The organism is Steroidobacter flavus, assembly GCF_042651805.1.
Taxonomy (GTDB): domain Bacteria; phylum Pseudomonadota; class Gammaproteobacteria; order Steroidobacterales; family Steroidobacteraceae; genus Steroidobacter; species Steroidobacter flavus.
In genome coordinates, this window is sequence record NZ_JBHSDU010000003.1 from 2666820 (window position 1) to 3525458 (window position 858639).

Genomic DNA, 858639 nt, shown 5'->3' on the forward strand with positions numbered 1-858639 from the left:
CGATCGCGCCGGAGAGTGCCAGGGTCGTTGCGATACCGAGCAGCTTGGATCCTTGCTTCACGCGCATTGAGTTCACCCCTCTTGCCTATGACTGCCCTGTCCCCGCCTTGCGGGCGGGGACGGAATATTCTCCAGGCAGTCTGCGTCCGTGCCCGCGCGGGTGTCTATCCGCGCGCGGCCCAAATGTCACGAATGAATGTTAAGAATCTTTGCACTTCTGTAACGGCGAGTTTCCATGCCGTCAGGCGGAATTACTCCCGAGGCGCGGCGAGCGATTCGCGTTTGATGACCGAGCCGCGGAGGATGACGCGGTCGATGCTGGTCCAGGCGCGCATCGTTTCCAGCGGGTTCGCGGTCAGTAGCAACAGGTTCGCCACCTTGCCCGCTTCGACCGTGCCGTACTCTTTGTCGAGGCCGAACTGCCTGGCGTTGTTGATCGTGCCGGCACGGAAGATCGCAGGTAACGGAACGCCGGACTGCGCCATCATGCGCATCTCGCGATAGGTGTCGTAACCGGGCTGTGCGCCGAAGGTCGGTGCGGAGGGCGTGTCGCTCCCGAGCAGCAGCGGGTGGCCGAGATCGTTGAGATATTTGGTGGCGCGCATGCCATACGAGCTGATGACCATGTACGTGTGCATGGCCTTCATGTCCGGCACACCGCCCATGAATTTGCGCGTTTCTTCCTTGAACCATTGGCCCGCTGGCGTCGCATACCAAGCGAGCAACGCGGGCGGCACCACCTTCGCGTACGCCGGATCTTTCAACGTGTCCTCGCGAAACAAATCCGCCAGCCCGGCGATGACTCGTAGCGTCGGTTGATAACCGATCTTCTTCGCATGAACATCGCGCAGATGCGCGGCGATGGCGGGCGGCAAGCCTTGATCGGTGGAGTATTCATTCCAGTTCCACAAGCCGTGTGCGATCACGTCGACCTGCGCCTCGACGGCGATACGCTGCATATCGATGGCATTGGCATGCGCGATCAGTAACAAGCCGCGCTTGCGGGTTTCGGCGCGCACCCGCTGCAATGTTTCTTTGCTCATGATCGGCCAGAAGCTGGCGGGGCCGAAGCCGTCCTCGATGAAGATCTTGATACAACGGACGCCGCTGCTTGCGAGCTTGCCGATGATGGCTTCGGGCGTGTGCTGAGCCGCGTCCGCGCCGGCCGGCAGCGGATGTTTCTCGGCGTTGGCGGGCTCGTAGATATAGTCGGGAAAGGCGTTATATCGAACGGCTGGGTCTGGAATGAACGCTGAAGGGTAGCCATCGAGCGAGATCGCCGCTCCACAACGATACAAATCGGGATGCTGAGGCTGCGCCTCGAACGCGGCGACGGCATCGGGCGAGCCGAGCAGATTCAGCACCTGCGTGACGCCGTAATAGAGATAGCTGCGCGGCTGCTGGCGCGTGTAGGCGTCGCGTAGTGGCGCCATCGCCGGATCTGACTCCGCGCCGAAGGGAAAGCCAGGCACCTCGCCGACGTGGACATGCGAGTCCATCAGGCCGGGCGTGAGAAACTTGCCCTTCCCGTCGATCCGAGTGGCGCCCGAGGCAGCGCTGACCGGCTTCGAGCTGACGGAGACGATCCGTCCATCGCGGATCAGGACGTTCTGCTTGGGTTGAGGCGCGGCGAACTGGGGCGAAACGACCGTGACCTGCTCGATCAGCAGGTCGGCGGCCTGCGCCGGGACCACGATCGCGGCCAGAATCCCGAATGCCAGACGGGTCATCACGCCGGCCTTTTGACTTCCTTTCACGATGACTGACTCCTGAGCGACAGGCCGGGCACGCGGAATGCGCTGAACCGGCGGAGAACGAGACGCCTGGCGGACCGCCCGGTCGCCCGATTCTGCGCGATCGAGCTCCCAAAGGCAGCGGCCGGGGCCGGTTTACGCGTTCGGCGAGACCCTTTAGGGGGGATTTTGCGGCTTGTTTACGGCGGCAATTGCTGACATTTTGTCTGAGTATTAGAATGAGCTTCCCAAGTCGCCGGCCAGGGTTTTCGTGACACAAGAACAGGTAGTTTCGTCGGGCCGCCACGCTGCGGCAGGCAAGGTCCCAAGCGCGTCCGGTCACGCCCGGCGCAGGGGTGTCGGTTTGGCAGGTCGATGGCTGATGGGAGTGCTCGTGGTCAATAGTCTGGGTGCGTCGGTGGCTGGGGCGGTGGAAGCCCGCCGCGGTGAGTTCGGAACGCTGGCCGATGGCCGCAAAGTCGAATCGGTCGAGCTGGCCAATGCCAAAGGCATGTCGGTGCGCATCCTCGCGCTCGGCGGGGTCATTCAACAGCTGCAGGTGCCGGACCGCCACGGCAAATCGGCCGACGTGGTGCTCGGCTATGCCACTGCTCAACAGTATGTGGATCAGCCGCAGTACTTCGGCGCGACGGTCGGCCGTTATGCCAACCGCATCGCCGCCGGCAAGTTCTCGCTGGACGGCAAGCAGTATCAGCTCGAGATCAACGACGGCCCCAATCACCTGCACGGTGGCAAGCGCGGGTTCGACAAAGTGATCTGGAAGATCGAATCTGTCAGCGCTGGCTCGCCCGCCCGCGCGGTGCTCACTTATACGAGTGCCGATGGCGAAGGCGGTTACCCCGGCAAGATGCAGGTGACCGCGACCTACACGCTCAACGACAAGAACGAGCTGGGCATCGAGTACCGCGCGACGACGGACAAACCGACCATCGTCAACATCACCAATCACAGCTACTTCAATCTGGCGGGCGAAGCGACGCCGACCGATGTCTTCGGTCATCGCCTGACTTTGTTCGCGAGCAAGTACACGCCTGTGAACGACACGTTGATTCCCACGGGTGAGCGTCGCGCTGTCGCCGGCACGGTGTTCGACTTCACCAAACCTCACACCATTGGCGAGCGCATTCGTGACGGTCGTGACGAGCAGCTGCGCATCGGTCGTGGCTACGATCACAACTACATCGTCGATGGTGAAGCGGGGCAGCTGCGACCGGCGGCGCGCGTCGAAGAGCCGCAATCGGGTCGCGTGCTGGAATTGCTCGCGAGCGCGCCGGGCGTGCAGTTCTATTCGGGAAATTTCCTGGACGCCACCAGCACCGGCAAGAGCAAGCGCGTGTACCGGCAGGGCGACGGCTTCTGTCTGGAGCCGCAAGTGTTTCCAGACTCGCCGAACCGCAGCGACTTTCCCAACGCGCGCCTGAACCCCGGTCAGACGTACGTGAACACCCTGGTGCTGCGTTTCTCCGCCGCTCCCTAAGCTTTCGAACCAGACGCTTCAACAATGAGCTCATCCAATTCCAACCCGTCCGCCTCGCGTTGTCTGCGCTCGCGCGCCTGGTTCGACGATCCCGCCAACGCGGACATGACCGCGCTGTACCTGGAACGGTACATGAACTTCGGTCTGTCCCTGGCGGAACTGCAATCGGGCAAGCCCATCATCGGCATCGCGCAGACCGGCAGCGATCTGTCGCCGTGTAATCGTCATCACATCGTGCTGGCGGAGCGTGTGCGCGAAGGCATTCGCGAAGCGGGCGGCATCGTGCTGGAATTTCCGGTGCACCCGATTCAGGAAACCGGCAAGCGCCCGACCGCGGGCCTGGATCGCAACCTTGCGTATCTCGGCTTGGTGGAAGTGTTGTTCGGCTATCCGCTCGACGGTGTCGTGCTCACGATTGGCTGTGACAAAACGACGCCTGCCTGTTTGATGGCGGCGGCCACGGTGAACATGCCGGCGATTGCGCTGTCGGTCGGGCCGATGCTCAACGGTTGGTACAAAGGCGTGCGCACGGGATCGGGCACCATCGTGTGGCGCGCTCGTGAATTGCTCGCGGCCGGCGAGATCGACTATCAGGGCTTCATCAAACTCGTGGCCTCGTCGGCGCCGTCGACCGGGTACTGCAACACCATGGGCACGGCGACGACGATGAACAGCCTCACCGAAGCGCTCGGCATGTCGCTGCCCGGCTCAGCTGCGATTCCCGCGCCGCTGCGTGATCGGCAGGAGTGCGCGTATCTCACGGGCAAACAGATCGTCGAAATGGTGTGGGCGGACCGCAAGCCGTCGGACATCCTCACTCGCGACGCCTTCATCAATGCGATCCGCGTGAACTCCGCGATCGGCGGCTCGACCAACGCGCCGATTCATTTGAATGCGCTGGCGCGACACATCGGCGTCGAGCTGACCATCGACGATTGGCAGAAGTACGGCCTGGATATTCCTTTGCTCGTGAACCTGCAGCCGGCGGGTGAATATCTCGGCGAGGATTACTATCGCGCGGGTGGTGTGCCTGCTGTTGTGGCGGAGTTGATGCGTCAGGGCTTGATCAATGAGAAGGCGCTGACGGTGAACGGCAGCTCGCTCGGCGACAACTGCCGTGATGCCACCATCGTCGATACGAAAGTCATCAAGCCGTTTGCGGAACCGATGAAGACGCGCGCCGGCTTCACGGTGCTGCGTGGAAATCTGTTCGACTCGGCGATCATGAAGACCAGCGTGATCTCGGACGAGTTCCGTGCGCGCTATCTGTCGAATCCGAAAGACCCGGAAGCGTTTGAAGGCCGCGCGATTGTGTTCGATGGTCCGGAGGACTATCACGCCCGCATCGACGACCCGTCGCTGGGCATCGACGAAAACACGATGATGTTCATGCGCGGCGCGGGCCCGATCGGTTATCCGGGCGCGGCGGAAGTGGTGAACATGCGTCCGCCGGTGAACTTGATCAAAGCGGGCATTCACAATCTGCCGTGTATCGGTGACGGCCGGCAGTCAGGCACGTCGGGCTCGCCGTCGATCTTGAATGCTTCGCCGGAAGCGGCGGTGGGCGGCGGTCTCGCGCTGTTGAGGTCGGGCGATCGCGTGCGCATCGACCTGCGCAAAGGCGAAGCGAACATCTTGATCAGCGACGAAGAGTTGAACCAGCGCCGTCAGGCATTGAAGGACGCGGGCGGCTACCCGATTCCCGCGAGCCAGACGCCTTGGCAGGAAATGCAGCGCGCGGATATCGGCCAGGCCGAGACGGGCGCGGTGCTCGAGTCGGCGGTGAAGTATCAGCGCCTCGCCCAGACGAAGGGCGTGCCGAGACACAACCACTAATTTCAGTTCGTACATGCTCCCGCGCGAGGTACCCTTGCGCGGGAGTTTTTCATTTCTGAGGGAAAGAACATGGCTGAAGCATGGCGAGTCATCGCTCGCGAGGAGCGGGATGAACTGGGCGAGGGGCCGCTGTGGTCGGCCAAGCACAACGCCATCTTCTGGGTCGATATCCTTTCGCACTTCCTCTATCGCTACTCACTCGCCGACGGTGCTGTGAAGCGCTGGACTTTGCCAGAGCGGATTGGGTGGGCGGTGGAGCGTCGGGAGCGAGCGGGGTTCATTGCCGGACTGCAGAGTGGGTTCTACGAGCTGGATCTCGAGCCGTTCGCCCTTCGTCAGATCGTCGATCCGGAGCCTCAGTATCCGGGGAATCGATTGAACGATGCGAAGGTGGATCGGCACGGTCGCATCTGGGCGGGGACGATGGATGCGGCCATCGTCGAGGCGACGGGGTCGTTGTATTGCTTGTCCCCGGATATGAGCGTTCGTCGTGTGGACGAGGGCTATAAAGTGACTAACGGCCCTACGTTTAGCTCGAATCAGGAGTTCATGTATCACACGGATTCGGGGCGGGGCACGGTGTATCGATTCGATCTGTCGCCGGAAGGGGAGCTCAGCAATAAGCAGGTGTGGCTGAAGTTCAGTGCCGATATGGGATCGCCGGATGGGATGACGGTGGATGCCGAAGGTTTCGTATGGATCGCCCACTGGGGCGGCTCGCGGATCAGCCGCTGGTCGCCGGATGCGAAGCTCGATCGGGAGATCCGATTGCCCGCGCCGCAGATTACTAGCATCACGTTTGCGGGGCCGGCGCTGGACCGGATGTTTGTTACGTCTGCGGCTAAGGGATTGGACCGGAGCAAAGAGACGTTTGCTGGATGTTTGTTTGAGATCGATACCGGCGGTGTTCGTGGGTTGCCGCCCGGTCTGTTTGCTGGTTGAGTTTGGTTCGGAGGCGTTCACGCGCGAATGCGCAGTTGACGCGGAGGCGGTGCCGGGGAGGAGATTCCCCACCCCGGCGCTGCGAACCACTGAGCCTCTGGCTCTTACTCGACCGCGACCACCACCACCGACTTCGGCGGCAGCTCAACGCGCAGCTCATTCCCCTTCTTCGACGCCTTGAATGGAGCAGGCTTCACCGACTCAGGCTTATCGAACGTATTCCGCGCATCAAGCGCGTTGGCGGTCAAAATGCGACCGCTCGCCGACTTGAAATTCACACCACTGATCTTCGTCGACACAGAAGCGCTCTTATTCGGGTCGACGTTCGTAAAGGCAATCTGCAACTTACCAGCAGCGTCACGCGCAGCGGACACAGACACCTGCGGCAGCGACCACTCACCGCGTGAATACGTTGGCGACTGAACTTCCGCAGGCAGGGAAGTAGCACCCTGGAACGGGATATACATCTCGAACACGTGATACGTCGGCGTAAGTGTCATCTTCTCCTTATCGGTGAGGATCATCGCCTGCAACACATTCACCATCTGCGCAATATTCGCCATCTTCACCCGATCCGCGTGGCGATGAAAAATATCTAGCGTCAGCGACGCGACCAGCGCATCACGCAAAGTGTTCTGCTGATACAGGAACCCCGGGTTGCGGCCCGCCTCCGGGTCGTACCAAGTGCCCCACTCGTCGACGTACAGACCGACCTTCTTGTCCGGATCGTACTTATCCATGATGGAAGAGTGCTTCGACACCAGCTCCTCCATGCGGACCGCATGGTTCAACGTTGAAGCCCACGCATCTTCAGTGAACCCAATCGAAGGACCCTTGTTCTCCCAACGTCCAGGGAAGGTGTAGTAGTGCAGCGAGTAAGCGTCCATATGCTTCGACGCCTGCGACAACATCACTTCCGTCCAGTGATAGTCATCGACATTCGCACCGCTCGCGATCTTCAACGGACGATTGTCACGGGGTGCCTTCACGAACGTCGCGAACTGCTTGTAGAGATCCGCGAAATATTCCGGCCGCATATTGCCGCCGCAACCCCACGTCTCATTACCCACACCGAAATACGGCAACCGCCACGGCTTCTCGCGACCATTCTTACGACGCATTTCAGCGAGCGTCGATTTCGTATCGGAGGTGATGTACTCAACCCACTCCGCCATTTCCTGCGGGCTGCCCGAGCCGACGTTGCCGGACACATACGCATCGGCACCGATCAACTCAGCGAAGTCCAGAAACTCATGCGTGCCGAACGAGTTCGGCTCTTCCACCGCGCCCCAATGCGTATTCACTTTCACCGGTCGCTTGTCGCGGGGGCCGATGCCTTCGCGCCAGTGATATTCGTCAGCGAAGCAGCCGCCGGGCCAACGCACCACCGGCACTTTCAACTTCTTCAGCGCCGCGACCACATCGTTGCGATAGCCGCGCGTATTCGGAATGGACGAGTCTTCACCCACCCAGATGCCTTCGTAAATGCCATGGCCCAGATGTTCCGCGAACTGGCCATACAGATTGCGATCGATCTTGGCGCCCGGCTTATCGGCCTGAATGGTCACCGAGACGGCAGCTGATTCAGCGGCGCCGGCGGAAAAAGGAACGAAACTGAGCGTCGCCAGACCGAGCGCGGCGGTCAGGCGGAGGGCCCCCTGAAGAATCGGCATCTTGTTGTCCTCTATTCGATGAAGGGATCGACGACGGAGCGCCGGCCGCACATGAATGCATCGGCGACCAGGCGGAAGGCGGCGAGATCGACGTCCAGTCGACGCTCGCGAACCAGCGGGGCGAAACGCGCGTATAGATTCGCGTATTCGCGATCCGGCGCAGACACCGTTTGTTTGCCGTCGACGTGCATGACCGAGCCGCCTTTGGAAAGCAGCAAGCGACCGTCGTCGGTCTCGATGTCGATGTCCCAGCTCTGCGGGCCGGTCTGGCGGAAGTCGAATTCCGCTCGCACCGGCAAGCCGCCCGGACCTTGCAAGGTCAGCTCGGCGGCGATGGGCGTTTCACAATTCGAGGGGAAGTGCAGCTCGGCGTCCTTCAACACCAACGGCTGCGGCAGGATGCGAGTGATGATGGACAGCGCGTTGATGCCAGGATCGAACACGCCGAGGCCGCCGGCCTTCCAGATCCACGCCTGGCCCGGGTGCCACACGCGCACATCTTCCTTCCAAGTCACCTGCACGCTGCGAATCGTTCGACCGGCAAGCCACTCGCGCGCCGGCTCGACGGCCGCAGCTTCACGCGAATGCCAGGTAGCAAACAAAGCGAGCTGCCGTTGTTGGGCCATGTCCACGAGCCCCGCGACTTCGTTCAACGTCGCGCCCGGCGGCTTCTCGAGCATCACATGTTTGTTCTGTTCGAGCGCATAGCGCGCGATCTCATAACGAACCTGCGGCGTACAACACAACGACACCGCTTCGATCTCCGGATGCTCGCGCAACAGGGTCTCGATGTTCGGATAGCTCGGCGTGCCATCGAGCTTGTTGTGCGGACTCGCGACGGCGACCAGGTGATAGTTCGGATTGGCCGCCAGCGAAGGCAGATGTTGATCGCGCGCGATCTTGCCCAGGCCGATGATGGCGAGTTGGATCGGGCTCATGAGTTACAACGCCTTCACAGCCACGGCAGGCGATTCGAAACGTTTCAGCGGATTGCGCAGCGGCACACGGAACGGCGGCGCTTCGATCTCGAACACATCGCCTTCTTTCGTTTGAATGCCTTCGGAGAACGACAGCGTGGCTGTGCCGAAGAAATGCACGTGCACGTCGCCGGGCCGACGGAACAAACCATATTTGAAATGATGATGTTCGAGGTTCGCGATGGTGTGCGACATGTTGGCTTCGCCGGTGAGGAACGGCTTTTCCCACAGTGTCTTGCCATCGCGGAGCACGCGGCTCATGCCGCGCACGTCGGCCGGCAACTCGCCGACCAGCAGCTCCGCGCCCAATGCGGCATGACGCAGTTTGGAATGCGCCAGCCACAAATAATTGCCACGCTCGGTGATGTGATCCGAGAACTCGTTGGCCAGACAGAAACCGATGCGACGCGGATTGCCCGCGGCGTCGATGAGATAGATGCCCGCGATCTCCGGCTCTTCGCTGCCGTCGAGCGCGAAGTCAGGCGAGGGCAGGGCCTCGCCTGGGGCGACCACGCAAGAGCCGTCGCCCTTGTAGAACCATTCGGGCTGCACGCCGACCTGGCCGGCGGCGGGCTTGCCGCCTTCCAGGCCCATGTTGAACATGCGCATCGAGTCGGTGAGCGTGCCGCCGGCCGCGGCCTTGTGCATCTTGTCGCGACCTTCGGCCGAGCCGAGATGCGTGAGGCCGGTGCCGGTGAGATACAGGTGCGCAACGTCCGGATGATCGATCGGAGCGAGCAGACGATTCCACGTCTGCAGCTCCTCCAGATCGAGCCGTTCGTCGGAGAGCCGCGCGGCCACGCATTTTTCCAGCGAGGTGCCGCCGTTCAGCGCGGTTTGCGCCAGCTGATAAGTGCTGACGCAATCTTTCACTTTACGAGCGACGCCGTTGTCGTCGATGGCGGCCACGAGGCGCTGCCCGTCAGCAGCGCGCACCTGTATCAAACGCAAACTCATTTACTAGCTCCGGCCTGATAAACGCCGTCGAGACGATGCGGCGTGGAAGATTGAGCGCCGCGCTTCAGGACCGAAGGCAACAACGCATCGGGGAGATCCTGGTAACACACCGGGCGCAGGAAACGTTCGATGGCGAGCGTGCCCACCGACGTCGTGCGGCCATCGGAGGTCGACGGATACGGACCGCCGTGAACCATGGCGTGCGACACCTCGACACCGGTCGGCCAGCCGTTCGCGAGAATGCGGCCCACCTTGCGTTCCAACGTCGGAATGACGGCGAGCGCCAGCGCGTAGTCTTCTTCAGTGACGTGCAACGTGGCAGTGAGCTGACCTTCCAGCTTTTCCAACGCGTCGACCAGTTCGGCTTCGTTCGCGCAGCGGACGATGACCGACGACGCGCCGAACACTTCCTCGGCGATCTGGTGAGTCAGCGCACTGGCGTTAACGGAGAACAGAGCACCACGGCCGCAGTTCGCGCCGGCGGTATCCGCGCCACGAGCAATCGTCTTCACACCCTTCTGATTGGCGAGACGATCGACGCCTTTCTGGAACGCGTCGTAAATGCCGGCGGTCAGCATGACCTGAGGTGCCGCACCACCGAGTGCAGCGGCTGCGGAGGCGATGAATGTATCGACGTGCGGGCCTTCGAGCGCGAACACCAGGCCGGGATTCGTGCAGAACTGACCCGAGCCGAGCGTGAGCGACGCGACGAACTCTTTGCCGAGCGCTTCGGCGCGAGCGGCGAGCGCACCGGGCAACAACAGCACCGGATTCACACTGCTCATTTCAGCGTAGACAGGAATCGGCTCGGGGCGAGCCGCGGCGATCTTCATCAACGCCACGCCACCACCGCGCGAACCCGTGAAGCCAACGGCTTTGATGCGCGGATCCGCGACGAGCGCCGCGCCCAATTCGCGCTTATCGCCATTCAACAGCGAGAACACACCCGGATGCAGGCCGCACTGAGCGACGGCTTCGCTGATCGCCTGCGCCACCAACTCGCTCGTGCCCGGATGGGCCGAGTGACCTTTGACGATGACCGGACAGCCGGCCGCGAGTGCGGAGGCGGTGTCGCCACCGGCAACCGAGAACGCGAGCGGAAAGTTGCTGGCGCCGAACACAACGACCGGGCCGAGCGGCACTTTGCGCTGACGCAGATCCGCGCGCGGCAACGGCTTGCGATCAGGCATCGCAGGATCGATGCGCACGCCCTGCCAACCCCCTTTGCGCAACTCATCCGCGAACAAACGCAGCTGACCCACAGTTCGGCCGCGCTCACCCGTCAGTCGCGCGAGCGGCAGACCGGACTCGGCATTGGCGCGCTCGAGCAGCTCATCGCCCAACGCCAGGATGCGTTCGCCGATGGTCTCCAGAAATTTCGCGCGCGTTTCATTGTCGAGCGCGCGGTATTGATCGAAAGCTTCGCTGGCCAGTTGGCAGGCGCGCTCCACCTCGGCACTGCCGGCCGAGCTGAAGGGCGGGTCGATCAACGAGGCGGTGGTGGGGTTCGCTGCGCGAAAGGTTTGCGAGGTCGCGACACGTTCGCGACCGATGAAGAGCTGACCGGTCAGGGGCATGGGAGATTCTCCGCCTAAACTTATCCGTCGATTTACTCAGACATTATCCCAGTTGCGCCCTGGCCGGCAATCGGCAGGGCGCACCGGGGGTGAGGTAGCGTTAACAACGCCTGCGGCATTAAGACATCCGAGGGTGACATCAACAAGACCGCGCAACGAAAGGTGGGGGGCGCGGAAGCAAAATCCATCGCCCGGGCAGCTATTTAGGCTGCCCGGGGAAGAGCACGGCGGGGGTTAGCCTCGGGCCGAAGTCGCGGCTTTGGCCGCAGGCTTGGGTTTGCGCGAGTTGGCCGTATCGAGCTGCGCGAGCTCGACGAGGTTCAACATCGCGGCATGCGCGGCTTTCGGGTCGGAGGCTTTGACGGCCTCGTACACCTTTTGGTGATCCGGGATCGGGTCGCGGCGCAGAGGGTTGTGCCGCTGCTTGAAGATGGTGGTCCACGACACCGCGGCACCCACGCCGCTGGTCAGCGACACGATGAAGGCATTGCCGCTCGCGCGGAGCATGGCCGAGTGAAATTCCTGGTCGGCAAGACGGCCGGCTTCGCTGGCCAGCGTGTGCGTGGCCATGCCTTCGAGCGCCTTCTCCATCGCTTCGAGCTCTTCATCGCTCCGGCGCAGGGCGGCCAGCGCGGCGGCTTCGGGCTCGACGATCTTGCGCAGCTCGAACAGGTTGGCGAGCAGGGTGTCGTCCGGCTCGAACTCGAAAATCCAGGACAGCACATCCGGATCGAGCATGTGCCAGCGGGCCTGCGGACTGACGCGCGTGCCCACCTTGGGGCGCGACTCCACCAGGCCTTTCGCGGCCAGAATCCGGACCGCCTCTCGATAGGCGGTGCGAGAGACCTGCAGCCGATCGCTCGCGTCGATCTCGCCATTGAGGATGTCGCCGGGCTTGTAGCGCCCTGACACGATCAGCACCCCCAGGTCACGCGCGATGGTTCCATGCAGCCGCAGCGACTTGCGTCGCGCTCGGGCATTGGCTCGCGCCGCCGCGGATTTTTTGCTCGACATCGATGATTTCCCTCGAGACGCCGGCCGGGCTGGGCCCTGCGCTCGCGTCATACGCCGGTAGTTTACGCACGCTGCACGCGGATTTCGCAGGGTCTGCACTGAAATGGAGTGATGCCCGCGTCGATTGCGTCTGGCGCGGGCGGCTCGGCAAAATGGCCGGGACAATTTGCCTGACAAATCGAAAGCCGTTACCATGAAATTGTCTGAGTATATGGCTCGGGCAATCGTGATTTATCGGGGGGATTCATGCACAGCTGCGACGGCGGGTCGAGGCTCACGTGCGGAACGTGAGTATTCACAGGCGCGATCTGCTCCGCGCTTCGCTGTTCATGGGGTTGTCGGCCGGCCTTGGGGCCCGTGCCGACGATCAGAGCCCGACCTCGCTCAACGATCGACTCGCTGGCGACCTCAGTCCTGTTCACGATCCCTGCATCATCAAGCAAGGCGACACCTATCACGTCTTCAGCACCGGGCAGGCCCAGGATGCCACCGGGCTGCTGCCGTGGCGCACGTCCAAGGATCTGGTGAACTGGACGCTCAACGGTCGCGTGTTCGACGAGATTCCAAAGTGGGCGCAGCAGGCGGTGCCCGGTACTCGCGGCACGTGGGCGCCCGATATCTCGTACTTCAACGGGCTGTATCACCTCTATTACTCGTGCTCGACCTTCGGCTCGAATCATTCCGCGATCGGGCTCGTGACCAACAAGACGCTGGATCGCACGTCGAAGGACTTCAAGTGGGAGGATCGCGGCCTGGTCGTGAAGTCCTCGCGCGGCGATGACTTCAATGCCATCGACTCGAATCATCTGATTGATCGCGACGGCAAGCACTGGTTGTGTCTCGGCAGTTTCTGGAGCGGCATCAAGTTATTTCCGCTCGATCCGAAGACCGGCAAGCCGTTTCCCAACGATCAGCGCAAATATTCCCTCGCGCGGCGGCCTGCGCCCGAGGATGCGCCGGGCGCAATTGAAGCGCCGTTCATGATCGAGCGGAACGGTTACTACTATTTGTTCTCGTCGTTCGATTACTGCTGTCGAGGGGCGGCCAGTTCTTATTACATCGTCGTCGGTCGTTCGCGCGATGTGACGGGCCCGTATGTTGGACGGGATGGTAAGTCACAAATGGATGGGTACGGGACCGTCGTGCTTCAAGGCAATCGTCGCTTTCGCGGTCCCGGGCATCAGGCGGTCTTGCGCGATGGCGACCGCGATTATCTCGTTTATCACGCCTACGACGCCGAACACGATGGTCGTCCGACGCTGCGGATTTCTACGATCGAGTGGACCGCCGACGGTTGGCCTTCGGTGCGTTCCTGACCCGTCATTAGTCATTATTTATTAGTCACTTCTCATGCCTGGCATCGAGCTCAAAAACGTCACCAAGACCTTCGGGGCCGCGACGGTCATCGACAACGTGTCGCTGAGCATCCGGCCGCATGAATTCATGGTGTTTCTGGGTCCGTCGGGCTGCGGCAAATCGACGCTGTTACGCATGATCGCCGGCCTGGAGTCCGTCGATGCCGGCGAGATCTGGATCGGCGACCGTCGTGTCGATCAGCTCGCGCCGGGCGAGCGGCGGGTTGCGATGGTGTTTCAGCACTACGCGCTTTATCCGCACATGACGGTGCGCGAGAACATGTCGTTCGGGCTGCGCAACGTGAAGCTGCCTGAGGCTGAGATCGACAAGCGCGTCGATGCGGCCGCGAAGATGTTGGAGATCACGCATCTGTTGGAACGGAAGCCGGGGCAGATTTCCGGCGGTCAGCGACAGCGGGTTGCGATCGGTCGCGCGATTGTTAAAGAGCCGCATCTGTTTTTGTTCGATGAGCCGCTGTCGAATCTGGATGCCGCCCTCCGCGTGCGTACACGGCTGGAGATTGCACAGCTTCATCAGCGTGTCGATGCGGCAATGATTTTCGTCACGCACGATCAGGTCGAGGCGATGACGCTCGCCCATCGCATCGTCGTGATGAACAACCGCAAGATCGAGCAGATCGGCACGCCGATGGAAATCTACTCGCGACCCGCGACCACGTTCGTTGCGAGCTTCGTCGGCACGCCGGCGATGAATTTCTCGCCGGTCGAGTTGAGTGAGGGGCCGAATGGGTTTGTGTCGGCGCGGTTGCCGGATGGTGCGATTGTGGCCACGCGTATCGATAAGGCGTCGTTGCCGATGTCCCAGTCATTCAAGCTGGGCATTCGGGCCGAGTCGCTGGACATCTGCCCGGTCGGGCAGGGCGAGACGGTCGGCGTCGCTCAGTTCGTTGAGCGCTTGGGCGATCGCACACTTATTTATGTGCGGCTTGCCGATGGCACGACCGTTGTGGCCGAAGATGCAGGCAACAGTCGCGTGGCGCTCAACGACAATGTCGGCGTGAAATTCGACGGCGCCGGCGCGCACCTGTTCGACGATCAGGACCGGGGCCATCACGCCGTGCTGGACGGGAGCTCGACGTGAGCACCGCCGATCAGCCGAGCAATGTCGGCCGGGCGAGGGGACATCACGCGCTGCTCGATCTGAACTTGAGCACCGCGAATCAACCAATCGACCTTGTTAGTGACCGAGATCATCGCGCCGCGCCGGAAAGTGGGCTCGACGTGAGCGCCATCAGTCAGCCGAGCGATCTCCGGGCGCGCGGTCATCACGCAGCGCTGGAAAGTGGGCTCGACGTGAGCGCCATCAGTCAGCCAAGCAATGTCCGGGCGCGCGGCCGCCGCGCAGCCCTGCGCGGGAGTTCAATGTGAGCGCTGCTGCTGGTCAGTTGAGCGAATTGAGTAAGGCGCGCGTTCAACCCGCGAGGGCGGGGGCGCAGCAGAGTCGTTGGAGTCATCTGCTGTACGTGGCGCCATTCCTGTTCTTGTATGTGACTTTGCTAGTGTATCCGCTGTTCGCCGGTTTCTGGCTGAGCTTGCACAAGGCGGATTTCTTCGGTGGCAGTCGCTTCGTCGGCTTCGAGAACTTTGTCCGTCTATCCAACGACAAGGTCTTCATCGGCGCCGTTGGTAACACCTTCTATTTCATTCTGCTGACCGTGCCCGCGCTCGCGATCATCGGCCTCGGTCTCGCCTTGGCCTTGAATCGCACGACGCGGACTGCAGCCTTCCTGCGCGGCGTGTTCTTTTCGTCGTCGGTGTTGTCGGTGACGATTGTGACGTTGCTGTGGAAAGTGGTCTTCGCACCCGACGGCGGCTTCCTGGCGAATCTATTGAAAGCGTTCGGTAAGGCCCCAGTCGCCTTCCTCAGCGATGCCAATCTTGCACTCCCGGCCATCGCGATCACCACAATCTGGTGGTGTATCGGCCTCCCGATGATGCTGTTCCTGGCGGCGCTCCAACAGGTGCCGCGTGAGTTGTATGAAGCGGCGGCGCTCGACAACGCCGGCAGATGGAAAACCCTGTGGAACGTGACGCTGCCGTCAATAAGGCGCACGTTCGCGCTCGTGATCATCATTGAGGTAGTCCTGCAGTTTCAGCTGTTCGGTCAGGCGTATCTGATGACGCAGGGCGGACCGAATAACGCATCTCGGCCGCTGGTCCTCTTCATCTTCGAAGTGGGCTTCACCCGCTGGGACGTGGGCTACGCGGTGGCCGCCGGCCAGATTCTGTTCGGTCTCATTGCGATCGCCGCGATGGCGCAGTACTTCGTCGCGCGTCGCAAGGAGGCGTTCTGATGACGACGCAGCTGTCATCGGGCGCCGTCGGTCGCGGCTTGGGCGATCGAGTGATCCTCGCGGCGACCATCGCGCTCGCCATCGTGATGGTCCTGCCCATGCTATGGGCGGTCGGCTTGTCACTAAAAACCAATGCCGAGTTACTGGTCGATACCAACTCAGTGCTGAAAGCGCCGTGGACCTTCCGAAATTACTACGACATCCTGATCGGCTCGGGCGTGTTCCGCTGGCTGCTCAATAGCATCATCGTGTCAGTGGGCATGAGCTTGGGGGTGCTCGCGCTGTCGTCACTGGCCGGCTACGGCTTCGCGCGTCTCGAATTCCCAGGGCGCAATGTGATTTTCGTGCTGGTGCTGTTCGGGCTGGCGATTCCCGAGCAGGCGGTGATCCTGGTACGGCATCAGCTGTTCAGCGATCTCAGTCTGCACAACACGTACGCGGGCCTGATGCTGCCAGGCATGTCGGCGCCGTTCGGCGTGTTCCTGATGACTCAGTATTTCAAGGCGATTCCCACCGAAGTCGACGAGGCGGCGATGCTCGACAACGCATCTCGCTTCAAGATTTTCTGGCGCGTGTTGTTGCCCATGACGCTGCCGGCGCAAGCGACGCTCGGCATCTTCACGTTCCTGCACGCGTGGAATGACTACTGGTGGCCGCTGGTGTCGGGCACCAACGAGCAGATGTACACGCTGACCGTGGGCATCGCGTCGACGCAGATGAACTTCGCCGAGTCGGCGGGCCTCGGTTACCTGATGGCGCAGGCGGTCTTCGCCGGTCTGCCCATCCTCATCGTTTATATGTTCTTCCAGAAGTACATCGTGCGCGCAGTGTCCGGAGCGGCGGCATGAGGCGCGTGCTGGCGACAGTGCTGAGCTGCGTCGTGCTTGCGAGTTGCGGCGTGCGTCAGGCACCAAACGAAATCGTCGTTCAACGATTCTTCGGCACGTGCAAGGCCGAATACGGCAATCGCACCGACGTGGAAAACGCGGAAGGCGAGTGCGGGATCATGACGACGCTGATCAACAAGTTCAGCGCCGAGAATCCCGATGTGAAAGTTCGTGTGAGCCCGGTGGCCTGGCCTGGATACAACCAGCTGGCCGCGCAGCTGGCGTCGGGCGATCCGCCGGATCTGGTCACGATGCATCTGTCGGCGATTTCCGATTATCAATCCAGAAAGTTGCTCGAGCCGCTGGGCGAGGATCTGCGCGCGGTCGGTGTGGATCCGAACGGATTCACGGCGGCGAGTCTCGCCAGTGTCAGCAAGCAGGGTGAGATCTACGGCTTGCCCATCGATAACTGGGCGCCGCTCTGGCACATCAACATGAATTACTTCCGACAGGCCGGCCTCGTGAAGGACGGCAAGCCGATCCTGCCGCGCAGTCCCGAAGAGTTGTTGGCCCAAGCCCGGCAATTCAAACAAGCCACCGGCAAACCCTATTTCGTGCAGGCGCTTTCGAACGAGCGCGCCGCTTACACGCGCAACCTCTATACGCTGTTGATGCAACAGAGCGTCAGTTTCTTCGCTGAACCACAGAAGGTGAAGCTGCAGTCGCCGGAAGCAAAACAAGTCGTCGAGATGTTCCGGCAGATCTACGTGGAAGACCTCACCACGAAGAACCAGGACTACGCGGCCGCCACCAACGGGTTCATAAATGGTGCCGGCGGCGTGTATCTCGTGGGCACGTGGATGATCGGCGACTTCGATGCGGAGTCACGCAAGACCGATCGGCCGTTATCCAATGGCTATGCGGTCATGCCGTGGCCGCAGCTCTATGCGCGTGATGCGACCTTCATCGACGGTCACGCCTGGGTGATGCCGGCGAGAGACCGCACGCCTCAACAGCGTGACGCAGTCTTCCGCTTGCTGAAGTTTCTCGCAGATCACGACTTTGAGTGGTCGCGCACCGGCCATCTCCCAGCCTACAAAGCAGTCATCGAGAGCGAGCGTTTCAACGCGCTGCCTCATCGTAGCGAGATCGCGAAGATCTCCACGACGGGCATGCCGCTGCCATCGGCCGTGCAACGACAGTTCCCCGTGCAAGACATCATCGGCGAGGAAATGGCTGCGGCCATTACCGGCCATAAAACCGTCGACGCCGCGCTGGCGGATGCCGAGCATCGCGTCAACGACCTGCTTTTTCATCTTCTCTAGCTCACTGGATCATCGTCATGCTCACTTCACGCATTGTCGTCGACCGCGACTTCGTCATCTCCGAACTGGATCGCCGCGTGTTCGGCACCTTCGTCGAGCACATGGGCCGCTGTGTGTACGGCGGCATTTACGAGCCCGGCCACCCGACCGCGGACAAAGACGGCTTTCGTCAGGACGTGCTGGAACTGACGCGCGAGCTCGGTCCCACGATCGTTCGCTATCCCGGCGGCAATTTTTTGTCGGGCTACAACTGGGAAGACGGCGTCGGTCCGAAGGACCAGCGTCCGACGCGCCTCGATCTCGCCTGGGGCTCGACTGAGACCAATGAGTTCGGCACGAACGAGTTCATCACCTGGTGTCGCACGGCCAATGTCGAGCCGATGTTTGCCGTGAACCTCGGCACGCGCGGTCCGGATGAGGCGCGTCACCTGCTCGAGTACTGCAATCACCCCGGCGGCACACATTATTCGGATCTGCGTCGCGAACACGGTTACGAGAAGCCTCACGGCATCAAGTTCTGGTGTCTGGGCAATGAAATGGATGGTCCGTGGCAGATCTGTCAAAAGACGGCGCAGGAATACGGCCGCGTCGCGAAGGAGACCGCGAAGGTGATGCGATGGGTCGACGGCGATCTGCAGCTTGCTGCGTGCGGGTCGTCACAGCGTGCGATGCCGACTTACGCGTCGTGGGAATACGAGGTGCTCGATCACTGCTTCAACGACGTGGATTTCATCTCGCTGCACGCGTACTTCCGCAACGACAGCAACGATATCAAGGACTTCTTCACTGTCATCGAAGACCTCGACTCCTTCATCAAGGAAGTCGCCGCGATCGCCGACGCGGTGGCTGCGAAGCGTCGCTCGCCGAAGCGCATCATGCTGTCGCTGGACGAGTGGAATGTTTGGTACAAGGCCCACTCGCCGTCCGACCTGCGCAAGCCCGGCTGGCCGAAGGCGCCGCCGCTGATCGAAGAGATCTACAACTTCGAAGATGCGCTCGTCGTCGGCGGTGCGTTGATCACCATGATCAACAACGCGGATCGCGTCAAAGCGGCGTGCATCGCGCAGCTCGTCAATGTCATCGGCCCGATCATGACCGAGACCGGCGGCGCGGCGTGGCGCCAGACGATTTTCCATCCGTTCGCGCAGGCGTCACGTCACGCGCGTGGGCAGGTGTTGCGTGCGAAGGTGCAGTCGGAAACGTTCTCGACCAAGACGCATCCGAATGCGTCGCTGCTGCTGTCGAGTGTGATTCACGACGAAGCGACGGGCACGGTGACAATCCTCGCGCTGAATCGGAGTGCGACGGAGGAGATGCAGTTGGACGTGGAGCTGCGCGGCTTGGGCGACGGTCGCAAGGTGTCGATTGCCAGCGAGCTGCATCACAGCGACATCAAGGCCGTCAACAGCAAGTCGGCGCCCAACGCGGTCGCGCCGAAAGAGCGCACCGATGTTTCCATCAACAAGGGCGTGGTCAGCGCGAAGTTGAAGCCGCTGTCCTGGAACGTCATCGTGACGACGCCAGCGTAAGGAGTCCTTGTTTCGTCGAAAGCTTGATCGGTCGAGAGCGGCCAAGGCCGCTTCGATAGGGAGCGCTCATGCAGATGCTGCGATTCATATTGTTGGGATCTCTAGCGATGGCCAGCCTGGCGGTCGAAGCCGCAACGCCAACGGTCAAGACCTTCGGTCTGGGCGACGTCGAGTTGCTCGACAGTCCGTTCAAGCAAGCGATGGAACGCAATGCCGAGTATCTGCTCAGTCTCGATGCGGATCGCCTGCTGCATAACACGCGCAAGTACGCTGGCCTCAAACCGAAAGGCGAGTTGTATGGCGGCTGGGAGTCGCAAGGCATTGCCGGCCACACGCTCGGGCACTATCTGACGGCACTGTCACAGCAGTACGCGTCGACGCACGACCCGCGCTTCAAGAAGCGTCTCGACTACATCATCGGCGAGATGGCCGAAGCGCAGCGTGCTTATGGCGATGGCTATATCGGCGCGCTCCCCGAGCTGGAGCTGAAGACCATGCGTGGCTTCAAGCAGGGGAACGTGGAGGTCAAGGACGCGTTCACGTTCAAAGATGGCGCGTGGGTGCCCTGGTACACGCAGCACAAGGTGCTCGCCGGTTTGAGAGATGCGTGGACGCTCGGCGAAAGTGCGCAAGCGAAAGACGTGACCTTGAAGCTGGCGAACTGGGTGGACGACATCACGGCCGGCCTCACACCGGAGCAGCAGCAAACGATGTTGCAAGTCGAGCACGGCGGCATGCGCGAAGTGCTGTTCGATATTTATGGATTGACCAAAGACGAGCGCTACTTGAAGACGGCGCAGCGTTTCGAGCACCGGGCCATTCTCGATCCATTGCTGGCGGGCAGAGATGAGCTGCCGGGCAAGCACGCGAACACGCAGATCCCGAAAGTCATCGGGGCCGCGCGCGGTTATGAAGTGGCGAATCAGTCGGAGGGTCGACCGATCGCCGAGAACTTCTGGAAGACCGTCGTCCACAACCATTCGTGGGCGATTGGTGGCAACAGCGACGGCGAGTTCTTCTTCTCGCCGAACTCAGCGTCCGAGCATCTGAGCGCGGCGACTGCGGAGACCTGCAACACCTACAACATGCTTCGACTCACGGAGCGGTTGTTCGGCTGGCAGCCGCAGGTCGAGTACGCCGACTTCGAGGAACGCGCGCTGTACAACCACATCCTTGCTTCACAAGAGCCGAAGCAGGGCATGTTCACGTATTTCATGTCGCTCAAGCCGGGGCACTTCAAGACCTACAGCACGCCGCACGATTCGTTCTGGTGCTGCGTTGGCAGCGGCATGGAGAATCACAGCAAGTACGGCGCGGCGATTTATTTCCACGCGGCCGACGCGCTGTATGTGAACTTGTTTATTCCGTCGGTGCTGCATTGGAAGGAGCGCGGGCTGGAGTTGCAGCAGACGACGCTGTATCCGAACGACAACCGCACGTCGCTGACGGTGAAGCAGGCGCCGACCGCGCCGCTGTCGTTGCGAGTTCGCGTGCCGGCCTGGGCCTCCGGCAACGCCACGCTGACCTTGAATGGCAAGGCGGTGGCGGTCGAGGCGAAGCCGGGCTCGTACGCGACCGTGCAGAGGGAATGGAAGAAGGGCGATGTGATCGAGGTGGCCATTCCGACCTCGGTCCGCACCGAGCCGCTGCATGGGTCGAACGATCGGTTTGCGTTCGTGTACGGACCGGTCGTGCTGGCGGGCGATCTCGGTCCCGCACCGGCCGGACCGACGGTGCCGTACGCGAAGGAACAGCAGGCGAATCTCAAAGCTGAATCGATCGAGGTGCCGGCGCTGGCTGGGAATCCACAGCAGCTGGCGGCGAGTCTGCGTCGCGTGGCCGGCGACACGCTCGCATTCAAGCTAACGACCAGTCAGCCACGGAAGGAAGTGACGCTCCGGCCGTTCCACGAGATCGACTACGACCGTTACACCGTGTATTGGAAGACCACGCCGGCCAAGCAGGCGACCGCCGGCGAGTAACAGCTAGAGACAACGGAACAAGGCGGCCGGGGCCCATATCGATTTTGGCCCGTGGTTGCGGTATTACTTACCGCGCCATGTGGCTGATCCGCACCAAGCTCGAACCGCCCGCGCCAACGGATCGGCTCATTCCCAGGCATCGCCTGCGCAAGCGGCTGCCTGCGGTGCTCAAGTCGCGTCTGACATTGGTCCATGCGCCGGCGGGCTTCGGGAAGACCAGTCTGCTCGCCGAGTGGGCGCGCTGTCTGCGCAATCAAAACGTCCGCGTCGCCTGGCTGTCCGTCGACGAGGACGATGCTGAACCACTGCAATTTCTCGCCTATCTCACGGCCGCGCTTGAGGCGAGCGGCATCGAGGTCGGCCATCTCGGTCCTGCGGCGGCGCGCGGGTTCCCGGAAGTTCCAGTCACGTCAATCGTCGCCGCTTTGACGGGAGCGATCGAGCGCTCGACCGCCCGGACGGTCGTGATCATCGACGACTATCATCGTCTCGCGGCCCATCGCTCGCGGGTGGACCTGGTCGGCGTGGCGTTGGCGAAGCTCATCGACACCCTCGCGACCCGAATCAGCTTTGTGGTCGCTGGTCGCTTGCGACCGGCACTGCCGAACGCGGCAGCCCGAAGCGCCGAGGGTCGGTTGGAAATCAGCGCTGACGAGTTGCGCTTCACCGACGAGGAGACACGTCGGTTGCTCAATCCCGGCGTCGCCACGTTGAGCGACGAAGAGTTGAATCGTCTTGCAGTCGGCGCGGACGGCTGGGCAATCGCCGTGGCCACGGTGCGTCAATGGCTGGGCGCCGGCTGGGATACTGAACGAGTGCTGGCCGCGCTGGCCAATCCGGGCGCCGATCTGCGCGGCTATCTCACTGAACAGATTCTCCGCAGCCTGGAGCCGAAGCAGCGCGAGTTCCTGCGACGAACCTGTGTCGTCGATCGTTTCTCCCGCGATCTGGCGGCAGCGCTATGCCCTGACGAAAACGTCGATGCCGTCATCGCGGCGCTGGAGCGCAAGGATCTTTTGGTAAGCCATTGGGACGGTGGCGAACGCTGGCTTCGTTATCACCGGTTGCTGAGCGACACGGCACTCGCAGAGCTGCGTAGCGACGCCGCGGGGGATGAAATATCGCTGCATCGTGCCGCCGCCGAGTGGTTCTTCGACGCAGGCCTGCATGCCGAAGCGGTTCGTCATGCCATCGCGACCGGCGATGAAGCATTGCTCGCCGGCTTGTTCGAGCGCGCGGGCGGCTGGTGGCTCGTGGTGACAGGTAACATCGGTCTGGCGCGCAACGCGCTCACTCGAATCCCGGTCAGCGTACTGAGAAAGTTTCCTCGTTCGCACCTTGCCTCGATTTTGATGCTGGGCAAGCAAGGGAAAGTCACCGAGGCGCGCAAGGAGATGTCACGGCTCGACTTGCATGCGTCGCTCGACCCGTTGATGGAATACGACGCCGCAATCATCGAAGCCTGCGTCGCTCGTTACGAAGATGCGCCGGTGTCGCTCAGCGAATGCGCCGCATTGTCGGAACGGGTTGCACTGTTGCCGCAGGATCAGCACGTACTGCACGCGACGTACGGCAATATTCTTTGCGCCATGTATTTCGAGGCGGGCGATCTGTCCGCCGCGCTCGCGGTGGGGGACGATGCCGTTCGTCACTATCGCAGTCAAAGCTCGATCTTCGGCGAGGTGTTTGTTTACGTTCACCAGAGCTGTGCGCTCTTGGAAGGCGGGCGCCTGCGCGATGCCGAGTCCCTGCTCCGACAGGCCTGGCACCTGGCGCGCGATACCACGGGCCCGAATACGGAAACCGAAGCTGTCGCGGCTTGCATGCTGGCCGTGGCGTTGTATGAGAAGGGCGATGTGGAAGAGTCCGAAGCATTGCTGTCACCCGCGTTGGCCGCGATGGAGCAGGGCGAGAGCTGGTACGAGTTGCTATCTCGAAGCTATGACGTGGCTGCGGCCATGGCGCGCAGACGTGCTGGTCTCGACGCGGCGCTCGCTCTTGTACGGAGGGTGCGGGCAACCGCGGCAACGCGAGACATCGGGCGACTGGAAGAATTCGCGGACATGCTGGAGTTGCGCGAGCGGACGATTGGCGGCGAGATCGATACTCCCATCGTCACACAGTTGGAAGCAGCGACGCGCGCTCGGTTGGCCGTCGGTCAGTCGCCACGGGTTCGATTCCGTCGGCAACTCGCTCTGGCGCAGATCGAGATGCAGCGAGGGCAGGCACGGGCGGCATTGGCTACGCTCGCTCCCTTGATCGATGCGACTCGTTCCTCGGGTCATTGGCGCGTTCATACCGAAGCATTGACCGTGCGGGCGCTGGCTCTGCACACACTCGGCGAGCATTGGAACGCGCGACGGGATTTCGATGCCGCCATCAGCCTCGCGATGTTCGAAGGCCAGCGCCAGTTGTTTCGCGATCTGGGGCCGGCACTCTTGCCGCTGGCAAAAGCGCAGACAATTTCCGATGCCGAGGCGCGCTTGCCTCGCGTGCGGGATGTGTTCATCGGTTCTATCGTGGCTGATTGGCAGCAGCGGGCGGCCGACGCAGAGGCCGAGGGGTTGAGCGAGCGCGAGCAGGCGGTGTTGCGTTTGCTGGCGCAAGGACTGACCAACAAGGCCATCGCCCGGGCACTGCAGGTGTCGGATAACACCGTGAAATTCCATTTGAAGAACATCTTCGCCAAGCTCGGTGTCACGTCGCGCGCCGAAGCGGTGCGCGCACTGCATTCATAGCGACCCTACCCGCCGTCACGACACGCACCTACCCGACACTGCCATTGTCATCGCGCGGTCCGGATCTCTTAATGACCGGGCATGAAAACACCTCTTTTACGCATCGGCATCGATGTCGGCGGCACCAATACGGACGCGGTTGTCATGCTGGGCCGCGAAGTTCGGGCCGCATTCAAATCGCCAACGACAGCCGATGTAGGCACGGGCATTCGAACCGCGCTTACCGAGGTGCTACGTCAGGCCGAAGCCAAAGGCGCTCACATCGGCGCGGTGATGATCGGTACGACCCACTTCACCAATGCTTTCGTGCAGGCCCGGTCGCTGGCGAAGGTGGGCGTGATCCGGCTGGCCGCGCCCGCGACCACGAGTCTGCCTCCGTTCGCCGATTGGCCTGATCGATTGACCGAAGTTGTCGCCGGCCCTGCGTACGTCGTGCGTGGCGGTTACAACTACGACGGCAGCGAAATCGCCGTCCCCCAGCGCGACGAAATCCTGGCTGCGGCCAAGGCGATTCGCGATGCCGGGGTGCGAGCCGTCGCAATCTCCTCAGTGTTCGCTCCTGTGAATGAAATGCAGGAGGTATTCGCAAAGAACATCGTGCTGGAAGTCATTCCTGACGCTGCGATCACGCTGTCGCACGAGCTGGGGCGCATCGGTCTGATCGAGCGCGAGAACGCGGCCATCATGAACGCGTCGCTCTCGGCGATGGCGGGCGACGTGGTGCGCTCGTTCGGCGAAGCGCTCGCTGCGCTGGACATTCATTGTCCCCTCTACGTGAGTCAGAACGACGGCACACTGATGCCGCCGCAAGTGGCTGCGTCGTATCCCGTGCTGACATTTGCATCGGGTCCCACCAACAGTATTCGGGGCGGCGGATTTCTCTCTGGGTTGAGCGATTGCATCGTCGTCGATATCGGCGGCACGACGACCGACGTTGGCGTGCTTGCCGGTGGGTTGCCGCGTGAGAGCTCGATTGCTGTGGATGTCGGCGGCGTGCGCACCAATTTTCGCATGCCCGATGTGCTCTCGATCGGTCTCGGCGGCGGCAGTCGCGTACGGCACGCAGACACCTCGGTCACGGTCGGGCCGGATTCAGTCGGCTTCAAGCTGCGCAGTGAAGGTCTGGTCTTCGGCGGCTCCACACTCACCGCGACAGATATCGCGGTGGCCGGTGGCATCGCGACGGTGGGCAATCCGGCCGCCGTCAAACATCTCGACCGCGAGCAAGTGGCAGGAGCGCTACGCAAGATCGGCGTCATGATCGAAGACGCCATCGATCGCATGAAAACCTCCTCGACCGCTGTGCCGGTCGTGCTCGTCGGGGGCGGCAGCATTCTCGCGCCGACGACGTTGCGAGGCGCGGCGCAAGTCATCATTCCGAACCAAGCCGGCGTCGCTAACGCCATCGGCGCAGCCATCGCGCAGGTGAGCGGCGAGGTCGATCAAGTTTATTCCTATGAGCAGCTGGGTCGCGAAGTCGCGCTGGAACGCGCCCGCACCGACGCCACTAACAAAGCTGTCGCGGCCGGCGCGGATAGCGCAACCGTGCAGATCGCCGACGTCGAGGAGTTGCCATTGCAGTACTTGCCGGGAGGCGCGGTGCGCGTTCGGGTCAAAGCCATCGGCGAGCTCGCCGGTCTGGGAGTTTGAGCATGCGCATCGGGTTATCTGATACACACGATTTCGCTCGCGGCGCGGCCTTCCTCGGCACTGGCGGCGGTGGCGATCCGTACATCGGTCGCTTGCTGCTCGAGCAGGCGCTGAAGAAATCTCCGCCGACGCCCGTGCTGAAGGTCGATGAACTGGACGACGACGCGCTCGTGGTGCCGATCGCCGGCATGGGCGCGCCGACCGTCATCGTCGAAAAGATTCTCGGCTTCTCCGAAGGCGAGCGTGTGCTGCGTGCGTTGGAGAAGCGGCTCGGTCGCAAGGCAACCGCGATCATGAGCGCGGAAATCGGTGGCTTGAATGCGCTCTATCCGGTCGCGATGGCGGCGCATCTCGGCCTGCCGGTGGTCGATGCCGACGGCATGGGGCGCGCGTTCCCCGAATTGCAGATGGTGAGTTTCAACATCTTCGGTCAGCGCAGCGCGCCGTTGGCGATGACGGATGAGAACGGCGACGTAGTGCTGATCGAGTCCGATGACAATCTGCGCGTGGAGCGACTGGCGCGGCCCATCGTCGTGCCCATGGGCGGGCTGTGCATGATGGCGCTGTATCCGATGAGCGGACGCGCCGTCAAAGAATGCGCCATTCGCGATACGTTGAGTCTGGCGTTGGGCATCGGTCGCGCAATCGGTCAGGCGCGGAAGGAACAGCGCGAGCCGTTCGAGAGCCTGTTCGCGCATCTGCGGACGACCGAGTACTACCGTCACTGTCGCTTGTTGTTCGACGGCAAGATCGTCGATCTGAAGCGCGAGACCTTGCGAGGCTGGGCGATCGGCCACGCCATCATCGAGGACTTCAGCGGCCAGCGTCGTCTCGAAGTGACCTTTCGCAACGAATTCCTGCGTGCCCGCGCCGACGGACGAACCGTCGCAATCGTGCCGGATCTGATTTCGATTCTGGATCGGGAGACGGCCGAGCCCATCACCACCGAGAACCTGAAATACGGTCAACGTGTGAAGGTGGTTGGAGCGAGCGTGCCGCCCATCATGCGCAGCGAGCGAGCGCTGCAAGTCTGGGGGCCGCGCGCGTTTGGATTCGATGAGCCGTTCGTGCCCATCGAAGCGGCGCTGTGAACAGTCACGAATAACAAACTCGGGGAGCCATCATGAAACAGCAACAGTCCCTCGCGGCTCTGGCCGCTTTATTACTCGGTCAGTCGTCGCTGGTCGCGGCACAGAGCACGAACGACGATGTGATGCTGGAGGAAGTGACGGTGACGGCGCAGCGTCGCGCTGAACGTTTGCAGGACGTGCCAGTCGCCGTCACGGCATTCACTGCCGCGGAAATCGAAGCTCGCGGCGTCGGCAGCACGCGAGACATCTTACCGATGACGCCGAATGTCACGTACGACGAGTCATTCACCGTCGGCAACAGCTTCGTCTCGGTGCGTGGCGTGGCGCAGATCAACAATGCCGACTCGCCGGTGGCCATCGTCGTCGACGGCGTGCCGCAGAACAGTCAAAAGCAATTGCGCATGGAGTTGTTCGATGTCGAGCGCATCGAAGTGCTCAAAGGTCCGCAAGGTGCGCTGTATGGGCGCAACGCCATCGGCGGCGCCATCAATATCGTGACTCGCGAGCCGACCAATGATTTCGACGGCTGGGCGCAACTCGGCGCGGGCTCCGGCAATCTGCGCAGCGCGAGCGGCGCGGTGTCGGGTCCCATCGTCGAAGACAAGCTGCTGTTCCGTCTGTCCGGCGCATACAAGGACAGCGATGGCACGATCGAGAACGTGTTTCTGCACGAGAAGGTGGACTTCTACGAGTCGAAAGATGTCCGCGCTCGCTTCATGATTCTCGCGACGGATGCGTTGACCATCGATGTGCGCGGCTCGTACTCCGACATCGACGGTGGTGCCGTGATGGATGCGTCCATGGATCCGACGCTGACCGGCAACGCGAATCGGGAAGTCCTGCCCCGCTCCAACATCCTGGGCAACAGCGCCCGCGAGATCGGCGATGCAACCGTGAAGATCGATTGGCGCACCGATGTCGGCACGCTCACCGCGATCACCGGCTATACCGATCTGACCGAGAGTTACTATGGCGACCTCGATTTTTGCAATCCCGTCGATTGCCCCAACGGCATCTTCGGCCTCGGCCCGCAGGCGGATCAGCGGCAGCTGCTGGATGTGACTTTGCTGAGCCAGGAAGTGCGTCTGGCGTCGCCCGACAATCAGCGACTGCGCTGGATCGTCGGCGGGTTCTATCTCTCGACTCAGCGCGATCTGGACACGATCGCTCACTTGCTCATTCCGAACACCCCCGGCATCCCGTTGATCTCCAACGCCGAGGAGAATGACAACGACGCCTACTCGGCCTTCGCGCAGGTCGATTACGACATTACGGATCGCACAACGTTGGGCGTCTCATTGCGCTACGACCGGGACCGGCGCGAGCAGACCAATGCAGGCGATCCGACCCGGCCGACGCGGAGCAAATCGTTCAGCGACGTGCAGCCCCGCGTCGTGATCGACCACAAGCTCACCAAGGATCAACTGGTCTACGCGACCTATGGCACCGGGTTCCGCTCGGGTGGCTTCAACGGCGTTGGCGGCCGGCCGTTCGCTGCGGAGACGCTGCAGAACTACGAAGTGGGTTACAAGTCGACGTGGTGGGATTCCCGCCTGCGCCTGAATGCCTCGGTGTTCCGATCGCGCAGCGAGGACTACCAATTCTTCTATCTCGACTTCAATCAAGGCGGCGCGCAGGTCATCGACAATCTGGACAAGGTCGAATTCACCGGTGCCGAGCTGGAGTGGCAGGTGCAGGCGACCCGTTACTGGACGCTGCTCGGTGCGGTCGGCTTGCTCGATTCGGACATCGAGGCGATCGATCCCAGCCTCACGGTGCCGGCGGAACGTGGCAATCGCACGCCGAAGACGCAGAAGTCGACGTTCTCATTCGGCAGCCAGCTGGAGATCCCGCTCGGCTCGCTGACGGGCACGATCCGCGTCGATTATGGGCGCTGGGGCAAGAAGTATTGGCACCCGGACAACGTCGATGTGCGCGATCCGGTGAACATGCTCGATCTGCGGGTGTCCATCGGTAACGATCGCTGGACCGCGACCGCCTGGGGCCGCAACGTGCTCGACGAGTTCTACTGGCAGGACTTCAACTCGCTGGAATTCGGCGCGCCCGGCGTCGACCTGGGCTCGCCGTCCTCGCCCGACACCTACGGCATCGATTTGAAATACAACTTCTAGTTGTTGCTTTCGTTGACCTCATCTACCGTCGTCTGGCCGGTCCAGCGACGGTAGAGATGGGCCCAGGCCATGCCGATGGCCATGATCAGCGCCAGCACTACCAGCCCGACCCAGATCAGGGCATTGGTGTTCTCCAGGCTGACCCAGCCCCACGAGGCGACCATCCAGATCAGTGCGGCGCACAGCGCCAGCGCCAGCACCATCCCGAGAAAGCCGATGGATCGTAGGGTGGCGCCCAGAAACACGATCCAGCCGATCAACAGCAGGATGCCCAGCACCGCCTCGACCGGGGTCACGCTCGGAAACCCGTCAGCCACCATGTGGACATACGAATAGCCACTGGGGTTGAAGGTCAGCAGCACGAGTATCAGCGACAGCGCCACCCGCACCAGAAACCCGCTGAAGCTCAGATCGTTCACGTTGTCGTCCCCTCGTCGCGAAGGCTCGCAGTATCGGCGAGGCGGGCTGCCGTGTGAAGCAGTGCAGAAATCCCTCGGCCGGTCCCCTCGCGCCTGTCCACGGCGTGTCACACACGGCCGCGCCCACGCCCACCGCTCCGTGAGTAATCCTGCGCCGTAGCGAAAAGATCGATTTGCGCATTTCCTAACTTTTGACGAAACAACGGCACTTCAGGCGGTGGCAATCTGCGAAACAGCGATTGAAGCGGACTGTATGGAAACACGCGACGAATTTCCTTTGCAAAAATCACGAAGCGGATATCGCTGTTTCTCACGAAACAATGTTTCTCATTTTCATCCCAAAAAAGGATTTGTATTTTCATGGAAACAACAATGGAAGCACGGGATAGTGATCAAGCACGAAAGCCGCGCATACTTCAGATCCCTCGGTTCGCAGATTGCAATGACGCGAAAAGCGAGGGGCATGACCCAGGCCGAACTGGCACGCGCCATCGGGGTGTCGCAACAGGCCGTGTTCGCCTACGAGCTGGGCGAGCGTCGCGTGTCGGTGCTCATCCTCGCCAAGATCGCGAAGGTGTTTACGGTGCCGGTGGAAGAAATGATCGGCCTGTCCAAGCCCTCGCGCATTCCGAAGGGGCGCCTGTCGCCGCGGGCGATGCGTCATGCGGAGCGGCTGCAAGGGCTCACCAAGACCCAGCAACGCTTCGTCATCCGTATCATCGACGTGCTCGAGTCCAGCAACTCGCGTTAGCGGCCGCCTGCGGCGGGGTGGCCGCATGACGCGCACCGGCAAGATACGACGCGTCGATGCGAGCGTCATCGCGTCTCTGGTGATTACGGTGGACGGCTGCAAGGCGATCAAGGACGCCGACCTCGCGACTCTGTTCGGGCTTGGCCTGGCGGCCTTCTACAAGCGCATCGGCCGCAAGTTATGGATGCTGAGGCCGGGCTGGTATTTCAAGCTTGCCAAGCGCTACGCCCGCGGCCGACTCGATACTCAGCCGTCGCTGGCCTTCACACAAAACGGCGTCCTGCTGATCGCCAGCATTCTGGGCGATGAAGATTCGTTGGAAATCGGCATGGACATCGTCCAGGCATTGCGCCACCGTCGCCGCGACTCGGCCCACAAGAAGCGTCCCGTCCGCCGCAAGAACAGTGCCGAGAAATCGCAGCGTTATTACGAAGCGATGGCTCGCATGCTGCAAGGTCGGTTACACGACATGTTGAAAAAGATGCGGCACTGACGCTCCGGGCTGGTGCGTTGGTGCGTGTCCGTTTGACAGTTGCGAGATCTTTTCAGGGATCGCCCTCGTCGCAGGCACATTGTGACAATTTTGGGAAGGTGACAGTTCTGTGATATCGCCCGTTGCGCGGCTCGCTCTGTTCATTCTGTGAAGCAACTCTCGGGGTGGAATGTGCGCGCATGCCTACAGTGTGCGGCAGTTCGCAACCCCAGGAGCTAACAATGAGCAATCCGTACGATACAGCTGGCGAGCGGATGTCCATCCTGCCGCCGACGTTGCGTTTCAAGGGCGAGCTCTCGGCCGACGAGGACTTGCTGATTCAAGGTCAGATCGAAGGCACCATCAAACATACTCAACGCGTCACCGTGGGCAAGGAAGGCAAGGTCAAAGCCAGCATCAGCGCCCAGGTGATCAAAGTCGAAGGCACGGTCGAGGGCGACCTGCATGCCGAGCGTTCGGTGTATGTGGAAGAAACCGGCAACCTGCGCGGCAATATTCACGCGCCGTCGGTGTGCCTGGTGGAAGGCTCGAAGTTCAACGGTGCCGTCGACATGGATGTGAAAAAGTCCGCGCAAGTGCGAGGTAAGACGGGGACGTAATCCTGACCACGGAGTCGTTTCAGGATCGTTCCTCTCGTCGAGAAAACTTTTTGGAGGCCTCGTATGCGCAGTTTCGGATTCGATCAGCGGCAGGACGGTGGTGGTGACACTGTGCGTGTGCCGTCGTTGTCGTCGATGCCTGTGTCGCAAACCTCACCTTCTCCTTCGCCCGCCGCCGAATCGCCGTCCAAGGCCGGCGCACCGGAGCGCAAGATCGCCGTGCTCGGCCCGACCTTGCGATTCAAGGGTGAGTTGAGTGCGGAAGAAGATTTCATTCTGCAGGGTCGGATCGAAGGCTCGATCAATCACACTCAGAGTGTCACGATCGGCACCGACGGTGCCGTGGTAGGAAACATTCACGCTCGCGTTGTTGTGATTGACGGCAGCGTCGAAGGCGACCTGCATGGTGTCGAGTCGGTCGTGGTTCATGAGACCGGCCGGGTCACAGGAAACATCTTCGCTCCCCGCGTCGGGTTGGTGGACGGCGCGGTGTTCAACGGCCGCATCGATATGAGCGGCACAGCCGCCAGCCAGTCGTCGCCTTCTGCCAAGAAGCGCGTGGAAAGCCCGACGATCTCTCCGGGTCAGCCGCTGTCGGCGGAGGAGACGGAGAAGGTTCTCGGTAGCAAATAACGGATCGGCCCGTTCTAAGAAGAGGCCTCGGCGGTTCGGTGCCTCCGAGGCTGGGTGACTAACGTCGCCTGATGCGCTTGAATCCCAGTGCGAATCCAAGAAAGACCAGTGCCAGCGCTCCCAGAAACAGGGGCGATGAACCCGAAGAGATAGGGTTCGTCGCGACAATAGGCGTATCTCATCTTGTCATATCCCCAGCAACGATCGGGATAGCGCAATACGGCTTGCATCGAGCTCTCCTCTCAGCGCAGCTGACAATGCTTGTCGCTGATGCGGATACAAGCAACTGCCGCTGCTGAGTAGAACGTCATGCGTCTGCGCCTGGAACCACGGCTCTGCCACCTGTTTTACATAGGAGAGCATTTCTTCAGCGCATTTGCCCATCGATGCTTCGTCGTTGCAGTACTCGATGCTCATGCGATAGTGCGCATCGTCATCGCTGCTGATTCCGCTGAGAATCGGGTGGGGCTGCGCCTCATTGAGGACTCGCAGGCAGGCGTGAACTCGAAAGCAGGGGCCGAATGAGAACTTGTGCACGTGGAGGAACTGGATGACGTGACCCTTTTCTCGTGCAAAGAACGTCGACTTCCGAGAGAAGCCAAGTGCTTTCAGTTGCTTCGTAGCCCTGCGCAATACCTTGCCTGCATTTGAACGCTCAATTGCCTTTTGCTCGCGATGACGGGCGAGCTCCTGTCTGGTTTTGTCGTCTATCGTGGGCACGATCAAACCCAGTAACAGCTATGGGGTTGTGCGCGCGAATTCATGGTGTTCTTGTCGGGCAACTCTCGCCGTCCAGTAGCATCGTCTTGAGAGCTCGCACCACTTCCGGTCGATTGCGGTCGGATTTCAGGTAGCCTGGAATTCGCTCGTACCACTGCTGCATCTCCCAGTGATAGGCCGATCCGATATCCGCCCGAGTGCTTGGATGTAATCGTTGCTCGAAGTAGCGCAGGCATTCTCGAGCCTGGTCGAGAGACATGAACTCGAAAGTAAAGCCAGCCACTTCCGCGAAGTACACCCAGTGCGTGCGCAGTGACTCGTGAGGATCTGCTGCGTAGTCGAGGTGTTTGGAGGAATCCATTCTGTCTTCATGCCGGCTCGGATCGAACCGCTCTTTCCAAATGTTCACCTGGATATCCCTGGCGACTAAGGCTTCTGCGACCCGCCCGAAGCGCCTTGCTGGGCCTCGTTCGCAACTTTCGTGAGCGCGCCCTTCATTCCGTCGACGACGAAAGCGATCAACAGATCCTTGGATCGTCCCTGCATGCTCTGGCCGACTTCGGGCTGCTTGTTGATGAACTTGGCAAAGTGCTGGGAAGTTTGTCTTTCGCTCGCGATGGATTGCATTTCGGCGGGTTCGAAGAATTCGGCGTACGACAGCGCGAGGTTGTCGTTCCATTGTTTCTGGTATTTCGGTTGGACCCGACCCAACTCTTCTTTCACTAATGCTTCTGCTTTCGCTTCGCCCAGTTGCCGGACGATGATTGCATAGGTCGTCATCCGTTTGGCGGCTTGCAGCCCGAGGGAGCCCAGGTTGGTGCCCAGTCCCAGGGTCGTGACCATGGATTGAGCCGCGTCCTGAGTCTCGTCGGCGAAACTAATGGAAGCAGAAAACAATAAGAACAGCGCCAGCCCGACGATCCTGCCAATTCTCATGAATGCCCCGCTTGTGACAACAGTCGCTAGTCTGTTGTCACATCGTGACAGATTGGCGACGCGGCGTCGCTAGCCGCGCAGGTGCTCGATGTCATAGGTCTGGCCGATGTGAACTTGGGAAGAGTCACCATTGTTCATCGGCTCGCGGATAGCGAGCCTCATGCTCACTTACTGCAGCGACGAGAGCCGCGATACCCGGCCCCACCGACGGATGCATCTCGACCCAGACCGGATCCAGATACTCAGCGACGGATCTTCCGTCGAGGAGTTCCAAGACCGATGCCGTCTGCGCCGCTTGAAGTAGCGTGCGAGCGCGATCCATGACCTTGCGAGCGACAGCCGCGTCGAGTTCCGCGGCAACTTCGCATTCCTTCTGTACGACGAGGATGAGCTTCCCAACGGCGATCCCGACAGGACTTCGTTTCCTAGGCATTCTGATTCTTATCCGCGCAGGTGCTTGCCCAATTCCTTGGGGCTTACCAAACCATTCAGAAACTCAAATGTCCCCTGATCAAGAATCTCACGCGCAGCGTTGTAAGCGCCACTCATCGCCGCCCGATGTAATGAAGTCGCCAGGCTGATCCGACGAACGCCGGCCTCTTGCAACTCCGGCACGCTGAACGACCGACCGGGAATGCCAACCATGAAGTTCACCGGTTTGGACAACGAAGAGCACACCGCGCGCACGGCCTTCAAATCGGGCAAGCCGGGAGCAAACAACACATCCGCGCCCGCCTTCTCGAACGCCTGCAGTCGTTTGATCGTGTCGTCGAGATCCGGATGGCCGTGCAGAAAGTTTTCGCAACGGGCGGTCAGGATGAACGGTGAGCCCAGCGACCGGGCGGCCTCCACGGCGGCAGTAACTCGCTCCACCGCGGCCTCGAAGTCATAAATCGGCTTCGACGCATCGCCGGTGTGATCCTCGATGGAGCCGCCGGCGAGGCCGGTCTGCGCAGCGAGGCGGATTGTTTCTGCGACGTAGCCAGGCGCATGGCCGAAACCGTTTTCCAGGTCCGCCGAGACCGGCACAGTCACCGCATCGACCAGCGAGCGCGCATGAGACAGTGCCTCGTCGCGGGTGATTTTGCCGTCTTGTCGGCCCAGCGTATTGGCGCAGGCGGCGCTCGACGTCGCGATCGCTGGGAAACCCAGGCCAGCGAGCAGCATTGCGGAACCGGCGTCCCACGCGTTGGCGATAACAAACGCGCGAGGTTGTTCGTGTAAAGCCCGGAACGCGGCGGCTTTGTCTTTCTGAGTGGCGGTCATGACATCTCCAGAGGTTCAGTGCTGGAGCCCACCGTACGCCGAAAACGCGACAGCCGCTGTCAAGAACTTAAGCAGTTCTAGGTCGCGGAGGCGCGCGGCGGGGCGACGGAAGAAGATCGCAAGCGGCGATACAAAGCGCGCACGCGCATGTACAGATCGGGATGCCGAGTCAGCCAGTGACGCACGCGGGGCATGATACGCAGGTGATATCGCAACCGTCCGCTCCGCGGCACCCGTTCAGCGAGGCCTTCCTCGATGGTGTAGATGCAAGGGTTGCAGGTTCCGCAGGGCTGACCCCGCCGGGGGCGATGGCAGAACCAGGTGAGTTTCATCAGCTCGTCGAAGCCGGCGGCGCGAGCTTCGGTCTGCATTTGCCGCTTGGTCATGTCGAACAGCGGCAAGCGGAACGTTTTGAACAGCTCGTAACGGCAATCGCCGGCGAAACGGGCATCGAGTCGATAGCGGTCCGAGTCGATCAGGTCGGCGAGCAGCTCGCGGGCTTTGTCGTCGCGATGAATGGACAGCTCCATGCCGTCGATGCCGTGCTGGCGGCAGTAGCGCGCCAGCCATTCGTACTGACCGCCGATGAAGCCGATGGCGAGGCAGCGCTCGTAGTAACGCTGGGTTTCGGTGTCGGCGTCGATATCGGTGAGCTGGCACTCGATGGTGTCGGCCAATCTGACAGCCGCGTCGGGCCAGCGTTTCAGCAACGCCTGACGAATCAAGCGCATCGCTTCGCGCTCGGCGGGCACGGCGGGCCGGAAGTGCAGGCTGTCGAGGATGTAGTAGGGCTGCACCTCGCGCTGCTCACGGAGCAGCAGTGAGAGCAGCCTGAAGGTTGAATCCCAACCTCCTGTCCACAAAAGCGGCGTTGCCATGCGTGTACCCGTGGAAGGCATCGTTGCCGGTCGAAAAGTCTAAAGGCGGGGGACCTGCTTCAGACTCAGGGAATGACGAACCGGGCCGGTGCATCGTTCCCTCGCGATATAAAAAACCGCTGTCGACGACGCACGACAGTTTGCATCGGCGCACGCAGCGGCCGCAGCATCCGTTACACTTCGCCTCGGCAAAGTCCCCCTGGCCCGTGCGAACCCCAGCGATGAATAAACCCCTCGAAGCTGTGCTAGAACCAGCCGTTGAAATCCGTTTTGGCCAGGTGGGTCTGGCACAGGTGCGCATTCGCACCACCGACGCCGGCGTCATCCTCGATGAGTTGACCGGTCGCGTCGCCTCGGCCCCGCAGTTTTTCGAGCGGACCGCGGTGTGCCTGGACCTGAGCGCGCTGGACAAAGAGCCGACGACGAGCGAGATGCGCGGTGTGTTCGACGCCGTGCGTCGCGCCGGCATGCTCACGGTCGGATTGGCTCATGGCACGGCGGCGGTCGACGCGTTGGCTCGTTCGCTCGATGTTCCAGTGCTCACACAATTTCGCGTTCAGGGCAAAGCCGCGCCGGTGCAGCCGCCTGTAAAGGAAGTGCCTAAGGCCGCGCCGCCCGTCGAAGCACCGGTATTGCATCCGCCGTCATTGATGCAGCATCAGCCGGTCCGCTCCGGGCAACGCGTGTATGCGCGGAATTCGGATCTGGTGGTCACCGCAACGGTGGGCGCTGGCGCCGAAGTGATCGCCGACGGTTGCGTACATATCTATGGAACGTTGCGCGGTCGCGCCGTGGCGGGAGCCCGGGGCGAAGTCACCGCGCGCGTGTTCTGCCAGGAATTTCATGCCGAGCTGATTTCGATCGCCGGCGTGTTTCGGGTGTTCGAGACCTTGCCGCCCGAGCTGGTCGGCAAGCCCGTGCAAGCCTGGCTGGATGGCGACGATCTGCGCTTCGCCCGGATCGGTGGCTGAAGTGCAGGCCCGCCCAGTCCTTCTTCTCGAATTCCAGTATCTCCAACTTCCTCACTCAATCAAGGGGAGAGTCCCACTTTGACTGAAATCATCGTTGTAACTTCCGGCAAGGGGGGCGTCGGCAAGACGACCACGTCAGCCAGCGTCGCTTGCGGCCTGGCTCGCCGAGGTAAGCGCGTCGCCGTCATCGATTTCGATATCGGCCTGCGCAACCTCGACCTCATCATGGGATGCGAGCGCCGTGTCGTTTACGACTTCGTCAACGTCATCCAGGGCGATTGCACGCTCAAGCAGGCGTTGATCAAGGACAAGCGCATCGAGACCCTGTTCGTACTGGCCGCCTCGCAGACGCGCGACAAAGATGCGCTGTCGATGGAAGGCGTGCGCAAGGTGTTCGACGAGCTGATCGCAGACGGTTTCGAATACATCATTTGCGATTCGCCCGCCGGTATCGAGAAGGGCGCGCACCTGGCCATGTACTACGCCGACCGCGCCATCGTGGTCGTGAATCCGGAAGTTTCCTCGGTGCGCGACTCCGACCGCATCCTCGGCCTGCTCTCCAGCAAGACGCAGCGCGCCGAGAAAGGCGAGGAGAAAGTGAAGGAACATCTGCTGCTCACCCGCTACAGCCCGCGTCGTGTCGCCACCGGCGAGATGATGAGCGTCGGCGACGTGAAGGAGATCCTGGGCCTGGACGTGATCGGCGTGATTCCCGAGTCGCCGGACGTGCTGTCGGCCTCGAATTCCGGCACCCCGGTGATCCTCAACGAGCAAAGCGACGTGTCCAAGGCGTATGAAGACGCCGTCGGTCGCCTGCTCGGTGAAACCCGGCAGTTGCGGTTCCTCGAAGAACCCAAGAAGGGCTTCCTGGCCCGCATGTTCGGAGGTTGAGAATGGGATTGCTCGCATTCTTCCGCCGCTCCCAGCCGACCGCGAATGTGGCGAAAGAGCGGCTGCGTATCATCGTTGCCCAGGAACGTTCCGCCCGAGGCGGTCCGGACTACTTGCCGACCTTGCGGCGTGAGCTGCTCGAAGTCATCCGCAAGTACATCAATGTGGATCCGGACGCCGTGCAGATGAACCTTGAGAAAGAGGACGGCCACGAGGTGCTGGAGTTCACCGTGGCGCTGCCGGAGAAGAGCAAAGCTTAGCAGCGGTAACTACAGCGAACACCGGGTACATGGACGTGCCCCGCCGCCACAGGCGGCGAGCGAGCAGCAAAAAGTCACGCCTTTTTGCTGGCTCGCACGAGGGTTGTGGCAGGATGCCCGATCCCGAGTAATAACATGTGTTCAGCTGGTGCGGTGCCGCTGTTCTTCTTGATACAGCGCCAGCTCTTCATTCATGGCACGCGCCACGGCAGGCCGCCTCAACAGTCGCTGGAAGTAGCCGTTGACCGCCGGCCACTGTTTCAAATCCACGCCACTGGCGCCGCTCCAGTTCAAGATGGTCGTGAGATACGCATCGACAATGGAAAACTTGTCGAGCGCGAACTCGTGGGTGGCAAAGTGATCCTCGAGCAGCGCGAAGCGCGACGGGATCTTCGCGCGTGAGTATTCCTTCACTGCGTCGGGCGCTTTGCGATCCAGCAGCTGCGTGTAGATGGCCTTGTGCAATTCGCTGGTGATGAATCCCAACCATTGCAGCATGCGGGCGCGTTGTAATCCCGATGTGGGCGCAAGTTGCGCCTCGGGGAAGCGGTCCGCGACGAACTGCAGGATCGCGGTGTTTTCGGTGAGCACGGCCTGTTCATCGATGGCCAGTGCGGGGACCTGCAGGAGGCGATTGATCTCGGCGAAGTCCTGGCCACTCGCGAGCACGCGCTTGGTCTTCAGATCCACTTGAGTGAACTTGGCCGGCGCCCCCGCTTCATAGAGCGCGATGCGGGTGGCGAGCGAGCAGGCGAGGGGCGAGAAATACAGGTTCATGGACGAGCTCCGGGTCCGATGGGTTTTTGTACCGAGCGATATATAATTCGCCGGACGGCCGGTGGCGGTCAAGTATTTTTATGCGACATGGTACATAAAAAAGCACCCAAGGCTCGCGGGCGGCCCCGGGCCTATGACCCGGCCACTGCGCTCACCGGAGCGAGGGACGCGTTCTGGCGTCAGGGTTATTCAGGTACATCGCTCGATGTATTGAGCGATGCCACCGATATGAACCGGCCCAGCATGTACGCCGCGTTCGGCGACAAGCGCTCGCTATATATGCAGACGTTGGACCGCTATATCGCCGCGGCCGACGCTTCCATCGCGCGGACCATGAGTGGCGAATACTCGTTGGAAGAGGCGCTGCATCGCTTTTATGAGAACGCGATTTCGAGCTATCTGGAACAGGGCGAGCCGCCGCGCGGCTGCTATTTGATTTCCACCGCCACTACCGAGGCGGCTCAAGATCCCGACGTTGGGAAGAAGATGTTGAACGGGCTGCGGGGCTTCGAGCGCGCGATCGAGTCGCGGCTGAGTTATGCAAAGACGGCCGGTGAGCTCGATGCCTCAGCCGATCCCGCCGCGCTCGCGTTAATCGCCTCGTCCGTTCTGCACTCCATCGCCATTCGGGCCCGCACCGGCGAGTCCCGAGCGGCGCTGAAAGCCATCGCCGACACGGCAATCAAGTTGATCCTCGGTAACTTTCGCCGCTGAAAGGGCTGGTATACACTGCTGCCCCATATGACCGCCCACCGAATCATCGGGATTCAAATTCGCCGCCCGGCATCCGCGGATGCCGGGGTGTCGATGCGAATTGCGAATCCAGGTGAATTCAGAGGCGATCAATCATGCAAGTCAGCAATGCCGCAGCCCTGCGGCTCAAAGCGGTAGTCGAAGCGGATCCGGGCGCACTGGTCCGCGTTCTGCAATTCTTCCAGGCGCGTAACCTGATCCCGCGCACAGTCGCCAGCGAACGGCTCGGCGACGAATACCTCCAGATCCAGATCGAGCTCGATCCCACCGAGCTGGCCGACGACGGCTTTCGTATCGTCGTCTCCAAGATCAACGAGTTGCCGGTCGTGCTCGCCGCGGTTGCCTGCGACTAGGATCGGACCGTCTTTCCGGCCCTGTGTCGGAATCCGTCATACTGCTGCGTCCTTGATACACAGAGGAGCAACACATGCTGTATGCGGTCATTTGCTACAACTCCGAATCGGTCGTCGGCGCGTGGTCTAAGGAAAAAGACGACGCGGTGATGGCACATCATCAAGGCGTGCTGGCCAAGTTCGCCGCCAAGGGCAAGCTCGGTCCGGTCGCGCGTCTCATGCCGACCACCACTGCGACGACGGTGCGTACCGGTCGCGAGATGATGGTGCTCGATGGACCGTTCGCGGAGACCAAAGAGCAAATGCTCGGGTTCTACCTGTTCGACTGCGACACCCTCGATGAAGTCATCGCCGCCGCGCGCGAGCTGGTGCACGAGCCGGGCTGCATGGAAATTCGTCCGGTGCAGTTCTTCGAGCCCGGTGTGCTGAAGACTGCCGCCGCGAAGTGAGCGACGCGTGAGCGACTTGAGCTGGATCGACGCGGCGATTACGGGAGCGCGGCCCCAAGCGGTCGCGGCGCTGCTGCGCTACTTCCGTAATCTCGAGACCGCTGAAGAGGCGTTTCAGGAGGCGTGCCTGCGCGCCTTGCAGAAGTGGCCGGTCAACGGCCCGCCTCGCGATCCGGCGGCCTGGCTGATTCTGGTCGGGCGCAACTTTGCGCTCGATGAGGCACGTAAGCGCAGCAAGCAGCAGACGTTGCCCGATGAGGAAGTGCTTTCCGACACAGACGACGCCGAGACTGCCATGGCCGACCGACTCGACAGCGAGGATTACCGCGACGACGTGCTTCGCCTGTTGTTCGTGTGCTGCCACCCGGACTTGCCGGCGACTCAGCAGATCGCGCTGGCCTTGCGCATTGTTTCGGGGTTGTCGGTGCAGGAAATTGCTCGTGCGTTTCTCGTCGGTGAAGCGGCGATGGAACAACGGATTACTCGGGCGAAGCGTCGCATCTCACAAGCGGATGTGCCGTTCGAGACGCCGGGTGCGGTGGAACGGGCCGAGCGGTTGTCTACTGTTGCCGCGATGATTTACTTGCTGTTCAACGAAGGCTATTCGGCCAGTGGCGGCGAGCTGCACATTCGCGAGCCGCTTTGCGAGGAGGCGATCCGGTTGTCTCGGTTGCTGCTGCGGTTGTTTCGTGGCAATCCGGAGATCCTGGGCTTGAATGCGCTGCTGTTGCTACAGCACGCGCGTGCGCCGGCACGGCTCGATGCGGAACAGAATATTGTGTTGATGGACGATCAGGATCGTCGCTTGTGGCGGCGTGAGTTGATCGCCGAAGCCTTCGCGCTGCTCGATAAAGCGGTTCGGTTGCAACAGCCCGGGCCGTATCAGATTCAGGCGGCCATCGCGGCGGTTCATGCACGGGCGCCGAGCGCGGAAGATACCAACTGGAATGAGATCGATCGGTTGTATGCGCTGCTGGAAACGATTCAACCGTCGCCGGTTGTGACGTTGAATCGCGCGGTTGCTGTGATGAAGTGTGAAGGGCCGGAGGCGGCGTTGGCGATGATCGAGCCGCTGGAGTCGGCGTTATCGAGTTACTTTCATTTCCACGGGCTGCGAGGCGGGTTGTTGATGCAACTCAACCGGAACGATGAAGCGCGCGTGGCGTTCGATAAGGCGATCTCGTTGGCGAATACGGCCGCTGAAGCGGCACACATCCGCACGCACCTGGACAAGCTGGCTGCGGAAGGGAAGAAGCGGCAGACGCACTAGCCAGCAACCTCTAAAAAATAATATCTCTGCGCCTGGCTCGGAACAGGAGGAGGCGAGACGATATCGCTGCGCCTGGTTCGGAATAGGAGGGGCGAGGCGATACCGCTGCGCCTGGCTCGGAACAGGAGGGGGCGAGACGATATCGCTGCGCCTGGTTCGGAATAGGAAGGGGGGCGAGGCGATACCGCTGCGCCTGGCTCGGAATAGGAAGGTGGCGAGACGATGTCGCTGCGCCTGGTTCGGAATAGGAAGGTGACGGGGCGATAGCGCTGCGCCTGGCTCGGAATAGGAAGGCGGCGAGACGATATCGCTGCGCCTGGCTTGGAACAGGAGGGTGGCGAGACGGTATCGCTGCGTTTGGCTCGGAACGGGCGGAGGTTTGGAAGTATCGTTCGTTCGGAGAGGGCGGCTATTTCGGGGCCCGGGCGACCTTTGGGTCGACATACGCGATCTGTTGGCCGCGCAGCTCGTAGGCTTGTTCATTGACATCGCCGCCGAATAGATCGACGGGCTCGATCTTCAGCCGCTCGCGCAGATGTTCCATGACCTGCTCGTGCGGCTCAACCTCGCCGGTTGCCAGAATGTGCGCGACCGACTCGCCTCGCTTCACTAACTCTCGGGCGACCAGGATCGTGCGATGGCAGTCGAGCGGATCTTTCTCCGCGCACATGATGGCGACCGTATGTGTCTCCGCCGCCGCCAATAACCGATCGATGCCCTGTCGGAAAAGAGCCGTCGCCGCGAGTTTTCGATAACTCACTCGCCCATCGTCATAACATGACGGGTCTTTGCTCCGGGCGCCCAGCTCCTCCCCGAGAAAGAGATAGGAGATCCCCAAGCCGGCGAGCGCGGTGGTCAGCGCATCCCGCCGGAACTGGGGATTGAAGCGGCTGTAAGGAGTCGATCGCACGTCGGCGAGCAAATTCACGCCCTGGCCTTGCAGCAGCTTCAGGAAGTGCCCGATCGGATGGTTGGAATGGCCGACGGTATAGATCATGAGCCAAAAATATAACGACGACGCTGTCGGAATCGCGGCCAGCCGTTCGTCCTGGGAGCATCAACCCACGGCGGCGGAGGCATGCGATGAAGAATAACCCAATCGTATCCCGGGAAGAGTGGCTGGAATCCCGTAAGCGGCTCCTGAAAAAAGAAAAGGAGCTCACCCGCCTGCGCGACGAGCTGAGCGCCGAGCGCCGCAAGCTGCCCTGGGTTCGTATCGAGAAGCCGTATGTGTTCGAAGGCCCGCAGGGCCGCCGGACGCTGGCCGATTTATTCGACGGCAGCAGTCAGCTGATGATGTACCACTTCATGTTCAGCCCGTCGTGGCCGCAGGGCTGCCCAAGCTGCTCGTTCCTCTCCGATCATATCGACGGCGCGCTCGTTCATTTGAAACAACGCGACGTGAAAGTGATGGCCGTGTCGCGCGCACCGTACTCGCTGATCGCGCCGTTCAAGCGTCGCATGGGCTGGCAGTTCGATTGGGTGTCGTCGTACGGCACTGAATTCAACTACGACTTCCAGGCCTCGCAGACGCCGCAGGACATTTCCAACAACACGGCCTATTACAACTACGATCTGCTCGAGTATCCGGCCGAGGAAACGCACGGCATCAGTGTCTTCTACAAAGACACCGCCGGCGACGTCTTTCATACGTATTCCAGCTACGCCCGAGGCGTTGAGATGCTGGCCAATACGTACAACTTCCTGGACATCGCTCCCAAGGGGCGCGACGAGGCCAGGTTCGAGTTCCCGATGGCCTGGGTCCGGCATCACGACCGCTATGAAGGCGATGCCGTCGAATTGCCCGACGAGGAGACCGCCTGATGTGCCCAGCATGTTTTGCAGCGGCGGCGTGGATCGCCGCGGGCGCCGGCTCGGCCGGCGGGGTGACTGCATTCGTGGTGACTCGCATTCGCTCGCGCAAGGGCGCGAAGGCGGAGCAGCCGCGGCCATCGACACCAGAGAAGAAAGCGGACTAGGTTTCCACCAGCTCGACATGATCCGGCGAAGAAGCGGCGAGCTCGGCCCAGTCGAGCTCCAGTTCCAGGGCGTGAAAGACATCGTCGTCAATCGCGCCCGAGTGTCTTAACTCAGCCAGCTTGGCGCGCTTCGCCGCGATGTTCTGACGGCGCAGAGCATCGTACTCACTCACATCGCGCGGATGAGCGCCCGCCTCGGTGATTTTCTTTTCCTCTTCGTAGGTCTCGCGCAACCGCGAAGCTGCCGTATCGTTGCGATCTGCCATGCTGGCCACCGCGGCATCGATCAATTGCACGCGAGCCGCCAAGAGTTCTTTTGCGAAGGAACGGTCAGGCGGAAATGACAACAGACGAATCAGCGGCCGCAGGGTCAGCCCTTGTACCACCAGCGTGCCGAGCACGACGGCGAAGGCGCTCAGCACGATCAAGTCGCGCTCCGGAAACGTGCCTGGCAGCGACAGCGCCGTCGCCAAGGTCACGAGTCCGCGCATGCCGCACCATGAGACGAGAACCGCGTGAGCGTTGCTGTACGCTCCCTTCTTACCCTGCTGCGATTTCACGAATGCGCTGGTCCGCATATACAGCAGTACCCACGCAAACCTCACAGCCACAACGACTGCGAACACGATGGCCGCGAAACCGCAGGCGTCGGAGAGCTCGGCCGGATTCAAGCGGCTGATGATCTCGCTGGCTTGCAGGCCCATCAGCAGAAACGCCAGCACATTCAACAGAAACACGATGGCTTCCCAGACGGCGTAGGTGCTCACCCGGTCGCGGGGCGGCGTGCGCGCTGGCAGGACATGAGCGATCGTCATTCCAAACGCAACCACGCATAGAATCGCCGACAGATGTAAATGCTCGGCGAGAATCCATGCGCCGAACGTGGCGACGAAACTGAGCAAGGTTGCGCTCACCGTTCCATACATCCAGCGCATCAGCCAGGCGAGCGTCGCGCCGATCGCGATGCCGAGCAGAATGCCTCCCGGCACCGCGAACGCCAGCTCGGGCAGTACATGAATGGGCGGCTTGTCCGACGTCGCAACGGTGACGGCGGCGGCGAAGATCAACAGGGCGACGCCGTCATTCAGCAGACTTTCTCCTTTCAACACGCTGACCATGCGACGGGGAATCTCGGCCCGCGCGAGCATGGCGGCAGCTGCGGCGGCATCCGGCGGAGCAACGATGGCACCCAGTGCGATGGCTGCGGCAAGAGGCAATCCTTGAACGGCCACAGCAGTCCAGGCAACGGCGACAGTCGTCAGAATCACTGCAATTCCGGCCAGCGCAACCAGCGGCCGCCAGTGACGCCGCAGCTCTCGCGGTGGCAAATCGAACGCTGAATCGAGCAACGCCGGCGCAATGAACAGCGCCAGCGCCAGCTCCGGCTGGATGACGATGTGCGGAGCCCCGGGCAGCAGTGCGATGACGACGCCGGCCACCGCCAGCATGGTGGGATAGGGCACGGCGAAGCGTCGCGTCACCTGCAACAGCAGGATGGCGACGAATAGAAGAATGAGCAAAGTCTCAAAAAACGCCATGACGGTGCAGGGCTCCGGTTAGCAGGCGGTTACATTCCAAAGTGCAGGCCATCTTGACTCTAATTTTATGAACGCCGCTAGAGGTGTCGGTACAGTGGCGGCCTGCATTCCAACAACAGGGGTGGCTGAATGCCTAACTCATTGCGGGTCGTGAAGGTTCTGGTGGCGCTTGCGGTTGCCGGCTCGCTGGCGGCGTGCGGCAAGACCGAGCCGCCGGCCGCCGCGCCTGCGCCCAGCGCCAGCCCGGTCAAGCTGACCGCCGGCATTCAGGACATCATGAAGGACATGATCGATCCGTCCGCGGATTTCCTGTGGGAATCGGTCAGCAGCACCGAAACCGCCCAAGGGGTCGAAGAGAAACAGCCGCGCACCGACGAAGAGTGGGCCGAAGTTCGCAAGCACGCCCTCATTCTTGCCGAGTCCGCCAATCTGCTGCTGCTCGATGGCCGGCACGTCGCGCGTGAAGGCAAGCAACTCGAGGATCACGGCACGCCGGGCAATCTCACGGCGGCGGAGTCGGAGCAGGCCATCGCGGCCGATCGCGCGACTTTCGTGGGCTTCGGTCAGGCGCTGCACGATGTCGGTGTCGCGTTCCTCAAGGCCGCTGAAGAGCGCAATCCGCAGGGAATCATGGATGCCGGCGAAACCATGGATCAGGTGTGCGAAGGTTGTCACCTGAAGTTCTGGTATCCCGGTCAGGTCATTCCGCCGCTGCCGGATCAGGCTCCCGAAGAGAAGTAACGGCGGGCGCCGAGCGTTTCATTCCCATCAGCAACAACACTGCCGCGCTGGCGAGCATGCTTGCGTTCACGCCGATGGGAATCGGTGTAAGCGCGGCCGCGCCGAACTTCACGAAGTAACCTACGATCAGCGCGGCGATCGTAACGGCGCCCGCGATCTGCAGACGGCGTTTCGCCAATGTTTCATCGTTCCAGCGATGCGCGACGGCGCATGAGATCGCGACGACGATCCAGAACACCGGCGTGCCGGGAATGCCGAGCAACACCAGCGCGATCGCCGACAATGCCAGCGCCGGCACCGTGCCCCACACGAATCCCGCCCAGACCGTGTTCAAGAAATCCTGTCGTTTGCGTTTGGCCAGCCACACATTGAAGCCGGTCACCGACACGATCGACATGGCGAGGCCGAGAATGAAATAGAGCACTTTGACGCCGAAACCGCCGAAGTGTCCGAAGTGCAGGCGATAGGTCGAGTAAACGATCTGCCGGCCGGGCGGGCCGTCCGAGTAACCGACCTTGTCGATGAAGTTGCCGGCCGTGTCGAAGCGATACTGCTCCACGTAGATCAATCGATCCGGCAACTGCGTGCCCACCAGCAGGAACTGTCCGGGCTTGCCCGCTTCTTCGATGGTGACATACAGCGGCGTCGTGCCCGGCGCCATCGCTTTCGTCTTGGCGATCGCCTTGCTGAGCGCGATCGGCGTGAGTTTCTGTTCCAGCTTCGGCTCGTCGCCAAACACCTGCCCGAGCAGCTTGGTGGTGTCGCCATCGGTGTAGATGCCGGCGAACACCAGCGCGATCACCTGGGCGAAGCCGAAGTACGCGCCGGTGATTGCGATCATCAATTGGAACGGCGAGCTCCACACGCTCAGCCGATTGTGAATGTCGGCCTGTTCCAGATGTTTCGAGCCGCCGAGACGTAACACGAACGCATCTTTGAAAATGCGCGGATGGGCGATCAGCCCCGACACGATCAGCCCGCACAAAATGGCGCCGAGCGCGCACACGATGTACATGCCGAAGCTTTCCGGCAAATGCAGATAGAGATGCAGATTGATCAGCAGGTGGGTCCATTCGTGATTCACCCGCTCGCCGCGAGAGCCGTCGGGATTGATGAACCAGCCTTCCTTCTCGCTCGAGATACTGGCACGCGGCGATTCGGGCGAAGGCAGATTGACGAACATGTGCTCGGTGACTTCGACGCCGCTGGCCACGAGCTCGTGATACGCACGTTCCAGCGTGGCCGGGTCGTAGTTCTGCAGTTCATGGATCTGCGGTTGTTCCCAGCGCTCCAGCTCCGGATAGAACACTGCCAGCGTGCCCGACAGGCACACCAGATACATCAGCGCGCCGACCATCAGGCCGAGCCACGAATGACTCGACAGCGATCGTTTGACGAGGCTCGCGGAAGGGATGAGGTTCATGTCAGAGCCCCGCGGTGACGACGCCGATCAGGCCCAGCGCGACAATGGTGATGACGGGTCGTATGAGCTTGCTATCGGCAAGTGCCCAGTACGCCGCGCAGCCCCATAAGAACGGCATGAGCAGAATGGCGAACGCGATGTGACTCAAGTAACTGAACGGCAGCGCCCGCGCCAGGGCGACGCTGAAGAAGGTCGCAGCGGCTGCGCTGAGGGGTACCGCGATTACAAACAACAGCAGATGACGTGGCAACGAGCGTGTGCCGCCGGCTTCGACGGGCTCGGCTTTTTCAGTGACTTTGCGTTTGCGGACTTTGGCCTGGCGCAGTTCCAGATTGGCGGCGACCAGCAGCCATGCGACCAGGGCGGGCGCGGTGAAAATCAAGGTGGTACCGAATTCCGCACCGCTGGCGCGGATCGCGAAATAGCCGGAGCCGATCAGCAACAGCCAGCCCAGCAAGGTCGGCCGAAGGTGCGCCGGCAGCCGATCTTTCCACGAGCTGTACAAGCAGCCCACGCCCGCGATTCCGAGCGCGAAGGCCGCGATGGTGCTGATCATCGCCGGGGCCTGGTGTCTGGAAAGACCCAAGCCTAACGCGGGTCATTTTTATCGACAATGGGCCGCACCGCGGCCTACCCGATGCTGGCGAGCGCCTACCCGAACCGCCCGATCCAGGTTTCGAAGTCGTGAAGCAGGGTTGTCAGCAGCTTGATCGTGTCTTCGCTGGTGAGCTTGCCGGTGCTGTCGAACAGCTTCGAGGCTTCGGACAGATACACCTCGGGCGAGGGCATCACCGGTACGCCGATGACAGACAGCAAGAGGCGCAGCTGCTGATGCGAAGCCATCGCGCCGAGCCTCCCCGGGCTCAGCGAGATCACGGCGGCGGGTTTGCCCTTCCATACCCCTTGCTTCGGTGGCCGCGTGCCCACGTCGACACAATTTTTCACGGCGGCCGGCAGGCCGCGATTGTATTCGGGCGTGATGAACAGAATCGCATCGCTGTTCTTCACTTGATTCCGGAACGAGGTCCACGCCGGCGGCGGCGTGTCTGTTTCCAAATCCTGGTTGTAGAGCGGCAGCTCGCCGATACCGATTTCAGCGAGCTTGAACGACGACGGCGCAAGATCCGGCAGCGCGCGTGACAACATTCGGGTGTACGCGCCGTTGCGAAGGCTGCCGACGATATAACCGATGTTTGTCATGGCGGGCTCCCGTGCGAAGGTTGAGTCTGTTGCGGCACGCGTCGCAGAAGGGTCATGTCATAACCCATCGCGCGCACTCGCTCCGACAGTGCGTCGTATTCAGCTGGTGAAACGCGCGGCGTGCGCGACATGATCCAAACATAGTCCCGCTGCTCGCGGGCGATGATGGTTTGCTGATACTGCGGATCGAGGTAGGCGATGACGTAGTCGGCCTGCAGCGGCCACATGAACTGCATGCCCCACTCGGCATTGTTACGAGTATTGCGGACGAAGCCCTTGGGCTGATAAGTCTTGAGCGGCCCGTCCGGCGCGTCTTGATTGAACGTGAATGTCGTGACGATTGAGCCGTCGGGTCGCAGCCGATACGACTCGACGGCGTTGTATGCGCCCTTCTCCAGGAAGGTCGGGATGTGCGCGATGACATACCAATCGCCCATGTAGCGCGGCAGATCCACGCTCGCGACCGGCCGCAGCGGCGGCTTCGGCGGGGCGGTCTGGCAGCCCGCCAATGACAGCAGGCTGCCGAGCAGCAACAGGTAGACAATTCTTTTCATGATCCGCCCATCTTATTATCGAATCGCGCTCAGTCGCTATTCGTTCCACTTCAGGGAGAGGCTTCATGCGTGCAGTGTCGGTTGCGCTGGGGACATTGATGGCGGCTAACGCGATGTCGGCTGAGATCGGTATCGAATCGTTCGGCTGGCTCGCCGGCTGCTGGCAGCCGGACAAGGGCGATGCTGGATCCATCGAGCATTGGCTGCCGCCAGCCGGTGGCACCATGCTCGGTGTCAGTCGCACGGTGAAGAACGGCAAGACGGTGGAATTCGAGTTCATGCAACTGCGGACCAACGCCGAAGGCAAGCTGGTGTTCATCGCGCTGCCGTCGGGGCAGCAGGAAACGACGTTTGTCTCTTCATCTGTCAGGCATGACTCAGTGACGTTCGAAAACCCCGAGCACGACTTTCCGCAGAAAGTGATTTATCGACTGCAGTCGGAGGGAAGGCTCGTCGCGCGTATCGAAGGCACGCGCGACGGCAAGGTGCGAGGCGTGGACTTCCCCATGAAGCGCGTCTCATGCGACGCGCTCGCCGGGGCTACTGCTTCACCGGCTTCAACAGCAGATCGTGGTAGTCGAAACTGAAATCCGCCAGCGGTGAAATCGCCCGCAGACGAGCGAAATCGACGCTGCCATCCGCTTTCAGCGTGAATGTGATGTAAGCGTCTTCCATGCGGCGATCGGTGAAGCGCGTGCGGAAGGTGTCGAAGCGCACGTGCTCGAGCGGGCCGTTCATGCCGGGCGAGCTTTTGAAGTCGATGTTCAGCGTGCCGCCGTTGTTGGCGATGACGACGTCGCCGTACCAGGCGTCGCGATAGGTCGCGGCGTACGCTTGCGGTTCCAATGACGGGCCTTTCGCGTTCTGCTGCTTCTTGGACGCTTCAGCGGTGTCGAGCACGCGGATCGCGTCGGCGATCTTGGCGTCGTACGCCCTGGTGAACGCACTCACCCAATCGGTGCGGGCGAAGCCGAGGTAGTGATCCAGCAAGTAATAGGAGATCGCTTCGCGCGCCTCAGTGTCTTCCGAGTTGATCATCACCATGAAACCGACGTTTTTCTCGGGGATCAGGAACGTCACCGAGGCGGCGCCCTCCAGGAAGCCCTGGTGCGTGACGATGCGATGACCGCGATAGTCCTTCACGTTCCAGCCCAGTGCATAGGTTTGGAACGTCGGATCGATCGCGGCGATAGCCGGGTGCTCGGGGCTGATCGGCACCAGCACGTGCGGCTTCCACATCTCGTTCGCTTGAGCTGCGCTGAACAGGCGCGAGCTGCCGAGCACGCCGCGATCCAGCTGCAATTGCATCCAGCGCACCATGTCGTGCGGGCTGGCGTTGATGCCGCCGGCGGGCGCGGAATTGTCCCAGCCCGACGCGATCGACAGCGGTTCGACGTCGCCACCGACATTACGCGCGCGTCCGTTGAGGCGGGCATGCGGCCAGCTGCGGTTGTCCGATTTGACCCGGCCCGCCGAAGGCACGGACTCGTTCATGCCGAGCGGCGTGAAGATACGTTTGACGATGAAATCTTCCCAACTCTCACCACTCACAGCTGCGATAACTTCGCCGGCGACGACATAGAGGATGTTGTCGTAGGCGTAACCGCTGCGGAAGCTGGTCGCAGGCGCGATGTAGCGCAGGCGATGCACGAGGTCGTCACGCGAGACGGTGGTCTGCGGCCAGAACAACAGGTCGCCGGCGCCGAGCCCGAGTCCGCTGCGATGGACGAGCAAATCGCGGATGGTCATCTCGTGCGAGGCAAAGGCGTCATACATGCGGAAGCCGGGGAGTCGGTCGGCGACTTTGTCGTCCCAGCTCAACTTGCCTTCGTCGACCAGGATCGCCAACGCGGCGGCGGTGAAGGCCTTGGTGTTGGAAGCGATCGAGAACAATGTGTGCTCGTTCATCGGCGCGCTATCGCCGAGCTTGCGCACGCCGTAGCCCTTGGTGAGCGGTGCGCGGCCCGGTTCAACGACGGCGAGCAGTGCGCCAGGCACGTCGAACTTTTGCATGGACTTTTTCACCAGGGCATCGAGGTCCGAAGGCGGAGCCGCGAAGCCGAGGTGGCTGAAACCGAGCAGGGCTGTGCAAAGAAGAGCGGAGACCGAGCGTTTGATGTTGGAGTTCATGCGCCTGTCCGAGGGGGAACGGCGCATTGTAATCAGATCCCGTCGGCGGCTTCATCGCCTTCGGGTTGATGACTACCATCAACGGGCCATCATTTCATTCGCCAAGGCAGGTTGGCCAGCCAGCCACGCTCGGCGTGCGCGGCGACTTTCTGGATGGTCGAAGCGGAGCCGTTCTTGGGCAGAATCAGTCGTTGATCCTTGCGTAGCGTGCGGGGCACGCCCGACGTGCTCGTCCCGCGCCCTCGCGGCGAGATTTCGACGACGCCTTCGGCAACCGTGACGACGATGGATTGTTCCGTGTTACTGACGCTGAACTCGGTCCCCGTGCCTTCGATGCGTGCCAGATCGGTAGTAACAATGAAACGCCTGCGCCGATCGTTGGCGCCGCGAAACACCGCTTTACCGTGCGCAACCTCGACTTCGATTTCGGTCGGCGGCGACGTTGCGGGCTCGCGCGGCTCGACCTGCAATTGCAACAGGGTGGTCGCGGCAAAGACGTCAGAAAGCGCCACGAAGGCGCCGCCCATCGCGAGTACAGCCACAGCCGCCGTGATCCAGATGGCACGACGGGGAAAAAGGCGAAGCGCGGCGTCGCGTAGCAGGCACGCGAGTCTGCGGCCACTGTCGATCCACCCATCGTTCTGCTCGCGCAGGAGGTGTCGCTCGTGGAGTGTGCCCCACAGACTCTCGATCCTGGCAAACGCGCGTCGGTTCTCCGGGATCTGGATCCAGGCTTCCCAGCGCTCGTGAAGCCGGGTTGTGAACTCGGCATATTGCAGCCGGATGCGCCACGCCGCGGCTTGCCTGAGGCGCCGCTCTGACAGAGTCGTGCTGGGGTCGGCGGAGCTCATTTCTCATCTCGCTTGTGAATGAGTGACTTGGCCAGCTGGGCAATCCGTCGCAACCCCTCTTTGTTGAGCGTGCGAAAGCTGAGCTTGGTTGCGCGTGCCACGGCCCATTTGTCCGCCCCCTGGATCAGCAACTCGATGGCGCGTCGCCACTGCGCCGGCATGTCCTCGATGGCTTCGGCCAAGGCCTTGATCTGGGCATCGTGGTATTCCGATTCCGCGGAGGGCGGCTGATCGTTGAGCTGTGCGGTGTCGCGCAGGAGCGTCTCGTTCTCGAGACGACACTTGTGTTTGCGATACTCATCGATGGAACGATTTCTCACCGCCGCGACGATGTACCGGTCCCAGTCCTCGACACCGGCGGGATGCTCGACGTTCAGCATCTGCGACATCACGTCATGGACGATTTCCTCGGCGACCTCCAGCGGATGCCGGTACGATCGGGCCAGGAGGATCAGATCCGGCAAGAGTCGCTGGTAGACCGCGACGATGTGGCGAGCATGCTCGCTAGTCGCCGGCCGTCTTTTGTTGTTGTTCATGTGTACTAGACGACCCAGCCGGCAGCGACAGGGAAGGTTTTTTAGGGGGTCACTGCACCGGTTGACATCGGACAGTGGTTGGCTGGGCCGCGCGAAGCGCGGTCGAATTCGTTAGGATGACGGTATGTGTGGTCGCTATGTCTCTCCCGAAGAAGCCGCAATCGAGCGCTCGATTGCCATCCAGCGTCACAGCTGGTCGGCGCGCTTCCGTTCGCAGGGATTGTTCGGGATGCGTTACAACGTTTCTCCGACCGATCCCGTCCCGGTCGTGCGCGTGGTGCGCGAGCTGGACGGGCAGCGCGAAGGTGCGCATCTGCGTTGGGGATTGATTCCGCATTGGGCCCGCGGCAAAGCCATGGGCAACACCATCAACGCGCGCATCGAGACGCTGCGGACCAATTCTTCTTTTCGGGACGCGTGGCAGCGGGGTCAGCGATGTTTGGTGGCGCTGTCCGGCTTTTATGAATGGCAGGCACAACCGCCGGACTGGCAGGTCGCCGTGCCTTATTACATTACTGTCGTCGATCAGGATCCGTTCTTTCTTGCCGGCCTCTGGGATCGCTCAGTGACCGCGGCGGGCGAAACGATCGAGTCCTGCACCGTCATCACCATGCCGGCGAATGAGCTGATGGCGGACATTCACAACTCCAAGAAGAACGCCGGCAAGCGCGTGCTGCTGGCGCCGGAAGATCGCCGCATGCCCGTCATCCTCGCCAGGGAAGATCACGAGACCTGGCTCACCGGCACGCCGGAGGAAGCGTTCAAGGTGCTCAAACAGTTTCCTTCCGGAGAGATGTTCGCTTATCCGGTCAGCAATCGCGTCAACAGCAACCGGAACGACGGCCCGGATCTGATCGCCCCGCGCGGGGAAGAGGGCGGGCAGTCGGATCTTTTCAGCTAGCCGCTGGTTGCGGTGGTTGCCGCTCCGGCACGTTCTGTGTGCTGTGAGCAGCACTGAACCATCGGCCTGGGCGGGCGAACAGTGGCGCCATCTGCGCCCCGATCTGTTGCGATTTCTGGCGCGCCGCCTTGGCAGCCTGGCGCAGGCGGAGGACTTGCTCCAGGATCTGTGGCTGAAACTGGCGAGTTACCGGCCGGGAGACAAGCCTCGCGACGCCCGCGCGTTTCTGTTTCATGCAGCCGCCAATCTCGCGCTCAACCATCGTGTGCAAGATCGACGTCGCGCCGAGTTGCGGGCTCAGAGCGTCGATATTCTCTGGGCGGCCACAGAAGAGGCGACGCCGGAGCGCAATGTGCTCGCCGCCGAGTCGCTCGATCGGGTGGCCCGCGCCATGGACAACCTTCCCGAACGTACGCGTCAGATATTGATCTGGCATCGCTTCGAAGGTCTTCAGCAGACGGAGATCGCACAGCGCATGGGCATTTCGGTGACGGCTGTAGAGAAGCACGTGCGTAATGCGATTGCGCATCTCGCTGATGTGCTCGAGGCTGAGCAGCCATGAGCGCGGACCTGGAGAATGCCTCGCAAGCGGCGGCGCACTGGGTCGCTCGACTATCCTCGGGGACCGCGTCGGAACAGGACCGCCAGGAATTCCAGAGCTGGCTGAAAGCCGATATCTCACATCGACGCGCGTTCGAACGCGCCCGGCTTCTGTTCACTGAGATGGATCGATTGCCGGTGCCGTCCGTCCAACCGAAGTCGCGCCGTCCAATGTTTCGTGCGGTGGGTGCCATGGCGCTGGCCGCCGGCGTGGCGGCGTTCGCCGTGCTTGGTTTCAATTCGCAGCCGACCGACTATCGAAGCGGTGTGGGTGAGGTCGAGCGACTGGTGTTGAGCGACGGCACGCAGGTGTGGCTCGACTCCGATAGCGCATTGGATGCGCATTACGATGACGCGCGCCGTGAGTTGGCGTTGCAACGAGGCCGGGCCTACTTCGATGTCGCCGCCGACGCGCGACCCTTCAGCATTCAGTCGGCGGGTGCGACGATCGTCGATATCGGCACCGCCTTTACTGTGGATCGCACCGACGAGCCACTACGTGTCGCGGTCGAGAGCGGAGAAGTGGAAGTTCGACTCGGCGGTCTGACGACTCAACTGCTCGCGGGCGAGAGCGGCACCTTCTTTCATGGCAACTCGTCGAGCATGGGCAGCCGCGCCGAGGACAGCGACTTCGATTGGCGCGAGGGTCGGCTGACGCTGAGCCAGACACCGCTGCGACAGGCGTTGGAACAGGTCGGTCGCTATCGTCGCGGTTACATCCTGTGGCTCGCTGACGATGGCGCCGACGCTACCGTCAGCGGTGTCTTGCGTTTGGAGACGTTGGACGAAGGCATCGATTCGTTGCTCGCCGGTCGCGGTCTGCGATTGCTCCGGCTGCCCGGCCTGGCGGTTGTCATCAAAGATTCTTCCGGCGCCGGTTAGGGCGGACGCGTTTCGCCGGTCTTTCCCGCGACGATCCGGCACAGGGCCGGGTCCAAGGGGAAAGCGATGCTCGACGGCGGATTGGGTTCCAGCGCTCTGTTGCGCGCAACGATTGTCGCGATACTGGCGAGTGGCAGTGTCGTCGCGACTTCAACCTCGCTCGCGCAAACCCAGGCACAACAAGAAACCAAGGTACGTTTCGAGATTCCCGCCGGCCCGCTCGCGGCCGCCTTGCAGCTCTATGCGGAAAGCGCGGCCGTGCAGCTCGTTTATGACAGCGAGCTGGTCGCCGGTCTCACCACCGCCGGCTTCACTGAAACATTGACGCCACGCGAAGGGCTGCTGAGATTGCTCGAAGGCTCCAAGCTGGTCGCAAAGTACAGCGGCCGGACGATTACGCTGGCTCGTGAGAAAGACGCCGATAGCCGACGCGTGCTTGGGCCGGTGCGCGTTGAGGGCGCAACGGCGGAAGACATTCGTCCCGTGCGCGGCGAAGGTATCTCGACGCTCATCGGCGAGCGCGGCGGTCAGGATAAAGAAACGCGCGGCCTGCGCCCGGTGATCGTTACAGTCGGCGCGGGTGTGCCGACACCGATCGACGATGTGCCGCGCTCGGTGAGTGTGATCACGCAAGAGCAGATGGATCTGCAGAACATCGACGATATCGGCGAAGCGTTGCGACGGACACCGGGGATTACGTTGGTCGAGACGCCGGCCACCACCACGGCGAACTCCGCCTTTGAGGTCTATTCTCGCGGACAGCGGGTGGAGCTCTATCAAGTGGACGGCGGTGCGCCGAGATCGATGTACTCCGCGAACAGCACTGTGCCGGAGGAGTTGATCGGTGCCACCGGCAGTCTCGATCTTACTGCTTACGATCGAATCGAAGTCGTGCACGGTCCGGCGGGCGCTCAGGTCGGCAGTGGTGGGACGGCGGGCGGCTCCGCCGGCGGCGTGCTCAATCTGGTTCGCAAGCGGCCGCTCGCACATGCCTTCGATTCTGTGACTCTGTCGCTGGGTTCGTTCGATCAGCGCAAGGTGACCTACGACGTCTCTCGTCCCGATCTTTTCGGGACGCCGATTGCCACTCGAACCGCCGTTTCATGGTCTGACACCCAATTCTCTTACAACGGGGTGCGCAGCGAAGGGCGATCCTTCTACACCATCCTGGACGTGCCGATGTCGGAGCAGTCACGCATCGAGTTTTCCTTGAAGCACGATCGCAACCATCAGGATGGCAGCTATCAAGGCGTGAGTCGTTATCTCGACGGTCCGTTGTATCCCTGGGGCAGCGATTACAACCCCGTGGCGGACTGGGCGTACAGCGACAGCAAGAGCACCGAGCTGGGTAGCCGGCTCTCCGTCGACCTGCCGCGGAACTGGTCCTTTCAAGTGCAGGGTAGTTATGTATCGTCCGATTCGGAGGTGCTCAGTTACATCATTTCACCGAGCTTCCTGAGTACTACCGACGTTCCGCCCGCGGGTGCTTTCTCGGCGGTTTCGGTCGCACAAACGGGCGCCATGTCTCGAAGCTTTCTGGTCGACGCCAAGCTGGCAGGCACCGTCGAATTCTTCGGCTTGCGGCACGCGCTGTCGTTCAGCGGCGATTACAGCCAGCGCGCCACGTTCAGTAATCCCATACGAACGCTGATGGGTCGATATGCAACCACTCCCTCGGACCTGTTCACTGCTCCCGACACTCGTCCCTATGCGCCACCGCTCACCGACAACTATCCCTCGGGCCAGGGCAGCATGAGACGGGGCGTGGGGCTGATGATGAGCGATATGATTTCCTGGCGCGATCTGATCGAGCTGACCGCCACGATGCGCCGCTCGTTTTATAGCGCCACCTCGAGCACAGTCATCCGCAGCCAGACACCTTTTTTTCAGAATTCCAACTCGATTTCGAACACAGAGTCCTCGCCCTCCTGGGCGCCGTCCTACTGGCTCACCGTCAAGCCGTTCAAGCCGTTGTCGGTCGGCATGAGTTATTCGGAGGGCACTCGCGATCAGTCGTCGTTTTTCTCAGTCGCCGGCAGTTCGCTGCAGCCGGCGGTTTATGAAAATCTGGAAACGGTGATCAGTTACGCAACGCCGGATTGGCGGGCGCAGGTGTCGTATTACCAATTGGACCTGACCAACTCGGCGCAGGTGTTCTCTCCGCCGGTCTATAGATGTTTGCCCACCGGCACGAGTCAGTGCTACGAGGAAGGCGGAGCTTCCCAGCGCAGTCGTGGCGTCGATGTGCAACTGACCGGACGTATCTTCTCCGGCGTGGATATCACTGCCAGCTATAACCGCAATGAGAACGAAACGGTGGCGACGCAGAAGCGCCTGCAAACACAAACGCCGGATAGCATGGCAAAGCTGTTTGCAACCTGGCGGCCGGCGCACTGGCCGCGGTTCCAAATGTATGGGGGCGCAACGTATCGCGATTCGGTGTACTACAGCGGTGTGCGCAAGTTCTATGAAGCTGCGCCGCCGTACCGATTGCTGTCCACCGTACCGTACGACTTTACCTCCGGCTCCTATGTCAGCATCGACGTTGGCGCCAGCTATCGCCTCAACGATGCGCTGGAATTGTCGTTGTTCGTAGAGAACGTCACCGATGAGGTGTACCTGTCGACGGTCAGCATCGACAACAGCTTTTACGGCAAGCCACGCTCGTTCACGCTGGAAGTGAAGGCCAACAATCTGGCGTCCCGTTGGTGGCCCTCGTCGCCGCCCGAAGATACGACGTATCTAGGTAACGGTTGGTACAGCACGCTGGAATTCGGCATGACGAATCCAAGCGATATCCGTGCCCGATCGTCGGGGCCCGCGAGCACCGGCGAGCGAACGGAATGGCGGTGGGGCCTGGAAGGCGAGCACGCAATGTTTGGTCGTTTGGGACGCAACCTGGACATGCATTGGCAGGCCGAAGTCGAAGCGGGCTCGCGCTCGTTGAATTTCACTTCGATCGGTGAGCCGTCCGGCGCACTGGGACTTTGCGCTCCGGGTACGCGCAACGCGCCTTATCCCGCGTGCGACGACCCGGGCGGCACGCTGTCGATAGCATCCATTCTCGCCAATGCAATTTATCGATTCGGCGATAGCGACTGGCGCGTGCGGCCCTATGTCGGCGTCGGTCTGGGCGGAGCCCGAGTAGCGGCGGGCATTGCCGGCCGTGCGCGCGAAGATTCCAGTACTGTCGCATCGTTGGTCGACAAGCTGGGCGGTGTCGATGAGGATTATGTGTTTGCTGGCCAGTTGCTGGCCGGCGTCTCCGCCAGCTTCACACCCCGATTCTCGGCCGATCTAACCTATCGGCATTTCGAGACCGGCAAGGCCGAGTGGGTGATCATTGGCGGTGCCAGCGCGCAGTACAGCGGCACGCCCCAGATCTCCACGCTCGGCTCCTTCAGTGGCCGCGTCGAAACGGGCGCGCTCACGCTCGGACTGCGCTATGCCTTCGCTAACTGAGGGTCGGTCGGAATGTTCCGTGGAGTTGTGTTCTCAAACCAATTCCACTCGGAGATTCCTGCCTAGTACATGCGCAGCTCGCACCAGCGTTTGCAGCTCGATCGCCTCGACATTCGGATCCAGGAGCCGATTCAGCTGACTGCGGCTCGTGCTCATCCGGCGGGCCATTTCCGACTTCGAAATGTGGCTGGCTTTCATTGCCTCGGCCAATTGCCAGGCGATGACTCTCTTGATTGCCGCCGCATGCACTTCCTCCTGCATGCCTTCCTGCTTCAAGAAGTCATCGAAAGGCTGGCCGACGCGGGCCCTTTTTTTGGCTTTGGCTTTCATTCCTCAATTTCTCTCAATCGTTTACGAGCCAGCGCCAGATCGATAGGTGGAGTCTTCTGCGTCTTCTTCACGAAACCGTGTAGCAGCACCATGCGATCGCCTTCAATAGAAAACAGCACGCGAGCAATCCGATTGCCGGTAATCGAGCTGCGCACTTCCCATAACTGCTGCCCCAGCGGGCGGCAGACTGGCATGCCGACGGGCCAGCCGAATTCCACCGTCGCAATGTCCTCGCCGATAATCCGACGATCGGCTTTGTCGAGAGACAGCAGCCATTCGCGCACCGGAGCATTGTTCGACCGGCTCTCGTAGAAAGCCGCATAGATCCGCTTCATCCCGGCCATGGGAAATTTCTTCTTGGCTAATGTACTTTATATGGTACATGGGTGCAAGCTGCTGGCTATGGTTGATATCTCGTAGGGGGCGGGCGGAAAGGCGTGGCGTTCACGATACACGCGGAGGCGGGCATACTCACACAGCCATGCCCGACTCTCGTTCGCAATCCGCCGCTCCCGCCAGGCAAATCCTGCGTGGCTTGTTCGAGTTGCGGCCGGCGCCGGCGGGGCGAGTATGGTTTTCGTTGCGGGCGGCGGTGTGCATGGGCGCGCCGATTCTCACCGGGTGGCTGGCGGGAGATACATCGGCCGGGTTGATGGCTTCCATCGGTGGGTTCACCGCGTTGTATGGCAGCGGTCGCCCGTATCTCAGTCGGTCGTTGCAGCTTGCGTTGATTGCGCTGGCGTTTGCTTTCAGCGTCGGCATTGGGATCTGGGTGGCGCCGATCGGATGGGCGGTGGTGATCGCCGTCGCGGCCATCGCGATGATCGCCACCTGGCTCAGCAACGCGCTGCAGATCGGTCCACCCGGTGCATATATGTTCACGCTCGCGTGCGCAGCGGGCACAGCGATGCCGGCGGCTCACATCGGGCCGATCGGTGCAGCGGCGTTGGTGCTCAGCGGTGGCGCGTTCGCGTGGGCGGTTCACATGGCCGGCGCGTTGATTTCTTTTCGTGGGCCGGAGCGGAGCGCGGTGACGTCCGCCGGCAGAGCGGTGATTGGATATATCAAATCGATCGGCACCCCTGAGGAAGGGGCAGCCCGTTACCGGGCGGCGTTCGCTCTGCATCGGGCCTGGACGACGTTGGTGAATCATCAACCATCGCAAGTTCCCTCTGACGGTGCCATCGCGCGACTCCGTGCGCTCAATCGAGAATTTCATCTGCGCTTTGCCGAAGCGATGGGGAACGCGAGCCGTCATCAATCGCCACCCGCGCAGTTGATTGAAGATCTGCGCAAGTTCATCGGGCAGGTGCGCGATCCGCAGAGCCTTCCTTCGCTCAGCGGCAATGCAATTCCGCTCGGTCATCCCAGTGCCGGCGCGGCGATCCTCGAAGCGTTGCTGCCAGGGTCGAACTCGATGCGCGTCATCGTGCGCGTCGGCGTTGCCGCCGTGCTCGTGGGCGCGCTCGCGGCGATATTTCATTTCGAGCGTGCGTACTGGGCCGTCGCGGCGACCGTGCTGATGTTGCATCAAGGCTTCGACTGGCTGCGCATGGTCCAGCGAAGTATCGAGCGGCTGCTGGGCACCTGGATAGGATTGCTGCTCGCCGGCGCCATCCTCGTTGTTCATCCGCAGGGGCTGTGGCTGGTGGCGACCATCATGGCACTGCAGTTCACCATCGAGATGCTCGTGATGCGCAACTACGCGCTCGCGGTCGTGTTCATCACGGGTTCGGCACTGACCATCGCCGGCGGCGGCCATCCGGTCGATAGCCCGGCGAGTTATTTGTGGGCGCGCGGCATCGATACATTGATGGGCTGCGCGGTCGCAATCATCGTGTTCCGACTCATACCGCCGCGGCCCACGACGCGCCATATTCCGGAACAACTGGCTCGCGTCCTGCGAGCCGTCGCGGACACCACCAGTCATCTCGCTCATGGCGAAGTCACTGTGCCTGAGGCCAGAAGGTCCCGTCGCGAACTGCAGCTCGCGAGCTTCGCACTCACTCATGCATATGAAGACAGCCTGGCCGCCTCACGCGCGCAACGATTCGCCGCCGAAGAATGGTGGCCAGCCATCGCCGCGGTTGAGCGCCTTGCTTATCGCACGCTCTCGACCTGCTGGGCGTTGGAACAACTTGGTGGCGCCGCGGCTCGAGAGTCTGCCACCGCGATGTTTGTTAACGATGGCGCCGCACGTGTGCGTAATGCAATCGATGGCTTCGTCGCGGCGATCTTGAACAGCGGCGCGCTACCGGAGCTGCCGGCACTTCCGCACGTGCTGGAGACGGAGTTGGTGGATCTGCGGGAATGTTTGTCTCGGAGTTGTGTTGATAGGGAGCGCGGTCCGTTGTGACCGCGCTCCGTCCTTTACGTTTGATCCATCAGCTGACGGGCTCGAACGTCGAATAGATGATTTCGCTGTCCTTGCCCTCGCTGCCTGTATCACCTACAGGGCCGAGATCGCCGGGGGAATTTCCGGCGCCAGTTCGTCCGCCGCCGCCGCAAGAGTTTCCGCCGCCCATGCCGCCGGGCAGACCGGCGTCACCTCGCTCACCGCCGTTGCCTCCCTTGCCGGGTGCGCCTCCCGTGACGACGAGGTGCAGTTGGCCGGTGCTCACGAAGGACTTCATGCTTTCTCGTGCGACGATTGGAGCTGCGTCTCCGGCCGTGCCGCCCGTTCCGCCTTTGCCGCCGTTCCCACCTTGACCTGCCTGCCCGCCGTCTCCCGGGCCCGCTCTGGTATCCAGGCCGAAGGCGCCGCCACACGACCGTTTTGCGCCGTGGCCGCCGTGCCCACCGGTGCCGCCTTTACCTCCTTGCTGACCTTGACCGCCGGTTTGGCCCGCCGACACCACGGTTAGAGAACCGGCGCCGCTCAGATGCGCGACATCGAGTGCGATCTTTTGAGCGGGCAGCCCCGCTTGTCCGATCTCACCAGGTTTTCCTTCGAGACCTTTTTTGCCCGGACATCCACTCCGTGCGCAGTTGACGTTCTCACCCGGGTCCCCGGGATCTCCAGTCGGTGCGACGCCTGTGCGTGGCTCCGCAGGAGACGCGGGGTCGAACGCCTGGATGGTTGCAGCACCATCCACCCGCACATTCTGCGCACTCACGAGCAAACTCCGTCCGCGCAAAGTGAACGTCTCGGGCTCGATGACCAGCGTGTCGCCCGCAGCTGCCTGCACGATCACGACCGGCAGTTGCTGCGATTTCGCGAACTGCTCGCGAAACGATACGTCGGCGGCTTGCGAAGGCAGGCACGAGGCCAATGCCGTCGATCCAATTGCGACTCTCAAAGCGAACAGCAGATGGGTGTTCATTGGACTAACCTCAGCGTGACGACCAGGGATTTGATACGGGGTGGCGTTTTCCAGGTGACATCGTCCGGACTCCCGGAGACTTGCACGGCAACGAAATATGGAGTTCGCGCGGGCGGGGCCGCCTGATAGCGCGAGAGCTCCTGAAAGGTCAGCGGAACGATATTGCGATTGGTGGCTTGCGCCGCATTCGCAGTGCTGATCCGCTTGATCGCGCGGTTATCCGCGCCCGGCAGCCGCATGTCCGCGAATCGACAACTGCCGGCTTGCCAAACTTCGCCAGCGAGTTGATACGACACATCGAAGTTCACCAGCTTGCCTGCGAGCGCTTGCTCGTTCTCGAACTTGAGCTCCGACAGCTCAATGCTGATCAATCGTTCGGGGCCATCGACGGGCGGCGGCGGAAGATTCAATGGAATCAACAGCGGCGTGCCTACGCGTGGGGCATTCGCAGCGACGTTGCGCATTTGCGCCTGGATCTGCAGATTGAGTGCAGCGATGAACGCCCGCGATGTTTGTGACGGCGACGTATCCGAGAACTGGAACGCCTGCACATACGGCGTGACCGGTCCGGCTCGCTCCGAGGCGTACTGGTCCAAGGCCGAGCGGGCCGCTGCAAGAATCGCGTTCAGCGTCACCGAATGTTTGACGGTCTCGTCCTTGATGAACTGTTCCGTGCGGGCACGCGCCAGCTCGGATTTGGGCTCCGTATCGAGCAGTAAGCTGCTGAGCGCCTCTTCGGGAAACTGAAACACATCCGGCGGAATCTGCAGCTGCTTGTCGGTCTCGAAATACACGCTCTTTCTGAGCAGCATCGCATCCCGATACAGCGTCTCGAGCGCCGAGCGCCAGAGTGAAATGGCACTGAGGCGCCACCGCACCAGATCGGCGTCATTGACCGGGTTCGCCGCCAGAATCGTTTCTTGCGCCGAGCGTGCCGCCGTGGCGCGAGCAGCGCTCGAGGCGATCGTCTGCTCGAGGCCCTTCACCTCGGCGACCAGCCTGGCCTGAATGTTTCGACGCTCGCCCAGCGCGCTCAGCAGCGATTGCAGTGCCTCATCTTCGGCCTGCAACTGATTGAGCGAGACTTCGGTCGGCCTCGGCAGGGCTTCGAGCTGGTCATACATCGCCTTGACCGTCTTGGCGAAGTCGCCGGCGGATTTCGCGGCCGCCTTGGCGGCGTCGGCCTTGCTCATGACTTTGCCGCCGTCCACGGTCGGTGGCTTGCCGTTCCACACCGATTGAACGTTGCTGACGTCCTTGCGATGAGCTTCCCACGCCGCCTGTGCTTGTTTGGTGGCGGCATAGAAGTCCGCGGCGCGAGTGCCGATCTGCGCCAATGTTTGAATCGTGCCGCCGCCTCCTTCGCCGAGGTTGTGTCGATACACAGCTTCGCCAGTCGCGGCGACACCGGCAGCAATGAATGGACCGGCGGCAGGAATCAATGCCGCTCCGACCGACACCACTTGAGTCACGCTTTTGATGTCGGCGAGGTCGTCCTGCTTTTCTTTCATCTCCTGGAGCTTTCTCACCAGGTCTTGCTGACGCTCCTGCATCAGTCGATTCAGCTCGACGGCCTGAGCTTCGTTCGCGGCCAACTCGGTAAAGGCTTCGGACAGGCGACTGCGGGCGACCTCGGCAGCGTCGGCCGCGGCTTGCATCTCTTCGCGGACGCCCGCCAGTTGTTTGTCGTTGACCTTCGCCGTGTCGAAGGAGCCGAGAATCAGGCTCTGCAAGGCTGGCAAGCGGGCGTAGGTTTCGTTCACCCGATCGCTCAGTCGATTGATGGCACTGACCAGATCCTGCCGGGGGATGAAGCCGGGGCCGGCACCGAACGCGTTCACGTTCAGTTGCATCAGCAGGTCGGTCGCGCTCAGCGAGGTCATGGCGGCCGTGTCGCCGATCTGCTCGATGAACGGCGTGTAACGAACCATCAGCTTGGTCAGGGTGTCGCGGTTACCTGGCGAGAACGGATCGCGCATGTAGAAGCGGCTGACTTTGTTTGCAAAGTACAGCGGCCAGCCTGCCTGGCCGGCGAGGTCTGCTTTGGCTTGCTCAGCCGCATCGTCCGAGAATTGCGCGTCGAAGGACGTCGGTAGTACCGGCGTCGACTCGCCGAAGTTTGCGAGCGAGCGTTGCCACAATCGTCGCGTGGCGGCGCTGCCTTGCAGGCTGTCCGAGCCGTCGATGAGTTCTCGGGCCCGGACGCGAAGGACGCGAGGACGAGCACCGTCGCTGGTCAGTAGCTGCAACGGACGCGGCAATGTTCCTTTTAGCAGCACGCGATCGGCGCGAATGTCGACGCCGTCGCCGCCCGACCTGGGCTCACCCACGAATGCGATGCTGCCCTGGTCTTCAATCGTGAGCTCGTGCGCAAGGATCGTCAGATGGGCGGTTGTAAAGGTCAGCGGACCGCTCAAGTGAACTTCCCGCGCATCGATCACCAGCTCGGCCACATTGGTGAGCGGCTTGTCGAGATCGCGCAGCAGCGACTGCACGGTGTCTTGCGAGAGGACGATGACGTCTCCGACCAGCCGCACCTTTTCTCCCGCGTCGGTGCTGGTGCGAAGAAGCGTGAAGGCCGGATCGTTTTGCCACGAGGCAAAGATCGGGGCCGGCGGTTCGAACGGCTCGCATTGATTGAGCGGGACGTTCGGAGCGGAAGAAGCTTGCGCCTGCGACTGCAGTAGAATCGCTGCGATCGATGTGGCTAGCGTCGAGGACCAGGAGCGTGCTGACATGGGAATGTTCCTTCTTTGTGTCCTACTGTTGAGCGGGGCGATGGGAGCGCGATGTCCCATCGCCCACCGCGACTACTTGCCGCCGACGTCGTGATTCACCTGGTAAGTGATCTCGACGTGGATTTCGCCCGTGAGCGGATTTCTGCCGCCGCCCACGGTGATGAAGCGGCCCTTGCCAATCGGCAGACGAAGTCCGTGTGCCAGCCAGCTGTATGTCTCACGTTCCTCCAGCGCGACTTCCTGAGCCAGGAGCTCGCCGTCGATCGCGAGATCGGTGCTGTACTGATCGGCGAACGCGCTGGGTGCGGCCAGACCCATGACGGCAATCGCTACGAGACCTTGGGTACTCATCGTCGGACTCCTCTGGGGGTGATCGTCGGGGACTATTCAGCCCGAGCGACGCTGTGCCGGCACTCGGCGAAAGCGCGCAGCGAATGGACCTAGGCGGTCTTCGGGCGGAAGTGCGTACACACTAGGGCGTATGGCACGTGCAGAGGCCGACGCCGATGATTGGCGCTGCGATCAGCGGCCACATGCGTGGAGAACACTGTGACGGCAGAAGAGAAACAGGCCACGGACGTTGCCATGGCCGGCGTCACCATGACCGAGCGGGCGGTCCAGGCGGCGCAAATCCGGATGGTTGCGGAGGGATCTCCCAAAAACCTCGGATCGGGAATTGCCGCGGCTCTCATTGTGGCGCTGGCGGTCACGCTGCAGGCCGACGCGGCGCGTGACCTGTGGGAGGCGTGGATTTGGTTCTCCTTGCTGACGATCGGTTTGGTGCGCGGGATCGTCATGTCGCGCGCCATACGCAGCGATGCGAGTCCCGAAGAGTTACTGGTGTTCGGCCCACGCATTGTTCGCAATGGGGTCTATTGCGGAATTGTCTGGGGCTCGTCGTCCTGGCTGTTGCTGCCGGCCACGCCGACCGAGATGGAAGGGTTTGTCATCACCGCCATGGCGATGGTGCTGATGGGCGGCGCGGGCGCTCAGGCCGCCTATCGAACCTTGGTGGTCACCTTCTCGTTCGCCTTATCGCTCAGCTTCGTCAGCGGCCTGCTGCGATTCGGCGACGATATTCATACGCTGCTGGCGCTTGGCTTCGTGTTGTTTGCATTCGTCGCCATCATGTTCGCCGGCAATCAGGAAGGCGCGTTGCGAAAGCAGGTCGTCTTCGGCATGGATCGTGAGCAGCTGCGCGAACAGGCCGAGCTGGAGCGAGCGCGAGCCGATGCCGCCTCACGCGCCAAGACGGCGTTTCTTGCTGCCACGAGTCACGACTTACGCCAGCCGATGCATGCCCTGGTGCAATATTTCGAGCACTTGAAAAAGATCAATCGCGATCCGCGTCTGGACGAAACCCTGCTGCGAATCGATCGCTCCATCGACGCCATGCAGGATCTGCTGGATTCGATTCTGGATCTGTCCAAGATCATGAGCGGCGGTATCCAGCCGGCAACCCGGGAGTTTCGGGTGGGCGCGGTGCTGGAAGGTATCGACGCCCAGTTGCGTCCGCTCGCGGCGGCCAAAGGAATTCAGTTCGATGTGAGAGAGTGTGCCGAGGTGGTCTGCACCGACGATGTGCTGTTGGAGCGCATCCTGCGTAATCTGACTTTGAATGCGATCCGATATACCTCGCGAGGACAAGTCTTCGTGCGCTGTCGTCGGCGAGGGCAGGAGCTCGAGCTGCAGGTTTGGGATACGGGCATCGGTATTGCGAAGGAAGAGCTGAGCCGCATCTACGATCCGTTCTATCAAGTCGCCAACGATGCGCGCGACCGACGCAAGGGATTGGGCCTGGGGCTGGCGATCGTGCGACAGCTGTGCGACTTGTTACATCACGACATCCGCGTCAGATCGGTCGTGGGCAAAGGAACGGTGTTCGTGGTGCGCGTGCCGCTCTCGAATTCCAGCGTGGATGAGCTGCCTCCGGAGCCGGTACCGATCGAGGCGCAGAACTACGTCAGGGCCGCGTTCGTGCTGCTGATCGACGATGACAAGTTGAGTCGGGATGCGACCGAACAAACCTTGAAAAGTTTCGGCTGCCGGGTCGTCAGCGCCAAATCCGGCGTGGATGCGGTCGCGCAACTGCAAGGTCAGGAATTCGCGCCGCACATCCTGGTCGCGGACTATCGCATGGAGGGCGAAACTGGATTGGATGCCATCAGGATGGTCACGCAGAATCTTCGCGAGGCGTTCGGCGAAGATTTCTCGATCCCTGCCATCGTCGTCTCCGGCGACACCTCACCCGCCGAACTGATCAAGGTGACCGAATCGGGCTACCCGATGCTTCACAAACCGGTGGCGGTCGCCACTTTGTGGGGGGCGTTGAATAAAGAGCTGGAGCGCAAGATCGCCGTTGAATCGGCAACCCTGTGAGCGCGCTCAATCGAACTTCAGGCCGCGGCGGGCGATCTCGGCCATCACGCCCGCTTTTGCACTCGCGGTCACGCCGAGTTTCCACGCGATGTTGCCCACATGCGTGCGCACCGTTTTGTCCGACACAGATTGCTTGTGCCGCTTCTGCAGCTCCGATGCGATGCCCTTGTAAGTGCGGCCTTGTATCAGCAGCGCGGCGACTTCCTTTTCGCGCGGCGTCAGATTCAGAGTCTCCTTGGGAGGAGCGGGATCTTTCCCGCCAATCTTCAGAAATTCTTCGGGGATGTAGATGCCGCCTTCGATCGTGATCGTCAGCGCGGACTCGAACACCTTGGCCTTGGTTCCCTTGATGATGAAACCGGTGCCGTGATTGGCCAGGACGTCGTTCAACAGTTGCAGGTTATTGTCGGCGGCGCCTGAGAGCACGACCGTCCGCGGCTCCATGTCACGAGCCTCGCACCAACCGCGAAACTGCACCAGCGTGTCGATGCCCTGGGTGTGATGCAAGTTCAGATCGAGAAACACCAGATCGACCGCCGGTGCCTGCTCCAGCATATGAAACGCATCCTGCAGCGTTTCCGCTTCTCGTACCGTGGCGCCGGGGCTGAGGGTTTCCAACGTCCGCACTACGCCGCTGCGGGCGAGAAAATCATCGTCGATGATGAGGAAGTGCATGCTGAGATCCCTTCATTATCGTTGTACGAGAATGGTGGGCCCGGCAGGATTCGAACCTGCAACCAAGGGATTCACTTGCCCCGATGTTTCCAAAGGGAGTGGACTATCTCTTCACCCGCGCCTGCAGCGAGCGCATCGCTGCGGGGCGGTGGGGTGCGGGACGCTCCAGCCTGTTATCAAGGGCACTCGGCAGTCGCGCCGGGACCGAAGTCCCGGGGAGTGAAAGCCGCCCTCAGGTAGTCTCTGCACCTTCCGGCGGTGTACCGCCGGCTTGGCTCAGGGTTGCCACGCCGCACCGCGAGGGTGGGGCGGAAGGGTTCCCTGAATTCATCCCGTCCACTTCGTGGCTTCCGCTCACGAAGGCACCTTTTATCGATGAGTCCCCTGCACTAACCGTTGTGCTACAGGCCCACATGTCTCGAGCGCGCGATTCTAGCAGCCGGGCGCGAGGCCGCACAGATATCCACAGAAGCGGTGGATAAGTTCTTAATAACCCAGGCTTGACTTCGCGTATCTGCGGCGGAAGATGGCTCGAGCGTTGGATTGGTCGTTCGTTGATCAAGAAGGCGGAGCTCACTTGCGAACACCTCATCGAGTGTCGGGCCGTGCGCTCGCGCTATTGGGATTAGTGCTGCTGGCGCTTTGCCAAGTCGGTGCCGGCTCCGAGCCCGAACCTACCAAGCTCAAGCGCAAGCTCGACGTCTGGTACGTCGCCACGCCGCATGAAGTGGTCGACCGGATGCTCTATGAGGCCAAGATCCGTCCGACCGACGTGGTTTACGACCTTGGTTGCGGCGACGGGCGCATGGTCATCGCGGCCGCCAAACAATTCGGCACGCGCGGCGTCGGGGTCGATCTGGATCCGGCCCGGATCAGGGAAGCACGCGCCAATGCCAAAGCGCAGGGGGTCGACAAGCTGGTCACATTTCACGTCGGCGACATGTTCGAGACCGATCTGCGCGAAGCCAATGTCGTGCTGTTGTATCTGTTACCCGAGCTCAATCGCCGGCTCAAGCCCAAACTGTTCGCCGAGCTGCCGCCGGGCGCCCGCGTGGTTTCGCACGATTTCGACATGGGCAAGGATTGGGTGCCGGAGCGCTCCATCAATCTGGGTTCCGACGGGATATATATGTGGGTGATGCCGCCGCTGGCTGAACGGCCGGTGGCGAAACAGTAGTCATCACTGAAGTGATTGAAAATGAACAATGTCCTCATGCGCGGTCCGGAACCGAGGACTACGATGAGGCATTCAAAGAGGTAATGTTCATCGGAACACGGCATGCGCCTCGACCTACCCAGCTCCGGATCGCAACAGGCTCGCGAGGCGTTCGTATTTTCTGACAACGATGAGCCGATATCTCACGACGGGCCGCCGTTGCGAGTGTTATTGCTCACCTCGGGCCTCGGGTTGGGGCATGTGCGTGCGGCCCAGGCGGTCGCGGCGGCATTGCAGGATCAGGCCGAAGTCGCGACCGTGGATTTCTGGTCGTTGATGAACGCCGGCGCGGCCCGCGCCATTCATGCGACCTATCTCGATCTGGTTCAAAACCATTCCGATTTATATGAACGGTTGTATCACCTGGAAGCCGGGACCTGGCGCCAGGTGCTGGAGAGCCGTTCCGGACCGCCGCGCGCAGTGCTCGAAGTGCTCGAGCTGATCGCGTCGGTTGCGTCCAAGGAAGGGCAAAGCATCCCGCGCGGCGGCCGTTACGCTTCCGACAAACTGCTGTATTCCTTGCTATGCGCGTCGATGCCCTATGACGGTGACAGTCTGGCGGGCAATGGCGTGCGCGCTCGACTGGCCTTGTGGAAATTCACGTACTTGCGGCTGATCCGGCGGCTCGATCCGGCGATCCGCAAGTTCGCGCCCGACGTGATCATCAGCACCCAAATGATTCCCGCGGCCATGACGTCGTATTTGAAGCAACGCGGCAAGGTGCAGGCGTCGATGGTCGGAGTACTGACGGATTTTGGCATCCACGATTTCTGGAAGCAGCGAGGCGTCGATCGTTACTGTGTCGCGCATGCCTCCATCCTGGAAGGGGATGGTTCGTCGACGTCGACGCGCGCGGCGGTCACGGGTGTGCCGTTAATGCCGGATTTTGCGTTTCCGTTGTCACAAGTCGAGGCGCGTCGTGCGTTGGGTCTGCCCGAAGAGGCGCAGGTCGTGCTGGTGCTCGGGGGCGGCTTGGGCTTGAGCGTGGATGCGGCGGCGCTGTCGCTGTTGCAGCGTCCGGCGTCGACGCATGTCGTCGTCATGCCCGGCACAAACAATAAAGCGCGTGCGTCGCTGGATCGACTCGCGGCTCAACATTCGCAGCGATTGAAAGTGTGCGAGTGGACCGATCGCATGGACATTTATCTGCGCGCGGCCGATGTGGTCGTCGGCAAGCCCGGGGGCATCACAGTTGCCGAGTCCCTAGCGTGCGGGCGGCCGTTGCTGGCGACGCGTTCGCTCGGCGGACAGGAAGGGTTCAACGTCGATTTTCTTACGCGTCACGAGGTCGGCGGCCTGGTCGCGGATGGGGAGTTGCTCGATCGGGTCGATGCGTTGCTTCGAGACCGGGACGCATTGCAGAGTATGCAGCGTCGCGCCTGGCTGCTCGGTCAGCGCGATGGCGCAGCGAGAGTGGCGCAACTGGCGCTCGATCTGGCGTCCGTCAACCGGGCCGTTGCTCAACAAACAAGATGAAACTGCTGCATCGATTCGCACAGAGCGCGCTCGGCGTGGTCGACGCGTGGTACTACCGGCGCTACAAGTTGAAAACGTTGGGACCGGTGCTATTCATCGGCCGGGCCCAGTATCGTGGGCCGGATCTGAAGTTCGAGGACGGCACGCTCCTGCGTGACAACGACGTCATCGGTCGCTTGCACTTCAACAACGCGAGCATCGCGGCGCTCGGCGAGGGGTCGATGCATCGGGTCGGATTTCGCTTCGCTAAGCTGATGCGCGAGTCGTTGCGTAAGCTCGCGGACGCCGCGCATAACGATCCCGCCTTCGCCGATGTGCGAGTGTTTCAGGGAACAACGTGGATTCCCGCGCACGGCGAGGTCGTCGGCTTCGTCAGCACGCCGATGCCCAAGACGTGGCGAACGAAATTGCTGTCGGCGCACTTCAAGATGCTGATGTGGGTGTTCGCACCCGCCGCACGCATTCGCGATCGCGAGCAGGCCGAGCCGCGCCTATACTGGCTCACTCGTGAGGCGCTGTCGCGCAATCTGGGTAAGTTGAAGGTCGGCTAGTGGATCGTATCTATCTCACATTCGACGATGGGCCGGACCCCGAGTGGACGCCGCGGGTGCTCGATGCGCTCGATCAGGCCGGGGTGAAGGCAACGTTCTTCGCCATCGGGCAACAGGCGCAGCGCACGCCCGATCTCATGCGACGCATTCACGCGAGCGGCCACGCCGTCGGTAATCACACGTTCAGTCATCGCCATCCCTGGTTCATGTCGTCGCGAACGGCGCGAGCGCAGGTGCGCGATGGCGCGAAGGCGATCAGCGATGTGGTCGGTGAGGCGCCTCAGTTCTATCGCCCACCCCATGGGCGCGAACGTGCTTGTATGAGCGATGAGGCACATCGCTGTGGCGAGCAGGTCGTTCTATGGAATGTCAGTGCCATCGATTGGGGGCCGCTGGGAGTGGCCGATGCCATCGAGAAGCGACTCGACACGGTGAAGAGCGGCGACATCGTGCTGATGCACGACGGTCAGAACAAGCACAACCGGCCCGATCAGCTGTTACAAATTCTGCCGCTGTTCCTGGGCAAGCTGGCCGATCGCGGTCTGCGCGCGTCGTTGTTGCCGTCGTAGCGGTCGGCTCAGGCACTCGTTGCCGTTCTCCTTGGAGCGTCGACGCCTCGTCAGCCATCCAGCTCCGGATACTGGCGGAACAAGTCGTCGTCGTTGAATGACAGGCGTCGGCCTGATTCGGCGTAACGCTTGATACGCGGACGCTCGAAGACGGCGTCGTGCAGCTTCAACAATCGCGGATGTTTGCGGAGTGCTTTCGTCGACGCTTTCGGGAACGCGTAACGAATGCCTGCGACCACTTGCGCGAGTGACAGGTCCACGTAGGTGATGCGAGCGCCGACCAGCCAGGGGCCGGGGGTTCGATTGCGCGTCAGCACTTTCTCGAAATAGTTGAAGAACTTCGGGATGCGATGCTCGCGGAAGTCTTCGGCGCGACGTTTTGCAGCTGCCTTTTGCTCTTTGTAGTAGAGGCCCGCCGCGATCGGGTGATGCGTGTCGTGCGCTTCAACGACGAGATCCGCGACGGTCAGCTGCAATTGATGCACCCAAAGTTTGCCTGCCTCATCGCGGGGTGCGAGCTTTAGAGGGCCGCCGAGATAGAGCAGGATGTTCGAAGTTTGACCGATGAGTTGCTTGCCCACTTTGAGAAAGGGCGGCGCGAATGGCGGATGCGGGACGCGTGGGCCTTCGAGAAATTTATTCATGGCGGGCACGCCGCCGCCGCGGTTCTCGGGCTTCAATGCGATGTCGATGTACTTCGCGCCTCCTTCTTCCAGCGCCAGTCGGACGAACTCGCCGCGGCCCTGGATGCCTGGCCAGTAATAAAGCTCGTACATGGGGACTCCTCGGTGGGACTCATTTCTTTGAAGGCTTCGCGGATCGATATCGTTCCCACGGCGGTGTCTCGCCGAGCTGCTGACTCAAAAAGTCTACGAACGCCCGCACGCGCGGTAGCACCATACGACGTTGGGTCATGACGGCATAGATGCCGCTTTCCGGCAGCTCATATTCGGACAGCACCACTTTGAGCCGGCCGGCGCGCAGGTCTTCGCAGACATGCCATGTCGAATGGAGCGCAATGCCCAGGCCGCCGATCGCGGCGTCGCGAATGACTTCGCCCAGGTTGCTTCGGACCCGGCCCTGCAAGCGCACGTCGACGGCTTTGCCGTCCGGGCCGCGGAGCTGCCAGATGTTGGGTGAGTTTGGGTTCGAGGTCATGAGCAAACATTCGTGCTTGGCCAGGTCCTCGGGTTTCTTCGGTGTGCCGTGACGGCGCAAGTAGTCGGGCGCCGCGCAAAGGACGCGTCGATTCACAGCCAGCTTCGTTGCGATGAGCTCTGAGCTTTTCAGTGCGCCGATGCGGATGGCAAGGTCGAGTCCTTCGCTGACCAGGTCGCGCATTTGATCGGATAGATCGATATCCAGGCGGAGCCGAGGATGACGCGCCATGAATTGAGGTAGCAGGGGAGCGATGTACTGGCGGCCGAACGACGCGGGAATCGTGACTCGTAATGTGCCCGCGACGCTTTTCGCGTTACTGCGAAGGCTGCTCGTGAGCACGTCCAGTTCTTCAACCAGGTGGCGACCTTGATAGGCCAGGGCGACGCCTTCCGGTGTGGGCTGCAGTTGTCGCGTGGTTCGATGGAGCAGCCGCACGCCCAGACCCCGCTCGAGTCGCTTGAGCCGCTGACTCGCCACGGCGACGGAGACATCGAGGCTCCGAGCGGCGGCGCTGATGGAGCCGAGGTCGAGGACGCGCAGGAACAGGTTCAGATCGCCAAGGTGGTCCATGATTTTCAACGAAACGTAGAAAGTGCTGGTCGATGCGCGTGGTTTTAACACATCGGCCCGATGCCTAACCTGAGCTCCACGGTCCGCGTCTGCGGTGCTTCGCACCGCGACGCCGGTTTTGAATCAGGTTTGTCTGGGAGAACGGGTATGGAATATCGCTATTTGGGTTCGTCAGGCTTCAAGGTCTCCGCGCTCGGCTTCGGCGCAGGTACGTTCGGTGGCAAAGGGCCGCTGTTCAGCGCATGGGGCAACACCGACGTCGATGAGGCGCGACGACTGATCGATGTGAGCCTCGATGCCGGGCTCAACTTCTTCGACACCGCCGACGTCTATTCCGACGGTGCGTCCGAATCCATCCTCGGTGCCGCCATCAAAGGTCGTCGAGATCGCGTGGTGATCTCCACTAAGCTGACCCTGCGCGCCGGTGAAGATCCGAATGCGGTCGGCGCCTCGAAGTATCACCTGATCCGCGCGACCGATCGTGCGCTTCAACGTTTGGGTACCGACTACATCGACCTGTTACAACTGCATCACTTCGACGCGATGACGCCGGTCGAGTCCGTGATGTCGACGCTCGACGACCTGGTGCGAGCTGGCAAGGTTCGCTACATCGGCGCATCGAATTTCTCGGGCTGGCAGCTGATGAAGTCACAGGCCGCCGCGGATCGCTACGGTTACTCGCGCTTCGTCGCGAACCAGGCGTACTACTCGCTGCTGGGTCGAGACTATGAGTGGGAACTGATGCCGCTGGGGCTCGATCAAGGAGTCGGCGCAGTAGTGTGGAGTCCGCTGGGTTGGGGCCGATTGACCGGTCGGATTCGTCGCGGTCAGCCGTTGCCGAAGTCGAGTCGGTTGCATGAAACCGCCAGCATCGGCCCGCCGGTCGATGACGAGCGGCTGTATCGCATCGTGGATGTGCTCGATGAGGTTGCTGCCGAAACTGGCAAATCCATCCCGCAGATCGCACTGAACTGGTTGTTACAACGGCCGACCGTGGCCACGGTCCTGATGGGTGCACGGGACGAAAAGCAGCTGCGGGAGAATCTGGGCGCCATCGGTTGGCAGCTGTCGAAAGAACGAATGGCGCGGCTGGATGCGGTCAGCGCGGTGACGCCGCCGTATCCCTACTACCCTTATTGGAACGGTCAGTTTTCTGAACGCACCGCCCCGCCAGTGCCCATAAGTTAAATCACACAGCAGCAATAGGGCGAGACCCGCTTTAGAGCGGCGACAAAGCGAGACTTGCTGCTCAATCCAATCGAGTTCCTACAGACCGGGGCGAGAGCCGGTGGCACATTGCCGGCTCTTATCTTACGTAGTGATACTGGATGGAGCTTCCCCCAAGCCGAACCGATGGGATCGACTCTGGCGAAGGAACATCGCGTCCAGTCTCCGACCCGCGTCTCGGACGATGGCGGCCGGGCATGGCCTTGCGCGTGGCCATCGGTTTCGCGGCGGTCGCTCTGACCGTCATCGTCGCCAACCTTTCCACTCAGCAGAGCGCCCGCGAAGCGCGGGAAAAGGTGCGGGAGCTGCTGGTTCAGCACGAGCCCTTGGTGCGCGCCACCGAGTCGCTGGCCGCCGCCGTCTCCATGTATGAGCGCGCGGTGATCGATCAAAGCGAGACCAGCACGATCGCCCAACAACCAGTCAAAGCCGCCGCCCAGCGCATGACCGAGGCTGCCACCGACTATCAAGAAGCCGCCGGCCGTTTCGCCGAACTCGACAGTCCCGCTCCCGCGTTCACCGCGGAGCTCAATAACTTTCTCAAGTCGGGCGACGATCTCCTTCGTAGCAGTGTGACGCGTCGGTCGCGCATGCGTGACTACTGGGCCCGCTTCGATACTTTGGAAACGAGCCTCAACGCGCCGCAGGCAAATGCGGTGCGCTTCGCCGGCGCGGTGTTCGCGAGCGAAAAGTTGATGGATCTGTCGCGCACGCTGTCGGGCGTTCGTGAGCAAGTCAGTGCCGCCGCGAGTCTGTCATCGCCGCGCTCAGTGCAGTTCATCATTGCCAGCGAGAATGCGTTCCGCTCGCGACTTCAGCAGCACTCGGCCGAGCTGGCGAAGCTGCACGGTCAGCCGTGGCTCGATCAAGTGAAGGCCAATTTCAATAGCGTGGTCGCCGGTCGGCGCGCCGCCTTCGAAAGTATCGAGACCTTCAACGAGCGGTCGGTGATGTTTCGCGATCACGCCGCCGAGATCTCCGGCATGGTCGTGAACAAGCTGGTCGAGCCGGCGCGTCGGGCGCTGGCGGATGCGGATCGACTGGCGGTGCACGCGTCGAATCGCGCCGATCGTCAGCTCGGTTGGGCCAGTGCCGTTACCATGCTGTTGTTGATCGGGATTGCCATTGCCACCGTGACTGGCGTGACCGCGCCCGTGCGTCGCTTGACGGAAGCGACGCGGCGCTTGGCTGGAGGTGCAGTCAGAACTCGCGTGGTCCGTGGTGGCGTGCGTGAGCTCGATACGCTGGCCGAGGCGTTCAACCAAATGGCCGAGCAGCTTCAGCAGGCGCAGAACGCCGTTCGTGTCCATCAGCTGGAACTGGAAGCGCGCGTCGATGAGCGCACGCGCGAGCTGAATCATCTCGCGCATCACGATCCGCTGACCGATCTGCCGAATCGTCGCCATCTGCTGGCGCATCTCGATGAAGCGCTCGACCGAGCGCGTCTGCGTAACGGCCGCCTCGCGCTGCTGTTCATCGATCTGGATAACTTCAAGACCATCAACGACAGCATGGGTCACGCGTTCGGCGACCGCGTGTTGCAGGCGGTGAGCGAGCGGCTGCGCATGAACAGTCTGTTCTCGCGCTCGTTCAGCGCCCGCCTGGGTGGCGACGAATTCACGGTTGTTTGCGAAGAAGTAAGTCAGCTAGGGGATGTCGAGAGGCTGAGTCGCTCGGTGCTGGAGGAATTCCAGCGAAGTCTGAGCGTCCATGGCCGCGAGCTAAGGATCAGCGTCAGCGTCGGCGCGTGTGTCTTTCCGGATCACGCGTCCGACTCTCATGCTTTGTTACGAGCGGCCGATTCGGCGTTGTTCCGCGCCAAGGAGTCGGGCCGCAATTGCTGGAGCCTGTACGCGCCGCAGCTGCTCGAGGCGGCGGCGTCGCGCTTCAAGGTCGAGCAGTCGTTGCGACGGGCGGTGGAGCAGGGCGAGTTCGAGCTGCTCTATCAGCCTGAAGTGTGTTTCGAAACGTTGGAGACGCACACCGTCGAAGCGCTGCTTCGCTGGCGCCAGCCGGATGGCAATGTGGTGTCGCCGGCGGATTTCTTTGCGGTCGCCGAGCAAACCGGCTTGATTGCCGATATCAGCGACTGGGCGCTGCGTACCGCGATCCAGACGGCGGCGGTCTGGCACACCGGCCCGTGGCCGAAGGCGCGTGTCGCGGTGAATATTTCCTCGCAGCAGTTGATGAGTGCGAGTTTCGTCACTCGTCTGCAAGCGCTGCTCAAACAGTATCAATTGCCGGCGCAGTGCCTGGAAATCGAGCTGACCGAAAACGTGTTACAGACCGGCGCGAACACCATCGCGACGCTGAAGCGATTGCGTGAGCTGGGTATCAGCATCGCGTTGGATGATTTCGGCACCGGTTACTCCTCGCTCACCTCGCTGGAGCGTCTGCCGCTGACTCGCGTGAAGATCGATCGCAGCCTGGTCACGACCATCGATACGGGCGGTCGCTCGCCGGCCATCGTGCGTTCCATCATCGGTCTGTGTCACAGCCTCGGGTTGCAGGTGACGGCCGAAGGTGTCGAGCGGCCGGCGCAGCTCGGCGTTCTGCTGAACGATCGCGGCGTACAGATCCAGGGCTATCTGGTGTCTCGGCCCATCAACGCGGCGACCGTGCCTGTATTCATCGATCAGGCCCGCTCGCATCTGGAACAATTGATGATCGGCGCGCCCACGCCGGTTCAGGAAAACGAAAACACCACGCGGCTACGTACTTTGCGTGCGTCTTCCTCGCGAGGCGCACGTTCGGGCAGGCCCCCCGCCGACGAGAAGTGAGGAACCGGCGCCTGCGGCGCGGAGTTTCTTCGACGTCGTCTTCCAATAAGCCGTCCCCGGCGCAGGGGCTGATTTCAGGTGCCGCAGAATCCTCTACCCGCACGCTTGAACGGACCGTGGGTCACTTTGCTCACGCTGGTGCTGGTGGTTGGCATTCTCTACACGGGCAAACAAGTGTTATTGCCGATGGCCCTGGGGGTGGTGCTGGCCTTCGTGCTCACGCCGCTGGTGCGCCAGTTCGATCGCATGCATCTGCCGCGAATTGCCGGCGTGACGCTCACCATGGTGCTGGCCTTGAGCGCGGTGAGCGGCATGGGCTATGTGGTGTACGACCAGTTCGCGCAGTTGTCCGGCGAGATCAGTCAGTACACCTCGTCCATGCGTCGCAAAGTGGGTGAGTTGCGGCTGGGGAACGATGCGGCCATCCGACAGTTCACGCGCACGCTGGATCGAGTGACCGACCAGCTGTACGACGATCCCGATCAGCGCAAGGCGCAGCCGGTGCGCGTCGTCCCGCCGAAGCCGTCGCCGACCCAACGATTACGCGAGTCGTTCGGCGCGGCGTTCGAAACAATTGCCAGTGCGTTCATCGTGGTCGTGCTGGTGGCATTTCTTCTGGGGCAGCGCGAGGATCTGCGCGATCGTTTCATACGATTGATTGGCGCCGGCAATGTCACGATGACGACGCGGCTCATGAACGAGGCGGCGTATCGAGTCAGTCAGTTCCTGGTGTGGCAGACACTGATCAATCTCACGTTCGGCGTGCTGGTGGGATTGGGGCTGTACTGGATCGGGGTGCCGTATGCGGCCTTGTGGGGTGGCATCACGGCGCTGCTGCGCTTCGTGCCTTACGTCGGCACGGCGTTGTCGGCATTGATGCCCGCGCTGCTGGCGTTCGCGACGTTTCCTGGCTGGGCCGAGACCGTGCAGACCCTGGCGTTATTTCTCGGGTTGGATCTGATCACCGCGTATTTCGTCGAGCCGGTGGTGTTCGGTTATCGAACCGGCGTGTCGTCGTTCGCATTGTTGATCTCGGCGTTGTTCTGGATTTGGGTGTGGGGGCCGGCGGGGCTGCTGCTCGCGACGCCGCTCACTGTCTGTATCGCCGTGCTGGGCCGTCATGTGCGCTCGTTGCGTTTCCTCGCAGTCATTTTCGCGGACGAGCCGGCGTTGCAGCCGCATGTTCGTTTCTATCAGCGGTTGCTGGCACGCGATGAGGATGAGGCCGGCGTGCTGGTGAGTCGCAAGCTCCAGGAGGCCGGGCCGATCGGTGTGATCGATCAGGTGCTCCTGCCCACGGTCACGCTGGTATTGAGTCATCGCGAGCAGACCGAAATCAGCGAGGACGATGCCGAGTTCGTGCTGGACGTGGTCGCCGAGACGTTGCAGCAGCTGCCGAGCACGGCGCAGACGATGGCACCGCGGGCGACGATCGTCGGCTTGACGGTGCGGGCTCCGGCGGACGACCTGGTGCTCGCGATGTTACGTACGGCGTATGGGCGTGAGCGCATCACGCTGCCGTCGCCAGAGCTCACCGCTGAAGAAGCATTGCGGGCGGCCATTCGTCAGGCGCCTGCGATGATTTGTATCGCCGCCGCCGCCTCGACTCGCGGATCTGAGCTGCGCAACTATTGTCGTCGCATTCGGAGCGAGCTACCCGACACTCGAATCGTCGTGGTGCGTCCGCAGCTGGAGGAAGACGAGGCGCCGCGCTCCATCGATCGCTTCCGTGAGGCGGGTGCGGATAGTCTGGTGTTGAACGCGACCGAAGCGGTTGTCGCGATCGATCGGCTGTTGCCCGCACCCACTGAAGTCACTGGCAAGTCGCGCCAGTTGTCGGCGCACGCCTAGTCGATCAGGTTCCTTCTTCGGCCAGGCCGAGCATCGCCGAATCGCTCAACGGAGCAATGCGCGCCAGCCAGCCATCGACCTTTTGCGGCTCGCCGGTCTTGAGCCACGAGAACACCACGTTGTGCCAGAGGATGCGCTGCACGTAGTTGCGGGTTTCGTTGTAGGGAATGTTTTCGACCCAGACATCGGGGTCGAGCGATTCCGAAGGCATCCAGCGCGCGGCGGCGTTGGGGCCGGCGTTGTAGCCCGCCAGGGCCACGATGGTTTGACCGCCAAACTTATCTACCAATCCCCGCAGATTGGCCGCGCCCAGGGGCACGTTGATCACGGGATTGAACAGGTCGTCAGCGGATGGGCGCGGCTTTTTCCATTTGCTGGCGGTACGACGAGCGGTCTCCGGCAACATCTGTAGCAGGCCACGCGCACCGGCCGACGATTGCGCGTCCCGGCGATACAAACTTTCCTGGCGCATCACGCTGTAGATGAGCTGCGGCGAGAGTCCCGTCAGTTTCGCAGCGGACAATACTTCCGCATCGTAAGGCTGGGGATACAGCAGCTCGTAATCGTTGAACACTTTCTGCTGACTCGCCGTCGCGATGGCCTGGTCGTAGTAGCCCCAGCGCGCGGCGAGATGAATGGCCTGCGTGCGCGCCGAGTCCATCAATTGATCGAAGCCGAACGCCCATTCGGCATTCGCTTGATTGCGCATGTCGCTCATCAACAGTTCACGAGCACGCACCATCGGCGGCAGTTGTTCCATGCGATGGACCTGCGCCTGATCCAGCACCAGCTTTTCAGGATGGGGCGCCACGGGCCGATCCAGCCGGGCGCCGGCCATGATGGAGTAGAAGTTGTCGTCGATCAGCACGGACTCATACAGCTCACGCGCGAGTTTCGGATCGCCCGTCTTCTCGGTGGCACGCGCTGCCCAGTAACGCCAGCGTGCCAACGCGCGCTGTTGATCGGGCATGGCTGCGATGATGTTGCTGACGAGTTTCCAATCGCCCGCCCACAAAGCGGCGCGGGCGTGCCACTCGCGCGCCACGTCGTCGAAATCTTTCAGCTGCACCTGCTTGAAGTAATCGAGGGCTTCGGTGCGACGGCTCCAGGACAATCCGAGCGCCAGTGCCAGCGCGTAGGGGCTCGCCGTCTCGGCGGTGAGCTTGCGAGCGCGAACAAAATTTTCGTAGCGGCGGATGGCACCGTCGCTGTCGGCGCGAACCAGCCGCGACCAGCCGGCGAGCTGCGCTTTCGGCTCGACTTCCAAGGCGGGCGACGCGATCAACGCATCGATCTGCTTTTGTGGATTTTCCAGCAGCGCGGCCCATCGCAGCAGCGGCGCGGCCCGGTCGGGCGGCAGGCTGGTGGCGATTTGCTTGGCGAAGCTCGGATTGTTGATTTCCAGCGCGCGGCGCACGCGTTGCTCGATCAGCTCAGGGGTCAGCGCGTTTTGAGCGCGCATCCAGGTGAACGCTTGCTCGCAGTCCGGCAGGCTGGCGGGCGTGAGCCACTGGCGCGCGATGTCGAGCGACAGATCCTGCGTTTGTCCCAGCGCGATGCGTGCAGTGAAGCTCTGACAGCGCAGCGAGTCGCTGGCCGATTCATCCTTGTAGTGCTTCAGGAACGGCTGCCACTGCTGACGGCTCGCGAGACTCGCCAACCAGGCGCCGCGCACATCGCGCCCGACCGGCTCGCGTTCATAGTAGGAAATGAATGTTTCGGCACTTTGATCGACCGGGCCGAGCTCGTTGGTTGCCACCGACAGCGCTCGTTTGATCCGCGCGGCCTGCAAGTACGGATACAAGGGGTAGCTGCGCAGCGCCTCGCTGTCTTTTTTCTCGTCGGTGGGTTGAGCAAGCGCCTCGGCGTACGCCTCTTTGAAAACGTCCCGTGTGTGCTTGAACGGGTCTTTGGCGGCGAGCGCCATGCCGCCAGTCAGCGACAGCGCGGTCAACGCGAGCAACGATTTCATCAGCCGGAATCGAGTCATGGTCGTCAGATTAATGGCAAATGCCGCGCCTGGCCATTGCGGCCGCTGGCGCGGTTAAGCGACTGAGCACAGCGCATCAGAGGAACCCTACGGCCGGCCGCCACGTTCCGGCCCAATGGATCTGTTCGTTGAATTGGGGGGTCACCACACGACGCTGCCGCCGTGGGAGACCACGCTGCGCGTGCTGGCCGCGGTGGTGGTCGGCATCCTGATCGGGCTGGACCGCGAGCTGCGCCAGAAGCCAGCCGGTCTGCGCACGCATATTTTGATATCGCTGGCGGCCGCTTTGTTCACTGTGATCGCCTTCGAGATTCATGTTCAGTTCGCCGGCCACGACGGCACCAAGACCGCCGATCCGGTTCGTATCATTGACGCGGTGACCGCCGGCGTCGCATTTCTGGCCGCGGGCGCGATCATCCAGAGTCGCGGCAGCGTGCATGGCCTGACGACTGGCGCCAGCATGTGGCTGGCCGGTGCGCTCGGGCTGGCGTGCGGGGCCGGTTACTACTTCATCGCGTTCCTCGGTACCGTGCTTGCAACGACCGTGCTGGTGGTCGTGACGAAGCTGGAAAAGCGGATGAACACCAAGCCGGACAAGCCGGATCCGAACGGCTCTAGTTGAGAGGGGTGCGCTGGTGTAACGTGCGCGCCCGTGAATGCCGCTGTTACTGCCGAGCCGCTGCGATACATCGCCTGGTATGAATCGCCGGTCGGGCCGCTGATTGCTCGTGCAACCGATAGCGCGCTGTGCGGCCTGTCGTTCTGCGACGCCGATCGGCTGGAAGAACGGCTCCAGGAATTGCGGGCACAGCACGCACCGACTTTGCGAGGTGGCGACAGTGCGCTGCTGAGCGATCTAAGAGTGCAGCTCGCGGAATATTTCGCGGGTCAGCGCCGGGAGTTCAAGTTGCCGCTGAGTGCTGCTGGCACCCCGTTTCAGGAGCGGGTGTGGGCGGCCCTTTGCGAAATTCCCCACGGCGAGACCTGGTCCTACTTGCAGCTCGCCGTGCACATCGGCGACGCGCTGGCGACGCGGGCGGTCGGCTATGCGAATGGCGCGAATCCCATCGCCATCGTCATTCCCTGCCACCGGGTCATCAACGCCGATGGCGGCGACGGGGGCTACGGCGGCGGCCTGTGGCGCAAACGAATTCTGCTGGACCTGGAGCGGGGCCAGGGCTCTTTAGCTCTATGACAGGCTTGTGAGCCCCCGGTTCAGCCGCCATATAGCCGGTCAGGATGAATATTTGGTAACACGTCGCGTCGGAACTCGCACAGGGACGATGCGACTAATAAGTAAGCCGATGCGGACGAGGTAGTAAATCATGTCCTTCAAGCGCAATTTTTCACGGGTGGCCGCGGCCTTCGCGCTGACGGCGGCCTTATTTGCCGCCGGCTGTGCCACCACCAGCGGCCCCAAGACCCGGATCGACTACGACCGGTCGGCGGACTTTTCCGTGTATCGGACCTACGGCTTCCCGAAGGAAACCGGCACCGATCGCGGCGGTTATTCGACGCTGGTTACCAGCTACCTGAAGAGCGCCATGTCTTCGCAGATGGAAGCTCGCGGCTACAAATACAGCGAGGACCATCCGGATCTGCTCGTGAACTTCTATATGAACACCCGCGAGCGCACCGAGATCCGCCCGGATGCCCGCGCGTCGGTGGGCTATGGCTATTACGGCTATCGCTACGGCTTGTACAACGCCTGGCCGATGTATGACGAAGACCGCACGGTCACATACAAGGTCGGCACATTGAACCTCGACATCGTCGATGCCGAGAAGAAGCAGCTGGTGTGGGAAGGGGTGGCCGAGGGCCGGGTCAGCGAGGACGAGCTGCAGAATCCCAAGGTCGCCATCAATGGCGTCGTGACCGAGCTGATGCGTCAATATCCCGGTCGGCCGAACATGTAACTAGCGAATCGGCATCCCGCTCAGCATCGAGTCCATTTGCTCGGCGCTCAGCTCGATCTCGATTTCGATGGTGTCGTCGTCGAGCGCCGGATCCGGCAGCGGGTCGGCCGGCGACAGCACCGCGCCGTCATTGTTGGCGGCCGGCAGCGGCTTGAGCAGGGGATCGAACTCGCAAATATCGTCGACTTCGATTTCGGTGGGGGCGAGCGGGGTGACGGAGGAGGGATCGGTCAACTCCTGGGCCGTGAGATCGATGGAGATCTCGGCGATCGGATTCATAAACTCACGCCCTCATTCGACTTCGACCCTTGAATGCTGCCAGAGCTGCGTGGCCCGAGCCTGCAACGCAGTTCACACACGCGAGTCGCGAGAGTTATGAAATCCGGCGACTTACCGTAATCCCTGATTATGACCCTGGGGTGTGACCGTTCTGGAACCCTGACGCGGCGTCGTTCATTGGGCCGCGATGACAACGATTCCCATGCCGGACCCGCACGCGATCGCTGTCATGGTGCTGACCCTGGTCGCGCTCTATCTGTTCTCGCGCGACTCCCTGCCCATCGAGACTTCCAGCCTGCTGGTGGTGGCGGCGCTCGCCATCGGCTTCAGTCTGTTTCCGTACCGGGTGCCGGACGGCGGTGAGCTGGATCCGATCCGGTTCTTCGCCGGGTTCGGCAACGAGGCGTTGATTGCGATTTGCGCACTGGTGATGGCGAGTCAGGGACTGGTCGCCACTGGAGCACTAGCACCGATCGGGCGCGTCGTGCATCGGGTGTGGCAGATCAGTCCGCTGCTGGCCATGGGCGTCGTGATCATCGTGACGGCGTTCATCAGCGCATTCATGAACAACACGCCGCAAGTCGTGTTGATGATCCCGATCCTCACGGCGGTGGCCATGCGCTCGAGCATGTCGCCGTCGAAGTTGCTCATGCCCATGACGTTCGCGTCGCAGATCGGCGGGATGGGCACGCCGATCGGCACGTCGCTCAACCTCCTGGTGATCGGCAGCGCGGCGAGTCTCGGTATCGAGCGCTTCCATATGTTCGACTTCATCGCGCCAGCGTCGCTGGCGGCGATTCCGGGACTGCTGTTCTTGTGGCTGGTCGCGCCGAGACTGCTGCCCGATAAGCAGCCGTCGTTCGTGAACACCTCGCCGCGCATTTTCGACGCGCAGCTGCATATCACAGAGACCAGCCCTGTCGCGGGCAAGACGTTGGCGGACGCGAAGAAGCTCACGCAGGGCGAGATGTCTGTCGTATCGGTGAGGCGGTCGGCGGATATGGTGATTACACCGTTGCCCGATGTGATCTTGCGACCCGGCGATCAGCTGTCCGTGCGGGATACGTCGGAACAGTTGATGGAATATTCGCGCGTTCTTGGCGCCGCGCTGTTTTCTGGCGACGTGCGCGTCGACGCGGAGCATCCGCTCACAGCGCCGGATCAGCAGACGGCTGAATTGGTACTCACACCTGCATCGCCGTTGCGAGATCGCACGCTGGCCCAGGCCAACTTCGATTGGCACTACCAACTGATCCCCCTCGCGGTTCACCGGCCCGGCGAAGAAGAAGCACTGAGTCCGACGACCCCCTTGCGAGACGTGCGCCTGGGCGTCGGCGATGTGCTGTTGGTGCAGGGGCCGGCGGAGCAGATCGAGGCGCTCAAACAACGGAGCGAAATGCTGGTGCTCGATGCGACCAGCAACGTCCCGCTGACCGCGAAGGCGCCGCTGGCGTTGGGCATCATGGCCGGCATCGTCGTGATCGCGTCGTTGCGAATCGCACCGGTCGCCATCGCTGCGATCTGCGGCGTGTTGGTGATGGTCACGACCGGATGTTTGAAGTGGCGTCACGCGACGCGAGCGCTGGACTCGTCGATGATCCTGCTGACCGTGGCGAGTCTGGCGTTGAGCCTCGCCCTTGTGACAACAGGCGGCGCTGCCTTCATCGCGCAAGTCGGCGCGCTTCTAGCGAAGTCGTTGCCACCCGTGGCTGTGCTGAGCGCGACGATGCTGTTCATGGCGATCATGAGCAGTGTGATATCCAACAGCGCCGCGGCGGTGATCGGCACACCGATTGCGATTGAGCTGGCGCGTCAGTTGGGCCTCGCCCCCGAGCCCTTCGTGCTGGCCGTGATGTTCGGTGTGAACATGGGCTTCGCGACGCCGATGGCCGATAACTGCAACCTGCTGGTCTATAGCGCAGGTGGCTATTCGTTCGGGGATTTCCTGCGTGTCGGCTTGCCGCTGACGCTGATCATGTGGCTGGCACTGACGTGGGTGCTGCCGCATTTTTACCCGTTGGGGTGATTCCCCGCACATCTGCAGGATCAGGCAAGAACCTGCCAGCTTCGCCTAACTCTGCGCTAAGTCTCCCGAGGCAAGATAGCTCCCATGCGCCTCATTGGTTGGGTGTTGTTATTGGGAGTTGTCGCTATGAGCGCGGCCTACGGCAATCGACCGGCTTATTCCTCCAGTCAGTTTCGTGACGGTCAATTTCACAATGTCACGAAGCCCAAGCAGCCGGGTGGCTGGCAGATCGTGAAGTTGTGGTGGCAGTTCATGTTCAAGGACGCCAGCAAGACGGTGCCGCCCGAGGCGCTGCCCGTGACGCCGCTGACACGGGAGCAGCTGGATCAGGCGCCGGATGGCTCGATCTATCGGCTCGGGCATTCGACCGTGCTGATGAAGTTGAACGGCAAATTCTGGATGACCGATCCGGTGTTTTCCGAGCGCGCTTCGCCGGTGCAGTGGGCCGGGCCGAAACGTTTCCTGCCGACGCCGATCTCGCTGGAAGAGTTGCCGCCGTTGGCGGCGGTGATTCTGTCGCACGATCATTTCGATCATCTCGATCGCGACACCGTGCTCAAGCTCCAGGCCAAGACGAGTAAGTTTCTTACGCCGCTGGGCGTGGGCGATGAGCTGATTGAGTGGGGCATTCCCGCTGAGAAGACGCATCAGCTGGATTGGTGGCAGACCATCGAGGTGGATGGGATTCAGTTCACTGCGACGCCGGCTCAGCATTTCTCGGGCCGCAGCTTGTTTGCCAAGAACCCGACGCTGTGGGCGTCGTGGTCGATCTACACTGGCACGCATCGCATTTTCTTCAGCGGCGACACCGGCTATTTCGACGGCTTCGCCGAAATCGGCCGGCGGCATGGGCCATTCGATCTCACATTGCTGGAAGCGGGCGCGTACGACAAGCAATGGCAAGGGGTGCACATGCTTCCCGAGCAGGTCATGCAGGCGCATAAGGATTTGCGTGGCGACTGGTTGCTGCCGATTCACAACGCTACGTTCGACCTGGCCTTCCACGCGTGGGATGAGCCAATGGAAAAGATGTTGGCGCTGTCGGCACAGCACGGCGTTCGTCTCACCATGCCGCGTATCGGTGAGCCGGTCCGGTTGGATCGATATCAGGCCGCGCAACCCTGGTGGCGTTTCAAACATCAGCCTCGATCCAGCAATGTGCCGGCAACAGCGACTTCATAACCAACCTCAGCCAGCGGGCCTTCGGCCCGCGGCCGCGACTGCAGCTTCCTAGGCCGAGTCCCGGCGGAGTGTGGAGGCGACGGGCGCGGCACCCCAAAAGCGGCGGGCGCCGTCAGGGTTTGCGGCTACACTGCGCGCCTTCCGGGCTGTCGGGGTCGGCATGGGCGCGGCGAAGGATTCTCTCTCGATTGGCGAAGCGCGACGGGCGGCCATAGCGGCTCAACAATTCCTGAGCGGTGGCAGCGCGCCACGCAGTGGTAAAGCGTTCGCGGAGATCGTACGACGCCTGGGCGTCGTGCAGATCGATTCGGTCAACGTCCTGGTCCGTTCGCACTACCTTCCCGTTTTCTCCCGTCGCGGCTCATACAAAAGCGCGCTGCTCGAGCGCGCGGCTTACGACGATCGTTTGTTGTTCGAGTACTGGGGCCACGAAGCCTCGCTGCTCCCCGTCGAATCCTATCCATTGTTCCGCTGGCGCATGGACGACGCCCGCAAAGGCGTCGGCACGTGGGGTCGGCTCAAACGCTATGCGACCAGTCACCAAAATCTGGTGAAAGCCGCCATCGATGAAATCCGCGAGCGCGGTCCGCTGGGCGCGAGTGAATTAACGGGCGCCGGCAAATCCAAAGGCAGCTGGTGGGGCTGGAGCGAGGGCAAGGAAATCCTCGAATGGTTGTTCTGGATCGGGGACGTGACCACCGCGCGTCGGCGCAATTTCGAGCGCATCTACGACCTGCCTGAACGCGTGTTGCCCGAGTCGGTGAGAAATGCGCCCGTGCCTTCGCGAGAGCACGCACAGCGCGAGCTGACGATGATCGGCGCCCGAGCCATGGGAGTGGCGACAGCGCGCGATCTGCGCGATTACTTTCGGCTTCCGGCGAAGGAAGCGGCGGCGCGGCTCGGTGAGCTAGTGGAAGAGGGCAAGCTCATGCCGGTCAGTGTGGAAGGCTGGAAACAGCAGGGCTATCTGCATCACGAAGCCAAGATCCCACGCGCGAGCAAAGTCGCAGATGTCGCGGCGTTGCTATCGCCGTTCGATTCGTTGATCTGGGAGCGTCAGCGCACCGAGCGCTTGTTCGACTTTCATTTCCGCCTGGAGATTTACACGCCGAGTCACAAGCGGTTGCACGGCTATTACGTGCTGCCGCTATTACTGGGCGATCGCATCGTCGGACGCGTCGATTTGAAATCGGAACGGCAGGGTGGGGTGCTGCAAGTGAAGGGCGGCAGCGTCGAGCCGGGAATCAAACCAGGGAACGTCATTGAGCCGCTGGCGAAACAATTGAGCGAACTGGCTGCGTGGCTGGGTCTGGAGAATTACACCGTTACGAGTCGAAAGGGTGAGCTCATGCGCGAGTTGAAAAGGCTGAAGCCGCGCTGAACAAAGGTGAATGTGACCTCAGCCTGCGCCGCGAACCGACCAGCCGAACACGCACATCACGATAAACATGGTTATATAAAACAGCACGCTCATTGCCGCAGTCTCCAACATGTCTCGTCTGTCAAAAAACGCGAGGACGAGGAGGTCGGTTCCCGTTGTAGAAAGTGCTTATTGTGGGTTCGGCTCCAAAAAACAAAGCCCCCGTGAGGGGGCTTTGTCAGCTCACTTAAGAAAGCTGAACTTTAGTGCTAGTCATCCATCAGGAAGCTGCGCAGCTGCTCGCTGCGGCTCGGATGACGCAGCTTACGCAGCGCCTTCGCTTCGATCTGACGAATGCGCTCGCGCGTCACGTCGAACTGCTTGCCCACTTCTTCCAGCGTGTGGTCGGTATTCATGTCGATACCGAAGCGCATGCGCAGAACCTTCGCTTCGCGAGGAGTGAGGCCAGCCAGCACGGAGTGCGTAGTTTCGCGCAGGCTTTCCATCGTCGCGGAGTCGATCGGCGAGTCCACCGAAGTGTCCTCGATGAAATCGCCAAGGTGCGAATCCTCGTCGTCACCGATCGGCGTTTCCATGGAGATCGGCTCTTTGGCGATCTTGAGCACGCGGCGGACTTTGTCCTCCGGCATTTCCATGCGCACCGCCAGCTCTTCCGGCGTCGGCTCGCGACCCATCTCCTGCAGCATCTGCCGCGAGATGCGGTTCAGCTTGTTGATGGTCTCGATCATGTGCACCGGGATACGGATGGTGCGCGCCTGGTCGGCGATCGAACGGGTGATCGCCTGGCGAATCCACCACGTCGCATAGGTCGAGAACTTGTAGCCGCGGCGGTATTCGAACTTGTCGACCGCCTTCATCAGGCCGATGTTGCCTTCCTGAATCAGGTCGAGGAACTGCAGGCCACGATTCGTGTACTTCTTCGCGATCGAGATCACCAGACGGAGGTTGGCTTCCACCATCTCCTTCTTGGCGCGGCGGGCCTTGGCTTCGCCCACGGCCACTTCGCGGTTGATCTCTTTGACTTCCGCGATCGTCAGGTGCACGCGCTCCTCGAGCGACATCAGCTTCTTCTGCTGCTTCTCGATCTCTTCACGCAGGCGCGCGAGCGCGGCCGAGTGCTTGCGCTTGGCGCGGATATGCTTGTCGAGCCACTTGGTGTTGGTCTCGTTCTTCGGGAAGGTCGAGATGAAGTCCTTGCGCGGCATGCCGGCATCGCGCACGCACAGGATCATGATCTGCTTCTCGAGGTTGCGGATCTCGGCGACGTTGTCGCGTAGCTGCACGATCAGCGCGTCGAACATCTTCGGCGACAGCTTGAGCTCCATGAACTCGCTGGCGACTTTCTTGCGCAGCTTGACCGACTTCGGGTCCTTGCCGGTCTTGTCCTCGGCCATGGCCTTGAGCACCTGCTGGTGGCCCTTGGCGATGGACACGAAGCGGCGCGCCGCCTCTTCCGGATCCGGACCGGTCTCGAGCGTCTCTTCGTCCTCGCTGCTGCCTTCGCCTTCCTCGTCCTCGTTCTCGTCTTCCTGAGGCGCGGCGGCGGCGGCCAGCTTCGGATTGACCGGCGCGGCGATTTCGTCCGGCGCGTTCGGGTCGATGAAGCCGGTGATGATGTCGACCAGGCGGCCCTGGCCGGCCTTCACCTGCTCATACTGGTTGAGCATGAAGTTGTAGGTGAGGGGATAGCTGGACAGCGCGCCCCGCACCGTGTCCAGGCCTTCCTCGATGCGCTTGGCGATACGGATTTCGCCTTCGCGGGTCAGCAGCTCCACCGTGCCCATCTCGCGCATGTACATGCGGACCGGGTCGGTCGTGCGGCCGAATTCGGCGTCGACCGTGGCCAGGGCGGCCGCGGCTTCCTCGGCGGCTTCCTCGTCGGCGACCACCGGCTCGGCCAACAACAGGGCTTCGGATTCCGGTGCCTTTTCGTACACCGTAATGCCCATGTCGTTAATCATGTTGACGATATCTTCGATCTGCTCCGGATCGACGATTTCGCTGGGCAGATGGTCGTTGACCTCGACGTACGTCAGGTAGCCCTGCTCCTTGCCACGGGCAATCAGCAGCTTCAATTGCGATTGACGCTCATCGGCGATCTGCGCCGGTTCCTTTTTTGCTGCCAAGGTTTTGCTCAAGTCGTGGCCCTCACGTGCTGTCGGGGGTGGGCGGGCTTAAAAAGACCGCGCAGTGTACTTTGATCGTTTTCCGGGCGCTAGGTTCGCGTTCACGCACCAGTATCGACCGGAGGTTTCCGGGCCAGCAGCCCCTGTAACTCGGCCTTTTCCGCATCCGTCAGGCCCGCCTTCTTTAACAAAAAGTCGGTTCGGAGCCGGGCCGCCTCATCGCCAAGCTGCTGGACCGCACCGGCCAGTTCTTTGGCGGCGCCGGCGGCATCGACCAGGCACTCCTGAGCGGCCAATGTCGCCAGGTGCCCAACATCGGGGCGGTCCCGCCAGCGTTCAAGCAGCGCACCAGTGTTAGCGCATGGCCGGCGGCCTAGTTCCTCGATCAAATCGATTAACAAGGCAATTCCCGGCCTTTCGAGGGTGCTCAGGGCCGGGTTCAGAACCACCTTGTCGGCAATTTGCGGATAGTGCACCAACAAAGAAATGGCCTGCCGGATCAGAGTGCGCCGGCCCGCCTGAACCTGCGGCCTCGCAGTGGTACGGACCGGCTCCACGGCCGGAGGTTTCGTTTCCGCGCCCTCACCTAACATAGACGACAAACGGCCGCTTTTCAGGCCGACGGTTTTGGCTACTTCGTCGGCCAGCAATTCACGGAAAATTCCGGCGGGGATGCGCTCAAGCAATGGCCGTGCCAGCGCCCCCAGCTGGGCCCGCCCGTCGATGCTGCGGACATCGACCTGCGCGCTCAGGTGATTGATGAAATATTCAGACAACGGCATCGCCTGTTTGATTCGCGCTTCGAACGCCTCGCGACCTTCCTCGCCGACCAGGGTGTCCGGGTCGTGGCCGTCGGGTAGAAACAAAAACCGGATCTGACGGCCCTCGCGCACCTGGCTCAGCGAGTTCTCCAGCGCTTTCCACGCGGCCGCCCGGCCGGCGCGGTCGCCGTCGAAACAGAACGTCACTTCGTTACAGATGCGGAACACGCGTGCCAGATGCTCCGGTGTGGTGGCCGTTCCCAACGTGGCCACGGTATAAGTGATGCCGGCCTGATGGAGACGAACCACATCCATATAACCTTCAACGATCAACAGCCGGGTCAGGGTCCGGCTCGCCTGTCGGGCTTCATATAAGCCATAAAGCTCCCGGCCTTTGTGAAACAGTTCCGTTTCCGGCGAGTTCATATACTTGGGCTCGCCTTTATCGAGCACGCGCCCGCCGAAACCGATAGTGCGCCCGCGCGCATCGCGGATCGGGAACATCACCCGGTCCCGAAACCGGTCGTAATGACCTGAACGGTTGTCCCGCTCGATGATCAATCCTGTCTGCAGCAGCCGCGACCGCTCAGCGTCGCTGCCGCCCAATAGCTTGAGTACCGAATCCCAGGCATCCGGGGCGTATCCCAAGCCAAAAGTCGCCGCGGTTTCTCCGGTGAGGCCGCGCGCCTTGAAATAGTCCTTACCACGGGCCGTGTTCATCAGCTCGCTGCGGTAAAAGGCCGCTGCCTTTTCCAGTGTCGCGAACAATGCATCCGACGGCGGCGGCCGCTGGCCTGGCGTTTGCTCACGCGGCACCTCGACACCGATCCGGTCCGCCAGCTCCTCGATCGCATCGATGAAGCCGAGGTTGTCGTGCTTCATCAGGAAGCCGAGTGCGTTGCCGTGCTCGCCGCACCCGAAGCAGTGATAGAAGTTCTTATCCGGGACCACCGTGAACGACGGGGTCTTCTCTCCGTGGAAGGGGCAACAGCCCTTGTACTCCTTGCCGTGCTTTTTCAACGGCACGCGACTGCCGATCAGCTCGACCAGGTCGACCCGAGAGATCAAATCCTCGATGAAATGTTTGGGGATGAGGCCGGACACGAATACAAGAGTATGCGCGGCAACGAGGCCGGCATAGGGCCCGACTGGGTTCAGCCGCCGAGCTTGGCCTTCAGCTTGGCACTGGCGCTGGCCATATCGGTGTGGCCCTGTGCCTTCTGCTTGAGCAACGCCATGGCCTTGCCCATCTCCTTGATGGAGGTGGCGCCGGATTCGGCAATGGCTTGCGCGATCAGGGCGTCGACTTCGCCGTCGCTGAGTTGCTGCGGCATATAGGTCTGCAGCAGGTCGATTTCCTTCTGTTCCTTGGCGACCAGGTCTTCGCGACCGCCGCTCTGGAACTGCGCGATGGATTCCTTGCGCATCTTGATCATCTTCTCGACCACGGCCAGCACCTGGGTGTCGTCGAGCTGAACGCGCTCGTCGACTTCGCGCTGCTTGATGGCGGAGGTGATCATCCGGATGGTACCGAGGCGCTCGCTGTCCTTGGCCTTCATCGCCGTCTTCATGTCTTCGGTGATGCGGTCTTTGAGTGAGGACATGGCGGCTTTAAGGAAACTCGGCGGGGAGGGAATCGACGGGGACGGGGCTTGGAGCCCCGTCCCGAAAACAGGTCTATCAGTAAGCGCGGGCGCGAGCCGGACCGCGGCTGCTGCCGTCGCGGGTGACGCGCTTCATGTGGCGCTTCACGGCGGCGGCTTTCTTGCGTTTACGTTCCTGAGTGGGCTTCTCGTAGAATTCCCGGCGGCGCAGCTCCGTCAGGACCCCGGCCTTTTCGCAGGCGCGCTTGAAGCGCCGCAAGGCGGCATCGAAGTACTCGTTTTCTCGGACGCGAACGCTCGGCATTACTAACCTCGGAATGTTGACACACGGCCCGCTTCGGTCGATTCGAGCCGACGACGAGCGCCGAAGACTGGCGTCGGGGTCGAGGACGAAACGAGACGGGGACGATTGAGAGCGCGGCAGTCTAATAGCGCCCGCGAGGAAAAGCAAAATTCGCGGGATCCCACCCGCCAAGAGCACGATCGGAGCCCGTTTTTGGCGATGCTCTAATGGTCGAAAGCGGCCGAGGCCCTTTCGACGCGCCGGAAAAAGGCGCGACTTTTTCCGGCTCTTCGGGGTTAAGCTTCGCGCCCCCAAAATTGGGTTTTGGGCCCTTTCCTACGCATTCCAGTGAAAGTTCTCGGTATCGAAACCTCCTGTGACGAGACCGCCGCCGCCATCTACGACGGCGAGCGCGGGCTCTTGTCCCACGCCTTGTACAGCCAGGTACAGCTGCACGCCGTTTACGGCGGCGTCGTGCCGGAGCTGGCCTCTCGCGACCATGTGAAGAAGCTGCTGCCGCTGGTTCAGCAGGCGCTGGCCGACGCGAAAATCGAAGCGGATCAGCTGGATGGCGTCGCCTACACCGCCGGGCCTGGCCTGGTGGGAGCGTTACTGGTCGGCGCCTCGGTGGCCCGCAGTCTGGCGTTTGCCTGGGGCAAACCGGCAGTCGGAGTCCATCATTTAGAAGGGCATTTGCTGGCACCCATGCTGGAGGCCACCGCGCCCGAGTTTCCGTTCCTGGCGCTATTGGTGTCCGGCGGTCATACCCTGCTGGCCGAAGTGCGCGGGTTGGGGGAGTACCAGATCATCGGCTCGTCCCTGGACGATGCCGCCGGCGAGGCCTTCGATAAGACGGCCAAGATGCTCGGCCTCCCGTATCCCGGTGGCCCGGCGCTGGCCAAGCTGGCGGATACGGGTAAGCCGGGCAGCTTCGATTTCCCGAGACCCATGCTTGACCGGCCGGGCCTGGATTTCAGCTTCAGCGGTTTGAAGACCGCCGTGGTGGTCGCGATTCGCGGGCGGCAGCTCGATGAACAGATGCGCGCCGACGTTGCTTATGAGTTTCAACAAGCCGTGGTCGAGACGCTGGTCGCGAAATGCGCGCGGGCGGCGAAACAGACCGGGTTGAAGACGTTGGTTGTGGCGGGCGGCGTGGGCGCGAATCGCCGCTTGCGAGCCGAGCTGCAGGCGTTGGGTGAGAAGCGCGGGTTGCGAGTGTTATATCCGCGACCGGAGTTTTGCACCGACAATGCGGCGATGATCGCGTACGCTGGTTATCGCCGCCTCGCGGCGGGCGAGCACGACGATTTGAAGATTCGCGCCACCGCCCGCTGGCCGCTCTACGCGCTGCGCATGCCCGCGGCGCTCTGACCCACTCATCAGTTATTTCCAGTTCACTTCATGGACAAAATTTTCCTCTCCCAGCTCAGCGTCGAATGCATCGTCGGCATTTGGGATTGGGAACGGCGGGTCAAACAGACCGTCATCATCGACGTCGAGCTGGCCGCGGACATCCGCAAAGCCGCCGCGACGGATCACATCGACGACACGATCGATTACAAGCGCGTCGCCAAGCGATTGCTGTCGTTTGTGGGCGAGTCGCAATTTCAGTTGGTGGAGACGCTGACCGAGGCGATTGCGAAGGTGATCGTGACGGAGTTCGGCGTGTCGTGGGTGAAGGTGCGGCTGAATAAGCGCGGCGCGATTCGAGGCGCCAGAGACGTCGGTATTGAGATTGAACGGCGTGCTGAGGATTACGTGGGCGTGGCGGTGACGCAGCAGACTCAGCCATGACGCATAACGCAGCCACTTATTTTACAAAGCAGTCCCTCTCGCCGGTCCGGAAAAGAGCGGTGGCTTGCTTGGACGGGCGGCGGGTATGACGGCGGTTTATGTGGCGGCGGGGAGCAACGTCGAGCCGGAGCATTATTTGTCGGTGGCGTTGCGTGCGTTGGCCGCGGCGTACGGACCGCTGACTCTGTCGCCGGCTTATAAAAACAAGGCGGTCGGTTTCGAAGGCGCCGACTTCATCAATCTGGTGGTCGGCTTCAACACCGAAGATCCGGTGGCCGACGTTCGGGCGCAGCTGCAAACAATCGAAGCCGCCTGTGACCGCCCGCCCGGGGCGCCGAAGTGGGCGCCGCGGACCATGGATCTCGACATTCTGATATTCGGCGACCTGGTCAGTCACGAGCCCGGACTGATCATCCCTCGGCCCGATCTATTGAAACGACCGTACATGCTCAAGCCAATGGCCGACATCGCGCCCGATGTGCTCCATCCGACGCTGGGCAAAACGATGCGTGAGTTATGGGAGAGCTTTCCGGGTCGCGGCGACCATGAGATGGTCGAAGTGCTGCTCGGGGGCGAGCCTACCAGCCCACGCTCCGGCCCCCGTCGATCGCCAGAATCTGGCCGGTGACGAACGGCGCGTCCTTCGCGAAGAACAGCGCCGTGCGCACGATGTCCGGGGGCGAGCCGCTGCGCTTGAGCAACGTCTTATCGATGATTTCCTGCTTCACCGTTTCATCGATCCCGCCTTCCGGCCACAAGATCGGCCCGGGCGCGATGCCGTTCACCCGCACCTTCGGCCCGAGCTCGCGCGCCAGCGACCGCGTAAGCATTACCAGCCCGGCCTTGGCGGTGGAATAAACCGGATGCTGGGGCAGCGGGCGCTGAGCGTGAATGTCGATCATGTTGATGATCAGACCCTGCGTTTGCTTGAGCGCGGGCGCGGCGGCCTGCGACAGGAACAGCGGCGCACGCAGGTTGGTGCCCATCAGGTCGTCCCACTGCCTGGCCGTGACAGCCCCGAGCGGAGTGGGATAAAACGACGAGGCGTTGTTGATCAGCACGTCGAGCCGGCCGAACGCGCGCGTGGTTCGCTCCACCAGCGACGGCAGCGCCTCGAGATCGAGCAGATCGGCGGCGGCGCAGATGGCCGAGCCGTCGCGACGGGCGTTCAGCTCATCACGCAACTGTTCCGCTTCACCGGCCGAACGGTGAAAATGAATGCAGACGTTGGCGCCCTCGGCGTGAAAGCCGCGGGCCAGTGCCGCACCGATGCGGCGGGCCGCGCCGGTGATCAGCACCGAACGCTGGGCGAGTGCGTTGGAAGTGTCCATGCAGGTATGGTGAACGGATGAAGCGTTACGTGTCGAGCGGCCGCCCGGGTACAGGGAGGTACCCCGCCGCTGCAAGCGGCGGCGACAGGCAAAAGTCGCGCCTTTTGCCGACTCGCACGAGGGTCGTGGCACGATGCCCGATCCCTCGATTTATATGAGCGTGCCTTTGTCGCTCCCGGCTTTAACCCCGGAGGAATCGGCGCACAGCGAGCAGCTGGTCCAGCGCATTCGCGAGGCGATCGATGCCGCCGGCGGCTGGATCAGCTTTGAGCGCTTCATGGAAATGGCGCTCTACGAGCCGGGCTTCGGCTACTACAGCGCGGGCTCGACCAAGCTGGGCAGCGAAGGCGACTTCGTCACCGCGCCGGAAATTTCACCGCTGTTCAGTCGCTGCCTCGCCAATCAGTGCGTCCAGGTGCTGGAGACGGTCACGGGCGGTCACATTCTCGAGCTGGGCGCCGGCTCCGGCGTGATGGCCGCCGACGTGCTGACCGAGCTCGACCGACAACAGAAAACGCCGGATCGATATCTCATTCTCGAAGTCAGCGCCGACCTGCGCGAACGGCAGCGCGCGTTGTTACAGCGTCGGCTGCCGCACTTGATGGATCGCATCGAATGGCTGGACCGCCTGCCGGAAGACCTTCGCGGCGTGCTGCTCGCGAATGAAGTGCTCGACGCGCTGCCCATCCAGCGCTTTTGCATTCGTGGCCTGCAGGTGAATCAACTGGGCGTGACCTGGCAGCTCGGCCAGCTCGACTGGTCCGAAGTCCACGCCGACGCGACGCTCGAAGCGAGAGTGCGCGAGATCGAATTCAACTTGGGCGAGCCGTTCGCTGATGGCTACACGTCGGAACTCAACCTTCGATTGCAACCCTGGATCGCCGGCATCGCGGCGTCGATGAAGGAAGGCGCGGCCTTCTTCATCGACTATGGATTGCCGCGCAAACAGTTCTACGCCGCAAGTCGCAGCGCCGGCACGATGCTTTGTCACTTTCGGCATCGCTTCCATGACGACCCGCTCATCAATGTCGGCGTCCAGGATATCGGCGCGTGGGTAGATTTCACTGCGGTCGCTGAAGCCGCTGTCGCCGCTGGCATGAGCGTCGCGGGTTACACGACTCAAGCGCACTTTCTGATCGGCAACGGCATCGAGCAGTTCCTCGCGCCGAAGGACGATGACGAGCTGGCGTCGCGATTGCAGATGGCGCGGCAGGCGATGTTGTTGACGCTGCCTGGTGAAATGGGCGAGCGCTTCAAAGTCATCGGCCTCACAAAGGGCATGGACCTGCCGTTGCGCGGCTTCAGTGTGCGGGATCTGGCGGCGTCTCTTTAGTTTCGCCGCCCGCGTGCTGTCGCTTCAGCTCTTTCAGCGCGTGCACGCGCTTGTCGTGCAGGCGCTTCGCGATTTCGAAGCCTTGCAGCCCTTCGCGTTCTTCCGCACTCAGCGTGGTGCTGGCGGCCACTTCGCGTGCGCGCCGTAGATATTCCGGCTGCGGATAATCGCGCTCCTCGAGTCCCTTGCGACCGCGCGCATCCGCCTCGCAGGCGAGCAGAAATTGTTCGAAGCGCGCCGGCCGTCGGAAGGCGTCGAGACTTTCCAGCAGTTCGAGCACGGTGTTCGGGCGCAGCTCCGCGACCTTATGCATGTGCAAGTGATATCGAGACACCAGCACACCCAGCTCGCGATAAGCGTTGGGAATGCGCAGCCGATCGCACATCTCCTCGACGATGCCGACGCCTCTTTCCTCGTGCGCAATGTGTCGCGGCAACTCGTGGGTCGGCGTCGTCGCTTTGCCGAGATCGTGAGTGAGCGCGGCGAATCGAACCACCGGGTCTTCCGTCAGCCTGGCGGCCTGATCGAGCACCATCATGGTGTGCACGCCGGTATCGATCTCTGGATGCCATTGCTCCGGCTGCGGAATGCCGAACAGCGCATGGATCTCGGGGAAGATCACTGGCAAGGCATTGCCCTCGCGCAGCACTTCGAAGAACTGCCGGGGCGCGGGCATTTCGAGTGCGCGCTGCGTCTCCTGCCAGACACGCTCCGACACGAGCGCGCCGAGCTCGCCGCGTGCGGCGATTTCTCTCAGCAGCTCCATCGTTTCGGGCGCGACTCGAAAGCCCAGCGGCGCGAAGCGGGCGGCGAAGCGCGCGAGGCGCAGCACTCGCACCGGGTCTTCGACGAATGCGGGAGACACATGCCGCAGCCATCGTTCTTGCAGATCGCGTTGACCGTGGAAGGGATCGACCAGCTGGCCGGTCGCCTCATCCCGCGCGATGGCGTTGATGGTCAGGTCACGGCGCTCGAGATCCTGCTCCAGCGTCACGTCGGGCGAGAACATGGTGTCGAAGCCGCGATAGCCTGGCCCCGTTTTGCGCTCGGTGCGCGCCAGCGCGTACTCCTCGCTGGTCTGCGGATGCAGGAACACCGGGAAGTCCTTTCCCACGGGCTTGAAGCCCCGATCCAGCAATTCTTCGGGGCGTGCGCCTACCACGACCCAGTCGCGCTCACGCACGGCCAGGCCGAGCAGCTCATCGCGGACCGCGCCACCGACCAGATAAATCTTCATACTGTCCATCACACTTCAATGCCGGCATTTTGTCTCACTTGACCCGGTGGGACAAAATAGTCTCACCGTGAGCCGATTCCCGTAACGAGCGATGCCCCGAACGGACGACACCGCGAGCTTCATTTGCCGCCTCTGCCGGATGTTCATCCTGCTGGCAGCGTCGTTGTCGACCGGCGGTTGCTACCTGATTCAGGCGGCCAGCGGGCAGCTGGAGCTCACCTCCAAGCGCCAGCCCATCGCCAAACTGCTGACCGATGAGCGCACGCCGGAGAAGCTGCGTGGGCGGCTCGAATATGTGTCCGCGGCGAGGACGTTCGCGTCTCAGGAACTCGGGCTGCCGGACAACGACAGCTATCGCAGCTACGCCGATGTGGGGCGACCGTACGTCGTGTGGAATGTGTTCGCCACCGACGAGTTCTCGGTGCGGCCGAAGCGCTGGTGTTTTCCGATTGCCGGTTGCGTCGTGTATCGCGGCTACTTCAAAGAGGACAATGCGCAGAGCTATGCCCGTGGCTTGCGATTGCGTGGTAGTGATACAGCGGTGGGCGGCGTCGCGGCGTATTCGACGCTCGGTCACTTCAAAGATCCCGTGCTCAACACCATGCTCGGCTGGAGCGACGTGCAGCTGGCGTCGACGTTGTTTCATGAGCTGGCGCATCAGGTCGTCTATGTGCCGGGCGATTCGGAGTTCAACGAAGCGTTCGCGACGGTGGTCGAGGAAGCGGGCTTGCAGCGCTGGCTCGCATCGCTTGGTCGGCTGAAGGATCTCGATGCATGGAATGAACAGCGCGAGCGAAACGCACAGTTCGTGGCGCTCTTGTTACAAACCCGTGAGCGCCTCGATGCACTGTATCGATCGGATTTGCCGGACGATCAGAAGCGCGATCGCAAACAATATGAGTTTGGCGTGCTGAAGCTGGAGTACTCGCAGCTCAAGACCGAGCAGTGGAAAGGTTACCGTGGCTACGATGCATGGTTCAGTCGCACGCTGAACAACGCTCATCTGGTGTCCGCCGCGACGTACTACGGCTGCGTGCCTGGGCTGCGTCGGCTGCTGCAGTCGGTCGATGGCAATCTGCCGCTGTTCTATGACAAGACTCGCGAGCTGGCGAAAGAAACAAGAGAGGCGCGGGCCGCCGCTGTGTGCGCGGACGAGACGCCGCCGGTGACGGCAACGAACTCTACCAACTGATCGCGACGACACGGCGTCGTTTGCTCGCGACGCTCATTTCTTCCACGCACTCGTCGGCGAAATTCCGAGCCGACGCATGTGAAATATACATCGTATTGCTCTCGATCAAACTCGCGTATCGTCCGCCGCTGAGCACGAGGGGAATCCTGCATGCGGCTGTGGGCGAGGACGAGCGTCGCCATCATTTGCGCCGGTTATCTGATCGTCGCAGGCGCGCAAGAAACTATTTCAAACGCCGGACCGTCACCGTATCCGCAGGCCGCGAAGGACTGGCCCGGGGAAGGGGTGATCCGCGTCTTCGGCTGGATGAAACAGAATCGCGAGAGCTTCTGGAAACAACGCGAGCGTAAGCAAGGCGCGTGGGTGCTGGCGGGCGACTCATTGCTTGGGAATTGGAAGACATCGGAGCGCGATCTGGCGCCGACGCCGACTGCGAATCGCGCCATCGGCGGCGATGTGAGTCGCGGGTTGTTGTTCCGCTTTCAGGAAGATGTGCTTGATCTGCATCCGACCGGCATCGTGGTGCTGATCGGCGGCAACGATCTGAGCGCCTTGCAGAAGACCGATGAGACCGCGCGCAACATCGATCGCATGCTCCAGGCGATTCGAGCGCAGGCTGCCGACCTGCCCGTGATTCTGTGCACCTTGCCACCCCGGGACAGCGAGAAGGCGCCCATCAAGCCGGTGGAGCTCACGAAACTCAACGCGAGCATCCGGGAATTGGCTCAGAAGTACGGCAACGTCGAGTTGCTCGATTTGTATCCGCTGTTCGCGACTGTCGACGGGCAGCCGAAGTTGCAGTTACTCGCCGCGGATCGTTTGCATATCGGTGCGGCGGGGTACGAAGTGCTGGGCCGGGCGCTCAAGGCGAAGATTGAATCGATGAAGGTGGCGGCCAATGGATAGCGCTTCCGTCGCTCAACCGGAATCCCTCGCGACACCTGTTATCTCAATCGATGCGGTCAAGGCGCGGGACTCGCGTGGGACCAGCACGTCGGCGACCGCATTCCTGGATACGCTGCGGTTCACGGCGGCCAACCTCGTGTTGTTGTCGCATATCATGGTCGTTTATTTCGGGAACAAGATGACCTACAAGGGCCGGGGCGTGGCGGTCATCATCCTGTTCGTGCTGTCGGGATTTCTGATCACGCGCTCGCTGTTGTATCGGGCGAAGAAGCCTGGCGAGCACATGCCCGCGTTTCTCGCGGATCGGGTCGCCAGGATCATGACGCCGCTCGTGCCGGTGGTGCTGGTGATCGCCGTGCTCAATGCCACGGTGATTCATACGCGCTGGAGCCTGGAGGGGTTGAGCACGGGGTTTGTCGCCCTGGTCGGTAATTTGTTTCTTTTGTTCGACTACCCGTTGTTCCAGTTGCTGGAGCTCGCACATGTCGATGTCTGGTGGCGCATCCGCCCGTACAACACCGCCGAGCCTTTCTGGACGGTCGCGATCGAGTTCTGGATCTATATCGCCGCCAGCCTGCTGTTCTTCTGTGCGATCCGGCGTGAGCGGATTCGATTTGGCTGGGTGCTGTTGCTGGCCGCGATCAGCATTCCGGTCGTTATCTGGAATGCCGCGGACGGTGCCGGTAAATCGTTGTCCCTCGTCTGGCTGGTCGGCGGTATGGCTGGGTTTCTGGTTGTTTACATGGGGGTCGATGGGCCGGCCGCGCGTTCGAAACTACTCGCGGCGTTGATCGTCGCCTGTGGCGCCGCTGCGCTGGGCGCACGCATCGTGAAGCACGGGTTCGATCCTTACGATCTGCAGACGGCGTTTCTGATGACCGTGATCTTTTTCGGCATCTTTCTTCGTCTCAACCAAGCGGCGACCGCGTGGAAGATTCCCGCGGCCTTGGCCAGGTTTGGTGCTTCTTACAGCTACAGCTTGTACCTGGTGCACAACACTGTGATGGTCATCGTGTTCGAGCACACTCACGGCTGGCCCAAGGCCGCGGCCATCGCACTCGGCGTGATCCTGGCGCACCTTGCGGCGCTGCTCGTGTATCACTCGTTCGAAAAACATCACCGCGCCGTCGGGACGTACCTCCGGCCGATCTTTGCTCGCGCATTGTTGAGTTCGAATGGGCCGGTGGCGGAGCCGCAGGCAGCTTTCGGCTCATCGCAGCCGCAACGCATTGCTGATAACCGATACTGACGAGAGGCTCATGGCTAATGCCGCGAGCATGGGGTTCATCAGCCAGCCGGTGAACGGATAGAGCAGGCCGGCCGCGATGGGAATGCCCAGCGCGTTGTAGCCGAACGCGAACAACAAGTTCTGCCGGATGTTTCTGACCGTCGCGCGGCTCAAATGTCTTGCGCGGACGATGCCGGTGAGATCGCCTTTCACCAGGGTGACTTGAGCGCTTTCCATCGCGATGTCGGTGCCGGTGCCCATGGCGATGCCGACATCGGCTTGGGCGAGCGCGGGCGCGTCGTTGATGCCGTCGCCGGCCATGGCCACGCGGCGGCCTTGTGATTGCAGCTTGGCGATGACGTTGGCTTTGTCCTTGGGCTGAACTTCCGCGATGACTTCGTCGATGGCCAGATGTTTGGCGACCGCGCGAGCGGTGGCTTCGTTGTCGCCTGTGAGCATCACGAGTCGAAGGCCGTCTTGCTTCAGGGTCTGCAGCGCGCTCGGCGTTGTTTCTTTGACGGTGTCGCCGACAGCAATCGCACCCGCGAGTTGGCCGTCGACGCTGAGAAACACGACTGTGCGTCCTTCACTCCGCAATCCGGCGATTTGATCGGCGAGCGCGTCTGTTGAGGCGCCCACGCTGGCCATGAGCGCTTTGTTTCCTAACGCCAGCGCGTGACCGTCGGCATTGCCGCGCACGCCTTGGCCGGTGACCGATTGAAATCCCGTGACGTTGGGCAGTTGGATGCCGCGTTGTTCGGCGCCCGTGACAATGGCGCGGGCCAGCGGATGTTCGCTCGAGCGATCGAGGCCGGCGGCCCAGGCAAGCACCTGCGATTCAGAATGGCCGTTCAACGCAATGACTCGATCGAGCGTCGGGCGGCCGACGGTGATCGTGCCGGTCTTATCTAACACGAGCGTGTCGATGTTCCGCAGGTTCTCGATCGCTTGAGCGTCTCGGAACAATACTCCTTGCTGCGCGCCGCGACCGCTCGCGACCATGATGGAGATGGGCGTCGCGAGTCCGAGCGCACACGGACACGCGATAATCAGCACGGCGACGGCGTTCACGAGCGCGTAGGCGAGCTTCGGCTCGGGGCCGACGAACCACCACAGGACGAACGTCACAATCGCGATGATGATCACTGCCGGCACGAACCACGCGGCGACTTGATCTGCCAGTCGTTGCAACGGAGCGCGCGAGCGCTGGGCTTGCGCGACCATCGTCACGATTTGAGAGAGCAGGCTTTCGGCGCCGACGCGCTCTGCTTGTACGATCAAGCTGCCCGTTTGGTTGATCGTTGCGCCGGTGACGGCATCGCCGGCGGCCTTGTCGACGGGCATCGGCTCGCCCGTCAGCATCGACTCGTCGACACTGGAGTGGCCGTCGATGACGCGACCATCGACGGGGATCTTTTCGCCAGGGCGAACCCGGAGCTTGTCGCCGGCGTGGACGTGACCGAGTGGCACGTCGCTCTCTGTGCCGTCCGCTTCGATCCGACGCGCGGTCTTGGGTGCGAGGCCAAGGAGTTGTCTTATCGCCGCGCTCGTCCGTCCCCGTGCGCGGAGTTCGAGCCATTCGCCGAGGAGTACGAGCGTTACTATCGAGCTTGCGACCTCGTAGTACACGCCGACCATGCCATGTCCGTCACGGAGCTCGGCAGGGAAGATGTCGGGAAGGAAGGTGGCGATCAGGCTGTAGCCGAACGCGATACAAACGCCGAGCCCGATCAGCGTGTACATATTTGGCGCACGGTTCACGATGCCCATCCAACCACGCTTGTAATAGTCCGCCGCGGCCCAGAGCACGACCGGTACGCTGAGGAGCATTTCAAGCGTGCGCAGGATTCGAGCCGTCGAATGCGAGAGGGCAAGATCGAGCATGTGAGGCGCCATCGCGAGGATGACGACTGGCACGGTCAGCGCGAGCGAGATCCAGAACTTCCGCCGCACGGCGCGCAGCTCGCTGTCATCGACGTGCTCACTCGGCAGCTCAGGCTCGAGCGCCATGCCGCACTTGGGACAATTGCCCGGACCAACTTGCCGAATCTCCGGATGCATCGGACAGGTGTAGATCGTGCCCTCCGGCATCGGCGCGCCGCTGGCCGCTTGCTCGTGATGATGACCGTGCCCCGCGCCAACTCGGTCAGCGCCACGCGCATGGGCTGCGTGATGTCCACGCTTGTCGTGCGAGCAGCACGCAGCCGCCGGCACCTCATGCGCATGTGGCTCATGATGAGAGCCGGAGGTCGCAGGCTCTGCAGGGGTTGCCGACGAGCAGCAAGCCTTGGTCGCAGGCGCAGGTGCCAGCTCCGGCGAACAGCAAGCGTTGGACTCAGGTACAGCCGCCGGCGCGGTCGAACAGCACGAAGCGGCACCAGTTTGGGCCGTCCCATGGTGCTTAGTGCTCACAGGCGACGATACGTGTTTGCTGGCGGTCGAGCAGCAGGACTTCTCGTTCCGACCGTTGTTGTTGCTGTCTGGATGCTGATGCTTCGACATGAATTCACTCCGCCGGCGGCAGGCCGGCGAGATCCGCGAGGATGGGACATTCCGGCCGCGAGTCGCCGTGACAATGCTCGGCCAACTCCGCCAGCGCCGCGCGCATGGATTGCAGCTCGGCGATCTTCTCATCGAGGTCCGCGACATGTTTGATCGCGAGCCGCTTCACTTGTTCGCTCGCGCGACGCTGATTGCGCCACAGGCCGAGCAGCGTTCCGATCTCCTCAATGGAGAAGCCGAGGCTCCGCGCGCGACGGATGAAACGTAATGTATGAATGTCCGCGGCCGAGTAGACGCGATAGTCGCCCGCCGTGCGCGCGGCCTTGGGAATCAGCTCCAACGCCTCATAATGCCGGATCATCTTCGGCGTGATTCCCGACAGCTCGGCGGCTTTGCCGATGCTGTAGTAACCCTGGTCTTTGGCTTCAGAAAACTCCGCTCGCGCTTTGACGGCAGGCATGACGGCACTCACTTGTGACATGCCTGCATGATGAACCTTGCCATGGTGGCAAGGTCAAGCGCTCGCTAGAAAACCCGACGCTCGCGGTGTTGTCGTAACAGGCCGCGGCCCACGGGCGTGCCGAATATCTACGACAACCTGGTCGTTTCGATTTCGGAGAGTTCCGGCCCCTCTGCAGATCGAGAGGGGCCGCTTCGAACGTTTATTGAATCGTAAAGACCAGCGTCGAATTGCCGCGACGAATGGTCAGCGCGAACGCCGTCGCGCCATTCACTGCCTGACGCAACTGTTCAACCGAGCTGATGCGCACGCGACCGATCGCGAGGATCACGTCGTTCGCACGCAGGCCGGCCAGCTGCGCCGGGCTGCCTTCGATGACGTTCTCCACCAACACGCCAGCGTTGTTTGCAGCGTTGGTGAGTGCGGCGCCTTCCAGCGCAGGGTGAATCTGCGCGGCGCCTTCGGCATCGGCGCCATCGCGCTCGCCAATCACAGCGCTCACACGACGCGGCTTGCCTTCGCGAATCAAACCAAGCTCGACCTTCTCGCCGATGCGCAGCAGGCCGATGGTGTTTCGCAGTTCGCCCGCGTTGGCGACGTTGCGACCGTTGATGGAGGTGATCACGTCGCCGGCCTTGATGCCCGCCTTGTCGGCCGGCGAGCCTTCGATGACCTGCGACACCAGCGCGCCACGCGCATTGTCGAGGCCGAGGTTTTCAGCGATGCCAGGCGTGAAGTTGTTGGAGAGCTGCACGCCGAGCATGCCGCGCTTCACTTCGCCGTACTGGACCAGCTGTGCCATCACGGCCTTCACCATGTTGGAGGGAATGGCAAAGCCGATGCCGATGTTGCCGCCGCTGCCCGAGAAGATGGCGGTGTTGACGCCGACCAGCTGACCTTTCAGGTCCACCAGCGCACCGCCGGAATTGCCGGGATTGATGGGCGCGTCGGTCTGGATGAAATCCTGATACGACTCCGGATTGTTATCGGAGCGACCGAGCGCGCTGATGATGCCGGAGGTGACGGTGTGACTGAGCGCGAACGGATTGCCGATGGCGAGCACGAAATCGCCCACTTCGGCTTTGGAAGAGTCGGCGAGCGGCATCTCGGTCAGATTCTTGGTCGGGACCTTCAACACCGCGACATCGGACGCCTTGTCGCGACCGACGATCTCGGCCTTGACCTGGCGGTCATCGAGCAACGTCACGGTGATCTCGTCGGCGTTCTCGATCACATGCGCGTTGGTGATGATGTAGCCGTTCTTGGCATCGACGATGACGCCCGAGCCGGCGCTCTGGAATTGTCGCTCGCGCGGCCCCACATCTGGAGCATCGAAGAAGCGGCGGAAGAACGGATCTTCCAGCAAGGGATTGCGCGGCCGCTGTTCCTTGACCGTGCCGCGAGTGGCGATATTCACCACCGCCGGCGAAGCCTTTTTGACGATGGGCGCCAGCGACGGCAGCGGCGTATCCCCGACCTTTTCCGGCAGTTGCGCGGCGGAGCCCACGTTGTAGAGCAGAGCCGTCGCGGCCAACAGCGCGTAAACCTGTCTCATGAAGCAATCCTAGTTTGGAGCATGAAGGCGGCTCAGCCGCCGTTTGCGAAGACAATGGTGATGGTTATGGGTGTCTGCAGCGGATTCTATGAGCAATCCGGGTGCTTTGGCATTTCGGCCCCGAGCGCGCCCTGGATGAACGCCCGGCACGCATGAAGCGTTGCAGCAGCATTGGCCTGTGTATAGGCCTGTGCGCAGTCCGGTGAGCATGATGTGGATAACTTGTGTGCTTACCGTTGATCGCAGGTGGACACAAGATGTTGTGGTTTGCAGCGTTTGCGGAGATACTGGCGTTCTCTTTTCGGCAGCGCCGAAATCCTCCCGCAAAACCTCGCAAGCCCTTGAACTATACGGGCTTTCCGAGCCTATTTTTCGTAGGAGGGTTTCTTGACGGCTTCATGACATGGGTCTAGGCTCGTGCCCCTGACACAATATGTAGTGTCTCGCTGCGGAAAGAAAAACACGACCGGCGGGATAACTGCGCAGGTCAGATATGGACCGCTGGTTCGGGCTTGAAGGGGCCTGGGCTGGAGGGAGTTATGGGACGTCAGTTGGGGACGATTGGCTCCCGCTCGCAATCCGGAGTTCTTTGCCGGCATGAAGACCGCAATCAAACTTGAGCCCATGGATGTCAACAGCATTCCGTTCCAGGAAGCCTCGCTGGATATCTGGGACAAAAAGTATCGACTCTCCGCGAAAGACGGCTCGCCCGTCGATCGCTCCATGGACGACACGTATAAACGGGTCGCCCGCGCGCTCGCCGACGTCGAAAAGGACGCCGTGCGTGACGAATGGTACGAAAAATTCCTTTGGTGCCTGCGCAAGGGCGCGATCCCGGCCGGCCGTGTGACCTCGAACGCCGGCGCGCTGGAGCACAAGCCCGCCACTTCCACGATCAACTGCACCGTGTCCGGCACCATTCTGGACTCGATGGATGACATTCTCGCGAAGGTCCACGAAGCGGGCCTGACGCTGAAGGCCGGCTGCGGCATCGGTTACGAATTCTCGACCATGCGCCCGAAGGGGGCGTATGTCTCTGGCGCCGGCGCATACACGTCGGGCCCGCTCTCGTTCATGGATATCTACGACAAGATGTGCTTCACCGTTTCGTCGGCCGGCGGCCGTCGCGGCGCGCAGATGGGCACATTCGATATCGGTCATCCGGACGCGATGGATTTCATCCGCGCCAAGCGCGAAGCCGGTCGTCTGCGTCAGTTCAACCTGTCGCTGCTGATCACCGACGATTTCGTCGAAGCGGTGAAGAAGGATCAGGACTGGCAGCTGGCCTTCCCGGTCAGCCAGCGCGAGCTGGAAGGCAACGAGAACCTGCAGGACGCCACCAAGTACCTGTGGCGCGAGTGGCCGACCAAGGAAGGCTATGTCGTGAACGACACCGGCCTGGTCTGCTGCAAGATCTATAAGACGCTGCCGGCCAAGCGCATGTGGGACGTGATCATGTCGTCCACCTATGACTTCGCCGAGCCGGGTTTCGTGCTCATCGACAAAGTCAACGAAATGAACAACAACTGGTGGTGCGAAAACATTCGCGCCACCAATCCTTGCGGCGAGCAGCCGCTCCCGCCGTATGGCTCGTGCCTGCTCGGCTCGATCAATCTGACGCGCTTCGTGCTCGATCCGTTCACTGAAGATGCGCGCTTCGATTGGGAAGAGTTCCGCAAGGCCGTGAAGGTGTTCACGCGCATGCTGGACAACGTGGTCGAGATCAACGGCCTGCCGCTCGGTCAGCAGCGCGACGAGATCATGCGCAAGCGTCGCCATGGCATGGGCTTCCTGGGCCTGGGCTCGGCGATCACCATGCAATGCATGAAGTACGGCTCGAAGAAGTCGGTCGCTTTCACGCAGAACGTGTCGCGCGAAATGGCGCTCGCGGGCTGGGAAGCGGGCCTCGAGCTCGCGCGTGAGAAGGGCCCGGCCCCGATCATGGTCGAAGAGTTCGAAGTGACGCCGGAAATGCTCCGCAAGCGTCCCGAGATGGTGAAGGACGGCTGGCGCGTCGGCCAGAAGGTTCATGGCCGCACCTTGCATGCCAAGTACAGCCGTTACATGCAGCGCGTTGCCGAAGCTGCGCCGGAGCTGGTCGATGAGCTGGCCGAAGTCGGTGCGCGCTTCACGCATCACAGCTCGATCGCGCCGACCGGCACGATCTCGCTGTCGCTGGCGAACAATGCGTCCAACGGCATCGAGCCGTCGTTCGCGCATCACTACTTCCGCAACGTGATCCGCGAAGGCAAGAAGAGCAAGGAGAAGATCGACGTGTTCTCCTTCGAGTTGCTGGCATATCGCGAGCTGATCAATCCGCGCGCGATGCCGAACTCGACCAACGCGGCCGAGAAGCTGCCCGACTACTTCACGACGGCGGACAACATCACGCCGAAGGAACATGTCGACATCCAGGCGGCCTCGCAGCTGTGGATCGACTCCTCGATCTCCAAGACGGCGAACGTGCCGACGGATTATCCGTACGAGGATTTCAAGAATATTTATCTGTATGCCTATGAGCAGGGCCTGAAGGGCTGCACCACGTTCCGGTTCAACCCGGAAGCGTTCCAGGGCGTGCTGGTCAAGGAAGAGGACCTGAAGAACACGACTTACGTGTTCACGCTGGAAGACGGCACCGAAGTGAAGGTGCGTGGCGATGAAGAGATCGAGTACGACGGCGAGAAGCACACCGCCGCCAATCTCTTCGACGCGCTCAAAGAAGGCTACTACGGGAAGTTCTAACCATGAGCTCCAAGATCGACAAGAAAATCATCAAGTATCGGGTCGAAAAGCCCGAGGACCGGGCTGCGGCCGAGAAAGCCGCCGCCGAAGCCGCGCAGGCCAAGGAGCGCAAGGAAGAATCGAACGTCGTCTGGATGCACGAGAAGGTCGAGCGTCCCGACGTATTGATCGGCTCGACCTACAAGATCAAGACGCCGGTGTCGGATCACGCCATGTACGTGACCATCAACGACATCATCCTGAACGAAGGCACCCGCCACGAGCAGCGCCGGCCGTTCGAGATTTTCATCAACTCCAAGAACCTGGATCATTTCCAGTGGATCGTGGCGTTGACCCGAATTCTCTCGGCCGTGTTCCGCAAGGGCGGCGACGTGACCTTCCTGGTCGACGAAATGAAAGCCGTGTTCGACCCGCGCGGCGGCTATTGGCAGACCGGCGGCAAGTTCATGCCGTCCATCATCGCCGAGCTGGGCTACGTGGTCGAAAAGCATTTGCAGACCATCGGCCTGCTGAAGAAGCCGGAGATGGAAGAGGAGCGCAGAAAGCTCATCGAGGAAAAGAAGGCTGAATACGAAGCGCGCAACAAGCAGCAGGACGCCTTCGCGAAGAGCCACTTCCCCGAAGGTGCGCAGCTGTGCGCCAAGTGCAGCACCACCGCCGTGGTGCTGATGGACGGCTGCATGACCTGTCTGAATTGCGGCGACTCGAAGTGCGGATGAGCACTGTCGCTTGATACCGATCGATTGACGGCCTTGGGGACTACCCGCGCCGACCACCTGCGCCCCGCCTCGTGCGGGGCGTTTTCTTCTTGCGCGGACCTCGCGTACCGTCACACGCATGCCGCTAAAACTTCTGACCCTGAATATCGAGCACGATCGTCATCTCGATCGGGTGGCGCAGACGATTGCCACGCATCTGCCCGACATCGTCTGTTTGCAGGAAGTGTTCGAGAAAGACTGTGCGACACTCGCGGCAGTGGGCGATTACCAGGTGAAGTACGCCATCAGCACGCTAATGCCGGAGAAAAGCGGCGGCGGTAGCAGCCCGCGCAGTTGGGGCATGGCCGTGCTGACACGAGTGCCGGTTCACGCTCAAACCGTTGCCTACTACGCCGATGACCCGCGCATCCGAATTTTCGGCCAACCGAACGATCCGCGGCGGCTAGTCATCATGACGGAGCTTCAGCACGAAGGACGGAGCTACAAGATCGGCACCACGCATTTCACCTGGTCGATGGACGGCGCGACCACCGATGAGCAGCGCGAAGATTTCGCTCGACTCAAGCAAGTGCTGCTGCCTTACCCCGACTATGTACTGTGCGGCGACTTCAACGCGCCCCGCGGCAGAGAAATGTTCGCCCTGTTCACCGACGAACTCGGCCTCATCGATCACTTACCCGCCGATGTCACCACCACGATCGATGCGCAATTCCACTATGCCGGCGCGCTCGAGTTCGCGGTCGATACGATCTTCGCGACGCCGGAGTATCGGGTGACGGACGTACAGGTGTTGGAGGGGATTAGCGATCACAAGGGAATATTGGCGACAGTCGAGCGGCGCGTTAAACGCTAGTCGCGTCGTTGGTGGGAGCATCCCATTGGATGTCATAGCGCGCTGAACGCCCTGCACCGACGAGCGCCAATATTTGTTTCTGGACCAGGTCGGCAAGGTCGCGTTGCGCGGTGGCCGGACTTGTTTTCGCGATGCTGACGTACTTGCCGTTGGTCATGCCGCCTTCGAACCCGCCGCGGCCTTTGTCGAGCAATAGATTGACGACTTTGCGCTGTCGATCGTTCATGGGCTGAGCGCCGTGCGCCACCCAGAACCTCGCTTTATCCAGCACTTTGCCGATGGCGGTTTCACTGGCTTTGGCGGCAGCTTCGACCTGGCGAAAGAAGAAGGTCAGCCAGTCGGTGGCGTCGAGATCGCCTCGCGATGCGCGCTCGAGTGCGGCGTAGTATTCCTGACGCTCGCTATAGAGTTGCGCGGAGAGGCTGTACAACCGAACCGGTCGTTTCTCATCCTGCGCGAGTGCTTTGTCCAACAACGCACGTCCGACACGGCCATTACCATCTTCGTACGGATGCAGGACTTCGAACCAAAGATGCGCAAGTCCCGCGCGCACGAGTCCGTCGAGCTCGAATGATTTTCCGTTGAACCAATCGAGGAATGTTTGCACCTGAGCTTCGAGTCCGTCACGCGGTGGCGCTTCGTAGTGCAAACGTTCGCGCTGATGGGGGCTGGAGACGATGCGCATCGGCGCGTCACCACGCAGTTGCCCGACGCGAATCTGATAGAGACCAGAGCGTCCAGTCGGAAAGAGCGCCGATTGCCATGCGTTTAGTTGATCGAGCGCGAGAGGCTTCTCGTAGTTCCGAGTCGCGTCTTGCAATACATCGATCAAACCTTCGACGGCGCGTGGTGTCGGCCCGGCTTTGTTACTTTCGAGCGGGATGCCGAGGCGACGCGCAATCGAGCTGCGCAGCGCCTCGACGTTGAGTTGCTCGCCTTCGATGGCGCTCGTATTGAAGCCCTCCAGCACCAGGAGTTCGGCCTGCGCTCGGGTATCGAGTGAGGACGTAAGAAGTTGAGCGCGGCCGACCGCTTCGCCCTGGGCTTTGCGAGCGGAAGCAAGGGCGGCGGCCAGCGTCGCGGCGTCAAAGCGCCATGCGGGCCAATCCGCCTGCTGCCAGACCCATTTGAGCCGATTTGCCACGCTTTTCACCTCATGGGATGAGGTGATTATGGCTCAGAAAGGCTAATCACCTCAAGTTTTGAGGTGATTGGGTGGCATAATCGCCTCATCTGGTACCCCGGCGAGGTAGGTGAAGCATGGAATTCGAGACGGCGGCCCTGGCCGCAAACCTGCGAACGCTCGTCCTGATCCTCGACCTCGCGGGCACCTTCGTCTTCGCTCTGGCCGGTGCAACCGCGGCTGCACGCCGCCAGCTCGATATTTTCGGAGTGCTCGTGCTGGCGTTTGCGGCGGCATGTGCGGGCGGCATCGTGCGGGATGTTTTGATTGGGGCGACACCGCCGGCGGCGATTACGGATTGGCGGTTTCTGGCGGCGTCGGTGTTGGCGGGGGGGATTGCGTTCAAGTGGCATGCGGCCATTGAGCGCATGGCGAATCCGGTTCGAATGTTCGACGCCGCGGGGCTGGCGTTGTTTGCAGTTGCGGGCACGCAGAAGGCGCTGGCGTATGAGCTCAATCCGGTGATGGCGGCGCTGCTCGGGATGTTGACTGGCATCGGCGGGGGTGTCGTTCGCGACGTGTTGCTGGCGCAGATTCCGTTGGTGTTGCGGGCTGAGCTGTATGCGGTGGCGGCGCTCGCCGGAGCGGCGGTCGTCGTGTTGGGCGATCAGTTTGGCGCGCCGCCGGTGCCTTCGGCTCTGTGCGGGGCGGCGCTATGTTTTGTTTTGCGTGTGCTCGCGATCAAGTGGGGCTGGCAGTTGCCGAAGGCGCTTCAGCAGCCAGCGGGCATGGGCGAAAAGTCTACGAACGATCGCAAAGACAGCCGGCTGTAGCGATTGTCGTCACGGGGAATGAGCTAGTATTCAGCGGCATTTTCTTCGCCCAGGATCCGGCATGTCCGCATTCGACCTGTTCAAGCGAGTCTCCAAGGCACCGACCAATCCGCACGTCAGTCCCGCCCGCCGGACGTTCGACATCGCCGATCTATATCGCGGCCCGGTGGTTATCGCCGACGACAAAGCCGAGAGTCAGGATCTGGCGCTGGATGAGAAGCTGCGCCAGGCCTACTTCTGGATCGTCAACACGGCCATCATCAGCCCGCACTACGATATCGAGTACAACGAAGAGCCGCCGCAGGAATTCAGCATCGGCGATCACAAGAGCCGGCTGACCTTGCCGACCGGGCAAAGTTATTCGAGCTTCGTGCTGTTGCCGCTGCTCACATTCGCCCTGCGTCGCAAGTGTCTGCTGATCGGCGGACCGGGGCGCGGTAAGACCGCCAGCGCGATTCTGATGGGCGTGCTGGGCGGCTACTCGTTGAAAGACGTGCGGCGCTCGATGCTTCACGGCCATCCGCAGATGACGACGGCGGATCTGCTCGGCAATCCGCTGCCGGCGGATCTCATCAACGCGCAGAAGGTGGAAGACATCCGCATCGCCTGGCGCAAGTGGCTGTCGATGCGCGTGAAGATCGTCGATGAATACAACCGCATCCCGACGCGCACTCAAAGCGCGCTGCTCACAGTGATGGGCGACAACTACGCCGAGTTGCTGGATCAAATTCACGAGTGCCCCGATTCAGCATGGTTCCTGACCGCCAACGACGAGCAGGGCGGCGGCACGTATCAAGTCATCGAAGCGTTGCGCGATCGTATCGATGTGATCGTGCAGGCGCTGTCGTTCAACCCACGTTTCCTGAATCAGCTGCTGACACGCATCGAGGAAGGCATCCGTCCGGAAGAAGCGATGCCCAAAGAAATCGTGTTCACGGAAACGCAGATCGATCGTATGGGCGCGCAGATTCGCGCGATTCAATTGAGCCCGGAAGTCCGCCGGCGCATCGAGTTCTTCTCCAGTCAGTTCGAGTTCTGCGATGTCGCCGCAGAGCAGTTCGAATACAAAACCAAGGACACGGCGCGCCTGGCCGGTGTCGAATGGCACACGTTGACTGCGCAGGAAACCGGCAAGGATCGGCTGAAAGATCTCGGCGCGCAGTCGAAGAACGGCATCTCGGTCCGCATGCTGATGACCCTGCTTCTATACGCCAAAGCGATGGCGTTCTTCCGAGGCAATCCCGCGGTGGAGCTGAGCGATGTTCGCCAGATCCTGCCGTTCGTCTTCCACGACAAGCTGATTCCGGACATCGACGCGCCGTTCTTCGAAAGCGCCGGCAACGCGATGTTCCGCAGCGATCGGGTCGGCTGGTTGCGCCGGCTGTTCGATCTGTCCTGCGCCGAATACGAGCGACTCAATCTCGATAAGGACGATGCGGTACTGGCCCTCACGACGCAGTTCGACCACGGCCTCGATGGCCTGAGCGAGAGCGACACGCGACAACAGCTGTTCCGCATCGAGCGCACCGTCAATGAGCTGATCAAGGGGCAGAAGCTGTACGGTCACTTATATGACGACCTGCTCAAGCTGAAGTATCTGCACCAGCGCTACACCAACTATCTGCGCTGGCTGCGCGCGGGTTGATGATGATCAGCGCCCCTCTCGCCGAGGCGTTACAAGCGCGACGTGCCGATTTCAACGCGCGCTTCAGGCTCGCCGCGCAACGCTATCCGCAGCTCGATGGTCAGGAGTTATTGCGATTCATCGCTGAAGCGGTGGATCCGCTCGCGCAGGCGGTTCACGCAAAGCATCCCGACGCCGTCGCTGATGTCGTCAGCGTTGCGTACGACTGCTCGCTGCAATTGACCGGGCAGCGACTGTCGCTCGATGCGGGGCGCTACGGCGCGATTCCCGAAACCTGGCGCGAGGTGCTGCCGGCCGCGGCCGATGCGATCGCCGCACAACCGGCGCGTGTGATTCCGTCATTGACGAATGCGGCTCATCAACTCGCAAGCACCGAGTCCGCCGATGTAACTCGATGGATACGCGCGTTGAAAGATGTCGCATCTCAATGCGCCACGCCGGACGAACTGTTGATGGCGGGGCAAGTGATCGCCTGGCAGTGTGGCCTGGCGCACTACCGCGAGGGCGTGTTGAGTGCGCTTCGGTCGTTGCCTTCAAAGCTCGCGTGCACAGTGCTGGGCATCGAGCCGAAACGATACGAAGCAACGCTACAGCGCTTACAGGAAGACCGCTGGTTCGATCCCGCACATCCGAACGCGGAGTCGCTGCGCATCGTACGCAGTGCCGGTGCGTTCCGTGGTTTCGGTGGCCCATTCCTGCAACCGCCGCTGCTCAAGAGCACGGACAACGGTTGGCTCGTGCAGAGTGCCGACGACTATTGGTTCCTGGTCGCGGACGCATTCGGCGCGACACTTCATCGCAGTACTGCCGAAGAGTGGAGTGCGCAGTCAGCCAGGAAAGAAGAGCACGTCGGCACGCGAGTCGTTTACAACGGCAAGGCGCTGGATATGCCGGGTGCCGGGCCCATCACGAGCAGCGGCTCGAGCACCGGCGCGATTGCCTGCACGTTCGCTCACTCGCATCAGATCGTACTGGTCGCGCTGAAGTAAGTATGGTGGTCAACGACGACCCACTTTCACGATCGCGCGAGCGCTGGACGGCAGCCTGGCCGAAGGCGCTCGCCGCGTGGAGCCGGCACGTCGTACTGCATGCGCCATCGTTATGTGCCGATGATCGTGAAGCCGAGAAGGAAGGATTGACCGACAGCTTCGCGATGATTCGTCTGGCGGATCAGTCGATCATCATCAATCTCGCGGATGTCGAACGGCGCGGGCTCGGCGATTACGCCGAAGAAATCCTGGCGCACGAGATAGGTCATCACGTCCTGGCGCCGGCAAATCTCACGGATCACGCCCGTTCGCTCGCGCGCATCCGACGAGCGCTGCCGACGCTGGAAGCGCACGCGCCGATGATCGCCAACCTGTTCACCGATCTATTGATCAACGACCGCCTGCAACGTAGCGCCGAGCTGCGGCTCGCCGAAGTGTTCAAGAGATTGACTCGCGAAAAGCAAGAAGCGAGCGGGCTCTTGTGGCGAATCTATCTGCGGACCTACGAGTTGCTGTGGTCGCTGGAGCGCGGCTCGCTGGCCGAGGGCAAGTTGAGTGCGGAAGCGGAAGGCGATGCCTGGCTGGCGATGCGCATCGTTCGTCACTATTCGCGCAACTGGATCGAGGGCGCGGCGAAGTTTGCGATGTTGATGCTGCCGTATCTCGCCAAGGACGCGCTCGATGCGAGTGCCGCCAAAGCCTGGCACGACACACGCGCCGCCGGTGCTGGAGGCGAGCCGTCGGGGCTCGCAGAAGCGGACGAGAACGACGGCAAGCCGATGGTGCATCCGTCGCGCGATCCGGAAATCACCGGACATGAAATATCGGATTCGCAGACCGAATCGAAGAAGTCGCTGGAAGAGGCGACTCCAAGCAGGCCGGGCGGACAAACTCGTCAGCCGTTCGAATACGGTGAGATCCTGCGCGCCGCCGGCGTAACGTTGAGCGATCACGACATCGCCGTCATGTACTACCGCGAGAAGGCCGCGCCTCATTTGATTCGTTTCCCGGCGCGTCGCAAGCCGGCGAGTCTCGACCCCTTGCCGGAAGGCATCGAGCCGTGGCAGATGGGCGAGTCGTTCGACAGCATCGATTGGCTGCAAACCATCATGCAGAGCCCGCGGATCATTCCCGGCATGACGACCGTGCAGCGAGTGTGGGGATTGTCGCCAGGCGCCGAGCCGGCCAGCGTGCCGCTGAACCTGGACGTGTTCATCGACAGCTCGGGCAGCATGCCCAATCCGCAGCAGTTTCTTTCTTTTCCAACCCTGGCGGGCGCGATCCTGTGTTTGTCCGCGCTGCGGGCCGGGGCGAGTGTCAAAGTCACGGTGTGGAGCGGCAAGAATCAGGTGACATCGACGCCGGGTTTCGTTCGCGATACTCAGGAAGTCATGCGTGCTCTGATCAGTTATTACGGTGGCGGGACGCAGTTCCCATTGCATGAGCTGCGTGAGACGTATCTTGAAACGAAGCGCCCGCTCAACCCCACGCACTTGCTGTTCATCTCGGACGACGGCATCACGACCATCTTCGATAAAGATGAGCGCGGGCACGACGGCTGGGATCTGTTTCGCGCAGCCCTGGCCAAGGCCGCGGGCGGATCGACGTTTGTGCTGGCGCTGGGCAAGCAGTGGGAGACCGCGCAGTACGGCTTCCCGCATCGTGAGCTGTTGATCCGCGCTCGTGACGAGCTCGGCATTCGGATCTCTCGTATCGAGGATTGGGAACAGCTGGTGGCGTTCGCGCGAGATTTCGCGAGGACCGTCTATCAGCCCACCGATTCGCCCGCGAGAGCGCCGGCATGATCGTCATCTGGCGCGTCACGACTCATTGCAATCTCGGCTGCACGTACTGCGCCTACGATCGCAATCTGCCGTTCGAGCGCACCGACGTCGACGCGGGCGCCGTAATTCGAGTGGCGCGCTTGTTCTCGGAGTACCAGTCGCAGACCGGCGATGCCGTGATGATCAGCTGGCTGGGCGGAGAACCGCTGCTTTGGAAGCCGCTCGCGTCGGTGTCGAAAGTTCTCGCGAACGAGCTCGGCTTGCAGCTCAGTGCGACGACCAACGGCACCGCGCTGAAGTCAGCGGCGCTGCGCTCGATGATTGCAGATCATTTCGCCGAACTGACCGTCAGTGTCGACGGGCCGCCAGCCTTTCATGATCGCATCCGGACCTGGCAAGGCGGATTCGAGCAACTGCGAGCCGCGGTTACGCAGTTGAGGGCGGATACACAGCACCGCGAACGAAGGCTCCGATTGCGAGTGAACACAGTGCTGATGGCACAGAACATTCATCTGTTCCGGGAACTGTGTGAGCAGCTGATCGCGTGGGGCATCGACGAGGTCACGTTCAACCAGCTCGGCGGCAACGATCGCCCCGAGTTTCATCGCGAGCATCGTCTGCGGCCCGCGGATGTCGATGCGCTGGCGGACATGCTGCCCCGATTGCGCGACCGCCTTTGGGCGCACGGCATTCGGCTCAGCGGTGGCTCGCAGTATTTGCATCGCTTCCGGGCGAGCGCGTCGGGTGAACGGTTGCGTATCGATAACTGCAATCCCGGGAGGAAGTTTTTATTCATCGACGAGCGCGGCCGGATCGCACCGTGCAGCTTCACGCTCGCGGACTACGACGTGCATGTCGACGAATTGCGCTCGGTCGATGATTTGTTGGCGTTGCACAGTCGCTATGAGCAGCGCCGGTCGCATTGGTGCGATGATTGTCCCAGCACCCAGGTGTTCGAGAAGTTCGTGGCGTAACCATGCAAAAAGAAGGCCCCCCGCTTCAGCAGCTCCTGCATCGGATCACGGCGACCCCGCCGGATTTCATGGCCGAGCCGCGCATTGGAAACAAAGGCGAAGTGCACACGGTCGCCGTCGTGCGGGACCTGCTCGCGTCCAAGGGGCATGCGGTCGATATCGCCAGCTTGAGCGCGCTGGCGGGCCGCGACGTCAAAGCGGACCGCAATCGGCTGTCGATCACGTTGCTAATCACCTGGCTGCTGGCCGATCCGGCGCTGACGATTGAGCGTGAGCGCCTTGCGGACATACTGACATTATTGAAGGACGATGCCACGCGCCTCGCCGGATATACGAACGCGCGTCAGTTGTTCGAAGATCTCGAGCGTCGTGAAGAGCTGGCGCGACTCACCTTATCCAAGCTCGGGCTGCGACCAGCCGGCGAAACGGTCGCGCAGGCTCAAGATCGATTCACGAGCATCAGTTCGCTGGAGCGAGCGCGACTGCTGGCGGCGTCACAAGAAGCGGAGGCGCGGGCGCGTGCCATTCGCGAGCAGCTGGCGAAGAAGGCGGCCGAAGAGTCCGCAAATAAGTGGACGCGCGAGTGAGCGACGAGGAGAGTCGCCATCCGAATATCTCGGAGCACGGTCAGCGCATGCTGGCGCAGCTTCGAGAGCATCCGAGCGCGCCGATCTATCGCAATCAAAGCGGTCATCGTTTGCTTCCCGACGAGGTCGAGCGGGCGCGACAGCTGGAAGAGGAGGCGGTCCGGGCCAGCATCGATTGGCAGCCCAATGTGCCCCCGAGCTGGGTGAAGCCATTCGTCGAGCAATGTCTCGCCACGTCGCCGTTCTATCGCCGCTATGGCGCCATGCCTCGCAGCTTCACCGAGCTGCCAACGATGACGCGTGAAGACCTGGCGCGCGACATGCCATACCTCGTGCCGGATGATGTCGATATCGAGCGGCTCATCAACTTTCGAACTAGCGGCACCAGCGGGCATCCGCTGCTCATGGCATCGCATCCGCTGGTGGCGGCTCAATACCTCGGTTATCACAAGCGAGCGTTGCGCCGTTTCGGCGTGACGCTCAAACACGGACGCGGACAGGTCGGCGTCATCCTGCTCGGGCTGCAGTCCATCTGCTTCACATATGTATCCATTACGCCGACCATGGATGACTCGGGTCTGGCGAAGATCAATCTGCATCCGAACGATTGGCGCTCGCTCGACGACCGGGCGAAGTATCTGGAAGCGATGAGCCCGGAAGTGCTCGCGGGCGATCCCATTTCGTTCGCCGCGCTGCTCGACATCGATCCGAAGCTGCGTCCGGCGGCATTGTTGTGCACGTCGATGACGCTCATGCCGGGGCTTCACGACCGACTGAAGGAACGCTTCGGCTGCCCTGTGCTCGATATCTACTCCATGAACGAAGCGGGGCCGATTGCGGTTCTCGATACAGCGGCGGGCGGCCATGTGCTGCTTCAACAGCGCATGTATGTGGAAGTGCTTGATGATGCCGATCAGCCCGTCGCCCCAGGTCAGCGCGGCGAAGTAACGCTGACGGGTGGTTTCAACTTCTGTCTGCCGCTGCTGCGCTATCGCACGGGAGACCACGCATCGCTCGAGCGTCGCGGGGACGATCTGGTGCTGATCGGGCTCGAAGGCCGCCCGCCCGTGAAATATCGGCGTCACGATGGCCGGTGGCTCAACAACATCGAGATCACGCATGCATTGCGTCCGATGCCCATCGTGCAGTTCAGCGTGCATCAGGATGAGTCGGCGCATATCCGCGTCGATTACGTCGCGTCGTCGGTCGCGCCGGGCGATGTGGAGCGGGCGCTACGAGCGCTGTTTGGTGAGGAAACTTCGTTGCAAGTCAGTCAGGTCGACGGTTTCGATCGCAAGATCATTCAATACACCTCCGCGTTGCCGGGAGCGCAGGCGTGAATTGGGAGGTTGCCGCCAATCTGTCGTATCTGGTTTCCATACTGCTCGCGACACGCAACAGCTGGCACACGTGGTGGACCGGCATCGTCGGCTGCCTGCTGTTCGGCTGGTTGTTCCTGCAGGCGAAGCTATACGCGGATCTGACTTTGCAGGGGTTCTTCATCGTGACCAGCATCTACGGCTGGTGGCATTGGCAGCGAGGTCGCGAGGGTGCGCCGGCGCCGATTGAGCGAAGTTCCCTGGGCGAGATTGTGATGTGGGCTGCGGCGGCACTCGCTGGGGCAATTGGCTACGGAGCACTGCTGCTGAAGTTCACGGATGCGTACGCGCCCTTCGTCGATTCACTCGTGTTGACGTTCAGCATCCTGGCGCAGTTTCTGTTGATGCGACGGCGCGTCGAAACGTGGTGGTGCTGGCTGATCGTGAACACTGTCGCCGTGCCACTCTATTTGAGTCGCGATCTGCAGCTGACCGCCGCGTTCTACGCCGCGTATTGGATCAATGCATGCGTAGCGATGCGGCATTGGTATGCATTGTTGAACCGGGAGCGGAGCCTGCAGGAGCCGCAGGTTTCCGGTGCGCAGTGAGCGTTCGGTTTGAATGTGGCCTGGTGGTGGGGAAGTTCGCGCCGCTCCACCGAGGGCATCAGTATGTGATCGACACGGCACTGAGTCAGTGCCGTCATGTGATTCTGCTCTCGTACTCGAATCCAGAATTGCCCGGCTGCGAGCCGGAGCGGCGTGAAGGCTGGCTGGCGAAGCTCTATCCGCAAACCACACGGCTGGTGGTGACGAACGAGCGGCTGGCGCAATGGTTTGACGACGAGCAGCGGAAGATTCCGCCGAACAGCGCCGCCGACGATGTGCATCGTGCGTTCACCGCTGAGTTGGTCGAGCGCGTCGTAGGGCGGCAGGTCGACGCCGTGTTCACGAGTGAAAGCTACGGCGACGGCTTCGCTGCCTACCTGGATCGATACTTTCGTGGCGTCAATTCATCGGCGAGGCCCGTTCAGCACGTGCTCGTGGATGCGGCCCGGCGCGCAGTGCCGACGTCCGGCACGAACATTCGCGCTGACGTCCATGCACAGCGTGAGTGGCTACACCCATCTGTGTACGGCTCGTTTGTCGGGCGAGTCGTGTGCCTCGGCGGCGAGTCGAGCGGCAAGAGCACACTGACGGAAGCGCTGGCTCGCGCGTTCGGCACATCGCATGCGGCGGAGTTCGGCAGGGAATTGTGGGTCGAGCGCGGCGGCACCCTGGAATTCGACGACCTGCTGCTCATCGGTCGAACTCAAGTCGAGCGTGAGGAACGCCTGGCCGAACGATCGAATCGCTACTTGTTCTGCGACACGTCGCCCCTGACGACGCTGTTCTATTGTCTCGATCAGTTCGGGAAGGCCGCGCCAGAGCTGGAACGCCTGGCCAATCGCAACTACGAACTAACCGTTCTCTGCGCGCCGGATTTCGATTTCGTCCAGGACGGCACGCGGCGCGAGCCTGAGTTCCGTCTGAAGCAACACGAGTGGTACCTGCACGAGCTACAACGGCGAGGTGTGCCGTACATCGAAGTACGCGGCAGTGTCGAAGCAAGGATCGAACAAGTAGCGACGGCACTGCGCCGTCACAAATAACTCACTCGATCTTGCGCTTGACCAGCTCTTCACCGGAGGCCTGCAGCTTGGCCGCGGTCCGGCTCTTGTGCTTCAGAGCCAGGAAAACGAATAACGCATCGATCAACGCCAGCTGCGTGACGCGCGAGGCCAGCGGCGCCTGGAAATATTTGATCTCGCTCGGCGTCGCGTACAAACAATAATCGCTGTGGGTGGTGATCGGCGACTTCATGGCATTGGTCAGGCCGATGGTGGTCGCGCCCTTGGCCTTGGCGACCTCCAGGCATTCCACGGTTTCGCGAGTCGTTCCCGACAACGAAATGCCAATCGCCACGTCGCCCTTCTCGAGTTGAGTGGCGGCGATCAGCTGAATATGCGAGTCGAAGTGCGCCGAGGCCTGCAGGCCGAGCAGCAGGAATTTGCAGTACGCCGTATGCGCGACGGGGTAGGACAGGCCGATGGAGAACAGCTCCACGCGACGGCTCTTGTCGATGGCCTGCGCGATCTTTTCGAACTGCGCCGGTGGATTGATCTGCAGTGTCTCGGTCAGGCTTTGCGCGTGAACCCCGAACACTTTCTCCAGCAGCGAGCCGCTTTCCTGGGTCTGCCCGGCGGGTAAGCCCGACTGCGCCAGATCCCGGGCCAGCGCGATTTTGAACTCCGCGAAACCGGTGAGACCGACGCGACGACAGAACGCCACGATGGCGCCGACACTGGCGCCACAGTCGTCTTTCAACTGCGCGATCGACGACGTAATGACCCGTTCCGGGTCGGCGAGCACACAGTCCGCGATCAACCGGTCTGTCGGATTGAGGGACGCGTGGATCCCTTTGATATAGGTCAGCAACGGCCGCCGGTTGTCCCCCAGCGTGTCGGTCGATGCCTTTATTGATGAGTTCTTGCGTCGCACACGCACATTCTATGAGCAGCCTTGACAGCGCACCAGCGGCCGCGTAGTTTTGAACCAAGTTCATTAACACTACAACATTTGTGAACATAGTTCAGTCGTAGTTCAGGGCTGTTTCTTAGGGGTTTCCGGGGTCTTTTCCGAATCGCAGGTTTATTTCATGTCGCTCGAATCGATCAATCGCCTGATGCAACACGCCCGCCACCACGACTACGCTCTGGGGTATTTCGAAAGCTGGAGCCTCGAGTCGGTCCAGGGCGTCATCGATGCGGCCGAGGCCACCCGCTCGCCCATCATTATTGGTTTCAACGGCGAGTGGCTGGCCGAGCGCCAGAACGCCTCGGCCCAGGAACTGCGCCTGTATGCCGCCCTGGGCAAGGCGGCGGCCGAGCAGGCCGACGTGCCGGTGGGCTTCATCTTCAATGAATGCCCGAACGACGCCTGGGTCGAACAGGCCATCGGCGCCGGCTTCAATCTGGTCATGCCCGCCGATCCGCATGCGCCTCTGGAGGATTACACCCGTCGGGTGAAGCGGCTCACCGCTCTGGCCCATAGCCGCCAGGTCGCGGTGGAGGCCGATTTTGAAGGCGACGATCTGGATACCGAAGCCTATGCCGACGGCGCCGCGAAGTTCGTGGCGGAGACCGGCGTCGATCTGCTGGCCGTCAGCGTGGGCAACGAAGAAATCAAATTGCAGGGTCGGGCGCCGCTCGATCTGAGCCGTCTGGAAGCGCTGGGTCGCCGTCTGGATGTGCCGCTGGTGTTACACGGCGGCACCGGCATCGAGGACGACTCGATCAAGGCCGCGATCCATCTGGGTGTCAGGAAGATCAACTATGGCACCTATATGAAGCAGAAGTATCTTCGGGTGATCCGCCAGGCGCTGGCCACCGCCGAGCCGAATCCGCATGCACTGCTCGGCGACGGCAGCGACACCGATCTGATGGTCGTCGGCCGTCATGTCGTGAAAGAGGCGGTGCTGGAACGAATCGAGCTTCTCGGGTGCTGCGGCAAGGCGTGATTTATGCCTGACGTGGGCTGTGCAGGACTCCTGGTCGAAGACACCTTCTGCGGTCCGTTGGCGGCGCTGCCGCCCGCAGGGTCGTTGGTGGCACTCGACGACATGCCGGTGCGTGCCGGCGGTTGTGCCGCCAATGTGGCCATCGACCTTGCCAAACAGGGCATCGCCGTCGATCTGGCGGGCTGTGTCGGGCGCGACGGCTCCGCCGATGCGCTGTTGAAAACATTCGCGAAGCATGACGTCGGCACGTCGCGAGTCTTGCGGGTTGAACAGCATCCCACCAGTCGCACCATTATTTTATTGATCGCCGGCCAAGACCGACGCTATCTGCATGTGATGGGCGCCAACAGAGCGTTCACCATCGATCAGATCTCTCATCAATGGTTGTCGTCGCTGAAGGTGTTCTATCTCGGCGGCTTGTTTGCTCTGCCCGGCATCGAGTTTTCGAAGCTCGCGGCGCTCTTGGCGTTCTGTCGGGAAGCCAACGTCAAGACCGTCGTCGATGTCGTGGTGCCGGAGGGACAGGGCGGGGTGACTGCGCTGAAGTCCTTGTTGCCCCTCATCGATGTCTTCCTGCCGAACGACGACGAGGCCCGCGCCTTCACCGGGCTCTCCGATCCGTTCGATCAAGTGCGCGCTCTCACCGATGCCGGTGCCAACACCGTGATTGTTACTCGGGGCGGACTCGGTTCCGTCGCCGCGCGAGACGGAAAGATGTGGACCTGCGGTGCTTACAGCATGAACGTGGTCGATCCCTCCGGCTCCGGCGATGCATTCACCTCGGGCGTCATTCGCAGCCTGATGCAAGGCTGGGATTTGCCACAAACCCTGCGCTACGCCAGCGCCGTCGGCGCATCGGCCACCCGGGCTGCGGGCACGACCGATTCCGTCTTCTCCGCCGCTGAAGCCGAAGCTTTTGCGATCGAGCATCCGCTGACTGTCACCGAGGTTCGTTGAGTATGGACGTGAATATGAAGATGCCGGATCTCGCCACCAATGAAGGCGTGGAGCTCGGCATCACCCGTTGGCTCGCCAATGTGGGCGACCCCGTGAAGCGCGGTCAGGCGCTGCTCGAGATCGAGACCGACAAAGCGGTCCAGGAAGTGGAGTGCATCGCCAACGGCACTCTCGCCACCATTCATGTGCAGTCCGGGCAGAAGGTTCCCGTCGGCACCATCATCGCGACGATCAAGGTGAGCTGATGTCAGGCTACGACCGCAAGTTCCTGCTGGAGCTGTATGAACGGATGCTGTTGATCCGTGAGTTCGAGGATACGGTCAAGTTTCTGTTCCTCGAAGGCACCATGCCCGGAACCATTCATCAATGTCAGGGGCAAGAGGCGACGGCCGTCGGCGTGTGCGCGGCGCTCGGCGCCGATGACTGGATTACTTCGACGTTTCGAGGCCACGGTCATGCGCTGGCGAAGGGATTGTCGGCGCAAGAGATGATGGATGAGCTGTTCGGCGCCGAGACCGGTTGTTGCAAGGGCCGTGGCGGCTCGATGCACATGGGCAATATGAGCAAGGGGATGGTCCCGGGAATCGCCATCGTTGCAGGTGGTATTCCACTGGCGGCCGGCATGGCGCTGTCATTCAAGATGGAAAACAAGCCGCACGTAGTGGCGTCCTTCTTCGGTGACGGCGCCATTGCCGAGGGGGCGTTCCATGAAGGCGTCAACATGGCGGCCATCTGGAATCTGCCGCTCATCCTGGTGTGCGAGAACAATCTTTACGGCGCGTCGACTCACGTCGATCTGGTGATGAAGAACTCGCGCATCTCGGATCGGGCGAAGTCCTATGGATTCCGCGGTGAAACGGTGGACGGCAACGATGTGCTGGCGGTGTATGAAGCCGCGCAGAGGGCGGCCGCCGAGTGTCGCGCTGGCAAAGGGCCGGTGTTGCTCGAGCTGCTGACCTATCGTCGCACCGGGCATTCGCGTCGCGACCCGTGTCATTACCAACCAAAGGATGAGCGCGAGGCGTGGGCTCAGCGCGATCCCATCGAGCGCTTCCGCGCGAGTGCTCAGATCACGGCGGAAGAGCATGAGCTCATCAACACGCGCATCCAGAAAATGCTCGCCGAATGCGTGGAGCGCGCCAAGGTCGCGCCTCAACCGAGCGTGAGCGATTTGCACGAATACGTTTTTGCCGAGGCGCCGCCGCGTTCCCCTGCTCTCACTGTACAGAACCCCGTCGTGAGCGCAGCTGGAGCAACGCGGCGTCTCGGCATCGCCGAAGCCTTGCGCGATGGAATCGCCGAAGAAATGGAAGCCGATCCGCGCGTGTTCTGCATCGGTGAAGATATTGGGGTGCCGGGAGGATGGGGCGGCGCGTTCACGGTGACGCTGGGCCTGGAGAAGAAATATCCCCAGCGGATGATCAATACACCGATCGCAGAACTCGGCTTCTTCGGCCTGGCCACCGGCGCGGCGATGATGGGCATGATTCCCATCGCCGACGTGCAGTACGGCGACTTCCTGTTCCTGGCCAGCGATCAAATCATCAATAACGCGGCCAAGCTTCGTTACATGTCGGGCGGGACGATCAGTGTGCCGCTGGTGATGCGTGCGCCGGTCGGCGCAACCGGTCGCGGCTCGCAGCATGCTCAAAACATGGAACGTTACTTCACCGGCGTTCCCGGCTTGAAGGTGGTCGCACCCTCGAATGCGTACGACGCCAAAGGGTTGCTGAAGGCCGCGCTCCGCGACGGCAATCCGGTGCTGATGTTCGAGCACAAATTGTTATATGGCTCGAAGGGCGCGCGTGCCGAAGGTGGCGCCGTCGACGCCTCGAGCGATGTGCCGGCGGAAGATTACATCGTGCCGCTCGGCAAGGCTGCGGTTCGACGCGAAGGCAAGAACGTCACCGTGCTGGCCTGGCTCTTGATGGTCCACTACGCGATGCAGACGGCCGACGAGTTCGATGCGGAAGTCATCGACGTGCGCAGTCTGTCGCCCATCGATTGGGACACGATTGGCGCGTCAGTGCGCAAGACCGGTCGTGCCGTGATCGTGGAAGAAGGTCCGATCACTGGCGGTGTCGGCGCCGAAATCGCGGCCGGCATTGCCGAGCGCTGGCCGTCGGTGCGCGTGACTCGCGTGGCCTCGCCGGATGTTCCCGTTCCCTTCACGCCCGTGCTCGAGAACGCGTATCGACCCGATGCGAATCGGATCTCCGCGGGCGTGCGCCAGATTTTGGAGGAGAGCCATGGCTGATACAGACGGTCTGAAAGAAGCGAAGAATTTTCACGAAGACGTGCCCATGCGCACGCCGGGGTTCTTTCTGCGCGGCGCGGGCTCGCTCGATTGGGGCATGAAGAATCGCCTGGCGCGCATCTTCAATCCCGAGACGGCGCGCACGGTGATGCTCGCCATCGATCATGGTTACTTTCAGGGGCCGACGACTGGCCTGGAGCGCGTCGATCTGAATATCGTCCCGCTCATGCCCATGGCCGATGCGTTGATGCTCACGCGCGGCATTTTGCGATCCACGGTGCCGCCGGCGATCAACAAGCCCATCGTCATGCGTTGTAGCGGCGGTCCCAGCATTCTCAAGGAACTGTCGAACGAGGAACTGGCGGTCGATATTGAAGACGCCATTCGGATGAATGTTTCTGCGCTGACCACGCAAGTGTTCATCGGCGGTCAGTTCGAGACCCATTCGGTGCACAACATGACGCGGCTGGTCGACATGGGCCTGCGCTATAGCATTCCCACGATGGCGGTCACGGCAGTGGGCAAGGAACTGACGCGCGATGCTCAGTACCTGCGCCTGGCCTGTCGCATTTGCGCCGAGCTCGGCGCGCAGATCGTCAAGACCTACTACTGCGCCGAAGGCTTCGAAACAGTCACGGCGTCGTGCCCGGTGCCCATCGTCATGGCCGGCGGCAAGAAGTTGCCGGAGTTCGATGCGTTGACGATGGCGTACAACGCGATTCAGCGCGGCGCGGCCGGTGTCGACATGGGTCGAAACATTTTCCAGAGCGATGCGCCGCGCGCCATGATGCAGGCGATTCACAAAGTCGTGCACAACGGTCTCAAGCCCAAGGAAGCGCATGAGCTGTTCCTGACCTTGAGAAGCGACGAATCGAAGGGACGTTGAGATGGCGCGATCACCCCTCGTTGATCGATTGCGCGCCTCCGCGCCTCAGATCAGCGTTGGGGTGCTCACCGCCGACTGGCTGACGCTGGGCTCGCAGCTGCAGATTCTGGAAGAGGCCGGCGTCGATCTGCTGCATTTCGATGTGATGGACGGTGTGTTCTGCCCCATGCTGACCATGGGTGCGCCCGTCGTCGCCGGACTCAAGACGCGCCTGCTCAAAGACGTGCATCTGATGATCGAGGACCCGCTCAGCAAGCTGGACTCGTTCGTCGCCGCCGGGGCGGACATCGTCACCGTGCACGCCGAGTCCACTCGTCACATTCATCGCGTGCTTCAGGCGCTGGGCAAGATGACCAACGCGAACGATCCGAATCGCGGCATCGTGCGTGGCATCGCTTTGAATCCCGGCACGCCGCTCGAAGTGCTCGAGCCGCTGGCCGGCGAGTTCGAAATGGTGCTGGTGCTGGCGGTGAACCCGGGCTGGGGCGGGCAGAAGTTCATCGCATCGACCTGCGACCGGGTCAAACGGCTGCGTGAAAGTCTGGGCGATACGGCATTGATTTGTGTGGACGGCGGCGTGACCCGCGACAACATCGGGAACATTGCCCGACTGGGGGCCGACATCATCGTCACCGGGAGCGCGGTCTTCGATGGTAAAGCGCCACTGGAGAATGCCAAGTACATGATGGGCGCGTTGCGATGAAGAGTCTGTGGAACGATCAGGATGCGGTCCGCTTTCAAGGATTGCTGGGGCAGCGCGTTTATACCTCGCGTCTGCTCGGTCGCGATCCGTCGCTGGTCCTCCATGGCGGCGGCAACACCTCGGTCAAGCTGGTCGAGCCGAACGTCTTTGGCGAGTCGGAGGACGTCCTGTACGTCAAGGGGCGCGGCGCCGATCTCGCGACCATCGATGCGGCGGGATTTTCGCCCTGTCGCTTGCGACGATTGTTACGGCTGGTGAGCCTTGGCGAGCTCTCCGACGAGCACATGGAGAGCGAGCTGAAGCTGTCGCTGACGCGTGCCTCCGCGCCGGCGCCCTCCGTCGAAACGCTGTTGCATGCACTGCTGCCTCAGAAGTTCGTCGATCACACGCATGCCGACGCGCTCATCGCTGTCATGAACTCGCGCAATGGCTTCGAGCGATTGCAAGAGATCTATGGCGCGCAGATCGTGGTCATTCCGTATGCGATGCCGGGTTTCAAGCTGGTGCGTCTGTGCCGCGAGATTCTTTCCAAAGAAGCGACGCGCGACACCATCGGCGTCGTACTCATGCATCACGGGCTGTTTACCTTCGGCGAAACCGCGAAAGTTTCTTATGAGCGCATGATCGATCTGGTGTCCCAGGCGGAGCGTTATCTCGAGACGCAGGGTGCCGGTCGGGTCGAATGGCTCCCTCAAGCGCCGAAGCCTGTGTCGCGAGTGGAGATTGCGTCGCTGCGTCGGGAAGTCAGTCGTGCGGCTGGTGCGCCCATGGTGATGACCGTGCGCACCGACTCGCAGGCCATGGGATTCTCTCAGCGTGCCGACGTTGCTGAGTTGTCGCAACGAGGTGGCGTCACGCCCGATCATGTGATCCGCACGAAGCGTGTGCCGATGGTCGGTCGCGATGTTGCGGCCTACGCGGCCGCGTATCAAGATTATGTGCGTGCTCATGTGGCGGGGCGCGCGTTGGCGGTGGTCGATCCGGCGCCGCGTGTAATTCTCGATCCCGATCTCGGCATGGCGGTGCTGGGGCGGAGCGCCGAGGATGCCAACATCGCCGAAGATATCTATCGGCACACCATCGACATCGTCATGAGCGCCGAAAAGCTGGGCGGCTGGAAGGCGTTGCCGGCGCGGGATTTCTTCGATGTCGAGTTCTGGGATCTGGAGCGCACCAAGCTCGCCAAGCCCAATCCCGAGGCAACGTTTCTGGGCGAAGTCGCCCTGGTGACCGGCGCGGCGTCGGGCATCGGCAAGGCTTGTGTCGATTCTTTGCTGGCGCGGGGCGCCGCCGTCATCGCGCTGGATGTTTCTCCCGCCGTCAAACAGCTCTACGACCGCAAGAGTTTCCTGGGCATCGAATGCGATCTCACCAATGAAGAGCAGATCGGTGCCGCGCTCGATCAAGCGGTGCGCTTGTTCGGCTCGGTCGACATGCTGGTGCTGAACGCCGGCATCTTCCCGAAGAGCTCTCCGATCGCCGCGATGGCTACGGATGTCTGGCGACGGACCATGAGTATTAATCTGGATGCGAATCTGGTCCTGATGCGGGAGTGTCATCCTCTGCTCAAGCTCGCGCCGCGAGGCGGTCGCGTGGTGATCATTGGATCCAAGAACGTCGCGGCCCCGGGGCCTGGCGCCGCCGCTTACTCGGCGTCGAAGTCAGCCATGCAGCAGCTGGCGCGGGTCGCGGCTTTGGAGTGGGGCAGTGACGGTATCCGAGTGAACTGTGTTCATCCGAATGCTGTTTTCGATACGGCGATCTGGACGCCGGAGGTGCTCGCGGCCCGCGCTGCGTCCTATAAGTTGAGCGTTCAGGAATATAAAACAAACAATGTCCTCAAGGTCGAGGTGACGAGTAAGGATGTGGCGGAGCTCGCTGCGGAACTGTGCGGCCCCAGGTTCTCTCGAACCACGGGCGCGCAGATTCCGGTGGACGGCGGTAACGAGCGCGTCATCTGAAGTCGAAACGTCGGCCGGTGCGGCCGAGGGGGAACGATGAAACGATCCGAAATCAACGCGCTCATCGAGAGCGCGATCGCGCTATTGCACGAGCACCAGATCCGCTTGCCCCCGTTCGCTTATTGGAGTCCGGAGGACTGGGCGGCCAAGGGCGCTGAGTGCGACGAGATCCGCCAGTGCAAGCTCGGCTGGGATATCACCGATTTCGGCTCAGGCGACTTCGATAAGGTCGGCCTGGTGGTCTTCACGGTGCGCAATGGCCATCACAAACAAGTGCCTTATAACAAGAAGCCGTACGCCGAGAAGTTGCTGGTGATTCGCGAGAATCAGCACACGCCGATGCATCATCACATCCTCAAGTCCGAGGACATCATCTGTAAGTCCGGTGGCAATCTGCTGATCCGTCTGTTCAATCGCGGCCCGGATGGCACGCTCGCGGACTCCGACGTTGAGGTGTCGCTGGACGGCGTGCGGTATCGGGTCAAGGCCGGCCATACGTTCCGGTTGAAGCCGGGCGACTCCATCACTTTGACGCCGTACCTCTATCACGAGTTCTGGGCCGAGGAAGGCACCGGCACGTCCATCGTCGGCGAAGTGTCGTCGGTCAACGATGACGAGATGGACAACTCGTTCTACGCCAAGGTCGGACGCTTTCCGAGCATCGAAGAAGACGTGCCGGTGACGCACAAGCTGTGTACTGAGTACTAGCGTTCGAGGTCCGTATGACCTTCGAATCCACCGTCAAGATTCAGGGGCAGAACTCTTTCCTGCTGGGAACGCGGGATGTCGAGCTGGCGTTGACGCGGACCGGCGGCATGCTGGGGCCGGTAGTTTTCTTTCCAAGGGAAGATGAGCCCATCCGGCCGTACGCCGTGGCGCCCTGGGCGGAAGAAACATTGCCCGCCGATGTTCCTCCCATGCTCCGGGCACTGCGCGGCGATTGGTTCTGTTCGGCCTTTGGCGAGAATGGCGAGCCGTATCGCGGTCAGCGTCTGCCGCCGCATGGTGAGACGGCGAATCGCGAATGGCGCGAGATCGGGAACGGCGAGACGAGCGAAGGTTGCTGGGTGAGGCTGGGAGTCGACCTGCCGCTGCAAGGGGGTATGTGTTATGCGACCACCGCGCTGCTCGCCAATCAATCTGTCATTTATCAGCGTCATGACCTTACCGGGCTGACCGGGCCGATCAATCCCGGACATCACGCGACATTGGCGTTTCCCGTTACCAAGGGCACCGCGCGGCTTTCGTTCAGTTCATTGGTTCACGCGCGAACGTACGTCGAGCCAACGGCTCGGCCGGAGGATCGCGGCTACTCGTGGCTGACGACGGACCAGGAGATCACCGATCTGCACGCGGCGCCGTGCATCGATGGATCGAGTACCGATCTGTGCCGATATCCTGCGCGACGCGGTTTCGAAGATCTCGCAATTCTATGTGCCGATCCGGCGCAGGAGTTCGCCTGGTCGGCCGTGACATTTCCTGAGCAGCGCTATGTCTGGTTCGCGCTGCGCGATCCGAAGCAGCTGGCCTCGACGTTGCTGTGGTTCTCCAACGGCGGGCGACACTTCCCGCCTTGGAACGGCCGACACGTCAACGTCATGGGCATCGAAGACATCACGGCGTACTTTCATGCCGGTCTCGCGGCTTCGGCGCGAGAGAATCCTTTGAGCGCGCGAGGCATACCGACGTGCCTGCGGCCGGACGCACAGGGCCGACTGTCGATCTTCTATCTCCAGGGCGTCGTGCGCATACCGTCGGATTTCGATTGTGTCGCCGACATCGAAGGTCACTGGAGAGATAACAGCATCGTGTTGCGCGCGGAATCGGGAGCGGCGGTGGCGGTTCAATGCCATCTCGACTTTTTGCGCACGGGAACGTTACCGGGGCTGGAAATACAATGACAAACACGCTCAACGGCACTTTGATCCGGACCGTCTTCGTGGCGGCCCTAGGCGGCTCACTGCTCGGTTTCGATACGGCCGTCATCGCCGGATCGACGCACGGATTGACGCAGATGTTCAATCTGTCACCGAGCGAGCTGGGCTTCACTGTGTCCGCGGCCCTTTGGGGCACGGTGCTCGGCGCCATGGCGGCGGGCTCGATGGGGCGAGTACTCGGCGGTCGCACGAGTCTGTTGATTCTCGCGTCGTGTTATCTCATCTCCGCACTGGGCTGCGCTTTCTCATCGTCCTGGACGTGGCTGTTGATCTTCCGCTTCGTCGGCGGCCTCGGCATGGGAGGATCGTCCGTGATCGCGCCGGTGTACATTGCTGAGATCGCTCCCGCCGCGTGGCGAGGCCGATTGGTCGGCGCGTTCCAGATCAACATCATCGGCGGCATTCTGCTGGCGTATCTGTCCAACTACGTGATCGGATTGTTTGCGCTGGGCGAGCTGGTCGAGTGGCGCTGGCAGCTGGGAATCGCGGCTGCGCCCGCGGCGTTGTTTCTATTGATGCTGGTCGGCATTCCGCAGAGCCCGCGCTGGCTGGTCGCGCAAGGTCGCCTGGAGGAGGCCGAGCACGTGCTTCGCAAGCTGGGGTCGGAGAAGCCGCTCGGCGAGTTGGCCAGCATCCGTGCCTCGCTGGAAGCCGACGCGGGGCCGAGCTCCGACCGTTTGTTTCAATGGCGTTATCGTCGCCCCATCCTGCTGGCGCTGGTGCTGGCCATGTTCAATCAGCTGATCGGCATCAACGCCGTGCTCTATTACTTGAACGACATCTTCGCGATGGCGGGTTTCGATCGGACCTCGCAGAACGCACAGGCCGTCGCGGTCGGCGCGACGATGCTGATCTCCACGCTGATCGCGCTCAGCCTCATCGATAAATTCGGCCGGCGTACGCTGTTATTGGTGGGCTCTGTCGGACTGGCCATCTGCCTGGCTGCGATCGCGACCATCTTCCACATCCAGCAGTATCAGAGCACGTTGCTGATGTTCCTGGTCGGCTACGTCGCGTTCTTCTCTTTCTCGCAAGGCGCGGTGATCTGGGTGTACTTGAGCGAGATATTTCCCGATCGGGTGCGCGCTCAGGGGCAGAGTCTCGGCAGCTCGACGCACTGGGTGATGAATGCGATCGTGTCCGCGGCTTTCCCGGTGATCGCGACTCAGTCGCAGTCGGGGCCGTTCTTCATGTTCCTGGTCATGGTGATCCTGCAGTTCCTGGTGGTACTGATGTTCTTTCCCGAGACCAGCGGCGTCAGGCTCGAAGATATTCAGCGGCGCTTGGGCACGACCGACGGTCCGGAGAATCCCGTCGCTGTGGCTCGAGAGGCGCAGTAGCACGATCGGCGCTAGTTGCCCGCGAATCCTTTCGCTTCCCGGATCACTCGATTCGGCGAGACGACAGACCAGGCTGCAATCGGACAGCCGCCGTCATGCAGGCGCTGTGCGGTCCACCAATTGCACATGCGCGGAAAGAAGAAACGTCGCTTCGCGTGGTAGAACTTGTTTGGCTCGGGCACGCCCCGCAGCGGTACGCCAAACGACTTCGGTGCGACGTCTTTGAACTCGGCTTCAATCGACGCAGCGAGTTTCCGCAGTCCCTGTTCCGAAAGGCGCACTTCGATGACTTCATCGGCGCGTAGCGCATCGGGTGTCGGATGATCGAAGCCGATGACGTGTAGAGCGCTGGCCGTCGAGAAGAAGGCCGCGCGAAGGGCCAGCCACCACGTTTCTTCCTCGGCTTGATAGAAACGAGCATCGCCCCAGCCGAACTCGAGATAGCGTGAGTCGGGAAAGTCGGCGAGCACGGGCCAGTCGCGATCCGGCCAATCGGCGATGGCAATCGCGACACCTGTGTGCCAGGCGCGCTTGACGACGTACACCGAGCGCAAGGACCCGGGCGACACCTCAGGCTCGTAACAGGCGTCACTTGAGGCACAGCCGGCGAACAGGCTCGCGACCAGCACGGTGGCAAGTAACGACATCAGTGGTCGAAAGCCGAGGGTCATGTGGGCCGACGCTACATTAAATGTGACTGAAGCGGCAATCCGCTCCCGACGTGGGCTGATAAGCTGCGCTGTCCTGCACGGCGACGCTTTTCTCCGTGCCCACTCGTTCCTGGCAGCAAGATGCTTCCTGACACCGAATCTCCATTGGCCGACGCCGCTTCTCAGCCTGATACCGAATCTGCGTCGGCCGAAGCCGCTTCTCAGCCCGATGCCGAATCTGCATTGGCCGACGCCGCCCTCGCTCCTCGGTCGGTAGCAACGACGCGGCCGTCGAAACTCCGCGCGTCGTTACAGTTGCTTACACTTCGATCGGTCGACGGCGCAGCGCTCACCGGTAGCGCTGCTTCGATCGCTGTCCCGACGCTGCTCGCGCTGGCATTGTGGACCGGCTTCGGCTGGTTCAATGCTCTGCCGGATGCGCAGTTCTTTCCCTACGCCTTGCCCTACGTTACGTGGTACGTGCTTGCGGCGTTGCTGTGTGCGTTGGCGTTGAAGCTCGTTTCCCGTCCTGTGATTTCCTTCGCGCAAGCGTGCTCGTTGGTGGCGTTGCTCACGCCCGTGCTGGTGATCGCGCAGTTCGTGATCGAACGCTTCGTGCCCGCGCGCTGGACCGATTCAGCGATGGCAGTCGTCGCGCTGTACGCGGCCATCTGCTGTCTCAGAGCATTGCACGCGATCACCGGGAGCAGGCAGCTCATCGGGACAGCAGCGGGAATTGCTGTGGCCGTGCTCGCTGTATGGTTGGGCAATGTTCTGTATGTGGTCCCGACGCTGTGGAGCTCGGGCGACGACGTCGAAGAGGAAACCGTCGCTAGCGATTGGAACGCCGACGAGCCCATTCTCTTCGAGCAAGCGGCACGCATCGACGAATCGGTGGCTCAGTTGGTGCGGCCGCCTGGTGAGGCACCCGTCGGGTTCTTCGTCGGCTTCGCGGGATTCGGCGATCAGAAGGTCTTCGCCGAGGAAATCAAATTCGCCGCCGATCGTTTCGCGCAGCGTTATCACACCGGCCAGCGCACGCTGCTGCTCATCAACGACCGCCGCTCGTTGGAAGAGCAGCCGCTCGCGAGCGCCACTGCATTGAGCTACGCGCTAAAGGGTGTGGCGTCGAAGATGGAAGTCGACCGCGACATTCTGTTCCTCGCGCTGTCTTCGCATGGCTCAGATGAGCCGCTGCTGTCGGTGACCAACGGCTCGCTGCCGATGCGACAGCTCTCCGGTGAACTGCTGGCCGAAGCGTTACGAGACTCTGGCATCAAATGGAAAGTGATCGTGATCTCGGCGTGTCACGCCGGAGCATTCATCGAGCCGCTGAAGGATGAGCATACGATCCTGCTCACTGCCGCGGCGGGTGACAGGTCGTCGTTTGGCTGTGCGGACGATCGCGATCTCACCTATTTCGGCGAGGCGTTCTATCGGGATGCCTTGCCGGGCGCGACTTCGTTGCGCGACGCCTTCGACAAGGCGAAGTCACTCATCGCGGAACGAGAGAAAGAAGAGGGCGTCGAGGCGTCCTTGCCTCAAGCGTATTTCGGCGAGCAGATGGTCGAACAGCTCGCCGTGATGTCCAAAGAAAGCGGCTGATCAGGGCAAAACGATCGGCAGCGCACGTCCGTCGAATTCACCTGCAGGGACGTCGAGACCGATGATCTTCGCCAGCGTCGGCGCGAGATCCACTGTTTCGACGGCGACCGGCTGTTCGAAGCCAGTGACACCTTTCCACCAGAACACGATCGGCACGCGACGATCGTAGCCCCACGCCGAGCCGTGCGAGGCGGTGTAGTCGCTGTCCACGTTCTTGGGAGCTGGGTACAGCGAGATGTAAGGCTTGAGCAGCACGATCAGATCGCCCGAGCGCTGCGGATTGAAGCTGGCCTTGGCACGCTGGAGCAGGGTCCATTCGTCGACCGGCCCCGAGGGCTGCTCGGCTTCGATGAGCTCCTGCTTGGTGAACACCGCCGCGATCTGCGGATGATTGCGATAGTACAGATAGGTGGCGCGCAAGACGCCTTCGCGACGGTCAGCCGGGATCGCGGCATTCAAATAAACATCGTTCCCGAACTCTTTGGTACCGAGCACGATGGGTTTCGGCAAGCCGGTCAATTCCTTTTCGAGCGCGGCGTTGACGTTGACGGGCAGCAGGCTCGATTCGATGCGCGCCGCGTCGGTGACGCCACGCTGTTTGTTTCTTTCGGTGGTATCGATGCCGCCATGGTCGGCGGTCATCGCCACCACGTAGGGGATGCCGGTCTTATCAAGGCCAGCCAGCAGCCGACCGATGGATTGATCCAGCGCGAGTTGCTGAGTGCACATCTCGGCGCCTTCGGTGCCGTAGTAGTGGCCCGCGTAATCGGTGCCGGAAAAGCTCACTGCCAGCAGATCGGTGGAGTTCTTGCCGAGATTGAAACTCTTTACTGCGGCGAGCGCGGCGTCGACGGTGAACGAATCCATCGCCGGCGTCGCGCGCCAACGTTTAGAGTTGGCGGGAAGGTTTTGCAGGGTGCCGATGGAAATATCGTCGGTCACTTTGACCGAGCGCGATCGGGAGGCGCAGGCCGCGGGCAGCTTGGTCACGGTGGGCTGGCCGTAAGACTTGCGCACGTCCGTATTGATCTTATCGGCGATCTCTTTGGGAATGGTCGACTCCTTGCCGGCGTAGGTCGTGAAGCCCGCTTGAGTCCACCACAAGGTGAGATTGGCATTGTGACCGCCGAGCATCACCGCCGAGCGATCCTTGCCGGAGATCGAGACGACCTGCGTCGCCGGATCGCGCGCTTTCATACGATCGCCCAGGGTCGGCACCAGCAACGAGTCGGGAGAAATGACTTTCTCATCCGCGGAGCTGCCGACCGGGCCCGGCTTCTCCACGCAGTAGAGCGAGAATGTTTCCTTGCCTTTTTCCGTGCGCGGCAGCGACGGGTCCTGCCAGTCGTTCGCGATGATGCCGGTTCGTCCCGGGCGCGCACCGGTCAGGATGGTGGAGTGACCGGGGCAGGTTTCCGTCGACGCGTGGCTCTGATGACCGCGCGGGAATACCACGCCGCCGGCCAGGCGCTTCAAGCCGCCTTGATACAGGGGACGGTATTCGGTGAACACGTCCGAGGAGAACTGGTCGACTGCGATGGTCACGACCAGCTTGGGGTGTGGCGCCTCGGCGGCATGCAGCGGTCCTGCTGCGAGCGAGCCGACGAACAGGCAGGCGGACAGGCAACGCGCGATTGCCGAGCGGGAGGTTGAATTCATGGATGGGTGAGCTTCGCTGAGGTCCTTGAGAGCCACGACCGGACTCCAATGACCGGTCATCCCATCCATTTTACGGACCTCGGCGGGTCACGTCAGGTTAAGCCTCCGACATGAACGCGCGAGCCGCTTTGTGTCACTTATATGACAGGCGGCGGGTCAATGATTGTGCCGGGGCGTCTTCTTCGCGACCTGCCGATATTTCAGCGCCATCTCCATCACGCCGCCCTGGTCGAGCTGACTGACGGTGGAGCGATACAGCTCCTGCCACGGCGTCGCGCTTTCGGGCACGGCCGGAATGCCGTCCTTCTTGCGGCGTTCGATCTCCTCGTCGGCGACCAGCATGTCACAACGAGCCTGGTTTAGATCGATGCGGATGGTGTCACCGGTTCGCAACCACGCGAGCCCACCGCCTGCGGCGCTCTCGGGAGACGCGTTCAGGATCGAGGGACTGTCGGAGGTGCCGGACTGACGGCCATCGCCGATGGTCGGCAAGCTGGTGATGCCACGTTTCAGCAAAGCATCCGGCGGTTGCATGTTCACGACTTCAGCGGAGCCAGGCCAGCCGAGCGGACCGGCGCCACGAATCACCAATACGCAGCGCTCATCGATGTTCAGTGCCGGGTCGTTGATGCGCGCTCGATAGTCATCGGAGCCATCGAACACAATGGCGCGGCCTTCGAACACGTTGTCGTGTCCAGCTTCGCCCAGATAGCGACGGCGGAAATCGTCGGTGATCACGCTCGCCTTCAGAATCGCGAAGTCGAACAGGTTGCCGCTCAACACGACGAAGCCCGCGCGCTCGCGCAGCGGCTTGTCGTAGGTCGTGATCATTTCGCGGTCCTTGCTCGCGCGACCTTTGACGTTCTCTCTCAGCGTGCGCCCGGTAACAGTCATCGTGTCCGCATGCAGCTTGCCCGCTTCGACCAACTCATGCAGAACCGCAGGCACGCCACCGGCGCGGTGAAAACGTTCGCCCAAATATTTACCGGCGGGCTGCATGTTGAGCAGCAACGGAATGTCATGTCCGTACTTGGTCCAGTCCTGAGCGTGCAGCTCGAGGCCGGCGTGACGAGCCATCGCAGTCAGATGCGGTTGCGCGTTGGTCGAGCCGCCGAGCGCCGCGATCGCGGTGATGGCATTGAGGAACGATTCACGCGTCAGAATCTTGGACGGACGCAAATCTTCGATCGCCATTTCGACAGCGCGACGGCCGGTCTCATACGCCATCTGCCCGCGCTCGCGATACGGCGCGGGAATGGCGGAGCAGCCCGGCAACGAAAGGCCGAGCGTTTCGGCAACGGCGTTCATCGTCGAAGCGGTGCCCATGCTGTTGCAGTGGCCGGGCGAGGGCGCCGAGGCGGCCGCCGCGTCGAGAAACTCCTGTTCGGTGATCTGACCTGCGGCCAGCCGACGACGGCTCTTCCAGATCACCGTGCCCGAGCCGACCAGCTCATCTTCGAACCAGCCATCGAGCATCGGGCCGCCGGAGAGCACGATGGCCGGAATATCGACGGTCGATGCAGCCATCGCCGCGGCGGGCGTCGTCTTGTCACAGCCGGTCGTGAGCACGACCGCGTCGATCGGATAGCCATGCAGGATTTCAACGAGCCCGAGATACGCCAGATTGCGATCGAGCGCCGCGGTCGGGCGACGGCAATTCTCGAAGATCGGATGCGTCGGGAATTCCATGGGAATGCCGCCGGCATCGCGAATGCCTTCTTTCACGCGGGTTGCCAAGTCGACGTGAATACGATTGCAGGGCGTGAGATCGCTGCCGCTTTGAGCGATGCCGATGATGGGCTTGCCGCTCATCAGCTCCTTCGGCGTCAGCCCGTAGTTCATGAAGCGCTCCAGATAGAGCGCCATCATGTCGATGTGATCGCGGGCGTCGAACCAATCCTGCGAACGGAAGCGGCGCTTAGCCGTCATAGCGAACCTCATTCGGAGCCACGCCGGCAGTGCCGACGCGTGTCGCGAACAGGCCTCCAGCGAGCGGTTGCGCGGCGATCTGTTCTTTCGACAGGCCTTTCCACGCGGTGGTGATGTACAGAGTGCGCAGGTCGTCGCCGCCGAAAGCGACCTTCGTGCAGTTGGCGACCGGCATCTCGATGGTTTGCAGCAGCTCGCCTTGCGGTGAGAAACGCTGCACGCCCCAGCCCCCGAACAGACCGATCCACACGCAACCTTCGGCGTCGATGGCCGGGCCGTCGGGATACGCGCCGGCCTTGTCGATGCGGACGAACACGCGACGATTGCTGAGCTCGCCGTTGTTCAGATCGAAGGCGTAGATGATTCGTTCCAAGGTATCGACGTGATACAGCGTGCGACCGTCGGGGCTCACCGTCGGACCGTTCGTGATCACGTAGTTCTCGTCGCAGCGGCGCAGCCCGCGATTGTCGAAGCGATACAACGAGCCGGTGGGTTGTGACTCATCGTTGTCCATGCTGCCGAACCACAAGCGGCCGGCGGCGTCGACATAGCCGTCGTTGAGTCGATTGCGCGGCTTGTCGGAATCCACGCGCGTGATCAACGTGAACTTGCCGTCACTAGGGTCAAAGGAATACAGACCGCTCTTCATGCCAGCGACGAAGCGGCCGCCCGGGGCTTTGACAACGAAGCCCACTTCCTCCGGCGCCTGCCACGAAGTGAGCGCGCGACGCCGGGTGTCGAAGCAATGGATCTGGCGCCCTTTGATATCGACGAACCAGACGGCCTGGTCCGTCGCGGACCATAAAGGTCCCTCACCCAACTGGGCGCCCACGGCGCAGACGCACTCGACCTTGCTCATGCTCAGTCCGTGATGTGAGAAACCTGCTTATTAACGCCAGCCGGCGTCGACGAAATACTCATGGCCCGTGCACATGCGGGCGTCGTCCGAGGACAGGAACACAACCATGTTGGCGACATCGTGCGGCTCGACTCGAGCCTTGATGCACTGTTGGCCGAGCATGCGCTGCTCTTCGTCCGGCGTGTGCCACAACTTCATCTGGCGCGGCGTGCGGACGCCGCCCGGTACTACGCAATTCACGCGGATACCAAAAGATCCCAGGTCGCGAGCCAGCGCGCGGGTCAGGCCTTCGATGCCGGCTTTCGCGGTCTGATAAATCGACAGATCCGGAAGGGCCAGGTGCCAGGACACTGAGCCGAGGTTGACGATGGCGCCGCCGCCGGCGGCTTTCATGTCCTCGACGACGGCCTGCGCGCAGAACAGGTGGTGACGCAGGTTCACAGCGATGCGGTCGTCCCAATACTTCTCGGTGATTTCCTGCAGCGTGTGACGGTCGTCGTTGGCCGCGTTGTTCACCAGGATGTCGATGCCACCGTCCAGGTCGGCACGAATGCGAGGAAACAATTCCTTGATCGTGTCGATGTCTTTGAGGTCGCAGCGATAGTAGCGGGGCGGCGTGGCGCTGGACGCCAGCTGCCGCTCGAGCTGTTTGGAATCGTCGTCGGCGATGTCGAGGAACGCCACGCGGGCGCCCTGGCGGGCGAACGCTTCGACGATGGCCGCGCCGATGCCGGAGCCGCCGCCGGTGATGACGACACGTTTGTTACGAAGCGACGGATAGACGGTGTGAGACATAAATGAGCTGAGCCTGAGCTTAAGTGGAGCGCTGGGCCAACAAGCCCCGGCTGGCAAGATTGCGCATCAGATGACCGATGCCCTGGGACCACGGCGGCGCCTGGTCCGAGGTCGTGAGCTTGTTCTCGAGGGTGCCCAGATGCGGCGAGGACACGCGCACGAGATCGCCGACTTTGTGCGTGAAGCCGCGGCCGGCCACATCGCGATCGTCGGTGGGAGCAAACATGGTGCCGAGGAACAGCGCGAAGCCGTCCGGATACTGATGCTGGCTGAGCGTCTGCTCGACCAGATCCAGCGGATCGCGGCTGATCAGCGACATGGAGCTGCGGCCTTCGAGCTTGTAGCCTTCCGGGCCTTCGACAGTCAGCGAGACCACCGTCTTGCGGACGTCATCGATCCCGAACGTCGCGTCGAACATGCGAATGAAAGGACCGATGGCGCACGACGCGTTGTTGTCTTTCGCCTTGCCGAGCAGCAGCGCGCTACGGCCTTCGATATCGCGCAAATTCACGTCGTTGCCGAGGGATGCGCCCAACGTGCGGCCTTTCGCATCACACGCGAGCACGATCTCCGGCTCGGGATTGTTCCACTGCGATTCCTTGCGCACGCCGATCCAGTCACCCCAGCCCACGGACGAGAGCACCGGCGACTTTGTGAACACTTCGGCATCGGGGCCGATAGCGACTTCGAGATATTGCGACCACAGGCCGTCGGCGATCAGCGCTTCTTTCAAGCGGACCGCGGTCTCGGAGCCGGGTTTGACCGAGCGAATATCGGCGCCGACACGCTCACCCAGCGCATCGCGAATGGACTGAGCTTTAGCGTAGTCGCCGCGAGCGCGTTCTTCGATCACTCGCTCCACCGCAGAAACGGCGAACGTCACGCCGCACGCTTTCACACATTGCAGGTCGACGGGAGCGAGCAGACGCGTTGATGAAGACGCGCCGCCGTTGAACGCGGCTGACAGCGGGAGCTGATCGAGCGGACCGAGCTCGTCACCCGCCGGAATCGTATCGTTCCAACTGTTGAGCAGGTCCGACACGGTCGGCGCGACCCGCGACACGTCACGCACGCGACCGCGAGTCACGACGACCGGAGTCGGGCCGGCAGCCGTGGCGATACGGCCAACCAAGGTGGCCTCACGCCAGTCCGCCGGAAGATGGGCAAGTAATCTCATAGATAAATCGATCAGAGCGCGTTGGCAGGGCTGGCCTTGGAGGAAGCTTCGGTGCGGGCGTGGCCTTCGGGCTTTTCGATCCACAGATGCTGAATCGCTTCCAGGCTGTGACCCTTAGTCTCGGGCACGAAGCGCCACACGAACAGCGCGGCGAGGATGCTCATCACGCCGTAGATCCAGTAGGAGAAGCCGTGGTTGAACATCGCGTTCAATGCCGAGTTGCCGTCCAGCACCTTGAACGACCAGGAAACAAACAGATTCGCGATCCACTGCATGGCCACCGCGATCGCCATCGCCTTGCCCTTGATCGGGTTCGGGAAGATTTCCGCGAGCAGCACCCACACCACCGGGCCCCACGACAGCGCGAAGCCGGCGATATAGGCGACCACGGCGACCAGCGCGGCGGTGCCGACGTTGTGACTGTTGAACAGGAATCCGAGCGACAGCATCGAGATCGCCATCACCACACCGCCCAGGATCAGCAGCGGCTTGCGGCCCCAACGGTCCACGGTGACCAGCGCGACCAGCGTGAACACGATGTTCGCAACGCCGACGATGATGGTCTGGAGCAGCGCGCTGTCGGTCGACGCACCCATGTTCTGGAACATCAGCGGCGCGTAGTAGAGCACCGCGTTGATGCCGATGAACTGCTGGAACACCGACAGCATGATGCCGACGAACACCACCAGCGCACCGAAAGCAAACAACTTGCCGGTGCGCTCATGCAACGACTCGTCGATTTCCTTCAACACGACGCGCGCATCGGCTTCGTTGGTCAGGCGCGCCAGAACATTCCGTGCCTCGTCCATGCGACCCTTCATCACCAGCCAGCGCGGCGTTTCCGGGACCAGCATCAACAGACCGAAGAACAAAGCCGCCGGCAGCGCGGCCGACAGCAGCATGTAACGCCAGCCGGTCGAGAGCACCCACTGATCGTCACCTCGCGAGGCGATGAACCAATTCACGAAGTACACCAGCGTCATGCCGACGACGATGGCGACCTGCTGATAAGTGACCAGCTGACCGCGCTGCTTGGGCGGAGCGATCTCGGCGATATAGAGCGGGGAGAGCATCGAGGCCACGCCGATGCCGACGCCGCCGAGGATGCGATACAGGATGAAGGCGGTCAGCGCGTCCGGTCCTTTGCCGCCGATCCACAGAAAGCCGAACTCCGGGAACGCCGAACCGGCCGAGGACAGCATGAACAGAATTGCCGACACCAGCAGACCGCCCCGTCGGCCGATCTTTTGTGACATCGGGCCGGCCAGCGCCGCGCCGATCACGCAGCCGAGCAACGCGCAGGAAATGGCCCAGCCGGACAGGCTGGCCGCGCTGGTTTCCGACAGGCCTCGCGGGTCGATGAAGTTATGGTCGATGGCGCCGACGGCACCGGAAATGACAGCCGTGTCGTAGCCGAACAGCAGTCCGCCGAGTGCGGCAACGAACGCAAGTCCACGCACCAGCGTGGGATTCAGCTCGGCCTGGGCAATCCCCTGTGACATAAATTGCGCCCCCTGAGATGACGCTATGAGTGGCTTGGCGGTGCTGAGGCTCTCAATGGCCTCATGCTGATGGACGAGCGTAGTGATAGCGCTATCAAAATTCAAGCGCGAACTAGCCCTACCCCGGCCTGGGAGTAGCGAAGGGAAGTGCGCTCCAGAGCGCGGAATCAGCCCGGAGCGGGGGCGGCGACCGAGTCTCGCTTGACCAGGACGTGAGCCACGACGTGATCGACCACGACACGGGCTTCACCGTCTTTACGGCGGCGAATGCTCCGTAACAACAGGTCGATGGAAGAGGCCGCCATGGCGGCAATGGGCTGGCGAATGGTGGTCAGCTCGGGCCAGACGGTGGTGGCGGTCGGCGTATCGTCGAAACCGACCACGGATATGTCGCGCGGTACATCCATTCCCCGGCGGTGAGCGACCGACACGGCGGCTGCCGCCATATCGTCGTTGCTAGCAAAAATGGCTGTTGGCGGTTTCTTGCGCGCGAGCAACTTCTCGGCCGCTTCCAGGCCGGAGCGATAGGTGAAGAAGCCTTGCTGAACGAGGGTGGGATCGACCGGAATGCCGGCCGCGGCCATGGCCGACTGGAAGCCTTCGTAGCGCAGGGCGCTGGCCGTCTGATTGGGGTGACCCTTGATGAAGGCGATGCGCGAATGGCCGAACGAAATCAAATGCTCGGTCATTTCTTGCGCCGCGCGAAAGTCATCGATGCGCACGCCGGAAATGTCGGGCTGGAAGCGCCCGGACGCGATCGCTACCACCGGAATTCCGGCGGCCACCAGTTCGGAACAAACCGCTTTCGATTCACACAGCGGCGGCGGAAGAATCACGCCCGCCACGCTCTGCGCGATCTTGCGAGCGGCGGCCCGCTCGGTCGCGCGCGTCATGTGATCCCAAGTATCGAGCACCAGTTGCGTCGCCGCCTTGCTGGCGCCGTCGAGCGCGCCGACCAGCAGCTCGCTCAAGTAAGCGGAGCTCGGGTTTGTATAGATCAGCGCGATGCGTGTTCCGGACGCGGCGGCCAGAGAGCGGGCAGCCGCATTCGGTGTGTAGTTGAGCTCACGCACGGTGCGCATCACGAGCTCGCGCGTCGCTGCCCGCACATTGGCGTTGCCGTTGACCACACGGGACACGGTCATCGGCGATACGCCGGCGCGCTGGGCCACCTCGTGGATGGTGACAGCGGCGCCCTTACGGCGGGTCGAGGTGGCCGAGTTCCTGGCTTTGCGAGGTGCGTTTTGCATGAAGGTCGTAGCGGCGGGCCGGCAGGCCCAAGGAAATTCAGCACATTATTGCCTTGGACCGCCAAGGGTGGAAGCGCGTCGAGTACCCATGGTACCGTTACCAAAAGTCCGGTTAGCCGATGGTAGGGGGAACTGATGGCCCGATCGCTGGGTGGCGGGTGCGCGCCTTTGTTTCGATCGACTTTGTCTCTTTTGGCGCTGTGCGCGGCGCTTTTCATGCAGTCCGCGGCGGCCGAAGACGGTTATGAGCTTTGGCTGCGTTATCACCCATTGCCTGCCGAACAGCGCGCTCTTTATGCACCGGCCACGTCCCAGCTGGTGATGCCGACCCCGTCGCCGACCCTGGTGGCGGCCAAAGACGAATTGTTGCGTGGGTTGAATGGCTTGCTGTCGCAACGACCGGCTTCCGTGGAGCGCGTGTCGGCGTCTGGTTTGATCGTAGGCACGCCGCAATCCAACCCGCAGATTGCCAGGCTCGATGTGGGCTTGAAGGGGCTGGCGGCGCAGGGCTATGTGATTCGTCATCGACGGGTCGATGACCAAACCGTCGTCGTGATTGCCGCCAACGACGACGTGGGGGTGCTGTACGGCGTGTTTCATTTCCTGCGTCTGTTACAGACTCAGCAGCCCTTGGGGAATCTCAACGTCACCGAGTCCTCGCGCATTCAGCTGCGCATGCTGAATCATTGGGACAATCTGGATCGCACCGTCGAGCGCGGCTATTCGGGCTTTTCGCTCTGGGACTGGCACAAGCTGCCTGACTATCTCGACCCGCGTTACACCGATTACGCGCGGGCCAACGCGTCGATCGGTATCAACGCGACGGTGCTCACCAACGTCAACGCCAACGCGACCAGTCTGACGGCGCCGTACCTGGAGAAGGCCGCGGCGCTGGCGAAGGTGTTCCGCCCGTACGGCATCCGAGTGTTTCTAACGGCGCGCTTCAGTGCGCCCGTTGAAATTGGTGGCTTGAAGACCGCCGATCCCGCGGATCCGGGCGTGCAGCAGTGGTGGAAAGACAAGGCTGCGGAAGTCTACAAATACATTCCTGACTTCGGCGGCTTCCTGGTCAAAGCAAACTCGGAAGGTCAGCCGGGCCCGCAGGACTACGGCCGCACCCACGCCGACGGCGCGAACATGCTGGCCGACGCGGTGAAGCCCTTCGGCGGCATCGTGATCTGGCGCGCGTTTGTTTATTCGCACGAGCAGCCGGACGATCGCGCCAAGCAAGCTTACGACGAGTTCGTGCCGCTCGACGGCAAGTTCCGCGACAACGTGCTGGTGCAAGTGAAGAACGGCGCCATCGACTTCCAGCCGCGCGAGCCGTTCCATCCGCTGTTCGGCGCCATGCCGAAGACGCCCTTGGCCATGGAGTTCCAGATCACCAAGGAATATCTGGGGTTCGCCACCCATCTGGTCTATCTCGGAGCGTTCTACGAAGAAGTCCTGCGCTCGGATACTTATCGGCCGCGTCAAGGCTCGACGGTGGCGAAGGTCCTCGACGGCTCCGTCAACAATTACGCGCACACCGCCATCGCCGGCGTGGCCAATATTGGTACCGATCGCAACTGGAGCGGCGCGCAGTTCGAGCAGGCGAATTGGTATGCGTTCGGTCGACTCGCGTGGAACCCGATGCTGTCGTCGAAGGACATCGCTGAAGAGTGGGTGCGGATGACGTTCTCGAACGACCCGCAGTTCGTGAAGCCGGTGGTCGCGATGATGATGAAGTCGCACGAGGCGGTCGTCGACTACATGACGCCGCTCGGTTTGCATCATGTGATGGGACGCGGTCATCACTACGGGCCGGGCCCTTGGGTTGAAGGCGGGCCGCGCGCCGATTGGACGTCTGTTTACTACCATCGCGCCGACGCGCAGGGCATCGGCTTCAATCGCACGAAGACGGGCAGCAACGCCGTCGCTCAATACGCGCCGCCAGTCGCTGCGCAGTTTGGCGATTTGAAGCGCGTGCCCGAGCAGTTTCTGCTCTGGTTCCATCACGTGCCTTGGGATTATCGAACCCAGTCGGGTCGGATTCTTTGGGATGAGCTGGTGTATCGATACACGCGGGGCGTCGATACGGTGCGCGAGATGGAAGGAACGTGGCAGGGACTGGCGCCGTTCGTCGATGCCGAGCGGTACCAGCAGGTCGCCGCGTTCCTGAAGATTCAAGAGAACGAAGCGAAGTGGTGGCGCGATGCCAGTATCGCTTACTTCCAGACCTTCTCGAAGCGGCCGCTACCTGCCGGCTTCGCGCCGCCCGAGCACTCGCTCGATTACTACAAGTCGCTCGAATTTCCGTACGCGCCTGGACATCACTGATCATGAGGGCTCGCTCTATGTCGAAGTGGCTCCCGGGCGCGATGCTGTCGCTGGTGGCGGCATCGAGCGCGAACGCGGCACTGCTGCACGACTTGTTTCAGGATCACGTGGTCCTGCAACGAGAGCAGGCCATCAATGTTTGGGGTCGTGCCGCGCCGGGTGAGTCGCTGACGGTGACGCTGGCGAACTCGAGCTCGCAGACCAAAGCCGATTCGACGGGGCTCTGGCGCTCGAGTCTGCCAAGCATGAGTGCGGGCGGGCCCTATCAGCTGTCTGTTAGCGCGGCGTCGGGTGAAAAGCAGGTCGTCGACGATGTGATGATCGGCGACGTGTGGTTGTGCTCTGGCCAATCCAACATGGTCCTGCAAGTTCATCGCGCGCTCGACTCCCGTTCCGAGATCGCGAACTCGACCAACGATTCCATTCGCATGCTCACCGTGCCGCTGGCGAACAATCCGGTTCCTCAGTACGGGTTCGCCAGTCCGGTGCAATGGTTGAAGGCGTCGTCAACGACCGTGCCGGAGTTCTCGGCCGTTTGTTTGTACTTCGCTCGCGAGCTGCAGAAGAAAGACAAAGTTCCGATGGGCTTGATCGCCGCGGCTTGGGGCGGATCGAAGATCCAGTCGTGGATGACGGCGTCCGCGCTTCGGTCCATGGGCGGTTACGACCGCGCGCTGGACGCGCTGGCGCAGTCGAGCACAGATCCGATAGCCGCGGCTTCGCAATGGGCAAGCATTTGGGAAGGTTGGTACCGCGAGCGCACGAAGGATCAGCCTTGGAGCGCGAAGCCCAGCGGGGAGTGGAAGCCCGCGCCAGTAGAGCGCGGCTACTGGGAAGACTGGGGCGTGCCCGAGTTGGCCAAGTACGATGGCATGCTGTGGTATCGGACGAATGTGACTTTGACGAAGTCACAAGCCGCGCAGAAGGCGACGCTCGCATTGGGGCGGGTCGATGAGTCCGATCAAGTGTGGATCAACGGCCGACTGGTCGGCGCCGCGGGTCCTGGCGGTGAGAAGTCGTATCCATTGCCTCCGAATGTGCTGCGCGCTGGCGAGAACTCAGTCGTCGTCAGCATCCTCGATACTTACGCGAACGGCGGGCTGCCGGGCCCGATGGAAAGTCGTGCGATTCGATTCGCTGACGGCTCGAATGTCGTGCTCAATAAGGAATGGCGTTACCGATTACCGCCTGCCAATGCCGCGTTTCCGTTGCGTGCACCTTGGGAGGCGACTGCCGGATTGGGCGTGATCCACAACGGCATGATCGCGCCGCTGTCGAATCTCAGTCTGCGCGGCATCGCCTGGTATCAGGGCGAGTCCAACACCGATGAAGGCGATCGGTATCAAGCGCTGCTGACGCGCTTCTTCGCCGATTGGCGCACTCAGTTCGGCGCGAATGTGCCGTTCTTCGTGGTGCAACTGGCGGGCTACGGGCCTGCCTCGTCGCAACCCAACGAGAGCGGCTGGGCGGCGCTTCGAGAAGGACAGCGCCTCGCTGTGAAGGAAGATCAGAACGCGGGGCTCGCCATCGCCGTCGATTTGGGCGAGCGCACTGACGTTCATCCGGCGAACAAACAAGAGGTGGCCCGCCGTCTCGCTCGCGCGGCTCGGCATGTGCTGTACAAAGACACGGCTCCGCCGTCCGGCCCGGTGCCAGTGAGTGCGAGCCGCGATGGCGACGCCGTCGCCGTCGAATTCACAGATATCACCGGCAAGCTCGTGGCCTACAGCGCCGTGCGGCCGATCGGTTTCGAAACATGCGGCGCGGCGCCGGGCACTTGTGAGTACGCCGAAGCGACGCTGCAAGGACAGCGCGTGCTGCTGAAGAGCGCCAACGCGACTTCTGCCACGCGTGTCCGTTACTGCTGGGCCGATAGCCCGGTTTGCACGCTATACGACGAAGCTCCGCTGCCGGCGGGGCCGTTCCAGATTGAGGTGAAGTGATGAGTGAGTTGCCGACCGTCGCCGGCTCGAGTCGGGATCGCGAGATCGTCGAAGCGAAAGTGATCGTGACCTGTCCGGGTCGTAACTTCGTCACGTTGAAGATCGTGACGCGCTCGGGCATCACCGGCCTGGGCGACGCCACTCTCAACGGTCGCGAGCTGGCGGTGGCCGCGTATCTGCAAGAGCACATTGTTCCTAACTTGATCGGCAAGGACGCCGGCCGTATCGAAGACACCTGGCAGTTCTTCTATCGCGGCGCCTATTGGCGTCGCGGCCCCGTGACGATGACGGCGATCGCTGCTGTCGACGTGGCGCTATGGGACATTGTTGCGAAGCTTGCAGGCTTGCCGCTCTACCAAATGCTCGGCGGTCGTTCGCGCGAAGGTGCGCTGGTTTACGCGCATGCCAACGGTCGTGACATCGCCGAGACCAGCGACGAAGTCCGTCGATATATCGAGATGGGCTTCCGCGCCGTCCGCGCTCAATGTGCCGTGCCGGGCTTGGCGAAGACGTACGGAATCGCGAGCGGCGGCAAGGCCTACGAGCCCGCCGAGACGCAGCTCCCTCTGGAAACGTTGTGGTCGACGCCAAAGTATCTGGAGATCGTGCCGAAGCTGTTCGAACAGTTGCGTGTCGATCATGGCAACGATGTCGAGCTGTTGCACGATGGCCATCACCGGATGACGCCGATCGAAGCGGCGCGTCTGGCGCGTAGTCTCGAGCCGTATCGCTTGTTCTGGCTGGAGGACGCGACGCCCGCGGAGAATCAGAAGGCGTTCGAAGTCATTCGCCAACACTCCGTCACGCCGCTGGCGGTCGGCGAGGTATTCAACTCGATTTGGGATTGCAAACACCTGATCGAGAACCAGCTCATCGATTACATCCGCACGACCATCGTGCACGCCGGTGGCATCACGCATGTCCGTCGGCTGGCGGACTTCGCATCGCTCTATCAAGTGCGCACCGGTTTTCATGGCGCGACCGATCTCTCGCCGGTCTGCATGGGCGCGGCGCTGCATTTCGATACCTGGGTGCCGAACTTCGGCATTCAGGAGTGGATGCATCATGCCAAGGAAACGGACGAAGTGTTTCCTCACGATTATCAGTTCCGTGACGGTCGCCTGCATTGTGGTGAGTCGCCGGGCCACGGCGTCAGCATCGACGAGAAGCTCGCGGCTAAATATCCCTATTCGCCCAAACAACTACCTATCGCTCGTCTGGAAGACGGCTCCATGTGGGATTGGTAACTATGCGCTACACCAAGTCAGGGTCGACGAAACTCGCTATCGCCGTTGCGGCGGCGTGGCTCTCGCTGCCGGCGTTCGCGGAACAGCCCATATACAAGGACCTGAACAAATCGTTCGAGGACCGCGCGGCCGACCTGGTCTCGCGCATGACCTTGGAAGAGAAGGTCGCGCAGCTGGGCAACAATGCTCCGGCCATTCCACGACTCGATGTGCCCGAGTACGAATGGTGGAACGAAGCGTTGCACGGTGTCGCTCGGGCCGGTGCGGCGACGGTGTTTCCGCAGGCCATTGGGCTTGCTGCCACCTTCGACGACAAGATGATGTTTGAGATCGCGACCGCCATCAGCGATGAAGCGCGAGCCAAACATCATGAGTTCGAACGTCGCGGCTTGCGCAAGCGCTATCAAGGCCTGACGTTCTGGTCGCCGAACATCAATATCTTTCGCGATCCTCGCTGGGGGCGCGGCCAGGAAACTTACGGCGAAGATCCCTGGCTCACCTCGCGCATGGGTGTCGCGTTCGTCAAGGGCTTGCAGGGCGACGATCCAAAGTACCGCAAGGTTGACGCCACCGCCAAGCACTTCGCCGTTCACAGCGGCCCCGAAGCGGATCGTCACCACTTCGATGTTCATCCGAGCGAGCGCGATCTGTATGAAACCTATCTGCCGGCATTCCAGGCGCTGGTACAGGAAGGCAATGTCGCATCGGTAATGGGCGCGTACAACCGCGTCTATGGCGAGTCGGCGTCCGCCAGTCCGCGACTGTTACAGCAGATCCTTCGCAAAGACTGGGGCTTCGATGGTTACGTCGTGTCGGACTGCGACTCCATCGAGGACATTTTCAAACATCACAAGATCGTTGGCACGGCGCCCGAAGCCGCGGCGCTCGGCGTGCGTTACGGCTGCGATCTGGATTGCGGCAAGACTTACGACGCGCTCGTCCCGGCCGTGAAGCAAAAGCTGGTGAGCGAAGCGGAGATCGACGCGGCGGTGCGCCGACTCATGCTCACGCGCTTCCAGCTCGGCATGTTCGATCCGCCGGAACGCGTTCGCTGGGCGCAGATTCCGTACTCGGTCAATCAATCGCCGGAGCACGATGAGTTGGCTCGACGCGCGGCGCAGTCGTCCATCGTGATGCTGAAGAACGAGGGCATGTTGCCGCTCTCGCGCGATATCAAGACGCTCGCAGTGATCGGCCCGACCGCGGATGAAGTCATGTCACTGCTCGGCAATTACTACGGCACCCCCGCGGCACCGGTAACGATCCTGCAGGGCATTCGCGATGCGGTGGGCAAGCAGACCAAGGTGGTCTACTCGCGGGGCGTGGATCTGGTCGAAGGTCGCGAAGAGCCGCGTGCGGTGCCGCTGATCGAATCGAACTTCCTGCGTCCCGACGCGAACTCGAAAGAGCAGGGGCTCAAGGGCGAGTACTTCCGTGGCCGCGACTTTGCCGGCGCGCCGGTGATGACTCGCATCGACTCGCGAATCGCATTCCGTTGGGATCGAGGTGCGCCGACAGACGATCTGGCCGCGCGAGGTGAGTTGTCGAACGCGCAGGCGTTGGCCGGCGATGACTTCAGCGTTCGCTGGACCGGTCAGTTGTTGCCACCGACATCGGGCAAGTATGAGCTGGTCGTGGGCGCGAATGACGGCGTGCGTTTGTATATCGACGATCGCCTGGTCGTCGACGGCTGGGATCTCAATGAGCGGGTGAAGAGTCACAGCGCCAGTGTGGATCTCGAAGCGGGCCGGGCCTATCGAATCAAGCTCGAGTACTTCGAAGACATTCGTGACGCCGAAGTGCGCTTGAGCTGGCAGCGCCCCGGCGCGAAGGCGCCCTTCGAGGAAGCGATGGAGGCTGCTCGCGGCGCCGACGCGGTAGTGTTCGTCGGCGGTCTCACCGGCGACGTCGAAGGCGAAGAAATGAAGGTGAGCTATCCGGGCTTCGCGGGCGGCGATCGCACCGATCTGCGCTTGCCTGGAAGCCAGCGCAAGTTGCTCGAGGCGCTGCAGGCCACCGGCAAACCTGTTGCGCTGGTGCTCACGGGTGGCTCAGCACTCGCCGTCGATTGGGCTCAGCAGCGGCTGCCTGCGATCTTGATGGCGTGGTATCCCGGTCAGCGCGGCGGTAACGCGGTGGCGGATGTGTTGTTTGGGAATGTGAATCCGTCGGGTCGTCTGCCGGTCACGTTCTACAAAGAGAATGAGAAGCTGCCGGCGTTCGATGATTACGCCATGCAAGGCCGAACGTATCGATACTTCACGGGGCAGCCGTTGTATCCGTTCGGGCACGGGCTCTCGTATACGCGCTTCGAATATTCGAACCTGAAGTTGGATCGCGCCAATGTCGCGCCGGATGGAACGATCCAGGCGTCGCTCACGGTGAAGAATGTGGGCCAGCGGGCGGGTGAGGAAGTCGTTCAGCTGTACGTCGCGCCGAAGGATTCCAAGCAGCAGTGGGCCAACAAGGATCTGCGCGGCGTGAAGCGAGTGGCGCTGAAGCCGGGCGAGGTGGGCAACGTCAGCTTCACGCTCAAGGCTGCTAACGATCTGCGTCACTATGACGTGAACGCAGATCGCTACGCGGTTGAAGCCGGCAAGTACGAAGTGCAGGTCGGCGCGTCGAGCGCGGACATTCGCGCTCGACAGACGTTTGAAGTGGCTACAGCCGCGCCGGTTCGAGCCTCGGCGCCAACAGCTGAATAATTCCCAGCGCTAACAAATAGGCAGTGGCAGCCATCAGGAACACCGGCAGAAGGTTTGCTGGTGCTGGTGGCAGCGTCGGTGCTCTCTAGGACCATCGTCGAGTCAGTCGCCGATGGTCAAGGTCGCGGACTTGAGATCGACCGAATTGGGACCGGTCATGATGGTGAATTCGCCGGGCTCGATCATGTACTTCATCTCCTGGTTCCAGTAGGCAAAAGCCTCCTTGGCCAAAGTAAATTCCACGGTGGTCGACGCGCCCGGTTGCAGTGAGACGCGACGGAATGCCTTGAGCTCTTTCACCGGGCGCGTGATGTTGCTGGCGACGTCGCGCACGTACAGCTGCACGACTTCGTCGCCCGCTCGCGAGCCGGTATTACGCACGTCAACCGACACTTTCACGTTGCCATTGGCATTGATACGAGCGCTCGACAGCTGCGGTGCGCCGAGCTCGAACTTCGTATAGGACAAGCCGAAGCCGAACGGAAACAACGGTTCCTTCGACTCGAAGTGATAGCCGCGATGTGCGCTCGGCTTCTGATTGTAGAAGTAGGGCAGCTGGCCGACATCGCGAGCCACGGTGACGGGCAGTTTGCCGCCCGGGTTCGTGTCGCCGAACAATATGTCGGCGAGCGCAGTGCCGCCTTCCTGGCCGGCATACCAGGCTTCGATCACGCCGTTCGCTTTCGCCACGACTTCCGGAATCGATAGCGGCTGGCCGTTGATCAGCACGACGACGACGGGCTTGCCGAGAGCAAACATCGCTTCCGCCAACTCGTTCTGCTCGCCGGTGAGGCCGAGGGTGAGACTGTCGCCGAGATGATTCTTCGCCCACGCCTCGCGATGCAAAGCGCTGCTGCCGCCAATCGCGAGCACGATGGCATCGGCGCCTTGCGCGACTTTCACGGCTTCTTTAATCCGCTCGAGATTGTCTTCGCGCTTGGTGCGGACGACCTCATCCGTGTACCAATCGCCGGATTCGGTGAGGCGAACGCCCTCGGCCGACACGACGTTCACACGCTGTCCGAGCTTGGCTTTGATGCCGTCGAGCAAGGTGACGACGTGCTTGGGAACGTTCGAATAGCCGCCCAGCTCGACGCGAGCCGCGTTGGGACCGATGACAGCCAGTGTTTTCAACCCATCCGCACGCAGCGGCAGCACGCCATCGTTCTTCAACAGAACGGTGGTCTTGCGAGCGGCTTCGAGCGCCAGCGCGCGGGCTTCGGCGTTGCCGGTAATCTTCTCGGCGTACTTGGCGTCCGCATACGGCTGCTCGAACAAGCCGGCGAGGAACTTCAGACGCAGCATGTCGGCGACGGCTCTATCGATATCCGCTTGCTGGATGCGGCCTTCAGCCAGCGCTTTCGGCAGCAGCGCGTAGCTCTCGCCGTTCGGCAGGTCGGAGGACACGCCGGTTTTCAACGCACGCACGGCGGCGTCGACCGGATCGGTCGTGATGTGATGGACATCGATGAGCTCTTTGATCGCGAAGTAGTCGCTGACGATTGCGCCTTTGAAGCCCATCTCCCCGCACAGGATGTCTTGTAGCAGCCAGCGATTGGCATGCGATGGCACGCCGTCGATTTCATTGTAGGAAGGCATCACGGCCTGAGCGTTGGCAGCGACCGCGGCTCGGAACGGCGGGAAAAACACTTCGCGCAGGATGCGCTCAGAAATATTTGCTGGGCCCACATTGGTGCCGCTTTCCGGCTGGCCGTGACCCGTCATGTGCTTGAGGGTGGCGAACACTCGATCTTTGGCGAGCGGCAGCGTGGTGCCCTGGAAGCCATGCACGGCCGCCACGCCCATCGTGCTCACGAGATAAGGATCTTCGCCGTAGGTTTCTTCGAAGCGTCCCCAACGCGGGTCGCGTGCAACGTCGACGACTGGCGCGAGCACCAATTGCGAGCCGCGGGCGCGAATCTCACGACCGACGACAGTGAAGACGCGCTCGAGCAGCGCGGGGTCCCAACTGCTGGCCAGCGCGATGGCTTGTGGAAAGGAAGTTCCGCCGAGCGCCTGAAAGCCATGCAGGCCTTCTTCATGAAACAAAACCGGAATGCCCAGCCGCGTGTTGCGAGCCGCATGGCGCTGGATGGCATTGATCAGCTCGACGGTTTCGCGTTCGTTACGAAACGGGGTCTTGAGCGGACTGCCGACACCCTGGCGATCGCTGGGGCGGGTGAAATGGCCGATGCCCGCGGGATACAGCCGCCGGGCGGCCTCTGGACTGAAGTTTCCCTTGGCGTCGAGCAGTTCATTCTTGCTGGCCCAGACCGCGGTGATCTGCGCGATCTTTTCTTCCAGCGTCATGCGCGAGAGCAGGTCCTGCACGCGCTGTTCGACCGGAGCGGCGGGGTCTTTATATGTCTGCGCCGACGCGCTGGATGCAAACAACACCGCCGCGATAACGACGCTCAACTTCGCGCCCAGGCGAAATGCACTCACCATGGATCCCCCGTGGGTTGGCGGACGGGCTCGAAACGGCGCGCCCTTAGTTCTAGATTGATAACGTTATCATTAACCCACGCTCCGGGCCGGGTCAACCGCTGTTGCGAATTCTTCCCACCGGGCGCCGCCGCCGCCGTGTGGCGCGCTGACATCATTCTCGGTCGCCGGGATTTTTAGACGATTTTTATCGATGGCGCCGGCGCGACAGCGGGCCTGGATGCCGGCCTGGCGGGATTGTGAATTCGGTCCCATCGACGGCGGTTGCATTTGTCGAATTGTGAGCGCTATCATCAAATCGCCACTGCCGACTGAGTGGATGGCCAAGATAAAGATCGATTGTTGGGGGAGAGAGAACGATGCTTACGCCTCGGCTCTTTGTTTGTCATAGCCGCCCAGGCCGCGGATTCCCTCCCTTTTTGCCGATGTCAACGCGATTCATAACGTTCGTGACCGGGAGGGATTGTGAGTATTCGCAAACTGGACGCGGGGCTCGCCCGCAGTAGAGCCCTGAGCATTTGCATCGCTGCCGTACTGAGCCAGGCGCAGCTTGCGCAAGCTCAGGAGACGGCTGCGAACAACGACAACGCGCTCGAAGAGGTGGTGGTCACCGGCTATCGTCAGAGCCTGGAGAATTCCACCAGCGCCAAGCGCGATGCGGTCGGGTTCCTCGACGCTATTTTTGCCGAGGATATCGGCAAGTTTCCGGATACAAACATTGCCGAGTCGTTCAATCGCATTCCCGGCATCACCATCAGCCGTGAGACCTCGGGCGAAGGCCTGAACATCGCGATCCGCGGTCTCGGCACGAACTTCACGAAGGTATTGCTCAATGGCGCGCCGGTCGCGGTAGCTTCCACCGGTCGTACCGATGCGCAGAGCACGAATCGCGAAGTCGATCTGGATTTGTTTCCAACCGAATTGTTTTCACAGCTGACCGTGAGCAAGACACCGACCGCCGCGATGCTCGAAGGCGGCGCCGCCGGTACCGTGAACATGCGCAGTGCGCGTCCTTTCGATAAAGAGGGCGGGCACATCGCTTATTCGCTCCAGGGCGTCGATAACAGCAATGCGGATTCGATGGGCAGCCGCGGCTCGGTCGTCGCGAGCAATACCTGGGGGAGCTTTGGCGTGCTGGTCGGCGTGGCCGGCGTTCACAACAAGGTGAAAACCACGGGCTTCGAAACGATCGGCTGGACCAACCCCAATCTCACGGCCAGTCAGTGCAGCGGCACGTGTAACACCACGGGCGGCGGTAATTTCACGATTCCGGGCACCGTGCCCAGCAATGCCGGCAACGGGCTCACACCGAACGCGACCATCGATCAAGCATTCCTGCTCGCCAACAACCCGGGCCTCACGATTCAACAAATCGATAACGCCATCATTCCCCGGCTGGGCCGTCCGGCGGTCATCGAAGGCGACCGCGATCGTTACAACGCCATCGCCAGTTTCGAATTCCGCCCCACCGACGACTTTCATGCCTACGTCGACACGATGTACGGCAAGAAAGAAAACGATCTGGAGCGTATCGACATGAACCTGGTCGGTCGCAACGGCGCGATGATTCCGCTGAACATGCAAGTGGATCGCTCCGACTGCTCGCAAGGTTGCGTCGTGACCAGCGCCACCTTCGCGAACGCGCAGGCCTTCCTCGAGTACCGCCCGTTCATCGAAGACACGGAGTTCTACGGTGCCAATCCGGGCTTCGAATGGCAGCTCACCGACAAGCTGAGCTTGAACTGGCAGGCCGACTACACGCACAGCGAATTCCACCGCGAGTCGCCGACGTTCCTGGTCAGCACGCCGGCGAACTCCGGCATGACGGTGAACTACACCAACAATGGCGGCATTCCAAACATCGCCAGCACTCTCGATCTGAACAATCCCGCCAACTTCGGCTGGACCGGCGGTCGCGTGAACATGCAGGACGAGGAGCGCGAGACCGAAACGAAAGGCACGCGCGCCAGCCTGACGTGGGGCGACAGCAAGCTCAGTGTCAGCGTCGGCGGCGCCTATGACGACGTCGAACGTCGGATTCGCGCCTTCGATAACAGTCAGGCCTGGCAGAACGCGGCCTGCGGTAACAATCCGAATGTTTTCTTGCAGGCACCGAATACTCAGCCTGCTTGCCAGGGATTGAACGCACCGGGCGCGGCGCCGGCGGGCTATCCGACGTATCCAGGCTTGGGCACCGGTGCGTCCGTGGGCTTCCCCGCGCTGGTTTATCAAGGCTCGTTGATTCCGCAGGCGTCGCTTGCGAACTATCTGCGTCCGGGCCCGGGTTTCATCACGGCCAATTGGGATGCGTTCGCGCGCGATTCGCAGTACGCGGCGTTCCACAACGCTTCGCCGGAGGCGGGCTCGTCCAACACCGGTGCCAACGGCGGTTTGATTCGCGAACAGAGCACGGGCTTCTTCACCGAGCTCAACGGCGATCTCGACATCGGCGAGCAGCGCCTGCGTTACAACGTGGGTGTGCGCTATGTCACGACCGATCAGACGGTCGGCGGCCGCGTCTCCATCAGCGATCCTCGCAACTCGCTCGTGGGTGGCGCTTTGACGGCGGACGGCTCGCGCTATCCGAACGTCGTGAACTTCGTCGAGACCGAGCGCAGCTACGAGAACTGGTTGCCGGCCGGCAATCTCGCACTCAACGTCACTGACAATCTCGTTGTGCGTCTCGCGGGATCGCGGTCGATGACTCGCGCGAATCCCAACGACATGTTGCCCGGCCTGGGCTTCAGCACGCCGTCGGCCGATGTGGGCACCGTGGGCAATCCGGATCTGAAGCCGTTCCTCTCGGACAACATCGATGTCGGCGTGGAGTTCTACACCGGCCGCGAAGGTTACGTCAGCGCCACGGCTTTCCGAAAAGGCATCGATGGCTTCACCGTGCTCGGCTCGCGCACCGTGCCGTTCACCGATCTCGCGTTCTACGGCGTGACGTTCGACAGCCTCACCCGCGATCAGCAAAACGCGATCAACGCGCGCGGCGGTCCGAACGCGGCCACGGTCGTGCTGAATCAGCAGGTGAACGCGGACGGCCGTCTCACGGTGAAGGGCCTGGAGCTGAACTGGGTGCAGCCGCTCGACTTCCTGCTGGCGGATCTGGGTCTGGAAGGTCTCGGCTTCACGGCGAACTACACCAGCGTCGATCAGAAGGCCGGAGGGCAGGTGCCGGCGGTGGCGGTCGGTGTCGCTCCGGAAACATACAACGCAACCCTCTACTACGAGAATCACGGCGTCAGCGCACGCGTGTCGGGGACGTATCAGAAGGGCTCGCAGGCGTCGGGCTTGAATCAGAACGGCATCGCTGCTGCCGCGCTGTTCAACGACGACTACAAGCAGTTCGATTTCTCGTCGAGCTTCGACTTCGCAACGATGTTCGGCTGGTCCGACGCCATTCCGCAGCTCACCGTGGATGTGATCAATCTGACGGACGAGGAACAGCGCCAGTACTTCCAGTTCGAGAACGCGACCTTCACTCAATATGAGCCCGGCCGCACCGTGATCGTGGGCTTGCGCGGCAAGTTCTGATGGCAGTCCAGAACTGACACCGGTCGAGAGACGTCGACGGGGGCGCTGTCGTTTACCCCCGGTGGTGACCCCGTCGACGACTTTGACGGCAGGAGAACGCAACGCTCCTGCCGTTTTTTTATTCCCGCAACGCGACCAAGAGAAAACCAGCCAGCGAAACGAGTCGAATGGACACGAGGATGTGTCCACGGCCGTCGTGACAGGGAGTCCGATCGGTCGTTTCAAATCAGGGAATGGCTTAGGGCCGCACCTGTCGCAATTTGCGAACTGCACCGCTGTGCAAGCGCCAAGGTTTTACATAGTCTTGCCCGCCTAGCTTCCCCGTTTGCCCGTTGGATTCATGAAGACGACCTCGTATCGCCTCACCCTGCTGTTGTTGCTCACATCGTTGGCCATGGCGCTGGCCATGCCGGTCCGCGCAGACTCGAGCACCAGCAAGCACTTTGTGCGACCGGCCGAGCTGGAGCCGGATATCGCGTTCTGGCGCAAGATCTACACCGAGGTCACGACCGAAGGCGGGCTGCTGCACGATCCTGAGGATCTGAGCGTCGTCTACGAAAAGCTGCAGTTCCCTTCGGACATCGCGCCCAAGACTCGCACCAAGCGCATCGAGGACGCGAAGAAAAAGTACGCGCACATCCTGGACCGTCTCGCGAGCGGTGCAGACGATCTGAGCGAGGAGGAGCTGCGCGTTCAGGCGCTGTGGCCGAAGAACACGCGTCGCTCGCGGTTCGAGCAGGCGTCCGAAGAAGTGCGTTTCCAGCTGGGTCAGGCCGATCGCTTCCGCGAAGGTCTGGTGCGCTCGGGTGCGTGGCGCGAGCACATCGCCGATACGTTCGGAAAGATGGGCCTGCCGCGCGAGCTGGCTTCGTTGCCGCACGTCGAGTCGTCGTTCAACACGTACGCCTATTCCAAGGTGGGCGCCGCCGGCATGTGGCAGTTCATGCGTAGCACCGGTCGTCGCTTCCTGCGCATCGACGCCGTGGTCGACGAACGCCTCGATCCTTATCGCTCGACCGAAGCGGCCGCGCGCTTTCTTGAACAGAACTACATCGTGCTCGGCAGCTGGCCGCTGGCGCTGACCGCTTACAACCACGGTCCTGGCGGCATGAAGCGCGCCCAGGAGCAGCTGGGCACCAGCGACATCGCCACCATCGTGCGCAAGTACGAAAGCCGCTCGTTCGGCTTTGCTTCGCGCAACTTCTATCTCGCGTTCCTGGCCGCGCTGGAAATCGATCAGAACCCGGAGAAGTTCTTCCCCGGCATCCGTCGTAACGCTGCGGATAGCAGCCTGGTGCTGAAGCTGCCGCAACCGATTCCGGCCAGCCGCATCGCGACCGCCCTCGACGTGGATCGGGAAGATCTGCGCCGTCTGAACCCGGCGCTGCTGAACACGGTCTGGAAGGGCGCACGCAATGTGCCGAAGGGTTATGAGTTCCGCGTGCCGTCGCATATCGATCTGACGAGTGTGATGGCCAAGTTGAACGCGGGCGGCGGCGCGGAGACGGTCGAAGTGGCGGTTGCCGAATCTCAGCATCGCGTCGAGAGCGGCGAGACGCTGTCGGTCATCGCGGGTCGCTACGGCGTGAGTCAGCAGGCGCTGGCCGAGCTGAACGATCTGAATCGTCCGTATCGCTTGCGCGTCGGTCAGGTGTTGGAGCTGCCGTCGAAGGGCACTCGTCCGGCGGCGACCGTTGCGGCCGCTCCGAAGGAACCGCCGCCGCCGGCTGCTCCGGTCGCGAAGCCGACGCCGCCAACTGGTGTGGTTGGCAAAGAGAGTTATGTGGTCCGTCGTGGCGACACGATCGGCAAGATCGCGAAGAAGCACGGTCTGTCCGAAGACCAGCTGATGGAGCTGAACAACATCCGCAATCGCCAGTTCATCTATGAAGGCCAGGTGCTGGCGTTGGTCGCCTCGGCGCGTGCCAAGCCGCCGGTGGAAGCTGAAGTGCCGGTCGAGACCATCGCTGCCGTCAGCGAGCCGCCGGCCGAAGCGGAATCGGTCGAGCCGGCGTCGGAGCGTGAAGCCGAAGAAATCGGCCCGGCGCTGGTGCCTGGTACGCAGGCCGCCTCATCGGCGGATCCGGCCGATTACACCGTCAAGGACAACGCCGTGATCGTGCAGGCCGCTGAAACGATCGGTCACTACGCTGAATGGCTCGATGTGCGTGCCAGTCAGCTGCGCCAGCTGAACCGCATGTCCATCGCCACCCCGGTGGTCATCGGCCGCAAAGTGAAGCTGAACTTCTCCAAGGTCACGCCCGATCAGTTCGAGGCGCGTCGCACCGAATATCACCGTGCCCTGCAGGAAGCGTTCTTTACGCAGTTCCGTATCCAGGGCACCAGCGAGCACGTGATCAAGCGCGGCGAGTCTGTGTGGGTGCTGGCTCAGCAGCGCTACAACATTCCCATCTGGCTGCTGCGCCAGTACAACCCGGATCTGGACCTCGGCTCGTTGCAGCCCGGGGCACGTTTGGTGATTCCGTTGGTCGAAGCCACGGGTGTGTCGGAGCCATCGGCTTGAAGTCAGTCAGACTCAGTTTGCTTGCGATGACCGCGGTCCTGGCCGGCGGCTGCATGAGCGTGCAGCTGTACGACGGGCCGAAGCGCGACAAAGACGAAGTCGCCCGCATCACGGGCGATCCGGTCGTCACCGCCGGCTCGCCAGTCACCGTGATCCTGCGCCAGGTCGACGGTCACGATATCGGCGTCACCCAGACTTCGGTGGAGGTCCTGGAAGGCAAGCACAGCCTGCTGGTCGACTGCCGGATCGCCGAGACCAAGGGCGGCTCGCGCCATGCTCTGGACGTGGAAGTGTTTGGCGGCCGGAAATACCGGCTGCGGGCCGAAACCGGCCCGGCGCTGCGGGAATGCACCGGAGTGACCCTCGAATCGGTCGACTAGCACCGAACCGGCGGCATCGGTGACCCACTTCACGGTTTTTCCCACCCGTGTCGCCAAGATTCACATGGACGATGCCCTACAGACTCAATGGTACGGCCTGTGAGCCGACATAAGACAAAGCCACGCTATAATCCCTCAGCGTTGACCATCGCCACCCTTATGCCGCGAAACATTGCTGCCCTAGTCACCGCTTCGTTGGTTCTTCTTTCCGCCGCCCCGCTGCGGGCGGAAACGCCATTGCAGTCCTCCGCGCTGGTGTCCTCCAGCGTCGAAGCGGCGTTGCCCCTGGCGGACAAGATCATCGTCCGGAAAGCCGAGCGTAAGCTGTTCCTGATGAGCAACGGCGCCGCGCTCCGGACCTTCAAGATTGCGCTCGGGCTGCGGCCGGAAGGTCACAAGCAGTTCGAGGGCGACTTCCGCACGCCCGAGGGCACCTATCGCCTGACGCGCCGGAACCCGAACAGCGAATATTTCCTGTCCATCCAGGTCGACTATCCGAACGAGCAGGACATGAAGCGCGCCCGCGCCCAGGGCCTGCGCCCGGGCGGCTCGATCATGATCCACGGTCAGCCCAACACTCCGAAGAAGTCGCGCGACTACTACGCAAATGTCGACTGGACCGAGGGCTGCATCGCCGTGTCGAATTCGGACATGGTGGAAATCTGGTTGATGACGCCGCCCGACACGCCTATAGAGATCCTGCCGTGAAAGAGAGTTCAAGATGAAGGCGCAGTCCAACGATGGACGCGCCTCGGCCTCGGTAACCCAGGCTGAACCCGAAGGAGTGGTCGACGCCAGAGTCTCGCCGCTAGGCAGCCTGGAAAATCTATCGCAGCGTGAAGTCCAGCAGCTGCTCAGCTCGAAACAGAGCGGCGTCTACGAGCTGTTCCGCCGCTGCGCGCTGGCGGTGCTCAGTTCGGGCCTGGAGTCCGACGACGTCCGCGCCATCTTCGATCGCTACAAGGACTTCGAGATCAAGCTCGGCCGTCAGGCCTGGGGCATCAAGCTCGAAGTGAAGAACGCGCCGGCGAGCGCCTTCGTCGACGGCTCGATGATCCGCGGCATCAAGGAACATCTGTTCTCGGTCCTGCGCGACATCGTCTATATCCACGACGCCATTCTCGGCAGCGATCGCTTCGATCTGAACGATCCGGTCAGCATCACCAACGCCGTCTATCACATCCTGCGCAACGCGCGGATTCTGGACTACAAGGGCCGGCCCGATCTGGTCGTGTGCTGGGGCGGCCATTCGATCGGCACGGCCGAGTACGACTACACCAAGCGGGTCGGCTACGAGCTCGGTCTGCGGGCGCTGAGCGTGTGCACGGGCTGCGGTCCGGGTGCGATGAAGGGCCCGATGAAGGGCGCGACCATCGGTCACTCCAAGCAGCGTATTCGCGAGGGTCGTTATATCGGCATGACCGAGCCGGGCATCATCGCCGCCGAGCCGCCGAATCCGATCGTCAATCAGCTGGTCATCATGCCGGACATCGAGAAGCGTCTCGAAGCGTTCGTTCGCTGCGCGCACGCCATCATCGTGTTCCCGGGCGGCGCCGGCACCGCCGAGGAAATTCTGTATCTGCTCGGCATCCTGCTCGATCCGGCCAATGCTGATCAGCCGTTGCCGGTGGTCTTCACCGGTCCGCCGTCGGCCGCCGAGTACTTCGGCCAGATCGATCATTTCATCGGCGCGACGTTGGGCGAAGCTGCGCGCAGCCGCTACAAGATCATCATCGGCGATCCGCCGCAGGCGGCGCGCGAGGTGTACAAGGGCATCGAATCGGTGCGTGAATATCGGCGCACCAAGAGCGACGCGTACAACTACAACTGGTTGCTGAAGATCCCCGAGGACTTCCAGCGGCCCTTCGAGCCCACGCACGAAGCGATGGCGCGTCTCGAGCTGCGTCGGGATCTGCCGGCGCATTTGATGGCTGCCAACTTGCGTCGCGCGTTCTCCGGCATCGTCGCGGGCAACGTGAAGGAGAATGGCATTCACGCCATCGAAGAGCACGGGCCGTTCGAACTGCACGGCGACAAGGAAGTGATGACGCTGCTCGACGATCTGCTGTCGGCCTTCGTGCGGCAGAAACGCATGAAGATCGCGGGCGAGTACAAGCCCTGTTATCGGCTGGTCGCATGAGCAAGGTTGCACTGACTTACCGTTTCACCTTACCCGATTCCCAGGAGCGAGTTTTCGAGCTGGAGATGGATCGCGACACGGCGGAGCTGTCTCCGCCGGATGTGCCGCAACCGCCGGCATGGACCGCGCTCGCTTTCAATCAATGCACGGGCTGTCCGTTCAATGCCGCCGACACGCCGCATTGTCCTGCGGCCTTGCAGCTCTCGGGCGTGATCGACGGCTTCACCGACATCGTTTCCTACGACAAGGTGAAGGTTTCCGTGGAGAGTGAAGAGCGCCAGGTCGTTGCGACCTTGGCTGCACAGCAAGCGCTCGCTTCGCTGATGGGCTTGATCATGGCGTCGAGCGGTTGTCCGCGCACCGCGGTGTTTCGCCCCATGGCGCGTTTTCATCTGCCGTTCTCGAGCGAATCGGAAACGGCGTATCGAGTTGCGTCGATGTATCTGCTCGCTCAGCACTACGCTGCGCGCGAAGGCGGTTCGGCGGATCTCGCGCTCAACGATCTCGAGCGCGTGTATCGCGGCGTGCACTCGGTGAATCGAGGCATGGCGACGCGTCTGCGCGCGGCGAGTCGGCAAGATGCGATCGTGAATGCAGTCGTGCTGCTCGATGTGTTCAGCAGTCTGGTGCCCGCTGCGATCCACGACATTCTTGACGAGATCAAACCGGCGTTCGCTGCGTTGCTCGCAGCGAAGTGAAACGTTTGTTATCTGCGCTGAGTGTCGGAACTTTTTCCACTCGCGAACATGAACGTGCGCGTTCATGTGTGTGCGTTGCGCGCGACTCCTCGCAACTACTCCAATAATCAATAACGGCCGGTTAAATACAGCGCGAAAAAGCCTCGCTTTGTGACGTGACACGACTGTCAGTAGCGCTTCCCTTGCGATGGCTGTCGCACTCTGGAGACGTCGCTCGAACGCTGTGATGTAGTTCCTCTTGTGTGTGGTGTGTGCTCCGTAACGTCGCTCGCAACAGGAGATCACATATGACCACGACTGAACCGAAACTCGATGAGATGACCGCTACGGGCCGGCACCGCGCCTGGGTGGGTGAGAGCGCGGGTGCGATCGTTCGCGCTTCCAACACGCCGCGTGAGCCGCAGCGAGCCAACTGGCTCGATCGTGCGCAGCCGGCGGCGAGCAACTCGCGTCACGCCGCCATCACGCGCTCGTTGCACACCTGGTCCAACTACAAGAGCTGGACCGACAAGGTGAAGAGCAATTGGGACAAGGATACGAAGAGCGGCAAATAAAGCTGTTCTTCAACGAGACCTGCTTCAGCGGAAGACGCGGCGAAGCAGTGAAGGGAGTAGCGATTCGGAGCGCTCGATCTTGTCCGACTTGCTGCCGACGCGAGGCGCCAGGGCGCTGGCCGGACTGGCAATCGCGTTCACGACCGCGGCGGGGCTCAACTGAGGTTGAGGCGTCGACGGAGATACAGGAAGAGCAGGCTTCGGCCGCACCGGTGCCGGAGCGGCAGCAAGGGCTCGAGCGAGCGTAGGTGTCGCGGCCGTTACCTGCGGCGTCTGAGCAAGCGACGGTTTGGAGGCCGCCACGGGCGGCATGATCGATTCGAGCGAAGTGGTGGCTGTCATCGGTGACGAGGTGAGTGCCGAAGTAATCGCCGGCGTGCCCGGCTCGATATGCAACGGCTTGCGTTGCGCGAGCCAGCCGACCAGCGGCAACCATTGCTCCAGATCCTCGCGCACCGAATTCGGTTTCATCTCGAACACGCCGAGACCGATCTCCGCCGAGCGAATGTAAGCCTGCGAGTCTCGCAACGTCGCGATGACTGGAATCTGCAGGTTCTCCAGAAACTTCATCAACGACTTGTAGATCAGCGTCTGCTTCTTCACGCGATTGGCGATCACGGCGATGCGCTGCTCGTCGCGACGGAGCTTGGCAATCAGCAGCAGATTGGATATGCATTTAGCCGCGGCGTGAATGTCGATGTCCGAAGGAAGGACCGGGACCAGCACGGCGGTGGCGTTACGAGTGATGTCGGGCAATTTCTGCGGCTCGACCGCTGCCGGTGTATCCACCACGAGGCGCTGTGTATCCAGAGGCAGACGAGTGGCGAAGCTGCGGGTCAATCCGGTATTACGTTCGTAAGCGGCGATGCCGTGGATCAGCGCTTGCTCCTGGGTGCGCTTGCTGAGCCAGTGCGTGCTGGAGCCTTGGGCGTCCATGTCCATGAGCGTCGGGCGCAGCTTCTCGACCGCGAAATAGCTGGCCAGATTGGTCGCTATCGTGGTCTTGCCGGACCCGCCCTTGGGATTTAGAACGACGATCTTTTGCATGCTCGCCGACGCCGCGGTTTTTACCTTAACAATCGACTGTCAAATTGAGTCAGCTTCTGTCGTGAATCAGCCTACGCAGCGTTTCGCAACGCCGCAAGCTCAGAGTTGTGACGATCATCACCGGCCGTGTGTGCCCGTGCTGTGAGTCGGCTCACACCGACCCCAATTGGCCGCCGTTAGAGTCGTCACCGATCAACTTTGAGGACCCCTATGGAATTCCTGCTGCTGTGGTGGGACAACCTTGACGATTCCCTGGGTGCCGCCCGGCACCTGGCGCCGAAGATTCTCGGTTTCCTGCTGGCCTTCGCTTTGTTCGCGCTCACTGGATTCGCGCTGCTGCTGGCCCCTCAGGTCACCCTGGCCGCGATCGGGCTGATGCTGTCCGCCTCGCTCTATGATTATTGGCGCCGCCGTCGCGCGGCCCTGGCCGAACCCCGCTAAACCGCTCTTCAGCATCTCCCCGAAAAATATATCGGGGAGAATGCTCGGACCTCCGCCTTGAACTCGCGGCGTGGGGTCCCCATAAGCCCACGCGTCCATCTATCATGGCCGGCCTCCCGGACCGGCCTATCACCGCATCAGGTTTTGCTGGCCGATGCGCGACGCGAACTTATGGAGAGCACTACATGAACGACACGGGCACGCACGAGACGCAGACGCAGACGTTGGGTTTTCAAGCGGAGGTCAAGCAGCTGCTGAAGCTGATGATCCATTCGCTGTACAGTCACAAGGAAATCTTTCTTCGCGAGCTGATCTCCAACGCTTCCGACGCGCTCGACAAGCTGCGCTTCGAAGCACTCGCGAAGCCCGAGCTGCTGGCCGGCGGTAGCGACCTGGCGATCACCATCGACGCCGACAACAAGGCGCACACCGTCACCATCGTCGACAACGGCATCGGCATGAGCCGTCAGGAAGCCATCGAGCACCTGGGCACCATCGCCAAGTCCGGCACCTCCGATTTCCTCGCCCAGCTCAGCGGCGATCAGAAGAAAGACGCGCAGCTGATCGGTCAGTTCGGCGTCGGTTTCTATTCATCGTTCATCGTCGCCGAGAAAGTGGAAGTGTTCTCACGCCGTGCCGGTCTCGAAGCGGGCGCGGGCGTGCACTGGACGTCGGCCGCCGATGGCGAGTTCACCGTATCGGATGTCGAGCTGCCCGAGCGCGGCACTCGCATCGTGTTGCATCTGAAGGAAGGCGATCACGAGTTCGCCGACCAATATCGAATTCGTTCCCTGGTGCGGAAGTATTCCGACCACATCGCGTTCCCCGTGCGCATGCCGAAGCCCGCGCCTTACAAAGCAGAAGACGAGGAGAAGAAAGACGATTCCGTCGTCGCCGAGGTCAAGCCGGAAGACGCGAAGCCCGAGTTCGAAACAGTCAACGCGGCGCAAGCGCTCTGGGCCCGTCCACGCACTGAGCTGAAGGATGAGGAATACAAAGAGTTCTATCGTCACGTCACGCACGACTTCACCGATCCACTGGCGTGGTCGCACGGCAAGGTCGAAGGCAAGAAGGAATACACCAGCCTGCTGTATATCCCGTCGCGTGCGCCGTATGACCTGTGGCATCGCGAAGGCGCTCGCGGTTTGAAGTTGTACGTGCGTCGCGTATTCATCATGGATGACGCCGAGCAGTTCCTGCCGCTGTATCTGCGCTTCGTCAAAGGCGTGGTCGATTCGGCCGATCTGCCGCTCAATATTTCGCGCGAGATGCTTCAGCAGGATCCCGCGATCGAGACTATGAAGACCGGTCTCGCGCGCCGCGTGCTCGACATGCTGGCGAAGATGGCGAAGGACGAGCCGGAGAAGTACGCGACGTTCTGGAAAGAATTCGGCACCGTGATGAAGGAAGGTCCGGCCGAGGATCACACCAATCGCGAGCGCATCGCCAAGCTGCTGCGCTTCTCGAGCACGCTGGCGGACAAGCCCGAAGCGGACGTGTCGCTCGAGGAATACGTCGGCCGCATGAAGGAAGGTCAGAAAGAGATCTACTACGTCATCGCCGACAGCTTTGGCGCCGCGAAGTCGAGCCCGCATCTGGAAGTGCTGCGGAAGAAGGGCATCGAAGTCTTGCTGTTGTCGGATCGCGTCGACGAATGGCTGGTCGATCACCTGCGTGAGTTCGACGGCAAGCAGCTGAAGAACGTGGCGCGCGGCGAGCTGGATTTCGCGGCCATTCAATCCGAAGACGAAAAGAAGGCGCAGGAGGAGCTGTCGAAGGGGCACACCGAGCTGGTCGAGCGCATGAAGAAGGCGCTCACCGATCAGGTCAGCGAAGTGCGCGTCACTGCGCGCTTGTCCGATTCGCCGGCGTGCCTGGTGCTCGGTCAGTACGATATGGGCGCGCAGATGCGTCGGATCATGGAAGCCGCCGGGCAGAAGGCACCGGCCAGCAAGCCCACGCTGGAAGTGAACCCGAATCATCCGTTGCTCCAGCGGATCGAGAAGACGAGCGAGGATGCGGAGTTCAACGACTTGTCGATGTTGTTGTTCGAGCAGGCGACCCTGGCTGACGGCGGTCAGTTGCCCGAGCCCGCAGCGTTCGTGCAGCGGTTGAACCGCTTGCTGATGAAGACGGCTTGATTCGCTCCCGAGTATGATTGGGCGCATGAAAACTATGCGCTCAACATCCTTGGTTCTGGTGTGCGTCGCCGCGGCTCTGCTCGCGGCGGCGTGTAGCAACGATGTTCCCAGCACGGCCCGCCGCCCGGTGGATGCACCGGCGGCGGACGCGCCGCCGATCACCGAGCTGCAGAAGATCGATATCGTCAAAGGATCGGGCGAGGGAATTTCAGCCGGACAGCAAGCGGTCGTGCATTACACCGGCTGGCTGTACAACCCGAACGCGGCGGATCACAAGGGCAAGCAGTTCGACAGCTCGCGCCGGAGTGGCCGGCCGTTTCGTTTCGTCATCGGCGCGGGCAGCGTGATCAAAGGCTGGGACGAGGGTGTGCAGGGCATGCAGCCCGGCGGTCAGCGTCAGCTGGTGATTCCGGCGGAGCTCGGCTACGGAGCAACGGGCGCGGGCAACGGTGAGATTCCGCCTAACGCGACCTTGTTGTTCGATATCGAATTGCTGGCGATCGAATAGCCGTTACTTGTCCAACGGCTTGGGCTTGTTGAACTTGGGATTGTTCGAGTAAGTGCCGGTCAAGGTCGCCTGCGCGAGGATGTGCGGGCGAATTGCCTGCAATACCTGGGGACCGGTGAAATCGCCGTCCACCGGGGCTTTCGCGCAATCGAGCGCATACACCGTGAAGTTGTAGTGATGCACGATGTCGTCGTTCCACGGCGGGCACGGGCCGTCGTAACCTTTGTACGTGCCTTTCATGTCGGCGTCGCCGGCAAACCAGCCGGTGTAATCGTTCACGCCCTGGCGTGAGCCGGTCGGGCCGCCGAGCTCTTTCTTGCCGCCGGCGACGATGCCCTTGGAGCATTCACTGGCTTTGATTTCCGTAGTCTGCGACGGGATATCGACCATCACCCAGTGATAGAAATCGGTGCGTGGCAGGCTGGCCGGCACGCTGCGGCCTTCCTTGTTCACGTCGTCGGGCTTCGTCGGGACGTCCGGATCGACGCAGATCAGCGCGAAACTGCGCGTCTGCGCGGGCGCATCGCTCCACTGCAACTGCGGGTTGTGGTTATCCGTGAGGCGGATGTGCAGCACAGGGTCCGGCGCGCCGAACGCGAACTTCTCCGGGATGGGCTGATCGTGCTGGAAGCTGGAGGACGTGAGCTTCATGACAGTCTCGCAAGGTCGGGATCTAAAGAAATCGAAGGACGGCGGTCGATGTTCCCTCAGCCGGTGCGAAATCTTCGCCCGCTGCAGCTTCGGCGCCGTTCACCCGGCCATGAATGGTACCCTGGAACCATGACTGCAACCGCTCCGTCCGCTTCGCAAACGCTGACCATTCCCGGCCCCGCCGGCACGCTGGAAGCATTGCTCGATATTCCCGCCGAGATGTCCGCACCTGAATCGGTCGCGGTGATCTGTCATCCGCATCCGCAGTACGGCGGCACTATGACCAACAAGGTGGTGTACTCGATTGCCAGAGCGTTCAACGAAGCGGGCGCGCCGTCGGTGAGATTCAACTATCGCGGCGTCGGTGCCAGCACGGGTGGCTACGATGAAGGCAATGGCGAGACTGACGATGCGCTCGCCGTGCTGGATTGGGCCGCGCAACGCTGGCCGGGCGCGCGTTTGATGCTCGGTGGATTTTCCTTCGGTGGCGCCGTCGCGATTCGTGCCGCCGCGGCTCGCGACGTGGCGAGATTGGTGACGGTCGCGCCGGCCATTCGTCGAGTGCCTGTCGACGAGCGCTCGTTACCGCAATGTCCCTGGCTGATCGTGCAAGGCGACCGCGATGAACTGGTGGACCCGAATGACATCCAACAGTGGGTGCAGTCCCTGCCGGAGTCGCCGCGCCTGGCGATGTTGAGCGGCGTGGAACACTTCTTCCACGGCCGCTTGAACGAGTTGCGCCAGGTCACGGTGCAATGGTTGATCGAACTTGCGCATCTGGGCCGCTGAGCCCGAGCGCACGCTTCACGGAGTACGCATGTTACTGGGGCAATTGAAAAAGATTTTTGGCGAAGATCCCGTGCCGCGCGGCGTGCTGGAAGATCGCGAGCCGTTCGAGCTGGCGACGGCGGCGTTGTTGCTGGAGCTGGCGCGAGCTGATTTTTCCGAGTCCGATGCCGAGGTGCAGGCGATCCGTCATCTGTTGCAGAAACGGTTCGAGCTGACCGACGAGGCGCTCAACGTGCTGATGATCAATGCCGCCAAGCGCGCCGACAAGGCGGTCTCGCTGCATGAATTCACGCATCGGCTGAACCGGGAACTACCCGAATCGGAGAAGCTGCAGATCGTCGAGATGCTCTGGCGCGTCAGTCATGCGGACGGCCGGATCGATAAGCACGAGGAGCAGCTGGTCCAGCGAATCGCGGGGTTACTGCATATTTCCGATCGCGACCGGGTGCGCTTGAAGCTGAAAGTGGTCGTGGAGAGCGATCGGTGAGGGACTAGCGGTGGGACGGCGCCGGACGGATCCGGCGCCGCAAAGAGCTCGTGAGAGCGGTGAACTTAGTTCACCATCTCCTTCAGGCTCTTCAGCGCAGCGATGCGCACCTTCTTGCTGGCGGGCTTCGCCTTGAAGGTCATCTTTTCGCCCGTGAACGGGTTGATGCCTTCGCGAGCCTTGGTGGCAGGCTTCTTCACAACCTTCATCTTCAGCAGGCCCGGCAGGGTGAACAGTCCCGAACCCTTCAGGCTCTTCTTCACTACGCCGCTCAACGACTCAAACACATCGGACACTTGCTTCTTGGCAAGACCGGTGTCTTTGGAAATCTGCGCAAGGATCTCCGACTTGGTCGGCGCAGCATTCTTTTTTGCCATTTGTAGTCTCCTGGTAAGTGACAAATCGCGCCGTCTTGAAATGGATCGGTCGCGGGCAATCGCAAGACGCGCGGAAAATAGCACAAGATTTGCCGGGAAATAAGCGGCGAACCCGTTTTTCTGCCTATTTTTTCAGGCTCGCGCGCACTCCCTCACAGCCGCGAGCCGTTCGTTGAGGCCAAAGTCGTCGGGCGAATGCGACTAAAGGGCGATGACACCGTTAGTTGGAGACGAATTCGCGCTTCAACTTCACGTTGAAGGGCGCCGCTTCACCCTGCGGCGTGACGTTGATGTCGAACACCAGGATTTCCGTGCCCGCGATCGTGACCTCGCCGATCGAGTAGATCGCTTCGCCTTCGGAAACACGGCGCATCTCGATATCCTTCAACTGACCGTTCAAGTTGTAGGCGTCGACCGCCACCGTGGCTTCTACCGGCTTGCGCGGCGCATGCTCGGCTTCCTTGCGCAACACCGTCACGTTGAGCATGACTCGATTCGCGCTGCGCTGGATGCCGTAGGCGCGAGCGATCTCGGGTGTCAGCTCGTCGGTGCGAAGCGCGTTGAAGTGCACCTCGTAATTTCCGAAGTCCTTGAAGGTTTCGTCCAGGGCTTGCGCCGGCATGGCGCGTTGCTCGGGCTGCTCCGTGCAACCGACCAACAGCGTGGCCGCGAGCAGCGCGAGTAGCGGGCCCATCGGCGAAGTTCTGGTCTTGCGAACGCTGGTGTGCCTGCTGGTGTTATTGAGCACCGTTGTTCTCCAAAAGGCGATGGAGAACTGTTTATAGCACCGTTCGTCGCGTCAGGTGATCGCGATGTGTATCGCCTGCAGGATGATGATCGCGAACAGCGCCGACAGGTCGATACCGGCGAGCGGCGGGATGATCCGGCGCAACGGACGCAACAGCGGCTCGCACAGAGTGTCGAGCAACGATGCCGCCGGGCTGTACGTGCCCGGCGCGATCCAGCTCAGGATCGCGTACAGGATCAGGGCGAAGATGTAGAACCGCAGGACGGTCGTGACCAGCATCAGGAACACGACCTGGATGAACTGCGCCGGCGTGAAGATGCCCGGGTAACCGCCGAGTAACCACATCATGGCGACCGCCGCGGCCTGCACGATGATCAACGCGACGATGGAGGCGGTGTCGACTTTGCCGATCGGCGGCAGCACTTTCCGGAGCGGCAGCACCAGCGGATTGGTCATGCGGATCACGGCCTGCGACAGCTGATTGCGCGAGTCGGCGCGAGACAGCGGCAGCAGGACGCGCAATAAGAAGACCATGACCAACAGCACCTGAAGCAAGGTGCCGACGATGAATCTGATTGCTTCCATGAGAAGTTATGCGCTACCCAGTTCTTTCGCCAGTTGCGCCGAGCGTTGCGCGGCGGCGGTGACGGCTTGCGAAAAGATAGCACGGACGTTGTTGGCTTCCAGGTGCTTGAGTGCCGCTTCGGTGGTGCCGCCCTTCGAAGTGACCTGCTGGCGCAGAGTTGCGGGTGAGTCGCTTGACTCGCGCGCCATGAATCCGGAACCGTACGCCGTCTCGACCGCCAGCTTGCGCGCCACCTCCGCCGACAGGCCGAGCGACTGGCCGGCCGCTTCCAGCATCTCGATCAGCAGAAAGAAATATGCGGGGCCGCTGCCGGAAATCGCGGTCACCGTATCCATGTCGGTTTCACGTTCGACCCACAGCGTCGCGCCGACCGCGCCGAGGATCTGCTCGGCGAGCGCGCGATGTTCTTGCGACACTTGCTCATTCGCATAGAGCGCGGTGACGCCGCAACCTTGCAGCGCTGGGCGGTTCGGCATGCAGCGGATGACCGGCACGCCGCCGGCCCAACGCTGAATGTCGGCGGCGAGAATGCCGGCGGCCACTGAGATCAACAGCGGACGGGTGCGTTGAATCTGCTCCTGCAACGAGCTGACCACATTACGCAATTCCTGGGGCTTGACGGCGAGCAGAACCACGCCCGCGTCGCGCACGGCGTCGGCATTGCTGCCGGCAATCTGTACGTTGTATTGAGCTTGCAGCGATTGCAGCGTCGGCGCGTACGGATCGGCGACCACGAGCTGCGACGGCTCGGTGCCCTTGGCAATCAGGCCGCCGATCAAGCTGCGCCCCATGTTGCCGCCACCGATGAATGCGATGCGTTGTTTCATATTGATCCAGACTCTCTAAATCACTGCTTCTGGCGCTTGCCAAATATAGCGGTGCCAATTCTGACCCAAGTTGCGCCGGCCGCGACGGCCGCTTCGAGATCGTCAGACATGCCCATCGACAAAGTATCGACGGCGAGACCGGCGTCCAGCAGCTGACGCTGACAAGCGACGAGTTGCTCGAACAGCGCACGCTGCTCCTCGAAAGTATCGCGCGGTGGCGGAATGCACATCAGGCCCCGCAGCTTAAGCTTCGGCAGCGTTGCCACTCTTTGCGCCAGAGGCAGCACGCCCTCCGGCGGCACGCCGCCTTTACCAGGCTCCGGCACCAGGCTGACCTGCACACATATATTGAGAGGCGGCGCGTAGTGGGGCCGCTGCTCGTTCAGGCGAAGGGCGATGCGCTCCCGGTCCAGCGTATGGACCCAGTCGAACTGCTCCGCCACCGGGCGCGTCTTGTTGCCCTGGAGCTGGCCGGTGAAGTGCCACGTGAGCTTCAGATCCTGCAATTCCTGCAGCTTGGGCCCGGCTTCCTGCAGGTAATTCTCACCGAAATCACGCTGGCCCAAGGCCGCCAGGGCCCGGATGGCGCTGGCCGGGTGGCCCTTACTGATTGCGACCAATCCCACGGAATCGCACAGTCTGCCCCACTGCGACGCAACGGTAGCGATGCGTTGGCGGGTTTCCGTCCAGTTATTCGCCAGGTTTGGAGATGCGCTGTCTGTCACTGTGTCAGCCGAAATCTGCGGACCGGTTAACATATTGAGCCCGATACCGCTCCGTTATACTGCCGCACGCTCATCTTTTGCGTCCGCGCCACCCTGACCCGTCCCCGGCAGGGCCGGCGGATTGAAAGGAAGATTCATGCCTGTCGATATCGCGCAGCTGTTGGCTTTCGCCGTCAAGAACAACGCCTCGGATCTGCATCTGTCGGCCGGTGTGCCGCCCATGATCCGTGTCGACGGCGACATGAAGCGCGTCAACATGCCGGCGCTCACTCATAAGGAAGTACACAGCATGGTGTACGACATTATGAATGACAAGCAGCGCAAGGCTTATGAAGAGTTCTACGAGACGGACTTTTCCTTCGAGATTCCCAAGCTGGCGCGCTTCCGCGTTAACGCGTTCAACCAGAGCCGTGGCGCGGCCGCAGTGTTCCGGACCATTCCTTCGCTGATCATGTCGCTCGACGACTTGAATGCGCCGAAGATCTTTAAGGATCTGGCCATGCAGCCGCGCGGCCTGGTGCTGGTGACTGGCCCGACCGGCTCGGGCAAGTCGACGACGCTGGCGGCGATGGTCAACTATGTGAACGACAACAAGCCGGATCACATCATCACCATCGAAGATCCGATCGAGTTCGTGCACGAGAGCAAACGCTCGCTGGTCAACCAGCGCGAAGTGCATCGTGACACGCTCGGCTTCTCCGAAGCGCTGCGTTCGGCGTTGCGCGAAGATCCCGACGTGGTGCTGGTCGGCGAAATGCGCGACCTGGAAACGATTCGTCTGGCGCTGACCGCCGCGGAAACCGGTCACTTGGTCTTCGGTACCTTGCACACCAGCTCGGCAGCCAAGACCATCGACCGCATCGTCGACGTGTTCCCCTCGGCTGAAAAAGAAATGGTGCGAACCATGTTGTCCGAGTCGCTGCGCGCGGCGATTTCGCAGAGCTTGCTCAAGCGCATCGGCGGCGGCCGCGTGGCCGCGCACGAGATCATGATCGGCACGCCCGCGATTCGTAACCTGATCCGCGAAGGCAAGATCGCGCAGATGTATTCGGCGATCCAGACCGGTCAGAAGGACGGCATGCAGACGCTCGACCAATGTCTGACCGAGCTCTTGCAGAAGGGCGTCGTGACGAAGGAAGAGGCACGGTTCCGTGCCCAGAATAAGGATGCGTTCTGATTATGGCGAGAGATCGGACATCCTGTCACGACTCTCGCGGCGACAGAGCAAAAAGTGTGGTTTTTGCTCGTCGCCCGCCGCACGCGGCGGGGTACATCCATGTACCCGGTGGAAAGGTATTTAGGTAGGTTGCGAAATGGAACGCGAACAAGCTATCAAGCTGATGCAGGACCTGCTCAAGCGCGTCGTCGACCGCAAAGGCTCGGACTTGTTCATCACCGCCGGTTTTCCGCCCGCGATCAAAGTCGACGGCGAGATTCGCCCGCAGTCCGAGCGCGTGCTGACGCCGGAGCAGGCCGCCGTGCTGGTTCGTTCCATCATGAACGACAAGCAGACCCGCGACTTCGACTCGTCCAAGGAATGTAACTTCGCGATCGCGCCGGCCGGCATCGGCCGCTTCCGTGTCAGCGCGTTCGTGCAGCAGGGTCAGATCGGCTGCGTGGTGCGAACCATCAACGCCAAGATCCCCACGCTGGAAGAAATGCAGCTGCCGCCCATCCTGCGCGACGTCGTGATGAGCAAGCGCGGGCTTTGCATTCTGGTCGGCGGCACCGGCTCGGGTAAGTCGACGTCGCTGGCGGCGATGCTGAATTACCGTAACGAAAAAACCCGCGGTCACATCATCACCATCGAAGACCCGGTGGAGTACGTGCACAACCACAAGGGGTGCGTGATTACTCACCGCGAAGTCGGCGTCGACTGCGAAAGCTGGCATGTCGCGCTCAAGAACACGCTGCGTCAGGCACCGGACGTGATTCTGATCGGCGAAATCCGGGACCGCGAGACCATGGAATACGGCATTCAGTTCGCGGAAACGGGCCACCTGGTGCTCGCGACGCTGCACGCCAACAGCGCCAACCAGGCGCTGGACCGCATCATCAACTTCTTCCCGGAAGAACGCCGGGAACAATTGCTGATGGACCTGTCGTTGAATATTCGCGCGCTGATTTCTCAGCGCCTGATTCCGCGCGAGTCCGGCACGGGCCGGATCGCCGCGATGGAAATCATGCTGAACTCGCCGCTGATCGCAGACCTGATCTTCAAGGGCGAAGTGGCCCAGATCAAGGAAGTGATGGGCAAGTCGAACCGGGTCGGCATGAAAACCTTCGACCAGTCGCTGTTCGACCTGTACGAAAGCGGCATGATCTCCTACGAGGACGCGTTGCGTAACGCGGACTCGAAGAACGAAGTGCGTCTGCGCATCAAGCTCGAGAGCAAGCGCGAGATGAAGATTTCCGATGAGGCGAGCGACAGCTTGCGGATCATGGAAGAAGAGACTGAAGGCGTTATTGGTAGATAACCATGGCTGCTGACGGCGAAACGATCAATAGCGAAGCGGGTAGCGTCGAGAACACCGGCGAGGAACGCGCTGTCGTTCTCAACACCAAGCCGCTGTTCAAGCTGATGGTGGACAAGCGCGCCTCCGACTTGTTCTTCACCTCTTACGCGCCTATCAAGATCAAGATCGAAGGCCAGATCTTTCCGGTCAACAAGCAGATGTTGACGCCGGAAGTGGTGCGTCAGGCCGCGTACGGCTTGATGACCCAGGAACAGATCGACGCGTTCAACGACGAGCTGGAAATCGACTTCGCGATTTCCGAGCCCGGCCTCGGCCGCTTCCGCGTCAACGTATTCCATCAGCGCGGCAATCCCGCGATGGTGCTTCGTTACATCACCGCCGACATGCCGCGTCTCGACGATCTCGGCCTGCCGGAGATTCTCAAAGACCTGATGATGATGAAGCGCGGCCTGCTGCTCATGGTCGGCGCGACCGGCTCGGGCAAGTCGACCACGCTGGCGTCGATGATCAATTACCGCAACGAGAATTCGTCGGATCACATCATCACCATCGAAGATCCGATCGAGTTCCTGCACTCGAACAAGAAGTCCATCATCAATCAGCGCGAAGTCGGCCTGGATACCAAGTCGTATGCACGCGCGCTTCGCAGCGCCATGCGCGCCGCGCCGGACGTGCTGCTGATTGGTGAGATTCGAGATCGCGAGACGATGGAGTCGGCGATCATGTTAGCGGGCACCGGTCACCTGGTGCTGGCGACTCTGCACGCGAACAACGCGGCCGAAACGCTTGACCGAATCATCAACATGTTCCCGCTGGATCAGCACACGCAGATCTTCCTGGATATTTCTCAGTACCTGCGCGCGATCATCGCTCAGCGTCTAGTCCCGGGTAAGAACAAGCGGCGTGTCGCGGCGGTGGAGTTGCTGATCAACACGCCTCACGTGCAGGAGCTGATCAAGAAGGGCGACGTGCTTGGCGCGAAGGAAGCTTTGCGCACCAGCTCGGAGAAGGGCATGCAGCACTTCGACACGGCGCTGTACGAGCTGTACAAGGCGGGGCGCATTACGATGGAAGATGCACTGACCTACGCGGACTCGCGCACCAACCTCGAAGCGAAGATCAACTTCGGCTAAGAGTCAGAGTAAGAGGGGCGGGCTCTGTGGCTCGCGCGCCGCCGAGGTGGGATACCTCCTCCCGGCACCGCGCACACGCCGTCGCTACGCTTCGCTCCCGCTATCGCGGGCGCCGTTGCGGCACATCCTTGTGGCTGCTATCGGACCACCGTCCCTGGGTGGATCCAATTGCCGGGAGCAGGTATCCCACCTCGACGTCACGCCGACACGTTGGCGATACATCCAGCGGAGTTGCCTCGGCGGCCCGCCGAAGCGATCGTGATACGGCTGAGTTCTACATCGGTAGCGCGCCGACACGTTCGTGGCACAGCCGAGTTCTACATCGGCGGCATACGAAACGCTCGTGCGGTCTCTAGAGGACGCTGACCGCTACGGCTAACCGGTGTCCCATCTCTCCCGCCTCCCCGCAAAACCCTTCTTCTCCGGCGACTGTAACACTCGTCTGCGCTCGCAGCGCCGGCTCGATTCCCTGCAACCATTGCTCGGCTAACTCCAGCACCGTCCCGTCATAACACCCAGGTAAGCCAATCTCACTCGCGAGCCGGCTCGCAATTCCAAACTCTTCGAGCGACGGCACAGCCGCGATCACGCCGGGCAGCATGCCGGGCACGAGAATAGTCGACGGCCGTGGCTTGAAAGAAAACGAATCAGCGCTACCGATCAGCACGAGCAGCGGCGAGCGCTCGTCCGAGCGATGCAGCTCGTGGGCGGTCCGAATGACCGCCGCCTGTGTCGAGTCTGTGCCGATCAAAAGTCGCACGACTCACCTGCAGGAAATATCTGATCAAAGCTGTTCTTCAGGGGCATCGACTTCGATCAGCTGCATTCGGCCGCGGTCAGGGTAGTCGATGAACCGCAGCGTCCGCTCACTGGAAATGCCGGCGCGCCTGCACGTTGCGGGCGATGGTGGCGAGCACGGCCATGCGGACGGCGACGCCGTTGGTGACCTGGCGCTGGATGACTGACTGCGGGCCGTCGGCCACGTCGCTGGCGATCTCGACGTCGCGATTCATCGGGCCCGGGTGCATGACGATGGCGTCTTTGTTTGCTTTCGTCAGGCGCTCGGCGGTGATGCCGAACGTGCGGTGATAAGTCGCCTCGTCGGGGATCGACGCGCCGCTCATGCGCTCGCGCTGGATGCGCAGAGTCATGACCACGTCGACGCCGCTGATCGCCTTGTCGATATTGGTAAAGCGCTCGGCGCCTTTGAACTCATCCTGACCCGGCAGCAAATCTTCCGGCGCGGCGATGCGCAGCTCTTTGACGCCGAGCGTCGTGAACGCATGCCAGGCGGAGCGGGCGACGCGCGAATGACTGATGTCGCCGGCGATCAAAATCTTGAGCTTGCTGAAATCGCCCTTCGCCTGCCGCACCGTCAAAGCATCCAGCAACCCCTGCGTCGGATGAGACAAATGCGCTTCGCCGGCGTTCAAGATACAAACATGCGGCGCGACGTACTTGGCGACGTACGCCGGCAATCCCGGCTCGGCGTCGCGCATCACGAGGATGTCTGCCTGCATCGCCTGCAGTGTGTAGATCGTGTCGAGCACCGTCTCGCCTTTGACGCGAGAGGAGGACTGCATGTCCAGATTGACCACGTCCGCGCCGAGGCGCTGTGCGGCCAATTCGAAGGACACGCGGGTGCGTGTACTCGGTTCGAAGAACAAGTTGGCGACGGTATGTCCGGCCAATGTCTGGTCGCGCGCGGCCAGCTCGCCGGGCGTTCGTGCGTAGAACTGGGCCAAGTCGAGCAGGGCGACGATCTCGTCGCGGCTCATGCCGTCCAGGGTGATCAGATGTCGCAGCCGCCCTTCGGCGTCGCGCTGCAGTTTGGCGCTGTTGTCGGTACTCATAGTCGGGGCGGGATTGTAGCCGCGCCGACCCGTTAGAGCACGTTCTCGGCCGCGCCGGGATTCTCCAGCCACTGCTCCAGCAAAATGCGGGCAGCGATCATGTCCACGTCCGCATGCGTGTTACGACGTTTCTTCATGCCCGAAGCGCGGGCGTCGCGCAGTTGGGCTTCGGCTTCGCGCGAGCTCAGGCGCTCATCGACCAAGGCCACGGGCTTGTGGTAACGAGACTTCAATTCGGCGGCGAAGGAGCGGCTCACGTCGGTGAGCACTGTCGGTGTGCCGTCCATGTTCCAAGGCAATCCGACCACGAATTGCGATGGCTGATATTCCTGCACGAGTTTGGCGATGGCCGCCCAGGGCACGTCGGCGCCGCGCTCGAGAGTGGTGAGCGCGCGAGCGGTGCGAGTCAGCGTGTCGCCGCTGGCGACGCCGATGCGTCTGGTACCGTAATCGAAGGCGAGAATGACCTGCGGACTCAGGCGTGACCCACCTGATCGCTGATGGTGGCAAGGTCCACGCCGAGCAGGCGGCCGGCGGCGCGCCAGCGTTGCTCGTAGGGCGTGTCGAACAGAATGCGCTCATCGGCCGGCGCGGTCAGCCAGGCGTTTTGGGCCAGCTCGGTTTCCAGCTGGCCGGCGCTCCAGCCGGCATAGCCCAATGCGACCAGCGCGGTATTCGGGCCGCTGCCGCGAGCCATGGCATTCAGAATGTCGGGTGAAGTCGTCACCTGCAGCCGGGGCGACACCTGGCGGGTGTGTTCCCAATGACCGCCGACCTGGTGCACGACGAAGCCGCGGTCGGTCTGCACCGGGCCGCCTTGCAAGACTTGCTGGTGACCGAACACCCCGGGCGCCGTCGGCATTTTCAGCTGCTCGAACACATCCAGCAGCCGCATCTGTAACGGGCGGTTGATGATGATCCCGAGCGCGCCGTCGGCGTTATGTTCCCAGATGAACGTGACCGTCTGGGCAAAATTGCTGTCGGTCATCGCCGGCATGGCGATGAGGAACTGGTTGGTGAGGAAGTCGCCTTCGGACATGAGGCCAAGTATCCGGCCCCGCCCGCCCTGGCTCAAGCACGGAAGCTCAATTTTTGGCGGCGCCAAGGAATTGCCACTCATAGGCAAACCGCAATTCCTGGTACTGCTTACGCAGCTCGCTCGGGAACGGGTCGAACGGCGAGGCCAGGCGCAGGATGGACAGCGCCGCCTGGTCGATTTCCTTGTTACCGCTGGAGCGGCGGATCAGCGCGTCGCCCAGGGTGCCGTCGGCCTTCAGAGAAACTTCCAGCACCGGGTTGCCGGTCTGAGCGTTGCGGGCGTACTGAGGAAAGTTGAGCGTGCCGAGCCGCTCGACTTTGGAGCGCCAGGCATTCAGGTAGGGCGCCAGCTTGGACTCGCGCGTGTTCGGCACGATCTCGGTGGCGCCATCCAGGCGCTTGCCGCGTAGGACCAGTGACGTGTCGGTCGCGCTGGTCGCGATAGGGCGCGGAGCGGTGGGCGACAGCGCGAGCGGCGTCTCTGCTTGCTGAGAAGGATTGTTGTCGCCGCTGCGGTATTCGACTTCGCTGCGATTACTCTTGCTGCTGATGATCTCGGTCGACTTCTGGCCGGAGACCGCTTCCTTGTAGCGATCGCTATTGCCGTCCGGCACGCCGTCCAGATCGGCCATGACCGGTGACGACGTGGGATTCGCCGGCCGCACGCGCTCGTCGGTGGTGCCGCTGCCTTGCTGGTTGCGTTGAGCCAGATATTGAGCGTCTGGATTATCGGCGGCCTTGGTGTCGTTACTGGTGAGCAACAGGACTTCCAGGGTCGGAGTAGGGCTGTTGTCACTTCGAGGCACGGCGAAAGTGATGCCCAGAATCACGATGCCGTGAAACAGCGCGGCCAGAAACAAAGTGGTGGTCAGCCGGTCGTTGACGGGCGCCTGTCCCTCCCGCAATTCGCTGGAGAGGGCTTCCTCATCTGGCTGAGCCGAAACGTTCATTGCAGTCGTTTCTCTATCGCATCCATGAGCAGACCGGCGATCTGGGTGCCGAACTGCTTGTCCAGTTCACGGACGCCGGTGGGGCTCGTCACGTTGATCTCCGTGACGAAGCCGCCGATGACGTCCAGTCCAACAAAGAGCATCCCGCGACGCCGCAGCTCGGGCCCGATCTGACCCACCAGCCAGCGGTCGCGATCGTTCAGCTCGCGGCCCACGCCCTTGGCACCGGCGGCGAGATTGCCACGATTGTCCGTGGCCGACGGAATGCGCGCCAGTGCATAGGGCGCGGGCTCGCCGTCGATGACCAGGATACGCGAGTCGCCGCTCTCGACGATCTCCGGCAGATATTTCTGCACGATGGCGTAGCGCGTGCCGTACTCGGTCATGGTCTCGAAAATCACATTGGCATTCTTGTCGTGCTGCTCGAGCACGAAGATGGAGCGTCCGCCCATGCCGTACAACGGTTTGCAGACGATGCGCCCGTGCTCCTTCAGGAACGCGTGCATGTCGGCCATGTCGCGGGTGATGAGCGTCGGCGCGCAGCACTGCGGGAACCAGGCGGTGTAGACCTTCTCGTTCATGTCGCGCAGGCCCTGCGGCCGGTTCACCACCAGCACGCCGGCTTCCTCGGCACGTTCGAGGATGTACGTCGTGTAGATGTACTCCATGTCGAACGGCGGGTCCTTACGCATCAGGATGACATCGAATTCGGACAAACCCCGCACCTGGGATTCGCCCAGCTGATACCAGTCCTCGAGATCGTTCTTCACCTTGAGCGGCGCCAGCCGCGCCAACGGCACGCCGTCGCGCAGCCACAGGTCGCGCTGCTCGGCGTACCACAGCTCCCAGCCGCGCTGCTGAGCCGCCAGCAACATGGCCAGCGTCGTGTCCTTGGCCGGTTTGATCTCAGAGATGGGATCCATGACCACGACGACGCGGACAGGTTGCGACACAGTGCTTGGGCGGGGGGTGGACATGGGCATTTCACCTGGGAAGTCGAGCGTACGCATCACACGGAATTCGCGGCGCGAGCGCTGTGTGACGGGCTTCATAGTATAGGAAGGCGGGCGATGGCGGCCCTATAACCAATATGTTAAAAGTTCCGGCGGTTGTGCCCCCCGGCGGGAAATGATCAGTTGAGGGCTTGAGGAAACAGCGCGATGGAGAACTTAGCAGCGAGCCAGTCAGCCCGGTTGTCGGGCCTCAAGGTGCTGGTCATCGACGACAGCAAGACCATTCGTCGCACGGCCGAGACGCTGCTGTCGAAGGAAGGTTGCGAGGTGTTCACGGCGGTCGACGGGTTCGATGCGCTGTCGAAGATCGCCGACCATCAGCCCGACATCGTGTTCGTGGACATCATGATGCCGCGGCTGGACGGCTATCAGACCTGCTCGCTGATCAAGCACAACAAGGTGTTCCGCTCCATTCCGGTGATCATGTTGTCGAGCAAGGACGGCCTGTTCGATCGCGCCCGCGGCCGCATCGTCGGCTCCGAGCACTATCTGACCAAGCCATTCACCAAGGATGAGTTGTTGAACGCGATCGAAACCCATGTTGGCGCGGTTGCCCGGTAACCGGCCAGGGAACAGGTAATGCGCACAGCATTGGCAACTCGAACGGAGCAAGGTACGGCGGAGCAAGGTATGGCACTGATCCTCATCGTCGACGATTCGCCGACGGAAGTGCATGTGATGCAGAAGGCCCTGGAGCGCCACGGCTATCAGACGGCATCGGCCGGCGATGGCGCCGAGGCGATCCGCAAGGCCAAGGAAATGAAGCCCGACCTGATTTTCATGGACGTGGTGATGCCGGGCGTGAACGGCTTCCAGGCGACGCGCAAGCTGGCCTCCGATCCGGACACCAAGGCCATTCCGGTGATCATGGTGACTTCCAAAGATCAGGAGACCGACCGCATCTGGGGCATGCGCCAGGGCGCCAAGGACTACCTGGTGAAACCCGTCTCCATGGAAAAGCTGATCGAGAAAGCGCAGGCCGCGTTGACCCAGGCCGGCTGACAGGGATTGCCCAAAGGAAATGAGCGCCACCGCCTCACTCAAGTCGCTGCGAGACAAGCCGTTCGATCTCCTCAGGGAGCTCGAGCGACTGGCGCGCGTCGCGCTGACCGGGCAGGGCCGTGACGCGGCCGCCGAGCGCGAATGGGTCGGTGTGGCCTTCCGCCTGAGCTCGGAAAGTTTTCTGGCCGCGCGTGAAGAAACACGCGAGGTGTTGAGTTATCCGTCCGTTGTGACGCGCGTGCCAGGCGCGAAACCCTGGATTCGCGGCATCGCAAATGTGCGAGGTCAGTTGTTGCCGGTGGTGGATCTGCGCGCTTATCTAGGTGGCGGCATGACCAGCACCAATCGCAGCACCCGCGTGCTGGTGGCGAATCATCGCGAAGTGCCGGCCGGTCTACTGGTGGACGAAGTGCTCGGCTTCCGCCGCTTCGCGGACGGCGAGTTCTCGGCGACGCCGCCGGCGACCATCGCTCGTTGCGAACGTTATCTCGCCGGCGCGTTCCGGCGCGGCACGGAGAGCTGGCCGGTGTTCAGTCTGCGCTCGCTGCTGGAGAGCGCCGAGTTTTTGCAAGCAGCGGCCTCTTAGCCGCGGTCGATCGATTCAGTTTGGCCAAACAGATAGACGAGACGTTGGAAGACGGTCGTGCAAAACAACTACAGCATCAGCACACGGCATGAGCCTGCGCCTGTGAGAGCGGGTTGGCACGGCATTTCGTCTTGTGACGAAACGGTCGCCACGGATGGGCAGGGTCATGGCTGAGAAAAAGATGATAGGCGTGCGCTTCCTGCCGGCCCTCATGGTGGTCGCGCTGGCGTGCGTAGTCGCGGCACTGGGCTTGTTAGCGTTCGCAGGTCGGGACACGGGCGGTGACGAGCAGAGCGTCCGCGAGATGAACGAGCTGCTGGCGCTGTCCCAGAAGTTGCCGCTGCAAGCGAACGCCGCACTGAGCGGTACCCAGGGTGCTTTCAATGCGCTGTCCGAATCCCGCACCCGTTACTCGACGCTGGCCGCTGCGCTCGGTCCCGACGTGCAGGGCTTCGCCGGCAGCACCGAGTTGTTGAAACAAAGCCAGGCGATTCTGAACGCTCAGGAAGCCATCGAAGGCGTGCAGAAGTCCGCCATCGAAGTGCGTGCGCTGGTGCCGCAGTTGTTACAGAGCCTCGGCAACGTCGCGAGCGCGCTCGGCTCGCCCGGTATCGAAGGCATGACCCGTCATCTGGAGCGGTTCGAGCTCACCGGCCTGCGCTTGCAGCAGGACATGGAAGCGCTCGCCGGCGGCGTGGGCGATGCGACCGTGATTGCGCGTCGTCTCGCGGACGGCAACGACTATATGGGTCAGGTTGTCGGCGGCCTCGGCGGTGAAGACGCCGGCCTCGGTCTGCCGAAGGTCACCGGGCCGGAAGCGGAAGGCCGCTTCAAGAGCACCAGCTCTTTGTATGCTCAGCTGAGCGAGAAGGTGCGCACGGCGATTTCTTCCGCCGATCGCGTCAAGGCCGCTCGTGAAGCCGCGGCCGCGCTCGCCGCCAGCGGCGACAAGATTTACACCGCCTTCGCGACTCGTGTCGGCGTGCCTGGCGGTGCTGCCGCCGGCGTCGTCAACAGCAAAGCCCTGCCGATCGGTTTGCTGACGCTCGGCTTGATCTCGCTGGGCATTCTCACAGCGCTGTATTCGATGGGTGGCAACATCCGCAAACAGCTGGAAGTGCAGGCGAGCAAGAACGAGCGCAACCAGGAAGCGATTCTGCGACTGCTCGACGAACTGTCGAGCCTGGCCGACGGCGATCTCACCGTGCAGGCCACCGTTACCGAAGACATCACCGGCGCGATCGCGGACTCCATCAACTACGCCATCGAAGCGCTGCGCGAGCTGGTCGCCACGATCAACGAGTCGGCGGTGTCGCTCGACTCCGCGGCTAAACAAACACAGGGCTCGGTCAGTCAGCTGGCGAAAGCGTCGGTCGCGCAGTCCAAACAAGTCGCGCTGGCGTCGGAGTCGGTGGCCGCGATGGCCTCGTCGACCGAAGAAGTGTCCGGCAACGCCGAACGCTCCGCCGACGTGGCGCGTCACTCGGTGGACGTGGCCCACAAGGGTGGCGATGCCGTGCGTCGTACCATCGACGGCATGAACACGATCCGCGAGACCATTCAGGAAACATCGAAGCGCATCAAGCGCCTCGGCGAGAGCTCGCAAGAGATCGGCAACATCGTCGAACTGATCAACGACATCGCCGAGCAGACCAACATTCTGGCCTTGAACGCCTCCATTCAGGCGTCGATGGCCGGTGAAGCGGGCCGCGGTTTCGCAGTCGTCGCCGACGAAGTGCAGCGTCTGGCCGAGCGCGCCGCCAACGCGACCAAACAAATCGAAGTACTGGTGCGCACGATTCAGGCCGACACCAACGAAGCAGTGGTGTCGATGGAACGCAGTACCACGGACGTGGTGGGCGGAGCGCTGCTGGCCGAGAACGCCGGCGCGGCGCTGGAAGAGATCGAGCAGGTGTCGAATCAGATCGCCAGCCTGGTGCAAAACATTTCCGCCAGCGCCCGCCAGCAGTCCTCGGCGGCGCAGAACATCGCACGCAACATGGGCGTGCTCAGAGAGATCAGCTCGCAGACAGCGGAAAATTCCGCCGCTACGTCCAGCTCGGTCGGCAAGCTTGCCGAGCTGTCCTCGCAGCTGCGTAAGTCTGTCGCGGGCTTCCGTCTGCCGGACGCTGTGTCCGGTGGCTCTGCCTTGTTGACTGATCCGGCCCGCAAAGCGCCGCCAGTGGCGCCGCCGCCGTCGCTCACCGCGACCGGCAGCGGCACTGCTGCGAACCGCACCAACGCGCCGAAGAAAGTCAGCGGCCTCAACGCTTAAGAAATACGCGAGACCATGGCTGAGGTTTCATCGCAGACTCTGCACATCGTTGCGCGCGAGCTCGCCAGCGAACTGAACGAAGCACGGGCTTCGTTGGAAGCGTTCGGCGAGCAGCAAGACAATCTCGCGCTGCTGCGTAAGTGCAACGAACACCTGCACGCGGTGCACGGCGCGCTGCGCGTCGCCGAAGTGTATGGCGCGGCGCTGCTGGCCGAAGAAATGGGCCAGGTCGCGAACTATCTGATCGCGAACTTCAACGAGAAGCGTCATCTCGCCGAAGGCCTCGACGCTCTGATGCGCGCGATGGTCCAGCTGCCGACGTATCTCGAGCGCGTGATGAGCGGCGGGCGCGATATGGCGCTCGTGCTGCTGCCTCTGTTGAACGACCTGCGCGCGGTGCGTGGTCATGCGCTGTTGTCCGAAGGCACGCTGCTGCTGCTGAATCTCAGCTCGGATCAGCAGGCGAACCCCGTCGCGAATTCTGGCGAAGCCGCGATGACCGTCGCGCAGTGGGCGCGCAAGCTGCGCACTCGTTTCCAGCTGGGCTTGCTCGGCTGGATCAAGGGCGAGCGCCTCGATCAGAACCTGGAAATCCTGTCGCGCACGGCCGAGAAACTCGAACACGTCGCGACCACGCAGGCGGTGTTCCAGCTGTGGTGGGTCGTCGGCGCTGTGCTCGAAGCATTGCGCGAGGGCGGTCTCGAAGGCAGCGCCTCGATCAAACGTTTGCTCGGTCAGGCCGACCGCGAGATGAAACGTTTGTATGAGTCGGGTGAAGCGCGTTACTCCGATTCTCCGCCGCTCGAGCTGCTGAACAACGTTCTCTATTACGTCGCTCGTGCGCGCACCAATGGCCCGCGCGTCGCGGCCGTTCGCGCTTCGTTCCGTCTGTCCGAGCTGCTGCCGGTCGACGATGGCGTCGAGCAGGCGCGCGAAAGCCTGTCCGCACCGTCGGTCAAGCTGATGAAGACCGTGGCGGCCGCGATCAAGGAAGATTTGAGTCGCGTCAAAGACGCGCTCGATATTTTCGTTCGCCAGGGCGGCACGCAGGTCGATGAGCTGGCGCCGCAGCTGGAATTGTTGAAGAAGATCGCCGATACGCTCGGCGTGCTCGGCCTCGGCGAGCTGCGCGACAAAGTGCAGTCCGAGACCACCGATCTGCAAGCCATTGTCGCTAACAAGTCCAAGGCCAGCGAAGGCACGTTGCTGCGCATGGCGGCGACGCTCATCAAGGTCGAAGACAGCCTCGATGAGCAGCTGGTCGGCATGATCGTTCCGACGGCGGCGGAGTCCGGCAGCGCGCCGGCGAAACCGGCCGGCCCGGATGAAATCGAGTTCCGTCTCGTCACCGAGGCGGTGCTGCGCGAATGTATCGTCAACATGGCGCGCATCAAGGAAGCGATCGCGCACTCGTTGGACAAGCCTCGCGAAGGCGCGGCCGTCGATCAGATTCCTCAGCTCATGCGCGGCATCACTGCCGGCCTGCTGATGCTGGGCAAGACGCGCGTCGTCGAAATCATGGAAGGCATCGACAAGGCGCTGCAGAACTTCGTTCGCAGCGATGGCCTGACGTTGCCGCAAGAGGCGGTCGATCGTCTCGCCGACGCCATCGTCGCCGTCGAGTACTACATGGAAACCATCCAGGCCGGCCGCGCCGATCCCTGGTACATGCTGGACAACGCCGAGACCTGCCTGCGTTATCTCGCTGAAACGCCGCCGGTGCCACGGGTCGAAGCGTTCGGCGGCACGACTGCCGATCACGCCCGCACCGTTGTTATCGAGCCGCACGCGCCGACGGTTGCGCTCGGCACCGAGCACGAGCCGACCGCTGTGCTCGACCCCGTCACGCAGGAAGTGCGTCGTCCCACGAAGCCAGTCGCCGCTCCGCCGCCGCCTCCGGCGCCGATGCCGCCCGCGCTCACCAAGCCGGTCGATCGAGAAGTCGATCCGGAATTCGTCGAGCTGTTCATCGAAGAAGCGAAGGACGAGATCGCCAAGCTCAATCAGTTCTTCCCGCTGTGGGACTCCAACCCGCAGGATCAGGAAGCGCTGGTCAACGTGCGCCGTTCCTTCCATACATTGAAGGGCAGCGGTCGCATGGTGGGCGCGCAGCTCATCGGCGACTTCGCGTGGTCGGTCGAGAACATGTTGAATCGGGTGATCAACAAAACGTTGGATCGCACGCCCGACATGATGAGCGTGATGCGCTCGGCCGTGGCCGCCGTTCCCGAGCTGGTCGAACAGCTCGAGACCGGACGCGCGCCGCAAGCCGATATCGCGAAGATCATCAACACCGCGAACACGCTCGCCGGCGTGCGCCCGGCCTCCGCGACGCAGACACTTGCTGCCGCACCGGCTGCGCCCGCTGCGCCGGCTCGTCGTCCGGAACCGCCGGTGCTCACGATGGCCGCCATGGAGGCACCGACGCTGTCGCCTCTGCCGGAAAAAAAAACAGCCCCAGCCCCGGAGGTAATAACCCCCGCGGCGGCATCGGCAGAATCCCCAATGGACCCGGGGCTCCACGAGATCTACGCCAAAGAAACCGCGGGGCACCTCGGGACGATTCATAAGTTCATCGCGGCCTGCCGGCTCGCGACGCCGCCTTATGTCGTCACTGAGGATCTGCATCGCTCGTGTCACACGCTGAGCGGCACGGCGAAAACCGCCGGCGCGCGTCAGGGCATCAAGATCGCGGAGCCGCTGAATCGATATATTCGCAAGCTCTACGACAATTCCATCGGCATGTCCGATGCGGGGCTCGCCTCATTGTCGGATGCGGTGACCGCGATTCAGCAGGTCGTAGAGAACATCAACGAGAACACCGGCTTCTTCCTCGACCACGATTTGATCGTGCGTCGCTTGCACGATCTAGAGTCTGCCCTTGACTCGGAAATCTCTCGTATCGCCGAGCTCGGCGCATCCACCGCGGCTAACGCTACGAATAGCGAAGCGACGGGCGAGCATCTGATTACGTCGACCGCGGCGACCAGCATCAACAAGCAGATCACGGTTCCCGCGCCGCTCGCGCCTGTCGATATCGATCAGATGTCGCTTACGGCGGTGAATGCGATGCTGCCTCCCATCGAGCCGGAAACCTTCGAGCTCAGCCCCGTCGAGCCGAGCGTGCTCGAGTCGGGTACGCTGGATGCGACCACGCTGATCGGCGAAGACATCAATTTCAACGCGCCGGAAGTTTCCATCGAAGAAATCAATCTGGCCGCGCCCGAAGTCATCGTCGAGGAAATCACCCTCGATGCCGTTGATCTTACGGGCGAAGAGATCGCACTCGATGCGCCGAACGCCGGCGCTACCGAAGCGACCGGCGAAGAGATCGTGCTCGGCTCGATCGAAGTTACGCCGGAAGAAATCACGTTGGGCGAGTCGGCCGGTGAAGTGGTCGAGCTCGAGTCGGGCTTCAACGGCCTCGACACGCTGCAGTGGTCCTACGAGAACTTCCCGAAGGACAGCGCCAGCGCCGCGGCCAACAACGATGTTTCCAGTGGCGAGGTGCAGGTCGAAGAAGTCGAGCTGACTTCGGATGGCGATCTGACGCTGGAAGCTGCCGCGCTCGAGGCGCTGACGAAGGAAGAGCCGGGCATCATCGTCGATGAGGCTCAGCTCCTTCTCGATGAGAGCAATCGCGCGCTGCTGCAGATGGATGAGCCGCTGCCTGAAGAGGCCACCGATCTCATCGTCGAAACCGCGCCGTGGGCGGCCGAGTTCGAGCCGCCCGTATTGCCGCCTGAGTCGGCGGTGACGCGTGATGATGCTGAGACGATTCGCAGCCCGCTGCTGAGACCGGCCGCGGATGAAACATTGAAGAGCCCGGCCCTGTCGCCCGCCGAGCTATCGCCGCTTGCTGACCTGCCGGCTTCGCCGGCGGTCACCGCGGCGATGTCTGCTGACGCTGCCGCGCCCTCCATTTATGAGCTGCCCGTCACTGACGCTGCCGCGCCGCCGATTTCTGAGCCGCCCGTTGCTGCTCATTCGCAACCTGATTCCGAAGCAGCGTCGGCCGCTCATTCGCAACCTGATTTCGAAGCAGCGTCGGCTGCCGCTAATTCACAACCTGAGTTCGAACTAGCGTCGGCCGCTCATTCGCAACCTGATTCCGAAGCAGCGTCGGCCGCTCATATCCCAACTATCTCTGAAGTGGCGCCGGCTGCGAAGCAGCCAGGCGCGCAGTCCGAGCCGCTGCCCCCGATGGAGGCTCCATCGATTGCATCGACTTCCGAGCCGGCGCCGTTCGCCGCTCAATCTCAACCTAGTTCTGAAGTAGCGCCGGCTGCGCAGCAGCCAGGCGCGTCCGCGGCGGTAGTCGAAGAGGACGAGGGCGACTACGACGACAGCGATTTCGATCCCGACGTCGCGGCGATCTTCACTGAAGAAGCCACCGAACTGCTCGAAACCGCCGATCAATCTCTCTCTTCCTGGGTGAGAGACCGCGCCAACAGCGCGCTGGTGTTCGAGCTGAAGCGTGTCGTGCACACGCTGAAGGGCGGTGCTCGCATGGCCGGCATTCGGGCCATGGGCGATCTCAGCCACGAATTGGAAACATTGATGGGTCTGGTCGAAACCGGCCAGGTTCCCGCCGAACAGAAAGTGTTCGACGCCTTGCAGGCCAGCCTCGACGAACTGCATCGCATGCGCGATGTCGTCGCCGGCGGCGACCGTTGCAAGCCGGCCCGCGAACTGATGAGGCGCATTCGCGCGCTGTGTAATGGCGAAGCGGAAGAAGCACCTGCCGTTCAAGCGGCCGCGCCTAGCGCCGCCGCGTCGGCACAATCGCCAGCTGTCCCGGCGCCGATGTCGCCCGCTGCGATGGTTGCGGCGGCAGTTTCGCCGGCCGCGCCGATCGCGCCGGAAGTCGTGCCGCCAGCTGCACTGACACCCGCACCGCTGTTCGACGCGCCGGCCGAAGAAGTCGTCGAGATCGAGAACTACTCGCCCGACGATAAAGATGTCGGTTCGCAAACCGACATCGTGCCGACGCTCACCGACATCGAAGCGCTGGTCGAAGAAGAAGCCGCGGCGGAAAGAGTGCTCGCGGCAGACGCACGATCCGAAGGCGGCTGGAGTGAAGAAACATCGGCTCCGAGCACGGGCGCAGTGGCGCCCGAACTCTCCGAAGTCGAAGTGGAATTCGGTGCCGACGAACTGGGCGCCGTCGCCCGTCAATCGGTCCATGTCGAAGAAACTCCGGACGCCGCCATCCAGGCGGAACACGCCGCCACCGGCGTGCACGCAGCTCACGACGTTTCAGCGGTCGCTCCCGAGCTGCCGCCCAACGACGAGCAGCAGGAAGAAGTCGCCGAACAAGCCGCGCCCGCTCTGCCAGGCCGCGAAAAACAGACCACGCAAGAGCCGCGCGAGTTCGCCCGCGTCGACGCCGACCTGCTCGACAACCTGCTCAACAACGCCGGCGAAGTCAGCATCTTCCGCTCGCGTATGGAACAGCAGGTCAGCTCCATCGAGTTCAATCTCGCCGAGCTGGGCCGCACGGTCACGCGCTTGAAAGATCAGCTGCGCAAGATCGAGCTGGAAACCGAATCGCAGATCCTGCACCGCCATCACGAGCAGTACCCGGATCGCGCCGACTTCGATCCGCTGGAAATGGATCGCTACTCGAGCCTTCAACAGCTGACCCGCGCGTTCGCCGAATCGGTCAGCGACGTGAGCTCCATCGAAGGCCTGTTGGAAAATCTCACGCGCGAAGCGCAGAACCTGTTGTTGCAACAGTCCCGCGTCGTGACCGAAATGCAGAACGGCCTGATGCGCACGCGCATGGTGCCGTTCCAGCGCCACGTGCAACGTCTCAGCCGTCTGGTCCGCCAGGTGGCGAACGACACGAAGAAGAGCGTCGAGCTGGTGGTCGCCGGCGCGAACGGCGAGCTCGATCGTCAGGTGCTGGAGCGCATGCTGCCGCCGTTCGAGCACATGCTGCGTAACTCCGTCGTGCACGGTATCGAGACGCCGGAAGAACGCGTCGCTCGCGGCAAGCCGGCGCAGGGCACGATCAAAGTCGGCCTGCACCGAGAAGGCTCGGAAATGGTCATCGTGCTCGAAGACGATGGTCGCGGCATCGATGTGAATGCAGTGCGCGAGCGCGCCAAGCAGAAGGGCTTGTTACAGGCGGGCCGCGTGCTGACCGACGAAGAAGCCATGCAGCTCATTCTCGAGCCCGGCTTCAGCACGGCCAATACCATCACTCAACATGCGGGCCGCGGCGTCGGCATGGACGTGGTAGTCAACGAGATCAAGAAGCTCGGCGGCGCATTGTTTACCGCGTCGGAGCTGGGCAAGGGCGTGAAGTTCACGATTCGCCTGCCGTTCACGCTGGCCATCACGCAAGCGTTGATCGTGCGCACCGGCGATGAACTGTACGCGCTGCCGCTGCCGTCCGTCGAAGGCGTTGCGCGCATTCCGAAGTCGGAAGTTCAGAAACATCTGGCCGAGGAAGTGCCGACGTTCACCTACGGCGGACAGGTCTATCGGTTGCAACATCTCGGCGCGTTTGTCGGCGGCGGTCCGTCGGCGTTGCCCGAGCTCGATGTCTCCGTGCCGCTGATTCTGATTCGCGCCGGCGAACATTCGACCGCGATCGTTACGGACGAGCTGGTCGGCAGCCGCGAGATGGTCGTGAAGTCGGTGGGCCCGCAGATCGCGACGATTCGAGGTATTGCCGGTGCCACGATTCTCGGCGACGGTCGCATCGTCATCATCTTGGACATGGGTACGCTGGTGCGCTCCGATTGGCGCGGCGGCCGGCAGCCGTTGGAACAGCAAGGTCCGAAGCAAGATACGCGCACGTTCGCGCTGGTCGTCGACGACTCGATCACCGTGCGTCGCGTGACGCAGCGTCTGCTCGAGCGCAATGGCATGCGCGTGATGACGGCGAAGGACGGCGTCGATGCGCTGTCGATCCTGCAGGAACACATCCCGGATGTGATTCTGCTCGACATCGAAATGCCGCGCATGGACGGTTACGAGCTGGCGACTCAAGTGCGCGCCGATGCACGTCTGACCGATATTCCCATCGTGATGATCACATCGCGTGTCGGCGAGAAACATCGCGCCCGCGCCATCGAGATCGGCGTGAACGATTACCTCGGCAAGCCGTATCAGGAGAATCAGTTGCTCGACGCCATCGAGCCGCTGGTGCAGGCCCGTAGAAGGAAAGTGTCGTGAGCACTACTGACATACCCTCGCACGAGCTGTACAGCCTGCTGATCCCGCTCGCTCAGGAACGTTTGATCGTGCCGCGCGCGTGCGTGGCCGAAGTCGTGACCTGGCAGACGCCGGAGAAAATGGAAGGCGTGCCGCCGTGGTATCTGGGCACGATTTCCTGGAGCGGCCGGCCGGTGCCGGTCATCTCTTTCGAAGCGGCCTGCGGCCAGCCAGTGCCGACGCCGGGCACGCGCACGCGTATCGTGATTTTCGTTGCTCTAAGCAGCCAGGTTACTGGGGGCTACTTCGGTGTCATCACACAGGGCTTTCCGCAGCTCGTGCGTGTGAACAATGACGTCGTGAAGTCAGACCCGAGCCGGACGTTCCCGGAGCGCGGCCCTATCCTGTGCCAGGTGCGCATGCTCAACGAGTCGCCGCTGATCCCGGACTTCGAGCATCTGGAACAGATGATCAGCGAAGAGAGCCGGGCAGCTTAGTTTCTATTGAAGGTCGCCCCAAAGGCCTTGCAGAACAGACAAAGCAACCACCGCCGCTGTCTCGGTTCGGAGCACGCGCGGTCCCAGACGCACCGGCATGAAGCCAGCTTTCTGTGCGGCGATCAGCTCATCGTCGTCCAATCCGCCCTCCGGGCCGATCAACAATTCTGCCTTGCTCGGCATGCTGGACAAGCCAACGAGCGAGGCCGGTGCGGACGGGCTCAGCACCAGTCGCAGACCGTCCTTCTTGACGTTGGCGAAGTACTCACGAAGGGTCATCGGTGCAGAAACGGCAGGAATCTTCGCGCGCCCGCATTGTTCGCAGGCGCCGATGACGATGCCCTTCCAATGATCACGTTTCTTGGCCGCCTGCTTCTCATCGAGGCGCACGACGCTGCGAGCTGTCAGCACGGGGGAGATCGCCGCCACGCCCAGTTCGGTGGCCTTTTGCAGCGTCCAGTCCATGCGCTCGCTGCGCGAGACGCCCTGGACCAGGGTGATTTTCAGTGGCGATTCGGCCGTGCCGGGCGTGGGATCGCTGAGACTGACCGTGACTTTGTCGCCAGCGACTTTGGTGATTTCGGCGCGGAATTCCTGGCCGCTGCCATCGAATACACTCAACGGTGCACCCTCGCGCATGCGCAGAACGCGTGCGACGTGGTAAGCGCCGGCGGCAGGCAGGTCGATCTCGGTGCGACCGGCCAGCGGGCCGTCGCAGAAAATTCGATTCATTCTCATGCTCGCCTCATTGCGAGTAGGGTGATCTCGGAACCCATTCCAGGATCAAGCAAACATTGTGCCGTAGCCCCGTGACGGAGCAGCCCATGCACTCCACATCGTCGCCGGAACCTCTGTCCCAGTATCTGCTCGCAGTGGCTGCGGGCATCGATACGCAGAGCGGCTGGCTGCGCGCCGCTCGACACGTGCCCTCGCCGAACTTCGATCCGCGACCGGGCGGCATCTTGCCAGAACTCATCGTGGTCCACGGCATCAGCTTGCCGCCCGATGAGTTCGGCGGCCCGTGGATCGACCGGCTCTTCACCAATACGCTGCCGCCGGGCGAGCATCCGTACTTCGAGAAGATCAAGGATCTGAAGGTGTCGTCGCACTTGCTGATCCGTCGCGATGGCGAGCCGGTGCAGTACGTGCCTTTTCAGGAGCGCGCCTGGCATGCCGGTGCGTCGAGCTATCAAGGCCGCGAGCGTTGCAATGATTTTTCCGTCGGCATCGAGTTGGAAGGCGCCGATGAGACGCCGTACGAGCCGGCGCAGTATCGTGTGTTAAGCGCGATCATCCTCGCCTTGTGCGAGGCTTACCCGTCGCTGTCGCTGACGCGGATCGCCGGCCACAGCGACATCGCGCCCGGCCGCAAGACCGATCCGGGTCCGGCGTTCGACTGGCAGCGGCTGTACGCGCTGATCCGCGCGACCGCCTGATTTCGGCGACAGATTTCGCTCCCGATCCCGGCCTCGTGTAGCATCGCCGCCCGGCCGGTAGGCGTTTGAGGACTCTTATTCGATGAACCGCTCCGCCGCGGTGTTGCTGACGCTGGTGGCCTTCGCGGCGCTGCTATTGGCAGTGGCGGCCTGGGCCGGCAAGCGTACGCATAACGCCGCCGACTTCGCGCTCGCGAATCGTCGACTCGGTGTCTGGCTGACGGCGCTCAGCTGCACGGCGAACACCGTCAACGGCTGGCTGCTCATGACTCTGGCCGGCGCCGCTTTCGCGTGGGGCTTGTCGGCCGTCTGGATCTGCGGCGCATTCATCGCCGGCTCCGCGCTCAATCTGTTCTTCATCGCTCCTCGCCTGCGCGCCATCTCGGTGGGGCAGGGCACGGCCACTTTGTTTCAAGTGTTGAGCGCCGACGCGGGCGATCGTTTGCAGCCGCTCGTGTCGCGCTCGGCGTTGCTCATCTTCGTGTTGTGCGTGCTGCTCCAGACCAGCGCGATGCTGCGTTTCGCCGGCGGGCTGCTGGTCGATGAGTTTGGCTTCAATTTGATCAGCATCGCGCTGACCTCGATGTTTCTAATCACCGTCGGCGCGTTTGCGGGCGGACTGCGTGCGGCAGCGGTGGGCGATGCTGTGCAAGTGATTGCGGTAGGATTGTTTGCTGGCTTGTTGCTGCTGGGCTCGAGCTTCGCGATCGAAGGATGGGATCAATTCAAAATTGCTTTCACCTCGCTCGGGCCGCTCGCGACCGATGGGTTCGGCGGTCGCAAGGGCGTGGTCGCGCTGTCATTCGCCGCGGGTGTGTTCGGTATCGGCCTGGGCGTGATGGGGCAGCCGCAGCTCGCGACTCGATTCATGGCGGCTCGTGATGAGAAAACATTGTTTCAGGCCAGCTGGCTGGCGCTCGCGCTGATCACGCTGCTCGTCGGCGTGGTGTTGTGTTGTGGCTGGGCCGCGAGTGTGCTGTATGCCGGACTCAATCGGCCCGAGCTGGCGATGTTCACCATCGCGGACCGGCTGTTGCCGCCGCTGCTGGCGGCATTCATAGCGGCGTCGTTGATCGCGGCGATCTTTGCGAATGTCGGCAGTCAGTTGCTGGCGCTGGCGACCACCTTGGGCATCGATTCTCGTCGCGTGAATGCGCCGCTCTCGATTGGCTGGAGTCGGGCCGCGATGGTGCTGTCGGCGGTGCTGATCGTGCTGGCGACCTTGTGGGCGCCGTCGACCGTGTTCGAGCACGCGATGTTTGGTTATTCCGCCATCGGTGCGTCCTTCGGTCCGCTGTTGCTGGTCCGCGTTTGTGGCAAACGAGTGCGTCCTGGCGCGATGCTCGCGGCGATCTGGTCCGGATTCATTCTGTCGCTGTTGTTTCATTTGTTGCCGGATGCGCCGGGCGATTTCCTGGAACGGGTCATGCCGTTCGTCGCGTCTCTGGGCATCGCCCTGACTGGTGGCGAGCGCCGTCGCAACCCGGACCGCGCCGATCGCTCTCAAGAAACCGTGCACGATCGCGTGCCGATCTGAGGTCAGGCGTGGCTTCGCGAAACAAACCCAAGGCTCGAAAGAAGAAGACGGCGGCGAAGCGAGGCGCGGTCGTTGCGCCGGCGAGCGACGCGGCTCGGATCATCGCCGCGATCAAACGGATTCCGCGGGGCAAGGTTTGCACCTATGGCGGTGTGGCCGACGTGGCTGGCCTGCCGAGGCGCGCGAGGTTGGTGGGCACGGTGTTGCGTCAGACACCGGCGTCCCGAGGCGTGCCCTGGTTCCGGGTCATCAACGCCAGCGGCCGTATCTCATTCCCAGCCGGCAGCGATGGCTACGCCCGCCAGCGTAAGCATCTGGAAAACGAGGGCATCGATTTCGTCGGCGGCCGGGTGAATCTGGACGTTTACGGCTGGCCGCCCCGCGACAAGATGCTGGACGAGCTGCTTTGGGGCCCCGGCTAAAAAAAGTTATCCCGCCTTAACCCGATCCGACCCGACCCACCGTTCCTACTCTCCGTGACGCATGCCGCGTCGGAGTGGGGAGCGAAGTCATGAATCGGGTCGTCAGTCGGGGATCCTTGTTGATTGCTGCTGCCGTTCTAGCCGCCTGCGCCGCCAAGCGCGAAGAAAAAGACGTTCTCGCGGAGCACGTGGGCGCCACGCCGCCACCGCCCATTGAGACCCGACTGATAGAAGAGACGGCGTCCGCGCCTGCCCAGCCCACCGTGGTCTACGCTGAGCCGCAAATAGCATCGGCACCGGTGATGGCGGATGCCGCCGTGATCGGCCAGGTCAGCCGAGCGAAAGCGGAAATGAAGATGGCGTCGAGCAACTACGCTCCGATGCCGCCGCCGGCGATGTTAGCTACGCCGTCGCCGAATCCCGCCGACACCGAGCGCTATGAACATCAAAAAGATAACGGCGTGCACCTCGCCGTGGAGCAGCCGGTTTCGACGTTCTCCATCGATGTCGACACCGGCGCCTATGCGAACGTGCGTCGTTTCCTGAACGAAGGTCGCTTGCCGCCGCAAGATGCGGTCCGTGTCGAGGAGCTGATCAACTATTTCGACTACGAGTACGCGACTCCGAACAGTCGCGACACGCCGTTCCGCGTGTCCACCGAACTGGCCGCTGCGCCGTGGAACTCACAAGCGCTGTTGATGCGCATCGGCATCAAAGGTTTCGAGATCGAGGCGAAGGAACGTCCCGCCGCCAACCTGGTGTTTCTGATCGACGTGTCGGGCTCGATGGATTCGCCCGATAAGTTGCCGCTGCTCAAGAATGCGTTCCGCATGCTCACTGATCAGCTGACAGGGCGCGATCGGGTGTCGATGGTTGTGTACGCCGGCAACTCGGGCGTCGTGCTCGAGCCCACGCCGGGCAATGCGAAGAACCAAATTCAAGAAGCGCTCGCTCGGCTGTCCGCCGGCGGCTCGACCAACGGTGCTTCCGGCATCCAGCTCGCCTACAAGCTGGCGCACGACACGTTGGTGAAAGGTGGCATCAATCGCGTCGTGCTCGCGACCGACGGCGATTTCAACGTCGGCACCGTGGACTTCGAATCGTTGGTGGACATCGTCGAGCGCGAGCGCGCCACAGGTGTCGAGCTGACGACGCTGGGCTTCGGCACGGGAAATTACAACGAGCAGCTGATGGAGCGGCTTGCCGATGCGGGCAACGGCAATTATGCCTACATCGATACGTTGTCCGAAGCGCGCAAGGTTCTCGTCTCGCAGCTGAGCTCGACGTTGTACACCATCGCCAAGGACGTGAAGATCCAGGTCGAGTTCAATCCGACCGAAGTGCTCGAGTATCGTCTCATCGGTTACGAGAACCGCATGCTGGCGCGCGAGGACTTCAACAACGACAAGGTCGATGCGGGCGAGATCGGCGCCGGTCATCGTGTCACCGCGTTGTATGAAGTGGTCCCGGTGGGTGCGAAGGGGCGTGTCGACTCGCTACGGTACGGTGTAAAGAACGATCTGGCGACGGTCAAAGGCGAGCTCGCGAATGTCCGGTTGCGTTACAAGAAGCCCGGTTCCGATAGCAGTCAGCTGCTGGAGTATCCGATCCGGCGGGATGCCGTCACCGAGAAGCTGTCCACCGACTTTCGCTTTGCGGCCAGCGTCGCGGCGTTCGGTCAGCTGCTGCGGGGTGGAAAATACATGGGTGACTTCAACTATGCCGATGTCACGAAACTCGCCAGCGGTTCCATGGGCGAGGATCGCGACGGGTATCGCAAGGAGTTCGTGTCGCTGGTGGCGCTGGCCAAGAGCCTGACGCCGGCCACCGATGTCAGTAAGGTCAGCCAGATTTCAGAATGAGATATTGCTGATATTCTTAGCTGCATGGATCTTCCTTCCATTCCTGGCCCGCAGCCGATGTCGGCTGCGGCGGGCGAAGTCACCGGTGCGGTCGGCGCGACGGTGTCGACTATCGGGTCGGCACCGGACGACGCCACGCTCATGCTTCGTTATCGCAAGGGCGATGTGCGTGCGTTCGAGCTGCTTTACGAGCGCCACAAGGGCGCGCTGTATCGCTACCTGCAGCGGCTGTGTCGGAGCCCGGAGGTGGCGAACGATTTGTTTCAGGAGGTGTGGAGCAAGGTGATCGCCAGTCGCGAGCGCTACGAAGCGCGGGCCAAGTTCACGACGTTCCTGTTTCATATCGCGCACAACTGCGCGATCGACTACTTCCGGCGCGCCGGACGCCCGCAGGAAAAAGGTGCACAGGACGTCGATGCAATGGCGGACGAGCTGTCCGGGCCGAGTCATGAAAGTCCCGATGCCGCGCTCGCCGAGGCTCAGCTGCGCGCGGATTTCAAGCGCGCCCTGGATGAATTGCCGGCAGAACAGCGCGATGTATTTCTTCTGTACGAAGAGACCGGGCTTGGGCTGGAGGATATTGGACGCATTACCGGGGTGGCCATGGAAACGGCCAAGAGCCGCCTGCGTTATGCGTTAACCAAGCTGCGCGGGGCGCTGCGCCAGCATCAATCTCCGACTCTGCAGTCGAGCGTGTCATGACTGAACCCACCGACAAGCCGTTGCTGGACGACCAGCAGCTGGATGAATACCTGAAGGGGGATTCCAGCGTGTCACGTCAATATCGTCAGCTGCCCCGCGCGGACGTACCGCCGTCGCTCGATCGTCTCGTGCTTCGTCAGGCGGAAGATGCGGTCAAACGTCCGTCGCCGCCGGCGTGGATGCGTTGGGCGAAGCCGCTGGCGGTTGCGGCGTCTGCGGTGCTCGTTGTTTCTATCGTGGTCGAGACCGGTCTGAAAGATGAAACGATGGTGACATCGCAAGCGCCGATTGAGACAAGGATGATTGAGGAGTCCGCCGGCTCACCACCTCCGCCGCCGAAGTTGGAGACCCCTCCACCGGTTGTCTACGTCGATCCGGTCCAGTCGTCCGCGCCGGTGCTGGCAGATGCGGCGCCCATCATGCCGGAGCCCGCCGCTGCGGCTCCCGCTCCGGCCCCTGAGATGGAAGGGCGCATCGTTGCAAGGGAACCCGCGGACGCTTCGATCGATGCGCAGCTCGCCAAGTCCGAGCAAGATGACAAAGCCGCGTTTGCAGCTGACGAGTCGCGAAAGAAATCGGCGCGAGAAGAAGCGCCGCGAGCGCTAGAGCAGGTCACCGCTCAACGCAGTGCCCAACCAACGGCCGTGCTGAGCTATTCACGCCCGATCAGTTCCAACGCCGTCGACAACATGGCGACGATCAAGAAGACGTATACGGACCCGGAAGCGTGGCTGAAAGACATTCGTCAGCTGCGGAAAGATAACAAACAAGAAGAAGCCGATCGGGAATGGCGTCGGTTCCGGGAGGTATTTCCGGATTATGAGGTGGCGGAGACGGATGCTGCGCGGGAGGGGAAGAAGTAGGCGCGTGGCTATCTCACCGCCCCCGCAATCCTTGGCAAATAAATCTGCAACGTCGTCCCCCGCCCGACCTCACTATCGATCTTCACTCTCCCACCCGCCCGCGCGACGATCTGATCGACGATCACCAATCCAAGCCCAGTGCCCCGATCGCCCTTCGTAGTAAAGAAAGGTTTGAACGCATTGAGCCGAGTCATCTCATCCATCCCCGCGCCGCTGTCGCGGACGTAGATGGCGACATACGTCGCACGCTCGTCATCTTCGTCGCCGACGATGGCGTCTTCGTAGTCGATGTCGAGATCGCCGCCGGAGGGCATGGCGTCGCGGGCGTTCAGTACGAGGTTGAGCATCATGCGCTCGAACTGCGACGCGTCCATGAAGACGCGGCTCACCGGGCCGGAGCTGCGAACGCGAAGGCGGATGCCGGCGCCGAGCAGCACACGAAACATGTGAGAGCACTTTGACAACGCCGCGCCGACGTCGAGGACGCGAGGGGAGACCGGGTCGTCCTTGCCGAAGCTCATGATTTCCTGCGTGAGCGTCTGCCCACGTTGAAGCGCGTCGATGACGCGTTGGGCGTAGTGATCGGCTTGAGGGGCGAGATTGGGAACGCGACGGATCAGCTCAGTGAAGCCCAGCGCGATACTCACAATTCCTCGGAAGTCGTGAGCGACGCCCGCCGCCATGCGGCCGAGGGCTTCCATTCGGTGCAGTTCCATTAAGTGGCGTTGATAGCTTTCCAGCGCCGTCTCAGCATGACGATGCTCATATTCGCCATAAACACGCGCGATCGTGTCAGCAACCGTAGCAGCGAAATCGCTCTCGGCTTCAGTCCAGGTGCGCGGCGCGCCGATGTGTTCGTGACAAACGACACCGGCGACTTTGCCGCTGACGTAAACGGGGGCATCCAATAGCGACGTGATACCAAGAGGCTCGAGATAGGACGGTCCCAACTCGCCTGTCGTGGTCGCGTCCAACGCAGTATCGGCGGCGATGGTGCGTTGCTGCTGCAGCGCCTGGAAATAACTGGGAAAGTCCTGCGCCCGCAGGACCGCGCCTTGAAACACTTGCTGGCTGGAAAATTGCAATAGATATCGGCAGCGCAGGGCACGATCTTCGTCGACCAGAATCCACACGCCGACGCGCTCGACATTCAAGGTGCGAGCGGCGATCTCCGCCAGTTGTAACCACAAGTCGCGCAGTTGCGACTCGGGGCTGGCGTGCAGCCGTGCCAGCTGCATGCGCGCCGCTTCGAACGAAGCCGGGCTTCCGCTGCCTTCTCCCTGCTGAGTTTCTGCGCTCATGCCGCCTCTGAGGTGCGAGGTCGAGCCGACTCTACCCTTGACCGGCGCGACATCCAATACGTTCAGCGGGTCATACGGTAGAATCCCCATCGGTACCGCAGGCCCGGAATGGAGCAATGGAAAAGACGATCGAAAAGTTGTTGTTTGCCAGCCGCTGGATTCTGGCGCCGGTCTATCTGGGCATGTCGCTGGCGCTGGTCGCGCTGGGCATCAAGTTCTTCCAGGAGCTGTACCACCTGGTGACCGGCGTGGCATTCATGGCCGAGGCGGACATGGTGTTGATGCTGCTTGCCCTGGTCGACATGGTGCTGGTCGGCAGCCTGATCGTCATGGTGATGTTCTCGGGCTACGAGAACTTCGTGTCGGCGCTGGATGTGGACGAAGGCACCGAAAAGTTGAGCTGGCTGGGCAAGCTCGACGCCAATTCGCTCAAGCTGAAAGTGGCGTCGTCCATCGTCGCGATCTCATCGATTCATCTGTTGCGCGCTTTCATGGAAACGCCGGCGCTGGCCCAGAAAGGCAACACGCTGCTGTGGTACGTGATCATCCATCTCACGTTCGTGGTGTCGGCAGTGATGATGGGGGTGCTTGATCGCATTACTGCCAAGTCACACGGCAAGCACGATCACCAGGGCGAGGCATAGACCTCGCCCGATCGGCCCCGCCTCAGACGGCCGTGTGCTGTTCCGGTTCCTGCCCGTCCGGATAGAACTCCATCGACGCCGAGTTCAGGCAATAGCGCTGATGGGTCGGCGGCGGGCCGTCGGGGAACACGTGCCCGAGGTGGCCGTCGCAGCGGCGGCAGCGGATCTCGGTGCGGATCATGCCGTGGCTGATATCGCGCAGCTCGGTGATGTGCTCGGGATCGAACGGCTGATAGAAGCTCGGCCAGCCGGTGCCGGACTCGAATTTGGCATTGGCCTGGAACAACGGCAGCCCGCACAGCCGGCAGGCATACAGCCCCGACTGCTTGTTGTTCAGCAAAGTCCCGCAAAACGGCCGTTCGGTGCCGTGATCCAGCAGGATGTGGCGCTCTTCCGGGCTCAGCGAGGCCGCCAGCCGTTCACGCTCGGCGTTGCCTAGCGGGCGCAGGTCGTAGCCGCTGGCGGAAGTAGTGGCCTGTTCATTGGGCTTTGGCATGGGAGCGTCCTTCAGGTGGGCGGTCTCGCAGAATTGGCGGCGGTCGCCGCCAAGTCAAGGTGGGAACGCAGCGGTCGGGACGAGGGTTTTATGCCGACCGCATCCTTTATCATTGCGCCCATGAGTACCGATCCATTCACCGTCGGCATCGCCTCGGTGCCGATTCCGAACAGCTATTGGGTCCGCCCAGGGCAGCTGCTCGCCGGTGAGTATCCGGGGTCGATGACACGCGCCGAAGCGACCGAGCGTGTACAGAAGCTATTGCACGCGGGCGTCAACAGCTTCGTCGATCTGACCGAGGAGGGCGAAATGCCGCCCTACGATCCGTTACTGGCCGAGCTCAGCGAGAAGCAGATTCGCCACCGGCGGTTGCCGGTGCTGGACCACGGCTTGCCGGAGTCGTTCGCGCACATGGTGCGCATCCTGGATTTCATCGATGGCGAGCTGGCCGCCGGTCGTTGTGTGTATGTCCATTGCCGGGCCGGCATCGGGCGCACCGGCACGACCATCGGGTGTCATCTGGTTCGTAGCGGTCTCGGCAGCGAAGAGGCACTCGATCGGCTGCAGGACTTGTGGCAACAGAGCGGCCGGTCGCGCCGCTGGCCCACCATTCCCGAGACCGACGAGCAGGTCGAGTTCGTCCGGCAATGGCGCGAGCCGGCGACGCCGGGCACTGACGTCGATGTGTTGGCGCGTTACGAAGCCAGCATCGTCGGCCTGGCCATTGGCGACGCGTTGGGCAGCATGGTCGCCAACAGTAATTTCGACGCCGCGACCCTCGCGGCTGGCGGCGGCCTGCGCGATACCGGCGCGCTGGTAACCGGCGCGAGCACGGCCATGACGCGAGCGCTGGCCGAGAGTCTGTTGGCGAAGGGCGGCAGCGATACCGACGATCAGATGCAACGCTATCTGGCCTGGAGCCAAAGCGTCGGCAATATCGGCGTGCCGCCGGACGTGCGGCGGGCGCTGGCCGGTTGGCAATGGTCGAGAAAGAAGCTCGCCGGCTCGCACGATCCCGCCAATCTGGATCCACATTCACTGCCACGCACGCTGGCGGTTGCGATGTTTCTTCGCAGCGATGCACAGGCGGCGATCGACACCGCCGTTGAAGCGTCGCGCACCACGCAGCAGTCGCCGGTCGTGCTGGACCTGTGCCGGGTCTGGGCGGCGCTGTTCGTCGACGCGTTTGCGGGTGTCGATAAACAAACATTGCTGAGCTTCGCTGGCCCGGCCATGCAACTGGTTCGTCAGCGGCAGCTCAAGGCGCCGGTCAAGCAGCTGATCGAGGGGCGGGGCTCGAAGCCTTGCGCCGATGCGAGCGACGCGTTGGCGGTGACGTGCGTCGCGCTGGATGCATTCGGGGCGGCGAAGACATTGCACGATGCTTTGATTCGAGTGCTCACATCGTCGCGAGCGGCACCGGCGGCGGCCGCGCTCTGTGGTGCTCTGGTGGGCGCCTATCATGGCAGCAACGCCATCCCTCCCGAACTGCAGCGGCAACTGCCCGAAGAAGCCGGGTTGCGTTCGGTCGCGCGTCACTTGATGCATTGAGCGATGGCGACTCGGAAGAAGCGTCCTCAAGCTCGACGTCGCGTTCGTTCTCGCGAGCCCGCCTGGACGCGGCTGTCCGACGAGGAGTTGTTACAGAAACGTTTCTGTGACCTGCGGCTGACGCTGCGGCATACGGTCATCGATAGTCACATCCGCCGGATCCGTCGCGATCTGCGCCGCCGCGGCATCCTGTTCGCGCCGCATGTGTGGCTGTCCGAAGAATGGTTCTCTCCCGACGGCGTGCCCGGCATCGCCATTGCGTTTTATATGGCGCACCCGCGGCTGATGCGTCTGGAACGCAAGATGATGGACGAGGTGGAGGGCGGCAATGCCAACTGGCTGACCCGCATCATGCGTCACGAGTTCGCGCATGCGCTCGACAACGCTTACCGCATTCGCCGCCGCAAGGAATGGCGCGAGGCTTTCGGCGACCCGGATCGGCGCTATCCAAACGTGTATCGGCCGCGGCCGGCGAGTCGTGACTTCGTCTTACATCTGGGCCACTGGTACGCGCAGAGCCATCCAACGGAAGACTGGGCCGAGACGTTCGCGGTGTGGATGCAGCCCAAGGCGCGCTGGCGCCGCGACTATCAGGGCTGGCCCGCGCTCGAGAAGCTCGAGTATGTGGATCGGCTGATGGGCGAGCTGTCCGGGACGTTGCCGCACGTGATGAATCGCTCGCTGATCGAGCCGATCAGCAAGAACGAAACCACGCTGGCCGAGCACTATCGCCTGAAGCGGGCCCGTTATGAGTTCGACACGCCCGATGCTTATGACTTGCGATTGAAGCGGGTCTTCGGCAAACATCACAAGGGGCGGCGGCGCGTGCGTGCAAGTACGTTCGTGCGGCAGAGCCGGCCGGAATTGGAACGTTGGTTGATGCGACGCTCGCGGTTGTACCCATATCTCGTGCATCATGTGCTCAGGACGGTGATTGCACGCTGCCGTGAGCTGGATCTGGTGGTGGATACTTCCAAACACGAGGCCAAGCGCGCGTTGCTGGGCGTACTGGAGCGAATCTTGATCGACATCCTGCGGCGCGACCGCGAACGCTACACACTATGAAGCCACGTCGCGTCCTGGTGCTGATGCATGAGAGTCTGGTGCCGCCGGCCAGCCTCAAGGGTCTCAGTGACAAGGAAATCGACGAATTCAGGACCGAATACGATGTGAAAGCGGCGCTGGAGAAGGCCGGTCACGAGGTGAAGGCGCTCGGCCTGGGCGATAACCTCTCCGAGCTGCGCTCCATCATCACCGACTGGAAGCCCGATGTGGCGTTCAACCTGCTCGAGGAATTCCAGGGCATCGTCACTTACGATCAGTACGTGGTCGCGTTCCTGGAGCTGATGAAGCTGCCGTACACCGGGTGCAACCCGCGCGGCATGATGATCTCGCGCGACAAGGCGCTCTCCAAACAGATTCTTTCCTATCACCGCATCCCGACGCCGGGCTTCGCGGTCATTCGCAAGGGCCAGCGCTATCGGCTGCCGCGCAAACTCAAGTTTCCCTTGTTCGTGAAGTCGGTGACCGAGGATGCGTCGCTGGGCATCTCACAAGCGTCGGTGGTCCCGGACGCCGACAAGTTGAAGGAACGCATCGAGTTCATCCACGAACAGACCAACTCGGACGCGCTGATCGAGGAATATATCGAAGGCCGCGAGCTGTACGTCGGCGTGCTGGGCAACGACCGGTTGCGCACCTTGCCGGTATGGGAGATGGACTTCGGCACCCTGCCGGATGTGATGGCCGGCATCGCGACCCGCAAGGTGAAATGGGATCGCCGTTACCAGAAGAAACACGGCATCCGCACTGGGGTCGCGCAGAACCTGCCCGAAGGGTGCGGGGCTTATCTGGACAAGTTATCCAAACGTATCTTCCGCTCGCTGTATCTGAGCGGCTATGCGCGCATGGATTTCCGGATGCGGCCGGACGGCAGCGTGTTCGTGTTGGAAGCCAACTGCAATCCGAACATCAGCCGCGAGGAGGACTTCGCCGAGTCCGCGCTGGCCGCGGGGCTCGACTACCCCGCGTTGCTGGAACAAATCATCCGCGTCGGCAACAACTATCAAGCGGCCTGGCGCGCCGACGAAGAATAGATCACTCGGCGCTCTTGCCAGTCCATTGATTCAGCCACTGCTCCACTTCGTGGTGCCAGCGGATGCTGTTGTTCGGCTTGAGCACCCAATGGTTCTCGTCCGGGAACATCAACAGGCGGCTGGGAATGCCCTTGCGTTGTAGCGCTGTGAATGCCGAGAGCCCCTGCGCATACGGGATTCGATAATCGCGCGTGCCGTGGATGATGAGCATCGGCTTGTTCCACTTCGCGACATGATTCACCGGGTTGAACTTCTCGACGTTCTCCGGCACTTCCCAAGCGATGCCGCCTTGCTCCCATTCCGTGAACCACAGTTCTTCGGTGGAGTAGGCCATGCCGCGCGCGTCGAACACGCCGTCGTGATTGACCAGGCACTTGAACGGCTCGGCCCAGTTGCCGGCGATCCAGTTGATCATATAACCGCCGTACGAGGCGCCGAGCGCGCACATGCGCGAGCTGTCCAGCCAGTCATACTTGCCGAGCGCGGCTTCGAGACCCTTCTGTAAATCCTCGAGCGGCTTGCCGCCCCAGTCCTGGCTGATCGAATCGGTGAACGCCTGGCCGTAACCGGTCGAGCCGTGGAAATCGATGAACACCGACGCGTAGCCCGCGCCCGCATAGGTCTGCGGATTCCAGCGATAGCTCCAGGAGTTGCCGAACGAGCCCTGCGGGCCGCCGTGGATGATGAAGGCCACCGGATATTTCGTGCCGGGCTTGTAGTTCGCAGGCTTCATCACATGCCCGTACACCGTCGCGCCCTCGGCGCCGATGAAGGTGAACTGCTCGGGCTCGCCGAATTTGATGTCGGCCAGCGCGGCTTCGTTCATGCGAGGCAGGGCGCGCAGGTCGCCGCCCTTGATGGTCAGCGATTGCAGCTCCGCCGGCGATTTCAGCGACGAGGTCGCGAGCACGATTTCTTTCTCGCCGACGCTGAAGCTTTCGATGCGTCCCGGACCGGTCAGCATGGTGGGCTTGCCGGTCTTCACATCGACCGACCACAACGGATGCTGGCCGAAATGATCGGTGGTCGCATACAAGGTCTTGCCGTCGTTGGCGAACGCCATGGCGTCGACGGAACGATCCCAGTCTTTGGTGAGCGCGCGGCGCTGACCGCTCTTCAGATCCAGCAGCACGATGTGGAAACGATCGGCTTCGAAGCCGGCTCGTTCCATCGCGCGCCAGGCGAGCTGGGTGCCGTCACGGGAGTAGATCGGCTGCGTGTCCCAGGCCGGATTGTCTTCAGTCAGGTTGCGCAGGCCGCTGCCATCGGCGCCGACTTCATACAAATCGAAGTTGGTCGACCACGGCTCGGACTTGCCCTTGAGGCGGGCCGAGAACACCAGCTTGGAGCCATCGGGCGAGAACGTATATTCGGTGGCGTCGCCGAACGGCTTCGACGGCACGTCGGCGTCGAGTGCCTTGCTCACGGACACGGGCTCGGTGGCAACGCCATTGCTCAGCTTCATTACGAACAACTGTGAGATGCGGCCGTCGGCCCAGGTGTCCCAATGGCGCACGAACAGGCGGTCATAGACCTCGCCGCTGTCTTTCGCGTCTTTGGTTTGCTTGAGCCGATCGACGGTGCAAGGCAGGTCGCTGCAATCGGCAAAGACTTCCAGCGTCACGGCGATGCGGCCGGCATTGCTGGCCAGGCGGAACGAGCCTACGTCGAGCGGCAGGGCGGTTACTTGAATCGCTTCGCCGCCGTTCGCCGGCAGACGCCACACCTGGCTGGAGCCGCTGCGCGAGGATAGGAAATAAATCTCGCGACCGTCGGCGGACCATTCTGCCGAGCTGTCGCTGTCAGGATGGGTGGTCAGGCGGCGGGGCTGTGCGCCTTTGGTTGATAAATCGAGCGACCAAAGATCGGTGCGGCCGCGGTTCGCCGGCAGATCGGTCTCGCGCACCGTGTAGACCACGGTACGGCCATCGGGTGACAGCGCCGGGTCGGACACGCGTTGCATGCGGACCAGATCGTCGACGGTAAAGGGATGGGGAGCGGCATGCGCGCCGAGCGGCATCAGCAAACAAGCGGACAACACACCGGCGGCAGGGGCCAACGACTGACGCATTCAAGGACTCCAGCACGGAGAAAGGGCGGGAGTATAGAAGAGGGAGCTTATTTCTTCTCGTGGATGACGGCGAAGGCGCTGGTATAGCTGTGCAGGAAGGTGGAGTTCTGAATGGGCCCGAACTCACCGTCGCAGAAGAAGCCGCCGATGGGCAGGTCGGCGACCAGGCGGCGGAACGCATTGCTGTCGTGGTCGGCCTGACCGTACAAGCCGATCCCTCGGCCGTGGCAGGAGAACAGCAGCGCTCCGGAATCCGGCGCGACCAGGTGCGAGGCCCGGTAAGCGGTCAGCGTGCGCTCGAGGTCGATGGCCGATGTGGCGGCATCGCGCAGATGAAACTGGATCACGCTGTTCGACGGCACATTGGCGCTGACCCACAGCGCGCCACTTTGCGGATCCATGCCGAGGATGCCGCGAATCAGAAAATCGCCCGCACTGAACTCACTGGCGTCGGTTCGCATCGCCATGCCGAGATGCAGCGATTGACTGAACAACTCACGATCCGGCGCGGGCAGGCGCTCGAACAGCGCGGACAGCACATCCCGAGGCGAGCGGCCGTCGAGCTCGCGGATCAGATTCTCGTGCGCCGACGTGACGAACATGGGATCGCCGATCGGCCGGCAGCCTTGCGCGACCACCATGTCGATATCGATGTTGCCGGTGAGCGCGAGCGTGATACAGCCCGAGTGGTAAACCTGGTTGCCCAGATACAACGCGCTGCCGCCCACTTGCCGTGCGCCGCTCGCCAGGCCGCCGATCTTCGGCGCGAGCGGATAAATCCGGTCCAGGCCCCGGATGAAGGTCTCGGCCTCGAAACTGAAGGGATCGGCCAGCATCAGGAACGAAGGCTGCTGGCTGGCGGTGATGCGGAGTGCGTCTTCCCACGCGCGTGCTTCGGCGTAAACCGGCGGCACCTGGGCCGCATCGAGATGCGTCCCTTTCAGCCGCACGCCGGGCAACACCGCGCCGGTCAAGGAAAAAGCGGGACGATCCTCGATCTCGCGACCGCCGCCGATCACGCCGCCGCCACAACAGCCGAAGATGAAGACGTTTTCGAACTCGCGCTGGAGCAGGGCGGGCACGGCGTCGAAGTGCGCCGAGTGCTCCGAGCTCACGAACACGATCGCCAGATCCGGCTCCTGTCGGCCCAGCCCCAGGAACACGGTCTCAGCGGCATGCTCCACTGCGGCCCGCAAGGAATTATCGGTGTCGACGGCGGATGCCCAGCGCATAGCTGTCCTGCTTGAATGCGAGTCGAGCGCTCGATTCTAGGCATTCTTTCGTTAAATGCCATTCTGCAATCGCCGCTGCGATATCGGGCTCGACGATGAGCGATATTTACCGACTCGGTTAAGTACCGAAGTGCGTGTTCACTTCCACCTGAGCCTCGGCAATCCACTCCTGCATGTGTGGGTCCTGGACCAGTTGCTGCTGATAGGCCTGGGCGATCGGGCTGGAGAACGTCGCGCCGTAGTGGCGGAAGCGCAGGGCCACCGGCGCGTACATCGCATCGGCAATCGAGTATTCGCCGAACAGCCATGGGCCACGTTGCGCGAATTGCGAACGACAGTCGTGCCACAGCTCCTGGACGCGAACCACATCCGCTACGCCTTGCGCAGGCAGCGGCACGGTAGCGGTGCCGACGGCCTTCATCGACCAGTTGGTGCGCAAGGCCGCGAAGCCTGAATGCATCTCGGCGCTCACTGCGCGTGCCAGCGCCCGTGTGGCGGCGTCTGCGGGCCAGGCGCGACCCTGCACCTTCTCGTTGAGGTATTCGGCGATGGCCAGCGAGTCCCAAATCTTCAGCTCGCCGTCAATCAGCAGGGGCACCCGCCGGGTCGGCGAATACTTCACGATGTCGCGGTGGAATTCGGGCGTGTCGAGCGGCAGCTTCACTTCCTCGAAGGCTAGGTCGAAATGCTTCAGCACCAGCCAGGGACGTAGCGACCAGGACGACAGATTCTTGTTGCCGATGACTAGGGTAAGCATGGGAAGGGAATAATGACTAATGAGCGATGACTGGTCAGAATGCGGCAGCCACCGTATCCCGTCCACCGAGATTTAGTAAACCGTCGTTGACCATGTCTGAACATCACCTTGCCACACTCGCGGTCCGCGCGGGCCAGACTCGGACGCATGAAGGCGAGCATTCCGAGCCCATCTTCACTACCTCGAGCTATGTGTTCGCCAGCGCCGCCGATGCGGCCGCGCGGTTCGATGAGAGCGTGAAGGGCAATATTTATTCCCGCTTCACCAATCCCACCGTGCGTTGCTTCGAAGAGCGGCTCGCGGCCATGGAAGGCGCGGCCTCCTGTGTCGCGACCGGCTCGGGCATGGCGGCGATTCTCGCCACTTGCATGACGCTGATGAAAGCGGGCGATCACATCGTTTGTTCCGATAGCGTGTTCGGCTCGACCATCGCGCTGATCAATCGTTATCTGGTGAAGTTCGGCGTCGAAGTGACGTACGTGCGCCCGGACGACAACGATGCGTGGCGCCGTGCGATCAAGAGCAACACCAAACTGTTCTTCGTCGAGACGCCGTCGAATCCGCTCTCGGTGATCGCCGACATTCGCGGCATTGCCGACATCGCGCACGAGCGCGGCGTGCTGTTCGTGGTCGACAATTGTTTCTGCACGCCGGCACTGCAGAAGCCGTTCGAGCTGGGCGCGGACCTGGTGATTCATTCGGCCACCAAATATCTGGACGGGCAGGGGCGTTGCGTGGGCGGCGCGGTGCTCGGCAGCGAGCAGCTGGTCGGCAAGGATATTTTCGGTTTCCTGCGCACCACCGGCCCGAGCATGAGCCCGTTCAATGCCTGGGTGTTCCTGAAAGGGTTGGAAACATTGGAGCTGCGCATGCGTGCGCACTCGGCCGCGGCGTTGCAACTGGCGCGCTGGCTGGAAGGGCAGCCGGGCGTGAGCAAGGTTTACTACTCGGGGTTGGAGTCGCATCCGCAACACGCGCTTGCGAAGCGTCAACAGAGCGGCTTCGGCGGCATCATTGCATTCGATGTCGAGCACGGCCGCAAAGGCGCCTGGGCCTTTGTCGATGCGACGCAATTGCTGTCTATCACCGCGAATCTCGGCGACGCCAAGAGCACGATCACTCACCCGTCGACGACGACGCATTCGCGCATCAGTCCCGCTGAGCGGGAGCGCGCCGGTATCGGCGAAGGGTTGTTGCGCATTTCGGTGGGCCTGGAAGATGTGCGCGATATCCAAACCGATCTGGAGCGGGGCCTCGCCGCAGTCCGCGCGGTGGCGGCGTGATGGCGGGCGACCTGTCCGCCGTTCGCGGTATTTGCTTCGACCTCGATAACACGTTCTGGGACGTGATGCCGGTGATCGAGCGCGCCGAACAGGCCATGTACGACTTCCTGGCGCTCAAGTACCCGCGGGTGACCGCGGCCATGACGGTCGAGATGTTGCGCAAAGCCCGCCAGGAAACGGCGCAGGCCTACCCCCAAATGGCGCATGACTTCACTTTTTTGCGCCGGCAGACCCTGGCCGATCATGCCCGGGAGTTCGGCTATGCCGAGGCCATGGCGGACGAGGCATTCGAGGCTTTCGCCCAGGCGCGCAACGAAGTGGTGCTCTACGACGATGTGCGCCCGGGGCTGGATTGGCTCAAGCCGCATTTCCGATTGTTCACTGCCAGTAACGGCAATGCCGATCTAAAACGCATCGGTCTGGCGCATTATTTCGAGCGTTGCCTGGCCGCCCGGGAGGTCGGGGCGTTGAAGCCCGATCCGTTGTTGTTCCACAAGGTAATCGAAGGAACGGGTCTGACACCCCAACAGGTTGTGTATGTGGGCGACGATCCGGCCCTCGACGTGGTCGGGGCACGGGCCGCCGGTATGCACCCGGTCTGGATCAACCGCGGCGAGTTCCTATGGCCGGCCGAATTCGGGGCGCCGGTGCATACAGTGCGAACCTTGCATGAGCTCGGCACCCTGTTGGGACTGCGGCCCTGAGCCAGTTTGCGCAGGACGGTCCATCTGGGTGCGCTGCGCACCCGATACATTCGCCGTTGTATCCCTATTTTCAAGGACCTGCGGGCCTTGTCGACGATTGCCTTGACTCTTTGATTGGCGTACATTCCGCGCCGTTCGTTGTGCCTTTGCCCGCTTTTTTCTCTGGCTTGGCCAGCCGGGTCATTGACGACCCCTTTTTCGGCCAACTTCTGAAAAATCCGACGAGACCGCGAACGTAGGCCTGGGACCTAAACCGCATGAACTTGAGTCAGGAACGACTGGGGAGTGCAGGGGCGGAGCCCGTATGTAACCAGGCCTCGCAGTGATGATATTTCCCAGCAGGGGGATCGCGCTCGAGGCTTTTTCAGAGAGACTGTATCGCTATGACAAAGATCTATGTGGGTAACCTGCCGTTCTCGGCAAACGAGGACCAGGTTCGCCAGTTGTTTGAAGCTCACGGCACCGTCGAGTCCGTCGCCCTGATCAACGACCGTGAAACCGGTCGTCCTCGCGGCTTCGGCTTCGTGGAAATGCCGCGTGCCGACGCACAGCGCGCCATCCAGTCCTTGAATGGCAAGGACATGGGCGGTCGTCCCCTGCGCGTCAATGAAGCGCAGGAGCGTCAGGGCGGTGGTGGCGGCGGCGGCGGCGGCCGTGGTCCCCGTGGCCCGGGCGGCGGCGGCGGCGGTGGCGGCCGCTGGTAATAAGCGGGCACCACAACGAAGCTAGCTTCGCTTGTATGAGAGGCCCCGGGGTAGCAATACCCCGGGGTTTTTCTTTTTGGGCCGCTCTTTTGTGAGCGGCGTCACAAAACCGGTGCGAGCCAATTCACATAACCGGCCGCATCAGGCGCCGCCGCATGACGCGCGGTTACAACCCGGTAAACCATTCGTATTGTTGCAGTTGTGTTACGGATGTATGACGTCCGGCCCTGCACGCACAGGTCTTACCGGAGAACGTAGTGAAGCATCCCTTTTTCGCGGCAGCCGCTGCCGCCGCCCTGAGTGTGGGCTCCGCGGCCCACGCCGCATCGAACGACGAAATCGCGCAGATCCGCTCGCAGTTACAAAGTCTCATGCAGCGAGTCGACAAGCTCGAGGCCGAGAACGATTCGCTCAAAGCCGAGAACGATCAGCTCAAGGCGCAGACCGAACAGGTCAGCAAACAAATCGCCGCCAGCAATCATCAGAGCGCGGACAAGCTGACGCCGCCCGCGGTGAAGGCCGCCGATTGGCCGAACCGCGTCGTGGTCAAAGGCGATGTTCGCTATCGTCACCAGATCACCGACGATGACAGCGCCAGCGCCAAGCGCGATGAAGATCTGCTGCGCGCACGGCTCGGTGTGGAAGCGAAAGTTAACGACAACATCGTTGCTGCGATCGGCGTCGCCACGTCGTCCGCGCCCGGCAATCCGCGTGGCGCGAATGTGCAGCTCGACGGTGAGTTCTCGCGCAAGTCGTTATATCTCGATCTCGCCTATTTCGATTGGACGTTCGCCGACAACGCGCATTTCATCGCCGGCAAGATGAAGATGCCGTTCGCGCGTCCGGGCCAGAGCTTGTTCTGGGACAACGACATCAATCCCGAAGGCATCGCGCTGACCTATAGCACCGGCTCACTGTTCGGCTCGGCGTGGAGTTACTGGATCGAAGAGAACGTGCCGGCCACCGCCACGGTGACGACCACTACCGACACCAAGATGTATGGCCTGCAGCTGGGCAATCGTTTCGATCTCGGCGGCAACAGTCTGGTGGTCATGGCCTCGTACTACGATGTCGCCGCAGCCAAAGGTCGTCGCCCGTTCTACAACGGTTCCTCGAACGGCAACTCGCTCACTGCGCCGACCGAAGGTCTCGCTTATGACTTCCAGGTCGTGAGTCTCGGCGCGGAATACAACACCAAGGTCGGCGAGCTGCCGTTGCAGGTGTGGGCCGACGTCGCTCGCAACCTCGATGCCGTCTATGACACCGCGTACACGATGGGGACGATGGTCGGCAAAGCGTCGAGTCCGGGCACGTGGGAAACCGGCCTCGCTTATCAGCTGATCGAGAAGGACGCGTTGTTCGCACAACATATCGATTCCGATTTCGGCGGCGGCCTGTCGGATGCCGATGGCTGGGTGTTGCGCACGGGCTATGCGCCGGCCAGGAACTGGGTGTTGAACGCGACCTATTTCAAGAACGTCAACAACAAGGATGTCGGCACCGAGTACGATTTCGATCGCTTCATGTTCGATTTCAATACCCGATTCTGAGCACTGGCCGCCGGCGATTAGCAAACATCGCCGGCGAGTGCTAAGGGAACTTTCTCACAAAACGCGCCAGATGCATCCAAAGTCTTATTGCGAACTCGCTGCCGGGAACCGTATCTAAGAGTCATGGATTAAATTCCTGACGGCGGTAGCCGATATCCTGGTAAGCGGTCATGCACGAGGTGCCTGGCGATGAGTGAAGATGGCCTAGGAACGGTAGTGGCGGTTCCCAATCTGCGCGAGTTCTTTCACGACTCGGTGCAGAAGGCGCTGCGTAACCAGCGTGTGGACGTGGACGATCACACCGAACACTACGTGGTGAACGTCCTGACCATGTTCGCGCGCTCCGAAGAGCTGTACGAGCGGACTTCCGAAGGCGTGCGGCTCAAGCCGCTCGCGCATATGCTGGCGGATGCATCCGCTGCGCAATCCACCCAGCAGCGTGACGAAGCGCTGCGTCGCTTGGGCGATGTTTCTTTGTTCATCGCCGGTTTCTTCGCGCAAAGCTTCGCGCGCAAACTCATCGACATCGATTATCACATCGCCATGGGCGGCCGCGCGTACGGCACGCTCGCCGATAACATGCGTTACTCGATTCGCGGCCAGGCGTTCGCGGCAGTGTTCCTGGAGCTGGCGAAAAAGTTTCAGAGTCTGGTGGATGTGCTCAACGATGTGGCCGAGATGGCCTATCAGCACACCGACAAGGACATCCTGCGTCTGTACGAGATCTGGCTGAAGACCGGCAGCCCGCGCGCGTTCGCGATCCTGCAACGGCTGGGCGTGGCGCCAGTGAATGCCGGGAGAAAGGAGCACTGACATGCTGCTGCGTCAAATGCAGTCGCTTCTGACCCGACTGTACGACGCACCCGTCGAGCACGACGCCGAAGATTTTCTGATCAGCGATCCGCAACGCCTGCGCGAGGTCGTCGGCGAGCAGCGCGAACCGATCAGCGACGAGCAGGTGTTCGTGGTGCAGGAAGACGGGGGCGTGCGCATCGGCCTGTTCATCGACGAGCGCGTGCTCGAGCGTCTGCAACGTCACGATCCGCTGGACGCGCTCGATGAAGGCAACCTGCACGACTTCTGCACGGCGCTCGAAGGCGTCAGTCATTTCCATTACTTGATCTGGAGCCTGGCCCGGGGCCGGCCGGTATCGCTATTGGAGCTGGAGTTGCAGGCCGAGGTGGACAAGTACGCCACGGCGCTGGCGTTGATCACGCAGCAACGCGCGGGTGCGTTCCCCGGCGCGCTCCATGCGCGGATGTTCAGTGGAGTGAGTTTTCTGCCGCAGCTGGATGAGATCAGCCGGCGTCGCTACGAAGAAGCGAATCGCCACGCGGCCCGGTACTGCCGGTCATTGGATCAGCGCTATCTGCATCCGCGGCGCTCGCAGCCGGAGAAGTGGCTCGCTGAGCTGCGCCGCTTCTTCCGCTGCGGACATCAGGAGAAGATTCGTCAGCTGGCGGTGTGAGCCGCCGTCAGTCGCCGCGCTTCTCGCCGACCTTCTTCTTCATCTCGATCCACTTCGACAGCTCGCGCAGGTCGCGCTTGGGCGCGGTCGGCTTGCGCTTCAGCAGGCCGCTCTCGTACGGGTTGTAGCCCATGCGCGTGCCCTTGGCGTTGTTCTGGATCGGCGTATTGGCCGGCAGCTCGTCTTCCACGAACGACAGGCCGGGATGATCGAGCGCTTTACGGCGCGCACGCTCGCCTTGCTCGCCATCTTCGCTGAAGCGATCGTCGTTCCAGGCATAAACGGCGTTACCGCGCTCGTCGAAGGCAATGCGCCCCGGCTGCTTCGCAGGCTCGACCACTCTCGGCCGCAGACGGAGACCCAGTTTTTTCAAATCGTCATTCAACTCCGCTACTCCATATCGACCTTTGCCGCGCCCCCTTAATCCCTTTAGAGCGTGCTGCTATTGAATTGCTTCGTCGCAGTGCACGCAAGTTGCAAAAGTGTGATGCGGATGCCGAATGCGAAGTGCCCGCTGTCATGCATCCCGACAGTGGGGAGAATGCGCAAAAAATACCGACAGGGACTGGCTGAGTTAGCGAGCCGCGCCTTGCACATAAGGGGCGGCTCGAAGCAACGCGGCCAGGGTCTTGCCGTCGCGGAGCTCGCCCGACTGCGCCATGCGCATGGCTTCGTCGAAGGGCACCCAGTGCGCTTCCAGAACTTCGGCGGCCTCGAGCTGCCTGGGCGTCTCGGTCAGCCCGGTGGCGAGAAACAGGTGCACCACCTCGGTAAAGATGCCGGGCGAGGACAGGCAGTCGCCGAGGCTGCGCCACTCGCTCGCACGACGGCCCGCTTCCTCTTCCAGCTCACGCTGCGCGGTTTGCAGCGGCGGTTCCTTGTTGTCGAGCTTGCCGGCCGGCAGCTCCCAGATCCAACCCTTGGCCGCATGTCGATACTGGTGGACCAGGCAGATCCGATTCGCGTCGTCGAGCGCGAGGATGGCGGCGCCGCCCGGGTGATGAACCATCTCCAGCGTGGCGACATGATCGTTCGGCAGCCGCACTTCCTCGACATTCACCTGGATGACGCGCCCGGTGAACACCGGGGTGACTTTCTCAATGCTCATTGGTGGGATCAGCCTTGGGGATCGGATTCGTCGGCGGGCGCGGCTTCGTCGTCCTCGGCCGCGTCTTCAGCCGACTGCTTGGACATCTTCGACGGCGTGGTGGCTGTGCCGATGCGATAGGCGGCAAAGCCCGGCAGCACGACTTGATTCAACGCCATGCCGAGCACGCGACCGCTGGTGGGGGCGTAGATGCGATGTTGTTGATTCGAGATCGGGTCGGTGACCACGCCGAGCAGCTCGCCTTCGCTGACCCGCTCGCCGAGCGCCACGTCGGAGAACAGGATGCCGCCGTGATCCACGCGCACCCATTTGGATGCGTAGTACACCGGCTCCGGGTCGCCCCAGTAACGCCGTTGCTTGGTCATCCCGAGCGAGTAGAGCAATGTTTCCACCGCCTTCGCGCCATGCTCGACTTGTTCGGACTGCACGCGCATGGGTTCGCCCATTTCGAACGTTACCGAAGGAATTCCTGCCTCGGTTGCGGCTCGTCGCAACGATCCTCTTTCGCCAACGCTGTGCAGGACGACCGTTGCGCCGAACGCCTTGGTCATGCGCGACACCTGTGGCAATCGCAGATCGGCGCGGACCTGCGGCAGATTGGTGCGATTCAACGAGCCGGTGTGTAGATCGATCAACGCCGAGCAATTCTTCACCACCTCGGTGAAGAACGAGTGCGCCATGCGCGTGGCGGCGCTGCCTTTGGGATTGCCTGGGAAGTAACGATTCAGATCGCGGCGGTCGGGCAAATAGCGAGCGCCGCGATAAAAGCCCTGGATGTTGACGATGGGCACGCCGATGACGGCGCCGTTCAGTTCTTCGACGTCGATATCGTCGAGCACGCGGCGTGCGACTTCGATGCCGTTCAACTCATCGCCATGCACGGCTGCGGTCAGGCACAGCACCGGGCCCGGGCCTTTGCCGTTGAGCACGAATACCGGCACCGGCGACACGAAACCTTCCATCGCCTGGCCGCTGGTCCAGGTGAGTTTCTTGCGCGTGCCGGGAGGGACTTCGCTGCCGAGCAAGCGCAGACGACCTTTGGGCTTCAGCGTTTCGGAGCCTTCCATGGTTGCGGGCGGCGGCGTGGGCTCGGCGGCATGAACCGCGGCGCAGGCCAAACAACCGAGCAGCAGAGCGGCGGCCAAGCGTTTCATGACGCCTTCTTCACAAACTTCAGCGTGAACCGGTCGCTCTCGCCGATTTGTTTGTAACGCTCGGCGTCGCCGTCGGCGAAGCCGGGCGGCAAGGTCCATACGCCCCTTTCGTAGTTCTTGGTGTCCTTGGGATTGGCGTTGATCTCCGAGCGGCCGACCAGCTGGAACCCGGCGGCTTCGATCATGCGGATCGCGTAATCCTCGTTCACATAGCCCGAGGCCGCCTTCGGATCCTGGGGCACCTTCGGATCGCCTCGATGCGCGACGACGCCGAGCACGCCGCCCGGCTTGAGCGCGGCATGCATGGCGGCGAGCGCGTCGCGTTCCCAGCCAAACATCATCCAGTTGTGCAGATTGCGGAAGGTCAGCACCAGGTCGGCCGAGCCGGCGGGCGCGATCTCGCTTTTCGCCGGCGGCGCGGCCAGCGTGGTCGTAATCACCTTGCCGTACAGGTCGGGCCGCAGCTGGAGCATTTCTCGATAGCTATCGACCGTGTTCTTGGCGTACTCGCCGGAGGCGGGATCGAGCAGGGCGGAATACAGCTGCCCGTGGTCCTTCAGCAACGGCGCCAGGATTTCGGTGTACCAGCCGGCGCCGGGCCACACTTCGACGACCGTCATGTCCTGGCGGATGCCGAAGAATTCCAATGTCTGCTTGGGGTGGCGATAAATGTCCCGGGCGCGATGCTCGGGCGTGCGGTGCTCGCCTCGCAGGATGGCGTCGAGCGCGGCGCTGGTGGCCGGATCGGTGGCAGGCGTCGTCGCGCACGCAGTCAGCAATATCGCGCTCAGCAGGAGCCAGCTGAACGACCGGGCGACGCAGGGCAATCTCATTCCTTATCCTCGCGACCTGACAAGCCGCGAAGATACCAAAACCAACCCAAGCCACGCCCTGCGGAGCGTGGCCTGGGTGGACGGAACCGGCTCAGTAACGGCAGCCTGGTTGCAGCAGGCTGTCGTTAGCTGCTTACCAGCGACCGTTCTGCCGCGGCGGACGGGCTTCGCGCTCGCGGGCTTCGTTCACACGCAGCGGGCGGCCACCCATGTCGAAGCCATTCATGTGTTGAATGGCAGTCTGGGCGTCGCCGGAAGGCATTTCCACGAAGCCGAAGCCGCGCGGTCGCCCTGTTTCCCGATCGTTTATCAGTTTGACCGATTGCACCGTGCCGTGTTTTTCGAACAGGGTGCGAACATCCGTTTCAGTGGCGCTGAACGGCAGATTGCCAACGTAGATCGTCGTCATCGAAGGTCACTCTTTGAGGCCAGACAAAAGTTGCAGCCAAACGATCGCCTCCGCAAAGCTCATGGGCTTCCGGATGAAAGTACGATCGCCGTGTCTTGGTCGCTGACAATCAACCATGGGAATGGCGTGGCGGGGAGACGAGCTATGCAGCGCGTATGTCCGAAGGTCGCTCTTGTAGGTTGAAATGCGTATTCAGCTGACCGCGGCCGATACTACGTCAGCCTTTTGGCGACTGCAATGATCCTACTTGACAAGCTTTTTTTGGATTTTTTTGCAGCTGCGAATAGATGAGCGATCGAGTGGGCCGGTGTATCCCGGCCCATATAACTTAAGTCAGATCGGCGGCTGCAGGCCTTGAGAGATCAATCGCCTTCCAGATACGTGTAGCCGTTCAGCTCCCACTCGTAGAAACGGCGCAACGCCTGGCTTTCGGCCAGGGTCATGCGGCCTTCGCGCACGGCGCGCTCGCAGTCCCGGGCGAATTGAGGAAACAACCGCTGCGCGTCGTATTGCATGTAACTGAGCACTTCGCCGGCGGTGTCGCCCTTGACGATCTCCTCGATCCACCAGCCGCCCTCGTCGTGTAGACGGATGTGCACGACGTGCGTGTCGCCGAACAGATTATGCAAATCGCCCAGCGTTTCCTGGTACGCGCCGACCAGGAACGCGGCCATGTAGTACTCCTCGTTGGGCCTGAGCTCGTGCAGCTCCAGGGTGCGCTTCACTTCGCGCTGGCTGACGAAGCGGTCGATCTTGCCGTCCGAGTCGCAGGTGATATCGGCCAGCACGCCGTTGCGCGTCGGTTTTTCATCGAGCCGGTGAATGGGCATGATGGGAAACAGCTGGTCGATGGCCCAGCTGTCCGGCAAGGATTGGAATACGGAAAAATTACAGAAGTAGGTATCGGAAAGAATCAGCTCCAGGCCTTCCAGCTCCTCGGGCACGCGCTCCAGCTTCCGGCAGTAATCACGGAGCTTGTTACAGGTCGCCCAATACAAACGTTCCGTCAGGCCGCGGAACTCCAGGCTCAGCAGGCCGAGATTGAACATCTGCAGCGCCTGTTCGCGCGCCTGCAGAGCGTCGTGATAGCACTCCACCAGGCGCCGTTCCGAAATCGTGCGATACGCTTCGAACAGATCGAGCACGGGTTGCGGCAGGTCGTCTCGATCGCCGCTGTACTCGTCTTCGATCCGGTCCGAGATGCGGAATTTATCGAGGCGTGACGCGCCGAGCGCGTTGAATACCAGCACGCTGTGATGCGCGGCCGTGGCACGGCCCGATTCGCTGACGATGACGGGATGGTCGATGCCGCGCGCGTTACAGACGCTGCCGATGCGATACACCACGTCGCTGGCGTATTCGTTCATCGTGTAGTTCATCGACGATTCGAAGTTAGTGCCGCTGCCGTCATAGTCGACGCCGAGACCGCCGCCCACGTCGATATATTTCAGTCCCGCGCCCATCAGCTTGAGCTCGGCGTACACGTGCGCCAGCTCGTTGATCGCGTCCTTGACCTTGCGAATGTCCTGCAACTGGCTGCCCGGATGACAGTGCACCAGCTCCAGGCAGTCGAGCATGTCGTTGGCTTTCAGCACCTTCACCAGCTCGAGGATTTCGGTGACGAACAGGCCGAACTTGGATTTCTCACCGGCCGAATCGCGCCAGCGTCCGGCGCCTTCGCTTGCCAGCTTCACGCGCACGCCGATGCGCGGGCGCACTTGATACTTCTCGGCGTGCTTCAGCACCAGCTGCAGCTCCTCGAAGTTCTCGATCACCGGAATGATGGTGCGGCCGAGCTTGGTGGCGAGGATCACCGCCTCGATGTAGCTGTCGTCCTTGAAGCCGTTACAGACGATCATGCGCTCGGGCGCATCTTCGGTCAGCGCCATCACCGCCAGCAGCTCGGGCTTCGAGCCGGCTTCCAGACCGAAGCCGAATTCCTTGCCGTAGCGATACACCTCTTCGACCACCAGCCGCTGCTGATTCACCTTGATCGGGAACACGGCGGTGTAGCGATTCTTGTAGTCGTTCTCGGCAATGGCCTGCGCGAAGGCCTTCTGCAGGCGGCTGAGCCGATGGCGCAGGATGTCGGAGAAACGCACCACCACTGGCGCGGTCAGATCGCGCTGACGCAGCCCTTCGACCACTTCATACAAATCGATCTCGCGATCCGGCGAGCCGTCCGGCCTCACCACGACATGACCGGCGGCGTTGATGCTGAAGTAATGCTTGCCCCAGGCGGGGACCTGATACAGGTCGAGCGAATCCTCGGTGTCCCAGGATCCGTTGGTGACGCCTAACGGCAGAGGTTTCTTTGCGGTGGAGTCCAAGTGCGCTGGCCTCGAGAAAAAATGTGGCCCGTGTAAGAAAGGCGCGAACGATACTGCAAAGAGATTGCGAAATTAAGCTCGCGAGTTAATCCGTAGTTGCAACGCCCCGCTGCGGATTTCTGATCCATTCGCTCCATGAACCCGCGTACAAGCGCGCACCGGGTTTGCCCGCGACTTCCATCGCCAGCAGCAGATGACACGCAGTCACGCCGGAGCCGCACATTACGATGGTGCGATCGTCGGCGACGCCGGCTTGCGACTGCTCATAGCGACGTCGTAATTCTTCCGGCGCGCCGAAGCGGCCATCGCTGGAGAGATTGGTCGAGAACGGATGGTTGCGAGCGCCTGGCACGTGACCGGCGACTTTGTCGAGCGGCTCGACCTTGCCCAGGAAGCGCTCCGGCGCACGCGCATCGAGCAATCTCCAGTCAGGTTGTTGCACGCGCGCCTGGACTTCATCGGCATCGAGCCACAAATCGCGATCGGGCCGCGCCTGGAAGTGTGTCGGCGATCGTGCAGGAATTTCAGTGGCGGTCGGCAGACTCGCCGCCGTCCACGCTTTGAAACCGCCATCCAGCACGGCCACCGCGCGATGACCGACCCAGCGCAGCAGCCACCACAAGCGCGACGCATACATGCCGTTGTCGGCGTCATACGCGATCACTTGTGTGTCGGCGCCGACACCCCAGCGGCTCAATGTCTGCGCGAAACGTTCAGGATCGGGCAGCGGATGCCGCCCGGTCGTCGGCGTGATCGGGCTCGACAGGTCGCGATCCAGATGCGCGTAAATCGCGCCTGGAATGTGGCCCGCGCCGTACGCCGCCTCGCCCGCCGCCGGCTGCGTCAGGTCGAAGCGACAGTCGACGATCAACCAACGTGCATCGGTCAGGTGTTGCGCCAGAGTTCCGACGCTGACGAGTGTGGTGTGCATGTCGCCAGTGTACTAGCCAGCGAGGCCGGCTTCGTTACAATCCGCCCCTTACCTACTGGGGACGACTTCATGGCACTTGAACTGTGGTGGGGTAGCGGCAGCCCTTATTCCTGGCGTGCGCTGCTCGCGCTCGAGCACAAGCGTCTGCCGTACGTGTCGCATCTGGTGCAGTTCTCCAAGCAGGAGCACCGCTCGCCGCAGATGTTGCAAATGAACCCGCGCGGCCGCGTGCCGGTCCTCAAAGACGGCGATTACGTCGTGTTCGAGTCGCTCGCCATCCTGCGCTACCTGGACCGCAAATATCCCGAGACGCCGCTTTTCGGCCACACCGCCGAGGAAGAAGGCACGATCACGCGAGTGATCTGCGAGTACCAGTCGTACGCCGAGGACCATCTTGCCAAGCTCATCTACGCGATCCTGTTTCAGGGCGTCGAGGGCCACATGGACGAAATCGAGCGGGCGCTGAACTTCGTGCTCGCCGAGGCGCGCACCATCGAGCATCGGCTGACGACGTCCTCGTGGCTGGTCGGCGAGGCGTTTTCGGCCGCCGATATCGTCATTTTTCCCGGCATCCAGCAGTTGATGCGCGTGCTGGAGCGGCGCGAGGCGGAAGATCTGCGCGCTCGCCTGCTGCCGATCGAGACCACGTTTCCGGCCATCGCCGCCTGGATCAAGCGCGTCGAAGCGCTGCCGGGTTACGAAAAAACCTATCCGCCGCACTGGAAGGAAAAAGAGTGAGCAGTGCCCGCAGCGCGCATTGACGCTGCGGGCGCGCTCCAAAAAATTTCCGGCGGGCTCTTGAAAGTGCCTCGATACGGGGCATTTATCGCCGTCGATTTTCATTACGGTCGACGCGCCGGCAAAAGTCAGTAAACTTCGCGCCGTCGCCCAGCGAGCTATTTCGCAATCGAGGTTCGACGTTCCAAACTTTTTGGGTTGTTCGTGTCGTGAGTGAGTGTGCTATGTCCCAATATCCCGTGCATTTCAAGTTCCCCGGCCGTCTCGTGATGGTTGGTTTCGGCAGCATCGGACAGGGAGTCTTGCCACTCATCTTGCGTCACACCGCGCTCCCCGCGGAGCGCATCACGATCGTGACAGCGGAAGATCTCGGCCAGCAGGAAGCCGCCGACTACGGCGTGAAGTTCATCATCAACCCGCTCACGCAGGAGAACTATCGCCAGGTGCTCGAGCCGCTGCTCGGCAAGGGCGATTTCCTGCTGAACCTGTCGGTCGATGTTTCCAGCATCGCGCTGGTCAAGCTGGCGCACGAAAAGGGCGCGCTATATCTGGACACGTGCATCGAGCCGTGGCCGGGCGGCTACACCGATCCGAATGTGCCGCCGTCGCAGCGGACCAACTACGCGCTGCGCGAGCAGATGCTGGCGGTGCGCGATGCGCAGAAGGGCGGGCCGACCGCTGTGATCACTCACGGTGCAAACCCGGGCCTCGTGTCGCATTTCGTGAAGCAGGCACTGCTGAACATCGCGAAGGACACTTCGGTCGACGCAGGCAATCCTCAGTCGCGCGAAGAGTGGGCGGCGCTCGCGGCCAAGCTCGCGGTGAAGGTCATTCACATTGCCGAGCGCGACACGCAGGTCGCCAACACGCCGAAGAAGGTCAACGAGTTCGTGAACACCTGGTCGGTGGACGGCTTCGTCAGCGAAGGCTGCCAGCCGGCGGAACTGGGCTGGGGCACGCACGAGAAGGAACTGCCGCCGCAGGGCCGTCGTCACGAATTCGGCAGCAAGGCTGCGATCTATCTGATGCAGCCGGGCGCGGGCACGCGCGTACGCACGTGGACGCCGAAGGCCGGTCACTTTCATGGCTTCCTGATCACGCACGGCGAGTCGATCTCGCTTGCTGACTATCTGACGCATCGTGAAGGTGACAAGGTCGTCTACCGTCCGACCGCGCACTACGCCTATCACCCTTGCGACGACGCAGTGATGTCGGTGCACGAGTTCGCCGGCCGCAACTGGCGGTTGCAGGATCACAAGCGCATTCTCAACAAGGAAATTCTGTCCGGCGGCATCGACGAGCTCGGCGTGCTGCTGGCAGGTCACAAGAAGAACGCGTACTGGTACGGCTCGCAGCTGTCGATCGACGAGGCGCGCAAGCTTTGTCCGCACAACACGGCGACCAGCTTGCAGGTCTGCGTCGCGGTGCTGTCGGGCATGATCTGGGCGATGGAAAATCCGAATCGCGGCGTGGTCGAGCCGGATGAAATGGATTTCCGCCGCAACCTCGAGATCTGCATGCCGTACCTCGGCCCGGTCACCGGTGCGTACAGCGACTGGACGCCGCTGTTCGATCGCAACCGGCTGTTCGAGGAGAGCCTCGACAAGTCCGATCCGTGGCAGTTCAAGAACGTGCTGGTGTAACAGGGCACGCCGGGATGGCTCGCGACGTTTGAGCGGGCCATCCCCCTACCAAATTTTATTTCTTGTTCCGGCCGTGGCGAGATGCGAGATTGGGTCGCATCGGGACCCGCCACCGCTTCGCGAACCAGAGCGCATGAGTTCCTTTGACAGTTTCTTTCGCGCGCATGGCCGCGATCTGACGGCGTATTTGCGCAGGAGAACCGCAACGGAAGCGGATGCGCAGGAAATCCTGCAAGAGAGCTACGCCCGCATCCTGGGCTACGGCTACGGCGATTCGCGGCCGCCCGAAGTCTGGAAATCGTTGCTCTACCGGATCGCGACCAACCTGGCCATCAGCCAGCAGCGCATGAACCGCGCGCGGAATGTCAGCGGTCAATGTCCCCTGGATGAAATCGAGCTGCCTTCGGACACGCCGTCCCAGGAGCGCCAGCTCGCGGCCGAGCAGGAGCTCGCGTTGATCCGTGCGGCCATCGAAGGCCTGTCGCCCAAGTGTCGCAAGGTGTTTTTACTGAGCCGGGTTCATCAGCGGACCTATCCAGAGATCGCCCAGCTGTGCGGCATCTCGGTGAAGATGGTGGAAAAGTACATGTCGCAGGCACTGGCCAGCATGCGAGGCGCGATAGGGAGCCGGCCATGAGGAGCGTCTTAACCAGCATGGATCGCGATGTCATCGCTAAAAACGAGGCCGAAGCCTGGTTCGTGCGCCTCATGTCGCCCGAATGTTCGGCGGCCGAGCGCCGGTCGTTCGAGCAGTGGCGCGCCAGCTCTTCAGTCAACGAAGAGGCGTACGTCGCAATCGAAAAGCTGTGGCAACGCCTCGATGGCATGGAAGAGGACGAAGTTATCGGCCGCCACGCCGCTGCGGCGTTGAAGCCCGAGCCCGCTCCACGCCGCTGGCCGTTGGCGTTGGCCGCGAGTGTCATCGCCGCCCTCGTGGGCGTCGGCGTCGTCGATCAAGTCAGGACGAGTGCGACGGTCGAGCACTATCAGGCTCAGGATCAGTCGCGAAAAGTCACATTGTCCGATGGCAGCGAAGTTACTCTGGATCTCGCTACGGAGATCGACGTGCGCCTGAGTCGCAGCGAAAGAAACATCAAGCTGGTGGCGGGGCGCGCTTTGTTCGATGTGGCACACGATGCCAGTCGGCCGTTCCGCGTGGATACCGGCCATGGGAAAGTCACCGCGCTCGGCACTCAATTTCAAGTCGACGTGGATAGCGATCAAGTGATCGTCACGTTGCTCGAAGGCTCAGTGTCGGTATCGCCGCCCGAAGCGCATCGGCAAGAGCCGACGCTGCGGCTCGCGCCCGGTCAGCAGGCGCGCTATTCGAATGCGAATTCTCGATGGGCACAGCACGACGTCGACGCGGCGGCTGTCGTCAGCTGGTCGTCTGGCTTTCATGTATTCAGCGCGACACCGCTCGGCGAAGCGGTGCGCGAGATCAATCGTTACTCGGCCACGAAACTGCGACTCGCCGACCCGTCGCTGGAATCGCTGGTCATCAGCGGCAACTTCAAAACCGGCGATGCGGAGACCATCAGCAGTGCCTGGCCCATCGTGTTGCCGGTGACATTGCAAAAGGTGGGCGCGGAAATAGTAATCGCGCCGCGGTAGGGGAGCGCACGGCTCGCGCGTTTCAGCTGTTGACACTCGTGCTGGCACACGAGTCAACAACAGCAACTATGGGGAAACGTAGCGATGACGTGGACTTTACAACGCTCCACGGCAATGACCCGTATTCGACGGGTCTGCCTGAGCTCTTTGATTGCTTTGACCCTGGCCGGCACCGCTCTGGCGCAGAATGCCGAGGCCTCGCGCGACTATGACATTGCCGCTGGCACGTTGACGCAAGCGATCAACGGCATCAGTCAGCAGAGCGGGGTGCAGATCGTTTATGACATCAAGCTGCTGAACGACAAGAAGGCGCGCACGCTCAAAGGTCGGCTGTCGCTGAAACAAGCGCTCGAGCAGACGCTCGCCGGCAGCGGGCTCACGTATGAGTTCGCCAATCCCAGCACGGTGGTGATTCGCAAGGCGGTCGTGGTCACGCCGACGAGCTCCGGCGGCGCGAGCAAAGGCTCGGTCGAGGTGGAGGATTCAATAGAAACATTGGACATCCTGACCGTCACCGGCACGCGCATTCGCGGTGCCACCACGCCCTCGCCGAAGCTCGTCATCAGCGACGTTCAAATCAAGCAGGAAGGTTTCGCCGATCTGGGCGAGGTGATTCGTAGCATTCCGCAGAATTTTTCCGGCGGCCAGAATCCTGGCGTCGCGGCCGGCTCCAGTGCGGGCGGCATCGCGAATCAAAACATGACCGGCGGCTCGGCGCTCAATCTGCGCGGCCTCGGGCCCGATGCGACGCTGACGCTGCTCAACGGCCGTCGCATGAGTTACGAGGCGTTCGTGCAAGCCGTCGATATCGGCGCCATTCCAGTCGACGCCGTTCAACAGATCGAAATCATTCCCGATGGCGCCTCGGCGATCTACGGTTCCGACGCGGTGGCCGGCGTGGCGAACGTGATCATGAAACGGGACTTCGACGGCGTGTCGGTCGGCGCTCGCTACGGGGCCGCTACCGAGGGCGGCCTGGATACAAGCGAATACACGCTCACCGCCGGTACACGCTGGTCGAGCGGCGGTGTGATTGCCACTTACAAGGATGCTTCCGTCGATCCCATCTACGCGACCGATCGCGACTACACGCAGAAGCAGGAAGATCCGCAGACGCTGTACAACGGCAACGATCTGCGCGGCGGGATGTTCAGCGTACACCAGTCGCTCGGCGACTCGGTCGAGTTACAGCTGGACGTCTTGCGTAACGAGCGGGGACAGAACGGCTACATCGGCTATCCGGCGCTTTACTACCGGAGCAAGGCCCAGACGGACGTCACCGTGGTGTCGCCCAGTATCAAAGTGAAGCTGCCGGCGGACTGGACGATGCAGGCCGGCTATTCGTACGCCGACAACAAGAGCGAGTATTGGTCGTACACCACCACCCGGGCGACCGGCGGGACGACCCTCGACGCGATGGGTTGTTATTGCAACGAAAGCAGGTCGTACGATGTCGGCGTGGAAGGGCCGCTGTTCGATTTGCCGGCCGGCGAAGTGCGCCTGGCGGTCGGTGCCGGCTCGCGTAGCGATGACTTTCTCACCCATGCCTATATTTCGGGCACGAAATACGGTGGCAACGAAAGCAGCAAGTTCGCGTACGCGGAGTTCAGCGCGCCGCTGGTCGGTCCCGATGCCGGGCTGACTGCGATTCGTCGCATCGAGCTGAACGCGGCGGTCCGGGGTGAGGACTACGACAGTTTCGGCAAGGTCACGACGCCGAAGTTCGGCTTCATCTACGAGATCACGGGCGACATCGGCGTGAAGGCTTCCTGGGGCAAGTCGTTCAAGGCGCCCACGCTGTTGCAGCGGTATCAGAATCGCATTTCCTATCTCTGGACCACGCAACAGATGGGCGGCACGGGTTATCCGCCGGGCTCGACTGTGTTGATGTCCTATGGCGGCAACGAGCACCTCGGTCCGGAGCGCGCCGAGAGCTGGACCGCTTCGCTGGATTTTCATCCGCAGGCGATTCCTGAGCTGAACATCGATCTGAGTTACTTCGAGATCGATTACACGGACCGCGTCGTGCAGCCGCTGTCGCCGACGTCGCAGACGCTCAGCAATCCGAACTTCGCGAATTTCGTCTACTACGCGCCCACGCCGGAACAGCAGGCGCAACTGCTCGCCGAATACAGCTCTCGCTTCTACAACTACGCCGAGGCGCCTTACGATCCGGCCAATGTCGTTGCGATCGCCAGAGACGAGTACATCAACGCCGCCCGTCAGCGCGTCAATGGCGTGGACTTGTCCGGCTCCTATCGGTTGGATCTGGGGTCCGGCCAGTTGGCGTTTCGCGGCGGCGTGAGCTGGCTGGACAGCACACAGCAGAACAACGGTCTGCAGAATCCTTTCAATCTGTCGGGCCAGATCTTCAACCCGGCGAAATGGCAGGGACGCGTCGGTACCGTGTGGCTCGCGGGTGGGCTCAGTGTAGGCACCTTCGTGAACTACACGAGCAGCGTGACCAATACGTTCGCGACACCGCACAAGGCCACCGCGTCGTTCACGACGGTCGACATGACGGCGCGTTACGAGATGCTCGAGCGCGAGGACTTCCTGTCCGGCGTCACGGTGGCGCTGACGGTCGAGAATCTGTTCAACCGGGAGCCGCCGCTGTACACGCCGCCGTTTGCGGCCTACGTGCCGTTCGACTCCACCAACTATTCCGCCATCGGCCGGTTCGTCGCCGTTTCGCTGACGAAGCATTGGTAAGCGGCACGCCGCTCACTTCACACGGAGTTACAACATGAGTCTCGTGAAACGCGCGTGGCAATGCCGCGCACGCGCCTGGGTTGCTGCGTCCTTGTTGTTTGTATCGGTGGCTTCGGCCACCGATACGGGTTCGCGCGGCGCGACAGTTCAGGACGCGATCAATATGGTCCGCATTCAATATGCGGTTACGCCAGACGACAAGGTCGCCGCGATCTCCGATGATGGAACGCAGGCCGCGTTCGTGACTTGGCGCGGCGATCTGGCGCGTAACACCAACGTGTACGAGCTGCGCACGGTCGATCTGCGGCCGCCGCTGAAACAACAGAGCTCGCGCGTGGTGCTGACTCGTTTGTTTCCAGGCGATCAGCTCGATCAAGTGGCTTCGCCGATTCAGCAGTTGCGCTATCTGAAGGGCAACAAGGTGCTGACGTATCTTGGACGGGATGCGGCGGGAGTGGCGCAGGCCTATCGGCTCGACCTCGCCACTGGCGAAGAAACGCAGCTCACGAAGCATCCGACGGCAGTGCGAACGTTCACCGTCGATGCCGACGGCAAGCTGCTGGGCTTCTCTGCAATAGCATCGGCTGACGACGGGACGGCCAAGCGGCTCGAGGAAGACGGTGTGTTCCTCTGGGAACCCGGTGTGTTTTCGTTCGGGCAGACGTTTTTCTCGGCGTCGCCGGCGCTGATCCGGCTCAAGCAGGTGGATGCCGTGCGCCAGTTTTTCCTGACTGCGAACGGGCGCGATCAACTGATCTTCGACTCGCGACAGAGCCGGCCCAAAGCGCCGTTGGATATGAAAGATCCGAAGGTGGCGAGGGCGCCCAGTCAGTCGCTGGCGGAAGATGCAGTCCTCGGTCATTTCAGTGTGATGCCCGCCGCGCCGAACGGTCGGCAAATGCTGCTGTATCCGTATCTGGTCGCTGAGCAGCCGCTCCACCCGGAGCGATATGCGTACTACATGTCTTCGCACATGAATGAGTTCGGGCGTCGCATCGCTGCCCGTGTCGGTGTCATCGACGTGGCGACTGGAAAGATCGAGCCGCTGCTCGATGCGCCGAGTCCGCAATTCGAGCGTTATGAAAGCGGTCCGCCGTTGTGGTCGCCCGATGGCAAGTCCGTCGTGGTCTATACCTTGTTCCCCGACCGTCCCGCCGATGCGCCGGCGTGGGTCGAAGTCGATCTCGCCACTCGTCGCATCGTTCCTCTCGGTCTCGCGAAAGATGCGCGGCCGGTGAGCTGGGCTGCTGACGGGCGCACCTTGGTCCTGAGTATCAATGGGGACAGCTTCAGTCAGATCCGACGCACTGGCGACGGCAAATGGAGCCGGCCGACGCAGCCCGGGCGCGCGAATGGTTTCAATGCTGACTGGTCCGTCGCTGCCAACGGCAAAGTGGTGCTCGGTGTGAGCGATGCCTTGCGCACGCCGCCGGATCTCACTGCTTACGATCCAGCCACCAAGCGCAGCATCCGACTGACGGACCTCAACCCTCAGCTCGCCGAGATCCGTTTCGGCGAAACCACCGCGTATCACTGGCGGAGCAAGCCGACCGATCCGGCCGACGGATTTCTGGTGAAGCCCATCGATTACCAGCCCGGCAAGCGGTATCCGCTGGTCGTCCTGCTCGATGACAACACGTTGCGCTTCGGCAATGCGCCGTTTCTATTCGACGGTGTCTGGCAGCTGAGCAGCCACGCGACGCAAATGCTGGCCGCGCAAGGTTTCATGGTGCTGTACAAGCGCGAGGCGTCGATGCGTGACGTGATTGAGACTCCCGCTGAAGCCGAGCGCGTTCGCGAAGACATGGAGCGGGTCGTCGCTCAGCTGGATCGCGAGGGGTTGATCGATCCAGCGCGTGTCGGTGTGTCCGGTTGGAGCCGCGCCGGTTACTACACCAGCTATCTGGTGATTCATTCGTCCATCAAGTTCGCCGCAGCGATCAATACCGACGGCGGCGCGTCCGAGTACACCAATGGCATGCGAGCGTTCACCGACAAGGAACTGTCGCAGATTCGTACGCCGGTGATGTTTCAGTCGCATGGCCTGTGGAGCTTGGTCTATCACGGCGCCATGGCCGATCGCATGAATCAGCTGGACCGGCCCGCCGAGATTCTTTATTTCGAAACGGCGTCGCATACGACCACGCGTCCTCAGCATCGCTTGCGCTCGCTCGGCAGCAGCATCGACTGGTGGCGGTTCTGGCTCAAGGGCGAAGAAGACCCGGATCCCGCCAAGGCCGCGCAGTACTCGCACTGGCGTGAGTTGCGAGCGGTGCAGGAACGTCAACTCGAACGGAGTTCATCGCGATGAGCCGCTTGAAACATTCTGGGATTGCCGGCGCCGCGCTCGCGGTCGCCTTGTCATGGTCCGATGCGGGCGCTTCTGCGCCGGCGTTCAAGGTGAGCCCGGCCGATGCGTTTCCCATCGATCTGGCGTTCTCGAGGCGCGAGTTTCTGTACAACCAGAATCTGGTCGCGTCGCCCACGGGCAATCAGGTGGCCTATGTGGTGATCACGCCGCCGCCGACTCAGCCGCAGTCCGATCGGTTCTTGCCCAACGGCACGCCGACCACTGCGATTGGCGCGAGCATCCATGTCGTTGCGACGGATGTGTCGAAGCCGTCGCAGGCACCGGGCATCTGCAGCGGCAAAGGCAATCAGTGGGCGCCGTCGTGGTCCGCCGATGGCAAGCAACTGGCGTTCTACTCGAACGCCGACGGCCTGGTGCACGTGTGGACGTATGAGCTCGCCACGCAGCGCTGTCGTCGTGTGTCCAATGCAGTGATTCGCGGCACCGTGTTCTCCGGTTCGGAGCCGAGGTGGTCGCCGGACGGAGCGACGTTGTATGTGCCGCTCGATCCGAATCCGCCGCAGTTGTCGTCAAACACAGCGAGCGCTGTTCCCGTCGCTGAAAAGCGCGGACCGATGGTGCTGTTCGGGGGCAACGAAGGCGGCGCTTCGGTGTCCGCGCGCGATGGCCAGTCGGGCTCCAGCGACGATTGGATGATGAAACAGTACAACGCGGCGCTTGCCGCGATCTCGGTGGACAGCGGGGCAGTGCGCACGCTGGTGCCAGCCGACCACGCGACGCGTCCGCACCGCCTGGAGCTGTCGCCTTCCGGGAAATGGGTGAGTTACAACTCGGTGATCTATCTACCGCAGAACATTTCCACCGAGAGCGTGATGGATCTGCTGGCGTTGCCAGCGCGCGGCGGAGAGCCCAAGCCCCTGGTCAAGGCGATGCGCAGTTCCGAGCACACCGTGAACTACACGCGCCTCGACTATCGCTGGCATCCGGAGCAGGATCGTTTGTTCTATCTCAAGGACGGCGGTGTCTGGTCGATCGACTTCGACGACAACGGTCCGGGCGAGCCGCGTCGTCTGGCACCTGAATTGGCAGAGCTGGCGCCGGCCGTGCTTTATTTCACGTCGGATGCGAAGTCATTGATCGTGGGGCTGGAGCCGCAAGGCACGGGGCGCGATCGTATGCCGCAGCGATTGGCCATCGTGCCGCTCGATGGCGGGCCGGTGGTGCAACGGAAGTTGCCTGACCTGAAGGACTGGCAGTTCCTCGATCTGATTCGCGCCGATGAGGATTCGGTGTGGCAACCGGATGCGCGTTCCATCGTGGCGGTGATGCGTGACCGGCGCACCGGCGAGGTGGCGATGGTGCGAGTCGATGTGACTTCCGGCGAGACGACGGTGCTGGCCAAAGGCATGTATCGCACGCCGTTCTTTGCAGCGACTGGCGGACAGCGCCAGCTGGTTGGCATCTACGAAGACATCGCCACGCCGCCCGACTTGTATCGATTCACGACCAAGGCAACGCGCGCTCAACAGTTGTCGATCATCGAGCCGAAGCTCGAAGGTCGGCGCTATGGCACGGCGGAAGTCATCGAGACACGCACGCCTCAGCACGATGGCTCGCTGGCTAGTGTGAGAACCACGATCCTGTTGCCGCCGGGCGCGAAGCGCGGCGATCGTCTGCCCGCCATCGTGATGATTTACTCCGGCTCAGATCTATCAACGCGAGCGAGTGTCTTCGGCGGCGGTATGGGCAACACGGTGCCGAGTCAGGTGTTCACGAGTCGCGGCTACGCGGTGGTCATGGCGAACATCGTGCTCGCGCCCGAAGGCATCGGCAGCTATCCCGCGAATCAGATGACCGACGAAGTGCTGGCGCAAGCGTATGCGGCGGCCGATGCCGGCTACATCGATATCAATCGTCTCGCTGTGAGCGGTCAATCGTATGGCGGCTACAGCACCGGCTCGATCGTCAGTCACACCAACTTGTTTCGTGCCGCGATTCCGGTGAATGGTTGTTTCGATCTCGCGGCGTTTTACGGCGGCATGCAGGACGGCGGTAACAGTCACTGGGTGCGTTGGGCTGAGAAAGGGCAGGGCCGGATGGGCGATAGTCCGTGGGCGAATCCCGCGCGCTTCATCGACAACTCGCCGTATTACCGGATCGATCGGATTCATACGCCGCTGCTGATCGTCGCCGGTGAAGCCGACGAGACGGTGGCGTACCAGGAGTCGAAGAAATTTTTCGTTGGCTTGCGGCGCATGGATCGGCCGGTGCAGCTGGTCGTGTATCCCGGCGAGGGGCATGTCATCGCGACGTGGACGAAAACGAATGCGGTGGATGTCAGTCAGCGCATGCTGGAGTTTCTCGACAAGCATCTGCGTTGAGGACTGCGTCACAACCCAGGCCATTCAGGCGCAGCTTTCGGGTGGTCCGTCGCTAGACTTATGGCAACGGACCACTTCGTAGGGAAAGTCAGCGCCGATGGCATTTCGCGTCAGCTTCGATCTCGGCGATGCCGATCTGCAGCACCTCGCGGAAGTCGCGCAGGTTCGGCAGACGGCAGCGCGTGCGCAACCCACTGAGCGCATCGTTGCTTCGGCACGCGAGGTTTATTTGAAAGGCTCGCAGGCGCATCTCGCCGACTTCGTGAAGGAGCGTTACTCGCGCCTGGGCACGATGCTGGAAATGGTGGACGACGCCGAATGGCGACTTAGCGCCGAAGACTCACAACGGTTGGTGAATGCGCTGGCGTGTTTCACCGAGCCGGCGTCGGGTGCGTCCTCGGCGCTGCTCGATCAGGCCATCATGATCGAGCTGGTCAGTCGTGACCTGCATCACGATCTCGAGGCCTATCGCGATTTCTGTAAATTCCGCACGGCGCAGATCGCCAAGCGTCATACGCCGCCCGGCGCGGATCGCGAACAATGGTTGAGTCAGCGGCGGGAGTCGCTGCAAAAACGAATGCATACACGTCGTAAGCGCGACCTGGATGCGGCCGCGGGACCGGTGCGGCGCCTCTTTTCCCTATTCGGGCTTTAGCCCGTCATCATCGGCGTAACGGGCGTTTAATCATCCGCCTGATAGCGCCTCATAGCGCACGGCGGTTATTACATAAGCCTTCAGTCCGCCTGGAACTTCCACGCGGACTTCGTCATCCAAGCCTTTGCGCAACAGGGCGCGGCCCAGCGGCGAATCCATGCTGATGTAGCCTTTGGCAGCATCGAACTCGTCCGGGCCCACGATGCGGTATTCGCTCTCGACGCCGTTGTCGTCTTCGAGCGTCACCCAGGCGCCAAAGAATACTTTGGATGAATCCGAAGGGGGCTGGCTCACGATCACCATGCCATCGAGTCGTTGCCGCAGAAAACGTACACGGCGATCGATCTCGCGCAGCTGTCGTTTGCCATAGATGTATTCGGCATTTTCAGAGCGATCGCCCTGCGCGGCGGCCTCTTGAACCGCCTGCGTGACTTGCGGGCGCAGGACGCGCCACAGATGGTCCAATTCGTCCTTGAGTCGTTGTGCACCGACAGGAGTAATGAACTTTGAACCCTTGGGTTGAGGCGGTCTGTATCGAGACATGTGAGCTGGTTTGCCAAGCTTTCGTAAGGCCGTCGCTGATAACGTCAAACGCGGGAAATTCTGTGGAATCCTTCACGGTAGCGGCACCGGCCGCTCTCTACTCTGTCATCCCATGAGCATCAAGTACTACACACACTTTCTACTGCAGGAACGGGCTCCCAAGGGCATGAGCGAGTTCCGTGGCGTCGTTGAAGTGAACCGCACCTTGCTGCGTGGCGACCTCAAGGAAGCCGCCACGGTGCTGGCCAAGAACTTCGAATGCGACACCAAGGATATCAAGGTTCTGCAATGGTCCCGACTGCATTGATGGTGTAGCGCTGTCTCCTCGAATCCCCTAGCGGGCTTTACTTCCCTTCAGAAAGTCCGCTTCTCTGCCCCGAGCCACAAGCTCGGGGTTTTTTTTGCCCCTCAAGAATGTAAGAGGCTCAGTGACTCGCGCCGCCGGGAGGGGGATGTGTTCTCCCGGCACCGGTCACGCCCGCAGCGCGTTGCGCCGCTAGGCGCACGTCCCTGATGAGCCTGTCGGAAAACACGTCCCTGTATTTCCAACTGCCGGGAGAACACATCCCCCTCCCGGCGCCGCCGAGGCGTCGGTTCGCGTTGCTGCCGACGAGGAGAGGAGGGAATGCGCGCGGCAGCGATCAACGCTCGGGTTCCCTTTCCTTGCCGTGCTGAACCTCTGCTTCGATAGCAAGGTATGCTTGCATGCATGCCGATCTATTCCGAGAACAGCTATCGCTCGCGTGACGGGCTCAAGCTCTACTACCGCGACTATCCGGGCGACATGAAGAAAGTGCCGGTGGTTTGCCTGCACGGCCTGACGCGCAATTGTCGCGATTTCGAAGCGCTGGCATTGAAGATCATGCCGGGCCGGCGAGTCATCACGCCGGACTTTCGCGGGAGAGGTCAGTCGCAGTACGACTCGATGTGGATGAACTATCACCCGATGACATACGTCGACGACATGTGGCTCTTGCTGCACGAACTCGGCATCGATCATGTCATCGCAATCGGCACATCGCTGGGCGGTCTGGTCGCGATGTTGATGGGCGCGGTGAGGGCGCAAACGTTCGCGGGCATCGTGCTCAACGACATCGGCCCGGAAGTCGATCCCACCGGCGCGGCGCGGATCCGAAGTTACGCGGGCCGCTTCCCGCCGCCACGTAGCTGGGAGGACGCCATCGACCAGATGAAATCCGTCTTCGGCGTCGCGCTGCCCGATTTCACCGAGCAGCAGTGGAGCGACTTCGTGCGTCTCTCCTACAGTGAAGACAACACTGGCTCGCCCCGGCTCGAAGCCGATCCGCGCATCGGTGACGCGGTACGCGCGATTCAACCGCCGCCGGGTGCGTCACAAGGAATGTGGCTGGCGTTTAATGCCCTGCGTGAAACGCCGACGCTGGCGATCAGAGGCGCGCTTTCGGATCTCTTATCCGTGGATGTATTCGACCGTATGCAGCGTGAGCATCCGAGCTTGCAACGCGTGACGGTGAAGAACAGAGGCCACGTGCCGCAGCTCGACGAACCGGATGTTCGCACGGCGCTCGATCAGTTCCTGGCGGAGTTGCCATGAGTTTCAAAGATCATTTCTCCGGTCACGCCAGTGCCTACGCGAAATATCGCCCCGACTATCCCCCCGAACTGTTCGAGTATCTCGCCTCGTTGACGCCCCACAGAGATGTCGCGCTCGACTGCGCCACGGGCAGCGGACAGGCAGCGGTGGGGCTGGCGGAGCACTTCGATCTGGTGGTCGCGAACGATGGCAGCGTGTCTCAATTGCAGAACGCCGAGCGACATCCGCACGTTGCATACATTGGCAATCTCGCCGAGCAGCCGGCGCTGCGCGATGGCACCGTCGATCTGGTGGTCGCCGCGCAAGCCGCGCATTGGTTCGATCACGATCGCTTCTATCCCGAAGTGAAGCGCGTACTGAAGCCGGGCGGGGCGCTGGCGTTGTGGACCTATGGTCTCGCTGACGTTGAGCCGCAGGTCGATGCAATCGTCCGGCACTTCTATAAAGACGTGGTCGGCAGCTACTGGCCGCCCGAGCGGCGCTGGGTCGAGACCGCGTATCGCGATCTGCCGTTTCCGTTTCAGGAGCTCGGCGCGCCGCAATTTCAGCTGCAGTTGCAATGGGACCTGGACAGCTTGATCGGCTATCTCAACACCTGGTCCGCCGTGCAACGCTACAAGCGCACGACCGGCCAGGATCCCTTGCCCGCTCTGCGGGCCGAGATGGCGCCGGTGTGGGGCTCACCCCTGCAGACCAGAACGGTGACGTGGCCGTTGCATTTGAAGATCGGGCGCGCCTGAACGTCGCCTTGGCCGGACCGCTCCATCGCATTGGAGCATCCATCGCATCGCCGCTCTGTTCAATCGCCGCTCCGAAGGTCGGCCGGGCCGCTATGATCGCGGCATGAACGCCAAACCTTTGCTTGCTGCGTTGAGTTGCGCCGTCGTTCTTGCCGCCTGTTCGAGCCCGCCGACCAGCGCGCCAACGTCCGCGCCGCCGACGTCGACCCTGCGTTCCGGCGTCTACAGCTCGAATCTGGATAAAGCCGTCCGGCCCCAGGACGACTTCTATCGTTTCGTGAACGGCGTGTGGCTCACCAACACCACCATTCCGGCCGATCGTTCCAACTACGGCACGTTCTCGCTGCTCGAAGACGGTGCCGAGCAGGATCTCAAAGTCATTCTCGAAGAAGCCGCGGCGGCCAACGCGCCGGTCGGCTCGGACGCGCAGAAGGTCGGCGACTTGTATGCAAGCTATCTCGATGAGGCCACTATCGAAGCGCGCGGTCTGACGCCGCTCGCGGCCGAACTGAAGCGCATCGACGAGGTGAAGACCAAGCAGGATGTCGCACGTTACATCGGCTACGGCCAGCGCATCTCGGTCCGGCATCCGTTCGTTTATTACGTTTCCGTCGACCGAAAGAACTCCAGCCAGTACACCGGCGTCATCGCGCAGAGCGGGCTGGGCATGCCGGATCGCGACTATTACCTGTCCGGCGATGAGCGCTTGAAAGGCATCCGCGAGAAGTATCAGGTCTATGTGAAGGATCTGCTCGCCGCGGCGGGTACGCCGAAGGCCGAGAGTGTCGCGGGCAAGATCGTCGACATAGAGACGCAGCTGGCGAAGTCACATTGGACGCGCGTGCAAAATCGCGATGCGCAGAAAACATACAACCGTTACGAAGTCGCGACGCTGCCCAAGCTCATGCCGGGCTTCGATTGGAATGCTTTCTTCGCCGGCGCACAGATTCCGATGGACAAGACGCCGGCGCTGGTCGTGGTGCAGCCGAGCTTTTTCGAAGCGCTCGGCAAGGTGATCGCGACCACCCCGGTGGCCGACTGGCGCGGCTACTTCCGCTACAAGCTGCTCAGCACTTACGCGCCCGATCTGCCGAACAAGTTCGTGCAGCTGCACTTCGACTTCACTCAGCGCACGGTGTCGGGCATCGAAGAAGTGAAACCGCGGTGGAAGCGGGCGGTCGATACCGTCGACGGCTCACTTGGCGATCTGGTCGGCAAGATGTATGTGGAACGTCACTTCAGCCCGGATGCGAAGCGTCGCATGGACGAGCTGGTCTCGAACCTGCTGACGGCCTATCGCCAAGGCATCGATTCACTGGAATGGATGACGCCAGCCACCAAACAAAAAGCGCACGCGAAGCTGGAGAAGCTGACCACCAAGATCGGCTATCCGTCGATGTGGCGCGACTGGTCCGACCTGGAGATTCGTCGCGACGATCTGGTCGGCAACGACCTGCGCGCGTCCGGCGTCGTGTTCGATCGTAATCTGAGCAAGCTGGGCGGACCGATCGATCGCACCGAATGGCTCATGACCCCGCAGACCGTCAACGCTTACTACAACCCGCCGACCAACGAAATCGTGTTCCCGGCGGCCATCCTGCAGCCGCCGTTCTTCAACGTCGCCGCCGAAGACGCCATCAACTACGGCGCGATCGGCGCGGTCATCGGTCACGAGATCAGTCATGGCTTCGACGATCAAGGCCGACGCTATGACGGCACAGGCAACCTGAACGACTGGTGGGCGCCGGAGGACAACGCTGAATTCACGCGTCGCGCCAAACAACTCGGCGCGCAATACAGCGCGCTGAGCCCGTTGCCCGGCCTGTTCGTGAATGGCGATCTGACCATGGGAGAGAACATCGCCGATGTCGCGGGGCTCGCCATGGCGTATCGCGCATGGCAACTGTCCTTGCATGGCAAGCCCGCGCCGGTCATCGACGGCTATACCGGCGAGCAGCGCTTCTTCATTGGCTGGGCCCAGGGCTGGGCGCGCAAATATCGCGATGACGAGTTGCGGCGCCGGTTGCTGACCGACCCGCACAGCCCCAGCGAGTACCGCACCAACAATGTGGTGTCGAACGTGCCGGAGTTCTACGCGGCCTTCGGCGTCAAGCCGGGCGACAAGATGTACAAGGCGCCCGCCGACCGGGTACGGATTTGGTGAAGTCGCCGGTGACTTTGCCGCATTCGCCGGTACCCGCTTGAAAGTTGGGGCGGATTTCCCCAATTTAACCTTCGCTGTCGGCGGAACTCTCACCGAGGTCGGGCGGTTTCGCTGACGGGTCTCAACGACGACTACTATGAAGGGCTCCGTCATGCATGTTCTGCGCATAGGTTTGCTGATGCTGCTCGGCGCGCTGTTGACCGGGTGCGGTTACAACCGGTTGCAAACGCAGGACGAGCAGGTGACCGCGGCTTGGTCGGAAGTGCTGAACCAATATCAGCGCCGCGCCGATCTGGTGCCGAACCTGGTTAATACCGTGAAGGGCGCCGTTCAGTCCGAGAAAGACATTCTCGACAGCGTGGTGGAAGCGCGTGCCCGCGCCACTTCGATTCAGGCCACCCCGGAGCTCATCAACAATCCCCAGGCGTTCCAGCAGTGGCAGGCCGCGCAGGGCGAGTTGAGTCAGGCGTTGTCGCGACTCATGGTGGTCGTGGAGCGCTATCCGGAGCTGAAGTCCATCTCCGGCTTCGACGATCTGCGTGCGCAGCTGGAGGGCACCGAGAATCGGATTGCCGTCGCGCGCAAGCGATACATCGACGCGGTGCAAACTTATAACGTCACCGTGCGCTCGTTCCCGACCAATCTGACGGCGAAGGTGTTCGGGCACGATGTGAAACAGAACTTCTCGGTGGAGAACGAGCGCGAGATCGCCCGTCCGCCGGCGGTGGATTTCGGTCGCACCGAGTCCGGGCCGCAGCAGCAACAGACTCAACCGCCGCAGGTTGAGAAACCCGGCTGAAGCCAACACCGAGCCCAGCGCGAACCTCCTTAGATGACCGCCTTCGCCATTTCCCGCGGACGCCTGCCGGCGCCGCGGGCTGCTCGTGCCTCGTTACTGACGCCCTTGCCGGCGCCACGGGCTGACCTCTCTTTGTCGACGCTGCTGCCGGCACTTCGAGTAGCGCTTTCTTGGTTGCTGTCGTTGGCGTTGCTACTGCTGGCAGTGACTGCCTTTGCGCAGACGCCGGTGCCGGCGCCGCCGACCGACGCACCGGTGCTGGATCTCACCGGCACCTTGCGGCCCGAAGAAACGGCGGCGTTGAAAAGCCGGCTGCTCGAATTCGAGAAGCAGAAGGGCAGCCAGATCGCCGTGCTGATCGTGCCGACCACGCAGCCCGAGTCGATCGAGCAATATTCCATTCGCGTCGCCGATCAATGGAAGGTGGGACGCGCCGCGCCGGATGACGGCGTGATTCTGTTGGTCGCGAAGAACGATCGCGCGGTGCGTATCGAAGTAGGCACCGGTCTCGAAGGCGCACTGCCCGACGTCATCGCCAGTCGCATCATCTCTCAGGTCATCGTGCCGCACTTCCGCGAAGGCGATTTCTCCGGCGGTATCAATGCGGCGGTGACTCGAATCATCGCAGTGATCGAAGGCGAGCCGCTGCCCGAGCCCGAGCGGCGCTCATCACAGCCCCAAGGATTGGGTGGCATTGGCAACGCGCTGCCGATCCTGCTGATGTTTGTTTTCATCGGCAGCGGAATATTGAGAGGCATGCTCGGCCGCGTCGGCGGCGCTGGCGCAACGGCGGGCATCGCCGGTCTGTTGATGTGGTTCCTGACCAGCATCATGGCGCTGTCCATCGGCGCGGCCGTGCTCGCGTTTCTGTTCGCGTTATTCAGCGGCGGTGGTTTCGGTGGCGGCGGCGGGCGCGGCTGGAGCAATCATCGTCGCGGCGGTGGCGGCTGGGGCGGAGGCTTCGGCGGCGGAGGTGGATTCGGTGGTGGCGGCGGCGGTTGGAGCGGCGGCGGTGGCGGCTTCAGTGGCGGCGGCGCTTCGGGTCGGTGGTAATCAAATATGAATTTCACCCGACTCAACCGACACATCCTGATGCCTCATCGCAGTCTGCGTCGCGCCTTCGACGAGGCCGCGCTGAACGACATCGAGAAGGCAATTACCGACACCGAGAAGACCCATGGCGGCGAGATTCGTATCGCGCTCGAAGCGAGCCTCGAGCCGTCCGAGTTGTTCAGCGATCTGGCGCCTCGTCAGCGCGCCCTGCAGGTGTTTTCCCAATTGGGCGTATGGGACACCGAACTAAACAACGGCGTGCTGATCTACGTGCTGTGGGCGGATCGCGACGTCGAGATCGTCGCCGATCGTGGCTTCAATGGACGGGTTAGCGCCCAGGAATGGGCTGAGGTGTGTCAGCGCATGGAGCAGCTGTTCAGCCAGGGCTCGGCCGCTGCCGCCGTGATCGCCGGCATTCAGGCCACGGGCGCGCTGATTTCGCGACATTTCCCGGGTGGGGATCGCAACGAATTGCCGGATCGGCCGGTGCTGTTATGAGCGTCGGCCCGGTGACGCCGAACAGGAACGGAAATGGAAAAACCGGGCTCAATAAGGTAATAAGTACGCCTATGAATGCGTCGTTCCGTCCCGTACTAGGCCGTCTGGTCTTGCTGGCCGCGGCCCTAGTAGCCGCCGGTTGCCAAGTCACCAGACCGGTCGAACCGCCTCCGCCGCCGCCCGCGCCACCGCCGATCGAGGCGCCTGTGGCCACGCATACGTTCCGCTTCGATCCGAAGCATGACGAAGTGGTGGGCGAGCTCCAGATTACTCACGTGCAGGGCGAGGACACGCTCTCCGACATCGCACGGCGCTTCAACGTCGGCTATGAGGAAATTCTGCGCGCCAACCCTGGCGTCGATCCGTGGCTGCCGGGCGTCGGTCGCGAGATCGTCGTGCCGACTCAGTTCATCCTGCCGGATGCGCCCCGCGAAGGCCTGGTGGTAAATCTTGCACAGCTGCGCGTCTATTACTTTCCGAAGCCCGCCAAGCTGAAGAAGGGCGAAGTCGATGACGGCATGCGCACGGTCATCACGCATCCGATCGGCATCGGCAAGATCGGCTGGCAGACGCCGGAAGGCAGCACCAAGGTCACCAGCAAGCAGAAGAATCCCACCTGGACGCCGCCAGCCTCAGTTCGCAAGGAACACAAGGAGAACGGCGATCCGCTGCCGGCTCGTGTGCCGCCGGGCCCGGACAATCCGCTGGGCGCGTACAAGATGACGCTCGGCTGGCCGAGCTATCTGGTGCACGGTACGAACAAGCCCTACGGCGTCGGCATGCGCTCGAGCCATGGCTGTATCCGTTTCTATCCCGAAGACATCTCCGCGCTGTACGACCAGATTCCGGTCGGCACCAAGGTGACGGTCGTGAACCAGCCGTTCGTGTTCGGCTGGCAGAAGGATGCGATGTATGTGCAGGTGTTCCCGGTGCTCGAGGACGATCTGCGCGAGCATCCGAAGAGCGCCCAGGAGTTACTCACCGCCGGCATCAACGATAAGTTGTCGCAGAAGTTGCAAGAGCATGCGGCCGCCGTCGACGCCGAGCTGTTGAATCAAATCATCGCTCAGCCGCGTGGCATCGCCATGCCGATCTCGCGTAGGAATGTGACGGTCGAGACCTACCTCGCCGCCGCCCGTCATGTGGAGAACCGCGTGCCCGAGGGCGCGACCTGGAACTACACCGAAGAAAATCTGTTTCTCGCCGAAGAATTCGAAGCGGTGCGCAACGGCCAGCCGTTGCCCAAGAAGACGCCGCCGAAAGTCAAAAAGACTGCCGCGAAGCCTGCTGGCGCCGCCAGCGGCTCCTAACTCCCAGCTTTCCCTGCGACCGGGCGCCCGCTTGAAGCGGCGGGCGTCCGGCCGCATATCGTGCGCAGGTTAGCTGCGTTCGAATGCTCCCGCGTGTCCCCAGCAATCGCTCCACCGACCTAGAGTCAACTTTATGAAACGCATATTGCTGTTCGTCGCCACCAACGTGGCCATCCTGCTGGTTCTCAGCGTCACCCTGCGCCTGCTCGGCGTGGATCGGATTCTCAACGAGCAAGGCACGGGCCTGGATTTCAACAATCTGCTGATCTTCTCCGCGATCGTGGGCTTCAGCGGCTCGCTGATCTCGCTGGCCATCTCCAAGTTCGTCGCCAAGCAGAGCATGGGCGTGCGTGTGATCGAGCAGCCGAGCAATGCCACCGAAGCCTGGCTGGTCGAGACCGTGCGCAAGCAGGCCGAAGCCGCCGGCATCGGCATGCCTGAAGTCGGCATCTTCGATGCGCCCGATATGAATGCATTCGCCACCGGCGCGAATCGTAACAATGCGCTCGTCGCGGTCAGCAGCGGGCTGCTGCGTGGCATGTCACAACGCGAAGCCGAAGCGGTGCTGGCGCACGAAGTGAGTCACGTCGCGAACGGCGACATGGTGACGCTGACATTGATCCAGGGTGTGGTGAACACGTTCGTCGTGTTCCTGTCCCGCGTGATCGGTTACACGGTCGACAAAGTCGTGTTCAAGACCGAGCGCGGTCATGGGCCGGCCTTCATGATCACCACCATCATCGCGCAGCTGGTGCTGGGCATTCTGGCCAGCATGATCGTCATGTGGTTCTCGCGTCGTCGCGAGTTCCGCGCCGACGCGGGCGGCGCCAACCTGGCCGGTCGCGAGAACATGATCGGCGCGTTGGAACGCCTGCGTCATGGTCATTCCACGCCGCTGCCGGATTCGATGCAGGCCATGGGTATCAGCACGGAGAAGAAGCCCGGAGCGATGGCGCGCCTGTTCATGACTCACCCGCCGTTGGAAGAGCGCATCGCTGCGCTTCGACAGGCGGCATAACAGAAGCCATCCGTTTCTCTACGACGGCGGCCGGGTTTCAGGACCTGGTCGCCGTTTTTCTTTATCTGCCTGGTACTTTTCATCGAAACGTCATGTAAACGCCATACGCTCCGCGCCATCGTTTAGCAACGAGTGCCGGCATGCGCATCTTGATGATTTCGGATGTTTATTTTCCGCGCATCAATGGCGTTTCCACTTCGATCCAGACCTTCCGGCGTGGCCTGCATGCCGCCGGGCACGAGACGGTGCTGATCGCGCCGGAGTATCCCGTCGAATATTCGGACGCCGGCCAGGAGCCCATCATCCGGGTGCCGTCGCGTTATCTGCCGCGAGACCCCGAAGATCGTATTCTGAGACAGGACGCGCTCCGCAAGCTGAGGCCGGAGCTGAAGCGCCGCAGCTTCGATCTGGTGCACATCCAGACGCCGTTCATCGCTCACTACTATGGGGTCAGCGTCGCCAGGGAGCTGGGCATACCGGTGATCGAGACCTATCACACGTACTTCGAAGAGTACTTGCATCACTACGTGCCGCTGATTCCCCGGTCGGTGATGCGCTTCGTCGCGCGTCGTTTCACCGTGTCTCAATGCGCCGCGCTCGATGCGCTCGTCGTGCCGTCGCAGGCCATGCAGAAGGCATTGGAAGATTACGGCGTGCGTTGTCCGATGCACATCATTCCAACCGGCATGGAGATGGAGCGTTTCGCGAGCGGCGACGGTCGTCGGTTTCGCGAGCGTCTGGGCATTCCCGCGGATCGGCCGACGCTGGTGCACGTCGGGCGCATCGCTCACGAAAAGAACATCGACTTCCTGTTGCGAATGTTTGCTCGTGTCGTGAAGAGCAAGCCGGAGGCCATGCTGGTCGTGGCCGGCGAAGGGCCCGCGCTCGAGCACTGCAAGTCGTACGTCGAGTCGTTGAAGTTGTCGGCCAACGTTCGCTTCGTCGGTTATCTGTCGCGCGATCGCGAGCTGCCTGATTGCTACAACGCCGGCGACTTGTTCGTCTTCTCCTCGAAGACAGAGACGCAAGGCCTGGTGCTGCTCGAGGCGATGGCCTGCGGTACGCCCGTTGTTTCCACCGCGTACATGGGCACGGCCGACATCGTGAAGCCCGAGCGCGGCGCTCGCGTTGCACCGGACAACGAAGATGGCTTTGCGAATCTGGTCGTCGAATTGCTCAACGACCCGGCCCGCCGTCGTGCCATGACGGAGCAGGCCCGGGAGTATGCCGCCACCTGGTCCGCCACGGCCATGGCCGGTCGCATGGCGGATCTATACAAGTCGATGATGTCGACGGGCGGCGAGCGGTTGGCCACGGCGGGTACCGCCCGATATTAAATCGGCGCCATATTCTTCCGACCTCGCGCCGTGCGGAACCATTGCGGCTCCGGTCCGTATAAGCTCTACGGACACGAATACCGCCTGGGGTGACGTCATGCGTTGGCAAGGTCGGCAAGGCAGCTCGAATGTTGAGGATCGGCGTGGTGTCCGCTTCGGGCGCGCCGGCGGCATTGGTATCGGCACCATCGTGCTGGCGCTGATCGCCATCTACTTCGGTCAGGACCCGTCGGTGGTCCTGCAAGGGGTGCAACCTTCGGCGCCCACGTCCGAAGAGGGGCCGTATCAGGAAACGCCCGAGGAAGGTCAGCTGCGCGAATTCGTCAGCGTGGTGCTGGCGGACACCGAAGAAACATGGGGCGACATCTTCAAGCAGATGGGGCGCACCTATGAACAGCCGAAGCTGGTGTTGTTCTCCGGCGCGGTTCAGTCCGCTTGCGGGTTTGCCGAGGCGGCGGTCGGGCCGTTCTATTGCCCCGGCGATCACAAGGTCTATATCGATCTGTCGTTCTATCAGGAACTGCAGACTCGCTTCGGTGCGCCGGGCGATTTCGCGCAGGCCTATGTGGTGGCGCATGAGATCGGCCATCACGTGCAAACGTTGTTGGGCATCTCCGAACAGAACATGGCGGCGCGCCAACGAGCCAGCGAAGCCGAAGCGAATGCCTTGTCGGTGCGGCAGGAGCTGCAGGCCGATTGTTTCGCCGGCATCTGGGCTCACAACGCCGATCGCTCCCGTCAGCTGCTCGAGCAAGGCGATATCGAGGAAGGTTTGAATGCCGCGGCCGCCATCGGCGATGACCGGTTGCAGAAACAGGCTCGCGGCTATGTGGCGCCCGAGTCGTTCACTCATGGCAGCTCGGAACAGCGAGTGCGATGGTTCAAACGCGGTCTGGAGACCGGTCAGCTGCAGGCTTGTGATACTTTCGGCACGAAACAGTTGTAAACAGTTGTAGCGCCTGTCAATAGCTATGATAACTTACGCTCCGCACACACCTGGGGAGGTTCGGTGCGGGAGCAGCTCGCTGGTATCCAGTTCGCGGCAACGTCGAGTGCGGAGCAACCCATTGCACGCGCCAGCGCGCAACTGACCGCGTTTGTCGGACGCACCCTTCGCGGCCCGCTGCATCAACCCATCGTCGTCCGCAGCTTCGCGGACTTTCAGCAGCACTTCGGCGGCTTGTGGCAGCCGAGCCCCCTTTCTTACGCGGTCGAGCATTTCTTCGAGCAGGGCGGTCGCCAGGCGGTGATCGTTCGGGTCGCGAATGCGGCCGCGCCGGTGACTTTGTCTTTGAAGTGCGGTCGCGAGACGTTGCGCCTGGAAGCGCGAGCCCCCGGCACTCGTGAGTTTCTGCGAGCTTCGGTCGACTACGACCATGTCGAGAGCGGCGACGAGCAAAGTTTCAATCTGGTCATTCAACGGGTGCGCTCGCCGGGCTCCGAACGGGTCGAGGAACAGGAAACGTTCCGCGCCCTGTCGGTTGATCCGCAGTCGCCCCGGTTCATTACTTCGGTGCTACTGGAGTCGGACCTGATGCGGGTGCGCGGCAATGTGCCCATGGCACGGCCGGATCGCACGCTCATGCCGGGCACCAATTTGCCGGTGGGCTATGTGAGCTCCAACCCCGACGGCGACGATGGCAAGCCCATCACCGACTATGACATCATCGGTTCGGCGGCCCGAGGCACGGGCTTGTTTGCTTTGGAAAGCGTCGACGATCTGGCGTTCGTCTATATCCCGCCGCTCGCGCGGGTCATCGATGTCGGCGTGAGTGCGTTGCTGGTGGCGACCCGGTTTTGCCGGGACAAGCGGGCGATGCTCATCGTCGATCCGCCGTCGTCCTGGGAAAGCGCTCCCGAAGCGATTCGCTCGCTCAAGGCGCTCGACTTCCGTAGCGATAACGCGCTGCTGTTCTTTCCTCGGATCTCAGCGATGGATCGGCTGCGGGGGCGGGTCGAGGTCTTTGGGAATGGCGGGGCGGTGGCCGGGTTGTTGTCCCGCTCGGGTGAGGCGGTCGCGGCGGCAGTGACTGAGCGCGAGCCGGAGCCGATGCTTCGCTCCAGCGCCAAGCTTGCTAAAGAAATAAACAGCTCTGACCGCTGGTTGCTCGCGGCGATGGGCGTCAATGTATTGCAGTCGGTGCGCAATCCCGATCGCGAATGGCCCGCGCTGCGGACGTTGGCGTGCGGCGCGAGTGCGTCTTCGGATTGGTCTTATCTGGCGCAGCGGCGCTTTTCTTTATTCGTTATCAACGCTATCGAGCGCGGTACTCGCTGGTGTGCGGGATCGCCGAACGCGGCGAGCACCTGGATGCGCGTGTCGCGACAGATCTCGAATTTCCTGAGCGAGCTGCGGAGTGCGGGGGCGTTTGCTTCGGTGCCGGCGGATCAGGCGTTCCTGGTCATTTGTGATGAGCGCATCAATGACGAAGCGGATGGCATCAACATCCTCGTGCAGTTCGCGGCGACCCATGCCGGCGCTTATCACAGCTTCATGCTGACCCATCGGCCCGGCGGCGCCACGGTGCGGCCGGTGATGGTGAACCGCTTCGAGGCGACGCTCGTGGTATCGCGCGAGCTGGAGCAGGAGATCACCCTGCGGCTCACGCCCAAGGACGATCTGATCAGCGTGCTGGCTTTGAATTGACCGGCGTCGTTTTCTTCCACAGCACTTCCTGTCCGTTCTCGTGCCGTGCCAGCACTCTGGCGACGACGAACAGCAGATCGGACAGACGATTCAAATAACGCGTCACTTCCGGCGCGATGTCTTCCTGCTTCGATGCGGCCCATGAGCAGCGCTCCGCCCTTCGCGTAATCGCGCGTGCCAGGTGACATGCCGACGCGGCCGGCCCACCTCCGGGCAGAATGAATTCCTTCAACGGCGGCAACGGCTCGTTGAACTTATCCAACGTGTCCTCCAGTGCATCGATATGCGCCGCCGTGATCACCCGATACCCCGGCACCGCCAGCTCGCCACCCAGATCGAACAACTCATGCTGAATCTGCGTCAGCGCAGTTGCTACATCCGCCGGCAGATTAGGTACAGCCAGAATCATCCCGATCGCACTGTTCGCCTCATCCACCGTCCCATACGCCTCAATCCGCGCATGCGTCTTCTCAACCCGCGACCCATCGCCCAATCCGGTCGTGCCGTCGTCGCCGGTGCGTGTATAGATTTTCGAGAGGCGGTGGCCCATGTCAGTGCTCGTCAGTGGAAATCGAAAGGCTAACCTTGCCCGGATCGGAGGGGATTGTCGAATCGGCACGCGGGCATGGCGAAGAATTTCCTTTAATCGGTAAATTTCACTGATGGGTTGGTTAGTTTATTGTAAGAAAAATCAATGACTTATTGATTTATAGAAGAGCGGCATTCTTTATTCTTGAATTGAGAATATTGACTCGTATGGCCGGCCTGCTAGGGTCCCCGGGCGGAGGCGGCTTTCTCAATTCAAGAATCAAGAATATGGCGCGACGGAGCACTCAACAGCTGGTATTAAAACCGCAGGATCTGTACGTCCTGCTGGCCTTGCTTACCAGCGACGAAGATCGTCCAACCTATGCGCGACTTGCTGCTCGCACCGGATTGGCGGTATCGGCAGTGCACGCTTCTTTGAAGCGGGCCGTCGCTGCCGGACTGGCAGTCATTCGTGATGGGCGGCCATCCGTGCTCAGGCCGCAGCTCAAAGAATTTGTTCTCGGAGGCGCCAGATATGCATTCCCAGCAGTGCTCGGTCGGATGGGACGCGGTGTTCCTACTGCATATGCCGCTGAGCCATTGAAGAGTGTGATCGCGGCGTCCAATGACCCGATCCCCGTTTGGGCTCATAGCAGTGGCAAGGCACGTGGTGTGAGTTTGGCTCCCCTGTATCCCACCATTCCCGAAGCGGCTCCGAGAGACGCGGATCTCTACGCCGTCCTTGCCCTATTCGATGCATATCGTTCCGGTCAGGCGCGCGAGCGCGCGGCCGCGCAGAAGCTGCTGGAGAAATATTTCAGTGGCGCTGCGTGACCCGAATGTCGCGAAGCTGCAATTGGTCGCCCGTGCGCTGGGCCCGTTGCGCGAGCAAGTCGTGTTCGTGGGCGGATGCGCTGTCGGTCTGCTGATAACAGATGAGGCTGCGGCACCAGTGCGGGCCACGCTGGATGTGGATCTCGTGGTCTCGGTGTCGGCGCTATCTGCATATCACGGCCTTGAAAAAGACCTCTCCACGCTCGGATTCAAACGAGACATGAGTGCCGACGCGCCCATTTGTCGCTGGCGCTATCGAGGATTGGAGGTCGATGTGATGCCCACGGATCCTGGCATTCTCGGTTTCTCAAATCGGTGGTATCCGCTCGCGGTGAGCAGTGCGCAACCGTTCAAGCTGCCGGACGGCGATGACATTAGATTGATTGCCGCACCGGTCTTCGTCGCGACCAAATTTGAGGCGCATGCGGACCGCGGCTCTGGCGATCTGCTCGCGAGCCACGATCTGGAAGACATCGTCAATGTCATTGATGGCAGGCCGGGGTTGCTGAATGAAATCGCGACGAGTCCACGCGAGTTGCGTGAGTATCTCGCGCAACGCTGTAGAGCTTTGCTAGCGACGCCGCTGTTCGCCGAGTATCTGCCGGGCTTGATTGCGCCTGGAGAAGATCAAGCCGATCGTGCGCAAGGGGTTCACGAGCGAATTCAAGCGATCGCCAGTTAGATCGCGAGCCTCGCGAATTGCGCGAGCTTTTCAATATCCAACGATTGTTCGAGCTGGCGAGCGACGGAGTCGATGGCTTGCTCGACCCGGTGGGCGTAGTCCTCGTTGTTGGATTGGGCGCCGAGGCGGGTGAGGAAGGCGGAGCGGAAGGTGGGGGAGTGGAACAGGCCGTGGATGTGGCAGCCGAGGATGCGGGCGTCGGGGGAGGAGGCGCCGTCGGTGGTGCCGTTGTCGAAGCGGATGAAGGGGCTCGACGTGGCAGCGGGGCCGGTGGAGAGGCCGAGGTGCATTTCGTAGCCGCTGATTGCTGAGCCGGTGATTAGGTCTGTGCCGGTGATGGCGCGGAGTTGTTTGTCGCCGGTCATGGTCGTGGTGATGTCGAGCAGGCCGAGGCCACGGGTGGAATCGAGATGGCCTTCGATCCGTTGAGGATCGAGCACGACGTTACCGAGCATTTGATAGCCGGCGCAGATACCGAGCACGCGTCCGCCACGGCGAACATGAGCGAGCAAGTCGATGTCCCAGCCTTGGGAGCGGAAGAATTCGAGATCGGCGATGGTCGCCTTGCTGCCGGGAAGAATGATCAGGGTCGCGTCGAGCGGCAACGGTTGACCCGGCGGAATAAACATCAGCTCGACCTGCGGCTCCGCGCGTAGCGGATCGAAGTCGTCGAAGTTCGCGATATGAGGCAGGCGGGGGATGACGATACGAATGCGGCCTCGGTCGGCGGCACCCAAAGGCGCAACGCCCGACTGATCGAGCTGCATGGCATCTTCCGCCGGCAGTGCGCCGGCATGATGCAACCACGGCACGACACCGAGTCGCTGCCATCCCGTGCGACCTTCGATTGTCCTCAGCCCGTCATCGAACAAACTCGCATCGCCTCGAAATTTGTTGATGATGAATCCGCGAATGCGAGCCCGATCCGCCTCGTCGAGCACCGCATGTGCGCCGACCAGCGAAGCAATCACATGACCGCGGTCGATATCGCCGACCAATACGACAGGGACATCGGCCGCGTGGGCAAAGCCCATGTTCGCGATGTCGTGCGTTCGGAGGTTTGTTTCGGCTGGACTGCCGGCGCCTTCGACGATGACCAATTCAGATTCTTGCTGTAACCGGCGGAAACTCTCCACCGCGATCTGTAACAGCTCCCGCTTGTCACGCCCATGCGCGCTGGCCTGCATGACACCCTGGCGGCGACCGCGAACGATCAGCTGCGAGCCGATATCACTTTGCGGTTTCAGCAGCACAGGATTCATATCGACCGTCGACGGCGTTCGGCAAGCGAGGGCCTGCAGCGCCGTCGACCGCCCGATCTCGCCACCGTCCGGCGTGACGGCCGCATTGTTGGACATGTTTTGCGGCTTGAACGGCCGCACGGTCAGGCCGCGATTTGCGAACAGACGGCACAGCCCGGCGACCAGCAAGGACTTGCCGACATCCGAGCCGCAGCCTTGAATCATGATCGCGGGCATCAGCCGTTCGCCTCTGTCGCGAATCGCAGCCATCAAGCAGCCCCCGTCGCGAATCCCACGATCATCGCGGCGAGCCACAGCAGGCCGCACGCGATCACATAGATGCGCAAGCCACGCTTGAGATCATCGACTGTCGGCGAGGAGCCCGCGCCGAAGATCGGCCGTTCATGCATGACGCCGTCGTAAGCGGTCGGTCCGCCGAGGCGAATGCGTAGCGCGCCTGCCATCGCAGCCTCGGGCCAGCCCGCATTGGGCGACGCATGTTTCGGCGCATCTCGCCACATAACTAACAATCCACCGCCGCCAGCAATGGCGAGCAGGGCGCCCGCGAGCCGGGCGGGAATGAGATTCACGAGATCGTCGGCACGCGCCGCGGCCCAGCCGAACATTCGCCAACGCGGCTCGCGATGGCCGATCAAGCTGTCGGCGGTATTCAACGCCTTGTAAGCAAACAAACCGGGCAAGCCCCCGACGAACAACCAGAACGCCGGCGCAACGATGCCATCGTTAAAACTCTCCGCGAGACTCTCCAGCGCCGCGCTGGCCACATCGGATTCGTTCAGCGACGCCGTATCGCGCCCCACGATCTGCGCGACCTCACGGCGTGCCGCAGCCAAATTACCGTCGACCAGCGGTCGAAGCACAGCGCGAACGTGAGTGTACAAACTGTGCTGGGCCAAGCCGGTGCTGGCCACCAGGACCACCAACGCACCACCGAAAGAAACGTTGCCGGCCAACGCTTGAACAAGATAGCCAACGCCAGCTGCGCCGCCTGTCACGATCACGACAGTGACGATGCCCAGTAGCCGACGCGTCAGATCACCATACTCAGGCCGGTTCAACCGACGCTCCAGCGCGGCGAGCGCGACACCGATCCAAACGACGGGATGTCGGATCGCGCGATAGATGGCATGCGGGTAGCCGACGCAGGCTTCGACGATGAGCGCGGCGACCAGCAGCCAGGGATCGAACATGGCGCTAACCTCGGGCCGCGCGCCCGTGAACGGCGATGGTCGGCGGTGTGCCGTTTGCGCCATCGAGCCATTGCGCGTCGATCTTATAAACATCGCGCAGGATCTGCGGTGCCAGTGCGTCGCGGGGCGCGCCGTCAGCAACGATACGACCGCCGTCGATGATGATGACGCGATCGGCGATTCTCGCAGCGAGCGTGAGATCGTGAATGGTCAGCACCACGCCGCCGCCCTGATCGGCCGCCGCGCGCAACAACTCGGCGGCTTCGAACTGATGGGACGGATCGAGTCCGGTGAACGGCTCGTCCGCCAGAATCCAATCCGACTCGCCAGCCAGCACCCGAGCCAACAGCACGCGTGCCCGCTCGCCACCCGAAAGCGTGGTGACCGTGCGATCCGCCCACTGTGTGACTTCTGTTTTGGCCATGGCGCGTGTAACAGCCGCGCGATCTTCTTCATCGCTGGAGAGACCATGAAACGGAATGCGACCGAGCCCGACCAACGTTTGCACGTCGACCGCCCAAGCGATTTCGGGGGTCTGGGGCAGAAAGGCGATGCGACGCGCACGTTGCATGGCTGCCAACGAATGAAGCGATGTTCCATCCAGCTCGACCGCGCCGCGCTCCGGCTGAAGCAGGCCGACGATGCACGACAACAGCGTGGACTTGCCGGCCCCGTTCGGGCCGAGCACCGCGGTAATGGCGCCCGACTGCAATTGCAGATCGATGGCGTCCAACACGACGCGGCTGCCCCGTCGAAACTGTAATCCGCTGATCTTCAGAGTGCTAGGGCGCGTCATGTGAGTTTGCGTCGCATGGAGTGCAGCAGCACGAAGAAGAAGGGCGCGCCGATCAGTGACATCACTACACCGAGTTGGAGCTCAGACCCGCCGGGAAGCAGCCGCACGGCGATATCTCCCGCGAGCACCAAGGCCGCGCCAGCGATGGCGCTGGGCACCAACAATGCCCCCGGGCGCGAACCCACCAGCGGACGCATCAGATGCGGCACGATCAGTCCGACGAAGCCGATCATGCCAGTTACCGCTGTGCTGCTGCCAACGATCAGTCCGATGCCGAACGCGAGCTGCCACTGCGCACGATTCAAATCGATACCGAGCGAGCGTGCGCCCGTCTCTCCGAGCGTCAACGCATCCAACGGGCGACGACAAGCAAGCACGGCGAGGCTGCCAATCACGATCAATGGCGCGGCGATGGTCAGCTCATCGAAACTTCGATCGGTGAGGCCCCCCAGCATCCAGCGCACGATCTCGCCCGCAGCCCACGGACTGGGCGAAAGTGACAACGCCAGCGAAATGCCAGCGATCGCGAGCGCGCTGATAATGATGCCGGACAGAACCAGCGTCAGTACGCTCGCCGCCATCCCGGACAAAACAAACAACGCAGTCATGCCGATCACGCCGCCGAGCACGCCGCAGATCGGCAGCACCCACGGATGCAGGCCCGCGATGTTAAAGAAGATGCTGAGTACCGCGCCGAGCGCCGCCATCGCCGAGACGCCCAAGGTGCCAGGCTCGGCGAGTGCGTTTCGCAAATAGCCTTGCATGGCCGCGCCCGCCAGACCGAGCGATGCACCGACCAGCACGCCAAGAATCGCGCGAGGCAGTCGGAGCTCGAGCAGAATTGCGCGACTCACGGCGTCCTGCGCTTTCCACATCTCCCAAGTCAGAGTGACGCGGCCGACGGCAATCGACAGGAACCAGAGCACGACGACAAGCCCCAACAGCGCGGGCATCGCCCACCGACGAGAAATCACAATGCGGTCCTCTTGCCGTGGGCCGCCCAGGCTTGATCGCGTGCATGCACCAGCGTGGCAGCCGCTTCAACCATCGCGGGACCGGCGCAATACAACAGGCGTGCTGGAAACACGGACTGTGTCATCTGAGAGCCTAAAGCTCGCAGCGCGCGATGATGGACGATCTTCTCCGCTTGTAGCGGCGCGCCGGGAGAAGTCTCGCCGATCAGCAAGACATCCGGCGGCGACGACACCAAGACTTCCAGCGGCAACGGACGATACTTGGTGACGCCATAGCGAGCGGCAATGTTTCGTAGCCCGGTCAGTTCCATCAGCTCACCGACCGCGGTATCCGAGCCCGCCGACAAACCGCCCGGCTGATAAATCGCCGCAGTGAGCGGTTCCTCGTTCGGGGGCAGGCGAGCTGCATCCAGTGCGGCTTGAATTCGCGCGACCATGACTTCGCCTTGGGGCTCCGCGTCGAGCAGCTTGGCGACCTCTCTTATTTGCGCCAGGCTTTCTTCGATACTTTGCGGGACGTCAAACAACTCGAATCGAATGCCGACGCGCTTCAGCGCATTCCGAGTCGCGGGGGCCGAGTGACGGCTCGTGAGTACCAGATCAGGTCGAAGCGCGACGACTTCCTCGGCCGTCTCATAAGTAATGGGCAGATGGCCGGCCACATTCGCGATCGTCGAACGCTGCGGGTCGCGTGCGTAATGGCTGAGTGCCGCGATCCGATCGTGCGACACGAGCTCGATGAGCATACTGTCGACACACATGTTCAGCGAGACGATGCGCATCGGACGATGCGCCGGCTCTTCAGCCTGCGCAGTGGGCGCGAGGCAGAGCGCGGCTAGCAGCGGTGCGAGCCAGGGTTTCAAAATTCCACTCCGCGCTGGGGCTTGAAGCCGGCGTCGTAGGGATGTTTGATCAGCGTCATCTCGGTGACCAGATCCGCGATCTCGGTCAGCTGCGGCCGGGCATCGCGGCCCGTGATGCAGATGTGTTTGTCGCGCGGCCGGTTCTTCAGGAACGTGACCACTTCGTCGATGCTGACGTAGTCGTTGCGGATGGCGATGTTCAGCTCATCGAGCAGCACGAAATCGTAGTCGGGATCGACGATCAGCTCGCAGCTGCGCCGCCAGGCCTGCTGGGCGGCGGCGATGTCGCGTTGCCGGTCCTGCACGTCCCAGGTGAAGCCTTCGCCCATCACGTCGAAGGTCACCAGGTCGGGAAAGCGACGGAAGAAATGTTTCTCGCCGGTCTGCCATTTGCCTTTGATGAACTGCACGATGCCGACGCGCATGTCCCAGCCGAGCGCGCGGGCCACCATGCCGAAAGCGCTGGAGGATTTGCCCTTGCCGGGACCGGTGAGCACCATCAGCAGGCCGCCGCGCTCTTTTTTGGTCGCGCGCTCGGCGCGGCGCTCGGCCTGGCGCAGCTTCATCTCTTCGGCATGCAGGCGATCTTTGTCGGCTTCCGAAAGTCCGTCGGTCGTGCTCATGGTTGCATCTTCAGCGCGTTGGCCACGCGCCGCCAGTCATTTGAAGCGAGCGGCAGACCGAAACGCAACAGAGTGCTGTTGTACTCGAACGGCCGGGCGAGAATGCCTTGTGAGGCGAGTTGGGTGAATCGGGCGCGGGCATTCGGAGCACGGGCCAGTCGATAAAGCGAGGTGCCGCCGACGATGGTCATGCCGCCGGCGATGAGTAACCGGTCGAGTCGCTGCGCGGCGCGATGCAGGCGAAGGCGCGTTCTCGAGGCCCACGCTTCGTCCGCATAAGCCGCGAGGCCGGCGCGCAGAGCGTCCGCAGATACCGGCCAGTCGCCCAGCAAATAACGCAGCCGAGTCGCGATGGCGGTCGAAGCGATGACGAATCCGAGTCGGACCCCCGCCAGTCCATAAAACTTTCCAAACGAGCGCAACACGATCATGCGCGGCGCACACTCAGTGCCGGCCAGCCCGGCGACGCTCAGCTGAGGCTCGAGGTCGGCGAACGCTTCGTCGACGATCAGGACGCCGCCATTCGCCTGCAAGGAACCGTGCAGCGATAACAGTTGCTCGCGGCTCAGCACGCGCCCGTCCGGATTGTTGGGACTGACGACAGTCATCGCGGTGTTCGCGGCAGCTCGCGTCGCCAACTCGGCGTCGGCGACGATAGTTGTATCGAGCCCGGCGCGAGTCCATGCATCGGCATGCGAACCGTACGTCGGCCCGGCGATCACAGCGGACGCCGTCTTCAAAAAATACGGCAGCAGTCTCAGCACGTTCTCAGTTCCACCGGTCGCGATCACTCGCGCCGGATCGTCGACGCCGAACGCCGCCGCGGCGACAGCTTCGAGCTTTGCCAGGTCGGTGGGCTCAGGCAGTCGATTGCGCTCGCGAGCCGAGGCTCGCGGCGCTGGGTAGGACGAAGGATTGATGCCCGTGGACAGATCGATCCACGGCTGCGTCACATCCGGAAACAGCGAGCGCGCGACACAGAGCCGGCCGCCATGATGAGCGAAGCGACCGGCAGCGATGTCAGCCCCACTCTTCATTAGAAGCTCTGTCGCAGGCCGGCGTAGAAGGTGCGGCCGAGCGTGCCGTAATTCTTCACCGTCGTGTAGTCCTCGTCGAACGCATTCTCGATTCGACCGAACACTTCCAGCGAATCGCTGACCGCATACGACGCGCGCAGGTCGAACAGCGTGTAGCTCTCGAGCACCTCGAGGTTGTTGATCTTGTCGAAGCTGCGGCCGGCGTGCTGAACGGCGACCGTGGTGGTCAGGCCGACCGGCCATTCGTAGCTCAGCTGCGCATTGGCGGTTTCTTTTGGCCGACGCGGCAACTCATGGCCGTAGTTCGCTGTGCCGCGCGCTGCGTTCTCTGCTTCCATGTTCGTGTAGTTCACGGTGAGCGACAGTTGTTCCGTCAGATGTGCGGCTGCCGCCAGCTCGACGCCTTTGGCGTTGGTCTTCTGGAAATTGTCGTAGTAGCCAAACCGCCCCTGGCAGTTCGGCGAGGTGTCGCCGGTGCTGCAGGTGACGAAGTCGATCATGTTGGTGGTGTCGCGATCGAAATAAGTCGCGGACACGACCAGCTTCTTGGCGAAGAAATGTTGCTCGACGCCGGCATCCCAGCCCTCAGCCTCTTCGGCTTCGAGATTCAGATTGCCGTACTGGCTGTACAGCTGATACAGCGTCGGCGCTTTGAAGCCTTCGCCGTAGCTGGTGCGCAGGATGGTGGTTGATGTCACAGACCACGCGGCGGAGGCGCGCGTCGTCGTGTGACTGCCGAACGTGTCGTGATCGTCATAGCGAACGCCGGCGCTCAACGACAACGCGTCGATCGGCGTCACGTTGACCTGCGCGTAGATGCTGTCGATCTGCACCTCGCCGGTCAGCGGGACGGGATTTGGTTCGAACGTCGACGGCGATACGGTGCTCAGCTCGGAGCGCTCCGACTCCAGGCCGACGATGGTGTTCACGCGGTCCGTGATCCGCAGCGTGCCTTGATATTCCCAACGCTCGTTGCGACCTTCGGCGTCGAACGTGGTCGGCACCGTCGACGAGGGGTCGGTATCTTTGCGATCCGTGTTCGTGTACGCAAAGCCGATACGATTTTCGAGACGACCGTCGAACAAGCCGAAGTTCACGCCGGCGTAGGTTGTCAGTTCTTCGGTGACGCCGTAGTCCGGGGTATCACGCAGCGGGAAGCCGTCGTATTCCGAACGGCCGTCGCTCCAGGTCGAGCGGATTTCAGCGGAGACGTTATCGGTGATATGCAGAATGCCGCGCGCGTTGAAGCCGACGTTGCGATAGCTGTCGGCCTCGAGACCGCCCAGATCGCGCGAGTACGAAGAGATACCGTCGCTGGTCAAGTAATTGCCGCTAACGCGCCAGGCGAAGCGGTCGCCGCCGGCCTGCACGTGACCGCGAACGAGTGCGGTGTCATGAGTGCCGCCCTCGGCGGAATAAGAGGCAGACAGCGGGCCTTCGGGCATCGGCGTCACGATGTTTACTACGCCGCCGATAGCCTGGCTGCCCCACAACGTGGACTGCGGACCGCGCAACACTTCGATCTGCGCGAAGTCAGTGGTGATCAGATCCGCGAAGTTGAATCCGCCGCTGGCCGAAGACGGGTCGTTGAGTTTGACGCCGTCGATCATCACGATCGTTTGCTGGCTCTCGGCGCCGCGAATACTCAGCGTCGTCGTGCCGCCCAGGCCGCCGTTGCGAGCGACTGTCACGCCCGGCGTCGCCGCGAGCAGATCGGAGACCGCAGTCTTCTGGCTGCGACGCTGCTCCTTCGCGGTGATCACAGTGACGGAATCGCCGACGCGCGACGTTTCCTGCGAGATGCGGTTGGCAGTGACGATCACATCCTCGACGCCATCGCCCGTGTCGGCGGCCAGCGCGGACAACGCTGGATGCAACAACAACGCTACGGATGCGGTGAGAAGACGGGATGAAGCCCGGAAAGACGGGCGGCAGACGGATTTGGTGTGCACAGAAGGCTCCGCGGAGAGTTACAAACCGCACGGGCTGCAACTTCAAAACGCGTCGCGACCCATGCACCGGTCGCCTCTACAGGGAAAACTCCCGTTCTCTTGGCACACCCCGGCCAATCGATGGACGACGGCGGCAAGCAGGTCTCCTGGCTGATGGCTGAAGTCCTCGCGTCACCTTCCCGGCGTACCCAATTCCTTGGGCTACACCAGTGGTCTTTGACGCGCGGCGAACCACTTACAGTTGCGGGGGCAGCCCGGGCTTCACACCCGAGTTCCCTTTGAATCCCCTTGAGGGGGAACTTGTCGCGCGGCGCGAGGATGAAGTTTGAGCGGGCCTTCGTCAAGTGTCGGACGAATTCTTGCGCCGGGCGCGCAGCTGGTAGTCCAGCGACCAGGCGCCCGGGCCGTACACCGTCAGCACCAGCAACATATAACCCCACAGATAATGCTGGCCGATGGCGGCCGCGAAGCCTTCCTGGAACAGTACGTGCGCATAGGAAATCACCGCCAGAACGTTGACGGCCTGCAGGCCGAGCGCGCTGATCCGGCCAAATAGACCGAGTATGAGTAGCATTGGAAACACCAGCTCGCCGGCGGTCCCGGCGATGGCGGCGAGGTGCGGGGTCAGCACGGGCACGCGATATTCGTACTCGAACAACGCAACCGTCTGGTCCCAGTCCGACAGCTTCAGATAGCCGCTCTTGAGGAACGCCCAGCTCACATAAACCCGCGAGGCGAGCGCGAACGGCGCTTGCAGATGGTCGAGCAGGCGGGCCATCGGGCTCTTCGGGTCCATCAAGGCGTCGCTCAACATATCGGACTCCCGCTTTTTGCTTGTTGGCTAGAGGACCGGTCTGAGCCATCGCTTATTACTCCGTTTGCGTGTAATGCGATGGCGCCGGGCCCGGTCTAGTGGGCAAGATGCTGTTCGCGGCATCGATGACGATCCGTTTCAACCGCTCGAAAAATCAGATTCAGGAGAGAAGCATGAGCACACAGAAAGCCACTTGCGCCGCCATGGCCGCCGCCGCTGCACTGCTGTTTACCACTGTCGCCACCACGGCGAACGCGGCGGATGAAGCCAAGGTGAAATGCGAAGGTGTCAATTCGTGCAAGGGAACGTCCGCCTGCAGCACCGCCACCAACGCCTGCCAGGGCCAGAACAAGTGCAAGGGCCAGGGCTACTTGCTACTGAGCAAGGGCGATTGCGATGCCGCCAAGGCCAAGATGAAGAAGTAATTGCGATGATCGGCGGCCCTGCGCTGGCCGGTGTTTCGCGATTCTTTCTCACAGCGGCGCATACATGCGCCGCTGTGCATTTGGGGCTCAGTATTCCAGCGCGCTCAGCAGCGTCTTCGCCACTGCATCCACCGGCACATTCTGACCCAGCACGACGATCACGCCGCGCGGTGCCGGAATGATCTCACCCTGAAAACCTTTCTCGTCGATATGTTCGCGCCCCTGGGTTGGCGCGTCCGTGACGACCAACGCCGTCACCGGGCCTTGCTCGGTTTGCACGACCAGATGCGGAACTCGCTGACCCCGGAAGGGACAGCTCTGCGCGTATGACACTCGTGCCGCACCGGGTTTCAATCGCAACCTCGAAGCGGCGAGCACTTTTTCCAGCTCCTGCGCATCGACTGTTTCCGACGTGCGCACGAGCGAGAACTGCTCATGTTTGACGTGAGCGATAGCTTCCGCCGCGAAACTTTCTCGCGGTGTCAGTAACCACAACGACATCGCACCGACGAGCACAGCAACGAGCACGCTCGCAGCCATGCGCCACACGCGGGACGGTTGAGTGGCGCGCTTTTCAGCCGGCGCGTCGACGGCCAACGCTCGATAGATCAAGCGATCCATCGCCTGCAATTCCTGCCGATAGCGGGCGCAGTCCGGGCAGCTTTCGATGTGCTTCAGGACTTCGGGGTTCGTCGAATTGGGTTCGGCACCGACGATCGTGCGCAGTTCTTCGCAGTTCATGACCGCGAGCCCTCCGCACCCAGCAGTTGCTGACGCAAGACCTGTCGGGCACGAAACAGACGCGTCAACACGGCCGCGACGCTGATTTCCAGGTGCTGGGCGATTTCTTCGGTGGAATAGCCCAGCAACACCTGGAGCACCAGCGGCTCACGGTGAATCACATCCAGTTTCAGAATCGCGCGTCGCATCTCCTCGACTTCATGCTGATCGTTGACCGCCAGCGATTCGGGCTCGGCTTCGTTGGCGACATCGAGATCCACCATCGGCAGCTTCTTGCGCTCGAACACTCTTGCCAGCTCCCGTCGCGCAATGGTGAGCAGCCACGGTCGTGCGGCTTTCTCGTCCCCGAGCGAATCGAGAGAGCGCCACGCGCGCAACAGCGTCTCCTGCACCACGTCCTCCGCCAAAGCCCGGTCTCGGCAAAGCCAGTACACGAACCGAAACACGTCGGCCCGGAACGGCATGCACAGCGCCTCGAAGCGCCCGCGTTCACGAGCACTATTAGCGTTCATTGGGAGTAGACCGGGGCAGGCGCGGGTTTATTGCAGGGCGGTTTCAAGGCCGCTCGAAGCGTGCGTGTTCGCCCCACTTCAGGGTCCAGGACCAGCGGTCCTCGACCGGCAGCCCGAGAATCAAACATCGCAATACGCGCAATGAGCCGCCGTGCGCGACGATGGCGCAGCGGGAGGCGGTCGGCGACAGCGCCGTGCGATACCAGCTCGCGACTCGGGTCCATAGGGCTTGTTCTGTTTCTCCGCCGGGCGGCGCCAGGTTCCAGGTGTCCGCCGCCCATGGGTCGCTATGTTCTCGCGGAATCCGGGCCCACGGCAATTGCTCCCAATGGCCGAAGTGCAGTTCCTGCAACTCAGGCGCGAGCGTCACGTCGCAAGCGTCTCTTTGTGCTAACACCTTCGCCAGCCGTGAGCAGCGCTGTGCCGGGCTCGAATAAATCCGCTCGAACCTGGGCAAGGGCGCCAAAGCGGCTTGAATGTCTTGCTCCGCAGTTTCCGCGAGCGGCACATCGGTCTGGCCGTAACACACGCCGGAGGCCACCGCCGGCGCGGTGTGACGAATCAGGTAGAGTTCCACGACGCGAGCACGGCCAGATGAAACGCGATCTCGGTGAGCTGTTGCGTGGCTCCCAGCGTGTCGCCGGTGAAGCCGCCCAGCCGTTGCATGAACCAGCGCGTCAGCAAGTACAAAACGATCAGCGAGCAAACCACGCCAGCGAGCGCGTGCAGGCCGCACCAATACATCGGTGCAACGCCGATGACGATTGCAAACAAAAGCTCGCCAGGCCTCATGGGCTGTGCGACGACTTTCGCGCGTGACTGATCCGGATTGCCGACGTAATTACTGGCAAACAGCAGCGTCACAGCACATGCGCGAGAGAAAGCGTGGCCGGCGATCAATACGCCAATCGCAATCGTCACGGGCATCGCGCTCAATGCGGCGATCTTGATGAGTAACGTCAGCACCAGCGCCGCCGTGCCGAACGTTCCCAGCCGCGAGTCCTTCATGATTTCGAGTGCGCGCTCGCGGGTCGCGCCACCGCCCAAACCGTCGAACGTATCGGCCAGACCGTCCTCATGGAACGCGCCTGTGATGAACACGGTAAAGGCCGTGCTGAGAATGACCGGCAACGGCCCGGGCAGAACCAGGCTGGTCAGCCACAGCACGAGCGCGCCGATCGCTCCAATCAAAATGCCGACGGCGGGGAAGTAACGTGCCGTCCCGCTCAAGTGCTCGGCAGAGTGGCCGACCCACGCTGGCATGGGCACGCGCGTGAAGTACTGAACCGCCATGAGCAGCAGTCGCAGCTCAGCGATCAGCCCAGAAGGACGAGCGGTTTGAGCGTCGCTGCTCATGTCGCCTTGTCGTCCACTCCGGCGGATTCGAAGCTGGCCATTTCCGTCATCAAGCGCGCGGCGGCGTCGATGATGGGCCATGCCATCGCGGCGCCCGTGCCTTCACCGAGCCGCATGCCCAGATCGAGCAGCGGTTTCACATCGAGGTGGGCCAGCAATTTGCGATGCGCATGTTCCGCCGAGCAATGGCTGAAGATGCAGCGAGAGCGAACGCGAGGATCGATTTCGATAGCGAGCAGCGCCGCGACGGTGACAGCGAAGCCGTCGATCACGGCAATACATTTCGCATCGGCAGTGGCGAGCAAGGCGCCAGTGATCATCGCAAGTTCGAATCCACCGTATTCCGCGATTGTTTCAACGGGTGTGAGGTTTTCCGGTCGACGCGCCGACGCAGCGGCCAATCGTTCGCGCTTGCGAGCCAGTCCGACATCGTCGAGGCCCGTGCCACGACCGACACAATCTTCCAACGACCAGCCCGTCCGCCGATGCAACAGCATCGATGCGCTGGCCGTGTTGCCGATGCCCATCTCACCAAACAGCAGTGCGTTCGAGCCTTCGCTCAATGCGGCTTGGGCCAGCGCGCGGCCGGTGTCGAGTGCCTGCGTACACTGAGCTTGCGTCATCGCGGGCTCGACGCGATAGTTACGAGTGCTCCGGGCCACCGCGCGGGCGACGAGCCCAGCGTGTTCGCCAATGTCGCTGGCCACACCCGCATCGACGACGCGCAACGCGATGTCGTGCCGACGTGCCAACACATTGATAGCCGCGCCCCCTTGGAGATAGTTCAGCAGCATCTGCGCGGTGACCGCCTGTGGGTAAGCGCTGACGCCGTCGGTGGCGATGCCGTGGTCGCCGGCGAATACAAACATTTGCGGCGCGCGGAACACCGGGGTTTCAGTGTCGAGCGCCAGGCCGATGCGCACCGCCAGCGTTTCCAGCGCGCCGAGCGAGCCCTGGGGCTTGGTGCGCGTATCGAGTCGGCGTTGCAAGGTGGCGTTGGTTATCATGACTGCATCTGAACGGTGAGTGCGGGCTATGGTCGAGCATGACAAATCGGGTGAGCGGGCTTCGGTCGGGCGACGCCTGATCATCGGCGGGGCGCGTTCGGGGAAGACCGCTCATGCCATCGCGCTGGCGAAATCGCTGTCGGCGGCGCGCGGCGTGAATGTCACCTATGTTGCCACGGCGCAGGCGCTCGATCAGGAGATGCAGCATCGCATCTCGTTACATCGGGCGGAGCGGCCGGCAACGTGGCGCACCTTAGAAGCACCGACCGGTCTTGCGCAAGCGTTACCCGGGGAGGAGTCATCGAACATCGTGGTCATCGACTGCATGACCTTGTGGCTGTCGAACGCGTTGCTTCAGGATTTTCGCGAAGATGCGCCGACCGCGCCGTTGCCGACCTGGGAAGCCGAGCGCGATAAATTCCTGCAATGGCTGTCATTAGCGCGCGTTGAGGTGTTGTTGATCTCCAATGAGGTCGGCATGGGCATCGTGCCGCTGGCGCCGGTCGCGCGGCGTTTTCAGGACGAACAGGGGCGATTGAACCAGATGCTGGCGGCCGCCTGCGATCAAGTGACATTGGTGGTTGCCGGAATTGCCGTGCCCATCAAGAGCTTCCGTGCCGGTTGATTGACGACTCGAGGGTTTTCGCGCAAGGTGTCGCGCGAACGACATGTCATGGGAACCGGGTGCAACACCCGGGCTGCCCCCGCAACTGTAAGCGGTGCCGCCATCGAAGCTCCCGAATGTGAGGAGCAACCACTGGGCTGAAGGCCTGGGAAGGTGATGCGCAGGCTGTAAGCCGCAAGCCAGGAGACCAGCTTGTCGCGGTCGTCTTTCGTGCAGCCGGGGTGTGCTGAGCGAGCGGGAATTCCTGCAGCGGCGACAGGTTCACGGAGCGGTGCCTGAAGGCCATCGCACCGTGTGGTGCGTCAGCTTCTGTGGGTCCCGCCGTGCGATCGCAGTCTCATTCTCTCGTCCGTTGGTTTAGCGGACTGTGTTGCCTGATCCTTGCCTGTTTCGCCGCCGAGCTGCCCGCGGCGACCTTGGTTGCTGTCGTTTCCGAGCGCAACTCGGGCGACCTCGCGCAGGCCGCGCGCGATTTCAACCAGCGCCTGCCCAATCATCGACTGATCTTCCGCACGACGGCGCAGGTCGACGCGCTCAGCGATGCTCAGTTGCAAGAGCTGATCGGCGAGGCCGACACGTTGTTGCTCGCGACGGTGTTCAAAGAAACCGCTCAGCGCATTCAAGCACAGCTCGCAACCACGCGCGCGAAGGAGATCATCGCGGTGGCCGGCGATCCCGGGCTCGGACGGCAAAGTCGCTGGCGTGCCAAACGTTTGTTTGTCGATGAAGATCCGCGCTACGCGGAGCTCTCGTCGTTGACGGCTGAGAAAGATGCCGGTGCGGAAGCTGTCGCTGCTGCTGTTCAGCGCCATCCGCAACTCGCGCCTTGGATTCAAGCTCGTGCGTACTGGCAGAACCGCGGCGAGTCCAACTTGATCTCACTGCTGGCGCTGATGCTGTCCGAGCAAGACAAGGCGGCTGCGGCGGCGGTCAAGCCGGTCGAAGACGCATTGCCCATGCGCTTTCACTATCGCGGCGAATGGTCGACGGCTGAAACATTGCGCATTGTTGGCGACAAACGCGTGGTGGCCGTGCTCGAGGATCAACACGCCGATGTGACGTTGAGCGAAGCGATCTGCCGTTCGTTGAATGCGCGAGCGTTGGATTGTCTCACTGTGCTTGCCGGTTGGGGCCGGCCGAGCAGCGATGCGCTCGGAGTGATTGGCAACAAGGTTGGCGCTCGCTTGGGTGCGGTCGTGTCCGTGCAGGATTTCATCATCGGCGGCAGCAGCGATCGAGCAGAGGCGACGCGTCGGCTCGAGCAGCTCGATGTGCCCGTGCTCAAGGCGCTTCGACTGCACGATGTGACAGCGGAAGGCTGGCGCATGTCCGAGCAAGGGCTGGCTTGGGACAGTGTTTACTACCGCGTGGCCATGCCCGAGCTGCAGGGAATCAGTCAGCCGATCGTCGTTGCTGCCGCAGCCGCCGCTCAGTTGGATTCGCTTACAGGCATCGCGGTGACGCGAACCGCGGCCATTCCGTCACAAGTGGAACAGATGACGGCGCGAATCGAACGCTGGACTCGTTTGCAACAGACCAAGAACGCAGACAAGCGCGTCGCCATCGTTTACTACAACCATCCGCCGGGCCGTCACAATATCGGTGCCGACAATCTCGACGTCCCCGCCTCATTGCTGGAAATCCTGCGAGCGCTGAAGCGTGAAGGCTATGACACCGGGCCGTTGCCCGCATCGTCGGCGGAATTGCTCGAGAAGCTGCAGCAGGATGGCGTGAATCTTCCCGAGCAAGGCGATGTGCTGCGCTCGATGGCGACGCGCGTCACCAACGTCAGCGCGGAACAGTACGGCAAATGGTTTGCAACGATGCCTCAACCGTTGCAGAAGGAAATGACCGGCGGTCCGCTGGCGTTTCTGCAGGCGAATGTTCAGGCGGCACAGGCGGCTCGATTGCCTCAGCATGCGCGCGGTCAGATCACTCGAACGCTGCATGAGATCGAACATTTGCTCGAAGGCGCTCAGCATCCGGCACGCGATCGCGCACTCGATCTGGTCAAGCAGCTGCAGGCTGCGTATGAAACTCAGCTCACCAAAGGCGGCAACGAAGCGACCGTCGACAAACTGACTCGCGCGATTGCAGCGACGGGCGTCGAAGGCTTGCGCGGCTGGGGAGAGATCCCCGGCAACGTGATGGTGAACAAAGGCAAGCTGGTGCTGCCGGGCCTGCGCTTCGGCAAGATCTTCGTGGGTCCGCAGCCGCCGCGCGGATGGGAGCTGAACGAAGAGCTGCTTCACGCCAACACCAGCATTCCGCCCACACATCAGTATCTGGCGTTCTATTTCTGGTTGCGTCACGAGTTCAACGCCGATGCCATCGTGCATCTGGGGCGTCATTCGACGTATGAGTTTCTGCCGCGCAAAGGCGTCGGTCAGGATGAGCTCGATTATCCGGCACTGATTGCCGGCGATATTCCGGGCATCTATCCCTACATCGTCGACGGCGTCGGCGAAGGGTTGCAGGCCAAGCGGCGCGGTCTCGCGGTGATGGTCGATCATTTGATTCCGCCGCTGACCGCGACGCCGCTCTACGACGATCTGTTGCGCCTCCGGCAGCTCGTGGAAAGTTACGAATCGTCGAACAACCCGGCGTTGCGCAAGCAGGCAGCGTCGTCGATGCGAGCCCTCATCGATGAGTTGCACCTCAAGGACGCGCTGACCGCGAGTATGGATGCCGAGCTGAAAGTGCGCGGCATTTCGTTTGAGCAGGCTGACGATGAATTGCTCGTGCACGAGATCGGTCACTATCTCACCCACCTGCAGGAAGACTTCATGCCGCTGGGCCTGCACGTGTTCGGCAAGCCGTGGCAGAAGGAGGCGCTGGATACGATGCTGGTGTCCATGAAAGCAAAGCCAGGCGATAAGACGCTGCGTCAGAACCTGCAAAGCTCGCCGGACAATGAAATGCGGGCGCTGTTGCATGGCCTGGCCGGTCGATTCATTCCCGCCGGGCCGGGCAACGATCCGATTCGTAATGCCGAGGCGCTGCCGACGGGACGCAACTTCCATGGGCTCGACAACAGTTTGATTCCGTCGCGGCTCGGTTACTCGTTGGGCGCAAAGCTCGCGAGCGAGGCGCGGGCCAAAGTCAAAGAGGACGGCAAGGAAGCGGTGATTCTGTGGGCGTCGGATTCGGTGCGGGACGAAGGCGCGATGGTGGGCTTCGGCTTGTCGCTGCTCGGGGTCGCGCCTCAATGGAACAGTCGCGGCATCGTGGCCGGTCTCGAGCGTCAACCCTTGAACGACGTAGGTCAGCGTGCCGACACGGTGTTCGTCACATCGGGGCTGTTCCGCGATTTGTTCGGTCAGCAGATCGTGTGGCTGGATAAAGCGGTGTTGCTGGCGCTGGACGGCAGCCGTCGCACCATCGAACGCAGCCGTCCCGATCTTGCTTCGGCACTGCGTGTCGCGCTGGAACCGTTGGGTCCGATGGCGAGCCCGGGCGATGAGCCGCTGGCGCGAAACCACGTGGCGCGCCATTGGGTGAATGAAACATCGGCGCTGATCAAACAAGGCCTGGGTCATGCGGAGGCCGGCAAGCAAGCGAGCTTGCGTGTGTTCGGCACTTCGCCCGGCGATTACAGCGCCGGCATCAATCGGGCCGTGGAGCGCTCCGGCAGCTGGAACGATCGCAAAGAGCTCGCGAAGATTTACATCGATCGCATCGGTCACGCGTATTCCGCCGATGGCACGAGCCAAGCGCAGCAGGAGCTGTTGAAGAGCAACTTGCGCGAGGTGCGCAACACTTATCTGGGGCGCTCTAGCAATCTCTACGGCCTGATGGATAACAACGACGCGTTCGACTATCTCGGCGGCCTGAGTCTCGCGGTGGAAACATTGAGCGGTCGCGTGCCGGCCAGTCACGTCGCCGATCATTCCAATCCTTCGCAGCCGACCATGCAGCCGCTGCCGACAGCGTTGCTGACGGAGTTGCGGGGTCGTTATCTGAATCCCGCGTGGATCAAACCGTTGATGCAGCATGGCTACGCGGGCGCGCGAACCATGGGCAGCGAGTTCATGGAATATTTGTGGGGCTGGCAAGTCACGAATCCGGACGTGATCAAGAGCTGGGCTTGGGACGAGGTCAAACAGGTGTACGTGGACGATTCCCATCACCTGGGGCTGGATAAGTTCCTCGAGCAAGGCTCCAACGTGCACGTGAAGACCAACATGATGGCCATCCTGCTGGTCGCGGCCGAGAAACAATTCTGGCAAACCGACGAAGCCACGTTGCAGCAGCTGAGTCAGAAGTGGGTCGATCTGTTGCTCGAGCATGGTCTGCCGGGCAGCGGTCACACGCAGCCCGATCATCCCGTGTTCCAGTACGTGCAGCCTTATCTGCGCGCCGATCAGATCGAGCCGCTGAAACAATTGCTCGAGCGTGCGCGTGTGGATGCGAAAGCTGCTTCGTCGCCGACGACGATGAAGGAGTTGCAAGCGGCTAAGGAAGGCCAGACTAAACAGCAGGCAGCTGACGCTCAGGGTGCGGGCGGTCGCTCGCCGTGGGCCTTGGCGATCATCGTGCTCGGCATCGCTGTATTGCTGTCCGCCGGATATCTCCGTGGACGTTACGTTGCTCCGAAGGAACATTCCGCATGAACTCTTTCATCGTGCAATGGACCCACTCGCTGGTGCCGTTGCTGCTGACCCCCGTGGTCGTCGGATTGTTTGTTTGTGTCGCGCTCGCGTGCGTCGACATCGGTGTGCTGTTCGGCGAGCGTGGATTCTTGCGTCGACGTGAGCGGCCGACCGATGTCAGCGCGGTCGAGCGTCGGGCACATCGACGCATCGAGCGGGCGGACATTCTCACTCGCACCTCGCCCATGCTTGGCTTGATGGCCACACTGATCTCGCTCGGCCCCGGTCTGACCGCACTTAGCAATGGCAATCTGAACCTGCTGGCCGAGGCGATGCTGACGGCTTTCGACGCCACAGTGCTCGGCCTGGCGGCCGGCGTCGTCGGTTTCATCATCGGCCGGCTGCGCCGTCGGTGGTACGACGAGGCGCTGCTCCGATGGGAGCAGCAGTCGTGAGGCGGCGCTGGAATAGCGCGCGATTTGAAGAAACCCCAGAGGATCCGCAGGCGTCGCTGGTCAATCTGGTCGACATCATGCTGGTGTTCATTTGCGGGTTGATCGTGGCGCTGGTGTCGGCTCAACCGGTGTTCAACACCACCTCCAGCAGTGCCGAAGGGGGCAAGCAAGTCGTTGAGCCGGGACGCGAACTTGCCGAGCTGCCGGAAGGATTGAAGGGCCAGGCGGCCGGCGCCGGCATGGAGCCGGTGGGGCAGGTCTATCGCGATCCCAAGACCGGCAAACTCATCCTGGTGGGCCAGTAAGCGGCGGTTACTTGCCAAGCTCCGGTCCGCGCTGCATTCTCGGCAAAAACACCGAATGCGTGTTTGGGGATTCCGGAGACGGCGATGTTGAGCGAAGGGCTGGTCGATTTGCAGCGGGCCATCGATGTCGAGGGGCTGTGGCAGAGCAGCCTGCGACTGGTGCAATCGACGCTGCATCATCATTCGTGCAGCCTCATGCTCGGCATCAACGACTATGAGCCGGTGGCCGCGCGCCATCATGTCGAGCAGCCCCGTCGACCCGACTACATGCCCGCCACGAGCCTGGCGGTGTCGCGTCCGTATCTCGCGTCTCATCCTCGAGTGCAGCTCTATACCTTCTCGCAAATCGCGTTGGAGGATCCGCAAGCTCACGAGCGTCGTCTGGCTCAGGAGGCCGGTCTCGATGAGTGGCGCGAATTCGTGCATCTCGCGTTCTGGCACGAGGGCCTGCCGCAAGCCGTCTTCAGTGTCCGGCGGAGTGCACGGCAAGCTCACTTCTCAGCCGATGAGATCGGCTTCTTCGAACAAATTTATCCAGCGATCGATGCCGGCCTGCATCGGTTGCGCGCGTTGGAGCAGGAGCGCTTCAAATCGTTTGCTTTCGAGCAGGCGTTGAGCCGTTCCTCTTCGCCGGTGATTCTCACCGATGCGCGCGGCAATGTTTTGTTTGGTACGCCGGACGGCCGTCGGCTGTCCGAGCGCTGGGCGCGGTCGCATGGCGCACCGTTGGATGCGAGCGACTTGTCTGCCGATTTGTCACGAGCGATCAAGGCGCGTCGTAACGTCGGGTCGAACGAGCTGGCCCAGACGTTGCGCCATCCAGTCGATGTCGACTTGTCCGTTACCATCGACTCGAGTTGGTTCGGGGCGGGCCTGCGCATCGAGCCGTGCTATCTCCTGCAGTTCACTGCTGCCGACGAGCGGCCCCGGTCGCAAGAGCGTGCGAGCGAAATTCTGAACCGGCTTTCGCCGAGCGAGCGCAAGGTCGCGCTGCTGGTCGCCGAAGGTTTGCGTAACGAGCAGATCGCGCAACGTCTGTCGCGTTCGCGGCGGACGGTGGAATCTCAGCTCAATGCCATCTTCGGCAAGCTCGGCCTGGTCTGCCGCGCGCAGCTGGTAAAAGCGCTGTCCTGAGCGCCCGGCGGCGCCCGCCGCTTTGGGTGTTTTCTTTGATGCCCGCCCTGACAGGGCCGGACCAGAATCGGCCCTTCCGCGCCGATAAAGGTCTACAAAACATCATGATGTGGCGTTTCCAGCGGCGATGGCTCGTCGCTTTCGTCCTGGTCTTCGTTGGGGCCGCCGCGCAGGCCTTCGATGCCGGCCAGATCTACGATTATCTGAAGCGCGTGCAAGCCGACAGCGGCTCGCCCGGTGTTTCCGCTGCCGTCGCCGTCAATGGCGAGATCGTGTTCTCGGGCGGTGTCGGCGTTTCCGATCTGCAAAGTGGCCTGATTCAGAACGGCCGCAGCGTTCATAACATCGGCTCCATCTCCAAGACCCAGGCCGTGGTCGCCATCATGCAGTTGGTGGAGCAGGGCAAGCTCGATCTCGATGCTCCGGTGCAAACCTGGGCGCCGTGGTTTCCGAAGAAACAAAAGCCCATCACGCTGCGCATGGTGCTGACTCATACGTCCGGCATCCGTCACTACAAGGAAGGCGAGTTCGGGCCTGCCGACGTGATGGCGTTCCGGCAGTACGACAACATCGAGGAGTCGACGCGTTTCTGGCGCGACGATCCGCTGGTGTTCGAGCCGGGCAAGTATTGGATGTATTCGTCGTTCGCGACCAACTTGCTGCACGCGGTGATCGAGAAAGCGAGCGGCGAGGGTTTCGAAGAGTACCTGCGCAAGCACGTGTGGCAGATCGCTGGCATGCTCGATACTCAATTCGACGTGCCGGCGCGCATCGTCCCTCGTCGCGGCAAGGGCTATGTTCGTAACAAGCAGAGCGGTGCATGGGAAAACGCACCCGACGAGAACGTCAGCTACAAGTACGCCGGCGGCGGCGTGATTTCGACGGACGAGGACCTGCTGCGCTTCGCGATCGCACTCAATGCAGGCAAGCTGCTGAACGCGAAGTCGATGGCCGAGATGTATCGGCTGCAGCTGGATCCGAATATTCCATACACGCCGGAAGCGGCGAAGCGCTTCAAGCCGGGCAAAGAGCCGCGCTCCATGGGACAAACCCAGGCGCTGATCTGGCGCATGGAGAAGGACCCGGCGGGTCGCATCTATGCGGCACATTCGGGCAGCGTGAAAGGCACCGGCTCGATGCTGTCGAACTTCAAGGATCAAGGGGTCGTCGTCGCTCTGCATATCAACGGCGAGGGCGGCAGCAAGGTCGCTGCCCCGGCCGAGCAATTGGCGCAATTGTTTCTTCCCGCCGCGCAGACCTCGCAGGCGAACCGATTCGATGTGCTGATTCAAGGCGGCACCGTCGTCGACGGCACGGGCAATCAGCGTTTCAAGGCCGACGTCGGCATCAGCGGCGACACCATCGTCGCTGTCGGCAATCTGGCGGGCGCGGCTGCCGCTCGTACCATCAATGCCGCCGGCAAGATCGTGACCCCGGGCTTCATCGACCTGCACGCGCATACGGCCGACGAATATGCCGATGTCGGTTTGCTCTCAAAAGATGTGCGGCGTCGAGCTGCGCAGAATTACGTCGCTCAAGGTGTAACGACGACGCTGTCCAATCCCGATGGCTATCAGGCGCGTACCGCCGACCGCAAAATCATGCCGCTGGCCGAGCAGCGACAGGCACTCACCAACGCTGGCATCGGCATCAATGTCGCGCTGACCAATGGTCACAACGCTTTGCGCGAACAGGTCATGACCGGTGACATGAAACGTCCGGCGAACGTGCAGGAAATCCGGCAGATGCAGGAGATTCTGCGTCGGGGCATGGCGGAGGAAGGTTCGTTTGGTCTATCGCTCGGTGTTGAGTATTTCAGCGCTCGTTACTCGGATTTGAACGAAGAGGTGGAGCTCGCGCGGGTCGCCGCCGAATACAACGGTATCTTCATTCCTCATTTGCGCAGCCAGGGCATTTCGCCGATGTGGTATCGCCCAAGCGCCGATGGCAACTCGCCGCCGACGCTCGATGATTCCATCAATGAGACTTTGGCCGTCGCAGAACAAACCGGCGTGACGGCTGTGTTCACCCATATGAAGGCATGGGGACCGGGCTATCGCGGTCAGGCGCAGAAGATCGTCGATCGTTTGCAAGCGGCGCGAGACCGCGGACTGAAGGTGTACATGGACGTTTATCCTTACGACAGCAGCGGCTCGGACGGTCAGTTCGTCGCGCTGCCGAGTTGGGCGATTACGAACGGTCAGCGACCGAAAGAAGACGACAAGACCTTCGATTACACCGCGGCCCTCAACGCTGTGCTGAAACGGGCGGATGCCAAACGGCGCGACGATCTGGCCCGCGACGTCAAACATCAGCTCGCGCTCAAGGGCGGGCCGGAGAATGTGCGCATTCTCGACTATCCCAATGCGAAGTACGTGGGCAAGAGCTACGCGGAGCTGATGAAGATGCGTCGGCTCGATGAAGTCGCGTTGGCCGTCGCCCTGCAGAAGGAAGGCAATCCGAATTGGCCGGGCGGTGCGCGCATGCGGTCGTTCAGCATGGCCGAGGAGGACATTGCCGCGTTCTACAAGCCGGCTTGGGCTGCGACGTCGACCGACGGTTGGATCGTGTTGCCGGAAGAAGCGGTCGGCGACAAGAAATATGTGGACACCAACCGTCGCTGTTTCGGCAGTTACCCGCGCCGCCTGGCTTATTACTCGCAACAACTCGGCGTCGATTCGCTCGAGCATGCCGTGCGTTCCGCTAGCGGGTTGCCGGCGGAAATTCTTCGTTTGCAGGATCGCGGTCGTATCGCTGCCGGCATGAAGGCGGACGTGGTCGTGCTCGATCTGGCGACCTTGAAGGACAACACGACCTTCCTGGAGCCCAGCGAATACCCCAGCGGCGTCGAGCAGGTGCTGGTGAACGGTCGCGCGGCCGTCGAGGATGGCAAGCGCACTCTGGCCCTGTCGGGCCGCGTGCTTTCGGCCTCGCCCCGAGCCGACAAGACCTGATTAGGCGCTGACGGCTCGCGATCAGTACAATGGCTGGCCACCGCCCAGCCATTGTCCTATCGCCATGAACTCGCCGTTCCTAGACACCGCTCTCGAGGCCGCCCGCGCTGCGGCCGATGTCATCCGCCGTTACTACCAGAACAATCTGAAGGTCACCATCAAGGCGGACAAGACGCCGGTGACGGATGCGGACGTGGAGACTGAGAAAGTCATCCGCAACATCATCAGCTCACGCTTTCCCGCACATGGCTTCTACGGCGAGGAAACGGGTCAGAGCGCGATGGATGCGGAGTATCTGTGGCTGGTCGATCCCATCGACGGCACCAAGGCATTCGTGCGCGAGTATCCGATGTTCTCCACGCAGATCGCGCTCATGCATCGCGGTCAGCTCATTGTCGGCGTGTCGTCGGCGCCGGTGTATGGCGAGCTGGCGTGGGCGGAGATCGGCAAGGGTGCGTGGCTGAATGACAAACCGATCAAAGTCAGCGAGATCGATACTGTTGAGGGCGGGGCGATCTCGGCGGGCAATTTGAAAACATTGGCGAGCGGGCCGCGCTGGGATCGTTTCGGCAAGCTGGTGGCGCGTGCTCATCGCATTCGCGGCTACGGCGACTTTTTGCACTATCACTTGCTGGCGGCAGGCAAGATCGATGCTGTCATCGAGTCGGATGTGAACATTCTGGACGTCGCGGCGTGCTCGGTGATCGTTGAGGCCGCGGGCGGCAAGTTCACCGATCTGGAGGGCAAGGCGTTGACGTTGGAGACGACGTCGGTGCTCGCGGCCAACAGCAAGTTACATTCGACTGTGCTGAACGCGCTGCGCTGATTTAAGGCTTTTTCCAGCGGATTTCCGCGGCGGTCAGCGGCCCGACGACGACCTGGTCCAGCGATTCGGGTATCTCCGATTTGGTGCTGGTCAGTGGGATGCGACCGCCCATCAGCTCGGCGTGCGTTTGCGGCAGCAGAGGTTGCTTGGTGGGCTCCGCGTAGCCAATGGGATTCAGCGGCTGGCTGTTACGCGGATCGTATTTATCGCTCGCGCCCAATGTGTGTAACAACTCGTGCGCGGTGATCACGTCGTTCGAGCCGATCATCGATTGATCCGCAAACACGTTCACTACGCCATACAACCCCTTCTGCATGCCCACTGAGTGGGCTAGCGTCGGCGTGAGCGCCGGGTCGTGATAGACGACGAATAGTTTGATGTCGGGCGCGACGCCCAGGCCGTCCGGCGTTCGCCACGCCCAATAGCGCATGCGCAGGCTCCACCAGATGATGCCGAATACGTTTGCGTTACGGTCGAGCGCGGGCGGTATATCGCGCAGCTGCGGCGCGGATTTGAACTGAATCGGATGTTCCAGGGGCAGACCTCGGAAACTCGCTTCTCGTTCGAAGAAGGCTTCGAGGGGTTGGAAGCGGTCGTGTTGCAGCTTGCTTATGAACTGCGCGGTGACGGGGCTGCCATCGCCGTCGATCGGATAGATGGTCACCCGCAGCGGGGTGTTCCAGTCCGTCGAGTACACCCGATCGAAATACTGGTTCAGCGCGATCGCCAGCAGGATCAGCAACAGGATCAGAATGCGGATATTGCGCCACATGCGCCGACCTTACCCGCTCCGGGCCAGCGGGCCCCAGGCGCGACGTCTCAGTTCGCCGATTCCACCCGCAATTCGGCGAGCTCGCCGTCTTCGACGCTGTAATAAACAGTCATGGGCTGGCAGCAAACGGAGCAATCCTCGATGTACTCCTGCGATTCGACCGACAGGTCCAGGAATAGCGAGATAGGTTCGCCGCAATGGGGGCAGGTGGTTTCAGCAGTGGTCTCGAGCATGCAGGGTTCTCTGGCGGTCGCGCCGAGCCCCTTCGACTATAGCGTGAACGCGCTCTTGATCCAGTCGACTTTGGCTCTGGGCGCGCCCATGGTGATGGCGACCACATCGAAACGCGCCGGGTAGCGCCGGAGTTCGGCGCGCTTCATCAACAAGTGCTCGGCGGCGAGCACCAGCTTACGTTGCTTCTGCCAGTCTATCGAGGCGGCGGCGCCGCCGTAGTCTGTGCTTGATCGACAGCGGACTTCGATGAGCACCAATGTTTCCCGTTCCATCATCACCAGGTCGAGTTCGCCCATCTTGCAGCGATAGTTGCGGATGAGAGGTTTGAGGCCTTGTGCGAGGAGGTGTGCCAGCGCCAACTCTTCGCCGAGCACGCCCAGCGCTTTGCGTTCGCTATCGTCCATTGCTCACTCCGCCGCATTGAAAATATTGGCACTAGCGTGCCGGTACGGAGTGGTGCGGAGAGCGGTGTTTCTCGGGCAAAGCCGCAGCTAAGTGCGTTGCCGTGCGCGGGTAATTTGGTGTAGCGGAACCTGGCGGCGGGGCGATGAGTTGGCTCGGCTGTGGCAAGCAAGTCTCGAGTCAAGACGGCACGAAGGTTGTTTATCGGCGCTGCCGGGTGGTCGATTCCGTCGAGGTATGGATCGGAGCTGCCAGGCGAAGGATCGCATCTGGAGCGCTATGCGCGACGGTTGCAGGCCGTCGAGATCAACAGCTCATTCTATCGTCATCACCGCGCGCAGACGTACGCGCGTTGGGCGGCTAGCGTTCCGAAGGATTTCCGATTTGCAGTGAAGGCGCCACAGGTGTTTACGCACGAGGGTGAGCTGCGTGCACACTCTTCTGTGCTCGGTCAATTTGCGGAGGAGATCGCTGGGCTGGGTAAGAAGCTCGGCGTCGTTCTCGTGCAGTTGCCGCCGAAACTAGAGTTCGATGCGGCGGCGACACGACGTTTCTTTCGGGCCGTGAGAAAGCGCATCGATGTGCAGTTCGTCTGCGAACCGCGCCATGCAACCTGGGGTTCTGAAAAAGCCGACCGATTGCTTGCGGAACTTTCCGTCACGCGAGTGGCGGCAGATCCGCCGCTGTGGCCGGGCGCCAACGAGCCGGGTGGGGATCGGCGGGTTGCGTATTTCCGTTGGCACGGCCAGCCACAGAAGTACTTTTCAGATTACGGGGCCGAGTGCCTCGCCCTGCTCGAGAAACAAATAACAGCGGCTGCGGCCACGCAAGCGTGGGCGATGTTTGATAACACCGCGCACGGGCATGCGCTGCGAAACGCGTTGTCCCTCACGGACGCACTCGGACCTGCGCGATCGAAGACTGGCGGACAATAATATTGTTGGCCGAGTTACCGCACCGCCGCCGTTGCAGCGGTGCCGAGGGGGAGGGCGCGGCCGCCGGAGACTTGGGCCCAGTCGAGTTCGCGTTTGACGTGGCCTTTTTCGTCGATGGACAGCAGACCGGTCATGCCTGGAATCGCGTGCGCGGCGCCGAATTGGCCGGCTTTGAGAAGGGGCACGATGCGGCAGGCGTCGAAACCGAAGGCGTACAAGCGGCCGCGGCCGCGGGCGCGGACGGGCCAGTGACGGGTGAGGGCGCTGCGTAGTTGAGTGGAGGCGGCGTCGGGGGAAATGACCCAGGGCATATCCGGAAAGATCACGCCTTCGAGATCATTGTTCGCTTGAGTGTCGGGCTCGAAAATATCCGACGTCGCGTAGATAGGCAGATCTTCGGCGAGATGAAACTTCAGCCCCGGACGCAGCGACCGCCCCTGCACCGGCTGCGCACCAACAAAGACAAACTGCGCATCGCCGCGCCGACGCGGCTCGAATTCCATCCGCGTGCCGAGCGTAGCAAACAACGCATTCGCACGAGCGCGGCTCTCGTTGATCAACAATAGCTCAGTGATGGGCTGCGAGTAATCGCGCGCCGACGGGTCATAAAACTTCATGCCCGCAATCTCACCGCCCAACGTCTTCAGCTCCGTGTCGAACGCACGATACACGCGCTGACCCCATTCGTTGTTCGGCAACAGCACCAACCCACGCATGCGCCCATCAGCAGTCACGCGCTGAGCCACCTGGCGTGCCTCTTCTTCCGGGTCGAGCGAGTACTGAAACAACAGCGGCGGCGATGAAACATTGTCCGCAGTCTGATTCAAAGCAAGGGTGAGCACGGACACTTCGCCCGAGCTGGCAATCGCCGTGACTTCATCTTTCGTCAGCGGCCCAACGATGAATTGCGCGCCGTCGGCAACGGCTTTGCGATAGGCAGTGGTCGCGCCCATCTCGGCCGAGTCATAAACATTCAACATGGGTCGACGGCCCGCATCCTGCTGAAGCAACGCCGCGAGGAAACCATCGCGAACTGCCATGCCCGCGGCCTGCTGACGGCCGGACAGCGGCAGAATCAACGCAATCTGGGTCGGATAAGACAGGCCGACACCCAGCTGAGGCAGCACATCTTCAGTGATCAACGAATTCGCTGGATGATTCGGATACCGACTGCGCCACTGGGCGATGTCTTCATTCGCCGAGAACGGATTGCGCGCCGTCACCAGCGCTGCGCGGCCCAGATCGAGCCAGCCAGCGAGTGTCTGATTCGCGTTGGCCGGTGGCGTGAAATCAGCATTGCCTGCCGCGCTCTTCTGCAGGCCCTGCCAGATCATTCGCTGATTCGCGCGAATATCATCCTTGCTCGTCAGCGTCCGCTCGCGTTCCAACGCGGCACTGACAGCGGGGACCGGGCGATTCAAAGCAAACAACGAGCGAGCGCGCAGCTCCAGCACATCCGACGACAGCTCGCTGGGAATCGGCTGAGGAATGCGATCCAGCTCGGCGAGCGCCTTGTCACCGCGACCGCCCCGCAGCGCCAGCTCAGCGGTGACGAGCGAACGCAAGCCAAAATCAGCGCGAGGCAGCGACGGGCTGACTTGATTCAACAGGGTCGTGGCTTGAGCAGTGTCATCGGCACGAACGGATTCGCGAGCGGCGCGCAGCAGGAAGCGATCGCGCAGGTCGCCGGGCGACTGCGCAGCCAACGCTTCGTACGCACGAGCCGCGCCTTTGTAGTCGCCCTTGCGGGACAGAGCTTCGGCCTGATCGACTTGCCGGTCGGCGGAGGCGCTCGGGGTTTCCGGGGCGACGGGTTGGACTTCGCATGCGCTGAGCCCAATCGCCAGTATGATGGAGGCGATCCAGGTCATCGCGAATCGAGCCGTCTTTGTGCCATTCATTTCCACTGCAACCTCTCGGCGTGAGCCGCGGACGGCATTATAGAAGTTATGGATACCCAATCGTGAAACCCTCGCGCAGCAGCTTGATTCAGTTGGTCTTGCGACCAGTGGCATCGTCCAGTTTGGGGTAGTCGAAATGTCCGGCTCTGGATTTGTCGCCTCAGGATTTAGCACCGAGATCGCGGCGGGGACGCTATACGTCGTGGCCACGCCGATAGGCAATCTCGGCGACCTCAGCGCACGGGCGCGTGAGGTGTTGTCGGGCGTTCAGCTGATCGCAGCTGAGGATACGCGGCACACCCGACAATTGTTGCAAGCGTTCGGGATCGATACTGCGCTTACTTCGTTGCACGAACACAACGAGATGCAGAAGAGCGAGACGCTCATCACACGATTGCTCGCGGGCGAATCGATTGCGCTGGTCTCCGATGCGGGCACGCCATTGATCAGCGATCCAGGCTTCGATCTGGTCGCGACCGCGCGAGCCCGCGGTGTTTCGATTGTCGTAGTACCCGGGCCGTGCGCGGCCATCGCGGCGTTGTCGATTGCCGGCTTGCCCACCGATCGGTTCGCATTCGAGGGCTTTTTGCCCGCGAAAAATGCGGCTCGCGTGTCGCGACTTCGCGCGCTGGCGAGCGAAGCTCGTACGATGATCTTCTACGAAGCGCCGCATCGTTTGCTCGAAGTTTTGCGTGACATGGCGGCGGAGTTGGGCGGTGAGCGTTCAGCATCGGTGAGTCGTGAGCTCACCAAACGTTTCGAGACGACATACACCGGAACGCTGGCGCAATTGAGCGAAATCGCCGAGAAAAACGCCGATATGTCACGCGGCGAAATCGTGATCGTCGTCAGCGGCAATCCCGCTGAGACGAGCACGGCGCAGAGTCTGAACGCGGATCAGCTGCTGCGCGCGTTGTTGGATGAGCTGTCGCCATCGCAGGCCGCGAAAGTGGCTGCAAAACTCAGCGGCGAGAAGCGCGGCGACCTGTACGCCAGAGCCATGCAGTTAAGCGGCGGCAAGCGGGACGAATAAGACTGGTATCATGCGCGCTGGAGTCGGCCAGACAACCGCTGCTCGCAAGGGTGGAGGAAAGTCCGGGCTCCCAGGGCAAGGCGCCAGGTAACGCCTGGGGGACGTGAGTCCACGGAAAGTGCAACAGAAAGCAAACCGCCTAAGCGTGGCTTCGGCCACGACGGTAAGGGTGAAAGGGTGCGGTAAGAGCGCACCGCGCCGGTGGTAACACTCGGTGGCACGGTAAACCCCGCCCGGAGCAAGACCAAATAGGGGAGCGCGCTGTCCAGTCCTCGGATTGGGTGGCATGTGTGGCCCACACAGACTCCCGGGTAGGTCGCTGGAGGTACGCGGTGACGCGTATCGCAGATGAATGGTTGTCCACGACAGAACCCGGCTTATCGGCCGACTCCAATTTCTCACCCGGTTCCTTCCGCCCGGCTTCCGCCGGGGCGGAAGGAACAGTTAATTTTTAGTAAACGCTGTTCAGGTTGTAGCGGCCATCAAGAGCCGATTTACGCATAACTGTCGATAAATTCCTGACGAAAATTCCGGCCACGATTAGCCCGATTTCGGCCCCGTTCCGGCCGCCATTCCGCCCTCGATTGCGCATTTCCGCGCGTTAAGGTTTTCCCTGTACTGGTTGGAATCACAGGTGCGGGCAAACCCTGGTATTCGTGCATTGCCACGCAAAGAACGCCTTGTAACTCACTGATTTCTGTCGGACCAGTTTTGTCCAGTTTCGGGGTGGGTCCCAGCTTAGCGTTCTAAGTGCCTGTCGCTAAACAGGAAATGCCCCAAATTTTTTTGACCCGAGACATCACGGTACCTATAGTGCAAATCGGTGGGAAAAAGTGGGAACGCGTGGGTTAGTGGGGCATGTTCAGGGGCGCAAACAAGGTCACTCTCGATAGCAAGGGCAGGCTCGCCATGCCTACGCGCTATCGCGAGCGCATCGTGGAGCGCTCCAACGGGCGGCTGATCGCGACGGTGGATCGCGCCGACCGGTGTTTGCTCATTTATCCGCTGCCGGAGTGGGAAGAGATCGAGCTGAAGTTGCGCCGTCTGCCGACCTTGAATCCGGTCGCCCGCAGGCTGCAGCGCTTGATGATCGGTCACGCCACGGATCTGGAGCTGGACTCCAGCGGCCGCATCCTGATTCCACCGAGCTTGCGCGAGTACGCGACGTTGTCGCGGACCGCGATGCTGATCGGTCAGGGCAATCGGTTCGAGTTGTGGGACGAGGCGTTGTGGAACGACAGCCGCGAGCAGTGGCTGAAGGTCGACGAAACCGCCGAGGAGCTGCCGCCCGAGCTCGAATCGTTGTCGTTGTAAGGGCCCCGGTCATGTTGTCCCACACACCGGTGCTTCTGCAGGAAGTGCTGGTCGCGCTCGATATTCGCGAGGGCGGCCGCTATCTCGACGCAACGTTCGGCCGCGGCGGCCACAGTGCCGCGATTCTGGAGCGAGTCGGGCCGCAGGGAGCGGTGATCGCATTCGATCGGGACCCGGCGGCGATCGCGGCTGGGCGCGAGCGCTTCGCCAACGATGGGCGGATGACTTTGGTGAACAGTGCGTTTTCGCGGTTGGGCTCGGTAGTGACGCAGATGGGGCTGGCAGGCGCCATCGACGGCGTGCTGCTCGATCTCGGCGTGTCGTCGCCGCAGCTGGACGACGCCGCGCGAGGTTTCAGCTTCACGCAGGACGGGCCGCTCGACATGCGCATGGATGTTTCATCCGGCATGAACGCGGCGGAGTTTCTCGCGAAGGCGCCGGAGCACGAGCTCGTTCGGGTCATTCGCGATTTTGGTGAGGAAAAATTCGCGAAGCGTATTGCGCACGCCATTGTGAATGCGCGTCGCGAGGCGCCGATCGTTAGCACGTTGCAACTCGCGCAAATCGTTTCGCAGGCGAATCCCAAGTGGGAGCCGGGCAAACACCCGGCCACGCGTACGTTTCAGGCCATTCGTATTCAAGTGAATCAGGAGTTCGAGGAAATCCGGGCCGCATTGGCCGGCAGCCTCATTGCATTGGCGCCGCGCGGGCGGCTGTGCGCCATCAGTTTTCATTCGCTCGAAGACAACATCGTCAAACGTTTCATGCAGGAACAGTCGCAGGAAGATCCCGTGTACGCCGGCTTGCCCGACGTGCCTGCGCACGCCCGCCCGAAACTGCGCCGAATCGGCAAGCCGATTCATCCGAGCGAAGCCGAAATCGCTGCGAACCCTCGTGCACGCAGTTCAGTGATGCGAGTCGCTGAAAGGGTGGCGGCATGAGCAATCGTATCGGCATGGCTGTGTTGTGGGCGGCGCTGCTCGGTGCCGCCATCGCCGTCGTGTGGAGCAAGCACGAGGCGCGCAGTTTGTTCATCGAGCTGCAGCGCCTGAATGCGGAGCGCGATCGGCTCGATATCGAGTGGGGCCAGCTGAAGCTGGAACAGAGCGCCTTTGCGATGCACGGGCGGGTCGAGCAGACCGCGCGCGTCAATTTGCAGATGGTCGTGCCGCGGCCTGACGAAGTCCGGATTGTGAAGCCATGATCCGTCGCGACGAAGGCAAGCACTTCTCACCCGAGCAATACCGCGGACGATTGCGATTCGTCCTTGGCACGCTCGTGCTCATTGCCACCGGGCTGGTTGCGCGTGCCGTAGATCTTCAGGTCCTCGACGAAGGATTCCTGGAAGGTCAGGGCGACGCGCGTTACACCCGCATCGCGAAGCTCACGGCGAATCGCGGTGGCATCTATGACCGCAACGGCGAACCGTTGGCCGCCAGCACACCGGTCGACACTGTGTGGGCGTGCCCGCCGGAAGTCATGAAGGCGGCCGATCAGATTCCGCGTCTGGCCGAAGCGCTGAATCGCGACAAGCGCTGGGTGACGCAGCTCATCACCAGCAACCTGGATCGCGAGTTCGTTTATCTGGTGCGTCACATGCGCCCGAGCGACGCTGCGCAGGTCAAGGAATTGAAGATTCCCGGCGTGTACTTGCAGCGTGAGTACCAGCGTTTCTATCCGGCCGGCGAAGTCACGGGCCATCTGCTCGGCTTCACCAAGAAGTATGACGACATCGGTCAGGAAGGACTGGAGCTGGCGTACGACCGCTGGCTCGGCGCCGAAGCGGGCGCGAAACGCGTCATTCAGGATCGGCTCGGCCGCACGGTCGAAGACGTCGAGAGCATCCGCGCGCCGCATCCGGGTGGCGATCTGATCACCAGCATCGATCTGCGCATCCAGTACCTGGCCTATCGCGAACTGAAGGCAGCGGTTCAGGAACACGGTGCCAAGGCCGGCACGGTGATCGTGCTCGACATCGAAACCGGCGAAGTGCTGGCCATGGTCAATCAGCCGGCTTACAACCCGAACGATCGCGATCAAGTCGCGGCGTCGCGTTATCGCAATCGAGCCGCCACCGACATCTTCGAGCCTGGCTCGAGCATCAAGCCGTTCATCGCCGCCGCCGGTGTCGCGTCCGGGCGCTATCACGCCAACACCGTCATCGATACCTCACCGGGCTTCGTGCAGGTGGGCATCAAGAGAATTCCGGACAAGCACAACCTCGGCCCGGTCACGCTGACCACGGTGCTGGCTAAGTCGAGCAACGTCGGCATGACCAAGATGGCCATGAATCTGTCGCCCAAGTCCATGTACGACATGCTGAACGCGTTCGGCTTCGGCCAGGTGACGGGCAGCGGTTTCCCGGGCGAATCGGCCGGCTTGCTCAATGAATACTCGCACTGGCGCAAGATCGGTCAGGCGACCATCTCTTATGGATATGGGTTGTCGGTGACGCCGCTGCAGCTGGTGCGTGCGTACGCGACGCTCGGCGCTTATGGCGTGAAGCGGCCGGTGACTTTGCGCAAAGTCGAAGAGCCGGTGCCGGGCGAGCAGGTCGTCGATCCGCGTGTCGCCAAAGAATTGCTCGAAATGATGGAGAGCGTCGTTTCCGCCGAAGGTAGCGGTAATCGTGCGGCGCTGGTCGGTTATCGCGTGGCCGGCAAGACCGGAACGGCGTGGACCGCGGACGGCGGTGCCTATTCGCAAGATCGTTACAAAGCTTCGTTCGGTGGCGTCGTGCCGGCCAGTCATCCGCGGCTGGCCGCGCTGGTCGTGATCGACGAGCCGAGCGGCAAGAAATTTTACGGCGGCGACGTGGCCGCTCCCGTGTTCGCCAATGTGATGGCGGGCGCGTTGCGCTTGATGGGTGTACCGCCCGACGGTCTCGATCGTCTGCCTGCCACGACGCTGGTCCAGGCCAATCCATGAGGAATGCCGCTGCAAAGATCACCATGAAAGCCCGTGTTGACAACGTCCGAACCAAAAATCTGCGAGAGCTGCTCGCGGACAGCGGCGTGTCGTCCGTCGATTTCGTGCCGCCCGATCTGGAGATCACGGATCTCACACTCGACAGTCGTGCAGTGACGCCGGGCGCCGCGTTCATCGCGCTTCCGGGCACGCGAACTCATGGCATCGGCTTCGCGGCTCAAGCGGTGAGCGCGGGTGCTGCCGCCATTCTTTGGGAGCCGGTGGACGGAGTGATCCCGCCGCGATTGCCCGAGGATGTGCCGCTGATCGGCATTCCCCGACTCACGGCCTGGCTGGGCGCCATCGCGGACTGGTTCTTTGAAGCGCCGTCGGCGAGCGTGCGTGTCATCGGTGTCACCGGCACCAATGGAAAAACCACTACGGCGCATGTCATCGCCGCCGCCTTGCAACAGTTGAATGTGACTTCCGGCTACGCCGGCACGCTGGGTTATGGCCGGGTCGGCGCCTTGCAGTCGGGGTCGCTGACGACGCCGGACTGCATCAGCGTCCATCGGCAGATCGCTGAACTCCGCGACGAGGGTGTGCGTTGCCTCGGCATGGAAGTTTCGTCGCATGCGCTCGATCAGCATCGCGTCAACGGCGTGCGGTTCGACACTGCGGTCTTCACAAACCTCACCCGCGATCATCTCGATTATCACGGCACGCTCGAAGCGTACGGCGAAGCCAAGGCGCATCTGTTCCGTTGGCCGAGCCTGCGATATTCCATCGTGAACGTGGACGATCCGTTCGGCCGCGAGATCGCGAGCCGGGTCGCGCACACCTGTCTGGTCGTGCTCAGCCGTGCGGGCGACATTCAGCTCGATCCGCGCTGGCACAGCGAGAAGGGCGAAGTGAAGCGGTTGTTTGCTCGCCGCGTGACCGCCGCGCCGAATGGCCTGGATATCGAATTCGATGGCAGCTGGGGCACGGCGACTTTGCGTTCGCGGTTCGTCGGCGACTTCAATGTCGAGAACCTGCTGGCGGTGCTGGCGACCTTGTTGACTAGCGGCACATCGATGCAAGACGCCATCGGTGCGCTCGAGAAGTGCGGTCCGCCGCCGGGTCGTATGGAAACGATCACAGCGCCGAATCGTCCGCTCGCCATCGTCGATTATGCGCACACGCCGGACGCATTGGAAAAAGCATTGCTGGCCGTGCGCAAGCATCGCACTGGCAAATTGGTTTGTGTGTTCGGTTGCGGCGGTGACCGCGACGCGGGCAAGCGTCCGTTGATGGGCGCCATCGCCGAGCGTCTCGCCGATCGAATCATCATCACCGACGACAATCCGCGCACCGAGAACGGTGACGCGATCGTCGCCGACATCTTTAAAGGTCTAGCTCGTCCCGAAGCCGCGATCGTCGAGCGCGATCGTGCCGCTGCGATCAATCGCGCGATTGCCGAAAGTGCCGCGACCGATGTGGTGCTGATCGCTGGCAAAGGGCACGAGGACTATCAAATCGTGGGCGCCGAACGTCGTTCGTTCAGCGATCGCGAGCAAGCGCTGAAGGCGCTTGGGAGGCAGTCATGATTGCCTGGAAACCGAGTGAGATCGCCCGCTACTCGCAAGGTCGAGTGGTCGGCGCGGATCGAGCGTTCACCAGCGTCTCCACCGACACGCGAACGATCAAACCGGGCGCGCTGTTCGTCGCGCTGACCGGCCCCTCGTTCGACGGCCACGATTTCGTCGCGACCGCGGCTCAGAACGGCGCGGCTGCCGCGCTGGTCTCGAAGGAGCTGCCGGTCGATGTGCCGCAGATCATCGTCGCCGATCCGCTGGCGGCGTTGTCCGCGTTCGCGCGCGAGTGGCGCCGTCAGTTTCCTATTCCTGTGGTCGGCGTGACCGGCAGCAATGGCAAGACGACGACCAAGGAGTTGATCGGCTCGATTCTGTCGCAGCTCGGTCCGACGCTCGTGACCCGGGGCAACTTGAACAATCACATCGGTGTGCCGCTGACGCTGCTCGAGCTGACCAAGGAACATAAGTACGCGGTCATCGAGATGGGCGCGAATCACATCGGTGAAATTGCCCACCTCGCGTCGCTGGCTGAGCCGACCGTCGGCATCGTCACGAATGCGGGTGCCGCGCATTTGGAAGGCTTCGGCAGCTTGCAAGGCGTCGCGGACGGCAAGGGCGAGATGTTCCAGGCGCTGCCGTTCGAAGGCGTCGCTGTCATCAACGCCGACGACAAGTATGCAAGTCAGTGGCGCGACATGCGCGCCGCCGATCGCATGCTGACGTTCGGTTTCGAGCAGCCGGCCGACTTCATGGCCCACAAGGTTCGCGAGATCAACGCGCCGTCCGGCTTCCGCATCGACTTCGATCTGGTGACGCCGGATGGAACGCTCGCGGCAACCGTGCCGCTCGCTGGTCTTCACAACCTGCGCAATGCGTTGGGCGCGGCAGCGGCTGCTTGCGCGGCCGGCACGCCGATCGAGCAGATCGTCAAAGGTCTCGCGGCGATGAAGACGGTGGCCGGCCGACTCGAGCTGAAGCCCGCCATCAACGGCGCGTTCATCGTCGACGACTCCTACAACGCCAACCCGAGCTCGCTCAAAGCGGGACTGGACGCGATGAAGGGCAGCTTCGCCGGCTCGCGCTGGCTGGTGCTGGGAGAAATGAAAGAACTGGGCGATGCGAGCAACGAGCTGCATGCCGAAGTCGGTCGCTATGCGCGGCAGGCGGGTATCGAGCGCTTGCTTGCCATCGGTGAAGGCTCGCGCTTCTCGGTGGAGGCGTTCGGTCGCGGCGGCCAATGGTTCGCCGATATCGATGCGTTGATTCGCGACGCCAAGTCGTCGCTTACCCCGGGCGTCGCGGTACTTATTAAAGGCTCGCGTGCGAATCGGTTGGAGCGTGTGTCGGCGGCCTTGTCCGCGACGCCGCCTGGCAACACCGACGGTCATCATTAAGAGAACAACTACTTAAATGCTGCTGTACTTCACCAAACAGCTCGCACTCCTGGAAGGCGCATTCCGCGTGTTCCAGTACCTGACGCTGCGCGCGATTCTCGCGGCGCTCACGGCGCTGTTGATCTCTTTCTTCATCGGCCCGTGGATGATCACCAAGCTGCAGCTGAACCAGATCGGTCAGCGCGTGCGCGACGACGGCCCGAAGACGCATTTGCCGAAGGCGGGCACGCCGACCATGGGTGGCTTGCTGATCCTGGTCGCGATGACGTTCAGCACGTTGCTGTGGGCGGACCTCAGCAATCGTTTCGTGTGGGTCACGCTGCTGGTGACGCTGGCGTTCGGCCTGATCGGGTTCTGGGACGACTATCTGAAGCTCGTGGTCGGCAACACCAAGGGGCTGATCGCGAGATATAAATATTTCTGGCAGTCGGTGGCGGGCCTGGGGTGCGCTGTCGCCTTGTATATGACCGCGAAGACGCCGGCCGAAACGGCGCTGTACGTGCCGCTGTTCAAGCAAGTGATGATTCCGCTCGGCATCTGGTACATCGCGCTCGCCTATTTCGTCGTGGTCGGCACCAGCAACGCGGTGAACCTCACCGACGGTCTGGACGGTCTGGCCATCATGCCGGCGGTTCTGGTGGGTGGGGCCTTGGGGGTGTTCGCCTATGCGACAGGAAACTCTGTGTTCTCGGGTTATCTCGGCATTCCTTTCATCGAGGGCACCGGTGAAATACTGGTGTTCTGCGCGACGCTGGTCGGCGCGGGTCTCGGCTTTCTCTGGTTCAACACCTATCCCGCGCAAGTGTTCATGGGCGACATTGGTGCCCTCGCGCTCGGTGCGGCACTAGGCATCGTCGCCGTCATCGTGCGTCAGGAGATCGTCCTGTTCGTCATGGGCGGCGTGTTCGTGATGGAGACCGTGTCGGTGATGTTGCAGGTGGCGTCGTTCAAGCTCACCGGCAAGCGCATCTTCCGCATGGCGCCCATCCATCATCATTTCGAATTGAAAGGTTGGGCCGAGCCCAAAGTCATCGTGCGCTTCTGGATCATCAGCGTGATCCTGGTGCTGATCGGGCTGGCGACGTTGAAGGTGCGCTAAGGCCATGATGCAACAGCTGCGCGGACGCTCGATCGTCGTCGGCCTGGGCCGGACGGGGATGTCGTGCGCGCGTTATTTGCAATCTCGCGGGCTCAGCTTCGCTGTGACCGACAGCCGGCCCGCGCCGCCGGAAGCTGCGGCGCTCGAGAAGCTCGCGCCGCAAGCTGAAGTGCGCTTCGGCGGTTTCGATGAAGCGTTGCTGGACGGCGCGTCGCAGATCGTGGCGTCGCCGGGCGTGTCGCTGAAAGAGCCGTTCTTGATGAGTGCCGCCGTGCGTGGCATTCCGATCATCGGCGACATCGAGTTGTTCGTGCGCGAGGCCAAGGCGCCGATCGCGGCGATCACCGGGACGAATGGTAAGAGCACGGTCACGACACTCGTTGGCCTCATGGCGAACGCAGCGGGTCGGCGGGCTATTGCTGGAGGCAATCTTGGGCGGCCGGCGCTCGATTTGCTTGATGATCCCGTGCCCGAGTTGTACGTCCTCGAGCTGTCGAGCTTTCAACTGGACACGACGTTGTCGCTTCGGGCCGCGGCGGCCGCTGTATTAAACGTGACGCCGGATCACATGGATCGTTACGCGACTCTCGAAGAGTACGCCGCTGCCAAGGAGCGCATCTTCCAGCGCTGTGAAGCCGCCATCGTGAACATGGACGATGTCGCGGTTCGCACCATGCATTACCAGTCGTCGCGCGTGCTCGGCTTCAGTCTGCATGCCGATCCGGCGGCCGACTACTACGTCCAGCATCAAGGCGATGACGTGATCTTGATGCATGGTCGCGAGCGAATGGTCGCAATGTCTGAGCTGAAGATCCGTGGTCTGCATAACGCGGCGAATGCCCTGGCGTCGCTCGCGATGTGTGATGCGCTCAATCTGTCGCGCGCTGCTTGCCTGCAGGCGCTGCGTGATTTCCCTGGACTGCCGCATCGTTCGCAGTGGGTCGCCGACGTGAAAGGCGTGCGCTTCGTCGAGGATTCGAAGGGCACGAATGTCGGCGCGACACTCGCGGCTGTCGCCGGTATGTCGGGCTCGCTGGTGTTGATCGCCGGCGGTCAGGGCAAAGGTCAGGACTTCGCACCGCTCGCGCAAGCGTTCCGGGGCAAGGTGCGGCACGTCGTGCTGCTCGGTCAGGATGCGAAATTGCTCGATGCCGCCCTCAAGGGCGTCGCGACGACTGAGTTCGCGAAAGATATGAATGAGGCCGTGCAGCTCGCTGCTAACGCGGCGCGTCCGGGCGAGACGGTGTTGCTCTCGCCGGCGTGCGCGAGCCTCGATATGTTCCGGGATTACGGACACCGGGGCGATGTGTTCGCCGCCGCTGTGAAGGGGTTGCCGGCATGAGCGCCGCAAGTCTCACCTTCGCGCGATCCAACGGCCGGCCACGTCGGTTCGCGTTCGATTATGTATTGCTGCTCGCGGTCAGCGGCATCCTGCTGCTCGGGCTGGTGATGATGACGTCCGCGTCCATCAGCATCGCCGACAAGCAACAGCAGGATCCGCTGTTCTTCCTGGTGCGTCAGATGTATGGCGTGGGCTTCGGTGTGCTGGGCGCCATGATCATGATGAGCATTCCCACCGCGGTTTGGGAAAAGATGGCCATGCCGCTGCTGCTGGTCGCGTTCATTTTCCTGGTGCTGGTGTTGATCCCCGGCATCGGTCACGAAGTGAACGGCAGCCGTCGCTGGTTGCGCGCGGGCATCATGAACTTCCAGGCGTCGGAGCTGACGCGCGTGCTGCTACTTATATATCTGTGCAGCTACGTGGTCCGGAAGCAGGGCGAGTTGAAGGAAGAATTGAAAGGCTTCCTCAAACCGCTGGGCGTGCTGATGGGCGCCGCCGCTCTGCTGCTCATGGAGCCTGACTTCGGCGCGGCGACGGTGCTGGTGGCCACGGGCCTCGGCGTGTTGTTCCTCGCTGGCGTGAAGCTGCGTCATTTCTTTGCGCTGGTCGCGATCGCGGCGGCGGGCATGGCGGTGATCGCTGTGACGTCGGCGTATCGATTGAAACGCCTGACCGCGTTCATGGATCCGTGGGCCGATCCGTTCAACTCCGGCTTCCAGCTGACACAGTCGCTGATCGCTATCGGTCGCGGCGAGCTGTTCGGGGTCGGGCTCGGCTCCAGCGTGCAGAAACTTTTCTATTTGCCCGAAGCGCACACCGACTTCGTGTTCGCCGTGCTCGCCGAGGAGCTGGGCCTGGTGGGCGTCATCGTCACATTGGGGCTGTTCATTCTGCTCGTGTGGCGCAGCTTTTATATCTCGCGCCTCGCGTCCGAGGCCGGCCTCGCGTTCCAGGCGTACTGCGCGGCGGCGTTCGGCATCTGGCTGGCGTTTCAGACTTTCATCAACGTCGGCGTGAACATGGGCATCCTGCCGACCAAGGGTCTGACCTTGCCGCTCATGTCTTATGGCGGCTCGAGCATCATGGTCACGCTCGGCTGGTTGGGTTTCATCATGCGCATTCATCACGAGGCCCAGACGTCGGGTCGTCTCGCGGTGTCGCGTCCTGCTCGCCGCGAGCGAGCGGAGAGTGACGAATGAAGCGCACGGTGCTGATCATGGCCGGCGGAACGGGCGGACACGTGTTTCCGGCGCTCGCGGCTGCTCGCGTGTTGCGCGAACGAGGTTTCGAACCCGTGTGGCTCGGTACCCGCAAAGGCTTGGAAGCGAAGCTGGTGCCGCCGGCGCAGATCGAGATCGAGTGGATCTCGATGAGCGGCTTGCGTGGCAAAGGTGCGGCGACGTTGTTACTTGCGCCGTTCAAAGTCGTGCAGTCGATCTGGCAGAGCCTGCAAGTCATCCGCAAGCGCAACCCGGTTGTGGTGCTCGGCTGCGGTGGCTTCGTCGCAGGTCCCGGTGGCGTGGCCGCGTGGCTCACGCGTCGACCGCTTGTCATTCACGAACAGAATGCCGTCGCGGGCATGACCAATCGGATGCTGGCGAAGCTGGCGCGTCGGGTGCTCGAAGCTTTTCCAAAGAGTTTCCCGTCGGGAACGCAGGCCGAGCAGGTGGGCAATCCAGTGCGACGTGAGATCGCCGCCATCGCCCCGCCAGAGCAGCGCTTTGCCGGTCGCGAAGGCCCGATCCGATTGCTCATCATCGGCGGCAGCCAGGGCGCGATGAAACTCAACGCGACGGTGCCGGCGGCGCTCGCGACTATCGACGCGGCTTCGCGTCCTGTTGTCATTCATCAGGCCGGCGAGCGTCATCTGCCGGTCGTGCGCGAAACGTATGAGAAGCACGGCGTGCAGGCCGACGTTCGCGCGTTCATTACTGATATGGCGGAAGCTTATAGCTGGGCCGACGTGGTCGTGTGCCGTTCCGGCGCGATGACCGTGTCGGAGCTCGCGGCCGCCGGTTTGCCGGCGATCTTCGTGCCGTTCGCCGCGGCTGTCGACGATCATCAAACGCTCAATGCCAAGTTTCTGGTCGATGCTCAGGCGGGCATCTCGATCGCCGAGCGCGATCTCACGCCGGAACGACTTGCGCAGGAGCTGAACCAATTGCTGAGCGGTGGACGTGAGCAACTCAAAGCGATGGCCGTGCGGGCCCGCTCGGTTGCGATCACGGATGCCGACGTGCGTCTCGCGGACGCATGCGTGGCCGCCGCGGGAGGTGTCGCATGAAAGATCGCATGCGTCGCATTCATAACATTCATTTCGTAGGTATCGGCGGCAGCGGCATGGGCGGCATCGCCGAAGTGCTGTTGAATCTGGGCTATCACGTTCAAGGCAGCGACCTGAAGCCGAACGGGGTCACGCAGCGGCTGGCGAAGCTGGGTGCGCAGATCAAGATCGGTCACGCGGCGGAGAACGTCGGCAAGGCGGACGTGCTGGTCGTTTCGACGGCGGTGCAGTCGGATAACCCCGAAGTCGTCGAAGCGAAGTCGCGACGTCTGCCCATCGTGCAGCGTGCGGTGATGCTGGGCGAGCTGATGCGCTTCCGCTATTCCGTCGCGGTCGCCGGCACGCATGGCAAGACCACGACGACCAGCATGGTCGCGTCGATTCTCGCCGAAGGCGGGCTCGATCCAACGTTCGTCATCGGCGGTCGCTTGAAGAGCGCCGACAGCAACGCTCGTCTGGGCGCCGGCAAGTATCTGGTCGCCGAAGCGGACGAGAGCGACGCGTCGTTCATGCATCTGCAGCCGATGATCGCGATTGTCACCAACGTGGACAACGATCACCTCGGCACGCACGACGGCGACTTCGAGCGTTTGAAGCAGAGCTTCATCGACTTCCTGCACAACCTGCCCTTCTACGGCCTGGCCGTCGTGTGCGCGGACGATCCGATCGCGAAGAGCCTGTTGCCGCGAATCAACCGCCCGTTCGTGACTTACGGTATCGATAGTCCCGAGGCTGACCTGCGCGCGGTCAACATCCGGCGCGAAGGCGTGCAGACCAGCTTCGAAGTGCACCGGGCCGGCGTTCAACCCCTGCGCGTGAAGTTGAATCTGCCCGGCACGCACAATGTTCTGAATTCGCTGGCGGCGATTGCGGTCGCGAAGGAACTGGAAGTCAGCGACACGGCTATTCAACGCGCACTGAGCTCGTTCCACGGCGTCGATCGTCGCCTGCAACAGTACGGCGATGTGCAGACGTCGGCGGGCAAGGTCACGATCATCGACGACTACGGTCATCACCCGACCGAGCTTGCGGCCACGCTCGAAGCGGTCCGTCAGGGCTGGCCGAACCGTCGCGTCCTGCTGGCGTTCCAGCCGCATCGTTACACCCGTACGCGCGATCTGCTCGACGACTTCGCTCGTGTGCTCGCCGCCAATGCCGACGCGCTGATCGTTACTGAAGTTTATGCGGCCGGCGAAGCGCCGATTGCGGGCGCCGACGGCAAAGCAATTTGTCGCGCGGTTCGTTCGCATGGCCGCGTCGAGCCGGTGTACGTCGAGAAGATCGATGAGTTGCCGCGTGCGCTGATTCAGATCGCTCGCGACGGCGATGTGATCGTGACCATGGGTGCCGGCAGCATCGGCAGCCTGGCGCCGGAATTGCCGGCGGCATTGACCACGTTGTCGGCCGAGCGGAGGCAACCGTGAACGCGTTGTCGCTGCCGCCCGATTTCGAAGCGCGAGTGAAGCGCGACGAGCTGATGTCGAAGCACACGTCATGGCACGTGGGCGGGCCGGCGGATTTGTTCTTTTCGCCGCTCGATGTGACTGACGTGTCCGGCTTCCTGCAAGGGTTGCAGCCTGGCACGCCGGTAATGTGGATCGGTTTGGGCAGCAACTTGTTGGTTCGCGACGGCGGCATTCGCGGCGCGGTGATCGAGACGCACGGCATCTTCGATGAACTGGAGCGTCGTAACGACAACGAGGTCTGGTGTGGCAGCGGCGTGGCGTGCGCGAAGCTCGCCAAGCAATGCATCAAGTGGGGCTTGGGCCCGGCGGAATTCTTCGCAGGCATTCCCGGCACGCTCGGCGGCGCGTTGGCGATGAACGCGGGCGCGTTCGGCGGTGAGACGTGGAGACATGTTGTCTCCGTCGCGACCATCGATCGCCACGGGGTGCGTCATGAGCGCCCGGCGTCGGACTACAGCGTCGGCTATCGCCACGTCGCAGGTCCGAAGGACGAATGGTTTCTCGGCGCGCTGTTGCGTTTCGAGCTGCGTCCCGGCGTGAGCAACGACGACATTCGTCAGCTGCTCGCGAAGCGTAAGGCGACGCAGCCGATTCAAGAGTGGTCGTGCGGCTCGGTGTTCACGAATCCGCCGGGCAATCACGCCGCGCGCTTGATCGAAGGCTGTGGGCTGAAAGGGTTTCGCATCGGCGGCGCGCGAGTGTCGGAGATGCACGCGAACTTCATCGTCAACGACGGCACGGCGACGGCGGACGATATCGAGAAGTTGATTCGTCACGTGCAACAGACGGTGGAACAAAAGCAGGGTGTGCGACTCAACACTGAGGTGCGCATCGTGGGCGAGGTGGTTCATGGCTGAAGCAAACAAGATCGGGCCGAAGCGCGTCAGCAACCCGAAAGATTTCGGTCGCGTCGCCGTGCTGATGGGCGGCACGTCGAGCGAGCGTGAAGTGTCGCTGGACAGCGGCAGCAATTGTCTGGATGCGCTGAAGCGTCAGGGCGTCGACGCCTACCAAGTCGATGGCATCGCGGCGCTCGTCGATGAGCTGGTGAACAAGCGTTGCCAGCGCGTCTTCAACATCCTGCACGGTCATGCCGGCGGCGGCGAAGACGGCATTCTGCAAGGGTTGCTGGACGCGTTCGGCATTCCATACACCGGTTCCGACGTGCTGGGCTCGGCGCTGTCGATGGACAAGATTCGCACCAAACAAGTGTGGCTGTCGCTCGGTTTGCCGACGCCGCGATATGCGCGTCTCGCTCGTAACAGTGACGTGGCGAAGGCTGCACGCGATCTCGGCTTGCCGGTCATCGTGAAGCCCGCGTGCGAAGGCTCGAGCGTCGGCGTGACTCGCGTGTTCAAAGAACAGGATTTGAAGCAGGCGGTGGATCTCGCTGCTCGCTACCAAGGCGAGATGCTGATGGAACAGCTGATCGTCGGCGATGAGCTGACGGTTTCCATCCTGGGCGACGTCGCGATGCCGAGTATCCGCATCGTGCCGGCGGGCGAGTACTACGACTATCACGCGAAGTACAAAGCCGAAGACACGCAATACATCTGCCCGGGCTTGCAAGGCGCAGCTGAAGAAGAAATTCGTGCGCTCGCGCTCGAGGCATTCCGCACCGCTGGCTGTTTCGGCTGGGGGCGTGTCGATGTGATGCGCGACCGCGCCAGCGGCAAGTTTTATTTGCTGGAAGTGAACACCGCGCCCGGCATGACCAGCCATTCGCTGGTGCCGAAGTCGGCCAAGGCCTTCGGTATCGAGTTCGATGAGCTGGTGTGGCGCGTGTTGGAAACCAGTCTGCCGCGCGATGGCCAAGGAGCAACTCGCTCGTGATGGGCTCACGCAAGCGCAATCGTCGCAAGGGCGCCGGAGAGCAGTTCGATCTGCTCGCCCGGCTCAAGCCCATGGTCGCTTCGTTTGCAGAAGGCGGCTTGCGTCCTGTGCTCGGCGTGTCCGGGTTGATTCTGGGAATTGCGGTGATGGCCTGGGGCCTGGCGGTCTCGTTCGATCGACCGATTGGCAAGGTGGAAGTGGGCGGGCAATTTCAGCGCGTCACGCCGATGCAGGTCGAAGAAGTCGTCGCGCGGTTTCGGGGCTCGGGATTTCTTTCGGTCGATCTGGATGCGCTGCGCACACAGTTGGAGACCGTTCCCTGGGTGGATCGCGCCCGGGTCGAGCGTAAGTGGCCGAACGGTGTGCGCGTGTTCATCACCGAGCATGTCGCGGCGGCACGCTGGGGCGAGTCGGGGTTGATGAATACGCGAGGCGAATTGTTTCTAAAGGATGCGCGACACATTCCGCAGGAGCTGCCGCAGCTGGTGGGCCCGGTGGGCACGGAAGGTCAGGTCGCGAAGCTTTATCTGGAATCGTATCCGCGCCTGTTGGGTGTGGGTATGCGCTTGAGCAAGGTCGAGCTGGACGCGCGCGGCGCGTGGCAGTTGACGCTCGGCAATGGCGTGATCGTCCGTCTGGGTCGCCAGGACGTGCCGGCTCGCATGGAAAGATTCATCGCTGTGGCGAGCCCCGTGGTGGCGGCTCGGGCAGCGGAAGTTAGTTATGTAGATCTGCGTTATAGCAACGGCTTTTCTGTCGGCTGGATCGCTCCAGCCCGAGTCGCGCGCGGCGCCGAGGATGCTCGTCCTGATGGCTAGGAAGAATGACCGAAATCTGATCGTTGGCCTCGACATCGGCACCTCCAAGGTGGTCGCCATCGTCGGCGAGGTCAATCATGAAGGTCGCATCGAAGTGGTGGGCTTGGGCTCGCATCCTTCGCGCGGACTGAAACGTGGCGTCGTCGTGAACATCGAATCGACGGTGCAGTCCATTCAGCGCGCGGTGGAAGAAGCCGAGCTGATGGCCGGCTGCGAGATTCATTCGGTGTACGCCGGCATCGCCGGCAGTCATGTGCGCAGCCTGAACTCGCACGGCATCGTCGCGATTCGAAACAAAGAAGTGACCTCGGAAGACGTGGACCGCGTGATCGACGCGGCCCGCGCCGTGGCGATCCCGGCCGATCAGAAGATCCTGCACATCCTGCCGCAGGAGTTTTTGATCGACAGCCAGGAAGGCATCCGCGAGCCGATCGGCATGTCGGGCGTGCGACTGGAAGCGAAAGTTCACATCGTCACCGGTGCGGACAGCGCAGCTCAGAACATCGTGAAGTGCGTGCAGCGTTGCGGCTTGCAGGTCGAGGACGTGGTGCTCGAGCAGCTGGCGTCGAGCTACTCGGTGCTGGCTGACGATGAGAAGGAGCTGGGCGTGTGCCTGGTGGACATCGGCGGCGGCACGACCGATCTCGCGGTGTTCTCGGGTGGCGCGATTCGTCACACCGCCGTGATTCCGATCGCGGGCGATCAAGTGACCAACGACATCGCGGTGAGTCTGCGCACGCCGACGCATCACGCCGAAGAGATCAAGATGAAGTTCGCCTGCGCGTTGTCGCAGCTCGCGAACTCGGACGAGACCATCGAAGTGCCGAGTGTGGGCGATCGTCCGCCGCGCCGGCTTGCGAGGCAGACGCTCGCCGAAGTGGTCGAGCCCCGTTACGAGGAATTGTTTGCTCTGGTGCGCGAAGAGCTGCGCCGTTCCGGCTTCGAGGAAGTGATCGCCGCGGGCGTCGTGCTCACCGGCGGCAGCGCGAAGATGGAAGGCGCGGTCGAGCTCGCCGAAGAAGTGTTTCACATGCCGGTGCGCCTCGGCGTGCCCCAGCACATCACCGGACTGGTGGATGTGGTGAGCAATCCGATTCATTCGACCGGCGTCGGCCTGTTGCTTTACGGCCGGGAGAATTATCTGCGCGGGCGTCGCGAGCTGCCGCTGGGCGGCAACGTGCGCGGCACGCTCGATCGCATGAAAGCATGGTTTCAAGGAAATTTTTGATGACCTTAGATGGATGCCATGGAAAAGGCCAGAACAAGGGGATGAGTGGGGAAGGTGGAGCGTGCGGCGGGCCTCTGAACCGGCCGTACGTTGAGTTGCAATTTGCTTTGTCTCGCTGACATTGAGGGGACTAACGATGTTTGTACTTGCTGATACAGAAAACCAAGGCGCAGTCATTAAAGTGATTGGCGTCGGCGGCGGCGGCGGAAACGCGGTCGCTCACATGATCCAGGCCGGTATCGAAGGCGTGGATTTCATTTGCATCAACACCGACGCGCAGGCGTTGAAACATTCCAAGGTGAAAGTCGGTCTGCAGATCGGCTGCAATATCACCAAGGGCCTCGGTGCGGGCGCCGATCCGGAAGTGGGCCGTCAGGCCGCGATGGAAGATCGCGATCGCATCATCGAAATGATCGAAGGTTCGGACATGCTGTTCATCACCGCCGGCATGGGCGGTGGCACCGGCACGGGCGCGGCTCCGGTCGTGGCGCAGGTCGCGAAGGAACTGGGCATCCTGACGGTTGCCGTCGTGACCCGTCCGTTCGAGATGGAAGGTCGCAAGCGTCACGGCTCTGCTGAGCGCGGCATCGCCGAGCTGAGCAAGCATGTCGACTCGCTCATCACCATCCCGAACCAGAAGCTGCTGACCGTGCTGGGTGGCGATGTGACGCTGCTCGACGCGTTCAAATCGGCCAACCAGGTGCTGCAAGGCGCGGTGCAGGGCATCGCCGAGCTGATCACCCGTCCCGGCATGATCAACGTCGACTTCGCCGACGTGCGTACCGTGATGGCTGAAACCGGCATGGCGATGATGGGCACCGGCATCGCTCGCGGCGAGCACCGCGCGCGTGAAGCTGCTGAAGCCGCTGTTTCCAGCCCGCTGCTGGAAGATGTGAATCTGCAGGGCGCGCATGGCCTGCTGATCAATGTCACGGCCGGTATGGACTTGCGCACCAGCGAGTTCAGCATCGTCGGCGACACGGTCAAACAGTACGCTTCCGAGGACGCCAACGTGGTCGTGGGCTGCGTGATCGATCCGGAAATGAGCGAGCAGATTCGCGTGACCGTCGTGGCCACGGGCATCGGTCGTCCGGGTGCGCAAATGCAGGCCCCGCAGCAGGATACGCGTCGCATGACTGCCATCCCTGGCGGCCGTCGCGGCAGCGTGCCCACGCTCGACGATCTGCACGTGCCGACCTACATCCGCAACCAGCGCGATCCGCACGCGGGCCAGGCTCGCCGCGCGGTGGGCGACGGGCTGACGGCTGAAGACACGTCGATGCTGGATATTCCGGCGTTTTTGCGCCGTCAGGCCGATTGAGGAGTAACGGACTGGTGAACCGCGACTGCCGGTGGGCAGCGGGTCCGGGCGGCGATCTCTATGGGCTACATAGGGAACATGCATGGTGCCCCTGGAACTTCGCTATACGCTAGCAAGTCGATTCATCAGGAACGCGGTGAGTGCCTTTTCAATGTAAGCAAAAGTAACGGCAAGTCAGAGGCTTGCCGTTCACTTGCCGGCAATGTTAGGGTCTGCGCCGCTTGGAACCCCTCATGCTGCGACAACGAACCTTAAAGAACACCATCCGCGCGACCGGCGTAGGCCTTCACTCCGGGAAAAAAGTGCTGATGGTGCTGCGTCCGGCGCCGGTCGACACCGGCGTTGTGTTCCGTCGCACCGACCTCAACGAGCCGGTGGACGTGCGCGCGTACGCCGAAAACGTCGGCGATACCATGCTGGGCACGTCCCTGTTCAACGGCGATGTCCGGGTCAACACGGTCGAGCATCTGTTGTCGGCATTTGCCGGTCTGGGCCTCGATAACGCCTATGTGGACCTGTCGGCCGAAGAGGTCCCGATCATGGACGGCAGTGCCGGCCCGTTCGTGTTCTTATTACAGTCGGCCGGCATCGAAGAGCAGGCCGCGCCGAAACGTTTCGTCCGCGTGCTCGCGCCGCTGGAAGTGCGCGACGGCGACAAGTGGGCCCGCTTCGAGCCGTACAACGGCTTCAAGGTCAACATGGAGATCGAGTTCAATCACCCGGTCTTCAAAAAGCGCTCGCAGACCGCGTCGATGGACTTTTCCACGACGTCCTATCTGAAAGAAATCAGCCGCGCGCGGACCTTCGGCTTCATGCGCGACCTGGAATATATGCGCTCGAAGAACCTGGCGCTCGGCGGCACCCTGGACAACGCCATCGTGCTGGACGAATACCGCGTGTTGAACGAAGACGGCCTGCGCTACGAGGACGAGTTCGTCAAACATAAAATCCTGGACGCGATCGGCGATCTGTACCTGCTCGGCAAGAGCCTGATCGGCGAATTCAGCGGCCACAAATCCGGCCACGCGCTCAACAATCAGCTGGTCCGCAAGCTGATCAACACGCCGAACGCGTGGGAACCTGTGACCTTCGACAATCCCAAAGACTCGCCCATCTCGTACGTACCCGCTGCCGCGATGGTCAGCGCGTAAATCTGCCGTTTTCTTAGTGCCCCCGGCTGCGCCGAAAACTCGGCGGCTTGCGAAGGCTGTTTAGTAACAGCGGCATCCGTTGCGCTGATCGGGCGTTTTAGGCCTGCGATAACCCTTGCGGACGCCTTCCAACTCGTACTTTTAGTTTTGTGACCTTGTTCTCACCGGAACCATTTAACAGTTCCAGTAATTGCGCCTGCGCATAACGAATCTGCGGGCACCAGGCGGCCGAGTCCGCCAGCACGACCAACGTGTCGTCCTGGCAACTCGCTGACACGACATGATCTTTTTCTGGTCCCGCGAGCGCAGAACGGATCCTCTCCGTGAGTTCGGCATGCGCCGCGACGCGTTGCTCGAGTTGCGCGAATAACGGGCCAATCGTCCCGCTCAGCGGTTTGAAACGATCAGTCATACGCTGAAAGCACCAATCTGGGCGCTGGACGCTTGATCTTTTGACGCTACGTTATGCATATTCCAGCCACTGTTAAGGGCAAACCCGTCGAAAGGCGGGGACGCAAAGCCACCGGTCTACGGCAGCAGGCACGCATGAAGCGGGTCGCGCCACGATAGCGGGGTTGCCAGGATGTACAACTCGAACATATCGGTTCTACGTCCACCGCAGTTCTGCTCGAGCCTATCGGCTCTATCGTCGCGAACCTTGTCGCTGGAAGCGCGCTGGTTCAAGGCGGGTGTGAACGTATTGTCGTGCCGCCAGTGGAAGCTGGGCGTTTAGGGCGCGAAAGAGAGAAGGTAGTGATCAAATGAACGTCATCGTGTTCTCCAAGCGCTTCGGCAAGGCTCGGCAGTTCGAGCTTGGCCGCCCCTTGGCGATGACGGTGACGATTGCGTCCGTGGCGATAGTGCTCGCCGGCGTGCTGTTCGCGGGCATCCAGCTCGGTCGCAGCGGCCTGGTGCTCGACCCGGCCGCGCAGGTCACGGAGTGGGGCGCGAAACTCGAGCAACAACGCCTCGAAGTCGCCAATGCCCGGCGCGATCTGCAGGAACGGCTCGATGCGCTGACCAGCCGGGTCGGCCAGATGAATGCGCATGTGATCCGCCTCGATGCCCTGGGCCGCCGGCTCACCGAGATGGCCAATCTCGATAAGGGCGAGTTCAATTTCGATAGCGAGCCCGCCGTCGGCGGTCCCGAAGGGCTGCTGGAAGGCGCCACCGTCGCCGCGCCCGAGCTGACCGTGATGCTCGACGACCTGACCAATCAGATCCGCGACCGCGAGCGCCAGCTGAGCGTGCTGGAAAGCATGATCTCCACGCGCAATGTGAGCCGCCAGGTCGTGCCGGACGGCCGGCCGGTGCTGCAGGGCTGGATTTCTTCGCATTTCGGCTATCGCGCCGACCCGTTCACCGGCCGCAATGCCTACCACCAGGGCGTCGACTTCGCGGGCCCGGCCGGATCGCAGGTCCTGGCGGTCGCCTCGGGCGTGGTCACTTATTCCAAGGATCGCTTCGGCTACGGCCGCACGGTCGAGATCAATCACGGCAACGGCTACGTGACCCGCTACGGCCACAATTCCAAGGCGCTGGTCCAGGTCGGCGACACCGTCCAGAAAGGCCAGCCCATCGCGCTGATCGGCTCGACCGGCCGCTCCACCGGCCCGCACCTGCATTTCGAAGTGCTCAAGCAGGGCCGTGCCGTGGATCCGATGACATTCGTGCGTCGGTAAAAAGCACCTGTTCAGCTTGTTTTCGCTTTAGCCGCCCCCAGCCAAGCGGCGGCCCGGGCCAGCCTTGCATTGGGCTTGCGAGACCGTAATTAGAGTCGCCGGGCGCGCGTGTACAATAACGGGCTTTTCCCAACAGGCTTTGCGGGCCCCATAAGCCCCATCCCCGGAGTTTCAGCGTGGCGAATTGGCTGACCCAGCTGTTCGGCAGTCGCAATCAGCGGCTTTTGAGCGGTTATTCCAAGATCGTCGACAAGACCAATGCCCTGGAGGCTTCCTTCAAGGCGCTGTCCGACGAGCAGTTGCAGGCCAAGACGGCGGAATTCCGCCAGTTGCTGGCCCAGGGCAAGACTCTGGATGACATTGCGCCCCAGGCCTTCGCGGCCACCCGCGAGGCGGCGCGCCGGGTGCTCGGCATGCGGCACTTCGACGTGCAGCTGATCGGCGGCACGGTCCTGCACCAGGGCAAGATCGCCGAAATGCGCACCGGCGAAGGTAAGACGCTGATGGCCACCCTGGGCGCCTATCTGAATGCGCTGCCCGCCAAGGGCGTGCACGTGGTGACGGTCAACGAATACCTGGCCTCGCGCGACGCGGACTGGATGGGCCGGGTCTATCGGTTCCTCGGCCTGACGGTCGGCGTGATCAAGAGCGGCCAGAGCTCGGACGAGAAGCGCGCCGCTTACGCCTGCGACATCACCTACGGCACCAACAACGAATTCGGCTTCGACTACCTGCGCGACAACCTCGCGTTTCGTCTCGAGGACCGCGTGCAGCGGGGTCTCGCGTACGCCATCGTCGACGAAGTCGACTCCATCCTGATCGACGAAGCCCGCACGCCGCTGATCATTTCCGGTCCCGCCGAAGAGAGCACCGAGCTCTATCTGCGCATCAACGAGCTGGCGCCGAAGCTCAAGCGTCAGGAAAGCGAAGAAGGCGAGGGCGACTACTGGGCGGACGAAAAGTCGCGCCAGGTCCATCTTTCCGATATCGGTCACGAACACGCCGAGCAACTGATCGCCGAAGCCGGCTTGTTACAGCCGGGCGAGAGTCTGTACGACGCGGCCAACATCCGCATCATGCATCACTTGAACGCGGCCCTCCGCGCGCACTCGCTGTATCACAAAGATGTCGAATACATCGTGCGCAACGGCGAAGTGGTCATCGTCGATGAGTTCACCGGCCGCACCATGCCGGGCCGTCGCTGGTCGGACGGCCTGCACCAGGCCATCGAAGCGAAGGAGCGCGTGCGGGTTCGCGAAGAGAACCAGACGGTCGCGTCCATCACTTTCCAGAACTACTTCCGCATGTATTCCAAGCTGGCCGGCATGACCGGTACGGCCGATACCGAAGCGTTCGAGTTCCAGTCCATCTACGGCCTGGAAGTGGTCGTCATTCCGACCAACAAGCCGATGATCCGCAAGGACCATCCCGACTTCGTGTATCTCACGCAGAAGGACAAGTTCGAAGCCATCATCGAAGACATCCGCGACTGCGTGTCGCGCGGCCAGCCGGCGCTGGTCGGCACCACGTCCATCGAAACGTCCGAGCTGCTGTCGAAGCTGCTGGAAAAAGAAAACATTCCGCACCAGGTGCTGAACGCCAAACAGCACGAGCGCGAAGCCATGATCGTCGCGCAGGCCGGCCGTCCCGGCGCCGTGACCATCGCCACCAACATGGCCGGCCGCGGTACCGACATCGTGCTCGGCGGCAATCTGGAAGTTGAATTGCAGGGCATGGGCGAAGTCGACGACGCGACCAAGGCCCGCGTGCGCGAGGAGTGGAAGCAGCGTCACGAGGCGGTGCTGGCCGCCGGCGGCTTGCACATCGTCGGCACCGAACGTCACGAGTCCCGCCGTATCGACAATCAGCTGCGCGGCCGTTCCGGCCGTCAAGGCGACGCGGGCTCGAGCCGGTTCTATCTGTCTCTCGAAGACAACTTGATGCGCATCTTCGGCGATCCCGAGCGCGTCAAGCGCTGGCTGCAGACCGCCGGCATGAAGGAAGGCGAAGTGATCGAGAGCCGCATGCTCTCGAAACAAATCGAGCGCGCTCAGCGCAAGGTCGAGGCCCATAACTTCGACGCTCGTAAGAACCTGCTCGAGTACGATGACGTCGCCAACGATCAGCGTAAGGTCATCTACGCCCAGCGCACCGATCTCATGGCCGCCGAGGAAGTGGGCGACGCCATCGCCGGCATCCGCCACGAAACGGTCAATGCGTTGATCGATCGTTTCGTCTCGCCGGGCAGCCTGGAAGAGCAGTGGGACGTCGATGGCTTGAAACAGGCCGTCGAGAAGGATTTCGCGGTCAGCATCGATCCCAAGGCCTGGCTGGAAGAAGACAAGAACCTGGTCGAGGAGGGCCTGCGCAAGCGCGTCCACGAAGTCATCGACCAGGCGTACGAGGCCAAGGTGGAGCTGTACGGCGCGCCCGTCGTCCGTCACATCGAAAAGGCCATCATGCTGCAGCAGTTGGACTCGCACTGGCGCGAGCACCTGGCCGCCATGGACTATCTCCGCCAGGGCATTCACCTGCGCAGCTACGCGCAGAAGAATCCCAAGCAGGAATACAAGCGCGAAGCTTTCGAGCTGTTCACTGCCATGCTCGATCGCATCAAGCACGACACCGTCTCGATGCTCTCCCGCATGCAGTTGCGCACGCAGGCCGACGTCGAGCGCGAAGAGCGTGAAGAGCAGGAGCGTCAGGCTCGTCTCGCTCGCGCCATGCAGTTCCAGCACGCCGCTCCCGAGCAGCTCACTGCGCCGACGGCCCCGGCCGAAGAGCCGCAGCCGATGGCGGCGGATGGCGAGCCCGTCGCGCAGTTCGTTCGCGAGACCAAGAAGGTCGGCCGCAACGAGCTGTGTCCGTGCGGCTCCGGGAAGAAGTTCAAACATTGCCATGGAGCGCTGGCGGGCCAGGGCTAACTCCCTCGCCAAGCGCCGTTCGAGCGAAACGCGCCCGGTCGAAAGGCCTGGCGCGTTTTTATTTGCGCGCAAAAAGATATGATCGGGGCCGTCGACCCTGGGGAGGGAGTTCTCGATGATGGGGAAACGATCGTGTCGAAGAAGAGCGGGGTCTCGGTCTCGATGAATATCTCCGGGCTGATTGTTCTTTGCCTCGCGGTCTCGGGCGTCGCCGCCGCGTACGAGCCCGATGTGACCCAGCAACGCGACGAGACCGTCGCCGGCTCCTCCGATCGCCTGATCCCGGACGGCGCCGGCAGCGTCGACCGGCGTTGCATGCGTTGCCTCGCGGAGTTCGGTCGCTATCCCGCTGCTGAGCCGGCCTATGAGTGGCAGCTCCAGCTTGAGAATGGCAAGTATGTGCTGAGCAGCTGGCGGCTGGTGAACCCGAAATCCGCCGTGGACTTTCAACAGGTCGAGCTGCAGCGGCTCGAGGTTGGGAAACAGTTCGCCGAAGTCGTTTACGACATCTGGGCGAACAACATCCTCGAAGCCAGATTCACCCGTCACGCACCCGTCGATGGCACGACCTACCGATTCCGCACGTTCCTTCGCGGTGTGGGTTCGCCGAGCGCCCGGACCTCTTCGCCGAGCAAGGACCTTCCGCCCAAATGGTTGGTCGACAGCGGCGACGAAATCCTCGCGCTCGCCCGTGGCAAGGGGGCCAAAGAGGCTACGGTTCTGACGAAGCTGCAGGCCGTCAGGAAACGTTTGAATGAATACTATCGGCCGGTGCGCGTGAAAGAGCCTCAGTAGTCGTTGCGCGGAGAGAGTTGCGCGGGAACGCGCACGCTTTCTCCGCGGCAGCGACCGTTGGCCCCCGGGAAAGTCGCCCGCTTTAAGCCTCACCGATTTGAAAGTGCCGGGGTTACACTCCGAACATCTGGAGCGGACCCTGGTGAGTTATGGCAAGGGCTATTTCGGAGATTGAGCGGGAAATCCGGAGCCTGGATCGCCCCGCGCAGGAGCGGCTATTGCGTGCGTTGTTAGAAGAGCTCGACGGTCCGGCGGATATGGACGCCGATCGCGCTTGGCTGGAGGAGATTCAACGACGCAGCGCTGAGTTCGATGCCGGACTGGTGAAAGCGATTCCCGCCGAGGAAGTTTTTGAGCGTGCTCGTGCGCGCCTCAAAAAATGAAAGTCGAGTTCTTTCCAGACGCCGCCGACGAACTGATGGATGCTGCGGCGATCTACGAGAGTGATGTTCGCGGGCTCGGCCACGAGTTCATGTTGGAGGCCGAGCGCGTCATCGGCGTGCTCACCGAATTACCTGACCTCGGCGAAATGCTCGACGAAATCCATCGCCGCGCATCCCGCTGCGCCGCTTTCCATACGCACTGATATTCCGGCAGGAGGCAGACGTCATTCGAATAGTCGCGGTCGCCCATCGTCGAAGCCGCCCACGATACTGGGCGCCTCGCGTTCACGATCGCGCAGGCCCTTAGATCGAGGCGGGCGACGTTTCCGCGGAAACGTCTCACCGGCACGTGGAAGATGTAGTTAAAGAACAAGCGGAGGGAGACGTGACGCCACATCAGATATTGATCGTTGGGATTCGGTTGCTGGTCATCTTCTGGTTGCTGAGCGTTCTTGGGCAGGCAGGAGCCATTCTGACGACGGTTGAGAATATGGGTGTCACCTCGACGCCATTCGTGATCTCCGTGGGACTTCAGTTCGTCGCCATCGTGGTGTTGTGGCTGTTTCCTGCGACGCTGGCCACGAAGTTGCTTCGGTCGGGCAATGTCCCAGTCCAGGCGAGCACGGTCGCGTTCGATGAATGGCGCGATCTGGTCTTTGTCGGTGTCGGTATCTTTGTTCTGGCTCGTGCGCTTCCCAATGTTATCTACTGGGCGATCCTGGCGGCTGCGCCCGCAAACGCCCTTCCTGATTTCACGTTCGAGCAGAAGGCAAACGCGTTTTCGACGGTGGTGGAATTGGCCATCGGACTGACGTTGACGCTCGGCGCCACCGGTCTCTCGTCGCTCATCCAAAAAGGCCGGCGCGCCGGGTTGTCCGCGCAGCAGCGAGCCGGCGATTAGCCCTTCGCCTTGTCCTCCGCCAACGCGTCGGCGTGACGATGCATCAGTTTCCACTCGCCGTTCTCACGACGGAATATTTCAGTGACTCGAAGTGTCATGGGCACCGGGTCGGACTTGCCTTCGAGGCGAACGGTCGCGTGCTGTAGGCCGGTCCAGTAGCCGAGATCGCCGTCCCTGCCGCTGTGAAAGACTTGCAGCTCGGTCGTCCCGCCGCGTTGAAACTGCCGCGCGGCCTTCTCGTTGCCGGCGAGCACCTGGGAAGAGCCGTGCTCGATATGGCCGCTGGGACCGAAGAAGGTGGCGGGATCGGTGGTTGCGGAAATCTGGCGTAGCGGCCCGGGGTCGCCATTCACGAAGGCGGTGGCGACGCGAGGACGTTGTTGCTCCAGGAACTCTTCGAACGATAGATCGGCCATGGCTTTCCCCTAGAAGCGCTGAAAGGTCAGTAAGCCCTGCCTTGCACATCGGGTTCCATCGGCAGATGCCGCATGCAAACCCTCAGGCCTCTGGATTGCCGGCAGGCGGGACCTCATCATAGCGGGCGATGCCAACTGACAAAGAAAATCCAGAGACCATCATTGGCCTGTATCAACGCCACGCCGACGCGTGGGATCGCGACCGTCGCGCGGAGTTGATCACCGAGCGAGCGTGGATGGATCGTTTCACCGCGCTACTACAACCCGGCGCCTCAATACTCGACATCGGCTGCGGCTCCGGACAACCCATCGCGAAATATCTAATCGAGCGTGGCTACAAAGTAACAGGCGTCGACTCATCGCCACCGCTCATCGAAAAATGTCGAGCGCGTTTTCCGAACAACGAATGGATCGTCGCCGACATGCGCGCCTTGTCACTGAACAAAACGTTTGACGCACTCATCGCCTGGGACAGCTTCTTCCACCTGTCTCACGACGCGCAGCGAGCAATGTTTCCAATCTTCAAACAACACGCGAACGACGGCGCGCCACTGCTCTTCACAACAGGCCCGGAGCATCGCGTGGCGATGGGCGAATTTCACGGCGAGCCCCTGTATCACGCGAGCCTATCAATCCAAGAATACCGAGAGCTGCTGAGCTCACAAGGCTTCAGTGTCATAGCGAACACAATCGAAGACCCGGAATGCGGCGGCCACACGGTGTGGCTCGCGCAGTGCCTATCGGTGGGATAGCAAATACACATTGGACCCTGATGGGTTGGATCTCTAGCGTTGCACCCGCCTCGCCGCGGGTGGATTCAATGCCTAAGAGACTTCCTTCGCTTATGGCCGCCTGTGTGGTGGCGGGGGAGGGACAAGGCCTCCTGCCCGCTGTTCGTTGGTGGAGTGAGTAACATGTACGACGCCCGGATCGAGCAGGCAATAGTCATCGACGCGCCCGCTTCAGTGGTTTGGGAGAATTTGACGCGTATCGAGCTGATGAAGGAGTGGATGGGCGATCCGGAGATGGCACTCGAGATCGAAACCGACTGGACGGTGGGCCATCAGATTGTCATCAGCGGGTTTCATCATGTGCGGTTCAAGAACCGCGGGCGGGTCGTGGCATTCGAGCCGATGCAGCGTCTCGCTTATACGCACCTGAGCTCGCTTTCACGGCTTCCGGAGGTGCCCGGGAGTTATACGATGTTGGAATTCACGTTGGCAGCCGTGAACAGGGCGACGGCGCTCCAGTTCCAGGCGAGCGGGTTTCCCACAGAGTCGATCTTCAAGCACCTGCAATTTTATTGGGGCGGAACGCTGCCCGTCTTGAAACGCACCATTGAGCAGCGTGTATCCTCGGTATAGGCGGCTGAATCCCACAGTGATAGTTTTGCCGCCATCGATTCCTCCGCAGAGCTCGACACAATCATGATTCACGTCGTCGCCGGTGCCTTGTTCGACGAACAAGGTCGCGTTCTCATTGCGCAGCGGCCGCCCGGCAAGCACATGGCGGGCGGTTGGGAATTCCCCGGCGGGAAGCTCGAGCCCGACGAGCAGGCGCTCGCGGGGCTGAAGCGGGAGCTGCGGGAAGAGCTGGGGATTGAAGTGCTCGATGCGATGCCGCTAATCGCGTATGAGCATGGTTATACGGATCGCCGGGTGCTGCTCGATCTGTGGCTGGTGTCGCTGTACACCGGCGAGGCGCGCTCGGTGGAGGGCCAGCCGCTGCAGTGGGTGAGCCTCGACGAGCTCGAAACGGTCGGCTTGCTGGAAGCCGACCGTCCGATGATTCCGGCGCTGCGAGAAGCGCGCCCCTGAGTTACAACTTCTCGAACCGCACGGCGTCGGCAATCGTAAAGCCGGCGTCGGTGCACAGCAGCTGCACATAGTTGCTCGTGCCCGCCGCGAGCGCATACGTGCCGATCTCGACCCAGGTGCCGCCACTCGACTGCTGATTCACCGTCTTGCTCGTGTCCGTGCCGCCGTTGTACTGAACATGAATCGGCGCGGCATCGGGACGATTGGAGCTGGCGCCCCATCGCATATAGATCTTGTAGTTGCCCGCGACCGGAATGTTCGGCGTCCAGCGCGCGTACTTGGTGCTGGCATCGGCAGCCGTCGTGCCGTCAGAAAGATAGTGACGGCCCCAATAGCCCGATGCGGAAGACGCGGTGTTCCAACCTGTGCCGGCAAGAGTGAAGCCGGTGTCGGTGTTGTCGATGACGATGTCGTTGGTCAGCACCTCGATGCGATCGATGGCCGGCGTGGCCGACATCGACGTCGTGAACAGCCGAACATTGTTGTCGCCGCTGTTCAACGTCAAATTCACCGTCTGCCAGCTGAACGTATCGGCGCCGCCAGTCGATGCGAACGACACCGACGTGGCCGTGCCACCATTCACGCTCAGGCTCAACGACTGGTTGCTGGTCGCGGCGTAATGGATCTTCAGTTGATACGTGCCCGGCCCGACGACCCGAATCTTCTGAAAAGTAAGGTCGCTGCTCGGTGCGATGCCCGACACCTTGCCTTGCCACGAGCCATTGGTGCTCGACGCCCGCGCCGCGCTGCCGGTGAGCGTATTGGCCCAGGACTCGGCCTCGTAGCTGTTCGGCCAGGCCTCGGCGACGTAGAACGCCTTCATCGCGCCACCGACATTGGCTTGCCAGGCGCGCATGTCATTGCGGAGTTGCGTGGTGGTGCGAGTGCCGTCGCGCAAGCTGGCGATGAAGCCGTCGAACTGATCGAACGCCCAGTCCTCGATGGCGAACGTATATTTCTGCACGCCGCCTTCGCCGTAGTAACCATCGCGGCCGGCGAGGGCGACCGTGTCGATGGAATGATCGATATTCCGACCATCGCTGTAATCGACGGCGTCATCGTTCGTGTAGGAATAGACGAGGTGGCGCTTGGCGTTGATCGCGTCGTGCAGATCGGCATAAGCCGCCGGCACCTCGGCCGCGTACGGAAACAGCGGCACGAACAAGCCCACGGTCGGTTCACCCAGCGACACCCAGCTGGCCGCGAGCTTGCCATCGTACGGATCGCTGCCTTTCGCACCGATGGTGACCGCGCCGAACGTCGACGCGAAACGATTCAAGTGATAGCCGGTGGGTTTATCGCCTGCCGCATACGGCAGCTCGCCGATGTTCTTCGACAACGTCTCGATCGTGTTCACCGTGCCGAGCGCGCCCGAGCCGACGTTCTTGTGAATGAAGAAGCGATAGTCCTTCAGCGGCGAGTCGTCCATGCGAATGCCGGCGCGATTGTGGCGCATGACGGCGCTGGTCGAGTCCTCCCAGTCGTGCACGCCGTCGGGCGTCGAGCCGGAGTTCTGCACGCTGTCTTCGCCGGTGACCGGGTCGGTCACCACTGCCGTGATTTGCTCGTCGATGAAATACGGAAAGCCGTTGGCCTTGGTCCAGTCCACCTTGGCGAAGTTGTTGCGCCAGTCGAAGCCGTTGTAAGCGCCGTTCGCAGGATTGCTGGCGTCTTTGTCGTCATTGTGCGCGGCTGAGTAATTGCCGCTGCCATCGGGCGCGTAGGTCGTGGTGATGTTGTCGCGAGTGAAGCTGTCGCCGTCGATTTCGAATACGGCGGCGTTGCCGTAACGATCGGTGACAGAAATCATCGTCGACGTAGTGCGCGCGGTGCTGCCGAAGAACCCGCCGCCATTGTTGGTATCGCGCAGGAGCTGTTCGACTTCATCGACATGTTCGCAGCGGGACAGCACGATGTGATTCAAATAGCCGCCGGACATGCCGTACACCAGATCCTGCGAGACGCTGTAGCCATGAGTGCTGGCGAAGTCCGAGGTGAGGGTGTGGCCGGCGACCTGCATGAGCGCCAGGCCGCGATCGTTCACGCCAGACCACGGCACTTGCTGTTGTGACACCGTGTCGATGCCGGACTCGCCTTCGGCGGTGTAGCCCACATAGTTGAAGCGCGACGTGTAGGTGTCGCCGCTGCCGAACGAGGAGTTGTCGGCGGTGTAGTAATAAGCAAACACTTTCCAACCGTCCGGCGTGCTCCAGTGATCGCGGTTTTTCCACATCACGGGGCGGCCATCGACAGTGCTGGTGCCGGTGGCGACGGCCATCGAGGAGGATTGAGCAGGAGCGGCGGCATACAGCGCGAGCGCGATGCCGAGCGTCAGAGAATGTAAACGGGAATGGAACGGGCGAGGCTCGAGCGAGTACGAATCCATGGCACAGGGTCCTTTCGTAACGACGAACGGGAGCGTTCGCCACTACGACGTTCGAAAGGCTCGAACGTGCCACCCGCGCTGAGGCGCGGATCGCTTAGCCGGCGTCGATGGTGATGGCGTCGTCGGTGCGAATGACGCGGACGGGTAGGATATCTGGCAGGCGATCCACAAACTGATCGATCTGTTCGACGCGCAAGCCGGCGGTGACTCGCAACTTGCCGGCCTCCGCGGAGCTCAACGTGACATTGGGCCGATAGCGCGACAGATCCGCAACGACGTCCGCGAGTGTCGCGCCGTCATAAACCAAACGACCTTCGCGCCACGCGGCCACTTCGCTGCCGTCCACCTGAGTCACTGCGGTCATCGCGCCATCCGGCATCACGTCGATGCGTTGCCCGCGCGTGAGGGCAGAGGATCGATTGTTGACCGCGACGACGCCTTCATCGACGGCCACGCGAACGTGGCTGTTTCCGACGCGCACATCAAAACGTGTGCCGACGACTCGAACAGCGGTGCCCGGCGCGGCAACGAAGAACGGTCGAGCCGCATTCTTGGCGACATCGAAATACGCTTCGCCGCGTTCGAGCTCCACTCGACGCTCGCTGTCAGTGAAGCTCACGATGACGCGCGAGCGTGCGCCCAGCGTGACGGTGCTGCCATCCGAAAGTTGGATCGCACGCACTTCGCCCAGTTGGGTTTGATATTCCTGGGTTTGCACGACCGCGACGGTCGTGACGGGCTGTTGGATCGGCTGCGGTTGCGTGAGGAACAAGGCGAGCGCGAGACCGGCAACCGTCGCGGCCGCGGCCAGCGGCAGCAGTCGACGCGTTGCTTTCACCGCTGTGCGCCGAGCGGGGCGCGGCGGCACGGGCTCCAATTCCTTGAGCTGATTCAGCGTCGAGATATCCCGCCACAGCAGATGCAAGCCATCGTAAGCCCGCTGATGCCGCGGATCGGCGCGCAGCCAGGCGGCGAAACGAGCACGATCGGCTTCGCTGGCGTCGCCCGAGTGCATCAGTGCCAGCCATTCGCGGCACTCGCCCTTGATTCTTTTGACGTCGCCGCTCATTCGTAGGCTTCCAATGCCGCTTCGATGGTTTCCAGCGCCCGCACGATCTGGCGGCGCACGTCGGATTTCGACGAGCCGATGCGCTCGGCGATCTCGCTGTAGGAAAGATCGTGCAGGCGGTTGAGCAGCAGCGCCTGTCGTTGCCGCTTCGGCAGATTCTCAATCGCCTTCGACAGGGCTGCCGCGCGTTCCTGCGCCAGCGCGATGCGCTCCGGCGAGAACTCGTCGACGGTGTGGGCGCCTTCATCCTGCGAGACGCTGAGCGAATGTCGATTCGCGTGCTTGAGATGACGCGTGATGTCCAGTGCGATGTTGCGCGCGGTGGTATACAAGAACGCGCGCGGGTTCTCGACCGCTTGTTCATCGTCGATGGACAGATAGCGCGCGAACGCTGATTGAGCAACGTCTTGCGGATCGGGCGGGCCGGCGCCGAACGTGGCGCGGATGTGACGGCACAAATCGTTCCAATAGCGCTCGTACAGCTGCTTCAGCCGTGCGCTTTCATTGGGATCGTCGATGCTGTCGAGGGAAACGCCGGCCACTGCTGGTCCTAACCGAGTGCGATGACGCTTGCGCGCGAAAGTACGTGGGCCGCCTGTGCCGGTCAAGAGAGGGTTGGCACGATTGGCGGACTCAAACGTCTCATGCTTGGTTACAACAAAAGACGGGGAGTCGGCGCGCTTTACACAAGCGGTCTAAGTGCACCGCGCGCCATGCATTCATGATCCGACGCAGTATTCGTTCCTTCCTGCCAAAGCTCACATCGACCGTCGCGGTGGCCGCGTTGATTCTTGGCGCCGCCAATGGCGTTGCCGCCGAAGCCGCGCGCAATTTCGATATTCGCACGCCAGAGTTGTCGCGCGCCTTGCTGGCATTCTCTCAACAATCCGATTTGGTGGTCGTGGCCGCGGCGGATCTGGTCGCCAATCTTCCGGCGCCGACGGTGACGGGACGAATGACGCCGGAAGAGGCGATCGAACGTTTGTTGCGCGGCTCGGGTCTGCAATATGTTCAGGACAAGGATGGAACCATACGCATAACCCGCGCCGAGGTCGCGGCGGCGGGGGAGTCCGCAAGCCGAAGTGAGATGCAGAGCGCGGCGGTGGAAGAGATCGTCGTCACCGGTTCTCACATTCAGGGTCCGGTGGCTGCGGGAATTCTGCCTGTCACGATACGTTCCAGCGAAGATATTGCTGCTGTCGGCGTGCTCACTGCCGATCAGTTGATCGCTTCGATGCCGCAAGCCGGCGGCCAGAATTTCAACAACGAGCAACAAGGGCCGAATCAGGCGCGCGGGGATGTCTCTTCAGCAAATCTCCGAGGCTTGGGATCGGGCAATACACTCGTGCTCCTGAACGGTCGGCGCATGGTGATGCACCCGACGACGCAGCAGGAAGATGGTGTGCCGGTGCAGATCGTCAACGTCAACACGATTGCGCCGTCCGCTGTGTCGCGATTGGAGTTGTTGCGCGATGGCGCTGCGGCCATCTATGGCGCGGATGCCACAGCCGGCGTGCTCAACTATGTGCTCGATGACGACTACGAAGGACTGCAGGTCGGTGCGCGCTATGGATTTTCCGAAGGCACGGACTTCGATGAGTCGTCCTTCGATGTGAAGTCCGGCTTCTCGTTCAACGAGGGACGCAGTCACGTCACCTTGTTCGGCTCGTATATGCACCGCGCGCAGATGATGGCGAGTGAGCGCGATTATGCCGGGACCAACAATCGCAGCGGCTTCGTCTCGTCGCAGTACGCGTCGAGCTTCAACGATGCTTCGACGATCGCGCCCTGGTTGCGCGGCCGCGTTGCGACGCCCGTCACGGGGTTCGGCGCTTCGTTCACCCAATTTCATATTCAACCGTGCGGCTTGAGCGGATCGGATGCAGCTGTGCCGGGAACGCCGGACGCATGTATCGACGGCGGCTCGTCGACGTTGGATGCGTCGTTGCGCACGGACGAAGGCTCGATGTCGACCATGACGCCGGAGTCGAATCGTTTCAACATCATGAGCACACTGAAGCACGAGTTCGACTCGGGCCTCGAAGCGTTCGGCGAGTTGATGTACTACGGCGCGGATTCGACGGCGGTGCGCGGCGGTTCCACCGATCTCACTTCGGCGCCGCTGACTGTAGCGGCGAACAATCCATACAACCCGTTCGGTTCCGGTCCCGGCCGTCTGGCGGGCTACACGGGCCCGGCGCAGGTGGTGCAGATCGCGGGCATCCGCGTGTTCGATGCGGGCAATCGACGCATCGAAGTCGAGTCGAACGCGTGGCGCGTGCTCAGCGGATTGCGCGGTGACATCGGCCGATGGAATTGGGAAACGGCCGCGTTGTATTCGCGAGCGAACACCGAAGACGTCGAGTACAACCGTGTCAGCAACACGGCGCTGCAAGCGGCGTTGAACAGTTCGGATCCCGCGACCGCATACAACCCCTTCAATGGTGGCGATCCTGCGAATCCCGCGGTTGGCGATTCGACGTGGAATCCCTCCAGCGTGACCGATCCGTTGCGCATCAACGTGACGCGCGATAGCACGGCGACGCTGACCTTGGCTGATGCGAAGATCTCCAGTCCTGAGGCCTTCACCCTTCTCGGCCGCGATATCGGATTGGCCGCCGGCCTCGAGTGGCGTCGCGAGACCTACGACGACGACCGCGATCCGCGCATCGATGGCACGATCAACTTCGTGTCGACCAGCGGCCTGGTTACTAGCGACGTGATGGGCACGAGCCCGACGCCGGATACGGAAGGTTCGCGCAATGTCACCTCCGCGTACGTCGAGTGGCAGGTGCCGCTGGTGCTGCCTGAGCAGGAAATCCCGCTGATGCAGGCGCTCAACACCCAGATCGCCGCGCGTTACGAGCGCTTCTCGGATATCGAGGACGATGTGTTGAAGCCCAAGGTGGCGATTGCCTGGGAAGTGACGGATTGGCTGCAGCTGCGGGCCGGTTATGCGGAAGGCTTCCGTGCGCCGAATCTGGAGCAGATCAATGCGACTGAGATTCGCCGTGTCGAAGAGAATCTCACCGATCTGTATCTGTGCGCGCTGAATCAAGGTGCCACGTCGATTGCGGCTGTGAACCAGAGCGCGTGCGGTGCCTTTCGCTACAACGTCGAAGATATTCGTCGCGGCGGCGACAAGCTGAAGCCCGAGGACAGCGAGACCGTCAGCTACGGCTTTGCGTTGGAACCGATCGATCGACTCACCTTGACCGTCGACTTCTGGCGCATCGAGCAGACGGGGCTCGTCGGTGTGTTCTCGGCCATCGATCATTTGAATCTGGATGCCGTGCGCCGCCTCGAGCAGGGCAGCAGCGATCCGGCGCTGGAGCGCAATGCCCAAGGTCAGCCGGTGCGGATCTTCAACGAGTTCTTGAATCTGAACTCGCGGGTGGTGCGTGGTATCGACGTGAGCGTGAGCTACGACTTCGACACGCCGATTGGCGATTTCCACACCCTTCTCGACTGGTCGCGACTGACGGACTTCGATGTGTCGCCGTCCACGGAAAGCTCCGAGTTGCTGGCTGCCGGTTTGCCGGCGACGGCGGGCGGCTCGTTGCTGGAGCGTGATGACAATCCGCGCAATCGTGCGTCGGCGACCTTGAGTTGGAAGCGTGGCGATGTGGGGGCGACGTTGTTCGCTCGCTATGTCGGCGAGGTCAAGGACTCGACGGCGCTGGATTATCCGGTCGACGATTGGTTGATCTTCAACGTTTCCGGCAGCTACACGATGCGCTCGGGCTGGCTGGACGCGACGACGGTGCGGCTCGGTGTCAACAACGTGCTGAACGAAGATCCGCCGCTCGCCGACGAGCCGTTTGGATACTACGCGACCTTGCACGATAACCGCGGTCGCTACTGGTACCTGCAGTTCACCAAGTCGTTCGAATGAGCCTGGGCGAGATGAAGCTGTTGCGCGGCGCGTGGCTGGCGTGCGGGCTGTTGTGCGCGGTTGAGGCGATTGCGTCTTCGGCGAATGTTTGCTCGACGCCGGTTCGCGAGGGCGAGGCGGCCCAGCGGGCTGTCGATGGATCTTCGTACAACATTCGTTACGACAGCATCGATCATCCTGTCATCGGTCGCGAAGGCATGGTGGTCACGCAGAACGACCTGGCATCGGCCATCGGTGCTCAGGTACTGCGCGATGGCGGCAACGCCGTCGACAGCGCCGTTGCCGTCGGCTTCGCGCTGGCGGTGACGTTGCCGAGGGCCGGCAATCTCGGTGGCAGCGGGTTCATGCTCCTGCACCTCGCGGCAGAGAAACGCACGATTGCGTTGGAGTACTACTCGCAGGCGCCGGCGAGTCTTCGTGTCGAGCAATTGCGTAAGCCGGACGGCACGGTGGACGAAGAGAAGCGTTACAGCCGCCTCGGTGCCGGCATTCCGGGCACGGTCGCCGGGATGTGGTACGTCCATCAGAAGTATGGAACGTTGCCGTGGAAGCGCGTGATGCAGCCGGCGATCGAGTTGGCGGCGAAAGGCATCGTCGTCAGCGAAGACTTCGCCTATGCGCTCGATGTTCGGCGTGATCGCCTGAGTCGCGACCCTGCGGCCGCGAAGGCTTTGTACAAGGCGAATGGCGAGTCGTATCTCGCCGGCGAACGCTTCGTGCAGAAGGATCTGGCGTGGTCGCTACGCGAGATCTCGAAGGGCGGTGCCGATGCGTTCTATCGCGGCAGCGTGGCCCGCAAGATCGTCGCGGATATGCAGGCGAACGGTGGTGCGATCACGATGGACGATCTCGCGCGCTATGAGCTTCGCGAGCAGGAGCCGATCTGGAGCGACTATCGTGGCCATCGAATGGCACTGATGCCACCGCCGGCTTCCGGCGTGCTGCTCGCGGAGTTGCTCAACATCGTCGAAAACTTTCCGATGAAGGAGCTGGGCTCGAACAGTGTGGCGAGCATTCACGTGATCGCCGAGGCGTCGAAGCGCGTGTTTGCGGATCGCGGTGTGTATTTCGGCGGTTACCCGGACTATCAGGTGCCGGTTTCCGGACTGATCAGCAAGACCTATGCGAAGTCATTGGCGCAGACCATCGACCTTACGAAGGCGAGTGACGTGGCGACGCTGAAGGCCGGCGATCCGATGAAGTCCGAGAGCCGGGATACGACGCACTACTCGATCATGGACAGCGCAGGCAATGCGGTCAGCAACACATACACGCTGGGATCGTCGTTCGGCGCGCATGTCATGGTCGCGGGCACGGGCATTCTGCTCAACGATCACATCTATAACTTCGCCCTCCACGGCGGGCCAGTGATTCCACACAGCCTGGACACGAGCGCTGCCAATGCACTGGCGCCCGGCAAGCGCTCAACTTCCGCGATTACGCCCGTGATCGTGTTCCAAGGCGACCGGCCGTACCTGGTGAGTGGATCGCCGGACGGGGCGCGGATCATTCCCGCGATGGCGCAGTTGATCGTCAACGTAGTCGACCACGGTTTGAACGTTGCCGAAGCGACCGGCCGGCCGCGCGTGTTTCAGAACATGACGTCAGGTGAGCTGGAGCTCGAGCCCGGTCATCCAGTGGATGTCGTGCGGCTGCTGCAGGAACGCGGCCACAAAGTGAAGTCCGTGGGCAACATGGGCAGCACACAGTCCGTCATGTGCACGAACGGCCGCTTCTTTGGCGGCGCCGATACTCGGCGTCCGGATGCCGCGGCGATTGGGGTCAACTAGGAGTAGATATCTTTCTTGCCGATCTCGAGCACGGCCATTCGCTTGTGCAGGTATGGCCGACCGATGCCGAGCTCCACCGCCGCCTGACTCACGTTCCCTTTGTGCTTGCGAAGCACGCCGATGATGTACGCGCGCTCGGTTCTATCGCGAAACTCGCGTAGCGCCGAGCCGCTGTTCGTGGCGGTAACCTCAGTTGCCAGCAGCTCTTCCGGCAGGTTGACCACGGTGACACGCTCACCGCTCATGATGAGCATGCGTTCCAGAACGTTCTGGAGCTCACGGACATTGCCCGGCCACGGATAACGTTTGAGCTCCCACAGCACGTCCTCGTCGATCTCTTTTTCTTTGAGGTTGTTCTTCTCGCACAGGCGTTGCGCGATGAAGCGCACGAGCAACGGTATGTCTTCGACTCGTTCCCGCAAGCTCGGCACGCGTAGCGGGACCACGTTCAGCCGGTAGTAAAGATCTTCACGGAAGGCGCCGAGGGCGACGGCTTTCTTCAGATCCTTGTGAGTTCCCGATAACACGCGCACGTCGACTTTGATACTGCGCTCGGCGCCCACTTTCTGGATCTCGCCGCTCTGGAGCACGCGCAGGATCTTGGCTTGCGCGGGCAGAGCCAGGTCTGCGATCTCGTCGAGGAAGATGGTGCCGCTGTGGGCGACTTCGAACAACCCGCGCCTGGTGCCGGACGCGCCGGTGAAAGCGCCGCGCTCATGTCCGAACAGCTCGCTTTCGATCAGGCTTTCTGGAATCGCGGAACAATTGACCTTCACGAACGGTGCCGCGCATCGCGCACTGTGAGTGTGAATGGAGTTTGCGACGAGCTCCTTGCCTGTGCCGCTTTCGCCCGTGATCAACACGTTGGCGCTCGTCTCCGCGACGCGCAGTGCATCGGTCACGAGCTTGCGGATGGCGGGCGAGTCGCCGACGATCTGCGGCGCCGGGCTGCGTGCCTCGACAGCTCGCAGGCGTCTCTGCAAGGCGGTGTATTCCAGGCATCGACGGACGCTGACTGCCAGCTTCTCCGCGGTAAAGGGCTTTTCCAGAAAATCGAAACCGCCGAGTTTCACGGCCTGTGCCGCTTCGGTGAGCGTGGCGTTACCGGAGATGAAAATCACCGGTGTGTGGATGCCATCGGTCTGCACCTTCTTGTAGAACGTGAGCCCGTCGATGTCGCCGAGCCGGATGTCGATCAGCATCAGATCGACGATGCGCTCCTGCAGGATGCGCATGGCAGCGGCGGCATCGTGCGCCGCCAGCACTTCATAGCCCTCCGGTTCCAGCGCGATCTCGATCGAGCGCCGGATGTTTTTCTCGTCATCGAGCACGAGTACGGTGGGCTTGTTGGAGGGCGCAACGGTCATGTGACATTCGGTAGCAAGATGACGAAGCAGGGACGGCCCGTGGAGTCGCGATAAGAAACATCGCCGCCGTGCTCGATGACGATCTTTTTGACGATCGCCAGGCCCAATCCCATATTGTTGTTGCCGGTCTTGCTCGACACATAAGGGTCGAAAATGCGCGGCGCAAGGTCCTCGGGCACCGCAACGCCGTCGTTCGCAACACAGATCTGGATTTGTTTCGCGTCCGAGGTCAGGGCGATATCGAAGCGGACTCGTCGACCTGGATTCGCTTCGATGCCATTGCGGACGATATTCGACAGCACCTGACGCAGGAGAGTGACATCCACCCGCGCCCGCGCATTCCTCGCATCCGAGTGGAAGCTGATTTCCGCGCCTTCCGTGGTTGCGGTCATTGCTTCGATGTGAGCTGCAAGAACGTCGGTGACGTTTCGTTCCACGGCTTCGACTCGCGGCAGCCTGGCGAATTCTCCAAAGCGATTCACCGTATTCTTCAGATGGTCCAGCTCCTCGCGAATCATCTTCTGAGTCTGATCGAGCTGTTCCCTGAACTCAGGGGCTCCTTTCTGCAGATAGGAGCGCGATAACGAGCTCACCAGCACTTCGATCGGCGTGAGTGGATTCTTGATTTCATGTGCCAGCATGCGCGCCAGCTCCTGCCACGACGACATTTCCTGCAGATAGCGAACCTTTTCGCGCTGGCCGATCAGCTCTTCGTAGGTGAGCCGGTAGCGCCGGGCGATGCGGCTGCTCAACAAGCTCGCTGCCACCACCGCGAGCAGAATGGCAGCGATGAATCCCGCGCCGAAGTAGATCTTGATCGAGTCTTCGATGCTGCGTCGGATCAGCCGAGGGTTGTCGTAAACGTGCCTGAGGCTCTGCAGCTCCTCGAACTGGGCGCGATAGGTGTCACGATTGTCCGCGTCCAGCTTGCCGAGCGCACGCAGGTTCTCGGATGCTTGGTCCAGAACCTGCACCACCTGCGGATTGAACCCGAGGTTCAGGCTCGTGCGCAGGCTGCGATCGAGCAGATAAGACGCGGCGATGAGCGGCGCCGAGCTCATGATCAGAATCGTCAGGAACAACGGCACGCGGACGTCAGTGGCTTTCATCGGCAAGCTCCTCGAGCCGGAACGGCCGTGAGACCGAGGTCTCGCGCCAGACCGCGGCCACCTCGGCGCCTTTCGAGTACTGCTCGAAGATCTTGTTGAAGATCGCCACGGCCAGATCGCCGTTGCGGCCACCCGCGTCGCCCGGCCCCACATTGTTTTGCGCCACCCATTTTCGGATCATTTCCATACGCTCGCGATCGACAGGGTTCAACAGGATGTCCGCCGTGAGGGTCAGTGCGTGCCCACGCCCGAGTCCATTGCTTGCAAACAGTCGCGGCAGCGGCAATCGTCGCAGAAACGTCTGCATCTGTTCCATGTTCGGGACAATTCGGGCTTCCGTTTGCACGCCATCGAGCGTCACCGTGGTATTGAAGTGCTCGTCCCACAGATCGTAGCGGACGGCGATTTCCACCGCTCGCGTGCTCACGATCTCAGTGCCGCGGGCCAGCGTCACGCGGATCAGGATGCGGTTCGTGAGACCGCTCGTCAGATCCTTGCGAAGCGTGTCCGGGTAAGCGGGTGCTTCGATGGTCAGACCGAGCTGCCCATTCTGAACGGCGGGTGTCAGCTCCGCCGCGCACGCGTTCGCTGCGTATAGGAAGGCCGCGATAATCGCGAGATAGCGCGCGATCATCGGTTCACATCCCGGCTGCCGAGAACATACAGGTCGATCAAGCCGAACGATGCTGTCTCGACCCGAATACCCAGCTTGAGACCGAATTCCTGGATCGGCCGGCCGCCGGAGTCGAATCCCGCGCCGTTGTAACCTGTTTCGACGTACCAGCGGCCCCGCTTGATGTTGTCGCTCGGGGCGAGCGGGCGCGCATAGGAGGCTGCCAGGAACTGGCTTTCGCTGAAGGTCTCGCGATATTCGGGGCTCGGATCGCCGGCCAGCTTGAACGAGGCGAAGCCATCGCCGACGGCCCAGGTCTTGCGGAACTGCAGATGAAACTCGTCGTTGCGTTCGGCGGCGTCCAGGCCCCAGCCGCCGCCGATGTGAAAGCTCGAGCCGCGCGTCGGGAAGTAGAGATCGTCCTCCGAGTTCCAGCCATACAACACGTCGACCACGTGCTTGTTGCGCTCCTCGTGGAACTCGAACGTGCCGTCGTTCTGCCAGCTGCCGCTCTGGATATCGGCGCGGGGACGATAGCCGTACCCGACGATGAGATATGAGAAGTCCCACAGGCGGCGGCCCAGCGTCACGCCGAAGCGCAGCACGTTGGCCTCGCCGTAATTGCCATAGCGGGTGCCGACGTTCGAGTCGACATAGAGCACGCCGGCGGTGGCGAAGTAACGCTTCGAGCCGAACAAATGCGGATCGGCGTAGCGCAACGATGCGGAGTACAGCTTCTCGGACGGGCCGTTGAGCGGCGAGACCGAGATCATCGACAGGTCCGCGAGCTTACCGGCGCCGAACAGATTCTGGTGCGACAGCCGGCCGGAGGCGACGGATCGGAACGCGCCGAGCCGATGCGAGGCGCCGAGCAGCCATTCGCTGACGATCGGGTCGGCTTCCGTGACTTCGACGACGACGATGGCTTTGCCGCGTTCCGAGCCTTTCTCGAGATAGATGCTGACGGATTGAAATGTCCGCAGCGTCGACAACCTCAGTTGCGCGTTCCGCAGCTCGACTTCATCGAGCGGATCGCCGCGCCCTAGATACACGTGGCCTAGGATGAATTCGCAGGACGTGGCTGCATTTCCCCGGCAGCGTAGATCCTCGACGACGAGGTCGTCCGCCGCTCTGGCAAGCGACGTGAGCAGTGCGAACAGCACGATAGCTGCGAGCGCTTTGATTGCAGGCCTGTTCAAGTGAAGCTCCCTGTCACCACGTCCGTGTCGTTAGAATTTGTAAGTGACGCCCGCCGAGACGATCTGGAAGTCGCCTGCGCTTACGTCCACGGCTTCGTATTCTGCCCGCAATCGAAGGCCGCCCCATACGGCCAGCTCCACGCCAGCACCGTAGGCGAAGTCTTCGTCGCTGTCGCGCTCGCGTTCGCTCAGATTCCCCAGACGCGATGTGGTCTCGGAGTCGTAGAACGCGTAGCCGAGCTTGCCGAACAGAGCGAACGTCTCGCCGAGCGGCAGGCGGAGCACCGCATTCGCGATGACGCCGCTGCTGTCGTTCTCGAGTGCGATGGGGCCGATCGTGTCGTCCTGGGTTCCGGCGTCGACATATGCGACCTCGATGCCGAAGTATCGGTTGAATGTGTAGCCGCCGCCAACCTTGAATGCCGTATCGCTTCCCTTGAATTCGCCAGACTCGTTCGTTGCTTCGCCAACGCTCGCGGCGACGTAAAAGCCCGGCTGCTCCTCCGCGTGCGTTCCAAACGAGAGACCGATGCCCGCGATCGATAAAACCGACAGGACGACAACTTTGCGCATGTATGACTCCTTCAGATGCGTGAATCGCATCCGAATAGAGCAAGCGCCGTACCAGCTCGAACGGCGCGCGGCCTATGCGCAACTCCTTGAATTAACGAAGGTGCAAAACGAGGGGGTGTCCGCGATCGTGGACAGGTGTTGTCTTGATCAGCTCTCCGGCGCGTTCAATTCCCGCTCGAAGAACCGCAACACCATTTCATAATAATGCCGTCCCTGCTGCGGCATCCGGACCAACCCATGTTTGCCGCCCGGATAAGTCATCACGTCGAACGGCTTGTTCAACGACTGCAATGTTTGCATCAGGCGCGTGCTGTGTGTGAACAGCACGTTGTCGTCTGCCATACCATGCACGAGCAGCAGCGAGCCATGGAGTGAGTCGGCATAAGGAAGGACGGCGCTTGCCCGATAACCTTCGGCATTGTTCTGCGGAGTACCGAGATATCGTTCGGTGTAGTGAGTGTCGTAGAGCGACCAGTCCGTCACAGGCGCCCCCGCGACGCCGGCGCGGAACGCCTTGGTCGTCGTCAGGGCCATGAGTGACATGTAGCCGCCGTAGCTCCAGCCCATGATGCCGATGCGATCGCCCGCGACGAACGGTAACGACTTCAAATATTCCACGCCACGCAACTGATCTTCGATTTCTGCTTTGCCAGTGCGCCCGGCGATGGCGGTCTCAAAGGCGTTTCCGCGGAAACCGGAGCCGCGATTGTCGAGGGTCAGCACGACGAAGCCGTTCTGTGCGAGCACCTGACGGAACAAGCCCTGCGTTGCTCGCGCGCCGCCCATCCAATCTTTGCGCACATATTGGAAGTGCGGGCCGCCGTACACGTCGATGACGGCCGGGTAGCGCTTGCCGGCGACCAGCTTCGCTGGCTTCATCAGCCGATAGTAGAGCTGCTGCCCATCGCTCGCGGGCACCGAGCCGTACTCTTCGGTGACCTGATTGGAAACATACGGGTGGTAGGGATGGGTCGCGTCGAGCGGGTTGCGCAGCAGCCAATGCTGGAGCGAGCCGTCGAGTTTGCGCAGGCTGGCGGCGGGCGGTTGATCCGGTGATGAGTGCACGTCGAGATAACCGCGACCGCCCGGCAGCAACTTCACATCGTGCCAGCCAGCCTTGCGAGACACACGCGTGACTTTGCCAGAACCCTCTAGCGGCACCGAATACAAATGACGCTCGAGCGGCGAATCCTTGGAGCCCAGGAAATAAACGCGGCCAGCGGCTTCATCGATGCCCACCAGGCCGTTCTCGGAGCCGTCGCCGACCACCATCCAATCGCCGCTGGTCAGCGGATGTAGCAGCTTGCCGTCCAGGTCGTACAGATACAAATGTTTGTAACCAGTGCGACGCGAGCTCCAGATGAACTGCGGCTTGGACTGCAGGAACTTGAAGTCGTCGTTCAGCTCGATCCAATGCGGGCTGGTCTCGGTCAACAGCACGCGAGACGCGCCGCTCGCGACATCGATCTTCAGCAGCTCGAGTTTCTTCTGATCGCGCGGCTGGCGCTGGACGGCGAGCGACTTCGAATCCGGGAACCATTTGACGCGGGCGAGATAGCCATCGCCCAGGCCGAGCTCGAGATCGCCGATTTTCGACGTCGCGAGATCGACGACCTTCAGCTCGACTTTAGTGTTCGCGGTGCCGGCGGCGGGATAGCGCTGACGAAACATTCGCGCGCCATCGGCATTGATTTCGAAACGTTCGACTTCCTGCACCGGCGAATCGTCGATGCGCGTGAACGCGATGTGCGAATCGTCGGGCGACCACCAGTAGCCGGTGCTGCGGCCCATCTCTTCCTGCGCCACGAATTCGGCCACGCCGTTTTGGACGAGGCCGGCGCCGTCGGTGGTGAGGGCGCGTTCCTGGCGAGAGCGCAAATCGATCACAAACAGATTCTGGTCGCGAATGAAGCTGACGTAGCGACCGCCGGGCGAGAGCTTCGCGTCGGTTTCATACGAAGCGCTGTGGGTCAGGCGCGTGACCGGTTCGGCTTTGGCGTCCAGATCGTACAGATACAAATCGCCGCCCAACGGAATCAGCAGGCGCTTGCCGTCGCTGGAGAATTCATATTCGACGATACCGCGCAGCGAGGCGGTGCGCTGGCGCTCGCGCCGGGCTTCCTCTTCGGCCGAGAGCTTTTCGTCATCGCCGACCAGCTTGCGCGAATCGACCAGCACGCGGGCCGTGCCGCTGCGGGTGTCGAAGGCCCACAGATCCAGCTGATCCTTGTTGTCGGCCTTGCCTTGCAGATAGGTCACATAGCGACCGTCGGGCGAGAATTTAGGCTCGCGCAGGCGCGGTCCCGAAAGATCGGGATCCGCGAAAATGCGGGCGACGGTCAGGGGTTCGGCAAAGCTGGCTTCGGTGGACAAGGTGAGGCCCGTCAGGCAGGTCGCAAGGATCGCGAGTTTGGTCGTTGTATACCGCATCTGAGAGTTGCGCCGGGTAGGGAATGACGACGTTACACTAAGCGCTGGCTTCAAGGCAGGAGCCAACCCCCGTCATCCTAAGTGATCGAGCGAGAGAGTCATGCAAAGGAAGATCCAGCTGTTGTGGCCCGTATTGCTGTTGCTCAGTTCGTGCGGCACCGAGCCGGCGAAGCAGGCGTCTGGCGGGGCTCCGTCCATGACTGCCAGCACTACGGCCCCCGACGCCTCGATGAAGCCAGCCGCATTCAAGTATCCCGAGACCCGCCGCGTCGATCATGTCGATACCTACCACGGCACGAGCATCGCCGATCCGTATCGCTGGCTGGAGGACGCCGACAGCGCCGACACCAGAAACTGGATTCAGGCGCAGAACGCGCTGGCCCAGCCCTATCTCGAGTCCATCCCGGCGCGTGAGCGCATCAAGCAGCGCATGACGCAGCTGTGGAACTACGAGCGTTACGACATCCCGGTGAAGCGCGGCAATCGTTACTTTTATCTGCGCAACGACGGTCTGCAGAATCAGAGCGTGTTGTATATGACCGAGCGCTTGAATGCCGAGCCTCGCGTGCTGCTCGATCCCAATCAGCTGAGCAAGGACGCGACGGTTGCGCTCAGCGAGTTCGTGCCGAGCCCGGATGGTCGCCTCGTTGCATACAGCCTGTCCGATGGCGGCACCGACTGGCGGACCTGGCACTTCCGCGATGTCGCGACCGGCAAGGATCTGCCCGATGTCCTGCGCTTCATCAAGTTCGTGCCGATCGCGTGGACCGGGGATTCCAAGGCGGTCTATTACGCGCGCTTCCCGCTGACCGCGGACGGCAAGGGCGACGATACCAAACAACGCGAGGTCTACTGGCACAAGCTCGGCGCCGACGTGGCGCGCGACCAGCTGATCTTCAAAGTCACCGATCATCCCACCCGCAATCCGTACGTGCAGATCTCGGACGGCGGCAAATATGCGATTTTCTGGCTGTACGACGGCTCGCAGTCGACCGGCATCTACTATCGCAAGATCGCGCGCGATGGCACGCCGTCGGGCGAGACGGTGCGTTTGATCGACAGCTTCGATGCGAACTATCAATTCATCGCCGAGATCGACGATGTTTTCTACATCCGCAGCAACAAGGACGCACCGAACGCGCAAGTGGTGGCGATGCCGATCGGGACGGCGAAGAAAGATTCGCGCGTCGTCGTGCCTGAGTCGAAGTTCTCCGCGGATGAGGTGTCCATCGTCGGTCGCCGCGTCATCGTGCAGTACCTGCAGGATGCGCACTCGCTGGCGCGCGTGTTCGATCTCGACGGCAAGGTTCAGTACGACGTGAAACTGCCGGGCCTCGGCACGGCGCTCGGCTTCGACGGCGGCGTGCAGGACACCGAGACGTTCTTCGGCTACTCGGATTTCCTGACACCGATGACCATCTCCCGGCTGGATCTCACATCGGGCGCGACCGAAATTTTCCGCGCGCCGAAGCTCGCCGCGGACGCCAGCCAGTTCGTGGTCAAGCAGGTGTTCTACAAGAGCAAGGATGGCACCCAGGTGCCGATGTTCATCGCTCACAAGAAAGGGCTGGCGCTGAACGGTCAGAACTTCGTGCAGCTCTACGGCTATGGCGGTTTCAACATCGCGCAGCAGCCCTCGTTCAGCGTGCCGGTGCTGGTGTGGCTGGAGATGGGCGGCGTCTATGCGGTCGCCAATCTGCGAGGCGGCTCCGAATACGGCGAGGCCTGGCACGAAGCGGGCACCAAGCTGCACAAGCAGAATGTGTTCGACGACTTCATCGCCGCTGCTCAGTATCTGGTCGACGAGAAGTACACAGCGCCCGCGAAGATCGCGATTCGCGGTCGGAGCAATGGCGGCTTGCTGGTCGGTGCAGTGCTGACACAACGTCCTGATTTATTCGGCGCGGCGCTGCCGGCGGTCGGCGTGCTCGACATGCTTCGTTATCAGACGCCCAGCTCGAATGCGCGTCAGTGGTCCAGCGATTACGGGCTCAGCGAGAACGAAGCGGAGTTTCGTGCTCAATTGGCGTACTCGCCGCTGCATAACGTCCACAAGGTCTGTTATCCGCCGACGCTCGTGACCACCGCGGATCGCGACGACCGCGTCGTGCCCTGGCACAGTTACAAGTTCGCAGCGACGCTCCAGGCGGCGCAGACCTGCCCGAATCCGGTGATGCTGAGGGTGGAGACGCGCGCCGGCCATGGCGCCGGTAAACCGGTCTGGATGCAGATCGAGGACTACGCCGACCAGTGGGCATTCCTGGTCAAGTCGCTGCATATGGAGCCGGAGGGCCTGCTGTCGCAGGCGAATGCGGGCTAGTCGTCGTCCCGGTCCCGCTCGCGCTTCGGGCCATCCTCGGTTTCGACAACTTCACCGGGGATGGCGTGTTTTTCCGCGGCCCAGGCGCCCAGGTCGATGAGCTTGCAGCGCTCGCTGCAGAACGGGCGCCAGCGGGAGGCTTCCGTCCATTCCACCGGACGGTCGCAGGTCGGGCAACGAACCACGGTCATGACAGACTCAAGTACAGACGCTGAGCTGGAACTGCACATCCTCAGTGGTCTGAACTGGCCGAGAATTCACATCGTTCCACGACAGGAAGCGGATGCTGCAGCGGTGGTGGCTGCCGCTGATCTCCGGAAACAGCTGGGTATTCGCGGGCAGGGTCAGGCGCAGCAGCTGACAGGGATTTTCGCGATCGAACGCGATCTGGAAGGTGCCGCCGGTCGCGATCTCGTTGCGGGGCCGGGCGGCCTCGCGGGTCAGCCATAACAGCTCGGTGACGGCGTCGCACAGCGGCCGGATGGTGGCCATCCAGTCGCCAAACTGCTTGGAGCGCACCGCGAACGGCTGGTCCAGCCAGTGGCGGTAATCGGGCAGATCGAACTCGCAGGTGCCGCCGGGGATGGTGCTGCGATGCTTGATCGAGTTCAGGAATTCCGAATCGCGCAGCCGCTGCATGAACAGCGCGCCCACCGAATTGAGCTCGGTGCGCAGCCGGGTCAGATTGTTCAGCACCGCTTTGAGACGCGAGTTATCCACTCCGGCGCGGCTGGCGTAGTCGTGCATCACCGCCATCTGCCGCTCGAGATCCTTGAGCACTTCGCTGCGGATATCGCCGCGCGCGGTAATTGCCAGGATTTCCAGCAGCGCGCTCATGGCGGCGCGGGTCGACCACTGATCCTCGCGCTCTTCGTGGAACAGGGCTTGCTGATAAAGAAAGTCCAGTCGCAGAAAAGTACGCATCCGCTCATTGAGCGGTTGCTCATAGACGGGGCCGGGCGGGGCGGCGCGTGGGCTATCGGACGAGGTCATCCTGTGGATTGTGAAGCACTGGCCGGCAGTTGAAAAACCCTTTTTGCTTCGAACAGCTCCCGCGCGTTCAGGCTGCCGCCGGTCTCGCATTAAATCGTCGTCACCCGGCGACGGGGAACACACGTCGTTGTTGGAAGCATTTACGTATTCTGCTTCCATATTGCGCCCGCTATTTTCCGGCGCTGACTCGGCCCGGGACGGGCGCTTTGTGTTCACGGAGTTTTATTGATGCGACGATTGTTGTTCGCGGCCACGGTATTGGCCGCCGCGGTGCCGGCTCATGCGCAGTGGACCGGTAAGGGAGAGGCGGGAATGGTGTTCGCCAGCGGTAACACCGACACCGAGACCGCCAACGCCAAGCTGAATCTTAAATACGAGACGGAGCACTGGAAGAACATCCTTGGCGGCGCGGTGCTGTATGCGTCCGACGAGGATGGCAAGACCGCGAACCGCTGGGAAACCTTCGGCGAGCTGGGCTGGAAATTCACCGAGCGTAATTTCCTGTTCGGCGCCGGGCGCTACGAAGAGGACGAGTTCAGCGGCTTCGAGTACCAGGCCACCCTGTCGGGCGGCGTGGGCCGCCGCTTCCTCGACAACCCGACCACGACCATGGTCGCCACCGTCGGTGCCGGTTATAAATTCCTCGAAACGCGCGACTCCTTCGACCCGGACACCGGTGTGTTGATCGAAGAGGGCGATAGCAGCAGCGAAGTGGTGTTTCGAGGGACGCTCGACTTCGAGCACAAATTCACCGCCACGACGTCGCTGATCGACAAGTTCATCACGGAATCGGGCGCGGACAACACGTTCGTGCAGAACGACATTTCACTGCAGGTGAAGATGACGGACGTGCTGGCGCTGGCGGTCGGTTACGGGGTTCGCCACAACACGAACCCGCCGGCGGAGTTCAAGAAGACGGATACGCTCACGACGATTAATCTCGTTTACGAGATCAGGTGAGACGCGGGGCGGCCCTCATTGCGAGGACCGCCCGTTCAAACTACTTGGCGGCGGCCTGGTCCACCAGCTCGCGCGTGATGCGGAGCATGTCCGGGTAGTCTTTGCCCATCGCGCGATACTTGCCGGCGACCGTCAAGGTGGGGATGCCGTTGACTTTGTAGTCGCGTGACAGCTGTTCGGCGCGCATGGCTTTCTGGGTGACTTCCGCCGAGTTGAACTGGTTGCGGAATTTGTTTGGATCGACGCCGTTCTGGGCGGCCCAGGCGGCCAGGGCATCGACGTCGTACAGCGGCTGGTTCTTGGCGTGGATCGCGTCGAACAGCTGCGCATCCAGCCGCTCCAGGTCGCCGGTGGCTTCGAGCGTGTAATACGCGCGGACCAGCTGGCCCCACTCACGCCGGCCGAGAGAGACCGGCACTTTGACCAGCACCGCATTGGCCGGCAGCTGCGTCTTCTTCCATTCCGCCAGCAGCGGGCTCATGTGATAGCAGTGCGGGCAACCGTACGAGAAGAACTCGATCACCTCGACCTTGCCGGTCGTGGTCTGCGCCTGCGGCGGAGTGATCAGGCTGTAGTCGGTGCCCTGCGTCGGCGCGGCGTGCGCCGACGTGAGGGACAACGGACCCGCGACAGACAGGAACAGCGCGAACAGAAGCCGAGCTGCGGTCACGATGATTCTCTCCGATGTTTACAGCGGGAATCGATTACTGAGCAGGCTGAGCGGCCGGCGGCTCGATGCCGAGCAGCTCCACGTCGAAGATCAGCGTCGCGCCGGGGCCGATGGTCGGCGGGGCGCCGCGATCGCCGTAAGCGATGGCAGCCGGGCAAACGAGCTTGCTCTTGCCGCCCACCTTCATCTGCTGCACGCCTTCAGTCCAGCACGGGATCACGCCGTTCAGCGGGAACGTCGCCGGCTCGCCACGCTGCACCGAGCTGTCGAACACCGTGCCGTTCGGCAGAGTGCCGTGATAGTGCACCTTGACCGTGTCGGTGGCTTTCGGAGACGGGCCGGCGCCCTCTTTGACGGTGGTGATGATCAGACCGGACTCGAGACGCTTCGCACCCGGCTCGGCGGCGGCCTTGTCGAGCGCCTGCTTGGCGACAGCGGCAACGCGCTGAGTCTGCAGCTCACGCAGACGCGGGATGTATTGCTGAACTTCGACCTGCGACGGCTTGCCCAGCGCGCCATCGGTGAAGCCTTGTTTGACCTTTTCCAGCTCCGCCGGTGTGAAGTTGAACGAAGCGATGTTCTGGGAAACGGCGACGCCGAGCGCATAGAAAGCCTTGTCGTCTTCGCTGCCGCTCACGGGCGCGGATGAGCTCGCCGCCGGGGTTGCCGCAGCATGGGTCGCAGGCTCCTTGGTGAAGAACTTGACCGCTCCCACGAACAGCAAGAATCCGACTAACGCTATGACAAACGCGCGCATTGGAGTCCTTATCCGGCAGAAAAAAGGGCGGCCAGCATACAGCATTGGCCGCCCTTTTCATGTGCTTGCCGACGTCTGATGACGGCGACTGGAGACCCTGGCTTAGTGGGCGGCGCCCTCGGTCCCGCCGGTCAGGCCCCGGGCTTCCAGCAGCGGTCCGATCTCCGGGGCCGTGCCGTAGAAATCCCGGAAGATGGTCAGAGCATCCGCACTAAAGCCCTTGGATAACACCTTCGAGCGCAGCAGATCGCCGTTCTCCCGCTTCAGGCCGCCGTGGGTCTTGAACCAATGCTCGGTGTCCCGCGCCAGCACCTCGCTCCAGATGTAGGCGTAGTAGCCGGCCGAATAGCCGATCGGGCTGGAGAAGATGTGAAGGAAATAAGTCGACCGATAGCGCGGCGGCACCGGCGGGAAGTCCACATGCGCCGACTTCAACGCGTTGGCCTCGAAAGCGGCAATATCGGCCGCCGCTGGCGTTTTGCCCGGCGCCAGCTGGTGATAGTGCTGATCGAGGATGGAGGCGGCCAGGTACTCCGTGGTCGCGTAGCCCTGATTGAACTTCTGCGCGGCCAGCACCTTGTCCATCAGCTCCTTCGGCATGGGCGCGCCGGTCTGATGATGCTTCGCATAGTTCGCCAGCACGCGCGGCTCGGTGGCCCACATTTCGTTGTACTGGGACGGATACTCGACGAAGTCGCGCGGCACGTTGGTGCCGGAGAACTGCGGGTACTGCACGCTCGAGAACAAGCCGTGAATCGCATGGCCGAACTCGTGGAACGCCGTGTTCACTTCATCCCAGGTCAGTAGCGTCGGCTGTCCGGCCGGCGGCTTGGGAATGTTCAGGGTGTTGGTGACGACCGGCTTGTTGCCGAACAGTCGGGATTGCTCGACGAAGCTGTTCATCCACGCGCCGCCGCGCTTGTTGCTGCGAGCATAAGGGTCGAACAGGAATACGCCGAGTGCCGAGCCGTCGCGGTCGGTGACTTCGAACACGCGCACATCTTCCTGGTAGACCGGCAGATCCTTGCGCTCCTTGAACTTCAAGCCATACAGCTCCTGCGCGGCGAACAGCACGCCGTCGACGAGCACGCGATTCAGCTCGAAGTACGGCCGCACCTGCGCTTCGTCATAGGCGTATTTCTTCGCACGCACCTGCTCGGCGTAGAAATCCCAATCCCAGGCCTGTAGCTGGAAGCTCGGCGTGCCGTTGGCTTTGGCCTGGGCATCGATGAGCTGCTGCATGTCGGCCGCTTCGCGCCGGGCATTGGCCACGGCGGCGGGCGCCAGCTGGTTCAGCATGCTGTTCACGGCTTCGGCGGTCAGCGCTGTTTCATCTTCCAGCACATACGCTGCGTGATTTGGATAGCCCAGCAGCTTGGCGCGATCGGCGCGCAGCTTGACGATCTCGGCGATCAGCTTGGTCGTGTCGAATTCACCGCTCCAGCCGCGATTGATCGACGCCTTGTACAAGCGTTCGCGCACCGCGCGGTTCTTCAGTTCGGAGAGCGGCGGCTGCCCGGTCGTGTTCAGCAGCGTCAGCACGTACTTGCCTTCTTTGCCGCGCGTTTTGGCCGCTTCGGCGGCGGTCGCGATCTGCGCGTCGCTCAAGCCGTCGAGCTCGGCTTTGGTGTCGACCACGATGGCGGCGGCGTTGTCGCCCTTGAGCACGAGCTGCCGAAATTCCGTGGTCCTGGACGAAATCTGTTCATTGAGTGTGCGCAGCTCTTTCTTCTGCGCCTCCGACAGATTCGCGCCGGCGCGCACGAAGTTGGTGTGATAGCGCTCCAGCAAGCGCAGCGATTCCGGATCGAGCTTGAGCGACTGGCGCTGGTCATAGAGCTTTTTCACGCGCGCGAACAGGGCGGCGTCCAGATAAATCCCGTCCGAGTGCGCGGACAGCTTCGGCGCCATTTCGGTCTGCGCCTTTTCGATGTCCGGGTTGGTGTTGGAGGAGCTGAGCGCGAAGAAGATCGTCGTCGCGCGGTTCAGCAACTGGCCGGAACGCTCCAATGCGACGATCGTGTTTTCGAACGTCGGCGCGGCCTTGTTATTGACGATGTCCGCGACTTCCTGGCGCTGTTCGGCCATGCCCGCTTCCATTGCCGGCACGTAATGCTCGTTCTTGATCTTGTCGAGCGGCGGCCACTTGAACGGCAGCGTGCTCTCGCGAGCGAAGGGATTGTCGGGCGACAGGGCAGGGGCGGCGATCGCGTTCATGGTCATCGTTCCGAGCGCCGCGGTTAACAACGCGGCGATGAGCTTGTTGGAGGCTGGCATATCGAGCTTCGGTGTCCGGCGAGACAGCCAGGGTTACAAATGCGCGCCCATTCATCAAGCAGCATGCGATGAGCAGGCGTCATGAACGAGCCGGAAGCTCACGGCCCGCACATGCACCCAATGTATACAAGCAAATTTCGCTATTTCAACTGGGGCCCGGCGCTGCACGCCACTTCGGCGGGGTCTTGCCGAGCTCGACGTGGTGGCGGCGTCGCGCCAGCTCACGCGAGGCGAGGTCGTCGCGGAGCATTTCCTCGATGAGCTCGGTCACACCCGGGCCGTGCGTCGACTTCGTGACGAAGTCGGCTTCCTGCTGCACCGACGGCAATGCATTCGCTACGGCCACGGCGCATTCGCAGATACCGAGAAAGGCGTGATCGTTTTCCGCATCGCCGACGCCGACCGCGTTCTGCTCGGACAGGTGCAGCTCTTTCAATGCGGCTTGCAGGCCCGTCGCTTTGTTCACGCCAGAGGGGAGGATCATCACGGCGCCTTTGTTGAATATCACCTGCAGCTCGAGCCCGAGATCGCGGATGACTTCGAGTGCGATCTTTTCGTAAGGCTCACGCGTCGCGACGATGGTCTTGCCCACGCTGAGCGGCGTGACGTTGCGCCTCTCCAGCGCCGCCACGAATTGCGGCAGCGGCGGCTCACACAGAGGTTTCTGCGCTTTCGTCGCCGGGTTGTAGAGCAGGGCGCCGTTCTCGGCGACGACCAGGTCAAACAAATCCAGGCGAGGGAAAACCGAGATGAGCTCGTTGAGCTCACGGCCGGTGACCATGATGAGCTTGCGACCGGATTCGCGAAGACGCGCGAGTGCATCGATGGTGGGGTCGTCGACCACGCCGTGGTGGGCGATCGTGCCGTCGTAGTCGGTGCACAGCACTTGGTATCGCATGTCACTTTCTCGCCGTGGGAAAACGCTACGGCGGAACGCAACGAGGGAATTCGCAGTTCCGGCCGGCGAACCGACGGTGCCAGGTCGCACGCGATGCGTGTAGAGCAATTTACCGCAGGGCTCTACACGCAGCCGCTGCGGAGAGGAGATGCCTGGCTCGCGCACGGGCGAATCGAAACGGGCGGCCGACTTCAGCTCGGGTCGAATCGCAAGGCGATTTCAGCTTGAGCCGCGGCGAATCGCAGAGGGGACGTTTGGCTTTGGGCCGGCGCGAATCGCAGAGGGGACGTTTGGCTTTGGGTCGGCGCGAATCGCAGAGGGGCGTTTGGCTTTGGGCTGGGGCGAATCGCAGAGCCGCCGAAGGCGGCTCGCGATCGCCAGGGAAGAGAAATACTGAGCGGCGGCGTTATTTGCTGAGGTACGCCTTCGACTGCTGCGCAACCACGTCGACCAGGTTACCCATCGCGACGTGTGCATCGATCAGATGCAGGCCCCAATCTTTCATGACCTGACCGTTGGCGACGACGTCGCCCGGGATCTCATCCGTGCGCGGGTCCGACGGATTCGCATTCGTCGTGATCGCTAGATACGAACCTGCATCGTTGCTCACGCACTCGCCCGTCAACAATCCGGGCAAACTCACAAACGGCGTCTCGATCTTCGCGCCCGTTGCCCACGGCTTGGGCTGAGCTGACTCTGTGCTCACGCCATTGAACCCGCTGGACAGATACGCATGCATCTCCGCCTTGCCGCCCTTCAACGCCGCCGGATTCACGCACGCGGCCGTCATGCCTTCCGTCGGCACGCGGCCGAAGCGTGAGTTCGCGGGCGGCGGTACGTCACTGCGGAAAGTCACATACGAAATCACACAGCCCAGCTGCGACGAGGATCGGCACAGCGGCACGTTCTGGAACGATCCGCCCACATCCTTACCTTTCGGCACAGCGACGTTGGTCCCCAGCAGCAACGCGGAAATAATCTTCGATTGAATGGGCTTGCCATCGATCTCGCTCTTGATCAGCTGAGTCAGCACGGCCGAGCCCTGCGAGTGCCCGATGAGCACGACGCCGCGACCTTTGTTGTCATTCTGGAGATAGTAATTCCAGGCCGCGAGCACATCCTCGTAGCCAAGCTTACGATCAGCGGGAAAACCACCGCCGCCAGCCATCGCGGCGCGCAGCGCTTTCAATGTGACTTGTCGATAGAGCGGCGCATACAACTTGCACTGAGAAGCAAAGCGAGCGAACTGTGCCCGCACGACGTTGGTCTCTTCCGGCCCTGCATTCATATCGCTGTTGGGCGTCGGATCGTTCGACACCGTCGGATACACGTAGAAACAATCGATGGGCGCGTTGGCGTTGGCCTTGAACGGCTCCTTGGTGAGCTTGCCGTCCGCTGCGATGACGGTCGTCGTCAAATCCACGGCGCAGGCATCTTGACGTCCCGGCCGACACAACCAGGTTTCAGGCTTGCTGTAATCGTTCGCGGCCGCCGGCGCTGCGCTCAGCAGCAATCCGCAGGCTGCGATTGAGATTCGAATGATGGTCGACATGAGGATCCCCCGTTGCAGACTCAGCGTGTTCTTGCCCTGGGACGAAACGCCAGCAGCACGTTGCCCGGCGGCTGACGGAAGCCGCCGTAGCCGGACGCCACGAACAACATGCCGCTGCCGGCGAACACCGAATGTGAGTCGATGCCGCCGCCTTGTCCTTTGACGCCGCTGAGCGTCGTGAAATCGCGCAGCGTGTCGTATCGCCAGACGATATCGCCGGTGGCAGCGTCGAAAATATAGATGCGTCCGTCGAGCGCGCCCGCGACCACGGATTTGTCGATCACCAGCGGCGCGGCGGACAAGCCATATTTCTCGCCGCACAGATTGAAGCGCGCTTCGCGACCGTTGCTGCAATCGGCAGTCACCGGCTTGCGCCACAGGACTTTGCCGGTGTCGATGTCGATGGCGTTCATGCCGGGCTCGGGCACGTAGTCCTTGAACTCGGGGAAGTGCGGATCGTTGATGGGCGCGAACACGCGATATTCGCTGTCGATGGCAATGCCCCAGTGGACGCCGCCGAGCGCGCTGCCGTCGCCAAAGGTTTGCCGCCACAGGAGCTTGCCATTTTGCTCGGGGTCGAGGGCCCAAACATCGCCGGACTTCTGACCGGCGAGCACAACGTCGCTGCCGTCACGTTTCTTCGTGAGGATGGCGCCGGCGCCGAAGTCATAGTCCTTCAGCACGCTGTCGGCGGGGCTCGGGCAATTCGGGCCGGACGTTGCAGGATCGGCGCGGCACGCGAGATTCCAAACATCGTTGGCGAGCGCTTGGAACGTCCATTTGATATTGCCGGTGGCTAGATCGATCGCGAGCACTGCGTCGCTTGTAGATGTGGCTGGCAGCGAAGTGTTCTGGCCGGTGGTGGCGTAGATCAAGCCGCGTTTGATATCGATTGAAGGTGTCGACCAGATCGGTGCGCCCGACGGGCCGCGTAGTTTCACGCCGATGGCGCTGGTTTTTCCGGTGTACTGCGCGTTCTCCATCGTGTGCGCGATCCATAGCTGTTTGCCAGTCGCGGCCTCGAGTGCGACGACCGCGCCGTGACCGACACAACATTCGAACTTTGGATTCGCGCCGCTACCCACGCCCGACGACGAGACGGGCACGATGATGCGATCTTTATAAAGCACGGGCGCGCCGGTGATGTTGCCGGTCGCATCGTGGCGTCCACTGGCTTTCCAGAGGCGTGCGCCGGTCTGCGCGTCGACCGCATGCACTTGAGCTTGCTGATCGGCGAGTATCAGCGCTTTGCGCGAGCCGATGTCGCCGAACGATACGGAGCTGCGCACGGGCACGCCGACGTCATAAACCCACTTCGCGCAGCCCTTGTCGATATCCAGCGCGAGCAGCTTGCCGCTCTGAGCCGGCGCATAAAACATCGTCGAACCGATGATGACGGGCGACGAGCGCAGCGAGGTGGTCTTCGGGAAGCCCATGGCCCACGCCAGTTCCAACTCCGGCAATTGTTTGCTGCTGAGTCCCGCTTGCTTCGCGCTCAGGCGACGGCTGTTGTTGTGATCGACGCCGAACATCGTGAGCGCGGGTGTCGCCTTCAAGTCCACGGCGCGCCGGTCGGCGCTGCACATCATGGCCGCGGTCCAGTTGCTGTCTTCTTCCGGAGTCGCGAGATATTCGATGAGCTGCGGCATCTTCTCCGCAGGCACCAGCGAGCCTTGCTGTTGCATCACGCCTGTCGTAAGTGCGAGGCGCAGCGACTGCGCGCTCATCAATTGCAACGCTGACAATGCGGGCGCACGCGTGCCTGGAATGTTATGGCAGGCCGCGCAATACGTTTCATAGACCTGACGGCCGGGAAGATTCGCGCGAGGATCCGGTGCAGGGCCTTCGGCCGCCGCCGCGACGTTGTTGACGATAAGACCGAAAACGAATGCGCTGGCAACGCGCGCAAAGGCATTGCGACCCGGTGAATGCTCGCTCATGAACCACGCTGGCATATGAATCCCCCGCAGCTTGTTTACCGGATTCGATGGGGGTGCCGTAAAAAGAAAAGTCAAAGCCCGGGTCCCGCGATTGTCTCGCTGCGTTTCATCCATACACTGCTTGGGCGCTGCATGAGCCGTGCGTGGGGGAAGCTATGAAATATCGTGTTCTGTTGGGCAGTATTCTGTCGGTGGTTTGTGTCGTCAGCGCGTCTGCCGCAGGGTGGAAAGTGCCGCGCACGGCGGATGGCAAGCCGGATCTGCAAGGCAATTGGAACAATGCCACGCTCACGCAATTGGAGCGTGCGCAGGAGCACGGCGATCGCAAGGTGCTGACCGCCGAGGAGGCGCAGAAGATCGAAGGCGCCGCCGCTCATCACGTTGAGGAAAACGCCAAGCCCACCGATCCGAAGCTGGGCATTCAGGATTTGCCCAAGGATTGCGGTTACGGCTTCACCGGCACGAATTGCGGTTACAACAATTTCTGGGTCGATCGCGGCACGCAAGTGATCCGCATCAACGGCGAGCCGCGCAGCTCCATCATCACGGAGCCCGCGAACGGGCGCATTCCCGGGATGACGCCGGCCGCGGGTAAAGAAGCAGCGGCGCGAATGGCCGCTTTCCGTAAAGGCGCGGGCCCCGTCGATGGTCCCGAGCTTCGCTCGCTTGGTGAGCGTTGTCTCACGTCCTTCGGCTCGAGCGCGGGTCCGCCGATGCTGCCGCTGATGTACAACAACACGTATTCGATCGTGCAGACGCCGGACACGGTGATGATTCTGGTCGAGATGATTCACGACGCGCGCGTGATTCGCATCGGCGGCAAGCATGTGCCGGAGAACGTGAAGAAATGGTACGGCGATTCCATCGGCCGCTGGGAAGGCGACACGCTGGTGGTCGAGACGACCAACTTCCATCCCATGCAAACCTTCCGTGGCCTCGGCCCGAATCGCAAGGTCACCGAGCGCTTCACCCGCGTGTCGGCGGATCAGATCCTGTATCAATTCAAGGTGGAAGATCCGGCGCTCACCCAGCCGTTCGCCGGCGAGCTGCCGATGAATGCGACCCCGGACCTCATGTACGAGTACGCCTGCCATGAGGGCAACTATGCGCTGCCCGGTATCCTGGCCGGCGCGCGTGAAGAGGAAAAGCAGGCGGCGGTGGGTAAGTCGGTCAAGCAGAACGAGGCGGACAACGACAAGGGCGAGTAAAACTTGTCAAAGGCTGACGTCAGGCGAACGTAAACGTCGGCCGTTGGCAAGACTGGTCAGTTCCTCGGGTCGCGGTCATCATTAGGGCGGAGTCTGCGTGGCAGGCTCCGCCCTATTTCGTCTGGAGACCGCTCATGAATCGTCGTCAGGCTTTGCTCGGGCTCGTTGCCTTGCCCGCGGTGGCTCAAATTGCTACGGCAGCGGCGACTCCCACCGTGATCGTGAACAAAACGCCGACCTGCGGCTGCTGCGGCGTCTGGGTCAAGCATCTGCAGGCGGCGGGCTTCGCCGTGCAAGTGCACGACCTCGAGAATCTGTCGCCCATCAAGGAGCGCCTTGGCGTGCCGTTCGGCATGGGCTCCTGTCACACCGCCGAAGTCGGCGGTTATTTCATCGAAGGCCATGTGCCGGCGGAAGACGTGAAGCGCCTGCTCAGCGAGAAGCCGGCGGCCAAGGGTCTGACCGTGCCGGGCATGCCGGCCGGATCGCCGGGCATGGAAGTGCCGGGCGGCCGCGTCGATCGTTACGACGTGCTGCTGGTGGACAAAGAAGGCAAGACCAGCGTGTTCGCAACTCACGGCGATAAGAAATAACAATGAAATTCTATTCGTGGAACGTGAACGGCATCCGGGCCGTGGTGAAGAAGGGAACGTTTCAGGCGTTCGTCAAAGAGCACAAGCCCGACGTGCTGTGCCTGCAGGAAACCAAGGCCGAGCAGGGCCAGGCTGAGATCGATCTGGCCGGCTATCACGAATATTGGAATTCGGCGGTCAAGAAGGGCTATTCGGGCACGGCGATCTTTTCCAAGCGCGAGCCGCTGAATGTGATCAACGGCTTCCCCAAAGAGTTCGCCAAGAAGTTCTCGTTCGCCGATGAGTTGCAGCGGGACAGCGCCGAGGAAGGCCGCGTCATCACCGCCGAGTTCGACAAGTTCTTCGTCGTCACGGTGTACACGCCGAACGCCAAGGACGATTTGAGCCGTCTGCCGCTGCGGCACAAACATTGGGATCCGGCGTTCCTCGCGTATTGCAAACAATTGGAAAAGAAGAAACCGGTGCTGTTCAGCGGCGATTTGAACGTCGCGCACACTGAGCTGGATCTCGCGAACCCCAAGCCGAACCGCGGCAAGAAAGGGTTCACCGAGGAAGAGCGCGAGGGCTTTCAGAATTTCCTCGATGCCGGCTTCATCGATACCTTCCGCATGTTCACGGAAGGCAATGGCCACTATTCGTGGTGGAGCAATTTCTCGAATGCCCGCTCACGCAATGTGGGATGGAGAATCGACTACTGGCTGGTGTCGGAGAAGCTTCGCAAACAAGTGAAGAAAGCGGAGATTCACGCCGACGTGATGGGCAGCGATCATTGTCCGGTGAGTGTCACGGTCAACATTGACTAGACAAAAAGCGGCCGCGATTCAGCGGCCGTTCAGACATTCCCTGTCGGTCGATCGCGACGGGCGCGCACGTCTGTTTCACTGCCTTACAGTTTCTTACAAGCGTCGCTTGCAGAATCTCCGCTGACTTTTTCGCAGCGGAGAGATGCCAGCCATGAAGCGCGCACCGACCCATCATCATCCATTGGATGATCACGACCGCGGCCTCCAGCACGACCTGGAGCAGCTTGCGGCTTTGAAACAAAGACGGCGCGTGCTCGGCATGATGTTGTCTGGCAGTGCGCTGTTGATGGCGGGCTGTGGTGGCGACGATAGCTCCGGCAGCACGACGACTGCGTCGAGCACCAGCGATAGTTCGTCCGGCAGCTCGAGCGGCAGCACCTCGACCGGCACCGGTTCCACGACCAGCGGTACCTGCACGGCTGCCGCGGAAGAAACAGAAGGCCCTTATCCTTCTGACGGATCGAACACGGTGAGCGGCCAGGTCTCAAACGTGTTGAGCGAGAGCGGCGTCGTTCGCGGCGATATTCGTAACAGCTTCGGCGGCTCGAGCGGCGTGGCCGCGGGTGTGCCGCTGACCTTGACGCTGACACTGCTCAATTCAAACAACTTGTGCCAGGCGTTGTCGGGCTACGCGATCTATCTCTGGCATTGCACGCGCGATGGTAACTACTCGCTGTATTCGAGCAGCGTGCGCGATGAGAACTACCTGCGCGGCGTGCAGGTTGCGGATGCGAACGGGCAAGTGACGTTCACGACGATCTTCCCGGGCTGTTACTCGGGGCGCTATCCGCATATCCATTTCGAGATTTATTCCAGCCTGTCCATGGCTACGCTGTACACGAACAAGATTCTGACGTCGCAGCTGGCGCTGCCGCGGGATATTTGTAGCACCGTGTACAACGGCGCGACGGGCTACAGCGCCAGTGTGACCAATCTATCGCGGGTGACGATTGCCAGCGACGGTATTTTCGGTGACAACTCAGCGGCGCAGATGGCGGCGATGACGCCGACGCTGTCGGGCAGCGTGGCGGACGGTTACACCGGTACCCTGACGATCGGTGTGCCGGCCTGAAAGGATCAGAGGGCCCGGAGCCGGCCGATGTTTGCGTGGGAGCGTGATCGAGGGCGAACCACTGCTGTTGCGGAGTAGGACTCCAAGGCAGCGGGCATGGATGCGGAAGCTGCCGGCCCTGCAAGGCCGGCAGCTTCGTTTTTGCGGAGATTATTTCTCGACGAAGGCGCGTTCGATGACGTAGTCGCCCGGTGCGCCGATGTGCTTGGAGATCTCGAAGCCGCGCGCGTCGAGGATGGCGGACAGGTCCTTCAGCATGGACGGGCTGCCGCAGATCATCGCGCGATCGTGCTCGGGGTTCAGCGGCGGCAGGCCGATCTGCTCGAACAGCTTGCCGCTCTCGATCAGGTCGGTCAGGCGGCCGCGATTGCGATACGGCTCGCGCGTCACGGTCGGGTAATAGATCAGCTGTTTGCTGACCATCTCGCCGATGTGCTCGTCACGTGGCAGCACGTGCGTCAGGTATTCCTCATACGCCAGCTCGCTGGTGGCGCGCACGCTGTGCAGGAGCACGACCTTCTCGAACTTCTCATACATCGCCGGATCTTTGACCAGGCTCATGAACGGCGCGAGGCCGGTGCCCGAGCTCAGCAGATACACATGCTTGCCCGGCTTCAGATCGTCGATCAGCAGCGAGCCGGTGGGCTTGCGGCTGACCAGCACTTCATGACCCGGCAGCAGGTGCTGCAGGCGGGAGGTGAGCGCGCCGTTCTGCACTTTGATGCTGAAGAACTCGAGGTGCTCTTCGTGGTTGGCGCTGGCGATGCTGTAGGCGCGGGTCAACGGACGGCCGTCGACGTGCAGGCCCATCATGACGAACTGACCGTTCTCGAAGCGCAGGCCCGGATCGCGAGTCGTAGTGAAGCTGAACAACGTGTCGTTCCAGTGACGGACCTTCAGAACGCGCTCAGTGTTGAAAGCAGACATTTCACTCCTCAATGCATCATCGCGCTGACCAGAAAGTGACCCACCAGGGCGCAGACCGGCAGTCCGAGCCCTAGCCCGGCTGCTAGCCGAGGTCGATAAGTCAGCAGTAAAACGAAGCTCACGGCGCTCGCAGTGAGCATGCCGAACCATTCCACCGTGCCGATCGGCCAACCCGCGTGCGCGGCGGCCATGAACAACGACACGATCAATGCTATCCAGCCAGCGGCGCGCAGGAGGTGCCTTTGTAAGGGCGTCGGCTCCCGCTGCAAGACCTCGCGGGCATGGCGGCTCATGGCGAAGCATAGCGCCGCCCACCCCGAGTACGTCAGCGCGAATGGGAATAAGGACATTACGCCCGCTCCGCTTCTGCCGGGAGATTCAGGGGTTCCGCAGCCTTACGTTTCGAGGGTTTACGGGAAGTCGGGGTACGCGAGGCGTACCAGGCCGTCAATCCCAACAGGGCGGCAATCCCCAGCATTGTCAAATCGAAACCCGCGTAAACCCAGTTGCCCTGGGCCAGGGTGATGCCCAGGTGGGTCTGGGTCGTCACGGCGTTGAGCACCGGCAGGGCGGCGAACAGGGCTGCGCCCACCACGAACTGGGCGGTCCAGGCGGCCCGGGCGGGGCGGATCATGGGAAGCGCGAAGCTCAGCAGCCAGGCGGCGAAGAAGGTGCGCACTTCCCAGTCCGGGCGGCCTGCCAGTTCCACGGGCAGGAGCCGGTTGGCGTAGAAGAACGCTGCGATTGCGATCGGCAGGCCGGTAATGACGCCGATATTCAGCACTTCGACGAGCCGGTGGCCGAACGGGGTGTAGCCCAGCTTGGCCCGCTCCGGCGCCCGCTTCACCGACCACAGCACCAGGCCGCTCGCGACCATCAGAATTCCGCCGAGGCCGGACAATGCAAACAACCAGCGCAGGGCGGTCGAAGAGAAGGTCGCCATGTGCAGGCCGAACATCACAGCGCGCGTCTGAGACGCGGGCGCGGGTTCGCCCGCGACCGACAGCAGCTCGCCCGTCGTGCCGGAGAAGACGGCCGACTGATTGTTCGTGGACAGCCGGTGCTCGTTGTCGCGACGGATCGCGATCCGCGAGTTCGCATCGGAGGGATTGTCGATCGTGATGAAGCCCACGTTTGCACCGTTCCAATGATGGCGCGCTGCCACGATGAGCGGCTTGATATCGGTCAAATGGCCCGGCTGATTGGCGGGTTTGATCTCCGCGGGAATTCCCAGCGCTTCAGCGAAAAAAGCTTCACGATCTTTGCCGTAGTTCGCCTGCACGCCCCACGGCATGTACAGGAACATCAGCGTCACCAGGCCCGTGTACGTGATCATCACGTGATAGGGCAAGGCGAGCACGCCGACCGCGTTGTGCGCGTCGAGCCAGGAGCGCTGGCCCTTCTTCGGCCGGAACGTGAAGAAGTCCTTGAAGATCTTTTTGTGAGTAATCACGCCGCTGATGATGGCGACGAACATGAACATGGCGCAGAAGCCGACCACCCAGCGGCCCCAGATGGGCTTCATGCTCAGCTCGAAATGAAAGCGATAGAAGAAGTCGCCGCCGCGGGTCTCGCGCGCCGTCACTTCTTCGCCCGTGGCGGGATTCAGCAGCACGCTCTTGAATCCTTTCCGCCCCTCGCCGCCGTTCGGATCCCGGTACGTCACCCGAAGGATTGGCTCACGCGCTTCCGGCATTGAAATGAACCAACGCGGCGAGTTCGGTGCGCGCTCCCGAAGCGTCGCAATCGCCTTCGACGCCGCGTCCGCATCGGCCTTCACATCGCGCAGCTCCGGCCGCATCCATTGTGAGATCTCGGGCCGGAAGTAACTCAGCGTGCCGGTCACGAACACCGCGAACAGAATCCAGCCGACCACCAGTCCGGACCAGGTGTGCAGCCACGCCATCGATTGCCGGAAGCCTTCTTTCATGACGCCGCCATCATTCCGTGTAACCAAACGAGCGCGCCGAGCACGATCATGGGCGCGATGATCCCGATCCAGGCGCGCGTCGCGGAGCGGGTGGCGAACACCCAGATCACGACGCAGGTGTAGATCAGGAAGGAGAGCAGCGTCGCCGTCATCGACGCTTCAGCTCGGGAGAGCGGCAGGAAGATCGCCAGCGCGGTGATCGCGAGCGCCGTCAACGCGTAGCCGCCGACGATGGCGGCCAGCGCGCGGGACGCGACGGCGAAGCGATATGAAGCGGTCAGCGATGCCATCTCGACTCCGTGATCGCACGAGGGCGAAGAAATGAGGGATGGCTGGCAGGCCGGGGCCGACGTGTCCTTACAGGCTCCGAAGCGGGCTGGTCCCGGATGGATTCAATGCGGCGGCAATGATAGTCATTCTTATTTGGAAAGCCAATGCGCGACGGCGGGTGCAATTGGCGAATCGGTCCGATTCATTGGCATTCAGGACGAATAGGCACCGGTGCGAGGCAAAGCCTCCAGGGCCGCCAGGCACTCGGCACCGATGCGACGGAAGTCGTCGCTAATCCGTGTGTCAGCCACGATCGTGCGCCAGTACTGTTCCGCCAGGCGTCGTGCCCGGCCATAGCACGCCATGGTGTCCGCTGTCGGGGTTGCCGGGACGAACGTGCGGGTGATGATTTGATTGTGCTTGGGGGCGAATAACATCGGCAGCATGTCGTAGGCGGGTGCCAGGGTGAATGTGCCGTCGTAGCATGGGTTATTGATGAATAGATTCAGGCCTCCGGCCGAGGCTGGGCTTTCAGGGAGGCGTCGCGCGTGAGGATGGTGACGCGTTGGCCGTCCTGGAGGCGTTCGACGCCGCGGATCACGACGACGTCGCCGGGGTTGACCGGTCCGTCGATGGTGACGAGGTCGCCGTCGGTGGTGAGGGAGGTGATGGCGACGCGTTCGGCGGTGTTGTCCCGGCGGATGCGCATCAGGTAGTTGCCAGTCTGGCGGACGGCGATGGCGTCGCGGGGGACGACGAGGGCGTCGGTGGCGGCGCGTTCGGGGAGGCCGACTTCGAGGGCGGAGCCGACGTTGAAGGCGCTGTCCGCCAAAAGCATGCGCAATTCGAACTGGCGGGAGCGTTCCTCGCCGACGGGCACGACCGTCCGCACCGTCGCGGGGATTTGCTTGTTCGCGACTTTGATGGGCAACTCCATGCTCGGCTTCACGCTACTCAGCAGTGCAAGCGGCGCTTGAACGCGAGCTTCGACGTGAATCGTATCGACGAGGCGCGCGATCGACGCGCCGGTCGCGACATACTCGCCGCGCTGGGCGAGGCGTTCAGTGACAACGCCGGAGAACGGCGCCCGCACTTCAGTCTGTTCCAAATCATGCTGGGCGGAACGGTGGCGAACCTCCGCCTGCTGTAACTGAGCCGTGAACATCTGAAACTGCGACCGCACCTCGTCGATTTGCGTTTGTGAGATGGAGTTGTTGGCGAGCTTCTCGATCCGTTGCAGTTGCCGCTCGGACATCGCGCGCTGCGCATCGATGCGCGTCATCTCGGCCTTCGCATCTTCGACTCGCAAACGAACGGCTTCATCTTCCAGCTTGGCGACGCGCTCGCCGGCGCGAATCCGTGTGCCCACTTCAGCGACATATTCCAGTCGACCTGCGGCGCTGGTCGCGAGCCGGGCATCGTTGCGACTGACGACACTGCCTGGAACCCAGCGTCGCGGGGCCACTCGCGTCACTGACGCTTGGGCGACTTCGACCATCACCACCGGCAGATCGGGCTTGGCCTGCTGAGCGCTCGCACTCGCGGCGAGCAGCAGGAGTAACAATCCATTCGTGGCTCGCATCATCGCGCGGTCTCCGTTAACAAATCGGCGTCGTGCGTCGCCGGGGCAGGCGAGCGACGCTCATAGACAAGTCGCATCAAGCTCGGCAGCAGCACGATCGAGAACACCATGCTCACGATCACGCCCGCGACATTCACGGCCGCGAGGCCGCGATAGATGGTGCTCGCTGGCCCGGGATTCACAACCATGGGCAGCGCGCCGAGCGCGCCGGTCAGCGTGCTCGCGACCATCGCGCGCAGTCGCTGATTCAACGACATCCGCAACGCATCTTCGAGACTGTGGCCGTGATTCATCGCCTCGCGGGTCAGATCGACCAGCAGGATGGCGTGATTGACGATGATGCCGATCATCATGATGAAGCCGATCATCGTGAGCAGGTCCAGCGGCTGGAACGTCACCACGTCCAGCAACCGAATGCCAAGCACGCCGCCGGCGAGAGCGAGCGGCACCGTAAGCACGACCACCAGCGCGTCGCGCAGCGAATGAAACATCGCCGCCATCAGCATGAACAACACCAGCAACGCGAGCACGAAGTTGCCGCTCATGGTGCCGATGATGTTGTCGAGCCGGTCGGCGCTGCCCGCGAGGCGGATGTTTGCATCCGCCGGCAGGTCGGCACGCAGCCGAGGTACGATGTCGCTATTGATCTTCGCGAGCATGTCTTCCAACGACAGCGTAGGCGGCGGATCGATGGTGAGCGTCACCGTGCGATGGTGATCGACGCGCCGGATCTGCTCAGAGACCAACGTCGTCTCCAATGTCACGAGCTCGCCGAGTGGCACCACCTCACCAGACGGCGTAATCAACGGCGCCTGCGCAATGTCCTCGGGTGTCTCGCCGAGATTGGTTCGCAGGATCACCGGCAACCGCGCTTGGCCATCGAAATATTCCCCAAGCCACGCGCCGTCCCCGAGCGAGCGCACGACGGTGCCGAGCGCGGCGCGGTCCCAACCGACTTCAGCGATGCGTCGATCGTTCGGCTCGGCCCTCAACTCCAGCACTTGCACGTCCGTATTCGGGAACGACTGAACGTTTGCGCCAGGGAACGTTTGTTCCAGCAGTCGCCGACCCGCCGCGGCGGTCGCGTTCAGCGCAGCGGTGTCGGTCGTTTGCAGATGAATGGCGACAGAGCGGGCCGAACCGCCGATGCCGCCGAACAGCTCTCCTTCATTGACGAACACTCGCGTATCGGGAATGCCGACGACAATCTCGTCGCGCACGATGCGTTCCAGTTCGCCAATGCGTTCATCGTCGACCACGCGTGCGCCCAGCGTGCCGCCGCCCGGCCACAGCAGCACATAGTAGTTCTTGAGCTGCGGCTCTTTCTCACCTGTCATGTACGGCTGCATGCGTTCTTGCAGCTTGGTGACGATCTCGCGATCCACCGTCGTCGGGCTCATGCCGGGCGGAAAGCTGAAGAACGCATCGATGGCGGCGCGCTTCACCGGCGGCAGATAGTCGAGCTTCGGCAGAAACACCCACGACAGTACCAAGGGAGCAACCAGCAGCACGAGCACCCACATCACTTGCTGGCGCCGAGTGCGCGTCCACTCAATCACTTTATCGGTCAGTCCCGGCCAGCCTTCGCCGTAACCGGATTTATGTATCGGGCCGCCGAGCCATCGTCCGCTCGCCGCCGGCACCACGGTAATCGCGACCAGAATGGAAAACGCGACGGCGATGGAGATCGTCAGCGCCAGGTCCGCGAAGATCTGACCTTCCACATCCTTTAGAAACAAAACCGGCAGAAACACCGCAATCGTCGTGGTCGTCGACGCGAACAGGGCCGGCACGACCTGGCGCGTGCCGTCATGCGCCGCTTGCTCGATGGGCATGCCTGTTTCTCGTAGTCGAATGATGTTGCCGGAGACGACGATGGCGCCTTCCACCACCATGCCGACGGCAAACGCCAATCCCGCGAGCGAGATCACATTGATACTGCGACCGGCAAGATGCAGCGCGCAGAACGTCGCGAGCAAACAAATAGGAATCGTCGTCGCGATGATCACGGTCGCGCGGACATTCCGCATGAACCACCACACGCACACCAGCGCCAGCAACGCGCCGACAACCAGATTCTCGATCAGTAAATTGACGGCGCGCGTGATGAATAACGACGCGTCAAACGATTGCTCGATCCCAAGGCCGCGCTCGCGCAGCGGGCCTTCACGCAATTCGGCGACGACCTTCTTCACTTCGTCCAACGTGCCGAGCACATTCGCGCCCGGCGCCCGCAGGATCTGCAGATCGATGGCCGGATTGCCGTTCTGATGCGAGTAGGTGAGCTTGTCGGGCGGGCGAGTCTCGACGACGGCGACATCGGACAGCCGCACCGGTTGACCGTCGCGCCAAGCAAGCACGAGCTGACCCAATTGATCGACGTCGTACCGGCCGGCGTAACGCAGGGCGTATTGCCGCCGGCCGACGTCGAGCTGCCCTGCAGAAACATTGTTGGCGCTCGCGGCCAGTCTCGCGATCTCGGGAATGCCAACGCCGAGCGCGGCGGCTCGAGCCAGATCGACGGTGATGCGAATGTCGTTCGGCGAGCCGCCGTTCACCAGCACGCCGCCGACGCCAGGCACCGACTCGATCCGCGGCCTCACGACGTCCTCGATGAAGCGACGGTACTTGTCGACCGGACCTTCCGTTCCCGGCAGCAGCTGCACGAAAAAGAACGTGAGGTTTTGATTCGCGTCGCCGCCGAGACCGCCCAACTGCACGACGGGACGGTCGGCGTCGCGCGGCAAAGGCGGCAAGCGACTCATGCGACCGATCACGTCGACCAGCGCCGCCTTCATGTCGGTGCCGATGGCGAACGTGAGCACGATATCGGTGCCGCCGCTGTTGGCGTTGCCGGTAATTTCCTCCACGCCCGACAGGCCCTGGAGCACGCGCTCCTGCGGCTCGAGCAGCTCGGCTTCGGTTTCCTCGGGCGAGGCGCCGCGCCAGGCGGTCGTGATGGCGATGGTCGGCCGCTCGATATCGGGAAACAGCTGCAGCGGCAGCTCGCGCAGGCTGAGCGAGCCGAACAGGGCGACGAGCAGCACCGTCACTCCGACGGCAATGGGGTTGCGGATGGCAGCGGCAACGACGCGCATCGCACGACTTCCTTCAGGTATAGCCAGGTGCGGATTGGACCGCAGCTCGGTACGCCGGTTTGGGCCATTGCGACCAGTCGAATTCAAATCACGACGGACCGAACGTTGTGGTGCGGGGCGGCGGCGGACGGTTTAAGCTCTCGGGCGTTTTTTGCGACTCAGAACACCCACCCTTGAGCGACTCGAGCGACTTACAAATCACGTCCGCCGAAAGGCGCCTGACGCTGGCGGCGCTGGCGGTCGTAGTACTGCTCAGTGCCCTCGATCAGACCATCGTCGCCACGGCCATGCCTCGTATCATCGAGCAGCTGCAGGGCCTGTCGATGTATGCCTGGGTTACGACGGCGTACATGCTCACTTCCACGGTGTCGGTGCCGCTTTATGGCAAGTTGAGCGATCAGTACGGCCGCAAGCCCATCCTGATTATCGGCGTCGTCACGTTCCTGGTCGGCTCGGCGCTGTGCGGACTGAGCGGCGAGTTCGGCCGCATGCCGGTGTTGGGCGAAGGCATGATGCAGCTCGTGGTGTTCCGCGCTTTGCAGGGGCTGGGCGCCGGTGCATTGATGACGGTGTCGATGGCGGTCATGGCGGACATGTATCCACCGCGTGAGCGCGGCAAGCTGTTCGGCGTATTCGGCTCGATGTTTGGTCTGGCCACGGTCATCGGGCCGTTCATCGGCGGCTTCTTCACCGATCACGGCACGGTGTCGTTGGGCGGCTATGAGATCGCGGGCTGGCGCTGGGTGTTCTATGTGAACCTGCCGCTCGGCGCGCTGGCCTTGTTCATGATCATTTATCGAATGCCTCCGTTGCGGAAGGGTGGTGGCGGCAACATCGACTATCTCGGCGCGATGTTGATCGTAATCACCGCGGCGACCTTGCTACTGGCACTGACCTTGGGTGGCACGCACTACGCCTGGGATTCGCCTCACATCCTCGGCCTGTTTGCCGTGTCAGTCGTGGCGCTGGCGATTTTCATTTGGGTCGAGCAGCACGCTCGCGAGCCCATCCTGCCGCTGCATCTGTTCAGCATCCCCACCTTCCGGCTTGCGACGATGGGCTCGTTCGTCATGAGCATGGCGTTCCTCGGCGTCGTCATGTTCATGCCGTTGTATATGCAGGTTGTGCAGGGCGTTTCAGCGGTGCAAAGCGGTGTGGCGTTGCTGCCGTTGATGCTCACGCTGATTGTCAGCAGCATCGGCTCGGGTCGCATCGTCGCGCGCACCGGCAAGTACAAAGGCTTGATGATTTCTGGCGGTGTGCTGCTCGCGGCGGGCGTCTGGTCTTTGACGGGCCTCACGGCCGATACGACGCAAGCCGATTTGACCTGGCGACTCGCGCTGACCGGCCTCGGGCTCGGGCCAGCGCAGACGTTGTTCAATCTCGTGATTCAGAACGCCGCACCCGCCAATAACATCGGCGTGGCGACCAGCATGAGTCAGTTCAGCCGAGGCATCGGGTCGACGGTTGGTGTGGCGATCTTTGGCACGCTCCTGACGCATGCACTGACCGCCGAGTTGCCCAAGAACGTTCCTCAGTTGCCCGGCGGCGGCAACTTCTCGCAGGTGGATCTCGCGCACGCGCAGAGTCAGGCGATGAACGTCGACAACATTCGCGCGCGGGTGCAGACGGCGCTCGATGAGCGATATCAGGTGATCGAGCGCGCCTTCAACGAAGATCAGCGCGCGGTCGAAGATGTGCTCGCGGATTCGCGACTGCCAGAAACGCTCAAGGCGCCGCTGCGTGACGGCGGTCTGCGCGCGAAGACGCATGATGAACTGGTGAAGCGCACCGATGACTTGGTCTCTGAACTGAAGTCGGGCACCAAAGGCCGCGATGAGTTGCTGGACGATCCGGATCTGTCGCCGGCCATGAAACAACAGCTGGCCAATATTCCGTCGCGTGCTTGGAACGAGCCCGCAGTGATCGCGGGTGTGGCCGCGCTGTTTCGCGACAGCATGCTCGCCACCGAGAACGCCATCGTTGCGAAGCGCGCTCAGCAGGCGCTGCAGATGGTGAAAGCCGGCATCGCGATGTATTCGAACAAGCTGGTCGCGGACATTCAGCGCGGTGTGAAAGTGGCGTTCGCGGCGTCGATCTCTCAGATGCTGGAACGAGCATTGTGGATCGTCGGTCTAGCGCTGCTCGTGGTGCTGTTCATTCCCGAGCTGCCATTGCGTGCCAAACCGCATTCGGACACGGCCGCCCCCAGTGAGTAACGCGACCACCACCGCGCCGGCGCATCGATCTTTCGCGGCCCTGCGCCACGCGAGCTATCGCGGCTTCTTCTTCAGTTTCGCCGGCGCGATGATGGCCGACAGCATCGAGCACGTCATCAGCTACTGGATGATGTTCCAGAAGTTCCAGTCGAACGCGCTGGGGGCGTTCGCTGTGGTGTCGCACTGGCTGCCGTTCCTGCTGTTGTCGTTGCCGGTGGGCGCGCTCGCCGATCATTTCGATCCGCGTCGGCTGATCCAGATCGGCATGGTGATGTTCATGGGCGTGTCGCTCGCTTGGGGCGCGCTGTTCGTCACGGACACGCTCGAGGTCTGGCATGCGATGGCATTGCTGACGTTGCATGGCATTGCCGGCGTGTTGTGGACGCCCGGCGCGCAGGTGCTGCTTCATCACGTCGTGCCCAAGGAAGACCTGCAAAGCGCAGTGCGTTTGAATGCAACGTCGCGGCAGCTCGGAATGCTGGGCGGTCCGGCGATCGGTGGCGCGTTGTTGATGCTGCTCGGTCCTTCGCACGGCATTCTGCTGAATGCGCTGTTCTACGTGCCGACGATCATCTGGCTGTGGAAGGCGCCGTATTCGCGAGCCGAGGCCGGGCAGGGGCCGCCGCGCCGCGCGTTGCTCTCGCTGAGCGATGTGACATCGACGCTTCGACGTATTCGTTCAATTCCGACGCTGTTCGCAATGATCCTGCTGGCAGGTGGCGCATCGTTCTTCATCGGTAATGCTTACCTGCCGCAGATGCCTGACTTCGCGCGCTCGCTGGGTCACGCCAATGCGGATCTTTCCTACAGCGTGCTGTTGGGCGCTGATGCGGTTGGCGCGCTGACGGCGGGCTTCATATTAGAGAGTCGCGGCTGGCTGCTGCCGAATCCGCGCACGGCGATGATCCTGGCGATGCTGTGGTGTGTCGCGCTGGCCGGCTTCGCAATGTCGTCGATTTATTCGCTCGCGGTGCTGTTGCTGTTCATCGCCGGCTTCATGGACCTGTCGTTCAACTCCATGGCGCAGACGCTCGTGCAGTTGAACGCGCCGGCCGATATTCGCGGTCGCGTGCTGGGTGTGTTCTCGATGATGGCGTTGGGGCTGCGAACGTTCAGTGGCGTGACGGTCGGGTTGATGGGCGCGGCCATCGGTATCCATACCTCGCTTACCCTTAGCGCGCTGGCGCTGATCGCACTCAGCGCGCTGTTGCTGGTGCGCACCTCCAGGTCATAGCTGGAGCTGCGCACGCGGCCCGGCTCATTTCTTCTTCGAGCTCTTTTTCTTCCGGCTGCTCTTTTTCTTCGGCACCTTCGCGCCAGAGCGCCGTGCCTCGGACAAGCCGATCGCAATCGCTTGCTTGCGGCTCTTCACCTTCTTACCGGAACGACCGCTGCGCAAGGTGCCGGCCTTGCGTTCGCGCATGACCTTTTCGACCTTCTTCGAGGCTTTCTTACTGTATTTACGCTTCGTCGCCATAACGACTCCTCGGTGTCGGGATAAGTTAGTCCCGACCCACCAACGCCTTGCGACAGCGGGCTGTTCCGAAAGGTCAGCGATAGATCAGGAAATCCTTGCGCTCCTCGGCCCACGATTTTTCATCGGGCTGAGCGATCGCATCCAGATCCGCCGGCGTTGACTGCGCATCGTCGACCCATTCGCGCAGCTGCGGGCCGCCGTTGATGATGTCGATGGCGAGGCGGTCTTTCTCATATTCATAGTGAAAGTCGCGCCACAACGGATAGTCGGGATGCAGGCGACGAATGGCTTTGAATGCCAATGTTTGCAGCCGCCATGGCAGAAATGCCTGGTGGTCGTAGCTCGGATCTTCGACGTGAATTTGCAAACCTGAACAAAGTTTCCCGACATGCTTATGAAATGTCGGCTCAAAGTAACAGGGGCGCAGCCGGCAACCCTTCAGCCACTGCGGTGCCAGCGAGCGCATTTCGCTCAACACTTTGTTGGCATCAATGTCAGGCGCGCCGAACAATTCGAGCGGCCGCGTCGTGCCGCGTCCTTCGGACAGCGTCGTTCCTTCCAGCATCACGGTGCCAGCGTACGCGCGTGCCATCCAAAGATTCGGCGCGTTGGGGCTGGGATTCACCCAGGTTCGTTCGCCGAGCGGCCAGCCGTAACCTGGCGCGGCTTCGGGCTGCCAGCCTTGCATCTCTATCACACGATAATCGACGTTGAGCTTGAGCGTGCGCACGAACCAGTGCGCGAGCTCGCCGAGCGTGAGGCCGTGCCGCATCGGCAGCGGGCCCGCACCGACGAAACTTTCCCAGCCGGCGCGCAGACGCAATCCTTCGATCGGTCGGCCCGCCGGATTCGCGCGATCGAGCACCCATACCGATTTGCCATGCTTCGCCGCTGCTTCGAGCACGTAGCGCAGCGTCGTGATGAACGTGTAGATGCGACAACCGAGGTCCTGCAGATCGACCAGCAGCACATCGAAGGGCTGCATCATCTCGTCGGTGGGTCGACGCACTTCGCCATACAGGCTGAACACTGGAATGCCGTGGGCGGGATCGTTGAAGGTCGGCGACTCGACCATGTTGTCCTGCTTGTCGCCGCGCAGGCCGTGTTGAGGGCCGAAGGCAGCGGTGAGCTTCACTCCCGCAGCGGCGAGCGCATCCAGGGAATGAGTCAGATCCGGGGTGACGGAGGCGGGATGCGCAAGCAGCGCGACGCGCTTGCCCTGTAACTCACGACGCAGCGACGGCTCTTCGAGCAGCCGATCGATACCGAACTTCATGCTTCAATCTCCGGCCAGCCGCAGGGCAAAGCCATCGCGATGGTGAAAGTCGGGCTTGCCCGGCGGATGCGCGAGCGCCCAATAACAAATACGGCCCTGTTCATTCTTCATGACCGCCGACACGGCCAGCCGCAGCTCGCGACCTTTGATCTCGTTAGCGGTCAGCCCGGGAATGGCGCCGAGATGAATGTCCACATCGGCTTCGAGATAGTCGGTGTGACGTCGGACGATCACGCGTGGCGCGGGCATCGGGTCGATCGAAGTCACGCCCTGCCGATAATTCTCGAATCGATACACCGCCCACTGGCTCGAGGGCGAGAAGTTGAATTCGAAGTAGCTGTCGCTGTCGGTGAAGCCGATGAAGGCCTCGAGGCAGGTGTGTTGCCACAGCAGGTCCTGGAACTTGCTGGCCGCCTGCGCGGGCAGCTGCAAGCGGTCGATGTCGCCACGAATCCGGTAGTCCAGCACCAGCAGGTCGGTCGTGAGTGAATCGACTTCGACCGTGATGCCGGTGACGATGTCGTCGGGCGTCGAGGGGTGGCACAGCAGGGCAGTCGGATTCATGCACCTATTCTATGCCAGTCGTCCGCCTCGCGGGCGTCAGTGCCAGTTCGAGATTGCCGCAATGTCGTCGCGGGCGCCCCACCCGGGGCGGCGAGCCCACCGGCTTGATTTCAGGGGTTGGAGCGAAGTCGCTTGTGAGAGGTGCGAGCTTCCGGGCATCCTGCGCGCCATGCAGTCACAAGAGCAGCCGGCCATGGCCGCAGCTGTCGAGGACAAGGCGCGCGTAGGCTGGGGATTCATCACGCTCCACGCGTTGGCCTACACAGGCACGTGGCTGGCGTTGCTGACGCCGGTGCTCGTGACTATTGCTCTGAAGGTGCGACATCTCGCGCCGGAAACCGCCGCGTCGAGTCTGTCGCTGGTGCTGGGCCTCGGTGCGTTCTTCGCGCTGGTCGGCAATCCACTGTTCGGTCGACTGAGCGATCGGACCACGTCGCGCTTTGGCATGCGTCGACCTTGGTTGATCGGTGGCGTGATTTGCGGCGCGTTCGCGCTGTTGTTGATCGCAACGGCGAACAGCATCGCGATGGTGCTGATCGGTTGGTGTCTGGCACAGCTCGCCTTCAATGCGGTGCTGGCAGCCATCATCGCGGTCTTGCCCGATCAGGTTCCAATCGAGCAGCGCGGCACTGTGGCCGGCGTAATGGGGGTTTGTTTGCCGCTGGGGCAGGTGAGCGGCACATATCTGGTGCAGTCGGTGGCCACTTCGACGTTACACACATTCATGGTGCCGGCGTCGATCTGCGTCGTGCTGGTGCTGGTGTTTGCGATGACGTTGCGCGATCGGCATCTAGCCCCGGGCGAAGTGGAGTCGCTGGGCTGGCGCGACGTGATCGCGATCTATTGGGTGAATCCCCGCCACTATCCGGACTTCGGCTGGACCTGGCTGAGCCGCTTGTTCTTCGTGCTGGGCAGCGCGTTTCTGAACACGTATCAACCGTTCTATCTGATCGACAAGCTCGGCCATACGGAAGGGCAGCTGCCCACGCTCATCTTTCAAGGCATCCTGGCGCAGACCGTCGCGATCGTGGCGGTGAGCATGCTCGGCGGACGATTGTCGGATGCGATCGGTCGACGCAAGGTTTTCGTGGCGCTCGGCGGCGCGGTGTATGCGATCGGCTTGTGGGTGATCGCGGTCGCGCCGGACTATCCGACCTTTCTGCTCGGCATGACCATCACTGGCATCGGTCACGGAATTTATTTCGCGGTCGATCTGGCATTGGTCACGGATGTGTTGCCGAATCGATGGCGCGATGCTGCCAAGGATCTCGGAATCTTCAACGTCGCAAATGCTTTGCCTCAAGCTATCGCCCCCGCCGTCGCGCCGGTGATCCTCGCGCTCACCGGTGGCAATTACACCTGGCTGTTCGCGGTCGCCGGCGCGATCACGTTGCTGGCGTCGGTCACCATCCTGCCCGTCAAGACCGTTCGCTGACTCACGCGGTTCCGGTATCCGGTTCCGACACTCGTTCTCGTTCCAAGCGGGTGCCGGGGGCGGGTGGATTCGATGGGACAAGCCGCGGTAGCGGATCAGCTGCAAGCCTGCTGGCAGGAGCTCGCGGTCTATTTGCGGCGGCGGGTGGGCGATCCGGCGTTGGCGGCGGATCTGGCGCAAGAGGCGTTCCTGCGGCTGGCCGCGTTGCCGGAGAACGCGATCATTGCGAATCCGCGAGGCTATCTCTTCACAGTGGCGCAGCGGCTGGTGGCCGATCATTGGCGTAGCAGCGCCACGCGTTACGAGAGGACCGCCAACGAGGAAACATTGCATAGTGCCGTCGACCCGACGCCACGGCCGGATGAAACGCTGATCCAACGCGAGGCGGTGAGCATCCTGAGCGCCACCATCGAAGCCTTGCCGCCGCGGACGCGCGAAGTCTTTCGTCTCCACAAGTTCGAGAATTTGAGCTACATCGAAATCGGCCAGCGTCTGGGCATCGCCAGAAACACCGTCATGGTGCATATCACGCTGGCGCTCGGCCGTTGCCGGGATGCGCTCTGCGATTATCGCAGCGGCGCGACTAATGCTTCCCGCGGTCCCGTCCGTCTTTAGACATGGACCGGTTTCCCCCAGCTCCGACCATGGCTCCTCGCGACGCGGCGGTTGCTTGGTTCACCAAGCTGCGCGATCCGAAGCTGAGCGAGTCTGAGCGGGCCGAGTTCTCACGCTGGCACGACGCCAGTCCGGAGCATGCCGCGGCATACGAGGAAGTCGCAGCGGTCTGGAGTCAATTGGATGCCGTCCCCGCGCCTGCACCGTTGCGACAGCCGAACTCCTGGCTGAGATATGCCAGCATCGCGGCAACGCTGGCGATAGTGACGATCACGGCGCTGTCAGCGCCGCCGGGCGGCTTTCGAACGCTGCTTGCCGATGAGCGCACCGGAGCAGGCGAGAGCCGTGCGCTACATTTGCCGGACGGTAGCGAAGCGTGGCTGGATGCGAGCAGCGCGCTTTCTTTCGATGTCACCGCCGAAGAGCGTCGAGTGACGCTCATCGCAGGCCGGGCTTTCTTCAATGTACGTCATGAAGAAGCGCGTCCCTTCGTCGTCACCGTAGGATCCGCACAAGTGCGTGACATCGGCACTGCGTTTGAAATCGTGAAGCACGATTCGGGTGCGAACGTCTACGTGACCGAGGGCGTCGTCGAAGTTTCACTGGATGGCGGTGGCGCGGCAACGCTCAACGCCGGCCAAGGTGTGCGCATCGGTGACACAATTGGAAACATTCAAAGCGTGGTCGCCGCGGATGTCGCGGCATGGCGTACGCAACGTATCGTCTTCGTCGATGTGCCGCTCAGCCTCGTTGTCGAGGATGTCGAGCGCCATGGCGGCGGCCATATATTCATCATGGATGATGCGCTCGCCGACCGTCGCATCACCGGCTCGTTCGATACACGTGCACCGGTGGAGGCGCTGGGGTCCATTGTGAAGCTTTCGAAAGCACGGGCGTGGCGCGCCGGGCCGATCACAGTGCTGTTGTCCGAAAACTTTCTCGACCCGACCTAATTCATCTCACCCTCCGACCCGTCTTGTCTTCCCGAACGCGCGCTGACGCGCAATGATGGGAACGACAATGACGACTCGGATAAGAGTGATGAACTGGCAGTTGCTCGGCGCGATCGCGCTGTCGCTCTCCAGCCTATGCGTCGCGCACGCGCAGTCCTCGCCGGCGAGCGGCGCGACAGTCGCGGATGCCAAGCTGCACGCGTTCGATATTCCGACGCTGCCGCTCGCGCAAGCGGCCATTCGCTTCTCCGAGCAGGCTGGCGTACAGCTGCTCTTCGATGCGGATCTTGCTAAAGGCGTCTCGGCCAGTGAAGTCAAAGGCCGCTTGACTGTGCAAGACGCGCTGTTGCGTTTGCTGGGTCGCACGGGGTTGAGATGGCGTTATCTCAATTCAACCACGATCACGATCGAGCCCGCGCCAAGCGATGCGCGCGTCATCGGCCCGGTGCGCGTTGAAGGCGTGACGAATGCAACCAATGGCATCAACGGTAGTACCGACGTCACTGCGACCGAGGGCACGAAGAGTTACACCAGCGGCGCGCTCAGTATCGCGAGCAAAACGCCCCAGTCCATCAAGGACACGCCGCAGTCGGTGAGCGTCATCACCCAGCAGCGACTGCAGGACCAGAATCTGACTGACCTGAATACCGTGCTGGATCAATCCACCGGCATCACCCTGATAAAAAGTGACAGCCTGTCCAACGATTTCTATTCGCGGGGCTTTCAGGTCACGAAAATCCAGATCGACGGCGGCGCGCCGCTCAGCACCGAATACGGTTACGTGCCGCTGCTCGACATGGCCATGTACGACCACGCGGAGATCTTGCGTGGCGCTGACGGAATGTTCAACGGCTACGGCGATCCGGGTGGCGTGGTCAATCTCACGCGCAAACGCCCCTTGGATCGCGATCAGGTCACGCTCGATATGCATGTTGGCAGCTGGAACGACTATCGCGTCGTCGTCGATGCCACCGCGCCGCTTGGATTCGAGGGCCGGCTGAGAGGTCGCGCGGTGATCAGCTACGAAGACAAGGATTATTTCTACGACGTCGCCAGTGACAATCACACGTTGGCGTACGGCATCGTCGAAGCCGATGTCACGCCGACGACCCAAGTGAGCGCGGGCTTCAGCTTCACCCGCCAGGACGCGGTGCCGTTCGTCTATGGGTTGATGCGCTATTCAGATGGCCGCGATCTGCATTTGCCGCGCAGTACCGCGCTCACACCCGAGTGGAGCTATTGGAACTTCGAAACCAAGCAGATCTTCGCGCAGGTCGAGCAGAGCCTCGGCGAGCGCTGGACGATGAAGTTGAATGTCACGCGCCAGGACCAGGAGAGCCACCAGAAGTACTCGTATGTGTACGGACCGGTCGACCCGGTGAGCTTGCAAGGACCCTATGTGTTCGACGCGATCAGCGATTTTTCCAACGTGCAGAGCCTGGCGGATGTCACCGTCTCGGGTGAGTTCGAGCTGTTCGGGCACACTCAGTCGCTGGTGTTCGGCGCCAACTATCAGCAGGTGGACGGTGGCGATTATAAATTTCACAACTCCACCTATCCGGGCGAGACGGTGAATGTGTTCGAGTACGACCCGTCGGGCTATCCCATGCCGGGCGATCCGGGCGTGCAGTACGGCTATCCTGACGATGGTCAGGAGCAATCCGGCGCCTATTTGAATGCGCGCCTGACTTTCTGGCAGCCGCTGCACGTGTTGCTGGGGATGCGTTACAGCCGTTACGAGTACGGCCAGGTCATGGAGAGCTTTTATAACGGCAGCGTCTCCCGTCAGCGCGAGACACACAGCAGAAGCGATTTCACCTGGCCGCCGACGTACTCGATGGTCTATGACCTCGGCGAGAACCTGTCCGCATACGGCAGCTACACGGATATCTATTCCCCGCAATCGCGCTTTCGGGATCGGAACGATCAGCCCATCGAGCCAATCACGGGTGCGAACCTCGAGCTTGGCTTGAAGTACCAGTCGCCGGATCGACGTCTCAACGCCGCACTGGCTTACTATCGCATCGAGCAGAAAAATTTCGCCGAGCGGGATCCGAGCGTGCCGCCCAGCAGCGATCCTGACAGCCGCATCGTCTGCTGCTACCTCAACACCAGCGATCGTGTGAACTTCAGTCAGGGCGTGGATCTGGAACTGACAGGCGAGTTGCTGCCGGGGCTGCAGACTTCGTTCGCCTACACCTTCAATCAGAATGAGATCCGCGGCCTCGATGCCTATGCCGACCAGGGCAAGCCTCTGGTCAGCCGTTCGCCCGAGCACCTGTTGAAGCTGTGGGCCAGCTATCGTTTCCAGCAAGGTGCGCCCTGGCTACGCGCCCTGACGCTCAGTGGCGGCGTCAATGCACAGACCAGCAACTACAACAGCGGCAGTGTTTGTATTGCCTACATCTACGACACCGATCCGCTCGGCCGTCCACGATCGACCTGCACGAGGTACGCCGACTACGAGTTCACCATCGGCGCCTATGCCATCCTGAGCGGCCACCTCGCTTATGAGATCAATCCGCGCTGGCGAGCGGGATTGAATATCGAAAACCTGCTGGATCGGCGCTATTACCAGACCGTTGGTCGCAGCGACTACGGTAACTGGTACGGCGAGCCTCGCAGTTTCACACTGTCGTTACGCGGCCAGTTCTGATTCCGATCGCGCCGGCGCGTTCCATTGCGGGGCGCGCCGCCATCTATGCTGTATAGTTCGCCGCCCGCCGCCACGCGCGAGCAGGTGAACCTCCATGCCGACCGTTTCCGACTCTTCTCATTTTCAGCGCGCCCCCGGCACGCCACGGTTGCCCGCCACGCCGCTCAGATTCATCGGCTACTTCGTCCGGCAGTATCGATGGTGGTACCTGGCGATGCTGGTGCTGGTGACGGCCGATGCCACCTGCGGCATCCTGATTCCCTACGGCATCTCGAAAATCATCAAGACGGTCACCGATGCGGCGGCCCAGCCCGCGCTCGCAGTGAAGGATCACCTGCACGGGGCCTTGCTGTTGTTCGTAGCGCTGGCCGTCGGCGAAGTGATCTTCAGCCGTCTGTCCGGCGCCATTCAGATCCGACTCGGGCCCAGGCAGCGGCAGAACGTCACGCGCGCTCTGTATCACTACCTCCAATATCACTCGCATCGATACATCACGAATGACTTCGCCGGCGCGCTGGCGCACCGGATCAGCGAAACTTCGCTGGGCGTTTCGCAAACGCTGTGGTCCATCCTGACCGAGTTCTGGCCTGCGACCGTCGTGCTCGGCGTGTCCGTTTCGCTGCTGCTGGGCGCTCACGTGAAGCTTGGTGTTTTCGTGCTGGCGTGGGCCATGCTGTTCGTGGCGTTGTCCTTCTGGCTGGCGCGCCGTTGCCGCCCGTACGCGCTCAAGGCTTCGGCCGCGCGCAGCGAGACGACCGGAAAAATCGTCGATTCGGTAACGAATCTCACCAGTGCGCGTCTGTTCGCCCGGCTCGGTTTCGAGCGCGGCTACCTCAACAATTTCCTGGCCAAGGAACTGAGCGTCATCGATCGCTCGAATGGCTATGCCGAGCGGATCCGATGGTTTCAGTTCACCGCCGCGGCGTTGCTCAAGGTGGGCACGTTGTACTACGCGCTGGAGCTCTGGCAGCAAGGTGCGATTTCTCTTGCGGACTTCGTGATGGCGGTCAGTCTGGCGCTGCTGGTCATCACCGAAGTCCGGAACCTCGCGCGCCGGTTCCTCGAGTTCTTCGAGTACGTGGGCAATGTTTCGAACGGCGTGCATACCATCGTTCGACCGCACGAGCTGACTGACGCGCCGGATGCGACAGAAGCCCGGATCGCACGCGGCGTCATCGAGTTCCGTGACGTTTCGTTCGGTCACTCTCCCGATCAACCGCTGTTCAGACATCTCAACGTCGTCATCCCGGCCGGTCAACGCGTCGGGCTGGTCGGGTTGTCCGGCTCGGGTAAATCGACGTTTGTCAGCCTGATTCTGCGGATGTACGACCCGCAAGGCGGCCAGATCTGCGTGGACGGTGTCGATATCCGCGCGATGACCCAGGACGCGCTACATGCGCAGTTGAGCCTGATTCCGCAGGACCCCAGCCTGTTCCATCGCACCTTGATGGAAAACATCCGCTACGGCCGGATCGAGGCCACCGATGAGGAAGTCGTCGAAGCCGCTCGCCGCGCTCACGCGCATGAGTTCATCGCGCAGATGAAGGAGGGCTATCACTCGATGGTGGGCGAGCGCGGCGTCAAGCTTTCGGGCGGCCAGCGTCAGCGCATCGCCATCGCTCGCGTGATTCTGAAGAACGCGCCCGTGCTGATTCTGGATGAGGCCACGTCCAGCCTGGACTCCATCACTGAAAAGGCCATCCAGGAGACGCTCGACGACGCGATGATCGGCAAGACGGTCATCGTGGTGGCGCATCGACTCTCAACCATCGCGCACCTGGATCGCATTCTGGTGTTCGAGCACGGGCGCATCGTGGAAGACGGCAGCCACGCCGAACTGATCCGCAAGGGCGGCGCCTATCACGCCTTGTGGAGCCGGCAGACCGGCGGATTCATCGTGGACGAAGGCGAGGGCGCGGCCGAACAGCCGCTCATGACAGACGATCTGGCGCCCGACCCGGCGGTGCCTATCGGTGAGTCGGCGAACAGATAAGAGTTGCGGTGTCGGTCCGCGCCATACGTTCTTTGCGGATGCGTGGCGCGAAAGAAACTGCCGACCTCGGCGGTGCGGATCTGCTGGTCTCGTTTCGGGAGAACGAGCCCAGACTGGTGCGCTTTATCGCGTCCCGCGTGGGCTGCCGTGCCGTCGCGCAGGATCTGGCGCAGGAAGTGTTTCTTCGCGCGGGCACAGCCGGATGGCGCAGCGTTCTCGATCCTCGGGCGTTCCTGTTCAGGATTGCTCTCAATCTGATTTCCAATCATAAGACTCAGACCCGCCGGCGCGCGGAGCTGGACGCCGAAGCGAAGGAGCTGCTGTGCGCGGGCATCGACGAGCTGACGCCCGAACGAAGAGTCATCGCTTCGGAAGAGATGGCCCGCGTGGCGGAGGTGCTTCAGGACTTGCCCGAGCGAACGCGGAACATCGTCCACTGGTGCCGCTTCGATGGACTGACCAAAAGCGAGATCGCATCCCGGCTCGGCATTACGTATCAAGCGGTGGACGGTCATCTGCAGCGAGCCCTCCATCGGCTGCTGCAGGCGGACCAGGCGGCCGGTTCACGGGACCCGAATAAAATCTGATGCGGGCACGTTGTGTTTGGGGGTTGTCAGTTGTCTCTTGAGCATGGTCCCGCGGCAATCCACTGAACTCGACAGCCCCGCTCGTCAGGCGGCGGTCGAGTGGGTCTCCCGGCTTGCGTTGGGCGAAGTCACGGCGAAGGAGCTTGCGAGCCTGAAGGCCTGGCTCGCGGCGGATCCGTGCCATCAAGCCGAGTTCGATATCGCGCGACAGAAATGGGCGGATCTCAAGTCGCTTCGCCCGGAGAAGGCCGCAGCGAGCAGGCCTCGGTGGGGCGCTTGGGCAGCGGCGGCCTGCGTGGTCGCATTTTCTATTCTGCAGATATTCCGCACGCACGATGTTTCCTCGTCCGTCGGCGAGATTCGCGAGACCACGCTTGCGGACGGCAGCAGGCTGTGGCTCGACACGGACTCCGCAGTCGATTTCGATCAAACCGCCACTGCGCGTTCGTTGCACGTCGTCCGGGGCCGAATTCACATTGCGGTCGCCAACGATCAGCAACGGCCACTGACCGTCGAGGCTGCAGGCTACGTCGTTCGAGATATTGGCACTTCGTTCAGCGTGGATCTCGCCGGGGACGGGCTGCGCGTCGCGGTTGTCGATGGGGCGGTGGAGGTGTCCCGTGACGGAGTAACCACCTTGCTTACGGCCATGCAGGCTGCATCGTTCACGGAACACCGTGTGCTGGCGTCCGCGCCTTTAGACATCGTTTCAGAGAAAGCATGGCGCGAAGGTCGTATTCTCTTTGCAGACACCTCGCTCGACACCGTACTTGCGGAGATCGATCGCTATCGCAAAGGCACCGTGTGGCTCTCTGACGCAGCCATGGGCAAGAAAGTGTTGAGCGGAAGTATCCCGACGGACGATCTCGAAAGCGGCCTCGATGCGCTGGCGGAGACTGCTGGCCTGCGTCTGGTGCGGCTGCCGTACCTGCTGGTCGTCCTGCCGGCCGAATAGAAAATCCACTCGCCCGGGATTGTAAATCCCCGGACTGACCTGTCTCTGATGGAGAGAGACGGATTACAACCGGGAGTTGCCATGAGCAGATGGGGTACAAGTCTGTCCAGACTTGTTGTGATGACAGCCGTTGCGTCGTGCGTCGGTGTGCTGCCGCGAGCGGGCCTGGCTCAGGAGCAGAGCAGCCAGTCGCAAACATTCCACTTTGAAATCAATCCCGGCGCGATGAGCACGGTGCTCACCGCGTTCTCCGAAGTCACGGGCGTGCAACTCGTCTACACGAGCTCGCTCGTCAAAGAACTGAAATCCTCGGGACTCTCGGGGAAATACTCCGCACAGGACGCATTGGCCACGCTGCTGGCCGGCTCGGGAATCACCGCTCGTTTTACCGGAGCGAAGACCGTGGCGCTGGTTCGTCAGGCGTCGAGCGATACGCGTGTGTTGGGGCCAGTGAGAGTGGAAGGCGCGGAGGCAACGCGCGTGAGCGGCATCAATGGTTCGCGCGATGTGACAGCCACGGAGGACACCGGCAGCTTCACTACCGGCGCAATGACGATCGGATCGAAAGCGCCGCGCTCGATGAAAGATACAGCGCAGTCGGTGAGCGTGATCACGAGCGAGCAGCTCGATCAGCAAAACGTTAGCGACTTCAATCAGGCGCTCAAGCTGGCGCCGGGCGTGTCCTTCGCGCAAGGCGATACCAATCTCGAAACGAGCTTCTACTCGCGCGGTTTCGAGATCACCTCCATTCAGATCGACGGCGGTGCCCCGGTCAACACCAGCTTCGTGAACTTCTTTCCTCAGATCGATCTTTCGCAATACGACCATGTGGAGCTGCTGCGCGGCGCGGCGGGTCTGTTCAATGGCTATGGCGACCCGTCCGGCACCGTCAACCTCGTGCGCAAGAAGCCGCTCGATCATGAGCAGGTGATGTTGGATACAGAATGGGGCAGCTGGAACCACTATCGCAGCGTGCTGGACGCCTCGGCGCCGCTGGCCTTCGACGGAAAACTCGGCGGGCGCGTGGTCGTCACCTGGCAGTCCAACGAATATTTCTACGACATCGCCGAGGACCAGAAAACCCTGCTCTATGGAATTCTCAGTTATGACCTTACGCCCAGCACGCTGCTCACCGCCGGCGTGAGTGATACGACTCAGGACGGCGTGCCTTGGTATAGCGGCCTGCCGCGCTATCAGACGGGAGAAGATTTGAAACTGCCGCGTGCAACGGCACTCATCGCTCCTTGGAGTCGCTGGGACGTCGACACCACTGAAATCTTCGGCTCGATAGAGCAGCGGATGGGCGAGAACTGGACTGCGAAGCTCAATCTCACTCACCTCCAGCAAGACACCACGCGGAAGGTGGGCTTCAGTTCCGGCACGGTAAATCCGGTCGACCATCGTGGGCCGACGCTGGTTGGACAGTACAAGGACTTCGCCAGCGACCAGCTTTCCGCCGAGGCGACGCTGTCGGGCACCTTCACTCTATTCGGCCAGCGCCAGGAACTGACTCTGGGTGTCAACCGAAGCAACCAGGACGGCTCGGGTTACATCGAATATCTGCCTCTTATCTCGAGCTCGGCGGCGGCACCTTATCAACCTTATCCGGGCGGGCCGCGCTATTGCTCGGGCAGCGATTGCCCGCCCGGCTCGATTGGCGTGGACGCGCCACCCATTGACGTATTCGATTTCAATCCCTATGACCCCATCTACTCCCAACCGGCCGATCCCCTGCCGATATCGCGAGATCTGGAGCGCGGGCAGGTGCAGACCCTGGCCTACCTCAATGTGCGGCTGACGGCCTTCGATCGGCTGCATCTCGAGACGGGTCTGCGCTGGAGTCGCTTCGAGTACAAATATGCTATCGAGCGGCTCTGCACCAGCATTCCCGAGAACGGCACTCCTGCGCCCGACAACTGCGTGGGCCGCCAGATCGGCGATTCCTATGCCCCTTTGAGTAACGTCTATAGCGGCGAGGCGTTTTCCTGGCCGCCTTCCGTCGCGCTCTCCTATGACGTGAGCAACGATCTCATCTCCTATCTCGGCTACACGGATATCTATGTGGATCAGTCGCATGCTCTCGACGGCGATCTGGAGCCGATCGGCCCCATCACCGGCGAGAACATCGAACTCGGACTGAAGTGGTCGCCGCGCGAAGGGCGGGTCAACGCCAGCGTTGCCGTCTACCGCATCAAGAAGCGCGGATTTGCCAGCAGCGAGCCGGGCGTGGATCGCAAGAAGCGGAATCCGGACGGGTCCATCTATCGGGACGAAACAGGCGCCCAATACATCGTCACCAACAACGGGACCGAGCTGCGCTACGGCCAGGTCGATTCTTCGCGCTTCTGCTGTTACATCCAGGGGAACGATCGGATCCACGTCAGCAAAGGGTTGGACGCCGAGCTGACGGGCGAGGTGCTGCCCGGCTGGCAGGTCGCCGCCAGCTATACCTTCAGCCAGAACAAATATGAAGGCAAAGGTTACGAGTCCAATCGAGGTCAGCCCTTCACCACGATTCAACCGGAACGTCTGTACAAACTGTGGACGACCTATGACTTCCGCGCCTCGGGCGCGACCGGCTGGCTCGCTAACTTCACCGCATCGGTCGGATTCCAGGGCCAATCGAAGGGTTACAGGTCGGGAACGGCGTGCCCCCCAGGTCAGGTGGGTGACCCCGACGAGACCGGCGAGGCGCCTTGCCTGGTGCGGCTCGTCCCCTACGAATTCACGGTGGAGCCCTACACGGTCTTCTCCGGTCGGCTCAACTATCGCTTCAACACTCAGTGGTCCGCTGCGCTCAATGTCGAGAACTTGTTCGACAAGACCTACTACCAGTCCGTCGGTCAGATCTATTACGGCAACTGGTACGGCCCGCCGCGCAGCTTCACGCTGAGTCTCCGTGGCGCCTTCTGATTGAGTGAGACAATGTATGAACGAGATACCGTTTTCAGAAAGTAAGAACGCCAACGATGATCGCTTCCTCGCGCAATGCGCACGAGCAGGCCATGCGCCCGAAATTGTCTATCTCGCCTTGCAAAAAGCGACGGCGCAGGCGGCCCTGACTCCCGAAGAGGAAGCGCTGATCGTCGACTACGCGGATGCGATTCATAGCCTGCCAGGCGCTGAGCGGGCGATCGTGGAGGCAGGTGTCATCGATCTCTCCGGTCATGAGGACAAAATGGCCTATTGCACGGAGTTGATCCGCTCCGTGCGTCGCAAGCAGGCGCTACGCCGCGTCGAGTTGCTGACAGACGAGGAGAAGATTGCAGATCGAGTCGTATTCGATTGGATCCAGGTTGCAGCCCATTCTCAGCAGTCGCGGCTGGTGGGCGAAACGTTGGCGGTGAAGGCAATGCCTTCGGTTCTGGCACTGTCGGAGTCGACGTTTGACGAGGCGTTTGGCGACTATGTCGCGCCAATGATCGTGTACTTCCATGGCAGCGATTTCTTCGGCGAACCCAAGGCGAGTGGGCGCGTCGAGCGACTGGCCCGGGAAGTCGGCGAATTCGCCCGGGTAGCGCGAGTCAACCTGATGCTGAACCCATCACTGGCGGATCGCTTTCGGGTCAGGGCTGAAACGCTGATGATATTCAGCGCGTCCAGCGGTCGCCTCGAAGAGATCATGGAGAGCGGCGAGCCCTATTTGGCCATTGCCGCCAGGGTGGAGCCCTACGTCAGTCACTGGCGGCGCATGATGACGGATCCGCAAAGGCGCGCCCGCATTGAACTCGTCAGGCAGCACGCGGGAGCGGCAAAGGACGCGGCTCGCCTTCGAGCGTGAAATGCTGGAATTCCAGCGCGTCACATCGCAATCGCACGCCGGACACGCTTGGTCTGGGGATGCTCCGGACCGAGCTGTGATTCGAGCGTGGCGAGCGATTGCTCGATCAGATCTTTGCCTTCGGGCTTGCCCGCGGCGACTTGAGCTTCGCCCAAGCGGGCGCGGGCTTCGGCGAGTTCCCAGCTCTGATCCCACATCACTTGTTCGCGTAGCTTCACTGCTTCTTCGAGCACGGGAGCGGCTTCAGCGGCGTGGCCGTTTTGTATCAGCAGTTCGCCTTGCGCGACTAGCGCCTGACCTAACGCAAGCTGAGCGGCGGGGCCGCCGGAGCGGAGTTTGATGATGACGTCGGCGAGTTCGTCGGAGGCTGTGGCGAACGGCTGTTGTTTGGTAGCGAGGCGGGCCTTGGTGAGCCGTGCGCGCTGTGTGAAGAGGTGATTATCACCAAATTGCTTGCGCGCTAACGCCAGCGCCTCGTCTGCAATTTGCGTCGCGTCTTTGGGATGACCGGCCGCCGCGTGAGCTTCGGCAAGAAATGTTCGGTTCTGCACATGGAGCGCACTGCCGGTCGCAGTGAACTTCTCGGCCATGCGTGCCGCTTCTTCCAAAATGGGAATGGCCTGATCGGGTCGACCGAGCGCCGTTTGCAATGAGCCGTACTGTCCCATCGACGCCGCGACGGCCGCTGAATCGCCCGATAGCGCACGCTGGCCTTCGAACGCGTGTTTCAATTCGCGCTCAGCATCGGCGACACGGCCGACGCGATAAGACAGCGTGCCGACATTCGCGCGCATGACGAGTGCAGGAACGTCTTCGCCAGTGCCGAGCGCATCATGAATGGCCAGGGCCTTTCGATAGGCGGCAGTCGCTTCCTGCAGGCGATTGGCGTTCATGAGCGCGATGCCGAGCGAGTTATAGAGAATCGCCGTCTCGCTGTGATTCTCACCAGACAGCGCGATGCGCTCGGTAATCGCCTGCTCATTCGTCGCGATGGAGCCCACTAAGTCGCCTTGAGCGCGGAGTACGCGGGCTTTGACGGTGAGCCATTCCAGATGCTGTTCGGCGTAACGCTTGAGATCGGTCGTCCAGAATTGCTCGGCTGACACAAGCAATTCATCTGCGCGTTTCAAGTTGCCGCGAGCCAGTTCGGCATGCGCGAGTTTTTGCTGAACGAGTGCGACGGTTTCCGGGTTCGCTTCCGGGCCAGCTTGTTTCAAGTAGCCTTCGAGTAGCGGCACCTGGCCGGCGACATCTTCGAGCGCCCCATACAAATCGGCGAGCGTTTCGACCACTTTGCCGGCGAGATAAGGATCGTCGCGATACTCCTGAAGCACGCGCTCGGCGCTGCGGTCGAGCATGGTTTTCGCGGTGGTGGTGCCGGAGCCGTCGGCGGTCACTGAGTTGCGAAACATGCGGGTCAGATACATTCGCACCGCTTCTTCGCGAGCCGCCGCTCTGCGAGCGATGTCGCGTTCGACAGCGGTCCGCGCCGCTTGTTCGCGAGCTTCCCGAGCTTGCCACAGGGCGACGCTGGCGCCGGCCAGAATGGCGATGAGAACGGCGGCGGCCGCGGCGGTGCCGGCGCGATTGCGGCTGACGAATTTGCTGAAGCGATACCACGCACTGTCGGGCCGCGCCTGGATGGGCCGGCCGTGCAAATGGTGATCGATATCCAGAGCGAACGCATCGGCGCTCGCATAACGCTGCGTCGGATCTTTCTTGAGCGCCCGATTCAGAATGGCGTCGATGTCGCCGCGCAGGCGACGACCGCGCTGATGATCCTGAGCGGTCGCGCTCGCGAGCGAGGCGTCGATTTCGGTGATGGCGCGTTCGAGCTGCTGGCCGTTGCCCGTGTGCTTGGGGGAGTAGGGCAGCGCGCCGGTCAGCAATTGATAGCTCACGACGCCTAGCGAATAAACGTCGGTCGCCGTGCTGATCGGCTCACCTTTGATCTGCTCGGGCGCTGCGTATTCGGGCGTGAAGGCGCGTACGGCGAATTGGGTTTGCTCGCCGGGTTGGTTTTCCAAAAGCTTCGCGACACCGAAATCCAGCAAGCGTGCCGAACCATCGGCGGTCACGAGAATATTGCTGGGCTTGAGGTCGCGATGAACGATCAGCCGTGCATGCGCATGAGCCACTGCGCGTGCCACTTGCAGAATCAGCTGCAGGATCTGCTCGACCGAAGGCGAGTGCTCGGCGCAGTAGCGGTCGATGGTCACGCCTTCCGCATATTCCATCGCCATGAACGGCCGGCCGAGATCGTCGACGCCGGCGTCGTAGAGCCGCGCGATGTTGGGATGTTCGAGCGTCGCGAGAATGTCCCGCTCGCGCGCCATGCGTTCGGCGAGCCCGCCGATCCAGGTCACGTGCGGCAGCTTGAGTGCGACGTTTCGTTTGAAGGTGCCGTCGTCGCGCTCGGCGAGCCACACGCTGCCCATGCCGCCGCGGCCCAGTTCGCGCACCAGGCGATAGGGGCCGATGTGATTTCCTGGGGAAGGCGAGCTGAGCGGAGAAGTATTGATGCCGGTCAGGCTGGTGAACTGCGGCATGTCGCGCAGGAATGCATCGCTGTCGCGGGTCGCGTGCTTGGCAAGTAGCTCGCGAAGCGCGGGCTTGAGTTTTTCGTAATCCCCGGCAAGGGCGTCGAGCCAGGAGTCACGTTCGCCGGGCGGCAGGTCGAGCGCGGTATCGAGCAGCTCGAACATCTGTTTCCAGTCTTCGGGCCCGATTCGTTGCATGGAGCTACTGTGCCAGAGTCGTTGCCAGGAACAAGCGCGCCTTCTCCCAATCGCGGGCCACCGAGCGCACGCTGCGATCGAGGGCGTCGGCGACTTCTTCTTCGGTCATGCCGGCGAAATAGCGCATCTCCACGACCTTCACCAGTCGCGGATCGATCTTCGCCAGTTCCTGGAGCGCTTCGTGAATCTGCAAAACCTCTCGCTCGCGCGGGTCCGCAATGTGAGCGGCGGCCACGTCGATGTCGACATGGATCGCATCGCCGCCCCGGCGGTCAGCCGAACGACGACGCACGAAGTCCACAACGATGGACCGCATGACCTGTGCGGCATAACCCATGAAATGGCCGCGATCGTTTGCTTCGATGGCGCCGGCTTTGAACAGGCGCAGATAGGATTCGTGGACCAGCGCTGTCGTGTCGAGCAGGGTGAACTGACCGCTGCGACGCAGTCTGGCGTGGGCCAGTTGGCGAAGGTCGTTGTAGAGCAGATCGAACAGCTGCTCGACGGCGCCGGCATCGCCGCGTCGGGAGGCGTCGAGCAAGAGAGTGACTTGCGACATGAAGCTCAATCATCCGCTGATAGGTCGAATCTAGCACAGGGCGCTGTCGTCGCCTGTGACCTCGGCGGTTCGCCGGAGGCCCTCAATCGCCGTACGGCTCGGAACGGACTAAATCGGTCCGAGTTGGTTCGAGCCGTGCGGCTCGGAACGGATTAAATCGGTCCGAGTTGGTTCGAGTCGTACGGCTCGGAACTGATTAACTCGGTCCGAGTTGGTTCGAGCCGTGCGGCTCGGAACGGATCAAATCGGTCCGAATTGGTTCGAGCCGTACGGCGATTGAGGGCCTCTCACTCCGGGGCGTTCAGCTCTTCGCGGCCGCTTCGGCCTTGGCTTCGAGATTGGACCAGCGCTCAAACTTTTCTGTCATTTCGCGTTCGAGATCTTCCGCGAGCTTGCGGTCGGCCTTGAGCTGGTCGGGTCCTTGCTTGTGATAATCCGCCGAGCTCATGCGCGCGGTCAGCTCTTGTTGGCGCTGTTCGAGCGCCTCAATTTCAGCAGGCAATTGCGCGAGCTCTCGTGTTTCTTTATAGCTGAGCTTTACGGGTGCCGCCGCGCGGGCCGACGGTTTGTTCTCTTGTTTGGACTTGGACGAAGGCGCAGGCGACAGCGGTGCGGGGCGCTGAGCGAGCCAGTCGCTGTAGCCGCCGACATATTCCTGCCATCGACCGTTGCCTTGCGCGACCAGCGTCTGAGTAACGACGTTGTCGAGGAACGTTCGGTCGTGGCTCACCAGCAAGAGCGTGCCGGGATAGGTCTGCAATGTATCTTCCAGCAACTCCAGCGAATCGATGTCGAGGTCGTTGGTGGGCTCGTCCATCACCAGCACGTTCGCGGGCCGCGCGAACAGGCGCGCCAGTAACAATCGATTGCGCTCGCCGCCGGACAGCGCTTTCACCGGCGAATTGGCTCGCTGCGAGGAGAACAGAAAGTCACCGAGATAAGTCATCACATGCTTGCGCTCGGTGCCGATCTCAACCCAGTCCGAACCCGGGCTGATGGTCTCGACCACGGATTTCTCCGGATCGAGCTGTTCGCGCAACTGATCGAAGTACGCAACGGCAATGTTGGTGCCGAGGCGCACGTTGCCGGCATCAGGCTCGAGCCGGCCGAGAATGAGCTTGATGAGCGTCGACTTGCCCGCGCCGTTCGGGCCGATCAGGCCGAGGCGGTCGCCGCGCATGATACGCATCGAAAGATCGCGAACGATCGGTCGATCGCCAAAGGACTTTTCGACATCGGTCAACTCAGCGACCAGCTTGCCGGAGCGCTCGCCCGAATCGAGCGTGAGTTTCACACTGCCCATTTGCTCGCGTCGCGCGGCTCGCTGTTCACGCAAAGATTCGAGTCGGCGCACGCGGCCTTCGTTACGAGTGCGGCGAGCTTCGACGCCTTTGCGAATCCAGACTTCTTCCTGCGCCCAGAACTTGTCGAACTTGCGGTTCATCACTTCTTCGGCGGCGAGTTGCTCGCCCTTGCGCGTCTCGTAAGCCGCGAAGTTGCCGGGATAGGAGCGGAGCAGGCCGCGGTCGAGCTCGATGATGCGCGTGACGACGCGATCCAGGAACGAGCGGTCGTGAGTGACGACGATGGACGCCGGTCCTTTGATCAGCAGTTCTTCCAGCGCGGTGATGCCGTCGATGTCCAGATGGTTGGTGGGCTCGTCGAGCAACAGCAGGTCGGGTTCCAACGCCAGCGCCAACGCCAGCGCGGCGCGTTTGCGCTCGCCGCCCGAGGTGGTTTCGGGGGCGCGCTCGGCCGCGACGTTGAGGCGCTGTAAGAATTCACTGAGGCGCGCTTCGAGGCGCCAGCGTTCGCGCTCGTCGTGAATGTCTTCGAGCTTGCCGCGCAGGACCAGGCTGTCACGCACGGTTTCTGCCGGCGGCAACAAGGGCTCCTGTTCGACCAGCACGACTTTCAGCCCGTCCAGGCGCGACACTTCGCCGTCATCCAAAGGCGCAAGGCCCGTGATGACTTTCAGTAGCGAGGATTTGCCGGTGCCGTTCCGGCCGATCAGCCCGACGCGCTCGCGCTCGTCGATGGCGAAATTGGCCTTATCCAGCAGGGGATGCAGGCCATAGGCGAGTTCGGCGTTGCGAAGCGTGAGCAGGGGCATCGGCGTCAAGGCTTGGGCGTCGGGGCCCGAATGATACCGGCGAAGGCAATTGCGGGGCTGGAAATCGTCGCCGCGGCCCTACAATAGGGGCATGCGTATCGCCAAACCGATGTTGTTGATCACGACCCCGATCGGCCTGGCCATCGGGCTGTACGAGGGCTGGCGGCTGGCCGGCGGGTTGGTGTTCATCATGGCCGCGCTGATGCTGGTCATTGCGGCGGCTTTCGGCTCTGTGGTTTACACCATTCGCAAAGAGCGGGCCGAGGAAGAGCGCAAGAAGGCGGAGGCGGGTCAGTCGCCCGCGCCGCCAGGGTCAGGCACCTGATCTTTCACTTCACGCGCCGTTCGATCACCAGGCTCTGGATGGCACGGCCGAAATAACCCCGCTCGTCGCCCAGTTTCGCGAACGCGAGACCGGCGCCGTGATCGCCCAGCCAGGTTTGCGCGTCCAGCAAAATCCATTCGCCCACCGGCATGCGCGCCAGGCTGATGGTCAGATCGGCATTGATGAAGGTCCACTCGTTGAAATCGAGCACCGACGAGACGCCGTTACAAAAGTCGCCGGTCATGGCGGCGCGCATCAGCGGAGTGATGGGCTCGCCTTCGACGATCTGTCGATGCGCTCGAAACCAGAGTGCGCCAGGGCCGCGCTCGCCGAATGAGCCACGCACCGAGCGCAGCGTCACCCCCGAAGCGAATTGTTCATAAGACGAGAAACGGATTTTCGATTCGCGGCCTTGCTCGGGCCCCGGCAAGGTCACTTGCTCGTCGATGACATCGTCGGGCAACTCCATTTCCGCCTGCCGAATCTTCAGCACCGTGGCGCGCACGCAAGCCACGCCCTCATGCGACAAAGTCACATTGCAGACCTGGATCTTGCGGCCTTCGCGCTGCACGTCGATTTTGATTTCCAGCGGCGCAACCGGAATGGGTCGTAACAAATCGAACGTCATGCGCGCGACGTGCATCGGCTCACGCATCGGCATGCGCTCGACGGCCCAGGCAATCAGCGAAGCGGGCGCGCCGCCGTGCTGCATGCTGGGATCCCACGGGCCCGCGGAGCAGGCTTGGGCGTGGGCGATTGAACCTTCGACTCGGTAGACGTAACTCATAACGGCATCTGTCGGAGCGCGGCGGCGGTGACCGCGTCGGCGGGGAAAAAGGATTCCAGCGCCAATTCTGACAGAGTTACATCGATGGGAGTGCCAAAGACGGTGGTGGTGCTGATGAAGCTCAGCACGCCCATGGGCGTGGCCAGTCGCATCGGCACGACGAAGGCGTTGGTGATCTCGTTGCGATCACGGTGGTTGGGATGTGCCGGCGCCGGATAGTCGGACAATTCTTCCAGCAAGGAGGTCAACACGGGATCGGCGGACACTTCGATTTGCCGGCGCAGGCGCGCGAAAATATGCGCTCGCCATTGCCCGAGGTTCACGATCCGAGATGCGAGTCCGTCAGGGTGGAGGCTGGCTCGTAGCACATTCATCGGCGCCGCCAGCAACTCCGGTTTGATGTCTGTCAGCATCGGTGCGACAGCGCGATTGGCCGCGAGCAAGGTCCAATGCCGGTCGACTGCGATGGCCGGATAGGGCTCGTGACCTTTGAGCACCAGTTCCATCGCATCCCGCGCGGCCTGCAGTGACGGGTCATCCAGCTTGCGCTCGGTGAACATGGGCGCGAACCCCGCTGCGATAAGTAAGCTATTGCGTTCACGCAGCGGCACTTCGAGTAGCTCAGAGAGCTTCAACAGCATCTCGCGGCTCGGGCGCGAGCGGCCGGTCTCCAGAAAGCTCAGATGTTTGGAAGAGATCTCGGCTTCCACGGCGAAATCGAGCTGGCTCAGGCGGCGTCGCTGGCGCCATTCGCGCAGCAGGTCGCCGACGGGTCGGAGGGCGGTTGCATTCATGGGATGGACGATAGCGCAGCCCTCGGGGGCGGCTCCATTACCTGCCGGGTAATCGACCGGGCGCGGCCGGCAGGCGATGCTGAGCTCCGTCACAACCAAGGAGCTTCGAGATGAGCCTGATCCAAACATCCACTTTTCTGCGTCGGGTGCTGGTGCTGGACGCGGTCAGCTGCGCCGGCCTGGGAGTGTTATTGGTTACATTCGGTAACGGTTTGTCCGGCGTGCTCAGCTTGCCCGTCGGGTTGTTGCAGCAGGCCAGCGCGGTGCTACTGCCCTTTGCATTGTTGCTGGCATTTCTGAGCACGCGGGCCCGGTTGCCGCGAGCGGCGGTGTGGGCGGTGATCGTGGCTAATGCCATCTGGGCAATCGACAGCATCGTGTTGCTGTTCACCGACTGGGTGCAGCCGAATTTGCTCGGGACCCTGTTCGTGGCCGGTCAAGCGGCGTTCGTCGCCGTGGTCGTGGAGCTGGAATATATCGGCCTGCGTAAATCGGCCGCGGCCGCACCCCTGCCTGCTTGAACCCACGCTGAATCGGCTGCGCTGAACGAAAGATGCATCTAAGCGGCCCGTGGCTGCGATATGCTTCAAAGGTCGCATTACGGGCACGCTTTCGCATGAAACAACAACGAGTTTTCGCTGCCGTCATTGCGGCGGTCGCGCTCACGTCGGCCGCCTCGATTCCGACCGCGCAAGCCGCGCAGCCCGGCTTTTATATCGGCGGTTTCTATGGCCAGAGTGACAAGGACAGCGACATCCAGGATTACCGCGCATACGCCGCCACTCGGATCTACCCCAGCCCGGTGGTCCAGCTCACCGTGGAATCGCTGACGGACTCGCTGGACACCAAAGATTCCGCATTCGGCTTCTTCGCCGGCTATCGCTTCAACACGCACTTCGCCGTCGAGGGCGGTTACATGGACCTGGGCAGCGTGTCGTATCGGGGCAAGCCCCGCGGCAATATCACCGGCGTCCCCACCGAGGCTACGGTCAATTTCGACAGCTCGACCGCGGGTCTCACTGTGTCGGCGCTGGGCATCTGGCCGCTGAGCTATCGCTGGGAAGTGTATGGGCGCGCCGGCGCGCTGTTCTCCAGCAACGATTTCAGCATCTATTACAACGACGTCGAGCAGGATCCCCGGACCGACCAGTTTTCCGATAACGACGTCGACTTCTACGCCGGCATCGGCACCAGCTTCAACTTCCTCGAGATCTACGATGTGCGCCTGGAGTACCAGCACATCCTCGATGCGGGCGACAAGAATACGGACGAAGCCGACGCCAATGTGATCTCGATCGGCATCACCGTGGTGTTCTGACGATCTCGACGGGTCGGTGCACGCCGACCTCCGCGCACAGCTGTTCCGGATGACGGAGTCGCCAGATCGCCAGGTCCGCTCGCGCTCCTACTTCGAGCGTGCCTCGATTGTTTGCCAGGCCCAAGGCCTTGGCAGCGTTGATGGTCACGCCACGCAGCGTCTCCGCCGCGGTCAAACGAAATATCACACAGGCCATGTTCATCGCCGTCAGCAGCGATGCTATCGGCGACGTGCCGGGATTGCAGTCGGTCGACACCGCCATGGGAATATTCAACTCGCGCAGCCGTTCGATGGGCGGCAGCTTCGTCTCGCGTAAATAATAAAACGCGCCGGGCAACAGACCCGCGACGACACCGCGCTCGGTCATGCGTTGCAAGGACTGCTCGCTCGTATGTTCCAGATGATCGGCGGAGAGGGCGCCCGCGTCGGCGGCCAGCTCGCCACCATTCCCGTCGCTCAATTGGTCCGCATGCAAGCGCGCCGGCAACCCGAGCTCGCGTGCACGAGCGAAGATGCGACGCGTCTGTTCTTGGGTGAACGCGATGCGCTCGCAGAAAACATCGACGGCGTCGGCGAGCTTCGTGGTGGCGACGGCCGGTAACATCTCGTCGCAGACATGGCGCACGTAATCTTCCTGACGACCCGCGAACTCGGGCGGCAAGGCATGCGCGCCGAGAAAGGTTTTGACCACAGTGAGGCCCGTGATCTCACCGATGCGTTGCGCGACCCGAAGCATCTTCAGCTCGTTGTCCAGGTCCAGGCCGTAGCCGGATTTGATCTCGAGCGTCGTGACGCCTTCGGCCGCGAGCGCCAGGGCGCGAGGCAACGATTGATCGAGCAACTGATCTTCGCTGGCAGCGCGGGTCGCTTTCATCGTCGCGACGATGCCGCCGCCGGCGCGGGAAATTTCCTCATACGTGGCGCCACGCAAGCGGGCGGCGAACTCGTTGCTACGGTCGCCGGCGTAGACCAGATGGGTGTGGCACTCGACCAGTCCGGGCGTGATCCATAATCCTTCGGCCAGGGTCACGGTGGCGGCGGACCATTGCAGCGTGTCGAGTTGCTGACGGGTGCCGATCCAGGCGATGCGGCCGTCCTTGATGGCGAGCGCGGCGTCGCGCACTTCGCCCAGCTCGTTCGGGCCGTGTCGGTCATTGTATGCAGGGAGGCCGGGCATCGTGGTCAGGTTCGCACCCAGCCACACCCTGTCCCATGCCGATGCACTCGCGGTCGAAGCTTTCATCGCCTCCGAAGTCTTATACTCATCGCATGTCCATGCAATCCCGCTATCGCTTCCCCTGTGCGTGGCTGCCCGAGGGTTGGCGTCGCAATGTGGTGATCTCAGTCGATCCCGATGGAGATATCGTCGACGTCGCCACGGACGACACCGTCACGGCCGCCAGAATGATTAACGGCGCGGCCATCGCCGGCATGCCCAATATCCATAGCCACGCGTTTCAGCGCGCGATGGCCGGTCTGGTCGAGCAGCGCGGCGGCAAGGACGACAGCTTCTGGACCTGGCGCGAGACCATGTACGACGTGGCCAGTCGTATTTCGCCGGAATGCCTCAACGGCGTGGCGGCGCAGTTGTATGCAGACATGGTCAAGGCCGGCTACACCTCGGTGTGCGAGTTTCACTACTTGCACAGTCATGGCGAGGCCTCGAGCCGCTCGCACGAGGAACGGCTGGCCATGAGTCAGGCGCTGATGGATGCGGCCACGACGGCCGGCATCGGTCTCACACTGCTGCCGACGCTGTATCAAACGTCCGACTTTGGCGGCGCGCCGCCGACCGAGCGGCAGCGACAGTTTTCCATGGAGACGCGCGAGTACCTGGATCTGCTCGACGCGCTCCGGCAATCCTCGCAGCGCTCGCCGCAACTCGAAGTGGGCACGGCGTTGCACAGTCTGCGGGCCGTGCCGTCCGAGTCGCTGCGAATGGTGCTCGATTCGCAACGGGACGGGCAGGTGATTCATATCCATATCGCCGAGCAGGAGCGTGAAGTGCAGGCGTGCCTGGAGCGCACCGGCAAGCGGCCCATCGAATGGCTGCTCGAGAATGCGCCGGTCGATCGCCGTTGGTGCCTGATTCATGCGACGCATGCTACAGCTGAAGAGCTGCAAGGCGTCGCGACAGCGGGCGCGGTGATCGGGTTGTGTCCCACCACCGAAGCGAATCTCGGTGACGGCATTTTTCCGATGGAAACATTGCTCGCCGCCGGTGGCGCGTTTGCCATCGGCTCGGACAGCCACATTTCGTTGTCGCCCATCGAAGAGTTGCGCTGGCTCGAATATCAGGCGCGACTGGCTCGTCGCCAGCGCGGCGTGCTAACGGATGGCACTCTGTCCGGTGGCGCGTTGTTGTGGCAGAAGGCGTGCACGGCCGGTGCGCGCGTCTCGGGTCGGCCGATCGGTGAACTCGCGGCCGGTAAGCGAGCGGACGTTGTCGTGCTGGACATCAACTCGCCGTTGTTCGCGGCACGCAGCGACAGCTCCATCATCGATACGTTTGTTTTCTCCGGCACCAGCGAGTCGGTACGGGATGTGATGGTGGGCGGTCGCTGGCTGGTCCAGGATCGCCGCCATTTCGCCGAGACGGCGGTGTCCGCCGGCTACAAGCGCGCCCTGCAAAAGATGTTCAAGAAGGATCGGGTCTGAGTATGAATGTTTATGACTTTCACCAGGGCACGCTGCCGCTGCTGATCAGCATTCCGCATGCGGGCACCTACGTGCCGGAAGCGATCGCGCAGCGGTTCACGCTGGCCGGCAGTCATCTGGCCGATACCGACTGGCACGTCCACCATCTCTATGACTTCGCGCGTGGCCTGGGCGCGTCGATCTTGAAGGCGAACTACTCGCGCTATGTTGTGGATTTGAACCGGTCGCCGGATTCTTCGTCGCTGTACGTCGGCAATCCGACGTCGCCGGTCTGTCCGCCGATGACTTTCAACGACGAGCCGATCTACGCGCCGGGTCGCGAAGTCACCGCCACCGAAATCGCTGCAAGGGTTGAGCAATACTGGCAGCCGTATCACCAGCGCCTCGTCGAGGAGTTGAAGGCGATCCGTCAGCGCCACGGCTACGCGTTGCTTTGGGACGCGCATTCGATTGCGAGCGAAGTGCCGTCGTTGTTCATCGGCGAGTTGCCGGAGTTCAACTTCGGTACACGTGACGATGCGAGCTGTCCGCGCGCCGTCGCCGATCAATTGCTCGACCTCGTGACGTCCGACGGCAAGTTCGGCGCCGTGCTGAACGGTCGCTTCAAGGGCGGCTATATCACAATGAAGTACGGTCAGCCGCAGGAAGGCGTATATGCCGTGCAGCTGGAACTGTCCCGGCGCGTGTACATGGATGAGGCGGCGGGCACCGGTTGGAATCCAGAGCGGGCGCAGTCGGCGCAGGCGCTGATTTCTCAGTTGCTCACACGCTTTCTGAAAGCGCGCAGCTAACAGGCGTTCGATTCAAGAGCGATGGCCGCGGCCTGCACAGCCCCGATGACTTCGGCGGGCAGGAAGGGCTTGCCGATGAAGCCCAGTGGCCGCAGATCGGCGACCTTCCTGCGCACCTCATCGTCGATGTTCGCGCTGATAAACAAACATCGGATGCCTTGCGCCTCATACAGCTGACGCGCGACGTCGATGCCGCTCGTGCCGTGCGCCAGCCGAAGATCCATGATGGCAATGTTGGGTCGATGGCGCGCAGCCGCGGCCAGCGCACCGGGTCCATCGTGCGCGACCGCGCTGACTCGGTGCCCCGCCTCCACCACCAGATCCTCCAGGTGGATGGCGATCAGCACTTGATCTTCGACGATTAGGACTTCGAGTCCCATGTCGTCGCGGGCTGCAGCGGGAACGTGATGTGAGCGGCGTAGCCATCCGCATGCTCGACTCTCAGCTGGCCGTTCAACTGCCGCACCAGCATGCTGATGAGGCGTGTTCCCAATCCGCCGGACGGCTTCGCGGCGCCGGCCGGGTCGCTGGCACTCAAGCCCGGACCGTTGTCGGCAATGGTCAGTCGCGCCTGGCCGGGCTCGACCCGACGCAGGCTGACTTTGATGATGGCCGGCCGCTCGTCCGGTCGACCGTGTTTCAAGGCATTCATCACCAGCTCGTTGACGATCAGCGCCAGCGAGACGCCGTTCTCGGTCGGCAGTCGTATCGGCTCGATGTCGGTGCGCAGATCGGTATGTCGTTCCTCGCCGATGCCGGCGCGGGCCAGCTCGGCGCACAAACCGGTGAGATAAGTTTGCATGTCGATGCTGAGCGGATCTGAGTCCTGATACAGACGCTCGTGGATCGAAGCGATGGCAGTGACGCGCGCGATGGCCTTGGCGAACAGTTCCTTCGCGCCAGCCTCGCGGAATTCGCCGCCTTGCAGGCTAAGCATGCTGAGCACCAGCTGCAGACTGTTCTTCACGCGATGATTCACTTCACGCAGCAGCAGCTCACGTTCCGCCAGCGAGCGGCGCAACTCGGCTTCGACTCGATGCAAGCGCAACAGCGCACGCGCGACCGCTTCCAGCTCTTCGGGCTCCATCGGCTCGACCAGGAAACTGTCCGCGCCGGCGGAGAGCGAATTGACGCGATCGAGCACGGCGATATTGGTGGCCGAGACCTGCAGCACCATGATGCCGGCGGTCTCCGGATCGGTCTTCAGCTGTTTGCACACGTCGATGCCGCTCATATCGGGCAAGTTCACATCCAGCACGACAAGCTGCGGCGAGGCGCTGCGCGCCAGACGCAAAGCTTCCTTGCCCGTGCCGGCTTCGAGCACCTGAAAACCGGCGCGATTCAGAATACGCGTGGTCGCATACCGGCCCGGCTCGTTGTCGTCGACGTTGAGGATGATTTCAGGTTTGGCTGGCATGGTGGATTTCTCCCGGGCTGCTGGCGCGCCGGATCGCGGCCGCGACGGACTCGCGTGACAACTCGCTCTTCAATAACAGGCCGCTGGCGGCGACGGCCTGTTCCTCGCCGATGTCATCGGGCCGTTGCGAGGTGAACAGGATGACCGGGATGGGCCGGGTCTCCTCGATGGCTTTGAGCATCTTCAACACTTCCAGGCCGTGCACGTCGGGCATGGCCAGATCGAGGAAGATCAGGTCGGGACGCGACTGACGCGCGAGCCGCAGCCCGTCGTAACCGCCGGTCGCTTCGATCACTTCGTAGGTGCTGCTCGACAAGAACTGGCGCAACGCATAGCGCTCGATCTCGCTGTCATCGACGATCAGCACACGCTGCGCACTACGTGTTTCGGCAGGCACGGGCGTGCCTAGCGGCGCCAGCGATTGCAGGCGCACCGGAATTGCCAGCGAGAACACCGAGCCTTTGCCCAGCTCGCTGGCAACATCGATGGTGCCGCCGAGCAAGCCCGCCAGTTTTTGCGACAACGGCAGGCCGAGGCCGGTGCCTTTCACGCTCTTCTGCAGCGGGTTCTCGACCTGCGTGAATTCATCGAAGATGTGCCGATGATTCTGCGCGGCGATGCCGATACCGGTGTCAGCTACGGAGAACACAATCATGTCGGTGTCGGCCGCGAGCTTCGCCGTGACGCGCACGGTGCCGGCCTCGGTGAACTTCAGTGCGTTGGAAATGAGATTGCGCAGAATCTGCGAGACCTTGCCTTGATCGCTGTACAGGTCGGGCAGCGCACCGATCTCTTCGAAGCTGAGCGAGACCGTGTCCTTGATGCTGAGCGGCTTGAACATGCCGCGCAGCGCGCCGAACAGGTCGGTGACATTGAATTTCTCGACCCGCAGCTGCAGCTTGCCCGACTCGACTTTGCGCAGATCGAGCAAGTCGTCGACCATGGTCGAAAGTTGCTCGGCGGCCTGGCGGATGTAACTGACTTGTTTTTCCTGCTCGGCGCTCAGCTCGCCGTCGAGCCGATGCAACAGGATTTTGGACAGCGCCAGGATGGAATTCACCGGCGTGCGGAATTCATGACTCACCGCTGACAGAAACCGTGTCTTCGTTTCGTCGGCCAGGCGCAGATGCGCGGCGCGCTCTTCGAGCTCCGCATACAGCGCCATCACGCCGCGATTGGTATCTTCGAGCTCGGCGTTGAGATGGGCCAGCTCTTCCTTGCGCAGACGCAGTTCTTCCAGGCTGCGCAGCAGGTCGCGATTCTGCTGTTGAATCTCGGCGGTGGGATCGGCCGTGCCGGAGGCGGACAGTTGATTGACGATGGTGGCGGCGCGCATCGGCGTAAAGCCTTCGGTCCGACGCGGTAGAAACTTTCCCAGCGTGATGGTCGTGCCCCGGCCCTTGCCGGAATAAACATCGAACGTGTCCATCAAACGGCGCGCGGCGACCAGGCCGAGTTTCAATTCGCCGCCGCCCGAGTCGCTGATCGCATCGTCCAGATTGGCGATGCCCGGGCCGTTGTCGCTGATGATGATCTGGAGCAGGGGATTGGCTTGAGGGGCGACGCCATGGACCGGCGCTTCCGTCAGCATGAATTCGATGGTGCCGCCGCCCGCATGGCGGATCGCGTTGCGTACCAGCTCCGACACTGCGGTCGCAATCCGCACCTGATCCTGAGAATCGAAACCAAGCAGGGCACTGACCTGTCGGGCGCGCTGCCGGGCTGCGACGATGTCGCGATCCTGCGCGAGATCCAGACGTAGCAAAGAGCGGTTCATGGGGGTGTGCGTCGAATGACAACAACCAGGGAATCGTCGCGGCCGCGCTTGCAATCCCGATACAACACGCCGGCGATCAGCGCCGGATGATGTTGCATCAGTCCGGGATAGCGATCGGCTTGCCAGCTCGCGGTGAGGCCGTCGGAATGCAACACCAGCACGGTATTGGGCTGACACGTGTGGATCAGCTCGCGCGGGCGGGAGATCACGTGACCGACGATGCCGTTATCGGTGGCGATCCGTTTGGTCTCGGCGCCGTTGATCATGGCGGCCGCGACGTTACCGACGCCGACGCTGGCGACGCGGCCCGCATCCCAATCGACTTCCAGTAGCGTGACCGCGGCACCCCGGGTCGGGCGCAGGCCTTCGTGCAGCATCTGCATGAGACGCAGCGCCGGCCGATGATTCTCCGCTTCGAAGATGCGGCACGCTTCGGTGGCGGCCTGTTCGGCGCCGAGTCCATGACCGAGGCCGTCGACGCCCGCGACCAGCACTCCTTCGACGCGCTCGTGATAACAGAAGCGATCGCCGCACGCGATCTCGCCGGGTTTCGGCACCACCAGCGCACCTACCTGCGTGAGTCCCGGCGGCGGTTCGCGCGAGTCGGGCCACAGTTGAGCCAGCACGGCGGTGCCACGACCGGGCCGTGAATAAATCTCGAAACGTTGTGACAAACGTTCCATCGCGCCGAGCCCGGTGCCGGGACTGCCGCTGGTGGAATAGCCGTCACGCAGACACCTGGCGACATCTTCCATGCCGGGACCTTTGTCGAGGCCAAGTAACTCCAGTCCGATGCGTCCATCGCGCGCAATCTTTTGCGCGATCAGTTCGCCGCCGCCGCCATGCTTCACCAGATTCGTGCCTATCTCGGTGGCGACCAGCGCGGCGCGGCCGGCATCCTCGGCATCGAAACCCAAATCGGCGGCAAGTGTGCCGATGCCGCGTCGGGCAGGCGCGACGGCACTTGGATCGCCGATCGAAAACTGTTGCATTTACTTCCAACGAGTAATGGTCACGCGGGTGCCTACGCCGGGCTGCGACCAGATATCGAATTCGTGTGAAAGCTTCCGTGCGCCGTTGAGTCCCAGGCCCAGGCCGTTGCCCGTGGTGAAGCCGTCGGTCAATGCCAGATCGACGTTGGCGATGCCCGGGCCGCGGTCCTCGAAGGTAAGGCGCACCCCGGCGCGCTTCGGGCCTTGGTTCAGGCGCTCGATGCGGCATTCGCCGCCGCCGCCGTAAGTCAGCGTATTGCGTGCCAGTTCGCTGGCCGCTGTGATGACTTTGGTTTGATCGACCAGGCTGAAGCCGAGATCCATGGCGAGCGTGCGTACGGCTTGTCGAACCTTGACCACGTCTTCGCCCGAACGCACGGGTAGCGTGGTTGGTTCAATCGACATGGCTGGTTTCATCGCTCCGGTCGAGCGCATTGCGCAGCAGGGCCAGGCCCGCATCGACATTCAGAGCGGTGCGAATGCCAGGCAGCGACAGTCCAAGCTCAACCAGAGTGATGGCAACTGCGGGCTGCATGCCCACGACCACGGTTTGCGCATCCAGGATGCGGGACATCGCCGCGATGTTTCCGAGCATACGGCCGATGAACGAGTCGACCATTTCCAGCGCGGAGATATCGATGAGCACGCCGCGCGCTTTGGTCGCGACAATCTTGTTGGTGAGATCGTCCTGCAGGGTCATCGCCAGCTCATCGTGCATGTCGACCTGGACGGTCACCAGCAGACAATCGCCCAGACGCAGAATCGGGACGCGATCCACGGCCTTATCCTCGAGCAGCGACTGATGTCACACCCAGCCCGCGGCGTTTCAATGCCAGGGCGAAGGCGTCGGACAGACTGGCTTTGGTGGCGACCGACGACAGGTCGATGCCGAGGTGCACGATGGTCTGTGCGATCTGCGGACGGATGCCGCTGATGATGCAGTCCGCGCCCATCAACTGCGCGGCCGACACGGTCTTGAGCAAATGTTGAGCGACCAGCGTATCGACGGTCGGCACGCCGGTGATATCGATGACCGCGATGCTGGAGCCGGTCGCGACCAGGCGCTGTAACAGCGTTTCCATCACGACCTGCGTGCGCTCGCTGTCCAAGGTGCCGATCAACGGCAAGGCCAGGATGCCGGGCCACAACTCGACGACGGGAGTCGACAGCTCGATCAGCTCTTCCTGCTGACGAGCGATCACCGACTCGCGCGCCTGCTGATACACCTCGGTGGTGTACAGGCCCAGCGAGTCGAGCAGCAGAGTCGTTTCCCACAGGCTGTCCGCGAGCGCCGCCGGCTCATCGAGCAGGCTGGTGCGCAGGCGGGTGAAGACGGGCTCCTTCAGCGAGAACACGAAGGTCGCCACTTGTGAGGGCGAGAATCCCTGGGTGGCACGGCTGCGGGACAACTCGCCGAGGAATTCCCGGATGTCGGCCCACTGAGAGCTGCGGGTGTCGAACTGCATGCCTTTTTGCACGTTGTTCGCCAGCAAGCTGAGGAAGCGTTGCGACTCGTCGCGTAACTGCGATTCCTGCAAGCGCCCGGCGCGCCACGTGCCCGATTCCAACTGCAGTCTGACCCACTCCGTGAGAATTTCTTGTTGATACTGCTCGACAATGGCCGGCAGTCGACTTGCCAGTCGGTTCATCCGCGACTCCTGTGTGTGGGGCTTTGAGAGATGGCTCGCTCGCGGAGCCTTCGACGCAATCGCAAAGATATGCACGGGCGCCCACCCGCAAATGACGCCCGAGCCTCTGCTACGCGCGACGGCGCGGGACGGTTCCGCTGTTTTTGAAAAATTTCTAAGCGGCGCAGGCCGTGGCTTACGCGCTGACGACTTTCAGCAGATCGGTATCGTCGCCGTTGAGGCCGAGCGGGCGGCCGTTTAGGAAATCGCGGCACTTACTGGCGGGCGCGGGCTCGGCAAACAGATAGCCCTGCGCGTACCGGCAACCCAGTTTGCGAAGCATCTCCAGTTGCGACCAGCCTTCCACGCCCTCGGCGATCACTTTGATCTTCAAGTGCTGGGCCATTGCGATGATGGCGCCGACGATGGCGTGATCGTTGGAATCGGTGCCCAGGTCGCGAATGAAGCTGCGATCGATTTTCAGGTAATCGACCCGCCAGCGCTTCAGATAGCTGAGCGAGGAGTAGCCGGTGCCGAAGTCGTCAATGGCGACGCGCACGCCGAGGGCGCGCAGGTCGTTGATGGCGTCGACGCCGTCTTCACCGCCGTTCGAGCCGTGACGCGACTCGACCTGATCGAACATCGCGCCTTCGGTCAGCTCGATCTGGAGCATGGCCGGGCTGATGGAATTAACCTGGGTGAGTTCCGCGATCCGCTGCCGCAGATCGCAACGGGACAATTGGCCCGGCGAGATGTTGATCGCCACCGGCACCAGCACCGTGCTGCCGCCCTTGCGCCATTGAACCATGTCGTCAATGACGCGCTTGATCACGAAGTCGCCGAGCCCGGCGATCAATCCGGTCTCTTCGGCGACCGGAATGAAGCGCGTCGGCGAGACGTAACCGTCGATCGGATGTTTCCAGCGCACCAGCGCTTCCAAAGTCACGACCCGACGGGTCTCGATGTCGATCAGCGGCTGATAGTGCACGTCCAGCTGAGTCTGCGATTCCAGCGCGGCGCGCAGGCTCGCTTCGATGGCGACGCGTTCCTTCAACTGCCGGTCCATGACCGGACTGAATACCTGGAAGTTGTTCCGGCCGCGATCCTTCGCTTGATACATCGCCGTGTCTGAGTGGCGGAGGAGTGCGCCCACATCCTCGCCGTCGCGCGGGAACATGCTCACGCCGACGCTCGCCGTCGTGACGAGCGGCTTGCCGTCAATTTCCAACGGCGCGGCCAGCGCGCTGGTGATGCGAGACGCGGTCTCTTGAACCTGGTTGCTGCTGCGGACGATGTTGAGCACGACCACGAATTCGTCGCCGCCCATGCGCACGACGATGTCCTCGTTACGCACGGCGTCTTTGATTCTTTGCGAGACCGCTTGTAACAGCTTGTCGCCGGTCTCGTGACCGTGCGTATCGTTGACGTGCTTGAAGCGATCGAGATCGATGAACAGGACGGCCAGCGCCGCTTTCTTGCGGCGGGCCTCTTCGATGGCCGCGGGCAAATGCGCCGAGAGGAATAAGCGATTGGGCAGGCCGGTCAGCTGATCGTGATGCGCCAGTCGATCGAGCCGCTGCTGTTTCTCCAGCAACTGGGCTTCGATTTTGCGACGGACCATGCCGCCGTGCTCCACCTGCTCGATGAACTGCCGATGCCGCGACTCCGCTTCGACCACCCGTACGTCCAGCTTACGGATGCGCAGTTGCAGGAAGATTGCCCAGGCGGCGACGGCGCAAAGCGCGGTGATGGCACAAACGGCAAGGTAGAACATTGCGACATGCGTTCGACTTCGACGTCGGCAGTGTCGCGAAACGCCGTCATCGGCCGCCGGATATGGCGCACAGTTTTGGGCCGCCCGGACCAGTGGCGGCCAAAACTACGACGCAGGACCGGTTTGTGACTTAACAGTTGGCAGCTCAGGCGGCAGGAGCAGTGCGCAACTGCAAGTCGCTGGCGGCCTGACCGAAGGCGCGGATGAACATGGTGAAGGCGTACACCGCGCCAGACACAGTCTGAGTCTGATCGTCGGCGGCTTCGTGGGTCTCGAGCTGCTCGAGGAAGCTGCGCCACAGGCCGCTGCCTTCGCCCGGCTGACCGTGGCCCAGGTAGGTCGAAGCGTTGCGAACGTTCTCGTCGGCGCTGGCCAGCACTTGATCCAGCTGCACACGCGCGCCGAGACGCGAGCCTTCCAATACATACAAGATGCCGAACACTTCCGAAGACGTCGGCGCGGTACGGCGCAAGGCAAGCGGTTGCACGTCGGATTGCAGGCTGTGCAGATCGGCAAGGATGGCGGCGCGACGCGAACGCTGCGGCCAGTCCGGTACCAGCTGTTCGACGCCGGCATTCTCCAGCAGCTGTTCGATCGCGATCAGCGTCGCGGCGTTGGCCTGCAGGAAGCGTCGATAGTGTGTGACGTCGCCGAGGTTGAATCCTTCCGCGATCCTGTCCAGATCACGATGCAAATGATCGGTCGCGCCTCGCAGCGAATTGCGGCGATTCAGTTTGATGCTGGACGTGAGCGGGCCGGAGGTCTGCGATTCTTCAATTTGCATGTCGGGCTGAATCCTGATCGTCGAGCACGCTACGAATGCGCGCTGCCAGATCATCGAAAGCGAAAGGTTTGGTGATGAGTTCCACGCCCGGGTCGAGCCTTCCATGATGCACGATCACGTCGCGCGCGTAGCCGGTCGCAAACAGCACCTTCAAGCGCGGATGGAGGACCACTGCCTGCTGCGCCAGTTGCTGGCCATTCATGCCTCCCGGCAACACCACGTCGCTGAACAGCAGGTCGATGTCGCCGGCAGGAGTCTGGCGCAATACATTCAGCGCGTTGACGCCATCGCGCGCTTCGAGCACATCGTAGCCAAGCTCACGCACTGTCTCGACGGTAAAAGCGCGTACATCGGGATCGTCTTCTACGATCAGAATGGTTTCGCGCTGAGCGGCGAGCGAGCATTCGCTCTGAGCGTCCTCTTCAGGCACCTGCGCGTCGGGCCGGGCCGCCGGCAAGTAGATACGAATCGACGTTCCGGCGCCGTCCGCCGAAGTGATACGCACTTGTCCGCCGGACTGCCGCACGAAACCATAAACCTGCGATAACCCGAGCCCGGTGCCCTGGCCGACGCTCTTGGTGGTGAAGAACGGCTCGAACGCTCGCGCCAGCACTTCAGGCGGCATGCCGACGCCGGTATCGCGAACATTGATCACGACGTATTCGCCGCGCGGCAGATTCTCCACCGTGGAATGACTCAGGCTGCGCGTATCCAGGTTGAATGTTTCTATGCTGAGCTTGCCGCCGTGAGGCATGGCGTCGCGCGCGTTCACCGCAAGGTTCAGTAGCGCGATCTCGAGCTGATTGCCGTCGATCTCCACGTGCCGCAAGTCGGGCGCCATCGCAGTCTCGACCAGGATCAGTTCGCCGAGCGTCCGCTGCATCATCTCGGACATGCCGGCGACCAGTCGGTTGACCGCGACCGGTCGCGGATTCAACGGCTGCTTGCGTGAGAAGGCGAGCAGATGCTGAGTGAGGTTGGTCGCGCGCTGCGCGCCCGCCATCGCGTGATCCGCCGCCCGTCGCAACCGTTCCAGATTCGGCGGCAGCTTTCGTTGCAACGTCTCGATGTTACCGACCACGACCTGCAACAGATTGTTGAAATCGTGCGCCAGACCGCCGGTGAGCTGACCGACGGCTTCCATTTTTTGCGCCTGACGCAGAGCTTCCTGCGCCTCTTCGAGTTGCGCTTGCCCGGCCTTGTCTTCGGTGATGTCTCGACCGACCGCGTAGATGCAGCCGTGACCGAGCGCCGTCGACCACGAGACCCAGCGAGTCTCGCCGTTCCGGCACACGAACCTGCATTCGAACGGACGCTGATTTTCCAGCGCGGCTTGCGCCACGGATTGCCGGACGGTGGTCGCGTCGTCGGGGTGCGCGAACTTCGCAAGATGCTCGCCGACCACTTCGCTCGTGCCATGGCCGAGCGAGGCTTGCCACGCGGGATTGACCTCGATGAGCGCGCCGACCGGCGTCATCACCGCCATCAGATCTTTCGACAGCTGCCACAAGTGATCGCGCTCGGCGGTCTTGTGCGCGACGCGCAGGGTCAATGTTTGATTCAGGTCGTGAAGCGCGGTCTCGGCCTGCTTGCGCTCGGTGATGTCGTTGACGATGCCGATCAAGCGGGTGCACGTGCCGCCATCGTGGAATGAGCGGCCCGAGAGTGAAACCCAGCGCTCTTGCGCGTCGCCCGAGCGGATGATGCGAAACTCAGTGGCGATGTTGCTCGCGGCGCTGGCGCGCAAGGTCTCGTTGAAGATCGATTCGATGCGCAGCCGATCGCCGCTGTGGCAGCTTTTCAGAAACGCTTCCCGATCGGGCACGGCGTGCGGCACGAGCCCGAACAGCTCGCGACAACGTGCATCGACGTCAAACATGCCGGTGGCGGGATCGAACTCCCACCGGCCGAGACCCGCGGTCTCGATGGCAAGCTGCGCGCTGGTCTCGCTGATACGGAGCGCTTCTTCAGCCCGCATGCGATCCTGACGTTCGCGCGCTTCAGCGACGGCGCGATCGACTGCCGCTGGCAGGCGGCTCAAGCCGCGCTTCATCACATAATCGGTCGCACCCCGGCGCAACGCGTTGATGGCGAATTCTTCGCCGACCACGCCGGACACGAAAATAAACGGCATCTCGGGGCAGCGCTCGCGCACGATGTCGAGCGCGGCGAGCCCGTCGAAATCAGGCAAGGAATAATCCGCGAGCACCACGTCGTAGTCGCCGGTGCCGATCTCGCGCATGAAGTCGTCGCGAGTGGCCACGCGTCGCACGGTGCTATCGGTTTCGGCTTTCGACAGGTGCGTGATGGCGAGCTCGGCGTCGATCTCGCTGTCCTCGAGCAACAGAATGCGAGTCTGCGAGTGAAGGCGAGAGGCGAGCTCGGCGACCATGACTACTTCCTATCGATGCCGGACACAGCGGCCATGCGCGGCGGAGTCTCGTTCAGCACGCCCCAGAACATGCCCAGGTCCTGGATGGCTTCGAAGAACGCGTTGAAGTCGACCGGCTTGACGACGAACGCGTTCACGCCCAGCTCGTAGCTGCGGACCAGATCGCTTTCCTCGCGCGAGGAGGTGAGCATGACAACCGGCACCGAGCGCGTGGCGCCATCGGATTTGATCTTGGCGAGCACTTCCAGGCCGTCCACCTTGGGCAGCTTCAAATCCAGCAGCACCACTGCCGGATCGCCGGGCGGACGAGCCTTGTGTTGCCCACGGCAATACAAATAGTCGAGTGCTTCCGCGCCGTCGCGGGCCACGACGATGTCGTTGGCCAACTGGCACTTGGCCAGGGCGGCCAGGGTCAACTCGATATCTTTCAGGTTGTCTTCGACCAATAGGATGGGTCGCAGATCAGCCATCGACGCTTGCTCCTTTACGAGGGATGCCAAAACGGAATTCCGCGCCTTCATCGACGGCGCCTCGGGCTTCGATCCAGCCGCCGTGGCGCTCGATGATCCGGTGGGTCAATGCCAGCCCGATGCCGGTGCCGGCAAAATCTTCCATACGGTGCAGCCGTTGGAACACGCCAAATAGTTTGTGCGCGTACGCCATGTCGAAGCCGACTCCATTGTCGCGCACTGTGTAAACGCACTCCGACGCAAGTTGTTCACCGCGGATCTCGATGATCGCGGGCGAGCGGTCGCGGCTGTACTTGAGTGCGTTGTCCACCAGGTTGTATAGCGCCTGACGCAGCAGGGCCGCGTCGCCGGTCGTGGGAGGTAACGGTTGAATGCGCCACTCGATCTGCCGGCCGCGCACATCGGGTTCCATCGAGCGGAGGATTTCCTGCATGACTTTCTGCATATCGACCGGCATCACCGACAACGCTGTGCGTCCCAACTGCGAGAAGCTGAGCAGGTCGTCGACCAGCTGACCGGCCGAAGCGGCGGCCTCGTTGATGCTGTCGAGGTAATGCAGCGATTGGGGGCTCAGCGATTGTTCACGATCCCGCAGCAGCTGCGTGTAACCGACGATGTGTCGGAACGGTGCACGCAAGTCGTGACTGACGGAGTAGGAGAACGACTCCAATTCCCGGTTCGAGCGTTGCAACTGGCTGGTGAGCTCGGCGCGCTCCTCGGCACGTCGAAGCACGAAGTTGATGATGGCGGTTCGGAAATCCATCGCGCCATCCACTTCAGCCTGCGACCACGGCACGGCTCGGCCCTTGACCAGCTCTTTCCAACTGGCGAACGAGTTCCGCGGATGCAGACGTTCGTTGTCGACTTGCTTCGCCTCGCGCGGGTCGCCGGCCCACAGCACGGTCCGCTCGACTTCCGGGCGGAACCAGAGGATGTAACTCGGATGCAATTGTGAGATCGAGATGGCCAGTACGCCGCTCGCCACATCGACGATGTCGGCGAACTCCGGCCACTGCTGTCCCAATCGGTCGGTGACGAATGAGTCGGCGTCCTCACGCTGAAGTTTCTCCGTGAGCGCGCGTAGCCGGTCAGGAGCAGGCGTCACGCCGGCGGTAAACAGCAGATCGTCATGCAGAACGGCCGCGCCGGCCGCGCCCGCGATTTTCAACCAGGTATTGGCATGGGTGCCCAGGCCGCTTTGGAAAGAATCGCTCGCCGCGATCTTGGTCAGCAGCTCGCTTTCCACGCGCTTGAGGTCGATGCGTTTGGCGGCATACGCGCCACGCTCACGCGCGCCGATATGTTGAGAAAGCACTTTGCCCAACAAGTCGCACGCGGTTCGGGCTTGCGCGTTCACCCGGCGAGGCGAGGCGTTGTGACATGAAACCAGACCCCACAGGCGTCCATCGACCAGCACCGAGATGGACATGGACGCGAGCGTGCCCATGTTTCGCATGTACTGGAGATGCACCGGCGAGACGCTGCGCAGGGCGGCGAAACTCAAATCCAGCGCCGTGCCTCCTTGATCGAGCGGTGGCTCGATGGGCACGGGCGTGTAGTTCGCATCGGGAATGACGCGCAGCCGGTTCAGTCGATACAGCTCGCGCGCCTGAGTGGGAATGTCGGACGCGGGAAAGCGCAAGCCGGCGTACGAGGGCAGCACGCCATCGCCGTCCTCGGCCAGCACTTCGCCATTCCATTGCTCGTCGAATCGATAGATCAGAATTCGATTGAAGCCGCTGATCTGCCGGAACTCGCGTGCGGCGGCCGAGCACAGCTCGGCGATGTTTTCATAAGCGGGCAGGTCTTCCATGAAGCGGCCGACCCGCGGGTAATACGCTTCGAGCGTTTCGCCTTCGCTGGCCGGCGGCTGCTCGAATTCCAGAATGATTCCCTGCGCCGTCTGATGGCCGAGCACCTGCAGGCGCTGACCGTTGATATCCAGGGTCCTTAAATAACTGCTGTCCGGGTTGGCCAGCCAGGCGTTGATCTGGCGCTCGGCGGTCTCACCGACCAGCTCGGTCAGCGACAGGCCGAGCACGGTCGAGCCGCGGCCGGTGCCAAGCAACGCCCGTGCATTGGCGCTGGCTTGCACGATCCGCCGGCTGCTGGGATCTACAACTACAAGGGTCCCGTGCGGCTGAATGCTGCCCGGAATCCGGATAGGTTCTTGCGCGCATAGGTCGAGGTTGAGATCGGACGTGGAAACCGCTGACACCATCCGCCGCTCATCGAGCTTGATTTTGTGCGCGATCCAATGCGTGGAAGGGGAAAAAAGTTCCAATCATTTGCTAGTGCGGATTTTCTGCCGGTTCCTTTCAGGCCGGGCGGCGAAATTGTAAAAACGGCGTGAGGGTGCCGATCTGGTTGTACAGAATCTGCGCTCGCGCGTTGGTGTTTTCTGTATGCCAGTAGACGCGCGTGCTGCCTCGTTCGTCCGCCGCTTTGTAAACCGCTTCGATCAGCGAGCGTCCGACGTGCCGGCCGCGGCCTTGAGGATCGACGAACAGGTCTTCGAGGTAACAATAGCCGACCGGCGACCAGGTCGAGAGATGGAAGTGATAATGGACGAAGCCGACCATGCGTCCGCTGTCATCCAGTCCGGCGAAACCCCACAGCTCGCGCCCTTCCATGAGCCTGCGCCAGGTGAGGTCGGTGGTCGAGGGCGGCAGGGTCTGCTGATAGAACTTGAGATAACCGGCCCAGAGCTCGTCCCAGCGGGCCCGGTCATCTGCTTGCAAAGGTCGCACACGCGCAGCTGTCGTCGTCATACCGCTCCCCATAACTTCCTGTCGATGCGGAAGTATAAGGGAACGGGTGCGATCAACCTTTGCGGTCGTTCTGCTCGTCGACTTCTTTTTCCGCGCTCAACCAGTCGTCGAGCTCGTTGCCCGGCGTGAAGCCGCGACGTTCGGCGCGCCAGTAAGCGGCTTCAGCAATTCTCGCTTCACGACTTTCGGAGAACGATGGAATGTCACGCTGCTGCAACTTGCTGCCGGTGATCTGCACATCATGGCCTTCGCCAACCACACCCTCGGCGGCGGGATTGTCGACAGCTTCGGCATCGGCAAGCTGTTGCTCCTCATTGGTCACAGTCGTCACCGGCGGCAAAGCGCGCGTCGGTGCTTTCTTGGAACGCGGGGTCGTACCTGAGGAGCGGCTCGCCATGATGATCTCCGATCGGCGGTTATGTTCAGTGCTCGATTCAAATCGTTCGCGGGCGCCAAAGTTCCAGAAACTACATGGGCGCGCATTCGTTGCGCGAATTCTTCCGACCTCACTAAAGAAAACGGCGGCGACTCGAAAGTCACCGCCGTGTTTGCGATCGTCCAAGGTCAGTGACGAGCGCGACTGGTGTGGCTGCGTGCCGATTTGGTGCGGCTGCCGGCGCGAGCTTGTCGACGTTTCGCCGCTGACGCGCGCGTGGAGCGCGAGCCACTGGAGCGTTTGCGTTGCGTCGGTGCTTCTTCGGCTTCGATGCCCATCTGCTCCATCAACTGCATCTTCCGTTGCGCGAGCTGGCTGCCCAATTCCTTCAGATCGAGCTCGGTCTCCTTGAGCGCCGGGAACATCTCCTTTTCCTCTTCCTTGACGTGGTGCTTGACGTATTCGCTCAGCACCTTCACCAGCGGCTTGAATTCCGGGTCCTCCGGGGTGCCGGCTTCGATCTTGGCGATCAGCTCCTTGGCGGAGCCGTGCTCGATCTCGGCCTCGTACACCTTCTCGTCGTCTTCCTCGCCGAACGCTTCCTTGGCTTGCGGATACAGCAGCTCTTCCTCGATCTGCGTGTGCACCGTCAGCATCTGACAGATGCGGGTGGCGAGCTCCGACTGCTCGCTTTCGTCCGCTTCTTCGAACTCTTCGAACAGCGCTTCCACCGCGCGATGATCCTGCTTCAGCAACGCGATCGCATCCCGCGGCGCGTCTGTCGAACGGGTTTGATGATTAGCTCGTGCCATGTGCTTGCTCCTGTGGGCTGGCTCGCTGAAGCAATGACTGGCAATCGGTGAAGTTCCTGAGCAGGAACCGTGAAAGCAGAGCGCGGACAAACATCGCTCGCGAAGCGGCGAGCGATGTATCAAATGTTAGCCAGCGATTATTGGGGGGGCAGCTCGGCGAGTCTTTCGAGCATGCGAGGATCGCCGGCGACGTGCACTTTCTCAGCGGGGCCGAGCCACGCGAGCGCTTCGTTGAGCGTGCTCGCGTCGTGCACTTTTTGTTCGGCGGTGAGCCGATGCGGATCGGGATGACCGCGCGATTCGGCCGGGCGCGGCAAGTTTCCAGTGATGTGCGCGTAACGTGCCTGACGATCGCTGGCCAGCAAGCGCAGGCCGTCGCGTGCCGGCTCCTTGGCTTGAGCGAGCAGTTCGTCGCGACGTTTGATGACAGGCGGCGCGTTTTTCTCTTCCGGCGTACGCAGCAACCCTAGCGAATGCATCACGCGACCGGCGAGCACGCTGCCGCTCATCTTCGATAGCGGAATCGCCAGCAACAGACCGGCGAGCGTGGGCGTGAGCCAGGCCAGCAGTTCAGGCGAGATCAGATACGCGACGATGCCGGTGAGCACGCCGATGACGACGTGCACCCAATGAATGCGCGCCGACTCGCTCCACGCCGTGGAGTCGCTGCGTCGACGTTGCGCATTCCAGCCCGAGTCCCGCCCGGTCAAGATTTCGATGACGTGCTGGGTTTGCACCAGCATCATGATGGGTGCGTACAACGCGGACAGCAGCGTCTCGAATACCGTGCTGACGATGACGCCGAGGAAGCCGCCGCAGCCCTTGCGGATCTTGCTGTTGAACAACGACCGCAACATGCCCAGTACTTTGGGAATGAACAGCACCACCATCGTGAAGATGAACAGCTGCATCATGCGGGGCGCATCGAACTTCGGCCAATCCGGAAACAGCTGGAAGCTGCGGCTGAAATATTCCGGACGGATCAGCGTCGCTTGCAGGGTCAGCGCAAAGCCCACCACCAGCAGCATCAGCCACAGCGGCGAGGACAGATAGCTCATGATGCCGATGAAGAAATGACCGCGGCTGATGGTCGACAGCCCGTCGGAGCCGATGATCTTGGAGTGCTGCAGATTGCCCTGGGCCCAGCGCCGGTCGCGCACCGCCACGTCGATCAACGACGGCGGGCTTTCTTCCCACGAGCCGTCGAGGTCCGGCGCCATGCGAACTTTCCAGCCGGCCCGGCGCATCAACGCCGCTTCGACGAAGTCGTGCGACATCACGTGACCGCCGAACGGCTTGCGGCCCGGCAGCTGCGGCATGCCGCAGGCTTCGGCGAACGCCTGCACGCGAATGATGGCGTTGTGGCCCCAGTAGTTGCCTTCGTTGCCCGACCAGGTCGCGACTCCGCGCGCGATGATGCCGCCGTACACACGACCGGCGAACTGCTGGATGCGAGAAAACAAACTGTAATGACCGTGCAACATCGGCACGGTCTGCAGGATGCCCAGATGCGCATCGCCCTGCATGCGACGAACCAGCTCGACCAATGTTTCCGCCGACATCAGGCTGTCGGCGTCGAGCACGATCATATAGTCGTACCGACCGCCCCAGCGCTTGACGAACTCTTCGACATTGCCGGCCTTGCGACCGGTGTTGTGCCAGCGGCGCCGATACCAGACCGGCATGACATTGCGCAGCTCGCGCCGCAGTCGATCGACCGCGATCGATTCATTGATCCAGGGATCGACCTGCGTCGAGTCCGAGATGATGACGATCTCGAAGTGTTGCGCGGCCCCGGCTTGCGCCAGCGCTTCGGCCATCGCCTGCAGCGCCGAGGTCGTATGCGTCGGGTCCTCGTTATAGATGGGCATCAGCAGCGCGGTCCGCGAGCCGGCCAGATTCGCCTGCGTCTTGGGAATATGGATGGGCACCAGCAGCCCGGCGATAGCCGAGGCCGCGGAGAATGCGATCCAGGCGAACGTGACGGTGAAGAAGAAAATCATCACGCCTTGCAGGATCGTCATCTTCGAGAACTCGACGATGCCGAGCATTTCGAACAAGGCGTAACCGGTGAGGCCGAGCGTGGCAAGAATCACGATGGCCCGTGCAAATATTGCCCGGATCGGTGCCGGCCCGAGCGCTCGTACGACTTGCGGCGAACGTCGCAAGTCCTGCACGGGCATATCGATCGGCCGCTCGAACGGCATGCCGCCGCGAACTACGTCGCGGCCTTCAGTGGGGTTCGTCGGAGATTTCAGCTGGCCGTCCATCGATAAAGCCAGGTTTCGGTAATGGGACGATTGGCGCGCAACAGGCGCAATCGCAACTCGACCAGATTGGCGCCGGCCGGATCCAGCTCGAAGCTGGCGCGGACGCCCTTGGTCAACGGATTCTGTTGCAACGTCGGGTGCGACAGTTTGCCGGCGGAGGCGCCCACGTCGAGCTTGAGGTCCTCGATGTTACGCCCGGCACCGGCGAAGTCGATTACGAAGATACGACGCTTGCCGTCGATCGTCGGACCGCTGCGTGTGGCGGTGGCGCGCCCCAGTGACGGGGTGATGCGCGGCGTGGCATTCCAACGCACACGATAAGAGGCATGCCATGGTTTGCCGGCTGGCAATACGTAGTGCGGCCGGAAGAACGCCACGACGTTGTCGTTGGTCTCGTTCTCGGTGGGAATCTCCACCAGGTCCACCGAGCCTTTGCCCCAGTCGGAGGTCGGCTCGATCCAGGCACTCGGCCGCAGCTCGTACTTGGCTTCGAAATCGCGATAGTCGCTGACACGACGAGACCGTTGTATCAGACCGAATGCGCGCGGCGCTTCGGCGGTGAAGGCCGACACTTGCAACTCAGTCGGATTGCGTAGCGGCCGCCAGAGACGCTCGCCCGAAGCCGTTACCACTTGCAGACCGTCCGAGTCGTGTACCTCGTCGCGGAAATCGTCGATACGGGTGCGTTCGGATTCATCGAACAGAAACATCGATGTGAGCGGCGCGAGACCGATGTTGTCGAGGTCAACGCGCGGTACCAGCGTCACGTCCACATCCATCACGGTTTCGGTGCCAGGCTGGATCGAGAAACGATACGCGCCGGTGGTGGACGGACTGTCGAGTAATGCGTGCACGACGATGCCGGACGAATTAGCGCCGGGACGTTCAATCCAGAACTGGGTGAAGGCGGGAAACTCCTCGCCAGCCGGATGCGCCGTACGGATCGCCAGGCCGCGGGCCGACAGACCGTACTGCCCGCCGCGAGGCACGGCGCGAAAATAGGAGGCGCCTTGGAACACCATGAATTCATCCCACACCGAGCGGGAATTGAGCAGCGTGCGCACGCGAAAGCCCGACAGCGGCAAGGTCTGATTGGCGAGCTGCTTCTGGACGTGCGGGCCGAGCCAGAACAGGTTCGGCGTGCCGACCAGATCGCTGGCCATGCCGCTTTCGACCGACGACACCTTTACCGGCGTTTGAAACAAAAAGCCGGCGGGCAACAGCTCCACCCGGAACGGCACCTGCTCGTTGCGCCACAGGGCCATTTCCGGCCGGAAACGGATGTCGCGATATTGGTCGTAGCTGAGCTGCTGAAGCGCCGCATTGCCTTCCAGGCGACGCGGCACGAACGCCGATGCGGCGGTTCGTTTCGCCAGATCCAGGACAGTCGTGGGTGTGAACTTGTAGCGCGCGGTGCCTGCGGCATCGACTGCAGGCTTCACCGAAGCGGCGCCAGCGACGCACGAGAAAGTGATGGCGAGCATCAACAGCCAATAGCGGCGCATGACTTTCTGCGACGGCAGCAGGGGAGGTCGTGTGCGCGGGACGGGCGGGGCGCCGGCGCCCCGAGAATTTGCTGACTCGCCTGAATTCATCCGAATCGATCGTTCCTGGTTCAAAGGCCGCGGCGCGAGCAGCGTTCACACTTTTATGTCTACGCGCTCCCCGACACCGCAGTTCCAGATTTCATCACTGTCGCGGAACCGCGTCGCTTCGCCGCGGATTAGACGCAGCGATGTTCGTTGGTGGCTTTACCACAACATCGACACTCTACCAGCCAGCCTGCACCGTTCGTACCGCATTCTTATCGGAGACCAGCATGACCGACGCGTCGCGAGCCCCTGATCGTGGCCATCCCAACCATTGGGCATTAGTTCTGGCGGCGGGCGACGGTAGCCGGTTACGCGCATTGACGACCCAGCCTTGCGGCACGCCGGTGCCCAAGCAGTATTGCTCCTTGAGCGGTGGCCAGTCGCTGGTGGAAGACGCCGTGACGCGTGCCCGATCGTTGGTCGCACCGGAGCGGATCTGCGCCATCGTGGCTCAACAGCACCATCGCTGGTGGTCGAACGTTCCGGCGCTCACCGGGCTCCCGCAACCGAATCTGATCGTTCAGCCGAGCAATCGCGGCACGGCCATCGGCATCCTCTACTCGCTGGTCCATATTTTAAGCCAGGACGCGGACGCCCAGGTGCTGTTGTTACCTTCGGATCACTACGTGGCCCAGGAATCCGTCCTGCAACGGTCGCTGGCGGCAGCGATGGAACATGTCTCGCGCTGTCCTGATCGTCCGGTGCTGCTCGGACTGCAACCCGACGAGCCGGATAGCGAGCTGGGCTACATCGTGCCGGGCGAGTCCAATGGATTCGGTGGCCGGAATGTGGCGCGGTTCGTAGAAAAACCCGAGCTGACTGTGGCAGCCCAGATCGTGCGCGCCGGCGGCTTGTGGAACACCTTTATTATTGCGGCTTCGGCCCGCGCGCTGTTGAACCTGTTCCTGCCGCGCTTCGCGCCGACCGTCATGGAGATGCAAGTCATCGTCGGCAACGCGCTCGAGCATCGCACGGCGGGCGGCTGGCCGGCCATCGTCGATATGTATACGCGCATGCCGGACCTGGACTTCTCCCGCGATCTGCTGGAAGGCCGGGAATCTTCGCTGTGCGTGCTGCCCGTGCCGGCGTGTGGCTGGAGCGATCTGGGCACGCCGCATCGAGTCGGCGAGACGGTGCGCAGATTGAGCGGCGAGTGGGCGGCCGGCACGGCGGATATGTCTGGTTATATCAATCTCGCCGCCCGGCACGCGCACTTCGAGCGCTCCTTGTCCGGCGCCATGCTCTGATTTCAGTCCTGCATATCCGCAAGGAGGGCAGGTCAACGAGCGAGGGAGCTGCTGTGAGCAAAGACATTCCGTGGCTGTTCGGCCCGCAGCTCACCGCCGAAGGGACGCGATTCCGGTTCTGGGCGCCCGGTGCGCGGCGTGTCGATCTGCTGATGAATGCCAGGGATGGCGCGTCGTTGCGACAGCAATGCTCGACGGCGGGCGACGGCTGGTTCGAAACATTGACCCCCGGCATCGGCGCCGGCGGTCGTTATCGCTTCCGCATCGACGACGAGCTCGATGTGCCCGATCCGGCCTCACGATTCCAGCCTGAGGGTGTCACCGGTCCTGGCGAAATTCTCGATCCTCATGCCTATCGATGGCGCGACCTGCGCTGGCAGGGACGGCCATGGCACGAGGCCGTCTTGTATGAATTGCATGTTGGCACTTTCACGCGCGAGGGCACGTACGCTGCCGCGATCGCGCGTCTGGACGATCTGGCCAAGGCCGGCATCACTGCCATCGAGCTCCTGCCGCTGAATACTTTCCCCGGACAGCGCGGCTGGGGGTACGACGGCGTGTTGTTATATGCGCCGCAGCCGGGTTACGGTCGCCCGGAGGATCTGAAACGTTTCGTGGAGGCTGCGCACGAGCGGGGCCTGATGGTGCTGATCGACGTGGTCTACAACCACTTCGGACCGGAAGGGAATTATCTGCACCGGTATGCCGAGGACTTTTTCACATCGGCGCATCACACGCCGTGGGGCAGTGCCATCAACTTCTCACATCCCGTCGTGCGCCAGTTCTTCATTCAGAACGCGTTGTACTGGTTGAGCGAATATCGCTTCGACGGTCTGCGGGTCGATGCCGTGCATGCCATGTTCGATCAAGGCGACACTCATTTCATCGATGAGCTGGTGGACAGCGTGCAAGTCGGCCCCGGCAGCGAGCGTTATGTGCACGTCGTGCTGGAGAACCATCACAACGAGGCGCGGCGCCTCGGGCGGAAAGGTCGCACGATGGTGGCGCAATGGAATGACGACTTTCATCATCCGCTGCACGTCCTGATGACCGGCGAGCGCGATGGCTACTATCGCAACTATGCCGGGCAGACCATCGAACAGCTCGGTCGCGTGCTCGCCGAAGGCTTCGCTTATCAGGGCGAGGTTTATGAGACGGACGGACAGGCTCGTGGCGAGCGTAGTGCCGCCCTGCCGCCGACCGCGTTTGTGAGTTTCATCCAGAATCACGATCAGATCGGAAATCGGGCCTTCGGCGAGCGACTGGCGCAGCTCGCGCCACGCGAAAAGTTACGTGCGGGTCTGGCGATTCTGTTGCTCGCTCCGCAGATCCCAATGCTGTTTATGGGCGAAGAATACGGCGCGCTGCAGCCGTTCTTGTATTTCTGCGACTATCAGGGCGATCTGGCGAAGGCGGTTCGCGACGGTCGGCGCAACGAGTTCGCGGCGTTCGGCGTGTTCGCGGACGAGCACCGGCGCGAGCAGATTCCAGATCCCAACGCCGAGAACACTTACCTGTCGACTCAGCTCGATGCCGAAGACATCGCTCGCACGCCCCATCGCGAATGGCTCGCCTACACGCAGGAACTGCTGAGCGTACGCGCCGCGAAGCTGGTGCCGCTGATTCCAGAGATTGTTCCCGGGGCCGCGCGCTACACGGTCGACGAGCACGTGCTCACAGTCATGTGGCCTATGAGTCGCGGCCGGGCGTTGGTGATGCAAGCGAACTTTGGCGACACGCCGAAGCCTGTGCCCCGCGTCGCGAACCTTTGGTATTCCACTGCCGGTTCGTCCGCGCGCGGTGAGGAGCTGGCCGCTTGGGAAGTCAGGGTGTCGTTGGGAGCGTCATGAGCGCACTGGTGCCAACCGAGCAGGGCGTGAGATTCAAGATTCCCCGCGCCACGTATCGGCTCCAGTTCAATCACCAATTCACCTTCAATGACGCGGCCCGCATCGTTCCCTATCTCGCGCGGCTCGGCATCAGTCACGTCTACGCATCGCCGATTCTCAAGGCGCGGCCAGGCAGCATGCATGGCTACGACGTGGTCGATCACTCGCAGCTCAATCCGGAGCTGGGCACGCGTGAGGACTTCGATCGGTTCGTGCAGCAGCTCCATGAGCATGGCCTCGGCTTGATCGTCGATATCGTGCCCAATCATCTGGGCGTGATGGGCAACGACAATATCTGGTGGCTGGATGTGCTGGAGAACGGGCCGGCCGCGCGCTTTGCCTATCACTTCGACATCGACTGGCGGCCGAATCGCGGCTCGATGCGGGACCGTATCCTCGTGCCGGTGCTGGGCGATTCCTATGGCGTCGTCCTGGAGCGCGGCGAACTGCAGCTCGAGTTCGATGCCACGGCGGGCAGCTTCTCGGTACGCTATCACGATCATCGGTTGCCGATCGACCCGCGCGAGTATCCAAGAATCTTCTCGCAGCCGATTCCGGAAGCGTTGCTGTCGCAGGATGACGCGCATCGTGGGGACTTCGAGAGTCTGCTCACCAGCTTTGGCAATCTGCCGCCGCGTGACGATACCTCGGCGGACGCGGTGGCTGTGCGTTATCGCGACAAGGAAGCTCACAAGCGACGCCTCGCGCGCTTGATCGAGCGCAGTCCTGAGGTTCTGAGTCACATCAACGAAAGTGTGACCACGATCAACGGCACGCCGGGGCAGACAGAGACCTTCGATGCGCTCGATGCTCTGCTGGAGGCGCAGGCGTATCGGCTGTCGTACTGGCGCGTTGCTGTCGACGAGATCAACTACCGTCGGTTCTTCGATGTGAACGATCTGGCGGCGTTGCGTATGAACGAGCGCAGCGTGTTCGATGTGACCCATCAGCTGATTTTTGAACTGATCGATGCCGGCAGCATCGACGGCCTGCGCATCGATCACTCCGATGGCTTGTACGATCCCGAAGAATATTTCCTGTGGCTGCAGCAGCGCTTCGGCGGCGGACCGGGCCAGCGGCCGTTGTATGTCGTGACTGAAAAGATCCTGGCTGCGCACGAGCGATTGCCCGAGTCGTGGCTGGTTCATGGCACGACCGGCTATGACTACGCGGCGTTGCAGACGACCTGGCTGGTCAACGGCGACGAAGAGTCACGCATGACCCGGCGCTATCGGGCGTTCACCGAGAATGAGGCGTCGTTCGAAACGCTCGCGTACGAGAGCAAGCGGCTGGTCATGCGCTCGTCGCTGGCCGCCGAGGTCGAAGTACTCGCGACTCAGCTGGATCGCATCGCGCATTTGGATCGGCACACCGCGGATTTCACCCGGGCCGCCTTGCGTGAGGCGATTCGAGAAGTGATCGCCTGCTTCCCCGTGTATCGCACTTATATATCTCCACGCGGCGTCGGCGATGAGGATCAGCGAATCGTTCATTGGGCGACGGGGCTCGCGCGCCGGCGCAGTGCGGGTGCTGAGGTGAGCGTCTTCGACTTTCTCCGCGATGTGTTATTGGGCACCGCTGCGAACGGGCGCATGCCGTCGCATCGTCAGGCCATGCTGGAGTTCGCCATGAAGTTCCAGCAGGTCACCGCGCCGGTGACCGCCAAGGGCGTCGAGGACACGGCGTTCTATCGTTTCAATCGTCTGATCTGCTTGAACGAGGTGGGCGGCGATCCGAGTCGGTTCGGCGTGTCGTCGACGGCTTTGCATCAGGCCAATCTGGAGCGCGCCAGGCTGTGGCCACATTCGATGCTGGCGACGTCGACTCACGATACCAAGCGCAGCGAAGACGTGCGCGCTCGCATCGCTGTGCTGAGCGAGCTGCCCGATTTGTGGAAACAGCATCTGTCGCGCTGGTCTCAGCTCAATCGTAACAAGCGACGCCAGGTGGATGACGCGCCGGCGCCGGATCGTGAAGACGAGTATCTGCTGTATCAGACGCTGGCTGGGCTGTGGTCGCCTGAGTGGCAGACCGAGCCGCTGATCGAGCGCTTGCAGGCGTACATGATGAAGGCGGGGCGCGAGGCCAAGCGCTCGACGTCGTGGATCAATCCGAATGCCGATTACGAAGCGGCGGTGAGCGATTTCATCGTGCAGCTGTTGAGCAATCCGGAGCGCAACGCCTTTCTGCGCGACTTCACTTCGTTCGTCGCGCCTGCGGCGTTCTTTGGCCGCATCAATTCGCTGGTGACGACGGCGTTGAAAATCACATCGCCGGGTGTGCCTGATTTCTACCAGGGCACCGAGTTGCCGACGTTCACGCTCGTCGACCCTGACAATCGCACGCCGGTGGATTTCGCCGCGGCAGCCGAGCGATTGGAGTCGGTCTCGAATGTTTCAGATGGAAGTGCACTGCTCGACGAGGCCGACGGCGCGCGTGCCAAGCTGTATGTAACGTGGAAGCTCTTGCAGCTGCGTGCCTCCGACGCGGCGCTGTTCGCCTTGGGTAGCTATCAGCCGTTGCAGGTGGAGGGCGAGAAGAAAGAACACGTATTCGCTTTCGTGCGCACGCATGAGGGACGCAGCTGTGTGGTGATCGTGCCGCGCTGGTCGGCACGACTCCTGACGGGCGAGATGCGTCTGCCTTTGGGCGAGATCTGGAGCGACACTAGAGTTGTGCTCGGCACGGCAGCCGCTGGCGAGCTGCGCGATGTGCTCACTTCTAAAGTGGTACGCACGAGCGATGACGACGCAGCGGTACGTGTCGCGGATGTCTTATCTACATTCCCGCTTGCAGTGCTAACTTCCGCGGCCGCTCCTCACGGCACGTAACGCGCGCCCAACGCGCGGTGTCTGGCCAAAATAAAAACGGGCGATCGGGGCTGTTTTTATATACAGACGCAAAGCGCCTGCGTATTCTCCGCCTCGAGCCCAACTCACCGCGGAGGATCTCATGTCTGACACAGCCACGTTGTCCGAGCAGATCGAGCACGAGCGTGTCGAGCTCATGCAAATTCATGCCATGGTTCGATGTTTGAACGATGTCCTGCTGTATGCGGACGACGATGACTCGCCCATGCACGCGGACGTGGCGCTCGTTATCGCGCGCCTGTTGAATGATTCAGTCGGGCGCCTGGATAGTGTCCGCGCACGGGTCGCGCAGTTGGAACAGGTCGTGACGCCGCCGAATCAAGTACGCGACTGTCCGCAACTCGATGACGGCTACGCGCGGCGAGCGGGTGCATCGGAACCTTGGCTGATGGTGCGCGATTGCTTGGATGTTGCGCGCACAGGAGACTATTCATGCAAGCCGAGTTCGAGAAATTGGGTGAGCTGATCAAGGATATCCGCGTTGCCATGGTGACCACTGTGGAGTCGGATGGAACGTTGCACACGCGGCCACTGGCTTCGTTGGCTTACGAGAACGACGGTCAGCTCTGGTTCTACACTGCGACCGATTCGGCGAAGGTCGACGAAGTCTTGCACGACGTGCGCACCAGCGTGGCGTTCGCCGACACCGGCAAGGACGCCTATGTTGCGGTGTCGGGCACGGCGGACATCGTCAACGATCGCCACCGCATCCACGATTTATGGACGCCCTTCGCGAAGCCTTGGTTTCCCGATGGCCCGGACTCGCCGAACCTCGCACTGTTACGGGTGCACGTCGAGCGCGCCGAATACTGGACGTCGCCCGGCAAGGCCGCTTATCTGTTAGGCGTCGCCAAGGCCGCAGTCACCGGCAAGCGCACTCACCTGGGCGATAACCGCAAGCTGACCATGTAACTTCAGCCGCGCCCCGGCGCTGCATCACCATGACATTCGTAGTGCTGCACTGTCCGGGGCCGCTCTAATAAATATTTATCGTCCAGCGGGTAGTAGCGGGCGAGCTCGATGTCGTCGCCCGCGAACGCGCGGATGGAATCGAGCGAATCCCACCAGCTCAACGTGATCACCTCGGTGCGCTTGTCATCCAGGTCGCGTACCGCAATGGCGGCACCCCGATTGCCGGGCGTCGAGCGATAGTCGTCCAGCCCTGTGCCTTTGATATAGCTCACGTACTCGTCGCGATGCTCCCGGCGAATCACGCCGCGCCATTCACGCAAGAAGCTGCTCATTGCCGTCCTCCTACATGAACCTTGAGCTCAGGCCGTGCGTTCGAGCCATCGGGCGGGGCGAGACAGCGATTGAACGTGCCGGCAAAAATCTGGAATCTGGCCAAGTGCGCGGTGACCAGCTGGGTCACGGACCGGTCATCGGCGGCTGGCGCGGCGCTTGCGTTTTACTGCGCCTTCTCGCTGGCTCCGTTACTGATCATCCTGCTCACCGTCGCTGGGTGGATCGTAGGGGCGGAGACCGCGTATGGGCAACTCAGCGATACGTTGACGCAACTGTTCGGACACGCCACGGCCGGGGTGCTGCTGGAGGCGATGAAACAGTCGCAGGAGTCCGAAGGGATCGCCGCGGCGGCGATCAGTGTCGTTAGTTTGATCGTGGGCGCGACGACGGTTTTCGCCGCGCTCGAGGAAGCGCTCGATACCATCTGGCATGCCCAGGCGCTCGCGCCGAAAGGCATCTGGGGCTGGGTGAAAGTCCGGGTCCTGTCGTTCGGCGTGATTCTGGCGGTCGGGTTTCTATTGCTGGTGTCGCTGTCTGTCACATCCGCGCTGGCAGCGCTGCGTTCCATCATCGCGTCACGTTTCTCGGAACTCGTCGTCCTGGCGGCGGTGCTCGATTTCGCGATCTCGCTGACGCTGGTGGCGGGCCTCATCGCCATCATCTATCGCTATTTGCCGTCCAGGCGGCTGCCCTGGCGCCCCGTGCTGATCGGCGCGGTAGTTACGGCGCTATTGTTTCATCTGGGGCGATGGATGATCGGGCTGTATCTGGCGAAGTCGACACAGCCCTCGGCATTCGGTGCGGCAGCATCGTTCGCTGCGATGCTGCTCTGGTTGTATTACTCGGCGCAGATATTCCTATTGGGCGCCGAGTTCACCGCCTGCGCCGGCGGCGTCAAGGATGAGCAGCGCTCAGGGTAGGTCGCGCGCGATGGTTTCGTGGTCGTCGAGACTCACGTTGATGGCATTGCGGAACCGCAGGTCATCATCGGCTGTGGGGTCTTCGTCGTTGCCGTCGCACGTCACTGCCAGGGTGTAATCGCCGGCCGGCAGATAACGCAGCGCGTAGAAAAAGCCACCGCCGCTGGTGGCGGTGAATACCGGCGCAGTGGCGAACGGCTCGACGCCGGAGCCATCGATGTCGTCGGGCGTGACATCCCGGCCTTGGAACAAATAAACCGCGCCGCGCTCCAGCGAAGTACCGGTCGGGCAGGTGACGCTCACATTGCCTTCGATGCGGCTCATCTCGCTCGTTTCCACGGCGCGCATCATCGCTGTGAGGTTGTACTCCCGGTTGTCCTCGTCGAAGCTGAGCGACTTGCGCAGATCGAGCAGGAGGGTGAACGAGTCGGTGCTGTTCCTGTTGTTGTCGATGCTGAAGCTCAAGGACGCGTAGTCGCCCTCGGTCACGTTCAACGGGAACTGCGTGCCGGCGTTGGTGGTGACGAAGTTATCGTCGGCCCGGTCCTCATCGAACAGCAATCGCACGCCGGTGTAGTTACCTTCCGGCAAGTCCTCGCTGGTGAATAGACGGAGCAGGCCGTTGTCGTCGGCGAGATCGATCAGGTCCAACTGCTCGCTGGTGCTGAACTCCAGGATCTTGGTATTGCCGCTGCTGGTGGAGAACTCCAACCCGCGAATGTAAGCGACCACCTGGGTGATGTTCGGATCGGACGGCAGCTCGGTGGCCAGGTCAGTGGTGACCGCGCCCTGGCAGCCGGCGAGCAGGGCGAACACGCCCAAGGCGCTCAGACGGGCAAGGCCGCCGCGGCCGAGGCTGAATCGCCACCAAGCTGAACGTTGCATAAAAGCCATGAAGCGCACCATCGAGTCCATTATTCGCAAGCATCCCTGATTCTGATGCAGGAGTCCCGCTTTTGGTCACGGTCGGACGGAAGAAAGTTCCCGCCGCTGTCGTTCGCAGGCCACGCCCCCCGCCCAAGGTGATTGTGGCTTCCCGACGTCCCCCCGGCCAAGCGGTCCAGCTGCCCGAAAGGACACATCACAGCCAATGCACCCGCCCATACTCTGCGCCACGGACGTGTGAGGGGCGAGGATATCTTGGAACGGGGCGTCGTCATCGGCGGGTTGATGATCTGCGGCAGTTTTCTGCTCGCGGCGATGCTCAACCGTTCCGCAATGGAAGAGCGGCCGGCGCCTGCTCCCGTGCCGATCGAAGCGGTCGTCCCGGTATCGCCGCCCGCCGTTCAGCCCGCGGGCGCGGGTGCCATTTCCGATTGCGCCGATGTGAACACGCGCGCCGATGCGCATGGCGCGGCCGTCGAGGCCGAACCTCCGGCTTCTGACCTTATGGTCAATGGGCGCGAAGCCTGCCCGCGCTGAGAATCGATCCGAGCCTGGCGCTTTCATCGGTTTGAAGCCGCGGCTGGTTCTATGCCACCGCATTAGCGCGCGATCCGTTCTCCTCCCGCTCGGACGCACGTAGCAGCCAGTCGCGGCTTCTCCTGACTCTGTTTGATGGCTGCTACCATTCGCCGCCTGTGCATCGTCGGGGCGGCGTGTGATAGGAGCGAATCGGGCGTTCATTGTTTTGTTGGCGCTGGCGTTGGCCGGATGCGAGCGCAAGCCGCAGGAACTGGCCATCTCCGGGCCGGCCCAAGGGACGACCTACTCGATCAAAGTGGCGTCTGCGCCTGATGGCATCGATGCCCATGCCTTGCGAGTCGCGACCGATCAGGTGCTCGATAGCATCGATCGCAGTATGTCGGGCTATCGCGAGGACTCGGAGATCTCCCGCTTCAACGCGTCGACCTCGACCGACTGGTTCGAGGTCTCCAGCGATCTCGCCACCGTAGTCGACTACGCGCTCAAGGTCAGCCAAGCGTCGGACGGGATGTTCGATATCACGGTCGGGCCGCTGGTTGCCGCGTGGGGCTTCGGGCCGAAGGGCGAGCCCATCGATTTGCCCGATGAGGCGAAGCTGGCCGAGCTGCGGGCGCAGGTTGGCTATCGAAAACTGCAGGCGCGCTTGAGTCCGCCCGCGCTTCGCAAGTCCGAGCCGGGCTTGCGGGTCGATCTCAACGGCATCGCGCCGGGTTACACCGTCGATCTGATCGCCGAGCGCTTTCAGCGCCTGCATCTGAGCCATTTCATGATCGATCTCGGCGGCGAAGTGCGTGCGCAGGGCCGGAATGCCCGGGGTCAGCCCTGGCGGATCGCGGTGGAGCGCCCCATCGATGCGGAGCCCGAGCCCTACGCCATCGTATCCTTGGATAATGCGTCGGTGACGACGTCGGGCGAGTATCGTCACTATTACGATCGCGATGGGCATCGCTATTCGCACACCATCGATCCACGCACCGGCCGGCCTGTCGAGCACACGCTCGCTTCGGTTGTCGTTGTCGGCCCGACGACGATGTATGTCGATGCCTGGGCCAAGGTGTTCAACGTGCTCGGCACCGAAGCCGGGCGCAAGCTGGCGCTCGAGCGCGCGATGCCTGTGATGTTTATTGAAGCGAATGGCACCGAGCTGCATTCGGTGACTACGCCGCAATTCGATCCCTTGGTCTCATCAGACAAATAGGAAACAACTCATGAAGTGGATGATTCCGACCAGCCTGGCCATGACGGCGATGTTTGGCGCGGCCACCGCGGGCGCGCAGATTTCTGGAGCGCAGATCGATGCGGCGGCGGGGAAGGTGGAGGCCAAGGTCATCACCTGGCGGCGGGATATTCATCAGCACCCCGAGCTGAGCAATCGCGAAACGCGTACGTCGAAGCTGGTCGCGGATCATTTGAAGAAGCTGGGCTTGACGGTGCGCACGGGCATCGGTCGCACGGGTGTCACGGCGGTGTTGAAAGGTGGCAAGCCGGGTCCGGTGATTGCGTTGCGCGCCGACATGGATGCGTTGCCTGTGTCCGAGCAGGTCGATGTGCCGTTCAAGTCGACGGTGACGACCGAGTATCTGGGCAAGAAAGTTGGCGTCATGCATGCGTGCGGTCATGACTCGCATGTCGCGAATCTGATGGGCGTGGCCGAGATGCTGGTGGGGATGAAGCAAGAGCTGCCCGGCACCGTGCTGTTTATTTTCCAGCCGGCTGAAGAAGGCGCGCCTGAAGGCGAAGAGGGCGGCGCTTCGCTGATGATCAAGGAAGGCGTGTTCAACGAAGTGAAGCCCGAGGCGGTGTTCGGCCTGCATGTCACGTCGACGCTCAACACCGGCGTGCTCGGTTATCGGTCCGGCCCGTTCATGGCGGCGTCGGATGCGTTCCGGATCGAAGTGCAGGGTCGGCAATCGCACGGCTCGCGTCCCTGGTCGGGCGTCGATCCAATCGTCGCGGCGTCGCAGATCGTCATCGGACTGCAGACTATCGTCAGCCGCCAGATCGATATCTCTCAATTGCCCGCGGTCGTGACCATCGGCAAGTTCGACGGCGGCGTTCGTCACAACATCATTCCGGACAGCGTCGATATGCGCGGCACTCTGCGCACGTTCGATAAAGGCATGCGCGCCGACATCATGAAGCGCATCGATAAGACGGCCACGAGCATTGCCGCATCCAGCGGCGCGCAGGCAAAGGTCACTTTCAGCCCGGGCAACAACCCGGTCGTCATGAACAATCCTCAGCTCACCCAGAAGGCCCTGCCATCACTCAAGCGGGTCGCCGGTGACGACAAGGTCGTGACGCTGCCTTTGATCACCGGCTCGGAAGATTTCGCGTACTACGCGGATTTGATTCCCAGCCTGTTCTTCTACGTCGGCGTGACCCCGCCCGGCCAGGATGCCAACGCGGCTCCGAGCAATCACTCGCCGCTGTTCTATATCGACGAACCCAGCATCGCGTTTGCTACGCGCGCGTTGGCGTCGGTGGCGGTCGACTATTTGCAGGGCGCGAAGTAAGGCGATCATGATTGGTGCGATTGCCGGTGACATCATCGGGTCGGTGTACGAGGCCGACCCGATCAAGACCAAGAGCTTTCCGCTCTTTCATCCATCGTGCGAGTTCACCGACGATACGGTGCTTACGATTGCAATCGCGTCGTCGATTCTCACGGGAGAGTCGTATCTCAGCTCGGTGAGGAAGTTCGCGCGTCGGCATCCGGATGCGGGATATGGGCAGACCTTCTACCAGTGGATGCGTCGGCCGGAGCGGGAGCCTCAGCCTTACAACAGCTGGGGCAACGGTTCGGCGATGCGAGTCAGTCCCGTGGGGTTTGCCTTCTCCGATGAGGACGAAGTGCTACGTCAGGCGCGGATGACCGCGGAGATCACGCACAATCATCCTGAAGGGATCAAAGGCGCCGAAGCGACCGCGCTCGCGGTCTTCCTAGCTCGCACGCAGCGGGACAAATCTCTGATCAGAGATCGAATCATCCGGTCGTTTGGTTATGATTTGAATCGAACCCTGGATGAGATCCGCCCCTCGTATTCGTTCGATGTTTCCTGTCAGGGCACGGTGCCCGAGGCGATCATCGCTTTCCTCGAATCGGATTCGTATGAGGATGCAATCCGCAACGCCATCTCTCTGGGCGGAGACAGCGACACATTGGCCTGTATCACGGGTGGCATCGCCGAGGCGTTCTATGGCGGCGTGCCTCAGCCCATCATGAATAAGGCTGAGCAGGAATTGACGGAAGATCTCCGGGAAGTGGTCGCGGCGTTTCGGGCGAAGTATCTATAACTTCGCCAGCGCCGCTTCCATCGTATCGCCGATGCCTTCATGGATGACGAGGTCGGCGATCCGATCGACAGGGGTCGGGTCGCGGTTCACGATCACTAGTTTCGCGCCGTTCTCTTTGGCGCGCACAGGAAAGTCGGCGGCGGGGAAGACTGAGAGCGACGAGCCGAGGACGAGAAACAGATCGCAGGCGAGTGTTTCTTCCTGGGTGCGACGCATGGGCAGCTCGGGCATCTGCTGGCCGAAAGAAATGGTCGCGGTCTTGATGATGCCGCCGCAGTGCTTGCAGGGCGCGACGGTGTTGGTCTCCCGGAACTCACGTTCCAGTTCGTCGAGCTCGACGCGGGTCTGGCACTTGAGACATTTCGCGTACGTCGAGTTGCCGTGCAGCTCGATCACTTTCTCTTCGGGCACGCCGGAGATCTGATGCAGGTTGTCGACGTTCTGTGTGACGACCGCGTTCGCGCGACCGGAGCGAACCAACTCTGCCACGGCGAAATGACCGCGATTGGGTCGGGCGCCGACCCACCCGTCGGCATTGCTGAAGCGGCGCCGCCAGGCTTCGCGACGGGTATGCTCCGAGGCGACGAAATCCTGGAAATAGATGGGCTGTATTTTGCTCCACACGCCGCCGGGGCTGCGGAAATCGGGAATACCGGATTCGGTGCTGATGCCGGCACCGCTGAACACCAGAACGCGCCGGCTGGCGCGGAGCAGATCGCTAAGTTCGCTCATAAAGTCAGCGGTGGACGGAGGACGACGGTTAAGAGGTGGGAGGAAAGGGGTTCCTCTTTATACTCTCACGCGCCGCCCGTTCCGCCTACCGCCAACGCACCGAAGTAACTTGTAATTACTCCGGCATACATAAACGGCCGAGCCCCGGGTCCCGTTCCGTCGTCAATCAATTGTGAGCTAGTTGCAACTCACCGTTGACCACCGGAATCTGCGCGCCCGGATCGCGGTCCATGCGCACTGAGTCTTCCTTATCGCCGAGCCGATAGCGCACGTTGTAGCCAACGATTTTCTCGTTGCTGTCGTACACGGTCTCGCAACGCTTTTCCGTGGTCGTATATGTGTTGCCGTTCTGCATGCGTTGCTGAACTTTGTTACCAGCATAGCCACCTGCCGCGGCACCGGCAGCGGTCGCGAGTTTCTGGCCGCGGCCATCGCCGATTTGATTACCCAGCACGCCACCCACCACCGCGCCAATCACGGTGCCGGCGATACGCTTCTCGTCTTTCACCGGGGCCTGATGAGTGACAACGTGATCGCTACAAACCTCCCGCGGCGTGCGGGTCGTTTCCTTCACGGCGTCGACCTTCAGTACCTCTGCGAATTTGGGGCTGCGATCGAAGATATCCAGATTGGCAACTGCCGCCCCGGTCGTCACGACCGCCGCACCGATCACCAGACCTGTCACCAACGACTTGTTCATTCAATGCTCCTGTTCCGCGCCGACAATTACGCGCGGCATGTAGGACAAAGATTAAACGAAGTGGGCCCGGGGCCGGTTCCCGTCGCCAGATAGCGTCAGTCGGGCCGCATAGCAAAACTTAGTTCGCCGCGCGAGCCTCGCGCTGCTGCTGCATTTCGCTCTTGAGCGTCTTTTCCAGCCAGTCGTTCATGGTGATCATGGTGTTGTGCGCCGACTGTGCATGCATGCCGACAATGACGCCGGTCGTCTCGTCGATCAGCGGCGCGCCCGGGGAGATGTCGTGAGAGTCCAGGTCGTGCGTGAAGCCGCCGGTGCTGGCATTCACGATGCTGTTCGCGCGACGCTCATACACCGTGCCGCGGGCTTTGCGCTTGATGCTGTCCGCGTCGATATCGTTCTTGTAGCCGATCATGACCACCGAGGCGGCTGAGCCGGAGAAGCGACCGAGCGGCATGGTGCGCTGGGCATAGCGCGACGGCTGGCTCAAGCGCACGACGGCGAAATCCTTGCTGATCTGGCCGCTCGCGCCTGCTTCATCCCACTGCGATTTCACATACGAAACCGGAATGCGCTCGCGCACCTGGCCGACCGAATCGATGCTGTTGTAAGTGCAGTCGGCAGGCTCGGCGCCAGTGGCGCTCTTCTGGAACATATGAGCGACGGTCACGCCGATGTCGAAGGCGCCGACCAGGAATGCGGTGGACGTGCGCTGCTTGCCATCGACCATGCAGGAGATCACGCCGACACCGCTGAACGAAGCGTAATCCTTCGATGTCACTTCACTCCGGCGCAACGATTCGTGCTGATTGGCCTGATCGTGCGCGGTGGAAAAGCGGAAGAAATGCTGACTCTCGGCCGGCGACGACAGATCCGGCGCGCATTCACTGCCTTTGCCGCACAGAGCTGCATCGGCGTGCGCACGCTGATTGCCCATCAATGCCAGCACCGCCAACGCACCTGTTACCAGAGCGAGTTTCAACGCGCGGGTCCGGGCGTTGCTGGCAGAGGGCAGAGAGGCAAGTTTCACGCGCATGGTCACCACCGTGGCTCGGATGCTTGAGAAGTTCGCACGCCCGGGCGGGGTAAGCTTTAGGGCGAGCCCTGAAGCCTCCGATCGCCTTGGCCTGTCCGTTGTCTGCGGACGGGGACAGTTATCCGTTAACTCTCCTTGCGACCGAGCCTAGGGCGATGAGTTCGGCGCAGGCGTGACGTGGCTCAAATTCCCGTGTGGGAAAATGAGAAATGCCCCAAAGATCGGCGACAAAAAAAGGCCGGGCGCGGGGCCCGGCTTGGAGTAGTCACTCCCTGAACGGATCGAGTCTTACTGGCTCGTCAGACGGAAGGTGATGGCGACCTGAGTCCAGGCGCTAATGGGATTAGTGCCGTCGGTCGCGGCCACGAAGCGCCACTTTCGGACCGCTTGCATCGCTGCCTCGTCGAGTCGCGCGAAGCCACTGCTGTTCGCGACCGTAACGTCCTTGGGACGACCCTTCTCGTCGACCAGCACTTTCAAGCGCACCGTGCCTTCCTCGCCCGCGCGTCGCGAGGCTGGAGGATAGGAAGGCTCGACGCGATTGCTGGTCTTGAGATCCTGCGCCACCGCTCCAGCCGTGGTTGCGGCAATCGCATTCTCAGAAGGCGGCGCCGTGTTCTCGACCGGAGCCACCACCGGCTCGTCGAACTGCACCTCGGGCATCGGCGTGTCGGTCGGCACCACCTGATCGATCTCCGGCTTCACGGGCACCGGCGGATCGGGTTCCGACTTCGTTTCCTCGGCAATGAATACGGCTTCGAGCGGCGCTGCGAATTGCGGCACCTTCACGACGCCCATGCTGGCGGCGAGACCGTAGATGATGAGGATGTGAATGCCGATGACCGCCATCGCCGGGCCGCTGCGCGACGCAAAGCTCTGGTTGCTCGGAGTTCCTGGTGCGTACATTCTTACCTCCACTTCTACACAGGCATGACCTGCGCTCCTGCTTATAAACGGGCGGAATGACGCAAAGGGTTCAACGAATTCGCGGCGGTGCTGTCGCGAGTTGGCGGCAACCCGAAAAAGTTCCGTACACTTGGCGCTATGACGACCCCAATTTCCAGCATTGCCCGCGGCCTGCTCGCTGACAGCGAAACGCGTCTGGCCGCCGCGCGAGCAGAAAATCCCGAAGCGTGGCGCGCCGTTCTCGAAGAAGCGCGCGTGGCCGAGTCGTTGCCGCGAGTGTGGGCGTGCAGCGAGTTCGTCGCGACCAGTTGCTTGCGCTCGTCGGCGTTGTTGGGCGATCTCGTCAGCGACGGACAGCTGTTCTCACCCGCACCCGACGGTTGGTTGGCGCAGGAAGCGGAAGCGCGCGTGCGGGGTGAGTCAGAAGCCGATTTGATGGAAGCGTTGCGTCGCTTTCGCAGGCGGCACATGGTCCGCATCGCGTGGCGCGACATCGCGGGCTGGGCGACGCTCGATGAAACGTTGCGCGATCTGTCGACACTTGCCAATGTTTGTATCGATCTCGTCTACCGTCGCATGTATGCGGCGCTGGTCACGAGATATGGCACACCGCGTGGTGCCGAAAGTGGTGAAGCGCAGCCGCTGATGGTCCTCGGCATGGGCAAGCTCGGTGGCGGCGAGCTGAATTATTCATCCGACATCGATTTGATCCTGCTGTATCCGGAAGACGGCGAGACCGACGGCGCGCGGCCCATCGACAACGCGGAGTTCTTCTTGCGCCTCGGCCAGAAGATCGTCCAGCAGCTGGCGACGCCTACGGTCGATGGCTTCGTGTATCGGGTCGATCTGCGCTTGCGCCCGTTCGGCGATAGCGGTCGCTTGGCCTTGAGCTTCGCGTCGTTCGAACATTACTTGCAACAGCACGGTCGGGATTGGGAGCGTTACGCGTATGTCAAAGCTCGGGCGTTGACGGCGACCGATCAGTTCCCTTCGCTGTATGACGAGGTGCTGCGGCCGTTTGTTTATCGGCGCTATCTCGACTTCAGCGTGTTCGAGTCGCTGCGTGACATGAAGGCGATGATCGCGCGCGAAGTCGAGCGGCGCGAGTTGAAGGACAACGTCAAGCTCGGCCCTGGCGGCATTCGCGAAATCGAATTCATCGTGCAGGCGTTCCAGCTGATCCGCGGCGGTAGCGATCGCCGGCTGCAAGGCAAGGAACTGCGGGTGATCTTGCCGCAGCTGATCGGTCAGCGTTTGCTACGCGAAGATGCGGTCCGCGATCTGCAAGCGGCGTATGCCTATTTGCGGGTGCTGGAGAATCGTCTGCAACAGTGGAACGACGAGCAGACCCATCAGCTGCCTGAAGATCCCATCGCTCGCGAGCGACTGGCGTTCGCGATGAATGTCGGGAGTTGGGATGAGCTGTCCGCTCAAACCAATGTGCATCGGCAACGCGTCGAGCGTTATTTCACGCAGACCGTGTTCGGTCCGGCGGAGCGCACCGATGGCATCGCTTCCGCCACCTCCACCTTCGATCTGGAAGCCGACGCGGAAGAACGCGCGCGAATGCTCGTCAGTTGTGGAGTGACAGAGCCCGCGCCGATCAACGTTCGGTTCGAAGAGCTGCGCGCGAGTACGTACTACCGTCGGCTCGATGAAACGGGTCGTCGTCGGCTGCGCGACCTGTTGGCGCGCATTCTGCCGATGCTCGCGCCCGACGCAGCGCCGACCACGACGCTCGCGCGAATCCTGCGCATCTTCGAGATGATCGGCGGGCGGACGGTGTATCTCGCTTTGCTGACCGAGAATGCCGCCGCCTTGCGTCGCCTCGTCGAGCTATGCGCTCGCAGCCAGTTCCTTGCAGATCAAATCGCCGCGCAGCCGCTGTTGCTGGACGAGCTGATCGATGAGCGCTTCATCGAAGAGGCGCCGTCGCGGGCGCAGTTTGCCGCCGACCTCGCATCGTCGCGCGGCCGCATGCAGCACGAAGATCCGGAGCGGCAGGTCGAGTTGTTACGGCAGTTTCAGAGCGCGGCGATGTTTCGAGTGGCCGTTGCCGATCTCACCGCCGGCTTGCCACTGATGAAGGTCAGCGATCGCTTGACCGATATCGCCGAGCTCATCGTGCAGGAAACATTGTCGCTCGCGTGGGCGCAGATCACCGCGAAGCACGGTGTGCCCCGTTACGTCGACGAGCGCGGCGAGTCGCGCATGGCTCATATGATCGTCGTGGCTTACGGCAAGCTCGGCGGCCTGGAGCTGGGCTACGGCTCCGATCTGGATCTGGTGTTCCTGCATGACTCGATCGGCGAGTCGCAACGGACCGATGGCGAGCAGTCCGTCGAGAATACGGTGTTCTTCCAGCGGCTCGGGCAACGGCTCGTGCATTTGTTGACCGTGCATACCGCGTCCGGCCGGCTGTATGAAGTCGATACCCGGCTGCGACCCGGTGGCAACAAAGGCATGTTGGTGCAATCGGTAGCAGCGTTCCGCGAGTACGAATTCCAGGAAGCGTGGACGTGGGAACATCAATCGTTACTGCGTGCTCGCGCGATTGCCGGCGATCCACAGGTCTGCGAGCAGTTCGAGCAGGCGCGCATCGAGGTGCTTCGTAACGCGGTTCGGCGCGATGGCTTGAAGCATGAAGTGCGCAAGATGCGTGAGCGCATGCGTGAAAATCTGTCCAAGGCGCGGCCCGGGCAGGTCGATCTGAAGCAGGATGCCGGCGGCGTCGCCGACCTGGAGTTCCTGGTGCAGTTCTGGATGCTCGAATGGGCGGACCGTTATCCGGAGATCGTCACGTTCTCGGACAACATCCGGCAGCTGGAGAGCCTGGGGTCGGGCAACCTGGTGCCGCAGTCACGCGTGGATTTCCTTGTCGACACCTACCGCAAGTACCGCCAGCGCATGCACCGGCTGGCCCTGGACGGCGTCAAAAACGTGGTCAGCGACTCGGAATTCGCGGCCGAGCGCCGGGGCGTCGTGGAAGTTTGGCAAGAGGTCATGCGCGAGGCGGGCGATCTGCGATAATCCGCCCCCTCCGAAGCCTTTGCCGATGCCGTTATGACGACTGAACCTGCCGCCAAGCTGATCCAGCCCAACGCCCAGAACCAGTACACCGTGACCGCGGCCGACCTGCCCCTGTCGTGCCCGATGCCCGGCATGCACCTGTGGAACTCGCATCCCAAGGTGTTCCTGCCCATCGAAAAGACCGGCTGGGCCAAGTGCCCCTACTGCAGCGCTGAGTACACGCTCAGCCGCTGAGTCGGTAATACCTCACGCTCTCGGCGGAGAGCTTTGGCTAACATCGCCGGATGACAAAAACACTGGACACGACGCCGGCGGCCGATGGCTTTCACATGCCGGCCGAATTCGAGGCTCACGACGGTTGCTGGATGCTGTGGCCCGAGCGGCCCAGTAACTGGCGGCTCGGTGCCAAGCCGGCGCAAAAGGCGTTCGCCGCCGTTGCCACCGCAATCGCCACGGGCGAGCCCGTGACCGTCGGTGTCTCTCGGGGCCAATACCTGCAAGCCCGCGCCATGCTCCCCGATGCGATCCGCGTCGTGGAGATGTCGAGCGACGACGCCTGGATGCGCGATGTCGGCCCGACCTTCGTGGTCAACAAGCGGCGCGAGCTGCGTGGCGTCGATTGGGTGTTCAACGCCTGGGGCGGCATCGGCGGCGGTTTGTATTTCCCTTGGGATCAGGACGACCTGGTCGCTCGCAAGGTTTGCGAGATCGAAGGCGCCGATCGGTATCGCGCGCCGTTCGTGTTGGAGGGCGGCGCCATCCATGTCGACGGCGAAGGCACGCTGATCACCACTGAAGAGTGTTTGCTCAGCCCTCATCGCAATCCCCATCTGGACAAGGGGCAGCTGGAGATCCTGCTGCACGAATATCTGGGGATCACCAGCGTCATCTGGCTGGGCAAAGGCGTCGTCGACGACGAGACCACCGGGCACGTCGACAATCTGTGTTGTTTCGCGCGGCCAGGCGAAGTGATCCTCACGTGGACCGACAACAAGCGCGATCCGCAGTATCAGGTGTCACAAGATGCCTATGCGCGTCTGATGGAATCGCGGGATGCGCAGGGCCGGCGACTGAAAGTGCACAAGCTGCAGCAGCCGGGGCCGTTGAAGCGCACGCATGCGGAGTCGCTGGACGTGGATGTCGCCGATGCCGGCGCCGCGTCTCGTAAGATCGGCGAACGGTTGGCGGGCTCGTACGTCAACTTTTATATGGGCAACTCCACCATCGTGATGCCACTGCTCGATCCGAAGCAGGACGGCGCCGCGACCCGCACGTTGCAGAAAATTTTCCCGGAGCGCCGGATCATCGGCGTGCAGGCGCGCGAAATCTTGCTAGGCGGCGGCAACATTCATTGCATTACTCAGCAGGTGCCGGCGCGTAAGCCGGTGCGCGGTAACAACACCAAGAGGAAGTAAGCGATGGCGGCTCCACGCATCAGTAAGGCGGCCTTCGAACGAAACCTGCCGGCACTGCGCGATGAGCTGCTCGACTTGCAACTCAAATTGCACACCGCGAAGTCGTGTGCGGTCGCCGTCATCATCGCCGGCACGCCCGCCGCGGGCCGCAGTGAGACCGTTAATTCTCTGCTCGAATGGCTCGATCCCAAACACATCGGCGTGCATGCGCTCGGCGCGCCGTCCGCTGAAGATCGTAAGTTTCCGCCGCTGTGGCGCTACTGGCAGAAGCTGCCGGCGCGCGGCCGGATGACGTTCTTTTTCGCCGGCTGGTACGGCGAATATCTCAGCGGCATCGTCAAGGACAGTCATTCCAAGCAGCACGACAAGCGCTCGGTCGAGCGGATCCTGCAACTCGAGAAGATGCTGGTGCGCGACGGCGTGCGCGTCGTGAAGATTTATCTGCACACCGATCATGAAACTCAGCTGGAGCGTCTTAAGAAGCTGCGCGCCAGCAAGCTCACCAGCTGGCGGGTCACCAAGGAAGATCGCTGGCAGGCGAAACATTTCGATCAAGTGAATCGAGTCGTGCGCGCGTGCCTGAAAGCGACCGACCACGAGCCCGCGCCTTGGCATCGAGTCGACGGCACCGATGAAGAATATCGTCTGCTGACTGTCGGCAAAGTCCTGCGCGACGAGATCGCTGCTGGATTGAAGGCGGCGGAACAGAAACGTCGCGATTGGCCTGCCGAGAAATCCGGCAAGGTGAAGCCGCTTTCGGTGCCGCCCACCCAGCATCCCCTTGATGACGATGAGTACGAGCGTCAGCTCGAAACATTGCAGGGACGGCTGGCCCGGCTCGTGCGCAAGTCGCGCTTTGGCAAGCACGGTCTGGTGTGTGCGTTCGAAGGCATGGACGCGGCGGGCAAGGGTGGCTCGATCCGCCGGATCGTGCATGCATTGGATGCGCGTCAGTATCAAGTTGTCCCCGTCTCGGCACCGACGCCTGAAGAGTTGTCGTATCCCTATCTGTGGCGCTTCTGGCGCCACATTCCCGCGCTGGGCTCGATCACGATCTTCGATCGTTCCTGGTACGGGCGGGTGTTGGTCGAGCGCGTGCGCGATCTCACGCCCGATGCGGATTGGAAACGTGCCTACGCCGAGATCGTCGAATTCGAGCGTCAGCTGACGGAACATGGACTGTTAGTTGCCAAGTTCTGGCTGTCGGTGAGCAAGGAAGAACAGCTGAAACGTTTCAAAGCCCGCGACGACGATCCGTTGAAGCGCTTCAAAGTGGACCGCGAAGATTGGGCGAACCGGCGGTACTACGATGCGTATCAAACTGCCGCTACTGAGATGATCCGTCGAACGGATGCGAAGGACGCGAAGTGGCACATTGTTGCTGCGGATGATAAGAAACAAGCAAGGCTGACGGTGCTGAAGGCAGCGTGCGAGACGTTGGAGCGCTGACAAGAGCGCTCGAGTCGGGCTTTTGGCCAGGGAATGCACATGGGCATGTTCGATTACTACAAACCCACCTCGGAACACCGATGCCCGGTGTGTCAGCGCCCATTATTGGAGTGGCAGGGCAAGGACGGGCCGTGCGCGCTGTTTGTATGGGCCGAGGGATGTGCATGGCCGCTCGATCAGGCCGCGTCGGACGATGCGTGTCTCGATCCGGAGGACTTGCAGACTTGGCGCTTGCCGCCGAGCTTCGAGATTTACTCCTACGACTGTCCCGATCACCAACCCATCGGCGCCGATTGCCTGGCGCCCGACGGCGTCTGGTCCTCGACGATCTTGCGTCGGTACATCGGCTCGCTGAGTCGGAAGCCAGGTGTGCTGATTGCATTCGTGAACTGGGCAAACGGTCTTGCCGCCGTAACGAACCAAACGACTTTGGAAGTGACAGTCACCCTATGCGAGCCCACGCCCCATCCATCTGCTCGCGCGGACATCGATACGCCCGGCAAAGTTGCTCGCATCACGTTCTGGGCGAGTCGGAGCTATCACGCCGAAATCCTGGCCTCCGATTCCGGCGAGGTGCTGTATTCAAAGTACGGAAGCGCTGAGGCAGACGAGTCGCTGACCGCGGTGTTTCGTCCTTTCCTTGAGCAACTTGGATTGTCGGTCGCTTGATGCGTTGGGGGACATCATGAGAATACGTGTGGCACGCGTGGACTCGACCTCGTCGGACCAGGCGGTCGTATCTTTCGTAAGCGCGATCGGCCGGGCTCGCGGCCAGTGGATGGGCACGGCGCCTGCAGTCGATTCGGAGTATGAGGTGGAGTTCGATATTCCGGGCGCTTTGGTCTGGGGTGACCGGATCGATGCAACAGAGTCATCGGTGCCGGCAATGATCGATCAGCGTGGCGATACGCAGGTGTTCGGCACGTTGCAGAACTTCGATGGCAGGGTGGCCGAGTTACGTTTGGGCGATGACCTGATTCTCGTGGAAGTGGATCGGGTGGAGTGCCGGTTGCCTTGCAATGTCGCGATCAAGGTCCAACAGCTGCGGCTGTTCGACGCGAATGTATGACGGATCACCAGCCTTGGTGAATGCCCAATACGAAAACCACGTCCGGTGAATGCTCAACCGCGATGTCCTCGCTGACGCCGAGATCCAGGCGCCAGCCGGACTTGAATAAATAGTCGCCGCCGACCGTGAGCACAACAGCGTTACTGAAGAAATCCAAATCACTGTCGTACGCTGCGCTGTGCGCATCGATCTGCGCCTTCAAAGACAGGCCGCGCCAGGCGAGGACGCTCACGCCCGCCATGCCGCTCCATACGACGCTGCGCTGTTGATCCGACGGCAGCAGATCGCCGTCGCCGAGATAAGTAACGCCCGCCTGGCCGAACACGGTCCAGCGGCTATTGAGTGGGGAATGCTGGCCGGCTAGCACGAAGGAAACATCCGCCGCGCCGCTGCCGGTGAGTTTGTCGGCATCGCCGGTGGGGAGTTTGACGTCGAGCCAGGCGGTGAGGGCGGAGCCGGGGGCGGAGTGGAGTTCGTAGCCGAGCGCGGCTTGAATGTCTGCGAGGCCGCTGGAGGACGATGTAACGTTCAGCTCTCGCGTGCCCGCGCGAGTGTACGCGATAGCGATTTGATCGCGAGGCAGGGCCGAGCGGGCGCCGTCGGGCAAACCGAAGGTGTCGTGCCAGCTGTCGATGAAACTATCGAGAGAGCCGCCGCCAGTGTAGCGATAGGGAAGTTGCAACCGCCAGCCGACGCGATCCGTGAGCTTGCCTTCCAGGATCGCGCGGGCTTCGCGAGTCTCGGCGTCAACGAGGAGGGCTTCATCGCCGTGCGATTGCATGATCGCGGTGCTGCCCCAGTACAGATCGAGGCCGCCGGCAAAACCAGAGGTGAGGCGCGATGGCATCGTTGATGGCACCCCAAACCCTGCCAGTAAAGGGTTTTGATCGCGAACAACGAAAGGCGCACCGGCGTTGCGTGCGAGATGACCGACCGCGATCGGCTCATCGGCAGCGGCAAGGGAGAGGCTGCCGGCGGAAGTCACCAGCAGCAGAGTGAGAAACGGAAGCCTCACAGGCTCTTAGAACCAGATCGACACGAACGCCTGAATCACGTTCGCGCCGAACTCGTAGAGCGGTTCGCTGCCAGCGGGCGCGTAGCCCGGGTCGGTGGGGAGCATCTTCGAGACGCGGGCGTCGCGGAAGTCGTCGTACTTGAACTCGATGCGGTCGTAGAACAGATTCACCGAGCCCTTCTTCACGAAACGCCAGCCGGTCTGCGCGAACTCGTAGCTGGCGCCGATGCGGAAGGCGATGCTGTTGAACGTCGACAGCTCCTTGTCGCGCGCCATGAAGTTCTGCTGGTTCACGCGGCCGAACAGGTCGGAATAGAACTCGGCGTTGTCCTGCTGGTAGTAACGAACGCGAGCTTCCAGCGTCCATTGCTGTTTGATCGGATGAATGTAGCCGAGCTCGAAGGTATCGGCGCGGATGTCCCACGTGTCCGTGAAGAAGCGGTAGCCGCCGTACACCACCGCGCGATACGGCAGGAAGTAACGACCGTTCAGCGCCACGGCGTTGCTGGTGCGCGTGCGCGGATAGATTTCCTGCGCGAGGATGAAGCGGCGGTTGTCGTTCGGATCGATGTATCGATACGAGCGGTACGGATTGTTCAGGAAGCCTTCGTCCGTGATCACTTCGAGATTCATCGAAGCGATGAACGACTTGGTCAGAATCTGCGATACGCCGACGCGGTAGCTCCAGCGGTCGATGTCACGCTCGAAGCTGGGATCGGTGGAGTTGCGGACCTTATCGGAGCCGCGCGAAAAGCCCATGCTGATCGTGGTCAGGTCGCCGAACAGATCCTGGCTCAGGCCGAAGCTGGTGGTCTGCGCTTCGTAGTCGTTCTCTTCGCTGTTGGTGTAGCTGAGGTTGTACGTGGTCTTGCCGCGCAGATACTCGAAGCCCAGCGAGTATTGATCGCGTTCTTCCTTGTATTGGCTCGCGCCGCTCACCTCGACGTCGATGGACGCGCTGGTGATCATGTCCTGATAGTAGTTGGCGCTGACGGCGTACTTCTCCGCCATCTTCTTGCGCACCAGCACCGACGGACCTTGAATGGTCACGCCGCCGCCTTCGTAACGGTGATAGAGCGCGTCGGCGCGATCGTCAGGGAGCACGCCGGCCGAGCTCATCAGCGGCAGCGCCAGTGCGGCGCCCGCCACCATCGACCAGAGAATGCGTGCTTTGTTACAGACCAGACTCATGCGAGTTCTCAGTTACAGCCGCAGCCACCGCCGCCGCCGCCGAGCGCGCCACGCGCACCCTCACGAGCCTCGAACACGTGGTCCATATACTGTGAGGAGACGGGATTGGGATTCGCGGCCATGAGGGGATCGGCCAGCTGCTGGCGCTCGTAAGGCTTCACCCACGGCTCGATATTGCCGCAGGCGGATAAGCCAGAGACCAGCGCAATGGCCGCCACCGCCTTGACCGCGATTCCTTTAATCACGTCGAACCCTCTTACTCTTTCAGCAGGGCGCGGATCTGATTCAGATACTCGCCTTCGTCGCCCGGCTTGTAGCCTTTGTGCAGGTAGCGGACGTTGCCCTTGCGATCAATGAACACCGTGCTCGGCATGGCGCTCACGTCGTACAGCTTGCTCACCTTGCTCTCGCGATCGAACAGCACCGGGAACGACACCGGCGTGTCTTTCAACCAGCGTTCAGCATCCGCGGTGTTCGCTTCCACGTTCACGCCGACCATGGTGAAGCCGAGCGAACTGTAGCGCTTGTGCATCTGTTCGAGAAGCGGCATTTCCGTGCGACACGGGCCGCACCAGCTCGCCCAGAAATTCAACATCACCACTTTGCCCTTGAGCGACTCGAGCGACACATTGTCGCCAGCTCGCGACGGCAGGGTGAACGTCGGCGCCACAGTGGTGCTCGCGCTCACCAGCGAAGAAACAACCAGCGCGCTGCACAGCGCAGCAGTGCGAATCCATTTGCTCAGCGACATGACCGACGACCCTCTATGACAAAGCAGTCCAGGAGGTATCGTCGCTCAGAAGAAAATCGACAAACCGAGATGCGCTTCTAGATTATTGACGATCTTCTTCTCGCCCAGCAGGTCGGTATCGAAGATGTGGTCGCGCACGTCGAAGTGCACGGCAATCCAGTCCGCCGGCAGCACGCGATAGCCGAAGCCGCCGTTCACGGTGAAGCGATCGTCGCCGGCGAAGGTGGTGCTGCCGATGCCGGCGATCAGGTAGAACGCGGTGTTATAGGCGCGGTTCTTACCGATGAAGATTTCGCCCGGCAGCGCATTCCAGCCCAGCGACAGCGCGTAATAGGAATAATCCCGATCGTCGTCGCTCAGCAGGTCGGCCGAGCCCGACAGGTTCTCGTAACTGGTGCGGCCGGCGCGCGACTGGCCGTACGTGCCTTCGATGAAGAAATCTTCGGTGAGGTGATAAGCGAGGCGGGCGCCGTACACGACGTTGCTCTCGAAGTCCTCGATGCTCAGGATGCCGACGTAAGCGCCCAGCTCGAAATCTTCCGTGTCGATGCGCGGGCGCTTGATCTCGCGACGCTCGACTTGCGGATCGATGATGGGCTTCTGATCCGGCTCGCCGGTCAACGGCTGCGAGCTCGCGGCGGGCGCGATGGCTTCAGGCTTGTCGTCGCCGCGACCGCCCAGCATGGAACAGCCGGGCAGCACCGTGACGGCGAGCAGGCTCAGAAAAAGAATGCGAAACCGAGATACTTCCATTCGTCCACTTCCTCGTTATCGTTGCGGCTGGTGAACACGATGTTGTGTCTATATTCCGAGCGCAACATGAAACGACGGGTCAGGTAAAACTGCAGGCCGCCGCCGACGTAGCCGATCTGATCGTCACGGTCGATGGAGTCCACCAGGTTGGATTTCGGATCGGTGTAGAGCACACCGGTGCCGAGCGTGAAATAGGGCGACAGGCGCCACTCGGGCGCGAACACGTGCAGCAGGCCGACGGTGGCGCTGTAGCCGTTGGAGAACTCGCCGAGGATATGGTTGAACGTCAGCTCGATGGACAGGTTGTCGCTGAACGCATACCCGCCGAACACGGAGATCAGGCTGGCGCCCTGGAAATCGCCGCCGCTGATGCCGCCCTGCCAGCGACGGCTCATATAGTTCTCGCGCGCCGGCTCCTGTAGATCCAGCGGCTCGCCGGTCGGCTCCAGCGTGGCAATCATCTGATCGCGCGACGCCCAGCCTTCGATGCCCTGGTCGGTGCGCAGCTCGAACCAGTCGGTACGGCGCTTCACCAGCACCACTTCGCGGCCGCGCTCCACCACATGAAAGATCGGATAGCCGCGCCCCGGGCCGGAGCGCAGCTCGATGAACGGATCGGCGATGAGGATCTTGTGACCCTCGTCCTTCTTGTCTTCAGCCCGAGCCTCTGATTGGACGCCCGCCGCGATGAACAGGACTAGCAACCACAGACAGCGAAGCGGCGTGAGCGACCGAGACATCAATTCTCCGGGGCGGTGAACGGGTCGTTGAAGTACTGCGCGCCGATGTCCAACCATTCGGACAGCAAGCGTAACTCACTTGGTGACATAAAGTCCCTATGTGGCACCGTTCCGCCAGTCCCTTCCATTTTGGTGAAGAAGCGGGCGGAGGCCGCCGCGCCGTTCGCGCTCATCGGGGCCGGCACATTACGGAAGGCCACGCAGGTCGTCACGTTGGTCACCGGGTCGGTCTGGAACTCCAGGCATTCATCTTCGAGCTGACCCATGGCGTTCAAGATCTGGCCGCGGTCGCCGAACAGCAACTCGCGATACGACTTGAACTGCAGCGCCTGCTCTTCGGAGGGGCCGTCGGTCAGGTCCAGATCGCCCGCCGGCGCCTGGGCGGCATTGGCGGCGCTCACCGGCGAATGGCAGCTGCTGCACTTGTGATTGATGGGCTGCATGGTGGCCGGATCGAGGTCCGGGCCCGGCACGCCATCCACATCGACGAAGCGATCCAGGCCCCACAGCGGATGAATGTGCCGCTCGTAATGAATGGTGATACGGCACAGGGTCGTCAGGTTGGAACGGCACGACGGCTGCACCGGTAACACCGCGCCCACCGGCAGTGAATTCGTGCAAGCGAAACGGGCCGTCGTATCGGCCGCATTGGTCAGCACGTTGTTGATACCGGCGGCATAGCACGCATCGACCTGATTGGTCGCGGGCGCGGCCGGCAGCCAGTAGTCCTTGAACGCCAGGTCGACGCTCATCGCGCACGCGCCAGCGCACATTACGCGGTTCCGCGTCTCGGCCATGGTCTCGCCGACGATGTTGGCGAACAGAGCCGCATTGGTGCCGGGGAACGCTACGCCCGCGCTCGGAGCGCCGGGGTTCACCGAATTCGTCATGCCTTGGCGACCGTGCGCCATCGGCGTGGTCGGATTGCCGTTGTGGCAGCCCGTACACTGCAGCTGTTCGCCGGTCTGCACTTGCAGCCAGTTGGTATGACGGCCGCCGATCGCGCCGCCGAGACGGCGGCCATTCGCGTCGAGCACGCTGATGGAGATCGCGACGTTCGCGGGCACTTTCACTTTCACCGAGCCGTCCGGCTCGATCGGCGCGTAACCCAGGATTTCACGCATGCCGAGCGCGCGGTTCGGGCCGAACGCGGTGTTCGAGAAGTTGCGGGTGTCGTTGTCCGGAATGGACACGGCCTTCTCGATGCGCAGGAAACGAGCGGGGCGCGTCGCATAGCCGGCATTGGCGGGATTGCGGACCGTGGCGATGCCGCCGGGCGCGGTGTCGACGCCGTCGATGTCATACACGCTGCGAATGTTCAGCACGCCGACGCCTTCGTTTTGCAGCTGTTGCGGATAGTCGATGCCGGCGATTCGATCCGGAATGACCGTCGGCAACGCGCGCTGCGAGCCCGAGACCACTTCGGTGTAGATGAAACCTTCCTGCGGAACGACGATGGGCCGCTGGGTATTGTCGCGGACATCGTAGGTGTAGATGCCGTACAGCGGCGGCGCTTCCACCGCATTCGGATTCTGCAAACGCTCGCTGGTACAGGGGACGATCCGGGTGTTCTCCACCAGACGACACTGCGACCAGCTCACCAGCAGCCGACCAGTCCCGTCATACAACGGTTGAGCCGTGCGATAGCGACCGCCGGGCGACGGGCCGGGAATCGTGCGCACGTCGGTCGGCAGCGCCCGCGTCTGCGCCGGGCCGGTCATGCCAGTGTTCGAGGCCGAGGCGGCGCGAGTGTTGTCGACATAGGTATCGGTGTCGATCAGCAGCAGATCGCCGCCTTCGCCGGTGCCTTGGAAGGGGCGGACCAGCGACAGCGTGCGACCGTCCTGCATGGGCTTGGCATTCAGGAACTGGATGGTGCTCAACGTGGTGGCCGGCGGCGGATTGGCCGTGCCGGTCTGGTGACTGTTCGCACCGTACAGCAGCTGCAGATCCGAGCCGTCGGGATTCACGGAGTACAGATCGAACTGGTTGTCATCGATGTGATGCTCCCAGCGCGTGAACACGACGCGGCCGTTCGGCAGCACCTCCGGATCCAGGTCGTGGCTCTGGTTGAACGAGATCTGATGGATGTTGGTGCCGTCGGCGTCCATCACGTGCAGCACGAAGGCCGGCTCGTTGTCGTTCTCGTCCTGAGCGGCGAACTGCGGCTTGTTCTCGTCGAGCAGGATGGCGCGCGAGGTCTGCTGGCGGGTCGAGCTGAACACGATGCGCCCGTCCGGCAGGTAGTGCGGCATGATGTCGTGGCCGGTCTCTTCCACGATGTCCGAGCTGATCACGCGATGCAGCCGGCGGTTCGCCACCTCGTATTCCCAGATGTTCCAGGTCGGCTGATCTTCCTCGTCCGCGTCTTCGATGAAGCGGGCGCGCATGGAGAAGATCACCTTGCTGCCGTCGTAATTCACCGCCACGTCGCGGATGTCGCCGAGACCCGCGGTCTGGGCCGAGGTGAGGTTCACTTCCGGTGCGGAGGTCGAGGCACGGTCGCGCATGAACAGGTCGGCGCCGATCTCGAAGCGCAGCAGCTCGCGGGCATCGGCGTTGGCCAGCTCGTCGTCTTCCGGATCGGGGACCGGGCGCTTCACGTAGAACACCGGGAAATCCAGCGTCACGGGGTCCTGGTTCTGGCCGCTGCCGATGGTCACATCGGTGCCGCCGCTGCCGCTGTCGCAGCCGCCTAACAGGAACGCGATCGCGCTCATGAGCAGCACCGCTGCGCCTTTCTTGCGCACGGCTGCTGGATTCGACGCGTCTGGCTGCGCCTGATGACTCATGGAAGCGTTACTCCGGGGTTCTCGCATCGATTCACAACGTTGTCTGCCAGGTCGTTCGCCAAGTTATTCGATGGGGGAGCGGCGCTTCGTTTTCGGGGGCGCCATCTTCGACGCGACATATTTCGCGATCCGTTAAGCGAGTCACAAGCGGACGCGATATTCCCTGAATCCACGCCGTGCCCCGCCGGGCTTCGGAGCATTGCGTGAAGCGCCTCACATTCCGGTCGCACCCGCGTCGCTTCAATGACGCCCGACCCAAGCTTCGAATGCGCATCGTGGCGGCGAGACTACACGCGCGCGTGAGGCAATCGACACTGTCTCTTGGGCGCGACGTATGGCGATTGAGACAGTTAACCGGCTGAAAAACCGCCCGTATAGTCGGCCGCAATGTCGGGGTACAACCGACTTTGTATCGATACCGCGGGTGGCCCTTAAGAGTTTGCCGGAGTCTGCCGAGAGTAGATCGTCTGGCTGTGGGAAAGAGCTGCATGAGCAACATGAAACGAACGAATGGAACGTCGCCGCTCGCGAAAGCAGCCGCGCTCGGAGTGGCAGTGCTCGCTTTTGCATCCGGGCAACAGGCCGACGCCACTCCGCTCGGGCGCAAGCAGGCCCTGCGCATGTACGAACGGCTCACGGGTACACCGCCGTCGGCGACGCTGCTGCTCACGCTTGAAGGCATGGTCGGCAATAGCTCGCAGGCGGAGCTCGAGGCGACCGCCGCGTTCATCATGGATCCGGACCAGGGTCACTCGAAGAATTTCTACTCGGTCACGTTGAAGAACTTCGCCACGCCCTGGACCAATCGCGATCAATCGATCTTCGCGCCGCTCAACGACTACACCGCGACGGTCATCGGTCTGGTGAAAGAAGACGCCGACTTCCGCACGGTGCTGTTCGACGACGTGGTGTTCATCGGCAGCGGCTCCGGCATCCCGGCGTATTCCCCGACGAGCAACGCGCATTACGAGGCGCTGGAAAGTAACAGCGTCGATCTGCGCACTCTGACGCGCACCACCCAGTCGTCGCTGAACGGTCTGCCGCCGGCCGCGACCGCGGGCGTCATCACGTCGCGCGCGGCTTCCGAGGCTTTCTTCATCGACGGTACCAACCGCGCGATGTTTCGTTTCACGCTGATGAATCACATGTGCCGCGACATGGAGCAGATCCACGATACGTCGCGTCCGCCGGACCGGATCCGTCAGGACGTGTCGCGCAGCCCCGGCGGCGACAGCAGCGTGTTCAACAACAACTGCATCGGCTGTCACTCGGTCATGGACTCGATGGCGCAGGCATTCGCGTACTACGACTTCGACGAGACCTTGGGCCGCCTGGTGTACACGCCCGGTCAGGTGCAGCCGAAGTACCTGATCAATTCGGACAACTTCAAGCCCGGTTACGTCACTCCCGACGACGGCTGGGAAAACCGCATGCGCCTGGACGGCAAGAACGACATCGGCGTGCTGGGCTGGGACGAGAACCGGCCGAATCACGGCAACGGCGCCAAGAGCCTGGGGCAGGAGTTCGCGTATAGCAACGCGTTCGCGGAGTGCCAGACGGAAAAGGTGTTCCGCAAGGTGTGCTTCCGCGGGCCGACCGATGCCGAGCTCGGCCCTGGCGGCGCCTTCCAGACCATCTCCACCACGTTCAAGAGTGCTGGCAGCCTTCGAGGCGTATTCGCCCAGGTCGCTGCGCAGTGTGCTGGCCAGTGAGGCGCAGTGATCCCATGAGCATCAACAGCAAAAAACACATGCGCGCTCACAATCTCAGCATCGGTACCAGACTGGCCCGGTTCGCGGCCGTGGCCGCGCTCGGCGCTTTGGCGCTGGCAGGTTGTAGCGGCGGCTCGACCACGGAACAAAACCCAGTGCCGGACCGGCCCACCGCGGGCGCGGACTATGTGGGCCCAGGTGCCGCGAATGATGACATTCAGGCATTTCGTAACGAGTTCTGGACCAACATCCGCGGCGCCGATCGCTGTGGTGGCTGCCACAACGCCACGGGTCAATCGCCTTCGTTCGCTCGCTCGGACGATGTGAACCAGGCGTATCAACAAGCGACCGGCATCGTGAATCGCGAGAATCCTTCGCTGTCGACGCTGGTCGCCAAAGTTGCCGGCGGCCACAACTGCTGGCGCGGCGATCCGTCCGCGTGCGCGAGCGACCTCACTCGCTGGATCACTGCGTGGGTCGGCGCCACCGGCACCGGCGGCAAACAGATCACGTTGCTCGAGCCCGAGCCGGTCAATCCTGGCGCGGGCAAGCGGCTCGAGGCAACTCCGCCGTCCGGAATGGGTTGGCCCGCCGTCTATGCATTGCTCAACCAGCATTGCTCCGGTTGTCATCAGAGCAACTCGGCGACGCAACAGTCGCCCTTCTTCGCCGCGGACGATATCAACGAGGCGTATCTCGCAGCGATCCCGAAGATCAATGTGAACACTCCGGAACAGTCGCGATTCGTGGTGCGCCTGGGCCAGGAAAATCACAACTGCTGGACGGCCAGCTGCACCACGGACGCGCAGGTCATGCTCCAGGCCATTCGCCAGATGGCGGCCGATATCCCTGCTCCTGTCCCGCCAGCGGGTGCGCTCAGCAAGGCGCTGAAGTTGTATGACGGCACTGTCGCGAGCGGCGGTAACCGCTACGAAGCGAACATGATCGCGTTATATGAATTCAAGACCGGCAGCGGCAACATTGCGTACGACACCAGCGGCGTCGCCCCCGCGGCCGATCTGGAACTCTCGGTTCCCGGCGTGGAGTGGGTCGGCGGTTGGGGCATCAACATCCGCAGCGGCCGCGCCAAAACTTTCGGCGCGCCGAGCCGTAAATTCCACGATCTCATCAAGGCAACGGGCGAGTACTCCATCGAAGCGTGGGTCACGCCTGGCAACGTGACGCAGGAAGACGCGCGTATCATCAGCTACTCCGGCAGCACGACCGTGCGTAACTTCACGATGGGTCAGAACTTGTACAATTACGAGTTCGCCGCGCGCAGCTCCGAGACCGATGCCAACGGCATGCCGAAGCTGATCACCGATGACGACGCGGAACGTTTGCAGGCCTCGTTACAGCACGTCGTCATGACGTTCGATCCGATCAACGGCCGTCGCATCTATGTCAACGGCGAATACACCGGCGACCTCGACAGCGCGGGCGGCGGCACGCTGGAAGCCTGGGACAATACGTTTGCTCTCTACATGGGCAACGAGGCCAGCGGCGATCGCCAGTGGCAGGGCGTGCTGCGCCTGGTGGCTGTCTATAACCGCGCCTTGAACCTGCAGCAGATCAAGCAGAATTTCGAAGCCGGCGTCGGCCAGAAGTTCTTCCTGCTGTTCGGTGTCTCGGAGCTGGTCAACATGCCGAAGGCCTACATCATGTTCGAGGCCACGCAGTACGACAGCTACGGTTATCTGTTCACCAATCCGAAGTTCATCAGCCTGGATGGCACCGCCATGCCTGGCAGCATTCCGCTCAAGAGCATGCGTATCGGCGTGAACGGCGCCGAAGCGCCGGTGGGCCAGGCCTATCGGCTGATCGATACGACCATCAACGATCAGTTGTACTCGGCCGCGACCGGGCAGCTGATCTCCTCGGTGGGCACGATCATTCCTTCGGAGCAGGGACCGGATTTCGATCAGTTCTTCCTGTGCTTCGACCGCATCGGCACGCGCACCGACGAGGCGTGCACCAGGTACGCCGTGGGCATCAAGCCGGACATGGTCGGTAGCACGGGGGTATCGGACATCGGCGTGAAGTTGTTCGACGCCATCAACGCGACCATGTCGTCGATCACGGGCGTGCCGGAGAACAACGCCAAGGTGAAAGCCACGTACGCCAACGTGCGTCAGTCGCTGCCGGCGGTGAACGACATCGGCGGTTATTTGTCCTCGCACCAGACCTCGCTGGCGCAGCTGGCCCTGCAGTACTGCAACGTGTTGATGGATACGCCGGATCTGCGCACGAGTTTCTTTACGGGTGCCACCGTCGACTTCGGCCAGCCGCTGACGACGAACAACGTACTCAATACGAACGGCCAGAATGTCGTGAACCAGCTGTTCACCAAAATCGTCGGTAGCGCGGACTCGCAGCCGAACAATACCGAGTTTGTCAGCGACGTGCGCCCTCTGATCGAGTCGCTCTGTGACTCCGACTTGCCGCTGAACGTGCCTGCCGACCAGAAGAATCTGGCGTGCGGCACGGTCAATCAGAGAACCGGCGTCAATCGCACGGTTGAAGTTATCAAGGCTGCGTGTGGTGCCGCGCTCGGCAGCGCCGCGACCCTGGTTCAGTAAGAGGCAATTTGCATGTTTATCATCAAATCACAACGGAAGCGTGCCCTCGGTCTGAACGAGCCGCTGAAGCATGGTTCGCACAAGAAGCCGGTGACCCGTCGCGATTTCCTCGCGCAGGGATTCACGACCGGTGCCGCCACGGTGGTGGTGCCTGCCGCGATGAGCATGATGGCGTCGCGTCGCGCCTCGGCCGCGGCCACCGACCAGGAAAAGGAGGACTGCGGCATCGTCGGCGGTAACGGCAAGATCCCGTTCATCTGCTTCGATCTCGCCGGTGGCGCGAATATCGCCGGCTCGAACGTGCTGGTGGGTCAACAGGGGGGCCAGATGGATTTTCTGAGCACCCAGGGTTATTCGAAGCTGGGCCTGCCCGGCAACATGCTGCCGAACAACTCCACGACCAACTTCGTCAACACCGAGTTCGGCCTGGCGTTCCATTCCGACAGCGCGTTCCTGCGCGGCATGCTCGAGAAGTGCTCGCCGACCACCCGTGCCTTCGTAAACGGTGCCGTGATCGCCGCGCGTTCCGAGAACGACACGGGCAACAATCCTCACAATCCGATGTACGGCATCGCCAAGGCGGGTCCGTCGGGTCAAGGCGCCAAGGGCGAGCTGCTGACGTTGATCGGCTCGCAGAACTCCGAATCCGGCGGTAACTCCATGGCGCCCGCCGCCATGATCGATCCCGCCAATCGCCCGACCAAGATCGATCGTGTCAGCGACGTGACGGGTCTGGTCGATACCGGCGAAGTCGCGACTATTCTCAGCGCGACCGACACGGTGCAGACGCTCGAAGCCATGTACTACCTCACCGGTAAGAAGATGGCGCGTGTCGACACTCGCCTCGGTACTACCAACGATCCGATCGTGAAGAATCGGTTTCAGTGCACCTACCTCAAGACCGCCGATACGGTTCAGACCTTCAGCAATCCGGCCACGCTCAATCCGACGCGCGACACGCGCATCACAGGTTTGTTCGGTGAGGACTTCGGCGGCGACGGCGAATTCCAGAAGACCGCTTCGGTGATGAAGCTGGTCGTCCCGGGCATCGCTGGCGCGGGCACGATCAGCATGGGCGGCTTCGACTATCACACTGGCGATCGCGCCACGGGCGAAGCTCGTGACTTGCGCGCCGGTCGTTGTATCGGCGCGTGCTTGGAGTATGCGGCGTTGTCCAGCCGACCGCTGATGATCTATGTGTTCAGCGACGGCTCGCTGTCTTCGAACGGCATGGTCGACGATTCTGTCGGCGGCCGAGGCAAGGGCCAGTGGACCGGCGACAATCAGCAGACCGCTGCGTCGTTCTTCCTCGTCTACAACCCGCAGGGTCGCCCGCGACTGATCGGCGAAGGCACCCCCGCGGCCGCGCGCCATCAGCAGATCGGCTACTACAGCGCTGGCGGCGACGTTGTCACGAGCAGCAGCCCGGCCGCGAACAACGTCAACTTGCTGGTGCAGACGGTGATCTTGAATTACATGGCGCTGCACGGCGAGCAAGGCAACTTCACCGGCCTGTTCGGCAATGCGCTGGGCCCCATCGACGGCCTGATCGCTTTCGAGCAGATCGTCAGCGGTAGGATCTGATTTTTTCGCGCTGTCGATTCTCAGGCCCGGCTCCCGCCGGGCCTTTTTATTTGCGCGGGCCCTAGCACATTCTTCCAGCTGTGCGGCTTGCATTTTCGGTTTCTTCGCCGAAATATCGCCCCTGAGCGGCTGCTCACAGCCCGGTACTTTCTCCATCGAGGACCAACCCATGAATGCCATGACCGACAGCGGGGTGATGAAACATCGACTCACCGTCGATGAGTATTACCGCATGGCTGAAGTGGGCTTGCTCGCGCCGGACGCGCGAGTGGAACTGATCGATGGAGAGATCGTTGACATGCCGCCCATGGGAAGCCGACACGGCGGAACCGGAGATTTGCTGATTCATCGCTTTACGAAAGCTGTTGGCGATGCGGCAATCGTTTCTTCGCAGCGAACCTTGGTTCTCGATCAGTACAACGCGCCAGAGCCCGACCTGATGTTGTTGCGCCCGCGTGCTGATTTCTATCGTCGGTCGCATCCGACGCCTGAAGAAATATTATTGGTGATCGAGGTCAGCGATAGCACGTGGCGTTACGACCGCGAAGTCAAAGCGCCCTTGTATGCGCGGCACGGCATTTCCGATTTCTGGATCGTCAATCTCCGCAAGAAAGAACTCCACTGCTTCCGCGATCCGCGTGGCGGCGAGTTTGCCGAGGTCGTGACTATTACCGATCCAGACGCTGTTCCCGTGAAGTCAGTTGGCGAAGTCTCCGTCGATTTGACCGGCTTGTTCGACTAGAACGTTCGCACGGTTTGCGCAGTGAATTCTCAGGCCCGGCTCCGCCGGGCCTTTTTATTTGCGCGCGTTTTCCGCGCACGCGGATGCGCGGAAATGCCGCGGAACGAAAAATCCCTCCTACACCTTTCCGGGCCGAATAGTTGTTGATTTTCTGGGCGAATCGCCAACACTAATATCGATTCACGCCGTGGTGATGCTGATAAGGTCTCTCCAACATGGCTACCAACCCAGTTAGCGACAACAGGCACAGCCCGTACCGGTTTTCGGTCGAGCAGTACTACCGCATGGCCGAAGTCGGTGTGATCGCGCCGGATGCGCGAACCGAGCTGATCGAAGGAGAGATTTGCGATATGCCCCCGATAGGATGTCGGCACGCGGCCACGGTCTCATGGTTGCATCGGCAGTTGGTGAAGGCGGTCGGCGAGCGGGCCGTGGTGTTCGAACAGTCGCCGCTACGGCTGAGTCGTCACAGTGAGCCTCAGCCCGATCTGATGTTGCTTCGTCCGCGTCGCGATCGTTACAGCGAGGCCCACCCGACCGCACGCGATACGCTGCTGGTCATCGAGGTGAGCGACAGCACCTGGCTGTACGATCGGGAAGTCAAAATGCCGCTCTATGCCGCTTACGGCGTACGTGAAGCGTGGCTGATCGATGTCGGCGTAAAGACGCTGAACTGCTTCGGCGCTCCGCATGGCGGAGCGTTCGTGGAGCAAACGTTGGTGCAACCGCCCGGGCCGTTAGTCGTGCCGTCGCTGGATATCCGTATCGACCTGACGCGCCTGTTCAACTTCGGCGACTATTCCATCTCGTAACGCACTTCGACGAACAGCGTGCGGCCGCGGCCCGGGAAGTAACGATAGTTGCCGAAGGCGAAGTCGGCGCGATCGGCGTAGGCGCGGTCGGTGACATTGTTGAGGCGAAGAATGGTCCGCCAGTTGTCGGTGGCTTGCCAGCTGACGCGCAGATTCAACAAGTCGTGACCGGGGTATTCGTTGGCATTGGCGGCGTCGACAAAGTACTTGCCGACCGCCACCCATTCCAATTCCGCGGTCGCCGACGGCACGAAATTCCAGTTCAGGCGAGCGGTGTTGATGTGACGAGGCGCGGTGTCGATGTCGCGGCCGGCGACGATGGTCTCGCCTTGTTCGATCACCCGATTGAAATCGTAAGTGTGCTTCGCATACGTGCCGGCAAGGGTCAGCGACACCGTATCGAGCGCCGCCCACGAGAACTCATATTCCACGCCTTCGTGCTTGGTGCGCCCGTCGCTGACGTTGAAGCCGTTCGAGTCGCGGAAGATCACGTTGTCTTTGTCCATCGTGAACGCGGCCAGTGAATAGTTGAGTGGCCCGAAGAAGCCGCGAGCGCCGAGCTCGATGCTATCCAGACGTTCTGAATCGAGATCCGCGACCGATTGCTGACGCTGCAATCGATACAGCTCGCTGGTGTCGGGCGCGCGATAACCGCGAGTGGCAGTGAGATACAACGTGTGATCGTCAGTGATCTCGTAGCTGAGCCCCAGCTTCGCCGTGACATTGTTGAAGTCGTCGCTGCGGTCCGCGGGGCGGTTGAACAAGCAGCCGCCCGGACAGGTCGCGCCGTTCTCGGCGGTGTTGCCGTCGATCATGCGGTTGTCGTACTCGTAATCGACGTACTCGTAGCGCACGCCGCCCGTGGCTCGCCAGCGTTCGGCGAACGGTTGTTCGACTTGACCGTAAATGGCGGCGACGCGACTGTCGACCCGATAGTCGTAATGTTTGCCGGCGGGGCGAATGGCATTCGCGGCGGGTGCGCCGTCCGTTGCCGGCCCGGCCTGTGTTTCTTTCAGGAAGCCTTGCGCGAACTCGATATCGACGCCGGTGAGAAAACGCGTGTTGTTGAACGCGGTGAAATCGAGCGCCGTCAGCACGCCGACCGATTCCTGGCCGTTCTCCTCGAGCGGTTTGCCGATGAGGAAGTGCTGCAGGAAATCCATGCGTGAGTAACGAGCATAGGGGCGCACGGCGAGCTGCATGTTCTCGCTGAGCGGTTGCTCATATCGGCCGGTCAGCCGCACGGCGTACGCATCGCGATACGCTTCCGGATTGGGATTCGATTTTGCGATGGCTTCGTTGCGATAGGCATTGAAGCCTTGAATGAAGCCCGCGGTTTCCTGATTCAAGTTGGTGGCTGCGAGATCGAGCCCCATCTGCGCGTCGCCGCGCCGATGCGTGAGCCCGACATTCAACTTCTGTTCTTCGAGGCCCGAGCTGTCACGCCAGCCGCCATCGTGAGAAGCAACGACGACCCCGCCGACATCGGTCGCATCGCTCTTGTGACTCAAGCCGAGTTTGCCGCGGTAATACTCATCCGGACCGCCTTCGAGCGCGATACTCCGCGCCGGCATTTCACCCGGTTGCGCCGAAATCACATTGATCGCACCGTGCATCGCGCCCGAGCCGTAAATCACACCGGCCGGTCCGCGCAGCACTTCGATCGAGCTGGCCTGCTCGCTGTTGACCTCGAACAACTCGTTGACGTTACAGAAGCCGGTGGGGCGGATGGGCACGCTGTTCTCGAGAAACAAAAACGTGCCGCACGAGCCGGGGCCGCTGAGCACCGGCGAGCGGATCGCGGTCAGACTTTCCTCGCCGCTGTTCCGCTGAATCATCGTGCCCGGGGCACGATTCATGATTTCGCTGTGATGAGTCGAGCCGACGACGGTAACGTCATCGCCCTTCACGAGCGAGATGCTGCCGGCGAAGTCACGCAACTGTTCGGCTTCGCGGGTGCCGGTGACGACGACTTCTTCCACCCGGCCGTTGGTGCCGCGCTCGGCAGCCTGCACGGTGGTGATGAAAAGTGCCGTGCAACCGAGCAGGGCAGTGGAACCGAAGCGCGAAGCACGCATGATGATGAACCTGTACGTTTTAAGTCGTCAGCGCGCCGGAGGCAATGCGAAGGCGATGACGTAGTCGCCCTGCTTGGTTTTCAGCTTGCCATGTCCGCCGGCGGCAATCACTACATATTGGCGCCCGCCAAGCTCGTAGCTCATGGGGGTTGCCTGGCCGCCCGCGGGTAGACGGCCTTTCCACAGCTCCCGGCCCGTCTGGATATCGAAGGCGCGCAGGTAATTGTCGGTGGCCGCGCCGATAAAGACCAGTCCGCCCGCCGTTACCATTGGCCCCCCCATATTCGGCATGCCGATGGTCCGCGACGGCACGAACCAGGGCGTGCGGTCGCGGGTCGAGCCGAGCACCACTTGCCAGAGAATGGCATTGCGCCGCAGATCGACGGCCGCCAGTGACCCCCAGGGCGGAGCCGTGCATGGCAGTCCGAGCGGCGACGCCAGCATTTCACGACGCACTCCGTAGGGCGTGCCGGCTTGCTCGGCGAAGTCAGAGTCGGGATAACTCCCGGAGTCGCGCATGGGTTTCAGCTGGTCGCGCGGTACGAGCGTCGCGACCATCGGCACATGATTGACGGCGGCCAGGATGAGCTGGCGCTCATGATCGAACGCGAGGCTGCCCCAGTTCACGCCGCCGACAAAGCTGGGCGAAAGAATGGTTCCTTGCAGGCTGGGCGGCGTGAACAAGCCTTCCGAGCGATATTTGCTGATGAGGTCGCGACACTTGGCGCGATCGATCACTGTCAGGCCCCACGCATCCTGCGGAGTCACCGCGGCGTGCGAGACCAAGGTGGGAGTCGCAGGAAACGGCTGCGTCGGCGATGCGAGTTCACCGGGCACATTCGAAATGGGCACGGGGCGCTCGACGATCTCGAACACGGGCTCGCCGGTCTCGCGATCGAAGACGAACAACATGCCGGTCTTGGTGGCCTGCACGACCGCGGGAATGGATTTGCCGTCGCGGTCGAAGTCGATGAGCATGGGCTGCGCGGCGAGATCGTAGTCCCACAGGTCGTGATGAATGAGCTGTCGATGCCAGACCAGCTCGCCCGTCTCGGCGCGCAACGCCACCAGCGAGTTCGCGAAGTTGTTCAAGCCGGGACGCTCGCCACCGAAAAAATCGGGGCTGGCCGAGCCGGTCGGCACGAAGATCAAGCCGCGACCCGCATCGACCGACAGCATCGACCACGCATTCGCGCCACCGGTGCGTCGAGCGGACTCCTCCGTCCAGCCGCGCGTCGTCGCTTCTGTGCTCGTGTTGGGAATCGGGTCCCATGACCAGCGCTGTACGCCAGTGCGAGCATCGAAGGCGCGCACGATGCCTCGTTCCAGCTCGACCCCTCGATTGTCACCAATCGCCGAGCCCGTGATGATCAGGTCGCGATACACGGCCGGCGGCGAGGTGACTAAATATTGACCTCGCTCGGTCGGTCTCGCGCCGGCAGCGAGATCGACACTGCCGTTACTGCCGAAATCCATACACGGTCCGCCGTCGCGAGCGTCGAGCGCGATCAATCTCGCATCCAACGTGCCGATGAAAATGCGCTGGGCACAGCGTGTGGTCGGGTCGGCCGACTCATCGGTCCACCACGAAACACCGCGGGACGTCGCTTCCGAATAGCTCAAATGGCGCGGCGTCTTAGGATCGTGCCGCCAGCGAAACTTGCCGGTGGCGGCGTCGAGTGCGATCACGATGTCGGTCGGCGTGCTCAGATAGAGCGTGTCGTCGACCAGAATCGGCGTCGCTTCGAACGACAACTTGTCGGCGCGTAAGAAACCGACGCCGAGCTCGCCGGTGCGATAGGTCCAGGCGATTTCCAGCTGATCGACGTTGTCGGAGGTGATTTGCCGTGAGGCTGCGTGACGAGTGCCGCCGGCATCGCCGCCGTAGGCTTGCCATTGAGCGTCGTCATCGTTGAGCCGCCGATGCGGAGGCGCGGCCGCCGCCTGAGCGGCGATCAGGGCGATCCATAGCAGCGTGGCCGACCGGCGACAGGCGAATGTCATGTAAAAAGCCTAGCGACCAAGGTTCGGCGTCACAAGCTCTGTCTTATAATTTCGACGATGAAGGCCCACCCCGCATGCCGCGCGCGACGTTTCCCGGCGTCGTTGTTTGCGATGTTCGTCGCGCTGGTCGTCGGCGCGTCGTCGATCTCACCCGTGCTGGCCGAAACCGCTGAGCAGGCACGACCGCGTGTCGGTCTAGTGCTAAGTGGCGGGGGCGCGCGGGGCGCGGCCCACGTCGGTGTGCTCAAAGTGCTCGACGAATTGCGCATTCCCATCGACGCCATCGCCGGTACCAGCATGGGCGCGGTGGTCGGCGGTTTGTATGCGTCGGGCATGCCGGTCGCGGATATCGAAAAGCTGCTGCGCTCGGTGAATTGGGAAGATGCGTTCAAGGACCGTCCGCCGCGCGAGGAGCTCGGGTACCGCCGCAAGCAGGACGATCGCGAATTCCTGGTGCGTTATGCGCTCGGTGTGACCGACAAAGGTTTCGTCTTGCCGCGCGGCCTGGTCCAAGGCCAGAAGCTGGAGCAGGTGTTGCGAAGCGCGTCGCTGCCGGTCGCGGCCGTTCAGCATTTCGATCGCCTGCCCATTCCGTTTCGCGCGGTGGCCACGGATCTGGAAACCGGCGAAGCGGTCATCATGGATTCGGGCGATCTGGTCACGGCGATGCGCGCCAGCATGTCGGCACCGGGTGTGTTTGCGCCGGTTGAGCGCGACGGCAAGTTGCTGGTCGACGGCGGGCTCACGGAAAACCTGCCGGTCGCGATTGCTCGCGCGATGAAGGTCGACGTGCTGATCGTCGTCGATGTGAGTTTTCCTTTGTACGCCAGCGAGGAATTGACCTCGCCCATCGAGGTTACCAACCAGGCCTTCGCGATTTTGATTCGTGGGCGCACGCGCGAGCAGCGCGCGTTGCTCGGGCCGAATGACATCGTGATCGAGCCGCCGCTGGGTCGGTTCGCTTCGGCGGAGTTTGCGCGTGTGCGCGAGGCATTGCGCGCCGGCGAGATTGGAGCGCGGGAACAGACGGCAGCATTACAGAAGCTCGCGCTGAGCCCGGATGACTATGTGACTTATCTGGCCACCCGCAATCCGCGCGATGCCAGCCTGCCGACCATTCAATTCGTGCGCGCCGATCCGCGCTCGATGGAATACGACGCGCTGGTGAAGGCGACCATGAGCAATCTGGTCGGCAAGGCCATGGATGCCGATCAGGTGCGCAGCCGATTGTCGTCGCTGTATGCGCTCGATCGCTTCGAGTCCATCGACTACAACTTGATCGAAGAGGACGGGCGCGCCGGGCTCGAGCTGGACTTGAAGCGCAAGAGCTGGGGGCCGAATTACGTGCGCTTCGGCTTGAACCTGGAAGACAACTTCGAGGGCACCAGCCGCTACAACGCGGCCATGCGTTTCATTGCCACCGAGCTCAATCCGCTCGGCGCCGAATGGCTCACCGACATTCAGATCGGCGATAACCCCAAGCTGTTCACCGAGCTGTATCAACCGCTGTCGCTGGCGAGCCGCTACTTCATCGCGCCCAGCATCGATTTCGAAGAGCGCAGCGTTTTCCAACTCGGTGAGGATCGAAAAGATCTGCTCGCGGAGTACCGCGTGCGGACCTTACAAGGCGGCCTGGACGTCGGTCGTGAGATATCGAACTGGGGCGAAGTGCGCTTCGGCATGCGACGGGGCACCGGGCGGTCGCGGGTGCTGATTGGCGACCCGACGCTGCCCGTCGCCGAGTTCGATCGCGGCGGCTATTTCGCGCGCTTCTCGTACGATCGACTCGACAGCATTTTCTTCCCGCGCCATGGCCAGCAGTTCGAATTCCAGTGGCGGGGTGAGCGCGAGAGCATCGGCTCGGAAGAGAATTTGAATGCGTTCGAGACTTCGTGGCTGGTGGCGCGCTCGTTCGATCGGCACACCCTGATTTTCTGGCTGGAGGGCGGGACGACCGCCGACGCGCAGCTGGCGCGACCGGAAAACTTTTACTCGCTGGGCGGCTTCCTGAATCTGTCCGGTCTGCCGCCGGGCTATCTGGCCGGGCCGCACTATGGGATCGGGCGACTCATTTATCAGCGTCGCGTGGGGCGCGGTGGCGCCGGAGTGCTCAACTTTCCGGCGTACGCAGGTCTGTCATTTGAGGCCGGCAACACCTGGCTCGACAGCGCGGACGCCAGTTTCGGGGACTTGCGGAAGAACTTCAGTGTGTTCTTCGGCGTGGACTCGCCGCTCGGGCCCGTCTATCTCGCGACGGGCTACGACGCCGAGGAACATCAGAAGGCGTTCTATCTGTTCCTCGGGCGTACGTTCTAAAACCCTGAGTTAACGGTCGACCTTCTCGAATTCCAGGGTCGGGCGGTCGCCCGGGCGGAAATATACATAACGGCCGCTCATTTCCTTGAGCATGCGGTCGCGCTCGTCGCGCGTGGCGTACCAGTGCTCGCGCGTCCAATCGCCGCCGACCAGATTCTTGAAGGGGTCGGTGGAGCGCAATTTGACTCGGATACCGAACTGGCAGTCGCGCGGCACGGGGCGCGCGAGGTTGTGCTCGTGTGCGATGGGCATGGGGCGTTGAGACGGAGTCTAGGATTTGGACAAGTTCTAAGCGGGCGCGATTTTACCCGGAGCGCCCTATCCCCGACCAGCCGCAATGATCACGACCGCGCCGTGAATTCTTTTTAATCACCGTGTCTCCCCGGCGGTGGTCCACTCGTCTTTAGGCTGGAGGCCGGGTGAATGCGCCAACTTCGTGGCGTACCTGCAACTTTTAGTAGCGATGGTTATCAACTCATCCTGCGATCCGAGAGCCGATCATGCGCGACCTTGTCTCATGCATTGCGTAATTCATCCCCGGCCTGACTGAAGTTAGGGGACCACTGCAACCTTTCGCCGCATGCCGCAATCAGATCATCGTAAAGCGCTTGTAGCCGGCGCCAAACGGCGCGGAAATGGTAGGAACTCAGCCGATTTCCAGGATGTGTCAGCTTTTAGGGTGGAGTCTGCCGCGTACGTCGCGAGGGCGGGGGCGAATTCCAGTGAGGCCGGTGTTGCGGCCGGTGTTGACTGCTAAGCAACGGGGAGGGGTAACGGGATGATTCTCCGTCGAACCCATGAGATGGTGAGTGGTGATCTGAGTGCGGCGTTGGCGCGACAGCCCAGCTCCGAAAATACCGTGGTGAGCCTGCACACGCAGGTCGCCGATTACACGTTGGATGGTGAACGCTTCGCGCTGCTAAGCGCATGGGGCGGGCGACAGGAAGTCACGCTGGACAACCGGCGCATCGCAGTCGATGACGACACCTGGTTGCCGATCCCCGCCGGTCCGGCCACGGTCCGGATTCGTGGCGCCGAGCCAGTGAATGTGTTGACCGTACTGTTCCGCCGAGGCATGCCCGAAGAAGTGCTCGGCTCCATGCTGACCGCCGACGATCGGCTGCTGGATGAGGGTGAAGTGCAGGCGTCCGCGACGCTGCCTTTCATTCCCCACCTGCAGACACACGATCGTGGTGTCACGCCGGTGCTGCTGTTCATTCGTCGTCATTGCGAGATGGGCTTGAACGATCCGCTGTGGTTCGAGGAACAGTTCGCGTTCCTGCTCGAGCGCATGCTGTCCCGACATCGGGACGTGTTGCAGCGGGCCCGGGGCGTGCCGGTGCGTCGCGCGGCCACGCGTCGTGAGATTCTGCGCCGGGTGTCGCTGGCGACCGATTTCATTCATTCCAACTTCGACAAGCCGTTGATGCTGGGTGACATGGCCAAGGCTGCGTTCCTGTCACGCCATCACTTCCTGCGGCTGTTCAAGCACATCCACGACGTGACGCCGCACGAGTACTTGCAGCGTAAGCGCACGACGGTGGCTGGACGGCTGTTGCGTGGAAGCGAGATGGCGGTGGAAGACATCGTGAAGGTGGTCGGCTTCGACTCCCGCTCGACGTTGTTCCGCGCGCTGCGACGTTTCCATGGCGTGACGCCGCGTGAATGCCGTCGCGCTGCCGACTCGCTGACCTTCATGGGTGGCATGGGGGCGGCGGCCGCGTGATTCCGACTGTTTGAAGCTCCAGCAGGAATTCCTGCTGGAGCTTTTTTCTTTTGGGCGTCTGTTAGTTGAGCACTCGCACGACGATCTTGCCGCGCGCCCGCCCGGTCTCGCTCAACTCCAGCGCCTTGGCTGCCTGCTCCAGCGGAAACACGGCTTCCACGTACATCTTCAGCGCGCCACTGTCGAACAGCTGACCGAGCTTTGTTAGTTCTTCGCCCGGCTGTTCACTCGTCGCCGTGCTCGGCGTGGGGCAGCGGAGTTTACGTTCGCTGCATGCTTGCGCCGGCGGCATGCCGACGATGGTTAGTAACGTGCCGCCTTCGCGTAGCACGGCGGGCGATCGTTGCAATGTTTCTCCACCGACGGTGTCGAGCACGACGTCCATGTTCTTCGCCACGTCTTCGAAACGAGTGGTGCGGTAGTCGATGACTTCGTCGGCACCGATCGATTTCAAATAGGCGTGATTGCTTTGCGAGGCGGTGGCGATCACATGGGCGCCACGCCAGTGAGCGAGTTGCACGGCAGTGCTGCCGACGCCACCGGCGCCGCCGTGAATCAGAACGCGCTGACCTTTCTTGATGTCGCCGTTGGTGATGAGCGTGCGCCAGGCGGCGAGCGATGCTGTCGGAATGCCGGCGGCTTCCTCGAATGTGAGTTTATTCGGCTTGCGTGCGACGTTCTCCGCTGGCGCAATCACATACTCCGCCAACGTGCCGCCGCTCGTCACGGCGACGACGCTGTCGCCGACCTTCCAATCGGTCACGCCCGGACCCATCGCGTCGATGGTTCCTGCCACATCGCGGCCCGGGATGTATGGCAGCGTCACGCCATAGTTTCGTTGCAGCTTGCCGGTGCGAATCTTCCAATCGATTGGATTGACGGCCGCGGCGTGAGTGCGGATACGAACTTCGCCGCTCGCTGGCGTGGGGACGGCCACTTCGCCGACCTTCATGACTTCCGGTCCTCCGTAGCCAGTCATCAGGAGCGCACGCATCCGGGCGGGCCCGGTTTCGGCGGAGCTGAGTGAGGTGAGCGCGAATACAAACAAACTAAGCACAATGGGCAGTTGCATGATGAGGCTGGTTTCCTGTAGGCGAGGGGTGCGGCTCTTTGTAACGATTCAGAGGGCTCCTCTCCGACTGCAGATCGAATCGAGTTACGCCTGAGGCTGAGACGAAACGTTAGCCCGGCGCGACGAGCGCCCCAATGAATGTCATAGCATGCCGGTCCATTGCAGGCCGATATCTCACATTTTCAATCGAGAGGAGAGCTTCCATGTTCCGAGCCGCCGTCGCAATGGCTTTGTTTGTCGCCAGTGCTGCCCATGCTGCCGAGGCCCAGTGGCCTGTCGTGATCCCGGCGCCCAATGGCGCAGTCGTCCTGTCGTCGGCCGTCGAGAAGGCGGGTTACGATGAGTATCGTTACTCGGCGGTTCGTCGCGTCGACAACATGCTCTATTTATCTGGCGTGGTCATGGGGCCGCGCGAGAAGGAAGGTACCGATGTCGCTGCGTTCAAAGCGCAGGTTCGTCGTGGCTTCGAGCGAATCAAGACGAACCTTGCAGCGGCCGGCGCCAGCTTCGCCGATGTGGTCATGGTCAACAGCTTCCACGTCTGGGACAGCCCCAACTTCACCGGCACGCGCGATCAGCATTGGGACGCGTTCTATGAAGTCGCCGCTGACTACGTCAAAGCGCCGTACCCCGCGTGGACGGCGGTCGGCACCAATGGTTTGTTAGCACCGCGCGGCCTGGTGGAAGTGCAGATGGTCGCGCGTCTGCCTACTCCAGCGCCGAATACGCCTGCGTCCAGAAATCAGTAAACACTCTGGGCGGCTCGGGCGAGTCCATCAGGCGCTGAGTCAGCAGGATGCCAATCAACCCTTCGGCCGGGTCCACCCAGGCGGACGTCCCGGTGCCGCCATCCCAGCCGAAGCGTCCCGGTGTCTGATAGATCTCTTCGCGATGGATGTTGACGCCCATTCCCAGACCCCAGCTCGAATGGCTGCCGAAGAACAGTTCGGCACCTTCTCGCTGTGGCGGTGTGAGTTGGTCTGACGTCATCAACTCGACGCTGGCGCGCGATAGGACTTGCTCGCGACCGAAGCGGCCTTTGTTGAGCATCATTCGAGTGAAAGCGAAGAAATCATCGATCGTCGAGACCAGCCCGCCGGCGCCGGATTCGAACGGTGGCGGCGGCGCCCATGAGCTCTCGGGGCCGGCGGGATCGTAGACGTCCAGTTTGTTTGTCGCGTGATTGAATGTGTAACTGGTCGGCATGCGATGGAATTCGCTGGCCGGCACGTTGAACGCCGTGTCTTTCATGCCAAGCGGCTCGAAGATGCGTTCGCGCAGGAATGTGCCGAACGGTTTTCCCGAGACCCGTTCAACCAGAATGCCGAGCACGTCGCCGCTAGTGTTGTACAACCATTTCTCGCCGGGCTGCGCCATCAGTGGCAACGAGCCGAGGCGTTGGATCCATTCATTCGTGGTCGGCGCTTTCGCCGGATGTGGCGGGCCGTCGCCCCCGAGTCGATATTCCCGGATGTGCTTCTGAATGGGGTAGGTGTCCGGCATGGCCATCACGCTGCCGAAGCCCATCCGATACGACAGCACGTCGCGAACGGTGATGGCCCGGCGCGCGGGCACGGTGTCGTCGAGTTGGGATGCGATCGATTTCAACACGCGCCGGTTCGCCAGTTCCGGTATCCACGGCTCGATCGAATCGTCCAGGCGCAGCTTGCACTCTTCAATCAGGATCATGACAGCGACCGCGGCCACCGGCTTCGTGATCGACGCGATTCGGAAAATCGCGTCTCGCGGCATGCGCTCGTTACGGTCGGCGTGCAGGTTGCCGAGCACTTCCACGTGAACGTCGTCGTGGCGACTGACCAGCGCTACCATTCCTGGCATCTGGCCGCGCTCGATGTGCCCGGACAGCACCTGATGCATGCGGTCGAGTCCCGATTTGACAAGGCCTTTTTGCGTCATGAATCCCTCTCGCTGGTGCGCTTCTGAGTCAAGGACGCACGAGCTCGCCGGGTTCCGACATCCTGAACCGCCGCTTGTTTTGGCCGTCCCGGGCCGCATCTATACCGCTCCCCGAAACCCATGCAACATAGCGCTATTCCGCTGCCCCGAGGTGCGTATGTACTCGTTCCGCAAGAAAGCCGTCCTGCCAGACGCCGCCGACATCCTCCCCGGCCGCCCCACCGCCTTACGCGTGCCCGAAAAGCACTTCGTGAACGGCAACCGCATCGTCCCGCCATTCCCGGCCGGACTGAAGCTGGCGTTGTTCGGCCTGGGCTGCTTCTGGGGCGCCGAACGCAAGTTCTGGCAGATCCCCGGCGTTTACAGCACCTCCGTCGGCTACGCCGCCGGCGTCACGCCGAACCCGACTTACGAAGAAGTGTGCTCCGGCTACACCGCTCACAACGAAGTCGTCCGCGTCGTCTACGACCCGAACAAGGTCAGCTATGAAACATTGCTGAAGACCTTCTGGGAATCTCACGACCCGACGCAGGGCATGAGACAGGGCAATGACGTCGGCACGCAGTACCGCTCCGGCATCTATGTCTACGACGCCGAGCAGAAGGCGGCTGCGGAGAAGACTTTGGCTGCGTATCAGGAGCGGTTGACCAAGGCGGGGCACGGCAAGATCACGACTGAGGTGTTGGATGCGCCGGAGTTTTATTATGCGGAGGATTACCATCAGCAGTACCTGGCGAAGAATCCGGATGGGTACTGTGGGATTGGGGGGTGTGGGGTAGGGTTTGAAATTCCCGAGAATGTCTAGTGGTCGTTTGAGCTGCATATTTGTGCGGTGAAACCACGGTGGTTTCGGCTGAGGGATAGTATCCGGCGAAAGCGTTAGACGAGGATGGTCACCTGCAAATCGAAACCGACTTTAGGGCAATCGCAAGTGATAGCGCCTTGCGAAGCTATCTGGTGCTATATCAGTTCTTAGCGGTTGCCGGAGAGGCGAGATGGAACCTTGGAACTTACCGAGCGCTGCATGACGGCCGGACGTTTCAGCTGAGGTATCGATGGTACGATCCTTCACAGGCTTTCTCGCCGCAACGCGACGTTCACAAAGCGGAGCTGATGGTCGTCAGCGCTGAAGGCTCGACCACCCTAACCGAAATCTCTTTCGAAGAATGAACGGGGCGGCCGAGCGCTTAGAGCCGCCTTTTAACCGTCCAACGAGCGGCATTCTGCGTCATGCAAATTTCTACTGTTCGTTTCGATACGTCGCGACTCACACATACAGTGTTGGCCGAGCTTGAATCCACCATTCAAGCACTGCCTGAAGTGAACGAGCGCAATTTCGACGAGTTCTACGACATTGCTTTGCGCGCGGTTGCTGCGGGAGGAGATTTGCATTTGTTCTCGACCGGTATAGCGACTGTGTGCCCCGACATGACGAAACGGCGGGCAGCACACATAGCTAGGTACGTTGGGGCCAGAATCAAGGAAATGACCGACCGGGAGCGCCAAGTCGAGAACGGAATTACTCGCGCTCGATGGATGTATTCTCGCGCGCCCTGCATGGCAGATCCTAGAGCGCCATCGCAGGATGATCTTCGGCAGGACGCGGCTCACAGAGCTGCCGACGGGAGGGTATATGCTATCAACCAGGGGCTCACCATCAATGGCAGAAGAACTTGGCCTGGGCATGACGATGGGTGCAAGTGTTTCGGCATGCCGCTCATTCCGGGATTTGAAGAATGATCAGAATGCGAGGATCACGCGATAGAGCATTGATGCGAACCCGACTAACACAAACAGATTGCTCATTGAGCCATAAAACTATGCCGGCGTTTATGTTGGATACGAATGCGTTCAACCGTGCCTTAGACAAGGGTATTGATCCAAAGACCCTTTCGGGCCGCGGCCATCTTTGCATCACCCACGTACAAGTAAATGAACTGCAGGCTACAAAGAACTCGGATCGATTGACGAGTCTGTTGTCGGTGTTCGAGGCGATCGAACAAGAAAGTGTCCCTACTGCCGCCGCTGTGTGGGACGTCTCAGAATTTGGTGCGGCGGAGTGGGGCGGCGCGGATGGGCTCTACGATAAAGTACTGACCAGCCTGAGTAAGCGTAACAACAATAAGGATAACAATGTGCGTGACGTTTTGATCGGTGTTACTGCAATCAAACGCGGGCTCACGCTTGTAACTAATGACCGCGATCTTGCGACAGTGGTTCGCGAACATGGCGGTAACTCGATCAGCTTTGAGGAGCTGTTAGCGTAGTTGCTAGTTGAAGCAATGCAGCCTGAAATCTCAGGCCGCCTCCTTCACCTTCCGACGGGCGGTGTTCTGCTCATTGAGGATTCGCACTGCTTCTGACGACGCGTCAGATGCTTCAAGATGACCATAGCGCATGGTCGTTTTATGTCCTTGTGGCTGAGCGGTTCCTTGAGAGCCTTCAGTGTCATGCCGTTCTGCAACAGCTTCGTTGCGAACCCGTCTCAGGTGAAGGGGTTCACGAGTTGCACGCCCGTTGGAGCGTAGTGGGCGCTATTGCGGGTCACTACTACGAGACCAAAAATGAGTGCCGTGGCAGCGATCTGCTTATCGAGAGGATTCTCCGGATTGGGTACTCGCAAACGCCCCCAGACCTGCGCGGTCTCCTGATCGAATGGCAGAATCGAGTCAGCGTAGTCGCTGATGATTCGGTTTAGCCAGCGTTCCAGGCGCGCAGCTTGAGGCTTATCGCCACGATGGCGGATTCTCTCTACGCCTTGGCGCAACTCGCCGACGGTGATCGCCGAGAGATACAGTGCGGTGTTGTCGCGGGCGGCATCCCTAAAGAATGCACGAACGCCCGCATTTGCCTTGTCGCCTTTGCGAGCCTCGCTGATAACGTCGGTATCGACCAAATACACGCTCAGTCTCGCTGATCAATCTGTTCCCGTGCGAAATCCTGGTCTTTCCCGACATTCGGTATGGCCGCGAGTACCTCTCCGAGGTGACGGCGGCGTGGGCCGCGCAGAGCCGCGCGCAATATCTCGCGGTGTTCCTGTTCGGCACTGCGATTGTGTTTGGCTGCGCGCTGTTTTAGCGCGGCCACCAAATCTTCAGGCAGATTTCGGACCATCAACTGAGCCATATCAATCTCCGCTTATACCCTATGACAGCAATGCTAGCGCCGGAAATGTGGGACTGCAAGCAATGCTAGCACTGTGGTCACAGGGAAGAGCTCCTACATTGGTCTACGGGAATGATCGTCGCATCGACCGGGCGTCGGGCGGCTCAGCAGTAGCTAAAGGTGTAGCGCTATGATGTCCCTGTGAGAATCCTCATCAGGGGCTACTCTCACCAGCAGTGCCTAGCGAACAATCCAGATGGGTACTGTGGGTTGGGAGGGAGTGAGAGGACCGGGGTACTAAGAGGTATCACGGGGTCGGCAAATGTTCCCTCGAGAAACGGGGGGGCATCGGTCGGGCTTGAGGCTGTGATCGCCGAGTACCGACATCCTGGACCTCGAAACGGGGTCTGAGCCAAGATTAAGGAAATACAGGGAGAGGTCTATGAATGCGAAGCTCGGCTCAACTATCGTCGTCTTGTTTGCGCTTGCCTTGTCGTTACAAACGGTAGCAAAGGATGAAAAGTCCAGGGTGCAACAGGAGTTTGAAGAGGATCCGACGAATCTGGCTATCGATAGTGGGCGGTGGTCTGCACTGATAGAGCGCTCTAACAGCGGTCTGGATCTCCTGGAGCGGCCAGCTGGGGATCGCCCTATCGATCATGCGGCCTATTTGTTCCGGGCGGACGTTGCGCAGAAGGGTGCCGCGCTCGACCTGTTGCTGCTAAGAAATCGGCTCTTAGCGATGGAGCTGGTAAAGCCATCCGATTTACGCTCCGCGACCGTGCCTGACTGGATCTTTGAACCTCCTACTTCCAAAGTATCTGCGGATACACTGACGGCAAGGCTGGATTGGATTGCTGTTGAAGCGAATGAGCTGGTTGAGGTCGGCTGCAATATTGGCCGCCAGAAAACCGATGAGGCTCTGTTCTGTAGTGTCGAATAAGTGCAGCTGCATGTTTCGCCGGGAACACGGACTTTGTTGCCACTGGAGCTGACATGGATGCGCATGCCTATCCAAAGCCGTGCCGCGGAGTTCGCGCGCTGAAGGCGGTTGGTCTGTTATCTCTCGTGGGATGGTTTGCATGCGTGCTGCCGTCGCACGCGCAGTCGGTGCCGGCCGCGTCCGACGGTCGGGAAAAGTTGCTGGTTTCCGCCGACCAGCCGCTGCGGTCGGGGGTCTGGAGATACCAGGTGCTGCGAGGTGGAGCGACGCCATGGTGTGTGAGCATGGACGCGCCTTCATTGAGTTTCACCGTCGTCGTGGAGAATGAGTCGGACGAAACGCTCGATTGTTCGATATCGCTTGCCACCAATCGAAAACAGGCCTACGAGAACATCGCCGTCGTGGAGCCGCGCGGGCGCCAGCTCGGTTTGAGCGTATGCGCGGCCGATGGGGATTTCGAAAGTGCTATCGCGGATTGCCGGATCCGGCAGCCGCCGTTGCCGTGGAACGTTCCCAACGGTTGCAACTATTCCGTTGTGAAGGCGCCGCCAATCGACTATCCGCCCAGTTCTAGAAGAAAGGCCGAGCAGGCGCCCGTGTATGTTTCCTTCTCGGTGCCCGAGCGCGAGGGCCGTCCCAAAGAGATCGCGATTGCTGCAAGCTCCGGGTTCAAGCTGCTCGATGAGGCGGCCTTGCGGCACGTCAGGGGGATGGTCGTGCGTACCTCATGCCCTGGTGTTCACTACCAAATGCGGTTCTCATTTCGCCTGGATGAGTACAGCAGGCCAATGGAGCCCGTGCTTCGTTGAAAGAGATACGTGGGTCCCGGCCCGGATCGGCCGGGACCCATTCTCCTCGTTACACGTTCGATACCTGTTGAACAGCGTACGGACCCCACATGCTGTCGTTCGCCGACCAGGCACGGACAGTGAATGCCGTCACTGCATCGTCCACATTGAATGTGCCATTGCTGTTGACCGTGACATCCGCGATCGTGCCGCCGACCACATTGCTGATCTCCAACTGATCGCCCACGGCGAGGTCGGGGATCGCAGTGATGCGCCCGTTCGCCTGAGAGTACAGCGACGTCAAATTCACGAAGCTGCGACCCGTGGGCGGAGTGATGTTGACCGACACAGGCTCGGACGGCCCCTCCGCATTGATCGCTCGAAGCGTCGCCGCGCCGTAACGCAAGTGAGGAGCATCGAACACCGTCGTGAACGATGCGCTCGAAGGCGTTGTCGCGGTGACGCTCTGGCTCACCGTGGTCGTGCCTTGAGTGATCTGAACCGCCGCGCCCGCGAGCAATGTACCGTTGATCACATTGCCCACCTGCGTGGAGCTCAGCGCATTGGTGACATTCACATTGCTGATGACGGGCACCGCAGGCGGAACCTTGTGCACTGGCACTGCAATGATGAGGTTGTCACCAAACGATTCAGACGTGCTGAAGCCCAACTCGACGGACGCCGCGCCTGCTTCAAAAGCCACCGCTGTGCTGACGTAACCACCTTCAATGGCCTCTTCTTCCGTGGAGAGGGTTGCGCCATACGAGGCGGCAATGTCTTGCGACACTACCAGACCGAACGCGATGCACAGATCGTCCACCGCCGACGCGGCAGTCGCCCGAACCCAAGTCTGTTCGGAGCTCGTGTCATAAACCAGCGTACCTTCCGGATCGCTCTGATCCACGCCTGAAAGCGTGATCACATGCGCGCTCCAGTTAGTCGAGCCGCTGAGGTTCGCTGTTGCCGCCGTCGCGCCAGGCGCTGGATTGAGCGCGCGGTAGACGGCGATGTCCGGATAAGTGTCATCGTCGATGCGCACCGGCGTCACGCCGCCGAAGCTGTTCACCGAGCTGATGGACGTCGCGCCCCTTCTGAAAAAGAACAAGTACGACGCCAGGTCCGAGCCTGACGGCACGGTGTGCGTCGCGCCGGCGACATTCGAATCTCCCGAATCGGAAGACGCTGCAACTTGAGTAACCATTAGAAAGACCTCCGACCGAGCCAGCCGCCGAAATCACGGGCGACTGTGATGTAGCCGCCAACGTCCATGTAGTGCGAACCGCCCGGTGCTTGATTCCAATAACCGCAGCCGAATTGCTGGATTTCCTGGAAGTACTGTCCGAGCGGCACGTTGGTATCCAGATCCCACGGAATGCCTTGCTCGTAGGTTTCGCCGTTTTCACGATACAGACGATACGCAATCAAGCCCCGCGGGTAGGCGGTGGTGGACTTGGAAATCAAACGCACTTCGAATGTCACAACTTCGTTGCACTCGATGAGCGGTCGACCGCCAAACGTTCCAGTGTCACCGTCACTGGTGAAGTACCACTGCAAATAGCTGGCGATCCAGTTCGACAACGGCGGCATCGAGTCCGCGTACACCTCATCGCCATAGCCGGCGACGGTGCCCATTGCGGGAGCCATCCCCAAGGTATTGGCGCGACCGTACATCGCTGGATCGGCGTTACCGACGGATTGCGTGAGGTAGAGCATGGGCCGGGCAAGGGCACCAGGCGTCGTCGTGCTCAACGCCGCGGGCGCGTGCGCGATCAGGAATTTAGGTCCAGTGCTGTCTGTGAACGACGCGAAGTTATCGCTGGCACGCCATTCCCAGCGCAAGTTGAGCTCTTGAATGGCGAGCGTCGCATTACGCCACAGATCGGGAAGCATGATGCCTCGGCCCTGATCGTCGACGGTCGGCGGTGTCATGCGCGAGAACGCGCCGCCGCCGAGCGGCCAGCCGGTTGCGTTGTGAGTGCTGGTGCCCGAATCGGGCGCAGGCACCGACGCAAATATTTGATAGTCGTTCAGTGCCATGTCGATGGAATAAACGGGATATGTCGATAGATCCAGATTGGCAAAGGATCCGACCTCTCCCACGTTGTTGCCGCCTCCCGGCAATCCTTCGGAGTATCTGCGGCCATTGCTGACCGGCAGATACCAATGTTTCGTAACGATGCTTTTCACCTTGAGAGTCCTCCGTGAAAAAATGCTGATCAATGTGTGGCGGTGTGCGGGTCCCGCCGGGCCGAACAATTACGCGTACTGTTCGGATGTACAGTATTGAGTCGGCGGCCGGGGATCAAGGCGAGAAATGACGTTTCAAAAATATAGTTGGCAAGTCAGAAAAGTTGCCATTCAGTGGCAGGATTGCGCGCCTACTCACCACTGCCGCGAATTCTGCGGAAGAGCGAAAGGTCGCGCATCGTTACCGTTCTTGTCGTCGCAACGACTGCTGCCCAGGCGGCGGTAAGAACACCTGTGAGTAGAAACGCGCCGGCATCGCCCTTGGAGAACCAAGCGAGGATGAATGCCGCAGTGGAATGGATGGACGCAAGCGCAAGGTAACAAACGACGAGCGCAGTCCGCAGGCGGGTGGAGTTTGAGCTGGGGTGGTCCAGCGTTGGATTCCAAAGAATCGCAGCCAATCGCGCTCGGCTGACGACTAGTCGTTAAGACTTCAACCCGGCGTGAATGCTAAAGTCCACGGAAGCTTTGCCCCACGGAGATGGTGATGAACATGAGAGCAGTGGCGATTGTTGTTGCGACGTTGGCAATGACAAAGATTGCAGTGGCCGAGGAAACGCCAGCAGCCGAAACTGCCGCCACGTCCGCAGCTGCCACTCCAGCACTTGACGGCGGAGCGATTGCCATCAGCACGACCGCGCCCTACGTGGACACCTCGATGATCGCCCAGAACATCCTGGATGAATGCGGGCTGCCGCAATCGCAGATGAAAGCGTTGCTGGAGCAGGCCGCCAAAGCCGGAGTGAGCTTGGTGACGAACGAGGAAGCGGTGGCCGCAAAGTCAGGTAAGGTGCTGGTCGTGGAAACCGCCAATGCGCTTTCACAGGGCAACGCCTGGAGAGGGCACGCCAAGCTGGTTGCTATCAGAGGCCGGCTGTTCGACAACGGCACGGAGATCGGTAGTTTCAACGCCCGCCGCAACTCCATGGGCGGCATTGGGGCCGGCTTCATGTCGTCGTGCGCGGTGCTCTATCGCTGTCAGAACGCCTTGGCTCGCGACGTGCTCGAGTGGCTGAAGAATCCGGTCAAGGACGCGCGGCTCGGTGACTAGCGACGATGTTTGCTCCGCCACCGGCTTGCGTCCGAGCAACCTGAAACACGTCGCAACCTTATCGTTGACGAGCGTTGAGCGTTTTGCCATGAGCAGCAGGGGCGGCAGTAGCAACAGGCCGCGTTTTTGAGATCGATCAACTCGTAGTCGATGGGCGGCCAGACGCTGGATTGGGAAGTCAGTCGGGGAAATCGCATGCACGGTCTCGGGCGGGCGGAATGGCCGCAAGGAAGCGGATGTGATATTTCGCTCGGGTGAGCGCGGGTCGCGCTGATTTGACGACCAACGCCAGAGCTGCCAATGTTCGCCGCCAGATTCGGCCCGACGCCGGATCGACAATAACTAACATCGGCGGAATCAAATGTTGTTGCAACGGAAATGTCTGAAGCGGATGGCGGCCGCGCTCGCGGTCGGCGTGTTGTGTATCACCTCGGGCGCCGGTGCCGTCCAAGCGAAGGAGCAGCCGACAGCCGAGCAGGCGGCGCCTGGCCTGGTGGTGGGGCGGCTGGCTCACAACATGTCGTGGATCAACGTGTACTTCCTGCGGTTCAACTCCCTGAGTGCGAAGGGCGGTCCGAAGAATTCGTCGGTGACGTTTGAGATGGAGCCGGCGATGAGCGGGCTGGGCACCAAACAGACGACGTTTTATTTCGCGAAGCGTCTGCCGGCCGGCAAATATCAGCTCACGGGGCTGGGCTCGATCAACGGCGCGATGACTACCGAATCCAAGCTCGACGCCTCGATCCCGACGTTCGAGGTCACATCGGGCGGGGTGACCGATCTCGGCTTGCTGGTCGTGCAGCCGACGGGTGGCGGTAAAGCGGTGCTCCTGCCGGTCGACGATCCTTCGCCGGTGGATGAGCTGGTGCGGACCTATTTTCCCGATGAAGTGGCGGCTGCATCCGGCGCGGTGACCCGCTGGCCCGGCGTCGCGACCTGGGCGGCGCAACCCTTCACCTACGGCGACACGGACTCAGGGTTGGGCATGGTGGTCGATGCGATCAACGCGGGCATCGAGAAAGGAAATCGACTGAAGGCCCAGGCTCGGTGGCAAGAGGCGAAGACGGCGGCCGACTATCTCGCCATCGCCAAGACGGCGACCACCATGCTCAGTGAGCCGGCGGTGGCGGCGGATGGAACGATGTATTTCGGTTCCGGCCTGGGCCAGGTGCAGCGACGCGCGCCGGATGGCACCTGGAGTCATATCGATTCGGGGCTGTCCGTTGAAATCTCGGCGCTGAGTCTGTTGCCCGATGACACGCTGGCAATCGGCACCGAGGATGGGCGGCTGCTGCGACAGGAAAGTGCCGGCGGCAAGTTTGTGCCCGCGAGTCGATTTACGCCCACGACTCGAGTGCTGGATCTGCACCAGTGGGCCGATGGCACGTGGTGGGTCACGACTCGAGTGCAACAGGGCAAGGATCTTTTGACGAACGTTCACAGCGGCAAATCGCTCGCCGAGATCGATACGACGACGCCCGTAAAGACCATGAGCCAAGCCGAAGCCGTTTCCGGTTTTGTGGTCAGGCCGTTCTTCGCGACCTCGGCGGGCACCAAGACGAAATATTTCGTCGGCATCGCCGGGGTCGAATCGCACACCTATGACAGCGCGACCGCGACGTGGACTTCGTTAGCGAAGAAGGCGGCGTTACAACCGATCGCGAACAACACCGGATCGGTGCTCGTGAACATGAAGTCGGATCAGTTTTCCACCGATGAAGGCGCGAGCTGGTCGGCATTCAAGGATCCAGGCAGGGCTCACTTCGTCGCGTTCTTCAACCCCACCGAAGGTCTCGCCGTTCGCACGCCCACCTCCGCGTTCGCCGCGCCGGACATGGAAGTGCACGCGACCACCGATGGCGGCAAGACCTGGAGCCTGTTGAGCACGTTGCCCAAATCGCCTTGCGACCTGCGCTCGCTGCGACAGAACGACGTGCAAAAGCGCATCTTCTGTGTGTTTCATGACGGCAGCATCCATTCGGCCGGAATGCAGGGCGGCTGGGTGCCGGAGCGGATTGTTTATTGAGGGCACGCATTAGAGGAAGGAACACGCGCGCATGAAGAGCCAAGCCCTTGGGTTTCTGCTCGGTGCGGGCGTGTCCCTGCCTTGTGGTGCGCCTGGCCAACTACGAGGACCTCGCGTACCTCGCCATCCAGGTCTACGAAGGCCTGAACCGCGAGCGGGATAACCCGGCCCTGACTCCCTTCATCGAGAGTCTGTGTCACTCATTTGGCGGTCCCGAAGTGCGGCTAGCGCGGCGAACCCTGAGCGGGCGACCCCGATCTTGTCGCTCAACAACGATTGTTTGATTGAGGCCGCCTTTAAAGCGGCCGGAATAGCTGTCCACGACATGATAGTCCCTCAAGAAGACGGGACGCGCAGGGTCTGTGTGGCTCCGTCGGCCAAGGGTGTAAACCTGTTCAAGCTTCACGGCAGTATCGATTGGTTTCGATGGCGGCACGAGAAGCGTGACGAGTTTTGGGGAGAATGGGTGGGGCACGCGCCATCCACGCCGAATCGCAGGCCGCTCGTTCTCGTCGGGCGCTTCAACAAGGAGCCAAAAGGACGTGGCAGGGTTGGCTCGAGGCAGGAGTCCTGATCGAGATTCCGAAGTTCCTCGGCGATGTTACCTGGCCGGAGCTGCAGGATTTGTGAGCTGGCACAAGACGTGGGTGCGACTTCCGTTGAGGTAGACTAGAGCGGTCGCCTTTGATGCTCCGCTCATCAAATGACCAAACTCGTTGCCCGCCACGCCCGGCTGCTGTTCTCCACCGGCGCGGCGAGTGTCCTTTTCTTTCTGCTGCCGGCCCATTGGGCAACGATCACTCGCGTTCTGGTGAGCTGGAATGTCGGCGTGCTGATGTTCCTCACGCTGGTGTTCCGGTTCATGACCCGCCTGAGCGCCGCGCAGATCAGCGAGCGTTATCAGGAAGAGGATGAGACGGCGCCAGTGATCCTGATCATCAGTGTCCTTGCCGCCCTCCTGGCCATGGTCTCCATCGTCGCTTTTCTCTCGATGATCGATCAGGTCAGCCCGACAGAAAAATCCCTGCGTCTCGCGCTCGCCGCAGGCACCGTGATCAATGCATGGATGCTCATTCCCACGATGTTCACTCTGCACTACGCGGATATGTTCTACAGCACCGCGCCGGACGCCCGGCCGCTGCGGTTTCCAGACACGCAAACGCCGGCGTTCTGGGACTTCGCGTATTTTTCATTCACGATTGCCGCGGCCTGCCAGACGGCGGATGTTTCGACGACGCCGGGGCCAATCCGCAAGGTGCTGATCGTGCACAGCGTGCTCTCGTTCTTTTTCAACGTTGCCATTCTGGGCTTTGCCATCAATGTCACTGCCGGGCTGATTGGCAATCTCTAGCAGCGAGGCGGCACAGGTAGCCCGAACTGATCGATGGCGCGATACGCGGCGCGCACGAGGATGCCGGTATAGGTAGGGAACGACAGCGGAATCCGAACGAGCTCATCGACTCGCAGGTCGCTCGACATGGCGATAGCCACTATCTGAACGATTTCCACGGCCCGCTCGCCGACGACGTGACAGCCGAGAATCTGTCGAGTGCCGCGCTCGACGAGCAATTTGCAGAACCCCTCGGTGCGGTCGTCGACGATGGTTCGTGTCGTTGTGTCGAAGCGCACCACCGCCGAGACGATATCGTGAGTCTCGCGGGCCTTGGTTTCCGTCAAGCCGACGCTCGCGTACTCCGGATCTGTAAAACCACCTGTGGGACACACGACGTTGTCCAACGATTCTGATGTGTCTCGAACGGCGTTCGTGGCGGCGACCCAGCCGTCTTGTATCGCTTGAGGGACCAGCATCCAACGTCCCGTAATATCGCCCGCGGCAAAGATGTGCGAAGTGGATGTTCGCTGACAGTCATCGACCGCGACATAGCCTCGAGCGTCGGTCTGGACGCCGGCCGCCGGTAGATTCAACCCGCGAACGTCGGCGACCCAGCCGATCGTCACGACAACCAACTGGGCTTGCACGCTTTCCTTCTCGGCGCCGCGCGAAAAATTCATCTGGATGCCGCCGCTGACTCGTTCGAACGAATCGATCTCGCCAAAGCCTTCCCGCACAACCATGCCTGACTCTCGGAAAGCATTGGCCACAGCGATCGAAACATCCTCGTCCTCGCTTGGAAGAATGCGCGACGCTCGCTGAAACAAAGCGATCTGTGAGCCGAAGGCGTGGAAAATCGAAGCGACCTGAGCGCCGGTCATGCCTGCGCCGATGACCAGGATCGATTGCGGGACTTCGCTCAAGGTCCATGCGTCGCTGTGCGTGGCGGTCAGCTCGGCGCCAGGAACGGACAGGCGCCGGTTCGTTCCGCCGGCACACAGGATGATCTTTTCCGCCTGCATCCGCAGGCCACTCTGCGTTTCAACTGTATGAGCATCGACAAAGCGCGCATCGCCGGCTTGCTCGACGAGCGTAACGCCAAGGCGATCGATATCGCTGCGAAATGACGAATGGCGGCGGGCTTCTTCGACAACCGTGCGCACGCGCTCGAGCAAACGTGAGTAGTCGAGCACAGGTGCGCTGGTAGATATTCCGAATCGATCGAGTACGCGAGCTCCGCGCAACAGGCGGGCGGCCTGGGCGAGAGTTCGTACCGGCACCGGCCCATCGTTTGCGGCCATGCCGCCGAACTCGCCGCGGGTGATGAGCGTCGTCCGTGCGCCGAGCTCCGCCGCACGTAGCGCAGCGAGCACGCCGGAGGGGCCTGCGCCAATCACGATGACGTCGCTCGTCAGCACTCGCGCGCCCTGACCAGGTTTTTCCAGAAGGACTTCACGCTGTCATCCGCCCCGAACAGCGTGCTGAAAACAGTTGAGTCGACGACGAGTATTTCTCCGGCGCGGCTGCCCGCGGGTGGCATCCATACGAGCGTGTTGAACTCGCGGTTGCCGGCTGCCGTGAAGGGATGCGGCTTGGACAGGTCGATAGGTTGCCGCGCGAGCACGCGCACGGCGTTCGCGTCATTGGCAGTCACTTCATAGTGAGGCAGATGTTTGTGGAAGCTGAAGTTCGTGACGCCTTCGAGCCAACCTCGCGTGTCTAGATCGCGATTGATAGTGAGCGGAGCGATCTGCCTCGTGCCTTCAATGACGCCCGGTCGCAATCCATATCGGTTCTCGACCGGCACGCCCAGGCCCTGCATCAACGAGCGCGTGTACCTGCCGAAACGCTGCTCTCGTGGCACCAGAGCATCGCCGTGGTGGGCATATTCCATTTCTCGCTCGTTGCGGTCTTCCGACGCCCCCACATCGTGATGCGGACCGAGCACGAGGCACGTTCCCTCGCGGCTGAGCCATTGGCGTAGCGCCTCGATCTCTTCCGCCGAAGCATCTTGTTGTGTCAGGTTGTGGTCGAGGCCGAATATAAACAATGTATCGGCATCTCCCAGCACGCGTTCGTCGAGCGGCAGCCGGTAACCGGCCTGGTCCACGCGTTGAAACACGGGGACGGCATGGCCTGTCACTTCTCCAACGAGTTGCTGGAATGGAATCCAGGCGCGAAAGAACAGTTCGAGCGCGCCCGCGATGCCTTGCTGAAACAGGAGTGGGCTCGACCACTCGGCACCTTCCCATGCGGGCCACTCCACGCGGCGCACTTCGGTCATGGTCGAGAACCGATTGTCCAGCTCGGCGAGATTGCGGTTCGCCTCGCCCGGAAAACTCCACGACACGTAAACGCTGACGCGCCGGCCGGCGGAGGTTGGCTTGCGGGCCCGATGCTCCTGGTTGTAACTGCGTGCCGGGCTTTTCGTCTCGATCGTCGGCACATGGATTTTCGCTTCTGCCATGGCAGCCTCCGCAGCTCGATTTACATTGCCGACTGCGCTCGTGCTCCTGAAGCGAGGAACCGCAGCGCGCGGATGCCGGGGAGAAAGAAATAAGCACCGCCCCGGACGGTGGTGAAGGCCGGCAGGCCGGTGAGCTTCCGACGCACTGGCCGCTTCGGTATCGTCATCTCGAAGGTACCGTCATGCGCACCAATGATGGGATCGCGCTCGTTGTCCAGCTCGTGAAATTTCGGATCGTTCACCCACACGTTTTGCGCGAACTCGAATTGGCGAACCAGGCTCGCACAGCCGATGAAGGCAGCGATGCCGCGCTCTTCGCCGTCGTCGGGTGCGCCTTCCGGGAGTGGCGGCCCATACGTTCCGCCACGACGTATCATCTTGCGTCGGTTCATGTTCACGGCCGTATCGCGCGGATTCATGCGGCGAATGTGCGACCCGAGCGGAACGGCATAGCCGTGCGGATCCATGGTCTTGTAGTTGAAATCGTTATTCCGTAACGGATCTGCTCCGAGTGCCGGATCGTCCCGCTCAGGCGCCAGAACGAGCGGGGCGCCGCTGCGCCAGCGGCCCATCAGCTTCGCGGCGACCCGTTCCTGCTCTTCTCGAGTCTCGCCATGCTGCTCGAGGAATTCGCGAAACGCGCTCACGTGCTCTTGCAGCCGTCGGTACGCAAGATAGCTGCCGTTGCGCGAGAGTATTTCCGGCTGGGGCAGGCGCGGGCCGTCGCCGTCTTCGTCGGGATAACCGAGGAAGAACTCGCCCGCCTTGAGCGGCGGCCCCGAGCCTGGATTGCAAACCTCGTCCACGCCTTCCACCGCGCATTGTGACAATCGGTCGCGGTAGCCGAAGTGATCGTGCGAATACTCGTACGGTGGAAGGGCCGCCAGATTCAGGAATGAAAGGCGCTCCGCCCCAATGCACTGAGCCAGGAACTCCTCATACTCTCGCACGGACCGCTCGCGCTGCTCGACGTCGCGAGCAAACAAAACCAGGATGGCGTGCAAGTCGTTGCTGGCCAGCCCGCCGACCCAGTGCTTCGGGTCGTTGCGGCCGACATCGCCGAGAATTTGCGCACGTGAGGCCATGCCTTCACGAAATTCATCGGGGAACGTTGCGAGCAATGAATCCTCGACGCCTGTTGCAAGCAGGCCGTTCCAGGTGAATGCGACTGTGACCCAGCGCGTGTCGAGCTCGTCGGCTGCCATGACTCTCCGGGCGGTGCCGACTTTGTCCAGTATGCCATTGAGCCAGGTTTGCGCGCTCTTCGGCGTGCGGAACGAGAGGAACTCGTAGCGGGCCGCCATCGCATGCGGTCGCGTCATCAGGAAATGCTGGATGTCGTCGAGCTCGAGCATCGGCCCGCTCACTGCATCTGATCGAGCATCTGCGAGAACAGGGCTTTCACCTGGAGCGCCTTCTTGATCTCATCGGCGCTGACATACGGATATTCGCCGTACTCGAGAAAGCTCGGACACTGGTGCTCGCGGAAGAACTGGATCACTGCCGGCGCATTGGTCTTCCAATCCTCCGGCCAGCCTTCCAGATTGACGAAGACTGTGGTGATGCCGGTCTTGGCGAATAGCACCAGCGCGTCTTCGACGTACTTGTCGAAGTCGGTGTCGAAAATGCCCTGATACATGAAGTGCATCCCCGAGCCGATATCGAACAGCAGCCAGCGCAGGTAGTGGAGTTTCAGCGGTGCCAGCACCGTGGGATCCGCTTTCACCGCCTCCTCGATAGTTTTTCCGTACTCGCGGATGGCTTGCTCGCGACCTAGCTTGACCTTGGCGACGATCGAGAAGCCATAGTTCGCCGGGGTCTGGGGATAGATGGGGCCGTAGCGGCCGCGCTCTGGCGTGAAAAAGCCTTCTTTCGGAATCGCGAGGGCCGCGGGTTGGGTCCAGTCGCGCGAATGCGATGCTTGCGACATGTTCCGATCCTCGCTGGTGAGGGTGCGAGAACGAGATGCGGGTTGAGCTTACAATGCTTTGGTATTGCGGACTCGGGTCCAAATACTTACGTTGAGAGGGCACGGCGACTCGTCCATCCTCGCGGTGAGCACTGAGGGAGTGACGTTTTGGCAACTGAGATTGAACGCAAGTTTCTGGTTCGCGGCGAAGGGTGGCGGCAAGCGGCGCCGCTCGAGATCCGTCAGGGATATTTGAATCGCGATAAGCAGCGCACGGTGCGGGTTCGCATCACGGGTGCTCGTGCTTATCTCACTGTGAAAGGGATGCCCAAAGGCCTGGCGAGGCCGGAGTTCGAATATGAGATTCCGCTCGCGGATGCCGAGCAGATGCTGTCATTGTGCGAAGGGCCGTTGCTGGAGAAGCGCCGTCACGTGGTCAACCATGCGGGCACCACTTGGGAAGTGGATGAGTTTCTTGGCGAGAACGCCGGGCTCATCGTCGCGGAGGTCGAGCTCGAGGACGAACGTCAGTCGTTCGAGCGGCCTGACTGGTTACACACCGAAGTTACGGACGATCCTCGGTATCTGAATTCCAATCTCAGCATGCATCCGTACGCACGCTGGTGAAACCACGGTGGTTTTCCCACCGTGGCTTCGGCTCAGCAATTTATTCGCCTGAGGCCTGCGAGACCTGTTGCGTCGACCGCTTGGTCAACGCCGCGGCCAGCTCCTCGTCGAGCACGATCATTTCGATCAGCTTATCGACCGCCTTGTTCAGGACCATGGTCCAGGTCTTCTCCAGGCCGGCGGCTTTCTCGTCGGAGTAGTTGCCGGAGTACTTCGACTTATAAATGGATTGTTTGGTCTGAGCGTCGATGAAATCCAGCGTGCATTGCACGTCGCCGACGAACTTGACCGTCCACATGTTGACGTCCAGATCGAACCAGAACCGATCGACCGTGCCGACCACCTGGATGGCGCCGTTGTCGCCGACGGTGTGCCTGGAATCGGTGAGGGCTTTGGCGACCGCGGTCTCGACGATGTCCTCGACCGGCTGTTTGCTGACGATGTCGGCGGTGTTCTGGCCGAAGCCGTTCTTCTTCCAGCCGATGCGGGCCTTGTCGGCGCGCGAGTCCAGCAGTTGCGGATTGTTGAATGCGATCGATTTGACGTCGCCGAGCGGGCCGGCGACGTGCACATCGGGGCTGGGCTTGACGTCGAGTGTTGCCTTAGTGAAAGCGCAGCCCTGCAGAACCAGAAAGGCGGCCGCGAAGGCCAGGTATTTGAGTAGTTTCACGAAGCTTCCCTATTTGACGTTGTAGACGATCTTGTTTGCCAGGCGACGCGCCGCTTGCGACAGCACCGCTTCGACTTCCCCGTTCAGGACTGAGGTCTCTTTAGCCAACTCGTCGTAAGCGGCCTGCTTCCGGTCGGTGAGGTAGAACGGCTCCTTCGACGATTTACGGGGCGCGATCGGCTTGCTGGCGTAAGACGCCTCGAACTCGACGTAAGCCGACACCAGCTCCGTCGTCGAGTCCACCATTCGAAATCCATAGGACGCGGGGAACAGCACCAGATACACGTCGGCCTTCGCGTCCTTGGGGGAATCCTTGCCTTCGACCCACACGGGCTCGAAACCCTTCGCGAGCAGCGTTTCGCTCAACGTCTTCACGAAGCCCGATTGCCAGACATCCTCGGAGACATGCGCTGCAAGCGCCTTGCGTTTGTCGCCGTCGCGGTCGGCCTCGATGCCGGCCTGGATGCCTGCGCCTATAATTCCGCCGATCACCGCGCCGGTCGCGTTGGTTTTCGCACGGTGATACACGACGTCGAACTTGGGAGTGCCGTCGATGCGAATGTTTATTATGCGAGCCTGGTCCGCCACGGCAGGAACGGCGAAGAACACGAGCGCCGCCGTGAACGCAAAGATCTGTCGCATCGTCATGATCGCCCCGTTTCCGTACTTATGACTGCCCGGCGTTATGTCGTTATAGATGCTGAGATACGCTGCGAGTCCTGCTTATTGTGGGCGAGATCGTTCAGGAAGGGAAGATTGTTAGCAGAGCGTTGTATATTTCCAGAGCGTGGGTGGCGGCGGCGCGACGGCTGTGGTGAAGATGCCGCAAGCGCTGTAACCCGTTCGGTGTTTGGGGTACGTTTCTAAAGGGAACAGAATCTCCAGGGAGAGCCCATGCTCAAGTTCCGGTTTCAGCCCGTCCTCTTGCTGATGTTTATCGGGGTCGCTCAGGGCGCAGCGAAGGTCGCGCCCGAGCTGCCGAATCCGTCGCTTGCGGCCCGCGAGCGCGGAATCGACGATCAGGAGCGCCGGCGCTTCCTGCCGATCGGCGAGCTGCAAGTCGATGTTCGCGTGGTTGGCGCCGTCGCGCGTACGACGGTGCGGATCCATTTCGAGAACCCGTCGCGCGACGAGCTCGAGGGCGACCTATCCCTCGCACTCCCCGAACAGGCAACGGTCATCGGTTACGCGCTCAACGTTGAGAAGAACCTCGTCGACGGCGTGCTGGCGGAGCCGTCGCGAGCGCGGGCTTCGTATGAGGAGCGCGTTCGTCGGACGGTGGATCCCGGGCTCGCAGAGGTCTCCCGAAGCAATGTGTTCTCGACCCGCGTGTATCCGATCGTCGAAGACGGACGCACGATTCGCATGACGTTTGTCGCGCCCGTTCATGCGACCAAGGGCTGGACGTTGCCGCTTGTGACGGATCATCGGGTGCGCCGGGTGACGTTCACGGTCCGTGCGGAGGGAGTGACGGCGGCACCGCAGCTGCGGTTGCCCTCGCAACTACAGGCGCAGTGGACGCAGCAGGGCGACGCTTTCCTGCTGAGCGCGTCGCTGAAAAATACCCAGCTGTCTGGCGAGTTGCACCTCGGCCCGTCAACGCTCGCACAACCGCTGCTCACGTCGACCCATCCAAACGGTCGACGGTTCTTCCAACTGAACGACACGGTCGCCGTGGCTTCGGCAGCACGCGCCTCATCGCAGCGGCTGCGGCTCTACTGGGATCGTTCGTTATCTCGAAAAGATGACGATCTCGATGCGGAGATCGGCCTCGTCACTCGTTATATCCAGGCGAGCAGGGCGAGCGCTATCGAGGTGGTGCTGTTCAACAGCTCCGGGGCGACCGTTGAATCCTTCCCCAGCGCGGAGGCCGTTGAAACCCGACTCCGTCGCGTCGTGTATCGAGGCGCCACGAGCTTCGCGATGTTGCAGGCGGCGAAAGTTCCGGAAGCCGACACCTGTCTGCTGTTCTCGGATGGCATCGCCACCATCGATACCCGGCAGACCTTCGCGCCCAAGTGCAATTTGTTCGCCGTGACCAGCGCGAGCGATGCGGACATCGGGTACCTCGCGCACGTGATGAAACGATCCGCCGATGCGGTTCTGCGTCTCGATCGGAACTCGACGGACGAGGTTCTGACCCGCTTGAGCTACGAAACACCGGCCGTTGTCGATGTGCGCGATTCGTCTGGGGCAGCGCTGCTCTTCGCATCTCTGCCCGCGCCCCGCGGTCAACTCGCGGTTGTCGGCGAGGCGCCCGCCGCTGGCGACATCTTTGTTCGCATCGCTGGCAGCGGGTCGGAGGTTGTCGAGCGACGTTATCAGGTCGGTCCGGCCCCAGTTCGCTTTGACGGAGCGGGCGCGCTCTGGGCGGCGGATCGGGTGACGCAGCTTGCAGCGCTGGAGCGGCGCAAGGAGCTACGCAGCGTTTCCCGACGTTTCAATGTGGCGAGTCCGCACATGGCCTTCATCGTGCTGGAAGGTCCCGCGGACTACATTCAAGCGCGCATCGCTCCTCCCAATACCTTTCCAAAGGAATGGCGCGCTGAATACGAGGAGATGAAGAAGGCAGCCGACGAGTCGCGGCGGGAGAGGCGCGAGCAACATCTCGCTCATGTCATTAATCAGTGGGAAGACCAGAAAAGCTGGTGGGCAAAGGACTTTGACCCGACCGCACGCTCGTCCGAAGGCGGCAGCAGGCGCGAATCCGTCTTCTCCCCGTCTGCTCCGGGGGACCTTGCAGAGATCGCCGTCACCGGGATGAGGCGCAGCTCCAGCGCTGAGAATGGAGCGGTCATCGAGCTGGCCCCGTGGAAGCCCAGTCGGCCTTATCTCAAGGCGCTCGACGCGGCGAAGAAAGGTCAGCTTGAACGGGTGCTCGCCGCCGAAGAAAAGAAACATGGCTCGTTGCCTGTGTTCTATCTGGACGTCGCGGAGTGGTTCCAGCGACAGGGCAAGACCGCGTCCGCCACGGAGATGCTGTTGTCGGCGCTCGAATTGCCGACCAAGGATGATGAAACGCTCATGGTCGTCGCCAGTCGCCTGGTGCGCTACGGGCAGTTCGATCGCGGCATCTGGCTCTATGAACGAATCATCGAGCTGATTCCCGATCGCCCGCAGCCCCTGCGCGCCCTCGCGCTGGCGCTGGCCGAACGCGCGAAGCACGCAACACCCAAAGCGGCCGCTCGCGATTTGCAGCGTGCGGTGTCGCTGCTCAATACCGTCATCTCCTCGGACTGGGATGAGGCGTACGCCGGCATCGATCTCATTTCGCTCATGGAAGTGAACACCCTGATTCCGCGATTGCAGAAGCTCGGCGTACAGAGCACGGCTCTGGACCCGAGGCTGATTGCTCCGCTGGACGTGGACGTGCGCGTCGTCATCGAATGGAACACGCCAGCCACCGACATCGATCTCTGGGTGACCGAACCGAACGGTGAGCGCTCGATGTATAACAATCCGCTCACGGCCATCGGCGGGCGGTTGTCGAACGACATGACCTCCGGCTTCGGCCCGGAGGAATATTTGCTCCGACGCGCGCCGGACGGGCGATTCGCAGTGGACGCGAATGTCTATGCGGCCGACCGGATCAATCCCAACGGCGCCACCATCGTCACGGCGCGGCTCACGCACAACTTCGGCCGCCCGGACGAGCACACGGAAATGCTCGATATCGAACTGCGCCCCGAAGCGGACGGCGAGGTGCCTCTCGGTGCGTTTGTGCTCACCAAGCAATCAGGCGGCTTTGCGGCGCAGGCGGCGCCGGTCGAAAGTGAAGATGAAGATGAGGACGAGGACCAGGAATGAGGATTGATCTTCGCGGCCTTGCCGGTATGCGTCTTCCGATCGGTCTGTTGTTGCTGGCGCTCGCCGGCTTTTGTATCTGGCAAGGGGGCGAGCCGGATGGGCTCGATTCGCTGATCTTCGGCGTGTGTGTCGGGTTCTTCGGTGTACTCGCGGCCGGCGAGCGGCGGTTCCTCGTCGTCGATCAGAGTGCGGGCGTGCTCATCAAGCGCTGGGGAATTCTCTATGCATTCACCGTCGCGTCGCTGCCGCTCGAGCAGATAAAACGTGTCGAGCTCACGGAACGGCACATCCGGCGGCGGCGTAAAGACACGACACGATATGCAGTGAGTGTCGCCGGTGTGAAGCAGGGCGCGCTCGTCGAGTACGGAAATGAATGGCAGGCGCGGAGCGTTGGCGAGCGTCTGTCGGCCGCGTTGCGTGTGCCTTTCGACAATCGCATTTATGGCCGAGGCAGCGTGCGCGATAGCGACGAGCTGGACATGCATGTGGCCGAGCGCTGGCGCGTGTCGGGCAAGATCACGGAGCGGCCCACTTTGCCCGAGGGGTCGCCGCTCGTGATTGACGATCTCGGCACAAAGACTCGTGTACGGTTTGCCGCGAACCAGGAAGGGTTCGGGCTGGGGGTCGCGATGGTGGTCATCTTCGCCGTCGCTGCGGCACTGTTCTATCCACTCTTCGGCGACCGCTTTATTTACTATGTGAGCTTCGGCTTTGCATTTCTGGTGCTTGGGTCGGTGTTGCTCGCATTGATGGGCAACTCGCGCCTGACATTCACCGAGGACGCGGTCTCGTTCCGCCAGGGATCGGCTCCGATCGAGCGCAGCATCGAGCTGCGAGCGATTGAAGAAATGATCGTTGCCGGAGACGCGCTCTATCTGGTCGGCGATTCGGCCCGGCTCACCATCGACTGGCCGGCGACCAGCGAGAATCGCGCGTTTCTCAAGGCCTTCGTCGCCTACGAGATTGCACGTCGCCACACCGCCCGGGGTGGGCCAACGAAAAGCGTGTAAAAGTCCCGGAAATGGTGTAGTTGTGCTGGTCCGTCGGCTGGAAAGGAGTAGGTGGGGTCATGAAAGCGCGTCCGCAACCGAAACAGAGCCTGCAAGAGCCACGCCTGTTTCTCCGCATCAGACATCCAACGATGGATCCTCGGGAAATTACACGCGCGCTGGCGATAGAACCGATCCAGACGCTCGCCGCGGGGGCGGTGACGGAGAGCGGTGTGCACCGATTGCACAGCGAGTCCTATTGGATCGCGCAGTTACCTGTGACATCGATGCACGAGCTCGCCGAGAACTATCGCACCGGTGGCTTGACGGCCCCGACGCTGCCCGCGAGCAAAGAAGAGTTGCTTACGCTGGTCGGCGCCACCGAATGGGACGTCCGCATTCTGCTTCGGCTCAAGGAGCTGCAGCTCGATACCAATCAGAAATTCCTGCAGCAGGTGGTCAGCGACGGAGGCTCGATCGCGTTGCTCGTGGATCGCGGCGAGCAGCGCGTTCCGTTCGTGATCAAGCGCGCCCTGCCGAAACTCGCGCAGCTCGGCATAGAGCTCGAGGTCGACTAACCCTTCTGTTTGATGAGGCGCACCGCTTCGTCGAACGCGCGCTCTCGTCGCGTGTCCTGACCTTGCGCGTAGGGCAACTCGAACGGCACGTCGATATCAGGTTGAACGCCTTGGCCTTCGATGCGCGTTCCGTCGTCCATGCGCACGTCTTTGGTGGCGAGATATAGCAGGCTGGCGTCCGCTTCGTTCGCGAAAATCGTTCCCGCCATTACTGCCCCGGCCGTGCGTGCGCCGACGATTGAACCGACGCGGCCGCGCTTGAAAGCATAGGCCATCAGCTCTTTGCCACTGGTGCTGCGGTTGTCGGTCAGCAGCACCACCGGCTTCGCCCAGCAGGAACCCAGCGTATTCTGCGCGCCCGATCGGGAGATGGCCGTCCACGCCAGGCAGCGCTGAGTAAATATATTCAAGTTCGAAGGCGAGGCGCCGCCCAATCCGTCGCGCACGTCCAGCACCAAGGCATCGGCATCCTTGAGTGCGCCGAACAGCAAGGCGCCTTCCAGAATGTCTTGATACTGCTGCCCCGCGTACGACCATGCGTGGATGTAGCCGATGTTTCTTCCATCGCGCGCGACGACTTGCGTGCTGGCTTCCATCGCATCGACAAACATCGTGCTGCCGTCGAGCATGGCCGGCACCACGTTCACTGTCTTGCTGATGCCCGGAGCCCGCTCCACCACGATGGCGACGGACTGACCCGCTTTGCCCTGAAACGAGCGGATCGGGTGAAAGGGCGCGCCGTCGACGGAAACGAGCCGGTCGCCGAGTTGAATCCCTGCCTTGTGTGCGGGCAAGCCGTCGTGCACGCCTCTCACGAACTGCTGCCCGTTCACGGTCTGGGTGAATATTCCTATGCCGGAGTAACTGGCCTTGCCGTCGGTCAAAGCGCTGGCGGTCGCTTTCGCCAGCCACTCATTCATCGGCAGGAACAGGCCCAGCAGGTGGTAATACTCCGGCGAGTCCGGCGTATAGAACGCGGTGTGCGATGTATGCAGCTCGCCGAGCATCTCGTTGATGACGACGGCGCGCTCCTCTCGCGTGCCGGCGCGGATGGCACGGTCGCGATATTTGGTCGGCATCGCGTTCCAATCGAGGCCGTTGAACTTCTCGCTGTAGAAGTTCTGGTTCACCGTCTGCCAGACCCAGTCGAAGGAGCTGCTACCACCGTCTTCGGCTGATGCCGAGCGCGACGCTAGCCAGGCGAGAGCGAGAACGACAAAAACTCTGTTCATCGATGCACCTTCCGCTTCAATGCGAGGTGCCGATGATCGCGCTCAAATGCGCGCGGCTGCAACTCCCACTGCACCCCAGGTCGTGCGCCACCGATGCTTGATGCTCGTGAGCCCGATCAGCGCCAGGATCGCGAGCGAGGCGAACGCGAGAAAGCCGGTCTGATAGCTGCCGGTGAGCTGCTTGGAAAGGCCGAGGCTCGAGGCGAGGAAAAAGCCGCCGACGCCGCCGGTCATGCCGACCAGCCCGGTCATGATGCCGATCTCGTGACGGAATCGTTGCGGCACCAGCTGAAACACCGAACCGTTGCCCATGCCGAACGCCAGCATGGCCGTAACAAACAGCGCCAGTGCGGTGTGCACGCTGCGTGGCCCGAAGCTCACGATGATCAACATGAGTGCCGCGACGGCATACATGATCGTGAGCGTCTTGATGCCGCCGATGCGATCGGCCAGCGCGCCGCCAATGGGGCGTACCAGCGAGCCGACGAATACGCAGCCAGCGGTGAAGAAGCCGGCCTTCACCGCGTCGAGACCGAACTGGGCGTTGAAGTAAATCGACAACGACGAGGCGAGTCCGACAAATCCGCCGAACGTGACGGCATAGAAGAACATGAACCACCACGCGTCGCTCATGCGCAGGGTGGCAAGATATTCCGACCATCGCTTCGGTGGCGGAGTCGTCGGGCTGTCTTTGGCCGCAAAGAAATAAACAATAAACGCCACCGCCAACGGAATGACCGCGAGGCCGAGCACGTTGTTCCAACCAAGCGCCGCGGCCAGGCCGGGGGCGAACAACGACGCAAACACGGTTCCAGAATTTCCAGCACCCGCGATGCCCAAAGCGACGCCTTGATACTGTGGCGGATACCAGCGCGACGCGAGCGGCAACGCCACTGCAAACGACGCCCCTGCCACGCCGAGGATCAATCCAAGTGCCAACGTGCCGCTATAACTTTGAATGCCCACGAGCCACGCGGTGCTCAAGCCGGCGATGACAATCAGCTGTCCGATGAGGCCCGCGCGCCGGGGGCGCAAGCGATCGACGAGAATGCCGAACACCACGCGCAGCAGCGCGCCGGCGAGCACGGGCAAGGCCACCATGAAGCCTTTCTGTGCCGCGTTCAGTCCGATGTCTGCGGAGATTTGCACGGCGAGCGCTCCGAAAAGCACCCAGACCATGAAGCTCATGTCAAAGTAGAAGAAGGCGGCCAGCAGCGTGGGAAAATGTCCCGCCTTGAAAAAATCCCGACTGATCAAAATGCCCCCTGAACAGACTCGAGTCTCGTCTTCGAATGAAGCCGCCCCCGTGGTGCAAGTCTCGGGCCGGGACCTGCATGTCGGCGTCGGCAGTCACACCCATCGCGGCGGGCGACCGCAGAACGAAGATTTCTCAGCGTGTTACGTCAGCCAGCCGCTGCGTCAGCCCGCGATCGGTGCCATTGCGGCGCTGGCCGACGGCATGGGAGGCACCAAAGGTGGGCGGACCGCCGCTGAGCTGGCGGTTCGCGGTTTCATCGAAGGCTGCCTCGGCCAGCCCATCACCATCGGTGTCCCGCGCATCAGCGCGCGAGCGGCGGACGCTGTAAATCGTTGGATCTATTCCATGGGCCGATCCGATCCGGAGCTCAATGGCATGGCCTGTACTTTGAGCGCACTGGTTCTGTGCGGCCGTCGGGCTCATGTGCTCCATCTTGGGGACTCGCGCATCTATCGATTGCGCGATAACGAGCTGTCGCTGTTGACCACCGATCACACGTTGGGTGCGCCAGGCACGACGAGCGTGCTGACGCGAGCGATGGGCGGGGAAGGCAGGCTGTGCGCCGACCATGCCATCGAGACGTTGCAGGTCCACGACCGGTATCTCATCTGTAGCGACGGCGTGCACGGCCGCTTGTCCCGCTCGGAAATCCTGGCCGTGGTGGCGAAGCGAGCGGCGCCGGAAGAAACAGCGATCCAATTGGTCGAACAGGCGGTGAGTCATCCGGCCGCGGACAACGCGACGGCGCTGGTGCTCGATGTTCTTGCGCTGCCTGAAACACAGTTCGCGGATCTGGAGATTGCGAACGCCGCGTGGCCTTTGCGAAGTGCGCCCGGCGCCGGCGAGGTCATCGACGATTACGAGCTCGGCGACGTTCTCGCCGACGGCATGTATATGCGGGTGTTTCGTGCGCTGGATCGACGCGCACGTCGCGATGTCATTCTCAAGTTTCCCAAACCTCGGCCTGGTCTGGAAACATTGCTCCGATCGGCGCTGTTGCGTGAGCTGTGGATTGCGAGTCACGTCAGGAGCCCGTTCGTTACCGAAGTGCTCGACGCGGCCGATGGGCGGCGGACTTGTTTGTATGGCGTCCTGCCGTACTACGAAGGTGAAACATTGGAGCGACGTTTGTTGCGTCGTCCGCCGATGTCGCTGTCGCAGGGGCTGGATGTTTCCATCAAGCTCGCCAAGGCGCTGGCTTCTCTGCATCGCGCTGGCATCGTCCACCGGGATGTCAAGCCGGAGAACGTGATCCTCGAATCGAACGGCGGCTTGAAGCTCATCGACCTGGGCGTCGCGCGACTTCGTCAGTTCGAGGAGCCCGAGTCCTTCGAAGCGCCAGGCACGCGCAGCTACATGGCTCCCGAGCTGTTCACCGGAGCGCCGGCGGAAGAGAGCTCTGACATCTTTGCCTTGGGCGTCACCATCTATCGAATGTTCTCCGGCGGCGCGTATCCCTACGGTGAGATCGAACCGTTCGCTCAGCCACGCTTCGGGCGGCTCGCGCCGCTCAGCAAACATCGGCCGGATCTTCCTGCCTGGCTCGATCATTGTCTGGCGCGTGCCCTGGCCGTGGATCGTCGCGACAGATATGCGGACGCCGTTGAGTTTGCGTTCGAGCTCGAGCACGGCTCGATGCGCGCCGCCCCTCAGTCGCTGGCCAGGCTTTCGCTCTATGAGCGCAATCCGGTGCGCTTCTGGCAAGTCGTCAGCCTGATCTTGCTGATCGCGTTGTTGATGGCGTTAGCATGAAACGAACGAATCGGTCACGGTTCTTCGGTTGACTCCGCATCGCTGCGAGGCGTACTTTCCCGCGCAACAGGGATAGCGCATCCGCCAACGTTGGCGATAGTGAAAAGGAGAGTCATGAAGAACGCTGCGAAGTTTCTATTGGGTACCGCTCTGCTCGCCGCGGCCGCTGCCGCATCGGCAGGGGAATTTGTCACTGTCGAAGTCAAAGCACGAGTCACGAATGTGCAGGACCCCGCTGGCATGCTCGGCGGGCAGGTGACGCAGGGGCAGCTCGTGACGGGCTCATACAAATACGACATCCATGTTCCGGATGACGTTAGCGATCCCGCTTTCGGGTACTACGTGCAGCCGCACGCGAGTTTCAAAATGGCGGTGGGCTCCCTGACCTTCGAAAGCGACGGGGTTTCCACCGACCGCAGCGTGTCGGTCCAGCCCAGTGCATCGCCGGGCAACTCCCTCGCCTTTATCCAGTTCATGAGCCAGGCTAACAAGCCGCTGCCCAACGGCACGCCGGTGGGGCAGATTGCCTTCGCCTTCCAGGACTCCAACGGGTACGAGCCGGCGTCGGACGCCATGCCGACCGCCGCGCCGAGCCTGCCCAGCTTCAACATCAGCACCGCGTGGGTCTACGGAGAGCTGAACGGCCAATATTATTCGGTGCACATGGAAATCGAGTCCACGTACTCCGAGGGCACCGAAAGCGATCTGACGATCTCGCCGGGCAAGAGCACCTTCGTCAGCGGCCAGCGCTTCGATGTGGCCTTACTGTTGCCGCCCGGCAGCGATGTGGTGAATGTGACATCCAGTCTCAACGGGCAGCCGTTGGCGATGAGCTTCCCGGGCAATTGTTATCTCGCGCCACCGAACTCACAGAACCGGCCGACGATCCTTTGTCCGGATGCGCACTTGCATCTTCCGGCGGCCACAGGTCAGTACCACGTCGAGTGGCAGGTCCAGCTGTTCGACGGCACCTCGATCTGGAATCCAGTGGACTGGACCGTCATCCAGTAGTCGCCGCGGTGGGAAGCGGGGGCGACTCCGCTTCCCTGGGGCGACCGCCCGTAGGGACTCTTTCCCTTCCGCCCCGCTTGTGTCAGCCTGCGCGCATAACAACGAACTGTAGTTTCCCACCGCCTCGATGGACGCCGAACAAGTCGCTAATCGCCGGCCTTTGACGTCGCGCTCGACGGGCTGGGCGCGTTTTCTCACCGACGTGCTGATTCGCACCGGCATCTCGCCCAACGCCATTTCTGTGATCAGCGTGGGATTTGCGGCCCTCGGTGCCGGCTTGCTGATTCTGCGGCCAGGTGTGGGCAGCCTGTTGGTGCTCGCACTGTGCGTGCAACTTCGTCTGTTGTGCAATCTGCTCGACGGCATGGTCGCCATCGAGGGCAAGCGGCAGTCGCCGACCGGGGCGTTGTTCAACGAAGTGCCGGATCGTCTCGCCGATTCGCTGTTCATCGTCGCGTTGGGATATGCCGTGGGCGTGCCGGCGCTCGGCTGGTTTGGCGCGCTGGCGGCGGCGATCACTGCATATATTCGAGTCCTGGGCGGATCGTTGGGATTGGCGCAGGACTTTCGCGGGCCCATGGCAAAGCCTCACCGAATGGCGGTCCTCACCGTCGCGTGCGTGCTGGGCGCGGCGGAAGGGTGGATCTGGCAAACGCAGTGGGCGTTGCTGCTGGCGGCTTGGATTATCGCGGTGGGCTCAGTCATCACCTGTATCACTCGGTTGGTCGCCATCGCGCGGCAGTTGCGGGCGCGGTAGCCCATGCGTCCTTCGAGCTTCCTGTTAACGGGCGCGGCGAAACTGCTCGTCGGCGCCTTCCCGCGGTGGATGGGCTGCGCGCCTGAGTCGACGCAGCGGATTTATTTCGCGAATCACACCAGTCACATCGACACCGTCGCCATCTGGGCCGCGTTGCCGATCCGACTTCGGAACACCACGCATCCGGTGGCCGCGAAAGATTATTGGGGCGGTGGCGTCCGCAGTTATATCGCGACCAAGATGTTGCGCGCGGTGCTGATCGATCGCTCTCGCTCGGACCCGAATGCGAACCCGCTGGCGCCGCTGATCGAGATGCTGAAGCTCGGCGAGTCGCTGATCATCTTTCCGGAAGGAACGCGCGGCTCGTCGGCGGTGCCGGGGCAGTTCAAGAGCGGGCTGTATCACCTGGCGACCCAGTTTCCGAACGCGCAGCTGGTGCCGGTCTATCTGGAAAACCTGCATCGTTCCTTGCCGAAGGGCGCCGTGCTGCCGATCCCGATGACGTGCACGGTGCGCTTTGGCGCGCCCATGCAGCTTGCGGCCGAAGAAACCAAGGAAGCTTTCCTGGAGCGTGCGCGAGCCGAGGTCATCAAACTCGCTGGCAACGTCAAGGCGTGACACGATGACACTGCGCGAGAAGATGTTCTGGGTGTTCGGTGGCGTGATCGCGCTGTTGGCGATCGCTTCGGTGGCGGGTGCCATTCTGGGCAAGCGCGCCCGATCCGACAGCGGGCGTGCAACGGTCGAGAATCTGAAGGCCCGGGTGAATGCGTGGTGGGTGATGATCGCGGTGCTCGCGGTCACGTTCGCACTGGGCGAGACGGCAACACTGGTCGTGTTTGCGTTTGTTTCCTTCTTCGCCCTCCGCGAGTTCATCACGCTCACGCCGACGCGGCCCGGTGACTATCTGCCGCTGTTGCTGGCGTTCTTTGTGATCCTGCCAGTGCAGTACTTACTGATCGGCCACGACCAGTACGGCACGTTCGCCATCTTCATTCCGGTCTACGGATTTCTATTGCTGCCGGCGGTGGCGACCTTCGCGGGCGACACGCACGAATTCCTCGAGCGATCGGCAAAGTTGCAGTGGGCCACGATGATCACCATCTACTGCATCAGCTACGCGCCGGCGCTGTTGTTATTGAACATTCCCGGCTACGAGAACTCGAACGCGTTGTTGCTGCTCTACCTGCTGTTGATCGTGCAGCTCAGCGACGTTCTGCAATACGTGTTCGGCAAGCTGTTCGGTAAAACCAAGCTGGCGCCGGTCGTCAGCCCGTCGAAAACCGTGGAAGGACTGGTCGGCGGCGGTCTGACCACGACGCTGATCGGTGGCTCGCTCTACTGGATCACGCCGTTCACCTGGCTGCAGGCGACGGCGATCTCGTTGGTCATCGTCGCGGCCGGCGTGCTCGGCGGGCTCACGCTATCGGCAATGAAGCGAGGCCTCGGCGCCAAGGATTGGGGCGTGATGATCGAAGGCCACGGCGGCATGCTCGATCGTATGGATTCGGTGAGCTTCGCCGCGCCGATGTTCTTTCACATCGTGCGCTTCTTTTTTACCTGACCCGATACAACTGATCTCGATACAGCCACGCCGGCATCAGCACGTTCGCGAGTGCGTTGCGCGCCATCTCGGGGTCCTGCGTCGTGGTGGAGGTCAGCGACTTGGTGCGACGATCGTAGGTGAAGTAGCGAACGTCGCCCTCGGGCACCAGGACGGTGACTCGATTGTCCTGCAGCCAGGCGAAGTTCTGATCGAATTGCATCATGGCGCGAGGCGCCGGAAGCGGCGGTTGATTGCCGAACTCGGCGAGCGTCCGAGTAAGGTCGCGGCCTGGAAAGGGATGTTCGCTATCGATCCCCATGAGCGATAACAGCGTCGGCGCGAGATCGATCTGGCTGACGGTGGATTCGATGCGGCGAGGCTGGACGTCGGCGCCGAGAATCACGCCTGGAATGTGAAACTTGTTGACCGGTACCAGTTCGTCGCCATAAACGCGCGTGTCGTGGTCCGCAACGACCATGATCAGCGTGTCTTCCCAATATTTACTGGCCCGCGCCTGTTTCAAGAATCCGCCGAGCGCATGGTCGGCGTATTTGACGGCGTTGTGCACGGTCTGTTTGGGCTGCTCGTGCAATTCGATGCGGCCGTCCGGAAATTCGAACGGCGTGTGGTTGCTCGAGGAGAACACCAGCAGGAAATAGGGCTGCCGCGACTCGTGCAGCGCCTGCAGTCGTTCGTGCGCTTTGTCGAACAGGTCTTCATCCGAGGCGCCCCAACTGCCCACGAACTTGGGCGCGACGATATCGTTGCGATCGACGACGTCGTGAAAGCCGTTGCCGAGGAAGAAGCCGCGCATATTGTCGAAATGCGATTCGCCGCCGTAGACGAACTCATTGCGATAGCCGGCCCGACGCAGCACCGATGCCAGGGTCGAGAAGTCACGTTGTGACTTGTCGAGCTTGACGACACTGAGCGCTGGCGTCGGCGGGAATCCGGCGACCACAGCTTCGATACCTCGCACGGAACGAGTGCCTGTGGCATAGAGTTGTTCGAACCAGATGCCTTGATCCGCCAGTCCGCTGAGGTGAGGCGTGATCGGCACGCCGCCTAGCCGTTCCACGAAGCCCGCGCCCAGGCTTTCTTCGAGCACGATGACCAGATTGAGCGGCCGCTCGCGACGCACGCTGGCGATCTGCTTGTGGAGCGTGGGGAATTGGTCGGAGGTGAAGTTTTCCACGCCCGTGGCCATGCCGTTGCGAACGCGCGAGATGATTTCCTGCGCGGGCATCTCTCCGTAAATCTCGCTTTGGGCTTCGTTCTTCAATCCCCAGACCGCGGAGAGCACCGAGTAGGCGGAGTTGGCCACCAGGCTATTGACCATGGCGTCGTCGCAGAAGGCGAAGCTCGCAAGGTTGGCGGGCCGGTGTTGAAAGCTGGAACGGATCATCACGAACAGCACGATCACGACGATGGGCCACACCAGCAGGACGGTGCGGACGGTCCAGCGCTCGCTGCGGTCCCGATATTTGTTGAAGTGACGAACCGTCAACCAGCCTGCTGCCGCCAGGCCCACGGCGACCAGCGCGAGCGTGCCGCGATAACCCGTCCACAACATGGCCGAGACTTCGCGCGGGTAGACCAGGTACTCGATAAACAAACGATTCGGGCGGCTGTCGTATTCGTACAGGAACTGTGGGGTCGCGAATTCCAACAACAGAATCACGATCAGACTGAAGCTCAGCCAGACACTCGCGACGCGCGCCCACCAGTTCAGCCGGTTGAGCGCCAGCATCAACGGCAGCAACACGACGAGAGGTGCGGCGAACAGACCCAGCGTGATCAGATCGCTGCGGAGTCCTTGCACCAGCATGCTCAACAGGGAGTCTGTCACGTCGACCCGATCCCATTGCCAGCCGATCAGCACCGCTCTCGACAGCGCCAGCGATGCCGAGCCGATCAACAGAAATCCGAGCACACACGAATAAGGTCCGAGGCGACCGATGGGCCACCGCATGGAGCGCAACGTGGCGATCGCGAGCGCGACCCGCGGCTGGACGAGGGTTGTCATTGTTCTTGTTCCGCCCTGACGCGTTGGCCACGCGTTTTGTTGGAAACCCGAAAGTGCTGGTCGTCAGCGATCTGTCGTCGCTTCGTCAGGCACGATACGCTGTTACCGGTAGCAATCGATGCTCCGTGTCACAAAATCAGGGAAATGCTCAACGCTGGTCCGCGGCGTTGAAGAGGAGCATTCTTCGGTTATGAATCGAGACAGATGGCATCGACTGATGGCCGCGTTCGCGTTGCCTGAATCCAACGAAACATTCGAACAGCTGGTAGATGCTTATTCGCAGAAGCATCGGCGTTACCACACAGGTGTACACATCGAACACTGTCTGCGGGAGTTCGACTCCGCTTCGGAGCTTGCACAGGAGCCTGCGGAGGTGGAGCTGGCGCTGTGGTTTCATGACGCCGTTTACGATCCGCTCTCCTCGAGCAACGAAGCGAAGAGCGCGGACCTGGCCTGTGCGCTGCTGAATCGGCATGGCGTTAGTAGCGAGCGCGTGTCGCGGGTGCATGCTCACATCATGGCCACGCGCCACGAGGCACCGGCTGCGCTCGACGATTCCAAGCTGCTCGTCGATGTCGACCTGTCGATCCTCGGCGTCGACGAGGCCGCTTATGCGACGTTTGAAAAACAGGTCCGGGAGGAATATCGCTGGGTGCCGGGACCGCTGTTTCGGAGCAAACGGGCAGAGATTCTGGAATCGTTTCTAGCCCGTCCCACCCTCTACAGCACCTCGCCTTTCCGCACCAAATACGAAGCCCCGGCCCGGCGGAATCTCACGTCTGCGATCGCCGCCTTGCGCGGCGAGTAACCTGGACTCTATTTGACGTTCCAAAGATCACGCACCATACGTGCGCCGGTGGGATCGTAATTGGTTACGCCGGCTCGATCGAACGGAAAGTAGTTCCCCCCGACGAAGTACATGGCTGACAGCTCAGCGAAATATTCGAGCTGATTGGTCAGAGCATACGCTTCGGGGATGACCTTGCCCTTGCGATCCTTGATCTGTCGATAGCGACCCTCGGCCTTGGCCGCCTGATAGGCATTCAAGATTGGCGGATGTTTCTCCGGCCAATGAGTGATGTGCCACGCGTGCGCGAGCTCGTGCATGAGTGCCTTCTTGGTCCAGGTCGAATCGAGGTACATCAGGTTCACTGCACTGTAGACCACGACGACGTGGTTCCACTCGGGATCCAGCTTCGGATAGTTCAGCGGCTCGCCGCGCCGAATATAGGACATGCCGCTGTCGCGCCCGCCCTCCGGCGCATCCGTGCCCCACAACAGATAGAAACGCAGGTTCTTGAGCTCGCTCGCCGCACGCTCCGGCAAAGCGGCGAACACTTCGGCCACGCTTCGCTCGAGCTTGCCAAGCGCCTCGTCGGCCAGCTTGGCATCACCGGCCAGCAAGCTGCGCTCCACGTAGATGTTGAATTTGCGTGCGTGCCGTTCGTAGGCCCTCGGCGGATCGCGGAAGCTTGGCTCAGGCGCCGATGCTGTCTTGGCGCCGGCAGCTTCGGCAGTGAGGTTGAATGCGATGAGCAGTATGCAGACCAGACTACCGATCATCGCGCGGCGGAGCTTCGTCATGGGCGTCCGTGCTGTTATGAATTCTGCGCATTCTTGCGGCAACTCAGTGAGTCTGAGAAGACTTGGGTCACAGTCCCTGCATCCTTGCCCCTCGTTCACAGCCCCGCTGATGTCCCGGCGGCCGACCGACTTTCGGCCGCCGGGCGCTGCGCTCATTCTTGAGCGATTTCGCGCAGGGAAAGTTCGGGGCTCTGAGCCGGCGCCAGCCGAACCCGCATGTCACGAAGAACGATCCGGTGCATCGCTGAAATCACATACTCGATGAAGAAGCGCGGAATGAAACGAGCGCCGCCGTGGATTTCATAGCGCGTCAGCATGTGGACGGAGCACGTGCCGTCGTCGTGTGACTCGATCTGGATCGTGCCGCCTTTCAGGGGAATGCTGGTGGCGTAGCGGATGGACTGCTCGATGATGTCGAAGTCGATGCTCTGGCCGGCGTCGATGTGGCGGATTTTCTTGGTGAGATAGCCGCCGTCGCTGTACATGCAGCGAGACACGTCGCCCACTGCTCGATAAGCACCGCTGGTTCGCTGAGGGACCGGCAGCACTGTGCGCAGCAGGAGCGAAGGTTGAATCGCGATGTGCTCGTAGAAGCAGACCTTCTCCCAGGCGCGCTGCGCGGTGCAGGTAAGGTCGCCGGAAGTGCAGACGAAGTGACGTTGATTGCTCATGATGGTGGACCTCGAGTGGATAAAAGTTATCGGCGGATGGAAGCGGCGGTCGGAACGACGGCGCTGAACAGCGCCATGCAGCCGACGAGCTGGATGTTGCAATCGATGTAGCGGGTAGACAGCGCGTGACGCAGATCGCCGAGATGGTCGTTGGCGTTGTCGATGACGCGCAGTCGATTCAGTAACGGATGCACCAGGCGACGGCTGGCGCTCTGGCGGACGCCGTCGTAAACCAGGGTGTAGCCGAAGAGCTTCGTGCCCGGTCGGGTGAGCGGGGCGATATTGTCGAAGACGCGGCTCTTGAAGGTCAGGTCGCCGGCGAGGCAATGGATGATGCCGGGCAGGGCCACTGAGTCGAACGGGCCGCCGGGGATCTCATCGACGCGGCTCAACACATCGCGGAGATAGGTGCTCGGTCGATAACGCGACAGGCGCCGGGCCGTGTGCTCGAGGCAGTTCGGCTGCAGGTCGATCAGGGCGAGTCGCGGGGTGGCGGACGGCAGCCCGCAGCGGTCGAGGAAGAAGCCGGTGCCCACGCCGATGTCGGCGTGATTGGACGTAACGTGGTCCCGGTAATGATCGATGAGGATGTCCGGATCGCATCCCCAGACCCGCGGGGCGACCAGGTTCACGATCAACGGGTCGTACACGTGCAAGCCGAGCCTGGTGTAAGCCTTGATCGAATGCCTCGAGGGCGAGTGGGTAGCCAGCATGTCTCGGGTGCGAATGGCGTGGCGAACGTGACCACGACCCGAGCATCGACCGACCGCGAACGGTCAGCTTCCGCAATGATCAGTGCGGATCAAAAAGTTTTCGAGGACTGGCGATTCAACGACTTAGCGCTTTCCAGAAAGATCATGGAGGAGTCTGGGACTGGCTGCGGCGGTAGTCGCCGGGCGATTGGCCGGTCGTTTCCTTGAACGCGGCATAGAACGCGGACTGCGAACGGAAGCCGGTGTCCATGCTGATCGACAGGATGGAGCGACCGGGCGCTGAAATAAGTAAGGTCTTCGCGGCGTTCACGCGACACTCCCGGACATAGCGGGAGAACCCGATGCCGAGCCGGGTATTGATGAGCTCCGACAACTGGTGCCCCGACAGCCCGACCGCCTCGGCCAGCGAGGCCAGGCTCAGGCTTTCGTTCTGATACATCTTGTCGTCGGTCATCAGCCGCTCGAGTTTCGCCAGGCAGCCCTCCACGTCGACCTCGCGCAGGGTCGAGGCGCCATATTTGACGCGCGCCGCTTCTGTCAAATCGCCGATCAGGTTGGGATTGCCCACCAGCGCCACCAGCATGATGGCCACGCCGAGGGCGACGGCGTTGTTGTAGAAGTAATAGAAGTAGTCGTGATCGATGTAGGGAATCGCGAAGCCGAGCCCGAGCACTATCACCGCCAGCACGGACATGACGGTGAAGTACAGGAACTCGAAGCGGAATTGTTTGCGCCGGTCGCGCAGGCCGTAGACCAGATTGCCCAGCCACAGCGAGTAGCCGGCGCCGAACGTGAACAGGATGGGCAGCGCGAGGTTCTGCGGCAACAGAAACAACAGCGGCACGGTCAGGAAATGAAGCAGCTGTAACGGGCGAAACGTCGCCGTCGGCAGGATGGCCCAGCGGCCGAACGAATAGAACGCCGGCGGCGCGACGAACAGGGCGAGCTGGTAATAGAAGTGATCGAGCGGTTCGCCGCCGCCTGTGAAGTACACGAGGTGACCGATCTGAATCGTCGTCAGTGCGGCCACCAGGGCCGCGCACGAGCCGACGGAGTAGATCGATTTACCCGGAACGTCGATGAGCGCCGCATAGGCCAGCAGCAGGAGCACGGCGCTGATGGCCGCGAACCCGGCAATGGCGATGTTGGCGAGATCGAAAACGGAATACTCGCTCACCAAACCTCACATCTCTCCGACGCCTTGCGCACCATCGGCGCATCGGCCTTGCATTGAAACGCCTGCTGAAATTCCGGGAGGTTCGACAGCGGCCCGATCACCCGATACTTGGCGATGGGATGCGGATCTCCCTGCACCATGGAGCGGGCGAACTCCGGTCGTATTTCGTCGCCGCGGAACTGGCCCCACGCGATGAAGAACTGTTGCTCGGGTGTGAAGCCGTCGATCGTCGGCAGCGGCGCCTTGCCACGCCGGGAAATCTCTAACGCGCGATAAGCGATCCGCGCGCCGGCCAGATCGCCGATGCTCTCGCCGAGCACCAGCTTGCCGTTGTGATGAATGCCGGGCTCGATGAAATAACCGTCGAACTGTTTCACCACGCACGCCGTGCGCGTTTGAAACGCTTTGAGATCCGCGTCGCTCCACCAATTCTTCAACCGTCCTTGCGCATCGTACTGCGCCCCTTGGTCGTCGAAGCCGTGGCTGATTTCGTGGCCGATCACGACGCCGATCGCGCCGTAGTTGATCGCATCGCTCGCCGCCAGGCTGAAGGCGGGCGGTTGCAGGATGCCGGCGGGGAAGACGATCTCGTTGAGCAGCGGATTGTAGTAGGCATCCGAGGTGGGCGTGGTAATGCCCCAGCGGTCACGATCCAACGGCTTGCCGATGGTCGACCAGTTGTCACGCACGTTGAACTGGCGACCGGCGACCACGTTGTTCCAATAGCTGTCGCGACTGATGGGCACGGCGCTGTAGTCGAGCCACTTGTCGGGATAGCCGACCTTGGGATTGAACGTGGAGAGCTTTTCGAGCGCACGCTTCTTCGTGGCAGGGCTCATCCACTGCAGACCTTCGATGGTCTCGCCCATCGCGAGGCGCAGATTCTTCACCATGTCCTGCACGCGCGCTTTCGCTTGCGGCGGGAAGTACTTCTCGACGTAGATCTTGCCGACGGCTTCGCCCAACTGCGAATCGGCCGACTCCGCGCATTGTTTCCAGCGCGGCTTCATCTCCTTCGCGCCTTGCAAGTAAGCCGAGTTGAACGCGAAGTCTTCCTGCACGAACGCTTTGGAGAGCGAAGGCGCGGCCGAGTGCAGCAGGTGCCAGCTCAGATAGGTTTTCCAATCGGCGAGCGAGGTCGCTTTGAGTTGTCGATCGACTTCCTTCAGGAATTCCGGCTCGGCCACGTTGAGCTCGCCGGTCGGCAACTTGCTGGTCGCGTAGTACTGCTGCCAGCCGAAGTTCGGCGTGAGCTGCTGCAACTGTGCGAACGTCATCTTGTGATCGGTGGCTTTCGGGTCGCGCAGCGCCACGTTGTCCAGCGAATGCTGGGCGAGGGATGTTTCCATCCGCATCACCGTTTGCGCGGCCGCCTTGGCATCGTTGGCTGGGTAGCCGGCGAGCTCGAACATTTTCTGGACGTGCTCGAGATATTTGATTCGCGCCTCTTTGAAGCGGGCTTCTGTCTTGAAGTAGTAGTCGCGATCGGGGAGGCCGAGACCCGACGCATCGACCTGCACGATCACATCGTTCGGATTGCGATCGTCGGATAAGCCATAGATGTTGAAGGGCACGCTGACATTCATGGCGTGCAAGCGCTGGATCTCTCGCTGCAGCCCGTCGTTGTCGCGCACGTTGGCGATTTCCGTGAGCTGCGGCTTGAGCGGTTCGACTCCGAGGCGATCGATGCGGGCCTCGTCCATGCAGCTTGCGTAGAAGTCGCCGGTCAGCTGATCGATGCTGCCTTTCTGGGCCTTGGCGGACGCGGCGGCTTCGAGAAGGATCTTGAGTTGATCTTTGTTTGCTTCGCCCGCGGCCCAGCGGCGGCTCCAGCGAGGCATCGATGCGGGGATGGGGTTCTGCGCACGCCAGGTTCCGTTGGCGTACGCGAAGAAGTCATTGCAAGGCTCGACCTTGCGGTCGAGATCGCCGACCTGGACGCCCTGTTGTCCGCTGTCGCCAGCGCAAGCTGCGCCGGCGACCAACGAAAGAATCACAATTGCGGAGACTTTCATGCGGTTCGTCCCTGAAGAAACGACAGCGGGAAGCGTACGTCACGCCCCCTCCTCAGACAATTGCGTTCGTTGCTGGCGGTTACGGGCGACCGGTGATCGGCGGCTTCTCTTCCTGCTCGAAGATGGTCTTGTACACAACGCCGGCCAGCGCCGCGCCGATGATGGGCATCACCCAGAACAGCCACAGCTGACTGAGCGCCCAATCGCCCACGAACAGCGCCGGGCCCGTGCTGCGCGCCGGGTTCACCGAGGTGTTGGTGACCGGAATGCTGATGAGGTGGATGAGTGTCAACGCCAGACCGATGGCGATGCCGGCGAAGCCGACCGGTGCGCGCCGATGGGTCGCGCCGAGAATCACGATCAGGAACATAAAGGTCATCACCACTTCGCTGACCGCGCCCGCCAGCATGGAATAGCCGCCCGGCGAGTGCTCGCCGAAGCCATTGCTGGCGAAGCCATGCGCAAGGCTGAAGCCCGGCGCGCCTGACGCGATGATGTAAAGCACCGCCGAGCCGAGGATGGCGCCGGCCACCTGAGCCACGATGTATGAAACAACCTGCCCGGCCGGGAACCGGCCGCCGGCCCAGAGACCGACCGTCACCGCGGGATTGAAGTGGCCGCCCGAGACCGGGCCGAGCGAATAGGCGGCGGTGAGCACGGTCAGGCCGAAGGCGAGGGACACGCCGGCTAGCCCGATGCCCAGTTCCGGAAAGGCCGCGGCCAGGACGGCGCTACCGCAACCGCCGAGCACGAGCCAAAAGGTGCCGACGAACTCGGCCGTGAGTTTGGCAAACATTTCGAGGTGACTCCTGATTGTTCCTGATTATTGTTGCAGGTCGAGAATAGTCTACTGAGCTTTCAGCTTCGCTACGATATCCCGAATTTCATCCGGCGTATGTTCGCCTGCCGGCGGTGGGCCTGGCATGAGGTACTTACCCATATCCCGGGCATAACGGACGCCGTGTTTGCGGAATGCGAGCGGCGGAGAGTCCCAGCTTGTTCAAGAGCGACCAGCCCCCTTGTTCATGCTCAGCCCCTCGCTTGCGTGCATGAAGCCGCCGTGCTGTTCCAGCCCGTCATAGATGAGCACACCGAGCTCGCCCGCCAGATGGTCGTAACACAGCCGCGCTTTGCGAAGCGCTGGATCTCTCGGGCCTGTTTGTGCCGGTGTTGTGAGTTGCGCGAGTCCCATCATTCCTTCCAGCAACTCCGCGACGTCGGCGTTGGCGATTCGGAAGTAACGATGTCGACCTTGGCTTTCGGCGGCGATGAGCTGGGCGTCCTACGAAGCCTATCGCACCCGTCTGAAGGCCGATCCAGAAGGCCGTGCCAACTTCGAGTTCGCCCAGCAACGGCGCTTCATCCTGCGCGAGGAGCGAACGTTTCTCGAGAACGTCGGCCCATGATCTTCTGGCGCGACGAAGACGCCATCCGCCACTGGCGCAACCTCCCTCCACCCGCGCCGCCCAGCCCGCCGGCCGCGAATCCATCTTCTCTGACTATCGGTTGCGCGTGGCGGCTGTCATGCGTGACTATGGGATGAACGATAGGGATGAGGTGCGGGAAGATTCGCGAGATGTCCATAACGCTCTGGTCCTTCGCCGATGAATTCTGGGTCGTGTGTCCGCGATGCTCGGCACGTGCGCTGGTGCGGCCGTATTCGGAGAAGCGGCCGGCGCGATTGGTGTGCGTGAAATGTGGGACGTCGCGGTCCTGGGTTTTGTCGGCGCGTGGAGTGTTGACGTCGGGGCGGGCGAGTCAGTGGCCGCGAGGGACGTATGCGGTGGGGGATGCCGCCGATCCGTATTTTCATTTGCCGCTGTGGTTGCGGGTTCCTTGTGGCAGTGAAGTGTTGTGGGCGTTCAACGAGCGGCATCTGAACTTCATCGATGAGTATGTAAGAGCAGAGAACCGGCGACGGGCGCCGACGTTGCCAGGCGGGCCGCGAAATGCGTTGTTGGAAAGTCGGTTGCCGCGTTGGATGAAGCTGGCCAGAAATAGAGAAGCGGTGATCGCGGCGATCGCGAAGCTGAGAGCGTCGCTCACGTGAGTAACGTCTGAGCACGATTCGATCCTCGTCTGTTTGATTCTATATATCCCCGACGTCGGTTGTGATCGCAACGATCGCGGCGGCATAATGACACCGGTGTCTACGTCAGCGAGATGTTTCCTCGCGGGCGTCGGCCTATGAAACAAAGGAGACGTCACAACGATCTTGGGTGAAGGATTCGTTCCCAGGGGGAAGTGCTATGAAGTACGGATACTTTCTATTTGCGCTCGGGGCAATGGCGGTGACGACGGTCGTAACTGCCGCGAATCGACCAGCCGGCTACACCACGATATGCAACGAAAACAAGACCTGCGCGGTGCCGGCGTCGACCAACGTTGCGTTCGGGCGCGCCGATCAGTTCATTTATAAGGTGTTGAGCGGCAGCTTCGTCTGCTCGCAGGCCACGTTCGGTGGACGGATCGCAGGCGGAGTGAATGAGTGTTCGGTGCCCACCGGGACCGAGCCGACCGATCCGCCACCGTCGAACGATCCGCCGACGCCGGATCTCGGTTACTACCCCGGCTGCGCGATGCCGACCTACACCGAAACCGTGCAACTCACCGCGACACAAGTGGTGCCCGCGGGAACTGTGTTTGACGGTGGAAACAAACGTTACAACCTGTCGGGCGGAAGTCAGAGCGAAGGGCAGCCCGCGGTGTTCGATGTTCAGGAAGGGGGCACGATCCGAAATGTGATCATCGGTCCGCTCGCCGCGGACGGCATTCACTGTCTCGGCAACTGCACGTTGGAGCGCGTGTGGTGGGAAGATATTGGCGAGGATGCCGCGACGGCGCTCGGGCCGGCCGGCACGGTGATGAACATCACGTGTGGTGCCGCCTACCAGGGCTCGGATAAAACATTCCAGTTCAACGGTCGCGGCGAGATGCGCATCAGCAACTTCTTCGTCGCCAATGCCGGCAAGCTGGTGCGCTCGTGTGGTGATTGCACGGGCAACGGCGGTCCGCGCCGGATCTTCGTCAACAACGTGATCACGCGCGACGTCTCTACCATCGTCGGGATCAATACCAACTTCGGCGATGTCGCCACCATCCGCAATCTGACGTTGAACAACAGCGGCACCAGCAAGACCAAGATTTGTCAGGTGTACAAGGGCGTCGTGAAGGGGCAGGGCAGTACTTCGGCGCTCGGCGTGGAGTTCAACACACCGAACTGTCAGGTCGGGCAGGGCGATGTCACGCTGCTGCCGCCGAGTCAGATGAATACGAGTGCCTGCGCAGGGTCTTGTCCGATTCCTTGAGACGCGGCGTCGCTCGAAGCCCGGCTCGGTAACGCAGTGATGCGGTGCCGGGCCTGCTGTCGTATTCTTGAAGGCTATCCCACGCCATCGTGGGTGCTTTCTTGAGTCAAGGTGTCTGCGAGCGATGAAAGAACTCTGGCCGTGGGGCCGGGAATGGCTGGGCGAGATCGTTCCTGTTTTCCAGGTGTTGTTGATCATTCTGGTCGCGCTGCTGTTGCAGCGGCTGGCGCGGCGGGTGATGCGTCGGCTGGGCGAGCACAATGTGCCGCCCGAAATACTCACCATCGGCCGCCGGCTCTCGGGGTTTCTGATTTATGGCGCGGCGCTGCTGCTCATTCTGGAGCGAGTGGGTGTGTCCGCTTCGGCGCTGTGGGCGGCGCTCACCGGCTTCGCTGCCGTGGCCGCTGTGGCGTTCTTCGCCGTGTGGAGCGTGCTCTCCAACATTTTCTGCTCGGTGCTGATCTTCACCACCCGTCCGTTCCGGCTCTACGATCGTATCGAGGTGCTGGAGAACGGCGAGAAGGCCGGCTTGAAGGGACGCGTGGTCGACATCAATCTGATTTACACGACCCTTCAGGAAGACGAGAGCGCCGACGGCCAGCCCGGCCCGACGCTGCAGATTCCGAACAGTCTGTTCTTTCAGCGCGCCGTGCGCCGATTTCGGCCGACGGGGTGAGGCGGTTCAGCGTCCCGCGCGGCCTCGCTGCTTCTCTTCGTACATCAGCGTGTCCGCCTGAGCCAGCATTTCCTCGACCGAGAACGAGTGCTGAGGATCGGTGCGGACGATGCCGACGCTGATGCAAAGATTGTAGCGACGATCCGGTCTTGCGTTACGCGCATGCAGCTCCTGATCCAGCCGCTGGCGGATGGAGACTTCGCTGTTCTCATCGGTGGCCGGCAGAAGCGCGGCGAACTCGTCGCCGCCAAGGCGGCCGAGGATGTCCGAACCTCTGAAACAAATGCGCAGCACTTCGGCGATCTCGACGATGGCCGCATCGCCGGCCTGGTGACCGAGCGTATCGTTGATGGGCTTCAGTCGATCCATGTCGATGAACGCCACGACGAAATGCTCGCCGGTGCGCTTCGCCAGCATGGCGTGCTGTCCGGCGAGCATCAAAAAGCCACGACGATTGGCGAGGCCGGTCAGCTCGTCGATGGTCGATTCCTTACGAAGCGCCATTTGCAGCCCATGACGCTCGAGCGCATAACGCAGGGCGCGCAATAGCAGGCTCGCGCTCATCTGACCTTTGATGAGATAGTCCTGCGCGCCCGCATGCAGCGCTTGAATGGCGGAGGCTTCGTCATCGAGTCCGGTCAGCACCACCAACGGCACCGCGGGCGCGGCGAGTTGGACTTTGCGAACCGCCTCCACGCCGCCCGCATCGGGCAAGCCCAAGTCGAGCACGATCATGTCCGGAGTGTCCTGAGCCAGAAACGCCAGCGCATGATCGACACAGGCACGATGAGCGACGTCGAATTGAAAGGCGCGCGTTTCCTTGACCGTCTCGGTGAACAGCAGGGCATCGCCAGGATTGTCCTCGACCAGCAGCAGGCGGATCGGCCGGTCAAACATCGAGCACTCCGTGCGGTAGCTTGACGAAGTTGAGCCAGAAGCTCTCGATGGAGCTCGCCACCCGCAGGAACTGCTCCAGGTCCACCGGTTTACTGATGTAACAATTGGCGTGGCTGCTATAGGCGCGGGCGATGTCCTCTTCCGCGGTCGAGGTGGTGAGCACGACGACGGGAATCTGTTTCAAATGCTCGTCCGACTTGATCTCCATCAGCACCTCGCGTCCATCCTTCCTGGGCAGATTGAGATCGAGCAGGATGATGTCGGGATGTCGCGCCTGAGCGTACGGCTCCTGCCGCCGCAGGTACGCCATGGCTTCGACGCCGTCGCGCACGACGGTGACGTTGTTGATCACCTTGCCTTCCTTGAACGCTTCGAGGGTCAGTCGCGCGTCGCCGGGATTGTCTTCCACGAGCAGGATTTCGATGGCTCGGGTGATCATGTGATCGCACTCTCCGCGCGGGGAATGGTGAACTGAAAGTTGGAGCCAAGCCCGGGCTGCGATTCCACCCAGATGCGTCCGCGATGCCGGGCGACGATCTTGTGGCACAGCGCCAGCCCGATGCCCGTGCCCGAGTACTGCTCGCGGGTATGCAGCCGCTTGAACATCTGAAAGATGCGTTCGAAGTATTGCGGCTCGATGCCGATGCCGTTGTCACGCACTGAGAACACCCAATGATCGCCGGCGGAGGTGGCGCTCACGTGCACCTCGGGGCGCTGTCGGTTGCAGTACTTCAGCGCGTTGCCGATCAGATTCTGAAACAGCTGGGTGAGCTGCGTTCCATAACCAAGCACCGTCGGCAGCGGATCGACGGTGACGAGGGCATTCTTCTCTTGAATGGACTGCCTCAGTTGATCGATGGCGGTCTCGCAGAGCGAGGCGGCATTGATGGGCTGAGGTGACTGGCCCTTGGTCGACAGCTTCGCGTACGACAACAGATCGAGAATCAGCTTCTGCATCCGCTGCGCGCCGTCGACGGCGTAACGGATGTATTCGTCTGCGTCGGCGTCGAGCCTCCCCTGATACTTGCGCGCCAGCAGCTGAGTGAAGCTCGCCACCATACGCAGCGGCTCCTGCAGGTCATGCGAAGCTACGTACGCGAATTGTTCGAGCTCGGCATTCGAGCGCGCGAGGTCTTCGGTATTGCGAGCGATTTCCTGCTGAGCGCGCGTACGTTCGATGACCTGGCCGAGCTGCGTGCCGACGTTTGCCATCACGCTCAGCAACTCGTCGTCCGGCTCCTCGACCCGGTGCGAGAAGAACTCCAGCACCGCGACCACTTCGCCTTGGACCAGCACTGGAAATCCAAAGGCGCCGCGAACATCGAGATCGGTTGCGGCCCGGCGCGGAACTTCGCTTTCCAATAACAGGTCTCGGATCCAGGCGGGCTTGCCGCTCTTGACCACGCGCCCGGGGACGCCCATGCCGCTGTATAGCCGAGTGCTTTGAGTCGCATCACACAACGTGGCGAAGCGCTCATCGCTCTCGATATGCCACAGCGAGCTGGAGATCAGCTCCTTGGCCGAGCCGGGCGAATAGAAGTACACGTGGCCCACCGGCCAGCCGGTGTGCACACAGATACGATCCAGCGCGAACTGCATCGCCTCTTCGATCGACGTGGCCTCGTTAGCGGCGACCGCGACCGATTGCAGCAGCTCTTTGAAAGACACCTGTCGATGCAGCGCTTGTGAAGTTCGTTCCAGCTCGCCAATGCCCTGCTCGATTCGCACCATCGCGGGCCGCAGGACCACGAAGCCTTGCAGCAGCAATACGCCGAGCAGGCAAATGATCAAGCCGACATAGAGCCGATCGCGCAGATTCTCACGATCGATGGACTCGCGCTCGTATTGAAGCCCGATCTCGTTCATGGTGCGCAGATAGGACTGCTCATTCGCCAGGATCTGCGCCGTCAACGCCGAAAGATCGACCGGCGACAGCGGGTTTTCCAGCCGTGTGTTCAGCCCTCGCAGCGCCTTGAGCATCGGGATATACGGTGCGTCGAGCGCGATGAACATGCGCATCACTTCGTCGCTGTTCATGCTCGGGATCCCAAAAACGGGACCGCCTTGTCGCAGCGATTCGTGCGAGCGCTGCCAACGGTCGGTCGCTTCCCGAAGGCGCGTGGCAATCTGTTGCCTCGCCGCTCCCTCCGGGGCGCCGGCGAGCAGTAGCACGTCTTTGGTCAACGTCTGACTCAACAGACTCTGTTGCCCGGCCGCGCCGATCAAACGCGCATGCTGACGCAACTGACGACCTTGCTGCTCGACCAGCACCGCACCCAGAATGGCCAGCAGGCCGAGCGCGCCGATAAACAGAAAGTGACGCACCGTCAGTTGGCGGGTGTGCGACAGCGTATCGATCTTCAGATTGGTCAGGGGAACCATCCCCAGAACCATCAGTGTCACCAGCACGATGCCGACCGTGCCCAGTGCCGACACGCTCACTGCATTGGAAACATCATGGAAATGCGCGGTGGATGGTGTAAAGGTGACCGCCGCCATACCGGTGTAGTGCATGACTGGAATCGCGGCGCCCATCACCAGCGCCGCAACGAGCTTCTTCTTGCTCCAGGCGGTCGCGTCGCTGCGCAGATGAAACGTCAGCCACAGCGCCACGAAGGAGATGACGATGGCCAGCCCCACCGACAGGCCAACCAGGGCGGAGGAATAAGTGTGCAGGGCCTCCATCCGCATCGCTTCCATGCCGACGTAGTGCATGATTGCGATCCCGCTGCCCATGACGATGCTGCCGAGCACGGCCCTAACCACGCCCATGCGGGGCCGGCTCACTACAAACAACGCCACCGCCGAGGCAAGCACGGCGGCGAGCAGTGACAACAGCACCGTCGGCCAGTCGTAACGCACCGGGATCGGCAGCTGAAACGCGAGCATCCCGATGTAGTGCATGGACCAGATGCCTACACCCATGGAAACCGAGCCGCCGCTGAGACGTATGAATCGCAATGAGCCGCGCGCGGCCGTGACTCGCCCGGCGAAATCGAGCGCGGCATAGGCCGCCAGGATCGCGATGACCACGGACAGCGCGACCAATAGATAATCGTATGAGCCGCTCAGTGCCGTTGCGGGTGACGACATGGCCGGTCCTTGTCTGTAGTTTGTCGCGGCTTACATTTACTAGGGACTAGACCCCGCTTGTCGTCACTTCACGCCCTCGTTTAAGAGCGACTGATGAGTACGTATTAACCACGGCAGGCGCCGTTGATCGTGCATCGGCCTCGGCCTTTGCAACTAGACACACCGCAACGAATCTCCGATGATCCCACCCCACGTCGTCGATGCTGCGACAACGTGGGCAGCAACAGCGAGTGTCACGATGAAGCGGCAGGAAGATCGCGCCGGCGCCAGTCCGAGCCTCCCGGGCGGCGCGATGGGCGAGGCGATCAAAGCCAAAGACTGGACGGGTCATGCGCTGGGGACGATCGAGAAATGGCCGCTGAGCTTGCGAACCGCGCTCGGCATTTGTCTCGGATTCCCCGCGCCCTCCTGCATTGTATGGGGCGAGCGACGCTCGCAGCTCTATAACGACGCCTATTCCCAGGTGTCTGGCATTGGTCATGCCGAAAACCTCGGCGTGGACTTTGCTCACACTTGGGTGCACGCGTGGTCGGCGATGCATGCTTGCTTCGAGCGCGCCGTTCGCGGCGAGTCGGTGCGGCTGGAGAATCAACAAGTCACGTTCGAACGCGATGGCGGCAGCGAGGCGGTAGCAGTGACGTTCTCATTTGTGCCGGTCGCCGATGACTCGGGCGGTATCGGTGGCGTGCTGGTCACCTTGCTGGAGCCGAGCTCGGCGGAGCTGCGCGAGGACTTGAGGCGAAGCAAGGCCGCGCTCGAACAGCATGGGCATGTGATCTCGCATGATTTCCGGGCGCCGCTGCGGATGCTCGAGCAGATGTCGAAGATTCTCGTGACCGATCATGCGGAGCACTTGCCGCCGCGTGCCGCGAGCCTGCTGAATCATGTGGCCAGCGGGGCGGCGAAGCTGGCTTCGCGAGCCGAAGTGCTGACGCGCTTCGATATGCTCAACGAGCAGCCGCTGCATCGACAACAGGTCGATGTCGCGGCCATCGCCGGCAAGATCGTGGCGGAGTTGCGCGCTGCGACGCCCGATCGTCAGATCGAGGTCGTGGTCGAAGAGCTGCCCGAGGCGCACGCCGATTTCGAGTCATTACGTCTGGTGTGGCACAACTTGCTGGCGAACGCATTTAAATTCACGCGTCATGTGGCGCAGCCACGCATCGCCGTGAGCGGCAAGCGACAGGGCCATCACATCGTTTACTCCATCAAGGACAACGGCGTCGGTTTCGATCCGAAGTACGCGCGCCGCCTGTTCGGATTGTTTCAGCGCATGCACACTGAGGATGAGTTCGAGGGATTGGGCATGGGCTTGGCCACGGCGAAGCGCCTGGTCGAGCGGCATGGCGGCACCATCTGGGCCGAGGCCGAGAAGGGGCAGGGCGCGGAGTTTCGTTTCACACTGCCCGCATGATGCTTTCCATGAGCGCGCACATCCTCATCATCGAAGACAATGAAATGAGCCTGGCGCTCGCCGAGTATCTGCTGCGTCAGGCGGGCTATACGGTCAGCAGTGCGACCGATGGGGAGAGCGGCATGCGCCGGGCATTGCAGAACGACATCCATTTGATTCTTTGCGATCTGGATTTACCTGTGATCGAAGGGCCGCAACTGATACAGGCACTGCGAGCGAACGGCGACTGGCGCAAAGTGCCGGTGCTGGCGTTCACCGCGGCATCGATGAGCGACGCGCAACGGCGGGCGCTCGATGCGGACTTCGACGGGTGTGTCGCCAAGCCTGTCGATCCAACGGTTTTCGCGGCCAGTATCGGCCCCTTCCTGGCCCCCGAGCTGCGCGCTTCTCAAGGATAGAGTTCACGTGAGTCATACGGATCATCGACCGATCTTGCAGCGGCTGCGTCACTTGCTGGTGGCGTTGTTGTTGATGGTGCCGACCGCCGCCATCCCCCAGGATGCCACCTTCGCCGTCCAGGTCATCGTCAGTCCGTCGCTGGCGAAAGTGAAACTGGATCGAGATCTGCTGCGGGCGGTGTTCACGATGCGGGTACGCGAATGGCCCGACGGCTCGCCGATTCGCGTGTTCGTGCTGCCTGACGACGATCCGCTCAGCGATCAGTTCTATCGTGAGCGGCTCGGCATGTACTCCTATGTGCTGCGCCGGGCCTGGGATCGCATGGTGTTTACCGGCACCGGCTTTGCGCCCACCGTGGTGCGCTCGGAAGACGAAATGATGGAGCGCGTGCGCGCGACCCCCGGTGCGATCGGCTTCGTGCGCAAACGCGAAGCTTCATCGCAGAATCGGGCCGCTCGGCCGCGCTGGCAGACCGTGCTGTTGATGACGGGCACCGCCCATGAGTAACGGATTGCACACGACAAAAGCACAGGGCGTTCGCGTGCGTCTGGCAGTCGCGCTCGCCGCGATTTGTTTCAGCGGCTCGGCAAGCGCGCTCGACTATCAGATTCATGGCTATGCGGCGCAGGGCTTTGTGCTCAGTCAGCACAATGACTTCTTTGGCGACAGCACCGATGGCAGCTTCAATTACTACGAGGCGGGCATCAACGCGGCCGTGCAGGTGCAGCCGAATCTGTCGTTCGCAGTCCAGGCTGCGGTTCGCGACGCTGGCATCAGCGACGACGGCTCGGTCCGCCTTGACTACGCGGTCGCCGACTACCGCCTGCTTTCGGAAGCAACCGTTCAAGCCGGCTTCCGTGCCGGCAAAGTGAAGAACTCGCTGGGGTTCTACAACGAAACGCGCGATGTGGTATTCACGCGGCCGAGCATCCTGCTGCCCTCGGTCTATAGCGACAATCAGAATCAACGCAGTCTGATCTTCACCTCGCCGGGAGCGCAGGTTTATGGCGGCAAGTCGATCGGGCAGCACGAGCTGACGTTCACCGGCACCGTCAACGCCGAGCACGACGTGCGTGAAACCGACGAGCGGTTGCTGGTGACGCTGAGCGTGCCGTACGACCTGCGCATCGGCGATTCCTGGAATCTGCAGCTCATGGACTCGATCGACGGCGGTCGCTGGCAGTTCGCCTATAGCTATTTCGCCGGGCAGTTCCGCATGAGCACGGACATCGACCTGGTCGGGCGTTTCGATGTGGACCTGAATGTTTTCTCGGCGCGCTACAACGCCGAGCGCTTTACGATTACGGCTGAGTACGTGCTCGTGGATAACGACAATCGGCTGACCTTCATGGGCTTTCCGTTCCTGCATCAACGCGCGGCGGCGGACAGCGGTTATCTGCAAGGGGAGTATCGGATCAGCCCGAAGTGGACGTTGATGGCGAGAATGGACGGCTTCTATCACAACCGCCACGACCGCAGCGGTCATGATTTCGCGGCCGCCAATCCCGGTGTCGATCGCCGCACGCAGTTCAGTCATGACTTCACTATCGGTGCGAACTGGCGGCCCGATGAACATTGGGGCGTGTGGGCCGAGCATCATTGGATCAACGGGACCGCGACGTTGCAGGCGCTGGAGAATCCGCCGCCCGTGAGCAACCAGCGCTGGTCCATGCTCATGCTGATGGTGGGCTACAAGTTCTGAGCGGCATGAATCCCATGGCTCCGGCGCCGCCCCCCGCCGAATCGCCCGGTCGCATGCGGCCGCGCTTGAGCTTGATGTGGAAAGCGCTGCTGCTACTGATCATCCTGCTCGGCACGACCTATCCCTACCTCGGCTATCTTGGCTACAACAGCCTGCAGGAGCAGAACGAGCGCAACCGTCAGGAAGAGATGGATCGTTTCGGCATGTCGCTGGATGCGTTGCTCGAGCGCGCCGGCGACGAGTTGACTCGTCTGGCGACCAACATGGCGGCGGTGACGCGCACGAGCGAACTGCAATCGAGTGACCTCGCCGATCTGTCGCCCGCTGCGGGTTTGCTATCCGCGTTGACGCGCATCGAGTACTACACTTCGGAAGGTCAGCCCATCGCGCGATGGACCAGCAGCGTTGGCGCTACGCTGCCTTTCAACATCGAGGATGTTTTGCGCGATCTGCGCACGACCCATCGGCCGATGACGCGGCTGACCTGTGTGCGCGAATGTGTAATGCACGCCTTCGTGCCGGCGTTCGATCGCGACGGGCGCGAGATCTCGATGATCGTGAGTCAGCTTGCTTCGGATCAGTTGCAGGCCTTTCGGCGTGTCGCGGGCGCGGATGTGGCGTTGATGGAATCCGGCGATACTTCCAGCGATCAATCCTTGCCGCAGTTGTGGGGCCGACATCTTCGCGTGCTCACCAACGCGCCCACGCTCGCGCCGGTTCTGACCGAGTTGAATTTTGAGCGGTCGCCGCCGTCCCCCAATACTCGGGTGGCGAAAGTCGCCGGCGAGCGCAGTTATCTCTTGCAGATACATACATTGCCGGCACGCATGGTCAGCGGCGATGGCGGGCCCGAGGCGTTGTTTATCGTCGACGACACGGCGGCACAAGCGCGCATTCTCGCGGATACGGAGAAGATGACGCTCGCGATCGCCGTCGGCCTGGCCTCGTCATCGTTGGCATTGTTGCTGGTCGCATGGCCGGTGCTGCGTCGGTTGGTTCGTGTCACCCGCGCGCTGCCGGTGGTCGCTGAGCAAAGGTTCGCTGAGGCGCGCGGCTTGTTGGGCGCGGACCGGATGGATTCGCGCTTCTCCGACGAGGTCGACGTCCTGCGCCACACAGCGGGGCTGCTGGCCACCAAGCTCGAACGATTGAATCAAGCAGAGTCGGCGAGCGCGGCCAAGTCGAGCTTCCTCGCGACCATGAGTCACGAGATCCGCACGCCGCTCAACGCCATCATCGGTGCCACCAGTCTGCTCAAGGACACCAAGCTGGACGAGCGGCAGCGCGAATATGTCGAGATGGCGCGCTTGAGCAGCGGCGTGCTGCTGGACTTGATCAACGACATTCTGGACTTCTCCAAGATCGAAGCGGGCCGCCTGGATCTGGAACAGCAGGCATTCAATCTGCGTGTGTGTGTCGAGGAATCGCTGGATCTGCTGGCCAACCGGGCGCAGGAGAAAGGGCTGGAGCTCGCTTACAACTACGATCCACAGCTGCCGAACTATTTCATCGGCGACACGGCGCGCATTCGCCAGATCCTGGTCAACCTGCTGTCGAATGCTGTGAAGTTCACCGCGCACGGTGAAGTGGTCGCCGAGATCTCTGGCGTGCGTGAGAAGAATGAGCGTTACACGGTGCGGCTCGCGATCCGGGATACGGGCATCGGTATTCCGCCGGAGCGTCACCACCGATTGTTCGAAGTGTTCAGTCAGGTCGATGTGTCCACGACTCGCGTGTATGGCGGCACCGGTCTGGGGCTGGCGATTTGTAAACGCCTGGCGGAAGCCATGAATGGCGACATTCGGGTGGATAGCGTCGTTGGCGCCGGCGCGACATTCACGGTGACACTGCCGCTCGAGGCCGCGTCCGCGGATCTGATGCCGACGCGGCCGGGCGTGATCGATCCTGCTGAACTGACGGGACGGCACGTGCTCATCGTCGAAGAGAACGAAACGACTCGCGGCGTGTTGCGTCAGTACTGCGATTCGTGGGGCATGACGGTTGTGGATACTCCATCGCCCACCCGGGCACTGGACATCGTTGGCAGCGGCCAGCAGTTCGATGTCGCGCTCATCGACTACACCCTGGCGCCCATGGATGGCACAACTCTGGCCAATGAGATTGCCGCGCTCGGTGGCGCGCGTTCGATGAAGATATTGTTGTTGGCGAGTCACGGTCCTGCGCATGAAGCCGCTCGTGCGGCGGGGTCGAATGTTCAAGGCGTGTTGACCAAGCCGCTGCATCAGTCGCATCTGTTCGATGCGCTGGCGGCAGTCCTGACGGGTTCGACCGACGGCACGCCGTATCAGCTCAACTTCCAATGGGTCGCAGGCCACTCACAGCTTCAGTCGCCGTTGCGCATCCTTGTGGCTGAGGACAACGTTGTGAATCAACGCATGGCCCAGCTGCTGTTGGAGCGGCTTTCACAGACGGCGGATATTGTGTCGAACGGCATCGAGGCGGTGGAGGCCGCGATTCGAGCGCCCTATGACCTCATCCTGATGGATGTTTTGATGCCGGAGCTGGACGGTCTGGACGCGACCCGTCGGATTCGCGAGCGACTGCCGAAAGAACGACAGCCGCGCATCGTTGCGATGACGGCTAATGCTTTAACCGGCGATCGCGAGTTGTGTCTGGCCGCTGGCATGGACGATTACATCAGCAAGCCTGTGCAGCTCGACGAGCTCGCCAAGGTTTTGTTACGACAGCAAGTGCATGTGGAAGCGGCTACTGCTGCCGTTGCAACCGGCCCGTCCGGCATCGAATTCCGGCAGGACGCCATTGATCGACTGGTTTCGGCGGCCAGTGCGAAAGGCGCGGCGATGATATTGGGCACGATGATCGACAGCGCTCCTCGACTCCTCGAGGGACTGCAGCGATCGTTGGCCGCGGGCGATGCGAAGGAATTCAGGCGCAGCGCGCACAGTCTCAAAGCCAACGCGGCAACCGTCGGCGCCGATGCGTTGGCGGCGATGTTCCAGGAATTGGAGAATCTGGGGAGCGCCGGTGATTTGTCCGCTGTTGCCGATAAGGCCTCGTCGGCCGAACAAAGCTACCGCGGCTTGGTTGCCGCGGTAGATGATATTCGTAAAAAACTCGGCGGCTGAGTACGCTGAAAGCCGTGCTCGAAAGGGCTCACGCGTTCAAGGCGGCGCCGGGTGAGCCTGGCGCAAAGTAGCTGTCAACTGCGGCGGACTGAGAATTGTCACGCCGAATTTTCGAACGCGCTTGGCCAGATCCAGAACGGCGCGGTCCTTGCTGACGAGGGCGTCGGCGCGATGATGGTAGGCGAGGGCGATGAAGTGATCGTCATCGCAGTCCTTGCAGCGAGGAAATCCTGGCGGCATGCCGTCAGGTAACGACACGATACGAACTCTAGATTCGTAGCATTCCAACACGGCTCTTTGCTCGGGCTCCGCAAGCTTGAACTGCGGATAAGCAAGCACGCGTCGCAACTCATCCAACGCCGGCACGTGAGTGAGAAGTTCCAGTCGCTGTTCGTCCCAAGCGCGCTGTAACTCGGACAGGCGAGGGTCTTCGAAGACCAGCCAGTCGAGGACGATGTTGGTATCGAGCACCAGTTTCATGTGAAGGGTTCAGCACCTATCGATAGTCACAAACGCGCGTGGCCGAAAGGGCATGGCTCCTCGGGTGCGTCTTACGGACGATTCGTGTCGGGCGGCGACTCACGATACTTCCGCGCGTCCTCATCACTCCCACCCTTCGTGCCTATAAGGAGATTGCAATGATAGCCAGGCGACTCGCGTTGGCGTTGATTCTCTTGCCGGCGCTTGCCTCCGCTGGCGAGCCGGCAGACAGCGTAGCAGACATTTCCGCCCACGATGCCGCGGGGCTCGAGTTCTTTCGCGGGCCGCTGGATTTCCTGAAGGCGCGTCAATTGTTCGAGCGCGAGACCTTCGGTGGCAACGGCCGCACGTGTCTCACCTGTCATAGCCGCGAAACGGGCACGGTGTCGCCGGCGGATGCGCGCAAACGTTATTCTCACAATCGCAAGGACCCGCTATTTCTGGCGGACGGCAGCGATGACGGCGCGGGCCACGGGACAACGCGCATGCTCCAGGACGCAACGTTCCTCGTGCGCATTCCGCTGCCGGACAACGTTCGCCTGGCGAATGATCCCAAGGCACGCAGCGTGGTGGTGAGGCGCGGTGCTCCGTCGACGTTGAATACGCCGGCGCTCGATCCGGTGCTGATGCAGGATGGTCGGCAGCCCGATCTGGTCGCGCAGGCTCGCGGCGCCATCTTCGATCACGCTCAAGTGCGTCGCGAGCCGAAGCAGCGCGATCTGGAGCTGATCGCGGCTTATCAGCACACGCCTCAATTCTTCAGTTCGCTGACGACGTTCAAGTACGCGTACTTGGGTACGACACCGAAGCTGCCCACTCCGCGCACGGCGTCGGAAGTTCGCGGTCGACGCTTCTTCCTCGACGTGCCGTTGGAAGGCGACTTCAAGTCGGGCCTGTGCGCGAACTGTCACAGCGGGCCGATGCTCAACGAGACCAACGAGTTCGGACCGTTCCCGCCGTTCGCACGCGGCGGCCGCTTCCAGACGATCGGCGTTTCAGAAATGAATGTCGCGGGCAATCCGGTATATGACTTCGTGTTCACCAATCCCGATGGTACAACCACGACCGTATCGAGCCCCGATCCGGGTCGCGCGCTCATCAACGGCTCGACCGACTTCGAAAGCTTGAACGCCTTCAAGATCCCGTCGTTGTGGGGTGTGTCGCGCACCGCTCCGTACTTCCACGACAACTCGGCGAAGACGCTCGAAGAGGTCATGCAACAGTACGCCCGCTTCTTCGGTGTGCTGGGCCTGACGCTCACCGAGCAGGATCAGAAGGACCTGGTGGCCTATATGAAGTTGATGCAATAGGCATAGCAGGCTGGAACAAATGCCGGCGGTGGCCCGTCGTTCAAGACGGGCCTTTTCACCAGGGGTGTGCCATGAAGATCACCGTCTGTGAGCTGCCGGACCGGCGCAAATCGTTCGATGCGGCTTGGGGAGATCTGGTCGAGCACGTGCGCGACGAGAACAGCGATCTGGTGGTGCTGCCGGACATGCCGTTCAGCGCCTGGTTTGCGAGCTCTGACAGGTTCGATCGGAGCGTGTGGGCGGCGGCAGTGCATGCCCACGATGAGTGGGAACATCGACTGCGCGAGTTGAGTCCCGCGATCGTGATGGCGTCCCGCCCCGTCGATTTTGGCAACGAGCGTTATGATGAAGGATTTCTTTGGGAAGAGCCGCTGGGCATGCTCTCCGTGCACGCCAAATCATTCCTTCCCGATACCAAAGGGGCGCGCGAAGGTTCGTGGTACGACAGTGCCACCGCTGAGTTCATCCCGCTGGAAGTGCGCGGGCTGCGGATCGCGATGCTGATTGGCAGCGAGATGTGGGCGCCGAGGGGCTATGACGCTGAGACTGTCGATGTGCTCGCCATCCCGCGAGCCGGGGACATGGCAGAGCTAGGCGATGGCTTGGAGCGCGCGTGCTCGCTGGCTCAGCACACGCATGCGTATGCGGTGTCGTCGAATCGCTCAGGAACCTTCGGTGGCCAAGCGTGGATCATTTCACCGGAAGGTCAGGTGCTAGGCACCACGAGCGCAGATCAGCCGTTTCTTTCCATGGAGGTGGCGCTCCGTGCGACGCCGGGCGAATGCCGTCACTTCGACGTCTTCGCTCATTGATTGCAATCCGCTCCGGGCAACACGCGAGCGTCGAAAGGTTTCAGTTGGAGCGATTCTGCGCCCGCGGCGGTTAACTTCAAATCGACAGGCTGGTTGCTGAAGTTGAGCAGCACCAGCACGGATTGATCGCAAGGCGCCTCGGCGGCCGGGCGGCGCATATAGGCAAGCACCGCGTCGTCGCGATTGGTCGCGACCAGCTCCATCTTCGGCGAGCTGAGCGCGGGGAGTTCTTTCCGCAGCTGGACGAGCCTGGTGTAGTGGGCGAGGAGCCCATGACGATCGTTCCACGACAGCGGCTGCTCGTCATAGGGCAGGAACTCGGCGCCGACTTCATCGCCGTTATAGATCAGCGGTAAACCCGGCAGGGTGAGCAGCATTGTCGCGGCGACTCGAGTGAGGTCCGGGCCATGACGGGTGATGAAGCGCTCGCCCGTATCATTGTTGTTTAGAAAGCGCAGGACGATGCCCGGCTCCGGAAGATCGCGGCTGCTCTTCAGTAGCGCCGCGCGCAACCTGGCCAGATCCGGCGTCGCGCCGGCAAACGCTTCGTTCCATGCCCATTCGCCGAGCTTGGCGGTCCAGTCGTAGGCGGCATCGAAGCCGTGCTGGAAATAATAACCGTCGAGCGCCGACGCTTCGGCGATCAGCAGCACGTCAGGATCGATGCGCTTCAACTCTTTGCGCCATCGCGGCCAGAACTCCGGCGCCCGCTCACGGATGCCCCAGCTCACGTCCACTCGGAAGCCATCGACGTTGAGCTCGCGCACCCAATAACTGAAGGCTTCGATCATGTAGCGTTGCACTTCAGGGTTGTCGTATTCGAGATTCTTCAAATGCGACCAGTCGAAGTAGCTGGTGGCCCGGCCTTGTGGATCGCGCTCGAACCAATCGAAGTAGGGTGAGCGCTGCCGACTTCGCTCGGCATCGACGTAGTAACGGTGACTTGCCGCCAGATGATTCGGAACGAAGTCGATGAGCACGCGCAATCCGTGTGCGTGCGCTGCTTCGATCAGGGCCTTGAGTTGGAGGGTCGTGCCGAATTCGCGGCGGGTTTGGAAATGGTCGGTCACGGCGTAGCCGAAGTCGTCATGCGGGGCGCCGGTCACTGGCGATAGCCAGATTGCGGTGACGCCCAGCGCTGCGATCTCCGGCAAACGTTTGCGCACGTCGTCATAGCCGTTGTGACCGAACGCGAACGGCGCTACGCCGTACAGAACACTGCGTGAGATCCAAGCCGGATGGTCGCGCTCGAGATCGACTTCCTTCGGCGAGCCGCTAACAACATGGAAGACGGCGGTGCTCTCGTCGCTTCGACCCAACGCGTCGGTGACTCGTAACGTCACATAGTATTCGCCGTCCCTATCGGGCGACTCGACCCGAAGGGTTGGCGCGGTGACCGGCGTCAATGTCAATGGCGCGGGATTGCCACGTCGTGCTCGCCATTCAAAACGGGTGAGGGGAGCGGCGACGCCCGCGGCCATCTCGCTTCCGCCGGCATCCATCGAAATGTTTCGACCGTCGATGCGAGTGCGAATCCACGCTCGAGGCCGGTCCTCGATGCGCATCAGCCAGTGCTGCGCCGGAGAGCGTGCAACTTCGCGACCTTGCCGAGTACAGCGCGCCCAGATCTCGTTCTCGCCACTGCGGAGTGGGACGGACGCCCAGAAACGACGGTCGTGGATGGCTGCGACAGAAGAGCCGGTCGGCCCGTGAATCGAGACTTCGTCGCACGTCGCGGGATCGACTCGACCTTCCACGTGCTTGTCGAAGGTCCACGCGTCGCCGCCAGTCGTGTCGAACTCCACTGGGGCTTCCGCTGCATGCGACATGCAGCTGAGCGCGCAGAGTGCCACGAGCAAAGGACGAAGCTGGCGTGTCTGCATAAGCGGCAGAATAACCATCGGCCGCCGACTTGCCTTCTCGGAATTCCGAGTAGGACGATGCCTCCGTGAGGCTTACGCTGACGTTTGTTCGCCGGCTTCTTCGGTCTTCAAGTTGCGCGCCGATCTCAGCACGATCCAGCCTGCGGTAGAGCAGGTTGCCATGACGAATGCCATGGGCAGCGGACCGGTCAAATCCAGCACGCCGACCAGCGCCGCCGCGATCGAGCCCATGCCGAGTTGGATGAAACCCAGCAACGACGAGGCGCTGCCGATGTTCTTGGTGAAGGGCTTCAGCGCCAGCGCGGCGGCGTTCGGATACGTGATCCCGGCACAGTGCAGGAAGACGAACAGCAGTGCCACGGTCGCCCACTTGCCGAGATCCAGCGTCAACGCCAGCGTCAGAAATGTCACGCCGCCGATGACCTGAAGTAACAAAGCGCGGTGAAACACTTGCTCGCTGGCAAAATATCTCAACAGCAGGTGATTCAATTGACCGCCGAGAATCATGCCGCCCGCGAGGATGGCGAAGATCGCGCCGAAGCCGCCCGGCCCGACGCCGAAGCCGTCCATGAAGACCGCGGGCGAGCCCGAGACGAACACGAACAATCCCGCGAAGGACAATGAGCCCGCGAGCGTGTAGGTCCTGAACTGAGGCTGCGCGAGCGCGTCACCAAACGTCCTAAGAATCGGCGTGAGTCGCAAGCTCACCGAGGGATCGGGCGCGTAGGTGCGAGGAATCACGAATATCACCAGTGCGAGATTGGCAATGGCGAGCACGGCCAACGCAGCGAAGATCACTCGCCAGCCCGCAATGGTTGCGATCAAACTACCGATGCTCGGCGCGAGCAATGGCGACACACTCAGCACGAGCATGAGCGTCGCGAAGGCACGCGCTGCCTTTTCGGCGGGCACGTGATCTCGCACCAGGGCAATGGCGCCGACCGACGCCGCGCTGCCACCCAGCGCCGAAATGAATCGAAAGACCAGCAGCCCTTCGAAAGACTTCGTGGTCATGCAGCCCAGCGTGGCGAGCACATAAATGGCCAGGCCGCCGTAGATCGGGCGCTGCCGGCCGAATCGATCCAGCAACGGACCGTAAATGACCTGGCCGAGCGCGAAGCCGATGAAATACACGGACACGCTGAGCGACATGCGCGACACAGCGACGCCCAGATCGGCTGCAATCTGCGGGAATGCCGGCAGATACAGGTCGATGGTGAACGGTGTCAGGGCATTCAAGAAGCCGAGCACCACGATTAGAAACACAGGATGTCTTTGCATACCGAAACAATGACGTCGGGTGGTCCCGCCGTCGGGCGTATTCTGGAAAAATGTAACAGGGGGAGAAGCGCCGGGCGGATTCCCCGGGGCGGGTGACGCGGAGTATAAAGAGAACCCCAGGGTCCCGTCAGCAACAGATTGAGGAGGGCGAGCACCGATGATCCGATACTCTCCCGCCCCTCCGCTGGACGTCGCGATCGACTGCATCTGGCTGAGCCAGCGTCGCGAGCACTTCGCGAGTCTGGAGCACATGCTGCCTTCCGGCAAGGCGCAGCTCGTGATTCCTTTGCATGATTCTGTCATTCAGTGGGCCGCGCCCGAGAGCAAAGCGCTGTGGCATGGGTGGACGCGCGGCGTGATCCATGGCCCGCAGTCCCGCTATTACCTCGCCGGGCCGAAGCCCCCAGGTGTCGTAGTCGGCGCGTCGTTTCGCGTCGGCATGGCGGCGGAAATTCTCGGTGTGCCGCTGGACGAATTGCGCGATCGTCATGTTTCTATTGAGGAGCTGTGGGGCTATCGCGGACTCGAGCTCCACGAACGACTCGCTGCGATCCGCGAGCCGATGGCGGTGTGTCGTGCGCTGGAAGCGGAATTGATCGCGAGAATCCGACGACCGTTGTTGATTCATCCCGCCATCGCGTATGCCTTGCATGCCAGCTCGGTGTCGGCACGCGTGGATGAAATTCAACAGCGCACTGGCTACAGCCCGCGGCACTTCATCGACTTGTTTCATTCGACGGTCGGGCTCACCCCGAAGCATTTCTATCGCGTCCAGCGTTTTTCCAATGCGCTCACGCGACTCGCTCGAGGCGACGCCCGGCTCGCCGACGTGGCATCGGCCACGGGTTATGCGGATCAGGCGCATTTTTCCCGGGAATTTCGCGAGCTCGCCGGCGTCGCGCCGTCGGCCTACTGCCCGCCGGCCGCGAATAGCGAGCATCATCACGTGGTCGGGTCAGGTAAAAAAGCTTCAAGACTCGTCCGCCGCCCGGCGTGACACTATGCTCCTTCCTCGCGGACCAGGAGCAACGATGAGCGAGCAAACTATTCACGAGGTGTACGCCTACCTGCGGCTGCACGACACCAAGGCGGCCATCGATTTCTACACGCGCGCGTTCGGCGCCAAGGAATTGTTTCGGCTGGTGGAGCCCAGCGGCCGAGTCGGTCACGCCGAGCTGAAGATCGGTCCGGCGACGATCATGCTGTCCGATGAATATCCGGAGTACGGCATTCAGGGCCCGCGCTCCATCGGTGGCACCAGCGTGTCGATTCATATTCACGCCAGCGACGTGGATCGGTTGTTCGAGCAAGCGGTCGCCGCGGGCGCCACCATCGTGCGCCCGTTACAGAATCAGTTTTATGGCGAGCGATCCGGCACCGTGCGCGACCCGTTCGGTCACGAATGGCTGCTCGGCGGCCACATCGAAGATGTGACCGTCGAGGAGATGCAGCGGCGTTACACGGCGCTGTTCAACGAGACTTAGTCGGCGACGACCAGCGTCACGTCGATGTTGCCGCGAGTGGCATTCGAGTACGGGCACACGATGTGCGCTTTCTCGACCAGCTTCTGCACCTGGTCCTTGGGCAGACCGGGGGCCTTGATGGTCAGCTGAGCTTCGATGCCGAAGCCGGTCGGGATGGCGCCGATGCCGACGCGGCCGGTCACGGTGGTGTCCGCCGGCAGTGCGATTTTTTCCTTACCGGCCACGAACTTCAGCGCGCCCAGGAAGCATGCCGAGTAACCGGCGGCGAACAGCTGTTCCGGGTTGGTGCCCGGGCCACCGGCGCCACCCAGCTCGCGCGGCGTGGACAGCTGAATATCGAGGACATTGTCAGAAGACTTGGCGCGGCCGTCGCGGCCTCCGTTGGCGGTGGCTTGGGCGGTGTACAGAACTTTCTCGATCGACATGTCGGGCTCCTTGGCTCGTGGGGTGGTGTACGTCAGTGGCAGAGACTGTACCCGTGCCCATCGGACTCCTGCTCACCTAAAATCTGCAAAACTTGATCAGGAATCCTGGAATGGTCGATCGTCTGGAGTCTCTGCTGACCCGCTTCGCCGTGCATGCCCGCATGTTCCACTCCGGAGCGCTATGCGGGCTGAACGAAGTGCCGACGTTGCCCGACACCGGGCAGCTGCATCTCATCAAGCTGGGCCCGGTTGAGGTCACGCAGGAGGGCGAGAGTCCGCTGCATGTCGTCGAGCCCAGTTTGCTGTTGTATCCGCGGCCGCTGAAACATCGCTTTCTGACGGACGCGAAGCGCGGCGCCGATCTGGCGTGCGCGAACCTTCACTTCGATGGTGGTATCGCGAATCCAATCGCCGCCGCGTTGCCTGCAGCGATCTGCGTGCCGCTTGCGGAGATTTATGGCGCGGACGGCGTGCTCTCACTGTTGTTCGATGAAGCGTTCAATCAGCGCTGTGGACGGCAGGCGCTCGTGAACCGTTTGTTCGAAGTGGTGTTGATTCAAGTGCTACGTCACTTGATGGAGAGCGGGCAGATTCGCAGCGGCATGCTCGCGGGCATGGGACATCCCAAGCTTCGAAACGCGTTGGTAGCCATGCACGAGCGGCCCGCACACGAATGGTCGCTCGAAGAGTTGGCGGAGAAGGCGAGCATGTCTCGCAGCGTGTTCGCGAACGTATTTCGCGACACTGTCGGTTTAACTCCAGGCGCTTATCTCCAGAGCTGGCGCGTGACTCTGGCACAGCAGGCACTTCGCCAGGGGCGCTCGCTCAAGATGATTGCGGTGGAAGTGGGCTATGGCAGCGAGGCCGCGCTGTCTCGCGCATTCAAAGTGCAGAGCGGGCTGTCGCCGCGTGAATGGAAACAAACGCAGACGAGCGGTTGATACAAAAGAAAAGGGCCCCGCCTTGCGACGGGGCCCAGTCTGGTTCGCCCTAAGCGTGAGTTACGGCGTGATCGTGTAGGCCAGCTCCGCCGGGATCAGCAGCTGTTGGCCAACGGTCAGCGTCGGACGGCCGAGGTAGTCCCACAGCGCGGTCGCCGCTTCGCTACGATTCGTGCCGTACAGTGCCAGCGTGATGCTCTGCCACGTGTCACCGGTCTGCACGACGTAGTTCGTCGGCGTCGGCGGCGTCACGGTCAGCGTCGTCGGCAGCGGCTGCAGGTGCAGGCCCGTCGTCAACGTCACGTTCGACATCGCAGTCTGCAGCGCCGAAGCAGCCGGCACCGAGTCGATGCCGTACAGCGTATTGGCGAGCGACTGCCAGGTCGCACCGGCCGGCACAGAGTAGTACGGCACCGAAGTGGAGCGAGCACCGTAGATCGAGCGACGGACGCCGTCGGCCTGGATCCAGAGCACGGTCGCGTTGGCGTTACCATCCATCGCGGCAACCGTCACGGTCGCGGCTTCGGCACGATTCTCGATGTTGACCGCCGCGCCCCACACACCGTTGCTGTAGCGAGCGGCATAGAGCTGGCCGTTAGCCTGCGGCCAGGCGACCACGCCCTTGCCGTTGACGAAGGCCACCGTCGTCTCGATGTCGATGTTGACGGCTTCGCTGCTGTTTTCCAGCGCCACGGCGCTGCCCCAAGTGTTGGTAGCCGCATCGTAGTGACGCGCGTACTGCGACGGACCCGTGGCATCGGTCTCGACCCAGGTGGCGAGTGCATCGCCGTTGGTGTCGACAGAGACCTCAGCCGTGGTGCCGGCGCCGCCGCCCACGTTCAACTGAATCTGCGGGCCCCACACGCCAGTGGCCACGTCGTAACGACGCGTGAACGCGCCGCCGCCGCGCCACACCGCGATGGCATTGCCGGCTGCATCCATGCTGATGCGGGCATGACGATCGCCCACGCCGTTGATGTTCAGCGGAACCACCGCGCCGAACGACTGCGTGGTGTTGTCCCAGCGACGAGCGTTGATGCGGAAGCCGGTCTGCGTATCGCGCTGGCGCCAGACGAGGATCGCGTTACCGCTGCTGTCGACCTGCACTTCAGGATGATCGCCCACGCCGTAGTCGTTGCCGGTGTCTACGCGCTGAGGCGCTGACCACGTGCCGGCCACGAGGCGGGACATATACAAGTGCAACAGCGTGCCATCGGTCTGCAACCACGCGATCACCGCGTGTGCGCCCCTTCTGGCGCTGGCGGTCTGCTCCGACGACTCGGTGACTGCCAGATTGCTGGTCTCGAGCAGCTGCGGCACGCTCCAGGTGTTGGTGCTGGCCGTGAAGCTGGTCACGTACATGGAGGTCGCCACGCCATCGCTCTGCGTGTACGACACGAACGCGTCGCCGCTCACGCGATCGACGGTGACCTTCGGCGAGAACGCCGGCGTGGTGCCGAGATCGATCGCCGTAGCCGTCGACCACTGACCGTTGCTGATCGTGAAGCGGCTCACGTAGATGTCGCCGCCCTGCAGCCACGTGGCGACGCCGTTGCCGGCGTTGTCGAACGCGACACGCGGGTTGAACGCCTCGGCCGGATTCGTTTCCAACAACACCTGCGAGGACCAGTTGGTCAGCGGCGTGGTCAACACGCTGTTGTTGAGCTGGTGATAAGTGATCGAGGTCGTGTTGACGCGAGTCCAATCCAGCGGCGCGCGGAAGTTGGCCGACTCGGTGTACACGAACGAGCTCGGCACGACGATCTGCTGGCCGGCGGTCAGCGTGGTGGTGCCCACCAGCTGCTGCAAGCGAGCGATGGCCGCCGCATCGGTCACGCCGTACACGCGCGAAGCGACATGCGCCCACGTGTCGGTGCTGAGCACGGTGTAGTAACCCGGGATCGGCGTCGTCACGGTCAAGGTCGCCGGGAAGCCGCTCAGGATCGCGCCCGTGGTCAACGCGCCGCCGCCCATTGCGGTCTGCAACGCCACGCCCGCTTCGGCATTGTTCACGCCATAGAGCGAGTTGGCGATCGACTGCCAGGTCGCGCCAGCCGGCACGATGAAGTTGGCGGTCTGGTACATCGCCTGGTAGATGGAGCGCTGCGCGCCATCGGCCTGCTGCCACAACACAGCGGCATTGCCGGCGGCGTTGATGGCGGAAGTCAGCTCGTTACCCGCTTCGGCGCGATTTTCGAGCAGGGTCATCGGGCCCCACACGCCATTGTTCATCTTGGAGGCGTACACGTCGTTGGCGCTGCTGATCCAGCCCACGACGGCTTCATTGCCGCTCAACGAGGCGGTGATGAAGGTATCCGGATTGACCGGCACCGTGCTGGTTTCCACCAGCTCGGCATTGCCCCAGGTGTGAGTGCTTGCGCTGTAACGGCGCGCATAGATCGAAGGAATGGAGCTGGCGTTTTCGATCCAGGCCACCAGCGCGTTGCCGGCGGCGTCCACCGACAGCTCGGCGTCCACAGTGCCGCCGACGCCGGCGCTGAGGTCGGTCTGCGCAGTCCACGTGCCCGTCGCCGCGTCGTAGTAACGGAAGAACACGCCGCCGTTACGCCACACCAGGAAGACGTTGCCCGCGGGGTCGACGCCCAGGCGATGCTGACGCTCGCCGGCGCCGTTCATGGGCATCACAGGGCCGAGGGTCTGGGTGGCGTTGTCCCAGCGACGCGTGTTGATTCGATAGCCCGTCACCGGATCGTTCTGACGCCACGCGACCGTCACGTTGCCGTTCGAATCGACGACGACATCGGGATGCAGGGCCGGATTGGTGCCGGTGTCGATGAGCAGCGGGGTGCTCCACACGCCACTCTCCAGGCGCGACAGATAGACGTTGACGTTCGTGCCGTCCGACTGACGCCAAGCCGCGGCCGCGCGCGAGCCATTGACGTGAAGGTTCGAGTTCTCGGCGGCGCCGTCGACCGCGTTGTTGGTGTTTTCCAGAACCTGCGGCGAGCTCCAGGCGCCGGTCGACGCGGTATAGCGGGTCGCGTAGATCGACTCGGCGACGCCGTCACTCTGGGTGAAGGTCACGACGGCATTGCCGGTGGTGCGGTCGATGGACAGACGCGGCTGATGAGCCTGGTCGATGCCTTCATCGATGACGACCGGAGCGGACCAGCTGGCGGTGCTCGCGGTGTAGCGGCTCACATAGATATCGCCGAGCGCCCACACTGCGAGGCCGTTGCCGGCCGCGTCGAAGGCGACGCGCGGGCTGTTCGCACCGTCGCGGACTTCGTAGCGAGTCTCGTTTTCCATCAACGCGGTGGGGCGCCAGCCGCTGGTGCCCAGTGCGGCGGCGTTGATGTTGTAAGTGTCGGTGCGAGTGGTCGTCAGCACGGACTGGTTCGCGGTGGCCGTGGCCGGATCGCCAATGGCTTCGTTCACCGGCGGCGTGGTCGTGCCGGGATTGGTGGCGCCAGGATTGGTGGTGCCGCTGTCGCCGGTCGAAGGACCCGGATTGGAATTACCGCCGCTCGAGCCCGTGCCGGACGAACCGGAAGAACCCGAAGGCAGAGCATTCTGCGTGACGCCCGGGCCGCCACCGCAACCCGTCAGCACCGCCAACACCGAAAGACTCAGTACGGTGTGCCCGATTCCGCCAATGACCCGTGCCATGTTTGGTCCTTATTTCTGATTCGTTGCCACCCGTGACCGACATCAGTCACGGGAATCGTTTTCTAACACTAGTTTCGTCGGCGACGTCGCGTTCGATGTTCGAATGAAGGATTGTTAATCCTGTCGGCACTCGCTCGAGCTCATGTGTCCGATTCTTTTACACATTTGCGCCCGTTTTTCCGGTGCCGCCGAGCAACGTTCGTCGCGTCTGCGTGGATCCATCGGAGCACACTACGAAGCGGCGGAAAATGGATGGAAGTCACAAAGCGACCGGGCCGGCTGTAAGCGTTGCTGACACTCGCGCCAAAGTGACGGGAAACTTTCCAACTCGACTCGGGTCTGTGCTTGGCACTGTCTTCAATCTCGACACTCATGCGCATCGAACATCTGGCTCTCTGGACCGACGACCTGGCACGTGTCAGGAATTTTTACGTCACGTATTTCGACGCTGTGGCCGGCAGCGGCTACCGCAATGCCGCCAAAGGCTTTGAATCCGTTTTCCTCAGCTTCGGCGACGGCGCCCGGCTGGAATTCATGAAGACCACGACGCTGTCGCCCGTCGTCATCCCGGCGGGCGCGCAGCGCATGGGGCTGACGCACTTCGCCATGTCGGTGGGCTCCGAAGAGCGCGTCGATGCACTCACGCGGCGCTTGCAAGCGGACGGCTATCCCGTGCTCGACGGTCCCCGGCGGACCGGCGATGGCTACTACGAAAGCGTGGTGCTCGATCCCGACGGAAATCGAATCGAGATCACTGTCTGATTGGATTCACCAGCTCGAGGACGGCACATCGTCGCGAGTGGCTTCGGAGCGTTGCGCGACCCATTCGCTGAACCCGCTTACGTCAACTCCGTCGATGGGCTTGTTCTTGTTGGCGGCGACCCACGCGCGCATCGCCTGCAACAGCTTCGCTGCTTGTCCTTTGTTGAGCGCGTACAAGCGCAGATAGTTGAATCGAGCTTCGTCGAGCCGGTTCAAGCCAAGAAAGGCCTGACCTTGATACTCGATCGCGTGCGGATAATCGGGGTTGATCTTCAGCGCTTGCTGATACGCCGCGAGCGACTTGGTGTAATCGCCCAATTTGCGATTGGCATAGCCGAGATAGGTGTACGCCTCGTGCATCGACGCATCGAGTCGCACCGCTTCTTTGAAATGCCCTAACGACTCCTTGTATGAGTCACGCGCGGCGTGCTCGGCATCGGCTTTTTCTTTCTCATCGTGACTGGCGTCCGCCAGGGCTTGCGAATGATCGCCGCGTTGGATGGCGGCGTAGCCCCGGTTGTACGCATCGATCGCGCTCAGCTCCGAAATCGTCGGCGGTAGAGCGGAGCGCGCGGGCGGGCGATAAGCACCGGGACCGTCCGCATAGACCGACGCCGCTGTGGCGAAGATCCACAGCAGCGCCGCGAGCGGTCGATAGAGTCTGTCCATGCTTAGAAGCGTGAGGCAGTGAGCGTCACGTCGGCATCGGCCCAGGCTTTCTTGAAATCCGCTTCGACGAGCTTCGCCTGTTCCTGTTTGTTCTGCGCCTGCAATGCTTTGTTCAAGCCGAACAGCGACCAGCCGTTCTTCGGATTACGACGCAGATCTTCCCAATACACTGCTTCGGCTTCGGCGGGCCGACCCGCGTCGAGCAGCACGGCACCGAGCGTATGACGCGCGGGCTGATGCCAATCGTCGGGCTCGGTGTAAATCATGTTGTCCTGATAGCGCACGGCGCGATCCAGATGAGCGATGGCGACGTCGTAGTTCCCCTGTGCGGCGGCCAACTCGCCATCGAGCATTTCCACCGCGACCCGTAACACGGAGTCGGCGAGATTGAGCGACATCGACGACGGCGTTTCGATCAGCTTCGGATCTTTCGCGATCTGACGCACGGCTTCGATTTCTTTCTTCGCGGCGCCGAAGTCTTTCTTGCGAATGAAGGCCATGCCGCGAGCGTAGTGACGCACACCGCGAGTAAAGAGCGTGTCCGCACGCGGCGCCGGCGCGGCCAGAATCTCATCCCACTTGCCGAAGCGAACCAGCGCGTAGTCCGGCACGAGCACGAAGCTCTGCAGGATGGGCATCTCTTTCAGTGCGGCTGGCGGAATGGCTTCTGCAGTTTTGTTAGCTGCGTCGATCGCCGCTTTGCTCTGACCCGCCATGCTGGCAGCGAACCAGAGGAAGTGCACGTTGTGAGGATAGTAGCCCAGCGGATACAGGCCCTGCGCGCGGCACTGAGTGATGTAATCCTCGTCGGCGAGGATGGCCATCTGATTGGCTTTCATCGCGTCTTCGTAGCGGCCTACGCGTTGATAGATATGTCCCGGCATATGCACGAGATGACCGGCCGCCGGCGCGAGAGGTAACAGCCGATCAGCCGCAGCTTCGGCTTTTTCCGGGGTATTGCTCGCTTCCCACAAATGGATCCAGTAGTGCAACGCGCCCGGATGATCCGGGTTCTTCGCGAGCACGCGGTCGAGCGCTTTGACGATGTCCTGGGTTTGATCATAAGGGCGTCCGTCGCGAGTCCAGTAATTCCACGGGCGGAGATCCATCACCGATTCGGCGTACAGCGTCGCGGCGTCGAGATCGTCCGGATAGGTTTCCTGCAGGATGCGCATCGCGCCGGCATAGGCCTGGTCGGCAGCGGCGCGATCTTCGGGTTTACCGGTGAAACGCAGGGCGAGCGCGTCGATGTAGTCCCGCTCGCGTTGACTCACCTTGCCCTTGAGCGATTGGGCCTTGTGAATGAAGGCCAGCGCCTTCGGCTCCTCTTCCGGTCCCATCGCCGCGTTGATGTTCGGGCCCAGCACCAGGGCCTGACCCCAGTAGGCCATGGCGGCATTCGGATCCAGTCGCGCCGCTTCGGCGAAGGCGCGGCCGGCTTCGGCGTGATTGAAGCCGTACGTGAGATTCAATCCCTGATTGATGAAGCGCTGCGCCTGCTCGGATTGTGTCGTCACCGGAAACGTATGCTTGCCGACGTTCTGCAAGCGGGGAGCGATGGCGCCAGAGGGCGAGGTCGAGTCGAAAGATTCGTGATCCTGATAGTGCTTATGCACCGGCACTTGCGCCTGCGCGGCGGTGCCAGCCAGCCACAGCGCGCCGGCCAGGGCGATGCAGATCTCGATGCGCATAGCAGTCTCCCCTCATCTTGTTGCCGAGGCCGCCACAGTGCGCCTCGGTCGTGAGTTTGGGGTGATCCGCAGCGTGAAAAATCCGTGAATCCCCCGTACAGTCGTATCGGCAATAAACGGGGTGGGATCATGAGCGATTGGAAACTTCCTTGGGACGGCGGCTGCCGCTGCGGGCAGGTCCGCTTCCGAGTCACCGCGGCGCCCCTGCTGACGATGGCGTGTCATTGCCGGGGCTGTCAGCGCATGAGCGCGAGCGCCTATTCGCTGAGCGCGGCGATTCCCACCGACGGCTTCGCTGTCACTCAAGGCGAGCCCGTGATCGGCGGCCTGCACGGCGCGACCCGCCACTACTTCTGTCCCCACTGCAAGAGCTGGATGTTCACGCGGCCGGAAGGATTGAATCACTTCGTCAACGTGCGGCCGACGTTGTTAGATGACGTGTCGTGGGTTGCGCCCTTTATCGAGACGTGGACCCAAACGCGGCTGCCTGGCGCGAGCGCGGGTGCCGCTCATAGCTACGAAGGATTTCCGCCATTCGAGGACTACCCGAAGCTCGTCGAGGAATACGCGAAGCGCGGGCCGCGACCCGGCTGATGATCAATCCATCGCGCGGGTGGCGGCTTTCTCTCCCTCGCGCGGTGCTGGGTCGCGGTTGAATCCCAGCACTGACGGAGCTTGAGCGAAGTCCAAACGCCGCAGCGGCAATTGAGATGCACCGGTATTCAGCGTGATGCCGGTGTCGGATTGAGAGGGAAGTTCGAGCGCCGCGGCGAGAGAATCTTCGTCGTCGATGGACAATCTATCCAGCGCCCATTGCAGATCGGTGCCGCGCAATTCGCCGGGCCCATGTTCGGTGACCAGGACGAGCGAGCCGGTCTCGTCTATATAAGCTTCGCGAAGTTGTTTGACTGCGAGACCGGTGTGAGTGACGAGGTGTTCGTCATCGTCTGACACCAACAGGATCAGGGGCGTCGACTCCAGGTGCATATAGCCCCGCTGCGGGCCGTTCTGGAAATACCAGCGGCCGTGCTCGTCCGCCGCGTAGTTACGATTGATGACTTCGACGATGCGGGGATGGCTGATGGTCTCGCCTTGCACGAGCCAGCGGCCGCGCCGGTCCAGGCGCAGCCAGCCAAACAAGGCCGGCACGTTCGGCCAGCGTTTCAGCGCATTGAGTACCCATTCATCCATTGTATGAGTGTGCCGTCAGTGGCAGGCGGGCTCAACTCGACCGTCGAGCTGCTACAATGGCCGGCCCTCTCCCCCGGCGATCTCCCATGCAGCCCATTTCCATTGGTGTCGATTTCGGCACCAGCAATACCGTTATTGCCATGGTGGGCGCGGATCTCGGGTCGGCGGTGCTCAAAGTGTCGTCACGGATGGGCGAGGGCGCGGCCCTGCCTTCCATTCTGTGTTTCCGGCCGGCGGAACCGAATCCTCGAGAGCGTCCTATTAGTAGTGCCGGTGCCGACGCGATTGCGGACTACATCGCGCGCACGGGGCCGGCGCGGCTGGTGCAATCGATGAAGTCATTCCTCGGTAGCCGCGCGTTCGTAGACACGAAGGTGTTTACTCATACTTACACGCTGGAGTCGTTGATCGGCACGTTGCTTCAGCATCTGTATGACGCGACCGGCGCGCGAGCGCTGTTGAGCCAGGCGCCGCTGGTCATCGGTCGGCCGATTGAATTCGCCGGCGCTTCGCCGGATGACGAGCTCGCGCAAACGCGCTTGAAGGCGGCGTTCGCTTTGGCAGGTCGCGAGGCGGATCGAATTGGCACGGAGCCCGAAGCGGCAGCGTACGCGTTTGCCAGCAGAGCACGCGGTCGTCATCTGGTGCTCGTTGCCGACCTCGGGGGCGGTACCAGCGACTTCTCGATCGTCGAAGTCGACGCCGAAGGCGCGCAGCCCAAGCTCACGCCGCTGGCACAGACCGGTATCGGCATCGCCGGCGATCGTTTCGATTATCAGATCGTCTATAACGCGGTGTGCCCGGCGCTCGGCATGGGCTCGCAGTTCCAGCCCGAATCCAAGAAGCTGCCGATTCCGTTGTGGATCTACGCCAACTTCGCCAGCTGGCATCAGCTGTCGATGATGAACAACCGACAGACGTTACGACACATCACTGACATTCTGCGTACGGCGGTGGACCAGGAAGCCTTCGAAGGACTGGTGCATGTCATTCGTAACGAGGAAGGCTTCACGCTGTTCCAGGCAGTGTCTCGGGTGAAGCAGTCGCTCACGGCGCAGGAAACCGCGAAGCTCACGTTCAAAGCCGGGCCCATCGAGATCGACCGCACGGTGGTGCGTGCCGAGTTCGAGCAATGGATTGCGGATGATTTATCTCGCATCGAAGCGACGGCTGATGAAGCGGTTCGCATCGCCGGCGTGAATCCCGCCGAGCTCACGCGCGTGTTCATGACGGGCGGCACGGCGCTCGTGCCCGCGGTCCGCGAGTTGTTCGCGAAGAAATTCGGAGCGGACAAGCTGGTGGGCGGCGACGAGTTTTCCTCGGTGGCGCAAGGCCTGGCGCTGATGGGCGTGCCTCGCTGAGACAACGTTAGATCCAGTCTGAGCCGCCATCAGACAAACCCTGAAACGGGGCGCCCGGGTTTTTGTTGCGGTCTCAACTGCCGATAGGTGCTGGCACGGAGTCTCGCAAAGAGCGCCCATGCAACTCACCATCAGAGCACGCTTGTTTTCCCTCGTCGCCGTGACGCTCATGGCGATGCTGGCGTTGGGCTTCAGCAATTACCGGGGCATGACCAAAGCGGTCGACGGCCTCACCAGTGTGTTCGCGACCAGTCGGGCACTGCGCACTCATCTCGAAGGCGACATGATGCACGACGCGCTTCGCGCGGACGTGTTGTCCGCGTTGCTGGCGCAGACGCCGGAAGAATGGACGGCGGTGAATACCAGCCTGCGCGAGCATGCCGATCATTTCCGAGAGATGATCAAGGAGAACGACTCCAACGTTACCGATCCCGAACTGCGAGCCGCACTCCACGATGTCGGCCCCGTGCTCGAGAATTACATTCGCAGTGCTGAAGGAGTCATCGGCACCGCGCAGACCGACGTTGCCAAGGCGCGGGAAATGTTGCCGGCGTTCCTGGGCACCTTCGAGGAATTGGAAGGCAAGCTCGCGGGCATCAGCGATCGGATTCAAGCGAGCGCTCGCGCCGCTGAAGAAAATGCTCAGGGCTCCACGGCTTCAGCGCGCTGGCGCGAGATCGGCATTCTCGCGCTGATGTTGATCGCCATCGTCGCTGCCGCGAGCTGGATCGTGCGCAGTATCACCGGCGGCGTCAACGGCCTGGTAAAGACGATCACCGAGATTCAGCAGACGCGCGACTTGAGCAAGCGGGTCGACGTGACTTCTCACGACGAGTTGGGCAGGCTCGCCGAATGTTTCAACGAGCTGGTCGTCGAGCTGCAAGGGATTATCTCCGAGGTCAATCGCGGTGCCACCGAGATCGATGGCGGCGCGGCGCAGATGAGCTCATCGAGTCGTGTGATGGCCAGTGGCGCATCCGAGCAGGCCGAAAGCCTCGGGCGTATCACTCGCTCGCTCACGACGCTTTCCGATCTCACCGACAAGACCACGCAGATCACCGGTCGCGCGAACTCGCTGTCCAGCGATTCGCAGAAGGCGGCCGATCGCGTGTCGGACGAGCTGAAAACGATGTCGACCGCGATGGACGAGATCCGCGCCGCCTCGGCCGAGGTCGGCAAGGTGAATCGCGCGGTCGATGAGATCGCGTTTCAGATCAATTTGCTGGCATTGAATGCCGCGGTGGAAGCGGCTCGCGCCGGCGAGGCCGGTCGTGGCTTCGCGGTGGTGGCTGAAGAAGTGCGCAGCCTCGCGCAGCGCTCGGCTCAAGCGGCGAAAGAAACATCGGCGCTGATCGAGTCGGCCATGACCCGCGCCGAGCGCGGCGTGCAGATCGCCGGATCGGTGGGTGAGGCGCTTGGAAACATTGCCGTCGTCACCACTCAAGTGAATGACATGCTTCGTGACATTGCCGCTGCCGCCAACAGTCAGGCGCAGGGCGTTGCTGATATTCGCGGCGGCATCGGCGCGCTGGAAAAAGTGAGCCGGCAAGCGGCGGCGAACGCGGAGACGCTGGCGGGCGCGTCTCAGCAGACAGCGGTTCAGGTGCGCGTGATGGGCGAGCTGGTCGGTCGATTCAAGTTGTAGGACTGACTCGGTCGCGCAAGAAAACCGTAAAGTTCGCTCTGTATAAAACACCTCCTTATGTCTCATTGCCTTAAGGAGGCACCGTGAAATTTGCTCCCGTTCTGGCCTTGGGTCTGGCGCTGACCGGCTACATGGCCGCATCGCTCGCCGGCGATTCGGAACACGACCGCGGCTATTCCAAGAATCGCGATAACAAAACCACCACGCTGTTCCGTCTGATGGGCAAGAACACCATTTGGACGCCGGTGAAGTCGGTGACGGTGAACTGGCAGACCTTCCATACGCAGGGTCTGGTGAAGATCGGCGACACGTTCTATGTCTCCGCAGTCGAAGTGTTGGAAGGCACCGTGCGCAATGGCACGTCGACCGACTCGCTTTATGACTTTTCCATCGACCGCTCGTCCGGCAACGGTCGCGGCTGGCTGTTCAAGTTCAACGAAGCGGGCGAGCTGCTGGGCAAGGTCGAGCTCACCGACGGCAGCAAATATCACCCGGGCGGCATCGACTTCGACGGCACGTACATCTGGGTGCCGGTCGCCGAATATCGTCCGAACAGCAAGAGCAATATCTTCCGTGTCGATCCGAAGACCCTGAAGGCCGAGAAGATCTTCAGCGAAGCCGATCATATCGGCGGCATCGTTCACAACACGCACGACGATACGTTGCACGGGGTGAGCTGGGGCTCGCGTCGTCTGTACACGTGGGAACTGTCGAAGCGCGGCAAGGTGCATTCGTCGGACTGGGTGCCGAATCCGCAGTTCTACATCGACTATCAAGACTGTCATTACCAGGGCGTCGCCTACATGCTCTGCGGTGGCGTGCAGACCTACAGCAGCCCGAAGGGCAACGTGGCGCTCGGCGGTCTGGAGCTGCTCGACCTGCGTCGTCATCGACTCGAGCACCAGCTGCCGGTGAATCTGTTCATCGACGAAGGCGCCGGCCCGACCGGCACGCTCGCGCTGACTCACAATGCGTTCTGGCTCGAGCCGCTGGGCAATGGCTCGATGCGCGGTTATTTCATGACCGAGACCGACAATCAGGCCGAGCTGGTGATCTACGACGCCACGCCCTGGATCAATCGGGAGTGAGCCGAATCTGACGCAGCGTTTCCGCCGCTCCTGATCCCGCGGGATGACCCCGGCAGTGCGACTTCGATCGCACTGCCTATGGGCCTTGGGTCACGCTACTATGGCGTGACCTGTGCTCGCACTGGGAACACACCGTTGATCGCACTGATTGGAATCGATGTCGATGGCACGTTGGTAGGCAGCTCCGGCAAGGTGCCGGATCTCATTTGGGAGCTGGCTGCGCAGGCGCGTGCCAAAGGAATTCATATCGCCTTGTGCTCGGGGCGGCCCGCGTTCGGCCTGGCGGCCGAGTACGCGCGTCATCTCGATGACGATGGCTGGCACATCTTTCAAAACGGGGCGAGCGTCGTCAATCTCGCCACTCATCATTCGCGCTCCACGCCGCTGCCCGAAGGATCGGTTCGCGGCTTGATCTCGCACGCACGCGAGACCGGTCAAGTGCTCGAGTTGTATGGTGACGACGACTACGTCGTCGAGAGCGAAGCGCCGTGGGCGAGAGAACATGCCGAATTGCTCGGTCTTGAATTCAAACCACGCCCGTATGAAACATTGTCGCCGCCGCTGGTACGCGCGCAGTGGTTGGTCTCGCCGGAAGATGCAAAGAAGATGGTCGCGCCTCCCGATCTGGAGATGGCCGAATCCACTTCGCCACTCATGCCCGACGTCCGCTTCATCGGCTTGACCCGTCACGGTGTGAGCAAGGGGAGCGCCATGCGTGAGATCGCCGCTGCCTATCGCGTCGACATGCGCGACGTTATGTACATCGGCGACTCGGGCAACGATCTGTCGGCCTTGCGGGTCGTCGGCCACCCGATTGCGATGGGTAACGCCGATCCTCAGGTCATCAAGGCCGCGGAGCGCACGGTGGGGCATGTCGATGACGCCGGGCTGGCGGACGCGCTGAAGATCGCTATAAGCAGCCGATAACATAACGCACGGCTCGCGTTAAGATTGGCGCCTTTCCACGCTTGCTTGGTGGGCGCTCATGACCTCCAGTTCCAGCCACCCGGTCCGCACCGGCGGACAACTCATCGTCGATCAACTGCTCACGCACGGAGCCGAGCTTGCTTTTTGTGTGCCCGGCGAAAGTTATCTGCCGGTGCTCGACGCGCTGTATACCGTCCGCGATCGGATTCGCCTGATCACGTGTCGTCATGAGAATGGCGCGGCCAACATGGCCGAGGCATATGGCAAGCTGACCGGCAAGCCCGGCATTTGCCTGGTGACGCGCGGGCCGGGCGCGACCAACGCGTCCATCGGCGTGCACACCGCGTTTCAGGATTCGACGCCCATGATTCTGCTCATCGGTCAGGTGGGCACGGATTTCATGGAGCGCGAGGCGTTTCAAGAGATCGACTACCGGCGCATGTTCGGGCCGATGTCGAAGTGGGTCGCGCAGATCGATCGCACCGATCGTATTCCCGAGTTCATCGCGCGTGCTTACCAGGTTGCGACCAGCGGTCGCATGGGGCCGGTCGTGCTCGCGCTTCCGGAAGATGTGTTGTCGGGAACTGCCGCTGTCGCCGACGCGCGGCCATGGCAGCGAATCGACTCTGCGCCGCCGCCGGAAACGCTCATCAAGTTGTCTCAGATGCTCGAGGAAGCGCAACGGCCGTTCCTGTTGGTGGGCGGCAGTGGCTGGGATGCGGCGGCCTGCAAACATCTGCAGCGTTTCGTCGAAACCCAGCGTATCGCGGTCGGATGTGAGTTTCGCTCGCAAGACCTGTTCGATAACGCGCATCCCAACTATGCCGGTGACGTCGGCATCGGTATCAATCCGAAGTTGGCCGAGCGCGTGAAAGCGTCGGACCTGTTGATCGTGCTCGGTGCGCGGCTCGGTGAGATCACCACCAGCGGTTACGGATTGATTGCCGGCCCGGTGCCTGCGCAGCGGCTGGTGCACATCTATCCGGAAGCGGACGAGCTGGGACGTTTCTATCACGCCGATCTGATGATCAACGCGACCATGCCCGCGATGGTCCGCGCGCTGGGCGCGCTGCCCAAGTTCACTCGCGATGGCGTGGAGTCGCAGGTCGTGGCTGCAAACGCGGACTATCAAGCGTGGCAAGCCCGCAAAGAGATTCCAGGCAAGGTGCAGATGTGGGATGTGATTCAGCATATGGATCGCGTGCTGCCGCCGGACGTCATCGTCACCAACGGTGCGGGCAACTACACGACCTGGGCCCATCGATTCCATCGTTATCGCGGCTTTCGGACGCAACTCGCGCCGGCGTCGGGTGCGATGGGTTATGGCGTGCCGGCCGGTATCTCGGCGAAAGCCTTGTATCCGAAGCGCACCGTGATCTCGTTTGCTGGCGACGGTTGCTTTCTCATGACGGGCCAGGAACTGGCGACCGCGGTTCAGTATCAACTCAACGTCGTCATCATCGTCGTCAATAACAATATGTATGGCACGATCCGGATGCACCAGGAGCGCGAGTATCCCGCCCGGGTGTATGGCACGTCGCTGGTCAACCCGGACTTCTGTGCGTTCGCCACGGCGTTTGGCGCACACGGCGAATTGGTGGAGACTACCGAGCAATTCGGGCCGGCGCTGGAGCGGGCTCTGAACGCGGGCAAGCCGGCCTTGATCGAAGTGCGTATCGATTCCGAAGCGATCACGCCGAACGCGACGCTGCAGTCGATCCGTAACGCCGCGCAGAAGTAGTGCGAAGCCTTGGGAGCCACGATGCTTTATCTGATCCTCGGACTGGTGCTCTTTCTGGGCGTGCACTCGGTGGAGATCTTCTCGCCGACGTTTCGTAGCAGCGCAGTCGCGCGGCTTGGCGAGAAGCCCTACAAAGGCATCTACTCAGTGCTCTCCATCATCGGCTTCGTGCTGCTGATCTGGGGATACGGCATCGCTCGCCAGCATCCCATCCTGGTGTACGCGCCGCCTGTGTGGATGCGGCATCTCACGCTGCTTCTGATGCTGCCCGTGTTTCCGCTGCTATTGGCGGCGTACCTGCCTGGTCGCATCAAGGCGGCGGTGAAACATCCGATGCTGGCGTCGGTGAAGCTGTGGGCTTTCGCGCATCTGCTCGCCAACGGCATGCTGGCCGACGTGCTGCTGTTCGGCGGCTTTCTCCTCTGGGCCGTGGCCGATCGCATTTCGGTGAAGCGTCGCGCGGTGCTTCGCCCGCTTCCGGGCCCGCCGCCCAGCAAGTTCAACGATGTCATCGCCGTGGTGGGCGGGCTCGCGCTGTATGTGGTCTTCGTGTTCTGGCTGCACACCAAGCTGATCGGAGTGCCGCCGCTGGCAATGTAACTTGTGAAGGCGGTGCTCAGCTTCGGCATCTTCGTTGCGGTCGTCTATGTTGGCCTGTGTGCCGCGCTGTTCTTCGCTCAGCGCTCGTTCCTTTATTACCCACAGCCGCGGCCGCGAGGTGAGACGTCGGCGACGCTGCCATTGTCAGTGGATGGGGCGGAGCTGGTCATCAGTGTCCGTCCGCACGACGGGCCGAACGCCATCGTGTACTTCGGTGGCAACGGCGAAGATGTGACATTCAACCTGCCGTCGTTCTCGGAGGCCTTTCCGAATCATTCGTTGTATCTCATGAACTACCGGGGCTACGGCGGTAGTTCGGGCGCGCCCACCGAAGCGGGGCTTTCGCAGGATGCGTTGGCTCTATTCGATTACGTGCATGCCCGGCATCCGAACGTCATCGTGATGGGGCGCAGTCTCGGGTCCGGGGTGGCGATTCGGCTCGCCAGCCAGCGGCCGGCGAGCGGGCTGGTGCTCATCACGCCTTATTCGAGCATCGCCGAGCTCGGTGCGCGTCAGTTTCCAATGTTTCCGGTGAAGTGGCTGATGCGGGATCGATACGAATCCTGGCGATATGCGCCCCTCATCGAAGTGCCGACGCTGTTCGTGGTGGCCGAGCACGATGAAATTATTCCACGCGCCAGCACCGACGATTTGTATGCTCATTTCCGAGCAGGTATTGCGACTCTGCGCGTGATCCCGGGAGTAGGGCACAACACAGTGTCCGCGACGCCAATGTATGCAAAGACTTTGCAAATGGCGCTTGCTCAAAACAATCAACAATGATTCAATGCCCGCTCTTCTCATTGGCCCGTAGCGAAGCAAGGAGGGCACCCGATGAACCCATCCAGCATGCACCTCCCGCCGGTGTCTACCCGGTAATCCCGGGCTCCCGGTAGAAAAACCGCGGCTCAACCCCATTTAGGGGTGTTCGCCGCCTCCCCAGTTCGATCGGCTTCGCAAGGACAGCGCGTCAAACGCGCTTCGCTCATCATGGTCAAATCCCGCGTCGAGGGCTCGCAGGTCCTCCGTAATGTGCTTGTTTTCACGCTCCGCCATTGGGCTGAGCACAAGGCGCTCGTGCTCGTCGTGGCTCTGGCCATGATGCTGGCGACGGTCACTGAAGTGATCGTGCCGGTCTATGCCGGCCGCTTGGTCGATGCGCTCGCGCAGGGCCGCGAGTTCGCTGACGTCGCGCTCAATGCTTTCCTCGTCATGGCGGGGTTGGGCCTGGCGATGGTGGTGCTTCGTCACCTGGCATGGTGGTCCATCGTGCCGCTCACGCTGGGAATGATGCGTAAGGTCTCGCAGGGCGCGTTTCATCGCGTGCAACGTTTCTCGACGGACTGGCACAACAATAGTTTTGCCGGCTCCATCGTGCGCAAGATCACGCGCGGCATGTGGGCGCTCGACATGATCAATGACGTGCTGCTGCTCGCGTTGCTGCCGTCGTTGGTCGTGCTGGTTGGAACGGTGTTGCTGCTCGGTCAGCGCTGGCCTGTCATGGGCGTCGTGATGGCGCTGGGCTCCATCGCGTACGTGGTGCTGACGGTGACGCTTGCGACTCGTCTCATCGCTCCGGCTTCGCGCCTGTCCAATGCGCAGGACACGCGCATGGGCGGTGTGCTTGCCGACGCGCTCGGCGCGAACGCGGTCGTGAAATCCTTCGGTGCGGAAGCGCGTGAGGATGCGCGGCTCGGTCGCGTCGTCAATAAATGGTCGCGTCGTACGCATCGCACTTGGATGCTTCACACCTGGAGCGGCACCGGGCAGCTCGCGCTACTGTGGTTCGTTCGCTCGGCGGTCACCGGGACGGCCTTGTGGCTGTGGTGGCAGGGACGCGCAACGCCCGGTGAAATCACCTATGTGCTGACGACGTACTTCGTCGTGCATGGCTATCTGCGCGACATCGGTCAGCACGTTCATCACTTGCAGCGCTCCGTGAACGAAATGGAAGAAATGGTTCAGCTGCATGCGGAGCCCATGGGCGTGGCGGATTCGCCGGGCGCCCGGCCGTTGCGTATCGATGCGGGTGAAGTGCGGTTCGATCATGTGACGTTCTGTTACGCCGGCCAGCAGACGCCGCTGTATCGGGACTTGAACGTGCGGATCGCGCCGGGCGAGCGTATCGGCCTGGTCGGTCATTCGGGCTCGGGCAAGACCACGTTCGTGAAATTGATCCAGCGGTTGTACGACGTGACGGAAGGTCGCGTGTTGATCGACGGTCAGGATGTCACGCACGCCACGCAGGAGTCGTTGCGGTCGCAGATCGCGATCGTGCAGCAGGAGCCCATCCTGTTTCATCGCAGCCTCGCCGAGAACATCTCGTACGCGCGGCCGGATGCGACGATGGAAGAGATCGAGCGGGCTGCTCGATTGGCGAATGCCCACGACTTCATCGCGCGTCTGCCGCGGGGCTATCAAACGTTGGTCGGCGAGCGTGGCGTGAAGCTGTCCGGCGGTGAGCGGCAGCGGGTGGCGTTGGCGAGGGCGTTCCTGGCGAATGCACCGATTCTGATTCTGGACGAGGCGACTTCGAGCCTCGACTCGGAGTCGGAGGCGCTGATTCAGCAGGCCATGGATCGGTTGATGTCAGGCCGCACGTCCATCGTCATCGCACACCGGTTGTCGACGGTGCGAGCGATGGATCGGATTCTGGTGTTCGAGCACGGGCGCATCGTGGAGGAAGGTTCGCACGAGGCGCTGCTGCGTAAGTCGCACGGACATTACAAGCGGCTGTTTGAGCGGCAGTCCGGTGGGATTGTTGAGGTGTCTGAGGCGGTCGGCGCGTAAGACCCTCACCCCCTGGCCCCCTCTCCCGATGGGAGAGGGGGAAATTCTTTTATTTTTATGTTCCGCCCCTCCGGGGCGGAACGAGTTCTATTCAAGAGGGCTCTCACCGGGGCGGACCAAGCTTTGTTCAAGAGACTGCCGCTTTGCGCGGAAGCGCGTTTTTCTCGTGAGGGCAGGCGCGGCGGGTTATCTCAGAGGTAGCTCGTGATCTCCGGCGCGTTGTTCCAGTTGTCGTGCTTGCCGTCGACGTACACGATTGGCGCGGCGGCCAGTTCTTCGGGGGTGGCGTTTTCCAGGCAGCCGAGGTTTACGCCGTAAATTCGTTGTCCGTCGGGCGTGTTGCCGATGCCGAAACTCCGCACGCCGCAATGTTTGCAGAAATAATGCTCGTTCCGTCGGGTGTTGAACAAATATTTGGTCAACTCCGCCGAGCCCGACAACAAGCGAAACTGTTCCGGCATCACGATCGCCGGCCAGAACCGGTTCCGGGCGCAGATCGAGCAATTACAGCGATAGGTCGGCTGCGTCAGGTCGATGTCCGCCTCGAAGCGCACCGCGCCGCAGTGGCAGCTGCCTGAATAAGTTTTGAGCATGCCACCACGATAGCATGGCGGAACTCGCCGATCGCTCGGCATTTTTCGCCGCGTCAGCTTCGTTCAACGGAGCATTTCGATCAGCGGTGCCTTGCTGAGGTCAGGGAAGTCGATTGACTGGAACTTCCGTACGATCCACGCGGGCGGCAAAGCAGCCCCACTTCGCATTATGAACATGAAGGAAGGCGATGGCGGGATTGCTGAACATCTGCTCGATGAGATTCTCAATGGCGGTGCCGGGCACCACTTCCGCGGCCTTCATCATTCCCTGCGAATCGAAACCGCGAAGGGACAGCAGGCGAGGGCGCAGCTGCTGAGGAACCTCGTCGATTTCGAGGTGCGCTTCGGTCGCGGACTCGCGGACATAAATCGCGTGACGTGAGCGATACGGAGTCGCGACCGGCAGGTGCTCGTAGTTCAACAGGATCAACTTCTCGCCGACCTCGGCATCTTGCAGGCTGACGCGGCAAGGAAAGCCCGGTTGCTCATCGGCGGTGACTCGAATCGCACCTTGGCTCGCCAACGCTTCATCGGACATCGCGAACAAGGCAGAGAACTGGCTGAGCGGCAGGCCGGTGATTTGAAAGCTCATGGTCGGCTCCAGAGTGGTGCGAATCGAGGGTGCTACCTTGCCGCGTGCGTGGTCGGGCGGCACTCCGCTTCTTGCCCACGTTTTCCCCGAGGGCGCTGTTAACATCGCGAGCTATGCACCCTCTTGCGATCGCGGCCGTCCTGTTGGCGGCGTTTACTCACGCCACCTGGAATCTGGCCGCCAAGCGCGCCTCGGGTTCACGTCATTTCGTTTGGTTGTATTCGCTGGGCTCGATCATTCTGTACGCGCCGGCGGTGCTGTGGGTTCTCGTATCCACGCGGCCGCAGCTCGAAACCGCGCACTGGCTGGCGTTGCTGATGACCGGCGTTCTGCACATGGGTTATTCGCTCACACTGCAGGCGGGTTACCGGGTTTCCGATTTGTCGCTGGTGTATCCACTCGCTCGGGGAACGGGGCCGCTGCTGTCATTTCTTGCCGCCACATTTCTATTGAATGAGCCAGCGGGGTTGGTCTCCGTGCTCGGTGTGCTGCTGATCGTCGGCGGCATTCTGCTGGTGTCCGGTCTTGCGAATGAAGCTCACAAGGCGCCGCGTGCCGGCATCGCGTTGGGCATGCTCACCGGTGTGTTCATCGCCGGTTACACGATCAACGATGGCTGGGCGGTGAAGACCTTGATGTTGTCGCCGTTCCTGATCGACTTCACCGGCAACCTGTTACGTCTGTTCGTGCTGGCACCGATGGCGCTCAAAGATCCGCCAGCGCTGCTTGCAGAGTGGCGAATGTATCGAAACCCGATTCTCATTGTCGCCGTGCTCGGGCCGCTCGGCTACATCCTGGTGTTGTACGCGATGAAGGTGGCACCCATCGGTCACGTTGCGCCCATGCGCGAACTGGCGACATTGATCGGGACTTACTTCGGTGCACGCTTGCTCAAGGAGCAAGTGACGCCGATACGATTGACGGGAGCCGTGCTCATCGTGACCGGCGTCATTGCGCTGGCGATTACTGGCTAGGGCACGCCGCCGGCGCAACCCGCGATGCTCGCAATCCTTTGAGCGCCAGCGCCGCGGCAATCAGCGGCAGCAACGCTGCGATCCAAGGCAGCGCCGGCAAGCCGGGACCATGATCGATCGCCGTGCCGCCCAGCCAGGCGCCGAGCGCGTTGCCGAGATTGAAGGCGCCGATATTGAAGCTGGACGCCAGGCTCTGACCCGCGCCGTTCGATTTCTCCAGCACCCACATTTGCAGCGGCGGAACCGTCGCAAACGACGCCGCGCCGAGCAGCGCGACGAAGACCACCATCGCAATTCCGTCGTGAACGGCGAATGTCATCAGGCCAAGCACGGCGGCCAATGCGAGTAGCGAGCCGATGAGCGTCGTTTCCAGATATCGATCCGCCAGCTTGCCGCCGACGATGTTGCCGATCACCAGGCCGCCACCGAAGACGAGCAGGACCAGTGAAACAGCCTGTTCGCTGATATGCGTGAGCTGGGTCAGCATCGGCGCGATGTAAGTGAATACGACGAACATGCCGCCGAAACCGAAGACAGTGGTTAGCAGAGCCAGAACAACGGGGGCGCGGGCAAGGGCGCGAAGATCGCTCCGCCAATCGCCTTCTTCGATCTGTCCGGCATCGCGCGGCACGAGCAGAGCAATGACGACGAGCGCGAACACGCCGATGCCGACGACGGCCCAGAAGGTCGCGCGCCAGCCAGCCAACTGTCCGAGCCAGGTGCCGAACGGAACGCCGAGCACGGTCGCGACCGTCAAGCCAGTGAACATGATGGCGATGGCCGATGCGCGCTGCTTGGGTGCGACCAATTGGGTCGCGACCACCGAGCCGACGCCGAAGAACGTGCCGTGTGCGAAGGCTGTGAGTATGCGAGCGGCCAACAAGCCGAGGTAACTCGGCGCGAGGGCGCAGGCCAGGTTGCCGATCGTGAAGATCGCCATCAACGCCAGTAGCGTCGCTTTGCGAGGCCAGCGGGCCGTGACCACGGTCATGATCGGCGCACCCAACATGACGCCGAGCGCATAACCGGAAATCAACAAGCCGGCGGCTGAGATGGACACATGGAGGTCGCCGCTGACTTGCAACAGCAATCCCATGATGACGAATTCGGTGACGCCGATTCCGAAGGCGCCGACCGCGAGCGCATACAAGGCGAGAGGCATGACCCGTTCCAAGGAGTGTGAGGGAAGGCAATGATGCGGGCCGGGTCGATTGCTGATAAGAATGTCCGCATACACGACCGTCGTGCATTCGATGAACGAATCGGGACCGCGCCATGGATAACAGAACTGGTGAAATTGAGGCCTTTTTACGCAGTATCGAAGGTGGCAGCTTCGCGGCGGCGGCCAAGACGTTGCGACAAACGCCGTCGGCCGTGAGCCGCAGTGTCGCGCGGCTCGAGGCCCGGCTCGGCGTGCGACTACTGACGCGCACGACGCGTTCGCTGTCCGTCACGCCGGAGGGTGAGAAGTTCCGAGCGCAGGCGCAGAAGCTGCTGATGGATCTCGATGAGTTGGAGCGTTCGTTCACGACCGATAAGAGTGAGCCGCGCGGTCGCTTGCGAGTAAGTGCGTCGACGCCTTTCGGCATTCATCAGCTGTTGCCGGTGATGCCTGAATTCCTACGACGCTACCCGAAGATCACGGTGGACCTGTCGCTGAGCGATGCGCTGGTCGATCTGGTGGGCGAGCGTGTGGATGTCGCGATTCGTCACGGGGCGTTGCGTGACTCGTCGCTTCGGGCGCGCAAGTTGGGGAGCAGTCGATGGCTGGTGGTCGCTTCGCCTGAATATTTGCAACGTCATGGCACGCCGCAGACGCCGGCGGAGCTCGATCAGCACAACTGCCTGAACTTCAACTACCGCCGCTCCATCGAGGGCTGGACGTTTCGGGTCGGTAGCCGGAGCAAACAATTTCATGTCGCGGGTAATTTTCTGGCGAATTCGGGGGAGTCGTTGCGGTTGATGTGTGTGGGTGGGGCGGGGATTGCGAGGATGGCGGACTTTCTCGTCGGCGCCGACGTCCGGGCGGGTCGGTTGGTGCCGTTGTTGCAGGATTTCATCAAGGCTGACAGCGAAGATATACATGCGTTGTATATCGGGCATGCGCGATTGGCGGCGCGAGTGCGGGTGTTTATGGATTTTTTGGTGGAGCGGGTTTCGATCCCGGAGTGACCCCGGGGCCGCCGCGGCGTTTTCATCGCGCCAGCGGTATGAACTTGCATGTCGTTGCTGCGTTGATTCGGGCAACACTGCATAGGAGATCGTCATGCCCAAGGCCGCGAGCAAGACGTCGATTCCGGCCGGTCTCGAGCCGATGGAGGCGAGATTGGTCGGTGAGTTGCCGACGGGCGCGGGGTGGCAGTTCGAGCCGAAGTGGGATGGCTTTCGGTGTGTGGTGTTTCGCGAGGGCGAGCGCGTCGCTCTGCAGGCGAAGTCGGGCAAACCGCTGGCGAGATATTTTCCTGAAGTCGTCGAGCGCGTGCGGGCGATGCGCCCGAAGCAGTTCGTGCTGGACGGCGAGCTTGCGATTCCCATCGGTACGTCATTGTCGTTCGATGCTTTGCAGATGCGGCTGCATCCCGCGGAGAGTCGCGTTCGCAAGTTGTCGATTGAAACGCCGGCGACGCTGATGTTGTTCGATCTGCTCTACGACGCCAAGGGGCGCAGTTTGCTCGAGCAACCGTTCGAAGCGCGTCGAGCAGAGCTGGAGAAATTCTTCGCCGCCTTGCCGCTGACAGAAGGACTCGTCCTGACACCCTACACGCGCGAGCTGCGCGTCGCCCAGAAATGGTTGAAGGAAACCGGCGGCTCGCTCGACGGTGTAATAGCGAAGCAGCTCGATCTGCCTTACGTCTCCGGCGAGCGGGCCATGCTGAAAGTGAAGCGCTTGCGGACGGCGGACTGCGTAGTCGGCGGATTTCGTTATGGCACGGGTAGCACGGAAGTCGGTTCCCTGCTGCTGGGCTTGTATAACGAGGAAGGTCTGCTCGATCACGTCGGGTTCACCTCGTCGATTCCGAATGCCGAACGCAAGGCTGTGACACAACGTTTGGAAAAGCTGCGGGGTGGCGCAGGGTTCACGGGCGATGCGCCCGGTGGGCCGAGTCGATGGAGTACCGAGCGCTCGACCGAGTGGGAGCCGTTGAAGCCGAAGCTGGTGGTCGAAGTTTGTTATGACCACGTCACCGGCAATCGCTTTCGTCACGGCACCAAACTGCTCCGCTGGCGGCCGGACAAAGCGCCCAGTCAATGCACCTTCGAACAGCTCGAGCGCGAGGCCCGGCCAGCGAAGCTCATCGCGACGTTGCTGAAAAAGAAGCGCTGATGGCTACGGGCAGCGCGACTAAAAACGGCGCGTAAGCGGTCGGCATTAAATAAGTTTCATCGAACTGTATGCATCGATGCCTGCCATAAGGCCGGGCGCGGGCAAACCTCTTTTCATTCGGTTGTGCCGTGCCACAATGGGGTTTGCCATGGCCAATGGCGACATCGCATGAGGTTCGAAGTGAAGTCCAGCTCGCTGCTGAAGAAGTATGTTTCCACGCTCATCGGCTGTGCCGCGATGAGCGTTGCCGTCGGTGCGGCGGCGTCGGGTAAGCCGGCGGTGGATCCGGCGTTACACGATCAGGCCCTGGAAATCCTGCAGAAGTCGATCGCTTTCCGGACCGTGGACGGCGCGGGTCAGGTGCCGGCCTATGCCGAATATCTGAAGAGCGTGCTGGTCCAGGCAGGCTATGCGCCCGGCGATATCACGGTCGAGCCGGTGGCGAATACCGCCACGCTGGTGGCTCGCTACAAAGGCTCCGACAGCAAGTTGAAGCCCATCGTCGTCATCGGTCACATGGATGTCGTGGAGGCGAAGCGCGAGGACTGGAAGCGCGATCCGTTCACGCCCGTGCTCGAAAACGGCTATGTGTTCGGCCGCGGCTCGGCGGACAACAAGTTCGATGTGTCGATGATCGTCGCCACCCTGGCCAAGCTGAAGCGTGACGGCTGGAAGCCCAAGCGCGACGTGATCCTCGCGTTTTCCGGCGACGAAGAAACGCAGATGGTCAGCACTCGCAAGCTCGCCGAGCAATTCAAAGGTGCGGAGCTCGCGTTGAATGGCGACGCCGGCGGCGGTCTGTTGTCCGAGGAGGGCAAGCCGGTTGTATACGGCCTGCAGGCGGGCGAGAAGACCTACGCGGACTTCAAACTCACGGTCACCAATCCCGGCGGACATTCCAGTCGCCCCGGCAAGATCAACGCCATCAACCAACTGGCGGCCGCGCTGGATCGCATCGGCAAGTATCAGTTTCCGGCCAGACACAACGAGCTGACGATGGCGTACTTCCGCGAGAGTCTGCCGAAGTTGTCCGGACCGACGGCTGATGCCATCAAACGCTATCTGGCGAACCCGGAGGACGCGCAAGCCATTGCGACCCTGTCGGACGATCCGAGCTACATCGGTCAGGTGCGGACCACCTGCGTGTCCACGATGATCAATGGCGGTCACGCGACCAATGCACTTCCGCAGAAGGCGGAAGCGAACATCAATTGCCGCATCTTCCCGGGCACGCCCGTGGCGGAAGTACAGAAGACGCTCGCCGAAATCGCAGCCGATCCGGCAGTGAAGGTCACGCAGGTCACCACCGGCTCAGTCGCAAGCGACGCGTCGCCGTTGCGCAAGGATGTGATGGCGGCCGTGACCAAGGCGGTGCATGCCAACTACCCGGGCTTGTCCATCGTGCCGTCGATGTCGGCGGGCGCGACCGACAGCATGCATTTCCGCGCGCACGGCGTGCCGAGCTACGGCGTGTCCGGTCTGTTCATGAAGGACTCGGATGAGTTCTCGCACGGTCTCGATGAGCGGGTGCCGGTGTCGTCCATCGACGGCGCGCTCGCGCATTGGAACAGTCTGTTGAAGGATCTCGCTCGCTAAGAAACAAACACGCGGGCCCGTCAGTCAGCGACGGGCTCGCGTGTCGCCACCGGCGTTTCGCTCTTCGCCGTGAGCGCATGCCCATCCTCGGCATGCAAAGTCCAGAAGCTCAACGAAGCAACAATCGTTGCGATGCCCAGCGTGATGAACGCCGCGTGCAGCGCATTCGTGACCGCGATCTGATCGGTCTGCGGCAGCCCGCCCAAATACCAACCTGTCAGCAGCGAGCCGCACGCCAGGCCGAAGCTCATCGACAGCTGCTGCATGGTGCTGGCAATCGTGTTCGCCATGCTCGAGTTGCGCGCATCGATGTCGGCGAAAGCCAGCGAGTTCATGCTGGAGAATTGCATCGAGCTGCCCGAGCCCACCAGGAAGCTCATCAGCACGATCACCGCCAGCGGCGTGTGCTGATCCCACAGCGCGAACGAGCCGATAATCACGCCCATCAACGCGGTGTTCACGATCAGCACGCGTCGATAGCCGAAGCGGCGGAGCAGATGAGGGGACGCAGCTTTCACTGTCATCGCGGCGATGGCGGAAGGCATCATCATCAGGCCGGACTGCCACGCCGGCATGCCCATGCCGAGCTGATAAAACAGCGGCAGCAGAAACGGCAGGCCGCCGATGCCGAGTCGGGTGATGAGACCGCCGAGCACCGACACTCGAAAGGTGCGAACCTTGAACAATCGCAAGTTCAACAACGGATGATCGGTGCGATTCGCATGCAAGCCATAGGCGCCGAGCAGGGCGAACGCCACCAGGAAAAGAATGGCGCTGGAAGTCACATCGAGGCGGTGCTCGCCGAACACTTCCAGTAACCAGGACAGCAGGGCCGCGCCCGAGCTGAACAGCACCAGGCCGATCGCATCCAGCGGCCGCGGCGAGTCGCTGCGATATTCCGGCATGTAACGACGGCTCATCCACAGCGCGACCAGTCCGAACGGCACGTTGACGAAGAAGATCTCGCGCCACGACCACCAATGCACGATCAAGCCGCCCACGGTCGGGCCGAGCAGCGGGCCGATCAGTGCCGGGATGATCACGAAGTTCATCTTGTCCAGCAGTTGTGACTTTGGAAACGTCCGCACGATGGCGAGTCGTCCGACCGGCGTCATCATGGCGGCGCCGAGGCCTTGCAGGATGCGGGCGGCGACCAGCATCGGCGCGTTCAACGACAGGCCGCACATCACCGACGACACCGTGAAGATCGCGACGGCCGCGGTGAACAGCTTTCGGGTGCCGAAGCGATCGGCGAGCCAGCCGCTGACGGGAATGCCGACTGCGAGCGCCAGGATGTAGCTGGTGACGATGGCTTTGAGACTGAGCGGCGTGACGCCGAGGCTGTGCGCCATGGTCGGCACCGCCGTGTTCACGATGGTCGAGTCGAGCGTCTCCATGAACAGCACGGCGCCGACCAGCCATGGCAGGTAACGTTGCACGATGCTGGAGGACGCTGTGGTCACGGCGCCCGATATCGTCAAGTGGGATCGATCTGTTTGGCCGCGTCGCGGATCGGTTGCGCCGAGCTCGGGCGGATGACCCGCGCGACCTCGGTGCCATCCTTCATGAAGACCAGCGTCGGCCACAGCTTGACGCGGAAGGAGCGACCGAGCGGGCGGCCCGGCCCGTCTTCGATTTTCAAATGGCGCACATCGGGATGTGCCGCGAGGCCTTGCTCGATGTGGGCCTGGGCGGCTGCGCAGAAGCCGCACCAGTTGGTACCGAACTCGATCACTGTCGCGCCCGGCAAGGCATCGACTTCAGCGCGCGACGGCGCGCTTTCGGTATAGGCGCTCATGGCGCCAAATTCTAGCGAGCCGACCGCACGCTCGTAAGTCGGCTTTTGCGTGCGCTGTTACTGCGGCTTCTCGGTGATCCAGTTGCCGATGTCCGCGTCCAGGCCTTCGCCGCCTTCCTGGTTGTCGGCGCCGTAGGTGAACAGGTCGAACTCCTTGCCGTGCGTGCCCGGGTAGACGTAGCGATAGTCGTTGCCCCAGGGGTCCTTGCGTGCGCTCGGATCGAGGTAGCCGCCCTGCTTCCAGTTACGCACGCTGGAGTCGTTGGGCTTCTCGTACAGCGCCTTGATGCCTTGCTCGGTGGTCGGATAACGGAAGTTATCCATGCGATACAGGTTCATCGCAGTCTCGATGGTGCGCAGATCGCTGGACACCTTGGTCAGCTGCGCGTCGTCGATTCGACGCATGACGTTCGGCGCGACGATCGCGGCCAGGATGCCGAGAATCACCACCACGACCATGATTTCGATCAGGGTGAAGCCGCCGCTACGCTGGAATTTATGAGTCGATTTCATTGCAATCTCGTTGCGCTGTATGACATGCCGACTGCCGTGTCGGGCCGCGCGGATCATATCTGGATGGACCGTGCCCGCAAACTGGGTACGGCCCGGATCTCCGCTCTCAAGGCGAGTTAGATGCGGGATCTTGCCGCGAGTTCGACTCGCCTCGCGGCCCAGATTCACTGCATCGTTACTGCGGCGGTTCCTGACCCGGGTGTGGGTCTTCCATGGGGTAGGTCTGCACACCGCCCTGATCTGCGCTGTTGGCCGTGGACGCCGGTGCTTCGGTCGGCGCGGCCGGCGCTGGTGTGTGGGCCGGGGCAGCGGGGGCTGCGCCGGTCGCCGAGTGCTTGACGGCGGCGATGAACTGATCGGCCGGCGGCGGCGCGGCCGGTGCATCGGAGCGGATGATCTCGCTGGCCAGGATGCCGGGCTTCTTATAGAACGATTCGTTCGAAGAGCCGTCGATGGTGATCGCCGAGCCGTCGAGCGCCACGCCGGCGAACAAGCCGCTGGCGCGCGAATACGAATACACCTGCGCGGTGAGTCCGATATCGGTAGCCGCCGAGCTCTGGCGTCCGATCGGACCGGCCGCGACCGAGGCGTCCGCGCCCAACGTCACTTTGCCGCCGACGATGCCTTCGATGCTTTGTTTTGAGGTAAAAACGAGCACGACGTCGGCCGACTGCACGCCGACCTGGAAGCCGAAGCTGCCGCCGGTCAGATTGATGAAGGTCGGATTGCTCCACGCGCCCGAATCCTTGCGCACCACCAGCACGCCCTTGCCGCGACGACCGCCGATGCCGAGGCCCACCTTGATGACGCTCGGGATCACGGCAACTGCGTAAGCCCGCTCCAGCAACCAGGTAGGAATATTCTGCTCGGGCATGCGCATCAGCTCGCTCAAAACCTGGGTCGAGGTGAGCAGGCGCGCATCCTGGCGCTCGCCGGCGACAGCGCCCGTCGTGACGGCGCAGGAAAGCAGCAACACTGCGAGCTGGGTCGCGAGCGGGTTGGATCGTGTGAGCATCGTTGGCATCACTCCTACAACTGAGTCTCGTATTCCTGAGACTGTAGCAGAAGCGGCAGGTTCAAGCCTCAGGGCGCGGTTAATTCGGACGCGCTTGCGGTGTGTTGTTAGGCGCGGTGCCGCTGGTGGCGAGCATCAGGTCGTTGAGCTTCTCGCGCTGACCGTTGGCGATATAGAAGTGCTCGACGCGCTGCCGTGCCTTGATGCGCACGTCGCGATCGGCGCTGTCGTCGGCGGCGAGCTCGGTGTACGCACGCGTCAGATACGTTTCCGCCTCGCGCATGCGGCCTTGCTTGTAGAACACTTCGCCGAGCGCGCTCGCCGAACGGGCCGAGCGCCAGGCCGGCGCGTCGGTGCGCTTCCAACGATTCATCGCCGCTGTCAGCATCGCTTCGGCATCGGCCAGGCGATTGGTCTCGAGCAGCACTTCGCCCAACAGATGCTCCGCCGAGCACACGTATTGATGATCGGCCGGACGTGTCCGCGCCAGCGTATCGAGCGAATGTCGCAGCTCGCGCTCGGCATCGTTGAATTTCCCCCGACGCATCAGCACCGATGCATAGGACGTGCGGAAGTACGGCGTGTACGCGTGCTCCGCGCCCATCGCATTCACGGCGGAGCTCAACGCCTCGGAGGCGAACTGCTCGGACTCGGCGAGTTGACCCTGTGCGCGTCGGATCTGCGACAGCGAGTCGAGCACTTCGGCGACCTGACGGCTGTTGTTGCCGAACAGGATGCGTTGTTTCTCGAGCGTGGCTTCGAACATCACGCCCGCTTCGTTGATGTGATTCTGCATCAGCAGCGCTTCGCCCAGCCGCGTCTCGGCGAGCACGCGATCGGGATGCAGATCGGGCGCGGTCAGGCGGAAAATATCCACGGCCTGGCGCGTGACCCGCTCCACCGACGGAATATCGTCCATCCACATGAACACCAGCGACAGGTCGAGCAACACCACCGCCACTTCCTGATCGTTCGGGCCGCGCACCTGACGATTCAGCGCGAGTGCTTGTTCGAACGACTGGCGTGAGCGGGTCACATCGCCGCTGGCGAATTCGACCCGACCGCGATTGGTCAGCAGGGTCGCGTAGGTCGGCGTGCGCTGGCTGCCGATGCGGTCGCAGAGCTCCATCGCTTCTTTGATCACGCGCGCCGAGCCGTTCATGTCGCCGAGCGTTCGCAAGGTCACTGCGAGCTCGGACATATCGTCGGCCGCGGGCAGGCCGCCGCCATTCGGCATTTGACGGCGCAGGTGCACGGCGTCTTCGAGATAACTCAGCGAACGTTCCGGATCGCCGCTGCGACGGAACGCACGGCCGATGGAAGCGAGCAGACGGGCTCGCACTTCCGGACGCATGCCTTTGTCCGCCCGCACCTGCAAGCCCGATTGTTCGAGCAGCTGGCGCGCCGTGATCTCTTTGCCTTGGGCTTTGAAGGGCTCGGCCGCGGAGAACACGTCGAGCATGAATTCGGAGACGGCCTGCGCCGATTTGCTTTCGTTCGCGGCCTTGTCGCGCTCGGCGGCGATGCGCTGATTCTGAATCGACATCACCACGGCGAACGCGACGATGACGACGATGAAGAACGCACCGGCCGACACACCGAACGCATGACGACGCACGAAGCGTTGTGAGTAATACAGCCAGTTGCCCTGGCGCGCGACCACCGGCTCGGCCGACAGATAACGACGCAGGTCGGCGGCCAGCTGTTCGACCGAGCCATAACGATGCTGCGGCTCCTTGCGAAGCGCCCGCATGACGATGGAGTCGATGTCGCCGAGCAAACGTTTCTGCAATCGATCCGGCTGCAGGCCGCGAGCCAATGCGATGGCCGCGATCGGCGACTCGCCTTCGGCGGCCTCGGCCGCGTCGATGGCTTTCTTGACCGCGGTGCTCGGGCGCTGCGGGTCGCTGATACAAATGGAACGTTCCAGCTCGAGCTGGCTGGCCGAGGAGGGCACCGTGTAGGGCCGGAGGCCGGTGAGCAGTTCATATAAAACGACGCCGAGCGCGTAGACGTCGCTGGCGGTGGTGACCTGGCGGCCCATGATCTGCTCGGGGCTCGCATATTCGGGCGTGAGCAGCCGGTCGTTCATGCGTGTCAGCGCCAGCATGGCGGCGGCGTCGCCGGTATCGAGCAGCTTGGCGATGCCGAAATCCAGCAGCTTGGGCGCGCCTTCGGCGGTGACCAGGATGTTGGCCGGCTTCAGGTCGCGATGAACGATCAGGTTCTGATGCGCGTACTGGACGGCATTACATATTTCCAGAAACAGTTTCAGGCGCGCGGTGAGATCGAGCTGCTGCCGGTCGCAATAACGATCGACCGGCTCGCCGTGCACATATTCCATGACCAGATACGGCTGGCCGTCCTTGGTCTCGCCGGCATCGAGCAGGCGCGCGATGTTGGCGTGATTCAGGCTGGCGAGAATCTGCCGTTCGGCGCGGAAGCGCTGGCCCAGGTCGCCATGAATAGGCGCGTTATCGACGATCTTGACCGCGACCTGCGCCGAATACTGGCGATCGGCACGCTCACCCAGATACACCGTGCCGGTGCCGCCGTGGCCGAGGATGGACGCGAGTTTGTAATTGCCGATGACGCGGCCGACCAGCGCCTTGCGCCGATCGCGCGTGGTGGCGTCGATGGCCGCGCCGAGCGCGTGAGTCAGCGGCCCGGTGGACTGGCCCACGTCGCAGGCCAGCAGCTCGAGCAGCTCATCTTTCAGGTCTTTGTCGTCGCCGGTCTCGGCGCTGATGAAGGCTTCGCGTTCGCGGTCCGGCAACTCGACGGCGCGGGAGAACAGATCCTGCAAGCGCTCCCAGCGGTCGTCGACGTTCTTCCCTGGAGGTTCCGGGGTCATGAGGCTTCGGGTTCGCGATTCCGTGCCGGTCGGATCTGACGCAGGATCCAGGCCTTGGCGAGCCGGATCTCCCGATCGACGGTGGCTTCGGACACCTTCAGGGTCTCCGACAGCTCCTGATAAGTCAGGCCGCCGAAATAATGCAGCTCCACCATCTCCGCGAGGCGGGGATTGTTACCGGCCAGGCGCTGCAAAGCCTCATCGATTTCCAGCACGTCGATATCGCCCGCGGTGGCCGGGCCGAGATCGAGCACATCCATATCGAAGTCGTTGAGCGAGCCCGTGGTGGTGCCGCCGCGTTTGTCACGAAACCGGCTCTTGGCGTGATCCACCAGAATACGTCGCATCTGCCGCGCGGCCACAGCAAAGAAATGAGCACGGTCCTGCCACGAGACATTCATCTCGACGAGCTTGACGAATGCCTCGTGCACGACGGCGGTGGCCTGCAAGGTGTGGCCCGGCCGCTCGCGTTTCATATAGCGGCGGGCGCGGTTACGCAGCTCCTCATATATGAGCGGCGTCAGTCGTTCCAGGGCGCGCGTGTCCCCTGACTGCCACGCAGACAACAGCCGTGTCACTGCCTGCCGGTCGGGCGGTGGAATGGCGGCTGCGATTGTGTTGCTCAGTTGCGAGTCTCCGATTCGGGGCCTGTCTGTCTCTAGTTTACTGGCTCGATTGCGACAGTTTCTCACTTAGCGCCCGCGCCGTGCCGCGAGCCGCCCGCCAAAACCGTCCTACGGCCGTCCCTGAATCCGGCTCAACCGGTTGATTTCCGGGATCTCCCGAAAACCTCAGCTGAGCGATGTACTGATTGTTCCTTTTTTCTTCCGCTTGTCCAGGGGGGCTGTGACGGGATTCTCAGAGGGACATCGCTTATCCCAGTGATCGAGCCAATGCCGGCTCGGATTTTTAGCACTTTTCCCGGGAGGGGTTGTTGTCATGCGTAACGTATTTGCAATTTCGATGGCGGTGGCGGGTGTTCTGTTTGCTTCTGGCGCGAGCTTCAGCGCGCAACTGGCGGACGGCGATTCAGGTGGCAAGCGTCCGGTATTTAACATTGTCGATGGCGACTCGGGCGGTAAGCGGCCGGTGCTGGCCGACGGCGATTCGGGTGGCAAGCGCCCGGTGTTCAACTTTACCGATGGTGACTCGGGCGGTAAGCGTCCCGTATTGACCCTGGCCGACGGCGACTCCGGCGGCAAGCGCCCGGTATTCAACTTCACCGATGGCGACTCGGGCGGTAAGCGTCCGGTGCTGGCCGATGGCGATTCGGGCGGCAAGCGCCCGGTATTCAACTTCACCGACGGTGACTCGGGCGGCAAGCGTCCGGTGCTGGCCGATGGCGACTCGGGTGGCAAGCGCCCGGTGCTCAACCTGACCGACGGCGATTCCGGCGGTAAGCGCCCGGTGCTGGCCGACGGCGACTCCGGTGGCAAGCGCCCGGTGTTCAACCTGACCGATGGCGACTCGGGCGGCAAGCGTCCGGTGCTCGCTTAACTAACGAATCCTGCTGAACCGGTTTTTTGAATTGGAGAGACAGATGAAAAAGCGTATCGCCCTCGGCGCCGCCATGTTGCTCACCCTCGGGACCGCCGTCGCCAGCACGTTCCTGTACGGACACGAGTCGGCCGCGCGCGAACGGTTGGTCGAAGAGCAGCAGATCACGTTGCCGTCCGACAATCAGTCATCGAGCCAGACTGTGACGCCGGAAATGATCGCGATGTGGAAAGCCACAGCCGCGTCGACCGACTACGAAGCTCCGAAAGCGCCTATCTAACCGATCGGCGTATCGCGGGTGCGGCCGGACCCCTCCCTCCGGCCGCACTTCGCTTCGATGTCGCTCAGCGGGGGGAAGGCTGTCAGTCGTCTGTGTACGGATACAGGCGTCGATGCTGTTGTCGTCGCCTACCGACAGACCTTTGAAATGTGCGGCAAGTCACAGGCCCGTCGCGGTTTTGCGCCGCTGGCATCACACTTCGTTCGTTGACATATTTGCGCCGCGTATAGCACCCTAGCTGGCGTTGTCAGAGGTGCAGCCACGCACATGTCAGGGGCCGCCTCATGCAAGGGCAAACTCACCGAAAGGTGGGGACGCAAAGCCACCGGTCTAAGGGAATTATCCTAGGACAGCGGGGTTGCCAGCGCCGGCCTCTCATTCATTTGTGGAGGCGCCGATCGGCTGCCTCACCGCGTGTCCGGCGACGAATAAAGATTGATGTCACAGACCTCACAAGCTCGCCTGCCGCTCCGGGCTTCCGCACGGATGCCACGCCTTGCTTTGCTGGCGCTGTTGCTGCTCGGGCCCGCCGTGTGCATCCCGGCAGGCCCGCTGGTCGGCCAGCCCGCGCCCGATTTCGCGTTGCGCTCCTGGGATGGCGCCAACATGCGCCTGTCCGAGCACTCCGGCGAAGTGGTGCTGCTCAACTTCTGGGCAACCTGGTGCGGGCCCTGCCGCCAGGAAATGCCGCTGCTCGATGAAATCTACGGCAAGTATCGCCGCGCCGGGCTGGTGCTGTTCAGCGTCAACCTCGATGAGGAAAGCAATCTGGACTCGGCGCGCGAAATGGCCAAGACGCTGCGCGTCAGCTATCCCGTGCTGTTCGATGCTCGCAAAGAAGTGAGCCGCGCCTATCAGGCGGGCACGATGCCGTTGACGGTGTTGATCGATCGCGAAGGTGTGGTGCGCTACGTATCCGAGGGCTACAAGGCCGGCTATGAAGCGCGCTACACCGAAAAGCTGCGTGAACTGCTGAACGAGTGAACTCGCGCCGCCCGCAACGGATCCGCCTCGCTAATCGAACCGAACTCGTATCGAACTCCCGGACACCTCCATGCTGCGTCAGAGCCTTCTGAAAGTAATCGCCACGCTGAGCCCGCTGCTGTTCGTGGCCGGGCCATCGACTGCGCAAGACGCGCCCGCCGCGACCACCGCGCCGATCGTCGACAGCAGCACGCCGGCACCGTCCGCGCCCGCGGGCGGCGGCGACAGCTTCAAGAGCCTCGACGAAGAAGTGCAGGCCCTGAAAAAAGAAGTGCTCGATCTGAACCGCGAGCTGTTCGTGCTCGAGGAAGAGCTGCTGTTCCCGGCCAACACCCAGGTGGCGGTGTTCGTGTCCATGGACGTGGGTGAATTCTTCGCGCTCGACTCGGTGACCTTGAAGCTCGATAACAAGGAAGTCGCCAACTATCTGTACACCGAGCGCGAGGCGCAGGCGCTGCTCAAGGGCGGCGTGCATCGCGTGTTCATCGGCAATCTCAAAGCGGGCGAGCACGAGCTGATCGCGCTGTTCACCGGCCAGGGCCCGAATCAGCGCGACTATCGCCGTGGCGCGACCATCAAGCTGGAGAAGGGCGTCGGCGCCAAGTACGTCGAGCTGAAGATCAGCGACAAGGCGCTCAAGGCGCAGCCCGAGTTCATCGTCAAGGAATGGGAATAACCCGTGCCGGGCCGATGTAACAAAGTTTTCGTCGCGGTGCTGCTCGCGCTGGGAGTGACCAGCGCGATCGCCAAGGAGAAGAAACCTCCCGAGCCGCGACCCTTGATCGGCACCCCGCAGGTCGTGCGCGATCTGCATTGGGGCGACGTGCTGTTTTATTTCTATCAGGACGATTATCTGCAGGCGCTGACTCGTCTCGGGGCCGCGCAGGATTTCAATCGCGTCAGTCATCACGGCGTCGAGGCCGAGCTGCTCAAGGGCGGCTTGTATCTGTCGCTGGGTCAGCACGAGGAAGCGGGCCGCATCTTCAAGGCGCTGTTGAACGACAACGTGCCGCTCGATGTGCGCAATCGCGCCTGGTTCTATCTGGCGAAGGTCTGGTACCAGCGCAACTATCTGGAAGACTCCGCGACCGCGCTTGCTTCGATTCGCGGCGCGCTGCCCGGCGATCTGGAGCCGGAGCGTCATCTGCTCGAGGCGCAGGTGCTGATGTACCTGAATCGCTATGACGATGCGATTCGCACGCTGGAGCGCTGGCAGCCGGTCGGTAATGGCGGCGACGTTTGGTCGTCGTACGCGCGCTTCAATATTGGCGTCGCGCTGGTCCGGCAGGAACGGGTCGAGGAAGCGGCCGAGCTGTTGAACGAGGTCGGTCAGATCGCGACACCGACCGAAGAGCTGGCGGCGTTACGTGACAAAGCCAACCTCGCGCTGGGGTTTGCCTGGCTCAAGGCCAATCGCCCCGAAGACGCCAAGAAAGTATTGCAGCGTGTGCGACTCGAAGGGCCACAATCGAACAAGGCCCTGCTCGCCGTCGGTTGGGCGGACTCGGCCGAGAAGAAGTTCAACAAAGCGCTTGCGCCGTGGATGGAGCTGCGCGATCGCGACATGCTCGACGCAGCGGTGCAGGAATCGTATCTCGCGGTTCCCTATGCCTACGCGCAGCTCGATGCGACCGGTCAGGCGGCGGAACAGTATGTGAACGCGGTCGAATCGTTCGCGGCCGAATCCAAGCGCATCGATCAATCCATCCAGGCGATTCGCGACGGCAAGCTGCTCGATGCCATCGTCGACAACGACAAGGCCGATCAGGTCGGCTGGTACTGGCAGTTGCAGAATCTGCCGGACGCGCCGGAGACGCGTTATCTGTATCACCTGCTGGCCACTCATGAATTCCAGGAAGGCCTGAAGAACTATCGCGACCTCAAGCTCATGCAACGCAATCTGGCGACGTGGGCGCTGAGTGTGCAGGCCTTCGAGGATATGGTGGACACGCGTCGCCATGCGTACGAGCAGCGTTTGCCGGGCTTGCAGAAGACGCTGGACACCGTCGATCTCGACGCGATGGAAGCGCACAAGAACGAGCTGGAGTCGCAACTGGCCGCGTCCGAGCGCGACAACGATGTGACTGCGCTCGCGACCTCTAAAGAAAAAGAGCAATGGGCCAAGGTGCAACAGATCGAAGCGGTGCTGGCGAAGGCGGACCAGAACGATCCGATGGTGCAGGAGATGCGCGAGAAGGCGCGTCTTATCCGCGGCAAGCTGTTGTGGGATTTCAACGGCAGCTACAAGGCGCGCTTGTGGAAGGCTCGCAAAGAATTGCGTGAGCTGGATGTCGCCTACAAAGAAGCGCGCCGCCGGTCGGTGCTGGTCGAGCGTGCTCGCGGCGACTATCCCGCTCGCACGGAAGAATTCGCGCGTCGCGTGGCCTCGCTGCCACCCCGCATCGATGGTTTGACGGCGCGACTCGAAGCTACGGCTCAGGCGCAGAATCGTTATCTTGCCGCTGTCGCAATCAAGGAGCTGGAGTCGCAGAAGCAGCGTCTCGCCGCGTACTCGTTGCAAGCGCGCTTCGCGCTGGCATCGATTTACGACAAGGCGGCGACCAAGAGCAGCGCGACCGGCGAGAGCAACGTTGACAAGGGAGGCGCGCAATGAGCGCTTCAGTCAGCAAATCTCACAAACTGCGCATGCTGATCGCGCTCACGTTGTCGAGCGCGCTCGCCATGCCGGCATTCGCGGCGGAACAAACGGCTCCGAAGCCGGCCCCGCGCACTATTCGCGATCTCGAGAAGAAAGAGGTCAAGGTCAATCCCGATCCGCCCAGCGACGTGAAGGCGCAGCAGGCGATCGAGCAGTACCGCCGCTTCCTGGAAATGGAATCGCAGAACGAGAAGATGCGCGCCGAAGCGATGCGCCGTCTCGGCGACCTGCAGGTCGAGGTCGACGAGGACGCTCGTGGCGGCGAAGCTGACTTCGGCGGTCTCGGCGTCGATGAAGCCGTGACGCTGTACGAGGGGCTGCTCAAGTCCTATCCGAACTACGAGCGCAACGACGTCGTGATGTATCAGCTGGCACGTGCTTATGAAGCAAAAGCGCAGCCCGAGAAAGCGCTGGTCGTGCTCGACAAGCTGGTGACGACGTATCCGCGCAGTCAGTGGTTCGTGGAGTCGCAGTTCCGTCGCGGTGAAATTCTGTTCAGCCTCGGTCGTTATCGAGACGCCGAGAATGCGTATGTCGCGGTGACGACGCCTGGCGCGGATACAGGCTTCTTCGAACAAGGCCTGTACAAGTTAGGCTGGTCGCTGTTCAAACAATCGCGCGGCGAAGAGAGCGTCTCGGCGTTCCTGCGCATGCTGGATCGCGTGCTGGTTCAGGACGGTCGACTGCGTGCGCGCGATTCGCTGAGTCGTCCGGAGCGCGAGCTTACCGACGACGCTTTGCGCGCTATCGCCATCACCTATTCGGATCTCGATGGACCGGAGTCGCTGGACGCGGCCCTGGTGCAACGAGGCGATCCGCCGTATGCGCATCAGTTGTATGAAGCGCTCGGCAATTTCTATATCGAAAAAGAACGCTATCAGGACGCGGCGCTGGCGTACGAAGCGTTCGCCAAGCGGCGGCCCGACGATCGTTATGCGCCGTCGTTACAGATGCGCACGATCGAGGCGTACGCGAAGGGCGGCTTTGCGCAGCTCGTCATCGAGGGCAAGCAGTCGTTCGTCGAGCGCTATGCGTTCGGCTCCGCCTTCTGGCGTGAGCGCTCGGTGGCCGATGCGCCGGAAGTGGCTGCGCAGTTGAAGGCCAACCAGAAGGATCTGGCCGAGTACTACTACGCGCTGGCGCAGAAGGACAAGAAGCCCGAGAACTACGCGGCCGCGGCGCGCTGGTATCGCGCGATGCTCGACTCCTTCCCGCAAGATCCCGAATCGCCGGGCAACCGTTTCACTTTGGGTGAAGTGTTGTTCGAATCGGGTCGCTTCGCCGAAGCGGCCAAGGAATATGAAACGGCGGCTTACAACTATCCGGCGCATCCGAAGGCAGCGGCGGCGGGTTATGCCGCGCTGGTGTCGTATCAGAAGCATGAGCCGACGTTGCAGGGGCAGCCGAAGGCGGTGTGGCATCAGCAGGGCATCGAAAGCGCGCTGATGTTCGCGACCAGCTTCCCCGAGCATCCCGAGTCGGCGCGCGTGCAGACCAAGGCCGACGAAGATCTGTTCGCGTTGAACGATTTCGATCGGGTGATCGAAGTGTCGACGCAGATTCTGGAGCGCAATCCGCCGGTCGATCGCAAGCTGGCGCGCTCGGCAACGACGTTGCTGGCGCACTCGCTGTTCGATCGCGGCCGCTTCGGCGAGGCGGAAGCGGCGTACGTGAAGGTGCAGGGCTTCCTGCCCCCGAACGATCCCGATCGCGCCAACATCGAAGAGCGCATCGCGGCTTCGATTTACAAACAAGCGGAAGCGAAGCGCACGGCGGGCGATTCCACCGGTGCGGTCGACGACTTCCTGCGAGTCGCTGCGCTGGCGCCGAACTCAAAGGCGCGCTCCAACGCGGAGTACGACGCGGCGAGCATCCTGTTGCAAAACAAGGAATGGGAGCGGGCCGCGCAGGTTCTGGAAACATTCCGTCGCAACTATCCCCAGCACGAGTTGGTGCCGGATGCGACGCGCTCGCTCGCGGTCGCCTATCTCGAATTGGGTCGTGGCACGCAAGCCGCGGCCGAGTTGGAACGAGTGGCAGCGCGTGACCAGGAGCCCGTTGAAGTCCGGCGCGCAGCGCTGTGGCAGGCGGCTGAGCTCTATGACAAGGCGGGGTCGCCGACCAATGCGGCGCGCTTGTATGCAAACTACGTGAAACAGTATCCGTCGCCGCTCGACCCGGCGATGGACGCGCGCCAGAAGCTCGCCGACATGGCGAAGGCACAAAACGACGTGAAAGTCCGGTCGCAGTGGCTGGACGAAATCATTCGTGCGGATAAATCCGCCGGCGCCGCGCGCACCGATCGCAGTAAATATCTGGCCGCGAAGGCCACCATTGAAACCGCGGCCGGCCCGGTGGCGTTGTTCAATTCGATCAAGCTGAGCGCGCCGCTGAACAAGTCGTTGAAGACCAAGCGCGAAGCCATGGAGAAAACCCTGGCGGTGTACGGCCAGGCGCTCGACTACGGGGTCGCTGAGGTGACTACGCAGGCGACCTACGGCATGGCCGAGCTGTATCGTCAGCTGGGTGCGGACCTGATGGCTTCGGAGCGGCCGAAGAATCTGGATGCGGACGCCAAGGAACAGTACGACGTGCTGCTCGAGGAACAGGCGTTTCCGTTCGAGGAAAAGGCCATCGAGTTGCACGAAACCAATGTTCAGCGCACCGGCGACGGCATCTACGATCAATGGATCCAGCGCAGCTTCGACGTGCTGGCCAAGTTGAAGCCGGCGCGTTACGCCAAGACCGAGATCAGTGAAGACTATGTGCCGACGTTGCCTTAACAGCGCCCACTCGGATCGACATAGCCTCCGGGCGCTGATTGTCAGCGCGCTGCTTGGCCTGTTGCTGTCGGGCTGCGGTTCCGCGCCGACGGGTTCGGATGCGAAACAAGAGAAGGCAGCCGCCGAAGCGGCCGCTGCGGCGCCGGCCGAGCCGGTGTTGCCACCCGAGGCGGTGCAACAGTTCGATCGTGCCGTGAATGCAATGAGCTCCGGCGATCTCGTCAGTGCCGAGCAGGGATTCCGCTCGCTCTCGGCTGCGTATCCATCGTATTCCGGCCCGCTGCTGAACCTGGGCATCCTGCACGCCAAGGCCGGCAAGCTGGACGAAGCCGAGAAAGCCATTCGCGACGCCATTGCTCGCAATGGCAACAACGCCGCGGCGTTCAATCAGCTCGGGATCATTCAGCGCAAGCAGGGCAAGTTCAAAGAAGCGAACGACGCTTATACGCGCGCGGTGCAGATCGATCCGAACTACGCGCTGGCCTGGTTGAATCTGGGTGTGCTGTGCGACCTGTATTTGCAGGAGCCGCAGCGCGCGTTGGAAGCGTATGAACGTTATCTGGCCACGGCCGCCTCGCCGGACGCGAAGGTCAATGGCTGGGTGACCGAATTGAAGAAACGGATCGGCGCTGAGCCGCGAAGTGCCCAAACTGCCGAATGAGCACCCCTATGCGCTGCACACTGCCTTTGCTCCTGATCCTGACTTCGGTCGCTGTGCATGCGGCCGAGCAGCCGGGCACGTTGTCGAAAGAAGCGACGCAGGCTGGGCCCGCCGTCGATACGAGCAAGACGAACGCAACGCCTTCGTCACCGCCGGTCACGGCTGAGGCGAAACCGGCTGCGCAGCCATCCACGACGTCACAACGCGCCGGCGGTCCGCAAGCGGTCGTGCGTAACGATCGTTTGAACCTCGATACCACGGTCGTCACCGGTAATCGCGAGCTGCCCAAGGTGCTGTACATCGTGCCTTGGAAAAAATCCGATCTCGGCGACCTGCCCGCGCAGCCATTCAACACGCTGCTCGATGAGGCACTGACGCCGGTCGATCGTGACGTTTTTCGTCGTGAAGTGACCTACTACGGTGCAATGCATGGCGGCGCCGACGCGCCGGCATCGTCACCTCCGAGCACTGAGAAGTAGGTCGCAGCGGCAGATAGTTATGTAAGGCGATAAAGCGCGCCTTACACGGTATTCAGTATCGTTTTCGAGTGTCCGCACCGCATAGGAGTCCCTGACGATGGAATTGATACATTTCATGGTGAATTTCTTCCGCGAGGGAGGATTCTTCCTGTATCCGCTCGCCGCCATCTTCGTGATCGGCGTCGCCATCACCATCGAACGTTTTATCTACCTGACCAACGAGACGACGCAGAACCGTCGGCTGTGGGCGCAGGTCGTGCCGCTGATCAACAGCGGTAACTTCAAGCAGGTGGTGGCCATCACCTCCAAGTCCAAGGCCTCGATCGCGACCGTGCTGAACTACGGCATCGCGCGCCTCGCGAGCGCCCGTCGTCGCGACGACGTCGAGAAAGCGATGGACGAGAGCTTGCTCGAAATCATCCCGCGCGCCGAAAAGCGCACTCACTATCTGTCGGCGCTGGCGAACATCGGCATGCTCACCGGTCTGCTCGGCACCGTCATCGGCCTGATCGCGGCGTTCGCCTCGATCGCGCAGGCCAACCCGGCGGAAAAGGCCAGCTTGCTCGCAGCCAGCATCTCGGTCGCCATGAACAACACGGCGTCGGGTCTGTTCTGCGCCATCACGCTGTTGTTGGCGCACATGTTCCTGGAAGCCAAGACCACCAAGATGATCGACAGCCTGGAAATCGCGTCGGTCAAGTTCATGAACTCGGTGGTGGAGCGTCGTCAGGACGTTGAAGGCGGCAGCGACGATCTCGCGGCGGCTCCGTCGCGCGGCCGCGCCGCTCACGGCGTCGCCTGAGTAGATTGGAACGCCACAGCGGTCCGTTAAAGGGATAGACAATGGCTCAGTCAAAGGCACAGCGGCGGGTGATGCGCAATCATGCGCGCTACCGTGGCCGGCACGAAATCAACGTCGTGCCGATGATCGACATGATGATCATCCTGGTGTTCTTCCTGATCTTCACCGCGGTGTTCACCAAGACGAATATTCTGGAGCTCAACCTGCCGGGCGCCGACAGTGCGGTGCCGGACCTGCCCGAGGGGTTGAACCTGGAAGTGATCATTCGTAAAGACAAGATCGAGATCGCCGATCGCGGCACCGGTTTACTCAAGACCGTGCCGACCAACGACAAGGGCTACGATCTGGTCGGGCTGCAGGACTACCTGAAGCTGGTGAAGACCAAATATCCCGAGAAGACCGACGCGACCATTCTGCTCGAGCAGGATATTGCCTATGACACGCTGGTGCAGGTGATGGACACGGTGCGTGTCTTCAGCGTGGCCGAGAACAGCTGGACTTACGGCGAGCTGTTCCCGGATGTGTCCGTGGGAGACGCGCCGACATGATCAATCGAATCAAACGACATCGCAGTCGCAAGCACGGCGGTGCCGAAGCCGGCGGTCACATGACGCTGGTGCCGTTCATCGACATGCTGATGATCCTCACGGTGTTCTTGCTCGTGCATAACTCCGATACGGACATCCTGCCGAACACCAAGGCGATCTCCATTCCCGCGTCGCTCTCCGACAAGAAGCCGCGGCCCAGCGTCGTCGTGATGATCACCAAGGAAGATCTGCTGGTGGATGGCAAGGCCATCGCCAAGGTCAACGACGTGATCAACTCGCAGGACGCGGTGATCCAGCCGCTGAAGGTCGCCCTGCAGGGCCAGGCCGACACCGTGCTGGCGGACGCCGCCAAGCAGGAGATCAAGGATCGCGAAGTCACCATCATGGGTGACAAGAACACCCCGTATAGCGTGCTTCGCAAGATCATGGCGACTTGCACCGATGCGGATTACGGCAAGGTGTCGCTGGCGGTCGTCGAGCGCGAAGGCGCGAAGGTGAGCGCGACTGCAGCCGGGCGCACGGCGGCGTTCAATGCCACGCCGTCGAACGGGGTGGGTAGCTAAATGAGCACAGCTATCTCCACCGGATTGACCCCTTACTACCGTCTATATGACTTGCCTTGGTCGCCGACCGAGGAAGTCGAGGCCCGCTTCCGCAAGGTGGTGCGCAACGCGTTCATCGTGTTCGCCATCTTCGCGATTCTGATTCCTTTGATTCCGGTGCCGGAACGATCGATGGTGAAGGCGCCTGCGATTCCCGATCGCATCGTCAAGCTGGTGATCGAGAAGAAGGTGCCGCCCCCGCCGCCTCCGCCGCCCAAGGTGGAGGAGAAGAAGCCGGAGCCGATCAAGCCGGTGGAACAGCCGAAGCCTGAGCCCAAGCCGCAGCCAACCGCTCGCGAACGCGCGCAGAAGCAGATGGCGAACGTGATGGATCAGCTCGCCGATTTGCGTGACATGTCGGTGGTCGACAAGGCCCAGCAGACCAAGAATCTGACCGGCAAGGTCGGTGAATCGACCCGTTCGGAACGTTCGCTGCTGACCTCGAAGGTCGGTGCGAGCAGCGGTGGTATCAACACTGCCTCACTGAGCCGCGGCTATGGCGGCGGTCAGGGCTCCCTCGAAGGCGGCTCCACGACGACCGCGACTTCCGCTGTGCTCACTCAGCAAGCGGCGGACAAAGTTCAGCGAGGTGCCGGCAGCGGCAAGGCGACGCGTAGCGAAGAGGAGATCGCACTGATCTTCGATCGCAACAAGGGCGCCATCTACGCGCTGTACACCCGCGCACTGCGTGACAAGCCGGACCTGCAAGGCAAGGTCGTGCTCGAACTGACCATCGCCGCCGACGGCTCGGTCCAGCGCTGCGACATCGTATCCAGCGAGCTCAACGACCCCGAGCTGGAGCGCAAGCTGGTCGCCCGCGTGAAGTCGTTCCGCTTCGAAGCGAAGGACGTCGGCACGATCACGGTCACCAAGCCCATCGACTTCTTCCCGGCGTAAGAAGGTCTGAGCTGAGCTACTACGGCCCTGCCATCCGGCGGGGCCTGTTTATTTCAGAACCAGCCATGTTGCTAACGGACCTCGCGAAACTCCGGCCGCCGTACCTCGTAGCGACGGTGTTGTGTTGGAACGCCGCGATCCTGGCCGTCAAAGCGGCAGTGCCGCCGCTGCCCTTGCTGTTGCTGAGTTCCACTTCATTGGCACTGGGTGTCGTTACGCTCTGCGTCAGGCGCACCCGATGGGCGCCCGGCCTCGTGGTTAGAGATGACATCGCACTAGACGAAGTGCGCGGCGTGCTGTTCTTGATCTCCTTCTTCAGCCTGGTGCTGGCAGCGTGGGGCTTTGTCACGGCCTATGAGCTGGAGTTCGGGCCGCGCTCGAAGGCTACGATCTACTAGTCAGGTCCAGGGCATAGAACCGCGTGCCCGGCAGATACTTATCGTTGTACGGCGCCGTCTCGACGAAGCCGAGTTTGCGGTATAGCGTCTGGGCCGAGGTCATGCTTGGCAGGGTGTCGAGGCGAAGGGTGTGGAAGCCTGCCTGTCGGGCGGCGGCGATGATGGCGTCGACCAGGCGGTTGCCGACGCCCAGGCTGCGATAGTGTGGGCGCACGTATAAGCGCTTCATTTCTCCCGAACTCTCGCCCAGCGGTCGGAGCGCCGCGCAGCCGGCGACTTCACTATCCACGTATGCAATGAACAACGCGCCGCGCGGAGCTACATACGGCTCGGGCAACGCCCCGAGCTCGGTGGCAAATCCTTGATATTCGAGATCCGTGCCGATGGCGTGCGCGTATTCTTGGAATAAATCGCGCGCAATCGTAACGAGTTCCGGTGTGTCCGCCGGGATAAGTACGATGGTGCCAGGGTGCATGCTTGCCGGAATCTATGCTCTTTGTATATGTCTCAGGTTAGATGAACCCGCCGGCCGGCCGGAAGATACACAACAGGGCCAGTGCGAGCATGACAGCGGAAAGGGGTAGGCCACGGATCTTATTTCGGCTCGTGACGTTTCAACCTATGACGGCGTTCCGACCTCGAACTGCATGAGCAACGACCACCGAAATCCGCCTCCTCCCGTGATCGACGCGGCTCGAGTCGTGTCGTATGCGTTCGTAGACGACATTCCCTATTGCCATGCCGGTTCGCTGTTCACGGACGAGGCGATGGTTGCGCAGGTGCCGCGGCTGGCGATCGCGGTCGGGTTGGGAGCGCAGCCGGCACCGCTGGTGTTTCATTGCGACGAGGAATGGATTTCGCTCGCCATCTCCGATGCCGAGACCGTCGAGCAGGCGAAGCAGGCCATCGAGCGCAACTATCCGGGCGTGAGCGAGCGCTGGATCGACACTCACGTCACCATCGAAGAGGCGCTGGCGTATTACGACTCCGAGACCGCCGGCCTGAGATGTTCCTTCTGCGGCAAGCGCCCGTTCGAAGTCGAAGGCATCATCGAGTCGCCGACGGCGACCATCTGCCGCACCTGTGTGGAAGAGTTCTACGGCGATTTCCAGGTCGACGGCGAGGAGGAAGTCGGCAACTGAATGCCTCAGAATGTGACATAGGCCCGCCGTTTCGACCGCCCATCCCCAGCCACGGACCGTTCAACGCCTGCCCTTGCCTCGTCCGGCCGCGGCCGGGATCATGGCTGTGGGAGGCTGTATGAATATCGATTCGGAGATTCGTAACTTCTCGGGGCTGTCGGCCAACGAACAGGCGCGCTTCATGACTCGTTTCATGTACGAGCTCACGCTGGAAGGCCGCAACTTCTATTCGCCCGGCGGCCAGCAGCAGATCGATCCCATGAAGCTGCGGTTCATCAATGAGATCCAGCATCGGGTGACCCGCTTCATCGAGCAGATCCTGATCGACGATCCGGCGCGCCCCTCCGACGATGTCACATTGCGCCTGTTGCTCGCGCCTCGTGCGGAAAAAGCAATCGAAGGCCTGATGCAGGCCGCTTACGTTCGTACCGTTCAAGCGGTCGCCTGAGTTTTCTCCCGCTCGGCGCCGTTCGACTCGCTGCCGCGCACGTCCTCTTCGAACAGTCCTTCCAGCTCCCTCGCGGCCTGTTGCGAGGACTGAATCAACTTCTGCTCGTCGTCGCCGGCCTGGCGTTGCTGTTCCAGCAGCTTGCGATCATGCGCATCGAATCGTCGGATGCTTTCCAGCGCTTCGGTGCGCGACAGCCCCAGCGCCTCGAGTGTGTTCTGCGCCATGTCGAGACTGGAGTAATACGTCTCGCGCATGAAGTAACGAACGCCCAGGTCCATCAGCCGGATCGCATGTTGACGATTGCGGGCGCGGGCGAACACTTTGAGATGGGGGAAGTGTTTCTGGATCAGCTCGGCGGTGCGCACCGACGCCTCGATATCGTCCATCGCCAGCACGAAGATCTCGGCGCGTCCGGCGCCGGCCGCCTGTAACAACTCCAGTCGCGACGGGTCGCCGTAATACACCTTGTTACCGAACCGGCGCACGAAGTCGACCTGCGCGACGCTCGACTCCAGCGCAGTGAAGGAGATGTGTCGCATGCGGAGCACGCGTGCAACGACCTGTCCGACGCGGCCGAAGCCGGCGATCAGCACGCGGCTGTTGGGATCGTCGATGGTGTCGAAGTCCCGCTGCGGTTCGCTCTTGTTGTACATGGGCTCAATGAACGCCGCGTGCAGCTTGATCACCAACGGCGTCATCGCCATCGATATAGTCACGACGATCACCAGCATCTGCGCCAGGGGTTGCTCCATGATTCCATAGCTGACGGCGAGTGCGAACAGCACGAAACCGAACTCACCGCCTTGGGCCAGCGACACGGCGAGCGGCGAAGCATGTCGCGACGGAATGCCGCCGAGGCGCGCCAGCCCCCACAGCAAGAAGGCTTTGATCGCGAGCAAGCCGACGACCAGGCTCGCGATCAGCAGCGGCCGCTCGAGCAGCAGGCTGATGTTGGTGGTCATGCCGACGGAAATAAAGAACAGGCCGAGCAGCAGGCCTTTGAACGGCTCGATGTCCGCTTCCAGTTCGTGACGATATTCGCTTTCGGCCAGCAGCAAGCCGGCGACGAATGCGCCGAGCGCCATCGACATGCCGACTGCGTTCACCAATAGCGCGGTGCCGATGACCACGAGCAAGGCCGCGGCGGTGAAGACTTCAGAGACCTTGGTTTCCGCGACAAATCTCAACAGCGGACGCAATACATAACGGCCGCCGAACACCAGCAGCGCGAGCACGCCGAGCCCTTTGGCCGTGCCGAGCAGCGTCGCACCGAGCGATTGCGTGGCGCCGGTGGCGCCTAACATCGGCAGCACGGCCAGCATCGGCATCACCGCGATGTCTTGAAACAACAGGATCGCGAAGGCCGGTCGACCATGTTTAGTGTTCAGCTCGTGACGTTCGGCGAGCAGTTGCAAGACCAGCGGCGTGGACGACAGCGACAGCGCGAAGCCAGTGACGAACGCGGCATTCATCGGCAGGCCCAACAGATGCGCGATGAATGTGAGCACCACCGTCGTGCTCGCCACTTGTAATACACCGAGTCCGAAAATCGACCGGCGTAGCGCTCGCAGGCGCGAGGGCTGTAATTCCAGGCCGATGACGAACAACAACAGCACGACGCCGAATTCAGCGAGATGCATGACACCTTCGATGTCGTCGATCACCGCCAGTCCGAACGGTCCAATGGCCACGCCCGCGGCCAGATACGCGAGGATGGAGCTCAGGCGCAGGCGTCGAAATAAGGGGACGGCCAGCACCGTGGCGCCCAGAAATACCGCGATTTGTCCTGTTAAAGTCATGCGAGTCTCGTCGTAAAGCCCGCGTCCGTGCGCAGCAAAACCTTAAGCTCGCCGCATCACAGATTCGGTAGGAGCTGGCAATCGTATCAGCCGCATACCGCGCTCGGGCGGGGGCGGCATTCAGGGGCAACCTCATGGGCCGCCTCTGACAGCGGGCCGATGATGTGGATCGTCACGACGGCGTTTTCGTCCACCGTCCACTTTCCGCCGGCGTGACTGTTTATGGTCAACGATCTGGCGGATGCCCGTCCTGTTTACATCATCGATGCGTTGGACCGCATCGTGTTCGTCAATCCCGCCTGGAGCCGTTTCATGGCACCGGCGCGCGGTGTCGGACCGAGCTTGTCCGAAGTGATCGGCCGCCCGATCTGGGAGCGCATCCCCGACGGCGTCGTGCGCCAGCTGTGGGAATTGCTCTACAGCCGCGTGCGTGCGATCGGCGGCAGCGTGTTCGTCCCGACGCGCGCCGATCGGGTCGATGAGCGCCGGCTCATCGACATCGAGCTGACCCCGCTGGGCGACGGCTCCATCCGTCATGTGTGCGAGCCGGTGTGGAGCGAGGCCCGGCCGGCCGTGGCGCTGCTCGACCCGTCCTATCCGCGCGACGAGCGCAGCCTGCGCTGTTGCATGTGGTGCCGGCGGATCCAGGTCCGTTTGGGGGCCTGGGAAGAGATCGAAGATGCCCAGCGGACGCTGTCGATCCCCGCAGATAGCACCTTGCCACGCCTGGAACCGGGGGCGTGCTCCACTTGTAAGCAGTCGTTGCTGAAGACTTTTCCGGCCAGAGTAGCTTGATCCCGACATTCTGGGGAGCCGGCGGCCGGTAGCACTCTGCTAAACTCCGCGACCCCATGCCTCGCTCCGACATTAGCTTTCCGCAAAAAGACGCCGAGCTGCGGGAAGACGTACACATGCTCGGCGCAATGGTCGGCCAGGTCATCCGCGAGCAGGGCGGCGAGGCTTTGTTCGAAGCGGTGGAAAGCGACCGGCAAGCGGCCATCGCGCGCCGTGACGGCGACACCGACAGCGGCCGTGAGCTGACCGAGCGGACCCGCAATGTGCCGCCGGAGCAGGCACGCGATCTGGTGCGCGCCTTCTCGACCTGGTTCGAGATGGTCAACATGGCGGAGAAAGTCCATCGCATCCGCCGCCGTCGCCAGTATTTCAACGAGGGCAAGACCCAGCCGAGCGGCATCATCGAGGCGGTCAACAAGCTCAAGGCGCAGGGCCTGTCGCTCGAAGACGTCTGGCGGCTGATGCTTCAGATGTGGATCGAGCCGGTATTCACGGCGCATCCCACCGAATCCACCCGTCGCACCATCCTGCGCAAACAACAGAAGATCGCGCAGCTGTTGTTGAAACGAATTGGATTGCCGCGCACCGCAAATGAAACGCGCGTGCTGTGGGATCGTGTTCGTAACGAGATCACTTCGGGCTGGCAGACGGCCGAGAACTCGCGCGAGCGTCTGTCGGTCGCCGATGAGCGCGAGCACGTGCTGTTCTTCATCGCCGAAGTGCTCTACAAAATCGTGCCGACGTTTTACGAAGAGATCGAGGCGGCGCTCGAGCTGGCGTATGGCGAGGAAGCGCGCGACCGGGAAGTGCCGGAGATCCTGCGCTTCGGCTCCTGGGTCGGCGGCGACATGGACGGCAACCCCGACGTTCATGCCAAGACCCTGCGCGAGACCATCGCGCGCCATCAGCAGATCATCGTCAACAATTATTTCCTCGAGTGCAAAAGCCTCGCGGAGTCGTTGTCTCAAAGCGCCTCACGTGTCGGCGTCACGCCGGAGCTGGCAGCGAAGGTCGAGCAATATTCGGTGCTGTTGCGCTCGGGCGGCAGTCTGTCGCCGGCCCGGCACGACCGCATGCCTTATCGCGTGTTCCTGGGGCAGATCATGGAACGGTTGCGTGCGACCTACGAAGGACGCGCCAATCATTACGAAGGTGTGAATGAATTCCTCGGCGACATCAATCTGATCGCCGACAGCTTGCGCGCCAACAAGGGCGAGCACGCCGGATTGTTTCAAGTGCGCCGGCTGATCCGCCGGATTCGAACCTTCGGTTTTCATCTGGCCACGTTGGATCTGCGCCAGAACGCGGCCGCGCATCGTGCTGTCATCGGCCAGGGGTTCAACGACGCGGGCTGGGCGAGTCGCACCAGCGCGGAGCGGACCGCTCGGCTGCGGGATGCGCTCGAGCGCGACGAAGGTCCGAGCAATGTGCTCGACGCCACCGGCAAGCGCAGCCTGTGGGTCCTCGAAGCGCTGGCGCATTGTCGTCATCGTTACGGTGACGACGCGATCGGCGCTTATGTCGTGAGCTCGACCCAGGGCATCGACGACATGCTGTCGTTGTTGTTGCTGGCCCGCTGGGCCGATACAGCCGATCGTCGCACCGGCGATGTGCCCACCGACGTGGCGCCGATGTTCGAATCGGCCGAGTCGCTGCAACGTTGCGGCGAGATGATGAAACAGCTGTTCGAAGAGCCGGTTTACAAACGTCACCTGCAGGGCCGCGCCAATCATCAATACGTGATGATCGGTTATTCCGCCAGCAACAAGGAAAGCGGCATCGTGCGCGCACGCTGGCTGATTCGTGAGGCGCAGGAGTCGTTATTTGCGGTGGCCGATGCGGCCGGCATCGACTTGACACTTTTTCACGGTCAGGCCGACGGCATCGATCGCGGCGGCGGCCGCACCGAAGTGCTGGTCAGAAGCGCTCCGAACGGCGCGCGTCGCGGTCGGTTGCGCATCACCGAGCAGGGCGAGCTGGTCAACGAGAAATACGGCCTGCGCCCGATCGCGCTCCGCGTGTTCGAGCAGGCGTTCAATGCGCTGTCGTTGTCACGGGCTGGCGTGATGCCGCCGGAGCGGGTTGAGCCGGCCTGGCGCGAGGCGATGGAGCTGATGAGCAAGGAAAGCTCGCGCGTGTATCGCGGCCTGGTGTTCGACGATCCCGAATTCCATGACTTCTTCTGTCAACTGACTCCCATCGACGTAATCGAGCGTATGCAGCTCGGCTCGCGTCCCGTGTCCCGGCTGGACCGTGTCGGCATCGCCGCCATCCGCTCCATCCCTTGGTGGCATGCATGGTCGCAGTGTCGTTACATGATGCCCGGCTGGTTCGGCGCCGGCTCGGCGCTGGCGCTGGCCTCGCGCACGCTCGGCGACGCCGTCCTGCGCGACATGCACGAGCACTGGTTTTTCTTTACCAATCTGGTCGACGACATCGAGCTGTCGCTGGCTCGCGCGGATCTCGATATCGCGCGCGTTTATGAACAGCTGGTGGACGAAAAGTACCGTCGTTTCATTCCCGTGTTACGCGCCGAGTACGAGCTGGCGCGTCAGCAGGTGCTGCGCATCCGCTGCTGTGAGCAGTTGCTGGAGGGCGCGTCCACGGTCCAGCGCTCCATTTTGTTGCGTAACCCGTACATCGATCCCATGCATCTGACGCAAGTGGACTTGTTACGGCGCTGGCGCGCCGGCAAGCGGGAAGAGCGCGAGCTGTTGTCGGGGTTGCTGGCGACGGTGAGCGGCATCGGCCAGGCCTTGCAAGGCGCCTGACGCCGTCAGCGGGATCGATTGATCTCGATCAATTCGTGTGCCGGTTCAGATACGGCAACAGCCACTCGACAATCACGTCGTGATCGACCTTGTCCCGCCCCCGGTCGCGCGCAAACATCTCCGGCCGGTCTTGTAACAGCCTGAACGCGAATACGACTGCGTCGGTCGCATGCAGCCGGCGCGATTCCGGCAACCGGAACCACTCTTCGATGACGCGGGCTTGGGCTTCTTGTGGTTGTGGCATGAAGCGCTCCACGGAGCGCGGCGGAACATAGCAGTCCGTTTTTATCGCCGCATCAGTTTTTTTCCGTGTATCCGGTATGTATGCGTGGCGCGCGAAACGTCACATGCAATTCGCGGCGTGCAAACAGGCAGATACAGTGTGGCGCGTAACAAATGGACAAAATTTGTCAGGTAAGGGCGCGAGGAGGTGCGCCGGGGCGACCAAGAAAACACGGCAAATTCTCGCGCAGAAACATCCGCACTCCGTTCAGCTGACGCGCGTGATTGCATAACGCATGAATTGTGTCGAGAACTGCATGTTTGCAACTTTGTTAGCTGCGATGTTCTATTCAAGCGCGATTGCTTACGGCAGAATCCGCGTCCTCCTAAACTCTTCGGCCTTTGCCGAATTGGCACGTAAGTGAAAGCTCCGCAGAAGAAGCCGCGTCAGCGGTCAACAACCAAAACATCCTCGCCCTGGACGGCGGTGTCGCGCAGCGGCTCGCATCTGAACGTGGAGGACTTCCTCACGTTTCGATTGACGCGCCTGTCGAACTCCCTGCGCACCAATCTCACCAAGCCGTATCTGGAGCAGTTCGATCTGAGCCTGCCGGAATGGCGCTTGCTGGCGCTGGTGGCGCGCTTCGCGCCGATGCGCTTCTCGGAAGTCACGGTCCGCAGCGGCATGGACAAGGGTCAGGTGAGCCGGACGTTGCGTGTCATGGCCACGCGCGGACTCACCAAGACCAAGGCGATCAAGGATCGCGGCTCGCGCTCGACCGAGGCGCTGGCGGCCCCGGTGATGGTTTCAATCACGCCGAAAGGCACAGCTTTGTACAAAGCCGTGTTGCCCGTGGCGCGCAAACGTCAGGCGGACATGTTACTGACGTTGAACGAAACGGAGCGCGCGTCGCTGTATTCCATCATCGACAAGCTGTCTGCCACGATCGGCAACGCCGACAGCGCCGACGCCGAATAACTATTGAGAAACGCCGATGAGCGGGCCGAGCGTGCCCGCTCGTGAACGGATTGCCGCGTTCACGGTGTTCATCAGCAAGCAGGCGATGGTCATCGGCCCGACGCCGCCAGGCACGGGCGTGATTGCGCCGGCATGTGACAACGCCGCGTCGAAGTCGACGTCGCCCACCAGCTTGCTCTTCCCGTCCGCGCCGACGGTGCGATTGATGCCCACGTCGATGACGATCGCCCCAGGGCGGATCCAGTCGCCGGCGATGGCTTTCGGTCGCCCGATGGCCGCAACCAGAATCTCGGCCTCGCGGCACAGCTGCGGCAGATCGCGCGTGCGCGAGTGAGCAATCGTTACAGTGCAGTCGTTTTGTAACAGCAGCTGTGCCATCGGCTTGCCGACGATGTTGGAGCGGCCGACCACGACGGCGCGCTTGCCGGCGAGATCTCGGGTTACTTCGCGAATCAGGATCAAACAGCCGAGCGGCGTGCACGGCACGGTCGCATCCTGACCGAGCGCCAGCCGGCCGGCATTGACCGCATGAAAGCCGTCGACATCTTTGGCCGGATCGATGGCGGCCAGTACCGCCGCGCTATCCACGCCGGCCGGCAACGGTAGCTGCACCAGAATGCCATGCACGTCGGCGCGGCCATTCAATTGCTCGACCAGTGCAATCAACTCCGACGTGCCGGTGCTCGCGGGCAGGCGATGATCGAAATGTTTCAGCCCGGCGGCGGCCGCTTGTTTGGTCTTGCTGCCGACATACACCTGACTGGCCGGATCCTCACCGACCAATACGACGGCCAAGCCCGGAATCACGCCGTGCCGGGCCAGTTCGGCGGTCCGGGCGGCCACGCGTTCGCGCAATCGTTCGGCGACGGCGCGGCCGTCGATCAGAGTCGCTGTCATATGAATTCCTGATTATTGATAGAGATCGCGATAGCGCTCGCGCAGGGCGCTTTTTTGGACTTTGCCCATGGTGTTCCGGGGCAGCTCGGCGACGAACACGATGCGCTTGGGCAGCTTGAATTTGGCGAGCCGTTGCTCGAGCGCGCTACGAATGCTCGCTTCGTCCAGCGCGGCGTTTTTATTGAGCACCACCACCGCGGTGACACCTTCGCCGAAGTCCGCATGCGGCACGCCGATGACGGCGCTTTCGTTCACGCCGGGCAGCGCGTCGATTTCCAGCTCGACCTCGATGGGATAGACGTTGTAGCCGCCGGTGATGATCAAGTCCTTGCCGCGACCGACGATGTACACATAACCGTGCGCATCGCGCTTGCCGAGATCGCCGGTGATGAAAAAACCATCCTGGCGAAATTCGGACGCCGTTTTCTCTGGCATGCGCCAGTAGCCCGAGAAAACATTGGGGCCGCGCACTTCGATCATGCCGATGGCGTCGGGCTCGGGCAGCGGCGCGCCACTGTCGGGATCGGCAATGCGCACTTCGACGCCCGGCAGCGCGGGCCCGACCGAACCGGGAATGCGCTGGCCGTCGTACGGGTTGGACGTGTTCATCAGCGTCTCGCTCATGCCATACCGTTCCAGGATGGCGTGTCCGGTGCGTGCCTGAAATTCCCGATGGGTCTCGGCCAGCAGCGGCGCCGAGCCTGAAACAAACAAGCGCACGTTGCGCACCGTGTGCTTGTTCAACCCGGTGTGTTGTAACAATCGCGTGTAGAAGGTCGGCACGCCCATCATCACGCTGGCTCGCGGCAGCAGCCGGATGATGTCGTCGGCATCGAATTTCGAAAGAAACAGCATCGAGCTGCCCGAGGCCAGCACGGTGTTGATGGCGACGAACAGGCCGTGCACGTGAAAGATGGGCAGGGCGTGCAACAACACATCGTGCGAGCTGAAGCGCCAGGCCTGCGCCAATGTCGTCGCATTGGATGACAGGTTGGCCCGCGTGAGCATCGCGCCTTTGGAACGGCCGGTCGTGCCGGAGGTATAGAGCAGGGCGGCCAGTGTCGTTGGCGCATGGGCGGCGCTTGGCGGCGCGTCGCTGCCGATGTCGAGCAGCGAGCCGCCGCCACCGTCGTCCAATGTTTCCACGTGCTTGACGCCACACGCCGCGGCGATCGGTTGCACTTGCTGTCGATCGGCAGGGCGCACGACCGCGACACACGGGGCGGCGTCGCCGAGAAAATATTCGAGCTCGGCGAAGGTATAAGCGGTGTTCAGAGGAACGAAGGTCGCGCCGAGGTGCAGGCAGGCCAGATACAGCGCGATGGCCTCGGGAGATTTCTCGACCTGGGCGACGACCCGATCGCCTGGCTGCACTTCGAGTGCCGTCAGTGCGCCGGCGAGCCGTCGGGTGAGCGCGGCCATTTGACCATAATTCAGGCGGCGGCCGTCGCCGGTCTCCAGCAGCGGGCGTTCTGGATCGTCAGCGGCGACGGTTTCCAGCCACCGTGACGGATCGTCGGTGGCAGCGGCATTCGACATCGGCGGGTCTCATGAGGCGGGATCAGGCGCCCATGATAACGCCCCGGCAACGCGGACTCAGGCCCGGTTGGAGACGGCGCGCTTCTCTTCGTACATCGCGGCGTCGGCACGGGCGAGCAGCGACTCGAGGTCTTCTTCGGTGGGGATGTCGACCAGCGTCATGCCCACGCTGATGTTCAGCGGATACGGGCGGCGATGGGTTTGATTGAAGATCTGCAGATGTTCGCGCAGCCGGCCGGCCAGCGCGTGCAGATCCTGAGTGGAATGGACGTGCGCCATGGCGACGAACTCGTCGCCGCCGATGCGCGCCAGAATGTCCGAGCTGCGGAAGGTATCGCGCAGAACCTCGGCGGTATCGCGCAACGCCTGGTCGCCGGCCTGATGACCGAGGGTGTCGTTGATGCGCTTCAGGCCGTTCAAGTCCATGAAGAACACGCCCATCGCGTAATGCTCGCGCTGGGCCACTTTGAGCGCCTGCTGAGCCAGCTCGAAAAAGCCGCGGCGATTGCGCAGCTGGGTGAGTTCGTCGATCAGGGACAGGTTTTGCAGCAGCTCGGCGCTCCGACGCAATTCTTCTTCCCGCTCGCGGACTTGAAGCTCGGCGCGATGCTTGTGAATGGCCACCTCGATCGCACAGCGCAGCTCATCTTCCTGAAACGGCTTGATCAGATAACCGAGCGGACCGGTCATGACCGCGCGCTGAAGCGTCTCGGCGTCGCGATGACCGGTGAGAAAGATCACCGGGACGTGAGCATGTTCCTGCATCATGCGCGCCGCCTGAATGCCGTCGATCTCGCCTCGCAGGCTCACGTCCATGACGACCAGCTCGGGCCGCAGCTGGGCGGCCATGCTGACCGCCTGCGCGCCTTCGCTGGCCACGCCAGTGATGCGGTAGCCGAGGCGGGTGAGTGCTTCCTTGAGGTCCTGCGCGACGATGCCCTCATCTTCGACGATGAGTATGGATGCCGGGTGCGGCTCGGGCCCGGCGCCGGGCAGATCGTCGTCAACTGGCGACGAATCCTGCTGGATCGAGCGATCGAAGCGGTTGCGAGGCTCCACGTTGAACAATCCGTCACTCCCCTGGGGGCGGACCCCGCCTTGGATGCACCGTAACGCTTGAACCCTCTTACGGGTTCACCGGTAATTCATCCGTCGGACACACGGGGTGGCCGTCAGGGCCTACAATTCAGGTTGGCGATCCTCAGGAGAACAGCGTTTGACTCAGCATGCACAGTCCGATGGACGGGCTTTGATCTGCGGCTCGGTGGCCTTCGACACCATCATGGTGTTCGAGGACCGGTTCAAGAATCACATCCTGCCCGACAAAATCCACATGCTGAACGTGTCGTTCCTGGTGCCGCAGATGCGGCGGGAATACGGCGGCTGCGGCGGCAACATCGCCTATAACCTCAAGCTGCTGGGCGACACTGGATACCTCATGGCGACGGTCGGCCGCGATGCCGGCTTATACCTGGACTGGATGCAGCAGAACGGCATCCCCACGGACTACGTGCGCGTGCTGGAAAGCGAGCACACCGCGCAGGGCTTCGTGACCACGGACCTCGACGACAACCAGATCTGGGCCTTTCATCCGGGCGCCATGCAACACTCGCACGTCAATGAAGTGTCGCAGGCGGTCCGGCAGGCGAGTCAGCCCATCAAAGTCGGCATCGTCGCACCCGACGGCCGCGACGGCATGCTTCAGCATGCCGCGCAGTTCGCCGCCGCCGGCATTCCCTTTATTTTCGATCTCGGTCAGGCCATGCCGCTGTTCGACGGCGAGCACTTGAAGAGCTTCATCAGCAAGGCCACTTATGTGACATTGAACGACTACGAGTGGCAGGTGGTCCAGCAGCGCACTGGCTGGGGCGAATCCCAAATACTCAACCACGTGCAGGCGCTGATCGTCACGCGCGGTGCCGAGGGTTCGGAAATCCATACCCGCGAGGGCAAAATCGACATTCCGAGCGCGAAGCCCAAAGCCGTGGTCGATCCGACGGGCTGCGGCGACGCTTATCGCGCGGGTCTGCTCCATGGTCTGCTTCATGGCCGGGACTGGCAGACGACAGGCCGGATCGCCTCACTGCTGGGGGCGATCAAGATCGAGTCGCGGGGCACGCAGAACCATCGGTTCACTTGGGACGAGTTTGCTACCCGCTATCGGGAAAATTTTGGCACCCCGCTGTAACCGCGGGCGGGTTAGCATCTGAATTCAAGTCAAAGGACCTTTTAATGAGCAGCAGCAGCTTCCTGTTTACCTCCGAATCCGTCTCGGAAGGCCATCCGGACAAAGTCGCGGACCAGATTTCCGATGGCGTGCTGGACGCCATCCTGGCGCAGGACAAGTACTCGCGCGTCGCCGCTGAGACCCTGTGCACGACCGGCCTCGTGGTGCTGGCCGGTGAGATCACTACCGGCGCCGTCGTCGATTTCCAGGCGGTCGCGCGCGACACGATTCAACGCATCGGCTACGACAACACCGATTACGGCATCGACTACAAAGGCTGCTCGGTGCTGGTGGCCTACGGCAAGCAGTCGCAGGACATCGCGCAGGGCGTGGATGAAGGCCGCGGTATCGATCTGGATCAAGGCGCCGGCGACCAGGGTCTGATGTTCGGTTACGCGTGCGATGAAACGCCGAGCCTGATGCCGCTGCCGATCTATCTGTCGCATCGCCTGGTTGAGCGTCAGGCCCAGCTGCGCAAGAACGGCAAGCTGCCCTGGCTGCGCCCGGATGCGAAGTCGCAGGTGACGATTCGTTATATCGACGGCAAGCCGAAAGAGATCGACACCGTGGTGCTCTCGACCCAGCATCACCCGGACATCGAGCACAAGCAGCTCTCCGAGGCGGTGATCGAGGAGATCGTGAAGCCGGTGCTGCCGAAGGAAATGATCGGCAAGAAAGTGAACTATCTGATCAATCCCACCGGCCGCTTCGTGGTCGGCGGTCCGCAGGGCGATGCCGGCCTGACCGGTCGCAAGATCATCGTCGACACCTACGGCGGTGCCGCTCCGCACGGCGGTGGCGCGTTCTCGGGTAAGGATCCGTCGAAGGTCGACCGCTCGGCCGCTTACGCCGCGCGCTACGTCGCCAAGAACATCGTCGCTTCGGGCCTGGCCACCAAGGCTCAGGTGCAGGTGTCGTACGCGATCGGCGTCGCCAAGCCCACCAGCATCATGGTGACCACGTTCGGCACCGGCAAGGTGTCGGATGAGCGCCTGGAAGAGCTGGTCGCGAAGCATTTCGACCTGCGCCCGAAGGGCATCATCCAGATGCTCGACCTGCTCCGGCCGATCTATCAGAAGACCGCCTCGTACGGCCATTTCGGCCGCAATGAGCCGGAATTCACCTGGGAAAAGACTGACAAGGCGGAGCTGCTGGCCTCGGAAGCCGGCGCCAAGCGCGCGGCCAACGCCTAATTGAACTAACAAGTAACCACCCCGCCGCCACAGGCGGCGAGAAATCAGTAAAAGTCACGCCTTTTGCTGATTTCCCGAGGGTCGTGGCAGGATGCCCGATCCCGAGTTTAATCAGCCCGGCGCCTGTCGCCGGGCTTGGTTTTTGTTAGAATCCCGGCTCCGCGATCCGAGGGGCGCTGCAGCAGCTCGAGGCGTTCTGCCCATGACTGCCAGGCTCGGCTCGCAAGCCATTAGGCAACGGCGCCCTCCAACCTGACGGAGATATGTATGAGCGCAGTCGCCAAGCCCGCATCCTCGGGCGATTTCCACGTTGCTGACCTGTCCCCCAAGACAGTCGATTGGGGCCGCAAGGAAATCCTGATCGCCGAGACCGAAATGCCCGGTCTGATGGCCATCCGTGAAGAGTTCGCTAAGTCCCAGCCTTTGAAAGGAGCCCGCATCACCGGCTCCCTGCACATGACCATTCAGACCGCGGTGCTGATCGAGACGCTTCAGGCGCTCGGCGCCCAGGTGCGTTGGGCCTCGTGCAATGTGTTCTCGACCCAGGATCACGCCGCCGCCGCCATCGCGGCCAAGGGCACGCCGGTGTTCGCATACAAGGGCGAGACGCTGGATGAGTACTGGGATTACACCCACCGCATTTTCGATTGGCCGGACGGCGGCTACTCGAACATGATCCTCGACGACGGCGGCGACGCGACGCTGCTGCTGCATCTGGGCACGCGCGCCGAAAGCGACGCCAGTGTGCTGAACAACCCGGGCAGCGAAGAAGAGATCTGCCTGTTCAACTCCATCAAGGCCAAGCTCAAGGTCGACCCGAAGTGGTACTCGGTGCGGTTGAAGGCGGTGAAGGGCGTCACCGAAGAGACCACCACCGGCGTGAAGCGCCTGTATCAGATGGCGAAAGAGGGCAAGCTCGCGTTCCCGGCCATCAACGTCAACGACTCGGTCACCAAGAGCAAGTTCGACAACCTGTACGGCTGCCGTGAGTCGCTGGTCGACGGCATCAAGCGCGCCACCGACGTGATGATCGCCGGCAAGGTCGCGGTCGTGGCCGGCTACGGCGACGTGGGCAAGGGCTCGGCGCAGGCGCTGCGTGCGTTGTCCGCCACTGTGCTGATCACCGAGATCGATCCGATCTGCGCGTTGCAGGCGGCGATGGAAGGCTATCGGGTCGTGACCATGGAAGAGGCCGCCAAGATCGGCGACATCTTCGTCACCACCACCGGCAACTTCCACGTGATCACTCACGATCACATGAAGGCGATGAAGAACAACGCCATCGTGTGCAACATCGGCCACTTCGACAACGAAATCGACGTGGCCTCGTTGAAGAAGTACACCTGGGAGAACATCAAGCCCCAGGTCGACCACATCATCTTCCCGGACGGCAAGCGCATCATCCTGCTGGCGGAAGGTCGCCTGGTTAACTTGGGCTGCGGAACCGGTCATCCGTCGTACGTGATGAGCTCGTCCTTTGCCAACCAGACCCTGGCGCAGATCGAGCTGTTCGCGCACACGGCGAAGTACCCCATCGGCGTCTACGTGCTGCCCAAGCACCTGGACGAGAAAGTCGCCCGACTGCAACTGGCCAAGCTCGGCGTGAAGCTCACCACGCTGACCGACGAGCAGGCCAAGTACATCGGTGTCGACAAAGCCGGGCCGTACAAGCCGGATCATTATCGTTATTGATCGGGCGCCAGCCCGAGGGAGATGACCATGTCCGACGGCTCGACCCCTGCCAACCTGAGCTCCCTGTCCCGCGCCGTTGCGCCCAAGGGAAGTTCGGGTCGAGGTCCCGGGGTGGCGAAGCCGCCGAGCATGGTCCTGACCACGGCCTGTCCCGACACCACTGGTGTCGTGGCGGCCGTGGCCAGTTTCCTCGCAGCCAATAACTGCCTCATCACCGAGGCCCAGCATTACGACGATCCGGATTCGGACACGTCGTTCATGCGCACCGTGTTTCATGACAACGGTCAGGGCGCGCCCTCGCCGCAGAAGCTGGACGAGGCGTTCTCGAGTTCAGTCGCGCAGCGCTTCGGCATGCGCTGGAAATTTCACGAAGCCCAGCGCAAGTGTCGCGCGGTGCTGGCTGTGTCCAAGCACGGCCATTGTTTGAACAGCATGTTGCATCGCTGGAGCACCGGCACGCTGCCCATTGAAGTGGTCGCGGTCGTCTCCAATCATCAGGACATGCGCAGCCTGAGCGAGTGGCACGGCGTGCCGTATCACTATCTGCCGGTGCTCGACGGGCGCAAGGCCGAGCAGGAACAGCGCATGATCGAGCTGTTCGAGAAGGTCGACGGCGAGCTGCTGGTGCTGGCGCGCTACATGCAGATTCTGACGCCGAAGGCCTGCGAATATTTCGCTGGCCGGGCCATCAACATCCATCACTCGTTCCTGCCGGGCTTCAAGGGCGCGAAGGCTTATCACCAGGCGCACGCTCGCGGCGTGAAGCTCATCGGTGCGACCGCGCACTATGTGACGACCGACCTGGATGAAGGCCCGATCATCGAGCAGGAAGTGGCGCGCGTGGATCACACCATGACGCCGGAAGAATTGGTCAGCATGGGCTCGGAGCTGGAGAGTGTCGTGCTGAATCGTGCCGTGAAGTGGCACGCGGAACGGCGCGTATTTGCGAACGGTAGTAAGACGGTGGTGTTGAAGTGACTGCGAAAATCATCGACGGCAAGGCGATTGCGAAAAAACTCCGGGCGGAATATCACGCTCGGGTCGATGTGCTGCGGTCCCGTCACAACGTCACGCCGGCGCTGGCGGTGATTCTGGTCGGCGACAATCCGGCCTCGCAGTCCTACGTTCGTAACAAGATCGCCGGTTGCAAAGAAGTCGGCATCCGCTCCGAGCTGGTCGAGCTGCCGGCGAGCACCACCGAAGAGCAAGTGCTCGATCACATCGAGCGCCTCAACAACGACCCCACCGTGCACGGCATCCTTGTGCAGTTGCCGTTGCCGGCTCACATCCGCGTGTCGAGCGTGCTGGAGAAAATTTCCGTCGAGAAGGACGTCGACGGTTTCCATCTGTACAACATGGGCGGCCTGGTCACGGGCAGCACGGTGTTCTCGCCGTGCACGCCGTACGGTGTGCAGAAGATCCTCGAGCACGAAAACATTCGGGTCGAAGGTCAGAACGTGGTGGTGGTCGGTGCCAGCAACATCGTCGGCAAGCCCACGGCGCTGATGTTGATGCAGCAGGATGCGACCGTGGTCATTTGTCACAAGAAGACTCGCGACCTCGGTCATTTCACCTTGCTCGCGGACATTCTGGTCGTGGCGGCCGGTGTGCCGAATCTGATCGTGCCGCAGATCGTGAAGACCGGCGCGGTGGTCATCGACGTCGGCTTCAATCGTCTGCCCGACGGCCGCATCGTCGGCGATGTGGATTTCGAGGGTGTGAAGGAGAAGGCGTCGTACATCACGCCGGTGCCAGGCGGCGTCGGTCAGATGACGGTTACCATGCTCCTGCACAACACGATTCTTTCCGCCGAGCGCGCCGCCACCGCGACGACTTCGCCGTTCCGCCGCCGCGCTTAACTCCCGATTTAGGCGGCGTGGCGAAAGCCGTCGCCGCGAGCACTCAGGCGATCCGGGCTACGCGGCGAAATAACATCGCCGCCAGTTGCGAGCCCATGCCGCTCGCGACATACACCATTCGTTTGTTATCGGTGAGCTTGCGCAGCCAGTCGAACGCGCCGCCGTCGATCAACGGCACGGCGTTGCCGTCCGGTGTGCCGGCATCGATCATGAATCTCAGGCCGTCGTAGTACGGATGCTCCAGTGTTTCCAATGTCACTGGCAGCTCAACGATTTCCTTGCTCATGCGTTCGGCCAGGTGCCGCCGCTCTGGAGTGGCAAGCAGGCGCAGCCGGCGATCGGGAAAGTGGTAGCCGTGTTTCTCCAACCGATCGAGCGCCGACAGATGAGTCCGTATGTGTTCGGCCAGCGCTTCGGTGACGAAGCCATGATCCTTACGCTCATGCGCGGCCGACGCCAGACAGAACATTCGGAAATGCGCACTGAATCCCGGTCGCTTCGGTACTGCTTGCGCACGAACGCAGCGGTGACTGGTCGTGAGCTTGATCACCGCATCCGGCGCCTCTCGCAATCGCCTGGCACATTCCAACGCGAGCACGTTGGTCGGATCGGAAACGACTTCGGTGCCGCGCGCGGTGGAAACAATTCTGTTCTGGCTGGTGAGCGCCACTGTCGAGCAGGACGCGAGCGGCGCGACCGGCGATAGTTCGAGCGCCTCGAACTCGGCGGCCGCCGCCAGCAGATGTGAGTCCAGTTCGTTCAGCATGCGCTGATTCACCGCGCACGGCTGTACGAATCTATCGGTTTTCCACTGCTGACGAACCATCGAAGGCGTGCGCTGCGCGGCGCGCTGTTCCAACACCGACAACAACAATGACCACAGCTCAGTCGCAGCCATTCCCTGCGCCAGCGCATGGCGCAGTGTTTCATCGATGCTCACGTGGTCCGTGCCGTTCATGACGCACCGAGAGTACACGAGTTACGGCACAGGCTGGGGCTTGCGCAGATGTTCGAAGAGATCGCCGCGCGCCTGTTTCTTGCCGAGCGAGAAGCTGCAGAACGTCATCGGAACCTCCCCGAACGGATCGCCGGGCTGCGCTTGTAGGTCCCTGGGACGCATGTAGCAGTGTTCGCTCAGCCACAGTATCGGATTTCTGAGACTGTCCTCATCGGTCTCGGCAAACTTGTGGCGTGGCGGTCCAGCGAATGGCGAGGGCGGCAGCTTCACTTGCGGCTCTTTGGGGGGTGGGCCGAGCGTTCGATAGTTGTCTCGTGCGGCATCGGCGGCCGCGTCCGCGCCCGATTGTTTCCAATCGGGCGGCGCCATGGCCGATCCGGCCGGCGTCGCCGCGTTCGTTGCATCAAGCGGGGCTAGTGCGGGCGGAGGCGGCGACATGACGATCCCCTGCGGGGGCGCGATCTTTGGCGGTGGCGGCAATCGCAGCGGGCGAGATTGCTCCAGGATCAGCCTGACGTAGCCCGGTCCCTGAAAATCGTGGTCGATGACCCGACGTTTCTCCACCAGAGGGATGAGCAGCGCCGCCAGATGCATGCCGACGACGACCGCCACTATTGCCGGTCGCGACACGCGCTCGTCGTACAGGAAATCCCTTGCCGTCACGATGGGCCCCCCTTGCCAATAGAGGCCGGTCTGGCTCGAAGGTTCAGTCGGCGGCTCGCCGCTGGCGCCGGCGCTACGCATCGCCGACAATTGGTGCATCAGAAGCTTCGAGATGGGGATATGCGATTCGCAGTGATTGCTTCGAAGAGGCTCGTACTCACCGCGCTCGCGCTGGCGGCGCTCCCGTTCGGCTCGGCGTTGGCGGACTGCACGCGACCGAATTTCAAAATCAACATTCCCGACGGCGCCTCGGCGACCGAAGAGGAGATGAAGACCGCGACCCAGACGCTGCTGAAGCTCGACCAGGACATGGGCGAATATCTGCGCTGTATCAAGGGTGCGGCGAGCCAGTCGACGGTCGGTAAGGACGAAGCGACCCGGCAGAAGCTGCTGCAGGAATATGTCGACTCGCATAACTCGACCACCGACGAGCTGGCCGGCCTGGCGGCCTGCTTCAACGCGCAGGTAGCGGTGTTTCAGAAGACCAAGGGCGGCGCTGGCGGTAAGAGCGCGGACTGCTCCTCTCACATGGCGGCCGCGAAGAACAGAACGCCGGCGCCCGCGCCCGGCGGCACGCCGATGCCGAGCAATATCGTCAAGGAATCGGACGGCTATTCCTTCGAGCTGCAAGGAGGCTCGTGGAGCTACACGCTGATCCGCGACGACACGCCACGTTACTGCGGCGAGAAATCGGACAAGCACTGCGTGAGGCGCACAGTGTTCGTCAGCAACGGCTCCGACCTGGAGCTCGAGTGCAAGGCCTATATCAAATACGACGGCACTGACGCGAAGGGCAACGCGCAGCCCTCGGCGCAGGCGGTGGTGCTCAAGAAAACGATTCGCGCCGTGCTGGCCAGCATGGCGGAGCAGGGCGTGAATGCCGGAACGTTCGAGGCGACCTGCACGCCGCGTCCGCCGCTGCCGCCGCTCAACACGGAAGCGAACTGCAAATATGAGGTGGTGAAACCGGTGAATATTTCCGACTTCTATCCTTCCGAAGCGCGCCAGCTCGATGAGCAGGGGCCGGTGGTCGTCGAATTCACCGTGCCCGGCAAGGCGGCCAGCCCGACCGATATCAAAGTGGTCGCGAGCAGTTTGTCACCTCGTCTGGATCAGGGCGCGGTGCAGGCGGTGGGCGCGATGATCATGAGCAGCCCCTGCAAGAATCAGCGCTATCGGCTGCGCTTGAATTTCCAGCTCGAGGAATAGCGCTCAGCTCATTGCGAAGCCCCACGCGACGGCAATCGTCGCGAGGGTGAACAGGCCGGCACCCCACTGCAGGCCGCGCGAATCGAAACGGCGCTCGGGGATTTTCCCGAGCGCGACGCCGAGCAAACAGCCGCTCGCAAATCCAGTCACGTGCGCGACCACGTCGGTGCGTTCACCGCCGGCGCCGAGAAATCCAAGCAGCATCACGCCGGCGATCAACGGGCCGAGACGTTTCGCCCAGCGCAGATTGGTGGCGGTTTCGAGCGTCCATGAGTACGCGCTCAAGATGCCGAGCGCCGCGAACACCGCGGTCGATGCGCCAATCGATCGTTGCTCCACCGGCATCCACAGCGCGTCCAGCGCGTTGCCCATCATTGCGCCAATCAGAATGCTCGCCCAACCGACGCCGCCGCCCACTGCGCGCGATACAAGAAAGCCCAGCACCGTGCCGAAGGCGAGATTGCTCAGCAGATGACCCACGTCGGCGTGCAGGGTGAGCGCGGTCACGACCCGCCACCATTCGTGCGTCGTCGGAATGCCGCCATTCAGCGCGCCGCCCTCGAGCCAATCGAAACCGAACATGCCGATGCCCGCCGCATAGGCCACCCACATCATCGTCAGGGCATAGAGGATCGATCCGATCCAGGCGCGCGGCTGAATCTTCGGCAGCTTCGGGATGTGGATGGGGACTCTCGACTCCTGCGCCACCTCGGTCAGGTGGCGCACGGCCATTGCCGCCGAGTCTTCCGGCACGACCACCACGAACATGCCGCCGCGTACGACGGTCCATGAATGGATGCCGACCGCCGACAGAATCAGCGTCTGCTGGTCGCAATCGGGCATTCGCAGCGAGCGAAACACCTCGACCAGATTCGGGGGCGCGTCTTCGGGCGTCATGACCTGTGGTGCTTTTCCGGGCCGGTCCGCAGGGGTGGGGGCGGCCGACGGGGATTCCAAGCCCTGCAGTCCCTGCCGCCCGCGGCGGCCCAGGCCCTGCGCACCCTGGGCGAAAACCTGGCCATTGCCCGGGTCCGGCGCCGGGAATCCCAGCGGGCCTGGGCCAAGCGCCTGGGTATTTCGGTGCCCACCCTGATCCGGATGGAACGCGGCGATCCAGGCGTCAGTGCCGGCATCTATGCGACCGCGCTGTGGCTGATGGGCCGCGTGGGCGCTCTGCCCACCGTCGCCGCTCCCGCCGAAGACAAGGGCGCGCTGGAAAGCGACGTCCGCAGCGCTCTGAAACGCCGCGCCGTTCGCTCAGCCGCTTCCGTCGAAGCGCGCCTGGCCCGGGGCACGCGACCTAAGAAAGAAGTTTCATCAGGATGATCTCGCGCACAAAGCAAACATTCGTGTAACAGAGACGAGTGTGCGAGCTGCGTGTAGTCACGCCCTCGCAATCAAACATTTCCCGCGCGAGTGGAGACGTCACGATTCGCGAGTTTTGTTATCGAGCTGTGCGACCAGGCGGATCAGCAGCTCGAGTTGCTCCTGTTGTTTGAGGAGCAGTTCATTGAGTTGCTGGGAGCGGAGTGCGTCGAGCTTCTCATGCAATGCCATGATCTCGAGCTCGGCCTTGAGATTGACCTCGTAGTCGTGTGTCGCCATCAGGCGGTCCTTATCGGACTGGCGGTTCTGGCTCATCATGATGATGGGCGCCTGGAGCGCGGCGAGCATGGACAGGATCAGATTCAAGAATATGAACGGATAGGGATCGGGCGCGCGGTCCTTGCCGGCGAGCAGATTGAACGCGGCCCAGCAGGCCAGGAACACAATAAAGCCGACGATGAAGGCCCATGAGCCGCCGAAGCCGGCAACGCGATCGGCGAGCCGGTCGCCGAAGGTCGCTTCGGCGTCGAGCCTGCGGTTCGGGTCCTGGATCGGGGTCCGGCGCAGGAAATCGGCAATGTTTGAATGATTCATGGGGCCTCGCTTATTCGGTCCGCACCGAATCATGAACGAGTTTTAACGACGGTGCTGGAACGGGCCGGGGAACATGCCGAGGCGCCATTCGTCCAAACTGTATAGACCGGGTAACGGTTAAGGTGTTGCGGAGAGATACATGCGTAACAGATCCAGAAAGACGTTCCTCGCAACGTTGTGCGGCAGCCTGCTGTTGCCGCTCGCGAGCCAGGCCGCCGACAGTTCAGCGCCGGTTCAGGCCGGCTGGAAGACCCAGGAGATTCGTTACAGCTATACCGGCTTCACCACGGCGTACGACTGTGACGCGGCTGAAGATCGGATCCGAGCCATCCTGCGAGCGCTGGGTGCGCACGAGCAAACGCGTGTATCGGCGCAAGGTTGCACGTTGAATCGCCCGTCCCGGAATTTCTTCATCACTATCACGACCGCCACGCCGGTGCCGGTGGCCGATCTGCCGAAGGCATCGGCCCCGACCAGTCGCGATGAATTGCTCAAGCGGCTCGGGGTGCCGGCGAACAAGCTCGATGAAACATTCCCCGCCGAATGGAAAACCGTCCAGCTGTCCCGCGATCGCAAGCTCGACCTCGAGCCGGGCGATTGCGAGTTGATGGAAGGCCTGCGCGATCACGTGTTGCCGAAGCTATCCGTGAAGATCCAGGCCGATCGGGTCCAGTGCATCCCGCGTCAGGTGTCGCTGCAAACGCCGGAGCTGACGGTGTCCGCGCTGGTGCCGATGGCGAAGCCGGACGCGGCGGCCGGTAAGACCAAGAGCTGAACGTTGAACAGGCCGCCGGCAATGTCTGCATTGCCGGCGGCGATGTGATCGAGGTCAGCCGAACAGGCCGATCAACTCTTTCTTCTGGGCCGCCGACAGCAGCGGGCCGTAACCGGCCCGGAGGTTGTCGGACTGGCGATCGGGTTTGCCGGTCGCGGGAATGACCGCGGTCACGGCTTCGTGGCTCAGGCAGAACTTCAGAAACATCTGCGCCCAGGAAGTCACGCCGACTTCCTGCGCCCAGCCCGGCAATTGTTTGTCCTTCACCTGATTGAACAGCTTGCCGTCGTTGAAGTTGCGATTGGCGAGCACGGCGATACCCAGGTCCTTGGCCATCGGGAACAGGCGTTGCTCGGCGCCGCGGTTGGTGACCGAGTAATTGATCTGCAGAAAGTCCGGCTTGGTTTCCTGAACGACGTCGGCGAGTTGATCGTGCGCGGAGTCCAGGTAGTGCGTGATGCCGGTGTACTTTACCTTGCCTTGTTGCTTCAGTTCGCGCGCCAGCGCCAGCTGCGTTTTCCAGTCGCCGAGATTGTGAACCTGAAGCAGCTCGACCTTGTCGGTGCGCAGGGACTTGAGCGTCTTCTGAAACTGCGCGAGGCCCTTGTCGCGACCGACGACGCCCGAGAGCTTGGTGGCAATGAATGCTTTCGGGCGCAGCTTGGCCTCGGCCAGCAGCGGGCCGAGGATGTCTTCAGCATTGCTGTAGGTCGGCGCGGTATCGATCAGCGTCGCGCCGCCATCGAAGAAGCGCCTGAGCACTTCCTTCAGGGCCTCGTATTCCGGGCCGCCCGGCGTGATTTCGAAGCTGCCCGACGTGCCCATGCCGATCGCCGGTACGGTCTCGCCGCTCGAGGGAATGGTTCGCTTCAACATCGTGCCCTCACTTGCCGCGGCGGCCAGCGCCTGCCACGAGCCGCCCAGCAGGGAAGAGCTGGCGAGCACCGCAGCTGAACGGCCTAGAAACTGGCGGCGTGTAGACATTGCACGTTCTCCTCTACTGGAACCTGCAACGTTACTGAGCTTTCAGCCAGCGCGCCAGCCAGTCGCGAACTTCGTTGAAGAACTGCCGGCTGTTCTCGCCTTGCAGGATCCAATGATTCTCGTCGGGGAAGATCAACAGGCGGCTTTCGACCTGCTGTCGTTGCAGCACGCTCCAATATTCGAGCGTGTTGTTCAGCGGCACGCGGAAGTCACGTTCGCCGACCGTGACCAGCACCGGTGTCTTCCACTGCGACGCATAACGAATCGGATTTTGTTTGTTCCAGTCGACGCCTTGCTGCCACGGCGGGCCGCCCATGTTTTGTTCGCGCGAATAGGTCACATCGCTGGTGGCCCACTGGCTCTCGAGATTGATCAAGCCCGCATGGCTGATCAGACAGCGATAGCGCGTCGTACTCGCCTGCATCCAGTTCGCGAGATGACCGCCGTAACTCGCGCCGCCGGCGCATTGACGCGAGCCGTCGATGAACGAATAGCGTGCGATCGCCTCATCCGCGGCTTGATTGATCTCCAGCGCCGGGCCTTCCAGCGGATCGCCCTGAATGGCCCGCGAGAAGTCCGCACCGAAACCCGTCGAGCCGGTGTAGTTGGTGAGCAGCACGACGTAACCGGGCGCCGCGAGCAAATGGTAGTTCCAGCGCAAGAAGAACGTGTCGCGCCACATGCTGTGCGGGCCGCCGTGCATCAGCACGAGCAGCGGATATTTCTTCGCAGGATCGAAGCCGGGCGGGCGCACGATCATGTTGTGAATACGCGCGCCGCGTTTGCTGTCGAACCAGAAATGTTCCAGCGGTGCCAGGTCGAGCTGCGCGATCTTCTCCGCCGTAAAGCCCGTCAACGCTCGATGAGTCCCCCGTTGCAGGTCGATGCGCACGACTTCCGGCGGGGTGACCGCGCTGTCGAAGTTCGCGATCAGCATCGGCTCGCTGGCTCGGTCCGCGCCCACGAGATTGCCGAAGCCGCCGGTCTTCATGTCGAACGCGAGCTGCGCCTCGCCGCCAGTGCTCTTGCCACGATAGATCTTCGAATGCCCCGAGTCTTCGCCGAGCAGATAGATGTCACGGTTGTTGGGTGCGACGACGAAGTTCAGCGGATCTCGCTCCGCCGGCAAAGTTATATCGGTGCGACGAGCGAGTGACGGCCAGTCGAATGCCGCCAGATGCGTCGGACTGAACACCGACTTGCCGCGGACTTCGCGAAGCGCGTACAGCGACCGGCCGTCGGGGCTGAACTCCGGTTCGCTCCAGCCGTCGCTGCCTTTCAGATCGTCGCTGCCGGTCAGTCGCTTCGGCTCGCCGCCTTTGGCAGAGACTTGCCACAACTCGGTGTTGGTGTAATCGAAGGCGCCGCGATTGGCGTTACGAGAGGCAGCGAAGATCAAACTTTCGCCATCCGGCGTCCACGTCAGGTCCAGCTCGCTCGCGCCCGGCGTGCTGCGGCCGTCGAAGCCGTGCTGTTTGATCAATTCGGTGCCAGCAAACAAGTCGCGCGCATCGCTCACGCCAATCGTTTGTACGAACGCATGCGGCTGGCGATTCTCGGGCATCCACGTATCCCAATTGCGGATCGGGAAGCTGTCGTAGGCGCGAATCTTATATTTGCGAGCTTTCTCTTCCGCGACGATGCGTTTGCTGTCCTCGTCGCTGCGGCTGTCGGGCGGCACGTCGCTGGTGAATGCGATTCTGCGGCCGTCGGGCGAGAACTTCGGCAAGCGGGCGCCGGTGCTGATCGCCGTCGCGCGCAATGCTTCGCCGCCCGCGGCGATATCGAGGATATAAATTTGATTGGCGTCGTCACCATCGCGTTTGGTAGCGAAGGCGATGCGCTTGCTGTCCGAACTCCAGGTCATACCGGACTCGCCGGCGCGCGTCTGCGTGAGCCGACGTGGTGGGGATTTGCCGTCGGTGGTGACCAGCCACAGATCGCTCACCTGCTGATCGTTGGCGTACGCGGGCTCGGTCACACTGAATACTGCGAGCTTGCCGTCGGGACTGACAGCGGGCGCGCCGACTCGCGGCAGCAACCAGACATCTTCGTGGGTGATGGCTCGACGTTCGGCGGCGTGGATCGCTGTGCTCATCAGGCCGATGGCAATCGATGCGATCGTGCGCGCTACGAAGCAAGTATTCACTAGCAGCAGCTCCTTCTCGGGTGAGGCTTGCCGATTATTACCGATCGATGCTGCATGTGCGCGCCATTTGTTTATTCCGGCAGTAAGCCCGGTTGCGGTTGGACTCCGTTGTCATCGACCTGTCGAATCACGCAATATGCCGCGCGTTTAGCGGCGGGATCGAAATCGACAGGGATGCCGAGGCTTCTCATATGGATGTGCTGATCAAGCAATTGCGTGGCCTGAAAAAATTGCTACGCCGGCGCGGCGCGTCGCCGGAACAGGCCGAGGATCTGGTGCAGGAAGCCGTGCTCAGGCTGCACGCGTATACCCGTCAGGGTGGCCAGGTCCAGAATCAGGAAGCGTTCCTGACCCGGACCGCAATCAATCTATCCGTCGATCAGCACCGCCATGCCCGGCTCGACAGTTATGAGAGCGAGCCGATCGAGGAGCTGGAGCTGCCCGATCTGGACCCCACCCCGGATGAGGTTTTTGCAGCCGAGCAACGTCTGATGAGGATGCGGGATGCGCTCGAACGCGCCAACCCCAGGACACGGGAAGTCTTCTTCATGCATCGTCTCTACGGTTTCAGTCACGCCGAGATCGCACGCCGCTTGCGCATCAGCGTCAGCGCCGTGGAGAAGCATGTCGCGAGCGCCGTCACGATTCTTGCCATCGAACGGCAACGGGAATGAGCCCAATCGAAGCGCCCACCATCGAGCCCGTATCGCCCGAGCGACTCGCCGAAGCCAGCGTCTGGATCGCGAAGTTGCACGGCGACGCGCGCGGCCGTGCGATCGAGGAGGGCCTGCGCCGCTGGCTGCAGGCACATCCGGAGAACGCCCGCGCCTTTGAGCTGGCCACCGAAGTCTGGGACGACTCGGAGCAGCTGCGCAGCGTGGTGCCCTTTCGGCCGCTTCGTCATGTCGAGCATCGCCCACGCTGGGGCGCGATGGCGACGGCGCTGGCTTGCATGCTGGCGCTGGTGATCGTCGGAGTCTTCTGGTTACAAAACGTGGGTGTCGTCGCCACTGCGGTTGGGGAGCAGCGCCAGTTGGTACTCGAGGACGGCACTCGCGTTTTTCTCAATACCGATACGCGCATCGTCGTGAAGTACGACAAAGAGGCCCGGCGGGTCGAGCTGCGTCGAGGCGAAGCGCTGTTCAACGTCGCCAAACGTCACGATTGGCCGTTCATCGTGACGGCGGGCGATCGCCAGGTCAAAGCGCTCGGCACTTCATTTGTAGTGCGCAAGGATGTCGAGCGCCTGGCGGTCACGTTGGTGGAAGGCAGCGTGCTCGTGTCTCCGGTGCTGCCGACCTTGCCCGAGCAGATTCAGCCGACCATCGATGCGCCCGGTTCGATAGAGCAAACGCCGGTGACCACGGCGCTGGAGGCTCGCAAGGGCGCCGGCGAGTTCAAGCTGGCCGCGGGCCAGCGACTCACCTTCGACGCCGGCGCGGTCACCAAGCTCGATACGCCGTCCATAGAGAAGACGACGGCGTGGCGTCGCGGCCAGGTGATCCTCGACGACACGCCGCTGCAGGCCGCCGTGATCGAGATGAATCGCTACAACGAGGCCAAGCTGATCGTCGCCGATCCGGACGCGGCCGCGTTGCCGATCAATGGTTTGTTTCAAGCGGGAGACTCCGCGCACTTCGCCAACGCCGTCGCGCAAGCCTACGGACTCGTCGTCATCGAGCGCGGCAATGAAATAGTTCTGTCTGGCAAACCCATTCAGTGAGGATTTCAGGAGGCTGCAACGTCGATTATCGGTGTGTCAAAAATCCTGACAGCGTTCAGGAGTAGGGGATTGGGGATTTTTTGGTTAGGAGACCACTTTGAGCACCAACAATCGGACGTGTCATCGCGCTCGCTTCGCGCCTCGCGCAGCTGCGCTCACAGGGAGTGTGCTGGCAATTCTCGCCGCGGCGGTCAACGCTCAGGCAGTGACGGAATGGGACCTGCCCGGGCAGCCGCTGGCAACATCGTTGCGAGCTGTAGCGGCGCGCACCGACAGCAACATCATCTTCGACAAGAAACTGGTCGTCGGTTATTCGGCGCGACCTCTCAAGGCGCGTGCGACCACCGAGGAAGCGTTGACTCAATTGTTACAGGGCACCGGTCTCACCTACCGGCAGCTCGACGACAAGACGGTTGCAATTCAGCTGGCGAGCGCCGATAAATCGGCAACCACCAGCTCCGCTTACGGCAACAGTGACGGGCGCATTCGGCTGGCACAAGCGGAGACCGGCGCGACTCGCAAGGAAGCGCCGCCCAGTGAGCCGGCTGAGCCTTCGATGCTGTTGCTCGAAGAGATCATCGTCACGGGTACCAACATCCGTGGTATCGAGAACAACACGGCGCCGGTCACGGTGCTGTCGCGTGCATATATAGATGCAACCGGCTACAGCACCACCACCAAGTTGCTCGAGTCGGTAACGCAGAATTTTTCGCTGGCGAATCAAAGCGGCATCAACACGCCGGGCGTCAGTGGTAACAATCGTGAGCAGGGATCGAGCATCAACCTGCGCGGCATCGGCGAAGGCACGACGCTGGTCTTGTTGAACGGCCGCCGTCTGGCGCCGGGCTATCGTTCCGCCGCGGTTGACATCTCCGCGTTGCCTTTGTCAGCGATCGAACGCGTCGAAATTCTGACGGACGGCGCGTCGGCGCTGTACGGCTCGGATGCGGTCGGCGGCGTGGTGAACTTCATTCTGCGCGACGACTTCGAAGGTGCCGAGACGCGCTTGCGTGCCGGTGCCGCTGACGGTGTCGATGAGTATCGGGTCAGTCAGGCGGTGGGTGGAACTTGGGATACCGGCAATGCGCTGGTGTCGCTCGAGTACTACCAGCGCGATGCATTGCTCGCGCAGGATCGCGATTTCGTTCCATCTCCGGCGGTGGTGGGCACGCTGGCGCCCGATGACGAAAACTATTCCGGCATCATCACCGCGAAGCAGGAATTGACCGGCTCGCTCAGCGTGTTTCTCGACGGCTTGTACAGCTCGCGCGATTCCGAGAATCGTGCCGGTCGCGTCGCCTTCAATGAAACCACGGCCACCGAAAACGAGCAGACCGTCGCCACCCTCGGCTTCGACTGGAACATGTTCAAGGATTGGCAACTGGAAGTGTCGGGCAGCTACGCGCGCAACGACATCGATCAGTTCCTGACCAACCGGACCGCCGCCGGCGCCGCCAATAATTCCAACCGCGACATGGTGTTCGCCATCGAAGGCGGCGAGATCAAAGCGGACGGCTCGCTGTTCAATATCTCAGGCGGAGCCGTTCGTGGCGCCCTCGGCGTTGCGTATCGCGGCGAGAGTTACGAGGACCTGACCACGAGCGCCCTCACCGGTGCGACACAAGCGGCCTTCGATATCGATCAGAACATTCGCAGCGCCTTCGGGGAGGTGTATGTGCCGTTCGTGGGCAAGGACAACGCCTTCACCGGTGTGAGTCGCCTGGAGCTGTCGATTGCCGGCCGCTACGACGACTATTCCACCTACGGTTCTTCCTTCGATCCGCAAGGCGGCTTGATGTGGGAGCCGGTTGCAGGCCTGCGTCTGCGTGCACGATACGGCACTTCGTATAAAGCACCGAACCTGGTCGACAACAGCTTCGTCGCCAATTCCACGTCCTCGGTGCGTCAGCCGGTCGGGGGCGTGCAAATGGAAGTGATGCAAGTGCTCGGCATCGACGTCGACAGCCTGGCGCCGCAGGAATCGGAGAGCTCGTCCTTCGGTCTGGAAATCACGCCGGTGAACATGCCGGGCCTGGCGGTGTCATTCAACTATTACAAGATCCGCTACACCGATTTGGTGGCGACGCCGGCCGGCACCGGTGCAGCCGCCGTCCTGCTGGCGAATCCGGCCGCGTACGGCGATCTGATCATTCGCGATCCGAGCGACGATCAGGTCAACCAGTTCATCGCGCTCGGACAGTTGGGCCGCGGCTTCTTCCCGCTGCTGCCGAACGGTCAGCCGAACGCGGCATTCACGCCGGCGCTGGTCGACGTCATCGTCGACGGTCGACGCCGCAATCTGAGCTCGGTGCGGGCCGAGGGCCTGGACCTCGCCTCGCAGTACGAGTTCAAGATCGGTCAGAGCAAGATGTTCTTCGGCCTGTCGGGCACATATATCTTGAATCAAGAGCAGCGAGTCACTGGCACCAGTCCGCCGGTGGATACTGTGGACACCATCTACAATCCTCCGGACTGGCGTGCTCGCGCATTCGTCGGCTTTCAGCTGGCGGGCTGGTCGGCGAACGTGTTCGTCAATCACACCGATGCATACGTTGACACGCGGTTTGTAACGCGGCCGGGAATCGACGCCTACACGACCGTCGATACGCGCGTGGCTTACGACTTCTCCAACGCCTTCGAAAGCTCTTTCTTCAAGGGCCTGACCGTGGCCCTGAGCGCGCAGAACGTGCTCGATGAGGATCCGCCGTCGGTGCGGTTCCTGTCAGGCGCCGACTCCGGGTTCGATGCCACCAACGCGGATCCGTTGGGGCGGTTCATTTCTCTGGAGATCGGCAAGACCTGGTGATAACGACGGTCATGAATCCTCCTGCGATCAGCACTCGCGGAGGGGGCATAGAGGGGGCTCTCCGATAAGGGGAGCTCCCTCGTTTTTTCCACGGGCGTACGGTTGGTGCTCATGAGTTCCTGGCGTTGGTTTGTTTCATTCGCGATCCTGGCGGTCTGCGCAATCGCGTCGGCGGACGACGCACGCAGCGTGACGGCGGACGACCTCTCAGCGCTGCGACGGATCGATTCGCTACGCCTGTCGCCCGATCGCCAGAGCTTCGCTGTCCTGGTCCGCCAGGCCGATGCCGCCGCCAATGATTATCGACTCGAATGGTTCGTCGGCAAGGTGCAAGGCGGACCGTTGGTCGCGGTGGGAGCGGGCGGCGACGTGCGGCTCAAAGTCGGGCCGACGCAAGCGTATGGCGGTTTCGAACAACCCGCCGTGCGCTGGTCTCCGGATGGCCGCTGGATCGCTTACCCCGTCCTGCACGACGGTGAAATTCAACTGTGGCGGAGTAGCGTTGATGGCAGCGCTCGAGTGCGGCTCACTCATAATGCGGCCGATGTGCGCGAGTTCGAATGGAACGCCGCGGGTACCGCGCTGTACTTCAATGTCGGCAGCGCTCGCGAGGAACTGCGCGCTCGCGAACTGACGAAACAGCGCAATGGCTACCACTACGACACTGACCTTCGCAGCTTCACAGATTTGATGGGGCTGCGTGCACCGCCGGCCGATAAAGCGTCCACCGCTTGGGTCGTAGCCATCGACGATGGCCGCGAACGATTGGCCACGGACGCCGAGCGAGACGAGTTCAAACGTTTGCAAACGGTGAGCGGCGGCGGCTTCCGACCTAACGCCGCCGGTGCGTTCGCAGAACGTGCCGATGGCGCGCAGGCAGTCGCGAGATTGAACGAGAGTCGATTGATGTCTCGTCTGGAGTTTGTTCCCGTACCCACGGCGCAGTCGAAGTCGATGCAATGCGCGGCCGAGGAATGCAGCGGTTACATCGATCGTGTCTGGTGGGCCGACCAGAACACAGTGTTGTTCCTGCGTCGTGAAGGGCTCGCTTTTGCAGCGATCGGCTTGTATGCATGGCGGCCCGCCAGCGGCAAGGTGTCGGTAGTCACGCGCACGCAGGATGATTTTCTCCAGTACTGCGAGCTCGGTGCGGGCATGCAATTGATCTGCGCACGCGAGACCCCGAGCGCTCCACCGCACGTCGCGGCGGTGGACGGCAAGAGCGGCAAGGTGCGGGTGGTCGGCGACATCAATCCTGAGTTCCGTAACATCGCGCTGGGCAAGGTGGAACGCATCGAGTGGAACACGCCGGAGTTTCCGTGGAGCGTGCCGGGCGGTCGCCTGCACGGAATGTTTCCTGAGCGCGCCTACGGCTACATTCTTTATCCGCCAGACTTCCAGCCGACCCGAAAGTACCCGCTGTTCGTTGCGCCGTACGCGGCGACGGGGTTCGACAATATCTCCAATCGCGAGTACGCCTTGCATGCGATGGCGGCGCGGGGCTTTGTCGTGCTCAACGCGAATTTTCCGAGTGCGACGCCGGAGGCGCCGGCACGATTCGGCCGCGACTACTCGAAGCTGGGATTCTCCGCCGAGCTGGGCTTTCCGTTTCTGTCGATGTACATGGAATCGACCGTGCGTGCGCTCGATCTCGTCATCGCGCGAGGCTTCGTCGATGAGCGTCGGGTCGGCATCGGCGGCGTGAGTCACGGCGCGTCCACGCCGATGTATCTTCTGCTGAAACACGATCGAATCGCGGCCGCGGCCATTTCCGGCGGCATCTGGAGTCAATTGGAGTACTACTGGGCGACGCCCTATGCCGCGAGCACGGGGTTCGGCGAGGGCTGGTTCGTCAAGCCGGTCGGCGAGGGGCTGGATTTCTGGAAACAAATCGATCTGGCCGACAACGTCGAGACCATCGAGGCGCCGCTGCTGATCAATACCCCTGCGACCGAAACCTATTCTCTGATTCGTCTCATGAAGCACATGCGCGAAGCCGGCAAGCCTTACGACGCATATGTGTTCCCGCAGGAGACGCACATCAAGTGGCAGGCCGCGCATTTGCGCGCTTGCATGGAGCGCAATCTGGACTGGTTCAGTTTCTGGTTGCAGTCCTACGAGGATCCCGCTCCTGCCAAGGCCGATCAATACGCGCGTTGGCGCGGGCTGCGCTCACCTGCCGCAACCAAAGCTCGGCCGTCAGATACGCCATGAGGATGGAGGCGGGCACGGTCATCGAAGGCTCCTCCGCGGTGAGGCAGCTCACGACCTTCGCGCCGTCGAGATAGCCCTGCTCAACCAACAAGCCGTCGCGCAGGTACTCGAGCAGGAAGTGACGGTTACGACGCACCAGCTGCTGATAGAACAGATTGCCGAAGCCCTTGCTCTGGCGCCTGCGGATCTCCGCCGGCAACAGATCGGCGAAGGCGTGGCGAGCCAGGCCGCGACTCACGCCACCGAGCAGCGCGATGTGAGTGGGGACTCGTAGCATCGTCTCCCACACCGGTTGTGAGTTCAGCGGATCGATGTGATCGGCGTGCATGCCGGCGCGGAACACGAAGTTATAGAAGGCGCTGGCCGTGCCTCTGACATGGCTGCGTTTGCCGGGCGGCAGTGTCGACTGCTCGGCCAGGCGCGCGAAACCGCTATCGAAGTCCGTGATGTTCAACGCGCTCACGTGTTCCTGCCTGAGCAACGTCGGGCGCTCGAGCAGTGGGTTGGCAGTGACATAAGGGCGACGCAGCAGCCCGTGCTTTATGGTTTGCCCCAGCACCGACCACAACGATTCCTTGCTGAGCGATGTGCTCCGCACGATCTGTTGCCATAGCTCGCGACTGAGTCCGTGCAAGTAAGCGTGATCGATGGCGGCGAACGGCTGCATGGTGGCGAGCAGTACCGAGTCGCCGGCTTGCCCGGAGAAGAATGCCTGCACGCGATGGCTGGCGATCAGTTCCAAGTCGGCGTCATCCATTTCCACCGTGGTGAAATACATCGACGGATTCACGCCCAGCGGCACATCGACGAGCCGATGCAGGTCCATGTCGACACGGCGTTGTCGCTCGATCATGGGACGGTTCCAGCGTTGAGCGACCTGCCGCGCGTATTTTCTCTCATCGCCGTGATGAGCCAGCGCTTGCAGCTTGGCGGCGGTTTTCGCATCCACGCCGGCCAGATGATGTTGGAGCGAGACCTGTTCGGTATCGATCGACAGGTTGAAATAAATCGTTTCCGGCGACGAGGGCGCGTGCGCGAGACACGCGGCTACGATGGAAGAATCCAATCCGCCCGAGATGTGATGAGCGATGCGGTCATAACGCGAGGCCCACGCATCGACGGCGTTCTGCACTGTCGCGCGTAATGCGCGCGAGGCGGGTTCAACCTGGTCGAGTGGATCGAGGCAGGCGAAGGTCGTGGGGTCCCAAACTCGTGTGAACGAAGCACCGCCTGGAGTCAAAGTCAGGCGTTCGCCGCGTGCCAGGTGCGTTACACCTTCGACTGCTGTGTCGTCTGTTCGCACGCTGCTGTAGAGCAGCCAATGCGTGAGGTGCCGTCGATTGACGCTGAGCGCGAGCGGCACGAGCTGCAAACAATCTTCGAGCTGGGCAAAGAAGAACTCCACTCCGTCGTGATGCAGGCGATAACAAGGCAGCGTGCCGAGCGGGTCGCGCAGGACGTGAAGCCGATCGTTGGGCGCGTCGTGCAGGATGGCGAGATAGGAGCCCCAGTAGCGGTCGATCAGGCGTTGTCCGCCACTGCCGATGATTGCGGTGGCCTGCGCGCTGCTGAACTGTAAGCGCCGTGCGCTCGAATAATCCGTTTCGTCCCGCTCGAACAATTGTCCCAGCACGACGCCGCGCTGACGACGTAACGAGCCATTCGAGCCGTCGCCGTTCAAGGAATAAACATCGCACGCGCCCTGGCCTCGATCCCGATGCAGCACCAGGATGCCGGGCGCGTCGTAAGCCACCGACCACTGCGACAATTGTTTGCCGAGGATCTTGTACGACTCTTGCGCGAGCGCGTCCGGCCCGCTGGCCGGATTCCAGACCATGGCGACATAGCGATACATGAGCGCTCCGTGCTTCAGACCGCCATGATGGGCGTGTAGCTGGCCGTTTGTTCGACGTCCTCGTTGAACGCGAACGGCCCTTCTTGAATCCAGCAGTGCGCGCCCCACGGCTCGAGCCGGACGGCGAACACCCAAGTGGGGTAGATGTCGTAACGGGCCAGGAATTCCAGCAGGGCCAGCGAATCGAACAGGCACAATCGATTGGCGGGAAACAGGCTGCGCAGCTGTTGGAACACGGCGGTGAGCTGCCGGGCGCGCTCGACATCGGGCGTTTGGTGATTGCTATGTCGCGCTTTGCGTTTAGCCACAGCACCGACGGTGTTTTCGATTCGCTGCCAGCGCAGTCGCGCCTTCGCGGTTGTGCACGCGAGCAGAAAGTTCCAGTAATCCCATGGGCGCGCGGAGACGGCTGTCGTGTCCAGGTCGAGCAAAGGTTCGAGCGCGACGTCGGTTTCGGTAGTGACGAGCCGGCGTCCCGCGGTCGAGTCGCGAGTCAACAAACCCGCTTGCTCCAGCTCGCGCAGCTCGTGAGTGTGGCTCGGCGCCTTCGCGTCGATGAGTGCGCTCAGCGCAGCGGCGGCGGGGCCGGCCACCATGCTGTAGTCGTCTTGTTTCAAATCCAGAAAAACAAAGGCGGTGCCACGACGGCAGCAGTGCACGTGTGGCGGCAGGAAGTACTCGTCCATGAGCGAATCTCCGGGGCCCGTTGACAAAGCGGAACGTGCCCCGAAGGGCGCGTTCCGCCCGCAACTTCGTTATGAAATCGCGTTCTTATCCGGAGTTAGATAAAGATCTCCGGCTCCTGGCTGACCTCGCCCCAAGGAGCGGTCTTGTCGCCACGGGTTTCCACAGAAACTTTGCCAAGCTTGATCATGACTAGTACTCCCTTTTGACAGATGACACGCCATCGGCCTGATGGCGCGCCAAGAGTTTTGCCAAGCGGTCTGAGTTGCAAGTCCGCTTGCGCGCCGGGCAACGGGTTGCTGAACGGCAGGCAGCGTCGAATGAGTGTCCGACGTCGTGAATTCCTACGGAAAATTTGTGCGTCGCGGCCGAGCCGCACTCCACCGGGCACGCTCCTGGTCTGTCACGGATTATTGGAGAACGCGCGTGAGCGTTGCTCCGTTACAGATCACGTGTTAACTCTCGGTGCGTGGCGATGAAACCACCCGCAACGACCGGAGCAGGGAATGCTTTCGACGGCAGCGCTGCGCCCCAATGATGACGAGCTCGTTCAACAGCTGCCGCCGGCGTTGCGCGCGTGGCTGACTTTCGAGCGCTTCCATCTACACGAGCCCCAGGTGTATCAACGCGTCGCGCGCGATCCGCGATTCGATGTCAAGTACTTTCCTCAGAACTGCGGTGTGTATCGCTTGCCTTGTTTCCAGGTGCCGCGTCGTTACTTGCATGTGATCGGTGCCGTCTCCGGAGGCAAGGATAGTGTGGATGATCCTATATGTCTGCCGATACATCCTTCGGCACTCGATTCCTTTCGTGAGTTCCTGCGAATGACGGGCGCGGAGCCGGTTCGAGGACCGATCTGGGCCGTGGCAACTTCAAGCACGCGCACCGTGTTGGCATGGCCCGATAACCAACCGGAGCAGGCCAGCTTCCTCAAGACATCGTTGCATTCGCCGATATTTGGCGATCGACGCGTCACCCGGATCAAGGCCGGGCGCAGTGTCAGCCTGTCCGCATTGGTGCATGCCGAGCTCGACGAGTTGCCCGCGAACTTGCGCTTTCTGCCCGAGCCGCTGGGATTCGCTCCTCGTGGCGAGCCGGCGATGGGCGCGATCGTTCGCGCCATTCCGCGTGAGATTGAAGAGGAGCAAGTGATCCTCGCACCTCTGTTCTCTTTGATCGGAGGCAGTGGCGAGCGAGTGCCGTTGTTGTTGTCCATGCTCGAGCGAACCGACATGCAGCCGCTTGAGTTCGTGCACGACTTGCTCTGTGCGCCGTTCGCAAAGCTGTGGCTGGAGCTGGCGTTGGATCACGGGCTGATGCTCGAAGCGCACGGTCAAGATTTGTTGATGGCGTTGTCTGACGATTCAATGCCGCGCGGATGTTTCTATTACCGGGACTTCGAAGGGCTGCAGGTGGATTGGGAGCTGCGACGCTGCCTGGGCAAGCGGATGCCGGTGTCTTTGGCAGGACAATGGTGCTGGCATGAGTCGTATGAAACATTGGGGGCGCATCGCTATGCCGATCAACTGTGGTTCAAGTGGCGGATCAGCCTGACTCAATATCTGCACTTCGTTTTGCATCAGACCGAAACTGCGCTGCGTGCCTGGCGGGAGGAAGGACGCATCGGCGGTGCGTCGATTGAACCGGACGAAATAACGCTGCTGTTTTCGCGCTGCTTATTCGATGAGCTGAGACGAATGTTTGGTCCCGTCGCCGCGGCGGGCAGCGACGTGCCTTACAACATATATCGATCTCTGAACCGCTTCCTGCTGCTGCTGACAAAGCTGCGTCGGGCCCGGCTGCAGGAGCTGCGTCGGCTGGATGACTACAGCGGCGATTTGACAGCTGCTTGAGGTTTTTCCGGAGCTGCCACGTCTGAATAAGAGGTGAAAAGCAAGGTCCGGCCCATGCGCTCGGCAGATGCCATTCATTCCAATCCGGTTTCCATGTCGAGCCTGGCCGGCCGGGTCCTGGCGAGCCTGTCCACGTCCACGCGAGACGAATTGTGCGAGCACGCGGCCGACTGCTCGACTCGGCTGCGCTCGACGCTGGAATCGTTGTTCGTGAATCGTTTCGGCGGCCACCACCCCGGCTTCGAGCAGCTGAAGTTCCTGTTCTTCGTGGCGCCGCTGGTGCGGCGGCTGGTGATAGGCTCCACGCCCATGAGCCGCGGGGTGCGCGGCACGGACATAACGTTCGGTGACTTGAAATCCTGGCTCGAGTGGCTGGATGCGCTGGATCCGCTGTGTGCCCGCATGATCGACCTGCGCTACTTCGCGGGCGTCAGCGTCAAGGAAACGGCCCGGCTGCTGGATCTGCGCCCCAAGGCCGTCGTGCGCGAGCTGCGCTTCGCGCGGGCCTGGCTGAACATTAAGACCTGATAACCTTCCCGCCGCCGGCCTTGTAATCGCCCGTATTGAGGGCCATTAACTCCCGCTCTATATCGTGACCGCTGTACTTGCGAGTACACGCGGTGGGAGCGAGTTCCTTGCGACGCGGATTCCTGTTCATGCTGGGCCTGCTCGGCCTGTTGCACGTCTATATCGGCGTGCGGCTGTTGCCGGCGCTGTCAATTGGGGTCACGGGCGGGGTGATCGGCGCGCTGTTGCTTTTTGCATCCTGGGTGCTGATCCCGATGGGCCTGACGGCTCGGTCGCGACAGACGAATGACGGCGGCGCCGACACGCTCGTCTGGACTGCGCTCATCGCCATGGGCCTGTTCTCTTCTTTGTTCGTGTTCACGCTGCTGCGAGATGTGGCGCTGCTGATCGCGGCGTTGTTCACGGCCGCGGTGGCGACTGTTCGGGTCCAGGAAACGTCCGCGTGGATCGTCGTTGGCGCGGCGGTGTTTGCGACGTTGCTGGGTTTCATCAACGCTCGTCGGGTCGCCCGAGTCGTGCATGTCGATGTGCCCATCGCCAATCTGCCGCCGGCGCTGCATGGCTTTTCAATCGCGCAGATCAGTGACATTCACGTCGGCCCGACGATTCGTCGCAACTATGTCGAAGGGATTGTCGCGGCCGTGAATCGACTCGAGGCCGATGCGATTGCGATTACTGGCGATCTGGTCGACGGCAGCGTGCGAGAGCTGGCGTCGCATGTGGAACCGCTGGCGCAGTTGCGAGCGAAATATGGAACGTTCTTCGTCACCGGCAACCACGAGTACTACTCGGGTGAGCGCGCGTGGACGAGGGAACTGCGGCGTCTCGGTCTGCGCGTGCTAATGAATGAACATGTCGTCGTCGATCACGGTGACGCGAAACTGGTGATCGCGGGCGTGACAGATTTCAGTGCGCATCACTTCGATCCCGTCAATCGGAGCGATCCGGCTGCAGCGCTCGTTGATGCGCCGGTGGATGCCGGTGCGAAGATTCTGCTCGCGCATCAACCGCGCTCGGCACCCGAAGCAGCCGCGGCTGGTTTCGATTTACAACTTTCCGGGCACACGCACGGCGGACAGTTCTGGCCGTGGAATTTCTTTGTGCGCTTTCAACAGCCCTTTACCGCCGGACTGGATAGGCTCGGCTCGCTGTGGATTTACACCAGCCGAGGCACCGGCTATTGGGGACCGCCGAAACGTTTCGGGGCACCGTCGGAAATTACCCGCATCCGATTAGTCGCTGCTCACTAGGCCCGTCGACTGACGAATCACGAGCTTCGCTGGAATGGTGTGACTCTGCACCGGCTCGTCTTGAATCAGTGCGAGCAAGCTTTCCACTAGCAAAGTTGCCGCGGCCTTCGTGTCCTGTTGCACGGTCGTGAGGCTGGGATTGGTGAAGCTGGCGATGGGAATATCGTCGAAGCCCGCCACGGCCACGTCATGCGGCACACGGACCTTCCGTTCGATCAGCGCCCGCATCGCGCCGATCGCAATCAAGTCGCTTGCGCAAAACAACGCATCGAATGAAACGCCGCGCTCGATGAGCGCATTCGCGGCGTCGTAGCCGGAGCGCTCGGTCGTGAACGCGTCGATCTGCAGCTCCGGCCGCACTGGCAGCTCGGCGTTCCGCAACGAGTCCGAATAACCTTTGTATCTTTCCAGGAATTCCGGATAGTGCTCGGAGGCGTGCCCGACGAACGCGATGTTTCGTCGGCCTTGTTCGAGCAGATGCCGGGTCATGTCGCGTCCGCCCTGGAAATTGTCGCAGCCGATGGTGACGCCGGGCTGACCGGGCAGCACGGTGCCCCAACGAACGAAATGCGTGCCTTGCTCGAGCAGCAGCTCCAGGCGCGACACGTATTCCAGATAGTCGCCGTAGCCGAGCAGGATCAGGCCGTCGGCCTTCTTGCTGTCTTCGTACTCGACGTGCCAGTTACTCGACAGTTGCTGGAACGAGATCAGCAGGTCGTAACCCTGCACGGCACACGCGCGGGTCAGCGAGCCGAGCATGGACAGGAAGAATGGATTGATCAGCGAGTCGTCCAGCGTCGGGTCTTCGAAGAACAACAGCGCCAGCGTGCCGGACTGCTGGTTGCGCAGGTTGGAAGCGTTCTTGTCGACCTTGTAGTTGAGCTCGTGGGCGATCTGCAGGATGCGCTGTCGCGTCTGCTCATTGACCGTCGGGCTGCCGCGCAGGGCGCGCGACACGGTCGGCTGCGAGACGCCGGCCCGATAGGCAATGTCGAACGACGTGGCTTTTCCTTTTCCGCGCATCAGGGTAGGGCCCGGCAGTGACCTTTACACCCGTGATACATCGCGGCGCCCCCGTGCCTGCTGAACAGGGGCGCCATCCTACCTTGTCCGGGCAATCGACGCTCAGGGGGCGGTCTGGCCCTCGATCCAGGTCTCGACGACGTTGAGTTCCTGATCCACCAGCACCAGATCCGCGCGGTAGCCCGGCTCGATGCGGCCGAGCTCGCGATCCAGACCCAGGAAGGTAGCGGGGTAGAGGCTGGCCATGCGCGCGGCGTGCGGCAGGTCCACGTCGAGCATTTCCAAGGAGTTGCGGACCGCGGTCGCCATGTCGATGTCGGAGCCGGCCAGGCGGCCCTGCGCGTCGACCAGCATGTTGTCGTAGGCCACCGAGATCGGCCGGCCCTGCAGGCTGAAGGTCTTGTTGGGCGCGCCGACGGTCGGCATGGCGTCGGTCACCAGCATGAAACGATCCCGGCGTTTACTGCGCATGGCGATTTTCAGCACGACCGGATCGACGTGATGACCGTCGACGATGATTCCACACCAGCTGCCGTCATCATCCAGTGCCGCGCCGACCGCGCCGGGTTCGCGCCCGGAGAGTTGCGACATCGCGTTGAACAGGTGAGTGAAGCCGGTCAGCCCATGATCGAGCGCCGTGCGGATCTCGTCGTAGGTGCCATTCGTGTGGCCGGCGGAGACGATGACGCCCGCATTCGTGAGCTTGCGAATGATCTGCGGTGTCGTGCGCTCGGGGGCGAGCGTCACCAGCGTCTTGCCGCCTTTGAGAGACGTCAGCAGTCCCAGCGCATCTTCGTCGAGCCAGCGCAGCTTGGTCTCGTCATGCACGCCTTTACGTGCGGCATTCAAGAACGGGCCTTCGATGTGAATTCCCAGCACGCCCGGCACACCTGCTTCGATCGCATCCTGCGCGGCTTTCACTGCGCGCGAGACGACGTCGAGATCGTCGCTGATCAGCGTGGGTAGAAAACCGGTCGTGCCGAAGTGGCGATGCGCGCGTCCGATCTCTCGAATCGATGCGACGCTCGGATCGTCGTTGAACAGCACGCCGCCACCGCCGTTGACCTGCACGTCGATGAAGCCGGGCAACAACGTCTGGCCCTGCAAATCGTAGGTCGTGTCCGCGCTCCAGTCGGAGTCGCGAGCCACGATCTGCTGGATGCGTGCGCTATCGATGAGCACGACTTGATTCTCGACCCATCCCGAGTCGCGCAGCAGGCGGCCATTGACCAGCGCGAGCGTCATTACAGCGTCTCGGTCACTTTGTTGAGATGCGGCGGCTGATCGGGATCGAAGCCGCGCGCGGGGGCGAGCGCTGCAATCATCCGATAGAAACTTTGCACCATGAGCAGCGGCTCGATCACCGCGTGGGAAGAAATCGTCGGTAGCGGAATCGAGCCCGTCACGCGCGGACCTGCAACGAGCACGTCGGCGCCGCGAGCGACGAAGTCAGTCGCGAGCTTTTCGATACCGCTGCGGCTCTCATCGTTCTGCGACAGCATCAGTACCGGGAACCCGCGGCCCACCAGCGCCATCGGCCCGTGCTTCACTTCGGCCGCGCTGAATGCTTCGGCGTGCAAGCCGCAAGTCTCCTTGAACTTCAACGCCGCTTCTTGCGCGACGCCCAGTCCATAGCCGCGTCCGACAACAAACAAATTGATCGCCCGCTGCAGCGCCGGCACCGCTGCGCTCCAGTCCAGCTGCCACGCCTGCTCGAGCTGATCGGGGGCGCGCATGAGCGAGTTGATCAATGTTTGATCCGAGGTCCAGCACGCGACCAGATGCACGATGGCACTGAGCGACGCGATATACGACTTCGTCGCGGCGACGCTGGTTTCGGGGCCCGCGCTCAAGGGAATCGTGTGATGTGACATCTGCGCGAGCGGCGACGCCGGCGAATTGCACAGAGCAATCACGCAAGCGCCGTTGCGCTTGGCATTCTCGGCGGACGCGAGCAGATCGGGGCTCTTGCCTGACTGTGAGATCACGAGAAACACGACGCCGCGCATGTCTGTCTGCGCGTTGTACAGAGAGCTCATCGATGGCGAGAACGAAGTCGTCAGCAGCTTGGTATGCGACTCGATCAAATATTTCGCAAACGTCGCCGCATGATCCGAGCTCCCGCGTGCGCAGGTGACGACTGCGCGTGGGCTCATCTCCCTGAGCAAGGCGCCGATCCGGCGCACGTTGACCGCATTGTTCTCCAGCTGGCCGCGCACCACGTTGGGTGCCTGGCCGGCTTCTTTGAACATGCGGCTGTCCATACCCGTGGTCATGACGATGCGCTGAGCTCCGCAACGAAATCATAGATGTCGCCGCGATAAAACGATTGTGAGAATTCGACGGCCCGGCCGTCCTTGAGAAAGCCGACGCGCTCGACCAGCAAGCCAGCGTCTTTCTCCTGCGCTTTCAACAATTGCGCCTGCTCGGCGGTAAGCAAGACGGCGCGCAAGCGTTGCAAGGCGCGCACGGGACGATTGCCGGTGCGCTCCAGCGCTTCATACAACGATGTTTCCACCGACTCGACCGACGGCAGGCAATCGGCCAGCACCGTCGCATATTCGAGCGCCATTGGCGCATCGTCGGCGTAACGAATGCGGCTGAATCGATACACCGGCGTGCCCGGGCTGGAGCGCAGCGTGAGCGATTCGCCTGGTGTGACTGCGCCGGCCGCGCGATCGAGCCAGACACTACGGGGCTTACGTCCGCGGGCGCGCATGTCTTCGGAGAACGAGGTGAGTTTGGCGAAATTCTTTTCGACTCGATTGGTGACGAACGTGCCCGAGCCTTGCTTGCGGATCAGCAAGCCTTCCTCGACCAGTCCGTCGATGGCCTTGCGCACGGTGATGCGCGAGACGTTGAGCTCGTCGGCGAGATCGCGCTCGGGGGGCAGCGCGTCGTCGGCACCGAGAACGCGGTTTTCGATGGCGAGGCGCAACTTGCGCTGCAGCTGCTGATACAGCGGCAGGGTGCTGGCTTCATCGAGCGGCTGCAGATGCTCGGAGAGTGGAGTCAAGCCGAAGCTCCTCGGGGATGAATCTTGCTGTTGTAGTGCAATCTGGAGTGGAAGATGCCATCGGAATATTACCAATGCAATACCAATGGCCCAGTGGTCTTGCCGATATGAACACCTAAGCGGCTGTATTCCAGTGAAAAAACCCGATTAAAAACTAATGGTACTAACGGGGCTTGGCTTTTTGCTCAGACTGGTACTATATTGGACCCATATTGGTCTGATCAAAACACAACCAAGGGGTAGGGAGCGTATGAGCTACAGAAGCACGACTCTGATCGGTGCCGCAGTCACGCTGGCGTTGTTCCAGCAGGCCGCGGTTGCGCAAACGCAGACGATGGATCGCAGTGAAGTCGAGGAGGTTGTCGTTAGCGGTATTCGCGGCAGCTTACGCGAATCCGTGGAGACCAAGCGCGAAGCGACCGCCATCGTCGACGTGATCTCGGCCGAGGACATGGGCAAGTTCCCGGACAAGAACGCGGCCGAGTCCTTGTCGCATGTGCCGGGCGTGAACATCGACCGTCAGTTCGGTCAGGGCGAGCGCGTCAGCATCCGTGGCACCGATCCGGCGTTGAACCGCACGCTGCTCAACGGGCAGACGGTCGCGTCCGCCGACTGGTTCATCCTCGATTCGCCGGGCCGCACCTTCAACTACACGCTGCTCGCGCCCGAGATCGTTTCCAGCCTCGAGGTCTACAAGAGCCCCGAAGCGCGCATCGATGAGGGCAGCATCGGCGGCACCGTGATTCTGAACACGCGTCGGCCGATCGATCTTCCCGCCAGCACGCTGCGCACTTCGCTCGACTACGCGTACAACGATCGCGCCAAAGAGGGCAAGCCGAACTACTCGGCGCTGTTCAGCTGGAAGAACGATGCCGATACTTTCGGCGTGATCTTCACGGCGCTGCGTTCCGAAGAGGAGCTGGAGCGTCACGGCATCGAGACCTTCAGCTATCCGACGGCGGGTGGCGCCGGTCTTCCGGCCAGCGTCGTGGCCGATCGCTCCGCCGTGTTCCCCAATGCGATCAACTCGGCGCTGTTCGTGCAGGATCGTACCCGCAACAGCGGCACGATCGGCCTGCAATTGAAGCCGAGCGACAGCTTCGAGCTGAATCTCACCGGTTTGTATGTGAAGGCCGAGTACGACAACTACAACCAGAGCCGGTATGCCTTCTTCGGCGCGGAAGCCAGCAAGCCGACCATGACCAGCGCCACTGTCCGCAATGGCTTGATCACCTCGGGCTCGTTCTCCAACGGCCTCACTCTCCTCGACGCCATCTCTCGGCGCTCGGAAGTGGAAACCTATGCGGTCGATCTGAAGGCCGACTGGCGCGGCGATGGCTGGTCCGGCAGCGCCACCATCGGCACCACTGAAGCCGACGGCGGCACTCAGCAACAGTACTTCCTGGAATACGAAGGCCGCGGTGCTTACAGCTACGACATCGGCAAGGAGCGCGCCTCGGTCACTTTCGCGAACGATCCGGCCAGCGCGGCGTCCCTGCCAAGCATCGGCTTCGGTCAGTCCCGTCAGCAGCCGACGCATGACGAAGAACAGTATGTGCAGGCCGATTTCATTCGCGACCTGGGCTGGGGCCCGATCAATCAATGGCTGTTCGGCGCCAAGTATCGCGAGCACAAGACGGATCAGGACGCGCGCATTGGAAACATTGATGGCGATGCGCTGGCCGGCCAGGGTCTCGCTAACTTCGCTGGCGGCCTGACGCCTGGAAACATGCTCGACGGTGCGGACACGAACGCCGGTCTGGAGCGCTGGATGACGGTGAATCGCGGCGCCCTGGAGCGTTTCGTGGCGGGTGCGCCGGTGGTCAATCCGTTTACGGCGGCGCCGTTGGCCGCGTTGACGCCGTTCCCCAATGCCATGTTCAACGTGGAAGAGGAGATCTCCAGCGCCTACACGCAGTTCAACTTCACTGGCCAGGGCTTTCGCGGCAATCTCGGTCTGCGCTACGTGATGACGGATCAGTCCAGCTCGGGCTTCACGGCCGTGGGCGGTGGTGTGTTCCAGCCGAACTCGTTCTCGAAGGATTACAACGACTGGTTGCCGAGCTTCAACTTCGCGATGGACGTCGCGGATGACGTGGTGGTGCGCCTGTCGGCGTCACGTTCCATGGCACGCGCCAACTTCGCCGATCTGGCTTCGTTCGTGGAACTGGATAACACCACGAACTCCGGCCGCGGCGGCAATCCCAATCTCGATCCGTACCGCGCCAGCAACTTCGACATCTCGGCGGAGTGGTACATGGGCAATGAGGGTCTGCTGGCGGTGACGCTGTTCTATAAGGACGTGCGTTCCTTCATCGTCAGTCAGTCGTCGCCGGAACAGCAGTTCGATACCAACTCCCGACAGATCGAGACCTTCGACGTGACGCGTCCTCGCAATGGCGCCGGCGGCGAGATCCAGGGCTCGGAGCTGACCTATCAAACCAGTCTGTGGGGCGACTTCGGTCTGCAGGCGAACTACACGTACGCGGACGGCACCACGGATGAAGGCTTGCAGATTCCGTTCAGCTCGAAACACACCATCAATCTCACGCCGTACTACGACAACGGCACCATCAACGCCCGCCTGACCTATGGCTGGCGCTCGAAGTACTTCCGTGAGATCGGCCGCAATGGCGTGGCGGTGACCACCGACGAGTACGCGCAGCTCGACGCGGCCTTCGGCTGGCGTCTGACCGACAACATCGAGTTGACGGCGCAGATCCTCAACATGCTGGACGAGACGCACTACGAGTACGCGGGCGAAGAGAGTCATTTGCTGAATCTCTATAAGAACGGCCGCCGGTACTTCGCCGGCGTGCGCTTCTCCCTGTAAGTGCCATCGGGGCCGCGGATTGAAACATCCGCGGCCCTGATCCAAGCTCGTACCCCACGGCAGACGCCTCGTCTGAAGCCGGCGAGTACTCACGCATGAAGCAAAGACGGATGACCGTTGCGAATCGCACTGTCGTGGGAGTGCTGGCCGCTCTCGTGCTCGCCGCCTGTGGTGGCTCGCCGGGTAACGGAAGCCCTCAATCGCCGTCCGGCTCGGAGTCTCCTCTGAGCCGTACGGCGATTGAGGGCCCCCGCATCATTCCCGCGCCTCGCAAAATGGAGGCCGGCACTGGCGCTTTCGCGGTGGGTGGCAACACCCGACTCGAATTTGGCGACGGCGTCGACGGCGAGCGTCTCGGCGGTTATCTCACTGGTTTATTCCAAGAGACCTACGGCATTGGATTGGGCACCGCGGGCAATGTGCCTGACTCCAATGTGATCCGTTTCGAGCTCACGGCCGGCGGGAGCGCCGGCGGCCCCGAAGGCTATTCGCTTGCGTCCTCCCCCTCGCGAATCGTCATCTCCGCCGCCGACTCTCGCGGCCTTTTCTACGGCGCCGTGACGTTGTGGCAGTTGCTGTCGAAACAGCAGGGCGGCTTCGTCGTTCCTGCGGTCACCATCGAAGACTCGCCGCGCTTCGCCTGGCGTGGCTTGATGCTGGACTCCGCGCGCCACTATCAGCCGCCGGAGTTCATTCGCAAGTTCATCGATGTGATGGCGCTGCATAAGTTGAATGTGTTGCACTGGCATCTCACCGACGATCAGGCGTGGCGGCTGGAGATCAAGAAATATCCGCGGCTCACTGAAGTGGGCGCGTGGCGTGTGCCCGCCGGGCCCGCGGCTGCTGCCGATATCGATCCGGCCACGGGCAAGCCGCGGTTGTATGGCGGTTTTTATTCGCAGGAGGATGTGCGGGACCTCGTGGCCTACGCGAGGTCTCGCAACATCTCCATCGTTCCCGAGATCGACATGCCGGGTCATGCCAGCGCGGCGATCGCTGCGTATCCGAAGCTGGCAGTGCTCGATCGACCTTCACCTGACGTGCCTGCCGACTGGGGTGTGTATCCCAATCTGTTCAACGCCGAGGAAGCGACGTTTCAATTTCTCGAAGATGTGCTGGCTGAGGTCGTCACGTTGTTTCCTGGGGAGTACATCCACGTCGGTGGCGATGAGGCGGTCAAGGATCAGTGGAAAGCATCCCGTCGTGTGCAGGCTCGCATGCGTGAGCTCGGGGCGAAGGACGAGCACGAGCTGCAGAGCTATTTCATCCGGCGCATGGAGACGTTTCTTACCAGCAAGGGCCGGCGCTTGATTGGTTGGGATGAAATTCTCGAAGGAGGGTTGGCGCCGAATGCCACGGTGATGTCGTGGCGTGGCATCGATGGCGCGGTTGCGGCCGCGGCTTCGGGGCACGATACGGTGTTGTCGCCGCAGCCCACGCTTTATTTCGATCGGCGTCCGTTCGACACGCCGACCTCGCCGGGTCGGGTGGAGATCTCGACGGTAGAGAACGTCTACGCGTTCGATCCGGCGCCGGCAGCGATCAGCGAGGAGCAACGGAAACATATCCTCGGGGTTCAGGCGAATCTCTGGACGGAACATATTCGTACGCCGGCTCGCGTTGAGTTCATGGCGTTCCCGCGCGCGGCCGCGATTGCCGAGGTCGGTTGGTCGCCGACCAAGGATTGGGCGGGATTTTCTGAACGTTTGTCGGCGCAGCTCGAGCGCTACCAGGTGCTCGATGTTCGTTTCGCTGAAGCGCCGATGCCGCGACCTGTGGATCCGTTCCATCGCACCAGTCATGAGATGGCGCTGTGCACGGACAAGATTGCGCTGATGTTGGAAGACGATGCGCCGCTGGCCGGCGATCGCGCTGTCTTCAAAGTGGACATCATGAATCCGTGCTGGATGTTCAAAGGCGCGGATCTTTCCAAGGCCACTGCGTTGGTGGCTTCAGTCGGCCAGGTGCCGTTCAACTTTCAGATCGGCGATGCGGTGAAGGAGATTGTTTTGTCCAAGCCGGCGACACCGGCGGGTGAATTGGAAGTGCGAGTCGATGATTGCAACGGCGAGCGCATCGCTGTGTTGCCGCTGGCGCCGGCGGTTGGGAATTTCGCGGTGACGACTTTGCCGGCGGCGACTATCAAGCCGCGCGAAGGCTTGCACGATCTGTGTCTCACGTTCACCCGGAAGAGCATCGATCCGATCTGGACGATCGATTCCATCGAATTGAAAACCACCACGGCCGCGGGGACGGAATGAGCGATGCTGTGAAATCGTTGAAGCTGCACTCGCCGCTGCGCGGCTGGTGCTCCTCGCTCGATGAAACGCCGGATGAGGTGTTCGCTCAGCGGTTCCTCGGCGACGGCGTGGCTATCGATCCCACCGGCGATACGTTGTATGCGCCTTGCGATGGCGAGATTGTGTCGGTCGCGACGTCGAAGCATGCGGTTGCTTTGCGGGCGGAGAATGGGGCGGAGATTCTTCTGCATGTTGGGATCGATACGGTTGCGTTGGGTGGCAACGGCTTCGATGCTCTGGTTCAAGCCGGTGCGCGAGTCAGTCGCGGGCAGCCGCTGTTGAAGTTCGATCTCGATGTGCTGGCTCGTGGGGCGAAGAGTTTGATTACGCCGATGCTCATTACTAACGGGGACCTCTTCACGGTTGCCAATGCGTGTGTCGGCGTGGCGGTTGAGGTTGGCGATGCGTTGTTCGATGTGGTCGCCACGGGGGCGGCTGTCGCTGCGTCGTCTGGCGAGGTGGCGCAGGAACAAACGTTGCGGTTCGTTGTGTCGCTGGAGCATGGGATTCATGCGCGCCCCGCGGCGGTGATTGCCAACTTCGCCAAGACGCAGGCCTCGGAGATCACGGTCGCTGCTCATGGGCGCAGCGCCAACGCGAGGAGCGCGGTGTCGCTGATGGCGTTGGGCGTGAAGCACGGCGATGAGATAACACTGATTTCTCGCGACGCCGCCGCGATCGAGCAGATGAGGCAGGTGGTCGTTGGGATCAAGGAGGCGCCGACCGCTGGGGTGCATGTCGCTTCGGCGAATAACGCCGCCGCCGCGCAGGGCCGCTCCGCAGCCCGCGCGGGCCAGGCACGGATAGGAAGTGACTCTGTCGCGCGTGGCGCTCAATCGCCGCACGCAGCGAAGGAATCGGCTAGCCAATCGGCAAGTGGCGCTAGCAAGGAATCAGCCGGCGATGACTCGCGCTTTAGCGATGCTGGCACTACGAGAGGCGGCGGTGAGTCGCAGTTCAGCGGCGTTGATCGCGGCACGCAGGTCGCGGGCTCCAATCGACTCCGCGGTGTCATTGCCAGCCGTGGTCTCGCGGTGGGTCGGGCGGTCACGCTCAAAGCTGCAGAGATCGCCGTCGTCGAAGCAGGCAAAGGCATCGCTCATGAGAGCGCTGAGTTCGAACGGGCTCGGGACGAAGTCCGTGCTCGACTCAACCAGCTTGCACAACACTCGCAGGGCGCGGCCAAGGACGTCATCTCCGCACATCTTGAATTCATCGACGACTGGGAACTCGTCGCCTCCGCGCGTCGCGCGATCTCTCGTGGCAAGAGCGCGGCCTTCGCCTGGCGTCGGGCAGTTAGAGACAGTGCAGACACATTGCGCGCCCTCGGCGACCCTCGCATGTCTGAGCGCGTTGATGACCTGATCGACTTGGAATCTCAAGTGCTGCTGGCACTCAGCGGCGAGGCCCCGGTCGCCATTCCTCAGCTCCCCGACCGCTCGATCCTGGTCGCCGAAGATCTCAAGCCTTCTCAGCTCGTCTCCTTAGACGCAACCAAACTCACCGGCATCTGCCTCGCCGCGGGCGGCCCAACCTCCCACGTTGCGATCCTCGCCGCCGCGATGGGTGTACCTGCACTCGTTGCGCTCGGTGAGAATGTGCTCAGCATAGAAGACGGCGCCTGGCTCGTGCTCGACGCCGAGCAGGGCACGCTCACGATCTCTCCCGATCAAGTCGCCCTGGCCGCCGCCGAACAAACATTGACTCAGCGAAAGCAACGTCAACAAAGCGAACGCGCGGCCGCGCATGTGGACTGCCGAACGGCCGATGGCGAGCGCATCGAAGTGTTCGCGAATCTTGGCTCCGTTGCCGAAGCGCAAGTCGCCGTCGCGCACGGCGCCGAAGGTTGTGGGCTACTGCGCACCGAGTTTTTATTCCTCGAACGCGACGCGTCGCCGACCGAGGACGAGCAGCTTCAGCAATATCAGGGCATCGCAAGCGCCCTCGAGAGCCGGCCGCTCGTCATTCGCACGTTAGATATCGGCGGCGACAAGCCCATTCCCTATCTGCCGCTGCCCGCCGAAGAAAACCCAGCGCTCGGTCTTCGTGGTGTGCGCACAAGTCTGTGGCGTCCGGATCTCCTGAGAGTTCAGCTGCGAGCGATCTTGCGAGTGCAGCCCGTCGAACAATGTCGCGTGCTCTTGCCGATGATCACCGACCCGGCAGAAATTCGCGCGGTCCGGCGGATGCTCGATGAAGTCCGTCGTGAGTTGTCGATCACCTCGCCCGTGCAAGTGGGCGCAATGATCGAAACACCCGCGTCCGCCGTGATCGCCGGCCGCATCGCGCGCGAAGTGGATTTCTTGAGCATCGGCACGAACGATCTCACGCAGTACACGCTTGCAATGGATCGCGGTCACGCCGAGCTGGCGCATCGTATCGATGGCTTGCATCCAGCCGTGTTGAATCTGATCGCGATGACGGTCGACGCCGCCGACGAGCAAGACAAGTTGGTCGCGGTGTGCGGCGGCCTGGCCTCAGAGCCGGCGGCCGTGCCCATTCTCATTGGTCTCGGTGTGCGCGAACTCTCTGTCGTGCCCACCTTGGTGCCGCAACTGAAGAGCTTGATCCGGACCGTGACCGTCGACGCATGTCGCTCGCTGGCGCAACGAGCGTTATCGATGGACACGGCTGAAGCCGTGCGCGCGTTAGCGAACGAAGCGATGGCGCCCGCGCGAGGCTTGCTGCCGGCGGAATAATTCACGCACGCGCGATGCAGGGGTTGTGAATGAAAAACATACTTACCGGCTTGCAGTCCATCGGCCGCGCGCTGATGCTGCCGATTGCCGTACTGCCTGTCGCCGCACTGCTGCTGCGCCTCGGTCAGCAAGATCTACTCGACATCCCCGCGATTGCCGCCGCCGGCGACGCGATCTTTTCCAATCTCGGTTTGTTGTTTGCGATGGGCGTGGCCGTTGGTCTCGCGCGAGAGAATCATGGCGCGGCCGGATTGGCGAGCGTCGTTGGCTATTTGGTGACAACGAAAGGCGCGGAGGTGTTGATTTCTGTACCGCCGGAAGTGACCGCGCAGGTAGTTGGCCAGGCTCGCGACTTCGCCATCGCTGCTTTCCGTGAACGTGAACTGGCCAAGCTCAGTGTGCCCGCCGGCTTGTTGAATGGGTTGATCGCGGGCTATCTCTACAACCGTTACAGCGACATTCGGTTGCCCGCGTATCTGGCGTTCTTTGCGGGCCGACGTTTCGTACCTATCGCGAGTGGCACGGCCGGCATTCTGCTCGCGCTGGCCTTCGGTTTCGGCTGGCCCATCCTCGAGCGCGGCATGGATGCGACGAGCGACGCCGTCCTGGCGTCGGGCTCCTTTGGAATATTCGCCTACGGCGTGTTGAACCGAGTGCTGATCGTCACCGGGCTGCATCACATCTTGAACAATGTCGCCTGGTTCCTGCTCGGTGATTTTCACGGGGTGACCGGCGATCTGAAACGTTTTTTCGCGGGCGACCCGACGGCGGGCGCATTCATGTCCGGTCACTTTGCGGTGATGATGTTCGGTCTACCGGCTGCATGTCTCGCGATGTATCAGGCGGCCGCACCGGCGCGGCGCGCTGCTGTCGGCGGCATGTTGTTTTCCATGGCGCTGACGTCGTTTCTCACTGGTGTGACCGAGCCCATCGAGTTTTCTTTCATGTTCCTGGCGCCAGTGCTGTACGGCATTCACGCGGTGCTGACCGGTGTCGCGATGGTCGTGATGGATCTGCTGAACGTGCGGCTCGGCTTTGGATTTTCGGCGGGCCTGTTCGACTACGTGTTGAGCTTTGGCAAGGCGACCCGACCGCTGTGGCTCATACCGATCGGGTTGGTGTATTTCGGGCTGTACTACGGCCTGTTCCGATTCTTCATCGCTCGCTTCAATCTCGCCACGCCGGGTCGTGAAGTCGAAGAGAGCGCGCGGAGCGATGTGGGCACGGAGGATGATTCTGTTCAAGCATGGATTCGTGGGCTCGGCGGCGCGAGCAATCTGGTAGCCGTCGATGCGTGCACCACGCGATTGCGACTGTCGATTGCCGATCAGAAAGTCGTGAACGAAGCAGCGCTCAAGTCGCTCGGGGCCCGAGGTTTCGTGCGGCCGTCACAGCAAACATTACAGGTTGTCGTCGGGCCGATTGCGGACCAGCTGGCGTCGTCGATCCGTGCCGGACTGAGATTGCCTGCAAGCGTTGCCTCTACAGCGGCGGCCGCGGTCGAAACATCGGCGACCCCGAGCAGAATCTCAGCGGCGCAGCTGCTACAGACGCTCGGTGGCTTCGAGAACATTCGCGACATGCGTGCGGCGGCCAGCCGCTTGTGTTTCACTGTGCGCGATGACGCGGCTGTCTCTGCAGATGTCGCCAAGCTGGCTGGCGTGAGGGGCATCGCGCGACCGGAGGCTCACAGCGTCCATGTCCTCATCGGCCCAACCGCGCCCGGCGTGCTCGCGGAATTGGGGCGGCTGCGCGTCTGATCGCCGTCGCGTCGTTGCGTTCAATGCAACGAACAGCGGTCGGTATACAGATTGACCTGCGGTAGCGGTAGCTTCGATGATATCGCCCCAATCATCAGGGGCGAGAAAACTTCATGTGGCGACGGTGCAAGCGTTCGACGCTGTTGGCGGTGGTGTTGGCGTCGCTCATGCCCACCATATCGCTAGCCGTCCCCACCGCGGTATTCACTCAAGCATCGGCGCCAACCGGCACCGTCGCCATCGTCGGTGCCTCGGTCGTAAATGTTGAAGACGGCTCGACGATTCCCAATGCCGTCGTACTCATCGAAGGCGATCGCATCAAGGCCGTCGGGCCGGCAGCGGCCGTGAGCGTGCCAGCGGATGCGCAGAAGATCCGCATGGACGGCAAGTGGCTCGCGCCCGGTCTGTTGAACATGCACACGCATTTCGGCTTGAAATTACCGGGCCCCGCGGGCGCGGCGCTCGAGAACGAGACGGACATGCAGCTGGTGCTGCGCATGGCGGATAACGCGCGGCAGTCATTGTATGCAGGCGTGACGACGGTCCGTCTGGTCGGCGAAGAACACGGCAGCGATTTCGCGCTGAAAGCCGCCATCGACAACGGCACCGCACTCGGCCCTCGTATCCAAACAGCCGGTGAAATCATCGCGACCACGGGCGGTCACGGTTTTCTCGAAGCCGATGGGACCGCCGAGCTGGCGAAAGCGGTGCGCCAGCAGATCAAGAACGGGGCGACCTGGATCAAGGTCGCGATCTCCGGCGGCATCTCCGATTCTCACGGCAGCATCGCAGCGTCGACCATGACGCACGAGGAGATGCAAACAGTCATCGAGGTCGCGCATCGTAATGGCGTGAAGGTGACTGCTCACAACGGTTCGCCGGTCGCAGCGGATGAAGCGCTCGCGCTCGGCATCGATTGTTTCGAGCACGCATATCATTTGACAGAGAAACAACTGCGCACGATGCAAGCGAAAGGAACGTGGCTCGTGCCGACGGCGGTGGTGACGGACGAAGGTGCGATGGAGTTCTTTCGGAAGATCGGCTCGCCGCCGTGGTATTTGGAACGGGTGAAAAGCACGCGCGAGGATCATCTCAAGATGTTGCGGACTGCGGTGAAGCTCGGTGTGAACATCGCGCTCGGCACCGATCAATTTCCCTTTGAGCCGAACGCAGGAACGACAGCGACCGTGCGCGAGGCCGAGCTCTATGTGAGCGCCGGCATGACGCCGCTACAAGCATTGCAGGCCGGAACACTCAAGCCCGCGACGCTGCTCGGCATGGAAAAAGAAGTGGGCTCGCTCAAGCCCGGCCACTACGCGGACATCATCGCTGTGAATGCCAACCCCGCGCAGGACATCGCTGCATTGCGAACCCTCAGCTTCGTGATGAAAGGCGGACAGGTCGTGCGTCACGACGCACCGTTGCCGTGAACGCAACGTAATGTCGCGCGTAGGTCTATTGAACCGGCCTGGCATTGTTCTTAGCGTGTCAGCCTGCGCAGCTTAGAAGGTCAGAGTATGGACAGGCATTCGGTCCAGTGGCGGGGCTACATTCCGGCGATCACGACCCCGTTCACCGCCGACGGCGCGCTCGATCTCGATGCTCTGGATCGGTTGTTGGAATGGCTGCATCGGGAAGGAATGCACGGGATCATCGTCGGCGGCACGCAGGGCGAGTGGTGCACGATCGATCAGGCCGAGCGTCAGCAGCTGATGCAAGCGGTCGGTCGCAAGCTTAGCGGCAAGCTGCCGCTCATCGCCGGTTGTAGCGGCTATACGTCGCGCGAGGTCGCGGCGCACGCGAAGCTGGCCGCAGAAAATGGCTTCAACGGGATTCTGGTCACACCGCCGCCGTACATGGTGCCGACCGATCGTGAGATTCTCGAGTTCTATCGCGAAGTGAACGAGCAGGTGTCGTTGCCGATCTGCGTTTATAACTGGCCGCCGGGCACGAACGTGGATATGTCGCGCGACCTGTTACAACAGATCGCCGAGCTGTCGAACGTTGTCGCGATCAAGAACTCGACCGCCGATCTGCGCCGCTTCGTCGAGGTGTTCTTCGCGTTGAAGGACAAGGTACGCGTGTTCGGCGTGCCGATGAACGATCTGGGCATCTTGCTGGTTCAACAAGGCGCCGACGGCACGATGGGCGCGGGCGGCGTGCTCGGTCGCGAGCAGCCCGACTACTTCAACGCGATTTGGGATAACGATATCCCGCGCGCACATCGGCTCGGTGCTAGAAATGAACTGCTGATGCAAGCGTGGTTCAACGCCGACTACACGGGCCGCTTCGGCTCGGCGCAAGCGATTTTCAAGGCGGCGTTGAATGAGCTCGGACTGCCTGGCGGTTATCCGCGGCGCCCGTTATTGCCGCTCGAACCCGAGGGCGTGAGTGTCGTGAGACAAACATTGATTCAGCTCGGCAAGCTTGATGCATGAGGCCTCGGGGCTGAGCCGGCAGTGCGAGTCATTCTCAAAAAGTCCGGACCAGATTCGCGGCACTTGCTTTCGGTCGCTCTAGGAGAGTAAAAAGCACGGCGAAGGCCAACAGGGGAATAGCACCGGCTGCAATAAAGACTGGTGCGTAACCATAAGTATCGAGTGTCCAGCCGGTGGCCATGGTAAACACCATGCCACCGGCTCCGGCGCCCATCCCGCCCAGTCCAACTACTGAGCCGACCGAGTCGCGCGGAAAAGCATCGGCGCACAACGACATCATATTCGGCGCCCACAGCCCGAAGCCCAGCATCGCGGTGCTGATGCCGATAAAAATAATGGCGATGCCGAGATCGAATGCCGCGCTGATGCCGGCCGTCATCAACAACATTCCAATCAGCATCACCGTGAGTCGCGCGGAAAGTACGCTCATCCCTCGACGACACAACAGATCGGAAAACGCGCCGCCCAACACGATGCCCACGCCCTGCGCGGCGAACGGAATCCATGCGTACTTGCCGATGTCGGCGGCGGTGAAGCCAGCGCTGCGCGTGAGATATTCGGGAATCCAGAAGTAGTAGAACCAGACCCAGGGATCGGCGAGCACACGCGCGGCGATCACAGCCCAAACGTTACGTGAGCGCAGTAGCTGCAGATAGGGCGTGCGCTTGATCGGCTCTGCAGGCGCGCCCACGTCGCTGATATGACGCAGCTCCTCGTCGGTGACGGCCGAATGCGCGCGAGGCAGGCGATAGAGCCACAGCCAGGCCGCAAGCCACGCGAGGCCGACGAGCCCCGTGAGAACGAAGGCCCAGCGCCAGCCCAACGTGAGATTGATCCAGGCGACGATGGGCACGGAGATGACGAGGCCCGCGCTCACACCTGCGCTCCACAGTCCCGTCGCGAAGCCTCGCTCCTCGTGCGGAAACCATTCGGAAACGGCTTTGACGCAGGCGGACCAACTGCCTGCTTCTCCCACGCCGAGCAAGAAACGGCACACCGCGAACGACGCGACGCTATTGGCCAGCGCGTGCAGTCCCGCTGCGATCGACCACCACGCCATGATCAGAGCGAATCCGGGGCGCGTGCCGATGCGATCGATGAGCCAGCCCATGACCGGCTGCATGAACGTGTACGCGAGCAGGAACGCCGTGAGGATCGACGCATAGCCGGTGTTATTGATCTGCAGCTCATCGCGCAGCGTCGGCGCGAGCACAGTCAACACCTGGCGATCGACATAGCTGATCGCCGTGGCTGCGAACAGCAACAGCACGATCACCCAGCGAAAGTTGGGAATCTTTTTCACGGTGTCCGCGTCGCTCGACGACGTCGAGCGCGTGCGTGGTTTATCGACTGGTCGGCGCGATCAGGCTCTTCAAGTGCGCTTCGATCCTCAGCATCAATCGATACACGCCGTTCGGCACTTGCCGGCCGGTGCGCGTGATCAGGCTGATGCGCGTCGAGTTCATCACCGGGTTCTCGATCGGAATCGCGACCAGCTTGCCCTCGCTCAACTGCGGTTGCGCCAGGAACTCCGGCAGGAAGGTGAGGCCTCGACCGCACTTCGCAAAGTCTTTCAGCAACATCATCGAGTTGGCGATCAGGCCGGGCTCGAGGAAGATGCCCTCGGCGTGCTCGGCCTCGCGCACGATCTGACGGATGCGGAACGAATCTTCCGGCAGGCCGATGCTGTACTCCTTGAGATCGGCCAGCTTCACGCTCTTGCGACTGGCCAGGTCGTGCTTGGGATGCACGATGGCTTTCAACGGCTGCGACAACGTGAGACGTGCACGGACCTTCGGATCCTTGGGCACATCGAAGATCAGACCGAAGTGAGCCTCGTCTTCGCGCACCAGCGCGACGGCGTCGTTGCTGCCGCTCATCTTCACGCGCACCGTCAGTCCCGGAAACCGGCGCATGAAGTCCTGCAGGACTTCGCTGAACGAGTCGTTGATGAAGGCCTCGCCGACCGCGAGGTTGATGGTGCCGCTGCGAATACTGCGCAACTCGGCGACCCGCGACAGGAACACTTCTTCGTGAGCCTGCATCTCGCGATAATAAGCAAAGGCGGCATTGCCGGCCTCGGTCAGCTTGATCTTGCGGCGTCCGCCTTCGATCAACCGCATGCCCAGTTCCTTCTCGAGCGCGGCGATCTGCCGGCTGATGGACGAGGTCGCGACATTCAGCTCGTCGCTGGCCGCCCGCATCGTCCCGAGCCGCGCCGCCTCGTACAGATAGCGCAGTCGAATTTCCCCGTGCATGCGTTCCCCCGATAGTTGCAGCAAACGCAACGAAGTCGAGTCTATGTTGAGGTCGCATCCGGATTCAATCGAGTCCAGGATATTCTGACCCGGAAACCGGCTGGACGGTCAAAGGGTGGGGGACGGAGAACGATGACTCGCTTCGACGTGGTGGTGCTCGGTGGCGGCCTGGTAGGCTGCGCGGCCGCGTATTACCTCGCCAAGCGCGGTGCCCGTGTGCGGCTGGTCGAGCAAGGCGATCTTAATCGCGAAGCTTCCGGCCGCAACGCCGGGTCGCTGCATTTTCAACTCGAGTACCGGTTGATCCGCTACGGCGATGAGCTCGCCTCCCAATTCGCGCAGATCATTCCGTTGAGCCTGGTTGCGCTCGAGGATTGGCGTGGGCTCGAAGCGGAGTTGCAGGCCGATCTCGAAGTCGGAATGCACGGCGGTTTGATCGTGGCTGAGTCGGAGACTGATGTGGCCTTGCTGGAAAGGCGGCAAGCGTTGCAGGAGAAATGGGGACTCGGTTCTTCGTTGCTGTCAGCTTCGGAAGTGCGGCGGATCGCCCCGTATCTGGCGGAGAGCGTGATCGCCGCGGGCTACTTTCCGCACGAAGGTCATGCGAACCCTCGACTCGTGACGCCGGCGTTCGCTCGTCGCGCGGAGGCGTTGGGTGTCAGCATTCAAGCGCAGACGCGAGTGACGGCGCTTCTGCGCGATGGTGCGGAGTGGGTTGTTACGACGGTGGATCGTGCCGGGCAGACTCAGGATGTTGTTGCTGGGGCGGTGCTCAATGCGGCCGGCGCTTGGGCCGGAGAGATCGGGAGGCTTGTGCATCTACATTTGCCAATCTTCCCGGTGCCGTTGTCGATGAATGTCGTCGAGCGTGCCGCGCCTTTGATTCCTCATCTCGTGCAGCACGCGAGTCAGCGCTTGACGCTCAAGCAAGTTTCTTCTGGAAACATTCTGGTTGGGGGCGGTTGGCCGGGCCGCTTCGCGCGTGAGGGTTCGGCGATGACCACGCAGCGGCGTGCTGAACCGGTGATTGAAAATGTGATGGCGAATCTGTCGCTGGCTGCGCGGCTCGTGCCGGCGATCGGTGATTTGCGTTTGTTACGTTCGTGGACGGGGATCACCGGGATCACGACCGATCAGATGCCGCTGCTCGGCGCGGTGCCGGAGGCGCCGGGGCTCTTTGTTGCCGCGGGCGGCGCGGCGTTTACGCATGGGCCGACGTATGCGAGGTTGATCAGTGAGTTGATGTTGGAGGGGCGGGCGTCTGCGAGTATCGATTTATATAGCCCGGCGCGGTTCAGTCATATCAATAATTTCATGGCGTCGGTGTGAAGCATGAGTAAGCCCGCGAGCGATGCGACGTGCGAAGTCGCCATCGTCGGTGCCGGCCCGGCCGGCCTCGCTGCCGCCGCGCTGCTTCGAGAGCACGGCGTCGATGTGACTGTTGTTGATGAGCAGGCGCGTGCGGGTGGGTTGTACGGCAGCGTGCAAGTCGCGTTGCATGCGGTGAGCGAGCGGCAGGATATCGATTGGCGGTTTCAATCGACCGTGCTCGGAATTATGCGACCGTCGGCGTATCGAGTCCCGCGCGCTGATGCATTCAGCAGCCACGGCGAGAAACACGTCGCTGGCTCGGAACAGAGGCGTCGTGGTATCGGTTGCGTCGGCTCGGAACAGAGGCGTCGTGGTGTCGGTTGTGTCGGCTCGGAACAGAGTGGCGGCGGTGCGCATGAGCTGTGGATTCAGGGGCCGGCCGGCGCTTATTTGCTACGGGCTCGAGCCGTGCTGCTGGCGCCGGGTTGTTACGATCGTCCGCTGGCGTTTCCAGGGTGGACGTTGCCCGGCGTGATGGGTGCGGGCGCGATTCAAGGGCTCACCACCAATGGCTGGGTGCGGCCTAATGCCATGGATGGCGATGGCGAGGGCTTTTTACAGAGCGAGCCCTTGGTTTCGGGCAATCGTTTCCTGCTCGCGGGCAGTCATCCTTTGCAACTCGTCGTCGCGGATCGATTGCTGAGCGCGGGCGCTCGAGTCGCTGCGGTTGTTTTCACTCAGCGGAAGCAACAAGCGTGGCTCATGATGCGTCACCCGCTCGTGGCGTTTCGGCATCGTCGGCAGCTGCTCGAAATCTCTCATATCCTCGGCCGACTGCGTCGAGCCGGCGTGCCCGTGATCTTCGGTCACACCGTCGTGCGTGCTGACGGCACTGAAGCGGTAGAGCGTGCAACGGTCGCCGCAATCGATACAAACGGAGCGATCGATTCTCACAAAACCGCAGTTGTCGAATGCGATCGCATCGGCATCTGTCACGGCTTTCTCACCTCATCCGAGCTCGCGCGACAGGCGGGGGCTGAGATGCACTGGAAAGATCACGCCGGCGGCTGGCTCGCGTGCCATGACGAATGGCTCGAATCGAGTATCGAAGATTTGTTCGTGGCCGGCGAGATCACCGGCGTCGATGGCGCGGACGCGGCGCTAGAGAAAGGTCGCATCGCCGCGGTTGGCATCCTGCGCGCACTCGGTCGTGTGGACGACCATCGAGCTCACAACCTGGCGGCGTCGGCGAGGAAACGTTTGTCACGCCTGCAACGTTTCTCCGCAATCCTGCAGGAACTGGCTCGCCCGCCTGCGGGTCTCCAGTTACAAACAATGAGCGACGACACCATCGTGTGTCCCTGCGAGTCCATCAAACGAGGTGAACTCCGCCGGGCGCTGGCAGATAACAAACACACTCTGTCGGCGGATGGCGTGAAGTCACTAACCCGAGTCGGCATGGGCCTGTGCCAAGGCCGAATGTGCGGCGACAACGTCGCCCGAGTCATCGCCGAAGCGCGGGGCGTGCAACCCAACGACGTCGGTCCCTTCCAAGCGCAAGCGCCAGTGAAACCAGTGCCTCTCGCCGCATTCATGAGTCGGCCATGAATGCGCCCGATGCTCAACAGTCGAAGTACGCGAACAACAACCCGACAATCGTGCCCAGTGCAATCGAGCGACCGAAGGCGTTGAAGATCGCGCCGCTGATTTTCGTTGAGCGCCGACGTTGGCGGCCAAGGCAACGAACGGTCGCAATGATGCTGGTGGTGGCCATGGTGTGGTCGTTAGGCCGGGAGCGCGTCAGTGGCGCTCGTAGGCGTGTGGCCGAAAAGTAAACTCAGCGACAGCTGGCGATCGTAAACAATCACGTTAGCGACTTTCGACTTGCAGGCTCCCATGAAACGTAGCCCTTCAATCAACGCCACTTACTGGCCCCTTGCGCGGTGCGCATCACTGCCATCACTCGTCGTTGCCGGCTTGCTCGGCGTCGTGCTCGCCATCGGTGGGTTGGCCGGCTGTTCACGCAAGGAAGCCGCGCCGGTGGCAGCAGCGTCCGCGCCGTCAGCAGCGGCGGTCGCGCTCGAATCGCTGATCCAGGAATTCGCGAAGGTCGAAAGGCCGGAAGAGGACGAGATGGGTGGCTTGCTCGACGTCTCCGCCGCCGCGTTTCAACACGAGATCGACGTGCGGCGTCAGTTGCTGGAGAAGGTCCGGCAAGTGAGCAAGGATGGCCTGTCGCTCGACGAGGATATCGACCGGCGCTTGATGATCGGCTTGCTGGACTCATCGATCCACACCGCCGAAGCCCGTCGCATCTGGGAGAACGATCCAGCCCTATACGTGCCCGCGCCCGAGATCGGTCGGGGCCTCGAGCCGACGGCGCCCGGCACGCCGCAGGAGCGCGCCACATCACTGGTCGCCGTACTCAAGGACGTGCCGACGAGGCTCGATCACGCTCGGCGCAATCTGAAAACGCCGTCGCGCAGCTTCACCGAGTCGGCGATCTTCAAGACCGAAGGCACGATCAAACTGCTGCGCGAGAGTGCGCCGACGCTCGCCGCGCAGGCCGGCGATGCTAAAGAATCGTTGAATGCCTCGACGAAAACCGCATTGTCAGCACTCGATGATTATTTGAAGTTTCTAAAGGATGACCTGCTGCCGCGATCGACCGGTTCCTGGGTGTTCGGCAAAGAGAACTACGACTACGTTCTCCAGCACCGCTGGATGATGGACACCGATGCCGATGCCATCCTGGCCCGCGGCCAGAAGGCGTTCGAGGAAACGGAAGCACTGGCGCAGGAGGTCGCGAAACGGATCGATCCCAAGGCCAGGCACTGGACCGAGGTCTACGAGAAGCTCAAGGACGATCATCCGCCCGCCGACGGAATCAAGCAGGCCTATCAAGCAAAGATCGATGGCGCCAGAGCATTCGTGATCGAGAAGCGCATCGTCACGCTGCCGCCCGGCGAGCGGGTGATCACCATCGATACGCCGCCGGCCATGCGACGCTCGTCGCCGTTCGGGACGTTTCAGTCGGTCGATGCGTTCGGCAGCGAGCTGGAAGGCAAGCTGGTGCTCACGCCCATCGAAGACTGGATGACGCCGAAGCAACGTGAGGATCGGCTGCGGTCGCATCACACGGCGTGGATTCCGATCATCGCCGTCCATGAGGCGTATCCGGGGCATCACGTCGAGGGCCTGAAGCGCCAGCAGAACTCGCGATTGCTTCGAAAGATCGTGCACGAGTCCATCATGTCCGAGGGGTGGGGCTTGTTCACCGAAGAGATGATGTTCGAGCAGGGCTTCCTGCAAGGCGACGACGTGCGACTCACTCAGCTGCGCAATCGCTTGTGGCGCGCGGCGCGCGTGATTCTCGATGTGAGCTTGCATACGGGGCGCATGAGCTTCGATGACGCAGTGACGTTTCTTTCGGAGAAGGTGCGCTTCGATCGTTATGCCGCCGGACTCGACGTGGGCATGTACATCGAGCGGCCGACGTATGTGCTTGGCTATCTCATCGGTATGCAGGAGATCGAACAGATCCGTGCCGATTACATCAAGCAATACGGTGAGCTGAATCCGCCGAATGAGTTCTATGATCGATTGTTGGGCGTCGGGGCCATTCCGCCCGCGCTGGTGCGCGAATCCTTGTTCGCACAGGGAAAGTTGCCTCGTTAGCGATACCAACGCCGCCACCCCCTTTCCCCCCGGCCCCTGTCTCTGGCATGCTGACAACGTTGTCACCTTGAGCGACAGCGTCGGACCATCCGGGGGATAGAGAATGAATTCCAATAGCGGCCAGCAGCCGAGCTACCTGCCTGCACTGGTGGTGCTGACCTCCCTGTTCTTCATGTGGGGGTTCATCACCTCGCTGAACGACATCCTGATTCCGCACCTGAAGGCCATTTTCACGTTGAGCTACGTGCAGGCCATGCTGATTCAGTTCAGCTTCTTCGGCGCGTACTTCGTGATGTCGGTGCCCTCGGGCTATCTGGTCGAACGGCTCGGCTATCGACGGGGCATCATCATCGGGCTGTCGACGGCGGGTATCGCTTGTCTGGGCTTCTACCCGGCGGCGTCGATGCAGTCGTATCCGCTGTTCCTGGCGGCGTTGTTTGTATTGGCCTCGGGCATCACGCTGCTCCAGGTCGCCGCGAATCCCTACGTCACCATTCTCGGCCCGAGCGAAACGGCCGCGAGCCGCTTGAATCTGACGCAAGCGTTCAATTCCCTGGGCACGACGGTCGGCCCGTTCCTCGGCTCGATGTTCATCTTGTCAGCGTCGGTGAGCGCCGGCGCGGCGGTGGATACGGCGAAGGAGATTCAGACGGTGCAAGGGCCGTATCTGGTGCTCGCCGGCCTGCTGTTCCTGATCGCCATCGTGTTCTCGCAGTTCAAGCTGCCGGTGGTGAAGGGCACGGATGCGACCACCGCGGCTGGCGACGATCACAACGTGCCGAGCGTCTGGAAACACTCGCACCTGGTGCTCGGCGCGGTCGCCATCTTCACTTACGTCGGCGCGGAAGTGGCGATCGGCAGCTTGCTGGTGAATTTCATGTCCCAACCCGACGTGGGCGGACTGAGCGAGAAGACCGCCGGCGGCTATCTGTCGCTGTACTGGGGCGGTGCCATGGTGGGTCGTTTCATCGGCGCGGTCGTGCTTCGTAAGATCAAGCCCGGTCACGTGCTTGCGTTCAACGCCGCCTGCGCCATCGCGTTGTTGCTGATCGCGATGAGCCTGTCGGGCAAGGTGGCGATGTGGGCGGTGCTCGCCATCGGTCTGTTCAACTCCATCATGTTCCCGACCATCTTCACGCTCGGCCTGGCCAAGCTGGGTCGTCACACCGGCGAGGGCTCGGGCGTGCTGTGCATGGCTATCGTGGGCGGCGCCATCGTGCCGGTGATTCAGGGCTACTTCGCCGACACCGTCGGTCTGCTCTCGTCGTTCTTCGTGCCCGCGATCTGCTACGCCTACATCGTGTTCTACGGACTGAAGGGGCACGTGGTCCGCAGCGTTCCCGATGCGGAGATTTCGGCAGGAGGGGCCCGCGCCAATATGTGACGCTGCTCGCAGGCCTGACAAATCCTTTGCGATGCCGACGCTTCTGGAGACAGGTAACCGGTTGATCTGAGTAGCGGGCTCCGGGGCCCGCGTGAGAGACTGCCGCCGCGAAGAAAATCCCGCACGGGCAATTCATGACGGATGGCAACTGGCACCGCGTAGCAGGACGCACGCAGCAGCGAGGATTCATCGACGGCGCACTACCGATGCTGGTGAAGCGTGCGGTGGTCGCGCAAGCTGTTCTCATTCTTGCGGCACTTTGGAGCTATGCCACCTGGCGGGTCTATAGCGACAAGGCCGAAACCCTCGAATCCGCCCGACACGAGCTGCGAGCTGTCGCGGCCGGCATGTATGTTCATTTGCAGGCGGTCCTGAACGATAGCCTCGGCGCGGCGCGGACCGCAGCTCAGGCCATCGATGCCAATGGCGGGTTGAGCGAAATCCCGTCGCAGACCGCCGCTCAATTGCTGGCTCGTGAGTTGAGCAGCGGCGAGTACGTCCGCGGTCTGTTCGTGCTCGCGCCGAATAAATTCGTGGCTGCCGTCCGCAATCGCGAAGTGCAGATGCTCGATGCGCCGCCGTCCTGGGTGCAGGCCGCGATAGACGAGACGCGCGGGGTGTTCATCGGCAAGACCATCGAAGATCCCATCGAATCCAGTCAGCGCGCATTTCCCATCGCAGTTCGTACCATCGACAGCTCGGGCGCGACGGTGTGGGCGGGCGCGTTGCTCGGCGTCGATGCGCTCGATCAGTTGTACGAGACGATGGCGATCCGCGGCGGGGCATTGAGCGTGACGTCCACCGCCGGCGATCTGTTGTTACGCGTGCCGATGCCGACGATGGCGCTCAAAGGTCAGATCAACGTTCGTAACAGCGACGTTTATCGCGGCAGTGTCGACTTGGCGGAGGAGGGCGGATTTGTCGAATCGCCCAGTCCGTTCGCGAGCGGCACCTGGATCTATGCGATTCGACGGCTCGGCGGCTATCGGCTGGCCGTGTCGGCGAGCCGCGAGAAAGAAGTTATTTTGCAGCAATGGCACGATCGCACGCGCGGCTTGACCATCGTGCTGGCCGGCATTTCTGTTTTGTTTATTGCGTTGACCGTGTTGCTCCGGCATTTCATCAACCGGCTCGAGAAAGCGAACACCAATCTCGGTCAGCTCAATGCCGAGCTGGAGAGTCGCGTGACGGCGCGCACCACCGAGCTGCAGGAGGCAAACCAGCAACTGGCACTGACGAATGAAGAGCTGGAAGCATTCACTGCATCGGCCTCTCACGATCTGCGCTCGCCGCTGGGGACGATTGCCGGTCAGGCCGGGCTGCTCAGAGACGATCTGGGCGGCGTGATGACCGATGTGATCACGCAACGGATCGATCGTATTCAATCGAACGTCACGCGCTCGTCCGAAATCATCGATGGCTTGCTATCGCTGGCGCGCGTGTCGCGTCAGGAGCTGTTGAACGAGCGCGTCGATATTTCCACGCTGGCTCGTAACATCGTCGAGGATCTGCGTCAGCAGTATCCGAGGCACCGGGTCGAGTGCTTGATCGAGTCGAACTTGATGGTCAACGCCGATCCACGCTTGATGAAGAGCCTGCTGGGCAATTTGCTGGGCAACGCCTGGAAGTACACCAGCCGCACGCCGCATGCGCGGGTCGAAGTGAGCTGCACGCAAGCCACCGGCGGCATCGTGTTCTCGGTGCGTGACAACGGTGCCGGCTTCGACATGTCACGTTCGCAGCGCTTGTTCGAGCCGTTCCAGCGATTGCACAGCTCCGCCGAATTCCCCGGCGTCGGCATCGGTCTGGCCATCGTCGCCCGCATCGTGCGTCGCTATGGCGGGAAAATCACCGTCGATAGCGAGCCCGGTCGCGGCACCATCTTCCGCTTCACCCTGCCGGCCGCGGCGGTGACCAACAAAGAGTGAGGGTCGGGTGATAAGGTGAGGCTCCCGTTCATGGAGCCGGTCTTTGCTGAATCCCGCTACTTCGCGTCTGCGTATCGTCGGCATCGGCGGGACCACCAAGGCCGGATCGTCGACCGAGAAGGCGCTGGTCGCCTGTCTCGCGGCGGCCGAGCGGTTGGGCGCGCAAGTGCAGGTGATTCCCGGGACGGCGCTCGCCTGCCTGCCGCTGTATTCCCCGGAAGAAACCCTGCGGACCCCGGAGCAACTGCGGTTCGTCGATACGGTTCGGCAGGCGGACGGCCTGATTCTCGCGACCCCGGCATATCACGCCGGCATGTCCGGGCTGCTGAAGAATGCCATCGATCTGCTCGAAGACCTGCGCGACGAGCCCCGGCCGTATCTGGATGGCCGGGCAGTCGGCTGCATCGTGACGGCATATGGCTGGCAGGGTGCCGGGACGACGCTGACCTCCGTGCGCACCATCGTGCATGCCCTGCGCGGCTGGCCGACTCCGCTCGGGATCACCCTGAATACCGCGGTTCCGCTGTTCGATGCGGCCGGCTTATGTATGGATGAGCGGACCCAGACCCAGTTCGAGATGCTCGCGGCGCAAGTCGTGGGCTTCGCGTCGCGATTCGCCGCATAAATTTCCTGATAGCCCCGTTCGGACGATTAAAGGTTTATCAGCTAGTTCGGGGCCTCCGAGCCTCGGGTTACTCTTATAGGCCTTGCTCACGGATAGTGAATTCAATGTCATACCGACGTTCCCGCCCTCCCGCCCCGTCGCAGTGGGCCTTGTGCGCGATGCTTGTGATCGCCGCCGCGGGGTGCTCGCGTCAGCCGGCCGGGCCGGGTAAGGCGGTCGGGCCGCAGATCATCGATGTGGAAACCGCCGCCGCGACCATTCAGCCGCTCGGCGTCGAGATCGAGGCGGTGGGCACGGCTCGCGCCAACGAGTCGGTCGAAGTGACCTCCAAAGCGTCCAACACCGTCACCGCGATTCGTTTCGAGGAAGGCGATCGGGTCCGCAAAGGCGCCATCCTGGTCGAGCTCAATGGCGACGAAGCCCGCGCCGCGTTGGCGGAAGCCGAAGCCGCGCTCGCCGAAAGTCAGAACAACTTCAAGCGCAGTCGCGATCTGTATGCGCAGCAGGCGTTGTCGGTGTCGCAGCTCGATCTGATCGAGTCGACGTTGAAAGCCAATCAAGCACGCGTCGATGTGGCGAAGGCGCGTCTGGCGGACACCATCATTCGCGCCAGCTTCGACGGCAAGACCGGTTTTCGCCGGGTGAGTCTCGGCAGCCTGGTCAGCCCGGGCACAGTGATCACCACGCTCGATGACACGTCGGTCATCAAGCTCGACTTCACGGTCGCTGAAACTTATTTGTATGCATTGGAGAAAGGCCTGCCGGTGACCGCGGCCACCGCCGGTCTGCCGGGGCGCGAGTTCAAAGGTAAGGTCAGTCAGATCGATTCGCGCGTCGATCCGGTGAGTCGTTCCATCGCTGTGCGCGCCGAGTTGCCGAACCCCAAGGGCGATCTGCGGCCGGGCATGTTCATGACCGTGAAGCTGCAGGGCGAAGTCGCGCCCGCGTTGCTGGTGCCGGAAAACGCCATCGTGCCGGAGCAGGGTCATACGTTTGTCTTCGTGGTCGAGAACGGCGAGGCAACGCGTCGCGCGGTGAAGCTTGGCAAGCGTCGTCCGGGCGTGGTCGAGGTCGTCGACGGTTTGAAGGAACATGAGCGCGTAGTGGTCGAAGGAACGCAGAACCTGCGCGATGGCGGCCCGGTGCGCGAGCAAGGCGCGCCGGCCGAGCAGCAGAAAGCGAGCTCCTGAAGTCATGAAGCTGTCCGAGCTGTCGGTGCGCCGTCCGGTCTTCGCGACCGTCATCAGTCTGCTGCTGATCATTTTCGGTCTGGTGTCGCTGCAGCGCCTGGCGGTGCGTGAATATCCGGACATCGATCGCCCGGTGGTCTCGATCACCACGACCTACACGGGCGCCTCCTCCGCCGTCATCGAAACCAAGATCACCCAAGTCATCGAGGACTCGATTGCCGGCATCGAGGGCATTCTCAAAATCGAATCCGACAGCGAGGACGAGCGCTCGTCGGTGCGCATCGAGTTCGACGTCGATCGTGACATCGACGGCGCGACCAACGACGTGCGCGATCGCGTGGCGCGCGTGCTGGGCAACTTGCCGGAAGAGGCCGATCCGCCGGAAGTGTTGAAGGCCGACGCCAGCGCCGATCCGATCATGTACATCCTGCTCAGCTCGGAAAACCTGTCGGTGCTCGAGCTCAACGACTATGCCGAGCGCAATCTGATCGATCGGCTGTCGACGGTGCCGGGCGTGGCGCGCGTTTCCATCAACGGTGGCGGTCGTTATTCGATGCGAATCTGGCTGGATCGTCAGGCGCTGGCCGCCCGTGGGCTGACGGTGACCGATATCGAAGACGCACTCCGTCGTGAGAACGTCGAATTGCCGGCGGGTCGTATCGAGTCGAAGACGCGCGAGTTCACCTTGCGCACGCTGGTCGGATTGCAGAGCGAACAAGACTTTCGCGACCTTGTGATCTCGCGCGGATCCGACGGTCACCTCATCCGCCTGGGCGAAGTGGCCAACGTGCAGCTGGCATCTGAGAACGATCGCTCGACCGCTCGCTTCGACGGTCAGGCGGGCGTGTCGATGGGCGTGGAAGCGCAGTCGAAAGCGAACACGCTGGACATCGTGCGCGGGGTGCGCGCGGAAATCGACAAGCTGCAGGAGACGCTGCCTCGCGGCTCGAAGCTGCAGGTCGGTGTCGACAACGGCATCGCCATCGAAGCGGCGCTGCGTGAAGTGATCATTGCAGTCGTGTTCGCGCTGATCTCCGTGCTCGCCGTGATCTATGCGTTCCTCGGCAGCTTGCGAGCGACGTTGATTCCGGCGGTGACCATTCCTGTGTCCATCGTCGCATCGTTCACGGTGATGTATGCGATGGGCTATTCGGTGAACGTGCTGACACTGCTGGGCTTGGTGCTGGCCATCGGCTTGGTGGTGGACGACGCCATTGTTGTGCTCGAGAACGTGCATCGACGCACGGAAATGGGTGAGCCGCCGTTGGTTGCTTCGGTGACCGGCAGTCGCGAGATCGGCTTCGCGGTCATCGCGACGACGCTGACGCTCGCGGCCGTGTTCATTCCTATTTCCTTCCTGCCCGGCGACATCGGACGGTTGTTCAGCGAGTTCGGATTTACGCTCGCGGCTTCGGTGCTGTTCTCGGCACTGGTTGCGTTGACGCTGACGCCGATGCTCGCCTCGAAGCTGCCCGAGTCCGAGATGCATCGGAACCGGTTCGCGCAGATGGTGGATCGTTTCTTCCGCAGGCTGGCCGAGGTCTATGACAAGCGCTTGCGCTCGTTGATTCGTCGGCCCTGGCTGGTGATGGGCATGGTCGGCGCGCTGGTCGTGCTCGGAGCGCTGACATTCCGCTCTGTGCCGTCGGAGTTCACGCCAACCGCCGACGTGGGGCGCGTCAGCGTGACCATCGAAGCACCGGAAGGCACGAGCTTCGATCACATGTATCAATACGGTCTGAAGCTCGAAGCCATCGCGCTCAAAGAGCAGCAGGCGCATGGCGATATCGCTCACGTGCTGTTGCGTGTGCCTGGCGGTCAGGGTGGCGGTCCGGCTCGCACCGGCGACGTGAACTCCGCGCGTGTCGCAATGATGTTGGTCGACTGGCACGATCGTCAGCGCTCGGCAGCGCAAATCGCCGAAGCGGTCGTCAAAGAAGCGCAGAAGGCCATGCCTGGCGTGCGTGCTATGGCGAATCAGCAGGGCAGCCTGGGTCGACGCGGCTCGGGGCGTCCGTTCGAAGCGGTGCTCGGCGGACCCGACTATGAAACGTTGGCGAAGTGGTCGAACCACATGATGGATATGGCGCGGCAGAATCCGGGCCTGCGCAACCTCGACGCCAGTTACAAAGAGCGCAAGCCACAGATCCGCGTCTCAGTGGATCGGAGTCGTGCAGCGGAATTGGGTGTGTCGCTGGAGACGGTCGGTCGGACGCTGGAGACCGTGCTGGGCTCGCGCATCGTGACGACGTATGTGGATCGCGGTCGTGAATACAACGTCATTCTGCAAGCGGCCGACGAAGCACGCGAGACCATCACCGATCTCACCAACATTCGGGTGCGCTCGACTCGTGGCGACGCGTTGATTCCGCTCTCCAACGTTGTGCATCTCGAAGAGACGGCGGGCGCGGTGCAGTTGCCGCGTTTCAATCGTCTGCGTTCGGTGGAAGTTCGTGCCGATCTCGCGCCGGGCTACACCATGGGCGAAGCCATTCAATGGTTCCAGGAGACCGCGGCGCGCGAGTTGCCGGAAGCGACGGTGATGTGGGACGGCGAGTCCGGTGAATACATGCGCGCCGGGCAGCAGATGTATCTCACGTTCTTCTTCGCGCTGGCCATTGTGTTCCTCGTGCTCGCGGCGCAGTTCGAAAGCTTCGTGCATCCGGCCATCATCATGGTCACGGTGCCGCTGGCGTTGTTGGGCGCGGTGTTCGGGCTGAAGCTGTATGGCGCGACCATCAATATCTTCAGTCAGATCGCGGTGATCATGCTCATCGGTATCGCCGCCAAGAACGGCGTGCTGATCGTCGAGTTCGCCAATCAGCTTCGCGACCAGGGCGTGGAGTTCATGGAGGCCGTCGTGAAGGCCGCCGAGACGCGCTTGCGACCGGTATTGATGACCAGCTTGTGTACGGCGTTCGGCGCGTTGCCGTTGTTGTTCGCGACGGGCGCCGGCTCCGAGCAGCGCATTCCCATCGGCATCGTGGTGTTCTACGGCACGATCGTTTCAGTGTTCCTGACGCTGTTCGCGGTGCCGGCGGTGTATTCGGTGTTTGCGCGCCGGACCAAGTCGCCCGAGCACGTCAGCCGCATTCTCGACAAGATGCTCGGCGAGCACACGCCGCCGAGCGAGCAGCAGGGCGACCGCTCACCCGCCGCGCATTAAGCCTTCGAACATTGCACCAGCAGCGTCGCGGCTTGCAGAAACGTCTCGCGTGCCGTCTTGGCGTCCTGCGCCTTCGCGATCAATTCTTCGTAACGTTCGATGGAGCGGTGGTAGACCGTGGTCGCGTTGTTGGCGAAAACCATAGCGATATTGGCGAGGAACTGCGAGCGGTCCGCAGCTATCATGCGCGCATGAGCACGCCGACCGCCGAGTTCTGCCAGCGTCAGAGTGACGGCCTCTATGTCATCGACACCGGTTTCGTCCGGCCGCGTTTCGATGCCGCTTTTTTGATCGTCGATAATGGCCGCGCCGCTTATATCGACACCGGCCCCAACAACGCAGTGCCGAGATTGCTGGCCGCGCTGGAATCGATCGGGCTCGAGCGCAGCGCTGTCGATTACGTCATTCCGACGCACGTGCATCTGGATCATGCCGGCGGAGTAGGGCTGCTGATGAGCGAGCTGCCCAACGCGAAAATGTTGATTCATCCGCGCGGCGCGCGTCACCTGGTCGATCCGACGGCACTGATGGAAGGTGTGCGCGCGGTGTATGGCGTCGAAGTGGCCAATCGCGATTACGGCGAGTTGGTGCCGGTGCCTGAAGACAGAGTCATGACTTCCGCTGAAGGCATGGTCGTGAATGTGGGCAAGCGGCCGCTGCGGTTCATGGACACGCCCGGTCACGCCCGACATCACCACTGTATCTGGGACGAAGCGACTCGCGGCTGGTTCACGGGCGACACCTTCGGCATCGTTTATCCCGAGCTGCACACGCCGAACGGTCCCTACATTGTGCCAGCGACTGCACCGGTGCAGTTCGACCAGGAGGCTCTGCACGAATCGGTCGGGCGGTTACTGGCGGAGCGACCGGCGCTGATGTACCTGACGCACTTCGGCGCCGTGGCCCATCCAGAACAGTTGTCAGTGCAATTCCTATCTCAGGTGGATGAAATGGTTGTTGCGGCCCGCGCGCTGGCGCTGGTGCCGAATCGTCACGAACAGCTGAAGCGCGCGTTCGCCGAAATCTACATTGCCGAGCTACGGCGCTCGGGCTCGACCCTGCCGGAATCTTTCCTACGCGACATGCTCGCCGCCGACCTGGAATTGAACGCCCAAGGCCTGGGCGCCTGGCTCAGCAAACATTAATTTGTAGGAAAAGACTTTCGTCGGCGGCAATTCAGGATTCGCCTAAAAGCAAACGCCTTGGTTTCGTGATGTATTGCACTGAACGTCGCAATGCGGCTCACGCATCCTGCGCACGCCCCTTCCCCTCGAGATCGAACATGTCCGCAGAATTGATGCCCATTCTCGCCTTCATCTCAGGCGCCATGGTCGCCGCGATTTTGTCGTCGCTGACCGTTTCCCGTGCCGTCAAAGAGCAGCAGGAAATCTTGAAACGAGGCCAGGTCGCCCATGGCCGCATCCTGCACATCTGGCGCCCCAAGCTGCGGGGTGCCTTCGCCCGCATCTACTTCGAGTTCGAGCCGAACGGCGCGGACACCGTGCGCGGTTGCCATATCGACCGGCGCCCGGCCGACGAAATGCGGGCGTCGCTGCCGGCGGTGGGCACGACAGTGGCCGTGCGTTATTTGCCCGACCAGCCCAAGCAGGCGGTGATTGCCCGCCTGGTGTCCCGTTTTACCGACTAAAACGCCAACCAACACGGAACCAACCGTCCCGCCCCCTCATTTCGTCGTCGATAGTGGTTACGACGCCCCGGAGGAGGGACTATGGGTATTCTCGTTTGGTTGATCGTCGGTGGCGTGTGTGGCTGGCTGGCCAGCATCATCATGCGCACCGATGCCCAGCAGGGCATTCTGTTGAACGTGATCGTCGGCATCGTCGGCGCGTTGCTGGCGGGCTTCATCATTTCGCCGATGGTCGGGGTTGGCACGATCAACGAAGGCATCTCGCTCGCCACCTTCCTGGTGTCGTTGCTGGGTGCGGTGATCCTGCTCGCGATCGTCAATCTGTTCCGTCGAGGCAGCGTGCGCTGAAACGCAGCTGACGTTGGAATGAAAAAGGGCCGGACGGTGTCCGGCCCTTTTTTTTATCTACGCAGAACGGGTGCGGTTACTTGCCGCGATAACGCTCGAACCACGCCAGGATGGCGCTGGCCTTCGCTGCCGACTGCGACGGCCGGGCGGTGAAGCCGCCATGCGATGCGCCGGGCACCTTCACCAATCCCGTTGGCACGCCCGCCAGTTGCAGCGCCTGGTAGTACTGCTCAGAGTCGCTGAGCGGTGTCCGGAAATCCTGGTCGCCCACGACCACCAGCGTCGGCGTCTTCACCGAGCCGACCAGCGACAGCGGCGAGCGCGCCCAGTAACCCTGCGGATCTTCCCAAGGCGTCTTGCCGAACCAGTACTTGGTCATGAACGCACTGCCGTCAGTCGTAAGCACCAGGCTGGTCCAGTTGATCACCGGCTTCTGCGAAGCCGCCGCTTTGAAACGGTTGGTCTTGCCGACGATCCACGCCGTCAACACACCGCCGCCCGAGCCGCCCGTGACGAACAAGTTATTGGGGTCGACGAAGCCCTGCGCGATCGCGGCGTCGACGCAGCTGATCAAATCGTCGTAATCGTTCCCCGGATACTTGTGATGAATCAGATTCGCGAACTCGTCGCCGTACGACGTTGAGCCACGCGGATTGGTGTACAGCACGACGTAGCCCGCCGCGGCATACAGCTGATTGTCCGTCGAGAACACCGGGCCGTACGCGGAGAACGGTCCGCCGTGGATTTCGAGAATCAGGGGATATTTCTTGTTGCGATCGAAGTTCGGCGGTAACACCAGCCAGGCATCGACCGGGCGCTGATCGAACGAGGACTTCACGTCCAGGTGTTGCACCTGGCCCAGCGTCTTGCCGGCCAGCGAGCCTTCGTTGAGATCGGTGAGTTGTTTGGTCCGACCGCCGCGGGAAATGGAAATATCCGACGGCCGTGCGCCGGAGCCGCTGGTGAAGGCAATCGTGCCGTCATTCGCGACGGTGAAGTCACCGCCGGTGTAGGGACGATCGAGGCCGCCGCCGGTCAAGCCTTGAGCCACCGGTGTGAGTTTGCCATTGAGCGCCACACGAGCCACCTTCGTCACGGCCTTGTCGTCATAACGAACGTAGAGATCGCGGCCGTTCGGCGCCCACTGCACGTCATCGATGGATCGATCCAGCGATGCGGTCAGCGAGCGCGGATTGCTGCCGTCGGCATTCATCACATACAGCTCGACGTTCTGGTAACCCATGAACTTATCTTCGAAGCTGAGATACGCGATGGTCTTGCCGTCCGGGGAGACGCGAGCGGACTCGTCCGGGCCGGGGCGGTTGGTCAGTTGCGTGATCTGGCCGTCGGCCAGCGCGATACGGTACAGCTCGGTGTTCACCGGCTCGCGACGCCAGTTCTCATTACGATTGCCGGTGACGACCAGATAACTGCCATCCGGCGCCCAGGAGAGCGGGCCGCCCTCGTTGAACGCGCCGAACGTGAGTTGACGAGGCGTGCCACCGTCGGCGGCGACCACATAGACGTGCGTGTAACCGGGCTTGAGATAGCCAGCACCGTCGGCCCGGTAGGTGATATCGGTGATCACTTCCAGCGGCGGCGCCCATTGCGCGTTCTCCGGCTTCGGCGGCGCTTCGCCCAGCGGTTTCTTTTCGTCCGGCGCGAACATGGTGAATGCAATCCACTTGCCGTCGGGCGACCAGGTCAGCGCATCCGGCGCGTCCAGCAGCTCGGCGAGCTTGGCCGTCTGGCCGGTTTGCATCCAACGCACGAACAACTGAGGCCGGCCATCTTCGGCCGTGGACACATAGGCCAGGCGATCGCCCTTGGGCGACCAGCGCGGCGAATTATGCGAGCCGGCGCCTGCGACCACCGGCGTCTGCGTGCCGCTCTCGGTGTCGGCCAGCCAGATCGAAGTGCGACCCCGATCGGTCATGATGTCGAACGAATGCCGCGCGTAGGCGACCGCCCGACCGTCTGGACGGATTTGTGGATCGCTGGCGAACTGCAGCCCGAACAGGTCGCTTCCCTGGAAGATTTTATTGGGCGCGTCCGGCGGATCCGCGAGCACGGTCGTGAGCGGCGTGGCGGTGACCAGGAGCGCAACGAGCAGCCTCAATTGCATACATCCCTCTGTAGGTGCTGGAAAAACGGGCCGGTACGCTAACGTCCCTGAGCGTGAGCGTCCAGTCTGAATGGAACATCCCGGCATTATTGCGACTGTGGCGGGCTGCCCGATCCCGCGCTTTAATGAAACCGGAGTTTGCCAGTCGTCGAACTCCCGCTATTGCAATGGGAGGAAAGGGCGCGGTGGCATCGAGCCCGGAGACTTTTGTGCCTGTATCGACGGCCGAGCTGTCGTGGCGTGTGCTCGGCTTCGTCAATGGGCTGCGGCTGCTCGCCTCGTCATCGCTCGCGGTTTTATTCGTCTCGATCATGCCCGAGACCTTCGGGCAACTGGATCCCGCGCTGTTCGCTGGCGCGGCGACTGCCTATTTCCTGTATGCAGTGATCTCGGTCAGCAGCATCCGGCGGCGCTCGCCGGATATCGTGCTGCAGACATGGACCGGTGTATTCGCCGACGTGCTGGTGCTGTCGCTGCTCACCTATGCCAGCGGCGGTGTGAACGGCGGCATCGCGGCGCTGGTGGTGCTGTCCATCGGCGCGGCCAGTTTCATCCTGCGCCGGCGGCTGGCGATGGCGATTGCGGTGGCGGCCGCGCTCGCCATGCTCGTTCAGCCCATCATCTCGATGCTCGCCAACGTCGATGCGACCAACGAGTTCACGACCGCGGCGATCTCCGGCGCATTGACCATCGTTATCGCGCTCGGCATCTCGCAGCTGGCGAGAATCATGCGTCAGAACGAGGAGATCAATCGGCAACGCGAAGCCACCAACATCGAGCTCACCGAATTGCAGCGGACGCTCTCCGAGCACTTGCGCGAAGGCGTGCTCATCGTGGATGGCGAGAACAAAGTCTCGATGATCAGCGATACCGCCGCGACCTTGCTCCAGGGTGGCAGCGTGGCCGAAGGCCAGACGTTGAGCGATGTTTCTTCGCGGCTCGCGAACCTGCTGGATACCTGGCGCCGTTACTTTTGCGACGAGGGCCGCAGTACGCCGACCATGATGGGCTTCGACGGCGAGCGTCGCTTGCAACTGAAGTTCGTCTCGCTCGACAACAGCACTCAAGGGCCGGCGCTGATCTTCGTCGAAGACAAGTCGCGCATGGCGGCGTGGATGCCCGCGTCGATGGTGCCTGCGACAGTGCAAGTGAATCAGGTGCCCGCGCCGCGTGAGCCGGTGCCGCGTCCGGCTGCGCCACCGCCTGCACCGGTTCGTAATCAGAGCGCTCGGGGAGAAGTTGCGCGCGAGCGTGCGTTCGAAAGTCCATACGCAGCCGGCGCGTTGCGTGAGCCCTCTTATGAGAGTGGCCAATATGCCGGTGCGTTGTCGCCGGCGAGTGCACTACGCACGAGCGAGCCGCGCGGCAATCCGTTTGAAGAGTCGTCGTATCGAGAGGGTCAGCGTCGTCAGAGTCCGCCGCCGCCGAACAAGGAGGAACCGTATCGAGCCAACACTCTGCGAGAAAACATCGCGCGACAAAACACCTTCCGTGCCGCGCTTCAAGAAGTCTCTCCTTGGGAAAATCCACCCAAGCCGGCGCCGCCACCGCCGCCGGCCGCTGTTGCTCCCGCCGCCACGGCGGCTCAACCCCGTCGACCACAGCAACCGACTCGACAGCAGCCTCCCGCGAGTCAGCAGCCACCGACGCGTCCGCCGGGGAACATGCTCACAAACAACGATCCGCGTCTGCGAATCATCATTGGCAATGCGCTGCAGTTCGGGAAACGGGAGTCGATTCGGTTGGAACGGGTCGACCTGGCGTCGTGGACCAAGGAGTTCCTCACCGAGTTCTGGCAGACCCAGGACATCGACGCCGATACTTTGCGACTGAGCGCGCCGCGCGAGAACGTGCCGGTGCGTGCCGATCCGGCTCATCTGCACAAGCTGCTGTGGACGCTGTGTAACGATCTGCTGAAGTACGGGCGCGCCACCAACGCCTACGATCCGGTGGAGATTCGCGTCGGTCGCAGTGCCACCACGCAGCGTCGTTATCTCGACGTGATCGATCGCGGCTCGGCCGTCGGCCCGGTCGATTCCAAGCGCGTGTTCGAGCCCTTCCTGTCGGCGGGCAGGGCGGGCACGGGCATTTCGATGTTTGTGTCGCGCGAGCTGTCGCCCGGCGTTCGCTCCGGTGCCAACAACGATCCGCGCCCTGGCGGCGGGGTCGTGTTCAGGTTGGTGTTCGCCGACGCGCCCGCGCCCAAGCCCGTCGAAGGCGAACAAGAATAGTTATACTGCTCGCATCCCCTGATCGGAGAGGTCGATGCGGATGGGTTGCGCGGCGCTCGCGAGCGTCTGCTTGGGATTGGCATTGACGGCGAGCGCGCAAAGTAACAGCGACTTCAACTGCGCATCGACTCGTGCCAATGAGAATCGTCCGGCCGTCGTTGCGACGACCTTGGGCGAGACACCTGCGCTCGTTCGCATCCCCGCCAGGATCACTCATTCGCCGATCGTGCTCTGGCACGGCTTCGGTCCACCCGCAAGCGAGCAGGCTTTGATGGAGGCGTTGCCGCTCGACGACGTGCCGGCGGTGAAGGTCTATCTCGGCTTGCCGATGTTTGGCTCGCGTGCGCCGGCCGGAGGTGCGAAGGAGTTGGCACGCCGGCAGCAACAGGATCTGGCGACTTTGGTGTTCGAGCCGGCGGTGCTGGGCGCGGCTAAAGAATTGTCTGCGGTGGTTCGCGCGCTCGAGGAACATGGTTGTTTGAAGCGCCGCGAGCGCATCGGGCTGTTTGGGTTCTCGGCCGGTGGCGCGGCGGTGTTATATGCGCTCGCCGAACGAGATGTGCCGATCGCATCGGCCGTAACGTTGAATGCGTCAACGGGCTTGAGCGCGTCGGTCAAGGCGTATGAGCGTGCCACTAAAGGGTCATACTCGTGGACCGACGAGGCGCGTACACTCGCGCTGCGCTCGGATGCGGCGGGTCGCGCGAAGGACATTGTCAAAGGTCACCCGCCGCCGGCATTACTCATCATTCACGGTAACGATGACGCAATGCTGACGCCCGAGGTTGCCAGCACGTTGCATCGGGCATTACAGCCTCTCTATTACGAGGCGGAGGCGGCGCAAAGCCTGCAACTCCTCCTGGTGCCGGGAATGGCGCACGGCTGGACGAACCCAGGGACCTTGGAGGCAATGCGCGGCGCGATCGGTACGTGGTTTGGCAAATATACGGGGTCTTCATGCGAGTCAGTCGGATTGCGTTGTTGATGGTGGCGCTGGCGGTGCAGCCGGTGCAGTCGTGGGCCGAAGGTGGCGTGGTCGATTACATCGAAGCCAAGCAAGTCACCAATCCGCCGCCGACGACGGCGCTGAATGCGTTCGACCGTTTCGAGATCGCGCCGATCGCGATGGGCGATCCGTACGCCGGTCAGCCGGCGAACGAGCAGGCCAAGGAGCGCTTGCAGGCCAACCTCGACGAGCGGGTGCCGCCGTTGTTGAACGAGTTCAGCGGCAAGCCGGCGAAGAACGATCCGCCGCGCGTGCTTCGCATCGAGCCGACCATCCGTCACGTGAAGTTCATCAGCACCAAGGCGCGTCTGTGGGCCGGTGCGTTCGCCGGTGGCACGGCCGTGCTCATGACGGTGAAGATGAGCGACGCCGCGACCGGCGAAGTGATCGCCGAGCCGGAGTTCTATCAGCACGCCAACGCGTTCGGCGCCGCCTATTCGTTCGGTGCCACCGACAAGGCCATGCTGGTTCGCGTCGCCGATCTGGTGACCAATTATTTGAAGTCGAACTACAGCGCGGCTGTGGGCGGCCCGACCGGTAAGGATGACAAGCCGGCCGACGAGAAGAAAGGAAAGAAGGGCAAGTCCAAGGACAGCGACAAGGCTGAGGAGTCCACTGATCAGCAGTCGGCGCAGTAGCAAGTCGCGCGGCTCCGGCAAACGCCGAGGCTGGCGCTTATCGAAGCTTCTTCCGAGCGCAGCCACCCGCAAGCGGTGGCTGCGCATTTTCCGTTCAGCGCCGCTGACCTTGCAGCTGGTCATGGTGCTGTTGTTGACCGTGTCCACCTGGTTCACGATCAACATCGTGTATCAGGTGGTGCGTAAGCCCACCGAGCTGTTCTTTCCAGTCAGCGGCACGCTCTACAAATCGCCCACTGAAACGTGGACCTCGTACGAGCCCATCTTCCGCAAGCACTCCACCGATACCATCAGTCCCGAGTTGCTGGCGGCGCTTGCGCAGGTCGAAGGCTCGGGCAATCCGATCGTGCGTACTTACTGGCGCTGGTCGTTCACGCACAAGCCCTTCGACATCTATCGACCCGCCTCGAGCGCGGTCGGGATGTATCAAATCACCGATGGCACCTTCGAGGAGACCAGCCGGCTGTGCGTGCACGATCACAAGGTTGTGGACGACGGGCCGTGGAACGACTTCAAGTCATGCTGGTTCAACAGTTTGTATCTGCGCATCATCCCGTCGCATGCGGTCGAGATGACGTCGGCGTATCTGGATCGCCGCATCGGCCTGATTCTTTATAAGAACGACATCCGCTCGGCGACGCTCAAACAAAAGCAGGATCTCGCCGCCGTGATTCACGTCTGCGGTGCCGGCGCGGGATCCGCGTTCGCGAGGCGCGGCTTCCGTCCGCGCCCCGGCCAGCACTGCGGCGATCATTCCGTGCAGGGCTACATCGATCGCGTGAACCGGATGAAGAAAGTCTTCGCCGGGCTCGCGCAACAGCCTAGAGCTTCACTGTGGCAGTAGCCTTCGATTCGATGGTCACCGGCTGAGCCCGACTGTTCTGGCCCTTGATGCGCACCGAGTAGGTGCCGGGCATCACGCCGATCGGATCGCCGCCCGTCACGCCGGTCGCAACGACCTGGCCTTGCGACGTGACCACTTCGAAGCTCGCACGCATCGACTGCGTCAGTGCATTGCTCAAGCCCGCCGCATCCTTGGCATCGAAGTAACTGCCGTTGCCGAGCGACGCCCAGTGACTGAACGTAACGGCGAGCTTGGGATCTTCGATGGCGAAACCGACGATGTTGACTCGCACCGTGCCAGCCTTGGTCAGCGCCGCGATGGCGGCGGCAGGGTCGCCGCCGCAAGTTTCTTCGCCGTCGGTCAGCAACACGACCAGGCGCTCGCCCTTGATGGACGCCAGGTCCGACGACACTTTCTCCAGCGATGCGCCGATGGGCGTGCGTGCGCCGTTCTTCGCTTCCAATGCTTTGATCTTGGTGTCGACCGCTGCGGCGTTGAGCGGACTCACTGGAATATCCAGGTCGGTCTGGCATGAATCCACTTCGCGACCGAAGACGCGGAACGCGAACGGCGTGCCGGCCGGGATGCCGCTCGAGGTGAGCTTGCTCAATGTTTGTTTCGCGATATCGATACGACGCTGGCCGCCGATCTTCTGCAGCATGCTGCCGGACGCGTCGAGAATGATTTCAATGCCGCCGCCGGCCGCCACTGCATTCGCGGCGGTGACGACGAGCTTGCCGGGCTCTTGCTTCGCCGGCGTGATGCGAATGTTCGCCTTCGCGAGCGTGGTGTGCGACTGACCCGTCGCGTACCACAACTCATATTCACCGGCCTGCAATGGCGCGAGCACCTTCGCGGGATTGCCGCGAGAGGGATATTCATAATTGCCGCTCGTGCCTTCCTTCGCGCCTTTCGGAACGATGGTGATGTAGTCGGACTGATTGTTCGGTCCCTTCCACGTCACATTGAACAAGCTGCCTGCGACCGCTTCGGCCGGTCCTTGCAGCGACGCGGTTACCGCGCCGACCGTGATTTTGGTTGATGCCAGCGTGGAGTATGTCTGGCCGGTGAGATAACGAACTTCGTACTGACCGCCGGCATCGGGGGCGCGCAATTGCACGGGATTGCCTGCCTTCGTGTATTCGTATCCCTTGTACTCACGTTCCGGCGCGCCGGCCGGCACGATGGTGATGAAGTCCTGCGGATTGTTCGGGCCTTGCCATTTCACCGCGAAGGTCGCGCCGGCGTTCACTTGGGCGGGCGCGCTCACGCTGCCACTGACTTTGCCGACGGTCAGCTTGCGCGAGCCAATGACTTTGTCGCCATTGCCCAGGATGTAACGCAGCTCGTATTCGCCACTCGCGTCCGGCACGCGCAGAGTCACCGGATTGGCGTTGCGCGTGTATTCATAGACGATGTACGGGCGCTCGGCATTGCCGATGGCGACATAGTCGCGGTCGTTGTTCGGTCCGGTCCATTTGACCTTGATATCCGCGCCGGCCGCCGCTTCTGCCGGACCGTCGAGCGTCGCCGTCACTGCGTTCGCTTTGAGCGGCTGGCGAGTCAACGTCGCATACGGACTGCTGGCGCCGAGCAAACGAATTTCATAATCGCCAGCCGTCGGCGGCACGCGTAGTTCCACTTTGCCATCGGCATCGGCGTACTCATACGCGTCGTAATGCCCCTCGGGCGCACCTTTCGGGACGATGGTGATGAAGTTTCTGGGATCGGTGTTACCGGTGAAGGTGATGGCAATGGGCGCACCGATGTCCGCGGTCGCGGGCCCTTTCAATGCCGGGGCTCCCCACGCGAGGGTAGTGCCGATCAGGAATAACCAAACGAATCTGGACAACGATCGCACGAGCATGGAGGTCCCTTTCAGGTGGGCGCGGGAAGGCCCATTTTAGGGCACGCCGGCGCCACCTGCCTCGGCCGATAGGGCGACGGCCGGGCAAAGGCTGCGGTGAATCCCGTATTCGTGCGAGAATTGGCGGCCAAATCCCCCTGAATTGATCCCCGGAAGCTAATGACTGAACTGTCGGCGTCGGGCGGCGCGGGCAACTCGCCGCGGCGGGTGCTGTTTGCGAGCTTGATCGGCACCACCATCGAGTACTTCGACTTTTACATCTACGCGACGGCGGCCGTGCTGGTGTTCCCGAAGCTGTTCTTCCCCTCGGGCGATCAGGCTTCGGCGACGCTGCAGTCGCTGGCCACCTTTGCGCTGGCGTTTTTCGCGCGGCCGCTGGGCTCGGCGCTGTTCGGCCATTTCGGCGATCGCGTCGGGCGCAAGGCCACGCTGGTCGCCGCGCTGCTGACGATGGGCCTGTCGACGGTGTTCATCGGCCTGCTGCCGACCTACGAGTCCATCGGCTTGTGGGCGCCGGCGCTGCTGGCCTTATGTCGTCTCGGCCAGGGATTGGGCCTGGGCGGCGAGTGGGGCGGGGCGGTGTTGCTCGCGACCGAAAATGCGCCGCCGGGCAAGCAGGCCTGGTACGGCATGTTCCCGCAGCTCGGGGCTCCGTTGGGTTTCATTTGTTCTACAGGTGTGTTCCTGCTGCTGACCGAATTTCTCACCGATGCCGAATTCTTCGTGTGGGGCTGGCGCGTGCCGTTCGTCGCCAGCGCGCTGCTGGTGTTCGTCGGCTTGTATGTCCGGCTGCGGCTGCATGAAACGCCGGCGTTTCAAAAAGCCATCGACAACAACGAGCGCGTGCGCCTGCCCATGCTGACGGTGCTCGGCAAGCATCCGATGATGCTGATTCTCGGCACGTTCGCCGCCACGGCGACGTTTGTGATTTTCTATTTGATGACGGTGTTCTCGCTGAGCTGGGGCACCAGTGCGCTCGGCTATTCGCGCCAGGAATTCCTGGTGCTGCAGATGATCGGCGTGCTGTTCTTCGCGCTGACCATTCCGATCTCGGCGGTGATCGCCGACCGCCGCGGCCGCTTCGCCATGCTGATCGCCGCGACGCTCGGCATCATGGCGTTCGGCCTGTTTTTCCAGCCGCTGTTCAGCTCGGATTCGCCGCTGCGTGTGGTCATATTCCTCGCGTTAGGGCTGGGCCTGATGGGCCTGACCTACGGGCCTTTGGGTACGGCACTTTCGGAGTTGTTTCCGACCTCGGTCCGGTACACTGGCGCCTCTTTGACTTTCAACCTCGCCGGCATCGTCGGCGCCTCGCTCGCGCCGTACGTGGCCACCTGGCTCGCCACGCACTATGGCCTGGCGTATGTCGGCTATTACCTCACGGCCGCGGGCGCGCTGACTTTGCTGGCGCTGCTCTTGATCCGTCGGCCCCAGCCACAATCTTGAGCCACACTTTTTAGTCTTCGGCAAAATTCAAAAGCACGCGCAATGCTCTCAACCGCCAACGTCTCCATCCAATTCGGCGCCAAGCCGCTGTTCGAACAGGTCTCGGTCAAGTTCACCGACGGCAACCGCTACGGGTTGATCGGCGCGAACGGCTGCGGCAAGTCCACGTTCATGAAAATCCTCGGTCGCGAGCTGGAGCCCAGCTCCGGCGAAGTGATGCTGATGAACGGCCTGCGCGTCGGTAAGCTGCGCCAGGACCAATTCGCCTACGAAGACGAGCGCGTGCTCGACGTGGTCATGCAGGGCCACCAGGAAATGTGGCAGGCGATGGTCGACCGCGATCGCATCTATGCGAATCCAGAGGCGACCGACGCGGACTACATGCGCGCCGCCGAGCTCGAAACGAAATTCGCGGAGTACGGCGGTTATGACGCCGAAGCTCGCGCCGCCAGCATTTTGAAAGACGCCGGCATCGACCCGTCTTATCACAACGGCCCGATGCGCGAGGTCGCGCCAGGCTGGAAGCTGCGTGTGTTGCTCGCGCAGGCGCTGTTCTCGCGCCCCGACGTGTTGTTGCTCGACGAGCCGACCAACAACCTGGACATCCATTCCATCGGCTGGCTGGAAGGCGTGCTGAATCAGTACGACGCCACCATGATCATCATCAGCCACGATCGTCACTTCCTGAACCAGGTGTGCACGCACATGGCCGATCTCGACTACGGCCAGCTGAAAATCTGGCCCGGCAACTACGATGACTTCATGCTTGCCTCCGTGCAGGCCCGCGAGCGCGTGGAAGCATCGAATGCCAAGGCGAAGGAGCGCATCTCCGACCTGCAGGAATTCGTGCGACGCTTCTCGGCGAACGCGTCGAAGGCGCGTCAGGCGACGTCCCGTCAGCGGCAGATCGAAAAGATCAAGATCGAAGAGGTCAAGCCGTCGTCGCGCCAGAATCCGTACATTCGTTTCGAGCAGGAAAAAAAGCTGTATCGGAACGCGGTGACGGTGGAGGAGTTGAGCTTCACTTATCCCGGCACGGACAAGCCGGTGCTCAACAATGTGAATTTCAACGTCGAAGCGGGCGAGCGCATCGCCATCATCGGTCAGAACGGCGTGGGCAAGACCACGTTGATGCGCCTGCTGGCCGGCGAGCTGCAACCGAACAAAGGCACGATCACCTGGGTCGAGAGCGCCAAGGTCGGTTACATGCCGCAGGACCCGGCGGCGGAATTTGCCAACAAAGTGGATTTGTTCACCTGGATGACGGAGTGGCGCGGCAAGAGCGACGACGATCAGATCGTGCGCGCCACGCTGGGCCGGCTGCTGTTCTCCGGCGAGGAGACCCGCAAGTCGGTGAAGGTGCTGTCCGGCGGCGAGAAGGGCCGCATGATCTACGGCAAGCTGATGCTGCAGCGGCCGAACGTCCTGCTGCTCGACGAGCCCACCAACCACATGGACATGGAAACCATCGAGTCGCTGCAGATCGGCGTGGAAAAATATCCAGGCACGGTGGTGTTCGTCTCGCACGATCGCGAGTTCGTCGGCGGCGTCGCCAATCGCATCATCGAGTTGCAGCCGGGCGGCAAGCTGGTGGACTTCAAGGGGACTTATGACGAATACCTGCGCTCGCAGGGCCTCACGTCCTGAGCCGGGCCGTTAAAATATTCGTCACCGGGGAACGGGCCGTGTATAGTGGGCGCGGCTCGTAACCTTTCTCTTTATCTTTTCTTGGTCCGCGGCGATTTCCTCATCCATGCCTTCGCCGGCGCCGCTCCTGGCGCGACCAACTCAACCTAAACCGAATCGTTGCCGAACCGTGGTGGGTGATGCGTTGTGCATAGCCCGTTTTTGCGGCCTGTTTAGGCGTTCTGCTTTGGATGGGTAGGGCGCGTTGAGTGCCGGCTCGATACCGGCGGGTTCGCGTTTTGTATTGGAGTTTCAATGAGCAAGATTTACGTGGGCAATCTGCCCTTTTCCGCCGATGAAAATGCGGTCCGCGACCTGTTCGCGCAGCACGGCACCGTCGAGTCCGTGGCCCTGATCATGGACCGCGAGACCGGCCGCCCCCGCGGCTTCGGCTTCGTCGAAATGCCGCGTGCCGATGCGGCCCGTGCCATCCAGAATTTGAACGGCCATGACATGGGCGGCCGTCCGCTCAAGGTCAACGAGGCGCAGGACAAGCCCCGCGGCGGTGGCGGCGGTGGCGGTGGCTACGGCGGCAACCGCGGCGGTGGCGGCGGCGGTCGCTGGTAATTCAGGTGCCCCGCGACGCTCATGGCGTCGCGGGGCGTCTCTACGGAAGTAAGGAGCTGCGATGAAAGCGACCAGCGCCACCGAAGCGTGGCTCGAAGTGCCGTTCGTGCGTAGCTCCGTGACGCCCATCGCTCCGCCGGACGGCTGCGAAGGGCTGTGGCACAAATATGTGATCTCCCAGGGCGATAACGAGATCACCGGCCTGCGCGCCGGGACCCTGACCGAAGTCACTCAGCACGTCGACGGCTTGACCGAGCGCTTGAACGAACGCCGCGTCGGTAAGCAAAAGCACAAATAACCCGTCGCTTGCCGCCATCGATTGCCCGCGACTACAGTCGTGGCATGCATGCGATGGAAACGCTCAAGTATCTGTTGATCCCGCTGCGCGGCGCCGCGCTCGTTCTGATCGTTGTATTCAGCTTGCTCTTGTTGCTTGCAGCCAAGGGCGGGCTGATGGGCTTGCCCCTGGCGCTGCTCGTGCTCTCCTGGTTTTTCAAATACGGCTTCGCCTTGCTCGATAAGGTGGCCGACGGTGTGAATGAGCCGCCGGTGCTGTCATATGAGATGGTCAATCCGGCCAACGAGTCGCGACCGTTGGGATTGCTGGCCATCGTCAGTGCTTTCTATTTCTTCACCGGCATGCTTCAACCGCTGGTGGGGCATGAGGTCGTGACCGTGCTTCGAGCGATCGGTTTGGTGCTCGTGCCGGCCATCATCATGATGCAGGTGATGGAGGGCTTCTTCGATTCGTTGAATCCGATCAGCCTGCTCCGGATCGTCGTACGTGTGCCTGACAGCTATGTGCTGATTCTCGCCTTGCTTGCCGGTGCGTGGTGGCTGGCGACGGCGCTCGTGACCTGGCTGCCGGCGGCGGAGTTGCCGTTCTCCATTTCGATTCCCTTTCCCGATATCGTGCGTCTCGCGATCCTGATGTATGCATGGCTGGCGTCGTTCGCGATGATCGGCGGCGTTTTATTCGTTCGTCGCGCCGAGCTCGGCTTCGAGCCCGCTCATTCGCCTGAACGGGCGGCGGAGAAGGCGGAGCGCGAGCGCGAACGCGAGGTCGATCTGCTGATCGATCGTATCTTCGCTGAGTGGCGTGGCGGCGCGTATGGCAATGCCTGGCGCACGATCGAGAAACATTTGAGCAGCAGCGCGCGGCCGGGCGACGAGTTACAGACATTGTTTCAACGCGCGTCGCAATGGCCGGATCAACGGCTCGCTCATCGTCTGGCCCAGGAGCTCATTCCGCAATTGTTAGCGGCGCGTCGTACTGGCGATGCGCTGAAGATTGCGAGGATGCAGCTGAAGGCGGATGTGAATTTCCGACCGATCAAGAGCGAAGACACCATCAAGCTGATCGAACTCGCCCGCGACGGCGGCGACCGCCAGACGGCTCGTATGCTGCTGGCAGGCTTCGCCGAACGCTACGAAGACGACGTTGCCCGCCGCGTCGCCGGCCACTTGGCGCAACAGCTGGAGCGCTGAGCGTCGATGGCCGATTCAGCGCGCATCAATGTATATGTCCAGCCGCGGGCGAGTAAGACCGCTGTCGTGGGCATGCACGATGGCTGCGTGAAAATCAGATTGGCCGCGCCGCCGGTGGATGGTGCTGCTAACGCCGCGCTGATTGAATTTGTGGCGGATCAGGTTGGCGTTGCCAAGTCACGCGTGAGGATTGCTGCCGGGTTGACCAGTCGCCGGAAGACGGTTGAGGTCGATGGCGTCACGGCGGAGCAACTGGCGGGCGCGTTGACCTCTCCCACTTAACAGTTGACGATTCTGAGGCGAGGTTATGTCATTCGATTTCAACGGTGTCGCCTTCGATCGCTCGGCTCTGATCGTCATGCATTATCAGACTGACGTATTTACCATTCTGTTCGGCGAGCAACCGTCGCCGCTGCTGGATCGATGTAACAATTTGATCCGGCGCTGGCGCGTCACCGGTCGCCCCGTGTTGTTCCCTAACTTTTTCCTGGGCGAAAATTATGAGCACGCCTCGCAGAGCAACCGCCTGATCGCCTCGATCGTGCCGACCGGTTACTTTCGTAACTCCTTGCCGGTGAAAGGGTTGGCGGTCGAGCCGCACGATGTTTTCTATGCTTGCCCGCGAGCCAGCGTCTTCCATGGCACAACGCTGGACGCCGACCTTCGCTCGCGCGGCATCGGCACGCTCGTCATGGCCGGGATCAGTACCACTGGTGTTGTTCTTTCCAGTGTCACATGGGCGAGCGATGCTGGTTATGACGTGCGTCTGGTGCGGGACTGCTGTTATGACCCAGATCAAGCCGCGCACGACGCTTTGTTTCATACTGGATTCGGCGGGCGCGTTCAGGTGGTGTAAAGTTGCGCGCACGGATGCTTGGTAGATTGGCCTAGACCTACGGATTGAGGACTATCGGATGCGTGCACAGCGCGGGTTCGCGGCGGCTTTTGTGACTTTGTGCTTCGCGTTGCCATTGGCGGGATGCGGTGGTGGCGGCGGCGATGGGGGCGGGAGCGGCACTAGCACGGGTACGAGCCAGAGCCCGAGCACCGGTGGAGGTACTGCCCGCGTCGACTCGCCTGCAGTGATTTCGGCCGAGACTCCGCCACCGACGGCCCTGACCTACGGCGCTACCGCCACCTTCAAGGTGACCGCGACCGATCCGGACGGCGATCCTCTTCCCGGGTTCGAAGTGGCTTATGGCCCCGCCGGTTTCAGCGTCACACAACAAGGTGACGTAAGTTGGACACCCAACGGTCCGTTGTTCGATCGTGTGACAGATTTCAATTGGGGTGTGCGCGTCCGCGGCTCCAGCTCAGCCTCGGGGCTGCTCGAGGGCACCATCACCGTGACCGATGCCACGCGCGAGTATCCCTTGCGCCGGTCCAACCCGCACATTCCCATTCCCTACAGCGGCCTGCGAATTGCGGATCTGGATGGCGACGGCAATACCGATCTGCTGGTCGGCGCCTACCAGGTTATTTATTCGCTCAGTCGCAGCGGTAGCACTTATCGCCAGTCGTGGGCCTATCCGTTCGAGATGAATAACGACCTGCACACGCCGACCCAGGTGCAGGCCCTGACCTCGGCGGATATCGACGGCGATCACAAGCAGGAGATCTACATTTCCAAGGATGGCCGGCTGATGCGTCTCGATGGCGTCAAGCGGCGCGAGGCGGCCGTTGTTCCGTTGCGTTGTACGGCGCTGGAAATCGCCGATCTCGACGGCAACGGCTCTCGGGAGCTGGTGTGCCTGAGTTCGCGGGTTTATGTACTGAATCTGGATTCGCTGGCCGAACTCTGGTCCACGCCGGCACAGGAGTTTGGCGAGTCGATGGCCATCGGTAATGTGGATGGCGACGCCGCCCTGGAGATCGTGACGGCCGGCGGCTTCGTGTACGACGGAGCGACGCACGACAACCAATGGAATTATGGCCAGAAGTTCGGCCGCGCCATCGATACCGGCGACCTGGACGGCAACGGCATCGAGGAAATTATCAGCGGCGGATATTCGCCCGGTGTCGTGCGCGCGTATGACGCCGTCAATAAATCCGTGGCCTGGGAATTCACCGCGTCGACGATCGACATCGCCGCCATCACGGTGGCCGATGCCAATGGCGATGGACACGTCGAAGCGATCGCCGGGTCCGCCGGCGGCGATCCTGTGAGGGCCATCGGTTACAACACGGCGACTCATCAACCCGAGCTGCTGTGGCAACTCGATGCTCAGGAAGATGGTGTCACCAGCATTGCTGTGGGCGATGTCGACGGCGACGGAACGAACGAGATCGTGTGGGGCGCGGGGGAATCCAGCGACGGTCGAGATCAGATCGTCATCGCGGGCTTCACACCTGCGATCAGTGTGAAATGGCAAAGCAGCGCCATCACCGAGACCCTGACGTACCTCGGCGGCGCGCCGGCGCGTATCGGGGCTGGCGCGACACGCCTGATGTTTCTGTCGCCCCATGCCGATCGTGCCGACAGCACGCGAATCCTCGCGTTGACGCCCATGACCGGCGAGGTGGAAATCACTGCTGACCTGGGAGTGAACCCGCGGGGAACTCAGGCAATCGCCGTCGCGGATTACGATCACGACAACATCGACGAAGTGTTCTTCGGTAGCGATCGTTTCAATGCGTACGACTTTGCCGCGAGCTCCATCGAGTGGCAGGCGCCGGGCTGGTCGACGGCGGCGACCGCCGTCGCGGTGAAGCAAGCTGATATGAACAACGATGGCTACGCCGATCTGATCGGGCTGAACGGCCTCGGCCAGGTCGAAATCGATGACGTCCATGCGCAGACCCAGCTCTGGCGTAGCGCGGGCGGTCCTGGCCAAGGCATTAATCTGGCGATCAGCGACCTCGACAACGATGGCAATCAGGAGATCGTCGTAGCGCTGTCGAACCGCGTCGTCATCTTTGGCCGGGCCTCGACCGGAACGGCTTACGTCGAACGCGCCAGCAGCGGGCAAACCGCCGAGATCTCCGATATCGCGGTCGCGGATCTGGACGGCGACTCCACTCCGGAGATCTACGTGCTGAGAACATCGCAGCTGCAAGTCCTCGATCCGACGCTCCAAGAAAAGCGACAGGTGAATCTCAGCGTCGGCGGCACCGCGCTGTTCGTGGAGAAGTCAGCTTTCGCGCGCAAGAACCTGTTGCTCGCCAATAATGACTGGAGAGCGCGATTGGTGGCTCTCGATCCAGTGAACGGCAAAATTGTCTGGCGCTCACCGAAGATGGGATTGGTGTCGCGAAACAGCTTGTACTTCGCGGATGTCGATGGCGACGGCGTCGACGAGATCGTTTACGGCGCCTACCTCGGCATGTATCACACTCGCTGAGTTGTAGCGCCGCCGATGTCACGCCCACCATCTACGTATTGGCAATAGAGGGCCTGTTCTGGCGAAGTCCGAGGGATCGAACGAGAGGGAAAAACAATGCTCCCTCGGACCTGGCCGCTGCTGATCGTTGTAGTTTTGTTTGCGAGCGCTGCGCACGTCGGCGACAGCTTCGCGCAGACCACACCAGGTGTACCCGAGCGCGGACAGCTTCTGGAGAACCCGCCGCCGCAGCTCGGGTTCTACTCGCCCTCCGATCTGATCTCCCACATTACCGACGGGACGGTCTCACGTTGGCTGCTGCGGTGGACGTTTTCACCGCGGTGCTCGGTCGTCGTGTATCAGTTGCGATACGGAACGGTCGGCGGGCAGGGTGAGCCGACGACAGCTTCGGCTGCACTGATGGTTCCAGCGGGCTCGGATGCGGCGTGCGTGAGCCCGCGACCGATTGTGTTGTACGCCCATGGAAAGAGAAATCTCACATTCTTCAACATGGCGGATCTGTCGGGGAGCAACTATGAAGGCTTGATCGTCGCGCTGGCGCTGGCGGGCGATGGCTACATCGTGGTTGCGCCGAACTACGCCGGCTACGATACATCCACGCTGGGCTATCACCCGTTCATGAACGCGGATCAGCAGGCCGCCGACATGATGGACGCGCTGGCCGCCGCGCGCGTCGCGTTGCCGTCGACGAGTGTTGCCGACAATCAGAAATTATTTATTACCGGCTACTCCGAAGGCGGCTATGTCGCGATGGCCACACATCGCGCGCTGGAAGCGGCGGGGATTCCTGTGACTGCCTCCGCGCCCATGTCGGGGCCGTACGCACTCGTGGCGTTCTCCGATGCCATGTTCATGGGGCAGGTCGGCAGAGGCGCGGTGGAGGAGATCTTGATGCTGGGGTCGAGCTACCAGCATGCGTATGGGAACATCGATTCGAGCGGCGTGGCCATGTTCGAGGCGAAGTACGCGTCGGCCGCGACGCTACTGCCGGGCATGATCGGCACCGGCACGCTCGTTGCCGAGGGATTGATTCCTGCCAGCGCGGTCTTCAGCAGCACGCCGCCGCTGCCCGAGCTTGCCTGGATGACTCCGGCGGCCGCGCCTGGAAAACTAGCTTCGGTGTTTGCGCAGGGGTTCGGGACGGACAATCTGATTACAAATGATTATCGGCTGAGCTATCTGCAGGATGCGTTCTCCGCACCGGACGGCGGTTATCCGAACACGACGACGGGGTTGCCGCCCGATGCTCCGGCGAATTTGTTACGACAGGCGTTGAAGCAGAACGATCTGAGAAATTGGGCGCCGGTGGCACCGACGCTTCTGTGCGCCGGTGACGAAGACCCCGTGGTGTTTTATCTCAATACGCAGCTGATGCAAGGCTACTGGGCTGTCACTGCGCCGGAAAGCCCGGTCACTGTGCTCGACATCGATGCGCCGCCCTCGCACGACGGTCCCTACAAGCACCTGAGAAAGAAATTCGCCGAAACGAAGTCACTGATGCGATGGATCGAGGGCCGCTCCGCGGTCGTCGAGGATTATCACGATGTGCTCGTGCCGGCGTTCTGTCTTCAAGCGAGCAAATCGTTCTTCGATGGGTTCTGAGTTCGTTACATCGAGCTCAGTGCGAGTCGCGCCATCGAGGCAACTACGCAGCCTGCTACCACGGCAAGAACCGGTGTACGCGTGGCAGTCAGTACCACAAATGCCAGCGCCGCGATCGCAATGTCAGTCCACTCATGTACGGCGCTGGTCCAAACGGGGTTGTAGAGCGCGGCCGCCAGAAGGCCGACCACGGCGGCGTTGACGCCCGCGATTGCGTTGGCCGCTCGGGGCGTTCGACCGATGGCGTGCCAGAAGGGGAGCATGCCCGCCATCAACAGCAGGCCAGGCAAAAAGATAGCGAGCAGACTCACCGTTGCGCCCAGCAGATCATCGACCTGCTCGATGCGTGCGCCTAAGAAAGCAGCGAGCGAGAACATCGGCCCCGGCACCGCTTGGGCGGCCCCATAGCCTGCGAGAAAGTCTTCGGAATTGACCCAGCCCGGATCGACCACCGCTTCTTGTAACAACGGCAACACGACATGACCGCCACCGAAAACGAGCGCGCCGGTTCGATAAAAGGCAGCGGCGATCGACGCGAGCGGTGATACATCGGCGGGCAGAACGAGCGATATCACAAGGAGTGCCGCGCACACGACGATCAGGATCATGCCGGTACGCGGCCCATAGCCCGGCTGCAGGCTCGCGCCGTCGGCTCCGCTCGAGCCGCGACAAAACAGCACGCCCGCCACGGCGCCGCCGACGATCACGATCAGCTGAAGGATGGAGGTGCTGCCGATGATCGCCACGGCCGCCCCTGCGACTGCGATGAGCCTGCGTTGCAAGTCGGGTGTCAATCGCTGCGCCATCGTCAGCACACCTTGCGCGACGACCGCGACCGCAAGAAGTTTCAGGCCATGGATCGCCGCTTGACCATACGGTTCGTGGAGTAGCGGTATGGCCCGCGCAAATGCGAGCAACAACAGCACTGACGGCAGTGTGAATGCCACGAACGCCGCGAGCCCGCCTATCCATCCCGCGCGCAGTAGGCCAAGAGAAAAGCCGACCTGACTGCTGGCCGGGCCCGGCAGGAACTGACCCAACGCGACCAGCTGCGCGTACTGCGCCTCATCGACCCAGCGGCGCTTTGTGACGATCTCGCGATGAAAGTAACCGAGATGCGCGATGGGCCCGCCGAATGATGTCAGGCCCAGCTTCAAGAATGTTTTGAAGACCTCGGACCGGCGGGCGGCTGCGCGGCCTGTAACGTCCGCTTCGTTGGAAGCGTTGGGGCTTGTCATTCAGTTGTCGCGCGATCTCTATGGTGCTTTGGGAATCATAGCTGAAATTTGACAGTGGACGTTGCCGCGGAACGTGTCGACGGTCCACAATTGACCACAATCGATCACGGGCCGTTCATTGCTCGTGACTCGGTGTCCGACGAGCATGTTCGCGCTGCCTGGATGCAGCTTCGCTCGTGACACCCATGAAGATCACACTGATCAATCCGCATCGCTGGACCCCTTTCTACGCCACTGTCGAGGACCGGGAGGTGTTGCAGTTCGATTTGCGCCGCTGGGATTACAAACATCAGGTTCTGCGTGCGCGCGGCGTGCCTTCCTGGCGGGTGTTCCTGTGGTTCAAGACGATCGAAGTGCTGATGCAGGCCCGCCCGAAAGTTTTGGGTCGCACGCTGTTCCATCGCGATTCCGACTATCGCCACGCGATGCGCTGGTACACGCGCATCGGCCGGCGCGTCTGGGTTCACGAGGTGCTGGAGTTCCTTTTCAAGTCGCGCCCACGAATCATGGGGCCGACGCTGCGTGAGTTCATGGGCGGGACGTTGGCGGATCGGGAGTATGCGTTGGTGAAGGGGAGTGCGAGGCGGCGGGTGCTCTTGCAAGAAACTCCAGTAGTGCCTCGTTGACCTGTTGCGGCCGTTCCTCTGCCAGCGAATGACCCGCTTGTTTTATGAAGCGTATGGACAGCGACTGGCTACAAACGCTTCGCATGCTTTCAAACGCGCCAGGTGACTGATATGTCGCCCAGTCGCGGTCTCCTCCGATGTAGCAGGCGGGAACATCGATGGTTCGAGCGGAGAAAGCCTTCAACTCGGTCCCGAGTCTCGGGTCGTTTGCAACCCTGTAGTAGTTGAGCCCGCCCTGAAAGCCGGTTCGACTGAACTCGGCGCTGTACACGCGCAGGTCTTCTTCCGTCATCCATGAGCAGTTGGCGATTTGCCGTTGGGAGGGCATTTGCGCTGCCATCGTTTCGGCGAAGCCCTTGTGCAAGTCCATGATGTAGTACTCCGGCATCTTGGCCAGCTCGGCCGCGGACCAGGACGCCAGCGGAACAGGTTTGTTTCCTTCCCAATCCGCGCTCTTGTAGTGATATAGCGCCCGAAGGAAATCATGGACCCCTTGCTTCGCATGCCACATGTCGTTGTTTGCTTCGCGCGTCGCGCTATAGGTGAAGTAGTGCTTGCGCGGGCGCGGAAGTGCGGCTAGTTCCTTATCGAGGTCGTTCCCAGCGTTGGCTCGATCGCTGGCTACGCCGAGCGGCAGTGTGGGCGGCTTCAGGAATGGCGTGCTCATGGAAACAACCGATCGAAAGATGTCCGGCCGCACCCGCGCACACCACTGCGCCGTCGGCCCACCCCAATCGTGACCGACCACAGCTGCGACGGTCTCATATCCGAGTGCGCGCACCAATCCAACAACGTCGCTTACACGGTTGAGCATGGAATAGGGCAGCAGATCGTCCTCGTACCGAACGGTCTGCGTGCTGCTCCGACCGTAGCCCCGTAAATCGGGAGCGATGACGTGAAAGCCCGCCGCTGCCAGGGGAAGGAGCTGGTTCCTCCATGTATATGCAAGCTCGGGAAATCCATGTAACAACACCACGCAGGGCGCGCCGGAGCGACCCGCTTCGAGGGTATGAAGCGTTACGCCCGTGTTCGTATCGACTTTATTCGACCGGATGCCTGGCGGCAGCGTGTCGTTGCCATAGATAACATCCTTGTTGATCGCGCGTGCGCTCTCACCCCGCACCGCTGCCCGAGGCAGGGCCGCTTGTGCCAACATCGCGCCGGCGCTGGCTAACAGTTGACGACGGTTCATGTGCGTCTAGCAGCGGACCACAACATGGAATGTCCTTGGACAAGGGGCATGCACCAACGATTTAGGACTATCATCCCATCACCATGAAACCCAGTCTCTCATACTGTGCCGCTCGATCTCTGGACAATTGGGTTCGAAGCGAAATCGGGCATCACAAGGCCATGCAGACTCCCGATGCTGACTCCGTGCGTTCGGCACTTGCGTACTTCAAAGTCTCTAGAGGCTTCGCGGGCATTGCCAAGCCGGATATCGGGAAAAAGATAGCTTCTCTCTTAGTCGATCACAGCAAGCGCGTCACGCCCAAGACGGCGCCGACACGAGTCTCGGAGCTGGCTAGTGCGTTTGAGAGAGAGCTCGATTCAAACAATCTCTTGTCAGCTGCATCGAAGCTTCTCTGGTTGCGCTCACGTACGCCGTTTGTCATCTACGACAGTCGCGCAGTCCGCGCTCTTTCTCTAGAGCAGAGGTTTGACAAGAGGAATTACGCTTCGTATAGCCAGGCCTGGAAGCTGGCATACAGGTCTCGACAGGCGGACATTCATCACGCCCTGAAGAACCTTCCGAAATTCGCCCACTTCACCGCAGCCGCAGATCGCGGTGAGACGTATATAGCTGAGATTGCGTCCCACGAGTGGTTCGCGGAAAGGGTCTTTGACCAGTATCTATGGCTCGTTGGCGACCCAAAAACGACGGGCGAATCGGACGAGGAGGCAGACGCCTGACCCTTCGGCCCGGCGAAAGCCATCAGGCGATCCGTCAGTTTCGGCTTCCTATTCCCGCGTCGCAGGCGTCGTCGATGTCGCAATAACCTGCCATGTCCCACCTTTCCGCGCCCACACGTGCAAGCTGTAGTGGGCGTCGGTGCCCTTCGTGGAGTGGGTCATGATGGCCGTATCCGGATTGAGGAATGTCACTTTATAGTCGACGGCTTCATATTTCTCGCCGGCGGGCGCAGCCTTGATGTCGTCGAGCTGTTGCTGCTTATTCTTCATTCCATGTTCGTCGACGGAGACCGAGTTGTCGGCGACGATTTTCGCGGCAGCGGTCTTGTCTCCTTTGCCGACGGCTTCGCCCCACTGTTTATCGAGCGCGATGAGCGATGCTTTGTCGTCAGCGTGCGCGTTGGCGGCGCACAGGATCAGAAGCGTGCCGATAGTAAGGAAAGTGCGTTTCATGTGAGGCCCCCTGGATTGCGGTGACTCCAGGTTGCCAATGGAAGCAACAGGCCACCGGTTAGTTGTAGGGTCTGTATACGCCCGGCGGCCAGAGGTGCCAACTAGCGAATATCGCTACGCGTGACGCGCCGCAAGCACCAATCTATGCAGCTAGAGCGTCGCGCGATTCACAATCCACTCGCCCAGCGTTCCCACCAACGACATCACCAGCGCCCCGCCGAGCGCCCAGCGGAAGCCGTCGATCTTCAGGTGATCGGTCAGTTTGTCGGTGATCACGAGCAGGATGGCGTTGATGATCCAGCGGGTGATGAAGGCGAGCAGCCAGGCGATGCCGAGGGTGGCGACGGTGAACATGGCGAACAGCAGCCAGCCCAGCAGGAAGTTGAGCACGCCGAAGATGGCGGCGACGAGCAGGGCGCTCTTCGGGCCTTTGACGTGGAAGCCGGGCAGGAGGGCGCTGGTGACCCAGACCGCCACGGACAGAATCAGCCAGGAAAGGATCAGTCGCACGGTGCATACTCCATTCGAATATCATTGCCGCCACAACAAAACACAGGGATGGTAACGATGAAAGTTGTCAGCTTCTCCTTGGAAGAAGGCAATAAGTATTTCGGACGAATCGACGGCAGGCGTTTTTACATCGGCAGCCGCGTTCCCTATCAGGACGGCAAAGGGCTCGCCAACAGCACCGGGACCGTCCAGCAAAAATACGATCGTAAGCAATTCCGCGAACGTTACGGCTTCTGGGCGGATTTCATTCACCCGACCGCGATGGCGGAGGGCGCGTTGTTTCATACCCTGAACACCTACGACCGCGCGTTCTTCACGTTCTCCTTTCTGCAATTCGGGGCCCATGTTCCCAACGGTGATTTCGTTGTTTACATGCGCGCGTTGCTGAAGTTACCGCTCGCCACGGAATATTTCCCCGATCTGGTGCTGGTCGGCGAGCGGGTGTGCCGGCTCACCGATACCGGGCCGGTGCAGATCGAGTCCGATACCTCGACCGCCGGACTGTGCGACTACCTGAATCCCACCGTCAAGGAGATTGAAGATACCGAAGTGATTCAGGCGGCCAGGTTCGTGCATTGGGCACAGAACGATGCGCTGAACCGTCAGACGCAGATCGACGTGGGCGTCACTCACTTCCGTCGAAACATGGCTCAGTACGCCATTCGTTACGGGCTTGACGGCGCGCCCGCCGCGATCTGTCTGGCGATCGCGGATATTCGACATCAAGGCCACGCCAAGAGCGCGGCCATCATTTCGGCCCTGGCGAGCCCGAAGCCGTTGGATGCGTTACTGGGGCTGGGCGCCGCGCTCTATCCGCAGCGGGTAAAGGTGTTGAGGCGGGAGATCGGGGTGTTGACGGCGGATGGAACGTTCGGCGGGCTCAAGTACAGCGTGGCCAAGGGCGATTTCGTTCATTGAGTGGAGTGGTCCGCATCGTCGACCGGTAGCAGTTCCAGGCCGCCGTTCTCGTCATCGGTCAACACCAGCGTTTTCACGTCGCCATTGTCGACGTGGAAACGGGTCGGTCCCATCACCAGGGTGGACGTGCCCGCGAAGTAAAAGTAGACATCGTAGTCGCCGGCCTTGAGGGTGAACTGACTGGAGGGGTTCTGATACGCCAGCGACGAAACGCTCGGTGTCGTGTCGTCGTCGTCGAAGTCCACCGTCTCGCCCGGTAAGCGCAGATACAAATCCAGCAGCTCGGAATCTTCGAGACTGCCCGCGCCATGCAGAAATCGAAAGCTGGCCTGCGTCGGTACGCTGCGGGCGTCAGCGGAGAGCACGACCGCATCGACAACAGACGCCGGTCCCATCGCGTACGCCGTGTAATGCGCCCCGACAGCGGCGGTGAATTCTTCGAAGAAGACATACGGCGAGCCGGCGCCCGCGGGCACAGCGATCATGCCGTTCTCGCCCTTGTCGATAGGCACGTAGTCGGTCGACTGCCGGAAGCCAATGTTTTGTGCCAGCGGATCGGCGAGCCCGGAGCCCACCGTGATATCCAGCGCCGGCGTGTCGTGCGAGATGTGCACGAATTTGAGGCCGGCACCGTCGCGGGCGTCGCGTTGCTCGCCACTGCCGACGATCAGGAGTCGGGTGGCGATCGAGGTCGGCCCGTGGGTATCGGCGATCGCCATCATGATCCGACTCTGTTCCGTGAATGTCATGGACTCGGAGCGATACAAAACATTGCTCGTGCCCGCGGCCATCAACTCCACGACCACGTTGGCCGAGAGCGTCGAGTCGTCATCCAGATCGTCGCTGTCCCGAACGAGTGACAGCTCCAGTGGCGTCGTGGTCTCGGTGATCGAGAGCGTGTCGACGTAATACCTCGAGGCGAGCCCGGCCTTCGATGCCGTGACATAAACATCGACGGCCGGCGTGTCGGGCGATGCGTGAGTGAATTGCAGAACGAGCTTGTCGTCGGCGACATCGTCACGCTGATCCAGGCCTTCGATCATGTAGGTGTGGATGTCATCGAGGCGACCGTAGGCCACGATGGTGTATTCCGTCCCGGCGAGGAAGGTGTAGGCCGAGGCGCCGCTCACCGGCGTCTCGGTCTCGTCGTCGTCATCGTCGTCGTCGAGGTCCGCCGGCAGGATCGCGCTGAAACTAAGCGTGTGCTGACCTGGATGACCCGCGGAAAAGCTGGTAGCGCCGCCAAAGCCGGCGCTCGAGACAGTCGTGTCGTCGACGTCGATTTGCAGCGAGGGCGAGTCCTCGACCAGATTCAGCGAGCGCAGATGAAACGTCGTCTCATCTTCGTTCAACGAATCGTTACTGCAAGCCGCGAGCAATGCCAACAGCGCCACAGCGCCGACAGCTCGGGTCCAGGTTCGCATCGCGTGCCCCTTAGAATGCATTGCCAATCGAGAACTGGAAGCCTTCGAGCTCATCGCCATAGTTCAACTCCGTGCTCCTGCGGTAAGTGAGGGGCACCGCATAACTGAATCGGAACAGGCCCAGCGGCGCGAGCCATTCCACGCCGACGCCGACAGAGGTGCGGAAATGGTTCCAGTCGAAGTCGTACTCGGTCGGGAAGCCGCCCTTATCGGTGAACTTCGTGTCGCCGAGATAGGCGACCTGGCCGAAGTCATAAAACAACGTGACGCGGGCGCTGTTTCTGAATTTCTCGGGCATGGGCAGGATGGCTTCGACTTGTCCGGTGATTGCGAAGTCGCCGCCGTAGGGATTGCCCAGCGAGTCGCGTGGGCCGAGATACGATTCTTTGAAGCCGCGCACCGAGCCGGGCCCGCCGACGAAAAAGTTTCGTTGTGGCGGTAACGCGGTCGTATCGCCGAACGCCGCGCCGTAGCTGACGCGCGAGCTGATGCTGAGTGGCATCCAGTCCAGATAGGGAAGGTGGATGAACTGCTTGAAGTTGTAGCTGGCGAGGTAGTACTCGATGTCGCTGCCCGGCGGTGTGGCGCTCAACGCCAGCTGATGGCTCGCGCCACGGGTCGGGAAGATCAATCGATCGCGGCTGTCGTAGCCCCAGCCGAGATTGATCTCGAACACGTTGTACTTGGTGCCGAGAATCGTGTAGCCGCCCGACTCTTTCTCGTACGGCGAGCCGTTGACTTGCACCCAATCCTGGAACTGCTGCGAGCTGTAGACGGTGGTCGCGAGTTGCGCGGACTGCCAGCTGCTGCCTACGCGCAAGCTTTGGTATTCGCTGAGCGGGAAGCTGAAGTCCATGCCCGTCAGCCAGGTCTCGGTCGAAAAGTCCGAGGACGCGGAGGTGAGCTGCGTGACCTTGCGATAAGCCAGACTTGTGGTGAGGCCGATCTCGTCCAGCGTCAGGTACGGATTGGTGTGCGAGAGACTGTAAGCCTTGGAGTACTTGCCGGAGTTGAGCTCGAGCGCGACGCGTTCGCCCGTGCCGAGGAAATTGGAATGCACGATGTTGCCGTTCAAGATGAACGACTGCGATTCCGAGTAGCCGATGCCGCCGCCGAACTGACCGGGCAGGCCTTCCTCGATCTTGAAATCCACGTCCACCAGGTCCGGCGTGCCGGGCACGGGCGTCGTCTCCGCGTCCACCTTCTGAATGAAAGGCAGGCGTTGAATGCGCTGCTTGGAGCGCTCGACTGCGGCGTTCGATAGATACGAGCCTTCGAGCTGACGCATCTCGCGACGGAACACCACGTCGTTGACGCTCGTGGTGCCGTTAAAGTTGATGCGCCGGACGTACACGCGATGGCCGGGATCCACTACCAGCGCGAGCGACAGCTGTTTGGTGTCGGGGTCGATCTGGGGCACGGCGTCGACCTTGGCGAACGCGTAGCCATCGAGGCCGAGGCGCAGGGTCATGGCTTCGGTGGACTGCGTGACCCGCCGCAATGAATACAAGTCGCCCGGTTGAATCATCACCAGACGTCGCAATTCGGATTCGGGTACGACCATTTCGCCGCTGAGCCGGACCTGCGAGATCCGATACACCTCGCCTTCATGCACGTTGAGGGTGATGAAAATCTCCTCCTTGTCCGGGGCGATGGCGACTTGCGATGAGGTCACGGCGAAATCGGCGTAGCCGCGATCCATGTAATAGGAGCGAAGCTTTTCGATATCGCCGGACAAGGCTTCGCGCGCGTAGCGATCATCCTGGCGATACCACGATAGCCAGTTGGGCGTGCTGAGCTCGAAGGGTTCGGTCAGTTCCTGGTCGGTGAAGGCTTGATTGCCGGTGACGTTGATCTGCTGGATGCGGGCGCGCTTGCCTTCAGTGATGTCGATCGCGACTTTCACCTTGTTACCGGGCGCTTCGTCGGCGCGTGCATCGATCTTCACCGCGTACTTGCCGCGCGAGAAGTATTGCTCGGTGAGGTACTGGCGTACTTCGTCGAGCACCGACTGATCGAAGGTCTTGCCCGCCGCCAGGCCGACATTCCGGAGCGAGCGCTCCAGGTCCTCGGTCTTGATGTCCTTGTTGCCCTTGACCTCGAAGCTCTCGATGGTGGGGCGCTCCAGCACGGCGACGATCAACACGCCGCCGTCGCGCCTCAGCTCCACGTCTTTAAAGAAGCCGGTGCCGTACAGCGCCCGGATTGCTTCGCCGAGCCGGCGGCTATCGATGGAGTCGCCGATGTTGATCGGCAGGTAATTGAAGACCGTGCCTTCGCTGATTCGCTGCAAGCCTTCGATGCGAATCTCGCCGACGACGAAGGCAGCGGGCGGGGCGCTGCTTATGTCTTGCGCGCGTAACTTTTCCGCGACCAGTGGGTTTAACACTAAGGCGCAGACGAACAGGCAGACGGCAAGCGGTCGTGACATTCGCAGCTGGATGCGCCGGCGATGCAATTGGTCGCAAGACAGGGGAGCGACGCTTGCCTATCGGTGTGGTTTCTGACTCTGAATCGCCGATGAATGGTTACAATTCAATACTTGCTAAAAACGGAGCGATGAGTTCATGCAAAGATTCCGGTTCGGCGTTCGCAGCGTCCTTGCCGCGATCCTTTTAGTCAGTGCCCCTCTGGTCATGGCTGCCGACGCAGCCCCGTCGCCGCCGTCCTGGGTGGCGGAGAGCAACAAGCACGCGCAGATCCTGCTCGAGATCCTCGCGAAGTACTCGCCCGAAAGCGCCACCACCTTTGGTGTCGACGGGCACGATGCGGACGTCGTCGATCTGAAGCCCGGCTTCTCGGAACGGCAGCAAGCGGATCTACGGGCGGCGCAGGCTAAGCTCGAATCCTTGCGCGCGTCGGTGAGCGATCCCCAGGTGCGTCAGGACATCGAGATTCTGATCAAGGCGGCCGTCGATCAGCGGCAGACGCTCGAGCTCAACGATCGTTTCCTGCTGCCGTTCCAGGACATCGGCGTGCTGGTGTTCCAGAGCTTTCAGGATTTGCTCGATGAGCGGGTCGACAAGCAGCGTCAGCAGGCCGCGGTCTTGCGTCTGCATCGTTACGTCGGCGCAGAGAAGGGCTATGAGCCGCTGACCTCGATGGCTCGCGCTCGGTACGAAGAGCGTGCCGGCAATTCGGCGCTGCTCGGTCCGTGGGTCGTCGAAGCTCAGCAGTACCTGGACAACATTCCTCGCTATCTCAACGGCACGGAACAGTTGTTCAAAGAGAGCGGGTTGAAAGGTTGGCAGCGTGACATGAAGACGCTGCGCAAACAGTTCGCCGAGTACGACACGTGGGCTCGCGCCAATGTTCTGCCGCGTGCACGCAAGACCAATCAGCTGCCGCCGGAGCTGTATGCCGACAATCTCAAGAACGTCGGTGTGGACATGAGTCCACAGGAAGTCATGGAGCGGGCGCTTGCGGACTATGTGCAGACTCGCGATGAGTTGATCCTCACGGCCGCCGAGCTGGCGAAACAACGCAACTGGCCCGAGTCCGACTACAAGGACGTCATTCGACGCTTGAAGAAGGAGCGCATTCCCAATGACCAGCTGCTGGCTTTGTATCAAGGCCGGCTGAGCCAGCTCGAAACCATCGTGCGCGAGAAACATATCGTGACGTTGCCGGAGCGGGCGGCGGCGATTCGCCTGGCCTCCGAAGCAGAGTCGGCCGCGCAGCCCGCGCCTCACATCGATCCGCCGCGGATGATTGGTAACACCGGCGAGCCGGCGGAGTTCGTGCTGCCCATCTCTAATCCAAATTCCAAGAGCGGCGCTGCAATGGACGATTACAGCTACGACGCCATCGCCTGGACGCTCACGGCGCACGAAGCGCGCCCCGGTCACGAGTTGCAGTTTGCCCGCATGCTGGAGCGTGGCGTTTCGACGGCGCGCATCGTGTTCGCATTCAACAGTGCGAACGTCGAAGGTTGGGCGCTCTACGCCGAAGCGGTGATGAAGGAATATCTGCCCGTCGAAGGGCGCATCGGTTCGCTACAGGCGCGCATGTTCCGTGAAGCCCGCGCGTTCCTCGATCCGATGTTGAATCTCGGAATGTTACAACCCGAGCAGGCGAAGCGCTTGCTGATGGACGAGGTTGTGCTGTCGGAGCCCCGGGCCAAACAGGAAGTGGACCGCTACACGTTCCGTGCACCCGGCCAGGCGGCTTCTTATTACTACGGCTACACGCGCTTGAACGCGTTACGCACGCGCGTCGAGCTTGCTCAGGCGGGGCGATTCAACGCGCTGGCGTTTCATGACTTCATCGTCAGTCAGGGCCTGCTGCCGTTCGATTTGCTGGAGCAGGCCGTCATGACCGAGTTCGTGCCGGCGAAACAGTAGTTACTGTTTGGCGTTGGCCGCGGCTTTCTCTTCTTCGCGCGCCCCGGCAAGGATGCCGGGCAGCGCATAGTTGCCCTCGTGGCACGCGTACTCGTAGATATGCTGGTCGGTGTAGTGGAACGGAATCTCACCACGCCACGGCGTACTGAAGGTGTCCGGGTCCTCGACTGTGAATTCGTAATGGATGGTCTGTTCTTCGGTGCGCGTGAAGCGTTCGGTCACCTTGAGCTTCGGCGACACCGGAATGCTTCGATAGCTCGCGCCCTGGCCGATCTGAATCGGCTGCGCCGGGTTGAAGTTGACGGTCTCCACCACCAGCGTCTCGCCTTCCCAGCGACCGATGGAATCGCCCATCCATTTGCGCATGTGAGACGGCTGATGCGTGCCGCCGAGCCGGATGATGCGCGCGTCGTGGACCATCTCGACGTTGATCAGCACGGTGTCGGCCGATTGCACGATCTGATAGTTACTGTTGTACATCACCGGCAACATCGGCGGGCCGGAGTTAGTGCCGAAACCTAATATGCAACGTTCGCCGAGCGCCCGTTGCTCGGGACCGTCGAATGCGCCTTTGGCGGCCCGCGCAGTGCGGGCATCGAGGCGTTGCTGACCAGGCTCGGATAACGCCGGCACCTGGCCGTCCTCGGGATAGACGATCAACGAGCTGCGGCGCTCGCCTTTGACGTTCGCGACTTTGTTAGCGGGGTCGAACCAGAATACGTTGTAGCCGCCGACATTCCCTTTGGGCAGCTCCTGGCTCAGGTCGCTGGGCTGATCGGACTGCGCCGCGAACTCCTGCATGCGCTTTTCCATCTGCAGCGCCTCGGGCTCGGAGAGCACCAGTTTGTTTCCCAAGGTCTTGGGCCGCTCGACCGGCGTGAGCGTGGCGTTGGTCCAGACGCCTTGCAGGTCGGGATGACCGTCGGCTGTGCGAGGGGCTTTGTAATTGCCCGCCAGCGCGGCGGAGCAGGTCAGCGTCAGGCCGACTGCCGTCCACAGGAATAATGATCTCGAAGCGTTGCTCGGTTGCATCGTGTCCCGCCTGTCCGTGATGACCGCGATTGATCGCTCGTGAGTGGCGAGTATTGCAGAAGCTCGAGACAGGACGACCGATGTTGACCGTTCTTGGCAGTCTTAGTGAGACTCTGAATGATATTCGGAATGCTGCTGACGCTGCGGCCTGGCGTCGTCGATTTTTCCGAGCACGGACAGCGCGACCTCATATCTCGAGCGCGCGGTGCGCAGGGCGACCGATTCACCCGCGGCTGTTTGTTTCTCTACTTCGGCACGTAACAACGGCAGCGCAGCTTTCAAGCTGGCGAGCAATTCGGGCGCGGCGGCGATCAGGCGCGCATTGGCTTCGGCGCTACCGTCATCGGGACCGGCGGCGTTGTGGCACAAGGCGATGTGCCAGACCACGCCGTCGATGACCGCGTCGATACACGGCTCGTTGGGATAACGAGGATCGACATTGACGATCCAGGGTCCCTGAGTGTGTTGTCCCATCCTTTCTACCTTTCGGCTGCCCTGACTGATACGACTCTGCGTTGCAAGAAGTTCAGCCCTCTCACACCGCAAAATAAAAGATGCGCAGCCTCGACCGGGATTGTCCATCGTCAGCTTGCGTTGTCAACACAATGCGGACCGGGACCCGCCGCGGTGGCTGCTGTCTGCTTCAGGGAATGTCTCATGCCGCATGCACGGTCTGGCGTCTGAGCAACCGCAGCCCCGCGTCGTTAGATAAGCCCATTCGAGTGGGAGTGGTTGAGAGATGGACCGCTTTTCGGCCGCCGCGCAAGTGGCGGCCTTTTTTCTGCTAATCGCCAGTCCCCTCGCGCTCGCTCAGCGGTGTGAGGATTGCGAGCGGGTGTCACACGATCCGCCGCCGCCCACCGGGCGCGTCGATGTGACAGCGGCCGTCGATGCTGCGACTTCGTTCGTTATCAAAGCCCTGCGCAGTCTCTATCCCTCCTACAAAGTTTCCGTCGTCGAAGGCGATGCGGTCGATGCCACGCCGACCGTTGCTGAATACGCTGCCGCCTACGACGCGCGCGACGGTCAAGCCAATGTCGAGCTGCCCGGCTTCAGACATCGCTACGCCTGGCAGTTGACCTATCGGGATCGGGATCCGGCCGCTTTGTTACAGCCGGAGCCGGGCGAGAGATTGCACGGCACCGACGTGACGCTCGACGATTCCTGGGTGCTGGGCTTGAGATTCGAGCTGGACTACGGCTGGAAGCGTTAGCCGGCTTTGCGCCCGCTGATGACCGGGATGTGCCACACCACGTACTGACGTGGATCCAGGATCGAGGCGATGGCTTGATCGAACAGCGCGCGGACCTCGTCGATCGACAATTTGCTATTTTCCGCCAGCACTTCGGTATACCCGTCGCGCCAGGCTTGAATGATGGTCGCGAATGTTTCGCGCGCTACCCGCAATGTATCGACGACTACGTAGTCGACGTGCAAGTCCTGCACGCCCAGGTCGTTCATGATGGCCCAGGTGCGACGGCCGATGCGGGCGTCGGTATGAGTCCGGCGCGTAAATTCGATCACGCCTTCATGCCACAGCCTATCGGGATCCACGGCGCCCGCCGGCATGTGTAACATTCCGTAATCCTCGCTGAGCACGTGCACCCAGCCGCCGGGCTTGCAGATGCGAATCAATTCGGAAATGACTTTCTCGGGCTCGGGCACCGCTTGAGTCATGTGACGGCACACGACCAGATCGAACTGCGCATTGCCGAACCTCAGCTCGAACGCGTCGCCTTGTTCGAATTGCACGCGAGGCGCGAGCGCTGCGTGTACGCGGCGAGCGTAAGCGGCGGAGCTTTCCAGAATATCCACACCGACGATCTGCGCCTGCGGATAGACAGCGGCGAGACGGCTCGTGATCTCGCCGCTGCCGCAGCCGATGTCGGCAATGTGTGTCGGGCGACCGTAGCGTGCGAGTAACGATTGTTCCTGCGGCCAGATGGCTTCGGCCTGGGCGCGCAGATTGCGAACCATCGACTCGTCCGCCATCTGCTCGGCTTGCGGATTACGATGCTTGCTCATGCACGCATCATGCGGCATCGGCTGCCGCCCGCAAAGACTCAGCTCGCCAGCGCGTCTGATTCCGGGGACAGCGATTGTCAGGTCGCAATTAATCGACTGCCTCATTATCCAGCCGCCCGCGAAGAGCGAATCTGTGGGCATGGCGTCCTCTGTGTTCACCCCGACCCCGGAAGTGCTCGCATCGCTGCCGGAGGCGCAACGTCTCATCGAACAGCTGCGTGCGCAGCTGGCTGAAGAGCTCGCCGCCCGCGCCCGTCTGGAGCGCAGCCTGGCGGAGCTGGATGTGCCGATTCAGCACGTCGGCGACAGCGTCCAGTTCCTGAGCGATGCCTTCGAGGAGCTGAGTCAGGTGTTCCATGGCTATCGGGACGCGCTGATCTCGTTGCGGGCCACGCACACGCCGGCCGCCGCGCAGCTTGCCGAGTTGCGAGAAATGGAAACCGTTTGCGATCTGGAGTTTCTGGAGCGCGAAGTACCCAAGGTCTGTGCCCGCTCGCGGCACGAAGCTGTGCAGGCCGCCGAGCTGGTGCGCACCTTGAAGGAGTTTGCACACGTCGAGCCGCCCGAGCAGAGGCCGGTCCGCGGCTGAATTTTCCGCCCCGGAGCGTCCAACCCAATCTGAACGGGGAGTTTTGTCATCCTGACGGCGCTAATGGCGACCACGTCACACTCGTGGCGGGCTGTCCGCGCCAAACTACTGTCGCTTAAGGTTTCATCGTACAGCGCCTCAAAGTGACAGTCGCTAAGATTCGGCCGGTCCAAATCCGGCTGCGTCGGTAATTGTCGACCGCGCCAATCGAGGGAACCCTAACGTGTATCGTCGCTCATTCGCCGCCATTGCACTCGCCGCCGCCTTGCTGAGCCCGCTGGCTCACGCCGAAGGCGAACAGAATCTGCGAATGCATTGGAGCAAATCGTCCGAGACCGATTTCGGGACGGTGGTGATCGGCGACTACGACGCGTCGCCGGAGTCGAACTATCTGGTCGGTGCGACCTACGGCTATCAGTACAGCGACACGCTGTTCTCGCTGCCGCTGGAGATGACCGCGAACGTGGGTGTGCAGTGGCTCAACGAGCGTGGCCGTCAGCAGGATGGTTACGGTCTCACGACGTACATCAAAGCTCACTATCGTTGGGAGCTGCCGTGGACCGACAAGCAGGTTCGGCTCGGGCTGGGTGAGGGCCTTAGCTACGTGTCGCGCATTCCGATGAGCGAGGTGCGCGACTTCGGCACCAAGGGCGCCGAATCGGAAAAGTTGATGAATTATCTGGAGTGGACCATCGATCTGCCGCTGCGTCAGTTCCACCCGCTGGAGGGCTTGTTCCAGGGGGGCGTGATCGAGGATGCATCGCTGGGCTTCATGGTGTGGCACCGCTCCAGCGTGTTCGGTCTGTTCAGCCAGACCGGCGGCGGTATCAATTTCATGGGCTTCAGCTTCGAGGCCCGGTTCTGACGGAAGTAAGTACAACCTGGATGGAGTGTGGGTCATGAAGCTGGAAGTGATGTCGATCAGTTTCCTGCGTAGCGGGGCACTGTCGGTGGAAGTCGGCGCGCAGTCGCAGAAGGACACGCCGTCCGAGCCGTCGCTCGACGTCGTGAAGATGTGGGTTTACCTGCCTTCCTACAACAAGGCCGCGCCGATGGAAGACGTCCTCGAGGCGGCGCTCAATATCGCGCGACAGTCGCTGCGCTGATTCGACGCTGACGTTTCTTATACATCTCCTCGTCGTTTCCGAGGAGCTTCCGCCAGGGTCGCACGTATAAGATTCCCCCCAACCGCGTCGGTACCAACGCGCGGATTCACATCGGGGGATTCGATGCGGCCATTCCGTTCAGCGGTACAACGTGTCCTGCACGGCGCAATTCTCGGCGTCGTGCTTGCTCATTCGACCCCGGCAGCCGCCGGTGAAGTCGACACCGCACGCCTGCTCTCTGCGCCTGCCAACAACGCGGATTGGCTCACGCACGGCCGCACCTACGACGAACAGCGCTTCAGTCCGCTGGCGAAAATTCATCAGGGCAACGTCAACGAGCTGAAGCTCGCCTGGTTCTATGACTTCGACACCACGCGCGGCCAGGAAGCGACGCCGCTGGTCATCGACGGCGTCATGTATGTCACATCGGCGTGGAGCAAAGTGTTTGCGCTCGACGCACGCTCGGGACGCGAGCTGTGGCGTTTCGATCCGAAAGTCGAAGGCGCCAAGGCCATCGATGCCTGTTGTGACGTCGTCAATCGAGGCGTTGCCGCTTGGGGCAATCGCGTGTTCGTCGGCACGCTCGACGGGCGGTTGATCGCGCTGGATCGCACGACCGGCCAGCCAGCGTGGTCCGTGCAGACGACCGATCCTACCAAACGCTACACCATCACCGGTGCGCCGCGCGTGATCGCGGGCAAAGTCATCATCGGCAATGGCGGCGGTGAGATGGGCGTGCGCGGCTACGTCTCTGCCTACGATGCAAACGACGGCAAGATGGCGTGGCGGTTCTATACCGTGCCGGGCAATCCCAAAGAGGGATTCGAAAGCGCTGCGCTGGAGCGTGCCGCGAAGACCTGGCACGGCGAGTGGTGGAAGTATGGTGGCGGCGGCACCGTGTGGGATTCGATGGCGTATGACCCGCAGCTCGATCTTCTTTATATCGGCGTGGGCAACGGCAGCCCGTGGAATCACCAGATCCGCTCCAATGGCGAGGGCGACAATCTTTATTTGTCCTCCATCGTGGCGCTGCGGCCGGCGACGGGCGAATACGTGTGGCATTTCCAAACGACGCCGGCCGAGTCGTGGGACTTCACCGCGACTCAGCACATCATCCTGGCGGATCTCACCATCGACGGTCGTGCGCGCAAGGTGCTGATGCAGGCGCCGAAGAACGGCTTCTTCTATGTGATCGATCGCGCGACGGGTGAGTTCATCCACGCCAAGAACTACGTGCATGTGACGTGGACGACCGGGCTCGATCCGAAGACGGGCCGTCCCGGCATGGTGCCGGAGGCTCGTTATCTGCGTGAGCCGGCGATGGTGTCTCCGGGGCCGCTCGGGGCGCACAACTGGTATCCGATGTCTTTCAGTCCGCAGACCAAGCTGGCGTACATCCCGGCGCTGGAGGCGTCGAGCTATTACAAACACGACGATGCGTTTCAGTTTAGAGATCGGACTTGGAATACCGGCATTCAGATCTCGCGCGATCCTCCGAATGCGAAGTCCGCGGCTGAGGCGGCGAAGAGCAAAGGTGGCGCGATGCTGCTTGCGTGGGATCCTGTCGCTCAACGTGAAGTGTGGCGAGTGAATTATCCGCGTGCAGGCAATGGTGGACTGCTCACGACGGGTGGCAAGTTGGTGTTTCAAGGTTCGGTCGACGGCAAGTTCAACGCATACGCCGCTGATACCGGGGCCCGGTTGTGGTCGCAGGATGTGCAAAACGCGATTCTCGGCGGGCCGGTGACGTTCGAATTGGATGGCGAACAGTACGTAACGGCCCTGGCAGGCATCGGCGGCGTGGCGGTCGCCGGTGTGCTCGGCACGACGCAGGCGCGCAGTGCGTATGGTCGCGTTGTGACGTTCAAGATTGGCGGCAAGGCGCAGTTGCCTGCGTTGATTTCCAACAATGCGAGGAAGCCGCCGGACGTGCGCCGGGCGGGCGCGCAGGGAGATATCGCTTCGGGTCAGCGCACGTACGATAACGTTTGCTCGGTCTGCCACGGGATGAGTGCGCGCAGCGAGACGGCGATTCCAGACCTCCGTTATTCGGCCGCCATCGTGGACCGCGAGACGTTCAAGTCCATCGTGATCGACGGCGTGCGGGCCAATAAGGGCATGGTCGGCTTCGGGTCCACGCTGACGCCGGCTCAGGCCGAAGAGATTCGAGCCTATCTGGTGTCATTGGCGGTGGCGTTGTAGCGAACAGCTTGGCAGACTCCGTGGCTATCCAAAAATAGTCACGGACCGCCGACATGTCGCGACCAATGGCTTTGATTGCTTTCCTCGCTACGCTCATCGCCTTGCCGGCGCTGGCGGCCGAAACGCGGCATACCGTGATCCTCAGTGGCAACAAAGCCGGTATACAAACAACGTCCGTGGCGGCGGACGGCACCCGCCAGGTCAGCTACGAATTCAACGATCGCGGCCGGGGACCGAAGCTCGCTGCTCGCATCAAGGTCAACGAAGCTGGCCTGCCGGTCTCCGTTCAAACCACCGGCAACGATTATCTGAAGGTGCCGGTGAAGGAGACGTTCTCGCTCGAGCAGGGCGTGGCGCGTTGGCATAACGATGCGGAGAACGGCGAGCGGAAGCTGACTGCGCCAGCGTTCTACATCAGCTTGCAGAGCACGCCCGAAGAAAGCGCGCTGCTTGCCAATGCGCTTTTGAAAGCAGAAGGTCATAAGTTGGCGCTCTTGCCGGAAGGGCAGGCGACGCTGCTGAAAGGAGATGAAGCGACCGTGAAGTCGTCCGTCGGCGCCCGCCGCGTGACGAGTTATGAAATCTCCGGCCTGGGCTTCGGTCCTGAAACGGTGTGGCTCGATCAAGACGGCGCCTTCTTCGCTTCCGTCAGCAGCTGGGCCTCTTTCATTCTCGAAGGCTGGGAATCGAGCGCGCCCGAGTTGCTGGAGCTGCAGAACAAGCGCAACAACGCCCGCATCCTCGACAACGCGAAAGCACTGACGCGTCAGCCCAAAGGGCCGCTCGCCATCGTCAACGCCAACCTGTTCGACTCACAAAGCGGCAGATCCATCCCGGGCTCTACCGTCCTCGTCGAAGGCAATCGCATCAAGGCTGTCGGTGCTGATGGCAAAGTCGCGATTCCTGCCAATGCCGAACGCATCGACGCTCGCGGTCGTGCGCTGCTGCCGGGCCTGGCGGACATGCACGTGCATATCAGCGAGGAGGATGGCGTGCAGCACCTGGCAGCCGGTGTGACGACGGTGCGTGATATGGCGAATGACACCGACACGCTGCTCGACTTGAAGCGTCGTATCGAAGCGGGCCAGGAAGTCGGGCCGCGTATTTTCATGTCCGGCATCATGGAAGGTCCGGGCCCGTTCGCCGGCCCGACCAAAGTCCTGATCGACAACGAAGCGCAAGCTCGCGAAGCGGTCGATAACTACGCGAAGTTGGGCTATCAGGGCGTGAAGATCTACAGCTCCATGAAGCCCGAGCTGGTTCCCGTCATCGCCAAGCTTGCTCACGAAAAGGGTTTGCGCGTCGGCGGTCACGTGCCCGCGAACATGAATGCGCGGCAGTTCATCGAAGCGGGCGCGGATGAAATGCAGCACATCAACTTCGTGTTTCTGAATTTCTTCTTCGACGAAGTGAAGGACACGCGCACGCCTGCTCGCTTTACTGTCGTCGCGCAGCGGGCGTCGAAGCTGGATTTGAATTCGAGCGAGGTGCGCTCCTTCGTGCAGTTGATGAAAGATCGCCATGTCGTGATCGATCCCACGGTGACCATCTTCCACACGATGTTCACGAGGCAGCCCGGCACCGTCGGCCCCGGTTACGCGCCCATCGCGAGCCGGCTGCCGCCGCAAGTCCGCCGCTCGCTGCTCACGGGTGGATTGCCGATTCCGAAAGGCAGCGAGCAGCAGTATCGCGACTCGGCCGATGCGTTGTTACGAATGATCAAGCTGCTGTACGACTCGGGCATCACCATCGTGGCAGGCACCGACGACCTGCCGGGGTTCACCTTGCATCGTGAATTGGAGATGTATGTGCAGGCTGGAATATCGGCGCCGGAGGTCCTGCGGATCGCGACGTTAAACGCGGCGAAAGTGCTCAAGCGCGATGCCGATCTGGGCACGATCGCGCCGGGCAAATTCGCGGATATGATCCTTGCCGACGGCGATCCGGCGCGGCGGATCAGCGATATCAGAAATACCGATCTGGTCGTGAAAGACGGCAAAGTTTACGAAGTGGCCGCGCTTTATCGCAGTATCGGCGTCCTGCCGCGCCCCCGGGCGGAACCGACTCCTTGACCGATTCGTTTCTTAGCCAGCTCACATCGGTACCCCGGCGAGGGGCGGGAGTTGGACATGTCGACTTTGAGGAACAATTTGTTGATCGCCGCGACGGTCGGATTGATGTCCGTCGGCGGCTGCGCCACCACCGGTGGCAATTTGAGCAGCTCGGCGAGCCGGCTGGAACGCAGCTCGTATGCTCTTCAAGATGAGGCTCGCGACGGCGACGCGCGTTCGGGTTTCCAGAGCGATGCTCGCGAGCTGGCCGAAGAGGCGCGGGATTTCCGCCGGACCGTCGAGGATCACCGGTCGTCGAAGGAAGATGTGCGGGAGGCTTTCAGCGATGTCTCGAGGCGCTATCATGCGATGAGAGACGAAGTGGAGCGCTCGCACAGTCGAGAGGCGGAGCGGGATTTTCAGCCGGTAACGGAGGCGTACCTGGACGTGGAGCGTGAGATGCGCGCACGTGACGACAGGCGCGATCGTTACGCGAGGGATGAATAGCGATTGCGTACTCTAAACTGCTGGCTTGTTTGTATCGCGGCGCTGGCGGCACCTCAGGTGGCCAGCGCCGATTCCATGCGCTGTGGTAAATGGGTCGTCAACGAATCGGTGACGGTCGATGAGCTGCTGAGTAAATGCGGCGAGCCGAAGCGGAAGGATGTCACTAAAGATGATGTCTACATCACCAACGTCAACGGCATGCGCGTGAAGACGGGGAATGTCGCGGTCACCGAGCGGTGGATTTATCAGGCGTCGGCGAGTGCGTTGCCCATGGCTGTTGTTATCGTTGACGGCAAGATCGTTAGTTTGACGCGCGCGGATAAGTAGTTTTTGTGATGTGGCCGGGCTGCGTTGCCCGGCCACTCGAAGCTCGTATCGATCACTCGCCCTTGCCGGCGAGCTTGTTACAGTTCTGGATATCGCGCTTGCTCATGGTCCGGCCCCGGCTCGTGTAAGCCGACAGCTCGCCCAGCGCCTCCGCCACTTTGCGGCATTCCTTCATGTACGAGTCCAGGCTGCCACGGCGGTCGCCCTTGCCCTCGCACTGATCGCCTTCACAGCGCCACGTCACGCCGGAGATTTCGGTTTCGGTGGCAGCCTTCACCGGCGTCGCAAGCGTCGCCTGGGCGGTGTACGAGGGGGCTGCCGCCGAAACGAGATTGCTCATCGCCAGAGTGCAGACCGCGACCGCACTCGCCATCGCCAACATACGCATCGTCAAATCTCCTTGAAGCACAACAGGTGCGTTGGAACGGGCGGCACTGTAGGCAGCGTGGGAGATCGAGCCAATGCATTTTTTAGAACGAGTGAAATGCCTGAGGCTCAGGAATGAGCTGCGCGTTTTGTGAGGTGCGCGCTCGCAGGGGATGTTTGTTTGCTGTAGGGAGGCTGCGTTTTTATCGGGTTTTTTCGCGAGCCGCACGGCTATGATGCACGGATTCGCGGTGTTTGTGAAGAATGATGAAAGAAGGATTAGGTGTGCAAGGTGGGGTTACATGCCTTGCGCAAAATTGATGGCGTCAGAGAGTTGACGTCGTCGCGGGGAGTGCAAAGAAACGTTTGGTAATGTAACAGAGGATGTCGCTGTCGTCGTCGGAGGCGTCGGTGGTCCGGCGTCGCCAGGGTGGGGGATCTCCTCCCCGGCACCGCGACACACGCCGGCGCTACGCTTCGCTCCCTCTCCCAGTTTCGAGCGACAGCAAGAAACGCCCAGCGCTCGTAGAGCGCGCTAGCTTGCGAACGAAGTTCGCTGGGCTGGGCTCCGCTCAAGCGTCTCGGCGGCGTCGGGAGGGTCTATCTCCTCCTGGCAGCCTCGAAAAAGAGGACCTTTTCGGGGCAGTGCGCCCAGGGGCTCGGCGGTGCCTTTGCGCGAAGCACGGCTTCGCTCCGCCGAGCGGGTGTACATGGATGTAAACCCCGGGCTTGCGCGGAGCAGGGACTGCGCAGCGCAATGGGATCAACGGGCCGAGCGATAGCGAAGGCAGTAGGGGAGCACGGTGCCAGGAGGGGATAGACCCGCACGACGACGCGAACCACCGAGTCTCTTACGTTTTGGGCATATCACTAAACAGCTCGGCTTGATTTGGCTCAGACGACTTGGACGGAGCCTGGTCCTCTTTGACGTTGCGATATCTGATAACGCCGAAAACCATCTCTTCCCACGTCTGCTCACCCCATGTGACCTCACGATTGGGGTCCGGGTTCGCCTTGTTCTGCACAGAGTTGTCGAACACCTGCGTGTAGACGATGCGCGTGCCAGCAGGAACAGTCAGGGGCTTTGCCAGGTCGTACGTCGACTGCCAGTTGAAGTCATACGCCGGGATGTTGATCAGCGTCTCCTCACGCCCGTCCGGATAGTGAGCAACGAAGCTTGACGATTTACCTCGGAAGTGCGCGTGCGGATGCAGGCTGAAAATAACCGCGTCCTGGTCGAACTTACGCTCGGCCTTCTCCACGTGATACTTGTCACCGGCCGGAATCCTCAGCTTCGTGTTGATGAAGATCATGCTTCGGAAGTTGTACTTCGGCGGGTCCTTCATGAAGTACAGCCCCATCCGCGTCACATCCGTGAGCGCCTGGCCGTTCGGCGTGTAGTGCACTTGAAAGTGCAGCTTCGATTTGGCCGGCAGCAAGATGCCGTTGTCCTTAGGCACCTGCAGCGGCTGAGCGCCGGGCACGTAGTTGTTCAGGCTGATGTTGCCGCGAGTCTCGCCGCCCGCGGACGCGATGATGTGATGGAGCACCGCTCGCTGACCCGGCAGAAAATCCACCGCCCGGACCCACACGTCATGATCGAGCGGGTTGTCGAGCTTGATGTTTTGATAGGGAATCGTGCCTGTTGCCGGCGTGGTGAACGGCGGCAGCTCGATGACCAGGTCCGGCTCGCCCAGCTCCCACTTCGGCCAATCTTTCTTTTGCGACAACAGCGGGTCCCCACCCGTGCCGCGAGGGGAACCGGCTTCGATCCAGTGAACCAGCGTCTTCGCCTGCGCCGGGCTCAAGCCGCGATCGTTGCTGAACACGCCATAGTGTGGGTCGGCGTGCCACGGCGGCATGCGCTGCGTGCGCACGACTTCGCGAATCATGGGCGAGAAGCCACGGATCATGTCGTAGTTCGTCATCTGCCAAGGGCCGATGCCGCCTTCGCGATGGCACACCACGCACTTCTGCACCAGCAGCGGCGCGATCTCCTTTTCATAGGAAATATTCGCGTGCGCGCTGCGCTTGTCGCGCTCCGGCATCTTGATCGCACAGCCTTGGGCGGCAGTCGCAGCGGGCGCGGCCTTGCCGGCGATCACCGCATCGAGCGCGCCGCCGACGCCACTGGCATTACCGCGATAGGCGATTTTCCAGCCCTTGGGGTTCAGAACCAGCACTTCGCCATTGTTAGTGAGATTCAGCGATTCGCCGACCAGTTGCGCGCCGTCGAGCAGGATGGGCAGCTTGATGCCGGCCTGCGTCGCTTCCTTGGCGACGGTCGCCAGCGAATCGTTCAGATTCGAATTGATCGCCAGGAAGGTCACGCCCTTCGATTCATAGTTACCTTGCAAGGCCTGCACAGCGGTGGCCGCCTGGCGGGAGGCGTCGCAGCCGTTGCCCTGGGCGAGCAGGACGACCGCCTTCATGTCGGAGAGATAGTAGAGCTCGTGAGAGACGCCCTGGTGATCCGTCAGGCGAAAATTGTCCGCGACATCGGCGGCGGCCAGGAGCGGTGGGCTCAGCAGAAACGTCGACAGCAGGAGCCCGGCACGATGAAGGTGGCGCATGTGAATTCCATTTAACGACTTTGGCCAGCAGGAAGTGTGCGTTGGGGCGTGCGGGCTTGTCCACGCGTCGGCCGGGTCAAAAGGCGTGTGAAACGGGTTCCTTAATAAATCTTATGTGTGAGCTGCGACGGGGTCGTGTTGACCTATCGATACAATTTCGCGACAGCTGCGTGACGCGTCACAAATCGACGAGGTGGGGGATGAACAAGGGATTGCTGAATACCGTCGCGGTGGCGCTTGCGGTGGTCACCGTGGCGGCGCATTCGGGGGAAACCTCGAGCCGCCGATATCAGCCGCCGCGGCTCGCGGACGGCACGCCTGATCTGCAAGGCGTGTGGACCAACGCCACGGCGACACCGATGGAACGCTCGGTCGAGCTGGGGACGCGTCGTGCATTCACCGATGCAGAGGCGGCGGCAATCAGCAAAGCGGCGATCGCGGCGGTCGAGGCCGATGCCAGGCCGAGCGATCCGGATAAGAAGATCGAAGCGGCTGCATCGTTGCCGCCGGTGGGCAATTACAACTTGTTCTGGACGGATCGTGGCATGAGCGTGGCGACGATCGATGGGGAGCATCGAACGTCGATGATCATCGAACCGCTCGACGGCCGCATACCGCCGCTCACGGAAGCCGCGCAGAAGCGGATCGCGGCGACGAAGATCGGTCGCTCGAGCGATGGGCCGGAGGGCAGGGCGCTCGGCGAGCGATGTTTGCTGTCGTTCGGTTACGCGTCGGGGCCGCCGATGCTGCCGGTCATGTACAACAGCTACTACCAGATCGTGCAATCGCCCGGCTACGTGATGATCCTGGTCGAGATGGTTCACGACGCGCGTATCATCCGCATCGATGACAAGCACGTGCCGGGCGCGGTGCGAAAGTGGATGGGAGATTCGGTCGGGCATTGGGAGGGCGACACGCTCGTGGTCGAGACGCGCAACTTCCGCCCGGAGCAGAATTTCCGGGGCTCCTCCGAAGATGCGGTGATCACCGAAAGATTTACGCGAGTCGCGAGCGACCAGATCGTCTATCGCTTCACGGTCGACGATCCCGCGACGTTCACGTCGCGTATCACGGGGGAGCTGCCGTTCGTGCCGGTGGACGCCAACATTTACGAGTACGCTTGTCACGAAGGTAATTACGCGCTGCCGGGCATCCTGTCGGGAGCGCGCGAGGAAGAGAAGGCTGCGGCGGCGAAAGAATGATTCAACACAATCGATGGTGGTCCCTGTGGCTGGCTGCGTGTGCGCTGCTGCTTTCTTCGGCGTCGTTCGCCAGCGAGATCGTCACTCGCGAGTTCAAATCGAATGCGCTGGGGCGAGCATGGAAGTACGAGGTGTATTTGCCCACCGGCTACGAAACGTCGCGGCTCCGCTACCCGGTGCTGTATCTGCTCCATGGCAACGGCGGTGCCGGTCGCGATTGGGTCGATAAGGGCAAGGTTCAAAGCGTGGCCGATGGCTTGATCGCGAGCGGCGACATGCCCGCTGCGGTGATCGTGATGCCGGACGCCGGCGTCACTTGGTACGTCGACCGCAAGGAGAAGATGGAAACGGCCGTGATCCGCGACCTGTTTCCGGAAGTGGAGCGGAACCTGCGGGTGTTGAGCTCGCGAGAAAGCCGGCTGATCGGCGGCTTGTCGATGGGCGGCTACGGTTCGCTGCGTTTCGTGCTGAAGTATCCGGAGATGTTCGCGGCCGCGGCGCTGTTATCGCCGGCGATCTACGTGCCCCTGCCGCCGACGAATTCGGGCGCGAGAAAGGTGGGAACGTTTGGCGAGCCGGAGTTCGACGAACAGGTGTGGAAGAACTTGAACTATCCGACGCTGTGGCAGGGGTATCTGGAGAAGAAGATGCCGGTGCCGATGTATGTCAACTCGGGCGACGATGACGAGTTCATGATCGAGGCCGAGGCGACCAAGTTGTATTCGCTGCTCAGGTCGAATCAGCAGCCAGCGGAGTTGCGCATCGTCGACGGCGGGCACAACTGGGCGATGTGGGGTAGTACGCTTGGCGACGCAATGAAGTACGTGTTTCGCTACGCCGCCAAGCCCGCCTCCGGCGAGTAACTACGCCCGCGCCAGCACGCTTTGATACCTCGCGTACAGGAAGTAAACGATGATGCCGATGACGTTCCAGATCACGAACGTCAATTTCGTCACACCCGGCAGGCTCACAAACAAATAGGCGCAGCCGAGAATCGCGGCCCACGCAATCAGCGTCGCCGCCGGCGTGCGGAACGGTCGCGGCGCGTTGGGCGCGTTGTTTCTCAGCACGAGCATGCACACGGCAACCGCGATGAAGGCCACGAGCGTTCCCGCGTTGGCGACTTCGGCGATTCGTTGCAGCGGCAGGAACCCGGCGATCACCGCAACGATCACGCCCGTGATCATGGTCATGAGCGCCGGGGTGCCCGACGACTCACTCACGACACTGAGACGCTGCGGTAACAGCCCGTCGCGTGCCATCACGAAGAAGATGCGGGACTGGCCATACATGAAGGCCATGATCACGGTCGGCAACGCGACGATGGCGGCCATGCCGATGAACTTCGCGGCGCCGGGATGATTCAAATTGCGTAATACCATGGCCAGCGGCTCACCGCTGGCGGCGAGCGCGTCGGTGGGCGAGCCACCGATCGCGGCGGCGGCGACGACCATGTAGATGATCGTGCAGGCGACCATCGAGCCGATGATGCCGATCTTCAAATCGCGGCCCGGATTCTTGGCTTCCTCGGCTGCGGTCGACACCGCGTCGAAGCCGTAGAACGCGAAGAAGATCACCGCGGCCGCGCCCATCATTCCGTACTTGGCGCCTTCGATCTCGGTCGCGCCGAAGCCGTGCGGAGCGAAGGGTTCGAAGTTGCCGGCGTTGAAGGCGGGAATGGCCAGCAGAACGAAGGTCGCCAGCGCAATCAGCTTCACGACCACCAGAATCAGATTGACCGTCACGCTTTCACGCGAGCCCAGTGCCAACAGCCCGGCGACCGCCAGCGAGATGACGATGGCCGGCAAGTTGATCACGCCACCGGCGGCGGGCCCGGCGAGCAACGCGTCTGGAAACGGAATGCCCAGCGCGTGAATCATGCCGGCGGCATAGCCGGACCAGCCGACCGCGACGACGCTGCAAACGACGGTGTATTCGAGGATGAGCGTCCAGCCGACGAACCACGCCGGCAATTCGCCCAGCGCCACGTAGCTATAGGTATAGGCGCTGCCGGCCATGGGCATCATCGTCGACATCTCGGTGTACGCCAGCGCCGCGCATGCGCAGACCAAGCCGGCGACGACGAACGAGAGAATGACGGCAGGACCCGCGAGCCCGGCGCCGACGCCGATCAACGTGTAGATGCCGGTGCCGACGATGCCGCCGATCCCCAAGCTCATCAAATGCAGCCAGCCCAGCGTCGGCCGGAGCGCGCTATGCGACTGCCTGGCGCTGACGGACTCGAGACTCTTGCGGCGGTTCCAAAAGGCCATGGCGCTCCCCGGGGTTCGTGTCGCCATATTGTAATGGTACAGGCCCACATTCCGTCACGCGGGCTGCTGTTATCATTCGGTCACTATGGCTTCAGTACACAACCAGGATTATTCGGACCCGTTGGTGGTGATGGCGCTGCCGCTGGAAAGCCAGGGCGTGTTCGAGCGCGCCGGCATCCCGGTGCTGTATACCGGCATCGGCAAAGTCAACGCGACGTACTCGCTGACGCGACGGCTGGGTGAGTACGCTCGCGCCGGTGTGCCCATGCCGAACGTGATCAACTTCGGCACGGCCGGCAGCCGGCGTCATCGCACGGGCTCGGTCCTGGAATGTCACACCTTCGTCCAGCGCGATATGGATGTGACCGGTCTCGGGGTGCCGCTCGGAGTCACGCCGTTCGAAGAGATTCCGGCGCGCCTGGAGTTTCCACGCTTGTTCCCTCAGTTGCCAGGCGGTGAGTGCGGCAGCGGGGACTCGTTCGTGATGAGCGAAATCGCCATGGAATGTGACGTCATGGACATGGAAGCGTACGCGCTCGCCAAGGTGTGCTTGCTGGAGCGGGTGGCATTCACCTCCGTGAAGTATGTGACCGACGGCGCCGATCACGCCTCGGGCCAGGACTGGAAAACCAATCTGAAGCTCGCGGCGGATCAGTTCCTGGTGTTGTATCGACGCTTTTTCGGCGAGCCCTGAGTCGTCAGGGCGACGGCGTTGCCGAGGCCGGCTTGGCTTTCGGCTTGAACGCGAGCAGCACGTTGCCGGGCATCTGCCCGAACATTCCATAGCCCGAGCTCACAAACAGCATGCCGTTGGCCGCGACGATCGTCGCGTTGTCGATGGCTCCGCCGCTCGCCGTCACGCCGTTGAATGTGTCGTAGCTGCGTGCCGTGTCGAACTTAAACAGCAGCTCGCCGGTCTTCGCATCGAATGCATGTAAGAACCCGTCGAGGCTGCCGCTGACCACGGCGCCATCGATCACCGTGGGTGCGCCGGAGAAGCCAATATTCGTCGCGCACGCCTTCACCAGCTCGGCGCGCTTGCCAGTGCAATCGGGTGTCGCGGCGTAACTCCATTCAACCGCACCAGTATCGACGCGCACAGCGTTCAAGCCAGGCTTCTGCGAACCATCGGCCTTTGCAGCCGACGCGTACGGTCGATTGATCGGCGCGAATACGCGCGTGCCGTCGTAAGCGATGCCCCAATGAATGCCGCCGAGCGGCGAGCCTTCGCCGAAATCCTGACGCCACACCAGCTTGCCGTCGCGATCCGGATCGAGGGCCCACACGGTGCCTGCTTTCTGGCCGGCGAGTAATACATCCGAGCCGTCGGCTCGTTGCGCGATGATCACTGAAGCGCCGAAGTCGACATCACGATGCACGGAGCTCTTCGGGCAATTCAACCCATTCCGGTTGCGTGCGCAAGCGGTGAGAAAGATATCGTTCTCGGTGGCCTGGAACGACCAGCGGATGTGGCCGTCTTTTAGATCGAGCGCGAGAATTGCATCTGTCGTCGGCGCCGCGGGTTCCGAGGTCGCCTCACCCGTGCCGACGTAGAGCACGCCACGTTTCGCATCGATGGCGGGCGAAGTCCAGATGGGCGCGCCCGACGGGCCATAGATCATCTTGCCGTCGCCACGATCGCGCACCGGCTTTGCTTCTTCCATCGTGTGCGTGGTCCAGATCTTTTTGCCAGTCATCGCGTCGAGCGCAGTGACGGCGCCGTGCGTGCGACAACATTCGTGATCGTCGTTGCCGCCGAGCGAGATCTCATATTGTGAGATCGGCACGTAGACGCGATCGCCATGAATTGCCGGCGTGCCCGTGGTCAGCGACAACGGATACAAGCCAACCGATTGGATCCACACCAGCTGACCGGTGGCGGCGTCCAGCATGTGCACCTTCGATGCCACATCGCTGAACACGATTACTTTGCGACCGTTGGGCAGCTGGCCGAAGGCGGCGCTGGTTCGCAGCGGTGTTTCGTGCGAGTAAACCCATTGCACGCACGGTGGGCCGGAGATATCGATGGCGAAGGCGCGCTGCGCATCGGCGACCGGCAGGAACAAGGTCGTGCCGACGACGGCCGGTTGCGCTCGCATCGACGTGGCTTTGGGAAACCCCATGGCCCAGGCGAGCTCGAGATTGCGCATGTCGGCGGTGCGCAGTCCGGTCTGGGCGGCGGTGAGGTGTCGATGATTCTTGGGATCGAAGCCGAAGCCGGCCACGGTCGCCGGGGCATCGAGTTTTACTTTTCGGCGCTCAGGCGCGCACATCGCGGTCGACAGCCATTCATCCGAGGTGGCTTCGCGACCGACCAGGTAATCGATCACCGCCGCCTTTTGCGTGTTGTTCAGCGCCGACGCCTGGACCTTCATCTTGCCTTCGTTCAAGGCGTACAGGATGGTTTGGTAGCGCATCGCCTTGAGCGTATCGAGGGCGGGCGCCCGCGTGGCCTCGGGATGGTCGTGGCAGGCCGCGCAGCTCTGCTGATAGACGGCCTTGCCGGGATGGGGCGTTTCCATGGCCGCCTGCGCCTTGGCCAGGGCGGCGGAATCGGCAGCAACCGGCGGTTTCGCACCTTCCTGAGCGCGGGCCGGTGCGCCTGACAGGACCAGTGCTCCGATCAGTACAGTCCATGTTGAAGCTTTAACAAGCATCTTATTGATCCCCCCTTGCAGCCACTATTAGAGTCACGCCCCGGCGCGGCCGCCACATAAGATTTGTGTGGGGCGCGATGGGCATACCTCCTGCATGTGGGTTGGCATTGGGAGGAACGAAATAAATGACGATTCGCAGACGGGCCGCTGCAGTTACGCTCTTGCTTTGCCTGGCCGCCGGTGCGCTGGCTGCCGAGCGTCCTGCCGATATTTCGCTGGTTCCCTGGCCCGCCAGCGTGGAGCCGCAGGGCGGCTCGCTCACGCTCGATTCCCAGACTCAAGTGGTTTACGACGGCGATGCGCGCGTGCGCGCGGTCGCGCACTACTTTGGTGAGTTGGTCGAGCGCACGCGAGGATTGCGCCCCGTGATCGTTCAGGGTTCGGCCCAGGGCGCACCGAAGCGCTCCGTTGTCTTTTCATTGGGCGGCCCGGCCGGCGCGGCTCCGGAAGCCTATGTGCTCGATGTCTCCTCCAAGGTGGCGCTGGTCTCGGCGGCGGATCCTCGTGGCTTGTTCAACGGCGCCGTGACGTTGTGGCAGCTGGCCAGCCTGCAATCGACGGTCGTACCGGAAGTGCGAATTCCCGGCATCCGGATCAGCGATGAGCCGCGCCTGCGCTGGCGGGGGCTGTTGCTGGATTCGGCGAGTCAGTATCAGTCGGTGGCGTTCATCAAGCGCTACATCGATTTCATGGCGCTCCACAAGCTGAACGTCCTGCATTGGCATCTGGTGGACGACCAGGCGTGGCGGCTGCAGATTCCGAAATATCCCAAGCTGACCGGCGGACAGAGTTCTTATTCGGCCGACGACGTGCGCGAGATCGTGGAGCATGCGGCGGCTCGCAACGTGATGGTCGTACCCGGGCTCGAGATGCCAGGTCATGCGACCGCCGCGGTTACAGCGTATCCGGCGCTACGTGCGTCGGACTCGCCGGTCGCGGGCTCGAATCTCTATAACATCGAAGACGAAACGTTTGTTTTCTTCGATGCCGTGTTCGCGCAGGTCGCGTCGCTGTTTCCGGCTGACTACATTCACATCGGCGCCGGCGACGTGTCCAAGGATCAGTGGAAGCAGTCGAGCAGCGTGCAAGCTCGCATGCGTGAGCTCGGCATCGTCAACGAAGTCCGCTTGCAACGATATTTCTTCGAGCGCATCAGTGAGCTGTCGAAGAAACATAAGCGTCGCATCGTCGGCTGGGACTCGATCTTCGGCGGCGGCGTGCCGGCGGACTCGGTGATCATGACGGCGCGCGGCCTGGATGGCGCGTTGGGCCCGGTCGCTTCAGGCTTCGATGTGGTGGTCTCATCGGCGAGTCAGCTGAGTTTCAATCGTCCGCAAAGCGCGGCGTTGAACGAGCGCGCCAAGTCGGGCGAAATTCTCAGTCTGGGCGATGTGTATCGGTTCGATCCGGCACCCGCTGCGTTATCGGCGCAGGATCGGAGTCGGTTGATCGGCGTGCAGGGCAATGTGTGGACCAGCACGGACGGCAACGAAGAAGCCATCGAGCTGATGACCTTTCCGCGCGCCGCGGCGCTGGCCGAAATCGGCTGGACGCCGTCAGCTCAATTGCGCTGGCCCGATTTCCAGCCTCGCATGGTCGCAATGCTCGGCCGTTACTCACGCCTGGGCGTTCGCTTCAGCGACGCGGCGTTTCGCGCGATGGCGTTCAAGCGAGGCGAGTCCGGCGGACGTGTGTCCGTCGAACTCGCCAAGCAAGTGCCCCTCGGCGAGATCCGCTACACCATCAATGGCACGGAGCCAACCGCGAAGTCACAGGTCTACACAGACGTCTTCGATGTACCACGCGCCACCGTGATCAAGGCGGCGGTGTTCTACAACGGTGAGCCGCTGTCCCGAACCACCGCGATCGATGTCAACTCCGACATCGCGGGTGGTTCGATGTAGTGATGACAATCAGCCGGTGCCGTCCAGCTCCGTCGCTTGTGCGACGGACACTGCGGTCGGCGTTGCCGTATCGGTGTTGTACATCACGCGATACAGCTTCCAGCCCTGGCCGCGATTGCGCCACACGTGCAGGTATTTGCCTTCCTCGACATCCGAGCCGCGCCGCACATCGCGTACCCGATAGTGGCCCTGCTCGATCGCGATGTCGTTCCGGACCATGCTCATATCGGCTTCGGTGTTGAACGACACCACCGGCGTCATCTGATCCTTCAGAAACGCCGAGATGCCCTCGCGACCGGTGATCGCAGGTCCTCGCTCCGGCAGAATCTGGGCATCGTCATCGAACAACGCCAGGGTGGCGTTGAGATCGTCCTGATTGAAAGCCCGCTCAAACGATTGCACGACGGATTTGGGTAAGGACTCGCTGTGCGTGCTGCAGCCCCCGAGCGTAACGCCGGCCAGTGCGGCACCGAGCGTCAGCATCGTCCGTGAGAAACAAGACACAGTGTTCATGATCGTTCCCCCACTGCTTCGTCAACTCGTCTCCTTCCGAGTAGGAAGAATATTCCCGTCTGCTCGATGCGTCACCCCGAGGATATCCGCTAGCGGCCCAGTCACACGGTTGCAAGATTCATCTGCTGATCGCTGCGCCACTTCTTGTTTCGGGTTATTCTCAATACGTGGTTGATGCGAACATCGTCGCAAGGATGGCGCGAACGATGCGCCGGCGGGAGGAATGATATGTCTCTGTATGGCCTGTTGGTTTTTTCTGCGGTGTATTTACTTGCGGTGGCGTCGCCCGGTCCTGGCGTTGCAGCGGTGGTCGCACGCTCGCTCGCAAAAGGCACTCGCGGCGCGCCGGCATTCATCGCAGGCTTCCTGGTGGGCGATCTCATTTGGTTTGCATTTGCAGCAACGGGCCTCGCCGCGCTGGCGCAGAGCGCGCATACCGTGTTCGTCGTGGTGAAGTATGCGGGCGCAGCATATTTGTTGTTCCTCGCGTACAAGCTGTGGACGGCCCCGGCCAAGCCCGTTTCCGACGAAGGGCCCGATCTGGAGGAGAAGGGCCAGAAGCCGTTTCAACTGTTCCTCGGCAGTCTGGCGCTGACGCTCGCGAACCCCAAGACGATGGTGTTTTTCCTCGCACTGTTGCCGACAGTCGTGCCGCTCGAAAAGATCACACTGATCGGCTTCGCTGAAATGGTCGTGGCGATTGTCTTCCTGTTGCCGCTGACGCTCGGCGCTTATGTGGTGCTCGCGGCTCGCGCGCGTCGCGTCTTCAAGAGCGCGACGGCGATACGCAGAATCAATCGTGGCACAGGTGCCGCGATGGCTTGCGCCGCCGTCGCAGTGGCTACACGTTAAAAGGTGTAGTTGACTCTCCCGTACACGAAGCGCCCGGCACGACCGAACGGCGAGTAATTCGAGTACGACTGCGTGCCGGTGGGATTGTTGATCGGTGGCAGCGGATCGGGATACTCGTCGGTGAGGTTGTCGGCGCCGAGCGCGAGCTTGATGTGGTCGGTGATCGCCAGGCGCGCTTCGACGTCCACCAGGGTCTGCGGCGACAACGTGAAGTCCAGCGCCGGATTCGCATCCGGCGACAGCACTTCGCCGTAGCGAGTCGCGCGCAGCGTTGCTCCCCAACCGCCGAGCGACCAGTTGATTGCCGCTGCGTACTTGTTCTCCGGCGTCCCTTTCTCATAGCTCAACACGTTGAAGCGATTGAACAGGACCGGCGGCGTGGGCAACGCCGACAGCTGCGGCGTCGTCGGGACTTTGGTGACATCCGTGGAGTTGAAGTTCGCCGTCACGGTGAAGTCGAAGCGGCCCGCCGATTGCGTCGACCACGGATAACTCACGACGACGTCGACACCTTCGGTCGTCGTGTCGACGCCGTTGATGAAGAAGCGGGCGCCGCTGATGCCGACGAAACCCAGGCTGTTGAGATAGTTCACGACGTCGGACGACGTGAGGTTCTCCGACAGCACGATGCGATCCTCGATATCGATGCGGTAGGCGTCGACGGTGACCATCAGATCGCCGAGGCGCACGACGGCACCCAGTGAGTAGTTCAACGACTCTTCCGCGTCGAGCGGCTTCGCGCCCAATGCAATCGCTGCCGGGTTGTTCACCGGGAAGGTCGCGATGTCGAACGGAACGCCGCTGATGACGTTGGTCGACGTAGTCGAGAAGTACTGTTGTTGCAACGATGGCGCCTTGAATCCATTCTGCACGGAGGCGCGCAACGCGAACTGGTCGGTGAAGTCATAACGCAACGACAGCTTGCCGGCGAGATTCTCACCGAAGTCCGAATAGCTCTCGCCGCGCACCGCCACTGACGCCAGGAACTTGTCCGTGACGTTCGCTTCCAGATCGACGTAGGCGCCGACAGCGGTGCGGTCTTCGTCCACTTCGTTCTCGGGACGGAAGCCAGGAAACACTTGCGCGCCGGGTTGGGTCCCGTTGCCGTTGGGCAGGCGGGCACCGCCGTTTCGATAGGAGTCCGGCTCGCCGGCGTGAATGCTGAATGTTTCTTGTCGCGCTTCGACGCCGACCGCGATGTTGAGCGGCGAGGCGAGACCGACGTCGACAGTGCGCACGCCGGAAATATTCATCGTCAATTGATCGTAGTCGAAGCCGCCGGAGTCGAACGTCGTCTTGGTGGCCAGGCCGAGCGAACGGTTCAACGAGTGCCGCACCTCGTAATCCATTTCGTTGCGGCCGTAGGTCAGCGACGAATCCATGGCCCAGGGGCCGAGTTGCCAGCTCACACCGAAAGCCGCCGAAACGTCGACGACGTCTGGTGCGATCAGCGGCAGGAAGCCGTCGGGATAAATCTCCGGAATATTGCGAGGGTCGCTGGCGATTCGATAGAAGCCCGCCGACACCGCTTCGCGATCCTGCCAGCTGGCCCAGCCATACATCGTCGCGCCGCTCGCTACTTCATACTCTGCGTTCACGAACACGGTTTTTTGATCCAGCTCAGGCTCGCCGTACCAGGAGTTGTAGCGATTGAAAGTCGCTTCGCGGGGATCGAAAGCGCCATTCACCAGCGAATACTGTTGACGCATGTCATAGCCGCCGCGCTCGGTGTGCTCCTGATCTTTGTACTCAGCGGCAACGACTACCGAGCCTTTACTGCCCAGGGGCAGGCCTTTCCATGCGGACACCGTCAATGTTTCGCCGTCAGACCGGTCACGACTGAGCTTCGGCGGCGAGGAGTAATTCGCGCCGTCGGGTGCGGCGGCAACGAGCACGTCATAACGGGTCTCGCGCCATCCATACGTGACGCCGGCGTCGCCGCCATCGCTGTTGGTGCGCAATCGAAGATTGATCACGCCAGCGATCGCATCCGATCCGTACTGCGCCGACGCGCCGTCGCGTAGCACCTCGACCGATTGAATGATTGCATTCGGAATGGTGTTCAGATCGACCGCGGTGGAGCCGCGACCGATGCTGTTGTTGATGTTGATCAGCGCGGACTGATGGCGACGTTTGCCATTCACCAGCACCAGAGTCTGATCGGGTGCGAGACCGCGCAGCGTGGTGGGGCGCACCGTGTCGGTGCCGTCATTCAAGCCGGGACGTGGAAAGTTGAACGAGGGCACCGTGACCGAGAGTGCCTGACTCACTTCGGAGACACCCAAGTTTTGCAATTGCTCGCCGCTGACTACGTCGATCGGGACCGCGGTGTCCAGGGCCGAGCGATTCGCGACGCGAGTACCGGTGACGACGACTTGTTCGATCTCGGTGTTGCCTGCGTTTTGCGCCGTCACTGGCGCAGTCAGTAGCAGCAGGGGCAGGCTGACGAGCAAACGAAACGAGCCGCAAGAACCGTTGTTGTCCATTTGTAACTCCGGAACGATGGGCCAGCGCAGGGTGTAATACGCTTGTTAGCAAATGGCAACAGGCAGGGTGCATTACGCGTCCGATGCGACGGACGCGATCTCGTTCAGAAATTCTTCCCCAACTACGGAACGACTATTTGCGTTCGTGCATTTGCATGCGTTGCGTATAACTTTTGCACATGCGTTGCTAACAGTATCGGCGGTTGTATGCGGATCTTTGTGACTGGCGCTACGGGATTCATCGGAGCGCACTTTGTCGAACGAGCCCTCGCGGAAGGCCATGATGTCGTGGGCTTGTATCGGACCGACGGGGCCAAGCATCGCGCGGTGATAGAACGGTTACGCTCGCACGGCGCCTCGCTTCGGCACGGAGATATTCTCAACCCCGAATCGTTTGCCGACACGCTGAAAGGCGCCGACTGCGTTTGTCACTTCGCCGCGGCGTTCCGCGAGTCGGGGGCCGACGATGCCTACTTCCAGAGAATGAATGTCGAGGGCACGTCGAATGTCGCACGTGCCGCCGCCGCGGCCGGGATCAAACGTTTCGTTCATTGCGGGACCGCTGGCATTTACGGTCAGCGCGTCGCCGGCACGATCAGCGAAAGCACGCCGATCCGTCCCTGGAACAGTTACGAGCGCAGTAAGCTCGCCGCCGACAAGCGCGTGAGAGAGATCGCGAGCGATGCCGGCATGGAGTTCGTCATTCTCCGGCCCACCGCGGTTTACGGACCGCGTGACGAGCGATTGCTGAAGCTGTTCCGCTCGGTGCAGAAGGGACGATTCCCGCTGTTCGGTGCCGGCGATGGGCGGCGTCACATGATCTATGTGACCGATCTCGCCGATGCGTTCCTGCGAGCCTGCACGGCGCCAAAGGCCGGGAACCAGGAGCTGATCATCGCGGGCCCGAAAGCGGTCCCGCTGCGGGAGATGTTACAAACGATTGCGCACGCCGCGAATCGTCCTGTCTTCGGGCCGCGCCTGCCATTGAAGCCGATGCTCGCACTGGCCGCGGTGGTCGAGGACACGTGCAAGATGCTCAAGATCCATCCGCCGATCTATCGTCGGCGGATGGATTTCTATCTGAACGACGCCGCCTTCGATTCGCGACGGGCCCAGGCGGTGCTGGGCTGGCAGCCCAAGGTCGATCTGGCGGAAGGGTTTGCCGCAACGCTGAGCGCGTTGCGGCAGGAAAGGCAAGGCACGGCCGTCACCGTGGCGCAGGCGCTGGTATTTCTCACATTGATTTCGATACTGGCGCCCGATCTGTGAAGGTCGCTGCTACTGAGGCAGCAGCGACTGATACACCAGGCTCGCGAACTTCTCGCGGAAGTCGACGCCGTTCGGCATGAGCTGAATCATCAGCACGACCACCAGGCCCGACGTGGGATCGACACGATAGTTGGTGCCGTAAGCACCGCCCCAACCGAATGAGCCTGGCGCTTCCATGCCGCTCGCGCCGAAACTCTCGACGGTCTCGAAGCCGAAGCCGAATCCCATGCCGGGCTTGTTATAGATGTCGCCGATCTGATTGGTGGTCATGAGCGCGACGCTGCGTGGGGCAAGAATGCGCGCGTTGCCGAGCGTGCCGCCGTTGCGGATGGCTTCGAGGAAGCGAGCGTAATCGCGAGCGGTCGAGAGCAGACCAGCGCCGCCTGAGAAGCTGCGGCGAGGACCCTCGACGTAGTGGCCTTGTCCCTTGGGATCGTTTGCAGAGCGCGCAATCTTTCCATTCGGACCTGTGCCATAGACGGCGGCCAGCCGGGCGCGCTGGTCCTTCGGCAAATAGAAGTTCGTGTCCTTCATGCCCAGCGGCTGGGTGATGTTCTTGCGGATGTATTCATCCAGCGGCACGCCCGAGGCGCGCTCGACGACGCAGCCGAGAATGTCTGTGTTGTAGCCGTACACGAAGGCTTCGCCCGGTTGAGCCATGAACGGCAGCGAGCCCAGCTTCTCCATGGTCGTGCAGATGGGCTCGTTCTTATCGGCGGTGTACCAGCCGACACCCGCGGCGGGCCCGAGTCCTTTCGCCCGGTACTGCTCGGCGATCTCCGGGTTCGTGCCATAGGAGATGCCGGCGGTGTGAGTCAGCAGGTCGCGCAAGGTAATGGGACGTTTCGCGGGCACGGCGCTGCCGTTCACCATCACCGTGGTCTTGGCAAATTCGGGAATGTATTTGCTGACCGGATCGGTAACCACGAGCTTGCCTTGTTCCTGCAATTGCAGGATGGCGGTGCTGGTCAGCGCCTTGGACTGCGAGGCGATCCGGAAGATGGTATCGACGGTCATGCGCGTGCCCGCTTCCTTGTCGGCCCAGCCGGCGGCGTGTTCATACACGGGCTGGCCGTTTTGCAGAATCAAAGCGACCGCGCCGGCGATCAGATTCTCGTCGACGTACTGTTGCATCAACGTATCGATTTTCTCCAGGCGCTCTTTCGAGACGCTGGTGGCGGCGCTGACCTGGGCGCGGGCGCCGTTGGGTGCGGTCCAGCTTTCCGATTGCGGTGTCTCGGCGAACGTGGCGCTGCCGAGCAGGGCGGCCAGCAATGTCGTCATTAACAGTGGCGTGCGCATTCAGTGTCCTTGTGCTGTCCGAAGATGAACGGGCAGTCGATTCTACTGATAACGCAGACAAAAAAAGAGCCACCGCCGCGAGCCCCGCGACGATGGCTTCCGGGAAAACGATGTTGATCAGTGGCCCTGATTCGTGTGGGTGTCCGGGCCTGGATTCACGTGAGGTGCGAAGTCTCGAGCATCAAGGGCGCGGCACGATCGCGATGTCGAACACACCGCCGGTGAGCGGCGCGCTCGAGCCCGGCAGCGCCGCCGGCTGACCGCGCTTCACCACCACTTTCTGCGTTCTGCCCAGGGGCAGGTTCGGATCGATCTGCGACAGATCGATGGAGAACAGCAGGCGCGTGGTCTGGCCGACCAGGAAGTTGTTGCCGGCGGAGTCGGTGTAGATATCGAAATCCGTGGTCGGCGACATGTTCAGGGCATTGCCGTACTCATCGACGAACGAGCCGATGGTCTGCAACAGGCCGCTGCCGGTGTTGGAGCTGCCGGTGGCGTTCTTGTTGGAAATGGTCACGAGCGTGTCCAGGTCGTGATCGACCATATAGAACAGCGTCGCGGTCGCGCCGTTGAAGTTGTTGTTGTACGCGCCGCCGACCAGCTCCGGATCCTTGCCGAAGTTCACGTCGCCCTGCGCATAAGTGAATTTGGTCTGGACCGCGGTGGTGTTCAGGTTGCCGCCGTTGGCGCCGTTCACGACCGCGATGTTCTGGTCGTTGCTGCCAGCGATACGCAACGCGTTCAGCACGGGATTGAAGTCCACCAGCGCGCCGAAGCCGCCGGTGAAGCGCGGGCTGACCTGACTGACCTTGGTGCTCGCGCCGAAGTAACGGGTTGAGAGATCGATGGTGTACAGGCCGCCGCGATCGGTCAGGCCGTACAGCAGACCGTCGGCCGGGCGGAAGTCGATGCCGATGAGATTGCCGCCGTCGGAAACGTCGACGCGGCCGCCGCGCACATACGAAGTGGCACCGGGCTTGAGGATGTACAGCGAGTTGTCGCTGGTGAGCGCATACAAACGCGAGTTGGGGAGCGTGACGCCTTTCGCGATACCGCTCGTCGCCACCGCCGTCGTCGTTTGCGCACTGACGATGGTTACGCCGAGCAGCGATGTGGCCATCGCCACTGCGGCCCATGCCGCTGATGTCCTTGTCGATCTCATGACTTTTCGACCTCTGGTGAATTAACAGTCCAAGATGGCCGCGTGGTCGGTGCCGTCGCGGGAGAGCTGCGATGCTCTCGATGCCAATATTCGGTAATGCAGCAGAGATCGGATGCAGTGTTACGTCGATGTTATTGACAAGCATCGTGTGCGGACGAGATAAACGCGCTCCGTTTGTGACGTTCAGTTTGTCAGCGTGACGTCAGCTTCGAGTCATGCTGAGGTCAGTCGAATTCGTCAGTGTGGTTCCCTCGGGGGAATCGTTTTCGGAGGTCGTTGTGAGTTCAGTGTTCACGCGTCGGGAAGTTCTTCAGGGCGGCGTTGCCGCGGGCGTCGGTCTTGCGCTGAGCGGCGCTATCGCTGAAGCAGCCGACCTTCCTCAGATCACCAAGCCCATACCTTCCACGGGCGAGAAGTTGCCGGTGGTGGGTCTTGGCACCAATCAATACAGCGTCACGGCACCCGAAGAGATCGCCGCGCGACGTGAAGTGCTCGAGAATTTCCCCAAGCTCGGCGCGAAGGTGATCGACACCGCGCGCGGCTATGGCGAGTCCGAAGTCGTCATCGGCAATCTGCTCAAGGAGCTGGGCAATCGCGATCAGATCTTCCTCGCGACCAAGACGCCGAATCGTGGCGACCCGAAGGCGGGCGACGGCGAGCTGGAGCTCGCGTTCCAGCGCCTGCAGACCGATCGCATCGACCTGCTGCAGATTCATAACTTCAACGGCATCGAGGCGCTGTTCCCGAAACTGCAGGAGTGGAAACAGGCCAAGAAGGTTCGTTACATCGGCATCACGACCTCGACCGACGATCAATATCCGCAGGTGGTCGACGCGCTCAACAAGTTGAAGTTCGATTTCCTGCAGATCGACTACTCGATCGACAATCGCGGCTCGGAAGAAAAGATTCTGCCGCTCGCGAAAGAGAAGGGTGTCGCGGTGCTGACGAACGTGCCGCTTGGCGGCCGTCGCGGCAGCGTGCTCGCGAAGGTGCAGGGCAAGCCGCTGCCGGCCTGGGCGGCCGATTACGATGCGACCAGTTGGGCGCAGCTCTTCCTGAAGTACAACATCTCGCACCCGGCCGTGACGGCGGTGATCCCGGGCACGACCAAGCTCACGCACTTGAAGGACAACCAGCTCGCCGGCCGCGGCCGTCTGCCGGATGCCAAGGGTCGCAAGAAGATCGAAGACTTGTGGGCCACGCTCTCGGCGTGACCCTCTAATAAGAAGCTACTGCAGGTGGGGTTGCAGCCAGCGTAGCAACCCCCCGAGCTCCATCGCGCCGGACTGCCGCGCGATCTCCCGGCCCTGCTTGAATGCGATCAGGGTCGGGATGCCTCGAATGCCGAAGCGCGACGACAACGACGGCTCGTTATCCGAGTTGACCTTCGCGAACCGCGCTTTAGTCGCCAGCCGTCGAGACGCCTCCTCGAAGTGAGGCGCCATCATCCGGCAGGGGCCGCACCAGGGCGCCCAAAAATCCACGATCAAGGGGAGGTCGCTGCGGGTCAGGTGCCGGTCGAACGCCGCAGCGGTCAATTCCAGCGGATGCCCCTCGAAGAGGGCGTGATGACATTTCGGACACTTCGGCCCTTGCTCCAGGCGGTCGGCGGGTATCCGCACTACGGAATCGCAATGACCGCACACCAGGTGGATGCCGGCGGCGGAGGTCGTGGATTGGCTCATGAGGTCTGTATTACGCGTCGGGCAGGTCTCCTGAGTAATGGGGACGACAAAAATCGCATACAAGCCCGCAAGCAGGCCCGCTTTCGAGCACAATATGCGTCTCCCCAAGCTCCATTGACCCGAAGCCGACCCCGGACGGGCGGCGCATGACCGATAGCGCATGAAAGATCTCACTCAAGGTTCCATCGCCGGACATCTGGTCTCACTCGCGGTCCCCACAGCGGCGGGCATGCTGTTCCAGACCCTCTATTACTTCGTCGACCTGTACTTCGTGGCCGCGCTGGGCGACGCCGCGGTGGCGGGCGTCAGTGCCGCCGGCAACGTCATGTTCATCGTGCTGGCCCTGACTCAGGTGCTCGGCGTCGGCACGGTCGCGCTGATCTCGCACGCGGTGGGGCGCAAGGATCAGCAGGACGCCAACCTGATTTTCAATCAGTCGCTGGTGATCGCGGCCCTGTGCGGCTTGTTCGTGCTGGTCTTCGGCTATCTCCTGGCCGGGCCGTACCTGAGCGCGGTCGCCGCTGACGCCGCGACGATCGAGGCGGGCCGCGCCTATTTGTTCTGGTTCTTCCCCGGACTGGCGCTGCAGTTCGCACTGGTTGCTATGTCGTCCGCATTGCGCGGCACCGGTATCGTCAAACCGACCATGATCGTGCAGGTGCTGACGGTGTTGCTCAACACCGCGCTCGCGCCCGTGCTCATCGCTGGTTGGGGCACGGGCCACGCCATGGGCGTCGCGGGCGCCGGCCTGGCGAGCACAATTGCGATCGCGGGCGGCGTGGTGCTGTTGTCGATTTATTTCGGGCGGCTGGAGAAGTATGTCTCCTTCCATCCCGAGGAATGGCAGCCGCGCATCGCGGTGTGGCGTCGGATGCTCAACGTCGGCTTGCCGGCGGGCGGCGAGTTCGCGCTGATGTTTCTTTATACCGCCATCACCTACTGGGCGATTCGCGACTTCGGCGCCGCGGCCCAGGCCGGCTTCGGCATCGGCTCACGCATCATGCAAGGCATCTTCATGCCGGCCATGGCCATCGCGTTCGTGGTCGCGCCGATTGCGGGCCAGAACTACGGCGCCAAGCGCATGGAGCGGGTGCGTGAGACGTTCCGTGTTGCCTCTGTGCAATGCGTGGGCATCATGCTGGGCATCATGGTGCTGTGTCAGTGGCGGCCGGAAGCGCTCGTCGCCTTCTTCTCGCACGACCCCGAGGTTATCCGCGTCGGTGCGTTGTTCCTGCACCTGATCTCCTGGAACTTCGTGATGAGCGGCTTGATCTTCACCTGCTCGGGATTGTTCCAGGCGCTAGGTAATACGGTGCCGGCGCTGCTGAGCTCGGCTTCGCGCTTGGTTGTCTACGCGGTGCCGCTGGTGTGGCTCACCTCACAACCGGGCTACGACATCGAGCACGTCTGGTACCTGTCGATCGCGGCGAGCGCCGTGCAGGCGGTGATCAGCGTGACGTTGCTCCGGAAGCAGATGCGCCAGCAGCTTGGCTCACCTGCGACTCAGCCGGCGTAACTCGCCAGATACAGTTGCCGACGTCGTCGGCCACTAACAACGCGCCATCGCGGCTGACCGCCACTCCCACCGGTCGGCCGCGCGCTTCGCCGTGCTGGTTGACGAATCCGGTGAGCACGTCTTCGGGCATTCCAATGGGACGGCCATTGGCAAAAGAAACAAACACCACCTTGTACCCGCTGCGCGGCTCGCGATTCCACGAGCCGTGCATCCCGACGAACGCGCCATTGCGATATTTCTCGGGCAGCAAGTCGTCCTTATAGAATGTCAGCCCCAACGATGCGGTGTGCGAGCCCAGCCCATAGTCCGGCACGATGGCCTTCGCGACCAGATCGGGCCGCTGTGCTTCGACGCGCTCATCGACGTTCTTGCCCCAATAGCTGTATGGCCAGCCATAGAAGCCGCCGTCCTGCACTGAGGTGAGATAGTCGGGCACGAGGTTGTGACCGATCTCATCGCGCTCGTTCACGACTGTCCACAACACACCACTCTGCGGCTGCCAGTCCATGCCATTCGGATTACGCAGTCCACTGGCGAATACTCGCGTCGCACCCGTGGCCGGATCGATCTCCCATATCGCTGCACGTTTCTCTTCCGCCTGAATGCCGTTCTCTGCGACGTTGCTGTTCGAGCCCACGGTGGCGTAGAGCTTGTCGCCCTTCGGATTGGCGATCAGATTCTTGGTCCAATGATGATTGATTGGCCCACCGGGCAGGTCGGCGAGCTTCATTCCATTCTCTTTGATTTCCGTGACGCCTTGCGTGTAGTTGAAGCGCATCACCGCGTCCGTGTTCGCGACATAGAAATAGTTACCCATGAGTGCCATGCCGAAGGGTGAGTTCAATCCTTCGATGAACTTCGCTTTGATCTCCGGCTGACCGTCGCTGTTGGCATCCCGTAGCAACGTGATCCGATTCGCGCTTGCAGTTTTCGCACCGGCTTTCTTCATCGCTTTACCTTGGAAATAAGCTTTGATGCCTTTGCCATCGTCAGGTCGCTCGGGCGCGTTTGTTTCGGCGACCAATACATCACCGTTGGGAAGCACATAGAGCCATCGCGGATGATCTAGATCGCACGCGAATCTTGATATAGCCAAGCCTTTTGCTGGCGTCGGTGCTTCGTCGAGTTTCCACGGCTTCGCTTTAGCGACGTGCACTGTGGGGATGAGCGATTTGTCCGGCGCGGGGAGCTCGGGGTTGGCGCCGTAGCCTTGGTCGGGGGACATTTGGGTTGTGACTTCGGCGGCGTTCGTCGCGAGGGCCGCTGCAAGTAGAGATGTAGTGAAAGATGCAGTGGCGGTTTTTGTAGGGGTGCGCATGACAATGGTCCCACGGGGGAGGGAGTTGTTAGGGGAAGGGTTGGGGGTGGGGAGGAGTTCCGGGGCACGAGCTCCTCGATGACCTTGAACTGGGCCTGATGAGTTCTCCTGGTATCGCTCAATTCAAACTATCGCGACGATCCGATCGCTTGCTTCGACAGAGCGAGAATGACGAATGTCCTCGCAGCGAGGGCGTTGTCAACGCAAGCACCGAGAGAGAGCGAGTCGTATATCCATCGTTTTCCCTGATTGACCCCCTGACCGTCTGCAGCGTAGTTTTCCCCACGCTTCAAATCGTCAGCCATGGATGGGCGCGTAGCCTGCCTGGTGCTGGCTCGATGCACAGGAGGTCAGGATGAAGCTGTTTTGCCAAATGAGGCGCCGTTCGAGCGCCCTGGTCGCATTTCCCTTTCAACCGTTCTTCGTTCTCCTCCTTACGCTGATTGGCGCTGTGCTGCATCCGGCAATCGTCGGTGCGCAAACAGTGCCAACCAACTGCCGACCAAACTCCGGCGCCAGCTTCGAGTGCGCGATGCGATTTCCGGGGCCGTATAGCTTCCTGGCTGGCAGTTGCGCCAATTTAGTTCAGAAAACGGAAGCGGCGGCGTTCAACGTCTATCGGCAACTGTGGTCCAATTTCCAGTGTTCGATCTCCTTTTCTCCCAAGGGCTGGATAAGTCCGTCTGCTCCAAAGAGGTCCGGAACAGATTTTGTAATCGCGTGCGCAGGGACTCCCTCCGACTACCCGGTCATGTTCTACGGAAAAGAGGCAACCAACTGGTCTCTGGAGACCGTGACAGCGGACCAAGGGGCGTGGCCAACTTGTGGCAATCCCCGGACGCTTGACTATGCCACCGTGCGGCGCGAACGCAGCTTTTTCTGCCCGGAGGGCTACCAGACCTTCTCTCAAGATGTTTGTTATCGCGTTCCTGCTGTCCAGGACTACGCAAAGAACTATGGATGTCCATCGGAGGGTTGTACGACGACCAAGAACCCCATCAACATTGCAGTCGGGAACAAGATCAAATCCGAGCTCGACTATAAGGCTGGCGGCAATTCACCGCTCACCTTTGGGCGGTTCTATAACAGTCTGCCGCTGAACAACCCGGCGAGCGGGCATTACAAGGGAATATCTGCTTCGCCATCCACGAGCATGGCCGGATACTCTGGCGCCGCTGCAGAGCCCAGCGAATCATCAACGCACTATTCAGTTGTCGGCCTCGGGCTGGTGGGGGCCGGCTGGCGGCACACGTATCAACGAGCCATCGTGCCATCGTCAGGAACTCTGCTTACGAGCGCGTTCGCTTATCGGCAGGATGGCCGCGTGCTCACATTTACCAAGATGGCAGGCGTGTGGTACGGCCAGCGGGACTTCCGCGAGCGGTTGGAGGAAGTCGTCGACAGCGGAGGAGTGCAGATCGGTTGGCTATTCACGAGCTCTGCCGACGCAAAGGAAACCTACAGTCTTGCTGGCCGGCTACTCTCGATCCGCAGTCGCTCCGGTGTGACGGAGACGCTGAGCTACGACACCTGCAATCGGCTATCCAGCGTTGTCGACTCCTTCGGGAATGCGATTTCCTTCGGGTACGTGGACTCGTGCGCGGCCGCTGCTCCGGCCCATCGCATCGCCTCGGTCACCGTGCCAGGTGGCGGAGCATATCTCTATGCTTATGACGCGGATGATCGGCTAACGTCAGTAACTTATCCCGATGGCAACTCTCGCCAGTACCACTACGAGAATTCGAGCTTCCGCGGGGCTCTAACGGGGATAACTGATGAGGCGGGACAGCGCTATGCGACGTATGGCTACGACTCGGTAGGACGTGCAAACCTCAGTGAACTTGCGAATGGCGTCGAGCGCGTCAGTTTGACGTATCCGGGAACGACCATCGGGTTTTCCAATGCCACGCTCACGACTGCGCTGGGCGCGTCGATCAATTACAGCTTTGCGATAGAGCAGGGCGTTTCCAAGCTGGGCACCCAGAGTGCCTACTGCCAGGATTGCCCGGCAAATGCGAAGCAGATGACATACGACGCCAACGGCAATGTGGCAACCAGAAAAGATTTCAACAACATTGTCACGACTCGCACATTTGACCTGACGCGCAACCTCGAGACCTCTAGAACCGAGGCTTCTTCTACGCCGCGTGCTCGAACGATTACTACTCAATGGCATCCAACCTATCGCCTCCAGACCCAGGTCGATGAACCGGGCCGACGAACGCAGTTCACTCACGATGCCGATGGTAATGTGTTAACCAGAACGATCGTGGATCTCACGTCGACCCCCAATATCTCAAGAACCTGGACATACACCTATAACTGGTTCGGCCAAGTCCTCACTGCTGACGGGCCTCGCACCGATGTTTCCGATGTAACGGCTTACACTTACTACAATTGCAGTACCGGCACTCAGTGCGGCCAGTTGCAAACAGTCACCAATGCCGCGGGACACGTCACCACCTACAACACGTACAACGCCCACGGCCAACCGCTCACGATCACTGATCCGAATGGCGTGGTTACAACGCTCACTTATGACCTGCGTCAACGGTTGAAGACACGGACTGTCGGTAGTGAAGTAACGAGCTTCGACTATTGGCCGACCGGTCTGCTCAGGAAGGCGACGCTGCCCGATGGCGGCTACCTCGAGTACACCTACGATGCCGCCCATCGCCTCACTGACATCAACGATGCCGAAGGCAACCGTTTCCACTACATGTTGGATCTCATGGGCAACCGAACCGGTGAACAGGCATACGACCTGTCGAATGCACTGACCCGTACGCGAACCCGCGTGTTCAACACACTGAACCAGCTCTATCAGGAGATTGCCGCCGCCGGAACAGCCGCGGTCACGACGACCTACGGTTACGACAGCAATGGGAATCAAACGACCACCGTCGCGCCGCTCGGGCGGGACACGACGCAGGCCTACGATGAACTGAACCGGGTCAAGCAAGTCACTGATCCGCTCAACGGCGTGACGCAGTACGGTTACAACGCGCTGGATCAATTGATCTCTGTGACCGATCCACGGAATTTGGTCACGTCGTACTCGTACAGTGGTTTGGGTGACCTGAAGCAGCAGACGAGCCCAGACACTGGGGTCACGACCAACACCTACGACTCCGGCGGCAACCTGGCCACGAGCACCGACGCTCGCAGCGCCGTCGCCACATACACCTACGATGCGCTCAACCGCGTCGCGACGACTGCATTCGCTTCTGGCTCGACCACGGATCAGGCGCTCACATACACTTACGACGCTGGGACCTACGGCAAGGGCCGCCTGACTGGCGTCTCGGATGCCGACCACTCGTTGTCCTGGACCTACGATGATCAAGGTCGCGTGGTGACTGCGGGGCAGGTTGTCGGCTCGGTGAGCAAGACGACGAGTTACAGTTATGCCAACGGTCTGCGCCAGAGCATGACGACGCCGTCGGGGCAGGTCATCACGTATAGCTATACCAACGGCAAGATCACTGGCGTCAGTGTGAATGGCACCGTGCTCGTGTCGAACATCCTCTACGATCCGTTCGGCCCGCTGCGCCAGTGGACCTGGGCCAATGGCTCTCTGGCCGTGCGCACGTTCGATCAAGACGGCAAGATTGCGCAGATCGACAGCGCAGGTTTGAAGACGTACAGCTATGACGACGCTTCCCGTATCACCGGCATCACCGACACCACCAACTCGGCGCTGAGCTGGACGTACGGCTACGATGATCTCGATCGTCTCACCAGCGCCTCGAAGACGGGGACGACGCTCGGCTATACCTACGACACGAACGGTAACCGCCTGATCCAAACCGGCGCCGCCGCGTCAACATTCACGATCGCCGCCAACAGCAATCGTCTCACGAGTACGTCCGGCGCACTCGCGCGCACGTACGGGTACGACAATGCCGGCAACACCACGAGCTTCACCGGCATCACATTCACCTACAACAACCGCGGGCGAATGAAGAGCTCGACGAAGAGCGGCGTTACCACGAATTACATCTACAACGCTCTCGGCCAGCTCATCAAGAAGGGTACGAGCACGCTGTACTACTACGACGAGGCCGGTCACATCATCGGCATCTACGACGGTAGCGGCGCGCTGACTGAGGAGATCGTATGGTTGGGCGATACGCCTATCGTCTCCTTGCGCCCCAAGGTGGGTGGCGGCATCAACATCTACAACATCCACACCGATCATCTGAACACTCCGCGTGTCATCACGGGCTCCGTAAACCCCGGCGATCGCTGGCGCTGGGATGGTCAGCCGTTCGGCGGGGGTACGATTAACAACAATCCGTCGGGCGTGGGTGTGTTCAACTTCGATCTGCGGTTTCCGGGGCAGATTGCGATGGCGGAGACGGGGCTGAATTACAACTATTACCGTGATTATGACCCCGCAACAGGGCGCTATGTCCAAAGCGACCCCATTGGATTGGACGGAGGCACGGCTACGTACACGTATGTAGATGCGTCTCCTCTTATGCTGATCGATCCGCAGGGGTTGAGCCCTTTCAAATTGATCAAGCTCTGTGCTAAGGGGTACAAAGTCATTCGCAATCTTACTAAGAAAGAGGCGGTGAGTATCGCGAGGAGGGGGGCTGGTGACATCAAAGCAAGCTCGCATTCCGGTGCGCGAGAAGTTGGGCGCCTTGCAAGCGGGGGAAAGAAGCCCATTCGTGATCCAATCCACCCGGACCCAAGGACGGGAAGCACGGAGGGGCGGATGCCGCACTATCATCCGAATCCGCGGACTGGAAGTCACATTTTCTACTCGATAGCAGGAGGGCTGACTGCAGCGAACTACGCTTCGTGCACCGATTGCGCGGAGGAGACACTGCTTGAGGTGGTGGACTGGTTTAACCCACTGTCAGCCCCTCAGGACGTTATAGATATCTATGACGAGTTTTGAGATGGCGATCTTTCGAGTCATGTTCTCGGGGCAAAAGGTCCTGCTGAAGACCCATGATGGTGTCGACGTCTGTGGATTCGTGCGAAATGAGTACGTGCGTGCGCAGACGCGGGAGGAAGCGATCGAGAAAGCTGAACGTAAGGTGCTCGAGCGCGTACGCAATCACGAGGGAATCGTGGAGTTGTCTGATTCGACGCTGCAGCTGACAGTCGATGATGTTGAAGAGGGGTTCCCTCCGTGGAAGCTGCTGGCGAACGAGAGTTTTATTTTCTTTGATATCGAGTCGGCGGCGACGACCAAAGGAAAAGATGCTTCTCAGTGAGATGGTGATTCTGCTCCAACATGAAAAGGTCACTGACGTTGCACGCAGTCAGGTCCGCTGGCGCAGCTCGTGTCATTTCTTGGCAGTTCCAGGTCCATCAATGTTCGCCGTCCATGGCAGATGAGTGGTTGCTCCGTTCGAAACGGTTGGCTGGTATCGCCGTCCGCGGCGCGCCTCGTTTGAGATCACAAGGTGTGATCTCGAAGAAGTCCATTCGCCGGCAGTGAGCTAGAGCACTAAATCCTCCAGAGAGCGCTCGAGGTTGCGCTTGACCGCATGGATCAAGGCAGCCGGAATGCCGACGATCTATTGGTTGCTCGATAGCGACGATTGGGATGAGGATCGTGGTTTAGGGTCGCACATTGCGACCTTGAAGCGGCTGCCTCATCCGCCCACAGGCTGAAGCGCTCCGTACACTTTGTTACGAATCCTCACACTCTCACACTTGTCGAGAGTCATAGTGAGTGACGGCGCGCGTGCGCTGGTTGCACTCACGGAATTCATATGGCTCTCAATGGTTGCACGGGCACGGCTCGTGACCGACGGCGCGCGGCTTTCGAGCTTGCTGTAATCACGATGCTCTTCGTCGCTGGCTGCGCCGGCTTGCGCACTAAGCCGCCGGCGAACGTGGATTTTTCCGGCGAGTGGCGGTTGAACTCGGAATTGAGTGAGGATCCTTCGGCAATGGAGCGCGGGGCGGGGCATGGTCAGCGCGGCGGCGGAATGGGCCCGGGCGGCCGCGGACCGGGTGGTGGAGGCATGGGCGGAATGGGCGGACGCGGCCCGGGCGGTGCGGGTGGCGGATTCGGTGGACATGGTGGTCGTGGCAGCGGTGGCATGGCCGGCGGGCCGGGCGCGATGCGCGAATTCCTGGATCAACCGGAGAAGTTGTCTATTACTCAAGCAGCCGCCGAGTTGAATCTCGTGACCGACGGCGTGCCCACCAAGCTCGTTTACGGCGAGAAGGTGACGGAGTCGGCGCGCAGAGGAGTGGTGGAGCGAGAGGCCGGATGGAAGGGCAATGATTTCGTCGTCAAACGTTCCATCAAAGACGGGCCGAGCGCGACGCGTAACTATTCGCTTACCGATGAGGGTCGACAACTGGTCGTCTCTACGAAGATCTCGGGCGGACGAGGGCCCAAGCGAGAGTTCGTTTCTATCTACGAGCGACAGTAGGTCGCAGTGCGTTCGCGGTCCGATGCGCCCTCGTTAGAGATCACAAACTGTGATTTCAAAGTCGCGCATCCCGGCCGCGATGAGGTTCTCGGGCATGTATCATGGCTCGCCATGCCCGACCCCATCCAATCCATCAGCACACTCCTAAACAAAATCTCCAGCCAGGCCGACGTCGAAGAGAGCGCCGAGTGGTACCTGCGCAGCTACCTGGTCGACTACAAGCGCACGCTGTTGAGAAAGTGGTCCAGTCAGGAGATCGAGTTCGCCACCGGTGCGTTGATGCGGTTCTGTGCACAGTCATTGGACACGGACGGCGCGCTGTATCGAGAGTGCGCTGAGATCGCGGAGGAAGGCACGAAGATGGGCGAGCAGCTCAAGGCGGCGGGGCGCTGAGCCGCGTCGATCACCGCGCTCGGCGTTTCCGCAGAAACTTCCGCGCCCGCTCCGGCTAGAATGCCGGACGCAACCAGCCAACCGATCCTGCGGAGTCTAAGATCATGCCCATCTACCGCTACGGCGAGCGCATCCCCTCCGTCCACGAAAGCGTCTTCGTCGCGCCGAATGCCAGCGTGATCGGCAGCGTCGTGCTGTCCGAGAACACCAGTGTCTGGTTCGGAGCGACGATTCGTGGCGACAACGACGTCATCACGCTGGGCAAGAACTCGAACGTGCAGGAAGGCGCGGTGCTGCACACGGATCCGGGGCTGAAGCTCAATGTGGGTGAGAATGTCACCATCGGGCATCAGGCGATGTTGCATGGATGCACGATCGGCGACGGGTCGCTGATCGGCATTCAGGCCGTCATCCTCAACGGCGCGGTGATTGGCAAGTCATGTCTGGTCGGGGCCGGTGCGGTCATCACCGAGAACAAACAATTCCCCGACCGCTCGCTGATCATCGGCGCGCCGGCGCGGGTGGCGCGACAGCTGACCGATGAGGATGTGGAGAAGCTGCTGATGTCGGCGCAGATCTATGCCGAGCGGCGAGCGAACTTCCTCGCCAATCTCAAGGAGATTTAGCGCTGCGGAGTGCGAGTTGATGGCGAAGGTGGGAGTGCACCGTCGGCCATTCGCTTGCGATGATGCTGTATACGCAGGTGTCTCGCAGCGTGCCGTCGCTGGAGCGACGGTGATTGCGCAGCACGCCATCGAGCTTCGCGCCCAGGCGTTCGATGGCGCGGCGGCTCTGATGATTGAAGAAGTGCGTGCGAAATTCGACGGCAATGCAGTTGAGGTTGTCGAAGGCATGCGTCAACAGCATCAACTTACATTCGGTGTTGATCGACGTTCGCTGGACCTGCTTGCGGTACCACGTGCTGCCGATCTCCACGCGCCGCTCGTTCGCGTCGATGTTCATATAAGTCGTGACGCCGACGGCCTTGCCGGTGTCCGCTGCGATGACGGCGAACGGCAGCATCGTTCCTTTGCGCTGCTGGTCGAGCCGCTTCTCGATGTCCGCCTTCATCTGCTCGGGCGACGGAATGAACGTGTACCACAGCTTCCACAGCTCGCCGTCCTGCACGGCTTCGGCCAGCTCGTCGTGCCGGGCCAGCGTCAGCGGCTCGAGAAAGACAGTATCCCCATGTAAGGAAATCGGGTCCGGCCAGGGCATAGCGGCGCCATCTGATAGGAATGAGTGCAGCTAGCTTAACGCAAACGCGTCAGCTCGCGTGCAGCAGGCCGGCGGCGGGGGCGAGGATACCGTTGAGCGGCCGGGGCTTACCGATGGCGTAGCCCTGGCCGTATTGGACTTCCAGCTCGATCAGGCGCATGCAGATTTCCGGCGTCTCGACGTACTCGGCGATCGTTTCCATGCCCATCGCGCCGGCCAGCTGGGCGATGGCGCCGACCAGCGATTGCGAGCGCTCGTTGTGGAGCAGGTCGCGGATGAAGGAGCCGTCGATCTTCAACGAAGAGAACTGCAGGTTCTTCAGATGCGTGAGCGAGCTCAGGCCGGTGCCGAAGTCGTCGATGGCGAAGCGGCAGCCGCGAGCGCCGAGCTTGCTCATCAGTAACTGCGCTTGTTCCATGTTGCTGACCGCAGCGGTCTCGGTCAGCTCGAAAGTCAGCCATTCGCCGCTCACGCCGCTCTCATCGAGCTGCATCTGCATCCAGTCGAGAAAGGCGTTGTCGCTGATCGTCGGGCCGGACAGATTGATCGAAACATGCAGCGGCTTGAAACCCGGTCGGGTGCCGGCTTCGCGCAGATGCTTGAGCACGTCGATCACGACGAGCCGATCGATCTGAGGCAGCAACTGGTAACGCGTGGCCGACGACATGAAGTGCGAGGGCAGGACCATGCGACCTTTCTCGTCGATGATCCGCAACAGCATCTCGTAGCGATGCACTGAGTCCGGGGTCAGCAGCGAGGCGATCGGCTGACCGAAGATCTGATAACGCCCTTGATCCAAAGCGCTGCGCAGCCGGCCGACGATGGAAATGTCATCGCGCCGGCGGATCATGCTCGTGTCGGAAACCTCATAGATCTCGACACGATTGCGGCCTCGGTCCTTGGCGGCCTTGCAGGCGACTTCGGCGCCGGCCAGAGAATGATCGAAGCTTCGCTCGCCGTCGCGCAACGTCGCCGCGCCAAAACAAATCGACAGCGGATACTTGTCGTCATCGACCGGCAGCGAGCGCGCTTGCACGGCGTCTCGCAGACGCGCGGCGATCTTCTGCGCTTGATGCAGCGGACAGTCGGGAAGAAAGATGGTGAAGCGATCGCCGGACAGTCGGCTGAGCACGGCATCTTCGCTCGCAAGCGCGCCCGCGAGCGCATTCGCGACGACGGCGATGGCGCGGTCGCCTGCTTCGAAGCCGAACAAATCATTCACGACATGCAGCTGATCGATATCGCCGTAGAGCACGCTGGAGTTGGCGCGCTCGCCGAGCGACTTCAAGCGCCAATCGACCAGCTTCTCGATGCCGGCACGCGCCATCAGTCCAGTGACGGGATCGGCGGGCAGAGACAACAGTTGAGCGAGCTGAAGACTCAGCTGTGAACCTTTCTTGAGATCGTTCTGCTCAAAAGCATCCTGAGCAGTGAGGCGATACATCATTACGATGCCGGCCAGCTCGCCGGAAGATTCGAACACCGGTGCCACCAGGAAACGTCCGATCATCGGCCCGCCGTTCTCATAGCGGACGCGGTTGCGAATCACCGGGCCGTTGCTCTCGCGCGTTTGGAACAGAAATGTATCGGCGATCCCACGCAGCATCTCTTCCACGGCGCGGGCGTCGTCGCTATGGCACTGGAAATGAAATTCATCGCGCGACGGCGAGGTAAAGGCCGCCGCATGGCAGCTGATGCGTCGCTGCGCCTCGATCAGAAACTGGCGGATGGTGCTGGTTGCCGAGTCCATAGACGGTCCGGTAGGACACGGCAAATGTATGTTGGCCGCTGACGGCGCGGTGAGAAGCCGTTCGCAAACGACTTATCACAAGTTAGGAAAAAGCCAGGAAATCGGGTCGTGCGGTGCGATGCCGGGGCGTCCGCGGGACGGGCCGTGTGAAGTGCATCACACGGCCGCCGCTTGGGCCTAAACCGCTTCGATCAATCCCGGATAAAGATAGTCGCGGGCTGTTCGAGCTTTTCTTTCAGCGCCTGGATGGTCTCGGCGGCGTCGTAGCCGTCGATGAAGCGGTGATCGAACGACGAGGACAGGTTCATCATCAGCCGGACCGCGACCTCGCCATTGACGATGACCGGGCGCTCGATGGCCTTGTTGATGCCGACGATGGCCACTTCCGGGGCGTTGATGATCGGGGTCGAGACGATGCCGCCGAGCTTGCCGAGGCTGGTGATCGTGATGGTCGATCCTTGCAGCTCGTTGCGACTCGCCGTGCCTTCGCGCGCCGCGGTGGTGACACGACGGATCTCGGCCGCGATCTCTTTGAGAGACAGCGATTCGGCATGTTTCACCACGGGCACCTTCAGACCGTCGTTGGTCTGAGTGGCCACGCCGATGTGGATGCCGTCATGGCGGACCAGCACGTTGCGCTCGGAGTCGTAGCGGGAATTCACTTTCGGGAACTGCTCGACGACCCGCACCAGCGCCATCGCGAGGAACGGCAGGTAGGTGTAAGAGGGCGAGCCCTTCGGCTGCTGCGAGTTCAGATGTTTGCGCAGGCGTTCCAGCTCCGTCATGTCGACTTCCTCGACATAGGCGAAGTGCGGAATGTTTCTCTTCGAATCCGCCACACGCTGCGCGCTCACGCGACGCACGCCAAGGATGCGGATTTCTTCGGTGCCGGTGCGAACCTGGCGGCCGCTCGGGGTCGCTGCAGGAGCGGGGGACTTGCCGGCCTGACGATCGTTGATTGCGGTTTCGAGATCCTGGCGCTGGATGCGGCCATCGCGACCGGTGCCGCTGATGGTTGTGAGATCGATGCCGGCGAGCTTCGCACGCGCGCGTGTCGCAGGGGAGGCCATCACTCGGCCGCCCGAAGGTTTGTTGGCTGGCGGCGCGGCGCCGTTGCCATTGTGGGCGGCGGGGGCAGCCTTCGCCGGGGCGCTTGAAGCGGCAGGTGCGGACTGCGCCGGAGCGGCGGCCGGCGCGCTAACGGCGGCGGCTGCGCCGGCGTCGGTCTCGATCACAACGAGCTCGGCGCCGACGGCGATCTGATCGCCCGGCTGGCCGCCGAGCGAAACGACTTTGCCGCTGACCGGCGAGGGCATCTCGACCACGGCCTTGTCGGTGGACATTTCCACCATCGGGTCGTCTTCACCGATGACGTCGCCGACCTTGACCTTCCAGGCCACGATCTCGGAGGAGGTCGTGCCTTCGCCGAGATCCGGCAGTTTCACCACATGACGGCTCATGTCGCCTCCATCGTTGCTTTAATGGCGGCGATGACGCGCGCCTGGCCAGGGAAGTATTCCCACTCGAACGCGTGCGGATAGGGCGTGTCCCAGCCGGCGACGCGCAGGATCGGCGCTTCCAGGTGCCAGAAACATTCTTCCTGAATGGTCGACAGGATTTCGCCGCCGAAGCCGCCGAAGCGCGTCGCTTCGTGGGCGACGATGCAGCGGCCGGTCTTCTTCACCGAATTCACGATGGTCTCGATGTCCAGCGGCACGAACGAGCGCAGGTCGATCACTTCGGCATCGACGCCGGCTTTCTCGGCGGCGGCGAGGCACACGTGCACCATCGTGCCGTAAGTGATGATGGTGAGCTTGTTGCCGGGGCGGACGATGTCAGCCACGCCGAGCTCGACGCGGTAATGACCTTCCGGCACATCGCCCTTCGGATGTGAGTTCCAGCCCACCGCCGGCTTGTTCGGGTCGCCATCGAACGGGCCGTTATAAAGACGCTTGGGCTCGAGGAAGATCACCGGGTCGTCTTCTTCGATGGAGGCGATCAACAGGCCTTTGGCGTCGTAGGGATTCGAAGGCATCACGACCTTCAAGCCCGAGACGTGCGCGAAGATCGCTTCCGGGCTTTGCGAGTGCGTCTGGCCGCCACGAATGCCGCCGCCGCACGGCGTGCGGATCGTCACGGGCGCGCAGAAGTCGCCGCCGCTGCGATAACGAATGCGCGCCAGCTCGCTGACGATCTGGTCGTACGCCGGATAGATGTAATCGGCGAACTGAATTTCGGCGACGGGGCGCAGACCGTTGATGCTCATGCCGATGGCCGTGGCGACGATGCCGCCTTCGGCGATCGGCGAGTCGAGCACGCGATGCTCGCCGTACTTGCGCTGCAAGCCTTCGGTGGCACGGAACACGCCGCCGAAGTAGCCCACGTCTTCGCCCATCAATACGACGCCTGGATCGCGCGCCATCATCACATCCATGGCGGAGTTGAGCGCCTGGATCATATTCATCTGAGTCATTTCGGTGCGCGCTCCTTCAGTTCCTGAGCCAGCTGCATGCGCTGGCGTGCCAGGCTGGGCGTCTCTTCTTTGAACACATCCTGGAACATGATTGCAGGATCGAGTTGCGGGCCGTCGGTGAGCGTGCCGTAGGTGTTCGCTTCTTTCCACGCCTGGTTGACGTGCTCCTCGCATTCCTTCTCAACCGCTTTGTCCTGCTCGTCGGACCAGGCGCCGAGGTTGCGCAGATGACCTTTCAGTCGCTCGATCGGATCGCCGAGCGGCCAGCTCTTCTCTTCATCCTTCGGGCGATAGCGTGACGGGTCGTCGCTGGTCGAGTGAGGCGCGGCACGGTAGGTGACGAGCTCGATCAACGTCGGGCCGGCACCGGTGCGAGCACGCTCGGCGGCCCACTGAGTGACAGCGTGAACGGCGAGAAAGTCGTTGCCGTCGACGCGAATACCCGGCATGCCGTAGCCCGGACCGCGCGAAGCAAACGAACGGCCTTCGCCGCCCGCAAACGTCTGGAACGTGGAAATGGCCCACTGATTGTTCACGACGTTGAGGATCACGGGCGCTTTGTAGATCTGCGCGAACAGCAAGGCGTAATGGAAATCCGCTTCAGCCGTGCTGCCATCGCCGAGCCACGTGGCGCAGATGCGGTCTTCGCCTTTGATGGCCGCGGCCATCGCCCAGCCCACCGCCTGCGGGAACTGAGTGGCGAGGTTGCCGGAGATCGAAAACAAATTGCTTTCGACCGAGTGATACATCACCGGCAGCTGACGGCCTTTGCACATGTCGCGGGTGTTGGACAGCAGCTGGCACATCAGGTCGACGATCTTGAGACCGCGCGAGATATGCAGGCCCTGGTTGCGATACGCAGGAAACATCATGTCGCTGGGCTTCAGCGCCATGTTGGCGGCCACCGAGACGGCTTCTTCGCCGGTGGACTTCATATAGAAGGTGATCTTGCCGCCGCGTTGAGCGCGATGCATGCGGTCGTCGAACGCGCGCGTCAGCATCATGTGACGCAGGCCGAGCTCGAGATCGGCGGCCGCGAGGTGCGGGTTCCAGGGGCCGACGGCGCGATGGTTGTCATCGAGCACGCGGACCATTTCCTTCGACAGGAATTCGGTCTCGCTCAAGGGCGCGTTCGGATCCGGGCGGGCGGCGGCGCCAGCCGGAGAAACCTGGACGTAACTGAAGTCCGGTTTCTCGCCGGGACGAGCCGGCGGTCTGGGAACGTGCAGACGGGATCGCATCATCGGGCCTCCGCAAGCAACTGACGCGCCATCTCGTCCGCCAGCTCGCTGGTCGGACGGTTGGTGGCGCTGGAACGCGCAAAAATTTCCGTGAGACGGACAGGTATACGGTGAATCTCGGCGACGATGGATTCGGCCGTCGCGCCGCCCAGATATTCACGACCGACGCTGATGATGCCACCCGCATTGATCACATAGTCAGGGGCATACAGCACACCGGCGGCATGCAGTCGCGCGCCGTCCTGGGCGGTCGCGAGCTGATTGTTCGCGGCGCCGGCGACGATCGGGGTCTGCAGTTTCGGGATGGTGTTGGCATCGAACAGGGCGCCGAGTGCGCAGGGAGCGATCACGTCGGCACGCTCGAACAGCACGCGGTCCGGGCTGGATACAACGGCGTCGAACTGCGCCGCCGCCTTCTGCGTCACTGCCTCGCGCACATCGGCGATGCGCAGCTTGGCGCCGTCCGCCGCAAGCAGCTTGCAGAGCTCGTAGCCCACGCCGCCGAGGCCCTGCACCGCGACGGTCAGGTCGCGCAGCTCATCCTTCTTCAGTCTGAATTTCACCGCAGCCTTGATGCCGAGGTATACACCGAGGGCCGTCTTCGGGCTGGGATTGCCGTCGGAGCTCACCGCGGTGCGCGGCAAGCCGCTCACGTAACGCGTCTGGCCGGCGACGATTTCCATATCGGCGACCGAAGCGCCGACATCCTCGGCAGTGATGTATTGACCCTGCAACGATTCGACGAACCGCCCAAAGGCCTCGAGCATGGCCGGGGTCTTCGGCCGCTCGGCGTCGACCATCACTACGGCTTTGCCGCCGCCGAGCGGCAGGCCCGCCATCGCGTTCTTGTAGCTCATGCCGCGCGAGAGCCGGAGGGCGTCCGCGATGGCGTCGTGCGAGGAATTGTAGTGCCAGAAGCGGCAGCCGCCGGCCGCGGGGCCTCGCGCGGACGAGTGCACGGCCACGATGGCGCGCAGGCCCGTGGCAGCGTCGTGCGCAAAGAGCACGCGCTCGTGCTGGTCGAACGAAGGATGATCGAACATTACTGGTACGGATTCGCTGGAGTTATGGTCTGGCGAAAGCGGGTGCTGGTCCGCTCCGCCTGTCCCGGAGCATATTGCGCTACAATACCGACTGTTAAGCAGCAGAGTCTGCCAAACGAGCCTGCCAGAACAGTAGGAATTACTAGACTTCGATGAGCAGCAATCCTCCAAGCCGTGAACTGGATCGCGTCGACCGGCAGCTTTTATCGCTATTGCAGGCGGACGGGCGACTGACCGTCGCGGAGCTGGCCCGCACCGTCAATTTGACGCTGACACCCTGTATCGAGCGCGTGCGCCGCCTCGAGCGGGAAGGGTTCATCGACGGTTACTACGCGCACCTGAACCCGAAGCGTCTCGGGCAAAGCATGCTGGCGTTCACCGAGGTCACACTCGATCACGCCACGCAGGACGTGTTCGAGCGCTTCAAGGAAGCTGTGCGGCTGGTGGAGGAGATCGTTGAGTGCCACATGGTGGCGGGCGGCTTCGACTACCTGATCAAGACGCGCGTGCAAGACATGGACGAATACCGCCGTGTGCTCGGCGACAAGATCGTGAACGTGCGCGGCGTGCGTCACACGCAGACGTACTTCGTGCTCGAAGAAGTGAAGTCCACGCACGCGGTGCGCGTCAGCGAGGCGGGGCGGGCGGCAGCCGCGGCGCCGAAGCGGCGACGCGCCAGATCCTGACAAAAATGTTAGATCCCAAAACAGGATGAGTGAAAGAGAAGACCCTCGCCCGGCCCCGTCGCTGCGGAGGAGGAGCTGCCGCGCAAGGGGGAACCTGAGCGCGGTGACCTGCTGACTCTCGCCGGTACATAGGCTTCTTCCATGCGGGCGAGGGTCTCTCTAAGTCGAGAGATCGTTGAGGAGCGCTGAGTGAGCCCCCCGCAGGTCCCACGAAGGCCATCGCGCTGAACGCGCCATCGACGTGAAAAAAATGGTGGATGAGCGCAGGATAGCGGGCACTGCCGATGGGAGCTGCGCCATGACTCATTCCGATCCGCCAGATTTGCATGCGCTGGAGGATGCGAGCCGCGCCTTACGCGGGCTGTTGGGAGTGGTGATCGCGGTCGAAAGGAAGTTCGGCAGCCAGCAATCGCCGTTAGCCCTGCTGCGTCAGATCATGGAGGATCCGCAATGGGAATGGTTACGCCCGCTGTATCAGTTGATCGCCGACGTCGATCACGCCGTTCACGAGGGCGACCTGCCTCTGTCCGAAGTCGCGGCCATCGGCGGCCATGCGATTGCCTTGTTGTCGGGGGTGGGGGCGCCGGTCGAGCAGGCCTTCCTGGAGCGCTATCGCGCCCTGTTACAAACCGACCCGGAAGTGGCCATCGCGCACTCGGCTGCCCTGCAAGCGCTACGCAAGCTGCCCCCGGAGGCCGATAGCGAAGCCGAGCGTCTGCATGCCCGTCACCAATGGGCCATGCGCTGCAAGCATCGCCGGCACGGCCAGGAAAAGTAGCCCCGTTCATCCTGGGGAAGTTATGTCGTAACGAGGCGCGTGGTTGGGCGACTTTTGCGCAGGGCTCGTGGTCGATCGGCGACAGAGCGCGCAAACGCGACGATTGCGCTAGGGTTGCCGAAAGTTCTCCGGCCGACGACCGGCTGCTCGAGACCGATAACTGGTCAAAAAGCCCTTGTTAGAGCCGCGTTGAGCCTTTCACTATCAGGTTTCACCTTTCACGAACAGTGTCTGTTCGTGGAGGCACTTTTCAAGCAGTCAGCCCTAGTGCAATGTGTCCCTCCCGGAATCGATATGCGGGATTAAAACAGTCCGGGACGAATCGTCGCTTTTGGTTTTTGCACGGAAGTATTCGCAACCACTATGTCCAGCCGTCTGGAGAATGCGCTGATGCTGCTCGGGCTGGAGTCAGCCGACGATCCTGCCACGTTATGGCAAAACTATACGGATCGTCTGGCGGTTCTTCAGCACAAGCTCATCAATGCTGAAACTCCAGTAGCCCAGGAATCGGCCCAGCAGGATCTGGCCCGACTGGTCGCTGCCTACCAGACCGCGCGTAGCGCGACCGAGCCCGCCACCCGCCAGGTCAATCGCGAAGCCGTCACCATGATGCGCATGGATGACGTTGCCGAGCCCGAGACCCAGGTTCATCAGGGCTCGAACGTGGTCATCGGCCCCGGCGTCGTGCTTCAGGGGCGTTATGAGATTCAAGCCGTCCTCGGCGACGGCGGCATGGGGCGCGTGTTCGCGGCTCGCGATCGTTTGAAAGACGAAGAGGTCGCGATCAAGGTGCTGCGTAACGAGCTGCTATCGAGCAACGCCGCTCGCACTCGTTTCCTCTCCGAAGCCAAAGTTTCCTGCAAGCTCGCTCATCCGAACATCGTGCGGGTGTTCGACGTCGGCGTGGCCAGCGGTCGTTATTTCTTCACGATGGAGCGTCTGCGCGGTGTGAGTTTGCGCCGTCGCATGCAGGCGCAGCTCGCGACCGGCAAGCCGTTCCCCATCGAAGAGGCGACAGCGATCGGCGAACAGCTGCTCGAAGCGCTGCGCCACGCGCATCGTTTCATCGTTCATCGCGATCTAAAGCCCGAGAACGTCTGGATCGACAGCAGCGGCGTCGTGAAGCTGATGGACTTCGGCATCGCCCGCGCTTATCAGAACAACGAGCTGACTCGCACCGGCATGAATTTAGGCACGGCCTATTACATGGCGCCCGAACAGCACGCCGATGCGAAGGAAGTCGACTGGCGCGCCGATCAATATGCGTTCGGCGTGCTCATGTATGAATTGTTCACCGGTCGCGTGCCGATGGGCGCCGTGCAGCCGATTGAAAGAGTTCGTCGCGACATTCCTCGTCAAATCGCTCGCGCCATCATGCGCGCCATGTCGCCCCGGCCCGATGCTCGATTCGATTCGCTGCGTGAGCTGCAGAGTCGGATCGTCGCTCGTCGCGAGGACGATGGGGCCGGCGCGATCTTCAACGCCTTCGGTCGCGCGATCACGCTGGGCACGATTGCCGGTGCGCTGTTCGCTTTCTTCGACAGTCTGAGCATCGGACGCATTCATGAATGGATGTATCCATCCGCCATTGCCGTCGGCATAGGCACGGCATTGATGGTGGAGTTCTGCGAGACCTTCTTCCGCTCGCGGTACCGGAGTCACGTCATCGCGGCGTTCATCGCGACGGTAATGTGGATCGGGTTGGTGCTGGTCGTCGCGCAGAAGCTGACCGGTCTCAGTAACGGCCTGGTGATGATGTTGTGCGGCTCGGTCTGGGCCAGCAGCATGGATTACGTGACCCGTCGGTGGCGGATCGCCGCGGGAAGATTCAGATTCGAGGTGGCCTTCATCGGGGCCGTGTTCGGCACGCTGCTGGGATTGGCGCTGCTGGTTCAGCAGGATCACTTCACCGATCGAAATTATTTGTACAGCGCGTTGAGCGGCATTCTGCCGGGCATGATCATCGCGATGGCGTCGCTGCGTCGGCGCCTGTGGCGCAGGACCGATTCGCCGTTCTCGCGGATGTTATCGCTCGCACGCGACTAAGTCGTCACGGCGGCCGTGCGATACAGCGCGGTCGCCAGTCTTTCCGCCACGTCGGCGGGCAAATAACGAATCCTGATTCCTGCCGTCATCGCGCTCGCGCCGGCGGTGTCGACGTAAAGGCTCGCCATGCGACTGCGTCGATCGAAAGGCGTCGCCTCGACGCTCAAGGTTTGCACGCGGTCTCGGGGCACGATGGTCAGTCGGCGATTCAGCCAGCCATGACGAAACAGCACGGCGTCGCCGACCAGCGCCCAGCGCGTGTACTTCACATACAAATGCGCATGCATCCACGCCAACGGGATGCAGCTCAGCACCACGACAATCGCGCCCTCTCGCAAATACCAAATGGCCGGTGCGGTCAGAATCAACACTGACCACAGCGCTGTCTTGCGAAAGATGCGGCCTCGCGCGCGAGATGCGAGCGGTTGCCAGTCGGGCTCGGTGCTCCAATCCAACGCAGGTAATGCCGCTGCGATGAGCGCCGGCGCTGCGTTCGTCGGGCAAACTGGCGCGAGCCAGCGCGTCCTCATTCGAGAATTGTCAGCTTCGTTCTGACCGCCGCCGCTGTCGCCGGCGAGATCGACATTCAGCGAGACCCGATGGAACCAGCGATGCAACAGGGATTCGTGTTGATGAACGGCTTGAATGCGCCGGGTTCGTAACGTCAGCGCGACGCGGGTGAACAGGCCATAACGAGCGCGGAGATCGCCGGCCACGCGAGTCAGTCTGAAATCGTAGAAGGTCACGATGGCCAGGATCACTGACAGGATGCGTACGGCGATGATGGCGCTGAGTATCGTGAGCGCGCCGAGCGCGAGCTGCATCATCAAGCCGAGCGCCGCGAGCCCGGCGGCCGACGACGACTCCAGCACCCGATCGACCAGTTCCCGGTTGATCACGAACACGCCCGCTTCGTGCAACACGCCGAATGCCGCGGCGACCAGAATCATTCCGCGATTGTCGATGAGGCCCTGGCGCACGAGCTCGCCGATGGTCAAGTGGAGTAACGTCGTCTCGGCGCGCTCCTGGATGGTCTGCGCAGCCGGCTTCGCTTCTGAGAAGACGCGCTCGCGCATCTCTTGAACCGCGGCAAGATCGAGCACGCTGATCAGCGCTTCGGGTTTGCCACCCGTGGACGTTTGCACGCGTACCTCGGCGACACCGAGCAGTCGATGTAACAATCCGCGCTCCGTGTCGATGTTCTCGATGCGCGCGTACTCGATGTGTCGAACGTTGCGAAAGATGATTCCTTTGCGCACGACCAGGCCGGTCGGGCTGAAGCCGTAGCGGAAGGTGAGTTGAATCCAGATGGCATGGATCGCCGCGGCGGCGACGACGATCGGCACGATCCACGGGCCGAACGGACCGGGCGTGTCATCCCGCACGTTGAAGAAGAGCAGGGCGATCAACGGCAATACCATTTGTTTGATGGCACCGCTCAGGCCGAACACCCAGGAGAGCGCGTGCAGCCGTAGCCTCGGCTGAAAGTCGGAGTCAGACGCCACTGCCGGCACCTTCGGCGAGCAACGCGTCGCGCAGAGCGATGGCGTCTTCATGTCGCAAGCCCGGCAGCTCGATCCTGGTGTGCCGGCTGCCCGCCGTGTACAACTTCAACGTGCCGATGCCGTAACGTCGCTCGAGCGGCCCTTGCGACACGTCGGTGTGTTGTATGCGAACACGCGGAAGCGCGATTCGCGAGCGCCAGAGCACACCGCTCTCGATGGCAATGCCCGTGTCATCGACGCCGAAACGCAAATATCGATACGAAAGCGGTGGCCACCACCACGTCCGAAGCATGCCGCCAACAAACACCAGCAGCGGCGCGAGCGGCCACAGCGGCCGTACCGAGAAACTGAACGCGGTCACGGCAATCGTGACAATCAACGTCGCAATGGCCGCTTCCCACCGCCAGACGCCGATGATTCCAGAATCGACGTGTGAGAGCTGCAAAGGCGCCATCCTGCTGGGAGAGGTGCGCCGATTCTAACCCGGCGTGAGCCTAAGCCCAGTTCTCCACGACAAGGGCATTGAAAGGCGCGAAATCGCGCACGTTGGAGGTCACGAGGATGAGCTCGTTGATCTGCGCAATCGCGGCGATCTGACCATCGATGAAGGGTATGGTTGTGCCGAGTTCCTGCAGGCGCACGCGCTCGATTGCGTGCAGCTTCGCTGCCAGGTCATCGTAGGGAAGAATCTCGAAAGTGTTGACCACATCCGAGAGATAGTCCTGCAGAGCATTGCGACGTTTGCCCGGCGGCAGGCGCTTGCAGCCGAACTGCAATTCATGCCAGACCGGGGCGGCGATCGCGCACTCATCCGCGATCGCCGTCAGCTTCCGCATGATGCCGGCGTGGGGCGTCTTCATCATGGGCTGCGACACCACGTTGGTGTCCAGTAAATAACGCAGCACGGCGCCAGCTCAGAAATCCACTTTGCGTCCGGGGCTCCGATCGCGGAGCCGGCGGGCAAAGTCTTGTTCCAGACCCACTTCCCCGAGCGAATGTTTCTTTAGCAGGCGCTGATAGGCATCCTGAAAGGTCGGGCGCTTGCTGCGCAAGCGTTGATATTCGTTGACTGAAATCATGATTGCGACTCCTTTTCCTCTACGAGTGAGTTCAATGGCCGCGCCCGCCTCCACCTCGTCGATGAGGGTGGGCAAGTTGGCCCGTGCTTCGGCGATGGCATAACTTTTAATCATTCGCTCCGTGTACACCTGCCTGTACACGGAATCAACCTGATTTTTCCCCCTAATCCGGCGGTCGCGCGCGAAGAAAGCGGGCGAAGCGGGGGATGCCGCGGGCGGTGACGTTGTGATAGCTGTAAGTGACCCAGCTGCCGATGGCGGGCGGATCGCGGCGCTGTGCGTCGGTGAACCCGGTGCCGATGCGGAACTGGGTGCCGTCGGCGTTGCGCACGAGCAGGGCGCCAAGCATGCCGAGATATTTTCCCTGGCCGGGCACATGCGCGATGACTCGAGCTTCGGCGTCCTGATGGGGTTTCAGTTTCAGCAGGTCGTCGTTGCGCTCGGCGCGGTACAGTGAATCTTCCTTATGGAGCATCAAGCCCTCGCCGCCGGCTGCGGCGATGGTTGCCAACTGAAGGTGCAGTGAGGTGTCGTCCGCGACGCGTGACTGCGTGACTTCGCGCAGCCAATCGATGCGCAGCGGCGCCAACACAGATCGCAGCTTCTCGAGCCGCGCGCTGAAGACTCCTTCGTCGGCGGGCAAATCGAAGACCATGAAACGGATGTCGCGCCAGGCAATGTCGTCGGGATCGAGATCGCGCACCGTCGCGGTGACTTGCTCAAATCGACCGCGGCCTGCCCAAAGCTCGCCATCCAGCGGCTCCGTGGGCCAGCCGCGCGTGAACCATTGTGGAGCGTGAATGGGATTGCCGGCGCGAGTGATCAGGCGCTGTCCGTCCCAATACGCCCGCACGCCGTCGTATTTCTCACTGACCCAATACCGGGAGACGTCAACGTTCACATCGTCGTAATCATTGGCGAGCAACAGCGGCGGTGGGGCCGCGAGTGCGAGGGCGGGCACGCACAGCGTTCCAGTCACGAAGGTGGATTCGACCAGGAGAAGTACCGTGGCCTTGCGCGTCGAAGATCGGTGTGCGGTGTCCATGGCTTCATGACACCACCGGAAGGCGGGTCAAAGCGGCCGCATTTCTGGTGGATTCACCCAGAAATTACCGATATCGGCACGGCCATAAGCTGCTATGGGGCCCGCCGACCGAAAAGCACTGAGATTCAAGCTCCGCTGCCCGCAATCGGCGGTAGTATCGCTGCTGGTTGCCGGCTGCCGGCCGGCGCAGGAGGATGCATGACTCAGCAGCACGACCTGGTGGCGCCCGTCACCGCCATCGATCACAAGCTCGGCCCCGATCACGCCCCGATCACAGTCGTCGAGTACGGCGATTTCGAATGTCCGACGTGCAAGCAGGCGGCGCCGTCGCTGAAGCTGTTGTTGAGCCGCTTCCCCGGCCAGGTGCGGCTGGTGTTCCGGCATTTCCCGCTCGAGGAAGTGCATCCGCATGCGCTCTGCGCCGCCGAGGTGTCCGAGGTGGCAGCTCAGCAAGGCAAATTCTGGGAGATGCACGATCTGCTGTTCGCCAATCAGCTGCACTTGAAGTCCAATCAATTGCGCGGCTATGCCGAGCAGTTGAATCTCGACATGGCCCGTTACACCGCCGAGATGGACGACGAGATCTATCGGCAGCGGATTCGCGAGCACATCGATAGCGGTCGTCGCAGCGGTGTGCGCGGCACGCCCGGCATCTTTCTCAATGGCGAGATTCACGACGTGTCCGCTGGCATGCAATCGCTGTTCGACAAAGTGCAGGCGTTGCTGGGCAAGTAAGGCACCGGTGCTCTCATGCCAAACGAGCTATACGAAAAGCGCGCGGAGCAGATGTTTCCGAAGCTCACGAAGGCGCAGGTCGCGCGCCTCGAGCCTCATGGCGTGCATCTGCCGACGAGCGCAGGGCAGGTCTTGATCGAGCCCGGCGATCACGAGCACAAGATGATCGTGGTGCTCTCCGGCAGCTTGAAAATCACCATCCCTGGCGTCGACGAGCAGGTCATCAAGCCGCTCGTGCCCGGAGATTTCGCGGGCGAGATGAGCACGCTTCGTGGCACGCCTGGCTTCGCGCGGGTGGAAGTCGGTGAGCCGGGCGAGGTGCTGGTCATCACCGACAGCGATCTGCGCGTCGTCGTGCAGACGGATGCGGAGCTCAGTGAGATCTTCATGCGCGCATTCATCCTGCGACGCATGGGCTTGATCTCGGCACCGAACACCGAGATGACATTGATCGGCTCGCGCTATTGCGGCCACACGTTGATGTTGCGTGAGTTCCTGGCGCGAAACGCGCACCCGCACTTTTATCTCGACGCCGACATGGACCAGGAAGCGGCGGGATTGTTACAGCGCGCGGGCCTCACGGCAGCCGATGTCCCCGCCGTGATCGGTCGTGGCCGCGCGCTATCCCATGCGAGCCTGCGGCAGTTGGCGGAGTTCCTGGAAATCAATCCGGAGATCGATCCGAACACCATTCACGATGTGCTGGTCGTGGGCGCCGGGCCCGCGGGTTTGGCCGGCGCGGTGTACGCCGCATCGGAAGGCTTGGATGTGCGGGTGATCGACAGCTTCGCTCCAGGCGGCCAGGCGGGCACCAGCTCGCGCATCGAAAACTACTTGGGTTTTCCCACCGGCATTACCGGTCAGGCGTTGGCCGGTCGCGCGTTGGTACAGTCACAAAAGTTCGGTGCGCGGTTTCATGTCGCCTGCGACGCCGTGGCATTGCATTGTGATCGCTGGCCGTATCGTGTCGAGATGGCGGACGGCCGCATCGTGCAAGCTCGCACGGTGCTGATCGCGACCGGTGCGCAGTATCGAAAGCCCGAGCTGCCGAACCTGGATAAATACGCGGGCGTGGGCCTGTACTACGCAGCGACGCATCTCGAAGGCAGGATGTGTCAGAACGAAGAGATCATCGTGGTCGGCGGCGGCAATTCAGCCGGGCAAGCGGCGGTGTTTCTTGCCGGCGGCTGTCGTCACGTGCACATCATGGTTCGTTCAGACGGCCTCGCCGAGACCATGTCGCATTATCTGATCCGACGCATCCAGGAATCGCCGAATATCACTTTGCACGTTCGCACTCAGATCAGTTGTCTGGAAGGTGCGGACGAGCTGGAGCATGTGACGTGGACGGACGCGCGCACCGGCGAGCGCGAGCGGCGGCCGATTCGGCATGTGTTTCTCATGACCGGCGCAGCGCCGAACACCGACTGGTTGAAGGACTGCGTCAATCTCGATGAGAAAGGCTTCGTGCGCACCGGCGCCGATTTGAGCAAGGATGAGCTGACGGCGGCGCGTTGGCCGCTGTCCCGCGCGCCGTACATCATGGAGACGAGCTTGCCTGGTGTGTTCGCCATCGGCGATGTGCGATCGGGCAGCGTGAAGCGTGTTGCTTCAGGCGTGGGCGAGGGCTCGGTCTGCGTGCAGTTCGTGCATCGAGCGCTGAGAGAACTGCCGACGGTGTTCGGCTAGAACCAGTTGTAGTTGAAACTGATGCTGATGCGCTCGCCGACGACCGGGTTCGCCGGCACTTCGTGTCGCAGCCAGCTTTCGAACAAGACGACCTTGCCCGCTTCGGCGGGCACCACCGACCACGCGCGATTCGCCGGGCTCGCATCCGCCCGTCTCGGCGGCGCGGCCATGAATTTCTCCAGTCGCGGATCTTCGAACTTCAAGCCGGCGCAGCCCTTCGGCGTTTGCACGTAGTACGTGCCGCTGATCGTCGACAGCGGATGCAAGTGCATGCTGTGCGCGACCTGCTGCGGCATGATGTTCACCCAGCAATCCGTCATCTCCAGCTCGCGACCCGTCATGTCGAGCTCGAGCGTTTTCACGAACGATTTCACATGTCGGCGCACGTGTTTTTCCAGCTGCGCGAAGGTCGGCGAGACCTGCTGCATCCGGTGCGCGGAGTGATAGGACGTGTAGCCGCCCGGATAATTCTTCTCGGACCATTTCTGGCCGGCCTCATCGTCAAGCTGTAGCTGCAGGCATTCGCGCAACAGCTGCTTGTTGAGCTTGCGCCACTCGCCCCGTTGCAGTGGAGCCGCGTAAATGTAGGTGGGGAAAAGGGTTTGAATCGGCATGGGCGAGGATTCTACCCCATGGGTTACCATGGGCCCATGAAAGCTCTGATCATTCCCGTTACGCCCTTTCAGCAGAACTGTTCCGTCATCTGGGACGAGCGCAGCAAGCGCGCGGCCGTGGTCGATCCGGGCGGCGATCTGGATCGGGTGCTGGTGGAAGTAGATCGAGAGGGGCTGCACCTGGAAAAGATCCTGCTCACGCACGGGCATCTGGATCATGCGGCCGCCACCGCGGAGTTGGCGAAGCTGCGCAATCTGAAGATCGAAGGGCCGCATCGGGACGATCAGTTCTGGATCGATCAATTGCCCGAGGCCACGCAGCGTTTCGGCTTTCCGCCGGCGACGGCGTTCACGCCGGATCGTTGGCTGGAACAGGGCGATCAGGTCACTGTCGGCGAGGAGGTCCTCGAAGTGCGGCACTGTCCCGGTCATACGCCGGGCCACGTGATCTTCTTTCATCCTCGGCAGAAGTTCGCCTGGGTCGGCGATGTGATTTTCGCCGGCTCGATCGGTCGCTCCGACTTTCCGCGCGGCGATCACGAGACTTTAGTCAAATCCATTCGCGAGAATCTGTTCCCGCTCGGCGACGACGTGCGCTTCGTGCCCGGGCACGGGCCGCTGTCGACGTTCGGGCAGGAGCGACAGACCAATCCGTTCGTCGCCGATCGCCGCTTCGGATGATGGCTCGATCGAGATAGTCGGAGACCCCGCCGCGAAGGCACCTGCGTCAGCGAGTTCGTACGCTCGCCGGCGGAGGTACTCATGTCGTCGACACAATTGACCGATGATGGTCTGGATCCGGAAATCCGTCGTTTCGTGAAGCTGATGGGCCAGCGCTGGCGTCAGCATCCGCCGCTGGACAAAGTTTCATTCCCCGAAGCGCGACGGATCGCCGAAGAAGTGCGATCGGCGTGGACTCGGGGCGGCCCGAAGATGGCGCGCACCGAAGAGCTCAGGGTGCCCGCGCCCGAAGGCCCGGTCCGCGTTCGCATTCACGATCCACTCAACGACGGCCTGCGTCCCGCGTTTGTTTATTTGCACGGCGGCGGCTGGACCATCTTCAGCATCGACACGCACGATCGTCTGATGCGTGAGTACGCCGCTCGCAGCGGCATGATCGTGATCGCCGTCGATTACTCGCTCTCACCTGAGAGTCGCTTCCCTCGCGCTATTGACGAAGCCGTCGCGGTCGTGCGCTGGTTGCGGGAGAAGGGCACGAGCTATGGCGTCGACCCGCATCGTATTGCTGTCGGCGGCGACTCGGCCGGGGCGGCGATGACGATTTCCACCTGTATCAAGTTGCGCGATGCCGGCGAGACCGACGCGGTGAAAGCCATGGTGCTGAACTACGGTGCCTACGACGCGACTTGTGACAACGAGTCTTACAAGCGCTACGGCGAAGGCGGCTATATGTGGGATCACGGCGAGATGGCTGCGTTCTGGCGCAACTACCTCGGCGACACACCCATGACCGATCCGCTCGCCTGTCCCATTCACGCCGACGTTCGCAATCTGCCGCCGGCATTCTCAGCCGTGCCGGATTGTGACGTGATGTATGAAGAGGCCATGGCGATGGCGGAGAAGCTGCGTCGCGCCGGTGTGAAGTCACATATCGCTGTGTACGCCGGAGCCACGCACAGTTTTCTCGAGGCCGTGTCGATTGCACGAATTGCCGACCGTGCGTTCACCGAAGCGGCGCGCTGGCTGCGAGATACGTTGAACAGCTGAGCACATTTCCGCCAACGTTTATCACCAATCCATCGCGGTCTCGACGCGTGCTCGTCAAAGGCACGTTTACGCGATGGCGTATTTCAAGAAGGACGTATGTCGATCCGCAAGCCTTATCTGATTTTCCTCGGCGATGCCGCCGAGCCCGTACTGGCCAAGACCGCGTTCGGCGTGCGCGACTGGTCGCAGCAGGATTGTCTCGCTCAATGGCGACTACCCGAATGCAAAGTCGATCTCGGCCTGCCCGATAAGGAGCCGGCAGCTGCTGCCGAGATCGGTGCCCGTTCGTTGTTGCTTGGCATCGCGCCCGGCGGCGGTCGCGTTCCTCCTTCGTGGGTGCCGGGTTTGAGGAAGGCGATTGAGGCGGGCCTCGATATCGTCAGTGGACTGCACACGCGGCTCGAAGATGTTGAAGGTCTGGCGGAGCTGGCGGCGAAGCACAAGGTGCAGCTGATCAACGTTCGCACGCCGCCGAAAGATCTGCCCATCGGCAATGGCATCAAGCGCAGTGGGAAGCGTTTGCTCACTGTCGGCACTGACTGCGCGCTCGGCAAGAAATACACCGCGCTCACGATTACTAAGGCGCTGCAGTCGCGAGGGGTCGCGGCCACGTTTCGTGCGACGGGTCAGACCGGAATTCTCATTGCGGGCAGCGGCGTGCCGCTGGATTGCGTGGTGGCGGATTTCGTGTCGGGCGCGATTGAGCAACTTACTCCCGCAGCGGCCGATGATCATTGGGACGTGATCGAAGGGCAGGGCTCGCTGTTTCACCCCGGCTACGCCGGCGTGACGCTCGGTCTCGTGCACGGAGCCCAGCCCGATGCGCTCATTCTTTGTCACGACCCGACGCGCAAGCACATCGCCTATCACCCGCATGCCGCGATGCCGTCACTGAAGCTTGCCGCCACCCGCTACATCGAGGCAGCGCAGCTCAACAACGCAAATGTGAGGTTGGTGGGAGTGAGCTTGAATACATCGGCTTTGTCGCAGGCCGAGCGCGAGCGTGCGTTGTCGCAAGCTGAGCATGAATTGGCCGTGCCGAGCTTCGATCCGTTGAAGACGTCGAGTGATTCGGTAATTCAACGGATGCTCGGCTAGCGACCGTCTGGCAAGAAAGCAACGATGACGACTACAAAAAAACCAAGCCGCCTCTTCATCAAAAAATCCGTCGAACGAGTCCGAGCCGAAGCGGGGGCGCAGCCGTTCCGGCGAGTGCTTGGGCCGGTGGATCTGGTCATGCTCGGCATCGGTTGTATCATCGGGGCCGGCATCTTCGTGCTCACGGGCAATGCCGCCGCGAGTTTTGCGGGGCCGGCGGTGCTCGTGTCGTTTCTGATTGCGGGGTTCGCGTGCGCGCTCACGGGACTTTGTTACGCTGAGCTCGCATCGACGCTCCCTGTCACCGGCTCTGCTTACACATATTCGTACACGACTCTCGGTGAAGTGGTCGCCTGGATCACCGGCTGGTTGATGGTGCTCGAGCTGGGCATTGCCGTCTCGCTCGTCGCGGTCGGGTTCTCCGGTTACACCGTCAGTCTGTTGCGTGACTTCGGCATAACAGTGCCGCCTGAGCTCGCGACTGCCTATATCAACTCAGTGAGCACTCCGGACGGCATTCGCTTCGTGGCCGGCCAAGGCTTCAACCTCGTCGCGGTGATCGGCGTGTTCGTCGTCTCGATCCTGCTCGTGATTGGCATCGAGACGTCCGTGGCCGTGACTCGCTTCGTGGTCATGGCCAAAATCGTGGTGCTGCTCGCCTTCGCGATCATCGGCTCGCAATACATCGACTCGGTACACTGGACGCCGTTCATCCCCGAGCATGAAGGCGGCTTCTCCTACGGCTGGCCGGGCATCTTCCGCGCGGCTTCGGTGATCTTCTTCGCGTACGTCGGCTTCGAAACCGTCTGTACCGCTGCCGCCGAAGCGCGCAATCCCCAACGTGACTTGCCGATCGGCATCATCGGCTCGCTCGTCGTGTGTACCGTGATTTACGTGGCGGTGGCCGCCGTGCTCACCGGCGTCGTGCCGTACCGCCAGCTCGGTGTGGCGGACCCGATGGCTGTGGCGGTGGATGTCATGAATCTTCCCTGGTTCGGGCTGGTGGTCAAACTGGGCGCCATCGCCGGCCTGTTCTCGGTGATGCTCGCGACCACTTATGGTCAAACGCGTGTGTTCTACGCCATGTCACGCGACGGATTGCTCCCTGCATTGTTCTCGCGCGTTCATGCTAAGCGGCGCACCCCGCATATCGGTACGCTGGTTCTCGGTGTCGCGATCGCCCTGGCGGCGGGCTTGCTGCCCATCACCATTCTTTCCGACATGGTGACCCTGGGGACGGCTCTGGGGTTCGGGATTGTCTGCATCAGCGTCATCTGGTTGCGCAATGTGCGTCCGGATCTCGAGCGGCCGTTTCAAGTGCCCGGTGGGGGCATTCGAGTCAACGGGGTGAAAATTGCTTTCATTCCCGCCTTGGGAATAGTTTTCTGTATCCTTATGGTCGCGCCGCTGCTGCTCGATATCGTCGAGAAAGCACTGCGTGGTGACGCCATCCCGGCAATGTTGCTGGGAGGCTATTGCGCGCTGGGCGCGGTCATCTACTGGGTGTACGGCTTGCGGCATTCCAAACTCGCCGCGGCGGACGTACAGCCCGAGACCCATGGGTTGAGTCAGGAGTCCGTGTGAAGCTAACCGTTCAAACGAAATACTGGAAGCTGAGCGAGCCGTTCGTCATTGCGCGCGGCACGTATACGACCAGCGATGTCATCATCGTCGAATTGCAGGATGGTCCCCACATCGGCCGCGGCGAAGCGGCGGGCGTCGACTATCACGGCGAGACGCCAGACTCGATGGTCGCTCAGGTGGAAGCTGTCCGTAGCAAGATCGAAGCGGGCGTCACACGCGCCGAGTTGTTGAAGCTGCTGCCCATCGGCGGCGCCCGTAACGCGCTCGATGCGGCGTTGTGGGATCTGGAGGCGAAGCGCACCGGTCGCCGCGCCTGGGACCTGGCCGGCGTCGGCAACACTCGCGAGATCGCGAGCGCCATGACCATCGGCATTCGTTCCATCGAAGGTTATGAAAAGGCCGCACGCGGTCTGGCGCACTATCGCTGGATCAAGATCAAAGTGAACAACGACGATCCGCTCGGCTGCATCGAGGCCGTGCGTCGCGGAGCGCCGAATTCCCGCTTGATCGTCGACGCCAACCAGGCGTGGGACGTGCCGACGCTGTACTCGCTGGGACCACAGCTCGCGAAGCTGCGCGTCGATTTGCTGGAACAGCCGGTGAAGGTCGGCGGCGATAAGGATCTCGAGCTCGGCCGTTCGCCCATCCCGGTGTGCGCGGATGAATCGATCGACACCATCGACGATCTTCAGTATCTGAAGACCCGTTATGAGTTCGTGAACATCAAGCTCGACAAGACGGGCGGTCTCACCGCCGCGCTGGAGCTGGCCCACGCCGCGCGTGCCGAAGGCATGCGATTGATGGTGGGCTGCATGGTCACCGGCTCAGTCGGCATGGCACCGGGCATGGTGCTCGCGCAGCTGTGCGAAGTGGTGGATCTCGACGGCCCGCTGCTGCAGGCTGAAGATTGGGAACACCCGATTCAATACGACCGCACGGGCGTGATGTCCTGGCCGTCGCCCAAACTCTGGGGCTGATTGCCGCATATTAAACGAGGGATCGGGCATCCTGCCACGACCCTCGTGCGAGCTGGCAAAAAGGCGTGACTTTTTGCCGCTCGCCGCCGCCTGTGGCGGCGGGGTACATCCATGTACCCAGGGTGGCTCTATTTAAGGACCGGCAGCTCCACAAAGCTGCCGTGATAAATCCGCTGCGTCGCCTTCTTATAGGCGTCCTTCGGCGCGTACGCGATGTTCGGCACAAACGTTTGTGGATTGCGGTCGTAGAGCGGGAACCAGCTGCTCTGGATCTGGACCATGATGCGATGGCCGGGCAGGAACGTATGGTTCGCGTGCGGCATGCGGACGCGATACGGTAGTGTCGCGTTCGACTTGATCGGCTTCGCCACCTCATAGCTCTCACGATAGCGGCCGCGCAGGATGTCAGCTGAGACCATCAGCTGATATCCGCCCAGCTCCGGTGTCAGCGGCACTTCTTCCGGATACGCATCGATCAGCTTCACGACCCAGTCCGAATCCTGTCCCGTGGTCGATGCATGCAGCTCGGCAAAGATGCCGCCGGCCAAAGTCACGGGCTCCTTCAACGGCTCGCTCGCATAAGTCAGCACGTCGGGGCGCGACTCGAACGGGCGCTGATCGTCGACCAACCATTGGCCCCAAGTCGTGTCGTGCGAGTCGTTCGGCAGAATCGGTTGCACGCGATACGGCACAGGCTTGGCGGGATCCGAAACATACTCGTCGAACGATTTCGCTTTGGCGTCGGGCGCTGTGAATGACAGCGTGCCATTCGCTTCCAAATAGATCTTCCGGGTCGAAACGCCCGGTGCCGGCCACTGACTGTAAGAGCGCCATTCGTTCGTTCCTGTTTCGAACGCGCGCACTCTCGGCGTCGGCGAGGCGGGTTGCTTGTCGCGCAGGTGTTGCTCGAAGAACGGCAGCATCACCTGGTACAGAAAGTAATGCGTCGTGTCCGAATTCCACTGCAGCGCGCCGAGGTGCGAGCCGCTGTACGTATGGAACCAGGGATCTTGCTGACCGTGGAACCATGGGCCGATGACCAGCTGATTCTGCGCTCCCTGCTTCTGAAGTTCCGCGAACACGGCCGGTGAGCCGTAGTTGTCTTCCTGATCGAACAGGCCGTGCACGATGAGGGTCGGTACCTTCACTGAAGTGCGTGCGATCAGTTTGTCGACGGCCTGCGCCTGCCAGATCTGGGTGTAAGCCGGGTTGTCGATCAATTTCTTCCAGGCCGGCAACTGATCCATGTTGCGCGACTTCGCCATGTCGTTGGTCGAGCCGGCACGCAAGTACGTTATGTAGGCATCGCGCGAGCCCATCGGAATTTCGTTCGCGCCTTTGAGCGTCGTCTGCCGATACACGTATTCGAGCGAGAACGGGCGGAACGCGCCGTTGTGATACCAGTCATCGCCGACCCAGCCGTCGACCATGGCGTTCATGGGAATCGCCGCCTTCAACGCGGGATGAGAGTCGAACAGCGCCATCAACGACGTCCAGCCCTCATAGGACACGCCGATGATCCCGACGCGCCCGTTGTTGTTCGGAACGTTCTTCACCAGCCAATCGATGGTGTCGTAAGCATCGGTCGATTGATCGACCGGGCCAGGATTGAGCGGCCCGCGCAGCGGCAACGTCATCACGTAATTGCCTTCCGAGCCGTGCTTGCCGCGCACGTCCTGATAAACGCGGATGTAACCTTTTTCGAGCAACGGTGCGTCCGGCATCGGTACGGCCGCAGTCGCGGTCGGGCTGCGCGGGCGACCTGTGTAGGTCTGGCGGTTGCTCGCATCGTACGGCGTGCGCGTGATGACAATGGGCGCCGGTGCCGCCAAGTGTTTCGGTTTCCAGATTACGGTGAACAGCTTCACGCCGTCCCGCATTGGAATCATCACTTCTTCGCGCGTGTAGTCGAAGATCGAAATGTTGGCTTCGAAATGTTCCGGAATCTCCGAAGGCAGCGCCGCGTTGCTCTGTGATGCCTGCGCGCCTCCCGCCAGCAGAGCGAAAGAAACGACAGCACTCAGCAAAGATCGTTGTAGTTTCATCGTTTCACCACATCATGAAAGGAGCGACTTCGGCATCGGATACTCGGCCGGCGATGACATCGCGCAACGCCTGGTCGATGATTCCCAGCGCTTCACCGACTTCGGCTTCAGTCAATGTCAGCGGCGGGGTGAATTCGAGCACGTTGCCGCGCAAGCCCACATAGACGAAGGCGGCGCCGAGCTGATACGCGCGATAGATGATCTTTGCGGTGGTGACGACCGGCACGGGCTCGCCTGTGTTGCCGTCGATGAGCTCGACGCCGACGGCCAGGCCGCGACCGCGCACGTTACCGATGATGCTGTGATCTTTGCCCAGCGCTCGCAGCCCGTGCATGAACGCGTTGCCGACTCGCTCTGCGTTCGCGGCAAGGCCTTCCTCTTTGAGCGCACGCAGAACGACGCGTCCCGCGGCAGTCGCGACCGGATTGCCCGCCGTTGTTTGCAAGGCGAAGGCCGGCGCGTGATCCATGATTTCTTTCGGGCCGACGACGGCGGACAGCGGCAATCCGCCGCCCAGTGCCTTGCCGAACACGACCACATCGGGCTCGAGACCTTCGTGCTCGAAGCAATGAATCTTGCCGGTGCGACCGAGGCCGACCTTCACTTCATCGACGACGACGCGAATGCCGTGCTTGCGGCAGCGGTCCTGAAGCGCCTTCAGAAATCCCGGCGGCGGTACGATCAAGCCGCCATCTGACATCAAGGGCTCGAGGAACACCGCTGCGACTTGATGCGGCGGGCAGGTCGTTGCGAACTGATAGTCCAGCAACTTCAGCACTTCGTCGGCGGTGAAGTTGTTCCGATACGGATCGGGATACGGCAGCAACAGCAGGCCAGCACGCGGCAACGAATGCGTCATCGCGGTGTGACCGCTGATGCTCATCGAGCCGGACAGATTGCCGTGATACGAGCCGATGAATGAAATGAATCGCGAGCGACCGGTCGCCGCTTGCAACACGCGCATGGCGCAGTCGTTCGCGTCCGAGCCTGAATGGCCGAACCACACGCGTCGCTCGCCGCTGCCCGGCGTGATCCTGAGCAGTTCTTCGGCGAGGGCGACCGCGTTTTCGTTCGGATAGGCCAGCAAGCTCGCGCCCGCCATGCTTTTGCAGGCGTCCGCGACCGCGGCGGCGAGGCCCGCGTGGCTGTAACCCAAAATGGCGGGGCCGCACGAGGCGGACAGGTCGAGCACCTGCCGGCCCCCTTCTTCGATAAGGCGGTTGCCGACGCCGCCGACCACGGCGAGCGGCGAAAATCTGAGCCGTCCGATGTTGGCGATGACGCGAGCGTCCCGCGCCCGCAGTGACGAGGATTCGGCTGTGCTCAAGCGCGCTCTCCGGGGATTCGGTCGACTTTCAGAAGGCGCCCGGGTGAGCGCTTCATGTAAACAAGATTACACAGCGGCCGTCGAATTTCAATTTTGAAGGACTATTGACAGAGGCCGGAAGCGGCTCTTAAATCGGCTTGGGCCGGCACTCCAATTATTAAGATGAGCCGGCGTGGGGATGGCGTATCGGGAGAGTCCATGGCTAAGGGGTCCCTGAAAGTAAAGCTGCGGCCGGCGCTGGCGGATGGCGTGGCCAGCGAGCTCGCCGCCGGCGGCAAGCTCGCCGAGCTTTACGAGAACTATTGCGCCGAGCTTTGCAGCTATTTACGGCGCACCTTCGGCGCCGGCCCACCCGACGCGCAGGACGTGGTGCATGAGGCGTTCGCGAAGTTCGCGGCACTGGCCGATCGCAGCCAGGTGCTCAACCCGCGGGCCTATCTGTATCGCAGCTCTTACCATATATTCATCGACGAGCGCCGTCGCCTGAGCAGCTGGCGTAACGGCGTCGCGCCGGCGCTCGCGGACACCGGGACGCATAACGACGAGATCACGCCGGAGCGGGTGTTCATCGCCAACGAAGGGCTCGAGTCGTTACGCAATGCCATTCAGGCGCTGCCGGCGGAGCGTCGACGGTCGTTTCTGTTACATCGTTTGTATGGGTTGTCGTGCGCCGAGATCGCGCGGCGAGACGGTTATTCCGAGTCCGCCATCAAGAAACACATCACACTCGCCATGGCCGATATCGACGCGGCTTTGCGCAAGGGACAGGCCCGGTGACCGAGACCGGCAAAGACGAGGCGATTCGCAGCGAGGCGCGGCACTGGCTGATGCGCCAGGCGCTCGACGGCGAATCGCTCGAACATAGCGAACCTTTCCAGCGCTGGTATCGGGCGAGTGAGTCGCATGCGCAGGCGTTCGATGAGATCGCACGTACCTGGTCGGACGCCGCGACCTTGCAGGACCTGAAGCATCTCGTCGAGCCTCAAGCCCCGGCTGCGAACGATTCGTGGCGCATGCGAGCCATCGCGGCCAGCGTCGCGCTGGTCGCCATCATTGGACTATTGATATGGACGCTGCAGCGTCCGCAGGTCTATCAGACGCAGGTCGGCGAAGTTCGCGAGCTGGCGCTCTCCGATGGCAGCGCACTGACCCTGGGCGGAAAAACGGTCGTCGCGATTCGCATGACCGAGAGCCGCCGTTTTGCCGAGCTGCGGGCGGGTGAAATTCTCCTATCCGTTCATCCGGATAAACAGCGGCCGTTCTTTGTTTCAGCCGGCGAGACCCGCCTGCGCGTGGTCGGCACGCAGTTCGACGTGCGGCGGGGCGTGTCGCAAGTGGAGATCGGCGTACTGGAAGGCACGGTCGAAGTGGTTGGCGAGCGTGAGCCCCAGGCGATCAAACGAGTGCACGGCGGCCAGCAAGTGGTTGCGACCGGGCAGGGAGAGTTGGGTGAGCCGCAACTGAACGGCCCGATGCAGCCCGGCTCGTGGCGCAAGGGGCAGCGCATGTACATCGACACGCCGCTGCGAGAGATCGTGGCCGATGCCAATCGTTATTCACAGCAGTCGGTCGAGCTGGCCGATGCCGGCCTGGGCGAGCTCAAAGTTTCGGTGTCATTCCGGGCGGAGAATCAGCAGCAGATGCTCAACAGCCTGCAGCTCGCCCTGCCCTTGACTGTGGAGCGCCTTGCGTCGGGCCGGGTCGTTCTGCACGCCGCCACCACCCACTAACGCGCCCAGCCCACCCGCGGCGGCGGCCTTCGGCCGCGCCCAACTGGCTATAGTCCATTACCGGGCTGCGCGCCCGAATGTCCGGAAGCGGGGATGCGCTACACGGGCACGTTGTCGAAACGGCTTCGGGCACTTTCGAGTCTGGAAAAGTGTCGCTGGCGCGATGTGTTTCGTCTCATGAGAGATGATCATCTTGAAGGGGGCGGCAGCTGCATGACTCAAACTCTATTGCGTCGGGCACGGGCGGAGGCCTGCGCGTGCCTGGTATTCGTTTGTCTGCTATTCGCCGGCAGCGGCCAGGCGGCGGGCTCCGCGTCGGGCGATGGCCTGGAGCGATTGCCGGGCGACACCCGCCCGCTGCACTACCTGATTTCGGCACGGCCCAATAAAGACAACACGGGATTTTCGGCCAAAGCGACGTTGCGCTTCGAGGTGGTGACGCCCACTGCGCAAGTCGTCGTTAACTCGCGCGACCTGACGATCTCCAAAGCGCAGCTGAAGAATGGCGCAACCCCGAAGGTCAGCACCGATCCGGCCAGACATCGGACGATCTTCAGTTTCGAGAAGCCCCTGACGCGCGGCCAGCATGAGCTGGAGGTCGAATACACCGGCCTGATTACCGAAAATATCGAGGGTGTGTTCCGAGTGGAGCAGCAGTCGCGCGACGGCAAGCGTCAGCAGATGCTGTTCACCCATCTGTGCTGTATCGGCACGGCTCGCAAGTTCGCGCCGCTCTGGGATCAACCGGATCAAAAGGCGGTGTTCGAGCTGGAGTTGACCGTTCCGGCCGGTCTCGACGCCGTATCCAACACGCCGGTCGCGAAGCGCGAGACGTTGCCGTCAGGCGAGTCGAAAGTGCGCTTCGAACCGTCGCCGCGCATGAGCTCGTACTTGCTGTTCTTCGCAGTCGGCAAGTTCGATCACATCTCCGGTAAGGCGGGTGACACCGAGGTGGGGGTGTACACGCAGCCCGGCAAAGGAGATCAGGGGCGCTTCGCGCTACAAGCGACCGTCGATTCGTTGAATCTCTACAACGAATACTTCGGCGTCGATTACCCGCTGAAGAAACTGGACAGCATCGCGTTCCCCGGCGCCGGCGGTTTCGGCGCGATGGAGAACTGGGGCGCGATCTTCTATTTCGAGCCGTATCTGCTGATCGATCCGAAGCTGGCGACACAGCGCAATCGACAGGACGTGTACGTCGTCGTCGCGCACGAGGTCTCGCATCAGTGGTTCGGCAATCTGGTCACGATGAAGTGGTGGGACGACCTGTGGCTCAACGAAGGCTTCGCAACCTGGATGGCGAGCAAGGCCACCGATCATTACAAGCCGGAATGGAACGTGTGGCGTATGGATTCGGAAAGCCGCGAGCAGGCGATGCGGCTGGATGCGCGCGACTCGACCCATCCCATCATTCGCCCGGTGCGCACGTACGAAGAGGCCGAGCTGGCATTTGATGAGATCACGTACGAGAAAGGCAATCAGGTCATCCGCATGATCGAGGCCTACGTCGGCGAGGATGCGTTCAGGAAGGCCATTCGCGCGCACGTCAAGAAGCACGCCTATGACAATGCCATCACCGACGATTTGTGGCGGGAGTTGGAAATCACTTCGCCGTTTCCGGTGTCGGATATCGCGCGTGACTTCACCGTGCAGGAAGGCGTGCCGCTGATCGATGTGATTTCGTCGAAATGCGTGGGCGACAAGACTGCGTTGTCGGTGCGACAGAGTCGCTTCGGTCTGGATGGGACGTCTAAACAGGCGAAGGAATGGCGCGTGCCGGTGACGGCGACCGTGGTTGGCACGAACAAGGTTGCCCGTCAGGTCGTGCGTGGTAGCGCGCCTGCCAACATCACATTGGAAGGATGCGGTCCAGTGAAGGTGAATCTCGGCGAAGCCGGCTATTACCGCACGCGTTATGACTCGGCCTCGTTCGCGCAGCTCGATAAGAGCTTCGGCAAGCTGCCCGCTCAGGATCAACTGGGCTTGATGAATGACAGCTTCAATCTCGCCGAAGGAGGTTACACCCCGTTCGCGGGATATCTGAATCTGGTGCTGAACGTGCCGGTCTCGGCCGATCCCGTGTTGTGGCTGCATCTGACGCGTTCGATGCGCGTGCTCGACAGGGTTTACCAAGGCCGTGCCGATCACGAGCAGTTCCGTGCGTTCGCTCGATGGAAAGCCAGCGGAGCGCTACGACAGCTCGGCTGGGTCGAGCGCGCGAACGAATCGGCGAATGTCAGCATTGCTCGTGCGGAGCTGGTGGAGCTGCTGGTGTCGTTGCGCGATCCGGCAACTCAAAAGGAAGCGCTCCGTCGTTTCCATGGCGTGGACGCCGATCCGTCGCTCATCAGCGGCGGCATGCGGCAGGCAATCGTCAATGCGGTAGGAATGTCCGCCGATGCGAAGATGCTCGACGAATTGCTGGCACGCGCCGCGAAGTCGACTGATTCGGCGGAGAGCCAGATGTATCTGCTCGCGGCCGCGCGCGTACAAGATCCAGTGCTGGTCAAGCGCGTGCTCGATCTCACGTTGACGGACGCGATACCGGCACCGCTGGTGGGCAACATGCTGCGACAAGTCGCTGAGTCGCACTCCGTATCGACCTTCGATTTCGTCACGTCGAAGTACGAGTCGGTTGGAGCCAGACTGGAATCGTTTGCGCGAGTCGGTGTGGCGCAGGGCGTTGCGAGCAATGCCGTCGATGTCTCCGTGCTGCCGCGCCTGGAAAAGTTCGTCGCCGAGAAAGTGGGCGACGCGGGGCGTGAAAGCTTGAAACGCGCGCGTTCGATGGTGACGTTCAGCGATGAAGTGCGTCGCGAGCGCCTGCCCGAAGTGGATGCCTGGCTGCGCGCACACGCGGCGGCCTGGACAGTACAGCAATAAATCAATCGGAGCTGAAGTCGTGACCAAGCATATGATCACCCGTCGCGCTGTCATGGGCGCACTGGCCGGCGCCGCGGTCGTTGGTGGAACTGAGGCCGGCGCGCAAACACCGGCTCCGCGCGTGGCCGGGCAGCAATGGGATGTCGTCGTCATCGGTGCGGGCGTGTTCGGTTCCTGGTCGGCGTACAAACTGCTCAAGCAAGGGAAGAAAGTATTGCTGGTCGATGCGTGGGGGCCGAGTCACGCACGCGCGTCGTCGGGTGGCGAGTCACGACTGACGCGAACCGAATACGGCGGTGACCAGATCTACACGCGCTTCGCTTGGGAAGCGTTGAGCGACTGGATCGCGCTGTCTAAGAAGGCCGAGCTGCCGATCTTCCATCCGATCGGCGCGCTGTACATCTACCAGAAGGAGCCGGACACGCTTGCCGCCAGCATCGCGCTCAACAAGGAGCACGGTGCGCCGATGCAGCGGATCGAGCGCGCCGAGTTGTTGAAGCGGTATCCGCAGATCGGACTGGATGGAATTCAGTTCGCGGTTCTGCAGCCCACCATGGGGGCGCTCATGGCGCGGCGGGGCGTGCAGACGCTGGTAAAGCATTTCGTCGAGGAGGGCGGCACCTATCAGCAGCTGGCGATTCAGCCACCGAAGGCTGGCGCCGCGCTCGATGCGATCACCAGCCTGAGCGGCGAAACTGTGCGTGCCAAACAGTTCGTGTTTGCTTGCGGCCCGTGGCTGCCCAAGTTATTTCCCGATGTGGTCGGCACGCGCATCGTGCCGACGAGACAAGAGATTTTTTTCTTCGGCCCGGATCCGGGCGATACCCGATTCGATCCGCCGCAGATGCCGGCGTGGGTGGACCCCGACGAGCCGGGCATTCCCTACGGATTCCCTTCGCTGGAAGCACGGGGCTTCAAGCTTGCGATCGACGGGCACGGTCCACGCATCGATCCGGATACCAACGATCGCATCATCTCTGCCGAAGGCCTGAAGCAGATTCGTGCCTATCTCGCGCGGCGGTTCCCCGCAATCTCCAAGCGCCCGCTGTCCGAGTCGCGCGTCTGCCAATATGAGAACAGCGACAACGGCGACTTCATCATCGACAAGCATCCGAAGTGGCAGAACGTGCTGATCGTCGGCGGTGGCTCCGGCCACGGTTTCAAGCATGGCCCGGCGGTGGGGCGCTATGTCAGCGAGCTCGCGACAGGTAAGCTGTCGAAGCCCGAGGCGCGTTTCGCGCTGACGGCTCACAAATACCAGGGATGATCGCGAGGACGTCTCAAATGCTAAGAAAAATCATCCACGCCACGCTGGCGGCGGTTGTATTGCAGTCGGTGAGTGTCGCGGCGTCAGCAGCGCCCGATGCCATTTATTTCAACGCGAACGTGTGGACGGGCAACGCTCAGCAACCCAAGGCCGAAGCGATCGCCATCGATGACGGCAATATCGTCGCGGTCGGCACCAGTGCAGACGTTCGCAAGCTGGCGGATGCAAAGACCAACGCCGTCGACCTGAAGGGCGCCTTCGTGGTGCCGGGGTTCATCGACAACCACGTGCATTTCATCAACGGCGGCCTGGCGCTGGCGCAAGTGGATCTGCGTGACGCGGCGACTCGCGCTGAATTCACGAAGCGAATCGCCGAGGCCGCGGCCAAGACGCCCAAAGGGCAGTGGATCAAGGATGGCAATTGGGATCACGAGTTGTGGGGCGGCGAGCTGCCGACCCGCGACTGGATCGACAAGGACACACCGAACACGCCGGTGTTCATCTCGCGCCTCGACGGTCACATGGCGCTGGCGAATTCGCTGGTGCTGAAGCTCGCCGGCGTCGACGAGAAGACGCCCGATCCCGCAGGCGGCACCATCGTTCGCGACAAGAGCGGTCGACCCACCGGCGTCCTGAAAGACAACGCGATGAACCTGGTGTTCAAGGTGATTCCGCCGGTGTCGGATCAGGAACTGGCGCAGGGCCTGGAGCGCGCGATGGAACATGCCGTCGCGCGTGGCGTGACCCAAGTGCACGATATGGGCGGCATCGAAGACTTTCGCGTGCTCGATCTCTATCGGCGCACTCGCGCCAGCGACAAGCTGCGCATGCGCATCTACTCGTTCGTGCCGATGGCTGAGCGACAGAAGGCAGCGGAGTACAAGAAACAAAACGGCACGGGCGATGAGTGGTTGCGCTGGGGCGGAGTGAAAGGCTTCGTCGACGGCTCGCTCGGCTCGACCACCGCCTGGTTTCACAAGCCCTACGACGACGCTCCGAACACCACCGGGCTGACGATGGTCGAGCCGGAGAAGTTGCGTGCGGGTATCGTCGAGGCGAATCAGGCGGGCCTGCACGTGGCCGTGCACGCCATCGGCGATCGCGCCAACGACTGGTTGCTCGACGCGTTCGAAAAAATCGAGCAGGCCGGGCCGAAGAAAGATTGGCGCTTCCGCATCGAGCACGCTCAGCATCTCACGCCCGCCGCGATCAAGCGGTTCGGGCCGCTGGGCGTGGTTGCGTCCATGCAGCCGTATCACGCGATCGACGACGGCCGCTGGGCCGAGAAGCGCATCGGCGCAGAGCGACTCAAAGGTACGTACGCGTTCCGCTCCTTGATCGACTCTGGAGCGCATCTCACATTCGGTTCGGATTGGCCGGTGGCGCCGCTCGATCCATTGACCGGCATCTATGCCGCCGTCACTCGACGAACCACCGACGGTGCGAATCCGAATGGCTGGCAGCCGCAGCAGAAGATCACAGTCGCCGAGGCGCTGCGCTCATACACCGCGGAGAACGCCTGGGCGGGCTTTCAGGAAGGCAAGGTCGGCGTGCTGAAGCAGGGCGCGCTGGCGGATTTCGCCGTCCTGTCGAAGGACCTGTTCGCTGTGCCGCCAGCCGAGATCGACAAGGTGAAGGTCGTGCGCACCGTCGTCGGTGGGCGCGAGGTGTATCTCGCGCGTTAGCTGAATGTTTCCAAGGCGCGCAATGCCTCTTCGAGCTTGCGCGTCCACACTTCCACGCCATCGGGATCCGAGATCAGATCGTTGCGGATCTCGATGAGCACGGCCGGGTTGTTCAGCTGATCGCCGTGGACGACCAGCGCGTAGTCGGCATCTGCGCTCACGCCATACGGAACATTCGCGCCGACGTTCAACAACGGATCGCGGCTCAACTGCGCGATGAGGGCCTGGCCTAAGTTGGCGGCCTTATCGAACAGTACGCCCGCATGCCACGAGCGCTGCTGGCCCAGATACACCGGCGTGAAGCTGTGAACCGCGACCAGTACGTTGCGCCGGCCGTCCGCCGTCCGCTGTTCGAGATGCGCACGCAGGCGATCCTGAAACGGATGAAACATCAGCCGCTGGCGCCGTTCCCGTTCGCTGGCGTCCAGTGAAAGGTTGCCGGTAATGTCTGTCGCTTCGGATCGCAGCGGGATGCTGTCAGCCACGTGGAGCGGGCGGTTCAAGTCGATCAACAATCTGGAGTAGCCGCTGAGGAAAGCGGACGCGTCGAGACGCTTCGATAAAGTGCGCGTGACATTGGCTGCGCCGATGTCCCAGGCGATGTGACGCGCCAGGTCGCTGTCGTTCAGGCCGAGCTTCTTGTACTCGGCGGGGATGTGATTGGAGGCGTGCTCGCAGATCAGCACGAACGGCGAGCGGCCGTTCTCATTGAGAGCTTCAACCGCGTCAGGCCAATCGGTTGCGCCAACGTCCGCCAGCATCAATACAACGTCCGGTAGCGTTCGCACACTTCCGCAGGCGACAGGCTGGCCAGCGTCGCCAGCTCGGCCTTACGCACGCCATGGAAGGACTCGATGAACAGCGGATCGAACCAGCTTTGCACGACGGCGTCGGCGTCGAACGCCTTCAGCGCGGCCGGCAAGGTCTCGGGCAAGCGCACGAGCCCCAGTTCGGCACGCTTCTGATCGCTCATCTCGGTCGGATCGTCATCGACCAGTGGCGGGCAGGGCATCTTGGCTTTCAAGCCTTCGAGGCCCGCGAGCACGACCGCCGTCATCGTCAGATAAGGATTCGCGGTCGCATCGGCGGCGCGATACTCGATGTTGAATTGCGGGGATGGATCGGCACCGCCGATGGATACGACCGGGCAAATGCGCAAAGTCGCTTCCCGATGCTGATTGGCCAACCAGGTGTACGACGAGCTCCAAGCGTGTGGCTTGAGTCGGTAGTACGACGGCAGGCTCGGCGCCGTCAGCGCCGTGATGGCGGGCAGATGTTTGAGGATGCCGGCGCAGAATGCTGCGGCCTGCGGCGACAATCCGCCAGGACCCTCGGCTGCATAAGTCAGCGGCTTGCCATTCACGTCGCGGAAACTAAAGTGCAGGTGCACGCCGTTACCGACGCCGTCCGGCGAAGTCTTCGGCGCAAAGCTCGCATGCCAGCCCTTGGCTCGGGCAATCTCACGAGCCACTTCGCGAATGACCACGCAACGATCCGACGCCGTGATGCCATCGCTCGGCCCGCAAGTCACTTCGAATTGATCGGCGCCGAATTCGGAGATCACGACTTCGGGATCGACGCCGGCTTGTTCCAACGCCGCCATCAGGCGCGAGGTGTATTCGTCGGCGCTGCGTAGGGCAGCGAACGACAACGCATGTGAAGGAGGCAGGGCGGCGCCGAACAACTGGAACTCCTGCTCGAAGCTGGCGAGCAGATTGATGCCATGCTCATTGCGCAAGCGATCCAGCGCATTTTTCAGCAGCGTCCGTGTGCAGCAGTTCCAGGGCGAGCCATCCAGACCGACGATATTGCCGAACACGATGTCGAAAGGAGTGATGCGGCCGGTATGTTCCGTGCGGTAACGGGCCTTCAGGTCCGGAATGATCCGCAGATCGCCCCGTGCGCCCCACGGGTTCGGGTTCGCGATGGAGTTGAACGGTGTCAGGCAAATGTTTGCTTGCAGCCAGCCGATGCCGTGCCTGGAGATGCGCTCCAGATTTTTCGCCGCGACGAAGCGGCCGCGCGTGATCGCGGCGAGGTCGGTGGTCGTGACGCCAACTAATGGCTCGAGGCCGGGTGTCGTGGTGCTCATGAGCGAAGCGCGGCGAAGCGAGCCGCGACCGTAGTCGTGTCCGCAGTCCAGCAGTATCCGCCAAACGCCTTCAGGGCAGTCTCATGCCGCTGTTGAGTCTTGGCGCCGCATGCGTCGTTGACGCAGGTGATCATGTAGCCGAGGTCCGCACCGTCGCGCACGGCCATGTCGACGCATTGATCGGTCATGATGCCGGACACGATCAGATTGCGAATGCCCAGGTTGCGCAGCAGGTAATGAATGTTGGTGGAGTTGAACACGCCCGAGGACGTCTTCGGCAACAGAATCTCATCGCCCACCGGCATCAGCGACGGCACGGGCAGCGCGAGCGGATCGTCCGGGCCCAGGTGAATGGGCGTCATCTTGTGATCAAGACCGCGATCCCGGCCGTCGCGCGTCAGGCTGCGAATGATGGTGTGGATCACTTCGACACCGTTCGCACGCGCCGCTTGCAGCAGGCGCTCGTTGTTCGGAATCACACGCTGCGCGGCTTCGCGATAGAAATAATCGTCCGGCGAACCGGGATGATCCGGATCGGCACCCGGCTCGAGCCAGGCACGCTGCAGATCGATCAGCAGCAGCGCGGTTTGTCCGGGCCGGAAGGCCTCGTCACGTTTGGGAATGGACTGGCTCATCAACGTTTCTTCTTGGCGGCGGCCCGCTTGGCCGGTGCCTTGGTGCCATCGACGGTCGCGATATTGCGGGAACGGATCCGCTCCAGCTCCTCCATGCGCGTGCCGTTGTTGTCGGGTTGCTCGGCGACGATGCGGGCGACCAGCGCTTCCATCTGAGCCACGGCCGGTGCCAGCGTGTCATACGGAGAATCGGCTTCCATCGGGCCGACGATCACGACTTTCGCGTGCTCGGCGGCGGGCGAGCGCCATACATCCGTGAATAGAACGATCTGCGCGCCGCGCTCGGCGGCCTGCTCAGCGAAACGAATCACGTCGGTTTGATAACGGCGGTGATCGAACACGACCAAGGTGTCGCGTGGCCCGGCATCGAGCAGCAGATCGAAGCTCTCGGCCGACAGCGACGGCACTTCGATCACGCCGGGACGGAACTGAGCGAGGTAACCCGCCAGCATGCCGGCGATGTGGCGGCTGAAGCGGCCACCGAGCAGCAACACTCGGCCTTTGGCTTCCATGATCAACTGCACGGCTTTGCCATAGGTCTGCGGCAGGGTCATGGCGGCGGCGGATTCGACGGTGGCGGCGGCCGAGCGAATATATGTTTCCTCGACGCTGCGACCGCCGGTGGCCGCGGCGCGGGCCGGCCGCTTCGCTTCCATCATCATCAAGGGCGAGCGCAGCCCGGCCTCGACTTCTTCGAGCAGGCGCTTCTGGAACGCGGCGAAGCCGTCGAAGCCCAGCTTGGTCACCATGCGGATCACACTGGGATCGCTGACCCCGGCGCGACGCGCCAATGCGGTGGCGGTGCCGAGGCCGGCTACCGGATAATCGCCCAGCAGCACCTGGGCTATCTTGGCTTCGGCCGGCGTCAGTGCCAGGCCATGCTGAGTGAGCAAATCCCGAATGGGAGGAACAGCGTTCAAGGGAGCACTCCGTTTCTGACGGCAGAATTACATATGGCGCTCGAACTTGCAATTCTGAAGGATTATTGACATCGACGGTGCGACCCCCTCTAATCTGTAAACACGGGGTTGGCGGCCGGGCATCCGGCCGAAATGGGGCATCACTTGTCTTCCGGAATGCGCAGTGCGTTGGCCGATTCGGTCGCCATGGCAGCCGCAGTGCTGCTGATCGCGGTGGCCGCGGCGCTGTTTGGCAGCACCTCGATGCAGCGGGTGGTCGCCCACGCCGCCGTCATGCTATCCGCGGTGCTGGCGCTGCAACTGTTCTCCGGCAACTCTCGCATTGTTTCTTTCGGCCACGCCGCGTTCATGGCGCTCGGTGCCTACACGGTGGGCATTCTCACTTTAAACGCTCAGCTGCAACACAACGCATTGCCCCAACTGCCGACGTTGCTCGCCGATCTGGAATTGTCGACCTGGAATGCGTTGATCGTCGCGGCGCTGGTCGGCGCGATAGCCGGTGTGATCAGCGGCGCGACTCTGTTGAGGTTGTCGGGCTCGGCCGCCGCCATCGCCACCCTCGCGTTCTTGATCATTGTTTATACGTTGCTGGCCGCGGCCCGCGAGATCACTCGAGGCAGCCAACCTTTTTATGGTGTGCCGCGAGACGCGGGGCTGTGGGCCACGGCGCTGTTCGCGATGCTCACATTGGTGATTACCCGGACGTTTCGTGAGACGTCCTGGGGCCTGGCTGCCAGAGCCGCGGCGGATGACGAGGCCGGTGCCATTGCTGTTGGCATCAATCCGCGCGCGGCCTTTTTCTTTCCTTGGGTGCTGAGCGCGACGCTCGCGGCCGTGGCGGGTGGCTTGCTGGCGCAAGTGTTGGGCGCGTTCACGCCGCATACGTTCTATTTCGATCTGGCGTTCACGTTGCTGGTGACCTTGATCGTCGGCGGCATGGGCTCGTCGCTTGGCGCGTTGGCGGGCTTGCTGGCGACGACGGTCTTGATCGAAGTCATGCGCCAGGTCGAGAGCGCGGTGTCGGTGTTCGGCTTGACGCAGAGTGCGCTGGCGATTGCGATGATTCTGGTCATCTGGCGTCGGCCGGAAGGATTGAGCGGCGGTTTGGAATTGAATCTTCTGCGTCGGCTCGGCAAGCAGCCGGCAGCGCCGGTCGTGCCTATGGAAGTGAAGCGCGCGAATGCCGACGTTCTGCGTGTTGCCGCGGTGACCAAGCGATATGCGGGCCTGGTCGCTGTGTCCGATGTTTCTTTTGAGATCGCGCCGGACAGCATCACCGGCATCATCGGCCCGAACGGCGCGGGCAAGACCACACTGGTCAGCATGCTCGCGGGTCACGTGCCGCCGACGGACGGCAAGATTCATCTGGGCGAAACCGCCGTTCATAAGACGGCCGCACACAGAGTCGTGCGTGCTGGCCTCGGCCGGACATTTCAAAACATTCGGGTGTTCACGCGGATGACGGTGCTGGAGAACGTGCTGTCTGCGGCGCGCGGTGTGCACTCGAATGTCGCGGCGGCTGAAGAAGCGGCCAGGCGCGAGCTCGCACGCGTGGGGTTGCTTGAGCAGGCGGATGCATTGGCCGGCAGTCTCGCTTACGGCATGCGTCGGCGTGTGGAGATCGCACGCGCGCTGGCTTGTGAGCCGACGTTTCTTTTGTTGGATGAGCCGGCGGCGGGCCTGAATCCTGCGGAGACGCGCGAGTTGATGATTCTGCTCGCGGCCGTTCGCAAAGAGCGAGGCATCGGTATCGTGCTCGTTGAGCATGATCTGATGTTCGTGATGCAGCTGTGCGAGAGCATCCTCGTACTGGATCAAGGGCGGCTGATTGCCGACGGCACGCCTGCGGAGGTGCAGAGCCATCCGGCTGTCATCGCCGCGTATCTCGGCAGCCGCGTGGCGGCCAAATCGCTCGCGACGAATCAACCAAGTCTGAATCCAGTGGCCGCGGGGTCCAATTGAGCATGCGTGGAGCGGTCCAAATGTTTGGTGGCGTTTCTCGTCTGGGGAGCTCGCGCATGCTTGAGTCAGTGCGTCCTATTTCCATCGTCACGGGTGCCATCGCGCTCGTTCTCGGCGGTTGCGGCTCCAAGCAGGACGATTCAAGCATCGTCATCGGTGTCGTCACCGCGCAGACTGGCGTGCTCGCGTCTTACGATCAGCCTTCGCTCGCCGGGTTTCGCATGTCCATCGATGAGATCAACGCACGTGGCGGGCTCGGAGGCAAACATCCAGTGAAGCTGTTGGTGCGCGATACGCGATCGGACACCGCAACGACCGCCGCCGCCGCGCAGGAACTCGTGGATGAGGGCGCGAAGATCATGATCACGCCGTGCGATGCGGATCCTTCCATTGTCGCAGGCCAGGTTACGCAGCCGGCCGGCGTGCCGACGCTGACGTTCTGCGGCTCATCGCCGATTCTGCCGGGCGCGGTGGGCGACATGATGTTTACTACGTATCCCACCGATAACCTGCAAGCGACGGCGCTGGCGAAGCACGCCTACGAGTCCGGTTTGCGAAAGGTGTATCTGCTGGTGTCGCCAGACACGACGTACACGTCCGGGCTGCCGGAGTACTTCGGCAAGGTGTTCACCAAGCTCGGCGGCACGGTCGTTGGGAAGGGCAGCTTCTCGATGAACCAGCCGGATTTCTCGGTCGCGGTTACGACCATTCGTAACCTCAAGGAACAGCCCGATCTGATCATGACCGCCGCCTACGAGCCGGACTTTCCGGCGTTCGTTCGTCAGCTGCGCGCGGCGGGTGTAACCACGCCCGTGTTTGGAGCGGACGCACTTGGCACGCCGACGATTGCTGGGCTAGGTGAGTTGGCGAATGGCGTCGTGTTCACGTCAGCGGGCTGTGCGACAGAGGGCAGCAAGCTGGAAGCGTTCAACCAGCAGTTCAACAAAGTGACCGGCCACGTTCCCAGCTCCGCGTATGAAGTGAATGGCTATGAGATCGGTCTGTTGCTGGACGCCGCCGTCAAAGCAGCGACGTCGATGACTGGCACGGCGATTCGCGACGCGCTCGACAATCTCGAGAACTTCGAGGCCGTCACGGGCACGATCACCTATCGCGGCACCCGGCGCATTCCGGTTCGATCGGTCGCCCTGCTGCGCTATGAAGGTGGCAAGGCGCAATGTTTGCAGTCGGTCACGCCGGCTGCCTCGGAAATTCCGGCTCCGCTCTGATCATGTTGCACGCTGAAGGTATCAAGGTCCGGTACGGCGAAATCGAAGCCATCCGCGGCGTCGATCTGAGCGTGGGCGAGCGCGAAGTGGTCGCGCTCATCGGTGCGAACGGCGCCGGCAAGAGCACGACACTGAACGCGTTGTGCGGCTTGTTGCCGACGGTGGCGGGCAAGATCACATTCCAAGGCACCGATGTCACCGGCTGGGCCCCGGACAAGATCTCGCGCAGTGGCATGGCGTTGACGCCTGAAGGCCGGCGTGTGTTCGGTCAGCTCACGGTTGCGGAGAACTTGATGCTCGGTGGCGCCGCTCACGCGGGCCGAGCTGAACGCGTACAACGACAGGAAGAACTGCTCGAGCTGTTTCCTGTATTGCGCAGTCGTATGACTCAGAAGGCGGGCAACATGTCTGGCGGCGAGCAGCAAATGCTGGCCATCGCGCGGTCGCTGATGTCTCGACCGAAGTTGCTGTTGCTGGATGAGCCGTCGCTCGGGCTCGCACCGCAGATGGTCGATAAGGTATTCGATCTGATCGTCGCACTTCGTAAAGCGGGGCTGTCCATTCTGCTGGTGGAGCAGAACGTCGGGCTCGCGTTGGAGATCGCGGATCGAGCGAGCGTGCTTCGCGGCGGCAGCATTGCGTTGAGCGGTAGCGCCGAGGAACTGGCGTCGTCGGATCTGGTGCGTCAGGCCTACCTCGGAGTGCACTGACATGTTGCTTCAACATGTAGTCAATGCGATCAGTCTCGGCGGCATCTATGCGCTGCTGGCGCTGGGTCTTGCTATCGTGTTCTCGATCGTCGGGCTCATCAACTTCGCGCACGGCGAGCTGATGACGATCGCCGGTTATTCGACGCTCGGCGCGCTGTTGTTCGGTGTGCCGTTCCCCGCGGCTGTGCTGATCGCCATCGCGACGACGGCGGTGGCGGCAATGGCGATGGAGCGGATCGCGTTTCGCCCCATGCGCGGCGCGAGTGTCACGAGCTTGCTGCTCACGAGCTTCGCCGTCAGCGCGCTGTTGAAGGTGATATTCCAAAATGGCCTGTCCGCTCGACCGCAGCCGCTGGCCATGCCACAGTGGATGACGGGCTCGTATCAAGTGGGCAATGTAGCGATCGGTGTAGGTCCGACGATTTCCATCGTGATTTCGGTGGTCGCGCTGATCAGCCTGGAGTTGTTCCTGCGTCGAACGGTCACTGGCACGGCCATGCGCGCGGCGGCCGAGGATTTTCCGGTCGTGCGATTGATGGGCATCGCGGCCGGACGAGTGATTGCGACGGCGTTTGCATTGTCCGGTGTGCTTGCGGGTATCGCCGCACTGTTATGGGTCGCGCAGCGTGCATCGGTCGATCCGCTGATGGGCGCCGTGCCGGTCGTCAAAGCCTTCATCGCAACGGTGGTCGGCGGCCTGGGCAGCCTTCCTGGCGCGGTGGTCGGAGGGTTGTTACTCGGCGCGATTGAAATTGGCCTGGACGCGGTATTGCCGCCGTCCGTTGTGCCGTATCGTGATGCCTTCGTGTTAAGCGGCGTCATTCTGATTTTGCTATTTCGTCCTCAGGGCGTCATTCCCGCGGCCACCGTGCGCCGTGGCTGACGCGTTCCGGTAGCCGACATGACTTTATCCGCCAGTGATCTTTACGCCATCGAAGCTCGCCTCGGGGCGCGCAACTACAAGCCGCTCGACGTCACATTGACTCGCGGTGAAGGTGTCTGGGTGTGGGACACCGAGGGCAAACGCTATCTCGATTGCTTGTCCGCCTACTCGGCGCTCAATCAAGGGCATTGTCATCCGAAGATTCTGGCGGCGATGACCGAGCAGGCGCAGCGCCTCACGCTCACGTCGCGCGCGTTTCGCAACGATCAGTTGCCACTGCTGTATCAGGATCTCGAGAAGCTCACCGGCGCGAAAATGATCCTGCCGATGAACAGCGGCGCGGAGGCGGTGGAGTCGGCGCTCAAGGTGACGCGCAAGTGGGGCTACGAGGTGAAGGGTGTGGCGCCGGATCAGGCGAACATCATCACTTGCTCCAATAATTTCCATGGCCGCACGCTCGGCATCGTCGGCTTCAGCACCGATCCGCTCGCGCACAACAACTACGGTCCGTTTGCCGGCGGCTTCAAGACCGTGCCGTTCGGTGATTTCGACGCCTTGGCCGCGGCCATCGACAACAATACGGTCGGCTTTCTGGTCGAGCCCATTCAAGGCGAGGCTGGTGTGCTGATCCCGCCCGCCGGTTACTTCAAGCGCGTGCGAGAGCTGTGCACCGAGAAGAACATCGTGCTGGTGCTCGATGAGATTCAGACCGGTCTCGGTCGCACCGGCAAGCTGCTCGCGCAGGAACATGAGGGCATCAAGTCGGATCTGACGTTGTTGGGCAAAGCGCTGTCGGGCGGCTTCTATCCGATCTCCGCGGTGCTCGCGAATAACGATGTGCTCAAAGTCTTGCAGCCGGGCACCCATGGCAGCACGTTCGGCGGCAACCCGCTGGCGAGTGCTATCGCTCGCGCTGCGCTCCGTGTGCTCGTCGAAGAAGGGATGATCGAGAACGCGCGCGTGCAGGGCGAATATTTCATGAGTCAGCTGCGCACCATCAAGAGCGACTTGATTCGCGAAGTGCGCGGCAGAGGTTTGATGATTGCCATCGAGCTGCAGCCGCAGGCGGGTGGCGCTTACAAATATTGCGAGCGGTTGCGGGACAAGGGGCTGCTCGCCAAGGACACGCACGTCAACACGATGCGCCTGGCGCCGCCGCTGCTCATCCAGCGGGCTGAGATCGACTTTGCCTGCGAAGCGCTCGCGGATCTATTCAAATAAAGATATGCGCCGCGCAATGCCTTGCGCGGGGCACTGGCGCTGACCAAAGTGGGTGCCGGCTGGCGCAGGGAATATGCGCCAATGCGGACCCCGGCGATTCCGTTCGGGGAACCCTTGGAGTGTCAGTATGGACCCCAGCGCCCAGGCTTCCGTTGCGCCCGAATTTGTCGATGCCCCTGCCCGTTCGGCATCGAGCACTACGAATCAAGTTGCTCTGACCCGCGCCGGCGCGTTGCGCCTCGATGCGATCGATCTGCTGCGCGGTCTGGTGATCGTGCTGATGGTGCTCGATCACGTTCGTGACTATGTGCACGCGCAGACCTTCGTCATCAGCCCGACCGACCTGACTCAAACCAACCCGCTGCTGTTCATGACGCGTTGGGTCACGCACCTGTGCGCACCGACGTTCGTGTTTCTGGCGGGCGTGTCGATCTTCATGCAACGGGCGAATGGCAAGGAGCCGGGCGCGCTCAGCCGATTCTTGCTGACGCGCGGTCTGTGGTTGATCCTGCTCGAGTTCACCCTGGTTGGCTTCGGCTTCAACTGGGGCCCGCCGGTGGCGTTCGCGCAAGTGATCTGGGCGATCGGCGCGAGCATGGTGCTCATGTCGCTGGTGGTGAGATTGCCGGCGAGCGCGGTGCTCGGCTTGGGCGCGGCGATTGTTGTCGGTCATCAACTCGTGGCCTCGATGATCGACGCGGCTCAGTTGGGCCCGTGGACGCAGGCGTGGTTTTTCACTATGCAGCCGGGGCCGACGTTGTTTCTGCGCGGCTACATTCCTTATCCCGTCATCCCGTGGTTCGGTGTCATGTGCCTGGGCTACGGCTTCGGATTTATCTTCCGTCAGGCGCCAGAACAGCGGCGGCGAAGCGTATGGATGCTGGCGCTGAGTTTTCTTATGGCGTTCGTGGTATTGCGTGCGATCAATGGCTACGGCGATCCGGCGCCGTGGTCGGTGCAGTCGAGCCCCATCATGACGGTGCTGTCATTCATCAACGTCTCGAAGTATCCGCCGTCGCTGATGTACGTGCTGGTGACGCTCGGAGTCTCGATGCTGTTGTTCCTTGCGCTGGATAAGTTGGCGGCGCCGTTACAAAGATTCTTGCTGGCCTTCGGTCGCACTTCGCTGTTCACGTATGTGCTACACGTTTACCTCGCGCACAGCGTCGCAATGCTCATCGGTGTGCTTGGGGGACTGTCGGCGTCGTACTACCTCGATTTCCTGGCACGCTTCGGTGGCGCGACGACAGGGCAAGGCTACGAGCTTCCCATCGTGTACGGTGTCTGGCTGGCTGTCGTGTTGATGCTCTATCCGATCTCGTCATGGTTCGCGCGTGTGAAGCGCGAGCGTCGCGATTGGTGGCTCAGTTATCTCTGACGCCCGGCCAGAGATTTCTGAAGGAACTCCGCGCGGCTCCAGTCATTGAATGGCCAAAGGCTAATTCATCGACGAAACAGGAGCGAGTCATGCCTACTGCAAGCGGACACACCAAAGCGATTCGGGCCAAAAAGGTCATCGGGACCTCGGTGAAAGATCCGTCCGGCAAGAAGATCGGCGAGATCGAGGACGTCGTGCTGGACAAGACCTCGAACAACATCATGTTCGCGGCGGTCAGTTTCGGCGGTCTGCTCGGCGTGAATGAGAAGTATCACCCCATTCCGTGGAGCATGCTGAAGTACGAAGAGGACGAGAGCGGGTACGTGGTGAACATCACCAAGGAACAATTGCAGGCGGCGCCGGCGGATTCGTTGTCAGAGTTGACCCGGGACGACGGCCGCGCCTATCGGGATCGAGCCTTCGACTACTACCGTTCACCCCGCTACTGGGAATAGTTTGCTCCCATTCGGGTGACGACCGAAAGGTCAGAACAGTGTAAGAGTCTGAAGGCACGATGACTGGCGGTTGATAACGAATCGTCAGTGCACGCGAGCGACCCCCGAATCCGGTGGGTCGCTCGTTTTATTTGCGGTAGGCTCAAGTCGCGGTGGTGTCGGGGAGACCGCCAAGCACCTTGTCCAGCGTAATGGGGAATTCTCGAACCCGGATGCCGGTGGCGTTGTAGACGGCGTTGGCGAGCGCGGCGGCCACGCCGACGATGCCGACTTCGCCGAGCCCTTTGATGCCGAGCGGGTTGGCGTAGGGCTCTTTTTCCTCCAGACAGATCGCATCGATCTGCGGCACATCGGCGTGCACCGGGACGTGATACTCCGCCAGATCGTGATTCACGAACGAGCCGTCGCGCAGGTCGACTATCGACTCCTCGGTGAGCCCGGCGCCGATGCCCATGATCATGCCGCCGACCAACTGCGAGCGCGCTGTCTTGGCATTCAGGATGCGGCCGCTGCCGAACACGCCGAGCATGCGGCGGACACGGATCTCGCCGGTATCGATGTCGACACCCAGTTCCGCGAACTGCGCGCCGAATGCATGAGAGGAATATTTCGGCTCCTTCTCCGCACCCTGATGCTCGCCTTTGCCTTCGATGCCCGACGGCGCGAGTCGCGACAACGCGGTGGGCAATGGCTCGGATTTCTTCCCGGCGACGGCCTGGCCACCTTGGAGCAGGATTTTGCCGGGCTCGATGCCAGCCAGCGGTGAGCGGCGATCTTTGCTGATGAGTTGAGCAATCTGCGAGCGCACCTGCTCGCAGGCGAGCAAGAGCGCCGAGCCGGCGCTCGCCGCACCGAACGATCCGCCGGAGCCGGCCGATTTGGGGAACTGCGTGTCGCCAAGCTCAACGCTCACCCGGTCGGTCGGCAGGCCCAGGCTTTCGGCGGCGATCTGATTCAGCACGGTGTAACTTCCCGTGCCGATATCCGTCATGTCCGTCTTCACGATGGCGGTGCCATCGGCATTCAGGCGCACGACGGCGGAGGAGGGACGCATGAAGGTTGGAAACATTGCGCTGGCGACGCCGTAGCCCACCAGCCAGCGACCGTCGCGCAAGGTGCCGGGACGTTTCGGTCGCTTCGACCAGCCGAAACGACGCGCGCCTTCGCGATAGCACTCCACCAGCGAACGGCTGGAGAAGGGCAGATGCGTTTCCGGGTCGTCCTTCGGCTCGTTCTTGATTCGCAACTCGATGGGATCCATGTCGAGCGCGACCGCCAGCTCGTCCATGCCGCACTCCTGTGCCACGCTGCCAGGTTCCTCGCCGGGGGCGCGCATGATGTCGGACGACGGCAAGTCGAGAATCACGCCCCAGTGCCGATGGAGACGATTCGGTGCTGCGTACAGCACCCGACTGAACGACGCGGTCTGCTCGATGAATTCATCGTGCGGCGTCGTCTGCGTCCACACATCGTGCGCGATCGCGGTCAACGTGCCATCCCTGTTCGCGCCGAGCCGCATGCGTTGCAGGCATTCGGGGCGATGGTTGGTGTTGGCGAACATCTGCGGCCGCGTTTGCGCGATCTTGACGGGCCTCTTCACGGCCTTCGCGCCGAGCGCCGCCAGCACAGCTTGAGCGTGAGTCGGCACTTTCGAGCCGAAGCCGCCGCCGATGAACGGCGTCACGATGCGTACGTGCTCCACTGGAATCTGTAGCGTTTTCGCGATCGTGGACTGTGCGGCCGCTGCAATCTGCTGGCCCGAGTACAGGGTCAAGCGATCGCCTTCCCATACCGCTTGCGCAGCGTGCGGTTCCATCGGCATGTTGTGCTCGTGGGGCAGGTGATAGGTCACATCGACCTTCACGGCGGCGGCTGCGAACGCGCCGTCGAAGTCACCTTCGCTGGTGTCGGTCTTCATGCCGGCGTTGACGCCTTTCGGCTTGTATGCCTGCGATTGATTGGCCACTAGATCGAATTTGGCCTCGCGATCTTTCACGTACCCAACTGTGACGAGGCCCGCCGCATGACGCGCGGCTTCGAACGTTTCTGCGATGACGAGTGCCACCGGCTCGCCTTGGTAGCGCACGTCGGGCGAAAACAGGAACGGTTCGGAACGATCGTAGCGGTTCTCGCCAGGTTCTCTCGGATGAGGCGGCGCTTGCTTGGGTGCGTTTTGATACGTGAGCACGGCGAGCACACGTGACGCAGCTTCAGCGCGCGATGTATCGATTGCAGAAATGCGACCCTTGGCGATGGCAGCGCCGACGATGAATCCATAGGCCGTGTCCTTGATGCTGCGGTACTCATACGAATATTTGGCGCGCCCCGTGACTTTGAGCGGTCCATCGACCCGGTCGAGCGGTTTGCCGATCGAGCCTTGGGTGTTTTCTTCCACCGGATTGACAGCGGGGCTGAGCGGGGATCGGTTGGCCATCACGCCGCTCCTTCGATACCCGCCGCATCGGCCAATGTGCGGGTTAGTACTCGTCGTGCGAGCGGAATCTTGAAATCGTTGCCGCCGTAGCTCCTGGCGGATTGCACAGCCGCTTGTGCCGCGCTCGCGAAACTTTCCATCGAGGCCGGCTGACCGCGCAACGATTGTTCCGCGTCGAGCGCACGCCAGGGTTTGTGAGCGACACCGCCCATCGCGATTCGCGCATCTGCAACGCGGCCGGCCGCGACCCGAACGATGGCTGCGACCGAAATCAGGGCGAAGGCGTACGAAGCGCGATCGCGAACTTTTCGATAAGTTTGAGTGCCGGCGGGCGGCGGAGGTAGCACGACTGCCGTGATCAATTCGCCGGGACGCAGCGAGGTCTCGATATGCGGCGTATCGCCGGGCAGCCGATAGAGCTCGTCGATGGGCAGCGTGCGCTTCGAGCCATCGGGTAGCACCGTTTCAATAGATGCATCGAGCGCCGTCAATGCCACCGCCATATCCGAGGGATGCACGGCGATACACAACTCGCTCGCACCCAGGATTGCGTGAATTCGGTTGAAGCCCTGGAGCGCCGCGCAGCCCGAGCCGGGTTCGCGCTTGTTGCAGGCTTGCGATGTGTCATAGAAATAATAACAGCGGGTTCGCTGTAACAGATTGCCACCCGTCGATGCCTTATTTCTCAACTGTCCTGACGCGCCGGCGAGCAGCGCTTTGGACAGCGCCGGATAGCGTTCGCGGATCAGCGGATGCGCGGCCAGGTCGCTGTTTGGCACCTGCGAGCCGATGCGCACCCCGTCGCCTGCGGCCTCGATCTGTCGCAGCGGCAAGCGAGTGATGTCAACGAGATGCGTCGGCCTTTCGATCTCGAGCTTCATCAAGTCGAGCAGGTTGGTGCCGCCGGCAATGAACTTTGCTCCGGGTTGCAACGCTGCTTTCGCCGCATTGGCGGCGTCGGCCGCGCGCTCGTATGTAAAAGGAATCATGCGTCGACTCCGCGCACCGACTGAATGGCCGCGACGATGTTTGGATACGCGGCGCATCGACAGATGTTGCCGCTCATTCGCTCGCGTACTTCGGCGTCCGTCAGTGTCACGCGAGCGGTGAGATTCGTGCTCACATGGCTGGGCCAGCCATCGGCGGCTTCTTTGAGCATGCCGATGGCGGAGCAGATCTGTCCGGCCGTGCAATAGCCGCATTGAAAGCCATCGTGCTCGATGAACGCGGACTGCAACGGGTGCAAATCCTCCGGCGTGCCGACGCCTTCGATGGTCGTGATCTCATCGCCGTCATGCATGACGGCGAGCGTCAGGCACGAGTTGATGCGTCGGCCATTCACCAGCACGGTGCAGGCACCGCACTGACCATGGTCGCAACCTTTCTTCGTGCCGGTCATGCCGAGGTGCTCACGCAAGGCGTCGAGCAGCGACGTGCGCGTATCGAGTGTGAGCGGATGGCTTCGATTGTTGATACGCAGGGTCACCGTCATGTCCATGCGCTGTGGGGGCTTGCCGCCGGCGTCCGCTGCATTCGTGAGCGTAGGTAGATTCGCGATCATTCCGACTGCGACACCGGTTTTCAAAACGGTGCGTCGATCGACGCCCGGAGGGGATTCATCGGTCATGGCGGGCTCGGCAATGCGGCTGGCGGGCGATGAACCTAACGAATTGTGTGAGGGTGAGTTCCGCGCGAGGCACGGCGTCCTATGAATACGTATGCAGCCTGTCGAGATCGGGCAGGGGCTGCAGGTAATCTTTGCGCGTCCGAGAACAGGGGATGCGAGACGATGTCAGTACCGCCGTGGTGGCGTGGCGCGGTGATCTACGAGATCTACCCGCGCAGCTTCGTTGATAGCAACGGCGATGGGGTGGGCGACCTGCCAGGCATCGTGCAGCGGCTGGAATATGTGGCCGAGCTCGGCGTCGACGCGATCTGGATCGCGCCGTTCTTCCGTTCCCCCATGGCGGATTTTGGATATGACGTGGCGGACTATCGCGCCGTCGATCCCCTGTTCGGCACCATGGCCGACTTCGATCAATTATTGGCGCAGGCTCACAAGCTGGGCCTGAAGGTGATGATCGATCAGGTGCTCAGTCATACCTCGATCGAGCACGAGTGGTTTCGCGAGAGCCGACAGAGCCGGGACAATCCCAAGGCCGATTGGTACGTGTGGGCCGACCCCAAGCCCGATGGCACGCCGCCGAACAACTGGCTGTCGATCTTCGGCGGGGTCGCGTGGCGCTGGGAGCCGCGCCGGCGCCAGTACTACTTACATAACTTTCTGTCTTCGCAACCGGACTTGAATTTTCATCAGCCGGAGTTGCGTCGGGCCGTGCTGGAGAATGTGCGCTTCTGGCTGGACAAAGGCGTCGATGGCCTGCGCCTCGATGCCATCAACTTTTGTTTCCACGACCGCGCGCTTCGTGACAATCCGCCGAAGCCCGCGGACGGGCGGACCACTCGCGGCTTCAGTCCGGAGAATCCGTACGCTTATCAATATCATCGTTACGACAATACGCAGCCCGAGAACCTGCAATTTCTCACCGAGCTGCGCGCCTTGCTCGATGAATATCCCCATGCCACGACTCTGGCGGAAATCTCCTCCGAGGACTCGATTGCGACCACGGCGGAATACACGACTGGTGACCGCCTGCACATGGGCTACAGTTTCGAGCTGTTGTCCGAAGAATATTCGGCGCGACACATTCGCTCGGTGGTCGAAGGGTTCGAAGCCAAGCTGACCGACGGTTGGCCGTGCTGGGCGTTCTCGAATCACGACGTGCGGCGTGTCGTGACCCGCTGGGGCGGCGAGCAGCCGTCGAAACATCTCGCCAACCAGCTGATTGCGTTGTTGTGCTCGCTGCGCGGCTCGGTCTGTTTATATCAGGGCGAGGAGCTGGGGTTGACGGAGGCGGTCGTGCCGTTCGAGTCGTTGCGCGATCCGTATGGGATTGCCTTCTGGCCGAACTTCAAAGGCCGCGACGGTTGTCGCACACCCATGCCGTGGAATGGCGGCGAGCATGCGGGGTTCAGCTCGGTGCGGCCGTGGCTGCCGGTGGCGATGGAGCATCGAGCTTTGAATATTGAGGCGCAGCTTGCCGATCGGCATTCGGTGCTGAATGCAACGCGCGCCTTCCTGCAGTGGCGTCGACGTCATCCGGCGCTGCGATGGGGCGATGTCGAGTTCATCGATGTGCCGGAGCCGCTGCTGGCGTTCACGCGGACGCATGGCGACTCGCGCATGTTCGCGGCGTTCAACCTGTCGTCGGAAACAATTCAGACGGTCGTGAAGTTACCAGCAGGCACCGAGCAGATTGAGAGCATCGGCGTGCTGGCCGGCGAGCTGCGCGGTGATCGATTGACGCTGCCTGGACACGGCGTGATGTTCGGCCGGTTCTGACCAGCTCGGCGTGGTTGATTGCGAGCGCCGGCAATGACCGGTGTCGTTCAAACGGGGGAAGTTAGATGATCGCTAGATGCGCAACCGCGCTGCTGATGGCGCTGTTGGTTGTCGTGTCGCCAGCGGCACTTGCCGCGGCGGCCGCATCGCAAGCTTCGCCGGGCGGTGTGCTGAAGGTCGAAGTGTCTCTGGATAACGAAGGGCACGCGTTCTACAGCGTGACCCGTCGCGGTCGTCCGGTCATCGACGCCTCCCGGCTCGGTTTCTTGTTTACGGACGCGCCGAAGTTCGAGCGGAACCTCTCGGTCTCCGCGCAATCGACGAACAGCCACGACGACACGTGGGAACAGCCTTGGGGCGAGCGCCGCTACGTTCGCAATCACTACAACGAACTGCGCGTGACGCTGCAAGAAAAGATCGCTCCATCGCGCAAGCTCGACGTGGTGTTTCGTGTGTACGACGACGGGCTCGGCTTCCGCTATGAATTCCCGCAACAGCCGGCGCTCACGACCGTCAACATCGGCGACGAGTTGACCGAGTTCGCGGTCCCCGAACACGCGACGGCATGGTGGATTCCCGCCGGTGAATGGAATCGTTACGAGTATCTCTACAACAAGACGCCACTCGCCGAAGTCGGCCAAGCACACACGCCAATCACGGTGCGCACCGACAGCGGCTTGCACATCGCGTTTCATGAAGCGGCGCTGGTCGATTACTCTTCGATGTGGCTGCGTCGAGTCACGGGGCAGCGACTGAAGAGCACGTTGTCGCCCTCGTCATCGGCAGCGAGAGTGTCGCGGACCGCGCCCTTCAACACGCCTTGGCGGACGATGCAGATTGCCGACAGCGCCGGCGGGCTGGTGATGTCGGATCTGATCCTGAATCTCAACGAGCCGAACAAGCTCGGCGATGTTTCCTGGGTCCATCCGTTCAAGTACGTCGGCGTGTGGTGGGGCATGCACCTGGGCACGGAAACCTGGGCGTCAGGCCCGCATCACGGCGCGACCACGGCGAACACAAAGCGCTATATCGACTTCGCCGCGAAGCACGGCTTCCGTGGCGTGCTGGTGGAAGGTTGGAACAAAGGCTGGGATGGCGACTGGTTCGCCAACGGCGCCGACTTCAGTTTCACCGAGTCCTATCCCGACTTCGATCTCGAGGCGGTGACCAAGTACGCCAGGTCGAAGGGTGTGCATCTGATCGGTCATCATGAGACCTCCGGCAACATCGCGAACTACGAGCGACAACTGAGCACCGCATTGGATTTGTATGCACGCCTCGGCGTGGATAGCGTGAAGACCGGCTATGTCGCCGACGCCGGCGGCATCCAGGCGATCGGTCCCGATGGCAAGCCGCGCTTCGAATGGCACGACGGACAGGTGATGTCGCGCCATCACTTGAAAGTGGTCACAGAGGCGGCGAAACGTCACATAGCCGTCGATCCTCACGAGCCCATCAAAGACACCGGCCTGCGCCGCACGTATCCGAATTGGGTGGCGCGCGAAGGTGCGCGTGGCATGGAGTACAACGCGTGGGGCGATCCGCCGAATCCGCCCGAGCACGAGCCGAATCTCGTCTTCACTCGCCTGCTGGCCGGTCCCATGGATTTCACGCCAGGCGTGCTGAGCCTGGTGGGCAAGAATGGCCAGCGCATCCAATCGACCATCGCCAAGCAGCTCGCCAACTACGTGGTGATCTACAGCCCGATTCAGATGGCCGCCGACTTGCCCGAGAACTATGAAAAGCACCTGGACGCATTTCAATTCATCGAAGACGTGCCGACGGATTGGAGCGACACGAGAGTGCTCGACGGCGAGGTCGGCGACTACGTTGCCATTGCGCGCAAAGATAGAAACAGTAATGACTGGTATCTCGGTGCCGTCACCGACGAGCACGCGCGTCTGGTGGAGGTGACTCTGGACTTTCTCGACGAAGGTCGAAGTTACACGGCGCAGATCTATCGCGACGGCAACGACGCGGACTGGCAACGCGCGCCTTTCTCTATTGCCATTGAGAAGCGCCCGGTGAGGCGCGGCGAGAAGATGATGCTACGGCTCGCCTCCGGCGGCGGACAAGCGATCCGGTTCGTCGCATCCAAACGCTGATCGTTGCCTCGGCAACATTTCATGAATACGTATGCAAAGGATTGTGGCTGAAGCTGGCGCGGTCATAGGATCTCCGCGCCGATCATCAGCAGGGGGATACGCGATCGCATGCGAGCGATCGCGGCCTGCGCTCTTCAGCAGCAGCAATGAGGGAATATTTCATGATCAGTTCACCCGTGCATCGACGGATGTCGTGGCTGGGCGCCACGGCGGTTTCGCTTGCCTGGTTCTCAGCCGCGCCGATCGAAGCGGCCACGCCCATCACGCCGAAGGACGTCGTCTATCAAGTCATCACCGATCGCTTTGCCGACGGCAACACGGCCAACAACACGCCGGCGGGCTTCGACAGCACGCTGTTCGACGATCCCGATCTGGACGGCCATGGCAATGGCGACGACCTGAAGTTGTATCAGGGCGGCGACTGGCAAGGCATCATCGACAAGATCCCGTACCTGCAAGGCATGGGTGTGACTGCGGTCTGGATCTCCGCGCCTTACGAGAATCGCGATACCGAGATCCTGGACTATCAGTCGGGCGGTGGCATCGACCGATGGACCAGCTTCCACGGTTACCATGTCCGCAACTACTTCGCGACCAACAAACATTTCGGCTTGATGCAGGACTTCGAAGCCTTGAAGAACGCGCTGCACGCGCAAGGCATGAAGCTGATCATCGATTTCGTCAGCAACCACACCAGTCGCTGGCTGAATCCCACCAACGGCAATTCCGCCGAAGACGGTCGGCTGTATGAGCCGGACAAGAATGGCGGCAACTATGTGTTCGATGCCAATGGCAATCCGGTCGATTGGAACTCGGATGGCAATTACGAGAACTTGCTCGCCAATCCGCACAACGACGTGAACGGCTGGTTCCACGGTCTCGGCGATCGCGGCTCCGATTCTTCGCGCTTCGGTTTCCGTCACAAGGAACTGGGCTCGCTCGCGGACTTCTCGCAGGAGAACGCGCAGGTGGTGGCGCATCTCGAGCAGGCCGCCAAGTTCTGGAAGTCCAAGGGCATCGACGGCATGCGTCACGACGCGACGCTGCACATGAATCCGGCGTTCGTCAAAGGCTTCAAGGATGCCATCGACACCGACACCGGCGGCCCGCTGAGTCACTTCGGCGAGTTCTTCATCGGTCGCCCCGATCCGAAGTACGACGAATACCGCACCTTCCCGGATCGCACCGGCGTCAACAACCTGGACTTCGAGTACTACCGCGCGGCCACCAATGCGTTCGGTAATTTCTCTGAGACCATGACGCAGTTCGGCTCGATGATGACCCAGACGAGCACCGACTACATTTACGAGAACCAGGCGGTCACGTTCCTCGACAACCACGATGTCACGCGCTTCCGTTACATCCAGCCGAACGACAAGCCGTATCACGCGGCCATCGCGACGCTGATGACTTCCCGCGGTACGCCGAACATTTACTACGGCACGGAGCAGTACCTCACGTCCGCGAATGGCAGCGACATCGCCGGTCGCGTGTTCATGCAGACCGAGACGGCATTCAACACGTCGACGACGGCGTATCAGGTTATCGGCACGCTGTCGGCCTTGCGCCAGAGCAATGACGCGCTGGCCTATGGCGGCACCGAGATCCTGTACAGCACCAACGACGTGCTGGTCTACAAGCGCCAGTTTTATGACAAGCAGGTCATCGTCGCCGTGAATCGTCAGCCCAACGTGTCGGCGACGGTGCCGGCGTTGAACACGACGCTGCCAACGGGCACGTATGCGGACGAGCTGGGCGGCCTGTTGTTCTGTAGCTCGAATACGGTGACCAACGTGTCGGGGCAGAACAAGATCACCAGCTTCGGCTTGTCGGGCGGCGAAGTGTGCGTGTGGTCGTATAACCCGTCGTTGGGCACGACCATTCCTCGCATCGGCGATGTGGTGTCGACGATGGGACGCTCGGGCAACACCGTATACATCTACGGCACGGGCCTCGGCGGCACCATCACGGTGAAGTTCGATACGACCAACGCGACCGTCGTCTCCAACAGCGACACCAAGATCACCGCGACGGTGCCGGCCGTGACGCCGGGTATCCGTAACATCACCGTCGTGAAGAGCGGCAACACCAGCAACACATTCCGCTACGACGTGCTCTCGGACGATCAGGTGCAGGTGATCTTCAAGGTCAACGCCAGCACCGTGCTCGGCGAGAACGTGCATGTGGTAGGCAACGTGCCCGAGCTGGGCAATTGGGATCCCGCCGCGGCGCCCGAGGCCATGATGAATCCGAACTATCCCGTGTGGTTCTTGCCGGTGAGCGTGCCAAAGAACACCACGTTGCAGTTCAAGTTCATCAAGAAGAACGGCGGCACGGTGACCTGGGAGGGCGGCAGCAACCGCAGTTTCACCTCGTCATCGAGCTCGACCGGCAGCTCGGATACGACGGTCTACACATGGCAGCCCTGATGTAGTTGCTGTTACTCGCGGCGACGGCGGTGAACAACCCGTCGTCGCCGCATCTCGATGCCAGACAATTTCATGAATACGTATGCATAGAGTTGTAGGTCGCGCGGTCGCGGTCCTACGATCTCAAAACAACGATTAAGGTCCGAGCGCGGACCAGTGGAATGGGGGAGTCGACAAATGAGCAGAAAGGTTGCCTACGCATTGCTCGCAGCGAGCTGCGGAATCGCGCAAGTTCAGGCGCAGAACGTGGGGAGCGGCGAGCAGAGCATCGACGAGGTGGTGGTCACCGGCTATCGAGGCGCCATTCAGAACTCCATCGCGGAAAAGCGCGAGTCGGATCAGATCGTGGAAACGATTTCCGCCGAGGATATCGGCAAGCTGCCCGATAACAGCATCGCCGAGTCCATCGCACGCGCGCCCGGCTTGACCACACAGCGCCTGGACGGACGCGCGCAGGTCATCAGCATTCGAGGTCTCGCCCCGGATTTCTCCACCACACTGTTGAACGGTCGCGAACAGGTCACGACCGGCGACAACCGCAGCGCCGAGTACGATCAATATCCGGCCGAATTGCTCAGCGCTGTCAGTGTGTACAAGACGCCGCAGGCCAGCCTCATCGGCCAGGGTCTGTCCGGCACGGTCGATCTGCGCACGACTCGGCCGCTCGCTTATGGCAAGCGCACGCTGGCGGGCAACGTGCGTGGCGAAACGCTGTCGCTCGGCAAACTCAATGCAGGCTCCGAAGACACCGGCTATCGCGCCAGCGGCACGTACATCGATCAGTTTGCGAACGACAAGATCGGCATTGCCATCGGCATCGCTCACATGATGTCGCCGACGCAGATCGAGAAGTTCAACGCGTGGGGTTATCCCACCGTGGACGGCGGCGTGCTCGCGTTGGGCGGCGTGAAGCCGTATGTCGTGTCCACCGAGCTGAAGCGCACCGGTGTGATGGCGACCATCGAGTTCCAGCCCAACGAGAACTTCAATACTGTGCTCGACGTGTACTACAGCAAGTTCAAGGACGATCAGCTGATGCGTGGTATCGAGCTGCCGCTGTTGTGGGGCGGAGCGACGCTGCAGCCGGGCTACACCGTCACCGACGGCGTGGCGACCAGCGGCACCTTCACCAACGTCAAGGGTGTGGTCCGTAACGACGCCAATCGCCGCGACGCCGATCTGTGGTCGGTGGGCTGGAACGGCAAGCTCGACGCGGGCCCCTGGACGTTCAACGGCGATGTGAATTATTCCACGGTCGATCGCCGCGACATCATTCTGGAAACGTATTCCGGTACCGGGCGCCCGCCGAGCGGTGCCACCGACACGCTGAGCTACAACATCAATAGCGAAGGCGTGGTGCGTTTCAACTCGAGCCTCGACTACAGCAACGCGGGCCAGATTTTCCTGACCAGCCCGCAGGGTTGGGGAGGCAATTCCATTACCGGCGGCCAGGACGGCTTCATCAACAGTCCCAACATCAAAGACGAGCTCACGGCGCTGCGCTTCAGCGTGAGCCGCGAGCTGGACACGGGTTTGCTCAAGGCGGTGGATGTGGGCGTCAACTACACCACGCGCGACAAGGACTATGACCCCGACCGTTATTTCCTCGGACTGGTCGCCAATGCCAGCGATGCTCAGCACGATCTGAGTGTGTCTATTCCTTCAGGCTCGTTGTTGCGACCGACGCGTCTCGGCTACATCGGCATCCCGGGCATGGTGAGCTACGACCCGATCGCCATGGCTTACAGCGGCATGTACAACCTCGTGCCTGCCGCCGACGCCGCGGTTTACAGCCGCGAATGGTCGGTCGGCGAAGATGTGATGACCGGGTTCGCCATGCTTCGTCTCGATTCGATGCTCGGCAACTCAGCGCTGACCGGCAATCTCGGTGTGCAGTTCGTGCGTACCGAACAGGATTCCTCCGGCTTCGGCGCCTCGGGCGATCCGGCGCAGCCGTTCCCGCTCGATACTTCGCAAAGCTACACCGAGACCTTGCCGAGCTTGAATCTGTCGTTGCGCATGACGGACGACATGATTCTGCGTCTCGGTGCGGCCCGTCAGCTGGCGCGGCCTCGCATGGATGAGATGCGTGCGTCGATCAGCTTCACTTACGACAGCGCGCGTGCCGGCAACAACAATATCGAGTTCTCGCCGTGGGGCGGCGAAGGCGGCAATCCGAAGCTGAAGCCATGGATCGCGGACGCCGTCGATCTGTCCGTCGAGAAGTATTTCGGCCGCGAGGGTTACATCTCCGGCTCGCTGTACTACAAGGATTTGAAGTCGTACATCTATACGAAAGCGGCCGTCTATGACTTCAGCACGTTCCCGGTCACCGGCGGACCGGAGCCGGTGTTGCGTCAGGGCTATGTGACCACTCCGCAAAACGGCGATGGCGGTGAGATCTACGGTTACGAACTGGCCGCGACCATTCCATTCAATATGGCGCTGGAGGCGTTGGACGGCTTCGGTATTCAGGCCAGCTACTCGTTCACCAAGAGCAATATTCAGCCCGATCCCACCAATTCGAAGCGGCCCATTCCGGGTCTGTCGGAGGACGTGATCAACGCGACGGTGTACTTCGAGCGTGCGGGCTTCTCGACGCGTCTCAGTGCGCGCCATCGCTCGTCGTTCATCGCTGAAGTGCAAGGTGTCGGCGCCGAGCGGCTGCTGCGGATGGCGAAGGGCGAGACGCTGATCGATGCGCAGATGAGCTACGAGTTCCAGGACGGCACGATGCGCGGCCTGACGCTGCTATTGCAAGGGACCAATCTCAGCGACGAGCCGTTCATCACTCACGAGTTGAACGATTCGCGTCAGGTGCTCGATCACCAGATCTTCGGTCGCCGTTATCTGTTCGGCGCGAGCTACAAGTATTGAGTCGCTTCTGACACCATGCTCGCATGAGTGCAGAGGCTCGCCAGATCGTCATCGTCGGCGGCGGCACCGCCGGCTGGATGACCGCCGCGTCGCTCGCCCGCTTTCTCGACCCGCGCTATCGCGTCCGACTGATTGAGTCGGACGCGATCGGCGCGGTGGGCGTGGGCGAGGCGACCATTCCGCAGATCCAGTTGTTCAACCAGGCACTGGGCCTGGACGAGAACGATTTTCTTCGCCAGACGCACGGCACCTTCAAGCTCGGCATCCAGTTCGTCGACTGGCTGCGGCCCGGGCATCGATACATCCACGCCTTCGGACAGATCGGTCGGCCGCTCGGGCTGCTGCCGTTCCATCAATATTGGCTGCGCTATCGCGCCGGCGGGGGCGAGTTGGGGCTCGATGCGTTCTCGTTGAATGCGTCGGCGGCCTTGCAGAACAAATTCTCGCGGCAGGTGAAGCCAGCAAATGCCGCCTTGCCGCCGATGACGTATGCGTTTCACTTCGACGCGTCGTTATATGCGAAGTACCTTCGCAACTATGCGGAGCAACGCGGCGTCATTCGCATCGAAGGCAAGATCGACCGTGTCGAGCAACGCGGTATCGCTCGTAGCGAGGGCAAGATCGAGCGCGTCGAGCAGCGCGGCGTCGATCGCATTGAAGGCAAGGTCGATCGTGTCGAGCGAGGCGGTGATGACGGCTACATTGACGCGGTCGTACTCGCGAACGGACAGCGCATCGTCGGCGATCTGTTTATCGACTGCTCCGGCTTTCGCGGTCTGCTGATCGAGCAGACATTGAAGACCGGCTACGACGATTGGTCACATTGGCTGCCATGCGATCGCGCGATGGCGGTGCCTTGCGCCCGGGCAGGTGAGTTCACTCCATACACGCGCTCGACGGCGCGTCCCGCCGGCTGGCAATGGCGCATTCCGTTGCAGCATCGAACCGGCAACGGCTATGTTTATAGCAGCCGTCATCTCAGCGATGACGAAGCGGCGGCGACGCTGCTCGCCAATCTCGACGGCGAAGCGCTCGCTGACCCGCGGCCACTGCATTTCGTGGCCGGCAAGCGCAAGAAATTCTGGAACCGCAACTGCGTGGCGATCGGACTGGCGGGCGGCTTCATGGAGCCGCTGGAATCCACCAGCATTCATCTGGTGCAGACAGCGATCGCGCGCTTGCTGACCTTCCTGCCCCACGGCGAGCCGCGCCAGGCGGACATCGATGAATTCAACCGGCAGTCGGCGTTCGAGTACGAGCGCATCCGTGACTTTCTGATCCTTCACTACAAAGCTGTGGAACGTAACGACACGCCGTTCTGGGACGACTGCCGCACGATGCCGATCCCGGAAGAGCTGCAACGAAAGATCGATCTGTTCGCGGCCGGCGGTCGCATCGTTCGACACAACGACGAGTTGTTTACTGAAGTGGGCTGGCTACAAGTGCTGCTCGGACAAGGCGTGCGCCCGGCGGGATATCATCCGTTGGCTGAGCAGCTGTCCGCCGGTGAGCTGGCCGAGTTCATGAATATGATTCGCTCAGTGATTCAGCACGAGACGGGCGCCATGCCCCTGCATGCCGATTTCGTCGCGGGCCATTGCGCATAAGAGAGCTGGGGGGAAGAGTGAAAGCGACGAAGTATCTGGCCGCCTTGCTCGGCCTGGCCTGCACGGCTTGGGCGAGCGCCGACGATTTCCGTGCGCGTCTGCCGCAGGACGAAGTCATTTATTTCCTGTTGCCGGACCGCTTCGAGAACGGCGACCCGAAGAACGATCGCGGCGGGCTGAAGGGCGATCGTCTCAAGACCGGCTTCGATCCCACGCACAAAGGCTTCTATCACGGTGGCGATCTGCGCGGACTGATTCAGCGCCTCGATTACATTCAGGGGCTCGGCGCCACCGCCATCTGGCTCGGCCCCATTTACAAGAACAAGCCGGTGCAGGGCGGGCCCGGCCAGGAATCGGCGGGTTATCACGGCTACTGGATCACCGACTTCACGCGTGTCGACGATCACTTTGGCTCGCAACAAGACATGAAGGACTTCGTCGAGCACGCGCATGCGCGCGGCATCAAGGTCTATCTCGATATCATCACCAACCACACCGCCGATGTGATTTCCTATCGGCAGTGCCCGGGCAGCGAATGCGCCTATCGCTCACGCGCCGACTATCCGTACAGCAAAGCCGGTGGCACGAACGGCGCCTCGATCAATGAGGGCTTCCTGGGCGATGCCGTTCAGACCGACACGAACTTCGCGAAGCTGAAGCGTGCCGACTACGCTTACGACGTCTTCGTGCCCGCCGCCGAAGCCAACGTGAAAGTGCCCGCCTGGCTCAACGATCCGATCTGGTATCACAACCGCGGCAACAGTCTGTTCCGTGGCGAAAGCAGCACGATGGGGGACTTCGTCGGCCTCGACGATCTCATGACCGAGAATCCGCGCGTGGTGCAGGGATTCATCGACATCTACGGCCGGTGGATCGAAGAATTCGGCGTCGATGGCTTCCGCATCGACACCGCGCGGCATGTGAACTCCGAGTTCTGGCAGGCGTTCGCGCCAGCGATGCTGAAGACGGCGACGGCGCGGGGCATTCCGAACTTTCATATCTTCGGCGAGGTGGCGGCCGATGCCGTCGATATTCCGGCGCTGACGCGGGCGACGCGCGTCGACAAACTGCCCACCGTGCTGGACTTTTCCTTTCGCGCAGCCGTGATCGACGCGCTGACTCTGAACTCAGGGCCCGACAAGCTGGCGGCGATGTTCAACGGCGACGCGCTCTACGAAGGCGGCGAGGCGACGGCGCTGCAATTGCCGACGTTCGTCAGCAATCACGATTGGGGACGTTTCGGCTTTTATGCGCGCAAGAATCTGCCTGGCGTGAGCGATGCCGAAGTCCTGCAACGAATGATCCTGGCGCACGCGATGATGTTCACGTTGCGGGGCGTGCCGGTGATCTATTCGGGGGATGAGCAGGGGTTTGCGGGCGACGGCATCGATCAAGACGCGCGCGAGGATATGTTCCCCAGCCGAGTCGCGAGCTACAACGACAATGTTCTGCTCGGAACCATGGCCACGACCGCGGTCAGCAATTTCGACCGCAATCATCCTTTATATGCAGCGATTGCCGACCTGTCAGCGCTGAGAAAAGAGAACGCCGCGTTACGCCGAGGCAAACAGATCATTCGCAACTACGCCGAGAAGCCCGGGCTGTTCGCGGTCTCCCGCATCGATCCTCAAACGCAGCAGGAGATCTTGATCGCGTTCAATACGTCGACCGAGCCGCTACAGGCCAACGTGGAAGTCGATGCGGGAGCTCGCGCGTTCCGATCGTTGAAGGGAACCTGCACGCGGAGGCCATCGGCGCCGGGCAGCTACAAAGTCACGCTGGAGCCCTTGAGCTATGTGGTGTGCGCGGCGCAGGATGAGACATGAGCCGCCAGCAGAAGCCCGCATTGTCGTTCTGGCAGATCTGGAACATGTGTTTCGGATTCCTGGGGATTCAATTCGGCTTCGCGCTCCAGAACGCCAACGTGAGCCGGATTTTCCAGACGCTGGGCGCGGACCTGGATCAGATTCCGATGTTGTGGGTGGCGGCGCCGCTGACCGGGCTCATCGTTCAGCCCATCATCGGCTATTACTCCGATCGCACCTGGACCCGTCTGGGTCGCAGGCGGCCGTACTTTTTCTTCGGTGCCGTCGCGGCGACCCTGGCGCTGTTGTTCATGCCGAATTCTCCGACGCTGTGGATCGCGGCCGGTCTGCTCTGGCTGCTGGATGCATCCCTGAATGTTTCCATGGAGCCGTTTCGCGCTTACGTGGGCGATCAGCTGCCGCCGCCGCAACGGCCGACGGGCTACGCGATGCAAAGCTTTTTCATCGGGGTCAGTTCGGTGATCGCGAGCTTGCTGCCGTGGATGCTAACCCGGCTGGGCGTCGAGAACACGGCCGTGCCGGGCGAGATTCCCCACACCGTGAAATATGCGTTCTATTTCGGCGGCGTCATGATGCTCGGCGCGGTGAGCTGGACGGTGTTCAGCACGCGCGAGTATCCGCCGGAACAACTCAAGAACTTCGACGATGCCGGTGTGGTGCGCGAGCGGCCGCTCGATGTCGCAAGGTCACGTCGCGATGGCGCGGTCTGGCTGGGCGCCGGTGTGGTCGGGTTGCTCTCCATATATATGTTGCAGTGGGATCGGCAGCTATACCTGCTGGCGGGCGGCATCGGCGTTTACGGCGCGGCCTTGCTCGTGCTCAGTGCTTCGCGCTCGAGCAACATGTTTACCGCCATCATGACCGACGTGCACCACATGCCCGAGGCCATGCGACGGCTCGCGGTCGTGCAATTCTTTTCCTGGTTCGCCTTGTTCGCGATGTGGATCTACACGACGGCCGCCGTCACACAAATGCATTTCGGCACGACGGATGTTCAGTCCGCCGCGTACAACGAAGGGGCGAATTGGGTTGGTGTGCTGTTCGCGGCGTACAGCGGCTTCTCCGCCCTGGCCGCCATCGTAATTCCGTTCATGGTGCGGCTATGGGGATTGCGCGTGAGTCACCTGATCAATGTGTGGCTCGGCGCGGCGGGGCTCGTGTCATTCGTGGCGATTCGCGATCCGCAGTGGTTGCTGGTCGCGATGATCGGGATCGGCTTCGCGTGGGCCTCGATCCTGTCGCTGCCCTATGCGTTGCTGTCCGATAACCTGCCCGCCGAGAAGATGGGCGTGTACATGGGCATCTTCAATTTTTTTATTGTGATTCCGCAGCTGCTGGCGGCCAGCGTGCTGGGCTTTCTGCTGCGGACATTCATGGGCGGGGAGCCCGTCTATGCCCTGGTCATCGGCGGTGCCAGCCTGTTTCTGGCTGGCATCGCCGTGTTACGGGTTCAGCCGAAAGTCAGCTTGCCCTTCATCACCGACCAGTGGCCGGGGAACGAACAGAAGAACGTGTAATCGCCACCCTTCTTCAGCTTCGACGTCGGGAAGGTGACGCTGGTGGTCTCGCCGGCACCGATCACTTTGGTGTGTGCGATCACGCGAGCATCGTCTTTCGGCACATAGTTGTTCGGCAGACCGGCCGACATGCCGGCGGTGGCCACCGCCTGGAACGCGGACGTTTCGGTCAGCACCCAGTTGTGGCCCATCGCGCTGGCGGGCAGCTTGCCCGGGTGCGACAGGGTCAGTTTGACTTCGGTGCAATCGGCGGCGACGGCCAGCGACGTCTTGTTGTACTGCATGGCGTCGTTGCCTTCGATGGTCAGCTCGCAGGTCTTGGCGGCATATGTGAGCGGAGCGAAGACGCTGAGCGCGCCGAGCAGAACGGTGGATGCGAGAATTCTTGAGATTGTCATCGGATTACCTGCTGTGCGGTTGAAGTCGCGAGCGGATTGTCCGGCGTGGACGGCCGGCTTTCAAGCACCGCAAGCCGCGACTTCCCGCGACCTGCTCGTGGAACAACCCGAGCCCTAGAACGTCCCTATTGAATGAGGTTTGTACCCCACGCCCGGCTGCCCGGCCGATGACGAATGTGCGGATTCTGTCCGGGGCTGGCTTGTTCGTGCTGTGCGCGTTTTGGAGCGGAACCACGCTCGCTGAGCGGGTGACTGTCACCATCAACGGTCTCGAGGAACAGATGCTCGAATCGGCGCGGGCCAATCTCGAGCTCAAACAATATGAGGAGCGCGACGTGTCGGCCGCCCAGGCGCGCCGGCTGTTCGACCGGGGCAAGGACCAGATCGTGCGCTCGCTGGAGCCTTTCGGCTTCTACAACCCGACCGTCGAAGGCCGCCTGGAACGACCGGAGCCAGGTAAATTTCACGCGGTGTTCGATGTGAAGACCGGCGATCCGGTCATCGTTCAGGAATCGAGCATCGAAGTCGCGCCCGAGGCCACCGAGCTCAAACCGGTCCGGGCCGCGGTGGATCGGTTCGAGCCCAGGCACGGCGACCGGCTGGATCACGCGCTCTACGAGCGCAGTAAAGACCAGATCTCCAAGGCGCTCGCCAACGACGGTTATCTCTCCGCGCAACTGGTGCGCCATAAAGTGTCAGTCGTTCGCAGTGCCAATACCGCGGACATCGATCTGGCGTGGGATGTGGGGCCGCGCTATCGCCTGGGCGACCTGCGCTTCTCGAAGGCGCAGTTCCCGGATGCGTTTCTGCAGAAATTCAAACTGTGGCAGGACGGCGATTATTACTCGGCCGAAAAGCTGCTGCAGTTACAGCAGGCGCTGGTCGACGCGGACTATTTCACCTCGGTGGGCGTCGCGCCCGACCTGGAGCACGCGGTGAATGGCGAGGTGCCGATCGACGTGATGCTGGTTCCGGCCAAGCGCACGTTGTACACGGCGAATATCTATTTCAGCACCGACTCGGGCCCCGGCGCCAAGCTCGGCGTGCAGCGACGCTGGCTCAACGATCGCGGTCACAAGTTGAGCGGCGAGATCGAATATAACTCGCGCCTGGAGGAATACAGCGTCAAGTATCAGATCCCCCATCCCGGCCCGAAGGCACGTAACTATACGATCGGCCTCGGCTATCGCGACGAGGAGACCGACACGAGCCGGTCGCGCATGTTCCGGCTCGCGGGCACGCAGGTCGCGGACCATTGGAAAGGGTTCACTCGCACGCTCGGCTTGCAGTACCTGAACGGCGATTTCGAGATCGCCGATGAGCGCGGCCAGACCAGTCTGCTCTACGCCGACGGGCTGCTCACGCGCAAACGGGCCAACGATATTTACTTTCCGACCGCGGGCTATTCCGTGCTGTACGGCCTGCGCTTCGGGTTCGAGCAGCTGTTATCGGACACCTCATTCGCGCAGGTTCGCGCCGAAGGAAAATGGTTGCGCAAGGTCGGCAGCAAGGGCCGCGTGATCTTTCGCTCCGCGCTCGGCGCCATGATCGTGGACGATTTCGACGCTTTGCCGCCGGAGCTGCGCTTCTTCGCGGGCGGCGACCGTTCGATTCGCGGCTTCGACTATCAAGCGATCGGCGAGACCAACGCGTCGGGCGGCGTCATCGGCGGCGAATATCTGGTCGCGGGCAGCGCCGAATACGAGCATTACTTTCTCGACAACTGGGGCGCGGCGGTGTTTGTGGATGCCGGCGATGCTTTCAAGTCCAGCTTCGATGTCAACGTCGGCTCGGGCATCGGCCTGCGTTGGAAGTCGCCCATCGGGATGGTGCGTGTCGATGTCGCGCGCCCGGTGGTCACCGATCTGGATGGCGGCTGGCGCATCCACCTGATCATCGGGCCGGATCTGTGAGCGGCGTGCTGAAGAAAACGCTGGCCTGGACCGGCATCGTCATCGCGGCGTTGATCCTGCTCGCGATCGGCGCGGTGCTGTGGGTGATCAACACTCAGTCCGGCACGCGCTTCGCGGCCGCTCGTGTGACGGCGTTGATGGGAGACAAGCTCGCCATCGGTTCCATCGACGGCTCGATCGCCGGCCCGCTGCGCATTACTAATTTTCGTTATCGCGATCCCGCCGCCGGCATCGACGCGTCGGTCGCGCAGCTCGAGATCGATCTGGTGTTGAGCGATCTCAGACACCGGCTGGTGCATGTCGCTCGCTTGGATGTGACCGGCATCGATGTCTTGACGCAAGAGCCGACGGAGCCGCCGCCGAAGGAGCCCTCCGAGCCGTTCACGTTGAAACCGCCGATCAATGTCGCGGTCGATTCGTTCATCGCGCGCAATGCGAAGGTTCGCAATCCCGAAGCCACGCTCGTTGAAGTCACGCGCGCCGTCTTCGCTGGACGCTGGACCAGTGAGGCGCTGGCCGTGCAAACATTGAACGTGCAATCGCCGCAGGGATTCGTGACGTTCAACGGCCGCGTCGTGCAGAACACTGCCTACGTTGGCGAGGGCCGAGGGCGCTTCGAGTGGACTGCGGGCGAGCAGAAGTTTGCTGGCACGTTGTTGGTGTCGGCGAATGAATCGGACGCTGTCGTCAGCAGCAAATTGTCCTCGCCGCTCGAAGCCGTCTTGCACGCGAAGGTGGCACAAGCGGCCGATCATGGCTGGCAGGTGGAATTGGAGGTGCCGCGCTTCGATCCTCGCGAACAGCTGATGCCGGGGTCGAGCTTCCAAAGTCTCGCGGCGTCCTTGCATGGCGAGGGCACGTTGGATCGGGGCGTTGTTACCGGGCGCGTCACGATCAATGACGAGCCGCTGGAGCTGGAGTCGGTTCGTTTCACTCGCAGCGAGGAACAGCTGTCGCTGGAGACGCTGCTGAAGATCGGCGCGACCGCGGGCGAGTTGCGCGCCAATGCGGATATTCAATTCTCAGAAGAATCGTGGACCAGCAAAGCGAGCGCACGCTGGAAGGATGTCGTCGTGCCGTCCGCTTGGGTCGGGCAGGAGTTGTTCACGCGGGGCGAGCTGAATTTCGATGGCAATCCGCAGCTGTACAACGCGAAGGGACAGCTCACGCTGGGGCCGAAGGAACAGCAGGCTGACATCGCCTTGCAGGTCCGAGGCACGCCCGAGCTGATCGAGTTGCAACAGTTCGACATCGTTCAACCGAAAGGCCGGCTGGCCGCGACCGGCAAAGTGAATTTGCAACCGCAGCTGGCATGGGCCGTCGATGCGCGCGGACAGAACTTCGATCCCGGCGCGTTCGCGGTCGAATGGCCGGGCAGCCTGCGGTTCCAACTCGTCACGCAAGGCAAGATGACGGAGCAAGGGCCCGACGCGACATTGAAGCTCACTGAATTGCGCGGCCAGCTGCGAGGGCGGCCGATCTCCGGCGATGCGGATATGACGCTCACCGCACCGTATATGCCTGCGGTCAAGCTCGCGCTGAATTCCGGCCAGAGCAAGTTGCGAGTGCAGGCGGCGAAGGGCGAGCAGATCGACGCTACGATTTCGCTCGATGTGGCTTCGTTGAATGACTGGGTGCCGAACTCCGGCGGTCAGCTGGCGGCGAACTTTCGTGTGCTCGGCAAATGGCCCGAGGTGGCGATCAACGGCAACGCGCGTGGTCATGAGCTGCACTTGAACGAGATGCAGCTGCGGGACATCACGCTCGACGCCGATGTGAACAAACCGCTCGATCCGGAAGGTTCAGCGCGGCTGAGGATGACGGGATTGTCGGCGGCGGGATTCGAGTTCGAAACATTGCAGGCGAATGCGTCCGGCAACTCGGCCTCGCATCGCGCGGAAGTGAACACGACGGGTCAGCCGCTCGCATTCTCGATCGCGGTGGAAGGCGGTAAGAAGGAGGAGGGTTGGTCCGGGGCTGTGCAGCGGCTGGTGCTCGACGTGGAAGACGCCGCGCGCCTGAGCTTGCGTGAGCCGGCGAACATCGATGTGAAGATGCGGGACCAGAAGATGGCGGTCGATGTTTCGCGTGCATGTTTCGTCGATCGGGATATCGAGCTGTGCCTGCAAGGAGGCATGCAGCCCGATGGCTCCATGCGAGGCAGCTATTCGCTCGCTAATGTGCCGCTGGCGCTGGCGAACTCGATGACGAGCGACGACTTGCCGCTGCGGTTCAAAGGGCTGATCCAGGGGCAGGGCGATATTCGTCGCGATGCCGACGGCAATTTATTCGGGACGGCGTCGATCAGCTCGCCGTCGGGCAGCGTGTCGCGGGTTCTGGTGTTCGAGGGGGAGACGGAGCCGGCGGAAGAAGAAACCTTGCTGACCTATCGGGATTTCAAAGTCGACGCGAATCTGTCGGGATCGGATGCGCGTGCTTCGATCAGCACCGGATTGCAGGAGAAAGGCTCGCTGCAAGGTGAAGGCGAAGTGACCGGGCTCAATCAGGCGAACACGCAGATCAATGCGCGCATGAATGCGAGTCTGCCGGACCTCGCACCGTTCGCTGTGTTCGCGCCGCAGCTCGCGAATGTTCATGGGCGCATGGATGCGCGAGGTAGTGTGACTGGGACGTTGCAGGAGCCGGCGATTACCGGTGAGGTGACGGCAGCGGATCTCATGGCTGATATTCCCGCGATAGGGTTGCACTTGAAGAACGGCCGGCTCGATGTGCGACCGAAATCGACGACGGAGTTTCAGGTGTCGGGCGGCATCGAATCCGGCGGCGGCACACTGAAGTTCGCGGGCACGGCGTCGACGAGTGGCGCGATCAATATGAAGGTCGATGGCAATCGGTTCCTCGCCGCGGATATTCCGGGCGCGAAGGTGCTGATCACGCCTGACATCGACGTCGTGAGGAATGAGGAGCGAACGACGCTGTCCGGCAAGGTCACGATTCCTTCGGCGGATGTGAATTTGCAGAAGCTGCCGAAGGGCGGCGATCGGGCACAGGCAGCGTCGCCGGATGTGGTCGTGGTCGATGCGGAAACGCAGGATGAGGCGGCGGAACAGGCGATTCCGTTGTACGCGAATATCACTGTGATTGTCGGTGGGCAGGACAGAGGGCGTGCGCTTCAGGAAGAGGCAGTGAATCTCACCGGCTTCGGCCTGGTGGCGAAGGTCAACGGGCAGCTCGATGTGAGAGAGCGGCCGGGGACGGAGACGGTGGCGTCGGGTGATGTGAATGTCACGGGGACTTATAAAGCGTACGGGCAGGATTTGACGATTCAGCAAGGCCAGCTGCTGTATGCGTCGACGCCACTCGACAATCCCAGTCTGCGGATCGAGGCGACGAGAACGGTTGATGAAGTGACTGCGGGCTTGAGAATTCGAGGCAGCGCGCAGAGTCCGGAGCTCACGGTATTTTCCGATCCGCCGATGGCGCAGGCGAATGCGCTTTCATACATTGTCGCGGGGAAGCCGCTCGAGGACATCGGCTCAGGATCGGGTGAAGGCGATGCCGTGCAGGCGGCAACCCGTTCGCTTGGGGCAGCGGCCGGTGGATTGCTCGCGAAGAACTTAGGTCGCCGGTTGGGGGCGGATGAGGTCTCGGTGACCGATGAGGCGATGCTCGGCGGGGCGGCGCTTACCGTTGGTCAATATCTCTCGCCTCGCGTGTATCTCAGTTACGGCGTCGGTTTGTTTGAGCCTGGCGAGGTCATCACTCTGCGGTACAAACTTTCTCGCAGCCTGTCAGTGTCGGCTCAGCGCGGGCCGGAGGATACGCGGGCGGGTATTGAGTTTCGGAAGCAGCGGTAAGGGTTGCAGTCAGGGTTGCTATAAGAGGCTGCGGTTGGGGCGGCGGTGGCCGGCCTCGCCAGGGTCGGGTATCTCCTCCCGGCACCGCGCTCGCCCGTCGCGCCTCGCGCTCCTGGGCGCACGTCCATGATGTGCGCTGATACGTGGACACGTCCCTGTACCTCGAATCTGCCGGGAGGAGATACCCGACCCTGGCGAGGCCTGGACGTCGGTGGCGTAAGAGGGGCGGGCTTGCGTTGGTCGAAATTTCCAAATATTGTTCGCTCTGATCGTCATACTTGCCAAAGTTTGGGGTAAATTTCGAAATCAAATTCGGCGGCGGGATGGCCAGACGGCAATCGGTTGATTAGACAGGTTGATGCGATGGCGGAAATTCTTGGCATTGGTATCTCGCACTATCCGCCGCTCAGTGGGCGCGATGAGGATATGGCCAATATCCTTCGCGGCCGGCTGAAGGATCCCGATGTGCCTGCCTCACATAAGGACCCCGCGAACTGGCCGCCCTTCATGCGCGAGGAATGGGGCACCGACCAAGGCAGAGCCGGCGCCGCCAGGCACCGGGCGGCGATGCGCGTGGGGCTCACCAAAGCGCGCCAAGCTATCGATGAATTCAAGCCGGATCTGGTCGTGATCTGGGGCGACGATCAGTATGAAAATTTCAAGGAAGACATCGTCCCGCCATTCTGTGTGATGGCCTACGACGATATGAACATCCAGCCCTGGGCGCACGCGTCCGAGTCGGCGATGTTCTCCGAGTCGCACGAAGACGAGTGGGGCGGCGGCAAGCCCAATGTTTGGAAGGAAAAGCGCGATCACTCCATTGTGGTGCGGGGCCATCGAAAAGCCGCGAAATTCCTTACCGAACAGCTGTTGGAGCGGGAGTTCGACGTTGCGTACGCCTACAAGCCGTTGCATCACGAAGGTCTGCCCCACGCATTCCTGAATTCGATTTTGTATCTCGACTACGACCGCCGCGGCTTCCCCTATCCCGTCGTGCCGTTTCAAGTGAACTGCTATGGCCGCTCGGTCATCAGTTATCGCGGTTTCATCAGCCGGCTCGCCGATCGGGGCCGCGAGCTCGATCCGCCGTCGCCGTCGCCGAAGCGCATCTTCAAGTTGGGCGCCGAAGTGGCGCGCATCTTCCGGGACAGCCCGTACAGAGTGGCGCTGGTCGCATCGTCCAGCTGGTCGCATGCGTTTTTGAACGATCAAACCTATCGCATGCAGCCGGACGTGGCGCTCGACAAGCGCATGTACGAGGCGCTGACCCGGAGCGATTGGGATGTCTGGACGAACACGAAGCTGGAGACGCTCGAGCGCTCCGGCGAGCATGAATTGTTGAACTGGTACGCGCTGGCCGGCGCGATGAACGAGCTGAGGCAGCGGTGCACCTGGTCGGACTTCGTGGAAACCTACGTGTTCAATTCCAGCAAAGTCACGGCGATTTTCGCGCCGAAATAACAACGTCGATCCGCTTCGAGTGACGCATGACTAAGTTCAGTTTCGATTTGGCCAAGTGCTCGCGCGCACTGGCGATTCTCGCTGTTGCGCTGGTTGGATGGGCGGGCGCGGCGAGGGCGGCGGAGGCGCTGCCGAACGTGGACATTCGCGAGATGGTCGGCAAGGAAAACGGCCGGCGCTATCAGATCTACACCGCGCAGCCGACCAAGCCGCAGCCGGCGGAAGGGTACGCGGTTGTTTACGTGCTCGATGCGAACATCATGTTCGCGACGATGGTGGAGACGGTGCGGGCGTCGGAGCGGCGGCCGACCGGGCGCGGCACGGTCGTGATCGGTATCGGGTATCCCGACGATCTCAAAGCCAATGTCGAGCGGCAGATCGATCTCACGCCTTCCGTCAGCTCCACGCCGAAGGACGGAACCGGTCAGGCGGAGTCGTTCCTGCGTTTCATCGAGAACGAGCTGAAGCCGGAGGTCGCGTCTCGGTTCAAGATCGATACGACGCGGGAGACGTTATTCGGTCATTCGTTCGGTGGTCTGTTCACGCTGTATGCGCTGATCAATTCGCCCGGCCTGGTCGATAACTTCGTCGCGGCCAGCCCGTCGATCTGGTACGAGGGCCGCATGATGCAGAAGGCGAACGTGCGCGGTCGCCTCGAGCCGAAGGTGCAGACTCAGCAGGTGACGCCGCGAGTGCTGATCACCGTCGGCGAATATGAGCAGACGCCGGATCCGGATTTCCCGGCCATGCAGGGGCAGGGCTCCAATCCGGAAATCCTGAAGGAACGTCAGCAGGTCGATAATGCGCGGGAGTTTGCCGATTACTTGTCGAAGATCGGCGGGGTCGAAGCGAAGTTTGTAATGTTCCCGGGGGAAGATCATGGCACGGTGATTCCGTCCGCCATTTCTCGCGGCGTGCGGTTTGCGTTGGCACCCACGGTCCAGGCGCCAAAGCCGGCCGATCGCGTTGTGAGTACTGGCAAGCCGCCCGGTGGCATCAAGGTGCCGACGGCGCAGGAATATCTGAAGCTCACGGCGGATCAGCGGTACAAGCTGCGCATGCGGGTGCGCAAGCTGCCGGAGCAGCAGCGGATGGCGTGGAATCAGCAGTTTCAATATTCGTTGAATGCGGGCCTGACTTATCTGCAGCACCGGAAGTTGCATGAAGAGCGGCAGGAGATGGATGAGAAGCACGGCACGCAGCCGCCGCCAGAGGGTTGATTGAAATGAGTCGAGTGCGCACGCATGTCTCGCTGATCCTGGCCGGCGTTCTGCTGGCCACTGGCGCGCTCGCGCAGACCGCGGCGGTCGACAAGAAGGTCGCGGCGGTGGAGCAGCAGGTCATCGATTGGCGGCGGGATATTCATCAGCACCCTGAGTTGAGTAATCGCGAGGAGCGCACGGCGGCGCTGGTTGCGAAACATCTGCAGTCGCTCGGGCTCGAAGTGCGTACGGGCGTCGGCAAGACCGGTGTTGTCGGCGTGCTGAAGGGGGCGAAGCCGGGGCGCGTGATCGCGCTTCGGGCCGACATGGACGCGCTGCCGGTGGAAGAACAAACCGGGCTACCGTTCGCTTCGAAAGTCACAGCGGAATTCAATGGCAAGATCGTGCCCGTGATGCACGCGTGCGGTCACGATGCGCACACCGCGATTCTCATGGGCGCCGCGCAAGTGCTCGCAGGCATGCGCAGTCAGATCGCCGGCACCGTTGTTTTTATTTTCCAGCCCGCCGAAGAAGGTCCCCCGCCGGGTGAAGAAGGCGGCGCCGATTTGATGATCAAAGACGGCGCGCTGAGCAATCCCAAGCCCGAGGCGATCTTCGGTTTGCATGTCGAGCCCGGCGTGGTCGGGCGCATCGACGTTCGCTACGGTGCGCTGCTGTCCAGCGCCACCGATCTGCGCATCGATTTGAAAGGTCGCCAGACTCATGGTGCCCGTCCTTGGGAAGGCACCGACCTGGTCAATCTGTCCGCTGACATCATCAAGAGCCTGACGACCATCTCGGCCCGGCAGGTGGATGTATTCGACGTGCCGAACGTCGTCACCCTGGCGATGGTGCAGGCGGGCGTCAGAGGCAACATCCTGCCCGGCGATGCGACGCTGCAGGGAACGATTCGCACTTTCAGCGAAGAGCGGTTACAGCGGTTGAAGGAGCTGATCAACACATCGGTCGACGGCCTGGCGAAAACCTATGGCGCCACCGCGCAGGTGAACTTCCGGCAGCAGGCGTATGTGACAGGCAGCGATCCAAAGATTCTCGAATCCATCATGCCGGCGCTGAAAGAAGCGGCGGGCGCGGCGGGCGTGGATACGCAGGCGCCGTTGCGAGCCGCGGCCGAGGATTTCTCGTACTTCGAGCGAGAGATTCCAGGCGTGTACTACATCATCGGCTCGACCCGGGATTTCAAGGACAAGGCCTCGACGCCGGCGAATCACTCCCCCAAGTTCGATATCGACGAGCGCGTGCTCGCGATCGGCGTCAAAGCGCAGGTGCTCACCGCGCTTCAATTTTTGCGATCAAAACCGTAGTCTGCGCGCCCGCCCATCAGGCGGGCAGCCCAGCGCCGGGCTGCTATTTCGAAATATGATCGATAGCGAACGGCCCGCGAGAGGGGCCCGGTCGCCACCTCATGGCCGCAGATTCGAGATTTCTGGCTGAAAAAAAGATTTCTCAGCAACCCGCGGCCGGCGGTCCGGCGAGAGGGCCGAAACGCGAGCCGCACGAGTCGGGTAATTATTTCGAAAATTCCATTGACGTGTTCCGTCGCGGCACCTTATCTTCCGTGACAAGCGCCGCGAAGGGCGGCAGCACAACTAAATTTCGGGGAGAGTGGGTAGCGCCATGTCCAACGCCAAGTCTGGCCCGCTGTCGCGAGCTGTCGCTGTTTCTTTCGCAACGCTGCTCGCCGCGCCGGTGCTGGCGCAGGAAGTGGCCAGTCCTCCCGAAGCGCTCGAAGAAATCGTCGTCACCGGTACAAACATTCGCGGTGCCGCCCCGATCGGCAATCCGATTCAAACGCTCGGCGCCGAGCAGATCGCCGAGAGCGGCAAGGCCACAGTTGCCGAACTGCTGCGTGATTTGCCGGTGAACTTCGCGGGTGGCGTAGCGCAAGCTGACAACAATCGCGGCGGTCAGGACACGTCGTCGGCCGGCTCGAATCTCACGGGCGGCTCCGGTGTGAACCTGCGTGGCTTGGGTGCGCTCTCGACGCTCGTGCTCGTCGACGGCCGTCGGGTCGCGACCTCGGGTCAGTTCGGCGATTTCGTCGACGTAGCGAACATTCCGGCCGCGGCCATCGAGCGCATCGAGATCCTGCAGGACGGCGCATCGGCCGTGTATGGCTCCGATGCGGTGGGCGGTGTCGTCAACTTCATTCTCAAGCGCAACCTCGAAGGTCTGCAGACCATGGCGCGCATCGGCACGTTCACCGAAGGCGGTGGCGATGAGTTCCAGGCCAGTGCTGTGTGGGGGCACGGTTGGGACAGCGGTCGCGTGGTGCTCGGTTACGAATTCAACGATCGTGCACGGGTGAGCGCGTCCGATCGCGATCTCAACGGCAACCTGTCCTCTCGGGGCGGCGTCAACTGGCCGATCTACACGACGCACGTCGGCAGCGCTGCAAACATTTTTGCGGGCACGACCGCTGCCTTTAACGGCAACGTCGCTTACACGGTGCCGCAAGGTCCGGGCACGGGCTTGACGGTCGGGCAACTCACGCCGGCGACCGGTGGATTCGGCAACTCCTCCGATCCGTGGGACGGTTGGGACATCCTGCCGGAAATGCAGCGTCACAGCTTGTTCCTGAACTTCGACCAGGACATCACGGACCGAATCAGCACGCACGGCGGCGTTCGCTACACGCGTCGTGACGGCAACTATCACACCGGTTACGTCGACATTTACGGTGCGGTGCCGACCACCAATCCGAATTACATCGCGGGCACGACCAATGCGTTCAGCGTGCTCGTCGACGATGTGCTCACTCAGCGCGACGTGCAGGTCGACAGCTACGGTGCGGATCTCGGCGTGAAGTTCGATATCGGCGGCGACTGGCAGCTGGATGTGACGGGCTCTTACAGCCGCGAGATCCAGAATCGTAAATCGCAGCTCGAGCGCGACGCGAACATCGATGACTTCGTCGCCGGCGCGGGCGGTGGCATCGTGGCCGCACCGAACTCGGTGACCTGTTCGCTGATGGGCCTGAATTCCAGCAACATCGGCTCGATCGCGGCGCCGACCGCCGCGCAGAGCTACTGCGCCGGCCTGAACTACGAAACATTCAATCCTTATTCCACCGAGCCGCTGTCGGCGCAGGTGTTGAGCCAGCTGATCGGTTACGAGGATCTGGAGTTCGATTCGTGGGTGCGTCAGGGCACGGTCAAGGTCGATGGCACCGTCATGGATCTGCCCGGCGGTCAGCTCAAGCTCGCGGTCGGTCTGGATTACCGCAAGGAATATATCGACGGCCAGCTCGACTTCAATTATCGCAGTATCGATCCCGTGCACATGCCGTACGGTGCGACCGAGCGTGAAGTGAAGTCCGCGTACGCCGAGTTCGCCGTGCCGCTGGTCGGCGATCGCAATTCATTGCCGGGCTTGCGCGCCTTGGATCTGTCGCTGGCCGTGCGTCACGAAGACTCGCAGGGGCTCGGCGATTTCACATCCACCGATCCGAAGTTCGGCCTGCGTTACAAGCCCATCGACAGCCTGACCGTGCGTGCCAGTTACGGCACCAGCTTCCATGCGCCGCCGATGCGCTTTGCATACAACGGCGCGCAGCCGGTGCCCGGCGGCAACGCGATTTTCTACGCCAACTCGTTCTACACGGCGCCGTGTAACACGACCCTGGTGGAGCTCATTCAGCCCGCGGTGCCGAATGCGTCGGGTGCCTGTCCGTTCGTGGGCATGATCGTGTCTGGCGGCGCCGGTCCCACGTTGAAGCCCGAAGAGGCGGACACCTGGACCGCCGGCCTGGAATTCCTGCCGGAAAGCGTGCCGGGCCTGATGTTGAGCGCGAATTACTTCAACATGCAGATCGATAACCGTCTGGTGCGTATCACGTCGGGTCAGCTCGGCGGCATCCTGGCGAATTACTTCGCGACCGGCACCAGCCCGTACATCAACAATCTGGTGTTCAATCCCGACGACGCACTGGTGCAGTCGTTGTTCGACGATCCGCGCTTCATCGGCCTGCAGGGCCCGGGCGTGACGCGCACGCCGAATCAGATCGCCGCGATCATCTATGCCACGCAGACCAACCTGGCGAGCTTGAAGATGGACGGCGTCGATCTGGGAGCGCGCTATGGCTTCGATACCGGCCTCGGCAACTTCGAAGTGTTCGCCAACGGCACGTTGCTGTTGTCCTATGAGCTGCAGGCGTCGCCGGGCTCGCGTTACGAGGACAAGCTGGGCAAGTACGAAAGCACCGGCAACCCGGTGAAGTTCAAGAGCAAACAGGGCCTGTCGTTCCATCGCGGCCCGTTCGCGGCGATCGCGACGGTGAACTACACCGATAGTTACGAGTGCGTGAGCGGTTGTTACGTCCCCAACGCCGCCGGCGCGCCGGTGCTGAACACCACGCCGATCAAGATCGACGACTGGATCACCCTGGACCTGCAGTTCAACTACACCTTCGAGGGCACGGGCGGCCTGCTGAGCGGCGCCGGCATCGGCCTGAGCGTGTTGAACGCCACCAACGAGGAGCCGCCGTTCATCGACACCGGCAGAGTCGTGACGGGCAATGCCCCGGAGTCTTATGATGCTGCTAACGCTATCATCAGTGGCCGGGCCGTCGCGCTGACGCTGACCAAGAGCTTCTAGCGCGCATAGGAACTGCGGTCATAACGGGGATCGAATGAAGAGCGAATCGGACAACGACAACACCGCGGTCGCCAAGACCATCGCCGACCAGACGTACCAGCATATTCGCCGGGATATCATTTCCGGTGCGCTGCCGCCCGGGACCAAGCTCGCGATGGAAATGCTGACCAAGCGCTACGACGTGGGCTTGAGCCCGCTGCGCGAGGCGTTGGTGAAGTTGACCGGCGACGCGCTGGCGGTGGCCGAGGGTCAGCGCGGTTTCTGGGTGTCGCAGATTTCGCTGGACGAGCTGCAGGACACGATGAATACGCGTCTGCTGATAGAGACGCAGGCGTTGTCGCTGGCCATGGAGAAGGGCGGCCCCGAGTGGGAGCGCGCCGTCAATCAGGCGTACGAAGAGCTGTCCTCGCTCGAGGATCATTTGAAAGAAGGCGATAACGCCACGTTCGCCCGCTGGGAAAGTGCCAATCGTCGTTTCCACGAGGCGCTGGTCTCGGCGTGCGGCTCGAAATGGCTGATCCGTCTGCGCAGCATGCTGCACTATCATTCCGAGCGTTATCGAATGATCTCGCTGGCTGAAGCGAGCGTCGAGCGCGATGTGCACGATGAGCACGAAGCCATTGTCGAAGCCGTGCTCGGTCGCAAGACGTTGCGCGCCTGCCGGTTGACTGAGCTACATCTGCAACGAACGACCGAAGTGGTCCGCGCCGCATTGGAGCGCCGGGACGAAGAATTGCTCAACAAGAACAAAAAGCGCAGCGTCGCCGGCCGTCGGCCGGGCAAGCCTCGAGCGTAATTATTTCGAAATGTAACGCGCGGCGGGCTCCGCTCAGGTCGCCCGCTTCAGTGCTTTCCTGCGCTCTCTCGTCGGGGAATCCAGCAATTTGGTGGGATTGAGACGTCGAAATTGTGATCGACGTCCGACATTCCGACTTGCAGGACGGCCACTATTTCGAAAATCCATTGACGAGTGTCGATTCCCTTGCCATCGTCCGCGCCCGTTCGCCTCGAGCGAGCGCCAGTTGAATTTCAGGGAGAACGATTCGCGTCATGTTCAAGCAACGCAATTTCGGCCCGCTATCGCGAGCCGCTGCCGCTTCCTTCGCAACGCTGATTGCCGTGCCGACCTGGGCTCAGGACGTGGGCCAGGGCAGCATCGAAGCGCTCGAAGAAATCGTCGTCACGGGTACAAACATTCGCGGCACGGCGCCGATCGGCAACGCGATTCAAACGGTTGGTGCGGAAGAGATTGCCGCGAGCGGCAAGGCCACTGTCGCTGAATTGTTACGTGCGCTGCCCGTCAACTTCGCGGGCGGCGTGGCGCAAGCCGACAACAATCGTGGCGGTCAGGACGGTTCGTCCACCGGCGCGAATCTCACGGGTGGCTCGGGCGTGAACCTGCGCGGTCTCGGTGCGCTGTCGACGCTCGTGCTGGTCGATGGGCGTCGGGTCGCCACCTCCGGTCAGTTTGGCGACTTCGTCGACGTAGCAAACATTCCTGCCGCGGCCATCGAGCGCATCGAGATCCTGCAGGACGGCGCATCGGCCGTGTACGGCTCCGACGCGGTCGGCGGCGTGGTCAATTTCATTCTGAAGCGCAACTTCGAAGGCGTGCAGACGTCCGCGCGCGTTGGCACGCTCACCGAAGGTGGTGGCGATGAGTTCCAGGCGAGCATCGTCGGCGGCCATGGCTGGAGCAGCGGCCGCGCCGTCATCGGTTACGAATACAACGATCGTGCGCGCGTCACTGCGGCCGATCGCGATCTCAAGGGTGATTTCTCGAGCAAGGGTGGCGTGAACTGGCCGCTCTACACCAATCGCGTCGGTAGCGCGGCGAATATCTTCCAAGGCGCGGCCAGCTATCTGAATCCTGTTGCTTACACCGTGCCGCAGGGCGCGGGCACGGGCCTGACCGTCGGGCAGCTCACGCCGGCGGCGGGCGGCATCGGCAATACATCGAATCCCTGGGCCGGCTGGGACATCCTGCCCGAGATGCAGCGTCACAGTGTGTTCGTGACGTTCGATCAGGATCTTGCCAGCGGCATCACCACGCAGGGCAGTCTGCGTTACACCCGCCGCGAAGGTAACTATCACACCGGCTACGTCGATCTGGTCGGCAGCGTGCCGACCACCAATCCGAACTACATCGCTGGCGTGACCAACAATTTCAGCGTGCTGGTCGATGACTTCGTCACTCAGCGCGACGTGAGCGTCGACAGCTTCGGCGGCGATCTCGGCGTGACGTTCGACATCGGCGGCGACTGGAAGTTGGATGTCACGGGCTCGTACAGCCGCGAAGATCAGAAGCGCGAGTCGCAGCTGGAGCGCGACGCGAACATCGATGACTTCCTGACCGGTGCCGGCGGCGGCATAGTGTCCGCGCCGAACTCGGTGACCTGCTCGTTGATGGGCTTGAATTCCAGCAATATCGGTGCGATCGCCGCTCCCACGGCTCAGCAGGCGTTCTGCGCCGGGCTGAACTATGAAACATTCAATCCGTACTCCACCGATCCGTTGTCGGCGCAGGTCTTGAATCAGCTGATCGGCTACGAGAATCTAGAGTTCGATTCGTGGGTGCGCCAGGGCTCGATCAAGGCCGACGGCACCGTCATCGACTTGCCCGGCGGTCCGCTCAAGCTCGCGTTGGGCGTCGACTATCGAACCGAGCACATCGATGGCGAGCTCAACTTCAACTATCGCAGCATCGCGCCGGTGCAGCTGCCTTACGGTGAGACCGAGCGCGATGTGAAATCGGCGTTCGCCGAGTTCGCTGTGCCGATCTTCGGCGATGCCAATTCGATGCCGGGCCTGCGCGCGTTGGATCTGTCGCTGGCCGTGCGTCACGAAGACTCGCAAGGCCTGGGCGATTTCACGTCCACCGATCCGAAGTTCGGTCTGCGTTACAAGCCCATCGACAGCCTGACGTTCCACGGCAGCTACGGCACCAGCTTCCATGCGCCGCCGATGCGCTTTGCTTACGACGGTCCGCAGCCCGTGCCGGGCGGCAACGCGATTCTGTACACGACCGGTACCTACACCGCGCCGTGTGGCACGACGCTGGTCGAGCATTCCGCGCCGAACGGCCAGGGCGTTTGTACGTTCAGTGCGATGGTGGTATCGGGTGGCGCCGGTCCGGTGCTGAAGCCGGAAGAAGCGGATACCTGGACGGCTGGTCTCGAGTTCCTGCCGGAGAGCGTGCCGGGCCTGATGTTGAGCGCGAACTATTTCAACTTGCAGATCGACAACCGTCTTGTGCGTATCACCTCGGGTGCGTTGGGCGGCATCCTCGCGAACTACTTCGCGACTGGCAGCAGCCCGTACGCCAGCAATCTGTTGTTCTATCCGGACGACGCATTGGTGCAGTCGCTGTACAACGATCCGCGCTTCGTCGGCTTGGTGGGCCCGGGGACGACGTTGCAGCCGAGTCAGATTCAGGCAGTGATCTATGCGACCCAGACGAATCTGGCGAGCTTGAAGATGGACGGCCTCGATCTCGGTGCGAGCTACGGCTTCGATACCGGCGCCGGCAAGTTCGAAGTGTTCGCCAGCGGCACCTTGTTGCTGTCGTATGAAATTCAGGCCGCGCCGGGTGCGCGCTATGACGACAAGCTCGGCAAGTACGAGAGCACCGGCAATCCGGTCAAGCTCAAGACCAAACAGGGTCTGTCGTATAGGCGTGGGCCGTTCAGCGCGATCGCCACGGTCAACTACACGGACAGCTATGAGTGCGTGAGCGGTTGTTACGTGCCGGATGCGAATGGCGCGCCGGTGTTGAACACGACGCCGGTCAAGATCGATGACTGGATCACGCTGGATCTGCAGTTCAACTACACCTTTGACCAGACGGGCAATGGTTTGTTGAGCGGCGCCGGCGTGGGCCTGAGTGTGTTGAACGCGACCAACGAAGAGCCGCCGTTCATCGATACAGGCCGTTACGTGACGGGCAATGCGCCAGAGTCCTACGATGCTGCTAACGCAGTGATCAGCGGACGTGCTGTCGCGCTGACTGTGACGAAGAGTTTCTAATCAGCAGTCGATCATGGCGGCCCGGACTACGACGGGCCGCCAGCTTTTTCAGCGACGTAACAAGACTCGCAATACGAGCAGCGCCACGCACGCAATCACCGCGGGTAGCGCGCTCAGCAGAAACAACTTCTCGGTGGTGACCATCGCCGCCATCAGCAAGCCGCCAACCACTGGTCCGATGACCGAGCCGATGCGTCCAACGGCGAGTGCGGTACCCAGGCCGGTCGCGCGTGCTTGCGTTGGATAGATGCTCGCCGTCAGCGCATTCATCGCTGTCTGGCCGCCGATGGTGAAGAAGCCGGCGATAAAGACGCAGGTCATCAAGGTCACGACGTGAGATTCGACTTGCCCGATCAGCGCAGTGCTCACACCCGCTATCACATAGCCCGCGCACAGCACCGCGGCTGCGTCGAGACGATCGATCAATCGGCCGAGCACGATGCCGCCAATCGCGCCGCCGAGGTTCAAGAACACCGATGCCGTGAGTGCCGATGTGATGCTCGCGCCTGCCTGCTTGAGCGCGAGCGGCAGCCAGCTCATGAGGAAATAAATCATCAGCAGGCTCATGAAGAATGCGACCCACAGCAGCAGCGTCTTCATTGCGCGGCCGTCGCGGAACAGATGGAGCATGCTGAAGCCTTCCAGCTTCTGTTCCTTCAATACATAACGTTCGCCGGTCGTGCGCTCACGATCCGGGACGAGTCGATCGAGCAGAGCACCGATTTCCTGCTGAGGCCGGCCGGCGGCGACGAGGAATTGCACCGACTCGGGCAGCCGCATGGCCAGCACCGCGAGCAGGACCAACGGAATCACGCCGCCAAGGATGAATACCGAGTGCCAGCCGAACGCGGGAATGATCACGCTGCTGATGAGCGCGCCGATTGCAGCACCGAGCGGAAAGCCGGCAAACATCACAGTGATCGCCGTGGCGCGCAGGCGTTGAGGAGAGAATTCCGCAGTGAGCGCGATGATGTTCGGTGTCGCGCCACCCAGGCCGATGCCGGTGAGGAATCTCAATAGCAACAACATTTGCAGACTGGTGGCGGCCGCGGTCGCGAAGGTGAGCAGTGCGAACATCAACGTGCAGCCGAGAATGACTTTGCGACGACCGTAACGATCCGACAGCGGGCCGGCGATGAATTGGCCGCACAGAATGCCGACCAGGCCCGCGCCGAAGATGGGGCCGAAATCGCCGGGCGCGACGTTCCAGACTTCGGCGAGCACCGGCGCCACCAGAAATACCGACTGAGTGTCGAAGCCGTCGAGCATGGCGACCAGGCCGCACAGCACGACGCTGAAGATCTGAAACCGCCCGAGCGGCGCGGAATCGATGACCGCGGTGACATCGACGGTGCGGCCGGCGTCTGCGCTCTGAGCGGTGTTCTGAACGGCGGCATTCACCCGTCGGTCCCCCTGAGGATCACGTCATAAAAATTCGATAATCGGACGATGTCAGGGCGGCCAATGGAAGTCAATGCTGGCTCGGAAACCGCAGCGGCCTGGCTAGGACTCCTATAATTTTGGGGAATAATTGGTTCTCGATGGCCCTGTGAGGGATTACACGAAAATCTGTCGAATCTTGTGCCCCAGGTTGAAATATCGAAATTCTAAGCTACCATCCAGGCTCCCAATCCTAGAATAGAGTCATCATGGCAGCCTCGATTTCGAGCCTGGCGCATTTCATCAACGGAGCGTCCGTCGGCGGCGGCCGGACTTTCGAAAACCGTAATCCTGCCACCAACGCCGTGGTCAGCACGGTTGCCGAGGCCGATGCCTCCGTCGTCGATCAGGCGGTGCAAGCGGCACGCAAAGCGCTGAAAGGTCCGTGGGGCAAGATGACCGATGCCGAGCGCGCCGCCATCATGCGCAAAGTCGCCGAAGGCATCACGCGTCGTTTCGACGAATTCGTCAAAGCCGAAATTCTCGATACCGGCAAGCCGATCCGCGACGTGAGTCATTTGGATATTCCGCGGGGCGCGGCCAACTTCACCGCGTTTGCCGATCAAATGCTCGCCCATCCCACCGAAGCGTTCCGTAGCCCGACGCCGGATGGCAAGGGCGCGCTGAATTATTCCATTCGCGTGCCGCGCGGCGTGATCGCCGTCGTGTGTCCCTGGAATCTGCCTTTGTTGCTGATGACCTGGAAGGTCGCGCCGGCCATGGCGAGTGGCAACACCGTGGTGGTGAAGCCGTCGGAAGAAACGCCGACGACCGCGACCTTGCTTGGTCAGGTGATGAATGAAGCGGGCGTGCCGCCCGGTGTTTATAACGTCGTGCACGGCTTTGGCCCCGACAGCGCCGGTGCGCATCTGGTCAATCATCCGGGCGTCGATGGCATCACGTTCACCGGCGAGACGCGCACCGGCACGGCGATCATGAAATCGGCGGCTGAAGGCGTGCGCCCCGTGTCGCTCGAGCTCGGCGGCAAGAATGCGTCGATCGTCTTCGCCGACTGCGATCTCGATGTCGCCATCGAAGCCAGCACGCGCTCGACCTTTCTGAACTGCGGTCAAGTGTGCCTCGGCACCGAGCGCATCTATGTGCAACGGCCGATCTTCGATCAATTTGTAAATCGGTTGAAAGCCGCCGCCGAAATCCAGCGTCATGGCGATCCTTTCGAGAAAACCACGACGCTCGGTCCGTTGATCAGTCAGGAGCATCGGCGCAAAGTGCTCAGTTACTACGAGCGCGCTCGCAGTTCGGGCGCGACGCTGATCACGGGTGGTGGCGTTCCCGACATGCCGGGCGCGTTCGCCGAGGGAGCGTGGGTGCAGCCGACGATCTGGACCGGCCTGCCCGAATCTCACCCGGTGCTGCGCGAAGAAATTTTCGGTCCCTGTTGTCACGTCGCGCCCTTCGATACTGAAGAGGAAGCGATTGCTCTTGCCAACGACACGCCTTACGGCCTGGCGGGCTCGGTGTTCACTCGCGACCTGTCGCGGGCGCATCGGGTTGCGGCCCAGATCGAAGTGGGTATCTTGTGGCTCAACTCGTGGTTCCTGCGTGACTTGCGCACCGCATTCGGCGGCGCCAAGCAGTCGGGTATCGGCCGCGAGGGTGGGGTTCACGGTCTCGAGTTCTATTCGGAGCTGCGGAATGTCTGCGTCAAACTCTGAAGCCATCGCGGCAGCTCACGCGGCATTGAGCCAGGCGGCGAAGACACGCGCGCCATGCGATCCGGTTCGTTCGCTCATCGAGCCGCTTGGCGTCGCGGGCGCGTATGAAGTTCAGTCGCGCTTCACCGCTGACGCATTGGCCGCAGGCCGTCGTGTCATCGGCGCGAAGATCGGTCTCACTTCGCATGCCGTGCAAAAGCAGCTGGGCGTCGATCAGCCCGACTTCGGCATGTTGTTCGACGACATGGAATATGGCGACGACGCGCTCGTGCCCATCTCACGCTTGATCCAGCCGAAGGTGGAAGCGGAGATCGCATTCGTGCTGGAGAAGGATCTGAACTCCGAGCGCCCGACGCTTGCCCAGGTCACGACCGCGATTGCTTATGCGCTGCCTGCCATTGAGATCGTCGACAGTCGGGTGCGCGATTGGAAGATTTCTTTGTTCGACACCATCGCGGACAACGCGTCGTCGGGGCTGTTCGTGCTCGGCGGCACGCCGCGCAAGATCGATGCGATCGATCTGAGAATGTGCGGGGCACGCCTGGAGAATCGAGGTGAGGCGGTGTCGACGGGCTGCGGCGCGGCTTGTTTGGGCAATCCGTTGAATGCGGTGGTCTGGCTCGCGGCCACGATGGCGAAGCTCGGCAATCCGCTGCGTGCCGGCACGACGATTCTGTCGGGCGCACTCGGTCCGATGGTCACGGTGAAGCCGGGCGAAGTGTACGAAGCGCGCATCAGCGGCTTGGGTCGCGTCGCGGCTGCGTTCACGAAGGAGTAGTCGGATGAGCAAGGCGAAAGTAGCCATCATCGGCTCGGGCAACATCGGCACCGATCTGATGATCAAAGTGATGCGCACCTCGCGTCACTTGGAAATGGCGGCGCTGGTGGGCGTCGATCCGAACTCCGAAGGCCTCGCGCGTGCGCGTCGCCTCGGTGTGTTCGCGACCGACAAAGGGCTCGAAGGTCTGCGCAGTGAATCGTTGTATCAAGACATCGATATCGTGCTGGATGCGACCTCGGCCAAGGCGCACGAGCATCACGCGGCGATTCTGAAACAGGACGGCAAGCGCGCCATCGATCTCACACCGGCGGCCGTCGGTCCGTACGTTGTCCCTAGTGTGAACCTGGATGAGCATCTGCAGGCTCACAACGTGAACATGGTGACTTGCGGCGGGCAGGCGACGATTCCTATCGTTGCGGCCGTTCGTAAAGTTGCAACCGTGCCGTATGCGGAGATCGTTGCGTCCATCGCATCGAAGTCTGCGGGGCCGGGCACGCGAGCAAACATCGATGAGTTCACCGTCACGACGTCGCGTGCCATCGAAGGCGTCGGCGGCGCGGGGTTGGGCAAGGCCATCATCGTGCTGAATCCGGCCGAGCCGCCGCTGATCATGCGCGATACGGTGTATTGCCTCGCGCAGACACAGGATGATCGCGCCATTACCGCGTCTGTTACGGCAATGGTCGCGGCCGTGAATCGTTACGTTCCTGGTTATCGATTGAAGCAGGCGGTGCAGTTCGAGCGCCTCACCGAGAAAGATGGTGTGCGTCTTCGCAAGGGCGACGCGCCGCTCACCGGATTGAAGGTGGCGGTGTACCTGGAAGTCGAAGGTGCCGCGCATTACTTGCCGGCCTACGCGGGCAATCTCGACATCATGACGTCGGCGGCGATGACCACGGCCGATCGCATCGTCGAAACGCAGCTGCAGAGGGCCGCCTGATGACGCAGCTCTATATTCAAGACGTCACGTTGCGCGATGGCATGCACGCCATTCGCCATCAGTACGGTCTCGATCACGTCATTGCCATCGCTCGCGCGTTGGACGAAGCGAAGGTCGCGGCCATCGAAGTGGCGCACGGCGACGGCCTCGCGGGATCGAGCTTCAATTATGGGTTCGGTCGTCACACCGATCTCGAGTGGATCGAAGCGGTAGCCGCGTCGGTCACGCACGCGAAGCTGACGACGCTGTTGTTGCCCGGCATCGGCACAATCGAAGACTTGCATGCCGCTGCGAAGGTGGGCGTGAGGTCTGTGCGCGTCGCGACTCATTGCACCGAGGCGGATATTTCTCGTCAGCACATCGAAGCAGCCCGCAGAATGGACCTTGACGTGTGCGGATTCTTGATGATGTCGCATATGAGTCCGCCGGATCAGTTGGCCGCACAGGCGAAGTTGATGGAAAGCTACGGCGCGCATTGCGTGTACGTCGTCGACTCGGGCGGCGCCCTTACCATGCGCGATACGGAACAACGCGTGCGCGCTCTGCGCCAGGCGTTGCAGCCGGGCACGCAGATCGGCATTCATGCGCATCACAATCTGTCGCTCGGTGTCGCAAACTCGATCGTCGCGGTCGAGCACGGCGTGACCCGGGTCGATGCGTCGCTTGCGGGCATGGGCGCGGGCGCGGGCAATGCGCCGCTCGAAGTGTTCATCGCAGCCGCCGATCGCATGGGCTTCGAGCACGGCTGCGATCTGTTCAAGTTGATGGATGCCGCGGAAGAGCTGGTGCGTCCGTTGCAGGACCGCCCGGTGCGCGTCGATCGCGAGACGCTGTCGCTGGGCTACGCGGGTGTTTATTCCAGCTTCCTTCGCCATGCCGAGAAGGCCGCACGCGACTACGGTGTCGATGTGCGAGAGATCCTGATGGAGCTGGGTCGACGACGGATGGTTGGTGGGCAGGAAGATATGATCGTTGACGTCGCGCTGGATTTGAAAGCGCGCCTGCAGACGAAAGAGGTCGCCGCATGAGTGTAGATATTCCCCGTCTCGCGATGCTACTGGACGATGCGGCTCGCAATGCCACCGCGGTGGCACAAATTTCCGCCACGGAAACGTTGACGCTGGAACAGGCTTACGAGATCCAGAGGCAAAGCATCGAGCGTCGAATTGCCCGCGGTGAGCGGCGCATCGGCACCAAGATGGGCTTCACCAGTCGCGCCAAGATGGAACAGATGGGCGTGTCCGATCTGATCTGGGGCCGGCTGACGCATGCGATGATTGCCGAAGACGGTGGCACGATCAGCAGGAAACGTTTCGTTCATCCCCGCGTCGAGCCGGAAGTTGCGTTTCTGTTGCGCAAGCCGCTGTCCGGCATCGTGACGGCACCGCAGGCACTCGATGCGGTCGAGGCCATCGCGCCGGCGCTGGAGATCATCGATTCGCGCTATCAGAACTTCCGCTTCTCGCTGACGGACGTGGTGGCCGATAACAGCTCGTCGTCGGCGCTCACCATCGGTCCGTGGAATACGCCGCATCAGGCGCTCGATAATCTGGGCATGGTGGTTACTGTGAACGGTCGCCCGCAGACGTTCGGTTCGACGGCGGCGATCATGGGTGACCCGCTGCGTTCGCTGGTGGCGGCGGCGCGTCTGGTCGCGATGAGCGGTGAAGTGCTGGAAGCGGGTCATATCGTGATGGCCGGCGGTGCGACGGCGGCGTTCGAGCTGTTCGTCGGCATGCACGTGCAGTTGGAAGTCGAACGTCTGGGTCGGACGTCGTTTACGGTCGCGGAGTAATCATGCCGATCATTCAAGTCAACATCCTGGCGGGTCGCTCGCCCGAGCTCAAAGCGGAGCTGGCGGCGAAGATCACTGAAACCGTCAGTCAGACGTTGCAGGCCAAGCCTGAGACGATCCGGGTCCTGCTGCAGGAATATGCGGAAGGCGAGTGGTTCGTCGGGGGTAAGTCGATGCCGGTGGCGAAGCCGCCCGGCTCATGAGCGACGTTGCAGCCATCGATCGTCTGATCCGCACGGCCGGGTGGGCGTTGTCGCGCCACGGGCTGTTGCATGCGTACGGTCATTGCAGTGTGCGAACGTCGGCGACGACGTTTCGAGTGTCGCCGTCGAAGCCGTTGGGGCTGGTGACGGAGGACGATGCTTGTCATGAAGTGTCGCTCGATGGTCCGCTGCCGGAAGGCGTGCTGGGCGAGGTGAGAGCGCATCGTGAGATTTATCGCTTGCGGCCGGACGTGAATGCCATCGTTCGTTGCATGCCGCCGAAAGTGATGAGCCTCGGCGCGATGCGCCGCGTGCCGAGGCCAAGACATGGATTTGGGAGTTATTTCTATCCGGCGCCGGTGCTGTGGGATGACCCGCAACTATTACGTGACGACGCGCAGGCTCGGAAGTTCGCGGAAGCGCTTGGCCACCAGCGAGCGATTCTGATGCGTGGTAACGGCGCCGTGATCGTCGGCGAGTCCATCGAGGTCGCGGTGGTACTCACTTGGTATCTCGAGGATGCGGCGCGGGTAGAGCTCGATTGCCTCGCGGCCGGGTTGGCGGACGAGGGCCTGTTGACTGAGCAGGACGCGAAGCAGAGAGCGACCTGGTCGGGGCGGATTCTCGAGCGGATGTGGGACTACCTCACCGCGAATGACAAATAGACGTCGGGCGCCCCGGCAGGGGCACCGGCTGGTATCTTCGTGCCTTTCTGCTGCCATCCCTCTTCCGGCGGCGTCTTGTTAGTTTAGGATGGTGTCAATCACAACAAGGCGTGACGAGGGATGACATGGTGTATTTCCTTGCTCTGCTGATTGGCATCGTTGCGGGCTTGCGCGCCATGACGGCGCCGGCGGGCATAGCCTTCGCGGCTCATTACGGGCTGCTCAACCTGAGCGGTACCTTTCTCGCCTTTCTGGGCTATCGCTGGACGCCGTGGATTTTCCTGGTGCTGGCCCTCGGTGAGCTGATCACTGACCAGCTTCCCACGACCCCCAGTCGCGAAGTTCCCGTCCAATTCGGCACGCGTATTCTCATGGGCGCGCTCACCGGCGGCGCCATCGGTGTCGCGGCCGGGTCGCTCTGGGTCGGCGCGATTGTCGGCATCATCGGAGCAATCATTGGTACGCTGGGCGGCGCGGCGGCTAGAGGAAAGCTGGCGGCGGCGTTTGGAAAAGACCGGCCGGCCGCGTTGATCGAGGATGCCGTGGCCATCGGCGGGGCGATTCTTATTGTGTTGGCGTTGCCATGACACAGAACTTCGACGCCATCGTCATCGGAGCCGGCCAGGCGGGGCCGTCGCTGACGGGGCGGTTGACGCAGGCGGGACGGAAGGTCGCGCTGATCGAGCGCAAGTTATTTGGTGGGACGTGCGTCAACACCGGCTGCATGCCGACCAAAACAATGGTCGCGAGCGCATACGCCGCGCACCTTGCGAGGCGAGCGGCCGACTACGGCGTCGTCACGAACGCGCCTATCAGTATTGATATGAAACGCGTGCAGGCGCGGGCGGCGCAAGTGACGCTGAATGCACGCACGGGATTGGAAAGCTGGCTGAAGTCGATGGCCGGCTGCACGGTCATCGAAGGTCAGGCGCAGTTCGAATCTTCGAACATAGTCCGGGTCGGTGAACAGACCCTGACGGCGCCAAACATATTTATCAACGTCGGCGGGCGCGCGAACGTGCCGAACATGCCGGGCGTGAACACTGTGCCGTTTCTCACCAACACCACGATGTTGCAGGTGGACTTTGTGCCCGAGCATCTGGTCGTGGTGGGCGGTAGTTATATCGGGCTGGAATTCGCGCAGATGTTCCGGCGCTTCGGCGCGAAAGTAACGATCGTCGAGCAGAGCCCGCGGCTGATCGGTCGCGAGGACGAAGATGTGTCGCTCGCGATAGCCGAGATCCTGAAGAATGAAGACATCGCGCTTCGTACTCATGCTGAATGTATCAGCCTCGCGCCGCATGCCGAAGGTGTCGAAGTGCACGTCAGTTGCACTCAAGGTGCGCCCTCGGTTGTCGGCAGCCACGTGCTCCTGGCCGTCGGTCGCGTGCCGAATACAAACGATCTGGGCCTCGACCGCGCGGGCATCGATGTCGACGCGCGTGGCTACATCAAAGTCGACGATCATTTACAAACAAACGTCCCGGGCGTGTTCGCGCTCGGGGATTGCAACGGTCGGGGCGCGTTCACCCATACCGCGTACAACGATTTCGAGATCGTCGCGGCGAATCTGCTCGACGGCGAGGACCGACGCGTCGGCCAGCGCATCCCGGCTTATGCGCTATACATCGATCCGCCGCTCGGCCGCGTCGGCATGACGGAAACTCAAGCCCGGGCCAGCGGCAGAAAATTGCTGATCGGCACACGACCGATGAGCAAGGTCGGAAGGGCCATCGAGAAGGGCGAGACCCAGGGCTTCATGAAAGTCATCGCCGACGCCCGCTCCAAGCGCATTCTGGGCGCATCGATCCTCGGCGTCGGCGGCGACGAGGCCATTCACGGCCTCATCGATATCATGAATGCCGATGTGCCCTACATGAAGCTGCAACAGGCGGTGCCGATTCACCCCACCGTGTCCGAGCTGATCCCCACCGTGCTCGGCGATATGCAGCCGACGAGCTAGTCGCGCCAACCGGGCTGTTTCGGAGGCGGCGGGAACGTCAGATCCTGAATCCATGCGTAACCCAACGCGCCAGGGCGGACGCGCAAGATCGCTGTTTTCTCGGCGGCCAGTGCCACGCTTATCACTTGCGCATCGGTGAGACGTAGCTCGTCCGGCTGGAATACATCGGCGGGCCAGTTCGAGGTGCGCAACACAAAGTGCCCGTCTTTCACACCGGCACGAACATCGCGCAGTTCGTAGACACGCGGCTCGTGGTTGTCGAGGTGGATATTCGCCGCGCGCATACCCAGGTATGACGACAGAGGTAAGCCCAGGGCAGCGAGCAGTACCGCCGAGAAGCGTGCCCACCGATTGCGGTGTGAGCGGCCGAAAGCGCGCCGGGCCCGGAACCAGAACGGTACGACCATGCACAAACCGAGGCCGATGGCCGTCAGGGCAAGCGACGACTCATTCAGGACGATGTACCCGCCGGGCCTTCCCTGCATGCCCAGCCAGAGGCCATCGATCAGGGTTATCGCCGCGAATACCAGGAGACTGCCTGTCGGGCGGGACGATGCGTTGGTTGGAGCGGTGACGGAGCGGCTGCGATTGCTCATGACTTCGGAACACTAATGCTGAGCATAACGGCGCGCCGAGAACTCCAGCACACCCTGATCCGTTGGGGGTGTCCTCAGGGCACCAACGGCGTCATTGATGGCATCGCCCGGGTCGTTTCCGCCTGTGTTTCAATGGCTCCAGTATTAAATGCCCGGAGCTGCACTCGATGCGAACGTTGCGCCAAACCCTGACGGCCCTGCTGTTGGCCGCCGTCACTGCCACCGCCTGGTCGGCCGAAACCGCCTCGCAGGACTCGTTGCAGCCGCTGATCAACGCCGGCGACAAGAAGCTCGCGTTCGACTGGCCCATGGTCACGATCGGCACCGGCGAATATGCCGAAGGACCGACTGGCGTCACCGTGTTTCGCTTCGCGCGACGTGTGCTGGCCGCGGTGGATGTTCGTGGTGGCGGCCCCGGTACCGTGAACACCGACTATCTGCGTCTGGGTTACAACGTGCCCGAAGTGGACACCGTGGTGTTCTCGGGCGGCTCCTGGTACGGCCTCGAGTCGACGACGGCGGCGGCCACGGCGCTGAAGGATGACGGCGTCCGCAGCGGCAACTGGGACAATATTTCTTTGTCCGTGGGCGCGATCATTTATGACTTCGGCGATCGCCGTTTGAACGAGATCTATCCGGACAAGCGACTGGCGCAGGCAGCGCTGCGTGCCGCGCAGCCCGGTGTGTTTCCTCTCGGTGCTCAAGGTGCGGGGCGCTCGGCGCGCACCGGTCAGTTCTTCGGTTGTAACGTCCACTCCGGTCAGGGCGGCGCGTATCGTCAGGTCGGTCCGGTGAAGATCGCCGCGTTCACCGTGGTGAATGCGTTCGGTGTGGTGACGGATCGCGACGGCAAAGTGGTCGCGTGCAATCCGGGCGCGAACTGGCCGCAACCGTTGCGCCCCACCGATCTGCTCGCGGGCATGCCCGACAGTCGCAAGCCGGGTTGGCAGCCGCCGAAAGAAGCGGCACGCAATACCACCGTCAGCCTGATCGTCGTGAATCAGACCTTGGACCCGGCGTTGTTACAGCGGATTGCGGTTCAAGTGCACACGTCGATGGCGCGCGGCCTGCAGCCGTTCGCGACCGAATATGACGGCGACGTGCTCTACGCAATCTCCACGGGCGAAGTGGATGACAAGACACCGGGCGCGCTCGCGTCCGTGGACCTCGGCGTCATTGCGGGCGAAGTGATGTGGGATGCGATTCTTTCGTCGGTGCCCGAGCAACCCAAGGCGTTCCAGCCCAACAAACGCTTCAAAGTCGCCGCCGCCGATCTGCAGAAGTACGCGGGCGATTACAAATTCAGCGATATCGTCACCGTGCGGGTCTCTGCGGAAGGCGGCAAGCTCGTTGCGCAAGCGACCGGTGCTCGCGACGCGTTCGCGATCAAGAAGGCGGCGGCGGTGGAGTTGCAGCCCGTTGCGCAAGGTGACTTCACGGTGCCGGGCCGTTATCCCCTCAACGTTCGTTTTGCCGACGGCAAGTTGATTCTGAACCCGGGTCACTGGGAGCAGATCGGGGTGAAGTAACCCTGGTGATCGCAGCTCACCGACGCGGTCGGCATTGGCAACTGTGCGCGTCGGGAGGCTGGCGATATAACAGCGTCACCGCTGTTATTCAGGAATTTTCACCTTGCATCGCGACGCCGAAGTCCGCAGCCGACGTGCGGACCAACCTCAGGTCGCCGCCAGCCAGGCCCGCGATGCCTACGCGGGCAAGCTGCTCCCCGACGCCCAGCTGCGCTTGTTTCGCGATACGCAGTGGGAGTTCGCGACTCGCACCATCGCCCGAGGCGGTGCTGTTCACGAGCTGCCGCGCGCCGACATTCAGCTGCAAGACATGGTCGTGCATTCCAGAGGCGCGGAGTACGACCTGCCCGACTATATCTCTCGCAATCGTGTCGCTGGCCTGCTGTTGCTGAAGCGCGGCCGGATCGCGTTCGAACATTACGATCTGGGCACCGACGTCAACACGCGCTGGATTTCCATGTCGATGGCGAAGTCGGTGAGCACCACGCTCGTCGGTGCCGCGATTCAAGACAAGCTCATCGGTGGCGTCGATGAACAGCTCACTCGTTATCTGCCCGAGTTGCGCGGCACGAGTTACGAGGGCGTGTCGATTCGTCATCTGTTGCAAATGACGTCGGGCGTGCATTGGGACGATACGCACACCGATGCGGCCTCCGAGCGTCGTCGCATGCTCGAGCTGCAGATCGCTCAGCAGCCCGGCGCGATCATGAAGTTTCTGGCGAGCCAGCCGCGGGTCGCCGCACCGGGCTCCGTTTGGAACTACAGCACCGGCGAGACGCATGTCGTCGGCGCGCTCGTGCGTGCCGCGACTGGCACATGGTGCGCGGATTATTTGTCAGAAAAGATCTGGTCGAAGGTCGGCATGCAGGCGGACGCCACGTGGTGGCTCGAAGCGGCCGGCGGACTGGAAGTGGCAGGCAGCGGCATCAACGCGACGCTGCGCGACTACGCGCGCTTCGGCTTGTTCATGGCGAACGATGGTGTCATCGGCAACGAGCGCGTGTTGCCTGAAGGCTGGATCGCCGAAGCCACGCAGCCTCGTCAGGTCGGCAACGCACGCGTCGACTACGGCTACATGTGGTGGCCGGTCGCACGACCCAACGGATCGTTCGCCGACGGCGCATTCAGCGCTCGCGGCATCTTCGGGCAATACATCTACATCAACCCGCGCGAGCAGGTGATCGTGGCAGTATTGAGCGCCCGCTCCAAACCGAAAGGCGCTGAGGCGATTCCCGACAACGATTTTTTCAACAGCGCGGTGGCTGCGCTGAAGTAGCGAACCGTACAACTAACACAACGGCTCAACCCCGGGGATCAAAGTTTGGGAGGCAACATGGCAACGCGAATGAAGTACATCACAGCACTGGCGGTGGTAGGAGCAACTACCTCGGTCAGCACAATGGCGCAGGAGCTGGTCGTCGAAGAGGTGATCGTGACCGCGCAGAAGCGCGAGCAGCGCCTGGTCGACGTGCCGGTGGCAATCACCGCGCTCGGCGGTGAAGAGATTGCACAAAAGGGTTTGACGAATGTTCAGGACATCGCCTTCGCGGTGCCCGGCATGGCGTTGCGCGAAGATGGTCCTGGCAGCTATCAGATCTTCATGCGCGGCTTGAGCAACCAGTACGGTAACGACGCTCTGGTCGGTGTGTATCTCGACGAAGCGCCGGTCACGCTGACTGGCTACGACCAGCTGGATGTGCGCCCGATCGATCTGGAGCGCGTCGAAGTGCTGAAGGGCCCGCAGGGCACGTTGTACGGTCAGGGCACGGTGGCCGGCGCTTTGCGTTACATCACTAAGTCACCGGATCTGAGCGCGTACGGCGGATCCATCGAAGCGCAGGAATCTTTCATCAGCGGCGGCGATTCGCGTGAAGTGATCACCGGCGTGTTGAACGCACCCATCGTCACCGACAAGTTCGGTATTCGCATCGCCGCTCATGCCGAGGAAGGCGGTGGCTGGCAGGATCAGCCTCAAGCCGGCATCAAGGACGGCAACAATCAGGATCTGCGCATCGTGCGCACCAAGGCGCTGTGGAAGCCGACCGATGCGTTGTCGGTGGAGGCCATGGTCATGATCCATCGCAACGAGAGCGAGCTCGGCCTGGGCTATGAACAGCCGGATCGCACGGTGACGGTCGCGGTCGATCGCGCGCGTCGGCTGGTGCCGAAGGAGTTCAAGTACGACTTGTACAACCTGGATGTGAAGTACGACCTGGGCTCCGCCGAGCTGCTCAGCTCCAGCACGTACATCGATCACAATCATCATTATCCGGCCTCGTATATCGGCGGGTCGGAGACGATCTACCAGGGCGCGCTGGAAGGCACCGACGCTCGTCGCACGCGTGCGCATCAGTTCACGCAGGAGCTCCGCGTCAGCTCCTCGGGCGACAACTTCTTCAATTACACCGTTGGCGGCTATTACCGCTCGCTCAGCACGTCGCTGTTCTCGCTGTTCGACACGCTGTACGTCGATGGCGATCCCACGACCGAGGATTACACCGTCAACGATCCGTACTACGACCGCGACACGTACCAGTCCTATGCCCTGTTCGCCGACATCTCCTTCCGCTTCGCGGACCGTTGGGAAATCGGCGGCGGTGTGCGTTACTTCGAGGACGACCAGGAAAACTGGGACGGCGAGACCTTCGTCGAGAAGGACTCGTTCGACTCGGTCGATCCGCGCGTTTATGCGTCGTTCAAGGCGACCGACAACATCAATGTCTACGCGAGCGTGGGCACCGGCTTCCGCAGCGGCGGCTTCAATCGCGGCGAGGCGTCGAACTTCGAGCCGGAGTCGTTGGTCAGCTATGAGCTGGGCAGCAAGGGCGTGCTGGGCGGCGGCGTGTTCGCGTACGAAGTCGCGGTGTTCTACAGCGACTACAAGGACATGTTGCGTCGTGGCCTGGTGTTCGATCCGGCGACCCGCGAGACCAGCCAGCTCATCAGCAACATCGGCAAGGCGGAAGTGAAAGGCGTCGAAGTGGGCTTGACGTTCCGTCCGATCGATCGGCTGACGTTGAATACTACGGCGACCTATCTGGACAGCGAAGTCACCGAGGTGAACGCGATCGGCAATACCACCAACCTCGCGGGCGACCCGATCGATTACGTGCCGGAGCTCAGCTACACCCTGGGCGCGAACTATGACTTCGATTGGGGCGCGACGCTGCCGGGCTTCTTCCGCGTCGATTACAGCTATCGCGACAAGGTCAGCTACATCGATCTGACCGCCTTTCCGCGAGAAAACACCCCGCAGTACTCGGATGACATTGCGTTGCTGGCGGCGCGTCTGGGCATGAAGATCGGTCAGGCCAGCATCGAGCTGTTCGGCACCAATCTGACCAACCAGAACAAGTGGATCGATCCGTATCACAACTGGACCAACGCCAATCGCACGCGGCCGCGTGAGCTGGGCATCAAGGTCGGGTATCAGTTCTGACCCGAGTCGCTGGGGGCCTTCGGCCCCCGCGACGTTGAGTTTTTCTGAAAGCGGCCATCGGCCCCTTTCGAGCTAGAGAGAAGGCAATGGCGCAGACGTTTCGTAGCACTCAGGATTATCGGGCGTTGGACGTGGCTCACCACGTCCATCCCTTCACCGATCAGAAGGCGCTGGCCGGCAAGGGCGTGCGGGTCATCACACGGGCCGAGGGCGCGTACGTGTGGGACAGCGACGGCAACAAGATTCTCGACGGCATGGCGGGCCTGTGGTGTGTCAACGTCGGCTACGGTCGCAAGGAGCTGGTGGACGCGGCGACTCAGCAGCTGCAGACGCTGCCGTACTACAACAGCTTCTTCCAGACCTCGACGCCGTCGCAGATCGAGCTGGGCAAAGTACTGGCGGAGGTGACGCCGCCGAGCCTGAAACATTTCTTCTATACGAACTCGGGCTCGGAGGCGAACGACACCGTCATTCGTCTGGCGCGTCACTACTGGCGCGTGAAGGGCAAGCCGACCAAGCGCACGTTCATCGCACGCAACCTGGGTTATCACGGCAGCACGCTCGCGGCGGTGAGCCTCGGTGGCATGTCTCACATGCATGCGCTCGACGGGCAGTTGCTGCCTGAGTTCGCGCACATCGCTCATCCGCACTACTACACGCAGGGCGCTGGGCTGACGCTCGAGGAGTACGGCCTCAAGATGGCGCGTCTGCTCGAAGAGAAGATTCTCGAGCTGGGCGCCGACAATGTCGCGGCCTTCATCGGCGAGCCGGTGCAGGGCGCGGGCGGCGTGTATGAGCCGCCGCCGGGCTATTGGGCGGAGATTCAGCGGATCTGCCGCAAGTACGACGTGCTGGTGGTCGCCGATGAAGTCATCTGCGGCTTCGGTCGTACCGGTCAGTGGTTCGGCTCGCAGACTTACGGCATCGATCCGGATCTGATGCCGATGGCGAAGGGCCTGTCGTCGGGCTATCTGCCGATCGCCGGCGTCGCCATTCACGATCGCATCTGGAAAGAAATCAACGAAGGCGGCGCGCTCGCGCACGGCTACACGTACTCGGGTCACCCGGCGTCGTGCGCTGTGGCGATTGCGAACATTCAATTGATGCGGTCGGAGGGGCTGGTCGAGCGCGTACGGGAAGAGATTGCGCCGTACTTCCGCAAGAGCCTGCAGGAGCTGGCGGCGTCGCATCCCATCGTCGGCGAGATTCGCGGCGTCGGTCTGATCGCGGCGATTCAGCTGGTGAAGCACAAGCCGACTCGCGAAATTTTCACGACGCAGGACGACGCGGCCAATTTCTGCCGCGACGTGGCCGCCAACAACGGCCTGATCATGCGCGCGGTGTATCAGTCGATGGTGCTCAGCCCGCCGCTGATCATCACCAAGGCGCAGGTCGATGAGCTGACCGAGAAGGCTCGCAAAGCGCTCGACGAGACGGCTAAAAAGTTTGGGTTAGGGTAACGCCCACTTACGGGCGCGGCTCAGGCCGTGCCCGCTTTTAAATGCGGGTGCTGTTTCTGGATGGTCGCGATCATCCATTGCCGGAACTTGCGGATCACCGGCGAATCCCAGCGCTTCTCGCGCGCGATAAAGTAGTAAATACCCACTGCCAGCGGCTGAAACGCGGGCTTGCCCTCGCCGACATCGACCAGTCGGCCGCTGGCCAGATCGTCCGCCACGATCACATAATTCGTCAGCGAAATGCCGCGGCCGTGCCGGGCCGCGTCCAATGTGAGATGCCCCTGCCACAGCCGCGTGCCGCTCAGCTCCACATCCTCGTGGATGCCGTGGAAGCTCAGCCAATTGCGCCAGCGGTTGAAGTTCTCTTCATGCAACAGCTGATGGGTCAGCAAGTCGCGCGGCTCGTTAATCGGGGCCGAGCGGGCCAGATAGTCACGATTGGCCACGGCCAGCACCGGCGTGTGAACGATTTCTGAGCTGCGCAATTCCGCGGCGAGCTCGACGCGATCCGCATATGGCGCGACCAATCGGATCTCGACGTCCGTGTGATGGGCGAGCACATCCGGCAGGCGGTCGAGCGGGCGTACTTCGATATCGATGCCCGGATTGGCCTTTTCGAACTCGCCGAGACGGCTCGACAGCCAGTGCAAGGCGAAGCCGGGCATGCAGCGGATATGCAGGCGATGATCGTCGCCGCGTTTCATCAGATCGACGGTGGCGCCGGCGATCGTGTCGATCGCGCTGGCGATTTGCTTGTGATATCGGATGCCGTCCTCAGTCAGCACCGCGCCGCCGGGCGTTCGCTGAATGAGCTTCGTGCCGGTCCAGTCTTCGATGGCGCGCAGGTGCCGGCTGACGACGGCATGGTCGCGACACAAATATTGGGCGGCTTTGCGGACGCCACCGAGGCGCGCGACGGCGTCGAATGCCCGCAATGCTTCGAAAGGGGGCAGCGCCTTGCGCGAGGGCAGGCTGGCCGCCGGCGGGTGTGCGATTTTTTCCTCGCTCATCAAAATAAACTCGGCCCTTTTCTGCTCTCAGGTCCACAGCTTCCTCCCCGGAGGGGAGGAAGACTATAAATAATTCACTGAAATTCGCCCGGATTGTGTCACGGCCGGTGCGAAAACGGCACCAAGCGGGGTGGCTTTGGCACTTCTAACCCGGAACGCTCCGCTGACAACATCGGTAAATTCTGCGAGTCCTGATTCCCATCGCGAGGGGTGCCGTTGAATACTATCGCCGAAGCCTCATCGCCCGTCGCGGCCCCGGCCGCCAGCGCCGAATTTTTCGGCCATCCGCGCGGCCTGGCGTATATCGCCTTCACCGAAGCCTGGGAACGGTTTTCCTTTTACGGCATGCAGGCACTGCTGGTGCTGTACATGTCGGGATATCTGCTGCAACCCGGTGTGATCGAGCAGGTGGCCGGGTTCGCCGGCCTGCGCGGCGCCATCGAGGCGGTGTTCGGCACGTTGTCCACTCAAGCGCTCGCGGCGCAGATTTTCGGGCTGTATATCGGCCTGGTTTATTTCATGCCCATTTTCGGGGGGCTGCTCGGCGACCACATTATGGGAAGACGCCGCGCGGTCCTGCTCGGCGCGGCGGCCATGGCGGTCGGTCACTTCCTGATGGCGTTCGAAGCGGCGTTTCTGCCGGCGCTGGCCGCACTGATCGTGGGCTCGGGCTTGTTGAAAGGAAATCTCGCCGCCCAGGTGGGCGCGCTGTACGCCAAGGACGATCGTCGCCGCGATAGCGCCTATACCGCCTACTGCACGGCTATCAACGTCGGTGCGTTCATCGCGCCGCTGGTGTGTGGCACGTTGGGTGAGTTCTACGGCTGGCACTACGGATTCGGGGCCGCCGGCATCGGGATGTTGGTCGGTATCGTCATTTATCTTTCCGGTGCGAAATATTTGCCCGCCGACGGGCCGCGTGGCGAGAAGGTTCACGACCGCCCGCGCATGCAAGCGGGCGATCTGCGCAAAGTCATTGTGATATTGGTGCTGCTCGCGATCACCGCGCTGTTCTGGACGGTGCAGACCCAGGTTTGGAACACCTATCCGGTGTGGTTGCGCGATCACGTCGATCGTTCGCTGCCGTTCGGCTGGACGTTACCGGTGACCTGGTTCCAGGCGCTCGATTCCCTCACCGTGCTGTTGTTCGCACCGCTGGTGATGCTGGTGTGGCGTCGTCAGGCGGAACGCGCGGCCGAGCCCAGCGATCTAGGAAAAATCGCGCTCGGCTGCGGCTTCTTTGCCGTCGCGTGTTTCTTGTTGAGCGCTGGACAATGGCTGGCCGGCGCCGGGCGCGTGCCGGTGTGGTGGCCGGTCGTGTTCCATTTCATTTGCGCCGCTTCGTACTTGTATGTAGCCCCGATTGCGCTCGCGCTGGTGTCGCGCGCAGCGCCGCCGGCGGTGAACGCCATGATGGTCGGCTCCTACTATCTCGGCCTGTTCGTCGGCGGCATCGCAAGCGGCTGGCTGGCGCGCTTCTATGAGCCATTGGGTCCGACGATGTTCTGGATGCTTCATGTGCTGGTCGCGGTCGCCGGCTCGCTGAGCATTCTGCTGCTGCGGCCGATGTTTGTCCGTGTCCTGGAGTTGGAGGTAGCCCGGTAAAAGTCACGCCTTTTGCCGGGCGTGTCAAAAGGGCCTCGGCCACTTTTGACCAGATAATCAGAACGGGAACGGCTTGAGATCGGGATCGATCCACGCGCGCCGTGCCATCACCGAGAACAACACTGGCTTCGACCAGTATTCGAGCAACCAGTCGGATCGCCCGTAACGGCTCGCCAGCAGCTCATCCAGCGCTGTGTGCAGCGGCGTTTCCGGCCGTCCTTTCAGCCAGGCCCGCGCGGCTCGCAGCGAAGCGAGCGTGATCGTCTCGTGATAACCGCTCGAATCGGTGTTCGCCACGCCGGTTGAGAGGTTGTAGGCGCGGATCAATTTAGGCATATCGGCTTCCGCGTTCATGCCAGGCCGGCGCAATACCCAAAAGGCCGCGGCGAAATGGGCCGCGTGTGTCCACTCCGGTTTAGGCAACGTCCGTTCGATCACGCCCAGCGCGATGCGCTCGATGTCGGCGTCACTGAAGAGAGGTGTCATGGTCAAGCTCCTGATGGTGTGAGACCAGCGAAGCTCGACGAAGCCCCGCCGGATGGCGGGGTTGCGGATGTTTGGTTGGGTTTTGGGGCCGGAAAGGGCCCTAGAAAGTCCGAACGCACGCACACGCAACCGCCGCAATGAAGCGCGGTTGTTGCTGTTTGCGTTTGCTGATTCGGATCATGGCCGCGACTATAGGCGCGACCGCGGCAGCGGTCAAACGACCGGCCGGCAATCCGGCGAATGTGCCGGGAGAAATATTAAAGGTTTGTAATCATGCAGCCGCCAGCGTGGCAAGCCAGCGCTGGCAGCGCATGAAACCCGAATTACTTGCGGGCTTTCTTCTTCGACGAGCGCAGCGACAGGCCGAGCTTATGGATGCGCTGGCGGACGGCCGCCTCGGTGCGCTTCAGCTTGGTCGCGATGGCGCGAGCCGGAGTCTGTTCCTTGATCAGCGCCTTCATTTCGCGGTCATTCTGACTCGTCCAACGAACGCGGGAAGTGGCCTTGGAGCTCTTCTTCTTAGCAGGAGTCTTCGAACGTTTTGCTTTAGTTGCCATGGTTAGTCCTCTGGGTAACGCCGCTTGAATCCGCGGCCGTCGCGACGAGTTCCGCGGTCGTGAACTCATCTGAATTCGTCGAGCCGATGCAGTTACATCGGCTTGACATCGACGGTCGCTTATGAAACTTGGGTCCGTTCTCTACTAGGGGGTCAGTTACAAAAAGTCACAATCTGGGCGAAGGGCACGGATTATCAATGTTCGATATGACCATGTTTGGAACGGAACGGCGCTATCGTACCAAATAAACGTCAGGCATTTATATATACGAGGCCGACAAATGTATCTGTCACGTACGTGCTACTACCGAAATATTCCCTGCAGGGCAAGCATCTAAACGAATTTATATCGACCGGAAATGAGCGCTGATCCGGTAAAAAAGCAAAAGGAATGTCGCGAGCCGCCCATCCAAAGCGCCCCGCGCAACGAATCGGAACGAGGCCGGGGCCGCTCGAAAATTACAAAATGACTACGCAATCCTGCGGAATTGGTGCGTAGCGTGCGCGATTACCACCGCCGGAGGTCGGGGTGTAAGTAGATCACGCGCGCCGTCGCGGCGTGCGCGTCGCCGCACGCCGGATACGCAGATGGTGAAGCAACGGTCGGCTGTCGTACGCCGGAACCTTCCCGCATGCGCGCGATTGAGAATCGTCGGGTCGCGATTTTCCAGCGGGAGCGGCGCATGAGCCAGGATCTCAAACAGCGGCTGAAGCAGGGCGGCAGAGATACGATGGAACGCGGCAAACGCGCCGCGGCCGAGCAAATCTCCGAGATCGCGGACGCCATCGATCGCGCCGGCGCGCAGCTCGATGAAACACAGCCCATGCTGGCCAGTTATGCGGCAAAAATAGCCGACGGCGTCGGTGACCTCGCAATGCATCTGCGCGAGGAAAGCTTCGAGGATTTATATCGCCGCACCCGGGTGCTGGCGATGCGCCATCCTGGAATGTTTCTACTGGGCAGCGCCGCGCTCGGCGTCGCGGTCGCTCGCTTCATGAAATCCACGGATATCGAAGGACGTCGGTTATGACATCGGCGTCGGAGACGGGCTCGCTCGCGGGCTTGCTCTCACGATTGATGGATGAGGCGCGGGCCCTGGCAAGAAACGAGATTGCGCTGGCCAGGGCCGAGGCCCGCGGCGCCATGCGCGATGTAAAGCTGAGCATCGCGCCGTTCGCCATTGCCGCCGGCGTGCTGTTCGCCGGTGCCTTGACCCTGGTGGCTACGTTGGTGCTGGCACTTTCCGAAGTGATGCGGCCGTGGCTGGCGGCGTTGATTGTCAGCATCGTGCTGCTGGCGGCCGGCTGGATGCTGTTGAAAGCTGGCCGGCGTAAATGGGCCCACCTCGGCGAACAGTTCGATCGAACTCAGGAATCGTTACACAAAGATGCGACGGTGGTCGCGCGGAGGACATCATGAACGCCACGACTGACAAGCGCAGCGCCGAAGATCTCGAGCGCCGGGGCGAGCAGATCCGCGCCGACCTGGATCGCACATTGGATGAGATCGGTCGCATATTCTCGTCCGGCGAGCTCGTCGACCGCTCCGTCGATTTTGTCCGCGACCGGGGGCCGGAGCTGTTGCGCGAGGCCGGAGCATCGATGCGTAGAAATCCCGGGCCGGTGTTGTTGACCGTGGCCGGTTTGATTTGGTGGGCGGGCACGTTGATGCGTTCGCGCTCCGAGGATCGTTGGGCTGCCCGTGATTATGTACCGGTGCGTGCCATCCGCAGGCGCACGCGCTACGCCCGGTCGCGATTGGATCGCGCGATGCATGAGCAACCGTTCACGCTCGGCGCTCTGGCACTCGCTGCGGGCGCACTGATCGGCGCTGTGTTACCGATGAGTCGTTATGAGAATAAATGGGTTGGACCGGTTCATGACGAGGCGATAGCCCGCGCGAAACTAGCCGGTCGCCGCGAATATGACGATCTGCGCCAGGCGGTGGCCGCGTCATTGGAGCGTCGCGCTAACGAGCTGCGCGGCTCCGCGCCTGTGCATCATTAAAGCAGTGGCTTGCCGCCAGTGACTGCGACGGTCGCGCCAGAAACATAACTGCTCTCGTCACTGGCGAGCATCACGTACACCGGTGCCAGCTCACAGGGCTGCGCCGGCCGTTTCATTGGATATTTCGCGCCAAACTCCCGAACTTTGTCCGCTTCCATGGAGGCCGGGATCAGCGGTGTCCACACCGGTCCGGGTGCGACGGTGTTTGCTCGAATGCCTTTTTCGGCGAGCAGCTGCGCGAGGCCGGCGGTGAAATTCTGGATCGCGCCTTTGGTGGTCGCATAGGCCAGCAACGTCGGGTTGGGAACATCGGCGTTGATCGATGCAGTATTGATGATACTGGCGCCTTCCTTCAGGTGCGGCATCGCGGCCTTGGTGATATAGAACATCGCCGAAAGATTGGTCGCGAGCGTCTTGTCCCATTCCTCATCGGGGATTTTTTCCAAGGCATCGAACGTCATTTGATGGGCGGCGTTGTTGACCAGAATGTCGATGTGGCCAAGCGTCTCGACCGCTTTTTTCACCAGCGTCCGGCAATGTTCGGCTTGCGCGATGTCGCCCGGTATCAACGCGCATTTGCGACCGGCTGATTCGACCAGCCGCTGCGTCTCACGCGCATCTTCATGCTCGTTGAGATAACTCACGACGACGTCGGCGCCTTCGCGTGCGAAGGCGAGCGCGACGGCGCGACCGATGCCCGAATCGGCACCGGTGATCAGCGCCTTTTTATCCGTCAGTCGATTCGCACCCTGGTAGCTGTCCTCGCCGTAGTCGGGCTCGGGGTTCATCGCCTTGCTCGAACCGGGCAGGGACTGCGCCTGTTTGGGGAAGGGCGGCTTGGGAAACTCTTTGCGCTTGCTCATGCCCGAAACAAGAGAGCGGCGTCATGCAAAGTTCCCGGGTGTCACGGCCGGATTTTACGCGCGCTCGGTGGCGATCAGGAGGACGACGCTCTCGTAGTTGAGCTGATGTAACCAGCGCAGCTCCGGGCGAGAGGCGACGCGGAGCAGGCCGGAAAGACCGGTCGCGCCGGAGGCGGTGGTCGCAGGCCCGCCGGCGCTTTGCAGTTCAGCTGTAGCGGCGAGCAGCTGAGTATCTGAAACGACGACAGAGCTCGCAGAGTACCGTTGCAGGATTCGCAGCGCCGGAGCTGAGGCCATGCCACAAGCGAGCATCGAAGCAGCAGTGTGCAGATTGCCTTTGATGAGCGTGGGTTTGCCGGCTCGCAATGCCTGTGCGACACAGGGCGCGGCGTCTGGCTCAACGACTAGAGACTTGCTCGGCCCGCGAAGCAACGGTTGCAGGCCTTCGACCATGGCCGCGGCCAATCCGCCGACACCGGCTTGCACAAACAAATGGGTCGGTCGTTCGAGTGACCTTTCCCGAAACTGGTCGATGAGCTCGTCCGCCAACAATCCATAGCCCGCCATCACGTCGTTGACGACGGGGCTGTCCTCATCGCTGGAAGTGTCTGAGATCAATAATCCTTCGCCTCGCTCTGCCGCCGCTTCAGCGGCGAGCACGGCGGCATCGTAAGTTCCGTTGATATGAACGAGCTCCGTTCCGAACGCTTGGATGCGAGCCGCGCGAGCGGCACTGACGTCTCGGGGTAGGAACACGGTGGCCCTGGTGCCGGCTTTGTTTGCAGCGGCCGCCACGGACAAACCGTGGTTGCCTTCGCTCGCACAGATCAATCGAGGCAGGGTTCGTGGCGATCCGGAGAAGAGTTCGCGTGGATCGGCCACACCGCTGGCGCTCGCCAGCGCACGAATGCCTGCAATCATTCCACCGAGCGCTTTGAAACTGCCGAGCGGCCGTTCACCCTCGACTTTGACGAACACCCGGCCGACGCCGGCCAACTGAGCGAGCGCGGGCAGTTCGAGTAACGGCGTGGGGCGGGCGTCCGGCCAAAGCAGCGCCCAGAGTGCTTTCAGGTCTTGCATGCCACGAGTATGGACGAGGCTTCGCAGCGGGCCGCCGCAATAAGGACGGCAACTTTGCAGTTAAACCGCTATCTGTCGTCCAAAGGCACCGGGATGGCCAGGCCTTGTTTGACCAGGTTCAGCACGACGTTGGTGGTGAACCGGCGCACGTTCGGATTCTCCTGGACCAGCTGCGACATCATCGCGTCGAAGCTTTCGGTGTCGCGCGCGGTGACGATGATCACGTAGTCGGTCTCGCCGGTGACATAAAAAGCCTGTTGAATCTCGCTGCGCTTCGTCAGCCATTCACGCAGCTGGGCCAGCAATTCCGGCCGCTCACGCTCGATCTCCAGCGACACGACAAAATAAGTCGGCCGCCCGACCGAGCGCGGATCGACGATCGCAGCGTCACGCGTAATGACGCCTTGCTCGCGCATTCGTTTCAAGCGCCGCTGAATGGCGGAAGGCGACAGGCCGACGTGCTCTGCCAATTGCTCTGCAGTTTGCGCGGAGTCCTGCTGGACCAGATTGAGAAGCTGACGGTCGAAGCGATCCAGATCCATGTCGGTTCAGAAAGCGATGGAGAGCGCGGAAAAACCGCAGCGAGCGTAATGGAATCGCGGCCGATGCGCGCTGTTGCACTTCTACCATCGTAGCCCACGTGACTATCGCGGTGAACCTGTCAATGAACGCGCCCCTGCAACTGTTGTATCAAACTCATTCCCCCTATGCCCGCAAGGTGCTGGTGTTTGCCCATGAGGCCGGGCTCGCCGGGGCGGTCGAAGTCATTCATCACGAAACCAGTCCGCTACGGCGGAATGAAGCCGTGTTTGCAGCCAATCCGCTCGGCAAGGTGCCGGTGCTGCTGCGGCCGGGGTTGCCTGCGATATTCGATTCGGACGTGATCTGCGCCTACCTCGACACGTTACATGCGGGCCCGAAGCTGATTCCGGCCGAAGGCGAGGCGCGTTGGCGTGCGTTACAAGTGCAGGCGATGGCGCAGGGCCTGGCCGACGCCGGCATCGCGATCCGTTGGGAGACGCAGCGTCGGCCGAAGGAACTGCGCTATCCGGCGTTGCGCGACGGCTATGTGGAGAAATTGCTCGCCAGCTATGACTGGCTGGAACGTGAATTCGATATCGAAGGGGTCGTCGACATCGGTCATATCGCGCTGGCCACTGCCTTGAGCTGGCTGGAATTTCGCGAGTTGCCGACCTTTCGGCACCGGCCGCGGCTGACACGCTGGTTCGATGAATTCAGCAAGCGCGGCTCCATGCTCGCGACCCCGCTGTGGGGTCAGACGCACGACTGAGCGTCCGGAGGCCCTCAATCGCCGTACGGCTCAAACAAGACATCCTTACAGTCAGTCGTGCGGTCCAAACGGGACATGCTTGCATTGAGTACGGCGATTGAGGGCCGGGACATGCTTGCATTGAGCCGTACGGCGATTGAGGGCCGGGACATGCTTGCATTGAGCCGCACGGCGATTGAGGGCCTCCGAAAAATATCCAACCTGCGCTGTCGGAACCGCGCCGGGTCACTCGTCCTTGGGCCAATAGTGGCGAAGGACGAGGAGACGTTAATGGCCCAGGCACAGACAAAGACAGCGACTCCCCTGATTCCGGCCGTCGAGCTCGCGGCCCGGAACAACATCAGCTTTCCGAATGAGAGCGCCGAATACCGCCGTGCGCGCAACGCATTGCTTGCCGAGGAGATCGAGCTGCGCCGTCACATCGAGCGCGTAGCGGAAATGCGCCGTGCGCTGCCGCTGGGCGGCGAGGTGAAAAAGAACTACCAGTTCCAAAGCGAGCGCGGCCCGGTGACGTTCGCCGACTTGTTCGGCGATAAGCAGACGCTGCTTGTTTACAGCTATATGTATGGACCGGAGCGCGCCCGGCCGTGTCCGATGTGTACTTCGTTGCTCAGCTCATGGGACGGCGAGGCACAAGACATCGAGCAGAACATCGCGCTCGCGGTCGTTGCGCAGTCGCCGATCGAGCGCCTGGTTGCATTCAAGAAAGAGCGCGGCTGGCGCAATCTCAAGCTCTACTCGGACACGAGCCGCGAATACAGCGTCGACTATCTGGCCAACACGCCCGAGTTCGCCGATACCGCCGCGGTCAATGTATTCACGAAGCGCGACGGCGTCATTCGTCACTTCTGGGCGGGTGAGATGGGCTTCGAGCAAGCCGACCCCGGCCAGGACCCGCGCGGCGCGCCCGATCTCATGCCGATCTGGACCGTGCTCGACTGCACACCGGAAGGTCGCAAGGCCGACTGGTACCCGAGTCTCGAGTATCCGCGCTAACTCAGCAGCCTGCGCGATGCGAGGTTGCGCATCAGGTCTGTGACACCGAAGGTCCAGGGAGGGACCCGGTCGCAGGTCGTGACTTTGTTGACCAGCGTGCCGAGCTTCTGCGAGGTGACGCGCACGACGTCGCCGACCTTGTGAGTAAAGCCGCGGCCCACCGTGTCGCGGTCCTGCGTCGGAGCGAACATCGTGCCGAGGAACAGCGCGAAGCCGTCCGGATAATCGTGATAGCTGAGGGTCTGTCGCACCAGCTCCAGCGGATCGCGACTGATCAACGACATGGAGCTGTCGCCATACAGCTGGAAGTTGTCCTCACCCAGCACTTCGAGTGAAACGACCGCTTTGCGCGCGTCGTCGATGCTGAAGGTGTCGTCAAACATTCGAATGAACGGACCGATGGCGCATGAGCCGGTGTTGTCCTTGGCTTTGCCGAGCAGCAACGCGCTGCGCCCTTCGATATCCCGCAAATTCACATCGTTGCCGAGCGTCACGCCCAAGGTCCGGCCGCGGCGATCGCAGGCGAGCACGATTTCCGGCTCGGGATTGTTCCAATGCGAATCGGGCCGGATGCCGATCCAGTCGCCCCAGCCCATGGACGACAGCAGCGGCGACTTGGTGAACACCTCGGCGTCGGGGCCGATGGCCACTTCCAGATATTGCGACCACAAGTTGTCGGCGATCAGCGCGGCTTTCAAACGAGCGGCGGCATCGGTGCCCGGCTGCACCGAGCGAATATCCGCGCCGACGCGTTGACTCAGCGCCGAACGGATCGAATGAGCCTGATCCGCATTGCCTCGCGCTCTTTCCTCGATCACGCGCTCGACCGCCGAGATCGCGAAGGTCACGCCGCAGGCCTTGATACATTGCAGATCGAAGGGGGCGAGCAGTCGAACTGCCGGGGTCCTTTCGTAAGCTCGGTCGATCGATAATTCTTCCAAGGGACCGAGGTCTTCGCCGGCCGGTGGGCTGCCTTGCCATTGGCTCAAGAGTTCTGAGACCGTGGCGGCGTGGCGCGAAACGTCGCGAACCCGGCCGCCAGTGATTACGACCGGGGTCGGGCCGTCTTGGAGTTGCAGTCGGCCGACCAGGGTGGCCGAGCGCCAGTCGCGGGGCAGGTCGGAAATCAGGGCAGGGGCGGTCATGCGACCTCCGTTAGCGCAGCTTCAGGGACTGATATATTATAATCACGATCTGATATACGAAGTGAAACCCCATGCCGGCCCGTGTTCAAGACCGCATCAGCCTACTGGGCTTTGGCAGTGCTGCCATCGGGAATCTGTACCGCCCGGTGACCGACGAACTGGCGTTCGCCACCGTCCAGACCGCGTTGACCGAAGGCGTTCTCTATATAGATACCGCGCCTCACTACGGCTTCGGGCTGAGCGAAAAGCGGCTCGGCGCCGCGCTCGCCGAGCTCGATCCGCGTCGGCGGGTGGTGATTTCGACCAAGGTGGGACGACGGCTCGATCCGCGGCCGGACGCCGATCTGAGCCAGGTGCGACAGGGGTTTGTCTCGCCCGAGCCCTTCGAAAGCGTGTTCGACTACAGCTACGACGCGGTCATGCGCTCTTATGAAGAGAGTCGTGCTCGCCTGCGCCGGGACATCGATGTTCTCTATGTCCATGATCTCGGGCGCTACGCCCATGGGGACAAGCACCCGAAACTGTTTGCCGAATTCATGGAGGGCGGCTATCGCGCGCTCCGGAAGCTGCGCGATGGCGGGGCGGTGAAGGCTATCGGGCTCGGCGTCAACGAGTGGCAAGTGTGCGAAGAGGCGCTGGCGCATGGCGACTTTGACATCATGCTGCTCGCCGGCCGTTACACCCTGCTCGAACAACGGGCACTCGAGACCTTTCTGCCGTTGTGTAAGCAGCGAAAGGTCTCAATCGTGGTCGGAGGCCCGTACAATTCCGGAATTCTTGCCCATGACGGGCGCAATGGAACGCGGAGGACGGGCCCCTTGATGTACGAGTATCAGCCGGCGCCGCCGGACATCGTCGCTCGGGTGTCGGCCATCGAAGCCGTTTGCGCTCGTCACGATGTACCGCTGGCCGCGGCCGCGCTGCAGTTTCCGCTGGCCCATCCGCAAGTGATTTCGGTGATTCCGGGCATGGGCAATCCGGATGAGGTGCACAGAGCGAAGGAGTGGCTGACGCTGCCGATTCCCGGCGCCTTCTGGGCCGAGTTGCGCGCTCAAGGACTGGTTCGACCCGATGCTCCGTTGCCGGTGACCGAATGATTCTCGCTTCGACCAAAGATTTCCGCCGGGCCGCCCAAAGTCGTCTGCCGCGTTTTCTGTTCGACTACATCGATGGGGGCGCCTACGACGAGCGCACCCTGGAGAAAAACGTCAGCGATCTGACCGAGATCGCGCTTCGGCAACGGGTGTTGCGCGATGTTTCCAAGATCGATCTGAGCACGACCCTGTTCGGTCGCAAGCTGTCGATGCCGGTGGTGCTCGGGCCGATCGGCATCTCGGGCATGTCCGCTCGACGCGGTGAGGTGCAGGCCGCTCAGGCCGCGTGCAATGCCGGCGTGCCGTTCACACTCTCGACGGTCTCGATCTGCTCGATCGAAGAAGTCGCGAAGAATTGTCCGGCGCCGATCTGGTATCAGCTGTATGTGATCAAAGACCGCGGCTTCATGCGCGAGATGTTGTCGCGGGCCAAGGCGGTTGGCGCGCAGGCCCTCGTGTTCACCGTCGACATGCCGGTGCCCGGCGCTCGTTATCGCGATGCTCATTCGGGCATGTCTGGCCGCGGTGCGCCGCTGCGTCGAGTGTTACAAGCGATGGGCAGGCCGCAGTGGTCTTGGGATGTGGGCGTACATGGTCGGCCGCATTCGCTGGGCAATCTCAAATCCGTGTTGGGCACCAAGAGCGGGCTCGGCGATTACATGGGCTGGCTGGGTGCGAACTTCGATCCCAGCATTCGCTGGGCCGATCTGGATTGGCTGCGACAGGAGTGGCAGGGGCCGCTCATCATCAAAGGCATTCTGGATCCGGAGGATGCGATCTCCGCTGCAAACATCGGGGCCGACGGCATCGTTGTTTCCAATCACGGCGGCCGTCAGCTCGACGGCGTGTTGTCATCGGCGCGGGCGCTGCCGGCAATTGCCGACGCGGTGAAAGGCAAGCTGACGATTCTCGCCGACTCGGGTGTGAGATCGGGCCTCGATGTGGTTCGTCTCATGGCCTTGGGCGCCGAGGGTGTCATGTTGGGCCGCGCCTGGGTATTCGCGCTGGCCGCGAATGGCGGCGCCGGTGTCAGTCAGTTGCTGGAGATTTTTGCGAAGGAAATGCGAGTCGCGATGGCGTTGACCGCCGTCTGCAATGTGAGCGAAATCGATCGCTCGATTCTCGCCTGACAAGGAGGCCGCCATGTCTCGTCCGACTCTGCTCATTACCCGTCGATTGCCGGCTTCGGTGCTGGAGCGGCTGCGCGCCAGCTATGAAGTGACCGTGAATCCCGACGATCGCCCGCTCGGGCGCGAAGCGTTGCTGATGGCGCTGCGAAGCTTCGACGCGCTGTCGCCGACGATCACGGACAAGCTGGATGCGGCGTTGTTACTCAACTCAGGATTGAGAACGCGCATCATCGCGAACTTCGGCGCGGGCTTCGAGCACATCGATCTGGAGGCTGCGAAGAAAGCGAACTTGATCGTTACCAACACGCCCGATGCGCTCACCGATGCGACCGCGGAGCTGACCGTTCTTCTGATCCTGATGGCGAGCCGTCGTGCCGGTGAGGGTGAGCGGTTGTTACGTGAAGGCAAGTGGACCGGCTGGGCGCCGACCCAATTGCTCGGCATGGATGTGAAGGGCAAGACCCTGGGCCTGATCGGTTTCGGTCGTATCGCCAAGGAAGCGGCGCGTCGTGCTCGGGCTGCGCTGGGCATGCGCATCGCTTATCACTCGCGCAGTCGGGCCAGTGCCGAAGAAGAAAGTGCGCTCGGCGCCGAGCATCATGCGACGCTGGAGAGTTTGCTCGCCGCATCTGACGTAGTGTCGCTGCATTGTCCGGGCGGGGCGGCCACGCGCCACTTGATCAACTCGAACACGTTGTCGCGAATGAAGTCGACGGCGATTCTGATCAACACGGCTCGAGGCAGCGTGGTCGACGAGGACGCGTTGGCGACGGCGCTTGCGCAACGACAGATCGCCGCGGCCGGCCTCGATGTGTATGAGCGCGAGCCGGCGGTGTCACCGGCACTGCAAGAGTTGGAAAACGTCGTCCTGCTGCCGCATTTGGGAAGCGCAACGCTGGAAGCGCGTACTGCCATGGGCATGCAAATGGCCGACAATCTGGACAGCTTTTTCGCCGGCCGAACGCCACCGAACCGTGTCGCCTGAATCGCAGTCCGCCGCTGACATCATCGCACATGCCATAGGCGCGCGGCTTGCCGCGCCATCGAAACGTCCGCTCGTCGTCGGGGTGTGCGGCAGTCAGGGCAGCGGCAAGAGCACGGTTTGCCAGACGCTGACGACCCGCTTCACGCAGGCGGGCCTCAAAGTCGCGAATCTTTCTCTCGATGATTTGTATTTGCCGCTCGCAGAGCGAGTCACGCTGGCGAGGCACGTGCATCCATTGCTTCGCACCCGCGGCGTGCCCGGCACGCACGATACGAAGCTGGGCGTTCACACGTTGAATGCGCTCGCGCATGGCGGACCAGTGCCGCTGCCTCGCTTCGACAAGTCCATCGACGATCGTCGCCCCAAGGCCCAGTGGGATTCAGTCGCAGGGCCGGCGCAGCTGGTGTTCTTCGAAGGCTGGTGCGTGGGCGCGCGGCCGCAATCGCTCGGGCCGTTGGATCAACCCGTGAATGCGCTCGAAGCGAATGAGGATGTCGATGGCCGGTGGCGTCGATATGTGAACGACGCGCTCGGCGGCGAGTATCAGCGGCTGTTTGGAAAGATCGACTTTCTGGTGCTGCTCGCGGCGCCGTCGTTCGACGTGGTGTTGAAGTGGCGCACTCAGCAGGAGCACGAGCTGCGCGAGCAGTCAGGAAACAAATCCGGTGTGATGACGGATGCGGAGCTGGCGCGCTTCATCCAGCACTACGAGCGTCTGACTCGTCACATCCTGATCGAGATGCCGGGCCGCGCCGATCTGGTGATTCGTCTGTCACCCGAGCGTGCCGTGCTCAGCCGGCACTCAAACCATGCCGAGAATCCGCTGTAGCGCGGCTTGGAAGTGACGGCCCAGCGCCGCCTCGGCCAGATCGGCATCGCGCTTCTGACACGCTTCGAGAATTTCCATGTGCTCGCGTAGCGTGCGCAATGCCAGCGGCGCGGTGATGCGCCGATCCAGCTTGATCAGAATCAAATAATTCTTCAGCCGCCGCGCGGTAGTCTCGATCAACGGATTGCGCAGGCTCGCCACCATCTCGCCGTGTAGGCGATCTTCCAGGGATTGCAGGGGCGCCAGATGTTCAGGCAACAATCCCTTGGCGCCGATTTGCTCGATCAACGACTGGTGGTCGTGAACCAGCGAGGCGATGGCGGCGGCATCGCCGTTCTCCGCATAAGTACGAGCCGCGGCGCGCTCGATGATGGAGCGGAATTGATAAGTACTGCGCGCGAGCTCCAGATCGGGCTTCAGGAACTCGATGCCGGCGCGCGGATGAATGGTCAACACGCCTTCCGCTTCGAGAATGCGCAAGGCATCGCGTAGGGGTTGCACTGGTACGCCGAGCATACGAACCAGGTCGCTCTGCGACAGGAACGCGCCGGTCGGCACCTTGCGATTGAACAAGCCTTCGAGAATGGCCTGATAAGCCACTTCGCTCAGGCGGCGGCCATCGGCTGTGGCTTCCACCTCTGAAGAGGCCTGGGGTGCAGGGCGCAGTTCCGCTTGCGGGGGTCGTCGGCTGGGCATGGCTGGATGATATATCACTGAGTTACGGGTTTTTCGCGCCGGCTGGCAACACTGCCCGCACATGCAAAATTTCCTGGCGCGGTCAGGGCTTGGAACGGACCTTCCTCCCGCGATTGACTGTACAGATGATCCTATTGAAATCTTATTTTGTCGATGTAATATATCAGTCAATCGATTCGCGATATTAATACGCGACAACCGTATCGCAGTCTGGGGGATGGCAATGGCACACGCGCATAAACGACGCTTTCGTCCGTACTTCTCTTCTTTGATCCCGGCGGCTTCGCTGGTCCTGGCTCACGGAGCCTTCGCTCAAGAAGCCGCGCCCGCGGCCGAACCTGCCGCGCAGAACACCGGCAGCTCGGAAGGGGGCCTCGAAGAAATCGTGGTCACCGGTCTGCGCAGCAGCTTGCAGCAGTCGGTGGAGATCAAGCGCACGGCCATCGGCTCGGTCGATGCCATCGCAACCGAAGATCTGGGCAAGTTGCCGGATCAAAACGTCGCCGAGTCCCTGCAGCGTATCAACGGCGTGACCATCGAGCGTAATCGCGGCGACGGTCAGTTCATCTCGGTGCGCGGCCTCGGTCCGCAATTCAACGTCGTCACATTGAACGGCCGCACGCTCGCCACCGAAAACGTCGGTCGCGAATTCAGCTTCGACGTGTTGCCGTCCGAGCTGATCTCCGGCGCCAATGTTTACAAGAGCCCGCAGGCCAACTTGAACGGCGCCAGCATCGGCGCGACCGTGGACATCAAGACGGTCCGGCCGCTGGAAGGCGATGGGTTCTCGGCCGGCGGTCAGCTGCGCACGATTTATAACGACCTCGCCGACGACTACGGTCCGTCCGCTTCGGGTCTGTTGAGCTTCCACAACGACGCCGGCGACTTCGGCGTGGCGCTGGTGGCCTCTTATGAGAAGCGCGATCTGCGCGATGACGAATTCACCATCGGCGCCGGCCATGTGAAGCGCGGCAGCGTGTCGCCGACCGATTATTTCTACAACCGCACCGGCCCGAACGTTGCGCCGTTCAGCAACGTCGATATGCCTTCGAACCTGTCGCCGTTCTTCGTGCTGAGCGAGCGCGAACGCACCGGCGTGAACCTGACCGTTCAATACAAGCCCGCCGACGAAGTGACCATGAGCCTGGACGGTTTCTACTCCAAGCTCGATCAGATGGATCACAGCACGGGCCTGGCCTATGACTTCAGCGGCGGCACGCTGGTGGAGCAGGTCGTCCAGGGCAACAAGGCCGTGTATCAGAAAATCGAGAACGGCTTCGTCGATCAGATCGTGACGCGCGCACCGCGCCTCACCGAAACCAAGCTGATCGGCTACAACATCGCATGGACGCCGGGCGACTTCCGCCTCGCGTTCGACGCATCGGCGTCCGAAGCTACGCGCGAAGGCAAAGAAGACAATTACTTCTCGACCATCCGCCGCACCGGCATGACGCTCGAATACGATCGTCGTAACGGCAGCCAGATCTACGATTACAGCTTCTCCAATCCGAACTACGCCAACGCCGCGACCGATCTGAGTCACATCGGTGCGCACTACGAGAACGACGGCGGCTCGGACTACAAGGACGAGACCAAAGAGTTCCGCCTCGATGGCTCCTGGGATGCGGGCACGGGCGTCGCGCTGTATGCCGGCATCGGCCGCGAAGAGCGTGACAAGACGATCGATACGATCAGCATGCCGTTCTCCTCGCAGTGTGCGTTCTGCGGCGGCGGTGTGTACGTGCCTATGCCGTCGAGCATTTTCCGCCCGACCAACATGGATTTCTTCTCCTCGCACAGCGGTAACGCGGTTCGCGACTGGGTGGATTACGACCCGCGCGTGCTCGTGAATGCGTTGCGTAACTATGTGCCGACGCCGGCGCAGCTGGCGGCCGGCTGGGTGGGCTACGTCGATCCGACGTTCGATCCGGCGCAGAGTTCGGTGGTCAGCGAAGACGTGAACCTCGCGTACTTCATGGTCGAGTTCAAAGGCGAGCTCGGCAGCCTGCCGTACTCGATCAACGCCGGCCTGCGTTATGAGCAGACCAAATTCACCTCCTCCGGCGCCGCTCAGACCTTGATCAGCGCTGTGCCGAACGGCTTGGGTCAGAACATAATCACGCTGTCGCCGGTGGTGCCGATCAGCTTCGACGGCGACTACCATGACTTCCTGCCGTCGTTGAACGTCAAGCTCGATCTCACCGACGACCTGGTGGCGCGCTTCTCGGCGTCGAAGGTGATGACGCGTCCGACGCTGTCGGATCTGTCGCCGGCGCAGACGATTCTCAGCAACCCGGGCAACGAGACCATCAATCGCGGCAATCCGGATCTCGATCCGTTCCGCGCCAAGCAGTTCGAAGTGGGCTTGGAGTGGTACTTCGCCGACCTGAGCGTGTTGTCGGGCGCGGCGTTCTACAAGGACATCGAGTCGTTCGTCGCCGATGCGACCACGCCGCAGCTGGTCGATCAGGTGGTGTTCCAGGTCACGCAGCCCGAGAACGGCAAGGGCGCCAAGGTGAAGGGCCTGGAGTTCGGTTATCAGCAGGTGTTCGACATGCTGCCGGCGCCGTTCGATGGCTTCGGCGTGCAGGCCAACTACACCTATGTGGAGAGCGATGCTTCGTACACCAACGTGGTGTCGGGCGCTTCGTTCGGCCTGCAGGGCCTGTCGCGCAACTCTTATAACTTCGTCGGCTTCTACGAGAAAGATCGGATCCAGGCACGACTCGCTTACACCTTCCGCGAGAACTTCCTGCAGGTGGCCAGCGGACGCAACGGCGATCCGGAATATTTCGACGACTACGGCCAGCTCGACGCCAGCTTCGGCTTCAAGGTCACGGATGCCATCACCGTGTCCCTCGAGGGCATCAATCTGAACGACGAGAAAGAGTTCATCTACTCGACGACAGCCGATCGCACGAAGGAATACCGCACGACCGGCCGCCGCTACATCCTGGGTGTGCGGACCACGTTCTGACGAGACGCATGATGAACATTGTCGACTTCCGTATCACCCGCTTTCAGTTCGCCCGCGATCGCGTCATCGGCGACAGTCAGGTGCGCGCCGACGACGTGCACCTGGCGACGCTGGAGCTGATCGGCGAGCGAGGGGAGACCGGCCTTGGCTTCGTGCAGTCGTTGTTTCATCCGCTGCCGGCCGAAGCCGAGATCGAGCGGGTGTTTCGCGAGGAAGTCTGGCCGAAGCTGCAAGGTCGCAAGGTCGAGGCTGTCGCGCATGCCGTGCGTCGGCCGCGCGGCGGCAACATTCGCAAGCTGACGCTTCCTTTCGAGGAAGCGCTTCAGCACGCGGTTTGGGATCTGTTCGCGAAGTCGGTGAAGCTGCCGTTGTGGGAGCTGCTCGGGGCCGAGCGCCGTGACGTGCAGGCGTATGCGAGCGGCCTCGACTTCCATCTGTCCGATGACGAATTCCAGAAGCTGTTCGCGCAGGCGGACGCGCAGGGATTCAAGGCCTTCAAGATCAAGGTCGGCCATCCGGACTTCGAGCGCGATCTGCATCGGCTCGCGTTGCTGAAGAAGGTCGTGCGCAAGGACGCATTGATCATGGTCGACGCCAACGAGGCCTGGCTGCCGAAGCAGGCGATTCGCAATCTGCTGACGATGCAGAAGGCGGGGCACGATATTTACTGGGTGGAAGATCCCATCCTGCGCGACGACTTCGCCGGCCTGAAGCTCATTCAAGACCAGTGCGGTCCGACGCTGGTGAACGCCGGCGAATATCTGGACGTGTCCGGCAAGCGCAAGCTGCTCGAGGCGCGAGTGTCCGATCTGCTCAACGTGCACGGTCATGTGACCGACGTGATGCGCATTGGCTGGCTCGCGGCCGACATGGGCGCGCGTATCACCATGGGCAACACGTTCCTCGAGCTGGGTGTGAATATGGCGCTCGCCTTGCCGGGCGTGGAGTGGGTGGAATACTCGTTCCAGAATTTCGAGCACCTGGTCGAGCAGCCGTATGAGATTCGCGATGGACGGATCTGGGGCTCGAACCAGCCCGGCCACGGACTTGTCATCAGCGAGCTGGCCCGTCGCACCTGGCGCCGGCCGGACGTGCTGGCCCGCGCCGAGCTGGGGCATGTGCCGCCTCAGCAGCGCTTGCAACACGTGGGGTAACGGCGCTTCGCTCACTGGAAGCTTGCCAGGCCAGCCGTCAAAACCAGCCGTCAAACCAGCTAAGATGAGCTCCGTGTTGACCGATCCAGTCTCCAGTGGCGCCGCCCCGGCCCAGCAGGCCGCCGTGGATACGTATGCTCACGTCAGCGGTTCGCGCCGCTGGTTGCTGCTGGGCTCGCTGACGACGGTCTTCTTCATCCTGCTGGCTCTGTACTGCGCCGTGCTCTCGGTGCTGCTGCCAAATCAGATCCAGGCCATCGATCCCGCGAACAAGGCGCGCGATCTTGCGATCGTGTTCGCGGTCACTTCGATCTTCAGCACGTTGACGACGCCGATTGCCGGTGCGCTCTCCGATCGGACGCGCAGCCGCTGGGGTCGACGTACTCCTTGGATCGCCGTGGGCGCGGTGGTCGGTGCGTTGTGTTTGTTTGCTGCTTCTCAGATGAGGCAGCTGTGGTCCATCACGTTCTTCTGGGTCGGCGCGACGGTTGCTTTGAACTCGATGCAGGCCGCGTTGACGACCATCGTCGCGGATCGATTTCCTGAGAAAGAGCGCGGCACGGTGTCGGGCTTCGTTGGCGCAGGCATGACGGCGGGCGGCACGATCGGCATCGTGGTCGCGGGCTACATGGCATCGACACTGACGCTCGCGTATCTATTGTTTGCTGTTGCTATCGCGGTAGGCTGCGTGGCCTTCGTGCTCTTGAATCCCGAGCCGCGCTACCACGGCGCTGCGCCGAGCTCGATGCAACTCGGCGCGTTCTTCAAAAGCTTCTGGATCAGCCCGCGTCAGCATCCCGATTTCGCCTGGGCGTTCTGCGGACGCTTCGCCATCTACATGGGCTACCAGGGCATCGTCACGTATTTGCTTTATATCTTGCAGGACTACATCGGCCTGTCCCTCGACAATGCGAATCGCATGATTGCGACCTTGTCGACGGTCACGTTCATCGCGCTGGTGATCGCAGGGCTCGGGTCCGGTTTGTTGTCCGACGCCATCGGCCGTCGCAAGCCGCTGGTTTTTCTTTCCAGCCTCATCATGGGCATCGCGCTCACCGTGCCGCTGGTGCTCGACACCGTGCCCGGCATGTTGTGGTACGCGGCACTGATGGGCATCGGCTACGGCGCGTTCATGTCGGTGGATATGGCGCTCATGACCCAGGTGTTGCCGAAGTCGCTGAGCGGCGAGGGCAGCGAGTCCACCGGCAAGGACCTCGGCATTCTCACCAGCGCCGTCAATGTGCCGCAGATCCTGAGCCCGGTCTGGTGTGCCTGGTTGCTGAACCTGTCCGGCAACAACTATCAGTGGCTGTTCATTTCGGCGATGGTGTTCGTCTTCGCCGGCTCATTCTTCGTGCTGCCCATCAAGTCCGTGCGCTGAGCGCAGCCGGTTGGAGATTTCGATGTCGAGGCTTGTTAACAAAGTTGCATTGGTGACCGCCGCCGCTCAAGGCATCGGTCGCGCCACCGCCGAGCTGTTCGCTCGCGAAGGCGCTCGGGTCATTGCCACCGACATCGATGCGGGCAAGCTGTCCGAGCTGCAAGGCGTTGAAACGCGTCGGCTCGACGTGCGATCCGCGGATGCCATCAATGCGCTCGCTGCTGAACTCGGCACGGTCGATGTCATCTTCAACTGCGCGGGCATCGTGCACGCCGGCACCATTCTCGAGTGCGATGACAATGCGTGGAGCACATCCGTCGATCTGAATGTGACGCCGATGTATCGAATCATTCGTGCCTTCCTGCCGGAGATGCTCGATGCCGGCGGCGGCTCGATCATCAACATGTCCTCGATCGCCGGCTACAAGGCGGTGCCGAATCGTTTCGCCTACTCGGCGACGAAGGCCGCGATCATCGGCCTCACCAAGTCTGTCGCGGTGGATTACATCTCGCGCGGCATTCGTTGTAACGCGATCTGTCCGGGCACGGTCGATACACCGTCGCTGCATCAGCGCATGCAGGCGACCGGCGATTACGAAGCCGCGCACAAAGCCTTTATTGCCCGTCAGCCCATGGGTCGATTGGGCACAGCCGAAGAGATCGCGCTGCTTGCGCTGTATCTGGCCAGCGACGAATCGAAGTTCGTCACCGGTCAGACACACACCATCGATGGTGGCTGGACCGCATGACCACGACGCGGCGAATGTGCTTCGCGGTCGACCTTCGGGACGATCCCGAGGTCATCGCCAGTTACAAACGCTGGCACGCGCCGGGCGGGCCGCCGGCGGGTGTGACGCGGTCGCTGCGTGAAGGCGGCATCGCCGTGCTCGAGATTTATCTGATCGGCAATCGACTGTTCATGATCATGGATGTCGATGCGCGCTATTCGCCGGAAGCCAAAGAGCGTGCGGATGCGACCAATGCCGATGTGCAAGCGTGGAATCAGTTGATGGACACGCTTCAGCAAGCGCTGCCGTTTGCGAAGCCCGGCGTGAACGCCGGCAAGTGGCAACCGATGGAGTGCATCTACTCCCTCGCTGCGCAGCCCTGACCCATTTTCTTTTTGCGATCGAGTGAGCTTATGAAACTGCTTCGTTACGGCCTGCCGGGCCAGGAAAGACCAGGGCTGCTGGATGCCACGGGCAAGATCCGCGACTTGAGCGGAGTCGTCACCGACATCGGCGGCGACACATTGACGCCCGCCGGTCTCGATAAGCTGGCATCGCTCGACACATCGAAGCTGCCCGTTGTGGACAGCAAAGTGCGGCTCGGTGCGTGCGTGGGCCGCATTGGCAAGTTCATTTGCATCGGCTTGAACTTCTCCGATCACGCGGCCGAATCGAACCTGCCCATTCCCGCCGAGCCCGTGGTGTTCGGCAAATGGACCAGCGCCGTCGTCGGCCCGAACGATGACATCGAGATCCCGCGCGGCTCGCAGAAGACCGATTGGGAAGTCGAATTGGGCGTCGTCATCGGTAAGGGCGGTCGCTACATCGAAGAAGCCGACGCGCTCTCGCATGTGGCCGGCTACTGCGTGATCAACGATGTCTCCGAGCGCGAGTTTCAGCTCGAGCGCGGCGGCACGTGGGACAAAGGCAAAGGTTGCGACACGTTCGGTCCGACCGGCCCGTGGCTGGTCACCAAAGACGAAGTGCCCGATCCGCATACGTTGGGCATGTGGTTGGAAGTGGACGGCAAGCGCTATCAGAACGGCAACAGCTCGAACATGATCTTCCGCATTCCGCGCATCATCAGCTATCTGAGCGGCATGATGAGCTTGCAGCCCGGAGATGTGATTTCCACCGGCACACCCGCGGGCGTCGGTCTCGGTTTCAAGCCACCGATTTATCTGCGGCCGGGCAACGTCATTCGCCTCGGCATCGACAAGCTCGGTGAGCAGCGTCAGGTCGTGAAGGCATACGGTGCCTGATGCGCGTCGATTCGCACATTCATTTCTGGCGCTTTGATCCGCGGGAGTATCCGTGGATGAGCGCGGATATGCAGGCGCTGAAACGCGATCGCCTGCCGGAGGATGTGCGCCCGTTGTTGGATCAGGCGCGCATCGACAGTTGTATCGCCGTGCAGGCACGCATGAGCGAGCCGGAGACGGATTTCCTATTGGATCTCGCGATTCGCTATCCGTGGATTGCCGGTGTCATCGGTTGGGTGGATCTGTGCGACGAGCGGCTGGCTCGACGATTGGAGCGCTGGGCGTCGCAGAAGAAGCTCATCGGCTTTCGTCATGTGCTTCAGGGCGATCCCAACGCCGGTGCCTTGGTGTCGAGCGCCGCGTTCGAGCGCGGCGTGGCGCTGATTCAAAGCCGAAAGATGATTTACGAGCTGCTGGTCTCTGCCGACCAGTTTCCTGCGATTACGCCGTTCTCGCGTAAGAGCGATCAACATTGGCTGGTGCTCGATCACCTCGGCAAGCCGGATGTTCGCCATCGACAGATCGATTCGTGGCGGCGGGATCTCGCGGCGATCGCGGCATTACCTCATGTCGTCTGCAAGTTGTCGGGATTGGTTACTGAAGCCAACGACGCTGCTGGCAAGTTCGACGCCGACCATCTGCGCGACTATCTCGACGTTGCGTTGGAGATGTTCGGGCCGCGGCGCTTGATGTTCGGTTCCGACTGGCCGGTGTGCCTGTTGGTTTCTGAGTACGCCGAGGTTGCCGACATCATCGAGCGCTGGTCGTCGCGACTTTCCGCGGCGGATCGCGAGTGGATCTGGGGCAAGACGGCGGCCCAAGTTTACGGTCTGGCGGCGAGGGGCAATCATGGTTGAGCTCTACGGGCATTCGAACTCACGACGCGACGTGTCCGCGCATGCCGGCATGTTGTCTCAGTTCGCTGGCGTGCGATTGATGGAGCTGTCGGATGGCGTGGAACGCGGCATTCGTATGCTCGAGTTTCGCACCGGCACCGGCTTGCGCTTCACCGTGCTCGTCGATCGCGCGCTCGACATCGCCGAGTGCGAGCACAAAGGCCGCGCGATTGGATGGCATTCGCCGACAGGCTTTCGTCATCCCGGTTTGCATGAATATGAAGGCGAGGGCGGGCTGTCGTGGCTGCGCTCGTTCTCTGGTTTGATTGTGACGTGCGGCCTGGATCACATCCTGTTCATGGATGACGACGATGCCAGTCAGTACGTCTACGGCCCGCGCACGTCGGTGAAGTCATCGCTGCATGGTCGTATCGGCACGATCCCGGCTCGTCTCACCGGTTACGGCGAGCGTTGGGATGGCGATGAGTGCACGCTGTGGTGTGAAGGCATCGTGCAGCAGTCCGCTGTGTTTGGCGAGGACCTGCAGCTGATTCGTCGCATCGAGGCCAAGGTTGGTTCCGATGAGATTCGATTGATGGATCGCGTCGTGAATCATGGCTTCTATCGCACGCCTCACATGCTCTGCTACCACATCAACGTGGGGCATCCGGTGCTCGCCGAAGGCTCACGCTATCTCGCGCCAATTCGCGATGTTGTGTGGGCGGCGCATGCAGGTGAGAAATATCGCGCGCAGGGCGTTGGTTATCGGCAGTTGCCTGCGCCGAAGATGGGCTTTCACGAGCAGGTGTGGCAGCACGAGATGGCGGCGGATGCTGCCGGCAATGTGCCGGTCGCGCTTGTGAACGATGCGATTGGGTTTGGATTCCAGGTTGAGACACGCAAGGAACAGTTTCCTTGTCAGTACGAGTGGCAGAACCTGCAGGCGGGCCAGTACGCGCTCGGCATCGAGCCGTCGACGCATCATGTGCTCGGCAAGCAGTTCGCCCGTCAACGCGACGAGATGATCTGGCTGGAGCATGGCGACGAGCGTCGCTATGACACGGTATTCAAAGTGCTCGATGGCGCGGCCGCTATTGGCGCCGCGGAGAAACGGATTCGGTCCATCGCTGAGCAACCGAAAGAGGATTATCCGGCGCCGTCGGGTGAGTACCGGAAGATCCCGGGGCGGACGGCATGAACCAGTTCCTCTTCGTGCGGCGTTCCGCACCGGCGGGGCGCGCCGGTAGCGCGCTATCGCGCGTACCGGAATTCAGGATCAATTGCGCCGGCGACGGGCTCGTCTGTAGCACGCAGGTGACTTCATGAGCATCTCCGGCAAAACCATTCTCTATACCGGCGCAGCCGGCGGCTTGGGCCTGGCGACGACAGTCGCGTTTCTTGATCGTGGCGCGACGGTGGTTGCGGTCGACAACAACGCGGAAAAGATCGCTGCACTGGAAGCGGCGGTTCCATCGGCGGCACGGTCGCGCTTGAAGGTCCTGCGCTCGAATCTCGGCGACCTCGCGGCGTTCCGTTCTGACATCGAAGCGATGGCAAAGAGCGTCGGCGGCTATGACGTGGTGATCAACAACGCGGCCATCTATCCCGCGAAGCCGTTCGAGCAATTCACCGTAGAGGAACATCAAGCGGTTCAGCGGGTGAACGTTGATGCCGGCATCGTTGCGGTTCAAGTCGCTCTGCCCAGCATGCGGGCGAAACAGTGGGGCCGCATCATCAACGTCAGCAGCGTCACGTTCTACGGCGGCTGGGCCCTTCTCTCGCCGTACGTCGCATCGAAAGCGGCACTAGTCGGCTTGACCCGCGCATGGGCGCGAGAGTTTGGCGAGTACGGCGTAACCGTGAACGCAATTGCTCCGGGCGCCTTCCCGACCGACGCGGAAAAGATCCATCCGGATCCGGAAGGCTACACCCGCTTCGTGCTCGAGCGTCAGGCCGTCAAACGTCGCGGCAGCCCGCTCGACATCGCAAACGCATTGGCTTTTCTCGCCTCCGACGAGGCGGGCTTCATCACCGGCCAGACGTTGAACGTCGACGGCGGCTGGGTGATGCATTAAGGAATCACAGATGAGCGTCCTCAAGGGTTATCGGGTGCTGGATTGTTCGATCGCCATGGCGGGGCCGTTCGCCGCGCAACGGCTCGGCGATCTCGGGGCCGATGTGATCAAGGTCGAGCCGGTCGCCGGTGAATGGCAGCGCTTCCGCGCGGCCGGTGGCGCGACGGGCAATCGCATCAATGTTTCCTTTCTTTCGCTGAACCGGAACAAGCGCTCGCTCGCCGTCGATCTGAAGGCGGCGGAAGGCAAGCAGGTGCTGATGGAGCTGGTGAAGACCGCGGATGTATTCATCCAGAACTACCGGCCCGGTGTCGCCAAGCGCCTGGGCGTGGACTACGAGACGCTGAGCAAGATCAATCCGCGTCTTATATATGTATCGATCTCCGGCTACGGGGAGACTGGTCCTTACGTGGACCGCCCCGGTCAGGACCTGCTGTTGCAGGGCATGTCGGGCGCGATGCTCTCTGCCGGTCGCGCGGGCGAGCCGCCGACGCCCGCCGGACAATATCTCGCCGACGCAGTCACAGCCTACACCGCATTCGAAGGCACCCTGGCCGCGCTGTTACATCGCGAGCGCACCGGTGAAGGTCAGCTCGTGCAGGTCAACATGCTGGACGCCATTGTCGCGATTCAGATGCAGGAGCTCTCTGTATTCACGGTCGGCAAGAAGCCGCAGGTTCGATCGGCCGAGCCGCATGCTCACAGTTACATTCGCGCTCCGTACGGCGTGTTTGCGACTGCCGATGGCTACATCGTCATGGCGTTCGCGAATCTGAAGAAGCTGGGCGAGCTGATCGGCGAGCCGAGCTTCGCCGACATGGTCGACGAAGAGAAGGACAGCTGGACCTATCGAGATGAAATCTTCGCCCGCACGCGCGAACGACTCGTGGCGCGCAAGTCGCAGGAGTGGATCGAGCTGTTCCTGAAGAACGATATCTGGGCCGGCCCGGTGTACGGCTACGAGGATGTGGTGAAGGATCCGCAGATCGCGCATAACGGCACGTTCGTCGAGTACGACCATCCCACGGAAGGTCACGTCAAAATGCCAGGCTTTCCGATCAAGTTCAGCAAGACGCCTTCGAGCATCTCGCGCGGCGCGCCGCAGACGGGCGAGCACACGAGCGCTATCTTGCAGGAAGCGGGCTTTGCGCCGGAGAAGATCAGCAGCCTCATCAGCGCGGGCGTCGTGAAGCAGGACTGAGCATGCATTATCTCGGCCTGACCTGGGATCATCCTCGCGGCTATAACGCTTTAGCCGCCGCCGCTGCTCGACTCGATGTGAATCGGGACCGGTTCACGCTGGCCTGGCAGAAGCAACCGTTGGAAGGCTTCGAGGCGCATCCGATTGCGGATCTGTGTGCTCGATACGATCTGGTGGTGCTGGATCATCCGCACGTGGGTGAGGCGGTTGCGTCGAAATGTCTGCAACCGCTGGAATCGCTGTTCTCCGCCGTCGAGATCGCGTCGCTGGAGGCGGACACTATTGGCCCCTGCCTGAGCAGCTATAAATATGAAGGTCAGCACTGGGCGCTGCCGTTGGATGCCGCCACCCAGGTGATGGCGTACCGCGCCGATTTGGTCGGTGGCGAGGCGCCGGTGACGTGGGATGAAGTCGTTGCGTTGTCGGAACGCGCGCCGGTCGCGTTGTCGGTCGCCGGGCCGCATGCGGCGTTGAGTTTTCAGTCCATCGCCACTTCGTTCGGCGAGCCGCCCGCGAATCGCGATCCCGAGTTGTTTGTTTCCGAGGCGACGGGCCTGGCGGTGCTCGATGTGATGGCTCGGCTCGCGAGCCGCAGTCCGTCGAGCGTGTGGGCGCTGAATCCCATCGGCATCCTGGGGCACATGGCGCAGTCGCGAGACGTTGCGTTGTGCCCGCTGATTTATGGCTACGTGAACTATGCGAGCCCGACGCAGTCCGGCGCGGCTCCCATCTCGTTCTCGAATGCGCCGCGAAAGGTTGCGGGCGGCCGGCCCGGATCGACGCTCGGCGGCACCGGAATCGGTATCTCCACTCGATGCAAGCCGTCGCCCGAGCTGCTGAACCACTTGCGATGGCTGCTTTCGGAAGGCGCACAGAGCGTGTTCATTCCGTCGCACGACGGCCAGCCGAGCCGTCGCTCGTCGTGGCACAACGCTGCCGTGAACGAGCGTTGGAATCGTTTCTATGAGCACACTGCCGAGACGTTGGAAAAGGCGTACGTGCGGCCCCGTTTCAACGGCGCGATTGCTTTCCAGACTCGTTGCTCACAGCTGATCCGCGACGGGCTGGCGGAGCGACGGTCGCATCGTGCGGTGCTGGGCGATATTCAAGATGCGTACGGCGCCTCGTTCCGCGCGGCTGCTGCCTGAGGACATGATCATGACCGACAAGGTTCTGTTCGACGTGCAAGGTCACGTCGCCACGATCACGCTGAATCGACCCGAGAAGCTCAACGCCGCCACGCCGGAGATGTCCAAGGCCATCGTGGCCGCGGCGGAGGAGTGCAATCGTAACGATCAGATCCGTTGCGTCATCGTGACGGGCGCCGGGCCGAAATCCTTTTGCGCGGGCTCCGACATCGCGGAGCTCGATACCTACGCGACGCCCTGGGATTTCCGCAACCGTGCGGACTACTGCGATGCCATTCATCGTTTGTTGAAGCCGAGCATCGCGGCCGTGAATGGCTACGCCTTCGGCGGTGGTCTCGAGACCGCATTGTCTTGTGACATTCGCATCGCATCGAAGAACGCGCGCTTCGCGGCGCCGGAGATCAAGCTGGGTTGGATCGGCGGCGGCGGCATGGCGGCGTTTCTTTCCAAGAGCATCGGTTTGTCAAACACGGCGCTGATGCTGATGACCGGCGATCCCATCGATGCCGAGAAGGCGTTGTCGTGGGGCCTGATCAGCGAGTTGGTCGAGCAAGAAGAATTAATGCCACGCGCCCGCGCAATTGCCGAGACCATTGCTTCTCGCGCGCCCATCGCGGCCGAGACGGCCAAGTTGAATCTGCGTGCGGCGTGTTCGATGCCGCTCGAGAAGGCAATGGAATACGAGCGCGACTTGCAGACCATTTGTTTCGCCACCGCGGATGCTGCGGAGGGCCGGGCGGCGTTTAAAGAGAAGCGTGCGCCGGTGTTTCAGCGGCGCTGAGTTTGTTTCGGGGGATAAGTATGACTTTGCTCGGGATGGCTCGCGGCACGGCCTTGGCTTTGTGTGTTTGGCCCGTCGTGGGCTTCAGCGCCTTCGTGCCCGACAATCAACGCAACGTCGAGACTGTCACGTTCACGGTCTCTCCTCAGGGCGATGATAGCGCCGATGGCTCCGCGACTCGCCCGTTCAAAACGCTGGCCCGGGCTCAGCAAGCCGTTCGCTCGGTCAACTCCAATGCAAACGTCGTCGTGTTGCTCGCCGACGGCATCTATCGAATCGCCGATCCATTGCATTTCACCCCGGCCGATGGCGGCCAGGATGGCAACAACGTCACCTGGCAGTCGGCACCGAACGCCTCGCCGGTGATCGCCGGCTCGCTTCCGGTGACCGGCTGGAAAATCTCCGACGCCGCTCGCCAGATCTACGTCGCCGACGTGCCGGCCGGCACGGATACGCGGCAGTTGTGGGTGAACAATCGATTGGCCAAGCCCGCGTCCATCGAGATTCCGCGCTCGGCGATCGAATTCGATGCCGAAGGGATGACGATCAACGACCCGAAGTACGACTATCTCGCGAGCCTGCCGACTCAGCATCGTATCGAAGTGCAGGCGACGGGTTACTTCACGAATCGTCTCTCGCCAGTGAAGAGCATCGCCGGTCGAAAGCTCCTCATGCAGCAGCCGGCGTGGGACAACAACACTTGGGGCTATGACACGCTCAACGCGCCGGTGGGATCCGAGTCAGCGCATCTTTATCTCAACAACTCGCTGGCGTTTCTGACTCAGCCGAATCAGTTCTATGTCGATCCGGAGGGCGGCAAGCTCTACTATCGGCCCGCGGCGGGCGTGACGCCGGAGCAGATGACAGTTGAGTTGCCTCGATTGCCGTATCTCGTCGCCATCGGCGGCAGCTACGAGCGGCCGGTTCGAGATCTCACGTTCAAAGGCATTCGGTTCTCTTACACCAGCTGGATGGGACCGTCCTCTCCCGAAGGCTATGCCGATCAGCAGAGCGGCGCGTATCTCACCGGCGTGACGCCGGGGCGTCCGAAGGATGCGTTCAAGAGCTGTGTGTGGGGTTGCCGCGCCTTCGAGACTCGCCGCAACGATTGGTCGCAGATTCCCGCAGCCGTGCAGGTCTCGGCCGCCGAGCGCATCGTGTTCGATCAAGTCGTATTCGCGCACCTTGGGCAGATCGGCCTGGGCATTGGCAACAACGACAACGCCCACGCGACCGGCGTCGGTCTTGGAGCGCGCAGCATCGAAGTGAAGCGGAGCGTATTCAACGATCTCGCCGGTGGCGCGATCCTGGCGGGCGGCATCAGCCGCGATGCGCATCATCCGTCCAATCCGCGCATGGCGAATCGAAACGTCGTGATCGCCAACAATCGCATCAAGACGGTGAGTCAGGTGTACATGGACAACAGCGCCATCCTGAGCACCTATGTCGATAGCGCCATCATCCTTCACAACGACATTTCCGATGCGCCTTACGACGGCATCGATATCGGGTGGGGTTGGGGCATCAATGATGTCGGCGGTAACGCGGTGTATCGCATCGCTGAGCGCGGTCACTACGATCATCCCGACAATCTCATCTATGACACACCGACGTTGCATCGGCGCGTGATGGTGGCCTACAACCGCTTGTACAACATCAAGACACGCTTCCATGACGGCGGGGCGATCTATAACTTGTCCGCCAGCCCGGATACGTTCATCGCCGAGAATTACGTCTACAACATTCCGGATCGGATTGCGCTGTATCTCGACGAGGGGTCGAGGTACATCACGATACGTAACAACGTCGTCGACGGGGCGGGGACCTGGTTGAACATCAACACGGTCGGTAGTTATCAGCCGCTGCGAACGTCGACGGACAACAAGGCTGTCGGCAACTGGCACACCGAAGGTAAGGTCGGCGGGCTGTGGGATGCGTATAACAACAACTTGATGGAAGGGAATCAGCTGATCAAAGGCGGCAAGTGGCCCGCTGAAGCACGCCGTGTGATGGAGAACGCCGGGATTCAGAAGGAAGCAGGCGCTGTCGCCTACGGCGATGCGCGATGACTTTCTAGGAGCGCGCGGCCATGGTCTTCAGGCGTTCTTCGATGCCTGAGAATATGGACTTGCGGAGCGATCTGGGAAAATCGCTCGGGAGTTTTGCCGCGACCTCCGCCATGGCGACCGGCACTCGTTCCTGCAGCTCGTCCATGGCGCGCTCCACGATGCGCCTGGAAACGCCGGCTTGCGCGGCTGATTGAATGAAGTGGCGGGGTTGAATCGTGTGCAGGACATAGTGACGGCTGTCGCCGACCGACATGGCCAGTTTCATCCGGTTGCGCTTGACCTGCTGCGCGGCATAGTTCGGCTGCAGCGACAAGATGTCGTACAGCGGTGTCAGCCGGAAGCCGCCGCCTGGATAGAGAAAGATACTGAAATTCTTGGCATGCCCGTCAGTCGCTCCCAATAGCCAGAAGAAGATCTGTGCTTTGAGAAACAGGAGTTGATCCTCGCCCGGCCGATCGCTCGATTTGAGGAGCTGGAGAATTCGATGGATGCCCGGCCCTCCCTCGCTTTGATACTTTCGCGTCGGCGGCACAGACAGTGCTTGGCACAAGTCCTCTTGCGGTAATCGCAACAAGCGATCGTCCTTGGTCCACTGACGGTCGAAACGCTCGACGACCAACGCACGCTGTCCGGCGAAATCGGCGATCGCGGTTTTCGCCGCCGGCAAATCCGCAGCGGCGGCGAGCTGCATGCAAAGGTATTCATTCTCGACGCTGCGCGACAGGTCGAGTCCGTTCTTCAAGACTCCGATCTGCGGTTTGATGATGTGCGTGGTGGCCGTGCTGCCACGGGGCAGGTGCCACCGATTGTTCCAACGAAGCAGCGCGGTCTTCTCCTGGGCGCCCGCGATGGAGATCCGGAAGGTATCATCTGTCGAGAGGCCCAACGGCGTACTACCGAGATCTGTCAGCAGTTTTGCGATGCGCAGCGGCGTGATACGTTCACCGTCGACTGTGCCGGCAGGTGCGGGCTCTTGGTCTTCCTGAAGGAACTGCAGGGCACCGACGCAGTCCCGACCGATGGCGGACAACAGATCGAATGCGTCTGCGCTGTGCGCGCCGACGCGCTCGGCGATCCGGCGGCGAATGTCCATGCTGTCGGGAATCAGATTGTCGAAGACGGCGTTGACCGTTTCACCGCCATAGTTGTCCGTGCGCAGAGGGAGCGACAACGAAATAGGAAATGTGTGTTCCCATCGCAGCCAGGATTTGTCGTATCGGAAATCGCTGGCGCCCGACGTCTCCTTGCTCAGCTGCCCGACGAGGCGCGCATTCAGAAAAACGTTCAGGCGCACGCGAGCCATCAGAACACGTCTTCGATGCTGTTCCGGGTTCCGGTAGAGCGAAGTGCGACCAATAGCTCCAGGTCGAGCGCCGCGAGCACGTCGAACAGAGTGCCGAGCTGGATCCCCGCGTCGCCCTTTTCCAGCTTGGAAATGGTCGCCTGCCTCCTTCCGATCAGCTCGCCGAGCTGCGCTTGTGACAGGCCGCGGTCGCGCCTTTGCTGACGAACGATTGCGGCGATCTGGTCGGGACTGCGAGCTTTACGGTTCATGATGGCAATGGTCGCTGACATACGCTAAAGCGTATAAAGTCAGATTATACGCTGCAGCGTATAGAATCAAGATATACGCATTAGCGTATAGGCGGACGGCGGCTTCCCTAAGGCAGTGGCCGCAGTCCCTCCGCACGCACGTGCCAGCCTTCCTTCGGGAAGCCGGGCAGGTAAGTGAGATCGCCCTCCCACCCGGCCGCCATCAATCCGACGGCAAGTAACAAGCCGCCGTTGGAGGGAAAGTATGTCTCCGCGAGGCGGCGGTAGCCAGCATCGGCGCTCGCGCCACCCGTGGAGGTGGGCACGAGGTCCGCTGCATGTTCGTTGAGATGCACGCGCGGTGTCATGCCGCTTACACCGAACTGGAAGTTTCGAGACCCAGAAAGCAGGAAGTCGACCCCCTTGTCCGGCTCGTGCAAGCGAGCCGCCGTCATGGCGAGTAACGGAAAGTCCCAGCCCCACGTCTGGCGTAGATCCCAATGCGATTCCACCGCGCGCAACGTCCGACGCATGGTCTCCTTGTCGACACTCAAGCCCGGCAGCAAGCCCAGCGCACCAACAAAGGAAGGATGGTCGCGATTCCAACATTCATCGGCCGTGTGTCCGTTGGAGCAAGGGGCACCGCGAGCCTGTTCCCACTGCTGAGGAAACGATTCGACAGCGAGATACACGCCGTCTCGTTGGGGTAGCGGCGAGAGCTTCTGTAGCACGCGATCCCACTCAGGCTTACGCGGCATCTTCAGTCGTTCGCGCCAGCTCTGGGCGGTGGCCAGGCCGAAACGAAAATATTCCAGCTCGAACGTGGGATTGAACGTCGTCAGCGGCGGAAACACTTCCTGCGCCGGAATCAGCGGCGGGCCGAGCACGTAGCGATCGGTCTGCTCATCGTAATGAGCAAAGGACGCCAGCAGATCGGCCGTCTCAAACACGAGCTCTCGATACTGCGCCAAGGTGAGCGGGCTCGGTCGGTCGCGATAGATCAGCTCCGCCAGAAAGATCGGATGCGGCTGCTGCCACATCAAGAACGGCGTGATGGTGCTCGGGCTTTCGCGACCCTCGGGTCCAACCATCTTCGGCCACCACGCACCGCTCAAGCCATGAGAGGCGGCTCGCGCCTTCGCTTGCGGCAAATGTTGTTGGTACCAAGGCATGCTGCGCTCGAGCAGCTCAGTGCGCCCCCATTGCGCGAAGTGCGCAGCATGCCAAGGATGCATTTCCAAGTGGAACTTGCCGTTCCAGCTGTTGGAGAACAGGCCTTCCTCTTGAGGCGGCACGGTTCCGGCGGCGTTCAACGCCATCAAGTACTGAGAGAGCACGACGCGTCGCTCGAGCTCACTGGCGCGCGGGTCGGTGCTGCCGGCGAAGTCGATCACGCCGCCGTTGTTCCAATAGGAATCCCAGTGCGCCGTCACCGCGTCGTGCGTCGCTGATGCCGACGGGAGCGGTTGCGAAGGCCGCTCGGAAGAGAACAGCACGCTGAAGCGGAAGACATCGCCCTTGGGTTGAATTCGAATCGTATGCGGGCCGACGGAATCGAACGACACGTCCTCATCGCTCGCGGCTTCGACAAAGTAGCGAGTGTCATCGAGCCGGCGTTGCAGTGAGATCCCGCGTGCGGTCTTCCCGACGATCTCAGTGACATGACGCTCCGGATGCTCCCAATCGGCCGGATTAGGATTGAGCTGAGCTGCGACGCCTGGAAACTTCAAATCCACCGCAAGCTGCGAAGCGTTGAGGGTCGGTGCCTGGATACTCACCTGAAGCAGGTCGAGCCGAGGATGGACGCTCGTCTCGATCTCGACCGGCTGGCCTTCGAACTCGAAGTGACTGCGCAACGTGCCGCTCCACAAATCGAGGGTCTGTCGTGTCGCCTTCAAATCGGCGAACGTCGCGGGCTTGCCGTCCTTTGAAAGCAGACGCAGAGACACGCGCCCGAGCGAAAAACGATGGGGATTCTCCCGCAGCCACTGAATCTCGGGCCGCTTCGCCTCCGACCAGTCGTGTAGCCAGGGATACTGCTGAGGCTGACCGCGAACGTCGACGGCCTTGAGGCTGTCCTCATATTTATACTGCTTCGGATTGGGAAAGCTGTGCCACGCCCACTGTGCCTGAGTCATCAGCGGCGCCAACGGCGAGTACTGCTTGTCGAACGTCTGCAGCCCCGTGATATCGGCGGTGAAAGCGATATTGCCGTTGCCGACCATCAAGGGCGAGGAGGGGTCGATGCTCGTCAGTGTGGGATTGTGTCGAGTGACGAGCGCTTTCCGATCGATGCTCGTGTCCTCGGCGTGTACCCAATCGAAATCCGCGATGCCGCCGCCGGCCAGATTCGATGTAAAAGTAAACAGCGCAGGCCGCGCGCCTTTCCACCAGCTGAACATCAGCTTCGCGCGCGTGCCAAAGGGCTTGAACGTCTTGCCCTCATCGGTGCTGTACGAGTAGCGGGCGAACTCATCGTCGACGTTCACGCGGAGGAGCAGAGAGTCGGCGGTGAGCGCATCGCCGAGCGTGTCCGTACCTGCGTAAGAGAAGGTGAGATGGCGCTTGCCAGCCTGCTGCGTCAGCCCGATCCAACTGGGACGCTTGCCGAACATGGCGAGCCCGGCTTTCTGGCCGTCACGCATCTCGCCGATCAGCATGCGCGCAGTGATCTGAGACGATCGACCATGCAGCACCTGGGTCAACGTATTGCGCGCACTGACGAAGTTCGTCGCGGGCATGGCCTTCAATCGCAAATGACCACGGCGCTCCTTCAAGCTCCAATGTGCATCGGAAGGATTGTGATTCCATTCCCATTGCACGCCGAGCTTCGGGTCGGAGAACTCATCGGACGTCTGGATCTGCACGGGATCGAATGTGCCGCCGACGTGAGGTACGCGATGTGACATCACGGGCTGACCGTTGTCGCCCATCACCGGCCAACCGTCTTCCCAGCGCACCGGCTGCATATGAACGATGCGTCCGTACGCGCCGGTGCTGTTGAAATGCAAGAACCAGCCTTCGCCCGAAGGTGTCTCGACGTAGCCGCCCTGATGGGGCGCCTGCACGTGCGTCGTTCCTTTGGAGAGCACGGTGCGAATGTCGTAAGGCCCGTAGATGTTCTTCGAGCGAAGCACCGCCTGCGGACCTTCGCCAACGCCGCCGTACGGCGCGAAGATGTAGTAGTAATCGTCGCGTTTGAGCAGCTTCGGTCCTTCGAGAATGGGCAATCGCACTTTGTCTTCGACGATCACCTTGCCGGCATCGAGCACCTTGGTGCCGTCGGCGGTCATTCGTCGCAGGATCAGCGGGCCCGCGCCGACGCGCGAATGAACCAGATAGGCGTTACCGTCGTCGTCCCACAGCGGGCACGGATCTTCGAGGTTGGGCTCATCGATGACTTTGACGGGCGCGCTCCACGGTCCCTCGGCTCGTGCAGCGCTGGCCATGAACACGCCTTCGGTGGGCGTTGCGAAATACACATAGAAGCGCCCCTCGTGAAAACGGATAGACGGTGCCCACACACCGGCGGCGTAGCGATGGCCCATCTTGGTATTGAAAGGAATGCGCTCGGCGGTGTCGTCGAATTCCACCGGCCCGGGCAGATCGTAGTTGGGATCGAAGCTCAGTCGGGGCAGCACGTGACCGATCAGCGTCCAGTGCACCAGGTCCTTGGATTTCAGCACCGGCAGGCCCGGCGAGAAATGAAACGACGACGCCACCATGTAGTAGCTGTCGTCGACGCGGATGACGTCTGGATCGGAGTAGTCCGAATGCAGGACCGGATTGCGATAGACAGGCGGGGCATCGGCCGCCGCGACGCTCGTCGGAGTGACGAGCGCCGTCGCTAGAATGAGCGCTCCAGTCAGCGCGAGAGCTATCGACTTCATGAGGATCCCTGTGACGGCGTGACAGCATGGGGGTGACTGTCACGCCGCCACGCTTCGATCATAACGTGCGGACCGTCATTCCAACGAACATGGTGCGACCGTTGTAATCGTAGGTCGCGGGCCAGGTGTTGGCTCGAATCTGCGCGCTGCCGACCACCGGCGGATCGTCGTCGGCGAGATTGTTTACGCCGCCGAAGAATTCCACCTTGTCGCCCCAGTTATATGAGAACGAGAAGTCGAGGTAGTTCTGCGACTTGAGGCGCGGATTCACCAGATCGGCGTAAGCAGGCGGCGTCGCACCCGAGCGCAGCGGCAGCAGATAACGATCGACCGTCACATCGTCGATGTATCGATGCCGCAGACTCAGGCTGAGCGGGCCGGTGCTCCAGGTGAAGCGGGTCACGCCCTTGTATTCGGGAATGGGCTCGCCGCAGGTGGTGCCGTAAGAGCCGACGCAACGATTCTTCACGTTCGGGAACGCCTGCACCGGCGTCGAGGTGAATTCGTTCGTCTTGGTCCAGGCCGTGCTGATGTTCAACGTGCTGCCGTTGCCGAACAGGCCGAAGCCGAAATCGAATCCATAGCGCGCGGAGAAGTCATAGCCGTTGGTCTCCAATCCGCCGGTGTTTGCCTGGCGGATCTCGGCGTAGTACGGAATGCTGATCTCGCCCGTCACCGGGTTGCGATTGACGGCCTGGCAGAACTCGCTGTTGGCGTTCTGAATGATGTTGTAGCAGAGGTTCAACGTGTTGTTGAGGCCGCCACCGAGTTGCGCGATCGCGCCGTCGAGCGTGATGTCGAAGTAGTCCAACGTCACGGCCAGTTTCGGCAATATGCGAGGTGTGATGACCACGCCGAAGGTGCGCGTGTCGGACTCTTCTTCGCCAACGTTCGGATTACCACCAAACAATGCGGGGATGATGGTGTTCGGCTGCACGCCCGCCGTGAACACCGACGCCGCTGGCACGCCGCTCGCGACACACAGTGCGCGCACGGCATCGGTTCGGCCGGAAGCCGGCTGTTTGTCGGAGCAGGGATCGGTTGCCGGTTCGACGCTCTGGCGCAGGCCGCCGTACAAGTCTGCGACGTTCGGTGCGCGAATGGCGTGCTGGAATTGACCGCGGAACGCGACGTCTTCATTCAAGCGCCAGTCGAGACCATACAGATACGTCCACACCTTGCCCACGCCTTCCAGATCGTAGTCGGACTGACGGAAGCCGCCGTTAGCGGCGAGGGTGTCGATGAACGGCAAGCCACTGAGGATCGGAACGCGCAATTCGCCGAACACTTCTTTAGCAGTGACATCGCCTTCGGTGGGCAGGCCGGGGTTGAAGCCCACCACGTCGCCCGAGCGCAGGAACTCATCCGGCACAAACTTTGACGACGCATAGCGCCACTCGGCACCGAGCGAGAACGCCAACGGACCGGCCGGCAAATCGACGATCTGGCCGGACAGCGTGGCGGCTGCGACTTGCAACTCAGCTTCGGTCGAGTTGGTCGCGCCGATGGCGATCGCATCCACGCCGGCATCCGAAATGTTCTGGCCGAAGATGTTGAGCACTGGTGCCGCGCCGCCGTTCGAGAGCAGCGCCGTCGCGAAGCGGCTGCGAGAAACGTTGCCAGATTGACGGCTCGTTTCTTCGGTGCGCGCGAAGGTGTAATAAACATCGTAGGCGAGATTACGGAGGAAGTGGTCCGAAACATCGCCGATGTCGCCCCGCATGCCCAGCGCCATGCGCCAGACGTTGCGATCCGAAACGTTCTCGCGCAGTCCCACTTCAACCAGGCGGCGGCCGACGTTGATCACGGCGAAGCCGTCGTTCGGATTGTTGACGCGCGAGCTGGAGCCGGTGGTCACGGTGGTCGGGCCCGTTTCGGCGAGGTCCAGTTGACGCAGCACCTCGTTCATCCCTGGAAGGTTGGCGAGGTAGGGATTGTTGACGTTGAACAGGAACGGGCCGCTGATGTTGGTCGGCGCCAGTTGCTGATCGACGCGGTTGTTACTGAAGTGGAACTCCAGATAGCCGGTCGCTTTGTCGGTGAAGTCGTAATGACTGAACGCGTTCACCATCCAGCGCTCTTGAGGCACTTGCAGATAGTTGTCGGGACCGAGATTGAAGTCGTCCTGCGGCGTGAGGGCAGGGCGCACCGAGGTGCCGTCGTCGTTGAACGTAAAGCCACGCGAGCCCATGCCGGTCAGGCCGGCCGCGGCCAGTGCCGCATTCAAGCCTGGATTCGATGTGGCCGAGCCCGCGATGGGAACGCCAGTGAAACGGCCGTTCGGAATATCGCCGCTGCCGCCGGCGATGAGGCCGGGCACGCCACCAGCGGCACGACAGGTCGAGCCCGAAGGCACGGACACAGGAACGCCAGCATGATCACGGCTGAAAGACGCCGGTGTCACGCAGCCATCGGACAAGGAGTCGTACGCCCATTCGCCGCGCTCGCCACGAGTGATGGAGCCGCGATTCAGATAATTCACCGATACGACCGCGTTACCGCGACCCTCGGCGAAGTTACCGCCGACTGTGAGATCGATGTTGTAAGTCGGCGTGGTGGTCGGGCTGTCGTAACTGGTTTGCGCCGTCGCTTCGACGCCTTCGAAGTCATCGCGCATGATGAAGTTCACGACGCCGGTGATCGCGTCGGAGCCATACACGGCGGAGGAACCGCCAGTGACGACTTCAGTGCGCGCGATCAGCGCCGTCGGAATGGTGTTGAGGTCGGTGACTTGTTCCGGGCCGTAGATTGCAAACCGCCGTCCATTGACCAGGACCAGATTGCGGGATGCGCCGAAGCCGCGAAGATTCACGTCAGCAGTGCCGCCGGGCACTGTGTTTGCCGTCGCGCCGCCGTTGGTGGAGGCCACGAATTGAGGCGCGTCGCTCAGGATCTTTTCAACGTTGGGTGCGCCCGACAGTTTTATTTCTTCCGTACTGATGACGCTCACCGGCGTCGAGGTGTCGATGCCCTCGCGCGCGATTCTCGAGCCCGTCACCAATACTTCTTCCACTTCCGCGTGCTGCGTGTCCTGTGCCAGCGCCGCCACGCCAAAAGTAGAACCTGCGAATACCACACCGAAGCCGAGCGCAGCCGCTCGCCGGCGATGTTTGCCACTCCCGATCATTTCATAGCCCCCTATGAAGAATTTGTTGTTGCCCTCACGCCAAGCGGCGTGAGCGGTTTTGAATCGTTTTGATGGACCGGCTCATGCCGACCGTTCTTTAGCTCTCCCTTCCAGCGATACCGCTAACATTTCTTGCCGTCGTGACTGGCAATGAGCGAGAATTATCATAGTTGATCGAAGTTGGCTAGAGGCCGATCATGCGAGTCGCTCCTCGACCGCGGCCGGCGACGATCGATTCGAGCAGGCGCATAAAGCAGACAAATATCTCTGCGACAGCGTCTGCCCCGGCGTCGGCGAGGACGCCGTGGGTCGCGACAAAATACTTATTTTCCAGGGGTTTCATGCATGAACGATCAAGATTCCGGCGGCCTCGATCGGCGCGCTGTGCTCAAGTCCGCAGGTGCCGTGGCACTGGGATTGGCGAGCACTGCCTATGCGTCCGCACCCAGAAAGCGCTTTGCCGTGGTCGGAGTGGGCTCGCGCTCACGCATGTACACGACCGCGATCACGGGTAAATTTCGCGACTCCAACGAACTCGTTGGAGTGAGCGATAACAATGCGGGCCGGGCGGCGCTCGCCGTCAAGACCATCGCCGCGACCGGGGCGGGCAAGCCAAAGGCGTACAGCGCGGCCGATTTCGATCGCATGATTCGCGAAACCAAGCCGCAGACGGTGATCGTCACGTCGCCCGACGCCACTCATAACGAGTACATCATCCGTGCGCTGGACGCCGGTTGCGATGTCATTACCGAAAAGCCGATGACGACGACGGCCGAGAAAGCGCAATCCATTCTCGATGCCTGCAAGCGCAACGGCCGCAGCGTACGGGTCACGTTCAACTATCGATATTCACCGCCGCGCACCCAGGTGAAAGACATGCTGATGAACGGTGACATCGGCGATGTGCTGTCGGTGGACTTTCACTGGTTGTTGAACACGGTGCACGGCGCCGACTATTTCCGTCGCTGGCACAGTAACAAAGCCATCTCCGGCGGCCTGATGATTCACAAGGCCACGCACCATTTCGATCTGGTGAACTGGTGGCTGGGCGCGCAGCCGGAGACGGTCACCGCGATCGGTAAGCGGGAGTTCTATACGCCGACCATGGCCAAGCGCATGGGGCTGAAGAGTCATCACGAGCGCTGCCGGACCTGCCCCGAACAAAACGCCTGTACTTTCTATTTCGATCTCGCGGCCGATGCCGGCTTGAAGGCGCTGTATCTCGACAACGAACAGCACGACGGTTACTTCCGCGATCAGTGCGTGTGGCGACCGGAGATCAGCATCGAGGACACGATGAATGTCGCGGTTCGTTACGACACGGGCACGACCCTCAGTTACTCGCTCAATGCGTTCAATGCGTGGGAGGGGTATCACATCGCGTTCAATGGCACGAAGGGGCGTCTGGAACATTCCATCGTCGAGCAGGCGGGTGTCGCGGGGGCCGATGAGACGCAGGGGAAGATCAAAGACGATGGCGTGACGACGCGGATCATTCCGTTGCGAGGCGAGCCGCGCGACATCGAGCCCTGGACCGGCACGGGCGGTCATGGCGGCGGCGACGATGTGATGTTGACGGAAATTTTCGGCGATGCGCCGGCGGACAAATACAAGCGTGCATCGGATCAGCGCGGCGGGGCTTACTCGATTCTGATCGGCATCGCGGCCAATCAATGTTTCAAGACCGGTCAGCCGGTGCGGATCGATGAGCTGGTGACGGGGCTGACGCCGCCGGATCGGGCGCCGATGCCGAGTCGCACGGCATCGTTGCCGATGCCGATGCGAGTGAAGATGCCCTAGTTGGAAATGGCGAGGGCGCTCGCGTTAAGCGCGAGCGCTCTTTGTCGCCGAACGCCGACGCTTCGCGCCGAATGCGACAGCCGCGCCCACCACGAGCAGTCCGACTGTCCCAGGCTCGGGAATGTTATTGGTCGAGGAGACCCCGACCAGGCGCAGGTTTTCGCCGCAGGTGCCCAGGCAAATCATGTTCTGCCCCAGGCCGATGTCGGCGATGAACGAGAAGGCGTGGCCGATGGGCGCATCGATGATCGAAGTGCGCACCAGCTGAATGAAATAATCGCCGGACTCCCAGCGAACCACGTCTTCATAAAACGGCTGGGTCGGATCGGGGCCGAGAAACTGACGGAAGCTGGTGCTTTCGTTCGGCAGCGACAGATCCGAGGCGAGCTCTTCGCTCGTGCCGGCCAGGCGCGCGTGGAAATAATCGAGCTGATAGTGACCGAACCAGGGGTCGCTCGGGTTGGTGTGCAGGCCCTGATCCTGTTGCGTGACCAGCACGCCGCTGCCGTTCAGGTAAGTGGCCTGCTGGTCCACGTCATATTCCATCGTGAACCGAAAGGTGGGGTCGTCGCCGTTTTCGTAACTGCGACCGTCGCCAAAATATCCGTACGTGTAGTAAACGGGAACGGCCGATGAGGTCGCCGACCACATCAAGCCCACGCACGCTGCCCAGAGACTCGCCTTGCGCATCATCCGGTCTCCCTGTCGTCAACTCACTTTAGGAGGTCTGCTCGCAATCATAAGTGAAATCGCGGAGCACAGCTGCAGTGTACGCGTGCTGTCGCCGAGCGCTACTGTCGTGATTCGTGACAGCAGGAAATTTACCTGCACTTTGCGCTGACGCGTCCGTAAAACGGGCAGGCTCGGTATCATTGCGTGCATGACACCGTTGCTGACTTTGAAAGTTCACGAGCAGTTTCAGAAAGCGTTGCGTGCCGGCGCCGCCGAGTTGACGTGCTCTCTCGATCTGGATCGCACGACGACGAGCGTGACGCTCGAACAATCCGGCTGGACGTGGCAGGGGCAGCGCTATCCGTATCTGGAGAAGTGCAAGGAGCGCACTGTTTATTACTGGCGAGACGGCGAGTTCGCACCGGTGTCGCGTTTCGGTTCGTCGCTCATCAAGTTGGTGCCGACGGACTGGGGTCCGCCGACGTTCGAGATCGACGGCATCAAGATGCTGGTGAGCGAGAAGATTTCGCCGTATCAGGATGCGCAAGCCAAGGTCGCCTTGATCGAGCCGCGCGGGAAAACCATCCTCGATACGTGCGGCGGTTTGGGTTACTTCGCGGTGTGGTGTCTGGCGGATGCAGCGGCGCAAATTATTTCATTCGAAAAAAATCCGGATGTGATCTGGTTGCGCAGTCTCAATCCCTGGTCGCCACCGGTGGGTGGCGCGCTCAGTCTCACTCAAGGCGATGTCTCGGAGAAGATCGCCGAGTTACCGGATGCATCCGTCGATGCGATTCTCCACGACCCGCCGCGCTTCGGTATCGCCGGCGAGTTGTACTCCCAGGAGTTCTACGATCAGCTCGCGCGAGTGTTGAGGCGAGGCGGACGAATGTTTCATTACACCGGCACGCCCAACAAGCTCACGACCGGTCGCGATGTGCCCAACGAAGTCGCGACTCGACTGAAGCGCAGCGGCTTGAAGACCCGGCTGCACGGCGACGGCGTGCTGGCGAGCAAGGGCAGCCGCTAGCGGCGCGAGATTTTTCCGCCAGTCCGGGATCTGACTCGCTCGCGATGCGTTACCGGGGCAACGCAGTGTTTTCGTAGGAGCGCCGCCATGTCATCCGCTAAGGCCACCACCGACCACGACACCATTCGCCACTGGGTTGAGAAGCATGGCGGCTGTCCCGCGCATGTGAAGAGCACCGGTGGTAAGCAGGATCCCGGTATTCTGCGTATTGATTTTACCGGCTTCTCCGGCCAGCAGACGCTCGAAAAAATCTCGTGGGATGAGTTTTTCGAATCTTTCGACGCCAACGAGCTGGCGTTCCTGTATCAGGACGAGGGCCGCTTCAACAAGCTGGTCCGGCGCGACTCGGTTCGGGATCAGCTGCAGTAGGCGACGAATGGCCCGATATCGATAAAAATACGTCCGATCTCCAAAATCCAGCCAGACCGCACGGTCGAAATGACGCGGCTGCGGTGGTCGATTCTGCACTTCGGTGTCACACTCTCTGCAGGCTGGTGGGGGTGATATATATGAGTGCAGATCGGGCTTTGCGCGATCCGCTGGATGACCTGACCCGCGAACAGGTCGAGGCCGCATTGGCGGCTCATCAAGGGCGGCCCGGGCCGCTGTTACAGATTTTGCATGACGTTCAGGACCGGCTCGGTTATGTGCCGCCGGCCGCGATCCCGCTGATCGCCGAAGTGTTGAATCTGTCGCGCGCCGACGTGCACGGCGTGGTCACTTTTTATCATCACTTCCGGCAGGCGCCGATCGGGCGTCATGTCATCCAGGTATGTCAGGCGGAAGCTTGCCGCTCCATGCATTGTGAGAAGCTGACCGAGCATGCTCAACGCAAGCTGGGTGTCGAGATGCATGGCACGACTGCGGATGGTCGTTACACTCTCGAGCCGGTGTATTGCCTGGGCAACTGCGCTTGCAGTCCGGCTGTGATGATCGACGGCGAGTTGCACGGTCGCGTGACGCCGGAGACCTTTGACGCTTTGATCGCGCCGCTGTCATGAATATCAAAGTCTATGTACCGCGGGATGCAACCGCGCTGTCGTTGGGTGCGGGTCGAGTCGCTGCCGCCATCGATCGCGAAGCTCAGCGCCGCGGTTTGCGAGTGCAACTGATCCGCAACGGCTCGCGGGGCCTGTTCTGGCTCGAGCCACTGATCGAAGTGGCCACCGCCGAAGGTCGTCATGCGTATGGGCCGGTCACGGTCCAGGATGTGCCGGGCCTGTTCGATGCGGGCTTTCTCGATGGCAAGGCGCATCCGCTACACCTCGGGCTCACTGAAGAGATCAAGGAGCTGAAGAGTCAGCAGCGTCTGACGTTCGCGCGCGTCGGCATCATCGATCCGGTTTCTGTCGATGACTATGTTGCTCACGGGGGCTATGCAGGGCTGAAACGCGCGCTCACCCTGTCGCCAGGAGAAATCGTCGACGCCGTGACTCAGTCCGGCCTTCGCGGCCGCGGTGGCGCGGCGTTTCCGACCGGCATCAAGTGGAAGACGGTGCTCGATCAGCCGCCTCAGCAAAAATATGTAACGTGCAATGCCGACGAAGGCGACTCGGGCACGTTTGCGGATCGGATGCTGATGGAAGGCGACCCGCTCATGCTCATCGAAGGCATGACGATCGCGGGCATCGCGGTCGGCGCGACTCAGGGCTATATCTATCTACGAGCCGAATATCCGCATGCACATCGCGCCTTGATCGAGGCCATCGCCGCAGCTCGCGCGAGTGGCTATCTGGGTAGCAATATTCTCGGCAGCGGCAAGCAGTTCGAGCTCGACGTGCGATTGGGCGCGGGCGCCTACATTTGCGGCGAAGAGACGTCCATGCTCGAAAGCCTGGAAGGCAAGCGGGGCGAAGTTCGGGTCCGTCCGCCGTTGCCGGCGATCAAAGGCTTGTTTGGCCGGCCCACGATTGTGAACAACGTGATCTCGCTCGCCTCGGTGCCGGTGATTCTCGCGAAGGGTGCGGACTTCTACAAAGATTTCGGCACCGGTAAATCGCGCGGCACGATTCCGTTGCAGCTCGCGGGCAACGTCAAGCACGGCGGTTTGTTCGAGCGAGCGTTCGGTCTCACACTTCGCGAACTGATTTATGACTACGGCGTCGGCTCCGCCTCGGGGCGCGAGATCCGTGCCGTGCAGGTGGGTGGTCCGTTGGGCGCTTACATTCCAGCGTCGCAGTTCGATACGGCCATCGACTATGAAGCGCTCAGCGCGATCGGCGCGTTGCTGGGTCATGGTGGCGTCGTGGTGTTCGATGACACGGTCGATATGGCTGGCATGGCACGCTACGCGATGGAGTTCTGTGCGAAGGAATCGTGCGGTAAATGCACGCCGTGCCGTATCGGCTCGACCCGCGGAGTGGAGCTGATGGATCGCGTGCTCGCCAACGTCGATCGCGAGCGCAACTTGCAGCTGGTCGAGGAACTGTGCGACACGATGCTGCACGGATCCCTGTGTGGCCTGGGCGGAATGACGCCGTTCCCGGTGCAAAGCGCGCTCAAATATTTTCCTGAAGATTTTCGCAAGACTGTGCAGTAGCCGGAGTTAGTAGCCATGCACGCACTCGATTACATCGATCCAGGCACACCGGCCGTGCCGGAGCCCGTCGATGGAGCACTCAAGCAAGTGACCGTCGAGATCGACGGCTTCACCGTCACCGTGCCCGATGGCACCTCGATCATGCGAGCGGCCTCGCAGCTCGGGAATCAAATTCCCAAGCTGTGTGCGACCAGTTCGCTCAAGGCGTTCGGCTCGTGCCGCCTGTGCCTGGTGGAGATCGAAGGCCGTAAAGGTTATCCGGCGTCGTGCACGACGACCGTCGCCGAGGGCATGAAGATCCGCACGCAGAGCGAGAAGCTCGGTCAGCTGCGCGGCAATGTGCTCGAGCTGTATCTCTCCGATCATCCATCCGAGGCGGAGTGCTGTTCCAGCAATAACCGCTGCGAGCTGCATGAAATGGCGGCGGCCGCGGGGGTGAGCGAGTCGCGCTACGCATTGCCAGGCGTCGATGGGATTCCGGCCGGTCGCACTCATCAGCACTCGGTGAAGGACGACAGCAATCCTTACTTTGTCTTCAATCAAGACGCCTGCATCGTCTGCTCCCGCTGTGTGCGAGCTTGCGATGAGGTTCAGGGAACGTTTGCATTGACCATCGAAGGCCGCGGCTTCGATTCCAAGGTGTCGGCGAGTCAGTCCGAGTCGTTCCTGGACTCCGAATGTGTGTCCTGCGGCGCTTGTGTCGAGGCGTGCCCGACAACAGCGCTCACTGAAAAATCTGTTCTCTCGCTCGGCCGGGCCGAGAGTGCGGTGGCCACCACGTGCGCCTACTGCGGTGTCGGCTGTACCTTCAAGGCCGAGATGAAGGGCGAGCAGGTCATCCGCATGGTGCCGTATCGAGACGGTCATGCGAATCACGGTCATGCTTGCGTGAAAGGGCGCTTTGCCTACGGCTATGCCACACACGCCGATCGCATCACCAAGCCGATGATCCGAAGCAAGATCACCGATCCGTGGCGCGAAGTGAGCTGGGACGAGGCGATCAACTATGCGGCTGCCGAGTTCAAGCGGATCCAGGCGCAGTATGGTCGGGACTCGGTGGGCGGAATCACTTCCTCCCGCTGCACCAACGAGGAAACCTTCCTGGTTCAGAAGCTGGTGCGTGCGGCGTTCGGCAACAACAACGTCGATACATGCGCGCGTGTGTGCCATTCGCCCACGGGCTACGGTCTGAAGAATACGATCGGCGAGTCGGCGGGTACGCAGGAATTCGACTCGGTGATGCATGCCGACGTGATCATGCTGATCGGCGCCAATCCCACCGAAGGTCATCCGGTGTTCGCTTCTCAAATGAAGCGCCGGCTGCGTCAGGGTGCGAAGCTCATCGTCGTCGATCCTCGTCAGATCAAGCTGGTCCGGACGCCTCACATCGAAGCGGACTATCACTTGCAGTTGCGGCCGGGTACGAACGTCGCGCTGATGAATTCGATTGCGCATGTCATCGTGACCGAGGGCCTGGCGCACGGTGAGTACATCACCGATCGTTGCGAAACGCAGTCCTGGGAGAAATGGAAGGCGTTCGTCAGCGATCCGAAGAATTCGCCCGAGGCGATGGAAGCGGTCACGGGTGTGCCGGCCATGGCCGTGCGTGCCGCCGCCAAGTTGTATGGATCGGCCGCGAATGGCGCGATCTACTACGGCCTCGGTGTCACGGAACACAGCCAGGGCACGACGATGGTCATGGCCATCGCGAATCTCGCTATGGCCACGGGCAACTTGGGCCGCATCGGTGTCGGTGTGAATCCGCTGCGCGGTCAGAACAACGTGCAGGGCTCGTGCGACATGGGCTCGTTCCCGCACGAGTTCAGCGGTTATCGCCATGTGTCCGACGACGCGGTTCGCGCGACGTTCGAGTCGGAGTGGGGCGTGCAGCTGCAGTCCGAGCCGGGTCTGCGCATTCCCAATATGTTCGAAGCGGCGCTCGATGGCAGCTTCCGCGCTGTCTATGTCCAGGGTGAGGACATCGCGCAGTCCGATCCGAACACGACTCACGTGACCGCGGCGTTGAGCGCGATGGAATGCGTCGTCGTGCAGGATCTGTTCTTGAACGAGACCGCCAAGTTCGCGCATGTGTTCTTCCCGGGCTCGTCGTTCCTGGAGAAGAACGGCACGTTCACGAACGCCGAGCGTCGCATCGGTCGCGTGCGTAAGGTCATGCAGCCGCTCGGTGGCTTGGAAGATTGGGAAGCCACGGTGCGTTTCTCGAATGCGCTCGGCTATCCGATGAGCTACACGCATCCGTCGCAGATCATGGATGAGATCGCCGCGCTCACGCCGACCTTCACCGGTGTGAGTTACGAGAAGCTCGATAAGCTCGGCAGCATCCAGTGGCCGTGTAACGAAGCGGCGCCCGACGGCACGCCGACGATGCACATCGGGCAATTCGTGCGCGGCAAGGGCAAGTTCTTTGTGACGGACTATGTCCCGACGCGCGAGAAGACGACGAGTCGCTTCCCGCTGCTGCTGACGACCGGTCGCATCCTCACACAATACAACGTGGGCGCGCAGACGCGTCGGACTCACAACGTGGTGTGGCACGACGAGGATCGGTTGGAGATTCATCCGCACGATGCCGACGTGCGCGGCATTCTCGAAGGCGACTGGGTTGGCATTGCGAGCCGAGCCGGCGAGACGGTGTTGCGTGCGCAGGTGACGGATCGGGTGCAGCCGGGCGTCGTCTATACGACGTTCCACTTCCCCGAGTCCGGCGCGAACGTCGTGACCACCGACAACTCGGATTGGGCGACGAACTGTCCCGAGTACAAAGTGACGGCAGTGCAGGTCGTGAAGGTCAATCAGCCGTCGGAGTGGCAGAAGCGGTATCGCGAGCTGACCGAGCGAAACACGCGCATTCGGCGCGGTGCTGGTGTGCATGTCTGACGTCCGCGCCGCGCCGGCAACGAGCCGCGAAGTCACGGTCCATCGCTGGCGCGATGGCGATGTCGAGCGCGTTGCCGATCAGGTCGCCGAAGAATTGCCGGTGTCGCTGGTGTTCAACGGCGTGCCGCATGTCGTGATGCTCGCGACGCCGGCGAATCTGGAAGATCTCGCGGTCGGGTTCACGTTGAGCGAGAGCATCGTCGGCTCGCCCAGTGAGATCGTCTCGGTCGAGTCGGCGATTCGTGAAGACGGGAATCTGGAAGTGCGCATTGGCATTACTGCGTCCAGGCTCTCCGATCTGCTGCGGCGTCAGAGAAACATGACCGGTCGTACGGGCTGTGGTCTGTGTGGCGCGCAGACGGTGGAAGATGCGATTCGCCAGCCAGCGCCGGTGCAGGGCGGTGTGAATGTCGATGTGGATTCGCTGCACGACGCGCTGAGAAATCTGCGCGAGCGTCAGGAGATCAATCTACGGACGGGCAGCGTTCACGCGGCGGCCTGGGTGATGCCGGAGTCGGGCATCAAGCTGGTGCGTGAAGATGTCGGTCGTCATAACGCATTGGATAAGGTCATTGGCGCGGTGGTCCGGGCCGGTGGCGATTTCAAATATGGATACTTCGTGGTGACCAGCCGCGCGAGTTATGAAATGGTTCAGAAGGCGGTCACGGTCGGCGGCACGTTGCTCGCCGCGGTGTCGGCTCCCACGGCGTTCGCCATTCGCATGGCGGAGTCCGCGGGGCTGACGTTGGTCGGCTTCGCACGTGAGCATCAACACGTGGTCTACGCTCATCCTTCGCGACTCTTATGCACATCGACTACTTAGTTCGCATGGCCAACGACATCGGTGCCTTCTTCGCCAACGAGGAAGACAAGAAGGTCGCGGCCGCGAGTATTCATCAGCACATCCATCGATACTGGGATCCCCGGATGCGCTCGCGGATCGTCGCGTACTACAAGGAAACGGGCGGCGACGAGCTCGAAGGTCCGGTGCGAATCGCGATCCAGCGGCTGGCCGAGGAAACAGCCGCCAAGGCTTGATCTAGATCAAACCGAACTCGCGCATGGCGGGCTCGAAGTTCTCGTTGCTGTGGCCCGGGCGCGTTAGTTTGAATATCGAGAAACGTTGTAGCGGGCTCAATGCGGCCCACTGCGCCGGTGTCGGCGGCGTGACATCGCGCTCAATCGAGTAATCCACGACGCGCTGAGGCACGCTGTTCGTGTCATTCCATTCCGCGCCATCGTCTCTTTCCAGCAACTGCGCCGGCGCGCTGGTCCGGGTTTCGATCACGCCCATGACATAGCGGCCGTAGTCGTCGATTTCATTCGGCGTATCGCAGTCCTGCGCAACCAGCTGTTCCCGCTCGTCGAGCGAGAAATGATTCCATTGTTTCAGCGACACTTTGACGCCGCACAGATCCAGCTTGCGTCGCACGGCCATGGGAATGCAGTACAACGCGCCGGCAAAATCCTTCTCGAACTGGAAGATGGTCGAGGTCGTGTTCATGCCGGCATTCTACACCCGCTAAAAAACCAGGCCCAGCGGTTGCCCGCCAGGCCTGGGTGCATGTCAGGTCGCGGGGACCTGGATGCGCACCATGTCCTTCAACATGCCGTCGAGTCCGCCGAACACGGTCAGCTTGTCGACCTTTTCGGTGACCTTTTCCAAGGTCTCGAGCTCCTTCAGGCGCAGCAGCGTCGGGTTCTCTTCCATGAGCCGTGCCGTGTTGAGCAGAGAGCGCGTTGCCGCGGTCTCTTCTCGGCGCTTGATCAGGTTCGCTTGCGCCACCTTCTCAGCCTCCACGACCCGGTTGAGAATTTCCTTCATCTCTCCCGGCAGGATCACGTCCTTGATGCCCACGCTCGCCAGTCGAATGCCGTGCTGCTCGATCTTGCCGCGCGCCGAGGTCTGGATCTCACGATCCAGCTCGCCCTTCGCACCGAGCAATTCATCGAGCGTCCGGCTGCCGATGGCTTCACGCAATGCGAACTGCAGCTCCTTGTAAACAAACTCCACGAAGTTCTGCAGGACCGAGCGCGCCTGCACGACGTCTTCCACCTGCCAGAGGGCGGTGAGGTTGACGCGCAGGCTGACCTTGTCTCGAGTCAGGATGTCCTGCCCCGACACTTCCATGGTCTGCACACGCCGATCGACCTGCTCGACCTTCACAGTGCGCTGGAACTTCCAGAACGCGTGCAGGCCGGGCTCGAGCAGCCGGGTGAACTTACCGTCCACGATCAGCAAGGCCACCGACGTATCCGGCACTTCCACCGAGCTGATCGCTTCGTTGACCTGCGCGAGCAGCGGCTGCTTGGCGCGAGCCAGCAGCTTGGCGACGCGCGCCGGCACGTCGACATCCTGTGAGATATCGATCTTCTCGACCTGCACCTCGATCGGGCCCTTCCAATACAGCTGACGCTTGCCGGGTGCGAGCACGCCGGCGAGCTTGCCGTTCTTATAAACGAGACCGGCCTCGCTGTCGGTGAGCTCGACGATGTCGAAGTAACGTTCCATCAGCGCTCGAGCTTCCTTGATCAGGACGTCGACGCGCGGGTGTTCGAACTCCGGCACCGTGAGGTCGTAGAGCTGAATCGCGACATCGGTGAACGGCGCGGTCAGCCAGTGCTTGCCCGGCTCCAGCACGCCGGCAAAGGTCTTGTTCTTCCATACCAATGCCCGCTCGTGCTGGGCGATGAGAACTCGCTTGATCGTCATAGGGCCTCCTTGTTGTTCGCCCAGAAAAAATAAGTCCGAGGCCACCCCACGCCTGTCGCGCGGTCGTCGCTTTCGGTGCGGTCATCGCCGATGCGGGCGATCGTCGTCATTGCTCCCGCCTCCCTGCGCGAGCAAATATTCAACGAGCGCTCCTCATCGGGCCCGGCCGCATCGAGCATCGACGCTCAAGGCTTGGCACGCGTTGCGGTTCATTGCTGACCGCAGGGGCGCCTCGGGTGCGAAGCTTTCGCTTCGCGGGGAGATGCAACTGGCATCGACAGGGGGATTCGAACCCCAGCCTTTCGGCTTTACCGCGACTTTTTAAGAGTCGTTAGCTGCAATAGAGGGAATCGAACCCTCGACCGAGCAGAAAAACTGCTTGCTCTATCCAGCTGAGCTACATTGCATGGTGGTGGATCAGGCAGGCGTCCTGCGCGGTACACACAGCAGCAGCGCTGCAGCGTGCCAGTGTGGTGGAACCCACAACCGCTGACACAGAGACGACAACCAGACCGTGGTATCGATGCACGCTCGCGCGCTCATCGAAATTCTTGTTAGCGGCGGACGGAAACATTCCGTCCGCCGATGTTTCATCCGTTCAAGTGCAGTCGCGAGCTTCGCGGCACACCCAGGAGCAGAAACTCCATCTGGTCGGCCAGAATCTTACGATTGCTCAGAATGAACGCCTCGTATCGGTTCGGCACGTACGGCACATAGTGCAGCTTCATGCCCGCCGCTTCGGGAGTGCGGTCCGCCTTGCGGTGGTTGCACGCCTTGCAGGCAGCGACCAGGTTCATCCACGAGTCCGCGCCGCCCTTCGATCTCGGCACGATGTGCTCGAGATCGAGTTGCTCAGCGCGAAAACGCTGCGCGCAGTACGCGCAGATATAACGGTCGCGAGCCAGCAGCATGTCCTTGTTCAAGGTCGGCACCACATCGAAGTGCCGGATCATGAAATCCCGGCCCTTGATGGCGATGATCGAGCTGGCTCGAATCATCGACTGCAATCCGGTCAGGCGCTGCGTGCCCCCGTGCAGCACGAATTCGTGCTGACCGGCGGCCCACGCGATCATGTCGGTGGCGTAGTACTGCGCGGCCTGACGAACGTTCAACCACCGGTGCGGAGCGCCGGCGACGTCAAGCGCGAGAATGTGCGGACTCATCGTTGCTCCTCCTGTGTCCAGTGGCCAAAACGCATGAGGGCAGCCTCACGCGTGCGTGCTTGAAACAAAAACCTCGCGGGCGAGGCATTTCGGAGAGAGGGGTCGCCGAGCGGTGGCTCGTGCGACATGGCTCCTGCGATGCCCCGTCCGGCTTACGCCTTCGGGGCAGAGCCAAAGGCGGTTACCAGCGACCTGGGTACGACGGGCAGCCGAGCACGCCGCGAATAAAATCGCGTTGCGTGTTGTTCGAGGCGTTGCCGTGTCTCAGGTGCATGTATTCGGTGGATTGACGAAAGTTCAAACCGGCGGCGAGTCTAGCAATGGAATATTTCAATCACAACTATTTTTATATTTCAAATCTTAAGATCGACCTATCAAGACCGGCCCAGGGCCTTGCGTAATGTTTCATTCGCCCGGGCCAGGGTCGCGGCGCTCGCCGGGTCGCTCCGGGCCTGTTGAGCATTGGCCAGTGCCAGCAGAGCGTCGCCGATATCGGCGCTCCCCGACGGATCGCGAGCGACGCGTTCAGCCAGGGCCAGGGCCTGCTTCGCTGAAGCGATGGACCGATCGACGTCGCCCAGTTGCAGATAAATCTTGCTGGCGGTGGCGAACGCGGCACTGGCGCCGGGCGACAAATCCTTGTCGGGGGCGTAGCTCAGTTTGGCGAGCGAGGCTTCGATGAACTGGCGGGCGGCTTCATAGTTGCCGCGGGCCATGGCCAGCTCCGCGCGAGTTCGCAGCAGGTCGCCGAGCCGGTCGCGATTGCCATTCTCGTTCGCCATCCAGAGCTGTTCTGCATCGGCGAGCTTTTCTTCGACGGCGTCGAGTTGTTTGCTACCCAGCAGTGCGCGGCCCAATTGATGGTTGGCATTCGCTCTCAGGAACTGGCTGTCGAGCAGCTTGGCCTGTGAGCTGGCTTCGTTCAGCACCGCCACGGCTTCCTCCCATTTGCCCAGCCGTTGCAACGTCGTGCCATAAGAAACGCTGTACGCGATGGGGATGGGCTGCGCGCCACGCAAGGAACGGATGCGCTGCATGGCTTCCGCGCCGACCTTGCGGGCATTCTCGATCTCGCCCAGCCGATATAACAGCGAGGAGCGATTGATCATCAAGGTGGCTTTGGCGAGCGTGCCGCCCCGGCCGTTACGATCCAGGGCGTCGCTGGTGAGCAGATTGAGCTCCAGCGCTTCTTTATAACGAGCGGTGTTGTAGTAGATGCCGCCCAGATCGGTGAGCACGGCGTTGTAGCGCAGGCCGCGCGTGTCATCGGAGCGTTCCAGTAAATCCTGCGCCTCTTTCAGCCTCGCAATGGCTCCAGCCCGATCGCGATTCATGTGCGCGATGTCAGCTTCCGCGCGCAAGCAATCCACGCGGGTGGAAACTGGCGTATGGCCGAGCCGTTGCATGGCCTCGCGAGCCAGCGCCATCCGGCGGTCCGCTTCCGAATAGTTATTCGCATCCAGTTCGGTGCCAACCGCCGCGCATTGAACGGCGGCGATCAACTCGTCGTCCTTGAGGTCGCGGGCGATGGTATCGGCCCGCTGCAGCACTTCGAGTTGCTTGCCGGTGTTGTGCAGGTCCATGTAGCGGCGGGCCATCTGTAACAACATGCGCGCCGCGAAACGTGGGTCGTCGCTATATTGTTTGTCGAGCAGATCGAGGCCGGTATCCACCAGCTCGATCGGGGTCAGCGCGCGGCCTTCCGGGCCGACCGATTCCAGCATCAAGCTCATGAACTCGTTCGACGCCTCGGCTCGCTGTGCCTGATAGCGAGCCTCGTCACGTTGATGCGCGATCTCCTTGGCTTGGTACGCCATCACACCGCCGAACGCGAGCAGCGAAACGAACAAGCCCGACACCAGCGCCAGCGCGAGGCTATGGCGCACGGCGAATTTGCGCATTCGATAGGCAACCGACGGCGGGCCGGCGAGGACCGCCTCGTTCGCAAGATGCCGGCGCACGTCGGCCGCGAACTCCGCAGGGGAGCCGTAGCGATTGTTTCTATCCTTCTGCAGCGCCTTGAGCACGATCCAGTCGAGATCGCCGCGCAGGCGCAAGGACAACTGTCGCGTCGTGAGCCGGCGGTATTCGGCGACACTGTCGAGAGCTTGCGAGCTGGTCTTGACCCGCGTGCTCGGCGCCTGCGGATCGAACGTCAACAGCTCGTGCACCAGCTGCGCCGGGCTGGAATCGTGATTCGCAATCTTGAAGGGCAGGGTGCCGGTCAACAGCTCGTGGAGCACGACGCCGAGCGAATAAACATCCGAGCGCGTATCCACGTCCAGCGGCGACAGCTGCGCCTGCTCCGGGCTCATATATTCGGGCGTGCCGATGAGATGACCGATCCGGGTGTGAGCGCGGCTGGCCTGGGCGCCGGGCGTGACTGCCTTGGCGATGCCGAAGTCGATGACTTTCGGCACCGGCCGGCCATCGAGCTCGCTGACCAGCAGGTTGCTGGGCTTCAAGTCGCGATGGATGACGCCTTTCTGATGGGCGTGCTGAACGGCATCGCAGATTTGTAGGAACAATTGCAGGCGCGCATCGATGCCGAGCCGGTGCTGGTCGCAGTAACGATTCAGGGGAATGCCAGCCACATATTCCATCGCGAAGTACGGCTGGCCGGACTCAGTCGTGCCCGCGTCGATGATGTGAGCGATGCTGGGATGGCTCATCAATGCCAGCGTCTGCCGCTCCACCTCGAAGCGGGCGATGACGTCGCGCGAGTCCATGCCGGGCTTGATGACTTTGAGCGCCACGCGTCGGACCACGGGCGTGATTTGTTCGGCGAGATAGACCTCGCCCATCGCGCCTTCGCCGACTCGTTCCAATAATTTGTACGGGCCGATCCGCCGCTCGCCACGCCCCGGCAGGGGAGGTGTGCGTCGCTCGAGCGCATGGTCGCGCTCGGCGGCATCGTGAGCTTCCAACAAACGGGTGATCCGCTCGCGACTCTCGTCATCGGGACAATGTGCCTGCAGCCACTGTGCCCGCTGTGTCTTGGGCAGATCGACGCAGGCATCGAACAGCGCACGCTCGCTTTGCAAATTCATGCAATCAACCTGCGGCTATGGGCGATGTTGTTGGATGTGCTCGCACAGCCAGGCGCGGGCGAAGGTCCAGTCACGTTTGACGGTGGCGGGGGAAAGATCCAGCGCCCGCGCCGTGTCCTCGATGCTCATGTTTGCAAAGAAACGGAGCGATACGACTTCGGCCAGCCGCGCATCTTCCTTGGCGAGTTGATCGAGCGCGTCGTTGACCGCCAGAACATCCATATCTTCTTCCGGCGCGCTGATATCCAGATCCGACAGCGTGACGCGCTCCTGACCGGCGCCGCGTTTCTCCGCATGTTTGCGGCGGGCGTGATCGACCAGCACCCGGCGCATGGCTTGAGCGGCCGCGCCGAAAAAGTGTCGACGGTTTTGCCATTCGCCCGAGCCAGGGTTGAGTCGCAGATACACCTCGTTGACCAGCGCGGTGGGCTGGAGCGTATGACCGGAGCGCTCCTTGCGCATGCTCGACTCGGCGAGCAGGCGCAGCTCGTCATACACGGCCTGATACAGCCGCCCGATGGCCTCTTTTTCTCCGCCGCCGGCCGCATCGAGCAGGCGGGTCACATCGCTGCCGGACATATCTCTAAATTTTTCGGATTTCCCGTGAGCCTTTTCGGCGGACCGCTGCGCATGGGTCAGCAGGAGACATTTTAGTACGACTCAAACTCAGTGGAGTAGACCATGACTTTCGATACACGGCGAGGCGGATTACTAGCAACGACGATCGCGGCCCTGATGCTGGCGGCTTGTGGCGGCGGTGGAGGTAGCAACGGCGGCGCGGGTTCGAGCGGCACCGGCAGCGGCGGCTCTGGCTCGGGCGGCTCGGGCGATACCGGCACGGGTGGTGGTGGCAATCCAGCGCCCGGCGGCGGTGGCGACACCGGTTCCGGCTCGAGCTCGCCGAATCCGGTCATCTATATCGCCGATGAAGACGCGGATGACATTTGGGAGTTGTATCTGGCCGATGCGAGCAGCCCGACCGGCTCGACCAAGTTGAACGGTGCCCTGGCCACCGGCGGCAGCGTCGATCAATTCGCCGCTACGCCAAACGGTCAGGCCGCCATTTATATTGCCGACGGTTCCGTTTCCGGTCGCTACGAGCTGTACTCGGTCAACCTCGCCAGCCCTGGCGTGGCGACCAAGCTCAATGCGCAATTGCAGACGAACCGCGACGTGCGCGACTTCATCGTCAGCCCTGACGGCACCAAGGTCGTGTATCGCGCCGATGTGACGGACGACATCTATGAATTGTTCCTGGTGGATCTCGCCCACCCTGGTGTGGCCACGAAGTTGAACGCGCCGTTGGTTGCCGGTGGTTGGGTTCGAGACAACTATCAGTTCAGCCCCGATAGCACGCGAGTTCTGTATCGTGCCGATCAGAACACCGTGGAGGTGTACGAGCTGTTCATCGCTAACATCTCAAACCCCGGTGTGGCGCAACGGGTGCATCCCCAGATGGGCCCCGACCGTGATGTTTCTGATGAGTTCGAGTTCAGCCCCGACGGTGCACAGATCGGCTACGTCGCGGACCAGGACGCGAACGACGTGCTGGAACTCTACACCGTCCCGGTGTCGAATCCCGGCACGAGCGTGAAGCTCAACGGCGCGATGACGTCCGGTGGCGACGTGTGCCGGTTTCATTTCGCGCCCGATTCGGCTCGCGTTGCTTACTGCGCGGATCAAACGACCGACGGCGTGGTCGAGTTGTACACGGTGGCGCTCAACGCGCCTGGCGTGTCGACCAAAATCAATCCGCCGCTGGTCGCGGGCGGTCGCGTCACGACGTTGTATGAATTCGGGCCGCAGAGCGACTTCATTGTCTACGTGGCCGAGCAGAATACGGTCGGTCGTCCGGAGTTGTATCGAGCCGAGCTGTCGATGCCGGGCCTGTCGACCAAACTGAGCGCGCCGATGGTGGCGGGCGGCGGCGTGGTTGCATTTGACATGCGCCCGGATGGCACGCGCATCTCCTATAACGCCAATCAGGAAAACGCGGCTGTGTACGAGTTGTATGAAGTGAACTTCGCCAGCGCCGGCGTTGCCACCAAGCTCAGCGCGCCGATGTCCTCATCGGGCGTGATGTGGTTCGAGTACACCCACGCGGGCGATCGTATGGTGTACACGGCGGATCAGGAGAGCGCCGCGGCCGAGTTGTATCGGGTGGAGATCAATGCGCCGACGATTGCGGCCAAGATGAATGGCGCCCTGGTGACGGGCGGTGAAGTCTCTGACTTCATGATCGTGCCGTGATCGATGACGGGCGGCGTCGTGTCGGCGCCGCCCGTGTTCATACAGTCACGCAGCGATTGCGGCCTTCTTGTTTGGCTCGATACAACGCCTTGTCGGCGCGGTCGAACGCGGTGCCGGCGGTATCGTCGGGCAACAATGCAGTGACGCCGCTGGAAACAGTGATGGAGACCGGCGAGCCGCGAAAGTGAAAGCCGATCTCGGCAATGGCGGCACGGATGCGCTCGCTGAAGCGCGAGGCATCTTCCAAATGCGTGCCGGGCAGAATCATCACGAATTCCTCGCCGCCGTAGCGGGCGATGAAGTCGGTCGAACGGATCCGGCTGGCAAAGCAGTCGGCGACGACTTGTAACACCCGATCGCCGGCGCGATGACCGTAGCTGTCGTTGATGCGCTTGAAATGATCCACGTCCCACACCGCAAGACAGGTCGCTTGTTTGAAACGACGCAAGCGATGCAACTCGTCCTCGACGCGTTTGTCGTAGGCCTGGCGATTGGGAATGCGGGTCAGCACGTCGATGGTCGACGCGCGCTGCTCGTCTTGTAACTGACTCTGCAGGCGCGTGGCTTCGGCTTCCAGTTCGAGGATGCGGGAGCGCATCTGATCGCTGCGGGCACTGATGGCCGCGGCGAAGGTCGCCTCACGCTGCCGGAACTCCTGCAGATGTTTGTCGATCGAGTCCATGCGTTCGCGGACCTGCTGACGGATCAGTTGCAGATCCTTGGCGCTTTCCACGCTTTCGCCCATGGCCTTGATCTCGCCGGCCAGCTGCGTATTCAAGGTTTCGCTGCTGGCGTGCGACTGTGCCTGATTCTGATGTTGTTCGGCCACGAACTGTCCGATCTCATCCAGCTTGCCGACCATGTGGCCGAGCAGGCTCTCGATTTCCTGGTTGGCGCGCTCCAGGTGCTGAATGCGCTTGCCGACCAGGTCGGTCAGCGACGTGAGCACTTCGGGCAGCTGCTCGGCGGTCAGCGCGGGCGACAATTTCTCGTCGATTGCGTCCGCCTGCGCGACCAGCTCAACGTCGCGACGAAGCTCGGCGACCAGCGCGGCGAGAATGGCACGCACGCGCTCGTCGTTTGCAGCGAACGCCTGCGATGGAGTCGACGAGGCGACAGGCGCCGGCGGCACGGGATGATCGAGCGCGCCGATGGCGTCGGTGAGCGCGGGGGTGAGTTTCTCCAGCTCTTCGGCCGTAGTCTCGCGACGGATGACCGCCTGCAGCTTTCTGATCTGCTCATCCAGCGGCGGCGCCAAGCCCAGCGCGGCCGTGCAAAGCCGCCCGACCAGCCGCTTGAGCGCCGTTTCCATGGCACGAAACTGCAGCTGCTGCTCTTCCAGCCGCCCCAGGCTGTCGTAGTACTTGGTCCGCCAAGGGTCAGTATCGGTGCCAGTCGTCACAATACATACTCAAGAGGTCCGCGCTGATTCTGTCTGTTGCCTGTTTCGGCAACTGCGACGCAGGGCGTGATACGTAGTCATCGAATCGTTGGGCCGATTTCTTGAGTGAAGTGGCTCGCAAAAAGCGCAATGAAGGCGCCGCCAGTCAGGCGGTTCAGGGTTCCCCCGAATGGCGACGGTCCCTGACAGGATCTGACAGGCGTGCCGTCTACACTTCCGGGCAGTCAACCACAGCGTTTCATCTCGAGGAGGCCGGCCGATGTTGAAGACCTACCAGGGCAGCTGCCATTGCGGAGCCGTTCGCTACGAAGCGGACATCGATCTGAGCCAGGGCACGACCCGGTGCAATTGCTCGATCTGCAAGAAGAGCCGGTACTGGGGCATCGTGATCAAGCCGGAAGCATTCCGGCTGCAGACCGACGAAGCGCAACTCACCGACTACCAGTTCGGATCGCGGCAAGGGCACCAGCTGTTCTGCAAGAGTTGCGGGTTGCGCTCCTTCAGTCGTGGCAACGTGCCGGAGATCGGTGGCGCTTTCGTGTCCATCAACATCGCGTGTCTCGACGGCGTGTCGGATGAGGAACTGGCGGCGCTGCCGATTCGCTATCTCAACGGTCGCGACTATGACTGGATGCACGAGCCGAAGGTGATCAGCTATTTGTAGGTGGCTTTTCTTGGATTGCCGTGGCCGTTGAATCACAATGGCCACCCATGAAAATCATCGCCTCCGACGCGGGCCGAGCGAAATCGTGGCGTGCCGCGCTGGTCGATCGTCAGAACGAGCTCTGGCAGCGGGTGCGCAATCATGGCGAGCAGCGCCGCCACCATCTTTCTGAGCGTGCGACCGGTGTGCTGGCGGATGCCGTTCAATGGCTCGCCGAGCTGCCCGAGCATTCCATCCACGCCGTCGTCACCGATCCGCCGTACGGTATTGTCGAGTTCGAAGAGAAAAATCATCGCAAGCTGCGCGCGGGGCGGGGCGGCGTGTGGCGTATACCGCCGTCTTTCGATGGCGCCAAGCGCAGCCCGTTGCCTCGATTCACGGTGCTCTCGCAGGAGGAAGTCAGTGCTCTCTATAACTTCTTCGGTGCGCTCGCCTACGGTCTGAATCGGGCGCTGGTGCCGGGCGGGCACGTGTTCCTCGCGTCCAATCCGTTGCTCTCGACGATGACGTTTCATGCCTTCCAACGGGCGGGCTTCGAGAAGCGCGGCGAGATCATCCGGCTCGTGCAAACCCTGCGAGGCGGCGATCGTCCCAAGGGTGCGGAAAGAGAATTCTCCGAGGTCTCGATGATGGCCCGCTCGTGCTGGGAGCCCTGGGGCTTGTTCAGAAAACCTTTCGAAGGCACCGCCGCCGATAATCTGCGCAAGTGGGGCACGGGCGGTCTGCGGCGCATCTCCGGTGAGGAGCCCTTCAAAGACGTCATCACCTGTTCGCCGACGCGCGGTGTCGAGCGCGAGATCGCGCCTCATCCTTCGCTCAAGCCGCAACGTTTCCTGCGCCAGATCGTGCGCGCGGCGCTGCCTCTTGGCATCGGCATTGTTTACGACCCATTCGCAGGCAGCACCTCTACGCTCGCCGCCGCCGATCATCTGGGCTATCACGCCATTGGCACCGAGCGCGATGTGACTTACTTCGCAATGGGTTGCAAAGCTTTCCCGAAACTGACGGCGCTGACGCTCGGCTGAGCGCGGCCCGCGCCGAAATCATCCTCGAAATCGTCCCTTCCGACGAAGCCCGGTCCGGCCGCCGTCGTTAAGAATTCATCCTGTACAAGAGTCGCTGTACAGGGGGAATCATGAGACGCCTTAGACTAGGGAGGGCGTGGGCCGCGCTTGCGGCTGCGCCCATATTGTTGATGGCTCAGGGAGCATACGGGCAGACCTTGCCGTTGCTCGATCAGACCGCGCTTCGCTCGCCCTTGATGGCGGGGTGTAATGGTAAGCCGGACAGCACGCCGCTGGTGGTGGACCCACGCTCGCTGGTGACACCGAGTGTGAATACCAATCCGAACGCGGCCATTCAGTTCAACGCTTATTTCGTCAATCTTCACAATCCACCGCCGCCGTTCGTGAATCGTAAGCCGCCGCGGCCGACGACTTGCGGCGAGTTTCGCGCCAGCGCCACTCGTGGGCGTATCAACCTCGAGGAGCGACAGTTCTTCCAGCCGATGGCGCTGGCGATCAGCTATCACTTCATCTATCAGCAATGGGGCTATCTGGTGCGTCCGCCAGATTTCGAGGAGCAGGTGGCGAAGCGCTATGGTTTGTATCCTGCGCCGTTCCGCAATCCGTATCCGCTGCCGGGCGAAGATCCCAACACCACCAATGGCGGGTCCGGACAGCTGCCGTTGGGCCTGATTCAAGGCAAGGATGACAACGGCAAGTGGACGGGCCTGATCGGCGCGTCGTGCTCCGCCTGTCACGACTCGCGACTCGGCACCACTACCGAAGCCTCGTTCAAATGGGGTCTGCCCAACAGCGCGAACGATGCGGGCTTGCTGGCGTCGGACATGTTCCGAACCACACCGATCACCACCCTGGGTAACTTGTTACCTATTCCGTGGAGCAACGGACGTGGCAGCTCGGATGCGATCGGTCTGATCTCGTTGTTGCCGGCACTGTTCGACATGGAAACTCTGACGCTGGCGCCGAGCCTGCTCGAGTATGTTGCCGACAGTCCGCACGCAGGCATGACCAAGGCGCCGGCCTGGTGGGCTCGTGCGTTCAAGACGCGCCAGTTCTGGGACGGCTCGCTGTCCTCGGACAACGTGCACTCGGAGATGGCGTTCGGTGTCGCGAATATTTTCCGCGATGCTACCGCGCGCCGGAATCTCGAGGATGAGTTCGAGGACATCAATAACTTCCTGATCTCGCTGTCGCCAGCGACCTATCCCAAGACCATCAACACGACGTTGGCGGAGCAGGGCGCGGTGATTTATCACGAGCGCGATCTGTGGGCAGGCGGTGCCAATGCGGCCATTCCGAAGCCGGCCGGCAACGGTTCGTGCGCAAGCTGCCACGGCGTTTACTCGCCTCGGCACGCGGCGGACCCGAACTATCTGCCGGATCCTCGTTTGAAAGGCGTGGCCGCAGTGGTCACTCCGATCGAAACGATTCGTACCGACCCGCAGCGTATGCAGCTGATGGCGGACGAGCGTCAGCGTCGCGCCTGGAACAGCGGCTGGTGGGCGTACAACGAGCTCAGCCCGGACTGGACCGGCTATCCGTCGGACAGCATCATCGAAAGCGAGCTGCGTCGCGTGCCGCGCTCCATTTATAACAACGGCGGACCGATCTACTCGCCGCTCGGCCCCAATATCTGGGAAGACCCGATCGGTTACATCGCTCCGCCGCTGTATGGTGCCTGGGCTACGGCGCCTTACTTCCACAACGGCAGCGTGCCGAATCTGTGGGGCGTGCTGAAGCCTGCGGATCGTCCGAAGGTGTGGAAGCGTCCGTACACTGCAACGGGGGTGTTCGGGAAGAACGCGGGTTATGACTACAGCTTCGCGTCGTACGATTGGCAGAAGCTGGGCTGGAAGTACACGGCGGTGAATTGCAGCAACAATGTCTTCACCTCACCGTTCCTGCCTTGCTCGGCTGGCATGGCGACGATCGATATCCTGTATTCGATGTGGGATAACGTCGCGGCTCAGTATCTGAACCTGGCGTACCAGACGCCGCCGCCGGTGACGGATCAGCAGATCAAGTCGCGTATGGTCTATAACAGCTATCTGTATGGGAATGGCAACGGGGGTCATGACTTTACGCAGTCTCTGACCGATTCGGAGCGGTGGGCTTTGATCGAATATATCAAGACTTTGTAACTTTCGTTTCACGCCGCGTACGCGATTTCGCTTACGCGGCGTTTCTTTTGTTTTGCCCTCCCGCCCGCCCTTTCTTGTTGGCGCTGCGCGCCGGCCTCTTTAGTTTCCCACCCA

At 62.0% G+C, this 858639-nt stretch carries 740 protein-coding genes, 1 tRNA gene, 1 other RNA gene, 1 pseudogene and 5 riboswitches (1 of these 748 cut by a window edge); of the genes and pseudogenes, 446 read left to right on the top strand and 297 right to left on the bottom strand.

The window, feature by feature from the left end; translation table 11 throughout:
• Positions 1–67: the 5' portion of a redoxin domain-containing protein gene (locus ACFPN2_RS17225; RefSeq protein WP_380598675.1), read on the bottom strand. It extends 1697 nt beyond the left edge of the window; the window shows 67 of its 1764 coding nt (coding positions 1–67); the start codon lies at positions 65–67; its stop codon lies beyond the left edge, outside the window.
• Between the two features lie 184 nt (positions 68–251).
• On the bottom strand, positions 252–1757 hold the full coding sequence (locus tag ACFPN2_RS17230; RefSeq protein ID WP_380598677.1) for an amidohydrolase family protein: 1506 nt from the start codon (positions 1755–1757) through the stop codon (positions 252–254).
• Positions 1758–2115: 358 nt separating this feature from the next.
• Here ACFPN2_RS17230 and ACFPN2_RS17235 point away from each other — a divergent pair, with 358 nt between their 5' ends.
• The 3 genes from ACFPN2_RS17235 to ACFPN2_RS17245 all read left to right on the top strand — a co-directional run bounded on the left by ACFPN2_RS17235 (position 2116) and on the right by ACFPN2_RS17245 (position 6009).
• Positions 2116–3231: an aldose epimerase family protein gene (locus ACFPN2_RS17235; RefSeq protein WP_380598679.1), complete on the top strand. Its 1116-nt coding sequence runs from the start codon at positions 2116–2118 to the stop codon at positions 3229–3231.
• 24 nt (positions 3232–3255) lie between these two features.
• Positions 3256–5067: an IlvD/Edd family dehydratase gene (locus ACFPN2_RS17240; protein WP_380598681.1), complete on the top strand. Its 1812-nt coding sequence runs from the start codon at positions 3256–3258 to the stop codon at positions 5065–5067.
• 69 nt (positions 5068–5136) lie between these two features.
• Entirely contained in the window at positions 5137–6009 is an 873-nt protein-coding gene (locus ACFPN2_RS17245) for an SMP-30/gluconolactonase/LRE family protein (RefSeq protein ID WP_380598683.1), read from the top strand.
• 104 nt (positions 6010–6113) lie between these two features.
• On the opposite strand, the gene ACFPN2_RS17250 is transcribed toward ACFPN2_RS17245, so the two are convergent.
• From ACFPN2_RS17250 to ACFPN2_RS17270, 5 genes are all read right to left on the bottom strand, one after another.
• Entirely contained in the window at positions 6114–7682 is a 1569-nt protein-coding gene (locus tag ACFPN2_RS17250; RefSeq protein WP_380598685.1) for an alpha-N-arabinofuranosidase, read from the bottom strand.
• An 11-nt stretch (positions 7683–7693) separates the two neighbouring features.
• Entirely contained in the window at positions 7694–8620 is a 927-nt protein-coding gene (locus tag ACFPN2_RS17255; RefSeq protein WP_380598687.1) for a Gfo/Idh/MocA family protein, read from the bottom strand.
• Between the two features lie 3 nt (positions 8621–8623).
• Positions 8624–9616 carry an AraD1 family protein gene (gene araD1, locus ACFPN2_RS17260; RefSeq protein WP_380598689.1) on the bottom strand — a complete coding sequence of 331 codons (993 nt, stop codon included), beginning with the start codon at positions 9614–9616 and terminating at the stop codon, positions 8624–8626.
• On the bottom strand, positions 9613–11193 hold the full coding sequence (locus ACFPN2_RS17265; RefSeq protein ID WP_380598691.1) for an aldehyde dehydrogenase (NADP(+)): 1581 nt from the start codon (positions 11191–11193) through the stop codon (positions 9613–9615). The genes araD1 and ACFPN2_RS17265 overlap by 4 nt, the downstream gene beginning before the upstream one ends.
• 234 nt (positions 11194–11427) lie before the next feature.
• Positions 11428–12207 (bottom strand): FadR/GntR family transcriptional regulator, encoded by a 780-nt coding sequence (locus tag ACFPN2_RS17270; RefSeq protein WP_380598693.1) that lies wholly within the window; start codon positions 12205–12207, stop codon positions 11428–11430.
• Positions 12208–12536: 329 nt separating this feature from the next.
• Between ACFPN2_RS17270 and ACFPN2_RS17275 the strand changes: the two genes are divergently transcribed.
• From ACFPN2_RS17275 to ACFPN2_RS17330, 12 genes are all read left to right on the top strand, one after another.
• Complete coding sequence (locus ACFPN2_RS17275; RefSeq protein WP_380600155.1) at positions 12537–13523, top strand: arabinan endo-1,5-alpha-L-arabinosidase; 987 nt, start codon at positions 12537–12539, stop codon at positions 13521–13523.
• Positions 13524–13557: 34 nt separating this feature from the next.
• The gene (locus ACFPN2_RS17280) at positions 13558–14664 is read left to right on the top strand and encodes an ABC transporter ATP-binding protein (protein WP_380598695.1); all 1107 of its coding nucleotides are present in this window, start codon (positions 13558–13560) and stop codon (positions 14662–14664) included.
• Positions 14661–14951, top strand: a complete 291-nt coding sequence (locus ACFPN2_RS17285) for a hypothetical protein (RefSeq protein WP_380598697.1) — start codon at positions 14661–14663, stop codon at positions 14949–14951. Before ACFPN2_RS17280 ends, ACFPN2_RS17285 begins: the two co-directional genes overlap by 4 nt.
• 17 nt (positions 14952–14968) lie before the next feature.
• Positions 14969–15877: a carbohydrate ABC transporter permease gene (locus tag ACFPN2_RS17290; RefSeq protein WP_380600157.1), complete on the top strand. Its 909-nt coding sequence runs from the start codon at positions 14969–14971 to the stop codon at positions 15875–15877.
• Entirely contained in the window at positions 15877–16725 is an 849-nt protein-coding gene (locus ACFPN2_RS17295) for a carbohydrate ABC transporter permease (RefSeq protein WP_380598699.1), read from the top strand. The genes ACFPN2_RS17290 and ACFPN2_RS17295 overlap by 1 nt, the downstream gene beginning before the upstream one ends.
• Entirely contained in the window at positions 16722–18029 is a 1308-nt protein-coding gene (locus tag ACFPN2_RS17300; protein ID WP_380598701.1) for an extracellular solute-binding protein, read from the top strand. Before ACFPN2_RS17295 ends, ACFPN2_RS17300 begins: the two co-directional genes overlap by 4 nt.
• 17 nt (positions 18030–18046) lie before the next feature.
• Positions 18047–19558, top strand: a complete 1512-nt coding sequence (gene arfA / locus ACFPN2_RS17305; RefSeq protein ID WP_380598703.1) for an arabinosylfuranosidase ArfA — start codon at positions 18047–18049, stop codon at positions 19556–19558.
• Between the two features lie 68 nt (positions 19559–19626).
• Positions 19627–21540 (top strand): glycoside hydrolase family 127 protein, encoded by a 1914-nt coding sequence (locus ACFPN2_RS17310; protein WP_380598705.1) that lies wholly within the window; start codon positions 19627–19629, stop codon positions 21538–21540.
• A 77-nt stretch (positions 21541–21617) separates the two neighbouring features.
• A complete protein-coding gene (locus ACFPN2_RS17315; RefSeq protein WP_380598707.1) occupies positions 21618–24278 on the top strand; it encodes a LuxR C-terminal-related transcriptional regulator in 2661 nt (886 codons plus the stop codon).
• Between the two features lie 81 nt (positions 24279–24359).
• Complete coding sequence (locus tag ACFPN2_RS17320; RefSeq protein WP_380598709.1) at positions 24360–25928, top strand: hydantoinase/oxoprolinase N-terminal domain-containing protein; 1569 nt, start codon at positions 24360–24362, stop codon at positions 25926–25928.
• Between the two features lie 2 nt (positions 25929–25930).
• On the top strand, positions 25931–27019 hold the full coding sequence (locus ACFPN2_RS17325) for a DUF917 domain-containing protein (RefSeq protein ID WP_380598711.1): 1089 nt from the start codon (positions 25931–25933) through the stop codon (positions 27017–27019).
• 32 nt (positions 27020–27051) lie between these two features.
• Positions 27052–29151: a TonB-dependent receptor gene (locus ACFPN2_RS17330; RefSeq protein ID WP_380598713.1), complete on the top strand. Its 2100-nt coding sequence runs from the start codon at positions 27052–27054 to the stop codon at positions 29149–29151.
• Here the strand turns inward: ACFPN2_RS17330 and ACFPN2_RS17335 are convergent.
• Complete coding sequence (locus ACFPN2_RS17335; RefSeq protein WP_380598715.1) at positions 29148–29570, bottom strand: DUF6524 family protein; 423 nt, start codon at positions 29568–29570, stop codon at positions 29148–29150. The two genes, ACFPN2_RS17330 and ACFPN2_RS17335, sit on opposite strands and share 4 nt — an antisense overlap.
• 107 nt (positions 29571–29677) lie before the next feature.
• Entirely contained in the window at positions 29678–29932 is a 255-nt protein-coding gene (locus ACFPN2_RS17340; RefSeq protein WP_380600200.1) for a hypothetical protein, read from the bottom strand.
• Between ACFPN2_RS17340 and ACFPN2_RS17345 the strand changes: the two genes are divergently transcribed.
• From ACFPN2_RS17345 to ACFPN2_RS17360, 4 genes are all read left to right on the top strand, one after another.
• Entirely contained in the window at positions 29824–30321 is a 498-nt protein-coding gene (locus ACFPN2_RS17345) for a helix-turn-helix transcriptional regulator (protein ID WP_380598717.1), read from the top strand. The genes ACFPN2_RS17340 and ACFPN2_RS17345 overlap by 109 nt on opposite strands.
• Before the next feature lie 25 nt (positions 30322–30346).
• Positions 30347–30814 carry a hypothetical protein gene (locus ACFPN2_RS17350; RefSeq protein ID WP_380598719.1) on the top strand — a complete coding sequence of 156 codons (468 nt, stop codon included), beginning with the start codon at positions 30347–30349 and terminating at the stop codon, positions 30812–30814.
• Between the two features lie 221 nt (positions 30815–31035).
• The gene (locus ACFPN2_RS17355; RefSeq protein ID WP_380598721.1) at positions 31036–31413 is read left to right on the top strand and encodes a bactofilin family protein; all 378 of its coding nucleotides are present in this window, start codon (positions 31036–31038) and stop codon (positions 31411–31413) included.
• 63 nt (positions 31414–31476) lie between these two features.
• A complete protein-coding gene (locus tag ACFPN2_RS17360; RefSeq protein WP_380598723.1) occupies positions 31477–32046 on the top strand; it encodes a bactofilin family protein in 570 nt (189 codons plus the stop codon).
• Between the two features lie 186 nt (positions 32047–32232).
• Here the strand turns inward: ACFPN2_RS17360 and ACFPN2_RS17365 are convergent, their stop codons facing one another.
• The 6 genes from ACFPN2_RS17365 to ACFPN2_RS17390 all read right to left on the bottom strand — a co-directional run bounded on the left by ACFPN2_RS17365 (position 32233) and on the right by ACFPN2_RS17390 (position 35846).
• Positions 32233–32766 (bottom strand): hypothetical protein, encoded by a 534-nt coding sequence (locus tag ACFPN2_RS17365; protein ID WP_380598725.1) that lies wholly within the window; start codon positions 32764–32766, stop codon positions 32233–32235.
• A 40-nt stretch (positions 32767–32806) separates the two neighbouring features.
• Entirely contained in the window at positions 32807–33175 is a 369-nt protein-coding gene (locus ACFPN2_RS17370) for a hypothetical protein (protein ID WP_380598726.1), read from the bottom strand.
• 17 nt (positions 33176–33192) lie between these two features.
• Positions 33193–33702: a hypothetical protein gene (locus tag ACFPN2_RS17375; protein WP_380598728.1), complete on the bottom strand. Its 510-nt coding sequence runs from the start codon at positions 33700–33702 to the stop codon at positions 33193–33195.
• Positions 33703–33826: 124 nt separating this feature from the next.
• Positions 33827–34135, bottom strand: a complete 309-nt coding sequence (locus ACFPN2_RS17380) for a hypothetical protein (protein WP_380598730.1) — start codon at positions 34133–34135, stop codon at positions 33827–33829.
• An 8-nt stretch (positions 34136–34143) separates the two neighbouring features.
• Positions 34144–34968: an isocitrate lyase/PEP mutase family protein gene (locus tag ACFPN2_RS17385; RefSeq protein ID WP_380598732.1), complete on the bottom strand. Its 825-nt coding sequence runs from the start codon at positions 34966–34968 to the stop codon at positions 34144–34146.
• Positions 34969–35045: 77 nt separating this feature from the next.
• On the bottom strand, positions 35046–35846 hold the full coding sequence (locus ACFPN2_RS17390; RefSeq protein WP_380598734.1) for a 7-cyano-7-deazaguanine synthase: 801 nt from the start codon (positions 35844–35846) through the stop codon (positions 35046–35048).
• A gap of 221 nt (positions 35847–36067) precedes the next feature.
• Between ACFPN2_RS17390 and minC the strand changes: the two genes are divergently transcribed.
• From minC to minE, 3 genes are all read left to right on the top strand, one after another.
• A complete protein-coding gene (gene minC, locus ACFPN2_RS17395) occupies positions 36068–36817 on the top strand; it encodes a septum site-determining protein MinC (RefSeq protein ID WP_380598736.1) in 750 nt (249 codons plus the stop codon).
• A gap of 78 nt (positions 36818–36895) precedes the next feature.
• Entirely contained in the window at positions 36896–37708 is an 813-nt protein-coding gene (minD, locus tag ACFPN2_RS17400) for a septum site-determining protein MinD (RefSeq protein WP_380598738.1), read from the top strand.
• A 2-nt stretch (positions 37709–37710) separates the two neighbouring features.
• Positions 37711–37968 carry a cell division topological specificity factor MinE gene (gene minE, locus ACFPN2_RS17405; RefSeq protein WP_380598740.1) on the top strand — a complete coding sequence of 86 codons (258 nt, stop codon included), beginning with the start codon at positions 37711–37713 and terminating at the stop codon, positions 37966–37968.
• 141 nt (positions 37969–38109) lie between these two features.
• On the opposite strand, the gene ACFPN2_RS17410 is transcribed toward minE, so the two are convergent.
• A complete protein-coding gene (locus ACFPN2_RS17410) occupies positions 38110–38745 on the bottom strand; it encodes a glutathione binding-like protein (protein ID WP_380598742.1) in 636 nt (211 codons plus the stop codon).
• Between the two features lie 87 nt (positions 38746–38832).
• On the opposite strand from ACFPN2_RS17410, the gene ACFPN2_RS17415 reads away from it, so the two are divergent.
• The 4 genes from ACFPN2_RS17415 (at position 38833) to ACFPN2_RS17430 (ending at position 41570) form a co-directional block, all read left to right on the top strand.
• Positions 38833–39459, top strand: a complete 627-nt coding sequence (locus ACFPN2_RS17415; RefSeq protein WP_380598744.1) for a TetR/AcrR family transcriptional regulator — start codon at positions 38833–38835, stop codon at positions 39457–39459.
• A gap of 134 nt (positions 39460–39593) precedes the next feature.
• On the top strand, positions 39594–39851 hold the full coding sequence (locus ACFPN2_RS17420) for a hypothetical protein (RefSeq protein ID WP_380598746.1): 258 nt from the start codon (positions 39594–39596) through the stop codon (positions 39849–39851).
• A gap of 74 nt (positions 39852–39925) precedes the next feature.
• Positions 39926–40300 carry a YciI family protein gene (locus ACFPN2_RS17425; protein WP_380598748.1) on the top strand — a complete coding sequence of 125 codons (375 nt, stop codon included), beginning with the start codon at positions 39926–39928 and terminating at the stop codon, positions 40298–40300.
• A gap of 7 nt (positions 40301–40307) precedes the next feature.
• Complete coding sequence (locus ACFPN2_RS17430; protein WP_380598750.1) at positions 40308–41570, top strand: RNA polymerase sigma factor; 1263 nt, start codon at positions 40308–40310, stop codon at positions 41568–41570.
• Positions 41571–41979: 409 nt separating this feature from the next.
• Here the strand turns inward: ACFPN2_RS17430 and ACFPN2_RS17435 are convergent, their stop codons facing one another.
• Positions 41980–42567, bottom strand: coding sequence for a DUF488 domain-containing protein (locus ACFPN2_RS17435; protein ID WP_380598752.1), 588 nt, complete (start codon positions 42565–42567; stop codon positions 41980–41982).
• An 86-nt stretch (positions 42568–42653) separates the two neighbouring features.
• Between ACFPN2_RS17435 and ACFPN2_RS17440 the strand changes: the two genes are divergently transcribed.
• Positions 42654–43394, top strand: a complete 741-nt coding sequence (locus tag ACFPN2_RS17440; protein ID WP_380598754.1) for a DUF899 domain-containing protein — start codon at positions 42654–42656, stop codon at positions 43392–43394.
• Positions 43394–43549 (top strand): hypothetical protein, encoded by a 156-nt coding sequence (locus ACFPN2_RS17445; protein WP_380598756.1) that lies wholly within the window; start codon positions 43394–43396, stop codon positions 43547–43549. Before ACFPN2_RS17440 ends, ACFPN2_RS17445 begins: the two co-directional genes overlap by 1 nt.
• On the opposite strand, the gene ACFPN2_RS17450 is transcribed toward ACFPN2_RS17445, so the two are convergent.
• Positions 43546–45087, bottom strand: coding sequence for a cation:proton antiporter (locus tag ACFPN2_RS17450; protein ID WP_380598758.1), 1542 nt, complete (start codon positions 45085–45087; stop codon positions 43546–43548). The genes ACFPN2_RS17445 and ACFPN2_RS17450 overlap by 4 nt on opposite strands.
• A gap of 129 nt (positions 45088–45216) precedes the next feature.
• Between ACFPN2_RS17450 and ACFPN2_RS17455 the strand changes: the two genes are divergently transcribed.
• On the top strand, positions 45217–45828 hold the full coding sequence (locus ACFPN2_RS17455) for a hypothetical protein (RefSeq protein WP_380598760.1): 612 nt from the start codon (positions 45217–45219) through the stop codon (positions 45826–45828).
• Here ACFPN2_RS17455 and ACFPN2_RS17460 read toward each other — a convergent pair.
• From ACFPN2_RS17460 to ACFPN2_RS17475, 4 genes are all read right to left on the bottom strand, one after another.
• The gene (locus ACFPN2_RS17460; RefSeq protein WP_380598762.1) at positions 45788–47251 is read right to left on the bottom strand and encodes a PepSY-associated TM helix domain-containing protein; all 1464 of its coding nucleotides are present in this window, start codon (positions 47249–47251) and stop codon (positions 45788–45790) included. The genes ACFPN2_RS17455 and ACFPN2_RS17460 overlap by 41 nt on opposite strands.
• 1 nt (position 47252) lies before the next feature.
• Positions 47253–47807, bottom strand: coding sequence for a hypothetical protein (locus tag ACFPN2_RS17465; RefSeq protein ID WP_380598763.1), 555 nt, complete (start codon positions 47805–47807; stop codon positions 47253–47255).
• A gap of 95 nt (positions 47808–47902) precedes the next feature.
• Positions 47903–48451, bottom strand: coding sequence for an NADPH-dependent FMN reductase (locus tag ACFPN2_RS17470; protein WP_380598765.1), 549 nt, complete (start codon positions 48449–48451; stop codon positions 47903–47905).
• Complete coding sequence (locus tag ACFPN2_RS17475) at positions 48448–49005, bottom strand: lipocalin family protein (protein WP_380598767.1); 558 nt, start codon at positions 49003–49005, stop codon at positions 48448–48450. Before ACFPN2_RS17475 ends, ACFPN2_RS17470 begins: the two co-directional genes overlap by 4 nt.
• A gap of 65 nt (positions 49006–49070) precedes the next feature.
• Between ACFPN2_RS17475 and ACFPN2_RS17480 the strand changes: the two genes are divergently transcribed.
• Positions 49071–49592, top strand: coding sequence for a DUF6265 family protein (locus ACFPN2_RS17480; RefSeq protein ID WP_380598769.1), 522 nt, complete (start codon positions 49071–49073; stop codon positions 49590–49592).
• Here ACFPN2_RS17480 and ACFPN2_RS17485 read toward each other — a convergent pair.
• The 3 genes from ACFPN2_RS17485 to ACFPN2_RS17495 form a co-directional block, all read right to left on the bottom strand.
• Positions 49546–51135 (bottom strand): serine hydrolase, encoded by a 1590-nt coding sequence (locus ACFPN2_RS17485; RefSeq protein WP_380598771.1) that lies wholly within the window; start codon positions 51133–51135, stop codon positions 49546–49548. The genes ACFPN2_RS17480 and ACFPN2_RS17485 overlap by 47 nt on opposite strands.
• Before the next feature lie 89 nt (positions 51136–51224).
• A complete protein-coding gene (locus tag ACFPN2_RS17490; protein ID WP_380598772.1) occupies positions 51225–51986 on the bottom strand; it encodes a FecR family protein in 762 nt (253 codons plus the stop codon).
• Entirely contained in the window at positions 51983–52522 is a 540-nt protein-coding gene (locus ACFPN2_RS17495) for an RNA polymerase sigma factor (RefSeq protein WP_380598773.1), read from the bottom strand. Before ACFPN2_RS17495 ends, ACFPN2_RS17490 begins: the two co-directional genes overlap by 4 nt.
• A 124-nt stretch (positions 52523–52646) precedes the next feature.
• Here ACFPN2_RS17495 and ACFPN2_RS17500 point away from each other — a divergent pair, with 124 nt between their 5' ends.
• From ACFPN2_RS17500 to ACFPN2_RS17515, 4 genes are all read left to right on the top strand, one after another.
• Positions 52647–53423, top strand: coding sequence for an SOS response-associated peptidase (locus ACFPN2_RS17500; RefSeq protein WP_380598774.1), 777 nt, complete (start codon positions 52647–52649; stop codon positions 53421–53423).
• Positions 53424–53466: 43 nt separating this feature from the next.
• Entirely contained in the window at positions 53467–53985 is a 519-nt protein-coding gene (locus ACFPN2_RS17505; RefSeq protein ID WP_380598776.1) for an RNA polymerase sigma factor, read from the top strand.
• Entirely contained in the window at positions 53982–54905 is a 924-nt protein-coding gene (locus ACFPN2_RS17510; RefSeq protein ID WP_380598778.1) for a FecR family protein, read from the top strand. Before ACFPN2_RS17505 ends, ACFPN2_RS17510 begins: the two co-directional genes overlap by 4 nt.
• Before the next feature lie 66 nt (positions 54906–54971).
• Positions 54972–58367: a TonB-dependent receptor plug domain-containing protein gene (locus tag ACFPN2_RS17515; protein WP_380598780.1), complete on the top strand. Its 3396-nt coding sequence runs from the start codon at positions 54972–54974 to the stop codon at positions 58365–58367.
• A 33-nt stretch (positions 58368–58400) separates the two neighbouring features.
• Here the strand turns inward: ACFPN2_RS17515 and ACFPN2_RS17520 are convergent, their stop codons facing one another.
• Both ACFPN2_RS17520 and ACFPN2_RS17525 read right to left on the bottom strand, forming a co-directional pair.
• Complete coding sequence (locus tag ACFPN2_RS17520) at positions 58401–58697, bottom strand: helix-turn-helix domain-containing protein (protein ID WP_380598782.1); 297 nt, start codon at positions 58695–58697, stop codon at positions 58401–58403.
• Complete coding sequence (locus ACFPN2_RS17525) at positions 58694–59041, bottom strand: type II toxin-antitoxin system RelE/ParE family toxin (RefSeq protein ID WP_380598784.1); 348 nt, start codon at positions 59039–59041, stop codon at positions 58694–58696. Before ACFPN2_RS17525 ends, ACFPN2_RS17520 begins: the two co-directional genes overlap by 4 nt.
• 137 nt (positions 59042–59178) lie before the next feature.
• Between ACFPN2_RS17525 and ACFPN2_RS17530 the strand changes: the two genes are divergently transcribed.
• Positions 59179–61053: an FUSC family protein gene (locus ACFPN2_RS17530; protein WP_380598786.1), complete on the top strand. Its 1875-nt coding sequence runs from the start codon at positions 59179–59181 to the stop codon at positions 61051–61053.
• 28 nt (positions 61054–61081) lie between these two features.
• Here the strand turns inward: ACFPN2_RS17530 and ACFPN2_RS17535 are convergent, their stop codons facing one another.
• The 3 genes from ACFPN2_RS17535 to ACFPN2_RS17545 all read right to left on the bottom strand — a co-directional run bounded on the left by ACFPN2_RS17535 (position 61082) and on the right by ACFPN2_RS17545 (position 65109).
• Positions 61082–62020 (bottom strand): hypothetical protein, encoded by a 939-nt coding sequence (locus ACFPN2_RS17535; RefSeq protein WP_380598788.1) that lies wholly within the window; start codon positions 62018–62020, stop codon positions 61082–61084.
• On the bottom strand, positions 62017–64758 hold the full coding sequence (locus ACFPN2_RS17540; RefSeq protein ID WP_380598790.1) for a hypothetical protein: 2742 nt from the start codon (positions 64756–64758) through the stop codon (positions 62017–62019). The genes ACFPN2_RS17535 and ACFPN2_RS17540 overlap by 4 nt, the downstream gene beginning before the upstream one ends.
• A gap of 72 nt (positions 64759–64830) precedes the next feature.
• Complete coding sequence (locus tag ACFPN2_RS17545; protein WP_380598791.1) at positions 64831–65109, bottom strand: hypothetical protein; 279 nt, start codon at positions 65107–65109, stop codon at positions 64831–64833.
• Between the two features lie 198 nt (positions 65110–65307).
• On the opposite strand from ACFPN2_RS17545, the gene ACFPN2_RS17550 reads away from it, so the two are divergent.
• A complete protein-coding gene (locus ACFPN2_RS17550) occupies positions 65308–67137 on the top strand; it encodes an ATP-binding response regulator (protein WP_380598793.1) in 1830 nt (609 codons plus the stop codon).
• Positions 67138–67143: 6 nt separating this feature from the next.
• On the opposite strand, the gene ACFPN2_RS17555 is transcribed toward ACFPN2_RS17550, so the two are convergent.
• Complete coding sequence (locus ACFPN2_RS17555) at positions 67144–67812, bottom strand: response regulator (RefSeq protein WP_380598795.1); 669 nt, start codon at positions 67810–67812, stop codon at positions 67144–67146.
• A gap of 577 nt (positions 67813–68389) precedes the next feature.
• Between ACFPN2_RS17555 and ACFPN2_RS17560 the strand changes: the two genes are divergently transcribed.
• The 4 genes from ACFPN2_RS17560 to ACFPN2_RS17575 all read left to right on the top strand — a co-directional run bounded on the left by ACFPN2_RS17560 (position 68390) and on the right by ACFPN2_RS17575 (position 71624).
• Positions 68390–68989 (top strand): SAM-dependent methyltransferase, encoded by a 600-nt coding sequence (locus ACFPN2_RS17560; RefSeq protein ID WP_380598797.1) that lies wholly within the window; start codon positions 68390–68392, stop codon positions 68987–68989.
• A gap of 102 nt (positions 68990–69091) precedes the next feature.
• A complete protein-coding gene (locus ACFPN2_RS17565) occupies positions 69092–70504 on the top strand; it encodes an MGDG synthase family glycosyltransferase (RefSeq protein WP_380598799.1) in 1413 nt (470 codons plus the stop codon).
• Positions 70501–71055 carry a YkoP family protein gene (locus ACFPN2_RS17570; RefSeq protein ID WP_380598801.1) on the top strand — a complete coding sequence of 185 codons (555 nt, stop codon included), beginning with the start codon at positions 70501–70503 and terminating at the stop codon, positions 71053–71055. The genes ACFPN2_RS17565 and ACFPN2_RS17570 overlap by 4 nt, the downstream gene beginning before the upstream one ends.
• A complete protein-coding gene (locus ACFPN2_RS17575; RefSeq protein ID WP_380598803.1) occupies positions 71055–71624 on the top strand; it encodes a polysaccharide deacetylase family protein in 570 nt (189 codons plus the stop codon). The genes ACFPN2_RS17570 and ACFPN2_RS17575 overlap by 1 nt, the downstream gene beginning before the upstream one ends.
• A gap of 50 nt (positions 71625–71674) precedes the next feature.
• Here the strand turns inward: ACFPN2_RS17575 and ACFPN2_RS17580 are convergent, their stop codons facing one another.
• Entirely contained in the window at positions 71675–72400 is a 726-nt protein-coding gene (locus tag ACFPN2_RS17580) for a glutathione S-transferase (RefSeq protein ID WP_380598805.1), read from the bottom strand.
• 19 nt (positions 72401–72419) lie between these two features.
• Positions 72420–73355, bottom strand: a complete 936-nt coding sequence (locus tag ACFPN2_RS17585; RefSeq protein ID WP_380600159.1) for a LysR family transcriptional regulator — start codon at positions 73353–73355, stop codon at positions 72420–72422.
• 147 nt (positions 73356–73502) lie between these two features.
• Between ACFPN2_RS17585 and ACFPN2_RS17590 the strand changes: the two genes are divergently transcribed.
• The 3 genes from ACFPN2_RS17590 to ACFPN2_RS17600 all read left to right on the top strand — a co-directional run bounded on the left by ACFPN2_RS17590 (position 73503) and on the right by ACFPN2_RS17600 (position 79213).
• Positions 73503–74543 (top strand): aldo/keto reductase, encoded by a 1041-nt coding sequence (locus ACFPN2_RS17590; protein WP_380598807.1) that lies wholly within the window; start codon positions 73503–73505, stop codon positions 74541–74543.
• Between the two features lie 236 nt (positions 74544–74779).
• The gene (locus ACFPN2_RS17595; RefSeq protein ID WP_380598808.1) at positions 74780–77362 is read left to right on the top strand and encodes a putative bifunctional diguanylate cyclase/phosphodiesterase; all 2583 of its coding nucleotides are present in this window, start codon (positions 74780–74782) and stop codon (positions 77360–77362) included.
• Positions 77363–77440: 78 nt separating this feature from the next.
• Positions 77441–79213, top strand: coding sequence for an AI-2E family transporter (locus ACFPN2_RS17600; protein WP_380598810.1), 1773 nt, complete (start codon positions 77441–77443; stop codon positions 79211–79213).
• Between the two features lie 4 nt (positions 79214–79217).
• Here ACFPN2_RS17600 and ACFPN2_RS17605 read toward each other — a convergent pair whose 3' ends face one another.
• Positions 79218–81203 (bottom strand): lytic transglycosylase domain-containing protein, encoded by a 1986-nt coding sequence (locus ACFPN2_RS17605; RefSeq protein ID WP_380598812.1) that lies wholly within the window; start codon positions 81201–81203, stop codon positions 79218–79220.
• 115 nt (positions 81204–81318) lie between these two features.
• On the opposite strand from ACFPN2_RS17605, the gene ACFPN2_RS17610 reads away from it, so the two are divergent.
• The 3 genes from ACFPN2_RS17610 to ACFPN2_RS17620 all read left to right on the top strand — a co-directional run bounded on the left by ACFPN2_RS17610 (position 81319) and on the right by ACFPN2_RS17620 (position 83119).
• Positions 81319–81825, top strand: coding sequence for an MgtC/SapB family protein (locus tag ACFPN2_RS17610; protein WP_380598814.1), 507 nt, complete (start codon positions 81319–81321; stop codon positions 81823–81825).
• A 30-nt stretch (positions 81826–81855) separates the two neighbouring features.
• The gene (locus ACFPN2_RS17615) at positions 81856–82398 is read left to right on the top strand and encodes a methylated-DNA--[protein]-cysteine S-methyltransferase (RefSeq protein ID WP_380598816.1); all 543 of its coding nucleotides are present in this window, start codon (positions 81856–81858) and stop codon (positions 82396–82398) included.
• Positions 82399–82528: 130 nt separating this feature from the next.
• Positions 82529–83119 (top strand): DUF4136 domain-containing protein, encoded by a 591-nt coding sequence (locus ACFPN2_RS17620; RefSeq protein WP_380598818.1) that lies wholly within the window; start codon positions 82529–82531, stop codon positions 83117–83119.
• Here the strand turns inward: ACFPN2_RS17620 and ACFPN2_RS17625 are convergent, their stop codons facing one another.
• Entirely contained in the window at positions 83120–83398 is a 279-nt protein-coding gene (locus ACFPN2_RS17625) for a hypothetical protein (RefSeq protein WP_380598820.1), read from the bottom strand.
• A gap of 187 nt (positions 83399–83585) precedes the next feature.
• On the opposite strand from ACFPN2_RS17625, the gene ACFPN2_RS17630 reads away from it, so the two are divergent.
• The 3 genes from ACFPN2_RS17630 to ACFPN2_RS17640 all read left to right on the top strand — a co-directional run bounded on the left by ACFPN2_RS17630 (position 83586) and on the right by ACFPN2_RS17640 (position 87987).
• Entirely contained in the window at positions 83586–85424 is a 1839-nt protein-coding gene (locus tag ACFPN2_RS17630; RefSeq protein ID WP_380598821.1) for an SLC13 family permease, read from the top strand.
• 126 nt (positions 85425–85550) lie between these two features.
• Positions 85551–86606, top strand: a complete 1056-nt coding sequence (locus ACFPN2_RS17635) for an MBL fold metallo-hydrolase (protein ID WP_380598823.1) — start codon at positions 85551–85553, stop codon at positions 86604–86606.
• 160 nt (positions 86607–86766) lie between these two features.
• On the top strand, positions 86767–87987 hold the full coding sequence (locus ACFPN2_RS17640; RefSeq protein WP_380598825.1) for a winged helix-turn-helix domain-containing protein: 1221 nt from the start codon (positions 86767–86769) through the stop codon (positions 87985–87987).
• Positions 87988–88235: 248 nt separating this feature from the next.
• Here the strand turns inward: ACFPN2_RS17640 and rpoD are convergent, their stop codons facing one another.
• From rpoD to rpsU, 4 genes are all read right to left on the bottom strand, one after another.
• Entirely contained in the window at positions 88236–90086 is a 1851-nt protein-coding gene (rpoD, locus tag ACFPN2_RS17645; protein ID WP_380600161.1) for an RNA polymerase sigma factor RpoD, read from the bottom strand.
• Between the two features lie 128 nt (positions 90087–90214).
• The gene (gene dnaG / locus ACFPN2_RS17650; protein WP_380598827.1) at positions 90215–91978 is read right to left on the bottom strand and encodes a DNA primase; all 1764 of its coding nucleotides are present in this window, start codon (positions 91976–91978) and stop codon (positions 90215–90217) included.
• A 50-nt stretch (positions 91979–92028) separates the two neighbouring features.
• A complete protein-coding gene (locus ACFPN2_RS17655; protein WP_380598829.1) occupies positions 92029–92478 on the bottom strand; it encodes a GatB/YqeY domain-containing protein in 450 nt (149 codons plus the stop codon).
• Between the two features lie 76 nt (positions 92479–92554).
• Positions 92555–92782, bottom strand: coding sequence for a 30S ribosomal protein S21 (rpsU, locus tag ACFPN2_RS17660; protein ID WP_129642111.1), 228 nt, complete (start codon positions 92780–92782; stop codon positions 92555–92557).
• Positions 92783–93109: 327 nt separating this feature from the next.
• Here rpsU and tsaD point away from each other — a divergent pair, with 327 nt between their 5' ends.
• The 3 genes from tsaD to folK all read left to right on the top strand — a co-directional run bounded on the left by tsaD (position 93110) and on the right by folK (position 95183).
• Entirely contained in the window at positions 93110–94132 is a 1023-nt protein-coding gene (tsaD, locus tag ACFPN2_RS17665) for a tRNA (adenosine(37)-N6)-threonylcarbamoyltransferase complex transferase subunit TsaD (RefSeq protein WP_380598831.1), read from the top strand.
• A gap of 30 nt (positions 94133–94162) precedes the next feature.
• Positions 94163–94555, top strand: a complete 393-nt coding sequence (gene folB, locus ACFPN2_RS17670) for a dihydroneopterin aldolase (protein WP_380598833.1) — start codon at positions 94163–94165, stop codon at positions 94553–94555.
• Between the two features lie 85 nt (positions 94556–94640).
• On the top strand, positions 94641–95183 hold the full coding sequence (gene folK, locus ACFPN2_RS17675; protein ID WP_380598835.1) for a 2-amino-4-hydroxy-6-hydroxymethyldihydropteridine diphosphokinase: 543 nt from the start codon (positions 94641–94643) through the stop codon (positions 95181–95183).
• Here the strand turns inward: folK and ACFPN2_RS17680 are convergent.
• On the bottom strand, positions 95134–95886 hold the full coding sequence (locus ACFPN2_RS17680; protein WP_380598837.1) for a pteridine reductase: 753 nt from the start codon (positions 95884–95886) through the stop codon (positions 95134–95136). The two genes, folK and ACFPN2_RS17680, sit on opposite strands and share 50 nt — an antisense overlap.
• Positions 95887–96019: 133 nt before the next feature.
• Between ACFPN2_RS17680 and ACFPN2_RS17685 the strand changes: the two genes are divergently transcribed.
• Positions 96020–97219 carry a class I SAM-dependent methyltransferase gene (locus tag ACFPN2_RS17685; protein ID WP_380598839.1) on the top strand — a complete coding sequence of 400 codons (1200 nt, stop codon included), beginning with the start codon at positions 96020–96022 and terminating at the stop codon, positions 97217–97219.
• Here ACFPN2_RS17685 and ACFPN2_RS17690 read toward each other — a convergent pair.
• Entirely contained in the window at positions 97188–98456 is a 1269-nt protein-coding gene (locus ACFPN2_RS17690; RefSeq protein WP_380600163.1) for a multifunctional CCA addition/repair protein, read from the bottom strand. The two genes, ACFPN2_RS17685 and ACFPN2_RS17690, sit on opposite strands and share 32 nt — an antisense overlap.
• A gap of 91 nt (positions 98457–98547) precedes the next feature.
• Between ACFPN2_RS17690 and ACFPN2_RS17695 the strand changes: the two genes are divergently transcribed.
• From ACFPN2_RS17695 to ACFPN2_RS17705, 3 genes are all read left to right on the top strand, one after another.
• Entirely contained in the window at positions 98548–99648 is a 1101-nt protein-coding gene (locus ACFPN2_RS17695) for an aminopeptidase (protein WP_380598841.1), read from the top strand.
• Positions 99649–99798: 150 nt separating this feature from the next.
• The gene (locus ACFPN2_RS17700) at positions 99799–100554 is read left to right on the top strand and encodes a GDSL-type esterase/lipase family protein (protein WP_380598843.1); all 756 of its coding nucleotides are present in this window, start codon (positions 99799–99801) and stop codon (positions 100552–100554) included.
• Positions 100547–101803, top strand: coding sequence for an acyltransferase family protein (locus ACFPN2_RS17705; RefSeq protein WP_380598845.1), 1257 nt, complete (start codon positions 100547–100549; stop codon positions 101801–101803). Before ACFPN2_RS17700 ends, ACFPN2_RS17705 begins: the two co-directional genes overlap by 8 nt.
• Here ACFPN2_RS17705 and ACFPN2_RS17710 read toward each other — a convergent pair.
• The 3 genes from ACFPN2_RS17710 to ACFPN2_RS17720 form a co-directional block, all read right to left on the bottom strand.
• Positions 101765–103873, bottom strand: a complete 2109-nt coding sequence (locus tag ACFPN2_RS17710) for a copper-transporting P-type ATPase (RefSeq protein WP_380598847.1) — start codon at positions 103871–103873, stop codon at positions 101765–101767. The genes ACFPN2_RS17705 and ACFPN2_RS17710 overlap by 39 nt on opposite strands.
• 415 nt (positions 103874–104288) lie before the next feature.
• Positions 104289–104744, bottom strand: coding sequence for a Cu(I)-responsive transcriptional regulator (gene cueR, locus ACFPN2_RS17715; protein WP_380598849.1), 456 nt, complete (start codon positions 104742–104744; stop codon positions 104289–104291).
• A 202-nt stretch (positions 104745–104946) separates the two neighbouring features.
• A complete protein-coding gene (locus ACFPN2_RS17720) occupies positions 104947–106299 on the bottom strand; it encodes a Do family serine endopeptidase (RefSeq protein WP_380598851.1) in 1353 nt (450 codons plus the stop codon).
• A gap of 597 nt (positions 106300–106896) precedes the next feature.
• On the opposite strand from ACFPN2_RS17720, the gene ACFPN2_RS17725 reads away from it, so the two are divergent.
• From ACFPN2_RS17725 to ACFPN2_RS17735, 3 genes are all read left to right on the top strand, one after another.
• The gene (locus ACFPN2_RS17725; protein WP_380598853.1) at positions 106897–109041 is read left to right on the top strand and encodes an adenosylcobalamin-dependent ribonucleoside-diphosphate reductase; all 2145 of its coding nucleotides are present in this window, start codon (positions 106897–106899) and stop codon (positions 109039–109041) included.
• A 2-nt stretch (positions 109042–109043) separates the two neighbouring features.
• On the top strand, positions 109044–109760 hold the full coding sequence (locus tag ACFPN2_RS17730; RefSeq protein WP_380598855.1) for a TSCPD domain-containing protein: 717 nt from the start codon (positions 109044–109046) through the stop codon (positions 109758–109760).
• 118 nt (positions 109761–109878) lie between these two features.
• Positions 109879–110613, top strand: coding sequence for an endonuclease/exonuclease/phosphatase family protein (locus ACFPN2_RS17735; RefSeq protein ID WP_380598857.1), 735 nt, complete (start codon positions 109879–109881; stop codon positions 110611–110613).
• Here ACFPN2_RS17735 and ACFPN2_RS17740 read toward each other — a convergent pair.
• Positions 110603–111757 (bottom strand): Fic family protein, encoded by a 1155-nt coding sequence (locus ACFPN2_RS17740; protein ID WP_380598859.1) that lies wholly within the window; start codon positions 111755–111757, stop codon positions 110603–110605. The two genes, ACFPN2_RS17735 and ACFPN2_RS17740, sit on opposite strands and share 11 nt — an antisense overlap.
• A 116-nt stretch (positions 111758–111873) precedes the next feature.
• Here ACFPN2_RS17740 and ACFPN2_RS17745 point away from each other — a divergent pair, with 116 nt between their 5' ends.
• The 9 genes from ACFPN2_RS17745 (at position 111874) to ACFPN2_RS17785 (ending at position 121518) form a co-directional block, all read left to right on the top strand.
• Positions 111874–112569 (top strand): trimeric intracellular cation channel family protein, encoded by a 696-nt coding sequence (locus ACFPN2_RS17745; RefSeq protein ID WP_380598861.1) that lies wholly within the window; start codon positions 111874–111876, stop codon positions 112567–112569.
• A gap of 61 nt (positions 112570–112630) precedes the next feature.
• The gene (locus tag ACFPN2_RS17750; RefSeq protein ID WP_380598863.1) at positions 112631–114214 is read left to right on the top strand and encodes an AAA family ATPase; all 1584 of its coding nucleotides are present in this window, start codon (positions 112631–112633) and stop codon (positions 114212–114214) included.
• Positions 114214–115203: a hypothetical protein gene (locus ACFPN2_RS17755; RefSeq protein ID WP_380598865.1), complete on the top strand. Its 990-nt coding sequence runs from the start codon at positions 114214–114216 to the stop codon at positions 115201–115203. The genes ACFPN2_RS17750 and ACFPN2_RS17755 overlap by 1 nt, the downstream gene beginning before the upstream one ends.
• Before the next feature lie 2 nt (positions 115204–115205).
• The gene (locus tag ACFPN2_RS17760; protein WP_380598867.1) at positions 115206–117008 is read left to right on the top strand and encodes a vWA domain-containing protein; all 1803 of its coding nucleotides are present in this window, start codon (positions 115206–115208) and stop codon (positions 117006–117008) included.
• Positions 117005–117961, top strand: coding sequence for a radical SAM protein (locus ACFPN2_RS17765; protein ID WP_380598869.1), 957 nt, complete (start codon positions 117005–117007; stop codon positions 117959–117961). The genes ACFPN2_RS17760 and ACFPN2_RS17765 overlap by 4 nt, the downstream gene beginning before the upstream one ends.
• Positions 117962–117963: 2 nt before the next feature.
• Positions 117964–118548 (top strand): hypothetical protein, encoded by a 585-nt coding sequence (locus ACFPN2_RS17770; RefSeq protein ID WP_380598871.1) that lies wholly within the window; start codon positions 117964–117966, stop codon positions 118546–118548.
• On the top strand, positions 118545–119888 hold the full coding sequence (locus ACFPN2_RS17775; protein WP_380598873.1) for an AMP-binding protein: 1344 nt from the start codon (positions 118545–118547) through the stop codon (positions 119886–119888). The genes ACFPN2_RS17770 and ACFPN2_RS17775 overlap by 4 nt, the downstream gene beginning before the upstream one ends.
• Positions 119885–120475 (top strand): nicotinamide riboside transporter PnuC, encoded by a 591-nt coding sequence (gene pnuC, locus ACFPN2_RS17780; RefSeq protein WP_380598875.1) that lies wholly within the window; start codon positions 119885–119887, stop codon positions 120473–120475. Before ACFPN2_RS17775 ends, pnuC begins: the two co-directional genes overlap by 4 nt.
• Positions 120472–121518 (top strand): AAA family ATPase, encoded by a 1047-nt coding sequence (locus ACFPN2_RS17785; protein ID WP_380598877.1) that lies wholly within the window; start codon positions 120472–120474, stop codon positions 121516–121518. Before pnuC ends, ACFPN2_RS17785 begins: the two co-directional genes overlap by 4 nt.
• 1 nt (position 121519) lies before the next feature.
• On the opposite strand, the gene ACFPN2_RS17790 is transcribed toward ACFPN2_RS17785, so the two are convergent.
• Positions 121520–122407 (bottom strand): MurR/RpiR family transcriptional regulator, encoded by an 888-nt coding sequence (locus ACFPN2_RS17790; protein WP_380598879.1) that lies wholly within the window; start codon positions 122405–122407, stop codon positions 121520–121522.
• Positions 122408–122564: 157 nt separating this feature from the next.
• Here ACFPN2_RS17790 and ACFPN2_RS17795 point away from each other — a divergent pair, with 157 nt between their 5' ends.
• The 10 genes from ACFPN2_RS17795 to ACFPN2_RS17840 are packed head-to-tail and all read left to right on the top strand — an operon-like array spanning position 122565 to position 133466.
• Positions 122565–123425, top strand: a complete 861-nt coding sequence (locus ACFPN2_RS17795) for a class II fructose-bisphosphate aldolase (RefSeq protein WP_380598881.1) — start codon at positions 122565–122567, stop codon at positions 123423–123425.
• Between the two features lie 3 nt (positions 123426–123428).
• Entirely contained in the window at positions 123429–124382 is a 954-nt protein-coding gene (locus ACFPN2_RS17800; protein ID WP_380598883.1) for a carbohydrate kinase family protein, read from the top strand.
• 2 nt (positions 124383–124384) lie between these two features.
• Positions 124385–124627: a biotin/lipoyl-containing protein gene (locus ACFPN2_RS17805; RefSeq protein ID WP_380598885.1), complete on the top strand. Its 243-nt coding sequence runs from the start codon at positions 124385–124387 to the stop codon at positions 124625–124627.
• Positions 124627–126639: an alpha-ketoacid dehydrogenase subunit alpha/beta gene (locus ACFPN2_RS17810; protein ID WP_380598887.1), complete on the top strand. Its 2013-nt coding sequence runs from the start codon at positions 124627–124629 to the stop codon at positions 126637–126639. Before ACFPN2_RS17805 ends, ACFPN2_RS17810 begins: the two co-directional genes overlap by 1 nt.
• The gene (gene lsrF, locus ACFPN2_RS17815; protein WP_380598889.1) at positions 126632–127525 is read left to right on the top strand and encodes a 3-hydroxy-5-phosphonooxypentane-2,4-dione thiolase; all 894 of its coding nucleotides are present in this window, start codon (positions 126632–126634) and stop codon (positions 127523–127525) included. The genes ACFPN2_RS17810 and lsrF overlap by 8 nt, the downstream gene beginning before the upstream one ends.
• Position 127526: 1 nt before the next feature.
• A complete protein-coding gene (locus tag ACFPN2_RS17820; protein ID WP_380598891.1) occupies positions 127527–128228 on the top strand; it encodes a ribulose-phosphate 3-epimerase in 702 nt (233 codons plus the stop codon).
• Entirely contained in the window at positions 128225–130189 is a 1965-nt protein-coding gene (locus ACFPN2_RS17825) for a bifunctional aldolase/short-chain dehydrogenase (protein WP_380598893.1), read from the top strand. Before ACFPN2_RS17820 ends, ACFPN2_RS17825 begins: the two co-directional genes overlap by 4 nt.
• Positions 130190–130225: 36 nt before the next feature.
• On the top strand, positions 130226–130897 hold the full coding sequence (locus tag ACFPN2_RS17830; protein ID WP_380598895.1) for a D-lyxose/D-mannose family sugar isomerase: 672 nt from the start codon (positions 130226–130228) through the stop codon (positions 130895–130897).
• Between the two features lie 14 nt (positions 130898–130911).
• On the top strand, positions 130912–132090 hold the full coding sequence (locus ACFPN2_RS17835) for a hypothetical protein (RefSeq protein ID WP_380598897.1): 1179 nt from the start codon (positions 130912–130914) through the stop codon (positions 132088–132090).
• Entirely contained in the window at positions 132087–133466 is a 1380-nt protein-coding gene (locus ACFPN2_RS17840) for a sugar porter family MFS transporter (RefSeq protein WP_380598899.1), read from the top strand. The genes ACFPN2_RS17835 and ACFPN2_RS17840 overlap by 4 nt, the downstream gene beginning before the upstream one ends.
• Positions 133467–133477: 11 nt before the next feature.
• On the opposite strand, the gene ACFPN2_RS17845 is transcribed toward ACFPN2_RS17840, so the two are convergent.
• A complete protein-coding gene (locus ACFPN2_RS17845) occupies positions 133478–134113 on the bottom strand; it encodes a DUF2459 domain-containing protein (RefSeq protein ID WP_380598901.1) in 636 nt (211 codons plus the stop codon).
• 144 nt (positions 134114–134257) lie between these two features.
• On the opposite strand from ACFPN2_RS17845, the gene ACFPN2_RS17850 reads away from it, so the two are divergent.
• Positions 134258–135721 (top strand): C13 family peptidase, encoded by a 1464-nt coding sequence (locus ACFPN2_RS17850; RefSeq protein ID WP_380598903.1) that lies wholly within the window; start codon positions 134258–134260, stop codon positions 135719–135721.
• Here the strand turns inward: ACFPN2_RS17850 and ACFPN2_RS17855 are convergent, their stop codons facing one another.
• The 7 genes from ACFPN2_RS17855 to ACFPN2_RS17885 all read right to left on the bottom strand — a co-directional run bounded on the left by ACFPN2_RS17855 (position 135722) and on the right by ACFPN2_RS17885 (position 144892).
• Positions 135722–137380, bottom strand: coding sequence for an alkaline phosphatase family protein (locus ACFPN2_RS17855; protein WP_380598905.1), 1659 nt, complete (start codon positions 137378–137380; stop codon positions 135722–135724).
• A 156-nt stretch (positions 137381–137536) separates the two neighbouring features.
• Positions 137537–139309 carry an IlvD/Edd family dehydratase gene (locus ACFPN2_RS17860; protein WP_380598907.1) on the bottom strand — a complete coding sequence of 591 codons (1773 nt, stop codon included), beginning with the start codon at positions 139307–139309 and terminating at the stop codon, positions 137537–137539.
• Positions 139299–140168 (bottom strand): SMP-30/gluconolactonase/LRE family protein, encoded by an 870-nt coding sequence (locus ACFPN2_RS17865; RefSeq protein WP_380598909.1) that lies wholly within the window; start codon positions 140166–140168, stop codon positions 139299–139301. Before ACFPN2_RS17865 ends, ACFPN2_RS17860 begins: the two co-directional genes overlap by 11 nt.
• 30 nt (positions 140169–140198) lie before the next feature.
• Complete coding sequence (locus ACFPN2_RS17870) at positions 140199–140963, bottom strand: SDR family NAD(P)-dependent oxidoreductase (RefSeq protein ID WP_380598911.1); 765 nt, start codon at positions 140961–140963, stop codon at positions 140199–140201.
• A gap of 19 nt (positions 140964–140982) precedes the next feature.
• A complete protein-coding gene (locus ACFPN2_RS17875) occupies positions 140983–142140 on the bottom strand; it encodes a fumarylacetoacetate hydrolase family protein (protein ID WP_380598913.1) in 1158 nt (385 codons plus the stop codon).
• Positions 142141–142151: 11 nt separating this feature from the next.
• Entirely contained in the window at positions 142152–143669 is a 1518-nt protein-coding gene (xylE, locus tag ACFPN2_RS17880; RefSeq protein ID WP_380600165.1) for a D-xylose transporter XylE, read from the bottom strand.
• Positions 143670–143809: 140 nt separating this feature from the next.
• On the bottom strand, positions 143810–144892 hold the full coding sequence (locus ACFPN2_RS17885; RefSeq protein ID WP_380598915.1) for a LacI family DNA-binding transcriptional regulator: 1083 nt from the start codon (positions 144890–144892) through the stop codon (positions 143810–143812).
• A 132-nt stretch (positions 144893–145024) separates the two neighbouring features.
• On the opposite strand from ACFPN2_RS17885, the gene ACFPN2_RS17890 reads away from it, so the two are divergent.
• Genes ACFPN2_RS17890 through ACFPN2_RS17905 form a run of 4 tightly spaced genes read left to right on the top strand, consistent with a single transcriptional unit; the run spans position 145025 to position 153106 of the window.
• Positions 145025–147211 (top strand): alpha-glucuronidase family glycosyl hydrolase, encoded by a 2187-nt coding sequence (locus ACFPN2_RS17890; RefSeq protein WP_380600167.1) that lies wholly within the window; start codon positions 145025–145027, stop codon positions 147209–147211.
• 17 nt (positions 147212–147228) lie between these two features.
• Positions 147229–149154, top strand: coding sequence for a sialate O-acetylesterase (locus tag ACFPN2_RS17895; protein ID WP_380598917.1), 1926 nt, complete (start codon positions 147229–147231; stop codon positions 149152–149154).
• Positions 149154–150401 carry a D-mannonate dehydratase ManD gene (gene manD, locus ACFPN2_RS17900; protein ID WP_380598919.1) on the top strand — a complete coding sequence of 416 codons (1248 nt, stop codon included), beginning with the start codon at positions 149154–149156 and terminating at the stop codon, positions 150399–150401. Before ACFPN2_RS17895 ends, manD begins: the two co-directional genes overlap by 1 nt.
• 2 nt (positions 150402–150403) lie before the next feature.
• A complete protein-coding gene (locus tag ACFPN2_RS17905) occupies positions 150404–153106 on the top strand; it encodes a glycoside hydrolase family 3 protein (protein ID WP_380598921.1) in 2703 nt (900 codons plus the stop codon).
• A 102-nt stretch (positions 153107–153208) separates the two neighbouring features.
• On the opposite strand, the gene ACFPN2_RS17910 is transcribed toward ACFPN2_RS17905, so the two are convergent.
• Entirely contained in the window at positions 153209–155554 is a 2346-nt protein-coding gene (locus tag ACFPN2_RS17910; RefSeq protein WP_380598923.1) for a glycoside hydrolase family 3 N-terminal domain-containing protein, read from the bottom strand.
• A 462-nt stretch (positions 155555–156016) separates the two neighbouring features.
• On the opposite strand from ACFPN2_RS17910, the gene ACFPN2_RS17915 reads away from it, so the two are divergent.
• From ACFPN2_RS17915 to ACFPN2_RS17945, 7 genes are all read left to right on the top strand, one after another.
• Positions 156017–159091, top strand: a complete 3075-nt coding sequence (locus ACFPN2_RS17915; protein ID WP_380598925.1) for a TonB-dependent receptor — start codon at positions 156017–156019, stop codon at positions 159089–159091.
• Positions 159092–159431: 340 nt separating this feature from the next.
• Positions 159432–161615, top strand: coding sequence for a LysM peptidoglycan-binding domain-containing protein (locus ACFPN2_RS17920; RefSeq protein ID WP_380598927.1), 2184 nt, complete (start codon positions 159432–159434; stop codon positions 161613–161615).
• A gap of 26 nt (positions 161616–161641) precedes the next feature.
• Positions 161642–161995: a hypothetical protein gene (locus ACFPN2_RS17925; protein ID WP_380598929.1), complete on the top strand. Its 354-nt coding sequence runs from the start codon at positions 161642–161644 to the stop codon at positions 161993–161995.
• 237 nt (positions 161996–162232) lie between these two features.
• Complete coding sequence (locus ACFPN2_RS17930) at positions 162233–162703, top strand: L,D-transpeptidase family protein (RefSeq protein ID WP_380598931.1); 471 nt, start codon at positions 162233–162235, stop codon at positions 162701–162703.
• 13 nt (positions 162704–162716) lie between these two features.
• Positions 162717–164135 carry a nucleotide 5'-monophosphate nucleosidase PpnN gene (gene ppnN / locus ACFPN2_RS17935; protein ID WP_380598933.1) on the top strand — a complete coding sequence of 473 codons (1419 nt, stop codon included), beginning with the start codon at positions 162717–162719 and terminating at the stop codon, positions 164133–164135.
• Positions 164132–164833, top strand: coding sequence for a DUF6901 family protein (locus ACFPN2_RS17940; RefSeq protein WP_380598935.1), 702 nt, complete (start codon positions 164132–164134; stop codon positions 164831–164833). Before ppnN ends, ACFPN2_RS17940 begins: the two co-directional genes overlap by 4 nt.
• Positions 164834–165120: 287 nt before the next feature.
• Complete coding sequence (locus ACFPN2_RS17945) at positions 165121–165387, top strand: hypothetical protein (RefSeq protein ID WP_380598937.1); 267 nt, start codon at positions 165121–165123, stop codon at positions 165385–165387.
• Positions 165388–165411: 24 nt separating this feature from the next.
• Here ACFPN2_RS17945 and ACFPN2_RS17950 read toward each other — a convergent pair whose 3' ends face one another.
• Positions 165412–166434, bottom strand: coding sequence for a nucleotide-binding protein (locus ACFPN2_RS17950; RefSeq protein ID WP_380598939.1), 1023 nt, complete (start codon positions 166432–166434; stop codon positions 165412–165414).
• 210 nt (positions 166435–166644) lie between these two features.
• Between ACFPN2_RS17950 and ACFPN2_RS17955 the strand changes: the two genes are divergently transcribed.
• The 3 genes from ACFPN2_RS17955 to ACFPN2_RS17965 all read left to right on the top strand — a co-directional run bounded on the left by ACFPN2_RS17955 (position 166645) and on the right by ACFPN2_RS17965 (position 169524).
• A complete protein-coding gene (locus ACFPN2_RS17955; RefSeq protein ID WP_380598941.1) occupies positions 166645–166875 on the top strand; it encodes a hypothetical protein in 231 nt (76 codons plus the stop codon).
• 185 nt (positions 166876–167060) lie between these two features.
• Complete coding sequence (gene htpG / locus ACFPN2_RS17960; protein WP_380598943.1) at positions 167061–169016, top strand: molecular chaperone HtpG; 1956 nt, start codon at positions 167061–167063, stop codon at positions 169014–169016.
• A 34-nt stretch (positions 169017–169050) separates the two neighbouring features.
• Positions 169051–169524 carry an FKBP-type peptidyl-prolyl cis-trans isomerase gene (locus ACFPN2_RS17965; protein WP_380598945.1) on the top strand — a complete coding sequence of 158 codons (474 nt, stop codon included), beginning with the start codon at positions 169051–169053 and terminating at the stop codon, positions 169522–169524.
• A gap of 3 nt (positions 169525–169527) precedes the next feature.
• Here the strand turns inward: ACFPN2_RS17965 and ACFPN2_RS17970 are convergent, their stop codons facing one another.
• Complete coding sequence (locus ACFPN2_RS17970) at positions 169528–170175, bottom strand: YbhB/YbcL family Raf kinase inhibitor-like protein (protein WP_380598947.1); 648 nt, start codon at positions 170173–170175, stop codon at positions 169528–169530.
• 129 nt (positions 170176–170304) lie between these two features.
• Here ACFPN2_RS17970 and ACFPN2_RS17975 point away from each other — a divergent pair, with 129 nt between their 5' ends.
• On the top strand, positions 170305–170964 hold the full coding sequence (locus tag ACFPN2_RS17975; RefSeq protein ID WP_380598949.1) for an alpha/beta hydrolase: 660 nt from the start codon (positions 170305–170307) through the stop codon (positions 170962–170964).
• A 28-nt stretch (positions 170965–170992) separates the two neighbouring features.
• Positions 170993–171451 (top strand): tellurite resistance TerB family protein, encoded by a 459-nt coding sequence (locus tag ACFPN2_RS17980; protein ID WP_380598951.1) that lies wholly within the window; start codon positions 170993–170995, stop codon positions 171449–171451.
• 65 nt (positions 171452–171516) lie between these two features.
• Here the strand turns inward: ACFPN2_RS17980 and ACFPN2_RS17985 are convergent, their stop codons facing one another.
• The 5 genes from ACFPN2_RS17985 to ACFPN2_RS18005 all read right to left on the bottom strand — a co-directional run bounded on the left by ACFPN2_RS17985 (position 171517) and on the right by ACFPN2_RS18005 (position 174747).
• Entirely contained in the window at positions 171517–171828 is a 312-nt protein-coding gene (locus ACFPN2_RS17985; RefSeq protein ID WP_116810858.1) for an HU family DNA-binding protein, read from the bottom strand.
• A gap of 220 nt (positions 171829–172048) precedes the next feature.
• A complete protein-coding gene (locus ACFPN2_RS17990) occupies positions 172049–172576 on the bottom strand; it encodes a DUF4426 domain-containing protein (protein WP_380598953.1) in 528 nt (175 codons plus the stop codon).
• 51 nt (positions 172577–172627) lie between these two features.
• Positions 172628–173161 (bottom strand): YggT family protein, encoded by a 534-nt coding sequence (locus ACFPN2_RS17995; RefSeq protein ID WP_380598955.1) that lies wholly within the window; start codon positions 173159–173161, stop codon positions 172628–172630.
• Positions 173162–173167: 6 nt separating this feature from the next.
• Positions 173168–173989, bottom strand: coding sequence for a pyrroline-5-carboxylate reductase (gene proC / locus ACFPN2_RS18000; RefSeq protein WP_380598957.1), 822 nt, complete (start codon positions 173987–173989; stop codon positions 173168–173170).
• 20 nt (positions 173990–174009) lie between these two features.
• Positions 174010–174747, bottom strand: coding sequence for a YggS family pyridoxal phosphate-dependent enzyme (locus ACFPN2_RS18005; RefSeq protein WP_380598959.1), 738 nt, complete (start codon positions 174745–174747; stop codon positions 174010–174012).
• Between the two features lie 103 nt (positions 174748–174850).
• On the opposite strand from ACFPN2_RS18005, the gene ACFPN2_RS18010 reads away from it, so the two are divergent.
• The 3 genes from ACFPN2_RS18010 to ACFPN2_RS18020 all read left to right on the top strand — a co-directional run bounded on the left by ACFPN2_RS18010 (position 174851) and on the right by ACFPN2_RS18020 (position 178324).
• The gene (locus tag ACFPN2_RS18010) at positions 174851–175891 is read left to right on the top strand and encodes a type IV pilus twitching motility protein PilT (protein WP_129776607.1); all 1041 of its coding nucleotides are present in this window, start codon (positions 174851–174853) and stop codon (positions 175889–175891) included.
• A gap of 136 nt (positions 175892–176027) precedes the next feature.
• Positions 176028–177191 (top strand): PilT/PilU family type 4a pilus ATPase, encoded by a 1164-nt coding sequence (locus ACFPN2_RS18015; protein WP_380598961.1) that lies wholly within the window; start codon positions 176028–176030, stop codon positions 177189–177191.
• 2 nt (positions 177192–177193) lie between these two features.
• Positions 177194–178324, top strand: a complete 1131-nt coding sequence (locus tag ACFPN2_RS18020; protein ID WP_380598963.1) for a PilT/PilU family type 4a pilus ATPase — start codon at positions 177194–177196, stop codon at positions 178322–178324.
• A gap of 352 nt (positions 178325–178676) precedes the next feature.
• Here the strand turns inward: ACFPN2_RS18020 and ACFPN2_RS18025 are convergent, their stop codons facing one another.
• The 6 genes from ACFPN2_RS18025 to gshB all read right to left on the bottom strand — a co-directional run bounded on the left by ACFPN2_RS18025 (position 178677) and on the right by gshB (position 183142).
• Positions 178677–179084, bottom strand: a complete 408-nt coding sequence (locus tag ACFPN2_RS18025; RefSeq protein WP_380598965.1) for a hypothetical protein — start codon at positions 179082–179084, stop codon at positions 178677–178679.
• 106 nt (positions 179085–179190) lie between these two features.
• Positions 179191–180177: an aspartate carbamoyltransferase catalytic subunit gene (locus ACFPN2_RS18030; RefSeq protein WP_380598967.1), complete on the bottom strand. Its 987-nt coding sequence runs from the start codon at positions 180175–180177 to the stop codon at positions 179191–179193.
• 32 nt (positions 180178–180209) lie between these two features.
• Positions 180210–180722, bottom strand: coding sequence for a Holliday junction resolvase RuvX (gene ruvX, locus ACFPN2_RS18035; protein WP_380600169.1), 513 nt, complete (start codon positions 180720–180722; stop codon positions 180210–180212).
• The gene (locus ACFPN2_RS18040; protein WP_380598969.1) at positions 180653–181216 is read right to left on the bottom strand and encodes a YqgE/AlgH family protein; all 564 of its coding nucleotides are present in this window, start codon (positions 181214–181216) and stop codon (positions 180653–180655) included. Before ACFPN2_RS18040 ends, ruvX begins: the two co-directional genes overlap by 70 nt.
• A gap of 46 nt (positions 181217–181262) precedes the next feature.
• Positions 181263–182165, bottom strand: a complete 903-nt coding sequence (locus tag ACFPN2_RS18045; RefSeq protein WP_380598971.1) for an energy transducer TonB family protein — start codon at positions 182163–182165, stop codon at positions 181263–181265.
• On the bottom strand, positions 182162–183142 hold the full coding sequence (gene gshB / locus ACFPN2_RS18050) for a glutathione synthase (RefSeq protein ID WP_380598973.1): 981 nt from the start codon (positions 183140–183142) through the stop codon (positions 182162–182164). The genes ACFPN2_RS18045 and gshB overlap by 4 nt, the downstream gene beginning before the upstream one ends.
• A gap of 183 nt (positions 183143–183325) precedes the next feature.
• Here gshB and ACFPN2_RS18055 point away from each other — a divergent pair, with 183 nt between their 5' ends.
• From ACFPN2_RS18055 to ACFPN2_RS18080, 6 genes are all read left to right on the top strand, one after another.
• Positions 183326–183739 carry a response regulator gene (locus ACFPN2_RS18055; RefSeq protein WP_380598975.1) on the top strand — a complete coding sequence of 138 codons (414 nt, stop codon included), beginning with the start codon at positions 183326–183328 and terminating at the stop codon, positions 183737–183739.
• 69 nt (positions 183740–183808) lie between these two features.
• Positions 183809–184180 (top strand): response regulator transcription factor, encoded by a 372-nt coding sequence (locus tag ACFPN2_RS18060; RefSeq protein WP_116810845.1) that lies wholly within the window; start codon positions 183809–183811, stop codon positions 184178–184180.
• Between the two features lie 19 nt (positions 184181–184199).
• Positions 184200–184766, top strand: a complete 567-nt coding sequence (locus tag ACFPN2_RS18065; protein WP_380598977.1) for a chemotaxis protein CheW — start codon at positions 184200–184202, stop codon at positions 184764–184766.
• A 166-nt stretch (positions 184767–184932) separates the two neighbouring features.
• Positions 184933–187041 carry a methyl-accepting chemotaxis protein gene (locus tag ACFPN2_RS18070; RefSeq protein ID WP_380598978.1) on the top strand — a complete coding sequence of 703 codons (2109 nt, stop codon included), beginning with the start codon at positions 184933–184935 and terminating at the stop codon, positions 187039–187041.
• Positions 187042–187056: 15 nt separating this feature from the next.
• Positions 187057–194229: a FimL-related protein gene (locus tag ACFPN2_RS18075; protein WP_380598980.1), complete on the top strand. Its 7173-nt coding sequence runs from the start codon at positions 187057–187059 to the stop codon at positions 194227–194229.
• Positions 194226–194705, top strand: a complete 480-nt coding sequence (locus ACFPN2_RS18080; protein ID WP_380598982.1) for a chemotaxis protein CheW — start codon at positions 194226–194228, stop codon at positions 194703–194705. Before ACFPN2_RS18075 ends, ACFPN2_RS18080 begins: the two co-directional genes overlap by 4 nt.
• A gap of 3 nt (positions 194706–194708) precedes the next feature.
• Here ACFPN2_RS18080 and ACFPN2_RS18085 read toward each other — a convergent pair whose 3' ends face one another.
• Positions 194709–195443 carry a 16S rRNA (uracil(1498)-N(3))-methyltransferase gene (locus tag ACFPN2_RS18085; protein ID WP_380598984.1) on the bottom strand — a complete coding sequence of 245 codons (735 nt, stop codon included), beginning with the start codon at positions 195441–195443 and terminating at the stop codon, positions 194709–194711.
• A gap of 86 nt (positions 195444–195529) precedes the next feature.
• Between ACFPN2_RS18085 and ampD the strand changes: the two genes are divergently transcribed.
• The 6 genes from ampD (at position 195530) to ACFPN2_RS18115 (ending at position 201527) form a co-directional block, all read left to right on the top strand.
• Positions 195530–196141, top strand: coding sequence for a 1,6-anhydro-N-acetylmuramyl-L-alanine amidase AmpD (gene ampD / locus ACFPN2_RS18090; RefSeq protein WP_380598986.1), 612 nt, complete (start codon positions 195530–195532; stop codon positions 196139–196141).
• An 82-nt stretch (positions 196142–196223) separates the two neighbouring features.
• Positions 196224–197678 (top strand): sodium:solute symporter family transporter, encoded by a 1455-nt coding sequence (locus ACFPN2_RS18095; RefSeq protein WP_380598988.1) that lies wholly within the window; start codon positions 196224–196226, stop codon positions 197676–197678.
• 8 nt (positions 197679–197686) lie between these two features.
• On the top strand, positions 197687–198100 hold the full coding sequence (locus ACFPN2_RS18100; protein ID WP_380598990.1) for an MGMT family protein: 414 nt from the start codon (positions 197687–197689) through the stop codon (positions 198098–198100).
• Positions 198101–198189: 89 nt separating this feature from the next.
• Entirely contained in the window at positions 198190–199962 is a 1773-nt protein-coding gene (locus tag ACFPN2_RS18105; RefSeq protein ID WP_380598992.1) for a vWA domain-containing protein, read from the top strand.
• Between the two features lie 24 nt (positions 199963–199986).
• Positions 199987–200664: an RNA polymerase sigma factor gene (locus ACFPN2_RS18110; protein WP_380598994.1), complete on the top strand. Its 678-nt coding sequence runs from the start codon at positions 199987–199989 to the stop codon at positions 200662–200664.
• Positions 200661–201527: a hypothetical protein gene (locus ACFPN2_RS18115; protein ID WP_380598996.1), complete on the top strand. Its 867-nt coding sequence runs from the start codon at positions 200661–200663 to the stop codon at positions 201525–201527. Before ACFPN2_RS18110 ends, ACFPN2_RS18115 begins: the two co-directional genes overlap by 4 nt.
• A gap of 8 nt (positions 201528–201535) precedes the next feature.
• Here the strand turns inward: ACFPN2_RS18115 and ACFPN2_RS18120 are convergent, their stop codons facing one another.
• Complete coding sequence (locus ACFPN2_RS18120) at positions 201536–202828, bottom strand: ATP-binding protein (protein WP_380598998.1); 1293 nt, start codon at positions 202826–202828, stop codon at positions 201536–201538.
• Between the two features lie 116 nt (positions 202829–202944).
• Here ACFPN2_RS18120 and ACFPN2_RS18125 point away from each other — a divergent pair, with 116 nt between their 5' ends.
• On the top strand, positions 202945–203472 hold the full coding sequence (locus ACFPN2_RS18125) for a TIGR00645 family protein (protein WP_380598999.1): 528 nt from the start codon (positions 202945–202947) through the stop codon (positions 203470–203472).
• 22 nt (positions 203473–203494) lie between these two features.
• Here ACFPN2_RS18125 and msrB read toward each other — a convergent pair whose 3' ends face one another.
• Positions 203495–203968 carry a peptide-methionine (R)-S-oxide reductase MsrB gene (gene msrB, locus ACFPN2_RS18130; RefSeq protein ID WP_380599001.1) on the bottom strand — a complete coding sequence of 158 codons (474 nt, stop codon included), beginning with the start codon at positions 203966–203968 and terminating at the stop codon, positions 203495–203497.
• Positions 203969–204088: 120 nt separating this feature from the next.
• Here msrB and ACFPN2_RS18135 point away from each other — a divergent pair, with 120 nt between their 5' ends.
• Genes ACFPN2_RS18135 through ACFPN2_RS18145 form a run of 3 tightly spaced genes read left to right on the top strand, consistent with a single transcriptional unit; the run spans position 204089 to position 207615 of the window.
• Positions 204089–205519, top strand: a complete 1431-nt coding sequence (locus tag ACFPN2_RS18135) for an ADP-ribosylglycohydrolase family protein (RefSeq protein ID WP_380599003.1) — start codon at positions 204089–204091, stop codon at positions 205517–205519.
• Between the two features lie 3 nt (positions 205520–205522).
• Positions 205523–206584 (top strand): putative zinc-binding metallopeptidase, encoded by a 1062-nt coding sequence (locus tag ACFPN2_RS18140; RefSeq protein ID WP_380599005.1) that lies wholly within the window; start codon positions 205523–205525, stop codon positions 206582–206584.
• Entirely contained in the window at positions 206581–207615 is a 1035-nt protein-coding gene (locus ACFPN2_RS18145) for a D-alanine--D-alanine ligase family protein (protein ID WP_380599007.1), read from the top strand. The genes ACFPN2_RS18140 and ACFPN2_RS18145 overlap by 4 nt, the downstream gene beginning before the upstream one ends.
• Position 207616: 1 nt before the next feature.
• Here ACFPN2_RS18145 and ACFPN2_RS18150 read toward each other — a convergent pair whose 3' ends face one another.
• The 3 genes from ACFPN2_RS18150 to ACFPN2_RS18160 form a co-directional block, all read right to left on the bottom strand.
• Positions 207617–209686: a S9 family peptidase gene (locus tag ACFPN2_RS18150; protein ID WP_380599009.1), complete on the bottom strand. Its 2070-nt coding sequence runs from the start codon at positions 209684–209686 to the stop codon at positions 207617–207619.
• A 47-nt stretch (positions 209687–209733) separates the two neighbouring features.
• Positions 209734–210918, bottom strand: a complete 1185-nt coding sequence (locus ACFPN2_RS18155) for an FIST signal transduction protein (protein ID WP_380599011.1) — start codon at positions 210916–210918, stop codon at positions 209734–209736.
• Positions 210919–211036: 118 nt separating this feature from the next.
• Positions 211037–211675 carry a glutathione S-transferase family protein gene (locus tag ACFPN2_RS18160; protein ID WP_380599013.1) on the bottom strand — a complete coding sequence of 213 codons (639 nt, stop codon included), beginning with the start codon at positions 211673–211675 and terminating at the stop codon, positions 211037–211039.
• A gap of 92 nt (positions 211676–211767) precedes the next feature.
• Between ACFPN2_RS18160 and ACFPN2_RS18165 the strand changes: the two genes are divergently transcribed.
• The 6 genes from ACFPN2_RS18165 (at position 211768) to ACFPN2_RS18190 (ending at position 217384) form a co-directional block, all read left to right on the top strand.
• The gene (locus ACFPN2_RS18165) at positions 211768–212958 is read left to right on the top strand and encodes an O-succinylhomoserine sulfhydrylase (RefSeq protein WP_380599015.1); all 1191 of its coding nucleotides are present in this window, start codon (positions 211768–211770) and stop codon (positions 212956–212958) included.
• Positions 212958–213662: an HAD family hydrolase gene (locus ACFPN2_RS18170; protein ID WP_380600171.1), complete on the top strand. Its 705-nt coding sequence runs from the start codon at positions 212958–212960 to the stop codon at positions 213660–213662. The genes ACFPN2_RS18165 and ACFPN2_RS18170 overlap by 1 nt, the downstream gene beginning before the upstream one ends.
• Positions 213663–214045: 383 nt before the next feature.
• Positions 214046–214366, top strand: coding sequence for an RNA recognition motif domain-containing protein (locus ACFPN2_RS18175; protein ID WP_129776640.1), 321 nt, complete (start codon positions 214046–214048; stop codon positions 214364–214366).
• 257 nt (positions 214367–214623) lie between these two features.
• Positions 214624–215916, top strand: coding sequence for a putative porin (locus ACFPN2_RS18180; RefSeq protein ID WP_380599017.1), 1293 nt, complete (start codon positions 214624–214626; stop codon positions 215914–215916).
• Between the two features lie 189 nt (positions 215917–216105).
• Positions 216106–216729 (top strand): hypothetical protein, encoded by a 624-nt coding sequence (locus ACFPN2_RS18185; protein WP_380599019.1) that lies wholly within the window; start codon positions 216106–216108, stop codon positions 216727–216729.
• A 1-nt stretch (position 216730) separates the two neighbouring features.
• The gene (locus tag ACFPN2_RS18190) at positions 216731–217384 is read left to right on the top strand and encodes a hypothetical protein (RefSeq protein WP_380599021.1); all 654 of its coding nucleotides are present in this window, start codon (positions 216731–216733) and stop codon (positions 217382–217384) included.
• A 7-nt stretch (positions 217385–217391) separates the two neighbouring features.
• On the opposite strand, the gene ACFPN2_RS18195 is transcribed toward ACFPN2_RS18190, so the two are convergent.
• From ACFPN2_RS18195 to ACFPN2_RS18225, 7 genes are all read right to left on the bottom strand, one after another.
• Positions 217392–217757, bottom strand: a complete 366-nt coding sequence (locus ACFPN2_RS18195) for a hypothetical protein (RefSeq protein ID WP_380599023.1) — start codon at positions 217755–217757, stop codon at positions 217392–217394.
• A gap of 201 nt (positions 217758–217958) precedes the next feature.
• Positions 217959–218492, bottom strand: a complete 534-nt coding sequence (locus ACFPN2_RS18200; protein WP_380599025.1) for an NUDIX hydrolase — start codon at positions 218490–218492, stop codon at positions 217959–217961.
• 8 nt (positions 218493–218500) lie between these two features.
• Positions 218501–219646: a succinylglutamate desuccinylase/aspartoacylase family protein gene (locus ACFPN2_RS18205; RefSeq protein ID WP_380599027.1), complete on the bottom strand. Its 1146-nt coding sequence runs from the start codon at positions 219644–219646 to the stop codon at positions 218501–218503.
• The gene (locus tag ACFPN2_RS18210) at positions 219643–220479 is read right to left on the bottom strand and encodes a class I SAM-dependent methyltransferase (RefSeq protein ID WP_380599029.1); all 837 of its coding nucleotides are present in this window, start codon (positions 220477–220479) and stop codon (positions 219643–219645) included. The genes ACFPN2_RS18205 and ACFPN2_RS18210 overlap by 4 nt, the downstream gene beginning before the upstream one ends.
• A 133-nt stretch (positions 220480–220612) precedes the next feature.
• A complete protein-coding gene (locus tag ACFPN2_RS18215) occupies positions 220613–220888 on the bottom strand; it encodes an RNA recognition motif domain-containing protein (protein ID WP_380599031.1) in 276 nt (91 codons plus the stop codon).
• A gap of 362 nt (positions 220889–221250) precedes the next feature.
• Positions 221251–223218, bottom strand: a complete 1968-nt coding sequence (gene speA, locus ACFPN2_RS18220; protein ID WP_380599033.1) for a biosynthetic arginine decarboxylase — start codon at positions 223216–223218, stop codon at positions 221251–221253.
• Between the two features lie 85 nt (positions 223219–223303).
• Positions 223304–224149 carry a sulfurtransferase gene (locus tag ACFPN2_RS18225; protein ID WP_380599035.1) on the bottom strand — a complete coding sequence of 282 codons (846 nt, stop codon included), beginning with the start codon at positions 224147–224149 and terminating at the stop codon, positions 223304–223306.
• Between ACFPN2_RS18225 and ACFPN2_RS18230 the strand changes: the two genes are divergently transcribed.
• The 8 genes from ACFPN2_RS18230 (at position 224108) to ACFPN2_RS18265 (ending at position 236203) form a co-directional block, all read left to right on the top strand.
• Complete coding sequence (locus ACFPN2_RS18230) at positions 224108–224887, top strand: glutathione S-transferase family protein (RefSeq protein WP_380599037.1); 780 nt, start codon at positions 224108–224110, stop codon at positions 224885–224887. The genes ACFPN2_RS18225 and ACFPN2_RS18230 overlap by 42 nt on opposite strands.
• A gap of 224 nt (positions 224888–225111) precedes the next feature.
• Entirely contained in the window at positions 225112–226530 is a 1419-nt protein-coding gene (locus ACFPN2_RS18235; RefSeq protein ID WP_380599039.1) for a homospermidine synthase, read from the top strand.
• Between the two features lie 133 nt (positions 226531–226663).
• Positions 226664–227167: an RNA polymerase sigma factor gene (locus ACFPN2_RS18240; protein ID WP_380599041.1), complete on the top strand. Its 504-nt coding sequence runs from the start codon at positions 226664–226666 to the stop codon at positions 227165–227167.
• Positions 227164–228144, top strand: a complete 981-nt coding sequence (locus ACFPN2_RS18245) for a FecR family protein (RefSeq protein ID WP_380599043.1) — start codon at positions 227164–227166, stop codon at positions 228142–228144. The genes ACFPN2_RS18240 and ACFPN2_RS18245 overlap by 4 nt, the downstream gene beginning before the upstream one ends.
• A gap of 114 nt (positions 228145–228258) precedes the next feature.
• The gene (locus ACFPN2_RS18250; RefSeq protein WP_380599045.1) at positions 228259–230856 is read left to right on the top strand and encodes a TonB-dependent receptor domain-containing protein; all 2598 of its coding nucleotides are present in this window, start codon (positions 228259–228261) and stop codon (positions 230854–230856) included.
• A gap of 34 nt (positions 230857–230890) precedes the next feature.
• Entirely contained in the window at positions 230891–233167 is a 2277-nt protein-coding gene (locus ACFPN2_RS18255; protein WP_380599047.1) for a hypothetical protein, read from the top strand.
• Complete coding sequence (locus ACFPN2_RS18260; RefSeq protein ID WP_380599049.1) at positions 233164–235548, top strand: S9 family peptidase; 2385 nt, start codon at positions 233164–233166, stop codon at positions 235546–235548. The genes ACFPN2_RS18255 and ACFPN2_RS18260 overlap by 4 nt, the downstream gene beginning before the upstream one ends.
• Before the next feature lie 97 nt (positions 235549–235645).
• Entirely contained in the window at positions 235646–236203 is a 558-nt protein-coding gene (locus tag ACFPN2_RS18265; RefSeq protein WP_380599051.1) for a hypothetical protein, read from the top strand.
• Positions 236204–236233: 30 nt separating this feature from the next.
• Here the strand turns inward: ACFPN2_RS18265 and greB are convergent, their stop codons facing one another.
• The gene (gene greB, locus ACFPN2_RS18270; RefSeq protein WP_380599053.1) at positions 236234–236746 is read right to left on the bottom strand and encodes a transcription elongation factor GreB; all 513 of its coding nucleotides are present in this window, start codon (positions 236744–236746) and stop codon (positions 236234–236236) included.
• Positions 236747–236858: 112 nt separating this feature from the next.
• Here greB and ACFPN2_RS18275 point away from each other — a divergent pair, with 112 nt between their 5' ends.
• The 12 genes from ACFPN2_RS18275 (at position 236859) to ACFPN2_RS18330 (ending at position 249885) form a co-directional block, all read left to right on the top strand.
• Positions 236859–237053, top strand: coding sequence for a hypothetical protein (locus ACFPN2_RS18275; protein WP_129776659.1), 195 nt, complete (start codon positions 236859–236861; stop codon positions 237051–237053).
• Positions 237054–237455: 402 nt separating this feature from the next.
• On the top strand, positions 237456–238319 hold the full coding sequence (locus ACFPN2_RS18280; protein WP_380599055.1) for an alpha/beta fold hydrolase: 864 nt from the start codon (positions 237456–237458) through the stop codon (positions 238317–238319).
• Positions 238316–239059: a class I SAM-dependent methyltransferase gene (locus ACFPN2_RS18285; protein ID WP_380599057.1), complete on the top strand. Its 744-nt coding sequence runs from the start codon at positions 238316–238318 to the stop codon at positions 239057–239059. Before ACFPN2_RS18280 ends, ACFPN2_RS18285 begins: the two co-directional genes overlap by 4 nt.
• A 103-nt stretch (positions 239060–239162) precedes the next feature.
• Positions 239163–241223: a M13 family metallopeptidase gene (locus tag ACFPN2_RS18290; RefSeq protein WP_380599059.1), complete on the top strand. Its 2061-nt coding sequence runs from the start codon at positions 239163–239165 to the stop codon at positions 241221–241223.
• Positions 241224–241374: 151 nt separating this feature from the next.
• Positions 241375–242022: a LemA family protein gene (locus tag ACFPN2_RS18295; protein WP_380600173.1), complete on the top strand. Its 648-nt coding sequence runs from the start codon at positions 241375–241377 to the stop codon at positions 242020–242022.
• Positions 242023–242055: 33 nt separating this feature from the next.
• A complete protein-coding gene (locus ACFPN2_RS18300; protein WP_380599061.1) occupies positions 242056–243075 on the top strand; it encodes a TPM domain-containing protein in 1020 nt (339 codons plus the stop codon).
• Between the two features lie 6 nt (positions 243076–243081).
• The gene (locus ACFPN2_RS18305; RefSeq protein WP_380599063.1) at positions 243082–243573 is read left to right on the top strand and encodes a TPM domain-containing protein; all 492 of its coding nucleotides are present in this window, start codon (positions 243082–243084) and stop codon (positions 243571–243573) included.
• 206 nt (positions 243574–243779) lie between these two features.
• Positions 243780–244883 carry a L,D-transpeptidase family protein gene (locus tag ACFPN2_RS18310; RefSeq protein WP_380599065.1) on the top strand — a complete coding sequence of 368 codons (1104 nt, stop codon included), beginning with the start codon at positions 243780–243782 and terminating at the stop codon, positions 244881–244883.
• Positions 244884–245016: 133 nt separating this feature from the next.
• Positions 245017–245901, top strand: coding sequence for a protease HtpX (gene htpX / locus ACFPN2_RS18315; protein WP_380599067.1), 885 nt, complete (start codon positions 245017–245019; stop codon positions 245899–245901).
• A gap of 140 nt (positions 245902–246041) precedes the next feature.
• A complete protein-coding gene (locus ACFPN2_RS18320; RefSeq protein WP_380599068.1) occupies positions 246042–247238 on the top strand; it encodes a glycosyltransferase in 1197 nt (398 codons plus the stop codon).
• Positions 247239–247335: 97 nt separating this feature from the next.
• Positions 247336–248184, top strand: coding sequence for a KPN_02809 family neutral zinc metallopeptidase (gene ypfJ, locus ACFPN2_RS18325; RefSeq protein ID WP_380599069.1), 849 nt, complete (start codon positions 247336–247338; stop codon positions 248182–248184).
• A 63-nt stretch (positions 248185–248247) separates the two neighbouring features.
• Positions 248248–249885: a hypothetical protein gene (locus tag ACFPN2_RS18330; RefSeq protein WP_380599070.1), complete on the top strand. Its 1638-nt coding sequence runs from the start codon at positions 248248–248250 to the stop codon at positions 249883–249885.
• On the opposite strand, the gene ACFPN2_RS18335 is transcribed toward ACFPN2_RS18330, so the two are convergent.
• The gene (locus ACFPN2_RS18335; protein WP_380599071.1) at positions 249863–250435 is read right to left on the bottom strand and encodes a cob(I)yrinic acid a,c-diamide adenosyltransferase; all 573 of its coding nucleotides are present in this window, start codon (positions 250433–250435) and stop codon (positions 249863–249865) included. The two genes, ACFPN2_RS18330 and ACFPN2_RS18335, sit on opposite strands and share 23 nt — an antisense overlap.
• 650 nt (positions 250436–251085) lie before the next feature.
• Between ACFPN2_RS18335 and ACFPN2_RS18340 the strand changes: the two genes are divergently transcribed.
• Positions 251086–251247, top strand: a complete 162-nt coding sequence (locus tag ACFPN2_RS18340) for a hypothetical protein (RefSeq protein WP_380599072.1) — start codon at positions 251086–251088, stop codon at positions 251245–251247.
• Entirely contained in the window at positions 251234–251929 is a 696-nt protein-coding gene (locus ACFPN2_RS18345; RefSeq protein ID WP_380599073.1) for a hypothetical protein, read from the top strand. Before ACFPN2_RS18340 ends, ACFPN2_RS18345 begins: the two co-directional genes overlap by 14 nt.
• Here the strand turns inward: ACFPN2_RS18345 and ACFPN2_RS18350 are convergent.
• From ACFPN2_RS18350 to ACFPN2_RS18390, 9 genes are all read right to left on the bottom strand, one after another.
• A complete protein-coding gene (locus ACFPN2_RS18350; protein ID WP_380599074.1) occupies positions 251926–253407 on the bottom strand; it encodes a cobyric acid synthase in 1482 nt (493 codons plus the stop codon). The two genes, ACFPN2_RS18345 and ACFPN2_RS18350, sit on opposite strands and share 4 nt — an antisense overlap.
• Positions 253408–253439: 32 nt before the next feature.
• On the bottom strand, positions 253440–254381 hold the full coding sequence (gene cbiB, locus ACFPN2_RS18355; RefSeq protein WP_380599076.1) for an adenosylcobinamide-phosphate synthase CbiB: 942 nt from the start codon (positions 254379–254381) through the stop codon (positions 253440–253442).
• 4 nt (positions 254382–254385) lie between these two features.
• Positions 254386–255177 (bottom strand): ABC transporter ATP-binding protein, encoded by a 792-nt coding sequence (locus ACFPN2_RS18360; RefSeq protein ID WP_380599078.1) that lies wholly within the window; start codon positions 255175–255177, stop codon positions 254386–254388.
• Complete coding sequence (locus tag ACFPN2_RS18365; protein WP_380599080.1) at positions 255174–256151, bottom strand: FecCD family ABC transporter permease; 978 nt, start codon at positions 256149–256151, stop codon at positions 255174–255176. Before ACFPN2_RS18365 ends, ACFPN2_RS18360 begins: the two co-directional genes overlap by 4 nt.
• Complete coding sequence (locus ACFPN2_RS18370) at positions 256148–257014, bottom strand: ABC transporter substrate-binding protein (protein WP_380599082.1); 867 nt, start codon at positions 257012–257014, stop codon at positions 256148–256150. The genes ACFPN2_RS18365 and ACFPN2_RS18370 overlap by 4 nt, the downstream gene beginning before the upstream one ends.
• The gene (gene cobO, locus ACFPN2_RS18375) at positions 257011–257637 is read right to left on the bottom strand and encodes a cob(I)yrinic acid a,c-diamide adenosyltransferase (protein WP_380599084.1); all 627 of its coding nucleotides are present in this window, start codon (positions 257635–257637) and stop codon (positions 257011–257013) included. Before cobO ends, ACFPN2_RS18370 begins: the two co-directional genes overlap by 4 nt.
• Complete coding sequence (cobD, locus tag ACFPN2_RS18380) at positions 257634–258674, bottom strand: threonine-phosphate decarboxylase CobD (protein ID WP_380599086.1); 1041 nt, start codon at positions 258672–258674, stop codon at positions 257634–257636. Before cobD ends, cobO begins: the two co-directional genes overlap by 4 nt.
• Positions 258674–260557, bottom strand: a complete 1884-nt coding sequence (locus ACFPN2_RS18385) for a TonB-dependent receptor plug domain-containing protein (RefSeq protein ID WP_380599088.1) — start codon at positions 260555–260557, stop codon at positions 258674–258676. The genes cobD and ACFPN2_RS18385 overlap by 1 nt, the downstream gene beginning before the upstream one ends.
• A 188-nt stretch (positions 260558–260745) precedes the next feature.
• A riboswitch (cobalamin riboswitch) is annotated at positions 260746–260945 on the bottom strand.
• A 21-nt stretch (positions 260946–260966) separates the two neighbouring features.
• On the bottom strand, positions 260967–261440 hold the full coding sequence (locus ACFPN2_RS18390) for a DoxX family protein (RefSeq protein ID WP_380599090.1): 474 nt from the start codon (positions 261438–261440) through the stop codon (positions 260967–260969).
• A 173-nt stretch (positions 261441–261613) separates the two neighbouring features.
• Between ACFPN2_RS18390 and bufA2 the strand changes: the two genes are divergently transcribed.
• Positions 261614–261865, top strand: coding sequence for a BufA2 family periplasmic bufferin-type metallophore (gene bufA2 / locus ACFPN2_RS18395; protein ID WP_380599092.1), 252 nt, complete (start codon positions 261614–261616; stop codon positions 261863–261865).
• A gap of 87 nt (positions 261866–261952) precedes the next feature.
• Here bufA2 and ACFPN2_RS18400 read toward each other — a convergent pair whose 3' ends face one another.
• The 5 genes from ACFPN2_RS18400 to cobT are packed head-to-tail and all read right to left on the bottom strand — an operon-like array spanning position 261953 to position 265481.
• Entirely contained in the window at positions 261953–262606 is a 654-nt protein-coding gene (locus ACFPN2_RS18400) for a DUF3379 family protein (RefSeq protein WP_380599094.1), read from the bottom strand.
• Entirely contained in the window at positions 262603–263118 is a 516-nt protein-coding gene (locus tag ACFPN2_RS18405) for a sigma-70 family RNA polymerase sigma factor (RefSeq protein WP_380599095.1), read from the bottom strand. The genes ACFPN2_RS18400 and ACFPN2_RS18405 overlap by 4 nt, the downstream gene beginning before the upstream one ends.
• Positions 263119–263161: 43 nt before the next feature.
• Complete coding sequence (gene cobC / locus ACFPN2_RS18410) at positions 263162–263695, bottom strand: alpha-ribazole phosphatase (protein WP_380599097.1); 534 nt, start codon at positions 263693–263695, stop codon at positions 263162–263164.
• The gene (locus ACFPN2_RS18415; RefSeq protein WP_380599099.1) at positions 263680–264474 is read right to left on the bottom strand and encodes an adenosylcobinamide-GDP ribazoletransferase; all 795 of its coding nucleotides are present in this window, start codon (positions 264472–264474) and stop codon (positions 263680–263682) included. The genes cobC and ACFPN2_RS18415 overlap by 16 nt, the downstream gene beginning before the upstream one ends.
• Complete coding sequence (gene cobT / locus ACFPN2_RS18420) at positions 264471–265481, bottom strand: nicotinate-nucleotide--dimethylbenzimidazole phosphoribosyltransferase (protein ID WP_380599101.1); 1011 nt, start codon at positions 265479–265481, stop codon at positions 264471–264473. The genes ACFPN2_RS18415 and cobT overlap by 4 nt, the downstream gene beginning before the upstream one ends.
• A 28-nt stretch (positions 265482–265509) precedes the next feature.
• Between cobT and cobU the strand changes: the two genes are divergently transcribed.
• From cobU to ACFPN2_RS18455, 7 genes are all read left to right on the top strand, one after another.
• Positions 265510–266106 carry a bifunctional adenosylcobinamide kinase/adenosylcobinamide-phosphate guanylyltransferase gene (gene cobU / locus ACFPN2_RS18425; protein WP_380599103.1) on the top strand — a complete coding sequence of 199 codons (597 nt, stop codon included), beginning with the start codon at positions 265510–265512 and terminating at the stop codon, positions 266104–266106.
• An 8-nt stretch (positions 266107–266114) separates the two neighbouring features.
• Positions 266115–266316, top strand: a riboswitch (cobalamin riboswitch).
• A 113-nt stretch (positions 266317–266429) separates the two neighbouring features.
• The gene (locus ACFPN2_RS18430) at positions 266430–270719 is read left to right on the top strand and encodes a cobaltochelatase subunit CobN (protein WP_380599105.1); all 4290 of its coding nucleotides are present in this window, start codon (positions 266430–266432) and stop codon (positions 270717–270719) included.
• On the top strand, positions 270716–271153 hold the full coding sequence (locus tag ACFPN2_RS18435; RefSeq protein ID WP_380599107.1) for a MotA/TolQ/ExbB proton channel family protein: 438 nt from the start codon (positions 270716–270718) through the stop codon (positions 271151–271153). Before ACFPN2_RS18430 ends, ACFPN2_RS18435 begins: the two co-directional genes overlap by 4 nt.
• Entirely contained in the window at positions 271135–271458 is a 324-nt protein-coding gene (locus tag ACFPN2_RS18440) for a DUF2149 domain-containing protein (protein WP_380599108.1), read from the top strand. The genes ACFPN2_RS18435 and ACFPN2_RS18440 overlap by 19 nt, the downstream gene beginning before the upstream one ends.
• A gap of 84 nt (positions 271459–271542) precedes the next feature.
• Entirely contained in the window at positions 271543–272592 is a 1050-nt protein-coding gene (locus ACFPN2_RS18445) for a helix-turn-helix transcriptional regulator (RefSeq protein WP_380599110.1), read from the top strand.
• A gap of 38 nt (positions 272593–272630) precedes the next feature.
• On the top strand, positions 272631–275546 hold the full coding sequence (locus tag ACFPN2_RS18450) for a serine hydrolase (RefSeq protein WP_380599112.1): 2916 nt from the start codon (positions 272631–272633) through the stop codon (positions 275544–275546).
• A 64-nt stretch (positions 275547–275610) separates the two neighbouring features.
• The gene (locus ACFPN2_RS18455; protein ID WP_380599113.1) at positions 275611–276372 is read left to right on the top strand and encodes an inositol monophosphatase family protein; all 762 of its coding nucleotides are present in this window, start codon (positions 275611–275613) and stop codon (positions 276370–276372) included.
• Position 276373: 1 nt separating this feature from the next.
• On the opposite strand, the gene ACFPN2_RS18460 is transcribed toward ACFPN2_RS18455, so the two are convergent.
• Genes ACFPN2_RS18460 through ACFPN2_RS18470 form a run of 3 tightly spaced genes read right to left on the bottom strand, consistent with a single transcriptional unit; the run spans position 276374 to position 277782 of the window.
• Entirely contained in the window at positions 276374–277144 is a 771-nt protein-coding gene (locus tag ACFPN2_RS18460) for a hypothetical protein (protein WP_380599115.1), read from the bottom strand.
• Between the two features lie 47 nt (positions 277145–277191).
• Positions 277192–277377, bottom strand: coding sequence for a CPXCG motif-containing cysteine-rich protein (locus tag ACFPN2_RS18465; protein WP_380599117.1), 186 nt, complete (start codon positions 277375–277377; stop codon positions 277192–277194).
• Between the two features lie 36 nt (positions 277378–277413).
• Complete coding sequence (locus ACFPN2_RS18470) at positions 277414–277782, bottom strand: YraN family protein (protein WP_380599119.1); 369 nt, start codon at positions 277780–277782, stop codon at positions 277414–277416.
• A 159-nt stretch (positions 277783–277941) separates the two neighbouring features.
• On the opposite strand from ACFPN2_RS18470, the gene ACFPN2_RS18475 reads away from it, so the two are divergent.
• Entirely contained in the window at positions 277942–278715 is a 774-nt protein-coding gene (locus ACFPN2_RS18475) for a DUF72 domain-containing protein (RefSeq protein ID WP_380599120.1), read from the top strand.
• A 14-nt stretch (positions 278716–278729) separates the two neighbouring features.
• On the opposite strand, the gene ACFPN2_RS18480 is transcribed toward ACFPN2_RS18475, so the two are convergent.
• Positions 278730–280616, bottom strand: coding sequence for a penicillin-binding protein activator (locus ACFPN2_RS18480; RefSeq protein WP_380599122.1), 1887 nt, complete (start codon positions 280614–280616; stop codon positions 278730–278732).
• Between the two features lie 136 nt (positions 280617–280752).
• Here ACFPN2_RS18480 and rsmI point away from each other — a divergent pair, with 136 nt between their 5' ends.
• From rsmI to lpxC, 19 genes are all read left to right on the top strand, one after another.
• Entirely contained in the window at positions 280753–281649 is an 897-nt protein-coding gene (rsmI, locus tag ACFPN2_RS18485; RefSeq protein ID WP_380599124.1) for a 16S rRNA (cytidine(1402)-2'-O)-methyltransferase, read from the top strand.
• A gap of 19 nt (positions 281650–281668) precedes the next feature.
• An RNA gene (rnpB, locus tag ACFPN2_RS18490) (RNase P RNA component class A) lies at positions 281669–282045 on the top strand.
• Between the two features lie 462 nt (positions 282046–282507).
• Entirely contained in the window at positions 282508–282963 is a 456-nt protein-coding gene (gene mraZ / locus ACFPN2_RS18495; protein ID WP_298720108.1) for a division/cell wall cluster transcriptional repressor MraZ, read from the top strand.
• Positions 282964–282974: 11 nt separating this feature from the next.
• Positions 282975–283904 carry a 16S rRNA (cytosine(1402)-N(4))-methyltransferase RsmH gene (rsmH, locus tag ACFPN2_RS18500; RefSeq protein WP_380599126.1) on the top strand — a complete coding sequence of 310 codons (930 nt, stop codon included), beginning with the start codon at positions 282975–282977 and terminating at the stop codon, positions 283902–283904.
• Positions 283901–284167 carry a cell division protein FtsL gene (ftsL, locus tag ACFPN2_RS18505; RefSeq protein WP_380599128.1) on the top strand — a complete coding sequence of 89 codons (267 nt, stop codon included), beginning with the start codon at positions 283901–283903 and terminating at the stop codon, positions 284165–284167. Before rsmH ends, ftsL begins: the two co-directional genes overlap by 4 nt.
• Entirely contained in the window at positions 284164–285891 is a 1728-nt protein-coding gene (locus ACFPN2_RS18510) for a peptidoglycan D,D-transpeptidase FtsI family protein (protein ID WP_380599130.1), read from the top strand. The genes ftsL and ACFPN2_RS18510 overlap by 4 nt, the downstream gene beginning before the upstream one ends.
• Positions 285892–285914: 23 nt before the next feature.
• Positions 285915–287459: a UDP-N-acetylmuramoyl-L-alanyl-D-glutamate--2,6-diaminopimelate ligase gene (locus ACFPN2_RS18515; RefSeq protein ID WP_380599132.1), complete on the top strand. Its 1545-nt coding sequence runs from the start codon at positions 285915–285917 to the stop codon at positions 287457–287459.
• On the top strand, positions 287456–288841 hold the full coding sequence (locus tag ACFPN2_RS18520) for a UDP-N-acetylmuramoyl-tripeptide--D-alanyl-D-alanine ligase (protein WP_380599134.1): 1386 nt from the start codon (positions 287456–287458) through the stop codon (positions 288839–288841). The genes ACFPN2_RS18515 and ACFPN2_RS18520 overlap by 4 nt, the downstream gene beginning before the upstream one ends.
• Before the next feature lie 16 nt (positions 288842–288857).
• Positions 288858–289940: a phospho-N-acetylmuramoyl-pentapeptide-transferase gene (gene mraY, locus ACFPN2_RS18525; protein ID WP_380599136.1), complete on the top strand. Its 1083-nt coding sequence runs from the start codon at positions 288858–288860 to the stop codon at positions 289938–289940.
• A gap of 4 nt (positions 289941–289944) precedes the next feature.
• Positions 289945–291282, top strand: a complete 1338-nt coding sequence (gene murD / locus ACFPN2_RS18530; protein WP_380599138.1) for a UDP-N-acetylmuramoyl-L-alanine--D-glutamate ligase — start codon at positions 289945–289947, stop codon at positions 291280–291282.
• On the top strand, positions 291279–292481 hold the full coding sequence (gene ftsW, locus ACFPN2_RS18535; RefSeq protein WP_380599140.1) for a putative lipid II flippase FtsW: 1203 nt from the start codon (positions 291279–291281) through the stop codon (positions 292479–292481). The genes murD and ftsW overlap by 4 nt, the downstream gene beginning before the upstream one ends.
• On the top strand, positions 292478–293566 hold the full coding sequence (gene murG, locus ACFPN2_RS18540) for an undecaprenyldiphospho-muramoylpentapeptide beta-N-acetylglucosaminyltransferase (RefSeq protein ID WP_380599142.1): 1089 nt from the start codon (positions 292478–292480) through the stop codon (positions 293564–293566). The genes ftsW and murG overlap by 4 nt, the downstream gene beginning before the upstream one ends.
• The gene (gene murC, locus ACFPN2_RS18545; RefSeq protein WP_380599144.1) at positions 293563–294990 is read left to right on the top strand and encodes a UDP-N-acetylmuramate--L-alanine ligase; all 1428 of its coding nucleotides are present in this window, start codon (positions 293563–293565) and stop codon (positions 294988–294990) included. The genes murG and murC overlap by 4 nt, the downstream gene beginning before the upstream one ends.
• On the top strand, positions 294987–295889 hold the full coding sequence (gene murB / locus ACFPN2_RS18550) for a UDP-N-acetylmuramate dehydrogenase (RefSeq protein WP_380599146.1): 903 nt from the start codon (positions 294987–294989) through the stop codon (positions 295887–295889). The genes murC and murB overlap by 4 nt, the downstream gene beginning before the upstream one ends.
• Positions 295882–296865 (top strand): D-alanine--D-alanine ligase, encoded by a 984-nt coding sequence (locus ACFPN2_RS18555; protein ID WP_380599148.1) that lies wholly within the window; start codon positions 295882–295884, stop codon positions 296863–296865. Before murB ends, ACFPN2_RS18555 begins: the two co-directional genes overlap by 8 nt.
• Positions 296865–297683: a cell division protein FtsQ/DivIB gene (locus ACFPN2_RS18560; RefSeq protein WP_380600174.1), complete on the top strand. Its 819-nt coding sequence runs from the start codon at positions 296865–296867 to the stop codon at positions 297681–297683. Before ACFPN2_RS18555 ends, ACFPN2_RS18560 begins: the two co-directional genes overlap by 1 nt.
• Complete coding sequence (gene ftsA / locus ACFPN2_RS18565) at positions 297676–298911, top strand: cell division protein FtsA (RefSeq protein ID WP_129776713.1); 1236 nt, start codon at positions 297676–297678, stop codon at positions 298909–298911. Before ACFPN2_RS18560 ends, ftsA begins: the two co-directional genes overlap by 8 nt.
• Before the next feature lie 136 nt (positions 298912–299047).
• Positions 299048–300232, top strand: coding sequence for a cell division protein FtsZ (ftsZ, locus tag ACFPN2_RS18570; RefSeq protein ID WP_380599150.1), 1185 nt, complete (start codon positions 299048–299050; stop codon positions 300230–300232).
• Positions 300233–300465: 233 nt separating this feature from the next.
• Positions 300466–301383: a UDP-3-O-acyl-N-acetylglucosamine deacetylase gene (gene lpxC / locus ACFPN2_RS18575; protein ID WP_380599152.1), complete on the top strand. Its 918-nt coding sequence runs from the start codon at positions 300466–300468 to the stop codon at positions 301381–301383.
• A 97-nt stretch (positions 301384–301480) separates the two neighbouring features.
• Here the strand turns inward: lpxC and ACFPN2_RS18580 are convergent, their stop codons facing one another.
• Complete coding sequence (locus ACFPN2_RS18580; RefSeq protein ID WP_380599154.1) at positions 301481–301795, bottom strand: DciA family protein; 315 nt, start codon at positions 301793–301795, stop codon at positions 301481–301483.
• Positions 301796–301862: 67 nt separating this feature from the next.
• Positions 301863–301966: riboswitch (cyclic di-GMP riboswitch) on the top strand.
• A 178-nt stretch (positions 301967–302144) separates the two neighbouring features.
• Between ACFPN2_RS18580 and ACFPN2_RS18585 the strand changes: the two genes are divergently transcribed.
• The 6 genes from ACFPN2_RS18585 (at position 302145) to ACFPN2_RS18610 (ending at position 308068) form a co-directional block, all read left to right on the top strand.
• Positions 302145–303065, top strand: a complete 921-nt coding sequence (locus ACFPN2_RS18585) for a M23 family metallopeptidase (RefSeq protein ID WP_380599156.1) — start codon at positions 302145–302147, stop codon at positions 303063–303065.
• Positions 303066–303241: 176 nt separating this feature from the next.
• Positions 303242–305989, top strand: a complete 2748-nt coding sequence (gene secA, locus ACFPN2_RS18590; RefSeq protein WP_380599158.1) for a preprotein translocase subunit SecA — start codon at positions 303242–303244, stop codon at positions 305987–305989.
• Between the two features lie 132 nt (positions 305990–306121).
• A complete protein-coding gene (locus tag ACFPN2_RS18595) occupies positions 306122–306784 on the top strand; it encodes a hypothetical protein (RefSeq protein WP_380599160.1) in 663 nt (220 codons plus the stop codon).
• A 149-nt stretch (positions 306785–306933) separates the two neighbouring features.
• Complete coding sequence (locus ACFPN2_RS18600) at positions 306934–307167, top strand: addiction module protein (RefSeq protein WP_380599162.1); 234 nt, start codon at positions 306934–306936, stop codon at positions 307165–307167.
• Positions 307164–307370, top strand: coding sequence for a hypothetical protein (locus ACFPN2_RS18605; RefSeq protein ID WP_380599164.1), 207 nt, complete (start codon positions 307164–307166; stop codon positions 307368–307370). Before ACFPN2_RS18600 ends, ACFPN2_RS18605 begins: the two co-directional genes overlap by 4 nt.
• Before the next feature lie 182 nt (positions 307371–307552).
• Positions 307553–308068 (top strand): hypothetical protein, encoded by a 516-nt coding sequence (locus ACFPN2_RS18610; protein WP_380599166.1) that lies wholly within the window; start codon positions 307553–307555, stop codon positions 308066–308068.
• On the opposite strand, the gene ACFPN2_RS18615 is transcribed toward ACFPN2_RS18610, so the two are convergent.
• Positions 308065–308484 carry a YybH family protein gene (locus ACFPN2_RS18615; protein ID WP_380599167.1) on the bottom strand — a complete coding sequence of 140 codons (420 nt, stop codon included), beginning with the start codon at positions 308482–308484 and terminating at the stop codon, positions 308065–308067. The genes ACFPN2_RS18610 and ACFPN2_RS18615 overlap by 4 nt on opposite strands.
• 128 nt (positions 308485–308612) lie before the next feature.
• Between ACFPN2_RS18615 and ACFPN2_RS18620 the strand changes: the two genes are divergently transcribed.
• From ACFPN2_RS18620 to ACFPN2_RS18630, 3 genes are all read left to right on the top strand, one after another.
• Positions 308613–309236 carry a class I SAM-dependent DNA methyltransferase gene (locus ACFPN2_RS18620; RefSeq protein ID WP_380599169.1) on the top strand — a complete coding sequence of 208 codons (624 nt, stop codon included), beginning with the start codon at positions 308613–308615 and terminating at the stop codon, positions 309234–309236.
• Between the two features lie 162 nt (positions 309237–309398).
• Positions 309399–309848, top strand: a complete 450-nt coding sequence (locus ACFPN2_RS18625) for an SRPBCC family protein (protein ID WP_380599171.1) — start codon at positions 309399–309401, stop codon at positions 309846–309848.
• A 63-nt stretch (positions 309849–309911) separates the two neighbouring features.
• Positions 309912–310301 (top strand): NUDIX domain-containing protein, encoded by a 390-nt coding sequence (locus ACFPN2_RS18630; RefSeq protein ID WP_380599173.1) that lies wholly within the window; start codon positions 309912–309914, stop codon positions 310299–310301.
• Position 310302: 1 nt separating this feature from the next.
• Here ACFPN2_RS18630 and ACFPN2_RS18635 read toward each other — a convergent pair whose 3' ends face one another.
• The 3 genes from ACFPN2_RS18635 to ACFPN2_RS18645 form a co-directional block, all read right to left on the bottom strand.
• Entirely contained in the window at positions 310303–312687 is a 2385-nt protein-coding gene (locus ACFPN2_RS18635) for a golvesin C-terminal-like domain-containing protein (RefSeq protein WP_380599175.1), read from the bottom strand.
• Between the two features lie 94 nt (positions 312688–312781).
• On the bottom strand, positions 312782–313756 hold the full coding sequence (locus ACFPN2_RS18640) for a FecR family protein (protein WP_380599177.1): 975 nt from the start codon (positions 313754–313756) through the stop codon (positions 312782–312784).
• Positions 313753–314298 carry an RNA polymerase sigma factor gene (locus ACFPN2_RS18645; protein WP_380599179.1) on the bottom strand — a complete coding sequence of 182 codons (546 nt, stop codon included), beginning with the start codon at positions 314296–314298 and terminating at the stop codon, positions 313753–313755. The genes ACFPN2_RS18640 and ACFPN2_RS18645 overlap by 4 nt, the downstream gene beginning before the upstream one ends.
• Before the next feature lie 179 nt (positions 314299–314477).
• Here ACFPN2_RS18645 and ACFPN2_RS18650 point away from each other — a divergent pair, with 179 nt between their 5' ends.
• Positions 314478–317651, top strand: coding sequence for a TonB-dependent receptor (locus tag ACFPN2_RS18650; protein ID WP_380599181.1), 3174 nt, complete (start codon positions 314478–314480; stop codon positions 317649–317651).
• Positions 317648–319441: a gamma-glutamyltransferase gene (gene ggt, locus ACFPN2_RS18655; protein WP_380599183.1), complete on the top strand. Its 1794-nt coding sequence runs from the start codon at positions 317648–317650 to the stop codon at positions 319439–319441. Before ACFPN2_RS18650 ends, ggt begins: the two co-directional genes overlap by 4 nt.
• On the opposite strand, the gene ACFPN2_RS18660 is transcribed toward ggt, so the two are convergent.
• The 6 genes from ACFPN2_RS18660 to ACFPN2_RS18685 form a co-directional block, all read right to left on the bottom strand.
• Positions 319438–320808, bottom strand: a complete 1371-nt coding sequence (locus ACFPN2_RS18660) for a sigma-54-dependent transcriptional regulator (RefSeq protein ID WP_380599185.1) — start codon at positions 320806–320808, stop codon at positions 319438–319440. The genes ggt and ACFPN2_RS18660 overlap by 4 nt on opposite strands.
• Positions 320805–321917 (bottom strand): sensor histidine kinase, encoded by a 1113-nt coding sequence (locus ACFPN2_RS18665; protein WP_380599187.1) that lies wholly within the window; start codon positions 321915–321917, stop codon positions 320805–320807. The genes ACFPN2_RS18660 and ACFPN2_RS18665 overlap by 4 nt, the downstream gene beginning before the upstream one ends.
• Positions 321904–322551: a hypothetical protein gene (locus ACFPN2_RS18670; protein WP_380599189.1), complete on the bottom strand. Its 648-nt coding sequence runs from the start codon at positions 322549–322551 to the stop codon at positions 321904–321906. Before ACFPN2_RS18670 ends, ACFPN2_RS18665 begins: the two co-directional genes overlap by 14 nt.
• Complete coding sequence (locus ACFPN2_RS18675) at positions 322548–323729, bottom strand: BamA/TamA family outer membrane protein (protein ID WP_380599191.1); 1182 nt, start codon at positions 323727–323729, stop codon at positions 322548–322550. Before ACFPN2_RS18675 ends, ACFPN2_RS18670 begins: the two co-directional genes overlap by 4 nt.
• Positions 323730–323759: 30 nt before the next feature.
• Positions 323760–324302, bottom strand: coding sequence for a porin family protein (locus ACFPN2_RS18680; RefSeq protein WP_380599193.1), 543 nt, complete (start codon positions 324300–324302; stop codon positions 323760–323762).
• 147 nt (positions 324303–324449) lie between these two features.
• Entirely contained in the window at positions 324450–326732 is a 2283-nt protein-coding gene (locus ACFPN2_RS18685) for a S9 family peptidase (protein WP_380599195.1), read from the bottom strand.
• Positions 326733–326832: 100 nt separating this feature from the next.
• Between ACFPN2_RS18685 and ACFPN2_RS18690 the strand changes: the two genes are divergently transcribed.
• Positions 326833–329052: a prolyl oligopeptidase family serine peptidase gene (locus tag ACFPN2_RS18690; RefSeq protein WP_380599197.1), complete on the top strand. Its 2220-nt coding sequence runs from the start codon at positions 326833–326835 to the stop codon at positions 329050–329052.
• Here the strand turns inward: ACFPN2_RS18690 and yacG are convergent.
• Positions 329049–329243: a DNA gyrase inhibitor YacG gene (gene yacG, locus ACFPN2_RS18695; RefSeq protein ID WP_380599199.1), complete on the bottom strand. Its 195-nt coding sequence runs from the start codon at positions 329241–329243 to the stop codon at positions 329049–329051. The genes ACFPN2_RS18690 and yacG overlap by 4 nt on opposite strands.
• A 7-nt stretch (positions 329244–329250) precedes the next feature.
• Positions 329251–330204, bottom strand: a complete 954-nt coding sequence (zapD, locus tag ACFPN2_RS18700) for a cell division protein ZapD (RefSeq protein WP_380599201.1) — start codon at positions 330202–330204, stop codon at positions 329251–329253.
• 69 nt (positions 330205–330273) lie between these two features.
• On the opposite strand from zapD, the gene ACFPN2_RS18705 reads away from it, so the two are divergent.
• On the top strand, positions 330274–331005 hold the full coding sequence (locus ACFPN2_RS18705; protein ID WP_380599203.1) for a DUF481 domain-containing protein: 732 nt from the start codon (positions 330274–330276) through the stop codon (positions 331003–331005).
• 40 nt (positions 331006–331045) lie between these two features.
• On the opposite strand, the gene ACFPN2_RS18710 is transcribed toward ACFPN2_RS18705, so the two are convergent.
• The 6 genes from ACFPN2_RS18710 to ACFPN2_RS18735 form a co-directional block, all read right to left on the bottom strand.
• Positions 331046–331675: a thiol:disulfide interchange protein DsbA/DsbL gene (locus tag ACFPN2_RS18710; RefSeq protein ID WP_380599205.1), complete on the bottom strand. Its 630-nt coding sequence runs from the start codon at positions 331673–331675 to the stop codon at positions 331046–331048.
• Positions 331676–331709: 34 nt separating this feature from the next.
• Positions 331710–332432 carry an FKBP-type peptidyl-prolyl cis-trans isomerase gene (locus ACFPN2_RS18715; RefSeq protein WP_380599207.1) on the bottom strand — a complete coding sequence of 241 codons (723 nt, stop codon included), beginning with the start codon at positions 332430–332432 and terminating at the stop codon, positions 331710–331712.
• A 102-nt stretch (positions 332433–332534) separates the two neighbouring features.
• Positions 332535–334709: a M3 family metallopeptidase gene (locus tag ACFPN2_RS18720; protein ID WP_380599209.1), complete on the bottom strand. Its 2175-nt coding sequence runs from the start codon at positions 334707–334709 to the stop codon at positions 332535–332537.
• 145 nt (positions 334710–334854) lie between these two features.
• The gene (locus ACFPN2_RS18725) at positions 334855–335607 is read right to left on the bottom strand and encodes an HAD family hydrolase (RefSeq protein ID WP_380599211.1); all 753 of its coding nucleotides are present in this window, start codon (positions 335605–335607) and stop codon (positions 334855–334857) included.
• 406 nt (positions 335608–336013) lie between these two features.
• Positions 336014–337159, bottom strand: coding sequence for a DUF3089 domain-containing protein (locus ACFPN2_RS18730; RefSeq protein WP_380599213.1), 1146 nt, complete (start codon positions 337157–337159; stop codon positions 336014–336016).
• A gap of 20 nt (positions 337160–337179) precedes the next feature.
• Positions 337180–339099, bottom strand: a complete 1920-nt coding sequence (locus ACFPN2_RS18735; RefSeq protein WP_380599215.1) for an outer membrane protein assembly factor BamB family protein — start codon at positions 339097–339099, stop codon at positions 337180–337182.
• A 155-nt stretch (positions 339100–339254) separates the two neighbouring features.
• Here ACFPN2_RS18735 and ACFPN2_RS18740 point away from each other — a divergent pair, with 155 nt between their 5' ends.
• The 4 genes from ACFPN2_RS18740 to ACFPN2_RS18755 all read left to right on the top strand — a co-directional run bounded on the left by ACFPN2_RS18740 (position 339255) and on the right by ACFPN2_RS18755 (position 342775).
• Entirely contained in the window at positions 339255–340307 is a 1053-nt protein-coding gene (locus ACFPN2_RS18740; RefSeq protein WP_380599217.1) for a hypothetical protein, read from the top strand.
• A gap of 134 nt (positions 340308–340441) precedes the next feature.
• Positions 340442–340900, top strand: a complete 459-nt coding sequence (locus ACFPN2_RS18745; protein WP_380599219.1) for a DUF411 domain-containing protein — start codon at positions 340442–340444, stop codon at positions 340898–340900.
• 2 nt (positions 340901–340902) lie between these two features.
• Positions 340903–341703, top strand: coding sequence for an exodeoxyribonuclease III (locus tag ACFPN2_RS18750; protein WP_380599221.1), 801 nt, complete (start codon positions 340903–340905; stop codon positions 341701–341703).
• A gap of 151 nt (positions 341704–341854) precedes the next feature.
• Positions 341855–342775, top strand: a complete 921-nt coding sequence (locus tag ACFPN2_RS18755; protein WP_380599223.1) for a dioxygenase family protein — start codon at positions 341855–341857, stop codon at positions 342773–342775.
• Between the two features lie 150 nt (positions 342776–342925).
• Here the strand turns inward: ACFPN2_RS18755 and ACFPN2_RS18760 are convergent, their stop codons facing one another.
• The 7 genes from ACFPN2_RS18760 to ACFPN2_RS18790 form a co-directional block, all read right to left on the bottom strand.
• Positions 342926–343702, bottom strand: a complete 777-nt coding sequence (locus ACFPN2_RS18760; RefSeq protein WP_380599224.1) for a ferredoxin--NADP reductase — start codon at positions 343700–343702, stop codon at positions 342926–342928.
• Between the two features lie 8 nt (positions 343703–343710).
• Positions 343711–344052, bottom strand: a complete 342-nt coding sequence (locus tag ACFPN2_RS18765; RefSeq protein WP_380599226.1) for a DUF3325 domain-containing protein — start codon at positions 344050–344052, stop codon at positions 343711–343713.
• Complete coding sequence (locus tag ACFPN2_RS18770; RefSeq protein WP_380599228.1) at positions 344052–345632, bottom strand: PepSY-associated TM helix domain-containing protein; 1581 nt, start codon at positions 345630–345632, stop codon at positions 344052–344054. The genes ACFPN2_RS18765 and ACFPN2_RS18770 overlap by 1 nt, the downstream gene beginning before the upstream one ends.
• Positions 345629–345922: a DUF3649 domain-containing protein gene (locus ACFPN2_RS18775; protein WP_380599230.1), complete on the bottom strand. Its 294-nt coding sequence runs from the start codon at positions 345920–345922 to the stop codon at positions 345629–345631. The genes ACFPN2_RS18770 and ACFPN2_RS18775 overlap by 4 nt, the downstream gene beginning before the upstream one ends.
• A gap of 192 nt (positions 345923–346114) precedes the next feature.
• Positions 346115–346339, bottom strand: a complete 225-nt coding sequence (locus ACFPN2_RS18780; protein WP_380599232.1) for a hypothetical protein — start codon at positions 346337–346339, stop codon at positions 346115–346117.
• Between the two features lie 68 nt (positions 346340–346407).
• Positions 346408–347487 (bottom strand): efflux RND transporter periplasmic adaptor subunit, encoded by a 1080-nt coding sequence (locus ACFPN2_RS18785; RefSeq protein WP_380599234.1) that lies wholly within the window; start codon positions 347485–347487, stop codon positions 346408–346410.
• Entirely contained in the window at positions 347484–350582 is a 3099-nt protein-coding gene (locus ACFPN2_RS18790; RefSeq protein WP_380599236.1) for an efflux RND transporter permease subunit, read from the bottom strand. Before ACFPN2_RS18790 ends, ACFPN2_RS18785 begins: the two co-directional genes overlap by 4 nt.
• Before the next feature lie 173 nt (positions 350583–350755).
• Here ACFPN2_RS18790 and ACFPN2_RS18795 point away from each other — a divergent pair, with 173 nt between their 5' ends.
• Both ACFPN2_RS18795 and ACFPN2_RS18800 read left to right on the top strand, forming a co-directional pair.
• A complete protein-coding gene (locus tag ACFPN2_RS18795) occupies positions 350756–352801 on the top strand; it encodes an MDR family MFS transporter (protein WP_380599238.1) in 2046 nt (681 codons plus the stop codon).
• The gene (locus ACFPN2_RS18800; RefSeq protein ID WP_380599240.1) at positions 352794–354035 is read left to right on the top strand and encodes an MFS transporter; all 1242 of its coding nucleotides are present in this window, start codon (positions 352794–352796) and stop codon (positions 354033–354035) included. Before ACFPN2_RS18795 ends, ACFPN2_RS18800 begins: the two co-directional genes overlap by 8 nt.
• A 24-nt stretch (positions 354036–354059) precedes the next feature.
• Here the strand turns inward: ACFPN2_RS18800 and ACFPN2_RS18805 are convergent, their stop codons facing one another.
• From ACFPN2_RS18805 to ACFPN2_RS18815, 3 genes are all read right to left on the bottom strand, one after another.
• Entirely contained in the window at positions 354060–354278 is a 219-nt protein-coding gene (locus ACFPN2_RS18805) for a DUF6496 domain-containing protein (RefSeq protein ID WP_380599241.1), read from the bottom strand.
• 73 nt (positions 354279–354351) lie between these two features.
• Entirely contained in the window at positions 354352–355554 is a 1203-nt protein-coding gene (locus ACFPN2_RS18810) for an exo-beta-N-acetylmuramidase NamZ family protein (RefSeq protein WP_380599243.1), read from the bottom strand.
• A 3-nt stretch (positions 355555–355557) separates the two neighbouring features.
• A complete protein-coding gene (locus ACFPN2_RS18815; protein WP_380599244.1) occupies positions 355558–356118 on the bottom strand; it encodes a DOMON-like domain-containing protein in 561 nt (186 codons plus the stop codon).
• Between the two features lie 193 nt (positions 356119–356311).
• On the opposite strand from ACFPN2_RS18815, the gene ACFPN2_RS18820 reads away from it, so the two are divergent.
• From ACFPN2_RS18820 to ACFPN2_RS18860, 9 genes are all read left to right on the top strand, one after another.
• On the top strand, positions 356312–357553 hold the full coding sequence (locus tag ACFPN2_RS18820; protein ID WP_380599247.1) for an MFS transporter: 1242 nt from the start codon (positions 356312–356314) through the stop codon (positions 357551–357553).
• Positions 357554–357625: 72 nt separating this feature from the next.
• Positions 357626–358168 carry an RNA polymerase sigma factor gene (locus tag ACFPN2_RS18825; RefSeq protein ID WP_380599249.1) on the top strand — a complete coding sequence of 181 codons (543 nt, stop codon included), beginning with the start codon at positions 357626–357628 and terminating at the stop codon, positions 358166–358168.
• Between the two features lie 29 nt (positions 358169–358197).
• Complete coding sequence (locus ACFPN2_RS18830; RefSeq protein ID WP_380599251.1) at positions 358198–359121, top strand: FecR family protein; 924 nt, start codon at positions 358198–358200, stop codon at positions 359119–359121.
• A gap of 67 nt (positions 359122–359188) precedes the next feature.
• Complete coding sequence (locus ACFPN2_RS18835; protein ID WP_380599253.1) at positions 359189–361777, top strand: TonB-dependent siderophore receptor; 2589 nt, start codon at positions 359189–359191, stop codon at positions 361775–361777.
• A 94-nt stretch (positions 361778–361871) separates the two neighbouring features.
• Positions 361872–363770 carry an ABC transporter ATP-binding protein gene (locus ACFPN2_RS18840; RefSeq protein WP_380599255.1) on the top strand — a complete coding sequence of 633 codons (1899 nt, stop codon included), beginning with the start codon at positions 361872–361874 and terminating at the stop codon, positions 363768–363770.
• A gap of 38 nt (positions 363771–363808) precedes the next feature.
• On the top strand, positions 363809–364357 hold the full coding sequence (locus ACFPN2_RS18845) for an RNA polymerase sigma factor (RefSeq protein ID WP_380599257.1): 549 nt from the start codon (positions 363809–363811) through the stop codon (positions 364355–364357).
• A gap of 43 nt (positions 364358–364400) precedes the next feature.
• On the top strand, positions 364401–365312 hold the full coding sequence (locus ACFPN2_RS18850) for a FecR family protein (RefSeq protein ID WP_380600176.1): 912 nt from the start codon (positions 364401–364403) through the stop codon (positions 365310–365312).
• 120 nt (positions 365313–365432) lie between these two features.
• Positions 365433–368225 carry a TonB-dependent siderophore receptor gene (locus tag ACFPN2_RS18855; protein ID WP_380600178.1) on the top strand — a complete coding sequence of 931 codons (2793 nt, stop codon included), beginning with the start codon at positions 365433–365435 and terminating at the stop codon, positions 368223–368225.
• A 16-nt stretch (positions 368226–368241) separates the two neighbouring features.
• Entirely contained in the window at positions 368242–369093 is an 852-nt protein-coding gene (locus tag ACFPN2_RS18860) for a YbbN family protein (protein ID WP_380599259.1), read from the top strand.
• Between the two features lie 20 nt (positions 369094–369113).
• Here the strand turns inward: ACFPN2_RS18860 and ACFPN2_RS18865 are convergent, their stop codons facing one another.
• The 3 genes from ACFPN2_RS18865 to ACFPN2_RS18875 all read right to left on the bottom strand — a co-directional run bounded on the left by ACFPN2_RS18865 (position 369114) and on the right by ACFPN2_RS18875 (position 374512).
• Positions 369114–371831, bottom strand: coding sequence for a serine/threonine-protein kinase (locus tag ACFPN2_RS18865; protein WP_380599261.1), 2718 nt, complete (start codon positions 371829–371831; stop codon positions 369114–369116).
• A 4-nt stretch (positions 371832–371835) separates the two neighbouring features.
• On the bottom strand, positions 371836–372390 hold the full coding sequence (locus ACFPN2_RS18870) for an ECF-type sigma factor (protein WP_380599263.1): 555 nt from the start codon (positions 372388–372390) through the stop codon (positions 371836–371838).
• Between the two features lie 301 nt (positions 372391–372691).
• Positions 372692–374512 carry an ATP-binding cassette domain-containing protein gene (locus ACFPN2_RS18875; protein ID WP_465270383.1) on the bottom strand — a complete coding sequence of 607 codons (1821 nt, stop codon included), beginning with the start codon at positions 374510–374512 and terminating at the stop codon, positions 372692–372694.
• 82 nt (positions 374513–374594) lie between these two features.
• On the opposite strand from ACFPN2_RS18875, the gene ACFPN2_RS18880 reads away from it, so the two are divergent.
• Positions 374595–374828, top strand: a complete 234-nt coding sequence (locus tag ACFPN2_RS18880) for a hypothetical protein (RefSeq protein ID WP_380599265.1) — start codon at positions 374595–374597, stop codon at positions 374826–374828.
• A gap of 4 nt (positions 374829–374832) precedes the next feature.
• Here ACFPN2_RS18880 and ACFPN2_RS18885 read toward each other — a convergent pair whose 3' ends face one another.
• On the bottom strand, positions 374833–375615 hold the full coding sequence (locus tag ACFPN2_RS18885; RefSeq protein ID WP_380599267.1) for a thioesterase family protein: 783 nt from the start codon (positions 375613–375615) through the stop codon (positions 374833–374835).
• The gene (locus tag ACFPN2_RS18890; protein ID WP_380599269.1) at positions 375612–376409 is read right to left on the bottom strand and encodes a helix-turn-helix domain-containing protein; all 798 of its coding nucleotides are present in this window, start codon (positions 376407–376409) and stop codon (positions 375612–375614) included. Before ACFPN2_RS18890 ends, ACFPN2_RS18885 begins: the two co-directional genes overlap by 4 nt.
• Before the next feature lie 110 nt (positions 376410–376519).
• Between ACFPN2_RS18890 and ACFPN2_RS18895 the strand changes: the two genes are divergently transcribed.
• Positions 376520–376930: a hypothetical protein gene (locus ACFPN2_RS18895; RefSeq protein WP_380599271.1), complete on the top strand. Its 411-nt coding sequence runs from the start codon at positions 376520–376522 to the stop codon at positions 376928–376930.
• 95 nt (positions 376931–377025) lie between these two features.
• The gene (locus ACFPN2_RS18900; protein WP_380599272.1) at positions 377026–377727 is read left to right on the top strand and encodes an outer membrane beta-barrel protein; all 702 of its coding nucleotides are present in this window, start codon (positions 377026–377028) and stop codon (positions 377725–377727) included.
• Here ACFPN2_RS18900 and hutI read toward each other — a convergent pair.
• Positions 377711–378970 (bottom strand): imidazolonepropionase, encoded by a 1260-nt coding sequence (gene hutI / locus ACFPN2_RS18905; RefSeq protein ID WP_380599274.1) that lies wholly within the window; start codon positions 378968–378970, stop codon positions 377711–377713. The genes ACFPN2_RS18900 and hutI overlap by 17 nt on opposite strands.
• Positions 378971–378996: 26 nt before the next feature.
• Here hutI and ACFPN2_RS18910 point away from each other — a divergent pair, with 26 nt between their 5' ends.
• Both ACFPN2_RS18910 and hutG read left to right on the top strand, forming a co-directional pair.
• On the top strand, positions 378997–380385 hold the full coding sequence (locus tag ACFPN2_RS18910; RefSeq protein ID WP_380599276.1) for a formimidoylglutamate deiminase: 1389 nt from the start codon (positions 378997–378999) through the stop codon (positions 380383–380385).
• A gap of 2 nt (positions 380386–380387) precedes the next feature.
• Complete coding sequence (hutG, locus tag ACFPN2_RS18915) at positions 380388–381176, top strand: N-formylglutamate deformylase (RefSeq protein ID WP_380599278.1); 789 nt, start codon at positions 380388–380390, stop codon at positions 381174–381176.
• On the opposite strand, the gene ACFPN2_RS18920 is transcribed toward hutG, so the two are convergent.
• The 17 genes from ACFPN2_RS18920 to ACFPN2_RS19000 all read right to left on the bottom strand — a co-directional run bounded on the left by ACFPN2_RS18920 (position 381173) and on the right by ACFPN2_RS19000 (position 400144).
• A complete protein-coding gene (locus ACFPN2_RS18920) occupies positions 381173–381556 on the bottom strand; it encodes a response regulator (protein ID WP_380599280.1) in 384 nt (127 codons plus the stop codon). The two genes, hutG and ACFPN2_RS18920, sit on opposite strands and share 4 nt — an antisense overlap.
• Positions 381538–382593, bottom strand: coding sequence for a histidine kinase dimerization/phosphoacceptor domain -containing protein (locus ACFPN2_RS18925; RefSeq protein WP_380599282.1), 1056 nt, complete (start codon positions 382591–382593; stop codon positions 381538–381540). The genes ACFPN2_RS18920 and ACFPN2_RS18925 overlap by 19 nt, the downstream gene beginning before the upstream one ends.
• A complete protein-coding gene (locus tag ACFPN2_RS18930) occupies positions 382577–384370 on the bottom strand; it encodes an ATP-binding protein (RefSeq protein ID WP_380599284.1) in 1794 nt (597 codons plus the stop codon). The genes ACFPN2_RS18925 and ACFPN2_RS18930 overlap by 17 nt, the downstream gene beginning before the upstream one ends.
• Positions 384367–385362, bottom strand: coding sequence for an ATP-binding SpoIIE family protein phosphatase (locus tag ACFPN2_RS18935; RefSeq protein ID WP_380599286.1), 996 nt, complete (start codon positions 385360–385362; stop codon positions 384367–384369). Before ACFPN2_RS18935 ends, ACFPN2_RS18930 begins: the two co-directional genes overlap by 4 nt.
• Positions 385363–385767, bottom strand: coding sequence for an anti-sigma regulatory factor (locus ACFPN2_RS18940; RefSeq protein WP_380599288.1), 405 nt, complete (start codon positions 385765–385767; stop codon positions 385363–385365).
• Positions 385757–386140, bottom strand: a complete 384-nt coding sequence (locus tag ACFPN2_RS18945) for an STAS domain-containing protein (RefSeq protein WP_380599290.1) — start codon at positions 386138–386140, stop codon at positions 385757–385759. Before ACFPN2_RS18945 ends, ACFPN2_RS18940 begins: the two co-directional genes overlap by 11 nt.
• A 4-nt stretch (positions 386141–386144) precedes the next feature.
• Entirely contained in the window at positions 386145–387011 is an 867-nt protein-coding gene (locus tag ACFPN2_RS18950) for an STAS domain-containing protein (RefSeq protein ID WP_380599292.1), read from the bottom strand.
• Between the two features lie 175 nt (positions 387012–387186).
• A complete protein-coding gene (locus tag ACFPN2_RS18955; RefSeq protein ID WP_380599293.1) occupies positions 387187–388764 on the bottom strand; it encodes a putative bifunctional diguanylate cyclase/phosphodiesterase in 1578 nt (525 codons plus the stop codon).
• A 145-nt stretch (positions 388765–388909) separates the two neighbouring features.
• The gene (locus ACFPN2_RS18960; RefSeq protein ID WP_380599295.1) at positions 388910–389548 is read right to left on the bottom strand and encodes a biliverdin-producing heme oxygenase; all 639 of its coding nucleotides are present in this window, start codon (positions 389546–389548) and stop codon (positions 388910–388912) included.
• Complete coding sequence (locus tag ACFPN2_RS18965) at positions 389538–391940, bottom strand: response regulator (RefSeq protein WP_380599297.1); 2403 nt, start codon at positions 391938–391940, stop codon at positions 389538–389540. The genes ACFPN2_RS18960 and ACFPN2_RS18965 overlap by 11 nt, the downstream gene beginning before the upstream one ends.
• A 2-nt stretch (positions 391941–391942) precedes the next feature.
• Positions 391943–392410, bottom strand: coding sequence for a response regulator (locus ACFPN2_RS18970; protein WP_380599299.1), 468 nt, complete (start codon positions 392408–392410; stop codon positions 391943–391945).
• Positions 392403–394631 (bottom strand): ATP-binding protein, encoded by a 2229-nt coding sequence (locus tag ACFPN2_RS18975; protein ID WP_380599301.1) that lies wholly within the window; start codon positions 394629–394631, stop codon positions 392403–392405. Before ACFPN2_RS18975 ends, ACFPN2_RS18970 begins: the two co-directional genes overlap by 8 nt.
• 97 nt (positions 394632–394728) lie before the next feature.
• Positions 394729–395181 (bottom strand): GNAT family N-acetyltransferase, encoded by a 453-nt coding sequence (locus ACFPN2_RS18980; RefSeq protein WP_380599303.1) that lies wholly within the window; start codon positions 395179–395181, stop codon positions 394729–394731.
• Positions 395182–395233: 52 nt separating this feature from the next.
• Complete coding sequence (locus tag ACFPN2_RS18985; protein WP_380599304.1) at positions 395234–395578, bottom strand: DUF2934 domain-containing protein; 345 nt, start codon at positions 395576–395578, stop codon at positions 395234–395236.
• 167 nt (positions 395579–395745) lie between these two features.
• Positions 395746–396369, bottom strand: coding sequence for a hemerythrin domain-containing protein (locus ACFPN2_RS18990; protein ID WP_380599306.1), 624 nt, complete (start codon positions 396367–396369; stop codon positions 395746–395748).
• A gap of 137 nt (positions 396370–396506) precedes the next feature.
• Entirely contained in the window at positions 396507–398639 is a 2133-nt protein-coding gene (gene mdoH / locus ACFPN2_RS18995) for a glucans biosynthesis glucosyltransferase MdoH (protein WP_380599308.1), read from the bottom strand.
• Positions 398624–400144, bottom strand: a complete 1521-nt coding sequence (locus tag ACFPN2_RS19000) for an OpgD/OpgG family glucan biosynthesis protein (RefSeq protein ID WP_380599310.1) — start codon at positions 400142–400144, stop codon at positions 398624–398626. Before ACFPN2_RS19000 ends, mdoH begins: the two co-directional genes overlap by 16 nt.
• A gap of 314 nt (positions 400145–400458) precedes the next feature.
• On the opposite strand from ACFPN2_RS19000, the gene ACFPN2_RS19005 reads away from it, so the two are divergent.
• From ACFPN2_RS19005 to ACFPN2_RS19025, 5 genes are all read left to right on the top strand, one after another.
• A complete protein-coding gene (locus ACFPN2_RS19005; protein WP_380599312.1) occupies positions 400459–401478 on the top strand; it encodes a sugar phosphate nucleotidyltransferase in 1020 nt (339 codons plus the stop codon).
• A gap of 53 nt (positions 401479–401531) precedes the next feature.
• Entirely contained in the window at positions 401532–403328 is a 1797-nt protein-coding gene (gene treZ, locus ACFPN2_RS19010; protein WP_380599313.1) for a malto-oligosyltrehalose trehalohydrolase, read from the top strand.
• Entirely contained in the window at positions 403325–406198 is a 2874-nt protein-coding gene (gene treY / locus ACFPN2_RS19015) for a malto-oligosyltrehalose synthase (protein WP_380599315.1), read from the top strand. Before treZ ends, treY begins: the two co-directional genes overlap by 4 nt.
• Before the next feature lie 121 nt (positions 406199–406319).
• Complete coding sequence (locus ACFPN2_RS19020) at positions 406320–406703, top strand: hypothetical protein (protein ID WP_380599317.1); 384 nt, start codon at positions 406320–406322, stop codon at positions 406701–406703.
• Positions 406670–407149: a pyridoxamine 5'-phosphate oxidase family protein gene (locus tag ACFPN2_RS19025; RefSeq protein WP_380599319.1), complete on the top strand. Its 480-nt coding sequence runs from the start codon at positions 406670–406672 to the stop codon at positions 407147–407149. The genes ACFPN2_RS19020 and ACFPN2_RS19025 overlap by 34 nt, the downstream gene beginning before the upstream one ends.
• Before the next feature lie 2 nt (positions 407150–407151).
• Here the strand turns inward: ACFPN2_RS19025 and ACFPN2_RS19030 are convergent, their stop codons facing one another.
• Positions 407152–407481, bottom strand: a complete 330-nt coding sequence (locus ACFPN2_RS19030; protein WP_380599321.1) for a hypothetical protein — start codon at positions 407479–407481, stop codon at positions 407152–407154.
• A gap of 75 nt (positions 407482–407556) precedes the next feature.
• Between ACFPN2_RS19030 and ACFPN2_RS19035 the strand changes: the two genes are divergently transcribed.
• Entirely contained in the window at positions 407557–408402 is an 846-nt protein-coding gene (locus tag ACFPN2_RS19035) for a YihY/virulence factor BrkB family protein (protein ID WP_380599323.1), read from the top strand.
• Here ACFPN2_RS19035 and ACFPN2_RS19040 read toward each other — a convergent pair.
• Complete coding sequence (locus ACFPN2_RS19040) at positions 408394–409287, bottom strand: DUF4382 domain-containing protein (RefSeq protein ID WP_380599325.1); 894 nt, start codon at positions 409285–409287, stop codon at positions 408394–408396. The two genes, ACFPN2_RS19035 and ACFPN2_RS19040, sit on opposite strands and share 9 nt — an antisense overlap.
• 255 nt (positions 409288–409542) lie before the next feature.
• Here ACFPN2_RS19040 and ACFPN2_RS19045 point away from each other — a divergent pair, with 255 nt between their 5' ends.
• The 4 genes from ACFPN2_RS19045 (at position 409543) to ACFPN2_RS19060 (ending at position 413124) form a co-directional block, all read left to right on the top strand.
• Entirely contained in the window at positions 409543–409824 is a 282-nt protein-coding gene (locus ACFPN2_RS19045; protein WP_380599327.1) for a hypothetical protein, read from the top strand.
• A 178-nt stretch (positions 409825–410002) separates the two neighbouring features.
• Positions 410003–411025 carry an FAD:protein FMN transferase gene (locus ACFPN2_RS19050; RefSeq protein ID WP_380599329.1) on the top strand — a complete coding sequence of 341 codons (1023 nt, stop codon included), beginning with the start codon at positions 410003–410005 and terminating at the stop codon, positions 411023–411025.
• 10 nt (positions 411026–411035) lie between these two features.
• Complete coding sequence (locus ACFPN2_RS19055) at positions 411036–412343, top strand: amidohydrolase (protein WP_380599331.1); 1308 nt, start codon at positions 411036–411038, stop codon at positions 412341–412343.
• Between the two features lie 7 nt (positions 412344–412350).
• A complete protein-coding gene (locus ACFPN2_RS19060) occupies positions 412351–413124 on the top strand; it encodes an ADP-ribosylglycohydrolase family protein (protein ID WP_380599333.1) in 774 nt (257 codons plus the stop codon).
• On the opposite strand, the gene ACFPN2_RS19065 is transcribed toward ACFPN2_RS19060, so the two are convergent.
• From ACFPN2_RS19065 to ACFPN2_RS19080, 4 genes are all read right to left on the bottom strand, one after another.
• Entirely contained in the window at positions 413119–413856 is a 738-nt protein-coding gene (locus ACFPN2_RS19065) for an SIR2 family NAD-dependent protein deacylase (RefSeq protein WP_380599335.1), read from the bottom strand. The two genes, ACFPN2_RS19060 and ACFPN2_RS19065, sit on opposite strands and share 6 nt — an antisense overlap.
• Positions 413857–414022: 166 nt before the next feature.
• Positions 414023–414556 carry a glycine zipper 2TM domain-containing protein gene (locus ACFPN2_RS19070; protein WP_380599337.1) on the bottom strand — a complete coding sequence of 178 codons (534 nt, stop codon included), beginning with the start codon at positions 414554–414556 and terminating at the stop codon, positions 414023–414025.
• A 118-nt stretch (positions 414557–414674) separates the two neighbouring features.
• Positions 414675–415589 carry a serine protease family protein gene (locus ACFPN2_RS19075; RefSeq protein ID WP_380599339.1) on the bottom strand — a complete coding sequence of 305 codons (915 nt, stop codon included), beginning with the start codon at positions 415587–415589 and terminating at the stop codon, positions 414675–414677.
• A gap of 288 nt (positions 415590–415877) precedes the next feature.
• A complete protein-coding gene (locus ACFPN2_RS19080) occupies positions 415878–416495 on the bottom strand; it encodes an energy transducer TonB (RefSeq protein WP_380599341.1) in 618 nt (205 codons plus the stop codon).
• A gap of 138 nt (positions 416496–416633) precedes the next feature.
• Here ACFPN2_RS19080 and glnE point away from each other — a divergent pair, with 138 nt between their 5' ends.
• From glnE to ACFPN2_RS19110, 6 genes are read left to right on the top strand one after another with little or no spacing between them, the layout of a single operon-like run.
• The gene (gene glnE, locus ACFPN2_RS19085; RefSeq protein WP_380599343.1) at positions 416634–419525 is read left to right on the top strand and encodes a bifunctional [glutamate--ammonia ligase]-adenylyl-L-tyrosine phosphorylase/[glutamate--ammonia-ligase] adenylyltransferase; all 2892 of its coding nucleotides are present in this window, start codon (positions 416634–416636) and stop codon (positions 419523–419525) included.
• Positions 419526–419558: 33 nt separating this feature from the next.
• Positions 419559–419759: a zinc-finger domain-containing protein gene (locus tag ACFPN2_RS19090; protein WP_116809467.1), complete on the top strand. Its 201-nt coding sequence runs from the start codon at positions 419559–419561 to the stop codon at positions 419757–419759.
• A 50-nt stretch (positions 419760–419809) separates the two neighbouring features.
• A complete protein-coding gene (aguA, locus tag ACFPN2_RS19095) occupies positions 419810–420940 on the top strand; it encodes an agmatine deiminase (RefSeq protein WP_380599346.1) in 1131 nt (376 codons plus the stop codon).
• Positions 420941–420943: 3 nt separating this feature from the next.
• Positions 420944–422389, top strand: a complete 1446-nt coding sequence (gene pap / locus ACFPN2_RS19100; RefSeq protein WP_380599348.1) for a polyphosphate:AMP phosphotransferase — start codon at positions 420944–420946, stop codon at positions 422387–422389.
• 39 nt (positions 422390–422428) lie between these two features.
• The gene (locus ACFPN2_RS19105; protein WP_380599350.1) at positions 422429–423058 is read left to right on the top strand and encodes an immunity protein TriTu family protein; all 630 of its coding nucleotides are present in this window, start codon (positions 422429–422431) and stop codon (positions 423056–423058) included.
• A gap of 16 nt (positions 423059–423074) precedes the next feature.
• On the top strand, positions 423075–423458 hold the full coding sequence (locus ACFPN2_RS19110; RefSeq protein WP_380599352.1) for a hypothetical protein: 384 nt from the start codon (positions 423075–423077) through the stop codon (positions 423456–423458).
• A gap of 4 nt (positions 423459–423462) precedes the next feature.
• Here ACFPN2_RS19110 and ACFPN2_RS19115 read toward each other — a convergent pair whose 3' ends face one another.
• From ACFPN2_RS19115 to ACFPN2_RS19145, 7 genes are read right to left on the bottom strand one after another with little or no spacing between them, the layout of a single operon-like run.
• A complete protein-coding gene (locus ACFPN2_RS19115; protein WP_380599354.1) occupies positions 423463–424473 on the bottom strand; it encodes a DUF3187 family protein in 1011 nt (336 codons plus the stop codon).
• Positions 424474–424479: 6 nt separating this feature from the next.
• Complete coding sequence (locus ACFPN2_RS19120) at positions 424480–425664, bottom strand: DUF3570 domain-containing protein (protein ID WP_380599356.1); 1185 nt, start codon at positions 425662–425664, stop codon at positions 424480–424482.
• A gap of 8 nt (positions 425665–425672) precedes the next feature.
• Positions 425673–425909 carry a DUF4266 domain-containing protein gene (locus ACFPN2_RS19125; RefSeq protein ID WP_380599357.1) on the bottom strand — a complete coding sequence of 79 codons (237 nt, stop codon included), beginning with the start codon at positions 425907–425909 and terminating at the stop codon, positions 425673–425675.
• 11 nt (positions 425910–425920) lie between these two features.
• A complete protein-coding gene (locus tag ACFPN2_RS19130; protein ID WP_380599359.1) occupies positions 425921–426415 on the bottom strand; it encodes a TlpA family protein disulfide reductase in 495 nt (164 codons plus the stop codon).
• Positions 426416–426460: 45 nt separating this feature from the next.
• Positions 426461–427168 carry an outer membrane beta-barrel domain-containing protein gene (locus tag ACFPN2_RS19135; protein ID WP_380599361.1) on the bottom strand — a complete coding sequence of 236 codons (708 nt, stop codon included), beginning with the start codon at positions 427166–427168 and terminating at the stop codon, positions 426461–426463.
• A complete protein-coding gene (locus ACFPN2_RS19140) occupies positions 427135–427908 on the bottom strand; it encodes an outer membrane beta-barrel protein (protein WP_380599363.1) in 774 nt (257 codons plus the stop codon). Before ACFPN2_RS19140 ends, ACFPN2_RS19135 begins: the two co-directional genes overlap by 34 nt.
• On the bottom strand, positions 427908–430700 hold the full coding sequence (locus tag ACFPN2_RS19145; RefSeq protein WP_380599365.1) for an HzsA-related protein: 2793 nt from the start codon (positions 430698–430700) through the stop codon (positions 427908–427910). The genes ACFPN2_RS19140 and ACFPN2_RS19145 overlap by 1 nt, the downstream gene beginning before the upstream one ends.
• A gap of 488 nt (positions 430701–431188) precedes the next feature.
• Between ACFPN2_RS19145 and ACFPN2_RS19150 the strand changes: the two genes are divergently transcribed.
• The 5 genes from ACFPN2_RS19150 (at position 431189) to ACFPN2_RS19170 (ending at position 438129) form a co-directional block, all read left to right on the top strand.
• Complete coding sequence (locus ACFPN2_RS19150) at positions 431189–432412, top strand: hypothetical protein (RefSeq protein ID WP_380599367.1); 1224 nt, start codon at positions 431189–431191, stop codon at positions 432410–432412.
• Positions 432413–432426: 14 nt separating this feature from the next.
• Positions 432427–434991: a LamG domain-containing protein gene (locus ACFPN2_RS19155; protein WP_380599369.1), complete on the top strand. Its 2565-nt coding sequence runs from the start codon at positions 432427–432429 to the stop codon at positions 434989–434991.
• 12 nt (positions 434992–435003) lie between these two features.
• On the top strand, positions 435004–436575 hold the full coding sequence (locus tag ACFPN2_RS19160) for a hypothetical protein (protein WP_380599371.1): 1572 nt from the start codon (positions 435004–435006) through the stop codon (positions 436573–436575).
• Between the two features lie 169 nt (positions 436576–436744).
• Positions 436745–437317: a Uma2 family endonuclease gene (locus tag ACFPN2_RS19165; protein ID WP_380599373.1), complete on the top strand. Its 573-nt coding sequence runs from the start codon at positions 436745–436747 to the stop codon at positions 437315–437317.
• A 215-nt stretch (positions 437318–437532) separates the two neighbouring features.
• Positions 437533–438129, top strand: a complete 597-nt coding sequence (locus tag ACFPN2_RS19170; RefSeq protein WP_380599374.1) for a Uma2 family endonuclease — start codon at positions 437533–437535, stop codon at positions 438127–438129.
• On the opposite strand, the gene ACFPN2_RS19175 is transcribed toward ACFPN2_RS19170, so the two are convergent.
• Both ACFPN2_RS19175 and ACFPN2_RS19180 read right to left on the bottom strand, forming a co-directional pair.
• The gene (locus ACFPN2_RS19175; RefSeq protein WP_380599376.1) at positions 438114–440207 is read right to left on the bottom strand and encodes a TonB-dependent receptor; all 2094 of its coding nucleotides are present in this window, start codon (positions 440205–440207) and stop codon (positions 438114–438116) included. The genes ACFPN2_RS19170 and ACFPN2_RS19175 overlap by 16 nt on opposite strands.
• A 27-nt stretch (positions 440208–440234) precedes the next feature.
• On the bottom strand, positions 440235–442211 hold the full coding sequence (locus ACFPN2_RS19180) for a pyrroloquinoline quinone-dependent dehydrogenase (protein WP_380599378.1): 1977 nt from the start codon (positions 442209–442211) through the stop codon (positions 440235–440237).
• 57 nt (positions 442212–442268) lie between these two features.
• Between ACFPN2_RS19180 and ACFPN2_RS19185 the strand changes: the two genes are divergently transcribed.
• A complete protein-coding gene (locus ACFPN2_RS19185) occupies positions 442269–444527 on the top strand; it encodes a patatin-like phospholipase family protein (RefSeq protein WP_380599380.1) in 2259 nt (752 codons plus the stop codon).
• A 9-nt stretch (positions 444528–444536) separates the two neighbouring features.
• Here the strand turns inward: ACFPN2_RS19185 and ACFPN2_RS19190 are convergent, their stop codons facing one another.
• The gene (locus ACFPN2_RS19190; RefSeq protein WP_129776803.1) at positions 444537–444779 is read right to left on the bottom strand and encodes a hypothetical protein; all 243 of its coding nucleotides are present in this window, start codon (positions 444777–444779) and stop codon (positions 444537–444539) included.
• A gap of 526 nt (positions 444780–445305) precedes the next feature.
• On the opposite strand from ACFPN2_RS19190, the gene ACFPN2_RS19195 reads away from it, so the two are divergent.
• The gene (locus tag ACFPN2_RS19195; protein WP_380599383.1) at positions 445306–446253 is read left to right on the top strand and encodes a helix-turn-helix domain-containing protein; all 948 of its coding nucleotides are present in this window, start codon (positions 445306–445308) and stop codon (positions 446251–446253) included.
• A 61-nt stretch (positions 446254–446314) separates the two neighbouring features.
• Here ACFPN2_RS19195 and ACFPN2_RS19200 read toward each other — a convergent pair whose 3' ends face one another.
• The gene (locus ACFPN2_RS19200) at positions 446315–447325 is read right to left on the bottom strand and encodes an NADP-dependent oxidoreductase (protein WP_380599385.1); all 1011 of its coding nucleotides are present in this window, start codon (positions 447323–447325) and stop codon (positions 446315–446317) included.
• 203 nt (positions 447326–447528) lie between these two features.
• Here ACFPN2_RS19200 and ACFPN2_RS19205 point away from each other — a divergent pair, with 203 nt between their 5' ends.
• Positions 447529–448074: a Rid family hydrolase gene (locus ACFPN2_RS19205; protein ID WP_380599387.1), complete on the top strand. Its 546-nt coding sequence runs from the start codon at positions 447529–447531 to the stop codon at positions 448072–448074.
• On the opposite strand, the gene ACFPN2_RS19210 is transcribed toward ACFPN2_RS19205, so the two are convergent.
• Positions 448034–449242, bottom strand: a complete 1209-nt coding sequence (locus ACFPN2_RS19210; protein ID WP_380599389.1) for a serine hydrolase domain-containing protein — start codon at positions 449240–449242, stop codon at positions 448034–448036. The two genes, ACFPN2_RS19205 and ACFPN2_RS19210, sit on opposite strands and share 41 nt — an antisense overlap.
• A gap of 157 nt (positions 449243–449399) precedes the next feature.
• On the opposite strand from ACFPN2_RS19210, the gene msrA reads away from it, so the two are divergent.
• A complete protein-coding gene (msrA, locus tag ACFPN2_RS19215) occupies positions 449400–450047 on the top strand; it encodes a peptide-methionine (S)-S-oxide reductase MsrA (RefSeq protein ID WP_380599391.1) in 648 nt (215 codons plus the stop codon).
• Positions 450048–451047: 1000 nt separating this feature from the next.
• The gene (locus tag ACFPN2_RS19220) at positions 451048–451509 is read left to right on the top strand and encodes a type II toxin-antitoxin system VapC family toxin (protein ID WP_380599393.1); all 462 of its coding nucleotides are present in this window, start codon (positions 451048–451050) and stop codon (positions 451507–451509) included.
• Between the two features lie 218 nt (positions 451510–451727).
• On the opposite strand, the gene ACFPN2_RS19225 is transcribed toward ACFPN2_RS19220, so the two are convergent.
• A complete protein-coding gene (locus ACFPN2_RS19225) occupies positions 451728–452144 on the bottom strand; it encodes a type II toxin-antitoxin system VapC family toxin (RefSeq protein ID WP_380599395.1) in 417 nt (138 codons plus the stop codon).
• A 2-nt stretch (positions 452145–452146) separates the two neighbouring features.
• Positions 452147–452368: a FitA-like ribbon-helix-helix domain-containing protein gene (locus ACFPN2_RS19230; protein WP_380599397.1), complete on the bottom strand. Its 222-nt coding sequence runs from the start codon at positions 452366–452368 to the stop codon at positions 452147–452149.
• Between the two features lie 421 nt (positions 452369–452789).
• On the opposite strand from ACFPN2_RS19230, the gene ACFPN2_RS19235 reads away from it, so the two are divergent.
• Together ACFPN2_RS19235 and ACFPN2_RS19240 are read left to right on the top strand one after the other, a co-directional pair.
• Entirely contained in the window at positions 452790–453290 is a 501-nt protein-coding gene (locus ACFPN2_RS19235) for a hypothetical protein (protein ID WP_380599399.1), read from the top strand.
• 53 nt (positions 453291–453343) lie between these two features.
• Complete coding sequence (locus tag ACFPN2_RS19240) at positions 453344–454099, top strand: TonB family protein (protein WP_380599401.1); 756 nt, start codon at positions 453344–453346, stop codon at positions 454097–454099.
• A 49-nt stretch (positions 454100–454148) separates the two neighbouring features.
• On the opposite strand, the gene ACFPN2_RS19245 is transcribed toward ACFPN2_RS19240, so the two are convergent.
• Both ACFPN2_RS19245 and ACFPN2_RS19250 read right to left on the bottom strand, forming a co-directional pair.
• A complete protein-coding gene (locus tag ACFPN2_RS19245) occupies positions 454149–455279 on the bottom strand; it encodes a hypothetical protein (RefSeq protein WP_380599403.1) in 1131 nt (376 codons plus the stop codon).
• The gene (locus tag ACFPN2_RS19250) at positions 455279–456265 is read right to left on the bottom strand and encodes a hypothetical protein (RefSeq protein WP_380599405.1); all 987 of its coding nucleotides are present in this window, start codon (positions 456263–456265) and stop codon (positions 455279–455281) included. The genes ACFPN2_RS19245 and ACFPN2_RS19250 overlap by 1 nt, the downstream gene beginning before the upstream one ends.
• 553 nt (positions 456266–456818) lie before the next feature.
• On the opposite strand from ACFPN2_RS19250, the gene ACFPN2_RS19255 reads away from it, so the two are divergent.
• The 3 genes from ACFPN2_RS19255 (at position 456819) to ACFPN2_RS19265 (ending at position 460753) form a co-directional block, all read left to right on the top strand.
• On the top strand, positions 456819–457376 hold the full coding sequence (locus tag ACFPN2_RS19255; RefSeq protein WP_380599407.1) for a hypothetical protein: 558 nt from the start codon (positions 456819–456821) through the stop codon (positions 457374–457376).
• A gap of 361 nt (positions 457377–457737) precedes the next feature.
• Positions 457738–459402: a beta propeller repeat protein gene (locus tag ACFPN2_RS19260; RefSeq protein ID WP_380599409.1), complete on the top strand. Its 1665-nt coding sequence runs from the start codon at positions 457738–457740 to the stop codon at positions 459400–459402.
• 703 nt (positions 459403–460105) lie between these two features.
• A complete protein-coding gene (locus ACFPN2_RS19265; protein ID WP_380599411.1) occupies positions 460106–460753 on the top strand; it encodes a DUF1345 domain-containing protein in 648 nt (215 codons plus the stop codon).
• Here ACFPN2_RS19265 and ACFPN2_RS19270 read toward each other — a convergent pair.
• The 4 genes from ACFPN2_RS19270 to ACFPN2_RS19285 are packed head-to-tail and all read right to left on the bottom strand — an operon-like array spanning position 460750 to position 465132.
• Positions 460750–462153, bottom strand: a complete 1404-nt coding sequence (locus ACFPN2_RS19270) for a dihydrolipoyl dehydrogenase family protein (protein ID WP_380599413.1) — start codon at positions 462151–462153, stop codon at positions 460750–460752. The two genes, ACFPN2_RS19265 and ACFPN2_RS19270, sit on opposite strands and share 4 nt — an antisense overlap.
• Positions 462147–463202 carry a hypothetical protein gene (locus ACFPN2_RS19275; protein ID WP_380599415.1) on the bottom strand — a complete coding sequence of 352 codons (1056 nt, stop codon included), beginning with the start codon at positions 463200–463202 and terminating at the stop codon, positions 462147–462149. Before ACFPN2_RS19275 ends, ACFPN2_RS19270 begins: the two co-directional genes overlap by 7 nt.
• 20 nt (positions 463203–463222) lie before the next feature.
• On the bottom strand, positions 463223–464557 hold the full coding sequence (locus ACFPN2_RS19280) for a Dyp-type peroxidase (RefSeq protein ID WP_380599417.1): 1335 nt from the start codon (positions 464555–464557) through the stop codon (positions 463223–463225).
• An 8-nt stretch (positions 464558–464565) separates the two neighbouring features.
• On the bottom strand, positions 464566–465132 hold the full coding sequence (locus ACFPN2_RS19285; protein WP_380599419.1) for a hypothetical protein: 567 nt from the start codon (positions 465130–465132) through the stop codon (positions 464566–464568).
• Positions 465133–465279: 147 nt separating this feature from the next.
• Here ACFPN2_RS19285 and ACFPN2_RS19290 point away from each other — a divergent pair, with 147 nt between their 5' ends.
• Positions 465280–465738 (top strand): CYTH domain-containing protein, encoded by a 459-nt coding sequence (locus ACFPN2_RS19290; RefSeq protein ID WP_380599421.1) that lies wholly within the window; start codon positions 465280–465282, stop codon positions 465736–465738.
• A gap of 40 nt (positions 465739–465778) precedes the next feature.
• Here the strand turns inward: ACFPN2_RS19290 and ACFPN2_RS19295 are convergent, their stop codons facing one another.
• Together ACFPN2_RS19295 and ACFPN2_RS19300 are read right to left on the bottom strand one after the other, a co-directional pair.
• The gene (locus ACFPN2_RS19295) at positions 465779–466408 is read right to left on the bottom strand and encodes a YajG family lipoprotein (protein ID WP_380599423.1); all 630 of its coding nucleotides are present in this window, start codon (positions 466406–466408) and stop codon (positions 465779–465781) included.
• Between the two features lie 9 nt (positions 466409–466417).
• Positions 466418–467056: a hypothetical protein gene (locus ACFPN2_RS19300; protein ID WP_380599425.1), complete on the bottom strand. Its 639-nt coding sequence runs from the start codon at positions 467054–467056 to the stop codon at positions 466418–466420.
• A 246-nt stretch (positions 467057–467302) separates the two neighbouring features.
• Between ACFPN2_RS19300 and ACFPN2_RS19305 the strand changes: the two genes are divergently transcribed.
• Genes ACFPN2_RS19305 through ACFPN2_RS19315 form a run of 3 tightly spaced genes read left to right on the top strand, consistent with a single transcriptional unit; the run spans position 467303 to position 471782 of the window.
• Positions 467303–470215, top strand: coding sequence for a VIT domain-containing protein (locus ACFPN2_RS19305; RefSeq protein WP_380599427.1), 2913 nt, complete (start codon positions 467303–467305; stop codon positions 470213–470215).
• Entirely contained in the window at positions 470212–471225 is a 1014-nt protein-coding gene (locus ACFPN2_RS19310) for a hypothetical protein (protein WP_380599429.1), read from the top strand. The genes ACFPN2_RS19305 and ACFPN2_RS19310 overlap by 4 nt, the downstream gene beginning before the upstream one ends.
• A gap of 59 nt (positions 471226–471284) precedes the next feature.
• Positions 471285–471782, top strand: a complete 498-nt coding sequence (locus ACFPN2_RS19315) for a hypothetical protein (RefSeq protein WP_380599431.1) — start codon at positions 471285–471287, stop codon at positions 471780–471782.
• Here the strand turns inward: ACFPN2_RS19315 and ACFPN2_RS19320 are convergent.
• Positions 471779–473014, bottom strand: coding sequence for a S41 family peptidase (locus tag ACFPN2_RS19320; RefSeq protein ID WP_380599433.1), 1236 nt, complete (start codon positions 473012–473014; stop codon positions 471779–471781). The two genes, ACFPN2_RS19315 and ACFPN2_RS19320, sit on opposite strands and share 4 nt — an antisense overlap.
• Positions 473015–473056: 42 nt before the next feature.
• On the bottom strand, positions 473057–474271 hold the full coding sequence (locus tag ACFPN2_RS19325; RefSeq protein ID WP_380599435.1) for a nitrate/nitrite transporter: 1215 nt from the start codon (positions 474269–474271) through the stop codon (positions 473057–473059).
• Positions 474272–474320: 49 nt separating this feature from the next.
• Here ACFPN2_RS19325 and ACFPN2_RS19330 point away from each other — a divergent pair, with 49 nt between their 5' ends.
• From ACFPN2_RS19330 to ACFPN2_RS19350, 5 genes are all read left to right on the top strand, one after another.
• The gene (locus tag ACFPN2_RS19330) at positions 474321–476024 is read left to right on the top strand and encodes a bifunctional protein-serine/threonine kinase/phosphatase (protein WP_380599437.1); all 1704 of its coding nucleotides are present in this window, start codon (positions 474321–474323) and stop codon (positions 476022–476024) included.
• Positions 476025–476138: 114 nt separating this feature from the next.
• A complete protein-coding gene (locus tag ACFPN2_RS19335; protein ID WP_380599439.1) occupies positions 476139–477035 on the top strand; it encodes a hypothetical protein in 897 nt (298 codons plus the stop codon).
• 127 nt (positions 477036–477162) lie between these two features.
• Positions 477163–477792, top strand: coding sequence for a CDP-alcohol phosphatidyltransferase family protein (locus ACFPN2_RS19340; RefSeq protein WP_380599441.1), 630 nt, complete (start codon positions 477163–477165; stop codon positions 477790–477792).
• A gap of 3 nt (positions 477793–477795) precedes the next feature.
• Positions 477796–478410 (top strand): lysophospholipid acyltransferase family protein, encoded by a 615-nt coding sequence (locus ACFPN2_RS19345; RefSeq protein WP_380599443.1) that lies wholly within the window; start codon positions 477796–477798, stop codon positions 478408–478410.
• A 4-nt stretch (positions 478411–478414) separates the two neighbouring features.
• Entirely contained in the window at positions 478415–479356 is a 942-nt protein-coding gene (locus tag ACFPN2_RS19350; RefSeq protein WP_380599445.1) for a phosphatidate cytidylyltransferase, read from the top strand.
• Here ACFPN2_RS19350 and ACFPN2_RS19355 read toward each other — a convergent pair.
• The gene (locus ACFPN2_RS19355) at positions 479349–481364 is read right to left on the bottom strand and encodes an LTA synthase family protein (protein ID WP_380599447.1); all 2016 of its coding nucleotides are present in this window, start codon (positions 481362–481364) and stop codon (positions 479349–479351) included. The genes ACFPN2_RS19350 and ACFPN2_RS19355 overlap by 8 nt on opposite strands.
• Positions 481365–481554: 190 nt before the next feature.
• Here ACFPN2_RS19355 and ACFPN2_RS19360 point away from each other — a divergent pair, with 190 nt between their 5' ends.
• The gene (locus ACFPN2_RS19360) at positions 481555–482172 is read left to right on the top strand and encodes an HD domain-containing protein (RefSeq protein ID WP_380599449.1); all 618 of its coding nucleotides are present in this window, start codon (positions 481555–481557) and stop codon (positions 482170–482172) included.
• Positions 482173–482180: 8 nt separating this feature from the next.
• Here the strand turns inward: ACFPN2_RS19360 and ACFPN2_RS19365 are convergent, their stop codons facing one another.
• From ACFPN2_RS19365 to ACFPN2_RS19395, 7 genes are all read right to left on the bottom strand, one after another.
• Positions 482181–482948, bottom strand: coding sequence for a hypothetical protein (locus tag ACFPN2_RS19365; RefSeq protein ID WP_380599451.1), 768 nt, complete (start codon positions 482946–482948; stop codon positions 482181–482183).
• Between the two features lie 152 nt (positions 482949–483100).
• Complete coding sequence (locus ACFPN2_RS19370; protein WP_380599453.1) at positions 483101–483619, bottom strand: hypothetical protein; 519 nt, start codon at positions 483617–483619, stop codon at positions 483101–483103.
• A 26-nt stretch (positions 483620–483645) separates the two neighbouring features.
• Positions 483646–484257, bottom strand: coding sequence for a class I SAM-dependent methyltransferase (locus tag ACFPN2_RS19375; RefSeq protein WP_380599455.1), 612 nt, complete (start codon positions 484255–484257; stop codon positions 483646–483648).
• 217 nt (positions 484258–484474) lie between these two features.
• On the bottom strand, positions 484475–485509 hold the full coding sequence (locus tag ACFPN2_RS19380; protein ID WP_380599457.1) for an AraC family transcriptional regulator: 1035 nt from the start codon (positions 485507–485509) through the stop codon (positions 484475–484477).
• Entirely contained in the window at positions 485506–487524 is a 2019-nt protein-coding gene (locus ACFPN2_RS19385; RefSeq protein ID WP_380599459.1) for a M13 family metallopeptidase, read from the bottom strand. The genes ACFPN2_RS19380 and ACFPN2_RS19385 overlap by 4 nt, the downstream gene beginning before the upstream one ends.
• 79 nt (positions 487525–487603) lie before the next feature.
• Positions 487604–488320 (bottom strand): aquaporin Z, encoded by a 717-nt coding sequence (aqpZ, locus tag ACFPN2_RS19390; protein WP_380599461.1) that lies wholly within the window; start codon positions 488318–488320, stop codon positions 487604–487606.
• Positions 488321–488524: 204 nt separating this feature from the next.
• The gene (locus tag ACFPN2_RS19395) at positions 488525–488719 is read right to left on the bottom strand and encodes a hypothetical protein (RefSeq protein ID WP_380599463.1); all 195 of its coding nucleotides are present in this window, start codon (positions 488717–488719) and stop codon (positions 488525–488527) included.
• A gap of 61 nt (positions 488720–488780) precedes the next feature.
• Here ACFPN2_RS19395 and ACFPN2_RS19400 point away from each other — a divergent pair.
• The 4 genes and pseudogenes from ACFPN2_RS19400 to ACFPN2_RS19415 form a co-directional block, all read left to right on the top strand.
• A pseudogene (locus ACFPN2_RS19400) lies at positions 488781–488930 on the top strand (NIPSNAP family protein); the annotation flags it as partial.
• 170 nt (positions 488931–489100) lie between these two features.
• Entirely contained in the window at positions 489101–489574 is a 474-nt protein-coding gene (locus ACFPN2_RS19405) for a hypothetical protein (RefSeq protein ID WP_380599465.1), read from the top strand.
• Between the two features lie 199 nt (positions 489575–489773).
• Positions 489774–490832: a pectate lyase gene (locus tag ACFPN2_RS19410; RefSeq protein WP_380599467.1), complete on the top strand. Its 1059-nt coding sequence runs from the start codon at positions 489774–489776 to the stop codon at positions 490830–490832.
• 124 nt (positions 490833–490956) lie between these two features.
• A complete protein-coding gene (locus tag ACFPN2_RS19415; protein WP_380599469.1) occupies positions 490957–491508 on the top strand; it encodes a mechanosensitive ion channel domain-containing protein in 552 nt (183 codons plus the stop codon).
• Between the two features lie 6 nt (positions 491509–491514).
• On the opposite strand, the gene ACFPN2_RS19420 is transcribed toward ACFPN2_RS19415, so the two are convergent.
• From ACFPN2_RS19420 to ACFPN2_RS19430, 3 genes are read right to left on the bottom strand one after another with little or no spacing between them, the layout of a single operon-like run.
• Positions 491515–492405: a diguanylate cyclase gene (locus tag ACFPN2_RS19420; protein ID WP_380599471.1), complete on the bottom strand. Its 891-nt coding sequence runs from the start codon at positions 492403–492405 to the stop codon at positions 491515–491517.
• Positions 492398–492844 (bottom strand): response regulator, encoded by a 447-nt coding sequence (locus tag ACFPN2_RS19425; RefSeq protein WP_380599473.1) that lies wholly within the window; start codon positions 492842–492844, stop codon positions 492398–492400. The genes ACFPN2_RS19420 and ACFPN2_RS19425 overlap by 8 nt, the downstream gene beginning before the upstream one ends.
• Entirely contained in the window at positions 492841–495498 is a 2658-nt protein-coding gene (locus ACFPN2_RS19430) for an MHYT domain-containing protein (RefSeq protein ID WP_380599475.1), read from the bottom strand. The genes ACFPN2_RS19425 and ACFPN2_RS19430 overlap by 4 nt, the downstream gene beginning before the upstream one ends.
• A gap of 238 nt (positions 495499–495736) precedes the next feature.
• On the opposite strand from ACFPN2_RS19430, the gene ACFPN2_RS19435 reads away from it, so the two are divergent.
• From ACFPN2_RS19435 to ACFPN2_RS19455, 5 genes are read left to right on the top strand one after another with little or no spacing between them, the layout of a single operon-like run.
• A complete protein-coding gene (locus tag ACFPN2_RS19435) occupies positions 495737–496912 on the top strand; it encodes a sensor histidine kinase (RefSeq protein WP_380599477.1) in 1176 nt (391 codons plus the stop codon).
• Between the two features lie 8 nt (positions 496913–496920).
• On the top strand, positions 496921–497310 hold the full coding sequence (locus ACFPN2_RS19440; RefSeq protein WP_380599479.1) for a response regulator: 390 nt from the start codon (positions 496921–496923) through the stop codon (positions 497308–497310).
• Positions 497311–497317: 7 nt separating this feature from the next.
• Complete coding sequence (locus ACFPN2_RS19445) at positions 497318–497818, top strand: type 2 periplasmic-binding domain-containing protein (RefSeq protein ID WP_380599481.1); 501 nt, start codon at positions 497318–497320, stop codon at positions 497816–497818.
• Positions 497811–499013, top strand: a complete 1203-nt coding sequence (locus ACFPN2_RS19450) for a TonB-dependent receptor (protein ID WP_380599483.1) — start codon at positions 497811–497813, stop codon at positions 499011–499013. Before ACFPN2_RS19445 ends, ACFPN2_RS19450 begins: the two co-directional genes overlap by 8 nt.
• Positions 499014–499018: 5 nt before the next feature.
• Positions 499019–502120, top strand: a complete 3102-nt coding sequence (locus tag ACFPN2_RS19455; protein ID WP_380599485.1) for a hybrid sensor histidine kinase/response regulator — start codon at positions 499019–499021, stop codon at positions 502118–502120.
• 36 nt (positions 502121–502156) lie between these two features.
• On the opposite strand, the gene ACFPN2_RS19460 is transcribed toward ACFPN2_RS19455, so the two are convergent.
• Positions 502157–502600: a putative toxin-antitoxin system toxin component, PIN family gene (locus ACFPN2_RS19460; protein WP_380599487.1), complete on the bottom strand. Its 444-nt coding sequence runs from the start codon at positions 502598–502600 to the stop codon at positions 502157–502159.
• 158 nt (positions 502601–502758) lie between these two features.
• On the opposite strand from ACFPN2_RS19460, the gene ACFPN2_RS19465 reads away from it, so the two are divergent.
• The gene (locus tag ACFPN2_RS19465; RefSeq protein ID WP_380599489.1) at positions 502759–503910 is read left to right on the top strand and encodes a hypothetical protein; all 1152 of its coding nucleotides are present in this window, start codon (positions 502759–502761) and stop codon (positions 503908–503910) included.
• A 71-nt stretch (positions 503911–503981) separates the two neighbouring features.
• On the top strand, positions 503982–504722 hold the full coding sequence (locus ACFPN2_RS19470; RefSeq protein WP_380599491.1) for a carbon-nitrogen hydrolase family protein: 741 nt from the start codon (positions 503982–503984) through the stop codon (positions 504720–504722).
• Here ACFPN2_RS19470 and ACFPN2_RS19475 read toward each other — a convergent pair.
• Entirely contained in the window at positions 504716–506527 is a 1812-nt protein-coding gene (locus tag ACFPN2_RS19475; protein ID WP_380599493.1) for an alpha-amylase family glycosyl hydrolase, read from the bottom strand. The two genes, ACFPN2_RS19470 and ACFPN2_RS19475, sit on opposite strands and share 7 nt — an antisense overlap.
• Before the next feature lie 150 nt (positions 506528–506677).
• Positions 506678–507886, bottom strand: a complete 1209-nt coding sequence (locus tag ACFPN2_RS19480) for a multidrug effflux MFS transporter (RefSeq protein WP_380599495.1) — start codon at positions 507884–507886, stop codon at positions 506678–506680.
• Positions 507887–508043: 157 nt separating this feature from the next.
• On the opposite strand from ACFPN2_RS19480, the gene ACFPN2_RS19485 reads away from it, so the two are divergent.
• Complete coding sequence (locus ACFPN2_RS19485; protein WP_380599497.1) at positions 508044–508883, top strand: helix-turn-helix domain-containing protein; 840 nt, start codon at positions 508044–508046, stop codon at positions 508881–508883.
• Positions 508884–508917: 34 nt separating this feature from the next.
• The gene (locus tag ACFPN2_RS19490) at positions 508918–509370 is read left to right on the top strand and encodes a VOC family protein (RefSeq protein WP_380599499.1); all 453 of its coding nucleotides are present in this window, start codon (positions 508918–508920) and stop codon (positions 509368–509370) included.
• Here ACFPN2_RS19490 and ACFPN2_RS19495 read toward each other — a convergent pair.
• A complete protein-coding gene (locus tag ACFPN2_RS19495; protein ID WP_380599501.1) occupies positions 509367–509795 on the bottom strand; it encodes an organic hydroperoxide resistance protein in 429 nt (142 codons plus the stop codon). The two genes, ACFPN2_RS19490 and ACFPN2_RS19495, sit on opposite strands and share 4 nt — an antisense overlap.
• A gap of 110 nt (positions 509796–509905) precedes the next feature.
• Between ACFPN2_RS19495 and ACFPN2_RS19500 the strand changes: the two genes are divergently transcribed.
• The gene (locus tag ACFPN2_RS19500) at positions 509906–510736 is read left to right on the top strand and encodes an AraC family transcriptional regulator (protein ID WP_380599503.1); all 831 of its coding nucleotides are present in this window, start codon (positions 509906–509908) and stop codon (positions 510734–510736) included.
• A gap of 60 nt (positions 510737–510796) precedes the next feature.
• Here the strand turns inward: ACFPN2_RS19500 and ACFPN2_RS19505 are convergent, their stop codons facing one another.
• Positions 510797–514366 carry a LysM peptidoglycan-binding domain-containing protein gene (locus tag ACFPN2_RS19505; RefSeq protein ID WP_380599505.1) on the bottom strand — a complete coding sequence of 1190 codons (3570 nt, stop codon included), beginning with the start codon at positions 514364–514366 and terminating at the stop codon, positions 510797–510799.
• Between the two features lie 372 nt (positions 514367–514738).
• Here ACFPN2_RS19505 and ACFPN2_RS19510 point away from each other — a divergent pair, with 372 nt between their 5' ends.
• Positions 514739–515128 (top strand): VOC family protein, encoded by a 390-nt coding sequence (locus ACFPN2_RS19510; protein WP_380600182.1) that lies wholly within the window; start codon positions 514739–514741, stop codon positions 515126–515128.
• Positions 515129–515134: 6 nt separating this feature from the next.
• Here ACFPN2_RS19510 and ACFPN2_RS19515 read toward each other — a convergent pair whose 3' ends face one another.
• Positions 515135–515797 (bottom strand): tetratricopeptide repeat protein, encoded by a 663-nt coding sequence (locus tag ACFPN2_RS19515; protein WP_380599506.1) that lies wholly within the window; start codon positions 515795–515797, stop codon positions 515135–515137.
• Between the two features lie 2 nt (positions 515798–515799).
• A complete protein-coding gene (locus ACFPN2_RS19520; RefSeq protein ID WP_380599508.1) occupies positions 515800–517488 on the bottom strand; it encodes a tetratricopeptide repeat protein in 1689 nt (562 codons plus the stop codon).
• Between the two features lie 129 nt (positions 517489–517617).
• Here ACFPN2_RS19520 and ACFPN2_RS19525 point away from each other — a divergent pair, with 129 nt between their 5' ends.
• The gene (locus ACFPN2_RS19525) at positions 517618–518082 is read left to right on the top strand and encodes a GFA family protein (RefSeq protein ID WP_380599510.1); all 465 of its coding nucleotides are present in this window, start codon (positions 517618–517620) and stop codon (positions 518080–518082) included.
• 3 nt (positions 518083–518085) lie between these two features.
• Here ACFPN2_RS19525 and ACFPN2_RS19530 read toward each other — a convergent pair whose 3' ends face one another.
• Complete coding sequence (locus tag ACFPN2_RS19530; protein WP_380599512.1) at positions 518086–518679, bottom strand: DUF2946 family protein; 594 nt, start codon at positions 518677–518679, stop codon at positions 518086–518088.
• Positions 518680–518765: 86 nt separating this feature from the next.
• Between ACFPN2_RS19530 and ACFPN2_RS19535 the strand changes: the two genes are divergently transcribed.
• The 8 genes from ACFPN2_RS19535 to ACFPN2_RS19570 all read left to right on the top strand — a co-directional run bounded on the left by ACFPN2_RS19535 (position 518766) and on the right by ACFPN2_RS19570 (position 528831).
• The gene (locus ACFPN2_RS19535; protein ID WP_380599514.1) at positions 518766–520040 is read left to right on the top strand and encodes an Hsp70 family protein; all 1275 of its coding nucleotides are present in this window, start codon (positions 518766–518768) and stop codon (positions 520038–520040) included.
• Between the two features lie 118 nt (positions 520041–520158).
• Positions 520159–521685, top strand: a complete 1527-nt coding sequence (locus tag ACFPN2_RS19540) for a methyl-accepting chemotaxis protein (protein ID WP_380599516.1) — start codon at positions 520159–520161, stop codon at positions 521683–521685.
• 83 nt (positions 521686–521768) lie between these two features.
• Positions 521769–522773 carry a DUF6454 family protein gene (locus ACFPN2_RS19545; protein WP_380599518.1) on the top strand — a complete coding sequence of 335 codons (1005 nt, stop codon included), beginning with the start codon at positions 521769–521771 and terminating at the stop codon, positions 522771–522773.
• 135 nt (positions 522774–522908) lie between these two features.
• A complete protein-coding gene (locus ACFPN2_RS19550; RefSeq protein ID WP_380599520.1) occupies positions 522909–523700 on the top strand; it encodes a Cof-type HAD-IIB family hydrolase in 792 nt (263 codons plus the stop codon).
• 58 nt (positions 523701–523758) lie between these two features.
• Positions 523759–525441: a thiamine pyrophosphate-binding protein gene (locus ACFPN2_RS19555; RefSeq protein WP_380599522.1), complete on the top strand. Its 1683-nt coding sequence runs from the start codon at positions 523759–523761 to the stop codon at positions 525439–525441.
• Positions 525442–525462: 21 nt separating this feature from the next.
• Positions 525463–526041: an NnrU family protein gene (locus ACFPN2_RS19560; RefSeq protein WP_380599524.1), complete on the top strand. Its 579-nt coding sequence runs from the start codon at positions 525463–525465 to the stop codon at positions 526039–526041.
• Positions 526042–526044: 3 nt separating this feature from the next.
• Positions 526045–526824, top strand: a complete 780-nt coding sequence (locus ACFPN2_RS19565) for an alpha/beta hydrolase (RefSeq protein ID WP_380599526.1) — start codon at positions 526045–526047, stop codon at positions 526822–526824.
• Positions 526825–527031: 207 nt separating this feature from the next.
• Positions 527032–528831, top strand: coding sequence for an ABC transporter ATP-binding protein (locus ACFPN2_RS19570; protein WP_380599528.1), 1800 nt, complete (start codon positions 527032–527034; stop codon positions 528829–528831).
• Between the two features lie 191 nt (positions 528832–529022).
• On the opposite strand, the gene ACFPN2_RS19575 is transcribed toward ACFPN2_RS19570, so the two are convergent.
• Together ACFPN2_RS19575 and ACFPN2_RS19580 are read right to left on the bottom strand one after the other, a co-directional pair.
• On the bottom strand, positions 529023–529424 hold the full coding sequence (locus tag ACFPN2_RS19575; protein WP_380599530.1) for a GFA family protein: 402 nt from the start codon (positions 529422–529424) through the stop codon (positions 529023–529025).
• A 100-nt stretch (positions 529425–529524) separates the two neighbouring features.
• Positions 529525–530016 carry a DUF1203 domain-containing protein gene (locus ACFPN2_RS19580; RefSeq protein WP_380599532.1) on the bottom strand — a complete coding sequence of 164 codons (492 nt, stop codon included), beginning with the start codon at positions 530014–530016 and terminating at the stop codon, positions 529525–529527.
• 113 nt (positions 530017–530129) lie between these two features.
• Here ACFPN2_RS19580 and ACFPN2_RS19585 point away from each other — a divergent pair, with 113 nt between their 5' ends.
• The gene (locus ACFPN2_RS19585) at positions 530130–530990 is read left to right on the top strand and encodes a DMT family transporter (protein ID WP_380599534.1); all 861 of its coding nucleotides are present in this window, start codon (positions 530130–530132) and stop codon (positions 530988–530990) included.
• Here the strand turns inward: ACFPN2_RS19585 and ACFPN2_RS19590 are convergent.
• On the bottom strand, positions 530980–532152 hold the full coding sequence (locus tag ACFPN2_RS19590; protein WP_380599536.1) for an MFS transporter: 1173 nt from the start codon (positions 532150–532152) through the stop codon (positions 530980–530982). The two genes, ACFPN2_RS19585 and ACFPN2_RS19590, sit on opposite strands and share 11 nt — an antisense overlap.
• Before the next feature lie 113 nt (positions 532153–532265).
• Between ACFPN2_RS19590 and ACFPN2_RS19595 the strand changes: the two genes are divergently transcribed.
• From ACFPN2_RS19595 to ACFPN2_RS19605, 3 genes are all read left to right on the top strand, one after another.
• Positions 532266–533162 (top strand): LysR family transcriptional regulator, encoded by an 897-nt coding sequence (locus ACFPN2_RS19595; protein ID WP_380599538.1) that lies wholly within the window; start codon positions 532266–532268, stop codon positions 533160–533162.
• A 94-nt stretch (positions 533163–533256) separates the two neighbouring features.
• Entirely contained in the window at positions 533257–534315 is a 1059-nt protein-coding gene (locus ACFPN2_RS19600) for an ATP-dependent DNA ligase (protein ID WP_380599540.1), read from the top strand.
• Positions 534316–534483: 168 nt separating this feature from the next.
• The gene (locus tag ACFPN2_RS19605) at positions 534484–535911 is read left to right on the top strand and encodes a M20/M25/M40 family metallo-hydrolase (protein ID WP_380599542.1); all 1428 of its coding nucleotides are present in this window, start codon (positions 534484–534486) and stop codon (positions 535909–535911) included.
• Between the two features lie 20 nt (positions 535912–535931).
• Here the strand turns inward: ACFPN2_RS19605 and ACFPN2_RS19610 are convergent, their stop codons facing one another.
• The 6 genes from ACFPN2_RS19610 to ACFPN2_RS19635 form a co-directional block, all read right to left on the bottom strand.
• On the bottom strand, positions 535932–537308 hold the full coding sequence (locus ACFPN2_RS19610; protein WP_380600184.1) for a DHA2 family efflux MFS transporter permease subunit: 1377 nt from the start codon (positions 537306–537308) through the stop codon (positions 535932–535934).
• An 80-nt stretch (positions 537309–537388) separates the two neighbouring features.
• Positions 537389–537709 carry a thioredoxin family protein gene (locus ACFPN2_RS19615; RefSeq protein WP_380599544.1) on the bottom strand — a complete coding sequence of 107 codons (321 nt, stop codon included), beginning with the start codon at positions 537707–537709 and terminating at the stop codon, positions 537389–537391.
• 57 nt (positions 537710–537766) lie between these two features.
• On the bottom strand, positions 537767–538222 hold the full coding sequence (gspG, locus tag ACFPN2_RS19620) for a type II secretion system major pseudopilin GspG (RefSeq protein ID WP_380599546.1): 456 nt from the start codon (positions 538220–538222) through the stop codon (positions 537767–537769).
• A gap of 175 nt (positions 538223–538397) precedes the next feature.
• Complete coding sequence (locus tag ACFPN2_RS19625) at positions 538398–539237, bottom strand: lipid-binding SYLF domain-containing protein (RefSeq protein ID WP_380599548.1); 840 nt, start codon at positions 539235–539237, stop codon at positions 538398–538400.
• A 79-nt stretch (positions 539238–539316) separates the two neighbouring features.
• Positions 539317–542091, bottom strand: a complete 2775-nt coding sequence (locus ACFPN2_RS19630) for a serine/threonine-protein kinase (protein WP_380599550.1) — start codon at positions 542089–542091, stop codon at positions 539317–539319.
• Complete coding sequence (locus ACFPN2_RS19635; protein WP_380599552.1) at positions 542088–542669, bottom strand: ECF-type sigma factor; 582 nt, start codon at positions 542667–542669, stop codon at positions 542088–542090. Before ACFPN2_RS19635 ends, ACFPN2_RS19630 begins: the two co-directional genes overlap by 4 nt.
• 361 nt (positions 542670–543030) lie before the next feature.
• On the opposite strand from ACFPN2_RS19635, the gene ACFPN2_RS19640 reads away from it, so the two are divergent.
• The 13 genes from ACFPN2_RS19640 to ACFPN2_RS19700 all read left to right on the top strand — a co-directional run bounded on the left by ACFPN2_RS19640 (position 543031) and on the right by ACFPN2_RS19700 (position 554681).
• Positions 543031–543588 carry a hypothetical protein gene (locus ACFPN2_RS19640; protein WP_380599554.1) on the top strand — a complete coding sequence of 186 codons (558 nt, stop codon included), beginning with the start codon at positions 543031–543033 and terminating at the stop codon, positions 543586–543588.
• 43 nt (positions 543589–543631) lie between these two features.
• Positions 543632–543868, top strand: coding sequence for a hypothetical protein (locus ACFPN2_RS19645; RefSeq protein ID WP_380599556.1), 237 nt, complete (start codon positions 543632–543634; stop codon positions 543866–543868).
• 281 nt (positions 543869–544149) lie between these two features.
• Positions 544150–544234: riboswitch (cyclic di-GMP riboswitch) on the top strand.
• 120 nt (positions 544235–544354) lie between these two features.
• Positions 544355–544852, top strand: coding sequence for a TlpA family protein disulfide reductase (locus ACFPN2_RS19650; protein WP_380599558.1), 498 nt, complete (start codon positions 544355–544357; stop codon positions 544850–544852).
• A 70-nt stretch (positions 544853–544922) separates the two neighbouring features.
• Positions 544923–545528: an AraC family transcriptional regulator gene (locus ACFPN2_RS19655; RefSeq protein ID WP_380599560.1), complete on the top strand. Its 606-nt coding sequence runs from the start codon at positions 544923–544925 to the stop codon at positions 545526–545528.
• A gap of 3 nt (positions 545529–545531) precedes the next feature.
• Complete coding sequence (locus ACFPN2_RS19660) at positions 545532–547466, top strand: hypothetical protein (RefSeq protein WP_380599562.1); 1935 nt, start codon at positions 545532–545534, stop codon at positions 547464–547466.
• Positions 547463–550294, top strand: a complete 2832-nt coding sequence (locus ACFPN2_RS19665; RefSeq protein ID WP_380599564.1) for a tetratricopeptide repeat protein — start codon at positions 547463–547465, stop codon at positions 550292–550294. The genes ACFPN2_RS19660 and ACFPN2_RS19665 overlap by 4 nt, the downstream gene beginning before the upstream one ends.
• A gap of 61 nt (positions 550295–550355) precedes the next feature.
• Positions 550356–550955: a tetratricopeptide repeat protein gene (locus ACFPN2_RS19670; protein WP_380599566.1), complete on the top strand. Its 600-nt coding sequence runs from the start codon at positions 550356–550358 to the stop codon at positions 550953–550955.
• Between the two features lie 8 nt (positions 550956–550963).
• On the top strand, positions 550964–551434 hold the full coding sequence (locus ACFPN2_RS19675) for a hypothetical protein (protein WP_380599568.1): 471 nt from the start codon (positions 550964–550966) through the stop codon (positions 551432–551434).
• A gap of 97 nt (positions 551435–551531) precedes the next feature.
• Positions 551532–552236, top strand: a complete 705-nt coding sequence (locus tag ACFPN2_RS19680) for a MotA/TolQ/ExbB proton channel family protein (protein WP_380599570.1) — start codon at positions 551532–551534, stop codon at positions 552234–552236.
• 41 nt (positions 552237–552277) lie between these two features.
• Positions 552278–552784, top strand: a complete 507-nt coding sequence (locus ACFPN2_RS19685) for an ExbD/TolR family protein (protein WP_380599572.1) — start codon at positions 552278–552280, stop codon at positions 552782–552784.
• Positions 552781–553347 carry an ExbD/TolR family protein gene (locus ACFPN2_RS19690; protein WP_380599574.1) on the top strand — a complete coding sequence of 189 codons (567 nt, stop codon included), beginning with the start codon at positions 552781–552783 and terminating at the stop codon, positions 553345–553347. Before ACFPN2_RS19685 ends, ACFPN2_RS19690 begins: the two co-directional genes overlap by 4 nt.
• On the top strand, positions 553348–554283 hold the full coding sequence (locus ACFPN2_RS19695; protein WP_380599576.1) for a TonB family protein: 936 nt from the start codon (positions 553348–553350) through the stop codon (positions 554281–554283).
• A gap of 65 nt (positions 554284–554348) precedes the next feature.
• Positions 554349–554681, top strand: coding sequence for a hypothetical protein (locus tag ACFPN2_RS19700; protein ID WP_380599578.1), 333 nt, complete (start codon positions 554349–554351; stop codon positions 554679–554681).
• On the opposite strand, the gene ACFPN2_RS19705 is transcribed toward ACFPN2_RS19700, so the two are convergent.
• The gene (locus tag ACFPN2_RS19705) at positions 554668–555156 is read right to left on the bottom strand and encodes a GNAT family N-acetyltransferase (protein WP_380599580.1); all 489 of its coding nucleotides are present in this window, start codon (positions 555154–555156) and stop codon (positions 554668–554670) included. The genes ACFPN2_RS19700 and ACFPN2_RS19705 overlap by 14 nt on opposite strands.
• Before the next feature lie 172 nt (positions 555157–555328).
• On the opposite strand from ACFPN2_RS19705, the gene ACFPN2_RS19710 reads away from it, so the two are divergent.
• Complete coding sequence (locus tag ACFPN2_RS19710; RefSeq protein WP_380599582.1) at positions 555329–555823, top strand: ClpX C4-type zinc finger protein; 495 nt, start codon at positions 555329–555331, stop codon at positions 555821–555823.
• Between the two features lie 118 nt (positions 555824–555941).
• The gene (locus ACFPN2_RS19715) at positions 555942–556271 is read left to right on the top strand and encodes a hypothetical protein (RefSeq protein WP_380599584.1); all 330 of its coding nucleotides are present in this window, start codon (positions 555942–555944) and stop codon (positions 556269–556271) included.
• On the opposite strand, the gene ACFPN2_RS19720 is transcribed toward ACFPN2_RS19715, so the two are convergent.
• On the bottom strand, positions 556256–558073 hold the full coding sequence (locus ACFPN2_RS19720; protein WP_380599586.1) for a monovalent cation:proton antiporter-2 (CPA2) family protein: 1818 nt from the start codon (positions 558071–558073) through the stop codon (positions 556256–556258). The two genes, ACFPN2_RS19715 and ACFPN2_RS19720, sit on opposite strands and share 16 nt — an antisense overlap.
• A 222-nt stretch (positions 558074–558295) precedes the next feature.
• Here ACFPN2_RS19720 and ACFPN2_RS19725 point away from each other — a divergent pair, with 222 nt between their 5' ends.
• Entirely contained in the window at positions 558296–558868 is a 573-nt protein-coding gene (locus ACFPN2_RS19725) for a nitrogen regulation protein NR(II) (protein ID WP_380599588.1), read from the top strand.
• A 56-nt stretch (positions 558869–558924) separates the two neighbouring features.
• Positions 558925–561639: a phosphoenolpyruvate carboxylase gene (locus ACFPN2_RS19730; protein WP_380599590.1), complete on the top strand. Its 2715-nt coding sequence runs from the start codon at positions 558925–558927 to the stop codon at positions 561637–561639.
• A gap of 28 nt (positions 561640–561667) precedes the next feature.
• Here ACFPN2_RS19730 and ACFPN2_RS19735 read toward each other — a convergent pair whose 3' ends face one another.
• Positions 561668–561883 (bottom strand): hypothetical protein, encoded by a 216-nt coding sequence (locus ACFPN2_RS19735; protein WP_380599592.1) that lies wholly within the window; start codon positions 561881–561883, stop codon positions 561668–561670.
• Positions 561884–562282: 399 nt separating this feature from the next.
• Here ACFPN2_RS19735 and ACFPN2_RS19740 point away from each other — a divergent pair, with 399 nt between their 5' ends.
• Positions 562283–562840: a MarR family winged helix-turn-helix transcriptional regulator gene (locus ACFPN2_RS19740; protein ID WP_380599594.1), complete on the top strand. Its 558-nt coding sequence runs from the start codon at positions 562283–562285 to the stop codon at positions 562838–562840.
• Here the strand turns inward: ACFPN2_RS19740 and ACFPN2_RS19745 are convergent, their stop codons facing one another.
• From ACFPN2_RS19745 to ACFPN2_RS19755, 3 genes are read right to left on the bottom strand one after another with little or no spacing between them, the layout of a single operon-like run.
• Positions 562841–563737 carry a bifunctional 5,10-methylenetetrahydrofolate dehydrogenase/5,10-methenyltetrahydrofolate cyclohydrolase gene (locus ACFPN2_RS19745; protein ID WP_380599596.1) on the bottom strand — a complete coding sequence of 299 codons (897 nt, stop codon included), beginning with the start codon at positions 563735–563737 and terminating at the stop codon, positions 562841–562843.
• A 12-nt stretch (positions 563738–563749) separates the two neighbouring features.
• The gene (locus ACFPN2_RS19750; protein ID WP_380599598.1) at positions 563750–565276 is read right to left on the bottom strand and encodes a malonate--CoA ligase; all 1527 of its coding nucleotides are present in this window, start codon (positions 565274–565276) and stop codon (positions 563750–563752) included.
• 57 nt (positions 565277–565333) lie between these two features.
• Positions 565334–566335, bottom strand: coding sequence for a diguanylate cyclase domain-containing protein (locus ACFPN2_RS19755; protein WP_380599600.1), 1002 nt, complete (start codon positions 566333–566335; stop codon positions 565334–565336).
• Positions 566336–566558: 223 nt separating this feature from the next.
• Between ACFPN2_RS19755 and ACFPN2_RS19760 the strand changes: the two genes are divergently transcribed.
• The 5 genes from ACFPN2_RS19760 to folD all read left to right on the top strand — a co-directional run bounded on the left by ACFPN2_RS19760 (position 566559) and on the right by folD (position 572247).
• A complete protein-coding gene (locus ACFPN2_RS19760; protein ID WP_380600186.1) occupies positions 566559–567464 on the top strand; it encodes a carbohydrate kinase family protein in 906 nt (301 codons plus the stop codon).
• A 44-nt stretch (positions 567465–567508) separates the two neighbouring features.
• Positions 567509–568696, top strand: a complete 1188-nt coding sequence (gene metK, locus ACFPN2_RS19765; RefSeq protein WP_380599602.1) for a methionine adenosyltransferase — start codon at positions 567509–567511, stop codon at positions 568694–568696.
• A gap of 162 nt (positions 568697–568858) precedes the next feature.
• Positions 568859–568949: riboswitch (S-adenosyl-L-homocysteine riboswitch) on the top strand.
• A gap of 14 nt (positions 568950–568963) precedes the next feature.
• Positions 568964–570388, top strand: a complete 1425-nt coding sequence (gene ahcY / locus ACFPN2_RS19770) for an adenosylhomocysteinase (protein ID WP_380599604.1) — start codon at positions 568964–568966, stop codon at positions 570386–570388.
• A gap of 129 nt (positions 570389–570517) precedes the next feature.
• Positions 570518–571366, top strand: coding sequence for a formyltetrahydrofolate deformylase (gene purU, locus ACFPN2_RS19775; RefSeq protein WP_380600188.1), 849 nt, complete (start codon positions 570518–570520; stop codon positions 571364–571366).
• Complete coding sequence (folD, locus tag ACFPN2_RS19780) at positions 571363–572247, top strand: bifunctional methylenetetrahydrofolate dehydrogenase/methenyltetrahydrofolate cyclohydrolase FolD (protein WP_380599606.1); 885 nt, start codon at positions 571363–571365, stop codon at positions 572245–572247. Before purU ends, folD begins: the two co-directional genes overlap by 4 nt.
• Positions 572248–572290: 43 nt before the next feature.
• Here folD and ACFPN2_RS19785 read toward each other — a convergent pair whose 3' ends face one another.
• Together ACFPN2_RS19785 and ACFPN2_RS19790 are read right to left on the bottom strand one after the other, a co-directional pair.
• Positions 572291–573205, bottom strand: coding sequence for a hypothetical protein (locus ACFPN2_RS19785; protein ID WP_380599608.1), 915 nt, complete (start codon positions 573203–573205; stop codon positions 572291–572293).
• Positions 573206–573226: 21 nt separating this feature from the next.
• Positions 573227–573967, bottom strand: coding sequence for a hypothetical protein (locus ACFPN2_RS19790; RefSeq protein ID WP_380599610.1), 741 nt, complete (start codon positions 573965–573967; stop codon positions 573227–573229).
• A gap of 21 nt (positions 573968–573988) precedes the next feature.
• Between ACFPN2_RS19790 and ACFPN2_RS19795 the strand changes: the two genes are divergently transcribed.
• Entirely contained in the window at positions 573989–575077 is a 1089-nt protein-coding gene (locus tag ACFPN2_RS19795; RefSeq protein ID WP_380599612.1) for a TonB family protein, read from the top strand.
• Between the two features lie 3 nt (positions 575078–575080).
• Here the strand turns inward: ACFPN2_RS19795 and ACFPN2_RS19800 are convergent, their stop codons facing one another.
• Positions 575081–575974, bottom strand: a complete 894-nt coding sequence (locus ACFPN2_RS19800; protein ID WP_380599614.1) for a rhomboid family intramembrane serine protease — start codon at positions 575972–575974, stop codon at positions 575081–575083.
• A gap of 183 nt (positions 575975–576157) precedes the next feature.
• Between ACFPN2_RS19800 and ACFPN2_RS19805 the strand changes: the two genes are divergently transcribed.
• Entirely contained in the window at positions 576158–576403 is a 246-nt protein-coding gene (locus tag ACFPN2_RS19805) for a DNA-binding protein (RefSeq protein WP_380599616.1), read from the top strand.
• Positions 576404–576502: 99 nt separating this feature from the next.
• Here ACFPN2_RS19805 and ACFPN2_RS19810 read toward each other — a convergent pair whose 3' ends face one another.
• Entirely contained in the window at positions 576503–576997 is a 495-nt protein-coding gene (locus ACFPN2_RS19810) for a DUF1003 domain-containing protein (RefSeq protein ID WP_380599618.1), read from the bottom strand.
• Between the two features lie 139 nt (positions 576998–577136).
• Between ACFPN2_RS19810 and ACFPN2_RS19815 the strand changes: the two genes are divergently transcribed.
• Positions 577137–577772: a hypothetical protein gene (locus ACFPN2_RS19815; RefSeq protein WP_380599620.1), complete on the top strand. Its 636-nt coding sequence runs from the start codon at positions 577137–577139 to the stop codon at positions 577770–577772.
• Between the two features lie 54 nt (positions 577773–577826).
• On the opposite strand, the gene ACFPN2_RS19820 is transcribed toward ACFPN2_RS19815, so the two are convergent.
• Positions 577827–578756, bottom strand: a complete 930-nt coding sequence (locus tag ACFPN2_RS19820) for an aldo/keto reductase (protein ID WP_380599622.1) — start codon at positions 578754–578756, stop codon at positions 577827–577829.
• Between the two features lie 31 nt (positions 578757–578787).
• Positions 578788–580905, bottom strand: a complete 2118-nt coding sequence (locus ACFPN2_RS19825) for a S9 family peptidase (RefSeq protein ID WP_380599624.1) — start codon at positions 580903–580905, stop codon at positions 578788–578790.
• 191 nt (positions 580906–581096) lie between these two features.
• Between ACFPN2_RS19825 and ACFPN2_RS19830 the strand changes: the two genes are divergently transcribed.
• From ACFPN2_RS19830 to ACFPN2_RS19845, 4 genes are all read left to right on the top strand, one after another.
• The gene (locus ACFPN2_RS19830; protein ID WP_380599626.1) at positions 581097–581579 is read left to right on the top strand and encodes an RNA polymerase sigma factor; all 483 of its coding nucleotides are present in this window, start codon (positions 581097–581099) and stop codon (positions 581577–581579) included.
• Positions 581576–582628 carry a FecR family protein gene (locus tag ACFPN2_RS19835; protein WP_380599628.1) on the top strand — a complete coding sequence of 351 codons (1053 nt, stop codon included), beginning with the start codon at positions 581576–581578 and terminating at the stop codon, positions 582626–582628. The genes ACFPN2_RS19830 and ACFPN2_RS19835 overlap by 4 nt, the downstream gene beginning before the upstream one ends.
• A 97-nt stretch (positions 582629–582725) precedes the next feature.
• Positions 582726–585434 carry a TonB-dependent receptor domain-containing protein gene (locus ACFPN2_RS19840; protein WP_380599630.1) on the top strand — a complete coding sequence of 903 codons (2709 nt, stop codon included), beginning with the start codon at positions 582726–582728 and terminating at the stop codon, positions 585432–585434.
• Between the two features lie 111 nt (positions 585435–585545).
• Positions 585546–587648 (top strand): Atxe2 family lasso peptide isopeptidase, encoded by a 2103-nt coding sequence (locus tag ACFPN2_RS19845; protein ID WP_380599632.1) that lies wholly within the window; start codon positions 585546–585548, stop codon positions 587646–587648.
• Here the strand turns inward: ACFPN2_RS19845 and ACFPN2_RS19850 are convergent.
• Positions 587530–589503: an asparagine synthase-related protein gene (locus ACFPN2_RS19850; protein WP_380599634.1), complete on the bottom strand. Its 1974-nt coding sequence runs from the start codon at positions 589501–589503 to the stop codon at positions 587530–587532. The two genes, ACFPN2_RS19845 and ACFPN2_RS19850, sit on opposite strands and share 119 nt — an antisense overlap.
• Before the next feature lie 14 nt (positions 589504–589517).
• Positions 589518–590189 carry a lasso peptide biosynthesis B2 protein gene (locus ACFPN2_RS19855; RefSeq protein ID WP_380599636.1) on the bottom strand — a complete coding sequence of 224 codons (672 nt, stop codon included), beginning with the start codon at positions 590187–590189 and terminating at the stop codon, positions 589518–589520.
• Between the two features lie 504 nt (positions 590190–590693).
• On the opposite strand from ACFPN2_RS19855, the gene ACFPN2_RS19860 reads away from it, so the two are divergent.
• The 3 genes from ACFPN2_RS19860 to ACFPN2_RS19870 all read left to right on the top strand — a co-directional run bounded on the left by ACFPN2_RS19860 (position 590694) and on the right by ACFPN2_RS19870 (position 593818).
• Positions 590694–592040, top strand: coding sequence for a ferric iron reductase (locus ACFPN2_RS19860; RefSeq protein ID WP_380599638.1), 1347 nt, complete (start codon positions 590694–590696; stop codon positions 592038–592040).
• Positions 592041–592094: 54 nt separating this feature from the next.
• Positions 592095–592568, top strand: coding sequence for an ECF-type sigma factor (locus ACFPN2_RS19865; RefSeq protein ID WP_380599640.1), 474 nt, complete (start codon positions 592095–592097; stop codon positions 592566–592568).
• Between the two features lie 128 nt (positions 592569–592696).
• On the top strand, positions 592697–593818 hold the full coding sequence (locus ACFPN2_RS19870; protein WP_380600190.1) for a metallophosphoesterase: 1122 nt from the start codon (positions 592697–592699) through the stop codon (positions 593816–593818).
• Here the strand turns inward: ACFPN2_RS19870 and ACFPN2_RS19875 are convergent.
• From ACFPN2_RS19875 to ACFPN2_RS19890, 4 genes are all read right to left on the bottom strand, one after another.
• Positions 593801–594841: a LacI family DNA-binding transcriptional regulator gene (locus ACFPN2_RS19875; protein ID WP_380599642.1), complete on the bottom strand. Its 1041-nt coding sequence runs from the start codon at positions 594839–594841 to the stop codon at positions 593801–593803. The two genes, ACFPN2_RS19870 and ACFPN2_RS19875, sit on opposite strands and share 18 nt — an antisense overlap.
• Positions 594842–594943: 102 nt before the next feature.
• Positions 594944–596086, bottom strand: coding sequence for an N-acetylglucosamine-6-phosphate deacetylase (gene nagA, locus ACFPN2_RS19880; protein WP_380599644.1), 1143 nt, complete (start codon positions 596084–596086; stop codon positions 594944–594946).
• Positions 596086–597117 carry an SIS domain-containing protein gene (locus ACFPN2_RS19885; protein WP_380599646.1) on the bottom strand — a complete coding sequence of 344 codons (1032 nt, stop codon included), beginning with the start codon at positions 597115–597117 and terminating at the stop codon, positions 596086–596088. The genes nagA and ACFPN2_RS19885 overlap by 1 nt, the downstream gene beginning before the upstream one ends.
• Positions 597114–597857 carry a GntR family transcriptional regulator gene (locus ACFPN2_RS19890; RefSeq protein ID WP_380599648.1) on the bottom strand — a complete coding sequence of 248 codons (744 nt, stop codon included), beginning with the start codon at positions 597855–597857 and terminating at the stop codon, positions 597114–597116. The genes ACFPN2_RS19885 and ACFPN2_RS19890 overlap by 4 nt, the downstream gene beginning before the upstream one ends.
• Positions 597858–598107: 250 nt before the next feature.
• Between ACFPN2_RS19890 and ACFPN2_RS19895 the strand changes: the two genes are divergently transcribed.
• The 6 genes from ACFPN2_RS19895 to ACFPN2_RS19920 all read left to right on the top strand — a co-directional run bounded on the left by ACFPN2_RS19895 (position 598108) and on the right by ACFPN2_RS19920 (position 609887).
• The gene (locus ACFPN2_RS19895) at positions 598108–600690 is read left to right on the top strand and encodes a TonB-dependent receptor (protein WP_380599650.1); all 2583 of its coding nucleotides are present in this window, start codon (positions 598108–598110) and stop codon (positions 600688–600690) included.
• A gap of 95 nt (positions 600691–600785) precedes the next feature.
• A complete protein-coding gene (locus ACFPN2_RS19900; protein WP_380599652.1) occupies positions 600786–602951 on the top strand; it encodes a family 20 glycosylhydrolase in 2166 nt (721 codons plus the stop codon).
• On the top strand, positions 602948–605689 hold the full coding sequence (gene ptsP, locus ACFPN2_RS19905; protein ID WP_380599654.1) for a phosphoenolpyruvate--protein phosphotransferase: 2742 nt from the start codon (positions 602948–602950) through the stop codon (positions 605687–605689). Before ACFPN2_RS19900 ends, ptsP begins: the two co-directional genes overlap by 4 nt.
• A 29-nt stretch (positions 605690–605718) precedes the next feature.
• Positions 605719–607449, top strand: a complete 1731-nt coding sequence (gene nagE / locus ACFPN2_RS19910) for an N-acetylglucosamine-specific PTS transporter subunit IIBC (RefSeq protein WP_380599656.1) — start codon at positions 605719–605721, stop codon at positions 607447–607449.
• Positions 607450–607562: 113 nt separating this feature from the next.
• Complete coding sequence (locus ACFPN2_RS19915) at positions 607563–608879, top strand: amidohydrolase family protein (RefSeq protein ID WP_380599658.1); 1317 nt, start codon at positions 607563–607565, stop codon at positions 608877–608879.
• 87 nt (positions 608880–608966) lie between these two features.
• The gene (locus tag ACFPN2_RS19920) at positions 608967–609887 is read left to right on the top strand and encodes a dihydrodipicolinate synthase family protein (RefSeq protein ID WP_380599660.1); all 921 of its coding nucleotides are present in this window, start codon (positions 608967–608969) and stop codon (positions 609885–609887) included.
• A 34-nt stretch (positions 609888–609921) separates the two neighbouring features.
• Here the strand turns inward: ACFPN2_RS19920 and ACFPN2_RS19925 are convergent, their stop codons facing one another.
• Both ACFPN2_RS19925 and ACFPN2_RS19930 read right to left on the bottom strand, forming a co-directional pair.
• Positions 609922–611190, bottom strand: coding sequence for an MFS transporter (locus ACFPN2_RS19925; RefSeq protein WP_380599662.1), 1269 nt, complete (start codon positions 611188–611190; stop codon positions 609922–609924).
• A 40-nt stretch (positions 611191–611230) separates the two neighbouring features.
• On the bottom strand, positions 611231–612145 hold the full coding sequence (locus ACFPN2_RS19930) for a LysR family transcriptional regulator (RefSeq protein WP_380599664.1): 915 nt from the start codon (positions 612143–612145) through the stop codon (positions 611231–611233).
• Between the two features lie 132 nt (positions 612146–612277).
• On the opposite strand from ACFPN2_RS19930, the gene ACFPN2_RS19935 reads away from it, so the two are divergent.
• From ACFPN2_RS19935 to ACFPN2_RS19975, 9 genes are all read left to right on the top strand, one after another.
• The gene (locus tag ACFPN2_RS19935; RefSeq protein ID WP_380599666.1) at positions 612278–613474 is read left to right on the top strand and encodes an NAD(P)/FAD-dependent oxidoreductase; all 1197 of its coding nucleotides are present in this window, start codon (positions 612278–612280) and stop codon (positions 613472–613474) included.
• Between the two features lie 3 nt (positions 613475–613477).
• Positions 613478–615064 (top strand): FAD-dependent oxidoreductase, encoded by a 1587-nt coding sequence (locus tag ACFPN2_RS19940; RefSeq protein WP_380599668.1) that lies wholly within the window; start codon positions 613478–613480, stop codon positions 615062–615064.
• Positions 615061–615291: a hypothetical protein gene (locus ACFPN2_RS19945; protein ID WP_380599670.1), complete on the top strand. Its 231-nt coding sequence runs from the start codon at positions 615061–615063 to the stop codon at positions 615289–615291. The genes ACFPN2_RS19940 and ACFPN2_RS19945 overlap by 4 nt, the downstream gene beginning before the upstream one ends.
• Positions 615292–615352: 61 nt before the next feature.
• A complete protein-coding gene (locus ACFPN2_RS19950; RefSeq protein ID WP_380599672.1) occupies positions 615353–617134 on the top strand; it encodes a DUF885 domain-containing protein in 1782 nt (593 codons plus the stop codon).
• 103 nt (positions 617135–617237) lie between these two features.
• Positions 617238–618518: a sugar MFS transporter gene (locus ACFPN2_RS19955; RefSeq protein ID WP_380599674.1), complete on the top strand. Its 1281-nt coding sequence runs from the start codon at positions 617238–617240 to the stop codon at positions 618516–618518.
• Between the two features lie 134 nt (positions 618519–618652).
• The gene (locus ACFPN2_RS19960) at positions 618653–620446 is read left to right on the top strand and encodes a sensor histidine kinase (protein WP_380599676.1); all 1794 of its coding nucleotides are present in this window, start codon (positions 618653–618655) and stop codon (positions 620444–620446) included.
• Between the two features lie 43 nt (positions 620447–620489).
• Complete coding sequence (locus ACFPN2_RS19965; protein ID WP_380599678.1) at positions 620490–621071, top strand: NADPH-dependent FMN reductase; 582 nt, start codon at positions 620490–620492, stop codon at positions 621069–621071.
• Between the two features lie 158 nt (positions 621072–621229).
• Positions 621230–622261 carry an efflux RND transporter periplasmic adaptor subunit gene (locus ACFPN2_RS19970; RefSeq protein WP_380599680.1) on the top strand — a complete coding sequence of 344 codons (1032 nt, stop codon included), beginning with the start codon at positions 621230–621232 and terminating at the stop codon, positions 622259–622261.
• Positions 622262–622265: 4 nt separating this feature from the next.
• Positions 622266–625427 carry an efflux RND transporter permease subunit gene (locus ACFPN2_RS19975; RefSeq protein ID WP_380599682.1) on the top strand — a complete coding sequence of 1054 codons (3162 nt, stop codon included), beginning with the start codon at positions 622266–622268 and terminating at the stop codon, positions 625425–625427.
• Here the strand turns inward: ACFPN2_RS19975 and ACFPN2_RS19980 are convergent.
• Positions 625424–625570, bottom strand: coding sequence for a hypothetical protein (locus ACFPN2_RS19980; RefSeq protein ID WP_380599684.1), 147 nt, complete (start codon positions 625568–625570; stop codon positions 625424–625426). The two genes, ACFPN2_RS19975 and ACFPN2_RS19980, sit on opposite strands and share 4 nt — an antisense overlap.
• A 48-nt stretch (positions 625571–625618) precedes the next feature.
• Between ACFPN2_RS19980 and ACFPN2_RS19985 the strand changes: the two genes are divergently transcribed.
• The 3 genes from ACFPN2_RS19985 (at position 625619) to ACFPN2_RS19995 (ending at position 627423) form a co-directional block, all read left to right on the top strand.
• Positions 625619–626572: an MBL fold metallo-hydrolase gene (locus ACFPN2_RS19985; protein ID WP_380599686.1), complete on the top strand. Its 954-nt coding sequence runs from the start codon at positions 625619–625621 to the stop codon at positions 626570–626572.
• Positions 626573–626709: 137 nt separating this feature from the next.
• Positions 626710–627075 (top strand): DUF3592 domain-containing protein, encoded by a 366-nt coding sequence (locus ACFPN2_RS19990; protein ID WP_380599688.1) that lies wholly within the window; start codon positions 626710–626712, stop codon positions 627073–627075.
• 81 nt (positions 627076–627156) lie between these two features.
• The gene (locus tag ACFPN2_RS19995) at positions 627157–627423 is read left to right on the top strand and encodes a GlsB/YeaQ/YmgE family stress response membrane protein (RefSeq protein ID WP_129776924.1); all 267 of its coding nucleotides are present in this window, start codon (positions 627157–627159) and stop codon (positions 627421–627423) included.
• 76 nt (positions 627424–627499) lie between these two features.
• Here ACFPN2_RS19995 and ACFPN2_RS20000 read toward each other — a convergent pair whose 3' ends face one another.
• Positions 627500–629548: a prolyl oligopeptidase family serine peptidase gene (locus ACFPN2_RS20000; RefSeq protein ID WP_380599690.1), complete on the bottom strand. Its 2049-nt coding sequence runs from the start codon at positions 629546–629548 to the stop codon at positions 627500–627502.
• A gap of 209 nt (positions 629549–629757) precedes the next feature.
• On the opposite strand from ACFPN2_RS20000, the gene ACFPN2_RS20005 reads away from it, so the two are divergent.
• The 4 genes from ACFPN2_RS20005 (at position 629758) to ACFPN2_RS20020 (ending at position 634267) form a co-directional block, all read left to right on the top strand.
• A complete protein-coding gene (locus tag ACFPN2_RS20005; RefSeq protein WP_380599692.1) occupies positions 629758–631779 on the top strand; it encodes an ATP-binding protein in 2022 nt (673 codons plus the stop codon).
• 34 nt (positions 631780–631813) lie between these two features.
• The gene (locus ACFPN2_RS20010) at positions 631814–632764 is read left to right on the top strand and encodes an alpha/beta hydrolase family protein (RefSeq protein ID WP_380599694.1); all 951 of its coding nucleotides are present in this window, start codon (positions 631814–631816) and stop codon (positions 632762–632764) included.
• Positions 632737–633423: a hypothetical protein gene (locus ACFPN2_RS20015; RefSeq protein ID WP_380599696.1), complete on the top strand. Its 687-nt coding sequence runs from the start codon at positions 632737–632739 to the stop codon at positions 633421–633423. The genes ACFPN2_RS20010 and ACFPN2_RS20015 overlap by 28 nt, the downstream gene beginning before the upstream one ends.
• A gap of 121 nt (positions 633424–633544) precedes the next feature.
• Positions 633545–634267: a transglycosylase SLT domain-containing protein gene (locus tag ACFPN2_RS20020; RefSeq protein WP_380599698.1), complete on the top strand. Its 723-nt coding sequence runs from the start codon at positions 633545–633547 to the stop codon at positions 634265–634267.
• Here the strand turns inward: ACFPN2_RS20020 and ACFPN2_RS20025 are convergent.
• The gene (locus tag ACFPN2_RS20025) at positions 634245–636059 is read right to left on the bottom strand and encodes a vWA domain-containing protein (protein WP_380599700.1); all 1815 of its coding nucleotides are present in this window, start codon (positions 636057–636059) and stop codon (positions 634245–634247) included. The two genes, ACFPN2_RS20020 and ACFPN2_RS20025, sit on opposite strands and share 23 nt — an antisense overlap.
• Positions 636060–636293: 234 nt before the next feature.
• Here ACFPN2_RS20025 and ACFPN2_RS20030 point away from each other — a divergent pair, with 234 nt between their 5' ends.
• The 9 genes from ACFPN2_RS20030 to ACFPN2_RS20070 all read left to right on the top strand — a co-directional run bounded on the left by ACFPN2_RS20030 (position 636294) and on the right by ACFPN2_RS20070 (position 646264).
• A complete protein-coding gene (locus ACFPN2_RS20030) occupies positions 636294–637580 on the top strand; it encodes an MFS transporter (protein WP_380599702.1) in 1287 nt (428 codons plus the stop codon).
• Between the two features lie 42 nt (positions 637581–637622).
• Positions 637623–639227 carry an ABC-F family ATPase gene (locus ACFPN2_RS20035; RefSeq protein ID WP_380599704.1) on the top strand — a complete coding sequence of 535 codons (1605 nt, stop codon included), beginning with the start codon at positions 637623–637625 and terminating at the stop codon, positions 639225–639227.
• A 294-nt stretch (positions 639228–639521) separates the two neighbouring features.
• On the top strand, positions 639522–639833 hold the full coding sequence (locus tag ACFPN2_RS20040; protein ID WP_380599706.1) for an RNA recognition motif domain-containing protein: 312 nt from the start codon (positions 639522–639524) through the stop codon (positions 639831–639833).
• A gap of 61 nt (positions 639834–639894) precedes the next feature.
• On the top strand, positions 639895–640131 hold the full coding sequence (locus ACFPN2_RS20045) for a hypothetical protein (protein ID WP_380599708.1): 237 nt from the start codon (positions 639895–639897) through the stop codon (positions 640129–640131).
• 53 nt (positions 640132–640184) lie between these two features.
• A complete protein-coding gene (locus ACFPN2_RS20050; protein ID WP_380599710.1) occupies positions 640185–641321 on the top strand; it encodes a hypothetical protein in 1137 nt (378 codons plus the stop codon).
• A gap of 6 nt (positions 641322–641327) precedes the next feature.
• Positions 641328–641603 carry a DUF167 domain-containing protein gene (locus tag ACFPN2_RS20055; RefSeq protein ID WP_380599712.1) on the top strand — a complete coding sequence of 92 codons (276 nt, stop codon included), beginning with the start codon at positions 641328–641330 and terminating at the stop codon, positions 641601–641603.
• 25 nt (positions 641604–641628) lie between these two features.
• The gene (locus ACFPN2_RS20060; RefSeq protein WP_380599714.1) at positions 641629–642177 is read left to right on the top strand and encodes a cysteine hydrolase family protein; all 549 of its coding nucleotides are present in this window, start codon (positions 641629–641631) and stop codon (positions 642175–642177) included.
• A gap of 58 nt (positions 642178–642235) precedes the next feature.
• On the top strand, positions 642236–644662 hold the full coding sequence (locus ACFPN2_RS20065; protein ID WP_380599716.1) for an FG-GAP repeat domain-containing protein: 2427 nt from the start codon (positions 642236–642238) through the stop codon (positions 644660–644662).
• A gap of 96 nt (positions 644663–644758) precedes the next feature.
• Positions 644759–646264 (top strand): alpha/beta hydrolase family protein, encoded by a 1506-nt coding sequence (locus ACFPN2_RS20070; protein WP_380599718.1) that lies wholly within the window; start codon positions 644759–644761, stop codon positions 646262–646264.
• 5 nt (positions 646265–646269) lie between these two features.
• Here ACFPN2_RS20070 and chrA read toward each other — a convergent pair whose 3' ends face one another.
• Entirely contained in the window at positions 646270–647502 is a 1233-nt protein-coding gene (gene chrA, locus ACFPN2_RS20075) for a chromate efflux transporter (RefSeq protein ID WP_380599720.1), read from the bottom strand.
• Positions 647503–647687: 185 nt separating this feature from the next.
• Here chrA and ACFPN2_RS20080 point away from each other — a divergent pair, with 185 nt between their 5' ends.
• Positions 647688–648128 carry a hypothetical protein gene (locus ACFPN2_RS20080; RefSeq protein ID WP_380599723.1) on the top strand — a complete coding sequence of 147 codons (441 nt, stop codon included), beginning with the start codon at positions 647688–647690 and terminating at the stop codon, positions 648126–648128.
• Here ACFPN2_RS20080 and ACFPN2_RS20085 read toward each other — a convergent pair.
• Positions 648031–649320: an alpha/beta fold hydrolase gene (locus ACFPN2_RS20085; protein ID WP_380599725.1), complete on the bottom strand. Its 1290-nt coding sequence runs from the start codon at positions 649318–649320 to the stop codon at positions 648031–648033. The two genes, ACFPN2_RS20080 and ACFPN2_RS20085, sit on opposite strands and share 98 nt — an antisense overlap.
• A gap of 161 nt (positions 649321–649481) precedes the next feature.
• Between ACFPN2_RS20085 and ACFPN2_RS20090 the strand changes: the two genes are divergently transcribed.
• Positions 649482–650042, top strand: a complete 561-nt coding sequence (locus tag ACFPN2_RS20090; protein ID WP_380599727.1) for a hypothetical protein — start codon at positions 649482–649484, stop codon at positions 650040–650042.
• A 48-nt stretch (positions 650043–650090) separates the two neighbouring features.
• On the opposite strand, the gene ACFPN2_RS20095 is transcribed toward ACFPN2_RS20090, so the two are convergent.
• Together ACFPN2_RS20095 and ACFPN2_RS20100 are read right to left on the bottom strand one after the other, a co-directional pair.
• A complete protein-coding gene (locus ACFPN2_RS20095; RefSeq protein ID WP_380599729.1) occupies positions 650091–650495 on the bottom strand; it encodes a nuclear transport factor 2 family protein in 405 nt (134 codons plus the stop codon).
• 150 nt (positions 650496–650645) lie between these two features.
• On the bottom strand, positions 650646–651005 hold the full coding sequence (locus ACFPN2_RS20100) for a phage holin family protein (RefSeq protein ID WP_380599731.1): 360 nt from the start codon (positions 651003–651005) through the stop codon (positions 650646–650648).
• Positions 651006–651062: 57 nt separating this feature from the next.
• Between ACFPN2_RS20100 and ACFPN2_RS20105 the strand changes: the two genes are divergently transcribed.
• Entirely contained in the window at positions 651063–651923 is an 861-nt protein-coding gene (locus ACFPN2_RS20105; RefSeq protein WP_380599733.1) for a hypothetical protein, read from the top strand.
• On the opposite strand, the gene ACFPN2_RS20110 is transcribed toward ACFPN2_RS20105, so the two are convergent.
• Complete coding sequence (locus ACFPN2_RS20110; RefSeq protein WP_380599735.1) at positions 651917–653347, bottom strand: DUF4397 domain-containing protein; 1431 nt, start codon at positions 653345–653347, stop codon at positions 651917–651919. The genes ACFPN2_RS20105 and ACFPN2_RS20110 overlap by 7 nt on opposite strands.
• 10 nt (positions 653348–653357) lie before the next feature.
• A complete protein-coding gene (gene bamA, locus ACFPN2_RS20115; protein ID WP_380599737.1) occupies positions 653358–655736 on the bottom strand; it encodes an outer membrane protein assembly factor BamA in 2379 nt (792 codons plus the stop codon).
• A 178-nt stretch (positions 655737–655914) separates the two neighbouring features.
• Here bamA and ACFPN2_RS20120 point away from each other — a divergent pair, with 178 nt between their 5' ends.
• Positions 655915–657690, top strand: a complete 1776-nt coding sequence (locus ACFPN2_RS20120) for a DUF885 domain-containing protein (RefSeq protein ID WP_380599739.1) — start codon at positions 655915–655917, stop codon at positions 657688–657690.
• Here the strand turns inward: ACFPN2_RS20120 and ACFPN2_RS20125 are convergent, their stop codons facing one another.
• Both ACFPN2_RS20125 and ACFPN2_RS20130 read right to left on the bottom strand, forming a co-directional pair.
• Complete coding sequence (locus ACFPN2_RS20125) at positions 657691–658722, bottom strand: hypothetical protein (RefSeq protein ID WP_380599741.1); 1032 nt, start codon at positions 658720–658722, stop codon at positions 657691–657693.
• 102 nt (positions 658723–658824) lie between these two features.
• The gene (locus ACFPN2_RS20130) at positions 658825–659196 is read right to left on the bottom strand and encodes a hypothetical protein (protein WP_380599743.1); all 372 of its coding nucleotides are present in this window, start codon (positions 659194–659196) and stop codon (positions 658825–658827) included.
• Between the two features lie 361 nt (positions 659197–659557).
• On the opposite strand from ACFPN2_RS20130, the gene ACFPN2_RS20135 reads away from it, so the two are divergent.
• Positions 659558–659935 carry a hypothetical protein gene (locus ACFPN2_RS20135; RefSeq protein WP_380599745.1) on the top strand — a complete coding sequence of 126 codons (378 nt, stop codon included), beginning with the start codon at positions 659558–659560 and terminating at the stop codon, positions 659933–659935.
• Here the strand turns inward: ACFPN2_RS20135 and ACFPN2_RS20140 are convergent.
• Positions 659932–660747: a class I SAM-dependent methyltransferase gene (locus ACFPN2_RS20140; RefSeq protein WP_380599747.1), complete on the bottom strand. Its 816-nt coding sequence runs from the start codon at positions 660745–660747 to the stop codon at positions 659932–659934. The two genes, ACFPN2_RS20135 and ACFPN2_RS20140, sit on opposite strands and share 4 nt — an antisense overlap.
• Before the next feature lie 139 nt (positions 660748–660886).
• On the opposite strand from ACFPN2_RS20140, the gene ACFPN2_RS20145 reads away from it, so the two are divergent.
• From ACFPN2_RS20145 to ACFPN2_RS20175, 7 genes are all read left to right on the top strand, one after another.
• On the top strand, positions 660887–661336 hold the full coding sequence (locus ACFPN2_RS20145; RefSeq protein WP_380599749.1) for a hypothetical protein: 450 nt from the start codon (positions 660887–660889) through the stop codon (positions 661334–661336).
• A gap of 223 nt (positions 661337–661559) precedes the next feature.
• Positions 661560–662201 (top strand): hypothetical protein, encoded by a 642-nt coding sequence (locus tag ACFPN2_RS20150; protein ID WP_380599751.1) that lies wholly within the window; start codon positions 661560–661562, stop codon positions 662199–662201.
• A gap of 34 nt (positions 662202–662235) precedes the next feature.
• Positions 662236–662442 carry a hypothetical protein gene (locus ACFPN2_RS20155; protein ID WP_380599753.1) on the top strand — a complete coding sequence of 69 codons (207 nt, stop codon included), beginning with the start codon at positions 662236–662238 and terminating at the stop codon, positions 662440–662442.
• A gap of 123 nt (positions 662443–662565) precedes the next feature.
• A complete protein-coding gene (locus tag ACFPN2_RS20160; RefSeq protein WP_380599755.1) occupies positions 662566–664644 on the top strand; it encodes a PQQ-dependent dehydrogenase, methanol/ethanol family in 2079 nt (692 codons plus the stop codon).
• 53 nt (positions 664645–664697) lie between these two features.
• Positions 664698–666716 (top strand): amidohydrolase family protein, encoded by a 2019-nt coding sequence (locus ACFPN2_RS20165; protein WP_380599757.1) that lies wholly within the window; start codon positions 664698–664700, stop codon positions 666714–666716.
• A gap of 57 nt (positions 666717–666773) precedes the next feature.
• Positions 666774–667202, top strand: a complete 429-nt coding sequence (locus ACFPN2_RS20170; RefSeq protein ID WP_380599759.1) for a hypothetical protein — start codon at positions 666774–666776, stop codon at positions 667200–667202.
• A gap of 3 nt (positions 667203–667205) precedes the next feature.
• Entirely contained in the window at positions 667206–667529 is a 324-nt protein-coding gene (locus ACFPN2_RS20175) for a DUF2845 domain-containing protein (RefSeq protein WP_380599761.1), read from the top strand.
• Positions 667530–667581: 52 nt separating this feature from the next.
• On the opposite strand, the gene ACFPN2_RS20180 is transcribed toward ACFPN2_RS20175, so the two are convergent.
• Both ACFPN2_RS20180 and ACFPN2_RS20185 read right to left on the bottom strand, forming a co-directional pair.
• A complete protein-coding gene (locus tag ACFPN2_RS20180) occupies positions 667582–667917 on the bottom strand; it encodes a DUF8200 family protein (RefSeq protein ID WP_380599763.1) in 336 nt (111 codons plus the stop codon).
• 829 nt (positions 667918–668746) lie between these two features.
• The gene (locus tag ACFPN2_RS20185; RefSeq protein ID WP_380599765.1) at positions 668747–670468 is read right to left on the bottom strand and encodes a redoxin domain-containing protein; all 1722 of its coding nucleotides are present in this window, start codon (positions 670466–670468) and stop codon (positions 668747–668749) included.
• 200 nt (positions 670469–670668) lie between these two features.
• On the opposite strand from ACFPN2_RS20185, the gene ACFPN2_RS20190 reads away from it, so the two are divergent.
• A complete protein-coding gene (locus tag ACFPN2_RS20190; RefSeq protein ID WP_380599767.1) occupies positions 670669–671670 on the top strand; it encodes a hypothetical protein in 1002 nt (333 codons plus the stop codon).
• Complete coding sequence (locus ACFPN2_RS20195; RefSeq protein ID WP_380599769.1) at positions 671667–672533, top strand: alpha/beta hydrolase; 867 nt, start codon at positions 671667–671669, stop codon at positions 672531–672533. Before ACFPN2_RS20190 ends, ACFPN2_RS20195 begins: the two co-directional genes overlap by 4 nt.
• Here the strand turns inward: ACFPN2_RS20195 and ACFPN2_RS20200 are convergent, their stop codons facing one another.
• Entirely contained in the window at positions 672534–673943 is a 1410-nt protein-coding gene (locus tag ACFPN2_RS20200) for an amino acid permease (protein ID WP_380599771.1), read from the bottom strand.
• 85 nt (positions 673944–674028) lie between these two features.
• Between ACFPN2_RS20200 and ACFPN2_RS20205 the strand changes: the two genes are divergently transcribed.
• Positions 674029–674637 (top strand): phosphorylase family protein, encoded by a 609-nt coding sequence (locus ACFPN2_RS20205; RefSeq protein WP_380599773.1) that lies wholly within the window; start codon positions 674029–674031, stop codon positions 674635–674637.
• Positions 674638–674641: 4 nt separating this feature from the next.
• Here ACFPN2_RS20205 and ACFPN2_RS20210 read toward each other — a convergent pair whose 3' ends face one another.
• Positions 674642–676600, bottom strand: a complete 1959-nt coding sequence (locus tag ACFPN2_RS20210) for an outer membrane protein assembly factor BamB family protein (RefSeq protein ID WP_380599775.1) — start codon at positions 676598–676600, stop codon at positions 674642–674644.
• Positions 676601–676725: 125 nt separating this feature from the next.
• Between ACFPN2_RS20210 and ACFPN2_RS20215 the strand changes: the two genes are divergently transcribed.
• On the top strand, positions 676726–678504 hold the full coding sequence (locus ACFPN2_RS20215; protein WP_380599777.1) for a beta-N-acetylhexosaminidase: 1779 nt from the start codon (positions 676726–676728) through the stop codon (positions 678502–678504).
• A 9-nt stretch (positions 678505–678513) separates the two neighbouring features.
• On the opposite strand, the gene ACFPN2_RS20220 is transcribed toward ACFPN2_RS20215, so the two are convergent.
• Positions 678514–679017 carry a YybH family protein gene (locus tag ACFPN2_RS20220; RefSeq protein WP_380599779.1) on the bottom strand — a complete coding sequence of 168 codons (504 nt, stop codon included), beginning with the start codon at positions 679015–679017 and terminating at the stop codon, positions 678514–678516.
• A gap of 228 nt (positions 679018–679245) precedes the next feature.
• On the opposite strand from ACFPN2_RS20220, the gene ACFPN2_RS20225 reads away from it, so the two are divergent.
• Positions 679246–679869 carry a LysE family translocator gene (locus tag ACFPN2_RS20225; RefSeq protein WP_380599781.1) on the top strand — a complete coding sequence of 208 codons (624 nt, stop codon included), beginning with the start codon at positions 679246–679248 and terminating at the stop codon, positions 679867–679869.
• Here ACFPN2_RS20225 and ACFPN2_RS20230 read toward each other — a convergent pair.
• A complete protein-coding gene (locus ACFPN2_RS20230; protein WP_380599783.1) occupies positions 679866–682355 on the bottom strand; it encodes a TonB-dependent receptor plug domain-containing protein in 2490 nt (829 codons plus the stop codon). The two genes, ACFPN2_RS20225 and ACFPN2_RS20230, sit on opposite strands and share 4 nt — an antisense overlap.
• Before the next feature lie 219 nt (positions 682356–682574).
• Here ACFPN2_RS20230 and ACFPN2_RS20235 point away from each other — a divergent pair, with 219 nt between their 5' ends.
• Positions 682575–683624: an NAD-dependent epimerase/dehydratase family protein gene (locus tag ACFPN2_RS20235; RefSeq protein WP_380599785.1), complete on the top strand. Its 1050-nt coding sequence runs from the start codon at positions 682575–682577 to the stop codon at positions 683622–683624.
• 9 nt (positions 683625–683633) lie between these two features.
• Here ACFPN2_RS20235 and ACFPN2_RS20240 read toward each other — a convergent pair whose 3' ends face one another.
• The gene (locus tag ACFPN2_RS20240) at positions 683634–684926 is read right to left on the bottom strand and encodes a serine hydrolase domain-containing protein (RefSeq protein WP_380599787.1); all 1293 of its coding nucleotides are present in this window, start codon (positions 684924–684926) and stop codon (positions 683634–683636) included.
• 181 nt (positions 684927–685107) lie between these two features.
• Positions 685108–686046, bottom strand: coding sequence for a DUF4394 domain-containing protein (locus tag ACFPN2_RS20245; RefSeq protein WP_380599789.1), 939 nt, complete (start codon positions 686044–686046; stop codon positions 685108–685110).
• A 320-nt stretch (positions 686047–686366) separates the two neighbouring features.
• Here ACFPN2_RS20245 and ACFPN2_RS20250 point away from each other — a divergent pair, with 320 nt between their 5' ends.
• The gene (locus tag ACFPN2_RS20250; RefSeq protein ID WP_380599791.1) at positions 686367–687302 is read left to right on the top strand and encodes an aldo/keto reductase; all 936 of its coding nucleotides are present in this window, start codon (positions 686367–686369) and stop codon (positions 687300–687302) included.
• A gap of 15 nt (positions 687303–687317) precedes the next feature.
• On the opposite strand, the gene trxC is transcribed toward ACFPN2_RS20250, so the two are convergent.
• Positions 687318–687773 carry a thioredoxin TrxC gene (gene trxC / locus ACFPN2_RS20255; RefSeq protein ID WP_380599793.1) on the bottom strand — a complete coding sequence of 152 codons (456 nt, stop codon included), beginning with the start codon at positions 687771–687773 and terminating at the stop codon, positions 687318–687320.
• A 160-nt stretch (positions 687774–687933) separates the two neighbouring features.
• Here trxC and ACFPN2_RS20260 point away from each other — a divergent pair, with 160 nt between their 5' ends.
• Positions 687934–689289: an MATE family efflux transporter gene (locus ACFPN2_RS20260; RefSeq protein WP_380599796.1), complete on the top strand. Its 1356-nt coding sequence runs from the start codon at positions 687934–687936 to the stop codon at positions 689287–689289.
• On the opposite strand, the gene ACFPN2_RS20265 is transcribed toward ACFPN2_RS20260, so the two are convergent.
• The gene (locus ACFPN2_RS20265) at positions 689222–690607 is read right to left on the bottom strand and encodes a PQQ-dependent sugar dehydrogenase (protein ID WP_380599798.1); all 1386 of its coding nucleotides are present in this window, start codon (positions 690605–690607) and stop codon (positions 689222–689224) included. The two genes, ACFPN2_RS20260 and ACFPN2_RS20265, sit on opposite strands and share 68 nt — an antisense overlap.
• Positions 690608–690962: 355 nt before the next feature.
• Between ACFPN2_RS20265 and ACFPN2_RS20270 the strand changes: the two genes are divergently transcribed.
• From ACFPN2_RS20270 to ACFPN2_RS20290, 5 genes are all read left to right on the top strand, one after another.
• Entirely contained in the window at positions 690963–695519 is a 4557-nt protein-coding gene (locus ACFPN2_RS20270; protein WP_380599800.1) for an RHS repeat-associated core domain-containing protein, read from the top strand.
• 1 nt (position 695520) lies between these two features.
• Positions 695521–695841 (top strand): hypothetical protein, encoded by a 321-nt coding sequence (locus ACFPN2_RS20275; RefSeq protein WP_380599802.1) that lies wholly within the window; start codon positions 695521–695523, stop codon positions 695839–695841.
• Between the two features lie 504 nt (positions 695842–696345).
• Positions 696346–697017, top strand: a complete 672-nt coding sequence (locus tag ACFPN2_RS20280) for a hypothetical protein (RefSeq protein WP_380599804.1) — start codon at positions 696346–696348, stop codon at positions 697015–697017.
• Positions 697018–697128: 111 nt separating this feature from the next.
• Positions 697129–697410 carry a hypothetical protein gene (locus ACFPN2_RS20285; protein WP_380599806.1) on the top strand — a complete coding sequence of 94 codons (282 nt, stop codon included), beginning with the start codon at positions 697129–697131 and terminating at the stop codon, positions 697408–697410.
• 104 nt (positions 697411–697514) lie between these two features.
• Entirely contained in the window at positions 697515–698036 is a 522-nt protein-coding gene (locus ACFPN2_RS20290) for a gamma carbonic anhydrase family protein (RefSeq protein WP_380599808.1), read from the top strand.
• Here the strand turns inward: ACFPN2_RS20290 and ACFPN2_RS20295 are convergent.
• The 6 genes from ACFPN2_RS20295 to ACFPN2_RS20320 form a co-directional block, all read right to left on the bottom strand.
• A complete protein-coding gene (locus ACFPN2_RS20295) occupies positions 698023–698628 on the bottom strand; it encodes a GNAT family N-acetyltransferase (protein ID WP_380599810.1) in 606 nt (201 codons plus the stop codon). The two genes, ACFPN2_RS20290 and ACFPN2_RS20295, sit on opposite strands and share 14 nt — an antisense overlap.
• Before the next feature lie 49 nt (positions 698629–698677).
• A complete protein-coding gene (locus ACFPN2_RS20300; RefSeq protein WP_380599812.1) occupies positions 698678–700378 on the bottom strand; it encodes an EAL domain-containing protein in 1701 nt (566 codons plus the stop codon).
• Between the two features lie 191 nt (positions 700379–700569).
• Positions 700570–701838: a dihydrolipoamide acetyltransferase family protein gene (locus ACFPN2_RS20305; protein ID WP_380599814.1), complete on the bottom strand. Its 1269-nt coding sequence runs from the start codon at positions 701836–701838 to the stop codon at positions 700570–700572.
• Positions 701835–702851 carry an alpha-ketoacid dehydrogenase subunit beta gene (locus ACFPN2_RS20310; protein ID WP_380599816.1) on the bottom strand — a complete coding sequence of 339 codons (1017 nt, stop codon included), beginning with the start codon at positions 702849–702851 and terminating at the stop codon, positions 701835–701837. The genes ACFPN2_RS20305 and ACFPN2_RS20310 overlap by 4 nt, the downstream gene beginning before the upstream one ends.
• Complete coding sequence (locus ACFPN2_RS20315; protein ID WP_380599817.1) at positions 702848–704095, bottom strand: thiamine pyrophosphate-dependent enzyme; 1248 nt, start codon at positions 704093–704095, stop codon at positions 702848–702850. The genes ACFPN2_RS20310 and ACFPN2_RS20315 overlap by 4 nt, the downstream gene beginning before the upstream one ends.
• Positions 704092–705135 carry a Leu/Phe/Val dehydrogenase gene (locus ACFPN2_RS20320; protein WP_380599819.1) on the bottom strand — a complete coding sequence of 348 codons (1044 nt, stop codon included), beginning with the start codon at positions 705133–705135 and terminating at the stop codon, positions 704092–704094. The genes ACFPN2_RS20315 and ACFPN2_RS20320 overlap by 4 nt, the downstream gene beginning before the upstream one ends.
• 152 nt (positions 705136–705287) lie before the next feature.
• On the opposite strand from ACFPN2_RS20320, the gene ACFPN2_RS20325 reads away from it, so the two are divergent.
• The 3 genes from ACFPN2_RS20325 to ACFPN2_RS20335 all read left to right on the top strand — a co-directional run bounded on the left by ACFPN2_RS20325 (position 705288) and on the right by ACFPN2_RS20335 (position 708645).
• Positions 705288–705821 (top strand): Lrp/AsnC ligand binding domain-containing protein, encoded by a 534-nt coding sequence (locus ACFPN2_RS20325; RefSeq protein ID WP_380599823.1) that lies wholly within the window; start codon positions 705288–705290, stop codon positions 705819–705821.
• Between the two features lie 298 nt (positions 705822–706119).
• Positions 706120–706599 carry a hypothetical protein gene (locus ACFPN2_RS20330; RefSeq protein WP_380599825.1) on the top strand — a complete coding sequence of 160 codons (480 nt, stop codon included), beginning with the start codon at positions 706120–706122 and terminating at the stop codon, positions 706597–706599.
• Positions 706600–706962: 363 nt separating this feature from the next.
• Positions 706963–708645: a serine/threonine-protein kinase gene (locus ACFPN2_RS20335; RefSeq protein WP_380599826.1), complete on the top strand. Its 1683-nt coding sequence runs from the start codon at positions 706963–706965 to the stop codon at positions 708643–708645.
• On the opposite strand, the gene ACFPN2_RS20340 is transcribed toward ACFPN2_RS20335, so the two are convergent.
• The 5 genes from ACFPN2_RS20340 to ACFPN2_RS20360 are packed head-to-tail and all read right to left on the bottom strand — an operon-like array spanning position 708642 to position 712274.
• Entirely contained in the window at positions 708642–710150 is a 1509-nt protein-coding gene (locus ACFPN2_RS20340; RefSeq protein ID WP_380599828.1) for a PH domain-containing protein, read from the bottom strand. The two genes, ACFPN2_RS20335 and ACFPN2_RS20340, sit on opposite strands and share 4 nt — an antisense overlap.
• Complete coding sequence (locus ACFPN2_RS20345; protein ID WP_380599830.1) at positions 710140–710595, bottom strand: PH domain-containing protein; 456 nt, start codon at positions 710593–710595, stop codon at positions 710140–710142. Before ACFPN2_RS20345 ends, ACFPN2_RS20340 begins: the two co-directional genes overlap by 11 nt.
• A 49-nt stretch (positions 710596–710644) precedes the next feature.
• Positions 710645–711055: a type II toxin-antitoxin system VapC family toxin gene (locus ACFPN2_RS20350; protein WP_380599832.1), complete on the bottom strand. Its 411-nt coding sequence runs from the start codon at positions 711053–711055 to the stop codon at positions 710645–710647.
• A 9-nt stretch (positions 711056–711064) separates the two neighbouring features.
• Positions 711065–711370: a type II toxin-antitoxin system Phd/YefM family antitoxin gene (locus tag ACFPN2_RS20355; protein ID WP_380599834.1), complete on the bottom strand. Its 306-nt coding sequence runs from the start codon at positions 711368–711370 to the stop codon at positions 711065–711067.
• 22 nt (positions 711371–711392) lie between these two features.
• Entirely contained in the window at positions 711393–712274 is an 882-nt protein-coding gene (locus tag ACFPN2_RS20360; RefSeq protein WP_380599835.1) for a DNA ligase, read from the bottom strand.
• 198 nt (positions 712275–712472) lie between these two features.
• Between ACFPN2_RS20360 and ACFPN2_RS20365 the strand changes: the two genes are divergently transcribed.
• Both ACFPN2_RS20365 and ACFPN2_RS20370 read left to right on the top strand, forming a co-directional pair.
• Complete coding sequence (locus tag ACFPN2_RS20365; RefSeq protein ID WP_380599837.1) at positions 712473–713009, top strand: DsbA family protein; 537 nt, start codon at positions 712473–712475, stop codon at positions 713007–713009.
• Positions 713010–713024: 15 nt separating this feature from the next.
• A complete protein-coding gene (locus ACFPN2_RS20370; RefSeq protein WP_380599838.1) occupies positions 713025–714698 on the top strand; it encodes an FAD-dependent oxidoreductase in 1674 nt (557 codons plus the stop codon).
• Here ACFPN2_RS20370 and ACFPN2_RS20375 read toward each other — a convergent pair.
• Positions 714695–715312, bottom strand: coding sequence for a TIGR02466 family protein (locus tag ACFPN2_RS20375; protein ID WP_380599840.1), 618 nt, complete (start codon positions 715310–715312; stop codon positions 714695–714697). The two genes, ACFPN2_RS20370 and ACFPN2_RS20375, sit on opposite strands and share 4 nt — an antisense overlap.
• Positions 715313–715348: 36 nt before the next feature.
• On the opposite strand from ACFPN2_RS20375, the gene ACFPN2_RS20380 reads away from it, so the two are divergent.
• The 5 genes from ACFPN2_RS20380 to dgcA all read left to right on the top strand — a co-directional run bounded on the left by ACFPN2_RS20380 (position 715349) and on the right by dgcA (position 720699).
• On the top strand, positions 715349–715993 hold the full coding sequence (locus tag ACFPN2_RS20380; protein ID WP_380599842.1) for an MBL fold metallo-hydrolase: 645 nt from the start codon (positions 715349–715351) through the stop codon (positions 715991–715993).
• Positions 715994–716074: 81 nt separating this feature from the next.
• A complete protein-coding gene (locus ACFPN2_RS20385; protein WP_380599843.1) occupies positions 716075–717040 on the top strand; it encodes an alpha/beta hydrolase in 966 nt (321 codons plus the stop codon).
• A 96-nt stretch (positions 717041–717136) separates the two neighbouring features.
• On the top strand, positions 717137–718138 hold the full coding sequence (locus ACFPN2_RS20390; RefSeq protein WP_380599844.1) for an N-acetyltransferase DgcN family protein: 1002 nt from the start codon (positions 717137–717139) through the stop codon (positions 718136–718138).
• A 24-nt stretch (positions 718139–718162) separates the two neighbouring features.
• On the top strand, positions 718163–719722 hold the full coding sequence (locus ACFPN2_RS20395) for an amino acid permease (RefSeq protein ID WP_380599846.1): 1560 nt from the start codon (positions 718163–718165) through the stop codon (positions 719720–719722).
• Positions 719719–720699 (top strand): N-acetyl-D-Glu racemase DgcA, encoded by a 981-nt coding sequence (gene dgcA, locus ACFPN2_RS20400; RefSeq protein WP_380599848.1) that lies wholly within the window; start codon positions 719719–719721, stop codon positions 720697–720699. The genes ACFPN2_RS20395 and dgcA overlap by 4 nt, the downstream gene beginning before the upstream one ends.
• Positions 720700–720827: 128 nt before the next feature.
• Here dgcA and ACFPN2_RS20405 read toward each other — a convergent pair whose 3' ends face one another.
• Positions 720828–722744 carry a CocE/NonD family hydrolase gene (locus ACFPN2_RS20405; RefSeq protein WP_380599850.1) on the bottom strand — a complete coding sequence of 639 codons (1917 nt, stop codon included), beginning with the start codon at positions 722742–722744 and terminating at the stop codon, positions 720828–720830.
• A 4-nt stretch (positions 722745–722748) separates the two neighbouring features.
• Entirely contained in the window at positions 722749–724071 is a 1323-nt protein-coding gene (locus tag ACFPN2_RS20410) for an aspartate aminotransferase family protein (RefSeq protein WP_380599852.1), read from the bottom strand.
• Positions 724072–724269: 198 nt separating this feature from the next.
• Between ACFPN2_RS20410 and ACFPN2_RS20415 the strand changes: the two genes are divergently transcribed.
• The 5 genes from ACFPN2_RS20415 (at position 724270) to ACFPN2_RS20435 (ending at position 731639) form a co-directional block, all read left to right on the top strand.
• Entirely contained in the window at positions 724270–724848 is a 579-nt protein-coding gene (locus ACFPN2_RS20415) for an RNA polymerase sigma factor (RefSeq protein ID WP_380599853.1), read from the top strand.
• Positions 724845–725801, top strand: a complete 957-nt coding sequence (locus tag ACFPN2_RS20420; protein ID WP_380599855.1) for a FecR family protein — start codon at positions 724845–724847, stop codon at positions 725799–725801. Before ACFPN2_RS20415 ends, ACFPN2_RS20420 begins: the two co-directional genes overlap by 4 nt.
• Positions 725802–726014: 213 nt before the next feature.
• Complete coding sequence (locus tag ACFPN2_RS20425) at positions 726015–728687, top strand: M1 family metallopeptidase (RefSeq protein WP_380599857.1); 2673 nt, start codon at positions 726015–726017, stop codon at positions 728685–728687.
• Positions 728688–728706: 19 nt separating this feature from the next.
• Complete coding sequence (locus ACFPN2_RS20430; protein WP_380599859.1) at positions 728707–729954, top strand: FAD-dependent oxidoreductase; 1248 nt, start codon at positions 728707–728709, stop codon at positions 729952–729954.
• Positions 729955–729971: 17 nt separating this feature from the next.
• Positions 729972–731639 carry an amidohydrolase gene (locus ACFPN2_RS20435; RefSeq protein WP_380599861.1) on the top strand — a complete coding sequence of 556 codons (1668 nt, stop codon included), beginning with the start codon at positions 729972–729974 and terminating at the stop codon, positions 731637–731639.
• Here ACFPN2_RS20435 and ACFPN2_RS20440 read toward each other — a convergent pair.
• The 4 genes from ACFPN2_RS20440 to ACFPN2_RS20455 are packed head-to-tail and all read right to left on the bottom strand — an operon-like array spanning position 731636 to position 735286.
• Positions 731636–732400 carry an N-formylglutamate amidohydrolase gene (locus ACFPN2_RS20440; RefSeq protein ID WP_380599862.1) on the bottom strand — a complete coding sequence of 255 codons (765 nt, stop codon included), beginning with the start codon at positions 732398–732400 and terminating at the stop codon, positions 731636–731638. The two genes, ACFPN2_RS20435 and ACFPN2_RS20440, sit on opposite strands and share 4 nt — an antisense overlap.
• On the bottom strand, positions 732400–733731 hold the full coding sequence (locus tag ACFPN2_RS20445; protein ID WP_380599864.1) for a glutamine synthetase family protein: 1332 nt from the start codon (positions 733729–733731) through the stop codon (positions 732400–732402). The genes ACFPN2_RS20440 and ACFPN2_RS20445 overlap by 1 nt, the downstream gene beginning before the upstream one ends.
• Complete coding sequence (locus ACFPN2_RS20450; protein ID WP_380599866.1) at positions 733728–734366, bottom strand: cysteine hydrolase family protein; 639 nt, start codon at positions 734364–734366, stop codon at positions 733728–733730. Before ACFPN2_RS20450 ends, ACFPN2_RS20445 begins: the two co-directional genes overlap by 4 nt.
• Complete coding sequence (locus ACFPN2_RS20455) at positions 734366–735286, bottom strand: MurR/RpiR family transcriptional regulator (RefSeq protein WP_380599868.1); 921 nt, start codon at positions 735284–735286, stop codon at positions 734366–734368. The genes ACFPN2_RS20450 and ACFPN2_RS20455 overlap by 1 nt, the downstream gene beginning before the upstream one ends.
• A 186-nt stretch (positions 735287–735472) precedes the next feature.
• Here ACFPN2_RS20455 and ACFPN2_RS20460 point away from each other — a divergent pair, with 186 nt between their 5' ends.
• From ACFPN2_RS20460 to ACFPN2_RS20490, 7 genes are all read left to right on the top strand, one after another.
• On the top strand, positions 735473–737248 hold the full coding sequence (locus ACFPN2_RS20460) for a branched-chain amino acid ABC transporter ATP-binding protein/permease (RefSeq protein WP_380599869.1): 1776 nt from the start codon (positions 735473–735475) through the stop codon (positions 737246–737248).
• A gap of 56 nt (positions 737249–737304) precedes the next feature.
• Complete coding sequence (locus tag ACFPN2_RS20465) at positions 737305–738477, top strand: ABC transporter substrate-binding protein (RefSeq protein ID WP_380599871.1); 1173 nt, start codon at positions 737305–737307, stop codon at positions 738475–738477.
• Between the two features lie 2 nt (positions 738478–738479).
• Entirely contained in the window at positions 738480–739187 is a 708-nt protein-coding gene (locus tag ACFPN2_RS20470) for an ABC transporter ATP-binding protein (RefSeq protein ID WP_380599873.1), read from the top strand.
• A 1-nt stretch (position 739188) separates the two neighbouring features.
• Entirely contained in the window at positions 739189–740070 is an 882-nt protein-coding gene (locus tag ACFPN2_RS20475; protein WP_380599875.1) for a branched-chain amino acid ABC transporter permease, read from the top strand.
• Positions 740071–740088: 18 nt separating this feature from the next.
• Positions 740089–741291: an ornithine--oxo-acid transaminase gene (gene rocD / locus ACFPN2_RS20480; RefSeq protein WP_380599877.1), complete on the top strand. Its 1203-nt coding sequence runs from the start codon at positions 740089–740091 to the stop codon at positions 741289–741291.
• Positions 741292–741418: 127 nt separating this feature from the next.
• Positions 741419–742669: an acetyltransferase domain-containing protein gene (locus ACFPN2_RS20485; protein ID WP_380599879.1), complete on the top strand. Its 1251-nt coding sequence runs from the start codon at positions 741419–741421 to the stop codon at positions 742667–742669.
• Positions 742670–742758: 89 nt separating this feature from the next.
• Complete coding sequence (locus tag ACFPN2_RS20490) at positions 742759–743124, top strand: PRC-barrel domain-containing protein (RefSeq protein WP_380599881.1); 366 nt, start codon at positions 742759–742761, stop codon at positions 743122–743124.
• Between the two features lie 142 nt (positions 743125–743266).
• Here the strand turns inward: ACFPN2_RS20490 and ACFPN2_RS20495 are convergent, their stop codons facing one another.
• From ACFPN2_RS20495 to ACFPN2_RS20505, 3 genes are read right to left on the bottom strand one after another with little or no spacing between them, the layout of a single operon-like run.
• On the bottom strand, positions 743267–745558 hold the full coding sequence (locus ACFPN2_RS20495; RefSeq protein WP_380599883.1) for a molybdopterin cofactor-binding domain-containing protein: 2292 nt from the start codon (positions 745556–745558) through the stop codon (positions 743267–743269).
• Positions 745558–746547 carry an FAD binding domain-containing protein gene (locus ACFPN2_RS20500; RefSeq protein ID WP_380599885.1) on the bottom strand — a complete coding sequence of 330 codons (990 nt, stop codon included), beginning with the start codon at positions 746545–746547 and terminating at the stop codon, positions 745558–745560. Before ACFPN2_RS20500 ends, ACFPN2_RS20495 begins: the two co-directional genes overlap by 1 nt.
• The gene (locus ACFPN2_RS20505; RefSeq protein WP_380599887.1) at positions 746544–747185 is read right to left on the bottom strand and encodes a 2Fe-2S iron-sulfur cluster-binding protein; all 642 of its coding nucleotides are present in this window, start codon (positions 747183–747185) and stop codon (positions 746544–746546) included. The genes ACFPN2_RS20500 and ACFPN2_RS20505 overlap by 4 nt, the downstream gene beginning before the upstream one ends.
• Positions 747186–747347: 162 nt before the next feature.
• Between ACFPN2_RS20505 and ACFPN2_RS20510 the strand changes: the two genes are divergently transcribed.
• From ACFPN2_RS20510 to ACFPN2_RS20540, 7 genes are all read left to right on the top strand, one after another.
• The gene (locus tag ACFPN2_RS20510) at positions 747348–748961 is read left to right on the top strand and encodes an alpha-glucosidase (RefSeq protein WP_380599889.1); all 1614 of its coding nucleotides are present in this window, start codon (positions 747348–747350) and stop codon (positions 748959–748961) included.
• Positions 748962–749026: 65 nt separating this feature from the next.
• Entirely contained in the window at positions 749027–751066 is a 2040-nt protein-coding gene (locus ACFPN2_RS20515) for a glycoside hydrolase family 97 protein (RefSeq protein WP_380599891.1), read from the top strand.
• 161 nt (positions 751067–751227) lie between these two features.
• Entirely contained in the window at positions 751228–753495 is a 2268-nt protein-coding gene (locus ACFPN2_RS20520) for an alpha-amylase family glycosyl hydrolase (RefSeq protein WP_380599893.1), read from the top strand.
• A 177-nt stretch (positions 753496–753672) separates the two neighbouring features.
• Positions 753673–756372 (top strand): TonB-dependent receptor, encoded by a 2700-nt coding sequence (locus tag ACFPN2_RS20525; protein WP_380599894.1) that lies wholly within the window; start codon positions 753673–753675, stop codon positions 756370–756372.
• A 23-nt stretch (positions 756373–756395) separates the two neighbouring features.
• Positions 756396–757979 carry a tryptophan halogenase family protein gene (locus tag ACFPN2_RS20530; RefSeq protein WP_380599895.1) on the top strand — a complete coding sequence of 528 codons (1584 nt, stop codon included), beginning with the start codon at positions 756396–756398 and terminating at the stop codon, positions 757977–757979.
• A 17-nt stretch (positions 757980–757996) separates the two neighbouring features.
• Positions 757997–759805, top strand: coding sequence for an alpha-amylase family glycosyl hydrolase (locus tag ACFPN2_RS20535; RefSeq protein WP_380599896.1), 1809 nt, complete (start codon positions 757997–757999; stop codon positions 759803–759805).
• Positions 759802–761322: an MFS transporter gene (locus ACFPN2_RS20540; protein WP_380599897.1), complete on the top strand. Its 1521-nt coding sequence runs from the start codon at positions 759802–759804 to the stop codon at positions 761320–761322. Before ACFPN2_RS20535 ends, ACFPN2_RS20540 begins: the two co-directional genes overlap by 4 nt.
• Here ACFPN2_RS20540 and azu read toward each other — a convergent pair.
• Complete coding sequence (gene azu / locus ACFPN2_RS20545; protein WP_380599898.1) at positions 761256–761720, bottom strand: azurin; 465 nt, start codon at positions 761718–761720, stop codon at positions 761256–761258. The genes ACFPN2_RS20540 and azu overlap by 67 nt on opposite strands.
• A gap of 167 nt (positions 761721–761887) precedes the next feature.
• Here azu and ACFPN2_RS20550 point away from each other — a divergent pair, with 167 nt between their 5' ends.
• The 8 genes from ACFPN2_RS20550 to ACFPN2_RS20585 all read left to right on the top strand — a co-directional run bounded on the left by ACFPN2_RS20550 (position 761888) and on the right by ACFPN2_RS20585 (position 778757).
• Positions 761888–763633, top strand: a complete 1746-nt coding sequence (locus tag ACFPN2_RS20550; RefSeq protein WP_380599899.1) for an autotransporter assembly complex protein TamA — start codon at positions 761888–761890, stop codon at positions 763631–763633.
• Between the two features lie 5 nt (positions 763634–763638).
• A complete protein-coding gene (locus ACFPN2_RS20555) occupies positions 763639–767451 on the top strand; it encodes a translocation/assembly module TamB domain-containing protein (protein ID WP_380599900.1) in 3813 nt (1270 codons plus the stop codon).
• Positions 767452–767814: 363 nt separating this feature from the next.
• Positions 767815–768912 carry a DODA-type extradiol aromatic ring-opening family dioxygenase gene (locus tag ACFPN2_RS20560; RefSeq protein WP_380599902.1) on the top strand — a complete coding sequence of 366 codons (1098 nt, stop codon included), beginning with the start codon at positions 767815–767817 and terminating at the stop codon, positions 768910–768912.
• A 26-nt stretch (positions 768913–768938) separates the two neighbouring features.
• On the top strand, positions 768939–770132 hold the full coding sequence (locus ACFPN2_RS20565; protein ID WP_380599904.1) for an alpha/beta hydrolase: 1194 nt from the start codon (positions 768939–768941) through the stop codon (positions 770130–770132).
• 5 nt (positions 770133–770137) lie between these two features.
• Complete coding sequence (locus ACFPN2_RS20570) at positions 770138–771439, top strand: amidohydrolase (RefSeq protein ID WP_380599906.1); 1302 nt, start codon at positions 770138–770140, stop codon at positions 771437–771439.
• A 313-nt stretch (positions 771440–771752) separates the two neighbouring features.
• Positions 771753–774731 (top strand): TonB-dependent receptor plug domain-containing protein, encoded by a 2979-nt coding sequence (locus ACFPN2_RS20575; RefSeq protein WP_380599908.1) that lies wholly within the window; start codon positions 771753–771755, stop codon positions 774729–774731.
• A 34-nt stretch (positions 774732–774765) separates the two neighbouring features.
• Positions 774766–775527 (top strand): GntR family transcriptional regulator, encoded by a 762-nt coding sequence (locus tag ACFPN2_RS20580; protein ID WP_380599910.1) that lies wholly within the window; start codon positions 774766–774768, stop codon positions 775525–775527.
• A 254-nt stretch (positions 775528–775781) separates the two neighbouring features.
• Entirely contained in the window at positions 775782–778757 is a 2976-nt protein-coding gene (locus ACFPN2_RS20585; protein WP_380599912.1) for a TonB-dependent receptor plug domain-containing protein, read from the top strand.
• Positions 778758–778805: 48 nt separating this feature from the next.
• Here the strand turns inward: ACFPN2_RS20585 and ACFPN2_RS20590 are convergent, their stop codons facing one another.
• On the bottom strand, positions 778806–780158 hold the full coding sequence (locus ACFPN2_RS20590) for an MFS transporter (RefSeq protein WP_380599913.1): 1353 nt from the start codon (positions 780156–780158) through the stop codon (positions 778806–778808).
• Between the two features lie 260 nt (positions 780159–780418).
• Between ACFPN2_RS20590 and ACFPN2_RS20595 the strand changes: the two genes are divergently transcribed.
• The 9 genes from ACFPN2_RS20595 to ACFPN2_RS20635 all read left to right on the top strand — a co-directional run bounded on the left by ACFPN2_RS20595 (position 780419) and on the right by ACFPN2_RS20635 (position 788220).
• Complete coding sequence (locus ACFPN2_RS20595) at positions 780419–781873, top strand: 2-hydroxymuconic semialdehyde dehydrogenase (protein WP_380600192.1); 1455 nt, start codon at positions 780419–780421, stop codon at positions 781871–781873.
• Complete coding sequence (locus tag ACFPN2_RS20600) at positions 781854–782651, top strand: 2-keto-4-pentenoate hydratase (RefSeq protein WP_380599915.1); 798 nt, start codon at positions 781854–781856, stop codon at positions 782649–782651. Before ACFPN2_RS20595 ends, ACFPN2_RS20600 begins: the two co-directional genes overlap by 20 nt.
• A 4-nt stretch (positions 782652–782655) precedes the next feature.
• The gene (locus tag ACFPN2_RS20605; protein ID WP_380599917.1) at positions 782656–783594 is read left to right on the top strand and encodes an acetaldehyde dehydrogenase (acetylating); all 939 of its coding nucleotides are present in this window, start codon (positions 782656–782658) and stop codon (positions 783592–783594) included.
• Positions 783594–784622, top strand: coding sequence for a 4-hydroxy-2-oxovalerate aldolase (gene dmpG / locus ACFPN2_RS20610; protein WP_380599919.1), 1029 nt, complete (start codon positions 783594–783596; stop codon positions 784620–784622). Before ACFPN2_RS20605 ends, dmpG begins: the two co-directional genes overlap by 1 nt.
• The gene (locus ACFPN2_RS20615) at positions 784619–785389 is read left to right on the top strand and encodes a 2-keto-4-pentenoate hydratase (RefSeq protein ID WP_380599921.1); all 771 of its coding nucleotides are present in this window, start codon (positions 784619–784621) and stop codon (positions 785387–785389) included. Before dmpG ends, ACFPN2_RS20615 begins: the two co-directional genes overlap by 4 nt.
• A gap of 2 nt (positions 785390–785391) precedes the next feature.
• Entirely contained in the window at positions 785392–785592 is a 201-nt protein-coding gene (locus tag ACFPN2_RS20620) for a tautomerase family protein (RefSeq protein ID WP_380599923.1), read from the top strand.
• Positions 785589–786257 (top strand): class II aldolase/adducin family protein, encoded by a 669-nt coding sequence (locus ACFPN2_RS20625; RefSeq protein ID WP_380599925.1) that lies wholly within the window; start codon positions 785589–785591, stop codon positions 786255–786257. Before ACFPN2_RS20620 ends, ACFPN2_RS20625 begins: the two co-directional genes overlap by 4 nt.
• A gap of 125 nt (positions 786258–786382) precedes the next feature.
• Positions 786383–786844: a DUF4126 domain-containing protein gene (locus ACFPN2_RS20630; protein ID WP_380599927.1), complete on the top strand. Its 462-nt coding sequence runs from the start codon at positions 786383–786385 to the stop codon at positions 786842–786844.
• The gene (locus ACFPN2_RS20635) at positions 786841–788220 is read left to right on the top strand and encodes an FAD-containing oxidoreductase (protein ID WP_380599929.1); all 1380 of its coding nucleotides are present in this window, start codon (positions 786841–786843) and stop codon (positions 788218–788220) included. Before ACFPN2_RS20630 ends, ACFPN2_RS20635 begins: the two co-directional genes overlap by 4 nt.
• Here ACFPN2_RS20635 and ACFPN2_RS20640 read toward each other — a convergent pair.
• A complete protein-coding gene (locus ACFPN2_RS20640) occupies positions 788217–788816 on the bottom strand; it encodes a hypothetical protein (protein ID WP_380599931.1) in 600 nt (199 codons plus the stop codon). The genes ACFPN2_RS20635 and ACFPN2_RS20640 overlap by 4 nt on opposite strands.
• 167 nt (positions 788817–788983) lie before the next feature.
• Between ACFPN2_RS20640 and ACFPN2_RS20645 the strand changes: the two genes are divergently transcribed.
• The 4 genes from ACFPN2_RS20645 (at position 788984) to ACFPN2_RS20660 (ending at position 795244) form a co-directional block, all read left to right on the top strand.
• A complete protein-coding gene (locus tag ACFPN2_RS20645) occupies positions 788984–790345 on the top strand; it encodes a P1 family peptidase (protein WP_380599933.1) in 1362 nt (453 codons plus the stop codon).
• Between the two features lie 103 nt (positions 790346–790448).
• The gene (locus tag ACFPN2_RS20650; protein WP_380599935.1) at positions 790449–791621 is read left to right on the top strand and encodes a serine hydrolase domain-containing protein; all 1173 of its coding nucleotides are present in this window, start codon (positions 790449–790451) and stop codon (positions 791619–791621) included.
• A gap of 57 nt (positions 791622–791678) precedes the next feature.
• Positions 791679–793784: a TonB-dependent receptor gene (locus tag ACFPN2_RS20655; protein ID WP_380599937.1), complete on the top strand. Its 2106-nt coding sequence runs from the start codon at positions 791679–791681 to the stop codon at positions 793782–793784.
• An 86-nt stretch (positions 793785–793870) separates the two neighbouring features.
• The gene (locus ACFPN2_RS20660; RefSeq protein ID WP_380599939.1) at positions 793871–795244 is read left to right on the top strand and encodes an aspartate aminotransferase family protein; all 1374 of its coding nucleotides are present in this window, start codon (positions 793871–793873) and stop codon (positions 795242–795244) included.
• Positions 795245–795264: 20 nt separating this feature from the next.
• Here the strand turns inward: ACFPN2_RS20660 and ACFPN2_RS20665 are convergent, their stop codons facing one another.
• Entirely contained in the window at positions 795265–796254 is a 990-nt protein-coding gene (locus ACFPN2_RS20665) for a LysR substrate-binding domain-containing protein (RefSeq protein ID WP_380599941.1), read from the bottom strand.
• 216 nt (positions 796255–796470) lie between these two features.
• Between ACFPN2_RS20665 and ACFPN2_RS20670 the strand changes: the two genes are divergently transcribed.
• Complete coding sequence (locus ACFPN2_RS20670) at positions 796471–797859, top strand: peptide MFS transporter (RefSeq protein ID WP_380599943.1); 1389 nt, start codon at positions 796471–796473, stop codon at positions 797857–797859.
• 57 nt (positions 797860–797916) lie between these two features.
• On the opposite strand, the gene ACFPN2_RS20675 is transcribed toward ACFPN2_RS20670, so the two are convergent.
• Both ACFPN2_RS20675 and ACFPN2_RS20680 read right to left on the bottom strand, forming a co-directional pair.
• Entirely contained in the window at positions 797917–798468 is a 552-nt protein-coding gene (locus tag ACFPN2_RS20675; RefSeq protein WP_380599944.1) for a hypothetical protein, read from the bottom strand.
• A gap of 200 nt (positions 798469–798668) precedes the next feature.
• Positions 798669–798902, bottom strand: coding sequence for a hypothetical protein (locus ACFPN2_RS20680; protein ID WP_129777032.1), 234 nt, complete (start codon positions 798900–798902; stop codon positions 798669–798671).
• A gap of 682 nt (positions 798903–799584) precedes the next feature.
• On the opposite strand from ACFPN2_RS20680, the gene ACFPN2_RS20685 reads away from it, so the two are divergent.
• The 3 genes from ACFPN2_RS20685 to ACFPN2_RS20695 are packed head-to-tail and all read left to right on the top strand — an operon-like array spanning position 799585 to position 800908.
• Entirely contained in the window at positions 799585–799932 is a 348-nt protein-coding gene (locus ACFPN2_RS20685; protein ID WP_380599946.1) for a hypothetical protein, read from the top strand.
• A complete protein-coding gene (locus tag ACFPN2_RS20690) occupies positions 799929–800321 on the top strand; it encodes a phage holin family protein (protein WP_380599948.1) in 393 nt (130 codons plus the stop codon). The genes ACFPN2_RS20685 and ACFPN2_RS20690 overlap by 4 nt, the downstream gene beginning before the upstream one ends.
• On the top strand, positions 800318–800908 hold the full coding sequence (locus ACFPN2_RS20695; protein WP_380599950.1) for a DUF3618 domain-containing protein: 591 nt from the start codon (positions 800318–800320) through the stop codon (positions 800906–800908). The genes ACFPN2_RS20690 and ACFPN2_RS20695 overlap by 4 nt, the downstream gene beginning before the upstream one ends.
• Here ACFPN2_RS20695 and ACFPN2_RS20700 read toward each other — a convergent pair.
• The 3 genes from ACFPN2_RS20700 to ACFPN2_RS20710 all read right to left on the bottom strand — a co-directional run bounded on the left by ACFPN2_RS20700 (position 800905) and on the right by ACFPN2_RS20710 (position 803393).
• Positions 800905–801771, bottom strand: a complete 867-nt coding sequence (locus ACFPN2_RS20700; RefSeq protein WP_380599952.1) for an SDR family oxidoreductase — start codon at positions 801769–801771, stop codon at positions 800905–800907. The two genes, ACFPN2_RS20695 and ACFPN2_RS20700, sit on opposite strands and share 4 nt — an antisense overlap.
• Before the next feature lie 54 nt (positions 801772–801825).
• Entirely contained in the window at positions 801826–802851 is a 1026-nt protein-coding gene (locus ACFPN2_RS20705; RefSeq protein ID WP_380599954.1) for a pyridoxal-phosphate dependent enzyme, read from the bottom strand.
• A 68-nt stretch (positions 802852–802919) separates the two neighbouring features.
• Positions 802920–803393 carry an Lrp/AsnC family transcriptional regulator gene (locus ACFPN2_RS20710; RefSeq protein WP_380599956.1) on the bottom strand — a complete coding sequence of 158 codons (474 nt, stop codon included), beginning with the start codon at positions 803391–803393 and terminating at the stop codon, positions 802920–802922.
• A gap of 134 nt (positions 803394–803527) precedes the next feature.
• Between ACFPN2_RS20710 and ACFPN2_RS20715 the strand changes: the two genes are divergently transcribed.
• Together ACFPN2_RS20715 and ACFPN2_RS20720 are read left to right on the top strand one after the other, a co-directional pair.
• Positions 803528–804142, top strand: coding sequence for a glutathione S-transferase (locus tag ACFPN2_RS20715; RefSeq protein ID WP_380600194.1), 615 nt, complete (start codon positions 803528–803530; stop codon positions 804140–804142).
• A 270-nt stretch (positions 804143–804412) separates the two neighbouring features.
• A complete protein-coding gene (locus ACFPN2_RS20720) occupies positions 804413–805138 on the top strand; it encodes a DUF899 family protein (protein WP_380599958.1) in 726 nt (241 codons plus the stop codon).
• On the opposite strand, the gene ACFPN2_RS20725 is transcribed toward ACFPN2_RS20720, so the two are convergent.
• The gene (locus ACFPN2_RS20725) at positions 805135–806283 is read right to left on the bottom strand and encodes a fumarylacetoacetate hydrolase family protein (protein WP_380599960.1); all 1149 of its coding nucleotides are present in this window, start codon (positions 806281–806283) and stop codon (positions 805135–805137) included. The genes ACFPN2_RS20720 and ACFPN2_RS20725 overlap by 4 nt on opposite strands.
• A gap of 71 nt (positions 806284–806354) precedes the next feature.
• On the opposite strand from ACFPN2_RS20725, the gene ACFPN2_RS20730 reads away from it, so the two are divergent.
• The 4 genes from ACFPN2_RS20730 to ACFPN2_RS20745 are packed head-to-tail and all read left to right on the top strand — an operon-like array spanning position 806355 to position 810321.
• Positions 806355–807380, top strand: a complete 1026-nt coding sequence (locus tag ACFPN2_RS20730; RefSeq protein ID WP_380599962.1) for an aldo/keto reductase — start codon at positions 806355–806357, stop codon at positions 807378–807380.
• Complete coding sequence (gene lldD, locus ACFPN2_RS20735) at positions 807377–808507, top strand: FMN-dependent L-lactate dehydrogenase LldD (protein ID WP_380599964.1); 1131 nt, start codon at positions 807377–807379, stop codon at positions 808505–808507. Before ACFPN2_RS20730 ends, lldD begins: the two co-directional genes overlap by 4 nt.
• 13 nt (positions 808508–808520) lie before the next feature.
• A complete protein-coding gene (locus tag ACFPN2_RS20740) occupies positions 808521–809492 on the top strand; it encodes a 2-hydroxyacid dehydrogenase (RefSeq protein ID WP_380599966.1) in 972 nt (323 codons plus the stop codon).
• The gene (locus ACFPN2_RS20745; RefSeq protein WP_380599968.1) at positions 809482–810321 is read left to right on the top strand and encodes a kinase; all 840 of its coding nucleotides are present in this window, start codon (positions 809482–809484) and stop codon (positions 810319–810321) included. The genes ACFPN2_RS20740 and ACFPN2_RS20745 overlap by 11 nt, the downstream gene beginning before the upstream one ends.
• Here ACFPN2_RS20745 and ACFPN2_RS20750 read toward each other — a convergent pair.
• Positions 810295–810957 carry a GntR family transcriptional regulator gene (locus ACFPN2_RS20750; protein WP_380599970.1) on the bottom strand — a complete coding sequence of 221 codons (663 nt, stop codon included), beginning with the start codon at positions 810955–810957 and terminating at the stop codon, positions 810295–810297. The genes ACFPN2_RS20745 and ACFPN2_RS20750 overlap by 27 nt on opposite strands.
• 283 nt (positions 810958–811240) lie before the next feature.
• Between ACFPN2_RS20750 and ACFPN2_RS20755 the strand changes: the two genes are divergently transcribed.
• From ACFPN2_RS20755 to ACFPN2_RS20815, 13 genes are all read left to right on the top strand, one after another.
• On the top strand, positions 811241–813994 hold the full coding sequence (locus ACFPN2_RS20755) for a TonB-dependent receptor (protein ID WP_380599972.1): 2754 nt from the start codon (positions 811241–811243) through the stop codon (positions 813992–813994).
• 11 nt (positions 813995–814005) lie between these two features.
• Positions 814006–815148, top strand: coding sequence for a mandelate racemase/muconate lactonizing enzyme family protein (locus ACFPN2_RS20760; protein WP_380600196.1), 1143 nt, complete (start codon positions 814006–814008; stop codon positions 815146–815148).
• Positions 815149–815212: 64 nt separating this feature from the next.
• On the top strand, positions 815213–816529 hold the full coding sequence (locus ACFPN2_RS20765; protein ID WP_380599974.1) for an MFS transporter: 1317 nt from the start codon (positions 815213–815215) through the stop codon (positions 816527–816529).
• 22 nt (positions 816530–816551) lie between these two features.
• On the top strand, positions 816552–817277 hold the full coding sequence (locus ACFPN2_RS20770) for an SDR family oxidoreductase (RefSeq protein WP_380599976.1): 726 nt from the start codon (positions 816552–816554) through the stop codon (positions 817275–817277).
• Entirely contained in the window at positions 817274–817639 is a 366-nt protein-coding gene (locus ACFPN2_RS20775) for an L-rhamnose mutarotase (RefSeq protein ID WP_380599978.1), read from the top strand. Before ACFPN2_RS20770 ends, ACFPN2_RS20775 begins: the two co-directional genes overlap by 4 nt.
• 30 nt (positions 817640–817669) lie before the next feature.
• Positions 817670–818518 (top strand): fumarylacetoacetate hydrolase family protein, encoded by an 849-nt coding sequence (locus ACFPN2_RS20780; protein ID WP_380599980.1) that lies wholly within the window; start codon positions 817670–817672, stop codon positions 818516–818518.
• The gene (locus ACFPN2_RS20785) at positions 818518–819375 is read left to right on the top strand and encodes an amidohydrolase family protein (protein WP_380599982.1); all 858 of its coding nucleotides are present in this window, start codon (positions 818518–818520) and stop codon (positions 819373–819375) included. Before ACFPN2_RS20780 ends, ACFPN2_RS20785 begins: the two co-directional genes overlap by 1 nt.
• On the top strand, positions 819368–820552 hold the full coding sequence (locus ACFPN2_RS20790; protein ID WP_380599984.1) for an aldose 1-epimerase family protein: 1185 nt from the start codon (positions 819368–819370) through the stop codon (positions 820550–820552). The genes ACFPN2_RS20785 and ACFPN2_RS20790 overlap by 8 nt, the downstream gene beginning before the upstream one ends.
• 124 nt (positions 820553–820676) lie before the next feature.
• Positions 820677–821429 carry an SDR family NAD(P)-dependent oxidoreductase gene (locus ACFPN2_RS20795; protein ID WP_380599986.1) on the top strand — a complete coding sequence of 251 codons (753 nt, stop codon included), beginning with the start codon at positions 820677–820679 and terminating at the stop codon, positions 821427–821429.
• A 10-nt stretch (positions 821430–821439) separates the two neighbouring features.
• Positions 821440–822630, top strand: coding sequence for a CaiB/BaiF CoA transferase family protein (locus ACFPN2_RS20800; RefSeq protein WP_380599988.1), 1191 nt, complete (start codon positions 821440–821442; stop codon positions 822628–822630).
• A 2-nt stretch (positions 822631–822632) separates the two neighbouring features.
• Positions 822633–823778, top strand: a complete 1146-nt coding sequence (locus ACFPN2_RS20805; RefSeq protein ID WP_380599990.1) for an ABC transporter substrate-binding protein — start codon at positions 822633–822635, stop codon at positions 823776–823778.
• Positions 823779–823788: 10 nt separating this feature from the next.
• Positions 823789–824559, top strand: coding sequence for an enoyl-CoA hydratase/isomerase family protein (locus ACFPN2_RS20810; protein ID WP_380599992.1), 771 nt, complete (start codon positions 823789–823791; stop codon positions 824557–824559).
• A 20-nt stretch (positions 824560–824579) separates the two neighbouring features.
• Positions 824580–826628: a right-handed parallel beta-helix repeat-containing protein gene (locus ACFPN2_RS20815; protein ID WP_380599994.1), complete on the top strand. Its 2049-nt coding sequence runs from the start codon at positions 824580–824582 to the stop codon at positions 826626–826628.
• 4 nt (positions 826629–826632) lie between these two features.
• Here ACFPN2_RS20815 and ACFPN2_RS20820 read toward each other — a convergent pair whose 3' ends face one another.
• The 4 genes from ACFPN2_RS20820 to ACFPN2_RS20835 all read right to left on the bottom strand — a co-directional run bounded on the left by ACFPN2_RS20820 (position 826633) and on the right by ACFPN2_RS20835 (position 835178).
• Positions 826633–827931 (bottom strand): type II toxin-antitoxin system HipA family toxin, encoded by a 1299-nt coding sequence (locus ACFPN2_RS20820; RefSeq protein ID WP_380599996.1) that lies wholly within the window; start codon positions 827929–827931, stop codon positions 826633–826635.
• Positions 827931–828182, bottom strand: a complete 252-nt coding sequence (locus tag ACFPN2_RS20825) for a helix-turn-helix domain-containing protein (RefSeq protein WP_380599997.1) — start codon at positions 828180–828182, stop codon at positions 827931–827933. Before ACFPN2_RS20825 ends, ACFPN2_RS20820 begins: the two co-directional genes overlap by 1 nt.
• Before the next feature lie 107 nt (positions 828183–828289).
• Entirely contained in the window at positions 828290–832051 is a 3762-nt protein-coding gene (locus tag ACFPN2_RS20830) for a family 43 glycosylhydrolase (protein ID WP_380599999.1), read from the bottom strand.
• Between the two features lie 58 nt (positions 832052–832109).
• Entirely contained in the window at positions 832110–835178 is a 3069-nt protein-coding gene (locus ACFPN2_RS20835; protein ID WP_380600001.1) for a TonB-dependent receptor domain-containing protein, read from the bottom strand.
• 345 nt (positions 835179–835523) lie between these two features.
• Between ACFPN2_RS20835 and ACFPN2_RS20840 the strand changes: the two genes are divergently transcribed.
• Positions 835524–836978, top strand: coding sequence for a Gfo/Idh/MocA family protein (locus tag ACFPN2_RS20840; RefSeq protein WP_380600003.1), 1455 nt, complete (start codon positions 835524–835526; stop codon positions 836976–836978).
• Between the two features lie 24 nt (positions 836979–837002).
• On the opposite strand, the gene ACFPN2_RS20845 is transcribed toward ACFPN2_RS20840, so the two are convergent.
• Positions 837003–837671, bottom strand: coding sequence for a PEP-CTERM sorting domain-containing protein (locus ACFPN2_RS20845; protein WP_380600005.1), 669 nt, complete (start codon positions 837669–837671; stop codon positions 837003–837005).
• A 187-nt stretch (positions 837672–837858) separates the two neighbouring features.
• On the opposite strand from ACFPN2_RS20845, the gene ACFPN2_RS20850 reads away from it, so the two are divergent.
• The 7 genes from ACFPN2_RS20850 to ACFPN2_RS20880 all read left to right on the top strand — a co-directional run bounded on the left by ACFPN2_RS20850 (position 837859) and on the right by ACFPN2_RS20880 (position 845155).
• On the top strand, positions 837859–838680 hold the full coding sequence (locus ACFPN2_RS20850) for a class I SAM-dependent methyltransferase (RefSeq protein ID WP_380600007.1): 822 nt from the start codon (positions 837859–837861) through the stop codon (positions 838678–838680).
• 87 nt (positions 838681–838767) lie between these two features.
• A complete protein-coding gene (locus tag ACFPN2_RS20855; RefSeq protein WP_380600009.1) occupies positions 838768–839049 on the top strand; it encodes a hypothetical protein in 282 nt (93 codons plus the stop codon).
• 140 nt (positions 839050–839189) lie between these two features.
• A complete protein-coding gene (locus ACFPN2_RS20860) occupies positions 839190–839681 on the top strand; it encodes a formate dehydrogenase subunit gamma (protein WP_380600011.1) in 492 nt (163 codons plus the stop codon).
• Complete coding sequence (locus ACFPN2_RS20865; RefSeq protein WP_380600013.1) at positions 839678–841219, top strand: formate dehydrogenase beta subunit; 1542 nt, start codon at positions 839678–839680, stop codon at positions 841217–841219. The genes ACFPN2_RS20860 and ACFPN2_RS20865 overlap by 4 nt, the downstream gene beginning before the upstream one ends.
• A gap of 15 nt (positions 841220–841234) precedes the next feature.
• Positions 841235–844117 (top strand): formate dehydrogenase subunit alpha, encoded by a 2883-nt coding sequence (gene fdhF / locus ACFPN2_RS20870; RefSeq protein ID WP_380600015.1) that lies wholly within the window; start codon positions 841235–841237, stop codon positions 844115–844117.
• Positions 844110–844940, top strand: a complete 831-nt coding sequence (fdhD, locus tag ACFPN2_RS20875) for a formate dehydrogenase accessory sulfurtransferase FdhD (RefSeq protein ID WP_380600017.1) — start codon at positions 844110–844112, stop codon at positions 844938–844940. The genes fdhF and fdhD overlap by 8 nt, the downstream gene beginning before the upstream one ends.
• A 5-nt stretch (positions 844941–844945) precedes the next feature.
• Positions 844946–845155 carry a formate dehydrogenase subunit delta gene (locus ACFPN2_RS20880; protein ID WP_380600019.1) on the top strand — a complete coding sequence of 70 codons (210 nt, stop codon included), beginning with the start codon at positions 844946–844948 and terminating at the stop codon, positions 845153–845155.
• 1 nt (position 845156) lies between these two features.
• Here ACFPN2_RS20880 and ACFPN2_RS20885 read toward each other — a convergent pair whose 3' ends face one another.
• From ACFPN2_RS20885 to ACFPN2_RS20910, 6 genes are all read right to left on the bottom strand, one after another.
• Positions 845157–845621 carry a nitrate reductase associated protein gene (locus ACFPN2_RS20885; RefSeq protein WP_380600021.1) on the bottom strand — a complete coding sequence of 155 codons (465 nt, stop codon included), beginning with the start codon at positions 845619–845621 and terminating at the stop codon, positions 845157–845159.
• A 63-nt stretch (positions 845622–845684) separates the two neighbouring features.
• A complete protein-coding gene (locus ACFPN2_RS20890) occupies positions 845685–846830 on the bottom strand; it encodes a slipin family protein (RefSeq protein WP_380600023.1) in 1146 nt (381 codons plus the stop codon).
• A 335-nt stretch (positions 846831–847165) separates the two neighbouring features.
• Positions 847166–847237 (bottom strand) — tRNA-Lys (locus tag ACFPN2_RS20895).
• 183 nt (positions 847238–847420) lie between these two features.
• Positions 847421–847993 (bottom strand): HNH endonuclease, encoded by a 573-nt coding sequence (locus ACFPN2_RS20900; RefSeq protein WP_380600025.1) that lies wholly within the window; start codon positions 847991–847993, stop codon positions 847421–847423.
• 374 nt (positions 847994–848367) lie between these two features.
• Complete coding sequence (locus ACFPN2_RS20905) at positions 848368–851043, bottom strand: protein kinase domain-containing protein (protein ID WP_380600027.1); 2676 nt, start codon at positions 851041–851043, stop codon at positions 848368–848370.
• 15 nt (positions 851044–851058) lie between these two features.
• Positions 851059–851622, bottom strand: a complete 564-nt coding sequence (locus ACFPN2_RS20910; RefSeq protein ID WP_380600029.1) for a sigma-70 family RNA polymerase sigma factor — start codon at positions 851620–851622, stop codon at positions 851059–851061.
• 102 nt (positions 851623–851724) lie between these two features.
• Between ACFPN2_RS20910 and ACFPN2_RS20915 the strand changes: the two genes are divergently transcribed.
• Positions 851725–853293 carry a TolB family protein gene (locus tag ACFPN2_RS20915; RefSeq protein WP_380600031.1) on the top strand — a complete coding sequence of 523 codons (1569 nt, stop codon included), beginning with the start codon at positions 851725–851727 and terminating at the stop codon, positions 853291–853293.
• A 37-nt stretch (positions 853294–853330) separates the two neighbouring features.
• On the opposite strand, the gene ACFPN2_RS20920 is transcribed toward ACFPN2_RS20915, so the two are convergent.
• A complete protein-coding gene (locus ACFPN2_RS20920; protein ID WP_380600033.1) occupies positions 853331–854695 on the bottom strand; it encodes a diguanylate cyclase in 1365 nt (454 codons plus the stop codon).
• Between the two features lie 259 nt (positions 854696–854954).
• Here ACFPN2_RS20920 and ACFPN2_RS20925 point away from each other — a divergent pair, with 259 nt between their 5' ends.
• The 3 genes from ACFPN2_RS20925 (at position 854955) to roxA (ending at position 858525) form a co-directional block, all read left to right on the top strand.
• The gene (locus ACFPN2_RS20925; protein WP_380600035.1) at positions 854955–855359 is read left to right on the top strand and encodes a GFA family protein; all 405 of its coding nucleotides are present in this window, start codon (positions 854955–854957) and stop codon (positions 855357–855359) included.
• Positions 855360–855406: 47 nt separating this feature from the next.
• Positions 855407–856384 carry a DNA-methyltransferase gene (locus ACFPN2_RS20930; protein ID WP_380600037.1) on the top strand — a complete coding sequence of 326 codons (978 nt, stop codon included), beginning with the start codon at positions 855407–855409 and terminating at the stop codon, positions 856382–856384.
• A 110-nt stretch (positions 856385–856494) separates the two neighbouring features.
• Complete coding sequence (gene roxA / locus ACFPN2_RS20935; protein ID WP_465270385.1) at positions 856495–858525, top strand: rubber dioxygenase RoxA; 2031 nt, start codon at positions 856495–856497, stop codon at positions 858523–858525.
• Positions 858526–858639: the final 114 nt, after the last annotated feature.

Bases quoted from the DNA above. Each gene is read 5' to 3' on its own strand.
- ACFPN2_RS17235 (WP_380598679.1), top strand. From the start codon at position 2,116: ATGGGAGTGCTCGTGGTCAATAGTCTGGGTGCGTCGGTGGCTGGGGCG.
- ACFPN2_RS17240 (WP_380598681.1), top strand. From the start codon at position 3,256: ATGAGCTCATCCAATTCCAACCCGTCCGCCTCGCGTTGTCTGCGCTCG.
- ACFPN2_RS17245 (WP_380598683.1), top strand. From the start codon at position 5,137: ATGGCTGAAGCATGGCGAGTCATCGCTCGCGAGGAGCGGGATGAACTG.
- ACFPN2_RS17250 (WP_380598685.1), bottom strand. From the start codon at position 7,682: ATGCCGATTCTTCAGGGGGCCCTCCGCCTGACCGCCGCGCTCGGTCTG.
- ACFPN2_RS17255 (WP_380598687.1), bottom strand. From the start codon at position 8,620: ATGAGCCCGATCCAACTCGCCATCATCGGCCTGGGCAAGATCGCGCGC.
- araD1 (WP_380598689.1), bottom strand. From the start codon at position 9,616: ATGAGTTTGCGTTTGATACAGGTGCGCGCTGCTGACGGGCAGCGCCTC.
- ACFPN2_RS17265 (WP_380598691.1), bottom strand. From the start codon at position 11,193: ATGCCCCTGACCGGTCAGCTCTTCATCGGTCGCGAACGTGTCGCGACC.
- ACFPN2_RS17270 (WP_380598693.1), bottom strand. From the start codon at position 12,207: ATGTCGAGCAAAAAATCCGCGGCGGCGCGAGCCAATGCCCGAGCGCGA.
- ACFPN2_RS17275 (WP_380600155.1), top strand. From the start codon at position 12,537: ATGGGGTTGTCGGCCGGCCTTGGGGCCCGTGCCGACGATCAGAGCCCG.
- ACFPN2_RS17280 (WP_380598695.1), top strand. From the start codon at position 13,558: ATGCCTGGCATCGAGCTCAAAAACGTCACCAAGACCTTCGGGGCCGCG.
- ACFPN2_RS17295 (WP_380598699.1), top strand. From the start codon at position 15,877: ATGACGACGCAGCTGTCATCGGGCGCCGTCGGTCGCGGCTTGGGCGAT.
- ACFPN2_RS17300 (WP_380598701.1), top strand. From the start codon at position 16,722: ATGAGGCGCGTGCTGGCGACAGTGCTGAGCTGCGTCGTGCTTGCGAGT.
- arfA (WP_380598703.1), top strand. From the start codon at position 18,047: ATGCTCACTTCACGCATTGTCGTCGACCGCGACTTCGTCATCTCCGAA.
- ACFPN2_RS17310 (WP_380598705.1), top strand. From the start codon at position 19,627: ATGCAGATGCTGCGATTCATATTGTTGGGATCTCTAGCGATGGCCAGC.
- ACFPN2_RS17315 (WP_380598707.1), top strand. From the start codon at position 21,618: ATGTGGCTGATCCGCACCAAGCTCGAACCGCCCGCGCCAACGGATCGG.
- ACFPN2_RS17320 (WP_380598709.1), top strand. From the start codon at position 24,360: ATGAAAACACCTCTTTTACGCATCGGCATCGATGTCGGCGGCACCAAT.
- ACFPN2_RS17325 (WP_380598711.1), top strand. From the start codon at position 25,931: ATGCGCATCGGGTTATCTGATACACACGATTTCGCTCGCGGCGCGGCC.
- ACFPN2_RS17330 (WP_380598713.1), top strand. From the start codon at position 27,052: ATGAAACAGCAACAGTCCCTCGCGGCTCTGGCCGCTTTATTACTCGGT.
- ACFPN2_RS17345 (WP_380598717.1), top strand. From the start codon at position 29,824: ATGGAAACACGCGACGAATTTCCTTTGCAAAAATCACGAAGCGGATAT.
- ACFPN2_RS17340 (WP_380600200.1), bottom strand. From the start codon at position 29,932: ATGAAAATACAAATCCTTTTTTGGGATGAAAATGAGAAACATTGTTTC.
- ACFPN2_RS17350 (WP_380598719.1), top strand. From the start codon at position 30,347: ATGACGCGCACCGGCAAGATACGACGCGTCGATGCGAGCGTCATCGCG.
- ACFPN2_RS17355 (WP_380598721.1), top strand. From the start codon at position 31,036: ATGAGCAATCCGTACGATACAGCTGGCGAGCGGATGTCCATCCTGCCG.
- ACFPN2_RS17360 (WP_380598723.1), top strand. From the start codon at position 31,477: ATGCGCAGTTTCGGATTCGATCAGCGGCAGGACGGTGGTGGTGACACT.
- ACFPN2_RS17375 (WP_380598728.1), bottom strand. From the start codon at position 33,702: ATGAGAATTGGCAGGATCGTCGGGCTGGCGCTGTTCTTATTGTTTTCT.
- ACFPN2_RS17380 (WP_380598730.1), bottom strand. From the start codon at position 34,135: ATGCCTAGGAAACGAAGTCCTGTCGGGATCGCCGTTGGGAAGCTCATC.
- ACFPN2_RS17385 (WP_380598732.1), bottom strand. From the start codon at position 34,968: ATGACCGCCACTCAGAAAGACAAAGCCGCCGCGTTCCGGGCTTTACAC.
- ACFPN2_RS17390 (WP_380598734.1), bottom strand. From the start codon at position 35,846: ATGGCAACGCCGCTTTTGTGGACAGGAGGTTGGGATTCAACCTTCAGG.
- minC (WP_380598736.1), top strand. From the start codon at position 36,068: ATGAATAAACCCCTCGAAGCTGTGCTAGAACCAGCCGTTGAAATCCGT.
- minE (WP_380598740.1), top strand. From the start codon at position 37,711: ATGGGATTGCTCGCATTCTTCCGCCGCTCCCAGCCGACCGCGAATGTG.
- ACFPN2_RS17410 (WP_380598742.1), bottom strand. From the start codon at position 38,745: ATGAACCTGTATTTCTCGCCCCTCGCCTGCTCGCTCGCCACCCGCATC.
- ACFPN2_RS17415 (WP_380598744.1), top strand. From the start codon at position 38,833: ATGGTACATAAAAAAGCACCCAAGGCTCGCGGGCGGCCCCGGGCCTAT.
- ACFPN2_RS17420 (WP_380598746.1), top strand. From the start codon at position 39,594: ATGCAAGTCAGCAATGCCGCAGCCCTGCGGCTCAAAGCGGTAGTCGAA.
- ACFPN2_RS17425 (WP_380598748.1), top strand. From the start codon at position 39,926: ATGCTGTATGCGGTCATTTGCTACAACTCCGAATCGGTCGTCGGCGCG.
- ACFPN2_RS17435 (WP_380598752.1), bottom strand. From the start codon at position 42,567: ATGATCTATACCGTCGGCCATTCCAACCATCCGATCGGGCACTTCCTG.
- ACFPN2_RS17440 (WP_380598754.1), top strand. From the start codon at position 42,654: ATGAAGAATAACCCAATCGTATCCCGGGAAGAGTGGCTGGAATCCCGT.
- ACFPN2_RS17445 (WP_380598756.1), top strand. From the start codon at position 43,394: ATGTGCCCAGCATGTTTTGCAGCGGCGGCGTGGATCGCCGCGGGCGCC.
- ACFPN2_RS17450 (WP_380598758.1), bottom strand. From the start codon at position 45,087: ATGGCGTTTTTTGAGACTTTGCTCATTCTTCTATTCGTCGCCATCCTG.
- ACFPN2_RS17455 (WP_380598760.1), top strand. From the start codon at position 45,217: ATGCCTAACTCATTGCGGGTCGTGAAGGTTCTGGTGGCGCTTGCGGTT.
- ACFPN2_RS17460 (WP_380598762.1), bottom strand. From the start codon at position 47,251: ATGAACCTCATCCCTTCCGCGAGCCTCGTCAAACGATCGCTGTCGAGT.
- ACFPN2_RS17465 (WP_380598763.1), bottom strand. From the start codon at position 47,807: ATGATCAGCACCATCGCGGCCTTCGCGCTCGGAATCGCGGGCGTGGGC.
- ACFPN2_RS17470 (WP_380598765.1), bottom strand. From the start codon at position 48,451: ATGACAAACATCGGTTATATCGTCGGCAGCCTTCGCAACGGCGCGTAC.
- ACFPN2_RS17475 (WP_380598767.1), bottom strand. From the start codon at position 49,005: ATGAAAAGAATTGTCTACCTGTTGCTGCTCGGCAGCCTGCTGTCATTG.
- ACFPN2_RS17480 (WP_380598769.1), top strand. From the start codon at position 49,071: ATGCGTGCAGTGTCGGTTGCGCTGGGGACATTGATGGCGGCTAACGCG.
- ACFPN2_RS17485 (WP_380598771.1), bottom strand. From the start codon at position 51,135: ATGAACTCCAACATCAAACGCTCGGTCTCCGCTCTTCTTTGCACAGCC.
- ACFPN2_RS17490 (WP_380598772.1), bottom strand. From the start codon at position 51,986: ATGAGCTCCGCCGACCCCAGCACGACTCTGTCAGAGCGGCGCCTCAGG.
- ACFPN2_RS17495 (WP_380598773.1), bottom strand. From the start codon at position 52,522: ATGAACAACAACAAAAGACGGCCGGCGACTAGCGAGCATGCTCGCCAC.
- ACFPN2_RS17500 (WP_380598774.1), top strand. From the start codon at position 52,647: ATGTGTGGTCGCTATGTCTCTCCCGAAGAAGCCGCAATCGAGCGCTCG.
- ACFPN2_RS17510 (WP_380598778.1), top strand. From the start codon at position 53,982: ATGAGCGCGGACCTGGAGAATGCCTCGCAAGCGGCGGCGCACTGGGTC.
- ACFPN2_RS17515 (WP_380598780.1), top strand. From the start codon at position 54,972: ATGCTCGACGGCGGATTGGGTTCCAGCGCTCTGTTGCGCGCAACGATT.
- ACFPN2_RS17520 (WP_380598782.1), bottom strand. From the start codon at position 58,697: ATGAAAGCCAAAGCCAAAAAAAGGGCCCGCGTCGGCCAGCCTTTCGAT.
- ACFPN2_RS17525 (WP_380598784.1), bottom strand. From the start codon at position 59,041: ATGGCCGGGATGAAGCGGATCTATGCGGCTTTCTACGAGAGCCGGTCG.
- ACFPN2_RS17530 (WP_380598786.1), top strand. From the start codon at position 59,179: ATGCCCGACTCTCGTTCGCAATCCGCCGCTCCCGCCAGGCAAATCCTG.
- ACFPN2_RS17535 (WP_380598788.1), bottom strand. From the start codon at position 62,020: ATGAACACCCATCTGCTGTTCGCTTTGAGAGTCGCAATTGGATCGACG.
- ACFPN2_RS17540 (WP_380598790.1), bottom strand. From the start codon at position 64,758: ATGTCAGCACGCTCCTGGTCCTCGACGCTAGCCACATCGATCGCAGCG.
- ACFPN2_RS17545 (WP_380598791.1), bottom strand. From the start codon at position 65,109: ATGAGTACCCAAGGTCTCGTAGCGATTGCCGTCATGGGTCTGGCCGCA.
- ACFPN2_RS17555 (WP_380598795.1), bottom strand. From the start codon at position 67,812: ATGCACTTCCTCATCATCGACGATGATTTTCTCGCCCGCAGCGGCGTA.
- ACFPN2_RS17565 (WP_380598799.1), top strand. From the start codon at position 69,092: ATGCGCCTCGACCTACCCAGCTCCGGATCGCAACAGGCTCGCGAGGCG.
- ACFPN2_RS17570 (WP_380598801.1), top strand. From the start codon at position 70,501: ATGAAACTGCTGCATCGATTCGCACAGAGCGCGCTCGGCGTGGTCGAC.
- ACFPN2_RS17580 (WP_380598805.1), bottom strand. From the start codon at position 72,400: ATGTACGAGCTTTATTACTGGCCAGGCATCCAGGGCCGCGGCGAGTTC.
- ACFPN2_RS17585 (WP_380600159.1), bottom strand. From the start codon at position 73,355: ATGGACCACCTTGGCGATCTGAACCTGTTCCTGCGCGTCCTCGACCTC.
- ACFPN2_RS17590 (WP_380598807.1), top strand. From the start codon at position 73,503: ATGGAATATCGCTATTTGGGTTCGTCAGGCTTCAAGGTCTCCGCGCTC.
- ACFPN2_RS17595 (WP_380598808.1), top strand. From the start codon at position 74,780: ATGGCCTTGCGCGTGGCCATCGGTTTCGCGGCGGTCGCTCTGACCGTC.
- ACFPN2_RS17605 (WP_380598812.1), bottom strand. From the start codon at position 81,203: ATGACTCGATTCCGGCTGATGAAATCGTTGCTCGCGTTGACCGCGCTG.
- ACFPN2_RS17610 (WP_380598814.1), top strand. From the start codon at position 81,319: ATGGATCTGTTCGTTGAATTGGGGGGTCACCACACGACGCTGCCGCCG.
- ACFPN2_RS17620 (WP_380598818.1), top strand. From the start codon at position 82,529: ATGTCCTTCAAGCGCAATTTTTCACGGGTGGCCGCGGCCTTCGCGCTG.
- ACFPN2_RS17625 (WP_380598820.1), bottom strand. From the start codon at position 83,398: ATGAATCCGATCGCCGAGATCTCCATCGATCTCACGGCCCAGGAGTTG.
- ACFPN2_RS17630 (WP_380598821.1), top strand. From the start codon at position 83,586: ATGACAACGATTCCCATGCCGGACCCGCACGCGATCGCTGTCATGGTG.
- ACFPN2_RS17635 (WP_380598823.1), top strand. From the start codon at position 85,551: ATGAGCGCGGCCTACGGCAATCGACCGGCTTATTCCTCCAGTCAGTTT.
- ACFPN2_RS17640 (WP_380598825.1), top strand. From the start codon at position 86,767: ATGGGCGCGGCGAAGGATTCTCTCTCGATTGGCGAAGCGCGACGGGCG.
- ACFPN2_RS17655 (WP_380598829.1), bottom strand. From the start codon at position 92,478: ATGTCCTCACTCAAAGACCGCATCACCGAAGACATGAAGACGGCGATG.
- rpsU (WP_129642111.1), bottom strand. From the start codon at position 92,782: ATGCCGAGCGTTCGCGTCCGAGAAAACGAGTACTTCGATGCCGCCTTG.
- folB (WP_380598833.1), top strand. From the start codon at position 94,163: ATGGACAAAATTTTCCTCTCCCAGCTCAGCGTCGAATGCATCGTCGGC.
- folK (WP_380598835.1), top strand. From the start codon at position 94,641: ATGACGGCGGTTTATGTGGCGGCGGGGAGCAACGTCGAGCCGGAGCAT.
- ACFPN2_RS17680 (WP_380598837.1), bottom strand. From the start codon at position 95,886: ATGGACACTTCCAACGCACTCGCCCAGCGTTCGGTGCTGATCACCGGC.
- ACFPN2_RS17685 (WP_380598839.1), top strand. From the start codon at position 96,020: ATGCCCGATCCCTCGATTTATATGAGCGTGCCTTTGTCGCTCCCGGCT.
- ACFPN2_RS17690 (WP_380600163.1), bottom strand. From the start codon at position 98,456: ATGAAGATTTATCTGGTCGGTGGCGCGGTCCGCGATGAGCTGCTCGGC.
- ACFPN2_RS17695 (WP_380598841.1), top strand. From the start codon at position 98,548: ATGCCCCGAACGGACGACACCGCGAGCTTCATTTGCCGCCTCTGCCGG.
- ACFPN2_RS17700 (WP_380598843.1), top strand. From the start codon at position 99,799: ATGCGGCTGTGGGCGAGGACGAGCGTCGCCATCATTTGCGCCGGTTAT.
- ACFPN2_RS17705 (WP_380598845.1), top strand. From the start codon at position 100,547: ATGGATAGCGCTTCCGTCGCTCAACCGGAATCCCTCGCGACACCTGTT.
- ACFPN2_RS17710 (WP_380598847.1), bottom strand. From the start codon at position 103,873: ATGCCGGAGGGCACGATCTACACCTGTCCGATGCATCCGGAGATTCGG.
- cueR (WP_380598849.1), bottom strand. From the start codon at position 104,744: ATGCCTGCCGTCAAAGCGCGAGCGGAGTTTTCTGAAGCCAAAGACCAG.
- ACFPN2_RS17720 (WP_380598851.1), bottom strand. From the start codon at position 106,299: ATGAGACAGGTTTACGCGCTGTTGGCCGCGACGGCTCTGCTCTACAAC.
- ACFPN2_RS17725 (WP_380598853.1), top strand. From the start codon at position 106,897: ATGAAGACCGCAATCAAACTTGAGCCCATGGATGTCAACAGCATTCCG.
- ACFPN2_RS17730 (WP_380598855.1), top strand. From the start codon at position 109,044: ATGAGCTCCAAGATCGACAAGAAAATCATCAAGTATCGGGTCGAAAAG.
- ACFPN2_RS17735 (WP_380598857.1), top strand. From the start codon at position 109,879: ATGCCGCTAAAACTTCTGACCCTGAATATCGAGCACGATCGTCATCTC.
- ACFPN2_RS17745 (WP_380598861.1), top strand. From the start codon at position 111,874: ATGGAATTCGAGACGGCGGCCCTGGCCGCAAACCTGCGAACGCTCGTC.
- ACFPN2_RS17750 (WP_380598863.1), top strand. From the start codon at position 112,631: ATGTCCGCATTCGACCTGTTCAAGCGAGTCTCCAAGGCACCGACCAAT.
- ACFPN2_RS17755 (WP_380598865.1), top strand. From the start codon at position 114,214: ATGATGATCAGCGCCCCTCTCGCCGAGGCGTTACAAGCGCGACGTGCC.
- ACFPN2_RS17760 (WP_380598867.1), top strand. From the start codon at position 115,206: ATGGTGGTCAACGACGACCCACTTTCACGATCGCGCGAGCGCTGGACG.
- ACFPN2_RS17765 (WP_380598869.1), top strand. From the start codon at position 117,005: ATGATCGTCATCTGGCGCGTCACGACTCATTGCAATCTCGGCTGCACG.
- ACFPN2_RS17770 (WP_380598871.1), top strand. From the start codon at position 117,964: ATGCAAAAAGAAGGCCCCCCGCTTCAGCAGCTCCTGCATCGGATCACG.
- ACFPN2_RS17795 (WP_380598881.1), top strand. From the start codon at position 122,565: ATGTCGCTCGAATCGATCAATCGCCTGATGCAACACGCCCGCCACCAC.
- ACFPN2_RS17800 (WP_380598883.1), top strand. From the start codon at position 123,429: ATGCCTGACGTGGGCTGTGCAGGACTCCTGGTCGAAGACACCTTCTGC.
- ACFPN2_RS17805 (WP_380598885.1), top strand. From the start codon at position 124,385: ATGGACGTGAATATGAAGATGCCGGATCTCGCCACCAATGAAGGCGTG.
- ACFPN2_RS17810 (WP_380598887.1), top strand. From the start codon at position 124,627: ATGTCAGGCTACGACCGCAAGTTCCTGCTGGAGCTGTATGAACGGATG.
- lsrF (WP_380598889.1), top strand. From the start codon at position 126,632: ATGGCTGATACAGACGGTCTGAAAGAAGCGAAGAATTTTCACGAAGAC.
- ACFPN2_RS17820 (WP_380598891.1), top strand. From the start codon at position 127,527: ATGGCGCGATCACCCCTCGTTGATCGATTGCGCGCCTCCGCGCCTCAG.
- ACFPN2_RS17825 (WP_380598893.1), top strand. From the start codon at position 128,225: ATGAAGAGTCTGTGGAACGATCAGGATGCGGTCCGCTTTCAAGGATTG.
- ACFPN2_RS17830 (WP_380598895.1), top strand. From the start codon at position 130,226: ATGAAACGATCCGAAATCAACGCGCTCATCGAGAGCGCGATCGCGCTA.
- ACFPN2_RS17835 (WP_380598897.1), top strand. From the start codon at position 130,912: ATGACCTTCGAATCCACCGTCAAGATTCAGGGGCAGAACTCTTTCCTG.
- ACFPN2_RS17840 (WP_380598899.1), top strand. From the start codon at position 132,087: ATGACAAACACGCTCAACGGCACTTTGATCCGGACCGTCTTCGTGGCG.
- ACFPN2_RS17845 (WP_380598901.1), bottom strand. From the start codon at position 134,113: ATGTCGTTACTTGCCACCGTGCTGGTCGCGAGCCTGTTCGCCGGCTGT.
- ACFPN2_RS17850 (WP_380598903.1), top strand. From the start codon at position 134,258: ATGCTTCCTGACACCGAATCTCCATTGGCCGACGCCGCTTCTCAGCCT.
- ACFPN2_RS17855 (WP_380598905.1), bottom strand. From the start codon at position 137,380: ATGAATTCAACCTCCCGCTCGGCAATCGCGCGTTGCCTGTCCGCCTGC.
- ACFPN2_RS17860 (WP_380598907.1), bottom strand. From the start codon at position 139,309: ATGACGGCTAAGCGCCGCTTCCGTTCGCAGGATTGGTTCGACGCCCGC.
- ACFPN2_RS17865 (WP_380598909.1), bottom strand. From the start codon at position 140,168: ATGAGCAAGGTCGAGTGCGTCTGCGCCGTGGGCGCCCAGTTGGGTGAG.
- ACFPN2_RS17870 (WP_380598911.1), bottom strand. From the start codon at position 140,963: ATGTCTCACACCGTCTATCCGTCGCTTCGTAACAAACGTGTCGTCATC.
- ACFPN2_RS17875 (WP_380598913.1), bottom strand. From the start codon at position 142,140: ATGAGATTACTTGCCCATCTTCCGGCGGACTGGCGTGAGGCCACCTTG.
- ACFPN2_RS17885 (WP_380598915.1), bottom strand. From the start codon at position 144,892: ATGCAAAACGCACCTCGCAAAGCCAGGAACTCGGCCACCTCGACCCGC.
- ACFPN2_RS17895 (WP_380598917.1), top strand. From the start codon at position 147,229: ATGTCGAAGTGGCTCCCGGGCGCGATGCTGTCGCTGGTGGCGGCATCG.
- manD (WP_380598919.1), top strand. From the start codon at position 149,154: ATGAGTGAGTTGCCGACCGTCGCCGGCTCGAGTCGGGATCGCGAGATC.
- ACFPN2_RS17905 (WP_380598921.1), top strand. From the start codon at position 150,404: ATGCGCTACACCAAGTCAGGGTCGACGAAACTCGCTATCGCCGTTGCG.
- ACFPN2_RS17910 (WP_380598923.1), bottom strand. From the start codon at position 155,554: ATGGTGAGTGCATTTCGCCTGGGCGCGAAGTTGAGCGTCGTTATCGCG.
- ACFPN2_RS17920 (WP_380598927.1), top strand. From the start codon at position 159,432: ATGAAGACGACCTCGTATCGCCTCACCCTGCTGTTGTTGCTCACATCG.
- ACFPN2_RS17925 (WP_380598929.1), top strand. From the start codon at position 161,642: ATGACCGCGGTCCTGGCCGGCGGCTGCATGAGCGTGCAGCTGTACGAC.
- ppnN (WP_380598933.1), top strand. From the start codon at position 162,717: ATGAAGGCGCAGTCCAACGATGGACGCGCCTCGGCCTCGGTAACCCAG.
- ACFPN2_RS17940 (WP_380598935.1), top strand. From the start codon at position 164,132: ATGAGCAAGGTTGCACTGACTTACCGTTTCACCTTACCCGATTCCCAG.
- ACFPN2_RS17945 (WP_380598937.1), top strand. From the start codon at position 165,121: ATGACCACGACTGAACCGAAACTCGATGAGATGACCGCTACGGGCCGG.
- ACFPN2_RS17950 (WP_380598939.1), bottom strand. From the start codon at position 166,434: ATGCAAAAGATCGTCGTTCTAAATCCCAAGGGCGGGTCCGGCAAGACC.
- ACFPN2_RS17955 (WP_380598941.1), top strand. From the start codon at position 166,645: ATGGAATTCCTGCTGCTGTGGTGGGACAACCTTGACGATTCCCTGGGT.
- htpG (WP_380598943.1), top strand. From the start codon at position 167,061: ATGAACGACACGGGCACGCACGAGACGCAGACGCAGACGTTGGGTTTT.
- ACFPN2_RS17965 (WP_380598945.1), top strand. From the start codon at position 169,051: ATGCGCTCAACATCCTTGGTTCTGGTGTGCGTCGCCGCGGCTCTGCTC.
- ACFPN2_RS17970 (WP_380598947.1), bottom strand. From the start codon at position 170,175: ATGAAGCTCACGTCCTCCAGCTTCCAGCACGATCAGCCCATCCCGGAG.
- ACFPN2_RS17975 (WP_380598949.1), top strand. From the start codon at position 170,305: ATGACTGCAACCGCTCCGTCCGCTTCGCAAACGCTGACCATTCCCGGC.
- ACFPN2_RS17980 (WP_380598951.1), top strand. From the start codon at position 170,993: ATGTTACTGGGGCAATTGAAAAAGATTTTTGGCGAAGATCCCGTGCCG.
- ACFPN2_RS17985 (WP_116810858.1), bottom strand. From the start codon at position 171,828: ATGGCAAAAAAGAATGCTGCGCCGACCAAGTCGGAGATCCTTGCGCAG.
- ACFPN2_RS17995 (WP_380598955.1), bottom strand. From the start codon at position 173,161: ATGGAAGCAATCAGATTCATCGTCGGCACCTTGCTTCAGGTGCTGTTG.
- proC (WP_380598957.1), bottom strand. From the start codon at position 173,989: ATGAAACAACGCATCGCATTCATCGGTGGCGGCAACATGGGGCGCAGC.
- ACFPN2_RS18005 (WP_380598959.1), bottom strand. From the start codon at position 174,747: ATGTTAACCGGTCCGCAGATTTCGGCTGACACAGTGACAGACAGCGCA.
- ACFPN2_RS18010 (WP_129776607.1), top strand. From the start codon at position 174,851: ATGCCTGTCGATATCGCGCAGCTGTTGGCTTTCGCCGTCAAGAACAAC.
- ACFPN2_RS18015 (WP_380598961.1), top strand. From the start codon at position 176,028: ATGGAACGCGAACAAGCTATCAAGCTGATGCAGGACCTGCTCAAGCGC.
- ACFPN2_RS18020 (WP_380598963.1), top strand. From the start codon at position 177,194: ATGGCTGCTGACGGCGAAACGATCAATAGCGAAGCGGGTAGCGTCGAG.
- ACFPN2_RS18030 (WP_380598967.1), bottom strand. From the start codon at position 180,177: ATGAGTACCGACAACAGCGCCAAACTGCAGCGCGACGCCGAAGGGCGG.
- ACFPN2_RS18040 (WP_380598969.1), bottom strand. From the start codon at position 181,216: ATGTCCGAAGGCGACTTCCTCACCAACCAGTTCCTCATCGCCATGCCG.
- ACFPN2_RS18045 (WP_380598971.1), bottom strand. From the start codon at position 182,165: ATGAACGTTTCGGCTCAGCCAGATGAGGAAGCCCTCTCCAGCGAATTG.
- gshB (WP_380598973.1), bottom strand. From the start codon at position 183,142: ATGTCCACCCCCCGCCCAAGCACTGTGTCGCAACCTGTCCGCGTCGTC.
- ACFPN2_RS18055 (WP_380598975.1), top strand. From the start codon at position 183,326: ATGGAGAACTTAGCAGCGAGCCAGTCAGCCCGGTTGTCGGGCCTCAAG.
- ACFPN2_RS18060 (WP_116810845.1), top strand. From the start codon at position 183,809: ATGGCACTGATCCTCATCGTCGACGATTCGCCGACGGAAGTGCATGTG.
- ACFPN2_RS18065 (WP_380598977.1), top strand. From the start codon at position 184,200: ATGAGCGCCACCGCCTCACTCAAGTCGCTGCGAGACAAGCCGTTCGAT.
- ACFPN2_RS18070 (WP_380598978.1), top strand. From the start codon at position 184,933: ATGGCTGAGAAAAAGATGATAGGCGTGCGCTTCCTGCCGGCCCTCATG.
- ACFPN2_RS18075 (WP_380598980.1), top strand. From the start codon at position 187,057: ATGGCTGAGGTTTCATCGCAGACTCTGCACATCGTTGCGCGCGAGCTC.
- ACFPN2_RS18085 (WP_380598984.1), bottom strand. From the start codon at position 195,443: ATGAGAATGAATCGAATTTTCTGCGACGGCCCGCTGGCCGGTCGCACC.
- ampD (WP_380598986.1), top strand. From the start codon at position 195,530: ATGCACTCCACATCGTCGCCGGAACCTCTGTCCCAGTATCTGCTCGCA.
- ACFPN2_RS18095 (WP_380598988.1), top strand. From the start codon at position 196,224: ATGAACCGCTCCGCCGCGGTGTTGCTGACGCTGGTGGCCTTCGCGGCG.
- ACFPN2_RS18105 (WP_380598992.1), top strand. From the start codon at position 198,190: ATGAATCGGGTCGTCAGTCGGGGATCCTTGTTGATTGCTGCTGCCGTT.
- ACFPN2_RS18110 (WP_380598994.1), top strand. From the start codon at position 199,987: ATGGATCTTCCTTCCATTCCTGGCCCGCAGCCGATGTCGGCTGCGGCG.
- ACFPN2_RS18115 (WP_380598996.1), top strand. From the start codon at position 200,661: ATGACTGAACCCACCGACAAGCCGTTGCTGGACGACCAGCAGCTGGAT.
- ACFPN2_RS18120 (WP_380598998.1), bottom strand. From the start codon at position 202,828: ATGAGCGCAGAAACTCAGCAGGGAGAAGGCAGCGGAAGCCCGGCTTCG.
- ACFPN2_RS18125 (WP_380598999.1), top strand. From the start codon at position 202,945: ATGGAAAAGACGATCGAAAAGTTGTTGTTTGCCAGCCGCTGGATTCTG.
- msrB (WP_380599001.1), bottom strand. From the start codon at position 203,968: ATGCCAAAGCCCAATGAACAGGCCACTACTTCCGCCAGCGGCTACGAC.
- ACFPN2_RS18135 (WP_380599003.1), top strand. From the start codon at position 204,089: ATGAGTACCGATCCATTCACCGTCGGCATCGCCTCGGTGCCGATTCCG.
- ACFPN2_RS18140 (WP_380599005.1), top strand. From the start codon at position 205,523: ATGGCGACTCGGAAGAAGCGTCCTCAAGCTCGACGTCGCGTTCGTTCT.
- ACFPN2_RS18145 (WP_380599007.1), top strand. From the start codon at position 206,581: ATGAAGCCACGTCGCGTCCTGGTGCTGATGCATGAGAGTCTGGTGCCG.
- ACFPN2_RS18150 (WP_380599009.1), bottom strand. From the start codon at position 209,686: ATGCGTCAGTCGTTGGCCCCTGCCGCCGGTGTGTTGTCCGCTTGTTTG.
- ACFPN2_RS18155 (WP_380599011.1), bottom strand. From the start codon at position 210,918: ATGCGCTGGGCATCCGCCGTCGACACCGATAATTCCTTGCGGGCCGCA.
- ACFPN2_RS18160 (WP_380599013.1), bottom strand. From the start codon at position 211,675: ATGCTTACCCTAGTCATCGGCAACAAGAATCTGTCGTCCTGGTCGCTA.
- ACFPN2_RS18165 (WP_380599015.1), top strand. From the start codon at position 211,768: ATGTCTGAACATCACCTTGCCACACTCGCGGTCCGCGCGGGCCAGACT.
- ACFPN2_RS18170 (WP_380600171.1), top strand. From the start codon at position 212,958: ATGGCGGGCGACCTGTCCGCCGTTCGCGGTATTTGCTTCGACCTCGAT.
- ACFPN2_RS18175 (WP_129776640.1), top strand. From the start codon at position 214,046: ATGACAAAGATCTATGTGGGTAACCTGCCGTTCTCGGCAAACGAGGAC.
- ACFPN2_RS18185 (WP_380599019.1), top strand. From the start codon at position 216,106: ATGAGTGAAGATGGCCTAGGAACGGTAGTGGCGGTTCCCAATCTGCGC.
- ACFPN2_RS18190 (WP_380599021.1), top strand. From the start codon at position 216,731: ATGCTGCTGCGTCAAATGCAGTCGCTTCTGACCCGACTGTACGACGCA.
- ACFPN2_RS18200 (WP_380599025.1), bottom strand. From the start codon at position 218,492: ATGAGCATTGAGAAAGTCACCCCGGTGTTCACCGGGCGCGTCATCCAG.
- ACFPN2_RS18205 (WP_380599027.1), bottom strand. From the start codon at position 219,646: ATGAAACGCTTGGCCGCCGCTCTGCTGCTCGGTTGTTTGGCCTGCGCC.
- ACFPN2_RS18210 (WP_380599029.1), bottom strand. From the start codon at position 220,479: ATGAGATTGCCCTGCGTCGCCCGGTCGTTCAGCTGGCTCCTGCTGAGC.
- ACFPN2_RS18215 (WP_380599031.1), bottom strand. From the start codon at position 220,888: ATGACGACGATCTACGTTGGCAATCTGCCGTTCAGCGCCACTGAAACG.
- ACFPN2_RS18225 (WP_380599035.1), bottom strand. From the start codon at position 224,149: ATGCACACCACACTCGTCAGCGTCGGAACTCTGGCGCAACACCTGACC.
- ACFPN2_RS18235 (WP_380599039.1), top strand. From the start codon at position 225,112: ATGTCCCAATATCCCGTGCATTTCAAGTTCCCCGGCCGTCTCGTGATG.
- ACFPN2_RS18240 (WP_380599041.1), top strand. From the start codon at position 226,664: ATGAGTTCCTTTGACAGTTTCTTTCGCGCGCATGGCCGCGATCTGACG.
- ACFPN2_RS18245 (WP_380599043.1), top strand. From the start codon at position 227,164: ATGAGGAGCGTCTTAACCAGCATGGATCGCGATGTCATCGCTAAAAAC.
- ACFPN2_RS18250 (WP_380599045.1), top strand. From the start codon at position 228,259: ATGACCCGTATTCGACGGGTCTGCCTGAGCTCTTTGATTGCTTTGACC.
- ACFPN2_RS18255 (WP_380599047.1), top strand. From the start codon at position 230,891: ATGAGTCTCGTGAAACGCGCGTGGCAATGCCGCGCACGCGCCTGGGTT.
- ACFPN2_RS18260 (WP_380599049.1), top strand. From the start codon at position 233,164: ATGAGCCGCTTGAAACATTCTGGGATTGCCGGCGCCGCGCTCGCGGTC.
- ACFPN2_RS18265 (WP_380599051.1), top strand. From the start codon at position 235,646: ATGGCATTTCGCGTCAGCTTCGATCTCGGCGATGCCGATCTGCAGCAC.
- greB (WP_380599053.1), bottom strand. From the start codon at position 236,746: ATGTCTCGATACAGACCGCCTCAACCCAAGGGTTCAAAGTTCATTACT.
- ACFPN2_RS18275 (WP_129776659.1), top strand. From the start codon at position 236,859: ATGAGCATCAAGTACTACACACACTTTCTACTGCAGGAACGGGCTCCC.
- ACFPN2_RS18280 (WP_380599055.1), top strand. From the start codon at position 237,456: ATGCCGATCTATTCCGAGAACAGCTATCGCTCGCGTGACGGGCTCAAG.
- ACFPN2_RS18285 (WP_380599057.1), top strand. From the start codon at position 238,316: ATGAGTTTCAAAGATCATTTCTCCGGTCACGCCAGTGCCTACGCGAAA.
- ACFPN2_RS18290 (WP_380599059.1), top strand. From the start codon at position 239,163: ATGAACGCCAAACCTTTGCTTGCTGCGTTGAGTTGCGCCGTCGTTCTT.
- ACFPN2_RS18295 (WP_380600173.1), top strand. From the start codon at position 241,375: ATGCATGTTCTGCGCATAGGTTTGCTGATGCTGCTCGGCGCGCTGTTG.
- ACFPN2_RS18300 (WP_380599061.1), top strand. From the start codon at position 242,056: ATGACCGCCTTCGCCATTTCCCGCGGACGCCTGCCGGCGCCGCGGGCT.
- ACFPN2_RS18305 (WP_380599063.1), top strand. From the start codon at position 243,082: ATGAATTTCACCCGACTCAACCGACACATCCTGATGCCTCATCGCAGT.
- htpX (WP_380599067.1), top strand. From the start codon at position 245,017: ATGAAACGCATATTGCTGTTCGTCGCCACCAACGTGGCCATCCTGCTG.
- ACFPN2_RS18320 (WP_380599068.1), top strand. From the start codon at position 246,042: ATGCGCATCTTGATGATTTCGGATGTTTATTTTCCGCGCATCAATGGC.
- ypfJ (WP_380599069.1), top strand. From the start codon at position 247,336: ATGCGTTGGCAAGGTCGGCAAGGCAGCTCGAATGTTGAGGATCGGCGT.
- ACFPN2_RS18335 (WP_380599071.1), bottom strand. From the start codon at position 250,435: ATGGGCCACCGCCTCTCGAAAATCTATACACGCACCGGCGACGACGGC.
- ACFPN2_RS18350 (WP_380599074.1), bottom strand. From the start codon at position 253,407: ATGCCCGCGATCATGATTCAAGGCTGCGGCTCGGATGTCGGCAAGTCC.
- cbiB (WP_380599076.1), bottom strand. From the start codon at position 254,381: ATGTTCGATCCCTGGCTGCTGGTCGCCGCGCTCATCGTCGAAGCCTGC.
- ACFPN2_RS18360 (WP_380599078.1), bottom strand. From the start codon at position 255,177: ATGACGCGCCCTAGCACTCTGAAGATCAGCGGATTACAGTTTCGACGG.
- cobO (WP_380599084.1), bottom strand. From the start codon at position 257,637: ATGAGCACGACCGACGGACTTTCGGAAGCCGACAAAGATCGCCTGCAT.
- cobD (WP_380599086.1), bottom strand. From the start codon at position 258,674: ATGAAGAGTGGGGCTGACATCGCTGCCGGTCGCTTCGCTCATCATGGC.
- ACFPN2_RS18390 (WP_380599090.1), bottom strand. From the start codon at position 261,440: ATGTTGAGCGACGCCTTGATGGACCCGAAGAGCCCGATGGCCCGCCTG.
- bufA2 (WP_380599092.1), top strand. From the start codon at position 261,614: ATGAGCACACAGAAAGCCACTTGCGCCGCCATGGCCGCCGCCGCTGCA.
- ACFPN2_RS18400 (WP_380599094.1), bottom strand. From the start codon at position 262,606: ATGAACTGCGAAGAACTGCGCACGATCGTCGGTGCCGAACCCAATTCG.
- ACFPN2_RS18405 (WP_380599095.1), bottom strand. From the start codon at position 263,118: ATGAACGCTAATAGTGCTCGTGAACGCGGGCGCTTCGAGGCGCTGTGC.
- ACFPN2_RS18415 (WP_380599099.1), bottom strand. From the start codon at position 264,474: ATGAGCAGCGACGCTCAAACCGCTCGTCCTTCTGGGCTGATCGCTGAG.
- cobT (WP_380599101.1), bottom strand. From the start codon at position 265,481: ATGATAACCAACGCCACCTTGCAACGCCGACTCGATACGCGCACCAAG.
- cobU (WP_380599103.1), top strand. From the start codon at position 265,510: ATGGTCGAGCATGACAAATCGGGTGAGCGGGCTTCGGTCGGGCGACGC.
- ACFPN2_RS18435 (WP_380599107.1), top strand. From the start codon at position 270,716: ATGAACTCTTTCATCGTGCAATGGACCCACTCGCTGGTGCCGTTGCTG.
- ACFPN2_RS18440 (WP_380599108.1), top strand. From the start codon at position 271,135: ATGGGAGCAGCAGTCGTGAGGCGGCGCTGGAATAGCGCGCGATTTGAA.
- ACFPN2_RS18445 (WP_380599110.1), top strand. From the start codon at position 271,543: ATGTTGAGCGAAGGGCTGGTCGATTTGCAGCGGGCCATCGATGTCGAG.
- ACFPN2_RS18450 (WP_380599112.1), top strand. From the start codon at position 272,631: ATGCCCGCCCTGACAGGGCCGGACCAGAATCGGCCCTTCCGCGCCGAT.
- ACFPN2_RS18455 (WP_380599113.1), top strand. From the start codon at position 275,611: ATGAACTCGCCGTTCCTAGACACCGCTCTCGAGGCCGCCCGCGCTGCG.
- ACFPN2_RS18460 (WP_380599115.1), bottom strand. From the start codon at position 277,144: ATGTGGCGCAATATCCGCATTCTGATCCTGTTGCTGATCCTGCTGGCG.
- ACFPN2_RS18465 (WP_380599117.1), bottom strand. From the start codon at position 277,377: ATGCTCGAGACCACTGCTGAAACCACCTGCCCCCATTGCGGCGAACCT.
- ACFPN2_RS18470 (WP_380599119.1), bottom strand. From the start codon at position 277,782: ATGGACGATAGCGAACGCAAAGCGCTGGGCGTGCTCGGCGAAGAGTTG.
- ACFPN2_RS18480 (WP_380599122.1), bottom strand. From the start codon at position 280,616: ATGAATGGCACAAAGACGGCTCGATTCGCGATGACCTGGATCGCCTCC.
- rsmI (WP_380599124.1), top strand. From the start codon at position 280,753: ATGTCCGGCTCTGGATTTGTCGCCTCAGGATTTAGCACCGAGATCGCG.
- mraZ (WP_298720108.1), top strand. From the start codon at position 282,508: ATGTTCAGGGGCGCAAACAAGGTCACTCTCGATAGCAAGGGCAGGCTC.
- rsmH (WP_380599126.1), top strand. From the start codon at position 282,975: ATGTTGTCCCACACACCGGTGCTTCTGCAGGAAGTGCTGGTCGCGCTC.
- ftsL (WP_380599128.1), top strand. From the start codon at position 283,901: ATGAGCAATCGTATCGGCATGGCTGTGTTGTGGGCGGCGCTGCTCGGT.
- ACFPN2_RS18510 (WP_380599130.1), top strand. From the start codon at position 284,164: ATGATCCGTCGCGACGAAGGCAAGCACTTCTCACCCGAGCAATACCGC.
- ACFPN2_RS18515 (WP_380599132.1), top strand. From the start codon at position 285,915: ATGAAAGCCCGTGTTGACAACGTCCGAACCAAAAATCTGCGAGAGCTG.
- ACFPN2_RS18520 (WP_380599134.1), top strand. From the start codon at position 287,456: ATGATTGCCTGGAAACCGAGTGAGATCGCCCGCTACTCGCAAGGTCGA.
- mraY (WP_380599136.1), top strand. From the start codon at position 288,858: ATGCTGCTGTACTTCACCAAACAGCTCGCACTCCTGGAAGGCGCATTC.
- murD (WP_380599138.1), top strand. From the start codon at position 289,945: ATGATGCAACAGCTGCGCGGACGCTCGATCGTCGTCGGCCTGGGCCGG.
- ftsW (WP_380599140.1), top strand. From the start codon at position 291,279: ATGAGCGCCGCAAGTCTCACCTTCGCGCGATCCAACGGCCGGCCACGT.
- murG (WP_380599142.1), top strand. From the start codon at position 292,478: ATGAAGCGCACGGTGCTGATCATGGCCGGCGGAACGGGCGGACACGTG.
- murC (WP_380599144.1), top strand. From the start codon at position 293,563: ATGAAAGATCGCATGCGTCGCATTCATAACATTCATTTCGTAGGTATC.
- ACFPN2_RS18555 (WP_380599148.1), top strand. From the start codon at position 295,882: ATGGCTGAAGCAAACAAGATCGGGCCGAAGCGCGTCAGCAACCCGAAA.
- ACFPN2_RS18560 (WP_380600174.1), top strand. From the start codon at position 296,865: ATGGGCTCACGCAAGCGCAATCGTCGCAAGGGCGCCGGAGAGCAGTTC.
- ftsA (WP_129776713.1), top strand. From the start codon at position 297,676: ATGGCTAGGAAGAATGACCGAAATCTGATCGTTGGCCTCGACATCGGC.
- ftsZ (WP_380599150.1), top strand. From the start codon at position 299,048: ATGTTTGTACTTGCTGATACAGAAAACCAAGGCGCAGTCATTAAAGTG.
- lpxC (WP_380599152.1), top strand. From the start codon at position 300,466: ATGCTGCGACAACGAACCTTAAAGAACACCATCCGCGCGACCGGCGTA.
- ACFPN2_RS18580 (WP_380599154.1), bottom strand. From the start codon at position 301,795: ATGACTGATCGTTTCAAACCGCTGAGCGGGACGATTGGCCCGTTATTC.
- ACFPN2_RS18585 (WP_380599156.1), top strand. From the start codon at position 302,145: ATGAACGTCATCGTGTTCTCCAAGCGCTTCGGCAAGGCTCGGCAGTTC.
- ACFPN2_RS18600 (WP_380599162.1), top strand. From the start codon at position 306,934: ATGGCAAGGGCTATTTCGGAGATTGAGCGGGAAATCCGGAGCCTGGAT.
- ACFPN2_RS18605 (WP_380599164.1), top strand. From the start codon at position 307,164: ATGAAAGTCGAGTTCTTTCCAGACGCCGCCGACGAACTGATGGATGCT.
- ACFPN2_RS18615 (WP_380599167.1), bottom strand. From the start codon at position 308,484: ATGGCCGATCTATCGTTCGAAGAGTTCCTGGAGCAACAACGTCCTCGC.
- ACFPN2_RS18620 (WP_380599169.1), top strand. From the start codon at position 308,613: ATGCCAACTGACAAAGAAAATCCAGAGACCATCATTGGCCTGTATCAA.
- ACFPN2_RS18625 (WP_380599171.1), top strand. From the start codon at position 309,399: ATGTACGACGCCCGGATCGAGCAGGCAATAGTCATCGACGCGCCCGCT.
- ACFPN2_RS18630 (WP_380599173.1), top strand. From the start codon at position 309,912: ATGATTCACGTCGTCGCCGGTGCCTTGTTCGACGAACAAGGTCGCGTT.
- ACFPN2_RS18635 (WP_380599175.1), bottom strand. From the start codon at position 312,687: ATGGATTCGTACTCGCTCGAGCCTCGCCCGTTCCATTCCCGTTTACAT.
- ACFPN2_RS18640 (WP_380599177.1), bottom strand. From the start codon at position 313,756: ATGAGCGGCGACGTCAAAAGAATCAAGGGCGAGTGCCGCGAATGGCTG.
- ACFPN2_RS18650 (WP_380599181.1), top strand. From the start codon at position 314,478: ATGATCCGACGCAGTATTCGTTCCTTCCTGCCAAAGCTCACATCGACC.
- ggt (WP_380599183.1), top strand. From the start codon at position 317,648: ATGAGCCTGGGCGAGATGAAGCTGTTGCGCGGCGCGTGGCTGGCGTGC.
- ACFPN2_RS18660 (WP_380599185.1), bottom strand. From the start codon at position 320,808: ATGACCGTTGCGCCCTCCAACAAGCCCACCGTACTCGTGCTCGATGAC.
- ACFPN2_RS18665 (WP_380599187.1), bottom strand. From the start codon at position 321,917: ATGAAAGCCACTGACGTCCGCGTGCCGTTGTTCCTGACGATTCTGATC.
- ACFPN2_RS18670 (WP_380599189.1), bottom strand. From the start codon at position 322,551: ATGATCGCGCGCTATCTCGCGATTATCGCGGCCTTCCTATACGCAGCG.
- ACFPN2_RS18680 (WP_380599193.1), bottom strand. From the start codon at position 324,302: ATGCGCAAAGTTGTCGTCCTGTCGGTTTTATCGATCGCGGGCATCGGT.
- ACFPN2_RS18685 (WP_380599195.1), bottom strand. From the start codon at position 326,732: ATGCGGTATACAACGACCAAACTCGCGATCCTTGCGACCTGCCTGACG.
- ACFPN2_RS18690 (WP_380599197.1), top strand. From the start codon at position 326,833: ATGCAAAGGAAGATCCAGCTGTTGTGGCCCGTATTGCTGTTGCTCAGT.
- yacG (WP_380599199.1), bottom strand. From the start codon at position 329,243: ATGACCGTGGTTCGTTGCCCGACCTGCGACCGTCCGGTGGAATGGACG.
- zapD (WP_380599201.1), bottom strand. From the start codon at position 330,204: ATGGAAGCAGAATACGTAAATGCTTCCAACAACGACGTGTGTTCCCCG.
- ACFPN2_RS18705 (WP_380599203.1), top strand. From the start codon at position 330,274: ATGCGACGATTGTTGTTCGCGGCCACGGTATTGGCCGCCGCGGTGCCG.
- ACFPN2_RS18715 (WP_380599207.1), bottom strand. From the start codon at position 332,432: ATGCGCGCGTTTGTCATAGCGTTAGTCGGATTCTTGCTGTTCGTGGGA.
- ACFPN2_RS18720 (WP_380599209.1), bottom strand. From the start codon at position 334,709: ATGCCAGCCTCCAACAAGCTCATCGCCGCGTTGTTAACCGCGGCGCTC.
- ACFPN2_RS18725 (WP_380599211.1), bottom strand. From the start codon at position 335,607: ATGCGATACCAAGTGCTGTGCACCGACTACGACGGCACGATCGCCCAC.
- ACFPN2_RS18730 (WP_380599213.1), bottom strand. From the start codon at position 337,159: ATGTCGACCATCATTCGAATCTCAATCGCAGCCTGCGGATTGCTGCTG.
- ACFPN2_RS18735 (WP_380599215.1), bottom strand. From the start codon at position 339,099: ATGAGCGAGCATTCACCGGGTCGCAATGCCTTTGCGCGCGTTGCCAGC.
- ACFPN2_RS18740 (WP_380599217.1), top strand. From the start codon at position 339,255: ATGAAATATCGTGTTCTGTTGGGCAGTATTCTGTCGGTGGTTTGTGTC.
- ACFPN2_RS18745 (WP_380599219.1), top strand. From the start codon at position 340,442: ATGAATCGTCGTCAGGCTTTGCTCGGGCTCGTTGCCTTGCCCGCGGTG.
- ACFPN2_RS18750 (WP_380599221.1), top strand. From the start codon at position 340,903: ATGAAATTCTATTCGTGGAACGTGAACGGCATCCGGGCCGTGGTGAAG.
- ACFPN2_RS18755 (WP_380599223.1), top strand. From the start codon at position 341,855: ATGAAGCGCGCACCGACCCATCATCATCCATTGGATGATCACGACCGC.
- ACFPN2_RS18760 (WP_380599224.1), bottom strand. From the start codon at position 343,702: ATGTCTGCTTTCAACACTGAGCGCGTTCTGAAGGTCCGTCACTGGAAC.
- ACFPN2_RS18765 (WP_380599226.1), bottom strand. From the start codon at position 344,052: ATGTCCTTATTCCCATTCGCGCTGACGTACTCGGGGTGGGCGGCGCTA.
- ACFPN2_RS18770 (WP_380599228.1), bottom strand. From the start codon at position 345,632: ATGAAAGAAGGCTTCCGGCAATCGATGGCGTGGCTGCACACCTGGTCC.
- ACFPN2_RS18775 (WP_380599230.1), bottom strand. From the start codon at position 345,922: ATGGCATCGCTGACCGCTTCATATCGCTTCGCCGTCGCGTCCCGCGCG.
- ACFPN2_RS18780 (WP_380599232.1), bottom strand. From the start codon at position 346,339: ATGTTATTCGCCCCCAAGCACAATCAAATCATCACCCGCACGTTCGTC.
- ACFPN2_RS18785 (WP_380599234.1), bottom strand. From the start codon at position 347,487: ATGATGCGAGCCACGAATGGATTGTTACTCCTGCTGCTCGCCGCGAGT.
- ACFPN2_RS18790 (WP_380599236.1), bottom strand. From the start codon at position 350,582: ATGCGCGTCGTTGCCGCTGCCATCCGCAACCCCATTGCCGTCGGAGTG.
- ACFPN2_RS18805 (WP_380599241.1), bottom strand. From the start codon at position 354,278: ATGGCGACGAAGCGTAAATACAGTAAGAAAGCCTCGAAGAAGGTCGAA.
- ACFPN2_RS18810 (WP_380599243.1), bottom strand. From the start codon at position 355,554: ATGAAGTTCGGTATCGATCGGCTGCTCGAAGAGCCGTCGCTGCGTCGT.
- ACFPN2_RS18815 (WP_380599244.1), bottom strand. From the start codon at position 356,118: ATGAATCCGACTGCCCTGCTGTGCCACCCCTCGACGCCCGACGACATC.
- ACFPN2_RS18820 (WP_380599247.1), top strand. From the start codon at position 356,312: ATGGCCGCAGCTGTCGAGGACAAGGCGCGCGTAGGCTGGGGATTCATC.
- ACFPN2_RS18825 (WP_380599249.1), top strand. From the start codon at position 357,626: ATGGGACAAGCCGCGGTAGCGGATCAGCTGCAAGCCTGCTGGCAGGAG.
- ACFPN2_RS18830 (WP_380599251.1), top strand. From the start codon at position 358,198: ATGGCTCCTCGCGACGCGGCGGTTGCTTGGTTCACCAAGCTGCGCGAT.
- ACFPN2_RS18835 (WP_380599253.1), top strand. From the start codon at position 359,189: ATGACGACTCGGATAAGAGTGATGAACTGGCAGTTGCTCGGCGCGATC.
- ACFPN2_RS18840 (WP_380599255.1), top strand. From the start codon at position 361,872: ATGCCGACCGTTTCCGACTCTTCTCATTTTCAGCGCGCCCCCGGCACG.
- ACFPN2_RS18845 (WP_380599257.1), top strand. From the start codon at position 363,809: ATGCGTGGCGCGAAAGAAACTGCCGACCTCGGCGGTGCGGATCTGCTG.
- ACFPN2_RS18850 (WP_380600176.1), top strand. From the start codon at position 364,401: ATGGTCCCGCGGCAATCCACTGAACTCGACAGCCCCGCTCGTCAGGCG.
- ACFPN2_RS18855 (WP_380600178.1), top strand. From the start codon at position 365,433: ATGACAGCCGTTGCGTCGTGCGTCGGTGTGCTGCCGCGAGCGGGCCTG.
- ACFPN2_RS18860 (WP_380599259.1), top strand. From the start codon at position 368,242: ATGAACGAGATACCGTTTTCAGAAAGTAAGAACGCCAACGATGATCGC.
- ACFPN2_RS18865 (WP_380599261.1), bottom strand. From the start codon at position 371,831: ATGCAACGAATCGGGCCCGAAGACTGGAAACAGATGTTCGAGCTGCTC.
- ACFPN2_RS18870 (WP_380599263.1), bottom strand. From the start codon at position 372,390: ATGTCGCAAGTCACTCTCTTGCTCGACGCCTCCCGACGCGGCGATGCC.
- ACFPN2_RS18880 (WP_380599265.1), top strand. From the start codon at position 374,595: ATGCGTATCGCCAAACCGATGTTGTTGATCACGACCCCGATCGGCCTG.
- ACFPN2_RS18885 (WP_380599267.1), bottom strand. From the start codon at position 375,615: ATGAGTTACGTCTACCGAGTCGAAGGTTCAATCGCCCACGCCCAAGCC.
- ACFPN2_RS18890 (WP_380599269.1), bottom strand. From the start codon at position 376,409: ATGAATGCAACCGCCCTCCGACCCGTCGGCGACCTGCTGCGCGAATGG.
- ACFPN2_RS18895 (WP_380599271.1), top strand. From the start codon at position 376,520: ATGAGCCTGATCCAAACATCCACTTTTCTGCGTCGGGTGCTGGTGCTG.
- ACFPN2_RS18900 (WP_380599272.1), top strand. From the start codon at position 377,026: ATGAAACAACAACGAGTTTTCGCTGCCGTCATTGCGGCGGTCGCGCTC.
- hutI (WP_380599274.1), bottom strand. From the start codon at position 378,970: ATGAAAGCTTCGACCGCGAGTGCATCGGCATGGGACAGGGTGTGGCTG.
- ACFPN2_RS18910 (WP_380599276.1), top strand. From the start codon at position 378,997: ATGTCCATGCAATCCCGCTATCGCTTCCCCTGTGCGTGGCTGCCCGAG.
- hutG (WP_380599278.1), top strand. From the start codon at position 380,388: ATGAATGTTTATGACTTTCACCAGGGCACGCTGCCGCTGCTGATCAGC.
- ACFPN2_RS18920 (WP_380599280.1), bottom strand. From the start codon at position 381,556: ATGGGACTCGAAGTCCTAATCGTCGAAGATCAAGTGCTGATCGCCATC.
- ACFPN2_RS18925 (WP_380599282.1), bottom strand. From the start codon at position 382,593: ATGCCAGCCAAACCTGAAATCATCCTCAACGTCGACGACAACGAGCCG.
- ACFPN2_RS18930 (WP_380599284.1), bottom strand. From the start codon at position 384,370: ATGAACCGCTCTTTGCTACGTCTGGATCTCGCGCAGGATCGCGACATC.
- ACFPN2_RS18935 (WP_380599286.1), bottom strand. From the start codon at position 385,362: ATGCAACAGTTTTCGATCGGCGATCCAAGTGCCGTCGCGCCTGCCCGA.
- ACFPN2_RS18940 (WP_380599288.1), bottom strand. From the start codon at position 385,767: ATGTCGATTGAACCAACCACGCTACCCGTGCGTTCGGGCGAAGACGTG.
- ACFPN2_RS18950 (WP_380599292.1), bottom strand. From the start codon at position 387,011: ATGAACCGACTGGCAAGTCGACTGCCGGCCATTGTCGAGCAGTATCAA.
- ACFPN2_RS18955 (WP_380599293.1), bottom strand. From the start codon at position 388,764: ATGTTCTACCTTGCCGTTTGTGCCATCACCGCGCTTTGCGCCGTCGCC.
- ACFPN2_RS18960 (WP_380599295.1), bottom strand. From the start codon at position 389,548: ATGCAAATTGAAGAATCGCAGACCTCCGGCCCGCTCACGTCCAGCATC.
- ACFPN2_RS18965 (WP_380599297.1), bottom strand. From the start codon at position 391,940: ATGGTCGCCGAGCTCGCCTCTCGCCTTCACTCGCAGACTCGCATTCTG.
- ACFPN2_RS18970 (WP_380599299.1), bottom strand. From the start codon at position 392,410: ATGGCTGATCTGCGACCCATCCTATTGGTCGAAGACAACCTGAAAGAT.
- ACFPN2_RS18975 (WP_380599301.1), bottom strand. From the start codon at position 394,631: ATGGTGTCAGCGGTTTCCACGTCCGATCTCAACCTCGACCTATGCGCG.
- ACFPN2_RS18980 (WP_380599303.1), bottom strand. From the start codon at position 395,181: ATGACGACGACAGCTGCGCGTGTGCGACCTTTGCAAGCAGATGACCGG.
- ACFPN2_RS18985 (WP_380599304.1), bottom strand. From the start codon at position 395,578: ATGGCGAGCCGCTCCTCAGGTACGACCCCGCGTTCCAAGAAAGCACCG.
- ACFPN2_RS18990 (WP_380599306.1), bottom strand. From the start codon at position 396,369: ATGGCACGAGCTAATCATCAAACCCGTTCGACAGACGCGCCGCGGGAT.
- mdoH (WP_380599308.1), bottom strand. From the start codon at position 398,639: ATGGACGGCCAGCTGAAATCTCCGACGAACCCCACTGAAGGCCGCGAC.
- ACFPN2_RS19000 (WP_380599310.1), bottom strand. From the start codon at position 400,144: ATGCGCCGCTATTGGCTGTTGATGCTCGCCATCACTTTCTCGTGCGTC.
- ACFPN2_RS19005 (WP_380599312.1), top strand. From the start codon at position 400,459: ATGACCGACGCGTCGCGAGCCCCTGATCGTGGCCATCCCAACCATTGG.
- treY (WP_380599315.1), top strand. From the start codon at position 403,325: ATGAGCGCACTGGTGCCAACCGAGCAGGGCGTGAGATTCAAGATTCCC.
- ACFPN2_RS19020 (WP_380599317.1), top strand. From the start codon at position 406,320: ATGTCTGACACAGCCACGTTGTCCGAGCAGATCGAGCACGAGCGTGTC.
- ACFPN2_RS19025 (WP_380599319.1), top strand. From the start codon at position 406,670: ATGCAAGCCGAGTTCGAGAAATTGGGTGAGCTGATCAAGGATATCCGC.
- ACFPN2_RS19030 (WP_380599321.1), bottom strand. From the start codon at position 407,481: ATGAGCAGCTTCTTGCGTGAATGGCGCGGCGTGATTCGCCGGGAGCAT.
- ACFPN2_RS19040 (WP_380599325.1), bottom strand. From the start codon at position 409,287: ATGCAACGTTCAGCTTGGTGGCGATTCAGCCTCGGCCGCGGCGGCCTT.
- ACFPN2_RS19055 (WP_380599331.1), top strand. From the start codon at position 411,036: ATGAAGTGGATGATTCCGACCAGCCTGGCCATGACGGCGATGTTTGGC.
- ACFPN2_RS19060 (WP_380599333.1), top strand. From the start codon at position 412,351: ATGATTGGTGCGATTGCCGGTGACATCATCGGGTCGGTGTACGAGGCC.
- ACFPN2_RS19065 (WP_380599335.1), bottom strand. From the start codon at position 413,856: ATGAGCGAACTTAGCGATCTGCTCCGCGCCAGCCGGCGCGTTCTGGTG.
- ACFPN2_RS19070 (WP_380599337.1), bottom strand. From the start codon at position 414,556: ATGAACAAGTCGTTGGTGACAGGTCTGGTGATCGGTGCGGCGGTCGTG.
- ACFPN2_RS19075 (WP_380599339.1), bottom strand. From the start codon at position 415,589: ATGCGCGTGAAACTTGCCTCTCTGCCCTCTGCCAGCAACGCCCGGACC.
- ACFPN2_RS19080 (WP_380599341.1), bottom strand. From the start codon at position 416,495: ATGTACGCACCAGGAACTCCGAGCAACCAGAGCTTTGCGTCGCGCAGC.
- glnE (WP_380599343.1), top strand. From the start codon at position 416,634: ATGACGACCCCAATTTCCAGCATTGCCCGCGGCCTGCTCGCTGACAGC.
- ACFPN2_RS19090 (WP_116809467.1), top strand. From the start codon at position 419,559: ATGACGACTGAACCTGCCGCCAAGCTGATCCAGCCCAACGCCCAGAAC.
- aguA (WP_380599346.1), top strand. From the start codon at position 419,810: ATGACAAAAACACTGGACACGACGCCGGCGGCCGATGGCTTTCACATG.
- pap (WP_380599348.1), top strand. From the start codon at position 420,944: ATGGCGGCTCCACGCATCAGTAAGGCGGCCTTCGAACGAAACCTGCCG.
- ACFPN2_RS19105 (WP_380599350.1), top strand. From the start codon at position 422,429: ATGGGCATGTTCGATTACTACAAACCCACCTCGGAACACCGATGCCCG.
- ACFPN2_RS19110 (WP_380599352.1), top strand. From the start codon at position 423,075: ATGAGAATACGTGTGGCACGCGTGGACTCGACCTCGTCGGACCAGGCG.
- ACFPN2_RS19120 (WP_380599356.1), bottom strand. From the start codon at position 425,664: ATGAGTCTGGTCTGTAACAAAGCACGCATTCTCTGGTCGATGGTGGCG.
- ACFPN2_RS19130 (WP_380599359.1), bottom strand. From the start codon at position 426,415: ATGTCGCTGAGCAAATGGATTCGCACTGCTGCGCTGTGCAGCGCGCTG.
- ACFPN2_RS19135 (WP_380599361.1), bottom strand. From the start codon at position 427,168: ATGGAAGTATCTCGGTTTCGCATTCTTTTTCTGAGCCTGCTCGCCGTC.
- ACFPN2_RS19140 (WP_380599363.1), bottom strand. From the start codon at position 427,908: ATGTCTCGGTCGCTCACGCCGCTTCGCTGTCTGTGGTTGCTAGTCCTG.
- ACFPN2_RS19145 (WP_380599365.1), bottom strand. From the start codon at position 430,700: ATGAGTCATCAGGCGCAGCCAGACGCGTCGAATCCAGCAGCCGTGCGC.
- ACFPN2_RS19150 (WP_380599367.1), top strand. From the start codon at position 431,189: ATGAGCAACATGAAACGAACGAATGGAACGTCGCCGCTCGCGAAAGCA.
- ACFPN2_RS19155 (WP_380599369.1), top strand. From the start codon at position 432,427: ATGAGCATCAACAGCAAAAAACACATGCGCGCTCACAATCTCAGCATC.
- ACFPN2_RS19160 (WP_380599371.1), top strand. From the start codon at position 435,004: ATGTTTATCATCAAATCACAACGGAAGCGTGCCCTCGGTCTGAACGAG.
- ACFPN2_RS19165 (WP_380599373.1), top strand. From the start codon at position 436,745: ATGAATGCCATGACCGACAGCGGGGTGATGAAACATCGACTCACCGTC.
- ACFPN2_RS19170 (WP_380599374.1), top strand. From the start codon at position 437,533: ATGGCTACCAACCCAGTTAGCGACAACAGGCACAGCCCGTACCGGTTT.
- ACFPN2_RS19175 (WP_380599376.1), bottom strand. From the start codon at position 440,207: ATGCGTGCTTCGCGCTTCGGTTCCACTGCCCTGCTCGGTTGCACGGCA.
- ACFPN2_RS19180 (WP_380599378.1), bottom strand. From the start codon at position 442,211: ATGACATTCGCCTGTCGCCGGTCGGCCACGCTGCTATGGATCGCCCTG.
- ACFPN2_RS19185 (WP_380599380.1), top strand. From the start codon at position 442,269: ATGAAGGCCCACCCCGCATGCCGCGCGCGACGTTTCCCGGCGTCGTTG.
- ACFPN2_RS19190 (WP_129776803.1), bottom strand. From the start codon at position 444,779: ATGCCCATCGCACACGAGCACAACCTCGCGCGCCCCGTGCCGCGCGAC.
- ACFPN2_RS19195 (WP_380599383.1), top strand. From the start codon at position 445,306: ATGATTCTCCGTCGAACCCATGAGATGGTGAGTGGTGATCTGAGTGCG.
- ACFPN2_RS19200 (WP_380599385.1), bottom strand. From the start codon at position 447,325: ATGCAACTGCCCATTGTGCTTAGTTTGTTTGTATTCGCGCTCACCTCA.
- ACFPN2_RS19205 (WP_380599387.1), top strand. From the start codon at position 447,529: ATGTTCCGAGCCGCCGTCGCAATGGCTTTGTTTGTCGCCAGTGCTGCC.
- ACFPN2_RS19210 (WP_380599389.1), bottom strand. From the start codon at position 449,242: ATGACGCAAAAAGGCCTTGTCAAATCGGGACTCGACCGCATGCATCAG.
- msrA (WP_380599391.1), top strand. From the start codon at position 449,400: ATGTACTCGTTCCGCAAGAAAGCCGTCCTGCCAGACGCCGCCGACATC.
- ACFPN2_RS19230 (WP_380599397.1), bottom strand. From the start codon at position 452,368: ATGGCTCAGTTGATGGTCCGAAATCTGCCTGAAGATTTGGTGGCCGCG.
- ACFPN2_RS19235 (WP_380599399.1), top strand. From the start codon at position 452,790: ATGAATGCGAAGCTCGGCTCAACTATCGTCGTCTTGTTTGCGCTTGCC.
- ACFPN2_RS19240 (WP_380599401.1), top strand. From the start codon at position 453,344: ATGGATGCGCATGCCTATCCAAAGCCGTGCCGCGGAGTTCGCGCGCTG.
- ACFPN2_RS19245 (WP_380599403.1), bottom strand. From the start codon at position 455,279: ATGGTTACTCAAGTTGCAGCGTCTTCCGATTCGGGAGATTCGAATGTC.
- ACFPN2_RS19255 (WP_380599407.1), top strand. From the start codon at position 456,819: ATGAGAGCAGTGGCGATTGTTGTTGCGACGTTGGCAATGACAAAGATT.
- ACFPN2_RS19260 (WP_380599409.1), top strand. From the start codon at position 457,738: ATGTTGTTGCAACGGAAATGTCTGAAGCGGATGGCGGCCGCGCTCGCG.
- ACFPN2_RS19265 (WP_380599411.1), top strand. From the start codon at position 460,106: ATGACCAAACTCGTTGCCCGCCACGCCCGGCTGCTGTTCTCCACCGGC.
- ACFPN2_RS19275 (WP_380599415.1), bottom strand. From the start codon at position 463,202: ATGGCAGAAGCGAAAATCCATGTGCCGACGATCGAGACGAAAAGCCCG.
- ACFPN2_RS19280 (WP_380599417.1), bottom strand. From the start codon at position 464,557: ATGCTCGAGCTCGACGACATCCAGCATTTCCTGATGACGCGACCGCAT.
- ACFPN2_RS19285 (WP_380599419.1), bottom strand. From the start codon at position 465,132: ATGTCGCAAGCATCGCATTCGCGCGACTGGACCCAACCCGCGGCCCTC.
- ACFPN2_RS19300 (WP_380599425.1), bottom strand. From the start codon at position 467,056: ATGACGATGCGACAGATCTTTGCGTTCACGGCGGCGCTCGTGTTCTTC.
- ACFPN2_RS19305 (WP_380599427.1), top strand. From the start codon at position 467,303: ATGCTCAAGTTCCGGTTTCAGCCCGTCCTCTTGCTGATGTTTATCGGG.
- ACFPN2_RS19310 (WP_380599429.1), top strand. From the start codon at position 470,212: ATGAGGATTGATCTTCGCGGCCTTGCCGGTATGCGTCTTCCGATCGGT.
- ACFPN2_RS19315 (WP_380599431.1), top strand. From the start codon at position 471,285: ATGAAAGCGCGTCCGCAACCGAAACAGAGCCTGCAAGAGCCACGCCTG.
- ACFPN2_RS19320 (WP_380599433.1), bottom strand. From the start codon at position 473,014: ATGAACAGAGTTTTTGTCGTTCTCGCTCTCGCCTGGCTAGCGTCGCGC.
- ACFPN2_RS19335 (WP_380599439.1), top strand. From the start codon at position 476,139: ATGAAGAACGCTGCGAAGTTTCTATTGGGTACCGCTCTGCTCGCCGCG.
- ACFPN2_RS19340 (WP_380599441.1), top strand. From the start codon at position 477,163: ATGGACGCCGAACAAGTCGCTAATCGCCGGCCTTTGACGTCGCGCTCG.
- ACFPN2_RS19345 (WP_380599443.1), top strand. From the start codon at position 477,796: ATGCGTCCTTCGAGCTTCCTGTTAACGGGCGCGGCGAAACTGCTCGTC.
- ACFPN2_RS19350 (WP_380599445.1), top strand. From the start codon at position 478,415: ATGACACTGCGCGAGAAGATGTTCTGGGTGTTCGGTGGCGTGATCGCG.
- ACFPN2_RS19355 (WP_380599447.1), bottom strand. From the start codon at position 481,364: ATGACAACCCTCGTCCAGCCGCGGGTCGCGCTCGCGATCGCCACGTTG.
- ACFPN2_RS19360 (WP_380599449.1), top strand. From the start codon at position 481,555: ATGAATCGAGACAGATGGCATCGACTGATGGCCGCGTTCGCGTTGCCT.
- ACFPN2_RS19365 (WP_380599451.1), bottom strand. From the start codon at position 482,948: ATGACGAAGCTCCGCCGCGCGATGATCGGTAGTCTGGTCTGCATACTG.
- ACFPN2_RS19370 (WP_380599453.1), bottom strand. From the start codon at position 483,619: ATGAGCAATCAACGTCACTTCGTCTGCACTTCCGGCGACCTTACCTGC.
- ACFPN2_RS19385 (WP_380599459.1), bottom strand. From the start codon at position 487,524: ATGAAAGTCTCCGCAATTGTGATTCTTTCGTTGGTCGCCGGCGCAGCT.
- aqpZ (WP_380599461.1), bottom strand. From the start codon at position 488,320: ATGTTTGCCAAACTCACGGCCGAGTTCGTCGGCACCTTTTGGCTCGTG.
- ACFPN2_RS19395 (WP_380599463.1), bottom strand. From the start codon at position 488,719: ATGATGGGACTCGCGCAACTCACAACACCGGCACAAACAGGCCCGAGA.
- ACFPN2_RS19405 (WP_380599465.1), top strand. From the start codon at position 489,101: ATGTCCATAACGCTCTGGTCCTTCGCCGATGAATTCTGGGTCGTGTGT.
- ACFPN2_RS19410 (WP_380599467.1), top strand. From the start codon at position 489,774: ATGAAGTACGGATACTTTCTATTTGCGCTCGGGGCAATGGCGGTGACG.
- ACFPN2_RS19415 (WP_380599469.1), top strand. From the start codon at position 490,957: ATGAAAGAACTCTGGCCGTGGGGCCGGGAATGGCTGGGCGAGATCGTT.
- ACFPN2_RS19420 (WP_380599471.1), bottom strand. From the start codon at position 492,405: ATGTTTGACCGGCCGATCCGCCTGCTGCTGGTCGAGGACAATCCTGGC.
- ACFPN2_RS19425 (WP_380599473.1), bottom strand. From the start codon at position 492,844: ATGATCACCCGAGCCATCGAAATCCTGCTCGTGGAAGACAATCCCGGC.
- ACFPN2_RS19430 (WP_380599475.1), bottom strand. From the start codon at position 495,498: ATGTCGTCACCCGCAACGGCACTGAGCGGCTCATACGATTATCTATTG.
- ACFPN2_RS19435 (WP_380599477.1), top strand. From the start codon at position 495,737: ATGAAGCGGCAGGAAGATCGCGCCGGCGCCAGTCCGAGCCTCCCGGGC.
- ACFPN2_RS19440 (WP_380599479.1), top strand. From the start codon at position 496,921: ATGAGCGCGCACATCCTCATCATCGAAGACAATGAAATGAGCCTGGCG.
- ACFPN2_RS19450 (WP_380599483.1), top strand. From the start codon at position 497,811: ATGAGTAACGGATTGCACACGACAAAAGCACAGGGCGTTCGCGTGCGT.
- ACFPN2_RS19455 (WP_380599485.1), top strand. From the start codon at position 499,019: ATGAATCCCATGGCTCCGGCGCCGCCCCCCGCCGAATCGCCCGGTCGC.
- ACFPN2_RS19460 (WP_380599487.1), bottom strand. From the start codon at position 502,600: ATGAAACTGGTGCTCGATACCAACATCGTCCTCGACTGGCTGGTCTTC.
- ACFPN2_RS19465 (WP_380599489.1), top strand. From the start codon at position 502,759: ATGATAGCCAGGCGACTCGCGTTGGCGTTGATTCTCTTGCCGGCGCTT.
- ACFPN2_RS19470 (WP_380599491.1), top strand. From the start codon at position 503,982: ATGAAGATCACCGTCTGTGAGCTGCCGGACCGGCGCAAATCGTTCGAT.
- ACFPN2_RS19480 (WP_380599495.1), bottom strand. From the start codon at position 507,886: ATGCAAAGACATCCTGTGTTTCTAATCGTGGTGCTCGGCTTCTTGAAT.
- ACFPN2_RS19485 (WP_380599497.1), top strand. From the start codon at position 508,044: ATGATCCGATACTCTCCCGCCCCTCCGCTGGACGTCGCGATCGACTGC.
- ACFPN2_RS19490 (WP_380599499.1), top strand. From the start codon at position 508,918: ATGAGCGAGCAAACTATTCACGAGGTGTACGCCTACCTGCGGCTGCAC.
- ACFPN2_RS19495 (WP_380599501.1), bottom strand. From the start codon at position 509,795: ATGTCGATCGAGAAAGTTCTGTACACCGCCCAAGCCACCGCCAACGGA.
- ACFPN2_RS19500 (WP_380599503.1), top strand. From the start codon at position 509,906: ATGGTCGATCGTCTGGAGTCTCTGCTGACCCGCTTCGCCGTGCATGCC.
- ACFPN2_RS19505 (WP_380599505.1), bottom strand. From the start codon at position 514,366: ATGGCACGGGTCATTGGCGGAATCGGGCACACCGTACTGAGTCTTTCG.
- ACFPN2_RS19510 (WP_380600182.1), top strand. From the start codon at position 514,739: ATGCGCATCGAACATCTGGCTCTCTGGACCGACGACCTGGCACGTGTC.
- ACFPN2_RS19515 (WP_380599506.1), bottom strand. From the start codon at position 515,797: ATGGACAGACTCTATCGACCGCTCGCGGCGCTGCTGTGGATCTTCGCC.
- ACFPN2_RS19520 (WP_380599508.1), bottom strand. From the start codon at position 517,488: ATGCGCATCGAGATCTGCATCGCCCTGGCCGGCGCGCTGTGGCTGGCT.
- ACFPN2_RS19525 (WP_380599510.1), top strand. From the start codon at position 517,618: ATGAGCGATTGGAAACTTCCTTGGGACGGCGGCTGCCGCTGCGGGCAG.
- ACFPN2_RS19530 (WP_380599512.1), bottom strand. From the start codon at position 518,679: ATGGATGAATGGGTACTCAATGCGCTGAAACGCTGGCCGAACGTGCCG.
- ACFPN2_RS19535 (WP_380599514.1), top strand. From the start codon at position 518,766: ATGCAGCCCATTTCCATTGGTGTCGATTTCGGCACCAGCAATACCGTT.
- ACFPN2_RS19540 (WP_380599516.1), top strand. From the start codon at position 520,159: ATGCAACTCACCATCAGAGCACGCTTGTTTTCCCTCGTCGCCGTGACG.
- ACFPN2_RS19555 (WP_380599522.1), top strand. From the start codon at position 523,759: ATGACCTCCAGTTCCAGCCACCCGGTCCGCACCGGCGGACAACTCATC.
- ACFPN2_RS19560 (WP_380599524.1), top strand. From the start codon at position 525,463: ATGCTTTATCTGATCCTCGGACTGGTGCTCTTTCTGGGCGTGCACTCG.
- ACFPN2_RS19570 (WP_380599528.1), top strand. From the start codon at position 527,032: ATGGTCAAATCCCGCGTCGAGGGCTCGCAGGTCCTCCGTAATGTGCTT.
- ACFPN2_RS19575 (WP_380599530.1), bottom strand. From the start codon at position 529,424: ATGCTCAAAACTTATTCAGGCAGCTGCCACTGCGGCGCGGTGCGCTTC.
- ACFPN2_RS19580 (WP_380599532.1), bottom strand. From the start codon at position 530,016: ATGAGCTTTCAAATCACCGGCCTGCCGCTCAGCCAGTTCTCTGCCTTG.
- ACFPN2_RS19585 (WP_380599534.1), top strand. From the start codon at position 530,130: ATGCACCCTCTTGCGATCGCGGCCGTCCTGTTGGCGGCGTTTACTCAC.
- ACFPN2_RS19590 (WP_380599536.1), bottom strand. From the start codon at position 532,152: ATGCCTCTCGCCTTGTATGCGCTCGCGGTCGGCGCCTTCGGAATCGGC.
- ACFPN2_RS19595 (WP_380599538.1), top strand. From the start codon at position 532,266: ATGGATAACAGAACTGGTGAAATTGAGGCCTTTTTACGCAGTATCGAA.
- ACFPN2_RS19600 (WP_380599540.1), top strand. From the start codon at position 533,257: ATGCCCAAGGCCGCGAGCAAGACGTCGATTCCGGCCGGTCTCGAGCCG.
- ACFPN2_RS19605 (WP_380599542.1), top strand. From the start codon at position 534,484: ATGAGGTTCGAAGTGAAGTCCAGCTCGCTGCTGAAGAAGTATGTTTCC.
- ACFPN2_RS19610 (WP_380600184.1), bottom strand. From the start codon at position 537,308: ATGGAGACGCTCGACTCGACCATCGTGAACACGGCGGTGCCGACCATG.
- ACFPN2_RS19615 (WP_380599544.1), bottom strand. From the start codon at position 537,709: ATGAGCGCCTATACCGAAAGCGCGCCGTCGCGCGCTGAAGTCGATGCC.
- gspG (WP_380599546.1), bottom strand. From the start codon at position 538,222: ATGAAATCGACTCATAAATTCCAGCGTAGCGGCGGCTTCACCCTGATC.
- ACFPN2_RS19625 (WP_380599548.1), bottom strand. From the start codon at position 539,237: ATGCTCACACGATCCAACCCGCTCGCGACCCAGCTCGCAGTGTTGCTG.
- ACFPN2_RS19630 (WP_380599550.1), bottom strand. From the start codon at position 542,091: ATGACCCCGGAACCTCCAGGGAAGAACGTCGACGACCGCTGGGAGCGC.
- ACFPN2_RS19640 (WP_380599554.1), top strand. From the start codon at position 543,031: ATGCGTAACGTATTTGCAATTTCGATGGCGGTGGCGGGTGTTCTGTTT.
- ACFPN2_RS19645 (WP_380599556.1), top strand. From the start codon at position 543,632: ATGAAAAAGCGTATCGCCCTCGGCGCCGCCATGTTGCTCACCCTCGGG.
- ACFPN2_RS19650 (WP_380599558.1), top strand. From the start codon at position 544,355: ATGCCACGCCTTGCTTTGCTGGCGCTGTTGCTGCTCGGGCCCGCCGTG.
- ACFPN2_RS19655 (WP_380599560.1), top strand. From the start codon at position 544,923: ATGCTGCGTCAGAGCCTTCTGAAAGTAATCGCCACGCTGAGCCCGCTG.
- ACFPN2_RS19665 (WP_380599564.1), top strand. From the start codon at position 547,463: ATGAGCGCTTCAGTCAGCAAATCTCACAAACTGCGCATGCTGATCGCG.
- ACFPN2_RS19675 (WP_380599568.1), top strand. From the start codon at position 550,964: ATGCGCTGCACACTGCCTTTGCTCCTGATCCTGACTTCGGTCGCTGTG.
- ACFPN2_RS19680 (WP_380599570.1), top strand. From the start codon at position 551,532: ATGGAATTGATACATTTCATGGTGAATTTCTTCCGCGAGGGAGGATTC.
- ACFPN2_RS19685 (WP_380599572.1), top strand. From the start codon at position 552,278: ATGGCTCAGTCAAAGGCACAGCGGCGGGTGATGCGCAATCATGCGCGC.
- ACFPN2_RS19690 (WP_380599574.1), top strand. From the start codon at position 552,781: ATGATCAATCGAATCAAACGACATCGCAGTCGCAAGCACGGCGGTGCC.
- ACFPN2_RS19695 (WP_380599576.1), top strand. From the start codon at position 553,348: ATGAGCACAGCTATCTCCACCGGATTGACCCCTTACTACCGTCTATAT.
- ACFPN2_RS19700 (WP_380599578.1), top strand. From the start codon at position 554,349: ATGTTGCTAACGGACCTCGCGAAACTCCGGCCGCCGTACCTCGTAGCG.
- ACFPN2_RS19705 (WP_380599580.1), bottom strand. From the start codon at position 555,156: ATGCACCCTGGCACCATCGTACTTATCCCGGCGGACACACCGGAACTC.
- ACFPN2_RS19710 (WP_380599582.1), top strand. From the start codon at position 555,329: ATGAGCAACGACCACCGAAATCCGCCTCCTCCCGTGATCGACGCGGCT.
- ACFPN2_RS19715 (WP_380599584.1), top strand. From the start codon at position 555,942: ATGAATATCGATTCGGAGATTCGTAACTTCTCGGGGCTGTCGGCCAAC.
- ACFPN2_RS19720 (WP_380599586.1), bottom strand. From the start codon at position 558,073: ATGACTTTAACAGGACAAATCGCGGTATTTCTGGGCGCCACGGTGCTG.
- ACFPN2_RS19725 (WP_380599588.1), top strand. From the start codon at position 558,296: ATGGTCAACGATCTGGCGGATGCCCGTCCTGTTTACATCATCGATGCG.
- ACFPN2_RS19730 (WP_380599590.1), top strand. From the start codon at position 558,925: ATGCCTCGCTCCGACATTAGCTTTCCGCAAAAAGACGCCGAGCTGCGG.
- ACFPN2_RS19735 (WP_380599592.1), bottom strand. From the start codon at position 561,883: ATGCCACAACCACAAGAAGCCCAAGCCCGCGTCATCGAAGAGTGGTTC.
- ACFPN2_RS19745 (WP_380599596.1), bottom strand. From the start codon at position 563,737: ATGACAGCGACTCTGATCGACGGCCGCGCCGTCGCCGAACGATTGCGC.
- ACFPN2_RS19750 (WP_380599598.1), bottom strand. From the start codon at position 565,276: ATGTCGAATGCCGCTGCCACCGACGATCCGTCACGGTGGCTGGAAACC.
- ACFPN2_RS19760 (WP_380600186.1), top strand. From the start codon at position 566,559: ATGGTGTTCGAGGACCGGTTCAAGAATCACATCCTGCCCGACAAAATC.
- metK (WP_380599602.1), top strand. From the start codon at position 567,509: ATGAGCAGCAGCAGCTTCCTGTTTACCTCCGAATCCGTCTCGGAAGGC.
- ahcY (WP_380599604.1), top strand. From the start codon at position 568,964: ATGAGCGCAGTCGCCAAGCCCGCATCCTCGGGCGATTTCCACGTTGCT.
- purU (WP_380600188.1), top strand. From the start codon at position 570,518: ATGGTCCTGACCACGGCCTGTCCCGACACCACTGGTGTCGTGGCGGCC.
- ACFPN2_RS19785 (WP_380599608.1), bottom strand. From the start codon at position 573,205: ATGAACGGCACGGACCACGTGAGCATCGATGAAACACTGCGCCATGCG.
- ACFPN2_RS19790 (WP_380599610.1), bottom strand. From the start codon at position 573,967: ATGCACCAATTGTCGGCGATGCGTAGCGCCGGCGCCAGCGGCGAGCCG.
- ACFPN2_RS19795 (WP_380599612.1), top strand. From the start codon at position 573,989: ATGCGATTCGCAGTGATTGCTTCGAAGAGGCTCGTACTCACCGCGCTC.
- ACFPN2_RS19800 (WP_380599614.1), bottom strand. From the start codon at position 575,974: ATGACGCCCGAAGACGCGCCCCCGAATCTGGTCGAGGTGTTTCGCTCG.
- ACFPN2_RS19810 (WP_380599618.1), bottom strand. From the start codon at position 576,997: ATGAATCATTCAAACATTGCCGATTTCCTGCGCCGGACCCCGATCCAG.
- ACFPN2_RS19815 (WP_380599620.1), top strand. From the start codon at position 577,137: ATGCGTAACAGATCCAGAAAGACGTTCCTCGCAACGTTGTGCGGCAGC.
- ACFPN2_RS19820 (WP_380599622.1), bottom strand. From the start codon at position 578,756: ATGTCTACACGCCGCCAGTTTCTAGGCCGTTCAGCTGCGGTGCTCGCC.
- ACFPN2_RS19830 (WP_380599626.1), top strand. From the start codon at position 581,097: ATGGATGTGCTGATCAAGCAATTGCGTGGCCTGAAAAAATTGCTACGC.
- ACFPN2_RS19835 (WP_380599628.1), top strand. From the start codon at position 581,576: ATGAGCCCAATCGAAGCGCCCACCATCGAGCCCGTATCGCCCGAGCGA.
- ACFPN2_RS19845 (WP_380599632.1), top strand. From the start codon at position 585,546: ATGAGTTCCTGGCGTTGGTTTGTTTCATTCGCGATCCTGGCGGTCTGC.
- ACFPN2_RS19850 (WP_380599634.1), bottom strand. From the start codon at position 589,503: ATGTATCGCTATGTCGCCATGGTCTGGAATCCGGCCAGCGGGCCGGAC.
- ACFPN2_RS19855 (WP_380599636.1), bottom strand. From the start codon at position 590,189: ATGGACGAGTACTTCCTGCCGCCACACGTGCACTGCTGCCGTCGTGGC.
- ACFPN2_RS19860 (WP_380599638.1), top strand. From the start codon at position 590,694: ATGCTTTCGACGGCAGCGCTGCGCCCCAATGATGACGAGCTCGTTCAA.
- ACFPN2_RS19865 (WP_380599640.1), top strand. From the start codon at position 592,095: ATGCGCTCGGCAGATGCCATTCATTCCAATCCGGTTTCCATGTCGAGC.
- ACFPN2_RS19870 (WP_380600190.1), top strand. From the start codon at position 592,697: ATGCTGGGCCTGCTCGGCCTGTTGCACGTCTATATCGGCGTGCGGCTG.
- ACFPN2_RS19875 (WP_380599642.1), bottom strand. From the start codon at position 594,841: ATGCGCGGAAAAGGAAAAGCCACGTCGTTCGACATTGCCTATCGGGCC.
- nagA (WP_380599644.1), bottom strand. From the start codon at position 596,086: ATGACGCTCGCGCTGGTCAATGGCCGCCTGCTGCGCGACTCGGGATGG.
- ACFPN2_RS19885 (WP_380599646.1), bottom strand. From the start codon at position 597,117: ATGACCACGGGTATGGACAGCCGCATGTTCAAAGAAGCCGGCCAGGCA.
- ACFPN2_RS19895 (WP_380599650.1), top strand. From the start codon at position 598,108: ATGAGCTACAGAAGCACGACTCTGATCGGTGCCGCAGTCACGCTGGCG.
- ACFPN2_RS19900 (WP_380599652.1), top strand. From the start codon at position 600,786: ATGAAGCAAAGACGGATGACCGTTGCGAATCGCACTGTCGTGGGAGTG.
- ptsP (WP_380599654.1), top strand. From the start codon at position 602,948: ATGAGCGATGCTGTGAAATCGTTGAAGCTGCACTCGCCGCTGCGCGGC.
- nagE (WP_380599656.1), top strand. From the start codon at position 605,719: ATGAAAAACATACTTACCGGCTTGCAGTCCATCGGCCGCGCGCTGATG.
- ACFPN2_RS19915 (WP_380599658.1), top strand. From the start codon at position 607,563: ATGTGGCGACGGTGCAAGCGTTCGACGCTGTTGGCGGTGGTGTTGGCG.
- ACFPN2_RS19920 (WP_380599660.1), top strand. From the start codon at position 608,967: ATGGACAGGCATTCGGTCCAGTGGCGGGGCTACATTCCGGCGATCACG.
- ACFPN2_RS19930 (WP_380599664.1), bottom strand. From the start codon at position 612,145: ATGCACGGGGAAATTCGACTGCGCTATCTGTACGAGGCGGCGCGGCTC.
- ACFPN2_RS19935 (WP_380599666.1), top strand. From the start codon at position 612,278: ATGACTCGCTTCGACGTGGTGGTGCTCGGTGGCGGCCTGGTAGGCTGC.
- ACFPN2_RS19940 (WP_380599668.1), top strand. From the start codon at position 613,478: ATGAGTAAGCCCGCGAGCGATGCGACGTGCGAAGTCGCCATCGTCGGT.
- ACFPN2_RS19945 (WP_380599670.1), top strand. From the start codon at position 615,061: ATGAATGCGCCCGATGCTCAACAGTCGAAGTACGCGAACAACAACCCG.
- ACFPN2_RS19950 (WP_380599672.1), top strand. From the start codon at position 615,353: ATGAAACGTAGCCCTTCAATCAACGCCACTTACTGGCCCCTTGCGCGG.
- ACFPN2_RS19955 (WP_380599674.1), top strand. From the start codon at position 617,238: ATGAATTCCAATAGCGGCCAGCAGCCGAGCTACCTGCCTGCACTGGTG.
- ACFPN2_RS19960 (WP_380599676.1), top strand. From the start codon at position 618,653: ATGACGGATGGCAACTGGCACCGCGTAGCAGGACGCACGCAGCAGCGA.
- ACFPN2_RS19970 (WP_380599680.1), top strand. From the start codon at position 621,230: ATGCTTGTGATCGCCGCCGCGGGGTGCTCGCGTCAGCCGGCCGGGCCG.
- ACFPN2_RS19975 (WP_380599682.1), top strand. From the start codon at position 622,266: ATGAAGCTGTCCGAGCTGTCGGTGCGCCGTCCGGTCTTCGCGACCGTC.
- ACFPN2_RS19980 (WP_380599684.1), bottom strand. From the start codon at position 625,570: ATGGTTTTCGCCAACAACGCGACCACGGTCTACCACCGCTCCATCGAA.
- ACFPN2_RS19985 (WP_380599686.1), top strand. From the start codon at position 625,619: ATGAGCACGCCGACCGCCGAGTTCTGCCAGCGTCAGAGTGACGGCCTC.
- ACFPN2_RS19990 (WP_380599688.1), top strand. From the start codon at position 626,710: ATGTCCGCAGAATTGATGCCCATTCTCGCCTTCATCTCAGGCGCCATG.
- ACFPN2_RS19995 (WP_129776924.1), top strand. From the start codon at position 627,157: ATGGGTATTCTCGTTTGGTTGATCGTCGGTGGCGTGTGTGGCTGGCTG.
- ACFPN2_RS20000 (WP_380599690.1), bottom strand. From the start codon at position 629,548: ATGCAATTGAGGCTGCTCGTTGCGCTCCTGGTCACCGCCACGCCGCTC.
- ACFPN2_RS20010 (WP_380599694.1), top strand. From the start codon at position 631,814: ATGCGGATGGGTTGCGCGGCGCTCGCGAGCGTCTGCTTGGGATTGGCA.
- ACFPN2_RS20015 (WP_380599696.1), top strand. From the start codon at position 632,737: ATGCGAGTCAGTCGGATTGCGTTGTTGATGGTGGCGCTGGCGGTGCAG.
- ACFPN2_RS20020 (WP_380599698.1), top strand. From the start codon at position 633,545: ATGGTGCTGTTGTTGACCGTGTCCACCTGGTTCACGATCAACATCGTG.
- ACFPN2_RS20030 (WP_380599702.1), top strand. From the start codon at position 636,294: ATGACTGAACTGTCGGCGTCGGGCGGCGCGGGCAACTCGCCGCGGCGG.
- ACFPN2_RS20035 (WP_380599704.1), top strand. From the start codon at position 637,623: ATGCTCTCAACCGCCAACGTCTCCATCCAATTCGGCGCCAAGCCGCTG.
- ACFPN2_RS20040 (WP_380599706.1), top strand. From the start codon at position 639,522: ATGAGCAAGATTTACGTGGGCAATCTGCCCTTTTCCGCCGATGAAAAT.
- ACFPN2_RS20045 (WP_380599708.1), top strand. From the start codon at position 639,895: ATGAAAGCGACCAGCGCCACCGAAGCGTGGCTCGAAGTGCCGTTCGTG.
- ACFPN2_RS20050 (WP_380599710.1), top strand. From the start codon at position 640,185: ATGGAAACGCTCAAGTATCTGTTGATCCCGCTGCGCGGCGCCGCGCTC.
- ACFPN2_RS20055 (WP_380599712.1), top strand. From the start codon at position 641,328: ATGGCCGATTCAGCGCGCATCAATGTATATGTCCAGCCGCGGGCGAGT.
- ACFPN2_RS20060 (WP_380599714.1), top strand. From the start codon at position 641,629: ATGTCATTCGATTTCAACGGTGTCGCCTTCGATCGCTCGGCTCTGATC.
- ACFPN2_RS20065 (WP_380599716.1), top strand. From the start codon at position 642,236: ATGCGTGCACAGCGCGGGTTCGCGGCGGCTTTTGTGACTTTGTGCTTC.
- ACFPN2_RS20070 (WP_380599718.1), top strand. From the start codon at position 644,759: ATGCTCCCTCGGACCTGGCCGCTGCTGATCGTTGTAGTTTTGTTTGCG.
- chrA (WP_380599720.1), bottom strand. From the start codon at position 647,502: ATGACAAGCCCCAACGCTTCCAACGAAGCGGACGTTACAGGCCGCGCA.
- ACFPN2_RS20080 (WP_380599723.1), top strand. From the start codon at position 647,688: ATGAAGATCACACTGATCAATCCGCATCGCTGGACCCCTTTCTACGCC.
- ACFPN2_RS20085 (WP_380599725.1), bottom strand. From the start codon at position 649,320: ATGAACCGTCGTCAACTGTTAGCCAGCGCCGGCGCGATGTTGGCACAA.
- ACFPN2_RS20090 (WP_380599727.1), top strand. From the start codon at position 649,482: ATGCAGACTCCCGATGCTGACTCCGTGCGTTCGGCACTTGCGTACTTC.
- ACFPN2_RS20095 (WP_380599729.1), bottom strand. From the start codon at position 650,495: ATGAAACGCACTTTCCTTACTATCGGCACGCTTCTGATCCTGTGCGCC.
- ACFPN2_RS20105 (WP_380599733.1), top strand. From the start codon at position 651,063: ATGAAAGTTGTCAGCTTCTCCTTGGAAGAAGGCAATAAGTATTTCGGA.
- ACFPN2_RS20110 (WP_380599735.1), bottom strand. From the start codon at position 653,347: ATGCGAACCTGGACCCGAGCTGTCGGCGCTGTGGCGCTGTTGGCATTG.
- ACFPN2_RS20120 (WP_380599739.1), top strand. From the start codon at position 655,915: ATGCAAAGATTCCGGTTCGGCGTTCGCAGCGTCCTTGCCGCGATCCTT.
- ACFPN2_RS20125 (WP_380599741.1), bottom strand. From the start codon at position 658,722: ATGCAACCGAGCAACGCTTCGAGATCATTATTCCTGTGGACGGCAGTC.
- ACFPN2_RS20130 (WP_380599743.1), bottom strand. From the start codon at position 659,196: ATGGGACAACACACTCAGGGACCCTGGATCGTCAATGTCGATCCTCGT.
- ACFPN2_RS20140 (WP_380599747.1), bottom strand. From the start codon at position 660,747: ATGAGCAAGCATCGTAATCCGCAAGCCGAGCAGATGGCGGACGAGTCG.
- ACFPN2_RS20145 (WP_380599749.1), top strand. From the start codon at position 660,887: ATGGCGTCCTCTGTGTTCACCCCGACCCCGGAAGTGCTCGCATCGCTG.
- ACFPN2_RS20155 (WP_380599753.1), top strand. From the start codon at position 662,236: ATGAAGCTGGAAGTGATGTCGATCAGTTTCCTGCGTAGCGGGGCACTG.
- ACFPN2_RS20160 (WP_380599755.1), top strand. From the start codon at position 662,566: ATGCGGCCATTCCGTTCAGCGGTACAACGTGTCCTGCACGGCGCAATT.
- ACFPN2_RS20165 (WP_380599757.1), top strand. From the start codon at position 664,698: ATGTCGCGACCAATGGCTTTGATTGCTTTCCTCGCTACGCTCATCGCC.
- ACFPN2_RS20170 (WP_380599759.1), top strand. From the start codon at position 666,774: ATGTCGACTTTGAGGAACAATTTGTTGATCGCCGCGACGGTCGGATTG.
- ACFPN2_RS20180 (WP_380599763.1), bottom strand. From the start codon at position 667,917: ATGCGTATGTTGGCGATGGCGAGTGCGGTCGCGGTCTGCACTCTGGCG.
- ACFPN2_RS20185 (WP_380599765.1), bottom strand. From the start codon at position 670,468: ATGCGCCACCTTCATCGTGCCGGGCTCCTGCTGTCGACGTTTCTGCTG.
- ACFPN2_RS20190 (WP_380599767.1), top strand. From the start codon at position 670,669: ATGAACAAGGGATTGCTGAATACCGTCGCGGTGGCGCTTGCGGTGGTC.
- ACFPN2_RS20195 (WP_380599769.1), top strand. From the start codon at position 671,667: ATGATTCAACACAATCGATGGTGGTCCCTGTGGCTGGCTGCGTGTGCG.
- ACFPN2_RS20200 (WP_380599771.1), bottom strand. From the start codon at position 673,943: ATGGCCTTTTGGAACCGCCGCAAGAGTCTCGAGTCCGTCAGCGCCAGG.
- ACFPN2_RS20205 (WP_380599773.1), top strand. From the start codon at position 674,029: ATGGCTTCAGTACACAACCAGGATTATTCGGACCCGTTGGTGGTGATG.
- ACFPN2_RS20210 (WP_380599775.1), bottom strand. From the start codon at position 676,600: ATGCTTGTTAAAGCTTCAACATGGACTGTACTGATCGGAGCACTGGTC.
- ACFPN2_RS20215 (WP_380599777.1), top strand. From the start codon at position 676,726: ATGACGATTCGCAGACGGGCCGCTGCAGTTACGCTCTTGCTTTGCCTG.
- ACFPN2_RS20220 (WP_380599779.1), bottom strand. From the start codon at position 679,017: ATGAACACTGTGTCTTGTTTCTCACGGACGATGCTGACGCTCGGTGCC.
- ACFPN2_RS20225 (WP_380599781.1), top strand. From the start codon at position 679,246: ATGTCTCTGTATGGCCTGTTGGTTTTTTCTGCGGTGTATTTACTTGCG.
- ACFPN2_RS20230 (WP_380599783.1), bottom strand. From the start codon at position 682,355: ATGGACAACAACGGTTCTTGCGGCTCGTTTCGTTTGCTCGTCAGCCTG.
- ACFPN2_RS20240 (WP_380599787.1), bottom strand. From the start codon at position 684,926: ATGCGCACGCCACTGTTAATGACGACATTGCTGGCCGCCCTGCTCGGC.
- ACFPN2_RS20245 (WP_380599789.1), bottom strand. From the start codon at position 686,046: ATGGCCACATCGCTGCTCGGCGTAACCATCGTCAGTGCGCAAACGACG.
- trxC (WP_380599793.1), bottom strand. From the start codon at position 687,773: ATGAGCCAATCCACGACCTCCGCCGCCGGCATCCACCTGGTGTGCGGT.
- ACFPN2_RS20260 (WP_380599796.1), top strand. From the start codon at position 687,934: ATGAAAGATCTCACTCAAGGTTCCATCGCCGGACATCTGGTCTCACTC.
- ACFPN2_RS20265 (WP_380599798.1), bottom strand. From the start codon at position 690,607: ATGCGCACCCCTACAAAAACCGCCACTGCATCTTTCACTACATCTCTA.
- ACFPN2_RS20270 (WP_380599800.1), top strand. From the start codon at position 690,963: ATGAAGCTGTTTTGCCAAATGAGGCGCCGTTCGAGCGCCCTGGTCGCA.
- ACFPN2_RS20275 (WP_380599802.1), top strand. From the start codon at position 695,521: ATGGCGATCTTTCGAGTCATGTTCTCGGGGCAAAAGGTCCTGCTGAAG.
- ACFPN2_RS20280 (WP_380599804.1), top strand. From the start codon at position 696,346: ATGGCTCTCAATGGTTGCACGGGCACGGCTCGTGACCGACGGCGCGCG.
- ACFPN2_RS20285 (WP_380599806.1), top strand. From the start codon at position 697,129: ATGCCCGACCCCATCCAATCCATCAGCACACTCCTAAACAAAATCTCC.
- ACFPN2_RS20290 (WP_380599808.1), top strand. From the start codon at position 697,515: ATGCCCATCTACCGCTACGGCGAGCGCATCCCCTCCGTCCACGAAAGC.
- ACFPN2_RS20295 (WP_380599810.1), bottom strand. From the start codon at position 698,628: ATGCCCTGGCCGGACCCGATTTCCTTACATGGGGATACTGTCTTTCTC.
- ACFPN2_RS20300 (WP_380599812.1), bottom strand. From the start codon at position 700,378: ATGGACTCGGCAACCAGCACCATCCGCCAGTTTCTGATCGAGGCGCAG.
- ACFPN2_RS20305 (WP_380599814.1), bottom strand. From the start codon at position 701,838: ATGAGCCGTCATGTGGTGAAACTGCCGGATCTCGGCGAAGGCACGACC.
- ACFPN2_RS20310 (WP_380599816.1), bottom strand. From the start codon at position 702,851: ATGACTCAGATGAATATGATCCAGGCGCTCAACTCCGCCATGGATGTG.
- ACFPN2_RS20315 (WP_380599817.1), bottom strand. From the start codon at position 704,095: ATGATGCGATCCCGTCTGCACGTTCCCAGACCGCCGGCTCGTCCCGGC.
- ACFPN2_RS20320 (WP_380599819.1), bottom strand. From the start codon at position 705,135: ATGTTCGATCATCCTTCGTTCGACCAGCACGAGCGCGTGCTCTTTGCG.
- ACFPN2_RS20325 (WP_380599823.1), top strand. From the start codon at position 705,288: ATGAGCAGCAATCCTCCAAGCCGTGAACTGGATCGCGTCGACCGGCAG.
- ACFPN2_RS20330 (WP_380599825.1), top strand. From the start codon at position 706,120: ATGACTCATTCCGATCCGCCAGATTTGCATGCGCTGGAGGATGCGAGC.
- ACFPN2_RS20335 (WP_380599826.1), top strand. From the start codon at position 706,963: ATGTCCAGCCGTCTGGAGAATGCGCTGATGCTGCTCGGGCTGGAGTCA.
- ACFPN2_RS20360 (WP_380599835.1), bottom strand. From the start codon at position 712,274: ATGGACACCGCACACCGATCTTCGACGCGCAAGGCCACGGTACTTCTC.
- ACFPN2_RS20365 (WP_380599837.1), top strand. From the start codon at position 712,473: ATGACTCAGCAGCACGACCTGGTGGCGCCCGTCACCGCCATCGATCAC.
- ACFPN2_RS20370 (WP_380599838.1), top strand. From the start codon at position 713,025: ATGCCAAACGAGCTATACGAAAAGCGCGCGGAGCAGATGTTTCCGAAG.
- ACFPN2_RS20375 (WP_380599840.1), bottom strand. From the start codon at position 715,312: ATGCCGATTCAAACCCTTTTCCCCACCTACATTTACGCGGCTCCACTG.
- ACFPN2_RS20380 (WP_380599842.1), top strand. From the start codon at position 715,349: ATGAAAGCTCTGATCATTCCCGTTACGCCCTTTCAGCAGAACTGTTCC.
- ACFPN2_RS20385 (WP_380599843.1), top strand. From the start codon at position 716,075: ATGTCGTCGACACAATTGACCGATGATGGTCTGGATCCGGAAATCCGT.
- ACFPN2_RS20390 (WP_380599844.1), top strand. From the start codon at position 717,137: ATGTCGATCCGCAAGCCTTATCTGATTTTCCTCGGCGATGCCGCCGAG.
- ACFPN2_RS20395 (WP_380599846.1), top strand. From the start codon at position 718,163: ATGACGACTACAAAAAAACCAAGCCGCCTCTTCATCAAAAAATCCGTC.
- ACFPN2_RS20405 (WP_380599850.1), bottom strand. From the start codon at position 722,744: ATGAAACTACAACGATCTTTGCTGAGTGCTGTCGTTTCTTTCGCTCTG.
- ACFPN2_RS20415 (WP_380599853.1), top strand. From the start codon at position 724,270: ATGGCTAAGGGGTCCCTGAAAGTAAAGCTGCGGCCGGCGCTGGCGGAT.
- ACFPN2_RS20425 (WP_380599857.1), top strand. From the start codon at position 726,015: ATGACTCAAACTCTATTGCGTCGGGCACGGGCGGAGGCCTGCGCGTGC.
- ACFPN2_RS20435 (WP_380599861.1), top strand. From the start codon at position 729,972: ATGCTAAGAAAAATCATCCACGCCACGCTGGCGGCGGTTGTATTGCAG.
- ACFPN2_RS20440 (WP_380599862.1), bottom strand. From the start codon at position 732,400: ATGCTGGCGGACGTTGGCGCAACCGATTGGCCTGACGCGGTTGAAGCT.
- ACFPN2_RS20445 (WP_380599864.1), bottom strand. From the start codon at position 733,731: ATGAGCACCACGACACCCGGCCTCGAGCCATTAGTTGGCGTCACGACC.
- ACFPN2_RS20450 (WP_380599866.1), bottom strand. From the start codon at position 734,366: ATGAGCCAGTCCATTCCCAAACGTGACGAGGCCTTCCGGCCCGGACAA.
- ACFPN2_RS20460 (WP_380599869.1), top strand. From the start codon at position 735,473: ATGGCAGCCGCAGTGCTGCTGATCGCGGTGGCCGCGGCGCTGTTTGGC.
- ACFPN2_RS20465 (WP_380599871.1), top strand. From the start codon at position 737,305: ATGCTTGAGTCAGTGCGTCCTATTTCCATCGTCACGGGTGCCATCGCG.
- ACFPN2_RS20470 (WP_380599873.1), top strand. From the start codon at position 738,480: ATGTTGCACGCTGAAGGTATCAAGGTCCGGTACGGCGAAATCGAAGCC.
- ACFPN2_RS20475 (WP_380599875.1), top strand. From the start codon at position 739,189: ATGTTGCTTCAACATGTAGTCAATGCGATCAGTCTCGGCGGCATCTAT.
- rocD (WP_380599877.1), top strand. From the start codon at position 740,089: ATGACTTTATCCGCCAGTGATCTTTACGCCATCGAAGCTCGCCTCGGG.
- ACFPN2_RS20485 (WP_380599879.1), top strand. From the start codon at position 741,419: ATGGACCCCAGCGCCCAGGCTTCCGTTGCGCCCGAATTTGTCGATGCC.
- ACFPN2_RS20490 (WP_380599881.1), top strand. From the start codon at position 742,759: ATGCCTACTGCAAGCGGACACACCAAAGCGATTCGGGCCAAAAAGGTC.
- ACFPN2_RS20495 (WP_380599883.1), bottom strand. From the start codon at position 745,558: ATGGCCAACCGATCCCCGCTCAGCCCCGCTGTCAATCCGGTGGAAGAA.
- ACFPN2_RS20500 (WP_380599885.1), bottom strand. From the start codon at position 746,547: ATGATTCCTTTTACATACGAGCGCGCGGCCGACGCCGCCAATGCGGCG.
- ACFPN2_RS20505 (WP_380599887.1), bottom strand. From the start codon at position 747,185: ATGACCGATGAATCCCCTCCGGGCGTCGATCGACGCACCGTTTTGAAA.
- ACFPN2_RS20510 (WP_380599889.1), top strand. From the start codon at position 747,348: ATGTCAGTACCGCCGTGGTGGCGTGGCGCGGTGATCTACGAGATCTAC.
- ACFPN2_RS20515 (WP_380599891.1), top strand. From the start codon at position 749,027: ATGATCGCTAGATGCGCAACCGCGCTGCTGATGGCGCTGTTGGTTGTC.
- ACFPN2_RS20520 (WP_380599893.1), top strand. From the start codon at position 751,228: ATGATCAGTTCACCCGTGCATCGACGGATGTCGTGGCTGGGCGCCACG.
- ACFPN2_RS20525 (WP_380599894.1), top strand. From the start codon at position 753,673: ATGAGCAGAAAGGTTGCCTACGCATTGCTCGCAGCGAGCTGCGGAATC.
- ACFPN2_RS20530 (WP_380599895.1), top strand. From the start codon at position 756,396: ATGAGTGCAGAGGCTCGCCAGATCGTCATCGTCGGCGGCGGCACCGCC.
- ACFPN2_RS20540 (WP_380599897.1), top strand. From the start codon at position 759,802: ATGAGCCGCCAGCAGAAGCCCGCATTGTCGTTCTGGCAGATCTGGAAC.
- azu (WP_380599898.1), bottom strand. From the start codon at position 761,720: ATGACAATCTCAAGAATTCTCGCATCCACCGTTCTGCTCGGCGCGCTC.
- ACFPN2_RS20550 (WP_380599899.1), top strand. From the start codon at position 761,888: ATGACGAATGTGCGGATTCTGTCCGGGGCTGGCTTGTTCGTGCTGTGC.
- ACFPN2_RS20560 (WP_380599902.1), top strand. From the start codon at position 767,815: ATGGCGGAAATTCTTGGCATTGGTATCTCGCACTATCCGCCGCTCAGT.
- ACFPN2_RS20565 (WP_380599904.1), top strand. From the start codon at position 768,939: ATGACTAAGTTCAGTTTCGATTTGGCCAAGTGCTCGCGCGCACTGGCG.
- ACFPN2_RS20570 (WP_380599906.1), top strand. From the start codon at position 770,138: ATGAGTCGAGTGCGCACGCATGTCTCGCTGATCCTGGCCGGCGTTCTG.
- ACFPN2_RS20575 (WP_380599908.1), top strand. From the start codon at position 771,753: ATGTCCAACGCCAAGTCTGGCCCGCTGTCGCGAGCTGTCGCTGTTTCT.
- ACFPN2_RS20580 (WP_380599910.1), top strand. From the start codon at position 774,766: ATGAAGAGCGAATCGGACAACGACAACACCGCGGTCGCCAAGACCATC.
- ACFPN2_RS20585 (WP_380599912.1), top strand. From the start codon at position 775,782: ATGTTCAAGCAACGCAATTTCGGCCCGCTATCGCGAGCCGCTGCCGCT.
- ACFPN2_RS20600 (WP_380599915.1), top strand. From the start codon at position 781,854: ATGTCTGCGTCAAACTCTGAAGCCATCGCGGCAGCTCACGCGGCATTG.
- ACFPN2_RS20605 (WP_380599917.1), top strand. From the start codon at position 782,656: ATGAGCAAGGCGAAAGTAGCCATCATCGGCTCGGGCAACATCGGCACC.
- dmpG (WP_380599919.1), top strand. From the start codon at position 783,594: ATGACGCAGCTCTATATTCAAGACGTCACGTTGCGCGATGGCATGCAC.
- ACFPN2_RS20615 (WP_380599921.1), top strand. From the start codon at position 784,619: ATGAGTGTAGATATTCCCCGTCTCGCGATGCTACTGGACGATGCGGCT.
- ACFPN2_RS20620 (WP_380599923.1), top strand. From the start codon at position 785,392: ATGCCGATCATTCAAGTCAACATCCTGGCGGGTCGCTCGCCCGAGCTC.
- ACFPN2_RS20625 (WP_380599925.1), top strand. From the start codon at position 785,589: ATGAGCGACGTTGCAGCCATCGATCGTCTGATCCGCACGGCCGGGTGG.
- ACFPN2_RS20630 (WP_380599927.1), top strand. From the start codon at position 786,383: ATGGTGTATTTCCTTGCTCTGCTGATTGGCATCGTTGCGGGCTTGCGC.
- ACFPN2_RS20635 (WP_380599929.1), top strand. From the start codon at position 786,841: ATGACACAGAACTTCGACGCCATCGTCATCGGAGCCGGCCAGGCGGGG.
- ACFPN2_RS20640 (WP_380599931.1), bottom strand. From the start codon at position 788,816: ATGAGCAATCGCAGCCGCTCCGTCACCGCTCCAACCAACGCATCGTCC.
- ACFPN2_RS20645 (WP_380599933.1), top strand. From the start codon at position 788,984: ATGCGAACGTTGCGCCAAACCCTGACGGCCCTGCTGTTGGCCGCCGTC.
- ACFPN2_RS20655 (WP_380599937.1), top strand. From the start codon at position 791,679: ATGGCAACGCGAATGAAGTACATCACAGCACTGGCGGTGGTAGGAGCA.
- ACFPN2_RS20660 (WP_380599939.1), top strand. From the start codon at position 793,871: ATGGCGCAGACGTTTCGTAGCACTCAGGATTATCGGGCGTTGGACGTG.
- ACFPN2_RS20665 (WP_380599941.1), bottom strand. From the start codon at position 796,254: ATGAGCGAGGAAAAAATCGCACACCCGCCGGCGGCCAGCCTGCCCTCG.
- ACFPN2_RS20680 (WP_129777032.1), bottom strand. From the start codon at position 798,902: ATGGCAACTAAAGCAAAACGTTCGAAGACTCCTGCTAAGAAGAAGAGC.
- ACFPN2_RS20685 (WP_380599946.1), top strand. From the start codon at position 799,585: ATGAGCCAGGATCTCAAACAGCGGCTGAAGCAGGGCGGCAGAGATACG.
- ACFPN2_RS20690 (WP_380599948.1), top strand. From the start codon at position 799,929: ATGACATCGGCGTCGGAGACGGGCTCGCTCGCGGGCTTGCTCTCACGA.
- ACFPN2_RS20695 (WP_380599950.1), top strand. From the start codon at position 800,318: ATGAACGCCACGACTGACAAGCGCAGCGCCGAAGATCTCGAGCGCCGG.
- ACFPN2_RS20700 (WP_380599952.1), bottom strand. From the start codon at position 801,771: ATGAGCAAGCGCAAAGAGTTTCCCAAGCCGCCCTTCCCCAAACAGGCG.
- ACFPN2_RS20705 (WP_380599954.1), bottom strand. From the start codon at position 802,851: ATGCAAGACCTGAAAGCACTCTGGGCGCTGCTTTGGCCGGACGCCCGC.
- ACFPN2_RS20710 (WP_380599956.1), bottom strand. From the start codon at position 803,393: ATGGATCTGGATCGCTTCGACCGTCAGCTTCTCAATCTGGTCCAGCAG.
- ACFPN2_RS20720 (WP_380599958.1), top strand. From the start codon at position 804,413: ATGGCCCAGGCACAGACAAAGACAGCGACTCCCCTGATTCCGGCCGTC.
- ACFPN2_RS20725 (WP_380599960.1), bottom strand. From the start codon at position 806,283: ATGACCGCCCCTGCCCTGATTTCCGACCTGCCCCGCGACTGGCGCTCG.
- ACFPN2_RS20730 (WP_380599962.1), top strand. From the start codon at position 806,355: ATGCCGGCCCGTGTTCAAGACCGCATCAGCCTACTGGGCTTTGGCAGT.
- lldD (WP_380599964.1), top strand. From the start codon at position 807,377: ATGATTCTCGCTTCGACCAAAGATTTCCGCCGGGCCGCCCAAAGTCGT.
- ACFPN2_RS20740 (WP_380599966.1), top strand. From the start codon at position 808,521: ATGTCTCGTCCGACTCTGCTCATTACCCGTCGATTGCCGGCTTCGGTG.
- ACFPN2_RS20755 (WP_380599972.1), top strand. From the start codon at position 811,241: ATGGCACACGCGCATAAACGACGCTTTCGTCCGTACTTCTCTTCTTTG.
- ACFPN2_RS20760 (WP_380600196.1), top strand. From the start codon at position 814,006: ATGAACATTGTCGACTTCCGTATCACCCGCTTTCAGTTCGCCCGCGAT.
- ACFPN2_RS20765 (WP_380599974.1), top strand. From the start codon at position 815,213: ATGAGCTCCGTGTTGACCGATCCAGTCTCCAGTGGCGCCGCCCCGGCC.
- ACFPN2_RS20770 (WP_380599976.1), top strand. From the start codon at position 816,552: ATGTCGAGGCTTGTTAACAAAGTTGCATTGGTGACCGCCGCCGCTCAA.
- ACFPN2_RS20775 (WP_380599978.1), top strand. From the start codon at position 817,274: ATGACCACGACGCGGCGAATGTGCTTCGCGGTCGACCTTCGGGACGAT.
- ACFPN2_RS20780 (WP_380599980.1), top strand. From the start codon at position 817,670: ATGAAACTGCTTCGTTACGGCCTGCCGGGCCAGGAAAGACCAGGGCTG.
- ACFPN2_RS20785 (WP_380599982.1), top strand. From the start codon at position 818,518: ATGCGCGTCGATTCGCACATTCATTTCTGGCGCTTTGATCCGCGGGAG.
- ACFPN2_RS20790 (WP_380599984.1), top strand. From the start codon at position 819,368: ATGGTTGAGCTCTACGGGCATTCGAACTCACGACGCGACGTGTCCGCG.
- ACFPN2_RS20795 (WP_380599986.1), top strand. From the start codon at position 820,677: ATGAGCATCTCCGGCAAAACCATTCTCTATACCGGCGCAGCCGGCGGC.
- ACFPN2_RS20800 (WP_380599988.1), top strand. From the start codon at position 821,440: ATGAGCGTCCTCAAGGGTTATCGGGTGCTGGATTGTTCGATCGCCATG.
- ACFPN2_RS20805 (WP_380599990.1), top strand. From the start codon at position 822,633: ATGCATTATCTCGGCCTGACCTGGGATCATCCTCGCGGCTATAACGCT.
- ACFPN2_RS20810 (WP_380599992.1), top strand. From the start codon at position 823,789: ATGACCGACAAGGTTCTGTTCGACGTGCAAGGTCACGTCGCCACGATC.
- ACFPN2_RS20815 (WP_380599994.1), top strand. From the start codon at position 824,580: ATGACTTTGCTCGGGATGGCTCGCGGCACGGCCTTGGCTTTGTGTGTT.
- ACFPN2_RS20820 (WP_380599996.1), bottom strand. From the start codon at position 827,931: ATGGCTCGCGTGCGCCTGAACGTTTTTCTGAATGCGCGCCTCGTCGGG.
- ACFPN2_RS20825 (WP_380599997.1), bottom strand. From the start codon at position 828,182: ATGAACCGTAAAGCTCGCAGTCCCGACCAGATCGCCGCAATCGTTCGT.
- ACFPN2_RS20830 (WP_380599999.1), bottom strand. From the start codon at position 832,051: ATGAAGTCGATAGCTCTCGCGCTGACTGGAGCGCTCATTCTAGCGACG.
- ACFPN2_RS20835 (WP_380600001.1), bottom strand. From the start codon at position 835,178: ATGATCGGGAGTGGCAAACATCGCCGGCGAGCGGCTGCGCTCGGCTTC.
- ACFPN2_RS20840 (WP_380600003.1), top strand. From the start codon at position 835,524: ATGAACGATCAAGATTCCGGCGGCCTCGATCGGCGCGCTGTGCTCAAG.
- ACFPN2_RS20845 (WP_380600005.1), bottom strand. From the start codon at position 837,671: ATGATGCGCAAGGCGAGTCTCTGGGCAGCGTGCGTGGGCTTGATGTGG.
- ACFPN2_RS20850 (WP_380600007.1), top strand. From the start codon at position 837,859: ATGACACCGTTGCTGACTTTGAAAGTTCACGAGCAGTTTCAGAAAGCG.
- ACFPN2_RS20855 (WP_380600009.1), top strand. From the start codon at position 838,768: ATGTCATCCGCTAAGGCCACCACCGACCACGACACCATTCGCCACTGG.
- ACFPN2_RS20860 (WP_380600011.1), top strand. From the start codon at position 839,190: ATGAGTGCAGATCGGGCTTTGCGCGATCCGCTGGATGACCTGACCCGC.
- ACFPN2_RS20865 (WP_380600013.1), top strand. From the start codon at position 839,678: ATGAATATCAAAGTCTATGTACCGCGGGATGCAACCGCGCTGTCGTTG.
- fdhF (WP_380600015.1), top strand. From the start codon at position 841,235: ATGCACGCACTCGATTACATCGATCCAGGCACACCGGCCGTGCCGGAG.
- fdhD (WP_380600017.1), top strand. From the start codon at position 844,110: ATGTCTGACGTCCGCGCCGCGCCGGCAACGAGCCGCGAAGTCACGGTC.
- ACFPN2_RS20880 (WP_380600019.1), top strand. From the start codon at position 844,946: ATGGCCAACGACATCGGTGCCTTCTTCGCCAACGAGGAAGACAAGAAG.
- ACFPN2_RS20885 (WP_380600021.1), bottom strand. From the start codon at position 845,621: ATGAACACGACCTCGACCATCTTCCAGTTCGAGAAGGATTTTGCCGGC.
- ACFPN2_RS20890 (WP_380600023.1), bottom strand. From the start codon at position 846,830: ATGACGATCAAGCGAGTTCTCATCGCCCAGCACGAGCGGGCATTGGTA.
- ACFPN2_RS20900 (WP_380600025.1), bottom strand. From the start codon at position 847,993: ATGAGTCCGCACATTCTCGCGCTTGACGTCGCCGGCGCTCCGCACCGG.
- ACFPN2_RS20905 (WP_380600027.1), bottom strand. From the start codon at position 851,043: ATGAATTTGCAAAGCGAGCGTGCGCTGTTCGATGCCTGCGTCGATCTG.
- ACFPN2_RS20910 (WP_380600029.1), bottom strand. From the start codon at position 851,622: ATGTCCGGCAGCGATGTGACCCGCCTGCTCGATGCGGCCGGCGGCGGA.
- ACFPN2_RS20915 (WP_380600031.1), top strand. From the start codon at position 851,725: ATGACTTTCGATACACGGCGAGGCGGATTACTAGCAACGACGATCGCG.
- ACFPN2_RS20925 (WP_380600035.1), top strand. From the start codon at position 854,955: ATGTTGAAGACCTACCAGGGCAGCTGCCATTGCGGAGCCGTTCGCTAC.
- ACFPN2_RS20930 (WP_380600037.1), top strand. From the start codon at position 855,407: ATGAAAATCATCGCCTCCGACGCGGGCCGAGCGAAATCGTGGCGTGCC.
- roxA (WP_465270385.1), top strand. From the start codon at position 856,495: ATGAGACGCCTTAGACTAGGGAGGGCGTGGGCCGCGCTTGCGGCTGCG.